The 917,376-nt window shown below is 61.2% G+C and carries 843 protein-coding genes, 4 tRNA genes, 32 pseudogenes and 1 riboswitch (2 of these 880 only partly in view); of the genes and pseudogenes, 441 read left to right on the top strand and 438 right to left on the bottom strand.

Going from position 1 to position 917,376, the window contains the following annotated elements; translation table 11 throughout:
* On the bottom strand, positions 1–522 hold the 5' portion of the coding sequence (locus tag LMTR13_RS04840; protein ID WP_418219753.1) for an RluA family pseudouridine synthase. 564 nt of this gene lie to the left of the window's left edge; only the first 522 of its 1,086 coding nucleotides appear in the window; the start codon lies at positions 520–522; the stop codon falls past the left edge of the window.
* On the opposite strand from LMTR13_RS04840, the gene LMTR13_RS04845 reads away from it, so the two are divergent.
* Both LMTR13_RS04845 and LMTR13_RS04850 read left to right on the top strand, forming a co-directional pair.
* On the top strand, positions 521–859 hold the full coding sequence (locus LMTR13_RS04845) for a hypothetical protein (RefSeq protein WP_065726901.1): 339 nt from the start codon (positions 521–523) through the stop codon (positions 857–859). The genes LMTR13_RS04840 and LMTR13_RS04845 overlap by 2 nt on opposite strands.
* 134 nt (positions 860–993) lie before the next feature.
* Positions 994–1,068 (top strand) — tRNA-Glu (locus LMTR13_RS04850).
* Positions 1,069–1,071: 3 nt separating this feature from the next.
* Here the strand turns inward: LMTR13_RS04850 and LMTR13_RS04855 are convergent.
* The 3 genes from LMTR13_RS04855 to traA form a co-directional block, all read right to left on the bottom strand.
* The gene (locus tag LMTR13_RS04855) at positions 1,072–2,178 is read right to left on the bottom strand and encodes a tyrosine-type recombinase/integrase (RefSeq protein ID WP_065732428.1); all 1,107 of its coding nucleotides are present in this window, start codon (positions 2,176–2,178) and stop codon (positions 1,072–1,074) included.
* A gap of 793 nt (positions 2,179–2,971) precedes the next feature.
* Positions 2,972–3,184 (bottom strand): helix-turn-helix transcriptional regulator, encoded by a 213-nt coding sequence (locus LMTR13_RS04865; RefSeq protein WP_065726903.1) that lies wholly within the window; start codon positions 3,182–3,184, stop codon positions 2,972–2,974.
* A 128-nt stretch (positions 3,185–3,312) separates the two neighbouring features.
* Positions 3,313–6,276, bottom strand: coding sequence for a Ti-type conjugative transfer relaxase TraA (traA, locus tag LMTR13_RS04870; RefSeq protein WP_065726904.1), 2,964 nt, complete (start codon positions 6,274–6,276; stop codon positions 3,313–3,315).
* A 180-nt stretch (positions 6,277–6,456) separates the two neighbouring features.
* Between traA and LMTR13_RS04875 the strand changes: the two genes are divergently transcribed.
* Together LMTR13_RS04875 and LMTR13_RS04880 are read left to right on the top strand one after the other, a co-directional pair.
* On the top strand, positions 6,457–6,783 hold the full coding sequence (locus tag LMTR13_RS04875; protein ID WP_065726905.1) for a conjugal transfer protein TraD: 327 nt from the start codon (positions 6,457–6,459) through the stop codon (positions 6,781–6,783).
* 1 nt (position 6,784) lies between these two features.
* Positions 6,785–7,051, top strand: a complete 267-nt coding sequence (locus tag LMTR13_RS04880) for a conjugal transfer protein TraD (RefSeq protein ID WP_065726906.1) — start codon at positions 6,785–6,787, stop codon at positions 7,049–7,051.
* A 222-nt stretch (positions 7,052–7,273) separates the two neighbouring features.
* On the opposite strand, the gene LMTR13_RS04885 is transcribed toward LMTR13_RS04880, so the two are convergent.
* The 4 genes from LMTR13_RS04885 to LMTR13_RS04900 all read right to left on the bottom strand — a co-directional run bounded on the left by LMTR13_RS04885 (position 7,274) and on the right by LMTR13_RS04900 (position 11,971).
* Positions 7,274–8,260, bottom strand: a complete 987-nt coding sequence (locus LMTR13_RS04885; RefSeq protein ID WP_065726907.1) for a Bug family tripartite tricarboxylate transporter substrate binding protein — start codon at positions 8,258–8,260, stop codon at positions 7,274–7,276.
* Between the two features lie 40 nt (positions 8,261–8,300).
* Positions 8,301–9,116, bottom strand: a complete 816-nt coding sequence (locus LMTR13_RS04890; protein WP_197521001.1) for a Bug family tripartite tricarboxylate transporter substrate binding protein — start codon at positions 9,114–9,116, stop codon at positions 8,301–8,303.
* A 158-nt stretch (positions 9,117–9,274) separates the two neighbouring features.
* A complete protein-coding gene (locus LMTR13_RS04895; protein WP_065732429.1) occupies positions 9,275–10,231 on the bottom strand; it encodes a Bug family tripartite tricarboxylate transporter substrate binding protein in 957 nt (318 codons plus the stop codon).
* A 42-nt stretch (positions 10,232–10,273) separates the two neighbouring features.
* Positions 10,274–11,971 (bottom strand): thiamine pyrophosphate-dependent enzyme, encoded by a 1,698-nt coding sequence (locus tag LMTR13_RS04900; RefSeq protein WP_065726909.1) that lies wholly within the window; start codon positions 11,969–11,971, stop codon positions 10,274–10,276.
* A gap of 274 nt (positions 11,972–12,245) precedes the next feature.
* On the opposite strand from LMTR13_RS04900, the gene LMTR13_RS04905 reads away from it, so the two are divergent.
* Positions 12,246–13,076, top strand: a complete 831-nt coding sequence (locus LMTR13_RS04905; protein ID WP_065726910.1) for an IclR family transcriptional regulator — start codon at positions 12,246–12,248, stop codon at positions 13,074–13,076.
* Between the two features lie 5 nt (positions 13,077–13,081).
* Here LMTR13_RS04905 and LMTR13_RS04910 read toward each other — a convergent pair whose 3' ends face one another.
* From LMTR13_RS04910 to LMTR13_RS04980, 15 genes are all read right to left on the bottom strand, one after another.
* Complete coding sequence (locus LMTR13_RS04910; protein ID WP_156795434.1) at positions 13,082–13,486, bottom strand: hypothetical protein; 405 nt, start codon at positions 13,484–13,486, stop codon at positions 13,082–13,084.
* A 15-nt stretch (positions 13,487–13,501) separates the two neighbouring features.
* Entirely contained in the window at positions 13,502–13,699 is a 198-nt protein-coding gene (locus LMTR13_RS04915; protein ID WP_065726912.1) for a hypothetical protein, read from the bottom strand.
* 9 nt (positions 13,700–13,708) lie between these two features.
* On the bottom strand, positions 13,709–14,299 hold the full coding sequence (locus LMTR13_RS04920) for a 3-phenylpropionate/cinnamic acid dioxygenase subunit beta (protein ID WP_083218712.1): 591 nt from the start codon (positions 14,297–14,299) through the stop codon (positions 13,709–13,711).
* A complete protein-coding gene (locus LMTR13_RS04925) occupies positions 14,296–15,123 on the bottom strand; it encodes an SDR family NAD(P)-dependent oxidoreductase (RefSeq protein WP_065726913.1) in 828 nt (275 codons plus the stop codon). The genes LMTR13_RS04920 and LMTR13_RS04925 overlap by 4 nt, the downstream gene beginning before the upstream one ends.
* The gene (locus LMTR13_RS04930) at positions 15,120–16,484 is read right to left on the bottom strand and encodes an aromatic ring-hydroxylating oxygenase subunit alpha (RefSeq protein ID WP_156795435.1); all 1,365 of its coding nucleotides are present in this window, start codon (positions 16,482–16,484) and stop codon (positions 15,120–15,122) included. Before LMTR13_RS04930 ends, LMTR13_RS04925 begins: the two co-directional genes overlap by 4 nt.
* Positions 16,485–16,719: 235 nt before the next feature.
* Complete coding sequence (locus tag LMTR13_RS04935; protein WP_083218714.1) at positions 16,720–18,147, bottom strand: FAD-binding oxidoreductase; 1,428 nt, start codon at positions 18,145–18,147, stop codon at positions 16,720–16,722.
* Between the two features lie 21 nt (positions 18,148–18,168).
* Complete coding sequence (locus LMTR13_RS04940) at positions 18,169–18,594, bottom strand: chorismate mutase (RefSeq protein ID WP_083218716.1); 426 nt, start codon at positions 18,592–18,594, stop codon at positions 18,169–18,171.
* A gap of 235 nt (positions 18,595–18,829) precedes the next feature.
* Positions 18,830–19,540 (bottom strand): YkgJ family cysteine cluster protein, encoded by a 711-nt coding sequence (locus tag LMTR13_RS04945; RefSeq protein ID WP_065726916.1) that lies wholly within the window; start codon positions 19,538–19,540, stop codon positions 18,830–18,832.
* A gap of 77 nt (positions 19,541–19,617) precedes the next feature.
* A complete protein-coding gene (locus tag LMTR13_RS04950) occupies positions 19,618–22,188 on the bottom strand; it encodes an ABC transporter permease (RefSeq protein WP_065726917.1) in 2,571 nt (856 codons plus the stop codon).
* Positions 22,185–22,898: an ABC transporter ATP-binding protein gene (locus tag LMTR13_RS04955; RefSeq protein WP_065726918.1), complete on the bottom strand. Its 714-nt coding sequence runs from the start codon at positions 22,896–22,898 to the stop codon at positions 22,185–22,187. The genes LMTR13_RS04950 and LMTR13_RS04955 overlap by 4 nt, the downstream gene beginning before the upstream one ends.
* A 39-nt stretch (positions 22,899–22,937) precedes the next feature.
* Positions 22,938–26,024: an efflux RND transporter permease subunit gene (locus LMTR13_RS04960; RefSeq protein ID WP_065726919.1), complete on the bottom strand. Its 3,087-nt coding sequence runs from the start codon at positions 26,022–26,024 to the stop codon at positions 22,938–22,940.
* Complete coding sequence (locus LMTR13_RS04965; RefSeq protein ID WP_197521004.1) at positions 26,021–27,226, bottom strand: efflux RND transporter periplasmic adaptor subunit; 1,206 nt, start codon at positions 27,224–27,226, stop codon at positions 26,021–26,023. Before LMTR13_RS04965 ends, LMTR13_RS04960 begins: the two co-directional genes overlap by 4 nt.
* 100 nt (positions 27,227–27,326) lie before the next feature.
* Positions 27,327–28,181 (bottom strand): DUF3313 domain-containing protein, encoded by an 855-nt coding sequence (locus LMTR13_RS04970; RefSeq protein WP_065726920.1) that lies wholly within the window; start codon positions 28,179–28,181, stop codon positions 27,327–27,329.
* Between the two features lie 47 nt (positions 28,182–28,228).
* Positions 28,229–29,344 (bottom strand): MBL fold metallo-hydrolase, encoded by a 1,116-nt coding sequence (locus LMTR13_RS04975; protein WP_083218720.1) that lies wholly within the window; start codon positions 29,342–29,344, stop codon positions 28,229–28,231.
* Between the two features lie 88 nt (positions 29,345–29,432).
* The gene (locus LMTR13_RS04980) at positions 29,433–30,335 is read right to left on the bottom strand and encodes a DUF3108 domain-containing protein (protein WP_065726921.1); all 903 of its coding nucleotides are present in this window, start codon (positions 30,333–30,335) and stop codon (positions 29,433–29,435) included.
* Positions 30,336–30,878: 543 nt separating this feature from the next.
* Here LMTR13_RS04980 and LMTR13_RS04985 point away from each other — a divergent pair.
* Genes LMTR13_RS04985 through LMTR13_RS04995 form a run of 3 tightly spaced genes read left to right on the top strand, consistent with a single transcriptional unit; the run spans position 30,879 to position 33,684 of the window.
* Positions 30,879–32,087 carry an alpha/beta hydrolase family protein gene (locus LMTR13_RS04985; protein ID WP_156795436.1) on the top strand — a complete coding sequence of 403 codons (1,209 nt, stop codon included), beginning with the start codon at positions 30,879–30,881 and terminating at the stop codon, positions 32,085–32,087.
* A complete protein-coding gene (locus LMTR13_RS04990) occupies positions 32,074–32,988 on the top strand; it encodes an SDR family NAD(P)-dependent oxidoreductase (RefSeq protein ID WP_065726923.1) in 915 nt (304 codons plus the stop codon). The genes LMTR13_RS04985 and LMTR13_RS04990 overlap by 14 nt, the downstream gene beginning before the upstream one ends.
* A gap of 54 nt (positions 32,989–33,042) precedes the next feature.
* Complete coding sequence (locus LMTR13_RS04995) at positions 33,043–33,684, top strand: FAD-dependent oxidoreductase (RefSeq protein ID WP_156795437.1); 642 nt, start codon at positions 33,043–33,045, stop codon at positions 33,682–33,684.
* A gap of 372 nt (positions 33,685–34,056) precedes the next feature.
* On the opposite strand, the gene LMTR13_RS42145 is transcribed toward LMTR13_RS04995, so the two are convergent.
* Positions 34,057–34,416 carry a hypothetical protein gene (locus tag LMTR13_RS42145; protein WP_236843279.1) on the bottom strand — a complete coding sequence of 120 codons (360 nt, stop codon included), beginning with the start codon at positions 34,414–34,416 and terminating at the stop codon, positions 34,057–34,059.
* A gap of 12 nt (positions 34,417–34,428) precedes the next feature.
* Positions 34,429–35,052, bottom strand: coding sequence for a hypothetical protein (locus LMTR13_RS42150; RefSeq protein WP_236843280.1), 624 nt, complete (start codon positions 35,050–35,052; stop codon positions 34,429–34,431).
* A gap of 119 nt (positions 35,053–35,171) precedes the next feature.
* Between LMTR13_RS42150 and LMTR13_RS05005 the strand changes: the two genes are divergently transcribed.
* A complete protein-coding gene (locus LMTR13_RS05005; protein ID WP_065726925.1) occupies positions 35,172–35,807 on the top strand; it encodes a TetR/AcrR family transcriptional regulator in 636 nt (211 codons plus the stop codon).
* Between the two features lie 106 nt (positions 35,808–35,913).
* Here LMTR13_RS05005 and LMTR13_RS05010 read toward each other — a convergent pair whose 3' ends face one another.
* From LMTR13_RS05010 to LMTR13_RS05025, 4 genes are all read right to left on the bottom strand, one after another.
* Positions 35,914–36,234, bottom strand: a complete 321-nt coding sequence (locus LMTR13_RS05010) for a putative quinol monooxygenase (protein WP_065726926.1) — start codon at positions 36,232–36,234, stop codon at positions 35,914–35,916.
* 208 nt (positions 36,235–36,442) lie between these two features.
* The gene (locus LMTR13_RS05015; RefSeq protein ID WP_065726927.1) at positions 36,443–37,378 is read right to left on the bottom strand and encodes an NAD(P)-dependent alcohol dehydrogenase; all 936 of its coding nucleotides are present in this window, start codon (positions 37,376–37,378) and stop codon (positions 36,443–36,445) included.
* 151 nt (positions 37,379–37,529) lie between these two features.
* Positions 37,530–37,886 (bottom strand): hypothetical protein, encoded by a 357-nt coding sequence (locus LMTR13_RS05020; protein WP_156795438.1) that lies wholly within the window; start codon positions 37,884–37,886, stop codon positions 37,530–37,532.
* A 582-nt stretch (positions 37,887–38,468) separates the two neighbouring features.
* Positions 38,469–39,299 (bottom strand): aldo/keto reductase, encoded by an 831-nt coding sequence (locus tag LMTR13_RS05025; RefSeq protein WP_065726928.1) that lies wholly within the window; start codon positions 39,297–39,299, stop codon positions 38,469–38,471.
* A gap of 389 nt (positions 39,300–39,688) precedes the next feature.
* On the opposite strand from LMTR13_RS05025, the gene LMTR13_RS05030 reads away from it, so the two are divergent.
* Positions 39,689–40,054, top strand: a complete 366-nt coding sequence (locus LMTR13_RS05030) for a hypothetical protein (protein ID WP_236843281.1) — start codon at positions 39,689–39,691, stop codon at positions 40,052–40,054.
* A 534-nt stretch (positions 40,055–40,588) separates the two neighbouring features.
* On the opposite strand, the gene LMTR13_RS05040 is transcribed toward LMTR13_RS05030, so the two are convergent.
* Complete coding sequence (locus tag LMTR13_RS05040; protein WP_083218724.1) at positions 40,589–41,356, bottom strand: TetR/AcrR family transcriptional regulator; 768 nt, start codon at positions 41,354–41,356, stop codon at positions 40,589–40,591.
* Positions 41,357–41,929: 573 nt separating this feature from the next.
* Between LMTR13_RS05040 and LMTR13_RS05045 the strand changes: the two genes are divergently transcribed.
* From LMTR13_RS05045 to LMTR13_RS05055, 3 genes are all read left to right on the top strand, one after another.
* Positions 41,930–42,889, top strand: coding sequence for an endonuclease domain-containing protein (locus LMTR13_RS05045; protein ID WP_065726929.1), 960 nt, complete (start codon positions 41,930–41,932; stop codon positions 42,887–42,889).
* Positions 42,890–43,547: 658 nt separating this feature from the next.
* Positions 43,548–44,126, top strand: a complete 579-nt coding sequence (locus LMTR13_RS05050; RefSeq protein ID WP_065726930.1) for a hypothetical protein — start codon at positions 43,548–43,550, stop codon at positions 44,124–44,126.
* Positions 44,127–44,532: 406 nt separating this feature from the next.
* Positions 44,533–45,120: a hypothetical protein gene (locus LMTR13_RS05055; protein WP_065726931.1), complete on the top strand. Its 588-nt coding sequence runs from the start codon at positions 44,533–44,535 to the stop codon at positions 45,118–45,120.
* Positions 45,121–45,238: 118 nt separating this feature from the next.
* Here the strand turns inward: LMTR13_RS05055 and LMTR13_RS05060 are convergent, their stop codons facing one another.
* Positions 45,239–46,345, bottom strand: a complete 1,107-nt coding sequence (locus LMTR13_RS05060; RefSeq protein WP_236843282.1) for a hypothetical protein — start codon at positions 46,343–46,345, stop codon at positions 45,239–45,241.
* A gap of 106 nt (positions 46,346–46,451) precedes the next feature.
* Between LMTR13_RS05060 and LMTR13_RS38665 the strand changes: the two genes are divergently transcribed.
* The gene (locus LMTR13_RS38665) at positions 46,452–46,688 is read left to right on the top strand and encodes an addiction module antidote protein (RefSeq protein ID WP_083218725.1); all 237 of its coding nucleotides are present in this window, start codon (positions 46,452–46,454) and stop codon (positions 46,686–46,688) included.
* Position 46,689: 1 nt separating this feature from the next.
* Here the strand turns inward: LMTR13_RS38665 and LMTR13_RS05070 are convergent, their stop codons facing one another.
* From LMTR13_RS05070 to LMTR13_RS43260, 3 genes are all read right to left on the bottom strand, one after another.
* Positions 46,690–47,040, bottom strand: a complete 351-nt coding sequence (locus LMTR13_RS05070) for a type II toxin-antitoxin system PemK/MazF family toxin (protein WP_065726932.1) — start codon at positions 47,038–47,040, stop codon at positions 46,690–46,692.
* Positions 47,037–47,291, bottom strand: a complete 255-nt coding sequence (locus tag LMTR13_RS38670) for an antitoxin MazE family protein (protein ID WP_083218726.1) — start codon at positions 47,289–47,291, stop codon at positions 47,037–47,039. Before LMTR13_RS38670 ends, LMTR13_RS05070 begins: the two co-directional genes overlap by 4 nt.
* A gap of 78 nt (positions 47,292–47,369) precedes the next feature.
* A complete protein-coding gene (locus tag LMTR13_RS43260; RefSeq protein WP_335622064.1) occupies positions 47,370–48,032 on the bottom strand; it encodes an HGGxSTG domain-containing protein in 663 nt (220 codons plus the stop codon).
* A 296-nt stretch (positions 48,033–48,328) separates the two neighbouring features.
* On the opposite strand from LMTR13_RS43260, the gene LMTR13_RS05085 reads away from it, so the two are divergent.
* The 10 genes from LMTR13_RS05085 to LMTR13_RS05125 all read left to right on the top strand — a co-directional run bounded on the left by LMTR13_RS05085 (position 48,329) and on the right by LMTR13_RS05125 (position 59,302).
* Positions 48,329–49,672, top strand: a complete 1,344-nt coding sequence (locus LMTR13_RS05085) for an ABC transporter substrate-binding protein (protein ID WP_065726933.1) — start codon at positions 48,329–48,331, stop codon at positions 49,670–49,672.
* Between the two features lie 81 nt (positions 49,673–49,753).
* Positions 49,754–50,782 carry an ABC transporter ATP-binding protein gene (locus tag LMTR13_RS05090; RefSeq protein WP_065726934.1) on the top strand — a complete coding sequence of 343 codons (1,029 nt, stop codon included), beginning with the start codon at positions 49,754–49,756 and terminating at the stop codon, positions 50,780–50,782.
* Entirely contained in the window at positions 50,779–51,714 is a 936-nt protein-coding gene (locus LMTR13_RS05095; protein WP_065726935.1) for a carbohydrate ABC transporter permease, read from the top strand. The genes LMTR13_RS05090 and LMTR13_RS05095 overlap by 4 nt, the downstream gene beginning before the upstream one ends.
* Positions 51,714–52,568 carry a carbohydrate ABC transporter permease gene (locus LMTR13_RS05100; protein WP_083218727.1) on the top strand — a complete coding sequence of 285 codons (855 nt, stop codon included), beginning with the start codon at positions 51,714–51,716 and terminating at the stop codon, positions 52,566–52,568. Before LMTR13_RS05095 ends, LMTR13_RS05100 begins: the two co-directional genes overlap by 1 nt.
* A gap of 26 nt (positions 52,569–52,594) precedes the next feature.
* Complete coding sequence (locus LMTR13_RS05105) at positions 52,595–52,807, top strand: hypothetical protein (protein ID WP_156795439.1); 213 nt, start codon at positions 52,595–52,597, stop codon at positions 52,805–52,807.
* A gap of 552 nt (positions 52,808–53,359) precedes the next feature.
* On the top strand, positions 53,360–53,494 hold the full coding sequence (locus tag LMTR13_RS43125; protein WP_257784725.1) for a hypothetical protein: 135 nt from the start codon (positions 53,360–53,362) through the stop codon (positions 53,492–53,494).
* 207 nt (positions 53,495–53,701) lie between these two features.
* Positions 53,702–54,076, top strand: coding sequence for a response regulator transcription factor (locus tag LMTR13_RS05110; RefSeq protein WP_065726937.1), 375 nt, complete (start codon positions 53,702–53,704; stop codon positions 54,074–54,076).
* 20 nt (positions 54,077–54,096) lie between these two features.
* Positions 54,097–56,202: a 3'-5' exonuclease gene (locus tag LMTR13_RS05115; RefSeq protein ID WP_065726938.1), complete on the top strand. Its 2,106-nt coding sequence runs from the start codon at positions 54,097–54,099 to the stop codon at positions 56,200–56,202.
* Between the two features lie 52 nt (positions 56,203–56,254).
* Entirely contained in the window at positions 56,255–56,524 is a 270-nt protein-coding gene (locus tag LMTR13_RS05120) for a hypothetical protein (RefSeq protein ID WP_197521005.1), read from the top strand.
* A gap of 3 nt (positions 56,525–56,527) precedes the next feature.
* Positions 56,528–59,302: an ATP-binding protein gene (locus tag LMTR13_RS05125; protein ID WP_065726940.1), complete on the top strand. Its 2,775-nt coding sequence runs from the start codon at positions 56,528–56,530 to the stop codon at positions 59,300–59,302.
* Positions 59,303–59,333: 31 nt separating this feature from the next.
* On the opposite strand, the gene LMTR13_RS05130 is transcribed toward LMTR13_RS05125, so the two are convergent.
* The 3 genes from LMTR13_RS05130 to acs form a co-directional block, all read right to left on the bottom strand.
* Positions 59,334–60,710, bottom strand: a complete 1,377-nt coding sequence (locus LMTR13_RS05130; RefSeq protein WP_236843283.1) for a DUF294 nucleotidyltransferase-like domain-containing protein — start codon at positions 60,708–60,710, stop codon at positions 59,334–59,336.
* 443 nt (positions 60,711–61,153) lie between these two features.
* Positions 61,154–61,411 carry a hypothetical protein gene (locus LMTR13_RS05135; protein ID WP_065726942.1) on the bottom strand — a complete coding sequence of 86 codons (258 nt, stop codon included), beginning with the start codon at positions 61,409–61,411 and terminating at the stop codon, positions 61,154–61,156.
* Between the two features lie 56 nt (positions 61,412–61,467).
* Complete coding sequence (gene acs, locus LMTR13_RS05140) at positions 61,468–63,495, bottom strand: acetate--CoA ligase (protein WP_065726943.1); 2,028 nt, start codon at positions 63,493–63,495, stop codon at positions 61,468–61,470.
* A 667-nt stretch (positions 63,496–64,162) separates the two neighbouring features.
* On the opposite strand from acs, the gene LMTR13_RS05145 reads away from it, so the two are divergent.
* Complete coding sequence (locus LMTR13_RS05145) at positions 64,163–66,949, top strand: UPF0182 family membrane protein (protein WP_065732440.1); 2,787 nt, start codon at positions 64,163–64,165, stop codon at positions 66,947–66,949.
* A gap of 214 nt (positions 66,950–67,163) precedes the next feature.
* Here the strand turns inward: LMTR13_RS05145 and LMTR13_RS42155 are convergent.
* The 5 genes and pseudogenes from LMTR13_RS42155 to LMTR13_RS05165 form a co-directional block, all read right to left on the bottom strand.
* Positions 67,164–67,361 (bottom strand): annotated as a pseudogene (locus tag LMTR13_RS42155) (hotdog family protein); the annotation flags it as partial.
* Positions 67,362–67,469: 108 nt separating this feature from the next.
* Positions 67,470–67,736, bottom strand: coding sequence for an HGGxSTG domain-containing protein (locus LMTR13_RS05150; RefSeq protein ID WP_065726944.1), 267 nt, complete (start codon positions 67,734–67,736; stop codon positions 67,470–67,472).
* Positions 67,733–68,395 (bottom strand): hypothetical protein, encoded by a 663-nt coding sequence (locus LMTR13_RS05155; protein WP_065726945.1) that lies wholly within the window; start codon positions 68,393–68,395, stop codon positions 67,733–67,735. Before LMTR13_RS05155 ends, LMTR13_RS05150 begins: the two co-directional genes overlap by 4 nt.
* 368 nt (positions 68,396–68,763) lie before the next feature.
* Positions 68,764–69,771, bottom strand: a complete 1,008-nt coding sequence (locus LMTR13_RS05160; protein ID WP_065726946.1) for a hypothetical protein — start codon at positions 69,769–69,771, stop codon at positions 68,764–68,766.
* An 8-nt stretch (positions 69,772–69,779) separates the two neighbouring features.
* The gene (locus LMTR13_RS05165) at positions 69,780–72,638 is read right to left on the bottom strand and encodes a penicillin-binding protein 1A (protein WP_065726947.1); all 2,859 of its coding nucleotides are present in this window, start codon (positions 72,636–72,638) and stop codon (positions 69,780–69,782) included.
* Between the two features lie 396 nt (positions 72,639–73,034).
* Between LMTR13_RS05165 and LMTR13_RS05170 the strand changes: the two genes are divergently transcribed.
* Positions 73,035–73,598 (top strand): hypothetical protein, encoded by a 564-nt coding sequence (locus LMTR13_RS05170; RefSeq protein WP_065726948.1) that lies wholly within the window; start codon positions 73,035–73,037, stop codon positions 73,596–73,598.
* Positions 73,599–73,820: 222 nt separating this feature from the next.
* Here the strand turns inward: LMTR13_RS05170 and LMTR13_RS05175 are convergent, their stop codons facing one another.
* From LMTR13_RS05175 to LMTR13_RS05210, 8 genes are all read right to left on the bottom strand, one after another.
* Positions 73,821–74,621 (bottom strand): methyltransferase domain-containing protein, encoded by an 801-nt coding sequence (locus tag LMTR13_RS05175; protein ID WP_065726949.1) that lies wholly within the window; start codon positions 74,619–74,621, stop codon positions 73,821–73,823.
* A 236-nt stretch (positions 74,622–74,857) separates the two neighbouring features.
* Positions 74,858–75,082 (bottom strand): tautomerase family protein, encoded by a 225-nt coding sequence (locus LMTR13_RS05180; RefSeq protein WP_065732441.1) that lies wholly within the window; start codon positions 75,080–75,082, stop codon positions 74,858–74,860.
* A 54-nt stretch (positions 75,083–75,136) separates the two neighbouring features.
* Positions 75,137–75,691 carry an OsmC family protein gene (locus LMTR13_RS05185; protein WP_065732442.1) on the bottom strand — a complete coding sequence of 185 codons (555 nt, stop codon included), beginning with the start codon at positions 75,689–75,691 and terminating at the stop codon, positions 75,137–75,139.
* A gap of 131 nt (positions 75,692–75,822) precedes the next feature.
* Positions 75,823–76,734 (bottom strand): alpha/beta fold hydrolase, encoded by a 912-nt coding sequence (locus tag LMTR13_RS05190; RefSeq protein WP_197521007.1) that lies wholly within the window; start codon positions 76,732–76,734, stop codon positions 75,823–75,825.
* A 230-nt stretch (positions 76,735–76,964) separates the two neighbouring features.
* Positions 76,965–77,987, bottom strand: a complete 1,023-nt coding sequence (locus LMTR13_RS05195) for a YeiH family protein (RefSeq protein ID WP_065726951.1) — start codon at positions 77,985–77,987, stop codon at positions 76,965–76,967.
* A gap of 300 nt (positions 77,988–78,287) precedes the next feature.
* Positions 78,288–78,509, bottom strand: coding sequence for a hypothetical protein (locus LMTR13_RS05200; RefSeq protein WP_065726952.1), 222 nt, complete (start codon positions 78,507–78,509; stop codon positions 78,288–78,290).
* Between the two features lie 147 nt (positions 78,510–78,656).
* Complete coding sequence (locus LMTR13_RS05205; RefSeq protein WP_065726953.1) at positions 78,657–79,391, bottom strand: SDR family NAD(P)-dependent oxidoreductase; 735 nt, start codon at positions 79,389–79,391, stop codon at positions 78,657–78,659.
* A 14-nt stretch (positions 79,392–79,405) separates the two neighbouring features.
* The gene (locus LMTR13_RS05210; RefSeq protein ID WP_236843284.1) at positions 79,406–80,434 is read right to left on the bottom strand and encodes a LacI family DNA-binding transcriptional regulator; all 1,029 of its coding nucleotides are present in this window, start codon (positions 80,432–80,434) and stop codon (positions 79,406–79,408) included.
* Between the two features lie 202 nt (positions 80,435–80,636).
* On the opposite strand from LMTR13_RS05210, the gene LMTR13_RS05215 reads away from it, so the two are divergent.
* The 8 genes from LMTR13_RS05215 (at position 80,637) to LMTR13_RS05250 (ending at position 88,961) form a co-directional block, all read left to right on the top strand.
* Entirely contained in the window at positions 80,637–81,938 is a 1,302-nt protein-coding gene (locus tag LMTR13_RS05215) for an ABC transporter substrate-binding protein (RefSeq protein ID WP_065726954.1), read from the top strand.
* A gap of 74 nt (positions 81,939–82,012) precedes the next feature.
* Positions 82,013–82,900 (top strand): carbohydrate ABC transporter permease, encoded by an 888-nt coding sequence (locus tag LMTR13_RS05220; RefSeq protein WP_065726955.1) that lies wholly within the window; start codon positions 82,013–82,015, stop codon positions 82,898–82,900.
* Between the two features lie 9 nt (positions 82,901–82,909).
* Positions 82,910–83,737 (top strand): carbohydrate ABC transporter permease, encoded by an 828-nt coding sequence (locus LMTR13_RS05225; RefSeq protein WP_028351095.1) that lies wholly within the window; start codon positions 82,910–82,912, stop codon positions 83,735–83,737.
* Between the two features lie 7 nt (positions 83,738–83,744).
* A complete protein-coding gene (locus LMTR13_RS05230) occupies positions 83,745–84,749 on the top strand; it encodes an alcohol dehydrogenase catalytic domain-containing protein (RefSeq protein ID WP_065726956.1) in 1,005 nt (334 codons plus the stop codon).
* A 5-nt stretch (positions 84,750–84,754) separates the two neighbouring features.
* Positions 84,755–85,828, top strand: a complete 1,074-nt coding sequence (locus LMTR13_RS05235; protein WP_065726957.1) for an ABC transporter ATP-binding protein — start codon at positions 84,755–84,757, stop codon at positions 85,826–85,828.
* Positions 85,829–85,869: 41 nt separating this feature from the next.
* Complete coding sequence (locus LMTR13_RS05240) at positions 85,870–86,784, top strand: sugar kinase (protein ID WP_065732444.1); 915 nt, start codon at positions 85,870–85,872, stop codon at positions 86,782–86,784.
* Positions 86,781–87,818: a tagatose 1,6-diphosphate aldolase gene (locus tag LMTR13_RS05245; RefSeq protein WP_065726958.1), complete on the top strand. Its 1,038-nt coding sequence runs from the start codon at positions 86,781–86,783 to the stop codon at positions 87,816–87,818. The genes LMTR13_RS05240 and LMTR13_RS05245 overlap by 4 nt, the downstream gene beginning before the upstream one ends.
* 15 nt (positions 87,819–87,833) lie before the next feature.
* Complete coding sequence (locus tag LMTR13_RS05250) at positions 87,834–88,961, top strand: mandelate racemase/muconate lactonizing enzyme family protein (protein ID WP_065726959.1); 1,128 nt, start codon at positions 87,834–87,836, stop codon at positions 88,959–88,961.
* A gap of 53 nt (positions 88,962–89,014) precedes the next feature.
* Here the strand turns inward: LMTR13_RS05250 and LMTR13_RS05255 are convergent, their stop codons facing one another.
* Complete coding sequence (locus LMTR13_RS05255) at positions 89,015–89,290, bottom strand: winged helix-turn-helix transcriptional regulator (protein ID WP_335622065.1); 276 nt, start codon at positions 89,288–89,290, stop codon at positions 89,015–89,017.
* A gap of 379 nt (positions 89,291–89,669) precedes the next feature.
* Between LMTR13_RS05255 and LMTR13_RS38675 the strand changes: the two are divergent.
* A pseudogene (locus LMTR13_RS38675) lies at positions 89,670–89,975 on the top strand (aldehyde dehydrogenase family protein); the annotation flags it as partial.
* A gap of 30 nt (positions 89,976–90,005) precedes the next feature.
* On the opposite strand, the gene LMTR13_RS05265 reads toward LMTR13_RS38675, so the two are convergent.
* Positions 90,006–90,935, bottom strand: a complete 930-nt coding sequence (locus tag LMTR13_RS05265; RefSeq protein ID WP_065726962.1) for a GlxA family transcriptional regulator — start codon at positions 90,933–90,935, stop codon at positions 90,006–90,008.
* A 152-nt stretch (positions 90,936–91,087) separates the two neighbouring features.
* On the opposite strand from LMTR13_RS05265, the gene LMTR13_RS05270 reads away from it, so the two are divergent.
* On the top strand, positions 91,088–91,927 hold the full coding sequence (locus LMTR13_RS05270) for a dienelactone hydrolase family protein (protein WP_065726963.1): 840 nt from the start codon (positions 91,088–91,090) through the stop codon (positions 91,925–91,927).
* 40 nt (positions 91,928–91,967) lie between these two features.
* Here LMTR13_RS05270 and LMTR13_RS05275 read toward each other — a convergent pair whose 3' ends face one another.
* Genes LMTR13_RS05275 through LMTR13_RS05305 form a run of 7 tightly spaced genes read right to left on the bottom strand, consistent with a single transcriptional unit; the run spans position 91,968 to position 99,763 of the window.
* The gene (locus tag LMTR13_RS05275; RefSeq protein ID WP_197521009.1) at positions 91,968–92,495 is read right to left on the bottom strand and encodes a MarR family winged helix-turn-helix transcriptional regulator; all 528 of its coding nucleotides are present in this window, start codon (positions 92,493–92,495) and stop codon (positions 91,968–91,970) included.
* A gap of 19 nt (positions 92,496–92,514) precedes the next feature.
* Positions 92,515–93,249, bottom strand: a complete 735-nt coding sequence (locus LMTR13_RS05280) for an SDR family NAD(P)-dependent oxidoreductase (RefSeq protein ID WP_065726965.1) — start codon at positions 93,247–93,249, stop codon at positions 92,515–92,517.
* Positions 93,250–93,255: 6 nt separating this feature from the next.
* Complete coding sequence (locus tag LMTR13_RS05285) at positions 93,256–93,768, bottom strand: aromatic-ring-hydroxylating dioxygenase subunit beta (RefSeq protein ID WP_083218731.1); 513 nt, start codon at positions 93,766–93,768, stop codon at positions 93,256–93,258.
* Between the two features lies 1 nt (position 93,769).
* Positions 93,770–95,083 (bottom strand): aromatic ring-hydroxylating dioxygenase subunit alpha, encoded by a 1,314-nt coding sequence (locus LMTR13_RS05290; protein WP_065726966.1) that lies wholly within the window; start codon positions 95,081–95,083, stop codon positions 93,770–93,772.
* A gap of 11 nt (positions 95,084–95,094) precedes the next feature.
* Positions 95,095–96,057, bottom strand: coding sequence for a PDR/VanB family oxidoreductase (locus tag LMTR13_RS05295; protein WP_065726967.1), 963 nt, complete (start codon positions 96,055–96,057; stop codon positions 95,095–95,097).
* Positions 96,058–96,059: 2 nt separating this feature from the next.
* A complete protein-coding gene (locus tag LMTR13_RS05300) occupies positions 96,060–97,604 on the bottom strand; it encodes an indolepyruvate oxidoreductase subunit beta family protein (protein WP_065726968.1) in 1,545 nt (514 codons plus the stop codon).
* Positions 97,601–99,763, bottom strand: a complete 2,163-nt coding sequence (locus LMTR13_RS05305; RefSeq protein ID WP_065732446.1) for a thiamine pyrophosphate-dependent enzyme — start codon at positions 99,761–99,763, stop codon at positions 97,601–97,603. The genes LMTR13_RS05300 and LMTR13_RS05305 overlap by 4 nt, the downstream gene beginning before the upstream one ends.
* Before the next feature lie 281 nt (positions 99,764–100,044).
* Here LMTR13_RS05305 and LMTR13_RS05310 point away from each other — a divergent pair, with 281 nt between their 5' ends.
* Genes LMTR13_RS05310 through LMTR13_RS05340 form a run of 7 tightly spaced genes read left to right on the top strand, consistent with a single transcriptional unit; the run spans position 100,045 to position 106,519 of the window.
* Complete coding sequence (locus tag LMTR13_RS05310) at positions 100,045–101,220, top strand: acyl-CoA dehydrogenase family protein (RefSeq protein ID WP_065726969.1); 1,176 nt, start codon at positions 100,045–100,047, stop codon at positions 101,218–101,220.
* 40 nt (positions 101,221–101,260) lie between these two features.
* Positions 101,261–101,665, top strand: a complete 405-nt coding sequence (locus LMTR13_RS05315; RefSeq protein WP_065726970.1) for a RidA family protein — start codon at positions 101,261–101,263, stop codon at positions 101,663–101,665.
* Between the two features lie 42 nt (positions 101,666–101,707).
* Entirely contained in the window at positions 101,708–102,835 is a 1,128-nt protein-coding gene (locus tag LMTR13_RS05320) for a cupin domain-containing protein (RefSeq protein WP_065726971.1), read from the top strand.
* Between the two features lie 10 nt (positions 102,836–102,845).
* On the top strand, positions 102,846–103,757 hold the full coding sequence (locus tag LMTR13_RS05325) for a fumarylacetoacetate hydrolase family protein (RefSeq protein ID WP_065726972.1): 912 nt from the start codon (positions 102,846–102,848) through the stop codon (positions 103,755–103,757).
* A gap of 9 nt (positions 103,758–103,766) precedes the next feature.
* Positions 103,767–104,414 carry a flavin reductase family protein gene (locus LMTR13_RS05330; protein ID WP_065726973.1) on the top strand — a complete coding sequence of 216 codons (648 nt, stop codon included), beginning with the start codon at positions 103,767–103,769 and terminating at the stop codon, positions 104,412–104,414.
* A gap of 39 nt (positions 104,415–104,453) precedes the next feature.
* Positions 104,454–105,545 (top strand): NAD/NADP-dependent octopine/nopaline dehydrogenase family protein, encoded by a 1,092-nt coding sequence (locus LMTR13_RS05335; RefSeq protein ID WP_065726974.1) that lies wholly within the window; start codon positions 104,454–104,456, stop codon positions 105,543–105,545.
* Positions 105,542–106,519 (top strand): 3-hydroxybutyryl-CoA dehydrogenase, encoded by a 978-nt coding sequence (locus LMTR13_RS05340; protein ID WP_083218745.1) that lies wholly within the window; start codon positions 105,542–105,544, stop codon positions 106,517–106,519. The genes LMTR13_RS05335 and LMTR13_RS05340 overlap by 4 nt, the downstream gene beginning before the upstream one ends.
* A 108-nt stretch (positions 106,520–106,627) precedes the next feature.
* Here the strand turns inward: LMTR13_RS05340 and LMTR13_RS05345 are convergent, their stop codons facing one another.
* From LMTR13_RS05345 to LMTR13_RS05360, 4 genes are read right to left on the bottom strand one after another with little or no spacing between them, the layout of a single operon-like run.
* Positions 106,628–107,332 (bottom strand): ABC transporter ATP-binding protein, encoded by a 705-nt coding sequence (locus LMTR13_RS05345; protein WP_083219411.1) that lies wholly within the window; start codon positions 107,330–107,332, stop codon positions 106,628–106,630.
* Positions 107,333–107,337: 5 nt separating this feature from the next.
* On the bottom strand, positions 107,338–109,107 hold the full coding sequence (locus LMTR13_RS05350; RefSeq protein ID WP_065726977.1) for a branched-chain amino acid ABC transporter ATP-binding protein/permease: 1,770 nt from the start codon (positions 109,105–109,107) through the stop codon (positions 107,338–107,340).
* Positions 109,104–110,147, bottom strand: coding sequence for a branched-chain amino acid ABC transporter permease (locus LMTR13_RS05355; protein ID WP_065726978.1), 1,044 nt, complete (start codon positions 110,145–110,147; stop codon positions 109,104–109,106). Before LMTR13_RS05355 ends, LMTR13_RS05350 begins: the two co-directional genes overlap by 4 nt.
* Positions 110,148–110,185: 38 nt before the next feature.
* Positions 110,186–111,334 carry an ABC transporter substrate-binding protein gene (locus tag LMTR13_RS05360; protein ID WP_065726979.1) on the bottom strand — a complete coding sequence of 383 codons (1,149 nt, stop codon included), beginning with the start codon at positions 111,332–111,334 and terminating at the stop codon, positions 110,186–110,188.
* Between the two features lie 140 nt (positions 111,335–111,474).
* Between LMTR13_RS05360 and LMTR13_RS05365 the strand changes: the two genes are divergently transcribed.
* The 6 genes from LMTR13_RS05365 to LMTR13_RS05390 all read left to right on the top strand — a co-directional run bounded on the left by LMTR13_RS05365 (position 111,475) and on the right by LMTR13_RS05390 (position 118,164).
* A complete protein-coding gene (locus LMTR13_RS05365; RefSeq protein ID WP_065726980.1) occupies positions 111,475–112,299 on the top strand; it encodes an alpha/beta fold hydrolase in 825 nt (274 codons plus the stop codon).
* Between the two features lie 511 nt (positions 112,300–112,810).
* Positions 112,811–113,614, top strand: coding sequence for an aspartate/glutamate racemase family protein (locus LMTR13_RS05370; RefSeq protein WP_065726981.1), 804 nt, complete (start codon positions 112,811–112,813; stop codon positions 113,612–113,614).
* 133 nt (positions 113,615–113,747) lie between these two features.
* Positions 113,748–114,926, top strand: coding sequence for a thiolase family protein (locus tag LMTR13_RS05375; RefSeq protein WP_065726982.1), 1,179 nt, complete (start codon positions 113,748–113,750; stop codon positions 114,924–114,926).
* Complete coding sequence (locus LMTR13_RS05380; RefSeq protein WP_065726983.1) at positions 114,923–116,164, top strand: SDR family NAD(P)-dependent oxidoreductase; 1,242 nt, start codon at positions 114,923–114,925, stop codon at positions 116,162–116,164. The genes LMTR13_RS05375 and LMTR13_RS05380 overlap by 4 nt, the downstream gene beginning before the upstream one ends.
* Positions 116,165–116,193: 29 nt before the next feature.
* Entirely contained in the window at positions 116,194–116,979 is a 786-nt protein-coding gene (locus tag LMTR13_RS05385) for a cyclase family protein (protein ID WP_065726984.1), read from the top strand.
* Positions 116,980–117,006: 27 nt separating this feature from the next.
* The gene (locus tag LMTR13_RS05390; protein ID WP_065726985.1) at positions 117,007–118,164 is read left to right on the top strand and encodes an ABC transporter substrate-binding protein; all 1,158 of its coding nucleotides are present in this window, start codon (positions 117,007–117,009) and stop codon (positions 118,162–118,164) included.
* Positions 118,165–118,186: 22 nt separating this feature from the next.
* On the opposite strand, the gene LMTR13_RS05395 is transcribed toward LMTR13_RS05390, so the two are convergent.
* Positions 118,187–119,809 carry an AMP-binding protein gene (locus LMTR13_RS05395; RefSeq protein WP_065726986.1) on the bottom strand — a complete coding sequence of 541 codons (1,623 nt, stop codon included), beginning with the start codon at positions 119,807–119,809 and terminating at the stop codon, positions 118,187–118,189.
* Between the two features lie 179 nt (positions 119,810–119,988).
* Between LMTR13_RS05395 and LMTR13_RS05400 the strand changes: the two genes are divergently transcribed.
* From LMTR13_RS05400 to LMTR13_RS05430, 7 genes are all read left to right on the top strand, one after another.
* Entirely contained in the window at positions 119,989–121,629 is a 1,641-nt protein-coding gene (locus LMTR13_RS05400; RefSeq protein ID WP_065726987.1) for an ATP-dependent acyl-CoA ligase, read from the top strand.
* A gap of 359 nt (positions 121,630–121,988) precedes the next feature.
* Positions 121,989–122,963 (top strand): TRAP transporter substrate-binding protein, encoded by a 975-nt coding sequence (locus LMTR13_RS05405; protein ID WP_156795443.1) that lies wholly within the window; start codon positions 121,989–121,991, stop codon positions 122,961–122,963.
* A 186-nt stretch (positions 122,964–123,149) separates the two neighbouring features.
* Positions 123,150–123,707, top strand: coding sequence for a TRAP transporter small permease subunit (locus LMTR13_RS05410; protein WP_065726989.1), 558 nt, complete (start codon positions 123,150–123,152; stop codon positions 123,705–123,707).
* 1 nt (position 123,708) lies between these two features.
* Positions 123,709–125,016 carry a TRAP transporter large permease gene (locus LMTR13_RS05415; protein ID WP_065726990.1) on the top strand — a complete coding sequence of 436 codons (1,308 nt, stop codon included), beginning with the start codon at positions 123,709–123,711 and terminating at the stop codon, positions 125,014–125,016.
* A 78-nt stretch (positions 125,017–125,094) separates the two neighbouring features.
* Positions 125,095–126,735 (top strand): phosphoglucomutase (alpha-D-glucose-1,6-bisphosphate-dependent), encoded by a 1,641-nt coding sequence (gene pgm / locus LMTR13_RS05420; protein ID WP_065726991.1) that lies wholly within the window; start codon positions 125,095–125,097, stop codon positions 126,733–126,735.
* Between the two features lie 263 nt (positions 126,736–126,998).
* The gene (locus LMTR13_RS05425) at positions 126,999–127,325 is read left to right on the top strand and encodes a hypothetical protein (protein ID WP_065726992.1); all 327 of its coding nucleotides are present in this window, start codon (positions 126,999–127,001) and stop codon (positions 127,323–127,325) included.
* Positions 127,326–127,387: 62 nt separating this feature from the next.
* Positions 127,388–127,720: a helix-turn-helix domain-containing protein gene (locus LMTR13_RS05430; RefSeq protein ID WP_065726993.1), complete on the top strand. Its 333-nt coding sequence runs from the start codon at positions 127,388–127,390 to the stop codon at positions 127,718–127,720.
* Positions 127,721–127,786: 66 nt separating this feature from the next.
* On the opposite strand, the gene LMTR13_RS05435 is transcribed toward LMTR13_RS05430, so the two are convergent.
* Positions 127,787–128,341 (bottom strand): hypothetical protein, encoded by a 555-nt coding sequence (locus LMTR13_RS05435; protein ID WP_065726994.1) that lies wholly within the window; start codon positions 128,339–128,341, stop codon positions 127,787–127,789.
* A gap of 68 nt (positions 128,342–128,409) precedes the next feature.
* Between LMTR13_RS05435 and LMTR13_RS05440 the strand changes: the two genes are divergently transcribed.
* Together LMTR13_RS05440 and LMTR13_RS05445 are read left to right on the top strand one after the other, a co-directional pair.
* Positions 128,410–129,771 (top strand): YcaO-like family protein, encoded by a 1,362-nt coding sequence (locus LMTR13_RS05440; RefSeq protein ID WP_156795444.1) that lies wholly within the window; start codon positions 128,410–128,412, stop codon positions 129,769–129,771.
* 39 nt (positions 129,772–129,810) lie between these two features.
* On the top strand, positions 129,811–131,919 hold the full coding sequence (locus tag LMTR13_RS05445) for a BTAD domain-containing putative transcriptional regulator (RefSeq protein ID WP_065726996.1): 2,109 nt from the start codon (positions 129,811–129,813) through the stop codon (positions 131,917–131,919).
* Positions 131,920–131,923: 4 nt separating this feature from the next.
* On the opposite strand, the gene LMTR13_RS05450 is transcribed toward LMTR13_RS05445, so the two are convergent.
* Both LMTR13_RS05450 and LMTR13_RS05455 read right to left on the bottom strand, forming a co-directional pair.
* Positions 131,924–132,334: a hypothetical protein gene (locus tag LMTR13_RS05450; RefSeq protein ID WP_065726997.1), complete on the bottom strand. Its 411-nt coding sequence runs from the start codon at positions 132,332–132,334 to the stop codon at positions 131,924–131,926.
* Positions 132,335–132,375: 41 nt separating this feature from the next.
* Complete coding sequence (locus LMTR13_RS05455; RefSeq protein WP_065726998.1) at positions 132,376–134,115, bottom strand: peroxidase family protein; 1,740 nt, start codon at positions 134,113–134,115, stop codon at positions 132,376–132,378.
* Positions 134,116–134,522: 407 nt separating this feature from the next.
* Here LMTR13_RS05455 and LMTR13_RS05460 point away from each other — a divergent pair, with 407 nt between their 5' ends.
* Entirely contained in the window at positions 134,523–135,398 is an 876-nt protein-coding gene (locus LMTR13_RS05460; protein WP_065726999.1) for a dihydrodipicolinate synthase family protein, read from the top strand.
* A gap of 4 nt (positions 135,399–135,402) precedes the next feature.
* Here the strand turns inward: LMTR13_RS05460 and ftsH are convergent, their stop codons facing one another.
* A complete protein-coding gene (ftsH, locus tag LMTR13_RS05465) occupies positions 135,403–137,244 on the bottom strand; it encodes an ATP-dependent zinc metalloprotease FtsH (protein ID WP_065727000.1) in 1,842 nt (613 codons plus the stop codon).
* A 335-nt stretch (positions 137,245–137,579) separates the two neighbouring features.
* On the opposite strand from ftsH, the gene LMTR13_RS05475 reads away from it, so the two are divergent.
* Together LMTR13_RS05475 and LMTR13_RS05480 are read left to right on the top strand one after the other, a co-directional pair.
* Positions 137,580–138,680 carry a S1C family serine protease gene (locus tag LMTR13_RS05475; protein ID WP_065727002.1) on the top strand — a complete coding sequence of 367 codons (1,101 nt, stop codon included), beginning with the start codon at positions 137,580–137,582 and terminating at the stop codon, positions 138,678–138,680.
* A gap of 145 nt (positions 138,681–138,825) precedes the next feature.
* Positions 138,826–141,153 carry a xanthine dehydrogenase family protein molybdopterin-binding subunit gene (locus tag LMTR13_RS05480; protein WP_065727003.1) on the top strand — a complete coding sequence of 776 codons (2,328 nt, stop codon included), beginning with the start codon at positions 138,826–138,828 and terminating at the stop codon, positions 141,151–141,153.
* A gap of 108 nt (positions 141,154–141,261) precedes the next feature.
* Here the strand turns inward: LMTR13_RS05480 and LMTR13_RS05485 are convergent, their stop codons facing one another.
* Genes LMTR13_RS05485 through LMTR13_RS05495 form a run of 3 tightly spaced genes read right to left on the bottom strand, consistent with a single transcriptional unit; the run spans position 141,262 to position 144,477 of the window.
* Positions 141,262–142,458: an acyl-CoA dehydrogenase family protein gene (locus LMTR13_RS05485; RefSeq protein ID WP_065727004.1), complete on the bottom strand. Its 1,197-nt coding sequence runs from the start codon at positions 142,456–142,458 to the stop codon at positions 141,262–141,264.
* Between the two features lie 13 nt (positions 142,459–142,471).
* Positions 142,472–143,605: an acyl-CoA dehydrogenase family protein gene (locus tag LMTR13_RS05490; protein WP_065727005.1), complete on the bottom strand. Its 1,134-nt coding sequence runs from the start codon at positions 143,603–143,605 to the stop codon at positions 142,472–142,474.
* 20 nt (positions 143,606–143,625) lie between these two features.
* The gene (locus LMTR13_RS05495; RefSeq protein WP_065727006.1) at positions 143,626–144,477 is read right to left on the bottom strand and encodes an enoyl-CoA hydratase; all 852 of its coding nucleotides are present in this window, start codon (positions 144,475–144,477) and stop codon (positions 143,626–143,628) included.
* 157 nt (positions 144,478–144,634) lie between these two features.
* On the opposite strand from LMTR13_RS05495, the gene LMTR13_RS05500 reads away from it, so the two are divergent.
* From LMTR13_RS05500 to LMTR13_RS05510, 3 genes are read left to right on the top strand one after another with little or no spacing between them, the layout of a single operon-like run.
* Positions 144,635–145,243, top strand: a complete 609-nt coding sequence (locus LMTR13_RS05500; protein ID WP_065727007.1) for a LemA family protein — start codon at positions 144,635–144,637, stop codon at positions 145,241–145,243.
* 20 nt (positions 145,244–145,263) lie between these two features.
* Complete coding sequence (locus LMTR13_RS05505; protein WP_065727008.1) at positions 145,264–146,142, top strand: TPM domain-containing protein; 879 nt, start codon at positions 145,264–145,266, stop codon at positions 146,140–146,142.
* Position 146,143: 1 nt separating this feature from the next.
* A complete protein-coding gene (locus tag LMTR13_RS05510) occupies positions 146,144–146,641 on the top strand; it encodes a TPM domain-containing protein (RefSeq protein ID WP_065727009.1) in 498 nt (165 codons plus the stop codon).
* Between the two features lie 380 nt (positions 146,642–147,021).
* Here LMTR13_RS05510 and LMTR13_RS05515 read toward each other — a convergent pair whose 3' ends face one another.
* The gene (locus LMTR13_RS05515; RefSeq protein WP_065727010.1) at positions 147,022–147,834 is read right to left on the bottom strand and encodes an MBL fold metallo-hydrolase; all 813 of its coding nucleotides are present in this window, start codon (positions 147,832–147,834) and stop codon (positions 147,022–147,024) included.
* Complete coding sequence (locus tag LMTR13_RS05520) at positions 147,831–148,205, bottom strand: Crp/Fnr family transcriptional regulator (protein ID WP_065732447.1); 375 nt, start codon at positions 148,203–148,205, stop codon at positions 147,831–147,833. Before LMTR13_RS05520 ends, LMTR13_RS05515 begins: the two co-directional genes overlap by 4 nt.
* Positions 148,206–148,441: 236 nt before the next feature.
* On the opposite strand from LMTR13_RS05520, the gene LMTR13_RS05525 reads away from it, so the two are divergent.
* Positions 148,442–149,440 carry a hypothetical protein gene (locus LMTR13_RS05525; protein WP_065727011.1) on the top strand — a complete coding sequence of 333 codons (999 nt, stop codon included), beginning with the start codon at positions 148,442–148,444 and terminating at the stop codon, positions 149,438–149,440.
* A 90-nt stretch (positions 149,441–149,530) separates the two neighbouring features.
* The gene (locus LMTR13_RS05530) at positions 149,531–151,045 is read left to right on the top strand and encodes a hypothetical protein (RefSeq protein ID WP_065727012.1); all 1,515 of its coding nucleotides are present in this window, start codon (positions 149,531–149,533) and stop codon (positions 151,043–151,045) included.
* A gap of 27 nt (positions 151,046–151,072) precedes the next feature.
* On the opposite strand, the gene LMTR13_RS05535 is transcribed toward LMTR13_RS05530, so the two are convergent.
* From LMTR13_RS05535 to putA, 3 genes are all read right to left on the bottom strand, one after another.
* Entirely contained in the window at positions 151,073–151,720 is a 648-nt protein-coding gene (locus LMTR13_RS05535; RefSeq protein ID WP_065727013.1) for a glutathione S-transferase family protein, read from the bottom strand.
* A 12-nt stretch (positions 151,721–151,732) separates the two neighbouring features.
* Positions 151,733–152,938, bottom strand: a complete 1,206-nt coding sequence (locus LMTR13_RS05540) for a CaiB/BaiF CoA transferase family protein (RefSeq protein WP_065732448.1) — start codon at positions 152,936–152,938, stop codon at positions 151,733–151,735.
* A gap of 108 nt (positions 152,939–153,046) precedes the next feature.
* A complete protein-coding gene (gene putA, locus LMTR13_RS05545) occupies positions 153,047–156,058 on the bottom strand; it encodes a bifunctional proline dehydrogenase/L-glutamate gamma-semialdehyde dehydrogenase PutA (RefSeq protein ID WP_065727014.1) in 3,012 nt (1,003 codons plus the stop codon).
* A gap of 233 nt (positions 156,059–156,291) precedes the next feature.
* Here putA and LMTR13_RS05550 point away from each other — a divergent pair, with 233 nt between their 5' ends.
* Entirely contained in the window at positions 156,292–156,951 is a 660-nt protein-coding gene (locus tag LMTR13_RS05550) for a hypothetical protein (protein ID WP_083219412.1), read from the top strand.
* Between the two features lie 146 nt (positions 156,952–157,097).
* Here the strand turns inward: LMTR13_RS05550 and LMTR13_RS05555 are convergent, their stop codons facing one another.
* From LMTR13_RS05555 to LMTR13_RS05565, 3 genes are all read right to left on the bottom strand, one after another.
* Positions 157,098–157,298 (bottom strand): cold-shock protein, encoded by a 201-nt coding sequence (locus LMTR13_RS05555; RefSeq protein WP_028351035.1) that lies wholly within the window; start codon positions 157,296–157,298, stop codon positions 157,098–157,100.
* A 256-nt stretch (positions 157,299–157,554) separates the two neighbouring features.
* Positions 157,555–157,800 carry a hypothetical protein gene (locus tag LMTR13_RS05560; protein WP_065727015.1) on the bottom strand — a complete coding sequence of 82 codons (246 nt, stop codon included), beginning with the start codon at positions 157,798–157,800 and terminating at the stop codon, positions 157,555–157,557.
* A gap of 202 nt (positions 157,801–158,002) precedes the next feature.
* Positions 158,003–159,736, bottom strand: a complete 1,734-nt coding sequence (locus LMTR13_RS05565; RefSeq protein WP_065732450.1) for an adenylate/guanylate cyclase domain-containing protein — start codon at positions 159,734–159,736, stop codon at positions 158,003–158,005.
* Between the two features lie 330 nt (positions 159,737–160,066).
* Between LMTR13_RS05565 and LMTR13_RS05570 the strand changes: the two genes are divergently transcribed.
* Positions 160,067–161,566 (top strand): glycosyltransferase family 39 protein, encoded by a 1,500-nt coding sequence (locus LMTR13_RS05570; RefSeq protein ID WP_083219413.1) that lies wholly within the window; start codon positions 160,067–160,069, stop codon positions 161,564–161,566.
* A 340-nt stretch (positions 161,567–161,906) separates the two neighbouring features.
* Here the strand turns inward: LMTR13_RS05570 and LMTR13_RS05575 are convergent, their stop codons facing one another.
* Together LMTR13_RS05575 and LMTR13_RS05580 are read right to left on the bottom strand one after the other, a co-directional pair.
* Entirely contained in the window at positions 161,907–162,938 is a 1,032-nt protein-coding gene (locus LMTR13_RS05575) for a YcjF family protein (protein WP_065727016.1), read from the bottom strand.
* Entirely contained in the window at positions 162,935–164,398 is a 1,464-nt protein-coding gene (locus LMTR13_RS05580) for a YcjX family GTP-binding protein (RefSeq protein ID WP_065727017.1), read from the bottom strand. The genes LMTR13_RS05575 and LMTR13_RS05580 overlap by 4 nt, the downstream gene beginning before the upstream one ends.
* Positions 164,399–164,671: 273 nt before the next feature.
* Between LMTR13_RS05580 and trhA the strand changes: the two genes are divergently transcribed.
* Positions 164,672–165,370: a PAQR family membrane homeostasis protein TrhA gene (gene trhA, locus LMTR13_RS05585; RefSeq protein WP_065727018.1), complete on the top strand. Its 699-nt coding sequence runs from the start codon at positions 164,672–164,674 to the stop codon at positions 165,368–165,370.
* 27 nt (positions 165,371–165,397) lie between these two features.
* Positions 165,398–166,192: an SDR family oxidoreductase gene (locus tag LMTR13_RS05590; RefSeq protein WP_065727019.1), complete on the top strand. Its 795-nt coding sequence runs from the start codon at positions 165,398–165,400 to the stop codon at positions 166,190–166,192.
* Positions 166,193–166,238: 46 nt separating this feature from the next.
* Here LMTR13_RS05590 and LMTR13_RS05595 read toward each other — a convergent pair whose 3' ends face one another.
* The 5 genes from LMTR13_RS05595 to LMTR13_RS05615 form a co-directional block, all read right to left on the bottom strand.
* The gene (locus LMTR13_RS05595) at positions 166,239–166,532 is read right to left on the bottom strand and encodes a hypothetical protein (RefSeq protein ID WP_156795446.1); all 294 of its coding nucleotides are present in this window, start codon (positions 166,530–166,532) and stop codon (positions 166,239–166,241) included.
* A gap of 296 nt (positions 166,533–166,828) precedes the next feature.
* The gene (gene mdlC, locus LMTR13_RS05600; RefSeq protein WP_065727021.1) at positions 166,829–168,457 is read right to left on the bottom strand and encodes a benzoylformate decarboxylase; all 1,629 of its coding nucleotides are present in this window, start codon (positions 168,455–168,457) and stop codon (positions 166,829–166,831) included.
* Between the two features lie 132 nt (positions 168,458–168,589).
* A complete protein-coding gene (locus LMTR13_RS05605; protein ID WP_065727022.1) occupies positions 168,590–169,447 on the bottom strand; it encodes an HTD2 family dehydratase in 858 nt (285 codons plus the stop codon).
* Positions 169,444–170,574 (bottom strand): CaiB/BaiF CoA transferase family protein, encoded by a 1,131-nt coding sequence (locus tag LMTR13_RS05610; protein WP_065727023.1) that lies wholly within the window; start codon positions 170,572–170,574, stop codon positions 169,444–169,446. Before LMTR13_RS05610 ends, LMTR13_RS05605 begins: the two co-directional genes overlap by 4 nt.
* Before the next feature lie 9 nt (positions 170,575–170,583).
* The gene (locus tag LMTR13_RS05615) at positions 170,584–171,750 is read right to left on the bottom strand and encodes an acyl-CoA dehydrogenase family protein (RefSeq protein WP_065727024.1); all 1,167 of its coding nucleotides are present in this window, start codon (positions 171,748–171,750) and stop codon (positions 170,584–170,586) included.
* Positions 171,751–171,879: 129 nt separating this feature from the next.
* Here LMTR13_RS05615 and LMTR13_RS05620 point away from each other — a divergent pair, with 129 nt between their 5' ends.
* A complete protein-coding gene (locus LMTR13_RS05620; RefSeq protein ID WP_065727025.1) occupies positions 171,880–172,803 on the top strand; it encodes a LysR family transcriptional regulator in 924 nt (307 codons plus the stop codon).
* A gap of 678 nt (positions 172,804–173,481) precedes the next feature.
* Here the strand turns inward: LMTR13_RS05620 and LMTR13_RS05625 are convergent.
* The 7 genes and pseudogenes from LMTR13_RS05625 to LMTR13_RS05650 all read right to left on the bottom strand — a co-directional run bounded on the left by LMTR13_RS05625 (position 173,482) and on the right by LMTR13_RS05650 (position 179,448).
* Positions 173,482–174,270: an SRPBCC family protein gene (locus tag LMTR13_RS05625; protein ID WP_065727026.1), complete on the bottom strand. Its 789-nt coding sequence runs from the start codon at positions 174,268–174,270 to the stop codon at positions 173,482–173,484.
* 11 nt (positions 174,271–174,281) lie between these two features.
* Positions 174,282–174,869: a winged helix-turn-helix domain-containing protein gene (locus LMTR13_RS05630; protein WP_065727027.1), complete on the bottom strand. Its 588-nt coding sequence runs from the start codon at positions 174,867–174,869 to the stop codon at positions 174,282–174,284.
* A gap of 238 nt (positions 174,870–175,107) precedes the next feature.
* Positions 175,108–175,863 carry a DUF6064 family protein gene (locus LMTR13_RS05635; RefSeq protein ID WP_236843285.1) on the bottom strand — a complete coding sequence of 252 codons (756 nt, stop codon included), beginning with the start codon at positions 175,861–175,863 and terminating at the stop codon, positions 175,108–175,110.
* A 128-nt stretch (positions 175,864–175,991) separates the two neighbouring features.
* Positions 175,992–176,093: a hypothetical protein gene (locus LMTR13_RS43265; RefSeq protein ID WP_335622066.1), complete on the bottom strand. Its 102-nt coding sequence runs from the start codon at positions 176,091–176,093 to the stop codon at positions 175,992–175,994.
* Positions 176,094–176,107: 14 nt separating this feature from the next.
* Positions 176,108–176,306, bottom strand: a pseudogene (locus LMTR13_RS38685) (FAD-dependent monooxygenase); the annotation flags it as partial.
* Positions 176,307–176,869: 563 nt separating this feature from the next.
* A complete protein-coding gene (locus LMTR13_RS05645) occupies positions 176,870–178,144 on the bottom strand; it encodes a cytochrome P450 (protein ID WP_065727029.1) in 1,275 nt (424 codons plus the stop codon).
* Positions 178,145–178,176: 32 nt separating this feature from the next.
* A complete protein-coding gene (locus LMTR13_RS05650; RefSeq protein ID WP_065727030.1) occupies positions 178,177–179,448 on the bottom strand; it encodes a cytochrome P450 in 1,272 nt (423 codons plus the stop codon).
* 223 nt (positions 179,449–179,671) lie between these two features.
* Between LMTR13_RS05650 and LMTR13_RS05655 the strand changes: the two genes are divergently transcribed.
* The 3 genes from LMTR13_RS05655 to LMTR13_RS05665 all read left to right on the top strand — a co-directional run bounded on the left by LMTR13_RS05655 (position 179,672) and on the right by LMTR13_RS05665 (position 183,318).
* Positions 179,672–180,844 (top strand): isovaleryl-CoA dehydrogenase, encoded by a 1,173-nt coding sequence (locus tag LMTR13_RS05655; protein WP_065727031.1) that lies wholly within the window; start codon positions 179,672–179,674, stop codon positions 180,842–180,844.
* A gap of 191 nt (positions 180,845–181,035) precedes the next feature.
* A complete protein-coding gene (locus tag LMTR13_RS05660) occupies positions 181,036–182,193 on the top strand; it encodes a DUF898 family protein (RefSeq protein WP_065727032.1) in 1,158 nt (385 codons plus the stop codon).
* A gap of 21 nt (positions 182,194–182,214) precedes the next feature.
* The gene (locus tag LMTR13_RS05665) at positions 182,215–183,318 is read left to right on the top strand and encodes a M48 family metallopeptidase (protein WP_156795963.1); all 1,104 of its coding nucleotides are present in this window, start codon (positions 182,215–182,217) and stop codon (positions 183,316–183,318) included.
* Positions 183,319–183,329: 11 nt separating this feature from the next.
* Here LMTR13_RS05665 and LMTR13_RS05670 read toward each other — a convergent pair whose 3' ends face one another.
* The 3 genes from LMTR13_RS05670 to LMTR13_RS05680 form a co-directional block, all read right to left on the bottom strand.
* On the bottom strand, positions 183,330–184,328 hold the full coding sequence (locus LMTR13_RS05670; RefSeq protein ID WP_065727034.1) for a LysR family transcriptional regulator: 999 nt from the start codon (positions 184,326–184,328) through the stop codon (positions 183,330–183,332).
* A gap of 153 nt (positions 184,329–184,481) precedes the next feature.
* On the bottom strand, positions 184,482–185,294 hold the full coding sequence (locus LMTR13_RS05675; protein ID WP_083218749.1) for a DUF2927 domain-containing protein: 813 nt from the start codon (positions 185,292–185,294) through the stop codon (positions 184,482–184,484).
* A 99-nt stretch (positions 185,295–185,393) separates the two neighbouring features.
* Positions 185,394–185,996, bottom strand: coding sequence for a L,D-transpeptidase (locus LMTR13_RS05680; protein ID WP_065727036.1), 603 nt, complete (start codon positions 185,994–185,996; stop codon positions 185,394–185,396).
* Positions 185,997–186,225: 229 nt separating this feature from the next.
* Between LMTR13_RS05680 and LMTR13_RS05685 the strand changes: the two genes are divergently transcribed.
* The 6 genes from LMTR13_RS05685 to LMTR13_RS05705 all read left to right on the top strand — a co-directional run bounded on the left by LMTR13_RS05685 (position 186,226) and on the right by LMTR13_RS05705 (position 191,365).
* Positions 186,226–187,773, top strand: coding sequence for an acetolactate synthase large subunit (locus LMTR13_RS05685; protein WP_065732453.1), 1,548 nt, complete (start codon positions 186,226–186,228; stop codon positions 187,771–187,773).
* Between the two features lie 170 nt (positions 187,774–187,943).
* Positions 187,944–188,459, top strand: a complete 516-nt coding sequence (locus LMTR13_RS05690; protein ID WP_065727037.1) for a hypothetical protein — start codon at positions 187,944–187,946, stop codon at positions 188,457–188,459.
* A gap of 22 nt (positions 188,460–188,481) precedes the next feature.
* Positions 188,482–189,801: a M20/M25/M40 family metallo-hydrolase gene (locus LMTR13_RS05695; protein ID WP_065727038.1), complete on the top strand. Its 1,320-nt coding sequence runs from the start codon at positions 188,482–188,484 to the stop codon at positions 189,799–189,801.
* A gap of 123 nt (positions 189,802–189,924) precedes the next feature.
* Positions 189,925–190,104: a hypothetical protein gene (locus LMTR13_RS05700; protein ID WP_065727039.1), complete on the top strand. Its 180-nt coding sequence runs from the start codon at positions 189,925–189,927 to the stop codon at positions 190,102–190,104.
* Between the two features lie 208 nt (positions 190,105–190,312).
* Complete coding sequence (locus LMTR13_RS41505) at positions 190,313–190,453, top strand: hypothetical protein (protein ID WP_197521010.1); 141 nt, start codon at positions 190,313–190,315, stop codon at positions 190,451–190,453.
* Between the two features lie 129 nt (positions 190,454–190,582).
* Positions 190,583–191,365, top strand: coding sequence for an SDR family NAD(P)-dependent oxidoreductase (locus tag LMTR13_RS05705; RefSeq protein WP_065727040.1), 783 nt, complete (start codon positions 190,583–190,585; stop codon positions 191,363–191,365).
* Positions 191,366–191,459: 94 nt separating this feature from the next.
* On the opposite strand, the gene LMTR13_RS05710 is transcribed toward LMTR13_RS05705, so the two are convergent.
* The gene (locus LMTR13_RS05710; protein WP_236843286.1) at positions 191,460–191,858 is read right to left on the bottom strand and encodes a nuclear transport factor 2 family protein; all 399 of its coding nucleotides are present in this window, start codon (positions 191,856–191,858) and stop codon (positions 191,460–191,462) included.
* A gap of 134 nt (positions 191,859–191,992) precedes the next feature.
* On the opposite strand from LMTR13_RS05710, the gene LMTR13_RS43505 reads away from it, so the two are divergent.
* The gene (locus tag LMTR13_RS43505; RefSeq protein ID WP_083218751.1) at positions 191,993–192,514 is read left to right on the top strand and encodes a hypothetical protein; all 522 of its coding nucleotides are present in this window, start codon (positions 191,993–191,995) and stop codon (positions 192,512–192,514) included.
* A gap of 301 nt (positions 192,515–192,815) precedes the next feature.
* On the opposite strand, the gene LMTR13_RS40280 is transcribed toward LMTR13_RS43505, so the two are convergent.
* Positions 192,816–192,953, bottom strand: a complete 138-nt coding sequence (locus LMTR13_RS40280; RefSeq protein ID WP_156795447.1) for a hypothetical protein — start codon at positions 192,951–192,953, stop codon at positions 192,816–192,818.
* 180 nt (positions 192,954–193,133) lie between these two features.
* Between LMTR13_RS40280 and LMTR13_RS05715 the strand changes: the two genes are divergently transcribed.
* Positions 193,134–193,334, top strand: coding sequence for a hypothetical protein (locus LMTR13_RS05715; RefSeq protein ID WP_065727042.1), 201 nt, complete (start codon positions 193,134–193,136; stop codon positions 193,332–193,334).
* Between the two features lie 53 nt (positions 193,335–193,387).
* Here the strand turns inward: LMTR13_RS05715 and hflC are convergent, their stop codons facing one another.
* The 4 genes from hflC to LMTR13_RS05735 all read right to left on the bottom strand — a co-directional run bounded on the left by hflC (position 193,388) and on the right by LMTR13_RS05735 (position 197,199).
* Positions 193,388–194,278, bottom strand: coding sequence for a protease modulator HflC (hflC, locus tag LMTR13_RS05720; protein ID WP_065727043.1), 891 nt, complete (start codon positions 194,276–194,278; stop codon positions 193,388–193,390).
* Entirely contained in the window at positions 194,275–195,375 is a 1,101-nt protein-coding gene (gene hflK / locus LMTR13_RS05725) for an FtsH protease activity modulator HflK (protein ID WP_065727044.1), read from the bottom strand. The genes hflC and hflK overlap by 4 nt, the downstream gene beginning before the upstream one ends.
* 175 nt (positions 195,376–195,550) lie before the next feature.
* Positions 195,551–196,147 (bottom strand): response regulator transcription factor, encoded by a 597-nt coding sequence (locus LMTR13_RS05730; RefSeq protein ID WP_065727045.1) that lies wholly within the window; start codon positions 196,145–196,147, stop codon positions 195,551–195,553.
* The gene (locus LMTR13_RS05735; RefSeq protein ID WP_065727046.1) at positions 196,144–197,199 is read right to left on the bottom strand and encodes a sensor histidine kinase; all 1,056 of its coding nucleotides are present in this window, start codon (positions 197,197–197,199) and stop codon (positions 196,144–196,146) included. Before LMTR13_RS05735 ends, LMTR13_RS05730 begins: the two co-directional genes overlap by 4 nt.
* Before the next feature lie 786 nt (positions 197,200–197,985).
* Here LMTR13_RS05735 and xoxF5 point away from each other — a divergent pair.
* Positions 197,986–199,782, top strand: a complete 1,797-nt coding sequence (gene xoxF5 / locus LMTR13_RS05740) for a lanthanide-dependent methanol dehydrogenase XoxF5 (RefSeq protein ID WP_065727047.1) — start codon at positions 197,986–197,988, stop codon at positions 199,780–199,782.
* Positions 199,783–200,357: 575 nt separating this feature from the next.
* Positions 200,358–200,765, top strand: a complete 408-nt coding sequence (gene rnk, locus LMTR13_RS05750; protein WP_236843287.1) for a nucleoside diphosphate kinase regulator — start codon at positions 200,358–200,360, stop codon at positions 200,763–200,765.
* 100 nt (positions 200,766–200,865) lie between these two features.
* Here rnk and LMTR13_RS05755 read toward each other — a convergent pair whose 3' ends face one another.
* Positions 200,866–202,299 carry a methyltransferase domain-containing protein gene (locus LMTR13_RS05755; RefSeq protein WP_083218766.1) on the bottom strand — a complete coding sequence of 478 codons (1,434 nt, stop codon included), beginning with the start codon at positions 202,297–202,299 and terminating at the stop codon, positions 200,866–200,868.
* A gap of 160 nt (positions 202,300–202,459) precedes the next feature.
* Positions 202,460–202,723, bottom strand: coding sequence for a hypothetical protein (locus LMTR13_RS05760; protein WP_083218768.1), 264 nt, complete (start codon positions 202,721–202,723; stop codon positions 202,460–202,462).
* Positions 202,724–203,105: 382 nt separating this feature from the next.
* On the opposite strand from LMTR13_RS05760, the gene LMTR13_RS05765 reads away from it, so the two are divergent.
* Both LMTR13_RS05765 and LMTR13_RS05770 read left to right on the top strand, forming a co-directional pair.
* Positions 203,106–204,584 (top strand): alkaline phosphatase family protein, encoded by a 1,479-nt coding sequence (locus LMTR13_RS05765; protein ID WP_197521011.1) that lies wholly within the window; start codon positions 203,106–203,108, stop codon positions 204,582–204,584.
* A gap of 222 nt (positions 204,585–204,806) precedes the next feature.
* Entirely contained in the window at positions 204,807–205,640 is an 834-nt protein-coding gene (locus LMTR13_RS05770; RefSeq protein ID WP_065732457.1) for a metallophosphoesterase, read from the top strand.
* 700 nt (positions 205,641–206,340) lie between these two features.
* Here LMTR13_RS05770 and LMTR13_RS40290 read toward each other — a convergent pair.
* Positions 206,341–206,493, bottom strand: a complete 153-nt coding sequence (locus LMTR13_RS40290) for a hypothetical protein (RefSeq protein ID WP_156795449.1) — start codon at positions 206,491–206,493, stop codon at positions 206,341–206,343.
* Positions 206,494–206,549: 56 nt separating this feature from the next.
* Positions 206,550–207,104 carry an ActR/PrrA/RegA family redox response regulator transcription factor gene (locus tag LMTR13_RS05780; protein WP_065727051.1) on the bottom strand — a complete coding sequence of 185 codons (555 nt, stop codon included), beginning with the start codon at positions 207,102–207,104 and terminating at the stop codon, positions 206,550–206,552.
* A gap of 536 nt (positions 207,105–207,640) precedes the next feature.
* Between LMTR13_RS05780 and LMTR13_RS05785 the strand changes: the two genes are divergently transcribed.
* Positions 207,641–208,963 (top strand): glycosyltransferase, encoded by a 1,323-nt coding sequence (locus LMTR13_RS05785; RefSeq protein ID WP_083218772.1) that lies wholly within the window; start codon positions 207,641–207,643, stop codon positions 208,961–208,963.
* A 508-nt stretch (positions 208,964–209,471) separates the two neighbouring features.
* On the opposite strand, the gene LMTR13_RS05790 is transcribed toward LMTR13_RS05785, so the two are convergent.
* The 3 genes from LMTR13_RS05790 to LMTR13_RS05800 form a co-directional block, all read right to left on the bottom strand.
* Positions 209,472–209,546: transfer RNA gene (locus LMTR13_RS05790), tRNA-Val, on the bottom strand.
* A gap of 116 nt (positions 209,547–209,662) precedes the next feature.
* Positions 209,663–210,946: a coiled-coil domain-containing protein gene (locus tag LMTR13_RS05795; RefSeq protein WP_065727052.1), complete on the bottom strand. Its 1,284-nt coding sequence runs from the start codon at positions 210,944–210,946 to the stop codon at positions 209,663–209,665.
* 130 nt (positions 210,947–211,076) lie between these two features.
* Positions 211,077–211,712 (bottom strand): DUF1134 domain-containing protein, encoded by a 636-nt coding sequence (locus LMTR13_RS05800; RefSeq protein WP_065727053.1) that lies wholly within the window; start codon positions 211,710–211,712, stop codon positions 211,077–211,079.
* A 289-nt stretch (positions 211,713–212,001) separates the two neighbouring features.
* Here LMTR13_RS05800 and LMTR13_RS38695 point away from each other — a divergent pair, with 289 nt between their 5' ends.
* From LMTR13_RS38695 to LMTR13_RS05815, 3 genes are all read left to right on the top strand, one after another.
* Positions 212,002–212,646 (top strand): hypothetical protein, encoded by a 645-nt coding sequence (locus tag LMTR13_RS38695; RefSeq protein WP_083218774.1) that lies wholly within the window; start codon positions 212,002–212,004, stop codon positions 212,644–212,646.
* A gap of 5 nt (positions 212,647–212,651) precedes the next feature.
* Positions 212,652–213,722 (top strand): helix-turn-helix domain-containing protein, encoded by a 1,071-nt coding sequence (locus tag LMTR13_RS05810; protein ID WP_065727054.1) that lies wholly within the window; start codon positions 212,652–212,654, stop codon positions 213,720–213,722.
* A 143-nt stretch (positions 213,723–213,865) separates the two neighbouring features.
* Positions 213,866–214,330 carry a YHS domain-containing (seleno)protein gene (locus tag LMTR13_RS05815; RefSeq protein WP_065727055.1) on the top strand — a complete coding sequence of 155 codons (465 nt, stop codon included), beginning with the start codon at positions 213,866–213,868 and terminating at the stop codon, positions 214,328–214,330.
* Between the two features lie 21 nt (positions 214,331–214,351).
* Here LMTR13_RS05815 and cysQ read toward each other — a convergent pair whose 3' ends face one another.
* On the bottom strand, positions 214,352–215,194 hold the full coding sequence (gene cysQ / locus LMTR13_RS05820) for a 3'(2'),5'-bisphosphate nucleotidase CysQ (RefSeq protein ID WP_065727056.1): 843 nt from the start codon (positions 215,192–215,194) through the stop codon (positions 214,352–214,354).
* A gap of 149 nt (positions 215,195–215,343) precedes the next feature.
* Between cysQ and chpT the strand changes: the two genes are divergently transcribed.
* The 6 genes from chpT to LMTR13_RS05850 all read left to right on the top strand — a co-directional run bounded on the left by chpT (position 215,344) and on the right by LMTR13_RS05850 (position 221,993).
* Positions 215,344–215,991, top strand: coding sequence for a histidine phosphotransferase ChpT (gene chpT, locus LMTR13_RS05825; RefSeq protein ID WP_065732459.1), 648 nt, complete (start codon positions 215,344–215,346; stop codon positions 215,989–215,991).
* A gap of 192 nt (positions 215,992–216,183) precedes the next feature.
* Positions 216,184–218,901 carry a hybrid sensor histidine kinase/response regulator gene (locus LMTR13_RS05830; protein WP_065732460.1) on the top strand — a complete coding sequence of 906 codons (2,718 nt, stop codon included), beginning with the start codon at positions 216,184–216,186 and terminating at the stop codon, positions 218,899–218,901.
* Between the two features lie 73 nt (positions 218,902–218,974).
* Positions 218,975–219,445, top strand: coding sequence for a chemotaxis protein CheW (locus LMTR13_RS05835; RefSeq protein WP_065727057.1), 471 nt, complete (start codon positions 218,975–218,977; stop codon positions 219,443–219,445).
* 57 nt (positions 219,446–219,502) lie between these two features.
* Positions 219,503–219,868, top strand: a complete 366-nt coding sequence (locus tag LMTR13_RS05840) for a response regulator (RefSeq protein WP_057853338.1) — start codon at positions 219,503–219,505, stop codon at positions 219,866–219,868.
* A gap of 80 nt (positions 219,869–219,948) precedes the next feature.
* Positions 219,949–221,118 (top strand): protein-glutamate methylesterase/protein-glutamine glutaminase, encoded by a 1,170-nt coding sequence (locus LMTR13_RS05845; protein ID WP_065727058.1) that lies wholly within the window; start codon positions 219,949–219,951, stop codon positions 221,116–221,118.
* Entirely contained in the window at positions 221,115–221,993 is an 879-nt protein-coding gene (locus LMTR13_RS05850; protein WP_065727059.1) for a CheR family methyltransferase, read from the top strand. The genes LMTR13_RS05845 and LMTR13_RS05850 overlap by 4 nt, the downstream gene beginning before the upstream one ends.
* A gap of 22 nt (positions 221,994–222,015) precedes the next feature.
* Here LMTR13_RS05850 and LMTR13_RS05855 read toward each other — a convergent pair whose 3' ends face one another.
* The 5 genes from LMTR13_RS05855 to ctrA form a co-directional block, all read right to left on the bottom strand.
* Entirely contained in the window at positions 222,016–223,173 is a 1,158-nt protein-coding gene (locus tag LMTR13_RS05855; protein ID WP_065727060.1) for a glutathionylspermidine synthase family protein, read from the bottom strand.
* A 5-nt stretch (positions 223,174–223,178) separates the two neighbouring features.
* Positions 223,179–223,580: a hypothetical protein gene (locus LMTR13_RS05860; protein ID WP_065727061.1), complete on the bottom strand. Its 402-nt coding sequence runs from the start codon at positions 223,578–223,580 to the stop codon at positions 223,179–223,181.
* 2 nt (positions 223,581–223,582) lie between these two features.
* Positions 223,583–223,987: a DUF350 domain-containing protein gene (locus LMTR13_RS05865; protein ID WP_065727062.1), complete on the bottom strand. Its 405-nt coding sequence runs from the start codon at positions 223,985–223,987 to the stop codon at positions 223,583–223,585.
* A gap of 141 nt (positions 223,988–224,128) precedes the next feature.
* Positions 224,129–224,935, bottom strand: coding sequence for a cytochrome P460 family protein (locus LMTR13_RS05870; RefSeq protein ID WP_065727063.1), 807 nt, complete (start codon positions 224,933–224,935; stop codon positions 224,129–224,131).
* Between the two features lie 170 nt (positions 224,936–225,105).
* Positions 225,106–225,807, bottom strand: a complete 702-nt coding sequence (gene ctrA / locus LMTR13_RS05875; RefSeq protein WP_016848562.1) for a response regulator transcription factor CtrA — start codon at positions 225,805–225,807, stop codon at positions 225,106–225,108.
* 366 nt (positions 225,808–226,173) lie between these two features.
* On the opposite strand from ctrA, the gene fliI reads away from it, so the two are divergent.
* The 4 genes from fliI to LMTR13_RS05895 all read left to right on the top strand — a co-directional run bounded on the left by fliI (position 226,174) and on the right by LMTR13_RS05895 (position 229,679).
* Positions 226,174–227,499, top strand: coding sequence for a flagellar protein export ATPase FliI (gene fliI, locus LMTR13_RS05880; protein WP_065727064.1), 1,326 nt, complete (start codon positions 226,174–226,176; stop codon positions 227,497–227,499).
* A gap of 109 nt (positions 227,500–227,608) precedes the next feature.
* Positions 227,609–228,025: a flagellar export protein FliJ gene (gene fliJ, locus LMTR13_RS05885; protein ID WP_057842912.1), complete on the top strand. Its 417-nt coding sequence runs from the start codon at positions 227,609–227,611 to the stop codon at positions 228,023–228,025.
* Between the two features lie 181 nt (positions 228,026–228,206).
* Positions 228,207–228,764 carry a sigma-70 family RNA polymerase sigma factor gene (locus LMTR13_RS05890; RefSeq protein ID WP_065727065.1) on the top strand — a complete coding sequence of 186 codons (558 nt, stop codon included), beginning with the start codon at positions 228,207–228,209 and terminating at the stop codon, positions 228,762–228,764.
* 3 nt (positions 228,765–228,767) lie between these two features.
* Positions 228,768–229,679, top strand: a complete 912-nt coding sequence (locus tag LMTR13_RS05895; RefSeq protein WP_065727066.1) for an anti-sigma factor — start codon at positions 228,768–228,770, stop codon at positions 229,677–229,679.
* 328 nt (positions 229,680–230,007) lie between these two features.
* On the opposite strand, the gene LMTR13_RS05900 is transcribed toward LMTR13_RS05895, so the two are convergent.
* Both LMTR13_RS05900 and flhA read right to left on the bottom strand, forming a co-directional pair.
* Positions 230,008–230,214, bottom strand: a complete 207-nt coding sequence (locus tag LMTR13_RS05900; protein ID WP_065727067.1) for a hypothetical protein — start codon at positions 230,212–230,214, stop codon at positions 230,008–230,010.
* A gap of 328 nt (positions 230,215–230,542) precedes the next feature.
* Entirely contained in the window at positions 230,543–232,678 is a 2,136-nt protein-coding gene (flhA, locus tag LMTR13_RS05905; protein WP_065727068.1) for a flagellar biosynthesis protein FlhA, read from the bottom strand.
* A gap of 836 nt (positions 232,679–233,514) precedes the next feature.
* Positions 233,515–233,576: riboswitch (Fluoride riboswitch) on the top strand.
* A gap of 27 nt (positions 233,577–233,603) precedes the next feature.
* On the opposite strand from flhA, the gene crcB reads away from it, so the two are divergent.
* The 5 genes from crcB (at position 233,604) to LMTR13_RS05930 (ending at position 237,171) form a co-directional block, all read left to right on the top strand.
* Complete coding sequence (gene crcB / locus LMTR13_RS05910) at positions 233,604–233,987, top strand: fluoride efflux transporter CrcB (protein WP_065727069.1); 384 nt, start codon at positions 233,604–233,606, stop codon at positions 233,985–233,987.
* 2 nt (positions 233,988–233,989) lie between these two features.
* Positions 233,990–234,427: an EamA family transporter gene (locus LMTR13_RS05915; protein ID WP_065727070.1), complete on the top strand. Its 438-nt coding sequence runs from the start codon at positions 233,990–233,992 to the stop codon at positions 234,425–234,427.
* 398 nt (positions 234,428–234,825) lie between these two features.
* The gene (locus LMTR13_RS05920) at positions 234,826–235,326 is read left to right on the top strand and encodes a hypothetical protein (protein WP_065727071.1); all 501 of its coding nucleotides are present in this window, start codon (positions 234,826–234,828) and stop codon (positions 235,324–235,326) included.
* 300 nt (positions 235,327–235,626) lie between these two features.
* Complete coding sequence (locus LMTR13_RS05925; RefSeq protein WP_065732461.1) at positions 235,627–236,775, top strand: OpgC domain-containing protein; 1,149 nt, start codon at positions 235,627–235,629, stop codon at positions 236,773–236,775.
* A gap of 45 nt (positions 236,776–236,820) precedes the next feature.
* Positions 236,821–237,171 carry a DUF6665 family protein gene (locus tag LMTR13_RS05930; protein ID WP_065727072.1) on the top strand — a complete coding sequence of 117 codons (351 nt, stop codon included), beginning with the start codon at positions 236,821–236,823 and terminating at the stop codon, positions 237,169–237,171.
* Between the two features lie 446 nt (positions 237,172–237,617).
* On the opposite strand, the gene LMTR13_RS05940 is transcribed toward LMTR13_RS05930, so the two are convergent.
* The 3 genes from LMTR13_RS05940 to LMTR13_RS05950 form a co-directional block, all read right to left on the bottom strand.
* Positions 237,618–238,034: a hypothetical protein gene (locus LMTR13_RS05940; RefSeq protein ID WP_065727074.1), complete on the bottom strand. Its 417-nt coding sequence runs from the start codon at positions 238,032–238,034 to the stop codon at positions 237,618–237,620.
* Positions 238,031–238,219 (bottom strand): hypothetical protein, encoded by a 189-nt coding sequence (locus LMTR13_RS05945; protein WP_065727075.1) that lies wholly within the window; start codon positions 238,217–238,219, stop codon positions 238,031–238,033. The genes LMTR13_RS05940 and LMTR13_RS05945 overlap by 4 nt, the downstream gene beginning before the upstream one ends.
* An 857-nt stretch (positions 238,220–239,076) precedes the next feature.
* Positions 239,077–239,487: a hypothetical protein gene (locus LMTR13_RS05950; protein ID WP_065727076.1), complete on the bottom strand. Its 411-nt coding sequence runs from the start codon at positions 239,485–239,487 to the stop codon at positions 239,077–239,079.
* A gap of 342 nt (positions 239,488–239,829) precedes the next feature.
* Between LMTR13_RS05950 and LMTR13_RS05955 the strand changes: the two genes are divergently transcribed.
* Positions 239,830–240,672: a GNAT family N-acetyltransferase gene (locus LMTR13_RS05955; RefSeq protein ID WP_065727077.1), complete on the top strand. Its 843-nt coding sequence runs from the start codon at positions 239,830–239,832 to the stop codon at positions 240,670–240,672.
* A gap of 147 nt (positions 240,673–240,819) precedes the next feature.
* On the opposite strand, the gene LMTR13_RS05960 is transcribed toward LMTR13_RS05955, so the two are convergent.
* The 4 genes from LMTR13_RS05960 to LMTR13_RS05970 all read right to left on the bottom strand — a co-directional run bounded on the left by LMTR13_RS05960 (position 240,820) and on the right by LMTR13_RS05970 (position 243,088).
* The gene (locus tag LMTR13_RS05960; protein WP_065727078.1) at positions 240,820–241,890 is read right to left on the bottom strand and encodes an AI-2E family transporter; all 1,071 of its coding nucleotides are present in this window, start codon (positions 241,888–241,890) and stop codon (positions 240,820–240,822) included.
* Between the two features lie 211 nt (positions 241,891–242,101).
* Positions 242,102–242,587: a DUF411 domain-containing protein gene (locus tag LMTR13_RS05965; RefSeq protein ID WP_156795452.1), complete on the bottom strand. Its 486-nt coding sequence runs from the start codon at positions 242,585–242,587 to the stop codon at positions 242,102–242,104.
* 49 nt (positions 242,588–242,636) lie between these two features.
* A complete protein-coding gene (locus tag LMTR13_RS42170; protein WP_236843288.1) occupies positions 242,637–242,756 on the bottom strand; it encodes a DUF305 domain-containing protein in 120 nt (39 codons plus the stop codon).
* Positions 242,756–243,088 (bottom strand): hypothetical protein, encoded by a 333-nt coding sequence (locus LMTR13_RS05970; RefSeq protein WP_197521012.1) that lies wholly within the window; start codon positions 243,086–243,088, stop codon positions 242,756–242,758. The genes LMTR13_RS42170 and LMTR13_RS05970 overlap by 1 nt, the downstream gene beginning before the upstream one ends.
* A 484-nt stretch (positions 243,089–243,572) precedes the next feature.
* On the opposite strand from LMTR13_RS05970, the gene LMTR13_RS05975 reads away from it, so the two are divergent.
* Entirely contained in the window at positions 243,573–243,908 is a 336-nt protein-coding gene (locus tag LMTR13_RS05975; protein ID WP_156795453.1) for a hypothetical protein, read from the top strand.
* 84 nt (positions 243,909–243,992) lie between these two features.
* On the opposite strand, the gene LMTR13_RS05980 is transcribed toward LMTR13_RS05975, so the two are convergent.
* The 6 genes from LMTR13_RS05980 to LMTR13_RS06005 form a co-directional block, all read right to left on the bottom strand.
* The gene (locus tag LMTR13_RS05980; protein ID WP_065727080.1) at positions 243,993–244,295 is read right to left on the bottom strand and encodes a copper-binding protein; all 303 of its coding nucleotides are present in this window, start codon (positions 244,293–244,295) and stop codon (positions 243,993–243,995) included.
* 38 nt (positions 244,296–244,333) lie between these two features.
* Positions 244,334–244,822: a cupredoxin domain-containing protein gene (locus tag LMTR13_RS05985; RefSeq protein ID WP_418219754.1), complete on the bottom strand. Its 489-nt coding sequence runs from the start codon at positions 244,820–244,822 to the stop codon at positions 244,334–244,336.
* Positions 244,823–244,861: 39 nt separating this feature from the next.
* Positions 244,862–246,238: a multicopper oxidase family protein gene (locus LMTR13_RS05990; protein ID WP_065727082.1), complete on the bottom strand. Its 1,377-nt coding sequence runs from the start codon at positions 246,236–246,238 to the stop codon at positions 244,862–244,864.
* A gap of 12 nt (positions 246,239–246,250) precedes the next feature.
* On the bottom strand, positions 246,251–247,690 hold the full coding sequence (locus LMTR13_RS05995; protein ID WP_065727083.1) for a TolC family protein: 1,440 nt from the start codon (positions 247,688–247,690) through the stop codon (positions 246,251–246,253).
* A complete protein-coding gene (locus tag LMTR13_RS06000; RefSeq protein ID WP_065727084.1) occupies positions 247,680–247,982 on the bottom strand; it encodes a hypothetical protein in 303 nt (100 codons plus the stop codon). The genes LMTR13_RS05995 and LMTR13_RS06000 overlap by 11 nt, the downstream gene beginning before the upstream one ends.
* Positions 247,983–248,061: 79 nt before the next feature.
* Positions 248,062–248,502 carry a hypothetical protein gene (locus LMTR13_RS06005; protein ID WP_065727085.1) on the bottom strand — a complete coding sequence of 147 codons (441 nt, stop codon included), beginning with the start codon at positions 248,500–248,502 and terminating at the stop codon, positions 248,062–248,064.
* Between the two features lie 206 nt (positions 248,503–248,708).
* On the opposite strand from LMTR13_RS06005, the gene LMTR13_RS06010 reads away from it, so the two are divergent.
* Positions 248,709–249,866 (top strand): MFS transporter, encoded by a 1,158-nt coding sequence (locus LMTR13_RS06010; protein WP_236843289.1) that lies wholly within the window; start codon positions 248,709–248,711, stop codon positions 249,864–249,866.
* A 61-nt stretch (positions 249,867–249,927) separates the two neighbouring features.
* On the opposite strand, the gene LMTR13_RS06015 is transcribed toward LMTR13_RS06010, so the two are convergent.
* The gene (locus LMTR13_RS06015) at positions 249,928–250,332 is read right to left on the bottom strand and encodes a DUF4864 domain-containing protein (protein WP_065727086.1); all 405 of its coding nucleotides are present in this window, start codon (positions 250,330–250,332) and stop codon (positions 249,928–249,930) included.
* Positions 250,333–250,488: 156 nt separating this feature from the next.
* Here LMTR13_RS06015 and LMTR13_RS06020 point away from each other — a divergent pair, with 156 nt between their 5' ends.
* Positions 250,489–250,767: a DUF1488 family protein gene (locus LMTR13_RS06020; protein ID WP_065727087.1), complete on the top strand. Its 279-nt coding sequence runs from the start codon at positions 250,489–250,491 to the stop codon at positions 250,765–250,767.
* 144 nt (positions 250,768–250,911) lie between these two features.
* Here LMTR13_RS06020 and LMTR13_RS06025 read toward each other — a convergent pair whose 3' ends face one another.
* Both LMTR13_RS06025 and LMTR13_RS06030 read right to left on the bottom strand, forming a co-directional pair.
* The gene (locus LMTR13_RS06025; RefSeq protein ID WP_065727088.1) at positions 250,912–251,691 is read right to left on the bottom strand and encodes a crotonase/enoyl-CoA hydratase family protein; all 780 of its coding nucleotides are present in this window, start codon (positions 251,689–251,691) and stop codon (positions 250,912–250,914) included.
* Between the two features lie 56 nt (positions 251,692–251,747).
* Positions 251,748–252,236: a tautomerase family protein gene (locus tag LMTR13_RS06030; RefSeq protein WP_065727089.1), complete on the bottom strand. Its 489-nt coding sequence runs from the start codon at positions 252,234–252,236 to the stop codon at positions 251,748–251,750.
* Between the two features lie 120 nt (positions 252,237–252,356).
* Here LMTR13_RS06030 and LMTR13_RS06035 point away from each other — a divergent pair, with 120 nt between their 5' ends.
* Together LMTR13_RS06035 and LMTR13_RS06040 are read left to right on the top strand one after the other, a co-directional pair.
* The gene (locus LMTR13_RS06035; RefSeq protein WP_065727090.1) at positions 252,357–252,968 is read left to right on the top strand and encodes a TetR/AcrR family transcriptional regulator; all 612 of its coding nucleotides are present in this window, start codon (positions 252,357–252,359) and stop codon (positions 252,966–252,968) included.
* 150 nt (positions 252,969–253,118) lie between these two features.
* Positions 253,119–253,523, top strand: coding sequence for a nuclear transport factor 2 family protein (locus LMTR13_RS06040; RefSeq protein ID WP_065727091.1), 405 nt, complete (start codon positions 253,119–253,121; stop codon positions 253,521–253,523).
* A gap of 156 nt (positions 253,524–253,679) precedes the next feature.
* Here LMTR13_RS06040 and LMTR13_RS06045 read toward each other — a convergent pair whose 3' ends face one another.
* A complete protein-coding gene (locus tag LMTR13_RS06045) occupies positions 253,680–254,057 on the bottom strand; it encodes a PRC-barrel domain-containing protein (protein ID WP_065727092.1) in 378 nt (125 codons plus the stop codon).
* 316 nt (positions 254,058–254,373) lie between these two features.
* Here LMTR13_RS06045 and LMTR13_RS06050 point away from each other — a divergent pair, with 316 nt between their 5' ends.
* The gene (locus LMTR13_RS06050) at positions 254,374–255,408 is read left to right on the top strand and encodes an IS110 family RNA-guided transposase (protein WP_065732464.1); all 1,035 of its coding nucleotides are present in this window, start codon (positions 254,374–254,376) and stop codon (positions 255,406–255,408) included.
* 274 nt (positions 255,409–255,682) lie between these two features.
* On the opposite strand, the gene LMTR13_RS06055 is transcribed toward LMTR13_RS06050, so the two are convergent.
* On the bottom strand, positions 255,683–256,231 hold the full coding sequence (locus tag LMTR13_RS06055; protein WP_028347208.1) for a cupin domain-containing protein: 549 nt from the start codon (positions 256,229–256,231) through the stop codon (positions 255,683–255,685).
* A gap of 154 nt (positions 256,232–256,385) precedes the next feature.
* Here LMTR13_RS06055 and aptA point away from each other — a divergent pair, with 154 nt between their 5' ends.
* Positions 256,386–257,714: an omega-aminotransferase AptA gene (gene aptA / locus LMTR13_RS06060; RefSeq protein WP_065727093.1), complete on the top strand. Its 1,329-nt coding sequence runs from the start codon at positions 256,386–256,388 to the stop codon at positions 257,712–257,714.
* 63 nt (positions 257,715–257,777) lie between these two features.
* The gene (locus tag LMTR13_RS06065; protein WP_065727094.1) at positions 257,778–259,043 is read left to right on the top strand and encodes a D-amino acid dehydrogenase; all 1,266 of its coding nucleotides are present in this window, start codon (positions 257,778–257,780) and stop codon (positions 259,041–259,043) included.
* Between the two features lie 209 nt (positions 259,044–259,252).
* On the opposite strand, the gene LMTR13_RS06070 is transcribed toward LMTR13_RS06065, so the two are convergent.
* On the bottom strand, positions 259,253–261,574 hold the full coding sequence (locus LMTR13_RS06070) for a molybdopterin guanine dinucleotide-containing S/N-oxide reductase (protein WP_065727095.1): 2,322 nt from the start codon (positions 261,572–261,574) through the stop codon (positions 259,253–259,255).
* Entirely contained in the window at positions 261,571–262,251 is a 681-nt protein-coding gene (locus LMTR13_RS06075) for a cupin domain-containing protein (protein WP_065727096.1), read from the bottom strand. The genes LMTR13_RS06070 and LMTR13_RS06075 overlap by 4 nt, the downstream gene beginning before the upstream one ends.
* 165 nt (positions 262,252–262,416) lie before the next feature.
* Here LMTR13_RS06075 and LMTR13_RS06080 point away from each other — a divergent pair, with 165 nt between their 5' ends.
* The 10 genes from LMTR13_RS06080 (at position 262,417) to LMTR13_RS06120 (ending at position 271,366) form a co-directional block, all read left to right on the top strand.
* Positions 262,417–263,184, top strand: a complete 768-nt coding sequence (locus LMTR13_RS06080; RefSeq protein ID WP_083218778.1) for an ABC transporter substrate-binding protein — start codon at positions 262,417–262,419, stop codon at positions 263,182–263,184.
* Positions 263,184–263,837, top strand: a complete 654-nt coding sequence (locus LMTR13_RS06085) for an amino acid ABC transporter permease (protein ID WP_065727097.1) — start codon at positions 263,184–263,186, stop codon at positions 263,835–263,837. Before LMTR13_RS06080 ends, LMTR13_RS06085 begins: the two co-directional genes overlap by 1 nt.
* Entirely contained in the window at positions 263,834–264,565 is a 732-nt protein-coding gene (locus tag LMTR13_RS06090; RefSeq protein ID WP_065727098.1) for an amino acid ABC transporter ATP-binding protein, read from the top strand. Before LMTR13_RS06085 ends, LMTR13_RS06090 begins: the two co-directional genes overlap by 4 nt.
* A gap of 16 nt (positions 264,566–264,581) precedes the next feature.
* The gene (locus tag LMTR13_RS06095) at positions 264,582–265,874 is read left to right on the top strand and encodes an NAD(P)/FAD-dependent oxidoreductase (RefSeq protein WP_065732466.1); all 1,293 of its coding nucleotides are present in this window, start codon (positions 264,582–264,584) and stop codon (positions 265,872–265,874) included.
* 77 nt (positions 265,875–265,951) lie between these two features.
* Complete coding sequence (locus tag LMTR13_RS06100) at positions 265,952–266,554, top strand: MarR family winged helix-turn-helix transcriptional regulator (RefSeq protein WP_065727099.1); 603 nt, start codon at positions 265,952–265,954, stop codon at positions 266,552–266,554.
* Positions 266,544–267,512: a Bug family tripartite tricarboxylate transporter substrate binding protein gene (locus tag LMTR13_RS06105; protein WP_065727100.1), complete on the top strand. Its 969-nt coding sequence runs from the start codon at positions 266,544–266,546 to the stop codon at positions 267,510–267,512. Before LMTR13_RS06100 ends, LMTR13_RS06105 begins: the two co-directional genes overlap by 11 nt.
* Before the next feature lie 86 nt (positions 267,513–267,598).
* Positions 267,599–267,925, top strand: a complete 327-nt coding sequence (locus LMTR13_RS38700) for a methyltransferase family protein (protein WP_197521013.1) — start codon at positions 267,599–267,601, stop codon at positions 267,923–267,925.
* Positions 267,922–268,599, top strand: a complete 678-nt coding sequence (locus tag LMTR13_RS38705) for a methyltransferase (protein ID WP_083218782.1) — start codon at positions 267,922–267,924, stop codon at positions 268,597–268,599. The genes LMTR13_RS38700 and LMTR13_RS38705 overlap by 4 nt, the downstream gene beginning before the upstream one ends.
* Positions 268,600–268,739: 140 nt before the next feature.
* Positions 268,740–269,945 (top strand): DUF1236 domain-containing protein, encoded by a 1,206-nt coding sequence (locus tag LMTR13_RS06115; RefSeq protein WP_065732467.1) that lies wholly within the window; start codon positions 268,740–268,742, stop codon positions 269,943–269,945.
* Positions 269,946–270,253: 308 nt separating this feature from the next.
* Positions 270,254–271,366, top strand: a complete 1,113-nt coding sequence (locus LMTR13_RS06120; RefSeq protein ID WP_065727101.1) for an endonuclease/exonuclease/phosphatase family protein — start codon at positions 270,254–270,256, stop codon at positions 271,364–271,366.
* Positions 271,367–271,443: 77 nt separating this feature from the next.
* Here LMTR13_RS06120 and LMTR13_RS06125 read toward each other — a convergent pair whose 3' ends face one another.
* Positions 271,444–273,036: a gamma-glutamyltransferase family protein gene (locus LMTR13_RS06125; protein ID WP_065727102.1), complete on the bottom strand. Its 1,593-nt coding sequence runs from the start codon at positions 273,034–273,036 to the stop codon at positions 271,444–271,446.
* A 110-nt stretch (positions 273,037–273,146) separates the two neighbouring features.
* On the opposite strand from LMTR13_RS06125, the gene LMTR13_RS06130 reads away from it, so the two are divergent.
* Both LMTR13_RS06130 and LMTR13_RS06135 read left to right on the top strand, forming a co-directional pair.
* Positions 273,147–273,968: a gamma-glutamylcyclotransferase gene (locus LMTR13_RS06130; protein ID WP_210184850.1), complete on the top strand. Its 822-nt coding sequence runs from the start codon at positions 273,147–273,149 to the stop codon at positions 273,966–273,968.
* 166 nt (positions 273,969–274,134) lie between these two features.
* The gene (locus LMTR13_RS06135) at positions 274,135–275,799 is read left to right on the top strand and encodes a flavin-containing monooxygenase (protein ID WP_065727103.1); all 1,665 of its coding nucleotides are present in this window, start codon (positions 274,135–274,137) and stop codon (positions 275,797–275,799) included.
* Positions 275,800–275,969: 170 nt separating this feature from the next.
* Here the strand turns inward: LMTR13_RS06135 and LMTR13_RS06140 are convergent, their stop codons facing one another.
* The 3 genes from LMTR13_RS06140 to LMTR13_RS06150 all read right to left on the bottom strand — a co-directional run bounded on the left by LMTR13_RS06140 (position 275,970) and on the right by LMTR13_RS06150 (position 280,398).
* Positions 275,970–276,821 (bottom strand): phytanoyl-CoA dioxygenase family protein, encoded by an 852-nt coding sequence (locus tag LMTR13_RS06140; RefSeq protein ID WP_065727104.1) that lies wholly within the window; start codon positions 276,819–276,821, stop codon positions 275,970–275,972.
* A 105-nt stretch (positions 276,822–276,926) separates the two neighbouring features.
* Positions 276,927–277,427: an L-2-amino-thiazoline-4-carboxylic acid hydrolase gene (locus LMTR13_RS06145; protein WP_083218784.1), complete on the bottom strand. Its 501-nt coding sequence runs from the start codon at positions 277,425–277,427 to the stop codon at positions 276,927–276,929.
* 295 nt (positions 277,428–277,722) lie between these two features.
* Positions 277,723–280,398 (bottom strand): flavin-containing monooxygenase, encoded by a 2,676-nt coding sequence (locus LMTR13_RS06150; RefSeq protein ID WP_065727105.1) that lies wholly within the window; start codon positions 280,396–280,398, stop codon positions 277,723–277,725.
* A gap of 387 nt (positions 280,399–280,785) precedes the next feature.
* Here LMTR13_RS06150 and LMTR13_RS06155 point away from each other — a divergent pair, with 387 nt between their 5' ends.
* From LMTR13_RS06155 to LMTR13_RS06170, 4 genes are all read left to right on the top strand, one after another.
* Positions 280,786–281,247 carry a hypothetical protein gene (locus tag LMTR13_RS06155; RefSeq protein ID WP_065732470.1) on the top strand — a complete coding sequence of 154 codons (462 nt, stop codon included), beginning with the start codon at positions 280,786–280,788 and terminating at the stop codon, positions 281,245–281,247.
* Positions 281,240–282,472, top strand: coding sequence for an HlyD family secretion protein (locus tag LMTR13_RS06160; RefSeq protein ID WP_065727106.1), 1,233 nt, complete (start codon positions 281,240–281,242; stop codon positions 282,470–282,472). Before LMTR13_RS06155 ends, LMTR13_RS06160 begins: the two co-directional genes overlap by 8 nt.
* Before the next feature lie 225 nt (positions 282,473–282,697).
* A complete protein-coding gene (locus LMTR13_RS43510; protein WP_418219784.1) occupies positions 282,698–283,030 on the top strand; it encodes a DUF992 domain-containing protein in 333 nt (110 codons plus the stop codon).
* A gap of 101 nt (positions 283,031–283,131) precedes the next feature.
* The gene (locus LMTR13_RS06170; protein WP_197521014.1) at positions 283,132–283,815 is read left to right on the top strand and encodes a carbonic anhydrase family protein; all 684 of its coding nucleotides are present in this window, start codon (positions 283,132–283,134) and stop codon (positions 283,813–283,815) included.
* Between the two features lie 59 nt (positions 283,816–283,874).
* Here LMTR13_RS06170 and LMTR13_RS06175 read toward each other — a convergent pair whose 3' ends face one another.
* Positions 283,875–284,819 carry a LysR family transcriptional regulator gene (locus LMTR13_RS06175; RefSeq protein ID WP_065727109.1) on the bottom strand — a complete coding sequence of 315 codons (945 nt, stop codon included), beginning with the start codon at positions 284,817–284,819 and terminating at the stop codon, positions 283,875–283,877.
* A gap of 230 nt (positions 284,820–285,049) precedes the next feature.
* Between LMTR13_RS06175 and LMTR13_RS06180 the strand changes: the two genes are divergently transcribed.
* Positions 285,050–286,030, top strand: a complete 981-nt coding sequence (locus LMTR13_RS06180; protein ID WP_065727110.1) for a Bug family tripartite tricarboxylate transporter substrate binding protein — start codon at positions 285,050–285,052, stop codon at positions 286,028–286,030.
* 5 nt (positions 286,031–286,035) lie between these two features.
* Here the strand turns inward: LMTR13_RS06180 and LMTR13_RS06185 are convergent, their stop codons facing one another.
* The 4 genes from LMTR13_RS06185 to LMTR13_RS06200 are packed head-to-tail and all read right to left on the bottom strand — an operon-like array spanning position 286,036 to position 290,178.
* Positions 286,036–287,226 carry an ABC transporter permease gene (locus LMTR13_RS06185; protein WP_065727111.1) on the bottom strand — a complete coding sequence of 397 codons (1,191 nt, stop codon included), beginning with the start codon at positions 287,224–287,226 and terminating at the stop codon, positions 286,036–286,038.
* Positions 287,227–287,228: 2 nt separating this feature from the next.
* Positions 287,229–288,389: an ABC transporter permease gene (locus LMTR13_RS06190; RefSeq protein WP_065727112.1), complete on the bottom strand. Its 1,161-nt coding sequence runs from the start codon at positions 288,387–288,389 to the stop codon at positions 287,229–287,231.
* A complete protein-coding gene (locus LMTR13_RS06195; RefSeq protein WP_065727113.1) occupies positions 288,386–289,066 on the bottom strand; it encodes an ABC transporter ATP-binding protein in 681 nt (226 codons plus the stop codon). The genes LMTR13_RS06190 and LMTR13_RS06195 overlap by 4 nt, the downstream gene beginning before the upstream one ends.
* Before the next feature lie 47 nt (positions 289,067–289,113).
* Complete coding sequence (locus tag LMTR13_RS06200) at positions 289,114–290,178, bottom strand: efflux RND transporter periplasmic adaptor subunit (RefSeq protein WP_065727114.1); 1,065 nt, start codon at positions 290,176–290,178, stop codon at positions 289,114–289,116.
* Positions 290,179–290,784: 606 nt separating this feature from the next.
* On the opposite strand from LMTR13_RS06200, the gene LMTR13_RS06205 reads away from it, so the two are divergent.
* Positions 290,785–291,594 (top strand): DUF2066 domain-containing protein, encoded by an 810-nt coding sequence (locus LMTR13_RS06205; RefSeq protein WP_236843443.1) that lies wholly within the window; start codon positions 290,785–290,787, stop codon positions 291,592–291,594.
* Positions 291,595–291,626: 32 nt separating this feature from the next.
* Here the strand turns inward: LMTR13_RS06205 and LMTR13_RS06210 are convergent, their stop codons facing one another.
* The 21 genes from LMTR13_RS06210 to LMTR13_RS06310 form a co-directional block, all read right to left on the bottom strand.
* Positions 291,627–292,640, bottom strand: coding sequence for a zinc-dependent alcohol dehydrogenase family protein (locus LMTR13_RS06210; RefSeq protein ID WP_065727116.1), 1,014 nt, complete (start codon positions 292,638–292,640; stop codon positions 291,627–291,629).
* A 74-nt stretch (positions 292,641–292,714) separates the two neighbouring features.
* Positions 292,715–293,341 carry an FMN-dependent NADH-azoreductase gene (locus LMTR13_RS06215; RefSeq protein ID WP_065727117.1) on the bottom strand — a complete coding sequence of 209 codons (627 nt, stop codon included), beginning with the start codon at positions 293,339–293,341 and terminating at the stop codon, positions 292,715–292,717.
* Between the two features lie 13 nt (positions 293,342–293,354).
* Positions 293,355–294,932 (bottom strand): isochorismatase family protein, encoded by a 1,578-nt coding sequence (locus tag LMTR13_RS06220; protein WP_065727118.1) that lies wholly within the window; start codon positions 294,930–294,932, stop codon positions 293,355–293,357.
* 19 nt (positions 294,933–294,951) lie between these two features.
* The gene (locus LMTR13_RS06225; protein ID WP_065727119.1) at positions 294,952–295,800 is read right to left on the bottom strand and encodes an MBL fold metallo-hydrolase; all 849 of its coding nucleotides are present in this window, start codon (positions 295,798–295,800) and stop codon (positions 294,952–294,954) included.
* Between the two features lie 37 nt (positions 295,801–295,837).
* Positions 295,838–296,728 (bottom strand): amidohydrolase family protein, encoded by an 891-nt coding sequence (locus LMTR13_RS06230; RefSeq protein WP_065727120.1) that lies wholly within the window; start codon positions 296,726–296,728, stop codon positions 295,838–295,840.
* Complete coding sequence (locus LMTR13_RS06235; protein WP_065727121.1) at positions 296,725–297,843, bottom strand: vWA domain-containing protein; 1,119 nt, start codon at positions 297,841–297,843, stop codon at positions 296,725–296,727. Before LMTR13_RS06235 ends, LMTR13_RS06230 begins: the two co-directional genes overlap by 4 nt.
* Positions 297,840–298,721: an AAA family ATPase gene (locus tag LMTR13_RS06240; protein ID WP_065727122.1), complete on the bottom strand. Its 882-nt coding sequence runs from the start codon at positions 298,719–298,721 to the stop codon at positions 297,840–297,842. The genes LMTR13_RS06235 and LMTR13_RS06240 overlap by 4 nt, the downstream gene beginning before the upstream one ends.
* 9 nt (positions 298,722–298,730) lie before the next feature.
* Entirely contained in the window at positions 298,731–299,753 is a 1,023-nt protein-coding gene (locus tag LMTR13_RS06245; RefSeq protein WP_065727123.1) for a xanthine dehydrogenase family protein molybdopterin-binding subunit, read from the bottom strand.
* Positions 299,754–299,755: 2 nt separating this feature from the next.
* Positions 299,756–301,339, bottom strand: coding sequence for a xanthine dehydrogenase family protein molybdopterin-binding subunit (locus tag LMTR13_RS06250; protein WP_065727124.1), 1,584 nt, complete (start codon positions 301,337–301,339; stop codon positions 299,756–299,758).
* An 11-nt stretch (positions 301,340–301,350) separates the two neighbouring features.
* Complete coding sequence (locus LMTR13_RS06255) at positions 301,351–301,830, bottom strand: (2Fe-2S)-binding protein (RefSeq protein WP_065727125.1); 480 nt, start codon at positions 301,828–301,830, stop codon at positions 301,351–301,353.
* 6 nt (positions 301,831–301,836) lie between these two features.
* Positions 301,837–302,655: an FAD binding domain-containing protein gene (locus LMTR13_RS06260; protein ID WP_065727126.1), complete on the bottom strand. Its 819-nt coding sequence runs from the start codon at positions 302,653–302,655 to the stop codon at positions 301,837–301,839.
* Positions 302,656–302,671: 16 nt separating this feature from the next.
* Positions 302,672–303,115, bottom strand: a complete 444-nt coding sequence (locus LMTR13_RS06265; RefSeq protein WP_065727127.1) for an SRPBCC family protein — start codon at positions 303,113–303,115, stop codon at positions 302,672–302,674.
* A gap of 1 nt (position 303,116) precedes the next feature.
* Positions 303,117–303,554 (bottom strand): SRPBCC family protein, encoded by a 438-nt coding sequence (locus LMTR13_RS06270; RefSeq protein ID WP_057842976.1) that lies wholly within the window; start codon positions 303,552–303,554, stop codon positions 303,117–303,119.
* A gap of 9 nt (positions 303,555–303,563) precedes the next feature.
* Positions 303,564–306,461, bottom strand: a complete 2,898-nt coding sequence (locus LMTR13_RS06275) for a flotillin family protein (protein ID WP_065727128.1) — start codon at positions 306,459–306,461, stop codon at positions 303,564–303,566.
* 24 nt (positions 306,462–306,485) lie between these two features.
* Complete coding sequence (locus tag LMTR13_RS06280) at positions 306,486–307,319, bottom strand: phosphoenolpyruvate hydrolase family protein (protein ID WP_065727129.1); 834 nt, start codon at positions 307,317–307,319, stop codon at positions 306,486–306,488.
* A gap of 2 nt (positions 307,320–307,321) precedes the next feature.
* Entirely contained in the window at positions 307,322–309,553 is a 2,232-nt protein-coding gene (locus LMTR13_RS06285; RefSeq protein WP_065727130.1) for an ABC transporter permease, read from the bottom strand.
* Positions 309,546–310,328 (bottom strand): ABC transporter ATP-binding protein, encoded by a 783-nt coding sequence (locus LMTR13_RS06290; RefSeq protein ID WP_065732471.1) that lies wholly within the window; start codon positions 310,326–310,328, stop codon positions 309,546–309,548. Before LMTR13_RS06290 ends, LMTR13_RS06285 begins: the two co-directional genes overlap by 8 nt.
* Positions 310,321–311,403 (bottom strand): branched-chain amino acid ABC transporter permease, encoded by a 1,083-nt coding sequence (locus tag LMTR13_RS06295; RefSeq protein WP_065727131.1) that lies wholly within the window; start codon positions 311,401–311,403, stop codon positions 310,321–310,323. Before LMTR13_RS06295 ends, LMTR13_RS06290 begins: the two co-directional genes overlap by 8 nt.
* A gap of 1 nt (position 311,404) precedes the next feature.
* A complete protein-coding gene (locus LMTR13_RS06300; protein ID WP_065727132.1) occupies positions 311,405–312,415 on the bottom strand; it encodes a branched-chain amino acid ABC transporter permease in 1,011 nt (336 codons plus the stop codon).
* A gap of 129 nt (positions 312,416–312,544) precedes the next feature.
* On the bottom strand, positions 312,545–313,372 hold the full coding sequence (locus tag LMTR13_RS06305; protein WP_065727133.1) for an AraC family transcriptional regulator: 828 nt from the start codon (positions 313,370–313,372) through the stop codon (positions 312,545–312,547).
* A 129-nt stretch (positions 313,373–313,501) separates the two neighbouring features.
* Positions 313,502–314,752, bottom strand: a complete 1,251-nt coding sequence (locus tag LMTR13_RS06310) for an ABC transporter substrate-binding protein (RefSeq protein ID WP_065727134.1) — start codon at positions 314,750–314,752, stop codon at positions 313,502–313,504.
* A gap of 615 nt (positions 314,753–315,367) precedes the next feature.
* On the opposite strand from LMTR13_RS06310, the gene LMTR13_RS06315 reads away from it, so the two are divergent.
* Entirely contained in the window at positions 315,368–316,135 is a 768-nt protein-coding gene (locus LMTR13_RS06315; protein ID WP_065727135.1) for an SDR family oxidoreductase, read from the top strand.
* Positions 316,136–316,283: 148 nt separating this feature from the next.
* On the opposite strand, the gene LMTR13_RS06320 is transcribed toward LMTR13_RS06315, so the two are convergent.
* The gene (locus LMTR13_RS06320; protein WP_197521015.1) at positions 316,284–317,255 is read right to left on the bottom strand and encodes a LysR family transcriptional regulator; all 972 of its coding nucleotides are present in this window, start codon (positions 317,253–317,255) and stop codon (positions 316,284–316,286) included.
* A 149-nt stretch (positions 317,256–317,404) separates the two neighbouring features.
* On the opposite strand from LMTR13_RS06320, the gene LMTR13_RS06325 reads away from it, so the two are divergent.
* The 9 genes from LMTR13_RS06325 (at position 317,405) to LMTR13_RS06365 (ending at position 328,806) form a co-directional block, all read left to right on the top strand.
* Positions 317,405–318,442, top strand: a complete 1,038-nt coding sequence (locus LMTR13_RS06325; RefSeq protein WP_065732472.1) for a class 1 fructose-bisphosphatase — start codon at positions 317,405–317,407, stop codon at positions 318,440–318,442.
* Positions 318,443–318,455: 13 nt separating this feature from the next.
* Positions 318,456–319,331, top strand: a complete 876-nt coding sequence (locus LMTR13_RS06330) for a phosphoribulokinase (RefSeq protein WP_065727137.1) — start codon at positions 318,456–318,458, stop codon at positions 319,329–319,331.
* A complete protein-coding gene (gene tkt, locus LMTR13_RS06335; protein WP_065727138.1) occupies positions 319,328–321,364 on the top strand; it encodes a transketolase in 2,037 nt (678 codons plus the stop codon). Before LMTR13_RS06330 ends, tkt begins: the two co-directional genes overlap by 4 nt.
* A 33-nt stretch (positions 321,365–321,397) precedes the next feature.
* The gene (fba, locus tag LMTR13_RS06340; protein ID WP_065727139.1) at positions 321,398–322,483 is read left to right on the top strand and encodes a class II fructose-bisphosphate aldolase; all 1,086 of its coding nucleotides are present in this window, start codon (positions 321,398–321,400) and stop codon (positions 322,481–322,483) included.
* 55 nt (positions 322,484–322,538) lie between these two features.
* A complete protein-coding gene (locus tag LMTR13_RS06345) occupies positions 322,539–323,999 on the top strand; it encodes a form I ribulose bisphosphate carboxylase large subunit (protein WP_065732473.1) in 1,461 nt (486 codons plus the stop codon).
* A gap of 12 nt (positions 324,000–324,011) precedes the next feature.
* Positions 324,012–324,431 carry a ribulose bisphosphate carboxylase small subunit gene (locus tag LMTR13_RS06350; RefSeq protein WP_065727140.1) on the top strand — a complete coding sequence of 140 codons (420 nt, stop codon included), beginning with the start codon at positions 324,012–324,014 and terminating at the stop codon, positions 324,429–324,431.
* Between the two features lie 153 nt (positions 324,432–324,584).
* Entirely contained in the window at positions 324,585–325,478 is an 894-nt protein-coding gene (gene cbbX / locus LMTR13_RS06355) for a CbbX protein (RefSeq protein WP_083219415.1), read from the top strand.
* Between the two features lie 720 nt (positions 325,479–326,198).
* Complete coding sequence (locus tag LMTR13_RS06360; RefSeq protein ID WP_065727142.1) at positions 326,199–327,587, top strand: DUF4403 family protein; 1,389 nt, start codon at positions 326,199–326,201, stop codon at positions 327,585–327,587.
* Between the two features lie 4 nt (positions 327,588–327,591).
* On the top strand, positions 327,592–328,806 hold the full coding sequence (locus LMTR13_RS06365; RefSeq protein ID WP_236843290.1) for an alpha/beta fold hydrolase: 1,215 nt from the start codon (positions 327,592–327,594) through the stop codon (positions 328,804–328,806).
* Between the two features lie 110 nt (positions 328,807–328,916).
* Here LMTR13_RS06365 and LMTR13_RS06370 read toward each other — a convergent pair whose 3' ends face one another.
* From LMTR13_RS06370 to LMTR13_RS06380, 3 genes are all read right to left on the bottom strand, one after another.
* Entirely contained in the window at positions 328,917–329,762 is an 846-nt protein-coding gene (locus tag LMTR13_RS06370) for an SIS domain-containing protein (protein ID WP_236843291.1), read from the bottom strand.
* 164 nt (positions 329,763–329,926) lie between these two features.
* Positions 329,927–330,871, bottom strand: a complete 945-nt coding sequence (locus LMTR13_RS06375; protein WP_065727144.1) for an N-acetylmuramic acid 6-phosphate etherase — start codon at positions 330,869–330,871, stop codon at positions 329,927–329,929.
* A 19-nt stretch (positions 330,872–330,890) separates the two neighbouring features.
* Complete coding sequence (locus tag LMTR13_RS06380) at positions 330,891–331,829, bottom strand: glucosamine kinase nucleotide-binding domain-containing protein (protein ID WP_065727145.1); 939 nt, start codon at positions 331,827–331,829, stop codon at positions 330,891–330,893.
* A gap of 118 nt (positions 331,830–331,947) precedes the next feature.
* On the opposite strand from LMTR13_RS06380, the gene nagA reads away from it, so the two are divergent.
* The 3 genes from nagA (at position 331,948) to LMTR13_RS06395 (ending at position 335,682) form a co-directional block, all read left to right on the top strand.
* Positions 331,948–333,129, top strand: coding sequence for an N-acetylglucosamine-6-phosphate deacetylase (gene nagA / locus LMTR13_RS06385; RefSeq protein WP_065732475.1), 1,182 nt, complete (start codon positions 331,948–331,950; stop codon positions 333,127–333,129).
* Entirely contained in the window at positions 333,130–334,335 is a 1,206-nt protein-coding gene (locus LMTR13_RS06390; RefSeq protein WP_065727146.1) for an aspartate kinase, read from the top strand. It begins immediately after the preceding gene.
* Between the two features lie 312 nt (positions 334,336–334,647).
* Positions 334,648–335,682, top strand: a complete 1,035-nt coding sequence (locus LMTR13_RS06395; protein ID WP_065727147.1) for an Rv1681 family radical SAM protein — start codon at positions 334,648–334,650, stop codon at positions 335,680–335,682.
* A 21-nt stretch (positions 335,683–335,703) separates the two neighbouring features.
* Here the strand turns inward: LMTR13_RS06395 and LMTR13_RS06400 are convergent, their stop codons facing one another.
* Complete coding sequence (locus LMTR13_RS06400; RefSeq protein ID WP_083218786.1) at positions 335,704–336,543, bottom strand: phosphate/phosphite/phosphonate ABC transporter substrate-binding protein; 840 nt, start codon at positions 336,541–336,543, stop codon at positions 335,704–335,706.
* A 77-nt stretch (positions 336,544–336,620) separates the two neighbouring features.
* Positions 336,621–337,766: an acyl-CoA dehydrogenase family protein gene (locus LMTR13_RS06405; RefSeq protein WP_065732476.1), complete on the bottom strand. Its 1,146-nt coding sequence runs from the start codon at positions 337,764–337,766 to the stop codon at positions 336,621–336,623.
* Positions 337,767–338,147: 381 nt separating this feature from the next.
* Between LMTR13_RS06405 and LMTR13_RS06410 the strand changes: the two genes are divergently transcribed.
* Positions 338,148–338,852 (top strand): TIGR04282 family arsenosugar biosynthesis glycosyltransferase, encoded by a 705-nt coding sequence (locus tag LMTR13_RS06410; protein ID WP_197521016.1) that lies wholly within the window; start codon positions 338,148–338,150, stop codon positions 338,850–338,852.
* Between the two features lie 19 nt (positions 338,853–338,871).
* Here LMTR13_RS06410 and LMTR13_RS41510 read toward each other — a convergent pair whose 3' ends face one another.
* Positions 338,872–339,084, bottom strand: coding sequence for a hypothetical protein (locus LMTR13_RS41510; RefSeq protein ID WP_197521017.1), 213 nt, complete (start codon positions 339,082–339,084; stop codon positions 338,872–338,874).
* Between the two features lie 45 nt (positions 339,085–339,129).
* On the opposite strand from LMTR13_RS41510, the gene LMTR13_RS06415 reads away from it, so the two are divergent.
* Genes LMTR13_RS06415 through LMTR13_RS06425 form a run of 3 tightly spaced genes read left to right on the top strand, consistent with a single transcriptional unit; the run spans position 339,130 to position 342,064 of the window.
* On the top strand, positions 339,130–340,221 hold the full coding sequence (locus LMTR13_RS06415; protein WP_197521018.1) for an MptA/MptB family glycosyltransferase: 1,092 nt from the start codon (positions 339,130–339,132) through the stop codon (positions 340,219–340,221).
* The gene (locus LMTR13_RS06420; RefSeq protein ID WP_065727151.1) at positions 340,218–341,300 is read left to right on the top strand and encodes a radical SAM/SPASM domain-containing protein; all 1,083 of its coding nucleotides are present in this window, start codon (positions 340,218–340,220) and stop codon (positions 341,298–341,300) included. Before LMTR13_RS06415 ends, LMTR13_RS06420 begins: the two co-directional genes overlap by 4 nt.
* Positions 341,264–342,064 carry a glycosyltransferase family 2 protein gene (locus LMTR13_RS06425; protein ID WP_083218792.1) on the top strand — a complete coding sequence of 267 codons (801 nt, stop codon included), beginning with the start codon at positions 341,264–341,266 and terminating at the stop codon, positions 342,062–342,064. Before LMTR13_RS06420 ends, LMTR13_RS06425 begins: the two co-directional genes overlap by 37 nt.
* Before the next feature lie 96 nt (positions 342,065–342,160).
* Here LMTR13_RS06425 and LMTR13_RS06430 read toward each other — a convergent pair whose 3' ends face one another.
* The 3 genes from LMTR13_RS06430 to LMTR13_RS38710 all read right to left on the bottom strand — a co-directional run bounded on the left by LMTR13_RS06430 (position 342,161) and on the right by LMTR13_RS38710 (position 345,052).
* The gene (locus LMTR13_RS06430; protein ID WP_083218794.1) at positions 342,161–342,898 is read right to left on the bottom strand and encodes a class I SAM-dependent methyltransferase; all 738 of its coding nucleotides are present in this window, start codon (positions 342,896–342,898) and stop codon (positions 342,161–342,163) included.
* A gap of 30 nt (positions 342,899–342,928) precedes the next feature.
* Complete coding sequence (locus tag LMTR13_RS06435) at positions 342,929–343,591, bottom strand: DoxX family protein (protein WP_065727152.1); 663 nt, start codon at positions 343,589–343,591, stop codon at positions 342,929–342,931.
* 576 nt (positions 343,592–344,167) lie between these two features.
* Complete coding sequence (locus LMTR13_RS38710; protein WP_197521019.1) at positions 344,168–345,052, bottom strand: universal stress protein; 885 nt, start codon at positions 345,050–345,052, stop codon at positions 344,168–344,170.
* 302 nt (positions 345,053–345,354) lie between these two features.
* Here LMTR13_RS38710 and LMTR13_RS41515 point away from each other — a divergent pair, with 302 nt between their 5' ends.
* Positions 345,355–345,615: a type II toxin-antitoxin system RelE/ParE family toxin gene (locus tag LMTR13_RS41515; protein WP_065727154.1), complete on the top strand. Its 261-nt coding sequence runs from the start codon at positions 345,355–345,357 to the stop codon at positions 345,613–345,615.
* A 112-nt stretch (positions 345,616–345,727) separates the two neighbouring features.
* On the opposite strand, the gene LMTR13_RS06450 is transcribed toward LMTR13_RS41515, so the two are convergent.
* Positions 345,728–346,708: a LysR family transcriptional regulator gene (locus LMTR13_RS06450; protein ID WP_065727155.1), complete on the bottom strand. Its 981-nt coding sequence runs from the start codon at positions 346,706–346,708 to the stop codon at positions 345,728–345,730.
* A gap of 318 nt (positions 346,709–347,026) precedes the next feature.
* On the opposite strand from LMTR13_RS06450, the gene LMTR13_RS06455 reads away from it, so the two are divergent.
* The 8 genes from LMTR13_RS06455 (at position 347,027) to LMTR13_RS06490 (ending at position 354,283) form a co-directional block, all read left to right on the top strand.
* Complete coding sequence (locus LMTR13_RS06455) at positions 347,027–348,001, top strand: tripartite tricarboxylate transporter substrate binding protein (RefSeq protein WP_065727156.1); 975 nt, start codon at positions 347,027–347,029, stop codon at positions 347,999–348,001.
* Positions 348,002–348,025: 24 nt separating this feature from the next.
* The gene (locus tag LMTR13_RS06460; RefSeq protein WP_065727157.1) at positions 348,026–348,550 is read left to right on the top strand and encodes a GlcG/HbpS family heme-binding protein; all 525 of its coding nucleotides are present in this window, start codon (positions 348,026–348,028) and stop codon (positions 348,548–348,550) included.
* A 20-nt stretch (positions 348,551–348,570) separates the two neighbouring features.
* On the top strand, positions 348,571–349,389 hold the full coding sequence (gene mhpD, locus LMTR13_RS06465) for a 2-keto-4-pentenoate hydratase (RefSeq protein WP_065732479.1): 819 nt from the start codon (positions 348,571–348,573) through the stop codon (positions 349,387–349,389).
* A 14-nt stretch (positions 349,390–349,403) separates the two neighbouring features.
* Complete coding sequence (locus LMTR13_RS06470; RefSeq protein ID WP_236843292.1) at positions 349,404–350,153, top strand: 2-keto-4-pentenoate hydratase; 750 nt, start codon at positions 349,404–349,406, stop codon at positions 350,151–350,153.
* Positions 350,154–350,156: 3 nt separating this feature from the next.
* Positions 350,157–351,128 carry an acetaldehyde dehydrogenase (acetylating) gene (locus LMTR13_RS06475; RefSeq protein ID WP_065727159.1) on the top strand — a complete coding sequence of 324 codons (972 nt, stop codon included), beginning with the start codon at positions 350,157–350,159 and terminating at the stop codon, positions 351,126–351,128.
* A gap of 29 nt (positions 351,129–351,157) precedes the next feature.
* Positions 351,158–352,186 (top strand): 4-hydroxy-2-oxovalerate aldolase, encoded by a 1,029-nt coding sequence (gene dmpG, locus LMTR13_RS06480; protein WP_065727160.1) that lies wholly within the window; start codon positions 351,158–351,160, stop codon positions 352,184–352,186.
* 73 nt (positions 352,187–352,259) lie between these two features.
* Positions 352,260–353,315 carry an alpha/beta fold hydrolase gene (locus LMTR13_RS06485; protein WP_065727161.1) on the top strand — a complete coding sequence of 352 codons (1,056 nt, stop codon included), beginning with the start codon at positions 352,260–352,262 and terminating at the stop codon, positions 353,313–353,315.
* A gap of 23 nt (positions 353,316–353,338) precedes the next feature.
* The gene (locus tag LMTR13_RS06490; RefSeq protein ID WP_197521020.1) at positions 353,339–354,283 is read left to right on the top strand and encodes a transporter substrate-binding domain-containing protein; all 945 of its coding nucleotides are present in this window, start codon (positions 353,339–353,341) and stop codon (positions 354,281–354,283) included.
* Between the two features lie 507 nt (positions 354,284–354,790).
* On the opposite strand, the gene LMTR13_RS06495 is transcribed toward LMTR13_RS06490, so the two are convergent.
* Positions 354,791–354,866 (bottom strand) — tRNA-Ile (locus LMTR13_RS06495).
* 171 nt (positions 354,867–355,037) lie between these two features.
* Between LMTR13_RS06495 and LMTR13_RS06500 the strand changes: the two genes are divergently transcribed.
* Complete coding sequence (locus LMTR13_RS06500) at positions 355,038–356,003, top strand: TAXI family TRAP transporter solute-binding subunit (protein ID WP_065727163.1); 966 nt, start codon at positions 355,038–355,040, stop codon at positions 356,001–356,003.
* A 144-nt stretch (positions 356,004–356,147) separates the two neighbouring features.
* Here the strand turns inward: LMTR13_RS06500 and LMTR13_RS06505 are convergent, their stop codons facing one another.
* Positions 356,148–357,359 (bottom strand): ABC transporter substrate-binding protein, encoded by a 1,212-nt coding sequence (locus LMTR13_RS06505; protein WP_065727164.1) that lies wholly within the window; start codon positions 357,357–357,359, stop codon positions 356,148–356,150.
* A 180-nt stretch (positions 357,360–357,539) separates the two neighbouring features.
* Here LMTR13_RS06505 and LMTR13_RS06510 point away from each other — a divergent pair, with 180 nt between their 5' ends.
* From LMTR13_RS06510 to LMTR13_RS06520, 3 genes are read left to right on the top strand one after another with little or no spacing between them, the layout of a single operon-like run.
* Positions 357,540–358,652, top strand: coding sequence for a molybdopterin-binding protein (locus LMTR13_RS06510; protein WP_065727165.1), 1,113 nt, complete (start codon positions 357,540–357,542; stop codon positions 358,650–358,652).
* Position 358,653: 1 nt separating this feature from the next.
* Positions 358,654–360,615 (top strand): molybdopterin biosynthesis protein, encoded by a 1,962-nt coding sequence (locus LMTR13_RS06515; RefSeq protein WP_156795454.1) that lies wholly within the window; start codon positions 358,654–358,656, stop codon positions 360,613–360,615.
* Positions 360,616–360,670: 55 nt separating this feature from the next.
* Positions 360,671–360,925, top strand: coding sequence for a hypothetical protein (locus tag LMTR13_RS06520; protein ID WP_236843293.1), 255 nt, complete (start codon positions 360,671–360,673; stop codon positions 360,923–360,925).
* A 9-nt stretch (positions 360,926–360,934) separates the two neighbouring features.
* Here LMTR13_RS06520 and LMTR13_RS06525 read toward each other — a convergent pair whose 3' ends face one another.
* The 3 genes from LMTR13_RS06525 to LMTR13_RS06535 form a co-directional block, all read right to left on the bottom strand.
* A complete protein-coding gene (locus tag LMTR13_RS06525; RefSeq protein WP_156795455.1) occupies positions 360,935–361,162 on the bottom strand; it encodes a hypothetical protein in 228 nt (75 codons plus the stop codon).
* Positions 361,163–361,264: 102 nt separating this feature from the next.
* Positions 361,265–361,930 carry a molybdenum cofactor guanylyltransferase MobA gene (gene mobA, locus LMTR13_RS06530; protein WP_065727168.1) on the bottom strand — a complete coding sequence of 222 codons (666 nt, stop codon included), beginning with the start codon at positions 361,928–361,930 and terminating at the stop codon, positions 361,265–361,267.
* Positions 361,875–362,765: a formate dehydrogenase accessory sulfurtransferase FdhD gene (locus LMTR13_RS06535; RefSeq protein ID WP_065727169.1), complete on the bottom strand. Its 891-nt coding sequence runs from the start codon at positions 362,763–362,765 to the stop codon at positions 361,875–361,877. Before LMTR13_RS06535 ends, mobA begins: the two co-directional genes overlap by 56 nt.
* Before the next feature lie 182 nt (positions 362,766–362,947).
* On the opposite strand from LMTR13_RS06535, the gene mobB reads away from it, so the two are divergent.
* The 6 genes from mobB (at position 362,948) to LMTR13_RS06565 (ending at position 370,773) form a co-directional block, all read left to right on the top strand.
* Positions 362,948–363,475 (top strand): molybdopterin-guanine dinucleotide biosynthesis protein B, encoded by a 528-nt coding sequence (gene mobB, locus LMTR13_RS06540; RefSeq protein ID WP_065727170.1) that lies wholly within the window; start codon positions 362,948–362,950, stop codon positions 363,473–363,475.
* A gap of 8 nt (positions 363,476–363,483) precedes the next feature.
* Positions 363,484–364,737: a molybdopterin molybdotransferase MoeA gene (locus LMTR13_RS06545; protein WP_065727171.1), complete on the top strand. Its 1,254-nt coding sequence runs from the start codon at positions 363,484–363,486 to the stop codon at positions 364,735–364,737.
* Positions 364,738–364,833: 96 nt separating this feature from the next.
* Positions 364,834–365,076 (top strand): sulfurtransferase TusA family protein, encoded by a 243-nt coding sequence (locus tag LMTR13_RS06550; protein WP_065727172.1) that lies wholly within the window; start codon positions 364,834–364,836, stop codon positions 365,074–365,076.
* A 326-nt stretch (positions 365,077–365,402) separates the two neighbouring features.
* Complete coding sequence (locus LMTR13_RS06555) at positions 365,403–367,121, top strand: NADH-ubiquinone oxidoreductase-F iron-sulfur binding region domain-containing protein (protein WP_065727173.1); 1,719 nt, start codon at positions 365,403–365,405, stop codon at positions 367,119–367,121.
* Positions 367,118–369,883, top strand: coding sequence for a formate dehydrogenase subunit alpha (gene fdhF, locus LMTR13_RS06560; protein WP_065727174.1), 2,766 nt, complete (start codon positions 367,118–367,120; stop codon positions 369,881–369,883). The genes LMTR13_RS06555 and fdhF overlap by 4 nt, the downstream gene beginning before the upstream one ends.
* 284 nt (positions 369,884–370,167) lie before the next feature.
* On the top strand, positions 370,168–370,773 hold the full coding sequence (locus LMTR13_RS06565; RefSeq protein WP_065727175.1) for a pyridoxamine 5'-phosphate oxidase family protein: 606 nt from the start codon (positions 370,168–370,170) through the stop codon (positions 370,771–370,773).
* A 184-nt stretch (positions 370,774–370,957) separates the two neighbouring features.
* Here the strand turns inward: LMTR13_RS06565 and LMTR13_RS06570 are convergent, their stop codons facing one another.
* Together LMTR13_RS06570 and ku are read right to left on the bottom strand one after the other, a co-directional pair.
* A complete protein-coding gene (locus LMTR13_RS06570) occupies positions 370,958–372,565 on the bottom strand; it encodes an AMP-binding protein (RefSeq protein WP_065727176.1) in 1,608 nt (535 codons plus the stop codon).
* 141 nt (positions 372,566–372,706) lie between these two features.
* A complete protein-coding gene (gene ku / locus LMTR13_RS06575) occupies positions 372,707–373,591 on the bottom strand; it encodes a non-homologous end joining protein Ku (protein ID WP_065727177.1) in 885 nt (294 codons plus the stop codon).
* A gap of 99 nt (positions 373,592–373,690) precedes the next feature.
* On the opposite strand from ku, the gene ligD (LMTR13_RS06580) reads away from it, so the two are divergent.
* Entirely contained in the window at positions 373,691–376,363 is a 2,673-nt protein-coding gene (ligD, locus tag LMTR13_RS06580; protein ID WP_065732481.1) for a DNA ligase D, read from the top strand.
* A gap of 278 nt (positions 376,364–376,641) precedes the next feature.
* Here ligD (LMTR13_RS06580) and LMTR13_RS06585 read toward each other — a convergent pair whose 3' ends face one another.
* Complete coding sequence (locus LMTR13_RS06585) at positions 376,642–376,806, bottom strand: DUF3309 family protein (protein ID WP_065727178.1); 165 nt, start codon at positions 376,804–376,806, stop codon at positions 376,642–376,644.
* A gap of 165 nt (positions 376,807–376,971) precedes the next feature.
* Here LMTR13_RS06585 and LMTR13_RS06590 point away from each other — a divergent pair, with 165 nt between their 5' ends.
* A complete protein-coding gene (locus tag LMTR13_RS06590; RefSeq protein ID WP_065727179.1) occupies positions 376,972–377,280 on the top strand; it encodes a polyhydroxyalkanoic acid system family protein in 309 nt (102 codons plus the stop codon).
* Positions 377,281–377,283: 3 nt separating this feature from the next.
* Here the strand turns inward: LMTR13_RS06590 and treY are convergent, their stop codons facing one another.
* Genes treY through treS form a run of 5 tightly spaced genes read right to left on the bottom strand, consistent with a single transcriptional unit; the run spans position 377,284 to position 389,345 of the window.
* Positions 377,284–380,073 carry a malto-oligosyltrehalose synthase gene (gene treY / locus LMTR13_RS06595; RefSeq protein WP_065727180.1) on the bottom strand — a complete coding sequence of 930 codons (2,790 nt, stop codon included), beginning with the start codon at positions 380,071–380,073 and terminating at the stop codon, positions 377,284–377,286.
* Positions 380,074–380,077: 4 nt separating this feature from the next.
* Positions 380,078–381,829, bottom strand: a complete 1,752-nt coding sequence (gene treZ / locus LMTR13_RS06600; RefSeq protein WP_065727181.1) for a malto-oligosyltrehalose trehalohydrolase — start codon at positions 381,827–381,829, stop codon at positions 380,078–380,080.
* Entirely contained in the window at positions 381,826–383,901 is a 2,076-nt protein-coding gene (glgX, locus tag LMTR13_RS06605) for a glycogen debranching protein GlgX (protein WP_065727182.1), read from the bottom strand. Before glgX (LMTR13_RS06605) ends, treZ begins: the two co-directional genes overlap by 4 nt.
* A 3-nt stretch (positions 383,902–383,904) precedes the next feature.
* Complete coding sequence (gene glgB, locus LMTR13_RS06610) at positions 383,905–386,052, bottom strand: 1,4-alpha-glucan branching protein GlgB (RefSeq protein ID WP_065727183.1); 2,148 nt, start codon at positions 386,050–386,052, stop codon at positions 383,905–383,907.
* Positions 386,049–389,345, bottom strand: coding sequence for a maltose alpha-D-glucosyltransferase (gene treS / locus LMTR13_RS06615; protein WP_065732482.1), 3,297 nt, complete (start codon positions 389,343–389,345; stop codon positions 386,049–386,051). Before treS ends, glgB begins: the two co-directional genes overlap by 4 nt.
* 294 nt (positions 389,346–389,639) lie before the next feature.
* Between treS and malQ the strand changes: the two genes are divergently transcribed.
* Together malQ and LMTR13_RS06625 are read left to right on the top strand one after the other, a co-directional pair.
* Entirely contained in the window at positions 389,640–391,586 is a 1,947-nt protein-coding gene (malQ, locus tag LMTR13_RS06620) for a 4-alpha-glucanotransferase (protein WP_065727184.1), read from the top strand.
* Between the two features lie 78 nt (positions 391,587–391,664).
* Positions 391,665–393,464, top strand: coding sequence for a glycoside hydrolase family 15 protein (locus tag LMTR13_RS06625; RefSeq protein WP_065727185.1), 1,800 nt, complete (start codon positions 391,665–391,667; stop codon positions 393,462–393,464).
* Positions 393,465–393,798: 334 nt separating this feature from the next.
* Here LMTR13_RS06625 and LMTR13_RS06630 read toward each other — a convergent pair whose 3' ends face one another.
* The 7 genes and pseudogenes from LMTR13_RS06630 to LMTR13_RS06660 all read right to left on the bottom strand — a co-directional run.
* Positions 393,799–394,602 carry a Cof-type HAD-IIB family hydrolase gene (locus LMTR13_RS06630; protein WP_065727186.1) on the bottom strand — a complete coding sequence of 268 codons (804 nt, stop codon included), beginning with the start codon at positions 394,600–394,602 and terminating at the stop codon, positions 393,799–393,801.
* Positions 394,599–395,087: a gluconokinase gene (locus LMTR13_RS06635; protein ID WP_065727187.1), complete on the bottom strand. Its 489-nt coding sequence runs from the start codon at positions 395,085–395,087 to the stop codon at positions 394,599–394,601. Before LMTR13_RS06635 ends, LMTR13_RS06630 begins: the two co-directional genes overlap by 4 nt.
* Before the next feature lie 22 nt (positions 395,088–395,109).
* Complete coding sequence (gene pgl / locus LMTR13_RS06640; RefSeq protein WP_065727188.1) at positions 395,110–395,865, bottom strand: 6-phosphogluconolactonase; 756 nt, start codon at positions 395,863–395,865, stop codon at positions 395,110–395,112.
* Positions 395,866–395,868: 3 nt separating this feature from the next.
* A complete protein-coding gene (gene zwf, locus LMTR13_RS06645; protein WP_065727189.1) occupies positions 395,869–397,380 on the bottom strand; it encodes a glucose-6-phosphate dehydrogenase in 1,512 nt (503 codons plus the stop codon).
* 6 nt (positions 397,381–397,386) lie between these two features.
* A complete protein-coding gene (gene gnd, locus LMTR13_RS06650) occupies positions 397,387–398,382 on the bottom strand; it encodes a phosphogluconate dehydrogenase (NAD(+)-dependent, decarboxylating) (protein ID WP_065727190.1) in 996 nt (331 codons plus the stop codon).
* 12 nt (positions 398,383–398,394) lie between these two features.
* Positions 398,395–401,241: a bifunctional transaldolase/phosoglucose isomerase gene (locus LMTR13_RS06655; RefSeq protein WP_065727191.1), complete on the bottom strand. Its 2,847-nt coding sequence runs from the start codon at positions 401,239–401,241 to the stop codon at positions 398,395–398,397.
* 356 nt (positions 401,242–401,597) lie between these two features.
* Positions 401,598–401,816: pseudogene (locus LMTR13_RS06660) on the bottom strand (DsrE family protein); the annotation flags it as partial.
* On the opposite strand from LMTR13_RS06660, the gene LMTR13_RS40305 reads away from it, so the two are divergent.
* From LMTR13_RS40305 to LMTR13_RS06680, 4 genes are all read left to right on the top strand, one after another.
* Complete coding sequence (locus LMTR13_RS40305) at positions 401,788–401,955, top strand: hypothetical protein (RefSeq protein ID WP_156795457.1); 168 nt, start codon at positions 401,788–401,790, stop codon at positions 401,953–401,955. The pseudogene LMTR13_RS06660 and the gene LMTR13_RS40305 overlap by 29 nt on opposite strands.
* Before the next feature lie 785 nt (positions 401,956–402,740).
* Positions 402,741–404,684, top strand: coding sequence for a PrkA family serine protein kinase (locus LMTR13_RS06670; RefSeq protein WP_065727193.1), 1,944 nt, complete (start codon positions 402,741–402,743; stop codon positions 404,682–404,684).
* Positions 404,685–404,697: 13 nt separating this feature from the next.
* Positions 404,698–405,975, top strand: a complete 1,278-nt coding sequence (locus tag LMTR13_RS06675) for a YeaH/YhbH family protein (RefSeq protein ID WP_065727194.1) — start codon at positions 404,698–404,700, stop codon at positions 405,973–405,975.
* Positions 405,972–407,516: a SpoVR family protein gene (locus LMTR13_RS06680; protein WP_065727195.1), complete on the top strand. Its 1,545-nt coding sequence runs from the start codon at positions 405,972–405,974 to the stop codon at positions 407,514–407,516. Before LMTR13_RS06675 ends, LMTR13_RS06680 begins: the two co-directional genes overlap by 4 nt.
* Here LMTR13_RS06680 and LMTR13_RS06685 read toward each other — a convergent pair whose 3' ends face one another.
* The 11 genes from LMTR13_RS06685 to pqqA form a co-directional block, all read right to left on the bottom strand.
* Positions 407,517–408,572 carry a 2-oxoacid:ferredoxin oxidoreductase subunit beta gene (locus LMTR13_RS06685; RefSeq protein WP_065727196.1) on the bottom strand — a complete coding sequence of 352 codons (1,056 nt, stop codon included), beginning with the start codon at positions 408,570–408,572 and terminating at the stop codon, positions 407,517–407,519.
* Positions 408,569–410,419 carry a 2-oxoacid:acceptor oxidoreductase subunit alpha gene (locus tag LMTR13_RS06690; protein WP_065727197.1) on the bottom strand — a complete coding sequence of 617 codons (1,851 nt, stop codon included), beginning with the start codon at positions 410,417–410,419 and terminating at the stop codon, positions 408,569–408,571. Before LMTR13_RS06690 ends, LMTR13_RS06685 begins: the two co-directional genes overlap by 4 nt.
* Entirely contained in the window at positions 410,389–412,188 is a 1,800-nt protein-coding gene (locus LMTR13_RS06695) for an FAD-dependent oxidoreductase (protein ID WP_065727198.1), read from the bottom strand. Before LMTR13_RS06695 ends, LMTR13_RS06690 begins: the two co-directional genes overlap by 31 nt.
* A 253-nt stretch (positions 412,189–412,441) precedes the next feature.
* Positions 412,442–413,641, bottom strand: coding sequence for a chromate efflux transporter (gene chrA, locus LMTR13_RS06700; RefSeq protein WP_236843294.1), 1,200 nt, complete (start codon positions 413,639–413,641; stop codon positions 412,442–412,444).
* A 72-nt stretch (positions 413,642–413,713) separates the two neighbouring features.
* Complete coding sequence (locus tag LMTR13_RS06705; protein WP_065727200.1) at positions 413,714–414,382, bottom strand: DUF4286 family protein; 669 nt, start codon at positions 414,380–414,382, stop codon at positions 413,714–413,716.
* An 11-nt stretch (positions 414,383–414,393) separates the two neighbouring features.
* Positions 414,394–415,380, bottom strand: a complete 987-nt coding sequence (pip, locus tag LMTR13_RS06710) for a prolyl aminopeptidase (RefSeq protein WP_065727201.1) — start codon at positions 415,378–415,380, stop codon at positions 414,394–414,396.
* Positions 415,370–416,578, bottom strand: a complete 1,209-nt coding sequence (pqqE, locus tag LMTR13_RS06715) for a pyrroloquinoline quinone biosynthesis protein PqqE (RefSeq protein WP_065727202.1) — start codon at positions 416,576–416,578, stop codon at positions 415,370–415,372. The genes pip and pqqE overlap by 11 nt, the downstream gene beginning before the upstream one ends.
* Complete coding sequence (pqqD, locus tag LMTR13_RS06720; RefSeq protein WP_065727203.1) at positions 416,575–416,886, bottom strand: pyrroloquinoline quinone biosynthesis peptide chaperone PqqD; 312 nt, start codon at positions 416,884–416,886, stop codon at positions 416,575–416,577. Before pqqD ends, pqqE begins: the two co-directional genes overlap by 4 nt.
* Positions 416,887–416,905: 19 nt before the next feature.
* Positions 416,906–417,673 carry a pyrroloquinoline-quinone synthase PqqC gene (gene pqqC, locus LMTR13_RS06725; RefSeq protein WP_156795965.1) on the bottom strand — a complete coding sequence of 256 codons (768 nt, stop codon included), beginning with the start codon at positions 417,671–417,673 and terminating at the stop codon, positions 416,906–416,908.
* Positions 417,674–417,693: 20 nt separating this feature from the next.
* Entirely contained in the window at positions 417,694–418,623 is a 930-nt protein-coding gene (pqqB, locus tag LMTR13_RS06730) for a pyrroloquinoline quinone biosynthesis protein PqqB (protein ID WP_065727205.1), read from the bottom strand.
* 143 nt (positions 418,624–418,766) lie between these two features.
* Positions 418,767–418,847, bottom strand: a complete 81-nt coding sequence (pqqA, locus tag LMTR13_RS38715) for a pyrroloquinoline quinone precursor peptide PqqA (protein WP_082637312.1) — start codon at positions 418,845–418,847, stop codon at positions 418,767–418,769.
* Between the two features lie 304 nt (positions 418,848–419,151).
* Here pqqA and LMTR13_RS06735 point away from each other — a divergent pair, with 304 nt between their 5' ends.
* The 7 genes from LMTR13_RS06735 to LMTR13_RS06765 all read left to right on the top strand — a co-directional run bounded on the left by LMTR13_RS06735 (position 419,152) and on the right by LMTR13_RS06765 (position 425,226).
* Positions 419,152–419,409 (top strand): DUF6894 family protein, encoded by a 258-nt coding sequence (locus LMTR13_RS06735; RefSeq protein WP_065727206.1) that lies wholly within the window; start codon positions 419,152–419,154, stop codon positions 419,407–419,409.
* A 193-nt stretch (positions 419,410–419,602) separates the two neighbouring features.
* Positions 419,603–420,925 (top strand): PQQ-dependent sugar dehydrogenase, encoded by a 1,323-nt coding sequence (locus LMTR13_RS06740; protein WP_418219755.1) that lies wholly within the window; start codon positions 419,603–419,605, stop codon positions 420,923–420,925.
* 149 nt (positions 420,926–421,074) lie between these two features.
* Positions 421,075–421,641 carry a c-type cytochrome gene (locus tag LMTR13_RS06745; protein ID WP_065727207.1) on the top strand — a complete coding sequence of 189 codons (567 nt, stop codon included), beginning with the start codon at positions 421,075–421,077 and terminating at the stop codon, positions 421,639–421,641.
* 72 nt (positions 421,642–421,713) lie between these two features.
* Positions 421,714–423,105 (top strand): amidase family protein, encoded by a 1,392-nt coding sequence (locus tag LMTR13_RS06750; RefSeq protein WP_065727208.1) that lies wholly within the window; start codon positions 421,714–421,716, stop codon positions 423,103–423,105.
* Positions 423,106–423,173: 68 nt separating this feature from the next.
* Entirely contained in the window at positions 423,174–423,650 is a 477-nt protein-coding gene (locus LMTR13_RS06755; RefSeq protein ID WP_065727209.1) for a glutathione peroxidase, read from the top strand.
* Positions 423,651–423,667: 17 nt separating this feature from the next.
* Positions 423,668–423,910, top strand: coding sequence for a DUF3297 family protein (locus LMTR13_RS06760; protein WP_065732484.1), 243 nt, complete (start codon positions 423,668–423,670; stop codon positions 423,908–423,910).
* A 146-nt stretch (positions 423,911–424,056) separates the two neighbouring features.
* Positions 424,057–425,226 (top strand): mandelate racemase/muconate lactonizing enzyme family protein, encoded by a 1,170-nt coding sequence (locus LMTR13_RS06765; protein WP_065727210.1) that lies wholly within the window; start codon positions 424,057–424,059, stop codon positions 425,224–425,226.
* A gap of 159 nt (positions 425,227–425,385) precedes the next feature.
* On the opposite strand, the gene LMTR13_RS06770 is transcribed toward LMTR13_RS06765, so the two are convergent.
* The 3 genes from LMTR13_RS06770 to LMTR13_RS06780 all read right to left on the bottom strand — a co-directional run bounded on the left by LMTR13_RS06770 (position 425,386) and on the right by LMTR13_RS06780 (position 428,212).
* Positions 425,386–425,784 (bottom strand): GNAT family N-acetyltransferase, encoded by a 399-nt coding sequence (locus tag LMTR13_RS06770; RefSeq protein WP_236843295.1) that lies wholly within the window; start codon positions 425,782–425,784, stop codon positions 425,386–425,388.
* Positions 425,785–425,857: 73 nt separating this feature from the next.
* The gene (locus tag LMTR13_RS06775) at positions 425,858–427,210 is read right to left on the bottom strand and encodes a malonyl-CoA decarboxylase (protein WP_065727212.1); all 1,353 of its coding nucleotides are present in this window, start codon (positions 427,208–427,210) and stop codon (positions 425,858–425,860) included.
* A 201-nt stretch (positions 427,211–427,411) separates the two neighbouring features.
* Entirely contained in the window at positions 427,412–428,212 is an 801-nt protein-coding gene (locus tag LMTR13_RS06780; protein WP_065732485.1) for an AraC family transcriptional regulator, read from the bottom strand.
* Between the two features lie 68 nt (positions 428,213–428,280).
* Here LMTR13_RS06780 and LMTR13_RS06785 point away from each other — a divergent pair, with 68 nt between their 5' ends.
* The 6 genes from LMTR13_RS06785 (at position 428,281) to LMTR13_RS06810 (ending at position 434,952) form a co-directional block, all read left to right on the top strand.
* Positions 428,281–429,462, top strand: a complete 1,182-nt coding sequence (locus LMTR13_RS06785; protein ID WP_065727213.1) for an MFS transporter — start codon at positions 428,281–428,283, stop codon at positions 429,460–429,462.
* Positions 429,463–429,650: 188 nt separating this feature from the next.
* Positions 429,651–430,067 carry a hypothetical protein gene (locus tag LMTR13_RS06790; protein ID WP_065727214.1) on the top strand — a complete coding sequence of 139 codons (417 nt, stop codon included), beginning with the start codon at positions 429,651–429,653 and terminating at the stop codon, positions 430,065–430,067.
* A complete protein-coding gene (locus LMTR13_RS06795) occupies positions 430,067–430,729 on the top strand; it encodes an OmpA family protein (RefSeq protein ID WP_065727215.1) in 663 nt (220 codons plus the stop codon). The genes LMTR13_RS06790 and LMTR13_RS06795 overlap by 1 nt, the downstream gene beginning before the upstream one ends.
* Before the next feature lie 115 nt (positions 430,730–430,844).
* On the top strand, positions 430,845–431,591 hold the full coding sequence (locus LMTR13_RS06800) for a transporter substrate-binding domain-containing protein (protein WP_236843446.1): 747 nt from the start codon (positions 430,845–430,847) through the stop codon (positions 431,589–431,591).
* Between the two features lie 710 nt (positions 431,592–432,301).
* Positions 432,302–433,153 (top strand): formate/nitrite transporter family protein, encoded by an 852-nt coding sequence (locus LMTR13_RS06805; RefSeq protein ID WP_065727217.1) that lies wholly within the window; start codon positions 432,302–432,304, stop codon positions 433,151–433,153.
* 62 nt (positions 433,154–433,215) lie between these two features.
* Complete coding sequence (locus LMTR13_RS06810) at positions 433,216–434,952, top strand: bifunctional protein-serine/threonine kinase/phosphatase (RefSeq protein WP_065727218.1); 1,737 nt, start codon at positions 433,216–433,218, stop codon at positions 434,950–434,952.
* Between the two features lie 194 nt (positions 434,953–435,146).
* Here LMTR13_RS06810 and LMTR13_RS06815 read toward each other — a convergent pair whose 3' ends face one another.
* Complete coding sequence (locus LMTR13_RS06815) at positions 435,147–436,370, bottom strand: polyhydroxyalkanoate depolymerase (RefSeq protein WP_156795461.1); 1,224 nt, start codon at positions 436,368–436,370, stop codon at positions 435,147–435,149.
* A gap of 176 nt (positions 436,371–436,546) precedes the next feature.
* Here LMTR13_RS06815 and LMTR13_RS06820 point away from each other — a divergent pair, with 176 nt between their 5' ends.
* Complete coding sequence (locus tag LMTR13_RS06820) at positions 436,547–437,200, top strand: glutathione S-transferase family protein (protein WP_065727219.1); 654 nt, start codon at positions 436,547–436,549, stop codon at positions 437,198–437,200.
* Positions 437,201–437,510: 310 nt separating this feature from the next.
* Positions 437,511–437,945, top strand: a complete 435-nt coding sequence (locus LMTR13_RS06825) for a cupin domain-containing protein (protein WP_065727220.1) — start codon at positions 437,511–437,513, stop codon at positions 437,943–437,945.
* Between the two features lie 225 nt (positions 437,946–438,170).
* Here the strand turns inward: LMTR13_RS06825 and LMTR13_RS06830 are convergent, their stop codons facing one another.
* Complete coding sequence (locus LMTR13_RS06830; RefSeq protein WP_065727221.1) at positions 438,171–438,404, bottom strand: hypothetical protein; 234 nt, start codon at positions 438,402–438,404, stop codon at positions 438,171–438,173.
* A gap of 192 nt (positions 438,405–438,596) precedes the next feature.
* Between LMTR13_RS06830 and LMTR13_RS06835 the strand changes: the two genes are divergently transcribed.
* Entirely contained in the window at positions 438,597–438,974 is a 378-nt protein-coding gene (locus LMTR13_RS06835; RefSeq protein ID WP_065727222.1) for a hypothetical protein, read from the top strand.
* Between the two features lie 14 nt (positions 438,975–438,988).
* Here the strand turns inward: LMTR13_RS06835 and LMTR13_RS06840 are convergent, their stop codons facing one another.
* Positions 438,989–440,095 carry a mandelate racemase/muconate lactonizing enzyme family protein gene (locus LMTR13_RS06840; RefSeq protein ID WP_065727223.1) on the bottom strand — a complete coding sequence of 369 codons (1,107 nt, stop codon included), beginning with the start codon at positions 440,093–440,095 and terminating at the stop codon, positions 438,989–438,991.
* Positions 440,096–440,213: 118 nt separating this feature from the next.
* On the opposite strand from LMTR13_RS06840, the gene LMTR13_RS06845 reads away from it, so the two are divergent.
* The 9 genes from LMTR13_RS06845 to LMTR13_RS06885 all read left to right on the top strand — a co-directional run bounded on the left by LMTR13_RS06845 (position 440,214) and on the right by LMTR13_RS06885 (position 449,390).
* Positions 440,214–441,047, top strand: coding sequence for an AraC family transcriptional regulator (locus LMTR13_RS06845; RefSeq protein WP_065727224.1), 834 nt, complete (start codon positions 440,214–440,216; stop codon positions 441,045–441,047).
* 149 nt (positions 441,048–441,196) lie between these two features.
* Positions 441,197–442,123, top strand: coding sequence for an SMP-30/gluconolactonase/LRE family protein (locus LMTR13_RS06850; RefSeq protein ID WP_065727225.1), 927 nt, complete (start codon positions 441,197–441,199; stop codon positions 442,121–442,123).
* A 169-nt stretch (positions 442,124–442,292) separates the two neighbouring features.
* Positions 442,293–442,886, top strand: a complete 594-nt coding sequence (locus LMTR13_RS06855; RefSeq protein WP_065727226.1) for a GNAT family N-acetyltransferase — start codon at positions 442,293–442,295, stop codon at positions 442,884–442,886.
* A gap of 24 nt (positions 442,887–442,910) precedes the next feature.
* The gene (locus LMTR13_RS06860) at positions 442,911–444,554 is read left to right on the top strand and encodes a GMC family oxidoreductase (RefSeq protein ID WP_065727227.1); all 1,644 of its coding nucleotides are present in this window, start codon (positions 442,911–442,913) and stop codon (positions 444,552–444,554) included.
* Positions 444,555–444,570: 16 nt separating this feature from the next.
* Positions 444,571–444,981: a hypothetical protein gene (locus tag LMTR13_RS06865; RefSeq protein WP_065727228.1), complete on the top strand. Its 411-nt coding sequence runs from the start codon at positions 444,571–444,573 to the stop codon at positions 444,979–444,981.
* A 653-nt stretch (positions 444,982–445,634) separates the two neighbouring features.
* A complete protein-coding gene (locus LMTR13_RS06870) occupies positions 445,635–446,135 on the top strand; it encodes a cupin domain-containing protein (protein ID WP_156795462.1) in 501 nt (166 codons plus the stop codon).
* Positions 446,136–446,284: 149 nt separating this feature from the next.
* A complete protein-coding gene (locus LMTR13_RS06875) occupies positions 446,285–446,938 on the top strand; it encodes a glycerophosphodiester phosphodiesterase (RefSeq protein WP_065727230.1) in 654 nt (217 codons plus the stop codon).
* Positions 446,939–448,439: 1,501 nt separating this feature from the next.
* Positions 448,440–448,631, top strand: a complete 192-nt coding sequence (locus tag LMTR13_RS06880) for a hypothetical protein (protein ID WP_065727231.1) — start codon at positions 448,440–448,442, stop codon at positions 448,629–448,631.
* 84 nt (positions 448,632–448,715) lie between these two features.
* Entirely contained in the window at positions 448,716–449,390 is a 675-nt protein-coding gene (locus LMTR13_RS06885) for a hypothetical protein (protein ID WP_065727232.1), read from the top strand.
* A 50-nt stretch (positions 449,391–449,440) separates the two neighbouring features.
* Here LMTR13_RS06885 and LMTR13_RS06890 read toward each other — a convergent pair whose 3' ends face one another.
* From LMTR13_RS06890 to LMTR13_RS06900, 3 genes are read right to left on the bottom strand one after another with little or no spacing between them, the layout of a single operon-like run.
* Entirely contained in the window at positions 449,441–450,421 is a 981-nt protein-coding gene (locus tag LMTR13_RS06890; protein ID WP_065727233.1) for a PDR/VanB family oxidoreductase, read from the bottom strand.
* Between the two features lie 8 nt (positions 450,422–450,429).
* Entirely contained in the window at positions 450,430–451,182 is a 753-nt protein-coding gene (locus tag LMTR13_RS06895) for a GntR family transcriptional regulator (protein ID WP_065727234.1), read from the bottom strand.
* A gap of 4 nt (positions 451,183–451,186) precedes the next feature.
* A complete protein-coding gene (locus LMTR13_RS06900; RefSeq protein ID WP_065727235.1) occupies positions 451,187–452,236 on the bottom strand; it encodes an aromatic ring-hydroxylating dioxygenase subunit alpha in 1,050 nt (349 codons plus the stop codon).
* 336 nt (positions 452,237–452,572) lie between these two features.
* Here LMTR13_RS06900 and LMTR13_RS06905 point away from each other — a divergent pair, with 336 nt between their 5' ends.
* Positions 452,573–453,589: a methyltransferase gene (locus tag LMTR13_RS06905; protein WP_065727236.1), complete on the top strand. Its 1,017-nt coding sequence runs from the start codon at positions 452,573–452,575 to the stop codon at positions 453,587–453,589.
* A gap of 50 nt (positions 453,590–453,639) precedes the next feature.
* Here the strand turns inward: LMTR13_RS06905 and LMTR13_RS06910 are convergent, their stop codons facing one another.
* From LMTR13_RS06910 to LMTR13_RS06920, 3 genes are all read right to left on the bottom strand, one after another.
* Positions 453,640–455,142 (bottom strand): flavin-containing monooxygenase, encoded by a 1,503-nt coding sequence (locus LMTR13_RS06910; protein ID WP_065727237.1) that lies wholly within the window; start codon positions 455,140–455,142, stop codon positions 453,640–453,642.
* Positions 455,143–455,227: 85 nt separating this feature from the next.
* Positions 455,228–456,070, bottom strand: coding sequence for an AAA family ATPase (locus tag LMTR13_RS06915; RefSeq protein WP_057836460.1), 843 nt, complete (start codon positions 456,068–456,070; stop codon positions 455,228–455,230).
* A 94-nt stretch (positions 456,071–456,164) separates the two neighbouring features.
* The gene (locus LMTR13_RS06920; protein WP_065727238.1) at positions 456,165–456,407 is read right to left on the bottom strand and encodes a GlsB/YeaQ/YmgE family stress response membrane protein; all 243 of its coding nucleotides are present in this window, start codon (positions 456,405–456,407) and stop codon (positions 456,165–456,167) included.
* A gap of 141 nt (positions 456,408–456,548) precedes the next feature.
* Between LMTR13_RS06920 and LMTR13_RS06925 the strand changes: the two genes are divergently transcribed.
* From LMTR13_RS06925 to sseA, 3 genes are all read left to right on the top strand, one after another.
* Complete coding sequence (locus tag LMTR13_RS06925; RefSeq protein ID WP_065727239.1) at positions 456,549–457,724, top strand: vWA domain-containing protein; 1,176 nt, start codon at positions 456,549–456,551, stop codon at positions 457,722–457,724.
* A 133-nt stretch (positions 457,725–457,857) separates the two neighbouring features.
* Positions 457,858–458,271: a rhodanese-like domain-containing protein gene (locus tag LMTR13_RS06930; RefSeq protein WP_065727240.1), complete on the top strand. Its 414-nt coding sequence runs from the start codon at positions 457,858–457,860 to the stop codon at positions 458,269–458,271.
* A gap of 103 nt (positions 458,272–458,374) precedes the next feature.
* A complete protein-coding gene (gene sseA, locus LMTR13_RS06935) occupies positions 458,375–459,229 on the top strand; it encodes a 3-mercaptopyruvate sulfurtransferase (protein WP_065727241.1) in 855 nt (284 codons plus the stop codon).
* A gap of 17 nt (positions 459,230–459,246) precedes the next feature.
* Here the strand turns inward: sseA and LMTR13_RS06940 are convergent, their stop codons facing one another.
* Positions 459,247–460,074 carry a hypothetical protein gene (locus LMTR13_RS06940; protein ID WP_065727242.1) on the bottom strand — a complete coding sequence of 276 codons (828 nt, stop codon included), beginning with the start codon at positions 460,072–460,074 and terminating at the stop codon, positions 459,247–459,249.
* A 344-nt stretch (positions 460,075–460,418) separates the two neighbouring features.
* Here LMTR13_RS06940 and LMTR13_RS06945 point away from each other — a divergent pair, with 344 nt between their 5' ends.
* Together LMTR13_RS06945 and LMTR13_RS06950 are read left to right on the top strand one after the other, a co-directional pair.
* Positions 460,419–461,774: a L,D-transpeptidase family protein gene (locus tag LMTR13_RS06945; protein WP_065732487.1), complete on the top strand. Its 1,356-nt coding sequence runs from the start codon at positions 460,419–460,421 to the stop codon at positions 461,772–461,774.
* A gap of 169 nt (positions 461,775–461,943) precedes the next feature.
* Positions 461,944–462,909, top strand: a complete 966-nt coding sequence (locus tag LMTR13_RS06950; protein ID WP_065727243.1) for an NAD-dependent epimerase/dehydratase family protein — start codon at positions 461,944–461,946, stop codon at positions 462,907–462,909.
* Between the two features lie 11 nt (positions 462,910–462,920).
* Here LMTR13_RS06950 and LMTR13_RS06955 read toward each other — a convergent pair whose 3' ends face one another.
* Together LMTR13_RS06955 and LMTR13_RS06960 are read right to left on the bottom strand one after the other, a co-directional pair.
* Positions 462,921–463,880: a D-2-hydroxyacid dehydrogenase family protein gene (locus LMTR13_RS06955; RefSeq protein WP_065727244.1), complete on the bottom strand. Its 960-nt coding sequence runs from the start codon at positions 463,878–463,880 to the stop codon at positions 462,921–462,923.
* Positions 463,881–464,006: 126 nt separating this feature from the next.
* The gene (locus LMTR13_RS06960; RefSeq protein WP_065727245.1) at positions 464,007–464,201 is read right to left on the bottom strand and encodes a hypothetical protein; all 195 of its coding nucleotides are present in this window, start codon (positions 464,199–464,201) and stop codon (positions 464,007–464,009) included.
* Between the two features lie 251 nt (positions 464,202–464,452).
* On the opposite strand from LMTR13_RS06960, the gene ettA reads away from it, so the two are divergent.
* From ettA to LMTR13_RS06975, 3 genes are all read left to right on the top strand, one after another.
* The gene (gene ettA, locus LMTR13_RS06965; protein ID WP_065727246.1) at positions 464,453–466,102 is read left to right on the top strand and encodes an energy-dependent translational throttle protein EttA; all 1,650 of its coding nucleotides are present in this window, start codon (positions 464,453–464,455) and stop codon (positions 466,100–466,102) included.
* A gap of 127 nt (positions 466,103–466,229) precedes the next feature.
* A complete protein-coding gene (locus tag LMTR13_RS06970; protein WP_065727247.1) occupies positions 466,230–466,820 on the top strand; it encodes a TIGR00645 family protein in 591 nt (196 codons plus the stop codon).
* A gap of 62 nt (positions 466,821–466,882) precedes the next feature.
* On the top strand, positions 466,883–468,088 hold the full coding sequence (locus LMTR13_RS06975; protein ID WP_065727248.1) for a lytic murein transglycosylase: 1,206 nt from the start codon (positions 466,883–466,885) through the stop codon (positions 468,086–468,088).
* A 626-nt stretch (positions 468,089–468,714) separates the two neighbouring features.
* Here LMTR13_RS06975 and LMTR13_RS06980 read toward each other — a convergent pair.
* Positions 468,715–468,987: a hypothetical protein gene (locus tag LMTR13_RS06980; protein ID WP_065727249.1), complete on the bottom strand. Its 273-nt coding sequence runs from the start codon at positions 468,985–468,987 to the stop codon at positions 468,715–468,717.
* A 234-nt stretch (positions 468,988–469,221) separates the two neighbouring features.
* Positions 469,222–469,533 carry a hypothetical protein gene (locus LMTR13_RS06985; RefSeq protein ID WP_065727250.1) on the bottom strand — a complete coding sequence of 104 codons (312 nt, stop codon included), beginning with the start codon at positions 469,531–469,533 and terminating at the stop codon, positions 469,222–469,224.
* A gap of 177 nt (positions 469,534–469,710) precedes the next feature.
* Here LMTR13_RS06985 and LMTR13_RS06990 point away from each other — a divergent pair, with 177 nt between their 5' ends.
* The 3 genes from LMTR13_RS06990 (at position 469,711) to bfr (ending at position 471,057) form a co-directional block, all read left to right on the top strand.
* Positions 469,711–469,974 (top strand): hypothetical protein, encoded by a 264-nt coding sequence (locus LMTR13_RS06990; protein WP_065727251.1) that lies wholly within the window; start codon positions 469,711–469,713, stop codon positions 469,972–469,974.
* A gap of 181 nt (positions 469,975–470,155) precedes the next feature.
* Positions 470,156–470,431: a (2Fe-2S)-binding protein gene (locus LMTR13_RS06995; RefSeq protein WP_065727252.1), complete on the top strand. Its 276-nt coding sequence runs from the start codon at positions 470,156–470,158 to the stop codon at positions 470,429–470,431.
* 140 nt (positions 470,432–470,571) lie between these two features.
* The gene (gene bfr / locus LMTR13_RS07000; RefSeq protein ID WP_065727253.1) at positions 470,572–471,057 is read left to right on the top strand and encodes a bacterioferritin; all 486 of its coding nucleotides are present in this window, start codon (positions 470,572–470,574) and stop codon (positions 471,055–471,057) included.
* A gap of 208 nt (positions 471,058–471,265) precedes the next feature.
* Here the strand turns inward: bfr and LMTR13_RS07005 are convergent, their stop codons facing one another.
* The 3 genes from LMTR13_RS07005 to LMTR13_RS07015 form a co-directional block, all read right to left on the bottom strand.
* Positions 471,266–471,868, bottom strand: a complete 603-nt coding sequence (locus LMTR13_RS07005; protein WP_065732488.1) for an MSMEG_1061 family FMN-dependent PPOX-type flavoprotein — start codon at positions 471,866–471,868, stop codon at positions 471,266–471,268.
* Between the two features lie 64 nt (positions 471,869–471,932).
* Positions 471,933–472,286, bottom strand: a complete 354-nt coding sequence (locus tag LMTR13_RS07010; protein WP_065727254.1) for a hypothetical protein — start codon at positions 472,284–472,286, stop codon at positions 471,933–471,935.
* 288 nt (positions 472,287–472,574) lie between these two features.
* Positions 472,575–472,814, bottom strand: coding sequence for a DUF2188 domain-containing protein (locus LMTR13_RS07015; protein ID WP_065732489.1), 240 nt, complete (start codon positions 472,812–472,814; stop codon positions 472,575–472,577).
* Between the two features lie 130 nt (positions 472,815–472,944).
* Here LMTR13_RS07015 and LMTR13_RS07020 point away from each other — a divergent pair, with 130 nt between their 5' ends.
* Entirely contained in the window at positions 472,945–473,211 is a 267-nt protein-coding gene (locus LMTR13_RS07020; RefSeq protein WP_065727255.1) for a DUF2277 domain-containing protein, read from the top strand.
* Between the two features lie 31 nt (positions 473,212–473,242).
* Here the strand turns inward: LMTR13_RS07020 and LMTR13_RS07025 are convergent, their stop codons facing one another.
* From LMTR13_RS07025 to LMTR13_RS07035, 3 genes are all read right to left on the bottom strand, one after another.
* Positions 473,243–474,415 (bottom strand): cytochrome P450, encoded by a 1,173-nt coding sequence (locus tag LMTR13_RS07025; protein ID WP_065727256.1) that lies wholly within the window; start codon positions 474,413–474,415, stop codon positions 473,243–473,245.
* Positions 474,416–474,422: 7 nt separating this feature from the next.
* Positions 474,423–475,181, bottom strand: a complete 759-nt coding sequence (locus LMTR13_RS07030; RefSeq protein ID WP_065727257.1) for an SDR family NAD(P)-dependent oxidoreductase — start codon at positions 475,179–475,181, stop codon at positions 474,423–474,425.
* A 197-nt stretch (positions 475,182–475,378) separates the two neighbouring features.
* Entirely contained in the window at positions 475,379–475,630 is a 252-nt protein-coding gene (locus tag LMTR13_RS07035) for a hypothetical protein (protein WP_065727258.1), read from the bottom strand.
* Between the two features lie 309 nt (positions 475,631–475,939).
* Here LMTR13_RS07035 and LMTR13_RS07040 point away from each other — a divergent pair, with 309 nt between their 5' ends.
* Complete coding sequence (locus LMTR13_RS07040) at positions 475,940–476,488, top strand: DUF2380 domain-containing protein (RefSeq protein ID WP_065727259.1); 549 nt, start codon at positions 475,940–475,942, stop codon at positions 476,486–476,488.
* A gap of 209 nt (positions 476,489–476,697) precedes the next feature.
* On the opposite strand, the gene LMTR13_RS07045 is transcribed toward LMTR13_RS07040, so the two are convergent.
* Together LMTR13_RS07045 and LMTR13_RS07050 are read right to left on the bottom strand one after the other, a co-directional pair.
* A complete protein-coding gene (locus LMTR13_RS07045; protein WP_065727260.1) occupies positions 476,698–477,981 on the bottom strand; it encodes an IS701 family transposase in 1,284 nt (427 codons plus the stop codon).
* A 92-nt stretch (positions 477,982–478,073) separates the two neighbouring features.
* On the bottom strand, positions 478,074–478,463 hold the full coding sequence (locus tag LMTR13_RS07050; protein WP_065727261.1) for a RidA family protein: 390 nt from the start codon (positions 478,461–478,463) through the stop codon (positions 478,074–478,076).
* Positions 478,464–478,838: 375 nt separating this feature from the next.
* On the opposite strand from LMTR13_RS07050, the gene LMTR13_RS07055 reads away from it, so the two are divergent.
* Both LMTR13_RS07055 and LMTR13_RS07060 read left to right on the top strand, forming a co-directional pair.
* Positions 478,839–479,279 (top strand): hypothetical protein, encoded by a 441-nt coding sequence (locus LMTR13_RS07055; protein WP_065727262.1) that lies wholly within the window; start codon positions 478,839–478,841, stop codon positions 479,277–479,279.
* Between the two features lie 111 nt (positions 479,280–479,390).
* On the top strand, positions 479,391–479,936 hold the full coding sequence (locus LMTR13_RS07060; RefSeq protein WP_065727263.1) for an HD domain-containing protein: 546 nt from the start codon (positions 479,391–479,393) through the stop codon (positions 479,934–479,936).
* Positions 479,937–479,948: 12 nt separating this feature from the next.
* Here the strand turns inward: LMTR13_RS07060 and LMTR13_RS38725 are convergent.
* From LMTR13_RS38725 to LMTR13_RS07090, 7 genes and pseudogenes are all read right to left on the bottom strand, one after another.
* Positions 479,949–480,029, bottom strand: a pseudogene (locus LMTR13_RS38725) (DUF1993 family protein); the annotation flags it as partial.
* 236 nt (positions 480,030–480,265) lie between these two features.
* Positions 480,266–481,348, bottom strand: a complete 1,083-nt coding sequence (locus LMTR13_RS07065) for a branched-chain amino acid ABC transporter permease (RefSeq protein ID WP_065727264.1) — start codon at positions 481,346–481,348, stop codon at positions 480,266–480,268.
* Positions 481,345–482,355: a branched-chain amino acid ABC transporter permease gene (locus LMTR13_RS07070; protein ID WP_065727265.1), complete on the bottom strand. Its 1,011-nt coding sequence runs from the start codon at positions 482,353–482,355 to the stop codon at positions 481,345–481,347. Before LMTR13_RS07070 ends, LMTR13_RS07065 begins: the two co-directional genes overlap by 4 nt.
* Positions 482,352–483,074, bottom strand: coding sequence for an ABC transporter ATP-binding protein (locus LMTR13_RS07075; protein ID WP_065727266.1), 723 nt, complete (start codon positions 483,072–483,074; stop codon positions 482,352–482,354). Before LMTR13_RS07075 ends, LMTR13_RS07070 begins: the two co-directional genes overlap by 4 nt.
* The gene (locus tag LMTR13_RS07080) at positions 483,071–483,838 is read right to left on the bottom strand and encodes an ABC transporter ATP-binding protein (RefSeq protein WP_065727267.1); all 768 of its coding nucleotides are present in this window, start codon (positions 483,836–483,838) and stop codon (positions 483,071–483,073) included. Before LMTR13_RS07080 ends, LMTR13_RS07075 begins: the two co-directional genes overlap by 4 nt.
* Positions 483,839–483,943: 105 nt before the next feature.
* On the bottom strand, positions 483,944–485,125 hold the full coding sequence (locus LMTR13_RS07085; protein WP_065727268.1) for a substrate-binding domain-containing protein: 1,182 nt from the start codon (positions 485,123–485,125) through the stop codon (positions 483,944–483,946).
* A 281-nt stretch (positions 485,126–485,406) separates the two neighbouring features.
* On the bottom strand, positions 485,407–486,753 hold the full coding sequence (locus tag LMTR13_RS07090; RefSeq protein WP_065727269.1) for a lytic murein transglycosylase: 1,347 nt from the start codon (positions 486,751–486,753) through the stop codon (positions 485,407–485,409).
* Between the two features lie 229 nt (positions 486,754–486,982).
* Between LMTR13_RS07090 and LMTR13_RS07095 the strand changes: the two genes are divergently transcribed.
* The 5 genes from LMTR13_RS07095 to LMTR13_RS07120 all read left to right on the top strand — a co-directional run bounded on the left by LMTR13_RS07095 (position 486,983) and on the right by LMTR13_RS07120 (position 492,273).
* Positions 486,983–487,852 (top strand): FAD binding domain-containing protein, encoded by an 870-nt coding sequence (locus LMTR13_RS07095; protein ID WP_065727270.1) that lies wholly within the window; start codon positions 486,983–486,985, stop codon positions 487,850–487,852.
* Positions 487,853–487,855: 3 nt separating this feature from the next.
* On the top strand, positions 487,856–488,332 hold the full coding sequence (locus LMTR13_RS07100; RefSeq protein WP_065727271.1) for a (2Fe-2S)-binding protein: 477 nt from the start codon (positions 487,856–487,858) through the stop codon (positions 488,330–488,332).
* A 17-nt stretch (positions 488,333–488,349) separates the two neighbouring features.
* Positions 488,350–490,623, top strand: a complete 2,274-nt coding sequence (locus LMTR13_RS07105) for a xanthine dehydrogenase family protein molybdopterin-binding subunit (RefSeq protein ID WP_065727272.1) — start codon at positions 488,350–488,352, stop codon at positions 490,621–490,623.
* Positions 490,624–490,788: 165 nt separating this feature from the next.
* Positions 490,789–491,355 (top strand): DinB family protein, encoded by a 567-nt coding sequence (locus LMTR13_RS07110; RefSeq protein ID WP_065732490.1) that lies wholly within the window; start codon positions 490,789–490,791, stop codon positions 491,353–491,355.
* 504 nt (positions 491,356–491,859) lie between these two features.
* Positions 491,860–492,273, top strand: coding sequence for a VOC family protein (locus LMTR13_RS07120; protein ID WP_065727274.1), 414 nt, complete (start codon positions 491,860–491,862; stop codon positions 492,271–492,273).
* A 102-nt stretch (positions 492,274–492,375) separates the two neighbouring features.
* Here the strand turns inward: LMTR13_RS07120 and LMTR13_RS07125 are convergent, their stop codons facing one another.
* Complete coding sequence (locus LMTR13_RS07125) at positions 492,376–492,657, bottom strand: hypothetical protein (RefSeq protein WP_065727275.1); 282 nt, start codon at positions 492,655–492,657, stop codon at positions 492,376–492,378.
* 233 nt (positions 492,658–492,890) lie between these two features.
* Between LMTR13_RS07125 and LMTR13_RS07130 the strand changes: the two genes are divergently transcribed.
* Positions 492,891–493,241, top strand: coding sequence for a cytochrome c (locus LMTR13_RS07130; protein ID WP_236843296.1), 351 nt, complete (start codon positions 492,891–492,893; stop codon positions 493,239–493,241).
* 49 nt (positions 493,242–493,290) lie between these two features.
* On the opposite strand, the gene LMTR13_RS07135 is transcribed toward LMTR13_RS07130, so the two are convergent.
* Positions 493,291–493,539: a hypothetical protein gene (locus LMTR13_RS07135; RefSeq protein WP_156795464.1), complete on the bottom strand. Its 249-nt coding sequence runs from the start codon at positions 493,537–493,539 to the stop codon at positions 493,291–493,293.
* A 357-nt stretch (positions 493,540–493,896) separates the two neighbouring features.
* Positions 493,897–495,342 carry a helix-turn-helix domain-containing protein gene (locus tag LMTR13_RS07140; RefSeq protein WP_065727276.1) on the bottom strand — a complete coding sequence of 482 codons (1,446 nt, stop codon included), beginning with the start codon at positions 495,340–495,342 and terminating at the stop codon, positions 493,897–493,899.
* 211 nt (positions 495,343–495,553) lie between these two features.
* On the opposite strand from LMTR13_RS07140, the gene LMTR13_RS07145 reads away from it, so the two are divergent.
* The 3 genes from LMTR13_RS07145 to LMTR13_RS07155 all read left to right on the top strand — a co-directional run bounded on the left by LMTR13_RS07145 (position 495,554) and on the right by LMTR13_RS07155 (position 498,283).
* Positions 495,554–497,191, top strand: coding sequence for an isocitrate lyase (locus LMTR13_RS07145; RefSeq protein ID WP_065727277.1), 1,638 nt, complete (start codon positions 495,554–495,556; stop codon positions 497,189–497,191).
* Between the two features lie 72 nt (positions 497,192–497,263).
* A complete protein-coding gene (locus tag LMTR13_RS07150) occupies positions 497,264–497,473 on the top strand; it encodes a DUF4170 domain-containing protein (RefSeq protein ID WP_028347002.1) in 210 nt (69 codons plus the stop codon).
* A 255-nt stretch (positions 497,474–497,728) separates the two neighbouring features.
* Positions 497,729–498,283 (top strand): hypothetical protein, encoded by a 555-nt coding sequence (locus LMTR13_RS07155; RefSeq protein WP_065727278.1) that lies wholly within the window; start codon positions 497,729–497,731, stop codon positions 498,281–498,283.
* Here the strand turns inward: LMTR13_RS07155 and LMTR13_RS07160 are convergent.
* A complete protein-coding gene (locus LMTR13_RS07160; RefSeq protein WP_065727279.1) occupies positions 498,280–499,170 on the bottom strand; it encodes a metallophosphoesterase family protein in 891 nt (296 codons plus the stop codon). The genes LMTR13_RS07155 and LMTR13_RS07160 overlap by 4 nt on opposite strands.
* Before the next feature lie 95 nt (positions 499,171–499,265).
* On the opposite strand from LMTR13_RS07160, the gene LMTR13_RS07165 reads away from it, so the two are divergent.
* From LMTR13_RS07165 to LMTR13_RS07175, 3 genes are all read left to right on the top strand, one after another.
* Positions 499,266–499,754 carry an NUDIX domain-containing protein gene (locus LMTR13_RS07165; RefSeq protein ID WP_065727280.1) on the top strand — a complete coding sequence of 163 codons (489 nt, stop codon included), beginning with the start codon at positions 499,266–499,268 and terminating at the stop codon, positions 499,752–499,754.
* Positions 499,755–500,068: 314 nt separating this feature from the next.
* A complete protein-coding gene (locus LMTR13_RS07170) occupies positions 500,069–501,004 on the top strand; it encodes a glycosyltransferase family 2 protein (protein ID WP_065732493.1) in 936 nt (311 codons plus the stop codon).
* Positions 501,005–501,072: 68 nt separating this feature from the next.
* On the top strand, positions 501,073–501,585 hold the full coding sequence (locus LMTR13_RS07175; RefSeq protein WP_065727281.1) for a GNAT family N-acetyltransferase: 513 nt from the start codon (positions 501,073–501,075) through the stop codon (positions 501,583–501,585).
* Between the two features lie 31 nt (positions 501,586–501,616).
* Here LMTR13_RS07175 and LMTR13_RS07180 read toward each other — a convergent pair whose 3' ends face one another.
* From LMTR13_RS07180 to LMTR13_RS07190, 3 genes are all read right to left on the bottom strand, one after another.
* On the bottom strand, positions 501,617–503,413 hold the full coding sequence (locus tag LMTR13_RS07180; protein WP_065727282.1) for a cation:proton antiporter domain-containing protein: 1,797 nt from the start codon (positions 503,411–503,413) through the stop codon (positions 501,617–501,619).
* A gap of 128 nt (positions 503,414–503,541) precedes the next feature.
* Positions 503,542–505,932, bottom strand: coding sequence for a TonB-dependent receptor (locus LMTR13_RS07185; RefSeq protein ID WP_065732494.1), 2,391 nt, complete (start codon positions 505,930–505,932; stop codon positions 503,542–503,544).
* Positions 505,933–506,039: 107 nt separating this feature from the next.
* Positions 506,040–506,498 (bottom strand): DUF2946 family protein, encoded by a 459-nt coding sequence (locus LMTR13_RS07190; RefSeq protein ID WP_083218829.1) that lies wholly within the window; start codon positions 506,496–506,498, stop codon positions 506,040–506,042.
* A 277-nt stretch (positions 506,499–506,775) separates the two neighbouring features.
* Here LMTR13_RS07190 and zigA point away from each other — a divergent pair, with 277 nt between their 5' ends.
* On the top strand, positions 506,776–507,984 hold the full coding sequence (gene zigA / locus LMTR13_RS07195; RefSeq protein ID WP_065727283.1) for a zinc metallochaperone GTPase ZigA: 1,209 nt from the start codon (positions 506,776–506,778) through the stop codon (positions 507,982–507,984).
* Positions 507,985–508,011: 27 nt separating this feature from the next.
* On the opposite strand, the gene LMTR13_RS07200 is transcribed toward zigA, so the two are convergent.
* From LMTR13_RS07200 to LMTR13_RS07215, 4 genes are read right to left on the bottom strand one after another with little or no spacing between them, the layout of a single operon-like run.
* Positions 508,012–510,075 (bottom strand): hypothetical protein, encoded by a 2,064-nt coding sequence (locus LMTR13_RS07200; protein WP_065727284.1) that lies wholly within the window; start codon positions 510,073–510,075, stop codon positions 508,012–508,014.
* A 3-nt stretch (positions 510,076–510,078) separates the two neighbouring features.
* Complete coding sequence (locus LMTR13_RS07205) at positions 510,079–512,889, bottom strand: DUF4159 domain-containing protein (protein WP_065732497.1); 2,811 nt, start codon at positions 512,887–512,889, stop codon at positions 510,079–510,081.
* The gene (locus tag LMTR13_RS07210) at positions 512,889–513,833 is read right to left on the bottom strand and encodes a DUF58 domain-containing protein (protein ID WP_065727285.1); all 945 of its coding nucleotides are present in this window, start codon (positions 513,831–513,833) and stop codon (positions 512,889–512,891) included. The genes LMTR13_RS07205 and LMTR13_RS07210 overlap by 1 nt, the downstream gene beginning before the upstream one ends.
* Positions 513,833–514,834 (bottom strand): AAA family ATPase, encoded by a 1,002-nt coding sequence (locus LMTR13_RS07215; RefSeq protein WP_065732496.1) that lies wholly within the window; start codon positions 514,832–514,834, stop codon positions 513,833–513,835. The genes LMTR13_RS07210 and LMTR13_RS07215 overlap by 1 nt, the downstream gene beginning before the upstream one ends.
* A gap of 258 nt (positions 514,835–515,092) precedes the next feature.
* On the opposite strand from LMTR13_RS07215, the gene LMTR13_RS07220 reads away from it, so the two are divergent.
* Genes LMTR13_RS07220 through LMTR13_RS07240 form a run of 5 tightly spaced genes read left to right on the top strand, consistent with a single transcriptional unit; the run spans position 515,093 to position 518,679 of the window.
* The gene (locus LMTR13_RS07220; protein ID WP_065727286.1) at positions 515,093–515,734 is read left to right on the top strand and encodes a DUF1285 domain-containing protein; all 642 of its coding nucleotides are present in this window, start codon (positions 515,093–515,095) and stop codon (positions 515,732–515,734) included.
* A gap of 8 nt (positions 515,735–515,742) precedes the next feature.
* The gene (locus LMTR13_RS07225) at positions 515,743–516,405 is read left to right on the top strand and encodes a CoA pyrophosphatase (protein ID WP_418219757.1); all 663 of its coding nucleotides are present in this window, start codon (positions 515,743–515,745) and stop codon (positions 516,403–516,405) included.
* A complete protein-coding gene (locus LMTR13_RS07230) occupies positions 516,402–516,665 on the top strand; it encodes a DUF6111 family protein (RefSeq protein WP_065727288.1) in 264 nt (87 codons plus the stop codon). The genes LMTR13_RS07225 and LMTR13_RS07230 overlap by 4 nt, the downstream gene beginning before the upstream one ends.
* On the top strand, positions 516,662–517,921 hold the full coding sequence (locus tag LMTR13_RS07235; RefSeq protein ID WP_065727289.1) for a CCA tRNA nucleotidyltransferase: 1,260 nt from the start codon (positions 516,662–516,664) through the stop codon (positions 517,919–517,921). The genes LMTR13_RS07230 and LMTR13_RS07235 overlap by 4 nt, the downstream gene beginning before the upstream one ends.
* Positions 517,918–518,679 (top strand): sulfite exporter TauE/SafE family protein, encoded by a 762-nt coding sequence (locus tag LMTR13_RS07240; protein ID WP_065727290.1) that lies wholly within the window; start codon positions 517,918–517,920, stop codon positions 518,677–518,679. Before LMTR13_RS07235 ends, LMTR13_RS07240 begins: the two co-directional genes overlap by 4 nt.
* A gap of 5 nt (positions 518,680–518,684) precedes the next feature.
* On the opposite strand, the gene LMTR13_RS07245 is transcribed toward LMTR13_RS07240, so the two are convergent.
* The 7 genes from LMTR13_RS07245 to LMTR13_RS07275 form a co-directional block, all read right to left on the bottom strand.
* Positions 518,685–519,740: a hypothetical protein gene (locus tag LMTR13_RS07245; protein WP_065727291.1), complete on the bottom strand. Its 1,056-nt coding sequence runs from the start codon at positions 519,738–519,740 to the stop codon at positions 518,685–518,687.
* Positions 519,741–519,980: 240 nt separating this feature from the next.
* The gene (locus tag LMTR13_RS07250) at positions 519,981–520,712 is read right to left on the bottom strand and encodes an HAD family hydrolase (protein ID WP_065727292.1); all 732 of its coding nucleotides are present in this window, start codon (positions 520,710–520,712) and stop codon (positions 519,981–519,983) included.
* Between the two features lie 144 nt (positions 520,713–520,856).
* Positions 520,857–521,126, bottom strand: a complete 270-nt coding sequence (locus tag LMTR13_RS07255; RefSeq protein ID WP_065727293.1) for a YodC family protein — start codon at positions 521,124–521,126, stop codon at positions 520,857–520,859.
* Positions 521,127–521,195: 69 nt separating this feature from the next.
* Entirely contained in the window at positions 521,196–522,083 is an 888-nt protein-coding gene (gene hemF, locus LMTR13_RS07260) for an oxygen-dependent coproporphyrinogen oxidase (protein ID WP_156795465.1), read from the bottom strand.
* A gap of 111 nt (positions 522,084–522,194) precedes the next feature.
* Positions 522,195–522,587 (bottom strand): 6-pyruvoyl trahydropterin synthase family protein, encoded by a 393-nt coding sequence (locus tag LMTR13_RS07265; protein ID WP_065727294.1) that lies wholly within the window; start codon positions 522,585–522,587, stop codon positions 522,195–522,197.
* Positions 522,588–522,603: 16 nt separating this feature from the next.
* Positions 522,604–523,236: a 7-carboxy-7-deazaguanine synthase gene (gene queE, locus LMTR13_RS07270; RefSeq protein WP_065732499.1), complete on the bottom strand. Its 633-nt coding sequence runs from the start codon at positions 523,234–523,236 to the stop codon at positions 522,604–522,606.
* Entirely contained in the window at positions 523,233–523,718 is a 486-nt protein-coding gene (locus LMTR13_RS07275; RefSeq protein WP_065727295.1) for a tRNA (cytidine(34)-2'-O)-methyltransferase, read from the bottom strand. The genes queE and LMTR13_RS07275 overlap by 4 nt, the downstream gene beginning before the upstream one ends.
* 278 nt (positions 523,719–523,996) lie before the next feature.
* Between LMTR13_RS07275 and petA the strand changes: the two genes are divergently transcribed.
* The 4 genes from petA (at position 523,997) to LMTR13_RS07295 (ending at position 528,421) form a co-directional block, all read left to right on the top strand.
* Positions 523,997–524,527 carry a ubiquinol-cytochrome c reductase iron-sulfur subunit gene (petA, locus tag LMTR13_RS07280; RefSeq protein WP_065727296.1) on the top strand — a complete coding sequence of 177 codons (531 nt, stop codon included), beginning with the start codon at positions 523,997–523,999 and terminating at the stop codon, positions 524,525–524,527.
* Positions 524,528–524,594: 67 nt separating this feature from the next.
* The gene (locus tag LMTR13_RS07285; protein WP_065727297.1) at positions 524,595–526,667 is read left to right on the top strand and encodes a cytochrome c1; all 2,073 of its coding nucleotides are present in this window, start codon (positions 524,595–524,597) and stop codon (positions 526,665–526,667) included.
* 142 nt (positions 526,668–526,809) lie between these two features.
* Complete coding sequence (locus LMTR13_RS07290) at positions 526,810–527,484, top strand: dienelactone hydrolase family protein (protein WP_065727298.1); 675 nt, start codon at positions 526,810–526,812, stop codon at positions 527,482–527,484.
* A 34-nt stretch (positions 527,485–527,518) separates the two neighbouring features.
* Complete coding sequence (locus LMTR13_RS07295) at positions 527,519–528,421, top strand: NAD-dependent epimerase/dehydratase family protein (protein ID WP_065727299.1); 903 nt, start codon at positions 527,519–527,521, stop codon at positions 528,419–528,421.
* Positions 528,422–528,600: 179 nt separating this feature from the next.
* Here the strand turns inward: LMTR13_RS07295 and LMTR13_RS07300 are convergent, their stop codons facing one another.
* Positions 528,601–529,596, bottom strand: coding sequence for a VOC family protein (locus LMTR13_RS07300; RefSeq protein WP_065727300.1), 996 nt, complete (start codon positions 529,594–529,596; stop codon positions 528,601–528,603).
* 325 nt (positions 529,597–529,921) lie between these two features.
* On the opposite strand from LMTR13_RS07300, the gene LMTR13_RS07305 reads away from it, so the two are divergent.
* The gene (locus LMTR13_RS07305) at positions 529,922–532,087 is read left to right on the top strand and encodes an anthranilate synthase component I (RefSeq protein WP_065727301.1); all 2,166 of its coding nucleotides are present in this window, start codon (positions 529,922–529,924) and stop codon (positions 532,085–532,087) included.
* Positions 532,088–532,102: 15 nt separating this feature from the next.
* Positions 532,103–532,642: an adenine phosphoribosyltransferase gene (locus LMTR13_RS07310; RefSeq protein ID WP_065727302.1), complete on the top strand. Its 540-nt coding sequence runs from the start codon at positions 532,103–532,105 to the stop codon at positions 532,640–532,642.
* 118 nt (positions 532,643–532,760) lie between these two features.
* Here the strand turns inward: LMTR13_RS07310 and LMTR13_RS07315 are convergent, their stop codons facing one another.
* From LMTR13_RS07315 to LMTR13_RS38730, 10 genes and pseudogenes are all read right to left on the bottom strand, one after another.
* Complete coding sequence (locus tag LMTR13_RS07315; protein ID WP_065727303.1) at positions 532,761–533,429, bottom strand: P-loop NTPase family protein; 669 nt, start codon at positions 533,427–533,429, stop codon at positions 532,761–532,763.
* Positions 533,430–533,487: 58 nt separating this feature from the next.
* A complete protein-coding gene (locus LMTR13_RS07320) occupies positions 533,488–534,240 on the bottom strand; it encodes a P-loop NTPase family protein (RefSeq protein ID WP_065727304.1) in 753 nt (250 codons plus the stop codon).
* A gap of 164 nt (positions 534,241–534,404) precedes the next feature.
* A complete protein-coding gene (locus LMTR13_RS07325) occupies positions 534,405–535,589 on the bottom strand; it encodes a M48 family metalloprotease (protein WP_065727305.1) in 1,185 nt (394 codons plus the stop codon).
* A 147-nt stretch (positions 535,590–535,736) separates the two neighbouring features.
* Positions 535,737–536,297 (bottom strand): LemA family protein, encoded by a 561-nt coding sequence (locus tag LMTR13_RS07330; protein ID WP_065727306.1) that lies wholly within the window; start codon positions 536,295–536,297, stop codon positions 535,737–535,739.
* A 217-nt stretch (positions 536,298–536,514) separates the two neighbouring features.
* A complete protein-coding gene (locus LMTR13_RS07335; protein WP_065727307.1) occupies positions 536,515–537,483 on the bottom strand; it encodes a small ribosomal subunit Rsm22 family protein in 969 nt (322 codons plus the stop codon).
* A gap of 135 nt (positions 537,484–537,618) precedes the next feature.
* Entirely contained in the window at positions 537,619–541,083 is a 3,465-nt protein-coding gene (locus LMTR13_RS07340; RefSeq protein WP_065732500.1) for a chromosome segregation SMC family protein, read from the bottom strand.
* A gap of 226 nt (positions 541,084–541,309) precedes the next feature.
* Complete coding sequence (locus tag LMTR13_RS07345; protein ID WP_065727308.1) at positions 541,310–541,966, bottom strand: DsbA family protein; 657 nt, start codon at positions 541,964–541,966, stop codon at positions 541,310–541,312.
* A gap of 117 nt (positions 541,967–542,083) precedes the next feature.
* Complete coding sequence (locus tag LMTR13_RS07350; RefSeq protein WP_065727309.1) at positions 542,084–542,563, bottom strand: DUF721 domain-containing protein; 480 nt, start codon at positions 542,561–542,563, stop codon at positions 542,084–542,086.
* Positions 542,564–542,594: 31 nt separating this feature from the next.
* On the bottom strand, positions 542,595–542,915 hold the full coding sequence (locus LMTR13_RS07355; RefSeq protein WP_065727310.1) for a HigA family addiction module antitoxin: 321 nt from the start codon (positions 542,913–542,915) through the stop codon (positions 542,595–542,597).
* Positions 542,887–543,172, bottom strand: a pseudogene (locus LMTR13_RS38730) (type II toxin-antitoxin system RelE/ParE family toxin). Before LMTR13_RS38730 ends, LMTR13_RS07355 begins: the two are co-directional and overlap by 29 nt.
* 73 nt (positions 543,173–543,245) lie before the next feature.
* Here LMTR13_RS38730 and mutY point away from each other — a divergent pair.
* Both mutY and LMTR13_RS07365 read left to right on the top strand, forming a co-directional pair.
* Positions 543,246–544,340, top strand: coding sequence for an A/G-specific adenine glycosylase (gene mutY / locus LMTR13_RS07360; protein ID WP_065727311.1), 1,095 nt, complete (start codon positions 543,246–543,248; stop codon positions 544,338–544,340).
* Positions 544,341–544,415: 75 nt separating this feature from the next.
* Positions 544,416–544,847, top strand: coding sequence for a PaaI family thioesterase (locus tag LMTR13_RS07365; RefSeq protein ID WP_065727312.1), 432 nt, complete (start codon positions 544,416–544,418; stop codon positions 544,845–544,847).
* Between the two features lie 444 nt (positions 544,848–545,291).
* Here LMTR13_RS07365 and LMTR13_RS07370 read toward each other — a convergent pair whose 3' ends face one another.
* Positions 545,292–548,615, bottom strand: a complete 3,324-nt coding sequence (locus tag LMTR13_RS07370) for an adenylate/guanylate cyclase domain-containing protein (protein ID WP_065727313.1) — start codon at positions 548,613–548,615, stop codon at positions 545,292–545,294.
* A 395-nt stretch (positions 548,616–549,010) separates the two neighbouring features.
* Between LMTR13_RS07370 and LMTR13_RS40315 the strand changes: the two genes are divergently transcribed.
* Both LMTR13_RS40315 and LMTR13_RS07375 read left to right on the top strand, forming a co-directional pair.
* A complete protein-coding gene (locus tag LMTR13_RS40315) occupies positions 549,011–549,175 on the top strand; it encodes a hypothetical protein (RefSeq protein ID WP_156795468.1) in 165 nt (54 codons plus the stop codon).
* A gap of 162 nt (positions 549,176–549,337) precedes the next feature.
* Positions 549,338–550,723: an FAD-binding oxidoreductase gene (locus tag LMTR13_RS07375; protein ID WP_065727314.1), complete on the top strand. Its 1,386-nt coding sequence runs from the start codon at positions 549,338–549,340 to the stop codon at positions 550,721–550,723.
* 142 nt (positions 550,724–550,865) lie between these two features.
* Here LMTR13_RS07375 and LMTR13_RS07380 read toward each other — a convergent pair whose 3' ends face one another.
* Positions 550,866–552,155, bottom strand: coding sequence for a flavin-dependent oxidoreductase (locus LMTR13_RS07380; protein WP_065727315.1), 1,290 nt, complete (start codon positions 552,153–552,155; stop codon positions 550,866–550,868).
* Between the two features lie 163 nt (positions 552,156–552,318).
* Between LMTR13_RS07380 and LMTR13_RS07385 the strand changes: the two genes are divergently transcribed.
* Positions 552,319–552,936, top strand: coding sequence for a glutathione S-transferase family protein (locus LMTR13_RS07385; RefSeq protein WP_065727316.1), 618 nt, complete (start codon positions 552,319–552,321; stop codon positions 552,934–552,936).
* 98 nt (positions 552,937–553,034) lie between these two features.
* Here LMTR13_RS07385 and LMTR13_RS07390 read toward each other — a convergent pair whose 3' ends face one another.
* The gene (locus tag LMTR13_RS07390; protein ID WP_065727317.1) at positions 553,035–553,958 is read right to left on the bottom strand and encodes a LysR family transcriptional regulator; all 924 of its coding nucleotides are present in this window, start codon (positions 553,956–553,958) and stop codon (positions 553,035–553,037) included.
* A gap of 92 nt (positions 553,959–554,050) precedes the next feature.
* On the opposite strand from LMTR13_RS07390, the gene LMTR13_RS07395 reads away from it, so the two are divergent.
* Positions 554,051–554,608, top strand: coding sequence for a carboxymuconolactone decarboxylase family protein (locus LMTR13_RS07395; protein ID WP_065727318.1), 558 nt, complete (start codon positions 554,051–554,053; stop codon positions 554,606–554,608).
* Between the two features lie 54 nt (positions 554,609–554,662).
* Entirely contained in the window at positions 554,663–555,097 is a 435-nt protein-coding gene (locus LMTR13_RS07400) for a nuclear transport factor 2 family protein (protein WP_065727319.1), read from the top strand.
* A 149-nt stretch (positions 555,098–555,246) separates the two neighbouring features.
* Here the strand turns inward: LMTR13_RS07400 and LMTR13_RS07405 are convergent, their stop codons facing one another.
* The 3 genes from LMTR13_RS07405 to LMTR13_RS07415 form a co-directional block, all read right to left on the bottom strand.
* Positions 555,247–555,933 (bottom strand): glutathione S-transferase family protein, encoded by a 687-nt coding sequence (locus tag LMTR13_RS07405; protein ID WP_065727320.1) that lies wholly within the window; start codon positions 555,931–555,933, stop codon positions 555,247–555,249.
* 136 nt (positions 555,934–556,069) lie between these two features.
* Positions 556,070–556,531 (bottom strand): hypothetical protein, encoded by a 462-nt coding sequence (locus LMTR13_RS07410; protein WP_236843297.1) that lies wholly within the window; start codon positions 556,529–556,531, stop codon positions 556,070–556,072.
* A gap of 114 nt (positions 556,532–556,645) precedes the next feature.
* Positions 556,646–557,779: a site-specific DNA-methyltransferase gene (locus LMTR13_RS07415; protein ID WP_065727322.1), complete on the bottom strand. Its 1,134-nt coding sequence runs from the start codon at positions 557,777–557,779 to the stop codon at positions 556,646–556,648.
* Between the two features lie 277 nt (positions 557,780–558,056).
* Between LMTR13_RS07415 and ypfJ the strand changes: the two genes are divergently transcribed.
* Together ypfJ and moaB are read left to right on the top strand one after the other, a co-directional pair.
* Positions 558,057–558,992, top strand: coding sequence for a KPN_02809 family neutral zinc metallopeptidase (gene ypfJ / locus LMTR13_RS07420; protein ID WP_065727323.1), 936 nt, complete (start codon positions 558,057–558,059; stop codon positions 558,990–558,992).
* A 146-nt stretch (positions 558,993–559,138) separates the two neighbouring features.
* The gene (gene moaB, locus LMTR13_RS07425; RefSeq protein WP_065727324.1) at positions 559,139–559,702 is read left to right on the top strand and encodes a molybdenum cofactor biosynthesis protein B; all 564 of its coding nucleotides are present in this window, start codon (positions 559,139–559,141) and stop codon (positions 559,700–559,702) included.
* Between the two features lie 126 nt (positions 559,703–559,828).
* On the opposite strand, the gene LMTR13_RS07430 is transcribed toward moaB, so the two are convergent.
* Together LMTR13_RS07430 and LMTR13_RS07435 are read right to left on the bottom strand one after the other, a co-directional pair.
* The gene (locus LMTR13_RS07430) at positions 559,829–560,758 is read right to left on the bottom strand and encodes a bifunctional helix-turn-helix transcriptional regulator/GNAT family N-acetyltransferase (RefSeq protein ID WP_065727325.1); all 930 of its coding nucleotides are present in this window, start codon (positions 560,756–560,758) and stop codon (positions 559,829–559,831) included.
* A gap of 147 nt (positions 560,759–560,905) precedes the next feature.
* Positions 560,906–561,478: a glycosyltransferase family protein gene (locus tag LMTR13_RS07435; RefSeq protein ID WP_065727326.1), complete on the bottom strand. Its 573-nt coding sequence runs from the start codon at positions 561,476–561,478 to the stop codon at positions 560,906–560,908.
* A 190-nt stretch (positions 561,479–561,668) separates the two neighbouring features.
* Here LMTR13_RS07435 and LMTR13_RS07440 point away from each other — a divergent pair, with 190 nt between their 5' ends.
* The 4 genes from LMTR13_RS07440 (at position 561,669) to LMTR13_RS07455 (ending at position 565,777) form a co-directional block, all read left to right on the top strand.
* Positions 561,669–562,829: a PA0069 family radical SAM protein gene (locus LMTR13_RS07440; RefSeq protein WP_065727327.1), complete on the top strand. Its 1,161-nt coding sequence runs from the start codon at positions 561,669–561,671 to the stop codon at positions 562,827–562,829.
* Between the two features lie 49 nt (positions 562,830–562,878).
* A complete protein-coding gene (locus tag LMTR13_RS07445) occupies positions 562,879–563,328 on the top strand; it encodes a VOC family protein (RefSeq protein WP_065727328.1) in 450 nt (149 codons plus the stop codon).
* A gap of 82 nt (positions 563,329–563,410) precedes the next feature.
* Positions 563,411–564,190, top strand: coding sequence for a ribonuclease HII (locus LMTR13_RS07450; protein WP_065727329.1), 780 nt, complete (start codon positions 563,411–563,413; stop codon positions 564,188–564,190).
* 78 nt (positions 564,191–564,268) lie between these two features.
* Entirely contained in the window at positions 564,269–565,777 is a 1,509-nt protein-coding gene (locus tag LMTR13_RS07455) for a glycosyltransferase family 39 protein (protein WP_065727330.1), read from the top strand.
* 170 nt (positions 565,778–565,947) lie between these two features.
* Here LMTR13_RS07455 and LMTR13_RS07460 read toward each other — a convergent pair whose 3' ends face one another.
* Positions 565,948–566,772: a uracil-DNA glycosylase gene (locus LMTR13_RS07460; protein WP_065732501.1), complete on the bottom strand. Its 825-nt coding sequence runs from the start codon at positions 566,770–566,772 to the stop codon at positions 565,948–565,950.
* Positions 566,773–566,905: 133 nt separating this feature from the next.
* Between LMTR13_RS07460 and LMTR13_RS07465 the strand changes: the two genes are divergently transcribed.
* The 3 genes from LMTR13_RS07465 to LMTR13_RS07475 all read left to right on the top strand — a co-directional run bounded on the left by LMTR13_RS07465 (position 566,906) and on the right by LMTR13_RS07475 (position 571,523).
* Entirely contained in the window at positions 566,906–568,564 is a 1,659-nt protein-coding gene (locus LMTR13_RS07465; protein WP_065727331.1) for an electron transfer flavoprotein-ubiquinone oxidoreductase, read from the top strand.
* 265 nt (positions 568,565–568,829) lie between these two features.
* Positions 568,830–570,611 carry a tetratricopeptide repeat protein gene (locus tag LMTR13_RS07470; protein WP_065727332.1) on the top strand — a complete coding sequence of 594 codons (1,782 nt, stop codon included), beginning with the start codon at positions 568,830–568,832 and terminating at the stop codon, positions 570,609–570,611.
* A 27-nt stretch (positions 570,612–570,638) separates the two neighbouring features.
* Positions 570,639–571,523 carry a 4-(cytidine 5'-diphospho)-2-C-methyl-D-erythritol kinase gene (locus LMTR13_RS07475; RefSeq protein ID WP_065727333.1) on the top strand — a complete coding sequence of 295 codons (885 nt, stop codon included), beginning with the start codon at positions 570,639–570,641 and terminating at the stop codon, positions 571,521–571,523.
* Positions 571,524–571,604: 81 nt separating this feature from the next.
* Here LMTR13_RS07475 and LMTR13_RS07480 read toward each other — a convergent pair whose 3' ends face one another.
* Entirely contained in the window at positions 571,605–572,237 is a 633-nt protein-coding gene (locus tag LMTR13_RS07480; protein WP_065727334.1) for a LysE family translocator, read from the bottom strand.
* Between the two features lie 144 nt (positions 572,238–572,381).
* Positions 572,382–573,392, bottom strand: coding sequence for a polyprenyl synthetase family protein (locus LMTR13_RS07485; RefSeq protein ID WP_065732502.1), 1,011 nt, complete (start codon positions 573,390–573,392; stop codon positions 572,382–572,384).
* Between the two features lie 133 nt (positions 573,393–573,525).
* Here LMTR13_RS07485 and LMTR13_RS07490 point away from each other — a divergent pair, with 133 nt between their 5' ends.
* The 7 genes from LMTR13_RS07490 to LMTR13_RS07520 all read left to right on the top strand — a co-directional run bounded on the left by LMTR13_RS07490 (position 573,526) and on the right by LMTR13_RS07520 (position 579,831).
* Positions 573,526–573,753, top strand: coding sequence for a putative signal transducing protein (locus tag LMTR13_RS07490; protein ID WP_065727335.1), 228 nt, complete (start codon positions 573,526–573,528; stop codon positions 573,751–573,753).
* On the top strand, positions 573,746–574,513 hold the full coding sequence (locus LMTR13_RS07495) for a tRNA1(Val) (adenine(37)-N6)-methyltransferase (protein ID WP_065727336.1): 768 nt from the start codon (positions 573,746–573,748) through the stop codon (positions 574,511–574,513). Before LMTR13_RS07490 ends, LMTR13_RS07495 begins: the two co-directional genes overlap by 8 nt.
* A gap of 241 nt (positions 574,514–574,754) precedes the next feature.
* Positions 574,755–575,660, top strand: a complete 906-nt coding sequence (locus LMTR13_RS07500; RefSeq protein ID WP_065727337.1) for a S49 family peptidase — start codon at positions 574,755–574,757, stop codon at positions 575,658–575,660.
* A gap of 111 nt (positions 575,661–575,771) precedes the next feature.
* A complete protein-coding gene (locus tag LMTR13_RS07505; RefSeq protein ID WP_065732503.1) occupies positions 575,772–575,963 on the top strand; it encodes a hypothetical protein in 192 nt (63 codons plus the stop codon).
* Between the two features lie 227 nt (positions 575,964–576,190).
* Positions 576,191–577,126, top strand: coding sequence for a glycine--tRNA ligase subunit alpha (locus LMTR13_RS07510; RefSeq protein WP_065727338.1), 936 nt, complete (start codon positions 576,191–576,193; stop codon positions 577,124–577,126).
* The gene (gene glyS / locus LMTR13_RS07515; RefSeq protein WP_065727339.1) at positions 577,126–579,225 is read left to right on the top strand and encodes a glycine--tRNA ligase subunit beta; all 2,100 of its coding nucleotides are present in this window, start codon (positions 577,126–577,128) and stop codon (positions 579,223–579,225) included. Before LMTR13_RS07510 ends, glyS begins: the two co-directional genes overlap by 1 nt.
* A 3-nt stretch (positions 579,226–579,228) precedes the next feature.
* Positions 579,229–579,831, top strand: coding sequence for a class I SAM-dependent methyltransferase (locus LMTR13_RS07520; RefSeq protein ID WP_065727340.1), 603 nt, complete (start codon positions 579,229–579,231; stop codon positions 579,829–579,831).
* A gap of 249 nt (positions 579,832–580,080) precedes the next feature.
* Here LMTR13_RS07520 and LMTR13_RS07525 read toward each other — a convergent pair whose 3' ends face one another.
* Positions 580,081–580,443: a DUF1236 domain-containing protein gene (locus LMTR13_RS07525; protein ID WP_065727341.1), complete on the bottom strand. Its 363-nt coding sequence runs from the start codon at positions 580,441–580,443 to the stop codon at positions 580,081–580,083.
* A 238-nt stretch (positions 580,444–580,681) separates the two neighbouring features.
* On the opposite strand from LMTR13_RS07525, the gene LMTR13_RS38735 reads away from it, so the two are divergent.
* Complete coding sequence (locus LMTR13_RS38735; RefSeq protein WP_082637306.1) at positions 580,682–580,837, top strand: DUF3096 domain-containing protein; 156 nt, start codon at positions 580,682–580,684, stop codon at positions 580,835–580,837.
* A gap of 83 nt (positions 580,838–580,920) precedes the next feature.
* A complete protein-coding gene (ppdK, locus tag LMTR13_RS07530; protein WP_065727342.1) occupies positions 580,921–583,800 on the top strand; it encodes a pyruvate, phosphate dikinase in 2,880 nt (959 codons plus the stop codon).
* Positions 583,801–583,924: 124 nt separating this feature from the next.
* Here ppdK and LMTR13_RS40320 read toward each other — a convergent pair whose 3' ends face one another.
* Positions 583,925–584,107: a hypothetical protein gene (locus LMTR13_RS40320; RefSeq protein ID WP_156795469.1), complete on the bottom strand. Its 183-nt coding sequence runs from the start codon at positions 584,105–584,107 to the stop codon at positions 583,925–583,927.
* A 131-nt stretch (positions 584,108–584,238) separates the two neighbouring features.
* On the opposite strand from LMTR13_RS40320, the gene LMTR13_RS07540 reads away from it, so the two are divergent.
* The 5 genes from LMTR13_RS07540 (at position 584,239) to LMTR13_RS07560 (ending at position 589,420) form a co-directional block, all read left to right on the top strand.
* The gene (locus LMTR13_RS07540; protein WP_065727344.1) at positions 584,239–585,663 is read left to right on the top strand and encodes a cell wall hydrolase; all 1,425 of its coding nucleotides are present in this window, start codon (positions 584,239–584,241) and stop codon (positions 585,661–585,663) included.
* 317 nt (positions 585,664–585,980) lie between these two features.
* On the top strand, positions 585,981–587,228 hold the full coding sequence (locus LMTR13_RS07545; RefSeq protein ID WP_065727345.1) for an MFS transporter: 1,248 nt from the start codon (positions 585,981–585,983) through the stop codon (positions 587,226–587,228).
* Between the two features lie 42 nt (positions 587,229–587,270).
* Positions 587,271–588,257, top strand: a complete 987-nt coding sequence (gene acuI, locus LMTR13_RS07550) for an acrylyl-CoA reductase (NADPH) (protein ID WP_065727346.1) — start codon at positions 587,271–587,273, stop codon at positions 588,255–588,257.
* A gap of 108 nt (positions 588,258–588,365) precedes the next feature.
* On the top strand, positions 588,366–588,980 hold the full coding sequence (locus tag LMTR13_RS07555; protein WP_065727347.1) for a hypothetical protein: 615 nt from the start codon (positions 588,366–588,368) through the stop codon (positions 588,978–588,980).
* A gap of 206 nt (positions 588,981–589,186) precedes the next feature.
* A complete protein-coding gene (locus tag LMTR13_RS07560; RefSeq protein ID WP_065727348.1) occupies positions 589,187–589,420 on the top strand; it encodes a DUF6894 family protein in 234 nt (77 codons plus the stop codon).
* Positions 589,421–589,431: 11 nt separating this feature from the next.
* Here the strand turns inward: LMTR13_RS07560 and LMTR13_RS07565 are convergent, their stop codons facing one another.
* The 5 genes from LMTR13_RS07565 to ygfZ form a co-directional block, all read right to left on the bottom strand.
* Positions 589,432–592,137 carry a DUF2339 domain-containing protein gene (locus tag LMTR13_RS07565; protein WP_065732504.1) on the bottom strand — a complete coding sequence of 902 codons (2,706 nt, stop codon included), beginning with the start codon at positions 592,135–592,137 and terminating at the stop codon, positions 589,432–589,434.
* A 279-nt stretch (positions 592,138–592,416) separates the two neighbouring features.
* Positions 592,417–592,923 (bottom strand): tyrosine phosphatase family protein, encoded by a 507-nt coding sequence (locus LMTR13_RS07570; protein WP_065727349.1) that lies wholly within the window; start codon positions 592,921–592,923, stop codon positions 592,417–592,419.
* A gap of 128 nt (positions 592,924–593,051) precedes the next feature.
* Positions 593,052–593,666, bottom strand: a complete 615-nt coding sequence (locus tag LMTR13_RS07575; RefSeq protein WP_065727350.1) for an HD domain-containing protein — start codon at positions 593,664–593,666, stop codon at positions 593,052–593,054.
* A complete protein-coding gene (locus tag LMTR13_RS07580) occupies positions 593,663–594,289 on the bottom strand; it encodes a DNA-3-methyladenine glycosylase I (RefSeq protein ID WP_065727351.1) in 627 nt (208 codons plus the stop codon). Before LMTR13_RS07580 ends, LMTR13_RS07575 begins: the two co-directional genes overlap by 4 nt.
* On the bottom strand, positions 594,286–595,167 hold the full coding sequence (gene ygfZ, locus LMTR13_RS07585; protein WP_065727352.1) for a CAF17-like 4Fe-4S cluster assembly/insertion protein YgfZ: 882 nt from the start codon (positions 595,165–595,167) through the stop codon (positions 594,286–594,288). Before ygfZ ends, LMTR13_RS07580 begins: the two co-directional genes overlap by 4 nt.
* A 150-nt stretch (positions 595,168–595,317) precedes the next feature.
* On the opposite strand from ygfZ, the gene LMTR13_RS07590 reads away from it, so the two are divergent.
* Positions 595,318–596,652, top strand: a complete 1,335-nt coding sequence (locus LMTR13_RS07590) for a dihydroorotase (protein WP_065727353.1) — start codon at positions 595,318–595,320, stop codon at positions 596,650–596,652.
* Positions 596,653–596,793: 141 nt separating this feature from the next.
* Here LMTR13_RS07590 and LMTR13_RS07595 read toward each other — a convergent pair whose 3' ends face one another.
* The 5 genes from LMTR13_RS07595 to LMTR13_RS07615 all read right to left on the bottom strand — a co-directional run bounded on the left by LMTR13_RS07595 (position 596,794) and on the right by LMTR13_RS07615 (position 599,385).
* Positions 596,794–597,060 (bottom strand): hypothetical protein, encoded by a 267-nt coding sequence (locus LMTR13_RS07595; protein WP_065727354.1) that lies wholly within the window; start codon positions 597,058–597,060, stop codon positions 596,794–596,796.
* Between the two features lie 152 nt (positions 597,061–597,212).
* On the bottom strand, positions 597,213–597,848 hold the full coding sequence (locus tag LMTR13_RS07600) for an HAD family hydrolase (protein ID WP_065732505.1): 636 nt from the start codon (positions 597,846–597,848) through the stop codon (positions 597,213–597,215).
* Positions 597,849–597,911: 63 nt separating this feature from the next.
* Positions 597,912–598,289 carry a TIGR02301 family protein gene (locus LMTR13_RS07605; RefSeq protein ID WP_065727355.1) on the bottom strand — a complete coding sequence of 126 codons (378 nt, stop codon included), beginning with the start codon at positions 598,287–598,289 and terminating at the stop codon, positions 597,912–597,914.
* 64 nt (positions 598,290–598,353) lie between these two features.
* Complete coding sequence (locus LMTR13_RS07610) at positions 598,354–598,773, bottom strand: NUDIX hydrolase (protein WP_065727356.1); 420 nt, start codon at positions 598,771–598,773, stop codon at positions 598,354–598,356.
* 99 nt (positions 598,774–598,872) lie between these two features.
* The gene (locus LMTR13_RS07615; RefSeq protein ID WP_065727357.1) at positions 598,873–599,385 is read right to left on the bottom strand and encodes a hypothetical protein; all 513 of its coding nucleotides are present in this window, start codon (positions 599,383–599,385) and stop codon (positions 598,873–598,875) included.
* Between the two features lie 62 nt (positions 599,386–599,447).
* On the opposite strand from LMTR13_RS07615, the gene LMTR13_RS07620 reads away from it, so the two are divergent.
* Entirely contained in the window at positions 599,448–600,209 is a 762-nt protein-coding gene (locus LMTR13_RS07620; protein ID WP_065727358.1) for an SOS response-associated peptidase, read from the top strand.
* Between the two features lie 58 nt (positions 600,210–600,267).
* On the opposite strand, the gene LMTR13_RS07625 is transcribed toward LMTR13_RS07620, so the two are convergent.
* From LMTR13_RS07625 to LMTR13_RS07640, 4 genes are read right to left on the bottom strand one after another with little or no spacing between them, the layout of a single operon-like run.
* Complete coding sequence (locus LMTR13_RS07625) at positions 600,268–600,849, bottom strand: NUDIX hydrolase (protein WP_065727359.1); 582 nt, start codon at positions 600,847–600,849, stop codon at positions 600,268–600,270.
* Between the two features lie 14 nt (positions 600,850–600,863).
* The gene (locus LMTR13_RS07630) at positions 600,864–601,301 is read right to left on the bottom strand and encodes a GNAT family acetyltransferase (protein ID WP_065732507.1); all 438 of its coding nucleotides are present in this window, start codon (positions 601,299–601,301) and stop codon (positions 600,864–600,866) included.
* Positions 601,302–601,321: 20 nt separating this feature from the next.
* The gene (locus LMTR13_RS07635) at positions 601,322–602,749 is read right to left on the bottom strand and encodes an FAD-binding oxidoreductase (protein ID WP_065732506.1); all 1,428 of its coding nucleotides are present in this window, start codon (positions 602,747–602,749) and stop codon (positions 601,322–601,324) included.
* A 28-nt stretch (positions 602,750–602,777) separates the two neighbouring features.
* On the bottom strand, positions 602,778–603,770 hold the full coding sequence (locus LMTR13_RS07640) for an L-threonylcarbamoyladenylate synthase (protein ID WP_065727360.1): 993 nt from the start codon (positions 603,768–603,770) through the stop codon (positions 602,778–602,780).
* A gap of 69 nt (positions 603,771–603,839) precedes the next feature.
* On the opposite strand from LMTR13_RS07640, the gene LMTR13_RS07645 reads away from it, so the two are divergent.
* Positions 603,840–603,916, top strand: a tRNA-Pro gene (locus LMTR13_RS07645).
* A 234-nt stretch (positions 603,917–604,150) separates the two neighbouring features.
* On the opposite strand, the pseudogene LMTR13_RS43270 reads toward LMTR13_RS07645, so the two are convergent.
* From LMTR13_RS43270 to LMTR13_RS40335, 4 genes and pseudogenes are all read right to left on the bottom strand, one after another.
* Positions 604,151–605,131 (bottom strand): annotated as a pseudogene (locus LMTR13_RS43270) (site-specific integrase); the annotation flags it as partial.
* A 241-nt stretch (positions 605,132–605,372) separates the two neighbouring features.
* Entirely contained in the window at positions 605,373–606,989 is a 1,617-nt protein-coding gene (locus tag LMTR13_RS07655) for a DUF927 domain-containing protein (RefSeq protein WP_065727362.1), read from the bottom strand.
* 1,136 nt (positions 606,990–608,125) lie between these two features.
* Positions 608,126–608,965: a hypothetical protein gene (locus tag LMTR13_RS40330; protein ID WP_156795471.1), complete on the bottom strand. Its 840-nt coding sequence runs from the start codon at positions 608,963–608,965 to the stop codon at positions 608,126–608,128.
* A 136-nt stretch (positions 608,966–609,101) separates the two neighbouring features.
* Positions 609,102–609,512, bottom strand: coding sequence for a hypothetical protein (locus tag LMTR13_RS40335; RefSeq protein WP_065727365.1), 411 nt, complete (start codon positions 609,510–609,512; stop codon positions 609,102–609,104).
* A 154-nt stretch (positions 609,513–609,666) separates the two neighbouring features.
* On the opposite strand from LMTR13_RS40335, the gene istA reads away from it, so the two are divergent.
* Both istA and istB read left to right on the top strand, forming a co-directional pair.
* Positions 609,667–611,205, top strand: a complete 1,539-nt coding sequence (gene istA / locus LMTR13_RS07675; RefSeq protein WP_083219417.1) for an IS21 family transposase — start codon at positions 609,667–609,669, stop codon at positions 611,203–611,205.
* An 11-nt stretch (positions 611,206–611,216) separates the two neighbouring features.
* Positions 611,217–611,960: an IS21-like element helper ATPase IstB gene (gene istB / locus LMTR13_RS07680; protein ID WP_065727367.1), complete on the top strand. Its 744-nt coding sequence runs from the start codon at positions 611,217–611,219 to the stop codon at positions 611,958–611,960.
* Between the two features lie 193 nt (positions 611,961–612,153).
* Here the strand turns inward: istB and LMTR13_RS07685 are convergent, their stop codons facing one another.
* Both LMTR13_RS07685 and LMTR13_RS07690 read right to left on the bottom strand, forming a co-directional pair.
* The gene (locus LMTR13_RS07685) at positions 612,154–612,399 is read right to left on the bottom strand and encodes a hypothetical protein (protein WP_156795472.1); all 246 of its coding nucleotides are present in this window, start codon (positions 612,397–612,399) and stop codon (positions 612,154–612,156) included.
* 287 nt (positions 612,400–612,686) lie between these two features.
* Entirely contained in the window at positions 612,687–613,049 is a 363-nt protein-coding gene (locus tag LMTR13_RS07690; protein ID WP_065727369.1) for a hypothetical protein, read from the bottom strand.
* A gap of 161 nt (positions 613,050–613,210) precedes the next feature.
* On the opposite strand from LMTR13_RS07690, the gene LMTR13_RS07695 reads away from it, so the two are divergent.
* Entirely contained in the window at positions 613,211–613,420 is a 210-nt protein-coding gene (locus LMTR13_RS07695; protein ID WP_236843298.1) for a helix-turn-helix domain-containing protein, read from the top strand.
* A gap of 19 nt (positions 613,421–613,439) precedes the next feature.
* Here LMTR13_RS07695 and LMTR13_RS07700 read toward each other — a convergent pair whose 3' ends face one another.
* The 4 genes from LMTR13_RS07700 to LMTR13_RS07715 all read right to left on the bottom strand — a co-directional run bounded on the left by LMTR13_RS07700 (position 613,440) and on the right by LMTR13_RS07715 (position 616,214).
* Entirely contained in the window at positions 613,440–613,769 is a 330-nt protein-coding gene (locus LMTR13_RS07700) for a DUF3768 domain-containing protein (RefSeq protein WP_065727370.1), read from the bottom strand.
* Between the two features lie 76 nt (positions 613,770–613,845).
* The gene (locus LMTR13_RS07705) at positions 613,846–614,391 is read right to left on the bottom strand and encodes a hypothetical protein (RefSeq protein WP_065727371.1); all 546 of its coding nucleotides are present in this window, start codon (positions 614,389–614,391) and stop codon (positions 613,846–613,848) included.
* A 180-nt stretch (positions 614,392–614,571) separates the two neighbouring features.
* Positions 614,572–615,591 carry a hypothetical protein gene (locus LMTR13_RS41525; protein ID WP_197521023.1) on the bottom strand — a complete coding sequence of 340 codons (1,020 nt, stop codon included), beginning with the start codon at positions 615,589–615,591 and terminating at the stop codon, positions 614,572–614,574.
* A gap of 47 nt (positions 615,592–615,638) precedes the next feature.
* The gene (locus tag LMTR13_RS07715) at positions 615,639–616,214 is read right to left on the bottom strand and encodes a tyrosine-type recombinase/integrase (RefSeq protein WP_065727373.1); all 576 of its coding nucleotides are present in this window, start codon (positions 616,212–616,214) and stop codon (positions 615,639–615,641) included.
* Positions 616,215–616,886: 672 nt separating this feature from the next.
* On the opposite strand from LMTR13_RS07715, the gene LMTR13_RS07730 reads away from it, so the two are divergent.
* Positions 616,887–617,270, top strand: coding sequence for a hypothetical protein (locus tag LMTR13_RS07730; RefSeq protein ID WP_065727376.1), 384 nt, complete (start codon positions 616,887–616,889; stop codon positions 617,268–617,270).
* A 186-nt stretch (positions 617,271–617,456) separates the two neighbouring features.
* Positions 617,457–618,083 (top strand): hypothetical protein, encoded by a 627-nt coding sequence (locus tag LMTR13_RS07735; RefSeq protein WP_065727377.1) that lies wholly within the window; start codon positions 617,457–617,459, stop codon positions 618,081–618,083.
* Between the two features lie 264 nt (positions 618,084–618,347).
* Here the strand turns inward: LMTR13_RS07735 and LMTR13_RS07740 are convergent, their stop codons facing one another.
* Positions 618,348–618,953: a hypothetical protein gene (locus LMTR13_RS07740; RefSeq protein WP_065727378.1), complete on the bottom strand. Its 606-nt coding sequence runs from the start codon at positions 618,951–618,953 to the stop codon at positions 618,348–618,350.
* 21 nt (positions 618,954–618,974) lie between these two features.
* On the opposite strand from LMTR13_RS07740, the gene LMTR13_RS07745 reads away from it, so the two are divergent.
* Both LMTR13_RS07745 and LMTR13_RS38750 read left to right on the top strand, forming a co-directional pair.
* Positions 618,975–619,658 carry a hypothetical protein gene (locus LMTR13_RS07745; protein WP_065727379.1) on the top strand — a complete coding sequence of 228 codons (684 nt, stop codon included), beginning with the start codon at positions 618,975–618,977 and terminating at the stop codon, positions 619,656–619,658.
* Between the two features lie 872 nt (positions 619,659–620,530).
* A complete protein-coding gene (locus tag LMTR13_RS38750) occupies positions 620,531–621,292 on the top strand; it encodes a lysozyme inhibitor LprI family protein (RefSeq protein ID WP_197521024.1) in 762 nt (253 codons plus the stop codon).
* Positions 621,293–621,298: 6 nt separating this feature from the next.
* On the opposite strand, the gene LMTR13_RS07755 is transcribed toward LMTR13_RS38750, so the two are convergent.
* The 4 genes from LMTR13_RS07755 to LMTR13_RS07770 are packed head-to-tail and all read right to left on the bottom strand — an operon-like array spanning position 621,299 to position 625,190.
* Positions 621,299–623,236, bottom strand: coding sequence for a hypothetical protein (locus LMTR13_RS07755; RefSeq protein ID WP_065727380.1), 1,938 nt, complete (start codon positions 623,234–623,236; stop codon positions 621,299–621,301).
* Positions 623,223–624,026 carry a PP2C family serine/threonine-protein phosphatase gene (locus LMTR13_RS07760; RefSeq protein ID WP_065727381.1) on the bottom strand — a complete coding sequence of 268 codons (804 nt, stop codon included), beginning with the start codon at positions 624,024–624,026 and terminating at the stop codon, positions 623,223–623,225. The genes LMTR13_RS07755 and LMTR13_RS07760 overlap by 14 nt, the downstream gene beginning before the upstream one ends.
* A 4-nt stretch (positions 624,027–624,030) precedes the next feature.
* A complete protein-coding gene (locus tag LMTR13_RS07765) occupies positions 624,031–624,696 on the bottom strand; it encodes a vWA domain-containing protein (protein ID WP_065727382.1) in 666 nt (221 codons plus the stop codon).
* Between the two features lie 11 nt (positions 624,697–624,707).
* Complete coding sequence (locus tag LMTR13_RS07770; protein WP_065727383.1) at positions 624,708–625,190, bottom strand: DUF4236 domain-containing protein; 483 nt, start codon at positions 625,188–625,190, stop codon at positions 624,708–624,710.
* A 297-nt stretch (positions 625,191–625,487) separates the two neighbouring features.
* Between LMTR13_RS07770 and LMTR13_RS07780 the strand changes: the two genes are divergently transcribed.
* The 7 genes and pseudogenes from LMTR13_RS07780 (at position 625,488) to LMTR13_RS07810 (ending at position 632,713) form a co-directional block, all read left to right on the top strand.
* Positions 625,488–626,897: a DUF2130 domain-containing protein gene (locus LMTR13_RS07780; RefSeq protein ID WP_065727385.1), complete on the top strand. Its 1,410-nt coding sequence runs from the start codon at positions 625,488–625,490 to the stop codon at positions 626,895–626,897.
* Positions 626,898–627,253: 356 nt separating this feature from the next.
* Positions 627,254–627,769 carry a hypothetical protein gene (locus LMTR13_RS07785; protein WP_065727386.1) on the top strand — a complete coding sequence of 172 codons (516 nt, stop codon included), beginning with the start codon at positions 627,254–627,256 and terminating at the stop codon, positions 627,767–627,769.
* A gap of 41 nt (positions 627,770–627,810) precedes the next feature.
* Complete coding sequence (locus LMTR13_RS07790; RefSeq protein ID WP_065727387.1) at positions 627,811–629,940, top strand: AAA family ATPase; 2,130 nt, start codon at positions 627,811–627,813, stop codon at positions 629,938–629,940.
* Positions 629,941–630,029: 89 nt separating this feature from the next.
* Positions 630,030–630,560 carry a hypothetical protein gene (locus LMTR13_RS07795; RefSeq protein ID WP_065727388.1) on the top strand — a complete coding sequence of 177 codons (531 nt, stop codon included), beginning with the start codon at positions 630,030–630,032 and terminating at the stop codon, positions 630,558–630,560.
* Between the two features lie 653 nt (positions 630,561–631,213).
* A pseudogene (locus LMTR13_RS43515) lies at positions 631,214–631,279 on the top strand (hypothetical protein); the annotation flags it as partial.
* A gap of 786 nt (positions 631,280–632,065) precedes the next feature.
* Positions 632,066–632,281, top strand: coding sequence for a hypothetical protein (locus LMTR13_RS07805; RefSeq protein WP_236843299.1), 216 nt, complete (start codon positions 632,066–632,068; stop codon positions 632,279–632,281).
* A gap of 9 nt (positions 632,282–632,290) precedes the next feature.
* Positions 632,291–632,713, top strand: a complete 423-nt coding sequence (locus tag LMTR13_RS07810; protein ID WP_065727391.1) for a hypothetical protein — start codon at positions 632,291–632,293, stop codon at positions 632,711–632,713.
* Here the strand turns inward: LMTR13_RS07810 and LMTR13_RS07815 are convergent.
* Genes LMTR13_RS07815 through LMTR13_RS40340 form a run of 3 tightly spaced genes read right to left on the bottom strand, consistent with a single transcriptional unit; the run spans position 632,698 to position 633,654 of the window.
* Entirely contained in the window at positions 632,698–633,207 is a 510-nt protein-coding gene (locus LMTR13_RS07815; protein ID WP_065727392.1) for a hypothetical protein, read from the bottom strand. The genes LMTR13_RS07810 and LMTR13_RS07815 overlap by 16 nt on opposite strands.
* Before the next feature lie 25 nt (positions 633,208–633,232).
* Positions 633,233–633,499 carry a hypothetical protein gene (locus LMTR13_RS07820; protein ID WP_065727393.1) on the bottom strand — a complete coding sequence of 89 codons (267 nt, stop codon included), beginning with the start codon at positions 633,497–633,499 and terminating at the stop codon, positions 633,233–633,235.
* Positions 633,499–633,654 (bottom strand): hypothetical protein, encoded by a 156-nt coding sequence (locus tag LMTR13_RS40340; RefSeq protein ID WP_156795473.1) that lies wholly within the window; start codon positions 633,652–633,654, stop codon positions 633,499–633,501. Before LMTR13_RS40340 ends, LMTR13_RS07820 begins: the two co-directional genes overlap by 1 nt.
* 286 nt (positions 633,655–633,940) lie before the next feature.
* Here LMTR13_RS40340 and LMTR13_RS07825 point away from each other — a divergent pair, with 286 nt between their 5' ends.
* From LMTR13_RS07825 to LMTR13_RS40355, 6 genes are all read left to right on the top strand, one after another.
* On the top strand, positions 633,941–634,240 hold the full coding sequence (locus LMTR13_RS07825) for a hypothetical protein (RefSeq protein WP_065727394.1): 300 nt from the start codon (positions 633,941–633,943) through the stop codon (positions 634,238–634,240).
* Between the two features lie 179 nt (positions 634,241–634,419).
* The gene (locus tag LMTR13_RS42040; RefSeq protein ID WP_210184851.1) at positions 634,420–634,578 is read left to right on the top strand and encodes a hypothetical protein; all 159 of its coding nucleotides are present in this window, start codon (positions 634,420–634,422) and stop codon (positions 634,576–634,578) included.
* Positions 634,579–634,908: 330 nt separating this feature from the next.
* On the top strand, positions 634,909–635,193 hold the full coding sequence (locus LMTR13_RS40345) for a hypothetical protein (RefSeq protein ID WP_156795474.1): 285 nt from the start codon (positions 634,909–634,911) through the stop codon (positions 635,191–635,193).
* A 40-nt stretch (positions 635,194–635,233) separates the two neighbouring features.
* Positions 635,234–635,587, top strand: a complete 354-nt coding sequence (locus tag LMTR13_RS07840) for a hypothetical protein (protein ID WP_156795475.1) — start codon at positions 635,234–635,236, stop codon at positions 635,585–635,587.
* Entirely contained in the window at positions 635,584–635,757 is a 174-nt protein-coding gene (locus LMTR13_RS40350; RefSeq protein ID WP_156795476.1) for a hypothetical protein, read from the top strand. Before LMTR13_RS07840 ends, LMTR13_RS40350 begins: the two co-directional genes overlap by 4 nt.
* Positions 635,754–636,128, top strand: coding sequence for a DUF968 domain-containing protein (locus LMTR13_RS40355; RefSeq protein ID WP_156795477.1), 375 nt, complete (start codon positions 635,754–635,756; stop codon positions 636,126–636,128). The genes LMTR13_RS40350 and LMTR13_RS40355 overlap by 4 nt, the downstream gene beginning before the upstream one ends.
* Before the next feature lie 735 nt (positions 636,129–636,863).
* On the opposite strand, the gene LMTR13_RS40360 is transcribed toward LMTR13_RS40355, so the two are convergent.
* Together LMTR13_RS40360 and LMTR13_RS07850 are read right to left on the bottom strand one after the other, a co-directional pair.
* Positions 636,864–637,337: a hypothetical protein gene (locus LMTR13_RS40360; RefSeq protein ID WP_156795478.1), complete on the bottom strand. Its 474-nt coding sequence runs from the start codon at positions 637,335–637,337 to the stop codon at positions 636,864–636,866.
* A gap of 261 nt (positions 637,338–637,598) precedes the next feature.
* Positions 637,599–638,057 (bottom strand): hypothetical protein, encoded by a 459-nt coding sequence (locus LMTR13_RS07850; RefSeq protein WP_065727399.1) that lies wholly within the window; start codon positions 638,055–638,057, stop codon positions 637,599–637,601.
* 806 nt (positions 638,058–638,863) lie between these two features.
* Between LMTR13_RS07850 and LMTR13_RS07860 the strand changes: the two genes are divergently transcribed.
* Positions 638,864–639,598: a hypothetical protein gene (locus tag LMTR13_RS07860; protein ID WP_156795479.1), complete on the top strand. Its 735-nt coding sequence runs from the start codon at positions 638,864–638,866 to the stop codon at positions 639,596–639,598.
* Positions 639,599–639,713: 115 nt separating this feature from the next.
* On the opposite strand, the gene LMTR13_RS07865 is transcribed toward LMTR13_RS07860, so the two are convergent.
* From LMTR13_RS07865 to LMTR13_RS42180, 5 genes are all read right to left on the bottom strand, one after another.
* Positions 639,714–641,132, bottom strand: coding sequence for an ATP-dependent nuclease (locus LMTR13_RS07865; RefSeq protein ID WP_197521025.1), 1,419 nt, complete (start codon positions 641,130–641,132; stop codon positions 639,714–639,716).
* A 28-nt stretch (positions 641,133–641,160) separates the two neighbouring features.
* Positions 641,161–641,433 (bottom strand): hypothetical protein, encoded by a 273-nt coding sequence (locus LMTR13_RS41530; RefSeq protein ID WP_197521026.1) that lies wholly within the window; start codon positions 641,431–641,433, stop codon positions 641,161–641,163.
* A gap of 51 nt (positions 641,434–641,484) precedes the next feature.
* On the bottom strand, positions 641,485–641,937 hold the full coding sequence (locus LMTR13_RS07870) for a DUF6998 domain-containing protein (RefSeq protein ID WP_156795480.1): 453 nt from the start codon (positions 641,935–641,937) through the stop codon (positions 641,485–641,487).
* Between the two features lie 54 nt (positions 641,938–641,991).
* Entirely contained in the window at positions 641,992–643,653 is a 1,662-nt protein-coding gene (locus LMTR13_RS07875) for a P-loop ATPase, Sll1717 family (protein ID WP_156795481.1), read from the bottom strand.
* A 220-nt stretch (positions 643,654–643,873) separates the two neighbouring features.
* Positions 643,874–644,287, bottom strand: coding sequence for a hypothetical protein (locus LMTR13_RS42180; protein ID WP_156795482.1), 414 nt, complete (start codon positions 644,285–644,287; stop codon positions 643,874–643,876).
* Between the two features lie 90 nt (positions 644,288–644,377).
* On the opposite strand from LMTR13_RS42180, the gene LMTR13_RS07880 reads away from it, so the two are divergent.
* From LMTR13_RS07880 to LMTR13_RS40375, 5 genes are all read left to right on the top strand, one after another.
* Complete coding sequence (locus LMTR13_RS07880) at positions 644,378–645,037, top strand: SOS response-associated peptidase (RefSeq protein WP_065727404.1); 660 nt, start codon at positions 644,378–644,380, stop codon at positions 645,035–645,037.
* Between the two features lie 68 nt (positions 645,038–645,105).
* Positions 645,106–646,065 (top strand): outer membrane protein, encoded by a 960-nt coding sequence (locus LMTR13_RS40365; protein WP_156795483.1) that lies wholly within the window; start codon positions 645,106–645,108, stop codon positions 646,063–646,065.
* Between the two features lie 318 nt (positions 646,066–646,383).
* Positions 646,384–646,485 (top strand): hypothetical protein, encoded by a 102-nt coding sequence (locus LMTR13_RS43520; protein ID WP_197521027.1) that lies wholly within the window; start codon positions 646,384–646,386, stop codon positions 646,483–646,485.
* Between the two features lie 834 nt (positions 646,486–647,319).
* Entirely contained in the window at positions 647,320–648,015 is a 696-nt protein-coding gene (locus LMTR13_RS40370) for a recombinase family protein (RefSeq protein WP_065727406.1), read from the top strand.
* Positions 647,987–648,979 (top strand): recombinase family protein, encoded by a 993-nt coding sequence (locus LMTR13_RS40375; RefSeq protein ID WP_197521028.1) that lies wholly within the window; start codon positions 647,987–647,989, stop codon positions 648,977–648,979. Before LMTR13_RS40370 ends, LMTR13_RS40375 begins: the two co-directional genes overlap by 29 nt.
* A gap of 281 nt (positions 648,980–649,260) precedes the next feature.
* Here the strand turns inward: LMTR13_RS40375 and LMTR13_RS40380 are convergent, their stop codons facing one another.
* The 6 genes from LMTR13_RS40380 to LMTR13_RS07915 form a co-directional block, all read right to left on the bottom strand.
* Complete coding sequence (locus tag LMTR13_RS40380; RefSeq protein WP_156795485.1) at positions 649,261–649,836, bottom strand: thermonuclease family protein; 576 nt, start codon at positions 649,834–649,836, stop codon at positions 649,261–649,263.
* A gap of 139 nt (positions 649,837–649,975) precedes the next feature.
* Positions 649,976–650,236, bottom strand: a complete 261-nt coding sequence (locus tag LMTR13_RS38780) for a hypothetical protein (protein WP_083218856.1) — start codon at positions 650,234–650,236, stop codon at positions 649,976–649,978.
* A gap of 555 nt (positions 650,237–650,791) precedes the next feature.
* On the bottom strand, positions 650,792–651,403 hold the full coding sequence (locus LMTR13_RS43525) for a GFA family protein (RefSeq protein ID WP_083218857.1): 612 nt from the start codon (positions 651,401–651,403) through the stop codon (positions 650,792–650,794).
* Entirely contained in the window at positions 651,400–652,293 is an 894-nt protein-coding gene (gene panB, locus LMTR13_RS07905) for a 3-methyl-2-oxobutanoate hydroxymethyltransferase (RefSeq protein ID WP_065727409.1), read from the bottom strand. The genes LMTR13_RS43525 and panB overlap by 4 nt, the downstream gene beginning before the upstream one ends.
* Before the next feature lie 269 nt (positions 652,294–652,562).
* Positions 652,563–653,378, bottom strand: coding sequence for an amidohydrolase family protein (locus LMTR13_RS07910; RefSeq protein ID WP_065727410.1), 816 nt, complete (start codon positions 653,376–653,378; stop codon positions 652,563–652,565).
* A gap of 310 nt (positions 653,379–653,688) precedes the next feature.
* Entirely contained in the window at positions 653,689–654,516 is an 828-nt protein-coding gene (locus LMTR13_RS07915) for a dienelactone hydrolase family protein (RefSeq protein WP_065732511.1), read from the bottom strand.
* Between the two features lie 324 nt (positions 654,517–654,840).
* On the opposite strand from LMTR13_RS07915, the gene LMTR13_RS07920 reads away from it, so the two are divergent.
* Complete coding sequence (locus LMTR13_RS07920; protein WP_065727411.1) at positions 654,841–655,671, top strand: GlxA family transcriptional regulator; 831 nt, start codon at positions 654,841–654,843, stop codon at positions 655,669–655,671.
* An 89-nt stretch (positions 655,672–655,760) separates the two neighbouring features.
* Here LMTR13_RS07920 and LMTR13_RS07925 read toward each other — a convergent pair whose 3' ends face one another.
* On the bottom strand, positions 655,761–656,363 hold the full coding sequence (locus tag LMTR13_RS07925) for a LysE family translocator (RefSeq protein WP_083218859.1): 603 nt from the start codon (positions 656,361–656,363) through the stop codon (positions 655,761–655,763).
* A gap of 798 nt (positions 656,364–657,161) precedes the next feature.
* Here LMTR13_RS07925 and LMTR13_RS07930 point away from each other — a divergent pair.
* On the top strand, positions 657,162–657,908 hold the full coding sequence (locus tag LMTR13_RS07930) for a biotin--[acetyl-CoA-carboxylase] ligase (protein ID WP_065727412.1): 747 nt from the start codon (positions 657,162–657,164) through the stop codon (positions 657,906–657,908).
* A gap of 803 nt (positions 657,909–658,711) precedes the next feature.
* On the opposite strand, the gene LMTR13_RS07935 is transcribed toward LMTR13_RS07930, so the two are convergent.
* A complete protein-coding gene (locus LMTR13_RS07935; protein ID WP_065732513.1) occupies positions 658,712–659,224 on the bottom strand; it encodes a GNAT family N-acetyltransferase in 513 nt (170 codons plus the stop codon).
* A 418-nt stretch (positions 659,225–659,642) separates the two neighbouring features.
* Here LMTR13_RS07935 and LMTR13_RS07940 point away from each other — a divergent pair, with 418 nt between their 5' ends.
* The 5 genes from LMTR13_RS07940 (at position 659,643) to LMTR13_RS38785 (ending at position 664,596) form a co-directional block, all read left to right on the top strand.
* Entirely contained in the window at positions 659,643–659,921 is a 279-nt protein-coding gene (locus LMTR13_RS07940) for a hypothetical protein (protein ID WP_065727413.1), read from the top strand.
* A 930-nt stretch (positions 659,922–660,851) separates the two neighbouring features.
* Positions 660,852–661,334: a cupin domain-containing protein gene (locus LMTR13_RS07945; protein WP_065727414.1), complete on the top strand. Its 483-nt coding sequence runs from the start codon at positions 660,852–660,854 to the stop codon at positions 661,332–661,334.
* Between the two features lie 1,384 nt (positions 661,335–662,718).
* Positions 662,719–663,495: a heterodisulfide reductase-related iron-sulfur binding cluster gene (locus LMTR13_RS42185; RefSeq protein ID WP_236843300.1), complete on the top strand. Its 777-nt coding sequence runs from the start codon at positions 662,719–662,721 to the stop codon at positions 663,493–663,495.
* An 8-nt stretch (positions 663,496–663,503) separates the two neighbouring features.
* Positions 663,504–664,073, top strand: a complete 570-nt coding sequence (locus tag LMTR13_RS42190; RefSeq protein WP_236843301.1) for a hypothetical protein — start codon at positions 663,504–663,506, stop codon at positions 664,071–664,073.
* 280 nt (positions 664,074–664,353) lie between these two features.
* Positions 664,354–664,596 (top strand): DUF2798 domain-containing protein, encoded by a 243-nt coding sequence (locus LMTR13_RS38785; protein WP_083218860.1) that lies wholly within the window; start codon positions 664,354–664,356, stop codon positions 664,594–664,596.
* Between the two features lie 130 nt (positions 664,597–664,726).
* Here the strand turns inward: LMTR13_RS38785 and LMTR13_RS07955 are convergent, their stop codons facing one another.
* From LMTR13_RS07955 to LMTR13_RS07980, 5 genes are all read right to left on the bottom strand, one after another.
* Positions 664,727–665,731, bottom strand: coding sequence for a DMT family transporter (locus tag LMTR13_RS07955; protein ID WP_065732514.1), 1,005 nt, complete (start codon positions 665,729–665,731; stop codon positions 664,727–664,729).
* Between the two features lie 133 nt (positions 665,732–665,864).
* On the bottom strand, positions 665,865–666,269 hold the full coding sequence (locus LMTR13_RS07960) for a GFA family protein (protein WP_065727415.1): 405 nt from the start codon (positions 666,267–666,269) through the stop codon (positions 665,865–665,867).
* Between the two features lie 92 nt (positions 666,270–666,361).
* Positions 666,362–666,673, bottom strand: coding sequence for a monooxygenase (locus LMTR13_RS07965; protein WP_065732515.1), 312 nt, complete (start codon positions 666,671–666,673; stop codon positions 666,362–666,364).
* A 135-nt stretch (positions 666,674–666,808) separates the two neighbouring features.
* The gene (locus LMTR13_RS07970; RefSeq protein WP_065727416.1) at positions 666,809–667,117 is read right to left on the bottom strand and encodes an acyl-CoA dehydrogenase family protein; all 309 of its coding nucleotides are present in this window, start codon (positions 667,115–667,117) and stop codon (positions 666,809–666,811) included.
* A 344-nt stretch (positions 667,118–667,461) separates the two neighbouring features.
* Positions 667,462–667,707 carry a pyridoxamine 5'-phosphate oxidase family protein gene (locus tag LMTR13_RS07980; RefSeq protein WP_065727418.1) on the bottom strand — a complete coding sequence of 82 codons (246 nt, stop codon included), beginning with the start codon at positions 667,705–667,707 and terminating at the stop codon, positions 667,462–667,464.
* A gap of 998 nt (positions 667,708–668,705) precedes the next feature.
* Between LMTR13_RS07980 and LMTR13_RS07985 the strand changes: the two genes are divergently transcribed.
* The gene (locus tag LMTR13_RS07985) at positions 668,706–669,848 is read left to right on the top strand and encodes an L-lactate permease (RefSeq protein ID WP_197521031.1); all 1,143 of its coding nucleotides are present in this window, start codon (positions 668,706–668,708) and stop codon (positions 669,846–669,848) included.
* Positions 669,849–669,860: 12 nt separating this feature from the next.
* Here LMTR13_RS07985 and LMTR13_RS42195 read toward each other — a convergent pair.
* A pseudogene (locus LMTR13_RS42195) lies at positions 669,861–670,147 on the bottom strand (cupin domain-containing protein).
* Positions 670,148–670,354: 207 nt separating this feature from the next.
* Here LMTR13_RS42195 and LMTR13_RS07995 point away from each other — a divergent pair.
* Positions 670,355–670,711, top strand: a complete 357-nt coding sequence (locus LMTR13_RS07995) for an amidase family protein (RefSeq protein ID WP_236843302.1) — start codon at positions 670,355–670,357, stop codon at positions 670,709–670,711.
* The gene (locus LMTR13_RS42200) at positions 670,708–670,872 is read left to right on the top strand and encodes an amidase family protein (protein WP_236843303.1); all 165 of its coding nucleotides are present in this window, start codon (positions 670,708–670,710) and stop codon (positions 670,870–670,872) included. Before LMTR13_RS07995 ends, LMTR13_RS42200 begins: the two co-directional genes overlap by 4 nt.
* Before the next feature lie 988 nt (positions 670,873–671,860).
* On the opposite strand, the gene LMTR13_RS08000 is transcribed toward LMTR13_RS42200, so the two are convergent.
* Positions 671,861–672,625, bottom strand: a complete 765-nt coding sequence (locus tag LMTR13_RS08000) for an enoyl-CoA hydratase/isomerase family protein (RefSeq protein WP_210184852.1) — start codon at positions 672,623–672,625, stop codon at positions 671,861–671,863.
* Between the two features lie 511 nt (positions 672,626–673,136).
* Here LMTR13_RS08000 and LMTR13_RS08005 point away from each other — a divergent pair.
* The 4 genes and pseudogenes from LMTR13_RS08005 to yfcF all read left to right on the top strand — a co-directional run bounded on the left by LMTR13_RS08005 (position 673,137) and on the right by yfcF (position 675,999).
* Positions 673,137–673,427, top strand: a complete 291-nt coding sequence (locus LMTR13_RS08005) for a cupin domain-containing protein (protein WP_065727422.1) — start codon at positions 673,137–673,139, stop codon at positions 673,425–673,427.
* A 1,329-nt stretch (positions 673,428–674,756) separates the two neighbouring features.
* A pseudogene (locus LMTR13_RS08010) lies at positions 674,757–675,246 on the top strand (GNAT family N-acetyltransferase).
* Positions 675,247–675,410: 164 nt separating this feature from the next.
* Positions 675,411–675,548, top strand: a complete 138-nt coding sequence (locus tag LMTR13_RS43530; RefSeq protein ID WP_210184853.1) for a hypothetical protein — start codon at positions 675,411–675,413, stop codon at positions 675,546–675,548.
* Complete coding sequence (gene yfcF, locus LMTR13_RS08015; protein ID WP_210184854.1) at positions 675,538–675,999, top strand: glutathione transferase; 462 nt, start codon at positions 675,538–675,540, stop codon at positions 675,997–675,999. Before LMTR13_RS43530 ends, yfcF begins: the two co-directional genes overlap by 11 nt.
* Before the next feature lie 52 nt (positions 676,000–676,051).
* On the opposite strand, the gene LMTR13_RS43535 is transcribed toward yfcF, so the two are convergent.
* Both LMTR13_RS43535 and LMTR13_RS08020 read right to left on the bottom strand, forming a co-directional pair.
* Entirely contained in the window at positions 676,052–676,417 is a 366-nt protein-coding gene (locus LMTR13_RS43535; protein ID WP_418219758.1) for a PhzF family phenazine biosynthesis protein, read from the bottom strand.
* Positions 676,327–676,893, bottom strand: coding sequence for a PhzF family phenazine biosynthesis protein (locus LMTR13_RS08020; protein WP_197521033.1), 567 nt, complete (start codon positions 676,891–676,893; stop codon positions 676,327–676,329). Before LMTR13_RS08020 ends, LMTR13_RS43535 begins: the two co-directional genes overlap by 91 nt.
* Positions 676,894–677,349: 456 nt before the next feature.
* Here LMTR13_RS08020 and LMTR13_RS08025 point away from each other — a divergent pair, with 456 nt between their 5' ends.
* The 11 genes from LMTR13_RS08025 to LMTR13_RS08080 all read left to right on the top strand — a co-directional run bounded on the left by LMTR13_RS08025 (position 677,350) and on the right by LMTR13_RS08080 (position 687,784).
* On the top strand, positions 677,350–678,246 hold the full coding sequence (locus LMTR13_RS08025; RefSeq protein WP_197521141.1) for an NAD(P)-dependent oxidoreductase: 897 nt from the start codon (positions 677,350–677,352) through the stop codon (positions 678,244–678,246).
* Between the two features lie 28 nt (positions 678,247–678,274).
* On the top strand, positions 678,275–678,682 hold the full coding sequence (locus tag LMTR13_RS08030) for a (R)-mandelonitrile lyase (RefSeq protein WP_065727424.1): 408 nt from the start codon (positions 678,275–678,277) through the stop codon (positions 678,680–678,682).
* Between the two features lie 183 nt (positions 678,683–678,865).
* Positions 678,866–679,750 carry a polysaccharide deacetylase family protein gene (locus tag LMTR13_RS08035; RefSeq protein WP_065727425.1) on the top strand — a complete coding sequence of 295 codons (885 nt, stop codon included), beginning with the start codon at positions 678,866–678,868 and terminating at the stop codon, positions 679,748–679,750.
* 619 nt (positions 679,751–680,369) lie between these two features.
* Entirely contained in the window at positions 680,370–681,245 is an 876-nt protein-coding gene (locus LMTR13_RS08045) for an N-acyl homoserine lactonase family protein (protein ID WP_065727427.1), read from the top strand.
* A 5-nt stretch (positions 681,246–681,250) separates the two neighbouring features.
* Positions 681,251–681,865 (top strand): NIPSNAP family protein, encoded by a 615-nt coding sequence (locus tag LMTR13_RS08050; RefSeq protein WP_083218861.1) that lies wholly within the window; start codon positions 681,251–681,253, stop codon positions 681,863–681,865.
* A gap of 116 nt (positions 681,866–681,981) precedes the next feature.
* The gene (locus LMTR13_RS08055) at positions 681,982–682,926 is read left to right on the top strand and encodes an alpha/beta hydrolase family protein (protein WP_083218863.1); all 945 of its coding nucleotides are present in this window, start codon (positions 681,982–681,984) and stop codon (positions 682,924–682,926) included.
* Positions 682,927–683,173: 247 nt separating this feature from the next.
* Positions 683,174–684,148, top strand: a complete 975-nt coding sequence (locus LMTR13_RS08060) for a quinone oxidoreductase family protein (RefSeq protein WP_065727429.1) — start codon at positions 683,174–683,176, stop codon at positions 684,146–684,148.
* Between the two features lie 149 nt (positions 684,149–684,297).
* The gene (locus LMTR13_RS08065; RefSeq protein WP_065727430.1) at positions 684,298–685,731 is read left to right on the top strand and encodes an aldehyde dehydrogenase family protein; all 1,434 of its coding nucleotides are present in this window, start codon (positions 684,298–684,300) and stop codon (positions 685,729–685,731) included.
* Positions 685,732–685,784: 53 nt separating this feature from the next.
* Positions 685,785–686,210 carry a GlcG/HbpS family heme-binding protein gene (locus tag LMTR13_RS08070; RefSeq protein WP_065727431.1) on the top strand — a complete coding sequence of 142 codons (426 nt, stop codon included), beginning with the start codon at positions 685,785–685,787 and terminating at the stop codon, positions 686,208–686,210.
* Positions 686,211–686,461: 251 nt separating this feature from the next.
* Positions 686,462–687,022 carry a pyridoxamine 5'-phosphate oxidase family protein gene (locus tag LMTR13_RS08075; RefSeq protein WP_065727432.1) on the top strand — a complete coding sequence of 187 codons (561 nt, stop codon included), beginning with the start codon at positions 686,462–686,464 and terminating at the stop codon, positions 687,020–687,022.
* 114 nt (positions 687,023–687,136) lie between these two features.
* The gene (locus LMTR13_RS08080) at positions 687,137–687,784 is read left to right on the top strand and encodes a glutathione S-transferase family protein (RefSeq protein WP_065732517.1); all 648 of its coding nucleotides are present in this window, start codon (positions 687,137–687,139) and stop codon (positions 687,782–687,784) included.
* Positions 687,785–687,903: 119 nt separating this feature from the next.
* On the opposite strand, the gene LMTR13_RS08085 is transcribed toward LMTR13_RS08080, so the two are convergent.
* Positions 687,904–688,878 carry a LysR family transcriptional regulator gene (locus LMTR13_RS08085; RefSeq protein ID WP_197521034.1) on the bottom strand — a complete coding sequence of 325 codons (975 nt, stop codon included), beginning with the start codon at positions 688,876–688,878 and terminating at the stop codon, positions 687,904–687,906.
* A 324-nt stretch (positions 688,879–689,202) separates the two neighbouring features.
* Here LMTR13_RS08085 and LMTR13_RS08090 point away from each other — a divergent pair, with 324 nt between their 5' ends.
* From LMTR13_RS08090 to LMTR13_RS42210, 3 genes and pseudogenes are all read left to right on the top strand, one after another.
* Positions 689,203–689,580, top strand: a complete 378-nt coding sequence (locus tag LMTR13_RS08090; RefSeq protein WP_065727433.1) for a hypothetical protein — start codon at positions 689,203–689,205, stop codon at positions 689,578–689,580.
* Positions 689,581–689,753: 173 nt separating this feature from the next.
* Positions 689,754–690,548, top strand: a complete 795-nt coding sequence (locus LMTR13_RS43540) for a DUF4865 family protein (RefSeq protein WP_065727434.1) — start codon at positions 689,754–689,756, stop codon at positions 690,546–690,548.
* A gap of 364 nt (positions 690,549–690,912) precedes the next feature.
* Positions 690,913–691,080: pseudogene (locus LMTR13_RS42210) on the top strand (HAD family phosphatase); the annotation flags it as partial.
* A gap of 23 nt (positions 691,081–691,103) precedes the next feature.
* On the opposite strand, the gene LMTR13_RS43545 reads toward LMTR13_RS42210, so the two are convergent.
* The gene (locus LMTR13_RS43545; protein WP_418219785.1) at positions 691,104–691,478 is read right to left on the bottom strand and encodes an HAD-IA family hydrolase; all 375 of its coding nucleotides are present in this window, start codon (positions 691,476–691,478) and stop codon (positions 691,104–691,106) included.
* Complete coding sequence (locus LMTR13_RS41545) at positions 691,396–691,704, bottom strand: hypothetical protein (RefSeq protein ID WP_197521202.1); 309 nt, start codon at positions 691,702–691,704, stop codon at positions 691,396–691,398. Before LMTR13_RS41545 ends, LMTR13_RS43545 begins: the two co-directional genes overlap by 83 nt.
* A 363-nt stretch (positions 691,705–692,067) precedes the next feature.
* Between LMTR13_RS41545 and LMTR13_RS08105 the strand changes: the two genes are divergently transcribed.
* The 3 genes from LMTR13_RS08105 (at position 692,068) to LMTR13_RS08115 (ending at position 695,132) form a co-directional block, all read left to right on the top strand.
* On the top strand, positions 692,068–692,361 hold the full coding sequence (locus tag LMTR13_RS08105; protein ID WP_065732519.1) for a DUF1330 domain-containing protein: 294 nt from the start codon (positions 692,068–692,070) through the stop codon (positions 692,359–692,361).
* Positions 692,362–692,670: 309 nt separating this feature from the next.
* On the top strand, positions 692,671–693,762 hold the full coding sequence (locus LMTR13_RS08110; RefSeq protein WP_065727436.1) for a TRAP transporter substrate-binding protein: 1,092 nt from the start codon (positions 692,671–692,673) through the stop codon (positions 693,760–693,762).
* Between the two features lie 461 nt (positions 693,763–694,223).
* Complete coding sequence (locus LMTR13_RS08115) at positions 694,224–695,132, top strand: LysR substrate-binding domain-containing protein (RefSeq protein ID WP_065727437.1); 909 nt, start codon at positions 694,224–694,226, stop codon at positions 695,130–695,132.
* Positions 695,133–695,449: 317 nt separating this feature from the next.
* On the opposite strand, the gene LMTR13_RS08120 is transcribed toward LMTR13_RS08115, so the two are convergent.
* The 4 genes from LMTR13_RS08120 to LMTR13_RS40405 form a co-directional block, all read right to left on the bottom strand.
* A complete protein-coding gene (locus LMTR13_RS08120; RefSeq protein WP_083218867.1) occupies positions 695,450–696,850 on the bottom strand; it encodes a TRAP transporter large permease in 1,401 nt (466 codons plus the stop codon).
* Between the two features lie 24 nt (positions 696,851–696,874).
* Positions 696,875–697,408 carry a TRAP transporter small permease subunit gene (locus LMTR13_RS08125; RefSeq protein WP_236843447.1) on the bottom strand — a complete coding sequence of 178 codons (534 nt, stop codon included), beginning with the start codon at positions 697,406–697,408 and terminating at the stop codon, positions 696,875–696,877.
* Positions 697,409–697,620: 212 nt separating this feature from the next.
* Positions 697,621–698,592 carry a quinone oxidoreductase family protein gene (locus LMTR13_RS08130; RefSeq protein ID WP_065727439.1) on the bottom strand — a complete coding sequence of 324 codons (972 nt, stop codon included), beginning with the start codon at positions 698,590–698,592 and terminating at the stop codon, positions 697,621–697,623.
* A 205-nt stretch (positions 698,593–698,797) separates the two neighbouring features.
* Positions 698,798–699,139, bottom strand: coding sequence for a hypothetical protein (locus LMTR13_RS40405; protein WP_156795490.1), 342 nt, complete (start codon positions 699,137–699,139; stop codon positions 698,798–698,800).
* A 98-nt stretch (positions 699,140–699,237) separates the two neighbouring features.
* Here LMTR13_RS40405 and LMTR13_RS08135 point away from each other — a divergent pair, with 98 nt between their 5' ends.
* Complete coding sequence (locus LMTR13_RS08135; RefSeq protein WP_065727440.1) at positions 699,238–699,954, top strand: RraA family protein; 717 nt, start codon at positions 699,238–699,240, stop codon at positions 699,952–699,954.
* Between the two features lie 389 nt (positions 699,955–700,343).
* On the opposite strand, the gene LMTR13_RS08140 is transcribed toward LMTR13_RS08135, so the two are convergent.
* Both LMTR13_RS08140 and LMTR13_RS08145 read right to left on the bottom strand, forming a co-directional pair.
* Entirely contained in the window at positions 700,344–700,805 is a 462-nt protein-coding gene (locus LMTR13_RS08140; RefSeq protein ID WP_065727441.1) for an Lrp/AsnC family transcriptional regulator, read from the bottom strand.
* Positions 700,806–701,215: 410 nt separating this feature from the next.
* A complete protein-coding gene (locus tag LMTR13_RS08145; RefSeq protein WP_197521036.1) occupies positions 701,216–702,064 on the bottom strand; it encodes a serine hydrolase domain-containing protein in 849 nt (282 codons plus the stop codon).
* A gap of 242 nt (positions 702,065–702,306) precedes the next feature.
* On the opposite strand from LMTR13_RS08145, the gene LMTR13_RS08150 reads away from it, so the two are divergent.
* From LMTR13_RS08150 to LMTR13_RS08170, 5 genes and pseudogenes are all read left to right on the top strand, one after another.
* Positions 702,307–703,563, top strand: coding sequence for a thiamine pyrophosphate-dependent enzyme (locus LMTR13_RS08150; RefSeq protein ID WP_065727443.1), 1,257 nt, complete (start codon positions 702,307–702,309; stop codon positions 703,561–703,563).
* A 1-nt stretch (position 703,564) separates the two neighbouring features.
* Complete coding sequence (locus tag LMTR13_RS08155; protein ID WP_197521037.1) at positions 703,565–704,578, top strand: alpha-ketoacid dehydrogenase subunit beta; 1,014 nt, start codon at positions 703,565–703,567, stop codon at positions 704,576–704,578.
* A 2-nt stretch (positions 704,579–704,580) separates the two neighbouring features.
* Positions 704,581–705,854: pseudogene (locus tag LMTR13_RS08160) on the top strand (dihydrolipoamide acetyltransferase family protein).
* Complete coding sequence (gene lpdA / locus LMTR13_RS08165; protein ID WP_065727444.1) at positions 705,851–707,236, top strand: dihydrolipoyl dehydrogenase; 1,386 nt, start codon at positions 705,851–705,853, stop codon at positions 707,234–707,236. Before LMTR13_RS08160 ends, lpdA begins: the two are co-directional and overlap by 4 nt.
* 254 nt (positions 707,237–707,490) lie before the next feature.
* The gene (locus tag LMTR13_RS08170; protein WP_065727445.1) at positions 707,491–709,530 is read left to right on the top strand and encodes a methyl-accepting chemotaxis protein; all 2,040 of its coding nucleotides are present in this window, start codon (positions 707,491–707,493) and stop codon (positions 709,528–709,530) included.
* A gap of 1,463 nt (positions 709,531–710,993) precedes the next feature.
* Here the strand turns inward: LMTR13_RS08170 and LMTR13_RS08175 are convergent.
* A complete protein-coding gene (locus tag LMTR13_RS08175; RefSeq protein ID WP_065727446.1) occupies positions 710,994–711,413 on the bottom strand; it encodes a PaaI family thioesterase in 420 nt (139 codons plus the stop codon).
* Positions 711,414–713,099: 1,686 nt separating this feature from the next.
* Between LMTR13_RS08175 and LMTR13_RS08185 the strand changes: the two genes are divergently transcribed.
* Together LMTR13_RS08185 and LMTR13_RS08190 are read left to right on the top strand one after the other, a co-directional pair.
* Positions 713,100–713,822 (top strand): alpha/beta fold hydrolase, encoded by a 723-nt coding sequence (locus LMTR13_RS08185; RefSeq protein ID WP_065727448.1) that lies wholly within the window; start codon positions 713,100–713,102, stop codon positions 713,820–713,822.
* Positions 713,823–714,028: 206 nt separating this feature from the next.
* Positions 714,029–714,811, top strand: a complete 783-nt coding sequence (locus LMTR13_RS08190; RefSeq protein ID WP_083218869.1) for an IS5 family transposase — start codon at positions 714,029–714,031, stop codon at positions 714,809–714,811.
* Between the two features lie 361 nt (positions 714,812–715,172).
* Here LMTR13_RS08190 and LMTR13_RS08195 read toward each other — a convergent pair whose 3' ends face one another.
* A complete protein-coding gene (locus tag LMTR13_RS08195; protein WP_083218871.1) occupies positions 715,173–715,706 on the bottom strand; it encodes a winged helix-turn-helix transcriptional regulator in 534 nt (177 codons plus the stop codon).
* A 192-nt stretch (positions 715,707–715,898) separates the two neighbouring features.
* On the opposite strand from LMTR13_RS08195, the gene LMTR13_RS08200 reads away from it, so the two are divergent.
* The 5 genes from LMTR13_RS08200 (at position 715,899) to LMTR13_RS08220 (ending at position 719,990) form a co-directional block, all read left to right on the top strand.
* Positions 715,899–717,062, top strand: coding sequence for a M20 aminoacylase family protein (locus LMTR13_RS08200; RefSeq protein ID WP_065727449.1), 1,164 nt, complete (start codon positions 715,899–715,901; stop codon positions 717,060–717,062).
* A 31-nt stretch (positions 717,063–717,093) separates the two neighbouring features.
* Positions 717,094–717,483, top strand: a complete 390-nt coding sequence (locus LMTR13_RS08205) for a tautomerase family protein (RefSeq protein WP_065727450.1) — start codon at positions 717,094–717,096, stop codon at positions 717,481–717,483.
* Complete coding sequence (locus LMTR13_RS08210) at positions 717,480–718,844, top strand: amidase (protein ID WP_197521038.1); 1,365 nt, start codon at positions 717,480–717,482, stop codon at positions 718,842–718,844. The genes LMTR13_RS08205 and LMTR13_RS08210 overlap by 4 nt, the downstream gene beginning before the upstream one ends.
* Positions 718,845–718,978: 134 nt before the next feature.
* On the top strand, positions 718,979–719,185 hold the full coding sequence (locus LMTR13_RS40415) for a hypothetical protein (protein ID WP_065727451.1): 207 nt from the start codon (positions 718,979–718,981) through the stop codon (positions 719,183–719,185).
* Complete coding sequence (locus tag LMTR13_RS08220) at positions 719,169–719,990, top strand: acetoacetate decarboxylase family protein (RefSeq protein ID WP_065727452.1); 822 nt, start codon at positions 719,169–719,171, stop codon at positions 719,988–719,990. The genes LMTR13_RS40415 and LMTR13_RS08220 overlap by 17 nt, the downstream gene beginning before the upstream one ends.
* 334 nt (positions 719,991–720,324) lie before the next feature.
* Here the strand turns inward: LMTR13_RS08220 and LMTR13_RS08225 are convergent, their stop codons facing one another.
* The 4 genes from LMTR13_RS08225 to LMTR13_RS08240 form a co-directional block, all read right to left on the bottom strand.
* Positions 720,325–720,639 carry an antibiotic biosynthesis monooxygenase family protein gene (locus tag LMTR13_RS08225; protein WP_065727453.1) on the bottom strand — a complete coding sequence of 105 codons (315 nt, stop codon included), beginning with the start codon at positions 720,637–720,639 and terminating at the stop codon, positions 720,325–720,327.
* Positions 720,640–720,761: 122 nt separating this feature from the next.
* Positions 720,762–721,691 carry a LysR family transcriptional regulator gene (locus LMTR13_RS08230; RefSeq protein ID WP_083218875.1) on the bottom strand — a complete coding sequence of 310 codons (930 nt, stop codon included), beginning with the start codon at positions 721,689–721,691 and terminating at the stop codon, positions 720,762–720,764.
* Positions 721,692–721,825: 134 nt separating this feature from the next.
* Positions 721,826–722,497, bottom strand: a complete 672-nt coding sequence (locus LMTR13_RS08235) for an SDR family NAD(P)-dependent oxidoreductase (protein ID WP_083218877.1) — start codon at positions 722,495–722,497, stop codon at positions 721,826–721,828.
* Between the two features lie 98 nt (positions 722,498–722,595).
* Positions 722,596–723,171, bottom strand: coding sequence for a DUF4865 family protein (locus tag LMTR13_RS08240; RefSeq protein WP_065727454.1), 576 nt, complete (start codon positions 723,169–723,171; stop codon positions 722,596–722,598).
* A gap of 297 nt (positions 723,172–723,468) precedes the next feature.
* Here LMTR13_RS08240 and LMTR13_RS08245 point away from each other — a divergent pair, with 297 nt between their 5' ends.
* Positions 723,469–724,341 (top strand): PhzF family phenazine biosynthesis protein, encoded by an 873-nt coding sequence (locus LMTR13_RS08245; protein WP_065727455.1) that lies wholly within the window; start codon positions 723,469–723,471, stop codon positions 724,339–724,341.
* A gap of 311 nt (positions 724,342–724,652) precedes the next feature.
* Here LMTR13_RS08245 and LMTR13_RS38805 read toward each other — a convergent pair whose 3' ends face one another.
* On the bottom strand, positions 724,653–725,150 hold the full coding sequence (locus LMTR13_RS38805) for a winged helix-turn-helix transcriptional regulator (protein ID WP_083218879.1): 498 nt from the start codon (positions 725,148–725,150) through the stop codon (positions 724,653–724,655).
* 112 nt (positions 725,151–725,262) lie between these two features.
* Here LMTR13_RS38805 and LMTR13_RS08250 point away from each other — a divergent pair, with 112 nt between their 5' ends.
* The 9 genes from LMTR13_RS08250 to LMTR13_RS40420 all read left to right on the top strand — a co-directional run bounded on the left by LMTR13_RS08250 (position 725,263) and on the right by LMTR13_RS40420 (position 735,418).
* On the top strand, positions 725,263–726,492 hold the full coding sequence (locus tag LMTR13_RS08250) for an MFS transporter (RefSeq protein ID WP_065727456.1): 1,230 nt from the start codon (positions 725,263–725,265) through the stop codon (positions 726,490–726,492).
* Between the two features lie 869 nt (positions 726,493–727,361).
* Positions 727,362–727,787 (top strand): biotin transporter BioY, encoded by a 426-nt coding sequence (locus LMTR13_RS08255; RefSeq protein ID WP_065727457.1) that lies wholly within the window; start codon positions 727,362–727,364, stop codon positions 727,785–727,787.
* Positions 727,784–729,268 (top strand): AMP-binding protein, encoded by a 1,485-nt coding sequence (locus LMTR13_RS08260; protein ID WP_065727458.1) that lies wholly within the window; start codon positions 727,784–727,786, stop codon positions 729,266–729,268. The genes LMTR13_RS08255 and LMTR13_RS08260 overlap by 4 nt, the downstream gene beginning before the upstream one ends.
* The gene (locus LMTR13_RS08265) at positions 729,265–730,398 is read left to right on the top strand and encodes a thiolase family protein (RefSeq protein WP_065727459.1); all 1,134 of its coding nucleotides are present in this window, start codon (positions 729,265–729,267) and stop codon (positions 730,396–730,398) included. The genes LMTR13_RS08260 and LMTR13_RS08265 overlap by 4 nt, the downstream gene beginning before the upstream one ends.
* A gap of 3 nt (positions 730,399–730,401) precedes the next feature.
* Complete coding sequence (locus LMTR13_RS08270) at positions 730,402–730,863, top strand: MaoC/PaaZ C-terminal domain-containing protein (RefSeq protein WP_065727460.1); 462 nt, start codon at positions 730,402–730,404, stop codon at positions 730,861–730,863.
* A gap of 468 nt (positions 730,864–731,331) precedes the next feature.
* Positions 731,332–732,966, top strand: a complete 1,635-nt coding sequence (locus tag LMTR13_RS08275; protein ID WP_065727461.1) for a caspase family protein — start codon at positions 731,332–731,334, stop codon at positions 732,964–732,966.
* A 13-nt stretch (positions 732,967–732,979) separates the two neighbouring features.
* Positions 732,980–733,873 carry a serine protease gene (locus tag LMTR13_RS08280; RefSeq protein ID WP_065727462.1) on the top strand — a complete coding sequence of 298 codons (894 nt, stop codon included), beginning with the start codon at positions 732,980–732,982 and terminating at the stop codon, positions 733,871–733,873.
* A 99-nt stretch (positions 733,874–733,972) separates the two neighbouring features.
* On the top strand, positions 733,973–734,971 hold the full coding sequence (locus LMTR13_RS08285; RefSeq protein WP_156795492.1) for a hypothetical protein: 999 nt from the start codon (positions 733,973–733,975) through the stop codon (positions 734,969–734,971).
* A 69-nt stretch (positions 734,972–735,040) separates the two neighbouring features.
* Positions 735,041–735,418, top strand: a complete 378-nt coding sequence (locus LMTR13_RS40420; RefSeq protein WP_156795493.1) for a hypothetical protein — start codon at positions 735,041–735,043, stop codon at positions 735,416–735,418.
* 8 nt (positions 735,419–735,426) lie between these two features.
* Here the strand turns inward: LMTR13_RS40420 and LMTR13_RS43550 are convergent, their stop codons facing one another.
* Positions 735,427–735,747 (bottom strand): MOSC domain-containing protein, encoded by a 321-nt coding sequence (locus LMTR13_RS43550; protein ID WP_418219786.1) that lies wholly within the window; start codon positions 735,745–735,747, stop codon positions 735,427–735,429.
* 413 nt (positions 735,748–736,160) lie between these two features.
* Positions 736,161–736,661, bottom strand: a complete 501-nt coding sequence (locus LMTR13_RS08290; protein ID WP_065727464.1) for a winged helix-turn-helix transcriptional regulator — start codon at positions 736,659–736,661, stop codon at positions 736,161–736,163.
* A gap of 92 nt (positions 736,662–736,753) precedes the next feature.
* Between LMTR13_RS08290 and LMTR13_RS08295 the strand changes: the two genes are divergently transcribed.
* The gene (locus LMTR13_RS08295) at positions 736,754–737,101 is read left to right on the top strand and encodes a DUF3237 domain-containing protein (protein WP_236843448.1); all 348 of its coding nucleotides are present in this window, start codon (positions 736,754–736,756) and stop codon (positions 737,099–737,101) included.
* Positions 737,102–737,498: 397 nt separating this feature from the next.
* On the opposite strand, the gene LMTR13_RS08300 is transcribed toward LMTR13_RS08295, so the two are convergent.
* Complete coding sequence (locus tag LMTR13_RS08300; RefSeq protein ID WP_083218885.1) at positions 737,499–738,179, bottom strand: TetR/AcrR family transcriptional regulator; 681 nt, start codon at positions 738,177–738,179, stop codon at positions 737,499–737,501.
* A 142-nt stretch (positions 738,180–738,321) separates the two neighbouring features.
* Between LMTR13_RS08300 and LMTR13_RS08305 the strand changes: the two genes are divergently transcribed.
* Complete coding sequence (locus tag LMTR13_RS08305) at positions 738,322–738,699, top strand: tautomerase family protein (protein ID WP_065732524.1); 378 nt, start codon at positions 738,322–738,324, stop codon at positions 738,697–738,699.
* A 1,527-nt stretch (positions 738,700–740,226) separates the two neighbouring features.
* On the opposite strand, the gene LMTR13_RS08310 is transcribed toward LMTR13_RS08305, so the two are convergent.
* Positions 740,227–741,282 carry a tyrosine-type recombinase/integrase gene (locus LMTR13_RS08310; protein ID WP_065727465.1) on the bottom strand — a complete coding sequence of 352 codons (1,056 nt, stop codon included), beginning with the start codon at positions 741,280–741,282 and terminating at the stop codon, positions 740,227–740,229.
* Between the two features lie 5 nt (positions 741,283–741,287).
* Complete coding sequence (locus tag LMTR13_RS41550; protein WP_065727466.1) at positions 741,288–741,794, bottom strand: hypothetical protein; 507 nt, start codon at positions 741,792–741,794, stop codon at positions 741,288–741,290.
* 547 nt (positions 741,795–742,341) lie between these two features.
* On the opposite strand from LMTR13_RS41550, the gene LMTR13_RS08320 reads away from it, so the two are divergent.
* The 3 genes from LMTR13_RS08320 (at position 742,342) to LMTR13_RS08330 (ending at position 745,004) form a co-directional block, all read left to right on the top strand.
* Positions 742,342–743,451 (top strand): Fic family protein, encoded by a 1,110-nt coding sequence (locus LMTR13_RS08320; RefSeq protein ID WP_065732525.1) that lies wholly within the window; start codon positions 742,342–742,344, stop codon positions 743,449–743,451.
* Positions 743,451–743,951, top strand: a complete 501-nt coding sequence (locus LMTR13_RS08325; RefSeq protein WP_065727467.1) for an ATP-binding protein — start codon at positions 743,451–743,453, stop codon at positions 743,949–743,951. Before LMTR13_RS08320 ends, LMTR13_RS08325 begins: the two co-directional genes overlap by 1 nt.
* 708 nt (positions 743,952–744,659) lie before the next feature.
* The gene (locus tag LMTR13_RS08330) at positions 744,660–745,004 is read left to right on the top strand and encodes a hypothetical protein (protein ID WP_156795494.1); all 345 of its coding nucleotides are present in this window, start codon (positions 744,660–744,662) and stop codon (positions 745,002–745,004) included.
* Positions 745,005–745,104: 100 nt separating this feature from the next.
* On the opposite strand, the pseudogene LMTR13_RS08335 reads toward LMTR13_RS08330, so the two are convergent.
* The 7 genes and pseudogenes from LMTR13_RS08335 to LMTR13_RS08370 all read right to left on the bottom strand — a co-directional run.
* Positions 745,105–745,643: pseudogene (locus LMTR13_RS08335) on the bottom strand (ATP-dependent DNA ligase); the annotation flags it as partial.
* A gap of 314 nt (positions 745,644–745,957) precedes the next feature.
* Positions 745,958–746,271, bottom strand: a pseudogene (locus tag LMTR13_RS43555) (ATP-dependent DNA ligase); the annotation flags it as partial.
* Positions 746,272–747,245: 974 nt separating this feature from the next.
* The gene (locus LMTR13_RS08350; RefSeq protein WP_065727469.1) at positions 747,246–747,467 is read right to left on the bottom strand and encodes a hypothetical protein; all 222 of its coding nucleotides are present in this window, start codon (positions 747,465–747,467) and stop codon (positions 747,246–747,248) included.
* A gap of 383 nt (positions 747,468–747,850) precedes the next feature.
* Positions 747,851–748,030 (bottom strand): hypothetical protein, encoded by a 180-nt coding sequence (locus LMTR13_RS08355; RefSeq protein ID WP_065727470.1) that lies wholly within the window; start codon positions 748,028–748,030, stop codon positions 747,851–747,853.
* Between the two features lie 1,222 nt (positions 748,031–749,252).
* Positions 749,253–749,594: a hypothetical protein gene (locus LMTR13_RS43275; protein ID WP_335622067.1), complete on the bottom strand. Its 342-nt coding sequence runs from the start codon at positions 749,592–749,594 to the stop codon at positions 749,253–749,255.
* Positions 749,595–749,810: 216 nt separating this feature from the next.
* On the bottom strand, positions 749,811–750,038 hold the full coding sequence (locus tag LMTR13_RS43280) for a hypothetical protein (RefSeq protein ID WP_335622068.1): 228 nt from the start codon (positions 750,036–750,038) through the stop codon (positions 749,811–749,813).
* Positions 750,039–750,793: 755 nt separating this feature from the next.
* Positions 750,794–752,074, bottom strand: a complete 1,281-nt coding sequence (locus LMTR13_RS08370) for a glycosyltransferase (protein WP_197521040.1) — start codon at positions 752,072–752,074, stop codon at positions 750,794–750,796.
* Positions 752,075–752,425: 351 nt separating this feature from the next.
* On the opposite strand from LMTR13_RS08370, the gene LMTR13_RS08375 reads away from it, so the two are divergent.
* A complete protein-coding gene (locus tag LMTR13_RS08375; RefSeq protein WP_197521041.1) occupies positions 752,426–753,775 on the top strand; it encodes a polysaccharide biosynthesis/export family protein in 1,350 nt (449 codons plus the stop codon).
* Here the strand turns inward: LMTR13_RS08375 and LMTR13_RS08380 are convergent.
* The 3 genes from LMTR13_RS08380 to LMTR13_RS08390 all read right to left on the bottom strand — a co-directional run bounded on the left by LMTR13_RS08380 (position 753,742) and on the right by LMTR13_RS08390 (position 758,539).
* Positions 753,742–755,520, bottom strand: coding sequence for a Wzz/FepE/Etk N-terminal domain-containing protein (locus LMTR13_RS08380; protein WP_065727474.1), 1,779 nt, complete (start codon positions 755,518–755,520; stop codon positions 753,742–753,744). The genes LMTR13_RS08375 and LMTR13_RS08380 overlap by 34 nt on opposite strands.
* 327 nt (positions 755,521–755,847) lie before the next feature.
* Positions 755,848–757,395: a glycosyl hydrolase family 28-related protein gene (locus tag LMTR13_RS08385; protein ID WP_065727475.1), complete on the bottom strand. Its 1,548-nt coding sequence runs from the start codon at positions 757,393–757,395 to the stop codon at positions 755,848–755,850.
* 136 nt (positions 757,396–757,531) lie between these two features.
* Positions 757,532–758,539, bottom strand: coding sequence for a glycosyltransferase family 2 protein (locus tag LMTR13_RS08390; RefSeq protein ID WP_083218892.1), 1,008 nt, complete (start codon positions 758,537–758,539; stop codon positions 757,532–757,534).
* A 185-nt stretch (positions 758,540–758,724) separates the two neighbouring features.
* Here LMTR13_RS08390 and asnB point away from each other — a divergent pair, with 185 nt between their 5' ends.
* The 5 genes from asnB (at position 758,725) to LMTR13_RS08415 (ending at position 767,336) form a co-directional block, all read left to right on the top strand.
* Complete coding sequence (gene asnB / locus LMTR13_RS08395) at positions 758,725–760,647, top strand: asparagine synthase (glutamine-hydrolyzing) (RefSeq protein WP_065727476.1); 1,923 nt, start codon at positions 758,725–758,727, stop codon at positions 760,645–760,647.
* A gap of 56 nt (positions 760,648–760,703) precedes the next feature.
* Positions 760,704–762,878 carry a Gfo/Idh/MocA family oxidoreductase gene (locus LMTR13_RS08400; protein WP_065727477.1) on the top strand — a complete coding sequence of 725 codons (2,175 nt, stop codon included), beginning with the start codon at positions 760,704–760,706 and terminating at the stop codon, positions 762,876–762,878.
* 83 nt (positions 762,879–762,961) lie between these two features.
* Positions 762,962–764,656 carry a heparinase II/III family protein gene (locus LMTR13_RS08405; protein WP_197521042.1) on the top strand — a complete coding sequence of 565 codons (1,695 nt, stop codon included), beginning with the start codon at positions 762,962–762,964 and terminating at the stop codon, positions 764,654–764,656.
* Positions 764,653–765,921, top strand: coding sequence for a nucleotide sugar dehydrogenase (locus LMTR13_RS08410; RefSeq protein ID WP_065727479.1), 1,269 nt, complete (start codon positions 764,653–764,655; stop codon positions 765,919–765,921). The genes LMTR13_RS08405 and LMTR13_RS08410 overlap by 4 nt, the downstream gene beginning before the upstream one ends.
* 83 nt (positions 765,922–766,004) lie before the next feature.
* Positions 766,005–767,336, top strand: a complete 1,332-nt coding sequence (locus tag LMTR13_RS08415; RefSeq protein WP_083218896.1) for a glycosyltransferase family 4 protein — start codon at positions 766,005–766,007, stop codon at positions 767,334–767,336.
* 166 nt (positions 767,337–767,502) lie between these two features.
* Here the strand turns inward: LMTR13_RS08415 and LMTR13_RS08420 are convergent, their stop codons facing one another.
* Positions 767,503–768,459, bottom strand: a complete 957-nt coding sequence (locus LMTR13_RS08420) for an aldo/keto reductase (RefSeq protein WP_083218898.1) — start codon at positions 768,457–768,459, stop codon at positions 767,503–767,505.
* Positions 768,452–770,035 (bottom strand): GMC oxidoreductase, encoded by a 1,584-nt coding sequence (locus tag LMTR13_RS08425; protein WP_065727481.1) that lies wholly within the window; start codon positions 770,033–770,035, stop codon positions 768,452–768,454. The genes LMTR13_RS08420 and LMTR13_RS08425 overlap by 8 nt, the downstream gene beginning before the upstream one ends.
* 449 nt (positions 770,036–770,484) lie before the next feature.
* On the opposite strand from LMTR13_RS08425, the gene LMTR13_RS08430 reads away from it, so the two are divergent.
* From LMTR13_RS08430 to LMTR13_RS08440, 3 genes are all read left to right on the top strand, one after another.
* Positions 770,485–771,771 carry a hypothetical protein gene (locus LMTR13_RS08430; RefSeq protein WP_065727482.1) on the top strand — a complete coding sequence of 429 codons (1,287 nt, stop codon included), beginning with the start codon at positions 770,485–770,487 and terminating at the stop codon, positions 771,769–771,771.
* Positions 771,772–772,293: 522 nt separating this feature from the next.
* A complete protein-coding gene (locus tag LMTR13_RS08435) occupies positions 772,294–773,040 on the top strand; it encodes an FkbM family methyltransferase (protein WP_083218900.1) in 747 nt (248 codons plus the stop codon).
* Between the two features lie 36 nt (positions 773,041–773,076).
* Entirely contained in the window at positions 773,077–773,880 is an 804-nt protein-coding gene (locus tag LMTR13_RS08440; protein ID WP_065727483.1) for a class I SAM-dependent methyltransferase, read from the top strand.
* A gap of 888 nt (positions 773,881–774,768) precedes the next feature.
* Here LMTR13_RS08440 and LMTR13_RS08445 read toward each other — a convergent pair.
* Complete coding sequence (locus tag LMTR13_RS08445; RefSeq protein WP_236843306.1) at positions 774,769–775,521, bottom strand: Crp/Fnr family transcriptional regulator; 753 nt, start codon at positions 775,519–775,521, stop codon at positions 774,769–774,771.
* 546 nt (positions 775,522–776,067) lie between these two features.
* Between LMTR13_RS08445 and LMTR13_RS40425 the strand changes: the two genes are divergently transcribed.
* Positions 776,068–776,205, top strand: a complete 138-nt coding sequence (locus LMTR13_RS40425) for a hypothetical protein (protein ID WP_156795496.1) — start codon at positions 776,068–776,070, stop codon at positions 776,203–776,205.
* A gap of 222 nt (positions 776,206–776,427) precedes the next feature.
* Positions 776,428–777,054, top strand: a complete 627-nt coding sequence (locus LMTR13_RS08450; protein ID WP_065727485.1) for a class I SAM-dependent methyltransferase — start codon at positions 776,428–776,430, stop codon at positions 777,052–777,054.
* Positions 777,055–777,398: 344 nt separating this feature from the next.
* Here the strand turns inward: LMTR13_RS08450 and LMTR13_RS08455 are convergent, their stop codons facing one another.
* Positions 777,399–778,124, bottom strand: a complete 726-nt coding sequence (locus tag LMTR13_RS08455) for an FkbM family methyltransferase (RefSeq protein ID WP_197521043.1) — start codon at positions 778,122–778,124, stop codon at positions 777,399–777,401.
* Between the two features lie 647 nt (positions 778,125–778,771).
* Here LMTR13_RS08455 and LMTR13_RS08460 point away from each other — a divergent pair.
* The 10 genes from LMTR13_RS08460 to tnpC (LMTR13_RS08495) all read left to right on the top strand — a co-directional run bounded on the left by LMTR13_RS08460 (position 778,772) and on the right by tnpC (LMTR13_RS08495) (position 789,710).
* The gene (locus LMTR13_RS08460; RefSeq protein WP_156795497.1) at positions 778,772–780,139 is read left to right on the top strand and encodes a hypothetical protein; all 1,368 of its coding nucleotides are present in this window, start codon (positions 778,772–778,774) and stop codon (positions 780,137–780,139) included.
* Entirely contained in the window at positions 780,139–781,815 is a 1,677-nt protein-coding gene (locus LMTR13_RS38815) for a GMC oxidoreductase (protein WP_083218904.1), read from the top strand. Before LMTR13_RS08460 ends, LMTR13_RS38815 begins: the two co-directional genes overlap by 1 nt.
* The gene (locus LMTR13_RS38820) at positions 781,812–782,771 is read left to right on the top strand and encodes an aldo/keto reductase (protein ID WP_083218905.1); all 960 of its coding nucleotides are present in this window, start codon (positions 781,812–781,814) and stop codon (positions 782,769–782,771) included. Before LMTR13_RS38815 ends, LMTR13_RS38820 begins: the two co-directional genes overlap by 4 nt.
* Before the next feature lie 176 nt (positions 782,772–782,947).
* Entirely contained in the window at positions 782,948–784,162 is a 1,215-nt protein-coding gene (locus tag LMTR13_RS08470) for a DegT/DnrJ/EryC1/StrS family aminotransferase (RefSeq protein ID WP_065727489.1), read from the top strand.
* A 410-nt stretch (positions 784,163–784,572) separates the two neighbouring features.
* Positions 784,573–784,977 (top strand): IS66-like element accessory protein TnpA, encoded by a 405-nt coding sequence (tnpA, locus tag LMTR13_RS38825; RefSeq protein ID WP_083218906.1) that lies wholly within the window; start codon positions 784,573–784,575, stop codon positions 784,975–784,977.
* Entirely contained in the window at positions 784,974–785,342 is a 369-nt protein-coding gene (tnpB, locus tag LMTR13_RS08475) for an IS66 family insertion sequence element accessory protein TnpB (RefSeq protein ID WP_418219759.1), read from the top strand. The genes tnpA (LMTR13_RS38825) and tnpB (LMTR13_RS08475) overlap by 4 nt, the downstream gene beginning before the upstream one ends.
* Positions 785,343–785,392: 50 nt before the next feature.
* Positions 785,393–787,030: an IS66 family transposase gene (gene tnpC / locus LMTR13_RS08480; protein WP_065726659.1), complete on the top strand. Its 1,638-nt coding sequence runs from the start codon at positions 785,393–785,395 to the stop codon at positions 787,028–787,030.
* 235 nt (positions 787,031–787,265) lie between these two features.
* The gene (tnpA, locus tag LMTR13_RS08485) at positions 787,266–787,667 is read left to right on the top strand and encodes an IS66-like element accessory protein TnpA (protein ID WP_065726632.1); all 402 of its coding nucleotides are present in this window, start codon (positions 787,266–787,268) and stop codon (positions 787,665–787,667) included.
* Complete coding sequence (tnpB, locus tag LMTR13_RS08490) at positions 787,664–788,011, top strand: IS66 family insertion sequence element accessory protein TnpB (RefSeq protein ID WP_065726633.1); 348 nt, start codon at positions 787,664–787,666, stop codon at positions 788,009–788,011. Before tnpA (LMTR13_RS08485) ends, tnpB (LMTR13_RS08490) begins: the two co-directional genes overlap by 4 nt.
* A 46-nt stretch (positions 788,012–788,057) precedes the next feature.
* Complete coding sequence (tnpC, locus tag LMTR13_RS08495; protein WP_065726634.1) at positions 788,058–789,710, top strand: IS66 family transposase; 1,653 nt, start codon at positions 788,058–788,060, stop codon at positions 789,708–789,710.
* A 422-nt stretch (positions 789,711–790,132) separates the two neighbouring features.
* Here the strand turns inward: tnpC (LMTR13_RS08495) and LMTR13_RS08505 are convergent, their stop codons facing one another.
* Genes LMTR13_RS08505 through LMTR13_RS43570 form a run of 3 tightly spaced genes read right to left on the bottom strand, consistent with a single transcriptional unit; the run spans position 790,133 to position 792,005 of the window.
* Complete coding sequence (locus tag LMTR13_RS08505) at positions 790,133–791,554, bottom strand: exopolysaccharide biosynthesis polyprenyl glycosylphosphotransferase (protein WP_065727491.1); 1,422 nt, start codon at positions 791,552–791,554, stop codon at positions 790,133–790,135.
* Between the two features lie 35 nt (positions 791,555–791,589).
* Positions 791,590–791,781 (bottom strand): WecB/TagA/CpsF family glycosyltransferase, encoded by a 192-nt coding sequence (locus tag LMTR13_RS43565; protein ID WP_156795498.1) that lies wholly within the window; start codon positions 791,779–791,781, stop codon positions 791,590–791,592.
* A 5-nt stretch (positions 791,782–791,786) separates the two neighbouring features.
* A complete protein-coding gene (locus LMTR13_RS43570) occupies positions 791,787–792,005 on the bottom strand; it encodes a WecB/TagA/CpsF family glycosyltransferase (RefSeq protein WP_156795499.1) in 219 nt (72 codons plus the stop codon).
* Between the two features lie 1,224 nt (positions 792,006–793,229).
* On the opposite strand from LMTR13_RS43570, the gene LMTR13_RS08510 reads away from it, so the two are divergent.
* On the top strand, positions 793,230–793,628 hold the full coding sequence (locus LMTR13_RS08510; RefSeq protein WP_065727492.1) for a hypothetical protein: 399 nt from the start codon (positions 793,230–793,232) through the stop codon (positions 793,626–793,628).
* A 277-nt stretch (positions 793,629–793,905) separates the two neighbouring features.
* Here the strand turns inward: LMTR13_RS08510 and LMTR13_RS08515 are convergent, their stop codons facing one another.
* From LMTR13_RS08515 to LMTR13_RS42220, 3 genes and pseudogenes are all read right to left on the bottom strand, one after another.
* Positions 793,906–794,328, bottom strand: a complete 423-nt coding sequence (locus LMTR13_RS08515; RefSeq protein WP_065727493.1) for a hypothetical protein — start codon at positions 794,326–794,328, stop codon at positions 793,906–793,908.
* A 6-nt stretch (positions 794,329–794,334) separates the two neighbouring features.
* Complete coding sequence (locus tag LMTR13_RS08520; RefSeq protein ID WP_065732530.1) at positions 794,335–794,556, bottom strand: hypothetical protein; 222 nt, start codon at positions 794,554–794,556, stop codon at positions 794,335–794,337.
* A 126-nt stretch (positions 794,557–794,682) separates the two neighbouring features.
* A pseudogene (locus tag LMTR13_RS42220) lies at positions 794,683–794,941 on the bottom strand (hypothetical protein).
* Positions 794,942–795,016: 75 nt separating this feature from the next.
* Here LMTR13_RS42220 and LMTR13_RS43225 point away from each other — a divergent pair.
* The 8 genes and pseudogenes from LMTR13_RS43225 to LMTR13_RS08545 all read left to right on the top strand — a co-directional run bounded on the left by LMTR13_RS43225 (position 795,017) and on the right by LMTR13_RS08545 (position 804,484).
* Entirely contained in the window at positions 795,017–795,250 is a 234-nt protein-coding gene (locus tag LMTR13_RS43225) for a hypothetical protein (protein ID WP_269465887.1), read from the top strand.
* A gap of 611 nt (positions 795,251–795,861) precedes the next feature.
* Positions 795,862–795,939 (top strand): annotated as a pseudogene (locus LMTR13_RS43575) (hypothetical protein); the annotation flags it as partial.
* Positions 795,940–796,089: 150 nt separating this feature from the next.
* Positions 796,090–799,230: an AAA family ATPase gene (locus tag LMTR13_RS08525; RefSeq protein ID WP_236843307.1), complete on the top strand. Its 3,141-nt coding sequence runs from the start codon at positions 796,090–796,092 to the stop codon at positions 799,228–799,230.
* Positions 799,231–800,282: 1,052 nt separating this feature from the next.
* The gene (locus LMTR13_RS08530) at positions 800,283–800,846 is read left to right on the top strand and encodes a hypothetical protein (RefSeq protein WP_065727495.1); all 564 of its coding nucleotides are present in this window, start codon (positions 800,283–800,285) and stop codon (positions 800,844–800,846) included.
* A 409-nt stretch (positions 800,847–801,255) separates the two neighbouring features.
* Complete coding sequence (locus LMTR13_RS08535) at positions 801,256–802,269, top strand: reverse transcriptase domain-containing protein (protein WP_418219760.1); 1,014 nt, start codon at positions 801,256–801,258, stop codon at positions 802,267–802,269.
* Entirely contained in the window at positions 802,224–802,748 is a 525-nt protein-coding gene (locus tag LMTR13_RS43580) for an RNA-dependent RNA polymerase family protein (RefSeq protein ID WP_418219761.1), read from the top strand. Before LMTR13_RS08535 ends, LMTR13_RS43580 begins: the two co-directional genes overlap by 46 nt.
* 423 nt (positions 802,749–803,171) lie before the next feature.
* The gene (locus LMTR13_RS43585; RefSeq protein WP_156795501.1) at positions 803,172–803,291 is read left to right on the top strand and encodes an MAPEG family protein; all 120 of its coding nucleotides are present in this window, start codon (positions 803,172–803,174) and stop codon (positions 803,289–803,291) included.
* 24 nt (positions 803,292–803,315) lie between these two features.
* A pseudogene (locus tag LMTR13_RS08545) lies at positions 803,316–804,484 on the top strand (IS3 family transposase).
* A 572-nt stretch (positions 804,485–805,056) separates the two neighbouring features.
* On the opposite strand, the pseudogene LMTR13_RS08550 reads toward LMTR13_RS08545, so the two are convergent.
* Positions 805,057–805,251 (bottom strand): annotated as a pseudogene (locus LMTR13_RS08550) (IS91 family transposase); the annotation flags it as partial.
* On the bottom strand, positions 805,232–806,140 hold the full coding sequence (locus tag LMTR13_RS08555; protein WP_418219762.1) for a tyrosine-type recombinase/integrase: 909 nt from the start codon (positions 806,138–806,140) through the stop codon (positions 805,232–805,234). The gene LMTR13_RS08555 and the pseudogene LMTR13_RS08550, both read right to left, overlap by 20 nt.
* 327 nt (positions 806,141–806,467) lie before the next feature.
* Here LMTR13_RS08555 and ligD (LMTR13_RS08560) point away from each other — a divergent pair, with 327 nt between their 5' ends.
* The 5 genes and pseudogenes from ligD (LMTR13_RS08560) to LMTR13_RS42235 all read left to right on the top strand — a co-directional run.
* Complete coding sequence (gene ligD, locus LMTR13_RS08560; protein ID WP_065727498.1) at positions 806,468–807,352, top strand: non-homologous end-joining DNA ligase; 885 nt, start codon at positions 806,468–806,470, stop codon at positions 807,350–807,352.
* 344 nt (positions 807,353–807,696) lie between these two features.
* Positions 807,697–807,762: pseudogene (locus LMTR13_RS43590) on the top strand (hypothetical protein); the annotation flags it as partial.
* A gap of 50 nt (positions 807,763–807,812) precedes the next feature.
* Positions 807,813–807,941: a hypothetical protein gene (locus tag LMTR13_RS43130; protein WP_257784726.1), complete on the top strand. Its 129-nt coding sequence runs from the start codon at positions 807,813–807,815 to the stop codon at positions 807,939–807,941.
* Positions 807,942–808,905: 964 nt separating this feature from the next.
* Positions 808,906–809,265 carry a PRC-barrel domain-containing protein gene (locus LMTR13_RS08565; RefSeq protein WP_065727499.1) on the top strand — a complete coding sequence of 120 codons (360 nt, stop codon included), beginning with the start codon at positions 808,906–808,908 and terminating at the stop codon, positions 809,263–809,265.
* A 788-nt stretch (positions 809,266–810,053) separates the two neighbouring features.
* Positions 810,054–810,253 (top strand): annotated as a pseudogene (locus LMTR13_RS42235) (hypothetical protein); the annotation flags it as partial.
* A 274-nt stretch (positions 810,254–810,527) separates the two neighbouring features.
* Here LMTR13_RS42235 and LMTR13_RS40450 read toward each other — a convergent pair.
* Complete coding sequence (locus LMTR13_RS40450; RefSeq protein ID WP_156795502.1) at positions 810,528–810,809, bottom strand: hypothetical protein; 282 nt, start codon at positions 810,807–810,809, stop codon at positions 810,528–810,530.
* A gap of 218 nt (positions 810,810–811,027) precedes the next feature.
* On the opposite strand from LMTR13_RS40450, the gene LMTR13_RS08575 reads away from it, so the two are divergent.
* The 6 genes and pseudogenes from LMTR13_RS08575 to LMTR13_RS08600 all read left to right on the top strand — a co-directional run bounded on the left by LMTR13_RS08575 (position 811,028) and on the right by LMTR13_RS08600 (position 816,658).
* Positions 811,028–811,234, top strand: a complete 207-nt coding sequence (locus LMTR13_RS08575; RefSeq protein ID WP_236843308.1) for a hypothetical protein — start codon at positions 811,028–811,030, stop codon at positions 811,232–811,234.
* 1,343 nt (positions 811,235–812,577) lie between these two features.
* A pseudogene (locus LMTR13_RS08580) lies at positions 812,578–813,371 on the top strand (transposase); the annotation flags it as partial.
* A 100-nt stretch (positions 813,372–813,471) separates the two neighbouring features.
* Positions 813,472–814,089 carry a cell envelope biogenesis protein TolA gene (locus LMTR13_RS08585; RefSeq protein WP_065727501.1) on the top strand — a complete coding sequence of 206 codons (618 nt, stop codon included), beginning with the start codon at positions 813,472–813,474 and terminating at the stop codon, positions 814,087–814,089.
* A 250-nt stretch (positions 814,090–814,339) separates the two neighbouring features.
* Positions 814,340–815,044, top strand: a complete 705-nt coding sequence (locus tag LMTR13_RS08590) for a Ku protein (protein ID WP_065727502.1) — start codon at positions 814,340–814,342, stop codon at positions 815,042–815,044.
* Positions 815,045–815,075: 31 nt separating this feature from the next.
* Positions 815,076–815,363 (top strand): hypothetical protein, encoded by a 288-nt coding sequence (locus tag LMTR13_RS08595; RefSeq protein ID WP_210184855.1) that lies wholly within the window; start codon positions 815,076–815,078, stop codon positions 815,361–815,363.
* Between the two features lie 155 nt (positions 815,364–815,518).
* Positions 815,519–816,658 (top strand): DNA topoisomerase IB, encoded by a 1,140-nt coding sequence (locus LMTR13_RS08600; RefSeq protein WP_065732531.1) that lies wholly within the window; start codon positions 815,519–815,521, stop codon positions 816,656–816,658.
* A gap of 78 nt (positions 816,659–816,736) precedes the next feature.
* Here the strand turns inward: LMTR13_RS08600 and LMTR13_RS08605 are convergent.
* A pseudogene (locus LMTR13_RS08605) lies at positions 816,737–818,080 on the bottom strand (DNA polymerase/3'-5' exonuclease PolX); the annotation flags it as partial.
* Positions 818,081–818,217: 137 nt separating this feature from the next.
* On the opposite strand from LMTR13_RS08605, the pseudogene LMTR13_RS38850 reads away from it, so the two are divergent.
* The 3 genes and pseudogenes from LMTR13_RS38850 to glgX (LMTR13_RS08625) all read left to right on the top strand — a co-directional run.
* Positions 818,218–818,565: pseudogene (locus LMTR13_RS38850) on the top strand (DNA polymerase/3'-5' exonuclease PolX); the annotation flags it as partial.
* A 211-nt stretch (positions 818,566–818,776) separates the two neighbouring features.
* A complete protein-coding gene (locus LMTR13_RS08615; RefSeq protein WP_065727505.1) occupies positions 818,777–818,989 on the top strand; it encodes a hypothetical protein in 213 nt (70 codons plus the stop codon).
* 1,050 nt (positions 818,990–820,039) lie between these two features.
* A complete protein-coding gene (gene glgX / locus LMTR13_RS08625; protein WP_065727507.1) occupies positions 820,040–822,271 on the top strand; it encodes a glycogen debranching protein GlgX in 2,232 nt (743 codons plus the stop codon).
* Here the strand turns inward: glgX (LMTR13_RS08625) and LMTR13_RS08630 are convergent.
* From LMTR13_RS08630 to LMTR13_RS08645, 3 genes are all read right to left on the bottom strand, one after another.
* A complete protein-coding gene (locus tag LMTR13_RS08630; protein WP_065727508.1) occupies positions 822,268–823,833 on the bottom strand; it encodes a putative maltokinase in 1,566 nt (521 codons plus the stop codon). The genes glgX (LMTR13_RS08625) and LMTR13_RS08630 overlap by 4 nt on opposite strands.
* A 5-nt stretch (positions 823,834–823,838) precedes the next feature.
* Positions 823,839–825,797, bottom strand: coding sequence for an alpha-1,4-glucan--maltose-1-phosphate maltosyltransferase (locus LMTR13_RS08635; protein WP_065727509.1), 1,959 nt, complete (start codon positions 825,795–825,797; stop codon positions 823,839–823,841).
* Positions 825,798–827,431: 1,634 nt separating this feature from the next.
* The gene (locus tag LMTR13_RS08645) at positions 827,432–827,857 is read right to left on the bottom strand and encodes a hypothetical protein (protein ID WP_156795503.1); all 426 of its coding nucleotides are present in this window, start codon (positions 827,855–827,857) and stop codon (positions 827,432–827,434) included.
* A 637-nt stretch (positions 827,858–828,494) separates the two neighbouring features.
* On the opposite strand from LMTR13_RS08645, the gene LMTR13_RS38855 reads away from it, so the two are divergent.
* Positions 828,495–828,680 (top strand): hypothetical protein, encoded by a 186-nt coding sequence (locus tag LMTR13_RS38855; protein ID WP_083218912.1) that lies wholly within the window; start codon positions 828,495–828,497, stop codon positions 828,678–828,680.
* A 77-nt stretch (positions 828,681–828,757) separates the two neighbouring features.
* Here the strand turns inward: LMTR13_RS38855 and LMTR13_RS08655 are convergent, their stop codons facing one another.
* Positions 828,758–828,937, bottom strand: a complete 180-nt coding sequence (locus LMTR13_RS08655) for a hypothetical protein (protein ID WP_156795504.1) — start codon at positions 828,935–828,937, stop codon at positions 828,758–828,760.
* A 946-nt stretch (positions 828,938–829,883) separates the two neighbouring features.
* On the opposite strand from LMTR13_RS08655, the gene LMTR13_RS43595 reads away from it, so the two are divergent.
* Positions 829,884–830,354, top strand: coding sequence for a DUF6894 family protein (locus tag LMTR13_RS43595; protein ID WP_418219763.1), 471 nt, complete (start codon positions 829,884–829,886; stop codon positions 830,352–830,354).
* Here the strand turns inward: LMTR13_RS43595 and LMTR13_RS08660 are convergent.
* The 5 genes from LMTR13_RS08660 to LMTR13_RS08680 all read right to left on the bottom strand — a co-directional run bounded on the left by LMTR13_RS08660 (position 830,249) and on the right by LMTR13_RS08680 (position 832,412).
* Positions 830,249–830,509, bottom strand: coding sequence for a hypothetical protein (locus LMTR13_RS08660; RefSeq protein ID WP_065727514.1), 261 nt, complete (start codon positions 830,507–830,509; stop codon positions 830,249–830,251). The two genes, LMTR13_RS43595 and LMTR13_RS08660, sit on opposite strands and share 106 nt — an antisense overlap.
* Before the next feature lie 21 nt (positions 830,510–830,530).
* On the bottom strand, positions 830,531–830,653 hold the full coding sequence (locus tag LMTR13_RS43285) for a hypothetical protein (RefSeq protein WP_335622070.1): 123 nt from the start codon (positions 830,651–830,653) through the stop codon (positions 830,531–830,533).
* A gap of 44 nt (positions 830,654–830,697) precedes the next feature.
* Positions 830,698–831,105: an SOS response-associated peptidase family protein gene (locus LMTR13_RS43290; protein ID WP_335622071.1), complete on the bottom strand. Its 408-nt coding sequence runs from the start codon at positions 831,103–831,105 to the stop codon at positions 830,698–830,700.
* Between the two features lie 943 nt (positions 831,106–832,048).
* Positions 832,049–832,192 carry a hypothetical protein gene (locus tag LMTR13_RS40455; protein WP_156795505.1) on the bottom strand — a complete coding sequence of 48 codons (144 nt, stop codon included), beginning with the start codon at positions 832,190–832,192 and terminating at the stop codon, positions 832,049–832,051.
* Positions 832,193–832,202: 10 nt separating this feature from the next.
* Positions 832,203–832,412, bottom strand: a complete 210-nt coding sequence (locus tag LMTR13_RS08680; RefSeq protein ID WP_335622072.1) for a hypothetical protein — start codon at positions 832,410–832,412, stop codon at positions 832,203–832,205.
* A 466-nt stretch (positions 832,413–832,878) separates the two neighbouring features.
* Between LMTR13_RS08680 and LMTR13_RS43135 the strand changes: the two genes are divergently transcribed.
* A complete protein-coding gene (locus LMTR13_RS43135) occupies positions 832,879–833,001 on the top strand; it encodes a hypothetical protein (protein ID WP_257784727.1) in 123 nt (40 codons plus the stop codon).
* Positions 833,002–833,242: 241 nt separating this feature from the next.
* On the opposite strand, the gene LMTR13_RS40465 is transcribed toward LMTR13_RS43135, so the two are convergent.
* From LMTR13_RS40465 to LMTR13_RS08690, 3 genes are all read right to left on the bottom strand, one after another.
* Positions 833,243–833,413 (bottom strand): hypothetical protein, encoded by a 171-nt coding sequence (locus tag LMTR13_RS40465; protein ID WP_156795506.1) that lies wholly within the window; start codon positions 833,411–833,413, stop codon positions 833,243–833,245.
* 59 nt (positions 833,414–833,472) lie between these two features.
* Entirely contained in the window at positions 833,473–833,826 is a 354-nt protein-coding gene (locus LMTR13_RS08685) for a hypothetical protein (RefSeq protein ID WP_156795507.1), read from the bottom strand.
* Between the two features lie 210 nt (positions 833,827–834,036).
* Entirely contained in the window at positions 834,037–835,173 is a 1,137-nt protein-coding gene (locus LMTR13_RS08690) for a GTP cyclohydrolase II (RefSeq protein WP_065727518.1), read from the bottom strand.
* 143 nt (positions 835,174–835,316) lie between these two features.
* On the opposite strand from LMTR13_RS08690, the gene LMTR13_RS08695 reads away from it, so the two are divergent.
* Complete coding sequence (locus LMTR13_RS08695; protein WP_236843309.1) at positions 835,317–836,126, top strand: RibD family protein; 810 nt, start codon at positions 835,317–835,319, stop codon at positions 836,124–836,126.
* Between the two features lie 356 nt (positions 836,127–836,482).
* On the opposite strand, the gene LMTR13_RS08700 is transcribed toward LMTR13_RS08695, so the two are convergent.
* The 4 genes from LMTR13_RS08700 to LMTR13_RS38880 all read right to left on the bottom strand — a co-directional run bounded on the left by LMTR13_RS08700 (position 836,483) and on the right by LMTR13_RS38880 (position 840,082).
* Positions 836,483–836,884 carry a 6-pyruvoyl trahydropterin synthase family protein gene (locus tag LMTR13_RS08700; protein ID WP_065727519.1) on the bottom strand — a complete coding sequence of 134 codons (402 nt, stop codon included), beginning with the start codon at positions 836,882–836,884 and terminating at the stop codon, positions 836,483–836,485.
* A gap of 9 nt (positions 836,885–836,893) precedes the next feature.
* The gene (locus tag LMTR13_RS08705) at positions 836,894–837,772 is read right to left on the bottom strand and encodes a zinc-dependent alcohol dehydrogenase (RefSeq protein ID WP_236843310.1); all 879 of its coding nucleotides are present in this window, start codon (positions 837,770–837,772) and stop codon (positions 836,894–836,896) included.
* A 275-nt stretch (positions 837,773–838,047) separates the two neighbouring features.
* Positions 838,048–839,115 (bottom strand): glycosyltransferase family 4 protein, encoded by a 1,068-nt coding sequence (locus LMTR13_RS08710; RefSeq protein ID WP_065727521.1) that lies wholly within the window; start codon positions 839,113–839,115, stop codon positions 838,048–838,050.
* A gap of 91 nt (positions 839,116–839,206) precedes the next feature.
* Complete coding sequence (locus tag LMTR13_RS38880) at positions 839,207–840,082, bottom strand: class I SAM-dependent methyltransferase (protein WP_236843311.1); 876 nt, start codon at positions 840,080–840,082, stop codon at positions 839,207–839,209.
* A gap of 349 nt (positions 840,083–840,431) precedes the next feature.
* Here LMTR13_RS38880 and LMTR13_RS08720 point away from each other — a divergent pair, with 349 nt between their 5' ends.
* Together LMTR13_RS08720 and LMTR13_RS08725 are read left to right on the top strand one after the other, a co-directional pair.
* Positions 840,432–841,343, top strand: a complete 912-nt coding sequence (locus tag LMTR13_RS08720; RefSeq protein WP_065727523.1) for an EamA family transporter — start codon at positions 840,432–840,434, stop codon at positions 841,341–841,343.
* Between the two features lie 65 nt (positions 841,344–841,408).
* Complete coding sequence (locus LMTR13_RS08725) at positions 841,409–841,741, top strand: metal-sulfur cluster assembly factor (RefSeq protein ID WP_065732533.1); 333 nt, start codon at positions 841,409–841,411, stop codon at positions 841,739–841,741.
* A 239-nt stretch (positions 841,742–841,980) separates the two neighbouring features.
* On the opposite strand, the pseudogene LMTR13_RS08730 reads toward LMTR13_RS08725, so the two are convergent.
* The 6 genes and pseudogenes from LMTR13_RS08730 to LMTR13_RS43600 form a co-directional block, all read right to left on the bottom strand.
* Positions 841,981–842,363, bottom strand: a pseudogene (locus LMTR13_RS08730) (c-type cytochrome).
* 86 nt (positions 842,364–842,449) lie between these two features.
* A pseudogene (locus tag LMTR13_RS08735) lies at positions 842,450–843,186 on the bottom strand (FAD:protein FMN transferase); the annotation flags it as partial.
* Positions 843,180–843,728, bottom strand: coding sequence for a nitrous oxide reductase accessory protein NosL (locus tag LMTR13_RS08740; protein WP_065727524.1), 549 nt, complete (start codon positions 843,726–843,728; stop codon positions 843,180–843,182). The pseudogene LMTR13_RS08735 and the gene LMTR13_RS08740, both read right to left, overlap by 7 nt.
* Positions 843,725–844,012: pseudogene (locus LMTR13_RS08745) on the bottom strand (ABC transporter permease subunit); the annotation flags it as partial. The gene LMTR13_RS08740 and the pseudogene LMTR13_RS08745, both read right to left, overlap by 4 nt.
* Before the next feature lie 67 nt (positions 844,013–844,079).
* On the bottom strand, positions 844,080–844,844 hold the full coding sequence (locus LMTR13_RS42250; protein WP_236843312.1) for a hypothetical protein: 765 nt from the start codon (positions 844,842–844,844) through the stop codon (positions 844,080–844,082).
* Between the two features lie 251 nt (positions 844,845–845,095).
* Positions 845,096–845,251 (bottom strand): annotated as a pseudogene (locus LMTR13_RS43600) (AI-2E family transporter); the annotation flags it as partial.
* 328 nt (positions 845,252–845,579) lie between these two features.
* On the opposite strand from LMTR13_RS43600, the gene LMTR13_RS08760 reads away from it, so the two are divergent.
* The 4 genes from LMTR13_RS08760 (at position 845,580) to LMTR13_RS43605 (ending at position 849,428) form a co-directional block, all read left to right on the top strand.
* Complete coding sequence (locus tag LMTR13_RS08760) at positions 845,580–846,257, top strand: substrate-binding periplasmic protein (RefSeq protein ID WP_083218917.1); 678 nt, start codon at positions 845,580–845,582, stop codon at positions 846,255–846,257.
* A 137-nt stretch (positions 846,258–846,394) separates the two neighbouring features.
* Entirely contained in the window at positions 846,395–847,234 is an 840-nt protein-coding gene (locus tag LMTR13_RS08765; protein WP_236843449.1) for a cation diffusion facilitator family transporter, read from the top strand.
* Between the two features lie 980 nt (positions 847,235–848,214).
* Positions 848,215–849,324, top strand: coding sequence for a site-2 protease family protein (locus LMTR13_RS08770; protein WP_065727530.1), 1,110 nt, complete (start codon positions 848,215–848,217; stop codon positions 849,322–849,324).
* Positions 849,243–849,428, top strand: a complete 186-nt coding sequence (locus LMTR13_RS43605) for a DUF294 nucleotidyltransferase-like/CBS domain-containing protein (RefSeq protein WP_418219764.1) — start codon at positions 849,243–849,245, stop codon at positions 849,426–849,428. Before LMTR13_RS08770 ends, LMTR13_RS43605 begins: the two co-directional genes overlap by 82 nt.
* Positions 849,429–849,837: 409 nt before the next feature.
* On the opposite strand, the gene LMTR13_RS08775 is transcribed toward LMTR13_RS43605, so the two are convergent.
* From LMTR13_RS08775 to dctP, 3 genes are all read right to left on the bottom strand, one after another.
* A complete protein-coding gene (locus tag LMTR13_RS08775) occupies positions 849,838–851,157 on the bottom strand; it encodes a TRAP transporter large permease (RefSeq protein WP_065727531.1) in 1,320 nt (439 codons plus the stop codon).
* A gap of 17 nt (positions 851,158–851,174) precedes the next feature.
* Positions 851,175–851,717 carry a TRAP transporter small permease subunit gene (locus LMTR13_RS08780; protein WP_065727532.1) on the bottom strand — a complete coding sequence of 181 codons (543 nt, stop codon included), beginning with the start codon at positions 851,715–851,717 and terminating at the stop codon, positions 851,175–851,177.
* Between the two features lie 108 nt (positions 851,718–851,825).
* Positions 851,826–852,863: a TRAP transporter substrate-binding protein DctP gene (gene dctP, locus LMTR13_RS08785; protein WP_236843313.1), complete on the bottom strand. Its 1,038-nt coding sequence runs from the start codon at positions 852,861–852,863 to the stop codon at positions 851,826–851,828.
* Between the two features lie 402 nt (positions 852,864–853,265).
* Here dctP and LMTR13_RS08790 point away from each other — a divergent pair, with 402 nt between their 5' ends.
* Together LMTR13_RS08790 and LMTR13_RS43610 are read left to right on the top strand one after the other, a co-directional pair.
* Positions 853,266–855,743 carry a PBP1A family penicillin-binding protein gene (locus tag LMTR13_RS08790; protein WP_083218919.1) on the top strand — a complete coding sequence of 826 codons (2,478 nt, stop codon included), beginning with the start codon at positions 853,266–853,268 and terminating at the stop codon, positions 855,741–855,743.
* A gap of 13 nt (positions 855,744–855,756) precedes the next feature.
* Positions 855,757–855,897, top strand: a pseudogene (locus LMTR13_RS43610) (IS481 family transposase); the annotation flags it as partial.
* Positions 855,898–856,029: 132 nt separating this feature from the next.
* Here the strand turns inward: LMTR13_RS43610 and LMTR13_RS08795 are convergent.
* A pseudogene (locus tag LMTR13_RS08795) lies at positions 856,030–856,882 on the bottom strand (GDP-mannose 4,6-dehydratase); the annotation flags it as partial.
* A 122-nt stretch (positions 856,883–857,004) separates the two neighbouring features.
* On the opposite strand from LMTR13_RS08795, the gene LMTR13_RS08800 reads away from it, so the two are divergent.
* From LMTR13_RS08800 to LMTR13_RS08810, 3 genes are all read left to right on the top strand, one after another.
* Entirely contained in the window at positions 857,005–857,697 is a 693-nt protein-coding gene (locus LMTR13_RS08800; RefSeq protein WP_236843314.1) for a GntR family transcriptional regulator, read from the top strand.
* A 255-nt stretch (positions 857,698–857,952) separates the two neighbouring features.
* Positions 857,953–859,026 (top strand): sugar phosphate isomerase/epimerase family protein, encoded by a 1,074-nt coding sequence (locus LMTR13_RS08805; RefSeq protein ID WP_065727536.1) that lies wholly within the window; start codon positions 857,953–857,955, stop codon positions 859,024–859,026.
* Between the two features lie 31 nt (positions 859,027–859,057).
* Positions 859,058–860,209, top strand: a complete 1,152-nt coding sequence (locus LMTR13_RS08810) for a Gfo/Idh/MocA family protein (RefSeq protein ID WP_065727537.1) — start codon at positions 859,058–859,060, stop codon at positions 860,207–860,209.
* 350 nt (positions 860,210–860,559) lie between these two features.
* Here LMTR13_RS08810 and LMTR13_RS38900 read toward each other — a convergent pair whose 3' ends face one another.
* The 3 genes from LMTR13_RS38900 to LMTR13_RS08825 all read right to left on the bottom strand — a co-directional run bounded on the left by LMTR13_RS38900 (position 860,560) and on the right by LMTR13_RS08825 (position 866,380).
* Positions 860,560–862,221 (bottom strand): HlyD family type I secretion periplasmic adaptor subunit, encoded by a 1,662-nt coding sequence (locus tag LMTR13_RS38900; RefSeq protein WP_236843315.1) that lies wholly within the window; start codon positions 862,219–862,221, stop codon positions 860,560–860,562.
* Between the two features lie 251 nt (positions 862,222–862,472).
* On the bottom strand, positions 862,473–864,185 hold the full coding sequence (locus LMTR13_RS08820) for a type I secretion system permease/ATPase (protein ID WP_065732536.1): 1,713 nt from the start codon (positions 864,183–864,185) through the stop codon (positions 862,473–862,475).
* Positions 864,186–864,589: 404 nt separating this feature from the next.
* A complete protein-coding gene (locus tag LMTR13_RS08825; RefSeq protein WP_065727538.1) occupies positions 864,590–866,380 on the bottom strand; it encodes a right-handed parallel beta-helix repeat-containing protein in 1,791 nt (596 codons plus the stop codon).
* Between the two features lie 540 nt (positions 866,381–866,920).
* On the opposite strand from LMTR13_RS08825, the gene LMTR13_RS08830 reads away from it, so the two are divergent.
* On the top strand, positions 866,921–867,157 hold the full coding sequence (locus tag LMTR13_RS08830; RefSeq protein ID WP_065727539.1) for a DUF6894 family protein: 237 nt from the start codon (positions 866,921–866,923) through the stop codon (positions 867,155–867,157).
* Between the two features lie 144 nt (positions 867,158–867,301).
* Here the strand turns inward: LMTR13_RS08830 and LMTR13_RS08835 are convergent, their stop codons facing one another.
* Entirely contained in the window at positions 867,302–868,012 is a 711-nt protein-coding gene (locus tag LMTR13_RS08835; protein ID WP_065727540.1) for a LuxR C-terminal-related transcriptional regulator, read from the bottom strand.
* A 408-nt stretch (positions 868,013–868,420) separates the two neighbouring features.
* Here LMTR13_RS08835 and LMTR13_RS08840 point away from each other — a divergent pair, with 408 nt between their 5' ends.
* Positions 868,421–869,212, top strand: coding sequence for a LuxR C-terminal-related transcriptional regulator (locus tag LMTR13_RS08840; protein WP_083218921.1), 792 nt, complete (start codon positions 868,421–868,423; stop codon positions 869,210–869,212).
* A 204-nt stretch (positions 869,213–869,416) separates the two neighbouring features.
* Here LMTR13_RS08840 and LMTR13_RS08845 read toward each other — a convergent pair whose 3' ends face one another.
* Together LMTR13_RS08845 and LMTR13_RS08850 are read right to left on the bottom strand one after the other, a co-directional pair.
* On the bottom strand, positions 869,417–870,265 hold the full coding sequence (locus LMTR13_RS08845; RefSeq protein ID WP_065727542.1) for a response regulator transcription factor: 849 nt from the start codon (positions 870,263–870,265) through the stop codon (positions 869,417–869,419).
* Between the two features lie 378 nt (positions 870,266–870,643).
* Positions 870,644–872,917: a Calx-beta domain-containing protein gene (locus LMTR13_RS08850; protein ID WP_065727543.1), complete on the bottom strand. Its 2,274-nt coding sequence runs from the start codon at positions 872,915–872,917 to the stop codon at positions 870,644–870,646.
* 480 nt (positions 872,918–873,397) lie between these two features.
* On the opposite strand from LMTR13_RS08850, the gene LMTR13_RS08855 reads away from it, so the two are divergent.
* Together LMTR13_RS08855 and LMTR13_RS08860 are read left to right on the top strand one after the other, a co-directional pair.
* On the top strand, positions 873,398–874,762 hold the full coding sequence (locus tag LMTR13_RS08855; protein ID WP_065727544.1) for a UDP-glucose dehydrogenase family protein: 1,365 nt from the start codon (positions 873,398–873,400) through the stop codon (positions 874,760–874,762).
* 182 nt (positions 874,763–874,944) lie between these two features.
* Positions 874,945–875,955: an NAD-dependent epimerase gene (locus LMTR13_RS08860; protein ID WP_065727545.1), complete on the top strand. Its 1,011-nt coding sequence runs from the start codon at positions 874,945–874,947 to the stop codon at positions 875,953–875,955.
* 221 nt (positions 875,956–876,176) lie between these two features.
* Here LMTR13_RS08860 and LMTR13_RS08865 read toward each other — a convergent pair whose 3' ends face one another.
* The 7 genes from LMTR13_RS08865 to LMTR13_RS08895 all read right to left on the bottom strand — a co-directional run bounded on the left by LMTR13_RS08865 (position 876,177) and on the right by LMTR13_RS08895 (position 884,025).
* Entirely contained in the window at positions 876,177–877,205 is a 1,029-nt protein-coding gene (locus LMTR13_RS08865; RefSeq protein WP_065727546.1) for an SDR family NAD(P)-dependent oxidoreductase, read from the bottom strand.
* A complete protein-coding gene (locus LMTR13_RS08870; protein ID WP_236843316.1) occupies positions 877,202–877,789 on the bottom strand; it encodes a sugar transferase in 588 nt (195 codons plus the stop codon). Before LMTR13_RS08870 ends, LMTR13_RS08865 begins: the two co-directional genes overlap by 4 nt.
* Positions 877,790–877,896: 107 nt before the next feature.
* Positions 877,897–879,033, bottom strand: coding sequence for a DegT/DnrJ/EryC1/StrS family aminotransferase (locus LMTR13_RS08875; RefSeq protein ID WP_065732537.1), 1,137 nt, complete (start codon positions 879,031–879,033; stop codon positions 877,897–877,899).
* 65 nt (positions 879,034–879,098) lie between these two features.
* Positions 879,099–879,818: a nucleotidyltransferase family protein gene (locus LMTR13_RS08880; protein WP_065727548.1), complete on the bottom strand. Its 720-nt coding sequence runs from the start codon at positions 879,816–879,818 to the stop codon at positions 879,099–879,101.
* 329 nt (positions 879,819–880,147) lie between these two features.
* Positions 880,148–881,713: a hypothetical protein gene (locus LMTR13_RS08885; protein WP_197521046.1), complete on the bottom strand. Its 1,566-nt coding sequence runs from the start codon at positions 881,711–881,713 to the stop codon at positions 880,148–880,150.
* Positions 881,713–881,904 (bottom strand): hypothetical protein, encoded by a 192-nt coding sequence (locus LMTR13_RS08890; protein WP_065727550.1) that lies wholly within the window; start codon positions 881,902–881,904, stop codon positions 881,713–881,715. The genes LMTR13_RS08885 and LMTR13_RS08890 overlap by 1 nt, the downstream gene beginning before the upstream one ends.
* A 75-nt stretch (positions 881,905–881,979) precedes the next feature.
* Positions 881,980–884,025: a Calx-beta domain-containing protein gene (locus tag LMTR13_RS08895; RefSeq protein WP_065727551.1), complete on the bottom strand. Its 2,046-nt coding sequence runs from the start codon at positions 884,023–884,025 to the stop codon at positions 881,980–881,982.
* 446 nt (positions 884,026–884,471) lie between these two features.
* Between LMTR13_RS08895 and LMTR13_RS08900 the strand changes: the two genes are divergently transcribed.
* The 8 genes from LMTR13_RS08900 to LMTR13_RS08940 all read left to right on the top strand — a co-directional run bounded on the left by LMTR13_RS08900 (position 884,472) and on the right by LMTR13_RS08940 (position 895,815).
* A complete protein-coding gene (locus LMTR13_RS08900) occupies positions 884,472–885,191 on the top strand; it encodes a nucleotidyltransferase family protein (RefSeq protein WP_065727548.1) in 720 nt (239 codons plus the stop codon).
* A gap of 316 nt (positions 885,192–885,507) precedes the next feature.
* Complete coding sequence (locus LMTR13_RS08910) at positions 885,508–886,779, top strand: hypothetical protein (protein ID WP_065727553.1); 1,272 nt, start codon at positions 885,508–885,510, stop codon at positions 886,777–886,779.
* A complete protein-coding gene (locus tag LMTR13_RS08915; protein ID WP_065727554.1) occupies positions 886,776–888,053 on the top strand; it encodes a polysaccharide biosynthesis/export family protein in 1,278 nt (425 codons plus the stop codon). The genes LMTR13_RS08910 and LMTR13_RS08915 overlap by 4 nt, the downstream gene beginning before the upstream one ends.
* Before the next feature lie 251 nt (positions 888,054–888,304).
* Entirely contained in the window at positions 888,305–888,964 is a 660-nt protein-coding gene (locus tag LMTR13_RS08920) for a helix-turn-helix transcriptional regulator (protein ID WP_083218924.1), read from the top strand.
* Between the two features lie 262 nt (positions 888,965–889,226).
* Positions 889,227–890,414, top strand: coding sequence for a glycosyltransferase (locus LMTR13_RS08925; protein ID WP_065727555.1), 1,188 nt, complete (start codon positions 889,227–889,229; stop codon positions 890,412–890,414).
* A 257-nt stretch (positions 890,415–890,671) separates the two neighbouring features.
* Positions 890,672–891,670 carry an O-antigen ligase family protein gene (locus LMTR13_RS08930; RefSeq protein ID WP_197521047.1) on the top strand — a complete coding sequence of 333 codons (999 nt, stop codon included), beginning with the start codon at positions 890,672–890,674 and terminating at the stop codon, positions 891,668–891,670.
* 63 nt (positions 891,671–891,733) lie between these two features.
* Positions 891,734–893,656: a tyrosine-protein kinase domain-containing protein gene (locus LMTR13_RS08935; protein WP_083218925.1), complete on the top strand. Its 1,923-nt coding sequence runs from the start codon at positions 891,734–891,736 to the stop codon at positions 893,654–893,656.
* On the top strand, positions 893,653–895,815 hold the full coding sequence (locus LMTR13_RS08940; protein ID WP_065727558.1) for a polysaccharide biosynthesis C-terminal domain-containing protein: 2,163 nt from the start codon (positions 893,653–893,655) through the stop codon (positions 895,813–895,815). Before LMTR13_RS08935 ends, LMTR13_RS08940 begins: the two co-directional genes overlap by 4 nt.
* A 355-nt stretch (positions 895,816–896,170) precedes the next feature.
* Here the strand turns inward: LMTR13_RS08940 and LMTR13_RS08945 are convergent, their stop codons facing one another.
* Positions 896,171–896,719 (bottom strand): DsrE family protein, encoded by a 549-nt coding sequence (locus LMTR13_RS08945; RefSeq protein ID WP_065727559.1) that lies wholly within the window; start codon positions 896,717–896,719, stop codon positions 896,171–896,173.
* Between the two features lie 400 nt (positions 896,720–897,119).
* On the opposite strand from LMTR13_RS08945, the gene LMTR13_RS08950 reads away from it, so the two are divergent.
* The 3 genes from LMTR13_RS08950 to LMTR13_RS38910 are packed head-to-tail and all read left to right on the top strand — an operon-like array spanning position 897,120 to position 901,378.
* The gene (locus LMTR13_RS08950; protein ID WP_156795511.1) at positions 897,120–899,747 is read left to right on the top strand and encodes a coiled-coil domain-containing protein; all 2,628 of its coding nucleotides are present in this window, start codon (positions 897,120–897,122) and stop codon (positions 899,745–899,747) included.
* An 18-nt stretch (positions 899,748–899,765) separates the two neighbouring features.
* A complete protein-coding gene (locus LMTR13_RS08955; RefSeq protein ID WP_065727561.1) occupies positions 899,766–900,770 on the top strand; it encodes a TAXI family TRAP transporter solute-binding subunit in 1,005 nt (334 codons plus the stop codon).
* Positions 900,767–901,378 (top strand): type VI secretion system-associated protein TagO, encoded by a 612-nt coding sequence (locus LMTR13_RS38910; protein WP_083218926.1) that lies wholly within the window; start codon positions 900,767–900,769, stop codon positions 901,376–901,378. Before LMTR13_RS08955 ends, LMTR13_RS38910 begins: the two co-directional genes overlap by 4 nt.
* A 47-nt stretch (positions 901,379–901,425) precedes the next feature.
* Here the strand turns inward: LMTR13_RS38910 and LMTR13_RS08965 are convergent, their stop codons facing one another.
* The 3 genes from LMTR13_RS08965 to LMTR13_RS42255 form a co-directional block, all read right to left on the bottom strand.
* On the bottom strand, positions 901,426–902,427 hold the full coding sequence (locus LMTR13_RS08965) for a nucleotidyltransferase family protein (protein ID WP_065732539.1): 1,002 nt from the start codon (positions 902,425–902,427) through the stop codon (positions 901,426–901,428).
* The gene (locus LMTR13_RS08970; protein WP_156795512.1) at positions 902,424–903,566 is read right to left on the bottom strand and encodes a PqqD family peptide modification chaperone; all 1,143 of its coding nucleotides are present in this window, start codon (positions 903,564–903,566) and stop codon (positions 902,424–902,426) included. The genes LMTR13_RS08965 and LMTR13_RS08970 overlap by 4 nt, the downstream gene beginning before the upstream one ends.
* 259 nt (positions 903,567–903,825) lie before the next feature.
* Positions 903,826–904,107 (bottom strand): hypothetical protein, encoded by a 282-nt coding sequence (locus LMTR13_RS42255; protein WP_083218927.1) that lies wholly within the window; start codon positions 904,105–904,107, stop codon positions 903,826–903,828.
* A gap of 752 nt (positions 904,108–904,859) precedes the next feature.
* Between LMTR13_RS42255 and LMTR13_RS38920 the strand changes: the two genes are divergently transcribed.
* From LMTR13_RS38920 to LMTR13_RS41560, 3 genes and pseudogenes are all read left to right on the top strand, one after another.
* Positions 904,860–905,132, top strand: a complete 273-nt coding sequence (locus LMTR13_RS38920; RefSeq protein WP_236843317.1) for a helix-turn-helix domain-containing protein — start codon at positions 904,860–904,862, stop codon at positions 905,130–905,132.
* 80 nt (positions 905,133–905,212) lie between these two features.
* Positions 905,213–905,470: a hypothetical protein gene (locus tag LMTR13_RS08975; protein WP_418219765.1), complete on the top strand. Its 258-nt coding sequence runs from the start codon at positions 905,213–905,215 to the stop codon at positions 905,468–905,470.
* 54 nt (positions 905,471–905,524) lie between these two features.
* Positions 905,525–905,636: pseudogene (locus LMTR13_RS41560) on the top strand (IS200/IS605 family transposase); the annotation flags it as partial.
* 202 nt (positions 905,637–905,838) lie between these two features.
* Here LMTR13_RS41560 and LMTR13_RS38925 read toward each other — a convergent pair.
* Both LMTR13_RS38925 and LMTR13_RS08985 read right to left on the bottom strand, forming a co-directional pair.
* Positions 905,839–906,078: pseudogene (locus LMTR13_RS38925) on the bottom strand (beta-ketoacyl-ACP synthase II); the annotation flags it as partial.
* A 302-nt stretch (positions 906,079–906,380) separates the two neighbouring features.
* Positions 906,381–906,749, bottom strand: a pseudogene (locus tag LMTR13_RS08985) (efflux RND transporter permease subunit); the annotation flags it as partial.
* Between the two features lie 283 nt (positions 906,750–907,032).
* Between LMTR13_RS08985 and LMTR13_RS08990 the strand changes: the two are divergent.
* Both LMTR13_RS08990 and LMTR13_RS08995 read left to right on the top strand, forming a co-directional pair.
* The gene (locus LMTR13_RS08990) at positions 907,033–907,560 is read left to right on the top strand and encodes an MbcA/ParS/Xre antitoxin family protein (protein WP_065727566.1); all 528 of its coding nucleotides are present in this window, start codon (positions 907,033–907,035) and stop codon (positions 907,558–907,560) included.
* Positions 907,557–908,228, top strand: a complete 672-nt coding sequence (locus tag LMTR13_RS08995) for an RES family NAD+ phosphorylase (RefSeq protein WP_065727567.1) — start codon at positions 907,557–907,559, stop codon at positions 908,226–908,228. Before LMTR13_RS08990 ends, LMTR13_RS08995 begins: the two co-directional genes overlap by 4 nt.
* A 209-nt stretch (positions 908,229–908,437) precedes the next feature.
* On the opposite strand, the gene LMTR13_RS09000 is transcribed toward LMTR13_RS08995, so the two are convergent.
* Positions 908,438–908,650 carry a hypothetical protein gene (locus LMTR13_RS09000; RefSeq protein ID WP_065727568.1) on the bottom strand — a complete coding sequence of 71 codons (213 nt, stop codon included), beginning with the start codon at positions 908,648–908,650 and terminating at the stop codon, positions 908,438–908,440.
* 82 nt (positions 908,651–908,732) lie between these two features.
* The gene (locus tag LMTR13_RS09005) at positions 908,733–908,993 is read right to left on the bottom strand and encodes a hypothetical protein (protein WP_156795513.1); all 261 of its coding nucleotides are present in this window, start codon (positions 908,991–908,993) and stop codon (positions 908,733–908,735) included.
* 320 nt (positions 908,994–909,313) lie between these two features.
* On the opposite strand from LMTR13_RS09005, the gene LMTR13_RS09010 reads away from it, so the two are divergent.
* The 3 genes from LMTR13_RS09010 (at position 909,314) to LMTR13_RS41565 (ending at position 910,503) form a co-directional block, all read left to right on the top strand.
* Positions 909,314–910,057, top strand: a complete 744-nt coding sequence (locus tag LMTR13_RS09010) for an SOS response-associated peptidase family protein (RefSeq protein WP_236843318.1) — start codon at positions 909,314–909,316, stop codon at positions 910,055–910,057.
* Positions 910,054–910,203 (top strand): hypothetical protein, encoded by a 150-nt coding sequence (locus tag LMTR13_RS42260; RefSeq protein WP_236843319.1) that lies wholly within the window; start codon positions 910,054–910,056, stop codon positions 910,201–910,203. The genes LMTR13_RS09010 and LMTR13_RS42260 overlap by 4 nt, the downstream gene beginning before the upstream one ends.
* Before the next feature lie 126 nt (positions 910,204–910,329).
* Complete coding sequence (locus LMTR13_RS41565; RefSeq protein WP_197521048.1) at positions 910,330–910,503, top strand: hypothetical protein; 174 nt, start codon at positions 910,330–910,332, stop codon at positions 910,501–910,503.
* A gap of 216 nt (positions 910,504–910,719) precedes the next feature.
* Here the strand turns inward: LMTR13_RS41565 and LMTR13_RS09015 are convergent, their stop codons facing one another.
* The 7 genes from LMTR13_RS09015 to LMTR13_RS09050 form a co-directional block, all read right to left on the bottom strand.
* Entirely contained in the window at positions 910,720–911,328 is a 609-nt protein-coding gene (locus LMTR13_RS09015; protein WP_065727570.1) for a hypothetical protein, read from the bottom strand.
* Between the two features lie 812 nt (positions 911,329–912,140).
* Positions 912,141–913,493, bottom strand: a complete 1,353-nt coding sequence (locus LMTR13_RS09025) for an IS1182 family transposase (RefSeq protein WP_065732541.1) — start codon at positions 913,491–913,493, stop codon at positions 912,141–912,143.
* Between the two features lie 121 nt (positions 913,494–913,614).
* Entirely contained in the window at positions 913,615–914,079 is a 465-nt protein-coding gene (locus tag LMTR13_RS09030; RefSeq protein ID WP_065727572.1) for a hypothetical protein, read from the bottom strand.
* A 267-nt stretch (positions 914,080–914,346) separates the two neighbouring features.
* On the bottom strand, positions 914,347–914,733 hold the full coding sequence (locus LMTR13_RS09035) for a hypothetical protein (RefSeq protein WP_065727573.1): 387 nt from the start codon (positions 914,731–914,733) through the stop codon (positions 914,347–914,349).
* Positions 914,734–914,735: 2 nt separating this feature from the next.
* On the bottom strand, positions 914,736–915,371 hold the full coding sequence (locus LMTR13_RS09040) for a cation efflux transmembrane domain-containing protein (RefSeq protein WP_065732542.1): 636 nt from the start codon (positions 915,369–915,371) through the stop codon (positions 914,736–914,738).
* Positions 915,372–915,567: 196 nt separating this feature from the next.
* Positions 915,568–917,013: an IS1182 family transposase gene (locus tag LMTR13_RS09045; RefSeq protein WP_083218930.1), complete on the bottom strand. Its 1,446-nt coding sequence runs from the start codon at positions 917,011–917,013 to the stop codon at positions 915,568–915,570.
* A gap of 145 nt (positions 917,014–917,158) precedes the next feature.
* Positions 917,159–917,376: the 3' end of an AraC family transcriptional regulator gene (locus LMTR13_RS09050; RefSeq protein ID WP_065727575.1), read on the bottom strand. Its footprint extends 607 nt past the window's final position; the window shows 218 of its 825 coding nt (coding positions 608–825); the start codon falls outside the window, past its right edge — the gene reads right to left on this strand; it ends in the stop codon at positions 917,159–917,161.

Genomic DNA, 917,376 nt, shown 5'->3' on the forward strand with positions numbered 1-917,376 from the left:
GTCCTTGTCGAGCCGGTGCACGATGCCCGGACGGCGTACGCCGCCAATGCCGGAAAGGCTGGCGCCGCAATGCGCGATCAAGGCATTTACCAGCGTGCCGCTTTCGTGGCCGGCGGCCGGATGCACGACCAGCCCCTTCGGCTTGTCGATGACGATGATGTCGTCGTCCTCATAGACGATGTCGAGCGCGATATCTTCGCCCAAGGGCTCCGGCGCCGCGGCTTCGGGGACGTCGATTGTGATCGTATCCCCGCGCGCGACATGATAAGCGGGGTCGCGGATGGGGGTGCCCCGGGCGGTGACGGAGCCGGCCAGGATCAGCGCTTTCAGCCGCGAGCGCGACAGTTCCGGGCGGAGCACCGCGAGCACGCGGTCGAGGCGGGGTGATCCCTCTACGCCGCCGACGGTAACCTCCAGCCTTTGACCGCTATTTGATGATCCCTGTTCCTTCATGTTTGACGCATGATCCTGATCGAAAACCGGTTTCCACTTTTCCGGATCATGCTCTAAAGAGTCCTGCATGACCGATACCGTTGCGCCCGAACCGACCCCCGAGCAGGCCGCGCTGATTGCGCGGGTGCGGCGGATGATGCTGATCGCGGGCCTGACCTCGGCCCTTGCGGTGGCCGTGGTCCTGATCGCCGTCGGGTACCGTCTTTACCGCGGCGAGGGAAGCCCCACACCGGGCACGACGGACATCACGGAAACCCTACCCAAGGGCGCCCGCATCGTCTCGACCGCGGTCGCCGGCGATCGGCTGGTGCTGACGCTGGATATAAGCGGGGTGACCGAAATCCGCAGTTTCGACGCCAAGACGCTGAAACCCGCCGGAAAGCTCAGATTCGTGAGCGAACCCTGACGCCTGCGCGATCGGCCCAAAATGCCCCCGGGCCGGCCCAGGGGATGCCAGGCAACAGATTTACCCAACCGTGCGAGGGCCTTCAGACTTGCCTTGCCCACCGCACATTTCGCGGCTATTCCCTGAGGCCGTACGCTCTCTTCGTCTAGCGGTTAGGACGCGGCCCTCTCAAGGCTGAAACAGGGGTTCGATTCCCCTAGGGAGCGCCAGCCTCACTCCTTTCGATCTGATTTTCCTCTCGTTTTTGGCGTTTTCCCCAAACCCACGGAAGTGGTTTGGGCAATCCTGTTCGCCTTGTGTCCTTCAAGCTTGATCACTGCGTCTTCGGCGAGGCCCGCCTGATCAGCCTCTTCCGTATAGCGCTCAGCTTCAGCAAGTGTCGTGTGTCCGAGGACAGACATGATCATCTTGGCCGTTGCGCCGGCTTCGGCGAGCAAACGTCCGGCGGCTTTCCGAAGCCCATGCGGCTTGCAATCGAGAGGCAGTCCGGCCTCCGAGATAGCGTCCCGCATCCATCCACTAAAACCATCGACCGTGAAGGACTTGCCGTAAGCAGTCGTAATGATCACGACGTGTTGCATGTCATAAGCGTCGAGCGCTTCAACGGTGTCCCGATGCAACGGGATGAGAAGCTCGCGCCCGGTCTTCTGCTGCTTTATCCTGATCTTCCGTTCTGGCGTGATGTGCGTCTGCGCCATCCGTACTACGTCAGAGCGGCGCTGACCCAAATTGAGGAAAAGGTGAAATGCCGTGCGCTGCTTGGTGCCAAGCGGCCAGCGCTTTTTGAATTGCTCAATTTCGTCATCGGTCCATGATCGAATTTTTTTGATCTTCGGCCGCTTGATTCCCAATGACGGATCATGCTTCAGCCATCCGATGTTGATCGCGTGACGGATCAGGATCCGAAGCTTCTTCAGAGTATCGAGTGCCGCACCGGGGCGATCCGCATAGGGCTGAAGAATGCCAGTAACGATGCGCTCGCGCGAGAGCCCGGCAACGGTGCGATGACCGTGTTCGGTGCGGAGCGTCTCAAGGCGGCTAATGTAGCCCGTCTTGCTCGTATCACGGAGGCCAATGTATTCGGCGCTCCTCATGTAGGACGCAATGAGCGCAGCAATGGTGCCTGGCGCGGCCGGTGCAAGCCGATCTCGAACCGGCGCGGACTGGCCTAGCAGTGCGGCTTGGTAGGCCGCCATGAATTCCTCGCTTGTGGGATCGTTCGGCAAACGAACACGAGGTCCTTTGCCGCGACGAAACGATAGATATGTATGGCCCTTGACTTGATTGCGCTCAACGTGAGGTGGCAGCTTGCGGGGCATCGACATCACTCCACGTTTCGTCAACGCGAGTATTATTGCCATCTGAAGGCAACTGATCAATGGCGATGTCAAGCTGACGCACGTCCCATGCTCGCCGTCGCTCTCCGAGCAATCTAGCTCGGGGCATTTGGCCGCTCTTCACCATCTCGTCGAACGTGTTGGGTGACACGCAGATGTAGGCGGCAGCAGCCTCGCGACTGATGAGACGGGGCGCAAGTGATAGCGGTAGCGCTGTCTGCCGTGGCATCGCTGTGCCCTGTGCCGGGCGATATCCATTCCGCCGATCTATGAATATCGAACAGCATGAAACTGCTTGGCCGGCACAAGCAAGGGCGTGTGCTCCGTTCGGAGACACCTGCGTGCAATGGCGTACAAATCGGATGGTGAGCACGGTACAATGCGAAGCAGCTCGTTCAGCTTCAATATTTCTCGCCGATGAAAGTCGGGCCCTCATCAAAAGCGGCGTGAAGGAACGGCAAACTAGAATTTCCGCGGATTCGTATGGCCCGAACCTGCAACCAGACCGTTGTGAGCGGCAAAATGTCGGAAGGCTTGGTTGATTTTGCTGCGATTTCGTTTGCATTCGGCGCCGCGCGCTCCGTTGCCTCTCCGTTTCGGATCGGAACCGCGACCGCGCCCCCAATCCGCCTTTGTCTGCATGAAGAGCCCAAACCGGGGCGGCGTCAGGCCGTCAAGGCCGAAGCCGCGAAGCGGGGGCGCGACAGCGCCAGCCTTTACGGCCTGATGCCGGTCCGGTTCGCTGTCATCAGGCAGCAAGCGACGACAGACCTCGTCAGCCCGCATCTGACTCGTGCTTCGGGCGCCATGCGACGGGATCGGCAATCCAGCGGTTGATGTCGGATTCATGCCAGCCGCTCCCGTTGACGCTGATCTTGATCTGCGGCGGGAACGTGCCCTCGGCGATCTTGCGGTAGAGGGTGGACCGGGACAGCCCGGTCCGGGCGAGGACGGTCTTCAGGCGGATGATACGGTCCGGTTGGCGCATGGCCGCGTTGCCTCCTGCTGGCTAATTCTGACGGCTTCTGAGACCAGACAGGACAAGCAGTTACAGGCGGGCAAGAGGGTTGTTCGACTCGTCATAGCCTGGCGTAAAGACGGCGGCAGATGGATGGATCAAATTCCGATGCTCCGGCCTCTGCCGATGTCGATGCCGTGGGTGAAGGCCAATTCCTGGCCGAGCCGGCGGCCTGAATCGAATGCGATGCCGAGGTCTTTCTTGCGATTGGCGAGGATGGATTCCAGTTGCGGATCGCGCTCGAGGCCCTTCGCCATGTCACCCATCGCCAAGCGCGTTTTCTTGTAACCGGATATGTCGCCAGCCTGGTACTGGCGCTGGCTGGCCTGCTCGAGCTTCTGCCAGTGCTCTACGAAACGGTCGGCGCGGCGGCCCGGATCGGTGCGCAGTTCGGATTCGAGCTGAAGCGCGCGGATGGCGCGGGCGGAGTTGCCCGAAGCGGCTTCAAGGGCGAGTTCCGGGTTCTTCTTGTAGGCAGCTTCGGCATCGTACGAGCCATAGGGCCGCACCTCCTCGAAGGCCTCGCGAGCCTCCTGCAATTCTTCCACCTGCTCGGGGCTCGCCTTGCCGCCTCGCTCCTGCATATCGAAGATCGCATTCACGCTTCGGGCATGACGGATGAGCGCCTTCGTGCGGGCCTTGCGCAGAGCCGCTTCCAGGTCTTCCGCCGCCTTCCTTTCCGGCGCTTCCCGTTGCGGCCTCCGGGCGCTGTCCGTGCCAGGCACAACTTCGGCAGACGGGCGCAGGCCACCGAACATGTTGCGCACCCTCTCAGGCACGACCTTGCGCACAATCTCGGCCACGCGCTCGCGGAAGGTGATCCCACGCCGCTCGGCATAGTTTTGGGCCGGATCGGCACGTTCGTAGTCCGAGGCCATGTCCTTAGCCCGGTCGCGCGACAGAGTTCGGGTGAGCCGGTCCTGACTGGCAAAATCGTCGCGGCCATAATGCAGGTCCACGCCGTCGCGGTGCCGTGACAGCGCGACATAGCTGCCATGGGCATCCATACCCGGCGTCGCCAGCACATGGGTACGGTCTACCGTCATGCCCTGCGCCTTGTGGATGGTCGCGGCATAGCCCTGATCGATCCGGCTATAGTCCTTCAGATCGAAGCGAACGGATCGGCCGTCATCGGTCCGCACGGCCATGGATTGCGCGTCGACCTGTTCGATGGTTCCCAGCGTGCCGTTCTTCACGCCAAGGCCGCGCTCATTTTGCAGGAACATGACGCGGTCTCCGCTGGCGAAGTGGCGCTCGCCGCGTTCGACCGTCAGGCGCACGTCATCCCCAAGATCGCCTGCTGCCCGCATCCGCTCCCGGGCAGCCTCATTGAGGGCGCGCACCTCGTCGTTGGTATGGGTGAGGATGATCCGGCTGCGCTCCGGCGCGGCCTGCCGGTCGCGGTCCCAACGATCGATCAAATCGCCGCGCGCCTGCTCCCGGGTTTGGGCCCCATGCACCATGCGGTGAGAGTGATAGGCCTCAAGCGCATTGCCGGTCCTGCCGGTCGCAAGATCGCGTGTGGCCTCCCGCTGCCAGTCCTCCCGTTGACGGCGGACCTCGCCGATTTCCGCGCCGCCATGACGCTCATGGATCGACCGGAACGCCGCGCCGGCTTCGATGGCTTGCAACTGGGCGGGATCTCCGACCAGCACCACTTTTGCACCGGCCTCTGCCGCATGGGATAGCACCCGCTCCAGCTGGCGCGTGCCGACCATGCCGGCCTCGTCGATCACCAGCACATCGCGGGTCGTGAGCAAGTCGCGGCCTTGTTCCCAGCCATGCTCCATGCTGGCAATGGTGCGCGACGCAATGCCCGATCCACTTTCGAGGTTTTCCGCCGCGATGCCGGAAAGTGCCACGCCCCGGACCTCATAGCCCGCCGCCTCCCAGGTCTCCCGCGCTACGCCCAGCATCGCGCTCTTGCCGGTCCCGGCATGGCCGACGACGACGCCGAGATCGCGCCCATCCGTGATATGCGCCAGCGCGTCGACCTGCTCGCCGGACAGAATAAGTCCACGCTGTTCAGCTCTCGCCAAAGCGGCTTCGCGGGTCGCGCCACGTACCCCATGGCGATCCCGTTCGGCCATCAGTTCGGCGGCGCGGTGCAGGCGCTGCTCCGCCTCGATCATGGCGCGCGTGGTGAAGCGATCTTCGCCGCGAGCGTCCTTGCCGAGCTCGACCAGATCGGGCGCTCCGCGCATCGCGCCCATGACCTCGTTGAACTGGTCCATCCCGTCGCTATGCCGGTGCGCGAACTTCGCCATGTCGCGGCGCGTGAAGGTCGATTGTTGATGCGTGATCGCGTCCAATGCAACCGAAGGATCGGCGATGATCCGCGCGCCATTGCCGCGCGCGATCTCCCGGTGCATCTCGGCGCGATCGGCCTCTATCCCTTCGCCCTCGATGCGCCGATCCTCGATACGTTTGGCGGGCGCACCGATCTGGCTTTGCGGCTCCAGTGCGATGCGCTGTGCATCGAGGCTGCGATGGTCGATACGCGCGTCGATGTCGAGTTCGGCCAGCCGCTCATTGGCAAGCTCTGCCCAGCGTTCGCGCCAGCGCTCCACCATCTCGGTGCGGTTCCAGTCTCGCACCTTCTGGCCAAAACCGTTCTCGTCCACCGCGCGCATGGTCAGCATGACATGGGCATGAGGTTTGGGCGTGCCGTCCTCGGCCATGTCCCAATGCACGTTGAGATCGGCCATCATGCCCCGAGCCACGAACTCCGCCTGCGCGAAGTCGCGGGCGAGCTCGATGCCCTGAGCCTGGGTCATCTCGCGGGGAAGCGAGAATTCGACCTCGCGGGCGAGCTGCGCATCCTTCCTGACCTCGAAGGCTTCGACATCGTTCCACAGCCGTTCTCGGTCGCGCCAGGCCTCCGGCGCGTTCTCCGGCAGCAGCACCTCGGAATGGACGACGCCGCGCTTGGCGGAAAAGTCTTGGGCACGGTCGAGCCGCTCGTCGCGCAGCCGCGAGCCTGAGCGGTAGGCGGCCGACGCCACCGCGCTTGAGCCAGATTTGCGGCCAATGACCTTGACGTGAAGATGATAGATCGCCATCGCGACTAGATCATTGCCACGGCAAAGCGCACGTCGGAACGACGTATAAGCGCGCCCTCCCTCGAAAAAATCTCGGGCGGGACTACCCCGTCTCAGGCTGTCCCGGCTGCCTTACAGCATTTTGCAGGCTGCTCAATTATCATTACTTCATCCACTGCTGCACAGCTTACGGAGGATATCATGCGCAAGCCGAGGGACTTTGACTCGGAACTGAAAGCGCTCGACGATAAGGCCAAAGAGCTGAAGACCCGAAAGGTAAGGCAGCTCGGCGAACTCGTCATCGCCACCGGGGCAGACACACTCACCGCCAATGAACTGGCGGGTGCGCTGATTGTGCTGGCCGAGACCAAAGAGGCCGGTAGGAGGGAGGCATGGGCCAGGCGCGGGGCCGCGTTCTTTCAGGGACGGGCGCGGCGATCTGCACCGGCAACTAACCGCGACACGGACGGCGCTGCGGCGCAACCGAGCGGCGCGCAACCGGTATCAGGCCGCAAGGGCGCGACATGACATGCGCACCTGGCAGGTCGAGCGCCGCAAGCGAACACGGCACCTGATCGAACTCGGCGGCCTCGTCGTGAAGGCCGGGATCGTGGACCTGACCGGCGACGACCGTGCCATGATCTACGGCGCGCTGCTCTGGATGGCTGAAAAGCTCAAAAGCGATCGCCACGAACAGGCGCGGGCACTTTGGGCGGCAAAGGGGAAACGGGCGTTCGAGGCCGGCCTGGCGACACACAAGGGGACAGATCGAACTGGTCCAGCAGTTCATCGTTGATGCAAGACAATGGCATGTCAGCCAAGTGACGACGTGCGCGGACCGTCTGTGGCGTCCGTGCCGAGATGTCGGCCAAAAGGTATTGACGGCGGCACTGACGATCTTACCGTGCCGTTGCCGCGCATTAGAATGCCGCGGGCTTCGCCAAACTCTTTGGCAAGCGAGCTCACCTAGTGATCATTGACATTCAGGAAGCGAGTGACTTTGGGGGGCACATCGGCGTCAATTGAAAGTAACATTCGCTACCTTGGCCACATCGCTCCATGCCTTCAAGTCCGCCTTGATGCGGTCGGTGAATTCGGCCGGCGAGCTGCTTGCTGCATCCGTTGCTAGCGACCGCAACTTTTGTCTGACGTCCGCATCCTGCATCGCGGTTCGCACCTCGGCTTCCAGTCGGTCTACTATTTCTTTCGGCGTGTTCTTGGGCACGAAGAGACCTGTCCAGAAAGCTGCCTCAGCGCCTGTAACACCCGCTTCGGCAGTGGTCGGCACGTCAGGCAACTCCGGAAGCCTGATGGTAGACGTGACTGCAAGCGCACGCAATTTGCCGTCCTTCAGCAGCGGGATCGCCGGCAAAGGATCGCATATGGCCGCAGTAACCTGGTTACCCAGAACCGCGAGCACTGCATCGTTGCTTCCACGATAGGAGACGCGCTGCATCGAAGCCCCGGATCGCAGCTTCAACAGCTCCGCCGCCAGCGTGAAGGTTGGCGAAGCGCTCGCATAGTTTGCCGTCGATGGATTGGCCTTCGACCATGCGACCAGATCCTTCAGGGTCTTGTGCGGCGCCGTGGCACTTACCACGAGCACGAGCGGAGACGTCCCGAGCATACTGACGGGCTGGAAGTCGGCCAGAGTTTCATAGGACGCCGGCGCGCCGATGGCAGGGCCGACGACCATGGCGCCTGTTGCGCCGACAAGCAGCGTATATCCGTCGGCCGGCTGGCTCTTCACAAAGCTTGCTGCCACGGCGCCGCCGGCGCCGGGCTTGTTTTCGACGATGACCGGCTGGCCCAGAGATCTGTTGAGCTTGTCGGCGAGTAGGCGCGCAATGATGTCGTTGCTTCCTCCGGGGGCGAACCCTACGACAATGCGAAGCGCCCGGCTGGGATAGGAGTCAGCTTGCGCGAGGGCCACTGGAGCGGCGGATATGCTGAGGGCACCCAGAATCGCAAGCTTGAGTAACCACAAACGCCCGGAAAGCTTCATGGAGTCTCTCCTTTGTTGACCCAGGACATCGCCGGCCCTGCTAGCCGCTCTGGACCAGGGCCCGCATCTTTGTGGATTCCCGCTCCAGGAATTCGCTGAACTCATGCGGGCCGAGGAAAGCCTCGACGCACGCAAGATTTCGGACGCGCGAGCGGAATGCGTCATCGGACAGTGCTGTCCGCAAATGGCCGGACACTTGCTCGACGATCGTTGCCGCGAGTCCTGCGGGACCGAACATCCCCATCCACGCGCTGACGTCGAATCCCGGAACAGCGCTCTGCGCGATTGTTGGAATTTCCGGCGCCAGCTCGACGCGCTTCGACGAAGTGACTGCGAGGGCGATCACCTTGCCGGCCTTGATATGCGCCGCCGCCGAAGTCAGATCGACGGAGGCCATTTGGATTTGTTCGCCGAGCAGGTCGGTCATCGCCGGCGCGCTCCCACGGTAGGGCACATGCACGAGGTTTGCGCCAGTAGCCTTCTTCAAGAGCTCGACCGACAGATGTTGCGACGAATTGGTCCCGGTCGATCCGAAGGCAATACCGCCCGATCTATCTTTCGACTGTGAAATCATTTCCGGCAAGGTGCGGAATCCCGACCCGGGGTGCGTCACCAGAACGAGCGGAATGTCGATGAGCTTTGCGATCGGCGTCAGCTCTCGCAGCGGATTGAAATTCAGTCCGAGCTCGGGAACGTGCGGATTGATGACCAAGGCACCTGTCGCCCCGACTCCCAGGGTATGCCCATCCGCCGTCGAGCGCGCGAGCCCAATGAGACCTGTCGTGCCGCCGGCTCCGGGCCGATTGTCGGTCACCACGGCTTTGCCAAGGGCGTCGCCAAGCTTCTCGCCGACCATCCTTGCGATCCCGTCGGCTGAGCCCCCGGGAGCGAAAGGGACAATGATCGAGATATTCCGGGACGGGAATGTCTCCGCATAGCACAGGGTCGGGGCCAGCAGTCCGGCGCCCAGCAAAACACGCCTCGAAAGCATCCGATGAACTCCCTTCATTGATCTCACTGCGGCTGGAAATTGATGGCGCTCAGCAGCGCCGAGTTGCGCGCCAAATCGGTTGCGATGAAGCTCGCAAACTCTTCCGGCGTGCCGGAAACGGGCTCGAACCCGAGAGCCTTGAGGCGCTCGATAACAGCGGGATCGCGCATTCCCTCGGTCAGAACAGCGTTGACCTTGGTCACGATTTCCTTGGGCAAGTTCCTCGGTCCCCACAAGCCATACCAGGAGGAAAACTCTAGGCCCGGCAGTCCGCTTTCGGCAGTCGTGGGAAGTTCCGGAAGGACCGAGCTACGGCGTGCGCTGGTCACCGCAAGTGCCCGAAGCTGTCCGCCCTGCACGAGTGGCAGTGCCGTGATGATCGGGTCGATCATCAATTGCACCTGACCACTTACGAGATCCGTCAAGGCCGGCGCCGAACCGCGATAGGGGATGATCTGGAGATTGAGCCCGGTAAGCTTGTTGAATTCGAGCACGGCCAGATGATTGGCAGCTCCGAGCGCAGATAGTCCGAAGCGGAAGTCGTCGCGCTTCTTGCGGATTTCCGCAAGGGCTTCGGTGATCGTCTTGCCTTGTACGGCTGCCGGATTGGCGAGTACGACCAGAGGTCCCTCGCCGTAGCGGGCGATCGGCGTGAAATCGTCGACGGGATCGTAGGGCACCGCCTTTACGACCTGGCGGCCGAGTACATGAACACTCGGCGCGGCGAGAAAGGTGTACCCGTCGGGTGCAGACTGACGGACCGTTTCGGCCCCGATGGTGCCGCTCGCTCCGGACCGGTTCTCGACGACGACAGTGGCTCCCAGTTTCTCCTGAAGCTTTTGCGCGGCCAACCGGCCCATGAAATCCGCCGGCCCTCCGGCGGGATAAGGAACGATCACGCGGATCGTCCGACTTGGCCAATCCTGTGCTGCCGCCGGCATGGTAACAAGCAGGGCGACCAGCAAAGTGAGCCATCGCATGACCTTCTCGGTACCCTTCAAAAGCCCTTCGATCTGCATCGTTCAGCTCACGATCCGGTTCTCATGAGAGTGCTGCGGTTCGCCTAACGGATTGGCCGGGGCGGGCCGGTCTGCCGCGAACGGCGGCCGCATCAAGCGCAACAGATGCCAGGGGCTTGGCATCGCTTCGACATGCGCTTCGATAAGTGTTGGCCCACCGCGCTCGCGATGTTCGCGCAGCGCTCTTTCCAGATGCGCCGGATCAGCGGCGGCGACGTAAGGAATCTCGAACGCCGATGCGAGCCGATCGAAATGCGGATTCACAAGGGCGGTGGCGTATTCGTGTCCAAACTGGTCAAGCTGCATCCTGCGGACATTGCCGAAATGCCCGTCATTGAAGACGACAATAGCGAGGGGAATGTTGTATTTCCGCGCCGTCGCCAGCTCCTGCAGATTCCATCCAAACCCGCCGTCGCCGTTGATGCTGACCACCAGCCGTCCCTTGCTGCCCAGCGCAGCCCCAAGTGCCGTGGGAAACCCGTAGCCGAGCGTGCCTTGGTAGCCGGGTGTGATGAACGTATTCGGGTGATAGACGGGATAGGCGATCCGCGCGAAGTATCCCACCTGGGTCAGTTCGTTCACCAGGATGCCATCGTCCGGGATGGCACGCCGCAGCGCCCTCAGCCATGCGCCTTGCGGCTCGATCTCTCGCATCTGCTCGGCGGCCCATTGCCGGACCGCCGCCAGATTCATTTTCAGGGCAGGCCGCTGCGGCACAGCGCGCTCAAGGCTCTCGAGCGTCAGCCTGCAATCGCCCTGGACAAAGAGATCCGCGCGTCGTGGCGGAGCCGCCACGCCGGGATCGATGTTGATGTAGACATAGCGCGCGGCATCTGACGGCCAGGCCGGACGCCCCATTGCGGTGTCGACGAAGCGGCTGCCGACCACGAGCACCAGGTCGCAATGTGGAAGGACCGCGCGTCCCTCCAATGCGTTGAGCGCCAGAGGATGACGATCGGAGACAGCCCCGCGTCCGTTCTCCCCCATGATGACGGGCGCCTGAATTCGCTCGGCAAAGGCGGCAAGCGCGTCGGATGCCTTTGCCGCCAGCGCGCCACCGCCTGTGTAAATGGCAGGCGACCGGCTGCCCGCAAGAAGCCTGGCCGCGCGTTCGATCTGGTCCGGCAAAGGGGCGAGGGGACGGGAGGTAAAGTCAGGTTCTTGCGCGGGCACTTCCGCAACCGAGCTCAGAACGTCGTGCGAAATTTCCACGGCGACCGGCTTCGGCTCGTACCCGCGGAGCTGCGCAAACGCCTCGGAGACAATCCGCGGTACCTCTTCGGCGCGCTCGGCCCGGCCTTGCCATTTCGTGACCGACGAGAGGATGCTCGTCTGATCGCGCACTTCATGCAGCAGCCCAAGGCCTCTGCCAACGGCTGGCGAATAGATGTCGCCTGCGATGCAGAGTACCCGGGAGTTGCAGGCATAGGCGGTTGAAAGTCCCGCCATCGCATTGAGAACGCCGGGTCCGGGCACGACGAGGCAGACGCCGATCTTCCCGCTCGCACGGGCATAGCCATCGGCCATATAGGAGGTCGATTGCTCGTGGCGGGTCGCCACAAAGGTGATGCGGTCAGCGGCCTTGCGTAGTCCGTCGATGGCCCAATCCAGCTGAACGCCGGGTACGCCGAAGACGACCTCGACGCCTTCTCGCGCCAACTGGCAGGCGAGCGCATCTCCCCCTGTCTGACGACTGGTCATCGCGTTTTCCCTAGAGCTGTTCCCGCATTCTTGAGTGCAGGGTCGATCGCCTTTAGAAGAATTTGAGATTGGTGTCCACAAAAAATGAAATATATGTCCATCTAATGGACATTGCCATTTCGGCCTATCGAGACAAGCGGGGTGTCGATCCGCCGAGGATCGGTTTGATGCGGGCTACCGGATAACGCGCCCCGCGTTGACGAAAGTAGTGGACTGTCCGAAACAGAACAGGCACCGTGACAGGAACTGGAAATTGAGCGGAACGAAACCCTTCATGGACACGGAAGACGCTGAGGCGAAGGGCGAGGGCTCCACGGTGCGCGCGGTCGATCGCGCCATAGCGATCCTACAGTGCTTCACGGCGGAGAAGCCGGCCCTCAGCGTGCTGGAAATCCAGCGTCGCGTGGGCCTGAGCAGGCCGACCCTGTATCGGCTGCTGCAGACCCTGGCAGCGACCGGGCTGGTCAAGGCCGAGGGCGACCCGCAGCGATTCCGCCTCGCGCACGGCGTGATGGAGCTGGCTCACGTCTGGCTTGCAGGGCTGAACGAGGTCGACGTTGCGAGGCCCATCCTCGAAAGGCTGCGCGAGAGCACGGGCGAGACCGCGGCCCTGTTCGTCCTGCGCGAACAAAAACGCATCTGCGTGCTGGAGCTGGAAAGCCATCATGCGCTCACCATCGTTCGGGGGGTGGGTGACACCGGCGACATCACGCTGGGGGCGAGCGGGAAGGCGATCCTCGCGTACCTCGACGAGGGCCGTCGAAAAGCCATCCTTGATCAGACCCCAAAGGCCCGCCGTGCCGAACTCGTCAAGGCACTGGAGGTCGTTCGCAGCCGCGGTTTTGCAACCAGCCAGGGCGAAGTCATTGTCGGCGCCGTCGCGCTCGCCGCCCCGACCTTCAACCACAACGGGGAGGTGGCCGGCTGCATCGGCGTTTTCGGTCCGAAGGCCCGTGTCAAGGACAGCGACATCCCGCGATTTGGTGCGCTGGTTGTCCGCGCGGCCAACGCGGTTTCCGAGCAGTTTGGCAGTCGAGGCGGGCAGGACGCCGCCGGAAAGCAGCCAAGGTCAGGCCGCGACCGCAAGGAGCGCGGGATCGCCTAAAGGCCCTAGAAGCGCTGAACGAGAAAGTCGTCGGTGAACTCTCCAAGCGAGACCTTGACCGGGATCTCGCCTTCGACGCCGAGCTCGATGATGTCGGATCCCGACTTCTGGTGCGCAGGCGTGAGCTGCTCGATTCGTTCGGCAATTTTCTCGGCCTGCCAGCTATTCAGCCCCCAGCGAAAACCATCACCGTCCGGCCTCATGCCGAAATCGCCTGCTTCGCCCTCGACCGGGACCAGCCGCAGCGTCGTGCGCGACCTTGAACCGCTGAGTTGCTCCCTGAGGTCGATTGAGCGCGGCGAGCTGGCAAACGAGCGCAGCAGGTTGGCCAGCGCAGTCAGGTCCTGCCTCTCTCCGAGGAACAGGAACAACGGATTGAAATCGCTTGGCAGATGATCGAACCGGAGCATCGGCATCCTCAGAAATCAGCTCGCGTTCAAGACCTTCACGATATCCTGCGCGTGGCATAGCTCCACCACGCCGGCATCGCCAGGCCGTTCCGGAACCTCGATGAACCTGGCCTCGACCCACATTCCATCGCCCATATTCTCGGTCACTTCAGCAATGATACCCTTCTGCAGCAGCAGGCGGTCGCCGGACTTCAAGGTTATCAGGTCAATCATGGCCGTCCTTCAGAAGAAGGTGCTCAGATTCTTCGCGAGCAGCACGTTCTGATCCAGCAGGATCTCGCGTCGTGCAATCTTCCAGCCATCGGCCGTCTTGCGAAGGGTGTCGGTGCGCTTCCCGACAAAGGTGTAGGTCTCGTATTCGATGCGGTTCTGATAGACCAGAAAGCGGCAACGAACCTCGACCTCGCGGGGCTCATCCAGTGAAGGCGCCACGCGCAGGACCTGCACGTTGCTGACCATATGGCAGACGCGAGAAAGCGGTTCTTCCGCATAGTGGACGCCGGTAAGTATCTGGTCGACGCGCTTGGTGAGCGTCCATTTGTCCTCGTCGAACCAGCTTATGCCAGTGCCCTGGCGGGTGTTCTCGCGCTCCGAATGCTGACCGAATTTCACGTTGCGCCGGATCGGCATGAAGTAGGTAACGTCTTCGGCGAGGAGATTCAGCCAATCGCGGAATCGCCTGTTATCGAGCAGGTCGGCTTCCGCATACAGAAAATCCTCGATATCGGCCTTGAGCCGATAATAGGCGTCGTTACGCGGGAGATCGGGCGTCATGGTCTGCGGCGCTTCGGCCGCGAGCAGGTCAGCACTCATGCTTTTTCTCCCTGAAGGGCTATTGTCGCGGGCTTCGCCGGCACCGGACCGCCCTGGTGCGCAAAGCAGCCAACATCGATGACCGTTCCGGAAATCGCCTCACCTTCGGCCGAGATCAGGAAGGCGATAACGTTGGCAATGTCGTCACCCGTTGCGGGCCGACCCGCCGCGGTGCCTGGCGCTCCCTGGCCGAGCCGGGCGGGATCGCCTCCGACCCGGCCAAGACTCATCCCGCTCACGATGCCGCCGCCGCCGGGCACCACCGTGTTCACGCGGATGCGGTGGTGCAAGAAATCGTAGGCCATCGCAGCGCTAAGGGCGAACACGCCGCCCTTGCTGGCGGAGTAGGCGGCCATATTGGGTTTACCCCAGCCTGCGCCGGAGCCGACATTGACGATGGCGCCGCCACCCATCCGGATCATGTGCGGCAACACGGCGCGGCTGCACAGGTACGGCCCCTTGAGATTGACCGCCATGATGCGATCGAACGTCGCCTCGTCGGTGTCGAGCACCGTGCCCAGCGGGCCAATGGCTGCATTGTTGACAAGCGCGTCGATGCGCCCATGACGCTGCAACGTTGTCGCGACGACCTTGGAAACGCCATCCGGATTCGATACGTCCGCTTCCATCAGATCGGCGTGGAGACCGCGCTCTCTGAGCTCGGATGCCAACCCGGGAATCGCGGCCGCTGCCGTGCTCGATATTTGCGGCGCCTCAAGGCCAAAGCCCACGACCGCGTGCCCGAGAGCAGCAAGACGTAGCGTGATCGCGCGGCCAATACCGAACGTGCCGCCGGTCACGATGACGACGCGCGCGGTGGTCACTCGGCGGCCCTCTGCGCCAAGCCGTCGTTGCCGCCAAGCAGTTCGTCCCAGCCACCGCCGCCCATATAGGACTTCCAGCGCCGGTAATAGCCGCGCGCGATTTCCTCGGTGATCTGGACGCTGACGGTGCCGCCGAGCGACTGATGCTCGCGCGTCCAGGCGCCGAGCGATTGCTGGTAGTTGAAGGGATAGCGGCGTGCGACGGTGCCGAGGCTTGCCGACGTCGCATAGAGCCAGTTCTCCATGTCGTCTTGCTCGGTCATACCGGCCGGGCCCGAATAGCGCATATAATAGTGGCGCAGATAATCCTTCACCTCTTGCGGCGCGTCCGCATCTACCAGGAAGAAGCGCCAGCCCTCGGTCGTGGTCGGGCTGTGCGGATGCCAGGCGCAGAGGCCGCGCGGCTGCCGGCCGTGATAGGAAGTGTTGGGAAAGATCGTACCGACGAACGGCATCAGTCGCGCCTGTTCGCCGAGCCGGCGCTTGCGTTCCTCGTAGCAATAGCGGAAGTACTTTTCGAGCACGGGATTGTCGAGAAAGGACTCGATGTATTCGTTGTTCTCCGGCTGGATCGCGCTGTGCACGCCATGCCCCTCCGGAAAGCTAATCCAGACGTGCTGGGCCTTTTCCAATTCGTCGTCGCGGCGTCCCTTCTTGCCGGACGCGGCGCTCGGGCCGATGCCGATTAGGTCGACCGAGCGGTGGCTCGGGTTGTGATAGGTGTCGCCGAGGAAATTCTCGGCGGCGAACTTCCAGTTCGACGGGAAAATCCACTTGTGGACGCCGATCACCTCCGAGCCACCCTCGCGGCCGTCGCGGCAGTCCAGTGCCTGGTCGAGATGGACCTTGGCCTCGCCGAGATAGGTGAGGAAGTCCGGCGCGTTCTTGTCCCAGGTCGCCCAGACCGTGCCCTTGTAGATGGCGAGCTTCGCCACCGCGACCAGCGAATTGGCGTCGCGGTCGAGCTGGCCGTCATAGAGCGAGCGATATTGCGGCACGCCCTGCAGCTTGCCGTCGGTTGTGTAGGTCCAGCTGTGATAGGGGCAGGTGAAGATCGAAGTGTTGCCCTGCTCGTAGCGGCACACCTTCATGCCGCGATGGCGGCATGAGTTGAGGAACGCGTGAATGATACCCTTCTTGTCACGGCAGAGGATGACGGACTCTTCACCCATCCGCGTGGTGTAGAAGTCGCCGGGATTGGGGATCAGGCCCTCATGGCCGATGAAGAGCCAGGCCCGTGTGAAGACCTTGTCAAGTTCCTCCTTGTAAAGGTCGGGATCAACGAAGATCTCGCGGCTGATGAAGCCTTGCTCCGTATCAACGAGCTTCGCGACGTCATCGAAGCGGCTCTTGATTGCCATGTTCTCCACCCTGAGCATTTCTTGCGAACGAGATTGCGCCGTTGCGGCTCTTTGAATGTCCGCAGTATGGACATTGATCTCAAATTTATCCGACCTGCCCGGTTGTAGTCAAGGCGATCAGGCCAAGATCCTTCGATTCGCTAAGTCAGGCGGGTCAACAGGTCGTTCGGCGCAGCCTTCAGCAACGCCAGCCATTCTTTGGCGCAGGCGTGCTGATAGGCGACGAACCGCCTAATCAATCTGGAAGCATCTTTTTGGGATTCAGAATCGCTGTCGGATCGATGAGCGATTTGAGCCGATTCATAAGTACGAGTTCGGTCGCACTTTTTTGATACGAAAGCTCGACGCGGTGGAGCTGACCTATGCCGTGTTCCGCACTCACGGTGCCGCCGAGAGACCACACCACGGCATTGGCCGCCGCTTCGATCTTCGCTTTTTTTGTTTCGTAAAGCGCGTGATCCCCGTCCTGCGGTTGGCAGGCGCTAAAATGAAGATTTCCGTCTCCCATATGGCCAAAAGCGAACGGTACGAATTTTGGTTCGATCTCGGCGATGCGCTTGCACAGTTGATGATAAAGCTCGGGGATTCGGCCCAAGGGGACGGCATAGTCAAACCGGAAGGACGGGCCGAGGACTTTGTGGAGATCGGAGAAGGAATCCCTGATCGACCAAAGGTGCTCTTCTTGCGCTGACGATTGGGCCAGGATGGCGTCCGAGCACAGCCCTGTCTCCATTGCATGCGACACAATAGATTCGAGCTTTTCCTGAACGGACTGTTGGCCGGCGAGGCGGCACAACACATACCAGTCCTCGCTCAATTCAATTGGAGGGCTACAGCGCAGAAGCTCCTCGCAAACGCGGCGTATTCCCATAACCGGGAGTAGTTCGATGGCGGATAATTCGCCATTCGCCATTGTGAAGGCCAAGTCCGCATAGCTGCTCGCCGCTTCAATCGACGAGACGCGGAGGAGAGCGGTGGCGCTCATTGTCTCAGGCGGGTGCATTTTAAGCGATGCGGCGGTGACGATCCCGAGCGTTCCTTCGGTGCCTATGAACAGATGTTTCAGGTCGATGCCGCTATTGTCCTTGCGCAAGGCCTTGAGGCCCGACCAAAGCGAACCGTCCGGAAGAGCGACTTCGAGTCCTAAGACGAGATCTCTGCAATTTCCGTAGCGCACCACGCCCATGCCGCCCGCATTTGTCGCGATGATGCCCCCCACCGTTGCCGTCCCGCGAGAGCCGAGATCGAGCCCGAAATAGCGGCCGACCATGCGGGCTGCATTCTGGACTTGATTGACCGTGCATCCGGCCTCGGCAACAAGCGACCATGATGCAGCGTCAACACTCCGCACCTGATTGAGGCCGACCATCGAGAGGATGATCGAGGGCCGCTCGCTGTTGGCTAACGGAACAGAGCCTCCGCACAGGCTCGTATTGCCGCCTTGAGCTACAATGGCACATCCGGATGCAGCAGCCGCGCGAACGACGTCCTGAACTTCTTTGACGCTTCGCGGGCGTGCAAGAGCGATCGCGTCGCCGCAATACCAGCCGCGATAGTCGCGGCACGCGGCGCCGATGACGTCACGATCGGTAACTAGGAGGCCGGGACGATCGAGCGATCTCGTCAATTGCGCCAATGTTAACGATTGCGCTCGGGGTGTCATGGCGTAGCCGGCTATGGCTGGCTACTTCTTCCAGGGCGTCTGGCCTGCGGCGACCGCTTTGGCAAAGACCCCCTGTTCGTAGTCGATGAAGGACCGCACCATGGTGCGATAGGTGTTCTCAGCAATTTTCGGTGACAAGCCGTTTTCTTCGGCAAGCGTCATTGCTTTTCGTACAACGGCTTCCGCGCGCTCGGGCGCTTCAACCTGTGCAGGATTGGCCTTGAAGCGCGACGCCTCGTGGACGTAACGTCCTCGTTCGGCCATCAGCCGTACAAGTTCACGATCAATGCGGTCGATATTCTGCCGCACTTCCGCAAGCGTTGAGCAACAGGCACCATTGTTTACGGTCGGACTACCCCAAAGTGCGGGAGTGTTTGTGGTGGGCTCTTCCGCGCGCGCCGCGGCTGCCGAGGCAACAAGTATCAAAGCAAGGAATAACTGTCTCATAGTCTCCCCCGGTCGATCGGTATCGGCGTTCACTCGTCTATCGAGAAGTTGTCGCTCCTAGGACGGGCCTGCGGCATGCAGCGGCGTCTCGGCCTTGGCGGTCGCGATCCGATCCAGCCGTTTCACTTGCAATTGCGAACCATCGTCACATCCGTCGCGATCTGACATGTTTCAGAAAATAAAACAAGAGTCCATCAGGTGGACGTTGCCGCGACCTGCGCGACGCGCTCGGAAACTATGGAAGCTCCATGAAGACGTCCAGCAACGCGCGCGCCAAGCCCTTTTGCTCGGCAGGCAGGCCGCGACGACGCGCCGTTTCCTGTAGTGCAACGGTCGCCTCCTTGTGGATGCGATATAGCGCCGGGTTTTGGTCGACACCGGCGGCTGCGAAGGCGGGGTCGAATACTATCTGCTGGCAACGCGAAACTGAGGTCGAGGTGAAAGCTCGGCAAGTCAGCGGCCTGACCTCGTAAACCGAACATCGATTGTCCTCGCCCAATAACGGACATCGCCTTCGAAGCAGTGTCGGATCCTCCACCTCGGCAGCAGCGGCGGCAGCTTCATCAAGGCGTGTCACCAGTGCGGTTCGCTCCGCCGGCGGAAAAGTCACCTCGATATGGGCTGCGATCGCCTCGGCAATACCTGGGGGGACGGCCACGAAGAGGTGACAGCAGGCGGCGCAACCGCTTTTGCAGGCATAGACCGGCTGATTGGGAAAATTGTCGCGGAAGCTTGCAGACGCAGCCTCGGTCATTGCCATGGCATAACGCGCCCCATCCGCCATGGTGTCCGCCCCCTGCAAAGCTTCGAGCAGGACAGACCTAAAATGCGAGAAAATTCCCTCGTAGCGTTTCGCCAGGCTCCGGGTGAGAGCACCGACCTCCGCTATATCGGCGATGACACTCGCTTCAGCGGCGGCTGTTTCTGTAGTGAGCGGACTATTCATCGGTAATATGGTGGATCCAGTTGCCTACCCCGCCGGCAGCAGCGTTGGGCGCCAGCCCTTTTCCCTTGAACTTCGCCTCACAAGTTCCGCAACACGCTGGCCGGCTTCTGGCTCAGAGCCAACAACGTGCCGGCCAGCCCCAGACCCACCGTGACGATCAGAGCCACAGCGACCACGCCGGCGGCGCTGCCGGCTTGCCAAGCGAAACTCAGGGTCATCAGCCGGGTCACGATCAGCCAGGCTGCGATCGAGCCGGTGATCACACTGAAGACCGCGGTGGCGAAGCCGATCATCAGGTATTCCACCGCATAGGCTCCGAGCAGCCGCACGCGCGTCGCGCCGAGCGTCTTCAGGATCACGGCGTCGTAGACCCGCTGGTGATGGCCTGCGGCGAGCGCGCCGCCAAGCACAAGGATCGCCGAGATCAGCGTCACGGCGCTGGCGCCGCGGATCGCCAGCGCCAGGTTGGCCACAACCGTGCCGATGGTCTCCAGCGCCTCGCGCATGCGCACGCTCGTTACCATCGGAAAGGCGTCGGCCACCTGCTTGATGACCTTGGCATCGTTGGCCGGGTCGGGATGTGCCTCGGTGAGGGTCGTGACATGGCTGTGCGGCGCGCCCTTGAACGCGTTGGGCGAGAACACCAGCACGAAATTGACGCCCAGTCCCTGCCAGTCGACGGTGCGCAGATTGGCGATTCTGGCCGGAATGTCGCGGCCGAGTACGTTGACGACGATATCGTCACCGATCTTGAGCTTTAGCCCGTCGGCGATCCGCTTCTCCATCGAGACCAGCGGCGGGCCCTGATAGTCAGGCCCCCACCATTCGCCCTCGACGATCTTGGAGCCCTTCGGGATCTCGCTGGTGTAGGTCAGGCCGCGGTCGCTCTGCAGCACCCATTCGGCGTCCTGCGAGGGCTTCATCTCCTCGGCCTTGACGCCACGGACCGCGACAATGCGTCCGCGCAGCATCGGCACGTCCTCGATCGTTGAGGCGGGCATGATCTGCTTCAGGAACGCGCCGAATCGGTCGGCTTCCGAACTGGGTATGTCGAGGAAATAGAATGCCGGCGCGCGCTCGGGGAGCGAAGCGAGGAACTGTCGGCGCAGATTGCCGTCGATCTGGGTGATGGTGACGAGCACCGCCAGTCCAAGGCCGAGCGACAGCACGACCGACGGCGTCAGTGCACCGGGCCGGTGGATGTTGGCAATCGCCAGCCGTAGCATGGTGATGTCGGATCGCGGCAGGCGGCGCGCCAGCGCCATCAGACCGGCGGCGACACCACGCAGCAGCCCAAACACCGCGACTGAGGACACGACGAACACGGCAGCGATCCGCTTGTCGTAGGCGAGCCCGATCGCAACCGTGACCAGGAGGACGGTCACCGCGGCCATCAGCGCCAGATAACTCCAGCGCGGGTGGTGCCATTCGCGGGCAACTTCCTCGCGAAACAGCGCCGCGACCGGCACGTCATGCACGCGGCCGAGTGGCCATAATCCGAACGCAAGCGCGGTCAGCAGGCCGTAGATGAACGACAGCGCCAATTCATCGGGATGCAGGGCAGGGACCACCGGCAGCGGCAGCAGCTTGCCAAATGCGCCGACGATAACGAATGGCAGGGCCGCGCCGGCGGCCAGGCCGATGACCGAGCCGACGCCCGCCAGCACGATCACCTGCATCAGATAGATCTGGAAGACGTCGCGCCCGGTGGCGCCGAGTGCCTTGAACGAGGCGATGACATCGCGTCGTCGATCAATGTGGCTCTTGACCGCATTGGCAACGCCAACGCCGCCGACCAGGAGCGCGGCGAGGCCGACCAGGGTCAGGAACTGCGTAAAGCGGTTGATGGTGCGCTCGAGTTGAGGAGAGGCATTGCTGCGGCTGCGGATCTCCCAGCCGGCTTCGGGTAGGGCGCTGCGCGCGCTCTCGATCAATTGGGTGGCGGCTCGCTCGTCGGACGCGTTGTCCGGCAGCTTGAGCCGGTAGATCCAACGCACGAGGCTGCCGGGCTGCAGTAAGCCGGTGGCGCGCAGGCTCGCGTCGCTGACCAGAACCCGAGGGCCAAGGCCGACACTGCCGGCGAGCTTGTCCGGCTCGGCGTCGACCACGCTGCGAATCTGGAGCGTGGCATTGCCTATCGTAATGCGGTCGCCAAGCTTGAGATCGAGGCGGGTCAACAGCATGGAATCGGCCGCCGCGCCGAACGCGCCGTCGCGCTCGGCCAGGACGTCCGCCATCGGCAGTTTTGGTGCGAGCGTGACGTCCCCAAGCATCGGGTAGTTGCTATCGACCGCCTTGAGTTCGACCAGCGCGAGCTTGCCGTCATGGCTCCGTGCCATCCCCCGCAGCGTGGCTGCCACCGAAACCTGCCCCCGCGCGCGCAGGAAGGCGATTTCCTCCGGCTTGGCCTCGCGCTGGATCAGCGAGAACGCCACATCGCCGCCAAGCAGTGTGCGGCCCTCGCGCTCCAGGCCCCCGCTGAGGCTGGCGGCGACGGAGCCGACGCCGGCAATCGCCATTACACCGAGCGCGATGCAGGCAATGAAGACGTAAAAGCCGCGTAAGCCGCCGCGCAACTCGCGCAGCGCATAGCGGAGAGCCAGCCAGGACGCGCGGCGTGGGTAGACTGGTTCGCAGACGGTGCTCATGAATGTTCCTCGATCCGGCCCGAGCGCGGCCGCACCACGGAATCACAGCGCTGCGCGAGCGAAGGATCATGCGTCACCAGCACCAGTGTCATGCCGCGCTCGGCATGTTTGGTGAAAAGCATGTCGACGATCTGCCCGCCGGTCGTTTCGTCGAGATTTCCGGTCGGCTCGTCCGCGACGAGGATCGCGGGATCGGGCGCAAGCGCGCGGGCGAGCGCCACGCGCTGCTGCTCGCCGCCGGAAAGCTGCGTCGGATAATGATGCAGGCGATCGCCGAGCCCGACTGAGGCCAGTTCCTGCGTCGCGCGCTTGGCGGCGTCGGGATTGCCGGCAAGCTCCAGCGGCACCGCGACGTTTTCCAGCGCCGTCATGGTCGGGATCAGGTGAAACGACTGGAACACGATGCCGACCTGGCGGCCGCGGAAGCGGGCCAGCGCATCCTCATCGAGGGCATCGAACGGCGCGCCGCTCACCACCACTTCTCCGCTGTCAGGGCGCTCCAGCCCCGCCATCACCATCAGCAAGGTCGACTTGCCCGAACCCGACGGTCCGACCAGGCCGATCGCCTCGCCCGATGCCACACGAAGGCTGATATCCTTCAGGATATGAACGCGGGCGGCGCCTGATCCCAGCGAGAGATTGACGTTCGTGATGGAGATGGTGCCCGGCTCGATGCCGGCAAGTCGCGAGGGTTCGACTAGACTGTCCACGGCTTGGTTCCTATGGCGCTTCCGCCGCTTGGGTTGAGACTAACCTGTTGCTTGGTACGCTTTGAATTTTCGCCAAAAGACGAAGCGTTTATGGAGACGCATGATCCACCTTTCGAATCCTTCGACGTAGGTGAATGCCACGGGCACGACCAACAGAGAGAGCGCTGTCGATGTCAGCAGGCCGCCGATAACGCTTATCGCCATCGACTGACGGAAGCTCGCGTCGGCACCAAATCCCAGTGCGATCGGCAGCATGCCTGCGATCATCGCGATCGTGGTCATGACAACAGGGCGCGCGCGCTTGTGACACGCGTCAACCAGCGCTTCATGCATCGAAAGGCCGCGTTCGCGGATACCGACGACCGCGTATTCGACCAGCAGAATGGAATTCTTCGCCACGATACCCATCAGCATCACAAATCCGATCATGACCGGAAGATTGAGTTGACTGCGCGCGATGAGCAGCGCGACGAAAGCGCCGCCGACGGAAAGCGGAAGCGCCGAGAGAATGGTCACGGGTTGGAGAAAATCCTTGAACAGCAGCACAAGCACGCAAAACATGGAAACAATGCCGATGACGATAGCCATACCGAAACCAGCCGCAAGTTCGCCAGCAAGCTCGGAATCGCCGGTTCGGATGAGATTTACAGCCGACGGTAGGTTCTGGATCGCGGGCAGAGCCATGGCTCTAGCTTGCGCGGTTCCGAGCGCCATGCCGCCGAGATCGGCCTCAACGGTTACGTAGCGACGGCGATCATAACGGTCGATTTGTGAGGGGCCGCTTTCAACCGAGATCGCAGCAACGCTCGACAATGGAACTGGACCGTTCCGACCATTCACACGCATGTTCACAAGCGTATCGATCTTCTGCCGCGCCGCGTCCGCGACACGCACCCGGATGTAGACCTGCCGGCTATCAAGATTAAGACGTGCGACCTGCGTGTTGAAGTCGCCACTCGTTGCTATTCGGACCACATCACCAATCGAGGCGGTGCTGACACCGCGATCGGCCGCCCGCAGCAGATCGGGACGGACAATGACCTCGGGACGTTCGAGGCTGGCTGTAGACTTGATATTGGTGAACCCGCCGACGCCTCGCAGTTCCTGTTCGAGCGCCTCCGCGCTGGCTCTGAGCGCCTCCACGTTGTCGCTTGAGAGAATGAATTGGATCTTCTCGCCGAGGCCGCCACTGCCGATCGCGAACCGCGCGCCGGGGATGGCGAGAAGCCTGGGGCGCACGAGGTTCTCGATCGCGACCTGACCTTCACGTTGGCCGCGGGGGGCCAGCATAAGGACCATGGCGCCTCTACGCACCTCGCCAGCTTGCTGCGCTCCCGGCCCCAGTTGTTGGGAGTCGCCGACCGTCGTGAACACATTGTCGATCCCAGGCACGTCCTTCAGCGCGGCGCGCACATCTTCGGCAACTCTCAGCGTGTTCTGTATCGAGCTTCCGGGAGGAAGCTCGATATTCACCGTCGTAGAACCGCGGTCCGCCGGAGGGATCAATCCGGTGGGGATCAACGGTATAAGCGCGAGCGAAGCGACGAAGAACAATATCGTCCCCGCCGCCGTAGTCTTCCGATGGCCCAGGCACCAGCTGACGGCCCGGAGATATGTTGTCATGAGTGGACCGTCCTTGTGCTCCGTCGACGGTCGTGACTTGAGCAGATACGCAGCCATCATCGGCGTGAGCAAACGCGCGACGAGCAGGGATGCCAGCACCGCGATGACCGCCGTCCACCCAAATTGCTTGAAGAGCATTCCAGAAATGCCGCTCATCAAGGCTGTGGGCAGGAACACGACGACCAACGTCATCGTCGTTGCGACAACCGCGAGCCCGATTTCGGTTACGGCTTCGCTTGCCGCCTCACGCATCGGCTTGCCCATTGCGCGATGGCGCTCGATATTCTCGATCTCGACGATCGCGTCATCGACAAGGATCCCGACGATGACCGCGAGCGCGAGCAGCGTCACGGTATTGAGCGAGTACCCCAGCCATGCCATTGCGGCGAAGGCGGGAAGGATTGATAGCGGAAGGGCCGCGCCGGCGATAAGCGTCGCGCGCCAGTCGCGCAGAAACCACCAGACGACAAGGATCGCCAGCAGCGCGCCCTCGTAGAGCATATGCATCGAGCCCGCATACTGCTCGCGCGTATAGTCGATCGAGCCCGAGATCTGCTTGATATGCAGCGTTGGATCGGTCGACTGTAGTTGCTCCATCGCCTTCCGAACCGCGTCGGCGATGCTCGCCTCATCGAAGCCTTTGGCTCGAAATATCCTGAATCCGACGACGGGTTCGCCGTTCAGCAAAGCGACTTGCGTGCGATCAGCGATGGTGTCTTGAACATCTGCAACCTGATCGAGGCGCACCTTGGGTGCGCCCGCGAGCGTGATCGGAAGCGCGGCAAGATCTGAGGCCTGGCGCACGATGGCCGTCGTGCGGACGGCCTGCTCGTTCTGACCTAACTGGGCCCGTCCGCCCGAGGATTGCTGCTGAACCTGGCGTAGTGCGCGCGAGACATCGGCTGCTGTGAGCCCAAGTGCGGCCAGAGGCACGGGATCAACCTCAACGCGCACCTCCCGCTGCACGCCGCCGACACGCTCAAAGCGACCTATGCCGGGCACGCCGAGGATTATCTTTGCGATGGTATCATCGACGAACCACGACAGGGCCTCTTCGTCGAAGCGCGTGGACGATATGGCATAGACGAGCAGGGCGTTGCTACCCGCCCGCTGCGCGCTGACAGTTGGTGGCTGAACGTCCAAGGGCAGTTCCGAACGTACACGGTCGACTGCGTCTTTGGTCTCGATCAAGGCTTCCGACAGATTCTTCTCGAGCACGAACTCGACCCGGATGGCGACCTGGCCGTCCGTGATCGACGTTCGCAGATGCTTGAGGCCGCCGAGCGTCGCAAGCGAGTCTTCGACTTTGCGCGCAACCTCCGTCTCGAGTTGGGAAGGCGCCGCCCCTGGCTGAATCAAGGTGACATTGACGACGGGCAGGTCCAGATCCGGAAAGCTCTGGATTGGCAACACCTTGAAGCCCCAGAACCCGGCAAGTGCCAAGACCGCGAACAGCATGATCGCGGGGATCGGATTTCGAATCGACCACGTCGCCATATTCATTGGTTGGAATCACTATCCTGAGCAGTGAAGACCGAACTGGAATCGCTCATCGCAGCCAATCGCACTATGTCGCCGTCCTTGAGGAAGCCGGCGCCCTGGACAACCACCCGGTCATCGACCTCAATGCCGGAAGTAATCTCGACATCGCTGCCTTGCCGACGCCCGATGGTCACGGCTTGAAGTGCTACACGTGGTCTCGAGTTTCCGTCCGCGATCTTGAGCACGTAACTGCGTCCGTCACGTATGACGACGCTTTCGGACGGGATCACGCGTGCTTGACTTTCGCCCAATATAACTCTTCCGCTCACATACATCCCGGCCCGCGCGCGACTTCCGGGCTCGAGATCGGCATAGACCACGCCGAGGCGCGACTGCGGGTCCAGAGAGGGCGCTGTCTGACGAACCTTTGCAGCGGCGGTGGCGCCGTCCGGCAACGCCAGGATAATGCGCTGACCCGGTACGATTTGCGCAAGTTGTGCGGCCGTGAGTTCGCCCCGCCATTCCAGGCGGTTCTGCCTGATCAGGCGGAACAGTTCCTGTCCGACCGGGACAACGGCGCCGAGCGTCGCCGTTCGTGAGCTGATGACACCGTCATCAGGCGCGACAACCTCGGTATATTTCAGTTGCAACTGCTTCGCTGCGAGAAGCGCCTCTGCGGTCTTCGCCTCGGTCTCCTGCTGCAAGGCATCCTTGTCGCTGAGAAAACCACGGCCCTTTAGGCTCGACGCGCGCTGCCAATTTGCTTCGGCCTGGTCATATCGAGCTTTCAACTGAGCTTCGTCCGCGCGCAACAGGTTCGGATCGAGCCGCGTAAGCACCTGGCCCTTCTTGACTTGATCGCCGACGTTTACAAGTACATCGGACAGCTGATAGCCGCCGATCTGCGCTCCGATATTGGCTTCTTGCCATGCCGCGATCGTGCCAGATGCTTCCATCGCCATGTCCCACGTCAGCTCACGGGGGATTGCGCTCGTGGCCGTCAATGCAGGGGCCTGTTGAACTGAAATGGTCGCGGTCGATGCGCGACGATTCACCATGGCAACCGCCATCACGGCGACCACAATTGCTGCAATCGCTGCCGCGGCAACAAGGAAGCCCCGGCGCCGACGCGGAGGAGCAGCGCCTTCGCCAGACGTTGCCAGCACGGGAAAGTCCACCGGTTCGGCTACAACAATCCTCCGGTTTGGCGCAGATAGGGACAAGTACCTTCTCCTCATTATAGATCGATCGCTCTAATTATAGGAGGCGACTTGCCCGAGTCAATGAAGGAGCCGGGTGGCGTCGTCGCGTTATTCAGCAGGATCAGTTCGACGCTGGAGGCGATTGCGCAGCCGTGCCCTTATCAGTCCAGTCGGGGGGGACTCCAATTCGCTCCCCGATCAGCCCCGCCACGCCTGGTGCTCTTCCAAATGCCTCGCAGGCGGCTTGCTTTGGCGCGCCGCCCAACGTGGTGCTTAGACTCTCCGCCGATGGGAGTGATGGCCCAGTGCCGAACGGACTGTTACCAGAGACGAGCAGTTTGCTGAAGTCGGCGCCAAATGCGCTCGCGAGATCGTATGCGTCTCCGTCCGCCGACACCCGTCCGGCGCTCGTGAAGGAATTCGCTCCGCGTCCCCACACCATGGCGGCTTTCTGCTTGCCGCGAAGGTCCTTGGCCTCAGCCTCCACCGACAGGCTTCCCAGTCCGATAGGAATGCGTGGAACGGGCACGGGTACCCCGGGGAGGAGGATGGTCGGCACCACGGACACGACCTTGGATGCGCCCGCCGCCGCGGGGTCTGTTGGAGCAGCGTGGGTGATAACGGCGTGCGCGATCAGATCTGATTGTTCAGCCCCGCCGACGATCTGAAACCGTTCGCTCAATCCAACGCACACTGCCCGGTCTATGGCATTGCCGATGAGTCTGCGCTGGTCCTCCGAGAATGGAACGCCCGCCGCAGCAGTCGCGGAGAAGCGCGTCGGCACAAGCCGAACGGTCTTCGCTGCAAGGACATAGTCCTTATCCACGCGGAGGACAGATTTCGTGAGAACCCCATCCGAAGCCTTGAGATCATCGTAGGTCGCGAGCGATCCTGCCCGATTGAGCGGCGCTGTCGCGCAACCCGCCGTTACTAGGCACAGTGCTGCTGCAAGCGCTGCCCGTCTAACAGGTGACATCTTTGTAGACTCCGAAGAATACCAATGAGTGGGCGGCTGCAGTCTTCTCAGTTCGCGCGATAGATTCGTGTTTCTCCTTCCCGGAGAGTGATGAACGAGGTCTCATCTATGCCAGCCATCCTGATCGCGGCGGCCAGGTCCACCAGCGGACGGTCAATTGCTTCCGCAGACATCTGAAAGGTCCCGTGGTGCATTCCGATGCTTTGCGTGGCGCCAAGGTCTCGATGCGCCTGGACAGCTTCAGCGGGATTCATATGCATAGGGCTCATGAACCAGCGTGGCTCATATGCACCGATGCCCAGCATCGCGACGTCGGGAGTCCCAAGTCGTCTCCTGATGTCAGAAAAGTGGGTGGAATAGCCCCCATCTCCCCCAAAATAGACCCGGCGATCACCATCCTGAATCAGATAGCTGCCCCAAAGGCTCCTTTGACGATCCCGGATCCCGCGCGCCGAAAAATGCTGTGTCGGTGCGAAGGTCACTTTGCAGCCTGGCCTGATTTGGAGCTCCTCCCACCAGTCAAACTCGCAAACATTGGTAAATCCGATAGAGCGGACCAATTCTCCGTCGCCAGCGGCCACCAGCACGACTGGCGAGAACTTCTGCTGAAGACAACGCAGCGTACCTATGTCCAGGTGGTCGTAGTGATTGTGGCTGATCAGGATGAGATCGATGCGCGGCAATTCATCGATGGCCATGCCGGGCTCCCTGACGCGCTTTGGACCGAGCCATTGGATTGGACTTGCACGCATCGACCAGATGGGATCGGTCAGAATGTTCAAGCCTTTGCACTGAATCAAGAACGTGGCGTGATTCACGAAGGTTATGGCAATGTCATTGGTGCCGCACATCGCGCGCAGCCTGGGCACTGACGCATTCTCCACTGCATCTGGCCACCGGCTTCTCTTGTCAAAGATCATTTTCATCGCGCTCGAAAACGTAGGCGCGAAACCCGTTGGAAGAGTGGGGTTATGGAAGCGTCGCCCGTCAAAGTGGTCTGAGACTGGCCACGTCTTGGGCGCCCGCACTCGAATCTGATCCGGCGATCCCTGATCAGCGAATTCATGCGTCGTCTCGTCAGACGCCAAGAGCGTTGCCGAGCGCGCTTGAAGTGAGCCATCCGAAGTGAAGTTCAAGGGCGCCTCCCGTTCGATATCGATCATAGATCGATTACTCGATCTATACAAGAAACGTATATATGCGCGGTTAAAGTTTCTAGCTTGGACGAATAGCGAAGTTGCCGGGCGTTCTTTATCTTGAACCAGAGCTCGAAAGTTGTGTGAGGCGAGCCTCGAGCGTCATGTAGCCAACCTTCGCTGAGAGCGAGACGGGGATATAAATCCTCTGCGCATCGACCACTCCGAACGCCAGCTCGACGTCGCCGAGCGCTCCATTCGGCCTCTTGGCCTGTGAACTGCTCTCGCTGCGCATTTCTCCCGCGATGGGTGTTATCCGTAGCTCGCAGACCGTAAGCGGCCCAACGTAGGGGCCCTTGTTCGCCATGCGCGTCCCCTTGCTCTTCAAAGAGACGTCAAAACGGCGCCGGCCATCAAAGACCGGCACCGTGCGATCGCAGACTCCGGCTTCACTTTTCCCGTCCTGAGCAACCGCCGGCAGCAATAGAGCGCTCAAGGGGTCGGTGATATTCTTGAGATGCTCTAACGTGACGGGAACGTTGATGTTCTCTGATTTGGCGGGCGGATCGATCGACATTGCGCTGACCTTCCCATCTGACATGGTCAGTCCAATCTTTTGCACTCGTTGGCTTCCTTGATGGGCAAGGTCGAAAGTCGCGGGAATAAGGCGGCCCCGCTTGTAAGCGCCGCTCGACACTGCCTCTCCAGTCGCCGAACCCATCAGCCTCGCCGCTCCGGATGTCCGATAGTTGACCCTGACCTTGTAGGCGCCGCCCCGCACGGCAGCCAGGACGTCGGCCTGCGCAATGGTGAGGCCTGCAAACGCCACCTCATAGGCAGCGCGGATATCGCCGTCTTCAGCGGCCGAGGGTCCTGTAGAGGACGCATAGAGAATGACGGCCCTGATGGTGGCCCTCGTAAGCAAAGCCCGGACCGCCGCGCCGGCTTTCGCCCAGGGTAAACGACGCTCTGGAAGGAAGCTTTTCGTTGCAGGACAAAAACCCATAATCGTTTCCATTTCTATTACTAGAGCGATCGATCTATCTAACTACAATGTGTTCGCAAAATGGCCTTTACGTTAGGTTGCACAGAGCGCGCCTTCTTAATGAGAACGGTGAATTGTGAGGCGCTCGACCTGATCGAGGGGTGGGAGCCATAATTAGAACAATTGATCTAATATATGTTGACGCGCGTGGGTTTGGTTGATAATTGATAGATAGTACGCTCTAGTAATATGAGCAACTGCGTAATGCGTAAATTGGGATGAGTGGCCCCGAATGCATCTGCGAACAACTTCGGGTGTGTCCAGATGGTGCCTCGCATCCGTGTTGCGGGGCAAAGGCATCATCCGTCGGGTGACCGCGCCGGAGATCGAAAATACTTGCCGCGGACTGAAACCATGGCCCCCGGGCCGCACGAATTAGGCGCCCGCATAGTCTCCAATGTTTGCTCTAACTCGCTCGCCCAAATGGACTTCGAAATCTCCCCGCGTCTGCAACGAGAAACCAAACGATCGCCGCGCGCACCTCTCAAGGACATCATCTCCCAAGGAGCAAAGGACATGAGACGTCAGCTCAATGCCGTATTACTGGCGTGCCTCGTCGCCGCGCTTCCAGCGAAAGGCGCGGATGCGCAGGTTGCTATTGCCAAACAAGAGGTGGCGCCCTTTCGCACCGTCGACTTTGATTGGGTCGATACTTCTCGGGGACGCCGAGTCCCTGCGCGCCTGTATTGGCCTGGTGAAGCATCTTCCGGCCGGGTGCCGTTGATCGTGTTTTCACATGGTATCGGAGGTACCCGCAATGGCTACACCTATCTTGCGAGACAGTGGGCCGCACACGGCATCGCCAGCCTGCATGTTCAGCACACCGGCAGCGACTCTGGGGTTTGGTTCGGCAATCCCCTTGGGATCGTGAATCGCCTTCAAGCCGCGGCACAGGACGGCGAAGCGGCAGCGCGGGCCGTCGATTTGCAGTTTGCGCTCGACCGCATTCTCTCCAACGCGAGTCCCTATGCCGGCCTCATTGACCAGCACCGCATTGTCGCCGCAGGGCATTCGTACGGGGCCAACACCACATTGCTGGCTGTCGGCGCGCGGGTCATCCGTAATGGACGGTGGGTCCAGTTCCGCGATCAACGCTATCGGGCTGCGATCGTGATTTCCGCGCCGCCCTTCTACGGCGAAAAGGACCTGACCGGCGTGCTCGCCAATATCAACGTGCCGACTCTGCACGTGACGTCTACCGAGGACATCATAAGAATTCCGGGCTTTTACTCGCCCGCCAGCGATCGCGTGGCAATCTTCAACGCAACTGCCAACCCGCGAAAGCTGCTGGCCGTGTTCCAAGGCGGGTCTCATAGCATGTTCACGGATCGCCCTCTCGTCGGAGGCCCGGCGCTGAACCCGATGGTCAAGGAGGCCACAGCAGATCTGACCCTCGCATTCCTGGACTACGCCTTCAGAGGGCAGGTGACCGGTTTGAGCCATTGGAACGCCACCTGGCAAAACATTCTCGCCGAGCCTCCGGCAGGGACGTTGGTTGCCGCTACGCCAGCGCAGAAGCTTTTGCAGCCGCCAGGGCCCGGGAGGTCAGCCGCCATGATCACCGAGGTGAGCGCCGAAGGCCGGATCGCGCCTGGCGACGATAGGAGCTCTCCGGCAGCGCGCTGTGCGCTGCGCCGCATGAGCTTGCTCAAGGGCTCTTCTGCCTGGGCCGGCGGAGCAGCCTGCACAGATCAGAATGGGACGATAAGCCATGGACCAAGCTAAACCGCAGCGCGTCGTTGTCATGACCGGAGCCACAGCCGGACTTGGCGCTCATGCCCTGCAGCACTTTGCCGCCCAGCCCGACACGCGAGTCATCATCGGTGCCCGTGGTAGCGGGCGAACAGTGCCAAGTGGCGTCGAGGTCACGCCGCTCGATCTGGCCTCGCTCGCCAGTGTCCGGGAATTTGCAGATGCAGTGACGCGGCAACTCGGGGACGCCCGCATCAACGTTCTGGTCCTCAACGCCGGCATCCATGGGTCGGACGCCAAGCAACAGAGCGCGGAGGGCTATGGCCTGACCTTCGCGGTGAACCACCTTGCCCACTATCTGCTGGCCCGGCTCCTGCTGCCGCATATGGCCGATCACGGCCGCCTGCTGATCACTTCGAGCAACATGCACGATCCTCCCCTCAAGCGGATCGCGCCTAAGACGCTCGACCTGCAGGAGTGGGCCCACCCGACCGAAAATGGTTCCGGCGTGGGCATACGCTCCTACACGGCTTCAAAGCTATGCAATCTGATGACGGCGCTGTCCTTCGCCCAACTCGACGAGGCGAAGGCTCGTCAGATCAGCGTCGTTGCCTTCAATCCCGGACTTACCGGCGGCGTTGCGGGGCGTGACGCGTCCGCTTTGCAGAGAGCGTTCGTCAAAGTCCTGACGCGTACGGTCTTTCCGCTGATCGGCCTGTTCCGTCCCGAGTTCGTCATGAATACACCCGAACACTCCGGCAAAATGCTCGCTGACGTCGCTCTAGGGGCAATCACCCCGCCCGACGGCCGGATTTACATTTCCCTGGTCAAGGGCGAACCGACCTTTCCCGACCCCTCCGAATTAGCGCGAAGCCGGGACGGTCAGGATCGACTGTGGCGCGAAAGCGCAGCCATGGTCGGCCTCGAATCATAAGTGCCTTTGGTCAAGACAAAACAGACCAGGAAAACAAGGAAGCAAGTACCACGTATGAAAATCACCTTTACGAGAAAGGTCCACGAATACGACGACGTCTACTCGTTTTTCTTCGATGCAACCGGAGTCAAATATAGAGCTGGTCAGTATACCCATTTGAGGGTCGGCGGTGCGCTCGACTTCTTCCTTGGCTCGATACGCGAGCTGTCCTTCGCTTCAGCTCCTGGAGATCCGGAGCTCATGTTCAGCATGCATGTCGGCTCAAAAAGCAAATTCAAGGAAAAAATGAGCGCGCTCCAACCAAACGATAAGATCAGCCTGTTTGGCACAGGCGCACACATCAAACTGCCTGAAAGCAGACCTGCAAGCTTGGTTTTCATAGCGGGCGGAGTGGGGATGACACCCTTCCGCTCCATGATCTTGGAAGCACACAAGGCGGGCAACTATCCGATGACGCTGGTTCAGGTACAGCGAGGCGATTTCCTGTATCGCAAGGAGTTGAAGCCGCTTGTATCGGACTATAATGCCGTCCGTCCGGAGGCGTTCGTCGATACCGTCAAGAATGTGGCGAGAGGCCGGAGCGATGATGTGATCTTCTATGTATGCGGCTCGAGCAGGCTCATTGCATCTGTCGTTGAAGCCCTAAATGAAGCTGGTGTTGAGAAAGACAGCATACAGATAGAAAATTACAAGTAGGGAAGCTCGGACAGAGGCGCACCAGTGAGAGGCGCACCAGAATGAAGGCGGCCTGTGCCGCAGCCACTCAAGCGCGGTTGCCTGGCCTCAATCGATCGCCACGCCTACCACCGGCGATCCTTCTTCGGGGTGGCATCATTGCTGCGAGCGGTGGCTTCGCGGCCATCGCCATCGCACTCTCGGTGGCACGGGCGCAGGAGGCGAGGGGCGTCGCCAACTATGGTCCGGTGGGCAGAGCCCGCGAGGTCGGGCGCGCAATACTCTTTGGGGCAGATAGCTTCGTGCTCATGGCCGATACTTCGGCACGACAGGCCCGTGCATGCGCTCTGTTTTGCTCCGACCGGGCAGCTTCACGCGAGAATGAAGGAATATTCAGCGCGCGATGATCAGGCCCTTGCTGGTCACGACCACCCAGCGGCCGTCCTGCTTGCGAATGGCATCGACACGGCCGAGGCCGGGCACGGGGTCGCCGGCATAGACCTCATACATGCCGCCACGACTTTCGATCAGTGCGATGCCGTTGGCGACGTCCCGCAATATCCAGCCTTCGACGGTCGGCGGCCGTGCAAGTTCGGGCTTGGGCGAAGGCAAAGGAGCGGGTGCGGCTGCAGCTTGCTGCGGCATCGATCCAGTCACGTCCTTCGCGGCAAGCGGCGCGGCGGCAGCCGTCGTCGCGGACGCCTGGGCGACGCGCAGCTTGTCGACGGTTTCGCTGAGTTTGGCGAGTTTCACGGCAGGCTCGGCCTACGCCTTCTCGACCTTGTCGAGGCGATCGCTGGCCTTGTTGAACTGGGTGGCGTCCGCCTTGGCAGTATGATCGATGCTCGCCTTCAGAGCTGCGATATCTGCATCGATCCGCGCCACGGAGGCCTCCAGCGCATGGTCGTTCGCCGGCGCCGCAGCCGAAACCGCCCCTCCGGCCATCAACTTTCCAATGCCTGCGGTTGCCAGCCCGCCGCCAATCGCACCCGCCGCCGTCGCCAGCGCCAGTACGGCGGCCATCGCTCCGAACCGGCGCTTGCCGGACGATGCTTCTGCCGGCGCAGCCTTTGCGCCGGCGCCGAGGCGGTCGCCAGGCGACATGATCGTCACGTTACGGGGGAAGCGCAGTGCTTCCGGCTTTCCGGTGTCGATCGCGGGAGCTTCACCCTGTAACGCTTCAAGTTTTGGCGCTTCAGTCGCGACGGCCTCCACCTTGGGCGCGTCGGGCTTCGGCGAGGTTTCTTCCTGGTTGGACGCGAATCTCGCGGTCTCGACCTCAGCCGCGGCCGCCGCCGGCTCGCTGGGCGGCGGCACATCGGGAGCGGCTGGGCCTGCGCCAAGGGTTCCGGTTTCACCGCTGCTGGGCCGGGGTTGCTGATCGCTCACGTAGGATCCTCCGGGATTGAATATCTCTAATACTAGATTGATCAATCTATCTATCAAATGTGTTCGCATAGTGACCCACTCTATGATAGACGGAGCGCTCTAAATTAAGGTAGGTGACTATGAGGAAACTCGATCCGGTCAAGCACGAAGAGAAACGGCAGCAAATTCTGCAAGCTGCAGCACGCTGTTTTGTGCGGGACGGTTTTAGAGGCGCGAGCACGTCCGACATTTGTGCAGAGGCCAAGATCAGCCCCGGACACCTCTACCACTATTTCCCGAGCAAGGAGGCGATCGTCAGCGCCATCACCGTATTCGGACTGGCGATGGCCACCGAGATCTTCAGCGCTATCGCTCAAGGGCCCGACGTGGTCACGGCGCTCCTCGCAGAGCTGGAGCGCGGGATCTTCGGCGGCGACCGTTCGAAGGGGACTTTCATGCTCGATTTGCTTGCGGAATCCGCCCGTAATCCCGGGATCGGCGAAATCCTGCGCGAGCGTCATTGTGAAATTAGGGCGTTGCTCGCGAAGCTCTTGCAGGAAGGCCAAGAGCGCGGCCAAGTCGATGTCGACCTGGATCCGGACTTGGCAGCGTCGATCCTCATCAGCTTCATCGATGGCGCCAAGGCGATGACGATCCGGGATCCTGGGCTGGACGCGGCGAACACCACCGAGATGCTAAAGATCGCTATCTCGCGCTTCCTGCGGCCTCCATCGAACAAGGCGTCGGCGAAAAAGCGCCAGCATCGCGGTGTGTAGGCTGGGATGCAATTCCAATTCTACCGATCATTGCCAAGGGCGTTGGGTCTTCCTACGATTGCAGCCGGGAGAAGAGCTGTTTCCTGGCCGAGGGCCTCGTGCTGGGTCAATTGGCCCTGGGAGCTTTGTTCGTTGAGCGGCACAACGTCGCCTCATAGACTTGGGCTTCATAGGATTCCAGAAGAGGTTTTCTCCTGTCATCAAATGCCACATAATGCGGCATGTTGATGTGGTTTTCCAAATCTTTCAAGGTCTCCCACATCTCGAATACGAACATCTCTTGTTCGTTTTCTAAAGAGGGATAATGGGAATAGGCTAGATTTCCGTTCTCCTTCCTTGTGTTTTTTACATTGTCCATCACGAAGGACAAAAGCTCATCCCGCTTTCCGGGCTTGAGAACATACTTGACCGACACGACAATGGTCACTTCAAACTATCCCTTCAAGCAACGTCATCGTTAAGGAGAATGCGTAGATATTGGTATCATGAAATAACGCTGTCAACGCATGTGTTCGCCGGCAAGCTCGCCCTACGCCGCGTTGAACTTAATGTATGCAGCGGTGTCGAGCCAACGCGGGTCTGATGTGCCCTCGGGATCGTCAGGAAGGATCAAGATTGAGGATCAAGATCGTGTCCTATGTTTTCATCAGCAACACGACCTTGCCGGACAGCCTTGGTCCTAGTTCCGCTTTCGTCAGTGTACTCAGAGCGTCTTCGAAGCGCGCCTCCACGCCAACGGCTGGCCTCAACGCACCCTTGCAAGCAAGTTCAGCGATTGCCGAGAGGTGCTTGATTCCCATGGTCGCGAAGGCGAGTTTATAGCGTCGCGACACCATTCCTCGAATGAGCCTCGGGGCTGTCGGATTGATATCGACGAACACGCCGTCGGGGTTGAGCATTGAAAGGCCGTCGCCAACACCGAGCGTTCCGAGGGTATCGAACACGGCGTCGAACTTTTCGCCATTAAGGTACGCACTCTTGTTGGAGTACGCGAATATCGGCTGGACACCCGCCGCGCTTGCGCTTGCCATGGAGGTGGGCCCGCTTGTCCCGGCAACGCGTGCTCCGTGGGTGATCGCCAACTGCACGGCGGACGAGCCGACCGCGCCCGCGCAGCCATTCACAAATATACTTGAGCCAGGCCGTGCTCGAGCTCGGTCGACGACCGCAGCCCAGGCGGTCATCGCCGGAATGGGAAGGCAGGCTGCTTCGGCAAAGGAAAGCTGCGGGGGCTTCTTTGCTACAAGATTGGCGTCCAGGGTGACCTGTTCCGCGAAGGCGCCCGACTTCTTGAAGTCCATGGTGCCGAAGACTTCATCCCCGACACGAACAGTGGTGACGTCGTTTCCGACGGCCTCGACGACCCCGGCAGAATCGGTACCCATCCCTTTCGGAAATGACCTATTCATGAAGAGTTTCATCGCCCCTTGGCGAAGCTTCCAGTCAAAGGGATTGATCGCCGCGGCCCGGACGGCAACGCGCACGTGGTTGCGCCCAAGCAGAGGTAAGTCGAACTCTCCGAAATGCATTTCCGCAGGTCCGCCGTAACGGTCGTATTGTACTCTTCTCATCGTAGCTCTCGGTTGGTAGTTGAAGATTAGTCCCGGGCTCCGGCATCCTTGGCACTAGAGGCCGCGCGCGGCAGGCTGCGACCTCCAGGCGATGGCAGGAGCGCCTCGGGCGGCGCTGCCGAGCGCCGCGAATGAAGCCGCTACTAAGCCTTTAGCGGCTGATCTTCAGGTCAGGCTTGTCCCCTTCCCAAGCCTGAAGCCCTCCAGAAATCTCTTGGAACCGAAGGCACTTCGACATCGTGGTGCCGGAGAGGCACATTGCATCGCCTTTGACCGTCCAGGTGACGGATTGCGTAAACAGCGTCGCACGTATGCTGCCGGTGCCGTCCTTGTTCAGCGTGAGCTTGAAGCTCCTACCGTTTGGCGAATCGGCCGACCAGGGAGCGCCGTCAACGAGAATCGCGACCGCCTTCTGCGGCGGCAGGTACGCCTGCCCCGCGGCGGCAAACGCGGGGATTGAGGCAAGAATTGCGGCGGCTGCCGCTGCGAGCTTTAAGTGTGTTTTCATGTGGATGTCCTTCTTCCTTTGATCTGCCTGAAGTGCGGCGGCAGGCGCCGCATTTTGCGAGCGTCTCGCGAGGTATGTGTCTTCTCGAGGGACTGAGCGAACGGATGATCGCATGCGGCCTGCGCTGCCATGAGGATCGGCATAAGCAGGGCAGGCGAGGGCCTCTGAACAGACTTCATCGATTTAAAACTACGTTCTTCGAGAGAGACTGGGTGGAGCGCCGCCCGTCCGGGGAGGTCTGGGACTCGTTTTCCTCAAAAAGACCAGACAGGCGACGCTCCGAGGCGGACCTTTTAGGCAGATCGAGTGCCTCGTCAATAAAAATAGACTGATTGCTCTATAATTATTTCGTGATCTGCCCGATCTTGTGGTTCTCTCCATCACTTGTTTATGCATCGTCTAAGAGAGTTTGAAGATGGTCGGAGGGGCACGCGCCGAGCGTATCCCTCCATAGGGGCTCCTGCCGCGCAGGTGACCGGGTGGCACATAGCGCCTTTTCAGAGCGATCAGTCGAATCAAAACGGGATGCCTGGGACCGGCAGACCCCCACGCGCAGTCGCCCGATCGGGTCGACGGGCTCATCTAGTCAGGCGAGGCGAGGTCGGTAAGGTCTTCTTCCGTGAGAATGACATCGCCGGCAGCAGTGTTTTCTTCCAGGTGACCGATAGAGCCGGTGCCGGGAATCGCGATCATTGCCGGCGAGAGAATCAGCAACCAGGCCAAGGCAATCTGGTTGATGGTTGCTCCGTGCCGGCTCGCAACCCGTGCCAGGCGGCCGTCGTCGATGATCGTCATTCCTCCGCCGAGAGGAAAGAAGGGGCTGAAAGCGATATTCCCAACCTCGCACGCCTTCAATAGCCAAAGGTCTCCGCGCTGGACGAAGTTGAAGTAGTTCTGTACGGCGGCAACCGGGGCGATCGCGCGCGCTTCGGAAAGATGGTCCTTGTGGATATTGCTGAGACCGAGGTGACGGATCAGACCTTCTTCGCGCAGGGCGGCAAGAGCCTCGAAGCGTTCCGCCAGCGACTCGCCGCGTGGCGGCCTCATTTCCCCAATTCGCAGATAGACCAGATCGAGCCGATCCAGGCCGAGGTCCTGAAGGTTTTCCTCGACCAGTCGCCGCATGTCGGAGCCGGTGGCGGTCCGGTGGCTGTCGTCCCGGTTGAAAACGTGTCCCACCTTGGTCGCGATCACCAGGCTCGGCGGGTAGGGATGAAGCGCCTGCCTGATCAGGTTGTTCGCGCGAACCGCCTTGTCGCTGCTCTGGTAAAAGGCAGCCGTATCGATAAGGTTGACCCCGAGCTCGACGGCGCGGCGCAGCACGGCGCGGCCAGTGGCAGGGTCCCGGGCCGGGCAGCGAAATCCGTTAGCCGCGAGGCGCATGGCGCCGAGCCCCACGCGCTTGACGGCCATGTCACCGCCGATGAGGAATTCCGTAGCTTTGCTTGATGACACAGTATGCACTCCTAAAAAAGTTTGGCAGTGGCGCTGCCTGCATCCAAGTCTCATTGCGGACGCAATGGGTCCTATCCCCGGCTGAGCCGATGGAACTGTGTGTCAGGCCCTTTCAGTTATAATTAGATTGATTGATCTAGTCATGCAATATCAGGTGACATCGTGTCAATCAATTGTTAGATGGATCGCTCTATGTTGTCGAGCAGGGGACCAGGATCATGTTTCGGTATGGGATGCTCATTTTGCGGATTGTGGGAATGTTCTTGATGGCAGTGTAGATCATCGCGCCAGCCTGCGCGCAGCAGAGCTTCGATGAAGTGACCGGTTCGTGGTCCGGCGTGGGTTCGATGAAGCCTTCGGATGGGCCGCGCGAGCGTGTCCGTTGCAAGGTCGATTACGCAGCTAAGAACGAGGGGCGGTCCGTAAAAATGAATGTGCGCTGCGCGAGCGATGCTTACAAAATGGAGCTGACCGCGAACATTGATCAAAGGGGCTCCGCGCTTTCGGGCAATTGGTTTGAAAGCCAGTACCGCCAGGGAGGCAAGATTTCGGGCCAGAACGTCAACGGTCTAATCGAAGCGAAGATCGAGAGCGAAACGATCACGGCCCTGCTGACGGTTCGGACAAAAGGGAACCGTCAATCGTTCGCTATGGAATCGCCCGGGGCGTGGGTTTCACAAGTCTCGATTGATCTTCATCGAGATTCTCGATGAATCCGCAACCGCCAGCGAGCAACGGCGCCATTGGAGCGGCGTATTCAAATTGAGGTCGCCCAAAACCAGTCATCAGCAGAAGAGCTGGATACGACTTTCGTGGGTGCCGCTCTGTATTCTCCTGGCAGCGTGTTCCTCGGACCCGGCGCGTCTGCCCAGCGCCACGATTAGTGCGCCGGACCTATCGAAGGTCATGGAGTCGCTGAAGAAGGCTGCCGCTGAAGCCAAGCTTGCGGAGCCGCATGAGATTTCAGCGCCCATCCGAGCCCATCCAATATCTTCGGTCCCGTGGATCATATGTCTCCGGAGCGGCGCTACGGAACTCTCAAGGAGACGCCCCTTGGCGGTCTTCTATAAGGGCAATGAGTACGTGACGACCCGAATGTCGGTGATTGTTGACCGTTGCGAGAGCCAGGTATTCACCGCACTGACGAAGTGACGGCCATAGCACGGCACTGAAATCCGTTAGCCGCAAGGCGCATGGGCGCCGAATACGACTGGCTCGACGGCAATGTCATCGGGTCTTCTCGGCGATCAAGCTCTGGATCGTGCCAGCGCCTTTTTCGTCCGACCAGGTTCTTTTCTCGCGTCTTCGAGGGAGGTCGTAAGCAGGCGAACCAGAAGCTGTTGGAGCAGGGACACGACCTTGCTCGCATCCTGCTTCGGATCCTGCAATGCGACCGCCTTCACGGCGTGGGTAAGCCCGATGATCGCGGCACCCGCGACCTCCGGATCCAATTGGGTCTGGATCTCGCCCCGCGATTGGCCGTAGCGAACTACTTCCGCCAGAAGCCCACGCATGCTTCGGTTGTGGCCGTGTACTATCTTGCCCAATTCGGGATTGCGCCTGCTCTCTGCGAGTATCTCGAAGAACAGGGCGAACCCCGCCGGCCCCCCGGGCTGTCCCTCCAGCTCCGACAGGAGGGCCGCCACTACCGAGCGCCCGCCGGAGACGATGTCCTTTAGCCGTTCCGATATCTTCTCGAGTCGCCCCTCCGCCAGCGCCGCGATGATCGCGTCCTTGCTTTCGAAGTAGTGATAGAGGTGGCCGGGGCTGATTCCCGCCTCGCCGCAAATTTCCGCTGTCGATGCACCTTTCAAGCCGCTCCGGAGGAAGCAGCGCATCGCCGCGCCCAAAATTTCCTGACGTTTCTTTTCGTGCTTCTCAGGGTCGAGTTTTCGCATAACTACTTCTTTAAACTGGACTAATTGATCTATCAACCGCTGTTTCAGCTGGAAGACCCCACGCGACGGGCCTCCCGCGCGGCCGGTCGCGTCGGCCTTCACCCCGATGAGCGACATTCGAAATGTCCGGAGTACGATCTCGTGGTAAGCGAGGCCTGCACAATGATCTCGCAAAAGAAGCTGTCTCGGGGGACAACCAGATTCTTCTCTTGGCCGCAAGCCAAGCGTCCAGGCGACCGCCTGAAACAGCAATTCGAGATGGTTGCATCCCCGGGGAAACCGGCCGAGATTTTAGGCCGTCGACTTTCCAGTTTGGGCGGCCATCCTGAAACGCCTTGAAAAACAATGAGGCGTCTCTTACCCAAACAATTCTGTAAGCCATTGAGTTCATTATTTTGTTTCGCTTCCCTAGGGAGCGCCAGCGGCCAAAGCGGCCTCAGAAATCATTTTCAGCGGTTTGCCACCCCTTGACTGTGATTGGTATGTCGGCTCCGCACGTGTAGCGCGGTCCCATTGATGATGACTTAGCGATTCCTGCAAACGTTTGCGGTTGAGCGTTGCACCCCACCAACTTCCTGCCGTCGCAGTGCAGGCTTCTGGTAAGGTGGTCCATGGTGAAGTTTGCAATTAAAGATAGTTGCCATTTGAGCCATCCATCTGAAGATTCTCGCCGGATCTGGAGTTTCCGCGATGCCGGACAGCTATGTCCTCGTCTACACCGAAGCGATTAGGAGAATTTTCGTCATTCTCTCGTCCACCTATGGCAAATTCGTCCTGACGAAGGAATGCGCCGGCGATGGCTGTGGATGCCTTGGTTGCAGGCTTCTGGCCGGGACTGTTCAAACTGCGGATGGCAATTTCCCGGTGCTCGACCTCGACGATGGGAGACAACTTCAGGAAAGACTGCTCGTCTATACATTCACTGAGCAGGGGGAAGCGTTCATTGAGGCGCTCGATAGACCACGATATGCAGACTATCGCGGACCGATCGGCAAGGCAGATCTTGATAGACTGTTCCAACGGCCGAACGCGGCAATCATTATAGGGCAGGAGGGCGACGGCACCTTCACCCACTCTTTCGTATCGTCGACTGTGGACATGAGAGTCATCTCACGAGGTTGCCGAGCTACGAGGCATTGTCCGTGCGTCGGATGCCGTATCGTGGATATGCAATATTCAGAAATGCCAGGCCACCTTGTTCCGGCAGTAGATCTATCGTCGCGCCGGGCCACGACCGATGGTAAACTGGTTTTGCCCATCTTTGTCGATGACTCTATCATATCGGCTTTGCTAAATCGTGATCCGGCCGTCCGACACAGCTTCACGCCAGACTTCTTCGACTCGCCGCTCGAAAAAATGTTCTATGAACTGGCATTCCTCGATCTACATCTGTATCCACAGCATCGTGCTGGAAAGTATCGACTTGATTTTGCTATTCCGGACAAGATGATCGCTATTGAATTGGATGGTCACGAGTACCACAAGACTAAGTATCATCGGACGCACGATGCTCAACGAGACCGGTGGCTGTACGGGCAGGGCTGGCACGTGCTTCGCTTTACGGGTACCGAGATATGCAAAGATCTTGATCGGTGCATCGACGAGATCTGCTATCTTGCCAATGTCGAAAGACTGAGCGCGCGCCGCTAGCAAGCGCAGTCCGGACGAGAGCAGCGACATCCGGGGATGATCTTAGGCGATCCGGTCGTGGGCCCACCAGCACTGTCACCGTAATCTCCCGTGCAAGCGAATGCGGGCCCCGTTCCCCACGTTTGTCTTTTCCTTGCAATCAAACGCCGTGGAAGGACAACGCGACGGAAAGACCACCGTCACCATTACACTCGACAGCGAAGTCTACACTGTCCGCAGCGACCTCGGCCTTGGTTGCACTCTTGGAAAGGCGAATCGCATCGGACGCGCACAGATTCGCGTTTGATACGAATGACTTAGGCAGGTGATCACGACGTGACTACTTGTGTGCACTCTTTTGCCGAGAGCGCGCATAAGAGGCAAGCCATTGATTCAAAGAACGTTTCCCAAAACCACGCGAGCGAATTTGCAATAATTTGACAGGCGTAGCACCAATACGTTGCTGACCCTTCGGGCTGGTTCTCGAGATTTCTAAATGGAGAACCACGCCCAATGCCCAATCCTCGTTTTGAAGTTAAGACCTTCGGTGCCCGCATTCGGGGAGAGGGAATTGCCGGGATCATCGGCGCCATCATTGCCCTCTTTCTACTCCTGCTATTTTCTCCGATACTGATGACATGGATCTCCTCGGCAATCACTCGCTTGGGGTCAATTTGATATGGGACTTACGATTGCGAGCCTGATTAAGGCCTATAAAACTGACGCTGAGTCGACTCACCATCAACTCAGTCATGCGGTGAGAATTGATCGAGAGCGTTATCTGAGTCGGATTGACCGACAGTACGGCGATCATCTTGTCAGCAACGTCACGAGCCGCACTCTGGTCAGCTGGCACAAGGGTTGGGCTCATGGGCAAAAGTATGCGACGGGCCAAGCATTCATTGGACAGCTTCGCGCCCTCTTTCGCTACGGATTTTTGTATCTCAGGGACGATGATTGTCGGCGCCTGTGTGGCGTGCTCGACAACATGAAGTTCGCGACGACCAAGCCACGCGATGCTCGACTAACTTCCGCGCAGGCGGATGCGATCCGATCAGAGGCTCGAAAAATTGGGTGGTACTCAATCGCGCTGGCGCAAGCATTTCAATTTGAGCTGATGATGTCCCAAAAGGATGTGATCGGTGAATGGCTGCCCGCCATGGAAGCAGTTGGCCCGGCCAAAGTTGTAGAGGAGGGTTACGTTTGGGGCGGCGGCCTGTTCTCAGGCATCCGACGACCACGCGCGAGGGGTGCATAGAGGTTGATTTGACCAAGGCTCCCTCTGTGTTCGAAGAGTTGGAACACTCAGTTTATGCATATGAGCGAAGCAAACCGATCTCGCGCAGTTATTTTCCCAAGTCCGGTCCAGTGATTCTCTGTGAAGCCACAGGAGTGCCATTTAGCGGTCCGGAGTTCCGTAAGAAATGGAGACGGACAGCGACTCGGGTTGGCGTCCCTCCGTCAATCAAGAACATGGATAGTCGCGCCGGTGTAACGATCGTCGAGATCGCGGGAAGAAACTTCAGTTTCTTTGAGCGGCCGAGGCCAGGACAGCTCTGAGCGAGCGGCGCATCATCGGAACAGGGCAGGAATTACGGTGAACGAAACTCTCACCCGCAGTTGAGTGCACTGTCGCCGTAATCTTCCAAAAGAAAGGAAGCGACTTGATATACGAATATTCTGCGCAGAACCACGATTGGGATCTGACGCTTCATGCCGCCGCCGAACTGATCAAAGCGGGTTTGATAGCAGATAAGCAGCCAAGGGCTGGTACCCTGTCGATGGGCTTTTCCTTCTTTACCGGAGGGATGGTTCTGTCTTTCGCCGCAATCGAGAGCTTTTCGGCATCGGTTGCTTTCTCGATGCCCTCGCACGAGCGCTTCTCAGGTTTCGACTTCCAGCGTTATCGCAATGCGCGGCGGTTCTGGGACAAGATGGAAATGCTGATGTCCGCTGCTGGCATCGAGATCAATAAAGGTAACCGGCTATTCCAGCATATTGGGCAGATGCAGGAATGGCGTAATCTAGTGACACACGCATCGCCTTACGAAATCGAACCAACCGAGATCGAGAACACAACAAGTGCTCCCAGCAAGCTGCACGAGAAGAAAAGGCGCCTTGAATACACGAGAATGGCCGATTGTGAGAATGCCAAGAAGTTCTACGGAACTGCTCTTGAGTTCATCAACTTGGTCACAGATCGGACCAGCATAGATCCTCGCGCTTCAGCCACATTTAAGCCGACGGCATAAGGTGATGGCGGAGAGGGCCAAAGGCTGACGTCGGCGAGGCGCAGCCCGCGATTGCCTGACGAACGTCGCGGGACAAGCAGCCTCACGGATGCGCAAAACGGCAACTGTCCCTGGAAAGCTATCGCGCCGCCGTCACTCGCAACGATTTCCTCGGAGCCCGTTCGGGGCTCGATCCCGGATCCGCGATCGGGCGGCGGTAGGTCGCGACGCGGCGCAGCCAGCCGACCTCGAAGACACGGTTGGATGGAAGGTTGCGAACCCTCTGCTGCAGGACGAACTGCGCCGCATCGGCGAATTCGGCGCGCACGGCCTTCGGATCGGCGGTCACGCCGTTCATCCTGAGCAGCACCTGCTTGAGACCCCAGCCCTGCCGCCGCCCGGTCTCGCTGTTCATGGCGACTTCGTTCGGGTTGGTGCCCTCGCCCTTGAAGTTGATGTAGTCGATCAGCGGATAAAAATTCTCGGAGGCGCGAACGACGCGCGTGAACTGGATGACGATATGTTCGCGCTCCGTGCCGTCGGGCGTCGTCTTGAGGATCTTCTCCATCGCACCTTGCGCCCGCGCCACCATGAATTGCGTCTGCTCCGCCACGGTGTCGAGCAGAAACTGCCTCAACTCTTTCATCTGCGGTGAGTTGGCGTTCCTCCTGAACTCGGCCCGGCTTGTCCACGGGTTGGCCGGAATTTGCGTCTGGTCCAGCCAGGCGGGCAAACGCACGTTCTTCTTGCGCATGAATTCGAGCAGGGCCGGAAAGCTCTCCTCGAAAGGCAGCCATTTGCCGACAGGAAACCAGATGAAATGACCGATGCCTAAGGAAGCGAATTCCTCGTTCGCATTCCATGACGTGATCGCATCACGTCTTCCGCCTGTTTCATTCAGCCAGATCTTCCGGCCGATCTGCTTCGCCAGATCGCCCGGCAAGACGAGCTGTGGTACAGGTAAATCCTTGGCCTCGTGACTCGATTTCCGTGCTTCCGGCATTTGAACGGCAGCTTCCGGCGCTGGCTTCTGCACCTCAGGCTGCCGCAGGACTGTTTCGGATGTCGCGGCCGGCGCGGCTGTTTCCGCCCATGCCGTTTGTGTCGCCATGCCAGCGACGACGACACACGAGAGCAGCAATGAGTCGCAAGCAAGCACCTTCGCGCTGTACTGTCCGGGTTTCGCTTGCCGTGCCGTTCTCCTGCCGCTACCCGCACGCCAGCGGCCAATGAAATCACCGCCCATGTCCATTTTCCGAAGGCCAGCCTGACGGGAAGGGTCGTGCGGTCGAACAACACGATGCGTATGGCGAAATCGTGGGGGCATAGCGGCGGCCCGGTGCCGTCGCAACATGGGCGACAATCCTGCGCTCAAGGCGATGGGTGACGTGGCCAAGGCGCGCGGCATGGCGGAGGTCGCGAAGGCGTCCGGTCTTGGCCGGGAAAGCCTCTACAAGACGCTGGCACCGGGTGCCAAGCCGCGTTTCGAAACGATTGCCACCATCATGCGGGCGCTGAATGTCGGGTTTTCAATCGAAAGCAGGTTGCCAGTGCGAGCGAAGAAGGCCCGCAAGCTGATACAGGCCTAGCTCACCGCTTTTTGCTTCTCGGAGACGTTGCCAGTCCGAGGAACACGAGCAATGCCTGATTGAGGCGCAAGACATCCTCATCGTCCAGGCGCCCGACGCGTGTTCCGATTTTGGATTTCGGAACGGTGGTGATCTTGTCCACCATGAGACGGCAAGGCGCGCGCAAGCCGTTGCGCTCATTCGGCGCGACAGCGAGCCGGAAGAGCGGTGCATTCGTCTCATCTGTCGTAAACGCGCAGATCGTGATGGAAGCAGTTGCGTCGAAACTGTCGTCCTGAACGATGACGACGGGCCTCGCCTTGCCCGCATCGTGTTTACCGCCCGCCACAGTCCAGATGTCGCCGCGCTTCATTCATTTCCATCCACATCATCACTGAATGCAGAGACGGAATCGATGAACGCCTGATCGTCGCGGCCATGAGAACTGGCGGCAACGGCAAGCGACTGACGGTGCGCAGCCGAACGAAACGCCGGCGCACGTACGTCCGGGACCCAGATCTGGATCGGGCGTAGTCCTTGCCTGCGCAGCCTTTCACGATGCTCCCGGACCTTCACTCGGGAAGGCTTCGCACGGGAAGACCCAGGCTTCGATGCCGACGCCATGACAAATTCCTCGAATGGTTACATGTAACCTAAGTGATGGAAAAGAATCTGACAAGGCCATCCTTTGCGACGGCTCACTCACCTCATCTCTTCCAGCAGCCTCCGCGCTTCACCCAACAACGCCTGAATCTGCCTTCGCTCGGCGATCGCATCCCTGGTGAACAGGCCGTGCTTGCGCGCGTTCTGGTTTGCCTTGAGCGCGCCGGATCCATGTGCACCGCCGTGCATGCGGCAGCGCTTCTTGCCTTGCACGGCCGGTGAGCGGCACGCGCCACTGGCGCGGGTTTTGGCGCCACAACGTGGGCTCGCCAGCATCGGGCCGGTGTTTCTGATGTGATCGCTCATGCCTGTGCTGCCTGCTTGGCGACAGCGGAAGGGGGCCTTCGCCTGGAGCCCGCGGCCTTCCGTGCCTTCCGCGCCGCGGATGCCGGGTTTTTGTCGGACACGATCACGCGCATGCTGCGTGACGTTGCCGACAATGGCCTTGCCGCCGTCGCCGACCGACACGTTCTGCACGGTGATCGCTGGCTCGCCATGGCTGCGGTAGCGGTTGAGCGCCTCGATCTGGGCTGGAAACGTGCGGGCGAGCCGGCCCAATGCGCGGGCGGCGCTGTCGTGCTGAGCGAGATCGTCCGCATTCGCAAGGTGATGGGCACATCGCATCGCCATCACATGAACCGAAACCATTTGCGCCACCAGCATGGCCTCGACGGAATCCCGTGGGCGAATGCTCTTCACCATGCGCGCGGTCGATCGTCGAGGCGGGGCGCGTGACACGGTGGAGGGCAGCCCACATCAGAGACAATAGACGTGTTTTGCTGCGCCGCAGCAGGTGTGGCTGCGACCGCCTGTTGCTTGTCAGCAACCGGCGAAAGGCGCATCCTCGACACGTAAATTAATTTGAGCAAGTCCGGAATTATCGGTTGGCACTGCCTGAAGGCCCGTCCCGTTCGAAGGACGCGCCGGAATGAAAATGACCCCGCAGCCAAGGGGTCTCGAGCGGCAAGTCCGCTTACGTACCGATAGGGAGGACATCCATGGAAAGCCAGAAACCTCATCGTGGGCTATCGCGCCGCGATGCGATCATGACGGCGACTGCCGCGGGCGTCGCCGCAAGTATCGGCCCGTTCTTCCATGTCACGCCTGCACGGGCCGCCAAGACACTGAAAATCCTGCAATGGAGCCACTTCGTCCCCGGTTACGACCGGTGGTTCAACAACACCTACACCAAGGAATGGGGCAAGAAGAACGACACCGAGGTGATCGTCGACAACATCAATCTTGCTCTACTCGAGTCGCGCGCCGCAGCAGAGGTGTCCGCCCAGAAGGGCCACGACCTCTTCATGCTCCTCATGCCGCCTTCGGTGTTCGAGGATCAGGTTGTACCCATGAACGACGTCTATGCTGAATGCGAAAAGGCGAGTGGCAAGGCGATCGAACTCGGCATCAAGAGCACCTACAACCCGAAGACCAAGCAATACTTCGCCTTCTCCGACAGCTACGTGCCGGACCCGGTGAACTACCGCACCGATCTCTGGGGTGACATTGGCATGAAGCCGGACACCTGGGACGACATCCGTGTCGGCGGCAAGAAGATCAAGGACAAGACCCGTATTCCGGTCGGCATCGGTCTCTCCGCCGAGATCGACACCGGCGTGGCCATGCGCGCGATCATGTATTCGTTCGGCGCGCATGAGCAGGACGAGGCCGGCAACCTCACCATCAATTCCAAGAACACGTTGGAGGCCCTGCGCTTCGTTAAGGGACTCTTTGAGGACTGCATGACGGCGGAAGTGCTGGCTTGGGATGCCTCCTCCAACAACCGGCAGATGCTCGCCGGCCGCTCCTCGCTGGTGCTCAACGCCATCTCGGTGACGCGCACCGGAGAGAATCAGAAGATGGCGATTCACGAGAAGATCGCCGTTGCCAAGGCCGCCAAGGGTCCTGTGCGTCGCATGGGCCTCGAGCATGTGATGGACTGCTACGTGATCTGGAAGTTCGCGGAGAATATCCCGGGCGCGCAGAAATTCCTGGTCGACTACATTGCCAACTTCAAGGAAGCCTTCCTGGCCAGCGAGTTCTACAACTTCCCGTGCTTCCCTCAGACCGTGCCAGACCTCAAGCAGCTCATCTCCCACGACAAGAAGGCGGTGCCGCCGGACAAGTACGCGGTGCTCGAGGACGTGCTCGATTGGGCGACCAACATTGGCTATCCCGGCTACTCCACTGCGCCCATTTCCGACACGTACCAGACCTGGCTGCTTAACACCGCCTTCGCCGAGGCGGCGACCGGCGCCGAGACGCCCGAAGACGCCTTGAAGAAGCTCGATACCAAGATGAAGGCGATCTGGGCAAAGTGGAAAGAGCGCGGGATGATCTGATCGCGCGCGCATTGTGATCGGCGGGGCCCGGCGGCGGCCCGGCCTCGTTCGACGCCGACGCGAGAGAGCCGAGAGGCATTCATGGCGACGGTCGAAGCACGGCACATATCGAAGCATTTTGACGAGGTGCGCGCGGTCGACGGCATCGACCTCCTCGCGCGCGAAGGCGAATTCCTCGTCCTGCTCGGCCCCTCCGGCTGCGGCAAGACCACGTTGATGCGGCTCATCGCCGGACTCGAACAACCGACTGCGGGCGATATCGTCATCGACGGCAGCGTCGTCACCGACCTGCCGCCGCGCGCGCGCAATGTCGCGATGGTGTTCCAGAGCTACGCGCTGTATCCGCATCTCACGGTCGCGAAGAACATCTCGTTTCCGCTGCGCGCGGTCGGCATGCAAAGGGACGCGATCCGCAAGAAGGTGGAATGGGCCGCGCGCATGTTCGGGATCGAGCGCTTCCTCGATCGCAAGCCGCGCCAGCTCTCCGGCGGCGAACGTCAGCGCGTGGCGCTCGCACGCGCGGTGGTGCGTGAACCGGTGGTGTTCCTGCTCGACGAGCCTCTGTCCAATCTCGACGCCAAGTTGCGGAATTCCGCCCGCGACGAGCTCAAGCAGTTCCAGCGCGACCTCGCCACCACCACCATTTACGTCACCCATGATCAGGCTGAAGCCATGGGGCTCGGCGATCGCATTGCAGTGCTGAACCAGGGCAAGGTGATCCAGATCGGCACGCCGCAGGAGATTTACGGCAAGCCGATGGACACCTTCGTCGCCACCTTCATCGGCTCGCCGCCGATGAATCTGGTGGAGGAGGGCGCCTTCTATGTCGGCTTTCGGCCGGAGGCGTTTCTGCCGCGCGAGGTAGGTAATTCGGACGACAGCATCGGCTTTCCCTTCCGCGTCACCCGCGTCGAATATCTGGGCGCCGATCGGCTGGTCTACGGCGTGCTCGAAGGCCGCACGGCCGAGGCGCATGTGATCTCGAAACTGCCGAACAACATCCGCGCCGAAGTCGTCGCAGGCGAGCGCTACGATTTCGTGGTGCGCAAGCGCGAGATTCATCGCTTCGACCGGAACAGCGGCCGGCACATCGACGGGAGCGGGCGATGACGACGGCAACCGCTGACGCCTTCACCGCGAAAGCGGGCTGGCGCACGCGGCTTGCCGACAACGAGCGCCTGTTGTGGCCGCTGATGCTCGCGCCAGCGATCCTCTACATCGTATTGCTGGTCGGCTTTCCGTTCTTCCTCTCGCTGTTCTACAGCGTCTCCGATGTCACCGTCGGCAGCCGCAGCATGAGCTTCGTTGGTCTGGAAAACTTCCGCCGCGTGCTGGCGACCGACACCTTCTGGACCTCGCTCTGGAACACGCTCATCTTCACCATCGTCTCGCAGTTCTTTGTTCTTGTCTTCGCCAATATCCTGGCAATGGCGCTGTCTGCCGATTTCCGTGGCAAGTGGCTGGTGCGCCTTCTGATCCTTCTGCCGTGGGTCGCCCCGATCTCGCTCGGCGCGATCGGCTGGCTGTGGATCTACGATTCGATATATTCGGTGATCAACTGGACCGGGCAGGCCTTGCGCATCCTCGGTCCGAATGACTGGCCGATCTGGCTTGGCCAGCCCAACCTTGCGATGGCCTCGATCATCATCGTGCAGATCTGGCGCATCGTGCCGCTCGCCACCGTGATCCTGCTTGCAGGGCTCACCTCGATTCCCCAGGACATCCATGACGCCGCCGCTGTCGACGGCGCCGGCTTCTGGCGCCGCACCTTGCAGATCACATTCCCGCTGCTGCTGCCGATCACGCTCGTCGCCGTGCTGTTCGGGATCATCTTCACCTTCACCGATATGATCGTGGTGTTCTTGCTCACCCGCGGCGGCCCTTACGACCAGACCCAGGTGCTCGCGACCTGGGCCTTCTTCACCGGCATTCAGGGCGGCGATCTTGCGGGAGGTGCGGCGGTGTCGCTGTTCCTGTTCCCGGTATTGGTGGCGGTGGCGATCGTGTTCCTGTTGCTTGCGCGGCGTTCGGAGGTGACGTGATGGCGCGCCGTCCGTTCAAGCTGGTGCGCATCGCCAGGGCCGGCGGCCATGCCAGCGTCCTGGTCTTCTTCATCACCTTCCTCGCATTTCCGTTCTATTGGATGCTGATGACGACATTCAAGACCACCATCGATCTGCACGACGTCAGCAAGAACCCGTTCCTGTTCAACGAGCCGCCGACGCTTGAGCATCTCGCCGTGCTGTTTCAGGACACCCAGTATCTGCAATGGCTGATCAATACCGGCGCGGTGGGGGTCGCAGTCGTCCTCATTACGCTTGTACTGGCGGTACCGGCGGGCTACGCACTCGCGCGCATGACCGGCCCCTGGGCGCAGACGCTCGGCATCGCTATCTTTCTAACCTATCTCGTGCCGCCGACCATCCTGTTCATCCCGTTCGCGCGCATCATCGCGACGCTTGGCCTGCAGGATTCGCTTTGGTCCTTGGTACTCGTCTATCCGAGCTTCACGGTGCCGTTCTGCACCTGGCTGCTTATGGGATTCTTCAAGGCGATCCCGCGCGACCTTGAGGATGCGGCGATGATCGACGGGCTTTCACGGCTCGGCGCGTTCCTCAAGGTGGTGATGCCGATCTCGCTCGCGGGCGTGCTGACCGCAGTTATCTTCGCTTTCACGCTGGTGACGCAGGAATTCGTCTACGGCGTCACCTTCATCACCTCCGCATCGAGCTACACCGTCAGCGTCGGCGTGCCGACCTTCCTGGTGCGCGGCGACGTCTATTTCTGGGGCTCGATGATGGGCGCCTGCTTGATCGCAAGCGTTCCCATCGCAATTATCTACAATCTCTTCGTCGACCGCTTCGTGGCCGGCTTTACGGTGGGGGCGGTGAAGTAGGGCGGTGGCGCATGTCAGGCGCGAGCATGTCGGATCAGGAACGCGAACTGCACGAGGTGAATGGCTGCCTTGAACTTCTTTTCACCTTGCGCTCGGAATTCGCGCAATGGCTGGGAGAGGCGCGGGACGGCTCCGCGCGCGAAGCGTTGGAGAATGTCCTGGGGCATATCGAGGCGCTGGAACGCGAGTACCGCACGCGTCAGAACGAACTGCGGGAGCATCAGGCTACGAGATCCTAGCTCGCCGACCCGCGAGCGCGGACGGCCGTCCTCAATCTGAGAGCACGATCGGCAGCATGGCTTGATGGCCGCGCAATGAGGCGCTTCTTACCCCAAACAATTCCGTAAGACATTGAACTCATTGATTTATCTCGCTTTCCTAGGGTTTCTCGTCGCTCCATGATGGTATTCATAGGTCGCCGGTCCTGACCATCGGGCGACCGGTGTTGAAGCCGCTCGCTGCCAAAGATGAACCGCGGCTGGCCCGCGTTTTCGAAGGCGCAAGCGTTCTCGCGGTGCAGCAACCGGCGGAAACGAGCCTTCCTGCAACGTGCGACGTCCAACGAAGTCGAACCCGTGCGGCTGCCTCGCACGCACGGCACCGCAGCATGCTGCCGGATGCTCAGGATTCGTAATAGGTTAGGCAAGGACAAACAGGGGCGGAGCATGTAAAGTCAGTTCGCGCGACCTTGGAGGCCAGCAGTCTGGCTTGCTGCACGATCGGGGGTCGCTGCGTCATCGGGCGGGCTCGGCTGAGGTTTTGGGAGGGCGAGAGCGAAAACGGAGGAACCGATGAAAAAGGACATCTGGCAAGAAAACAAAGAGCGCTACTTCGAGTGGAATCCTATCGAAGGCCTCGGTGCCAAGTTCACATGGGCTGCGATCGGGGCAGTTGCGGCTGTCATCGCCATGTACCTGCTGCGCTAGAGCGCGATGGGATTAGATGGACTTGCGATCGCGCTCCAGGTTTTGATTGAACATGATCTTTTCGGCAAACCGGTACCCACCCCCGACCACGTCGAGGGCAAGCTCTTCGGGATCATGCTCTAGCTAACTGGCGCGGAGTGGGACGGAGCGCACTCTTCGCTTGCCGCGCTCTCGTGCGGTCGAGCAAGGCGACCCCTGGAGGATGCAATGGCGCAAAGCGTGCTCGTGGTCGATGACGAGGCCAACATCCTGCTGTCCCTCGAATTCCTGATGAAAAAGGCCGGTTACGAAGTTCGCCTCGCCCGTGACGGCGAGGAGGCGCTCGCCGAGATAGGCAAGACGCGGCCGGATCTCGTGCTCCTCGATGTCATGATGCCGAAGCGCAACGGTTTCGACGTGTGCGAGGCCATCCGGGCCAATCCGGAGTGGCGGGCGGTGCGTGTCATCCTGCTGACAGCCAAGGGCCGTGACATCGAACGCGAAAAAGGCCTGGCGGTGGGCGCCGACGACTACATCACCAAACCGTTCTCGACGCGCGAGGTCGTGGAACGGGTTACCGCTTGGATCGGGCCGGCCAAGTAACCGGGCAACAAGGGCGAGCGATGCAGGCTGCCGTTGCGATACCAATCCTCCTCGCAGCATTGGCGCTCGCCGCCTTCGCTGTGTCCGGCGTTGCGCTGTGGCAGGCGGTGCAACTTGGCGGAGCGGTCGGCGTTTACATGTCCATCGCATTTGCCGTCGTCGCCGCTTTGGTGGCGCTGGCTTGGGCTCTGCTGCATGTCAAGCTCCTCAAGCCCTTGGCCGCTCTGAAGCGGGAACTGCTGATGCAGTCGCAGATACGCGTCGATCGACCGCTCGCGGTCGATCGCGGCCACTTGCTCAATGGGCTCCCGACGGCGGTCGACAAAATACTCGGCACGCTCCGAGCTGCGCGTGGCGAGACACAGGAGGCCGTTGATGCTGCCACGCGGCGAGCGGAGGAACAGAAGAGCCGGCTCGAGGCCATCCTGCTCGATCTCTCCGAAGGTGTGATCGTCTGCAATCTCGAGCACCGCATACTCCTCTACAACCAGGCTGCCGCCCGGATACTCAACGCGCGCGACACGCTTGGGCTTGCCCGCTCATTGTTTGGCGTGCTGACGCGAGAGCCCGTGCTATTGACGCTTGAGCTGCTCCTGCAACGGTCAGAGGACGCAGCCGGCGATGAAGCCCGGTCCACCGCAGAATCGACGCTCGATTCCACGACGCGCCGCTTCGTCTGTGCGTCGGTCGACCTTGCTACTTTGCTGCAGGCGAGGCTCAGCCTGGTGCGCGAACCTTCGGGCCGCGCCTCAGGCTACGTGTTGACCTTTGCCGATGTCGGCGCCGAACTCGAGAACGTGGCCCAGCGCGATGCGCTCTTGCGTGAGGTCGCCATGGAATGGCGACGGCCACTTGCAAGCTTGCGCGCCGCCGCCGAAATGCTGGCGGGAGAGCTCGAAGCGGGCGAGCGCCGCGTCTTTCAGGACATCGTTGGCAAGGAGATCGGAACCCTCGATCGGAGCTTTGCCGACGTTGCGCAGCGTTACGAACGCCTTGCGACGGGTCAGTGGCCGTTGGCCGACATTTACTCGCTGGATCTGTTCCGCGCCGTCCGCAGGCATTTGGCCGACGCCGACGGCATCCAGGTCACCCCCGTGGGCGTGCCGGTCTGGATTCATGCCGACAGCCACTCGCTGGTGCTTGCGCTCGAGCATCTCATCCGCGCCGTTGCCAGGCACACGGCGAAAGCCGCCTTCGATATCGGCGCCGTGGTGCGAGGCGAGTACGTCTACGTCGAGGTGGTTTGGGACGGCGCACCGCTCGCCTCGGCGATTATCGAAGCCTGGCTGGCGGAGCCGCTGAAGGGCACGATCGGCAACCGCACGGTCCACCAGATCGTGGAGCGACATGGCAGCGAGCTATGGAGCCAGGCGCTGCCAGAGGGGCGCACGTGCCTCAGATTGCCGCTAAGGAAGACCGAGCAGCCACGCGTCCCGGAACGGTTGGACCGCGTTGCGCCGATGCCGGAGCTATATGACTTCGACTTGTTTGCTCCTTCGACTGAGGCAATCAGGGACACGCCGTTGCACAAGCTCAACCTGGTCGTCTTCGACACCGAGACCACCGGCCTCAGGCCCAACGAGGGCGATGAGCTCATCTCAGTCGGCGCGGTTCGTGTGGTCAATGGTCGCATCCTGACGGGCGAGACCTTCGAGCGGCTGATCAATCCGAGCCGCGTTATCCCGGCCAGCACCACGCGAATTCACGGCATCACCACCGAAATGGTGCGCGACAAGCCCCCTGCCCATGTCATCTTGCCACAGTTCAAGTCCTTCATCGGTGACTCCGTGCTCGTCGCCTACAACGCCGCGTTCGACATGAAATTCCTTGAGAACGGAGCCGAGCAGGCAGGCGTCAAATTCGACAACCCGGTGCTCGATGCCCTGCTTCTGTCCATGTATCTGCAGCCGGATGTGTCCGATTTTTCGCTGACCGCCACTGCCGAACGACTGGGTGTCGAGGTCATTCGCAGGCACACCGCAATCGGCGACGCCATGACCACGGCCGCGATCTTCGTGAAGCTCCTGGATCTGTTGAAAGCCCGCGGGATCGAGACGCTCGGTCAAGCCGCCAGGATCTCAAGCCGGATGATGGAGCAGCGTCGTCAGCAGGCACAACTTACATGATCGCGCGCCGCCGAGGCAGCAACGCAGCGAGGAGCGCATAGAGGTGACACACATGCCAAGGCGAGGATTGGTTGCCGAGCGCTTGATCGGCTTGTTCCTGTTCGGTTTGCTGCTGCTCACACCGCCGTTGATCGGCGCCTTCGATAAGGCCACCTTCGTGGGTGGGATACCACTGCTCTACCTCTATTTGTTTCTCTCCTGGGCGTTGCTGATCGCCCTCACGGCGTTGATCGTCGAGCGGCCCGACCCCGACGAGGAGATTGCCGAAAGCGAGCCTGGCGCGGATCCCGACCAAGTCACCAACCGCGCACCGCGAGGGTGAGCCATGCTGGGCGGGTACGTCATAGTCACGGTCTCCTTCCTCTACCTCTCGATCCTGTTCGCCATCGCCTACTATGGTGACCGCCGCGCGGATCAGCGTAGGAGCATTATCGCGAGCCCCTACATCTTTGCGCTATCCATCGCCGTGTATGCCACAGCCTGGACCTTTTACGGTAGCGTCGGACGGGCTGCGTCCTCGGGCGTCAGTTTCCTGCCCATCTATCTTGGCCCGACGCTGACCTTCATCCTTGGCTGGTTTTTGATCCGCAAGATCATCCGCATCAGCAAGGTCAATCGCATTACCTCAATTGCCGACTTCGTTGCGTCGCGCTACGGCAAGAGTTCCTTCCTGGGCGGGCTGGTGACTATCATCGCGGTCGTCGGCATCATGCCGTATATCTCGCTGCAGCTGAAGGCGATCTCGACGAGTTTCGCCGTGCTCCAGCATTACCCGGACATCGTGATGCCGGCCAAGCTTGGCTCGACTCCGGTCTTGCAGGATACAGCGCTATACGTCGCGGTGATCATGGCCGCATTTGCCATCTTGTTTGGCACGCGGCACATCGACGCCAGCGAGCGTCATGAGGGCATGGTGGCGGCGATTGCCTTCGAGTCGGTGGTCAAGCTGTTCGCTTTCCTAGCGGTTGGGCTATTCGTCACCTTCGGTATCTATGGCGGCTTCGGCGAAGTGTTCTCGCGCGCGGCCACCGATCCAGCCCTCGCGCGTCTCTTTACGCTCGAGGCAGCCGGCGGGTACACGAGCTGGATTTCGCTGACGCTGGTCTCGATGGCAGCCATTGTCTTGCTGCCGCGCCAGTTTCAGGTGCTGGTGGTCGAGAATGTGGATGAGCGCCACATCAAGAAGGCCATCTGGCTGTTCCCGCTGTACATGCTGCTCATCAACATTTTCGTCCTGCCGATCGCTTTTGGCGGGCTCCTCCACTTTCCCGGAAATACGGTCGATGCCGACACCTTCGTGTTGACCGTGCCAATGGCCGAGCATTTTTGGACCATCGCGTTGTTCGCATTCATCGGCGGCCTCTCCGCGGCAACGGGCATGATCATTGTCGAAACCATTGCCCTGGCCACCATGGTGTCGAACGATCTCGTCATGCCGCTCCTCTTGCGTTTCGGCCGCCTGCATCTCTCGGAGCGCAAGGATCTGTCTGGCCTCATGCTCGCCATCCGCCGCAGCGCCATCATCTTCGTGATCCTGCTCGGCTACGCGTATGTCCGGTTGATCGGCGAATCTTACGCGCTCGTCTCCATCGGGCTGATGTCATTCGTCGCCGCCGCACAGTTCGCGCCCGCTATCCTCGGCGGCATCCTGTGGAAGGGAGCGACCCGCCTCGGCGCGCTGGCTGGAATGAGCGCCGGGTTCCTGGTGTGGATCTACACGCTGCTGCTGCCTTCGTTCGCACGATCGGGGTGGATCTCAGAGAGCTTTCTGCAGGATGGCCCGTGGGGGCTTGCGCTGTTCAGTCCCTATGCGTTGCTCGGGCTTTCCGGTCTCGATCCCGTTGCACACGCCCTGTTCTGGACCATGGCGGTCAATGTCGGGTTGTACGTTGCTGTGTCGCTTGTGACGACGCAGACCATGATCGAGCGCAGCCAGGCCGTACAGTTTGTCGACATCTTCAAGCAGCCATCCGAGGGCGCGCGCATTTGGCGTGGCACGGCCACCATTGGCGACCTCCGTCGCCTCTCGAACCGCTTCATCGGTGAGACCCTGACGGAACAAGCCCTCCAGCGCTTCGAGCGCGACCGAGGGCGCCGGCTCGACGATGCGCATGCGGCGGACGCGGACATCGTGCATTACGCGGAGCGGCAACTCGCCGGCGCCATTGGTGCGGCCTCCGCGCGGATCATGATCGCCTCAGTGTTGAGGGAGGAGATGCACGACATCGACGAGGTCATGCAGATCCTCGATGAGGCTTCTCAACTCGTTGTCTACAGCCGTCAACTGGAGGAGAAGTCGCAGCAGCTCGAGGCTGCGACGGCAGAGCTCAGGGCGGCCAACGAGCGGCTCAAGGAGCTCGACAAGATGAAGGATGACTTTGTCTCGACGATCAGCCATGAGTTCAGGACACCGCTCACCTCGATCCGCTCCTTCAGTGAGATCGTGCACGACAATCCGGACATTCCCGTCGAGCAGCGCAAGATGTTCCTTGGTACTATCGTTCAGGAAACCGAGCGGCTGACCAGGCTTGTCAACGACATCCTCGACCTCGCCAAGATGGAGGCCGGCCAGACGGATTGGCAACTGGCCAGGATCGAGCCAAGGAAGGTGATCGACAACGCGCTCGCCGCAACGGCCGGCCTCTTCGCCAAGAACCCTCGCATCAAGCTCAAGTGTCGCGTGGCCGAGGACCTGCCGAGGATTCTCGTTGACGCCGACCGGATCACGCAAGTGCTGGTCAATCTGATTTCCAACGCGGTCAAGTTCTGCGACAAGGACGATGGTTTGATAACCATTGTGGGGCGAGCAGAAGCGGGATCCATCCTGGTCAGTGTGCGTGACAATGGTGTCGGTATCGCCAAGGAGGATCACAAGAAGATTTTCGAGCGCTTCCGCCAGGCGGGTGACACATTGATCGGCAAGCCGCAGGGCACCGGTCTGGGGCTGCCGATCAGCTTGCATATCCTTGAGCGCTTCGGGGGCACCATCTGGGTCGAAAGCGAACTCGGCAAGGGTGCGACTTTTTTCGTCCGCATCCCCTCGGCCGCCGCTTCGGCCGAGTTCCTCCACTCGGCCACCGCCGCTCGCGAAATCACTTGATCGCAACGTGGCGAGTTGCGCGCCAGCTAGTTCAGAGCGAGCGTTCCGCGAATTCCATATTCAGTGTTGCACGCAGGTTTTCGATGGCGCGGAAAGACGCCACGAGATGTTTGTTTTCGCGTGGTGAGAGATCAGCCACGGGGACATAATTGGTGATCTTGCGCCCGGCCTTGAAGTCCTCCAGCTGCTGGCGCAGCAGGAGACGGGTTATATGCCTGAACGCGTCGGCAAGATCCTCATGGTCTCCAGCGCTGATGGCTCCCTTCTCCTTGAGGCAGTCAAGCCGGGTGAGAGTCGACGTGGCCGGAATGCCGGCTTTAAGCGCAAGTAGCCGCGCACCCTCCACGAGCGGTAGCGTTCCACGAAGCTTCAGGTTCACCACACCCTGCCGATCCTCCCCATGGTACTCCTTGCGCAAGCGTCCGAACCAGCCGAGAGCCACCTTGTGTTCGGCTTCGATGGCGAACAGGTGTCGGAGGAACTGAGGGTACGCCGGTGTTACTGCAGTGACGTGGGTGCGGAGTTCGCTTGAGAGTGCGGGATCGCCGAACGCATGACGGAAATCGAAGAAGATATCGCAGTTCAACAGCATCTCGGACTCGCGCCGCCTGATCCAGTTGTCGATCTGCCGGCGCCAATCCGACAGGCTCTTGCGCCAGACGGGATTGGTGGCCATGACATCGCCGACGCAGAGGCGAAAGCCGATCGCGTCAAGCATCCGCGTCATGCGCTCGGCAAGCTCCAGAAAATATGCGTCCGCACGCTTGCCTTGGCCGCCGACGTCGTCAGCGAGGATGAAGCCATTGTCCTGGTCGGGCGCCAGAAAGTTTTCGCCGCGCCCACCCGACCCCATGATAATGAGAGCGAACCGCGCAGGAGGCTCCCCCCAGCCGTCGTCGCGCATCGCCGCTTCGACCAGCCTCAAGACACGTCGGTGGATATCGTTGTTGATCTCCGTGAGCAGCGACTGCACCTCCGGCGCCGGAACGTTGTTGTCCAACAGTGCGCTGGCAAGCTGGGCCTGCGCCTCCTTTATGAGGTGCAGGCCCTCGACGCTCTCCTCGTGCGTGAGTTGCTCGATGAGCGACATACTCTCGCTCGACAAAGAGGCGAGCGCTTCGTCCAGGGCGAGCATGCCGATCATCGCTCCGCTCCAGTCCACGACGGGGACATGCCGAAGCTTGCTACGGCGCATCAAGGCGACCGCCTGGAAAAGGTATTCGTCGGCCCCCGCCACGACGACCGGCGACGTCATCACCGACTCGACGCCTTGATCGGGCTCCGTACGCCACGCGATCCGACGCACGACGTCTTGTTCCGTCACGATGCCCCTGGGCCGGCCCGCGCCATCGATGACGACAGCGCAGGACGCAGGCGTCGCCGTCATCAGGCTTACGACCTCGCTCACCGTCGCGCTCGGTGCAACACGCACAGGCGGCGGTCGCATATGGTCGCGTACGAGGCGCCGGAAAATCTCGGTTTGCGTACTCAATGGTGGTTTGCTCCGTGGACCCACATGCTCCAGGCACGATCATCAGGCCACGATTTGAACCTACCACTACGCGGTTCGCGCTTATGGCCTCCGGCTACAGTCTAGATTATATTGTAGTTCACATGGGAGTTCGAAGTCTTGTTCTGGGTGGCGCGCCATGGCTCTGGACGCTCGGAATTTTCACGGTTTCAGCTAACGGTCCACTCTGTTTTGGCCGGGGGGAGCGCCACTATCTTTGATGCAGGTTTGTCACGCCGCACCTAGCTGGTGCTGAAATGTGTCAGCGACCGATCGCCCGCTGGACACCCAGCTCTCGCCGTCCGCGACTGCTGCGCGCTCCGTGGTTCCCGCGATTGGCGCTACTGCGGCTGATATCCCTCAATGCGCGTCAGCAGTTGTTCTTCCAGCCCGGCCCGGCGCTTTTTGAGCCACTCAACTTCCGCCTCCTGATCAGCTTCCGCCTCGTAAACCTTAAGGAGATCAGTGACGCGGCAATATTGGTGGCAAAGCGCGTCGAAGGTTCCGTCCGTCGCCGCCAACCGGCGCACCACCTCTTCATCCTCGGAGAACCTCGCCAGCAATGGCCGGATGCACTCCACGATTTCGTTCGTTCCCATCGCTCCTCGCTGTTCTGTCCGACGCGTTTCGCGGGACAAGCCGCGAAGACCGCGGACTAGGATTTCATCTTTCGAATCTCATCGACGATCTCGGGATTGGCCAGCGTCGAGATGTCGCCGGCGTCCTCGTCGTTCGAAATCGCCGCAAGCACACGGCGCATGATCTTGCCAGAACGGGTCTTTGGCATGTCGGGCACCATCACGATACGGCGCGGGCGCGCGATGGCCCCAATCTCCCGGATTACGGAATCTTCTACTCGCTTGCGGATGGATTCGTTTGGTGCGAGTCCGGGCTTCAGCGATACGTAAAGGTCGGGGATCTTGCCTTTGATCTCGTCTCTGGCGGGGACGACTGCCGCTTCCGCGATCTCTTCAACAAGCAGGCTGGCGGATTCGATCTCCTTGGTCCCAAGCCTATGCCCGGCCACGTTGATGACATCGTCGATTCGACCCAGGATGCGATAATAGCCATCGGCCGCCTGCAGAGCGCCGTCGCCGGCCATGTACGGCCAATCGCGCCAGTCACGGCTCGTTCGGTCCTTGCAGTAGCGCGCGTAGTACTGTTGGACGAAGCGATCGGGGTCTTTCCAGATCGTCTGAAATGAGCCCGGCCAGGGGTTCTGGATGCAGATGTTTCCGGCACGGCCGGAGCGCGGTGGAATCTCGGCGCCTGCCTCGTCATAGATGATCGGGTGAATGCCGGGCACGGCCGGCCCCGCGCTTCCCGGCTTCATGGGATGAAGAGCCGGCACCGTGCTGCACAGAAAGCCGCCGTTCTCCGTTTGCCACCAGGTGTCGACGATGGCCGCCTCGCCCTTGCCAACGACCTCGTGGTACCACTTCCACACTGCCGGTTCGATGGGCTCGCCCACCGTGGTCATATGCTTGAAGTGGTGATTGTACTTCGGCGGCTCGTCGGGCCCAGCGCGCCGAAGCGCCCGTATTGCTGTCGGCGAGGTGTGAAAGATGTTGACGTCGAGTTCTTCGGCGATGCGCCACGGACGCCCCGCGTCGGGATAGGTAGGAAGCCCCTCGTACACCACCGAGGAGGCTGCGAGCGCCAGTGGCCCATAGACGATGTAGGAGTGACCTGTGATCCAGCCAATATCGGCCATGCACCAGTAGACATCCTCCGGATGGATGTCCTGAATGTATTTCGACGTTCCCGCGACGTAGGACAGATATCCACCGATGCTGTGCTGACATCCCTTCGGCCTCCCGGTGGTGCCGCTGGTGTACATCAGGAACAGCGGATCTTCCGCAGCCATTTCCACAGGGTCGACCCGGCGCCGCCGATAGGCCGACAACATCTCGTTCATGACGAAATCGCGGCCCCCAACCAGCGGCGTTTTGCTTGAATATCGCCCCGGATACCTCTGCCACACGAGCACCTTCTCGACATTGACGCCTTCCTTCTCTGCCTCGCTGACGGCGACGTCGGCTTTCTCCTTGTGATCGAGAAGCTGGCCGCCACGGCAATAGGCGTCCATTGTGATCAGCACTCGGCTTTCGGAATCGACGATGCGATCTGCCGTGGCCTTCCCGCTGAAGCCGCTAAAGACTTGCGAGTGAATGACCCCGAGCCTGGCGCACGCGAGCATCGTAATCGGAAGCTCTGGCACCATGGGCATGTGCAACGTCACCCGGTCGCCCTTCTTGAGACCGCAGCCATCTCGCAACAATGCGGCGACCTCGTTCACGCGCACATAGAGATCCTGGTAGGTGACGTGCTGGATCGCTTCGTGCTCCGGCTCGGGGACGAAGTGGATCGCCGTCTTGTTCTTGTACTTGGCGAGATGGCGATCGACGCAGTTGTAACTGGCGTTGATCCTGCCGCCGACGAACCAGCGCCAGAACGGTGGATTGCTCGTATCGAGCGTGATGTCCCAGGGGCGGTACCAGTCAAGAAGGTCGGCGTATTCCTTGAAGCAGTCCGGGACGTTATCGAGACTGAATCGATCGAAGACCGCTTTGTCGGTCAGGTTGGCCTGCGCGAGAAATCTCTCCGGCGGGTTGACGTAGTTCTCTTCCTGCCAGTGGACCGCGATCTCGGCTTCCGACACTTCTGCTGTGCTTTGTGACATACGCTGTCTCCCAAGCTATCGCGGAGCCTCGAAATCACATGGGCCGCGTGGCGCTTTCGCGCAGACGGGCGCTGGCGGCGCTCGCAGCGCGAGGCCGTCTCAAGGATGCATGTCGAAGAAATTCAATCATCCGGCACTCCCTATGCCGTGGCGGGAGCGCAATTCATGCTGAACGCCCAGCAGGGGCGTTGCGAGCTCACAGCAAGTTTAGATCGTTTCAGTCGACTTGGCGAGACTCGATGGCCTCTCACGCAGACCGCTCCCGGCGAATAGCCTGGCTTGTGTGATGGAACCTGCCTGCCCCGCAGCGGACGTTACATTTCGACGCCAATTGAGATCGACGATCCCCTCAACGAAACGCCGCTGGATTGTGTCGGTATTTCAATGGCATACGAGTTCGCAGTTTTGTTCCGGGTGGCGCGCCAAATGTGCGCCATTCCACGACATTGTATGATACGGCTCCGCTTCGGGAGCGACATGTCGCTCGATGATTGACTGATGGCGGCGGCTGGATCAGCGGCGTTTGCTGCGTTGCGTCCGCTCGAATTGCTACTTTGCGCTGCTCCCGCGATCCTGGCGAAGCAGCTTCGAGCATCGCCCGCCTTGAGACGGAATGCCGACCGCGAATCAAGCGGCGGGCTTCCCTCATTTCCGCTATGATCAAGCCATGACGATCGGGATTACCGGACCCGAACGGAAGGTACCAAGGCAGAGCGCCGTGGTCGGGTTCATCATTGCGGCCGTCTTCGCTGGGATTTGCCTGATCCTGCTCTGGCTCGCGAGCGACTTCCTGGTTGACTGGCTGTGGTTTTCCGCGATCGGCTATCCGCAGGTTTTTTGGACGACAATCGGCGCCAAAGCCGCCATCCTTTTTGCAGTCTGGACCGGAACTGCGGTTGTCCTTTGGTTGAACGGATGGCTCGCGGTGCGCTTTGCCCGAAGGCAGCCGCCGCAATCCGTCGCGGACTTCGTTTCGAATCTTGCGGGCAATGTGCCGTCACCCGACCTTTTCGCGGTCGCGCGCGATCGGCTGCGGTGGCCCCGCATCATCGCGGGCGGTGCAGGTTTGCTCGCTCTGCTGGTTGCCGCGTTGGAAGTCGGCAATTGGGGCATCATCCTGCAGTTTCTCTATCGCGTTCCCTACGGCGCAGAGGATCCGCTCTTCAACAAGGACATCAGTTTCTATCTCTTCGTGCTGCCGGTCTATATCCTCGTCAAAAACTGGATGCTGCTCACACTCGTTCTGAGCGCGCTTTTCGCCGGAGCGATCTACTGGGTGCACGGCGACATCGAATACGACGTTCAGCATCGATCGATGTCGCCGACAGCAATCGCTCACGGCTCGGCGTTGCTGGCTCTCCTTTTCGTTGTGAAGGCTTGGTCGTACGTTCTCGACCGTTATCTGCTTCTATATGGCGACAACGGCGTCGTCGTCGGCGCCAGTTACACCGACGTGTATGTGGGGCTACCAGGCCTGTGGCTAATGATCGGGCTGTCGATCATCGCCGCGTTTGCTGCGTTGGCAAACCTCCGGGTGAGGACCTACCGGCTTCCTGCCGCCGCGGTCATGCTTCTCGTCATCGGCTCTTTCGTGCTGTCCGGCGTAGTCCCCGTGCTGTTCCGTCAGTTCTTCGTCAAACCAAGCGAGTTGGAGCTGGAGAAGCCCTACATCGAACGCAACATCGCGCTCACCCGGCAGGCATACAATCTCGATCAGATCGTAGCCAAGCCGTTTGCTGCCGAACAGAAGCTTACCTTCAAGACGCTCGACGACAACAAGGCGACAATCGACAATATCAGGCTGTGGGACTGGCAGCCCTTGTCGAACACCTACGCGCAGCTCCAAGAGATCCGCACTTACTACAAATTCCATCATCTTGACGTTGATCGCTATTGGCTCGATGGCTCCTACCAAAGCGTAATGATCTCGGCCCGCGAACTGCGACCCTCGCTGCTGCCGCCGAATGCCCAGACATGGGTCAACCGCCACGTGCTGTTTACCCACGGCACTGGCGCGGTGATGAGCCCGGTCACGCGCAAGACCACCGAGGGGCTGCCATTCCTATATTTGCGCGACATACCTCCTGTTGCGGACGGAGGCCCTCAGATCCGTGAACCGCGCATCTATTACGGCGAGGAACCCGACAGCTATGTCATCGTCAAGGGAAGCACACCCGAGTTCGACTATCCGAAGGGAAAGGACAATGTCTACGCGGCCTATGACGGCACCGGTGGCGTTCCGATAGGAGCGATGGTGTGGAGAGGCCTGTTTGCCTATTACTTCAACGACCCCAACCTGGTGCTCACAAGCTACATCACCACCGACAGCCGGATCATGATCCGCCGCAATATCCAGCAGCGGGTACGAACGATCGCTCCCTTCCTCAGGCTCGATCACGATCCCTATCTGGTCATCAGCGATGGGCGGATGTTCTGGATGCAGGACGCCTATACGGTGAGTTCCTATTTCCCCTATGCACAGCCGGCGCAGAAGCAGGATCTCAACTACATTCGCAATTCAGTGAAGGTCATCGTCGATGCCTATAACGGAACCGTCGACTTTTATCTGATGGACACCGGTGATCCGGTCGCCGCAACCTTCCAGCGCATCTTTCCGAGCTTGTTCAAGCCATTCGCGGCGATGCCGCCAGACTTGCAGAAGCACATTCGCTATCCCGAGGACCTGTTCCTGATCCAGGCGCAACTCTATCAGAGCTACCACATGGAGGCGGCCGACGTTTTCTATAACCGCGAGGATCTCTGGCAGTTTCCGCGCCAGCCGGGCGGCGGTGGCGTTGCAACGATGGCCCCCTATTACATCATCATGCGGCTGCCCGGCGAGCCGCAGGCCGAGTTCTTCCTGATGCTTCCGATGGTGCCTAGCCGCCGCGACAACATGATCGCGTGGCTCGCCGCGCGCTGCGACCCGCCCGACTACGGCAAGCTGATCGTCTACGAGTTTCCCAAGGAGAAGCTGGTCTATGGACCATTCCAGATCGAAGCGCGGATCAATCAGAACACCGAGATAACCCAACAAATCACGCTATGGAATCAAATGGGCTCGCGGGTGATACGCGGTGCGAACTTGCTTGTGATCCCGATCGAGAACTCGATCCTTTATGTAACGCCGCTCTATTTGCGAGCCGAGCATGGACACCTGCCGGAGCTGAAACGCGTGATCGCAGCCTACGGCGAACATGTGGTGATGAAAGAGACGCTCGCCGAGGCTTTGTCAGCGCTGTTCATAGAGCCGGTCACCGCGCCGGCGGTTTCAACCGCGACAGGGGAGAGGCCCGCCACAGGCCCGGCGCCAAGTCAGGCGCGGGAGGCGCTCGATCGCTACAACCAGGCAGTGGAGCGATTGAAGTCCGGAGATTGGAAAGGCTTCGGCACGCAGTTCGATGCAATGCGCGAGCTTCTGGAGGAAATGAACCGACGCTCCACCGGCCACTAGGGCCCCGAACCTGCAGCCCAACCCTGCCTTCGACCCGGAGAAGCGGAAATTGCGAACGCGGCGCCACGATTCAGCGTCGCTGAAAATCATGCGCGATTTCAATTACACAAGAGTTCGTGTTTTATCCCGAGTGGCGCGCCAAGTCCTCATCATAATTGCCGAGCAGTGAGTGGCGCTTCGACGGCGCATGGACGTCAGTCTTTGTTCCCGCTTGCCTCGACCTGAAATGCCCGAACGCCATCGCGATCGGCTTTGATGCGTCGTCCTGCCAGGCCTAGGCCTGGAAGGCGACGATGCGCTGGCCCTGCTTGACGATCGAGACGTTCGCAAAGCTGTCCAGCGCCCGCCCCGAACGCAGATAGTTGATGGTCAGGCCGATCGACTTGGGCGGCGCTGCGAAGTCGAGCTCGCGCGCTGCTTACAGTCGCTGTTCCCTCCCGGAACGCCGGTGATGCGTCGTTGATGGGGGCGGGACCTGGTTGCCGATGATCCTTGGCGTGACTGAATGGGCAAAGCGGTATCACTTCATCTCTTCCAGCAGCTTCCGCGCTTCACCCAACAACACCTGAATCTGCCTTCGCTCGGCGATCGCATCCCTGGTGAAGAGGCTGTGCTTGCGCGCGTTCTGGTTTGCCCTTGGCGCGCCGGATTCCTGTGCGCCGCCGTGCATGCGGCAGCGCTTCTTGCCGTACACCGCCGGCGAACGGCACGCGCCACTGGTGCGGGTTTTGGCGCCACAGCGTGGGCTCGCCAGCATCGGGCCGGTATTGCGGGCGTGATCGCTCATGCCTGTGCTTCCCGCTTGGCATCAGCGGAAGTGCGCCTTCGCCTGGAGCCCGAGGCCTTCGGCGCATTCCGCGCCGCGGATGTCGGCTTTTTGTCCGAAACGATCACGCTCGCATGCTGCGTGACGTTGCCGACAATGGCCTTGCCGCCGTCCCCGACCGATACGTTCTGCACGGTGATGGCCGGCTCGCCATGGCTCCGGTAGCGGTTGAGCGCCTCGATCTGGGCTGGAAACGTGCGGGCGAGCCGGCCCAATGCGCGCGCGGCACTGTCGTGCTGAGCGAGATCGTCCGCATTCGCAAGGTGATGGGCACATCGCATCGCCATCACATGAACGGAGACCATCTGCGCCACCAGCATGGCCTCGACGGAATCCCTGGGCTTGATGCTCTTCACCATCGAAATCATGAAGGAGAGGCTGACCTCGTCAGGACTCTCGCCGCTCACACTGGCCTTTACCAATTGTCGGAGAATGCCATGCATCGCTTCGCGGTCGGCGACCCCCAGTGTATCAGCCATGAGCTGTTCGCCGAGCTCCGGGTCTGGATGGTCGATGGAGAAGCCGTGCGACAGAAGCTTTATCCGCGGGGCGGCGGCAGCTTTGGTCTGGTCGGTTGCGGCGATCGTCGTTGGCATAGTGACGTCAGAAGCGGTGTTCATGTCGAGATTCCCTGGCACGCGCGGCAAGCGCGGGGTTCGGCCACGCGCAGGCGATCGTTCGCTGCGGCGGTCCGGTGCATTTCAAATGTGGGTGAGGATTGGAGCCGCAATCGCAACCGATGCGCCCGCTATTGCGGGGCGACGGGCGTCTACAAGATTGCGGGATAATGAAGAAATGCCGCTGATTTGCCCGACGTGTCAAGTTGCTTTCTCGAATGCCGGCGGCCGCCTGCTACTTTGCATGGGGTTGTTTTCGATATTTTCGGGAGCGCGTATGTCGAGGCTCCCTTGCCATTGCAAGCGGTGGTGGGCAGGAGTCTTGCCGCTGGCCCGGTTTGCCAGCCATTTCGCCGCCGCACACGCTCTGCTTATTCCCGCTCCATGATGTCGGCGATCGCCTTGATGCGGCTTCTGGCGTATTTCGGCAGGCCGGCGCTCAGCGAATCGCCGCTGTTGAAGGAGCTGTTGCCCATGAGCAGTTGCGCGGGCACGAGGTTTCGCAGCATGGGTGTATTGCTGTATTCCTTTTGCTTGTTCAGCACGTCGTTCCTGACCGCAATCAGGATGTAGACCGTCGCGATGGCGGCTTCCCGCTCGGTCGGATGCTGTTGCAGAACCGCAAGCAGCTTGCCGAACTGGATGACCTGGTTGACCCAAAAGATGTTCTGCTCGAGCGCGCTGGTGACTGTGGAGTCGAGCCCGGTCAGGCTCGGCAGCTCGGCAAGGTGCGGCTGCGTGACCAACATGATCTCACTCTGGAACTCGATGAAATCCGGAATCGGCTTTTTGCTCTCCTCGCGCAGCTTGTTGGCAAGCTGAATGCCTGCCGGAATTTTCCCTTCGAACATGTAGCGGGACTGCACGCAGATCGCGTTTGCGTCCTCGCACCAGCGGCGATCCGGCGGACGGTTGTGCGCGGCGCCGGCGTCCTTGTTGGGAACAGCATCGGCGGCCGTGATCGTCCGGTGCTTGACTGCCGGATCGATCTGCTCGAGGAACGCGACATTCGCATACCGCGACAGATCCAATGCCGCTGCCGGTCTTGTTAGTCGAAACCGCGCCTCCGCCTGGTAGACCGAGAGCTTCAGCTTCGTTTGTTGTTTGAGCGTGGGCTCAACGAAGCTCGGGAAGAGCGAGAGGAAGCGCCGCTGAACCGGACGTGAGCGGGCCCAATCGTCGAAAGGAATGAGCCCGGTCGAGGAATCGGCGAGCTTGTCGTTGCGTTGGTCGGCGAAGATGACCGTGCGCGGTTTGATCTGTTCGATCGGAACGCTGGCGGCTGCCGGCACGTCCTCGAGCTGGAATTCCTGCGCGGCCGCGCCGTTGCAAGTAACCACGCAGGCAGCGATGAGGACAGCGGCACGGTGGAGGCTCATGTCAATGCTCAATTCAGCCGCCGCCAGAAATAATCGGGATCGACTCGGAGCGGCGGTCGCGGGAGGCGGTCCTCGTCATCGGGATATTCGCGCCAGGAGGGATATCCGCGCGGATCAAGACGCCAGGCTGGGAAAGGAAAGGGCAGACGGTTATCGCCGTAAAGGCGATTGCCGTGGGACCACTGCTGGAATGGCCCGTCGTCTTCGTCACGACCGCCGCGATAGGTGTAGCTTTCTGCACGTGAGACGATCCGAAATTGCGAATCATCGATTCTGCCCGCCGGATCCCTCTTGAAGTACTCGGTGAAAGCGCGCCCGGAGCCGGCCGGTACAGGATCGCCGGTATAGGGATCGATCGACAGAGTAGCGAGCTGGCGCATGGCTTCGCGTGAAGGGCCGTTCAATGCCGTCTTGGGAGCATGCAGCCCCCAGGCTGCCTGCACGATCGGCTCGAACATCGGCAGCGCCACTTTCCCCCCGGTCTGGCCGGGCCCAAGGGTACGGCGCCCGCCGTCGCTGTTGTCGTAGCCGACCCAGATGGCGACGGTGACGTCATTTGTGAAACCGACGAACCAGGCATCGGCCGAATTATCAGTGGTGCCAGTCTTGCCGCCGACATAGGGCGACAGATGCTTCGCCGCGCGCGCGGTTCCGCGTGCGAGCACGCCCTGCAGCATTGATTTCAACTGGTAAAACGATGCGCGGTCGGCGAAGCCGATCCAGTCCACCGCACGCGGATCGTGCCGGTAGATTGCGCGGCCGTCCTGTTCGATCGTTTCGATCGCATGCGGCTGGGGCCGTGCGCCTTCGTTGGCGATCGCTGCATAGAACGCCGCAAGGTCGATGAGCCGCACAGTTTGGGCACCGAGCACGAACGGGTAGTAGCGCATGCATTCCTTGTAGAGCTGCGCTTCCATCGCGAGCTCGCAGACTCGGTCGAGGCCTCGCTCGGCGCTTTCGTCGAGGCCGGTGGCGAGCAGTTGCGCGGTGGCGAGATTCCGGGAGTTTTCCAGCGCACGCCGCAGTGTAATGGCGCCCGAAGCGCCGCCGTCGTAGTTCTTCGGCGACCAGAAACCGCGCTGGCGCGCGTAGCCCGTCGCGCCGATCGGTGCCAGCGTAATGGGTTCGTCCATCACCAGCGTGTTGGGCTGCAATCCCTTCCGAAGGGCGGCGAGGTAGGTCAGCGGCTTAAAGGTCGAGCCGGGTTGCCGCTGGCTCTGGACGGCGCGGTTGAGCTGGCTTGCCGGATACGAAAAGCCGCCCGCCATCGCTAGAATGCGGCCGGTTTCGTTCCCGAGTACGAGCGCCGCTCCCTGCACGGTCGGTCGAATGCGCAGATCGGCACGCGCCGCTTGCTTACCCTTGGCTTCGCGCACCTGCACATAGACCACGTCGTACGGCTTGAGACCGCGCCCGATCGCCGCGCTCCAGGTGTTCAGCGGCAGGACGCTTCCGTCGGTCAGACCGACGCGGATCGCATGGCCGCGCTTGCCACGCGCATTCTCCAGGACGACCGCCGACTGCCAATGAACGTCATAGAGCGGTAGCCGCGTCGTCTTCAACGCCGCGAGCCAAGCCGGTTCCGTGGCCCTCGGGTCAGCCGCACGGACAGCATCCGAAATGTTCGCCTCGGGTCCCTCAAATTTGTAACGACCGGTGTTCAGCTCGTATCGCGCGAGGCCCTCCTGCAATGTTGCTTCGACTACGCGCTGCAAGGCCGAGTTGACGGTCGAGTGCACCGTGTAGGAGGAATTGGTGAGAGTATCGAGGCCCGCGACCGCCTTTGCCTCGCGGGCGATGTGATCGACGAAGTGAAAGGCGAAGTCCCGTCGCGTCGGCCGGTACTCGACGAGCTGCGGCAATACCGCTTGCGCCGCGGCGGCGTCGATCACGGCGTCGTCCTGCATGCGGCGCAGCACGTAAGCAAGGCGCTCGCGCGCACGCTCAGGGTGGCGGTCGGGATTGAAGTAGTTCGGTCCCTTGGCGAGCCCGGCGAGCAGCGCGCCCTCGACTGCGGAGAGCGCCTTGGCTGGTTTACCGAAATAGCTGCGCGCCGCCATCTCGATGCCCCAGGCTCCGCGACCGAGATAAATCGAGTTGAGATAGAGCTCGAGGATTTCCGCCTTGGTCAGGGCACGCTCCATCCGCGAGGCAACGATCATTTCGCGCAGTTTTCTTTCGTAAGTGACGTCGTTGCCCACCAGCAGGTTCTTGGCGACCTGCTGCGTAATGGTCGAGCCGCCCTGCGGCCGGCCCGGCTTCGTGAAGTTGCCGAGGAAGGCGCGGACCAGTCCGCGCTCGTCAATTCCGGAGTGTTGGAAGAAGCGCTTGTCCTCGGCGGCGATGAATGCGTTGCGTACCGCTTCCGGGATATCCGCAAGCTTGACCCAGATGCGGCGATTATTCGGCGCGTAAATCTCGGCAACGCGCTGGCTCTTGTTATCGAGGATTACGCTGGTGCCGGGAAGCCTGAGGTCTTTAAGCTGCCCAGCATCGGGCAGATCCTTGACCGCGCTGTTGTAGAAAGCGATCACCTGACCGAGATCGACCGGAGATCCTTCCACTTTTTCGACCTTGCAGAACTCCCTGTAGGCCACGTGGAGGTCGGCCAGATTCAGTCCTTTGAGCGCCTTGATCTCGCCGCTCAACGCTTCCTTGTCATCCATGGCAGTGGCAATCAGATCGTCCAGGTTGATGTCCTCGATGTCGAAAGCCTTGCGCATGTGGGCGCAGCCGGCACTCAAAAGCTGCGCCACCTCGGAGCGGTCGTGCACCGCATCGAACTCCGTCTTGACCCCATCCGGACGAGTGGTGACCTGGCTGAAGGCAAGCGCCGTGGCGAAGATCTTGATGAGAATCGAGTCCATGACCTGCCGACGGTCGAAAACCGCCTCCGTAAGGTCCCTTATTGTAGGACAATATTAAACAAGGCTGTTTTGAGGAAAAAGTTCCCGCTAGCTCGCTTTGGCCGCGGTGAGATGCCGGTCATTCAGGAAAAGCCAGTCGGGACCTCTGGTACCGCCGGTGCATGGCGATGCGCATGTCGGGATTAGTCTTTCGAGCTACCTCGACAACATCCGGTCGGCTCAAGCCTGTGCAGCCGATTACATCGCCATAGCCAAAGAAGAGATCATCTACGGCTGAGCGCAAACATGCAATGGCGCGCGCCCCGGCCGCTTCTCGGGCCGTTCAGCACCGCTCCCGGCAGCGGAACCAACGCTGCCGCCAGTGCGTTTTAGAAGCACAGCATTGGCAGCGCACTCATGAATGCCCTTTTCCCGGTCGTGCTTGCCGCGGCGCTCTTCAGCGCCACCGCCACGATGCCTGCGGATGCCGCTCCTCGAAAAAAGAAGACCGCGGTCCCCCCTGCCGCTAGCGTCGCTCAGCCACCCACGGACAGATTTTTTGCCTGCGACGTCCGGGTGCGAGACTATCTTCGCGAAGGCGGAGCCGCGATACAGGTCACCAAGATCGAAGTGGATGATGCCCGACTGCAGTTGAACATTCATCATGAATACGGAGAGGCGGGAAAGTCGTCTCGAAAATACCTGCGCGGGGACAGTGAAGAAGAAATGCGAAAAAATCTGCGCGCAATATTGGATGAGTTCGCGGCGGCTGCGAAGGCCGCAGCGGCTGGTCGCGCTTGGTATGTGATTGCTGCTCGCAAGGTCATGCCGGACCTCCGCAACGGTTCGGGCGAGAACAGTAGCCCGTGGACGGCCATTGTCCTCGCGGATTTCGATGGAAAATGCAGACCCATCACGTTCTATCAGTCTGTCGATCGGAACAAGCTCAATCCTGAACTGAGCAAGAAATTGGATGAGTGAAGTTCTGCACTTGAAGTGATTTGCAGTCGTAGCGACGCCGCCAGGCGGCCGAGGTCAGTTCGCCCACAGGGTGGCCCGCGTGAGGTCGCATCGCAGCGGCGAGCTGTTGCTTCGAAGGCAGCGCGGAGCGAGCCCTCCTGTATGTCGACCCAGTCGCCGGCGCGCGCGCCCCAAAGCCATGATCTGCTCCTTCAGCGAAGCGGTGTCGTGATCCTTCGCCGCCTAAGGTCGTCTGCAGGTCGCGAGATGCGCCGATATGCCGAAAGCAAGTCCATCGGCCGTGAGATAGCGAGCGAAGATTGATTCCGCCTCTGCCAAGATACGATTGATCTGCGGCTCCGGCAGCACAACTCCCATGACGGGCAGCCACCCCCTGAGTTCCGCCTCCACGAATTCGCGTATGTTAGGGAACCGCGCCGTACCGTTAAGGGTCGTAAGATCTACCAGGCTGGCTCCGGCACCCTTGTACAACGCGGCGAGCCCCTGCCTGTCGCCCAGCACAAACGGTGCGCGAAGCGCGTCACCGGCGGGCTTTCCAGCGACGCGATCCAGCAGGTCCACGAGGGCAGCGAATGCGGGGGCGTGCTCGATGACATCCCAAACTGCGACGGCGCACCTGCCGCCAGGCACCATCACGCGCAGCATCTCCCGGACCGCCTTGTCGCGATCCGAAAAGAACATCAGACCGAATTGACAGACAACGACATCAAACGAACGATCCGGAAACGGCAGCGCCTCCGCCGCTCCATCGCGCCAGTCGATGCCAGGCGCGAGGTCCCGCGCCACGGCCAGCATTCCTGCGTTTGGATCGAGCCCGGCGACACGAGCTGAGCTTCCGGTCCGCCTTGCAGCCTCGCGCGCCAGAACGCCGGTGCCGCAGGCAATATCCAGAACGCGATCGCCGCGCTCAATCCTGGCGGCATCTGCCACCATCGGCGCCCATTGCTGAAAGAGTGCCGGAACGAACAGGGCCTCGTAGGCCCTCGCAGCGTCGATCAAGGTTTGCGAAACAGGTGAGGTCATCGTGTCACCTCGCTCAAGGCAAACTGGTGCTGGGAGACGGAAAAGCTTCATGGTCGGGGAAGCTGATGCCTCGATCCGGGAGGCCTTCACAAGCCGGTATCGGGTTCGCTTGCCGACCAAGCTTTGACATCCTCGCGGAAGTCGTGTGGATCGGCAAGCACCATGGCGTGATAGAGCCGCGGAGGGTTCCGCTCCTGGACACCGTCTTTCCCTGTAAGGGCACCGTGGCCCGTCGGCTATGCCGCCCGTCCGGCAGCGATGGCCTTCACCTTTTCGGACGTCAACCTCTCTCCGCCGATCGCCCAGTCGCCGCTTGCGACCTCGTTGATCTTCACCCAGGTGACGCCGCGCATGTTCTCGCCCTCTACGGCGACCATCGCTTCGGTCACCTTCTCGATCAACTGTTGCTTCTGGGCCGGTGTGAAAACGTCGCGAATGACGTGAATATCGACGAGTGGCATGGTCTGTTGCTCCTGTTCCAAGTTCACGTTTTGGATCGCCGCTCTCGACGCGGCTCATTCAGCGGACGCAATGGGTGCCGGTCCGCGGAATCTCGTGTCCACCGCGATGTCGCTACGCAAGGTCTGTAAGACGACGCAGCACCGCTCGGCGGTTGATGCAAGGTGACTGATCTGCGCCGGATCGGTGTGTTCGTCGGCCTCGATGAGCACGTCGACATCGATCCGCTGGAAACCGACGGGGACCTGACGATCCACCACCAGACAGCCGCGCACGTCGGCGAAGGCCCTCACCTCGACCGCCAGAGTCTTGAGTGCTACTCCCATGCGCGCCGCGATCATCCGAAGCGTGGAGTCCAGGCAGGCGGCCAGCGCTGCACACAGCATGTCGCCCGGATTCAGCAGATCATGGTCGCCGCCAATGGCTCGGTGGATGCCGAAACCCAGCGAGACCTCACCATCGCCTGCAACGACCGCACCATGGAAGGGATCCCGGTCTATGTTTGCAGCCCGTGCGTGATCTGCGATCTGCGCCTGTTCCGGCTTCTCGCGATAGCGTCGGCGCAGAGGCTCCTGACGCGGCGTTACCATATCGATCGTGCTTGCGCTCATCGGGCCGCTCCCATGTATGTTGGCGATGATGCGAACCATGCCGCAAGGCAGGTGAGGGTGCATGAGGCGCCAGTCCCATCGATGCGGATTATTTTTCGGTGAAAGGCGTCGACTCGGGACGTTTGTCCCGTTCAGTTGCGGCCGAGGCCGGCCTCGCGCGCGGTGACGATCGCCTGCGCGCGGCTAGCAAGGCCGAGCTTGGCAAAGATCGTCGTCAAGTGATTTCGCACGGTCTTCTCGGAAATGCGCAGCAGCTTCGCGATCTCACCGTTGCTGAGCCCGCGGGCGACGCTGTCCAGTATCTCCCTTTCGCGTGACGTCAGACCGGACAACTCGCTGGTCGCGACTGTCTGGACAGGCTCATCAGCCTTGAGGAAGTCGTCGAGCTCTTTGCGGAATTCAGACCAGGCTTTCTCATACGGAAGCAGAATGTGGTTATTGCTCTCAAGCGGCACGAACCGGGCATTCGGGATCATCCCCGCAACCTGTCGACCCGCCTCGAACGGCACCATCGCATCGCCGCGAACGTGAAAGACGAGTGTCGGCACGCTCACCTTGCCCGCCTCAGCACGTATGTCGAAGGCGTGGAAGGCATTCCAGAGCCGGCAAGCGGTCTCAGGCGAGGCGCTGCGCCGCTGCAGCTCGCCGATCCATTTGAGCTGCTCCTTGCCGCCGTCCGGCATCAGGAGATTGGCAAAGACCTCGCGGAACGCTCCGGCATTCCGGCCCCAACCGATCTCGATCATCTGCGCGAGTGTCTGGGCCTGCCTGGCAGTTTTCTCTGCTGCACCGTCGACATAGGCACCGTGCGGATAGGCGCTGTAGAGGATGAGCCTGCTGACCCGGTCCGGGTGGCGTGCCGCGTAGGCAATCGCAACTGAGCCGCCCTGGCACAATCCAAAGAGCGGGAACCGGCGCAGGCCGGCAGCATCGACTACCGCTTCGAGGTCTGCCACCCAGGCATCCAGGGAGAAATCCGTCACGTTCCTGTCGGAAAGGCCCGAGCCTCTGGGATCGTGGCGGATAAGCGTGCGCTGCTGCACGAATGCCTCCAGCCAGTGTCGCCAGACCGGACTATCCCAATCGATCTCGAGGTGCGTGAACCAGTTATTCACGCGAACAATGGGTGGTCCATGGCCGGCCGTGGCAAAGGCAATGCGTACTCCGTCGCGGGACGTGCAGAACCGTATCGTCTGCCTCATCGTTGCTCCGTGGCCCGCCGTCCCCCTCGGCCATAATCATGGTACCATCTACGGAGCTGCGCGCCACATGGTCACCGGAACAGGTGGACGAGCCCGATGCTCAGGCCCAGCAGGAGGAGCAGCGACAGCGTGACCGCGGCGGTGACTCTTCCGCCCACGGTCGAGAGCACGCGTACGTCGACGCCAAGGCCAAGCGCAGCCATCGAGAGGACGGTCAGGATAGCCGCCGTCTTCGTCACCGGCGCAACCACCAGATCCGGCACGAGGTGGAGCGAGCGCAAGGCTGCGAGCACCAGAAAGCCGATGATAAACCAGGGCACCAGCTTGAATGGGCTGATGGCGGCGACCTTCGCTTGATCGGCGTGGAGCTTGCGGCGGCGCGCCGCGACCAGCGAGAGGGCGACCACGATCGGTCCCAGCATCAGCACGCGCACGAGCTTGACGAGCGTGCCAATTTGCGTGCTGACGATACCCGCGGGCACGGTCGCCGCCAGAACCTGCGGAACGGCATAAACGGTAAGGCCCGCCAGAATGCCGTACTGCGTCGCCGACAGGCCAAGCAAGGGAATCAAAAGCGGCAGGCCCAGCACCATCAACACGCCGAGAATGGCGGTGAAGGAGATCGACGAGGCGACGTCGTCGCTGTTGGCTCCGATCACTGGCGCGACGGCGGCGATTGCCGAGTTGCCGCAGATCGAATTGCCACAGGCGATCAGGATCGACATTTTCGTAGGAAGCCCGAGCATACGGCTGAGGCTAAAGCTCACCGCAAGCATCACCACGACGGTGGCGACGATTGCGCCGACCAAGAGATAACCGGAGGCCGCGATTGCGGCAAAGCTGACGGACGCGCCGAGCAGCATGACGGCGACCTCGAGCAGTTGCTTGGCGCTGAAGGCAATGCCGGAAAGCCAGCGTTCGGATGGCTGCCAGACGGTGCGAATCGCCATCCCGAGCAGGATCGCGATGACCAGCGCCTCGACGTATGGATGGATGAAGACGTGCTCTTCGAGGCGTTGCGCGCCGAGCGAAACGGCGGTGATGATGCCGCAGAGCGCGATACCGGGAATGAGAGCCAGGCCGCGACCGAGCATGCCGGGCCGTGGCTTTGCGTCGTCAGAACTGCTTTGGGGTGGCGGCACTTATCCTCCTTGGAGAATAATTTATGCGCCGGACCACGCGGGCTCGCTAGTCCATTTTCGGATTGTGCCCATACAGAGAGGTTATATCCCTCAACCTGTATTTGCAGGCGTCGGCGTGGCCGTCGCCCCGGTGGCGACCAATGACGATCAGATCAACTCGCGGTTCAAGGCAATCCTGCGGTCGCGTTCGAACGGATCATTGGATAGGGACGTCCGGGCAACTCAGCCCGTACAGCGCATGCCGGCAGGATATTAAAGCGAGGCGAGCAAGCTCTGCGTCCACGCGACGGCGCGCTCGAAGCTGAGGTCGCCCGGCTCGAAGAAGACCGCACGCGCCAGCACGATGACGCCGACAAGTCCCCAGAACAAGCTTACGCCGGCCGATTTCAGCCATTTGGACGCGCGTACCGGTGAGGTCGAAGGAACGACCGCCGGAACCGGCTCTCCAAAGGGATCGAATGCAGGCTGGATCATGGTAGCTTCCGTTTCGCTGAGGCTAATGTCGCCAATAGCCGCGCGGAAGCAAGGGTAGAGGAATGCCTTTTGTGGTAGCGGCGTGGAAGCGCGTTTTCCGCTGCCGCCCCGGGGTAGGGTTTTCTTCTCTCGACCGGAATATCGCCCTCAGCCCGCGAGAAATCCGCCATCGACGGCGACAACTGTGCCGGTTGCATATTGCGACGCCGGCATGCAGAGAAATGCGACGGCCCCGGCAATGTCCTCCGGCTGTCCCCACCGTTTGAACGCCGTACGATCGGCAATGCGCTGGTAGTGCGCGCGATCGGATCGTCCTGCTGCATTGATCGCCGTCTCGATGTAGCCCGGCGCGACTGCATTGACGCGGATGCCTTCTTCCGCCCAGGCCAGTGCCAGCGCCTTGGTCAGCATGACGACGCCGCCCTTGCTCGCGCAATAGGCGGGGATGCGCGGCAGCGCGAGCGTCGCGTTCATCGACGCGATGTTCACGATCGAACCTTTGGTGTCGGCAAGCGCGGCCCGAAAGGCCATGCAGGTGCGGAACGTGCCGATGAGGTTGACATCGAGCACCTTTGTGAAGGTCTCGATCTCGAATTCCTTGTCGCGCGCCAATATACCGGCGCAGTTGACCAGCGCATCGACGCGTGCCTGTCGGCCTGCCAACGATGCGACTGCTTCGTCATTGGTGATATCGAGGGGAGCCAACTGCAATCCCGGCCGGGGCCGCAGCACGGTGCGCGCGATATCGGTCTCGTCGACGCCGGTGGCGGTTACCGTCGCGCCGAGCTCGCAGAACAGGTTGGCGATGGCAGCGCCGATATCGCCGGCGCCGCCGATCACCACGGCGTGGAATCCCGGAGCCAGCGCGAAGGGAGCGTTCATCGGATTGTTCCTTGCTATTTGGACGATCGCGTCGGCGATGCGGTCGACTCCCGGACGATCAGCGAATAGTCGACTTCGTGATGCATGATGGTCTGCTCGCCCGCGAGGTGACGCACGAGATACTCGCCGGCGCGCTGCCAGGTATCTCCAGTCGGTACATGGATGGTCGTGAGGCTGGGGCGCAAATGCCGACTCCAGTCGAGGTCGTCGAAGCCGACCACCGACAGATCGTCGGGTACCGAAAATCCGCTGCGTTCGGCCTCCAGCAGCACGCCATAGGCGATAACGTCATTGCCGCAGACCACCGCCGTCGGCCGGTCCTTGAGGCCAAGCAGGTAGCGGGCGGCTTCGCGCGCATCGTCCAGCGTATAGGGAACCTCGACATGCCATTGCGGGGGCATTTCGATGCCGTGTTCGGCCATCGCGCGGCGAAAGCCGGCGACGCGGGCGCTCGCCCGATCGTTATTACGCTGGAGTGCGGACACGATCCCGATTCGACGATGGCCGAGTTCGATCACATGCAAGGCAGCGCGGTGCGCGGCGGCTTCATTGTCGGTGCCGACACAGGGATACGGCCGGTCGGGACGATAGATGCCGACGTTGATGAAGGGCACGGAGTAGTCGGCAAGCATCTTGCGCAAGCCGTCGTGATGGCAGTCGCCGCGCAGCACCAGGCCGTCGACGCCACGGCTGACGAGGTTGCGCGCCTGCTCCAGTTCGGCATCGAGGTCGTAGCCGCTCGTGGTCAGAAACAGCATGTAGCCGACGGAAGAGAGATACTTTTGCAGCGAGGCGATGCCGCGCGCGAACATGGTGTTGTCTATAGTCGGGACGATCGCACCAAGCGTGCGTGAACGGCGCGACGACAACTCGCGTGCCGGTGCGTGCGGAATATAGCCGACTGTCTCGACGGCGCGCGCAATGCGCGCCCGCAACGGCGCGCTCACCGAGTCCGGGTTGTTGAGGGCGCGCGATACCGAGGCGGTCGACACGCCGGCCTCGGCCGCCACCGCGCGAATTCCCTGCTTTGCGGATCTTTCCATCACCATGTCGGTCGGCATCTGGATGTAACGTTACAAATGCAAGGATGGCGAATAGCGGGTGGAAAGTCCATCGATATTTGCCTTCAAAGTTGTATTTTGCACCAACTTGACAGCCAACTTCATCGGTCTAGTATGTAACCGTTTTCAAGGAAAATCCGGTTGAGCCGGAACGAGGGCGTCAGCCCCATCAGGGAGGAGACCGATGAAAGCCAGAGCCTTTGTGGCACACCTTGCGCTTGCCCTTGTCGCGACCGGTAACGCTGCCTCGGTAGCTTGCGCCGCTGATTTCGACTGGAAGAAATTCCAGGGCAAGACCGTTACCTTCCTCGCCAACAACAATCCGGTGTCGCAGGCGCTGCTGACGCACAAGGCTGATTTCGAGAAGCTCACCGGCATCACGCTGAAGGTCGACGGCTATCAGGAGCAGCAGATGCGCCAGCGCCTGGTGACCGTGATGAACGCACGCAGCGACGAGGTCGACGTGTTCATGTCCTTGCCGTCGCGCGAAGGCCCACAATTCGCTGCCGCCGGCTGGTACGCCAATCTGACGCCCATGACCAAGGGCGCGGTTGCCGGCGACTACGACTATGCAGGTCTCAGCCAGGCTCTGTTGAAGGCGGCGACCTTCGAGGGCAAGCTTACGAGCATGCCGATGAACATCGAAGGGCCGATCCTCTATTATCGAACCGACATCCTCAAGAAATGCGGCGTCGAGCCGCCCGCGACCATCAAGGACATCGAGCCGGCGGCGAAGAAGCTGAAGGCGTGCGACGCCAACATCACGCCGTTCGTCTCGCGCGGCCTGAAGCCTGCGATCGCCTATACCTTCAGCAACGTGCTGCACAATATCGGCGGCAATTACATCGCCAATGGCAAGTCCAATCTCTGCTCGGCCAAGGGCAAGGAAGCGCTCGAGACTTACAGCAGCCTGCTCAGGGACTATGGACCGCCCGGCGTCGTCAATTACAGCTTTCAGCAGATTTCGGCGCTCTATCGCAGCGGCCGCGCGGCCATGTCATTCGAATCCTCGAACGAGCTGCGCACCGTGATGGATGGCGGCGAGCGGCTGAAGGACACCGCGCTTGTCCCGTTCCCGGCCGGCGATGCGGGCCAGGTCCCGACAGCGATCGGCTGGGGCTTGGCCGTCTCCGCCCACAGCAAGCAGCCCGAGGCTGCCTGGTATTTCGTGCAATGGGCAACGAGCCCGGAGATTCAGAAGCGCATGGCGCTGCAGGGGATTGCGCCGCCGCGCTCTGCAGTTGCCAACGATCCCGCGTATCGCAAGTGGATTGAGGAAGAGCCGGTGCGCAAGCAGTGGCAGGCCGCGCTCGATGTCCTGGCTGCGAAAGGCTCATCCGAGGTCGGCTATCCCATTGTCGCCAATCCGGAGTCGCGCGAATTCATCGGTCAGGCCGTGCAGGATTTGATCCTCAAGCAAAAGACCGTCGATCAGGCCTGCGCCGATGCCGACAAAGGGCTCGATGCCCTGATCGCACAGAAGTAGTCCAAACCGCGTCGGCCGCATTGCTGCGGTCGACGCCTTTCGATTCCAGATTAAATCCGGGAAAACATGCAGGCATGTCCGAGGCTGCCGCCACATTGACTGAAGATCGGCAGAGGCTGGAGTTGGCCGCGCTTTCGGCGCCGGCAGTGATTTTCACCGTCGCCATGATTGCGTTCCCGGTCGTCTATACGGTCTGGCTCGGGCTGCACAGCTTTTCCTCCACCGGGAAGCAGTCCTTCGTTGGTCTGGCGAATTATTCAAGGCTGGCCGCCGATACCGAATTCTGGCACGGGCTGTGGGTGACGATTGCGCTCTATGTTCTCTCGCTGGTGCTGCAACTCGTGTTCGGGGTGTGGCTGGCGCTGGTTCTGTTTCACGCCAAACGCCTTCCGGGCATCGTACGCTCGCTCTTCATCTCGCCATTCATGATGCCGCCGGTGGTCGCCGGCATGATGTGGCTCGTCATCCTCGATCCGTCGCTCGGCGCCGCTAACTACATCCTGCAATCCCTCGGGTTGCCGCCGTCGGAGTGGCTGGCCTCGCCGGTCTGGGTGATCCCGACGGTTGCGCTGATCGACACCTGGCAATGGACGCCCTATGTCGCGCTAATCGTACTGGGAGGTCTGCAGTCGCTGCCGGCGAGCGTTTACGAGGCGGCGCAAATCGATGGCGCCTCGGCGTTCAAGACCTTCCAGCGCATCACGTTGCCGCTGTTGTTGCCGACGATCGTCACGGCGACGATCCTGCGCAGTGTCGATCTGCTGCGCTTCTTCGACATCATCTACATCACGACCCAAGGCGGCCCCGGCAATGCGTCGAACACGCTCAACATCTACGGTTTCCGGGTCGGCTTCGAGTTCTTCAACATCGGCTATGCGAGCGCGCTGATGCTGACATTGACCGCGATCGTGTTCGGCGCCGTGCTGGCATTCAACCGCCTGCGTGGCGCAGTGGCCTGGTGAGGTGAAGCCATGACCGACGCACCGATCACCGATGCCTGGATCCGCCGCCTCAACCTGCTTCAGCTCGTGGTCGCCGGCATCATCGTGCTGACGCCGACGCTCTGGATGGTGCTGTCCTCGCTGAAGCCGTCATTCGAGGTGACCGCCTATCCGCCGACCCTGATATTCGCGCCGACGCTGGAAAATTATGCGCAGCTTACGAAAACGACGCCCTTCCTGAGCTACGCAATCAACAGCCTGATCGTCACCATCGGCTCGACCGCCCTTGGCCTGTTGTTCGGGATTCCCGCGGCGTTTGCGGTATCGTGGACGCGCATTTCATGGCCGGCGATATTGACGCTGGCGGCGCGGATGGCGCCCGGCACATTGTTCCTGCTGCCGTGGTACGTGATGTTCCGCCAGGTCGGCATGATCGGCTCCTACACTGCGCTCATCCTGAGCCATGCCGTCATCACGCTTCCGATTGTCATATGGGTGCTGTTGCCGTCGTTCGACGGCATCCCGCGCAGCGTCTTTGAGGCAGCACAGGTCGATGGTTGCAGCGTCACGCGCATCCTCTGGCGGATCGCGCTGCCGCTGGTCGCCTCCGGCGTCGCGGTGGCATCCATCCTGGCCTTTGTGTTTTCCTGGAACTACTTCCTGTTTGCGCTGGTGCTCTCGAACGGCGACAGCAAGACGCTGATTGCAGCAGCATTCAATTTCATCGGCGAGGGATCGACGCAATGGGGCGCGTTGATGGCCGCGGCGACGCTGATTGCGCTGCCACCGCTGATTTTGGCGGCGCTGGTTCAGCGCTGGCTGGTATCCGGACTGACGCTTGGCGCAGTGAAAGGCTAGGGATTGGATGAACGTCGTTCCGCTACCCAACTCGATCATGCAGGCTGCCGTGTTCCACGGCGGCGACCGCATCACCATCGAGCGCATCGCAATGCCGGAAGTAGCGGCCGGCGAGGTGCTGGTGCGAGTCTCGCGAACCGCGCTGTGCGGCTCTGATTTCAAGCTCTGGCACAAGGGCGCCGAGTTTACCGCTGGCCATGAGATCTTCGGTGTGGTCGAGCAGCCCGACCATCCCATGCACGGCAAACGTTGCGCCGTCTACATCCCGCTGCATTGCGACCGCTGTGCGGCGTGCCAACGCGGCGATACGCAGATGTGCCTGGAGATATCGAGCCTGATCGGCTGGAACAGGCCGGGCGGTTATGCCGAATACGTGCCGGTCCCGGAAAATTGCCTGCTTCCGGTACCTGACGACATCGAGGACAGCCTGGCGCCGCTTCTGCTCGACGTGATCGGCACGTCGGGTCATGCCGTGCGTTTTGTCAGCCGTATTGTGCCGCCGCAAGAGGCGGGGCCGGTTCTGGTGATGGGCGCCGGGCCCGTTGGGCTCGGCGTGGTGCTGGCGCTCCGCGGCCTCGGCTATCGCGACGTTCACGTCGCCGATCCCAATGCGGCGCGCCTCAAGATCGCGCAGTCCTTCGGCGCAAAGGCGCACCCGGTCGGCGATACGTCGAGGCGATTTGCGCTGATCATGGAATGTTCGGGCGCGCATGCGGCCCGCAACCTCGGCATCGAGCTCGTCTTGCCGCGCGGAGCATTGGTGCTGGTTGGCGAGAACGCCGCGCCATGGACGATCGAGGAAGGCAAGGTGTTCCGGCGCAAGGATTTCTACATGATCCGCACGTTCTACTTCCCGATCGGCGATTTCGAGCCGAACGTGGCCTTGCTGCGCCAGTACAAGGAGGAATATCGCGTCCTGGTCGACGGCGAATTCGGGCTCTCGGCCCTGCCTGAAAACTTTGCGCGGTTCGCCCAGGGCGAATTGATCAAGCCCGTACTGGCGCTGGACTAGCGGTCATGGCCTCGATCTCGATCCGCAATCTCGTCAAGCGCTACGGCAACTTCACCGTCATTCCCGATCTCAATCTCGAGATTGCGGACCACGAGTTTGTCGTTTTCGTCGGCCCGTCCGGATGCGGCAAGTCGACCTTGCTGCGGATCATCGCCGGCCTTGAACCGATCAGCGCCGGCGAGCTCTATATCGGCGACAATCGCGTCAACGGCGTTCCCGCCGCCCAGCGCGATATCGCCATGGTGTTTCAGGATTACGCGCTGTATCCGCACATGCGGGTCTACGAGAACATGTCCTTTGCGCTCGAACTGCGCGGTACGCCGAAGGCCGAGATCGATGCACGGGTCAAGCGCGCGGCGGCCTTGCTGCACATCGAGCCCTATCTCGACCGCAAGCCGAAGGAATTGTCAGGCGGCCAGCGGCAACGAGTGGCGATGGGGCGCGCGATCGTGCGCAATCCAAAAGCCTTTCTGTTCGACGAGCCGCTATCCAACCTCGACGCCAAACTGCGCGGGCAGGTGCGCGCCGAAATCAAGGCGCTGTCGCAGCAGCTCAAGACCACGATGGTCTTCGTCACGCACGACCAGATCGAAGCCATGACCATGGCTGACCGCATCGTGGTGATGCAGAGCGGCACGGTTCAGCAATACGACGCGCCGGAAACGGTCTATGAGCGGCCGTCCAACCAATTCGTCGCCGGCTTCATTGGTTCGCCGGCGATGAATTTCTTTCCGGTGGAGCTGCGGGGGGAACAGATCGTCTTTTCGCAGGCCGGCACTGAAGCGCCGCTCGATGCGAAAAGCCGCGATCTGTTGCGCAAAGCCGGCCATGGCGTACTCGGAATCCGTCCTGAGCATTTTTCGGTGACGGCAGATGCCGCCGGAGCCGCAGCGGTGACGGTGAATCTGGTCGAGCCGCTCGGCTCGGATACGTTGATTCATTTCGACCTGGCCGGCGCATCGGCGATCGCGCGGGTCGATCCCTCGCTGCGGCCGAAGGTCGGCGATCGCCTAAACCTGCGCCCGCAGCCCGGCAGGACGCATCTGTTCGACAGCACCAGTGGCCAGGTGCTGCGGTGAACGAGCACACCAATCCCGCGCTGCGGACGAGTTTGTCCGACATGGCCTCCAAAGCAAAGCGCGCGCGTGTGATCTGCCTCGGCCTCTCGGCGCTTGATCAGATCTGGCGCGTCGACCAAAGGTTTTCAGGCGAAAGCGAAAAGATCAGGAGTCTCGACTATTCCACACTGGGCGGTGGCATGGCCGCAAACGCTGCGGTCGCCATCGCGCGCCTCGGTGGATCCGCTGCTTTCTGGGGCCGTGGCGGCGATGACGCCGCCGGGCATGAGATGCGGTCAGCGCTATCAGCCGAAGGCATTGATGTTGCGAATTTCAAACTGTTTCCGGAAGGCCGCTCATCCGTATCGGGCGTGATCGTCGACAAGTCCGGTGAGCGGCAGATCGTGAATTTTCGAGGGTCGTATCCCGAGCAAGCGGATTGGCTGCCGCTCGATGCCGTTGCAGGCGCTTCCGCCGTACTGGCCGATCCGCGCTGGCCGGAGGGAGCCGTTGCCCTGTTCGGTAGGGCGCGTGCACTGGGCATTCCGACCGTCCTCGACGGCGATGTCGCCGAAGCCGCCATATTCGAGCGCCTGCTTCCGCTCACCGATCACGCCGTATTCTCCGAACCGGCGCTTGCGGCCTTCCTTGGGTCGGCCGACGACGCGTCGCTGGCCAAAATGGCGCGCTTCAATTGCCGCATCGTCGCGGTCACCCGCGGACATGAAGGGGTGAGTTGGTACGAAAATGGCAGCCTGCAAAAGCAGGCCGCCTTCCGCGTTAGCGTCGTGGACACGACGGGTGCCGGCGACGTCTTTCACGGCGCCTATGCCTTTGCGATCGGTATGGGTCTCGCCGTGCGCGACGCGATGCAGTTCGCTGCCGCCACGGCGGCGTTGAAATGTGAGCATTCGGGCGGACGCGCCGGAATTCCCTCGATCGAAAATTGTCTTGCATTCATGAGGACGAACCAATGAGAACAATTGGAAAGAACCGTGGGCTTGCGCGCCTGGCCGATGCGGAAGGGCACTTTCGCATGGTCGCGCTCGACCAGCGGCCGCCGCTGTTTGATGCCATAGCCCAGGCGAAAGGTATCACCAGGGACCAGGTAGAGTATGCCGATGTAACCGCGGCCAAGCGGCTGCTGGTCGAGGCGTTGGCGCCACACTGCAGCTCGATGCTGTTTGATCCGAATTTTGCGGTACCTGCGGCCATCGACCTCTTGCCGGCCCGCTGCGGCCTCATCATGACGCTGGAGGAGCATCGCGTCGAAGAAACTCCGGGTGGCCGCAAGTCGCGGGCCATCACCGATTGGAGCGTGGAGAAGATCCGCGCGATCGGCGGCGATGCAGTGAAAGTGCTCGCCTGGTACCGGCCAGATGCCGATCCGGCCGTCAACGAACATCAGAAGCGCTTCGTGCGGTCGGTCGGCGAGGACTGCGCCCGTCACGACATCCCCTATGTGCTCGAGCTGCTGGTATACCCCTTCCTCGGGAGCGCCAACCACACCGCCGACTATGTGGAATCGCCGGGCAAGCTGCCGAAGCTTGTCATCGATAGCGTGCAGGAGTTTGCGAAGCCCGAATATGGCGTCGATCTGCTGAAGCTCGAAAGTCCGCTTGCGGCCAACAGCCTGCCGCCGCGCGACGGAAGCGCTGCGTCCAAGGCTGCGCAGAAGGAGTTCGATGCAATCGGCGACATCTGTCGCCAACGCAACATCCCCTGGGTGCTGCTGTCAGGCGGTGCGGCACCGGAAAAATTCGAGCGCGTGCTGGACTTCGCCTACGCCGCCGGCGCCGGCGGCTTTCTGGCCGGCCGCACGATCTGGCTGGATGCCGTGCGCAGCCATTTCCCCGATCGCGCCGCAGTCGCCGCCAGCCTTCGCAAGGACGGTGTCGGCGTGCTCGAACGGCTCAACACACTCACCAAGGCCAAAGCAAAGGCCTGGACAGCGCGCTTTCCCGGCTTCAGCGAAATCAGGCAGGAAGGTGATTTCGCGCGAGCATATTGATTTTCGGTTCCTGACATGACGTCGCAACCATTCACCGTCCGTAGCGTGCAGGCCTTCTGCTATCGTTACCCGTTGTCGACGCCGGTGGTTACCTCCTTCGGCAAGATGCTTGACCGGCCGGCGGTATTCGTTCGCGTGGAAGACACTGACGGCAATGCCGGCTGGGGCGAGATTTGGTCAAACTTTCCATCGGTCGGAGCCGAACATCGAATGCGACTCGTCAACGAGGTTCTGGCGCCCGCGACATGCGGGCGCACAGTCAGCGCCCCCGAGGAAATCTTCGAGGCCCTGACACAGGGCGCAGCCGTGCTGGCACTGCAATCCGGCGAGCCCGGTCCGTTCGCGCAGGCGATAGCCGGAATTGATCTTGCAATTTGGGATCTGTTCGCGCGGCGGCGGAAGCTGCCATTGTGGCGGTTGCTTGGTGGCAACGGCAAGACGATAAGGGTCTACGCCAGCGGAATTAATCCGACCGGTTCGCGGCAGGTGGCGGAAGCAGCCATCAAGCGCGGGCATCGCGCACTGAAACTGAAGATCGGCTTCGAACTGGCGACAGATCGCGCCAATCTGGCGTCGCTACGCGATCTGGTGGGCGACGGCGTGCTGGCAGCGGATGCCAATCAGGGCTGGTCGTTGGCCCGTGCGCTGGAGATTGCGCCGCATCTCCGTGAGTTCGATCTTGCCTGGCTGGAAGAGCCGATCCGTGCCGATCGGCCGTGGCGGGAATGGCAGGAGCTCCGTGAGAACGTCGGCATCCCGCTGGCGGCCGGAGAGAACATCGCGAGCCGCGCGGGGTTTGAGCAAGCGCTCGGTGACAACGTATTGCGCGTCGTCCAGCCCGACATCGCCAAATGGGGTGGCCTGAGCATGTGCCTAGGTATCGCGCGCGACATCCTGGCATCGGGCAAGACCTTCTGCCCGCACTATCTCGGCGGCGGAATTGGTCTGCTCGCATCGGCGCATCTGCTTGCCGGGATCGGTGGCGACGGTCTGCTGGAAGTCGATTCAAACGACAATGTGCTGCGCGACCGACTTTGCGGACCGCTCATCGACGTGACGAACGGAACCGTGACCTTGGGCGATGAGCCGGGATCGGGAATCGAGCCCGATCTGAGCCCGATCGAGCAGTACCGGACCGCTTGATCCGACGGGGCCGCATGCTTGGTGCGCTCCGTTGTCACTATCCCGGGAATGACTTACGCCGGTAACTTCGCTGCCCACTTCTTCGCCCAAACACCAAGAGGAACAAGAAGCGCATAAAGTTCATGTCCGGTCGGTGTAGCGCGATAACCCTCGTGCGAATGCTCGACCAGGCCTGCTTCGCGCAGTTCTTTCAGGCGCGAATTAAGAACCGTAGGCGAGATCGATTCGCAACGTTCCTGCAGTTCGCGGAACGTGCAGGATCCGTCTTTGCTGAGATTCCACAGAACGCCCAATGTCCAGCGTCGCCCCAACAGGTCCAGTAGCGCCATGACAGGGACGCCCGTCCGCGAGCCTCGGACAGGTCTCCCGGGTTTGGGTGTTCGGCTCATAGGCATCCTTGCTACTAAATAGGTAGCGTTCCATCTGTCAAGCGTGAGGTTGCTGCGTGCGACCCTGCCAGGATTTTTGCAATCGCTTGCCTCTACTCCTGCAACGACGAGACACTTGCGGCAATATTGTCCGCCAGGGCATTCACGAGCGGCACGTAGCGTCCGACGACGTCCGTGCGGTCAAGCGCCGACGTGAAACATCATCCCTTGCCGATGCCGACCTGAAAGCGGCAGTGATCCAGGGCGTTCACGCCTGCTACACCAACGCCGGCCAGAACTGCCAGTCTCCCACACGCATGCTGATTCCGCGTGCGCAGCGCCGCAGATGAGGATTGCTCGTGAGGAGATCTTCGGCCCCGTGCTGTCGATCATGAGCTATGATAGCGAGGAGGAGGCGATCAAGATCGCCAATGACACGCCGTTCGGATTGGCAGGCTTCGTGCAGTCCAAGGATGTGGAGCGCGCTCGCATTGTCGCCAACCGTATCCGCGCAGGGCGCGTCAACGGTGCTCCGTTCGACCGCAGCCTGCCGTTTGGCGGCTACAAGCAGTCCGGCAATGGGCGCGAATTCGGAATCTTCGGATTTAAGGAATATCTCGAGGTGAAGGCGATACTCGGTCACTGAGACTGGCGATGTCGCGGGCGAGTGAGACGCTCAGGCGACAGGGCGGAAATGTCCGGGCGGATGTTTCGTATCGCGCCGGATCAGCCGACGAAGCGTGGAGGGCTCCGCATATCCTACTTGGCGTGCGATCTGCTCGACCGACAGGCGCGTGGTCTCAAGCAGGAAGCGCGCCGTCTCCAGCCTGATCCGCTGCACGAACTGAATCGGTGACATGCCGCAGGTCGCAGCCGTTCGCCGGGCAAATGTCCGCGGCGCCAGCGCGACGGCCGCGGCCAGCTCCTCGATCGCAAAGTCGCGCGCGATGTTGTCGCGCACCCATTTCTCGGCCTTGGCTATCCTGGCGTCCTGGCTTGCCAGATAGGTAATCGCCATGAATGGCGCCTGGGAGCGCCGCTCATCCAGCAAAAGATAATTGGCGCAGGCTTTCGCCAGGCCTGGTCCGGCAAACCGGCCAACGACTGCAAGCATCAGGTCCATCTGTGCCATGGCCGCGCCCGCGGTTGCGATCGGCCAATCGGCGACGACCATCTGCTCCGTCATGAGCTCGACTTGGGGATAGCGCTGCCGGAACAGCGGTGCGAGCCACCATGTCGTGGTCGCGCGCCGGCCGTCGAGCAGGCCCGCCTCTGCCAGCAAAAAGGTGCTGGCGCAGGGCGCGGCGAGCATGGCACTGCGCCCGAACGCGCGGCTAAGCATGTCGGCCGCGCGCCGGCATGCCGGGCTCTTCAACTTCGTCTCCAACTCGTCTGCCGACGCCGTGCCGAGACCGGGGACGATGACGAGCTCCACCCCGCTCAGATCGACGTTGTTGCGGCGGAATCCGCAACGCACCGTTATCACATTGAATGGTGGAGCGCGTTTCGCAGCGCTGATCCGGTTCGCGGTCGCCAACACGTCGTGGGTGATGGCCGCGCTCGAGGCCATGCACCCATCGATCTCGACAACCGCGACTTTGGTCATGTCAAAAAAAGCCCGAAGATGTCATTTTTGACACTAGCCCGGTGGCTCCGAAATCGCAACGATAACCACGAGAGCGGCGTTTGCAGGGATCTTCGGACGCTGGCACCGCTGCGCCTGCCTGAGCATCCATTGATTGACAAGGACTTGCGTTGATGCCGAAACGGTCCATGAAGCAGGACGATCCGCTCGAGGATTTTACGCGCCGCGACATCGCGCTCGGTGGTGTCACCAAAGTCGTCTACGTCGCCGGCGCGGGGCCGGCTGTCATCGTGATGACGGAGATGCCGGGGATCAGCCCGCATGTCGCGCGATTTGCGCGCTGGGTCCGCGACGCCGGCTTCACCGTCTACATGCCGTCGCTGTTCGGCCGCGACGGTGCCGTTCCAGGCGCGGAGGAGGGCGCTGCGATCTTTCAGCGCGCCTGTGTAAGCGCCGAGTTTCGCGCGTTGTCCTCGAACCAATCCAGTCCGGTGACAAAATGGCTGCGGTCGCTGGCGCGATTGGCGCATGGCGAGTGCGGCGGTCCCGGCGTCGGCGCTATTGGGATGTGCTTTACGGGAAACTTTGCGCTGACCATGATGCTTGAACCATCGATGCTGGCGCCGGTGCTTTCGCAGCCGTCGCTGCCGCTGAACGATCCGGCAGGCATCGAAATCACCCCGGACGAAGTCAGGGCCGTCCGCGAACGGCTGGAGCGGGAAGATCTGACGGTGATGGCCTATCGCTTCGAAGGCGACAAGTTCTGCATGGCGCAACGCTTCGCGGCTTATGCGGAAGCGCTCGGCGACCGTTTCGTCGGGCGGGTACTCCCGGACAGCGCGGCAAATACCGATCTTGCGCCGTTCTTCGCGCGTCACGTGACTACCCCGCATAGTGTCGTCACCGCGCACCTGATCGACGAGGCCGGCCAGCCGACGATCGCCGCCCGCGACGAGATCCTGGCTTTCTTCAAGCGCCGGCTCGCGCGTTCGGGAAGCGGCCGCAGCTCATAGCGCTTCAGGCCACTTGCGGCGGCGCCGCCCGGAATTTGCGTCAGGCGTGCTTGTCGAGGCGACGCTTGAGCAGCGTCAAATGTTGCAGCAGGTCCGACTGCGCGACGGGCGATAGCTCGCCGATCAGCGCAATCACCCATTCCTCGTGCCGGCGCGCCATGCGGCCGAATTCCTTGGCGCCTTCCTGCGACAGGCGCAGGCGGAAGGTGCGACGGTCCTCGGAATCGACTTCACGATGGATAAAGCCGTCGGCTTCCAGCTTTTGCACCAGCGCGGTGATGGCGCCGTTTGAAACCATCAGGAGTTCGGAAACCTCGGACATGGTCGCGCCTGCAGGCTTGCGAGCGAGCTGCGCCAAAAGGTCGAAGCGGGCCAGCGTGGTGTTGAACTCCTTGCGCAGCCGTGCGTTCAGCGCCTTCTCGATCCGGGTGGCGCAGGAGAGCAGCCGCAGCCAGATGCGCAATTCAAGATGCGCGCCGTCGGATTCGTGCGCCGGCTCGACTGGCTGCGGCGGCAGTGCACGCGCGCCCTTGGGAGATCGAGCCTTTCGTTTGACCGTGGCATCCATGGCTGACATCTCACCCAAGCTAGATGGAAATCGACCCGATGCTGGCTCCGCCGCAGACGTAAAGCGTCTGCCCGGTGATGAAGTCGGCATCCGGTGAACTGAAGAAACTGACCGCGCGGGCGACGTCGGTGGATTTACCGAGGCGGCCGAGCGGAATCGACTGCGCCAGCCTTTTGGCGCGTTCGGATTCCGGCGACATCACGCTTTCGAACATCTCGGTATCTCCGATCGGACCCGGCGCGACGACATTGACGGTGATTCCGAAGGGCGCAAGCTCGAGTGCCCAGGTTCGCGCCATGCCGATGATGCCCGCCTTGGTGGCCGAATAGACCGTGCGGGTGGCGGCGCCGAGCGCGGCGCGGGACGACAACAGCACGATGCGGCCGAAGCGGGCTTGCTTCATGTTCGGTAGCGCCGCCTGCGCCAGCGCGATTCCCGCGCCGAAATGAAGTTGCGCCAAGGCGCCGACGTCCTCGTCGTCAACCTCTTCCAGCGGCTTAGGCCGAATAGCGCCGGCATTGTGCACGACATGGGTGATCGCAAAACTCGCGGCGATGTCCGCCGCCGCCTGGCGCGTCGCCGTCGCATCGAGCAGGTCGACCTCGCGCGAGGAGAGCTTTGGATGGCTCCAGTCCGGTTTGCGCCGCGACAGCGAGATCACGTCGTAACCTTCATCCAGGAGGCCGCGCGCGATCGCGGCGCCAATGCCGGTGTTGCCGCCGGTTACGATCGCCGTGTATTGGGCCACGCTCATCGTTCCTCACATGAAGAGCTGGATGTTGCCGAAGGCAGCATCGCAATTGATAAGGTCGACGCGCTTGAGCTTGATCTTCAACCTGCCGTTCTCGACGCCGAGATGATGCGTGGCCCAGGCCGCAAAGAGTGTCTGCTCGTCCATGCGGGTCTCGATGTAATGCATCGGGGTCCAGGTGACATAGTTGTTCGCGGCGGGATCGCGCGAATCGACCTGCGGCGTCTGCAGCACATGATGGCAGCGGCTTTTCGGCTTCTGGCTGAACGTCCGCGCGCCCTTGAGCCGTTCGACCCGGATCGAGAGCAAAAGCTTGTCCTCATACATCAGCGAGCAGGTCAGCCGCGGATCGGTTTGATTCCATTCCAGCGGCATCCAGTAATAGGCGTCGTCGGCGTAGAGATCGAGCCATTCGTCGAAACGCTGCTGATCGATCAGCCGCGCCTCGCGGACCACGAAGTCGATCAATTCCTGATCGGTGGGAATCGCATTCTTGAGGGGAGCCTCGGCTACCATGCTCATGTCACATCCCCATCGTCATGAACTTGGTCCAGGCCCGGAACTGGTGGCGCATCGGCCACTCGCTGGTGCCGTTGACCGCTACGTTGGTCTGCCCAGCCTCGTCGGGACTGTAGAGGCGCTGGAGGTTCACCCATTCGTTGCCATTCGAGTGCAGGCCCTCCTGCGCCCGTTCATACATTTCGAGATCGTCGTGGCCGACGATCGAGGTCGGCGCATTGATCAGCCGGTTGTACATCAGCGTGCGCTCGAGCAGCATGTCGGGCGCATCGACGAGCTGGAACGTCCAGGATTCGACCAGCGTCTTGTTGGCTGCGATCGGCTTGAAGTGCCGCAACAACTGGATCGGCCCTTTGATCATGATGTTGGGGAAATAGACCGTGTTGTGCCGGTTCTCGCCGAGGATCGCCTTGGCGCGTTCCTCGCCGTAGGCGACTGTCATCTTCTCGAAATAGCCTGATACCGCCGAATAGTCGGAATGGATCGAGTGATGCACGCCGGTGTGGCCGTGACCGTTGTCCCAGATCCGGATGCCCATGTTCTCGAAGAACTCGTAGGGGCTCATGAAGGGGGCGATGATCTCGACCGCCATCGGCTTCTTGGTGCCGGGCGGGGCCTTCTTCCAGACCTCGACCACCGTTCCGGCGGAGGATTCGTGCGCCACCATCGGATGGCAGGTATCAGTCTGGTTTTCCACCAGCATCTTCCAATTGCAATTGTGCATGTAGCGCAGCACCCCGCCGGCGACCTTGAGCTGGCCGACCGGCGAGCGGTCGATCATGTTGTCGAAGCTCGACAGGCTGTCACCGAAGAACTCTTCGAAGTCGAGGCCGCCGTCGTTGATCTTGGCGAACACGAAGCCGCGGTAGTTGCGAACATGGCGTACCGGCGCCATTCCGCTTGCCGCATGGCTCTGTTCGAAGCCGGTATTCTCGTAGCCCTTCTTCAGGGGAATCGCGAGCAGCGAGCCGTCGGTCCTGAAGCTCCAGGCGTGGTAGGGGCAGCGGAAGAATTTTCCGGCGTTGCCGCAAGTCTCTGACGTGATGCGCGTGCCCTTATGCGGGCAGCGGTTGTGCAGCACCTTTACCGTTCCGTCGGTGTGACGGACCATCAGAATCGGCTGCGTGCCGATCGTGGTGCCAAAATAATCGCCGGCATTGGGGACCTGGCTGTCGTGGCCGACATAGACCCAGCTATTCGGGAACATGTGCTCCATCTCGAGCTGGAACACTTCCTCGCTGACATACACGTCGCGGTGAACCTCCTGGTCGCGGACCAGCGCGCGGAGTGCCGCGGCGTTGCCGGCATATCGGGTCATGCGTTCCTCCTTTACAGGTCGAGCACGAGTCGCTTGGTCTTCGCGCGGGAGATACAGATCTGCATCACCTTGTTCGATGCCTTTTCGCTGTCGCTCAAGATGTAGTCGCGATGATCGGGAATGCCGGAGATCACCGTGGTCTGGCAGATGCCGCAATCGCCGCGTTTGCAGTCATGCATTGGGTCTTCGCCGGCTTCGAGCAGCACGTCGAGGATGGTCTTGCCGGCAGGAATCTCATAGACGCGTCCGCTGCTCTTGAGTTCGACCTCGAAAGCGGAATCTCCGGATTTCTCTTCGGGCGCGGTGAAGATTTCGAAATGCAGCCGCCCCTGCGGCCAGTTCATCCGCTTGGCCAGCGCGATGGCCGCTTCGATCATCGGCAGCGGTCCGCAGAGATAGAGCGGCACGTCAGGCATGAGCCGGTTCATCAAGCCCTCAAGGTCGAAGAAGCGGCCTGCTTCGTCATCGGCGTGGATGGTCGCGCTTGCACTGGCCAGCCGCTCGATCTCGCCGAGAAAGGCGAGTTCGCTGCGGCTGCGTCCGGCGTAGTAGAACGAGAATGGCCGCTTCGCCGCGTTCAATTCACAGGCCATGGTGAGCAGCGGCGTCACGCCGATGCCGCCCGCGACAAGTGCGACTTCGCCGGCGCCCGAGCCGAGCGGAAAATTGTTCGCCGGCGGCGAAATCGTCAGGCGATCGCCGGCCTTGAGGCCGTGCATGAAGCTGGAGCCGCCGTGGCTTCTGCTTTCCTGCAGCACGGCGATGCGATAGGCGGTCGGATGTTCGGCCGCGCGCGGCGACGCCGTCTCAATCAGCGAATAGGAGCGACGGCCGACATCGGGCAGATGGACATCGATATGGGCGCCGGCGGCCCAGCCCGGCATCGGCGCACCGTTGACGCGCGCAAGCACGAATTCGCGGATGCGCGGCGTGAGCGCCTCGGCCTTCGACACCACGACTTCGAATTGGTCCATCCTCAGGCGTCCTCGAACAGTGTCTCGACAGTGCGCAACGCACCGTCGAGTTCGGCGCCATCGGCGTCCTTCAGCGCGACCTTTGTCAGCCGCTGCACCCATTCGGCGGCATCTAGCCGGCCGGCCAGGCGCTCGGACGCAAGCATGACCTTGTCGAACTTCGATTCACCGCGCGAATGCGTGTCCGAGTAGCCGCCGACGAGACGGCGAGCCTCACAGAGGGCCGTGGCAAGCGCCGGATCGGTCGCGGCGAATTTCCTGACGCGTTGAGCCCATTGGTCGAGATGACGCATCTCACGCGCGTGCCGCAGCGTGCCACGACGGAAGCGCCGCAGACCCGCAGCACAGTACAGCAGCAGGAATGACAACGGCGCGGTCGTGCGCAGTTTACGTCCACGATCGACAAGTCGGGCAAGCCGTTCGCTGCGCTCGACCTTCTCGCCGAGCCGAGGCGGCAAGAGGCCTGCCATTTCCTCGATCCGCGGATGGAAGAACTCGGTGATCGCGAGAACCTGGTCGTCGTCGGCCCGCACCTCGCGGCGCACCCGGTCGAACCGCCCCGCGCGCGTCTTGAGGTCTGCCACGCGGATTACGTCATCATAGGCCATCGCGACCGCGAGATGCTTTGCAAACGCCTGCAGCAGGCCGGTCGCCTCGCGCGGCATCGCCTCCAGCCGGTCGAGATATTCGCCGCCATAGGCGACGTCCTGAAAATCGACCACGCGCCGCAGGCCGGCGGCAGCGATGCCGTGCACCTCCGGCGGCAACTGCCGTGCCCGCGCAACCAGCGCGTCATAGCCGGCGTGGCCGATCGGCTCGAGGCGCGGAAAGCGTTTTGCGAGCGGCGGCTTCGCCACAGGCTTGATCTTGGGATCCTGCTTGAGCATGGCGGCGGCGCGTTCGCGGCCGGCGGCGAAGGCGCGCAGGCTGGCATCGACGCCGACTCCCGCTGCGCGTATCGTTTCCTCAAAATCCTCGACAGTGAAGGGTAGGGCGCCGGAGCCGGCGAGTGCGCCAAACAGCACCGAGGAGACCACGCTGCCGGTGGCGTCGGCGATCTCGGCCATGTCGAACGCGATGAAGCGATTGGCCGCGACGTTTGCCGCCTCATAGACCTGCGACGCATCGGCGGTACCATCGCCGGGCGCGGTCTTCTCGATCACCGCCAGGGAGCGGTGGGACGAGCCGATCAACAGCGTGCGGTCGGGTGAGACCAGCCCGCGCAGGATGGCGCGGCCGGCTTCCATCAATTCGGCGCCGATGACGATGTCGACCTTGCCCGGGGCCGGCATCAGCGACAGCACGGGTTGACGGTCGGGCTTGCTGGCGTCGGGTGCGATCATTTCGATGTAGTAGATCGTGGCGCCGGTGCGCTGGGCGACGCCGGGCACCGACGTCGATTGCGCGAACCAGCCGCGCCGCTCGGCCAATGCCACGATCCAGTCCACCAGCACGCCGCCGCCCTGGCCGCCCATCGCGAGCACCGCGACGGTAATCGGGCGAGCCTGACTAAGCGCGATGGAGGAGGGCGCGACCGAGACGTTCATGCCGCCTCCTGTTCGAACATGACGCGGCGTCCGGCGCGCCAGCGCTGCAACGCGCCGATCATCCGCTGCCAGAAGCGGTCGAGCCGCGCTTCGAATGCGGTCGGATTGGAAACGATGTCGGCGCGATAGAACGAGGGACACAAGACAGCCGCGTCCGCGACCTCGCCGCAATGGCCGCAGCCGACGCAACTATTGTCGACGGCGGCTACCGGATTGTCCTTCAGCGGATCGCTGGTCGGTTTCACCGACAGCGAAGGGCAGCCGGACAGGCGGATACAGGCGTGGTCGCCGGAGCATACGTCTTCGTCGACGCCGAAGCGCTCGCGCACGATGCGCTCGCCGCGCTTTGCGGCAGCCGCGACCAGCGGCTTCACGCGCCGCTGCTTGTTCAGCATGCATTCCGACGAGGCGACAATGATCTTCGGACCCTTCTCGTCCGTGGTCAGCGCCTCGCGCAGCGTGTCGCGCATGCGCGTGACGTCATAGGTGCGATCGATCTGGCGCACCCATTTGGCGCCGACGCCCTTCACCGCCTCGACGATCGGATGCTTGGTCGAACGCGAGCGGTTGTCGGCGCGCGAGGAGGGGATGTCCTGGCCGCCGGTCGCGGCGGAATAGTAATTGTCGACGACGACGATCACGCCGTCGTGCTGGTTGAAGACGGCGTTGCCGACGCCGCTGGTCAACCCATTGTGCCAGAAGCCGCCGTCGCCCATCATCGAGATCGGGCGCTTGCCTGCCGGCACGTTGAAAGCGGAGGCAGATGCCGGGCCGAGGCCGTAGCCCATGGTGGTGGCGCCGATATTGAACGGCGGCAGAATCGAGAACAAATGGCAGCCGATGTCGGCGGCGATGTGATGCGGACCGAGTTCCTTTTCCACCAGCTTCATTGCGGAAAAGATCGGCCGTTCCGGACAGCCGGTGCAAAAGCCCGGCGGCCGCGGCGGTACCACGTCGGCGAGCACACGGATTTTCTCATCGACCTCAGTGCGGTCGATGTTCGGTGCGCGCGCAGCATCCGATAAGGCGTCCGGGCGCCAGCGGCGGATGAACGCGCCGATCGCCTGGCCCATGACTTGCGCGGTGTATTCGCCGGCCATCGGGAACAGGTCCTTGCCGTGCAGCCTGGCCGGAATGTCCGCGTTGCGCAGGATCTTGTGCAGCGCCTGCTCGATGAATTCGGGCTGGCCTTCCTCGACCATCAGTACCGCCTTCTTGCCGCGGCAGAAGTCGATTACCTCGCGGTCGACGATCGGGTAGGTCACGTTCATCACATAGAGCGGTACGCGTGTCTCGCCCCAGATATCGGCAAGCCCGGCCTCGCGCAGCGCGGTGATGACGCCATTATACATGCCGCCCTGCATGATGATGCCGATATCGTCGATGTCACCGTCGAACGTCTCGTTCATGCCGCGGGCGTGGATGAATTCGACCGCGGCGGGCCAGCGATGCTCGACCTTCTCCTTCTCGTGCAGGAACGAGGCCGGCGGCAGTACGATACGGTTGGTGTCGCGTGACGGCTGATCCAGCGCGCGGGACAGCGGAAACGCGGGACGGACATTGTTGCGGGTAGCGAAGCGGCCATGCACATGGCAAGCGCGTATCCGCACCTCCAGCATGACAGGCGTGTTCGATGCCTCCGACAGATCGAAAGAATCGTGCACCGCCTTGACGATCGACGCCACGTTGGGCCGCGGATCGACCAGCCAGAGCTGCGACTTCATCGCGAACGCATGCGAACGCTCCTGCATGATGGAGGAGCCTTCGCCGTAATCCTCGCCGATGATAATGAGCGCGCCGCCGGTCACGCCGCCCGAGGAGAGGTTGGCGAGCGCGTCGGACGCGACGTTGATGCCGACCGGCGCCTTGAAGGTGACCGCGCCACGGATCGGATACATCACCGAGGCGGCCAGCGTTGCCGCGGCCGTCGCCTCGCTGGCGCTGGATTCGAAATGCACGTCGAGGTCGGAGAGAATATCCTGCGCGTCCGACAGCACATCCATCAGATGCGAGATCGGCGCACCCTGGTAGCCGGCGACATAGCTGACGCCGCATTCGAGCAATGCCTTGGTGATAGCGAGGATGCCTTCGCCGCGAAACTCCTGGCCGGCGCCGAGCTTGAGGTCTTCGACCTCGCGCGCGAAAGAGCGTTCTGCCATGCTCGCCTCCAAGGCCTCGTGCGGAACTACCGGACGACCGAATATAATTTTAGACATCAAACAAAAATGATGTCAATCGGACCCGCGAGTTCTGAAGCAGCAAGATGCGTCGCGCGCATTTGAGCATAATTTTGAGCCTGTTTCATAGGCTTCGTGCTCAGCCGCCGGGCTTCCGACCGGCAGCCGGTTCGCTTGACAGGATATTTTAGCCATGAAACATTATTGAGGCGCGAGCTGCACCTGGCGGCGCACGTCGAGCCGGCCTTTGCGGGAGACTGACCATGACTCCGGTTTCGCCATTACGCGGGCCGTCGCGTGAACACCTCGCGTGGCCGTTCTTCGATTCCCGCCACAGCGAATACGCTGCCGCGCTCGACGCATTTGCAGCCGATCTTGGCGATACGCACGGCGGTGACGTCGACGAAACCTGCCGTTCGCTGGTACGCCAGCTTGGCGCCGCCGGATTGCTGGAGGCCTCCGTTGCAGGCGATCGGCCCGACGCGGTGATCGACTCGCGGCTGATCTGTCTTGCCCGCGAAACGTTGGCCTGGCACAGCGGGCTCGCCGATTTCGCATTTGCGATGCAGGGACTTGGAACCGGTGCGGTAGCGATCGCCGGTTCGCCCGAATTGCGCGCGCTGGTGCTGCCGAAGGCGCGGCGTGGCGAATGGATTGCGGCCTTTGCCTTGTCGGAGAAAGAGGCCGGTTCCGACGTCGCTGCCATGGCCTGCAGCGCCCGCCGCGAGGGCGACCACTACCTCCTGGATGGCGAGAAGACCTGGATCTCCAACGGCGGCATTGCCGATGTGTACACGCTGTTTGCGCGAACCGGCGAGGCGCCGGGCGCGCGAGGCATTTCGGCCTTTGTGGTGCTGCCGGACGATCCCGGCTTTTCGATTGCCGACCGTATCGACGTGATGGCGCCGCACCCGCTGGCGACGCTGCGTTTCGAGGGCTGCCGGATTCCGGCGGCGCGGCTGCTGGGTTCGCCGGGCGAAGGTTTCAAGATCGCGATGCGCACCCTCGATATCTTCCGCGCATCGGTTGCAGCCGCCGCGCTGGGTTTTGCCCGCCGCGCGCTGGATGAGGCGGTGGCGCATGCCCTGTCACGGCGGATGTTCGGTGGCGTGCTGGCTGACCAGCAATTGACGCAGGCAGCCCTCGGCGACATGGCCGCAGGCGTCGATGCCAGCGCGCTTCTCACCTACCGCGCGGCGTGGCGGCGCGACGTGCAGAAAGCTTCCACGACCCGTGAAGCGGCAATGGCCAAAATGGTCGCGACCGAAACCGCGCAAGCGGTGATCGACCGCGCCGTACAGATGTTCGGCGGCCGCGGCGTGCGCTCGGGCGAGGTCGTTGAGCAGCTCTACCGCGAGATCCGCGCGTTGCGCATCTATGAAGGCGCGACCGAAGTCCAGAAACTCATCATCGGACGCGACGTCCTGAAGGCGGTTTAGCCGCGCGGTCGTCCAGTCGCGTCCTGCTACGGAGCGTGAAATGTTCGAGGTCTTGCAGCCGCCCGGTTGGGCCAAGCCGCGCGGGTACGCGAACGGCATGGCCGCGCGCGGCAAGATGATCTTTGTCGCCGGCCAGATCGGCTGGAACGAACAATGCAGGTTCGAGTCCGATGATCTTGTAGATCAGATCGGCCAGATCCTGAAGAACGTCGCAGCCGTTTTGCGCGCCGGTGATGCCGCGCCCGAGCATGTGGTGTCGATGACCTGGTTCCTGCTCGATCGCAAGGAGTATTCGGCGCGCCTGAAGGAAATCGGCGTGACCTATCGCGACGTCATGGGCCGGCACTTTCCGGCCATGACGGCGCTGCAGGTCTCGGGGCTGGTCGAGGATCGCGCCAAGATCGAAATCCAGGCGATCGCGATGGTACCTGACCAGATGAATTGACAACGCGACGCCGAAAGCGGCGCCAACTCTCAGGAGGGCGACATGGCAACGAAAGCTCGTGAAAACCATCGGGAAGACGTGGCCGGAAGGGCCAATGTCGAGGACACGCCTGAGCTGCTCGCCTATTACGACGAGCTCGAGAGGCTCGAGGCGGGCGCACTCTGGACGGTCGCGAACAAGATCGAGCCCTGGCAGCCCAAATCGTCCTCCGTTCCGGTGCTGTGGCGCTATGAGGACCTGCGCGCGCACGTGCTGCGTTCCGTTGAACTGGTGTCGCCCGAGAAGGCCGGGCGCCGCGTCATCTATCTGAACAATCCCGGACGCCGCGAGCACGCCGCCGCGGTCGGCTGGCTCTATTCCGGCCTGCAGGTGATGCACCCGGGCGAGGTCGCATCCGCCCACGCCCATTCGGCCTCTGCGCTCCGCTTCATCATGGAAGGCGAGGGCGCCTATACGATCGTCGACGGTCACAAGATGACGCTCGGCGCCAACGACTTTGTGCTAACGCCGAACGGCACCTGGCACGAGCACGGCGTCTCCAGCGACGGCACGCCCTGCATCTGGCAGGACGGCCTCGACATTCCCCTCGTCAATACGCTCGAAGCCAACTTTTATGTGGTTCACCCCGACCTGCAGCAGAGCGTCGGCTATCCCGTCGACGACATGACGCATACCTGGGGCAATCCCGGCCTGCGCCCGGCGGGCGCCGATTGGTCCAAAGGATACTCGCCGCTGCTGAAATACGAATGGGCTCCGACTTACGAGGCGCTGCAGCGCTACGCCAAGGCCACCGATGGCTCGCCGTATGACGGCGTTCTCATGAATTACGTCAATCCGGTGACCGGCGGGCCGGTGATGCAGACGATCGGCGCGTCGATGCAGATGCTGCGGCCGGGCGAGAGCACACGCGCGCATCGTCACACCGGCAGCTTCATTTATCAGGTCGCAAAGGGGCGCGGTCACTCAATCATCGACGGCAAGCGCTTCGACTGGAAGGAGCGGGATATCTTCTGCGTTCCTTCCTGGGCCTGGCATGAACATGTCAACGCTTCCGCCAGCGAGGACGCCTGCCTCTTCACCTTCAACGACCTGCCGGTCATGCACGCGCTCGGCCTCTATCGTGAGGAAGCTTTTGGCGACAATGGCGGCCGCCAGCCCCTCGTATCCTAGGAGAGCAACGGTGCGTCTTGTTACCTATCGCGGCAATGTTGAAGCTGCCGCCCGTCTCGGCGCCGTCGTTGACGATCTCGTCGTAGATGTCGCGAAGGCGGGCCACCATGCCGGTGTTTCGCTTCCGTCGTCGATGCTCGATTTCATCGATCTCGGACCGCCCGCCTTGGTGGCGCTCGAGAAGATATTGAACGAGGGCAAGGATAACTGGCCGGTCGGCGCGGCATTGCCGTTGGCGAATGTCAGGCTGCTCGCGCCGATCCCGCGCCCGCGCAAGAACATTTTCGGCATCGGCTTGAACTATGTCGAGCACGTCGCGGAATCCTCGCGCGCCCTCGACACTGCCAAGGACCTGCCCAAGCAACCGATCATCTTTTCGAAGCCGCCGACCAGCGTCATCGGGCCGGGCGACGCCATTCATCACAACAAGGCGATCACGCAGCAACTCGACTGGGAGGTCGAGCTTGCGGTCGTGATGGGGCGAACCGCGCGGCGCGTGCCGGAAGCTGACGCGCTCGGCTTCGTGTTCGGCTACAGCGTGATGATCGACGTCAGCGCTCGCGACAACCGCCGCGCCGGCCAATGGATCTACTCCAAGGGGCAGGATACCTACGCGCCGTTCGGGCCGTGCATCGTCACGGCAGATGAAATCACCGATCCGCACACGCTCGATCTCTGGCTGACGGTGAACGGCGTCGAAAAGCAGCGCTCCAACACGCGCCACATGCTGTTCAAGGTGCCGCTCCTGATTGCCGACATTTCGGCCGCAATGACGCTGGAGCCGGGCGACATCATCGCGACGGGAACGCCCGAAGGCGTCGGCGCCGGGCGCTCGCCGCAGGAATGGCTGTGGCCGGGCGATGTGGTGGAAGCCGAAGTAACGGGTATCGGCCGGCTGCGTCATCCCGTGGTGGCGATCTGAGGGGCCGGCATGATCTTCGACATGGAGACGCTGGAAGCGCAGAATCGCTACAAGATATTGACGGCGACGGTGACGCCGCGGCCGATCGCCTGGATCACCACGCTCTCCGCGAGCGGCGTCATCAATGCCGCGCCCTTCAGCTTCTTCAACGTGATGGGGCACGAGCCGCCCACAGTTGCGATCGGCCTTCTGGCAGGCTCGGAGCGCTTCAAGGATACGGCGGCCAATATCCTCGATACCGGCGAGTTCGTCGTGAACCTCGTCGCCGAGCGCAACGCCGAGGCCATGAACATCACCTGTATCGACGCGCCGCCGGAGATCGACGAACTAGTGCTGGCGGGACTGACCCCGGCTGCCTCGCAGGCGGTGCGCCCGCCACGCATCGCGGAATCGCCGGTGTCATTCGAGTGCCGAGTGCTCACGTCGCTGGTGACGGGGCCGCGCCAGACCGCCGTCATCGGTCGTGTGGTTCGCGCCCATGTCGACGATGCGGTGATCCTGGACAAGGAGCGCTGCCACATCGATACGCAGGCGCTGCGGCTGATCGCCCGTATGCACGGCAGCGGCTGGTACGCGCGCTCCACCGACCTGTTCCAGATCGATCGGCCAAGCTGGGCTGCGTGGCAGGAAAAGAACGTCAAGGCTGAACCTGCGTGAAGGATTTCCGAGGCGCGAAGCGTTGAGGCGGAGGACATCTTGAAGATTGCAGTATTGGGTGGGGGAAACGGTTCGTTCGCGGCCGCAGGCGACCTCGCGTTGGCCGGCCATGAAGTCCGGCTGTGGCGGCGAAATCCCGGAGATGTCGAGGCGCATCGGGCGCAGGGCGGCACGATCACGGTCATCGATCGATCGGGCCGCCTCGATGCCAGGCTGGCTGTGGTCACGCCTTCGATCGCGGAAGCCATCGAAACCGCCGATCTCATCCTGTGTCCGGCGCCGGCCTTCGCGCAGCAGGCAATCGCGAATCTGGCCGCACCGCATTTGCGCGACGGCCAAGTCGTATTTTTGCCACCTGGCACATTCGGCTCCTACATCTTCGCCCGTGCCGCCCGCGACGCGGGTAACCGTGCGGAGATCGCAACCGCGGAGACGGGAACCCTGCCGTGGCTGGCGCGCAAGCAAGGTCCCTATGCGGTTCGTATTTCGGGCAGAGGCGCGCGGCTGCCGACCGGCGTGTTTCCGCAGCGCCTCGCCCCGCACGCGCTTGATGTGATCGAGCGCGCCTTTCCGAACGCCATCGAGCCATGCGGCGACGCGCTGTCGGGCGCGCTGATGAATGCGGGCCCGATCATCCATCCGCCGCTGATCACCATGAACGCCGGTCCGATCGAACATTTCGACAAATGGGACATCCACAAGGAAGGAACGCAGCCGGCGATCCGCCGCGTCACGGATGCGCTCGATGCCGAACGCATCGCCATCCGCGAGGCGCTTGGTTATGGAGCGCCGCATTTTCCATTGGCCGACCATTATTCGCGCGACGGCGAACCCTGGATGTATGCGCGCGACGCGCACGAGCATCTCACCGATTCCGGCGATTGGTCCGAACGCCTCATTCTCACGGAGCACCGCTACATGCTGGAGGATTTGCGTCTCGGCCTGTCGTTCCTCGCGTCGGTGGCCGGTCTTGCGGGCGTAAAAACGCCGCTCGTCAAGGCGTTCCTTGCGATCGGCTCCGCCATTACCGGTGAGGATTTCGCGGTGACGGGCCGGAGCTTGTCCTCGCTCGGCCTCGGCAATCTTGACCGGGCGGCGTTGCAAAATCTTCTGGGTGAGGGTTTCCGATGAAACCGGTTATCGGATGCCTCGGCGCTGGACGAATGGGCCGCGGCATTGCCGTCGTGTTCGCTTTCGCCGGTCACCAGGTTGTCGTCATCGATTTTAAGGAACGGGAGGCGTCGGCATTCGAGGCGTTAGCGGCCGAAGCTAAAGTGGAAGTTCGCTCAACGCTCGAGATACTCTCGCGCATCGGCCTGCTCCCGCCGGAACTAGTGCCCGTGATCGCCGGACGTATCACGGTCGTGTCCCGGGACGAGGCGGCTACGGTGTTGCCGCGCTGCGATGTCATCTTCGAGGGAATGCCGGAGATCCTCGCGTTAAAGCAGGCGGCGCTGGCCGAGGCCTCGCGGTTGGCGGGCGAGCGCCCGATCATCGCTTCGACGACCTCGACGATACTGGTCGACGATCTCGCGGGCTCGATCGAACATCCCGGCCGCTTCCTCAACGCGCACTGGCTCAATCCCGCTTACCTCGTGCCGCTGATCGAATTGTCTCCCGGGCGGCTCACCGTGCTGGAGACGACAGCGCGAATGAAGACGCTGCTCGAAGGCATCGGCAAGGTGCCGGTGGTCTGCGCGGCGCGTCCGGGCTTCATCGTTCCGCGAATCCAGACGCTGGCAATGAACGAAGCCGCCCGCATGGTGGAAGAGGGCGTTGCCTCGGCGGAAGATATCGACAAGGCCGTGATCTATGGTTTCGGATTCCGTTTCGCAGTGCTCGGCCTGCTCGAGTTCATCGACTGGGGCGGCGGCGATATCCTGCATCATGCGAGCCGCTATCTGGTCGAGGCGCTCGGCGATGAACGTTACGCCGCGCCTGACATCATCGCGACGAACATGCGCGAAGGACGCATCGGCATGAAGACCGGGCAGGGATTCATGAATTATGAAGGCGTCGACCAGACCGCCTATCGCGAGCCGCGCCTCGCCGCTTTTGCCTCGGCGCTGCGGGCGATGGGCCTTGCGCGCGAACCCGTCGCTTAACGCGCGCGTTGTCGTAGCTAGCTAGATCTAGCGTGTTCGGATGATTGAGGCCCCATTTCTACTTTGCATGGGGTTGTTTTCGCATTTTTTGGTCCGCTGTTAGTCGCTCTAATGCCCGCCTAGATAGGCTGCGATCAATTTCGGGTCGTGGATCAGGGTGTCCGCCGGCCCGGACTGGATGATCTCGCCGGTTTCCAGCACATAGCCGTAATCCGCGGTCTCCAGCGCGGCGCGGGCGTTCTGCTCGACGAGCAGGACCGATACGCCGAGGCTGCGCAGCGAGGCGATGGTGCGGAAGATTTCCCGGACGATGAGCGGGGCCAGGCCGAGGCTGGGTTCGTCGAGCACCAGGAGTTTCGGCTTCGCCATCAGCGCGCGGCCGAGCGCCAGCATTTGCCGCTCGCCGCCTGACAGCGTACCGGCGGCCTGCTTGCTACGCTCCTTCAGCCGCGGAAAGCGGTCGAACACGTCATCGAGGCTTTTGCGCGTCGTCGAACGATCGCGCAGGCTGTAGGTGCCGAGCAAGAGATTGTCGGCGACCGACATGTCGGCGAACAGCTCGCGCTTTTCGGGGACGAGGCAAAGCCCACGCTCGACGCGGCCCTCGACGTCGATCCGCGCAAGATCGTTGCCTTGAAAGACCATCCGCCCCGTGGACTTCAGCAGACCGATGGCGGCCATCAACAGCGTTGTCTTGCCGGCGCCGTTCGGCCCGATCACGGTCACGATCTGCCCTTGCTCGACGGAAAGCGAGACGTTCCGCACCGCCTCCACCTTGCCATAGGCGACCGACACATTCTCGATCGAGAACATCTGCGTCACGCGACACCTCCAAGATAGGCTTCCTGGACGCGGGCGTCGTTGCGTATTGCCGCCGGTTCGCCTTCGCAGAGCTTGGAGCCGAAATCGAGCACGACGATGCGGTCGACCAGCGACATCACGAATTCCATGTCGTGCTCGACCAAGAGGATCGTCAGATGGTCGGCGCGCAGCGACCGCAGCAATTCGGCCAGCTTGAGCTTTTCCTGACGACGCAGACCGGCCGCCGGCTCGTCGAGAACGAGCAGTGTCGGATCGGCCGCGAGCGCGCGGGCGATCTCGAGCACGCGCTGATTGCCGAGCGGAAGGTTGCCGGCGAGTTCGAACGGTTTGTCGCTGAGCCCGACCCGCTCGAGTTGCTGCAACGCCTCGTAGCGCGCGCTGGCCTCTTCCGCCTGATTCAGGCGGAGCGCGCCGGCGAGCAGGCCGGTCTTGGTGCGCGAATAGGTGCCGAGCAGCACGTTGTCGAGCAGTGTCATGCGCGGGCGCAGCTTGACGTGCTGGAAGGTGCGGGAGATGCCGGAGCGGGCGATGTGGAATTGCTGGTCGCGGGTGATCGAGCGTCCCGCAAAAGCGATCTCGCCGCTGTTGGTGCGCAGCGCCCCTGTGAGCAGGTTGAACATCGTGGTCTTGCCGGCACCATTCGGCCCGATCAGCCCGAGGATCTCGCCGGACCTCACCTCGAAGCTGACATTGTTGACGGCGACGAGACCGCCAAACCGCCGTTGCGCGCCGTTCACTTTAAGAAGAAGCGTGCCGGGCGCCGGTTGCTCGCGGCGCGGCAGCGGAGCTGCCGGCTTCGGACGGGACTGTTTCAGCTCCGGCAGAAAACCCGCGAGGAACGGCACGATGCCTTGCCGGGCCCGCTGCAGGAACAGGATGAACAGCGCCGAGAACGCCACGATCTCGAGCTGGCCGGAAGCGCCCTTCGCGATCAGCGGCAGGTAGTCCTGCACGCTGTCTTTCAGGAGCGTCACGATTGCCGCGCCGACCACGCCGCCCAGAATGCTGCCGGCCCCTCCGACCATCGCCATCATCAGATATTCGATGCCCATGATGGCTTCGAACGGTCCAGGGCTGACAAAACGGCCGAGATGGGCATAGAGCCATCCGGACAGGGCGCCGAAGAATGCGGCGATCACGAATGTCACCAGCTTGATCCGGAATGCGCTGATGCCGAGGCTTTCGACCAGGGTATTGCCGCCGCGCATCGCGCGCATCGCGCGGCCGATGCGGGAGTCGAGAAGGTTGTAGCAGACGAGAAGCACCGCGACGACGATCGCCCAGATCAGGAAATAGATCTGCCGGCTCTCGACCAAAGCGACCGGGCCAATCGAAATCGGCGGAATGCCCGAGATGCCGTTGTGTTGACCAAGGCCATCGATGTTGCCGAACAGGAACGCAATCGCCAGCCCCCAGGCGACCGTGCTCAGCGACAGAAAGTGGCCCCCAAGGCGCAGTGTCACGAAGCCCAGGATCGCCGCGATGCTGCACGTAAGAATAACGGCCAGCACCAGTCCGAGCCAGGGCGAAAAGCCGTTCAGAGCCGTGGCCCATGCCGTCGCATAAGCCGCCACGCCGACAAAGGCCGCCTGGCCGAACGACACGATGCCGCCGACGCCGGTCAATAGCGCCAGTCCGATGGCCGCAAGCGAGTAGATGCCGATGTAGTTCAGCAAGGTAATGCTGAACGGATTGAGCACGAAGGGCGCCGTCACGAGGCAGGCGATCGCCGCGGCAATGATGAGACGGATCTGCTGCAGGGTCATTCCTCGACTTCCTCTTCGGAATGCTGCGAAGCGAGCGAACGCCAGAGCAGGACGGGAACCAGCAGAGAAAAGACGATGACGTCCTTCAAGGTGCTGCTCTGGAACGAAGCGAAGCTTTCGAGAAGGCCGACGCCGAACGCGCCGAGCGCAGCCCCCGGATAGCTCGTCATGCCGCCCACGATGGCGCCGACAAAGGCTTTCAGGCCGAGCAGGAACCCGGAATCATAGAAGATCGTGTTCACCGGCGCGATCAGGATACCGGAAACGCCCGCCATCAGCGATCCCAGCAGATAGGCGATGGTCCCGGCGCGCGCGGGCCTGATGCCCATCAGCCGGGCGCCGGTCCGGTTCAGGGCGGTTGCGCGCAGCGCCTTGCCGATCAGCGTGAAGTCGAAGAATAGAAACAGCAGGCCGCTGAATACCAGCGCAGCGGTAAGGATCAGCACCGTCTGTCCGGAGACGTGTACGCCGGCGATCTCGATTGCCATCGAGGTCAGCGGCTCGGTCCGGACGCCTTCGGGACCGAAGAACAGCAGGCCAAGTCCGACCAGCGCAAAGTGCAGCGCGACCGAGACTGTCAGCAACAACAGGACCGAGGCGTCCGCGATCGGGCGAAACACGATCCGGTCCAAGAGCGGCGAGATCGGCATGATCAAGAGCAGCGCCAGCACGATTCTGACCGGCATCGGTGGCGTGAAGCGCATCGTCAGCCAGACGATCCCGACGACGATCAGGGGAAGCACGAGATAGCCGAGCACGGCTTTCGGCACCGCACGAAGTTCGCCGGCTCGCGCCAGCGAAGTGACCTCCATCGAACAGGCCATGCAGGCCAGCACGACAACCAATCCGACTGTTCCGGGAATCTGCCTGGCGTCGAGCGCCGCCAACGTCAGCGCTGTGAACGCTGCGATGTCGCCGAACGGAATGAAGATGACCCGCGTCACGGTGAAGATCAGCACGGTTCCGATCGCCACCAGGGCGTAGACTGCCCCGGTGGCTATTCCGTCGATCGCAAGGATCGCTGCGATGTCTGCCGTCATACCGTCGGCCGTCCTTCCGTGTTACGCCTCGGCTTGGCTCAGGGCTGGTAGGTCCAGGCGCCGTTGACCAGGCGGACGATCACAAGAGCGCGCTCGTCCACGCCGTGATAGGCGCCGGGCTTGAAGTTGTAGACCGCGTGGACGCCGGAGAGCTCCTTGGTGCTGAGGATCTCGTCGCGCAGGGCTTTTCGGAATTCAACGGTTCCGGGTTTCGCGGTCTTCAGCGCGCGCGCCGCGGCTGACGTGAAGATCATCCAGCCGTCGAAGGAGTAGGCTGAGAAGCCGTCGGTGGTCGGGACGTTGTTGGCCTTCTGGAACGCGGCGCGGAACTCGAGCGCGAGCTTCTTGGCGAAATGATTGTCGGGAAGCTGCTCGGCCACGATGACCGGGCCGGCGGAGACCTGAATTCCTTCCGCGGCCTTGCCGCCGACGCGCACGAAATCGGGATTGACCAACGCTACCGTACCGTAGGTCTTGCCCTTGAAGCCGCGTTCGCTGAGCGCAAGCAGCGGCAGCGCGCCCTGCGTGCCCGATCCGCCGATCAGCACGGCATCCGGGCGCACGGCAAGAACTTTAAGGATCTGACCGGTAACCGACGTATCGACGCGCGCGTAGCGCTCGTTGGTCAGCACCTTGATGCCGTCCACGGTTTCCACCGCCTTGGCGCCGTTGTAGACGAGATCGCCCCAAGCATCGGAAAAACCGATATAGCCGATGTTCTTCATCGCGTCGCGCTTCATGCGATCGGCGACGACCTTGACCAGCAGCGAAGCGGGTTGCGGAACGGAAATGCCCCATTGATCGGCCGGATTAGGCTGTCCGATCACGGGGGAAACGGCAATCATCGGCACCTTCAATTCGGTGGCGACCGCCATCATGGCGATGGTTGACGGAGCGGTTGCAGTGCCGATCAGGAGATCAACCTTCTCTTCTTCGATCAGCTTGCGCGCATTGCGGGTTGCGGCGGAGGGATCGGAACCGTCGTCGAGCTGGATCAGCTTGATTTTCTCGCCGTTGACCTCGTTCTTGTATTCCAGCGCCGCCTGGATGCCGCGCCCATACGGGATGCCGATCGAGGAGCCGGGTCCACTGAGCGACGTCACGAAGCCGATCGTGATGTCGGCCTGTGCGGTCGAGGCCGCGACGAGGCCGCCGATGAGGGCAGTCAAACTCAACATCTTGCGCATTGCATTCCCCTTGGTTGAAAACAGCCGCGACCTTAGCGAGATGTCAGCATGGATCGAGGTCGGACCAGCACGATCGATGCCGTGATTGTCGCCGAACCCCGGCGCGGGTCTGGTCCCCGCCTCCGGATGGGAGTTATGAAATGAGCGCCAGCAAGGCCGGTTCCAACCTCGAGCGCCGCTTCGTCACGACGCATCTTGGCCGCATCCATGTCGCCATGGCCGGAACCGGGTTTCCCGTTCTGCTGCTGCATCAGACGCCGCGCTCGTGGGACGAATACCGCGATGTGCTGCCGCTGCTCGGCCGCGATTTCCGTGCAATCGCAATGGATACGCTCGGGTTCGGAGATTCCGATTCCCCTACCGCCGATCCTTCGATTGACCTGTGGGCCGAAGGGGCGTTCGCGTTGCTCGATGCGCTGGAAGAGCCGCGGGCCGCGATTGTGGGCCATCACACCGGTGCGGTGATCGCGGTCGAAATGGCCGCCTCGGCGCCTGCGCGGGTGAGCGCGCTGGTGCTCTCGGCTTGCCCCTTCGTCGATGCGGCGCGCCGGGCCAAGCATGACGGCAAGCGTGTGATCGATGATGTCGAGACGCGTACCGATGGCTCGCATCTCACCGAGCTCTGGGCGCGCCGGCAGCCGTTCTATCCCGCTGATGATATCGATCTGCTGCAGCGCTTCATGATCGATGCGCTGCGGGCCGGCGAGATGGCGGCGGAAGGCCACCGGGTGGTGAATCGCTATCGGATGGAGGATCGTCTGGGAAGCATCCAGTGTCCCACGCTGGTCATTGCTCCGACAGCCGATCCCCACGTTCATCCGGTAGCTCCGAAGATCGCTGGAGCTATCAAGGGCAGCGTCTTGCGCGAAATCTCAGGAGGCATGGTGCCGCTTCCCGATCAGATGCCGGAGGCCTTTGCCGGTCTCGTCCGCGATTTCGTCGCCGGGCAGGGGGCAAAAACATGACATGGCGCATGTAACGCCGGGCCCAACCGCGGCGAATGCGAACCCGTCTGCAACACCTGCTGTTCCGAGGTCGATAATCTCAGCCACGATTGATGAGCCCTTATCAACGCAACTAACAATGCGACGCATGCCCGTCCACGCGTCGATGTCTGTCTCAATTATTTAAAGCCTAAAGTATTTATCGGCCGAACGTCAATACGCTAGCTTCGCGCCCTTACGGAAAAGTTTGCGGCGGCAGTGCAGGCGCGAAAGCTCAATTCGCCTATGCAACAGGGTGAGGCGCTCTCTGCCTCTCCTTTCAGCAGCACGACCTCGTCACGCGCAGCGATCGTCTGAAAGCCGTTCAATTGACGTGAAAATTGTTTTGTGATTGAAATATTTCGGTTGATGGAATGGTGCTACGTTTTCGCGCATCTCCACATCGATCGGCTTGTGCATGTCGGCAGTCCTCTAAGACTGCGGTGGTTTGAGGATCGATCGACACGCTTCGCCTGTGAACGGGATATCCGCTGTGCGCATCTACTGGCAGAGCTTCGTCGACCAGGCTACCAGCGCGCCCTACATGGCGCGGCTTGCTGCCTATCTGAACGAGATCGCGGCGCCCGGCACCAGCGTCCATGTTGAGGGCATCACGCCCGCCGATCGGGACTTCAGCCGCCTCAGCGAATTCCGCTGCGCGATCCAGGCGGTCGACAATGGTCTCGCCGCGCAGGAGAGCGGCTTCGACGCCTATGTCATGGGGCACTTCCAGGATCCGGGATTGTACGAGCTGCGTTCGGCGTTGACGATTCCGGTGGTCGGCACCGGCGAAGCCACGCTGCTGGCGGCCTCGCAACTCGGTCGGCGGCTCGGCCTTGTCACGCTCGATTCAGCTTTCGAAGTTTGGCATTACGAGCAGGCCGATCGTTACGGGCTTTCCGGCCGCGTGGTGCATGTTACAGGCATGGGCTGTCGTCCGGAAGATTTCAGCGCCGCGTTTGCGGGCGATGCGGCGGCGAAGGTACGCATGCTGAGCGACTTTGCAGCCTGTGCGCAGCCGCTGGTCGATCGCGGCGCTGATGTCGTCATTCCAGCCGGCGTGTTGCCCGGTCTGCTGATTGCGAGCGAGCGCGGCTTCAAGATCGGCTATGCGCCCGTTGTGAACTGTGCTGCGGTCGCGCTGAAGAGCGCCGAGATGTGGGTGCAACTGCAGCGCCTCAACGGCACCGAGCCGAGCCGCGGGCCGAGTTTTGCGCTGGCCAATGACCGCGCCCGCCAGGATTTCCGCGCCACCGTGGCGCGCACGCCCGACAAGCCAAAGAGCACTTTAGGATAAAGACATGCTGCAGCCCGACAAGATTTTGTATGAAGCCGAGGTAACGGCGACCGGCGGGCGCGATGGCAAGGCGGCGAGCGACGACGTCAAATTGACCGCACTCTGAGCGGGCTCACAGGAATCCGGCGGTCCGATGCAGAACTCCATCCGAACACCTTACGATCGGGTCGTGATGGCAGTTCCGGTGACGATCCCGTACGTGCGCTACTCGATCGAGAGCGCGCAATGGTGGATCGGCCGCGCGCTGAAGGCGCTGGTCGATGGCGCCGGGATCACGCCGCGCGACGTCGACGGATTCTGCATTTCGAGTTTCACGGCGGGGCTCGACAGCGGGATCGGGCTCACCCAGCATTTCGGTCTCTGCGTGCGGTGGATCGATACCATTCCGCTCGGCGGTGCGAGCGCGATTGCCGCGCTGCGCCGCGCCGCGCGGGCGGTGCAGGCGGGCGACGCGCGCATCGTGGCCTGCGTGGCTGGAGATACCAACCACGTCGATTCCTTCCGCTCGACGCTGGAAAACTTTTCGCGCTTCAACCAGGATGCCGTCTATCCCTATGGCGCAGGCGGCGCCAATGCGAGCTTTGCGCTGATCGCGCGCAACTACATGCGAACGTTCGGCGCGCGGCGCGAGGATTTCGGCAAGATCGCCGTTACCCAGCGCAGCAACGCGCTCCGCAACCCCAACGCCCTTATGAAGACGCCGCTGACCATCGAGCAATACATGTCGGCGCGACCGATCGCCGATCCGATCCATCTGTTCGATTGCGTGATGCCGTGCGCCGGCGCGGAGGCTTTCCTTGTAATGGGCGAGGATGTCGCCGCATCCCTGAAATTGCCCGCCGCCAAAATTCTCGCCACGATCGAGCGCCACAATGCGTTCGGCGACGACCCCGTTCAGGTGCGGGGCGGATGGGCGATGGACGTCGACGAACTCTACGCAATGGCGGGCGTCAAGCCCGATGATCTCGATTTCGTCGAGACCTACGACGATTACCCTGTGATCTCGATGATGCAGTTCGAGGACCTCGGCTTCTGCCGGAAGGGGGAGGGACCGGATTTCGTTCGGCAGCACGACCTGACGATCGACGGCAGCTTCCCGCACAACACTTCCGGCGGCCAGCTCTCGGTCGGGCAGGCCGGCGCGGGCGGCGCCTATCTCGGCGTGGTCGAGGCGCTGCGCCAGGTTCTCGGGCAGGCCGGTCCGACGCAGGTCAGGGATGCGCGCATCGGATTGGCGTCGGGCTTCGGAATGATCAACTATGATCGCGGCCTCGCCTCGGGCGCGGCGATCCTCGCGGGACCGGGCGCATGATCGAGCCGATCGCACAACCGCGCCGGAAGAACCCTTTACAGCGGACGCGGCTCCCGACCTCGCCGCCGCGTGCGCGAAGCCGCGCATCGCACGGCTTCACACGGGCAGCCGCCGAAGGCCGCTTTATGCTGCAGCGCTGCGGCGCCTGCGGAACATTCTGCTATCCGGCGCGCGATGCATGCCCTGCATGCCTTTCTGCCGATCTCGCCTTCATGGACGCGCCGCGACGCGGCACGCTTTTGTCGGAAACCACGCTGCACGTCCCGGCGGACGTGCACTTCCGCGAGCGGGCGCCCTGGCGCGTCGGTCTGGTCGCGATGGACTGCGGGCCGAAACTGGTGACACACCTGCACGCCGATTGCGAAGAAGGCGGGCCTGTCGTGATGTCCTTCCAATTGGACAAAAGCGGGCAGGCTGTGGCCTTCGCACACCCCGAACGTGAGACTCCCGACATGACGGACGACAGGCAATGGCGTGAGATGACGGCCGATCCAAAATTCCGGCGCATTCTCGTAACCAACGGGCGGAGCATCGTCGGCCAAGAAGTGGTGGGCGCACTGAAGGCCGCCGGCGCATCGATCGTGTTCGTCGGCGTCGCCGAGCCGTGGAAGCCGTTCCGCGGCGAGGATGCGTTGCGGGCGCTGGAAGGCGTCGAGATCGTCCCGCTCGATATCGGCGACGAGAAGTCGGTCGCCGATCTGGCGGCCGATATCGGCGGCAAGGTCGATATCCTCGTCAACACCACCGAACATGTCCGCGCCGGCGGGCTGCTCGATCGGCAAGGCACCAGCGTCGTGCGCGACGAGATCGACCAGAGCTATCTCGGCTTCGTGCATCTGGCGCAGGCGTTCGGACCGGCGATGCGGATGCGAGGCTCTGACGGCGTCAACAGCGCCGCCGCCTGGGTCAATATCCTGTCGGTCTATGCGCTGGCGAACTGGCCGGTGTTTGGCGCCTACTCGGCGTCGCAGGCCGCCTGTCTCTCGCTGTCGCATTGCCTGCGGGCGGAGCTTCGGCCCGGCGGCGTCAAGGTGGTGAACGTGTTCACGGGCCCGCTCGATATCGAATGGTTCCAGACGGTGCCGCCGCCGAAGGTGGCGCCCCGCACGGTGGCGAGTGCGATCGTGTCGGCGCTCAAACGCGGGCTTGAGGATGTGTTCGTGGGCGATGTTGCGGAAGATATTCGCCAGCGCCTGGCGGCGAACCCCAAGGCGGTCGAGCGTGAACTCGGGGCGTAGGCGGGCTTGTTGAGAACGGGAGAAGCGTAATGGACAGCAACAGTCTCATGCAGTTTGCCGGCTCGGTTGCATCCGGCGCGGTCCGTGTCGTCGATCTGACCTTCACCCTCAGTCCCGATTTTCCGGTCATCGTGCTGCCGCCGGAGTTCGGGCAGGCCGCGCCGGTCCGTATTCAGCAGATTTCGCGTTACGACGCGAATGGTCCTGCCTGGTACTGGAACAATCTCACCTTCGGCGAGCACACCGGCACGCATTTCGACGCGCCGATCCACTGGTTCACCGGCAAGGACCTGCCGAACAATGCGGTCGACACGCTGCCGGTGCGCGACATGATCGCGCCGGCTTGCGTGATCGATTGCTCGGCGCAAGCCGCAAAGGATGCGGATTTCCTTTTGACGATCCCGGTCGTTGAAGCCTGGGAAAAAAGCCACGGACGGATCCCCGAGCGACACTGGGTGCTGCTGCGCACCGACTGGTCGAAGAAAGGTTGGCGCGACTACGCCAATCTGAAGGACGACGGCGCGCACACGCCCGGACCGGATGCCGCCGTGATGCGCTGGCTCGTCGAGGAGCGTGGCGTGATTGGCTTTGGCACTGAGACGATCGGCACCGATGCCGGCCAGGCCGGGCATCTCGATCCTCCGTATCCGGCGCATCATTTCCTTCACGGCAGCGGACGTTACGGCCTGCAGTGCCTGTGCAATCTCGATCAGCTCCCGGCGACCGGTGCCGTGATCGTGGCCGCACCGCTCAAAATCCAGAATGGCTCCGGCAGCCCGCTGCGCGTGCTTGCGCTGGTGCCCGGGCAGGGCTGAATCTTTTCGTCGACATCGAGTGACATCATGAACAAGAAAAAGACTTTGTTGATCGGCGCCGCGCTCTTGCTCGGCGCCTATACGCCGGCGCATGCCGAAATCCTCGTTGGTTTCGTCACCGGCCTGAGTGGACCGGTGTCCTCGATCGGCGTGCCGAACGCCAAGGGACTGGCCGCGGGCCAGGCCCATGTCGGCGAGATCGATGGGGAGAAAGTCCGTGTCATCCAGCTCGATGACGGCTCGGATCCGGCCGCCTCGACGCGCAATGCCCGCAAGCTGGTCGAGCAGGAAAAGGTCGATTTCCTGATCGGCACGTCAGGCGCGCCGCAAACGTTGGCGATGGCGACCGCGGCCATCGAGATGAAGGTCCCGATGGTGGCGGTCTCGCCGATCGCGCCAGTGCCGGCCGGAGAGGGCGGGCCGTGGGTGGTGCAAACCCCGCAGCCGACGCCGCTGCTCGTCCAGGGTATCGTCGATCACATGAAGAGCCGCAACGTGAAGAGCGTGGCCTTCATCGGCTTCTCCGACGCCTTTGGCGACCTTATGTATAATTCGCTGCTGCAAAGCGCCGAGAAGGCCGACATCAAGGTGATCGCCAACGAACGTTATGCGCGCTCCGACAACTCGGTCACTGCGCAGGTGCTACGTGCAGTCTCCTTGCGTCCCGATGCGATCATGCTCGGCGGCACCGGAACGCCCGGCGCGTTGCCCGTGATCGCGCTGTCCGAGCGCGGTTACAAGGGGCCGCTCTACGGCAATCACGGCATGATCAGCGCGGATTTTTTGCGGCTTGCCGGTAAATCCGCCGAGGGCATCATCTGCCCGACCGGGCCGGTCACGGCAGGCGAACAGCTTCCCGAGAGCAATCCGATCCGCAAGGTCGTTCTCGCATTCCGTGCCGCCTATGAGAAAGCCAATGGCGAGGCGCCGGCTGACGCGTTCTCTCCCTATGCCTTCGATGGCTGGCTGGTGTTCATGGATGCCGCCAAACGTGCCAAGGCGACCGGAGCGACGCCCGGGACGCCGGCCTTTCGCAATGCGTTGCGCGAGGCGTTGTTCACGACCAAGGACGTGGTGGGTGCGCACGGCATCTATACCTATGCGCCGGCCGACCGTCACGGCGTCGATACCCGCGCGCGAATCCTCGTCCAGATCGAAAACGGAAAATACAAGCTGCTGCCGTGACGGCGGCAGCCAGCGAAGACGCTCAGCCGTGGCGCAGCTTCGCCTTCAGTGCGCGCATGTCGATCGCGCGATGGGCGCTGACGGCGGCAGCCGCCAATGTCTTGATCTCGCCTCGGGCGAGCTTGCGGGTTGACGACAACGGAAGTTCGTCGACGATGGCGACGTAGCCGGGCACCTTGTGATAGGCGAGGCGTTCGGCGCAGGTTTTGACGATCGAAGCCGCGAGCTCGGCTGCATCGTCGACATCCGCGTTCGGCACGATGAAAGCAAAAACCTCTTCACCGCGGATGTCGTCGGGAACGGGCGTCACCGCGCAGCCGCCGATGCGCGTGTCCATGTAAAGCGCGCTCTCGACCTCGAGCACGCCGATGTTCTCGCCGCTGCGCCGCACGATGGTCTTCTTGCGATCGAAGAAATACAGAAGGCCGTCTTCGTCAGCGAACACCAGATCGCCGGTGTGGAACCAGCCGTCCTGCCACGCCGCTTCGGTGGCCTCCTCGTCCTTCAAGTAACCGCTGAAGAAGCCAGCCCGGGCATTGTCGCCCTTGGCGCGGACCAGTAACTCGCCGGGTTTTCCTGGCGCGACATCGGCGCCTTGATCGTCAGCCAGGCGATACTCCATGCCTTCCGACGGCCGGCCAACGCAGCGCGCGCCAAATCCCGCGGGCTCACGGGCGGTGGTCGTCGCCGCCGCACCGCCGGTCTCGGTCATGGCCCAGGCCTCGACGATGGGGATGCGGTAACGCTCCTCGAAGGTGGCACGATGGCGGACGTCGACGCCGGGCGCGAAGGCGAAGCGCACCCGATGCTGTCGTTCCACTTCAGTTGCAGGCAGTTGCAGCAGAATGGCCGGGATGACGCCGAGACAATGCACGACGGTGGCACCGCTATCGGCGACGCACTGCCACCAGCGATTGGCGTGGAAGCGGTCGAGCGGAACTACCGCGCCACCGAGCATCATCATGCCGACGGCGCTGCAGCCGAGCGCGTTCATGTGAAACATCGGCAACGGCGTCAGGTTGATCTCGCGGTCTGGCTGCAGTTCAGCCACGCCGCCCTGTGCGAGGTACCAGTCGGCGACCTGCAGGAAATAGCGGTTCGAGAGCATGCAGCCCTTTGGCTTGCCGGTGCTGCCCGAAGTGAACAGCAGCGCGCATTCATCATTGAACTCCGGGCTTTGGCCACTGACGTTCGTCCGGCACGGCGGGATGCGGCTGTCGGTATCGATCAGGCGGGCACGTCCGAGTGCTGCATCTTTCGTCACGTGGATGCGATCGAGCGTCGCAACGAGCAGGTCGGCTTCCGACAGCTCGAGCTGGAAGGACAGTTCGTCGGGGCGTACGTCGGGATTGATCGGAACGATCGAAACCCCGAGCGCATTGAGCGCGAGCCAATGCAGAAAGAAAGCCGGACGATTTTCGAGCAGCAAGGCGACCCGCGCGCCGCGTCCATAGCCGGCGGCCGCGTATTCGGCTCGTAGACGCTCGACCTCGGCCTTGAACGCGCCGTATTCGATCTTGAATCCTTCCGGTGCGTAGGGCAGTTGCGCACTCGCAGGCGCAAGCAGGAACGGCGCGTCCGGCCGCCTTGCGGCCGTGGCCGCGAAAGCATCGGATGGCGATCGATACGGAATGTTGAGACTCATTGCGGGCGTCGCTCCCATTCATGTCCTGCCGCCGGACGGAAGTCTGCACACAGCTTTGCTGCAGCGGCCTTCGTGGAATACTTTAAGCCTAAACTATATTGCCGGCCAATAGCGATCTATCGCAGACCGGCCTGGCGAGCCTTGGAAGTTGGCCTTGGAAGTAGGCGTTGGAGGTACGTATGCAGGCAGGTGATGGCAGCGCGGCCGGGCAGCGGGGTGCGTCGATCTGGCCGCAGGCGGCTGAGCGTTTCCCGCCGGCGGATCGAATTCTCTCGACTATTTTGACGCGGCAGGCCGCGCGGTACCGCGACCGCATGCTGTTTGTCTTTGGCGAAACGCGATGGAGCTACGCCGAGACGGTTTCGATCGCGGCTGCATCGGCCTCCCGCTTGCTGCAGGCAGGAATTAGCGCTGGCGACCGTGTTGGCCTGATGTGTTCGAACCGGCCGGAGTTTCTGGAAATCTATCTCGGCTGCGCCTGGATCGGCGCCGTGACCGTGCCGATCAACACCGCACTGCGCGGCATCCAGCTCAGCCACGTCCTGCGCGACTCCACGCCGAAGCTGCTGGCGATCGAGTCCTGTTTTATGCCGGCCATCGAAACGCTGGAAAAGGATGTTTCATCGCCGCAAATTGTCTGGACGATCGGAGAAGCCACTGCAGCTCCACTTGCGCCAGAATCGATCTTGCCGCTGCCTCCGCTCGGCGAAGAAGCGTCGCCCGCGGCCGCGCGGCCGGGCGACACGGTCGCGATCCTCTATACGTCGGGCACGACCGGGCCCTCCAAGGGCGTTTGCTGCCCGCAGGCCCAGATGTTCTGGTGGGGCGTCTATTCCGCACGCGCGCTCGGCATTCGCGAAGGCGATGTGCTATTCACGACGCTGCCGCTGTTCCATACCAACGCGCTGAACGCATTCTATCAGGCGCTCCTGAACGGCTGCACCTACGTGCTTGAGCCGAAATTCTCCGCCTCCGGCTTCTGGGCCGCGGCGCGTCGACATCAGGCGACGGTCGGCTATCTCCTCGGCGCAATGGCCGTGATGCTGCTGGGACAGCCGAAGTCCGCCGGCGACACCGCGCATTTCATGCGTGTCGCGCTCGGTGGCGGTGTCCCCGGCCAATTTCACGGTCCGTTTCTGGAGCGTTTCGGCGTGCCGCTGCTCGACGGCTATGCCTCGACCGAGACGAATTTTGTGTTCGCGAGCACGATCCCATCCGATCGCCCTGGCACAATGGGTTTTCTCGTCGAGGGCGCGGAGGCCCGCATCGTCAATCCCGACGACGAACCTCTCCCGGACGGCGAGGCCGGCGAGCTGTTGTTACGCGCGCGCGAGCCGCTCGCATTCTCGACGGGATATTTCGGTATGCCGGACAAGACGACCGAAGCCTGGCGAAATTTGTGGTTCCACACCGGCGACCGGGTGGTGCGCGATGCGGACGGCCATTACCGCTTCGTCGACCGGATGAAGGATTCAATCCGCCGGCGCGGCGAAAATGTCTCGTCCTGGGAGGTCGAGCAGGTGCTGCTCAAGCATCCCGCAATCGCCGCCTGCGCCGTCTATCCCCTGCCGTCCGAACTCGGCGAAGACGAGGTTGCGGCGGCCGTCCAGCTCGAACCCGGCCATGCGCCTGATCCCGTCGAGATCGTCAGGCATTGCGAGGGCAAGATGGCCTATTTCGCGATTCCGCGCTTTGTTCGGATCGTCACCGCAATGCCGCTGACCGAAAACGGCAAGATTCAAAAGGTCGCGCTGCGCGAGGCTGGGAGGACTCCCGACACCTGGGATCGCGACGTCGCGGGACACAAACTGCGTCGCTAGGATCAGGCGCGGGCCTGCTCCGTCGCGCGCTTTCGCGCACGCACAACGGAAGCCGGCGGGCCAAGTCTACCGGCAGTAACGCCGCGTCCGTAAGATCGTGTTCCGAGTGAGCATGCCAACAGCGTTCATTGAGGCTGCGTGCCTTATCCGGCTGCTTCATCGAAAATACGGTCGTAGTCTGCGATGATCACAATCGTCGCGATGATGTCGCATTGATGCCGGGGCAAGCGGTCGGCTGTCCGCGCAGCCCTCACAACCCAGATTTTCGGGCAGATGACACCCTTGCAAGCTTTGTCGCAAGCGGCGATGCTGCCCCTCGATCGTGAGGGGGGCGAAGGGGTCCCGCAATGGAGGGTTTTATGAAGCTGTTCGTGCGCGCATTCGCGGGTCTGCTCTTGGCGGGTGGCATCTCCGCCAGCGCTTCGGCGCAGACCAAATGGGATATGCCGACGCCCTATCCCGACGGCAATTTCCACACCAAGAACGTGATCCAGTTCGCCGCCGACGTCGACAAGGCGACCGGCGGTTCGCTCAAGATCCAGGTGCATTCGGCGGGGTCGCTGATCAAGCATCCGGAGATCAAGCGCGCCGTCCGCCAGGGCACTGCGCCGATCGGCGAGATTCTGGAGTCGCTCGTCGCCAACGAGGCGCCGGTCTACGGGCTCGATTCGGTGCCGTTCCTCGCCACCGGCTATGACGCTTCCAAAAAGCTCTATGCGGCGCAAAAGCCGTTCCTGGAGAAGCAACTCGCCTCGGAGGGGCTCGTGCTGCTCTATTCGGTGCCGTGGCCGCCGCAGGGTATCTATGCCAAGCGCACCATCACCAAGATCGAGGATCTGAAGGGCGTGAAATTCCGTACCTACAACCCCATGATCGGCCGCATCGCCGCACTCGCCGGCGCGATCCCGACCCAGATCGAGGTGCCTGATCTGCCGACCGCTTTTGCCACCGGCCGCGTCGATGTAATGATCACCTCGGCCTCCACCGGCGTCGATACCAAGGCGCAGGATTACCTCACCGACTATATCGACGCGGAGGGCTGGCTGCCGCGCAATATCGTTTTCGTGAACAAGGCCGCATTCGACAAGCTCTCGGCCGCCGAGCAAAAGGCGGTGACGGAGGCGGCAAAGGCCGCGGAAGAACGCGGCTGGAAGGCCTCGATCGAAGAAAAGAAGATCAAGACCGACGCGCTGAAGGCCGCCGGCATCAAGGTGAGTGAGCCGACGCCGGAGCTCAAGGCCGGGCTTCAGAAGATCGGTGCGACGATCGCCGCCGAATGGGAGAAGTCCGCGGGCGAAGATGGCGCGGCGATGCTGGCCGCGTATCGGAAGTAAGGCCGGACACCGCGTTGGTGCGCATGGCTAATCCTCTCCTTCCCTTAGGAGAGGGTTACGCCTGCGAACGCGCAGGCAGGTGTTAGATGAGGGATGGGATGTCGCAGGCCGGCGGATCAGAGCCGCCGTGCGCGAGGGTACTTCCCTTGGGCAGAGCGAGGCCGCGCGCCGGCAGAGGGGTCATCCATGCGTCTGTTTCTTGACACGCTTTACAGAATAGCGCTCTGGCTTGCTGCGCTTTGTCTTGCCACCATCGCCTCGATGGTCGGCGTGCAACTCGCCGCGCGCATACTCGACGGCGTCCTGGCGCTGGTCCATTTGCCAACCACTTCGTTCGTCATTCTCTCGCTCAACGAGATCTGCGGCTATCTGCTTGCCGCCGCCAGTTTCCTGGCACTCGCCGGCACGCTGAAGGCGGGCGTGCACATCCGCGTCACCATGGTGTTCGGTGCACTGAGCGAAGGCACGCGACGCTATGCCGAGATGGTCGCCTTCGCCGCTGCTGCAGCGGGCGTTGCCTATATGACGTGGAATCTCGCCAGCTTCGCCTGGGTGTCGTTCCAGTTCAACGAAGTCTCGACCGGCGTAATAAGGGTGCCGCTCTGCTATCCGCAGGCTGCGATGGCGCTTGGCGCCGCCATTCTCGCCATTGCGCTAACAGACGAACTCGTCATCGTGGCCCGCAGCGGCCGGCCGAGCTTCCGCCATGCGGAAGATGCCATCACCGTTGGCAAGGAAGGCTGAGATGTCTGTTCTCACCCTTTCGCTTGTGCTGATGCTCTTGCTGTTTGCGATCCTGGGCACGGGCGTATGGATCGCCATCGCGCTGGCGATGGTCGGTTTCGTCGCGATCCTGAGCAGCACCGCGACGCCGCCCGGTCAGGTGCTGGCAAGCTCGATGTGGGCCGCGTCGAATTCCTGGGACCTCACCGCGCTGCCGATGTTCATCTGGATGGGCGAGATTCTCTACCGGACGAAATTGCCGGAGGACATGTTCGCGGGACTGGCGCCATGGCTGCAGCGGCTACCCGGGCGTCTCCTGCATACAAATGTGGTCGGCTGCGCCATCTTTGCCGCGGTGTCGGGCTCCTCCGCGGCGACCTGCGCGACGATCGGCCGGATCGCGCTGCCTGAACTGCTCAAGCGCGGCTATGACGAGAAGATGGCGATCGGCACACTCGCCGGTTCCGGCACGCTCGGCCTGCTGATCCCGCCGTCCATCATCCTGATCGTCTATGCCACCGCCACCGACCAGTCGATTGCGCGATTGTTCATCGCCGGGGTGGTGCCCGGCATCATGCTGGCCGCCTTGTTCATGGGCTTTATTGCGGTCTGGGCGCTCATCAACAACTCGCGCATGCCGCCGCCGGAACCGGCCGTGCCTTTCCTGGAGCGGGTATATGCCTCGCGCCGGCTGATCCCCGTCACATTGCTGATCCTTGGCGTGATCGGCTCGATCTATGGCGGGCTCGCCTCGGCGACGGAAGCCGCCGTGGTCGGCGTTTTCCTGTCGCTGGCGCTGTCGTGGTGGTCGGACACACTCAACAAGACCAGCTTCATCGATGCGCTGCTGGCCGCCACCCGCACGAGCTGCATGATCGCATTCATCCTCGCTGGTGCGGCCTACCTGACCGCTGCGATGGGTTTCACCGGCATTCCGATCGTGCTCGCCGAATGGATCAGCGGCTTCAAGCTGCCGCCGTGGGCGCTGCTCACCGCGCTCACCGCTTTCTACATCGTGCTCGGCTGTTTCCTGGACGGTATCTCGATGGTGGTGCTCACCACCTCCATCATCATCCCGCTGGTGACCAAGGCCGGCTTCGACCTGATCTGGTTCGGAATCTATGTCGTACTGGTCGTGGAGATGGCGCAGATCACCCCACCGGTCGGTTTCAACCTCTACGTCCTGCAGGGCATGACCGGGCGCAATATCTTCACCATCGGGACCTATACGCTGCCTTTGTTCTTGCTGATGTGCCTGGCTGTGGCGCTGGTGGCGATGTTCCCCGGCATTGCGCTCTGGCTGCCCTCGACCATGTTCGATATGCGCTAGCTGTGCGTTGACACTCGCTTTGCCGCGGAAATCTCTTCCGGGTATATTGCAGAGACACCATCTCTTCTGTGAGGCCATGTGACTGCTCCCCATCCTGCCGCAGGCAAGCCGGTCGATCCCGCCTCCCTCGTCAACGTACCGCAACTGGTAACCGCTTACTTCGTGTCCAAACCGGATCCGTCCGATCCCACCCAGCGCGTTGCGTTCGGCACCTCGGGGCATCGCGGGACATCGCTGAAGAACTCGTTCAATGAAAACCATATCCTGGCGACGACGCAGGCGATCTGCGATCACCGCCGCGAGACGGGACTGACCGGTCCGCTGTTCATCGGCATCGATACCCATGCGCTGGCCGAGCCGGCGCTGGCGAGCGCGGTGGAGGTGTTTGCGGCAAACGGCATCGACATCATGATCGACGAGCGTGGCGGGTACACGCCGACGCCCGTCATCTCCCATGCGATTCTGAGCTACAACAAGGGCCGAACGAACGGACTTGCCGATGGCGTCGTCATCTCGCCCTCGCACAATCCGCCCGAGGATGGCGGGTACAAATACAACCCGCCGCATGGCGGCCCGGCCGACACCGACGTGACGGCCAAGGTCGAGAAGGCTGCCAATACCTACATCGAAGCAGACATGAAGGGCGTTGCGCGGATGCCGTATGAGCGCGCCCGGAAGGCGCCATCGACGCATCTGCACGACTACATCCGTCCCTATGTCGCCGATCTCGGCAATGCCGTGGACATGCCGCTGATCAAGTCAGCCGGCGTAAAGATCGGGATCGATCCGTTGGGCGGCGCCGCCGTTCACTACTGGCAGCCGCTGATCGAGCATTACGGGATCAACGCAACTGTCGTGAACGATGCCGTCGACCCAACCTTTCGTTTCATGACGGCGGACTGGGATGGAAAGATCCGCATGGATTGTTCCTCTCCGTTCGCGATGGCAAGCCTGATCCAGATGCGCGACAGGTTCGACGTCGCCTTCGCCAACGATACCGATGCCGATCGGCACGGCATCGTGACCCGCACCGGCGGCCTGATGAATCCGAACCATTTTCTCGCGGCTGCGATCGCGTACCTGTTCGCGCATCGGCCGCAATGGGGCAGCGAGGCCGCCATCGGCAAGACCATCGTCTCCAGTTCGATCATCGATCGCGTCGCCAAGAAGCTGAACCGCAAGCTGGTCGAGACCCCGGTCGGTTTCAAATGGTTTGTCGAAGGCCTTGGCTCCGGCGCCTTCGGATTCGCGGGCGAGGAAAGCGCCGGGGCGTCGTTCCTCAAGCGCGACGGCTCAGTCTGGACGACCGACAAGGACGGCATCGTGATGGGGCTGCTCGCCGCCGAAATCCTCGGTCGCACCGGCCGCGATCCGAGCCAGCTGTTTGCTGCCCTGACCGCCGAACTTGGCGTGCCCTTCTATGAGCGCATCGACGTGCCAGCAACGCCCAAACAGAAGAGCGCGCTAAAGGCACTCGGGCCGGAGCAGCTCAACATGCACCAGCTTGCCGGTGAACCGGTCAGCGCGACTCGGACCCGGGCGCCGGGTAACGATCAATCGTTTGGTGGTATCAAGGTCGAGTCCGAGGCGGGATGGTTCGCCGCGCGGCCGTCGGGCACCGAAGACGTCTACAAGATCTATGCCGAGAGTTTCCGGGACCAGAATCACCTGAAGGCGATTCAGCAGGATGCCCAGCGGGCCATCGCAAAGGCTTTCTGACTGCCGCGGTGAGGCAGATTGGGCGATTCGTAACTGGAAATACCTGACTGCCGCGGAACGACGGAAGATTATTGCGCCCGGCTGCGCCGGGCTGCACCAGTTCGGCACAGCCTGGAACTCCGGGGCGGAATTTCAGGTCCCGTTGCACTAGCGATCACGCTGAAATCACGAGAGTCCACGCAGTGTTAACCTCGGGAGTTAGCTGCCAGAAAGCCGTCCAGCGCGGGGGGCCTGTGAGCTATCGCGAGGTACCGGGGGATGAAATGAGTGCGGAATCGGTCGTCTACTACCTAAATCGCGTGCCGGAGAGCGACCCGAATGACCAAACCGAGTGGCTTGTAACGGCGTTGGGGCGCTATACCGGCGCGGAACTGCGCGAACTGCTCTATGTAGCGGAAGAACCTGGATTCTTTGAATTGATGCGCGGGCTGTTTGCGCTTTCGGACGAGAGCCGTGCCGTCCTGCAGTATTTTCTCGAAACCGGTCATCCGCCGGCCATGAAGGCGGCGATTGACCCAAAGGGCCGGTTGACGATCGAGCACGCTAATGCCGAGCAGCCGGCAAAAGTGCTCCCTATGATCGCAAATTAGTTCCTGAATCCCCCTTAGGTTGTGTTAGGATACTCCCAACTTGAACAGTTGGGGGGCTGCCGATGGCGACGAGGAGGTCTGGCCCGCTTGATGCGATGGTGGGTGCCAGAATTCGTATGTTTCGGGTCAACCGCGGCATCAGCCAAACGATACTTGCGGAACGCATCGGCGTGACCTTTCAACAGGTACAGAAATACGAGCGGGGCGCCGACCGGGTTGGTGCCAGCCGGTTGGCGCAAATCGCTTCCGTGCTAGGCGTTTCGGTCAGTGAGTTGTTTGAATCTTCCCGGCCCGGATCTCCCGGCTTGAATTCACCGGTGCATTTGCTCGCCGAGCCGGGCGCCTTGCGCGTTCTCAAGGCCTATGATCGGCGGAGGTTTCCCTCGCGGGGATAGTCCTCCGTAGAAAAGACGTGCGGCAACCTCGCGCCGCCCGTTTCTGCCGGTAGTCCGATCGCGACTTCAGCCGGTCGCGCGAATCGCAAATCGCTCCGGCGGCCTGCTGCCGGGAATGAACTCGCCGATCCAGTCACGGCGCGTTGCTTCGATATGCCAGGACATCGCCTCAGCCGAATAGGGTGCCGGATCGGGAATGTCCTTGCGGATTTCCTTGCCGTCCAGCCAGCCGCAGCTGTGCGAGTAGCGCGTCTTGCAGACGAGATGGACATCGCCGTGATCCTGCAGCAGCACATATCCGTCGGCCGGAAAAAACGTGCCGGCAAGCTCGATCGCAGCAGGCAACTGGCGCACCAGCAGGAATGTGCTGGTGGATTGCGTCTCCGATTCGGAAACCAGCACGCCGACCAGGCTGTGTATTGGCGCAATCGCCTGCGGTGCAGCCAATGCGAGAGGCTCCGTGATTGGGCCGGCTGTCGCAATCGAAAGATATTCGCCCTCCGGCCCCCAACGGCAGGCGATCAGCCACTCGCGGCTGCGGCTACGAATCAAGGTCGGCTTGGCGTAATCCGATCGGGCAATATCTGCTGCCATGGCTATGACGAAGGCTTTCGCGAGCATAAGTTCCTCCAGGGTGAGGGCGGGCTGGCCTCACGTCCGGAGTCTGCGCGTCAAGTCGTGAGGTCACCGTGAGCGGCACCGAAAATTCGATGCAGGAATTGTTCGCGCGCGCTGCATCGTTGCTTCTTGGCAACGCTGTGGACGCGGCCGGCGATCACGATGCCAGACTCATCCTTCAGGCGCTGGAATATGCCGGGGAATCGAGCAGCGGGATTGATGCGCAGCTCGCGAATCGCGCTCATTTGCTGATCGCTGCTTCCCGATTTTCGCGTGTGTTCGAATTGGCCGCGCCCGATGCACCTGGCCTGATCAGTTTTGGTGCGCAATTCGATCCAGCGCTTGCCGATCCTTTGCATGACGGAAGCCCGATTGTCGGCGTTTCCGGCGTCGGTCTGACGCTGCAGGAAGCATTCCAAGGCTGCATCGGCGAGGGAGTCGAATATCTCTCTCAATTGCAGACCGGTACCGATTTATTGCTCAAACCCGGCGTCGATGAATGGGCCGGAAAGCTCGGTCCGAATGCGCTGGAGCTGGTCGCTGCCCTTTCAGAACGCCGCATGCAACCGGAGCGAGCGCTTTCCTGGTGTCGCGCAACGCGGCTGACCGATGGTGGCGAGGTGTTGCTTCCAGCGGATATTTGCCTGCGCCGTCCGTCGGCGCAACGCGACTGCGCGCCGCCATATCCCTTGAGCATCGGATCGGCCGCCGGTCCGTCACGGGATGCCGCAGCGCTGCACGGTCTCTTGGAGTTGATCGAACGCGATGCGGCCAGCCTGTGGTGGAGGGGCGGTCAATTGCCACGATCGATTCCGCTGCAGCATCGAGCAGGCTTCGTGGCGGAAGAGTTGTTGCAGAAGCTTCGGCACGGCGCATCGGCAGAGCGCCGGACATGGCTGCTCGATATCACGACAGATATCGGCGTGCCCTGCGTCGCGGCCGTCTCTTGCCGGGTAGACGGTTCCGGTTTTGCTTTCGGCCTCGCCGCGCGGCTGGCGCTCGAGGCTGCGGTCCGCTCCGCGATTATGGAAATGTGTCAGCTCGAACTGGCCGACGCCGTTGTTGCAACCAAACGCAGCGAGCGCGGAGAGAGTGCACTCAATGCGCAGGATCGCATCCACCTGCAGCGCGCGGCCATCGACGCCGGTCAGTGCAGACTGCTGCAGCCGGTCGCGGAGTACGCGGCCCATCTGCCTCTTCACGCAACTGAAGCGAGCGCCATATTTCGATTGATCGTACAGCGTTTGGAAAAACTGGGAATCGAGACGTTTTGCCTCGACCTCACCCGCGAGCGCTTCGCCGTTCAGGTGGTCCGCGTGATCGCCCCGGGGCTGCAACTCGAGCCGTCCGAAATCGTCACGACGAGGCTCCAGGATGCCGTTACGCGAACCGGTGGCGGCGCAACCTATACCGGGGGCATCCCTTTGATATAGACTGGCCGCAATTAACCAATCGGTTCCGGAAACCGTTGCATGCCGGCCAGTGCCAACGCCATGACAGCAGACAACGCCGCGGCGGCGCCCGAAAGCGCGCCGCGTCTGTCGGTATCGCTGGTCGGGCGGCTCGGCGTGCGGTTCAACGGCCGGCCGATCGAACTGCGAACCCGCAAGGCCGGCGCGGTCCTGAGTTATCTTGCGTTGTCGGAGGCGAAGCGGGAGAGCCGCGAACGGTTGGTGGGGCTGCTCTGGAGTCGTTCGGACGAGGAAAAGGCGCGAGCCTCGCTACGGCAGACCGTGCGCGAACTGCGCTCGATGCTCGAGGAGGCTGGCTATGATGGGTTTGTCGCGGAACGGCTGCTGATCGGCCTCGATGTCGGACGAATCGAAGTCGATATCGAAAGCGTGATTCAACTCGCCGAAGGCGGTCGCGTTCACCCGCTATTGCTCGACACCCCGCAGCTCGACGGGCGCTTGCTCGAAGGAATGGACGATCTCGATCCCTCGTTCCGGGTCTGGGTGCTGGCCAAGCGGCAGACCATCCATGAACGGCTGATGCGAAACCTCGACGAAGGCTTGACCTCCGCAAGCGTGCCCGCCGGCTCCAAGAAGAGGATCGCGGCCGCGATCGTCAATCTCGATCCGACCCATGAATACGCCTGCCGCTATCTGATGCGGGCGCATGCGGAAGAAGGCGATATTGCTGGCGCGCTGCGCATCTACAAGGCGCTGTGGGACCTGCTCGATCGCGACTACGCCATGGAGCCGTCGTCGGCCACCGAAGAACTCGTCGCCAACATCAAGCTCGGTATTCTGGAGCGCGCGCCGGCCGATCGGGCCGCCTCGGCAGCGAATGACGAATTCGCCGTCAGGACTGTCAGGGGGACCGCTCTCCAGCCGGTAGTCCCGATGTCGTCGCCGGTCAATGCACCTGCCAAGACGCGCCTGGTGCTGCGGCCCTTTGCGATGCACGGCGTCGACGAGGACCACAGCCATCTGGTGCAGGGGTTCTCCCAGCACCTTGCGGCCTGTCTCGTGCGCTTCCGGGAATGGAGCGTCGTCGATCGTCCTCCGGCGGCCGTCGTGCTTCCGGCGGGTACGTCTCCGCAATACTGCATCGAGACCACCGCCTACCAGGCGGGTGCCGAAATCAATATCGTGATGGTGCTGCGGGACGATACGACGGGAATCTATATCTGGAGCGAAAGCTTCCGATTAGGCCTCGGCAACTGGTTCGAAACGCAGCAGCGCATCATCCGCCGGATCGCAACCTCGCTGAACGTGCAGTTGTCGACCGAACGGCTGATGCGATTGGCTGGCGAGCCTGACGTATCGCTCGACCTGCATGACCGTTGGCTGCGCGGACAGAACCTCATGTCGAAGTTCGATCCCGAAAGCTGGCGGCGGGCGGTCGCCATCTTTCGCGATGCTATCCGCGACAATCCGGGCTTCTCGCCCTGCTACAGCAGCCTGGTGCAGATGAACAACATCGAGCATCTGGTGCATCCCGGGATCTTTCGCGATCTCGAAAAGGCCAAGGCCACCCTCGAACTGGCAAAGACCGCCGTTCAACTGGACCCGGTCGATTCCAGGGCGCATCTGTGCTGCGGCTGGTCCTACGTGATGGCGCTTCGAGAAGCCGAAGCTGCGCCGCATATGGCGCTTGCCTGCGAGCTCAATGACAACGACCCGTGGACGTTGCTGTCCAGCGCTCACTACGAGGTCTTTTGCGGATCGATCGAGCAGGCCCGGCTCAGGGCCGATCAAGCTTTGACCCTCTCACCCGCGCCTTCCTATCTCGAATGGGCTTATCACAGCACCGTGCGATTCTTCTGCGGCGACTATGAGGGGACTATCGAGGCGTGCGATCGCGCGCAGGGTATCAATAAGGTTCTACCGGCATGGCGGGCCGCCGCATTGTTCCGGCTCGGGGAACGCGTGCTGGCGCAGCAGGAAGTCCAGCGTTTCGTGAACGGCCTGCGCTCATTTTGGGTCGGATCGTCTCCTCCGACAGATGAGGCGGCGGCGCGCTGGGTCATGCAAGCGCATCCCATCAGCGTGAAGGAGCGATGGGAAGCCCTGCGCCAAAGTTTGCATGGCGGAGGGCTTCCTGTCGACGGCATCGTTCACCTAACGCGGAGCTAGATCATCAAGCGCAGTAGCTGATGGTGTAGTCGCCAATCCGCTCGGCGTGCACCTTGAATTTTTCGGCTTCCGGAATCATCGGATCCATCCCGTTGAACAGGCGCTTGTAGAACGGCGGAAGCGGATAGGTTGCGCCTGGCTTGCTGAGCTTCTCTTCGGAATCGGCGATCGCCGCGGCGGGCGGCAAGCGCACCACGATCGTGTCCAACTCCTGCTCGACGAATTTCACCTTCTTGAAGCGATCCGGCACGGTCATGAACACCTGAGCCCTGGCGAGTTGCTCCTTGAATTCCTCGACGGTGGTCGGGATCGGGTATTCGTTGTCGTCGTCAAGATAGTTCTTGCCGGTCGACCAAGTCTTTACGAGGTTGCCCCAACGCTCGTGGTTGGTCACTTGCATTCTTTCGAGGGCCATCGTTTCTACTCCTCCGGGTTGCGTGAGCGGAACAATTCCGCTCACAGAAATGCAGGCACGGCCTGCTGCAGCTCGGCAATTTCGGTGGTGAACTCCACCAACTGCGCCATGTTTGAGATGTCTGGAATGCCCTGAAGTACGTTCGTCAGGTAAAATTCGCGGGAAACGAGATCCAGTCGATCGGCGAGCGAGCCGCCGCCGGCCGGTGGCGAGACGCTCGCGAGCGCCCCGAATATCACTTCCGATACGATGATCGAACCGAGCAGCCCGAGCTGCAGGCCCTCCATCTGCTGCATTGCCTCGAACAGAATGAAGAACGGCAGCGGCGGATCATTCGAAAGGGTCTCGATGTCCTCGTCCGTCAGCGCGCCGTAGGTCGGTGCCGAGACGAGCCATTCGCGAAGCTGATTGACACGGTAGGCGCGGTCGGCAAGCAGGCGCGACATGGCGATGAAGTTCGGCCGCCTGGCACCGATCTCGGCAATCAATGCATCTACCGACCACATGCCGGCGAGGCCGGCGCCGAGCAGGTCGCGATAGAGCAGACCGACCCGTTCCGTCTCGTCGAACGCCGGAAAGATCTGGTCATTGCCGAGCCCATCGCTGAAATGTGGCCCGATGCGGCGGCTGAAATTCGGTGTTGATCCGTTGATCTCGAAAAAGCGCGACCATTGCACCATCCAGGTCTCGTCGAGCGGCATGTTTGCCGGGTCGTTGATCGAACTCTTTTCCAGCGTGTTGTTGAGGTCATGGAGCGACAGGTCGTTGATTTGGTATTCGGGCCGCACCATGGCGTGACCGAAGCGAAACGCACCATGCGAAAATTCGAACGGAATTTCCCAATCTCCGATCGCAAGACCGTCGGCCGATGCGAGGCGGTCGATGAAGTGCGGGGCAGGTCCGCTGTAGCTCGCGTAGATCGCCGGATGAATCACCCGTCGCATCAAGTCGTTGCGGATGATGCTGTGATAGATGGCTGTCAATGCGCCGCGGGCGCACAGGAAGCGTTTGTAGGCTGCGCCGAACCGGCCGTTCGGCCCGGCGTTGTCTTCCCGGCCGCGAATGACATCGACCAGTCCATTGTGCAGCAGCGCAAGCAGCGCTGTGAGTTGCGACATCACGGCGTGATCGTCGTTGCGCGGATCGGCTACCAGCGCTTCGGTGAGGGCAACGCGAACACCCGCAATGCTGCGATCGATGCCCGTGACGTTTTCGGCCTGGGTTCGCGCGATGTCGCGAAATGGGCAGCCGGTCGCCGGCTGCCTTTCCTTCCAGCGCATTCGCCCTAGCCGCAGCTTGGTGCGGCGGTCGTCGCTCGGTGCGTCGAGCGCATAGATGTGCGGCGATCCGACCGGGCCGCTGCCGTACAGCGTTTCCAGCCGAAGTGGCGTACGGCGGGCGTTGGTCGTCCCTCGGCCAAGCCCTCCCGCAACCGAAAGCGGAATCGCCGAGTGAACCAAATCATGCGCAATGAATTGCAGCAGATAGGTGTAGCCCGAGGGGATGAAGGGATTTTCCCAGTATTCTGCAGATCTAGCCTGTGGCGGCCATTTTATGACGGCATCCATCCGCCGTGACAGGCGATACATCAGTCCGCGAAGCTTTGCATCGTGTGACGGCGACTCGAGCGGGTCGATACCGAAGGCGCGGAAGCGCTGCGAAGGAGCCGGGGTGCCGAGTAAGTGACGAAAGCCGGGAGGCGTTGCCAACGAAATGGAGTCGCGCGTATCGAGTTCTGAAGTTCGGAACGAGGATGCGTCGGCCACCTTCTGCACAACCATCAGAACTGCTCTCGCTTGATCAATGCGGCGAGATTGGGAAGAAAGTCGTGAAATAATCGTGAGTTAAATCGTTAGAACCTGTGGACATCTGTGGACATCTTTTGGTCATTCTGTGGGCCGCTCACGCCTGTTTCACGATTGGTGACGCGGCGGCATGACCATCACGTAGTAGCGGCTGGCATAGAAGCGCGTGTGAAGCTGATTGAGGCAGCATCCTCGGCGCGCTATTTCGGCCAATGCGCGCGGTGATGATTGTCGTATCAGGAGCGGCGTGCGCTGCCGCGATCGATACTAGCATCAAGGCACGCAAGTGAGGGCAAACCCGGCGTGATGTTTGCGAACGTTGCCTTGGACCGGCATTCCGGATAGCCATGGCATTTACTTCCCGCTTGAGGCGCTTTCCTTCCATGGCTGACTTCCACGGCGTCTTTCCCTATCTCGTGTCACCGATCGGTGCTTCCGGCGAAATTCGCACCGAGGTGCTGGGCCGATTGTGCGACGACCTTATCATGGCAGGCGTGCATGGGCTGACGCCGCTAGGATCGACTGGTGAGTTCGCCTATCTCAACCAGGCGCAGCGTGCCAGCGTCGTGCAGGCCACAATCGAAGCGGCTGATGGCCGCGTGCCGGTGATCGCCGGCGTCGCCTCGACATCGACGGCGGATGCGGTGGCGCAGGCGAAGGTGTATCAAAAGCTCGGCGCCGACGGCATTCTCGCGATCATGGAGGCTTACTTCCCGGTTGCCGACGCGCAGGTCGAATCCTATTTCCGTGCCATTGCCGACGCGGTCGACATTCCTGTCGTGATCTACACCAATCCACAATTCCAACGCTCCGATCTCACGCTCGACGTGATCGCGCGGCTCGCGACCCATCCGCGCATCGGCTACATCAAGGACGCCTCCACCAATACCGGCCGGCTGCTGTCGATCATGAACCGTTGCGGCGACAGCATTAAAGTCTTCTCCGCATCCGCCCATATCCCAGCGGCGGTGATGCTGATCGGTGGAGTGGGCTGGATGGCCGGTCCCGCCTGCATCATCCCGCGGCAGAGCGTCGAACTCTACAATCTCTGCAAGGCGGCGCGCTGGGATGAGGCGATGGCGTTGCAGCGCAAGCTGTGGCGCATCAACGAGGCTTTTGCGCGGTTCAGCCTCGCCGCCTGCATCAAGGCCGGGCTCGACATCCAGGGTTACGCGGTCGGCGATCCCATCCCGCCGCAGGTGGCGCTGACGGCCGAGCAGCGCAAGGCGGTCGAGGCGGCGCTGCGCGACCTCGGATAAAGGCTTAGATCGCCCGCAGCGCCTCCTTCGGCGTTTCGCGTACCAGCGCTTCGAGGTCGCTCTGCTCCAAGGTTTCCTTCTCCAGCAATTTTTTCGCCGCGCGATCGAGGATTGCACGACGCGCCTTCAGGATGCCCTGCGCGCGGTCGAACACCCGATCGACGATCGCGCGAACCTCCTCGTCGACGGCTGCAGCGGTTTCATCGGCATAATCGCGCTCGCGCGTCGGGAATGGCCGATCGGTGCCGGCCAGGAAATTGCCGGGATCGCGCTCGTAGGCGACGCCGCCGAGTTTCTCGGACATGCCGTAGCGCGTCACCATGCTGCGGGCGATGTCGGTAACACGCCGAAGATCGTCGGCTGCACCGGTGGACAGGTGGCTGAACACGATCAATTCCGCCGCCCGGCCGCCGAGCAGCACCGCCATCTTGTTCTCCAGTTCCTCCTTGGTCATCAGGAAACGATCTTCGATCGGGCGTTGAATGGTGTAGCCAAGCGCGCCGACGCCGCGCGGGATGATCGACACCTTGTGCACGGGATCGACGCCGGGCAGCGACAGCGCGATCAAGGCGTGACCCATCTCGTGATAGGCGACGATCTCGCGCTCCTTGGGATTGAGCAGCCGGTTTCGCTTCTCCAGCCCCGCGACCATGCGCTCGACCGCGTTGTTGAAGTCGGTCATGGCAACTGCGCTGGCGCCGCGGCGTGTTGCAAGCAGGGCGGCTTCATTGACCAGGTTGGCGAGGTCGGCTCCCGTGAAGCCCGGCGTGAGCGCCGCAACTGCCTCGGGGTCGACGCTGGAATCAAGTTGCACCTTCTTCATATGCACCTTGAGAATTTCAACGCGGCCCTTCTTGTCGGGCCGGTCGACCAGCACCTGCCTATCGAAGCGGCCCGCGCGCAACAGCGCCGGATCGAGGATCTCCGGCCGGTTGGTCGCGGCCAGAATGACGAGGCCTGAACGGGAATCGAAGCCATCCAGCTCGACCAGGAGCTGATTGAGCGTCTGCTCCTTCTCGTCGTGGCCGCCCGCAAACGGCCCGATGCCACGGGCGCGGCCGAGCGCGTCGAGCTCGTCGATGAAGATGATGGCCGGCGCTTTCTGATGTGCCTGCTGAAACAGGTCGCGCACCCGCGCCGCGCCGACGCCGACGAACATCTCGACGAATTCCGAACCTGAAATCGAGAAGAACGGCACCTTGGCCTCGCCGGCCACTGCCTTGGCCAGCAGCGTCTTGCCAGTGCCGGGCGGGCCGACCAGCAGCACGCCCTTGGGCATGCGCCCTCCGAGCCGTCCGTAGTCGGTCGGATTTTTCAGGAAGTCGACGACCTCGCGCAGCTCGTCCTTGGCTTCGTCCACGCCGGCAACGTCGGAAAAATTCACGCCGGTATTGGACTCGACATAGATCTTGGCCTTGCTCTTGCCGATCGCCATCAGCCCGCCGCCAAGACCTCCGCCTTCTGCAGCGCGTTTGGCGATGTACCACCACAGGCCGAAGAACAGGAGCACCGGCATGACCCAGGACAGCAGGTCGCGCAGGAAAGTGCTCTCGATCTGGCCGGTGAATTTTACGTTATATTTCTCGAGCTCCTGTGCGGTCTCCTGATCGACGCGCGTGGTGACGAACTGCTTTTGTCCGCCGGACAGCGGCTCCTTCAAGGTGCCCTGCACGGTGCGGTCGGAGATGCCAACGGTCGCGACCTTTCCCTGCTTCAGCAATTGCTGATATTCGCTGTAGGGAATGATGGCGATCTGGCTTGCCGTGGAAACGAAATATTGAATAATGAAGACAGCAAAGATCGCGGCGATCGCATATCCGATATTGAAACGCGTCTTGTTGTTCATCTCGCAACTCCGGACGCCTTGTCGCAGGAAGCCGCATCGGGACCTTTGCCTGCTGGCCATGCCAGGCGCTCGATCAGGACCGGCGGCGCAATGACAGACTGCGGCTTTAGAACAATTAGAACGGCAGGATTTGGTTTCAAGCGCAGGCCGCGCTGCTTGCGCGACAAACCGTCATGCATAAATCACGTCAGCCGGTCGATTTTTGCCGTATAATTAAGTCTCTGAAAGTTCAGAAACTTTAGTCCGGCAAGGACGTTTGGTGGGTGATGATGATGCCCGGCCTGCTTACCTTCCGCATCGCGCTTTGCGCGATATCGATATCAAGTGAGTGATCGATGAATCGTCGCTTTGCGCTTTCTTTAGCCGCCATCGCAGCCGTACTGGTGGCGCTTACCCTCTCCAATATCCGCTACAGCCCGTGGACCAATACGGTCGCCCGCAGCGTCGACGAGCGGGGCCCACTGTCCGACGCCGAGCGCGCAAATATCGAGCTTTTCGAGCGGGTCTCGCCGTCTGTCGTGCAGGTCGCGGCGCGATCGGGTATCACCAATCCCTTCGCCGAAGACGAAGGCCCGGCAGCCTCGGGCCCGGCAGCCTCCGGCACTGGCTTTGTCTGGGACAGTAGCGGTCATGTGGTCACCAACAATCACGTCGTGCAAAATGGCCGCGAGGTAGCCGTTCGCTTCGCCTCAGGCGAGGTGGCCCAAGCTTCAATCGTCGGCGTCGCACCAAACTACGATCTGGCCGTGCTGCGGATCAGGAATCCGCGCCAGTTACCACCGCCGGTGGCGCTCGGCAGTTCTAACGACCTCAAGGTAGGCCAAATCGCATTTGCGATCGGCAACCCATTCGGACTGGATCAATCGCTGACGAGCGGAATCATCAGCGCGCTCAAGCGGCGGCTGCCGACCAGCAGCGGTCGCGAGATCGCCAACGTGATCCAGACCGACACCGCGATCAATCCCGGCAATTCCGGTGGTCCCCTTTTGGACTCGGCGGGACGGTTGATCGGCGTCAACACGGCCATCATCTCGCCCTCCGGCTCCAGCGCCGGCATCGGCTTCGCCATTCCAGCCGATATCGTCAATCGTGTCGTGCCCGAACTCATCAAGAATGGTCGAGTACCGACCCCGGGAATTGGTATCGTCGCCGCCGGTGAAGCCGTTGCGACGCGCATGGGCGTCGAAGGGGTGATCGTCGTGCGTACCGCGCCCGGAAGTCCGGCCGAACGGGCGGGCATCCGTGGCGTCGATTTCAGCTCGGGCGCGCTCGGCGACGTGATCGTTCAAGCCGATGGTAAGCCGGTTCACAGGCTCTCCGATCTGACCGACCAGATCGAGCAGGTCGGTGCAGGCAAAAGCGTGCGCATCACTTTGAAACGCGGTTCGGAAACGCGCGATGTCAACGTCGATATCGTGGATATCGGCCGCGGCTAATAGTCCCCTCTGAAGGCAGAATCATACCCGCTGCGGTGCTTGCGTCCGCAGCGCTGGCGCTCTTGTTGCAACAGGCTGAATGAGTTGTCTCGCGGCGAAAAACCGCTAAAACCCCGCTCAATCCGAACAAGCCAAGGACAAGGTGATGAACATTCTTCCCGGCAATATGCGTTTTGGTGCGGGCCAGCCGGTCAAGCGTTTGGAAGACCAGCGACTGCTCACCGGGAAGGGACAGTTCATCGACGACAAGCCCGAGGAGGGTGCGTTGTGGCTCTACGTGCTGCGGTCTTCCCATGCCCACGCCAAAATCGTCTCGATAGACACCGAAGCCGCCGTCGGGATGCCCGGTGTTGAAGCGATCTATACCGGGGCCGACCTGATCAAGGACGATATCGGCACCATCCCCACGCTTGCGATCTTCAAGCGGCCGGACGGCTCGCCGATGACGGTGCCGCCGCGACGTCTGCTCGCGCATGAAGTTGTCCGTTATGCCGGCGAGGCGGTGGCGGCTGTGGTCGCGACATCGCGCGTACTGGCGCAGACCGCGGCCGAAGCCATCTCGGTTGATTACGAGGTGCTGCCCTCGGTGGTTGACCCCGTCGAGGCGGTGAAGCCCGGCGCACCCATGGTATGGCCCGAAGCGCCCGACAACATCGTGGCGGCCATGAGCTACGGCGACGCGGCCAAGGTCGAGGAAGCCTTTGCCAATGCCGCGCATAAAGTCTCGCTCGATCTGGTCAGCCAGCGGCTGGTCCCCTCCGCCATGGAGCCTCGCTCGACGATCGCCGAGATCGAAAAGAAGACCGGCCGGTTGATCCTGCACGTGCAGTCGCAAACCCCTGGCTCGACCCGGGACCTGCTTGCGGAATCCATTCTCAAGCGGTCGAAGGAAAGCGTGCGCGTGCTGGTCGGCGACATCGGCGGCGGCTTCGGCCAGAAGACCAGCCTTTATCCCGAGGACGGCATCGTTGCTTACGCCGCGACCAAGCTGAACAAGAAGATCCGCTGGCGCGGCGATCGCACCGACGAGTTCGTCGGCGGCACCCATGGCCGCGATCTGACCTCGACCGGCGAATTCGCGCTCGACGCCAAGGGCCGCGTGCTCGCCTACCGCGTGCGTTCGATCGGCGGCACCGGAGCGTACTCGTCGGGGACCGCGAACATCATTCCGCTGGTGCTCGGGCCCTTCGTGCAGACCGGCGTCTACGATCTGCCGCTGGTGCATTTCGAGGTGAAATCGGTGATGACCAACACCGCACCCGTCGGCGCCTATCGCGGCGCGGGCCGGCCGGAAGCGGTATTCATCGTCGAGCGGCTGATGGATGCGGCGGCGCGTCAGATCGGCATCGATCCGCGTACCATCCGCAAGCTGAACTATATCAAGCCCGCGCAACTGCCTTATACCAATGCGGTCGGGCAAGTTTACGATTCCGGCGCCTTCGCGCAGATGCTGTCGCGCGCCTCGGAGCTCTCGGACTGGGATGGTTTTAACGCGCGTAAGAAGGCGGCCAAGAAGAAAGGCCTGCTCTATGGCCGCGGCCTCACCAGTTATATCGAATGGACCGGTGGGCGCGCGCACACCGAAAAGGTCAGCCTGCACGCGACCGCGGAAGGCCGCATCATCCTGCATTCCGGTACCATGGCGATGGGGCAGGGCCTGCAGACCACTTACACGCAAATGGTGTCCGATACGCTCGGAATTCCCGTGGACAAGATCGACGTCGTGCAGGGCGACACCGATCTCGCCACCGGCTTCGGCAGCGTCGGTTCGCGCTCGCTGTTTGTCGGCGGCACGGCAGTTGCGGTTTCGACCAACGACATGATCCAGAAGGCGCGCGAGAAGGCCTCGAATGTGCTGGAAACGTCCATCGAGGATATCGAATATCGCGACGGCTGGCTGACCGTGGTCGGCACCGACAAACGCATCAGCCTGTTCGAGATTGCGAAGAACGAAGACGGCGCGCGGCTTAGCGTCGATTCCGAGGGCGAAGTCGACGGGCCGAGCTGGCCGAACGGCACCCATATCTGCGAGGTCGAGATCGATCCCGACACCGGGGTGAGCAAGGTCGTGCGTTACACCACCGTCGATGACGTGGGCATCGCGGTCAATCCGATGCTGGTGACCGGCCAGGTGCATGGCGGCGTTGCCCAAGGCATCGGGCAGGCGCTGTACGAGGGCGTCGCCTACAGCGAGGAAGGTCAGCTATTGACCGCGAGTTACCAGGACTATTGCGTGCCGCGCGCCGACGACATTCCGCCGATCGCCGTGACGCTGGACGATTCCGCGCCGTGCCGCACCAATCCGCTCGGCGCCAAGGGCTGCGGCGAATCCGGCGCCATCGGCGGCCCACCCTGCGTCACCAACGGTGTGATGGATGCCTTGAGCGAACTCGGCATCAAGCAGCTCAATACCCCGCTGACGCCGGCGAAGGTCTGGCAGGCGATAAGGGATGCGAGGGCGGCGGTAGCTTAGACGCGTTCTCTCAACCTGTCATTCCGGGGCTCGCGTTAGCGAGAACCCGGAATCTCGAGGTTCCGGGTTCGATGCTACGCATCGCCCCGGAACGACGGTGCAAGTGGTCTACAGCCCCAGCACCATCTTCGCGACGATGTCCCGCTGAATCTCCGACGAGCCGCCGAAAATCGTATACGCCCGGCCGTTGAGATATTCCGGCACGACTGGAAGCAGCTCCTCGGGGATTCCTGGCGTCTCGTTGAGCCGATAGAGCGGCCGCACCGGCTCGACATAGAGGCCGTCATTGCCGATCACGTCGACGCCGAGCCGCGTCACCGCCTGGCGGATTTCGCTGACGCGCAATTTTAAGAGCGACGACACCGCGCCGGGATTTTGTCCGGTCTGCAATGCCGACAGCACACGCAGCTCGGTCATCTCCAGCGCGTCGATATCGACCTCGATCTCGGACATCCGCACCGCGATGTCGGGATCGTCGATGGCGCGGCCGGTCGCGTCAGATTCGGCAAGATTGGAAATCGTCTTCAGCGCATCGCGCAGTTTCGCCGAGGCGATGCCGGAGCCGCGCTCGAACTCGAGCAGATACTTGCCGTAGGTCCAGCCCTTGCCTTCCTCGCCGACTCGATTGGCCACAGGCACGCGCACGTCGTCGAAGAACACCTGGTTGACCTCGTGGTCGCCGCCGATGGTCAGGATCGGCCGCGTCGTGATCCCCGGGGTGTTCATGTCGATCAGGACGAAGGAGATGCCGTCCTGCTGCCGCTCGGTCTCGTTGGTGCGCACCAGCGCGAACATGCGGTTGGCATGGTGGGCATGCGTGGTCCAGATCTTGGTGCCGTTGATGATGTAGTCGTCGCCGTCCCGCACGGCGCGGGTTTTCAGCGAAGCGAGGTCGGAGCCGGAGCCCGGCTCGGAATAGCCCTGGCACCAATAGTCCTCGCCGGAGAGAATCCGCGGCAGATAGTAGTTCTTCTGCTCAGGCGAGCCGAAGCCGATGATGACGGGGCCGACCATCTTGACGCCCATGACGTTCACATTGGGCACGCCGGCGCGGGCGCATTCGGTCTCAAAAATCCAGCGTTGCGCCGGTGTCCAGTCCGGCCCGCCATGGTCCACCGGCCAGCCCGGCGCGCCCCACCCTTTCTTGTGCAACGCGCGTTGCCAGACCATGCCGATATCGGGATCGGAGAACACCGAGGGCGTCAGCGCGGTGGCGCGCTTCATTTCCGGCGTGAGGCTTGCCGCGATGAAGTCGCGTACCTCTTTTTCGAAAGCGCGCTCTTCGGCGCTGAAAGTGAGATCCATCTGGCGCTCCTGTTCAGACGTGGACGTCACGGCCGCCGAGGGCGGCGTGACGGCGATAATGATGGGCGCTGCCGCCGAACAGCGTGTCGAAGGCAAGCAGCCGCTTGAAGTAGGAGCCGATGTCGAGCTCCTCGGTAACGCCCATCGCGCCGTGAAGCTGCACCGACTGTTCGGCGACGAAGCGTGCGCATTTGCCGATCTTGGCTTTCGCCCCCGAGGCGGCACGGCTGCGCGCCACCGGCTCGGCGTCGGCCATCAGTGCCGCGCGCAGTGCCATCGAGCGCGCCTCGTCGCACTGCATGGCCATGTCGGCCAGGCGATGGCGGATCACCTGATTGGCGGACAGCGGCCGGCCGAACTGCTTTCGTATCTTGGTGTATTCCAGCGTCTGGTCGAGCAGCGTTTGCATGATGCCGACGGCCTCAGCGCCAAGCGCGGCCATCGCGCGATCGACCGCCGCTTCGATTGCGGGCAGCGCATCGCTGCCGTCGCCGAGCAGGGCATCGGCGGGAAGCTGCACATCGCTGAGTTCGAGGTTGCAGGCGCGGCCGCCGCCGAGGCGGGGGAAGTCGCGTGAGGCCAAGCCAGGTGCGCCGCGCGGCACCATGAAAAGACCAATCTTGCCGCCATCGATGCGCGCCGAGACGACGATCTGCCCGGCGGCATTGCCGTCGAGCACGGCGGTCTTCTGTCCATCGATGCGCCAGCCGTCAGGTGTTTTCTTCGCCGTGGTAGCTATCTTGGCAAGATCGTAGCGCGCCTGTCGTTCGGAATGCGCGAATGCCAGAATCAGTGAACTATCAGCAATTTTTGGCAATAACGCCTGCTTCTGTGTTTCCGTGCCGCACTCCGAAATCAGCGAAGCGCCGATGACGACGGTGGAGAGATAAGGTTCGGTAACGAGGCCGCGGCCGAACGCTTCCATCAGGATACCGATCTCGATGGCGCCGCCGCCGAGCCCGCCATGGGCTTCGGGTATCGGTAGCGCCAGCCAGCCGAGATCGGCGAACTGCTTCCAGATTTCGGCGCTGAAGCCGAGCGGATCGTTGGCGATCTTTCGGCGGTGATCGGCGGTGTAAGTCTCGTTGACGAAGCGGTCGGCACTCTCGCGCAGCAGCCGCTGCTCGTCGCTCAAAGTGAGGTCCATCTGTTGTTTCTTTGCTTTCTCTATTTCACTTGCGCCGATTTTCGAACCGAAGGATGGAGACCCGCAGGGTCAACCACCATTCCGAATTCCTGCAAATTATGCGCGTGGCAGAGCTGATGCAGCGCGAATGCCTGTTCGATGGCTGCGGGCTGCCCCATCACATCGACCGAGCGATTGACCGCTTCCTTGGTCAGTTTCAGCGCGAAGGAAGGTTTTGCTGCGATCCTTTCAGCAAGCTTCATCACGAAGGAAGAGAGCTCGTCCCGCGGCACCACGTGATTGACCATGCCGAGCCGGTGCGCTTCCTCCGCGCTCCAGACGTCGGCCGTGAACAGCAATTCCTTGGCCTTTCGCGGGCCGAGCTCCCAGGGATGCACGAACCACTCGACACCGCAGACGCCCATGGTGACCACGGGATCGCAGAACTCGGCTTCACTGCTTGCGACGATGAGATCGCAGGCCCACGCCAGCATCAACCCGCCGGCGATGCATTTGCCGTGCACTTCGGCAATCGTCGGTTTTGCGAGGTTGCGCCAGCGCCGCGTGATCTGCAGATAGATTTCCTGCTCACGCGCAAAGCGGCCGTGGGCGTTGGGTTCGGCGAACCCGCCCCAATTTCCGACCGGCGGAAAATCTACGCCGGCACTGTTCTTGGTCCCGGGCCGCAGATCATGCCCGGACGAAAAATGCGGCCCATTGCCCGCGAGGATGATGACCTTGATCGCGTCGTCCTGCACCGCCAGGTCGAAGGCGGCGTTGAGGTCGTAGGTCATCTGCAGGTTCTGCGCGTTGCGCGCCTCGGGCCGGTTCATGACGATCCGCGCGATGCGCGGCTCCGGCCGCTCCACGACGATGGTCTCGAACGTGGTCATGGGCTCTCCCTATATTGTTATCGAGCCATGTTGTTATTTCAGCGCACGTTAGGCAAGTGCCGTTGCCCGCAAATTCGAGCCAACGCAGGCGAGCGCCCGCATACCGCACGCAACCATTCTGGTATGTTAGCGTTTGATTTTTCTTTGGGAGAGTTCAATGCGCAGACTATGGACCGTGCTGGCGGCGCTGGCGACACTGAGTCTGACCAATTGCGGCTATAACGCGATCCAGACCAATGACGAGCAGGTCAAGTCGGGTTGGTCGGAAGTGGTCAACCAATACCAGCGCCGCGCCGATCTGGTGCCCAACCTCGTCAACTCGGTGAAGGGCTTTGCGCAACAGGAAAAGGACGTGCTGCTCGGCGTCACCAATGCCCGCGCCAAGGTCGGCAGCATACAGGCGACGCCCGAGGTGCTGAACGATCCCGCCGCGTTCCAGAAATTCCAGGCCGCGCAGGGCGAACTCACGAGCGCGCTTTCGCGGCTATTGGTCGTCACCGAAAACTATCCGCAGCTCAAATCGGACGCGCTGTTTCGCGATCTGATGGCACAGCTCGAAGGTACCGAAAACCGCATCACGGTGGCGCGCAACCGCTACATCAAGGCGGTACAGGACTATAACGTCGGCATCCGTACCTTCCCGAACAATCTGACGGCGATGGCGTTCGGCTACAAGGAGAAGCCGAATTTTGCGGTCGAGAACGAGAAGGCGATCTCGACGGCGCCGAAGGTGGATTTCAACCCGACGCCGGCGCCCGCCAAGTAGCGGCTGCAAAGGCCACTGCGATGAATGCTGCAAGAGCTACCCTGCTTGCGCTGCTGCTGTGCTGGGCCTCTTCCGCACTGGCACTCGTCGCGGTGCCGCCCTTGAGCGGACGGGTTGTCGATCAGACCGGCACGCTCACCGCCGGCGACGTCGCCGCGCTGACGCAGCGGCTGAAAGATCTCGAGACGCGAAAGGGCAGCCAGATCGCGGTGCTGATCGTGCCGACAACGGACGGCGAGGCCATCGAGCCATTCGCGCTCCGCGTTGCCGAAGCCTGGAAGGTCGGCCGCAAGAAGATCGACGACGGCGCGCTTCTCGTGATCGCCAAGAACGATCGTCGCTTGCGGATCGAGGTCGGCTACGGCCTCGAGGGCGCGCTCACCGACGCCACCACCAAGCGTATCATCGACGAGGATATCACGCCGAAATTCAAGAGCGGCGATTTCGCCGGCGGCGTTTCGGCGGGCGTTATCAGGATGATCGGGGTCGTCAATGGCGAGAAACTGCCGGAGCCGGAGCCGCCGCACTGGCAAAATGTTGGCCTGCTCGGCAATATCGATCCGTTCAACCCGCTCATCCTCGGCTTCGTATTCGTTGTCGGCGGCGCACTACGGGCTGCGCTCGGCCGTCTCGTCGGCTCGGCGACAGCCGGCGGTTTCGTTGGATTTCTCGCCTGGCTCTTCGTCGGCGACATCGGGGCAGCTTTGGCCGTCGGCGTGTTGGCTTTCCTGATCGCGGCATTCATCGATCTGATGCCGTCCGGCGGTGGCCGCACGGGAGGGAGCTGGTCAAGCGGAGGCAGCGGTTGGGGACGTGGCCGCAGCGATTCGGGCGACAGCGGCAGTTTCAGCGGCGGCGGTGGCAGCTTTGGCGGCGGCGGCGCATCCGGGAGCTGGTAACATGAGCATCAGGCGCATCGGCAGGCATCTCCTCGAACACCGCTGGCGGCTGCGGCGCATCTTTCCGCCGGCGTCGTTGGCGCGGATCGAACAGGCGATCAAGGTGGGCGAGGCCACTCATTCCGGACAGGTTCGTTTCGTCGTCGAAGGCGCGCTCGACGGCGCACCGCTGTTCCGCAACCAGCCGGCGCGCGAGCGAGCGCTGGATGTGTTTTCTCAGCTCCGCGTCTGGGACACCGCGCACAACAACGGCGTTCTGATCTATCTCCTGCTCGCCGATCACGACGTCGAGATCGTCGCCGACCGCGGTATCAACGCCAAGGTCGGCGCGGCCGGCTGGGAAGAGATCTGCAAGCAGATGGAAACGGATTTCAGGGCAGGCGATTTCGAACCCGGCGTGATCAAGGGCGTTGAGGCCGTATCGCGCCAGTTGGCGACGCATTTTCCGAAGGCTGGCGGCGGGGCAAATGAGCTGCCGGACGCGCCGGTCGTGATGTAACTCGTCACCACTACCCTAAACCAATGGATAGTCGACTCCATCCGTTTCCATAGTGTGAACCTACCACGGGACGGTTTGGCCATACCTGCATGCAATGGCATCAGCCGGCACTGGGTGTTACAGAGACGCAGCAAGCGGGAATGCAAAGCAGCGGAACCGGACCTGCGAGCCGGCAGTTGCAAGACAAGGTCGGCGGCGTAACGCCCGCCGGCCTTTCTCTTGAGCGAGCGCAAGCTGCGCTTCTCGACATTTAAGGGATCACGCCTCACCGAAGGCCGTTCGCCCACCCGCGCCATCCAGGGCACGATGTTGGTGTTGGCGGGGTTCAGCGGCTGGCCGACCTGGCCGGCGAAATCGAGCCAGCCATAGAGCAAGCGGGCCTAGTTGTCGTCGAGCTTGTTGAGGTCGCGCACCGACTGCATGATCGGCTCGAAATTCGCCCGTGCATCCAGTGCGTCGAACAATTGCGCGGTGTCCGACAATAATCCGTGCGAGCGCTGGATCGCGATCCGCACGTCCTCCTGCGGCGTATCGGACAGCCGTCCGTGGCCCGACAGCAGGATCTTTGAGTTCAGCCCCTTCAACCGCTCCAGCGACTGGATGTAGTCGGCAATGCTGCCCGAGCCGAACACGCCGCCCATCACACCGCCGGGCATCAGCGTGTCGGAGGCGAACAACAGCCCCTTGTCCTGGTCGAACAGGGTGATGCAGGCCGAGGTATGGCCGGGCGTGTGCATCACGTTGAGCCGGAAATTGCCGAGGTCGATCAAGTTACCTTCCTCCAGCCAGAGGTCGATGTTGATCGGCACGTTCGGCTCGTTGAACATCTTGCGCAGCATCGAGAAGTCGTCGCGTAGCATGATCTTGTTGGCGGCGAGCCTGTGCGCGGCGATGAAGGCGCGGCCGTGGAAATGATGGGCCGCGCCGATGTGGTCGAGGTGCTCGTGGCTCAGCACGACCATGTCGATCTTCTCCGGCGGACAGCCGAGGTGGTCGAGGCACGTCAGCAGGTGCGGATAGTTCGAGGACAGCCCGACATCGATCAGGATGGTGCGCGAGCTGCCACGCACCAGATAGGCGTTCGCCGCGCGGTTCTTGAATCGTACCTGATAAACATCCTCGGCGGCCTGAATCAGCGTACAGACATCGCTGTCGAGCAGCGTCTTGAAGGGGCTTGGTCTGCGCTCGCTCATGAACCGCCCGCGGCTCTGTAGGTGATCGTGTTGGACGCCCGCAGCCGCTTGCTGAGCGCATCCATGATCATCAGCGCAAAGGCCGGCTGCTGGCTGACCAGGTAGACGAAGCGGGCGTGATTGATCCGCATCACGCGGGTGTTTGGGGCGGCCGCAATGGCCGTTGCCGATCGCGACGAGCCGTCGATGACCGCCATCTCGCCGAAGAACTCGCCCTTGCCGAGCGCGGCGATCACCGTCTTTCCGGTGCCGTTCATCTTGGCGATCTCGACCTTGCCGTCGAGCACGACGAACAGTTCCCTCCCGGTCGAGCCTTCCTCAAAAATGACGTCATCTACATCAAACTCGTTGATGCATTTCTCGATGGTCATGGTGGCCCCCTGCCTTTCCGGGCTGGTCGGTTGCATCCATGTTAGTCGGGAAACGGACCGGCGCAAACGGAACCACGGATGCCGCAGGGCAGCATAGGAGACGTGAGTCCGGACGGCCGTGTACCGGCCAAAACCGGCCCGGATGAGTTCCTAAAATTTCGGTAAGGCCCGGGCCGGTAACGATTTGGCAAGCAATAAAAGTTACCAAATGGTCAATCAATTCTGGAGAATCCAACGTGAGCGATCAGCAACCTCAGGCCACCAGCGGTGAAAGCGGAACCCTTGGTGCCGGGCCAGCCGCGCCGGACAAGCCAGCGTCCGGTGAGCCGGTAACCCCCGCGGCTGAGGTCGAGCCCGTGAGACTGGCGCCCGAGCAGGAAGAGACTTCCCCCAAGCCAGACGCGCCCAAGGTGGACGCCGTCAGGATGGAAGTGCCAAAGGTCGAGGCGCCAAAGGTCGAGGCGCCAAAGGACGAAGCCTCCAAAATCGACGAGGTAAAGCCGGAGTCGCCGCGCTTCCCCGGCAACGTGACGATCATGTCGCCCGGCGATCGCGCTGGGCCCGATACAAAGGCCGCGTCAACGGAAGTATCGTCCGGCAAGCGGCGGATCGGAGCCATGGCTGCCATCGTGGCGCTGGCAACTGTGGCGGGCGCGCTCGGTGGCGCGCTGGCAACCACAGGCGTCGGAAAGCTGATGGCCGGAGATTCGGCCCAGGCGTCGGCAAAGGATAGCGCGCTCGAAGCCTCGGTGGCGCGGCTCGATGCCGAGATCGTCGCGCTGAAAGCCAGCCTGGAGCAGGCTTCCAAGACGACAACGGGCCAGCTCAACAAGGCCAGCGACCGCCTCGACAAGTTCGAGAAGGCGCAAGCCGAGCCCGCTGCGAAACTCGCCAAGCTCAGCGAAACCGTCGACAAGCTCCGCGCCGCCCAGGCCTCTGCGACGACGGCCGCCGCGCCGGCCCCCGCGAAGGAAGTGACCGGCTCGGTGCCGCAACAGGTTGCTGCAGCCGCGCCTGCGGCTCCGCCCAAGCCCGAAGTCGCCCGGCTGCCGACCGTCGAGGGCTGGGTATTGCGTGACGTTGCCAACGGCAGCGCGCTGATCGAGGGCCGCCGGGGCATGTATGAGGTCTATGCCGGCGATCCCGTGCCCGGCCTTGGCCGCGTTGACGCGATTCGCAAGCAGGATGGCCGCTGGGTGGTCGTGACCAGCAAGGGGCTGATCGTCGCGCGATAACGAGACGACATGCGAACAGGAAGGCGCTTCACAGCGATGTGAAGCGCCTTTTTTCTTGAATAGACCTCGTTGCGCGGTGTTAGTTGGGACATGAGCCGCGCGCCGAGATTTGTTGCCATCGTATTTGCTCTGTTGTGCGGCGCTTTGCCGGCGTCTGCGGCACAAGACGTGAGACTTGAGCGCGGTGCCGCCATCACCGATCCCGCGACGCTGCGCGAACTCGATGCCGGAAAATTTCGCCTCGATCGCATGCTGATGCCGGAGCGCTCAGCGGAGGTCGCTCTTGCAAACAGCGAATTGTTCGCCTTGCCGTCGATGGCGCCGGTTCGGCAGGCGATCGATGGCGAACTCGATCGTTACGTGGCGCGGCATCACGCGAGCTTGCCGAAGGAGACGATCGGCGTCGGCGAGGGCCTTGATTTCCAATTGTTCGACCGCGCGCTGCTTTATTCGGCTGAGACGCGGTTCGTGCTGGCCGGCATCGTCAACCGCATGGACCGCACTTACGCCGCAGAAGCAAGCTGCGGCGAGATCCGCCTGATCTACCGCCTGACGCGGATAAACCAAGCCGCTGGCGGCAATGCGTCGCCGCCGCGGCTGCCGATGACGTTGAACCTCGTGCTGAAGGCAAGAGGCGAGGGTTCGGCGATCGCGTGTTCCGAAATTGCCCGGCGTTGGCTCACCGCGCCGCTCGGCGGAAAGCTGTCGGCAAGCGATGGCACGCTTGACCTGATCGACTATCGGAATATCGACCGCATCGAGACCAATCTCCAGATCGCGCACGCACCGAAATCCTCGGTTCGTGATTTCCGGACCGACTATCTGTTGAAGGTGTTTCGTTACGATCGCCGGGCGCGGGCGTTTGTGGAATCGCCGATGGAGAACCAGATCGACCGCGCGCGCCTTTTGGCGGACGATGGCCTCAGGCGCGAGTTCAGGGCATGGCTGCTCGATCCCGTCAACCTCGTCGCGTTCGATCGTGGCACCGCTCTGATCCCGGAAAAATTCCTCGCCAGCGGCGCGATTGCACCAACACCGGTCGGATTCGATCCATCGGATCTGGAGCCTGAATTTGGACTGGTGAAAGGAGAGGGCGCCGTGTTCAGCGAGGCTGACGTGGTGGCGGCGCTAAGGAAGGCCACGGCAGGCGGCGCGAAGCTGCAGAATATCCGCTCAGTTGCCGGGTTCGAACGGCGGCTCAACGACGTGACCTGTTCCGGCTGCCACCAGACGCGCGGCATCGGTGGTTTTCATTTTCCTGGCGTCGACTGGATGGCGGATAAGCCCTCGAATTCAACTGTGGTGCCGGCATCGCCGCATTTCTTCGGCGACCAGGTCCGCCGCCGCGACATTCTCCACGCCCTCCGTGACGACAAGCCGCCGGATTATTCGCGCGGCTTTGCCAGCCGTCCGCAGTTGCGCGGCAGCACCGAACTCGCCGGCAGCAATTATTACGACGGCTGGGGGGCGCATTGCTACGTTCAGGGCAGCCCAGCCGCCGGCGATGACGGAAGTTTTCGCGACTGGACCTGCGCCGAGGGCCTCACCTGTCAAGCCGCCGGCAAGACCTCGCGCATCGGCATGTGCTTCGTCAAAAATCGCTAGCGATACGCAAGATAACTTGACACACGATTATTTGGCGTAATGCGTCAAGCGCTTGCCGGGCAACAGATCATAGGCCGATTTCCAGCCGGACAGTTGCGCCATTCGCCCGAGCCACGCGTTGATCGCGGGATGGCTCACCGCCCAATCATACCCGGTCTCGTCAGCGGGATAATGCAGATAGGCCATCATCGATATGTCGGCCACCGTCGGCCGTTCGCCGATGGCGAACGCATTGTTCTGCATGTGCTGTTCGAGGATCGACAGGAAGTCATCGAGGCGTCTGCGGAAATGTTTCAGCACGTGCTCGTCCGGCGATGGCGTGAAGGTGCGGAAATAGCGGTAGGTCGCCATGTAGCCGGTGAGCTTGTGGTTGTCCCAGAACAGCCAGCGCAGCAGTTCGAACTGCTCCTGCTCGGTCTCGCCGCCGAACCGGCCGAATTGCTTTGCCAGCTTGAGCAGGATCGGAGCGGTCTGGGTGAGGCGCTCGCCGTCCACTTCGAGCACGGGAATTTCACCCATCGCGTTGACGTCGCGCCGCCATTCCGGCGTGCGCGTGACGCCACCGCCGAAATCGGTCCAGACCGGCTCGAATGTCTGCCCGCACAGAGTGAGCATCAGCGCGAGCTTGTAGCTGTTTCCCGACTCGGGGAAGTAATGCAGGCGGTAGCTGGGCATGGCTCGTCGCCCTCACGCCACCGCGCCGGTCGAGCGCAGCGCTTTGATCGTCGCCTCGTCATAGCCGGCGTTACGTAAAATTTCGTCGCTGTGCTCGCCGATGCCGGGCGGCTTGCGCGGCTGGACTTTGCGGCTGCCGTCGACCCAGATCGGGCTGTTGATCGTCAGCATGGTGTCGTTTTCGAAGGGCACCAGCACCTCGTTCTCGATCATCTGCTTGTCGTTTGGAATATCGTCGAGGATGCCGACCACGCCGAATACCAGGCCATTGCCGTCGAGAATCTTTCGCCATTCGGCAAGGTCCTTGGTCGCAAAGACCTCGTCGAAAATCTTTATCAATTCGACCGACCGCGCGTGACGTTCCTTCTTGGTCTCGAAGCGGGGATCGGTGACGAGATCCTCGCGGCCCAGGCAGCGCGCCAGCGTCGGCCATTGCCGGTCCTCGTTGAGCAGCGACAGGATCAGCCAGCGTCCGTCCTTGCACTGGTAGTGGTTGGTCACCGCGTTCAGCGCGCGCTCGCGCGGGCGGCGTTCGCCGAATTTCGCGCCGACCAGTTTTGCCTGTGCCAGCACCGAAGCGGCCCACACGCCGTTGGCCATCAGGTTGGAGCTGACATGTGATCCCTTGCCGGTGCGCTCGCGCTTGTAAAGCGCGGTCACGATCGCGCCGTAAAACGCCATCGCGCAAGGGTGGTCGCCCATGCCGGCGATCGAGCGTGCCGGCGTGGTATGTTCATCCGCGCGCACCAGGTCCATCAGGCCCGAACGCGCCCAATAGGCATTGGAGTCGAAGCCCGGCTTGTTGGCTTCCTCACCTTTCTCGCCATAGCCGGTGAACGAAGCGTAGATCAGGCGCTCATTGTGGGGCGCCAGATGGTCATGTGTAATGCCGAGCCGCTGGCGCACCTGGGGCGGATAGTTGGTGATGAAGACGTCGGCCTGGGCGGCGAGGCGATGCAGCACCGCCTGTCCCTCGGCCTTTGACAGATCGAGCGCAAGGCTCCGCTTGTTGCGCGCCTCCAGCATCCACGCGAAATTGTGCTCGCTATGCGGGTAGCCCGGCAGGTTCGGCAGGTTGCGATAGGGATCGCCGGCGCCGGGCGGCTCGATCTTGATCACGTCGGCGCCGAAATCCGAGAGCACGGTGGCGGCCGCAGGCGCGGCGATAAAGCTCGCGCAGTCCAGAACCTTGAGGCCGTCGAAGATACCCTTTTCCATAGTGCCGCCGCTCCGTGTGGCTTGTTGATTTTTTTCGTAAGTCGGAATTACCGCCAGCGAAAGCTGGAATTCGGATGCCATTTGACCCATGTGGGGTGGGCGATGCAACTACTCGCCGCCGGACATCAGTGCTGCGTTTCCGCCGGCAGCCGCCGTATTGATGGTCACCGTCTGCTCGGTTGCAAACCGCGCCAGATAATGCGGGCCGCCGGCCTTGGGTCCGGTGCCGGACAGCCCGTGACCGCCGAACGGCTGCACGCCGACGACGGCGCCGATCATGTTGCGGTTGACGTAGATGTTGCCGACCTGAAGCCTTTCGATCGTGTCCTCTACGGTATCGTCGATCCGGGAATGGATGCCGAGGGTGAGCCCATAGCCCGAACGCTCGACCGATTGCAGCACCTCATCGAACCGCTCCGCGCGGTAGCGCACCACGTGGAGCACCGGGCCGAACACTTCTTCCGTGAGCTGGCCGGCATCGGACAATTCGAAAATATGCGGCGCGACGTAGTTTCCGTCGGGCGCGGCGCCGGCAAAATGCACCCGGGCTTCCTTCTTCATCCGTTCGACATGCGTGTCCAGTCGCTGCTTGGCTTCGGCATCGATCACGGGTCCGATATGCGTGGCCGGATCGCAGGGGTCGCCGATGACGAGTTCGCGGGCTGCACCCGCGATCATCTCGATCATGCGGTCGGCGACGTCGTCCTGCAGGAACAACAGCCGCAGCGCCGAGCAGCGCTGGCCGGCGGAGCGGAATGCCGAGGTCACGACGTCGTCTGCGACCTGTTCGGGTAGGGCGGTGGCGTCGACGACCATCGCATTGATTCCGCCGGTCTCGGCGATCAGCGGCACGATTGGCCCGTCCTTGGCCGCGAGCGCGCGGTTGATCGTGCGCGCCACCTCGGTCGAGCCGGTGAAGACGACACCGGCGATATCGGGATGCGCGACCAACACGCCGCCGACGCGGCCGTCGCCCTTCACCAGACGCAGCGCGGAAACAGGCGCGCCGGCTTCGTGCAACAGCCTGATGGCTTCAGCCGCAATCAGCGGCGTCTGCTCGGCCGGCTTCGCAACGACCGCGTTGCCCGCCATCAACGCCGCCGTGACCTGTCCAAGGAAGATCGCAAGCGGAAAATTCCACGGCGAGATCGCGACGAACACGCCACGGCCGCGCAGGCGAAGTGCGTTGCTTTCGCCTGTCGGTCCGGGCAGGGCCTTGCTCTCTCCGAACAACTCGCGTCCGTGGGCGGCATAGTAGCGGCAGAAGTCCACGGCTTCGCGGACTTCTGATACCGAATCGTCCAGCGTCTTGCCGCCCTCACGTTGCAGCAGTGCGATGAAATGCGCCGCGCGCGCTTCCAACAGGTCAGCGGCCTTTTTCAGCACGGCTGCGCGTGTCTTGGCCGGCGTTCTGCTCCAATTCGTGAAGCCGGCGCGTGCGGCCGATACCGCCGCATTCGCCTCCATCTCCGTCGCGTCCGCAATGTTTCCGGATGCGGGCAGTCGTTCCGCAGCGATGGCCGAGACGAGTTTGCTCAACGCAGCGCGTTCACCGAATTCGATTCCGCGGGAGTTTTTTCGTTGCGGCCCATAGAGGTCGCGCGGCAACGGAATATTCGGATGGTTTGCATTGTCGGCGCTGCCGATGATGTCGGCCGGCCGCCGCAGGAGTTGCGAGATCGGCATCGCCTCGTCAGCGGCCAGCGCGACAAAGGACGAGTTGGCGCCGTTCTCCAGCAGTCGCCGCACCAGATAGGCGAGGAGATCGCGGTGGCTACCGACCGGCGCATAGGTGCGGTGGGCGATGTCGGAGCGGTCTTCGCCGAGTTTTGCATAGAGCGCCTCGCCCATGCCGTGCAGGCGCTGGAATTCGAAGCCGCTTTGGTCCGTTGCCAGTTCGAGGATGGTCGCGACCGTCAGCGCATTGTGGGTGGCGAACTGCGGAAATATCCGCGGCCGCAGCGCCAGCAGTTGTTTTGCGCAGGCAATGTAGTTCAGATCCGTCATCGCCTTGCGGGTGAATACGGGATAGCCGTCGAGCCCACGCTCCTGCGCGCGCTTGATCTCGGTGTCCCAATAGGCGCCCTTGACGAGCCGCACCATCATTTTGCGGTCGAGGCTGCGTGCGAGACGATCGACGTAATCGATCACGTCACTGGCCCGTTTCTGATAGGCCTGGATCGCCAGCCCAAATCCGTCCCAGCCGGCAAGCGAGGGATCGGCGAAGGCTGCGGAGATTACGTCGAGCGACAATTCCAGCCGATCCGCTTCCTCGGCATCAACCGTGAAATTGAGATCATAGGCTTTGGCTTGCCGGGCAAGGTCGATCAGCCGCGGGACCAGTTCGCCCATCACCCGGGCGCGGCTCACGGCCTCGAAGCGCGGATGCAGTGCCGAGAGCTTGACCGAGATGCCGGGCCGGTCGGGCAGGGAGCGGTCGTCGGCGGTGCGGCCGATCGCCTCGATGGCGCTGGCGTAGGAATTGAAATAGCGCGTCGCGTCGTCGGCGGTGCGGGCGCCTTCGCCGAGCATGTCGAAGGAATAGCGTTGCTGGCGCGCGGAATGCGGCTGCGCGCGCGAGAGCGCGGCCTCGATGGTCTCGCCGAGCACAAAATGATTGCCCATCAGCCGCATCGCCTGCCGCGTTGCCGCCCGCACCGCGGGCGCACCCAGCCGTTTGGTCAGCCGTCCGATGGTGCCCTGCGGTGTCTCGCCGGGTTGGATCACGCGGGCCGATATGCCGAGTGCCCACGCCGAGGCGTTGACCAGGAAGGCGCTCGATTTCGTCTCGTGGTGGACGAAATTGCCTTGGGCCAGCTTGTCCTCGATGAACTGGTCGGCGGTACGAGCGTCCGGGACCCGCAACAGCGCTTCCGCCAGCACCATTAGCGCCAGCCCCTCCTTGGTCGACAGCGCGAACTCGCGCAGCATGTCCTCGACGCCGCCCAGCGGATCGTCATTGGCCCTGATGGCCTCGATCAGCGCAGTCGCCGCGCGATCGATGCGGCCCTCCTGCGCCGCATCCAGCCGCCCGGCCTGGAGCAGGCGGGTAGCCATGGCGCGGTCATCGGGCGCGTAGGGCGCGCTGAACAGTGGAAGCGGCGACGGAGGAATCAGCATGGGATTTCTCTTGGCTTCGGCCAGTCTAACGGGGCCGGGATGGGCGGAACAGGCCCGCAAGTCCCCTCGTTGCGCTAGGGACGGCGGCGTGGGCGGAACCAAACTGGCGCATGGAAAACACAGCGGCCGGAATTTCCGCGGCCTGATCCACAGATCGCGGGCTTGCTTGTTGGCAGCCTGCAGGAGCCGCGCTAATCGTCACGCACGCCGTCGCTTGGGAACCGCAGGGGATGATGAGAGACGCCGCCCCGCCGATACAGGGAAGCCGAACGCGGACCAGCTTCGCGGCCGTGCTTGGCGTGCTCCTGGCCGCGGTGTTTGCAGCGCCGCCGGCGAGAGCGATCGAGATGAGTGCCGAGGTCGCCAACCTCTACAGCTCGGTTTCGATCTATCCGCCTTCAGCCAAATCCATGACCGTGTGCTATGGCTTCGTCTGCCGGCGTCGCGAGATCCTCGATTTCACGGCCGGCGACCGCAGCGCGCTGACACAGATCATGGCGGCGGGCCGCGCCTCGGCCGCGGCCGAACGCGCGGCGGTGCAGAAGGCGGTGGTGTGGTTCGACCGCCGCATGGGGCCGATCATTGGCACCAACAAGCGCGTGGCGAAAGCCGATTTCCGCTATTTCGACGACAAGCACAATTACGATTGCTGGGATACGACGCGCAATACCACCAGCCTTTTGCTGGTGCTGCAGGAGTGGGGCCTGTTGAAGCATCATGCGATCGGCGATCCGCGCTATCGCGGCAATACGCTGGTGTTGCAGACGCCGCACAACACCGCGGTGCTGGTCGATCGCGCCACCAAGGTCGAATGGGTCGTCGACCTCTGGCCGCGCGGCTACCTGCAGCCACCCGACGTGATGACGGTTCAGAAGTGGGTCACGGAAGATTGAGCGGCCGGTTTTCGCGCAACGATCTACTCATCGTGCGTGCAGAAGCGGTGCCCGCTCCGCCGAACGCTCACAGTTTCGAGAAGTTTCTTAAGCCCTACTCCCGGATGTAAGGCCGAGAGTACGCCGTTGCCGAATGCGCGGTCGCGCTAAACCTTGAGGTTCTCGGCCGAAGTCTTGCCGCGGTTGGCGATCTCTTCGTACTCGACGGTCTGCCCTTCATTGAGCGTCGAAAGCCCAGCTTTCTCAACTGCCGAAATATGAACGAACACGTCCTTGCCGCCACTCGAGGGCTGGATGAATCCGTAACCCTTGGTCGGATTGAACCACTTCACCGTACCTTTAGCCATTCACGTCGTCTCCGCGGAATCAAAAAAATAAACGAGCCGCCGGTCCCCGCACTAACCGGCATGCCCGTACAATCAGGATACGCGGGTTGGGGCAGGCTGGGTAGCGTAAACGGACCAGCCGTTTCGGCGAAAAAGCCCCCATTCGCGGTCGATTTTCGCTGTTTTTGCCGTTTTTCGCTCATTTGGCCCGGCCGAAGCAAAACCCCGGCCGCGTGAGCGACCGGGGTTTCTGCACCGAATGAACGTTGTGCCTGTTTCAGTAGCAGACGTTCACCGTGCGCCAGCGGAAGCCGTACGGCGTCAGCACGCGGCGGGTCACGTAGCAGCCCTGGTAGCCATAGCCACCAACGAAGCCGACGCTGAAACCGGGATGCCAGTGATGGTGATGATGATGTGGAAACTTCGGCCAGATCATCGGACTGGCCGACGCGGACGTCGAAGCCAGCGAAACGGCGGTGAGCGAAGCGGCGGCAGCAAGGGCGAGGGTCACTTTGCGAAACATGGTCGTTCTCCTTTGGCAATGCGCGTTCGACTTTTCGTCTTGGCGCGGGTTTCAAGTTTCAGTCTTACCCATCGCCAATCTGTCGTGTGCCCACAGATGCGGGTTCGAGGAATCCGCTGCGCATTCGCCGACAATTTTCTGAACGATTATTCAGGTGTGAAAAACATCACATACGCTTCGAACAGCTATCGCTGAGGCGGTTTCACGCTGCCGCGCTTTGCTGTTCGTTAACCAGCGCCGACAGGGTGCCTGCATCCGTTATCGCGCGCACGATCATCGGCTCATTGCGTCCGCGAATCTCGGCTTCATGCTGCGGCAAGACGTCGGCGGCGAGTCCGGCCGTTGCGCGAACTTCGTCCGAGATGACGACTTCGCATGCAAGACTCTTGGTCATGTCCTGCAGCCGCGCCGCGACATTGACGGGATCGCCGAGCGCGGTGAACACCATATGATCGCGGTAGCCGATATCGCCGACGATCACTTCGCCGCCATTGATGCCGATGCCGAAGCGGATCGGCTCGCGCAAATCATGTTCGAGAAACTTGTTCAGATCGTCGACATTGACGGCGATCATCGCCGCCGCGCGCAACGCCTGGCGGCAGGCCTCCTGCCTGCTGGTCGAAAGCCCGAACAGCGCCAGCATGCCGTCGCCGACGAACTGGTTCGGCCGGCCGCCGCTCTCGATCACCGCCTGCGATACCGCGCCGAGGAACCGGTTGACGATGAAGACGGTGTCGAACGGCAGGCGCTTTTCCGCAAGCTTGGTCGAGCCGCGCATGTCCACGAACAGGCTGACGAGATAGCGCTCCTGGCCGATCCGCGTCGGGTTCGACTCATGACCATCGGCGGACATCGTATGCGGCAGGAAGAGCTGGAAGAACGAGAGATCGGTCGGCGGCCGTAACTGGCAGGCGAGACGGATGGATGGATCCGACGTGCCGACCCGGCCGAGCACGAAGGCCTCGCGCTGCGACGGCTCCGGCAGCGCAGAGCAGTCGCCGATGATGCGGATGCGGCAGGTCGAGCAACGGGCGCGGCCGCCGCAGACGCTGGCGTGGGGCACGTTGTTGCGCAAGCTGGCTTCGAGCACGCTGAGGCCCTTGGGAACGCGCACTGTGCGGCCGTTGCCGTAGGACAGGCTGATCATGCCGCGACGGCGCTCGTTGATGGCGCGCACGCCGCGCGCCACCAGCGCGACGCCGATCAGGCCGAAATAGCCGAACAGGAAATAGTCGGTGATGCGTTCGAGCGCCTGCGCCTCGGCCGGTGTGCCGATCTGGCGCTGCGACTGGGTTTCCGCCCGCCATTCGACGCTGTCATTGTCAATCACCATGCGCCCGCTCTGATAGAAGCCGAGCATGGAAAGCGTTGGAATCAGCACCGCCGCGGCGAGCAGGAAGGGCGCGGCGCGTTTGTAGAACGCCCGCATCCGCAGCCACAGATACAGCCCGATGCAGCCGTGGACCCAGGCGATGGTCATGACCGCGAGCATCATCCAGATCCGCCACGGCGCCCAGATCCAGTACAGGAACAGCACCTGCGGATAGAGTTTTTCATGCCCGTAAAGCGTCTGGCCGAGCCGGACGCCGATGATATGGGCGATGACCAGCATCGGCACGCTGAGGCCAAGCGCAAGCTGCAGCGGCTCGATCGCTTTCCAGCGGAATTGCCGGCGTTCATACAGTGCCCAGATGCCGAGCGCGGTGTGTACCAGGCATGCCGCATAGAACAGGATCGTGATAGGCAGGAATTGCCAGAGCCCCATGTGAAGATAGACACCGGTCGCCAGCGCCTCCAGCGAGATGTTGCCGAGCGCATGGTTGAGGAAATGGCTGACCAGATAGGCAAACAGGATCAAGCCGCTGGCAAGGCGGACCTGCCGCAGGCTGATGCCGCGGAGGAACGCTGTCAGTTGTTCTTTGGATAGGGCGGCCATGCGATCCATGGGGTCAATATCGGGCAATGGTAGCGATTAAATCATGCGGTGAATACCACCCGCCGTCGTCCCTGCGAACCGCAGGGACCCATACTCCGCGGCCTCTCAGTGGCGCTGTGGCCCATGCGGTTTTCCTTGCCATGGCCGGTGGTTATGGGTCCCTGCGTTCGCAGGGACGACGAGCAGCTTTTTTCGGTCGCGGCTCGTTGACACTCCCGGCGCAGTCGAGGAGAAAGCGCCGTGCCGATCACCCAGCCCCATAAGAGCCAATGCAGTTCCGCCACGCCGCCTTGGCTTGCCGTTATCCTGCTGATCGCCGCGTTGACCGCGATGCGGCTGGTCTATGCTAGCGTGCTCGATCTGCGCACCGACGAGGCCTATTACTGGACCTGGTCGAAGGAGAGCGCGCTCGCTTTTCTCGATCATCCGCCCGGCATCGCCTGGCTGATCCGGTTCGGCACCGCGATCTTCGGCGACACCAATCTCGGCGTGCGGTTCGGCGGCATCGTCGCGATGCTGGTCACGCAGCTTCTGCTCGCCGATATCGTCCGCCGCGTGACGCATGATGTTCGTGCGGTGATCTTCGCCGTGCTGTTGCCGGAAGCAGCGCTTTATTACGGGCTGTTGATGGCGAAGGTCTCGCCCGATACGGCGATGATCCCTTTCGCGGTCGCGATGCTGTGGTCGCTGGTGCGGCTCAACGAGAGCGGCAAACCGCGCTGGTGGCTCGCGGCGGGGCTGTTCGCTGGGCTCGCGCTGCTGTCGAAGCTCACGGCGATCATGCTGCTGCCGGCGGTGATCGCATTTGTGCTGGTGCCGGACTGGCGGCGGCGCTGGCTGCTCAGCCAGTATCCATGGCGGGCAGCCCTGATCGCGGCGATCGTGTTCTCGCCGGTCTTGATCTGGAACGCGCAGCACGACTGGGCCTCGTTCCGCTTCCAGTTCGTGCGCGCGGTTGCGACCCATCCGTTTTCGTTCCGCACCATCGGCGAATTCATCGGCCTGCAGTTCGGTCTCGTCGGCTTCGTGCTGCTGCCGGTGGTGCTGTCCGGCGTCACGCTGACGGCGTGGCGCGGCTATCGTACGCGCGAGCCGGTCGCGATCCTGCTGTCGACCGCCGTGCTGGTGCCGTTCCTCTACTTCCTCTGGAAGTCGCTGACGCTGCGCGTCGGAGACACCTGGCCGATGTTCCTTTGGCCCGCCGGCTTTGCCGCGACCGCCATCAATCTCGTTATGCTGCCGCGCGAGGGATTTTCGGAATGGATGGTCCAATCGACGTTCCGGTGGGCGAGGGTGGCCGTGATCTCCGGCATTGCTTTCGTGGTTGGCGTGTTCTTCTATTACGTCGCGGCGCCCTGGAATTTCATCGGCAGGACCGATCCCATTGGTGGCGAGGCCGGCTATGAGCAGGTCGCGGCGCGCGCGCGGGATCAGTTGCGAGAGACCGGCGCGACCTGGATCGCCACGTCGGACTATCGCACCTATGCCATGCTGCGCTGGTATTTCAACGGGCAGGTGCCGGTCGTTCAGATCAACGAGCGCGGCAGGTTTCAGGGCTTTCGCGATCCCGGCATGAATCTGATCAAGGATCATCCTGGCCTCTACGTCGCCCGCGAGCCGGACCATCGCCTGCCGCTGTGGGATCTCACCACGGCGAAGCGGCAGCCGCTGGAGCGGGTCGAGCGCGTCTGGCGCGGGACGGTGATGGATACCTACGCGCTGGAGAAGCTTACCGGCTGGACGCCCGAACTCTCGCCGCCGCCGGATTCGCCGCTGTTCCGCTGGCGCGTGCTGGCGGGGGTTTTGGGGCGCGACACTTGTGTTGCGTGAGGTCGTCGTCCCTCGCGAAGGCGGGGGATCCAGTACGCTGCGGCTTATCGGTTTAATCATTAGCGTCTCTGGGGTACTGGGCGGCCCGGTCAAGCCTGGCGATGACAACTGAGTGTGGGTTCGCGATCTCGCGACATGATCTGCCCGAGATTTGTCATCAACTTCCCGCCCTCTCCAATCAGAGCAACTGTGCCGAAGTAGCCCGGTGAACGGCTTTCTTGCCACCGTCGCCGCGCGAGGACGAACCTTGCGCAACTTAACGCCAGCACCGCGGCGCCAGAACCACACGACTTGGAATGGTGGGCACGGCGATAATCGCGCCTTTGCCCGCCCTACGAGCTCACGCCTCATCCTCGCGCTTGCTCAGCAAATCCTTCGCGAGATCGGAGAGCGCGGGCCGCGGCAGCGCGGTGAACGGCAAGGGGCGCGTGACGTCGATCGCGGCGAGGCCGAGCCTTGCGGTCAGCAGGCCGTTGAGCACGCCCTCGCCGAGCCGCTGCGAGAGTTTTGCCGCAATGCCGTGGCCGAGCATCTGCTGCACCAGGCTGTCGCCGACCGCCATGCCGCCAGTGATGGCGAGATGGCCGATGACGTGACGCAACAGGCTGAGCATGCCGAGCGTGCCGGGACGGCCGCCATAGAGCCGCGCCAGTTGCCGGATCAAGCGCATTGCGGCGACGAACACGAACAGCACGTCGATCAGCGCGCGCGGGCTTACCGCGGTGACGACGGAGACGCGTTGCGCAGCCGTTGAAACCAGCCGGCGCGCCTCTTCGTCGAGCGGCGCCATCAGTTCGCGTTCGGCAAGCTTGATCATGTCGGCGCCGTCGATGATGTCGTCGGCATGGCTTTTCAGCGTGGCGCGGGCGCGCGCCAGTTGCGGGTTCTGGTGCGCGAGCTTGAGCAGGTCGTTGACGACGGCGCGGCTCTCCGCGCGGTCGTCGCTGCGCAGTACTTCAGCGGCGCGCTGGTGCAGCTTTTCGATCGCCGCCAGCCGCGCCAGCCCGAACGCTTCGCGCGCGATGACGACGGTCAGCGCCAGCCCGGCTGCCACCGCAAATGCCAGCGCGACGTAGCCCAAGGTCTGGCTGCGTGCGAACAGATCCTCGATCAGATTGACGACGCCGAGCCCTGTGCCGAGCAGCACCAGTCCGCCTGCAGCCGACCAGAACAGCGCGCCCCAGCGAAAGCCGCGGCGCATCGGTTTCAGCGGCGCATCGAGCGGAACGGGCAGCAGCGCGGGATCGGCCTCCGGCGTGATCTGCACCGTGCCGCGGGCAGGGCGGCCGGTCTCCTCCGGATCCATCACGATGACGCCGGGATCGCCGAGCTTGAACGTCGCCGGCCGCCGATGCGGCGTCTTCTCGCTCATTGCAGTCGGTCTCCGATCAGGAACTGAAGGGCGCGGTCGAGGCGGATGTGAGGCAGCGCGGGCTCGTCCTTGGCCGTGTGCTCCAGCAGCGGCGGCCTGAAGCGCAGGAAGCGGAAATCGGCCTGTTCGGAAGCTGTGCTGGAAAGGCCGCGAAAGCCGCCCTTGAACAGCTCTTCGGGATCGGCGGGCAGGTCGCCGGGAAAGGTCGCCACTTCCGTCTCGCCGTCGAACGTATCGCCATTGGCGGTCTCGCCGGGCGCGGGCGTGCCGAGGATCGACGGCAGCTTCTCCCGGCCGCGCGCGACCATCGCCTCGCGCGTGGCGCGCACGGCGGCGAGTGCGACCACGTCGATGGCGGCCCCGGCATATTCGGCGCGGTCGGCTGCCTTGGCAACCGCACGCCGCAGCACCGCTTCCAGCCGGTCATGGCTGGAATGGTGCAGATGATCGGCCTTCGTGGCGGCAAACAGAATCCGATCGATCCGCGGACGAAACAGGCTGCTCAGGATGGTGCTGCGGCCGATACGAAAGCAATCGAGAATGCCGGCAAGCGCGGCTTCGAGATCGTGCAGCGCTTCGGGCCCGGCATTGAAGGCCGCAAGCGCATCGACCAGCACGATCTGGCGGTCGAGCCGCGCGAAATGGTCGCGGAAGAATGGACGCACCACGACGTCCTTGTAGGCCTCGTAGCGCCGCCGCATCATTGCCCACAGCGAACCGTCGGGCGCGGCGCCATCAATGGGCACATCGAGCGGGGCGAAGGTCAGCGCTGGCGATCCTGCGAGGTTGCCCGGCATCAGGAAACGCCCGGGCGGCAGCAGGCTCATGGCAAAACGTTCGTCGCGGCAGGCGCGCAAATAATCGGTGAACAGTTTTGCGGCGGCGAGCGTCGCCTGTTCATCCTCGCGGCTCTCAGCGGAGAGTGTCGCCAGATGCTCGTGCCATGGCGCGGCCAGCTTCACGCGCGGACCCTCTCGCGACAATGCGAGACTTTCCGCCGACCATTGCTCAAAGCTCCTGTTGAGCAGCGGCAGGTCGAGCAGCCACTCGCCGGGGTAATCGACGATGTCGATGGTGAGCGTGCGGTCGGCGCCGTTCTGCCGCTGGTAGTCGATGACCAGGCGCAGTTCAGAGATGTCGACGGTCGAGTTCGGCCAGCGCCGCTCCTCGATCAGGGTGCGGACGTGGGTTTCATAGGCGAAGCGCGGCACGGCATCGTCGGGCTGCGGCGCGAGCCGGGCGCCCGCGATCCGCCCCGTGGCATACGGCTCGAACACCGGAAACCGGCCGCCGCGGGTCAGGCCGTGGATCAGCGCCGTGATGAACACGGTCTTGCCGGCGCGCGACAGGCCGGTGACGCCGAGCCGCACGGTGGGATTGAAAAAGCTCTCGCCGTAATCCAGCAGTGCCTGCGCCGACAGGCGCGCTTCCTCGACGATATCTGAAAAACTGGGAGGCATGCGGGGCAGAGGGCTCGAGAGAGAAGTGTTGGTGTGCAATTACCGGAGAAGTGGCGATTGGCGGGCCGAAATCAAGCGCTCGTGATCGCCTGGCGGGGGAATCCCTCCGGGATATCCGGCGGTTACCGACTGCACGAAAATGCCACGACAACAGGATACTGGCGTCGTTCGCGAACCGCATGACGACGGCCTTGGGGCCAGCGGCGTGAACGGTTCGTTGACCTCGGAAGACCCATGTCCTAATCGCTCCCTCACCACTTTCTGCGGGCCTGCATGACCATCTTCAGACTGAAACAATTCGCCTCGACGTCCATCCATGCGGCGGCTGACGCCATGCACTGGAACTACGACCGCGCCGAGCTGATCGCCGACGGCGTCGTGCATGTCGTCGGCGTCTGTCTCGGGCTCGTCGCCGCCACCGCTTTGATCGTGCTGACCGCGGTCTATGCCGGTGCGTTCGAAATTACCGTGGTATCGGTCTACGTCGCAGGCCTGCTCGCGATGCTGACGTTGTCGGCGGTCTATAATCTTTGGCCGGTGTCGCGCGCCAAATGGGTGCTGCGGCGCTTCGATCATTCGGCGATCTATCTCTTGATCGCCGCCACCTATACCCCGTTCATCGTGGAGCTGAGGGACAGCTATCTCGCGATCGCGCTGCTGACGGGGGTGTGGTGCGTCGCGATCGCCGGCGTGGTGCTGAAGCTGGCGCGGCCGGGGCGCTACGATCGTTTGGCGGTCGGCCTCTATCTCGCCCTGGGCTGGAGTGGCGTCACGCTTTACGACGCGGTGGTGAAGGCGGTGCCGCCGCTGGCGCTGGGCTTTTTGCTGGCGGGCGGCGTGCTCTATAGCCTTGGGGTGATCTTCCATGCCTGGCAGCGGCTGCGCTTCCAGAACGCGATCTGGCATGGCTTCGTCTTGCTCGGCGCCGCCTGCCATTATACGGCTATTCTCGATATGATGATCCTGACATAGGATCATCACAAACGGGAGAGAGCGGCCATGCAGGTGACAGGCAAAGTCGTGGTCGTCACCGGGGGCGCCAACGGCATCGGGAAGGCAATGTGCGAAGCCTTTCACCGCGAGGGCGCCGCCAAGGTCGTCGTCGCCGATATCGACCCCGATGGCGCGCGAGCCGTCGCCACTCCGATCAGTGGGGCGGCCTTCAAATGCGATGTCGGAAAAGAGAAGGACGTTCATCACGTCATCGAGGAGACCGAGCGTCAATTCGGCCCGATTGCGCTGTTCTGCTCCAATGCCGGCATCGGCGGCGGTTTCGATCCACTATCGGTAAATGCCGGCGGAAACTCCGACGAACCGTGGCAGCGAAGCTGGGCCGTTCATGTGATGGCCCATGTCTATGCGGCGCGGCATTTGATCCCGCGCATGAAGGCGCGCGGCGGCGGCTATTTCCTCAACACGATCTCTGCGGCGGGATTATTGTCGCAGGTCGGCAGCCCGGCCTATTCGACCACGAAGCATGCGGCGGTCGGTTTCGCCGAGAATCTTGCGATCTCGCACAAGGCCGACAACATCAAGGTTTCGATCCTGTGCCCGCAGGGCGTCGATACCAACATGCTGCGCTCGATCCCGAAGGGCCCGCAATCCGGCGACGGCGATCTCTCGCCGGAGCAGGTGGCGCAGGACGTGCTGAAGGGACTGGAGCAGGAGACGTTCGTGATCCTGCCTCATCCGCAGGTGCTCGGCTACATGCGCAAGAAGACGGAAAATTACGACCGCTGGATCGCGGGTATGGCGAAGATCCAGGCCAGGATGCGGGAGAGTTACGGGAAATAGCGCAGCGAGAAGGGCGGCCGTTCGGCCGCCTTTCCCGATTACGTCGCTACTGGCACCTGTGCATCAGGCCGTCGTCCAGGCGGACCATTGTGCCGGGCTGGCAGATTATGCCGTTGCGCGTCGCGTAGTCCTGGCTCCATACGCCCGGGCCGCCGTAATAGCCGTAGGGGCTGCCGCCGCCGTAATAGGCGTTGGGACCGTTGCCGCCGTAGTAGGCATAGGGTCCGCCGCCGTAATAGGCGGCAGTCGCTCCGGCTGCAGCAGCACCGGCGCCCACGGCAGCCGCGCCGGCCGCGGCCCGCCGCGCCTGCCGCCGGGTAACGCCTGGCGCCGGGGTCAATGGATCACTGATCTGTGCGTGCGCGCGCTCGATGGATAGCGAAGCGCCCCTTTGTTCGCTCCAGTCAAACGAGAGCATAGTCGCACATGTAAAGACGGAGACCGCGAGGGCAGCTTTTCTGAGGCTTGGCTGTTTCATGGCGTTCACTCCATGGTTGCCCCATGCTGAATTCTCGTGCGAACGTAGAGCAACGTCAAGTAATGCCGCGCATGGAACTCGCGGGTGAATTGTCGAGCCTTTGAGTCAAATGAGGTCTCATGAGCTCCCGCAAGCGGGAGAGGGAACTCAGCCCTGCCTCAACCCTTCTGCGCGTAGAGCAGCGACACGGTTGAATCCACCATCACCTCGATCAGGCTGGTGCCGGTATGTGAAAGTCCGTCGCTAAACGCGCCCGGAAGCTCGGCCGAGTTCGTCACCCGCGCGGCGTGGCAGCCCATGCTTTCCGCGAGTTTCACGAAATCGATGCCGGGCAGTTCCAGGCCCGGCACATTGCGCACCTGCATCACCTGGCTGAACGAGCGCATCGCGCCGTAGCCGGCGTTATTGATGACCACGACCGTGAGCGGCAGGTTGCGCTGCGCCGCGGTCCACAGCGCCTGGATCGAGTACATCGCCGAGCCGTCGCCGATCAGGCAGACGGTGCGGATGCCGGGGCGTCCGAGCGCGATGCCGACCGCGGCGGGCAGGCCGTAGCCGAGGCCGCCGCTCGCCATGGTATAAAAACTGTCCTGGCCGCGCATCGGCATGAACTTTTGCATCGTCGGGCGATGCGAGGGGGCTTCCTCAACTAGCACTGCACCGGCGGGCATGGCTTGGGACAGGGAGTGCAGCAGGAATTCGACCGGAAGCGGATCGGCCGCCGTTGGCGCCGGCGGCAGCACGCGGCCCGTCGGGATCGCACGCGCGGTTTCCGGCAGCAGGTCGAGTAGCATCGCAAGCGCCGGCTTCATGGTCGCGACGATGCTGGCGCCCGCCGGCGTAACCGCGGCGGCATCGGGATCGTCGGTGATCTGGAAGATCGTGGTTGCGCCGTCGAAGATCGCGGCATGGCCCTCGACATGGAACGTGAACACCGGCGCGCCGATCACCACCACGAGGTCATGGTCGCGCAGCGCGTCAGATAGCTGTCCCGGCGCGGCGTGCAAAAAGCCGGCGAACTGCGGATGGCGTTCCGGGAACGAGCAGCGCGCCGAGAACGGGCTGATCCAGACAGCGGCCTTCGCCTTTTCCGCCACCTTCGCCATCAGATCGACGGCTTCGGCACGGTCGACGGCAGGGCCGACGACGAGGGCCGGACGCTTGCTGGCCGTCAGTGCTGCGACCAGAGCCTTCATCGCTTGTGGATCGGGCCCGAGCTCGCGGCTGACGTGGCGGGCTTCGATCGGCTGCGTGGGGCGCGTCCAGTCGTCGATCGGGATCGAGACGAAGGTCGGCCCGCAGGGCGGCTGCATCGCGACGTAATAGGCGCGCGCGATCGCCGCCGGCACATCTTCGGCGCGCGCCGGCTCGACGCTGTATTTGACATAGGGCCGCGGAAATTCCGAGGCGCGCTCGGCATAGAGGAAAGCCTGCAGCGGCAGGATCGAGCGCGCCTGCTGGCCGGCGGTGATCACGAGCGGGGTCTGGTTGCGGTGGGCGGTGTAGATGTTGCCGAGCGCATTGCCGACGCCGGCGCCGGAATGCAGGTTGACGAAGCCGGCGTTGCGGGTCGCCTGCGCATAGCCATCGGCCATGCCGACTACGGAAGCTTCCTGCAGGCCGAGCACGTAATCGATGTCGTCGGGCCAGTCGCTGAGGAAGGGCAGTTCGGTCGAGCCGGGATTGCCGAACACGCGCTTGATGCCGAACGCGCGGAGCAGGCTGAAGGTGGCGTCCTTGACGGTGAGCGAGGTGGTGGCGGGCTTGGCTGGTTTGCGGGATGACATTGGGACTCCCAGAGCTAGACCGTCATTCCGGGATGGTGCGCTAGCACCAGACCCGGAATCTCGAGATTCTCAGATGTGCAATAGCACATCTTAGTTCGATGCTTCGCATCGCCCCGGAATGACGGCTTCAAACTACAACCACGTCGCCGTGCCCTTCATGGTCGGCTGCCCTTCCGCATTCGCGATCCACAGCTCCATGCCGGCGTGGGTTTCGTTGGCGTTGATCGAGAACTCGCTGCCTTCGAACAGCGGCTGCACGCCGCGATAGCTGAACTTCTTCGGCGCTGAGTCGCCGTGAAGTTTTGCGGCGAATTCGACGATCAGCGCCGCCTGCAGCGGGCCGTGGAAGATCAGGCCGGGATAGCCCTCGACCTTGGTGACGTAGTCGCGGTCGTAGTGGATGCGATGGCCGTTGAAGGTCAGCGCCGAATAGCGAAACAGCAGCACGGGATCGCTGACATGGGTTTCGCGATGCCTTGCGACGGGTGGCGGCGGAGGGGCTTTCGGCGGCGAAGCGGGGGCAGCGCTGCCCATCTCGCGATAAACGATGTCCTGCCGTTCGCGGATGGCAACTCCGCGCGGTGTCGTGATGGTGTGTTCGACGGAAACGAAGCACAGCACGCCTGTCGAACCCGTCTTCATGGTCACGTCTGAAATGCGCGAGGTGCGGGTCGATTCATCGCCGACGCGCAACGGCTGGAGGAATTCGATTTCGCCGCCGGCCCACATCCGGCGCGGCAGCGGCACCGGCGGCAGGAAACCGCCACGGGTCGGGTGACCGTCGGGGCCGAGCTGCGACATCGGAAATACCGGCTGGGCCAGGCACCAATGCGTGGTCCATGGCGCGGCATCGCCGGGTTTCGGGTCGCCGATGTCCTGGAACAATGTCGCGCGCAGGCCCTTCACGAGTTGCGCGGTGACGATGTCGCTTGCTTCCGTGCTGCGGCCGATCCATTGGCGCAGATGGTCGAGGTTGAGGGCTTCTGTCACGACTGGCGGCTCCGCACGCGAGGGGCCTTGGGAAGTTCAACGTGGTCGCCGATCGCCGGCACGGCGCCATAGTGTCTCGGCTCGCCGACGAAGATCGCGGCGGGGGCGGCGTAACTCACCTTGCCGTTCGGCGTATCGACCTCGATGCGGCGCAGATGCGGATGTACCGAGAGGTCGGCCATGGTGTTGACCTCGGCGAAGGCGATGTCAGCGGCGTCGAGGCGCTTGAGGAGTTCGATGCGCGTCATTGCGGCAAAGCTGTCGGCGACCACCTTGTCGGTGAGCTGGCGATTGCGCACGCGCTCGACCATGTTGGCGAACCGCGGATCATTCGGCAGGTCGGGCTGGTCGAGCACCTCGGCGCAGAGCTTCTTCCACTCGCGCTCGCTCTGGATCGAGATCAAAATGCCCTTGCCGTCCCTGGAATTGAACACGCCATAGGGCGCGATCGAGGGATGGGCCAGCGCCATCCGCTTCGGCGGATTGCCGGCTTCCGAATTGATCAGCGGCACCGCCATCCAGTCGGCCATCACGTCGAACATCGAGATGCGGATATCGGCGCCCTTGCCGCTGCGCCCGCGCGCGATCAGCGCTTCTAGGATCGCGGCATGCGCGGTGGCGCCGGTCGCGATATCGACGACGGAGATGCCGACGCGTGACGGCCCTTCGGGGCCGCCGGTGATCGAGGCGAGGCCACTCTCGGCCTGGATCAGTAGATCATAGGCCTTGCGGTCGGCATAGGGGCCCTCGTCGCCATAGCCGGAGATGGTGCAGCAGATCAGCGCGGGATAATCCTTCTTCAGGCGTTCCAGCGAGAAGCCGAGCTTGTCCATCGAGCCGGGCTTGAGGTTCTGCAGCAGCACGTCGGCGCTGGCAATCAGCTCTTCGAGCGCGGCGCGGCCTTCCTTGGTGGCGAGATCGATCACCTGCGAATTCTTGCCGCGGTTGAGCCAGACGAAATAGCTGCTCTGGCCCTTGGCGGCTGCATCATAGCCGCGGGCGAAATCGCCCTCGGGCCGCTCGACCTTGACGACATGCGCGCCGGCGTCCGCCAGCCGCGAGCTGCAGAACGGCGCGGCAACGGCCTGTTCGACGGAGACGACGATCAATCCTTCCAATGGCAGCATCTGACGTTCTCAGTAGGAGCGGGGCATGCCGAGCACGTGCTCGGCGACGTAGGACAGGATCAGATTGGTCGAGATCGGCGCCACCTGATAGAGCCGCGTTTCGCGGAACTTGCGCTCGACGTCGTATTCCTCCGCAAAGCCGAAGCCGCCATGGGTCTGCACGCAGGCGTTCGCCGCCTCCCACGACGCATCCGCCGCCAGCATCTTGGCCATGTTGGCCTCCGCGCCGCAATCGAGCCCGGCCTCATATTTGCGGGTGGCTTCCTTCACCATTAGTTCAGCAGCGCGCATCGCGGCGTAGGCTTTTGCGATCGGGAACTGAATGCCCTGGTTCTGGCCGATCGGACGGCCGAATACGGCACGCTCCTTGGCGTAGGCGGTCGCTTTTGCAATGAACCATTTGGCGTCGCCGATGCATTCGGCCGCAATGAGAATACGCTCGGCGTTCATGCCGGAGAGGATGTAGCGAAAGCCCTTGCCCTCGTCGCCGATCAGGTTTTCGGCGGGCACGCGCATGTCCGTGAAGAACACCTCCGTCGTGGCGTGGTTCATCATGGTGCGGATCGGGCGGATCTCCAGCCCCTTTCCCTTCACCTCGCGCATGTCGACGATGAACACGGAAAGCCCATCGGTGCGCTTCTTTGCCTGTTCCTTCGGCGTGGTGCGCGCGAGCAGAATCATCAGGTCGGAATGTTCGGCGCGGCTGGTCCAGATCTTCTGGCCGTTGACGACGTAGTGGTCGCCGTCACGCCTGGCGACGGTCTTCAGCGAGGAAGTATCGGTGCCGCTGGTCGGCTCGGTGACGCCGAACGCCTGCAGCCGCAATTTGCCGCTGGCGATCCCGGGCAGGTATTTCGCCTTCTGGGCGTCGTTGCCGTGCCGCAGCACGGTGCCCATCGTGTACATCTGGGCGTGGCAGCCGCCGCCGTTGCAGCCTGCACGCTGGATCTCTTCCAGGATCGCGGCCGCCGCCGACAATTTCAGCCCCGAGCCGCCATACTCCTCGGGGATCAGCACCGAGAGGTAGCCGGCTTCCGTCAGCGCATCGACGAACTCCTTCGGATACGCCATCTGGCGATCGAGCTTGCGCCAGTATTCGCCGGGGAACTGGGCGCAGAGCTTGGCGACGGCGTCGCGGATGTCGTGGAATTCGTCTTGTTGTTCTTGTCCGGTCATTGGGTTTTCTGGCGATGGATGCGGGTTGATGTCAATTGCTTTAAGGATGCGGGCCGTTGTGAAACGATCGCCGGTCTCCTATGCTGAATTGTTATAGCGTATGAACCTGCCTTCGAAGAATGGCAAGCGATGGATATCCGGCAGCTCAGGACCTTCAGTTGCGTGGCCGAGCTCGGCAGCCTCAGCAAGGCCTCCGACACGCTGCGCGTGGCGCAGCCGGCGCTGAGCCGCCAGATCAAGTTGCTCGAACACGAATTGCGGGCCGAGCTGTTCACGCGGAACGGCCGCGGCATGGTGCTGACCGACGCCGGCCGGCTTTTGCTGGCGCGCACCGCCGGCATCGTCCGGCAGATCGACCAGGTGCGCGACGAGATCCAGTCCGCCGGCGGCCCGCCCTCGGGCCGGGTGGTGCTTGGGCTGGTGCCGACCGTGAGCTGCGTGATTTCGGCGCGGCTCGCGCGGCGCACCGTCGACAAATATCCCGGCATTTCGCTCTGCATCGTCGAAAGCTACAGCGGCCATCTGATGGAATGGCTGCACCGAGGCGAGATGGATCTGGCGCTGATCTACGGCCCGTCGAGCGACCTGCATCTTTCCGTGCAAAGCCTCGGCCGCGACCCCATCGTCGCCGTCGGGCCGCGCGGCAGCGGGTTGTCGGAGAAGAAGCAGGTCGATATCGGCTGGCTGCTGCGGCAGCGTCTTGTGCTGCCCAGTCATTCGCACGGGCTCCGCGCGCTGATCGAGCAGGCGGCGGCGAAGAAGAAAGTGAAACTCGACGTCAAGCTGGAGGCGGACTCGTTCCGGGTGCTGACCAGCCTCGTCGAGGAAGGGCTGGGATACACGCTGTTGCCGCCTTCCTCGGTGCGCAACGAGGTCGCCAGCGGCCGGCTGGAAACCGCGGCGATATCAAAGCCATCGCCGATGCGCGAACTGACCCTTGCTGCTCCCATCGATCATCCCGGCTCGACTGCGATTGCGCTAGTCACCGAATTGCTCCGCGACGAACTGATCGCCTGCCGCGAAGAGGGCCTCTGGGACATCAAGCTCGCCTGAGCCGATGTGCGGGCCTTAAGGATTGACTTAGGACAAAACGATTCAGCCGGGCATTCGCATCTGGCTACAGCAGTAATGCCGCAATTGTATAGGGCGGAGCAGGCCAGGGCGGGGGACTGATGGGCACGCAGCCAACCTCGAATTGAAGCGAGCTCGATGAAGGCGAGATGGTTGGCCGCGAGGTTGTGCTTCCAACTTGTATCCTCGCAACGCGGGGCGGTATCATAGCGCGGGCCACAATTTTGGTTGCGGAATTCGTATGAGTCTCAATTTCGTTCTGGTGCCCGGTCCGTTGGTTCGGGCGTCGAGCTGGGAGCCTCTACAGCAGAGCAGTTGCGGAAATCAGGACACGCTGTCCAGATTCCAGATGTTCTCGACGACCAGCCGCCGCCCTGGCGTGACTGGACGTCCCACCTGCTTCAGCGCATCACGTCGTTCCACGAGCCGATATTGGTCGGTCACAGCTCTGCGAGTGTGCTGGTCGCAGATCTCGCGCACAGGCTACCCTGCCGTTGCGTCATCATCGTTGACGGAGAGGTGCCGCCGTTGCGAGGTTCTGGGCACGCATCTCCATCCGACGCTGGCACCGGCCGAGACCATGCACGCCATCGTGTCCATGTCGCGCCAACTTGCCAACGCCGCTTAGTGGCTCGCCGGAATGACCGCCATCATCCGCCGCTACGTCTGCGGCGGAAATTGACGATCAAGCCAGCGCCGCCAGTCGGCCTCGACATGATCGGCCACGCTGCGCCCGGCGTCTCCGTAGAGATAGAGACGGACCGTCAGCAGGATCGGCCCTCCGATCGGCATGGCAAAGAGATGTGCGATGGCGGGTGCGGGGTGTTCGAGCAGCAATTGCAGCCCTGGCCACTGCGGAGGATTGACGACTTCCACGACGCCGCGTAGCTCGGGCGTCCCAGCCGGTGTCGCAAAGCGTGCGCCGGCGCTTGCGTCAGCCAATCCGAGCGGACCGACCAAGCGGCTCCAGGCATCGCTGTCGTTCGACATCGCGGAAAGGGCCACTGTCGTCGACTGTTGCCCACGGAATTGCTCCAGATAGAGTCGCAGGTTCTGGAAGAATGCGATCCAGCCGTAGGTGTGTCCCTCGAACTGGCCGTCCCAATCGTCCGTATTGGCGAACCAGCTATGAACGACCCGGACCACACAGGTGCCGCCGTCCTTGGCTTCGACGGTCCACTCGGTGGCTACTGTGCCAGGTCCTTCCTCTGTTTCGGCAACGAAACGCTTGGCCGGCTCCCAGGCGGTGATCCTGGCCTCGGAATCCATTCCGGGGCCAAAGCTCGATTTGGTGTTGCCGCCGACTTTCTCGTCCAACGTCGTCGGCACAAACCACGACGAGATGCCGGGACCTGTCGCGATCGCCTGCCACACCTCTTCGGGTGTGCCGGGGACCTCAACCTTGGCTTCGACGCTGCGACGGCCAGACGGTTCCTTCTTCACGGGCATGGTCTGTCCTTTCAGTGAGACGTTTGAGGCAAGGGATGAGACACGATCACCAATCGATGATTACGGCCACCCGAAGTGCTCGCATCGTGGTAGCGGCTGACCAGTTTTGTGATGGCCTGCGTCAGCTCGCTCGTGAACGCCGCGCGAGCGGCGGGGGAGGCGAAGCGAATCTCTGCATCGATCGACAAGGTCGCAAGCTGCTTGTCGGCTTTCGTTGCGCGTTTCCAGAGATCGCCGACTTCGCGAACGATCCGGGCACCGAGTGCGATCAGATAGCTGGCCGCGAGCTGATCCTTGCTGCGCTTCGGATCGGCTGCGACCGCGCCTAACGCCTCTGGCGAAACAACGAACGACTTGGCCGACAACACCAGCAACCGCTCGGTCAATCCGCCCCATTGCCGTTCGTCCGCGACCTCGACCAGCCTGCAGGCTTCGAGCGCGCGCAGATGATAGTTCACCTTCTGGCGAGGCAACCCCAGGCGCGTTGCCAGGATCGCCGCCGACGCGGGCTCGGCGAGTTCGGCCAGCAACGCGCTTCGGATAGGGTCAAGGGCGGCAACTGCAACCGCCGGATCGCTGATCACTTCGATATCGATCATGGCGGTAGGGTATATTGACAAATTTTTTTGTCAAGGCGGGTGACGTGGCAGTTGCGTTCGGTCGCAGTCCGACCCGACGCGATTGTGCACTCTCTTCCGAATGGAGCTGTCGAACCTGCGCAAGCGAGATGGCGATGCTCTTGCTGGCACAAAGGGAATCGAACGCCGTCGGCAGCGATGTCCGCATTCGAGGGTCGCGCAGACACAGGATAGGGCAGGGCCAAGATCCGATTGCGACCTAAGCGGAACTGGGATTTCCGGCAGCCCGGATTGCCAGCCTATCCCGAAAGACGATCAGTGGCGCTGCGATGAAACCACTCGCGAGAAGGAACCAATCCTGCGGCACGTTGAGAAGAATGGCCGCGCTGCCGCCGATCAATGACCAGACAAAAGGGACAACGAGGAGCCAGCGTGGCACCGGGCTCGTGGTCAGCAGAAAGAGTCCAAATGTAAAGATAGTCACCGGGCAAGGCGTGATGCCAAACATTGGCATGTGTGGATAGGAGCGGCCCGTGGCCACGCCAATCAGTGGGTAGACAATTGCAGCGTAGGCAATGAACGCCATTCCTGCCCAGCTCGCCATGTCTGGTCGTGGACCGAAGTGAATTTGGTGCGAGAAGCCTGAATAGAAAATATAGCAGCCTTGGACGACGAACAACGCAGCAAAGAGATACGCGGCTTGGTTGATCGCGGAGAACCAAAGGCCGTGATAGCCAATTCCAGTCCACAACCACATCGATGCTAAAATGCCTGCAATGATGCGGTCTGCTTCTCGTGTTTTGAGAAAGAGCAACGCAGCCACGACGCCGCCGAGCAAATAGGCTGCTATCTGCACGGGCCAGATGGCGCTGTTATAATTCCCAAAAACTGCGAGGAATTGCTCAGACGTAAAGGGCAGCACGGAAGGCTCCTTGTTCCCGGACGCGTCTACATACTCGCTGCCGACAAGCGCGATGTTTTGATCCAACGCAACGATCAGGGAAAAGCGGCTCACGCCAATTCTGCCTTTGGCCCTAAAGCCGACGTTGCGGGTGAGCCGGACGATATCAGCTTTCGATTCAGGGGCGGATGAGGGCGGGCTGGCCTGTCGATCAGCGAGAGGCCGCGGCAAAACCTATGCAGTTACGCTGCAGCAGACAGTCCGAACCAGGTGGATAGCGTGTCAGCAAGCCCGAGCTCAGTTTGGTCCCCCACCCAGGCGACATATCCGTCCAGCCTGATCAATACGGCGGTGGGAGCGAGAGAAACCGGTCGGCAATTCCGCGCTGATCGAGAACCTCGATGGTGCGTGCGTGCAGACCGCCCGCGCGACCCGGCGAATTCCCGGTCAGGGCGCCGCTCGACAATGGCGACGTCGATATCAGCCAGCGCCAGCTCGCCGGCCAGCATCAGCCCTGTCGGACCTCCTCCGGCGATCACCACTGCATGCTCGGTCATCGCCACACGCCGGTGGTTTCCGCGGCTGCGATCAACCCGGCCCTGCGCGACCGGCAAGTCGACGGCAACAGTTTTGTGGGGCCTGCCGAAGCGGCTGGGCGATATCAGATCATTGAGCAGAAGCAGGCTTCGCAAGCGCGGGCGGGAGTACGTCGGTTGGCTTGCTGAGAAGTTTTGGTTGGCGATGTCAGATCACGTCCTAACCCACTTTCGAGACTAGCGCATATAAATAGTTGGCTGCGGCCATTTTCAATCAAAACTTGCTAAATACCGCTTCTTCAATCGTCGCGAAGACGCTATAGGTAGCGTCCGAAGTACAATCAAAGGTAGTTCGAGCGTCCCTGATGCCAACTCATCTTCGCGCTATCGTTCCAGCTATCGGCGCAATGTGGTTTATGTGCTTCCTGCTGGCTTATACGCTGACCGGCAGACAAGCTTCGCTTTGGCTTGTAATCGGCACCGGTGTGCTGGCTATCGCCCTGGTGTGGCTTGCGAAATCGCGCGGCTCTAACACCTGAAGTGCCACCGCACGCGCGCAAGATCAGGCGGGCTGAGCTCGTCGCTCACCCCGGAATGCGGACCGGCAACTGCTCGATGCCGCGCACGAAGCTCGAATAGACCCGCTTCGGCTCGCCGACCACCTCGATGCGGTCGAAGCGTTTGAGCATTTCTTCCCAGACGATCCTCAGCTGCAGCTCGGCAAGCCGCATGCCGACGCAGCGATGGATGCCGAAGCCGAACGACAGATGGGTGCGGGGACGGGCGCGGTCGATGATGAATTCATCGGGCCGATCGATGCCTTCCTCGTCGCGGTTGCCCGAGACGTACCACATCACGACGCGATCGCCCTTTTTGATCTTCTTATCCCCGATCTCGGTATCGACCAGGGCGGTGCGGCGCATGTGGGCGAGCGGCGTCTGCCAGCGGATCACTTCCGGCACCATGGAATCGATCAGCGCGGGATTTTCGCGCAGCTTCTGATACTGGTCGGGGTGCTCGTTCAGCGCCAGCACCGAGCCGCTCATGGTGTTGCGCGTGGTGTCGTTGCCGCCAACGATCAACAGGATGATGTTGCCCATCAGATTGTCGGGGTCCATGTGCCGCGTCGCGTCGCTGTGCGCCATCATCGACAGCAGGTCGTTCTTCGGCGGCGCGTTGACGCGCTCGTTCCAGAGTTTTGAGAAATAGGCGTAGCATTCATCCATCTCCCGGCGTCGCTGCTCGGGCGATTCCACGACGCCGCTCTTGGGCAGCGCGGTCGAGACGTCGGACCAGCGCGTCAGCTTGCGCCGCTCCTCCCATGGGAAATCGAACAGCGTCGCCAGCATCTGCGTCGTCAGTTCGATCGAGACGCGCTCGACGAAGTTGAAGGTCTCGTTGCGCGGCAGATTGTCCAGCACCTTCTGCGAGCGTTCTCGGATCAGTTTGGCCAGTTCATCCAGATGCGTCGGCGTGAACATCGGCGACACCGTCTTGCGCTGCGCCGAGTGCCTGGGCTGGTCCATCGCGATGAAGCTCGGATAGTCGTAGCCGGGCGGCACGTCGCGGATCGAGATGCCGCCGAGCGTGGAGTCGGAAGAGAAGATGCCGTGGTTGGTGTCGACATGCATGATGTCGTTGTACCTGGTCACCGACCAGTAGGGCTCGATCGGCGAGTTCTCGCAGTAGTGCACCGGCTCTTCCTTGCGCAACCGCTCGAACCACGGCCACAGCGTGTCGTTCTGGAAAAGCTTTGGCGCACCGGGATGAAAATCCTTCAGCGGCGTCGAATAGGCTTCCTCGCGCGCGGCGCGCAAAAGCTCTTGTTTGTCGGCTCTGATGGCAGTTTGGACGTTCATAATTCGATCATCCCGGGTGAGCGTGAGCGCGGCTAGGCGGCGATGCGGACCGGCAGGGTCTCGTAGCCCTTGACGAAACTCGAATATACCCGCTTCGGTTCGCCGACCACCTCAATATTATCGTACCGCTTGAGGATTTCTTCCCAGATAATCCGAAGTTGCAGCTCCGCCAGCCTGATTCCGACGCAACGGTGGATGCCGAAGCCGAAGGAAAGGTGGGTGCGGGGGCGAGCGCGGTCGATGATGAACTCGTAGGGATGGTCGATCACGTCCTCGTCGCGGTTGCCCGAGACGTACCACATCACGACCTTGTCGCCCTTCCTGATCTGACGCCCGCGGAATTCGATGTCTTCGAGCGCGGTGCGGCGCATATGCGCCAGCGGCGTCTGCCAGCGGATCACTTCGGGGACGAAACTATCGATCAGGTCCGGGTTGTCGCGGAGCTTCTGATACTGATCCGGATTCTTGTTCAGCGCATAGACGCTGCCAGAAAGCGTGTTGCGGGTGGTATCGTTGCCGCCGACGATCAGCAGGATCAGATTGCCGAGAAAATTCTTCGGGTCCATGTCGCGGGTAGCATCGCTATGCGCCATCATCGACAACAGGTCGCTCTTCGGCGGCTGGTTGATGCGCTCCTTCCACAGTCTTGCGAAATAGGTCGCGCATTCCAGCAGCTCGGCCTGCCGCTGGTCCTCGGTCTCGACGAGGCCGCCCGGATGGGGAATAGTGGTTGCGATATCGGACCAGCGCGTCAGCTTGCGGCGGTCTTCCCAGGGGAAGTCGAACAACACGGCGAGCATCTGCGTGGTGAGCTCGATCGAGACCTGATCGACCCAGTCGAACGTTTCGTTCTTCGGAAGGTTGTCGAGGCATTCGGCGGAGCGCTTGCGGATGTTGATCGCGAGCTGGTCGAGATGCGTCGGCGTGAACATCGGCGCCACGGTCTTGCGTTGCGCGCTATGGCGGGGCTGGTCCATCGCGATGAAACTTTCGCGGCGCAGGTCCGGCGCGACGTCGCGAATGGTGATGCCGCCGAGCGACGACGCCGACGAGAACACCGCGTGGTTGGTCTCGACGTCCATGATGTCGTTGTACTTGGTTACCGACCAGTACGGCCCGAACATGCTGTCCCTGCAGTAATGCACCGGGTCGTCCCGGCGCAGCCGGTCGAAATACGGCCAGAAGGAATCGTTCTGGAACAGTTCGGGATTGCCGACATCGAAATCCGCCAGCGGCATCGACTGTGCCGCATCGCGCGCGGCGCGCAGGTGAGAATCTCCGGCGAGATCGATGGTTCCGTGCATGAGCCGCTCTCCCTGATTCCCCGCGCGAAGCATGCCGAACGGGTGATGTTTTACCCTATTACATCCCGAGCCGTGCCCCGGCGCAAGGGCGAGTTGGGCGCATTTGGCCTCATCGCAGTGCTGGCCCATCGTGGGCGGTCGCGCGCGTATTTCGGCTCGTGACAAGTGTAGGCCCGGGTACTAAGTCTGTTTGAAACAACGTTTAATTCGCCGGGAGGCGGCCATGATTCCCAACGCCCATCGGATGTTCAACTTCGATCTTGGCGAGACTGCGGACGCCATTCGCGAGACGGTGCATTCATTTTCGCAAAACGAGATCGCCCCGCGCGCCGCCGAAATCGACCGCAGCAATCAGTTCCCGCGCGACCTCTGGCCGAAGATCGGCGCGCTCGGCCTGCACGGCATTACGGTGGAAGAGGAATATGGCGGCGCCGGCCTCGGCTATCTCGAGCACTGTATCGCGCTGGAAGAAATCTCGCGGGCGTCAGCTTCCGTCGGCCTGTCGTATGGCGCCCACTCCAACCTCTGCGTCAACCAGATCCGCCGCAACGGCAACGAGGCGCAGAAGCGCAAATACCTGCCAAAGCTGATCTCGGGCGAGCATGTCGGCTCGCTCGCGATGTCGGAGCCGGGGGCCGGTTCGGACGTGGTCTCGATGAAGACGCGGGCCGAGAAGAAGGGCGATCGCTTTGTGCTGAACGGCAACAAGATGTGGATCACCAACGGGCCGGTGGCGGATACGCTGGTGGTCTACGCCAGGACCGATGCCCAGGCAGGTCCCCGCGGCATCACCGCCTTCCTCATCGAAAAGGGCATGAAGGGATTTTCCACCGCGCAAAAACTCGACAAGCTCGGCATGCGCGGCTCCGACACCTGCGAACTGCTGTTCGAGGATTGCGAGGTGCCGGAGGAGAATGTGCTGAGCGAGGTCGGCCGCGGCGTCAACGTCTTGATGAGCGGCCTCGACTATGAGCGCGCGGTGCTGGCGGCCGGCCCGATCGGAATCATGCAGGCCTGCATGGACGTGGTGCTGCCCTACGTGCACGAGCGCAAGCAGTTCGGCGAGCCGATCGGCACCTTCCAACTGGTGCAGGGCAAGATCGCCGACATGTACACCACGATGAACGCCTCGCGCGCCTATGTCTACGCGGTGGCCAAAGCCTGCGACCGCGGCGAGACCACGCGCGAGGACGCCGCGGGCGCAATTCTCTATGCGGCGGAAAAAGCCACGCAATGCGCGCTCGACGCCATCCAGCTCCTCGGCGGCAACGGCTATATCAACGACTACCCGACCGGACGGCTGCTGCGCGACGCCAAACTCTACGAGATCGGCGCCGGCACCAGCGAAATCCGCCGCATGCTGATCGGGCGGGAGCTGTTCGAGAAAACGGCGTAGCCTTCGCTCCTTCCCGCTCTTGCGGGGAGAAGGTTGGGGCGAGGGGCTCGCAACGCAGGTGGTGCCAATGTGGCGCGACGGCTACGCCTGGCTCCAAACCCGCAGACTTCAACGCACCTGTGGGACCTGAGTCACACACTGGCTGGCCAATCTGTGGTTTGATCCGCTACCGTTCGCGCTGGAGTTGAACCATGAACCAGATGAGCTGGCCCCCGCTGGTGCCGCCGCCGATGCCTTCACCGGTACCGCCGCCGATGCCGGTGGCGTTTTCGGGCGGCCGTGGCGATTTCTTCGATCTGGTCAAGCGCGGCGCGGGCCTTGAATTCGTGACCCTCGGCTTCTACCGGTTCTGGCTGCTCACCGACATGCGCCGCCATCTCTGGGCCAATACCCATGTCGATGGCGACGCCGCGGAATATACCGGCCGCGGCAAGGAATTGCTGATCGGATTTCTGGTCGCGCTCGCGATCCTGGTGCCGGTCTATCTCGGCTATTTTCTGATCGGCCTCGAGGCCGAGCATATCCAGGCGTTCGCCAGCATTCCGCTGGTCGCGTTCTTCTACGTATTCGGGCAGTTCGCGATCTACCGCGCGCGGCGCTACCGGCTGACGCGCACGGTGTGGCGCGGCCTGCGGTTCTGGATGACCGGCTCGGGCTGGATCTACGCCTTGCAAGCGTCCCTGTGGGGCTTGTTGTCGGCGGTGACCCTCGGGCTGGCGCTGCCGTGGCGAACGGCCGCGCTCGAACGCTACAAGATGCGCCACACCTTCTACGGCGAGCTGCAGGGCCGTTTCGAGGGCCGCGGCTGGGAGTTCTTCAAGCGCGGCTGGTGGCTGTGGCTGCTTACGCCGATTGCGTTTTACGTGTTCCCGCTCGCGCCGTTCATTTACGGAGCCTTCAAGGCGATCGAATGGCGCTGGTGGCTGTCGGGCATTCGCTTCGGAGATGTCCGTGTCGAATCCTCCTTGCCCAAGAGCGCCTTGATCGGCCTGTACTGGAAAGTCATCGGCTGGATCGTCGTGCTCGGATTGGTGTTCTCGGCCTATCTGGCGCTGTCGGCAGCATTGGTCGCCAGCATGAGCGGGGATTCATTCAGCGAGTTCTTCAAGTCGCAGGAATTCGCGAAGAGCATTCCGCTTCTGGTGCTCGCGGGCATCGGCTATCTGGTCTTCGCGCTGGCGATGAATGTCGTGATCCGGGTCTATCTTTTGCGTGACCTCTGGGTCAGGGTGCTCGGGTCGGTCAACGTCAGCGGTATCGAGGCGGCCGCCAATGTTTCGGCGCGCGGCGGAATGGCCAGCGCGCTCGGCGAAGGATTTGCCGACGGCCTCGATGTCGGCGGCTTCTAAGGCTTCAGAGTCCTGATGGTCATGGATAGCGATATACCAACGCCTGCAAAATCGACCACGCTCGGTTCGGTGGCCTATTTCGACGGAACGTCGAACCGGCGGCGCATGGTGACGCTCCGCTTTGCCGAGCGGATCGAAATCAACGAGGGCGAACAAACGCTGGCGGCGTGGGTCTACGCCGATATCCGCCGCGCCGACAGTCCGGCCGGCATTCTGCGCCTGAGCTGCCTGACCGCGCCCGCGCTGGCGCGGCTGGAGGTTCGCGATACGGGGCTTGCCAACGAACTCGTCTCGCGCTGCGCCAACATCGATGACCACATGATCGGCCGCCGCGGCGTTGCCGCCATCGTCGGCTGGTCGCTCGCGGCCGCGGCTTCGATCGTCGCCGTGGTGCTGTTCGGACTTCCGCTCGCGGCTGACCGCCTCACGCCGCTGGTGCCCGAAGCGTTCGAGCGGCGGCTCGGCGACGTCGCAGACAGCCAGGTCAAGACGATGTTCGATGCCAAGGTGTGCGATAATGCCGCCGGCCAGAAGGCCTTCACAAAACTCGTCACCGCGCTTCGGGAATCCGCGGGCCTCGATACGTCGGTGCAGTCGGGCGTGCTGTCGAGTTCGGTTCCCAATGCCTTCGCGCTGCCGGGCGGCAAGGTCTATCTGTTCAACGGATTGTTGGCGAAGGCCGAGAACGCCGATGAGATCGCGGGCGTGCTGGCCCATGAGCTCGGCCATCTCAAGCACCGCGACAGCATGCGCGGACTGATCCACAATGGCGGCACCTCGTTCCTGATCGGTTTGCTGTTCGGCGACATCACGGGCTCCAGCGCCCTGATCTTCGGCTCGCGCACGCTGGTGACGTCGTCCCATTCGCGCGAGGCCGAGACCGACGCCGACAGTTTTGCGATCGACGTCATGCACCGGCTCGGCCGGCCGGCGAAGCCGACCGGGGAATTGCTGCTCCGGGTCACCGGAAAGGAAGGCAAGGGCCTCTCCATCATCTCCACCCATCCGCTGAGCGAGGACCGCTTGGCGCGGATGAGCCGGCAAGACCGGCCAGCCAGCGGGCCGCCGCTGCTGACATCAGAGGAATGGCGATCGCTGAAATCGATCTGCGACGGCAAGTCCTGACCCGCCCCCGCTTACCTGCGGGCGCTATTCCGTGATCTTTCCGCTTCGATCGGCGCGGGCGCCGCACCCGCCGGCTTTAAGTCCCATACCGCCTGCATGGCCGAGAAGGCTTTCGAGATTATCGGCTCGTGGCGCCGCGACGTCAGGCAGGCGAAGCTGAGATCGCAGGTCAGCGCCACCCTGTCGGCGATCACGAAATTCCGCTTGCGCGTGATGCGGTCGAGCATGCTGTCGCGGGCGAGGCTGAGGCCGCTGCCGGATTCGACGAAGTCGATCATGGCTTCTTCCTGATCGGCGAATGCAACGCGCTTCGGCGATGAGCCCATAGGCCGGAACACGTCGTCGAGCAGCCTCCGATGCGCGGAGTCATGCGGCGTCGCAATCCAGGGCAGGTCGGCGAGGGCGGCCCAGTCCTTGCCCAGCACCTTGCAGCTCCATTCGGACGGCGCGATCACGCGGTAATCGAAGCGCGTCAGTGCCATGAGCTGGAACTTGCCATCGTCGATGGTGCGTTCGGAAAGCGTCCCCGACACCCGGCATTCGGCGGGCGTAGCATCGACATAATACCCGACATCGAGCTCGCCCTTGCCGATCTGCGCCAGCACGTCGTCGGTCATGCCATAGCGGAGGAAGACTTCGGTCCTCTTCGAGGACGTAGCGAGGCTTCGCACGAACGGGCCGAGGCGGATCGACTCGGGATCCTGAATCGTGCCGACGCGTAGCGTGCCCCGCAGCGATTCGCGCAAGGAATCCGCCGCCGTCCTGAAATCTGCCGCCGCCGAGACCGTCCGGTGCGCCAGCGGCAGCAGGGCGGCGCCCGCCTCCGTCAGGGTAAAACCGCCCGGCGTCCGGTTGAAAAGCTGCAGCCCGGTGCTCTCCTCCAGGCCCTTCAATTGCAGGCTGACGGCAGGCTGGGTCAAATGCAGCAAGGTGGCCGCCCGCGAAACCGTGCCTTCGCGGGCCACGGTGATGAAGCAGCGCAAGGCCTGGATTCGCGGCAGGTCGTTCATTTGGAAGACTTATGGGAAGCGTCCATAAACCCCATTAGACAGGATTTGCTCTTGGAAGTCACAAGTTTTCATTGATGAAACTTGGCGTTGTCACTGGAAAAAGGTGAATAGCCGCCGATTTGGCGGCCGGGGCCGGGGCCGGAGCGCGGTTGGTCACTGCGGCAGGTTGTTGACCTTCCGCACCCAGGCGCGCACGTCGGCCAGCACATCCGGCAGCAGCGCGCTGACCTCCTCAACGGTCATGCCGGGTTTGATTCGGGGATCGTAGAGAAGGTTCAACAGATACTGATCGTAAATGTCGAAATAGCCCATCGACACATTGTCGTTGAACATGGTCCAGGGCACGCTCGGGGTATCGTTGATCGGTCCGAGCGACTGCAGCAATTCCTCATAGGCACAATCGAAAAAGACGAAGTCGCCATTGTCGACGGTGAGGATCACGTCGGAATGCTCGATCTCGAATTTCTCGTTCTTGCGAAAGCCGGACAGGCATTGCGGGTCGAGCGAAGAGCGAATCTCGCGCGCCCGCTCGCTGCCATAGAAGGTCGCGATGGTACGCTGCAGATCGCGGTCGCGCACCAGCTTGACCCGCACATTGGCGTCTTCGTTGGTTCCGGCCATGGCGATGTCGAGGTGCTGAACGCGTTCGGCGATGTCGGCCACGATCTTCGCAAGCTGCGCCTTGCGGTCGGCGCGCGTGCCGTCGGCAAACACCCGCACCGGGACGTCATATTTGCGGATGCGGTCAACGCGGCCGGCGAGATGATATTCGGCGCCGAACGCGACCTTCAGAAAGCCTTCGACGATCTCGCTGTCGGTGAAGATCTTCTTCTCGGTGTGCTGGCGCTGCGCGATGGCGGGAATGTCGGCGAAGGCCGTGTACGGCGCGAAGGTTTCGCCGACCGCAACGGCGCCCAAGGCAGCCGCTAGCGTCCGTACATACAGGAATCGGCGGGGCGTGCGCATTCCAATGACGCTGCAGCAATTGGCGCGCGCGTGCAAGGCTTGAAAGGCTCGATCACGCGCTTGCGCGCATGACCGCCCAATTCCGGGATGGCTATAAGTCTAATTCCTCACGATAACCGGCGTGCCGATGCGGACGCGGCTATAGAGATCGGTCACGTCCTCATTGGTCATGCGGAAGCAGCCGGACGAGACCGCCTGTCCGATCGTCTCGGGCTCGTTGGAGCCGTGGATGCGGTACAGCGTCGATCCCAGATACATCGCCCGCGCGCCGAGCGGGTTGTCGATGCCGCCGGCCATGTGGCGCGGCAGATCGGGCCGGCGCCTGAGCATCTGAGCCGGCGGTGTCCAGCTCGGCCATTCCTTCTTCGCGGTGATACGGTGGGTTCCGCTCCAGCGGAAGCCGTCCCGGCCGACGCCGATGCCGTAGCGGATCGCCTGGCCGTTGCCGAGCACGAGATAGAGCCTGCGCTCGGCGGTGTTGATGAGAATCGTGCCGGGCGCGTAATTGCCGGTGAAGTACACGGTCTGGCGCGGGATCGGGCTTGCACCGCTGGGCATGCCGGGTCGGAAGAAACCGGGGCCGCCGCCCATGATGTCGCGCGAGTCTTCAAAGAAGCCTTGAAAGAGACCTTGGGCCTGCGCCTGGCCGCTCCCCACCAGCATCGTGATCGCCGCAAACAGCAAAGCAAACGCCCGGGTCATTGTTCTCCCTCACGAAAAAATCTGAATATGCAGGTCGAGACAGGCCATAATTGCGACGATCGTGCAAGCAACGAGCCTGTGACCACAGCCATTTTCAGATAGCGCGGTTAAAAAAGGCAACATGCCGTACGCGATGGCTGCATTGTCCCGCTAAACCTTTGACGAAACGTGCGAACAATGTTTGATCGTCCACGGCTCCAAGAAACGAAGCGCAAAGGGGAACGAGGCCATGAACGGTGCGGAAAGTCTGGTGCGGACATTGGTCGCAGGCGGTGTGGACGTCTGCTTTACCAATCCCGGCACCTCGGAGATGCATTTCGTCGCCGCACTGGACCGGGTCGAGGGGATGCGCTGCGTGCTCGGCCTGTTCGAGGGCGTGGTGACGGGGGCCGCCGACGGCTACTACCGCATGAAGGGCACGCCGGCCTCGACGCTGCTGCATCTCGGGCCCGGCCTGGCCAATGGCCTTGCCAATCTGCACAACGCCAAGAAGGCCCATTCCGGCATCGTCAACATCGTCGGCCAGCACGCGACCTACCATATCGGCTACAACGCTCCGCTGACCTCAGACATCGAAGGGCTGGCGCGGCCGATGTCGTCCTGGGTGCGGACCTCGCCGGATGCCAAATCCGTTGCCGCCGATGGCGCCGCGGCCATCGCCGCCGCCAAGAGTTCGCCGCCGCAGATCGCGACCCTGATCCTGCCTGCCGACACCGCCTGGAACGAGGCCGACGGCATCGCGCAGGTGCCGGCGGACAGCCAGCGCGCGAGTTACTCCGCGCAAGCTGTGGACCATGCAGCCAAGGTGCTGCGCAACGGCGGCGCGTCGACGCTGTTGCTGATGACCGGCAGCGCGCTGACCGAGCATGGGCTGGCGCTGGCCGCCCAGATCGCGGGCAAGACCGGCTGCAAGGTGATGGGCCAGACCTACAACCCGCGCATGGCGCGCGGCAGGGGCCGGTTCGCGATCGACCGCATACCGTACGTGATCGAGCAGGCGCTACCGATCCTGAAGGATTTCAAGAATATCGTATTGGTCGAGGCCAACGACCCCGTGGCGTTCTTCGCCTATCCGAACAAGCCGAGCATGCTGAAGCCGCAGGGCTGCGAGGTCCACCGCATGACCTCGGGCGCTGAAAATTCCGTCGCCGCGCTGGAAGCGCTGGCTGGCGCGCTGCACGCGCAGCCGCAGGACCGGCAGCCGCAGAAGATGGTCGAAATCGCCAAGCCCACCGGCGCGCTGACGCATGCCTCGATCGCTCAGGCGATTGCGATGGCCATCCCGGAAAACGCCATCGTGGTCGATGAATCCATCACCACCGGCCGCGGCTTCTTTCCGCCGACGGCCGCCGCCGCCCCCCACGACTGGCTGCAGAACATGGGCGGCTCGATCGGCTTCTCGACGCCGGTTGCAACCGGTGCTGCCGTCGCGTGCCCGGACCGCAAGGTAATCTGCATGGTCGGCGACGGCAGCGCGATGTACACGCTGCAATCGCTGTGGACGCAGGCGCGCGAAGGCCTCAACGTCGTCACGATCGTATTCGCCAACAAGATCTACCAGATTCTTCGCGGCGAATTCGACGGCGTGGGCGCCGGCGAGCCGGGGCAGCGCGCGCAGGACATGCTCAAGATCGACCGCCCGGACCTCGACTTCGTGGCGCTTGCCAAGGGCATGGGCGTGCCGGGCCGTGCGGTCGCCAATGCCGACGACTTCAACAAGGCGCTGGCGGAAGCCGTCGCCGAACCGGGACCGCGGCTGATCGAAGTGCAGATGTAGGGAGCGATCCTCGAAGGTTTTGAGCTAGCCGGAATGCCGTAGTTGTGAAATCGTCATTGCGAGCCAACGGGTCGCGCGAATGCGCGCCCGATGACAGGCTCCGCGAAGCAATCCAGTAAGCCCGAAAACAAGACTGGATTGCTTCGTCGCGATGACGGTGCGGAGGCGCCATGCAGACCGAACTGAACAAGGTCGTCACCGCACTTCAGGAGTTTTACGCACGCGAAACTTTCCTGCTCGATCGGGATGTCGGCGAGCGCGCGCTGACGCACCGGCTGGCGGTGGAGTTCGAAAAGCACTTCCCGGGCTGGGAGATCGACTGCGAATTCGACCGGCTCGGCGACCGTACGCTGCGGCTGCCGCACGGATCCACCGTCTCGACCGACGATCACCTCGCCAAATCCATCTATCCCGACATCGTGGTGCACCAGCGCGCCATTCCCAACAATCTGCTTGCGGTCGAGGTGCGCAAATCGGCCAACCATCAGCCGCTCGAACATGACCGGCACAAGCTGCGCGCGCTGACCGATCCGCATGTGTGGTTCGCCTACTGGATCGGCGTGCTGCTGACGCTGGGCAAGACCCACGTCACGATGTCGGAAGTCTATACCAGCGGCGTTCTCGATCAGGCCCTGTCCGGCTGGTTCGCGCAGCGGCTGAAGGATGCAGGCCTAAGCGCAGGCTGAAGCCCTGCGAACGGAGATTCTGATGACACTCACCCGATCGATTCTGGCCATTGCATTTGCCGCCCTCGCACAGCACGCCCTGGTGCAGCAGGCCGCGGCGCAAGCTTCCGCGCCCGATCTGGAAGCCATTCTTGCCCATCCCAAAATCGTCAAGACGCTCGCCGATATCAAGGCCGACGACGAGCGGACCTTTGCCGAACAGAAGCGCATCACTGAAATTCCGGCGCCGCCGTTCAAGGAAAAAGTCCGCGCCGAGTTTTTTCAGAAGCGGATGCAGGAACTCGGCCTCAAGAATGCGTCGATCGATGCTGAAGGTAATGTGACCGCGCTGCGCAGGGGCACTGGCGGCGGCCGGCCCAAGCTCGTGGTGTCGGCGCATCTCGACACCGTGTTTCCCGAAGGCACCGACGTCACGGTGAAGGAAAAGGACGGCGCGATCGTGGCTCCCGGCATCGGCGACGATTCACGCGGCCTTGCGGCATTGCTGTCGCTGATCAAGGTCATGAACGAAAACGGGATCGCGACCGTCGGCGACATCTTGTTCGTCGGCACCGTCGGCGAGGAAGAGCTCGGCAATCTCCGCGGCGTGAAGGCGCTGTTCCGCGATCACACCGATATCGACGGCTTCATCTCGATCGATGGGCTCGGCATCACCCGCGTCGTCAACCAGGCGACCGGCAGCCATCGCTACGAGTTCATCTTCAAGGGCCCCGGCGGGCACTCGTTCCAGGAATTCGGATTGCCGAGCGCGACACATGCGATGGGCCGGGCGATCGCAAAAATCTCCGAGTTGCAGCCGCCGTCCGATCCCAAGACCACGTTTACCGTCGGCACCGTGACCGGCGGCACCTCGGTCAACGCCATCGCCGCCGAAGCGCGGATGAGAGTCGACATGCGCTCGAATTCGACCGAAGAATTGCTCAAGCTCGAGGCGCGGCTGCTCGAACTCGTGAAGGAAGCGGTGGCGGATGAAAACGCGCGCTGGAAATCGGACAAGATGACCGTCGAGGCGAAACTGATCGGCGACCGGCCGGCGGGCATCGTCGCGATGGATTCGCCGATCGTGCAGGCCACCCAGCGCACCGTCTCTGCCGTCACAAAGGGACCGGGGCCGACCTTTGCCGGCTCTTCCACCGATTCCAACATCGCGATGTCACTCGGCATTCCGGCCGTCACCATCGGCGGCGGCGGCGAGGGCGGCAACTGGCACTCGCGCAACGAATGGTACAAGCCGACCAACGCCTGGTACGGCCCGCAGAACGCGCTGCTGACGGTGCTGATGTTGACGGGGCTGGATAGCGTCACCAGACCGGCGCTTGCGGTGCGAAACGCCGCGAAATAGGGCCCGAATTGTCCCCAACGCCGTTAACCATGCCCCCGATTGGACAAATTGTCGGCAAATTGCGGCCAAAGCGGTAACCGAACATCGTTCCCCAGTAGTTCTACGTGCGTAGGGGGTGTGGGCATGGCGTACAGGATCGTGGCGGAACGCAAGGACGAGACCGTCAGAATGGACCGAAGCAGCATGCTGGTGGCCGTCGCCAAAGCGCGGGTCTGGGCCAGCGAAGGGTGGAAAGTCACCATCATCGTCGGCGACGAAAACGAGATCGCACCATCCGACGCGCGCCGGCTTTCCGCCGCCTGATCGAAGACTCTAAATTAGAGCCCGGTTCTGATTGAACCAGAACCGAGCTCTCGATTCTTGTTCTGACGCGTTTTCTCGGCGCGAACCGGTGTCCACCCGCGGATCAAGTCCGAGGGCATGCTTCGCTGGAAAACCCTCCCTCCAAATTGAATGGAACCGGGAACCCGGGCCGACGTTACACTTGCGGGCAGGCTTTTGGAGCAATGCCATGCAGTGGCGGTCTGCAACCACAGGCGCCGACGAAATGCGCGGCACCGGCGACGACCAGATCTCCTACGCGACCGGATGGACCATCAGTGGACTCGCGACGGTGGGCACCATCGTCGCGATCTGGGTGCTGGGGATCTGACGCAAAACTTCATCTCAATGCGACGAGCCGCAACGTCGCGTGAGCGGAACCGGAGCGTCCCCGATCACGTTACAGGCCGGTTTCAGGTGCTGCTTGCAGATGACCGTTGTCCCGCCGGGAACGTAATGCATGGTTGAGCGTGTCACGCTGATTACCGGTGCAGCGGCGGGAATAGGCGTTGAGTTGGCGCGCGTTTTCTCATCAAACGGGCATCGATTAGCCTTGGTCGACCGACGCGGGGATCGCCTGACGACATTGGCGAGCGAAATCGTCGCCGCTGGCGGTACGGCGCCGATTTTGATTTGTTGCGACCTCGAACACCCCGAGGCCTGCGACGACATTGCCGCGGCCCTGGCCGTGGAAGGCGTGGAGGTCGAGTTCGTCGTCAACAATGCGGGCTTCGGTCTTTTCGGCTATGCGACCGAACTTGATCGGGCGGAGCAGCTCGGCATCCTCGCCGTCAACATCGTCGCGTTGACCGATTTGTCGTTACGGTTTTCCGAGAGCATGATCCGGCATCGTGGCGGCATCCTCAATCTTGGTTCGCTGGCCGGCTTTCTGCCGGGCCCAGGGATGGCGGTGTACTATGCGTCCAAGGCCTATGTCCTGTCGTTCAGCGAGGCGCTGCGCCAGGAGCTCGCTCCACTCGGCGTGCGCGTGACGGCGCTCTGTCCCGGTTCGGTATCGTCGGAATTTCAAGCGCGGGCCGGCATTGAACCCGGACTCGAGCATGAAATCCTGAACGTCTCGGCATCTGATGTCGCGTACGCAGGGTATCGCGGGTTGATGCAGAACAAGCGCGTCGTGCTGCCCGGCCTCGGCATCAAGATCGTGCCGCTTCTGCTGCGGCTGTTTCCGCGCGGGTTTATCCTGGCGGCGATCGGTCGCATTCAGCTGCGAAAACGCAGATGAGGCTTCGCTGTCCGGTGCGAGGAATTAACGTGGCGCGTTCGGGCTGGCCACCAGTGCAGCGTCATTCGCCACGATAGCCACTGGACGTCCGTCGCTATGCGGCGGATTTTACGGGCTCGCACGCCGTGAGCTGGATCTTGCCGGAGCGCGTGAAGCGGAAATGCGTTCTCATCAGCCTGCCGTCGTAACCGCGATAATCCAGTGAAATGCCGTCCTCCTCGGGCATCAATGCGTCGATAGCGAACGCGTCGTTTCCCGCCCTGGCGAGCCGTGGCCGCCAATATCGTTCCATCTCTGATCGACCGTTGAAGCTGCCGCCCTCGCAGCATTCCACGGTGGCCGCATCGTCATACAGGTCCAATAGTGCATCGAGGCGCCGCTGCTTACACGCATCGATCCAATCGACGACAACACCTATCGCATCGAAACGGTTATTCGCATTTGCCATGTCCCGGTCCTCCCGCGGATTACTAACGGCAAAGCGAATGAACACGTTGTGAACCAAACGTTCAGGCGCGGTTAGGTGAGGGGTCCGCACATGGAACTACAGGCCGCTCCAAACGCATTTTCGCCAAACTGTTATTGGCTTCTGATTGCGGGGCAGGACCGTTCACTTCGGAGTCCTGCATGCTTAAACAAGTCCTCGTTGCGTCTGTCCTTGTTGTAACCGGGTCTATCGCTTCGGAAGCCCGTCCTTCCCGCACCGCTCAAATACCCGAATGCAATGTGACCATGCCCTGCGACTTCTCGTCTTCGCAGCCCCGTCGTGAGCGGATTAGTTCTTACCCACATCGAGCGGCCGCACGGAATTACCGTCGCGAATTCGCGGACGTGAATGTCAATCGCGGTCAAACCGTCGGCGGTCGTCCGGCCGGTTGTCCCCGCTCGTTCTGCGGTTGCGGTGCGTCCATACGTGTTTTCGGCCGGATCGTGCCTGGTCTGAATCTCGCATCCAACTGGCTGCGCTTTCCACGGACATCGCCCGCACCCGGAATGGTCGCTGCGCGACGTGGGCACGTTTTCGTTCTGGAGCGACATGTCGAAGGCGATACGTGGATGGCATACGACGCGAACTCGGGCGGCCAGGCAACGAGAATTCATGCGCGCTCGTTACGCGGGTACACGGTTGTTAACCCGCATGCTGCTTGAAATAACCTAGTCACCCATGTGATCCGACAGCGTGGCTGACCAGAATTGGCACAGTCGCGCGGGCAAAAGGGCCTTGTTGAGCGACCTCTTTTTGCCGCCGTGACGAAGACGATCGAGAAGACTGGCTGGCAAGCGGGCGGAGAAGCGCCATCGCGCGATAGGAACGAAAATCTGCGACCCGCATTGGATCGTCTGTCGCATTTCCCCGATGCGACATTCGCTGAAACGACCTCAGCGCCGCCGCTGGGGCCCTTTCTGCCGATGGCCTGCAACAAAGGCTACGCTGCGAGTGCGGGGCGCGTTAAAACGCCCGGCGCCGCGGCGGCGGACCGGCTTGCGGGTGGCGCGCTCGGGTGAGGAGTTCGGAAATTGCGATCATCGCGGCGCCGGCGATGATGGTGATGGTGATGGCCGCCATCACAAGAAGGGTTTTAAGCATGGTTCGCTCCCGGAAAGTGCCGCTACCACGACGCCCCGAGAATCGGGTTCCGGCAAGACGGGCAAACTACGGGCTCCGACTTATTTGCGAATGCAAGCAGCCTGCCCGGTGAGTCTGGTGCCGGACAGACGGCGATCCGGCACGGGATTTCAATGGTCCTCGTGAAAGAGGATCACGGACATGCCAACACGACGGCGCATCAAACACGAGAAGACTTTCGAGGAGCGGCTGGCGGAAGAGGCCAAGCGCTTCAGAGAGGCGGCAAGCGAGGCACAGCCCGGCATGGCTCGCGAGCTGCTCCTGCGGCGGGCGCGACAGATGGAAACTGCATCTCGGCTAAACGAATGGCTCCGCTCGCCGGGCACGCGGGCACCGGAGTAAGACGGTATCCTTCAAGCGCTGAATGCGCCGTACCGGCACCGCCCGGGCATTGCCTATTCTGCATCTGATCTCTGCGTTGCGTTGCCTGCTTCGTTCCCGAAATACTGAAAAAAGGTCGAGTTAGGCTTGAGCAGCATGCGCGTGTCCTCGGAGGCAAATCCCTTTTCGTAGGCTTGAATGGTGCGATAGAAGGTGAAGAAGTCCTCGTTCTGGCCGAAAGCTGCAGCGAAGATCGCGTTTCGCTCGGCGTCACCTTGACCGCGAATTTGCTCGGACTTGGAGTTCGCCTCCGCTACCAGAACCGTGACTTCCCGGTCTGCCTTTGCACGAATCTCTTGGGCGCGTTGACTGCCGAGCGCGCGAAACTCCGCGGCTTCTTGCTGGCGCTCGGTTTCCATGCGCTGGTAAACGGCTTGACTGTTTTGCTCCGGCAGGTCAGCGCGGCGGATCCGCAGATCCACGACGGAAATGCCCATGGCGGCCGCCTCCCGATCGACCTGTTCGCGCATGCGCCCTGTCAACTGCGGACGCTCGTCCCGGACGACCTTTATGAAGCTGGACTCGCCGAGGACTCTGCGCAGCGACGAAATCACCAATGTGGACAGGCGAGAATTGGCACCTTCAATCGAATTGACCGTCTGGAAGAACTTGAGCGGATCGAGAATGCGATAGCGAACGAAGGCATCGACGATCAGACGCTTCTGATCGGACGCGATTACTTCCTGGACGGGAGCTTCCAGGTCAAGAACTCTGCGGTCGATGTAGACCGCCCCGTCGATGAACGGCCACTTCGCATTGAGGCCTGGTTCCATTATCACTCGTACAGGCTCTCCGAATCGGAGCAGAAGCGCCTGTTCGGTTTGATGGACGTTGAAAAGAGAGCTGTACGCGACCAGGGCCGCAAGAATGGCGAGCGCGCTGGCATAGATCGCGCTGGGTCTCATCGCAATTCCCCTCTGCGCATGTCATCCGCTGCTGTCGATCGCCGCGTCTGCCGCGTTAGCTCGTTGAGCGGAAGATATGGCACTACTCCAGGATTGCCGGCATCAGCATCGATGATGATCTTGTCCTTGCCGGCGAACAGGCGTTCCATGGCCTCGAGGTGCAGGCGCCGTCGGGTGACCAGGGGGGCTTTGACGTACTCATTATAGACGTGAAGAAACCGAGCCGCTTGGCCCTTCGCCTCCACGACCGATTGCTCCCGGTAGGCCTCGGCGGCCTGGACGATCTGCGCTACCTGCCCGCGTGCCTCGGGGATGACGCGGTTTGCATAGGCTTGCGCCTGATTTTGCACCCGCTCCGCATCGGCGCGCGCGGCCTGCACGTCGCGGAACGCATCGATGACTTGTTGGGGCGGGTCGACCTTCTGCAACTGCACTTGTGTGATCAGAATGCCGGCGCCGTACTGATCGAGAGTGGACTGCATCAGCTCGTGAACGGCGCTTTCGGCGATTTGCCGGCCCTCGGTCAGGATCGGCTGGAGCAGCGAACGTCCGATCACCTCGCGCATGGCGCTTTCGGCGACCGCCTTTACCGTGCTTTCCTGATTGCGTACGTTGAACAGGTAGTCGATCGTGCCATTGCGCTCAGGGCTGACGCGCCAGAACACGGAGAAATTGACGTCGACGATGTTTTCATCGCCGGTGAGCATCAATCCTTCCTCGGGCACTTCTTCCCCGACCGCCACCCGGCGTGTATCTCCGGCCAGTCGCATTCCGATGTCGACCCGGTTGATGCGAGTGACTTTCGGCGTCAGCGCTTGTTCGATGGGATAGGGTAAACGATAGCTCAGGCCCGGCTGAACCAGGCGGTTGATCTTGCCGAACCGCAATACGACTCCGTGCTCATCGGCTTGAACGCGGAAGAAGCCCGAGGCGCCCCACACAAGGACGCACGCCAGTGCCAAAAGAGCAATGCCTTTGCCGCTTAAATTGCTTCCCGGGTACTTCCGTTTGACCCAATCCTGGAGTCGCCGGATGTACTCCTCCAGATCGGGCGGCTGAGAGTGTGAAGGAGGCGGGCCCCAAGGTCCGGTGGGCATAGTCGTTTCTCCAAGCCACGACGCTTCGCCTCCCTTGGCGTGAGATTGAGTTGAGCTTTGAACATAGCCAACTGTAAAGATTGACAGTGTGGTGCAATGCCGCGGCTTCGGTATCAGTAAAGAGCCGGGTCGCTCCCAGAGCTGCGAAGTCTAGCCGTCCGCATCCTGGACGGTATCAAGGCTCGATGAGCCCCAGGAGCGCGCAACGGATCGCCGCCTGCACTCTCGTCGCCACACCGACCTTGCGGATTACATTGTTCACATGGAAATTGACGGTCCGCTCGCTTACGTTCATCAGCACACCAATGTCGGCGGACGATTTCCCTTTCGCAACCCAGGTCAGTGCCTCGATCTCCCGATCGGTTAGCGAAAAATCGACGGATTCCTGCCTTGGATGTTGCGCAAGACGGCCCCGAATGATCTCCACCAACAGCTCGAAATCAAGTGGTTTGGTAATGAAGTCGTCGCATCCCAACCGGCGTGCCTGCAGATGACTTTCGCGGCTGCCGTACGCGGTAATGAACAGGAACGGAACATTGTGCAGCTGCCCGACGCCTTTACGGAAGGCGGCGAGGACATCGAATCCGGTCATGTGCGGCATGTCTATGTCGCACAGGATGAGATCCGGATGACGAGAGAACTGTCTGATCCCTTCGACACCATCCGTGGCGACAACAGTCTCGAATCCCTCATCCTCCAAGACCTCGACCAGCAGGTCGACCGTTGCGGGATCATCCTCAATGCATAGGACGCGCGGGCGGCATTTCGTCAAGGCTTCGTATCCCTGCTTTGCGGGAGGTCTATGATTACCCGCGTGCCCGCCCCAACATCGCTTTCTATGAGAAGGCGTCCGTTATGAGCTTCAACGATGCGTTCGACGAAATAAAGGCCCAGGCCCGCTCCACTGGTCCCTCTGCTGCTTTTCCCGCGGTAGAAGGGTTCCCGTACCATCGGCAATTCATCGGGCGCGATGCCGCCGCCTCGGTCGACGATTGAGATGCGAATCACGGCCGCGTGCGCGGCTATGTGGACCGAAATCGGCGCGTCGGACGAGCGAGAATACTTGACGCTATTCAGGACTATGTTCTCGAACAATTGTCGAAGCAGCATTTCGTCACCTTCAACGAACTGGCGCTCGGACGAAGCGTGCAATTCGATATTCCCGCATCGCTGCTCCTCCTTTAGCTGGTCCAGGAGTGTGGCGAGCAGGAGCCCGACGTCGATCGCCCGCCGCCCAACCGGAATGGTACCGTCGCCCAGCGACGATGCGAATTGAACCCGCCCCACGATCCCCTCGATGCGCTCCGCAGCACTGCGGATCTTTTCGGCGCGTGCTTTCAGGTCGTTCGGAGAAATCCGTTCTGAGAGCCTGGCAAGCCGGTATGCCTGACCTGTAATGGTCGTAAGGGCGGTGCCGATCTCGTGCGAGAGGATGGCCACGAAACGACGCTGGTATTCGGCTTGCTGCTGCATGTCGACTTGGCGCCGGTACTGCACCTTGACCAGCACTGCAACGACCCACTGGGTGGCGATGGCAATGAAGCGGTTGGCGAGCACTGCCGCCAGGGGTAAATCGCCCGAGGGCACCGCGAAAGATCCGGCGATCGATAGTGCGGTCGCCGTTGCGGCATAGAAAAATGGCCGTGGCTTCAGTTCGAACAAGCTCAGGAGAATCGGAATCGCGTATGCAAAGCAGGCCGATACGTTTTCGGGGTGTGTCCAAATGTCGAAGAGGAAAATAGACCCAATTGACAGCCAGATGGCCAACTCAACTGAGCGGTTGCTGACGAGCAGACGTGGCGATTCAGTATTCTTCGTCCTCACCGTCGATCCTCAGGTGCGGGACGCGAGAGGGGCACCGGGGGCGGCGCGCCTCGGGTACCTGATAAGGTTAACAGGTATGAAAGCCGGCGACCATGTGCAATCTCGTCACGGTAGTCGGAAGGAAGGGTGCTGTACCGTCCCGGGGGACGCGAATCGGAGGAGGGAGAAGGTCGTGATGAGCGGCGATCGCCCTGGTGTGTATACGAGCTCCGGTAAGTCCAGAAAGCGCGTGTCCGATGGGGCAAAAGCGCTGGCTGTTTGGAGCAATGGCGGCTGCACAACGACAGCAATGTCGGCCCCGAAATCGCAGGATCGAACACCGCTTCCGTCAACCAGTGCAATCCAGGCAAAGTTATCACGTCGACCTAAGCCAACACGGTCGAGGTCTGCAGTGGGAGCTGAACAGTAATCGATGCTGCAAGCGTTTTGGCGCGACATGCCTTCGTCCACCGACGCTCGGAGCTCGAATGCCGTCCTTTAGTTTTCTGCTGCAGCTCTCGGACCACGGCCTCAACTACAGGATTTCCGAATAGCCGTCTGAAACATCGGCTGTCGATGATCAATGCTGCATCCCACTGGCACGGGCATGACGAAAATGACTGAAGAACCTCGAACGTGCAGTTGGACGAAATTGTCGCGCGACAAACAAGCGCCTGCCCGAACGCCGAAAATGGCGGTAACGCAGCATCCGTAGCATCCAAGTGTCAGCTACGCGGCGTCAGCTCTCGAGATCCGCGGCGCTGCCAGTGGCTGGCGCAATTGACGAGTGTGACACGGAGGACTCTGATGCGCGAACTTCTGTCAAGGCTCTGCTTCAGTGCTGCCGCAATACTGGCCGTTGACGCGGCAAATGCCAACGACGAACTGATCAAGATGTCGCAAAACCCGAAAGAATGGGTGATGCCGACGGGCAACTATGCCAACCATCGCTATTCACAACTCAAGCAGATCACGTCCGACAATGTAGCCAATCTGCAGGTGGCCTGGACGTTTTCGACTGGCGTCCTGCGTGGGCACGAAGGCGGGCCGCTGATGATTGGCGACGTCCTGTATGTCCATGGTCCATTTCCAAATCCGGTCTTTGCGCTCGATTTGAAGAACGACGGGAGAATCCTCTGGAAGTACGAGCCGAAGCAGGATCCCAATGTAATCCCCATCATGTGCTGCGACACCGTCAATCGCGGAGTGGCCTACGGCGACGGCAAGATATTCCTCTATCAAGCTGACACCACGCTGGTCGCCTTGGATGCCAAGACCGGCAAGGTGGTCTGGTCAGTCAAGAACGGCGACACGTCGAAGGGCGAGACCGGCACTTCGGCTCCGATGGTAGTCAAGGACAAGGTATTCGTCGGAAATTCTGGCGGCGAATTCGGGGTTCGCGGTTCGATGACGGCCTATGACATAAAGACCGGCAAGCAGGCATGGCGCGCATATTCGGTCGGACCCGATAGCGAGATGCTGATTGATCCGCAGAAGACCACAGAGCTCGGGAAGCCCGTCGGCAGCGACTCCAGTCTCAAAAGCTGGGAGGGTGACCAGTGGAAGATCGGCGGATCCACGACCTGGGGATGGTACTCCTATGATCCCGAACTCAACCTGGTTTACTACGGCTCCGCCAATCCCGGGACATGGAATCCGAGCCAGCGGCCAGGCGATAACAAATGGTCAATGACGATCTTCGCACGCGATGTCGACAGCGGAATGGCCAGGTGGGTCTACCAGATGACGCCACACGACGAGTGGGACTACGATGGTGTCAACGAAATGATACTCGTCGACCAGACCGTCGGCGGTACGCCGCGCAAGCTACTTGTTCACTTCGATCGAAACGGCTTTGCCTACACGCTTGACCGTACCAATGGCGAACTCCTCGTGGCCGAAAAGTATGATCCGGTAGTCAACTGGGCGACGAAGGTCGACATGGACAAGAGCTCCAAGACTTATGGTCGTCCGCTCGTCGATTCGAAGTATTCTACCCAGCGGGAGGACGTCAATGTGAAGGGGATCTGCCCAGCCGCGCTGGGAACCAAGGATCAACAGCCTGCCGCGTTCTCACCTGAGACTGGCCTGTTCTACGTGCCGACGAACCACGTCTGCATGGACTACGAGCCGTTCAAGGTGAACTACACGGCTGGACAGCCTTATGTTGGGGCGACACTGTCGATGTACCCGCCTCGCGGCGAAGATCACATGGGCAACTTTATTGCCTGGGACGCTCGCACCGGCAAGATCGTCTGGTCGAACAAGGAGCAGTTCTCGGTGTGGTCCGGCGCGTTGGCAACCGCGGGCAACGTCGTCTTTTACGGAACGCTCGAAGGCCATCTCAAAGCCGTCGACGCCAAGACGGGCAAGGAGCTTTACAAATTCAAGACGCCTTCAGGCATTATCGGAAACGTCATCACTTACGAACAGAGCGGCAAGCAGTACGTCGCCATTCTGTCCGGAGTGGGTGGCTGGGCTGGTATCGGCCTCGCTGCGGGCCTGACGGAGCCGACGGCGGGACTGGGTGCTGTTGGCGGCTATGCTGCCTTGAGTAATTTTACAGCACTGGGAGGTCAGCTCACCGTGTTCTCGCTACCCTGATCTTGAGCAAACGGAAGGAGCCCTGGCACGGTGCGCAGGCCGTGCCAGCCGGCTACCTGCCCGGCTGCAAACCGAAAGCGGTGGACCATCGTAACAATGAACAGCACGCTGGCGCACCGTCCACCGAACGACCAGCTTTGTCGGCATGAATCGCTTGTGGAACGCGCAGCTATGACGAACGACCGCAGACTGCAGACCAATACCTCGCGATACCTGAGTAGGGCCGTGCGAGACGGGTGCAGACGCTTGGGTTCATCATTGCGACGCTCTGGACCGGCGCAGTATCTGGCTGCGAAAAGCCGCACTCGGAAGGTGAGACGCTTCATCCATTGCGCTTCACGATTGAGGAATCCCGCCGAGGAGTGTCGAGTTATCGCCGAGATGATGACGGAAGAGCGCACCCGGCAAGACTACCTTGATCTTGCTTGCACCTACGAAGCGCTAGCGAGAGATCAGGAGGCGCGCGGGTGGCCGTGGCCGACCGCCGGCGGATTGATTGGGCCCGCTCCCCTGTTCGTGAACGATGATCCGATAACCACCAGGCCGGACCGCCCCTAACTGCATGGGTGACCGCAATGAGCAAGAAGAAGCGCATGACCGAGCCCGAACTGCCCCCCATACTGGTCACAACTGACGAGATGCGGCGGCTGAGTGTGCTTGCGAACTCCAGCATGGAGCTGTTTCCGCGCGTGGCTCACTTCCTCACGCGCGAAATGGACCGCGCGAGCGTCGTGCCGGATGATAGCGACCTGGACGGTGTAGTCCGGATGGGATCCCGCATCATCTATCGCGACGAGAGCACGAGTGTGCTTAAGGAGGTGGTATTGGTCTATCCGCACGAAGCCGACATCGTGCGCGGACGCATCTCGGTTCTTACACCCGTCGGTGCTGCGCTGATCGGGCTATCGATCGGCCAGACCATCGAATTCGAGACGCCAGGCCGCCAGACGCGACGGTTGACCGTGCTCGGCGTGTCGCGCTGAAGGCTCGGGAAGCGATGCCGACATGCGCAGCAATTTCCCGATGCGAGCGGGCCTAGCTGTGATTCTGCGTGACGGTTGCGTTGATCGACCTAAACCCGCCTCAGCTTTTCGGCAGCGCGAAGTAGATTGACCTTCTTCCGCTCTTCAGCGTCTGGCGATCGCGAATCTCGAAGTGCTCGGACAGCAAAGCCTCAAAGACCTCGAGCCGATAGTCGTCGTACTGTTCGTCCTTGTTTCGCAGCAGCAACTCGACCATCTCGTCGTCGCGACCGATAAACTCGATGACCAGCGCGGTGCCGAGACTCGCCAGCCAGTCTATGAAGTCGGTCATGGGAACGTTTTCGCCGATTACGACATGATGGATAAGCGCCAGGCAGAGGGTGAGGTCCGGCTTGCCGCGATCCGGCAAGGGCTTGCGCTCCCTGCCGCGCCAGCCTTGACCGGGCGAGGGATCCGAAAGATCGATGACGAGAGGCAGAATCGAGCCGCCGCAGGGATCTCTCTTCAGGCTTTGATAGAGATGCTCCACGGCCATCCAGTCGCCATCCATCGCCACCACGTAATTCGCATGTTTAGCGACGATCTTCGAGAAGGTACCCGTGTTGCAGCCGAGGTCCCAGACGCGCCGCCACCGGCGGGAACCGGTAGCACTGCGCACGAAGGCGCATTTTGCCGCGAAATCCGCCTCACCATAGCTGTGCGCCCTCGCGTAATTCGACCACGCGGTCTTACTGCTTCCAAGCGCCATCCTGGAGATGATTTTCCGCAAGTTCAACACGTTGCGGACGATCAACCCCTTGTCAAATCCCGCATCAGCGAGCGCACCTCTTACATTACCTTTCCCGCCGGAATAGCGCCGCTGGAGCGCGTTGTGCGCCACGACATGCATCGCGACGCCCGGCCGCACTAGATCGCGGAGCGAAAGCAGCGGCTGCAGCGATGCGGCCGAAATGCCGTCAATGCTGCCGCGCAGCCAGGGCCGGAAATCGACTCGTTTGTAGGCGAGCAGCATGAGCGGATACAGAAATAGTTCGCAGAATTGGCGATATCCAACCCAGGGCTGCCCTGGCAGCAGCACCTCGAAGGAAGGAATGTCGATGAACACCGGCCGCGCGCCGTGCCATTGCACGTTGTAGGGCGAGGAATCCTTCAGAATGAAGTCCTCCTCCAGCGCTGCCAACATCAGCTCAAGATGTAGCAGGGCTGCATCCTTCAGCATGCCGAACGTCCATTCGTAAGGATAGGAAACAAAAGGGATGAGGTCGTGCTTAAGAACGGCCGCCCATGGTGGGGCGGAATTTCCCCAATCCGGCTCGCTGACCATTTCGGTCGGTACGATGCTTCCGCGCTTCGTGAAGTCCTGGAAGAAATGCGTTGCGGTCAGATGCGTCCAATTCGCAAGAGCCTTTGCGTTGATACCGCGGAAGATCTCGCCATCGCGGCAATAGACGGCACCGTTCCGGTCGCGATATGAACCGGGCTCCCGGGAAATGGGTTCGGCAGGCGCATTGCTCTGCGTTCTGTGCGCGCTCACTGAAATGCCTGAGCTAGAGCCTTTTCGGTTCTGATTGAATCAGAACCGGGCTCTAGGTTTTTGTTTTGACGCGTTTTCTTGACGCGAACCGGTGTCCACTTCGCTGGAAAACGCTCTAGCCGTCTCGCCGGACGCGCCAGCCGCATGCGCCGCGTTGTTGTCACGATCCGCTGCGCTCATCGATTCCGGCGTTCGGCTCGCTGCGTCCGCTTTTCCGCGCGGGGCTGCTTAAGCCGCTGAGCGAAAGAAACTTGTGCCAGTAGAGCTTAATGGCGAGCACAAGCCCCGCGATGCCGCCTAGCAGAACCTGCAGGATGATGCTGCCAGTGCCCGGGTCCAGATAGGCATGTGCCGAGGATGTCGATACGCAGACGGCGATCATGGCCAGGGTCAGTCGGAAGCTCTGGGCGCGGAACCTGTGCATCTGAGTTTCTCCCGCCGGGAAGAGCCGGACACGGAACATCCGGGCTATCTTGACAACGTGAGGAACGCGTCGCGCAGCAGATGGTTCATAGAACTGTCACGCAAGTTGCGAGACGAATTGTCGCGAGATCTGCTTGATCAACAGCGGATAGGGTGTGTTGGTGGGCGCGGCTGTTCGAAGTCGCTTCTCGGTGACGAGCGGACGACTGTGAAGCAAGCCAGAGTGGAATTCCGCAGTGCAAGCGAGCGCGAAGCCGGATAGAGCTCGGATCAACTCCGTCCTGTGGGGTATCGCCACCCTGGCGCTGCATCCCTTCCTTTTCGCAGGCACGTCCGTCGTCAGACTTTATGCCACGAATCTCCGCGGACTTTACATTGCCGATTTGCTTGCCGCGCTGGGCGCGGCACTTGCAGCGGCGGCACTCCTCTTTCTCGCTTTCGCCTCGGTTCTTGGGGGTTCTCGGGCAAAGGCAGCCATCCTCGCCAGCGCCGCTGTGGTCGTAGGCCTCTTCTATGGTGATATCGTTGATGCGGTGAATCAGTATGCCGGACTTGGCCTTACGCCCGTTGCGGCATTGCCGCTCATGATTGCGGTCTCGGCCGTCATCTTTGCGGCGGTGGCTTGGCCACGCATCGACTTCTCTCCGGCGAATGTCGTCTTGAATGGCATCGCGCTGATGATTTTCGTCGTTCCGGTCTGGCAGATCGCCTCGTATTCCTGGCAGACCAGCCGCACCGCCCACCTTGCTCCCGCCGCGGTCGATGAGGCGTCCGCGGCCCAGCGATCTGTGATCGTCGATGCCGCGGCCGCGAACAATACGCCGCGCCAGCTCTTCTATTTTATTTTCGACCGATACGGCTCGCAGCCGGTTCTTGCCGACTACTATGGCTTCGATAACAGTGATCTTGTGGGTTTTCTCAAGGAGAAGGGTTTCTACGTCGCTTCAAACAGCCGCGCAAACTATCTGAAGACAGCGCACTCGCTCGCTTCGACGTTCCATATGGGCTATCTCGATTTTCTGACGGAGGACCCGCGGAGCAGGACCGGAGACTGGCGTCCTCTCTACGACATGCTCAAAGACCACCGTGTCGGCCGCTTCCTGAAATCCCGCGACCACAAGTTCATCCAGTTCGGTAGCTGGTGGGGGCCGACTCAGAGCAATCCACACGCCGACGAAAATCACAGCTTCGGACTATCTGAATTCAACTACTGGTACCTGCGGGGAACAATCGTGGCACCGATCGTCGACGCGCTGGCGCCGGACAACACTGTTGCCAAGCGCTTAAAATCGGACCTTGGTCAGTGCTATCGAGTGCCGCGCCAGATCGAGAAGATAAAGGAGATCGCGAGGCGCGGCGATAAAGCCTTCGTGTTCGCTCACGTCCTCGTGCCGCACGATCCCTATGTGTTCGGTTCGGACGGACGGTGCCCATCAGTCGACCAGGTTGAGCGCACCGATACGGAAAAGTATGTCGAGCAGGTCCGGTATGCCAACTCGCTGATCAAGGACGTCGTCTCGGCTCTGCTCGCCACGGACGGGCCGAAGCCGGTCATCGTCATCCAGTCGGACGAGGGGCCGTTCCCGCCGAGATATCGTAGCGAAGACCGCTCGTGGCTTGATGCAACCATCGACGAGTTGCGGGAGAAGATGGGCATCCTGAACGCGTTCTATTTTTCCGACGGCGACTACCGCGATCTGAACCCGCAGGTCACGTCAGTCAACACGTTCAGAATTGTGTTCGACAAGTACTTCGGCACGGAGCTCAAGCGCCTTCCGGAGCGGACCTATGCGTTTCCGGACACATTCAGGATCTACGACTTCCATGACATCACGGATGTTCTGCGCGATGGAACCGACTAACGCGTAGCGTTCACGGGAACGTCGGGAACCCGAAGGGGGACGTTGCGCAGCAGAGCGTGGCGTGGTACTTGCGATGCCATCATTTTGGGCACTCCGCCTATTGGCGGATGTGGTGGCAGGGAACAACAAGATCGGATGCTGACGCGGCGCCAGCTTCTCCGGGCAGGGAGTGCTGCTGCTCTGGTAACTCCTTTCGCTGACTTCTCGATGGCGGCTGAGCGGATGACAGGGAGTCCGCTCTTCCGCTTCGGCGTGGTCGCCGATCCGCAATACGCTCCTATCGCGCCGAGCGGTACGCGGTATTTTTCGAACACGCTCTGGAAGCTCAGCGAGGCAATCAAGGTCTTCAACCGCGAGGACCTCGCATTCGTCGTCACGCTCGGCGACATCATTGATCGGGAGTGGGGCAGCTATGCTCACCTGCTGCCCCTCTACAAAGCACTCGCGCACCCAAACTTCTTCGTCCTTGGAAATCACGATTATTACGTGGCGGGTGATTACCTGAACTCCGTTCTTCAGACGCTTGGATTGCGGCGCGCCTATTACGACTTCCTCGGCGGCGGGCATCGCTTCATCGTCGTCGACGGCAATGAAATCAGCCTTTTCGCCAATGCCAAGGGCACGGAGAACTACGCGGCGGCCAACCGGCGCATTTCCACCATGAAAGCCGCCGGCGCGTGCAACGCCCACGACGTGAATGGCGGCATTTCCGACGAGCAGTTCGCCTGGATCCAGCAGGTGATGAACAAAGCGAAGGCGGCCGGCGAGCGCGTTATCGTGATGGGCCACTACCCCATCTACCCGGTCCACGATCTCAATCTTTGGGACGATACCCGGCTGGTCGATCTCTTGACCAGTTACGACAACTTCCTCCTCTACATCAACGGCCACAACCACGCGGGCAATTTCGGCGCGATCGGCCGCAAATACTTCGTCAACTTCAAAGGCATGGTCGAGACCCCGACCACAACGGCCTTTTCGATCGTCCAGGTCTACGACAACCGTATCGACATCCGCGCTTTCGGCGCAGAGGAGCCGCGCACGCTCTCTCTTTGAGATCTGCGCAATCAACGTCGGACGCGACAGCCCATCGGTCAATCGCGCAAAGCACCACCACTATGTTCTGTTCGACCACCGAAGTAAGCGCTCGGCCCAACAGATTGTCGAACCAGACCGTACCCGTCGCCCGCCCATGATTCAGCTCCGGTTCGCGAGCGGGAGCAAAGAATGCTTCCGCGATAGTGCTTGGACCGCACATCTTCTCCGGCGCCCTGCCGGAGAAGAATATAGCTTAAATTTCGCCGCTCCGATTGCAGACCAGCCTGATGGTGGCGTCGCGCCGATCGTCCTCGAGAGGCCGGTGCCGTTTGAACCAGCCGCTGAACCGCCGCCCGATCGTAATCCGGGTGACGCGAATTGAGGTGCAGTGTCGCGAGGTCTTGATCCCACGAAGGCGCGCTGAAAATGGAAGCAACACGCAAAAATGCCCCAGACGCGGGGGCAGCGCCCAGGGCAGTAATGAGTCGATGGCGCTTTCATCAGCCATTTCGAGGGTGTCGGACGTGCCCTCTGGATGGCAGCACAGCATGGCGCGAGCCTTTCAACACCCTGTCAAAGCTTACAGGTGTACAGCGCCGAGACCGTGTGACAAAATTATTGGCTGTCCAGCGCGCCGATCGCAACGCGAACGACTCTGCCCAGTATGCGAGCCTGGTGGACGTCAAACCTAGCCTATCGTGGCTACGATGGACGTCCATCATTCCTGACTGTTGACAGCCACCTCGCTGCCGAGCGAAGCGAGGGCATCCTTGTAGCCGAAATCAAAAGGCGCAATCGGAGCCGCAGCAACGCGGCTGATCTGCGATGCGCTTGCCAAGGCGCGCCAAGAAAGAGCGCGTTGCTTGGTCATTCAACTCGATACGCCAGGGGGGCTTGTATCGTCGACGCGCGACATCATCCAGCACATTACCGCGGCGCGCGCTTCGCGAGAATCCGCTGCAGGGTGCGGCGGTGCATCTTGAGCCGGCGCGCGGATTCCGAGACGTTGTGGTTGCACTTCTCGTAGATGCGCTGGATGTGTTCCCACCGAACGCGGTCGGCCGACATTGGATTGGCCGGCGGCTCGTATTTCTCGGTGCCTCTCGCCAAGAGCGCCGCAGCGACGTCGTCGGCGTCTGCGGGCTTTGAGAGATAGTCGATCGCACCCATCTTCACCGCGGTGACCGCGGTGGCGATGTTGCCGTAGCCGGTGAGCACGATCGCGCGTGCATCCGGGCGCTTGAGCTTCAGCGCGGAGACGACGTCAAGGCCGCTGCCGTCACCTAGACGGAGATCGACCACTGCAAACGTGGGCGCGGCCTCGCCGATCTGCGCGAGACCGGCGGACACGCTATCGCAGGAGGTCACGATGAAGCCGCGCATCGCCATAACGCGTGACAGGCGCTCCAGGAACGGCTTGTCGTCCTCGACGATGAGCAATGAGCGGTCGGCTTGATCGTTCAGTTCAACGATGACGTTCACGCTATGCTATCCTTGCGTCGAATGCAGAACATATGGCCTTGCGACTGCGCCGGTCGAGATTGCACATGATCGTGGGCTTTCATACCTGCTAACCTTGTCAGGTATCCTCGGGGAGCCGCGCCATGGTGCACTACTGTCCGACGGTCAGGACGAAATGATTGACCGTTTGCTCGCCAGCCACCGCTCGGCGAGGTCGGTCATTTGGCCGCTGCTGGAATCCATTTTTCTGTTCGATATATTGACAATCCCCAAAAGTGTTCGGCCTGCTTTGCGTACGCGATTCCGATTTTCGTGAGCTTCTTCGAGCTGAAGCCCCGGCCGGTCCTTGCAGTCCTTATCAAGGACATTGCGGCGTATGCATTGCGTCTCGCAGCGATACTTCGTGCCTCCAGAATTGTGCGTCGGGTCGCCGGCGGACGTCCCCTGTGGCGTGGAAACCAACGAAAACTGTCCGAGTTGTAGGTCGATACGAGTCCAAGCATCTCCCGCCGTTCAGGGCGCTGCTGCTATCGGCAATTCGCCGCGATGGAGAGAGAATGAACGTCCATATTGAATCCGTCGAAGTTGAGCCAGGCTACCGGCTCGAAGACTACGCCGAGTACAACTACTTGACCTCGCAGGTTGCGGATCTCGAGGCCGCCGCGCGAATTTCCGTGCCGCTACTGACCGGCCGCAAGATATGGATGGTCAGTTCGACGAGGCAGGGAGGTGGCGTGGCCGAGGGCCTGCCCCGTGTCGTTTCCTTGATGCGACAGCTCGGACTCTCTGTGGAATGGGTTGTTATCCACAGCCCGGACCCGGCGTTCTTCGCATTAACAAAGCGCGTCCATAACCATCTGCACGGCGTGGGCAAGACCGGACTTGGCCGACGGGACCGCGAGCTCTACGATGGTGTGAGCACCCGGCTTGCCGATGAGTTCGCCAGCGAACTCGGCTCCGACGACATCTTGATCGTTCATGACCCACAGCCGCTTGGAATGGGTGCGCGCCTAAAAGCGAAGCGCGGCCTGCCGACGATCTGGCGCTGTCACGTCGGTTTCGACCAGACCGTACCTGTTAGTGAAGAGGCTTGGCAGTTTCTGAAGGCCGATGTCCTCGCATACGACCGCAGCATCTTCACGCTCGACGCATACGTACCTTCTTTTCTATCAGGAAAGGCAGCGATCATCCCGCCAGGGATAGACCCGCTGACGCACAAGAACCGCGAACTCTCGGTGCCTAAGACATCGGGCATCCTGATCGACGCCGCGTTGGCTGCGACGATGCATCCGGTGCTCACTCCGCCGTTCGAGGCGCCGGCTTTACGGCTCCAAGTCGATGGGAGCTTCAAGTCTGCGGTGTTCCCGGAGGACCTAGGCCTGCTCTTCCGTCCTATACTGACCCAGATCTCTCGATGGGACCGGCTGAAGGGCGTCGGCCCGTTGCTGGATGCTTTCGTGCTCCTCAAGAGAGGAAAGCCTGCACGGGCCCGGAGCGATCGGCACCAACTCTCCATTGATCACGCGCGGCTGGTCCTCGCCGGTCCTGAGCCGGAAGGTGTACAGGATGATCCCGAAGCCTTGGAAGTATTGACCGAGTTATGTGAGCGATGGAGCAACTTGCCGCCTGAACTCAAGCATGAAATCGCGATTCTAAAGCTGCCTTTGGCCTCGGTTAAGCAAAACGCGCTGATGGTGAATGCCTTACAGCGCTGTTCAACGGTCGTAGTGCAAAACTCAGTTCGTGAAGGCTTCGGTCTCACCGTTGCCGAGGCAATGTGGAAGACTCGTCCGGTGATGGGAGGTGCAGCGGCAGGTATTCGGGCTCAACTTGTCGATGGAACTACAGGCCGTCTCGTGGATGATCCCGGGAATGCTTAGGCGGTCGCAGACACGCTCGATGCGATGCTCGCAGATGACAAGGAGCGCGAGGTCTGGGGACGAAATGCGCGTGACCGCGTAAGCCGCGAATTCCTGATCTTCAACGAGGCACGCCGTTGGCTGCTGCTCCTGGCGGAAGTTGCCTCCACACCCAGGTCCGGTGAACCGATCCTTGTCTCTAAATAGCCAGTCACGGCAGAAGGGCGGAAGACCATCCGTCGTTCCTCGACACGGCGGCAATGCTTCAAGCGCAGCTTCCTCTTTGACGCATTCGGTCGGCGTTCCGGCTCCGGCCGCTCTCACGCTTGAACAGCGCGACCATGTCTGCGTCCATCATCCGCGCGAGACGAACTTCAGGAAGAACATGCTGTCCACACGGATATCGTCGTAATTGATCAGCCAACTCTTGATTGGCGTCGGCATCGCCGCATGCCCCTGTTGTGCCCCAGCTTTTTGGGGCACGCCTTCAGGGAATTGGTTCAGCAAATGATTGAAAATAAAGATTTAATGGTGGACGCACAAGGGATCGAACCTTGGACCTCTCCCGTGTGAAGGGAACGCTCTCCCGCTGAGCTATGCGTCCGGGAAGTGTGGGCAAACAATGGGCCCTGTCAGAGCCCGCGATTTACGAAGGACCAACCCCTAGTGTCAAGCGATCAGTCGGACCGTCGCGTCGCGTTTTCGCGTGGGGCGGGGGAATTACGCTCCCTGCTGGCGGGCCCGCGAGGCGTGCGACTGCAGCGCGCGGATGCGCTCGGCCAGCGTCCCGCCGCCTTCCGACATGGCGGGGGCGGCACCGGCGACGTCGTTGGCGGGCTTGGCCGGCACTTTCGGCGCGGGTTCCGCCGCCAGCATGGCCTCGATCGCCGAGTTCGGACCCTCGAGCTGCATCGCGAGTTTTGCAACTTCGGCCGCGATGTCGTTGATACGCTCGCGCAACAGCGCGTTTTCCATGCGCTCGGTCGCCCAGGAGCTTTCGGCCTGCTGCTGGATCGCGTTGATGTCGCGCTGCAGTTTGGCGCGCTCGTCGCGGGCGATGCGAAGCTGTTCTTCCACCGCCGCCTTTTCGGTGCGCAACTTCTCGATCGCCACGGAAGTGCCGCCGCCCGACAGGCTCGCGACTTCGTTGCGCAGATCCATCATGATGCGCTCGGCAGCCGCATTGGTCTGCCGGAGCTGATTGTTCTCGTATTCGCGTTCGGCCAGGATCTTGCCTTGCGTCGCCAGCCGCGCTTCGAGGTCGCCAACGCGGTTGCCGAGCATCTCGGCTTCCTTGACCTGGACGATCAATTGCCGGTCGAGATCGGTGACGCGCTGGCTCAGGTTTTCGACGCGGCTGCGCGCGTCCATCAGTTCGCGCGTCGCATGCTCGGACTCGGCGCGCTCGTGCGTGAGGCGGGCCTGGGTTGCCGAAAATTCCTTTTCGGCATCGCCGACGCGGCCCTTCAGTTCCTCGATCTGCGTGCGCACCGCGACCAGCTCGACCTGGCGGCTGTCCGCCATCATCGAACGGTTGTTCAATTCGTGATTGATCCTGGCGAGTTCGGCCTGCTTGTCGGTCAGCGCCTGCTCGGCGTTGCGCAACAGTTCGGTCTTGGCCGCGAATTCCTCTTCGGTGGCGCGTAGCTGCTCCTTCATTGCCTTCTCGCGCGCTTCGAGCGCGAAGATCGTGGCGTTCTTTTCGCCGAGCTCGATCTTCATGCGGTTGATCGCATCGCTCTTCTTGCCGAGTTCGGCGAGCTGGCTCGTGGTCTTGTTCTTGAGTTGCTCGACGCTCATTTCGAGCCGCCGCGCCGACATCGCGAATTCCGCGCGCAACTGATCCTTGTCGGCCTGGATTTCAGCCATTGACAGCGGGGTCGCCGCCTCCAGCCGCCGGGTCGTCAGGCGCACCGCGCGGTTATGCACCAGCGGCACGATCATCAGGCCGAACAACATCGAGACCAGAAAACCGATCGCCAGATACATGATCGGTTCGATCATGGATGGTTACTCCACACAGGCAAGGAATCGTTAACAACATTGCCACGCCAGCCCGACCCCGCGCCAGCCCAATGCCGCGTTAACCTGAATCCGTCCGGGGAGACTTGGCGTCTTTGCTTGAAAGATGGGCTTAGAACGGGTTCCAGGTCGCCCGCGGAGTATATTTGAGATACCCGACATTGGCGCCGAGCCTTAAGCCGATGCCGGAACGGATCGGCACCAGCACGATGTTGTTGGCGGTCAGCGCGGTCATGCCGAAGCCGCCGACAATGTAGGCGGAGCCGTCGATGCCGACGAAGCGCTGGTAGATCGCGCTGGTGGCGGGCAGGTTGTAGACCAGCGTCATCGTGCGCGCGCCGTCGCCGCCCCAGTCGAAGCCGACCGATGGCCCCTGCCAGTAGACCCGCAGATCGCCGGCATTCTTGGTGTAGAGCGTGCCTTCGCCGTACCGCAGGCCCGCCACAAAAGCGCCTGAGCCCTCTTCGCCCAGCACGTAACCATTGGGCAGGCCCCATTGGCTGACCGCGCGCTCGATGACCGACGCCAGGCCGCGCGAGACGTTGCCGAAGAACTTGTGTCCGGCCGACACCAGCTCCTCGGGCCCGAATGTCTCGGGTCCCGGCTGGCGCTGCGGCGGCGGATAAGGCCCAGGCCCCGGCTGCTGCGCCGGGTACGCCGGTGGCGGCGCCTGCTGCGCGGAAGCTGGCACGGTCCAGCACATCAGCGCGGCGAACGTCACCGCGGCAAGGCGTGAAGCAAACGTCATGAAAGAACCCCTGGCATCGAAATTCTGGCCGCCGCCTTAACCTGACGCCAACAGCATGGCTCTAGGTTGCGCCCAGTGTCCCCTCGACTCGCATGTTATCGGCACCAACTATGACGGCACAACGGCATTGCCGGAATTGATACGGGCAAGTTTCTACATGAAAACGGGGCAAAGGCACCGGGTGGACGTGCAAAAGCTGGGAAAATCGGTTGAGAAGCGCAGTTTGGCTTGACCATGTTAATTTTCTCTGCCACAAATGAGGTCCCGAAAATTAACATGAGACCCCCGAATGCCTGCCGACCGCATTATTGCACAGGAATACGAAGTCGCGTCTCGTTTGGATCAACTCGGCCTGTCCGCCCCTGAATTGATCGGAGTTGTCCATCAGGCCGTCGCCGCCAAGGCAGGCTTTGTCCTGAACCAGCCCGTCAATGCAGCCGGACAGCTTTCTTACATCTATGGAACCGGCGCCTTGCGCGATGCTCTGCGCTCCAAAGGTTGGGAAATCGACCGGACCGGAAACATTGAAGCTACCTTCGATCCTAGAACTGGCGTCAAGATCGTTTTCCAGAATGCCGACAGCGCATGCGAGGACAACCGCGACCCGAAGGCGATTTCCAATAAGGGCCCCGCTGCCAGCAAGGCCGTCGATCTGGGCCAGCAGAACCTTTTTCCCGAATTCGACGCAGAAGAACGTGAAAAGCATCAGCGCGAAAACGCCGCGCTCTGGTACCTCTTCGTCTACATCAATGGCGATGATGTGCGCGCGGAGCTTTCGTTCCCGAAGCGCATTGAAGATGGCCAGTTTAAGGGCTTCAACGAGCGCATTTACATCATCAAGGCGGGCGAGTGGGCCAGCATGATGCCGCAGGTGATCGATGGCGACGAGGGCCCGGCGCAGGATTTCGAAATCAACGTCACGCGGAAGCGCTAAGTTCGATGTTCAATCCGCAGAGATTGAGCCTCGCCCGGAAACGGCGGCGGCTCAGCAGCAAAGGACTGGCTGAACTGATCGGTATGTCGCCGGTTACAGTCACTCGCTTAGAGAAGGCGAACAATGAGCCGGAGCCGGAGACGGTCGATTTGATCGCAAGAAAGCTCGGGTTCCCAAGAGAGTTCTTTTTTGGCGACGACATTGATGATCTGGACAAGAACTCGGCCAGTTTCCGCAGCCTGACGTCGATGACTGCTCGCGAACGCGACGCGGCGTTGGCATCAGGTTCATTGGCGTATCTATTCTCGGATTACATTTCGACTAAGTTCAACTTGCCGGAACCGCAACTCATAGACTTGTCTCATGAGCGCGACCCGGCTGCCGCAGCCAGAACGCTTCGGCAGGTCTGGGCTCTTGGTGAGCAGCCGATCAGCAGCATGATTAAGCTGTTGGAGGCAAAGGGCGTCCGGGTATTTTCGTTAGCTGAGAATACGAAGAACGTGGACGCTTTTTCCTGTTGGCGAAATGATGTCCCGTACGTGTTTCTAAACACCTTCAAGTCGGCAGAGCGAAGCCGCCTAGATGCTGCGCACGAATTAGCGCATTTGGTTCTGCACAAGCACGGCGGTCCTCGGCAAGGACGTGATGCGGAAATGGAAGCAAACAACTTTGCCTCCTCATTCTTGATGCCAACGGCGGATGTTAGATCGCGCATTCCGTTCGTCAGAAGGCTTGACGATTTAGTCGCCGCTAAAAGGCGTTGGGGGGTATCAACGTCTGCTCTCGCCTATCGCCTGCATAAACTGGGCATATTGAGCGACTGGCAGTACCGGACGTTCTGTATCCAGATCAATCAAAGAGGCTATCGGACCGATGAGCCTAATGGCTTGCCGAGAGAACAGTCAGTGATTTGGAAGAAGGTCTTCACCGAGCTTTGGGGCGAGCGGATTTCCAAGAACCAGATTGCAGCCGATCTGCAACTTCCGACACAGGAACTGGAGAATTTGGTTTTCGGGCTTACCGGCAATACTGAACCGCCGGAGCGCATTGGGCGGCCTAGCCTCAAAGCGGTGTGAGCGCGCTACAACGGCGTTGACGGTATTGATACGAATAGGTGCCTATCTCTTCTGGCGAAAGGCAGTTTCATGCCATCGACCCAACCAAATGGGCGTTGTTGATGACGGCACAACGGCAGGAAAGATACGGTTGGCGCCCCCAAATGGCCCTTTTTGCCTTATTGGCAGGGTTTTTTTGCGTAGCCAGCCTTGATTTTGCCGCGCGCGCCGCGACCACCGAGCGGGTGGTGGTGAACCGCTATTCCGGCCTCGCGATCGGAGGCTTCGATCCCGTCGCCTATTTTACGGAATCAATGGCCATCGAGGGGTTGCCTGATTTCGAGGCTCGCGAAGCCGGCGCCGTCTGGCGTTTCCGCAACGAGGGCAATCGCGCCTCTTTCGTCGCGCATCCGGAAATCTACGGGCCTCAGTTCGGTGGCTATGACCCGGTCGATCTGGGGCGGGGGGTAACCTATCCGGGCAACCCGCGCTTCTGGGTGGTTGCGGGCCAGCGGCTCTATTTGTTCGGCCGCGAGGACAACCGCGATGCATTCGCCGCCGAGCCGGCGCGTTTCCTGAAAGACGCCGTCGCGCGCTGGCCGGGGCTGGAGCAAGGGCTGGCGCAGTAGTTTCGCCTGTAGCAAACTTCCCTAGCCCGGGCGAGCGAGCGACCCCGGGAACAGTGCCGTCGGATCGCCCCAGGCGATGAATTCCGGAACGATGAAGCCCATCCGTCCCGTGCCAAATTGCAGGGCGGCGCCGTTTGAATCCGCGATCCTGCCGCCGGCGGCCGCGACGACCGCATGGCCCGCCGCTATGTCCCATTCCGAGGTCGGCGAGAGCCGGGGATAGATATCGACGGAGCCTTCGGCCACCCGGCCCAGTTTGACCGCCGAGCCAAGCTCGCACCGTACCGCCCCCGGTCTTTCGGCAATAAAGGCTTCGGTTCTGGCGTCGCCATGCGAGCGGCTGACCGCGACGGTCCATGGCTGGCCGCGCGGCGGGCAAGGGCGGGTATGAATCGGCTCGACCAGCGGCTTACCCTTGCCGAGCGTCAGCCGCTCGGCGCCGCGTCCGACAATGCCGCGCCAGATCAGCCCGAGCGCGGGTGCGCTGATAATGCCAAGCAGCGGCACGCCGTGGGTCACCAGCGCCAGGTTGACGGTGAATTCGTTGCGGCCGGCTACGAATTCCTTGGTGCCGTCGAGCGGGTCGATCAGAAAGAAGCTGTCCTTATTGGGCAGCGCGGACGTTTGGGCGCGCTCTTCCGACAGCGCAGGTATTTCGGGTGCCACTTGGGCAAGGCCCTCGGCGATGATTCGATCGGCCGCCAGATCGGCCTCCGTTACCGGCGAGCCGTCGGTCTTGCCGTCGACTTTCATGGCGGAACGGTTGACGGCGAGGATAGCGGCGCCGGCCCGGATCACGATCTCGGTCAGCGGTTCGATCAGAGCTGCTGCGGCCTCACGGTCGAGTGGACGTGCTTCATTCATGAGCTCGGCCCATTTGCGGTTCGTCCTGCCTTACCATGGCCGCCCTGTGCTGGCAGCACAGGGCTGCGCAGTGTATCAAATCGACAAGCAAGCGTGATTCGTAACGGCCCGCCAGCAATCGCGACTCGGCGGCTTTCCAGGAACCCATGATGTCTGGCACTTCGTCTCCCGGTCCGGCTCCCGATACCCTCGAACTTGCGGCGCTGTTGTGTTCGCGAGTTTGTCACGATCTCATCAGCCCGGTTGGCGCGATCGTCAATGGGCTCGAGGTGCTTGACGACAACCCGAAGCCCGAAGACCGCGATTTCGCGCTCGACCTGATCCGCAAGAGCGCCAAGACCGCCTCCGCGCGGTTGCAGTTCTGCCGGCTGGCGTTTGGCGCTGCGGGGTCGGCGGGCGCGCAGATCGATCTCGGCGACGCCCAGACCATGGCGCGCGGCCACATCGAGGACGGCAAGATCACCATCACCTGGAATCTGCCGCGCCTCTTGCTGCCGAAGAACCGCGTCAAGCTGCTGTTGAACATGCTGATCATTGCGCAGCAAACGATTCCGCGCGGCGGCACGCTGACGATCGATCCGATCGGCGACGGCGAGACGATGGGTTTTCGCGTCACGTCTTCCGGCCTCAACGCTCGCGTGCCGCAGAATATCGCCGATCTCGTGAGCGCGAGTTCGACGGCGGCCGTCGACGCGCATGCGGTGCAGCCTTACTATACGCGGCTGTTGGCGCAGGCCTGCGGGCTGAGCGTGACGCTTGCGCTGGACGGTGAGAAGGTGCTCGTTACCGCTTCCTGAGCGCGCGACCACGCCGACATGGTTAACCAACCGTTGAAAACAGGCGGCAGAATTCATTTCTGCCGCCTTATCTCTTTGTTGATCCCGTTCTTTTCCATTTGCTCAACCAATATTAAACGCTTTGCATAGAAGCTGGCCCCGTTCCGTAAGGCACGTCGATGTCGCGTGCCGGTGCGTGCGAAGGCCAGTTTCATGGATGATTTGTTGCGGGAGTTCCTGACCGAAACCAGCGAGAGCCTGGATACGGTCGACAATCAGTTGGTGCGGTTCGAGCAGGACCCGAGCGACGCGAAGATCCTCGATAACATCTTCCGCCTGGTCCACACCATCAAGGGCACCTGCGGCTTTCTGGGCCTGCCGCGGCTGGAAGCGCTCGCCCATGCCGGCGAGACCTTGATGGGCAAGTTCCGCGACGGCATGCCGGTCAAGGCGGAGGCCGTGACGCTGATCCTGTCGAGCATCGACCGCATCAAGGAAATTCTCGCCGGTCTGGAAGCCACCGAGACCGAGCCCGAGGGCACCGACGAAGACCTGATCGAGAAGCTGCATGCGATGGCCGAAGGCGGCCACCATGCGGAAGCGCAGCCTGAACCGGCGCCTGCGCCCGTCGTGGCCGCGCCGCCGGCGAAGCCTCAGGTCACGTCGGGCACGCTGGTCGAGCAGGTGCTGGAACGCCCGTTGCGTCCGGGCGAGGTCTCGCTCGACGACCTCGAACGCGCCTTCCGCGAAACCGAGACCGAAGTCGCGCCCGCGCCGGTCGCCAAGGCTGCGCCGGCGCCTGAGGCGAAAGAAGCTGCAAAGGAAGCCAAGGCCAAGCCGGCCAAGCGTGCCGTCGCCGTCGAGGCCGACGGCGAGGTCGCCGACAAGATCGCCAACCAGTCGATCCGCGTCAACGTCGACACCCTCGAACATTTGATGACCATGGTCTCCGAGCTGGTCTTGACCCGCAACCAGCTCCTGGAGATCTCCCGCCGCAACGAGGACACCGAGTTCAAGGTGCCGCTGCAGCGGCTCTCCAACGTCACCGCCGAGCTGCAGGAAGGCGTCATGAAGACGCGGATGCAGCCGATCGGCAACGCCTGGCAGAAGCTGCCGCGCATCGTCCGCGACCTCTCCGGCGAACTCGGCAAGCAGATCGAACTCGAGATGCACGGCGCCGACACCGAGCTCGACCGCCAGGTGCTCGACCTGATCAAGGATCCCTTGACCCACATGGTGCGCAACTCCGCCGACCACGGCCTGGAGACGCCGGCCGAGCGGCTCGCGGCCGGCAAGGGCGAGCAGGGCACCATCCGATTGTCGGCCTATCACGAGGGCGGCCACATCATCATCTGCATTGCCGATAACGGCCGCGGGCTGAACACCGAGCGGATCAAGGCCAAGGCGCTGCAGAATGGTCTCGTCACCGAGACCGAGCTGGAGAAGATGACCGAAGCCCAGATCCACAAGTTCATCTTCGCGCCGGGCTTCTCCACCGCTGCCCAGGTCACCTCGGTCTCCGGCCGCGGCGTCGGCATGGACGTGGTGCGCACCAATATCGACCAGATCGGCGGCACCATCGACATCAAGAGCGTGGCCGGCGAGGGCTCAAGCGTCACCATCAAGATCCCGCTGACGCTCGCGATCGTCTCGGCCCTGATCGTGGAAGCCGCCGGCGACCGCTTTGCCATCCCGCAATTGTCGGTTGTCGAGCTGGTGCGCGCCCGCGCCAACTCCGAACACCGCATCGAGCGCATCAAGGATACGGCCGTCCTCAGGTTGCGCAACAAGCTGCTGCCGCTGATGCATTTGAAGAAGCTCCTCAAGATCGACGACGGCTCGTCCAGCGACCCCGAGAACGGCTTTATCGTGGTCACCCAGGTCGGCAGCCAGACCTTCGGCATCGTGGTCGACGGCGTGTTCCACACCGAAGAAATCGTGGTCAAGCCGATGTCGACCAAGCTGCGCCACATCGACATGTTCTCCGGCAACACCATTCTGGGCGACGGCGCCGTGATCATGATCATCGACCCCAACGGCATTGCCAAAGCGCTCGGCGCCTCCGGCTCCTCGGCCCATGAGATGGCCGACGAGGCCTCCGCGGCGCATGCCATGTCCGGCGAACAGCTCACCTCGCTGCTCGTGTTCCGCGCCGGCTCCTCGCAGCCCAAGGCGGTGCCGCTCGGCCTCGTCACCCGGCTGGAGGAGATCGCCACCGACAAGATCGAGCTCTCCAACGGCCGCTACATGGTGCAGTACCGCGAGCAGTTGATGCCCCTGGTGCAGATGGCCGGGGTCACCGTGCAGACGCAAGGCTCGCAGCCGATTCTGGTGTTCGCCGACGACGGCCGCTCGATGGGGCTCGTGGTCGACGAGATCATCGACATCGTCGAGGAGCGGCTGCACATCGAGGTCGCCGGCCAGCAGGACGGCATCCTCGGGTCGGCCGTGATCAAGGGCCAGGCCACCGAGGTGATCGACGTCGGCCACTTCCTGCCGATGGCGTTCGCCGACTGGTTCTCGCGCAAGGAGATGCGGGCCTCCTCGACGGCGCAATCGGTGCTCTTGGTCGACGACAGCGCCTTCTTCCGCAACATGCTGGCGCCGGTCCTGAAGGCCGCCGGCTACAAGGTGCGGGTCGCCGTCAACGCGCAGGAGGGGCTGTCGGCGCTGCGCTCGGGCCAGACTTTCGACGTGGTGCTGACCGACATCGAGATGCCCGACATGAACGGCTTCGAGTTCGCCGAGACGATCCGGGCCGACAACAACCTGAACACGATGCCGATCATCGCACTGTCCTCGCTGGTGTCGCCGGCGGCGATCGAGCGCGGGCGGCAGGCCGGCTTCCACGACTACGTCGCCAAGTTCGACCGTCCCGGCCTGATCGCGGCGCTGAAGGAACAGACCGCCGAGACCCGGCAAGCGGCTTAGAGCATGATCCGGAAAAGTGGGAACCGGTTTTCCGAAGAGATCATGCTCAAAACGAGAGAACGGTAACGAGCCAATGACAACCAAGACCGAGACCATCGAGGGCACCGTGGCCGAATACGTCACCGCCGTGATCGGCGGGCAATTGTTCGGCCTGCCGATCTCGCGGGTGCAGGACGTGTTCATGCCGGAACGGCTGACCCGGGTGCCGCTGTCCTCCGCCGAGATCGCCGGCGTGCTCAATCTGCGCGGCCGCATCGTCACCGTGGTCGACATGCGCGCCCGGCTGGGCTTGCCGAAGAACGACGACGGCAAGCCGCCGATGGCGGTCGGCGTCGACCTCAGAGGCGAATCCTACGGCCTCCTGATCGACCAGATCGGCGAGGTGCTGCGGCTGCCGGACAATGGCCGCGAGGAAAATCCCGTCAACCTGGATGCCCGCTTCGCCAAGCTCGCCGGCGGCGTGCACCGCCTCGACGGCCAGCTCATGGTCGTCCTCGATGTCGATCGCGTGCTCGAAATCATGCCCGACCTGATGGCGGCATAAAGATCGAACCTGGAATTAAAACGTCCCTGCTGGGATTGCTGGAACTGGAGGCCTAAAATGAAAACATGTCTGGTCGTAGATGACTCGAGCGTCATCCGAAAGGTCGCACGACGCATCCTCGAAGGTCTCGACTTTCAAATCGTCGAGGCCGAGGACGGCCAGAAAGCGCTTGAAGTCTGCAAGCGCGCGATGCCCGAGGCGGTTCTGCTCGACTGGAACATGCCTGTCATGGACGGCTACGAATTCCTCGGCAATCTGCGCCGCATGCCCGGTGGCGACGCGCCCAAGGTGGTGTTCTGCACCACCGAAAACGACGTCGCGCACATCGCGCGTGCGCTGCATGCCGGTGCCAACGAATACATCATGAAGCCGTTCGACAAGGACATCGTCACCGCGAAGTTCCAGGAAGTCGGCCTGATCTGATCTCTATGTGATCCCGGCGGCCCAACGGCCATCGGCGTTGGTTTTGCAAGTGTGCCGCTTGAGTTGGGTCGGGTGAAGTAATGAGTGTTGCGTTAACGAAGTCTCCGCCGCCAATCTCGACCAGGCAAGACAAGCTGCGCGTGATGGTGGTTGACGACTCCGTCGTGATCCGCGGGATGATCTCGCGCTGGATCGGCGCAGAGCCGGACATGGAGGTTTCCGCCTCCCTGCGCACCGGCCTCGACGCCGTCAACCAGATCGATCGCATCAAGCCCGATGTCGCGGTGCTCGACATCGAAATGCCGGAACTCGACGGCATTTCGGCACTGCCCCAGTTGCTTGCAAAAAAGCGCGACCTCGTCATCATCATGGCGTCGACGCTGACCCGCCGCAATGCGGAGATCAGCTTCAAGGCGCTCTCGCTCGGCGCCGCCGACTACATTCCAAAGCCGGAGAGCACGCGCGAGGCCACCGCTGCGGAGACCTTCCACCACGATCTGATCCAGAAGATCCGCCATCTGGGCGCCAGGGCTCGCCGCCGTGCGTCGCCTGCCGCGAGCCCTACGCTGCCACCAGCCTCCGAGCGGGTGCGCGAGGTATCGGTTCATCCGGTCTCGGCACCGGTTGCGCAACTGCCATTGGCGCGCCGGCCCTTCAGCATGCTGGCGCCGCGTGTGCTCCTGATCGGCTCGTCGACCGGGGGCCCGCAGGCCCTGATGGCGCTGGTCGCCGACATCGGGCCGGTGATCGATCGCTTTCCGGTGCTGATCACCCAGCACATGCCGCCAACCTTCACCACGATTCTAGCCGAGCATCTGGGACGTGCGAGCCGCCGGCCGGCGCATGAGGCCGTTGACGGCGAGATCGTCAAGCCCGGCCGGATCTATCTTGCGCCGGGTGGCCGTCACATGCGGGTCGCGCGCCATGGCGCCGACACCGTGATCGCGCTCGACGACGGGCCGCCGGTGAATTTCTGCAAGCCCGCGGTAGACCCGCTGTTCAACTCCGCCATCGATGTCTGGCACGGCGGCATCATGTCGGTGATTCTGACCGGCATGGGCTCCGACGGTATGCGCGGCGGCAAGGAGATCGTCGCCGCCGGCGGCAGCGTGATCGCCCAGGACGAAGCGACCAGCGTGGTGTGGGGCATGCCGGGCGCGGCCGCCAATGCAGGTATTTGCGCGGCGGTTCTGCCGCTCAATCAGATCGCGCCAAAACTGGTTCGGTTGTTTTCGGGAGATCGTTCGTGACGCCTTCAGACTATGAGTATCTGCGTAAGCTTCTGAAAGAGCGCTCCGGGCTCGATCTTTCGGCCGACAAGCAATATCTGGTCGAAAGCCGGCTGCTGCCGCTCGCGCGCAAGTCGAGCCTGCCGGGCATTTCGCAACTCGTCGAGAAGATGAAAGGCGGAGCCACCGCGTTGACGGCGGAGGTGGTCGAGGCGATGACCACCAACGAGACATTCTTCTTCCGCGACAAGATTCCGTTCGATCATTTGCGGGAAGCGGTGATTCCGGCGCTGGTACAGGCGCGCGCGGCCCGCCGCGCTTTACGCATCTGGTGCGCGGCTTCCTCTACCGGACAGGAACCGTATTCGATCGCGATGTGCCTGAAGGAGGCGGGATCCCTGCTGTCCGGCTGGCGCACCGAGATCGTCGCGACCGACCTGTCGCAGGCGGTGCTGGAAAAGTCGAAGGCCGGCATCTTCAGCCAGTTCGAGGTGCAGCGCGGGTTGCCGATTGGGTTGCTGGTCAAATATTTCACCCAGAACGGCGAGCTCTGGCAGATCAACGCCGAAATCCGCAGCATGGTGCAGCATCGTCAGCTCAACCTGCTGCAGGACTTCTCCCATCTCGGCGTGTTCGACGTCATCTTCTGCCGCAACGTGCTGATCTATTTCGATCAGAATACCAAGGCCAACATCTTCGAGCGGCTCTCCCGGATGATGGAGCCCGACGGCGTGCTGGCGCTGGGCGCTGCCGAGTCCGTGGTTGGCATCACCAACAGCTTCAAGCCCTATCCGGAACGGCGCGGACTTTATCGTCCGAACATCGCGCCGGTGATACGGGTAGGGGCGTCGACCCTGGTGCCGCAAACTCTGCGGGCGGTTGCTGCGGCGAGCTAACCGTGTTCTCCGACATGCCGCGCTACAAGATCGCGTGCGGCAGGAAACGCGACGTGTTGCCGGTGATGGGGTTCGCGTCCTCGCGGATCGACAGGCCGCATGGCGTGCGATCGACCAGCCAGCTTCCGAGCACCGGGTATTGGTCGGCGAAGCTCGGCAGCGGCGCGAAGGCCTGCCGGATGAATCCTTCCGCGCCATAGGGGCCCTGCTGCTCCGCCAGCGTGGTGCCGGCGCTGACGAGCGCGACGTTGGAGCCCTCGCGCGAATAGAGCGGCTTGCGCACGAACGAGGAGCCGAGCATTGCCGCCTTCGGATCGTCCTCGAAATAGGCCGGCAGCAGGTTGGGGTGCTTCGGAAACATCTCCCACAGCAGGGGAAGGATACCCTTGTTGGAGAGGATCGCCTTCCATGGCGGTTCAATCCAGCGGGTGGGTGTCGTCGCGAGTTTTTCGCCGAACGTGTCGCGGAACATCCATTCCCAGGGATAGAGCTTGAAGACAAGCTCGATTGCGCGGTCGTCGAGATCGACGAAGCGGCCATCGCCATCCAACCCGACGTCCTTGATATCCATGAATGTCGTCTTCAGTCCGGCCTGGCTCGCCGTGTCCTGCAGGTAGGTCAGCGTACCGGCATCCTCGGTATTGTCGGTCATTCCCATGAGATGAAGATGCCTGGCGCCGCCATGTTTCTTCCAGGCGTCGATCAGGCGCTCGTGGATTGAATTGAACTGATCGGCGCGTTTCGGGATGATGTTGCGCTCCATCGCCTGTTCGAGCCAGGCCCACTGAAAAACCGCCGCTTCGAAAATCGAAGTCGGCGTATCGGCGTTGTATTCCAGCAGTTTCGCCGGGCTCCAGCCGTCGTAGCTCAGGTCCAGCCGGCCGTAGAGGCTGGCATCGTCGCGGCGCCAGCTCTCGGACAGCAGCGGCCAGAAGGCTTCCGGTATTTTCAACCGCCGCAGATATTTTTCGTCCTTGATCGCTCGGTCGACCAGTTCAAGGCACATCGCATCGATCTCGGCGGTGGGCGCCTCGATCCGCCGTTCGATTTCCTGCAGCGTGAACGCGTAGTAGGCCCGCTCGTCCCAATAGCGTTCGCCATCGATGGTGTGAAAAGTAAACCCGACGTGTTCGGCGGTGGCGCGCCAGTCGTCACGTTCGGGGCAGTCGATCCGCTGCATGAAATTCAACCGCCTGAAAAGCCGATGGCACGCCCGAACGAGCCGAAGCCGCCGCGCTGCACCGCGTGCGAGCCGGAATGGGAGGAGGAATGGCTCGAGGAGGAGTAGTCGCTGTTATAGTAACCGCCGCGCGACGAGCCGCCCCCGGAGCCGCCGCCATGGCTCGAGGAAGAGCTGCGGGAGGAGCACTCGGCCGAATTTTGCGTCGGCGATGCCAGGTGCGGGTTTGGTTGCTCGCAAGTGCGGCTCGGCATCAGCGTGTAGGCGGCGCTGCCGATGGCAAACGTGCCCATCAGCAGGAGTGCTACATGGCCCGAACGCTTGGCCGGAGGTGGAGCCGGGCGCGGTGAGGCCGGTACCGAGACCGGTTTGCGTTTGCCGAATTCGTTGTCCGGTTTGTTGGCCATGGTCAGTAGATCATGCAAGCGGCGTTGATCGCGCCGGCGGCCAGCGAGGACAGTCCGAGCCAGATCGCGGCGGCGAGTTCGCCGGCCGCAATCCGCGCCGACAGTTTCGGCACCGGAATCCTAACGAGGTAGTAGACGATGATCTGCACGATCAGCGCGATCGCCGCCCAGATCAGGCAATCCCAGACATTGGCGGAATGGGCGATGGCGCTGACCAGCGGCAGCACGAAGCCGAGCAGGCTCAAGCCCAGTGCAATCGCGGCGGCCGGTTCGTTGGCGCGGATCAGGTCGAACTCGTTATGCGCGGTGACGCGGGTGTAGACGAAAAGATACGCGACCACGGCAACGATTGCCGTGCAGAAATAGACCAGGAACGCCGGCAGCCCGGCGAGGGATTGCAGGATCATTGAATTCGCCCCGACTCGTGCGTTTTGGAGGGTCGCACGATCTTTCAGTCGGTGCATGGAAGCAGACGGTTCAATCCCAAACAAAAACCCCGCCATACGGCGGGGTTCGCAAATCCTCCATGGCGGCCTTGACGCGGCCGGCTATTCCTTGACCTCGATCTTGCCCTTCATGGCCGGGTGCAGGCCGCAGATGTAATCGTAGATTCCTGCATCGGCGAGGGTCAGCTGGGTGGTCTGGCCTTTCAGCGCGATCGACGAGCGCTGCGCCTTGGGGCTGGTGATCGTCACCTGGTGCGGCGAGGAATCAGTGTTGTGCCAGGTGATGGTCTGGCCCTTGCTGACGACGACGGTCTCGGGCCCGAACTTGAAGTCGGAGATCGAGACCACACCGGGCCCCGGCGCGGGCTTTGCCATAGCGCCGTCGGGCGTGCCCTTCAGGCCCGCTAGTGAGATAACAAAATCCTGGCCGGCATGCGGCTTGTGGCAGGTGAAGCAGGCCGTCAAATTGGCCTTGTCGTTGACCTTCTTGTCCGGGCCAAACGCTTGGTACTCCCATTCGCCGTTCCGAATGTCATCCTTGTATTCGGTGCCCCAGCCCTCGCGCTTTTCCATCACCGTATAGGCGACGAGGTCGCCCTTCTGGAAACGGCCGTTGGCATCCTTGAGAGGCTCGCCGGCCGCATCGAGCTGCGCCTTGTACTGCACCAGCGTCAGGACCGTGCCGCTCGGGATCGGTTGCCCCTTGCGTACCGCGTCGACCGCTGCCGTCGTCGCATAGAGCTCGCGATACTGCTTGTTGTCGTAACGATCGACCGTGGCGTAGAGCGTGCCCCTGTCGAAATTTTCCGGGAAGGCGACCTTGTCGCCGCCGGCGAGCGCCGAATAGCCGACGAGCACGCCGGATGCCAGTCCAAGCGCGACTGCGGCAGCGAAGCTGACGTTTTTCATGACTTTCCCCTCGTTTGCGGACAATTCCGTCAAGTACGAGACACCGCGAAGCGGGTTTCAATCCGGGGAAGCGAATTTGTCGCGTGGCAATGGCCAAACAAAAACCCCGCCATTTCGGGCGGGGTCCAGTCGGGTGGAGTGAGCCGTTGGGCTCGCCGTAACCCCTGGCGTCAGGCGGGGATGCGTTCGTCCGCCTCGTGCGGCTCGCGCAGCACGTAGCCGCGGCCCCACACGGTTTCGATGAAGTTGCGGCCTTCGGAGGCGTTCGCGAGCTTCTTGCGCAGCTTGCAGATGAAGACGTCAATGATCTTCAGCTCGGGCTCGTCCATGCCGCCATAGAGGTGGTTGAGGAACATTTCCTTGGTCAGCGTGGTGCCCTTGCGGAGCGAGAGCAGCTCCAGCATCTGGTATTCCTTGCCGGTGAGGTGCACGCGCTGGCCGCCGACCTCGACCGTCTTGGTGTCGAGATTGACCACGAGATCGCCGGTCTGGATCACCGACTGGGCATGACCCTTGGAACGGCGCACGATCGCATGGATACGGGCGACCAGTTCGTCCTTGTGGAAGGGCTTGGTCATGTAGTCGTCGGCGCCGACGCCGAGACCCTTGACCTTGTCCTCGATGCCGGCGAGGCCGGAGAGGATCAGAATGGGGGTCTTGATTTTCGATACCCGGAGCTGCTTGAGCACGTCGTAGCCGGACATGTCGGGCAGGTTGAGGTCGAGAAGGATAATATCGTAGTCGTAAAGCTTACCCAGATCGACGCCTTCTTCCCCGAGGTCCGTCGTGTAGACGTTGAAACTCTCGGATTTAAGCATCAACTCAATCGACTGCGCGACGGCGCTGTCATCTTCTATCAGCAAAACGCGCATGCCAGTCCCCTTTAGTCCGCCGCTCCGGGCGTCAGGTCGGCCGCACTTGCGGCACTCAAAACGCCTTTAACAACTGATTCGGATCCTGACAGACACATGGTTAACAAAATCTGATTCCGGTTCGCAAGGTCTTTAAGTGCAATTTTTAGCGAATCGCCCTAAGATGTTGCTCGGAAGCAGCTTTTCTCCACTGTGTCCACTCAGGTTCCGGATTAAGAGACGGGCCTAACCGACTCCCGCGTTTTGCCCTTCTTCTGACGGGCAAGCGCTCTCAGTCACCAAAGACAGTGACGCAATGATTAATGATGCGGGTAAACACGAGGTTAAGCGCCCTCGGTTAAAGCGCGGAAACTTAAGGTTTTCGCAATGAAGGCGCTGGCGGAGCAAATCGGCGATATCGACGGCGTCAATATATATGGCCGTGTCGTGGGCGTGCGCGGCCTGATGGTCGAGATCGCGGGGCCCATCCATGCAATGTCGGTCGGCGCCCGCATCGTGATCGAGACCGGCGGAAGCCGTTTCATCCCGGCCGAAGTGATCGGCTTTTCCGGCAGCAATGCTGTCGTGATGCCGTTCGGCGGACTGGACGGGGTCCGGCGCGGTTGCCGCGCGGTCATTGCGACGGCGGCAAGCCAGGTGCGGCCGTCGCCGGCCTGGCTCGGCCGCGTCATCAACGCCATGGGGGAACCGATCGACGGTAAGGGACCGCTGGTGCAGGGCCCGTCGCCGATGCCCTATCGCAATGCGCCGCCGCCGGCGCATTCGCGCAAGCGCGTCGGGGCGCCGCTCGATCTCGGCGTGCGAGCGCTCAATACCTTCCTGACCTGCTGTCGAGGCCAGCGGCTCGGCATCTTCGCCGGTTCCGGCGTCGGCAAATCGGTGCTGCTGTCGATGCTGGCGCGCAATGTCGACGCCGACATCACCGTGATCGGCCTGATCGGCGAACGCGGCCGCGAGGTGCAGGAATTTCTGCAGGAGGATCTCGGCGACGAAGGTCTCGCGCGCTCGGTCGTGGTGGTGGCGACGTCGGACGAGCCCGCCTTGATGCGGCGGCAGGCCGCCTATCTGACGCTGGCGATATCGGAGTATTTTCGCGACGAAGACAAGGACGTCCTGTGCCTGATGGATTCGGTCACGCGCTTTGCGATGGCGCAGCGCGAGATCGGGCTGTCGGCCGGCGAGCCGCCGACCGCCAAGGGCTATACGCCGACCGTGTTTACGGAATTGCCAAAGCTTCTCGAGCGGGCAGGACCAGGCACCGGCGTTGGCACCATCACCGCCATCTTCACGGTGCTGGTCGATGGCGACGACCACAACGAGCCGATCGCGGACGCGGTTCGCGGCATTCTCGATGGCCATATCGTGATGCAGCGCTCGATTGCAGAGCGTGGGCGATTTCCCGCGATCAATATTCTTAAATCGGTCTCGCGCACCATGCCGAGATCGGCCAATCCCGATTATCTTCCCATCATCATGCGGGGCCGCCAGGTGATGGCGACCTACGCCGACATGGAGGAGCTGATCCGGCTCGGCGCCTACCGGGCAGGTTCCAGCCCCGAGGTCGATGAGGCGATCCGGCTGCACGAGCCGCTGGAAGCCTTCCTGCGCCAGGCCAAGGACGAAAAATCGAGCCTCGATGACGGCTACCGCCAATTGGCGCATATCCTCGCCAATTTGGAAACGGAACGCTAACTTTGTCAGGCCATCATCCCCGGCACATGATTAACGACGCCGGTGGGGCCCCCCGAGGGAGCCGGCTCCGTCCCGCGTTCAGATTGGGACTTCTGGGGAGTATGAGTCGATGAAGTCACGAGAAACGCTGATCCGCCTGAAGAAATTTCAGGTCGACGAGAAGCGCCGTAGGGTTACCCAGATCGAAGGCATGATCGCCGACTTCCAGCGCATGTCGGTCGATCTCGAGCGCGAAATCCAGACCGAGCAGGAGCGGGCCGGAATCAACGACCCCTCCCATTTCGCCTATCCGACCTACGCCAAGGCCGCGATCCAGCGGCGGGAAAACCTGACCCGTTCGGCCGACGAGCTGCGCATCCAACTCGAGGATGCCAAAAGCCTGCTCAGCGAAGCCTTCGAGGAATTGAAGAAGGTCGAACTGCTCGACGAGCGCGACCAGGCGCGCGAGCGCGCCGAGGAGAGCGCCCGCGAGCAGGCCGATATGGATTCGATCGGCCTGATGCGCGCCCGGCTTGGCGTCGCCTGACGCTTCTCACACCTATCGGTTGAAGGAATCGAAATCCCGGGCCGCAAGGCCCGGGATTTTCTTTGTCAATCGTCCCGGAATCGGCGACTTGGTGCCTGATTTGACGCAGGGTATGGTACGAAACTTCTCGATTGCTCCAGCGTACGACGCGATGGAGGACCGAGATCTTGGGGGGCGTTGAATGCTGACGCCAGCGGAGCTGGTCTGGCTGATTGCCGCGGTGGCGAAGGGGGATGAGGCCGCTTTTGAGCGCCTTTACGCCGCCACGCGCGCGAAACTCTTCGGCGTCGTGCTCCGTATCTTGCGGCGTCAGGACCTCGCAGAGGAGGTCATTCAGGAGGCTTACGTCAAGATCTGGAACAGCGCCGGAAAGTTCAACCCGGCGCTCGCTTCGCCGATCACGTGGATGGTGTCGATCGCGCGCAACCGGGCGATCGACGTGGTGCGCAAGCGAAGCGAAAGCTCGATCGAGGAGGAGCCGACCGCTATGGAAGTGGCCGCCGATTCACCCGATCCGCTGGCGCGGCGCGAGATGACGGAAGAGTTGAAGCGGTTGCTGGAATGCGTCGGCCGCCTTGAGCCGGATCGACAGAAGCTCGTGCTGCTCGCCTATTACAACGGCTGGAGCCGCGAACAGCTCGCCGCCAAGTTCGAGACGCCGGTGAATACGGTGAAGACGTGGCTGCGCCGCAGCATGATGGAAATAAGGGAGTGTCTCGGACTAGGATCCGGATCTTGAACGATGGCCTATAGCGAAGACCATATCGCGCTCGCTGCGGAATATGCGCTCGGCACCCTCGATGCCGACGAGCGCGCGCAGGTCGAGACCATGATGGCCGTCGATGCCGAATACAGCGCGATCGTCCACGCCTGGGAATACCGGCTCGGCACGCTGAACCAGATGGTCGGTTCGGTCGAGCCGCGGCCGATCGTGTGGGAAAACATCAAGGCCGCGATCGGGCATTCCACACAAGTGCAGGCGCCGCTGGCGCTGCCCGAGGCGCCGCAGCCTGCGCCGCCGCCCGAACCTGCAGCCGAGCCGGTGGAGGCTCCCGCGGTGGCCGAGGCGCCGCCGGTCGTCGCGTACAATACAATCGCGGATAATTCGAATGTCATCCAGTTGACGGGCCGCGCGAAGCGCTGGCGCAATGTGGCTTCCTTTGCCACCGCGATTGCCGCAGCGCTCATCGCGATGCTGGCGGTGCAGGTCTATCGGCCGGAGCTGCTACCCGAGGCGCTGCGGCCGAAGCCGCGCATCCAGACGGTCGAGGTGAAGACGCCGGCGCCACCGCCTGCACCATCGGCGCAATATGTTGCGCTGCTGCAGCGTGACGGCGGCTCGCCCGCGTTCATTTTGACGGTCGACGCGGCGACCAAAAATTTCACGGTCCGCAAGGTCGGGGCCGATGCCGAGCCGGGCAAGAGCTTTGAGCTCTGGCTGATCTCCGACAAGCTGCCGCAGCCGCGCTCGCTCGGCGTGATCGGCGGCAGCGATTTTACGGCGCGCCCGGTGCTCGCCGACTACGACGCCAGTACGATCAATACAGCGACCTATGCCGTTACCGTCGAACAGGTCGGCGGCTCGCCGACCGGCCAGCCGACCTCGGCGCCGATCTACACTGGCAAGCTGATCGAGACGGTGCCGGCGCGCTAAAGCGCGATGAGATTTGGATAAATCGTCATCGCGCTTTAGGTCTTTGTTGGAGCATGATCTTTTCGGAAAACCACTTCACACTTTTCCGGATCGTGCTCTAGCGTTGACCGCCCAAACAAAATATCGAAAACAACCCCATGCAAAGTAGCCGTCAAGGGCCGGCGGGCACTCCGGAAACCAGCCGCAAAAAAGAAAACGCCCGTGGGGAGCGGGCGTTTTCGCAGTCAACTTGGGGGTAGTTGGGGTCTTAAATATCCACACGGCGACTTTGGGGGGCTGTAAAGAGCCGCGTGAATTCCGTGAATTCCTCTGTTTGCGGATTCCTCCGTTAGCGTACGACTGAGTTACCGGAGCTGGTGATCGCCACCGGCTTGCCGGCCTTCATCACGCCCGTACTCGCGGTCTGGGTGAGACCTTCATCCGAGGTGTTGCGTGCGGAGATGCTGAACCCGGCGACCACGATACCTGCCACAAGGGCCACGACCACGATCTTGAGATGGGTCGTGCGATCTGCGCTGTAGATCGAATGGTTCATGGAAGTCTCCTGCCGCCTTCCGGCCTGTAGATTTATCGGATGCGCCGACAGGCTGGTTCAACGTCTCGCGTCAGGAAACGTAGGAATCCGGGATCCCGTTCCAAAGAGGCGATCACAAGCCGGTGAAAAGACTTGAACTACCGCGATTGGAACGCCCGGGGCGGTCACCTACCATGAATAAATATTCAGCTACCATAATGACTTATGCGGAAGCCGTCGCCTTCGAATGCCGAATGGCGCGGGATCGGCCATTTTCGACAAACCATTTGCCTGTGGCGAAAATGCTTCGGCAGCAAACCGCTGATTTGCCGTTATTTTCGGCCCGCGCCTAGATGCTGCCGACCGTCTTCAGCCGCGCGCGGGGATGGATTTCCGCCTGCGACAGCACGGTGGTTTGCGAGCGGAAGCGCTCGACCAGCGAGCGCACGAACGGCCGGATCGCAGCCGACGTCACCAGCACCGGCGCCTCACCCTCGCGTGCCGCCTGCTCGAAGGCGTTGCGGACGCTTGTCATGAACTCCGACAGTTTTGAGGGCTGCATGGCGAGGCTGCGCTCTTCGCCCTGGCCCACGATCGATTCCGCAAATGCCTGTTCCCACCGCGCTGACAACGCGATCAGCGGCAGGTAGCCGTTGTATGTGGTATTCTGGGCGCAGATCTGGCGCGCCAGGCGAGCGCGGACGTGCTCGACCATGATGGCGGGGTTGCGCGAGAACGCGAGCGCGTCGGCGATGCCTTCGAGGATGGTGGAAAGGTCGCGGATCGAGATACGCTCTGCCAGGAGTAGCTGCAGCACGCGCTGGATGCCCGACACCGTGACCTGGCTCGGCACGATATCTTTGACCAGTTCACCCTGTTCCTTCGGCAGGTCCTTCAGCAGCTTCTGTACCTCGCCATAGGATAAGAGGTCGCTCATGTTGTTCTTGAGCAGCTCGGTCAGGTGCGTCGACAGCACGGTCGCGGCATCGACCACGGTGTAGCCCTTCAGCGACGCCTCTTCCTTCAGCGCGGCATCGACCCAGGTGGCGGGCAGACCGAACGTCGGCTCGACGGTGTGGATGCCGGGCACGCCGACCTGGTTGCCGGCTGGATCCATGACCATGAACTGGTTCGGCCAGATCTTGCCGGTGCCGGCGTCCACTTCCTTGATCTTGATGACGTAGGTGTTGGCCTCGAGCTGGACGTTGTCGAGGATGCGTACCGCCGGCATCACAAAGCCCATTTCGATGGCGAGCGAGCGGCGCAGCGCCTTGATCTGCTCGGTCAGGCGGTCGGTGCCGTCAGGACCGTTGACCAGCGGCAACAGCGCATAGCCGAGCTCGATCTTGAGGTCGTCGATCTTGAGCGCGCTGGCGATCGGCTCTTCGGCCGCGGCCTGGGCGGCAGCGGCGGCGAGTTCGGGCGCAGCGGCCGCGGCGGCTTCGGCCGCCTTGGTGACGTGGTTGTGGTTTCGCGCTTTCCAGGCGAGCGCCGCGGCGCCGCCGCCGAGCGCCAGGAACGGCAGCATCGGGATGCCCGGCAACAGCGCCAGCACCAGCATCACGCCGGCGGACATGCCGAGCGCCTGCGGGTAACCCGAGAGCTGTTTCATCAGCGCCTTGTCGGCCGCACCGGTGATGCCGGCTTTCGACACCAAGAGGCCCGCGGCGGTCGAGACGATCAGCGCCGGCACCTGCGTCACCAGGCCGTCGCCGACCGTCAGAATGGTATACGTGCGAGCGGCATCGCCAAAGCTCATCCCCTGCTGGGCGACGCCGATGATGATGCCGCCGATGACGTTGATGAACACCACCAGGAGGCCGGCGATAGCGTCGCCGCGGACGAATTTCGAGGCGCCGTCCATGGCGCCGAAGAAGCCGCTTTCGTCCTCCAGCGCCTTGCGGCGAGCCTTGGCGGTTTGCTCGTCGATCAGGCCGGCGGACAGATCGGCGTCGATCGCCATCTGCTTGCCCGGCATCGAGTCCAGTTGGAAGCGGGCCGCGACTTCGGCGATGCGACCCGAACCCTTGGTGATGACGACGAAGTTCACGATCACGAGAATCGCGAACACGATAATTCCGATCACGAAATTACCGCCCATCACGAAATTGCCGAAGGCTTCGATGACGTGGCCGGCGGCGGCCGTGCCCTCATGGCCGTGCGACAGGATGAGGCGCGTGGACGCCATGTTCAGCGACAGCCGCAGCATGGTCGAGATCAAGAGCACGGTCGGAAACGACGAGAATTCCAGCGGCGTCTGGATGAACAGCGCCGTCATCAGGATCAGGATCGACACCGTGATCGAGATCGCCAGGAAGAGATCCAGCACGATCGCCGGCAGCGGCAGGATCAGCACCACCAGGATGGTGAGGACGCCGAGCGCCAGCGCCAGATCGCCACGCTTCAGGATATCGCCGACTTCACCAAGGCTTGGAAATTTGCCGCTTGCGCCTGCGCCGCCCTGACCCGCCGTCACATCGACCATGGTAGCCGCTTCCCCCCGCGTCTGCCGCCATCGGGCGCCAGACGTCTTGGCGGCGGCCGAAGGGCCGCCGTTCCGAAAGTGAGGCACCGCACTGGCGTCCACGGGGTTCCTCCCGTTCTACGCGGCCGACGACACTCGACTTCACCCGGCAATTTTTGCCCGGTGTATGGTTAGCAAAGGGTTAACGGCAGGTGGTTAAGGCCGTCATTCCGGGGCGATGCGTCAGCATCGAACTACGATGTGCAAGCGCACATCGGAGAATCTCGCGCCCCACACCGAACTGTCATACCCCGCGCATGCGGGGTATCCAGCACGCCGCGGCCCATCGGCTCTATCGCTGGCCTCTGGAATATTGGAACCGTTCGCCCAAAGAGAAGAGGGCGCAGAAAATGCCGGGTGCCGGCTGGCACCCGCGGTCTCGTGTGCAAGAGATTGCGAAGATGCGCACACGAGCATACAGGTACAGCCGGAGCATTCCGGCATTCCCTGCGCAGTGGGTTTACGGCTTATGCCGAGCTCTCCCTGGAGACGAATTCCTCTTGCCACCATCGCCGGCGAATTGACGATCCCGCGCGGGCGCCAGGACCACACGGTTTTGCCGTACGCTTCAGCACCGCTCGTCTGCCGCGTTGGCCGCCAAAATCCGTCACCTGCATTTCACGGGCGTCGACGGCCTTCCTTTCGAACTATTCCTGAGTCAGGCTTCAAATGAAGTTGGGTACGCTCAATGACTCCCTGAGCGTCGTTTTGAACTCGCCGCGTTAGGCATTAGCGCGAGTTCCAGTTGGGAGCGTAGGCAGGGCTTGCTGACGCAGACTTTCTCGCTTATCTGACTTCAAGGTGATGGGGATGGAGTCCCCCGATAACCGCCGTCTCGGCTGATGACTCCTACCGGAGCGCGAGAGCGCAGGTAGGAGTATGCCCAATGACCTTTCAATCCATCCTTTCTGTAGCGGCCGGCGGCGCTCTGGGATCAGTTGCACGATACTTGGTCGGCATCGGCTCAGGTAAGCTGTCCAGAAGCGACTTTCCGTGGGGCACGCTGATCATCAACGTGACTGGCTCATTTCTGATTGGCGCATTGGCAGGCTTGATTGCAGCCAAATGGGACCTGTCACAGACGATGCGGATGTTCCTGACAGTCGGCATCTGTGGCGGCTTCACAACGTTTTCGACGTTCTCCCTCGACGCTTACTACTTAATTGAACGCGGCCAGACCTGGGCATCATCTGCTTACGTGGTTGCGTCGGTAGCGCTGTCCGTTGGAGCACTGATCGCCGCGTTGCGGCTCGTGCGGGCACTTCCCTGAGCATGAAAAATCTCCTGCTCTCTTGGGTATTTTGGGCGTTGCTTTCCGCAGCATTCGCGGCCCTAACGGCCGTCTTCGCAAAGGTCGGCATTGAGAACGTCAACTCGGACTTGGCGACGTTTATTCGCACTGTGGTCATCCTGTTGGTGGCCGCACTGATCGTCTACGCCTCGGGAGGCTGGCAACAGCCGTCCAGCGTTTCCTTGAAGACGTGGGTGTTCCTCATCCTCTCGGGTGCCGCGACAGGCGCTTCCTGGATTTGCTACTTTCGCGCCTTGAAGCTGGGGGATGCCGCGCGTGTTGCTCCGATCGATAAGCTCAGCGTCGTCTTCGTGTCGGTTTTCGCGGTGCTCTTCCTCGGTGAACGACTTTCGCTGCCAAATTGGCTCGGCGTGACTTTGATCGCGTGCGGTGCCGTTCTTGTTGCCTACCGAGCATAGCAACGTCCTGATGGGGATCACGACATACGGTTAGCAAGTAGATCCTATGGGGTGACAGGTGGTCAGGAGGTAAGCTGAGTTTCCAACCATCAACTCACCGCGAGGATCCGCATGAGCAAGGCGATGTGCGGGGCTCGGCATAACCAGCCCGGATGTCGCTTCGCTCATCCGGGCTGCGCTTGCTTTCTCTACACGCGTTCGGCTGGTGCTAACCTCCTTTACCCAGGCAAGCGATCCCGTTCCTCCATTCAACGTTCGCGCGTCGGGAACATCCACGCCGGCGTTAACCCTATCGGCAAACAGACTGGACGTGGCTCGAGTTGTTACGCGAGCCGCCGCCAAGTTGCCTCATTAGATCGGAGAATTTTCACCGGCACTAAACCAATCGGAGGAGCATCATGCTCAGAATGGTGTTGGTGGGCCTCCTCATCCCATTGGGTGTAGGAGCGCTAGTGGCAATGGAACTCGGAACGCCAGCGCGTAATGCAGAAGTGGTCGTCCAGCCGCTTGCCGAGACAACCGTGGCCGTTTCCGATTCACATGTTGCATTGGCGAAGGCTGATCGACTTGAAATTGCTGCGCCGAGCATCGAGACACCGGCGCAACCTGCGCTAGTCGACGAACGTATTTCTCCGTCGGAAGACATCAGTGTCGGTCCTTCGGAGCCCCCAAGGGTGATCAACCGCCATCGACACGATTCCAAATCAAAGAAGGTCGTTACCGCCGCCCGTCCAAAGAAGGTCGCCGCCGCCCGTCCTAAGCCGAAGCCAAAGACCACCGTTATCAAGCGAACGACCATTTCCGAGCGGCGAAAGGCCGTCAGCGACACCGAGCCCTGTCGGCTGAGCGCGTTTGGTGGCTTGCGCAAGGCCTTGAATTCAGTCGACTGCGAAATCTGATTCATTGGAATGGCTTCGGTGTAAGCACGCGGTCCGAAACTTCGTGCTTCAAGGAATCAGCAAGCAGCCCGCATGAGCGCACGCGATATGCGGGACTCGGCATGACCCGGATGTCGCTTCGGCTACGCTTGCTGACGATCGCGCGGACCTCAATCGCGGGGCTCAAATGATCACGTGCAACGCCGACAGCACTCAACGCTCGCGCGCAGATTCGCCTGAAAAAATAAGCCTTTAATGGTGAACGAGCTCACACCAGGAGCTCGAGCGGCGGGTCCATTTTGCTGGCTCGGGGTGATCGAGATGCGCGACCGAATTACCATCCCTAAGTTCGTCGTCGGCGAGCTGCCGGAGTTGAAAGGCGAAGGCCGCGACCTGCGAATAGATGCCTGCCGAGGCATCGCGCTGTGGTTCATCTTTCTTGACCATGTTCCCAACAATATCGGAGCTTGGCTGACGCTGCGGAACTACGGCTTCAGCGATGCCGCGGAAGTGTTCATGTTCGTCTCGGGCGTAACCTGCGCGCTGGCCTACGGCAGGGCATGGCGCTGCGAGGGCTGGACCGGAGTGATCAGCCGAACGCTGCGGCGAAGCTGGGACATTTATGTCGCATTTCTGCTGCTCACGCTCGCTTGCGCCATCCTGGTTCACCTGGCGGGCACTGGCCGTCTTGCTGACGAGAGCAATACGCGTATCTTGCTGGACCATCCCGGCGCGACGCTCGCGCGCGCGGCGGTCCTGCAATACCGTCCGGTCAATACCGACGTGTTGGCAGTCTTCGTGCTTCTTCACCTCTTGTTCGCGCCGCTGCTGTGGCTGCTGCTGCGAGCGCCGAACGCGACGCTTGGCGCCTCGCTGGCGCTTTATGTGTTGGTGCATGCCTTTGGCTGGACCTTCCCGGCGTGGCCGAACGGCCACTGGGCTTTCAATCCGCTGGCCTGGCAATTGCTGTTCGTGCTTGGCGCGTGGTGGATGATCGAGGGCAAGAGGCCCCGGTCATGGGTGACGTCACGCACCACGCTTATGCTTGCCGCTCTGTATCTGCTCTTCACCCTGGTCATCGCATTGAGCTGGCGCATCAAACTGCTGGAAACACTGATCCCGGAGGCGTTGGCGAAACTGACTTACCCATTGGACAAATCGAATCTCGATCTATTGCGCCTGCTGCATTTTTTGGCCCTTGCGGTTTTGGCGTCATGGCTCGTGCCTCGCAATTGGCGAGGGTTGACGACGCCGGTGATGCGCGGCGCGATCCTCTGTGGCCAGAACTCGCTGCCAATCTTTTGCCTCGGCGTTCTCTTGACGTTCGCCAGCCACGTGGCGCTGCTCGACATTTCAGACGGACTTGCGATGCAGATAGCATTGAGTCTCACTGGCATCGCAGCGATGATCGTGACCGCAACTCTGCTAAGCTCGATCAGCATCAAACCCAGGCAGCGATCGCAACAATAATGCGCATCGTTGCGCATGCGATCCGAATGGCGCTATACATTTCCCATGTCCCGCGATTTTCGCCTTGATCGCACTTCCGTCGACGTTCTCAACTATGAGATCGCCCAGGATCAGGCCGTGGCGCTCGGACGGATGGGGCGAGCGCTGGAAGCGGCCCTCGCCAGGCTGCGGGAGTTCGATGCCACCCAGCCACGCTCGGGCGCGCCGGCGTCAGCGCAACAGGCGCGGCGCATCCTGGTGACGGAGGCCGGCCACGCGCTCTGGATGTACGTGGTGCAGCGAGAGGCGTGTGGCTTGCGCGACAGCCGCCCTGTCATGCGCGACTATAACGTGCCGAACGAGGTGCAGCAGTGCATGGGAGCGGTCCCCGCTACATCGAAGCTGTCAACAACGTGACTTACTGAGTTGCAACGCCCCCTCGAGGTTCGAGATGGTAGGAAGCCACCTTGGACGCCTTCCGCGGCTGCTCTCGATTGCAGCGGTTACTGCTCTTCAGCCCAATCCGTTTTCTCGCAGTTGAGGCAGCGGAGGAGGCGAAAGTTCTTGCCCTGGCGACTGTCGAGGATCGCCACGGGCCGCGCTATGCCGCCGCAATGATTGCAAGTTGGATGATGAGGCGGATGACACCGCCCGGCGTCGCTCGCATCTCGTACGTCCTTCATCGCACCCTCCTCTAAGGGCGACTCACGTAAGACAAAGCGCACGCTGGTTCCAAGAACGCGTCCGGGTCGGCCTTCGATGCGCGAGTTGTCGTGCGAACGGCAGAAATCAGCGTTAACTCAACAACAGGCACCAGTGAGCACAAAAAGCCGAAGCCAAGAACCAGGCGAACCGTCAATTTTCTAATTTAAAAGCCAGATCCTTCCGCTCCATAACTCATCAAAAGTGTCAGGGACGTAATTCGGCGCCCGCGCTTGCACGGCTTCCTCAGGTGCCCACGCTTGCACGGCTTCCTTCGGCGCCCACGCTTGCGCGTCCAGTGGATTGAAGCGCTTCTCCGGGACTATGTTCACAACATCCTTGAGCAGGGGTTGCGCGGACACGCCCTTCCACTCCAGCAAGTCTTTCGAAAGCCCCGGCTTGCCTTCGTACCAGCATTTTCGTCCGTCGATGAGACGATACGACCACCATTTTCCATTCGGATTCGACGGCGCCGCGGCGCTGCATTGCTGTTTCGCTTCCACACTTGGCATTCCCAACAACAACAACAGCGCAGCAACCAAGGCCGTCAAAGTCATTGATGAAAGCCGCTTGCTCATTTGCGTAGCTCGAAGCAACTACGTTGCTGCAAACGGCTCACAGCAGCCATCACATCGGGGCGTTCGAGAACTTCAATCAACTTGTCGAGGATACGCTCATTGTCTTGCGGGCGGGGTTGCAGGTATTCTTCCAGTATGAGTTGCGCCTCGCCAATTGCCTGAATAGCCAATTGTTGATCAGTCATACTCGTTACTCACAAAAGCGCCCCGCTGAAAGAAAGAAGGCAAATCAAGACCCCATTTGGAATTTTCCCCCGATTTTTATCGGAGTTCCATCAAATTTTATTTCAATGGTTGGCGGAACCAAGCATTTGATCAGCCAGTAAGTCATTGATTCAGATGAAAATCTCGTTGCGCCATAAGATGGGCAAACGTGTGCTTGACCGGTCAGCGGCGGAGAAGCGCTTCCCATCCATCCCACGACTTTGGACTGCGGCTGAATGCTGGAATGAACCTCCTCCGAATGAGTGAGCACCTGCAGCAGGCTCAGAGAGCTACGCGGTGTCGAATGGAAGGACGTCAATGTCGGTCGTTTACCGAGCGTACAAGCGACAGGCGGCGGCGATGGGCGGCAAGGCCGTTTCCCGGTTTCGCCGCACCGGCGCTGGCCACCGCGATCGAGAAAGTGCCCTCCGCCGATCGTGGATTCACGCGATCATGTTCGACGGCCACGCGTCCAGGTCCATCTGCAAAAAATCTCGCGTGGGGAAAACTCCACTTAGGTCAACCGAACTGCATTGTTCGACTCGGCAGACCGTGCTCGCTTCCACCAAATTTAAGTTTGATTTGCGGGGCAAGGGAGTTGAGCCAGTTTTCCTTTATGCTTCTGCTCGTGATGTCCCTGATGCTCACCGTGTGCGTCGGAGTGGCGGCTTGGCGCATATCCGATGACCGGGCGGAAGTTACCGGCAGCACTTCGCCGGCATTTATCCACATGCGTTGAAAATCAAGGCCTCAACTCCTGGCGGAGCCGAGGCCCTTGCTGCAGCAGGGATGTAGGATGGGTGGAGCCACGCACTCCGAACCCGCGCGAGCGGGCGGCTCAATCGCAATAGCTCCACCGGCCATAACCGTCGTCGCATCGCGCCCGCGCGCGGTAGGGCACGGGCAGCGGTGGCCGCGGCGCGTATTCGCCCGCATAGTCGTATTCCTGCGCGTAGTCGGAATAGGCGGGCGCGCGTTCGACGTAGACGGGCTGTGCGGGGTAGGGCGTTCCGTAGTCGCCATAGACCGCTGCCGGTGCGCGGTAGGCGGGGTCCGGCACACCGTAAGAGCGATATCGGTAACCGGGTTCCGCGTACGGCCGATAAGCCGGTCGCGGGCGCACATTGATGTTTGCGGAAGGCGCATAGATTCCGCCTGGCGCGACGTAGACGGATGATGACAGGTCGCTGGCCGCGGCGGTCGCGGAACACAGGACAACAAAGGCCAGCGTGAGCGATGATCGGTACATGTGTGAAGCCTCCAACTACGCAGCGCCGCGCCAGCCAGCGTGGTTAATTTTCGCTAAACAATTCGCAAGGCGCAATGATATTCTGCACGACGAAGTGTGCCATTTCTGGACTGCGCACATTTTCATCGGCCTCGTGAGTTGAGGAACTGTGATGCCTATCGCAATTGCGCAGCCTGGCAGTTGAATGTGAATGCCCGGCATAGCAGCGTCATTGCGAGCCAACGGGTCGCGCGAACGTGCGTCCGATGACAGGCTCCGCGAAGCAAATCCATTGAGCCGCAGAAAAAGCATGGATTGCTTCGTCGCTTCGCTCCTCGCAATGACGGCTCGAGGATTGTCCTTATGAACGACTTCACCATCCGTACGATGCGACCCGACGAGATATCGATCGCAATCGACTGGGCCGCGGCCGAGGGGTGGAATCCGGGCCTTGTCGACGACGCCTGCTTTTCATCTGTCGATCCGGGAGGGTTTTTCATCGGCGAGATCAATGGCGCGCCTGTCGCGACTGCCTCCTGCGTCAATTACAGCGCGGGCTTTTCCTTTCTCGGCTTTTACATCGTGCGGGCAGATTTGCGCGGCAAAGGTTATGGCTTGCGAATATGGAACGCGGCCATCGCGCATGCCGGCGCGCGCGTGATCGGGCTCGATGGCGTGGTGGCGCAGCAGGACAATTACAGAAAATCCGGCTTTCAGCTCGCTTACGCCAACGTCCGCTATGGCGGCATGGTCGCGGCCCCGAGTGCGGCGCAGGCCGAAGTAATTGATTTGAGCGAAGTCCCGCTGGCTGATGTGGAAGCAGACGACGCGACGGTGTTTCCGGCGCGGCGGCCGGCGTTCCTGCGGGCCTGGATCGGCGCGCCCGGCCATGTCGGGTGCGCGGTCGTGCGCGATGGACGGCTTGCGGGCTGGGGTGTGATCCGGCCGTGCCGGAAGGGCTTCAAGATCGGACCGCTGGTTGCCGACGACCGCACGACCGCCGAAGCGGTACTGTCCGCCTTGCTCGCCAGGGTGGGCGGCGGCGAGGTGTTTCTGGACGTGCCCGGCATCAACCGCGACGCGGTCGCGCTGGCGGAAGGTTTTGGGCTCGCGCCGGTGTTCGAGACGGCGCGGATGTATACCGGCGCGATCCCGCCGCTGCGGCTGGAGCGGGCGTTCGGCGTCACGACGTTTGAACTGGGGTAGGGGACGGAATGTAGGATGGGTGGAGCGAAAGCGATACCCATCCTACGGTTAGTCCTGTCATTGCGAGCGAAGCGAAGCACTCCATCGCGCCGCAAGGAAATTGCTTCGTCGCCTCGATCCTCGCAATGACGGCGCCCGCGGTGAATATTACCCGTCGCCCACGCGTTCATCTCGTGACGTCCGCCTCGACGCCGAAAAAATTTCCCAGCTCACCATGAAGATCGCGGCGATCAGCGGGCCGATGACGAAGCCGTTGAGTCCGAAGACTTCGATGCCGCCCAGCGTGGAAATCAGCACAACGTAATCCGGCAGCTTGGTATCCTTGCCGACCAGGAATGGACGCAGCACATTGTCCACCAAGCCAATGATCAGTACGCCATAGGCGATCAGCCCGATGCCCTGCCAAACGGCGCCGGTTGCGAGAAAGTAGATCGCGACGGGAAGCCAGACCAACGCGGCTCCGATGGCCGGCAGCAGCGACAGGAACGCCATCAGCACGGCCCACAAAATCGGCGCGTGAACCCCAAGGAACCAGAACGCCAAACCGCCGAGCGCGCCCTGGACAATGGCCACCAGAACTCCACCCTTGACGGTGGCGCGAACGACATCGGCGAACCTGGTGAAGAGCGCTGATTTCTGATCGCCGTGGAGTGGAACAGCCTGCTTGATCAGGTCCGCCACTGCCCTGCCATCGCGCGTCAGGAAAAACAGCAGGTACAACATGATGCCGATGCTGATCACGAACTCGAAAGTGTTCATCCCGATGGTAAGCGCCTGGGGAGCCAGAACCTGACCGCCCCTCATCAGGCTGGACGACAATGTGTCGCGAAGCCCTGAAAGATTTGTCAGGTTGAACCGTTCCAGCCAACCGGTAGCCCAGGCCGGCAGCGCATCGAAGACACGCTGGATGTAGCCGGCGAAATCATATTCTCCGGACCTGATCTTCTCAAAAAGACTGGTTGCTTCCTGCACCAGGGAGGCCGCAACCATCGCCAGCGGTATGAGCACGATCGCGATGATGAGCAGGACGGTTACCAGGGCCGCGAGGTTCGGCCTGCCGGGCATCGATCGCAGCAGCGCCCGATTCACCGGCGCAAAGATGACGGCTACGATGATCGCCCACAGAACGGCGCCGTAGAACGGCTGCAAAATCCAGGCGAATGCCAGCGTAACGGCAAACAGCAAGAGCAGAAAGGTCTGATCATCAATCCTTCGCAAGGGGCGTCTCGTTCGCTGCTTTCCAGTTCGGCTGCGCCAATGCCGGGACCATGGATCCGGTGCGCTTGTCCTCGCTTGTATAGCGGCTTTTCGAGCCTGTACCGCGTCCGTTTGCAGAATTTCCGGAACAATGTAACGCCCAGGATCGCTCGAGCCTGCGAACCCGTCACCTCGCTGGCCGGCGCGCGTCCGAGGCGCGGCTCAACTGAAATCAGGTGTCAACCGGCTGCGTTCCGACGAAGCGCATGTAAGGGCTTTGCCCGGCCGGTCCGAACAACACGACGGTGTAAGGCTGCGGCGTCCCGCCTTCCATTCCGGGTGACCCGACCGGCATCCCGGGAACGGCAAGGCCCTTGGCGTTCGGACGCTCCGCCAGCAAGCGCTGGATCGCGAGCGCGGGCACATGTCCTTCGATCGCATAGCCGCTCACGACCGCGGTGTGGCAAGCGGCGAGCTCAGGCGGAATGCCATGCTGCTGCTTGACCGGCGCAAGATCTGTGGCCTCATGCACATCGACCGGAAAGCCGGCCGCGCGCAGATGATCGACCCAGTCCGAACAACAGCCGCAGTTCGGATCCTTGTGGACGGTGACCACGGGGTTGGCGGCAGCGGCGAACGCGATCGTCCGGCCTGCCAGCATGGCGGCGATCGCGCCGATGAAGGATCGCCGGGCGATGCAATGCAGTATCTCGCTCATCGATTTCACCTTTTCCGTTGGACTATCCACCCAGGACTAATCCTGCATGCTACTTGTTGAGCCGGGCCAGTATTTGCTTCATCTGGTCGATCTCCTGCTGCTGTCCCTTGACGATCTCGCTGCAGAGGTTCCCGAGTTCTGCATCCGAAATCGCAGACCGCTCGCACATCAGTAGCTCCCGAATGGTGCGGGATCATCGACTTGATGAATTGCACGTCGGCGACCGCCGTCTGGGTCCGGATGCCCAGGAAGAACAGCACCAGCGCGAGGAGGGCCGCGCCGCCGAACATCAGGGTTCATCCTGGTGTCCGGATACATGCCGCGCATCACCAGCAACTCGATGATGAGCATCGGCGCGGCCATCAGCCCCGCCATGTAGAACTGGTTGACGTTCGGGTACACGTCCGCGAAGCGGTCGATCATCGCGTACATCAGGATGAACATCGCGATAAAGGATAGCGCGGTCATGACGGCGAGATGACCATAGCGGTGCTTGTGCATAGTCACTCCTCGAAGCCGCCGGCAACTATACCGGGCAAGCGTTGTCCGGCCCGACACCACCGTCGCGATTGCACTACAGAAAACGCGAAGGCGCAACGGTGGTTCCTCGGCCTGTGGTCCGATGCTGTACCCCGTGATGCGCCCCGGCGATCCCTGAAACTGATCTCAATCAAAGCGGCGCGTTCGTTGCCCCTTGCTCCATTTGTTGGGTCGTCGAAATCATCACCGGCGTGCACCACAGCGACCGGTCACTGGTCGCGACTGAGAATGCGGCTGAGGGACCCTGCGACTCTCGCTGGGTCCGAGCTTCAAGGTGACCCTTTCGGCCGCTGCGTCCATCGTTCGGACCTCAACCCGTCCGCGAGCTTGCAAGTGGACGACTTCCGCCCTATGTAAAGAACGGATCAGAAACGGCCTCATGGCCAGTCCATCGATCGCTGATGCGCGACCTTCCGGGTCGTCTCTGACGGGGATGGAGGTTGTCATGAAAGCGCCCGCCCTATTCCTTTTCCTTGCCGCGACGGCTTCGCCAGCAGTGCTCTACGCTCAGGAGCGGCCTGTCGACGGATCGGTCGGGGCCATCCGAACGGTCGTTTCCGGCAAGACCTGTACCGGAGACGATGTCCTCATCTTCGGAAAAAGCGTTACCGGAGCGGCCGGCACGTTCGAACGCAAGGGGCGTCCGAACGGCAGCTACGCCGTTGGCTACGGTACGATCCTGATTCGTCGCGGCCAGGACCTGCACGGCCACGTGACGTCGGTTTCCGTACCCGACAAGATGCTGTACCTGAGCACGGGCACCTACCGGTGCTCGGATTAGGATCGAGCAGCGGCGGCCGGTTTTCGACGATTTGCGACTTGCGGCCGCCTTCCTCGCCAGGGCGGCGCCTAGCATTCGCCGGCTCTATTTGCCCTTCTGCATTTTCGTGATCGTGATCCCGGCTGCAGCTCGCTCCGCTTCGAACTGAACCTTATCGCCGACCTTGATCTGCTTCAGAATCGCCGGATCCTGCACACGGAAGACCATCGTCATTGGCTCCTCCATGTCGAGGCTCTTGATGGGGCCATGCTTCAGAGTGACCTTGCCGGCCGCCTCGTCCACTTTCCTGACTTCGCCGTTGACCATTTCGGCCCGCGCCAGGGGAATTCCAATTCCCAGGACGAGCGAGACCGACAGAGATGCTATTGCGAGTTTTTTGCTTTTCATACTCGTTGCCTTTCACTGCAGTAGAATACTGAATCGAACTACTTCACGACCACCGTTCCAGTCATTCCGGCTTCCCGATGGCCGGGGATCAGGCAGGAATATTCGAATTCGCCCTTCTTGGTGAATTTCCAGATCATCTCGTTGGTCTTCTTCGGCGCAAGCCGCTTCCCGTTCGGATCGTCGTGCTCCATGTCGGGATTCTTCTTCATGGCTTCGGCGTGCTTGAGGTTCTCCGCCGTAGTCGCGAGGATGAATTCGTGATCGAGCTCGCCGTTGTTGCGCAAGATGAACTTCACCTGTTCGCCCTTTTTCACCTCGACTTTCGCCGGCGTGAACAACATCTTTCCGTCCGTCTCGCTCATGGTGACCTGTACGACCCGAGCGGGCTTCTTGGCGTTGCCCGGCTCTCCCGCTGAAAAGGAATCGTCGTGGTGATGATGGCCGGCAGGGCCTTCCCCGGCATACGCCGGCGCCGCAAGCAGAGCGGTGGCGGCGATCGAGATCAGAGCGAGTTGTTTCAGTTGCACTATCTTCTCCTGTTGATGCCTGAACGCATTTGAGAGCTTTCACATTTTCATGTGCTTCATATGTGTGGGCTTTCCGCCCCTGGTATCCTTTGCAGGTGGTTTCGCATTGGCCGGTCCTTGTCGTGCGGGCTCATTCGATGGCGCCTCGACTTCCCAGGCGACCGTGCCTTTCGGAAACTGGTATGGACCCGGATCCTTGTAATCGTCGCGCGCGAGTCCCTCGCGGATCTTCATCACCGTGAACATGCCGCCCATCTCGATCGGGCCGAACTGGCCGGTGCCGGTCATCATCGGCAGCGTGTTGTCGGGCGCCGGCATTTCCATGTCGCCCATCGCCATACCGGTCGAACCCATCACCATGGCGTCGGGCGCGAGCTTGCCGACGGCCTTGGCGAGGTCCTTCCGCGACACGCCGATCAGGTTCTTCACGTCGTGGCCCATGGCGTTCATGGTGTGATGCGACTTGTGACAGTGAAACGCCCAGTCGCCGGGATTGTCGGCAAGCACATCGAATGCGCGGATGGCCCCGACCGGCACGTCAATAGTCGTTTCAGGCCATTGGGCGCTTTCGGGCACCCAGCCGCCGTCCGTGCAACTCACCGAGAAGTTATGGCCGTGCAGGTGGATCGGGTGGTTGGTCATGGTGAGGTTGCCGATTCTGACCCGGACTCTGTCGCCGAGGCGGACCGGCAGCGGATCGATGCCGGGGAATACACGGCTATTCCAGGTCCACATGTTGAAGTCGGTCATCTCGTTGACCTTCGGCAAATAGGTGCCGGGGTCGATCAGGTAGCTCGACATCACGAACACGAAGTCGCGGTCGACCGGGCGGAACGCCGGATCGCGCGGGTGTACGACGAACATGCCCATCATGCCCATCGCCATCTGCACCATCTCGTCGGAATGCGGGTGGTACATGAACGTTCCGCTGTGCTTGAGCTGGAACTCGTAGACGAAGGTTTTGCCGGGCGGGATGTGCGGCTGCGTCACCCCGCCGACGCCGTCCATGCCTGATGGCAGGATCATGCCGTGCCAGTGCACGGTGGTATGCTCGGGCAGTTTGTTGGTGACGAAGATGCGCACCTTGTCGCCCTCGACCGCCTCGATGGTCGGCCCCGGCGCCTGGCCGTTATAGCCCCACAGATTGGCCTTCATGCCCTCGGCGAATTCGCGCACCACGGGCTCCGCAACCAGATGAAATTCCTTCCAGTCGCCGTTCATGCGCCACGGCAGCGTCCAGCCGTTGAGCGTGACGACGGGCCGGTACTCGGGACCCGAGGTCGGATGAAGCGGCGGCTGCATCACCGCCTTGTCCATAGTCGGCGCTTCCGGAATGGCGGCGGCCTGCACGCGGCCGGTGACCGCGCTGGCACTGAGGAGCGCGGCGGTGCCGAGAAATCCTCTGCGTGAAAACATGGCTTGTCTCCTTTAGTGCCCGCCGCCGGCGGCAGGCGCTGCCGCGGCCGTGGTCGTTGGAGTTTCCCTTGCGGCACCCGAGCCGCCGCCGTTGACGGCGGTCTGCAGGTCGGACTGCGCCAGCCAGAATTGCCGTTTGGCGTTGATCGCCGCACGCAAGGAGGCGAGGCGCTGGCGCGCTTCGGTCAGGAGCGCGAACACGTCGATCTGCATCGAGGAGAAGCGGAGCTGCATCTCCTCGGTGATGATCTGGCGCAAGGGCAGGATCTCGCGCTGATAGTGGCTGGCGATGTCCCAGGTCGAGCGGTAGACGCGATAGGCGTCGCGCGCTTCCGATCGCACGTTGATCGCCTTCTCGGTGAGCAGGTTGAAGGCCTGATTGTAGCGCTCAACGGCTTGCCGGACCCGCACTTCGCCGCCATCGAAGATCGGGATCTGGAACTCGATGTCGAAGCCGCGCTCCCGGATGGGCGGGCCGTCGCCCTCGCGGATGCGTTTGGATATCCCGGCAAGATCGAGCAACGTGACAAAGCGGGTTGCTTGAACGAGGCCGAGCGATTTTTCGAGCGCGGCCAGTTCCATGCGCGCGACCTGCAGGTCGATGCGATGGCCGACCGCGTCGACTTCGATGGATGGAAGCGATTGCGGGTGCCGCGGCAGTGCAGGCAACCGATTGGGCAGCCGAAAGTCGAGATCGCTGCCCCACAGGCCCATCAACCGCGCAAGCCGTTCGCGGGCGCTGGTCGCCTCCTGGCGTGCGCTGCCGAGCTCGGCGGTGGTTTCGGCATAAAATACCTGCTCGCGCGCCTGATCGAGCTTGTTGAGCGAGCCGGTCTCGCCGAGCTTCTTTGCAAGTTGTGCGGTGCTCTCGGCCGTCGATTTCGCGTCGGTCAACAGGCCGACCATCTCATTGGCCGCAACGGTGCGGAAATAGGTTCGCCGGACCTCGGCGGCGAGCCGCAGCGTCTCCAGCGCGGCGCGGAGCTGCGCCTGACGAAAACGTTCGCGCGCGATCTCGGAGCGGAACGGCAGGGTGGCGAGCGCCAGAATGTCGCCGACGACCTGACGTTCAATCTCGTAGCTGCCGTTGCCGGAGATGCGGGATATAGCGAACACCGGGTTGGGCGGCAGGCTCTGCTCCACCAGATCGGCTTCCGCCAGTGCGAGCTCGTTATAGGCGGCCTGCAGGCCCTTGTTGCTCAACAGCGCGACCTGCACGGCGGTATCGACGGTGAGCGGGCGGCCGAGCAGGCGGCGCACGGCGCCGCCGGTTCGCTCGGCGCCATCGGCCGAACGCACGAAGGCGACGTCCTTGCCGATGGTCTGGCTGGCGACGTCGGACACCACGGTCATCCCGGAATCCGGCGAGAACGAAGCGCATCCGGAAAGGCCGACGCCCGCTGACAGCAGCAGGGCGATGGCCGGCGTGCGCCAGATGAAACTAATGCGCATGGCTATTCCCGCGTTGTTTGGGCGTGACGCTCTCGTTGCGCTCGCGCCAGGGGGCGGGCGTCGAGGGACGCAAGGAAGTGTAGGGCGCAATCGTCGAGCGGTAGCCGACACGGGCTACTCGTGCCGCTGGATCGGCGGGATCGGCGCCGGCGACGCGCGTGGTCGCAGGTGTACAGCCCGCGGCCGCAATCGCGATGGCGGCGATGGCGCCGCGGACCGCTGACCTGAAGATGGCATGGCGTCCGCCCACCGAACCGGTGGCGCCGAACCACGCATAAGATTGCGCAGACATGAATGAATCCCTGATCTCGCTGTGGACCACGGGCGTGCACGCGCTGTGGTCGCGCGGCTGCCCACGTCGCTACGTCGGATCAGGCGATGGGAGGACGGTAATGAAGAGGGGGCGCCTCACCCGGCAGGCGCCAGGAATTCTCGGAGACGCAGAGCGAGGTCGGTTGCGAGGGTTTTACAACCGTCGGTAGATCGGCCGCGATGCCGGAGACACAGAGCATGGCGCAGCACGGCCCCGGCGAGGACTTGTCGTGTCCATGCTTGGCCGGCTCATGCGCGGTGTTGCCCGAATCGGCGTCATGGCTTTCGTGCTCGTGATGATGCTGATGCGCGCTGCCTGCCGCATGCTCGGAGTGATCATGCGTATGCGTCGCGGCGACCGGCTGAAGCGCGATCACCAGGCATGACGCGCCGTCGCCGAGCGCCAGTGCAACGCCGGGCGCCAGCACGCAAAACAGATAGAGCAGGGCGACAAACCACCCCGCTTTGGCGCGTTTCCGTCTGGTCAGGCGAACGAACATTGCAGGCAAACTAGCCTCAATCGCCGATTCCGCCAAGGGCGTGACGCCGTCCCCATCACAACTGCATGCCTAACATCGCGGCATTGTGGCTTGACCTTGGGCGATTTGACCCCGAAGTTCCGCCGGCCGTGGTAACTTCTTCTGAGCTTTCCCGAGATTCCGACCTGTTCGTTCCCGATTCGCGTCGGGCGTGGATCCGGCTTGCCGTGGCCGTGCTGATCGGTTCGCTCGGCAGCGTCGGCATGTGGTCGGTGGTGGTCGCGCTGCCCGTGGTGCAGACGGAATTCGCCGCGAGCCGCGGCACCGCTTCGCTGGCGTTCACGATGATCATGCTCGGCTTCGGTTCCGGCGCGGTGCTGACCGGCAAGATTACCGACCGCTACGGCATCGTCACGGCGATCGGGCTCGGTATCGGCATTCTGGGGCTCGGCTATGTCGTCGCGGGAATGTCGACCTCGATCTGGCATTTTATCCTGGTGCATTTTGCCATCGGGCTGTCCTCGTCCGCCACCTTCGGGCCGCTGATGGCGGAAGCCTCGCACTGGTTCGACCGCTACCGCGGGCTCGCGGTCGCCGTTGCCGCCAGCGGCAATTACATCGGCGGCGCGATCTGGCCTCCGGTGGTCAACTACGCCATCGAGACGACGGGCTGGCGCACGACCCATATCGGGCTCGGCATCTTCACCGCGGTGGCGATGACGCTGGCGCTGATCGCCTTGCGGATGCTGATGGGGGCAGGGGGCCAGCGCGACCACGAGAACGCGCCGCCGCCGCGCGTCGATTTGCGCCTTTCCACCAATGCGCTGACCGCGATTCTGTCGCTTGCTGCGATCGCCTGCTGCGTGGCGATGTCGATGCCGCAGGTGCATATCGTCGCCTATTGCGGCGATCTCGGTTATGGCGTGGCGCGCGGCGCCGAAATGCTGTCGCTGATGCTGGGTTTCGGCATCATCAGCCGCATCGGTTCAGGCTTCCTCGCCGACAAGATCGGCGGCATCCGCACGCTCCTGATCGGCTCGGTGGCGCAGGGCACCGCGCTTCTGTTCTATCTGTTCTTCGACAGCCTGACCTCGCTCTACGTCATCTCGGCGATGTTCGGCCTGTTCCAGGGCGGCATCGTGCCGAGCTATGCCATCATCGTGCGCGAGGCGATGCCGGCCTCCGAAGCCGCCACCCGCGTCGGCATCGTGATCTTCGCCTCCGTGTTCGGCATGTCGTTCGGCGGGTGGATCTCGGGCGCGATCTTCGACGCCACCGGCTCCTACATGGCCGCGTTCGAGAACGGGCTGGCGTGGAACGCGCTCAACATCGGGATTATGGTGCTGCTGTTGATGCGGGCACGCAAGCGGCTGGCGATGGCGTGAGCTCTTTTCTGACGCGTTTTCTTCATGCGAACCGGAATCCACTTCGCTCGAAAACGCTATGTTAAACCGCCTGCCCGGCCTTCAACAGCGAACATCCCGTAATCTTCAGACTGCCGTCCGGCTGTTGCTCCAGCGTATACATCGCTTCCCAGGCTTCGCCATTGTCGTCGACGATGTGAACGCGTTGCGCGATCCGGCCGTTGGCCGCGCGCGCCTCGCCGAATTCGAAGCTCTTGTGGCGATAGACCGGCGCGTAGCCCTGCCGGACCATCTGCATGAAGATGTCGGCCTGCGGGAAAATTTGCCTGATCTCGGGCGCGGCGTGGGAATAGGCAGACGTGGCGTCATCGCGAGCGAACGCCTGCTCCTGCGCGCGGATCACGCTCTGGGCGGCGGCGACGTCGTCGGCGAGAGCAGGGGCGCCCAGGCCGATGAGGAATGCGAGAACCAGAACAAGAGCGCGCATGCAAATGCCCCCGGACTGGCGGTGCTTGCCACGGTGCAGACAGGTGGAAATTTATACCCGCCGGCACGTGGGCGGAAGTACTATTCGCTTAAGCCGTCAGGCCCGGATGAGGAACAAGCTGAGGCACTTATCGTTTCTCTCGGGGAGGAACGCCCGATGACGCTCACACGCGGAAACATTCGCGGTTATGAGTTCGATCGCATGGTGCTGCTGTTCTCCATGATGGACGGGTCCAGGGAGATTCCCTGCGCCGTCAGCGCTTCCGCGATGGACGATCTGGAGCATGCGTCGCGCACGGCGACCAGCCAGCGCGAAGAGCAATTCCTGCGCTTGCGCGACAGGATCGAACAATGCGCGTCGCGCAAATTCGATGCCGGAGAGTTGGAGGGGACCCCGCCCGGCATCATCCTGCGCAGCATCGATTTTCGCGGTTAGCTCTGTTGCTGGCCCTGCTCCAGGCGATGCCATCGCCGCGATGGCAGGCCGCCGGGTGCGAATGCGAGTCCAGGAGCGGTATCGTTCGCGCTGACATCCTTGGTCGACCCGGTGGCACTGCGGCTATTAGCTGCATGGCCGCGATCACCGCCCCTGGAACACCGCGGCGCGGCGCTCGATGAAGGATTGAATGCCTTCGCGCGCATCGGCGCTGTTGAGCACGCGCTCGCGGACTTTCGGAATGTAGGCGATGGCGGCGGCCTCGCTGTGATCGACATACTTGAGGGCCGCTTCCTTGGTGACTTGAATGCCGAGCGGCGCATTGCCGGCGATGATGTTGGCGAGCGTCATCGCGCGCTCGATTTGCTCGCCGGCCGGCACGACTTCCTGGACCAGGCCGATCTCGCGGGCGCGCGTGGCGGTGAATTCATCGCACAGGAACAGGTGATACATCGCGTTGCCCCAGCCGGTGCGCGACAGGAATCGGAAATGCGCGCCGCCGAGCGGGGCGATGCCGCGCTTTGATTCCATCTGACAGAAGCGGGCGTCGTCGGCGGCGACGACGATGTCGCCGGCCAGCATCAGTTCGATGCCGATGGTGAAGACGATGCCCTGCACCGCCGACACGATCGGCTTTTTGCAGCGCTTCTGCAGGCCGAAGACGTCTACATTGCCTTCCTTGAAATTCCGTTTCTCGGCGTTGGGGCCGAAGAATTTCGGCATGTCGAGACCGGCGGTGAAATCCTTGCCTTCGGCGCAGATGACGCCGACCCAATAGTCTTCGTTGTTGTGCAGTTCCGTCAGGGCATCCGACAACTGCTCCATCATCGCGGGCGAGAACGCGTTCTTCTTGGCGGGGTTGTCGATGATGATCCTGAAGATGCGATCATGGGTCTCGGTGCGGATTTTTCCTTCGGCGCTCATGGTCTTCCCTCTCGGTCCTGATTGTTTCCGGAAAATGCTGTACTGGGCGCGCGCGTCTATCGCTCGTATTTGACGGCGAGTGCGGTGCGGATTGCCGCGGCGCGTTCCGGCGAAAAGTGCGATGCGCCATGTTCGAGCAGGTCGAGGAACGACAGCACACCGCCGCGCGAACCCCAGCTTCCTTCCTCGATGATACGGAAATTGATCCACCAGCCGGGCGAGGGCGTCTTCATCCCGCAGGCGTCCGCAAGCGCGGCGTGAATATTACGGATGACGGTGGCGCGATCCTCGCGCGTCCAGCAGCAGTCCATCACGACGACGTCGAGCACCATCACGTCGCTGGGCTTGTCGGAGAGCAACTCTCCGCCGTGCGCGATCATATCGAGCGGCCGCTCGACGAAATGGATTTGATAGCCTCGGCGCGCCTCCGGCGTGAGTTTCCCGACTTCCGGCACCAGCACGGCATCCGTCAGCGTTTTGGCCAGCACGCGCCGCTGATCGGCGTTCAGGCGCCCTTGCGGGGTCATCACATGGATAAAGGTCATCGCGCGCTTCCTTCTGCCCTGGCCTGCTTACTGACTATGACAGATGGCATAGTCCAGATCGGGCTGGCTATGTCAAGCGTCATATTCTAGGATGAGCTATCCAGGCGACAAGGATCTCCGATGACGTCAGATACCCGCGCAAAAATGGTGGCAGGCGCCGCCGACCTGATGAGCCGCCGCGGCGTCAACGCCACCAGCATGCGCGAGGTGGTCCGCCACACCGGCACGCCGCGCGGCTCGATCGGCCATCATTTTCCGCGCGGCAAGCAGCAACTGATCGAGGATGCGCTGGTGTTTGCGGGCCGGCAGGTCAGCGGCCCGCTGGAGCACTTGACGCAGTCGCGCGGCGCGATAGCGGGCCTGCGCACCTTCATCGCGCTGTGGCGTCAGACGCTGGAGAAGTCGAAATTCCAGGCCGGCTGCCCGGTGCTCGCGGTCGCGGTCGAGCAATATGTCAACGATGCGACGGAGAAGGCCGGCGAGCCGGACGAAGCCGCGCAGCGGCATCTGCTCGATCTTGCCGACGGCGTGTTTGCGGACTGGCAGCGCATCATGTTCACGGTGCTACGGCGCGAGGGTGTGGCGCCTGCGCGCGCGCGGCGGCTCGCCGCGCTCGTCATCGCATCGACGGAAGGAACGGTCGCGATGTGCCGCGCCGCGCGCAGCGCCCAGCCGCTCGATGATGTGAGGCAGGAACTCGAACTGGTATTGTCGAGCGCGCTGGAGAAGTAGGCCGACATGCAGGACGCGTGACGTTTCATTCAGCCATTTCCTGACTTTTTGGCTCAAATCCTTGGCGGGGTACCCCGAATGCGCCGCCCGCGCGTTGCGCAGATCAGTTATGGATCGCGTTTTCACCCAAAATGCGTAAGGAGGGTGCAGATGAGCGAACAGGAGAACCGACAACTCGTTGAGCAGGCCTACGCAAAGTTCAAAGCCGGCGACATCCCGATGCTGTTGCAATCCATGTCAGAGGACATCACGTGGCAATTGCCACAGGTTGAAAACGTGCCATTAGGTGGCAAGCGACAGGGACGCGACGCGGTCGGCGAGTTCTTTTCGACGCTCGCCAGCCTAATGGACGTTCGTTCTTTCGAGCCACGTGAGCTCATTGCTCAGGCAGACAAGGTCGTCGTGCTCGGTCATTACGACTGGCAGGTCAAAGCCAACGGGCGGACCTGGGAGAGCGACTTCGCGCACGTCTTTACCGTCCGTGGCGGCCAGATCGTAGCTTTTCAAGAATACATGGACACGGCCGCGACTGCCAAAGCCTTTAATCAAGCTTGAGCAATTGCGGACATCGGCAAGCGGTTGCATGTTGTGCCGTCGCCCCGGCTCGAGCGCGCCAAACGGAATATCTTTCGCGCCGCCGGGGCTGGCCGACCGGTTCCTCAATGGGTCAGCAGGCACTGACAACCGAGAATTTTCAGATGCTGCCTAGCGTTATAGACCTCCTCGCCCTTCCCAGTACGTAGGCATCCCGTAGTGCCGGTGGGTGCGCGTTTCCCAGTCTCGATCCTGCCAGGAGTCATCGCTGAACTCCGGCGCGTCCCTCAGCTGTTGCTCGGTGATATTGGTTCGAAAACCACCAAGCGACGTATCAAATGTCAGGGCGCTCCACGGGATGGGATAATGGCTGTGGCCCAATCCGACAAATCCGCCAAAGCTCATGACGGCATAAGCTACGCGACCTGATACCTTGTCGATGATGAGGTGATCAATCTCACCGATGTTCTTTCCATCTGCTCCATAAACCTCGGTTCCATGAATGTCTTCGCTTGAGATGCATTGATGATCCGGATGGGCTGTTGCGCGGGCCATGGCTCGGCTCCCTTCACAAGAGTGAATTTTCGTCGACATAACTCGACCGCTACGGGGGTCGTTCCTGGCAGCGGAGAACATTTCACAGCACGGCCAGGGGTTTTGGTGCGGCGCAGGGAGCCTGAGCGTTCGCCTCCAATCGTAGTGTCCGCTATTGGCGGGACATGCCGGTGGGCGATTACGAGGTGTGCTGCCGCAAAGGCGGAGACGGCTGCCATTCAGAGCGCTGCAGCGGATTTATGATGGGGTGGACGCCCCGCCGACGGCATCGATGTGCCAAAGTGGAGATGTTGAGCACCACTTAAGGGAGGCGTCCGTGTCAGAGGTTATCATAATCGGTCTGGATATCGCCAAGCATGTTTTTCACGCGCACGGAGCGGATGAGCGGGGTCGAGCGATATTCAGCAAGCGGATCAGCCGAGGAAAGCTGCTGGATTTCTTCGCAGCCCAGCCGAGTTGCACGGTAGCGCTGGAGGCATGTGGCGGAGCACATCACTGGGCCCGTCAGCTCACCCAACTCGGCCATGAAGTTCGGCTGATCCCGCCCGCCTATGTAAAACCGTTCGTGAAGCGGCAAAAGAACGACGCGATCGATGCCGAGGCGATCTGCGAGGCAGCGCAGCGGCCGAGCATGCGGTTCGTGGCCGTGAAGAGCGAGCAGCAACAAGCGGCGGGTCTGGTGTTTCGGACCCGTGATCTGTTAGTGCGGCAGCGAACCCAGCTCATCAACGCGATTCGGGGACACCTCACTGAATATGGTTGGGTCGCGCCCAAGGGACCATCGCATGTGGCGATGCTTGCCGACCTGATCGAGGAAGAAGAGATGGTCAGCTCGCTTCCAGAAGCGGCCCACACCATGTTCCGAGTGATGTTAGACCTGCTCGCCGGCCTCAATGGCAAGATCGCGGATCTCGACAAGGAGATCGCCCGACGTGCCCGCGAGGACGAAGTATCGCGAAGGCTGATGACCATTCCCGGCATTGGCCCAATCTCCGCTACCGCGATCACCGCTCTAGCACCGCCGGCCGAGACCTTTGCCAAGGGCCGGGACTTTGCCGCCTGGCTGGGTCTTACGCCTCTTCAAAGATCGACAGGCGGCAAGCAGAAGCTCGGTGCGACATCCAAAATGGGTGAGCGCACACTCAGGCGCCTCCTCATCATCGGCAGCAGCGCCGTCGTGCAGCAGGCAAGCAAACGGGGCGCACCAAAGGGTTCGTGGCTCGAACAGATGCTGGCTCGCAAACCACGCATGCTGGTAACCGTCGCGCTCGCCAACAAGATGGCGCGGATTGTCTGGGCACTACTTGTAAAGCAGGAAAACTACAGAGCTCCGGTCGCCGCCAAGGCGTAAGCCTAGTGGGCCTGAGGTCGTCAGAGATGTAGTCGGTCGAAGGAGGGTATGGCGCAACAGTCGGCGAGACGGGGCCGGAAGAACCAGATGTACTCATCGTGCCTGGAGCACGTATTTATGATTTGGTTCCGGTCCGCGAACTCCCATACGGGCCCGCAGCTCCATCGCTGCATCAGAGGCCGGACAGATGGCAGCATCCGACTACGCGCCAATCTTCTTCAAAAACCGCTTGCATCTCGCGGGGCGTCCACAGATGAGTGCGCGCTTTGGCTTCTCAAAACGTCGGCGGCGTGCAGGCGCTGATCACTTCACACGGTTTTCCTCCGACGCAGCGGAAGCGGTGCGGGCGGCGGCTTTCGAAATAATAGGCGTCGCCCGGGTCGAGGATACGGCGCTCGTCGTCGACGGTCACCTCGAGCCGGCCGCTCACCACGATGCCGCCTTCCTCGCCGTCATGGGTCAGCGGCACCCGCCCGGTGTCGCTACCCGGCTCGTAGCGTTCTTTCAGGATCTGCAACGCGCGGCCGAACAAATTGTCCCCGACCTGGCGGTAGGAGATTGGCTGCTTGCCGATTTCGGTCAGCTCATCGGAGCGGTAGAACGCCTTGCGCGGCCGCTCCGGCTCGATCGCGAAGAATTCGGCGAGCCCCATCGGCAGCCCGTCGAGGATCCGCTTCAGCGCGCCGACCGACGGGTTCATCTGGTTCGATTCGATCAGCGAGATCGTCGAATTGGTCACGCCGGAGCGCTTTGCCAGCTCGCGCTGCGACAGCTTGTGCCGGGCCCGGACGAAGCGGAGTCGCCCACCGATATCGACGCTCATCGAAAATCCCTGTTGCAGATGTTTCGGATCGAACAAATATGCCCCGACGGGGTGAGCAAAATCAATGGGTTGCAGGAGTGCAGAAAAGGACTTGTTGTGGCTTCCCGAGCGTGGCCCGGTGGTATCTTGAGCTGCCAGCAAAGGAGCTAGACCCGTGACCGTTCACCAAAAGCCGAACACCCTGCAGACCGACTCGTTCTGGATGCCTTTCACGGCCAACCGGCAGTTCAAGAAAGCGCCGCGCCTGTTCGCCTCCGCCGAGGGCATGCACTACACCACCGTCGACGGCCGCAAGGTGATCGACGGCTCCGCCGGTCTCTGGTGCGTCAATGCCGGCCACGGCCGCCGCCAGATCGCGGCTGCCGTCGAACGGCAATTGATGAATCTCGACTTCGCGCCCTCGTTCAACATGGGCCATCCGCTGGCGTTCGATTTTGCCGAGCGGCTCACCGAGATCGCGCCGAAGGGGCTCGATCGCGTCTTCTTCACCAATTCGGGCTCGGAATCGGTCGATACCGCGCTGAAGATCGCGCTGGCCTACCAGCGCGCCATCGGGCAGGGGACGCGGACGCGCCTGATCGGCCGCGAGCGCGGCTATCACGGCGTCGGCTTCGGCGGCATGTCGGTCGGCGGCATGGTGGCGAACCGCCGCGCGTTCGCGACCCATCTGCCCGGTGTCGATCACATCCGTCACACCCATGATCTCGCCCGCAACGCCTTTGCCAAGGATCAGCCCGAGCATGGCGCCGAGCTTGCCGACGATCTTGAGCGGATGGTGGCGCTGCATGGCGCCGATACCATCGCCGCCGTCATCGTCGAGCCGGTGCCGGGCTCGACCGCCGTGCTGCCGCCGCCGAAGGGCTATTTGAAGCGGCTGCGCGAGATCGCCGACAAGCACGGCATCCTGCTCATCTTCGATGAGGTCATCACCGGCTTCGGCCGCCTCGGCACGCCGTTCGCGGCGGATTATTTCGGCGTCACGCCCGACATGATGACGACCGCCAAGGGCATCACCAACGGCACCGTGCCCTGCGGCGCGGTGTTTGCCAGCCGCAAGATCCACGACGGGCTGATGACCGGGCCTGAGGGCACGATCGAGCTGTTCCACGGCTACACCTATTCGGCGCATCCGACCGCCTGCGCCGCGGGCCTGGCGACGCTCGACATCTACAAGGACGAGGGGCTTTTGACGCGCGGCGCGTCGCTGGCCGAATACTGGCGCGATGCGCTGCATTCGCTCAAAGGTCTGCCCAACGTGATCGACATCCGCAATTGCGGCCTGATGGGCGCGGTCGAAGTCGCGCCGCGCAAGGACGGCGTCGGCGCGCGTGGCTATGACGTGATGGTCGATTGCTTCAATCGCGGGCTTTATTTGCGCATGAGCGGCGACAGCTTTGCGATGTCGCCGCCCCTGATCGTCGAGAAGAGCCATGTCGACGACATGGTTTCGATCCTCGGCGATGCGATCAAGCGCGTGGCCTGATCCTTGCTCGCAAGGAAAGACAGAAGCCGCGGCGACATTGCCGCGGCGGATGCGTGAGGAATCGTGAAGACAATCGTTCTCGGCAGTGGCGTGATCGGCGTCACCACAGCCTATTATCTGGCGCGCGCCGGCCATGAGGTTGTCGTCGTCGACCGTCAGGCGGAGCCTGCACAGGAAACCAGCTTTGCCAATGCCGGCGAGGTCTCGCCCGGCTATTCGTCGCCCTGGGCCGGCCCCGGCGTGCCGGTGAAGGCGATCAAGTGGCTGTTGATGCGGCACGGGCCGCTGGTGATCTGGCCCAAGCTCGATCCTGTCATGTGGATCTGGGGGCTGAAGATGCTGCGCAACTGCACGGCAGAGCGCTACGCGGTCAACAAGAGCCGGATGATCCCGATCGCCGAATACAGCCGCGATTGCTTGCGAGCGTTGCGCGCCGAGATCGGCATCACATATGACGAGCGCAGCCGCGGCACGCTGCAGCTTTTCCGCAAGCAGAAGCAGCTCGACTCGACCGGCGACGACATCGCGGTGCTAAAGCAATATGGCGTGCCGTACGAGCTTTTGGATCGCGCCGGCTGCATTGGCGCGGAGCCCGCGCTCGCGGCCGTGAAGGAAAAATTCGTTGGCGGGCTCCGGCTGCCGCAGGACGAGACCGGCGATTGCCATATGTTCACGCAGGCGCTCGCCAAGGAAGCAGCAAAGCTCGGCGTGCAGTTCAAGTTCAACACGACGATCGAGCGCTTGGTCGCGGACGGCGGCAAGATCACCGGCGTGGTCACCAGCGCAGGCCTGTTGCAGGCCGACGCCTATGTCGCAGCGCTCGGAAGCTGGTCGCCGCGATTGCTCAAACCGATCGGCATTTCCGTTCCGGTCTATCCGGTGAAGGGTTATTCGATCACGGTGCCGGTCACCGATCCCGACGGCGCGCCGGTGTCGACCGTGATGGACGAAAGCTACAAGGTCGCGATCACGCGGCTGGGGGACCGCATACGCGTCGGCGGCACCGCGGAAATTTCCGGCTATTCGAATACGCTCGATGCGGCGCGGCGGGCGACGCTGGATCATTCGCTCTCCGACATGTTTCCGCGCGGCGGCGACCTGAGCAAAGCCAGCTTCTGGTGCGGCCTGCGCCCGATGACCCCGGACGGGCCGCCGATCATCGGCGCAACGCGCTACAGCAATCTGCACCTCAACACCGGCCACGGCACGCTCGGCTGGACCATGGCCTGCGGATCGGGACGGGTGATGGCGGATCTGATATCGGGGCGGAAGCCGGATATCGATGTAAGCGAGCTCAATGTGAGCCGCTACGATCAGCGGTTTGGCTAGCGCTGTCATTCCGGGATGGTGCGCGAGCACCAGACCCCAGATGCGCAATTGCGCATCGGGGAATCTCGAGATTCTCGGGTATGCAATGGCATACCCTAGTTCGATGCTTCGCATCGCCGCGGAATGACGACCCAACTCTACACACCCACGGCACGACCGCCTTGGCATCATGGGCGGAATAGAAGACGCGGCTGGTGTCGCCGCCGTCATCACTTCTGGTCGGGCGGATCGAAGGCTCGAATCGGAGGCAGCTCTCCCTCATACTTCTCGCACTCGACTACCGTCACCTGACCGCAGCAACCTTGCGCGAGCCGCGACGTGCCGATGTCGCGCGTGAGCACGTTCGGGTTGCCATGAACGCAAAGCGGATGTTCTGCTGCGCCGGCTTCTGGATCGTACCAGGCGCCGGTGGACAATTGCACCACGCCGGGCATCACGTCGTCTGAAACGGCGGCGGCGGCCAGACACGCACCGCGATCGTTGAACAGGCGGACGATGTCGCCATCCGCGATGCCGCGGCGCGTCGCGTCGACGGGGTTGAGGCGGATGGCTTCCCGGCCGGCAATTTTCCTGGACTGGCTGTAGGCACCGAAGTCGAGCTGGCTGTGCAGCCGGGTCGCCGGCTGATTGGCGATCAGCGTCAACGGGTGGTGCGAATCCGGCGGTTCGGTCGACGGCAGCCATGCCGGATGGGGCGGGCAATCGTCATAATCGTAGCCTGCGATGGTTTCCGAATAGATCTCGATCTTGCCGCTCGGCGTGGGCAGCTTGTTCTTGACGGGATCGTTGCGGAAGGCGCGCAGAAAGCCGCCGTCATCGGGGGCCGATGGCAGCGCGAGCTCGCCGCGTTGCCAGAATTCATCGAAATCCGGCGCATCCCAACCGGCATCGGCAAGCGCACGCCGCGTCGGTTCGTAAAGATGGGCCAGCCATTGCCTGGTATCGCGTCCTTCCGTGAAAGCCTGTTCGACGCCCAATCGCCGCGACAGCGCGGCAAAAATATCGAAATCGTCACGCGCTTCGCCGATCGGGTCCACGGCCTTGCGCATCGCGACCAGCCTTGGATCGGTGCCTGCGGCGCCGATATCGTCGCGCTCCAGCGTCATGGTCGCCGGCAACACGATGTCGGCAAACTTCGCCATCGGTGTCCAGGCGCTCTCGTGCACGACAATGGTTTGCGGGACATTGAAGGCCCGCCGCAGCCGATTGATGTCCTGGTGATGATGGAACGGGTTGCCGCCCGCCCAATAGATCAGCTTGATGTCGGGATACCGCATCGTGCGGCCGTTGTATTCGAACGCTTGTCCCGGATTGAGGAGCATGTCGGCGACACGTGCGACCGGGATGAAGTCGGCCGTGCCGTTCTTGCCTTGCGAGAGCGTCGGGATCGGAACCGCATTGAGACGACGGCCGGTGTGGCCGAGCGCACCGAGCGCGTAATTATATCCGCCGCCGGGCAGGCCGATCTGGCCCAGCATGGCCGCGAGCACCGCGCCCATCCATACCGGTTGCTCGCCATATTGCGCCCGCTGCAGCGAATGCGAGACCGTGATCAAGGTGCGTCCGCGCGGCAGCCGGCGGGCGACGTCGACGATCGTGCCGGCCGGAATGCCGGTAATGTCGGCGGCCCATGCCGCGTCCTTTGGCGTATGATCGTCGCGGCCGAGCAGATAGCGTTCGAAGATATCGAAGCCGGTGCAACAGCGCGCTACAAAGCCGCGATCCCACAGATTTTCGACAAGGAGCGTGTGCGCGAGCGCCAGCATCAGCGCGACATCGGTGCCGACCTTGATCGGCATCCACCGGGCGCCGGCCTCTTCCGGCATGTCGTCGCGCAAAGGGGCGATGCCGTAGAAGACGGCGCCGCGGCGCGCTGCCCTTTGCATCGCGTCGCGCTCGATGTGCCGGCTGATGCCGCCACTTGCGACGTCCGAGTTTTTCAGCGCCATGCCGCCGAAGGCCAGCACCGTGTCGGTGTGCTCGGCGATCTGATCCCACGTCACGTTGTGACGCGAGACGGCTTCGTAGCTGCCCATCACATGCGGCAGGATCACGGCCGAGGCGCCGGCGCTATAGCTGTTCACCGAACGCACATAGCCGCCGAACGCGGTGTTCAGAAAGCGGTGAACCTGGCTCTGCGCGTGGTGGAAACGTCCGGCGCTGGACCAGCCATAGGAGCCGCCGTAGACCGCGGCGGCGCCATGTTCGATTCGGATCCGCGACAATTCGCCCGCGAGCAGGTCGAGCACTTCGTCCCAGGGGCACGCAACGAATGTCTGGTCGAAGGTGCGCACAGCGGGTGCGCTTCGGTCCAGCCACGCCTTGCGCACCATCGGCCGCAGGATGCGGGCCTTGTGGCGCATCGCCGTGGTGAAATTCCGCAACATCGGGGAGGGCGCCGGGTCGTGCTCGTACGGCTTGATATCCAGCGTCGCGCCGTTCCACCGTGCCGAGAAAGCGCCCCAATGCGCGCTGTGTGGGCTCCAATCCTCTCGGGCTTGATCCATTCCTTGTTCCAGACCGTCGTTCATGACGCCTGCGTCACGCAATTCACCCACAGCACGACCGCTTTCGCATCTTTCGCGGGATTTGAGAAGCGGTGCGGGCGGCGGCTGGCAAAGCGAAAGCTGTCGCCAGTCCTGAGCGACCAGGTCTCGGCGTCGACTGTCAGCGTCATCTCACCTTCCAGCACCAGCCCCGCTTCCTCGCCGTCATGCGTGTAGAGTTCGTCGCCGGTGTTGCCGCCGGGCTCCAGGTGCACGAGAAACAGGTTGAGGCGGTTTTCCGCACCCGCCGGGCTCAGCAACTGCTTTGAAATCCCCGTGCGCCACAGTTTCAGTTCGGCGCGCTGCAACTGGCGCGTCACCACGCTGGAGGCCGCGTCGTCATTGGGCTGCGAGCCAAACAGCGCGGCGATGCCGACGCCGAGTACATCGGCGAGCGTCGCCAGCACGCGAAGCGAGGGCGATGACAGGCCGCGCTCGATCTGGCTGAGAAAGCCGATCGACAGGTCGGTCTTCGCTGCAATCGTCTCCAGCGAAAGCTTGTGTTCGCGGCGCAAGTCGCGAATGCGGCGGCCGACCGCAAGGTCCATCGCCGGCTCGGCTGGTCTGGCGGCAGTCTTCGCCCTCGACCTGGCCGTCGCCTTTCCGGCGGCCCTCGCCTTGGCCTTGAACGCCGGTTTCTTTATTCGCTTGCCGCCGCTCACGTCAGGACCGCCTTCTTCATGTGCATGAAAATCGCTTGCAAACCCCGGGGAAGTGTGACCACAATTTCATATTAGTGAAAATAGGCCTGAACGGCGTTGCCCGCAACTCTTTGGTTTAGGGCGCGGGCAGGGCCGGGGCGGTGTGCAGTTTCAGGAGGTGGTGCGATGGCTCTGAAGCGTCTCGTTCAGGCCGCAGTGGCGGCCATTGTTCTCACAGCCGCAATGCCGGCATCGGCGCAAAAGGTATTGAAGGTGGGTTCGACGCCGACCGGCGTGCCCTTCACCTTCCTCGATACCAAGACCAACAGCATTCAGGGCATTATGGTCGATCTCATCACGGAGATCGGCAAGGACGCCGGCTTCCAGGTGCAGATCGAGCCGATGCAGTTCTCGACCCTGATTGCTTCGCTCACGTCCAACAAGATCGACATCATCTCGGCGGCGATGTTCGTCACCCCGGCGCGCAAGGAAGTGATCGATTTCTCCGAACCGTTTTACAGCTACGGCGAAGGCCTGCTGGTGCCGAAGAGTGACACCAAGGCGTACGCCAAGCAGGACGATCTGAAAGGCGAGGTGGTCGGCGCGCAGGTCGGCACGGCATTCGTCGATGCGCTGAAGAAGTCGGGCCTGTTCAGCGAGGTGAAGGCCTACGACACCATTCCCGATATTCTGCGCGATGTGAACGCCGGCCGCCTCAAGGCCGGCTTCGCCGACTATCCGATCCTCGCCTATAATCTGAAGCAAGGCGGTTTCCCCGAGGCGCGCATCGTCGAGAGCTACAAGCCTGCAACCGTCGGCGCGGTCGGCATCGGCGTGCGCAAGGGCGACACCGAACTGCTCGCCAAGATCAACGCCTCGCTCGCAAAACTGAAGGCGAACGGCACCGTCACAAAGATCCTCGATAAATGGGGCCTGAAGGCGCAGGGGGCCTGATGCAAGCCTTCTGGCGCGACGCGGTCGAGTTCCTGCCGATCCTGATGAGCGGCGTGGCGCTGACGATCATCGTCACGATCGGCTCGCTCTTGCTGTCCACCGCGCTCGGCCTGGTCTGGGCGTTGATGCGGGTATCCGGCATCGGCATCTTCACAGGCTTCAGCGCCGGGCTGATCAACGTCATCCGCGGCATTCCGATCATCGTGATGTTGTTCTATCTCTACTTCGTGATGCCGGAACTCGGCCTCACGCTGACCGCGCTGCAGGCGGCAATCCTCGGTCTAGGCATCGCCTATTCGGCCTACCAGGCGGAGAATTTCCGCGCCGGCATCGAGGCGATCGACAAGGGACAGATCGAGGCGGCGCAGGCGATCGGCATGGGCTGGTGGGCGACCATGCGCCGCGTGGTGTTGCCGCAGGCGGTTAGAATCGTGCTGCCGCCCTACGGCAACATCATGATCATGATGCTGAAGGATTCGTCACAGGCTTCGACCATCACGGTCGCCGAGCTCGCGCTGCAGGGCAAGCTGATCGCGTCCTCCACCTTCAAGAACACCAGCGTGTTCACGCTGGTGGCGCTGATGTATCTCACCATGAGCATCCCGCTCATTCTTCTGGTCCGTCACTTCGAGAAGCGCGCGGGCCATAAATGATCGAGCTCACCAACGTTCACAAGAGTTTTGGCAAGGTCGAGGTGCTCAAGGGCATCACGGCTTCCGTCGAGAAGGGCGAGGTGGTCTGCATCGTCGGCCCCTCGGGCTCCGGAAAGTCCACCATCCTGCGCTGCATCAACGGGCTGGAAAGCTATGACGGCGGCGATATCCTCGTCGAAGGCGCGCGGGTCGACCGCAACGCGCCCTCGATCGTTGCGATCCGGACGCAGGTCTCGATGGTGTTCCAGCGCTTCAACCTGTTTCCGCACCGTACCGCGCTGGAAAACGTCATCGAGGGACCGGTCTATGTGAAGAAGGAGCCGCGCCCCGCGGCGCTCGAGCGTGGCCGCGCGCTGCTGGCGCAGGTGGGGCTTGCCGAAAAGGCCGACAGCCATCCGCCGCAACTCTCCGGCGGTCAGCAGCAGCGCGTCGCGATTGCCCGCGCACTTGCGATGCAGCCGAAGGCGATTCTGTTCGACGAGCCGACCTCCGCGCTCGATCCCGAGCTGGTCGGCGATGTGCTGTCGGTGATGCGCAAGCTCGCCGACGACGGCATGACCATGGTCGTCGTCACCCACGAGATGGGGTTTGCCCGGGATGTCGCCGACCGCGTGCTGTTCATCGATGGTGGCGTGATCGTCGAGCAGGGACCTGCGAAATCGGTCCTCAACCAGCCGCAGCATGCGCGCACGCAGGATTTTTTGCGACGCGTGCTGCATCCGCTCTAAGCATCCGGTTACGATGATGAACGCGCCCGCACCATTGCCGCTGCCGCCAAGTCTCTACGCCGATACGGCGGTCGCGCCAACACCGACGCCGCCGCTCGATGCGGACAAGAAGGTTTCCGTCGCGATCATTGGCGGCGGCTTCACCGGCCTGTCCACCGCATTGCATCTGGCCGAGCGGGGCGTGAATGCGATCGTGCTGGAAGCGCAACAGCCGGGCTGGGGCGCATCGGGCAACAATGGCGGCCAGGTCAATCCGGGCCTCAAGCACGATCCCGACCAGATCGAGGCCGATTTCGGCGCCGAGCTCGGCGGCCGCATGATCGCGTTTTCCTACGGCACCACCAACTACACGTTCGAGCTGATCCGCCGCTACCAGATCGCCTGCGAAGCGCGGCAGAACGGCACGCTGCGCGCGGCCTATAACGAGCCGAGCGCCGCGGCAATCGAGAACACGGCAAAGCAATGCATCCGGCGCGGCATGCCGGTGACGCTGCTGAATCGCGAGCAGATGCGGGAGATGACCGGCACCGACCGCTATCTCTGCGCCATGCTGGACGATCGCGGCGGCGACCTGCATCCCCTGAGCTACGCACGCGGGCTGGCGCGCGCCGCGATCGCGGCCGGCGCAGCCGTGCATGGCGAGACGCCGGCGCTCTCCTTGTCGCGTGAAGGCGCGCAGTGGCGCGTTGAGACGCCGCGCGGGATCGTGCGCGCCGAAAAGGTGCTGCTGGCAACCAACGGATTCACGGATGATCTTTGGCCGGCGCTCCGCCGCACCATCGTGCCGGTGTTTTCGTCGATTGCCGCCACCGCGCCTTTATCTGAGGAGGTCGCGCGCGAAATCATGCCGACGCGCTCGGTGTTGTACGAGAGCGGACACATCACGGTGTATTACCGGATCGATGCGCATAATCGTTTGCTGATGGGCGGACGCGGGCCGATGCGCTGGATCAGCAAGCCTAGCGATGTCGCCTATCTCATCCGCTATGCCGAACGGCTGTGGCCGCGGCTGAAAGGCGTGACCTGGACGCATGGCTGGAATAGCCGGCTCGCGATCACGCCCGATCATTATCCCCATGTGCATGAGCCGGCGGAGGATCTTCTGATCTCGCTCGGCTGCAACGGCCGCGGCGTCGCGCTCTCGACCGCGATGGGCGCGCAACTGGCACGCCGTCTCGTCGGCGGCAGAGATGCCGTGATGGATATGCCGATCTCAGGCATCAAGCCGATGGCGATGCACGCGTTCTGGCCGCTCGGCGTCACCGCGGCCGTATTGGCCGGGCGGGTGCGGGACCGGCTGGGCCTATGACTCGTCGCATCAACAGCTAGAGAGAACAGCCGGCTGGCCCGTAAGCAATCCAATTGACAATCTATTTCGTCATAAGTATGATCATCAAATATTTGATGATAATGGACTACTGCATGCGTCCTGCAGCCAAAAACCCGCACTACGAGCCTGCACCGCTGATCCTTGGGCGTGGCGGCGTTCCACTCCGCCGCATTTTGGCGCCGCTGGTACGACGGCTCCAGCAAATCTGCCAAAGCATGATCGCCGAGGCGCTGGAGGACGCAGGCCTGGTGCAGCTTGAGTTTGCCTTGCTGGCATTTGTCGATGACGTGCCCGGCATCAGCCAGCAGACGCTGTCAGAAGCGCTGGGAATCGACCGAAACAACGTCAGCCTCATCGCCGACAAGCTTGAAGCGCGCGGCCTTCTGATGCGGACGGTGAACGGCGCCGATCGCCGGGCTCGCGAACTCCATATGACGCCCGAGGGCAGGAAACTGCGGCGCCTCTGTATTCCGCGGGTTCGCCAGGCCAACGATCGAATCCTGACGTCGCTGAAGGCCGGCGAGAAAGAACTCTTTCTCGACATGCTGGTGCGCGTGGTGGAAGCCAATCGAGTGCACGCACGCCCCGGGGGCGGACGGCGCAAGCGCGGATCGGTCAAATCTCCACAGACAAAAGGGAGGCCAAGCCATGCTACGTAGAGCGCTCGTCGTTCTGACTTCACTGTTTGCGATGGCAATCGTCTGCGCCTCGGAGCCCGTTCGCGCCGAAACGTGGCCGCAACGCACGGTCAAAATCATTCTGCCGCTTCCCGCCGGTGGCGGTACTGATGTGGCGGCGCGCCTCTTCGCCGAGGAGCTTTCTCGACGGTGGGGACGGCCCGTAGTCGTCGAGAATCGTCCCGGGGCAGACGGCATTGTGGGCGTCACAAGTTTCGTCAATGCCAATGATGACCATACGTTGCTGTTTTCATTCGCAGGTCCGATCTCGATCAATCCGTTGATCCACGACAAACTGCCATACGACCCGGTTCGCGATCTGGTGCCGATCGCGGCCGCGATCGACAATTTCTTCGGAATTGCGGTGTCGACGTCGAGCGGGGTGCAGACGATGGATTCGTTCATCACGGCGGCGCGGGCTTCTCCCGAGCGATTTAACTGGGCCGCAACCGCGGGTCTGCCGCACTATATCTTTCTGGCGCTGCAGAAGAAGAACGGACTGGCACTGACGCAAGTGCCTTATCGTGAGTTCGCGCCGGCAGTGCAGGATCTGGCCGAAAATCGCATTCAGGTGTTGGTGACGACGCCGTCCTTCATGCTGCCGGCGGTCGCAAGCGGCAAAGCAAGGCTGCTCATGGTCACCAATCGACAACGCTCGCCGCTCGCCCTGGATGTGCCGACCGCGGAAGAAGCTGGATTCCCGGAACTAACCTTCGAGGGTGTCGTGGGCTTCTTCGGCGGACGCAACTTGCAGGCTGCGGTTCGCGACAAGATTGCCGACGACGTCGCTGCCGTGGGCAGAAATTCTGAAGTTAGTACTCGGCTGCGGGCGGCTGGCGTCGAGGTCCGCATCCTGATGCCTGCGCACTTCGCCGGCGCCATTGAAGAGCAGCGCACCAAGGTGCGCCAGATCGTGTCGAGCGCTAAGGTCGCCCGCTGATCGTGTGGCGATTGCCGGAAGCGAATCGAGGAGGTCGAGCGATGTCCTTACCGGAAAGCAGCTCAGGTGTCGCACCGTCGACAGCCTTGTGGCCGCTGATCACCGGCTACATGCCAGCGCGTGCGGTTCATGTGGCGGCCGAGCTTGGTATCGCCGACCTGATTGCGACTGAGGCGAAGACGGCAGACACTTTGGCGCGCGAAACCAATGCCGCACCGGCACCGCTTCGCCGGTTGCTGCGCGCCTTGGCCAGCATCGGTCTGGTCGAAGAACTGGAGTCCGGCCACTTCGCGTTGACGGCGGCGGGAAGCCACCTTCGGTCGGATGTGCCCGGTTCGATGCGAAACGTCGCCTTGATGTTCGCGGCGGCGAGCGTGCCTGGAAATCCTGGGGAGAACTCCTTCACAGCGTGAGAACCGGCGAATCCGGCACGCGCCGCGTCTACGGTGTCGGGACGTTCGAATATCTGGCCGCCAACCCGGACGAGGCTGTCATCTTCAATGCGGCGATGGCCGAAAATACCAGGCGGCTTACCGAGCTACTGGTTTCGACGTACGATTTTTCCCGTTTCCAAAACATGGTCGATATCGGCGGCGGCAACGGCGCCTTGATGGCTGCAATTCTCGCCGCCAACGCAGGCGTCCACGGCGCTGTGTTCGATTTGCCCAGCGGAATTGCGCAGGCGCCGCGGTGCCTCGCCGACGCCGGTGTTGGCATGCGATGCGAAGCTATCGCCGGCGATTTCTTCCGCTCGGTGCCCGAGGCCGCCGACGCTTATATTTTGAAATACGTCATCCACGATTGGGATGACGCGCAAAGTGTGAAGATTCTGAGCAACTGCCGCAAGGCCATGCATCAGAGCAGCAAGGTGCTGCTGATCGAGCGCGTCATGCCAGAAAGGATGGACGCGACGCCGATCTGTCAGCGAATAGCCATGGCCGACATGAACATGCTGGCGATGCCCGGCGGGCAGGAGCGCACCGAACAGGAATATCGGATATTGCTTGAGGCCGCCGGTCTCTCGCTGGAGCGGACCACTGCGATGCCGGGCTCGGAAATCAGCGTGGTCGAGGCGAAGCGCGGGTAAGCGACCCCGCTGGGGCTATAGTGTGCGCGGGGCGCCGCGGACCTTTGATCGGCTAAACAGAAATCACAGCTTGCCTTGGACGGAACCTTCCATCCCCGGCGAACGTTCGCTTGCGCAGGGCCCATTTCGAGGAGGTCAAGATGCGCAAGCAGTTGCTGTTATCGACTGGAGTTATTTACCTGATGCTGGCACCGGGGCTGTCGTATGGTCAGGCCCCGGGCGGGAGAAGTGAGGAACCGAAGCAGATGCAGCCGAGCGATCGTGGCAAGGGTGCTGCATCGCAAGAACGCGGCGCCGAGCGAGCGCAGGAACGCGCCAAGGGTGCGGAGCAGAAGGCTCAAGGCGCAGCGGATCGTGAAGAAAGAGGAGCCGGTTCCCGGCAGGCGGGCGAGAAGGGCAAGGCTGCACCTGGGGCCGAGCGTCCAACGGCTGCGAGCGAAGACAGCAAGCGTGGCCGCGGCGATGATGCGAAGAAGGCCACGGAGCAAACCAAGGGCGCCCGCCCGGGCGATCGGGAGGCCGATCGCGGCCGCGATGCCAAGGAGAGCGCTAAGGACAGTGCCAAAGACAGAACCAAGGGCACCGCCGAGTCCGAGAAGACCAAGAGCGGAACAACGACATCCCAGAAGGAGCGCGAGGGCACGACCACCACGCAGAAGGAGCCGAGCCGCGATCAGCGGGACAGAACCTCGAAGGATGCGGCTGAGCAGGGCAAGGAGACGAGCCGGCCGGCGACCGCGACTGAAACCACGCGCACGCAGACCCAGACCAGCCAGACGCAAGACCGCCAGCAGATCTCGACCGAGAAGCAGGTGCGCATCTCCGAGACGCTGACCCGCGAGCGTCTCGCGCCGCCGCAGCGCAATCTCAACATCTCGATCCGGGTAGGCGAGCGGCTCCCGCGGCATGTGCGCGTGCAACGGCTGCCAGCCACGATCGTCTCGATCGAGCCGCAGTACCGCGGTTACGACTACTTCACGACCGAGGAGGAAATCGTGATCGTCGAACCTCGAACGCAGCGGATCGTGAGCCATATCCCGCGTGACGCGTCGCGCATTCGCGCCGCAGGCGGAGCGACGACCGGCGACCGTGCTACCGACGCGATGGCACAAGCCGGCGGAGCGCCTTGCCGTATCATGCGCCGGGATACCGCGGGCAATCTTACCGAAGTCTCACCCACAACGGTTGGTTCGACCGCACCGCCGGACTCGATCAGCGTCACCGTTCGTGCGCCGGGCGGCGGAGGATCGACGAACCCGATTGCATTGGGTGCGTCCGATGGACAGATCGTTGTCGCCATGCAAGGTGGCGATTGCACGGTGACGATCGAGCCGCAGACGCGGTAGGGATCGGCGCGCGTCCATCGGCGGGTGTGGGCCGATCGCCGTCAAGAATAGAGAAGTGCGGCACCTAGTCGCCGCACTTTTTTTGTCGCCGCTGGCCATCAGGAAATTTGCTTCGGTCAGGCGTTTCGTGCTCTGCGTCCGGATGGAATCGCAGAGATCAAGATGTGACGGCGATGCCGCAATCACGCCTCCCTGCCATTTCGACGCGCCACTGGACAACGACACGGCTTGATTGTATCGTCTCAAGGTCGCATTTCATAAGCATGACAATTACAAGTATTGACCCAAAATGATTGCATGGGGGCAAGATGAGAATTGCCGCTTATAACATTGAAAACCTCTTCGACCGTCCAAGGGCGATGAACCTGAATACCTGGCAGGACGGTAAACCGATCCTCGAAAAATTCGCGAAGCTAAACGCGCTTCTCGGCGAGACGACCTATTCTGCCGCCGCCAGGACGAAAATGGCGAACCTGATGATCGAGCTGGGACTCGAGCGGAGCGATGAGGCAAAGTTCGTAATTCTCAGACGTAACAAAGGCGGCTTACTGAAGAGGCCGAACGGTGGCGGCATTCAGATTATCGCAAATGAGCGCGCCGATTGGGTAGGCTCGCTCGAATTGCGAGAGGAGCCGATCGATGAAAATTCGATGCGCAATACGGCGCGCGTACTTTCTGAGCTAGATGCCGATGTCGTCGGTGTCATCGAGGCAGAAAGTCGACCCGCCCTGCGGGATTTCAACAAGCTCATCCTTCCGGCTGTCGAGGGTACGCCCTTCCGCCATGTGATGCTGATCGACGGCAATGATACGCGTGGTATCGATGTCGGATTGTTGTGTCGCGAGGGATATCCAATCGCCTCAATGCGGAGTCACGTTGACGACCAGATGCCAAATGGCGAGAATCTCTTCTCGCGGGATTGTCCGGAGTATGTCGTGGAAACTCCGAAGGGCAATCGTCTCGTCATTCTGGTCAATCACTTCAAGAGCAAGGGTTTCGGTACCCCCGCTCAATCGGATGCGCGCCGCAAGGTTCAAGCGCAACGTGTGGCCGAAATCTACAAGGGGCTGATAGATGCCGACGAACAGTATGTTGCAGTTGTCGGAGACCTGAACGACACTCCCGATAGTGATCCTCTTAAGCCGCTGCTTGCGAATTCAACGCTAAGGGATGCCTTTTCTCATTCAGCGTTTGATGACGGGGGGTATCCTGGCACTTACGGTTCGTGCAGCGAGGCAAACAAGATCGATTACCTGCTGCTCTCGCCGGCGCTGATGGCGAAGGTGACCAAGGGTGGTGTGATCCGCAAAGGCATGTGGCCGGGCGTTAGGCCAAAGAAGTGGGACGTATATCCGGAACTGCAGGATAAGCGTGACGCTGCTTCAGATCACGCCGCGGTGTGGGTTGACGTCGACATCTAGGTCGTAAGCCAGCCCCGGAAATCGCGCGGTAAACGAGGCGATGCCGGTCGTTCAATTTTCTGCCTCGACTTGCCGCCTCACCCCTCCGCTACCGCTTCGCTCCAGGCGTGGAACGGCTCAGTGGCGCCGCTGTTGGTTTCGCCGTCGCGCAGCACCACGCTGGGGCAGGCGAACTTCATCGGTAGGTTCTGGATGCGTGCCTCCTCGTAATCGAAGCGCGAACCCAACGCTTCGCGCGCGGCCTGCGGCAGGCGGACGTCGCCGATCACGATCGCGCCTTCGCTGGCGTCGATGCGCGGCTGGTGGATCGCCGCATCGAGATCCATGCCGTAGTCCATCACAAACGACAGAAGCTGGCTCACCGCCGGCAGGATGCGCCGGCCGCCCGAGGCGCCGACTGCAACGCGGCGGCCGTCCGCCGCCTGCGCCAGCACGGGCGTGTAGTTGGTCAGGCAGCGTTTTCCCGGCGCCAGCGAATTCGGCGTGCCCGGGGTCGGGTCGAACCACATGATGCCGTTGTTCATGGTGATGCCGGTCTGGCCTGATACGAATTTGGAGCCGAAGGTGGACAGCAAGGTTTGCGTCACCGCGGCCATGTTGCCGTCGCGGTCGACGGCCGAGAAATGCGTGGTGCAGGCCGGCGCCAGCGTTTCGGCGCCAAGTGCGCGCCTGCCGTCTTCATCGCCCATGTCCTTGAGGCGTTCGCGATACGCTTTTTGCAGCGCCGATGCATAGGCGATGTAGGCCGCCGCGTCCGGTCCGCCGCGCGCAGGCTCGAGATTTTCCTGCAGCAAACCAAGCGTGCGCGCCAGCGTCGGCCCGGCGGTGAGCTCGGGCGTCGCGAACACGCTGCCGCCGCGATAGGGGATCGCCAGCGGCTCGCGCACAACGCTACGAAATGGCTTGAGATCCTCGACCGACAGCGCGCCGCCGGCGGTCTGGATATCGGCGGCCAGGCTCTGCGCCAGATCGCCTTCGTAGAAGTCGCGAGGGCCGGCGCTGGCGAGCTGCGCCATCGTGGCCTTGAGCCTGTCCTGCGGCATGCGGACATTGGACCTGATGCCCCATTGCGGGTTCGGCGGCAGGCCGTCCTGCAGATAGGCGGCGGCGCTCGCGGGGTAACGCCGCAGGTCTGCCGCCGCGCTCGAAATCATCACTGTGGTCCACCAGTCGACCGCAAGCCCTTCGCCGGCGAGCGCGGTGCTCGGCGCCAGCAATTCCTTCCACGGCAGCTTGGCGTGGCGGCGGTGCGCCTCTTCCATGCCGGCGACCACGCCGGGGACGGCGATCGAGCCGGGGCCGTGAATGTTGCGGTCGTCCTTTACCCGCGGCCAGGGGAAGATGTCGGAAGCCGCGCCTCCGCCGGTCAGCGGATAATCTTCGGCCCGCAGGCTCGCCGGCGCGCGCATGCCGTAATCGATCACCTCATAGCGGTCTTCGCGCGCCCGGTACAGCACCATCGCGCCGCCGCCGCCGAGCCCGCTCATCCAGGGTTCCAGAACGCCGAGCGCAAACGTCGTCGCGATGACAGCGTCGACGCAGTCGCCGCCCGCGGCCAGCACCTCGGCCCCCACCTGCGCCGCCCTGCTTGATTGCGCGGCGACGATGCCGCCTTTGGAGGTGACGGCCGGCTTGCGTATCACTTGGGTGCTGGAGAACTGGTCGCGCATAGGGGGCTTTCGTATCTGGTGGTTTTAGTGGTGCGGGCGATCTGGCGGCGTCACGCTCTCAAGATGGTGAAATTCGTGAACTAAACTTGGGCGTGACGTGAACAAAAGTCATGCTGATTGTCGCGTGGTTTGAATTGGCCTTGCGTTTCAACAATGGCACATTGGCGAGTATCGGGCGATATGCAAAGGAACATGCCGACGTGACCGCGGATGCATTCATTCACCTGCCGGATCTTCGTGCTCGGGTGACCCGGCCAGAGCAATCGCTGCTCCGCCTGACGCCGGAGATGTTTGCGATGTGGGAGCAGCGGGCGCGGGCGGCGGGATGGCCGGCAGGCGGGCGGCTCTCGGACAAAGCGATCGAGACGTCGCGGCTTGCGGTGCTCGGCGATCACCCCGATGGCGATGACCTCTGGATCTATTCCTACGGCTCGCTGATGTGGGACCCCGGATTTCACTTCGCCGAAGTCCGGCTCGCCGACGTCGAGGGTTATCAGCGGCGTTTCACGCTGAAGATCAATCTGGGGCGGGGATCGCACGACTATCCGGCGCTGATGCTCTCGCTGGAGCCGCAATGGGGATGTTGCCGCGGGCTGGCGTTCCGGATTGCGGCCGATTCCGTCCATGCCGAAACCGCGATCCTGTGGCGCCGCGAGATGCTGCGCGGCGGCTATGCGCCGGCGATGGTGCCGATGGCGACGCCGCAGGGACCAATCACCGCACTCGCCTTCACCTCCAACCGCTCGCACCCGAGTTATGTCGGCGAACTGCCGCTCGCCGACACCGCCGCGATGATCGCAAGCGGGAAGGGTGTCCTCGGCACTAACTTCGAATACCTCGTGCAACTGGCGACGCAATTGCAGGCGTTGGGGATCGAGGACCCCTACGTTGCGCAATTGCATGCGCAGATCGAGGGCGTTCCCGGCTCTTGAGGCGGTCCACCTGTGCGACCCTGCGGCGTCTATTTTCAAACAATGTTTCAGGCTGATTTGCCGTACACTCCGGCATCCTGACGCAAGTGCAGGACGTCGATAGGCGGCATAGTAGAAGCCGCGCGAGAGACCGTCGACGCCAAAGCAATTAATTGGAGGGGCGCGCATGGCCGGGGAGATCAAGTCGCACTACGAGGTCGTTGTCGTCGGCGCCGGCGTGTCGGGCATTTACCAGATCAAGCGGCTGGCCGATCTCGGGGTGGATGCGCTCGTGCTCGATGCCGCCCCCGATCTCGGCGGAACCTGGTACTGGAACCGCTATCCCGGCGCGCGCTTCGATTCCGAGAGCTACACCTACGGCTATTCCTTCTCGAAGGAACTGCTCGACGAATGGCACTGGAAGGAGCGGTTTTCGAGCCAGCCGGAGAATCTTCGCTACCTCAACTACGTCGCCGACAAGTTCGATTTGCGCAAATACATGCGGTTCAACCGCAAGGTCGAGGCGGCGGCGTTCGAGGAGGCCGGTCATCTGTGGCGGCTGAGACTCGATGACGGGCGCGAACTCACTTGCCGGTTCCTCATTCTGGCGGTCGGGTTGCTCTCGATACCGACTCCGCCGCGGCTGGAGGGCATGGAGACCTTCAAGGGGCGTTCGTTTCATACCTTTTATTGGCCGCACGAGCCGGTTGAACTCTCCGGCAAGAAGGTCGGCATCATCGGCACCGGCGCCACCGCGATCCAGGTGATCGGCGAGATCGCCGACAAGGTGGACGAACTCACGGTGTTTCAGCGTCGTCCGAACTGGAGCGCGCCGCTCAACAACAGCCCGATCTCGGACGAGGAGATGGCCGACATCCGTTCGCGCTACGACGAGATCTTTGCCGCCTGCAGGCGCACGCCCGGCGGCTTCGAGCACGAGCCGGACCGGCGCGGCTTCCATGAAGCCACCCGAGAGGAGCGGATCGCGCTGTGGGACAAGCTCTATGACGAGCCCGGCTTCGGCATCTGGCTGAGCAATTTTCGCGAGATTTTTACCGACGAGGCGGCCAATGCCGAGTTTTCCGCTTATATCGCCGATCGCATCCGAAAGCGGGTGAAGGACCCGTTGACCGCGGACAAGCTGATCCCCAGGGATCACGGTTTCGGCGTGCAGCGGGTGCCGCTGGAGACCAACTATCTCGAAGCCTACAACCGCGACAACGTGCATCTCGTCGATATCAGCGAGACGCCGATTCTGCGCGTCACCGAAACGGGCCTGCGCACCAGCGTGCGCGACTATGAGCTCGATATCATCGTCTACTCCACCGGCTTCGATGCCATCACCGGCGCATTCGATGCAATCGACATCACCGGCGCGGGCGGAGTGAAGCTCGCCGACGAATGGCGCGAGGGGCCCTCGACCTTTCTCGGCATGATGGCCCATGGTTTTCCGAACTTGCTGATGCCGACCGGCCCGCAGAGCGGCTCGGCCTCGACGAATTTTCCGCGCGGCATCGAGAACGGCGTCGGCTGGTGCATGGGCCTGCTGGGCCATATGCGGGACCGCGGCTACACGCGGGCCGAACCAACCGTGGAAGCGCAGGCGCGCTGGACCGCGCACGTCACCAAGATGTACGCCATCATGCTGATGCGCAAAGCCAAGTCGTGGTTCACCGGCTACAATTCCAACATTCCCGGCCACGAGCACGGCAAGACCCGCTACCTCGTCTATAATGGTGGCACGCCGAAATATGTTGCTGCCATCACCGAGGTTGCCGATAAGGGGTATGAGGGGATCGTGTTCGATGCGGGCGCACGGGTAGCGGCAAGGTCCGCGGCCGCCGCGGAGTAAGATGTGAAGGCAACGTAGGATGGGTTGAGCCAACGGGTCCGGCCTTCGGCCGGCCCGGTGGCAGACTCCGCGAAACCTATTGTCTTTGGAAAGGCGATGGGTTTCGCAAGAGCTCAACCCATCCTTCGAGTTCGAGTTCGATCGTCGCGCTCGCCTTTGCCCGCATCCCGTCACTGCGTCCGCAGCAGGCGCCTGGGATGAACGCCATCGACATAGCCCATGAACGGCGGATGGATCGAATAGCCGATCAGCTCACGTGCGCGCTCGGGCAATTTGCTGGCGACCTCGGCAGGGACGGCGAGCGCCATGTTCTCGAGTTGCCGCACCCAGCCCACGCAATATTGCGGCGTGATGATCAGGCGCGGCCGGTCCGACCGGTTGGCGCCGCTACGGTGCCATAGCGTTCCCTTGGTGATGGCCAGCGATCCGGACGGCATGATCAGCTTCACGGCGTCAGGCCTGTCGCCTTCCTCGTGACCGGCTTCGTTGGTGAAGTGAGCGGGTTTCACCGCGCCGTCGATATATTGCCCGTCCCACAGATGGCTTCCGGGAATAATTTCGGTGGCGCCATTTTGCTCGGTCGTATCGTCGATCGCCCAGAACGTGCTGATGCCAAGGGCAGGGCGGGGCCGCGGAATCTTCACGCCGCTGTCGTCGAAGTGCCAGGGCTGGACGGTCTCACCGGGATGGAGATTGATCGCGAGCAGAGCAGACAACAAGCAGCTCTCGCCGAGTTCGGCTTCCACAAAGGCCATCGCGAGTGGATGGATCGCGAGCTCGGCGAAGACAGGCGATTTCGCCAGCAGTGCATACACCCGGTTGGTCCTGGTGCCTTCGAAATCGTTGCGGCCGAACAGATCGCGCGCCAGATGCGGCGCCAGCGCCGCCCGGATTTCGGCGACGCGGTCGGGCGCCAGAACACGTTCGAAGACCAGGTAACCGCTGCGGTCGAACTCTTCCTTTAAGGAGGCGAATGAGCGCTCTCCGAGCCAGGGCAAAACCTGCTCCGCTGTCGCTGCCATCGGCGCTCTCCCTCGTGAGCCCGGTCGAGAAGGCTTCTTGCGATATATCTTACGCAACTACGGGGGATTTTCACGAGATTTCTGCGGGGTCAACGGTGGCGCAAATCATGATCGCGGTGCGAATGCGTAGCGGAACGTGCAGCTCGGCGCGCCCTGCATAAGGGTCTGGTCGCGCCTGAGGCTGACCTCGTTGCCGCCGGCTGCCGCGATATCGAAATCGGTGGCGCAGACCAGCAGCGCGCCGAGCTCCGGCTCGCCCAGCGCGCGGAAGAATTCCGCGAACCGGCAATGCGTGACGTCGAATTCCAGCGCCGCCTCGTCGTGCCGGCGCATCTCGACCGTTACCTCCCGCTCGGTGACTTCGGAAAGCGCGGTATGCATGGTCGCCCATTTACGCCGCGCGCTGCCCTCGACGCCCTCGCCTATGGCGGCGAACAGCGCCTTCGACCAGTCGCGCAAGGCTTGTCTCGCAATCGCGTCAGCCTTTTCCTGGCCCAGTTCCGCGCGCAGCGCCCGCAGCATCGGCACCAGCACCTGCGCCTGGATCCGTGTTTTGTCCAACAGCGACAGGCGGGGATTGACCATGTAATCGTCGAGTACGTTCATCGCAGGCTCCCTTCGTTTCCCGACCTCCAGCGAGATATTGCTGCGGGCGAGGCGAGCGCAACCGAGATAAACTGAACGATTGACTTAGAAAATCTGATGCATGACTCTCGGGAAATGCGGCATGCTCAGGCATGGGGCGGGACAGCGGACAATTCGAACCAGGATGGGTTATCGATTGCCATCCCAAGCCGGCGCCAAAGCGGCACAAGGCGTCAAGGCAGCGCAAACGCCGACCGTGAGCGGCTCAAATCCTTTGGCCGCTCGAATGAAGTCGAGCGGCCGCAGCCCTGCACGCCTATCCCGCAGCCGCGTTGACCGTGACCGGCGAAGCGCCTTCGCTCTCTTCCAGCTTTCGCGGCAATCCCGCAAAGCTGCGCAGCGCTTCCGCCATCTTTGCACGTCCGCTGACGCCGGTGATGACCACATCCACCATCATCAACGACGTGTGGATGTGGCCACGCGCCTGTAGCTGCTCGACCGGGACACCCGCGTCAGAAAGCGCCTTGGCATATTCGATACCCTCGTCACGCAGCGGATCGAACTCGCAGGTCGCGACGAACGCCGGCGGCAAGTTCGCCAGACTGCCGCGCAGTGGCGAGGCGCGCGGATCCGTCCGGTCGGCCGGTGAGCAATAGATGTCCCAGAACCAGAACATCAGCGAGCGCGTCAGGAAATAACCTGCCGCATTGTCGGAATAGGATGGACGATCGAACCGGCAATCGGTGACCGGGCACACCAGGAGCTGGCCTGCGATTGGCGGACCGCCGCGGTCACGCGCGAGCTGGCAGGTGACGGCGGCGATGTTGGCGCCGGCGCTCCAGCCCGCCACCAGCAGCGGTCCCGGTTTGCCGCCGAGTTCGGCGGCATGTTCGGCGATCCAGCGCGTTGCCGCATAGCCATCCTCGGCCGCCGCCGGGAAGCGATGCTCGGGCGCATGGCGGTAACCGACGCTGACGACGATCATCCCGCTGCGGCGGCAGATGTCGCGGCAGAACGGATCGTCGGATTGCTCGTCACCCAAGACCCAGCCGCCGCCGTGGAAATAGACCGCGATCGGGTGCGGCCCTGGTGTGGCCGGCCGATACAGGCGATACTGCAGCAGACCATCGGCGCCGTGCAGCACGCCGTCGCCGACTTCGCCGACGGGCCGGCCGGCCGGACGTCCCTTGTTGAACTCGGTGAGGAAGTCGCGCGCGCCCTGCGCGCCGAGCGACTCGATCGCCGGCAGATTCATCTCCGCCAGCATGCCAAGCACCAGCCGCACGTCCGGCTGCAGGCGAACCACCTCGCCATCGTTGCATTGCTCTGCAATGTTCGGGCCCGACAGTTTGAAGCCCAGCATGCCGCGGGCGACCACCTCGTTGCAGATGCTGCGGTAGGGACCGACGCCGCCGGTATAGGGCATCACGCCCCGCGCCTTGCCGGGGACATTGGCGCCCGTGTACCAGGTGTTGGCGAGCCGGTGCAGCGTCAGCATCGAACAGTCGGCCATGTGCTGCGCCCAGCCGGCCTGTGCCGTCTCGGTCGCGTCGATGGTCGTGAAGCCGGCCTCGCGCAGCGCCGCCAGCCGGTCGACCACCCAGTCGACATGCTGCTCGATCGAGACCGCCATGTTCGACAGCACCGACGGGCTGCCCGGGCCCGTGATCAGGAACAGATTGGGGAAGCCTGAGACGGTGAGTCCGAGATAGGTCTGCGGGCCGCTGGCCCAGACGTCGGACAGCGATTTACCGTTGCGGCCAGTGATCGGATGAACCGCCTTGATGGCGCCGGTCATGGCGTCAAAACCGGTGGCGAACACGATCATGTCGACGTCGAACGTGCGCTTGTCGGTCGTGATGCCGGAAGCCGTGATCGATGTGATCGGCTCCTGCCGCAAATTCACCAGCGTGACGTTGGGGCGGTTGTAGGTGGCGTAGTAGTTGGTATCGAGACAGGGCCGCTTGGCGCCGAATGGGTGATCGTGCGGCGTCAACGCTTCGGCCATCTCCGGCTCTTTCACGATGTTCCGGATCTTCTCGCGGATCAGGTCGGCGAGCAGCGCATTGCCGTCGACGTCGACGCCCTGGTCGGCCCAGAGCTGGGTCAGGATGTGGACGAGATCGCCGGCGGCCCAGGCCTGCTCGAAGCGCTCGCGGCGCTCGGCATCGCTCAACTGCCAGCTCACCGCCATCTGTTGCGGATATGGGACGCCCGCGAGCGACCAGCGCGCCTGCTCGCGATAGGCGGCGCGGTCGCCCTGCAGCATCGCTGTGCGGTCTGCCGGCGCCGGACCATTGTGCGCGGGCAGCGCGAAGTTCGGCGTGCGCTGGAACACGGTGAGATGCGCGGCCTGCTCCGCGAGCAGCGGGATCGACTGAATGCCCGATGATCCCGTACCGATGACGGCGATGCGCTTGCCGGCGAGCTTGACCTCTTCATGCGGCCAGCGGCCGGTGAAATAGACCTCGCCCTTGAAATCCTTGACGCCGTCGATTTCTGGCGGCTTGGGCGCGGAGAGGCAGCCGGTCGCCATGATGTAATAGCGGCAGGAAACATCAGCGCCATCGCTCGTCGTGAGCCGCCAGCGTTCAGCGCTCTCGTCCCAATTTGCTGCCGTAACCTTGGTGCCGAAGCGGATGTCGCGGCGCAGATCGTATCGGTCGGCGACGAAGCCGAGATAGCGCAGGATCTCGGGTTGCGTTGCGTATTTCTCCGACCATTGCCACGCGCTCTCCAGCTCGGGATCGAAGGTGTAGCTGTAGTCGATGGTCTGGATGTCACAGCGTGCGCCGGGATAGCGATTCCAGTACCAGGTGCCGCCGACGTCGCCGGCCTCCTCGATCACCACGACCGTGAAGCCGGCCTTGCGCAAGCGATGCAGGAGATAGAGGCCGGCAAACCCGGCGCCGACCACGGCGACATCGACCTGTTGGGTCGCATCGCTGTTTGTCGTTTCAGAAGAACGTGCTGCGATCGCTGCGTCTGGCATGCCACTCCTCCCGTATGTTGTATATTTTGAAGGAGGCTACTGCCGCGTGTTGAGTTTGTCATCAGGACAAATTCAATCCTCAGGTAATTCCTGTCAGACCGCTTTGACGAGTGCTTCCGGTCCGCGATTTCGCGCCGGACTGCATCCTCGATGTTGTCCCTGCGAACGCAGGGACCCATAACCATCGGCGGAGGTTTTTCGAAAGGCGTCTGCCACCGTGCCATACCGAGAGATCACGCACCGACGATCCCGCCTGACGGCGATGGTTGACGAAGTTGCACTGCGCGTTTCTGCTTGCTACGGTCAAAACGCCATGTTGGATTCTGACAAGTTGCGCTATAATAAATTGTATTATCAAGGTTGGTTCGCCGAGGAATGGAGGGGTCCGTGAGCGAGTCACTTCATCCGAGTGCCCCCCATCATCTGCCAGGCTTCATCACCGCTCCGGGCGATACCGATATTCTGATGGTGGTGGTCGGCGTCATTCTCATCGGCGCCGTCCTGATGGTCGGCAATTTTTATCTGCGCTTGCATTCGTTGCCGGAGCGAATGGCGCACAAGTCGCAAAAGCTGCAATTCGAGATCGTGGCTGTGCTCGGCTTGCTGGCGCTCTTTACGCATAACCACCTCTTTTGGGTGATCGGGCTGTTGCTTGCGATGGTGGATCTGCCCGATTTCGGCACGCCGCTGCGCAGGATTGCTGGATCGGTCGAGAAAATCGCGGGCGCTCCATCCGGTGACGAAGCACGCGAGATTACCGCGGAAAGTGGCCCTCACGCGGATGCTGCAGAAGAATTGGACACGGCGAAACCCCGCGCCGCCAAGAGCGAGGTGCGCAGCCATGCTTGAGCTCCTCCTCTGCTCTTTGGTGACTATCGTTCCTGACTATCTTTATCGCCGCTACCGGCAGGGCAAGCGCCTCGGTAAGGAGATCACGTTCTATTCGGTGTGGTTCGAACTGAGGTGGGGAATCGTCACCTGCCTCATGCTGACGGTGGGGCTGATTACGGTCATTTTCTACTTTCACCCGTCCACCTCTACGGCGACCCTGTTCTTCAGGACCGTCCCGATCGTTCCGGAGACAGTCGGCCGGGTGTCGGAAGTTCACGCCGGATTCAGCGCTCCCGTCAAGAAGGGTGAAGTGATCTTCAAGCTCGACAGCTCAAGGCAGGAAGCCGCAATGGAGACGGCGCGGCGGAGGATCGCCGAGGTCGATGCCGCTTTGCTGGCGGCTCAGGCGGATATTCTCAAGGCGGACGCCCAGATCCAGGAGGCGAAGAGCGCCTATCAGCAGGCATCGGATGAACTGGACGTCAAGCGCGAACTCCAGAAGCGCAATCCTGGCATTGTCCCCCAGCGTGACATCGAAAAGCTGGAGGTGCTGCTCGCAGGCCGTCAAAGCGCGGTTGATGCCGCAACGGCTTCGAAACAATCGGCGATGACCAACGTGAGTGCTCTTCTACCCGCGCAGAAGGCAAGCGCGGAGGCGGCGCTGGCCGAAGCGCAGGTGGAACTGAACAAGACCTACATCCGTGCGGGCGTCGCGGGGCGCGTGGAGCAGTTCACGCTGCGCGTGGGAGACATCGTCAATCCGATGATGCGGCCTGCCGGCATCCTCATTCCCGAGGGTGCGGGACAACGGGCGCTTTCAGCGGGGTTTGGACAAATCGAAGCGCAGGTCATGAAGGTCGGGATGGTCGCCGAGGCCACGTGCATTTCAAAGCCCTGGACGATTATTCCGATGGTGGTAACGGGCGTGCAAGATTATATCGCGGCGGGGCAGTTCAGGGGCGGCGAGCAACTGGTCGACGCGCAGCAGGTGAGGGCCCCGGGCACTATCACAACGTTTCTGGAGCCCATCTATCAAGGCGGGCTCGACGGCGTCACGCCTGGAAGCAGTTGCATCGTCAACGCCTATACCAGCAACCACGACCGGATTGTTTCGAACGAGACGGGCGCATTCAAGCGGTTCACACTGCACGCCGTAGATGCCGTAGGACTGGTGCACGCGATGCTCTTGCGCATACAGGCCTTGCTGCTTCCCGTGAAGACGCTGGTTCTGAGCGGACACTGAAAGCCAACGAAATGGGAGGATTGGAGTTGCGGTTCTAAGTGAAGCCGACTGGTTTCCGGCTGACAGCGCAGCTAGCCGCTCAGTTCCAATCCCCTACAACCCTGGTTCGTACGGGGCGTTGCGATGAAACATGCATGGTTGCCGCCCATCGCCATTCTTGTTTGCTTAGCCGTGACCCTAGCCGCCGCCCAAAGCGGGGTGAAAGCCGGACTGCTCACCTGCAAGATGCAAGCGCCCGTTGGATCGCAGCAACAGATGCGATGTCGATTCGAGCATGACGATCATGGACCGCCCCACGTATATTCAGGCACGGTCAACGTCGTGGGCCTCGAGTTCGGAGCGAGGGGGGCCTCGATGGGGTGGGTGGTGTTTGCGCCGACCGCCTCGCTGCCACGCGGCTCGCTGAGAGGAAACTACGTCCGAGCGGGCGGAGATTCTCCAGTTGAATTGGGTAATGGCGCAAAGCTGATCGGTGTTTCGCAACGGAGGATATCGCTGCAACCGATTGCTTCCGAGCGACAGGTCGCTCTGGAGATTGGCAGGCTCGAATTACGGTAGGCCATTGTGTCGAAGCGTTTACTCGTGGGAGATGGCATATGCGCCAAAAGTACGAACATCCTCGAGACTGTAACTGCTTAGGTCGCCGGAATTTTCTCAAGATGGCGGGTAGCGCAACCGCTCTTGGTCTGGCCGGTGCCGGCGGCTTCGTGATTCCGGCATATGCCGACGCGCTGACCAAGGCGCAGCGGGATAATATGAGGCCCGATCAAATCATCCAGGCCATGAAGAATGGAAACCAGCGCTTTCGCAGAGGCGAAAGGAAGGAGCGCAACTATCTTCGTGAACAGAAGGCAAGCGCCGCTGGACAGTATCCTGCCGCGGCGTTGCTGACTTGTATCGACTCCCGTGCACCGGCCGAGGTGATCATGGATCTCGGCATCGGCGACATCTTCAACTGCCGCGTCGCCGGCAACGTCGAGAACGCCGATATTCTCGGCAGCCTCGAGTTTGCCTGCAAACTTGCCGGCGCGAAGGTCGTGCTCGTAATGGGCCACACCGCGTGCGGTGCGATCAAGGGCGCGATCGACAATGCCGAGTTGGGCAACCTGACGGGATTGCTCGGCAAGATCAAACCGGCAGTCGAAGCGACGAAATACGCGGGCGAGCGATCCGCGAAGAACTACGACTTCGTCAACGCTGTCGCGCGAACGAACGTCGAGATGACTGTCGCAAACATTCGCAAAGGCAGCCCGATACTTGCCGAGCTGGAAGCCAAAGACAGCATCGACATTGCCGGAGCCATGTACAATCTCGAAACGGGCGCGGTGGAGTTCTTGGCCTGAAGCCGGCCGCGTTTTGCGTAAACGGAGATGCCGTTCCAACGTGCCGACGACGCCCTTCGCTAGACAGTCTTCTGTCGCCCGTCAGCGCGGCGGCGCTCGATTCCGACGGCCGCCCAGTTCGGGCTGAAATCCAGCGTGAAGTCGCGAAAACTCTCCACGGCCGGCGAGAGCGATGCGCTGTGTCGTACGAACATTGCGATCTTCCATTTGACGGCCGGCTGCAGCAGCGGCAGGAACGTCAGTCCGAAGCCGCGCACCAGCGGCTCCGCCATCGAGGGGCAGATCACGGCGCCTTGTCTCACTCGCAGCAAGGACAGGGCGGTGTTCACCCGATGCACCGGCATCAATTCCCTTGGATGATGCCGCGGCGGTACGTTACTCAGCACATTGATGGCGATGTTCGGCATGTAGTTGAGCAGTGGCCGGTCGCGGAGATCCTTCCAACTGACCGACTTGCCTTTTGTCAACGGGTCGTCGCAGCGCAACGCCACCCAGAGCGGATCGGCGCAAATCATGTGAACTTCCACCGATTGGTCCGGAACGACACCGGCCGGCCCGAAGCCGATTTCGGTAGAGCCGTTCTGCAAGCCGGCCAGCACCTCCTGGATCGGCACGTCGTCGAAGCGGACGTCAACGCCGGGATGGCTGCTGTTGTATTCGGCGATGAGCTCCGGCAGCAGCGTGCAGGACAGCGTTTCGGGCGCCGCGACACGGACCAGCCCGCGGCGGAGCTCCTTGAGGTTCGTGAGATTTTCGAGCGCCTCGTCCAGGTTCGAGAGCACGCGCCGCGCCATTGGCGCGAAGGTCTCGCCGACCGCGGACGCAGACACTTTGCGGGTGGTGCGGTCCAGGAGGCGGACGCCGACGCGGCTCTCGAGCTCCTTGATCAATCCTGAGAGCGCCGCCTGCGACAAGTGCATGGCCTTGGCGGCTTCCGAGAAGCTTGAGGCCTCCAATACGGCGACGTAGGCGCGCAACTGCCGCAGTGTCACATCCATCGCCATGCCCGCGTCCTCCCGGCGTCGCTTCCGACATTCATAGGGCAGGCTTATTAATCAGTCAAAAAATACACATTGTTCGATAGAAGGCGCGTCTCTATCGTTGCGGCCTTGATGACACGAAGAGCCCGGCGATCCAGCAATGCGATCGCGCCAAAGCAGGCTCGATGAAAATGGGACGGACACGCCGGCTGCGCCGCTATTGCGGGCGGCCCTTTTAAGCCCCGGGGGCATTCATGACAGTCACACGCCGAACTCTGCTGGGGACCATCGCCGCCGCCTTCGCCACAGGGCCGGGCTTACCTGCGTTCGCCGAGGGCAATTGGCCAACGCGGCTGGTGCGGCTGGTGTCGCCCTACGGGGCCGGCGGGGCCAACGACATCTCGCTGCGTATGCTGGCCGAGCAGCTCGGGCGCAGCCTCAACCAGCAGTTCATCGTCGAAAACAAGCCGGGCGCAGGCACGCGCATCGCCAACGAACTGGTCGCGCGCGCTGCGCCGGATGGATACACTTTTCTTTACGCGGCGGCGCCCTATGCGACGGCCGAAGCCCTGTTCGGGCAACTGAAATATGACCCGCGCAAGGACCTGCGGCCGGTGGCGATGGCCGTCATGGCGCCGATCTTTCTGATCGTCAACGCGAAGGCGCGCTTCAAGAACCTGCAGGAGCTGATCGCCTACGGCAAGTCGCAGCCCGACGGCCTGACCTTTGCCTCGCCGGGCGCGGGCTCTCAACCGCATCTGGCGGCCGAGTTGCTGCTGAGGGACGCCGGCGTCAAGGGCCTCAACGTCCAGTACCGCGGCGACGCGATGGCGTACACGGAGCTGCTCGCCGGCCGCGTCGATGCGACCTTGACTGCGATCAGCACGGCGTTGCCGCATATCCAGAGCGGCGATTTTCGCGTGCTGGGCGTCGCTTCCGCCGAGCGCAGCGCCATTTACCCACAGGCTCCGACCTTGCGCGAGCGGGGCTTTCCCAACGTGGTCGCTTCCGGATGGTACGGCTTCATGGCGCCATCAGCCACGCCGCAGCCGATCGTCGAGCGGATGCAGCAAGAGATCAATCGCGCGCTTGCCGACCCCGAGGTGAAACAGAAGCTGCCCGCCCAGGGACTGGAAGCACGCGCCGGCTCGGCCACCGAATTCGGCAAGTTCATCGACGACGAGACGCGGAAATGGGGCGAGGTGATCCGTGCGGCCGGCCTGAAGGGAGAATAGAGCGTTCAGTTCGCGTACAGGCCCTCAACGATCGGCAAGCGCGCGGCGCGTAGCGCCGGAAACAGCCCGCCGATCAGGCCCACGATCAGTGCGAGCATCACGCCCTCGGCAATCAGCCACGGGCTCAGCTTGAAGTCGAACACCACTTGCGTGAAGTTGCCGCCAAGAGTCGAAGCCGTGACGCCATCGAAGATCAGGTAGGTGGCGGCGGCACCTAACAGGCCGCCGATGACGGCGAGCAACAGCGATTCGGCGAGCGTTCCGACAAAAGCCGGGAAGCCGCCAAAGCCGATCGCCCGCAGCGTTGCGATTTCGGTGGCGCGCGCGGCGACCGACGAATACATCGTGTTGAGCGCGCCGGCGACGGCTCCGAGCGCCATCGCGATCGCCAGCGGCCAGCCGAGTTTCTGAATCAGGTCGGAAGTTTGCGACGCCTGTTCGGCGAAGTAGCTTGCTTCGGATTTGACGTCGAGCTTCAGCCGCGGATCGTTGTCGCTGTAGCTTTTGAGCTCGTTCAGCGCAGCCGGCCCGGTGAGCCGCGCGCGCACGGTCTGCACGATGTTGTTGCGGTTGAACAGGCTCTGCACCACGTTGAGATCGGCCCAGATCTCGGATTCGAACACGCTGCCGCCGGCCTCGAACACGCCGACGACGGTCCAGCGCGTGGCGCCGAACGATACGGTAGAGCCGAGGTCCAGCCCTTCGAATTCCCGCAGCAGCGCCTTGCCGACCACCACTTCGTTGCTGCCGCGATTGAACATGCGGCCTGCGGTGATGCGAACGTCCTTGCGCAACTCGGAGCCCTGCTCGCCGATCCCGCGCAGCGGCAGGTTGGCCTTGGTCTTGGTGGTGCGCTTGATGCCGTCGACCACGAGATAGAGCTCCGGCGAGATCAGCGGCTTGCCGTCGCTGCCGCGCGCGATGCCGGGTCCATCCTCGATCAGCCGCACCTGATCGCGGCTGACCGTGCTGTTGATCTCGGCCTGCGAGCCGGCCCGCAGCACGATGGCGATGTCGTCGGCGCCGGATCCCGCAATGGTGCGCTGGAAGCCATTGGCCATCGCCAGGAATGCGAGCAGCACGATCACCACCAGCGCAATCGCGACCACCGTCGAAAGCGAGAGCCAGCGGCGCTGCGCGATGCTCTTGAGATTGATGGCGGTGACCGCCGCCACTTGAAGCCAAAGCGAACGCATGCCTATCCCCGTCCGAGCGCGGTTGCAATCTTGAGCCGCATGGCGTTGAGCGCCGGGATGATCCCGGTGATCAGCCCCAGCGCGATCATCAGCGCCAGCCCCTGCAGAGCTATGGTCGGCGATACGGCAAAACCGGGCACGACGTTGGCGAGGCTGTTGCGCAGCGCCATGGCGATCAGCGCGGCAATCGCCAGTCCGGGAATTCCGCCGAGCAGCGCCAGCAACACGGATTCGCCGAGCACCATCGTCAGGATTCGCGCGCCTGAAAATCCGAGCGTCTTCAGTACGCCGATCTCGCGGGTACGCTCCCGGATCGACAGCGCCATCGTGTTGCCGACAATCATCAGAATGGTGACGAAGGCGGCGCCGACCACCAGCAGCACGATCAGGGCGATGTTGCCGAACTGCGCCGCAAAGGCCTTGCCGAAGGCCTTTTCAGTGTCGGTCGAGGTCTCGGCCGTGGAATTGGCGAACATCGCGTCGATGGCCTTGGCCACGCGATCGTTGTTTTCGGGGGAGGTGGTCTGGAGAATCATCCAGCCGATGGTGTCTTTTCCGAAACTGCGGGTCTCGTCGAAATAGGGATACTGGAACAGGAGGAAGTTGGTATCGACGTGCTGGGCCTTGCCCTTGGCGATGCCGGCAATGGTGAGATCCCAGGTGTGACCACCGCTCTTCTGGCTGAAGATGTTGCTATTGAGAGGAATGCGGTCGCCGATCTTCCAGCCCCACTTCTGCGCCAGCGTTTCACCGACCACCGCGCTGCCGCGGTCGCGTATGAAGGCCTGAAGCTGCTCGGGAGGAACGTCGATTTCGCTGCGATAGACGTCGAAATAGGTGTTTGGCTCGATCGCGAGCGCCATGATGAAGTTCTTCGGGTCCTGATAATAGCCGCCGAACCAGTTGGCGAAGGTCACCTGCCGCACCCCTTCCACCGCTTTTACGCGGTTGAAGTAGGCGATCGGCATCGGCTGGGTGAAGTTGATCTTGTTGACCGTGATCATCCGATCAGCGGCGGCGGCATCCTCGCCGGCGGTGAAGGCGCGGTAAAATCCGGCGAGCACGCCGAAGATCATGAAGGCGATCAGGATCGACACGATCATCAGGCTTGCGCGCAATTTGCGGCGGAACAGGTTTTTCCGGACCAGGTCGAAGTCGTTCACGCGGCAAGCTCCCGTTCGACGAAGCGGCCCTTGTCGAGATGCAAGACGCGCTTGGCATAGTTTGCCGCCGCGGGATCGTGGGTGACCATCACGATGGTCTTGCCGAGCTCGCCATTGAGCAGTTGCAGGATCGAAAGGATTTCGTCGGCGGATTGACGGTCGAGGTCGCCGGTCGGCTCGTCGCACAGCAAGAGGTTCGGATCCGAGACGATGGCGCGCGCAATCGCAACACGCTGCTGCTGGCCGCCCGACATTTCGCGCGGACGGTGCTTGACGCGATCGGCGAGCCCAACCACGGAAAGCGCGGTGTGAACACGATCGGCGCGCTCCTTGCTGCGCAATCTCGTGAGCAACAGCGGAAGTTCCACGTTCTGCGCCGCCGTCAGCATCGGCATCAGATTGTAGAACTGGAAGATGAAGCCGATATTGGCGGCTCGCCAGGCTGCCAATTCGCCTTCGGATAGACCGTCGATGCGCTGGTCCGCCACCGCGATCTCGCCCCCGTCGACGCGATCGATGCCGCCCAGCAGGTTGAGTAGCGTCGTCTTGCCCGAACCCGATGGTCCCATAACGGCGACGAAATCGCCGCGGGGAATCGCAAGATCGAGATGATCGAAAATCGAGATGGTTTCCTTTCCCTTGGTGAAACGCTTGCTTACGCCGGTAAGGCGAACCATCGGGTGTTCGGCTGTCACGTTTGTCTCCTCTTTGAATCGATCGGGAGCTAATTCGCGGCGCTGGCGTCGGCGGCGCCGTTTGCCTTGGCTTCGCGCAGAAAGTTCACCTTCACTGCCATGTCGGGCAGGATGCGCGGGTCCCTCTTGTCGAAGCGGATGCGGACCTTCACGGTGGCCTTTTCGCGGTTTGCGGTCGGCACGATCGCGATCACGGAGGCGGGAATGGTCCAGTCCGGATAGGCATCCAGCACCGCGTTCACGGCACCGCCGGGAGTGACACGGCCGATGAAGGCCTCGTTCACATCGACCTCGATTTCGATGGAATCCATGTCGACGATGGTGCAGATGCCGGTGCGGGTGAAGCCGCCGACCGACATCGGCGAAATCATCTCGCCGGGTTGCGCGCTGCGGTCGATGACGACGCCGGCGAATGGCGCGCGGATTTGGTGCTTGTCGAGCAGCGAAGCGCTGCGCTTGGCGTCGATCTTGGCGGTCTCGAGTTGCGACTGCGCCTGGCGCAATTGCGCGCTGAGCACGCCGACCCGAGCCTGCGCCTTGGTCAGATCGGCCTCGGTGGCAAAGTTCTTCTGCGACAATGTCTGTACCCGCGACATGATCCGGGTCGCGTCCTCCAGATCGGCGGTGATCGCGGCGACGGCGGCGTCGGCGGTCTCGACACGCGAGCGCGCCAGCTCATAGTCCCTTTCAGCCAGCACGCTGTCGAGCCGCGCGACGACTTGCCCTTCGGTCACCGTCCTGCCTTCATCGGTGAAGACCTCGACCACCTTGCCGGTAATCTCGGCCGCAACGGTTGCCTTGCGGCGCGCCACCACATAGCCGGAGGCCGCCAGGCTGCCGGCCGCCTTGCCATTCGTTGCGGCCTGCTGGGGCCCTTGCGGTTGCGAGGCGGGCTGCGGTGCGGCCTGCGATAAGGTTTCTTTGGGAGGGTCCTGCCTGCGCAATTCGAAGGCGGCAAAGGCGGCAAATGCGACGACGACGCAGGCGGCAACTGCCGCCGAGATCGGCAGCCAGCGGCGCTTCGGTCGTTCCACCTTGTCGGTGCTGCGATCGATGGTCAGCGACCTCAGCAGTTTGCTCTTGTCTTCGCGCATCGTTCATTTCCATCCGGCTGCTCGCTGCAGCTTCCGCGCGGGCGGCATCGGTCTCGCGCGGGCGGTCTCTCTTACAGCCGATCCACATGTCTCGCCATAGCGGCAGTCGAGCCCTCAGCTTTTTCCCTCAGGCGGCGACCCCAGCTCGGTTGTAAATCACGTTCAGCTCTCGCGCGCGCCGGGCGGCGCCCATTTTTCGACGAGGCGAATGGCGGAAATCTAAAGCCTAATGGCGATAGAAGCAATTCTTGGAACCAGCAAGAGTTGTATGCGCCGCATCGCCAATTTGCAAACCGTCGGCATCGCGGATCCCTGGGTAAAACGCCGATGATCGTGAAGTGACATCAAAACCAGGCAAAATCTTGCAGTCGGAACCTGCAACTGGACCCGCGCCTGTATTTCTCCGCGCCCAGATGCATAATGCTAAGGTTGAAGGCCCACCAGCCGGGAGGGTTTTCTTGAAGCGATATTTTCTGACGCTCGCATTTGGGAATGTTCTAAGGCAAGAGCTTGAGGAATTGCGGAAGCCTCACCGTGGTTGATCTGCCTATGACGAGACGCCGGCCTGTTTTGATATGGCTTGGTGCTGTCAGCGCCATCGTCAGCATGCTCTCTGCAACAGCCCTGGTTTGGTGCGCTAGCGCGCTGGCGGCGGGCGCTGATCTATATCGGGTGCAGACTGTCGTAACGGGGCAGGGCGAGGCCAACCGCATCATCGGCTTTGCTTCCTGTCTGGAAGACGTCCTGATCAAGGTGTCCGGCGCACAGAAACTCGCAGGCGACCGCCGTTTGGCGGCCTACAAATCGAACGCAAAAAGTTTCGTCAAGGCATTCAACTATCGCGACCAGTTTTTGGGTAAGCCTGTTCGTGACGAGCAGGGCACCCGTGATCGGCCGTACGATCTGACGGTCGATTTTGACGAAAAGAAAATCGACGATGTTCTCAAGGCGCTTGGCCTCAAGCCGTGGCTTTCACCACGTCCGCGGCTTGCCGTTTTTGTCGAGATGGAGAACGGCCCGAGGAAATTTGTTGTCACGGCCGATGGAACCCCGTCCGATTTGCAGCGAGACGCGCTGTTTGCGGCGGCGGACAGGCGCGGGATGGCCATCGTGCTGCCCAGCGCGGCGGCGTTGGCGAAAGCGGGCCTCGAGGGTGCGAAGCTCGATACCGTGTCATCCTCGACCCTGGCGCCGCTCGCGACCGAGCACGGTGGGGAACTTGCGTTGGTCGGACACCTGGTCTGGAGTGACGGTGAGCTTGGCTGGGTCACACGTTGGCGGATGGATTGGCAAGGCCGGACGCACGTCTGGGACGTACGCGGCGTTACGTTCGACGAAGCCTTCCGGCGTGGCGTCGGCGGCGCGGCCCAGGTTTTGTCCGACAACGGCGATCCGGCCGGCCGCGCGCGGCGCTGACGGAATTGGCCGCGGGTTAGCGCGATGGCGCTTCACCCGATCTCGATCGCCACTTTGCCAAAATGCGCGCCGCTCTCCATGTGCGCAAATGCGTCTCTGACCTGATCGAAACGGAACGTTCGGTCGATCACCGGCTTCATGCCGTTGACGGTAATCGCATCCACCATCGCCTGGAGATCCTCGACCGAGCCGACGGTGACGCCTTGCAGCCGCTGCTGCTGCATGACCATCAATGGCAGCCGCAGGTCGGGCGGCGGCGGCCCGGCGAGCACGCCGATGAAGGCGATGGTGCCGCCAATCCTGACAGCCCGGATCGATTCGTTCAGCGTGCCGACCCCGCCGACCTCCACGACCAGATCGACGCCGTGAATGCTCCATTCGCGGGCCTTCTTTCCCCAGTCGGGTGTCGTCCTGTAATTCAGCGTAAAGTCGGCACCGAGCTTCTTGAGGCGTTCGATCTTCGCATCGCTGGACGAGGTTGCGATGACGCGCGCGCCGCACATTTTGGCAAACTGAATGGCGAACAGGGATACCCCGCCGGTGCCCTGCGTCAGAACAGTCTGGCCGGGCCTCACGCCGCCGAGCTTTGTCACTGCGCTCCAGGCCGTGAGTCCGGCGCAGGGCAGTGCGGCGGCTTCGATGTCGCTGAGATGCTCCGGCGTTCTGACCAGCGCGTGCTTCGGAAAGAGCCGATACTCGCTAAGGACGCCGTCCACCGAGCCGCCGAGGGCTGAGCGCATTTTTGCTTCGCTCGGTTCACCGCCGATCCAGCCTTCGAAGAAGCTGCCGATGACGCGGTCGCCGGCGGCGAATTCCCGCACGCCCGGACCCACCCGCTCGACGATTCCCGCGCCGTCCGAAACCGGCACCAGCGGAAATTTCTGACGCGAACCGTAACCGCCCTTGACGGTGATGAGATCGCGGTAATTCAGCGTTGCCGCTTTGAGCCGGACCAGCACCTCGCCGTCGCCGGGCGTCGGCACAGGTTTGTCCACGAGGGCAAGTCCATCGATTCCGCTCGGTCCCTGTAGCTCGTAACATTTCAACGGAAGTCTCCTTTGGCGCGGCCCGATAAAGCGCAATATTGCCGCAAATGTTCCGATTTCGCCAACCTTGCCGATCAGAATCTCGCGGCCATCTCGGCCAACCGGCGATGCGCGCCTTCGCGTGCGGTGCGGATCGGCTCGGCCGGACCGGTGGTCGGCCCCATCGGCACGAAACGCACGTTGCTGACGCCGATGAACCGCAGCGCCTCTCGCAGGTAAGGCGTCGCCATGTCGATGCGGCCGCGATTCATGCCGGTGACGAAGTCGCTGCCGCTTGCGAGAATGACGACCGTCGGCCGGTCGTTGAACAGTGGCAGATAGCCCTGCGCCGCATCGAAGCGGAATGCGAGCCCGGGCTGCGTGATTACGTCGATCCATTGTTTCAGCTTGTAGGGAATGCCGAAATTCCACATCGGCGTCGAGATCAGCACGCGATCGGCAAGAGCGAAGCGGAGCGCGATGCGTTCGGTGACCGCAAAGGCGTCACGCTGTGAATCGGTGAAGGCCCGTCCATTGATGCGGGCATATTTGGCCTCCAGTACGTAACCCTCGAATTCCGGCAGGTGATCCCGCCACAGGTTCATCACGTCGATGTCCCAGTCGGGCTGCGCCTGGCGGAAGCGGTCGACAAAGACGCGCGCGGCGGCCGAAGATTCCGAATCCGCGCGCGGCGAGCAGCTCAGGTGAAAGAGTTTCGGCATGGCCGGGCGCCGCTCATCCCAATCCCCTGACGACCGCGTCGGCGTTGGTGACGACGGCAACGTTCTGCATGGCAAAATTGACGGAGGCGTTGTGCCAGTCGGCGTTCATGGTCGAGCAGCAGTCCTCAGGCACGATCATGAAGTAGCCCTTGTCGGCACCGGTGCGGGCGGTGTGCTCCACCGACATGTTGGTCCAGGCACCGGTGTTGATGATCATGTCGCGGCCGGTCGCCTTCAGGATGGTCTCCAGCCGCGTGCCTTCCCAGGCACTCATCCGCATCTTCTCGACCACGAAATCGCCGGCGCGCGGTTCGAGCCCCGGCACCGGCGCGGCGCCCCAGCTCCCGCGGACCATCGCGCCGCTATCGACCAGCCCTTCGAACAAGGGAGCGTTGAGCGTCACCCCGGGCGCGCCCGGTTCGACGATGAACCAGACATGGATGATGACGACGCCGCGCGCCCGCGCAGCGTCTGCAAGGCGGCGCACATTGTCGACCACCCGCTGCTGGCGCGCATGGACCGGCGAGCCGGAATCGGCGAACGCGCCGCCCTCCATGATCACGTCGTTCTGCAAATCCTGAATGATCATCGCGCAGCGGCGCGGATGGAGCTGCATGTCGCCGCTGGCCAATTGCGGTGCGGCAGGCGGGGCGGAGGCCGTATCTAGGCCGGTCGAAGCCCGACCGCTCATATAGGGTTCGTGGCGCGGTCCGGCCTTAACCGGGATCGCATAGACCGAATGCGTCGCGGTCAGATACAGCGTGCGAAAATCAGGTCCGCCCCAGGTGAGATTGGCGACGAGCTCGGGAACGCGCACCTTGCCGAGCAACTCGCCCGCGGCCGAATAGACCCAGACGCCGCCGGGTGCCGTGACCCAGACATTGCCGCGCTGATCGCACTTCATGCCGTCGGGCAGGCCGGGCTCGAGCTCGGATCGTATGCCGTTGGCGAAGACGCGCGCGTTGGCGAGCGAGCCATCGGCTTCGACGTCGAAGACGCGGATCAGCGCCTGCACGGTGTCGTTGACGTAGAGCAGGCGCTCGTCGGGCGAGAAGCAAAGTCCGTTCGGCTGGTCGAACAGATGGCGATCGACGACGAGTTTTGGCGGACCCCCGCCTGGCGGCACGCGAAAAACGCCCTGGAAGCCGAGCTGGCGAGGCCGCTCGACGCCATAGACCGGCATGCGGCCGTACCAGGGGTCGCTGAAATAGATCGCGCCGCTCGAATGCACGCAGACATCATTCGGGCTGTTGAGCTCCTGGCTCTCGAAATGCGAGGCGATCACCTCGCGGCGCCCGTCGGGCCGTTCGCGGATCAAGGACGAGGTGGCGTGCTCGCAGACGATCAAATTGAGCTCGGCGTCATAGGTCATGCCGTTGCATTTGTTGGAGGGGCGCTTGACCTCGACGACGCCGCGCTTGGCGTCCCACCGCCGGCGCACGTCCGCCGGCATATCCGAAAACAGGAGATAATGATGGACCGGATGCCAGATCGGCCCTTCCGTAAATTCAAAACCGGTGCCGACCTGGCCGACCGGCGCGTAGGGGTCGATCAGGGTCTCGAATTCCGGGCGCAGCGTGACGTGCGTCATCGGTCGGTCCTTTCAGCGCTCAGGCCGGAAACCAGTGGCGCTGCGGCAGGCTCTGCACCACGGGCCCGGGCACCTGATCGTGCAGCCGGCCAACCACCATGCCGCCCTCGATCTTGGCCGGTCGGTCGTGCACCGGGAGCAGGTAGCGCGAATTGCTCAGTAGCTTCTTGATCGCCGCCTTTTCCGCGCGCTTGCTGGTGCCGTGATTGCCGGTCGTGCGCGGCTCCCAATCGTGAATCTCGTGGAAGGGGTTCACGATCTGGTCGTTGAAATCGTAGATCACATCGCCACAGATGGTGGCGATGCCGTCGGCGGTGTGAACGTGGATGTTCATCGAGCCCTCGGTGTGGGCGTTGGCGGCATCGCAATAGACGCCCGGCATCAGTTCGATCGGCCCGGTCACCTCGAGATCGAGGAAACGCAGTGCGCTCCTTGTGTGCAGGCGGTCGATCAGGTGCTTGATGTCGGGCGCCGGATATTGCGGATGCATCAGGCCCGAGACGGAATATTCCAGCTCCTTGCGGTTGAGCACGACCGTCGTGTTCATCGGAAACAGATCGTCCTTGCCAGCGTGATCGATGTGCAGATGGGTGTGGCAGACGAAGCGGACGTCGCCCATGCGCACGCCGTGGCGCGCGAGCTGGTTCTCGATCATGTTCTCGTGGAACTGGAGCCCGCGCATGCCCAGCGTTTCCATGATCTGGTTGGAGCGGTAGCCGGTGTCGACCACGACCGGATAGGGACCGCCGACGATCAGGAAGCCGAGCGTCAGGACACGGCGGGTCCGGCCGCAATCGCGGCCGAGCACGAGAAAGCTCGATTCCAGTTCGATATCCCCATAATCCAGGATCTTGATTTCAAGCGGCATATGTTCCCTCCCATATTCCTTTGATTGGCGTGCGCCGTCATCGGTCGAGCCGATAGACGCGCAAGGCAGTCTTGCGCAGAACGGCGTCGCGCTGATCCGCACTAAGCGTGGCTGTTGCGGCAAGATAGGCGTCGATCAACTCGCGATAGCTGGTCCAGAGTTTTTCGATCGGAAAATTGGAGCCGAACAGGCAGCGATCAGCGCCGAAGATTGCTACCGTATCGGTGAGAATGGAGGCGATATGCGCGGGATCGTTGCGATGGATGAAGGTTCCAAGACCGGAAAGCTTTGAGACGATGTTCGGACAGGCCGCGAGCCGGGTTATCCCGGCGCGCCAGGCGGATCGGCCCTGCGGCGAAAGATCTTCCAGCATGGCGGCGTGCTGCAAGATGAAGGTCACATCGGGGCAGGATTCGGCGAGTCCCGCGGCATCTTCCATCTGCGGCGCGAACACCTGCAGATCGAAGCTGAAGCCATAGTGGGCGAGATGCGCGATGTTGCGCCGGATCTTTGGATCGGCGCAGAGGTCGGGCCGGGCCGCAAAGCGATAGAGCGGGTTTTCGTGCCAGTGCAGTTGCATGCGCACGCCACGCACCAGCGGATAGCGTGCGAGACGATCGAGCTGTGGACGGACATCGTCGACATTGAAATCGGCGTAGGAGACGATGGCGTGCGGCCAGCCATGCTCTTTCGCGGTCTGCTGCACCCAGGCGGTTTCGTCCTCGAAGCGATCATTGGCCCAGTTGGTCTGCACGTAGACCGACCGCGCCACGCCGGAGCCGGCGAGATCGGCGAGATATTCCTCGATCGGATAGTCGCGGCGGATCGGCTCGTAGGGGCCGAAGATGCGCGGCTGCATCGGGCCGACAAGCCAGGGCAGGTCGGCCTGGCGCCAGATGTGGTGATGGGCATCGACGATATCGGTCACGCGGCTTTCCTTTGTCCGAGCGAGAGAACGTGGGAGACGATCGCGGCGGTGGATCCGCCGTCGACCAGATCATCCACGAAGCGGCGGATCGCGATCAGCGCTTCGGTCTGCGGCTGAAAGCCGGGGCCTGACGCCAGCGGCGTCAACCAGCTCAGGCGCCAGGCGCGCCGCGACAATTTTGCGACGGCATCGCGCAGGGCGGAGGGGTCGCCGCGCTCGAGGCCGTCGGACAGAATGACGACCGCGGCGCCGCGGGCATAGCCGCCGAACCGGGGCACGGCCAGAAACGCCTGCAGCGCATCGCCGATGCGGGTGCCGCCGTCCCAGTCGCTAACCAGATGAGCGGCGGCGAACAGCGCCTGTTCGCGGCGCTTCAGACGGAGCGCCCGGGTAACGCGGGTGAGCCGGGTGCCGAAGGTGAATACCTCGACGTTGGGAGCCGCATGCACCACCGCGTGGGCGAGTTTCATGTTGTCGTCCGTGCGTCCCTTCATCGAACCGGAGACGTCGACCAGCAGCAGCACCTTGCGCGGCCGGGCGCGCCGCTTGAGACGGCCGAGCCGCAGCACTTCGCCATCGTTGCGCACGCTCTCGCGCAAGGTTCGCCGCAGATCGGCCCAGGGACCGCGCCGAGCGCGCATGCGCCGGTGGCCGCGGCGCCGCGGCAGCCGCGCAGGCGCTTCGCGCGACAGTTTTCGCAAGACATCGCCGGTCACGCCCGGCGCGAAGCGGCGTTCGACCAGCGCCTCCGCGCGGGCGGCGGCAAGCCCGGACTCGCTGACTTCATCGGCCAGCAATGTTTCGTCCACGCCGCGGCCTTCCTCCTGCAGGCGAACGACTTCCTCGTCTTCGGCGCCGGCATGATCGATTGCTTCGCTGCCGAGGAAATGGATGTCGAACAGCAGGTCGTAGGTCGCTCGCCGCTCGGGTGGCGGGGCGAGCGTCGCGAGCCCGGCTTGACGGATGGTGTCGATGCTGCGCGGCCCCAGCAGCTCGATCGCCGAGAGAAATGCCGTGGTCTGTTCCGGCGCAACCGCAAAGCCGTTGGCGCGCAGCAGGGCGACAAAGGACACGAAGACGCCAATAGGACGCGGCAGTTGAAGTGCGTCGCTCACGCGGCAGCCTCCGCAATGAGTGCATCGAGCCGGCCGGAGATGAAGGTGAGATCCTCCTCGTCCTTGAGCGCGACGCCGACAGAGCGCTTGAAGGCATCCGGCCAGCGGGCGCCGCGTTCATGCAACAGCGTGGCCGCCTCCGCCCAGTCCACGGCTTCAGCGATACCCGGCGCTTTGCTCAGCGGTTCCCGCCGCAGCTGGCCGACGGCGGCGACGACGGCGCGAGCGGTTGACTCCGCAACGCTCGACGCCCGCATCATGACGATACGCGCCTCGCGCTCAGCGGTGGGATAATCGATCCAGTGATAGACGCAGCGGCGGCGCAACGCCTCGTGCAGGTCGCGGGTGCGGTTCGAGGTCAGCACGACGACAGGGCGCTCGGCGGCACGGACGGTGCCGCGCTCCGGAATCGAAATCTGGAAATCGGAAAGGAATTCGAGCAGAAACGCCTCGAACTCCTGATCGGCGCGGTCGATTTCGTCGATCAGCAGCACAGTGGAGTCAGGCGCGCGCAGGGCAGCCAGCATCGGCCGTTCGATCAGGAAGGTTTCGCCATAGATGTCGATGCTTTCCTCGCCGGCCTGCCGGATCGCGAGCATCTGGCGCGGATAGTTCCACTCGTAAAGCGCGGCGGATGCGTCGATGCCCTCGTAGCATTGCAGGCGGATCAGGCGGCGGCCGAGCACGGCGGCGATCGCCTTGGCCGCTTCGGTCTTGCCGACACCCGGCGCGCCTTCCAAGAGCAGCGGCTTGCCGAGCGCAAGCGCGAGATAGGCCGCCGTCGCGAGACCGTCGTCGGCGAGGTAATACGCCGTCCGCAAGGCACGTTCGAGCGCTTCGGGGCTGTCGATGCCGACGATGTTTGAGCGGATCGTCATGGAAAGACCTCAGCGCCGCGCCTGCGGCCGCGCGCCGCCTTGGGCCTTGATTGCCCGCAACACTTTTTCCGGCGTGATCGGCAGTTCATCCATCCGCACGCCGACCGCATTGAAGATGGCGTTGGCAACCGCGGGCAGAACCGGGTTGGCGCACATCTCGCCCGGTCCCTTGGCGCCGAACGGCCCGTCGGCTGCAGGGCGTTCCAGCACCGCGATATCATGCGGGCAGATGTCACCGGGGCCGGGCATGAGATATTCGACGAAATCGCGCGGACCGTGCGCCGGATTTGGATAATAGGGTTCGGGCGTTTCAAAGAGCGCGTGGCTCACTCCCATCCATGCGCCGCCGACGAGCTGCTGCTCCACCAGCCGCGGATTGAGCGCGCGGCCCAGTTCATAGGCGCTGTCCATGCGCACCATCGCAACCTCGCCGGTCTCGTCGTCGACCTCGACCTCGGCGACCAGGCAGGCGTGCGCATAGCAGGTCGCCGGCGACATTTCGCCGGTCTCGGGATTCACTTCGGACAACGGCACCAGAAAAATGCCGCGGCCTGAGATCGTCTTGCCCTGCTTGAACTGCGCCGCGATCGCGACATCCTTGGTGGAGATCGAGCGGTGCGGCGCGCCCTTGACGTGGATACTGCCGCGCCCGTCGGTCTCGAGATCGGCGGCATTGACCTCCAATTCCTCCGCAGCAGCTTCCATCATGACGCCGCGCGCCTCCCTGGCCGCCGCCATCACCGCGTTGCCGACGCGGTGCGTGCCGCGCGAGGCGAACGAACCCATGCAGTGCGGGCCGGTGTCGGAATCCGCGGTGTCGACATAGACGTCTTCGACCGGCACGCCGAGTGTCTCCGCGCAGATCTGCCGCGTCACGGACTTCATGCCCTGGCCGAGATCGATCGACGACAGCGACACCGTGAACTTGCCGCTGGGGTTGGAATGAACCAGAGCCTGGCTGGGATCGCCGCCAAGGTTCATTCCGATCGGATAGTTGATCGAAGCCATGCCGCGTCCGCGATGCTTTGCCATGGTCAGCGTCTCCTGGTGCCGAAGACGGAAGAAAAGCGCGTGGCACCGTGTGACGGCGACGGAGCGGGCGGCCTCGGAGGAGGTGGTGGCGCGGGAGGCGGCGGTTCATGGATCGGTGCAGGAGGCGCGCGATCGTAGGTGGTTCGCTGTTGCGAAACCGCGGCGCGTTGCAGTACGGGTTCGAGCGGCGTCGGCGATATCGCTGCCCGGCTGCCGCCGCCGTCTCTGCGCGACGACATCCGCTTCATCTCTTCACGAAGCGGCCATTTGGCCTTTTCGGCGGCCACCTGCACGCATTCGATCAGCGCGGTGTTCTTGGCCTCGCGCCGGTGCGCCTTCATGTCGCCGTCGCGGTAGGCGTTGAGAATGCGAAACTCCATCGGGTCGATACCGACCAGATGGGCGAGCTTGTCCATCTGGCATTCGAGCGCGAAGTCCATTGCGGTGACGCCGAAACCGCGCATGGCGGTCGCGGGCGTGCGGTTGGTGAACACGCAATAGACGTCGCCATGAACGTTGGGGATCGTATAGGGGCCGGGCAGGTGGGCCACGCATTTGACCACGGCGTAGCTCGAAAGCCGGGTATAGGCGCCGCTGTCGAAATAGGCGCGGATCTTGCGGGCGACGATGCGCCCGTCGCGCATCACGCCGTCCTTGATGTAGATGCGCTCGGCGCCGCGCGGCGAGCCGAACTGCATCTCCTCCTCACGGCCGAGCTGATAGCGGACCGGACGCCCGCTCAGCATTGCGCCGAGAATGGCGAGCGGTTCGGTGAGCGTATCCACTTTGCCGCCGAAACCGCCGCCGACGGTGCCGCCGATGAAGTGGAAGGTGTTGGAGGGCACGTCGAGGATTTTTGCGCAGGTGTCGAGCGAGAAGAACAGCGCTTGCGTCGAGGTATAGACGACGTAGCGTCCATTCGTATCGGGCGCTGCGATCGAACCATTGGTTTCGGTCGGCGCATGCTCGATCGGCGACATCTGGTAGCGCTGTTCGAGCACGTGATCGGCTTCCGCGAAGCCACGCTCGACGTCGCCGAAGCGCAGCTTCTGATGATCGTAGACGTCGTGATAGATGAATGTGTTTTTAGGGTAGACCTCGTTGACGACGGGCGCGCCCGGCTTCAAGGCTTCCTCGACGTCGAACACCGCAGGCAGCGGCTCGTAATCGACGCGCACTTTCGCCATCGCCTCATAGGCTTCACGCGGGCTGTCGGCGACAATGGCGACGATCGGCTCGCCCTTGTAGCGGACCTTGTCGACCGCGAGCGACGGCTCGTCGTCCTTGCCGAAATTGATCAGGCTGAGCAGGGTGTTGAGATTGCGCGGCACGTCGGGCCCGCGAATGATGCGCCGAACGCCCGGCGAGCGTTCCGCTTCCATCGTATCGATGCGGCGCAGGCGGGCATGCGCGTGTGGGCTGCGCAGCACTTTCAGATGCAGCATGCCCTGCAGCTTATGGTCGTCGAAATAGGTCGAAGTGCCCGTGACATGGCCGAGCATGTCCTGGCGCTGCGTGCCCTTGCCGATCTCTTTCAAATTATCGTCGCGCTCGTCGGCGAAGATGTCCTTGCGCAATTCCAGCATGGCGGTGTCCTTTAGGCGCGGGCGCGACCGCTCGAAGCGGCGGCGAGGACGGCGTTGATGATCGGCTCATAGCCGGTGCAGCGGCAGATATTGCCTGAGATCGCCTCGATGACCTCGGCGCGGCTCGGCGACGGATTGCGGTCGAGCAGCGCTTTCGCCGCCATCAGCATGCCCGGCGTGCAGTAGCCGCACTGGGCCGCGAAATGCTCCATGAAGGCGCGCTGCAGCGGATGCAGATTGGGGCCGTCCTTCAGCCCGTCGAGGGTCTCGACGGCGCGCCCGTTTACGGTTTCCGCCAGCGTCAAGCACGAGAGGTGCAGCTCGCCGTCGATCAGCACGCTGCAGGCGCCGCAGCCGCCCTGGCCGCAGCCGAACTTTGGCGTCATGTCGCCGATTGATTCGCGGAGCGCGACCAGGAGATTGACGCCGCCGTCGACGAATAGCGCGACGTCGCGGCCATTGTGACGAAATTGCAGGGCGGTCTTGGTCATGACGGCTTACTCCAGACCGGACAACAGGCGGCGAAGATGAACGCCGACGATCTCGCGACGATACCAGGCGCTACCCAGCGCATTGTCTGCGGGTGACACGCCTTCGGCGGCCACCGCCGCAGCAGCATTGATCGCGGAGTCGTCAAGCGAGCGTCCCTCTAGCGCCCGCTCGGCGGCTCTGGCGCGAACTTGCGTCGCGGCCATCGAGCCGAGCGCAATGCGTGCACCTGAAATGCGGCCGCCGCTGACCGGCAGATGCGCGGCCAGCGTAATCACGGAGCCGCCCTTCGGCTTGATGCGGGCAATCTTGCGATAGCGGAAGGCATCGGGGCTTGCGGGTCGCTGACAGGAGACGGTCAGCACCAGCGCGCCGCTCTGGCGTTCGCGGGATTGCAGGAACTCCTCGATCGGCATGTCGCGGGCGCCAAGGCCGCCCTGGACGGAGACGGTGGCGTCGAGCGCCAGCAGGGCGACGGTAAAGTCGCCATAAGGATTCGGCGCGAACAGATTTCCTCCCACCGTGCCCATGTTGCGCACCGCAGGGCCGCCGATCGAACGTGCCGGTGCGTGCAGAAACGCAAGCTCGCGTTCGGCCAGTATCCTGGCGAAGGTGACGCCGGCGCCGATCGTAACGCGCGAGCTTGCGACGTCGATCCGCGCCAGCGCCTGGTCGGTGGCACGCACCACGGTCGAGATCGAGATATCGCCCTCGTTGAGCGCGCGCATGACGAGCGTGCCGCCGCCGAGATAGCGGGCGCTGCGGTCGGACGACAACGCCGAGGCCGCCTCGCCAAAATTCGCGAATGTCTTCACCGTGACGGGCATGGCTTCGCCTCCGCTTTCATGCGGCCTCCTTCAGGTGCCGGCGAATGGCGTCGAAGCCGGCTTGATAGATCTGTTCCGCGACCATCTGCGTCAGGCGCTCGGCATCGGCAGGCCGCGCGGTGAACCTGGATTCCCAATGCCAAAACGTGCGATCGCCGTCGGTGACCGGCAGCAGCCGGACATGGGCAACATAGTTGAACATCGGAATCGGCGTGTCGAGCAGGCAGTAGCTGAAGGTCTGTTCGAGATCGGATAGCGCCAGCAACTGTTCGCGCAGCTCCGAGCCGTCCTGCAGCTTGAAGCGCCTGATACAGCCGATCTTGTCGGCGGCCTGTGCGCGCTCGATCGTGCTGGTGGCGACCTCGGGATGCCAGCGGTCGTGGCCGTTGAAATCGCGCAGCGCATTCCAGACCGCGCCGGTCGGCGCGTCGAGGATCGTGCTTTTGACGATATGCGGCACGCTAGCCTCCGAAAGCGCGCTTGAGCGCGTCGAATCCGCCCTGGAACACGCCTGTGCCGATGTTGCTGACGAGTTCGTTCTCGCGCTCGGGCGCGCAGTCGAACTCGGCAGTCCATTCCAGAAAGGTCTGGTCGCCGTCGGTCACGGGCGTCAGCCGCAGCGTTGCAACGTAGTTCTCCACGCCCATCGGCGACTCCAGGATGGAGTAGGTGCAGAACATGTCGTAGTCGGAGAGCCCGAGCAGCTTTTCGCGGATACGATCGCCGTTGCGCAGGCGAAAGTCGCGCACGCATCCGATCTTGTCCGCGGGCTCGCCGCCCTCGATGCGGCTCTCCGCAATCGCGGGATGCCAGTTCGGCAGGCCGTTGAAGTCGCGCACGCGCGCCCAGACGCGGTCGTTGCGGGCGTTCACGACGGTGGAGACGTAGACGCGGGCCATGGCGTGCTCTCAACCCTTCTTGCGCGGTCCGCGTTCGGCGGGAGGCTCGCCGGCGGCAGGCGCGGCCGGGGACGCGTCGGATTTGCCCGGACCGGCCTTGCGCGTTGCCTCCTTGATACCCTGCATGTCGCGCGCCTCGCGAATGAGGCCGGGCATCTTGGCTAGGCTGCCGCCCTCGACACCGATGTCCGACAGGATGGAATCGATCAGCGGCGCCTGCACCCGGTAGCGCAGCGCCGAGTCGATCACCTCGTCGGTGGCGCTGCGGCCGCCGCCACCGCCGACGCCATTGCCGTTGAGGCCATCGACCTGAAGGATGCGGATACCCTCGATCTTTTCCATTGGCTTGACGCTTTCGCGCACGATGCCCTCGATACGGTCGAGCAGCTTGCGGCGGAACAGCGAGTAGCGTGCCTGGTCGGTGAGTACGTTCTCGGCCTCGTTGAGCAGCCGCTGCGCCTCGGCTTCGACGGCGGCTCGCACGCGCTCGGCGTCGGCCGCGATACGGGTCTCCTCGGCCCGCTTCTCTGCGAGCAGCACCTCGACGGTCTTTTGTCGTTTGGCGATCTCGCTTTCGCGGGCGGTAACGACGCGCTCGGCCGCCTCGGTGGCGCGCACCCGCGCATCCTCGGCGGCCACCTTGGCGGCGGACTCTTCAAGCGATTTCTGGTACAGGGCAATGGCCTTTTCCATCAGCGCCGTTTCGACGTCCTTTTCGCGATTGACCTCGAGTTTCCGCAAGTCCCGCTCGCGGCCGATCCGGGCTTCGTCGAGGCCGCGGTCGGAGGCGATGCGCGCCCGCTCGACTTCCTCGCGGGAAGCGATCTCGGCTTCCTGCAGCGCCTGGACGCGGCCGACTTCGAGCTGTTCGATCGCGCGCCGGCGTGCCAGCCGGGCGGCCTCCAGCGCCTGTTCGCGCGTGACGTCGGTGGTCTCCACTTCCTTGCGGGCGTTGATCTCGGCCTGCTTGACCTGGCGATCGGCGTCGATGCGCTCGGAGCGCTTGGCGGCAAGCGCAATCACGCGCTCCTCGTCGGCGATCTCGACCGCCTTCTTCTGATCGATATTGAGCACCTCGCGGGTCTTCGACGAGGCGATGCGTTCGGCCTCAAGTGCAAGTTCGACCTCGACGCGCCGCCGTTCGATCGCGTCGCGCCGCCTGAGTTCGGCGGCCTCGATGGCTTCGGTGCGGTCGATCTCCAGTCCTCTGGTTTCCTTTTCGGCCCGGATGCGCTGGGCGGCGACGACCTTCTCCTGGGCAATGCGCGCGGCTTCGATCGCTTCGCGCGAGGCGATGTCGGCTTCCTCGACAGCGCGGTTGCGCGCGATTTCAAGCGAGCGAACGCGCTCCTCCTGGGCGATGCGGGAGGCTTCCGTTGCCTCGCGCGCGGAAATGCCGGCGACTTCCAGCGCCTGGTTGCGTTCGATTTCCAGCTTGCGCGTGGCGTGCTCGGAACTGATCCGTTCGGCGGCGAGAGTCCGCTCGCGGGCAATCCGCGCGGCTTCGACGGCCTTCTGCGCCTCGATTTCGGCCTCCTGGATGGTGCGCACCTGCGCAATCTCCAGCGATCGCGTGCGCTCGTCGGAGGCGATGCGCTCGACATTGACGATCGTGGTCTGGGCGATGCGCGCCTTTTCGGTCGCCTCGCGCGCCGCGATCTCGGCTTCTTCGACCGCGCGGGTGCGCTCGATTTCGCGCCGGCGGGTTTCCTCCTCGTTGGCGATCCGTGCATCGGTGACCGCGCGATCCTGCTGGATACGCGCTTTCTCGACCGCTTCACGCGCTAAGATCTCGGCTTCCTCGACGGTGCGTGTGCGCTCGATGTCGCGCTGGCGTACTTCGCGCTCGGAGGCGATGCGCGCGGTATCGACCGCGCGCTGATTGGCGATCTTGGCCTTTTCGATTTCCTCGCGCGCCAGCAGTTCCCTTTCCTCGACCGCGCGCGTGCGTTCAATCTCGCGGTGCCTCGTTTCGCGCTCGGAAGCGATGCGGGCTTCGGCGATGGCGAGCTCGTTGGCGATGCGGGCCTTCTCGATCGCCTCGCGAGCGGAAATCTGCGCCTGTTCGGCCTCGGTCTCGCGCAGCGCGCGTTCGCGTGCCACTTCCGTGCGTTGCAGTGCCCGGCGCATCTCGATGTCGCGTTCCTGTTCGAGGCGGGCGGTCTCGCTCTCGCGCTCGATCTCCAGTGCCTGGCGCTCGGCTTCGAGGTTGCGGGTGCGGATCTTGATCATCGAATCCTGTTCGATGTCGTTGCGCAGCTTTCGCCGGGCCTCGATGTCCTCCATCAGGCGGGTCAGACCCTCGGCGTCGAACCGGTTCGACGGGTTGAAGTATTCCAGGTCGGTCTGGTCGAGGTCGGTGATGGCGACCGACTCCAGTTCAAGTCCGTTCTGGGCAAGCGCTTCAGCGGCGGCGGCCTTGACGCGGGCGACATATTCGCCGCGCTGCTCGTGCATCTGCTCCATGGTCATTTCGGCGGCCACCGACCGGATCGCGGAGACGAACTTGCCGGAAAGCAGGGCGTGCAACTGCCCCGGCTCGAGCGTGCGCCGCCCGAGCGTCGCGGCGGCGATCGCGACGGCTTCACGGGTCGGCTGCACGCGCACGTAAAAGTCGGCCTCGATGTCGATCCGCATGCGGTCGCGGGTAATCACCGCATCATGCTTGGCCCGCACGATGCCCATCGGCAGCACGTTCATGTTGACGGGCGTGTAGTCGTGAATGAACGGCAGCACAAAGGCGCCGCCGTTGATCACCACGCGTTCGCCGAGCAGACCGGTGCGGACGAAGGACACTTCCTTCGACGATCGATGATAGAGCCAGTTCACGACATAGACGACGATGGCGATCACGACGATCGCGACGATCAGCCAGAGGATCAATTCGCCAACCAGATTCCCCGACATCTCTTCCTCCCTTTGGTCTCGGCGTTATCGCGCGCCGATCGCCTTGAATTTGCGTACCTGTTCCGTCAGCGCCCGCTCCACCGGCAGGCGCTCCATCGAGGATGCGCCGTAAAAGCCGTGGCACTTGCGCGTGTGTTTCATGATGAAGTCTGCGTCGGCCGGCTCGGCGATGGGACCGCCATGGGCCAGCACCAGTATGTCCGGATTGACGCTCAGCGCCGCTGCTGCCCAGGTGTCGATCTGCTCGGGGCAATCTTCGAGCTTCGGGGCGGTGTGCGCGCCGATCGCGCCGCCGGTGGTCAGGCCAAGATGGCAGACGATGATATCGGCGCCGGCGATCGCCATTGCCGCGGCTTCGCTCTCGTTGAACACATAGGGTGTCGTCAGCATGTCCTTGTCGCGCGCCTTGGTGATCATGTCGATCTCCAGCGCATAGGACATTCCGGTTTCCTCGAGATTGGCGCGGAATACGCCGTCGATCAGGCCGACGGTCGGAAAGTTCTGCACGCCGGCAAAGCCCAGCGCCTTCAACTGATCCAGAAAGCTGTCCATGTCGCGGAACGGGTCGGTGCCGTTGACGCCGGCCAGCACCGGTGTTTTCGTGACGACCGGCAGCACTTCGCCGGCCATCTCGACGACGATCGCGTTGGCATCGCCATAGGGCATCAGGCCGGCGAGGGAGCCGCGTCCTGCCATGCGGTAGCGGCCGGAATTGTAGATGACGATCAGGTCGACGCCGCCGGCTTCCTCGCATTTGGCCGACAGGCCAGTGCCGGCGCCGCCGCCGACGATCGGCTCGCCCTTGGCGGCCATGTTGCGAAACTTCTTCAGGATCGCTGAACGTTCGAACTTCGCCATGGTCACCTCGCGACTTTCCGACGTGTCCCCGGGCGTCCGACCAGAGGACGGAGCGCGTTGACGATGGCGGATGCAAATTCGGGATCGTTGATGTGGCGCTTGATGCGGATGAGCTGGCGGTTGCCGGTCTGGCGCACGCTGCGTTCCAGCGCCGTAAACAGTGCCGCGTCCGCTTCGGGATCCCAGAACGGCTGGCTAGGGGCGTCGAGTGCGGAAACGCCGCCCTCCGGCAGGAAGAAGCGCACCGGGCCGTCCATCCGGTTGAGCTTCTCGCCGATCCAGCGCCCGATGCGGTCGTTCTCCTCCGGCGTGGTGCGCATCAAGGTCACCTGCGGATTGTGAACGTGGAACTTACGCTGGCGATAGCGCCCAGGGATCGTATCGGGCGCACCGAAATTGACCATGTCGAGCGCGCCGGCCGAGCCGATGAACGGCACGCGGCTGCGGATGATCGCGCCAAACCGGTCGTCGGTTGCCGGGAACACGCCGCCCATCAGGAGATCGCAGACTTCCGTCGTCGTGAGGTCGACGACGGCCGCGAGCATTCCGGAATCGACCAGCTTTTCCATCGAGCGGCCGCCGACGCCGGTGGCGTGGAAGACGAGGCACTCGAAATCGTTGCGCAGATCGGCCGCGATCTTCTGCACGGCCGGCGTCGTCACGCCGAACATGGTGATGCCGACAGCGGGCAACGCAACCCGTGCGTTACGCTCGACCGCGCCTTGATTTTCGAGACGCGCCTTCACCATGCCGGCGATGGCGTTGGCGCCGTTGGCGAGCACGGCGCGCGAGATCGAATTGAGGCCCTGCACGTCGGTGACCGAATACATCATCGTGATATCGGCAGGCCCGACATAAGGGCCGACATCTCCCGACGCGACCGATGAGATGATGAGTTTCGGCACGCCGACGGGAAGGGTGCGCATCCCCGGCGCGACCAGCGAGGCGCCGCCGGAGCCGCCGGCCGAAATGATGCCCGCGACATTGCCCTGACGGCGCAGCCAGTTGGCAAAGGCGTCGGCCATCGCGGTCACCGACGCGCCGCGATCGGCACCGAACACGCTTGATCCGCCGCGTCCGTGGTTGAGCGCGATTTCCTGTGCGGGGACATCGCAGGTGGAGAGCTTGCCGCTGGTGGAGACGTCGACCAGGCGTGTCCGCAAACCGTGACCGGCGATGACGTCACGAATGAAGCGCAGCTCCTCGCCCTTGGTGTCGAGCGTACCGACGATCAGCACGACGGGCGGCCCCGATACGCTTTGTACGCTCGCGCCGGTCGGACGCTTTTGCCGGGCTGCGTTTTCGATCCGCGTGACTCCGGTGGAGAGCGTGCGCGCGGCTGCCTCGATGCGCGCAATGGGCACCGGCTGCGACCAGCGTGTCGGCAGCGTGGGATTGGAGACATAGATCCGGATTGGCGCTGCGCTCGACGCACGCGGCGGTGCGGGATGCGCCTTGGCCTCGGCGCCTGCATCGGCGGGTTCGATATCCGTTTCCGGCTCGACGCCGTGGACGCCGACGCCAAGCAGACGTTGTTGCAACTCGCGGTCGGCGGCAAGGCGCGCGGAATCGATGATGCGGTTGACGCGGCCATTGACCATGATCGCGACGTTCTTTGAAATCGCGGTGGCGACGCCGATATTCTGCTCGATCACGAGCACCGAGATGTCGCCGTCTTCGGCAAGTCGCACCAGCATTTCCTCGACCTGGGCGACGATGACGGGCGCAAGCCCCTCGGTCGGCTCGTCCATGATGAGAAGATGCGGATTGGTCAGAAGCGCGCGCGAGATCGCCAGCATCTGCTGTTCGCCGCCCGAGAGCTGGCCGCCGCCATGATCCTTGCGTTCGGCAAGACGGGGAAACGTCTCGTAGATGCGATCGATGGTCCAGGCGCCGCGCCGCATCCCGGCGGCCAGCGCCAGATGTTCGGCGACGCTGAGCGAGCGCCACAGCCGACGCCCTTGCGGAACGTAGCCGACACCGTGCTGCGCGATCCGCGCCGGGCTAAGGCGGGTGATATCCTCGCCGCGAACACGTACAGAGCCGCCGCTCGCCCGCAACAATCCCATGATGGTCTTGCACAGCGTGGTCTTGCCCATGCCGTTGCGGCCAACCACCGAGAAAACGCCTGCATCAAGGGTCAAATCGACGCCCTGCAGCGCATGGGAGTGACCGTAATAGACGTCGAGGCCCCGGACTTCGAGAGCAGGCGCTGAACGGCGGAAGTCACTCATGCCCGGCCCCCAGATAGAGTTCCTGCACCTCTGGGTCGGCTTCGATCTCGTGCGGCAGGCCTTCCTTGAAGACACGGCCGTTGTGCATCATCGTGACGCTTTCGACGACGCGCAGTGCGACATCCATGTCGTGCTCGATGATGATGTAGCCGATGTGGGCGGGAAGCGACGTCAGGATATCGATCAGTTCGCGCCGCTCGGTGGGGGAGAGGCCCGCGGCCGGTTCGTCGAACAGGATAAAGCGCGGAGCGCCGGCGAGCGCGAGCGCGATTTCGAGCTGGCGCTGCTGGCCATGGGCGAGTTCCGCGACCCGCTGCTCCCTCACAGGCGTCAGATGCACCGCCTGGATCAGCGCCTCGGCCGCATGCATGAGGGCGTCGTTCGCGCCCGGACGCAGCGGCGAGAATCGCCCGCGAGAAACGCCGCGGCAGGCGAGGTAGACGTTGTCTCTCACCGTAAGGCCGGGAAACAGCGCCGATATCTGGTAGGTGCGGCGCAAGCCGCGCCTGATACGTTCATATGGCGGGAAGTGGGTGATGTCCTCGCCGAAGAAACGGATGGTGCCGGAGGAGGGCGGAAAGTCCCCGGTCACGCAATTGAACAGCGTGGTCTTGCCGGCGCCGTTGGAGCCGAGCACGGCGCGGCGTTCGCCCGGGCGAACCGTGATGGTGACGTCGGTCAGCGCCGCCAGCGCGCCGAACAGCCGCGTCACGCCGCGCAGCTCCAGCGCGGCGCCGGCGCCGACGGCCGAAAAGCGTGGCGCGGCGCTATCCATGGCCATGGCCTCCGCCCCCGCGTTTGTCGATGGTCGCCGCGCCGCGGCGCCAGCGCTCCCACAGTCCGATCATGCCATCCGACGACCAGAACACGATGGCGAGGAAGCCGAGGCCGATCAGAAGTCGGAAGCGGTTGCCGTCGAGACCGAGCTTGACCAATAGATCGAGCGCGAAGGTACGCAGGATGACGAAGATGAAGGCGCCGATGAAGGGCCCGACGGGGCGGGTGATGCCGCCGACTACGGCAATAATCAGGATATCGATGCAGGCGCCGACGCTGACCGAGCCGGGTGAAATCTGCCGGTAGTTCCAGACCTGCAGGACGCCGCCGAGCGCTGCGATGAAGGCCGCGAAAGCATAGGCTGCCACGCGGTGCGCATTGACATTGTAGCCGAGCGCCGCCATGCGGCGGGGATTGTCGCGCACGCCCTGCAGCGCGAGGCCGAAAGGCGCGCGCGAGACATATTGAACGGCGAAATAGCAGAACGCCGCGACGCCCAGCGTGACGTAGTAGAACGGAATATCGGAGCGCCAGTCGATGCCCCAGAAACGCGGCGTCGCGACCGTGTTGATGCCGGTATGGCCGCCGAAGATCGCCCAGTTCTGGTTGGTGAAATAGTAGAAGGCCGCACCGATCGCGAGCGTGATCATGATGGTGTAGATGCCTTCGGTGCGCACCGCGAGCGCGCCGCCGAGGGTGCCGAAGGCGGTCGCGAGCACCAGCGCCATCGGCGTTGCGAGCCACCACGGCCAGCCGAGGCTGATATTGGTGTTGGCACTCATGCCGAACACCGCGACCATGTAGGCGGCAAAGCCGGCGACGGTGAGCTGCATCAGGCTGACCATGCCGCCATAGCCCGCCAGGAACATCAGGCTGAGCGCGACGGTCCCGAGGATCAGCGTCGTCGCGAAGATCTCGATCAGGAAGAAGCCGTTGGCGATGAACGGCATGATCAAGAGGATCACCGCCACCAGCCAGACAGCCGGCTTGTTGAATTCCGGCCATGCCAACAGCGCCGCGCGCGCTTCTGCCGGCTGACTGGTCTGAGGATGGGCGCCCTGGACCAACGACATGTCAGCGCCTCGCAAGGAGGCCCTGCGGCCGCAGCGCCAGCACCAGCACCATGATGAGGAAGGTTACAACGATGGCGTAGGTCGGGATGTAGACGGAGCCGAGCTGCTCGGCGAGGCCGATGATGACGGCGCCCAGCGCCGCACCCGGGATCGATCCCATGCCCCCGACGATGACGACGACGAGGGAGGCGAGCAGAAAGCGGGTGTCCTCGCCGGGCGAAAGCGACTGGAAGGTTCCGCCGACGACGCCCGCGATGCCGGCAAGGCCGGCGCCAAGCGCGAACACGGCAACGAAAACGAGCTGGATCGGCACGCCGGTCGCCGCGAGCATGTCGCGGTCATCGACTCCGGCGCGTACCATCATGCCGACGCGGGTCCGGTTGAGCGCCAGCCACATCGCGATGCCGATCACGATCGCCGCGACCAAGATCACGAGCCGCACCAGCGGATAGCGCAGATAGACCGCCTCGCCCGACGATTTGACCGCTGTGACCAGCGGCAAGTCGATCGGGCCGATCAGCCAGCTTGGGGTCTGGATCTGATAGAAATCGCCACCGAATGCCCACAGCATCAGATCGGCAAACACGATCGAAAGCCCGATCGTGACCATGGTCTGGCGCAGATCCTGTCCTTCCATGCGGCGGAAGACGGCGATCTGCAGGACGATGCCGACCAGCGCCACTCCCAAAAATGCGATGATGAAACCGAGGATCCAGGAACCGGTCCACGCACTGATGGCGTAACCGATGTAGCCGCCGAACAGATAGAGCGAGCCATGCGCCAGATTGACGTTGCGCATCAGGCCGAAGATGAGCGTGAAGCCGCTGGCCACCAGGAAGTAAAGGCTGCCGAGCGTGATGCCGTTGAACAGGGCGTTGAGAAAGACCCGCTTCCTGCCGATCGCCTCTTCGAGGCCGGGTGGCCAGACGGCAAGGATCAGCCACAGCAGCACCGCGACCGCGATCAGCAGGATCAGCGCCCATGCCGGATGGCGTTCGATGAATCGTGTCACGGTAGCAGCCCGGCCGTCGCCATACCGTCCTCCCAGACGCCGCGGCCGTTTCGGCTCGCGTTTTGGGCCATCCTAACGGTGCCTCGGACCTTGCACTTGATTGTCAGTATCTTTTCGCGCCTGTTGCGCTCAGGGACGCAAGACTTTGGCGGCGCGGCGGTATTCGGTCGGCGCCATCCCGACATTGGCCGCGAAGAAGCGGGTGAAACCGCTCTGGGAAGAGAAGCCGAGATCGAAGCCGATATCGGCGATCGGCACCTCGGTCGCGACCAAGGCGTCCAGCGCCTGTTCCATGATCAGTGTATTGAGATAGAGGTTCGGCGTGACGCCGGTCTGGGTGCGGAACAGCCTGTAGAAGTGCGGACGTGACAGCCCGGAGGCCCGCGCGATCGAATCCAGCTCGATCTCGGCACCCGGGCTTTCGGACATCAGCTTGATGGATTTGCGGACGCGAAAGTCGGTGACGGCGGTGGCGGTGCGCGTCTCCTGCACCGGCTCCGATCGCTGCCAGCTTTCGTCATAACAACTGTCGATCAACTGCCTGAGCTCGCAGTCTAGGCTGCTTAGCGAAGGCGCTCCGCACACCAGCGCGGCAGAGCGGCGAATATGCCTGTCGAGCGTGGCCGTACGCTTGAAGCAGGTGCGGCCGAACCGCAGGCTGTGGGCGCGGGCCGCATCGGGGGCGAACCATTCGGCGTTAACGTAAAGAACGAAGAAGATCGCCCCGTTCTCCATGTCTGTCGGGACAAAATTGTGTGGTTCCCAGGGGTTGACGGCAACAATGGAGTCCTCCGCGAGCAGCCATCGCTCATCGCACACATCAATGCGGGCTGGCGTTCCACCGACATGAAAAATCAGGTGCCCTTCGCGATGCGCGTGCATGTTGAAGGGGCGGTTCAACTGATAGACCGTCGCGCGACCGAACCGGCCGTGGAAGACGGCGAGAGCCTTGCTCATGCCTTCCCTCCCGCGGGATGTTCTTGCTTTTTGAACCAGCGTTCAACATCCGCCGCGAGAATGCAAGGGAAGATCACGTCCAGCCCGGGGCCCCGGCACGACCGGGGCCCGTTCGCAAATGCGAAGAGGTCAATACTTCTTGCACTCCGGAACCGTCCGACTCGGCAGCCCGATCTTGGAGAACACTGCCGGGTCGTAGCCGAGTGTCTGGTTCACGTTCGGAATGACCTTCACGACCTTGCTGAACAGGGCCCCTTTGCCGTCGTCGACCACTTCGGTGACGAAGTTGGTTCCGATGGCCTGGCGGTTGGAGTCGAGCTTGATCTTGCCGTTTGGCGCGTCGAGCTCGATCTTGGCGAGCGCTTCCTTGAGCTTGGCCTGGTTGTTGCTGAGATCGCCGTTGACCTGACGCAGTCCGAGGATCAGCGCCATCGTCGAGTTATAGTAGTTGGTGGCGAGCAGCGACGGGCTCGGGAACCGCTTGTTCGGCGGGAAGGCGTCCTGATAGGCCTTCACGAACTTCTGCCAGCCTGCATCCTCCCACGTATCGGCCTGGCCGCTGGCGGCGATGGTGCCGAGCAGCGCATTCTTGGCGTTGCCCTTGGCGGAGAGGATGGTCTGGTCGACCATGATCGAGCCGCCCATGAGGTGGGCCTTGCCGCCGGCCTGTTGATACTGGTTCAGGAAGTTGACGGCATCGGCGCCGCCAAGGCCGAGATAGATCGCGTCGACATCGTCGGGCAGGGCGGCAATGACGGAGGCAAAGTCCTTCGTGCCGAGCGGAACCCATTGCCGGTTGGTGACCTGTCCGCCGGCACCGCAGAACTCCAGCACCAGCCCGAACACCTGGGTGTAGATGAACGAATAGTCTTCGCCCACCGTCGCGATCTTCCGATATTTCTTGGTCTCATACGCGTATTTGCCGAGGCCGACCTGCCACTGGGCGCCGTCCATGTTGTAGCGGAAGAAATTCGGCGCCGGGTCGACATACGTCGTTTCCTGCGCGCCTGAAGCGGCGTTCACAAAGGTCAGTTCCGGACGCGTCTTGGCAAAATTCTTGACCGCGATGCCTTCGTCGCCGGACAAGGGTGAAAGCAGGATCTGGACCTTATCCTGTTCGATCAGCTTGCGCACGGCGCGGACAGCGGAGTCGGGCGTCGCATCCGTGGAGGCGATGATGAATTCGATTTCCTTGTCGCCGACCTTCTTGCCGAGCGTGTTGATCGCCGTTTGATGTCCGCGGATTCCGTCCTCGCCGAGCACCGTATAGGTGCCTTCGAGCGTCGCGGTGACGCCGACCTTGATCTTCTCTTGAGCGACGGCGGCGCCGGAAAGCAACAGGCTGCTCAGCGCGACCAGTCCCGCACAGCTTTTAAACATCGAACCCCTCCCTTTGTATCGCCAGTTTTTGTATCGTCAGGTCGCTCCAAAATCGCCATGCCGCGGTTTGCATGGCGACCGGGACCGCCGGGCGAAAGCTAACCGATGACTGGGGCGGGGCGCGCAGCTTCACCCGCTACAACTTGACCGGTAGTCTCATTTTGCATGTTGCGCCGCGACGAGATTTGCGGTGATTCAGGGGGGCAGTGATTCATGGCGTGGTCCGCAGCGACGAAGCAATAAGTCTCTGATTTCACTGGCAGCCGCGCCAGGACTGGAGCCGCGACCGGCCCGTAGGATGCGTCCGCTGACTTCGCCGGAAAAGGAAATCCGACGATCTTCTCAAGCCGCTTGGCCCGCTGCAGCTACGGCAGCGGCCAATATCCATGCGCGCGTTCCGGCGAGGCGTTCAGCATCACGCTGGAAGGCCAACATGCGCCGCAATTCCGCAGCAAGGCAATCCTTCATTTCGGATGATGTGCGGGTTTGGCTTGACCGCGGCATGCGGTATTTCTACGTCCATTCGGATGCGTTCTTTGCATCGGACCGGCAGACGTCAGGACGATGCTCGGACGGTCCATCCGACCCGCCTGCACGCATGGAGAAGGTCCCGCCGTGGCATTTGAACTGTTCAATCTGGCCGGCAAACGAGCGCTGGTCACCGGATCGTCCCAGGGAATCGGATTCGCCATCGCGCGCGGGCTCGCAGAGCATGGCGCCTCCGTCGTCCTGAATGGACGGGAGCGCAACAAACTCGAGGCTGCCGCCGCGAGCTTGACCGCGGCCGGGCACAACGTTGCGGTGGCCGGGTTCGATGTCACCGTCGTCGAGGATGTCCGCGAAGGCGTTGCGGCGATCGAGCGGACGAATGGGACGATCGATATTCTCGTCAACAACGCCGGCATGCAGTTTCGCACGCCGCTCGAGGATTTTCCGGCCGAGAAGTGGGAGCAACTGCTCAGGACCAATGTATCGAGCGCCTTCTACGTCGGTCAGGCCGTCGCGCGGCACATGATCCCGCGCAGAAAGGGCAAGATCATCAACATCGCCTCCGTTCAGAGCGAGCTGGCCCGCCCGGGCATCGCCCCGTACACCGCCACCAAGGGAGCGATCAAGAACCTCACCCGCGGCATGTGCGCCGATTGGGCCAGGCACGGGCTGCAGATCAATGCCATCGCGCCGGGTTACTTCAAGACCCCGCTGAATCAAGCGCTGGTCGACGATCCGCAGTTTTCAGCATGGCTGGAAAAGCGGACGCCGGCCTCGCGCTGGGGCAACGTGGACGAATTGATCGGCGCCGCCGTTTTTCTGTCGGGAGATGCCTCGTCCTTCGTCAACGGGCATACGCTTTATGTCGACGGCGGTATCACGACCTGTCTTTGATTATTGACGCGTCGTTGCAGTTCGAGGGAGCTGCATTTCGCTGCTGCTGTTGATCGCGCTCGCTGAGACTGCACCTGCGGCGTCTTCACGAAATTGTAGCGTCCGGCAATCAACGCCGGGCAGGACCCGAACCTGCAACCAGAGCAGGTCAGGCGCGCTTGGCACGGCCTGACGGCCGGGTGAGACGCAGCCGGCGATGGGTGCGGGGCAGAAACTGCCTGCCCTTGGCACTGAGGAAATCGAGCATCGCCTGCGCTGGCGGCAGCAAGACCTTGTCCTTGCGCGCAAGCGCGAACCACTGCCGCACGATCGGCAGGCCGTCGACGTCGAGGGTGACCAGGCGCCGTTCGTCGAGCTCGGTCGCGACCGTGTGTGCAGAGAGGAAGGCGATGCCGAGCCCTGCGATCACCGCCTGCTTGATGGTCTCATTGCTGCTCATGGCGAGGCCGATCTTGGGGCGGATGCCCGACGTCTCGAACAATTGCTCCATCAGCCCGCGCGTGCCGGATCCCGGCTCGCGCGTCAGGAAGGTTTCGCCGGCGAGCTCGCGTGGCGCAATGCTGGATTTTCGCGCCAGCCGATGCGCGGTCGGCGCGATGATGACGTGGGGATGATCGCCGATCAGGTGGACGTTCATGTCGATGTCCGCAGGCGGGCGGCCCATGATCGCGAAGTCGAGATCGTAGCCGCGCAGCGCTTCGCCGACTTCCTGGCGGTTGCCGATCGAGAGCGTGATTTCGACGTTCGGATAGAGCTTCGAGAATCCGGAGATCATGAACGGCACGAAATATTTCGCGGTCGAAACCGCGCCGATCGAGATGCGGCCCGCGGTCTTTCCCGCCATCATCTCCAACGTGGTCTCGCAGTCGGTGATCGCCGCCTCGATGCGGTCGGCGAGCGCCAATACCTCGCGCCCGGCATCCGTCAGCAGCATGCCGTCGCCGGTGCGCTGGATGAGTGGCAATCCTGCGACCGCCTGCAGGTTGCGCAACTGCAGCGTTACCGCGGGCTGTGTCAGGTACAGTTGCTTCGACGCCGCGGTAACCGACCGGTGCTTCTGCACGGCGGCCAGCGCGCGCAACTGGCGGATGGTCAATTCCCGCAACAATCGCCCGGCCATGGGCACGCCCTCCATTATAATAAAAACTTTGCCCAGGCCAAAGATAACAAAATTTCCCTAATTCGGCAAATTGCGCTTGCTTGAGAGCGCGCGTCGCCAAACTCGGCGGACGCTTCGACAGCGCCGAGAGAGCGCACCGGGAGACCGCCATGGACGAACGCGTGACGCTGCGTTCACATCTCGATAAGTCTATTGCGCAGATCCCGCATGGCGCGGCGGTCGGTGCGGTGATCGAGGCCATTGCCGCCGCTGCAATCGAACTCGCGGCACTGATTGCAGATGGGCCGCTCGCCGATATCACCGGGCAGGATGGCGGCATCAATACCGACGGCGACCGGCAGAAAGACATCGATATCGTGGCCGACGAAATGATGCGGCGTGCGCTGCGCGGCGCGCCGGTGGCGGCGATCCTTTCCGAGGAGGCGGCGCTGCCGGAAACCTTCCGGCCCGATGCGCACCTGTGCGTTGCGATCGATCCGCTCGACGGATCGGCCAATCTCGAAAACAACATCTCGATGGGCACCATCTTTTCGATCCGCCCAAGAGGCAACGACATCCTTTCGACCTTCTTTGAGCCCGGCACGGCACAGTGCGCGGCAGGATTTTTCGTCTACGGTCCGCAAACTACTTTCGTCCTCGCGCTCAACGCGCGTGTCGATATCTTCATTCTCGACAGGCGCGCGGGAGAATTTCTGCTGATCCGGCAGGCCGTGCAGGTCGCACGCGATACGCCGGAGTTTGCCATCAACGCTTCCAATCGGCGGCACTGGCATGGTCCCGTTCGCGCCTACATCGATGAATGTCTCGCCGGCACCAGCGGTGGCGGTGAGGCGGACTTCAACATGCGCTGGATCGGTTCGCTGGTTGCGGAATCGCTTCGCATTCTGGCGCGCGGCGGCGTGTTTCTCTATCCGGCCGATGCCCGCCCCAGCTATCGCGAAGGCAGGATTCGCCTGCTGTACGAAGCCCATCCGATGGCGCTGGTAATGGAATGGGCGGGCGGCGCGGCATCGACCGGGCGGCGGCGAATTCTGGAACTGGGGGCGAGAACACCGCATCAGCGGGTGCCGCTGATCATGGGTTCGTTGCGTGGCGTGCGCGACATCGCCACCATTCACGAGAGGATCGAGCCGATGTTCGACAATAGCGATGCGCCGCTGTTCGCGCGGCGCGGCCTGTTCCGCTGACGGGGGCACTAGGATGTCGCGGGCTCATCCCATCATATCGATTACGGGTTCGTCGGGCGCCGGCACCACGTCGGTGAAGAAGACGTTCGAGCAGATCTTCCGCCGCGAAAAGGTGGTTGCGGCCTACATCGAGGGCGATGCCTTCCATCGTTACAATCGTTTCGAGATGCGCAGCAAAATGCTGGAGGAGGCCGAGCGCGGCAACAAGCATTTCAGCCATTTCAGTCCGGAAACAAATTTGTTCGAGGAACTCGAAAGGGTGTTTCGCGACTACGGTGAATCCGGCACCGGAACGACGCGCCATTACGTCCACGACGACGAAGAGGCGAAGCTCTACGGCGCCAAACCGGGCACATTCACCGAATGGACCCAATTGCCGGAAGGGTCCGACCTGCTGTTTTACGAGGGGTTGCACGGCGCGGTCGTGACCGACAAGGTCAACGTGGCGCAGCATGCCGATCTCAAGATCGGCGTCGTGCCGGTGATCAACCTGGAATGGATCCAGAAGCTGCATCGCGATCGTCGCGACCGCGGCTATACCGCTGAGGCGGTGACCGACACCATCCTGCGGCGCATGCCTGATTACGTGAACTACATCTGTCCGCAGTTCGCCGAGACCGATATCAATTTTCAGCGCGTGCCGACCGTCGATACGTCGAACCCGTTCATCGCGCGGTGGATTCCGACGCCGGATGAATCGATGGTGGTGATCCGTCTCAAGAATCCGCGCGGGATCGATTTTCCCTATCTGCTGTCGATGATTCCGCACAGCTTCATGTCGCGCGCCAATTCGATCGTGATCCACGGGGCCAAGCTCGACCTGGCGATGCAACTCATCCTCACTCCACTGATCCTGCAACTGATGGAACGCAAGAGGCGCACGATATGAACGCTCCCGCTCTATCCCGCATGGCCAGCCGTCCGGATCTGGCGCACGCAGAGATGGCCAACGCGATCCGTTTCCTGGCAATCGACGCCGTCGAGAAGGCCAAGTCCGGTCATCCGGGCATGCCGATGGGCATGGCCGACGTCGCGACCGTTCTGTTTTCGCGCTTCCTCAAATTCGATCCGACGGACCCGGCGTGGCCGGATCGCGACCGCTTCGTGCTGTCGGCCGGCCATGGCTCGATGCTGCTGTATGCGCTTCTGCACCTGACCGGGTACGAAGGCATGACGCTGGACGAACTCAGGGCATTCCGGCAATGGGGGTCGAAGACGCCGGGACACCCCGAATATGGCCATACGGCGGGCGTCGAGACGACCACCGGACCTCTCGGGCAAGGCATCGCGACCGCCCTCGGCATGGCGCTGGCTGAGCGGCTGATGAACGCGCGCTTCGGCGACGATTTCGTCGATCATTATACCTATGTGATCGCCGGCGACGGTTGCCTGATGGAGGGGATCAGCCACGAGGCGATCTCGCTGGCCGGGCATCTCAGGCTCAATCGCCTGATCGTGCTGTTCGACGACAACGAAATCTCGATCGACGGCGCCACCTCACTGTCATGCTCGGATGATCAGCTCGCACGGTTCAGGGCCGCGGGGTGGTCGGCCAGCCGAGTAGACGGCCACGATCCCGAAGCGATCGCGGCCGCGATCGAGCGGGCGCGCAACAGCGACCGGCCGTCGCTGATTGCCTGCCGTACGATCATCGGCTTCGGCGCCCCTAACCGTCAGGGAACGGACAAAGTCCATGGCGCGCCGCTGGGTGGCGAAGAAACCGCCAAAACGCGCGAGGCGCTGAACTGGCCGTACGCGCCGTTCGAGATCCCGGAGGCCGTCCTCGCGCTGTGGCGTCAGGCAGGCCGCCGCGGGCATGCCGCCCGCCGTTGCTGGATCGAACGGACCAGGCGTCTGAGCGCTGATTCCCGTTCGCCATTTCACGATGCGCTGAATCGCAACCTGCCGTGCAGCTATGCGGAAGCGATGACAAAGCTGCGTGATGACTTCGCGACCGAGCGGCCGAATATTGCCACCCGGCAGGCGTCGCAGCGCGTGATTGATGCAATCGCCGAGGCGCTGCCCAATCTGCTCGGTGGCTCGGCGGACCTCACCCATTCCAACCTGACGCGGGCCAGGACCCAGCAGCCGGTACAGCCCGGCTCGTTTGAAGGCAGCTATATTCACTATGGGGTCCGCGAGCACGCCATGGCGGCGGCAATGAACGGCATGGCGCTGCATGGCGGCTTCATCCCCTATGGCGGTACGTTCCTCAGCTTCGCCGATTACAGCCGTCCGGCGATCCGGCTGGCGGCGCTCATGAACATTCGTGTCATCCATGTGATGACGCACGACTCCATCGGACTGGGCGAGGATGGTCCCACCCATCAGCCGGTCGAACATTTGGCATCGCTTCGAGCGATCCCCAATCTGCTGGTTTTCCGACCGGGCGATGCCATCGAGACCGCCGAGGCCTGGGACTGCGCGCTGCGGGCGCAGGCCAGTCCATCGGTGCTGTGTCAGTCGCGGCAAGCGCTGCCTGCCTTCCATGAAGGCGGTGGTGACAATCTGGTCGCGCGCGGCGCCTATGTCGTCGTCGAGCCGGAGGGCGGACGCGATGTCACGCTGATCGCGACCGGATCGGAGGTCTCGATCGCCATCGAGGCTGCGAAAACGCTCGCAAAGGATAGTGTCCGCGCGGCCGTCGTCTCGGCTCCATGCTTCGAGCTGTTTCGCCAGCAATCGCGCGAATACCGGTCGGAGGTTCTTGGAGACGTCCCGCGGATCGGCATCGAAGCCGCGGTCGAGGGCGACTGGGCGCGCTGGCTCGGCGACGGCGGCGAATTTGTCGGTATGACCGGCTTTGGCGCATCTGCGCCGGCGGAAACGCTCTATCGCGAATTCGGCATCACCGCGAACGCCGTTGCAATAGCGGCGATGCGCTGCATCGCGCGCTCCAGAATGACGGCAACCTGGGCATGACGATCACACGAGAACAATGACACGGAGGCTGCGATGGCGCTGATAACGCTGAGGCAATTGCTGGATCATGCCGCCGAGCGCGGCTACGGCGTGCCGGCATTCAACATCAACAATATGGAGCAGGGCCTTGCCATCATGGAGGCCGCGGCTGCCGTCGATGCGCCCGTCATCATCCAGGCCTCGCGCGGTGCGCGCTCCTATGCCAACGACATCATGCTGGCGAAGATGATCGATGCGCTGGAAGAGATGTATCCGCAGATCCCGCTCTGCCTGCACCAGGATCACGGCAACGAAGAGTCGACTTGTGCCACCGCGCTGCAGCACGGCTTCACGTCGGTGATGATGGACGGCTCGCTGATGGCCGATGCCAAGACTCCGGCGAGCTACCAATACAACGTCGACATCACCCGCCGCGTCGTCGACATGGCGCACTGGATCGGCGCCTCGGTCGAAGGCGAACTGGGCGTGCTCGGCTCGCTGGAGCATGGTGGCGGCGAGCAGGAAGACGGCCATGGCGTCGAAGGCGAGATCAGCCACGACCAGTTGCTGACCGATCCGGATCAGGCGGTCGATTTCGTTCGCTCCACCAAGGTCGATGCGCTGGCGATCGCGATGGGGACTTCGCATGGCGCCTATAAATTCTCGCGCAAGCCGGACGGCGACATTCTTGCCATGCGGGTGGTCGAGGAAATCCATCACCGGCTGCCCAATACGCATCTGGTGATGCACGGCTCTTCCTCGGTGCCGCAGCCGCTGCAGGACGCATTCAACCAGTTCGGCGGCGAGATGCCGCAGACCTGGGGCGTGCCGGTCGAGGAAATCGTCCGCGGCATCAAGCACGGTGTCCGAAAGATCAATATCGATACCGACTGCCGGCTGGCGATGACCGCGGCGTTCCGCAAGGTCGCAACGCAGAGCAGGAGCGAGTTCGACCCGCGCAAATTTCTGAAACCGGCGATGGATGGCCTGCGCGATCTTTGCCGCGAGCGCTTCGAGCAATTCGGCACGGCGGGACATGCGTCGCAGATCAAGGTCGTTCCACTGGCCGAGATGGCAAGACGCTACCGTTCGAGCGCACTCGATCCACAAATCGGAGGAATAGCCGATGCCGCAGAATGAGCTGACGACGCGTTCGATCCCGACCAATCGCCGCACACCACCCAAGGAGGCCGATATGAACATGCACTCGATGACCGTCCGCGGCAAGGATCGCTATAAATCCGGCGTCCTCGAATACAAGAAGATGGGTTATTGGGAGCCCGACTACGAGCCCAAGGACACCGACATCATCGCGCTGTTCCGCGTCACGCCGCAGGACGGGGTCGATCCGATCGAGGCGTCGGCCGCGGTCGCCGGCGAATCCTCGACCGCGACCTGGACCGTGGTGTGGACCGACCGTCTGACGGCGGCTGAGAAATACCGCGCCAAATGTTTTCGCGTCGATCCCGTGCCGAACTCGCCGGGGCAGTATTTTGCATACATCGCCTACGATCTCGACCTGTTCGAGAACGGGTCGATTGCCAATCTGTCGGCCTCGATCATCGGCAACGTGTTCGGTTTCAAGCCGCTGAAGGCATTGCGGCTCGAGGACATGCGGCTGCCGGTGGCCTATGTGAAGACGTTCCAGGGGCCTGCGACCGGCATCGTGGTCGAGCGCGAGCGCATGGACAAGTTTGGCCGACCGCTACTCGGTGCCACGGTGAAGCCGAAGCTCGGCCTATCCGGGCGCAACTACGGGCGCGTGGTCTACGAGGCGCTGAAGGGCGGTCTCGACTTCACCAAGGACGACGAGAACATCAACTCGCAGCCGTTCATGCATTGGCGCGAGCGGTTTCTCTATTGCATGGAGGCAGTCAACAAGGCGCAGGCGGCGACCGGCGAGATCAAGGGCACCTATCTCAACGTCACCGCCGGCACCATGGAAGACATGTACGAGCGCGCCGAGTTCGCCAAAGAGCTCGGCTCGATCGTCATCATGATCGATCTCGTGATCGGCTACACCGCGATCCAGTCGATGGCCAAATGGGCCCGCCGCAACGACATGATCCTGCATCTGCATCGTGCCGGGCATTCCACCTACACGCGGCAGCGCAGTCACGGCGTCTCGTTCCGGGTGATCGCAAAATGGATGCGGCTTGCCGGCGTCGATCACATCCATGCCGGCACCGTGGTCGGCAAGCTCGAAGGCGATCCGGCGACCACGCGCGGCTATTACGACATCTGCCGCGAGGACCATAACCCGATGCGGCTGGAGCACGGCGTGTTCTTCGACCAGCATTGGGCCAGCCTCAACAAGCTGATGCCGGTCGCGTCCGGCGGCATTCACGCCGGGCAGATGCACCAATTGCTCGATCATCTCGGCGAAGACGTGATCCTGCAGTTTGGCGGCGGCACCATCGGGCATCCGATGGGCATTCAGGCCGGCGCGACCGCCAACCGCGTAGCGCTGGAAGCGATGATTCTCGCGCGCAATGAAGGCCGCGACTATCTGCACGAGGGGCCCGAGATTCTCGCCAAGGCTGCAGAGACCTGCACGCCGCTGAAATCGGCGCTGGAGGTCTGGAAGAACGTCACCTTCAACTACGAATCGACCGATATGCCGGACTACGTCCCCACGCCTTCGGTCGCGACGTAAGGAGCGGAAATCATGCGCATTACCCAAGGCTGCTTCTCGTTTCTGCCCGATCTCACCGACGAGCAGATCTCCCGTCAGGTCCAGTATTGCCTGGAGAATGGATGGGCGGTGAACATCGAATTCACCGACGATCCGCATCCCCGCAACAATCTCTGGGAGATGTGGGGATTGCCGATGTTCGATCTCCGCGACGCCGCCGGTGTGATGATGGAGCTGAACCAATGCCGTAAGGTGTATGGTAACAGCTACATCCGCCTGTCGGCGTTCGATTCCAGTCACGGCTGGGAATCGGTGCGGCTGTCCTTCATCGTCAACCGACCGAAGAAGGAACCCGGCTTCCGCCTCGAGCGGCATGAAGTTGCTGGCCGCAACATCCGCTACACGACCAGGTCCTACGCCGCTGACCGCCCGGAGGGCCGGCGTTACGGTTAGCAAGTTACCCGGTCCGACAGACGAGTTCTCCCTGATCGTGCCTTTCGTCTGCCGGATGCACTGCTCCGTCGCTGTGAAAGCGGCGGCGGAGTTTTTTTCAGACCGCGCATGCATTGCGTCGAGGTTTGCCAGATGGACATGGATACCGCCGACATGACAGACATGGTCAACCTCCGCGAGGAGCTCGAAGCCGTCGGCATTGAGGAAATCCTCACGCAGCTCGACCGCGAGCTGATCGGGCTAGTGCCCGTGAAAACCCGTATCCGCGAAATCGCATCGCTCTTGCTGATCGAACGTATCCGCAAGCGGCTTAATCTGACGTCGGAGGTGCCGACATTGCATATGTCGTTCACCGGCAATCCCGGCACCGGCAAGACCACGGTGGCGCTGCGGATCGCCAGCATTCTCCACAGGCTCGGCTTCGTGCGTCGCGGCCAGGTGGTGTCGGTTACCCGCGATGAGCTGGTTGGACAATATATCGGCCACACCGCGCCCAAGACCAAGGAAGTGCTGAAGAAGGCGATGGGCGGCGTGCTGTTCATCGACGAAGCCTATTATCTCCACCGGCCCGACAATGAACGCGATTACGGTCAGGAAGCGATCGAGATCCTGCTGCAGGTGATGGAATCCCAACGCGAGGATCTGGTGGTGATTCTCGCCGGCTACGGCGACCGAATGGATAAGTTCTTCGCCAGCAATCCCGGCTTCCGCTCCCGCATCGCCCATCATATCGATTTTCCCGACTATTCCGAGCCTGAATTGCTCGCGATCGCCGAGCTGATGCTGCGCGACATGAACTACAAATTCAGCGCCGATGCGCGTGAAGCGTTCATCCGCTATATCGCGCTACGCAAGATCCAGCCGCTGTTCTCGAACGCCCGCTCCATCCGAAACGCGCTGGACCGCATGCGCCTGCGCCAGGCCAATCGCCTCGTCGCCGATCTCGATCATGTGCTGACCGCTGACGACATCATGTCGCTGCAGGCATCGGACGTGCTCGCGAGCCGGGTCTTTCTGAAGGACAAGGCGACGGCTGGCTCGGCGTGAAGCGCGACGGCGCGTCCAATTCCGGAAAAAGGGGGGTGATGGGATCGACAGCGCGCCTCGCCGGAGCGTATCGTTGCGGTGCAGCGTTCCGGTGCGGTGATCGGCGTGGCTTGCCGAGCCGTAGCTCGCGTGCCGCACAGCCCGCCTTCGCCAATAGGGCTCCGGCGCGGCAGCTTTCCTCGCTTCGCGAGCGAAGGCTGGTGCGCCCGGCAGGGTTAGAACCTGCAACCCGACCGTTATGAGCGGGAGGGATATCCGCCAGATTCGTTGATTTTGCTATGGTTTCGGTCGATTCAGCCGGGTTCATTGCGCTTTGTCGAGGCCGTTTCCGGTGCAAGGCTGGTGCGGTAACGCGGAGGGGTTGCAAGGCCATCGTTTTGCATCATTTGTCATTTCTCTTGCGAGACGTCAGGCGTTCACTGCGAAGTTGGCTTTGAGGTTCTCGAGCCGGTGGGGCGGATCCGCCCAACACGTGTCGAAAACGGATACAGAATGGAGGTGGCTCGATCCTGGCGATCACGGGAGCTGCCAGCTTGCCGAGCCGAATCGCGAAACAGCTTCCGCCGTTCCTGCACCCCCTAACGTATAGGGCCTTGTTGCTGGCGAGCGCACTGAGTGCCGACTGTGGTTCTGGTTTTTTCCTGAAGCTGGAGCACTAGGATGATTCATCCATCACGCACATATCAGCCGCAATACGATTCGATCGCGAATAGATCACGCATGGGCATAGCCAGCCTGGCCGCGCTCGCTCTTGGGGCGCTCCCGTCGATAGCGTTCGGCGCCGAAAAGCCGACGCTGAACCCGGACGCAGCAACGCCACTCGTAACGACTTCGCGCATCTCTGCGACGATCGAGTTCGGGCTGCCGGCTCTCGCTGCGGCGATCGAGCGGGATATTCCAAAGCGGCTTGCCACCATCGACGAACGTGTCAACTGCGTTCATCGTCGTGTTCTCATCTTCCGCATCAACGCCAATTGCGACGTCTGGGGTTTTGTCGACCGGACTAGCCCGGTCTCGCTGTATGGCCGGGGCGACCGCGTCTTCGGAGCGGTCTCCATACATGGCGCCGCCGAGGGCCAGGGAGCCAATCGCTTCACGGCGCGTATTCGCGGCGACACCGAGGCGAGCGCGACGATCGAGGTTGAAGCGCGCCCCGAGCTGCGGCGGGATGGGTCGCTCCAGCTAAACATCAGCGACTCCTTCCGCTGGAGCGAACATCCCTACCTTCACGTGCTCGGCCGCGAGGTTGACCTTGCGCCCTATGTCGAGCCCAACATCCGGACGCAACTGGGGCGCATCCGGTCGCGGGCGCTGGCGGCGGCGCGCGCACTCGATCTCCACGGCAAAGCCGAGACGGCGTGGCGTCACGCGTTTGAACCCATCAGACTCGCGGAGGATCCGCCGGTCTGGCTGCAGCTAACCCCGCAGAGCGCGGCTTTCGCGGGTGTCCGCGCCAATGCCAAGATATTGTGGGGATCGCTTGAACTTACCGGCTCCGCCGAAACCGTGATCGGGCAGCGGCCGCCAGCTGTCACGGTGACGGCCCTGCCGCCGCTCGGCACTGCGGTGGCCGAGCCGGGCACCTTCGATGTCATTCTTCCCGTCCGCATCAACTACGACGCGCTCAAGGACAAGATAAGTCAGGCGATCGGAGCCGTACCGGCGCAGGACACGTCCGTGCGCGAGATTCAGGTTTATCCGTCGTCGGGTAAACTCGTGATCGGCCTGCGCATCGCAAAGAGCTCGGACACCGATCCCAACGCGGGCCAATGGACCTATTTCTCCACCACGCCAAAAGTCGATACAAACAATAAGACCGTCGGCCTCTCCGAAATCGACCTGACAACTTCATCAGACGACAGCCAGATTGGAACTGCCGTGCAGCAGCTCGCGGCGCAACTGAAGAATGTCGCTAATCTCGACTACGGAATCTCCTACCAGAACCTGCTCATGGCGGCGAACGAACGCCTGACGCGCCCGCTGAAGGACGGCTTTCGCATGGAGGGCCGCCTCGACTCGGCAAGGCTCGAAAAGGTGCAGTTGCTGCGCGAAGGCATCCTGATTGCCGTTCATGCCAGCGGCGGTCTGAAGATACTTTACGGACTGTAAGCAGGTGAGCTGGACCACGCGATACTTCACCACCAATTTCTTTGGCCGCTGGCGGCGCAAATGGATGCCGAATGCGCTCGTCGCCGCGGCTGTTTTTGGCCTGGCGGGAATAGCGTCGGCCCAGACGACATTTTATGATGCGCCGGCATCGTTGCTCGCCGGTGCTCCGGGCAGCTTGGTGCGGCAGGAGCCGATGGACGGGGCTCCGCTCGGCGCCACCACCTATCGCGTGCTGTATCGGTCGACGGGGTTGAACGGCCGGCCGATCTTTGTATCCGGCGTCGTCATTGTTCCGCAAGCCGAGGCCCCGCCCGGCGGTCGTCCGATCGTTGCTTGGGCACATCCTACCTCGGGCATCGTCCCGCGCTGCGCGCCGTCGCTCGCCATTTTTCTGTTTCAGCAGATCCAGGGCCTTCGCTCGATGATCTCCCGTGGTTTCGTCGTGGCGGCGACTGACTATCCGGGGCTCGGCACGCCGGGCCCGCATCCTTATCTGGTGGGGGAGAGCGAAGGTCGCGCCGTGATCGATATCGTGCGCGCGGCGCGCTCCCTTCCCCGCGCAGGCGAGGGCAGGGACTTCACGGTGTGGGGACATTCGCAGGGCGGGCAAGCCGCGCTCTTCGCCGGGATGATTGCAAATGCCTACGCCCCTGAGCTGCGGCTTCTCGGCGTCGCCGCGGCGGCGCCGGCAACGGACCTCGCAAAGCTGATGAGCGACGATATCAACTCGATCGGCGGCAAGAACATCACGGCGATGACGCTATGGTCGTGGCACCGCGTCTACGGAGCCGTCATCGATAAGATCGTCGATCCGCGCGCCATGCCCGCGATTGACAGTCTGGCGCAAGAATGCATCGAAGGGCCTTTCGACCTGATCGTCAGGCAGAGAACAGGGAGGCCGCTCGAGCAATATTTTTTGACGGTGCAAGATCCGACCAAGGCCGAACCTTGGCGCTCGCTTCTCGAACAGAACAGCACCGGCGTGCTCTCCTCCGAGATCCCGATCTTTCTAGCGCAGGGGACCAATGACCAGATCATCCGGCCCGCGGTTACCCAGGCCTACATGGACAAGCTATGCAGGGCCGGCAGCAAGGTCAGGATGGTCTTGCTGCCCGGTATCGGGCACGGACGCGCCGCGCAAGCAAGCACGATGGCGGCGGTGAACTGGATGACTGACCGCTTTGCTGGGAAAATACCTCCGGACGATTGCGTCAGATAGGAGCTACGAAGGAATCGGCTATCTGCTCGATGGGCATAACAGCTTCGACTTCAATTGTAGCGTTCGGCGGTGCTCCAGCTTTCGGTCGCCAGCCAGCGATCAGGTAGCTATCAAAACGTCTCGGTAATCTTGCTCAGGCGAGGGGGACGATCCGGATCAAATCCGCAGGCGCGCGCCGTCTGCTCGATCATCCGATAGGCCGGCACGAGCATGGTGATCGGGTCGGTGGCGGGGTCATCTTCGGCCAACCAGGGCAGCGAGCCATGCGGTCCGCCGCACAGATGCAGCGCGATCTTTTGCTCGCGCAATTCTTCCGCCAGCGCATCCACCGTGGCCGCCGTTTCATCCATGAGGCGCATCATGACAACCGGTGTGCGCGATGATAACGCGGCGCGCGGCCCATGCTGCAACTCGGCGGCGCTCAGGCCAATGGAGGGCAGGCGCAGGATTTCCGAAAGCTTGAGCGCGATCTCCCGTGCCGAGCCCAGGCCCAGGCCCCGCGCCGCCACAAACACGGCTGACGCCTTGGCGAGATCGTCGGCAATCTTGCACCAGTCGAGCGCCAGCGCGCGGTGCAGGCGATCGGGCAGCCGGTCGAGGGCTGACCGCAGCGCACGGTCTTCCGCCAGCTCGGCAACAAGTCCGGCGCCAGCGGCCATCGAGCCGATCACGGTCTTGGTCGCCGCGACCGAGTGCTCTTGGCCTGCTTCGATCGGAACGACGAACTCCGCTTCGTCAGCCACCGGCGAGGAGGTCGCATTGACGATGGCGATGGTGCGGGCGCCCGCGGCGCGCGCCGACCTGGTCGCCGCGACAAGATCCGGGCTGCGCCCGGATTGCGAGATCACGATGAATAGCGCATGGCGCAGCATCAAGGGTGTGCGAAATGCCGTGATCACCGAAGGGGCGCTGGCCGAAACAGGAAGGCGAAGCCGCGTCTCGACCAGGTATCTCAAGAAAACCCCGGCATGGCCAGAGCTGCCTCGGCCGCACACGACGCATAGCGGGGCGGAGCCAATCCCTGCTCGCTGAGCGATGTCGCGCGTGGCGGCGCGGTTACGAACAATTTTGGCGACGACATCCGCGCTTTCCCCGATTTCGCTCGCCATCGCGGATGTCGTCACGGCTCAACCGCTCCGCCTTGCTTGCGCGGCGCCGCTCCCTTGGGATGCAGGTCACGATCCTTGGCGAGCTCGGCAAACACGCGCCGAAGGTTGCCGTCACAGTTTTTCAGAATGGTCTCGGCATCGACCCTGTCGACGCCCAGCGCCAGAAGGCCTGCCGTCTTGATGTCTCCCTCGGCCTGCTCAAGCGAGCGTGCCGCGTGCGACGGATCGCAATGCGCGATTTGCGCCACCATGGCCTCGGCGCGCCGCTTCAGCTTGGCATTGGTCGGCTGCATGTTCACCATCATGCCGCGATACACCCGGCCAAGGCGCAGCATGATCCCTGAGGAGATCAGGTTGAGCACAATCTTCTGCGCGGTGCCCGCCTTCATCCGCGTGGAGCCGGCGATCAGCTCGCGGCCGGTCTCGATCAGAATAGGAAACTTTGCCGATTCCAGCAGTGCGGTGCCGGGATTGTTGGCGACACCGATCGTCACGGCACCGAAAGAGCCTGCCTGCTGCAGCGCCGCGACCGTGAATGGCGTTGTCCCGCTGGCGGCAACGGCGATCACCACGTCGTGCGCTGTAAGCCGAGCGGCCTTGATCTGCGCGACTGCATCATCGACATCATCCTCCGCGCCCTCGATGCTGGTGACGAACGCGCTGTCTCCGCCGGCGACGATGAAGCGGACGCGCTCGCTGGGCCAGGCGAAGGTCGGCGTCAGCTCGGCGCCGTCCTGGACCGCCACGCGGCCCGAGGTGCCGGCGCCGACATACACAATGCGTCCGCGATCGCCCAGCGCTGCCTTGGCCGCTTCGGTCGCCGCAGTGATCGCGGGAAGGGCATGGCCGATCGCCGCGACTGCCGCAAGTTGGCCCTCCCACATCGCTTCCATCGCTGACGTCAGCGGCCATGCATCAAGATCGGCAAAGCGGGGATCGACTTCTTCGGTGGCCATATAGTTGATCCATGCGCCATCAAACGCGGAACTTTGAAGCCTGTTCATGGTCAGCTTCTCTCTCGGGCAGTTCTCTCTTGGGCAGGTCGAGCCGCCCTCGCGCCACCAGCAGCGCGCCGGCCGCCGCGTCGGCGTCAGGACACCTCAGGCGGGCACGCAGGTCAGGTGTCAGCCAGGGCGTAATGGCGTCCGCGAGCCCGCCGACCAGCGAGAGCCGGTCAATTCCTCTCGCCAGGAACAGATCGAGCAGATCGCCAATGGCATCGGCCGCGCGTTCCACAATACGGCGGCCGACCGGATCGCCCTGATTGGCGTGCCGCATCACGATCGGCGCGAACGCGGCGTAGTCTGTGGCCCTGGCTTCTTCAGACCAGGCCACCGCCTGATAAGGATCATGATCGAATGCGCCCATCACCTCTGAAAGCAATGGGGTCAGCTCGCCGCGGCGATCGGCGGCCCGCAGCGCCAGTCGAACAACCTGCAGGCCGATGTCGGCACCGCTGCCTTCGTCCGACACGGGAAAGCCGTAGCCGGCGAGACGGATCTCACGGCCGTCGATCAGGCCGACGCCCACCGAGCCTGTGCCGGCTACCACGATGGCCCCGTCCGCGCCGCTATGGGCGCCGAGACAGGCCGCCAGGCCGTCGCTGATGAAGATGACGGACGCAAAGGGATGCGCGATCTTGTTGAGTGCCGCTTCCGCGCCCCGGCGACCAAGGCCGGCAAGGCCAATTCCGGCGTGCATCCGCGCGAAATCCTCGCCCGTCAGTCCGGCCTGTGCGGCTGCCGCTTCGGTGGCCTCCATGATGGACCGCCAGGCCTTCTCGAAGCCAATCCGCGTCGTGGCAGGCCCCGAGCTCGCTGCACCGAGCACCCTGCCGTTTTCGTCCTCGATCCGGGCGCGGCAGCGGGTTCCGCCACCATCAATGCCGAGATACGTGGTATCTTTTGTTCCCATGGAAAGTTAACGCGAAGGTTTCGCTCCGGGTCCTCCCAAAGTCCTATGGTGTACATATGAAGTCTTGCACGGGGACTCGCCTCACGAGTCCGTGACTGCCATTCTCGGATCAATGCTGATGGGCCACGCTGGTTCTTGCTCTCTGACGATTGCCGCGCAGCACATCTTCGATGGTGCCGAGATGCGCGGGCCGCGGTCGGTCAGGATCTCGCAGGGGCGGATTGAAAGCATCACCTCCGGCGAGGCGGAGGCGGGCGCCTCAATCCGCCTTCCCGCAGACGCGATCCTTGCACCCGGATTCATCGACATCCAGGTGAACGGAGGCGGGGGCGTTCTTCTCAACGACCAGCCAACGGAGGCTGGCGTTCGACGCATCGTTGAGGCGCACCGCAAGGAGGGGACCACGGGCTGCTTGCCGACCCTCATCACCGATCGCAGCGAGGTCATCGAGCGATTGGCCGTAGCAGCCGAGGCTTGTCTGAAGATTCCCGGCGTTCTCGGCTTTCATCTGGAAGGACCGGCCCTCAACAGGTCTCGCAAGGGTATTCATCCGGAAGCCGAGATCCGCGTGCCCGATCGGCGCGATCTCGCCGCGATCAAAAGTTTTGGAGGCCGCGGCCGCTCCATTGTGACGTTGGCCCCGGAATGCGTGCCCGCGTCCATGATCGATGAATTGATCGGCGCCGGATTGCGTATCGCGGCCGGCCATAGCGACGCCACCGCCGCCGAAATCGGGCACGCGGTCGATCGCGGTGTCTCGGGGGTGACCCATCTGTTCAATGCCATGTCGCAATTGAACGCCCGGGAGCCGGGCTTGGTGGGCGCCGCGCTTGAAGATAACCGGCTGTTTGCAGGGATCATCTGCGACGGCATCCACGTTGACCGCGCCGGTTTGCGTGTTGCCTTCCGCAGCAAGGGACGCGATCGATTGATGCTGGTCACAGATGCCATGCCACTGGCGGGCACGAACGACCGGCAATTCATGCTGCAAGGAAGGCAGATCACGTTGCACGAAAATCGCCTGACTGGCCCCGATGGCACGCTCGCGGGCGCTCACCTCACCATGATCGAGGCGGTGCGCAACGCTGTTGCGCTGTTCGGAATCTCCCTCGTCGATGCCCTCATCATGGCCTCGCGGACGCCGGCGGCATTTCTGGGCCTTGAGTCCGAGCTTGGACGGATCGCGCCGGGATACCGCGCCGACCTTGTCGCCTTCAATCCGAACTTTGATGTCGTCGGCACATGGATAGGCGGTATCGGTTCGATGGGCGAGGCGAGCGAGGCTTCTCACCGAGGTTAGATGCACAACCACCATTCCATCATCGTGCAAAAATATGGCGGTGTCTGCCTTGAAACACCGGAGAAAATTCGCGCGGTCGCGCGCAGTCTCGCCGACCTGCATGGCCGTGGTCATCGTGTGGTGGCGATCGTCTCCGCCATGGGCAGGACCACCGACCAATTGATCGAGATGGCTTACCAGGTAAGCCCGACGCCCAATCGCCGTGAACTCGACATGCTGCTGACGACCGGCGAGCGCATCAGCATGTCCCTGATGAGCATGGCGCTTTCCGATCTCGGCGTGCCCGCGATCAGCTTCACGGGCAGCCAAGCCGGCGTGATGACCGACGGCTCCCATTCCTCCGCACGCATTCTGGACGTACGTCCCCTTCGCGTGCGTGAGGAACTTGATCGAGGGCGCGTTGTGGTGCTGGCAGGATTCCAGGGCGTGAACCCGACGACCCGGGAAATCACCACGCTCGGCCGGGGCGGCAGCGACACCACGGCCGTTGCGATGGCCGCGGCGCTGAAGGCCGAACGCTGTGAAATCATCAAAGAGGTCGACGGAATTTGTTCGGCCGATCCGCGCATCGTGCCGGATGCGAAGCCCCTGCGGCGCGTGGACTTCGCATCGCTGTCCGAAATGTGCTTCTGGGGTGCAAAGATCCTGCATTTCCGCAGCGTAGAGCTGGCGCAAAGTCAGGATGTGCCCCTGGTTCTCACGCAGTGGGGCGGCGTTGAACACAGCACGCAAGTGATGAAAGAGGTTGCAGGCATGGAAAACGGAAAGGTTCTGGCCGTCAACTCGATGGCCCGCATTGAGCATGTGGAAATCGATTCCAATGATCTCAATCACGGTTTCGAGAAATTCGCGCAGCATCTCAAGCAAAACAGCCTGTCCTGGCCGCAGCTTCTGGCATCACACTTCACCGCGGGAAAAACCAGCATGACTGTGGCGTGCGATTCGGAGTGGCTCGACGCCCTGTTGCGCACGCTGGAGCAAAGCCAGGATCTGCGCAAGCAGCGCGAGGCTTCAAGCTCGGTCAGTCTCACCTGCTTCGGCGGCGTTTCGTCGGAATTGCCGTTCAGGGCGTTACAGGTTCTCGGACATCACGGGATTGTCCCCGACAGTTACGTGTTGTCGCCGCATTCGGTCAGTCTGCTTGTCCCTGTGGAGAGCCGGGAGGCCGCAGTTAAGGCGTTGCATTCCCTTGTCCAGCAAACATAGCTTCGAGAAGCGGCAGGGATCGCTCGCTTCGCTTTTCGAGAGAATTTTGCTGGCTTGCCGAGCCGTAGCTCGCGCGCCAGGAAGCTTCGCCTTCGGCTCCGGCGCGGCAGCCTTCACTCGCTTCGCGAGCGAAGGCTGGTGGGCCCGGCAGGACTCGAACCTGCAACCAGACCGTTATGAGCGGATGGAACAAGCACGCGATTGTTGATTTTGCTGCATTTTCGTTGGAAGCTGATCGTGTTCGTTGCGTTCTGGTGAGATTGTTTCTGGAGCGAAGCCGGTGCGATAGTTCAGAGGACTGAGGACTTATGCATGAGGGCGAGCGCGAACGTTGAACTCGATGCCGGCAGCAAGACATTTGCCTCGGGTCTCCTGCCGGATTTGATAGCCGCATTACGCCGTAGCCGTAAGGGCGATCTGGTGGCGGTGATCAGCGGCGATCCACGTATCGGCCCCGAGCTCGAGGCATGGTGTCGCTTCACCCGCAACAGTTTGGTCGACACGGCAGTCGAAGACGGCCGCACGCGATGGGTGCTTCGGTACGGAGAGGCTCCCGAGAATGTGGGGGAAGATCGGCCTGTCGGTTCTCGATTATGGCTTTACACCAACTTCGATTGTAACCTGAGCTGCGACTATTGCTGCGTGCGCTCGTCACCCAAAGCTCCGCGGCGTGCTCTTGGTATCGAGCGGGTACGACGGATCGCAATCGAGGCCGCGGAACTCGGCGTCAGGGAGATTTTTGTCACCGGCGGGGAGCCGTTCATGCTGCCGGATATTGGCGATATCCTTGCGGCGTGCGCGGCGGCGGCACCGACCACGGTCCTCACCAACGGTATGCTGTTTGCCGGACGTCGGCTCGAAACGCTGCGCTCATTACCGCGCGAGCGCGTAACCCTGCAGATCAGTCTTGATAGTCCAACCCCGGAGCGCCACGAAAGCCATCGGGGGAAGGGGACATGGGCGCGTACCTGGAAGGGGATCGAGCGGGCCCGCGCCGAAGGATTCCGCGTGCGGTTGGCGGCGACAGTGTCAACCGACGCGGAGGCCGAAGAGTTTCGCAGCTTCCTTGACGCCCATCACGTCAGCGAGGAGAACCGGGTGATCAGGCGAATTGCGCTGCGAGGCGCCGCTACACGGGGCGTCGCTGTGGCAAGGGCAGACTTGGTGCCAGAGGTGACAATTACCGCCGAGGGCGTGTTCTGGCATCCTGTTGGAGCCGAGGATAACGACCTGCTGGTCAGCGGCGAAATCTTTCCGCTCGCCGAATCCTTCGCAGCCGTGCGCCACGCCTTCTATCGCGAATCTGAACATCAGCGCCGGTTGGCAACGATTTTCAACTGCGCCTGATGCGATCGAGGAGCGTGCGTTTTACGGCCGCTGCAAAAACCCCTGCTGCGCCGACGCTTCCCGCAGTGACGCATATGCGTCAAGCTGTGGCGCGACCCATTGGCGCAACCCTTCCGCCTCGAGCACGGAACGATGGGTCGGGTTATCGAAGCTCATGGCGAAGAGGGCCTTGGCAAACTGCTGCTCCAGCGCCGGGTCGAGATCGGACCGAGCTGTGAACATGCAGTGGTTGAAGGGCGGCGAACTCCATATCTCCGTTAGCGCACCTTCCGGCACCAGGCGCTGGGCGCGTACGGCATCCCAGAAGGGGCTGCCGATGGCGCCGGCATCGGCGCGGCCGTCGAGCACCGCACGAACCACCTCGGACTCGCTCGTCCCGGTATCACCGTGCTTGCCGACGTCGCTGTTGAAGCGCAGCGTTCGATAGTCCTTCCCCTCAGCCATCCCGTCGCGCCCGAGAAAATACACTGGGAGGATAGCCGCATGGCCACTGTCGCGGCTACCGAGCGCGAGGGTGCGGTTCTTCAGATCGGCAAGCTTGGCGACGGGTCCACCGGTTACCGCGACGATCTTGGTCATCCATCCCACATCGGTGTCGCGCATCGCGATGGGTCGGCAACGCCGATCGCTCCACGCCTCGGACTGGATAAAAGCGAGGTTCGTATTCCATCCGATGTCGATGCGCGGCAGCGCATCGCCAGGCAGGGCAAGGAGGGCCGCGACTTGGGCCTCGTAGCTCTGGAACAGCACCACCTCGACGGGGAGATGCGCTTCCTCGTGAAAGTACCGCCGCATCCCCTCCCAGATACTGACCACCTTTGGATCATATGCGACCGCACCCAACCAGATCGTCCGGGTCATGATGGCTCCATCTGTCGCGCTTGAAGTTCAGATACGATCAATTCGCCTGCCGAAGTTTCCGAACGCGTCGCCGCGTTTCAGAACAACGGTATTCCCAAGATGGCCTTGCCGATGAAATCGCGCAGAACATCGCCCGTCGGCGCCATGACAGCGCCGGCATGGGCATCGCGGAACAACCGCTCGATGGCCAGATGTTTGGAGAACGCCGCGCCTCCGCACACCCGCATCGCCGTCGAGGTGACGGCGATGGCGACCTCACCTGCCGCCGCCTTGCTTTCGAGCACGCGCAGCATGGTGGTATCGCGGGGACGCTCAAGGTGATCGACGAGATCGTCGATGCGCGCCGCAAGCCCGTCCGTGTCGATCTGCATCGTCGCTAGTTGGGCGCGGAGCGTCTGCAGGCTCTCGCCGAGGGTCTGGCCCAAATGATCGAAGCGCGCGCTGTTGAGATGAGACGCTGTGCCCGCGACTGCGGCCCGGCAAAGGCCCAGCGCGACCGCCGAGGTTCCGAGGTTGAACAGCGGAAGCACGACCTCCAGCATCGCCTTGAAGCCAGCGCCGTCATCCGTCAGTTGGAGGCCGGGTGCAATCTCGCAATCTTCGAGGATCATCGGCGCGGAAGCATTGGCCCGCATCCCGAGACCATCCCATGGGCCGGCGACCGACAGCCCGGGCGTGTCGCTGGCGACGAGATAGAGCGTCGAATCCGTCGCAGTCTTGCCTTCGGGAGACAGCGCCGAGACGACGTAGCTTTGTGCGTGACCCGCGCTCGTCACAAATGATTTTTTCGCCGTGAGATGCACGTTGGCGGCGTTGCGCTCTGCTCGCGAAACCGGCGCCCAGAAGTGACTGCGCGATCCGGCTTCGCTGAATGCCAGCGTGGTCAGGTGTCTTCCTGCCGAAATGTCCCTTAGCGTCGGCGCGACGGTGGCCCCTTGGCGGGCCGCCGCAATCGTCGCGGTAGCGCACACGTGCATCAGATAGACCATCGCCGCTGACGCGTCCGCTTCCGCAAACGTCGTGATGACAGAAGCGAGGGTCCGCGGTCCCAGGGCCGCGCCGCCTACCTCGGCGGGCAGCATGAGCCCCAGCAATCCTGCCGGCCCGAGCGCTGCGATGGCCTCGGACGAAAATCGCCCTTCCTTGTCGTTTTGCCTGGCCGCCGGCGCGAGGATGCGATCGGCGATCTCCTTGGCATTCGAAACTGCAGTCGCGTGATCCATGACGACCCTCGACATCCAGGAGCTGACCACTGGGTTCGAAAACGTCGAACCCGCTCTGTGCTACCAATGCTATGCGAGCCGCACCAAGGGATCAACACGATCAGCTCTGGGCATGGCAATCTGTTGCCATGCCAGCAGCAGGTGCGGGGCTAGGTAACTACGTTCTTCAAAGCCGTTTTGTTACGTCACTCGGAGTTTTTTTTACATCGACCACCCGACTCTTCGAACCGTACCCAGCGGGCGGCGCTTGCCCGCTGCCGAGTGGAACGCTACCAATGACCAGCAAGGGCGTAACGAGGTCTGCCTGGTAATGGCAATCAATGATGACGACCCGCTGCAATTGATCGCGATCGCCGATCCCCCGCGATTCCGGTTGCTGCCGTGAGCTGCGCAGCGATCGGAATCATTGGCAAGGCGCCGCAACCCGGCCGCTCGAAGACGCGGCTTGCGACGGCCATTGGTGCCACCGCCGCTTCCGAGTTGTCTGCCTGTTTTCTGCGCGACGTCGCCGCAGCGATCGAGGCGGTGCCCGAGGCGCTCGGCAGGCGCGGCTACGGTGTCTATGCCCCGGCAGGAGCCGAGGACATCATGCGGCAGCTACTCCCGGCAGAATTCGGACTGTTGTTACAGGTCGGCGACGATCTCGGACACGTGCTGATCGGTGCGGCGCGTGCGCTCCTGGACGCCGGACATGACTGCGTCCTGCTCGTCAATGGCGACAGCCCCACCTTGCCGCCTCGTTTCCTTGCGCGGGCGATCGAAGCCCTGCGCGAGCCCGGTGATCGGATGGTGCTCGGGCCGGCGAGCGACGGCGGCTACTATCTCATTGGGCTGAAGCAGCCGCATCAGCGGCTATTCACGCGCATCGCATGGGGAACGGAAACCGTTGCCCGCAGCACATGTGACCGAGCCGCCGAGATTGGCCTTGCCACGATGCTGCTTCCGGAATGGTACGACGTCGACGATATCGAGACCTTGGGTTGGCTGCAGGAGGAACTCGCCGGCGCTTCGACTCGCTTTCGTGCAGGTGGATTTGCCCCCGCGAGCCGGGCCTTTCTCAAGGCCGGGCCCCAGACCAGCCCGTGAACTGATGGCCGGGAACATTTCAAATCAACCCGGTCGACTGGCGCGCGCCGCCAAGCATGTTTCGCCGCTTCATCTCTTGGCTGGCATCGGTGTCACCATCGTCGGCATGACCCTCGTGACGCCCTTTGCCTTCCAGACTCTCGGTGACAATGCCTTCATCGCGCTGACCATCCCAGCGGGTCTCTTGACGCTTGCTGCGACGGACCTCGCCGGGCGCGCTCCGCAGAAACACGCGCTCTGGCTCGTGTTTGGATGTGCGATCATTCTGAGAGGCTATTTGCTGCTGTTCGATCCGCTCCTGTCCAGTGACATCTATCGCTATGTCTGGGACGGCAGGGTTCAGGCCGCGGGCATCAACCCTTTCCGCTATTTCCCGGCCGACGAGACGCTTGCATTTCTGCGCGACGGGGCGATCTTCCCCCATATCAACCGGGCCGATACGGCCGTCACCATCTATCCGCCGGTGGCGCAATTTTTCTTCCTCCTTGTCACGCGGCTAGGCGAAAACGTGACAGTGATGCGTCTCGCGCTGCTCGGGTGCGAAGCCGTGACCGTGACGCTGATCATGCTCTTGCTGCAGCGAACGAACCGCCCGGTGACGCGCGTGGTCGCCTATCTCTGGCATCCGCTTCCCCTGTGGGAGATCGCCAACAACGGCCACGTGGACGCGCTGATGGTTGCGCTGATGATGCTTGGCCTATGGATCGCCTTGACCGGCCGTGCGCTCCTGGGAGCGGTCGTGATTGCGCTTTCGATACTGGTGAAACCCTATGTTGCGCCGGCGCTGGCCGGAATCTGGCGACCATGGGACTTAAAGATGCCGCTCGTCGTGATCGCGGTCATTGCGCTCTGTTATCTTCCCTATTTGTCCGTCGGGTGGGACGTTCTCGGATTCCTGACCAAGGGCTATCTGACGGAACAAGGCATCAGTGCCGGCAACGATCTTTGGCTCTTGTCGCTATGGCGGGTTGTGTTTGGCGAGCATCAAGGTGATGTTGTCGCTTACGTCGTATTGGCTGCGCTGGTACTTGTGTTCAAGGGGCTGTCTGTGGCGCGCCGCTCGGATCGCGCCACGGTCTGCCGTCTTGCCGACATCAACATGCTGTTACTCGTCGCCCTCCTGTTGTTGTCGCCTAACTATCCCTGGTATTTTCTCGCCATCACGCCGTTCGTTGCCCTGTGCGGCTCAGCGCCAACATGGGTTGTGTCGATTGGCGCGCTGTTATTGTCCGAGCAACTGGACTGGGATTTCTACATTCCAAGAATGGTCACCAAGTCGATTCTGTTCGGAGGTCTTTTGCTGGCTTTGGCGTTTACCGCCTTAAGGAGCCGCATGCAGCGGATGTCAGACGAAGGGTTATCGCGATGATCCTCTCCGGCGAAGCGACAAGGACAGGTACGCAGCCCTTCGATCCGCGCCGCTATCACGAGTCGGTCACGGCCGAGCGTACCGAGATCGCACAGCGTCCGCCGGTTTGCCTTTACCTGGAAGTGACCAACCGCTGCAATCTGCTGTGCACCACCTGTCCTCGGACCTATGAGGAGCTTGAACCGCCGGCCGATATGAGCTGGGACCTGTTCACGTCGATTGTCGATCAGGTACCCGCTCTTGCGCGCGCAGTTCTGCACGGCGTCGGCGAGCCGATGCTGGTCGCGAACCTGCCCCGGATGGTGAGACACCTGAAGGACCGCGGCGTCTACGTACTGTTTAATACCAATGGCACGGCCCTCAGTGAGCGCAATGGCCGTGCGTTGATCGATGCCGGGCTGGATGAACTGCGTGTGTCGCTCGACGCGTCGAACCGCGAGAGCTTCAAGGCAATCCGCGGCAGGGATTATTTCGGCCGCATCATCCGCAATGTGCGCGCGTTTCGCGAACTGCAGGAAAGAGAAGGACATGCCAGCCCGCTGGTTTCCATGTGGCTCACTGGCCTGAAGGAGACCGTCGCGGAACTCCCGGCATTTGTGAAAGTTGCAGCCGAGATCGGTGTCAGGGAGGTCTATCTGCAACGGCTTGTGTTCTTCGCTGAATCGGCCATCGGCAAGGCGCGTCCGGATCAGGCCTTGTTCGAACGCCTGACGCAGGAGGAAGCGGTCTATCTGAAGCAGGCTGAGGAACTGGCGCGGTCCCTTGGCGTAACCTTCAGTGCGTCGGGCGCCGCGAGCGAGCCGGAGTTGAGTTTGAAGGGCAGTGCCGACGGTTCGCCGTGGTCGTTGTGCCGGCGGCCATGGTCGCTGATGTATTTCACGGCCAATGGCCGGGCCTTGCCGTGCTGTATCGCGCCGTTTTCGCAGCATGGCTATGACAACTATACGCTCGGCCATGCCGGGCAGCAGTCCTTGCGGGATATCTGGAACGGGCCCGCGTACCGGGACTTTCGTGAGGCGCTCCTTTCGGACAAGCCACCTGAATGCTGCGCCAATTGCGGGCTGCGCTGGAGCCTGTGAACGAGGTGACCCACGAGATCGGCGAGAAGTGGCCTGCGTCGGGCCGCCCGCCCATCGTTTCTGCGATCATTCCGTGCCTCGACGAGGAAGCGGCGATCGGCCAGGTCGTAACCGGGGCGCTGGCGCAGAATGTGAGCGAAGTCGTCATTGTCGATGGGGGCTCGCGGGATCGTACCGCCGAGCGGGCAGAAGCCGCCGGAGCTCGCGTGATTGTCGAGCCGCGCCGCGGCTATGGTCGCGCCATCCAGGTGGGCATCGCCGCTGTGCGCGATGACGCCGACATTCTCGTCTTCCTCGATGGCGACGGCAGCGATCCTGCGGAATTCATCTCTAAGCTGGTGTCGCCGATCGTCGCCGGGCAGGCCGTCTTCGTTCTCGGCTCGCGCGTTCGCGGTTCACGTGAGCCAGGCAGCCTGACACCGCAGCAGCTCCTCGCGGCCCATGTCGGCAGGCTGCTTCTGCGCCTCGTCTATGGCGCGAGCTTTACCGACCTGTCGCCATTTCGCGCCATCCGCCGGGATGAACTCAGACGTCTCGGCATGAAGGAAGAGACATATGGCTGGAACCTGGAAATGCTGATGCGGGTCGCGGCCGCCCGCCTTCCGGCCATGGAAATCGCCGTTGGGCAGCGGCGCCGGATCGGTGGCGTATCGAAGGTCTCCGGCAATCTCATCGCCGGCGTCAAGGCGGCCTGGTCCATTTCGACGACGTTTGTTCGCCTTGCGCTCGAACTGCGACACCCGCAACCTCCAGGCCATAGCTGATACCGCTAGCTTGAATCGATCTGGGACTAAACCAAAACTAATCGCGCTATCTTCTCTTCATTCTGGCTGGGATAGGCATCGGCCTCCACCAGGCGGTCAGCGGGCGCCGGCACGATCCCCGCAAGCAACGATATCCCGGGGAGATTTTCGATTCTCTGGTGGCGAGAACACAGCCAGGTATCCGCCATCGCCTGCGAGCTGATATGTAGCGATTTCGCGATAGCCAACGGCTGTCAGTTCGCAACGCAATAGCTCGATCGGCGTGCCATGCTCCGACGTCGGACGCTCGATGTCGACAATTCCGACCCGCGCGCCCCGCTTCAGGGCGGGCGCCAGATTGTAGAGGAAGGTATAGGGCTGAGCTATTTCGTGATACATGTGCACGAGGATGGCAACGTCGAGCGAGGAAGCGGGAAGGCGCGGGTCGTGTGGTTTGCCCAGCGCGAACGTGACGTTTGTCAGCCTCAGGCGTTGCGTTCTCCTGCCGAGCGCGATCAGGTAACGTCGCGTGACGTCCTGGGCGATGACGGAGCCGGTGGGACCGACGAGAGGGGAGAGGCGGACCGTGTGGTAGCCAGCGCCGGCACCAATGTCGCCGACGGTCATGCCTGGCTTGAGTTCAAGAAGGCGGGCGATCTCACCGGCCTCATTCAGTGAATCGCGGTGCTCCTCGGAGGCACGGGTTGGGCTGACGATCTGCGCAACTGCGCGCTGAGGTGCGGGAAACTCCTTTGCAGGGACACCCGGCGGAGCCAGATAGCCAATGTCAGCGGCGTATCCGCAACTTGCGCCCAGGACCACAAGAAGCGCCACTGCGCGGGCCAGTGCCATCATCTACTCGTCTCCTACGCAAAACGATAACGACTAACCGGCGATGTTGAAGAACCGGCCAATAAGTCCCTTCCCGTCGCGCACGGCGGGCACGTTGCGGCGCAACCAGGCATCAAAGCCGAGACTGCGGCCGGCGCCCTCCAGCACGAACAGGAACATCAGCATGGCCAGGAACATGTATGACCACGGCCACTCGGCAGGATCGCCCGGCCGATAGATGCCGAGCCAGAGTTGCAGCACATAGGCGAGGGCCAGCACGCCGACAAATCGCACCGCAAGACCGAGGATCATCGACGCAGCGAATGTCAGCTCGGCAAGAAAGACAATTGGCCCAAAAACGCTCATGTAAGGCAACACGAAATCCTTCACGAAGGTGCTGTGAAACTCGAACGCCGCACGGGTCGTTTCCTGTTCGGTCCAGTATTGCAGACCGTCGGACGCCGGTAGCGGCAGTTTCCACAACATGCCCTCGAACCACATACAGCCGATCAGAACCCGGACCAGCCAGATTCCAAGATGTCGGCCGGTGCGTTGCGCCGGATCCTCCCGCCAATTCTGGAAGGCCATGGCAATGCCGGCGAGCAGCAGCGCCCAGAACAGCGCCAGGATCAGAAAGCGCCAGTTTCCCAGACGAAGGTAATCACCGGTGGTTGCGGTCAGGAACTGCCAGACATCGGTAAAGGGATTTTTGGGCATAGGAGCATGCTCCGAAGGATTGAACAGCTATTCTGCGTAATCGGCTAGCTGACGAGGCGCACCGCCGGCGCGTGCGTCGAGGGTGCGCCTGCCTATGTTACTACGCAGGCGAACGCGCGGTTATTACGCTGGAAGGACGCGGGCATCAAAAGCTCGACAGCTCGCGAAGCCGCTCCGGGCGGGCGATGCGCCGTCGCCGAACCTAGGATTGAAAGGGCAGGGTCTGGCCGAGCAGGAAATGCAGCATCAATCCCCTGCTGCTAAGGGATGGCCGCACGTCGATGCGGGAGTGAGGGGCGTTTCTGGTGCCTCTGGAGGCTGATCACCCGAGGTTCCTGTGATTGAGACTTGCGCTTCCGGACCGAAGCGGTCGATCCCTGGGGTCCGTCCTGGGCCCACAAACCGACATCCGATCAAATCGACCGACCACGATCTGCCAAAAGTGCCAAACTCGGGAGAGCCAATGGGGAGGAGGGTGATGCGTTTGGCAGCATCGCACGGCCTCCAATCCGCCGTCGGCGCGTGAAGCCATAGCGTTGGCTTGGCGGCAAGCTGGGATTGTGCTCTTGACGAGGGCTAGTGCGCCAAGAGAACGGGGCGTGCCGAAGCGTTCTTAAGGATGTGGCGCGTGGCCCCGCCTAGAAGCATCTCGCGCAGGCGGCTATGGGAATAGGCGCCCATGACCAGCAGGCCGGCTTCATGCTCTGCCCCCGCCGCGAGCAGCGTATCGGCCACCGAGCGCAATTCCGGTGCAACCACCTGCGCGGTCGCATCGATGCCATGACAGCGCAAATAGGCAAGCACCTCCGCCTGCGAGGCTTGGCGATTGCTGGCGTCCCGATCAACGCTTATGACCCGCACTGATTTGGCGAGTTGCATGAACGGTATGGCAGCCGAGACCGCGTGCCAGCATTCCGGGCTCTCGTCCCAGGCGATCATCACGCTGTCGGTCAGATCACTCTGCGGGCGAGCCGGCGCCAACAGCACGGGGCGACGGGTCTGCAGCAGCGACTGCTCGGCAATGGCCATGAGCGATTCCATAACGGTAGCGCTTGCGGCGACCATTAGGTCGAAGGCAGCGGCCCGTTGCGCCGCGATTTCCGCATACGATCCCTCAGCTTCGCGCCAGGATGCTGCGAGCGGGCTGCCGAGCTCGTCATTCTCCGAGAGCATTGGGATGCCGACTACTGCGCAGGCCTGCGCGAAAACCTCACGCGCCTCCCGCGCAGTTCGCTCCCGTTCCTCGGCGTGCCAGCTTACCGATGCGACGGTCACCGTTCGTCCCATTTCGGTGGCACTTAGGCCGCCACGCGTTACACCGCTACGCGTGTCCGGCGGCTCACTGATGAACAGTGCCTGGACGTGAGCCCCCAACGCCTTCGCGGCAGACAGGGCCGTTTCAATTTGACCGGTGTGACTGGCTGAGCCGGGAAGTGGAACCAGGATTCGCTTGATACTCATGAGAGCCTCCTGCGTTGCCGCTGTTTGCGACGACAGACGGCATATGTGTGTTGAGCCGAAAGCGAAATCGCGCAATACCACATAATTCATAACTCCCGGAAACACGCCAAGGTTCCGGAGACCCGCAGGTGTGCCGGTTGCCGACCTTGGTCGTCGATATCCGGTGTGGGTCAAAATGCTTCGCGATAAGGGCGGCTATCAGTTCAGCGCGGATATTGCGAGCTGGTCGAAGAAGTGATGCGTTTCTGGTGCGGTGGCCCAGCGAGCTGCGAACTGAAATCCGATTGTGCTGGTGGGCCCGTATGCCGCTTTGCCGTGCGCTGGGCGACGGCTTGTGGGAGGTGCGTACGTCACTGCCGGGCAACCGGATTGCCCGCTTCCTGTTCAGCGTGCGGCAAGGAAAGCAAGCGTCCAAGCTGCTGCTTCGCCATTGTGCGCAGGTCGGCGCAACGATTCTGCAGGACTTGAACCTGAAAGAACGGGAGGTTCTACCCCGCGCTCTATCGAAAATGCACACCAGGCTTGCCGCCAACGGCGGCCTGTTTGCCAGTCACGACTCTTGAGCTACGGAGCACGCCTGCGTGCTTACCTGCGCAACTACGGTTTCCCCGTCACGCTGTTGAATCGGAACTGTTCCTGCGGCTTCCATGTGGAGAGCGACTTGGCCGCAGCTCTTTACGATTCTTCAGAAGTCGCGTCGAGAGAACGTCGGCCTCGCGCTGCGCGGCGAGAAGGGCGTGGTTGCGGCTCCGGCGCCGCGAGACTGGCTGATACTCTCGCGGACTTGCGCAACATGTCGACGAACGCCTCGGCGGCAGGGGACAGCGATCGGCCATTTCGTGTGATCACTGCAACGGAGCGTAAAATCTGTGGGTTTTCGAGCGGCCGTAGGAGAATTGTCGGGTCGGTCAGGATTCCAACGCATTGAGGCAAGATGGCTATGCCGAGGCCAGCCCGGACCAGGCCCAACGCGGTGCCTGCATAGGCGACCTCATAGGCCGGTGCCAAAATCAGTCCTGCCTGGGAAAAGCCATCATCGGCCAAATCGCGGAAGATGCTGTCGCGATTAAGCGAGATCACCGGCAGGCCGGCCAGATCACTCCAGTTGAGCTGCGGTAGTTTTCCGATCGGGTGGCCGCGCGGATAGACCGCCACCAGCGGCTCCTGAAACAACGGCGTCCATTGCAGTCCCGACTCCCACTCGCGGAAACTGCCAATGCCGAGATCGGCTCCGCCGCTGCGGACCAGCATCAAGACCTGTTCGGGCAATGAATCCTTCAGATGCACCGAAATCGTGGGGTAGCGAGCCCTGAATTCGGCGATCACTTCAACGAGGAAAGTGGTGGCGAGAATATAGGGAGCGGCAACGACGACCTTGCCGCGCTGTTTTGCGCCCAGTTCAGCGACGTTGGCAAGCGTAGCATCGAGATCATCCAACAGTCGTTCGGCGCTGCCCATGAGCTCGTGCCCGGCGGCAGTCAATTCGATCTTGCGAGTGGATCGCTCTATCAATTGGACTTGCAGGTTGTCTTCCAGCTGACGGATTAGCAGGCTCAAGGCAGACTGCGTCAGGTACAGGCGCTCTGCCGCCTTCGTGAAGCTCTTGAGCTGAGCGACGAAGACGAAGGCGCGCAACTGACGGACTGTCACATTCATTTGCAAAGTTCATAAATCTGGCTGACGGAATCGGATCCGTTATTAATCTAGTCTCCACCGCTCACAATGCCAACACCCTCCATTCTGAGAGACGCCCGGACATCGGCAACTACGTAGTGAGCAGCACGCATGGCTAAACAACGCCCATAAACATGCTGCCAGTTCTGCGTCGCCAAAATTCGGCCATCAATGCTCCCGTCGGCGCAAGCGCCCCATTCATGAGTTTAGCTAATAAAATGATTGGAAATATTCGTTTGAATCATGCCTGGCGCACGTCTCTATTGAGCACAACAGCGCATAATCAAACGAGGGAACGACATGGATCGACGTCAGTGCCTTGGAGCGATGTTGCTTGCAACGGCGGCAATCATATCGCCCACAGCCCGCGCGCAGGACAGTTATCCCTCCCGCGTGGTGAAAGTGATCGTTGGATTTCCGGCGGGAAGCGCAGCCGATGTTGCCGCCCGTGCGGTGGCGGAAGCGTTGGCCCAACGGCTGGGCCAGCCCTTCATTGTCGACAACCGGCCGGGCGCCGCGAGCAGCATCGCGGCCAAGGCGGTAGCGACATCTCCCCCCGACGGCTACACGATCTTCGTTGGAACCGTCGCCAACGCGATCAACAAAGCGTTTCAGGACCCTGCCTCCCCCGACCCGGCGAAGGATTTCGCCGCGGTTACGATGATTGGCAGCGTGCCGAACATATTGGTGGTAAATCCCTCGCTCGGCGTTGCATCGGTCGACCAACTGATCCATGCGGCGAAAGCGAAGCCGGGCCAGATCGCTTATGCCTCCTCGGGCTACGGCACGTCGCCGCATTTGTCCGGCGAACTCTTCTCCGCGATGGCTGGCATCAAGATGCTGCACGTGCCGTACCGCGGCAGCACACCGGCCGTGACGGACCTGCTCGGCGGTCAAGTAGGGGTCATGTTCTCGCCGGCGTCCACCGTGCTGCCGCATATCGCGGCCGGCACGTTGAAGGCCCTGGCGACGACTGGCGCGAAGAGAACCGAACTGGCACCTGACGTGCCGACGATCCAGGAGCTCGGTTTCAAGGACTTCGAAAGCTCGGTGTGGTTCGGTTTCCTGCTGCCCGTTGGCACGCCGCCCAGTGTCGTCGCGAAGATACAGGCAGCGACGCATGCAGCGGTTGACCAGCCGGATATCCAGAAGCTGTTTCGTGCCCAAGGCATCGCGGTGGTCAAGTCCACCCCGGACGAATTCGCTCACTTTATTCGCAGCGAAACGGACAAATGGGCCAAGGTTATCCAGTCCGCCGGCATCAAGCGCGAATAGCTGTTCAACATAAGGAGATTGCACATGGCCAAACTTCGAGCCGCGGAGTGCCGCGCGTTCATCCAGGCCGTCACCGAAAAGGCGGCTGAAATGGGCGTTCCCATCTCGGTCGCGATCGTCGGCCCCGAGGGACACCTGATTGCGCTGGAGCGCATGGACGATGCCGGATTCATCACGCCCGACACCGCGCGCGCCAAGGCATTCACCGCCGCTGCCTTTCGATCGATGAGTCCGCGCTTCCCGGACGGGCTGGTCATCCAGCAGTGGTTCAAGGAACGCAATCCCCAGATGCTGATGAATGCCGCGGTATTTACCAATGGCCAAGTCGCCGCCTCAGGCGGCTGTGCGCCGGTGTTCAAAGGCGCCGAGATGGTCGGCGCCTACGGGATCAGCGGCGCTACCAGCGATCAGGACGAAGAGATCGGTCGGTACGCGCGCGCGAAGGTGAGCTGGGCCCATATGGCGGAGGACGACTCTATTCCCGAGACCGTCAAGCGTCACGTCAACGAGATCTACGCCAAGGTGGGTCTCGGCGACCGTTCCTTATGATGATCATGAAGGTCAACGCCATGGCGACATTCACCATCGATACGGCCGGGGCCGCACGTTCGTTGCGGGAAGCTGCCCGCACTGGGACCTACATCGCTCCGCTGCGCGAGACGTTCCCATCGATAACGGCGGCCGACGCCTATGCGATCCAGCGTACGAATACAGAGCACCGAGTCCGCGAGGAGGGGGCACGTATTGTCGGCTGCAAGATTGGCTTGACCGCGAAGGCGGTGCAAGCGCAACTCGGCGTCAATCAGCCCGACTTCGGCATGTTGTTCGACGACATGGGGTTCGGCGACGGCGAGCCGGTTTCCATGGAAGGGCTGCAGCAGCCGAAGATCGAGGCGGAGGTGGCTTTCGTTCTCGGGCGCGACCTGGACATGGAAAAGCCCGGGCATGCCGACGTCGTCCAGGCGATCGATCATTTGCTGCCCGCGCTCGAGATCGTCGGCAGCCGGATTGCGAACTGGAACATCCGCTTCGTCGACACCGTGGCGGACAATGCCTCTTCCGGTGCCTACGTGCTCGGAAGCACGCCGAAAAGACTGGCCGAGGTCGACCTCCGCCTCTGCGGCATGGTGATGACGCGGCGCGGTGAACCTGTGTCCGTCGGTGCCGGTGCAGCCTGCCTCGGCAATCCGCTCAATGCGGTGGTCTGGCTTGCCCGAACGATGGCCGCCGTGGGGCAGCCGCTCCGCGCAGGCCATTTGGTGCTCTCCGGTGCGCTTGGACCGATGGTCGCTGTGAACGCAGGCGACATCTTCGAGACCCGCATCAACGGCCTGGGCAGCGTCAAAGCCGTATTCGAAACAGACCCGGCAGGAAGGCATCTCACATGAACCGAGTCGAGGAATTGGCAGAGCAGCTCGACGCCGCGGCGCGCGACGCCCACGAAGTCGCGCAGATCGATCCTGAGGGGCACTTGTCGCTGCAGGACGCTTACGCGATCCAGCGCGCGTCAATCGAGCGTCGCCTGTCCCGCGGCGCGCGGCGCGTCGGCGTGAAGATGGGATTCACGAGCCGCGCCAAGATGGTCCAGATGGGCCTCAGCGACGTCATCTGGGGGCGTTTGACCGACGATATGCTGATTGAGGAAGGCATGGCGGCATCGTTCGCACGTTTCGTGCATCCGCGTGCCGAACCGGAAATCGCATTTCTCCTGAAGAAGCAGTTGCCAGGCCATGTCACCGCCGCGGAAGCGCTTGCTAGCGTGGAGGCGGTCGCGCCCGCGCTCGAGGTGATCGATTCCCGCTATCGCGACTTCAAGTTCACGTTGCCCGAGGTGATCGCCGACAACGCGTCATCCAGCGGGATCGTGGTCGGGCCGTGGACCGACCCCCGCGAGGACTTCAGCAATCTCGGCCTCACCATGAGCATCGACGGCCGTGTCGTGCAGGTGGGGTCGACGGCCGCCATCCTCGGCCACCCGCTTCGGTCGCTGGTCGCCGCCGCGCGCCTTTCCGAAGCGGCGGGTGAGCCGCTACAGGCCGGCTGGGTGGTGATGGCGGGCGGCGCCACGCCGGCGGAATGGGTCAAACCCGGCCAGTATGTCTCCATCGAGATGGAACGGCTGGGCGGCGCCGGCTTCCACATGGAGCACTGAGGCATGCCCAACACAACGATCCCCAAGGTTAAGGCCGCGATCATGGGCTCGGGCAACATCGGCACCGATCTCATGATCAAGGTGATGCGTCAGGCCAGATACTTCGAAGTGGGTGCGATGGTAGGCGTCGATCCCCAGTCGGATGGCCTCGCCCGCGCAAAGCGTCTCAACGTCGCGACCACTGCCGAAGGCATCGACGGCCTGATCAAGCTGGACGTATTCCCCGAGATCGACGTCGTCTTCGACGCCACATCGGCAGGCGCTCACCGACACCACGACGAGGTGCTGCAGCGTCACGGCATCCAGGTGATCGATCTCACCCCGGCGGCGATCGGTCCCTACGTGATTCCGGCGATCAACCTGGAGGCCGAGAACGCCTCCAACATGAACATGGTGACTTGCGGCGGGCAGGCCACGATTCCCATCGTCGCTGCCGTATCTCGTGTCGCGAAAGTTCACTACGCGGAGATCGTGGCGTCCATCTCGAGCAAGTCGGCCGGGCCGGGCACGCGGGCAAACATCGACGAGTTCACCGAGACCACGCGTGCGGCGATCGAAAAACTCGGCGGCGCTGACCGCGGCAAGGCTGTCATCGTGCTGAACCCGGCCGAGCCGCCGCTCATCATGCGCGACACCGTGTTCGTGCTGTCTGAACTTGCAGAGCAAGCCGCGATCGAGGCCAGCATCTCGGAGATGGTCGCGCGTGTGCAGACTTATGTGCCGGGCTACCGGCTCAAGCAGCGGGTGCAATTCGACGTCATCCCACCGGCCGTGCCGCTCAACGTGCCGAAGCTTGGGCCCCGGCATGGCCTGAAGACGTCGGTCTTCCTTGAGGTCGAGGGCGCGGCGCACTACCTGCCTTCCTACGCTGGAAACCTGGACATCATGACATCGGCGGCGCTGGCCTGCGGCGAAATGATGGCCCGTCGACGTATCGAGGCGGGCATCGCGCGCGGTCTGAAGCAGCCGGCGTGACTTTCTCCGAACCATCAGGGAATATCGGCATGAGCAAAAAGCTTTACATCTCTGATGTGACGCTGCGCGATGGCAGCCACGCGGTTCGCCATCAGTACAGCATCGACCAGGTCAAGGCGATCTCGGCGGCGCTGGATGCAGCCGGCGTCGACAGCATCGAGGTAGCGCATGGCGACGGTCTCGAAGGGTCCAGCTTCAACTACGGATTCGGTGCGCACACCGACGTGGAGTGGATATCGGCCGTCGCCGAGACGGTGAAGAAGGCCAAGGTTGCCACGCTGCTGCTGCCGGGCATCGGAACCGCGCACGATCTGCGCGAGGCCCACGAGGCGGGCGCCCGCGTCGTGCGCGTGGCGACGCACTGCACTGAAGCGGATGTCTCGCGCCAGCATGTCGAATACGCGCGCGAACTGGGCATGGACCCCGTCGGCTTCCTGATGATGAGCCATATGGCAACTCCCCTGGAGCTCGCCGAGCAGGCCAAGCTGATGGAAACCTATGGCGCAACTTGCGTCTACGTCGTTGACTCGGGCGGAGCGCTCAAGATGAACGACGTGCGGGACCGCTTCCGGGCGTTCAAGGACGTGCTGAGACCCGAGACGCAGACGGGCATGCACGCCCATCACAATCTTAGTCTCGGCGTCGCGAACTCGATCGTCGCCGTGGAGGAAGGCTGCGACCGCATCGACGCCAGCCTGGCCGGCATGGGCGCCGGTGCGGGCAACGCCCCGCTAGAGGTATTTGTCGCCGTGGCTGACCGCATGGGTTGGAATCACGGCACTGACCTCTACGCACTGATGGATGCGGCGGACAAGCTCGTGCGGCCCCTGCAGGACCGGCCGGTGCGCGTTGATCGAGAGACTCTGGCCCTTGGTTACGCCGGCGTGTACTCGAGCTTCCTGCGGCACGCCGAGGCTGCTGCGCACAAGTACGGACTGGAGGCCGCCGACATCCTGGTCGAGCTGGGCAGGCGCAAGATGGTCGGTGGACAAGAGGACATGATCATCGACGTGGCGCTGGATCTGCTGAGGGGTGCCCAGCACGAGCGCTCGCATTGAGCCAGTGATGAGCGAGGCGGCCTGATCGATCCGTCTCCCGTCTGACGATCAAATTATAAGGGGAGGGTAGTCCATGCATAAGCTATCGCGCTTTTCGTTCTTGGTTGGCGTCGTTCTCCTGGCCGTCTCTGCCGCGAGCCAGGGAGCGCCGGCGAAATCTCTGGGCGGCCCGCTCAACCTGGCGGACGAAGGCATGTTCTTCGTCAGCGGAACGTCCGTGCTGTCCACTCATCCGGGCGCCTCTCCTGCGGGACCTTCGCGGCCCGGCACGGTGACCGTCAACCAGATGTATGTGCACTATCGGATACCGGCGCAGCTTACCAGTCCGACGCCAATCGTGCTCGTTCATGGCGGTGGGTTGACCGGCGCCAGCTACGAGACCACGCCGGACGGTCGCGAGGGCTGGGCGACCTATTTGGCGCGCAAAGGCTACGCAGTCTACGTCGTGGACACGCCCGGCCGCGGCCGCTCGGGGTTCAACGCGACGGCGATCAACCAGGCGAAGGCCGAGTCCAGCGTGGCCGCCTTGCCGGGCAACGTGCTCATGGTAACCGCCGAACTGGCGTGGCCCCTCTTTCGTTTCGGACCAACATCCGGAACGGGTTTTCCGGACACTCAATTTCCGACCGAGGCGTTCGCTGCCTTCGGGTCGCAAGGCGTGCCGTTCGGAGAAGCGACGCTCGAAGGTGGCGCGATGGGAACGGCCCCTCGCGCTCTTGCAGCCTTGCTTGACAGGATCGGTCCGGCCGTGGTCGTCGTGCATTCGCTCGCCGGCCCCTTTGCGGACGCTCTCGTGGAGATGCGACCGCGTCTGGTCAAGGCGGTGGTCAACATCGAAGGCGCGCAAGCTATCGTCCCCACCGAGGCCCAGATCGAAGCTTATCGGGGCATCCCGGTGCTCGAACTGTTCGGCGATCACCTGGACTCTCCCGTCTTTACCGGCCGCCCGCGCTACGAAGGACGAAAGGCTGTCGTGGAACGCATCAACAAGCAGCAGGAAGGCAAGGCTAGCCTCGTACGGCTTCCGGACGTGGGGATGAAGGGTAACTCCCACATGATGATGCAGGACGGGAACAACCTTCAGGTGGCGGATTTCCTGCTCGGATGGATCTCAGGCAACGTCAAATAATGTGGCCTTCTGGAAGCAGCAGTTTGACAACGTTTGAGATCGCGGTGCTTGAGCAGATCGATTGCATTACCTTTGAGCCGAGACAGCTCCCGATAGATGATCAGTTTGCCCTTGACCGCAGAACTCGCGCCGCTCAGCCGCTGAACGAAGACGGCGCACGGTGCCTGATGATCTTTCTCATACGCTGCGCTTTGCTCTTGCTGTTTGCGGTCTTGCTCGCGTGTCCTGGGAGGGCTGCCGACCCGGTGCTTGCGCCGAGCGGCACGCTGCGCGCTGCGTATATCGGTCCGAACGTCGCGCAAGGTCGCGTCGACCCGGCAACCGGCACAGTTTCGGGTGTGGTCGCCGACATCGCGCGCGAGCTGGCCCGCCGGGCTGATGTGCCGGTCAGCATCACGCCGCTCCCGACGGCCGCTGCGGTGCTCGATGCGGTTCGAAGCGGCCACGCCGACATCGGGTTTGTCGCTCCGAACCCGGAGCGCACTGGTGTTGTACTCTACTCCCGGACATACATGCTGGTGCAGCAGAGTGCGCTTGTGCGTGCCGATTCCCCGCTGTCGTCCGTGAAGGAGCTGGACCGACCTGGTCAGGTGATCGGGGTGAATTCCGATGACAGCGTCGGCGTGTGGCTGAAGCAGCGGCTGACCGCAGCGAAGGTACGAGAGACGCCCGACTATACCTTGCGAGATGCCGTCCAGTGGCTTCGGAACGGGGAGGTGACTGCCTTCGCAGGTGGGCGACAGCGGCTCTCCAGCGGGACGCGCGGCGTTCCTGGCTTGCGAATGCTCGACGACAACTTTTATGGTGTGCCGCAAGCCGTGGCCGTGCCACTCGATCACCAGGACCGGCTTCAGTTGGTCAACGCGGCACTCGGCGAGATGCGCTCGAGCGGCTTTCTGGCGGACTCCGTCGCACGCAGCGGCATCGAAGGGCTCACGGTTGCGCCAATCGGTACGCAGGAACCGTGATCGCGTGTGGCCCGGCGAGCTTGAGCGTCGGCGGGGTGCACGCGGTTTTTCTGTCACCTGACACTACGAGAAGGTCATGGGGGTCCCGAGAAAACCCCCAACGGCTCGCCCGTCTTTGCTCTGGCTTTCGGGTCTGCTCGACAGCATGCCGTCAAGAACGCTTTGCAGGTGCCGCTTAAGGTCGCCGATTCTACGATTGAACTGCGGAGGCCCTGGCCAAATCGAAGGTCCAGCAACAATTTCCGCCGCCGAGATTAACGGGTGCGACACTCAATCGTGGATGCGATATTGGGTTTGAACCACTGATTTGCCCGATGTGTCAAATGTCTTTGGTGTCCTTCGAAGCAGCCTTGGGACCGCCGCGCTACTTTGCATGGGGTTGTTTTCGATATTTTGGTTGGGAGCGAGACCGGTCCGCCTTCGCCCCGTGGGCTTCGGCGCGACAGCCTTCGCTCGCTTCGCCTGGAATTTGTGGCACGGGCTTGCCTAGCCGAAGCGCGCGAAGGCTGGTGGGCCCGGCAGGACTCGAACCTGCAACCAGACCGTTATGAGCGGCCGGCTCTAACCATTGAGCTACAGGCCCCGCCGCGGGGCGGCCGCGGGAAGGGCGGCCGGCAACGGTGCCGCCATCGTTTACAGGCATGACAGCGATACGGCAATGCCGGGATCGGGGTAGAAAACACGCTTTCACAAGCCCTTCTGGTTGCCTAAAACCTCTCGTGCATCATTCGTCACCGAACGCTTGAGGCCAACAATGAAACTCGCTCGGATCGCCTGCGTCGGCCTGCTCCTGTTTGCCGGCGCCGCCGTGGCGCAGGAGGGAGGCAAGGCCATTTCCAAGAGCGCAATCAGCCTGGGAACCGCGACGCCGGGCGGCGGCTTTCCGGTTTATGGCAATGCCTTTGCGGAAGTGATGAATGCCGCCGATCCGGCGCTGTCGATCGAGCCGCGCAACACCAAGGGCTCCAACGAAAACATCCCGCTGCTGGAATCCGACAAGCTCGATATCGCGCTGGTGGCGGGGGAGCCCGCCTACGAAGCCTTCATGGGCATCGGCCGGCCGGCGACGAAGCTGAAAATCCTGACCGCGATGTATTCCAGCCCCGGCATGTTCGTGGTGCGGGCGGGCAGTCCCTACAAGACGATCCGGGATCTGGTCGGCCAGCCGGTCGCGTTCGGCGCGAAGGGCTCGGGCCTGCCGATCCTGTCGCGCTATATCCTCGACGGCATCGGGCTGAAGCAGGACGAGGACTTCAAGTCGATCTATCTCGACCGCGCCGGCGACGGCCCCGCCATGGTCCAGGACGGCCGCGCCGCCGCGCTGTGGGGCGCGGGCGTCGGCTGGCCCGGCTTTGCCGCGATGGTGCAGGCGCCCGGCGGCGCGCGATTTATCGCACCCGACGCCAGCGAGATCGCCCGCGTCCGCGCCAAGCACACGTTCCTCAAACCGCTGACGGTGCCCGCCAACAGCTATCCGAACCAGCCGGCGGCGATCGATTCCATCGGCTCATGGAGTTTTGTGCTGGCGCGCGAAAGCTTGCCCGACGACGTCGCCTACCGGTTGGCGCGCACGCTGCACGGCCAGGAGGCGGCGCTGTGCAAGAAGCTTGCGCAGGCCTGCGAGACCACGGCTGCGAACACGGTGGCGGCGGCGCCGAATACGGGACTGGTTCACCCCGGTGTGATGAAGTATTTCCGCGAAGCGGGGGTGGCGAAGTAGAGCGCATCTGCTTCCACTCGTCGCCCCGGCGAATGCCGACCCATAACCACGAATGCCCGTTGTTGCGTCAGGTGACGGCTCCAGCCTTCGCAACAACGCGACCCTGTGGTTATGGTCCCTGCTTTTCGCAGGGACGACCAGAGATCACTTCTTCACCATCGCGCACGCCGGATCGGGCGGCCCGAACGCTTCGTCGCCGGGAATCTTGGCGAGGATCTGATAATAGTCCCATGGATATTTCGATTCCTCGGGCTTCTTGACCTGCATCAGCCACAGGTCGTGCACCATCAGATTGTCCTCGCGCAGTTTGCCGTTGCGGGAGAAGAAATCCTCGACCGGCTTCTCGCGCATCTTCGCCGCCACTTTCAGCGGCTCGTCGGTGCCTGCTTCCTTGATGCCGTTGAGATAGCTCATGACCGAGGAATAGACGCCGGCCTGCCACATCGTCGGCATCCGGTTCATTTTGGCGAAATAGCGCTTCGACCATTCGCGGGTCTTGTCGTCCATGTCCCAGTAGAATGACGTCGTCAGCAACAGGCCCTGGGCTGCCGGCAATCCCAGCGAATGAATGTCTGTGATCAGCGCGAGCAAGGCCGCCATCTGCTGTCCGCCCTTGAAAACGCCGAACTCGGCGGCGGTCTTGATCTCGTTCATGTTGTTTGGCGGGCCTGCCGCGATGCCGATGATCTTGGCCTTCGAAGCCTGCGCCTGCAGCACGAAGGACGACAGATCGGGCGTGGCGAGCGGTGGACGCACCGAGCCCAGCACCTTGCCGCCATTGGCGGTGACGACGCTCGAAGCATCGCGTTCGAGCGAATGGCCGAACGCGTAGTCATCGGTGATGAAGAACCAGCTATCGCCGCCGCGCTTCACCACCGCCTGCGCGGTGCCGACCGCGAGCGAACGGGTGTCGATCACCCACTGCATCGCGTAGGGCGAGCAGGATTTGCCGTGGAAGTCCGCAGTGAGGGTGGAATGCGTGATGAACAGCTTCTTTTTTTCATTGGCGATGCCTTGCACCGCCAGCCCCACGGCAGACACCGGCACGTCGACGATCAGATCGACCTGATCGACGTCGTACCAGCGCCGCGCGATGCCGCCGCCGATGTCAGGCTTGAGCTGGTGGTCGCCGACGATGATGCTGATCGGCTTGCCCAGCACCTTGCCGCCGAAATCGTCGATTGCCATTTGCGCGGCGGTGACCGAGCCCTGGCCGGTCGGTGTCGCCGCCGGCCCGTTCATGTCGGTGAGGACGCCGATCTTGACCACGTCGTCTGAAATTTGCGCGAGTGCTGCGGCTGGCGCCAGCGTCGCGGCCATGAGCACGGCAAGCCTGGAAAGGTTCCTGGCGAACATCCCTGTTTTCTCCCCTCGAATCGGCGCGTTGGCCGTTGGTTTTTTGCAGGCGGTTGATCCGCCGATTGGTCTCATTTGCAACTATTTTGCCGTGACGTCAACGTCGCGGCAGGGAGGGCTCGCCTGCGAGCGGTACCGGGTTCTGTTTATTTCCGGCCCGATTCAGGGCATAGGCGAGCCATGACCTCGCCGCAGCGCCTGCCAACCTCACTTACGCCGCTTGAAAAGGCGCTCGATGCGCTGCTGCAGGGCGTGGAACCGGTGGCGCCGGTCGAACCAACGCTTGTCGAGGCGCTACGTTGCATTGCTGCCGAGATGCCGCCGCTCAAGACTCATCCGCCGCGCGATATCGCCGCGGCCGACGGCTACGCGTTTTGCGCGCGCGATCTCGTCGGCGCATCGTCGTATTCGCCCTTGCCGTTGTCGGCGCCGCCGGCCTGGGTCGAGGCCGGCGAGGCCATGCCGGATGGTTGCGACTGCGTGCTGGATTCCGATTCTCTCGACATCTCCGGTCCGCTCCCGCAGGTGCTGGCGGAGGCTATCCCGGGGCAGGGCGTGCGCCGGGCCGGCAGCGATATCGCGGCGGGCAGTCCGGTCGCGGAGGCCGGGCGGCCCGTGCTGCCGCGCCATCTCCTCATCGCGCGCGCTGTTGGAATGGAGCGCTTGAAAGTCCGCCGTCCGCGGCTCGGTATCGTCAACGTCCCCGGCGGCAGCATGACGGCGGAGCTGATCGCCGAGAGCGCATGCGCCGCAGGCGCCGAAGCCGTGTCCCTGACGGCCGCGGGACGCGATGCCGGATCGATTGCGGCGGCACTGGATGATAGCGCTGGCGATCTGCTTCTGATCGTCGGCGGTTCCGGCGTCGGTCGCACCGATGCGGCGGTGACGGCCTTGTCCGCGCGCGGCAAAATTCTCGCCCACGGCATTGCCCTGCAGCCCGGCCGTACCGCGGCCGTCGGGCGCATCGGCAAGATGCCCGTCGTCGTGCTGCCGGGCGCGCCGGATCAGGCCGTTGCGGCTTGGTGGACGCTGGCGCGTCCCGTACTCGATCGGCTCTCGGGTCGGAACTGCCGACAAACCGTCAATTTGCCGCTAGCGCGCAAGATTGCATCTCAGGTCGGCGTCGCCGAGATCGTGTTGCTGCAGCGGGAGCAGGATAGATGGATCACGCTTGCCGTGGGCGAATTGTCGCTGGCGGCAATTGCCCGCGCCGAAGCCTGGCTCGTTGTGCCCGGCAGCTCGGAAGGATTTGCGGCGGGCAGCCCGGTCGATGCCTATATGTTGCGGGATTGATATGAGTTCGGGAATGACCAATACGCCGTCGCCCAGAGATCGCGACAGTAACGAGCAGGACCAGTTCCTGACGATCCTGTCGCGCGAGGATGCGCTGGCCCGTTTCGAGGCCGCCTTGTTACCGCGTGCCGTGCCGAGCGAGCAACGGCCGCTTGCGGATGCGCTGGGCTGCGCGCTCGCCGAAGACGTCGTGGCGCCGATCGATGTGCCGCCGTTCGATCGCTCCAACGTCGATGGCTTTGCAGTGCGTTCCGCCGACCTTGCTTCTGCCCGCGAGGCTTCGCCGGTACGCGTGATGCTGAACGACGAAGTGATCGCCTGCGGTACCGCGCCGACGCGGCCGGTATTGTCGGGAACGGCCACGCCGATCGCGACCGGCGGTCCGGTGCCGCGCGGGGCGGACGCCGTCATCATGGTCGAGCATACACAGCCGGCGGGACATCGCGCGATCGACATCCGCCGAGCCGCCTCGCCTGGTCAATTCGTGTCCTATGCCGGCTCCGACATCGCCCGCGGCGAAGTGCTGCTGCGCGCCGGCACCGTCATCGGCTCGCGCGAGATCGGAATGCTGGCGGCCTGCGGCATCGCGGAAGCGACCGTCGCGCGGCGGCCACGCGTTGCGATCCTTTCCACCGGCGATGAACTGGTGCAGCCTGGCCATTCGCTGCGGCCGGCTGCGATCTATGACATCAATGGCGCGATCGTCACTGCGGCGATCACGGAGAATGGTGGCGAGGCAAATTTTCTTGGTGCCATCGCCGATGATGAGGCGCAGCTCGAATCCGCGATGCGCGATGCGCTCGCGGGCAGCGACATGCTGGTGCTGTCAGGCGGCACGTCCAAGGGCGCGGGCGATGTCTCCCACCGCATCATCGGCCGGCTCGGCAAGCCCGGCATCATCGCCCATGGCGTTGCGCTCAAGCCCGGCAAGCCGCTGTGCCTTGCAGTATGCGACGGCAAGCCCGTGATCATCCTGCCGGGATTTCCGACCTCGGCGATGTTCACCTTCCACGACATGATCGTGCCGGTGCTGCGGCGCATGGCCGGCCTGCCGCCGCGTTCGGATGCCAAGGTCAACGCACGCGTGCCCGTGCGGATCGCCTCCGAACTCGGCCGCACCGAGTTCGTCATGGTATCGCTGGTCGAAGGCGCGGACGGATTGATTGCCTATCCCACCGGCAAAGGCTCCGGCGCCATCACCTCCTTTGCACAGGCCGATGGCTTTCTGCGGATCGATGCACTGGCTGACCAGATGCTGGCCGGCAGCGAGACCGAAGTGACGCTGTTCACGCCGCACGTGCGGGTGCCAGATCTCGTCATCGTCGGCAGCCATTGCACCGGGCTCGATCTCGTCACCGCGCCGCTGGCGCTTGCTGGACTCACCGTGCGCTCGATCGCGGTCGGCAGCCTGGGCGGGCTATCGGCCGCCAAGCGCGGCGAGTGCGATCTTGCGCCGATCCATTTGTTCGATGAGAAGACCGAGACCTACAACACGCCTTTTCTCGCAGACGGACTCGAACTGGTATCGGGCTGGCGTCGCATGCAAGGCATCGTCTTCAGCAAAGGTGACAGGCGCTTCGAAGGCCTGAGCGCGGAGGACGCCGTACGCGCGGCACTGGCCGACCCCGCCTGTATCATGGTCAATCGCAACCAGGGCGCCGGCACGCGCATCCTGATCGACCGGCTGCTCGGCGGCGCGCGCCCCGACGGCTACTGGAATCAGCCCCGCTCGCACAACGCGGTGGCGGCTGCCGTCGCACAGCACCGTGCCGATTGGGGCGTGACCATTGCGCCGGTCGCACATGCGTCAGACCTGGGTTTCATTCCCTTTGCCGAGGAGCATTATGATTTTGCGCTGGTGAAGGCGCGCAAGCAACGGCCGGCGGTGCAGGCCTTTCTCGACGCGCTGGCTTCCGAAGCGGGCCGCGCGGCGCTGCAGCAGGCGGGATTTCGGCCGGCCTGACGCAGTCGCGAACTGAAGAAGCCGCCGACAGAAGCGGCTCGGGGCAGGGATGGGAATGGCAAGACCGCTATCGATTGCGATTGTTGGCGCCGGCATGGGTGGGCTCGCGACTGCCGCGGCGCTGTCGCGTTGCCTCGAGGGCGTCGAGCGGGAGAGCGCTGCCAATGCATTCCGTCGTTTCGAGGCGACGCGCAAGGAGCGAACTGCGCGCATCCAGGCAACCTCGCGTGCCAACACCTGGCTCAGCGCCAAGACCGATACCGACCGGGTGTACGGCTACGACGCCTGGAGCGTGCCGCTGGCGCCATAGAGGACGGCGCTACTTGCGGGGCAGGTAAAGAAAGTGGTTGCGCTGCTCGGCTTCGGCCAGCGCGCGCTTCGCCGCCGGGGTCATAATTTTCGCCTCCGCCGGCACCGCGGCAAACGTGCTGCTGCCGGTAACCCAGCGGGAGAGCCGCTTAGTGTCGGAAATGAACACCGCGACATCCAGAGCGAAGGTGATCGCCCGAACGATGAAAGCCAGAACACCCAAAAGGAGCTCGCTCATCTGCGTTTCTCGACATCTGGCGGGCGGATGCCCGCTTAGGTACCCAGTGGTCGCCATCAGCCGCAATCCGGTTCAACGCGGAACCTGCGGCTATCTGGCCGCCTAACCCCCATCAAGCGCTGCCAGCCGCTCCGCTTCCGCGATGTCGTCCATGGTGTTGGCATTGAAGAACGGATCGAGCGGCGTGACCGGCCATGTCACCGTGGCGAGCCTGTAGCGCGCAGTCCAGCGGTCGATCTTCCTGATGTCCTCGACGACCAGCGCGTGGCGCAATTGTTCGCGCAAGCCGACGCTCCATAATCCGATTACCGGATGTGACTGGCCTTCGGAGGCGGCAACGGCCAGCTCGGCATTGTCAGCTTCCACCGCGCCATACAGCCGCGACACCAGATCGCGCGGCAGGAATGGGCAGTCCGCGGCGGCGCTGAGAACAAATTTTACATCCGGCCGGTTGGCCGCAGCCCAGTCGAGTGCGGCGAGGATACCTGCGAGCGGGCCGGGAAAGTCGGCGACGCCATCGGCGATGACCGGCAGGCCGAACGCCGCGAAGCGTGATGGGTCGCCATTGGCGTTGAGGATCAGGCCGTCACATTGCGGTTTCAGCCGCGCGATCACGCGGTCGAGAATGGTGCGGCCAGCGATCATGCGCATCGGCTTGTCGCCACCGCCCATCCGCCGCGCGAGGCCGCCGGCGAGCAGTACGCCCGGAATCCTAGTCGTCACGTTCTTCGCCCTTGCGCTTGTGCCGCGCGGATTCTTCCTCGACATAATCGAGGTTCTGGTCGAACACGATCCGCTCCTGTCCCGACAGCGCGATGAAGCGTTTTCCCCGCGTGCGTCCGACCAGCGTCAGCCCGACCTGCCGCGCCAGCTCGACACCCCACGCCGTGAAGCCCGAGCGCGAGACCAGAATGGGAATGCCCATCCGCACCGTCTTGATCACCATTTCCGAGGTGAGGCGGCCGGTGGTGTAGAGGATCTTGTCGGCGGGATCGACGCCGTGGCGATAGATCCAGCCCGCGATCTTGTCGACCGCGTTATGGCGGCCGACGTCCTCGGTGTAGCAGACGGGCGCTCCTTCCTTGCACAGCACGCAGCCATGGATCGCGCCCGCCTCCAGATAGAGCGAGGGCATGGTGTTGATGGTGCGGGTCATCTCGTAGAGCCACGATGTACGAAGCTCGGCCTTCGGCAGTGCCACGCTTTCCACCGCTTCGAGCAGGTCGCCGAACGCCGTGCCCTGGGCGCAGCCGGACGTCTGCGTGCGCTTCCTTAGCTTCGCCTCGAAATTGGTGTGGTGCTCGGTGCGCACCACCACGACCTGAAGATCGTCGTCATATTCGACCTCGGTAACGACGTCGTCGTATTTCAGCATATTCTGGTTCAGGAGATAGCCGAGCGCCAGATATTCCGGATAGTCGCCGATCGTCATCATGGTGACGATCTCCTGCGCGTTCAGATATAGCGTCAGCGGCCGCTCCACCGGCACCCGGATTTCGACGGCCGCGCCCGTCTGATCGGTCCCGGCCACGCGCTCCGTCAGCCGCGGATCCTCGGGATTCGGCACGATCAGGGGGGCTGGGGCTTTTTCCATCTTCATCATGGGACGCAGGTTAGCATGACAATGGCTTCCAGCCGATATAAAGCATTTCCGGGCATGAACAATGCGGCCTCAGCTCGTCATTGCGAGCGCTGCGAAGCAATCCATGAGCCCGTCCTCGACAAAGGTCTGGATTGCTTCGTCGCTTCGCTCGCCGCAATGACGGGCCGCCGTCGGAGAATGTGATGAAAGTGATAGGCCTCGCGGGATGGAGCGGCGCCGGCAAGACCACCTTGCTGACGCGGGCGATCCCGCAACTCTTAAAACAGGGCCTGCGCGTGTCCGTGATCAAGCATGCCCATCACGCCTTCGATGTCGACGTGCCCGGCAAGGATTCCTGGCGGCATCGCGAGGCCGGCGCGGCCGAAGTTCTGGTATCGTCGGGCCGGCGCTGGGCGCTGATGCATGAGCTGCGCGGGGCGCATGAACCACGATTGCCGGAACTGCTGGCGAAGATGTCGCCGGTCGATCTCGTCGTCGTCGAGGGCTTTAAGCGCGAGCCGCACCGCAAGATCGAGGTTTACCGCGCCGCGAATGAAAAGCCGCTGCTGTTCCCCGACGATCCCGGCATTGTCGGAATCGCCACCGATACGGCGGTTGAAACCAAGTTGCCGACTGCCCATCTCGACGATATCGAGGCGGTGGCGGCGATGATGTTGCGGTCTGCGATATCGCTCGAAGACGTGCTGGCCAAATGCGAAGCTGAGGGCTGATCAGGCACATGGCGCAATTGTCCGACGATTGCTTTGCCTTCGGCGGTCCGATGATGTCGGTCGATGAGGCCGTCGGGCTCATTGCCACGCGCGTGACGTCGGTCGTGGATGTCGAGACAGTCACGCTCGGCCGCGCCGATGGCCGGATCCTTGCGCACGAGATTTTGGCGCCGCTGCCACTGCCGCCCTTCACCAATTCCGCCGTCGATGGCTATGCGGTTTCGAGCCGCGACCTGCCGCAGAAGGAGGAACAGGCAATTCCGGTTACCGGTCGTGTTCAGGCGGGTAGCTCCGCATCTGGGCCACTCAAGCCGGGGCAGGCGACGCGCATCTTCACCGGTGCGCCGATGCCCGAAGGCGCGGATACCGTGTTCATGCAGGAAGACGTGCGCGTCGAGGGCGACAAGGTGGTGCTTCCTGCGGGCCTCAAGCCGGGGGCCAATGTGCGGCCCGCGGGCGAAGACATTCCCTCCGGCGTTGCGGCGCTGCATGCCGGTCAGCGGCTGCGGCCGCAGGATGTCGCGCTTGCCGCGGCGTTCGGCCTGACACGGCTCGAAGTTGTCAGGCGTATCCGCGTCGCGGTGTTCTCTACCGGCAACGAACTGGCCTCGCCCGGCGAAGCGCGCGCCGCGGCGCAACTCTTCGATTCCAACCGCTTCATGCTGATGGCGATGTTGTCGCGGCTCGGCTGCGAGGTCAGCGATCTCGGCATCATCAGGGACGATCGCGCCTCGCTGGCCCGCGCGCTGCAGGAGGTGGCCGGCAGCCATGATTTGATCCTCACGACGGGCGGCGTTTCGACCGGTGAAGAGGACCATGTCAAGGCAAGCGTCGAAAGCGTCGGCAGGCTGGTGCTGTGGCGGATGGCGATCAAGCCGGGTCGCCCCGTTGCGATGGGCATCATCGGCGGTACGCCGTTCATCGGACTGCCGGGCAATCCGGTGGCGAGTTTTGTCACCTTCGTTCACGTGGTGCGGCCGACCATTCTCGCGCTGTCCGGCGCGCGGCCGGAGCCGCTTCTGCCGATGCCGGTTCGCGCCGCCTTCAGCTACAAGAAGAAGATTTCGCGCCGCGAATATGTCCGCGTCAGCTTGCGCAAGGGTGCCGATGGCGTGCTCGAAGCGGAGAAGTTTCCGCGCGAGGGCGCAGGACTGTTGTCGTCACTGGTCGACACCGACGGCCTGGTTGAACTGGGCGAAGAGGTGACGCTGATCGAGCCCGGCCAGACAGTCGGCTTTCTGTCCTACGCAAGTCTGGTGTAGCTTCTTGTTTGATGCGTTATCTTGACGCGAACCGGTACCCATTTCGCTCGAAAACGCTATGTTGACGTTGTGTCTCTGCTTCGCCATGTTCGAGACATGGCCACCACGACCAAGCTCGATCTTACCGGACTGAAATGTCCCTTGCCGGCGCTGAAAACGCGCAAGGCGCTGAAGGCGGTCACGCCGGGCCATTTTCTCGAAGTACATTGCACCGATCCGCTGTCGGTAATCGATATTCCCAACCTGATCCGGGAAACCGGTGACAAGGTCGAGATCGCCGAGCGCGCGGAGAGCCGTATCGTGTTCTTGATCGAGAAAGCGGACACGCCGGGGAACTGAGCTGGCCCGCGAGGCATCATGCATAATGATGCTATTGCGGACTGCTTGCGGATCATTTTGGATTCGTATCGAGCAATCGCAGAGTCAATCGATACGCGTTCGCAATCGCAACATGAGACTGCTTTATTGATCTCGGGATCAATACGAGGTCTCATCCGTCATCGGGCAAGGCAGGCCCGGCATGGTTCGCGCCAAGCGCGGCCAAATCTATGCTGCGCTCCCGCCTGCCGCCTTAAATGCCTATCAGAGCGCGATAATTAGCTTGGCATCTGGCATGCCACGAACTAAGCTCGCAGCAAGACATCGGCAGGGAACGAGACGTTTCGATGGATCACGACGTACACGACCTACAAAAAGTCCGCTCGTTCGATCATCCGGGCGCGGGACGGAAGCGGGCCAAGGCGACGCAGAAGGGCCGTCAGGTCGACCCCACCGCCGCCCACGATATCGGGCTCCTGCTCGGCGACCGGCCGCGGCGGCGCGACCTGCTGATCGAGCACCTGCACCTGATCCAGGACAAGTATCACCAGATCTCGGCCGCGCATCTGGCAGCGCTCGCCGACGAGATGAAGCTGTCATTTGCGGAAGTGTTCGAGACCGCGACTTTCTATGCACATTTCGACGTGGTGAAGGAGGGCGCGCCTGACATCGCACCGCTGACCATTCGCGTTTGCGATTCCTTGACCTGCGCCATGATGGGCGCGGAAAAGCTGCTGCATGAACTGCAGGACAGTGCCGGCCCCGGCATCCGCGTCGTGCGCGCGCCCTGTGTTGGCCGCTGCGATACCGCGCCCGCCGCCGAAGTCGGCCATCACTTCGTCGATCATGCGACGGTGACGAATGTACTGGCGGCCGCGAAAGCCGGCGACACCCACGCGCATCTGCCCGAATATACCGACTACGAGGCCTATGTGGCCGGCGGTGGCTACAAGCTGCTCAACCGCCTGCGCTCGGGCGAAATGAGCAGGGAGGATCTGCTGAAGTCGCTCGATGACGCTTCGCTGCGCGGGCTCGGTGGCGCAGGCTTTCCGACGGGACGCAAATGGCGTGCGGTGCTGGGTGAGCCCGGCCCGCGGCTGATGGCGATCAATGGCGACGAGGGCGAACCCGGCACGTTCAAGGACCGCTTCTATCTCGAAACCGATCCGCATCGCTTCATCGAGGGCATGCTGATCGGAGCGCATGTGGTCGAGGCCACAGACGTCTACATCTACATCCGCGACGAATATCCGGCCTCACGCGAAATTCTTACGCGTGAGATCGCAAAGCTGCCGCCGGGTGGTCCGGTCTTGCATATGCGCCGCGGCGCGGGCGCCTATATCTGCGGCGAGGAATCCTCGCTGCTCGAATCGATCGAGGGCAAGCGCGGTCTTCCCCGGCACAAGCCGCCTTACCCGTTCCAGGTCGGCCTGTTCGGCCTGCCGACGCTGATCAACAACATCGAGACGCTGTGGTGGGTGCGCGACATCGTCGAGAAGGGCGCAGAGTGGTGGAAGAGCCACGGCCGCAACGACCGTCATGGCTTGCGCAGCTACTCGGTCTCGGGCCGCGTGAAAAATCCCGGCATGAAGCTGGCGCCATCAGGCGTTACCGTGCGCGAACTGATCGACGAGTTCTGCGGCGGCATGGCCGACGGTCATACCTTCCACGCCTATCTGCCGGGCGGCGCGTCGGGCGGCATCCTGCCGGCATCGATGGACAACATCCCGCTCGATTTCGGCACGCTGGAAAAATACGGCTGCTTCATCGGTTCCGCCGCCGTCGTCATCCTGTCCGAGCAGGACAGCGTGAAGGGCGCGGCGCTGAACCTGATGAAATTCTTCGAGGATGAAAGCTGCGGCCAGTGCACGCCGTGCCGTGTTGGAACCCAGAAGGCCGCGCTTTTGATGCAGCGGCCGGTCTGGAACCGCGAACTGCTGGACCAATTGAGCCAGGCGATGCGCGACGCCTCGATCTGCGGGCTTGGACAAGCCGCCTCGAATCCGCTGACGTCAGTGATTAAATATTTTCCGGAAGAATTCGTGCCGAAAGAGGCCGCGGAATGACCAAGATCAAGTTCGAACTCGACGGCCAACAGGTCGAGGCCAACGCGGGCGAGACCATCTGGCAGGTGGCAAAACGCCACCAGAAGGAAATTCCGCATCTGTGCTATTCGCCGGAGCCGGACTACCGGCCCGACGGCAACTGCCGCGCCTGCATGGTCGAGATCGAGGGCGAGCGCGTGCTGGCGGCGTCCTGCAAGCGCACGCCGAGCGTCGGCATGAAGGTGAAGACCGAAAGCGCCCGCGCCGTCGCCGCGCAGAAGATGGTGATGGAATTGCTGGTCGCCGATCAGCCGGCGCGCGAGACCTCGCACGATCCCGATTCGAAATTCTGGCACTGGGCCGAAAAGGTCGAGGTCACCGAGAGCCGTTTCCCGGCGGCCGAGCGGTGGCAGGGCGATACCAGCCATCCCGCCATGAGCGTCAATCTCGACGCCTGCATCCAGTGCGGCCTGTGCGTGCGCGCCTGCCGCGAGGTGCAGGTCAACGACGTCATCGGCATGGCCTATCGCAATGCCGGCGCCAAGATCGTCTTCGACTTCGACGACCCGATGGGTGAATCGACCTGCGTGGCCTGCGGCGAGTGCGTGCAGGCCTGTCCGACCGGCGCCCTGATGCCTTCGGTGATGCTGGACGAGAAGCAGACCCGCGTCACCTATGCCGACAAGAAGGTGGATTCGCTCTGCCCGTTCTGTGGCGTCGGCTGCCAGGTCACCTATCAGGTCAAGGACGAGAAGGTCATCTACGCCGAGGGCCGCGACGGCCCGGCCAACCACAACCGGCTCTGCGTCAAGGGCCGCTTCGGTTTCGACTACATCCATCACCCGCATCGGCTGACAAAGCCGCTGGTGCGGCTGCCGAATGCGAAGAAGGATGCCAACGACCAGGTCGATCCGGCCAATCCGTTCACGCATTTCCGCGAAGCCTCATGGGACGAAGCGCTGGATATCGCCGCAAAGGGCCTCGTCAAGATTCGTGACGAGAAGGGTGTCAAGGCGCTCGCCGGCTTCGGTTCGGCAAAAGGCTCGAACGAAGAGGCTTACCTGTTCCAGAAGCTGGTGCGCACCGGCTTTGGCTCCAACAATGTCGACCACTGCACGCGGCTCTGCCACGCCTCGTCGGTCGCGGCCTTGATGGAAGGCCTCAACTCGGGCGCGGTGTCGGCGCCGTTTGCTGCGGCGATGGACGCTGAAGTCATCGTCGTCATCGGCGCCAATCCGACCGTGAACCATCCGGTCGCCGCGACCTATCTCAAGAACGCGGCCAAGCGCGGCGCCAAGCTGATCGTGATGGATCCGCGCTGGCAGGCGCTGTCGCGCCACGCCTGGCGTCACCTCGCTTTCAAGCCCGGCAGCGACGTCGCGATGCTGAATGCGATGCTGCACACCATCATCACCGAGGGGCTGACCGACCAGCAATATATCGCGGGCTATACCGAAGGCTTTGACGAACTCGCCGAGCGCATCAAGGAATTCCCGCCGGAGAAGATGGAAGCGATCTGCGGTATCCCCGCGGAGACGCTGAAGGAAGTGGCACGAACTTACGCGCGCTCGCAGGCCTCGATCATCTTCTGGGGCATGGGCATCAGCCAGCACATCCACGGCACCGACAATGCGCGCTGCCTGATCGCACTGGCGCTAACGACAGGTCAGGTCGGCCGTCCCGGCACCGGGCTTCATCCGCTGCGCGGCCAGAACAACGTGCAGGGCGCCTCCGACGCGGGCCTGATTCCGATGTTCCTGCCGGACTATCAGCCGGTCGGACGCACGGATCTGCGCGAGCCTTTCGAAAAACTCTGGCATCAGGATCTCGATCCGGTTCGCGGTCTCACCGTGGTCGAGATCATGAACGCAATCCATGCCGGCCAAATCAACGGCATGTATATCGAGGGTGAAAATCCCGCGATGTCGGATCCCGACCTGCAGCACGCCCGTCACGCGCTTGCCATGCTCGATCACCTGGTGGTGCAGGATCTCTTCGTCACCGAGACTGCGTTCCACGCCGACGTGATCCTGCCGGCGTCTGCGTTTGCGGAAAAGAGCGGCACCTTCACCAACACCGACCGCCGCGTGCAGATTGCGCGCGAAGTGATCCGGCCGCCGGGCGATGCGCGGCAGGATCTCTGGATCATCCAGGAAATCGGCAAGCGGATGGGCCTGCCCTGGAACTACGACGGCCCGGCCGATGTCTTCACCGAAATGACGCAGGTGATGCCATCGTTGAAGAACATCACCTGGGAGCGGCTCGTGCGCGAGGGCGCGGTGACCTATCCGGTCGACGATCCCAACAAGCCCGGCAACGAGATCATTTTCACCACGGGCTTCCCGACTGAGAGCGGCCGCGGCAAGATCGTTCCGGCGAAAGTGATCGCACCGGACGAGGTGCCCGATGCCGAATATCCGATGGTGCTCTCGACCGGTCGCGTGCTCGAGCACTGGCACACCGGCTCGATGACCCGCCGCGCATCCGTGCTCGACCAGATCGAGCCGGAGGCGGTGGCGTTCATGTCGCCGAAGGACATGCGCAAGCTCAGCGTCTGGCCCGGCGATTTCATCAAACTGGAAACGCGCCGCGGCGCCGTCGAGGTCAAGGTCCGCTCCGATCGCGACGTGCCGGAGAACATGGTGTTCATGCCGTTCTGCTACGCGGAAGCGGCGGCGAACCTCTTGACCAATCCGGCGCTCGATCCGTTCGGCAAGATCCCCGAGTTCAAATTCTGCGCAGTGCGTGCCGAAAAGCTGGCGCTGCAGTCGGCGGCGGAGTAGGCGGCCAATCGCAGCCGAATGGAGCCACCGGGTCGCGCGAGCGCGCGCCCGATGACAGGCTGCGCGCATCCGGGTACGGTGTTGACAAGTCCCGGATGTCGCCGGGCTACGGATCAACACGCGAAACTGTCGCTGCACCCGGCTCGTCCGCGCTTGGCTCCTGGGCGCGCCCAGCGCGCAATGCCATTCACCCTCGTCCTGAGCAACGTGGTATGCTTCCCCGTGATCTGGCCCGGGCTGACTTCGCATGCGCAAAGGTGATCAGAGCAGGAGGACGCAACGCCATGGCTGAGAGCGTCATGTACCACGAAGGTAACCGGCAATTGCAGGATCGCTTCGACAGCCGCCGGATTTCGGACCGGCTGGAAGAGAAATTGATGCGCAGGGAATTCACCGCCGACGACAAGCAGTTCATCGAAAGTCTGCCTTACTTCTTCCTGGCAACCGCCGATGCCGAGGGGCGGCCCGATTGCTCGTTCAAGGGCGGGGCGCCGGGGTTGGTGCGCATCACCGGGCCTTCCGAGCTCGCGTTCCCCGACTATGACGGCAACGGCATGTTCAAGAGCCTCGGCAACATCGTCGTCAATGCCGATGTCGGTCTGCTGTTCATCGCGATGCATGAAAAGCCGAAACGTTTGCGGGTCAACGGCAGCGCCAGCGTGAGCGACAATGATCCGCTTCTGGCGGAAACCGTCGGCGCGCAGCTTATCGTTCGCGTCACCGCGCGCGCGATCTTCCCGAATTGCCCGCGCTATATTCCGACGATGAGTTCGATCGAGCCGTCGATCTATGTGCCGATTGCCGGACAGGAGGCACCGGAGCCGGCATGGAAAGGCTTTGCGGATTTCAAGGACTGCATCCACCCGCGGCAGCCGACATTCAAGGGGTGAGGGAGCGATTGTAGCCCACAACGAAAATCACTCTCGTCATCCCTGCGAACGCAGGGGCCCATAACCACCTGCCTAGATTGCAGCGAAGGCAACTGGCCCCATCGCGCCGCAGATGAGCCGCGGCGTATGGGTCCTGCGTTCCGCAGGGACGACGACGAAAGTATTTGCAATGAACGGAAGCGACCTAGATCGCCGTCATCTCGCCCTTGGTGCAGGCTTCCCGCAGCTTGAATTTCTGAATCTTGCCCGATCCGGTCAGCGGGAACGCGTCGACGACATACCAGTGCTTTGGCGTCTTGTGCGGGGCGAGGGAAGCGCGCATGTAGGCGATCAACTCCTCCTTGTCGATCGCAACGCCCGGCGCCGGGCGGATGAAGGCTGCGACCTCTTCGCCCCATTTTTCGTGTGGCAGGCCGATCACGGCGACCTCGCCGACCTTGGGATGCTTGAACAGCAGCTCTTCCAGCTCGCGCGGATAGATGTTTTCGCCGCCGCGGATGATCATATCCTTGAGGCGGCCTTCAACCGTGCAGTAGCCGCGGGCATCCATCGCGCAGAGATCGCCGGTGTGTAGCCAGCCGTCGGAATCGATTGCCGCAGCGGTCGCATCGGGCATTTCGAAGTAACCGATCATGACGTGATAGCCGCGGGTGCAGAACTCGCCGATCGTGCCGATCGGCACCGTCTCGCCGGTATTTGGGTCGACGATCTTGGTTTCCATGTTGGGCAGCGGCAGCCCGATCGTGTTGGCCTTATCCTCGACGCTGTCGGTGGTGCGGGTCTGCGCCGCGACCGGAGAGCATTCGGTCTGGCCGAAAACGATCGTGAAGGGTGCGCCGAGCTTTTCCTCGAGCAGTCGCACCAGCGAAGCCGGCACCGTTGAGCCGCCGGAACAGATCGCCTTGACGGAGGAGAGATCGGTCGCCGCGAATGTCGGATGCTCCAGCATCGCAACCAGCATGGTCGGCACGCCGAGCATCGCATTGCCACGATAGGTTCCGAGCATTTCCAGCACGAGGCCTGGCTCGAACGCCTCGACCAGCACCGTGGTCGCGGCCTTCGATACGGCGCCGATCACGCAGCAGACGCAGCCGCCGGTGTGAAACAGCGGCATCGTAGTGACGAAGACGTCGCCGGGATCGACGCCCATCCGGTCGGCGGTGTCGGCGCCGTTGTTGAGCAGTCCGCGATGGCGGAGCAGGGCACCTTTCGGAAAGCCCGTGGTGCCCGAGGTGTACTGGATCATGACTGGATCGTCGGGGCTGACGGCTGGCAGTTTGATGCTCTCGTCATCGCCTGCGGCGATGAACGTATCCCAATCGTCAAAGCAGATGATCTCGCGCAGCTCGGGGCAGTTCGGCTTGACCTCGTTCACCGTCTCGAGCATCGGGTTGCCGCGAAAACCGTTGACAACGAAGACGCCGGCCGAGCGCGACTGTTTCAGGACATATTCGACCTCGCGGGCGCGAAACGCCGGATTCACGGTCACGAGGATCATGCCGGCCATGCCGGCGCCAAATTCGAGCATCATCCATTCCGGGATATTTTGTGCCCAGACGGCAATGCGATCGCCGGGCTTGAAGCGCGACAGCAGCGCGCGGGCGGTGCGCTGGGCTTCGCGATAGAACTGTGCGTAGGTCCACTGCCGCCGCTGTGCCGGGTCAGGCACGCCCGCGATCAGGGCGAGGCGATCGGGCGCGGCCTCAGCCGCCTTGCGCAAGAGATCGCCGAATGTCATCTCCCGTACCGCAGGCGTGGTCGGTCCTGCGACATGCGACTTCGTCAATGCCATTCATTCCTCCCGGTCCGGCGCCGCTATTGTCGGTGACGTCAGTTCCCAAGGGGAAAATGCCTTCCGGCTTCGGGTAATGCAAGCGGGAGGGTGGCCAAGGCGCGCGAGAACCGCGTGAGCAATAACACGGATATGCCCGCGCTAGCTCGCCTTGCGGTGCCTGGCTGCGGACCGGTGCGCTTTCCTTGACGTCCGTCGCGCAGGCGCCCGCCGCGAGGCCGGGGCTTGTGCGCGCCGTTTCGTCGCTCCCTTGCCTTTCAGGCTCGCCTTCAGCGCGTCCATCAGGTTGATGACGTTGTCCGGCCTTTCTTCGGGCTCGGCGGCCTTGATTGGCTTGCCGGAAGCCTTGCGCCGCACCAGCGCTTTCAGCGCGTTTTCGTACTCGTCCTTGAACTTCGAGGGATCGAAATGTGCCGCCATCTTGTGCAGAATATGTCCTGCGAGCTCGACCATGTCCTTGGTGACCTTCGGGGTCTTGATGCCCTCGAAATAGTCTTCCTCGTCGCGCAGCTCGTAAGGATAGCGCAGCGTGGTCCCGAGCAGGCCCTTGCCGAGCGGCTCGATCGCCATCACGTGCTCGCGGTTGGTCAGCACGATACGCGCCAGCGCCACCCGGTCTTCGTCCTTCATGGCGTCGCGGATCACGGCGAAGGCGTCGACTGCGGCCTTGCCGTCGGGCGCGATGTAGTAGGGGTGGTTGTAGTAGCGCTTGTCGATTTCGTCCCGCGGCACAAAGCTGTCGATCTCGATGGTGTGATTGCTCTCGATCTGGACGGCTTCGAGTTCCTCCTTTTCGATCTCGACATACTGGCCTTTTTTCAGCTCATAGCCGCGGCCTTTCTGGTTGCTCTCGACGACGTCGCCGGTCTCGGCATCGATCATCTGCTGCTTCAGCCGGTTGCCGGTCTCCTTGTTGATCATGTGAAAGCGTGTTTTCTCGACCGATGTCGAGGCCGGATACAGCACGACCGGGCATGACACCAAAGAAAGTTTCAGCGAGCCTTTCCAGTAGGCGCGGGGGGCCATTGCAATCTCCGGGCGCGGTTGGGTTTGGGAACTTCAACGGCTAGTATGGGTTTTCGTTCCGGGTGTCTGCCGCGGGGCGGTTTCGATTGAGGTGTGGCCGTGGCGTTGAAGAAACTCAGCACGTACCGCAAGAAGCGCGATTTCGGCAAAACGGCGGAGCCTTCCGGCGACGTCAAGGTCGCGCCGGCCCGAGAGCGGCGGTTCGTGATTCAGAAGCATGACGCAAGCCGGCTGCATTACGATCTCAGGCTGGAATTCGACGGCGTGTTCAAATCCTGGGCCGTCACCAAGGGGCCGTCGCTGGATCCCCACGACAAGCGGCTGGCGGTCGAGGTAGAGGACCATCCGCTGGACTACGGCGATTTCGAAGGCACCATTCCGGAAGACCAATACGGCGGCGGCACGGTGATGCTGTGGGATCGCGGCTATTGGGTATCAGATGATCCCGACCGCGGCTTCAAGAAGGGCGACCTGAAATTCACCCTGCATGGCGGCAAGCTGCATGGAAGCTGGGTGCTGGTGCGGATGAAAGGCGATCGCTATGGCGGCAAGCGCACCAACTGGCTCCTGATCAAGCACAGAGACGAATTCGTAAAAGAAGGGGAAGCCAACGACATCCTGGATGAGGACCGTTCGGTCGCGTCGGGCCGCACGATGGAGCAGATCGCGCAAGGCAAGGGCAGGGCGCCGAAGCCGTTCATGCTGGCCAGGAAGACGAAGGCTGACGCGGTCTGGCAGTCGAACCGTGGCGACGCGGCCGAAGCGCGGATCTCGCGGAAGACGGCCGCCTTGCGGGCCGCGCCGGAGATCAAGACGCGCGCACCGGCGCCAACAGTCAGGCCGAAGAAAGTCGCAGCGATGCCGGATTTCGTGGCGCCGCAGCTTTGCACGGTGGTCGAGAGGCCGCCGGGCGGCGAGGGCTGGTGCCACGAGATCAAGTTTGACGGCTACCGCGTGCAATTGCGGGTCGAGGGCGGCGATGCCGTGCTCTATACCCGAAAAGGCCTCGACTGGACCGACAAGTTCAAGGCGATCGCCGAGGAAGCGACATCGCTTCCCGACGTGCTGATCGACGGCGAGATCGTCGCGCTTGATCATAACGGGGCGCCCAACTTCTCCACCCTGCAGGCGGCGCTGTCGGACGGCGACAGCGAAAGCCTGATCTTCTATGCGTTCGACCTGTTGTTTGCCGGCGGCGAGGATCTGCGCAAGCTGCCGCTCGACGACCGCAAGGCGCGGCTGAAGAAATTGCTGGCGACGCAGAAGGGCAAGGACAAGCAGATCCGTTATGTCGAGCATTTCGAAAGCGGCGGCGCTGCCGTGCTGCAGTCGGCCTGCAAGCTCGAACTGGAAGGGATCGTCTCCAAGAAGCTCAACGGGCCCTATCGCTCCGGCCGCACGGAAAGCTGGACCAAGGCCAAATGCCGCGCGGGACATGAGGTGGTGCTGGGCGGCTGGAAGACCACCAACGGCAAATTCCGCTCGCTGATGGCCGGCGTCTATCGCGGCGATCATCTCGCCTTTGTCGGCATGGTCGGTACCGGTTTCGGGCAGGACAAGGTGCGCCGCATCATGCCGGCGCTGAAGGCGGCAGCCTCCGACAAGAGCCCGTTTGGCGGCAAGAACGCGCCGAAGAAAGCCCGCGACGTGCATTGGCTGAAGCCCGAGCTGGTCGCCGAGATCGAATTCGCGGGGTTCACCGCGGATGGAAATATCCGTCAGGCCGCGTTCAAGGGCCTGCGGCAGGACAAGCCGGCCGAGGAGGTAGAGGCAGAGACCCCGTCCACGTCAGGCGTCGCGCAGCCGAAGCCGGGAAAAGCAGCAAAAGCGGCGACCAAGACCAGGAGCGCGCGGCCCGCAGCCGACAAAGCCGCCGAAGTCATGGGCGTGGTGATCTCGAAGCCGGACAAGGAGATGTGGCCCGATGCCGGCGACGGCGAGCCGGTGACCAAGCTCGATCTCGCGAAATATTTCGAGGCCGTCGGCGAATGGATGATCGGCCATCTCAAAGGCCGCCCTTGCTCCATCGTGCGCGCGCCCGACGGCATCCATGGCGAGAAATTCTTCCAGCGGCACGCCATGCAGGGCATGTCCAACCTGCTGGATCTGGCCAACGTCTCGGGCGACCGCAAGCCCTATGTGCAGATCGACCGTGTCGAGGGATTGGCAGCGGTGGCGCAGATCGGCGGGCTGGAGCTGCATCCCTGGAATTGCGCGCCCAATGCCTACGATACGCCGGGCCGGTTGGTGTTCGACCTCGATCCCGCTCCGGATGTCGAATTTGCGGAAGTGATCGAGGCGGCAAAAGACATGCGCCAGCGGTTGACCGCCGTTGGCCTCGAAAGCTTCTGCAAGACCACCGGCGGCAAGGGGCTGCACGTGGTGACGCCGCTGCTTCATGGCGCAAGAGACAAGGTCTCGTGGAAGGAGGCCAAAGCGTTCGCGCAAGGCATCTGCCAGTGGATGGCGAACGATGATCCCGAGCGCTATCTGCTCAACATGTCGAAGAAGCTGCGCAAGAGAAAGATCTTCCTCGACTATCTTCGTAACGACCGGATGTCGACCGCGGTCGCCGCACTGTCGCCGCGTGCTCGCGAGGGCGCCACCGTCTCGATGCCGCTGACCTGGACGCAGGTGCGCGGCGATCTCGATCCGAAGAAGTACACGATCCGCACGGTGCCGGGGCTGCTGAGCAGGACGAAAGCGTGGGACGGCTACGATGACGCGGCGGCGTCGATCAAGCCGGCGATCAAGAAGTTGGCGGCGAAGTAGCTGATGCAGACACGCTGTCCCAACCAAAGCTGTCATGCCCCGCCACCGGGGCGGCCGAATGGCCGCCCCGGTGATAGGCGCCGTCGGGGCATGCAGTACGCCGCGGCCTCTCGATTGATCGCAACGTCCCTGGAATACTGGATCACCCGCGGGTGATGACAGTCTTCATGATCTTCGTAGGGTGGGCAAAAGCGAAGCGGGCCCACCATTGTCCGTGCAACAAGAAGGGTGGGCACGGCGCTTCCGCACCTTTGCCCACCCTGCGAGTTGCGAGTTTACTAGATCTTCCCGAGCAGCAGCAGGATCAACAGGATCACGATCACCAGACCCAATCCGCCGCCGCCGTAATATCCGGTGCCATAGAACGGGCCGCCACCGATGCCACTGAAACCGCCGAGCAGGGCGATGATGAGAATAATCAGAATGATTGTGCCGATAGACATGAAGCTCTCCTCAGCCCGAAGCGGGGCGTGTGTCTATCCTGCCCATCACTGGGAGTAACAAGTCTGAATCACGAAAGTTCCGGACTGGAGGCAATTGTACAGTCGTCCCTTACCTTCGAACCGCGTACAATTACATGTAGTGAGATCAGGGAGGATTTTTCAGCGATGACCAAACCGCTCGTGGTTTCCATCCCGCATAGTCTGGGCCGCGACGAGGCGATGCGCCGCCTCAAGACAGGATTGACGCGCGCCGCTTCCAGCGTGCCGATGCTAAGCGTCGACGAGGAGCGTTGGGAAGACAACCGCATGATCTTCCGCGTGCGCGCCCTCGGGCAAGGCGCGGCAGGCCATGTCGATGTCGCCGACGATCACGTTCAGGTGGAAGTTGTACTGCCATGGCTGTTGCAGCGCTTTGCCGAGGCGGCCCAGGCGGCGATCCGCAGCCGCGGCCAATTGCTGCTGACCAAGAAGTAGATACTATGTGCGCTTGCGCTCCCGCGCCGATTTGAGCGCGCCGTTGAATCTGGCCTTCAGCGCGGCCACCGGCAGATGTGTCAATAGATCGGACAGACGTAACTGCGTGGCGTCGGCGTCGGAAAAACCCTCGAGCGAATAGCCGCCGATATTCAGCGCTGCGTTATAGGTCTCCGGCCGCGGCCAGCTTCGTCCGTTGTCGGTAAATGGTGCAAACCATCGCGTGACAACCGTGATCGCGGCCTCGCGGCCTCGCCGCCTGGCGAACCCGATAAAATGGCCGCGATGCGCTCCGCTGACTTCCAAAGGCTCGTAATCGCCATCGGTGAATACGTCGGCGAGCTCGGTTCGCAGTTGCAGCAGATGCCGTGTCCAGGCCAGCTTCAGATGACCGCTCGGCCACTTCTCGACCAGCCGATCCCAGTCCGGATTTGCCTGCGCGTCCAGCCGGCCTGCGCGTTCGGCAAAATCGACCGGTCGCCGGTTGTCGGGATCGACCAGCGAAAAATCCCACAGCTCCGTGCCCTGATAGAAATCCGGCACGCCCGGTATCGTCGTCTTCAGCGTGATCTGGCTAAGCGAGTTCAGGGCACCCAGCAGCGACAGTCGCTGCGCGAGCGTCTGCAGGGAATTCAGGAATTCGCTCGACAGCGAGGGATCGAGAATCTTCGCGAGGAAGCCCTTGACACCCGTCTCGTAGGCCGCGTGCGGATTGAGCCAGCTCGTTTCCTGCTTGCCCTCGCGCGCCGCCTTCAGCGCATATTCCTGCATCCGGTCCACGAACGAAGCGTCGTCCGGCTGCCATGCCCCCACCAGCGCCTGATACAGCATGTACTCGAATGTCGCCGACGGTGCGCGCAAATCGTCATCGACGAGCAGATGCTGTGCGTTGAGCAGCTTCCATCGGGCTACCGTGCTGGTCCATTCGCCCGGAATTTCCGAAAGCGCCATGATGCGCGCCCGTGCATCCTCGCCGCGCTTGGTGTCATGCGTTGCGGTTGCCGTCATGCCATGCGGCCATTCCCTGGCGCGCCCCTCCATGATCCCATGGAAGCCGTCAACCGATAACGCCGTTGCGGCGGGATCGCCGCCGACCTCGTTGAGTGCAAGCAGGCGGTGGTAGCGATAGAACGTCGTGTCCTCCAGCGACTTTGCCATCATCGGTCCGGTGAACTGCTGCACCTTCAATGCAAACCGGCGCACCCGCGGCGCGCTGTGGTGCGTACGTCCGGGCCTGATCAGGTCCATTGTCAGCGTGTCGCGCAGAAAATCGAAGATGCCGTCGTCGGCGGCAAACCAGTCGGCGCGCGCCCGTTCGATCGTCCCTGATATCAACTGGCGGTCATGCGCTGACGGGCCCGCCGCCGTCAGGTAGGTGCGGTATACCGGGAAGTGCAGCACGTAGAGTTCGAGCGCCTGCCGCAGGCTGTCGGCGGAGTAGTCGCGGGTGGAGTAATGCCCGCTGGCAATCCGTGCCAGGAGGCGCGTCAGCACGGTGAACTCGCTGGTCAGCAGCGTTTCCAGCACGCGGCGCTTGGCTTCCCGCAGGATCGGTTCGAGTTTCGGCGAAAGGTTGCTGATCTGCCGCCAGATCTCGTCGAGCGGCTCCAGGCCGCTTCCGTCGGTCAGTACATGGGTGATCGCGTTCAGCCACTCATAGCCGGTGGTGCCGTGAACGCCGGCGAACGGCGGCAGCTCTTCGTGCTCGCCGAGAATTTTCTCGACCACCACGTAGAAGGGCCTGCTCCGCCCGCCAAAGCCATCGCGGATCAGCCGGCGCAGGCGCTGGAAATACTGGACGGGATCGCGCAGGCCGTCGATGTGGTCGAGCCGCAGGCCCTGCAGCTTTTCCTCCGCGATCAGTCGTTTGACCAGGCGATGGACCGCCTCGAAGGTGCCGGCGTCCTCGACACGCAAGCCCGCCAGATTGTTGATGTCGAAGAAGCGCCGGTAATTGATGTCGCTGGAAGCGAGCCGCCAGTGGCCGAGCTTGTAGTGCTGGCGTTCGAGCAGATGATGCAGCGCGAGCGTTGCAGCGGCGCGATCAGGTCCAGCGCGATAGGCCGCAAGCCCATGCGCGATGATGTCCACAGCTCCCGCGATGTCTTTCAGTTCGGCCTTGAAGGCAGGTGCTTCCTTGCGATTGGGGCGTCGCGGCCCCTGATAACGGGAGGCCAGCGCAAGCATCGCCCTGCCGGGCGCGCTTTCCTCCGCGTCCGCTTCCTTGACGATCACACGCAGGACTTCGCCGTAGCGTTCCGGCGCGATCGGCAGCCGATGCTCAAAGTACCAGGCCGAAAAACTGCCTTCGCCGGCGTTATAGCGCAATTCGATCTCGCCGTTTTCCAGTGCCTGACCGTAGGACGAGCCGATGATCGGCAGCAGCACACCGCCGCGGGCACGGTATGGCAACTGTTCCCAGTCGATATCGAAGGAGGCCGCGTGCGGGGAGGCGGGCCCCCACTCCAGCATGTCGAGCCACCACGGATTATCGGCACAATGTACGCCGACATGGTTGGGCACGAAATCCAGGATCAGCCCGAGATCATGCTGCCGCAGCATGGCGCTCAGCCGCTCGAAGCCAGCCTCGCCTCCGAGCTCGGGATTGAACTGGGCGTGGTCGATGACGTCGTAGCCGTGTGCGCTGCCCTTGCGGGCGCGCATGAAGGGCGATGCATAGAGATGGGTGATGCCGAGCGCCTTCAGGTAGGGCACCACGGCAGCGGCGGCGTCGAAATCGAAATCCGCCGACAGTTGCAGGCGGTAGGTCGCGATCGGGATCGCCGGGGGCATTTTCCTATCCGATGCGCCAGTGCACCGACCATGGCGGGACGCTATTGCCCAACTCGCTACCCCAGATCGGGGTTCCTGTGGCTTCGCCGTGGCTGACAGCCTTTTCCGACAGGTTGGCGGTGAGGCGAAGCGCGGTGCCATCGCCCATGCGCCAGTCGGCTGTCAGCAATCCGTTGCTCGCCGCCTCTGCTTTCCCAAACGCTGTGCCCGCCAGCCGTGGCACAATCTGCTGCCGCCGCACCTGCAAAAGCTTTCGCACCATGGTCAGGCGCTTCCGTCCCGCCGGAGCGTCGCGGCCATCCCAGTCGAGGACGGCGGAATCGCGGGTCGAAGCAGCAAGCGCGTCGGGGACCTCGTCGCCATATTCTGCATAGGCCCAAGCCAGTTCGACGCGGCGGCCCTTCCGAACCGCGTCGGCGAGCTCGCCGCCGAAATCGCAGAAGAACGGGAAGGGGACTGTCGAGCCCCATTCCTCGCCCATGAACAGCATGGGGATATGAGGCGCAATCAGCAGGATCTGAAGCGCCGCCTCGATCATCCGCGCGTCGGCGTTGCCTTCCAGCCGGTCGCCCAGCGCACGATTGCCGATCTGGTCGTGGTTCTGCAGGAAGTTGATGAAGGCGGTCGGCGCGAGATGGCCGCTCGGCTCGCCTCGCCTGACGCCGCGAAAAGCCGATGGCTCGCCCTGGTAGATGAAACCTGATGACAGCGAGCGGGCGATATCCGATCTCGGCGAACGCTGGTAATCGCCGTAATAGCCCTGCTTCTCGCCGGTCATCAGCACGCGCCAGGCGTGATGGTAATCGTCGTTCCATTGCGCGCGGTATTTGCCGTGTGGCGGGTCCTGGACGGGGTCCAGGATGCTGGCGCGGTTGTCGCCGTTCTCCAGCACCAGGTGAATGTGCCGGCCGGTTTCCGCGGCCAGTTGGCCGGCCTCGGCGCTGATGTCGTGCAGCAGCGACAGCCCGCCCGGCTCGACGATCGAGTTGACGGCATCGAGCCGCAAGCCGTCGAAGCGATAGCCACGCAGCCAGGAGAGCGCGTTCTCGATTGCAAAGGTGCGGACTTGCCTGACGCGATAGTCGATCGCGCTGCCCCAGGGCGTACGCGCTTCGGTGAAGAAGGAGGGCGCATAGCGGCCGAGATAATTCCCCTCGGGCCCGAAATGGTTGTAGACCACGTCGAGCATCACCATCAGCCCACGCAGATGCGCCTCGTCGATCAGCGCCTTGAGATCTTCGGGACGGCCATAGGCGCTGTCGGGTGCGTACCACAAGACGCCGTCATAGCCCCAGTTGCGGGAGCCGGCGAAATCCGCCAGCGGCATCAATTCCAATGCAGTAATGCCGGTCTCGACGAGGTGATCGAGCCGGTCGATCATCGCGCGATAGGTGCCTTCCCGCGTGAAGGTGCCGACATGGGCCTCGACGATGACCGCCTCCTGCCACGGCCGCCCGCGCCAGCTCGCGGCCCGCCACGGATAGGCGTCGTGGTCGATCACTTCGCTCGCGCCGAAAACGTCCTCGGGCTGAAACAGCGAAGCTGGATCGGGGACATCGAGTTCGTCATCGATGCGGAATTTGTAGCGCGCGCCGGCCTTGACACCGGCAATATCGGCCGTGAACCAGCCGTCGTCGCCGCGCCTCATCGCGTGAGGCTGCTCCAGCATCACCTCGACGCGTTGCGCCGCTGGCGCCCACAGCCGAAACCGCGTGCCGTAGTTTGTCAGAAGCGGTCCGAATTGCCGGTCATTCATGCCGCGCCCGCAAAGGCAAGCACCGACCGCGGCGGCGCGCTGGTCTCTGCACCGGAAGCGAATTCAACGAAGCTCTGCGCGGTTTCGGTTGTGTTCAGCACCTGCTGCCATTCCTTGTACTCGGGCATCTCGGGCATTTTGAAACCGATCTCTTCGGGCGCGGCATTCAGCACGATAAAGATCGGCGGCTGACCTTGTTCCAATGGTCCCAGCACATAGGCGAGGAAGCGTCCTTCCGGAAAATTCCAGTCGGCTTCCTGCATCTCTTCGGCCGCCGGCGTCAGCCACAGCACGCCAAAGGAGCCATCCCTGCGCCGCCCGGAAAGCCAGCGTTGGGAGCGGAGTTGCGGGAAGCGCCGGCGCAGCGCGGTCATGTGGCCGACGAAATCGGTGAGGTCGTCGCCTGGCTTGCCGAGCTTCTCCCAGTTGACCCAGCCGATCTCGTTGTCCTGGCAATACGCATTGTTGTTGCCGTTCTGCGAATTGCCGACCTCGTCGCCGGCCAGCAGCAGGGGCGTGCCTTGTGCGAGGAACAGGCAGGCAAGCTGGTTCTTGCGGAGCTGGCGGCGCAGCGCCACGATCGCGGCGTCGGTCGTCGGGCCCTCATGGCCGCAGTTGTTGCTGTGGTTGTCGTTGGAGCCGTCGCGATTATCCTCGCCGTTGGCCTCGTTGTGTTTCTCATTGTAACTGAACAGGTCGGCCAGCGTGAAACCGTCATGCACGGTGATGTGGTTGATGCTGGCACGGGTTGCGCGGTTGTCGTGGTGGAACAGGTCGGATGAGGCGGTCATGCGGCGCGAGACCTCGCCGATCAGGCTGCCTTCGCCGCTCCAATAGCGCCGCATCGCGCTGCGATAGCGGTCGTTCCATTCCGACCATTGCGAGGGAAACGCGCCGACCTGATAGCCGCCCAAGCCGAGGTCCCATGGCTCGGCGACGAGCTTCACGGTTGCCAGCACGGGGTCCTGCCGCACCGCGGTCAGAAACGCGGAATTGCGGTCAAAACCGTTCGGCCCGCGCGCCAGGGTGGTGGCGAGGTCGAAGCGGAAGCCGTCGACGTGGCAGACCTCGACCCAGTAGCGCAGCGAATCCATCACCATCTGCAGCACGCGCGGATGGCTGAGGTTGACGGAGCTGCCGCAGCCGGTGAAGTCGTCATAATAGCGCGGATGCTCTTTGTTGAGCCAGTAATAGGACGCGTTGTCGATGCCGCGGAAACACAGCGTCGGGCCGAGATGGTTGCCCTCGGCGGTGTGGTTGTAGACCACGTCGAGCATCACCTCGATGCCGGCGTCGTGCAGCCGCGCCACCGTGGTGCGGAACGCATCGAGCGCGTTATCCTGCGCATAGCGCGGCTCCGGCGCGAAGAACGCCAGCGTGTTGTAGCCCCAGTAATTCGCCAGCTTTCGCTCCACCAGCACCCGGTCGTCGATCAGGCCGTGGATCGGCAATAGTTCGATGGTGGTGACGCTGAGCCGCTTGAGATGGTCGACCATCGCCGGCGAGCACAGCCCGCCATAGGTGCCGCGCCAGCCCGGCGCCACGTCGCCGCGCCGCTGCGTCAGGCCCTTGACGTGGGCCTCGTAGATGATGGTGTCTTCCCAGGCGATGTTCGGCCGTATCTCGCGGCGGCCCCAGTTGAAGCTCTCGTCGACCACGACGGCCTTCGGCATGCCGCGGGCATTGTCGCGGCGGTCGAACGAAAGATCCTCGCGCGCGCTCCCCGTTCGATAGCCGAAATGCGCGTCGCTCCACACCAGCCGGCCGGCGAGCCGCTTGGCATAGGGATCGAGCAACAGCTTGTTGGCGTTGAAGCGGTGTCCGCGCTCGGGCGCGTAGGGGCCGTGGACGCGATAGCCGTAAAGCTGTCCGGGCGAGACGTCGTTGAGATAGCCGTGCCAGACGTCCTCATTGCGCTCGGGCAGTTCGATCCGCTCGAGTTCGCGGCGGCCATGGCCGTCGAACAGGCAAAGCTCGACCTTCTCCGCATTGGCCGAGAACAGCGCAAAGTTGGTGCCCCTGCCGTCCCAGCTTGCTCCGAGGCGGGCGGGGCTTCCCGCGGACAATCGCATGCGTCAGCTTTCCGGTACGAGAAAGATCGCAGCCAGAGGCGGAATGGTGAGGCTGAGTTCGGGAATGTTGCCTTCCAAGGTGTGGACTTCGCCGACGTTGCCGACATTGCTGCCGCCATAATGCGCAGAGTCGGAATTGAGCGCTTCCCTCCACTTGCCGGCGAATGGCACCCGGACGCGGTAATTGTGATAGACGTTCGGCGAGAAGTTCACGACCACGAGGCAGCGCGCGCGCGCGTCGAAACCCTTGCGCAGCCAGGCAAAGACGTTGCCGCCGGAATCGTGGGTGATGACCCATTCAAATCCCGCCTGGCTGCAATCCATCTGGTGCAGCGCCGGCACGCTGCGATAGAGCCAGTTGAGGTCGCGGATCAGGTTCTGGATGCCGCTGTGGCGGTGCTGCGCCAAAAGGTGCCAGTCGAGCGAATGATCGTGATTCCATTCGCGCTCCTGGCCGAACTCGCAACCCATGAACAAAAGCTTCTTGCCGGGATGGCCGAACATGAAACTGTAGTAGGCACGCAGGTTCGCAAAACGCTGCCACTCGTCGCCGGGCATGCGGCCGAGGATCGATCGCTTGCCATGCACGACTTCGTCATGCGACAGCGGCAGAATGAAATTCTCCGAAAATGCGTAATGTAGCCCGAACAGCACGTCGCCGTGATGGTGCTTCCGGTATATCGGATCCTTGCCGATATATTTCAGCGTGTCGTGCATCCAGCCCATGTTCCATTTGAAGCCGAAGCCGAGCCCGCCATACTCGACCGGCCGCGAGACCTGCGGCCATGCGGTGGATTCCTCCGCGGCCGTGGTGGCTTCCGGAAAATGCCCGAACAGTTCGATGTTGAAGCGGCGCAGGAACTCGATGGCTTCGAGGTTTTCCCGGCCGCCATGCCGGTTCGGGATCCACTCGCCGGCGGGCCGGCTGTAGTCGAGGTAGAGCATCGAGGCGACGGCATCGACGCGCAGCCCGTCGACGCTGTAGCGATCGAGCCAGAACAGCGCGTTGGAGACCAGGAAATTGACCACTTCGGTGCGGCCGTAATTGTAGATCAGCGTGCCCCAGTCGAGATGGCGGCCCTGCATCGGGTGAGCGTGCTCGTAAAGCGCGGTGCCGTCGAAATAACCGAGCCCATGCGGATCGTCGGGAAAATGTCCGGGCACCCAGTCGAGCCATACGCCGAGCCCTTCGCGATGACAGGCATCGACCAGCACAGAAAAATCTTCCGGCGTGCCGAACCGGCTGGTCGGCGCGTACAGGCCGGTCGGCTGATAGCCCCAGGAGCCGTCGAACGGATGTTCGCTGACAGGCAGAAGCTCGAGATGGGTGAAGCCCATATCCTTCGCATAGGCCGGAAGCTGTTCGGCGAGGTCGCGATAGCTCAGCCATTCATTGCCGTTCTTGCGCCGCCAGGAGCCGAGATGAACCTCGTAGATCGAGATCGGCGCCTCCACCGCGTTGATGCCCGACGGCGCCGGGCGTGGACGCGGAATTCTGCTTTCGTCGACCACGATCGAGGCCGTCGAGGGCCGGACTTCCGCCGCAAAGGCCACCGGATCGGATTTCAGCGGCAGACGCCGTCCGTCGGAGCCGGTGATGTCGAACTTGTAGCGGTCGCCGGCGCGGGCGCGGGGCACGAACAGTTCCCAATAGCCGACGCCGCGCACCCGCATCGGATGTCGCCGCGCATTCCAGAAATTGAAATCGCCGACCACGCTGACGCCCTTGGCGTTCGGCGCCAGCACCACGAACGCCACGCCATCGACGCCGTCGAGTGTCATCGGATGGGCGCCGAGCTTGTCGTAGATCCGCCGGTGGGTGCCTTCGCCCAGGAGATAGAGATCGAAGTCGCTGAGCACGGGAGGAAAGCGATAGGGATCGTCGAGATCGACGACATTCTCGCCGAAGCGGGCGCGGAGCTGGTAGCGTTTCGATCCGTTCGGCAGCGCGCCCGCAAACAGCCCGGCATCGTGAATGCGCTGGAGCGGCGCCGTCTCGCCTTGCTCGCCGATCGCTTCCACGTTGGATGCTTCGGGGATCAAGGCGCGCACTACGCTATGCCCGTCTTCGCTGTGCAAGCCGAGGTATCGAAACGGATCGGAATGCTTGCCTTCGATGATCGCATATGCCTCGGCGGGTAGCTTGGTCATGAGGCCTCGAAGGTCGGTTGAGACAACGTTCGTATGATTCCGGTCAAGGGCACGCGTAGCCAGTCCGGTCGATACAACAATTCATGTTCGATTTCGTTCAAAGCCTTCTCGAGCAGGAAGAAGGTCAGGATGCCCTCGGCGGCGCTGGGATCGTTCGGCCACAGCCGTTGATCGGTCATGGCTTCGCTGTAGGCGGCGAAAAACGCGACGGTCGCCCGGTCGCGCCAATCGCCAAGCGCTGCCCCGAGCTTGCCATGCTCGTCGTGGGCCACTTTGAGCGCGCGCTCAAGGGCGGCGGTTGCCGAATAGTCGATCGAGCGGATCAGGCTGGCGACGTCGCGCGCCGCCGGCACCTTGCGCCGGCGTTCGGCGATGGTGCGCCGCGGCGCGCCTTCGAAGTCGACGATGAAGATGTCGTCCTTGACGATCAGCAACTGGCCGAGATCGAGATCGCCATGGCAGCGGATGTTGGCGGCGTCGAGCTCGCGCGGCAGCAGCGTTTCGAGGCGATTGCGCAGAGCCGGCTGCAACGCCAGCACCTGGTCGGCCAACGCCCGGTCGGCGTCTTTCAGCGTATCGCGCCGCTGTCTGAGCGTATCGAAGACGCGTCCTGCGCAGAGCGTCAAATCGTCGATCCAGCGCTCCACGTCGTCGTGGCCGGTCGGCTCCGGCGCAAATTCGGCAAGCTCGCCGTTGCCGGCGAGCGCGACATGCAACTCGGCGACGCGCCGCCCGGCCTGCGACATGTAACGCAGATAGGGGATCTCTTCCTCGCGCTCGCCGGGATGGACGCTCGCCGCCAGCAGGCGCTGCTCCTCGACGAAGCGATCGAGATAGGCCGCACTCACGGTCCAGAGGTCGCCCTGATTGGCGATGAAGGCGTGAACGACGCCGACGGCGCTTTTCTCGTTGCCCTCGACTAGTTCGGCGCTGCCCAGCAGTGCCGGCGCATTGGGAAAGTTGACGACGTCGGTCAGAAAACGCCCCATCTCGATTTCGGGATTGGGACCGGCCTGAAGCGTCCGGTAGATTTTGACGACATAGTCATTGTCCACCAGCGCGGTGCTGCGCGGCTGTTCGGATTCGATGGTGCGGATGTGCTCGGGCTGCCGGATCGGCTTGTCGCCAAAGCGGCCGGTCGGACGAAATTCGAGCCGCAAGCCCTGTTCGCTCTCGTCGACCGTCAGCGATTGCTGCAGATTGCGCAAGAATAGCGCAACGAAGATCTGGTCGGTAGCGACGTCGAGCAACGTTCCCTCGCGCGCGCCCTGGCGAACCGCGGCCAGCGCGTGCGGGTTGTAGCGCTCGCGGTCGAATCGCACCCATTCGATCTGCATCGGCAGCACGTAGCGCGTGGTGACGTTGCGCTGCGTGGCTTCGAAAAAGGCGAGCCACGGCCGGTTGTCGCCGATGTCGCAGAACGGAATGGCTGACGTCAGCTTCGGATGGATCGCTTTGGCCGACCGCTCCGGATACCAGCGGCTGCGCGCCAGATGGCCCGGAAGCACGTCGCGCTCGAACACGCCGCGTTCGCGCGCCAGCGATACCCAGGTCGCGTTCAAGGGCACCACCAGCGTTTCGAACTCGGGCACCGCGCGCTGCGGCACTGGCTCCGATTTGTCGCGCTCCTGCAGCTCGAACCAATAGAAGCCGTAGGGCGACAACGTGATCATGTAAGGCAGCTCGCCGATCGCCGGGAAGCGGGTACGGCCGAGCATTTCCAGCGGGATGCGGTCCTTGAACGCGGAGAGATCCAATTCGGTCGCCTGAGCCGATCGTGACAGGTTGGCGACGCACAGGATGACCTCGTCCCGGTACTGGCGCACATAGCACAGCACCGAGCGGTTTTCCGGGCGGATGAACGTCATGCTGCCGCGGCCGAAAGCGAGGGTGGACTTGCGAACCGCGATCAGCCGCTTGGTAGCAGAGAGCAGCGAGGAGAGGCTGCGCGACTGCGCCTCGACGTTGACGGACTCGTAGCCATAGACCGGGTCCATGATGGTCGGTGCGTAGAGCCTAGCGGGGTCGGCGCGGGAGAAGCCGCCATTGCGGTCCGGCGTCCATTGCATCGGCGTGCGGACGCCGTTGCGGTCGCCGAGATAGATGTTGTCGCCCATGCCGATCTCGTCGCCGTAGTAGATGATCGGCGTGCCCGGGAACGAGAGTAGCAGTGAATTCATCAACTCGATCTTGCGCCGGTCGTTGTCCATCAGCGGCGCCAGCCGCCGGCGGATGCCGACATTGATGCGGGCGCGGGGATCGTTGGCGTAGGTCGACCACAGATAATCGCGCTCGACGTCAGTGACCATTTCCAGCGTCAGCTCGTCATGGTTGCGCAGGAAGAGCGCCCATTGGCAGTTGCTCGGGATGTCCGGCGTCTGGCGCAGGATGTCGGTAATCGGAAAGCGGTCTTCCTGCGCGATCGCCATGTAGATGCGCGGCATCAACGGAAAGTGATAGGCCATGTGGCATTCGTCGCCGCGGCCGAAATATTCCTGCACGTCCTCCGGCCATTGATTGGCCTCGGCCAGCAGCACCTTGCCCTTTGCGTAGGCGTCGAGCTCCTCGCGCAGTCGCTTGATGACGGCGTGGGTCTCCGGCAGGTTCTCGTTGTTGGTGCCGTCGCGCTCGCAGAGATAGGGAATGGCGTCAAGGCGGAAGCCGTCGACCCCGGTGTCGAGCCAGCGCTTCATCACCTGCACCAGCGCGCTCACCACGCGCGGGTTGTCGAAATTCAGATCCGGCTGGTGCGAGAAGAAGCGGTGCCAGTAGAACTGGCCGGCTTCCGGATCCCAGGTCCAGTTCGACTTCTCGGTATCGGTGAAGATGATCCGCGTGCCCTGATATTTCTGGTCGGTATCGCTCCAGACATACCAGTTGCGGGCGCTTGACTTCGGGTCCGAGCGCCGGGCGCGCTTGAACCAGTCGTGCTGGTCGGACGTGTGGTTGATGACAAGTTCGGTGATCACCCGCAGGCCGCGCTTCTTGGCTTCCTGGATGAAGCGCTTGAAATCCTTCATGGTCCCGAAATCGGGATTGATGTCGCCGTAATCGGCGATGTCGTAGCCGTCGTCGCGGCCGGGCGAGGGGTAGAACGGCAATAGCCACAGCGTGGTGACGCCGAGGTCCTGCAGGTACCCCAGTTTCTCGGTCAGCCCGGCAAAGTCGCCGATACCGTCATTGTTGCTGTCGGCGAAGGCCTTGACGTGCAACTGATAAATGATTGCGTCCTTGTACCAGAACTCGTCGGTGACGGCGTCGACGGCGGGCACCTCCTTTGCTTCCAGCAAAATCTCGCCGCCTTTATCCAGCGGATAGGTACCGTCGATAGTAAGGGAGACGCCGGCGTTGGAGCTCTCGGCGGTTTGCGCTTTTTTGTTCACGGTGATGCCATTGCCATGGAAATGACGTCCCCGTTTCGTTTGCAGAAAGGGAGACGTTCCGGACATAGATAGAAAGCCGCTCGCCTCGCTTTGGTTCCAGTGGAACCGTTGGCGGGCCCGAGCGTTAGACACCGTCTATCTCCTTCCTGCAATTAGACAATTTCGCGACATCGGTTTGATGTTTGCGTGCAAAGTACGTGCCGAATGGATCTTTTCGCTAAAGCCAAAGCCCAGGGAATTCAGACCGAATTCCTGGATGGACAGGGTAATCGCCGTGTGACAGACGCGGCCGCCCTCAAAATTATCTTGGATGCCCTGCCGCCGCAGGTGCCGGGGTCGCTGGTCGGCCACCCGGTCGTGGTCCGGTCCGGACGGCCGTCGCGAACCGAACTCCCCACAGCCACGCTCCCAGCGGAGTGGAAAATCGTTGCGGATTCAGGAGTTATCGCCAAGGGCGAGAGCTCGGATCATGCCATCGACTGGCCCAGGGACCTGCCGCTCGGCATCTACCGGCTGCAGTTGAGCGATGCCGCGAGAGTCGAGGATGTGCCGCTGATTTCGGCGCCGGAACGGGCGTTTGGCGGCGAGTTCGACCGCTGCTGGCTGCTCGCGGCCCAGCTTTACGGCGTCCGCTCGGCGCGCAATTGGGGCATGGGCGACTTCACCGACCTCGCAAGCCTGATCGAACTCGCCGACCATCTCGGGGCCGACGGTGTCGGTCTCAATCCGCTGCACGCCCTGTTCGACGATCGGCCGGGCGATTGCAGTCCGTACTCGCCAAACAGCCGGCTGTTTCTCAACGCGCTCTACATCGACGTTGAAAAGCTTCCCGAATTTCAGCTCGATTCCGAAACGAGCGAGGCGCTGGCGCCGTTGCGGGCAGGCGACGTCGTCGATTATGTCGGCGTCGCCGGTTTGAAGTGGCGCGCGCTTCGCTCGGCCTTTGCTGCCTTCAAGGCCAATGCCAAGCCGGCCCGCCAACAGGATTTCGACAAATTCCGCTCCGAGTGCGGTACCTTGCTGTCGCATTTTGCCTGCTTCGAGGTACTCCGGCACAAATTCGGCAAGCCGTGGTGGGAATGGCCGGACGAGTGGCGGCAGCCGGACGACGCCAGATGCGCCGCATTGCGCGAGGGCGCGGACGCCGCTGAAATCGAATTCGTCGAGTTCGTGCAATGGACCGCGGACCGGCAGCTCGGCGCGGCCAGCGATCTGGCGAAAAAGCTCGGCATGAAGGTCGGGCTCTATCTCGACGTCGCGGTCGGCGTGCAGGCCGACGGGTTCGACGCCTGGAACGAACAGGTCGCGATCTCCCGCCATCTCGGCGTCGGCGCGCCGCCCGATCCGCTCAACACCGCCGGCCAGACCTGGGGCCTCGCCGGCTTCAATGCCGTTGGCCTGGTGCAGCAATCCTTTGCGCCGTACCGCGACATGCTGCGCGCCGCGATGCGGCATGCCGGCGCAATCCGACTCGACCATGTACTCGGGTTGAAGCGGCTCTATCTGGTGCCGCAAGGCTTCACCGCACGCGACGGCGTCTATGTGCAGATGCCGTTCGAGGCGCTGCTCGCGGTGACCGCGCTGGAAAGCCTCGCGCAGCGCTGCGTCGTGATCGGCGAAGACCTCGGCACCGTGCCGGAAGGATTTCGCGACCAGATCGCCGATTGGGGCATCTGGTCGTATCTCGTGATGATGTTCGAGCGCGACGACCACGGATCGTTCCGCAACATCGATCATTATTTGACCAACGCGCTCGTTACCTTCAACACTCACGATCTGTCGACCTATGCCGGCTGGCGCTCGTTCGGCGATCTCAAGCTGAAGCGCTCGCTCGGGATCGATCCGGGCGAGAGCGATGAGGCGCGCTGGCATGGGCTTGCCATGCTGGACGACGTGCTGCGGCATCACGCCATCTACCGCAACGATCTCTATTCGGTCGCGAATTTCCTGGCGCGGACCAAATCGCGGCTGCTCGCGGTCTCGCTGGAGGATCTGCTCGGGGTAGTCGATCAGCCCAATATCCCCGGCACTGTCAACGAGCATCCGAACTGGCGGCAGCGGCTTCCGGTACCGATCGAGGAGATGACGTCCACGGTCGACGTCGCCGCACTCAAGGCAGCAACCCATGAGCGGTCGCGCGCCGCGATCTGACGAGATCATGTTCGAGGACGAAGGTAGAGCGGGATGACAGTTGGAAAAAATGCCATCCCGCTCCAGTGGTGAATCACCTTGTCGTGCCAGATCGAAGACTACGGGCTGATCGGCGACTGCGAGACCGCGGCGCTGGTCGGCCGTGACGGATCGATCGACTGGCTGTGCTGGCCGGCGTTCGATTCCGACGCGTGCTTTGCAGCCCTTCTCGGCAGCCACAAGCACGGCCGCTGGCTGATCGCACCGGTCGAGGAGATCACCGGCACCTCGCGCAACTATTGGGGCGACACCCTGATCCTGCAGACGCGGTTCGAGACCGCCGACGGCGCGGTCGAGCTGATCGACTTCATGCCGCCGCGCGGCAACGCCTCCGACGTAGTGCGGCTGGTGCGCGGCCTTCGCGGCCGGGTCAGGATGCACATGCAGCTTGTCATCCGCTTCGGCTTCGGTACCGACATTCCCTGGGTCAAGAAGAGCGAGGACGGCTCCGCGCTGCTCGCGATTTGCGGGCAGGACATGACGGTGTTGCGCACGCCGGTGGAAACCCGCGGTGAGGACCTGACGACGGTCGCCGATTTCGAGGTCGGCGAGGGCGATACCGTCCCCTTCGTGCTCACCTACGGCCCTTCGCATCTGCCGGTGCCCAAGCCGATCGATCCTGCCTATGCCTTGCACGATACCGAAGCGTTCTGGACCGAGTGGAGCAACCGTTGCACCTATGAGGGCGAATACCGCGCTCTCGTGATGCGTTCATTGATCACGCTGAAGGCGCAGACCTATGCGCCGACCGGCGGCATCGTCGCTGCGCCGACGACCTCGCTGCCGGAAAAGCTCGGCGGCGCCAGGAATTGGGATTATCGCTTCTGTTGGCTGCGCGACGCTACCTTCACGCTGCTGGCGCTGATGAACTCGGGCTATACCGAGGAGGCTTCCGCCTGGCACCATTGGTTGCTACGGGCGGCGGCGGGTTCTCCCGCCAACATGCAAATCATGTACGGCATCATGGGCCAGCGGCGTCTTTTGGAATGGGAGGCCACGTGGCTGCCGGGCTATGAAGGCGCAAAGCCGGTACGGGTCGGCAATGCCGCGCATGCGCAACTGCAGCTCGACGTCTACGGTGAATTGATCGATGCCTTCCACCAGTGGCGTGTGGCCAAGCTCGAAATGGATGAGACGAGCTGGGCGATGGAATGCGCCGTTCTGCAGCACCTCGCCGGACGGTGGGACCAGCCGGATCATGGCATCTGGGAGCGCCGCGGCGCGGGCAGGCATTATGTCTCGTCGAAGGTCATGACCTGGGTCGCGTTCGACCGCGGCATCAAGAGCGCAGAGATGTTCGGCTTCAAGGCGCCGCTGGTAAAGTGGCGGGTGCTACGCGACGCCATTCATCAAGACGTCTGCGCCAGGGGATTTGATCCCGAACTGAACTCCTTCGTCGAGTCCTACGGCTCAAAGATGCTCGATGCATCCATCCTGTTGCTGCCGTCGGTGGGGTTCCTGCCGCCTGAAGATCCCCGCGTGCGCGGCACGTTGGAGGCGACGGAACGGCATCTGATGCGCGACGGCTTCGTGCTGCGGCACGATCCCCGTGAAGCGGAGAAGCAGCCGGCCGAAGGCGCGTTCCTTGCCTGCACGCTGTGGCTGGCGGATGCCTATGTTCTGGCGGGTGAGTTCGCCAAGGCACAAGACTTGTTTGACCGTGTGGTCGCCATCGCCAACGACCTCGGCCTCCTGGCCGAGGAGTACGATACGGCGGCCCGTCGCCAGACCGGCAATTTCCCGCAGGCGCTGACGCATATCGCGCTGATCAACACTGCGCAGAACCTCAGCGCCGCCAAGATCCCGTCCGAGAAACCGGCGGTGCAGCGGTCTAAATAGCGGTCGAAGTCGGGTGGGCAAAGGCGCGCAGCGCCGTGCCCACCATCTCATGCTTTGTTCGAAAATGGTGGGCACGCTTCGCTTTGCCTACCCTACAATTCCGTCGCAATGAGTAAGGCCGCGCGGCCGCGGCCAGGCGTCGCGCGAGCCGGCACCCGTCTTCGCCGCGGCAGGCTGGGGCTGGGGGAGCCTGTCCTTCATGGGAGGAGACGGCGGTCGGGCACCGGCTCGCGCTTGCCGATCGTGCCGGCCGACAGAAACGGATTCGCCGCGCGAAGACTTTGAGAGTTGCTCGATTTATCCTTCAGGCGGGCTTGATACGCCGGCTCTTGCCCTATCCGAGCCGCAGCACGGTCTCGATCGCCACGGCAAAGCCGTCGCGCTCGTTGCTGTCGGTCACATGCGTCGCGTGCCGCTTGATGCCGTCGGCCGCGTTGCCCATCGCAAACGAAACGCCGCTTCGGGCAAACATCGGAAGGTCGTTCTCCATGTCGCCGATGGTCGCGACCGCCGCCGCTGAAATGCCGAGCCGGCTGATCATGGCGTCCACGAAGGTGCCCTTGTCGTGACCGGGCGGCGTGACGTCGAGATAATAAGTCTGCGAGCGGACCGCGACGGCCTCCCGGCCGAGCGCCTCCCGCATTGCCACCTCGCAGCGCTGCAACCGCTCAGCATCGGAACTGGCGCCGACGATCTTGCAGGTCTCCGCCAGATGCGGCGTGAAGTCGGTGACGATGGTCGGATTGGCCTTGATGGCCAGCTTCTCGTGCGGGACGTACTCGCCGTCGGGATTGCGCGTGTACCAGCGCTGATTGGTGAACAGCCAGATGTCCACGCCGAAGGCATTGAGCACGTCGAGGCTGCGCTGGGCCACGGTTGCGCCGATCAGATACTGCTCGATCGGTTTGAGCCCGGCATCAACGATCGAGCTGCCGTTGAAGGCGCCGACCGGAAGCGTGATCGAAAGCGACTCGATCAGAAAACCCATGCCGATGGTCGGCCGGCTGGAGACGATGGTGAAGCCGATGCCGGCCGCATGCAGCTTGCGCACGGCTGCCTTGGCGCCCTCTGTCAGGACCTTGTCGTGTGTCAACAGGGTGCCATCGACGTCGGAAACAACGAGCGCGATTCGTGTCATTGGGGGACCAGGTTCAATTGACAGACGATGTCATCCACGATGATCTCGACAGGGGCATCGATCGATACAATGATCGGCCGCTCGCCGGCGCCCGGCGGCTCCAGTGTCCTGAACTGGCTGGCGAGCAGGCCCGGCGGCATGAAATGGCCCTTGCGGGCGGCAAGCCGCTCGGCGATCAGATCCTGCGTTCCGTCGAGAAAGACGATCCGGACGTCGTCGCGGCCGTGTACGAGGATATCGCGATAGGCGCGCTTCAACGCCGAGCAGGCGATCACGGCATGCTCGCCGGACGCCGCGAGGCGGTCGATCTCGTCGGCGATCGCCCGCAGCCACGGCCAGCGGTCCTGGTCGGTGAGCGGATGGCCGGCGCTCATCTTCGCAACGTTGGCCGGCGGGTGAAACCGGTCGCCGTCCTCGTAGCGCCAGCCGAGGCGTCTGGCGAGATGATCGGCGATGGTGCTCTTGCCCGAGCCGGAAACCCCCATCACCACCAGCGCGCAAGGAGTCCTATCGCCCACCAAAACCCTCCGGAAGCGCTTCCCGGTCCACCAGCCAGATCGTCTCGCCGGCGGATCGCGCGCTGTTGGCGGGCAGATTCTCGCGTGCAAACAGGCGCGTCAAGATCGCACGCTTGGTCCCGCCTGCGACGACGAACAGCATTTCGCGGCAGGAGGCAAGGGTGGGCAGCGTGAGGGTGATCCGCGGGACGAACGGCTCGACATGCGCGCGTGGCACGCCGACCACCCAGCGCGCTGTCTCATCGAGCGCGGGATCGCCGGGAAACAGCGATGCGGTGTGGCCGTCGGGACCTACACCCATCAACACGAGATCGAACAAGGGGCGGCTTTGATCGAGCGTGTCTGCTCCAAAGAACGAGTGCAATTCCCGCTCGTAAAGCGCGGCGCAGCGGTCGGGATCGGTCGGGTCGGCGGTCGCGGTCGGAATCGGATGGATGTTCGCCGCCGGCGCGCATCGGTCCAGGAAAGCCGCCCGCGCCATGCCCATATTGTTGAGCGGATCGTCCGCCGGCACGAAGCGCTCGTCGCCGATGAACCAGTGCACGCGCTGCCACGGGATCCGGCTGCGATAGGGATCGGTTGCGAGCAATTGATAAAGCTCCTTGGGGCTCGATCCGCCGGTCAGGCAAACCGCCACGCGGCCGCTATTGGCCTCGATCCTGGCGAGCACGCGTTCGGCCGCGGCTTCGGCCAGTGCGGCCGGATCGGCGACCGCAATCACGCGGCGATTGTCGTTCGCTGTCATTGCTCACCCGAGCTTTCGCCAGCTTCGGCCGTCGCGGGTCAACAGTTCGTTCGCTTCCTGCGGTCCTTCGCTGCCGGCCTTGTAGGTCTTCAACCCCTCGGCCTCCGCCTTCTTCCAGGCATCGAGGAACGGCTGCACCGCCTTCCAACCGGCCTCGACGCTGTCGGCGCGCTGGAACAGGATGTTGTCGCCGATCATGCAGTCGTAGATCAGCGTCTCGTAGCCGGTCGAAGGCTCCGCCTTGAAATAGTCCTTGTAGCGAAACTTCATCTCCACGCCGTCGATAAGGATCGAGGGGCCGGGCACCTTGGTGTTGAACTGCAGCGCGATGCCTTCGTTCGGTGCGACGCCGATCACGAGAAAGTTCTGCGCCAGCCGTTCCACCGGCGTGCAGTTGAACATCGCGAACGGCGCCTGCTTGAACTTGATCGCGACTTCGGTGCGCTTGACGCCGAGTGCCTTGCCGGTACGCAAGTAGAAGGGAACGCCGGCCCAGCGCCAGTTGTCGATCATCAGTTTCAGCGCCACATAAGTTTCGGTCGTACTGCCGCGTGCGACGTCTTCGATCTTGCGGTAGTCGGCAATCTCGCTGTCGCCGATCCGGCCGGCCAGATACTGGCCGCGTACCGAATTCCGCAGCGCCTCGGCCTCGCTCTGGCCCTGGATCGCGGCCAATACGTCCGCCTTCTCAGCGCGTACCGAATGCGCATCGAACCGGATCGGCGGCTCCATCGCGACCAGCGAAAGCAGTTGAAAAAGATGGTTCGGCACCATGTCGCGCAGCGCGCCGGTTTGGTCATAGAAGCTGCCGCGGTGGCCGACGCCGAGCTGTTCATCGACCGTGATCTGGACATGATCGATATGGTTGCGGTTCCAGATCGGCTCGAACATGCCGTTGGCAAAGCGCAGCACCAAAATGTTCTGCACCGTCTCCTTGCCGAGATAGTGATCGATCCGGTAGATCTCGTGCTCATCGACGAGTTTGAGCAATTCGCCGTTCAGCGCCTTGGCGGAAGCGAGGTCGGTGCCGAACGGCTTTTCCACCACCAGCCGCCGCCACGCGCCGTTCTCGGCCAGCATGCCGGTACGGCCAAGCTCGCGGCTGATCGGCAGGAAGGCATTGGGTGGGGTCGCCAGGTAGAACAGCCGGTTGCCGCCGGTGTTTCGCGCGGCTTCCAGCTCGCCGAGCTGTTTGCTCATCGCGTCGAACGAAGCCGGATCCTTCGGATCGGCTTCGATGCAGGTGAGGCAGTCCAGGAGACGCCCCGAAATCGCCTCGTCCACCGGCCGGGTCGCGAACTGGCTAAGGCCCTTCAGCAGGCTCTGGCGCAGTTTGTCGCTCGTCATGCCCTTGCGCGCGACGCCGACCAGGCAGAACCGGTCCGGCAGGAGATCGCTGGCGGCGAGATTATAGAGGGCAGGGACGACCAGCCGGTGCGTGAGGTCGCCGGTCACGCCGAAGATGACGAAGGAACAGGGATCGGGCTTCTTCTGTGTTGTTTGACCGACCGCCATGACCGCTCACGCCTTCGAAGTGGGTTTCTTCGGCGGCTCCTTGTGGCCGCCGAAGCCGGCTCGCATCGCCGAAAGGATCTTTTCCGCAAAGGTGTGATCCTTGCGCGAACGGAAGCGTGCGTAGAGCGCCGCCGTCAGCACTTCGGCCGGTACGGCCTCGTCAATCGCCGCGTTGACGGTCCAGCGGCCTTCGCCGGAATCTTCGACAAAGCCGGAGTAGTTATCCAGCGTCTGGTTTTCCGCGAGCGCGGAAGCGGTGAGATCGAGCAGCCAGGAGGGGATCACGCTACCGCGCCGCCACACCTCGGCAATGTCGGCCATGTCGAACTCGAAACGATGCTCCGGCGGCAGCGCGTCGATGTTGGCGTTCTTCAGGATATCAAACCCTTCGGCATAGGCCTGCATCAGGCCGTATTCGATGCCGTTGTGGATCATCTTGACGAAATGTCCGGCACCGGACGGACCGGCGTGGATGTAGCCCTGCTCGACGCGCGGATCGCGGCCTTCGCGCCCTGGCGTGCGCGGAATGTCGCCCACGCCCGGCGCCAGTGTCCTGAAGATCGGATCGAGCCGGTCGACCACCGCCTTGTCGCCGCCGATCATCATGCAATAGCCGCGTTCGATGCCCCAGACGCCGCCGCTGGTGCCGACGTCGAGGTAGTGCAGGCCTTTCGCCTTCAGCGCCGCGCCGCGGCGGACGTCATCCTGCCAGAACGTGTTGCCGCCATCGATGATGGCGTCGCCCGCCTGCATCAGCTTTGCCAGCGCCTCGATGGTCGTCTCGGTGATCTTGCCTGCCGGGAGCATCACCCAGGCCGTGCGCGGCCTGTCGAGCTTGGCCACGAAGTCTTCCAGCGTGTCAGCGCCGATCGCGCCTTCCGTCGCCAGCGCGCCGATCGCCTTGGCGTCCTTGTCGTAGACCACGGCGGTGTGGCCGTTCTTGATCAGTCGGCGGACGATGTTGCCGCCCATCCGGCCGAGGCCGATCATGCCGAGTTGCATGTCCTGACTTCCCTAACTGAGCGCTTCTGCGATCGCCGCATCGAGCGCAGACAGCCCCGATCCGAGATCGCCCTTGAGATGGACCCGCAGCGCACGCCTGCCGCGTTCGGTGAGCACGTCGAAATCGCCGCGCGCCTGCGCCGCCTTGATGATGCCGAAACTGGCCTTCTGTCCGGGCACCGGCAAATCCTCTGCATCGTCGGCCGTGATCTGCAGGAAAAGGCCGCTGTCGGGACCACCCTTATAGGCTTGGCCGGTGGAATGCAGGAAGCGCGGGCCGAATTCGGCGCAGGTTGCCAGATGGTGCGTGTCGCGCACCGCAAGCCGCATCTTCTGCAGCGAGCCGATCGTGCCGGGATTGCGCGCGATATAGGCGAGCAGCGCGACGTAGTCGCCGCTGTCGGAGCGCGAAAGATGCGCTTTGATCCAGGAGCCGAGCGTGCCGTCGGCGCCTGCCTTGCGCAGCTCGGCCGCGTTGTGCTCGTCAGTGAAAAGATCAGCCTCGTCGGTCGAAACGACAGGCGTCTCCGCCGGGAGCGAGCCGGTCTTCTCGAATGCACCCGTCAGCTCGCGCGTCTTGATCTTGGCCGCTTCCACATCAGGCTGGTTGAACGGATTTATGCCGAGGATTGCACCCGCGACAGCGGTCGCCATCTCAAACCGGAAAAACTCCTGGCCGATGTGGTCGATCGACTTCATGACGATGCGAACCACGGGATGTCCGGCCGCCTCGAGCGCCTTGAGCCGATCATCATGCGAGGCGTCGTCCTCGCCTTCGGTCCTAATATCGATGAAGAAGCGGTCGTCGCCGTAAAGCGAGGGACCGCCGAGCGGCTCGCCGTCGATCGGGATCAGGCCCTTGCCGTCCTTGCCGGTGGATTCCGCAATCAGTTGCTCAGCCCAGGCGCCGAAATCGGCGATCTTCTGCGACGAGGTGATCGTCACCTTGTCGCGGCCTTCGAGGCCGGCAAGGCCCATGGCGAGCCCAAGCTGCACACCCGGATTTTCGTGCGGCGGCACGTCGGCGCCACAGGAGCGCACCATCGCGAGCGCGTGCGTGATCAGGCCGCGAACGTCGATGCCGGCGACAGCCGCCGGCACCAGTCCGAACGGCGACAACACGGAATAGCGTCCGCCGATCGTGGGATCGCCATGGAAGATGCGGGCAAAGCCTTGGCTGATTGCTGTCTTCTCCAGCGACGAGCCGGGATCGGTGACCGCGATGAAGCGATGTCCGGCCTTGTCCTTGCCGATGGTCTCGGTGACGCGATCGAAGAAGTAATCCTTCATCACGTTCGGCTCGGTGGTGCCGCCGGATTTGCTGGAGACGATGAACAGCGTGTGGGCGAGGTCGACGGTCTCCTCCATCGCCTGCACCTGCGCGGGATCGGTGGAATCGAGCACGTGCAGCTTCGGGAAACCGGATTTCTTGGCAAACGTCTCCGCCAGCACCTCCGGTCCGAGGCTCGATCCGCCCATGCCGAGCACGACCGCGTCGCTGAAATTCTGCCCCTTCACGCGGCGGGCAAAATCCTCGTAGTCGGCAATGTTGGCGGCGGCCGCGCTGTTCAACCAGCCCAGCCATTTGTTCTCGTCGTCATCGGTCCAGACCGACTTGTCCTTTAGCCAAAGCCTTCGGATTTTGGCCGATGCGCGCCACTCCTCGGTGCTGTTCTCGACGGCTTTGCGGATGCCATCGCCGAGCGCGAGTTGCTGCCGGTCGATGCCGCCGTCGAGCGAGGTTGCGCGCTTGTAGGCGACCGCGCCATAGAGCTTGTCGGCAGAGTCCGCGAACAGCTTGACGCCGTCCTTGACCAGCTCGGCCGTGATGGCGTCGAGCGAGATGCCGGAATTTTCGAGCTCTTCCAGCACGCGGCGCGCGTCCTCGATATTCTCCTCGAGGCTGTCCCTCACTGTGCCGTGGTCGCGGAATGCATCGAGCGTTGCCGGCGGCACGGTGTTGACGGTGTTGGGACCGATCAGCTCCTCGACATACAGCACGTCGCTATAGTCCTTGTTCTTGGTGCCGGTGGAGGCCCACAGCAGCCGCTGCGGCTTGGCGCCCCTGGCGGCAAGCTTCTCCCAGCGCGGGCCTGCGAACAGCCGCTTGTAGTCCTGATAGGCGAGCTTGGCGTTGGCGATCGCGACCTTGCCTTTCAGCGCGCTCAGCCGCTCCCTTTCGCCCGGGTCATTGGCCCTCGCGATCTTCTCGTCGAGCTGCTTGTCGACCGCAGTATCGATGCGGCTGACGAAGAAAGACGCGACACTGGCGACGGGCGCGGGATCGCCGCCCTCGGCGACGTATTTTTCCAGGCCAGCAATATACGCCTCCGCAACCTCGCGATAGACGGCTTGCGAGAACAGCAGTGTGATGTTGATGCTGATGCCTTCGCCGATCAGATGTTCGATCGCGGGCAGGCCTTCGGGCGTGGCCGGCACCTTCACCATCAAGTTCTGCCGATTGACATCCTTCCAGAGCCGTCGGGCTTCCGCAATGGTACCCTTGGTATCCATCGCCAAATAGGGCGAGACCTCGAGGCTGACGAAGCCGTCGTTTCCGTTCAAATGGTCGTACACCGGACGCAGCACGTCGGCAGCGTTCTGGATGTCCTCGACGGCGAGCGTCTCGAACAGGTCGGCGACGGGGCGGTCGCCCGCTTTCAGGGCGCGGCTGATGGCGCCGTCATATTCGTCCGAACTGCCTATAGCCTTTTCGAAGATCGAAGGATTCGACGTCACGCCCTTGACGCCGTCGGTATCGATCAGCGCCTTGAGGTCGCCCTTGGCGACGAAGCCGCGGGCGAGGAAGTCCAGCCAGATTGCCTGGCCATGATTTTCGAGTGCTTTGACGGGATTCATGGTGCCTGTTCTGTTCGGTCGATTTTTGGGCTTCCGGCAGCTTTCGGGGGTGGGGCCGGAAAGTCAACATTTGGTTGGCCATGCAGCCGGACGGCTCCGGGACGACAACGCCATTGGTTCCGGTTCGATCCCGGAGAAAGCTATTCTTGCCGGCCGCGATACCGCCGGACCGATCGAACAGCCTTCGGAAGGGCGACACCAACCGGCACATGCACGAAGTCGTGATGGAGCCGTCGTGAGCCGTCGTTTCTCGCCCCGGGCTGTCTCAATCAGCGCGATGGAGCTGGCGAAAGTGCGGCGAGCAAATTGTCCAAATGAGCGATCAACATGAATTGTTCGCGTCAATCGGCAACGCCTCAGGGCCTCAGGTAGAGATATCCCTGCGATTGCAGCTCGGCGATGCGCACCACGCCGCCGCGGTCAGCGGCAATAAAGCCCGGCAGCAAATCCTTCAGCGCGACGTTCTGCGACTTCATAGTGTTGCCACAGGCGGCGAGCTCGATTCCGGCTTTGGAGAACTTACCGACATGTCGTGAAAGGTCGGGATTGGCGGAAGCCGATCGCGGCGCGTTTATCGTCTTTCATCGCCACTTCAATGCCAACGCCTTCGCAATTGACGCTGCAACCGAGACGAATTTCGCCGCCAGTGTTTTCGGCGACAATGTGATTGCAATAGCCTGGAATCGAAATTGCCCGCGCGGTGGCGATATTTGAAGCCGAGGCGGAAGGAATAATTCACGGTCTTGTCTTCCGGCGCGTCTTCGGCCGTCACCAGCAGCTTCATCGTGCTGACTTTCTGCTTCGGATGCTGCGCCAGATGGTTGGCGTCATAACGACGCACGAAGCAGGCATAGGTCTTTTTGGTTGAGCGGGCCGCCGAACATTCGGGCATCGAATGGGCCGGCTCTGGCCTTGTCGACACCGTCCTGGGCGTGACAGGCACCGCCTCCGACGAGGGAGGCAACGGCGGTGACGACCAGAGATATTTCATGGCAGACTCGGATTAAACGCGCGGCATATTACTTTAGTTGCAGGGTGGCGCCGGGAGCGTTCAAACGCGCAGGTTCGCGACTGGCCCTGACGGATATTTGGCCATTTTGCGTCAGCGCGGCCCGCCCAAAAGGCCTGAATGCGCGATAAATGCGGCGTTTATCCCCCGTTCAGAGCCCGGGAGTGCAGCCTTTGCTGCCTTGGCCTTGCCCAGGCCGACGCAGATTTGAGCCCCGCACCTGCTCACAATCCTTAAAATACCCCTTACATATTGCTCAGTACTTCCCCGGTGAAAAATGTTGCTGCGCGGTTACAACGCGAGCGAAATGGCACCGTATCTTTACGAGGTGGAGGCCCTTAGCATGAGTATTGCATTGCATTGTGAAGCCGCTCGCGTGTCCAATCGTCATATGTGCTGACGGTGATTCGCGAACGGAAGCTGAGACGCTCCGATACTGGAACCCTAGTGGTGCGTCCGGCATTTACAGGTGACCATGGAGAGACGGATCATGTACAACGATTCTCTGTTCAATGCTTTCGCCCGGTCCTTCGAAGCTAGAAGCCAGACCGACATGTCGATGGCGGAATATCTCGAGTCGTGTCGAAACGATCCGATGCGATATGCCAACGCGACCGAACGACTACTAGCTGCGATCGGCGAGCCTCAGATGATCGACACGGCCAAGGACCCTCGCCTTGGCCGTATCTTTTTGAATCGCACGATGCGGCTCTATCCGGCCTTCGCCGGCTTCTACGGCATGGAAGACACGATCGAACGCATCGTCGGGTTCTTCCGCCACGCGGCGCAGGGCCTCGAAGAGCGCAAGCAGATCCTCTATCTGTTGGGACCCGTCGGCGGCGGAAAGTCGTCGCTCGCCGAGCGCCTCAAGTCGTTGATGGAAGTCCATCCCATCTACGTGTTGAAGGCCGGCGAGGAGCTTAGCCCCGTGTTCGAAAGCCCGCTCAGCCTGTTCGATCCGGATTCGCTGGGGCCGATGCTTGAGGAGAAGTACGGCATTCCGCGTCGTCGTCTCACCGGATTGATGAGTCCGTGGTGCTACAAGCGCCTCGAGGCGTTCGGTGGCGACATCTCGCAATTCCGTGTCGCCAAGATCCAACCGTCGCGGCTGCGGCAGATCGCGATCGCAAAGACCGAACCCGGAGACGAAAACAACCAGGACATCTCGTCACTGGTCGGCAAGGTCGACATCCGCAAGCTGGAGACCTTCGCCCAGAACGATCCCGATGCCTACAGCTATTCGGGCGGCCTCAACCGCGCCAACCAGGGCATTCTCGAATTCGTCGAGATGTTCAAGGCGCCGATCAAGATGCTGCACCCGCTGCTGACGGCGACGCAGGAGGGCAACTATATCGGGACCGAGAACATCGGTGCGATCCCCTTCAACGGCGTCATTCTGGCCCACTCCAACGAGGCCGAATGGACAAGCTTCAAAGCCAACAAGAACAATGAGGCGTTCATCGACCGTATCTGCGTCATCAAGGTGCCGTACGTCCTGCGGGTCACCGAAGAACAGAAGATCTATGAGAAGCTGATCCAGAGCTCCGAACTGGCCACCGCGCCGTGCGCTCCGGCCACGCTGGAAACGATGGCGCGCTTCTCGGTGATGTCGCGGTTGCGCAAGCACGAGAATTCGACCGTGTTCGCCAAGATGCGGATCTACGACGGTGAAAGCCTGAAGGAATCCGATCCGAAGGCGCGCAGCGTTCAGGAATACAGGGATGCTGCCGGCGTCGATGAAGGCATGGACGGGGTTTCGACCCGCTTCGCCTTCAAGGTTCTTGCCGCGACCTTCAATCATGACACCAATGAGGTCGGTGCCGACGCGGTCCACCTGATGTACACGCTGGAGCAGGCGATCCGGCGCGAGCAGCTTCCCGACGAAGTCGAGAAGCGTTACCTCGAATTCATCAAGGCCGAACTGGCGCCGCGCTATGCCGAATTCATCGGACATGAGATCCAGAAGGCGTATCTCGAATCCTATGCGGATTACGGCCAGAACCTGTTCGATCGCTATGTCGACTATGCCGATGCCTGGATCGAGGATCAGGACTTCAAGGATCCGGACACCGGACAACTGCTCGATCGCGACCTGCTCAATCAGGAGTTGACCAAGATCGAAAAGCCGGCCGGCATTGCCAACCCCAAGGACTTCCGCAACGAGGTCGTCAAGTTCTCGCTGCGGTCGCGTGCCCAGAACAGCGGCAAGAACCCGGCGTGGACCAGTTACGAAAAGATCCGGGAAGTGATAGAGAAGCGAATATTCTCGCAAGTAGAGGACCTGCTTCCCGTCATTTCGTTCGGCTCCAAGAAGGACGGTGACACCGAGAAGAAACATGGTGAGTTTGTCGCGCGCATGGTCGAGCGCGGCTATACCGAGCGGCAAGTCCGCAGGCTGGTCGAGTGGTACATGCGCGTGAAACAGGCTGGCTGAGGCGGATGAAAACGTGGCCATTCACATCGTCGACCGGCGCCTGAACCCAGGCAGCAAGAGTCTCGAGAATCGCCAGCGCTTTCTGCGCAGAGCTAAGGCGCTGGTCCAGGGAGCCGTGAAAAAATCGTCGCAGAGCCGGGACATCAAGGATGTCCTGGAAGGCGGCGAGGTCAGCGTGCCGATCGACGGCATGGACGAGCCGCGCTTTCGCCGCGAAGGCGGCACGCGCGACATGGTGCTGCCTGGAAACAAGAAGTTCGTCGAAGGTGATATCTTGCCGCGACCAAACCAGAGCGGCGGCAAGGGAAGAGGGGCGGGCGAGGGCGACAGCGAAGATACGTTCCGCTTCGTTCTCAGCCGCGACGAGTTTGTCGACCTGTTCCTGGACGACCTGGAATTGCCTGATCTTGCCAAGCGAAAGCTGGCCGAGGTGGAGAGCGAAGGCATTCGTCGGGCGGGCTACACGACATCCGGATCGCCCGCCAATATCTCGGTGAGCCGAACGGTAAGTCGCGCTCTGGCGCGGCGCGTTGCGCTACGGCGACCGAGGCCGGAGGTGCTGGAGGCCCTTGAAGCGGAGCTGTCGGATTGCAGCGAGGAGCGTCGCGCCGAACTCATGGCCGAAATCGAGGCCCTGAAGGCAAAGATGCAACGCATCCCGTTCATCGATCCGATCGACATCCGCTACCGGCGTTTCGAGACGGTACCGAAGCCCGTGGCGCAGGCCGTGATGTTCTGCCTGATGGACGTCTCCGGTTCGATGACCGAGCATATGAAGGATCTCGCCAAGCGCTTCTATATGCTGCTCTACGTCTTCCTGAAGCGGCGGTACCGCCACGTCGAGATCGTTTTCATCCGGCATACCGACCGGGCCGAAGAGGTCGACGAGCAGACGTTCTTTTACGGGCCGGCTTCCGGAGGCACGCTGGTGTCGAGCGCGCTGCAGGCCATGCATGAGATCGTACGGTCGCGGTTCCGGCCGGCTGACTGGAACATCTACGCTGCACAGGCTTCCGACGGCGACAATTCGTACGCGGACGGCGAGGTCACGGGCCGGCTCCTGACCGACAACATCCTGCCGGTCACCCAGTTTTTTGCCTATCTGGAAGTCGGCCAGGAAAACGGCCTATCCTACGAAATGCCCAATTCGGCGCTCTGGACCCTCTACGAGGGCCTGCGCGCCGGCGGCGCGCCGCTGTCGATGCGCAAGGTCAACGAACGCAGCGAGATCTTCCCGGTATTTCACGATCTCTTCCAGCGTCGCGGCCCGCAGGAAAGGACGGCATCATGACCGCGACCGACGAGTTGCTGTTCGACGGGGCCGACTGGGACTTCCGGACGCTGCAGCGGATCTGCGATGCCTGCGAGCAGATTGCGCGGGACGAATTGGGGCTCGACGTCTATCCCAACCAGATCGAGGTCATCACCGCCGAGCAGATGCTGGACGCCTATTCGTCCGTCGGCATGCCGCTGTTCTACAAGCATTGGTCGTTCGGCAAGCACTTCGCCTTTCAGGAGGCGTCCTACCGCAAGGGGCTGATGGGGCTGGCCTACGAGATCGTCATCAACTCCTCGCCGTGCATATCCTACCTGATGGAGGAAAACACCGCGACGATGCAGACGCTCGTCATCGCGCATGCCGCCTTCGGCCACAATCATTTCTTCAAGAACAACTATCTGTTCAAGCAATGGACCGATGCCGACGGCATTCTCGACTATCTCGAATTCGCCAAGCGCTATGTGGCGCACTGCGAGGAGCGCCATGGCCGGCTGGCGGTCGAGCATACGCTCGACGCCGCGCACGCCTTGATGTCGCACGGCATCGATCGCTATCCCGGCAAGAAGAGCCTCGATCTTCGCGCGGAGGAAAAGCGGGCGGGCAGGCGCCGTGCCCACGAGGAGAGCGCCTTCAACGATCTGTGGCGCACCGTTCCGACCGGCCCGGCCAAGAGCGGCGCGGTACTGGATGTCGAACGCCGTCGCCAGATGCTCGGTCTGCCGCAGGAAAACCTGCTGTATTTTCTCGAGAAGACGGCGCCGCGGCTGAAGCCCTGGCAACGCGAAATACTGCGGATCGTACGGAACATCGCGCAGTATTTCTATCCGCAGAGCCAGACCAAGGTGATGAACGAGGGCACGGCAACCTACGTTCACTATCGTATCATGAGCCGGCTGCACGAGCAGGGGCGGCTGACGGACGGTAATTTCCTCGAATTCCTGCAGTCGCACACCAACGTCGTGTTCCAGCCCGAGTTCGACGATCCGCGCTATTCCGGCTTCAATCCCTATGCGCTGGGATTTGCGATGATGCAGGACATCGAGCGCATCGTCACCGACCCGGACGACGAGGATCGCGAGTGGTTCCCGGATGTCGCCGGGAAGGGCGATGCGATGGCGGTGCTGCGCGACATCTGGGCCAATTATCGCGATGAGAGCTTCATCAGCCAGTTCATGAGCCCACGGCTGATGCGGCACTTCCGCCTCTTCCACCTGCATGACGATCCGGAGGAGCGCGCCGGTATCCTGGTTGACGCCATCCACGACGAGCGCGGCTACCGCCGGCTGCGGCGCGAACTGGCGCGGCAGTACGACGTCGGTTTCATCGACCCGAACATCGAAGTCGTCGATGTCGACCTTGCCGGCGATCGTCGCCTGATGTTGCGCCATACCGTGGTGAAGGGTGCCCAGCTCACCGAGGCCGATACCAAGCGTGTCCTCCAGCATCTTGCCGATCTCTGGAGCTACGACGTATCTCTCGTCGAGGCTGATGCGTCCGGCACGGTCTTGAAGGAGTATGTCGCGCACCCGCGGAATATCGCCGCGGCAGCATAGTTACCGCAGGCTGGCGTTGATCTTTTCCAGCGCCGCCGAGCCGGGGCACAAATCCTTCGCTTCCAGCGTGTTGAGCGGCGTCTCGACGGTGTCGAGATGGGCGTGCAGGTCTTCCGCGTCCGGATCGACATAGAGCAGCCCGGTGACGACCTGGCCTTTGGCGGCGTGTTTCTGCAGGAAGGTCATCGCCGCCAGACGGTCGTTGGCGTCGTAGTCGGCGTCGATCTTGCGCAGCGCCAGCCGCGTGCCGTCATGCTGTTCGACCACCTGCACCGTGCCCGGTGCATATTCGACCGTGATCGGGTCGCGGCCGGTGAGCACGTCGAGCCGGTTCACCGCGTCATTGTGCTCGCGAACGTAATCAAAGCTCTTGGTCGAGCCGGCGTGATTGTTGAAGGCGATGCAGGGGCTGATGACGTCGATGAACGCCGCGCCCCTGTGCCGGATCGCGGCTGCGATCAGCGGTACGAGCTGGCTCTTGTCGCCGGAGAAGCTGCGCGCTACGAAGCTCGCGCCGAGCTGCAGCGCGATCGCCACCAGGTCGATGGCGTTGTCGGTGTTCATTACGCCCTTTTTCGACTTCGAACCGCGGTCGGCGGTGGCGGAGAACTGGCCCTTGGTCAGGCCGTACACGCCGTTGTTTTCGACGATATAGGTCATGTTGACGGCGCGCCGGATCGAATGCGCGAACTGGCCGAAGCCGATCGAGGCGCTATCGCCGTCGCCGGAGACGCCGAGATAGATCAGGTCGCGGTTGGCGAGGTTGGCGCCGGTCAGGACCGATGGCATTCGGCCATGTACCGAATTGAAGCCGTGCGAATTGCCGAGGAAATAGTCCGGCGTCTTCGATGAGCAGCCGATGCCGGAAATCTTGGCCACCCGGTGCGGCTCGATCGACAGTTCGTAGCAGGCCTCGATGATCGAGGCGGTGATCGAGTCGTGACCGCAGCCGGCGCACAGGGTCGAAACTTTCCCCTCGTAATCCCGGTGGGTGTAGCCGAGGTCGTTCTTCGGCAGGCCCGGATGCTGGAATTTCGGCTTCGCGATGTAGGTCATGACACGGCCTTGCGGAGAGGGGTCACTTTGAGATGGTCCTGATGGTCGCCGATCGCGTTGGCGATGAAGCGCGCGGTGATCGGGGTGCCGTCATAATGCAGGATCGGCACCAGCCGGACCGGATCGATGTCGTTCTCGTTGACGATCAACTGCCGAAGCTGGCCGTCGCGGTTCTGCTCCACCACGTAAACGAAATCATGGTCGGCGATAAAGCTCGCAACGCTGGAGTGGAACGGGAAGGCGCGTATGCGCATGCGGTCGAGCTGGTGCCCGCGCGATTCCAATAGCCCGATCGCCTCGTCCATCGCCGGCGAGGTCGAGCCGAAATAGATCACGCCGTATTTGGTCGGCTTGGCGGCGTTGGCCTGCAACGGCCGCGGCACCATGTCCTGCGCGGTCTCGAACTTGCGCACCAGCCGCTGCATGTTGTCGGCGTAAATGGCGCCTTCCTCCGAATAGCGCGCATAGCGGTCGCGCGAGGTGCCGCGGGTGAAGAACGAGCCCTTGGTCGGGTGCGTGCCCGGATAGGTGCGGTAGGGAATGCCGTCGCCGTCGACGTCGAGGTAGCGGCCGAAGTCGCGCCCGGGCTCATCGAGCATTTCGGCCGTCATCACCTTGCCGCGGTCATATTGCCTGGCATCGTCCCACTTCAGCGGGCGGCACAGTCGGTGGTTCATGCCGATGTCGAGGTCGAGCATCAGGAAGATCATGGTTTGCAGCCGCTCGGCGAGATCGAACGACTGCGCCGCGAATTCGAACGCTTCGGCCGGGTCTTCCGGGAACAGCAGGACGTGCTTGGTATCGCCGTGCGAAGCATAGGCGCAGGCGATGATGTCGCATTGCTGGGTACGCGTCGGCATGCCCGTCGAGGGGCCGGCGCGCTGAATGTTCATGATCACGGCCGGAATTTCCGCGAAGTAGGACAGGCCGATGAATTCGGTCATCAGGGAAATGCCGGGGCCGGAGGTTGCGGTGAAGGCCCGCGCCCCGTTCCAGGAGGCGCCGATCACGATGCCGATGGATGCAAGTTCATCCTCGCCTTGTACGATCGCGTATTTCGCCTTGCCCGTCGCAGGGTCGTGCCGCAGCTTCTTGCAGTGACTCGTGAAGGCTTCCGCTACCGACGACGACGGCGTGATCGGATACCAGGCGCAGACGGTGGCGCCGCCATAGACGGCGCCGAGCGCGGCGGCGCTATTGCCTTCGATGAAGATGCGCTCGCCGACCTTGTCGGACTTCTTCACCTGCAAACCGATCGGGCATTTCAGGTTCTGCAGTGCCCAGTCGCGGCCGAGATGCAGCGCGTGGACATTCGACGACAGCAGTTTTTCCTTACCCTTGTATTGCTCGCCGATCAGTTGCTCGACCAGCTTCGGGTCGAGGTCGAGCAGGGCGCAGAGCGCGCCGAGATAGATGATGTTCTTGAAGAGCTGGCGCTGGCGCGGGTCGGTATAGGTCGAGTTGGTGATCGCGGTCAGCGGCACCCCGATCACGGTGATGTCGCTGCGGAATTTCGAGGTCGGCATCGGCTTGGTCGAATCGTAGAACAGATAGCCGCCAGGCTCGATCGAGGCGACGTCCTTGTCCCAGGTCTGCGGGTTCATTGCCACCATCAGGTCGACGCCGCCGCGGGCGCCGAGATGGCCGGCTTCGGTGACGCGCACCTCATACCAGGTCGGAAGCCCCTGGATATTGGAGGGGAAAATGTTGCGCGGGCTGACCGGCACGCCGTGGCGCAGGATCGAGCGCGCGAACAGTTCGTTGGCGCTCGCCGAACCCGAGCCGTTGACGTTGGCGAAGCGGACGACGAAGTCGTTTACGCTGCTGATCGGGCTTTGGACTGACATGTTGATCCCGCGTGAGTCATATCGATGAGATACTTTTGCATGTCCCAGGCGCCGGTCGGGCAACGCTCGGCGCACAGCCCGCAATGCAGGCAGACGTCCTCGTCCTTCACCATGACGCGGCCGGTCTTGAGACCTTCGGCGACATAGAGCGCCTGGTCGTGACGCGGCGACGGCGCCTTCAGACGCTGCCGCAGATCCTCTTCCTCGCCGTTCTCTGTAAAGGTGATGCAATCCATCGGGCAGATATCGACGCAGGCGTCGCATTCGATGCAGGCGGGCGCCGAGAATACCGTCTGCACGTCGCAGTTCAGGCAGCGCTGCGCCTCGCCGAGCGCGAGCTTGACGTCATAACCGAGCTCGACCTCCGCCTTGATGTCCTTCAGCGCGATCACCTTGTCGCGATGCGGCACCTTGAAGCGCTTGTCGCCAGAAATGTCGTTGTCGTAGCTCCACTCGTGGATGCCCATCTTCTGCGAGAAGACGTTTACCTCGGGCAGCGGACGCTCGTTGATGTCCTCGCCCGAGAGCGTCTTGTGGATCGACAGCGCAGCATCGTGGCCGTGCGCCACCGCCCAGATGATGTTCTTCGGGCCGAAGGCGGCATCGCCGCCGAAGAACACTTTCGGATTGGTCGACACGAAAGTCTTGGGATCGACCTGCGGCATGTTCCATTTGTCGAACTCGATGCCGCAGTCGCGCTCGATCCAGGGGAAGGCGTTCTCCTGGCCGACGGCGACCAGCACGTCGTCGCAGGGGATAGTCTGGTTCGGCTCACCCGAGGGCACCAGATTGCGGCGGCCCTTGGCGTCGTATTCGGCCTTCACCTTCTGGAAGGTGACGCCGATCAGCTTGCCGTTCACATGCTTGAATGCCAACGGCACCATGTAGTTGAGGATCGGAATATCCTCGTGAAGGGCATCTTCCTTCTCCCAGGGGCTCGCCTTCATCTCCTCGAAGCCGGAGCGCACGATCACCTTGACGTCCTCGCCGCCGAGCCGGCGCGCGGTGCGGCAACAATCCATCGCGGTGTTGCCGCCGCCGAGCACGATGACGCGTCTGCCGATCTTCTCGACATGGCCGAACGAGACCGAAGCCAGCCATTCGATGCCGATGTGGATGTTGGCGGCGGCTTCCTTGCGGCCGGGGATGTCGAGCTCGCGGCCGCGCGGCGCGCCGGAGCCGATGAAGATCGCGTCGTAGTTCTCGTTGAGCAGCTTCTTGAGGCTGTCGATGCGATGGCCGCCCTTGAATTCGACGCCGAGGTTGAGGATGTAGCCGGTTTCCTCGTCGATGACGGAATCAGGCAGGCGGAACTTTGGAATCTGGCTCCGCATCATGCCGCCCGCCTTGGGATCGGAATCGAACACGGTACAGTGATAGCCGAGCGGCGCGAGGTCCCGCGCCACCGCAAGCGAGGCCGGCCCGCCGCCGACCAGCGCGATACGCTTGCCGTTCTTCGCGAGTGGCTTCGGCATACGGTGCTTGACGTCGTCCTTGAAGTCGGCAGCAACGCGCTTCAGGCGGCAGATCGCAACCGGGTTTTCCTCGACGCGGCCGCGCCGGCAGGCGGGCTCGCATGGACGATCGCAGGTGCGTCCCAGAATTCCGGGAAACACATTCGATTTCCAGTTGATCATGTAGGCGTCGCTATAACGCCCCTCGGCAATCAAACGGATGTACTCGGGAACCGGTGTATGTGCGGGGCAGGCCCACTGGCAATCAACCACTTTGTGAAAGTAGTCTGGCGCCGAGATATCAGTCGGTTTCATTCCTACCTTGTCCGCGCAAGCTTAGGAAACGCGGCCTTATTTTGCCTGCGAACGCTTAGCGAGCGTTCTTGTGGTTTTTGAATTGGATCATAGGCTTATCTTATTAGAGCCATTCCAGACGCGGCACAAAGGCAATTTTGCGCGATCTCCCGCTTTCAATTGCATGGAGCTATGGACTTAGCGTCGCAGCGCCGATGTGGCACTGCAGCATGTGCAGTGCAGCTTTAATTTAATGCTGATGAACGGGCAGACGTCAGATCAGCCGCAGCGCAGCTCCGGCGGCGGCAAGAATGACGACGACAATCCATGGCGGCAGCTTCCAGACCGTCAGCAGCAGGAAGCCTGCCAGCGCGACGGCGAAGTCACGCGGTGTGAGCACGGCGCTGGTCCAGACCGGATCGTAGAGCGCGGCGCCAAGGATGCCGACGACAGCGGCATTGGTGCCGCGCATCGCGGCCTGAGCCCTGGGGCGCAGCCGTAGCGCGTCCCAGAACGGCAGCATGCCGTAGACCAGCAGCAGTCCCGGCAGGGACAAGGCGATGAGCGCAATCGAAGCGCCGGCGAGGCCATTGGGAGCGGGAACCATCACGGCGCCGAGGTAGGCCGCAAAGGTGAAAAGCGGTCCCGGTACCGCTTGCGCCATGCCGTAGCCGGCGAGGAAATCCGCGTTGCTGACCCAGCCTGGCGTTACGACTTCCGCCTGCAATAGCGGCAGCACGACATGGCCGCCGCCGAACACCAGGGCGCCGGAACGATAGAAGGCGTCGAACAGGGCAAGCCCTTGCGAGCCGGTCGTGGTGGCCACCAGCGGCGTGACCAGGAAAAGAATCGCGAACAGGACGAGCGCGATGACGCCAAGTCGATGCGACACCGAGAATCCGAGATGGCCGGTCAGTGCGGGTCCGTTTCCACGACAGAGCCAGAGTCCGGCGACCGCGCCAAGCACAATGGCGCCGATCTGTCCGAACGACCCTCCGACGAAAACCACGATGGCAACGGCGGCAAGTGCGATGGCGGCGCGTTCGCGGTCCGGCGTCAGGCTGCTTGCCATACCCCAGATGGCCTGTGCCACCACAGCAACCGCGACCAGCTTGAGACCGTGAAGAATGCCTTCGGCGAAGGGGCCCGTGAAAGCGGTCGCCCCGAACGCGAAGGCGAGGAGAACGAGTGCCGACGGCATCGTGAAGGCGAACCACGCTGCAAACCCTCCCAGCAGGCTCTTGCCGCGCAGAATACCAAGGGCGAAGCCCACCTGGCTGGACGCCGGCCCCGGCAAGAATTGGCAGAGTGCAACGATATCCGCATAGCTGCTTTCGCTGAGCCATTTCCGCCGCTCGACGAATTCGGTCCTGAAGTAACCGAGATGCGCGATCGGCCCGCCGAACGATGTGAGGCCAAGCTTGAGAAAGGCGGTAAAAACCTCGGCGATACTGTCCGCGGATTTTTCCGCCATGCATTTCAACTCCATTGTGGTGATCGACGATATCGGGAAGCTGCCCGGCCGCCAAGCGTTTCGCGACGCCGATCAGCCGCCGATATCGCTCTTCGCCAGATCCCACATCAGTCGGTAGGTGCTGCTCGAGATCGTCAGCGGCTTCAATGCGATATTGCCGCTGAAGTGCAGCATCGCCGCCGGCAGCGCGCCAACGTCGGTGGCATCGATCAGCACGAACCAGTCGCCGGCGCCGGGATCGGATGCGGAGGGATCGTCGGTGATCGGCTTCGACAGCGCCGGGTCGCTCTCGATCAGGTGCACGGATATGATCCCGTCGAGTTGCGCGGGATCGAGTTGCTCGTCGAGCGCAACGCGCAGCTTGTCCTCGCCGCCGGACGGGGGACGCAGCCTGACGATGCCCAGCGCCGAGCCGCGGCCGGTGCCGCGGCTGACCGTGATGCGTGCGACCGCGCGGATCATGTTCTTGAAACGCGCGATGTTGGTCATCGACCACGCCGTCTGGTTCGCCAGCGCGGCACGATAGGCCGGGCTGTCCAGCACCTCAAAGGTCTCGGTGGAATAGAGGCTGAGATATTTCGGATTGCCGTCATGCGCGACATAGCGGCGCGCTTCGAGAAAACCTTCGATCGCAACGCGCTCTTCGAGGTGTTCGCGGTCGTACCAGCGATTGAATTCGACTTCGTGCTCGGCATCGATATTCATCGACGTCAGCAACATGCCCTTTCCGGCGATCGGCATTTTCTTGATTCCTATTTGTTGGTTTGGGACGCCATATCGGCGATCGCCTTCATCACGGCATCGCGAACGCCGGGATCGTACAGAGTGTGGCCGGCGCCTTCGACGAAACGGATTTCGGCCTCGCGCCAAACTGCTGCAAGCGCGTGCGAGGTCGCGGGCGGGCACAGCAGATCATAGCGGCCCTGCACGATGATGCCGGGGATGCCGGCAAGTCTGCTCGCGTCGCGTAACAACTGGTTCGGCTGCATGAAGCAGTCATTGGCAAAATAGTGCGCTTCCATGAATGGCGTCGTCGGCATGTTACGCGACGAATTCAGCGCCGACAGATCGAGACGCGTGCGGTTTGGGGTGTGTTCGGAAAGAATGCGTTCGGTTTCGCCCCATGCCCTCGCGGCGGGAATATGGACGTCGGGATTGGAATCGAGGATGCGGCGGAAATAGGCCTGCAGCGGTTGCGCGCGCTCGCCTTCCCCCAGCACGCTCATGAAGTTGTCGTATAGCCCGGGATAGAACCGCGGCAGCACCTTGAGAAAACCGTTTTCGATTTCCTCGGTCGTGCCCAGGAAAGTAGCGCGAAGCACGATGCCGCTGATGCGGTCGGGATGGGCCTGCGCGTAGGCCAGCGCCAGCGTCGCGCCCCAGGAGCCGCCGACGACCAGCCAGTGCTCGAAGCCGAATTTCTCGCGGATCATTTCCATGTCGGCGATCAGATGCGGCAGCGTGTTGGCCTCGCGGCCGCCCTTGGGACGACTGCGGCCGGCACCGCGCTGATCGAACAGCACGGCATGGAAGCGCTCCGGATCGAACAGCCGGCGATGATCCGGCTGGCAGCCGCTGCCGGGCCCGCCATGCAGATAGACGGCAGGAATGCCACCGAGGCGGCCGACGCTTTCGACATAAATATCGTGACCGTCGCCGACCGCGAGCTGCTCCGACGTCAGCGGCGCAAAGGGGTCGGCGCGCTTGATGGATTTGCCGGCATCGGCATCAGGCGCCATGCTCGCCTTCCGTCTCCAGCGTGCCGCCGGCGAAATTGCGGTAGAGGAAGCGGTCCTGATGCGCGGCAGCCTCGCGTTCGGCGTCCTTGAATATCTGCTCGTGCATCGGCGACAGCGTGCAGGCCGGATCGGTATTGCCGGCGTCACCCGTCAGCGCAAAAGCCTGGCAACGGCAGCCGCCGAAATCGATTTCGCGGAACTCGCAGCTCTTGCATGGCTCGGGCATCCAGCCGGTGCCACGATAGCGGTTGAAGGCTTCGGAGTTCTGCCAGATCCAGGCGATCGAATGGTTTGAGCGGACGGATTCGAATTCCAGCCCGGTGATGCTTTCCGCCGCGTGGCAGGGGAGAACCTTGCCGGCGGGCGAGATGTTGAAGAACTGCCGGCCCCAGCCGCCCATGCATTTCTTCGGCCGCAGCGCGTAATAATCCGGAACGACATAGTCGATGGCGAGAATGCCCTTCAGGCGCGTCGTGGCTTCCTCGACGATGCGGCTGGTCTCCTCGATCTGTTCGAGCGTCGGCATCAAGGCGGCGCGGTTCTTCAATGCCCAGCCATAGTACTGCACGTTGGCGACTTCCAGCCGGTCGGCGTCGAGATCGACCGCCATCTGGATGATGTCGGAGAGCTGGTGCAGGTTCTGGCGGTGCATGACCGCGTTGACCGTCAGCGGCAGGTCGAGCTCGCGCGTCCACTTTGCGGCTTCGATCTTCTTCTCATGCGCATTCTTCAATCCGGCGACGCGATCGGCCACGATGGGCTCGTTGCCCTGGAAACTGATCTGCACATGGCAAAGCCCGGCATCAGCGAGCGCGGACAGTTTTTCCTTGGTCAACAGTACCGCCGACGTAATGAGGTTGCTGTATAGCCCGACATCGGTTGCGTGCTGCACCAGCTCCACCAGGTCCTTGCGCGCGGTCGGCTCGCCGCCGGAGAAATGGATTTGCAGCACGCCGATTTCGGCGAGCTCGCTTAGCACCTTCTTCCATTCGTCGGTGGTGAGTTCGCTGCCGCCGCGGTCGAGCTCGATCGGATTGGAGCAATAGGGGCATTGCAGCGGGCAGCGGTGCGTCAGCTCGGCAAGCACGGCAAGCGGAATGCCGAACGTCTCCGCGGTCGAACGCTTCTGCTCAAGCACCGCGAGCCCGTCACTGGGCGCGGCGCCGGCAGTTTTGCCGTCTGCGAGAATGTCGCTCATGACGTCTTCTCACGCGCTTCGGTCAGAAATCCCTTGTCGGCGAGGTCCTGCAGCATCGCAATGACGTCGGTCAAAATCGCCTCGCGCGGGGCGGCGTATTTGGCGGCGAGCTGGTCGACCATATCGGCGACGCTGCGCACGCCATCGCAGAGCTGCAGCACCTCGACCGCGATCTCATCCGGCGCCAGCACCCGCTCGGGCGCCAGGATCACCCAGACCTGCCGCGTCTCATCGAATTTCAGCCGGGCGTGCCGCGGCAATTTCGGCCGGCTCGCCTCGTTGACACTGATGTTGCGGCTCAACGCCATCGATAACTGGTTCCCTTTGTCAGTTTCCTTGTAAGTTTCCTTGGGGCACGAACGCGCCGGGCGGGATGTGGCCCTCGACATAGGCATGATACAGCGCGTCGAGCTGAACCCATAGCACATTGGTCTTGAAGATCAGCGCGTTGCAGACCGCCTCGCGCTCCGCCGGCGTCTTTGCGTTCGTCTTGACGTATTCCAGCGCAAAACCGGCATCGCGCGGGGCCTGCGTCAGGCGGCGGCTGAAATAGCTCATGATATCGGGGTTGACGAAATCATAGTGCTGCAGCATCCCCGAGATGCGCTCCTCGTGCAGGTTCGGCGCGAACAGTTCCGTAAGCGAGGAAGCGATCGCCTCCAGCGGCGTCTTGTCGCGGCAGAAATGCACATAGGCCTCCACCGCAAATCGCGTTGCCGGCAGGATGCCTTCGGTCGATTCCACATAAGCATTGTCGAGGCCGAGGCCTTCGGTCAGCTTGAGCCAGCGCTCGATGCCGCCTTCGCTGCCCGCGTCGCCGTCATGGTCCTCGATGCGGTGCCGCCATTCGATCCGGGTGGCGCGGTCGCGGAACCGGGAGATCACCATCGCATCCTTCAGCGGGATCGTGCTCTGGTAATAATAGCGGTTCAGCGCCCAGGCCTGCACCTGCCCCTTGTTGAGCTTGCCGCCGTGTAACAACCGATGGAACGGATGCAGGCTGTGATAGCGCGTCGCGCCGATATGGCGCAGCGTCGCCTCCAGTTCCTCGGCGCTGTTGAGCGTCATGCCCTTGCCGATCGAGAAGGCGGTCATTCCGGGTGCAGCGACGACGTTCACAGCTTGATCTCCGTTCCGTCAGCGGGGATGTGCCAGCCAGCCTGCTCCACGGCCTTGCGCTCATCCGAGCCGCGCAGCAGAGCGGGGTTCGAGTTGTTGATATGCAGGAACACCTTCGTTCCGACGTCGAGATCGGCGAGGCTCTCGATCGCGCCATGATCGCCCGACATCGAAATATGGCCCATGCTTTGTCCCGTCTTGGTGCCGAGGCCGGCTGCGATCAGTTCATCGTCGCGCCACACGGTGCCGTCGAAGAAAACCAGTGCAGCGCCCGAAAGGCGCGATTTGAGATCATCGGTCACGCGCGCGCAGGCGGCCAGGAAATAGAAATACTTGCCGCTTCCCTTGTGCAGAATCCGCAAGCCCAGCGTGTCGCCCGCGCCGTCGCCACCCGCCGGATGCGCTTTGCCTTCGAGATACCACGCGCCCTTGCCGGGAACCGCGAAGGGCAGGATTTCCACGCCGGATGGCGAGCCGTCGGGCAAAGCGGGCTCGAACGCCTTGTCGACCTCGATCGGCCGCCGCTTCACGTTGTTTTCGCCCAGCACGTTAAAGATGCTGTTCGATCGCAAAATCGCAAGGACTCGCTCATGCGCATAGAGCGTAAACGGCGAACCCTCGCGCATCGACAGCAGCCCCGCGACTGCATCGATTTCGCCATTGGTCAGGATCACGCCGGCGATCGGGCTGTGCCTGAGCTCTCCCGCCCGGGGATGAAGCTGCGGCGTCGCGATCACCTGCTGGCGCAGGTCGGGCGAGGCGTTGACGAGAAACCAGTGCTCGCCGTCGGCGCTCACCGCGATCGAAGCCTGGGTGCTCCGCAATTCAGGATGGTCGCTTCGTGCTTTCCGGCACACCGGACATCCGCAATTCCACTGCGGAACACCACCGCCAGCCGCGGCGCCCAGGACGACGACGCGAAGCATGATCCGTCTCCTGGAGATTCGAAACTCGAAGGTACAAACCAAAAAGGCCACGAGGTGGATACCAGCCTCGGACACCGCTCCGCTCTCGCAGAACGTGTCGAGCCCGGAAGTCCACCTGCGTGAGATTTGATACGCGCTACCGATTACTTGCGGGTGGCGCACATATACATGTTGATTTCCATGCCGACCGATACTTCGGCGATTTTTGGTGCCTTCCAGGCCATTTGTCGCTCCTTTTGCTACCGGACGGACTCCGCCCTCGCTTGTTAAGGTACTGCGGATCAAAAAGTTCGCCAGTTAAATCTTTTGCCTGGAACCCCATTTTGTTTATGCTGCGCCGCGAAGAAGAATTCACGGAGTTGTGCGGAGGGCCTTGGTCAAAACAGCGTGGGATCAAGCGTTTCGCGGTTGTTCGCACCACCGCGAATGGCAATTCTGAGTGCGACGGAGCGCTGCCGGCTCCGGATAAAGAAAACTTGTGAGACAGGGCCTACCGGTTGCGGGGCTCAAGGAGTCAGGTTTCCGCCGATGCCGCGATATTACTTCAACACCCGTATCGGCGATGAGCTGATTTCCGATCCCGACGGCGAAGTGCTCAGGGATCCCGACCGCGCTTGGGAAATGGCGCGTGCCATGATCCGGGAACTGCTCAAGACCGATGGCGCCGACGGTGTGCTTCTCAGTGCCACCATCGAAGTCACCGACGACGATGGCGAGATCGTGCTGGAGTTTCCGTTCGCCGAGGCGATTCTCGATGCGCCTGGCGGCCCCATCACCAGGCACTGACGGCGCGGGGAAGTCGATGGAACGCTTTGCATTGCCGTTCGTTTCGGCAGTGCAACTTGCGAGCGGTATTTTTCCAAATTGCGCACGTGCAGACAAATCTGGAGAGTGCCGCCGAGAGCCTCCGGCGCTGGCGTCATCTCGACCCGCGCGACGAGCCCGCGCGACGAGAAAGGCTCCGTCAGGGAGAACGCGCATGATGAACTACGTGTCGGTGCCGCGCAGCCTGTTGCTGTCCGGTGCCTTCTTGACTGCCTTCACGCTAAGCGCCGCTGCCCAGCAGTCCGCCGAACCGCCGCCGGCAGTCCAGCAGCCCTCTCCGGCGCCAGCCGCCGGCGCGCCGCCGCCCGCCGGTACTGCGGCCTCGCCCTCGCTTCCGCCGGGCTCGCCGCTGATCGGGCGTCCCGCGGGCAACGATGCCGCCGCCAAGTTGGCGCCGATTGCGCCGCCGCCGATCCCGGCCGCACCGGACAAATTGCCCACCGCAAGGCTCAAGGTGCCGGCCGGCTTCAACATCGAAGTTTATGCCGCCGGCATGGCGAATGCCCGCTCGCTCGCGCTCGGCGACAAGGGCACGGTGTTCGTCGGCAGCCGCCTTGTCGACAAGGTCTACGCCATCGTCAACAAGGACGGCAAACGCGAGGTCAAGGTGCTGGCTTCCGGCCTGTACCGGCCGAACGGCGTCGCCTTCAAGGACGGCACGCTCTACATCGCCGAACTGTCCAAGATCTCCAAGATCGAGAAGGTCGAAGACAATCTGGATAACCCGCCGAAGCCAACCGTGATCTTCGACAAACTGCCGAAGGATGAGGCCCATGGCTGGAAGTTCATCGCCATCGGTCCCGACAACAAGCTCTACGCTCCCGTCGGCCAGCCCGGCAACAACGTGCTCAACGATGACGAGCATGGCCTGATCCGCCGGATGAATCTCGACGGTTCGGGCGCGGAAGTAATCGCCCGGGGCGTGCGCCACACTGTCGGCTTCGACTGGCATCCGCAGACCAAGCAGCTCTACTTCACCGACAACGGCCGCGACTGGATGTCGGAAGACGTGCCCGAGGACGAGCTCAACCGCATCACCAAAGTCGGCGAACATTTCGGCGCGCCGTTCTGCCTGCAGGGCAACATCGTCGATCCCGAATTCGGCTGGGGTAAATCCTGCGACGAATACACCGCGCCGGTGGGTCTCCTGGGTCCACATTCCGCCGCGCTCGGCATGCGCTTCTACACCGGCAATATGTTCCCGAAAACCTACACGAACGTGGCGATCATCGCCCGGCACGGCTCCTGGAACCGCTCCAGGAAGGTCGGCGGCGACGTCGTCATCGCCAAGCTCAACAAGGACGGTACCATGAAGTCGATGGAGCCGTTTCTCACCGGCTTCCTCGAGGACAACAAATACATCGGCCGCCCGGTCGATGTGCTGCAGATGAAGGACGGCTCGCTCCTGGTCTCCGACGACTACAACGGCGCCGTCTATCGTATCACCCACGGCAAGCCGAAGACGGCGGGGAAGTAGATCGCGAACTCGCCTTTTGCCAATAGCAGTCATTCCGGGATGGTGCGTAAGCACCAGACCCGGAATCTCGGGGTTCTCAGGTGCGCAATTGCGCACCATGGTTCGATGCTTCGCATCGCCCCGGAACGACGAAATGCCGGGAATGGCCGATGCGTAGGACAATAGCTGCACTGGCATTTGCGTTGACTGCAACGTCCGTATCAGCCCAAACCATCGAACAACGCATCGCGCCGTGTCTCGCCTGCCACGGCGAAAACGGCCAATCCCAAACCGAAAACACGCCTTCGCTCGGTGCGCAGCACGCACCTTATTCGCTGATCCAGCTCTTCATGTTCCGCGAGAAGCTGCGCGTCTTCGAGCCGATGAACGAAATGGCGAAGCCGCTGGCCGACGACGACCTTCGCCTTTTCGCGGACTTCATCGCCAAGATGCCGAAGCCTGAGCCGCCAGGGGAAAATGGCGATCCAGCGCGCATGCAGCGCGGCCAGGCGCTGGTGCAACAGCACCGCTGCGATAGCTGCCACAATCCGGATTTGTCCGGCAAGGAGAACGTCCCGCGCATCGCCAACCAGCGCGAGTATTACCTCGCCAAGACACTGGCCGAGTACAAGGACAATAGCCGCCACGGCTATGACGCCAGCATGGCCGACGTGATGGCGCCGATCTCGCCAGGGCAGATTGCCGATCTCGCCTATTACATCGCCCATATGCGCTAAAACCGGCCGCGTCCCCGCTGGCATTGCACGGCGCCCGGCGCTACAAGGGCGGCAATCGGATGGAGTTTTTGCATGCAAGATCTATGGCGCCTGTCGGCTGCGGAAATGGCCTCGCTGATCAAGTCGAAGAAAGTCTCGGCAAAGGAGGCTGCGACCGCGGCACTGGCGCGGCTGGATGCGGTCAACCCCAAGATCAACGCCGTCATCGACCACAGGTCCGAAGACGTCCTGGCACAGGCTGCCGCCATCGATGCCGCGATCGCGCGCGGCGAAGATGCCGGTCCGCTGGGCGGCGTGCCTGTCACGGTGAAGGTCAATATCGACCAGCAAGGCTTTGCCACCACCAACGGGCTCAAGCTGCAGCGCGATGCCATCGCCAAGAGCAACAGCCCGGTGATCGACAATTTGCGTAAATCCGGCGCTGTCATTCTTGGGCGCACCAACTGTCCGGCGTTCTCCTATCGCTGGTTCACCACCAATCTCATCCATGGCGACACCAAGAATCCCCGCGACCCCGGCATCACGCCGGGCGGCTCGTCCGGCGGCGCGGGGGCTGCGGTCGCGGCCGGCATCGGGCATATCGCGCACGGCACCGACATTGCGGGATCGATCCGCTATCCGGCTTACGCCTGTGGCGTGCACGGGCTGCGGCCGACCATGGGACGCATCGCGGCGTTTAACGCGGCGCTGCCCGAACGGCCGATCGGGCCGCAGATCAGCGCGGTCTCCGGACCCCTAGCGCGCACCATCGGCGATATCAGGATCGCGCTGGCCGCGATGTCGGCGCGGGACTACCGCGATCCCTGGTGGGTGCCGGCGCCGCTCGAAGGACCCGCGATGCCGAAGCGCGTTGCGATGTGCATCAACCCTGGCGGCCTCGATCCCGTGCCCGAAGTGAGGGCTGCGGTGGCGGACGCCGGCAAGCGGCTTGAGCGCGCGGGCTGGATCGTCGAGGAGATCGCCGACACGCCGCCGCTGCGAGAGGCCGCCGATCTGCAGACAAAACTCTGGCTCGGCGACGGCTATGAGGCGCAGTTGGAGGCCGCCGAGCGCGAAGGCGATCCCGGCGCGCTGGCGTGCCTTCGCGGCAACCGCGCCAAGGTGCATCCTTTCGACCTGCCGAAAGCGCTGACCCGGCGCGCGACGCTGACGCGCGAATGGCTGGCGTTCTTCGAACAATATGCCGTGCTGCTGATGCCGGTTTCGGGCGAATTGCCGTTCCCAGATCAGCTCGACCGCAAGGACGAGGCGTCGTTTGCGCGCGTCTGGCATGCGCAATTGCCGCAGATCGCCATTCCCTTCATGGGCCTGCCCGGGCTAACGGTTTCGACCGGGCTGGTCGGACGCGTTCCCGTCGGCGTGCAACTGGTTTCCGGGCGCTACCGCGAAGACCTTTGTCTCGCCGCAGGCGAGGCGGTGGAAGCCGGCGGAACGCCTTCGGCAGCGATCGATCCTGCCGGCTAGAGCATGATCCCGAAAAGTGGGCATCGGTTTTCGGATAGGATCATGCTCCGGTAACAATCGAGAGGGTCATGCCAGGCGTTTATGATTTCACGGCGCAGTCGCTTGCCGGAGAAGACGTTCCGCTGAAGCGGTTTGAAGGTCAGGTGCTCCTGATCGTCAATACTGCGAGCGCCTGCGGGTTCACGCCGCAGTACAAGGGCCTGGAGCAACTGCATCGTGAACTGGCGCCGCGCGGCTTTGCGGTGCTCGGCTTTCCCTGCAATCAGTTCGGCGGGCAGGAGCCGGGCGACGCCAAACAGATCGAGCAATTCTGTGCGGGCAAGTATGACGTGACGTTTCCGATGTTCGCCAAGATCGATGTCAACGGCAGCCATGCGCATCCGTTGTTCAACCATCTGAAGAATGCGAAATCGGGACTGTTGGGTTCTTCGATCAAATGGAATTTCACCAAATTCCTGGTCGACCGCTCGGGCAGGGTGGTCGGGCGCTACGCGCCGACCGCGACGCCCGAGGGAATTAGAAGAGAAATCGAGGCACTGCTGTGAGCGAGACCAACAAAGCAATGAGCGACCAATTTCCCGACCGTCTCTCGGTCGATCCGAGCAGCCCGTACTACAACGCCGAGATCCTCGCGCGCGACGTCGGCATTCGCTTCAAGGGCGTGGAGAAAACCAATGTCGAGGAATATTGCATCAGCGAGGGCTGGGTGCGCGTCACCGCCGGCAATGCCAGGGATCGCCATGGCAATCCGTTGACGATCAAGGTGCACGGCCCGGTCGAGCCGTATTTCCGCGACAAGAAGTGAGGCTTTTTGTGCGCGGCTTTTGATGTCGTCATGGCCAGGCTTGTCCCGGCCATCCACGTCTTTGCCGCCGTAACAAAGAAGACGTGGATGCCCGGGACAAGCCCGCGCATGACGAGTAGATAGACCACCTTGGAAAGCCGAACCTCATGACCGTCCGCGTCGTCGACGTCTGCGAGATCACAAAACCGATCGCCTCGCCGATCCGCAACGCCTATATCGATTTCACCAAGATGACGACGAGCCTCGTCGCCGTCGTCACCGACGTCGTGCGCGACGGCAAGCGCGTCGTCGGCTACGGCTTCAATTCCAACGGCCGTTACGGGCAGGGCGGGCTGATCCGCGAACGCTTTGCGCCGCGGTTGAAGGAGGCCGATCCCAAGAGCCTGCTCGATGCGTCCGGTGACAATCTCAACCCCGACAAGGTCTGGGCGGCGATGATGTCGAACGAAAAGCCGGGCGGCCATGGCGAGCGCTCGGTCGCCGTCGGCACCATCGACATGGCGGTGTGGGACGCGGTGGCGAAGATCGCAGGAAAGCCACTGTTCAGATTGCTTGCCGAGCGCCATGGCCGAGAGGCCAATCCGCGCGTGTTCGTCTACGCCGCCGGCGGCTATTATTATCCCGGCAAAGATCTGTCGGCGCTGCGCGGCGAGATGCGCGGCTATCTCGACCGCGGCTACAACGTCGTCAAGATGAAGATCGGCGGAGCGCCGATCGCGGAAGACCGCGAGCGCATCGAGGCCGTGCTGAAGGAGATCGGCAAGGACGCGCAGCTCGCCGTCGATGCCAACGGCCGGTTCGATCTGGAAACTGCGATTGCCTACGCAAAGATGCTGCGGGAGTATCCGCTGTTCTGGTACGAGGAGGCGGGCGATCCCCTCGACTTCGCGCTGCAGGCCGCATTAGCCGAATTCTATCCCGCAGCCATGGCAACCGGCGAAAACCTGTTCAGCCATCAGGACGCGAAAAACCTGATCCGCTATGGCGGCATGCGGCCCGATCGCGACTGGCTGCAATTCGACTGCGCGCTGTCCTACGGCTTGTGCGAATACCAGCGCACGCTGGCAGTGCTGAAGACCCACGGCTGGTCGCCGAGCCGCTGCATTCCCCATGGCGGCCACCAGATGTCGCTCAACATCGCCGCCGGCCTCGGCCTCGGCGGCAACGAGAGCTATCCCGACCTGTTCCAGCCCTATGGCGGCTTCCCGGACGGCGTCCGTGTCGAGAACGGCCACATCACCATGCCCGACCTGCCCGGCATCGGATTCGAGGGGAAATCCGATCTCTACAGGGAGATGAGGGCGCTCACGGAGTGACGCACGTTGTCATCGTCCGCGAAGGCGGACGATCCAGTACGCCGCGGCCCTTCCATTCTGTCGCTGGCGCCAGCGGCTACTGGATGCCCGCCGGAGCCTGTCATCGGGCTCGCCGAAGGCGAGACCCGGTGGCGGGCATGACAGCAGGGGGTATGGGAGTCAGGCCTCGGACAACAGCCCCTTGTCGATCGCTGACTGCCTGTTCCTGAAAATCGCCATCGCCGTCTTCATCCGCAGGAATCCGAACTTTGCATACAACGGCTCGCGGCCGGCGACTGCATACAGGATGATCTTGGCGTGTCCTTGCGATTTGGCGAGCAGCCTTTCGATAAGCTGTTTTCCGAGACCTGTTCCCTGATGGCTCGGCAGAACCGCGACGTCGCAAAGATAGGCGCAGTCGCGCCCGTCAGCCAGAACCCGACCTGCGCCAACGAGGCGGCCGTTGTCGCGGGCAAAACAGCAGAACATGCTGTTGCCGAAGACGACCTCGAGATCGGCCGCGTTCTTGTTGCCGAGCGGGGCCGCGCGATACAGCGCCTCCAGCTCATGCCAGTCCACGCCCTCTCGGCTATCGCTCCAGTCGATCATCGCAGCATGGGTCCAAATGGGGTGTTGCGAAAGAAACGCCGCTCTACGACAGCCGCATATCCAGGAGCCGCCGTCCCTCGGTCTTGAGCAGTTTCTTCACCGCACTTGACGCTGCGATCTCGCCCTGATTGGCGTAGGCCTCGTGGTTCTTCTCGATGTCCTCGAGCCGGTAGAGGTAATTGACCATGATCCCGGCAGATTCCCGCAGGCCCTTGGGCGAGAGGTCGCCGAGCCAGTCGATCTTCTCCAGCCGCGCGCCGTTGCCGATGTGGAAGCGGGCCACGGAATCCACCAGCCGGCCCTTCGGTGTGCGGGCTTTCAGGAAATAGTGCGCCGCCAGCGGCTCCAGCACGGCGCGCAGTTGCGCGGTCAGTTCAGCATTCTCGAACCAGTCCGGCTTGTCGAGGGCCTCCAGCAGGGTCCGTTCCTCGTCGCTCACCGGAACATCGTCGGCCTGTTTTAGCCATTGCATGAAGCCCGGCACCGGCGACAGCGTGATGAACGTGTCGAGCTTCGGCAATTCGCGCCGCAACTCCTCGACCACCTGCTTGATCAGGAAGCTGCCGAAGGAAATGCCGCCAAGCCCTTTCTGCGTGTTCGAAATCGAATAGAACACCGCGGTGCGCGCGCGCTCGATCGGCACCGGCTGGCGCTCGGCGGCGAGCAGCGGCGCAATCGCGGTTGGAATCGTCTCTGTCAGCGCAACCTCGACGAAAATCAGCGGTTCGTCGTTGAGTTGCGGATGAAAGAAGGCGTAGCAACGCCGGTCGACGGGATCGATGCGGCGGCGCAAATCGTTCCAGTCGCGGATTTCGTGCACCGCTTCATAGCGAATGATCTGTTCCAGAATATTGGCCGGCGTCGACCAGTCTATCCTCCGCAGCACGAGAAATCCCCTGTTGAACCAAGAAGACAGCAAATGCACCACGTCGCGGTCGAGCGCGGCCAGATCCTTGTTGCCCTTCATCAGGGAAAGCAGGTCGGCGCGCATCGCCACCAGATCGCTGGTGCCGCCGGGCGCGCGGTTGAGGCGGCGGACCAATTCCTGCCGGCGCGGCTCGGAAGCGAAATGAAGGTCGCTGGCGTCGCTGTCATTCGGTTGGCTGCGCCAGTTCTCGATCGCCTGCGACAGCTTCTCGCGGTCGGGACCGAAGTTGCGCGCCAACGTTTCGAAGAAGGTGAGCCGGCCGGCGGCGTCGAGGTCGTGGTAGCGATCGAGCACGTCGCGCGCCATCGCGGTGCCGGACGCTTCGCCGCGGCCCGACAGCAGGGCTTCGCATAATTCGATCAGCCCGGCGGCGTCCTGGCCGTCGTCGGAAGGTCCCGCCCGCCGCAGCAGCGTGCGGCCGCGTTCTGATATCGTCGCGAGAAGATCGGAAAAAAAGGCATTGGCCATGTGGCGGGTCGAATCCAGCGGGGGTTTTGCGGAATCTTACATGGGATTTAGGTCGGTGCCGATCACAATCAAGAAGTCTAGTTCGTCATACCCCGCGCATGCGGGGTATCCAGTACGCCGCGGCCGTTTGGTTAATCATTGTCCCCCTGAATACCGGATTACCCGCTTCGCTGACAATGACGACAATACAATGTCATCGCCTCACTCCTTCCCGGCGAATTCCGTCGGCGTTTTTCCTGTAACTTGCCGGAAGGCATGGGAAAACGCCGGCACGCTGGCATAGCCCAAATCCGAGGCAAGCTGTTTGACCGAGACGCCGGCGTCCGTCGACAGCTTCTCGATCGCCGCCGCAATCCGGGCGCGCTGGCACCAGCTCTTGAAGCTCAATTGCGTCTCGGCCGAGAACAGCCGCGACAGCGTCCGCACCGAGGTGCCGACTTCGCGCGCCAGCGTCTCGATCTCATGGTCGCCGGTTGGATCCGTCAGCACGATGTCCGCGGCGCGCCGGCAGCGCGGCTCGCGCGGCAGCGGGATGAAGGTTGTGGAATCTTCCGCCTGGTCGAGCTCCATCATGGCCAGTCGCAGCAGAAGATCGGTTCGCTCGCGGTCGCCGCGATCGTCGAACAACGCGAGGATGGTCTGATGCAGGAGCGGCGACACCCGTACCACGAATTCCGCGTCCAGGCTATGGCTGCGCGCTTCGCGCTGCAGCCAGTCGAGTTCGAAATAGAGCGTGCGCATCTCGATATCGGCGAGCACGTCGATCGCATGCTCCGATAGCGCCGGCACCCACACCGCGCGGTCCGGCGGCACCAGCCAGCGGCCCTTCGGCGTCGTCACCTGCATTGTGCCCTTCGCCGCGTAGACGAGCTGCGCCTCGCGGTGCATGTGGGTGTCGAGTCGGACGCCCTTCTTGTAGCCGTTGGCGATCAAGTGGATGCCGTCGCCGGTCGAGATGCGGCGCCCGATAATGGCGGCAATTGGCTTTTCGGCGATATTCATTGGCGACATCCCGTCAGGACAACCCCGTATAACCCATTTCGGAAAATTGCGGGATTCGGGAATCGACCATGAACAGCCCCAACCGGGTGATCACTTTCGTCAACGCCGCCCACTTCATCGACCACTATTCGATGCTGATCTTCGCCGCCGCCGTCATCATCATGGGTCCGGCGCTCGGCATGGCCTATTCGGAACTATTGCCTTACGCCACCCCGGGCTTCGTCGCCTTCGGCGCGGGCTCGCTCGTCACCGGCTGGCTCGGCGATCGCTGGAGCCGGCGCCACATGATGGTGATATTCTTTCTGGGCATCGGCGCGTCGATGATTGCCGTCGGCTTCGTGCAGACGCCTTTACAACTCGGCGCGGCGCTGCTGGCGATTGGCCTGTTCGCCTCGATCTATCATCCGGTCGGCACCGCGATGATCGTGTCCTATGCCGACAGGCTCGGCCGCGAGATGGGCCTGAACGGCGTCTGGGGCAATCTCGGCGTGGCGTCCTCGGCGCTGGTCACCGGCATAATCGGGCAATATCTCGGCTGGCGCTGGGCCTTCATCGCGCCGGGCATCGTCACGATCCTGATCGGCGTAGCCTTTGCGCTGATGGTGGTGCACGAGGACCGAACCGGCACCAGGCAGGCCGCAGCACAGGCGCGAGTGGCGAAAGAAGACATGTGGCGGGTGTTTTTGGCGCTATTGATCGTGGTGATCGCGATATCCACCACGTTCAACGCCATCACCGTGGCGATGCCGAAACTGTTCGCCGAGCGGCTGGCCGGCTTGACCGACAGCCCGGCGTTGCTCGGGGGCATCGCGGCCGGCGTCTATGTGTTCGGCGCGATGACGCAATATACCATCGGCAAGTTGATCGACCATTATTCGCTGAAGACCGTGATGCTGCCGCTGTCGTTTCTGCTGGCGCCGTTCATGTACTTCGCGGCGACGCTATCGAACCTGCCGCTGATTATCGCCTCCATCGGCATCGTGATGGGTGCGTTTGGGCAGGTCACCGTCAACGACGCCATGGTTGGCAAGTACACCACCGAGGAATGGCGCTCGCGCGCCTATTCGGTGCGCTACTTCGTCGGCTTCACCGCGGCCGGCGCTTCCGTCGGCCTGGTGGCCTGGCTTTACGAGAAAGGCGGCTTCGTCACCATGCTGCAGGCGTTCGGCGCGCTGTGCCTCTTGGTGATCGTGGCGGCGATCATCCTGCCGCGGGAGATCAAGGTACCGGCGGCGCAAACCGCGCCGTGACACAACTAATCACTTGATCATGCAGCACTTTCCTTCATGGAAGGTGGGCACGAGGCCGGGCATGGCGAACGGAGGTACCGGTGCCTGCGACCCGCGACGATTTGTTGCGGCGCAATAGCTCCACTGTCCGGCCGTGAACTCAAACAGAACACTTGACCATCGCCACCCTCCTTGTGTGAGGTGAGCGCATGACCCGAATCCGGCTTTTCCTGTTCATAATTGGGATATCTGTGCCTTCGCTGGCGATGGCACAGACCATGAAATTCGAGGAGGCCGGGGCCATGCTCGCGGCGAGCTGCGGCAAGGACATCGACGACAATTGCCGCGGCGTCAATCTCGACGCGACGCGCCTCAAGGAATGCCTGGGCCGCAATCAGGACGTGGTGTCGGCGAAGTGCAAGACCGATTATCCCCAGGCCCTCGGCGCCATCCAGCAGCGCATTACCGCGCGCACCTCTCTTGTAAAACTGTGCAATTGGGAATTGAACAAGCTGTGCGGTGAGGTTCGGTACGATCCCGTCAAGGGTCTGCAATGTCTGCTGGAGTCCACCAAGAAGGCGACCCCGAACTGCAACAAGGCGATTAGCGCTGCGGGGTATCGCTGATGCAGTGGGTAAGGAAGCTGCGCGGCATCGGTCTCTTGCTGGGCGTCTCGGCTCTGTTTACCTTGTCGACGGTGCCGGCGCGCGCACAAACGGCGACGTCGACGGCAGACATCATCGAAAAGCTTGCCGTTGAAGCGGAGGCGGATCTTGATGTACCTGCCTTGCGCCAACAGGCGGCCGATCGCATCAAGGCAAGAGCGGATGCCCAGCCGCAGAAGCGACCGCCGATCGCGCCGCAATTGACGAAACTACCGCAGGTCCGTTTCGACGTCGTGTTCGACCAGGACTCTTCCCTGATCCGGCCGGCCTCCTACCAGACGATGGGCAGCATCGCCGACGCCCTGACCGATCCAAAATTGCGCCCCTATCGCTATCTGATCGTCGATCACGTCGAAGCTGCCGGGCGGCGCGACCACAATCTGATCCTGAGCCAGCGGCGCGCCGATTCGGTCCGGGACGTTCTCGTGAACACCTTCAAGGTGTCACCGAAACGGCTGCTGGCGCTTGGTCTCGGCGAAGAACAGTTGCAGGATACCAACCGTCCGGCGTCGCCGGCCAATGCGCGGGTCCAGATCATTGCGATCGGGAAGTTCGAACCGGCCGAGCCGGCAACGCCGGCTGCGGCTCCAAAAGGCGCGGCTGCGGCAAAAAAGAAGCGCTGATCATCATCCGTGAAGGGATGAATGCGACGCAAGCGATCGGCTGGGGAAGGAGCTCCCGATGCTCAATCAACTCTCTCCGGCAACGGCCGGTCTCCTGCTGGGATTGACAGTGATGATGACGATGCCTGCTGCAGCGGATGCCTTGAAAGATGAGATTGCGCCGACCGGGAAGCTGCGGGTGGCGATCGCGATCAGCCCGGCCGGCGGTGCGTTCTGGTCGACCAGGACCGAGACCGGCTATGCCGGCGTGCCGGTCGATCTCGGCAAGGCGATGGCGGAGCAACTCGGCGTTCCCGTCGAATATGTCGCGCACAACAATTCCGGACAGATCGTCGATGCGGCGTCGAAGGGCACCTGGGATGTTACCTTCCTGCCTAAGGATCCCGAGCGGGAGGGCAGGATGTCGTTCGGGCCAATTTACGAGGTCGCGGACGCGACCTACATCGTCAAGCCTGGCTCGACGATCACGAATTTTGCGACGCTCGATCAGCCCGGCGTCAAGGTCGCTGCCGTCAACAACACGACCACGATGCGCGGCGCGATCGCGCATTTGAAGAACGCCAAGGTGACCGGCTACCAGACCTACGACGAAATTTTCGGCCTACTCAAGAACGGCGAGATCGACGCGTTCGCGCTGTCGCGCGACCAGCTCAACGCGATGGCAAAGCAGATCCCCGGTACCCGCGTGCTGGAGGAGACATTCAAGCAAACGGTCACGGCGGTAGCGGTGCCGCCCAATCGCCCGCTATCGCTGGCGTTTGCGGTCAGGTTTCTGAATGAAGCGATCTCCAACGGCACGCTGCGCAAGGCCTACGACAACAACGGCCTGAAGGATCGGCCGGTGCGGACGCAGACGAAATAGGCCGTCATTGCAATGACGTGGACGTAGCGACGCAACACACCACCGTTATCCCCCGCGAAGGCGGGGATCCAGTACGCTGCGGCTTATCGGTTCAATCACTGTTGTCTCTGGAATAGTGGATCACCCGCCGGAGCCTGTCATCGGGTGCGCATTCGCGCGACGCGTCGGCGGGTGACGACAACGGAATATGACTTCGCGATCTCCCCGGCACCTTGTGCAAAGGCCGAATGGATCGCTCCGTGCTTCGCGCGCTCCAGAACGACGAGACACGGCGGTAGGCGCTAACATATGTGCAACTGCACAAATACAAGGCATCCGTTCCCGTCCGGGCACCGCGCGATAGGGCCATAACCACGTAGAACTACGCGCCTTTTTTGAGCCTGCCGCTCGATTTCGGGTTGGCACATCGATTGCTTAATCCTGTCTCAGTCAATGACGACTGCCGTCCGTTCGGAGTGCCAAGGCCAGCGTTGGCCGAAGGCGTTGGGATCAAGCGGCCTCGCGTGAGGCGCTTCGAGCAGTCTTCGGGACCACCTTACGATAGCTCGCGCATCCTAAGTCCCTGATCGGGCCTGACCTGCGTCATTCCGTGCCGTTCAAAGGCGGCGCGGGATTCATCGCGCACGAGGACGGCAAGATTCTTCACTTCATCGGTGCACGGCTGCGCAGCATCCGGCGCGCTTCAACGTTGTCTCGAAAGGGGGACTGGAATGGCCTATCTCGCGCCTTCGGAATTCGTGACCAAGATGGTCGACGCCGGAGAATCCAAGATCTTCATGTCGACGCGCGATACGGTCATCCGCGCCTACATGGCCGGTGCGATCCTCGCGCTCGCCGCGGCTTTTGCGATCACCATCAACGTGCAGACCGGCGTGCCGATCGTCGGCGCCGCGCTGTTTCCGGTCGGCTTCTGCATGCTCTATCTGCTCGGCTTCGATCTGCTCACCGGCGTGTTCGTGCTGGCGCCGCTGGCGCTGATCGACAAGCGTCCGGGCGTGACGCTCGGCGGCGTGCTGCGCAACTGGGGCCTTGTCTTCATCGGCAATTTCGCCGGCGCGTTCACGGTCGCCGTGATGATGGCGATCGTGTTCACCTTCGGCTGGTCGCAGCCCCCGGACAAGGTAGGCCAGGTGATCGGCACGATCGGCGAGAGCCGTACCGTCGGCTATGCCGACCACGGCGCGGCCGGCATGCTGACGCTGTTCGTTCGCGGCATGCTCTGCAACTGGATGGTCTCGGCCGGCGTCGTGGGTGCGATGATCTCCACGCACGTCAGCGGCAAGGTGATCGCGATGTGGATGCCGATCATGCTGTTCTTCTTCATGACCTTCGAGCATTCGATCGTGAACATGTTCCTGTTCCCGTCCGGCCTGCTGCTCGGCGGCAAGTTCACCTGGTGGGACTACATCTTCTGGAACGAGATTCCGACCGTGGTCGGCAACCTCGTCGGTGGTCTCGCTTTCACCGGCCTGACACTGTACGCCACTCACGTGAAGACCGGTCCGTCGCGCAGCGCGTCGGCTGCCGCATCTTCGCGGCCGTCTTCCCGCATTGCAGCTTGATCTTGGGACGAGGATGGGCCTCTCCTCGTAAGGGGAGAGGCCCAGCGTCGTGAAAGCCGGGAATGCCGCGCGAGCTGAAAATATCGGTCGGACAATTCTCCGATAAGGGCCTCAAGGAAACCAACCAGGATTTCCATGGCGTCCTGATCCCGGACGAGCCGCTGCTCAGCCTCAAGGGCATTTCCATCGTGCTGGCCGACGGCATCAGCACGAGCAAGGTCAGCCGGGTCGCCGCGGAATCCGCGGTGAAGGGGTTTTTGACCGACTATTACTGCACCTCGGAATCCTGGTCGGTGCGCACCTCGGCGCAGCGCGTGCTGGAGGCGACCAATTCCTGGCTGCATTCGCAGACGCGCAGCCAGTATGCCTATGACAAGGACCGCGGTTACGTCTGTACGCTCTCCGCCATGGTCATCAAATCGACCACGGCGCATCTCTTTCACATCGGCGATTCCCGCATCTATCGTCTCTCCGGCAACACGCTGGAGCAACTGACCAACGACCACCGTATCGTCATCTCCTCGCAGCAGAGCTATCTCGGCCGGGCGCTCGGCGTAAATCCGCAAATCGAGATCGACTACCAGATGCTGCGACTCGAGCCGGGCGACGTCTTTGTGCTCGCGACCGACGGCATCTATGAGCATCTCAGCGCCCGGCGCATCGCAAAGGCGGTGAACGAAGGCGGCGCCGATCTCGATGCGGCCGCCAAGGCGATTGTCGACCAGGCTTTTGAGGCTGGCAGCAAGGACAATCTCACCGTCCAGATCGTCCGCGTCGACGAAGTGCCCGATGGCGCTGCCAGCGAAGTGTTCGCGCAGCCGCATGAACTGCCGCTGCCGCCGCTTCTTGAGGCGCGGGCGGTGTTCGACGGCTACCGGATCGTCCGCGAGCTCCACGGCTCCAGCCGCAGCCACATCTATCTCGCCGTCGACATCGAAACCGACGCTGTCGTCACCATCAAGATTCCGTCGATCGATTTGCGCGACGATCCCGCCTACCTGAAGCGGTTCATGATGGAGGAGTGGGTGGCGCGGCGGATCGACAGCCCGCACGTGCTGAAACCCTGCCTGCTGCAGCGCAAACGCAACTTCCTCTATGTCACGACCGAATACATCGATGGGCAGACGCTGACGCAATGGATGATCGATAATCCAAAACCCAGCCTGGAAACCGTGCGCGGCATCGTCGAGCAGATCGCCAAGGGGCTGCGCGCCTTCCACCGCAAGGAGATGCTGCACCAGGACGTCAGGCCCGACAATATCATGATCGATGCTACGGGCACCGTGAAGATCATCGATTTCGGTTCGACGAGAATCACGGGCGTCGTCGAGGCCGAGCCATCCGGCATCCGCAATGACATTCTCGGCACCCAGCAATACACCGCGCCCGAATATTTCCTCGGCGAGCCGGCGACGACGCGCTCGGACCTGTTTTCACTCGGCGTCATCACCTACCAGATGCTGACCGGAAAGCTGCCCTACGGCGCGCAGATCGCAAAGGCGCGGACCAGATCGCAATTCAACAAGCTGGTCTACCGCCCGGCGTCGCATGGCGACCGCGAATTGCCGCAATGGATCGACGGCACGCTTGAAAAGGCGGTGCACCCCAATCCCCTCAAGCGCTACGACAGCTTTTCGGAATTCCTGTTCGACCTGCGCCATCCCAACGCGAACTACGTCAGCAATTCATCGACGCCGCTGATCGAGCGCAATCCGCTGTTGTTCTGGAAAAGCACGACCGTCGTGCTGGCGCTCGCGGTGATCGTGCTGCTGGCGATGCAGCACGGGATGCATCGCTGACGGCGCGGCGAGTTACTCTTGTCCCGGACGCGGTGCAGCGCAAAGCGCTGCTTCAAAGAGCCGGGACCCAGCGCTGGCGACATGGACCCCGGATTGGCAGCGCACCACGCCGCTAGCGCGGCGCGCTGCGCAGCATCCGGGGAACGAGGAGCCAACGGATCGCAATGACGGGGAGAGGGCGGTGCGCCCAACGTTCACGAATTCACATGCACGAAATCCCGCAGCAGCGGATAGATCTCGTTGTTCCAGCGCTTGCCGGAGAACACGCCGTAATGGCCGACGCCGGCCTGCATGTGGTGCACCTTGCGATAGGCGCGCACGCCGGTGCAGAGGTCTTGCGCGGCCAGCGTCTGGCCGATCGAGCAGATGTCGTCCTTTTCGCCCTCGACCGTCATCAGGCCCATGCGCCGGATCGCGGCCGGGCTCACCGGCCGGCCGCGATGCATCAGCTTGCCCTGCGGCAGCAGATGCTCCTGAAACACGTCGCGAACCGTTTCGATATAGAATTCCGCGGGCAGGTCCATCACGGCGAAATATTCGTCGTAGAAGGTTTTGATAACTTCCGCCTTCTCCTTCTCGCCCTTGGCCAGATGATTGGCGAGGTCGATGTGCTGCTTGATGTGGCGTTCCAGATTCATCGATACGAAGGCGGTGAGCTGCACGAAGCCGGGATAGACTTTTCGGAACGCGCCCTTGCACTGCACCGGAACGTAATTGATCAGGTTCTTTTCGAACCAGTTGATCGGCTTGCTCTTGGCGAATTCGTTGACCTTGGTCGGCTGGATCCGCGTATCGATCGGACCGGCCATCAGGATCAGCGTGGCCGGGCGGGCGGGGTGATTGTCCTCCGACATGATGGCTGCGGCGGCCAGCGCCGATACCGAGGGCTGGCAGATTGCCACCATGTGCGCGCGAGGGCCGATCTTGTCGAGGAATGTGATCAGATGATCGGTGTAATCCTCAAGCCCGAAGCGGCCGGCATAAAGCGGAATGTCGCGGGGGTTGTGCCAGTCGGTGATGTAGACGTCGTGATCCTGCAGCAGCGTCTTCACGGTGCCGCGCAATAGGGTGGCGAAGTGCCCGGACATCGGCGCCACCAGCAACAGCGGCGGCTGCTCAGGTGCGTTCTCCTTCTTGAAATGCAAGAGCGATCCGAACGGGGTGGCGAAGGTGACTTCCTCGGTCACCTCCAGCTCCTGATTGCCGACCAGTACCCTGTCGATGCCATAGGCCGGCCGGTGATAGGTGAGTGAGGAGCGCGAGATCAGTTCGAGCGAGGCGGCCAACCGGCCGAACAGTTTGTCGGAGACCCCCTGCGGCACCAGATTGAGATATTTCAGCGCTGCTGCCGCCCCGGTCCGCCATGGCGACGTCAGGTCCATGTGGTTCTGATAGGCTTGGTACATCATTGACATCATTCACATCAGCCCCCGTCCGGCGAGGCCATGCAATATCGACGCCAGAAACCGCGGCAGCCGCCTCTAAAACTGGCACGTGGCTTGCTGTACAATTGCCCGACGCACAGGCATTGGGCGGGCCGCGGTTGGCCGTCCTTGCCTGGGCAAAGGGGTTTTGGGGGTCGAGGGAAGGCCATATGGCGAAGACCACACTGACCATCTCCAGCAAGAACTACTCGTCCTGGTCGCTGCGCGGCTGGCTGCTGGCGAAATTCTCGGGGCTTGAGTTCGAGGAGGTCATCACGGCCCCCGACGATGCCTCCGCGCGGGCCGAAATCCTGCTGCTGTCGTCGTCGATCCTGGTGCCGTGCCTGCGCCATGAGGGCGCCACCATCTGGGATACGCTGGCGATCGCGGAATATCTCAACGAGGTCATGCCGGACGCCGGCCTGCTGCCGGCAGACCGCATCCGGCGCGCGCATTGCCGCTCGATTTGCGGCGAAATCCATTCGGGTTTCACTACGCTGCGCGCCTCGCTGCCGGTCAACCTGAAGGGCCATTTCCCGGGCTTCAAGATCTGGTCGCGCGCGCAGGCCGATATCGACCGGGTCTGCACCATCTGGCGCGAATGCCTCGCCGAGTCAGGCGGGCCGTTCCTGTTCGGCGAACGCACCATGGCGGATGCGATGTACGCGCCGGTCGTCACCCGTTTCATGACCTACGACGTCAAGCTCGACCCTGCCCTTGCGGCCTACGCCAAGACGATCATGGCGATGTCGGAGATGCAGGAATGGATCGAAGCCGCCATGGCCGAGCCCGCCGATATCGAAGAACTCGAGGTCGAATATTAGGCAGGCCCGGCGCAGCCTTGCCCGCATGAAGAGCTCAGGCAACGGGCAGGCCTTGCTCAAGCCAGCGCCGATCGTGACGGGTGTGCGGCCGGTCCTTTCGCCGCCTTTCGTGAGCCGCTGAAACCGGATTTCTGCCTCCGGCCAAGCGGTTCACTGCGCCGATGCCGGCCTGATCGCTGCAGTGCAGCGCGGCTGGCGCGGATTTCGCTTAGCAACATGCAGCCGTGAACGCGACGATGCGAGGCTGCCGAAAATTTGGACGCTCTCCGCACTTCGCGCGATCCCGCCAACGCGAACCGTGGAGGCTTCGATGAACAAGCAGGCAGTCGTCAGCAAATTCTCTCACGTCAAACCCGGCGATACCGAATACAAGGGCGGAGGTCTGCGCGACTTCTTCCTGTATCGCGATCTCGGCATCGCCGATGCGACCGGCGGGCAGGTGATCTGCCATCTGGTCAAGGCCAATCCCGATTTGCCGCCGGAAGAGGGTACCGGCTGGCATCGCCACGAATGCGAATTCCAGATCGTAATCATGACCAAGGGCTGGGCGCGCTTCATGTATGAGGACAAGTCGACCCTGGTGCAGGCCGGCGACGTCGTGCACCAACGGCCCGGCATCGCGCATTACCTGTACGACTACTCGGAGGACATGGAATACCTCGAGATCGTCAGCCCCGCCGACTTCAAGACCGTCGATGTGCCGCCTGCCGTCGACGAGGTGCCGGCGCCCACGCCCTGGAGGTAATCGCCATGTCGTCCCCCGAGGAATTAACCTTTGTCGTCGGCCGCTGGCTGCGGCCAATGGTTGTGGTGCTTTATGTGGTGCGCCTCGCGGGATGGCGCCCGACATCTAGCCGTGAACAGGGGAGTACGGCGCCACATCAGTGATTCGGGCGCGGTTCGTTCCATCGCTGTTCCGAACCTTAAAGGTCGGCGCGCGTCCGTCGCATTTTGACGCAATCTGTGACGGTCAAGGCCTGTCTGCTGCGCTTTCCGATCTTGGCCGCGGCAGCCGCCAGCCGACCACCGTCGCCTCGACCATGCCGCCGGTCCTGTCATTGCGCCATTGGCCGTCGATCCAGCGGCAGGCGAAGGGCAGTTGATAGGTTCCGCTGTGATCTTCACAAAGAACTTCCACCGGCAGGTTCGGCGGCGGGTCCCCATTGCCATCGAACTGCGCCAGTCGTTTTTCACGCGTTGCCATACAATCAATCTCCACTGCCGCAGCCGCAAACACACCGGTTTGAGGTGCGGCGAAATCCATCCACTGTTAACGGGATGAAGCACAACGCCTGAATGAGGTATCAGTATGGTATCTCTGGGGACGGGGCCCTGCTTCGCGCAAATTGCCGTGATAGACGTTCCCTGCGTGAGATGCTTTTGAACGAGGATTTTGATGATTGCTCCGACGCCCAGGATCACGATCGTCGCCATCGCGCTGCTGATGGCTTTGTTGCCAGCGTCCGTCCACGCGCAGGACGTTCCCGGCATCGAGATCTGCACCGTCGAAAAGACGATGGAGCGGCGCACCTCTTGCCTGCAGAGCAATGTCGACTTCCTGCAGAAGACGATCACAAAACTCACTACTGACCATCAGCAGAAGCTGGATGCCGCCAACCGGCAGATCGAGGCGCTGAAGAACGCGGTCATCGGCTTGCAGAAGCTCGTCGGCGAGTTGCAGACGGCGCAAAACAAGGCGGCGGAAGACGCGAAGAAGGCCGCGGCGCCTGCCGCGAAGGATGCCGCGCCGGCGACGAAAGAAGGCGCGAAGTGACTACCGCGCTGTGATCATGACACCCGATACTGTTCCATGATCGCGCGGTCGGGCTCGTAACCGAGTCCCGGTCCCTGCGGCACCTCCACGTCGCCATTGGCATCGACATCGACGCGTCCACGCCAGAGGCAGGCGGCGCGTTTCATGGAGAACACCTCGACGAAGGTTGCGTCGTCGCGCAGCGACATCAGTTGCAGCGTCGCCAGGAAGCCCGGCCCGAAATACGGTGAATGCGGCGCAAGCCGGACGCCGAATTCGTCGGCGAGCGCGGCGACTTTCAGATACTCGGTAATGCCGCCAACCTTGATGACGGAGGGTTGCGCATGACTCACCGCGCCCACCTTCAGCATCTGCCTGAATTGATGAACCGTGCACGCATTCTCTCCGGCCGCAACATTGAGCCCGCCTTTGGTCCGCACTTCGGCCAGCGTTGCGAAATCTTCCGGCGGCCAGACCGGCTCCTCGAGGAACATCGGCGTGGCGTCGCGGCACGAATGCGCAAACGCAATTGCATCCTCGCCATTCAGCGGACAGTTCAAGTCGACCATCAGCGGAATGCCGGCGCCGATCGCTTCGCGCGCGGCAAATACTGCGGGCGTTGTGGTTTCATGGAGTTTGATCGCCTTGTAGCCCCGCCGCAGCGCGGTCTCGCACTCGCGTGCAATCAGCTCTGGCTTCCCGATGCGCAGCAGGCTCGCATAGGCGGGAATTCGCGTGCGCCTGGCCTCGCCGATCAGGCGGTGCAACGGCACGCCGTTCGCTTTGGCGGCGAGGTCCCACAGCGCAATATCCAGCGCCGATATCGCAAACATCGTAATGCCATAGCGGCCGAACAGATGCAGGTTGCGCTGGATCTGTTCCATGAAGGCCGGGATTCCGGCCGCGTCCGGGACTTGCTGTCCCTGCGCTTGCGGCGCGATCATTTCCTCGATGGCGGTGTAACTGCTTCGCGGGCAGACATAGGCAAAGGCATCGCCCCAGCCGGTGAGGCCGGCGTCGGTCGAAACTTCCACCATGACGATTTCCAGCGCCGAGATGGCGGACGCGCCTTGCTTGAAACTAGCCACCCCGGCGTCATAGGGAATCCGGATGTGGTGGGCCCGAACCTTCGTGATGAGCATGGCACCCTCCCAAGGCGTTCCCTACCTTGTCAGTGGCACGATCGAAGAGCAAGGACTGTCAAATGAAGCGCGGCGCAACCGCCGATAATACCAACGCTTCGCATGAGAGCTGTCCATCATGAACCCAGCCCAGAAAGCGCTCTGGTACATCGAAAGCCATCTCGCCGAAGCGCTGACGCTCGACGACATCGCCGGTATCGCCGGTGTTTCGCGTTTCCATTTGGTGCGGGCGTTTGCCGCTGCGACCGGCATTTCGGTCATGCGTTATGTGCGCGCCCGCAGGCTGACCAAGGCCGCGCACGCGCTGGCCGCCGGCGCGCCCGACATTCTCAGCCTCGCGCTGGATGCGGACTACAGCTCTCACGAAGCTTTCACCCGCGCGTTCCGCGACCATTTCGGCACAACGCCCGAAGCGGTCCGCGCCGCAACGTGCCTCGACCATCTCAAGCTTCAGGAGCCAATCGTCATGGACTCAACCCTGCTCGACAATCTCAAGCCCCCGCGTTTCGAAACCAGCAAGCCGCTGCTCATCGCCGGCATCAGCGAACGCTGCACGCACGAGAACGGCGGCGCCGGCATTCCGAACCAGTGGCAGAAGTTTCACCAGACCGTCGACGACATCCCGGATCGGGTCGGAAAGGTGGCCTATGGCGTCTGCTGCAATGGCGACGATTCCAGCTTCGACTACATCGCCGGCGTCGAGGTCGCCGACTTCTCCGACTTGCCCCGCGAATTCGCCCGCGTGCGGATTCCGGAGCAGAAATATGCGGTGTTCACCCACTCGGAGCACATCTCGACCATTCGCCGCACCGTCAACACGATCTGGAATCACTGGCTGCCGGCATCCGGCATGAAGGCAGCAGACGCGCCGAGCTTCGAGCGCTACGACGAGAATTTCGATCCCGCCACCGGCAATGGCGGGCTGGAGATCTGGATTCCAGTCAAGGAGTAGCATCTCCGCAATGCTGCCCTGCGCCGCTTCATTGCCCGTGATTGCTTGGCAAGCCAAACCGACTTTGCCATAACAGCCGCAACGAATTGTTGCGCGTGCGGGGGCCGAGCCAAAATCCGCCTGCAGCCAAGAGCCAGCCGGGAGGATTCATGGCCGATATCCGCGTTCTCGCCACCGACCTGGAGTTTCCGGAAGGCCCCGTCGTGATGCCTGACGGCTCGGTGGTGCTGGTCGAAATCCGGGGCAAGCGGCTGACGCGAGTCTATCCAGATGGCCGCAAGGAGGTCGTCGCGCAAATTCCCGGCGGCCCGAACGGCGCGGCGCTCGGCCCCGACGGCAAGATGTACGTCTGCAATAATGGCGGCTTTAGCTGGGTTCCGACCGGCAAGATGATCATGCCGGGGCCGCAGCCGGATGATTATCTCGGCGGATCGATCCAGCGCGTGGATCTGCAGAACGGCAAGGTCGAGACCGTCGTCGACAAATGCGGTGAGCATGCGCTGCGGGGGCCGAACGACCTGGTGTTCGACAAGCAGGGCGGCCTCTGGTTCTCCGATCTCGGCAAGCGCCGCGCCCGCGAGATGGATGTCGGGGCGTTCTATTATGTCAAGCCGGGCATGACGGAGATCGTCGAGGCCGTGCACGGTGTGCTGCCCGCCAACGGCATCGGCCTGTCGCCGGACGAAAAGACCGTCTACATCGCGGAGACGCCCACGGCGCGGCTGTGGGCCTATGAAGTCTCCGAGCCGGGCACCATCAAGCCGCGCGACGTGATCTATCGCGGCGAGCGCGGCAAGCCGATCGCGGGGCTGGGCGGCTACCAGATGTTCGATTCAATGGCGGTGGAAGCAAACGGCAATGTCTGCGTCGCGACGCTGGTGTCGGGCTGCATCTCGGTGATCGCGCCTGACGGCACCCTCGTCGAGCAGGTGCCGACCGGCGACCGTGTCACCACCAATATCGCGTTCGGCGGCCCGGAACTGAAGACGGCGTACATCACGCTGTCCGGCAGGGGCGAGTTGATTGCGATGGATTGGGCGCGGCCGGGCTTGGCACTGAATTTCTTGAACAAGTGACGATTGCGCGACAGCGCAATCGTCATTCCGGGATGGTCCGAAGGACCAGACCCGGAATCTCGAGATTCTCAGGTGCGCAATTGTGCACCATAGTTCGATGCTTCGCATCGCCCCGGAATGACAGAGAGTAGATTGCCTTCGCTCCTCGCAATTTGGAGAAGAACTAGAAATGGCCTTTCTTGAACCGGTAACCCTTCGCGGCGAGCACGCGCGGCTGGAGCCGTTGTCGCATGATCACATCGATGGCCTGGTGGAAGCCGTGAAGGACGGCGAGCTGTGGAAGCTCTGGTACACCTTCATTCCGACCGCCGAAAACATGAAACAGGAGATCGACCGCAGGCTCGGCCTGTTCGCGGCTGGCACGATGCTGCCGTTCACGGTCTGTGATGCCGACGGCAAGATAGCCGGCATGACGACCTATATGAACGTCGACGCAGCCAACCGCCGTGTCGAGATCGGCTCGACCTGGTACGCCAAGCGCGTGCAGCGCAGCGCGCTCAATACGCAGTGCAAATTGCTGCTGCTGACGCATGCGTTCGAGAAGTTGAATTGCATTGCAGTGGAGTTCCGCACGCATTTCTTCAATCACCAGAGCCGGCGCGGCATCGAGCGCCTCGGCGCCAAGCTGGACGGCATCCTGCGCAGCCATCAGATCGCGCCGAACGGTACGTTGCGCGACACCGTGGTTTACAGCATCATTGCCGCGGAATGGCCGACGGTGAAGGCCCACCTCAATTATCAACTCAACGAAAAGACGCGGTAACCAGGCCGCGCCAGAAAAGAAACGATGGAAACGTTCGATTATGTGATTATCGGCGCGGGCTCCGCGGGAAGCGTGCTCGCCAACCGGCTCAGTGAAGATCCTTCCAGCCGCGTCTGCGTGCTCGAAGCGGGTGGCAAGGACTGGCATCCCTACATCCATCTGCCCGCCGGCTTCATCAAGACGTTCCACATGAAGAGCGTCAACTGGGCCTATCAGCAGGAGCCGGGTCCCTGGACCGGCGGCCGCAGCATCTACGCGCCGCGCGGCAAGACGCTGGGCGGCTCGTCGTCGATCAACGGCCATATCTACAACCGCGGCCAGCGCCAGGATTTCGACACCTGGGCGCAGCTCGGCAACCGCGGCTGGGGCTATCCGGACGTGCTGCCCTATTTCAAGCGGCTGGAATGCCGCGTCGGCGATTGCGACGAGACTTATCGCGGCCGCGACGGCAGTCTCACCGTCACCACCATGGATTGGCAGGATCCGCTGTGCGAGGCCTTCATGGAGGGCGCTGTCAGCCTCGGCATCCCCAAAAATCCCGATTACAACGGCGCGATCCAGGAGGGCGTGTCGTACTGCCAGCGCACCATTCAGAACGGTCTGCGCATGAGCGCCGCGAAGGCATTCCTGCATCCGGCGCGGAAGCGGGGCAATGTCGATGTGCGCACGCATGCGCATGTCACCAACATCATTTTCGAGGGCAAGCGCGCGGTCGGCGTGCGCTATCTCAGAGGCGGCAAGAGTGGCGGCCCCGTCGAGGTGCGCGCCAACAAGGAAGTCATTCTTTCCGGCGGCGCCTACAACTCGCCGCAGGTGCTGCAATTGTCCGGCGTCGGTTCACCGGAATTGTTGCAATCGCACGGCATCGAAGTCCGCCACGCGCTGCCGGGCGTCGGCGAAGGCCTGCAGGATCACTACGCGCCGCGCTCGGTCGCGCGCGTCAAGAACATCAAGACCATCAATGAACTCCGGCGCGGCCTCAGCCTCTGGGTCGAGGCGCTGAAATGGGCGACCACGCGGCGCGGTCTGCTCTCGCTGTCGCCGACCATGGTCTATTGCTTCTGGCACTCCGGCGAGACCACCGAAAGCTCCGATCTGCAACTCACCTTTACGCCGGCGAGCTACAAGGAAGGCGTGCAGGGACAGCTCGAGGACGAGCCCGGCATGACGGTTGCCTCATGGCAGCAGCGCCCGGAGAGTCGCGGCTATGTCCGCATCCGCTCCGCCGATCCGTTCGCGCCGCCGATCATCCAGACCAACTATCTGGTGGAAGAGATCGATCGCCGCGTCGTCGTCGCCGGCATGAAACTGGCGCGCCGGCTGCTCGCGTCCAAGCCGCTCGCGCCATACTACGCCTATGAGGATTTTCCGGGACCGAAGGTGCAGAGCGACGACGAATTTTTGGCGGCTGCCACCGAGCGCGGCACCACCACGTTCCATCCCGGCTGCACCTGTCGGATGGGACCGGCGGATGCGAAATGGGCCGTGGTCGACGATCAGTTGCGCGTCCATGGCCTGCAGGGCCTGCGCGTCGTCGATGCCTCGATCATGCCGCGCATGATCTCGGCCAATCTCAACGCCTCGACGCTCATGATCGCCGACAAGGCCTCCGACATGATCCGCGGCAAGACGGCGCTGGAGGCGGTGAGGTTCCCGGTGTCGGCTTAGCATTGGTACGAGGAACATGGCGTTCGCGATCAAGGCCGAGATTTCCGATCTGCGGCCGAAGACGTTCGCGTTCGCCGCGCAAAAGACCATGTATGGCGGTAAGCATGTCGCCGAAGGTGACACGGTTTTCGTGTTCGCGAGCGAGAACGAGGGCGGGCATGGCCTTATCGCGCGCGGCGTTGTTATGTCGGCCGAAGCGATCGCCAGGAAGCGCGGCATCATCAGGCAAACACCGCGTGTGAGCGTCACCATCAGACGCACCGCGCTCGCGAAGCGATCGCTGGGGCGGAGCGAGCTCAAGCATTTCACTGACTGGAATGACGGCCAGCCCGGGACCGAGCTCAATTTCAAGTTCTACCGCCAGGCAACGAACAAGATCGCCGGCATCTCGGACGAAGCGGCGGCGTTCCTCGACGAATTCTTCTAGGGGCGTGGATTCATAAAGGCGTAGATGTCCGCTTCTGACTGACTGAGAAGCGGAAATCTTACGATCAGTTAGAGTATCACCGCTCGTGGGCCAACTCGGTCATCGAGGGCAGCAAATGTCAGGGATGGCGACACGGAGGCTCGGCTGGCTTGTCGCCCTCCTGGGCGCAACCTGCCGGACTGCCATAGTTCGTTCGCGCTACGTCCAGTAAAAAGTATGAGTCGGAAGGCGCACGGATGCGTTTCGGCTTTTTCTAACCAGCGATGGCTTGAGGTTCAAACGAGCGGCTAATCGGGGAGGGCTGGACCCGGGAGACAAGACGAGATTGGTGACGAGCCGACGCTCGCGTCAAGGCATTTAGGGCTAGCGCCAGACCAAAGTTTCAACGCCGCGAATCGCCCTTCGCAATAAGTTCCGGCGGCTCCATGCGATGGTCATGGGCCATCGCTTTCGCCGCGGCAAATTGCGCGTAGAACGCGCGCTTGGGGAGGATACAGTGAATTATTGAATGTGACCCAGGGCGGATCACAAGGACATGACGATTGGCATGAGCCGTTCCGCGACGCGCGCGAGCAGCGGCTCGACCAGATGCTGACGCAGCCGTTCCGAGGAGACGACCGCAGCTACCCACTTCGGGCTTGGAAGCCTGGCGCATGATCCTGTCTGCTCTCATGGGGCGCATTTGCAACAAGGAGGACATCGCCATGACGCCCACGCGTTTCGTTTCAACTGCCAGCGTGCTGGCGGCAATCTGGCTCGTGACCGGAGCCGCGACAGTGTGCGCCCAGGACAGTGCGCTGCCGGCCGGCTTCAAGACCCAGCCGCTGCTGAAGACAGGTCAAACCCGAGACAAGCAGCCGATTGTTTATCCGAAGACAGACAAGCCAGAAATGATCTCCGTTATTGGGACCATCGAGCCCGGTGGCCGCACGCCACTGCATGAGCACCCGGTACCGACCTACGTCTATATCCTCGAGGGCGAGGTGGAGTTGCAGAGTCACGGCGGACAACCGTATCAATATAAAACCGGCGAAGCCTACATCGAGGCTCTCAATCACCAACACCAGCTTTTCAATAAGGGCAATGTTCCGGCCAAGGTCCTGGTGGTCTTCGTCGGCGAGGAGGGCCAACCCACAACCATCGCGGCGAAATAGCCGCCGGTCCCAGCGCCAGTCGGCACGCTCGCTATCAAAAAAAGCCCGCGCCGCCGCGCTGATCAGGGGTCAACGTCGTGGCCGCGGATTGACATTTCTCTCTACGGGAGATTGCGTGGCGCGCACAGCTTGGCTTTACGGACCTCGTCATGAAGCTTATTGCGCATCGTGGATGGTCCGCGGGTCGGGGCGAAAACTCGCTCGCCGCGTTCGTACGTGCCGCCCGTGACGGCAGAATATCCGGTGTCGAATTCGACGTCTGCCGTGCAGCGGATTCCGACACATTGGTGGTGTCACACGACCCGCCGCGTCATGTCGAGAATGCGCTTACCCTCGATGCGGCACTGTCGCTTCTTTCGCCGACTGACCTTGAACTGTTCGTGGAGGTGAAGGAGACGGGACTTGTCTCTGGAGTCATCGAGAGGCTGGTTGCCAGCAACGTGGCCCGTCGCTCGGTCGTATTTGGCTTTGCCGCCGTCGCAAGATCCTTTCCGTGGAAGGGTGCGCGACCGGTGCGCCTGGGCATCATCGTCATGTACCCGTGGAACCTGAATCGTGCGGTGCGCAGGTATGCGCCGGATGTCCTCCTGCTCGGCTGGGACGCACGCGCTTGGACGCGAATAGCTTTTCGCGCCTGGTGGTCCGTTGTCTCGCTTGAGCAGCTTGCGCGACGCCACCACGTGCCGGTTGTGGTAGGAATCGTGCAACGCATGGACGACCTTCATTGGCTCTCGCGGCAGCGCCTCTACGGGGCGGTTGTCGACGTCGACCGCACCATCGGCCGCAGCGCCAGGCCTGATTAGGCCGCGCAAACCCGTTCGTGGCCCGTGAAGTATGACAGATCGGCCTAATCTCGCGTGGGGGACCGGCTGTTTCGGTGATGTCGCCTCTTCGCCCCTTCGAGACATGCCGACCGGCCCCGAAAACATCTACCAGTCGGGCAAGAGCGGAAGTGATTGGCCTTCGATTCGAATGTCGCTAACGACCCTCAACGGACTTTCGCTCGCATCTGCTGTGTTCAGGAAAGGTTCTGGAGTTGCCAATCTCTCCCATGCGCGGCCGGGTGCTGGCTTGATTTGATCCCTATTGGCCTAGTTTGAAATTTCGGGTGGCCTAGTATGGGTGATTGCCAGAATGGAGTAACCTAAGCTTGGGGGCGACGGTTAACTTACGGCGGAGCCACTTGTCATGACGCCTCTCAATAGAAACATACTGATCGCTGTCGTGGTGGTTATTCTTGCTGGAGTGCTCATTTATATTTACGGCGGATCCGATACGACTACGACAACATCAACACCTCCAGCCGCGACTACGACAACGCCCTCGCCGCCTGCAACGCCGCCCGCACCAACACAGAAGTAGCCGTCGAAGCGACGAATCAAAGAGCGAAGGGTACGATTTGCTAGTCGAAAGAGGCCCGCCTCAGTTGGCGGCCTCTTTCATTTCGAATGTCACCTGTTGACCCCAGTGGACATGCCGATCCGTCCGATTGGTGTGTGCTTCCCGGGGTAGACTGGACATGGCGAAATAAACCGCCACTTCCGCTCAACTGACAACACCCTGAAATTTTTGAACCAAGCCGGCTCCGCTGGCGTTCGAAAATTACTAGCGCGCAACAAATCGCGCACCTCGTGAACATAAAACATTTGACGCGTCGAATTTTCTCTGCGCTTAGGTCATGACATTCGTCGCGGGTGAAATTGCCTGCACTCTTGAGGACCGCAATGCGTAACGCGCGCACACACATCGCAGAGACTGCCGTCCGCGTCCGGCCGCTTATTCGGCTGGCCGATTGGTCGTGCATGTCCGTGATGACGTGGGGTCCGAACTTTCAGCTCGAAGCGGGGCTGATCCGCAAAGCAAGAGTGTAACTCTCGGCGCAGGGCCGCTCCCTCCGCCGAACCGGCAGGAGGGCAAGATGAACGCCCGCAACGACGTCAAGAGACCATCCGATCAGAGCTTGCTGGCAGCGGCTCAACGGCGATTTGCCGCGCGGGTTGATTTTCTCGTGGCTCGCTGGCTCGAGCGCTGCGCTACAAACGCCGAGGCCGCACAACGGTTGTTGAGGACCGATCGGAAGCCCACACGTGAGTTCGGGATGGGCGTGAGCCTTGTCGTTTCATCTCCACGTTGGGATGAGTCCCCATGACGGGGGCAGGCGGCGGGTGGGGATAGCATCAAGGTAACGTGTCTGATCTGCCGCACCTGTAGACGTATTCCGACACTCATGTTCACGGCGGGTCTGAGGGGAACGCGCAGCAGTTTGCTGCCTTGTTTCTTCTAACCTGGAGGAAAAGTACCGTGATGAAAATTGTGATTGTTGTCGATGCAACGCTTGCCGTGGTGACTGCCGCTGGTGCTGCCGACATTCCGCGCCGACAGCCCGTCTATCAGACGGCCCAAATCGGCAAGATGCCGATTGGCAAGACCCCAATCGGGAAGACGCCAATCGGCAAGACGCCTGTCGCACCGCCCCGGCCCTATGCGCGGTATTGACTTAAGGTCTCGCTGATCTGACCTTTATCGTCGACAGTTGAAGGGCGAAGCGTGGCAAATCGGCCGAAGAGGTTGGAAATATGATTGCTTGCGGGATTCACACTCGCTGTCTTGCTCCAGTGCAAAATCCAATCAGCTTCTGCACGCGAGATTGACACTCGCGCCCGCACGGAACGTTTCATTTCCAAGAATCGGGAGGTCCACAAGCGCGCCGCCGCTGCGAACGCGCTTGTCTCCAGTGAGGCGGCGCCCATTGAATCGAAACCGGCGCCACAGTCGACTCGAAAGCCGGGATCGCGAGCAAAGGGCCCGTACTACGTTGATTTCAGAGCCAGGACGGCGGCGAGCTGGGGACACGCTTTCGTCTGGTTTGGGAAGATAAGCGAGCGAGCAGTTGAAGTCGCGGGCCTTACCCCTGCGGAAGACACCGCAGCTTATGTCCTTGGTCATTTGATGTGGGTGCCGTCCGAGACCACGGCAAGCTATGGCGATCTTGATCCGCAGTACTTGACCGCCAGCTACCGAGTTTACCTGAACGAGCCGGACGCAAAAAGGGTCTTCGCATACATCAAGAAATTACAGGCGAGTTCACCGGTCTGGAACGCCGAAACAACCAATTGCACTGCGTTTATCGGTAGCATCGCGGAATTCATGGGATTAAAAGCTCCTCACCGCTGGCAGCGCCCCGAGGACTACGTCAACAATCTCAAGACGATGAATAGCGGGCGCCGAATAATCCGCCTCTCGTCAGCACAATAGATCGCGTTCCTCCTTGGCCGCCCTAGCGAGACCGGCGCCCGATCCCGGCGTTAGACAGCCTCAGCCCGGTACAACGTGTCGATCGTCACCACGCCGATCGCGCGCGAGACACAGGGGCAGATCTTGCGGTTGTCCTGCTTCTGCTGATCGCTGAAGAACACGTCGCGATGGTCGATCTCGCCCTCGATCGCCACGACATCCACGGCGCAAACGCCGCACTCGCCGCGCTGGCAGTCCGATATCACCTCAAAACCGGCGCCGTTCAGCGCGTCGAGCATCGAACTGTTCTGCGGCACGACGAGTTCGGTGCCCGTATCCTTCAGCCGCACGCGGAATTCCGCGGTCGGCTTCAGCCCGCTGGAGCCGAAGGTCTCATAGCGCAGATCGGCTGGCGCGCGTCCCGCTTCGTTCCAGGCGCGCCGCGCCGCCTCCAGCATCCGCATCGGCCCGCTGATGACGGCAATCGAGTCGTTCGGTTGTGCGCGGAAGGCGGCATCGAGGTCGAGCCGCGCGCCTTCATCGGAGGCGTACACGTTCAGCCGGTCGCCGAGCAGCGCCGTCAACTCGTCGAGGAAAGCTGCGTCGCTGCGTGATTTCACGGCATAATGCAGGATCGCATCGATATTCTTGCGGCGGAGCGCGGCCGCAATGCCTGTGATCGGCGTAATGCCGATGCCGCCCGCGATCAGGCAATAATTTCGCCGCGTCCAATCGATCTCCACCAGCGATGTCGGATTTGAAGTTTCGATCCGCGCGCCAACTCTCAAGTTCCACATGCCGCGCGAGCCGCCGCGGCTGTCCGGCGCCAGCCGCACTGCGATGCGATAAGTGCCGGGGTCGCCGTTCTCCACCAGCGAATAGGAGCGCCGCGCGGGCTGTCCGTCGATCAGCACGGTGACGCCGATATGGCTGCCGGGCGGGTAGGGCGCGATGTGGCCGCTTTCAGGATGCAGGCGGAATTCGCGGATCGTCGGCGTCACGTCGCGAATGGACTCAACGGTGCACCAGCTCCATTGCTCGGCAAAACGCATGGGCGATCCTATTCGGCTGACGATTTGAGCAAAGCGAGCGCAGGCATCAGTTCGAGATGCGTGCGGTTTCGGATCGCGAGCCGCAGGTTGCGCGCGGCAAGCCGCGAATGCTCGCGCATCACGGCCTCGGCCCGCGCGCCCTCGCGGTTCTCGATCGCATCGACCACGACGCGGTGATGATCCTGTCCGATCAGCAAAATCTGATGTGCCTCCGGCAGCGCCGACTGCGCCATCACGAACGCGCTTGGCGAAGCGAACGGCAGCGCCGAGACGCGGTCGATTTCACGGATCAGCGGCGCGCTTGCGGACAATTCGTTCAGCAGCGCGTGAAACCGCGCGTTCATCGTCACATAGGCGGAAAAGGCTTCGACCGAAATCGGGTCCTGCCGAACCAGTTGGTCGAGATCGGCAAGGCATTCCTTGAGCGGCTCGAGGCTGCGCGCGCTGACGCCGCGCTCGGCCGCAAAGCGCGCGGCGAGGCCCTCCAGCGTGCCGCGCAGTTCGATCGAATCCAGAATGTCGCGTTCGGTGAACGCTTTCACCATGAAGCCGCCGGAGGGGATCGCCTGCAGCAGGCCTTCGTCCTCGAGCCGCACCAGCGCCAGCCGCACCGGCGTCCGCGATACGCCCGTGATGTCGACCGCCTGCAGTTCGGAAATTCGCTCGCCCGGGCGCAGCCGCCCGGACAGGATCATGTCGCGCAGCGCGAGCTGCGCGCGCACGGTCTGCGACACGGAGCGTTCGGCGTCGCGTTCGCTCATGCTGTCACTCCGCGGCCTGCATGGTTTGCGGTGCGCTCTCGCGCGCCACCATGCGGTCGATCACGCGCCGCGCCCACATCGCTCCCGCATCGATGTTGAGGTTGTAGAAGGTGCGGTCCGGATTCTCGTTCATCGCGCGCTGCTGCGCTTCGAGGATGAGTTCGTCCTCGCGAAAAATGTTGGAGACGCCTTCGCGGATTTCGGTAGTCAGTCGCTGCTCGGTCGTCCGGTAATTGCGGACGAAGGCCCAGAAGTAGTGACAGGTGGTCTCAGTCTCCGGCGTCATGGTGTTGAGCACGAAGCCGTTGACGCCCTGCGAGCGGTCGCCTTCCGGCGCGCCGGTGCCGGCAGGCGCCACGCCGACGTCGATATTGACGGTGCCGGGCGCCTGAAAATGGATGATCTGCCAGCGATCGACCGCACCCGGCTTCTGCAGTTGCGCGGCCCAGAACGGCGGCGCGTCGATGCCCTTCATCCAGCGCGTCACCATAACCGTCTTGTCGCCATGGGTGACATCGAACGGCGCTTCGGCGACGTGATCATTGCCGATGCTGGAGCCATGCACGAAGGTCTCGTGGGTGAGGTCCATCAGGTTGTCGACCACGAGGCGGTAGTCGCATTTCACATGAATGGTCTTGCCGTCGCCCGCCCAGGCGGGATCGTCGTTCCAGTGCATGTCGGGCACCAGCGCGGGATCGGCCAGCGCCGGATCGCCCATCCATAGCCAGATGAAGCGGTGACGCTCGACCACAGGATAGGAGCGCACGCAGGCGGACGGATTGATGGTGTCCTGCGAGGGCATGTAGGTGCAGCGGCCCTGCGCGTTGAATTTCAGCCCGTGATACCCGCAGACGACCGTGTCGCCGTCGAGCCGTCCCTTCGAGAGCGGCACCAGGCGGTGCCAGCAGGCGTCCTCCAGCGCGCAGACCCGCCCGTTGGACTGGCGGTACATCACGACATGCTTGCCGCAGATCGTGCGCGGAAGCAGCGCGTGCTTGATGTCGACGTCCCAGGCGGCGGCGTACCAGGCATTGAGCGGGAATGAGGACGGCATGGCGGCACTCCTTGATGAGTGCAGGATGTATACTGAAGTTTCAGCAAAAGGGCAAATGAACGAATTTAAGGTGTTTTGATACCTGTAAAGTATACATAACTTTTGTGACCTGTATCATTTCATCCATCCCGGTTAGGAGCCACTCTTGAAGGCGGGTGAAGCTCGCCCACGGACATGCTGCAGGCGTCCTTGCAGCGTCGTCGGAGCGAATAACTCGCGCCTCACGCTGGTAGTGGCCAGCGAAAGCCGCAGCGCCAATCCAGTTCCGAGCAGCGCCCGGCATGCCCGCAGGGAGATCGCATTCGAATTCGCAACAGTCACGGCAAAGGAGGCACGATGTCATCTCAAGTATCGGCCCTCAGGCTTTTCGACCTGATGCAGTCGCACCGTGTGACGGCAGTGATCTATGTGGCGGTCAAACTCGGGATTGCCGAGCTGTTGCGCGATGGACCGCAGACGCCTCATGAACTCGCAAAGGCAACGGGCGCGGACGAGCGGGCGCTGGGACGTCTGCTCATCGCGCTCTCCACCATCGGCATATGCGAAAGGATGGCCGGCGGTTGCTATCGGCTGACGGACGTGGGTGTCCATCTCGACAGTGCGGCGGAGCAGTCGTTCAAGAGCTGGGCCATCCTCGAAGCAGAAATGCTTGCCAAGTCCTGGGCCGGGATGCTCGATTCCATCATGAGCGGCAATACGGCCGCCGAATTGCTGGGCTTCAGCAGCAGTTTCGATCTGATGGCGCGCGTGCCCGAGAACGTCAGCACATTCAACGCCGCCATGGCGGAGCTGACGCACCTCGTAACGCCGGATATCCTTCGGGCCTATGATTTCCGTGCGCTGTCGAGCCTTCTGGATGTGGGAGGGGGCTCCGGCGAACTGCTCGGCGCCGTCGCCAGGCAAAATCAGCAGCTTCGCGGCGCGGTTTTCGATCTTCCAAGATGTGCGGAGACTGCGACCGAGCATCTCCGGTCGATCGGCGTCGGCGATCGTGTGGAATTTGTCGCCGGCGATTTCTTTGAGAGCGTACCGGCGATCGCGGATGCGATCATCCTGAAAAGCGTGATTCACGATTGGGACGATGCGCGCAGCGCTACAATCCTTCGAAATTGTCGCGAGGCGCTCTCGAGCAGCGGCAGGCTGCTGCTGGTCGAACGGCTGATGCCGGAAACGCCAACCGCCAGCGACGAGGACAAGGCGCATGCGTTGAGTGATCTGAACATGCTTCGCGGGCCCGGCGGTTGCGAGCGCACCAAGGGGCAGTACTGCGAATTGCTCAATCAAAGCGGCTTCGATCTCGCCGCGATCTATCCTGCCGGCCGCTTCAACGTGATCGAAGCGTATCCGGCTTGATCGCTGCCGGGTGATGGAACGTCTCCGTCACCCGGCGTCGGGCGCCAGCCTCAGCCGTAGACGAATGCCTTGTCCTTCAGGTCGATCGCAGGGAATTCGTCCTTTTCCGCCCAGTAATCCTGGTTGTGCTGCCATTCCGGCTTATCGCCGCGCTTGGGCAGCAGATGCATGCCGCGCATCATGTAGCCGGGATTGAAGTTTTCGGGATCGATCCAGGGCAACAGCGGCATGTTGTGGTCTTCGGGACGAAGCTGCGGCGTGACCTTTTTCGCGCCCGTCTCTTTCATGTACGTGAGCAGCCGGCAGACGAAGTCGGCGACGAGGTCGACGCGCAGCGTCCAGCTCGCGCGGAAATAGCCGAACACCCAGACGAGGTTGGGTACGCCGGTGAACATCATGCCGCGATAGGTCACGGTATCGGCGAAGTCGAGCGGCTTGCCGTCGAGGGCAAACTCGATATCGCCGGTGGCGCAGAGGTTGAAGCCGGTTGCTGTCACGATGATGTCGGCTTCGAGCTCCTTGCCGGATTTCAGCAAAATGCCCTTTTCGGTGAAGCTCTCGATCTCGTCGGTGACGACGGAGGCCTTGCCGGACTTGATGCCCTGGAACAGGTCTCCATCAGGGATGAAGGCGATGCGCTGGCGCCACGGCCGATACCTCGGCGTGAAGTGGGTTGCGATGTCGTAATCCTTGCCGAGATAGGCTTCGACCGCCGACAACAAATCCTTCTTGGCCGCTTCCGGCTCATTGAACGTCTTGCGGGTAAAAGCGTCCTGGTCGAACAGGATTTTCCGTCGTGTGATTTCGTGAATCCAGGTCTCGTCGACTTGTAGTTTCCGCAGCTCCTCGGCGATCTCGATCGCGTTGCGTCCGGTGCGGAAATAGGTCGGCGAGCGCTGCAGCATGGTGACATGCGCGCAATCGGGCGCCAGCGCCGGGATCAGCGTCGCTGCGGTCGCACCCGAGCCGATCACGATCACGCGCTTGTTCTTGTAGTCGAGATCCTCGGGCCATTTTTGCGGATGGACGATTCTGCCCTTGAACTTGGCCATGTCCTTCCACTCGGGCGTATAGCCCTCGGTGTGGCGGTAATAGCCCTGGCACATCCAGAAGAAATTGGCGGTGAAGCGAAGTTTCTCGCCGGTATCGGTGCGCGTGGCCTCGATGGTCCAGAGATTTTCCGCGCTCGACCATTTGGCCGAGGTGATGGTGTGGCGGTAGCGGATGTGAGGAGCGAGATCGTTCTCCTCGATCACCTCGCCCATATATTTCAGTATCTCTGCGGCGCTCGCGATCGGTGCGGTGGTCCACGGCTTGAAGCGGTAGCCGAAGGTGTGGAGATCGCTGTCGGAGCGGATGCCGGGATAGCGATGGGTAGTCCAGGTGCCGCCGAACGTCTTCTGCGCCTCCAGCGCGACGAACGTCGTTCCCGGACATTGCGTGGTGAGATGATAGGCCGCGCCGACGCCGGAAATGCCGGCGCCCGCGATTAGCACGTCGAAATGTTCGGTCGTGCGAGGCGAAGTTGCGTCGATCTGTGTTTGAACGTTCATCTTCCCTGCTTCTTTTTTCGTTTGTCGTGTTTCTGAAACGCAAAACGCCAGAACCTCAGGTTCTGGCGTCGCGGTGGTCGGCGAACTACACTTCGCGGCGGCTGAGGAACGCCAGCCGCTCGAACAGGTGCACGTCCTGCTCGTTCTTTAAGAGCGCGCCGTGCAGCGGCGGGATCAGCTTGCGCGGATCGCGCTCCCGCAGCATTTCCGGGGTGATGTCCTCGTTCAGGAGCAGCTTGAGCCAGTCGAGCAACTCCGAGGTCGAGGGCTTCTTCTTCAGGCCCGGCACTTCGCGCACCTCGAAGAAGATACGCAGGGCTTCCTCCACCAGGCGCTTCTTGATGCCGGGGAAATGCACGTCGACGATCCGGCCCATGGTGTCGGCGTCGGGGAACTTGATGTAGTGGAAGAAGCAGCGGCGCAGGAACGCGTCCGGTAGTTCCTTCTCGTTGTTGGAGGTGATCATCACGATCGGGCGCAGGCTCGCCTTGATGTTCTCGCCGGTCTCGTAGACGAAGAACTCCATGCGATCGAGTTCGAGCAAGAGATCGTTCGGAAACTCGATGTCGGCCTTGTCGATCTCGTCGATCAAAAGTACCGGGCGCTTGTCGTGGGTGAACGCTTCCCACAATTTGCCGCGCTTGATGTAGTTGGAGATGTCGGAAACCCTGGGGTCGCCGAGCTGGCTGTCGCGCAGGCGCGACACCGCGTCGTATTCGTAGAGGCCCTGCTGCGCCTTGGTGGTCGACTTGATGTGCCAGGTCAGAAGCGGCGCGCCGAGCGCCTTGGCGACTTCCTCTGCCAGCACGGTCTTGCCGGTGCCGGGCTCGCCTTTGATCAGCAGCGGGCGCTCGAGCACGATCGAGGCGTTGACGGCGACCTTGAGGTCGTCGGTGGCGACATAGTCCTTGGTGCCGGTAAATTTCATCTATCCGTTTGCCTTGTTGTTCGTTCGTGACGCTATGGCCTGAACAGTAAACGACCGCCGGTCCGGCGGTCGCGATTGAAGTCGATGCGGCTTCTCAGCGTTTGATCAGCGACAGGATCACCAGAATGATCACCGCGCCGATCGTGGCGTTGACGATGTCGCGGATCCAGCCTGCGCCGAGGCTGACGCCGAGTTGCGGTAGTATCCAACTCGCCAGCAGCGCACCGATGATGCCGACTACGATATTGCCGATCAGCCCGAAGCCTGCACCGCGCACGATCAGTCCGGCAAGCCAGCCCGCGATACCGCCGATAATCAGCGCCGCAATGATTCCCATTGAATTTCCCCTGCCGGAATAAGCCCTTTATGGCTCAATTGTAATTGAAAAAGCCTCCCGGTCTAGGCCTGACAGCTATGCGCTGGCCTTTGACATGCTCTGGCCCTTGACGTGTGCCGCCCGGCGGGCAATCTGTATCCCATGTTCCTGCAATTCTTCACATCGTTGCGCGACGCGCAGGTCCCGGTGACGCTGCGCGAATATCTGACGCTGATGGAGGCGCTCGACGCCGACCTTGCCGATCAGACGGTGGAGAATTTCTACTATCTCTCCCGCGCCGCGCTGGTGAAGGACGAGCGCAATCTCGACAAGTTCGACCGCGTCTTCGGCACCGTGTTCAAGGGGCTGGAAAGCTTGCTCGACGCCATGGACAAGGCCGAGATTCCTGAGGAGTGGCTGAAGAAGCTCGCGGAAAAATACCTCACCGAGGAAGAGAAGAAGCAGATCGAAGCCATGGGCTGGGACAAGCTCATGGAGACGCTTCGCAAGCGGCTTGAAGAGCAGAAGGGCCGCCACCAGGGTGGCAGCAAGTGGATCGGCACGGCAGGAACGTCGCCGTTCGGCGCCCACGGCTACAATCCGGAAGGCATCAGGATCGGGCAGGAGAAGAACCGCAACAACCGTGCCGTCAAGGTGTGGGACAAGCGCGAGTTCAAGGACCTCGACGGCAATGTCGAGCTCGGCATCCGCAACATCAAGATCGCGCTGCGCCGCTTGCGCAAATTCGCCCGCACCGGCGCGCCCGACGAACTCGATTTGGACACCACGATCCGGGAGACCGCCAACCACGGCTATCTCGACGTGCACATGCGCCCCGAGCGGCGCAACGCGGTGAAGGTTTTGGTGTTCTTCGACATCGGCGGCTCGATGGATTCCCACATCGAGCAGGTCGAGGAATTGTTCTCGGCCGCGAAGTCCGAATTCAAGCACATGGAATATTTTTACTTCCACAACTGCCTCTACGAAGGCGTCTGGAAGCAGAACAAGCGCCGCTTCACCGACCGCACGCCGACCTGGGACGTGCTGCACAAGTATCCGCACGACTACAAGGTGGTGTTCGTCGGCGACGCCTCGATGTCGCCTTACGAGATCATGGTCCCCGGCGGCTCGGTCGAGCACGTCAACGAGGAAGCCGGCGCAGTCTGGCTGGAGCGCATCACGCGCACCTATCCGCACACGGTGTGGCTCAATCCGGTGGCGCAGAAACACTGGGACTATTCGGAATCCACCACCATCATCCGCCGGCTGCTTTCGGATCGCATGTACCCGATCACGATCGAGGGTCTCGAAGGCGCGATGAAGGAACTGGTGCGGTAGTTCTGCCTCGTCATTCTGGGGCGCGCGCAGCGCGAACCCGGAATCTAGAGGTTATTTCAATCGATCGAGATTCCGGGTTCGATGCTGCGCATCGCCCCGGAATGACGGCAAGAACAACGAAAGGCGCAGATCAATGCCCCAGACCATCCACCGCGGCATCAAATCCCTGCTCGACGAAGCCAACGCGGCAATAGAAACCGTCAGCGCCGCCGACGCGATCAAGGCCGCGCAGGATCCGAACGTCGTGATCGTCGATATCCGCGATCCCCGCGAGATCGAGCGCGAGGGCAAGATCCTCGGCGCCTTCTCCTGCACCCGCGGCATGCTGGAATTCTGGATCGATCCGCAAAGCCCCTATGCCAAGCCGATTTTCCAGGAAGACAAGAAGTTCATCTTCCACTGCGCCGGCGGACTTCGTTCGGCGCTCGCGGCCAAGACCGCCCAGGACATGGGCCTGAAGCCGGTCGCCCATATGGGCGGCGGCTTCGCCGCCTGGCGCGACGCCGGCGGCCCGGTCGAGAAGTGGGAGCCGAAGAAGAAGGCTTAAGTTTTTCCCGCGTCATTCCGGGGCGCGAAGCGAACCCGGAATCTCGAGATTCCGGGTCTGGTCCTTCGGACCATCCCGGAATGACAGCAAGGATTTTTGCATTATGCCCACCACCACCGATCCGCTCGTCTCCACCGACTGGCTCGCCGCGCACCTGAACGATCCCAACCTCAAAATCGTCGACGCCTCGTTCAAGATGCCGGGCGTGCTGCCGCTGCCGAAGGACGACTATCTCGCTTCGCACATTCCGGGCGCAGTGTTCTTCGATGTCGACGCGGTATCAGACCATTCCAACCCGCTGCCGCACATGTTTCCGTCCGCCGAGCAATTCGGGCGCGACGTCGGTGCGCTCGGGATCGGCAATGACGAGACGGTCGTGGTCTACGATTCCGGCGGCTGGGTCGCCGCACCGCGGGTGTGGTGGATGTTCCTGTCGTTCGGCAAGGAAGTGCGCGTGCTCGATGGCGGCCTGAAGAAGTGGGTCGCGGAAGGCCGCAAGGTCGAGAGCGGGCAGGTGACGCCGAAGCCATCGACGTTCAAGGCGACGTTCGATGCGCGGCGCACGCGCAGCATGCCGCAATTGATCGCCAACCTCGCAAGCCGCGCCGAGCAGGTAATCGATGCGCGCGCCAATGAACGCTATCAGGGCAAGGTCGCCGAGCCGCGGCCGGGACTTCGCTCCGGGCACATCCCGGGTAGCCTCAGCCTGCCCTACAACAATCTGTTCGACGCCGCGACCGGCACGATGAGGCCGCTCGATGAGTTGCGCGCCGCGTTCGCCGGCGCCGGCGCGAAACTCGATGCGCCCATCGTCACGAGCTGCGGATCCGGCGTCAGCGCCGCCGTGCTGACGCTGGCGCTCTATCGCCTCGGCGTCGAGAACCCGGCGCTGTATGACGGCTCGTGGACGGAGTGGGGCGCAGCCGATGGCCCGCCGGTCGCAACCGGCCCGGCTTGATCCTCAAATTTTGGATGCTACCTCGTCGCGTGCGTCACCGGGAACGGTAAGAACGGATTGGGTTGCTGCTGCTGCAGGGTCAATGCCGCCTCGCGTGCCAGACGCGCGCGCCGCGCCGCCGCAATTCGTCGCTTTTCCCGGGCCCGCTGTGCGGCCAGCTTCTTGATTGCGCTCCGGTCCGGCTTCGCTTCCGTGGTCGTGGCCGATGTCTTTTCATCGATGAGGACGGCGGGACCGCCGAGCGTCGCAATCCTTGTCGCGGCCGGGCTTTCCTCAGGTGAAGCTGCTTCCGTCGCCGGCCCGGCCGGGGGCGGGGGCGCCACGGCGGAAGATCCGGGCGATTCCGCAATGGCGGCGGGCTTCACCTCCGTACTGGTAACGGGCGCTTCGGCAGCGGCCGCTGGTGCCGAAGCGGGTGGCGCCTCGGCGCTTGCATCCCGCGCTGCAGGTTCCGGCTTGGCGGTTTCCCCTGCCGCTTCCTTGGCGACTTCGGCTTGCGGCAGCTCGGCCGGCCTTAGCGCTGCCAGTTTCTCCGGCTCGGCCGGAATGGCGTCCAGAGCCGGCGTGGACGACGCCGGAATGTCCGAGGCAGCTTCCGGAACGGCGGCCAGGACATTGTCGGCCAGCTTCTCCGCGACCGGCGAATCGATGCGCAGCAACGCCAAGGTCGGCGGCTGGTCATCGTATTGGCGGGCGAACATCGGCTCGGGCGCCGCCCGTCGCGAGGGAAGATTGGCAAATTCCTCATGCGCTGCCCGCAACAGGGCGGCAGCGCCAAGACCAAAAATCAGGACCGACATCGACAGCACGATGGCGGTGAACAAAAAGCGAAAGCCGGGAAGCATGGACGCGAGTTCCGCCCTCCTTGATCGCTGGAGGGTTATCGATTGCCAAGGGAACGCGGTGACCACTGTGCGGCCGGAATGCGCCGGGGGCGGGCGCGGGCGAATCAGGCCGATTTGAGAGTACCTCAACGCCCGACGGCTTTTTGTTACAAAATCTGCGGTTTGAAGTCGCGCACCGGGTGCTGATGGCGATTTCCGGCGCTCTGAGGCATCTTTGCCGCAGCTTGGCAGCGATCACAAATGGCTGGTGTGGGCCGAATTTCGAGGATTTGTCTTGAATGCGCCGCGATCTTCCGTCATCTGCCGTTAACCGTCCGGTGGGGCTTGGGGTCTATACAAAGGCGATGATGAACAACCGCATTTTGACGATTTGTGCCGCCATTGCCGCTGGCATGGCGGGAACTTCGCTCGCCCATGCGCAGCAGGGTTATCCGCAAGCCCCTGGCCAGGCCTATTCGACAGCTCCGGGACCGTACGTGCCCGGTGGCTATGCGGCCGATGAACGCCGTGGCCCCGGCGAACCAGATTTCGACGCTCTGGAAGACGACGAGGCGCCGAACGCGCCGGGTTCGGCCGCGTTGCCGCCACCCGGCCCGGTGCTGTCGCCCAGCGATCCCCGCTATGGCCGCCCGGCCGCCGCTCCGGTCTATTCGGACCGTGGCGCCCCGATGCCCACGGGCCCGATCCTTTCTCCCGACGATCCGCGCTACGGCCGCCCGGCCGCTGGCCCGGCCTATTCGGACCGTGGCGCCGCGACGCCGACGGGCCCGATCCTTTCGCCCGACGATCCGCGTTACGGCCGCCCCGCCGGTCCGCCGCCGGTGATCTATGCGGACCGTCCGCCCGGTTCGCAGCAACAGGTCTATTCGGATCGCGGCGATAGCCGCATTCCCGGCGCCGGTATCGTCTATCCGAACGACGACGGCCTGCGCCCGCCGGGGGCCATCAGCGCCGCACCGGCGGCCGCGCCCGCCGCCACTGGCGCGCTCCCGCAGTCGCAGCAATCCGCAGTTGGAGCTGACGGCAAGCCGGTGCAGCTCGCCGCGCTGCCGCCGGAAGAGCAGCCGGAAGTCGGCCCTGCGCAGCTTCCGCCGCATCTGCGCCGCCAGGAAGTGGCCTTCACGACCAAGGAGCCCGCGGGCACCATCGTTGTCGATACCGCCAATACCCACCTCTATTACGTCCTCGGTGGGGGACGTGCGATCCGCTATGGCGTCCGCGTGGGCCGCGACGGCTTCACCTGGAACGGCGTACAGAAGATCAGCCGCAAGGCCGAGTGGCCGGACTGGCATCCGCCGACCGAGATGATCGAGCGCCAGCCCTATCTGCCGCGCTTCATGGCCGGCGGCCCCGGCAATCCGCTCGGCGCACGTGCCATGTATCTGGGTTCGACCATCTACCGCATCCATGGCACCAACCAGCCGTCGACGATCGGCAAGTTCGTCTCTTCGGGCTGCATCGGCATGCTGAATGAGGACGTCTCCGACCTGTTCGAGCGCGCCAAGGTCGGTACCCGCGTGGTCGTGATGCCCGGTGGCCCCCCGCCCGCCAATACCGCAAGCGCGTCAGCCGCTCCGCCGCCCGCCTCTGGCCCGGCTGCCGCAGCAGCCTCCAGACCGGCTCAGGCCCAGCTGGCGCCCGCTTCCGGTGCGCAGCCGGCGGTGGTGCCGCCGCTGCCCGCGCCGGTCACGATTCGCTAGGCTTCAGTCACAACGACGTTTCGAAGGCGCGCCGACGGCGCGCCTTTTTTGTTGTCGATCCGCGCGCCATGCGGAACCGCGACCTTCAGCCACATTCGCGCGCTTGAATTCACATTTGCTCGGACTACGTGCCGGCCAGAATTGTGGGGCAGTAGCAGGAGGATTTGGCATGCGGATTTTTGTTGCAGGCGCTACTGGCGCTGTGGGCCGTCCACTCGTTGCCGCGTTGATAGCGGCAGGTCATTCCGTCGTTGGCACGACGCGAACGGCAGCAAAGGCCGAGATCATCAGACGGATGGGCGCGGAACCTGCGATCGCCGATGGGCTCGACGCGCCGGCGATTCGCGCCGCCGTGATCGCGGCGAAGCCGGATGTCGCCATCAACCAGATGACCGATCTCGCCGCTGTCACCGATCTCAGGCATTTCGATCGTGCCTTCGCCAGCACCAATCGATTGCGCACGCAGGGCACCGATTTTCTCTTGGCGGCTGCGCGTGAGGCCGGCGTGAAGCGCTTCATCGCCCAGAGCTTCTGCGGCTGGACCTACGGCCGCAGCGGCGACCCGATCAAGACTGAGGCCGATCCGCTCGATTTCGATCCGCCGGAAGAACTGCGCCGCACGCTGGACGCGATTCAGTATCTGGAGGACGCCGTCACCAGCTCGGCGAATCTCGAAGGGATCGTCTTGCGATATGGGTCGTTCTACGGCCCCGACACCGGCATGCTCTCACGCGCAATGATCGAACAGGTGCGGCGCCGCCGCGTGCCGCTGATCGGCGGCGGTGGCGGACTGTGGTCGTTCATCCACGTCGATGATGCGGCTGCCGCGACCGTCGCTGCCATCGAGCGCGGCATATCAGGCGAGATCTACAACATCGTCGACGATGAACCGGCGCCGGTCGCCGAATGGTTGCCCGCGCTTGCCACGCTGGTTGGAGCGAGGCCGCCCATTCGCGTGCCGGCTTGGCTCGGCCGGTTGTTCGCCGGCGAGCACCTGGTTTCGATGATGACCGAGGTGCAGGCAGGCTCCAATGCCAAGGCCAGGCGGGAGCTGGGCTGGCAGCCGGCGCATCCGTCGTGGCGTCAGGGGTTTGCGGAAGTTGCCAGCGGGGCAACTGCACAGCACGCAGCCTGAGCCTTTCTGTTTTAGGCCAGCCGCTGCTTCGGCTCGCCCTTGAACCAGGCGTCGATGCCCTCGACCATCTGCTGATAGTGGTTTCGAAAACTGTCCTCGGTGACGTAGCCGAGATGCGGCGTCAGCACGATATTGTCGAGCTTGCGGAAGGGATGGTCGACCGGCAGCGGCTCGACCGAGAACACGTCGATGCCGGCGCCGGCGATCCTCTTTTGTGTCAGCGCTTCCAGCAGTGCGCCTTCGTCGACGATCGGCCCGCGCGCGGTGTTGACGAGGTAGGCGGTCGGCTTCATCCGCGCGAGGTCATCACGCCCGACCAGGCCGCGCGTGCGCTGGCTCAGCACCACATGGATGGTGACGATATCGGCGGCCGAGAACAATTCTTCCTTGCTGACATAGGTGACGCCGACTTCCTTGCACTTCTCCGGCGTCAGGTTCTGGCTCCAGGCGATCACGTTCATGCCGAAGGCTTGCGCCAGCTTCGAGACTTTGGTGCCGAGCTTGCCGAGGCCGATGACGCCGAGCGTGCGGCCCTCGATCTCCATGCCGACATGTGCCTGCAACGGCTCGCCGGCATGCATGCGGGCGTTTTCGCGGCCGATATTGCGGGTCAGCTCCAGGATCAGGCCCATTGTCAGCGGCGCGGTCGGGTCGCGGCCCCATTGGGTACCGCACAGCACCACCTGGTGGTCCTTCGCGGCTTCCATATCGATCGCGGCATTGCGCAGGCCCGAGGTAATCAGGAGCTTCAAATTGGGCAGGCCTGCAAACATGGTGCGCGGGAACGGGGTGCGCTCGCGCATCGCGCAGATGATCTCGAAATCCTTCAGCGCGCTGGCTGCGGCTTCAGCGGTCGAAAACGGCTGATTGAACACCGTGACGTCGACGCGGTCGGTGACTTTGGACCAGTCGGCGACCTTGAGCGCCACATTGAGATAATCGTCGAGGATTGCACAGCGCAGCCGCGTCATGGGGAAGGTCCGTTGATGGCGAGGATGACGGCGGGAAACGCCGTCAGGAGGGTCGCCATGGTTGCGCGCAATCGGGGGCGGCGCAAGCGGACTAAACGCAGGGCAGGCTCAAATAAAAGCGAAAGCTCAGTTCTGATGACCGAGATGCTTGGCGCGCCAGGCCGGTCCCGGGCCGCGCATATAGTGCAGTTCCGGACGGTAGGGGTTGAACGCCCTGGCGATGAACTGGCGCCAGAAGGCGCGAAGTTCTGCCAGCGGTTTCGCCAGTCCGGCGTGTGCGTGAGCCGGGGCGGAAAGGGGTGCCAAACCGATCGTAGCCATGACGCGGGCCCTTGTTCTCAGCCGCGGCGGTAAGGCCGCGTGAAACGCTTTTTCGGCGCTGAAAACGATTTTTCGCCCGATTTATTAAAAGATAGTTTCAATTGTCGGGATCTCGGCGGACATGGTGTCCATCCCGTAATCATCCGTAGTGAACGGACGGAAAACGCCCTCCTGCGGTTGCCCTTTGGGGGCCGCGCCGCTACATCAGCGGCAGCAAATTTCCGTAAAATCCAACGATTCCAAGGATCGCGATGGCTCGCCAGTTCATCTATTTCATGCAGGGTCTGACCAAGAGCTACCCGACCCGAAAGGTGCTCGACAACATCCACCTGAGCTTCTACCCGGACGCCAAGATCGGCGTGCTCGGCGTCAACGGTTCCGGCAAGTCGACCCTGCTCAAGATCATGGCCGGCCTCGACAAGGAGTATAGCGGCGAGGCCTGGGTCGCCGAGGGCGCCCGCGTCGGCTACCTCGAGCAGGAGCCGCACCTGGACCCCGCGCTGACCGTCCGTGAAAACGTCATGCAGGGCGTCGCCAAGCAGAAGGCGATCCTCGATCGCTACAACGAGCTGGCGATGAACTATTCGGACGAGACCGCCGACGAGATGACCAAGCTGCAGGACCAGATCGAGGCCGCAGGCCTCTGGGATCTCGACAGCAAGGTCGACCAGGCGATGGACGCGTTGCGCTGCCCGCCCGACGATTCCGACGTCACGAAACTCTCCGGCGGCGAGCGCCGCCGCGTCGCGCTGTGCCGGCTGTTGCTGGACCAGCCGGACCTCTTGCTGCTGGACGAACCGACCAACCACCTCGACGCCGAGTCGGTTTCGTGGCTCGAAGGCCATCTACGCAATTATCCCGGCGCGATCCTGATCGTGACCCACGATCGCTACTTCCTCGACAACGTCACGGGCTGGATCCTCGAGCTCGACCGCGGCCGGGGCATTCCCTACGAAGGCAATTATTCGTCCTGGCTGGTGCAGAAGCAGAAGCGCCTCGAGCAGGAGGGCCGCGAGGAGGCCGCGCACCAGAAGACGCTGGCCCGCGAGCAGGAATGGATCGCGTCCTCACCGAAGGCACGCCAGGCCAAGTCCAAGGCGCGCTATCAGCGCTATGAGGAATTGCTCAAGCAGGCGAGCGAGAAGCAGACGCAGACCGCGCAGATCACGATTCCCGTGGCCGAGCGCCTCGGCCAGAACGTCGTCGATTTCGAAGGGCTCACCAAGGCATTCGGCGACCGCGTGCTGATCGAGGATCTTACCTTCAAGCTGCCGCCGGGCGGTATCGTCGGCGTGATCGGCCCCAACGGCGCCGGCAAGACCACGCTGTTCCGGATGATCACCGGGCAGGAGAAGCCGGACCAGGGCACGATCACCGTCGGCGAGAGCGTGCACCTCGGCTACGTCGACCAGTCGCGCGACGATCTCGACGGCAAGAAGACGGTGTGGGAGGAGATTTCGGGCGGCAACGAACTGATCCTGCTCGGCAAGCGCGAGGTCAATTCGCGCGGCTATTGCTCGTCGTTCAACTTCAAGGGCGCCGACCAGCAAAAGAAGGTCGGTGCGCTGTCGGGCGGCGAGCGCAACCGCGTGCATCTCGCCAAGATGCTGAAATCCGGCGCCAACGTGCTGCTGCTCGACGAGCCGACCAACGACCTCGACGTCGATACGCTGCGCGCGCTGGAAGAGGCGCTGGAGGATTTCGCCGGCTGCGCCGTGATCATCAGCCATGATCGCTGGTTCCTCGACCGTATCGCCACCCACATCCTGTCTTTCGAAGGCGAGAGCCATGTCGAATGGTTCGAAGGCAACTTCCAGGATTATGAGAAGGACAAGATGCGAAGGCTCGGCCAGGACAGCATCATTCCGCACCGCGTGAAGTACAAGAAGCTGACGAGGTGAACCAATCGGGCGTTTGCATGATGAGTGTCCTGCTTGTGCTGCGGCCAGTTGTCGCTTCACACGGCAGTGACAGTGCGTAGATATAGGCGTCATTCCGCAATTCCAATCCTGCAGCGAGCCTCCCCTGATGTCCCTTACCCCCGAAACACCCTTGCCACCCAAAGGTAAGGGGAGGGCATTGCGCCCCATTCCGATGCTGATCTTCGGCTCCCGCTGGCTGCAATTGCCGCTCTACGTTGGGCTGATCGTCGCGCAGGGCGTCTATGTAGTGCTGTTTCTGAAGGAGCTGTGGCATCTGTTCGCCCATGCCTTCGATTTCAGCGAACAGCAGATCATGCTGGCGGTGCTGGGCCTGATCGATGTCGTCATGATCTCGAACCTTTTGGTGATGGTGATCGTCGGCGGTTACGAGACCTTCGTGTCCCGCCTCAACCTGCAGGGCCATCCCGACGAGCCGGAATGGCTCAGCCACGTCAACGCCAGTGTGCTGAAGATCAAGCTGGCGATGGCCATCATCGGCATTTCCTCGATCCATCTGCTGCGCACCTTCATCGAGGCCGGCGCGCTGACATCGGGAAAGAGCACGTACACCGAAACTGGCGTCATGTGGCAGACCATCATTCATACGGTCTTCATTCTGTCGGCTATCGGCATTGCCTATGTCGACCGTGTCTCGAACATGGCTATCGACGAAGCAAAGCGCGCCGTTTCGCATTGATGGGCGCTTTTAAGCCAATTGGAGTTTTTGCTTTGCGAACGGGAGCGATCGCCGCAATTCTGATGGGCGCTGCGGCGATGCTTGGATCGGCACAACCGGCGTTCGCCGCCGACGCCGCCTTCACCCAGTTCGTCGCCTCGCTATGGCCGGAGGCGCAGGCAGCCGGCGTATCGCGCGCGACGTTCGATCGCGAGACACGGGGACTGGAGCCCGACTACAAACTGCCCGATCTCTTGCTGCCTGGCCGGCCCCCCACCGGCGCGCCGGCGCAGGCCGAGTTCGTGCAGGTCCCAGCCGACTACGTGAAGGAAGCTTCGATCGCGCGGCTGGCGGCCGAAGGGCAGAAGCTGATGCAGAAGCATCGCGCGGCGCTCAGCGAAATCGAGAAACGTTTCGGCGTACCCGCAAGCATCGTGCTCGCGATCTGGGGCCGGGAGACCGATTTCGGCCGCTACCGGTTGCCTTACGATACGCTGCGCGTGGTCGCGACGCAGGCCTATGTCGGCCGGCGCAAGGATCAGTATCGCACCGAGTTCATTCAGGCGCTCAAACTTCTCGCCGAGGGCGCGGTGACGCGCAAGGAGTTTCGCTCATCCTGGGCCGGCGCCACCGGCTACACGCAATTCCTGCCCTCCGAATATTACAAGCACGGCGTCGATCTCGACGGCGATGGCCGGGTCGACATCTGGCGCTCGGTGCCGGACGCACTGGCCTCCGCCGCGCAGCAGCTCGTCAACAAGGGCTGGCAGGCGGGCGTGCGCTGGGCCTATGAGGTGAAGGCACCCGCCAATGTCGATTGCACCGTAGGCGTGCCCGAGGTGACGAAGCCGATCGCCGAATGGCTGCGCGCGGGCTTCGTGCCGGTGCGCGGACAAAGGCTGAGCGCGGCCGAACAGGCACAGCCGGCCTCGCTATTGCAGGTGGAAGGCATCTACGGCCCGTCGTTCCTCACGACGAAGAACTACTTCGTCATCAAGGAATACAATTTCTCCGATCTGTATGTGCTGTTCGTCGGCCATCTAGCCGACCGCATGACGAGCCCGCTGCCGTTCGCGACGCCGTGGTCGGCCTCGACGCAATTGCGCTCGGCCGATGTCGAAGCCATGCAGCGTCATCTGACGCGGATCGGTCTCTACAAGGACAAGCTCGACGGCAAGGCCGGCATGCAGACCCGTGCGGCACTCGGCGCGTATCAGAAGTCTGCCGGCCTCAAGGTCGATTGCTGGCCGAGCGAGGCGGTGCTGCGCTCGATGAGCGGGGGACGCTGACTACGTCGTACACATCGTAGCCGGATGAGGGCAGCGATATCCGGGAGCGGTGCCGGCATCATCCCCGGACGTTGCTGCCTCACCTTGGCTACAGGACTGGGGCGGTCTCTTTGGATACCTAGTTGCAGTAAGTTTGATTCCCTATGCGTTGGCACGTACGGCCGTCGCTGAAGTAGGTGAAGTTCCCAATCGCTTGGGAGCTGGTGCCGTCACTGTAATAGTCGAAATTTCCGATTCTCTGAGAACTTGAGCCATCGCTGTTGTAAGTGAAATTTCCTGTGCGCTGGGATGAAGTCCCATCACTCCAATAGGTGAAATTTCCATTCTTGTGGCCTGAGAGACCGTTGTCGCAACTAACGAAGCTACCGATTCGCTGGCAACTATCGGCCTGTGCAGCGGTCGCGACGAATACTAGGGCAACCGAAAACAGAAATCGCATGTCTCAACCCCATTGTTGAACGTGGATGAGACCACGCGATTCGTTAAACTGGAACACTGGTAACTTCAAACTTGGACACGGGCCTCGGAATACGGACAGTACCCTGCGTCGTCACAAAGAAAAAACCCGGCCGAGATCTCGGCCGGGTTTTTGATCACGCGCGCGGCTCGCGCGGCAATCGATCAGATCAGTTGCAGATCTCGACGCGGCGATAGCGCCAGTCGTAGCCGTCCCAGAAGCGCTCGCGAACCATGCGGCACGCCGGATAGGGCGCTTCTTCCACGTATACCGGACCGCCATAGGCCGGACGGCTGGAGGCAATCGCACCGCCGATGATCGCGCCGCCGAGCAGGCCGGCCGCCACGCCTGCGGCAACGCCACGCTGTGCGTTTGCGGGCGTCGAGGCAAGCGAACCGGCAATCGTTGCGACCGCGACCAAGGCAGCAAATGTCTTCTTCATGTCCTGAGCTCTCCTGGAGTGGGTGGCACCTTCAGGCGCCGGGTTTAGGGGTGACTCACACGCTGTTTCGAACTGCCGCTTCGCCAAAAAAGCGCACATGGGTCAATCGAAAGTAAACGTTCCTGATGGGTGCCCGAAAAAAACGGTTTTTTCAGGCCGGGAAAGGCATCCATCCCGGAAAAGCAGTGCTTTTCCGGGATGTTGGGCCGCAAATTTAATGAAGATGAACGAGCGTTAGTCGCAGACCCTGACGTTGCGGACCCGCCAACCATAACCGTCCCAGAACCGCTGCCGCTGCCAGATGCAGGACTCGCCGTAGCCGGGATCGACGACATAGGCGGGGCCCCCATAGCCGGGTCCGTAATAGCCCGGACCGTAATAGTAGCCGTTCTGCGAAGCAATCGCGCCGCCGATAATGGCGCCGCCGATCAATCCGGCTGCGACGCCCGCGGCAACGCCGCGCTGCGCTTGGGCGGGAGCGGGAACAGCCACGGCCGAAACGGTCAACGCGGCCGCGGCACCGAGCGCCATCAATGTCTTCTTCATGGCCTCACCTTTCTCAGAAGGGCATTGGGGTTCGTCCCGGCAAAAGTTCCACATTTCGCTTGAATGATCAATGAACGCCGAGGCCTCCAGCAATGACGAAAACGGGAGGTGAGGCAGGTCACGGTGCGAAGATACCAAAATGCTCTTCTTGGTCTTTGAACGCAGGACACGACGGCGATGAGCGGAATGGCGGCATTCATGGTGGCGGTCGGCGGGACATCGCTGATCTGCTATTTCCTGATGAACCGGGTGCAAAACCGCCATCCGCGGCGCGAAAGCGCGGGCGCCGACACCTATGGCGCAACTTCCGGCGATAGTTCCGGCGGCAATGGCTGGAGCCTGCTTTCCTGGTTTGGCAGCCACAGTTCTTCGTCGGATAGTTCCGGCTCGTCCAGCGACTGCGGTAGCGACAGCGGCGGAGGCGGCGGCGATGGCGATTGACGCGAAATTCGCCGGCAAATCAGCGCCAGCTTGATTCACCGCAATATCGGCCATTTAGATTCATTCCAGTATTTCCCTCGGCATCAGTTTGGAATTGCTTGAAAATGCTGCTTTTCCTTTTGCATCTCGGCGCGCTCTTAAATATCGATGAAGCCGCATCACCCAAGGTCTTACCGGTTTCATGATCGTCTGTTCCTGCAACGTGTTGAGCGACCACGATGTCCGTAATGCTGTGACTGCAGCTTCGGACCTGCCGCGGAATCCGAAACAGATTTACGGTTGCCTCGGCTGCAGCGCCGAATGCGGCCGCTGTGCGCGCACCATCAAGACAATCATCGACGAAGCGCTCGGCGCCTGCGCCAAGGAATGCTGCTCTGGTTGCCCGCACACGCGCCAGGCCGCTAACGACGAGCCAGCGCAGGAAACTGCCTCGTCATTCGCCCTCGCGGCCTGCTGAAACCCCCTCGAATCCACCGATTTCAGCCGTTCCCCACCGCATTTTTGCGCGGAACGGTTGCTCTTGGCTCCAAACTGATTTAGAAACGTTCTAAATACAGGTGTCAGGCCGCGTCGGCCTGAGGAAATCGGAGTGGACCCATGCAGGGCGATCCCAAAGTCATCGACTATCTCAACAAGGGCCTGCGCAGCGAGCTCACCGCGATCAACCAGTACTGGCTGCACTACCGGCTCTTGAACAATTGGGGCCTGTTGGATTTTGCCAAGGTCTGGCGCAAGGAATCCATCGAGGAGATGGAGCACGCCGACAAGTTCACCGACCGGATTTTGTTCCTCGACGGCTTTCCCAACATGCAGGTGCTCGATCCGCTTCGCATCGGCCAGAACGTCCAGGAAATCATCGAATGCGATCTCGCCTCCGAGATCGCCGCGCGCACGCTCTATCAGGAAGCCGCAACCTTTTGCCACGGCGTCAAGGACTACGTCTCGCGCGACTTGTTCGAAAGCCTGATGAAGGACGAGGAACATCACATCGACTTCCTCGAAACCCAGCTTGACCTGATCCAGCGCATCGGCCTCGAGCTCTACACGCAAAAGCACGTCGGCGGCCTCGAGAACGGGGACTGATTTTCTTACCCTTCCCCTGGAGGGGTCCGAGACGAGCGAAGCTCGCTCGTGGGTCGCCGCGAATCGGCGGGATGGGGTGACGCTCTATCCCCTCGATCAGTGCCGGAATGGAGAGACAGTCACCCCACCCCGTCTCGCATTTCGCTTCGCTCTATGCGAGCCGACCCTCCCCCTCCAGGGGACGGCAATCTCGCCACGACAATCTTCCCTACAACTGCGTCTTGTATCGCTCGTAAATCTCCGCCTGGCTTTCGCGCTCACCGAGCCCGGTCTGGTCGTGGATCACTTCGCCGATGCTCGGCATCACCGAACGCTCGACCTGCGGAGCCGCCCACAGTTTCGAGCGCATCAGCGCCTTGCCGCAGTGGAAATAGGCCTCCCTGACGTCGATATGCAGCACCGCGCGCGGCGGCTTGCCGAATTCGATCATCGAGGCCATCAGCTCCGGTTCCACCGATAGCTTGCCCTTGCCGCCGACGCGCAGCGTTTCGTCGATTCCGGGCACGAAGAAGATGAGCTGCACGAAACCCGAGCCTTCGACGATATTACGAAAACTGTCGATGCGGTTGTTGCCCGAGCGATCCGGCATCACTAGCTGGTTCGGCCCCGCGACATGGACGAAGCCCGGATTGCCGCCGCGCGGCGAGGCATCGACGCTGCCGTCCGAGCCGGAGGTGGCCAGCACGCAGAACGGCGACATGCCGATGAATTTCTTCGCATGGGCATCGATCTCCGGCCGCGCCTTGGCGATCACGCGCGGCGTGGGAGCGGGATAGATCGTGGCGAGGTCAGAAGGGGCAAGATCGGACAAGGGCGGCTCCTTTGCGTTTTTCTTCAGATTATCATCCGCGGGTCCCGCCGTCATCTTGAAGAACCTAAACCGCGTCCGCCGGCACGAAGCAGCTGATGATGATGCTGCCGCGGTGATGCACGTACCACACTACGGCCTCGCCGATCGGGTTGCCCTGGTCGCGAATGACCGCGCGCTCGGGCACCTGCATCCATTGGCCCTCGATCGGTACCCAATAAGCGCCGCCGCGAACGTCGTAGCTGGTGCGATGGCCGTCGGAAATATCGCAGCACGGCACGCCGTTCGGCGCGATCACGCTCTTGAACCAGGCGCGGATGTCGGGCGGCACGTGGTCGTACTGGCCCCTGTCGACGGCGAGCACCGTGCCGGCCAAGGTCGAAAGGCAGACGAGCAAGCCGAATGGCGCAAGCCTTCGCATCCGATCCTCCGCTTTCGTTTGTCTCGTGCTCGAGGGGGCGCATCGTTCACGATTCATGATGCACGGACAATTCAAGCGGAGCCCGCTTGCGGATGCACGCTCAAATAATGAGCGATATTGGTGCGCAGATTTGATGCGGTGCGAAATCACGGTTTCTTCTTGTCGCATGCTGCCTTTGTCGCGCGCCTTCATCCGCGATTCGGCGCGACATTCTTCGCCACCGCAAGCGCTTTGCGGCCATCGATCGTCGCTCGATCCCACCAGATCGGCGGCAATGCGCGCCGCCGCCTAGCCCTCCACCTCGGTTTCCGGCCGGTCGTTGCCGGCAGCGGTCTCGGAGTGCCATCGTCCGTCAGCGGTTTCGTATTCGATCACCTCGGTGCGGCCGGGCACCCGCTGTTCCGCGGCTGCGCGCCGCGCGGCTGCCAGCGCCGTGGCGCGGTTCGGAAACGGCTCGGAAAACACGCCGTTGACGGTGTAGGCCCAGCCGCCGTCATGTTCGACGATCTTGTAGGTCACGTGGGGCATCGGGAACTCGCTGGTTGCAGGTGCCGACAGGGGTGAACACGTCGTCAGATTCGTGACAAAATAAGCCTCGCCGTCGGATTTTGCACCGGCCGTTCGTCCTTGATCGACGACCCCTGCAGAAGAGAGAACCATGTGCCGCAACATCAAGACCCTGTTCAATTTCGATCCCCCAGCCACGCATGCGGAGATCCATGCCTCCGCGCTGCAATTCGTGCGCAAGCTTTCCGGATTCAATTCGCCCTCGCAGGGCAATGCCGAGGCGTTCAACCGCGCGGTTTCCGAAGTCTCCGACAGCGCACGGCGTCTGCTGGCCTCGCTGCAGACCAACGCCCCGCCGCGCGACCGCGAGGTCGAGGCCGAGAAGGCGAGGGAGCGCTCGCGGGCGCGGTTTGGCTGAAGCCGGAGGAAGCAGTCGAACTACTGCCAGCTCAGCCCGCACCCCACTTCACCGGAAGATTGAGCAATCCCCGAAACGCCCAGCCGCCGATCCGCACCGGTTCGCGCTCGTCCAGCCGCAGCCGCTTCAGCCGCGCGAACAGGCTCGGCAGCGCGACATCGGCCACCATGGCGCGGGAAGCGAACGCGCCGGCGCAATAATGCGGGCCGGCGCCGAAGGCGATGCTTTTTTGCGTATCGCGGGTAATGTCGAAACGATCGGGATCGCTGAAGCAGGCCTCGTCGCGGTTGGCGGAGCCGAACATGAAGAACACGCGGTCCTCCGGCTCGAAATCGACGCCGTGATACGTCCACGGCTTTGCGACGCGGCGCGGCGACATCTGGATCGGCGCGATCCAGCGCGCATATTCCTCGAACACGTCGATCCATTTCGCTTTTTCCTCGCGCACCACTGCGAGCTGCTCAGGATGGGTCAGCAGCGCCCAGGTCGCGCCTGAAATCGCATCGCGCGGCTCGTTCTGGCCGCCGGAGATCGCCAGCTTGATGTTGGCGCGGATGCTTTCCATGTTCTGGCCCGAAGCCAGCAGCACGCTCAGGATCGAGGTGTTCGGGTGCTTCTTCACCACCGGAATCATGTCGTCGATCGCGGCGTCGATGCCGGCGGTCGCAGCATGGCAGCGCGCCTCGACCTCCTTGTTGCCGGTGTAATTGGCGATGCCGTCGATCATCGCCTGCGACCATGCGTCCATGTCCTGGTAGCGCATGTTGGTCAGCCCGGTGACGTCTTTTAAGCATTCGGCCGACAGCGGCAGCGCGAACGCCTTGCAGAGATCGGCTTCGCCCTTTGGTGTCAGCTCATCGAGAATGCGGTCGGCATGGGCCTGGAATTGCCGAACCCAGGTGTCGCGCACCGTGCGCGGCGACACGGCGGGAAACATCGCCTGCCGCTCCGTCATGTGCGCTTCGCCGTCCTTGCGCATCATGTTGTGGCCCATCAGCACGTTCATCAGCCCGTTCGGCTGATGCGAGGAGAACACGTCGATGCGCTTCTCCTGCGTGAAGATGTCGTCGCGCTTCGTGAACACGGTCGAGCCGAGCTGCGGCACGAAAGCGATCGGCGTCTCCTTGCGCATCTTCGCCAGCGCAGGATAGGGATCGGCCCAGAAGGTGGGAACATCGATATCAAAATGCGGGGCGTTGGACATGAGGGCCTCACACCGCGCGATAGCCGCCGTCGACCATCACGATCGATCCGGAAACGTAAGCCGACAGGTCGGACGCCAGGAAGATCGCGGGGCCGACGATGTCCTCCGCGGTACCGGGCCGGCCGAGCGGCGTGTGATCCATGAAAGTCTTCACCAGTTCCGGATCGTTGGCGCGGGCGTTGGCGTTCAGGGGCGTTGCGATAAAGCCGGGACCGATCGCGTTGACGCGGACGCCTTCCTTGCCGAGTTCGGCGGCGAGCGCCCTGGTGAAGCCGAGCACGCCGTGCTTGGAGGCGGTGTAGGCCGGCGAGCTCGGCGTGCGCACATGGACGAAGGACTGGATCGAGCCGATGTTGACGATGCGCCCCTTGCTCGCGCGCAAGGGTTCGAGAAAGGCATGTGTCACGTTGAAGACGCCGGTGAGGTTGATCGCGATGATGTCTTCCCAGTCGCTGATCACGGCGTCCGCCGCGCCCAGCATGCCGTTGCGGCGGACGATTCCGGCATTGTTGACGAGAACCGAGACCTGTCCGACCTTGTCGGCAATCTGCTTCGCCATCGCGACGCAGTCCTCGCGCCTGGCGACGTCGAGCGCGAAGCTTTCGGCCATGCCGCCGATTTCCTTTGCCGCTTCGGCTGCCGCCCTCTCGTCCCTGTCGAGCAACACGACGCGCGCGCCCTCCCGCGCATAGCCGATCGCGATGGCGCGCCCGATGCCGGAACCTGCACCGGTGATGACGGCGATGTGATTTTGGAGAAGTGGCATGGCGCGTTTCCTCTTGCTTGGTTTTGCCAGAGGATAGCAAGCGCGCCCGCTTGTACAAGGTGGGAGAAGGTGGGGAAGTAGGGTTGGCAAAAGCCACCGGGTCGCGCGAATGCGCGCCCGATGACAGGGTCCGCGTGCCCACCATTAAAGGAAAGGTGGGCACGGCGCTTGCGCGCCTTTGCTCACCCTACAACATCTTACAGTTGGCAGGTGCCCTTCTTGAGCATGCCGTCCTTCACGGCGAGCGCGGCGGCAAATGTCGGGACCGGCTTGCTGACGGTCTTGTAGTTCGAGGGGATCGGCTTGGTCGGAATGCTCTGGTCCCAGACCTGGCAGACGCCGGTGCCTTCCCAGCGGATCAGGTGATAGGCGGCTTCGGCGGGGCTGGTCGCGACGATCGCCGTAAGCGCAAGACCGGCGGCAGCAGCAAGGGCGGTAACTCGAAGCATGGGCAAAATACTCCTGTCTTGGAAAAAATGCGTGCTCGCACTTCCCGCAAGGGGATTGAGCGGGCTTCCGGCCGGGGATGACCGGGCATTCCTTTGGTGTAACTGATACGTGATTGGTTCAAAGGCACCTCATGAAAAAGGCCGGCGCGTCATCCTCGCGCCGGCCTTTCCTTGGCTGCAGCCCGCATGAGCGAAAGCGATATGCGGGGGGAGGGAGTTGCGGAATGGGTTAGCGAAATCGTTACGCCCTGTTACAGTTTGCTCCCGTCGGCAGCGGAGCGATGCCGACATCGGAGTTGGAGGTCAGGCATGATGCAAACGGCAACCGGACGGCGCGCGTCGCGCCGGCGCAACGGCGCCAGCGCCGTACTGTCGATGCTGTGCGCGCTGGCCGCATTGTCGTTTGCATCGAGCGGATCGCCGGCCGCTTCTCCGATCGCGGTCGCGGTCGCGGATTTCGATTATTTCGACACCTCCGGCGAGGTCGTGGACCAGAGCGCGGAGCATCGCGCCCGCGTGGCCTCGTTTGCCGCGTTGCTGCGCGATAATCTCGCGGCCCAGGGCGATTATCGCGTGGTGCCGATCGAATGCCCCGATCGTCCCTGCACCGCCACCAGCATGTCGCAGGACGTCTTCATCGCCGCCGCGCGGAAGGCCGGCGCGCGGCTCGTGGTCTATGGCGGCATCCGCAAGATGAGCACGCTGGTGCAATGGGGCGAAATCCAGTTGCTCGATCTCGAAGCTGAGAAACTGTTGATGCGGCGAACAGTGACGTTCCGCGGCGACAACGATGCCGCCTATCGCCATGCCGCCGATTTCGTCGGCAATACGCTGAAGGAATCCATGCCGAAGCCGTGAGTATTATGTTTGGTGGGTTAGGCGAAGCCGTAACCCACCGAGGGTCGCAAGGTCGGCGGGTTACGCTTCGCTAATCTTACTGCGTCATGATTTTTCTGCGCGTGCGTGATGCTGCGGCGGCGCCGCAACAAGGGCATTGTATGATCGTTTTGCTGAGGGCCCGGCTCAGCCGCACGCGCATGGTTGCGATCGAGTTCGGGACGTGGCGTTCAGGCCGCAAGGGCAGATCCTCTGGGTCGATAATCGTCGGGTAAGGGAGGTACCTGGACTGGCGCGGCGGAACGAGGTTCTGAGGGGGGAATCGTCGCCTGTTCGGCGATGAGGAAGCCGTAGGCCGCGATGCACAGGGTGGCGTGATGATGGAAGCCACGCCAGCCGCGCCCTTCGTAGTGACCGAGCCCGACCTCCTGCTTGAGCTCCTGATAGTCGCGCTCAATGCGCCAGCGCAGCTTGGCCAGATCGACCAGCTGCGTGAAGCTGACGTTCTCCGGCAGCGTGGCGAGCCAGTATTTGGTTGGCTCTGCTTCGCCCTCCGGCCATTCGATCAACAGCCACTCAGGCGACAGCTTCTCGGGGATCAGTTTGTTGTACCCGACGCGGACACGCACACGCGCGAAGCGCGAGGATAGCTGGTCGGCCGAGCCTTCCCGCCACGTCACCGCGCGCCAGGCCTGCTTCGGTAGACCGAGTGCCACTTTTTTGGCCGAGACCAGTTCGGGCTCATCGCGGCGGCCGGTGTTGTTCATCGGCTTGTCCATTCGCCGTGGGCCGCTGCCTGGGGCCCACATCAAGATGGTCGGCACGATGCCGACCACGTAGGGCACGCCCAATTCCGTCATGCCTGCACGCAGCCGCGCGTCCCTGCCGTAGGCCGCATCCATCAACGCGACGCCGCGTGGCAGACCGCTCTCGCAGGCCCAGCGGATTTGCTCCAGCGCGATCTGCGGCTTGGTCTTGAACTTGATCTGCTTCGGCACGCCTGCCTTCTTCCGCCGGGCACGATCCTTCGTCCAAGCTTCCGGCAGGTACAGCCGATAGGCCACCGGAAGGCTGGCGGCATGATTGGCGACCGACAGCGACACCGCGACCTGGCAATTGGCCTGCTTGCCGAGTTGCCCGCAATATTGGTGGTGCACACCGACCGAATGCTTGCCTTGCTTGGGGAACGAGGTGTCATCGATGATCCACGCCTCGATCGGCCCGCTCTTCTCGATCGCCGGCAACACCATCTCGCGCACCTTGGCCAGCACGTCCTCGTCCGACCAAGCCGCGTTGGCGACAAAATGCAGCAACGACTGGTGCTGTGCCGCCGTGCGCGCTGGAGCCGTCCGCGCCGCCATCGGCTCAACGCTCTTGCGCTCCCCAGGCAGCATCAGGCCCATGCAATAGTCGCGCAGCGGTCTCGTCCGCTCCACGTGACCGATCACGCTTCCAAGACCGGCCACATACTCCGCAAACCGCGTTTCGCTATCTCCACCCTGATCGAGATTCATCTGGCCCTCCGCGCCAAATATTGAATCTCCTCAATTACTTGATTCTCAGCCTCTATGATTGCGACCGTCTGACTCAGTAGTACTAACCCGCCCTACGCCTTCGTCAGTGAGGCAACAGCTTCGATCTCGATCAGCATCTTCGGATCGGGCAGCGCCTGCACCACACAGGTGGTGCGGGCGGGGTAGGGCGCGGGCCCGAAGGCCGACGCATACAGCACGTTCATGGTGGCGACGTCGGATGCGCGCGTCAGCAGCACGTTGACCTTGACGAGATCGCGAAACGTCGCGCCGGCCTCGTCGAGCACGCGCTTGATGTTGGCGACGACGAAGCCGAATTGCGCCTCGAAGCCGTCGGCCAGCGCGCCCTTGTCGTCAAAGCCCGGAATGCCCGAGATGAACAGGAGGTCGCCGGTGCGCGTGGCAAAGGATAGCGGCGGGGCCTTGACGCCGGCGGGCGGCGCAAAATGCTGGATCGGGGCCATGGGACACCTCCTGGATGGTTCGGTGCCTTGAAGCCTAACGCGCCGCTGCCTCGCTGGAAAGGCAGCGGCGCACGCGCTTCGTGACCCGCCGATTGGTTTGAAGGTCCCGCCCGGGAAATTCGTTGGACAAGAAATAGCGGGATACGATCGCCGTGAGAGTAATGCAGTTCACAGGCCGGCATGTTTTTTGGTCGTGCAATCGTGATGAAATTGTGTCGGATGCACGGCGCGGTCGGCATGCGCAGTGCGCCGCGCGGGCCGAATATGCTTTGCCCCTTGCGCCGATCGGTTACAATCCGATAGTTGCGACTCAATCGGCGCCCGCAAAGCCCGCCCGGCACTTTTCCAATTGCAAGCCCTCCGGAGATACGTTCCATGAAAACGCCATCCGCCCTTCGTGCCGCCGTGCTCGCACTCGCGGCCTTCGCGGGCATCACGCTGTCCTCCGCCGCGCATGCCGACGAAGGTTTCGTGCAGCTCACGATCTACAAGGCGGGATGGATCATCGGCGGCTCCGGCGGCAGCGGCGTTCTGAATTTTCACGGGCGACGCTATCCGCTGTCGACCGGCGGGCTCGACTACGGCCTGGTGTTCGGCGGATCGAAGACGGTGCTGCGCGGCCGCGTCAGCAACATCTATCGTCCCTCCGATGTCGCCGGCGTTTACGGCGCAGCCGGCGCGGGCCTTGCGGTCGGCCGCGGCGCGCGCGCGATCGTGCTGACCAACCAGAAGGGCGCGGTGCTGGAATTGACCGGGCACCAGGTCGGCTTGATGGCGAACGCCGATCTCTCCGGCCTCGCGATCACGATGCGGTAGCGTCTTGTAGGGTGGGCCAAGGCGCGCGAGCGCCGTGCCCACCATCCAGCACGTCGCGCGGAATGGTGGGCACGCTTCGCTTTGCCCACCCTACGGCATGGGCACTTGGTGATGAACCGCGAAGAGCTAGTTGCCGCATACACTGCAGCAAACCGCCACTATCATAACCTCGCGCACATCGAAGACTGTCTCGCTGTGCTCGCGCGCGTCGACAATCTTTCGGCAGCCGAGCGCGAAATCCTGACCGAGGCGATCTGGTGGCACGATGTCGTTTACGACCCGACGCGCTCGGACAATGAGGAACTCAGCGCGCAACTGGCCGAGCAGCACGTCCGCGAGGATATCGGAGCGGAAGTGGCCCGCCTGATCAGCCTGACAAAGACGCATGACGTCCAGCCCGGCGATCGCCTGGGCGCCATCCTGATATCGATCGACCTCAGCATTTTGGGCGCGGAGCCCGCCCGCTACGACGCCTACGCCGCCGCGATCCGGCAGGAGTTCATCCACGTGCCGGAAGCCGACTATCGCGCCGGCCGCGCCAGGGTGCTCAGCCAGTTCGCCGCCCGGCCGGTGATCTTTCCCGATGAGGCCTTTGCCGCGAGATATGACGCCCAGGCCCGCGAAAACCTTGAGCGCGAGCTGGCCGCTTTGCGCTGACGATTGCCTAACGCCGAGAAAATCCTGCTTGCCGATTTCCACGCCGTTGTGGCGAAAAATGCCGTGGGCGGTGGCGGCGTGAAAGTAAAAATGAGCAACACCTCGGGCTGGATGTTCTTTGCCTTCAGTGCGCTTCTGCCTTGCTGAGCAGACCGGAAAGGCTGCCGAGAATCTGCGGGAAGGCCGGCACGGTTAGGTCGTGGAAGACATGCGATGCTCTTTTCGTGATGTGGAAAATCGCCTTAACAGGATGAGGTGTTTTCCGACATGGGAGGGCGATCGGGAAAATTCAACGCCGCTGGCCGCCGACCGCGACCAGTTATTCTAGCCTAGTGCACGCTGCCACTCGGCTTGATCCTGCCTGCGCGCAGCCGGCCGACGATGCCGGTCGGGAAGAAATACACGCTGGCGATAAACAGCAGGCCGAGCCAGAGCAGCCAGCGGTCCGGGTGCAGCAGCCCCGGCAGCAGCGGTAGCCCCGCATTCGCCGCGGCCTCCGATGCCACGCTCATCAGCGCCTGAAGATAGTTCTGCGCCAGGATGAAAATCGCAGCGCCGACGATCGCGCCGTACATCGTGCCCATGCCGCCGATCACCACCATCAGCAGGATGTCCAGCATGATCGAGAAGCTGAGCGAGGTGTCGGGGCCGGCGTATCTCAGCCAGAGCGCGTTCAGCGCGCCGGCGCTCGCAGCCACCAGCGCTGCCAGGCAATTGGCGTAGGTGAGATGAAACACGGTCCGATAGCCGAGCGCTTCGGCGCGAAACCGGTTCTCGCGGATTGCCTGCAGCACCCGGCCGAACGGCGAGTTGACGACGCGCAACAGCCCGAGGATCATCGCCGCGCATGCTGCGAACACGATGTAGTAGGTGAGCGTGCGGCCATTGATCGCGAAGCCGAACCAATCCTTCGGGATCAGGATCGTTCCGGGGCGCAGCAGTTCCGGCAGCTGAAAGCTGCGGCCGTCCTCGCCGCCGGTCAGCCACGACAGTTGCGAGGCCAGCACCAGGAACGCCGACGCCACGGCAAGCGTAATCATCGCAAAGAAGATTGCCTCCACCCGCAGCGAAAACAGACCGATGCCGAGCGCCAGCAATGCTGCCAATGGTAGCGCGAGGGCAAGCCCGGTGGCGACCGCCGTCCAGGTCGGCCCCATGGAGTACAGCGCGATCGCGATGCCATAGCTGCCGATGCCGTAGAACATGGTATGAGCGAACGACACGCTGCCGGTGTAGCCGAGCAAAAGATCGTAGGATGCCACCAGCGCGGCAAAGATGCAGATCTTGGTCGCCACATTCATGGCCTTGGCACCTGGAAACAGCAGCGGAGCCACCGCCAGTGCGGCGATAATCGCAACCAGCAGAATGCTTAGAACCCGGCTGCGCGGCGGATCGCCTGACAGGATCATCATCGGCTCGTTACCGCGTAAAGTCCGCGCGGCCGCCACATCAGGACAGCGACCATCAGCAGGATGTTGGATACCAGCGCCAGCTTTGGAACCAGAAAGCCGCCGTAGTTCGCGACCATAGCGACGAGCAGCGCGCCGATGAAGCAGCCGCCGATCGACCCAAGGCCGCCGATGATCACCACGATGAAGATCAGCACCGTGAGATCATTGCCCATCGAGGCATGAACCTGCTCGCGATAGAGCGCCCACATGATTCCGCCGAACCCGGCGAGCGCGGAGCCGACCATGAACACGCCGAGAAACAGTTGGCGAATGCGATAGCCGAGCGCCTCGACCATCTCGCGGTTCTCAACGCCGGCTCGGATCAAGAGACCGATCTTGGTCCGGTTCAGCACTAGCTGAATAGCGAGAAACACGACGAGGCCGACCAGCATCGCCAGCAGGCGGTATTTTGCGATCGCGACATCGCCGATGATGAAGGAGCCGCGCAGCGACGACGGCAGCGGCAACGGAATGATCTGCGGTCCCCACAGGGCATACAGCGCCTGCTCAGCGACGATCAGCCCGCCCGTCGTCATCAGGATCTGCTTGAGGTGCTGGCCGTAGACCGGAAGAATCAGCACGCGCTCGACAACGAGGCCCAGCGCGCCGGATACCGCCATCGCCAGCAAGGCTGCCGGCGCCAGCACCGCGAGATTGACGAGAAGCGAGTCCGCCTGCACCGAGCCTGCCAGCGGCAGCAGCACCAGCGTTGCGATGTAGGCTCCGACCGCGATGAAGGCGCCGTGGCCAAAATTGAGCACGTCCATCAGGCCGAACACCAGCGTCAGTCCGGACGCCATGATGAAGATCATCATGCCCATGGCGAGGCTCGCCACCGTGAGCGTCACCCAGGAACTTCCCGATCCGATCAGGGGCAGCATTGCCAGTGCCAGAATGACCGGCAGCAGTGCGGGAAGGAAATCTCGCTTCGGCTTCGGCAACGGGTCGGTAGCAGCGAGATCGGTCACTGATGGGTCTCCAGGCTCAATCCGAGCAGGCGCTCCTGCGCCGCGCTGTCGTTTGCCAGCTCCGCCATGTCGCCGCGATGGACGATCTTGCCATTGTCCATCACCAGGACGGCGTCGCCGATCTGCTGCGCAACGTGGAAATTCTGTTCGACCAGAAGAATGGTTGCGCCGCGGCGCTTGATCTCGGCAAAGCACTCGATCAGCGCCATCACGATCGCGGGCGCGAGGCCCTTGGTCGGCTCGTCGATCAGGAGCAGCTTGCGCGGTTCGACGATGGCGCGGGCGATCGACAGCATCTGCTTCTGTCCGCCAGACAAGGAGCCGGCGCGCGACAGCCAGAAGCGCCGCAGCGCCGGAAAGAATCCGAAAATCCATTCGAGGCGGGAGTCGTCGAGCGGGCCGTCGCGGGCGGCCAGAACCAGATTTTCCTTCACTGTGAGGTCGGAGAATACTGCCATGCTTTCGGGTACGTAGCCGATGCCGAGACGCGCAATATCCGGCGTCGCGCGCTGTTCGATGCGTTGTCCGGCCAGCGAGATATGGCCTGACGATGCCGGCCACAGCCCCATGATGGTGCGCAACGTCGTGGTCTTGCCGGCGCCGTTGCGGCCCAGCAGCATCGTGGTCTGTCCTTCAGGCACGACAAAATCGACGCCATGCAGGATGTGATAGCGCCCGATATGGGTGTGGATGCCGGCAAGGGTCAGGAGATCGCTCATGCCGCGCTCTTTCCGGGGGCGATGCCGAGATAGGCCTCCTGCACGATCGGCGAGGCGATCACCTCCGCCGGCTTTCCGTCGGCGACCAGCTTGCCATTGTGCAGGACGATGATGCGGTCGGCGAGCGAGCGCACCACGTCCATCTTGTGCTCGACCAGCAGAATGATCTTGCTGGTGTCCTGCTTCAACCGCGCGATCAGGTTGAGGACGACTGGGACTTCGTCGACGCTCATGCCGGCGGTCGGCTCGTCGAACATGAACACCTTCGGTTCCAGCGCCATCATCAGGGCGACCTCGAGCTTGCGCTGGTCGCCATGGGAAAGCGCAGTGGCTGCGACATTACGGCGATTGCCGAGCGCGATGCTGTCGAGAATGGCGTCGGCGCGGGCAATCAGATCGCGCCGGGTCATCCAGGGGCGCAGCATGTCGTAATGCACGCCGCTTGCGGACTGTACCGCCAGGCGGACGTTTTCCTCCACGCTCAGGTTTGGAAACAGGTTGGTGAGCTGAAACGCGCGGCCGAGCCCGGCCCGGGTGCGAAGCGGCGCGGACAGCTGCGTGATATCGGCGTCGTCAAACAGGATGCGGCCTTCGGTTGCGCGCAACTGCCCGGAGATCAGGTTGAAATAGGTGGTCTTGCCCGCGCCGTTGGGGCCGACGATGGCGGTCAGTTCGCCGGGGCGAAACGTGCAACTGACATGGTCGACGGCGACGTGACCGCCGAAGCGGATGGTCAGATCGCGGGTTTCGAGGGAAAGGGTCATTCGCGGTCGTAGGTGGGTGTGTTGCCGGCAGGGCGGATGGATTGCCGGGGCGAACCCGGCAATCACGGATCATGTCAAGGCGCCGGACGCTTCCGGCTTCCGCAATTACCGCTTGTTGCGGATTGGAATGTTCATGTCCTCGATCTTGATCTCGCGGACCGGCTCGTTCACCGCCCAGGCGACGTTCGGATCGACCTTGACCTTGAAGTGATACATGCTCTGCAGCGCCTGATGGTCCTCTTTCCGGAACACCATCTTGCCCTTGGGCGTGTCGAACTCCATGCCTTCCATGGCCGCGATCAGCTTTTCCGTGTCGGTGGACTTGGCCTTGGTGACGGCCGTGACCACGGCCATCGCGGCGGAGAAGCCGCCGGCGGTAAAGAAATCCGGCGGCGCGTTGAAACGCTTCTTGTGTTCGGCCACCAGCCAGTCGTTCACCGGGTTCTTCGGAATGTCGTAGTAATAGTAGGTCGCGCCTTCCATGCCGGGCAGGCGCTTGTAGGCGGTGAGGGCGGGCAGGATGTTGCCGCCGGTCGAGAGTTCGATGCCGTAGCGCTTCGGGTCCATGTCCTGCAGCTTGGTCAGGGGATCGCCGCCGCCGGCCCAGATCACCCAGATGATCTTGCGCCCTGGCTTGTCCTTCAGCGCGTCGAACAGGCGCTGACCGGCCGCGGTGAAATCGGTCGTGGAGGTCGGCACGTATTCTTCGGCCGCCAGCGTTGCACCGGTTTTCGCCAGCGCTTCCTTGAAGGCGGCGACGCCGTCGCGGCCGAACGCGTAGTCCTGCGCCAACGTCGCGATCGTGACACCGGGCTTGCCGATCGCCACCGCGTTCGAGATCGCGTCCTGCGAGGAGTTGCGCCCGGTGCGGAAGATGTACTTGTTCCACTTCTCGCCGGTAATCTGGTCCGCGACCGCCGGCTCGACAATCAGGATCTTCTTGTTTTCCTCGGCCACCGGCAAATCTGCCAGTGCTGCGGCTGACGACGTCGTGCCGATGGCAATGTCGACCTTGTCGTCCTGATATGCTTCGGCAAGCGCGGCCTTGGAGAGATCCGGCTTGCTCTGATCGTCCTTGGTGATGATGACGATCTTGCGGCCATCGAGCATCATGGTGCCCTTGGTGGCGTATTCGAAGCCCATGCGCAGGCCGGTCTCGGTCTGCTTGGCGTAGGCTTCCAAGGGGCCGGTCTTGCCGTAGATCAGGCCGATCTTCAAATCGTCCGCAAAAGCGGCAGTGGCAGTGAGCGCGAGAGTAGCGGCAGCAATGAACTTGGTTTTATGCACGAGTGTCCTCCACAGTTATTGCGGCGCACTCTAGAGCATCTTTCCGTCTGGTGGAAAGAGGATTAGCGCGGTGTGCCGCGCATTCTTGCGAGCAATTCGGCGGTAGGCCAGGAATCTGCGGGCAGACCGAATTTGATCTGCATCAATTTCGTCGCACTACGGCTCACTTGCCCCCGGCAGCTTTGTCGTGAGGTCAGCCTGCTCCCACGGAGAATTTGCGCCGCGCGCACTTCCTGCAGCCACGGCTCCCGCGCCGCCATTTCAATGCTACGGTTCTACGATCACCGCGCGGCCGGCATCACCAGGCCGGCGGGCTGCGCCTGGACGCTGGGGCCGCGCATTCGCGCCAGCAATTCCGCCGTCGGCCAGGAATCCGCAGGCAGTCCGTATTTGATCTGCATCGCCTTCACCGCCGTGCGGCTCAACTGCCCCATGATGCCGTCGACCTTGCCGACATTGTAGCCCGCGCGCACCAACAACTGCTGCAGCTCCTTCAGTTCGTTGAGCGGCAATTGCGCGACCGGCGCGGACGGCTGCCGCATCGGCGCGGCGCCGGCGATCCGGCTGGCGAGATAGGCGGCGGTAGTCGAATAGATCAGCGAGTTGTTCCACTCTGTATAGGCGGCGAAATTCGCGTACGCCAGGAACGCCGGTCCGGTGCGGCCCATCGGCAGGAGCAGCGAGGCCGGCAGGTCGTCGTTCGGCAGCGGCCGGCCGTCGGGATAGGTGACGCCGAGTTGCGCGAACTTTGCGCGCGGCAGTTTTGTCGTGAGGTCAGCCTGCTCCCACGGAAAGTTCTGCGGCGCCCGCACTTCCTGCAGCCACGGCTCGCCGCGCCGCCATTTCAATCCGTTGGCGATGTAGTTCGCCGTCGAGCCGATCACGTCGGACGCGCTGCGCAACAGGTTGCGACGGCCGTCGCCGTCGTAATCCACTGCGTAGTTGAAGTAATGCGTCGCCAGGAATTGCGTCTGCCCGAGCTCGCCGGCCCATGCGCCGATCATCTCGCTTGCCGTGAGATCGCCGCGATCGATGATCTTCAGGGCGGCGATGGTTTCCTTGCTGAACATCTCCGAGCGGCGGCAGTCATAGGCCAGCGACACCAGCGAGCGCAGCGTATGCAGATTGCCTAGCTCGGCGCCAAAACTGCTCTCCAGCCCCCAGAACGCGGCGATCACCGCCGGCGGCACGCCATATTCCTTCTCGGCACGGTTGAACGCGGCCGCATGCACCCGGATTCGCGCCTGCGCATTTTTTGCCGCGCCGTCGGACGCCCTGTTCCGGGCGAACTCGGTGAACACCTGGCCGAACACGCGCTGGCCGCGGTCGCGGTTGACGATGCTTTGGTCATAGACGAGGTAGGGCGCGGCTTCGGCCAACGTGCGCTGCGACACGCCCTCCGCAATCGCCTGCTGCTTCAGATCGGCGAGAAAGCGGTCGAATGATAGGCCGTTGTGGCAGGCGGCGGCGCGGGGCGCGCGCGCAACGGCCGGCGGCTGCTGACCCGGCACCGGCGCGGCCACCGGTCTCGGCGCGGGACGGGTCGGGGCGGGAGCCGGTTGAGCGATGGCGAGAGATGAAAGGGACAAGGATGCCGCGGCAGCAAGGAGAAGTCTGAAGAACGGCATCCATGTCTCCGGGGAAAGCGTGAGTCCGAAAGCCAAATTCTAGACCGGCCGGTCAGATTAGCCAATCCGCCGCGCAAGCCCCGTCACGCGCATAGGAGCCTGCCGTATCAACCTGATCTCGCAGGCTGTTCCAACCGCTTTTCCCCGTGTAGGCTTGCGGTCTGCCCGACTTTTGAAGGTGAGCCGACAATCACTGGGGCGGCGGAACGAGGGAGATGGCGTAAAGACCATGACGGAACTCCGATATCTGGCGCCTGGCACGCTTGACGAAGCGGTCGGTGCATTTGCGAAAGCCGGCGGCGCCGCGCGCATTCTGGCCGGCGGCACCGATCTTCTGGTGCAGATGCGGTCTGGCGCGCTCAAGCCCGGCCTGATCGTCGACATCAAGAAGATCCCAGAGATGACCGCGATCGAACAGACAGCCGACGGCGGCTTTCGCATCGGCGCCGCCGTCTCCGGCATGGCGCTCTCGGAACACGAGACGTTCGGCAAGATCTGGCCCGGCGTGCTCGAGGCGGTCAACCTGATCGGTTCCAAGCAGGTGCAGGGCCGGGCGTCCGCCGGCGGCAATCTCTGCAACGGCTCGCCCGCCGGCGACAGCGTGCCGGCGATGGTCGCAGCTGGCGCCATCGTTACCGTGCAGGGCCCGGACGGCCGTCGCGAGATGAAGGTGGAGGACGTCCCCGCCGGTCCCGGCCGCACCAATTTGAAGCCCGGCGAGGTCCTCGTCAGTTTCACGCTGCCGCCGCGTCCGCCCGGATCGAGCGATGCTTACCTGCGCATGATACCGCGCACCGAAATGGACATCGCCGTGGTCGGCTGCGGTGTCAGCCTCACCATGAAGGACGGCACCGTCACCGCCGCCCGCGTCGGCCTCGGCGCGGTCGCGCCAACTGTGCTGCTGGTGGAAGACGCCGCGAAAGCGCTGATCGGCTCCAAGCTCGACGACGCCGCGCTGGCGCAGGCGGCCGCGGCCTGCTCCGCCGCCTGCCGCCCGATCGACGACAAGCGCGGCACCATCGCCTATCGCACCAAGGTGGCCGGCGTGCTGCTCAAGCGCACCGCCGTGATATCAGCCCAACGCGCTACAGGAAAATAATTCATGGCCAAAGTTCACGTCACCACGTCAATCAACGGCGAGCCGATGGAATTTCTGTGCGAGCCATCAGACACCATGCTCGACGCGCTGCGCGGGCCGCTGGCGCTGACCGGATCCAAGGAAGGCTGCGCCTCGGGCGACTGCGGCGCCTGCTCGATCACGGTCGACGATCGCCTGGTCTGTTCCTGCCTGATGCTCGCGGTGGAATCCGAGGGCCACGAGATCAGGACCATCGAGGGCCTGGCGCAGGGCGAGAAGCTGCATCCGCTGCAGCAGAAATTTCTGGAAATGGCCGCGCTTCAGTGCGGCATCTGCACGTCGGGCATGCTGGTCGCCTCCGATGCGCTGCTGAAGAAAAATCCGGACCCGAGCGAGGAGGAAGTCCGCTTCTGGCTCGCCGGCAACCTCTGCCGCTGCACCGGCTATGACAAGATCGTCCGCGCGGTGATGGAAACCGCTGCCGAAATGCGCGCGCAATAATTGCGGGAGACAGCCCAATGAACCTCGTCACCAACAACAAGTGGATCGGCCAGCGCACCATCCGTCCCGACGGCATGGACAAGGTGACCGGCCGCGCCCAGTTTGCCGCCGATACCACCATGCCAGGCCAGATCTGGGGCAAGGTTTTGCGCAGCCCGCATCCGCATGCGCGCATCCGATCAATCGACACCTCGAAGGCGGAGAAACTGCCGGGCGTGAAGGCCGTCGTCACTTCGAAAGACATCGTCGATTTCCCGATCGAGAAGGGCGCTGTCATGCTCGGCATCCAGGACATGCGCTGGATGTGCCGCAACGTGATGGCGCGCGACAAGGCGCTGTTCCCCGGCCACCCCGTCGCGGCCGTCGCCGCGACCACGGAAGCGATCGCTGCCGAAGCCTGCAAGCTGATCGAGGTCGATTACGAGGTGCTGCCTTGGGCGATCGAGATCGACGATGCGCTGAAATCAGATGCACCGATCCTGCACGAGTTCAACAAGTTCGACGGCAAGCCCTCCAACATCGTCGGCCGGCTCGAGCACAAGAAGGGCGACATCGAGCAAGGCTTCAAGAAGGCCGACATCGTCATCGAGCGCACCTTCACCACGCGCCCGGTGCACCAGGGCTATATCGAGCCGCATGCCTGCCTGATTTCGGTCGCGCCAGACGGCAAGACCACGATCTGGAGCTCGAGCCAGGGCCAGTTCATGGTGCGCGCGATGACGGCCTATCTCACCGGCATCCCGCAGAGCGACATCCGCGCCATCCCCGCCGAGATCGGCGGCGGCTTCGGCGGCAAGACCATCGTCTATCTCGAACCGCTCGCGACGCTGCTCGCGAAAAAGTCCGGCCGCCCGGTGAAGATGGTGATGACGCGCGAGGAGGTGATGCGCGCGACCGGCCCCACCTCAGGCTCGAAGAGCACGGTGAAGATCGGCGCCACGAAAGACGGCAGGATCGTCGCCGCGCACGGCACCTTCTACCTGCAGGCCGGCGCCTTCCCGGGCTCGCCGATCCGCGGCGCCGCCGGCTGCAGCCTCACGCCCTACGACATTCCGAACCTGCTCTCGGAAGGCTACGATGTCTGCTCCAACCGTTCCAAGGTCGCCGCCTATCGCGCGCCGGGCGCGCCGATCGGCGCCTATGCGGTGGAATGCGTGCTCGATGAAGTCGCGGAAGCCTTGAAGATGGACCCGCTCGACTTCCGCCTGAAGAACGCCGCCAAGGAAGGGACGAAAGCCGCGCACGGCCCGGTGTTCCCGCGCATCGGCTATATCGAGACGGTGGAAGCCGCCAAAGCCTCGCCGCATTACGCCGCGCCGCTCGGCGATGGCCACGGCAAGCTTCGCGGCAGGGGCACAGCTTCCGGCTTCTGGTTCAACGCCGGCGGCGAATCCTCCGCGCAGGTCAACATCACCGAGGACGGCAACGTCGTCGTCACGACAGGGCACCCTGACATTGGCGGCTCGCGCGCCGGCATCGCCAACATCTGCGCCGAGCTGCTCGGCATCGACTACCGCCGCGTCTCCGTCATCATCGGCGACACGCAAACCGTCGGTTTCTCCAACCTCACCGGCGGCAGCCGCGTGCTGTTTGCCTCGGCGATGGTGGTGACGCAGTCGACCGAAAAGATCATCCAGACGCTGCGCGAGCGCGCGGCCAAGATCTGGGAGATCGATCCCGAGGCGGTGAAGTGGGAGAACGGCGCGGCGCATCCGGTGAGCCCGAACGCCGGCCAGTTCGAGCCGCTGACGCTGGAAGAACTGGCCGAGAAGGCGCCGGCGATGGGCGGACCCATCGGGGCCGGCGTGCAGCTCAACACCCAAGGCGCCGACGGCGGTTTCGGCACGCATGTCTGCGACGTCGAGATCGACGTCGATCTCGGCATCGCTCGCGTGATTCGCTACACCGCCGTGCAGGATGTCGGCCGCGCCATTCACCCCGGCTATGTCGAGGGCCAGCTCCAGGGCGGCGTCGCGCAAGGCATCGGCTGGGCGCTGAACGAGGAATATATCTACACGAAGGAGGGCAAGGTCGATAACCCCGGCTTCCTCGACTACCGCATGCCGGTTTGCTCGGACCTGCCGATGATCGACTGCATCATGGTCGAGATCCCGAACCCAAAACACCCGCAAGGCGTCAAGGGCGTCGGCGAAGTGCCGCTGGTGCCCGTGATGGCCGCGGTGGCGAACGCGATCTACAACGCGCTCGGCAAGCGGTTCTATGCCCTGCCGATGTCACCGCCGAAGGTGCTGGAGAAGCTGGAAGGCCCGATGCAGCAGGCGGCGGAGTAGGAGTAGAACGCTATATCGCCGCGCCGTCATTGCGAGCGAAGCGAAGCAATCCACCTCCCCACTCGGGGATAGATGGATTGCTTCGTCGCTACGCTCCTCGCAATGACGGTGGAGGAATCGCAGGGTGGCTCAGCCGGACTATGGCTGGGGACGGAGCGAACGCCAATGAATGATGTGCTTCCCTACCGCGCCATGGCGCACAACAACGCCTGGGCAAACCACCGGCTGCTCACCGCTTGTCTCGGGCTATCGCAGGATGAATTCGCCGCGAAGCGAACCGGCTTCTTTCCGAGCCTGCGCGCCACACTCAATCACATCCTGATCATCGACCACTTCTACGTCGATGCGATGGAAGGCGGCACGCTCGGTCCCGCCGCCTTTGCGGATCAGGAACCTTGCGCAACGGTCGCCGCGCTGAAGGAAGCGCAGGCCGCGGTCGATCGACGTTTGCTCAATGTCGTCGAAGCGCTCGACGCCGCCGGATTGCAGCGTATCGTCTCAGTGCATCGCGGCACCTCCATCCAGCGTGAGCGGATGGACCGTCTGCTTCTGCATTTATTCCAGCACCAGGTGCATCATCGCGGCCAGGCCCACGCCATGCTCAGCGGCACCTCGGTGAACCCGCCGCAACTCGACGAGTTTTTCGCGGTGGGTGAAGCGCCGCTACGGGCAGCGGAATTCGCGGAGTTGGGTTGGAGCGAGGAGAGGGTCTGGGGCGAGTTGGATCGCTGAGATTGACCGGCTCGATGTGTCCGATTTCCGTATATCGCCATGCTCATGCGGGCTACTGCTAATTGTATATTGCCCTAGTTGAAATAATAATCGGCGGATATGGCGAAGCGATACCCGTCGATCCCATTTATGAGGGATGGGTTTCGCAAAGGGCTCAACCTTTCCTACCTACTGACAAACGATGAAATCAATTATCACCATTCTTGGCGGCGCCAGTACGGTTTTGTCGTTCATGGTAGGCCTTATTGCCGCGTACAACATGCATACGTTCATCGAGGAGTGGACTGAAGATCATGCGAAGTCCGAAGGATTTATGCGGCGGACGCGGCTGTCAACAACCGCAATTTTTTCGACGTCCCTTTCGGATCGATGCAGTCGCCGCCGTCGAAAAGTGTTGATATGGACGTCCGCTTTCTTTGTCATTGTGGGAGTGCAGGCACTAATCATCTTACTTTTGCGGTCACTCTAGGGAATTCAGGGCCGATCTGTGAATAGGAAGCAGTCGTGACCGATCAGAACCCACCCACCGCTTCCCCCTTCCGCTCCATCCGCGCCGTCGACTACACCGTCATCTTCGTGCGCGACATGGCGGCGATGCGCCGGTTCTATGAGGGCATCCTGCGCTTTCCGCTGACGCGCGAATTGTCGGCGGGCTGGATCGAATATCAGATCGGCGGCAACACGCTCGCGCTGGCGCGGCCGAGCCGGACGGCGAAGGATGCGCCGACGCCTTCGGGCAGCGCTTCGCTGCAGCTTGCCTTCAAGGTCGCCGCTGATGATGTCGATCGCTGCGCCGAGGAACTGCTGTGGCACGGCGTCGATCTGCAGGAGCCGCCGACCAACCAGCCGTTCGGCCATCGCACGCTGTTCTTCAGGGACCCGGACGGAAACCTGCTGGAGGTATATGCGGAGATTTGATGCGCTCTCCGTCATGGCCGGGCTTGTCTGGATCGCGAGCCAAGACGTGGATGCCCGGGACAAGCCCGGGCATGACGACGGAGAGAGTAAGGCGATAGTGCTCTAATTCAGCGTCAGCCACACCAGGTTGCAATCGGTGTGACAGGTGTTGCAGCGCGCCGGCTGGTTGAAGGTGTTGGCGAGCTGCCATTCCTGCGCTTCGTTGCTCCACTGCGCTGTGGCGTGGCAGATGATGTCGTCCGAACCGCAGTTAGCGCAGACCGGCGTGGAACGCGCGGCGCGGTTGATTACCACGCGCTCGACCGGCTGGGCTTGCGGCCGCTCCGGCGCAAGCCGGTCCTGGACGATTTCGAACGGGTTCATCAGTTTGACGCGTCGCAACATCGGTCTGCATCCATTTGCGAGACTTGATTCGCTACTTTCAAAACTAGCGAATCGGTTCGGCCGTTCCATTGCTAAATTGCGCAATACCCAAGATTTAACTTTGTCATTTCGAAGAAGATTCGCGCAAGCCGCCGGCCGAAAAGTCCGCCGGGTGTTGACGTAGCGCAACACGTTTGGGGGCAGGCGGCCTATGCTCCAATGCCATATCCGTAAAACTCCGGAGAGATTCTCGGATGCCCGGCTTTACCTCGCGAATGATGACGGCGTTAGCCTGTCTCGCGGTGCCACTGCTTGGCGCCGGCGGCAGCGCCGCGCAGGCGCTCGATCCGGAGCAGCAGCGCAGCAAGGCGATGCTGGAAAATCTCTGCGGTCGATGTCATGCCGTAGGTAAAACGGACCGGAGTCCGAACCCGCTCGCTCCGCCATTCCACAACTTTGGGGAAAAACTTTACGATACCGACATGGTGCAGCGGCTGCAGGACGGGCTCACCACGATCCATCCTGAGATGCCGACCTTCCGCTTCAACCGGCATGAGGCCGCGGCCGCAGTGAATTATCTCCGGTCCATTCAGCGCAGCAGATGAGGCGCGATGCGAAGCGGCCCGGCATCGCTGCCGGGCCGTCCTGTTAGGTTCAATACTTCTTCTTGGTGGCTGATCCGGTCGTCGTCTGCTTGCCCGGCGCGCTTTGCGAATGGCCCTTCGCGGTCTTCTTCTGGTGGCCGGGCGCGTATTCCGACGCGCCGGGCGCGGTCGATTTCGTGCTCTTCTGCATCTTCTGTCCCGGGGCGTACTCGGAGGAACCCGGAGACTTCGTGCCTTGCGCGAATGCCGAGGTCGCGAGCAGCAGAGCGGTCGAAACCGTAATCAATGTCTTCAGCATTGGTCTCTCCTGTTGCAAGTGACCGGCAACGCTTTCGCATGCGGCGATGTTCCGCTTTTTCCCGCTTGCGCTGCGGTGATGTAATGCTGATGAACGGACCTTCATCTTTGCGCCGAACTTCTGCCAAACCTCATCCTGAAGAGGCGCGAGAAGGATGAAAGCCGGCGTGCGGCAGCGGGGGTGTCATGGTCCTCCCGGCGATGCAAAGCATTGTCCGGAGACGGCGCTCGCGCGCCTCCTCACCCAGTATCTTGCTCGCTCATCATTCCATCGTATTTCAACAAACAATGGCCGCGGCGTATGGGTCCCTGCGTTCGCATGCGTTCGCAGGGACGACGGGATGAAAGAGCCGGGCTCTCACAACTCCCGCGCATTCGAAAACGCGAACGACGATACCCGCCGCGTGTTTTCGTCCAAAATCAACGTCCGCGTGATCGGCGGCTCGGCGCGCTGGCTGCAGTTTTCGCGCTCGCAGAGCCGGCAGTTGACGCCGATCGGCGTGCCCTCGGCCTTCTCCAGGTCCATCCCGGCGGCATAGACCAGCTTCGACGCATGGCGAATTTCGCAGCCCAGACCGATGGCAAAGCGCGGCTGCGGTTGCGGGTGCGGGGCGACCGGTCGGCGCACCATCTGCGCAATCGAGAAATAGCGCGTGCCGTCGGGCAGTTCGATCACCTGCTTGAGCAGGCGGTCCGGCGTGTCGAAGGTCGAATGCACATTCCACAGCGGGCAGGTGCCGCCGAATTTCGAGAACGGAAACGTGCCGGAGGAGAATCGTTTGGAGACGTTGCCGGCATTGTCGACCCGCAGCAGGAAGAACGGCACGCCGCGCGCGTTCGGCCGTTGCAGCGTGGTGAGGCGGTGACAGACCTGCTCGAAGCCGGCATTGAAGCGCTGCGCCAGCACGTGAACGTCGTAGTTCAGATTCTCTGCCGCGGTGTGGAATGGCTGATAGGGCATCATGACGGCGGCGGCGAAGTAGTTCGCCAGCGTAATGCGGTAGAGCCGGCGCGGCGTGTCGTCGAGCGGGCCGGCACGGTTGACGATGGCGTCGATGGATGCGCTGCATTCGGCGAGGCCGATCTGCAGCGCGAGCTGGAAGGCCCGGCCCGAGCCGTCGACCAGTTCGGAGATCAGAAGCTGCCGGCGATGGCGGTCGAACCGCCGCAGCGTCTCGCGCATCACGTCGACCGGCATGATGCGGGTCACGATCGAGTGCTTTTCGCGCAGCCGCGCCGCGAGCGCGGCAAACAGCTCCTCGGCGGAGGCGTGGAGTTCGTCGCGCAAATTTTCCGCGGCCTGTTCGAGCTCGGGAAAGTAGTTGCGATTGGCTTCGATCAGGTCGCGCACGCGCTCGATCGGGTTGGCCTCGAAGCGGGCGCCCTCGTCGCGGTCAGCCATCTGCGCCGCCACCAGCGTCTCGCCGCGGCGGGCCTCGGTATAGGCGGCGTAGAGGCGCTGCAGGGAGTGGGTCACGCCCGGGCAGAGCTCGGCGAGGTCGCGAAGTTCCTGTTTCGGCAGGTCGATCTGGCGGAACAGCGGATCGGAGAAAATCTCGTTCAGTTCCGCAAAGAAGCGGTCCTCGTCGGCGGTGGCGAGGTCGCGCAGATCGAGGTCATAGGTCTCCGCCAGCCGCAGCAGGATCTGCGCCGTCACCGGGCGCTGGTTCCGCTCGATCAGGTTGATGTAGCTCGGCGAAATCCCGAGCCCCTCGGCGATCTGGGTCTGCGACAGCCCAAGCTGCTGCCGGATTCGCCGGAAACGGGGGCCGACGAACAGCTTCTTTCCGGCTTCGGTGGCCATGGCAGGGTCCTGATTGTGACAAAGTTTACAAAGTTACATTTGTGACAAGTGCATATGTTACATGACATCACCAATAAAAATCAAGAACTCTATACGAAATCAGGATTCTGGCGTTTAGCTCTCGGTACGTTTCGCAACGCACTGTCAAGAATGTCGATGAAAGCGGCGAAGACTACGCTGCAGATTTGTCGTCACCGAAAGGATTATGCACATGAACTACCAGCCACGCGGGATCAGTGACCAGGCTATCCAGGGACCGGCTTCCTATCTGAGCGAGATCGGCGCTGCTGAGGCCCTCCTCAAGACCAACCCGACCTGGAACGGCGTCACCGCCGAAGCCGTGGCGCGCATGCGTCTGCAGAACCGTTTCAAGACCGGCCTGGACATCGCCCGGTATACCGCGGCGCTGATGCGCAGCGACATGGCTGCCTATGACGCCGATCCCACCAAGTACACCCAGTCGCTCGGTTGCTGGCATGGCTTCATCGCGCAGCAGAAGCTGATTTCGGTCAAGAAGCATTTCGGCAAGACCGATCGCCGCTATCTGTATCTCTCCGGCTGGATGATCGCAGCACTTCGTTCGGAGTTCGGACCGCTTCCTGATCAGTCGATGCACGAGAAGACTTCGGTGCCGGCGCTGATCGAAGAGCTCTACACCTTCCTGCGTCAGGCGGATTCCCGTGAGCTCAACGATATCTTCCGCGCGCTCGACGCGGCCCGCAAGGAAGGCGACAAGGCGAACGAAAAGGCGCTGATCGAAAAGATCGACAACTTCCAGACCCATGTCGTGCCTGTCATCGCCGACATCGACGCCGGCTTCGGCAATGCCGAGGCAACCTACCTGCTCGCCAAGAAGATGATCGAGGCGGGTGCGTGCGCCCTGCAGATCGAAAATCAGGTCTCCGACGAAAAGCAGTGCGGCCACCAGGACGGCAAGGTGACCGTGCCGCACGAGGTGTTCCTGGCGAAGATCCGGGCCTGCCGCCATGCCTTCCTCGAACTGGGCGTCGAAGACGGCATCGTCGTGACCCGTACCGACTCGCTGGGTGCCGGTCTCACGCAGCAGATCGCCGTTAGCCACAAGCCCGGCGACCTCGGCGATCAGTACAACAGCTTCCTGGATTGCGAGGAAGTGACAGCCGCCACGGCCCGGAATGGCGATGTCATCATCAACCGCGACGGCAAGATGATGCGTCCGAAGCGGCTTGCCAGCAACCTCTATCAGTTCCGTGCCGGCACGGGCGAAGATCGCTGCGTGCTGGACTGCATCACCTCGCTGCAGAACGGTGCCGACCTCTTGTGGATCGAGACCGAGAAGCCGCATATCGAGCAGATCGCCAAGATGGTTGACCGCATCCGCGAGGTGGTTCCGAACGCGAAGCTGGCCTACAACAATTCGCCTTCGTTCAACTGGACGCTGAACTTCCGTTGGCAGGTGTACGACGCGATGAAGGAAGCCGGCAAGGATGTCAGCAAGTACAATCGAGCCGACCTGATGAAGCCGGAATACGACGATACGCCGCTGGCCATCGAAGCCGACGAGCGCATCCGCACCTTCCAGGCCGATTCAGCAAAGCGTGCCGGCATCTTCCATCATCTGATCACGTTGCCGACCTATCACACGGCAGCTCTGTCGACTGATAATCTCGCGAGGGAGTATTTCGGCGAGCAGGGCATGCTGGGCTATGTGAAGAATGTTCAGCGCCAGGAGATCCGTCAGGGTATCGCCTGCGTCAAGCATCAGAACATGGCCGGCTCCGACATCGGCGACGATCACAAGGAGTATTTCGCCGGTGAAGCCGCTCTGAAGGCGGGCGGCGCCCACAACACGATGAACCAGTTCGGCTAACGGCGGAATCGATCAGTCTGGGTCTGGTCGGATTCCAGACTGGTCACGCCACTCGGACAACAGGAGACAACAATGACCAAAGGCAGCAATTTCTGGGTGATCGGCGGCGAGTTCGGTTCGATGAACTTCCACAAGCTCGTCGAAGGCTCGGCCCAGGTCAGAGGCCCGTTCAAGACCCGCAAGGAAGCGGAAGAGTGCTGGAAGGAGGTCTCGGAAGAGAGCCGCCACAAGGCCGGCGTACGCTTCTCGATCGTCGAAGAGCCCTCGCGCGTCTCGGCCTGACGGCTGCTGCCGACCTATCACAAGAAACGTCCAAGGACAGGCGGCCCCATCCGGAATTCCGGCTGGGGCCGTTTGCCTTTTTCGAGCGAGCGCCCTTCACCCTCTCCGGCTTGCGGGGGCGGGCCGGGGTGGGGGCGCCGCCACGGGGGATAAAGCTGCAAGCATAACTCATTGAAAACAAAGAACCATTGCGCAAGGCATGGTTACTGCTAGGTTAAGCCCAGGCTAACCCCTGCAGGATAAAGGCGGCTCCCGATGTCAAACGCGCAAAATACCGGCAACGAAGCCCGCGACATGCGACCGACCCGGCTGCGCGATGCGCTCCGCCAGGCCCGCATCGAGGCTGCCGATCGCACGGGTGTCGTGGTCGAACTGCGCGACGCCGAGGTCGCCCGGCTCGAGATCCTGAACGAGGCGCTCGATCCGCTGTTCGCAGAGGTGCCGGAGCAGGTCGACCTGTTCGATCGCGGCGTCAGCCAGGGGGAGACGCCACGGCTGTGGATCGACGTCGTCGCGCATATCGTGATGGGACGCGACAAGCGCATCTACCGCTTCGTGCAGGACACGCGCTTCGGCCGCATCGTGCTCGCCGAGTCGCATGACGTGCCCGTCATCGTCGATTCCGTCACCGGCTATGTCGCGCGCCGGATGATCGAGCGCGAGCATGCGATGGTGGCGATGGCCGCGGCCGAGCCCGTCGTGGAGAAAAAGCCGCGCCGCCGCGGCTTCGGCATGTTTGTGCTCGGCTTCGTGCTGGGCGCGGTGGCTCTGTTCGGATTGGCGCTGTATGCGAGCCTGAAGAGCTTCTAAAGCAGCGTCGCCTGCTTGATCTGCTTGACACGGAAGTCGGCATCGATGCCGCGCACGGTCTGCACGCAGCGCCATTTGCCGCCGTCGCGCGTGATCGAAAACAGGTTGTAGGCAGCAGCCGGATAATGCCGGTGCGCCAGCGCCGATGCCGAGGGCACGCCGACCGCGGGGATCTGGTGGCCGGCGCCTTCAAGCCACATCGTCGAATGGATGTGGTCATGGCCGTGCAGGACCAGTTCGGCGCCGCGCCGCTTCAGCACGGCGCGCAGCGCCTTCGAGTCGGTCAGCCGCTTCATCCGCGAACTCGATTCCAAGGGGTGATGGACCAGCAGCACCCGGAACGCCTCGTCCGGCGACAACTGGGCAAGCTGGCGGTCGAGCGCATCGAGCTGCGCGCGGCCGAGCCGGCCGGTTGCCATCAATGGCAGCGTCGGCACCGCCGAGGAGATCCCGATCAGCGCCAGCGGACCGCGCCGGCGCAGAAAAGGAAACGGCGTACCGTCCGCCCCGGCATCGCCGCGCAGATATTGCTCGAAGTGGCCTGCGAAATGATGCCGCGTCGCCCGCACATAGGCGTCGTGATTGCCGGGAACGACAGTCACCTGTTGCGGCGTGCCGACGCTTTCGAGCCAGGCCTGGGCCGGGGTGAATTCCGCCTCCAGCGCCAAATTGACGAGATCGCCGGTCACCGCGATGTGGTCCGGCCGGTGCGCCTGCATGTCGGCAACCAGCGCGTCCAACACCTCGCGGCGGTGATATTTGTGGCGGTTGCGGGTCCAGTTGAAATAGCCGAGTGCACGCTTGCCCGCGAGATCGCGCAGCCGCGCCGCGGGCAGCGGCGGCAGATGCGGGTCCGACAGATGCGCCAGCGTGAAGGTATCGGTCATTCGCGCTTCGCCGCGTTCCCTGTGATATAGAGCCGTCGCACCATCATGTCGGCGATATAAGGATCAAACGTGATAGCTGTCCATCCGAGGTTTGCGTGACGGTGCTGCAGCACTTGCGAAAACGTCTGGAGCCGCAATTGCGGCAGGCCTTTCACCTCTATTGGCGGATGGCCCGCGGCATGACGCTCGGGGTTCGCGGCGTCGTGCTCGACGGCGACGACAAGGTGTTCCTGGTCAGGCACAGCTATGTCACGGGCTGGCACCTGCCGGGCGGCGGCGTCGAGGTCGGCGAGACGTTCCTCGAAGCGCTGCGGCGGGAGCTGGTGGAGGAGGGGCGGATCGAATTGACCGGAGAGCCGGTCCTGCACGGCCTGTTCTTCAACGGCCACGTCTCCCGCCGCGACCATGTCGCGGTCTATGTGGTCAGGCAGTTTCGGCAGGACCGCCTGCCGGAGCCCAACCACGAGATCGTGGAGTGCGGGTTCTATGCGGCAGGGGCGCTGCCGGCAGGGACGACCAGAGGAACGCGGTTGCGGATCGCGGAAGTTCTCGATGGCGTGGCTCCAGTAGCGACCTGGCGCTAGTGATAGCCCGTGCCAGTCGTGCTCCAGCGCAGAATCTCATGGCGGGGTCGACGTCGCGCCGCCCGAAGTGAAGGCGGACGTGCTGTTAAGCTATCTCGTTGACGTTCAATTCACCTTGCTGGTGGTCTCAGTCGTCTGGATTTACGCCAAATTATATCATTCCGATCGACATGCTTCCCTCTGGACCCTGCTGTTCGCAACGCTCGATCTGCGCGGCGAACGGGCCGCCGATAGATAGCGCGGCCTTTCCCCAACCGGCCAACGCCTGATTGCGATAACGCGCCTATGGACAGACTTAATTCGGTGTGCGTGCGATGACGGGACCGGCGCTGCGGATCGCGGTTCTGGTGCCGTGCTTCAATGAGGAAGCCGCGGTCGCCACCGTGATCTCCGATTTCCGCAAGGCGCTGCCGACAGCTCAGATTTTCGTCTACGACAACAATTCCAGGGACCGCACCGTCGAGGTCGCGCGCGCGGCCGGCGCCATCGTGCGCAGCGAGCGCCGCCAGGGCAAGGGCCATGTGGTGCGGCGCATGTTCGCCGACATCGATGCCGACGCCTATGTACTGGTCGATGGCGACGCCACCTATGACGCGCCGAGCGCGTCGCGCATGATCGATGCGCTGGTCAACGAACACCTCGACATGGTGGTGGGCTTTCGCGTCGACCAGTCGGTCGCGGCCTACCGTCCCGGCCACCGCACCGGCAACTGGATGCTGACGAACTTCCTTTCCACCGTCTTCGGCCAGGCGTTCAAGGATATCCTTTCCGGCTACCGCGTGTTCTCGCGCCGCTTCGTCAAGTCCTTTCCGGTGCTGTCAGACGGTTTCGAGATCGAAACCGAACTTAGCGTGCACGCGCTCGAACTGGCGCTGCCGGCGGTGGAAATCGAGACGCCTTATTATGCCCGCCCCGAAGGATCGTTCAGCAAGCTGAACACCTGGCGGGACGGCTTCCGGATTCTCGGCACCATCCTGAAACTGTACCGTTCGGAGAAGCCGCTGCGGTTCTTCACCGCCATCGGTACCTTCCTGATGCTGGTCTCGATCGGGCTGGCGATCCCCATCCTAATCACCTATCTCGAAGAGGGCATCGTGCCGCGGTTGCCGACGGCGGTGCTATCGACGGGCCTGATGATCGTTGCGGTGCTGTCGATGTCCTCGGGGCTGGTACTGGACACCGTAACGCGCGGCCGCCGCGAAATGAAGCTTTTGGCCTATTTGTCCCAGCCCGCTATCAGCAGGGATTGAGGCAATACCGGGATGACGGCTCCCAGCGATAGACCGCGCCGTCGCCAGATGCTATCCCGCGCCCCATCATGAGCGAACTTGACGTCACCATCCTGGCCGAAACACCAAAGGACGCCCAGGCGATCGAACGGCTGCACGAGCGGACGTTCGGTCCCGGCCGTTTCGTACTGAGCGCCTACCGCCTGCGCGAGCATGTCGATCACCTGCTCGACCTGTCGTTCACGGCGCGGATCGGCACATTGCTGGTGGGCTCGGTGCGCCAGTTGCCAATCTGCATCGGCGACACGCCGGCCCTGATGCTCGGACCGTTGACGGTCGAGCCGCCGTTCCGCGGCCGCGGCGTCGGCCGCATGCTGCTCGATCGTTCGCTGCGGGATGCCAAGGCCAAGGGCCATCGCTTGGTCATTCTGGTCGGCGACGAAGCCTATTACAGCCGCGTCGGCTTCGAGGTCATACCGAAGGGGCGGGTGACCATGCCGGGCCCGGTCGATTACACCCGCCTGTTGGTGGCGGAACTGGTCGAGGGCGCGTTCGACGGCGTGTCCGGCACTATCCGACCGGACTGGAGCAAGGCGCGGTAGAGCCGTCGGCGCGCGCCGCTGTCGCGACCCGTCAAAAAAATCGACGCTTCTTCGTACCGCTCGTCCGAATCGGCGCGGATCCTGCGCTTCCCACCGCCTTCTGCAGCTCGTGCCGGAACTCATCGCGCTTCTCGTGGATGGAGGCGACGACATGTCCCATCGCCACTCCCAGGCCGATCAGGGCAGCTTCCGACAACAGCAAGCTTGCCTCGATGGTCTCCGGCACCGCGTCGGTAACCCCGATCCGGTACAGATGCCGCGCGTGGTCGGCATCGCGGGCGCGCGAAACCACCAGCAGGTCCTTCCTCAGCGCGCGGACCTGAGCGACGATTTCGTCGATGCCTTCAGGTTGGTTGATGGTGACGATGACAGCGGCGGCTTCCATGAGACCGCAGCTCTTCAGGAACTCCGGGTTGGTTGCGTCACCGTAAAAGACGGTACGTCCCTGTCTTCGCTGCTCGGGGACGGCCGCGGCATCATTGTCGACCGCAATGTATTTGAACTGGTGACGGTCCAACATCGCGCAGACGACCTGTCCCACCCGGCCGTGCCCGACGACAATGGCATGACCACTGCCTCCGCTTGGCGCAACGGCGAGTTCGGGGTCGAGCGGCTTGTCTTCGCGCACCATCGGCGCCAGCCGCCGCGCGACATGGGACAGCGCCGGGGTGAGCATCATGGTCAGCGAGGTCAGCGCGACCGTGAAGCTCGACACGTTGGCATCGATCAGGCCAAGCGTCGTCGCCAATCCGATCCCGACGAAAGCAAATTCGCCGCCGGGACCCAGCAGCAGCCCGACTTCAATAGAGGCCGGCCATGAAAGGCGAAACATCCGCGCCAGGAAGATGAGGATGACGGCCTTTACGGCGATCAAGCCGGCCGCACCCGTAACCAGCCAGACCGGGTCGCGGGCGAGCTCGCGGAAATCGACGTTCATGCCGACGGCGAAGAAGAACAGGCCAAGCAGGAGGCCCTTGAACGGATCGATGGCGGTCTCGATCGCCTTGCGGAATTCCGTCTCGGCCAGCAGCAGCCCGGCGACAAAGGCGCCGAGCGCCATGGAGAAACCAGCCACAGCAGCAGCCACTCCCGTGGCGACGATCACGAACAGTGTCGTGGCGACGAACAGGTCGCTCATGCCTACTGATGCCACCAGACGGAACAGCGGTCGCATCACGACGCGGCCGACGATGACGATCACGGCGAGCGCGATGGCTGCGTTGGTGAGCGCGAGAACGAGCGTCGCGACGACCGAACCGGACTCGCTGGCGCCAAAAATGGAGATAAAAAGCAGGAGAGGGGCGACGGCCAGGTCTTGTGCCAGCAACGTCGCGAAGCTTGCCCGGCCTGCGCTTGTGCTGAGTCGTCGTTGCCTGGAAAGGATCTCGACGACAATGGCTGTCGAGGACAAGGCAAGGCACGCGCCAAGGATGAGGGCCACCGGAGCCTTGTTGCCCACGAGGGCCGCGACCACGCCGATCGCCACTGTGGAGAGTACGATCTGCAAGCTGCCTAACCCAAATATCAGGCGGCGCATTGCCTTCAATCGATCGTAGGATAGCTCCATGCCGATGAGGAAGAGCAGGAACACAACTCCGAGGTTCGCAATGCTGGAGACGTTTTTGGGGTCGACGACCGTGAACCAGTAGAGAAGTGGAAAACTCTCGATGAACGATCCGAGGCCGAGAGGACCCAGGATCGCGCCGGCGCCGAGATAGCCGAGGACTGGATTGAGGCCGAACCGGCGCACCAAGGGAATGACGACGCCCGCGGTGCCGAGCAGAACGAGCGCGTCGCTATAGACGGGAACATTGATGGACGAGGTCATCTATTCGTCGAGCATCCGCTTTCAGTGGGCAGGGGACATCTGACGCGGGATTGCGCCCGGTGTCCCCATCATCCCACTTGGACGTTAGCTGGTACCACCAGCTAACGCCACCCGTCTGCGCATGCGGCTTAAAACTTCAGATTAGCAAAGGCCCTCACGCCGATGCCCGGCAACAGCACTTGGTCCTTGTTGAAGGAGACGGAATTGCGGATGTTCTCGTTCAAGAGGTTGTTGCCGACCACGCCGACCAACATTTCGCGGGCGCCGAACCAACTGGGGTCCAGCTTGGTCTTGTAGCTGACCTCCGCCTTCAGCAGATTATAACCTGCGGTCGGCGTTTCCCCGATCGGCGCGATATCGTTCTGGGCGAAAGCATGCAGCAGGTTGATTCGCGTCAGCCAGTTTGCATCGCGCCAGAACAAGCCGCCGCCCGCGCGCACCGGCGGGATTCGCGGAACGTTGGTGCCGTCGCTGAAAGTCGCGCGCACGACATCGAACTGGCTCTCGATACCCCAGATGCCGCCGTTGAGCGGCCCGACATCCAACTGGCTCTGGAATTCGCCGCCGCGGAAGGTGGCGTCGCGTTGCGAATAGATCGCCTGGTTCAGCTCGAGTGGGGCAGCCGGATCGGCAGGACTGACACAGGCTCCATCCTCGCAGGTGTTGCCGGTAAGTCGACGGTAAATGAAGCCATTGAACTTCGTATAGTAAGCCGTCGCTTCGAACCTCAAGGGCCCGGTCGCTCGTCGTAATCCGATCTCGATCGATTTGGCCGTTTCGATGCCCAGATTGGGATTGCCGATGTCGAAGGTGACGGTTGCTTCGTGGACCCCGCGCGAGAACAATTCGGCCGGCTTGGGCGCGCGCTCGACGTATTGCGCGGTGATGCTCGCAACCAGATCGCCTGGAAGGTCCTGAAGCAAGCCTATGCTCGCGCTCTTCGGCGTGAAGTTCAGATTGCGCGCCGTCGGCGGGCCGATATCGCCCGGATTGGCATTGATGTCGAAAAGTTCCGGAATGAATGCCGGCGTCGTTCCGCTGAGACTGACATGCTCGATACGGCCGGCGATCTGCGCCTTGGTTGAGTCAGTGAACTTGAGCTCGTTGAAGACGTAGCCGGCAACCCTGTTATTCTTGTTAGGATCAAACAATCCATTGAGCGGGCTTCCTGGATCGTCCGGGCTTGGCGCCGTCAATTCCTGATGCCCGGCCTGCAGACCGAAAGCGGTCGTGACAGCGGCAAAGCGCGCGTTGAACGGCGCCATCTGCACCTCGACGCGCCCTTCCTGCTCCCTGTTGGTAAAGGTCTGCCGCACGCCGGTGGACGAGAAGTCGGCGGGATCGGCAAGCCCGATCTCGTTGTGCTTGTAATCAGTCGCGCCGGCCCAGAACCTGATCGCGTCGATCGCCGTTGCGTCCGGCCGGTATTCTCCCTTGGCTGTGAACTTGGTCTGGCGCGCGTCGATGCGGGTCTGGTGATCGGAGGGTTCAATTCCGGGAATGCGGTACAGCGTATCGTTCTGCGTAATCGCAGCGCCAATGAAGCCGCCGGAGAAAATATAGGAGCCGCCGATCGAGGCGCCGGCCGCCTGCATCGCCGAATTTGGCTGCCGACCGTTGAATGGCTGGGTGGGATCAAACAGATACGGATAGCTCGGAACGCTGTAATCACTGGCCTTGCGGCCATAGGCATCAGCGTGGAACGCGAAATTGCCGCCGCCGGCATCAATCAGGATGCCGCCGTCGACACCCCGGTCAACGGTATTGACGGCCGTTCGGGTTTCGACCGTGACGCAGGAAGGTGATTGCACGTTTGCGAGCGGCGCCTTCGCCGGCAACCCGTAGGTCTGGAAGGGTGCCGCCGCGCATGAAGGCAGGGCGTCCGGGATGCGATTGTTGGTTGCGCTGACGACGCCGCCGATCGATGTCGATCCGTAGCGCATCGCCGCCGGACCACGGATGACTTCGACCTGGTTTGTGGCCAGTGGATCGACCGGCACGAAATGGTCTTCGCCGAGATCGGAGGCGCCGCCAGCGTTGGTACCGTTCTCGAGGATGCCGACGCGATTGACGTCGAGGCCCCGGATGATCGGCCGACTCGCGGCACCGGGCGCGAAGGTTGAGCCGGTAATGCCGGGCTTCGAGAACAGGAGATCGCCAAGCTGGGCGGTGCCTTGGCGGCGGATCTCCTCGTTGGGCACGACGGTAACCGTTGCGAATTGATCGGTTACGACCGGCAGCACGCCTTGTTGGGGCGCGGCTGCGACCGGCGCGGCTTGCGGCTCTGGCGCGGGCGCGCGGTTCTGGCCGGGCGCGGCGCGGGTGACGCGCACCGGCGTTCGTGCGGGCACGGGTTGGCGTCGGACGATTGGGCTCGGCGCCGTCACGGTGATTTCGGGGAGTTGCGTCGAAGCGGTTGGCGACGCCGCGCCCTGCGCCATTGCGCCGTTGCCTGCCGCGCATAGCAATAGCCAGCTAGCTCCACCGATGTGGAACGCACGTATCTTCTTGAATGTCATTGTCCCGACCCTGATTCCGTCGATGTGCGACGGACGATTCCGATTTTCCTTCAGGAGCCGCGCCTGGCGCGGCAATCCCTTGGGCAGTGCATTGATTTCAATCGGCGTCAGGAGGCGGGCGGTGCGCGAGACTGGAACGCGAGATCGGACGAGCCGAGATGCGCGAACTCGGCGCCGGGGACCAGGTACAGAAGTTCGAAAGCCCCCGGCAACTCCAGCACGGGTGGCGTGATGAACAGGAAATTATTGGCAAGCGAGAGGACGGCGCAGACCGAGCAGACATTGGCCGTGTGCTGGTCGTCATCGTGGCCCGCAGGCTGCTGCGCCTGTGCGGCTTCGGGGTGCGCATCTTCTGCGGCAAGGGGCGTGGCGATCGCAGAATTGGCGTCGGTCAGCCCGCTTTGAACGGCCGGTTCGGCGTGCGTGGCCGTCGCGTGAAAATGCCCGCATGACAGCGCAAGCTGGATCGCGAGCGCAAACAGCGCCAGCCGCGAGCCGTGCTTGAGGTGCTTTCGGAACCAGTTCACGACGATTGACGCCTCGTCCCCCGGGGTCGGCTCAGGCATCTCGCCGTCCCAATGTTACATTATAACGTCGCGAAGACCGCGGCGTGTCAATCGACATCCGGGCTGCCGTCTTTCCGGGGCGCCGACAATTCCGCCAGGTGTGAGATTCGCGCAACATCAGCACTTTCGCCCCGTGCACCCGCATGCTTGCCAATTGACAATTCGCGGTCATATGTTGTTATGTTATAACATAACATAGTTCGTCAACTACGGGGTCCCTGCATGCGTCATCCTCCCCGGTTGGGGCCCCGCGAGCTCAAGAGGCTTTTCGATCTCCATGCGAAAACTCCCCGTCACCGTCTTGTCCGGCTTCCTCGGGGCTGGAAAGACAACTTTGATGAATCACGTGCTCAACAATCGCCAGGGCCTGAAGGTTGCGGTGATTGTGAACGACATGAGCGAAGTCAACATCTACGCAGACCTCGTCCGCGATGGCGGTGCGAACCTCTCGCGGACTGACGAAAAACTGGTCGAGATGACCAACGGCTGCATCTGCTGCACGCTGCGCGACGATTTGTTGAAGGAAGTGCGGGCGCTCGCCGAGTGCGGACGGTTCGACTATCTGCTGATCGAATCCACCGGAATCTCGGAGCCGCTGCCGGTCGCGGCAACCTTCGATTTCCGCTCCGAAGACGGAGAAAGCCTGTCCGACGTGGCAAGCCTCGACACGATGGTCACGGTCGTCGATGCCGTCAATCTGCTGAAGAACTATTCCTCTACCGTTTTTCTGGCGGATCGCGGCGAGTCGCTTGGTGAAGGCGACAGGCGCACGTTGGTGGATCTGCTGGTCGAGCAGATCGAATTTGCCGATGTGATCGTACTCAACAAGATCGATGCAGCGTCGCAGGGAGAACGCGACTCCGCCCGGATGATTATCCGCTCTCTCAATCCCGAGGCCGATATCGTCGAGACCAATTTCTCCAATGCGCCGCTGGAGCGCATTCTCAATACCGGCCGCTTCGATTTCGAGCGCGCGCAGCAACACCCGCTGTGGTTCAAGGAGCTTTATGGCTTTGCGGACCATACGCCCGAGACCGAAGAATACGGCGTCAAGAACTTCGTCTATCGCGCGCGACGGCCGTTCGAGCCTGCGAAGTTTCACCAGTTCCTGAAAGAAAGCTGGCCGGGCGTCATCCGCGCCAAGGGACATTTCTGGATCGCAACTCGCCCGCAATGGCTCGGCGAGTTGAGCCAGGCCGGCGCGATCGTCCGAACCGAAGGGCTCGGCTTCTGGTGGGCGAATGTGCCGGCAGATCGGTGGCCGGACGATCCGTTCTGGCGACTATCGCTCAAGAAGAACTGGAGCGAGGTGTACGGCGATCGCCGGCAGGAGATCGTCTTCATCGGCACGAATATGGATCAGGACGCGATCACGGCGCGTCTCGATGCGTGCCTTGTAGCGGGAAAGCCGGGAATGCGCATCGCGGAATGGTCCGGGCTTGCCGATCCATTCCCGAGGTGGCGACGCGCGGACGAGGCTGCGTAGCACCCATCGACGACGCCTCCGCAGCGCTTACCGCCCCTCGCGCACCCAGGTCGCGGCGAACGCGCCGAGCAGCAGCAACAATCCGACTAATCCGGCAAACATCGGCAGCACGCCGACGCCCTTGACGACGCTGGCGTCGCGCATCTTGACGCCCATCCAGCCGTCGCCGTGGAAGATGCCGGAGGCGCGCACCGGCACGACGCGGGGCAGGTCGACGCTTCCGCCATCGGCGACGCGGCGGGCGTCGCCGCCGGTGGCTTGCGCCAAGGGCTTCAGCATCTCGGTCGTCGAGGTGACTTCAGAAAATTCCTTCGGGTTGGTCGGCCCGACATTGATCAGCGCCTTCAGCGCGCCGTCGGTCGCCTGCCACAGGCCGAGTTCGTTGGCGGGCAGGGTGGAGCGCCAGGTGCCAGGCTCGCTCGCGGTCAGCGTCAGCTCCTTGGTGGCGCCGCTCGGCGATGTCACCGTTACCGGCGGCACGTTGTCGGCCATGGTCTGGCGCAGCACCACGAGGTCCTTGCCCTGGATTTGCAGGCGCAGCGCTTCCTCGTCGAGATCAGGCTGCTTCATCAGCCAGTGCGACATCCGCCGCAACAGATCCAGATGAGGGCCGCCGCCCTCATAGCCGCGCGCCCACAGCCAGATGTGGTCCGACAACAGAAGCGCGACGCGGCCTTCGCCGAAGCGCGACAGCAACAGCAGCGGCTTGCCATCGGCGCCGGTCATCACGGGCGCGCCGACCGCGTTGCGCGTTTCCACCGCGCGGAAGAAGCGGCTCCAGCGCGGCGGCTCGCTGGCGGAGCCTTCGAGGCCGCGCGTCACCGGATGGCGCTTACCGGCGTCGCTTAAGTGCGCGTAGAACGGCTTCTCGGTCACGCCGACCGGCTCGGCCGGCAGCACCGTGTCGAGCGGCGTGCGCCAGATGCTGGTGGTGGAGGCGTAATCGGGGCCGGCCGACACCAGCACCGCACCGCCGGCACGGACATAGCGCGCGATATTGTCGAAATAGGCAATCGGCAGCACGCCCTGGCGGGCGTATCGGTCGAAGATGATCAGGTGGAAATCGTTGATCCTCTGCTGGAACAGCTCGCGCGTCGGAAACGCGATCAGCGACAGCTCGTTGATCGGCGTGCCGTCCTGCTTCTCCGGCGGGCGCAGGATCGTGAAATGAACGAGGTCGATGCTGGCGTCCGATTTCAGCAGATTGCGCCAGGTGCGCTCGCCGGAATGTGGCTCGCCGGACACCAAGAGCACGCGCAGCCTGTCGCGGACGCCGTCGATCGCGACCACGGCGCGATTATTCACCAGCGTCAATTCGTTATCGAGGGGAGAAGCCTCGATCTCGACGATATTCGGGCCGGCATGCTTGATGTCGACTTCGACACTGGAGGTCTGGCCGCTGACCAGATTGCGCTCGCTGATTACCTCGCCGTCGCGGCGAATGACAACCTTCGCGCGCTGGCCGCTGACGCCCTGGTCGTCGAGCCGGTACGTGATGGTCTGCGGCTGTCCGACGATGCCGAAACGCGGCGCGGCCGAGATTGCGATGCGGCGGTCGCGCTCATCCTTGCGGCCGGTGACGAGTGCATGCACCGGCGCCTGGAAGCCGAGGGCCGCGGCATTGGCGGGAATGTCATGCACCCGGCCATCGGTGATCAGGAACGCGCCGGCAACGCGGTCGACCGGAACGTCCGACAGCGCCGAGGACAGCGCCCCGAACAGTTTTGTGCCGTCGGTCTCGCCGTCGGCCTGTCCGGCCTCGACGACGCGGACTTCCAGCCCCCTGATCTTCTTCAGCGTGTCGACCAGCGCCTCTTGCGCCTGGGCCGTTTCCTGGTTGCGGGTGCCGAAATTCTGGCTCGGGCTCTTGTCGATCACGACGGCAGCCACCGAGGACAGCGGCTCGCGGTCCTCGCGGGTGAAGGAGGGATTGGCGAGCGCCAGCAGGATCAGCGCCAGCGCCGCGACGCGCACCGCGGCGCCGCGCGCGCGGCCGAGCAGTAATAGCGCCGAGATCGCGACGATCGCGGCCAGCGCGATCCAGAGCACGATCGCCGGAACGAGGGGGGTGAACGCGATGCCGTAGTTCATGGCCTATTGCCCCAACCGTTCGATCAGGGCGGGCGCGTGGACCTGGTCGGCCTTGTAGTTGCCGGTCAGGGTGTACATCACGATGTTGACGCCCGAGCGGAAGGCGAATTCGCGCTGGCGCGGCTCGTTCGGCGTCAGCGGCAGCATCGGCTGTCCGTCCGGGCGATGCGCCCAGGCGCCGGCGAGATCGTTCGAGGTGATGATGATGGGCGAGACGCCGTCGCCGCCGCGCGCAGGCCGCGAGGCCGCCTCGTCGTCATCCTCGCGCGGCAGGGTCTCGACCCAGGTCTGGCCAGAGGTGAAGCGGCCGGGGAAATCGCGCAGCAGATAAAACGTCTTGGTCAACACATGCTCGCGCGGCACCGGCTCCAGTTCAGGCACGTCGAGGGAGGAGAGAATTTCGCGCAAGGTGCGCATGCCCGACGTCTGCGACGCGCCGTTCTCGCCGGGCGGCGCCTCGACCGCGTCGCGCGTGTCGAACAGCACCGTGCCGCCCTGCTTCATATAGGCGTCGATGCGGTTGATGGCGTCCTGCGGCGGCTTCGGCGCGCCCGGCACCACCGGCCAGTAGATCAGCGGGAAGAATGCCAGTTCGTCTCGCGCGGGATCGACGCCGACGGGATCGCCGGCCTCCAGCGCCGTGCGCTGCGCCAGGAACAGCGTCAGTCCGGCCATGCCCGCCTTGACAATGGAATCGACGTCGGCATTTCCGGTGACGACATAGGCAAGCCGCGTCTGCGACACCGAATTGATGGCGAACTCATCGTTGCCTTGGGCGCGCGTCGGCGAAGGCGTGGTCGAGGCCGCGACCAGGATCAGGGCCAATAGAACGGTGGCAGCCGCCGTGCGCCGCCGCCACAGAGCGGCAAGGCCCGCGCCCAGTATCGCGACCACGACCGCGTCGATCAGGAACAGCACCAGCGACGACGACAGCAGGATGCCACGCAAGTCGCGCGGTTCGGCATTGGTGTAGCTGGCGCGCTGCGCTCGCAACGGGGATGTATCGAGCGGCGCGATGCGATCGGCCGAGGCCAGGGTGTTGACCGCGATCGGGCCATCGGCCGGGCCGTAGAAGCCCGGCGGATGTTCTGCGGTGGCGCGATCGCGATAATCCGCAGGCATCGGCTTGGCGGTCGAGGGCGGCGGTCCGAATGCGCCGAAACCGTCGAGTGTGCGCAGGGGCGCTACCGTCTCGACATTGGTCGCCTCGCTCGCAACGCCAGCACCGGGCTTCGTGGTATAGCCGGACATGTCGACCAGCCGCCGCAGCATCTCGACGAAGCTGCCGGACATCGGCAAGTCAGACCAGCGCGAGTCGGCGCCGACATGGAACAGGCTGACAATGCCTCTGCCGCGATGTTCGCCGGTCACCAGCGGCGTGCCGTCTTCCAGCGATGCCCATGTCTTGGTGGCGAGCACCGCATCCGGCTCGGCCAGCACCTGCCGGTTCACGGTGACATCCTTGGGCACGGCGAGGCCCGCGAACGGAGCGTCGGCGGCGAAGGACGCCAGATGCTGCGGCTTTTCCCAGGTCAGGCTGCCGCCGAGGGTGCGGCCGCCGCGCCGCAGTTTCACCGGCACCAGATCGTCATCGGCCTGCGCCAGGCGGGGACCTGCGAAACGTATCAGCACGCCGCCCTGATCGATCCATGCATTCAGCCGCTCGCGGATTTCCGGCGACAGCGTGCCGACATCGGCGAGCACGATCATCGGCAGCCGCTGATCGAGGAATTGCGCGATCACCTGTTGCGGCGCGCCGCGCTCGCCGAGCCGCACGTCGGCGAATGGCGACAAAGCGCGGGCAAGGTAGAAGGTCGATGCCAATAGCGGCTGGGCGGTATCGCTGGTCGCGCCGGTGACGACGCCGACGGCGCGCCGCCGCCATCGCTTGTCGAGCAATTGCACCGCGCCGGCCGATCGTTCCCCCGAAATTTCCAGCCGCGAAATGTCGTTGCGCAGTTCGACCGGCAGATCGAACGCCGCTTCGCTTTCGCGGTCCTGCATGCCGAAAGCGTAGCGCGCCTCGCCGATCGGGGAGCCTTTGGCGTCGATCGCGCGAACCACGCCGGCTGCGACGCCGCCGGTGGTGCGCAGCACCTTGACCGTCATCTTCGCCGCGGCGTTTTCGGCGGCGACCAGGGCTTGCGCAGGCGCCGCGCCGCCCTCGAATACTGTCAGCTTGCGCTCGCCGATGGTCTTGGCGAGATTTTCGACGAATTCGGCGCCGCGCCCGGTATCGACGCCGTCGGACAGCCACGCGATCTCGGCGTCGCCAGTGGCCTTCAGGAAGCGGTCGAGCGCGCCAAGCGTGTCGACGCGGTCAATCGAATGGGGCTTTGGTGAAATCTGGCGCAGCGCAACGCGCGCGGTACCGGCCGGCATCAGCGTCATGTCGCGTGCGGGTTCGGAGAGCGGAACCAGCGCGACTCCGCGGCGATCGTTGTCGGCATTGGCGATCAGTTCGTCAGCGGCCTTGATCCGGGTGTCCCAGCTTCCAGCCGCGCTCCAACCGTCGTCGAGCAGGATCACCAGCGGCGCATTGCTGCCGCCGATGCCGGTCTGCGGATTCCAGATCGGACCTGCGGCGGCAAGGATGACCAGCGCCGCGGCGGCGAGACGCAGCGCCGTCAGCCACCATGGCGTCCGCGACGGGGTTTCTTCCCTGGGCCTGATGTCGAACAACAGCCGCGTCGGCGGGAACTCGATCCGTCTCGGCCGCGGCGGCATCACGCGCAACAGCCACCACAACACCGGCAGGCTCAGCAGGCCCAACAGAAGCAGCGGCTGCGCAAAGGTCAAGGGGAGGCCCGCCATCATGCGCTACGCCCCGCCTTGACGGTTGAGCCGCGCACGCTTCCCTTGGCCGCCATCATGCCGGAATGCAGGAACAGCAGCAGTTCTGCGGCGGACCGGCTGGTGGTGTGGGTCGAGAACAGCCAGTCGAGCTTGTTGGTTTCGCTGCGGATCTCGTCGCGATGCAGCGCGACGCGCGCGACGTAGTCGCTCGCCCAGCTCTCGGCGCGGCCGGCGGTGATGACGCCAAAACCCTCCGGCTCGACGAACTCGACCCGGCCGGCATAGGGAAAGGTTTCTTCGGCGGGATCGACGACCTGGATCAGCGTGCCATGCGCGCCGGAGGCCGAAAGCCCTGCAAGCATCGTCCTGATTTCGCTCATCGGCGACCAGAAGTCGGACAGCACGACAATTTCCGCCAGCGCCGACGGCACAAAGGATGGCGGCAGGCTCGCGCGCACCGCATCGTCATGCAGCATCGCCTGCGCCATCTTGTCGATGACGTTGCGGCTGGCGGTCGGGTTCATCAGGCCGGGAATGCCGACGCGTTCGCCACCCGAAACCAGCAGTTCGGCGAGCGCAAATGTAACGATCAGGCCGCGCTCCAGCTTGCTGTCGCGGGCACCCTTGGAAGCAAATGCCATCGACGGCGAACGGTCGGGCCACAGCCAGATCGTATGCGCAGCCTCCCATTCCTGCTCGCGGACATAGAGATGATCGTCGCGCGCCGAGCGCCGCCAGTCGACATTCTGCGACGGCTCCCCGGAGACGAAGCGGCGGTATTGCCAAAAGCTCTCGCCGGCGCCGGCGCGGCGCCTGCCGTGCAGGCCATGGATGACGTTGGCGGCGATGCGGCGGGCTTCGAGCACGAGACGGGGCAGCGATGCGGCGAGCGTTCGGCTTTCGCCATCGGCACGTCGGATTGCTAGGATCTCCCTGGTCTCGTGGCTGGTCTCTGCGGCCATCAACCGATCCGCGTCTTCAATTGTCTGATCACGTCGGGAATGGTGCGGCCTTCCGCGCGCGCCGAGAAGGTCAGCGCCATGCGGTGCTTGAGAATGGGTTCGGCGAGATCGAGCACGTCGTCGATCGAGGGCGCAAGGCGGCCGTCGAGCAACGCGCGCGCGCGGACCGCCAGCATCAGCGATTGGCTGGCGCGCGGGCCCGGTCCCCAGGCGATCAGCTTGTCACTGCCGCCTTCCGGGTCGGGTCGCGCGGCGCGCACCAGCGACAGGATCGCCTCGACGACGCTGTCGCCGACCGGCAGGCGCCGCACCAGCCGCTGCGCCGCGATCAGGGTTTCCGCGTCCATCGAAGCCTTGGCGAGCGTCTCGTCCGCGCCCGTCGTCTCGAACAGGATGCGGCGTTCGGCATCGCGATCGGGATAATCGACATCGATCTCCATCAGGAAGCGGTCGAGTTGCGCCTCGGGCAGCGGGTAGGTGCCTTCCTGCTCCAGCGGGTTTTGGGTGGCGAGCACATGAAACGGCTTTGGGAGATCATGCCGCGCACCTGCAACGGTGATGTGCTGTTCCTGCATGGCTTGCAGCAGCGCCGATTGCGTACGCGGGCTGGCGCGGTTGATCTCGTCGGCCATCAGGAGCTGTGCGAACACCGGTCCGGAGATGAAACGGAACGACCGCTTGCCGGAATTGCTCTCGTCCAGCACCTCGGCGCCCAGAATGTCCGACGGCATCAGATCCGGCGTAAACTGGATGCGCTTGGCGTCGAGCCCGAGCGTGATGCCCAAGGTTTCGACAAGCTTGGTCTTGGCGAGGCCGGGAACACCGATCAAGAGCGCGTGGCCGCCGGACAGGATCGTCACCAGGGTGTTCTCGATCACCCGGTCCTGGCCGAAGATGACGGTGGAGATCGCTTCCTTCGCGGCGCGGATCTGGCCGGCCACCTGCTCGGCCGACCGGACGATCGCGTCCTCGAGTTTCTCGACACCGTCTGCGCTCGCCATGTCTTTCTCCTTCAACAACCTAACCGCTCATGACACCGCTGGTTGCGTCGTCATGCCAAGAACTCATGCTAAACCTGTGCAAAGGCCATGCATTCGTTGAATTAAACTATCCCCACATTATCGGTATTTCGGGGTATGAACGGCATCACGATCTGGCGACTTGATCGGCAATAGTACGGACACAAATCGCCGGGAACACATATCTCGGTATATGTGCACCAATCGTGCCAATCGAGGCGCCGAGACTCAGGGCAAACAATGGCGAAGCAAGGGCAAACAAGCGGCCAGCGGCACGAAGGCAAGGATTCTGACAGCAAGGGGCTCGAAGGTCTGACGGTTGCCGCCAGGGAGGCCGTCAGTCAGAGCCCGGCCGGGAAGGGGTTGCCTCCGGTCCATCTCTGGAATCCGCCGTTCTGCGGCGATCTCGACATGCGAATCGCCAGCGATGGTACGTGGTTCTACTTGGGGACGCCGATCGGGCGGCCGGCGCTGGTACGGCTGTTTTCGACCATTCTCAAACGCGAGGACGGCAAGCACTTTCTCGTGACCCCGGTCGAGAAGGTCGGCATCCGCGTCGACGACGCGCCGTTCCTGGCGGTCGAGATGCAAAAAGAGGCCGGAGATCGCGGCAGGCTATTGCGCTTCCGCACCAACGTTGACGACTGGGTGCCATGCGATTCCGCCCATCGTATTCGCTTCGAGATGGCCGCCGACGGCGGGCTGACGCCCTATCTGCACGTCCGCGCCGATCTGTGGGCGAAAGTGACGCGCGCGCTCTATTACGATCTGGTTGACATGGGGGAAGAGCGGGTGGTCGATGGTCGGCCGATGTTCGGCATCGAGTCCGGCGGCGAGTTCTTTGCCATGGCGGACGCGAAGCAGGTGAGGGACGCGGTTTGAACGAGCCGATGCTGAAGAAGATGGACGCGGCGCCGATCAACTCGGCGGAGTTCTTTACACGGAGCCAGGCGCGGCTGAATTTCGACGTGCCGCCCGGCCTGATCGATCCCAACATCGTTCCAAGGACCGGCGACGAGGGCAACGACCGCATGCTCGAGATCATCGCGCGCGAGCAGCCGGTGCGGCCCGCGGCGGTCTTGATCCCGGTCGTCGATCACCGCGAGCCGACCGTGTTGTTGACGCAGCGCTCGCCGCATCTGTCCAGCCACGCGGGCCAGATTTCCTTTCCGGGCGGCAAAATTGATGCGGTGGACGCTTCGCCGCTCGACGCCGCCTTGCGCGAGGCAGAGGAGGAAGTCGGCCTCAAGCGCGAGTTCATCGAGCCGATCGGCTATCTCGATCTCTATGGAACCGCGTTCGGGTTTCGCATCCTGCCGACGGTGGCGCGTGTAAAGCCGGGCTTTGAACTGACGATCAACCAAGGCGAGGTGGTCGATGCCTTCGAGGTGCCGCTGGCGTTTCTGATGAATCCCGAAAACCATCAGATCCATTCCAAGGAATTCCGCGGCATGGAGCGCTCCTACTACGCCATGCCCTTTGCCGAGCGTTACATCTGGGGCGCGACCGCAGGGATCCTGCGCGTGCTGTATGAGCGGATTTATCTCGCATGATCCGTCCGGTCCTGACCGAGATCGCCATTTTCCTGATCCCGTTCGCGGCCTATGCGCTGTTCCTGATTGCCACCCGTTCCGGCGTCTTTGTGTCCTCCTCCTGGCCGGCACTTCTTGTCGCCAAACTGGCGCTGGGATCGCTGCTCCTGGTCGCGATCAGCTTCATCCTGCTGGCGCAATTCTCCGGCGCGCCGCCCAATTCGACCTATGTTCCCGCGCACCTCGAAGACGGAAAATTGGTTCACGGGGGACGGAAATGAGCGAGGCCCGCGTGCTGTCGGACGCGCCCTGGCTCAGATCCGGTCCGGCCGCGCGCGTGCTCGCGTTGCTCAATGGCGATGGCGAGGAAGCCCGCGTGATCGGCGGCGCCGTGCGCAATGCGCTTCTGAAAATTCCCCTCGGCGACATCGATATCGCGACCACGGCGCTGCCCGACGAGGTCGTCCGCCGCGCCACGGCGGCTGGCATCAAATGCGTCCCGACCGGGATTGACCACGGCACGGTCACGCTGGTCGTTGAATCGCATCCGTTCGAGGTCACGACCTTGCGCGAGGATACCGAGACCTTTGGCCGCAAGGCCAGGGTTGCATTCGGACGCGACTGGGTTCGCGATGCGGAACGGCGCGACTTTACCATCAACGGGCTTTCGGTCGATGCCGAGGGCGTCGTGCATGACCATGTCGGCGGGCTTGCCGATATCCAGGCCAAACGCGTGCGTTTCATCGGCGATGCCGGCCAGCGCATCGCCGAGGATTATTTACGCATCCTGCGCTTCTTCCGCATGCATGCCGCCTACGGGTCGGGCGAGCCCGACCGTGCCGGATATCTCGCCTGCATCGACGGGCGCGCGGGGCTTTCGAGCCTTTCCGCCGAACGCGTGCGCATGGAGATGTTGAAGCTATTGGTCGCGGAAGGCGCCGTGGTTGCGTTGCAGGCGATGGCGGATGCCGGCCTGCTGCTGCTGATCTTCGGCGGCGTCGCTTATACGGGGACCTTCGCGGCGATGGTCGCGGCCGAACGGGCGCTGGGGCTGCCGCCGAACGCCGTCCGCCGGCTCGCTGCGCTCGCGGTCGCGGTCACCGAGGACGCGAGGCGCGTCGCGGCCCGTCTTCGGCTCTCCAATGCGGAAGCCAAGGCGCTGGATTCAATGGGCCATCGCTGGTGGCGGTTCGCTGCCAAGGATGAGGCGCGGGCTCGGCAGCTTCTCTACCGGCTCGGCGAGGATCCCTACCGCGACCGGCTGATGCTGGCGTGGGCGCGGACAGGCGGAATCGGTAATGGCGCCGCGCGCTGGCATCAGCTTGCAACGTTGCCGCAGCGCTGGAGCGCGCCGAAATTTCCGCTGAGGGCGGCCGATTTCATTTCCCGCGGCATTGCCGAAGGTCCCGGCCTCGGTCACGTGCTGACGCTTGCGGAAGACGCGTGGTTGGCCGCAGATTTTCCGCTTGAATCATCCGCGCTTGCCGCGATCGCCGACCAGGCGGCCGCCCGTTTCACCCGCGATCACCGGCTGTGAATATTCTGGGCGGCTTCGCCGACATTTCGGTCGGTCAACTCGTGCTGGTTGGCGGCGTGGCGCTATTGGCCTCCGTCGTCGGCGGTCTTGCCGGCTATGGCACCGGCGCCTTGATGCCGCTGGTGCTGGTGCCGCTGGTCGGCGCCGAGCCCGTGGTGCCGATCATCGCGATCTCGGCGATTTTCACGAATATCAGTCGCTTCGTGGCGTATTTTCGCTATGCCGACCGGCGTCGCGCGCTGATCGTGATCGGTGCCGCCATGCTGACCACCGCGCTCGGCGCCTATGGCTACACGCGGCTGACCGGCGCCGGCGCGGCGCTCGTGATCGGCAGCATGCTGATCCTGAGCGTGCCGCTACGCCGGCTGGCCAGACACCGCGATATCAGGATCGGCGATACCGGCCTCGGCGTCAGCGCGGTAGGGTATGGCGTGGTGGTCGGCGGGACATCGGGTTCCGGCGTGATCCTGCTGTCGCTCTTGATGGCGTCCGGCCTCGAGGGGGCTGCCGTGATCGCTACCGACGCGGTGATCTCGGTCGTGACCGGTCTCATCAAGATTTCGGTGTTCGGCCTTGCCGGCGTCCTCACCGCGCAGGTGCTTGCCTTCGCACTCCTGATCGGCGCCATCGCGATCCCCGGCGCGTTTCTCGCCAAGACCTTCGTCGAGCGCATGCCGGTGCATATCCATACCGCGATCCTCGACGCCGCCGTGATGGTCGGCGGCGGCGTCATGATCACCTCGGCGCTGCGGCCTTGAAGGGCTCAGTGCGTCAGCGATGCCGTGCGGATCGGGAAGCAGTTGATGTTCGGTATGTTGCGGACCAGCGGCACGCTGCACAAGAAGCCGACCGGACGGTACTTCACCCGAATTCGCTCCATCTGATGTAGCGCCAGGCTGCTGAACGCGCCGACCCGGCCGGCCAGATCGTCAAGTTGGGCATTGATCTCCTTCTCGCGCTCGACGATTTCCTTCTCCTTCGCGATGTCCCGATCGCTTCGGGAGGCCCATTGCCGCGCTGCTGCAAGTCTGTCGTGCGCGGCCTCGAAGCAGTAGTGCATCGTCAGGACGTGGTGCTTCGCGCTGTACCAGTAGATTCGCTTTGCCGCCCTGTCCTGAGGGCCGGCGCAGATCCGGACGAAGGCATCTTTGGGCTTGGTCCGGTCGTCGACGCCCCGTTTCTCGGCGATTGCGCAATATTCGTCGTCTGCAACTTCCTTGGTGGGCGTATCGTCCTCGGCATGCACGTTTCCGAACGCCGGAAAGTTATACTTGTCGGAGCAGTCGAAGGCATAGTCGCGCAGCACCTGCCGCGACAGCGGATCGTCGCCGACGTTATGCTTCTCGGCCGGGTCGCGATAAGTATTGCTTGCCCAGTCGATATAGACTTCCGCCTTTCGCGTCAGCACGTCGATATTTTCGCGCAGTGCGATCCTGGCCTTTTCGTAACGCTCGGAAATCGCCTGCGCATTCTTGGTGTCGAGCGCCTTGTCGCTGGCGTCGAACTTTCCCCTGACAGCGCGCGTGAAATCGGAATACAGGGTTTGCTGCAATGCCTGCATTTCAGCGAATGCGCCCGAAATCTCCGTGTATGTCGCTGTCGCCGCAGCCATGTCTTCCTTGGCTTGGCTTCCCACCTTCTCCTGATAGGCGTTGAGATACTGGAAATAGCCGACCACTAGGCTGCTCGCCACGGTAACCATCGACAACCCTTTGACGATGTCGAGCCCGTGATTGAATTTCCAGAGCCATCTCAGCGGGGCGGATTTCGGTGCAATGTCGTCCGCCCCAGGGGGCTTATGCGTGTCGTCGTTCGGCATCGGTGAACTCCCATCCGCGGACTTCAACCTTGGAACCACGTCGGCACGATCTGGGATGTCCTGCTTGCGCGCTGTGAGACAGCTCACACTACACGCGATCGTGCGGTGCCGCGGCCAACCGGGCAATGGAGCTGCAGGGCGTTAGAGCGTTTTCCAGCGAAGTGGACGGTTCGCGTCAAGAAAACGCGTCAAGACAAGAAGCTAGAGCCCGGTTCTGATTCAATCAGAACCGAAAAGGCTCTAGGCGGGCTCGCGAGGCAAGAGTTCCGTCAGCGAGCGGATGATGCGGTCGGGCTTGACGGTTGAATCCGGCGGCAGGCCGTCGCCATGCACGTCGATCCAAATGGCGTAGATGCCGAGCCGCTGCGGCGCCACCACCTCCCATTCCAGATTGTCGCCGATCATCCAGGTCTCGGGCGCGGTAACGCCGAGCGCCTGCATCGCGTGCAGATAGGCGCGCTCATCCGGCTTGCCGAAACCGTGCTCACCCTCGATCTGGATGTGATCGAAGCGATGCGACAGTGCAAAGCGCTCGACCTTGGCGCGCTGGGCACCCGCGGCGCCGTTCGTCACCAGCGCCAGCTTGATGCCGCGCGCCTTCAGTGCGTCGATGGCATCATGCGCGCCGGGGAAGACGAACATCTCCTCTTCGCGGTAGGCGGTGAAGCGGTCGGCGAGCCGTATCGCGAGGTCTTCCGCCAGCACGTGGCCGCTCTCGGCAAGCGTGACAAATCCGTTCCTGACGGTGACGCGCCGTGCTTCATCGAGCTTCAGCCGCCATTCGGCTTCGGCAACGGCCCAGAATTTGCGCGCGGAATCCAGAACGGCAGCGGCAACCTGCTGCGAGGTCAGCGGCCCGAATTCGGCTGCAAATTCGGACGCGACATTGTGCCAGGCGATCTCGGGACGTCCATAGGCCGACAGGATGGTGTCGTCCATGTCGATTAGCATCGCGCGGGGCAGGTGGGTCATCGTTTCGCGGTCATCTCACTTCGAGCGGTATCGGCCGCGGGAAGCAGCGGCGGACTTGCCGCGAATATCAGATCACCCGCACCGGGTCCAATTCCGGGAAACGACGCCGCCGGACCATCGATCCCGGCGGCGTCAAAAAGTGCTTCACGCAACCTTGTTGGCGCGGTCGTCCTCTTCCTCTTCCTCTTCCTCTTCCTCGTCCTCGTCCTCGTCCTCGTCTTCGTCGTCTTCTTCCTCGTCGTCGGACGTATCGGCTTCGGCGAGCTCCAGGACGGCAAGCGGCAGCGTCTCGCGGAACAGATCGCCTTCATTGCCCATCCATACGCACGCAACGTTGCCGCCGTTGACCTCCACCACACTGAGAGGATGGCCGCCGGACTTCAGGATGACGACGTCGCCTGGTTTCAAATCCATGATCTACTCCTGGGATTACATGACACGAATCGCACCATAGCGATCAGTCATGACAACTCGATCATGCGATCATGGCCACTTTACCTCCGGCGGCATCGACGAGAGGATAGAATCCACATTGCCGCCGGTCTTTAGCCCGAAGATGGTGCCGCGGTCGTACAACAGGTTGAACTCGACGTAGCGCCCCCGCCGGATCAACTGCTCCTCGCGCTCGGCGGCATTCCAGGGCAGGGCGAAATTGCGGCGGACCAGCTCAGGATAGATTTTCAGGAAGGCGCGGCCGACTTCCTGGGTAAAGGCGAGGTCGGCGTCCCAGTCACCTGAATCGTGCCAATCGTAGAAGATGCCACCGATGCCGCGCGCTTCCTTGCGGTGTGGCAGATAGAAATATTCGTCGCACCATTTTTTGTACTTGTCGTAGTCGGCAACGCTGTTCGATCCACCGCAGGCCTCCTTCATCGCCTGATGGAAGGCGAGTGTGTCGGGATCATCCTGGGTGCGCCGGCGATCGAGCACCGGCGTCAGATCCGCACCGCCGCCGAACCACGCCTTGGTGGTGACCACGAAGCGCGTGTTCATGTGCACCGCCGGCACATGCGGATTGCGCATGTGCGCGATCAGCGAAATGCCCGACGCCCAGAATCTGGGATCGTCGGCTGCGCCCGGAATTTGTGCGCGGAACTCGGGGGCGAACTCGCCTTGCACGGTCGAACAGTGCACGCCGACCTTCTCGAACAGCCGCCCGCGCATCATCGACATTAAGCCGCCGCCGCCGGGCTTGCCGGTGTGGTCGGTGCGGTCCCAGTGCGTGCGCACGAAGCGACCGGCCTCGCCGGGATAGAGGGCAGGCGGCGCGTCGTCTTCGAGCCGCTCGAAGGCCGCGCAGATGTCGTTGCGCAATGCTTCGAACCAGGCTCTCGCGCGCGCCTTGCGATCCTCGATGATGGACATGTCCATGTGGTCGATCCGTATCCTTCCGTCATTGCGAGCGAAGCGAAGCAATCCATTGTGCCACGAGAAAAGAATGGATTGCTTCCGCCTTCGAGCTACGGCGGACAAGCCGTCGCTTCAGTCCTCGTGATGGCAGTTATCCATTAATTTTTGCGGCCCGAAATACGTGCAACTTTCGTTGCAACTGTCGCGGTGAACGCTGACGCGGGTGATTTGGCCTGCGTGCTGGATCCGCTCGAAGATGTAGCGCGAAATGTTTTCCAGCGTCGGCGTCCCGAGCGCCTCGACGTTGTTGAGGAGCTTGTGATCGAGTGCTTTCCGGACCTCTTCCATGCTGCGCTCGAGCAGGCCGAGATCCATCACCATGCCGGTTTCCGGGTCGGGCGTGCCGCGCACGCTCACTTCGGCGCGAAACGAATGGCCGTGAATTTCCTCGCTGGCTGCGCCGAAGGTCGTTCCCTTCAGGGAATGCGCAGCTTCAAAGCGAAACGATTTCGTCAGTTCCCACATCTTGAAAACCTAAATCCTATCTGATGCCGAGTGTCTTGTGCGTCTGCAGGCTGAGCCGCCATTGCGGATGGCGCAGGCAGTAATCGACCGCACGCGCGGTGTTTTCGAGCACGTCGGGCCCATCCATCGGCTGCAGCGAAAAGCGCTCGAAATCGAGCCCCGCAAAATCTTCCGGCGCCGCGCCCGCCTGCGGATAGACCAGCTTCAACTCGTGGCCGCGGCGCACCACGAGCTCGGCGCCGGCTTTCGGACTGACGCAGACCCAGTCCATCCCCTCGGGCGGTTCGATCGTGCCGTTGGTCTCGATGCCGATGGCGAAGCCGCGCGCATGCAGCGCATCGATGAAAGGGGGATCGACCTGCAGCAGGGGCTCGCCGCCGGTCAGGACCACGTAGCGGTTGGTATTCTCGCCGGTCCATTGCCCGGCGATGGTGTCGGCGAGATCGTCTGCCGTGGCATAGCGGCCGCCGAGCGTGCCGTCGGTGCCGACAAAGTCGGTATCGCAGAACTGGCAGGTGGCGCTCACGCGGTCCTGTTCGCGGCCGCTCCAGAGGTTGCAGCCGGAAAAACGGCAAAACACTGCCGCGCGGCCGGCATGCGCGCCTTCGCCCTGCAACGTCAGAAATATCTCTTTGACGGCGTAGCTCACCATCTCTCCTTGGACCGCAGCCCTTCCGGAAGCGCGGAACCGGTCTGGCGCAGCGCCTCGCCCAATGCCATGGCGGCCGCCATCGCCACATTGAGCGAGCGCAAGCCCGGCCTGATCGGGATCATCAGCCGCGCATCTGCGGCAGACGCGACCTCATCCGTAACCCCTGCAGATTCACGCCCGAATAACAGGACATCGTCCTTCTCGTAGCGGAAATCCAGATAAGAACCGGCCGCCTTGGTCGTAAACAACACCAGCCGGAAACCCGCTTCGTTACGCCATTGCTCGAATTTTGACCATGAGTCATGGCGCGTAAGGGCCACATGATCGAGATAGTCCATTCCCGCCCGACGGAAATGCCGGTCCGAGATCGGAAACCCCGCCGGCTCGATAATGTGGGCCGCCACGTCCAGGCACGCACACAGACGCAGAATCGTCCCCGTGTTCTGGGGAATATCAGGCTGGAAAAGCGCTATGTGCATAGAGTCGGGCTTCGGAAGCGCGGATGAAATGATTGAATAATCACGATCGGGCGCAGATTTAGTGCATTGCACGCTTGCGAGCCGATAGCGGGCTTGCGCTCTCACGGCAAGGGTGCCAATAGAACGATTCTGGACTGCTTGTTCCGCCGGAATGGGGGAGGAAAAGCGGTTTTTCTGCCGCCGCGGGGGCCGCGGGCGCCGGCAGCCTCTTCCGGGGCGCGCTTTTGCGTGGGTCCGGGGCGGTTCCGCTGGCTGCAGATAAGAAAGGGCTTGAGATCGTGACGACAGCGTCTTCGGCGGACCATCCGACACGCCGTGATTTCCTTTATGTTGCAACGGGAGCCGTCGCCGCCGTGGGCGCGGCCGCCACGGTGGTGCCGTTGGTTTCCCAGATGAATCCGGATGCCTCCACGGTCGCGGCCGGTGCGCCGATCGAGGTCGACCTGACCCCGATTGCCGAAGGACAGGACATCAAGGTGTTCTGGCGCGGCAAGCCGATCTACATCAGCCACCGGACCAAGAAGCAGATCGAAGACGCCCGCGCGGTGTCGGTATCGAGCCTGCCCGATCCGCAGAGCGATGAGCAGCGGGTCAAGCCGGGCCATGACCAGTGGCTGGTCGTGGTCGGCATCTGCACCCACCTCGGCTGTATCCCGATCGCCCATGAGGGCCAGTACGACGGCTTCTTCTGTCCCTGCCACGGGTCGGTGTACGACACGTCGGGCCGCATCCGTCAGGGACCCGCGCCGACCAACCTGGACGTGCCGCCCTACACCTTCGTTTCCGATACCAAAATCCAGATCGGCTAAGGGCTCGGACGCCAGTCCGAGTCCCCCTTAAGCCGTCGCGTCGTTTTACTTCCTCAGGATCGCATCAATGAGCGGACCATCCGATTTCCAGCCGACCAATCCCGCCTTGAAGTGGATCGAACGGCGCCTCCCGATCATGGGACTCATGCACTCCTCGTTCGTGGCGTATCCGACGCCGCGTAACCTGAACTACTGGTGGACCTTCGGCGCCATCCTTTCGCTGATGCTGGGCGTGCAGATCCTGACCGGCGTGATCCTGGCGATGCACTACACGCCGCATGCCGATCTCGCCTTCAAATCGGTCGAACTCATCGTCCGCGACGTCAATTACGGCTGGCTGCTGCGAAACATCCACGCCTCCGGCGCCTCGATGTTCTTCTTCGCGGTCTACATCCACATGTTCCGCGGCCTCTATTACGGGTCGTACAAGGAGCCGCGTGAAGTGCTCTGGATCCTCGGCGTCATCATCTATCTCCTGATGATGGCAACCGGCTTCATGGGCTATGTGCTGCCGTGGGGCCAGATGAGCTTCTGGGGCGCCACCGTCATCACCAACCTGTTCTCGGCCGTGCCATATTTCGGCGAGAGCATCGTGACGCTGCTGTGGGGCGGCTATGCCGTCGGCAATCCGACGCTGAACCGGTTCTTCTCGCTGCACTACCTGCTGCCGTTCGTGATCGCGGGCGTCGTCGTGCTGCACATCTGGGCGCTGCATGTGGCGGGCCAGAACAATCCGGCCGGCGTCGAGCCGAAGACCGAAAAGGACACGGTGCCGTTCACGCCTTACGCAACCATGAAGGACATGTTCGGCGTCTCCTGCTTCCTGCTGTTCTACGCCTGGTTCATCTTCTACATGCCGAACTATCTCGGCGACGCCGAGAACTACATCCCGGCCAATCCCGCGGTAACGCCCGCGCACATCGTGCCGGAATGGTATTACCTGCCGTTCTACGCCATCCTCCGCTCGATCCCGAACAAGCTTGCCGGCGTCGTGGCGATGTTCGGTGCGATCATCGTGCTGGTGTTCCTGCCCTGGCTCGACAGCGCCAAGACGCGGTCGTCGAAATATCGTCCGCTGGCCAAGCAGTTCTTCTGGATGTTCGTTGTCGTCTGCATCGGCCTTGGCTATCTCGGCGCCCAGCCGCCGGAGGGCATCTATGTCATCGTCGGCCGCATCCTGACCATCCTCTACTTCGCCTATTTCCTGATCCTGCTGCCGTTGCTGTCGCGGATCGAGAAGCCCCGTCCGGTGCCGAACTCGATCGCGGACGACGTGCTGGCCAAGTCGGGCGGCAAGGCTGCGCCGATGGTCTCGACTGTGATCGCGCTGATGGTGGCCGGGGGTCTGCTTCTGGGCGGCGCCGAGAGCGCCCGGGCCGCCGAAGGCAGCGCCAAGCCGCCGGCGCAGAAGTGGTCGTTTTCCGGCCCGTTCGGCAAGTTCGACCGCGGCGCCATGCAGCGCGGTCTGAAGGTCTACAAGGAGGTCTGCGCCTCCTGCCATGGCCTGTCGTTTGTCGCCTTCCGCAATCTCGCCGAAACCGGCGGTCCCGGTTACTCGGTGGCGCAGGCCGCAGCCTTCGCCTCCGAGTACAAGGTCAAGGACGGCCCGAACGACCAGGGTGAGATGTTCGAGCGGCCGGGCCGGCCCGCCGATTATTTCCCGTCGCCGTTCCCCAACGAGCAGGCGGCACGTGTGGCCAATGGCGGCGCATTTCCCCCGGACCTGTCGCTGATCACCAAGGCGCGCAGCTACGGCCGCGGCTTCCCGATGTTCCTGATCGACTTCTTCACCCAGTATCAGGAGCAGGGACCGGACTACGTCATGGCGCTGTTGCAGGGCTATGAAGACAAGCCGCCGGCTGGCTTCAATCTGCCGGAAGGTTCCTACTACAACACCTACTTCCCCGGCCACGCCATCAAGATGCCGAAGCCGTTGAACGACGGTCAGGTCACCTACGACGACGGCTCGCCGGCGACGGTTGAGCAATACTCCAAGGACGTCACCACGTTCCTGATGTGGGCTGCGGAGCCGCACATGGAGGCGCGCAAGCAGCTCGGCCTGCAGGTGTTCGTGTTCCTGATCCTGCTCACCGTGCTCCTGTACTTCACCAAGAAGAAGGTCTGGGCCAACGCCCACTGAGCTTCATTGAAGCGTCATGAATTCGGAAAGGCCCCTTCGGGGGCTTTTTTGTTGAGCCCAGCAATGCGCCGGCGGGCGATTGCGTCCCGATCCCGCAGCGGCCAAAATGGCTGCAACCGATCGAGAGTCAGCGGAGGAACCCATGGGCACCCACATCACCTTCAAGCGTCCGGACGGCAAGGAAACCGCCGGCTATCTCGCCAACGCCGCGCGCGGCAACGCTCCGGGCGTGGTGGTGGTGCAGGAGTGGTGGGGCCTGTCGGAGAACATCAAGGGCCTGTGCGACCGCTTTGCGGCGGCCGGCTTCGATGCGCTGGCGCCCGATCTCTACAAGGGCGTCGTGGTGCCGTATCACGATACGGACGCGGCCAACGCGCAGATGAACTCGCTGGATTTCATGGACGCCACCACGCAGACTGTGCGGGGCGCCGCGCAATATCTGGCGCGCAACGGCGCCAAGGTGGGTCTCACCGGCTTCTGCCTCGGCGGCGCCGTGACCATCATCGGCGCGACCAAGATTGCGGAGCTCACGGCGGGCGTCGTATTCTACGGCATTCCGCCGGAGCAGGCCGCCAAACCTGCCGACGTGAAAATCCCGCTGCAGGCGCATTTCGCCAACAAGGACGACTGGTGCACGCCGGCCGCGGTCGACGCCTTCGAAAACGCGATGAAGGACGCCGGCAAGTCGCTCGAGCTGTTCCGCTACGATGCCGAACATGCCTTCGTAAACGAGCAGCGCGCGGCCGTGCATGATCGCCAGGCCGCCGAGCTCGCCTGGGGCCGGGCGACGGAGTTTTTCAGGAAGCATCTCGGCTAAGCTGAGCGCATTTCGGCGAAGGAGTTGGCTGCGCATGAAAATCTTCTGCACGGGCGCATCGGGCTATATCGGCGGGTCGGTCGCGGCGCATCTCATTGTCGCCGGACATCAGGTGACCGGATTGGTTCGCTCGCCTGAAAAAGCCGAAGCGGTTCGCGCGCGAGGCGTCCAGCCCTTGCTGGGAACGCTCGACGACAGGGAAATCCTGGCGCAGGCGGCGCAGGCCGCCGACGTCGTCGTCAATGCGGCGAGCGCCGACCACCGAGGCGCGGTCGAGAGCCTGCTCGGCGCGCTCGCCGGAAGCGGCAAGCCGTTCATCCACACATCGGGATCGAGCATTGTCGGCACGCGGGCCAAGGGCCAGCGGTCGGATGCGATCTTCGACGAAGACACGCCCGTCACGCCGTCGCCCGCGCGGATGGCGCGAGTCGCGCTGAACGAGTTCATTCTGTCCCATCGCGATAAGGGATGTCGGCCGGTCATCATCTGTCCGAGCCTGATCTACGGCAGAGGCCTTGGCGCAGGACCTGACAGCGTGCAGGTGCCGTTGCTGATCAATCTCGCAAAAAAACGCGGCAACGCGGCGCATGCCGGCCCCGGCGAGAACATCTGGTCCAACGTGCATATCGACGATCTCGTGACGCTCTACGCGCTTGCCATCGAGAAAGCGCCGGCCGGTAGCTTTTATTTCGCCGAGAATGGCGAGAGCTCGATGCGCGAAGCGTGCGAAGCCATCAACCGCATGTTGGGTTTTGCGGGACCGCCAACGGCGATGTCGATGCAGGAGGCCGCCGCTGAATGGGGCGAGGGCACGGCCGAGGATACGATGGCGTCGAACAGCCGCGTGCGGGCCAAGCGCGCGCGGGACGAACTCGGCTGGCAGCCGCGGGCACGCAGTCTGATCGACGAGATCGAGCACGGGTGCTATCGGGAGTAGGCGAGCGGAGCATAGCAGGCGGGACCGCTCCCGATGCTGTCGTCCCTGCGAACGCAGGGACCCATACGCCGCGGCCTATCGTTCTGGAAAATGCTGTTCGACGACTTCGCGCAACAATGACTCCCTGTGGTTATGGGTTCCTGCTTTTCGCAGGAGCGACGTCAGTTATGAGGCGCTGCCTATCCCTGCCTCACCCCATCCCACCACGCGCACGTCCCCGACATCAGCTTGTAATTGCCCTCCATCACCTGCACCGGCGCGCGCAGGCCAGAGGCTGCGGCGCGCAGGCGCATCTCGCGCGCGACTGCGCGGTCTTCGGGCGGCAGCCAGATGCGTTCGTGGCCCCATAGGCTCGGGCCGTCATGCATCTCGACCGGCTGCCATGTCGCGGGATCGATTTCGCGGCCGCCCCAGCCGCATTCGATCATGAAGGACGATGGCGTCCTGGCGTAGAACGAGGTCATGAAATCGTTGGTGTGGCGGCCGAGCGTGACGCTGACGCGGCCTTCCGTCTGCGCGATGTCGTAGCACTGGCCGACGTCGTCGAGCGAGAACAATTCCACCATCAGATGGTGCATGCCGTGCCTGCCGGTCTCGATCAACGCGAGGCTGTGATGCCGCGCATTGACGTGGAAGAAATAGGCGCGGAACGGTTTTGAGATGTAGTCGGAGAGGCCGAAGCCGAGCACGTCGACGTAGAACGCCATGACAGGTTCGATATTCTCGACCGTCAGCACGGCGTGCCCGAGCCCGAGCGGGCCGGTGCGGAAGCCCGAGATCGACCGCCCTGGCACGAACGGCGTGTCGTCGATCTCGGCGCCATAAAACGCCTCCAGCCGGTTGCCGGCAGGATCGTGGAACGAAATCAGGCCGCGCACGCGCCGCGCGTCGGCCAGCGTCTGCGGTTCAGCCACGACATGCACGCCGGCCGCTTCCAGCCGCGCCGCCAGCGCATCCAGCGCCGTGCTGTCGGCGACCTCCCAGCCAAAGAAGCGCGCCCCTTCGCCTATCGCGCGGTCGATGACGATGCGCTGCTTGCGGTCGTCCATCCGGAAGGCCAGCAGCGAGTTGCCGCGCTCGACCGCCTGCAGCCCGACGAGGCCGGTCCCGAACTGCCGCCAGTCATCGAGGTTATCGGATCCGAAGCCTGCATATCCCAGACCCAGCAGTGCCATCCTTGCCTCCATGGTTTGCAATCTTTGCGCGTTGAAAGCGCCGCTGCTTGCTCAAATCCTACGCAGATTTGGCACCGCCCGACACCCAAAGTTGGCTTCGGGCGGGCGTCCCGGCCCATCCCCTCCCTTGACATCGCCTCCGCCGGATGGTGATTAGGTTCCCATGAGCACCGTTGTTACCCCCTCCCGTCTCTGGTGGCGCACCTCCTAAGAGGTGGCCGGTGCGATTTCATTTTTTCAATCGTCGAAGGTCGCCATCGCAGTGCGACGGTCCCTTCGTTTGTCCTGTGTGGCGCGCCCTCCCGAAGTTTCGTAAGAGGATCACATGAACAGGACAGCCTTCTCCCTGCCGGAGCACAGCGAATACCGGACCGCCGGCGGTCTCGTGATTTCGCGCGCCGTCGAGCAATTCACCGGCAACGCCAAGCGCCTTGACGACCTGATCGATCTGCTCGATCGCCGCCGTGGCGTGGTGCTGTCGTCCGGCACCACGGTGCCGGGGCGTTATGAGAGCTTTGACCTCGGCTTTGCCGATCCGCCGCTGGTGCTGGAAACGGCCGGCTCGAATTTCTCGCTCCAAGCGTTGAACGCGCGCGGCGAGGTGCTGATCGCCTTCCTCGGCAACGTGCTGCGCGAGCCCTGCGTCGTGATTTCGGAGCGAAGCCCCACGCGGCTGGCCGGCCATATCATCCGCGGCGCCGCGCCGGTCGAGGAAGACCAGCGCACCCGCCGTGCCAGTGTGATGTCGCTGGTGCGCGATCTCGTCGCCGCCTTTACCGCAAACGATGATCCGCTGCTCGGCCTGTTCGGCGCCTTCGCCTACGACCTCGTGTTCCAAATCGAGGATCTCGTGCAGAAGCGGGCACGGGAGGCCGACCAGCGCGATATCGTACTCTACGTGCCGGATCGCCTTTTGGCCTACGACCGCGCCACCGGCCGTGGCGTGGTGTTGAGCTACGATTTCTCCTGGCAGGGAAAGTCTACCCAGGGCCTGCCGCGCGACACCGCTGAGAGCGTTTACGCCAAAACGCCGCGCCAGGGCTTTGCCGATCATGCGCCCGGCGAATATCAGGCAACGGTCGAGGTCGCACGTGCGGCGTTCGCGCGCGGCGACCTGTTCGAGGCAGTGCCGGGGCAATTGTTCGCCGAGCCCTGCGAGCGCTCGCCGGCGGAAGTGTTCCAGCGGCTCTGCCGCATCAACCCGTCCCCCTATGGCGCGCTGATGAATCTCGGCGACGGCGAATTTTTGGTGTCGGCCTCGCCGGAAATGTTCGTGCGTTCCGACGGACGCCGGGTCGAGACCTGCCCAATTTCGGGCACCATCGCGCGCGGCGTCGATGCGATCGGTGATGCCGAGCAAATCAGGCAGTTGCTGAACTCGGAGAAGGACGAGTTCGAGCTCAACATGTGCACCGACGTCGACCGCAACGACAAGGCGCGGGTCTGCATCCCCGGCACGATCAAGGTCTTGGCGCGGCGGCAGATCGAGACCTATTCGAAACTGTTCCACACCGTCGACCATGTCGAAGGCATGCTGCGCCCGGGCTTCGATGCGCTGGATGCCTTCCTGACCCATGCCTGGGCGGTCACCGTGACGGGTGCGCCGAAATTGTGGGCCATGCAGTTCGTCGAGGACAACGAGCGCTCGTCGCGGCGCTGGTATGCCGGCGCGATCGGCGCGGTGAATTTCGACGGCAGCATCAACACCGGGCTCACTATCCGGACCATCCGCATGAAGGATGGGCTGGCTGAAGTGCGCGTCGGCGCCACCTGCCTGTTCGATTCCGATCCGGCCGCCGAGGACCGCGAGTGCCAGGTGAAGGCGGCCGCGCTGTTCCAGGCGCTGCGGGGCGATGCGCCAAAACCGCTGTCGACCTTTGCGCCCGACGCCACCGGCTCGGGCCGCAAGGTGCTCTTGATCGACCACGACGACAGTTTTGTTCATATGCTGGCGGACTATTTCCGGCAGGTCGGCGCAAGCGTAACCGTGGTCCGGCACGTCCATGCGCAGGAGATGCTGAAGCGGAAGGGCTGGGATCTCCTGGTATTGTCGCCGGGCCCGGGTCGCCCTGAGGATTTTGGAATCTCGAAGACCATCGGAACGGCGCTGGACCGAAAACTGCCGATCTTCGGTGTCTGTCTCGGCGTGCAGGCGATCGGCGAGTATTTTGGCGGCCAGCTTGGCCAGCTCACGCAGCCGGCGCATGGACGGCCGTCGCGGATTCAGGTGCGCGGCGGACGGCTGATGCAGAACCTGCCGAATGAGATCGTGATCGGCCGCTATCATTCGCTCTATGTCGAGCGCGACAGCGTGCCCGATGTGCTCGAGGTCACCGCGACCACCGAGGACGGCGTCGCGATGGCGATTGAACACAGGACCTTGCCGGTCGGCGGCGTGCAGTTTCACCCGGAATCGCTGATGTCGCTCGGCGGCGAGGTGGGATTGCGCATCGTCGAGAATGCGTTTCGGCTGAACGTACCCGCTAATTGAGATTGCGAGAGACCAATGACATTCGATCACGACATCAAGGCCACCGTCCGCACCATTCCGGATTACCCGAAGAAGGGCATCCTGTTTCGCGACATCACGACCCTGCTGGCGGATGCGCGCGCCTTTCGGCGTGCCGTCGATGAGCTGGTGCAGCCCTGGGCGGGATTGAAGATCGACAAGGTCGCCGGCATCGAGGCGAGGGGCTTCATCCTCGGCGGTGCGGTGGCGCATCAGGTGTCCGCCGGCTTCGTGCCGATCCGGAAAAAAGGCAAGCTCCCGCACACCACCGTGCGGATCGCCTATTCGCTGGAATACGGTCTCGATGAGATGGAAATGCATGCCGACGCGGTCCGTCCCGGCGAGCGAGTCATCCTGGTCGACGATCTCATCGCCACCGGCGGCACCGCGGAAGGCGCGGTGAAATTGCTGCGCCAGATCGGCGCCAACGTGATCGCGGCCTGCTTCATCATCGATCTGCCCGATCTCGGCGGTGCCGCCAAGCTGCGCGCGATGGAAGTGCCGGTACGCACGCTGATGGCGTTCGAGGGGCATTAGGTTTTTCGCGCGAAACTCTCCACGCGTCGTCCCTGCGAACGGGATCGGAGAGGCCATAACAGACCGGCTGTTCGACGTCAATATTACCCGGATAATATTATTGGCCGGACGGGAGGGATCACGACCGCTGCGGGAGCAAACTGAACTCGAGCTCCCGAAAGCTCGTGTAATTCCTGCGGATCCACTGGTGCAACTCGGTCGATGTATCCCGCTCGTTGCGCAAATAGTCGGTGAAGGAAAAGGTCAGCCGGTCGATATAGGTTTTCAGGAACGAGGGCAGCGCCGATATGCGCAGCACTCGCCCCAGGCCCATCGCCTCGGGCAGTTCGCCACGCACCACGTACTCATTGTCGACCGTAATCAGCGCTTTAAGCGGAATCTGCTCCCGCAACGTCGGATAGGCGCGCGCGGAAACCCGGTCGGTATCGGCCACGAACAGGATGATCGGCGCCACGCCACGCCTCACGGCCTCCTTCAGGAAACCGATCTCGTTGGTCATCTTGAAGAACTCGTCGAACGCATGAAAGCCGAGGTCGATCACCTTGGCGATACCGTCGTTGACGATCAGGCGGTCCATGAGCTGCATCTTGCCGTAGGTGTCCATCACGTCGGCCGTCTCGGTGATGCGCGGCAGATATTCGAGCAGCGATGGTTCCTTCAGGTTGATGTCGAAGGAAGATACCGTCCCGTCCTTCAGCAGCAGGAACTCGCTCAACAGACGCGCGAGCAGCGTCTTGCCGACCAGCGGCCGGGGCGAGCAGATGATGTAGACAGGCGTGGAGCTCATCACCCGCTATATCAAGGAATTTTTCGGCTAATCCAGCCCCGTCGCGGCGGCTATCCGACTATTTTTCGCCGCCGCGCACGCCAGGCTTGGCGCCGACGAGATCGGTCAGCTTGATGCGGTCGAACTCGCTCCAGACGTTGGCGAGCCAGTGCCGGACATAGCCGCGCAGCACGAACGAATAGTTCGCGGCCTCGTCGTCCTTGCCCTTGTTGGCGACGAATTTGAGGAACGGCACCGAGGAAACCTCGACCTGCTCATAGGCCATTTCGTTGAGTTTGGGGATCGTGAGATCGGTGGCGTCCTTGATACGGTGAAAGTAGGAGTTGTAGGTCGACTGGTCCCACTGGAAGAACTGGGTATCGTTGATGAAATTCTTCACCAGGAAATATTTGGCGCCCTGCATGAAGTTCGCGGTCTCGGCGATTTCGTCCAGCGAGGCGATCGAGGGGCCCAGTATATGGAACACGGCAAAGGTGATCTGCCCTGCCTTCGCGGCATCGAGAAAGCCGATGTCGCGGAGCGAAGCCAGCGCCGGCGACAGCAGTCCGGCGCGGACGTCGATCACGGTGACGGAGGGGCTGACAGCGTTCAGCGTATCGAAGATCTTCATCTGATCCGACGTCGTCGTCATGTCGACGATCTCGGTGATGTCGGGGTGGAAGCGTTTCAGGGTGCCGCGCGGCGATTCGGTGTCGAATGCCCGGGTCGGCACGTTGTTGGCGCTGAAATAGTCCAGGAGCGTCCGCGACACGGTCGTCTTGCCGACCCCGCCCTTGTCCGCGCCCACCACAATCACGACTGGCTTTGCCATGGAATTCCCTTGAACAGCAGTTCCGACCGCGGGAGCGGCCGCATGCCCCATTCCCTGCTTTGGGCGCGAACATGGCAGAAACAAGGGAGAATTCAATTCATTAGACGGCCGTCGCCATTATTCGTACTGAATTCGTTAATCCAGCGCGTCGGCAGGGCGGCTATCTAGCGATGCGGGCCCCAAGGGCCGTCCAAGGGGCCGGGGCGCGCGCCTGGAACGCCGGCGGGCTCGCTGGAATCGCTCCACGGGCCCCGGGGAGCCGGCGGTTCGAGCTGCTCCGCGGGCGATTCCTCCGACTCACCGGGTTCAACCGCCGGAAGGGCGAGCGGTCCGGGATCACGGCCACCGGCAAACTGCACCAGCGCCTTGACGCGCGCATCGACCGACGGATGGGTCGCGAACAGGTCGGCAAACCCCTCGCGGGGATTGTCGACGCAGAGCTCCATGACCGCAGACGTCGCGCCGGGCAGCTCGCCGCGGTTCTCGATCTTGCGCAGCGCCGTAATCATGGCGTCGGGATTCTTGGTCAGTTCGACCGAGCCGGCGTCGGCCAATAGCTCGCGCGACCGTGACAGCGCCAGCTTGACGACCTGCGACAACAGCCAGGCCAGCAGGATCAACACGACCGCGATAATGATCGCCATGACGGCGCCGCCGCCGCCTTTGCCGCGGTCGGACGACGAAGAGGAGGAGGACGATGAGGAAGATGACGAGGACGACCAGTCGCTGCCGGTGGAGTTCCACGACAGGTTGGTAAACGTTCGAAAGAACAATTCGCCGAAGAAACCCACCACGCCGGCGATGATCATGGCGATCACCATCAACTGCACGTCACCGTTGCGGATATGCGTGAGCTCGTGGCCGAGCACGGCCTCGATCTCCTGGTCGTTGAGCGCCTGCAGAAGGCCCGACGTCACCGTGATGGAATATTGCCGCTGGTTGAGCCCGGTGGCGAAGGCGTTCAGCGCCGGGCTTTCCATTACCTTCAGCTTCGGCATCGTGATGCCGCGCGAGATGCAGAGGTTTTCCAGCAGATTATAGAGCCGCGGCTGCTGTTGCCGCGTTACGCTCTCGCCGCCGGTCACGGCGTCGATCATGTTCTGGTGGAAGAAATAGGCGATCGCGATCCACAAGGCGGCGATGATTGTCGCGTAGGGGAAGGCTGCGATCAGGTCGCGCGAGGCGCGCGTCAGATAGTAGTTGAGTGAAGCACCGCTATTGAGCACCACTTCCGCAACCAGCGCGCCGGCAAAGACCAGCACATAGATCAGCAGAAACAGCCCGGCGAGCAGCAGCATCGAACGAAACTTGTTCGATGCGATATGCGTGTAGAGACCATACGCGGCCATGATGAGCTTTCGCTAGACGCCGTCATTCCGGGGCGCCGCAAAAGCGGCGAACCCGGAATCTCGAGATTCTCAGGTGCGCAATTGCGCACCTCGGTTCGTCGCTTTGCGACGCCCCGGAATAACGGGGAGGGCGAGGCGCCATATCGATCAGAACTTCACGCTCGGCACTGTCTCGACTTCGGTGCGGCTGGTGCCGAGGTCGAAGAATTCCTTGCGGGTGAAGCCGAACATGCCGGCGAACAGCGCCGCGGGCAGTTGCTGGATGCCGGTGTTGTATTCCTGGACCGCATTGTTGAAGAAGCGGCGGCTGGCCGCGATCTTGTTTTCGAGGTCGGACAGTTCGCTGGCGAGTTGCTGGAAGTTGGCGTTGGCCTTGAGGTCCGGGTAAGCCTCCGACAGCGCGATCAGGCGTCCAAGCGCGCCGCTCAACTGGTTTTCCGCCGCCGACACCTGCGCCGGCCCCTGCGCCGACATTGCGGAATTGCGCGCCTTGATGACGTCGTCGAGCGTGCCGCGCTCGTGGCTGGCGTAGCCCTTCACGGTCTCGACCAGGTTCGGGATCAGGTCGTGGCGCTGCTTGAGCTGGACGTCGATGTCGGCAAAGGCCTGGCTGACGCGCTGGCTGAGCGCGACCAGGCGGTTATACGCAGCGAACGCAAACAGCACGATGATGACGATGACGCCGAAAACGATCCAGCCGGTCGACATGACGGACAACTCCTGTGGGACGAAGAGGCAGGGAAACTAGACGAAAAACCGGGCGCGCGGCAGCCCGCCCGCGAGGTGGGCATGGCTTTAGTCGGAAGTGGAGCGGGATAAGTTCAAGGGCCAACGCTCTGCTGTCATTCCGGGATGGTGCGTAAGCACCAGACCCGGAATCTCGAGATTCCGGGTTCGATGCTTCGCATCGCCCCGGAATGACGGATCAATTAACAGCATCGCCCCATCGCCAGCGGCGGGCGCTGGCATAGTTCGCCTTGGCGCGGCGGGGCACTTTCGCGAAGCTGAGACCTTCCGGCGTGCACAGCTTCGCCGTGATTTCGACCTTGCTGACGGCCGGTTGCGCCAGCACCCGCACCGGGTGCTGTTCAACCGGCGCGCGCGTCAGCGCAACATAAGAAAACCGCTCATCCTCGAACGGCAGCTCCGCGCCCTTGACCTGCTTGTGCGCGCGCGACCGCTGCACGCGCTGGGTGAAATGGCACCAGTCCGGTGCTTGTAGCGGGCATTGGCTGTCATGCGGGCAGGGGGCGGCGACATGTGCGCCCAGGTCGATGAGATGCGCGCGCAGCGCGATGATCCGGGCATAGCCTGCGGGCGTGCCGGGTTCGACGACGAGCAGCGTGTCGTGGGTCTTCTGCCACAACAGTTCGGCGAGCGCGCGTTGCTCGGCATCGCTGATCTCGCCGATCATGTAGCTTGCCACGACAAGGTCTGCCGCATCCGCTTTGGCAAGCACGGCGCGGGCCTCGCCGCGCTGGTAGTCGGTATTACGTAGCCGGGTGCTGTCGCGGGCAAGATCCAGCGCCAGCGTGCGTAACGCGTCGTTGGCGTCGAGCATGGTAAAATGCTGCAGCGACGGGAAAGCTTCGGCCGCCGCCCAGGTCGCCGTTCCAGGCCCGGCGCCGACATCGAGCAGAGTTTCTGGTGCGAGGTCAGGCCTGATCTCGACGAGTGCGTTCAGGCTGGCAATGACTGCGGCGTAGGTCGCGGGCATCCGTGCCAGCGCATAAGCGAGCGCATCTGTTTCCGAGCGGATGGTGCCGGAGCCGCCACCGCTGCGATAGGTCCGAGAGATCGAAGCCGCGCGGCCGGCGGCATCACTGCGCGAAAAGCCCCGCAGCTTGCCGTCGAGCGCGGCCTTCAGTTCGGCGGGGAGGTCGGGTGAGGTCATCTCGTCTTGTCATGCCCGCGAAGGCGGGCATCCAGTACGCCGGGACGGTTGTGACCATCACAGGCTGCGCGGCGTACTGGATCATCCGCTTTCGCGGATGATGACATCATTGGTTGTGGCAACGAAAGCGTAATCTCACGCCACGTTCTGATCCAAAATCTTCACGGCGTCGTCGAGGCCGACAGAGACCAGTTGCGAGACGCCGCGTTCGGCCATGGTGACGCCGAACAGCCGGTTCATCCGCGCCATCGTGATCGGATTGTGGGTGATGATGATGAAGCGGGTTTCCGTCGATGACGTCATCTCATGCAGCAGGTTGCAGAATCGCTCGACGTTATGGTCGTCGAGCGGCGCGTCGACTTCGTCCAGCACGCAGATCGGCGATGGGTTGGTGAGGAACACGGCGAAGATCAGCGCCAGCGCCGTCAGCGCCTGCTCGCCGCCCGAAAGCAGCGACAGCGTCTGCGGCTTCTTGCCGGGCGGTTTGGCGATGATTTCGAGGCCGGCCTCCAGCGGATCGTCGCTCTCGATCAGATGAAGCGCCGCTTCGCCGCCGCCGAACAGTTCGACGAACAGCCGCTTGAAGTGCTCGTTGACAGTCTCGAACGAGGTCAACAGCCGCTCGCGGGCTTCCTTGTTGAGGCTCTGGATGCCCTGGCGCAGCCGTTTGATGGCTTCGACCAGATCGTCGCGCTCGGTGGTCAACGCAGTGTGCTGGGTTTCGACCTCGCGCAGCTCTTCCTCGGCGCGCAGATTGACGGCACCAAGGCGCTCGCGGTCGCGGCGCAGCTTTTCGAGGCTTTCCTCGATGTCGGAAAGCGGCGGCAATTCCGCGCCGGGCTCGATCTCGGCCAGCGCCGCTACCGCATGCGGCTCGACTTCGAGCATGTCGTGGATTTCGCGCTCGATGTCGGAAAGCCGGCGCTTGGTGCCTTCCATGCGCTCCTCGGCGCGGGCGCAGGCCTCGCGGGCAGAGGAGAGCGCTTCGAGCGAGGCTTTGGCTTCGCGGTCGGTTTCCGCCATCACGCTCTCCGCCGCAGCGAGCGCGTCGGCGGCGACGCGGCGCGCGCTTTCGGCGGACTCGATTTCGTTGATCAGCGCGCGGCGCTTTTCGGCAAACACGGCCGGCGCATTCTCGAGCTCGGCGCGCTCGGCCGTCACTTCGGTGATGCGGGCCTCGACGGTGGCGACCTGCGAGGCCGAGCTCTGCTTGCGGTTCTGCCATTCGGTGCGTTCGGCAGTGATCGCCTGCACGCGCTTGTCGGCCAATTCGGCTTCGCGCGCCAGCGCCTGGGCTTCGGCCCGCACCTGCGCGGCAAAGCGGCGGTGTCCGTCGATCTCGGTGCGAACGGCGCTCAGTTTCGCTTCCGTCTCATCCGTCGGCGGCAGTTCGGTCAGCGCGGCAGTAGCGCTCTCATGCGCAGCCTCCGCTTCGCTGCGGTCGGCGGCGAGACGGGTATGGGCCTCGGTCAGCGCGGATTTGCGCGCGGCGTGGCGATTGATCTCACGCTCGGTCCCGGCATGGCGCTCGCGCGCCGCATCGGCTTCGCGCTGCGCGGCCCGCCAGGCCTCGCGGGCGGCGGTTTCGGCGGCAGATGCTGCCTTCAGTTCCGCCTCGGCGTCTTCCAGGGCCTGCCGCTTGGCAGTGGCGTCGGTGCGCGCCTGTTCCAGCTCGTGTTCGATATCAACCAGGCGGGCGCGTTCGGCGAGACGCCGTGCGGCGCCGGTCGGCGCATGCGCGGCCGCGACAAAGCCGTCCCAGCGCCAGACGTCGCCTTCCAGCGACACCAGCCGCTGGCCGGTCTTCAATTGCGGGACGAATTCCGCACCGCGCTCCTTCGGTACGACGCCGATCTGCGCGAGACGGCGCGCCAGTTCGGCCGGCGCCTCGACATGCGCAGCCAGAGGCTCCACGCCGGCCGGCAGGGCCGGATCGTCGAAGCTCGAACCGGCATTGGTCCAGCGCATCGGCGCGGAGGGATCGACCGGCGCGTCGAGATCGTCGCCGAGGACGGCGCCAAGCGCCTTCTCATAGCCCTTGGCGACGGTGACGCCATCGATGATCGGCGGCCACAGATTCTTGGTCTCGACATTGACGAGTTTTGAAATCGTGCGCGCTTCGGTCTCCAGCCGCTGCACGCGCTTTTCGGCCTCGGTGAGCGGGGCGCGGGAAGCTTCGAGCTTCTGCCGCGCGGCGATGTGGCCGGTCTCGCTGGCTTGCGCGGCCGCTTCGGATACGGCCAGCGTTTCCTGCGCGGTTTCCATGGCCGCAGCGAGCGCATCGATGTCGCCGAGATTGCCGGTCTCGTCGCTAAGCTTTTGCTCGTCGGCAGCGACGCTGGCGATTTCCTGGTCGAGCCGGGCCAGCCGGTCGCGATGGGTGCGCACGCCGCCCTCTAACTGGTTGCGCTTGGCGGTGAGGTCGGCGAGCGCGGTGGTCAGTTCGGTGAACATGCGCTCGGCCGCGGCCAGTGTCGCTTCCGCCTCCGACACGCGCTCGTCGACCCCGGAGCGCTTTTCGACGCGTGACTTGATCTCTTCCTTCAACTCGGCGTCCTCGGTGTCGAGGCGCTGCAGTGCGACCTCGGCGTCCGAAGTCTGCTGCTGTTCGCGGGCGATGTCGGCCGCGAACTGATTCAGCCGCCGGTCGAGCTCGGCGACACGCTCCTTGGCGCGCTCTTCTTCTCGGTCGAGCTGTTCGCGCGCGTTGGTGAGGCGCTGCAGCCCCGCCGCGGCGCGGGCTTCGCCTTCGCGCAAGGCCGGCAGTTCGGAAGCGCGGATCGCCTGGATGCGGGCGGCCTCGGCCTGCTCGCGGGTGCGCTCGGCCATCTCGCGCACGTTGATGTCGTGCGTATGCGCGGCTTCCGCGACGTCGGCATTGGCCTCCAGCCAGCGCAGGTGGAACAGCGTGGCTTCCGCCTTGCGGACCTTGGCGGCGACTTCGCGGAACCGGATGGCCTGGCGTGCCTGCTTCTTCAGGCCGTCGATCTGGCCGGAGAGTTGCCCGATCACGTCCTCGACGCGGGTGAGGTTGGTTTCGGCCGCCTTCAGCCGCAACTCGGCTTCGTGGCGGCGGGCGTGTAGGCCGGCGACGCCGGCCGCGTCTTCCAGCACGCGCCGGCGCTGTTCCGGCTTGGCCTGGATGATCTCGCCGATCTTGCCCTGGTGGACCAGCGCCGGCGAACGCGCGCCGGTGGCGGCATCGGCAAACAAAATCTGCACGTCGCGGGCGCGGACGTCGCGGCCGTTGATGCGATAGACCGAGCCGGCCTCGCGCTCGATGCGGCGAGAGATTTCCAGCACCTGGCTGTCATTGACGGCAGCCGGCGCCGTGCGATCGGCATTGTCGATCGTCATGGTGACTTCGGCGTGGTTGCGCGCCGGACGGTTGCCGGAACCGGCGAAGATCACCGCATCCATGTCGGCGGCGCGCAGCGATTTGTGCGAGGTTTCGCCCATCGCCCAGCGCAGCGCCTCCACCAGATTGGATTTGCCGCAGCCGTTCGGTCCGACCACACCGGTGAGGCCGGGTTCGATCATGAAGTCAGTGGGTTCGACGAACGACTTGAAACCGTGGAGGCGGAGGCGCGTGAGTTTCATGAACACAAATCTCTGTTGGCCGGGCGCGAATCTCCCTGCCGTGACAATACCATAGAAGGCAATGTCAGTGTGGATGAGCCGCCCGTTGCGGCGCTTATGAGCCGCGACAATGGCGAGGCCGAGGCCGGAGAGCAACGCCCCCGCGGGGCTTTTCCCAAGGGATTTGAGGCGCTTGTGTGGCGCCTTTTGCTGGACTTATCAGCTCGAATGAATCCGGTCGCGCGAATCAGCTCTTCAGCATCGCGTTGATGCGCTTTGCGAACTCCTCGAAGCTCTGCTCGCCCTTGATCATCTCGCCATTGATGAAGAAGGTCGGCGTGGACTGTACCTTCAGCACCTCGGCGGCGTATTTCTGGTCGGCCGCGATCTTGTCGAGCAGCGCCTGATCCTTCAGGCAATCCTCGACCTGCGTTTGCGTAAGGCCGGCCTGCTTGCCGATCCGCGTCAGCGTCTCCGTGGTGTTCTTCACCACCCAGTCGTTCTGCTGTTTGAACAGAAGGTCGATCACGGCGAAATATTTCGGTGCGTCGTCCTTGGCAATGCAGCGCGCCAGCATCGATCCGGCGGCGGCTTTGATATCGAGCGGGAATTCGCGGAACACGTACCGGATCTTGCCGCTGTCGATGAATTCCGACTTGATCTTCGGGAACACCTTTTCGGCAAATGCCGCGCAGTGCGGACAGGTCATCGAGGCATATTCGGTGATGGTCACGGTTGCGTTGGCGGGGCCGAGCGCCATGTCCGGCAGCGATTGCGGCTTGGCGACGTCGGCGGGGCTCTGTGCCACCGCGTCCGTGATCAGCCGCAGCGGCGAGAAGCCGGCGAGCAGGCCGAGCCCGGTCAGCGAGAGAGCGGCGGTGAAGGCGCGGCGCGTGATCATCAAAGTCTGCTCCCGAATGGCGCGTTCACGCCCGAAAGAACTGCGAAAAAGAAGCCTTCGCTAGCTTGAAACGCCGGTTGTGGCAATGGCGGGCTGCGCCGGCCGCGCCGCGCAAAAGGCTCAATTTCGCTTGATCACGGCGCCAAGCCGCGCCAGCGCGGCGCGCAGTTCCTCGTCCTCGACCGCCGACAACGTTTCGGCGACTTTCGCCACCGATTTCGGGTCCGGCGCGCGAGGCGGCGCAGGGCGATTCCGGCGCGACAGCGGCGCCTGCCGCAGCGCCAGCCGGCCGACCGCGCTCCAGCCGAAAAAGCGGTTGACCCGTTGCAGGATCACGTCGGACGAATGCTGGATCTCCAGCGCCATCGGGCCCTCCACCCGCAGCACCAGGGTTGCCGGTTCCTGCGGCTGCCCCTCCACCGGCCGCGGCCACTGCATCTTCAACGGCTCGGAGTGGGCGGCGATCTCGGGCCCGGCGATATCGGCCCAGCGCGTCACCAGCTCGCGTGCGGCAAACCCCTGTTTGGCATAGGCGTCCGAGAATACGTCGCTGAGCAGGACGGAAAGAGGCTTTGCGGAGATCGGGCCGGGTCTGGACATGAGGCAATTATATCGGCGGAGGCGATCCGGGTCACGCCGCGCGCGGACGAATGGCTTTCAGATCGCGGTCGATCTCGCGCCGTCGCTGCATCAGGTCGTAGTCCATTTGCAGGCCCAGAAAGAATCCTTCGGATAGACCAAAATAGCGCGCGAGCCGAAGGTCAGTATCGGCGGTGATGTCCCGCTTGCCGAGCACAATCTCGTTGATGCGGCGCGGCGCAACGTGCACGGCACGAGCCAGTCCGTTCTGGCTCAGTCCCATCGGTTTGAGGAATTCTTCAAGCAGAATCTCACCCGGATGCGGGTTTCGAAGAAGCGCGCTCTTAATCGTGGTAGTCGACGATTTCGACATGGGGTCGGTCCTCCCTCAGTCCAGACGAAACAGATGCGCCATTGGTCGTTGATCCGGATCGAATGTTGTCCGTGCCGGTCCGCCTTCAAGGCCTCGAGGCGATTGCCGGGCGGAACACGGAGATCGCCAAGCACCCGGGCCTGATTCAAAAGACGAAGCTTCCGCAGCGCCACGTTCTGGATGTCGGCTGGAAGTCTTCGGCTGCGCTGGCCGGACCAGATTAATCTCGTCTCGGCATTCGCGAAGCTCTGAATCAAATTATGACTATAACGCGTTGCGTTATAGTCTGCAAGGTCTGGCAATTGCGACGTTCCGACCCTAGAGTGAGATGTGTCCTTAACAATCGTCACCAAAAAGAAGTTTGTTGTTGCCGAAGGCGCCTCCCGTCCCGCGCTGCTGCTCGACTGGTATGACCGTCATCGCCGTCGCTTGCCGTGGCGGGCGGCAGCGGGCGAGCGGGCCGATCCATATCGGGTCTGGCTGTCCGAAATCATGCTGCAGCAGACCGGCGTCAAAACGGTCGGGCCGTATTTTGCAAAATTTCTGGCGCGCTGGCCCGACGTCGCTGCGCTCGGCCGCGCCTCGCTGGATGACGTGCTGCGGATGTGGGCCGGGCTCGGTTATTATTCGCGGGCGCGCAATCTGCATGCCTGCGCGGTCGCCGTGCTGCGCGACCATGGCGGGATATTTCCCGATACCGAGGAGGGCCTGCGCCAATTGCCCGGGATCGGGCCTTACACGGCGAAGGCGATCGCAGCGATCGCGTTCGATATCCGAACCATGCCGGTCGACGGCAATATCGAGCGCGTGGTGTCGCGGCTTTACGCAGTGGAAGAACCGCTGCCGCAGACGAAGCCGCTGATCGGGGAATTGGCATCGACATTGCTCGGCCCCTCGCGTGCTGGCGACAGCGCGCAAGCCTTGATGGATCTCGGCTCTTCGATCTGTACGCCGAAAAAGCCGGCCTGCGCGCTGTGCCCTTTGAACGATGATTGTGCCGCCCGCTCGCGCGGCGATCAGGAGACGTTTCCGCGCAAGGCGCCGAAAAGGGCGGGAACGCTGCGCCGCGGGGCCGCCTTCATCGTCAGGCGTGGCGATGAACTCCTCGTTCGCACTAGGGCTGAAAAGGGCCTGCTCGGAGGCATGACCGAAGTACCTGGCTCCGCCTGGCTCGCCGGGCAGGACGACAAAATGGCGCTCAACCAGGCGCCTGAGCTCAACGGCGTGACGTGCTGGCACCGCAAAACGGGCGTTATCACTCACGTATTCACGCATTTTCCGCTCGAGCTCGTGATCTACACCGCCGATGTAGCCACGCGCACGCGCGCACCGGAAGGCATGCGCTGGGTGCCGATTGCTACGCTTGCTGACGAGGCGTTGCCCAATGTGATGCGCAAGGCCATCGCGCACGGGCTGGACATTTGAAGCTGCGAGGCTGCTCGCTGCTGACACCATGCTGGCAGGAGGGCTGCGTTAGGAGTGAGCCTCACGGAGGTTCCCATGATCAGCACTGTCTTCGACAATTTTACCGCCCCGCCATCTTCCAAATTGCTCGGCTGGCATCTGCTTGACGCGCGGCCGAAGGACGGCTGGATCCGCATCGGCTTCGACGGCAAGCGGGATTTCTGCAACCCGGCCGGCTTCGTGCAGGGCGGCATTCTCTCGGCGATGCTCGACGACACGATGGGACCTGCGGTGTTCGCCATGACCGAGGGAAGGCTCTACACGGCGACCATCACCATGACGGTGAATTTTCTGGTGCCGGCCAGGCCGGGAATGATTGTTGGCGAGGCCAAGGTCACTCAGCTCGGCAAGACTGTCGCCTTCGTCGAGGGACGGCTGACGGCCGAGGATGGCACGCTACTGGCAACGGCAACGACCAGCGCGCGGCTGGTCGAGACGGCGAAGGCCGTTCGGTACGACGAGAGGTGAAGAGGTTCGTCGCTGTCGCTCGGTCGCAAGCCTCACGGCTCGTTGCCGCGCGAGCGCGCCGCTGGCAGCGTCACATGACTGATACTGCGCGCATTGTTCCGCTGTGCTCGCCGCGCGAGGCGGGCTTCGTCGGGCTCCTGATTCCGTCAAGCTTTTTGTCCTATTGCGGATGCGAGCCAATTCTGCGGTGCCGACGCAGTCGTCGTCCACGACTGATGAAGTAACCCTGAAACAGCCACCGGATATCAGGGGCCGAGCGCCTTGGCATCGGTCTGGCGGTTGGACCCTTGCGCAACCGCTCAGTCACGAGCAAGAAGCGTGATGTGAATGTAGACGGGGATTCTTGAGCGGAGGACACTCGGGGTCAAAATTGAGTCCGCCGATACCGCCGGCCGAACTCGATTCTTGGCCAATACGACCTTCGTGTGATTTTTCCAGGTGCTGTCAAATGCCATCGAGCACGGCCCTGGCCTCGCGGGAATCGACGGTTTCGAAGCCCTCGGTGAACGAGCCGTAGATCTTGGCGAGTTCATCGTAAACTACCGTTCGTCCATCGTCCTCCGCCAGAAGTCGCGCCAGCCTTGTGCTGCCTCGCAGAAGAAGCGCGCGGGCATTTTGGACTTGTGCGCTCTCCATGGCGCGCCGGATGCAGTGTTCCGCCTGCGCTCGGTCCTGGGTTGCCAGAGCGAGATCGCCCTCGAGCAGGTGCAGACTGGCGTCGGCCCAATGCTCCTCATTGCGCTCGGCGGCCGAGCGGGCCTCAGCGAGAGTGACGATCGCATCTTCAAGCCGTTGCGCGCGGCGGTAAAGATCGCCAAGGATTCCCAAATAATACGGTAAACGCAGCTCAGCCCCGGTGGCCCGCAGGTCCCGCACACCGACGCGAACCCGTGCAATACCATCCTCGACGTCGCCGTCCTCGGCGACAGCCCAGCCATTCATGATGGTGGCCCAGGCGTGATAATAGCTGAACCCGTGTTCGGCACAGATTGAGCGAACTGCATCGGCACGAGCGCGGACTTCCGCGGGCTCGCGACGGAACTGGTGCAGCATCGCCGCATAAGCGAGCGCCACGGCCATGCTAAATGGGTGGACGAGACGATGGGCCAGATCGATCGCATCCTGCGCTGCCCGAAGCGCGGCGTCCGCGAACCCAAGATGCCAGTCGACATGAGCCCGATAGGCGCGGCCGAACACGTGAATGTTGACCCCGCGCGACAAGGCGTTGGCTGGATCGCCAGCCTGCACGATCTTTGCACTGCTGATCTCCAAGTGCTCGCGCGCCGATTGGTGCTCGCCCTGATGGAATAGATTGAACGCGAGGGCGTTGTGCGCGTCGGCCTGCATCACGACGTCGCTTTGTTCGGCCAGGTCGACAAGCTCGGAACCCAGCTCGCTTACGCGGAGGATGCGACCGCGTACGTGATTCACGTAGCATAGGCCGCGCAACGCCCTCACGAGGTGGCGACGATGCCCGAACCGTCGCGCCAGATGCTCCGCTCTGACGTGCGCCGCCTCGACCTCGGGAGCGGCAAAGCCTTTCGTCGCGGTCAGCGGAGGACCCAGTGCAATCTGCACCTCAAGCTCGCGGCCCAACTGCTCGTCAGTTGGCGGGCGGTTCCCGAGCATCTCGAGGGCGGTGGTCAGATGACTTATCGCTTCCCTGTTCGCCGATCGGCCAACCGCGAGCTGTCCGGCCCGTAACCAGAAGTCGATTGCCCGATCGGCATGCCCGGCTGCTGTGAGATGGTGCGCTAGGAGCTCGGGCTGACGCGCGACAAGATCGGCGAACCGCGCCTCGAGGACGGCGGCAATCCGACCGTGGAGCTCGCTCCGTCGACTCTTGAGCAGCGAGGCGTAGGCGACATCCTGGACCAGAGCATGCTTGAACGTATAGACCGCCTCGGGCGGTGTGCCGCGCTGAAAGACGAGCTCCGACTTTACGAGCCGGGCGAGCGCCTGGTCGAGATCAGCCGGTTCTCGTGCAGCGACTGCATCGAGGAGCTCGTAGGTGAACTCACGGCCGATGGCCGCGCCGACCTGGACCAGATCCTTGGCCGAAGCCAAATGATCGAGCCGGGCCATCAGAGAATCCTGCAGGCTCGCCGGAATGGCAAGTGCGCCTCGCGATGTGCCCAGCGCGAGACCCTCGGGCGTATTGCGCAGCATGCCCGATTCCAACACGGTCTTGGTGAGTTCTTCGATGAAAAGCGGAACGCCCTCGGTCTTCGCGGCAATCTCGTCCACCACTGCCGGAGAAAGGCGGCGCCCGCCTGACGTTTGCTCGACAAGTGTTGCCGCAGCCCGGCGCGCAAGGCGATTAAGCGTCAAGGCCGTTACGTGCGGGAAGGACGGCCAGGGCGGCGTCATCTCCGGCCGGAACGTGATGATTGCGAGCACCGGCAGGTGCTGGACCCGCTCTAGGATCAGTCCGAGGAGCTCGAGCGATGTTGGATCGAACCAGTGCGCGTCCTCAAGCACTGAGAGAACCGGACGACGCTGGGCCAGCCCTTCGAGCTGTGCGAGAAGCACCTCCAGTGTCTTGCGCTTCTGGGTCTGCGGCATGAGGTCGAGCGGCTTGTATCGACCGTCCGTCGGTATGTCGAGGAGAGCCGCGATAAGTGGAACGGCTTCGGTGAGATCGTCGGTCCCTTGTGCAAGCAATGACACGAGCTTGGAGAGCCGCATCGGAGGCGTGTCGTCACGCTCGAACGCCGCCGCTCGCTCAAGCTGATCGATGAATGGCCAGAGCACGGTATTGGCGTGGTAGGGCGAGGCACGATGAGAGATTCGAGTGTGCGGCTCGTCGGTGATCCGCTCTCGGAGCGCCTCGATGAGTCGCGATTTGCCGATTCCGGCCTCCCCGGCGAGAAGTAGCGCCTGACCCTCGCCGTTCCTGGCGAGGTGCCAGCGCCCGAGGAGAAGTCCGAGTTCCTGGTCTCGCCCAACGAGCGGGCTCAGACCGGCTGTGTGGAGTGCCTCGAAGCGGCTCTCCGCTGCGCGCTTGCGGACGATCCGCCAAGCGTTGATCGGTTCTGCGAAGCCCCGCAGTTCGCAAGGTCCGAGGTCTTCGAGCTCGAACAGCCCGCCGATCAGCCGCCGTGTTTGCTCAGCGACGACGACTTCGCCGCTCCCGGCTACGGCCTGCAGACGGGCGGCGAGGTTCGGGGTGTCGCCGACGACCGCTTCCTCCTGCGCCGCGCCAGTGCCATGTAGATCACCTACGACGACGAGTCCTGTCGCGATCCCGACCCGTGCGGCAAGCGGGCGGCCGTCAGGCGACCGCAGACGGTCCACGGCCTCGACAGTCGCCAGGCTGGCTGCCACCGCTCTTTCGGCCTCATCCTCGTGCGCGCGCGGCCAGCCGAAGTAGGCCAGCACGCCGTCACCCATGAACTTGGCAAGGTGTCCGTCGAAGCGTGCGATCTCGCCCGCAACAGTGTTCTGGTAGGCGGTCAGCGTCTCCCGCATATCCTCAGGATCGAGCCGCGTGGAAAGGGATGTCGAGCCGACAAGGTCGACGAACATTACAGTGAGCTGGCGGCGTTCCGCGTACGACGGCCGCCGGATTGAGGCGGTGGACGACGCCGCAGGCTCCAGCGCAGCGATCGCCGCTAGCAACCTTTTTCGGTGCCCGAGCGGCAGACCAAGCTTCTCGAAGTCGGCGTCCGTGAGCGACGGCAACACGTCCGCATCGATGGCCTGCTCGCGGAACAGCGCTGTATAGTTGGCAAGGCCGAGGTCTTGAAGCCACTGCGCGACGTCCATTGCGCGACGCTCCGGCAGCCATCCCCGCTGTGAAGTTTAGCAGAAAATGGGACACTGCGCGGCGATTGCTCGCCTGCGCTACTGGTCGCAACCGACTCGTTTACCGGCTCCGATCGACAACCCGGCCGCTAGGATTCGAACATCTGCCCCGCGGAATTGCATCCGCGGTCCAGAAATGTCCGTCTCTGGTTCACAGGACCGGATCAGACAACCGACGCATTGGTGAAGAATTGATCGGAGCGAGTGTCGAAGCGGTGTTTAATCCGAGGACCATCGTGCTAAGCTAAAAGCATAATAGTCGAGTGGGTTGAAGCCGTACTGCCCTTGCGGAGCGGCCCATATCGTCAGCGATCTCTGCCGTCCCGCGGTCAAACGCCGCTTCAAGGGAGGAGAAGATGTCGCTTAATCGTCGTCATTTCCTTGCAGTTGCCGGAAGCGCCGTCACCGGGCTCGCTGTCGCCTTCCAGCACCCCGACTGGCGCGGCGGTTCGACCTGGATCTCGATCAAGGCGCGAAGACACGCCGCGCCTTCCTCGATCGATGCGCGAGCGAGAAGGTGATGGTCTCGAGCTACCACTTGCCGTTCCCCGGACTCGGCCATGTCGTTCGCACCGGCACAGCGTTCGGCTGGCTTCCGAGCGATTGGCGCTGGGAGGACGTAAGTCCCACTTAAGGCCACCTAGCCCAACTAGCCGATCATTGTGCGAAAACAGGAGGAGATCATGCAAGCCACGGCCACTGAAGCCTTCATCGGCAGCATGCGCGGCCCCGTCATCAGGCGAACGGACGCCGACTATGAAGCCGTGCGGAGCCTCTACAACGGGATGATCGATAAGAGTCCGGAGATGATTGCGCGATGCACTGATGTCGCTGACGTTGTCACCGCGGTCGAGTTTGCAACGCAAAACGATCTCACGGTCGCGATTCGCGGAGGCGGGCATAACGGGCCGGGCCTCAGTAGTGTCGACAACGGGCTGATGATCGACATGTCGATGATGAAGGGCGTGCGGGTCAATCCCACCGCCCGTACTGTCCGCGTCGGTCCCGGCTGCACGCAGGGCGATGTGGACCACGCCACACATGTCTATGGGCTCGCTGTGCCGGCCGGTATCGTCTCGACGACCGGTATCGCCGGCCTCACGCTCGGCGGCGGCACCGGATACCTCACCCGCAAGCACGGCCTCACCATCGACAATCTGCTCGAGGCGGACGTCGTGCTCGCCGACGGTCGCATTGTCACCGCGAACAAATCAGAGAACGCTGATCTCTACTGGGGTCTGCGCGGCGGCGGCGGCAATTTTGGCATCGTCACAAGCTTCCTGTTCCAGGCCCATCCGGTGAACATGGTCTATGCCGGTCCAGTCTTCTGGGATCTCAAGGATGCGCGGACTGTCATGCAGACGTACCGGGATTTCCTGCCTGGCGCTCCCGAGGAGCTCGGGGCCTTTGTCGGCTTGAAGACTGTTCCACCGGTGGACCCGTTCCCAGCGGAGCATCAGGGCAAGCGCGCCTGCGCCATCATCGCCTGCTACAATGGCGCGACAGCAGACGGCCAGGCGGTCATGGCCAAGTTGCTCGGAGCGCTGCCCGCGCCGCTCTTCAACTGGATGGGTGAGATGCCCTATCCGGCCCTCCAGTCCATGTTCGATCCGTTCTTCCCCAAGGGCCTGCAATGGTACTGGCGCGGCGATTTCGTGAAGGAACTGACCGACGGAGCGATCGACGCCCATATCGCCCAGGCACAGAAACTGCCCAGCGCGCTCTCGCTCATGCATCTTTATCCGATCGACGGCGCTGTCCGTCGCGTCGGCAAGAGCGACACCGCCTGGAACACGCGCGACGCGACCTGGTCGATGGTCATTGCGGGTATCGATCCCAATCCGCAAAAGGCGGGCGAAATCACGCGCTGGACCAAGGGCTACTGGGAGGCCGTGCATCCCTATTCGGCCGACGGCTGCTATGTGAACTTCATGATGGACGATGGAGATGACAACAGACTCAAGGCCACTTACGGTGAAAATTACGACCGCCTCGTCGCCTTAAAGGCCAAGTACGACCCGAAGAACTTCTTCCACATGAACCAGAATATCAGGCCGCTGCATTCGTAGACGTTGCCGCCGTTCAGTCTCGGCAAAATTACTGTCGGAGCGTTCTTTCGTTTCATGGAACGAAAGAATGCTCCGGGCTTCGTTATGCCGATGCACTCCCGGTAGTGCTCGCCTGCGCCGACGAAGAGATAGAATGACCGGGTCATCCCGCGCTCGCCCGCGGCGCTTCCCGCATGATCTGGACGATTGGCGGTTTGGCGTTGAGGCCTTCGACCTGGAAGCCGGCGACGCGCTTGTAGTTGGCGGCGATGTCTTCCAGCTCTTGCAGCGAGAGCACGTCGGTCACCACGTTGTAGCCGTTGGGCGCGCGCTCTTCGACCATCTGCATCACCTGCTCGGGACCGTTGCGGCGGTTGAGCATCACGAGGTCGGTGGTGGCGGGCCGGCGCTCGGCTTCGTACGCTGATAACGCGACGTTGGTCGTGCCTTTCTCGAGGATCTCGCGGGTGATGACGCGGGCGTCCAGAATCGCCTGCGATGCACCGTTGGAGCCAATCGGGTACATCGGATGCGCAGCATCGCCCATCAGCGTGACGCGGCCGAACGTCCATTGCGGGATCGGATCGCGATCGACCAGCGGATATTCGTAGGCGTGCGGGCAATTCTCGATCAGGCCGGGCACATCGAGCCAGTCGAACTTCCAGTCCTTGAACCACGGCAGAAACTCTTCGAGTTTTGCGGTGCGGTTGTAGTCCTCGCGCCGCCACTGATAGGTCGGCGGCATATGCCGCTCGGCCACCCAGTTGATCCGGAACTTGCCGGCGCCGTCGGCCTGCTTCGAAATCGGATAGCAGACGAATTTCAGGATCTCATGGCCCGCCATGATCATGGTGCGGCCGGACAGGAAGGCGTCGCTATCGGTGATGCCGCGCCACAGGATGCGACCGTTCCAGATCGGCGGGCCTTCGTTGGGGTAGAGCTTTTCACGGACCGCCGAATGGATGCCGTCGGCCGCGATCAACAGCGCGCCGTCATGGTGGCCTTTCGATTTGCCGGTGGCCTTGTCGATGAATTCGGCGCGGACGCCGTTCTCCGTTTCCGCCCAGCCGGAGAGATGATGGCTGGTCAGGATGTTCTCCCTTCCCAGCCGTTCGATCGCGGCGTCGAGCAAAATCTGCTGCAGTGTGCCACGATGGATCGAGAATTGCGGCCATTTGTAACCGGCCTCGATGCCGCGCGGCTCGCTCCAGATCGGCTTGCCATGCTTGGAGAAATACGCGAGCTCCTTGGTGCGGACGGCGGCCGCGTCGAGCACGTCATGCAGCCCGAGCTCGATCAGCTCGCGCACCGCATGCGGCAGCACGTTGATGCCGACGCCAAGCGGCCGCAGCTCCGGCACGCTCTCGAACACTCTGGCCCGAACGCCGATCTGGTGCAGGCTGAGCGCCAGCGTCAGCCCGCCAATGCCGCCGCCTGCGATGAGAACAGTCATGGTAATCCCCCGATACGCCCCACAATAAATTGACTTTGCACCGTCATGACATGGCAGCGCCGCCGGGGGCAACCGCGAAAGCCTGGTGTCGCTGTGCCGGGGCTCGGGTGGACGGCGGAACGGCGGGCCGCTAACCTCCGGTTCCCGACCGAAGAGGACAGCCATGTTCAAGCTCTACTACGCCCCCGGCACCTGCGCACTCGCATCGCATATCGCTCTGGAAGAGGCCGGCGCCCCCTACACGGCAGAGCGGCTCGACTTCAAGAACAGCCAGCAGACCACCCCGGAATATCTCGCGATCAATCCGAAGGGGCGCGTGCCTGCGCTGGTGACGGACCGCGGCACCCTGACCGAGACGCCGGCGATCCTCGCTTTCATTGCGAGCGATTTTCCGAAAGCGAAGCTCGTGCCCGATGATCCCTTCGCGTTCGCGCAGGCCCAGTCGTTCAACAGCTATCTCTGTTCCACCGTGCACGTGTCGCATGCCCACAAGATGCGCGGCTCTCGCTGGGCGGCCGAGGAGTCTTCGTTCGCCGACATGAAGCGCAAGGTGCCGGAAACCATGTCGGCCGGCTTCGCGCTCATCGAGCGCGACATGCTGAAGGGGCCGTGGGTGATGGGCGAGCAGTACACGATCTGCGACCCCTATCTCTACACCATCGCGGGCTGGCTGGAGGGCGATGGCGTCGATCTATCCAAGCTGCCGAAGGTCGTCGCGCATCGCAAGCGGATGGAAGAGCGGCCGGCGGTGCAGAAGGTGCTGGCGGAGGAGAAGGCATGATTTCGTTGGGTGGGCAAAGGCGCTCTTGCGCTGTGCCCACCATGTATCCTCAAACTCCACGGGGATGGTGGGCACGTCGCTGCGCTCCTTTGCCCACCCTATGCAGCGCGCTTGGACGCCCGCTCCATCTCGCGGCCGATGCCGAGCATGATGTTGCGTAGCCAGATCGAGCCGGGATCCATCTGGGCGCGGGTCGGGTAGAACATGAACTGCTCGTCGATGCCGGGATCGAGCGGCGGTGTGACCGTCGCGAGCGACAATTGCTTCGACAGCGCGGCTATCAGGCGGCGCGGCACGAAGGCGACAAGATCGGTGCGCGCGGCGACATGCAGCGCCTCGATATAGCCGGGCACCACCAGCGCAATCCGCCGCTCGATGCCCTTGGGACGCAACCACATGTCGATCAGGTCATCGCTCTGGCCGCGGATCACGACCGCGACATGCCGCGCATCGAGAAACGTCTCGATCCGTTTCAGCCTTGCTCCGGCGGGATGGCCACGCCGGACGGCGAGAGCATCGCCGTCGGTGTAGAGCCGTTGCCGGTGGAACCCCGTGAACGCGTTACCGATCGAGATCACGAGGTCAATGGTGCGGGCGAATTCCGGCGTGAAAATCGCGGGACCCCGCCACGGTACCACGTCGATCCGCACGTTCGGCGCCGCCTTGGTGATTTTCTCCATCAGCGGCGGCATCAGGAGTTCGACCGCGAGGTCCGGCATCATCAGGCGAAACTGACGCTCGCTCCTTGCGGCGTCGAACTCGTCGGCGATGAACAGCGCGCGCACCTGATCCAGCGTCTGCGCGAGCGGCGCGCGCAGCGCCTGGGCCCGCGGCGTCAGCTCCATACGCGCACCGTTACGAACCAGCAGCGGGTCGCCGATTAGGTCGCGCAGCCGCTGCAGCGCGTGACTGGCGGCCGGCTGCGACAACCCGATCCGCATCGCGGCGCGGCTGACATTGGCTTCCCTGAGCAGCGCGTCGAGCGCGACCAATAGATTGAGGTCAAGCGAATTCAAATTCATACAATGAATATATACTATATAGACTATCAATTGGAAGAATGAGAAGAAGCGGCCGAGGATAGCGGGCATTCGAAATATCGAGACTAGCCCGCATGACTGCACGACTGGCGCCGGCCACAATGCCTTATCGCGACAAAGTTCAGGCCGCCTTCGATCGCATGCCGCGATCCTGGATGCCGCCCTTTCGCCTGTTCACCACGCTCGCGCGACATCCCGAGCTGTTCGAACGCTTCATTCGCGGCGCGCCGAGCTATCTTTCCGGAACAAGGCTCAGCATCCGGCAGCGCGAGGTGCTGCTGCATCGCGTCACTGCGCGCTGTGCTTGCGAATATGAATGGGGCATGCGCGTCCATTATTTTGCGAGCGAGGCGGGACTGACCGAAGCACAGGTCAAGGCGACGGTGCACGGCAACGCCGATAGCGCCTGCTGGGAAGCCGACGATGCGCTCCTGATCCGCCTCGCCGACGAGCTGCACGACACTTGCGATATCAGCGACGAACTGTGGCCTGCACTGCAGGCCGCATTCGAGGATGAAGCCATCCTCGAGCTGCTGCTGCTCGCCGGCTACTACCGGACGGTCGGCTATCTCGCCAACGGGCTGCGCTTGCCGCCCGAGCCCAACGTCAGCCGGCTGTTTCCGGCCGCCTGATATCCATCAACCGCGGAAGAAACGCGGCCCCTCATTCAACAATGGAGCCAATCAATGAATGCAGCCGACAACAAAAAACTGGTGCAGCAGATCTACGCAGATTCAGCGAACCGCAGTGGAACCACATTCCTCGATAATATCGCCGAGGATGTGACCTGGATCGTGACCGGCCAGTATTCCTGGTCGGGCGAATTCAGAGGCCGTGAGGCCATCAATAACGGCCTGATGGGCTATCTGCGGTCGCTCCTCGCGGCCGGGCGGCCGCGAACGCTGGCGTTCAACTTCATCGCTGAAGGCGATTATGTCGTGGTCGAAGCTCGCGGTGACAACGTCACCAAGTCCGGCGAACGATACGACAATCAATACTGCATGGTCTGGCGGATCGAGAACGGGAAGATCAAGCAGATCAAGGAATATTGCGATTCCGCGTTGGTCGAGCGCGTGCTCGGGCCGTTCCCTGCCGAGCGGAAGGTTGCCGCTGCGGTTTGAGTCTTAGAGGCGCCGCGGAACTAGGCTGGTAGGGTGGGCAGAGCGAAGCGTGCCCACCATCCCCTCAAGCGTCAGACTGCTTTGAAGAAGAGGTGGGCACGGCGCAAGTGCGCCTCTGCCCACCCTACAGGTTCTCGGTGCTAGCCGGCTCAGGCCGCCTTCACCGACATATGCTTGAACATGTTGCTGCGGGCCTCGTCGTCCATCTCGGCCTTGAACTTGAAGTTATCCTTCAGCGCGATCGCCTTGGCTGCCGCAGGCCGTACGGTGATCTCGTCCACCAGCCGTTTGACATTGGGATATTTCGCGGCCGTATCCTCGCCCATCACGAAGGCCATCATGCGGGCCCAGCCCCAGACATCCATGTCGACGATGGTGTAGGTGTCGCCGACCATATAACGGCGGTTGGCGAGGCGGTCGTTGAGAATGCCGAAGTGCCGCTGCGCCTCGAACTGATAGCGGTTATGCGCGTAGTCGATCTTTTCCGGCGCGAAATGCTTGAAGTGGACGGCCTGGCCGGAAAAGGGGCCGACGCCGGTGGCGGCGAACATCAGCCATGACAGCAGTTCGCCGCGGTTGGCCGGCGTGTTCGCGGGCAGAAACTTGCCGGTCTTTTCCGCGAGATAGAGCAGGATGGCGTTGCTGTCGAAGACCTTGACGCCGTCGTCATCGATCGCCGGCACCTTGGCATTCGGATTGATGGCGAGATACTCCGGCTTGAACTGGTCGCCCTTGCGGGTGTCGACGGCGACCGGCTCGTAGGCGATACCGGCTTCCTCCAGGAAGAGGGCGACCTTGGTCGGGTTGGGCGATCCGTTGAAATAGAATTTGAGCATTTGGAATTCTCCCCCATTGCTTCTTGCAGCAAGGCTCGTTGCGGACTTTGGCCACGGCGGCAATGCCACCGCGCGGCACGTCCATGCTCAAATTCTTAAAAGGAGCGCAAGCGACGAGTTCGTGAGCAGCGGCGCCTTACGATATGAACAGGCCGCCGATACCGGCGACCGCAAGGACAGCGCCGGAAGCAATCATCGCCGACGCAAAGCGGACTTCCGAATGCAGAGCGGTACGTTGCCCCGCGCGTTCCGATCCTCGCGCATAACCGTGGACGATGATCTGCTCGCTGAAGGTGCCGCTGGCGTCCAGAATGTCGGTCAGACCGGCGCAGGCGACCAGAATGCCGAGGATGATCAGCCCAGCCGGGCCCAGCAAGCTCAGCAGCAGCATGGGAAACAGGCCGATCAGGAAGATCGGCAGCAGCGGCAGCACGATAAAGGACTCGGAGCCTCGTGTGCGCATGGGAGTAATCTCTAAACGGGATAATGAATGCAGTCCGTATACCTTCAAATAAGGGCGAAAAGCCGCAACGCCACCTGCAAGCATGGCACGGCTGCCATGCCGGCCGATCATTCCGGCCGCGCCGGGGCTGGGCAAGCCGCATTTTTTGCACCATGTCCGGTCTCGCAGCCGTACGCACGGTATGGTGCTTTGGCGCGGCCGTGCCGTAGGCCGCGGACGCGGACCTCTCGCGGTGAGGTGAACTAAGTCTTAACCCGCCGCCATTTCGGAGCGGATTTCGGCGCGCAGTTCGTCGATCAGCCTGAGGCCGTTCTTGGTCTCGACGTGCCAGAAGGTCCAACCGTTGCAGGCGCCGGAGCCTTGGGCGACCGCACCGATGCGGTGGATCGAGCCGACCTTGTCGCCGAGCATGATGGCGCCGTCGGCGCGGACGAGGGCGCCGTGACGCTTCTTGGAATCGACCAGCCTGGTGCCGGGCGGAATCATGCCGCGTTCGATCAGTTCCGAGAATGCGACGCGCGGAGCGTCGCGCGCGGTCATGAACGGCGCCAGCGTCGCTTCGGGCAGCGGTTCGACGGCTGCGATGCGTTCTTCGGCGGCCTTCGCGTAGGTCTTGTCGCGCTCGAAGCCGATGTAGCGGCGGCCGAGACGTTTTGCCACGGCGCCGGTGGTGCCGGTGCCATTGAAAGGATCGATCACGAGATCGCCGGGCTTTGACGACGACAGCAGCACGCGCGCCAGCAGGCCTTCCGGCTTCTGGGTCGGGTGCACCTTCTTGCCGTCGGCGCCCTTGAGACGCTCTTCACCGGTGCAAAGCGGGATTAGCCAGTCGGAACGCGCCTGCACGTCCTCGTTGGCGGCCTTCAGGGCCTCATAATTGAATGTATAGCCCTTGGCCTTCTCGTCGCGCGCCGCCCAGATCATGGTCTCGTGCGCATTGGTGAAGCGGCGGCCGCGGAAATTCGGCATCGGGTTGGTCTTGCGCCAGACGATGTCATTGAGAACCCAGAAGCCGAGGTCCTGCATGATCGCGCCGACGCGGAAAATATTGTGGTAGGAACCGATGACCCACAGCGTCGCCGACGGTTTCATGACCCGGCGACAGGCCAAGAGCCATGCGCGGGTGAAATCGTCGTAAGCGGCGAACGACGAAAACTTGTCCCAGTCGTCGTTGACGGCATCGACATGGGATTCGTCGGGGCGCTTGAGGTCGCCCCTGAGCTGCAGGTTGTACGGAGGATCTGCGAACACCAGATCGACCGAACCGGCTGGAAGCTTCGACATCTCGGCGACGCAATCGCCGACGACGATGCGAGCGCTTGAATCAGACTCAAATTTAGTGCGGGGCGCCCTTGCAGACGCCCCGCGACGCGACACAACCATGACTCAATTACTCTGACTCAGGCGACGCTGTCGGCGACGCGGGACTAAACAACCGACTGGCGATACATTGACCGGGCAAAGTAAAAATCGACTTAACCAAGAAATTTATCGACGCAGAATGCGAAGAGAGATCATCGGCAGGATTACCAGCAGAGATTGCGGCGGCTTGCGCACTAGGCAATTTTTGCCGGGCGGGTTATTGATTAATGAAATGGAAATTCTACGTGATTGCCGCGTTGGGTATCGGGCCGACAGCCGGGGATGAGGAAATAGCGCCATGCGTTACGATGATTTCCGCCGCAGCGACGAGATCGAAGACCGTCGCGACGGCGGCGGCGGAATGGGTGGCGGAGGCGGCGGTTTTGGCCTGCCGATGGGCGGTGGCGGGCTCGGCATCGGCACCATCATCATACTCGGCCTCGTCGGATACGCCTTCGGAATCGATCCACGCATCCTGATCGGCGGCGCTGAAATTCTCTCCGGCGGCGGACAGGCGCCGACCTACCAGACCGATCGCCGCTCGGGTCCGGCCAAAACCGGCGCACCGAAGGACGAAGTCGGCAGCATGATCGCCGGCATTCTCGGCGAGATCGACGACCGCTGGAGCGAGATATTCCAGGCCAGCGGCCAGAATTATACAGGCCCGCGCATCGTGCTGTTTCGCAACGCCACCAATGGCGGCCGCTGCGGCATGGCGCAGTCGGCGATGGGACCGTTCTACTGCCCGCCGGACAAGCAGATCTTCCTCGACACCAGTTTCTTCCGCGAAGTCGAGACACGTTTCCGCGGCTGCTCGGGCAGCGCCTGCAAGTTCACCGCCGCCTACATCATCGCGCACGAAGCGGGACACCACATCCAGAATCTGCTCGGCATCCTGCCGCGCGTGCAGCGGCTGCAGCAGCAGGCCGGCAGCAAGGCGGAAGCCAACGCGCTGCAGGTCAAGGTCGAGTTGCAGGCGGATTGTCTTTCCGGCGTCTGGGTCAATCGCGAAGAGAAGAAGCGTCCGGGCTTCATCGAACCCGGCGATATCGACGCGGCACTGAGAACGGCAACCGCGATCGGCGACGACACGCTGCAGCGGCAGTCGACGGGCAGGGTGGTGCCCGACTCTTTCACCCATGGCTCCGCGGCGCAGCGCAAGCAATGGTTCATGACCGGCTACAAGCAGGGCACGGTGCAGGCTTGCAACACGTTTGCTCAGGGAGCGTTGTGACGATGTCGTGCCCCGGATGCTGCGCAGCGCGTTAGCGGTGCGCTGCTGATCCGGGCCCCAAGCTGCTCGAGCACAAATAGGTCCCGGCTCTGCGGAGCAGCGTGTAGGACGCTGCACCGCGTCCGGGACACGAGGGATCAAGTGAAATGTCCTCCATCGACGAAACCAAGCAATTCGTGCCACTCAACATCGCGGTGTTGACGATTTCCGACACCCGTTCGCTGGCCGATGACAAATCCGGCGCCACGCTGGTGGACCGGCTCACGGCGGCCGGTCATCATCTCGCCGGGCGCGAAATCGCCGTCGACGACGTCGATGCGATCCGCGTCATCATCAAGCGCTGGATCGCCGACGCGAGCGTCGATGCGATCATCACCACCGGCGGCACCGGCTTTACCGGCCGCGACGTGACGCCGGAGGCGGTCGAGCCGCTGTTCGAAAAGCGGATGGATGGCTTTTCCATCGCCTTCCATATGCTGAGCCACGCCAAGATCGGCACCTCGACGGTGCAGAGCCGGGCCACCGCCGGCGTTGCGGGCGCGACTTTCATCTTCTGCCTGCCGGGATCGCCGGGCGCCTGCCGCGACGCATGGGACGGCATCCTCGCTGCCCAGCTCGATTACCGCACCCGTCCCTGCAATTTTGTCGAGATCATGCCGCGGCTGGACGAGCACCTGCGGCGGCCTAAAGCCCAAGGCGCTTCAGCCTGACCAGCAACGCCCATAGCGTGTGCCACATGTTGCGCCAGGCTTCGACGCGCAACTGATGCGCGCGCTTGACATGGAAGGCGACGAGTTCTGGCGTGACGCGTCGCGGACGATCACGACGCGCGGGCTTCACAGGTCCAGCTCCCAGGTCTCACCGACCAGATCGACGCCAAAGCTATGGTGCGGCTCTTCCTTGACGCGGCGGAAGCCCGCGGCCTGATAGATGCCTCGCGCGGCGACAAGGATGCTTTGGGTCCACAGCGTCATTTCCTTGTAGCCCTTCTCGCGCGCCGCGCGGATGCACTGCTCGACCAGCGCGCGGCCGACGCCGAGCCCGCGCGCTTTCTTCTCCACCAATAGCAGCCGCAGCTTTGCGACGTCATCGCTGCCCTTCACCAGAAAGATCGAGCCGAGCGGCTCGCCGCCGGCTTCGGCGATCCAGCAATGCTCGCGCGAAGGATCAAAGTTCCGGATGAACTGCGCGCAGATCTCGGCGACCAGTGCCTCGTAGCTGATGTCCCAGCCATACTCCTCGGCATAGGCCTTTGCCTGGCTCGAGATCACCCAGCCGATGTCGCCCGGCCGGTGGCTGCGCAGAAGAAACGCTGGCGGCTTCTCCGCGGGCCGTTCCAGGGTCTGCTCGATCGTCGTCATCGCCTGCACGAGAGCGGTGCGCTGGCCGCCTTCGAGCGAAGCGAGCAGGCTTCCGACCTGCTCGCACGAGCGGCGCTCCAGCTCGGCCTGGGCGGCGCGGCCCTTCGCCGTCAGCGCGAGCTCGTTGACGCGGCCGTCGTCCTTTGACGGCTTTCGCGTCACGATCTGGCGGCGCTGCAGCGCCTGCAGGGTGCGGCTCAGGAAGCCGGGATCGAGCCCGAGATCGCGGGTCAGATCGCTGGCGGTGCAGGCCGGGCGATGCACGATCTCGTAGATGATGCGCGCCTCCTGCAGCGTAAACGGGCTGTGCAGCAGCTTCGGTTCGATGATCCCGAGCTTGCGGGTGTAGAAGCGGTTGAAGGCGCGAACGGCCGCAACTTCTTGTTCGGAATTCAGCTGGGACATTGGACACCTCGACATTTGCTATTGTCAAAGATATATTTGACTTTAGCAAGTATATTCGCGAGGGTGGGGGCCGCCGGCTCGTGCCGGTTCTACTTTGCATGGGGTTGTTTTCGATATTTTGTGTCCGGGGCCCTGCGGTTTACCGCCCTAGGCGACGACCATGATCCGGCTGCGCAATTGGGTACGCGCCGAGCGGCCGAGCTGGCGCAGCAGCCGCGTCTCGGAGCGGCGGGCATCCGGCCGGTAGCCGCCAAGCCGCTCATAATGATCGCGGGCGATCAGGAGCCCCTGTTCCGCCGATGGCCCGGCGATCATGCGGGCGACGAACTTGAAGCCGTCGCGCAGCCGTGTCTCGGCATAGGGCGAGCGCGCATAGCGAAACACCCCGGCACGCGGCCGTCCGCTGCTCGATACGTTCTGGATGAACTGCGTGGTCTCGTCGATCCAACCGCTGTCGAGCACCGCACCGGCGTGCAGGAACATCAGCCATGGCGAGCGCGCCGCCCGCGCGCCGGCGGCCAGCGCCGCAGCGCGTGTTCCCTCAAACCTCAGAAAGCGACAGCCGGCCACGTCGGCCACCCGCTCGATCACGCCGTTACCGGTTCCGTCGACCAGCAGCACCTCGCAGATGACGCCGGCTGCGGCTCCCGGCACCAGCGCCGCCAGTGTTGCGACGGCGGGCTGTTCTATTCCTTCGGTCGGAACGATCACGCTCAGCATGAGTGAGGCTTCAGTGGCTCAAACGGTGAAAAACGCTGCACTGTTATCACCTTGTCACAATCAAAGCAGCCGTTTGCGTGCAGTTTTTTGCGGCATCGGCCGCGGACGCCTTTCTCCGCGGTTTGTGCTCAATGTGAATTGTTGTCGATGTTGTTCTTGATTTGTTCTTGATGCGTGCTATGTTCGCTCCATGAGCCGAGCATCCTCTCATGCCCTCAAGCACCCGCCGGTCACGGCGCCCTCCGAGCCGGCGGGTGCGACCCCTTTTCCCGAGCTTGCGGTCGCCATCGAACGCCAGAGACGGCGTGGCCGCGGTGCGCAGTCGAACCAGAGCGGCCGGTTCGAGGCCGAGGCGCGGGTCGCCTTCGACGATGGCTGGCAGAGCCTGGACGACCTGCCGCCGTTCAAGACCACGGTGTCGCTGGATACTTCGCGCAAGGTCATCACCCGTAACGACTCGCCCGACATCGGCTTCGACCGCTCGATCAACCCCTACCGCGGCTGCGAGCATGGCTGCGTCTACTGCTTCGCGCGGCCGACCCACGCCTTTCTCGGCCTGTCGCCCGGGCTCGACTTCGAATCCAAACTGCTGGCCAAGCCGGACGCGCCGGAACTGCTCGAGAAAGAATTGGCGGCGCCCGGTTACGAGCCGCGCATGATCGCGATCGGCACCAACACCGATCCCTATCAGCCGATCGAGCGCGAGCACAAAATCATGCGCGGCATTCTCGAAGTGCTGGAACGAGCCGGTCATCCCGTCGGCATTGTCACCAAATCGGCGCTGGTTACGCGCGACATCGATATTCTGCAGCGAATGGCGAAGCGCAGTTTGGTAAAGGTCGCGATTTCCGTGACCGCGCTCGATCCCAAGCTCGCCCGCACCATGGAGCCGCGCGCCTCGACGCCGCCGAAGCGGCTGGAGGCGCTGCGGCAATTATCGCAGGCCGGCATCCCCGCCACGGTGATGGTCGCACCCGTTATTCCCGCGCTGAACGATTCCGAGATCGAGCGCATTCTCGATGCCGCGGCCCATGCCGGGGTCAAGGAAGCGAGTTACGTGCTGCTGCGGCTGCCGCTCGAGGTGCGCGATCTCTTTCGCGAATGGCTGATGGCGAATTATCCCGACCGCTACCGTCACGTCTTCACCCTGATCCGCGACATGCGTGGCGGGCGCGACTACGACTCGCAATGGGGAACGCGGATGAAGGGCACCGGCCCGATGGCCTGGATGATCGGGCGGCGGTTCGAGATCGCCTGCGAAAAGCTCGGCCTCAACAAGCGCCGTTCGAAATTGACGACCGATCATTTCGTCAAGCCGAAGCGGAACGGACAGCAGTTGAGTCTGTTCTGATCGTCATTGCGAGCCGTTGGCTCCTCGCAATGACGGGGAGGAGACTCACATGAGTACAAGCAAGCCAGTCCCCCGGTTCACGGTCATCACGCTCGGCGTCAGCGACATGCGCGCCAGTATCGCCTTTTACGAGGCGCTCGGCTTTGTCCGGAAGATGCACGCAACCGGCGATGCCGTCGCCTTTTTCGATACCGGCGGCACGGTGATTGCGCTTTTCCCGTGGGATCAACTCGCCCGCGACGCCGCGCTGCCGGATCAGCCACGGCCGAAATCCTTTCGCGGCACGACGCTCGCATGGAATTGCAGCTCGGTCGAGGAGGTCGACACGGCGCTCGATTTCGCAATCTCCTGCGGCGGGTCACTGTTGAAGCCTGCGCACAAGACCGACTACGGCGGTTACTGCGGCTATTTCGGCGATCCCGACAACCACGTTTGGGAAGTCGTGGTCGCGCCGGGCATCGAGGTCGGCGACGACCGGCGGGTGCATCTGCGGGATTAGGCACAAGTACAGGATTGAATAACGGGAATTGTGCCGGGTTCCCGGTTGCGCGCGAGCGCGCGCTGGCGCACGAATCCCGGCCATGATTCGGGACAAGTCCGCCAAGAAATCCGCCGGGAAATTCGCCAAGAACGCCGGCAAGGAACAAGCCGAGCTGCCGAAGGGCGTGATCGCGGTTGCCCCGCCGAGCTTTCGTCGCGAGCGGGCGCTGATCAAGCGCGGCATCTGGCCGGTTGCCGGCTGCGACGAGGCCGGGCGCGGTCCGCTGGCGGGTCCGGTGGTAGCGGCTGCCGTCATCCTCGATCCCAAGCGAATCCCCAAAGGCATCGACGATTCCAAGCGGCTCGCGCCCGAACGCCGCGAGGAATTGTTCGAGGAAATCTGCGCGACCTCGTCGTTTGCGGTCGCCTTTGCCTCACCCGCGCGGATCGATCGCGACAATATCTTGCGTGCCTCGCTCTGGGCGCTGGCGCGCTCCGTGCGCGCGCTGCCGGAATTGCCGAAGCACGTGTTCGTCGACGGCCGCGACAAGATCGATGCGCCCTGCGATTGCGACGCCGTGATCGGCGGCGACGGCATCGTCATGTCGATCGCGGCGGCCTCGATCATCGCCAAGGTGACGCGAGACCGCCTGATGAGCGCATTGGCGCTGGATTGCCCGGGTTATGGCTTCGAAACCCACAAGGGCTATGCCGTGCCGGAACACCGCGAGGCGCTGGACCGGCTCGGCCCCAGCATCCACCATCGCCGGTTTTTTGCACCCGTGATCGCCGCACGGCTGAAGCATTTCCCTGAAACGGTCGAACCCGATCTCTTCACCGTCGACGGGGAGATCCTTGGCGATATTTCCGCCACGATCTGAGGCTGGTTGCCTCGACGGGCCCTGCGCTCTATCAAACGTTTGGGGACAGGGCTGCCCGGCCCGGCATTCGGACGTTTCATGCGCTTCACCTCGCTCGTTGTCGAACTGATCCGCGCCCGGCCGCGGCTGGTGGTCTGGCTCGTGGTATTGGTCCAGGCCGCAATTTGGCTGATCCTGCCGATGCTGCTGTACCGCAGCCCGCCGGGCGACGTGGCGACCGTGCTGGCCTTTGGCCGGGAATACCAGGTCGGAACCTGGCTCGGTCCGCCGCTGGCGTTCTGGCTCGCCGACATCGCGTTTCGCGCCGCCGGGAATCACATCTTCGGCGTCTATCTTTTGGCGCAGGTCTGCGCCGTCGTCACCTTCTGGATCTACTATCAACTGGCCCGCGCGATTGTCGGAGGGCAGCAGGCAGTGCTCGCGGTACTGCTCTCGATGACGGTGGTGGCCTTCTCTTCGCCCGGCGTCGAGTTCGGACCATTGGTGCTGGCGCGCCCGCTGTGGGCGCTGCTTTTGCTGCATTCCTGGCAATTGATCGGCCAGAACCGGCGGAACGCCTGGTTCGCCTGGTCGATCGAGGCCGGACTTTTGCTGCTGACGACGCCGGCCGCGCTCGGATTACTGCTGCTGCTGGCCGGATTTGTCGTTGCCACTGCGCGGGGGCGGCGCGTGCTGATGTCGCTCGATCCGCTCTATGCGCTGCTCGTGATCGCCGTGCTGGTCTTGCCGTATCTGATCTGGCTGCTCCGCGCCGATGCGCTCGCGATGCCGCCGTGGCCAGCGATCTCCGATCTCGGCGCGCGCGCCCTGCAGTGGGGCTGGCTGCTCGCTGGTCTCGTGCTCGCAATGTCCGCCATCGTGCTGCTGGCGATCCTCAACTCCGGCTGGTTCGCCCGCAATGCCGGGGAGGCGCCGATCATCTACCGGCCGCCGGTCGATCCGCTGGCGCGCCAATTCGTCTATTTCTTCGCGCTTGCGCCGGCGCTGCTCGGAAGCTTGATCGCGGGCATCTTTAACCGCGATCATGTCGTCGGCGGGGCGGGCGTCGCCTTGCTGATGTCGGGGCTCGTCGTAATCGTGGCGAGCGGCGATCTGATCCATCTGCGGCGTCAGCGCCTGTTGCGGACGGTATGGGCCGCAGCCGTCGCTGCTCCCGCCGTGGCGGTGATCGTGACCACCCTTGTTCTGCCGTGGACCGGCGCTGCCGAAGTGCCGACCTCGTTGCCGGCCAAAGCGATCGCGCAATTCTTTGGCGACAATTTCGAACGGCGAACCAACCAGCGGCTGCGCGCGGTGGCCGGCGATCCGCAATTGGCCGGTTTCATCGCGATGAGCGCCGGGCGCCCGCATCTATTGCTCGATGCCACGCCGGAACGAACCCCGTGGCTGTCGGTCGCGAAATTCAGCGAGACCGGCGGCGTCGTGGTCTGGCGTGCCTCCGACACGTCGGGCACGCCACCACCCGATATCGCACAGCGGTTTCCCGGCCTCGTGCCGGAAGTGCCACGCGTCTTCGAATGGATGGTGAACGGCCGTCAGCCGCTTTTGCGCGTCGGCTGGGCCATCGTGCGGCCGAAGGCGCAGTAGCGTCGGATCTCGTGCCCCGGATGCTGCGCAGCACCGAAAGCGCGTTCACGCGCGTCTTCGACGCGCTATGGTGATGCGCTGCTGATCCGGGGCCCAACCTCTCGTGCTGAATTAGGTCCCGGCTCTGCGGTGCACTGCCAAGGGGCGATGCACCGCGTCCGGGACACGAGTTAAGTCGCCTGCTCCAGCGCCTTCGCGATCGCGCGCAGGTCCTGCCAGGACATCCGCTTGTACGACGGCGAGCGCAGCAAATAGGCCGGGTGGAATGTCGCCATGGCGCGGATGGTGCGGGTGCCGGTGTCGTAGTCGAACCACCTGCCACGGGTCTTCATGATGCCGTCGCGGGTCGACAGCAGCGTTTGCGTCGAGGGGTTGCCGAGCGTCACCAGTATGTCGGGGTTCACGAGTTCGATCTGCCGCTGGATGAACGGCAGGCAGATTTGCGTCTCCTGCGGCGTCGGCGTCCGGTTGCCGGGCGGCCGCCAGGGGATCACGTTGGCGATGTAGGCCTTGCTGCGGTCGAGTCCGATTGCTGCGATCATCCGGTCCAGCAATTTGCCGGAACGTCCAACAAAGGGCAGACCCTCGATGTCTTCGTCGCGGCCGGGCGCTTCGCCGACGAACATGATCCGCGCCTGCGGATTGCCGTCGGCAAACACCAGCCGCGTCGCGGTGTTTCGGAGCGCGCAACCCTCGAAATTTTCCAAGAGCGTACGCAGCGCTTCCAGCGTCGGCGCCGTTCGCGCCGCCTCGCGCGCGAGAGCGATGGCCGCTTCCGGCGCGGGCGCGATTTCGCTGCGCGGAACTGCCGGCATCGCGGCGGGCATTTCCCTGACGGGGCGGTGTGGCGCGGTCTCGCGGATGGCAGCGGGGACGGCAGGGACGTCGGGCTCGGCAAGCCGATCGACTTGTTCCTCCGTCAATGCGCAATCGACCCCGGCCTCCAGATAAAAAGCCAGCAATTGCCTGAGATTAGGCGCGGGTTCGGGGATCAAATCCATTATGCCAATCTAATATGGATCGAGCCGGCGTGAAACGCCTTGCATTGCATTTCCATGGTTGTCCTCCCCGCAAAAATCGGAAACAACGAGCCTTTAGAGCCGTTCTCAATTGGGCTGAGATCAGATCATGAGTGCAGAAGAACTTCCTCCTCGCGAATCCATGGAATTCGACGTCGTGATCGTCGGCGCCGGGCCCTCAGGGCTGGCTGCGGCGATCCGGCTGAAGCAGCTCAATGCCGATCTCAGCATCGTCGTGGTGGAAAAGGGGTCCGAGGTCGGCGCGCACATCCTGTCGGGCGCGGTGATCGATCCGGTATCGCTCGACAAGCTGATTCCGGATTGGCGTGAGGACGCCGATTGCCCGCTCAAAACCCAGGTCAAGGACGACCGCTTCTACTGGACCACCGCAACCGGCGCGATCCGGCTGCCGAACTTCGCAATGCCGCCGCTGATGAACAATCATCACTGCTATATCGGCTCGCTCGGCGATGTCTGCCGCTGGCTGGCGCCGAAGGCCGAGGCGCTCGGCGTCGAAATCTATCCCGGTTTTGCCGCGGCCGAAGTGCTGTATGACGATGATGGCGCGGTGCGTGGCATCGCGACCGGCGACATGGGCATCGCCAGGGACGGCAGCCACAAGGACTCCTACACCCGCGGCATGGAACTGCTCGGCAAATACACGCTGTTCGCCGAAGGTGCGCGCGGCAGCCTGAGCAAGGAACTGATCGCGAAATTCTCGCTCGACGCCAAAAGCGAGCCATCGAAATTCGGCATCGGGTTGAAGGAAGTCTGGGAGATCGATCCCGCCAAGCACCAGAAGGGCCTGATCCAGCATTCGTTCGGCTGGCCACTGAACAACAAGACCGGCGGCGGCTCGTTCCTCTACCATTACGACGACAACAAGGTGGCGGTCGGTTTCGTCGTGCACCTCAATTACGACGATCCGTATCTGTCGCCGTTCGACGAATTCCAGCGCTTCAAGACGCACCCGTCGATCCGCACCGTGTTCGAAGGCGGCAAGCGCATCTCCTATGGCGCACGCGCCATCACCGAGGGCGGCTATCAGTCGGTGCCGCGGCTGAGCTTCCCGGGCGGCGCGCTGATCGGCTGCGCCGCGGGCTTCGTCAACGTGCCGCGCATCAAGGGCGTGCACAATGCGATGGGCAGCGGCATGCTCGCGGCGGAACATGTTGCGGCGGCGCTCGGCGCCGGCCGCGCCAATGACGAATTGGTGGAATATGAAAACGCCTGGCGCGATTCCGCCGTCGGCCGGGACCTGCACCGGGTGCGCAACGTCAAGCCGCTATGGTCGAAATTCGGCACCATCATCGGCGTGGCACTCGGCGGCTTCGACATGTGGTGCAACACGCTGGGCTTCTCGCTGTTCGGAACCCAGTCGCACGCCAAGTCCGACCGCAAGACGCTGGATCCGGCCAAGGCGCATGCGCCGATCGCCTATCCCAAGCCGGACGGCAAGCTCACCTTCGACAAATTGTCCTCGGTGTTCCTCTCCAACACCAACCATGAAGAGGACCAGCCGGTTCATCTCAAGGTCGCCGACATGAACCTGCAGAAGACATCCGAGCACGATGTCTATGCGGGTCCGTCGAACCGCTATTGCCCGGCTGGCGTCTATGAATGGGTCGAAGAGACCTCCGGTCCGCGCTTCCAGATCAACGCCCAGAACTGCGTCCACTGCAAAACCTGCGACGTGAAGGACCCGAACGGCAATATCACCTGGGTTCCGCCCGAAGGCGGCGGCGGGCCGAATTACCAGGGCATGTAGCGAGGCGCATAGACCACGATTGCGTGAGCTGGAGGAGGGTGATACCGCCTCCGGCCACGATACCGCCACAGTAAAAGCGTTTCCGGGTTGGGCTGGCTAAATCGGAGCCCTAAGGGCCTAATCTGCCAATCGATTCGCCAACCCGTATCCTTGCGGTTGAGGGCCAAACGCGGCATTGTCGCTGCCCGAGATGCCGCCGCTTGGGTTTGCATTCGAGACCGATCGTAACGATCCCGCCATACATCCTGGAGCTAGGCGAACCGTGATGCTTTCCACTCGTATGAATCGTTGGACCATCGCCGCAATTACCGTTGCCAGCCTGGCCGCGCCTGGCGTGGCCTGGGCCCAGACGCCCGAACATACGGCCGACAACGCCGCGCAATTCCCCACCAAATCCGACCTGAAATCGCTGACGACGGCAGGCAGCTATCTCGCCGCGCGGCACGCAAGCGTCGAGCGCGATGCCGCTTCCGCTGCGGCATTCTATCGCTCCGCGCTGCGCACCGATCCGAAGAACAACGAACTCCTGGATCGTGCTTTCATTTCTTCGCTCGCCGACGGCGACATCGATGAAGCGGTCAAGCTCGCCGATCGCATCCTGACGATGGACAAGGCGAACCGCGTCGCGCGGCTGGTGGTCGGCGTCCGCGACCTGAAGCAGAAGAAATATGCGGCCGCGCAGCTCAACATCAACCAGTCGATCCGCGGACCGATCACCGACCTCGTGGCGACGTTGCTGTCGGGATGGGCGAGCTACGGCGCGGGCGATGCCAAGGCCGCGATTGCCAATATCGACAAGCTGACCGGCCCCGAATGGTATCCGATCTTCAAGGACCTCCACACCGGCATGATCCTCGAGATCTCGGGCAAGGACAAGGATGCCGGTACGCGGTTTGAGCGCGCCTACAAGCTCGACGATTCGATGCTGCGCGTATCCGACGCCTATGCGCGCTGGCTGTCGCGCAACAGGGATGGCGCGACGGCGGCTGGCATTTACGAAACGTTCGACAAGAAACTGCCGCGGCATCCGCTGGTGCAGGAAGGCCTGCGCGAGACCAGAGCCGGCAAGAAGATGTCGCCGCTGGTCGATTCGGCGCAAGCCGGCGCGGCCGAGGCGCTCTACGGCATTGGCGCTACGTTGACCCGTCGCGGCGGCGAGGATCTGGCGCTGGTTTATCTGCAGCTCGCGCTCTATCTGCAGCCCAATCATCCGCTGGCGCTGTTGTCGCTCGCCGATCTCTACGAGTCCGTGAAGAAGCCGAAGATGGCGATCAAGGTCTATGAGCGCATGCCGGCCAGTTCGCCGCTCAAGCGCAATGCCCAGATCCAGCTCGCCACCAATCTCGACGCGACAGACCGCAGCGAAGAGGCGATCAAGATCCTCAAGGCCGTCATCGCCGAAGCGCCTAAGGACATCGAGGCCGTCATGGCGCTCGGCAACATCGAGCGCGGCCGCAAGAAATTCAGCGATTGCGCCAACACCTATACGCTGGCGATCGACGCGATGCCCGGGGTGACGGACAAGAACACGTGGGTCACCTACTATTATCGCGGCATCTGCGAGGAGCGTTCCAAGCAGTGGAGCAAGGCCGAGGCCGACATGCGCAAGGCGCTGGAGCTGCAGCCCGAGCAGCCGCATGTCCTGAACTATCTCGGCTATTCCTGGATCGACCAGGGCATCAACCTCGACGAAGGCATGAAGATGATCCGGCGCGCCGTCGACCAGCGCCCCGACGACGGTTACATCGTGGATTCGCTGGGCTGGGCATTTTACCGGATCGGCAATTTTGAGGACGCGGTGAAGCATCTCGAGCGCGCGATCGATCTCAAGCCCGAGGATCCGACCATCAACGACCATCTCGGCGATGCCTATTGGCGCGTCGGGCGGACGCTGGAAGCCAAATTCCAGTGGGCCCATGCCCGCGACCTCAAGCCCGAGGCGGAGGAATTGCCGAAGATCGAAGCCAAGATTGCCAACGGCCTGCCCGAAGACACTTCTTCTGCGGCTTCCGCCGACAAGAAGAAAGAAGACGGCAGGGGTGGCTGAGGCGAGGACTTTGGGGACTGTTCGGCAATGCCGGTATTGAATGAAGAGGCTTGCGCCAAGGTCAACCTGACCTTGCAGGTGAACGGTCGTCGCGCCGACGGCTATCACGATCTCGAAAGCGTGGTGGCGTTCGCCGATTGCGCTGACCGGCTGACGTTGTCGCCGGGATCGAATCTGGATTTGAAGATGTCGGGACCGCTGGCGCAGGCTTGCGGCGAGACTTCGGACAATCTGGTGCTCAAGGCCGCGCGCCTCCTCGCCGAGCGTGTACCGGATATGAAGGCCGGCAGCTTTACGCTGGAGAAGGTCCTGCCGGTTGCGGCCGGAATCGGCGGCGGTTCGGCCGACGCCGCGGCGGCGCTGCGGTTGCTTGCGCAGTTGAACGGGCTAGCGCTCGACGATCCCCGCATCGTCGAGGTCGCGCAACTGACCGGCGCCGACGTGCCGGTTTGCGTCCGGTCACGTGGCTGCGTCATGACGGGCGTCGGCGAAACGCTGCAGCCGCTCAGCCTGCCGAAAATACCCTGCGTGATGGTCAATCCCGGCATTCCCGTCGCGACCCGCGACGTTTTCAATGCGCTCGGCCTGCGTAGCGGCGAATTGCGGGTCGGCGTCACCGACGTACTGCTGCGGGACCGCTGGCCCGACGAGAACGCGTCGCTCGAAGATTGGGTTGAAGCGCTCGCCGCCAGCGCCAACGATTTGGAAGCGCCCGCCCTGCGTGTCCAGCCCGTGATCGGTGAGGTCATCGCAGCGCTCAACGCGACCAACGGTGCCTGGCTGGCGCGGATGTCGGGATCGGGCGCCACCTGCTTTGCGATCTACGAGAACACCGCCGAAGCCGGCCGCGCGGCGGAGCAGATCCGGCGCGATCACCCCGGATGGTGGGTACATGCGGGAACGCTGAGCTGAAGACATCTCTTAGGGTGGGCAAAGGTGCGTGCCCACCATTTCCAGCGGCGTGCTGATGGTGGGCACGGCGCAAGAGCGCCCCTACGAGCTCGCTGGCCGCCGCGCCAGCGCCAGCGAAATCCCGAGCCCTGCGATGAACAGCCCGGAGCCTTGCCGCAATCGTTGAAGCAGGTTCGGCCTGCGCGTGAGACTACTGCGCGCCGTGGCGGCCATCATCACCACGACGATATCGACAAGCGTGTTCAGCGCGACCGAGATCAGGCCCAGCGCCATGAACTGCAGCGCCGGATAGCTGCCGGCCGGGTCGAGGAATTGCGGAATGAAGGCCAGGAAGAACGCCGCGGTCTTTGGGTTCAAGGCTTCGACCAGCACGCCTTCCCGAAACGCCCGTTGTCTACCGACCGCGACGGCTTGTTGCGGCAGCAGGTCGCGCGCATCGCGAAACGTCTTGAAGCCGAGCCACACCAGGTAGAGCGCGCCGGCGAATTTCAGCGCGGTGAACAACTCGGCGCTGGCCAGGATGATCGCCGAGACGCCGAGCCCGCCCGCAATCACGTGCACGAGCCCGCCGAGCGCCGTTCCGAATGTCGAGGCGATGCCGGCGCTCTTGCCGCCCGACAGCGTCCGTGCCGCGACGTAGAAGATTCCAGGACCGGGGACGGCGGCAATGACGAGCGCGGCCAACAGGAACAATGTGAAATTGGTGCCGTTCATTTAATCGCCTTTGTAGGGTGGACAAAGCGAATCGGTCGCGCGAATGCGCGCCCGATGACAGGCTCCGCGTGCCCACCAAAGCATGTCCTCAGAACCGGTGAAGTTGGTGGGCACGGCTGACGCGCCTTGCCCAACCTACGAAGGTCAATGCGATCGCGCCAGGCAGAACGCTACGACCTGTTCGAGCGCGGTCTTCATTGGCGAAGCCGGGAATAGCGCCAGCGCGTCGACGGCCATCGCGCCGTAATGCTGGGCGCGGCTGATCGTGTCCTCGAGCGCGCGGTGCTTGGTCATCAGGCCGATGGCGTGATCGAGATCGCTGTCGCCGATCTCGCCGCGCTCCAGTGCCTTGATCCAGAACTTGCGCTCGCTGTCATTGCCGCGGCGGAAGGCCAGCACCACCGGCAGCGTGATCTTGCCCTCGCGGAAATCGTCGCCGATGTTCTTGCCGAGCTTCGCGGCCTTGCCGCCATAGTCCAGCACGTCGTCGACGAGCTGGAATGCGATGCCGAGATTCATGCCGACCGAGCGGCACGCGGTCTGCTCGGCCTTCGGCCGGTTGGCGATCGCGGGGCCGACCTCGCAGGCGGCGGCGAACAGCTCAGCCGTCTTGCCCCTGATGACGGCGAGATATTCGTCCTCGGTGGTCGCGGTGTTCTTGGCCGCGGCAAGCTGCATCACCTCGCCTTCGGCGATGGTGGCAGCGGCCGAGGAGAGAATGTCGAGCGCGCGCAGCGAGCCGACCTCGACCATCATGCGAAAGGCCTGGCCAAGCAGGAAGTCGCCGACCAGCACGCTCGCCTCGTTGCCCCACAGCATCCGCGCCGACAGCTTGCCGCGGCGCAGCTCGCTCTCGTCGACCACGTCGTCATGAAGCAGCGTTGCGGTGTGCATGAATTCGACGGAAGCCGCGAGCTTGATATGGCCGTCGCCGGAATAGCCGGCGAGGCCCGCCATCGCCAGCGTCAGCATCGGGCGCAGACGTTTGCCGCCGGATGAGATCAGGTGGTTGGCGACTTCCGGAATCATGGTGACTTCCGATCCCGTACGCGACAGGATCGTGGCGTTGACCCGCTCCATGTCGGCGGCGACCAGCCCGACCAGCGCATCTATCGAAGCGTTCGACGGGCTTTCGAAGGGTACAATAACCGCCACGCGGGTCTCCAATTTTGGCCAATTCGCACTATCCTTGTTCTACAATAGAAAGTGCCGGCAATCGCGGCAAGGGCACGTAACGGTTGACAGACCCCGTGCCGTCGTCGCACCGGGGCGAAAAGGAGAACGCCACTTGCGGGAATTGGTCAGGACCAACGATATCGTACTGGTTTCCGCAATCGGCGCGCTGCTCGACGGCGCCAATATCCATCATCTGGTGCTCGACCAGAACATGAGCGTGATCGAGGGATCGCTCGGCATCCTGCCACGCCGCATCCTGGTTCATGAGGATGACAATCGCGCAGCCCGCCGGTTGCTGGCCGAGGCGGGTCTGGCTCACGAATTGCGCCCCGATGACTGACGGCGTCCTCGAACTCACCGAGGATGCGTTTCTCGGCGGGCAATTGCGTCTGAAGCAACTGAAGTCGGGGCATCGCGCCGGTCACGATGCGGTGCTGCTGGCGGCAGCGACCGCGGCCCGTTCGGGCGACCGTGTGGCCGATTTCGGCGCCGGCGTCGGGGCCGCGGGGCTTTCGGTTGCCAGGCGCGTGGCCGGCATCGATCTGGTTCTGGTGGAGATCAATGCTGTGCTGGCGGGCCTTGCGCGCGCCAATGCGGAGGCGAATGCGATTCAAGCCAGTGTGATCGTGCTTGACGTGGAGGCCGATGCCACCGCTTTTGCCGCTGCCGGACTCCTTCCTGACAGCGTCGATGCAGTGCTGATGAATCCGCCCTTCAACGACCCGGCGCGGCATCGCGTGTCGCCGGACACGGCGCGCGGGGCCGCGCATATGGCGACCGCAACGACGCTCTCGAAATGGATTCACGCGGCGCGGCGCACTCTCAGATCGAAGGGAGCGCTGACGCTGATCTGGCGTGCCGATGGGCTAGCCGAGGTGCTCTCGGCGCTCGATCACGGTTTCGGGAGCCTGCAGGTGCTGCCGGTTCACGGCGATGTTCGGACGCCTGCCAATCGCATCCTGGTTCGCGCCACCAAGGGTGGGCGGGCGCCGACGCAAATCCATCCCGCCCTGATGCTCAACGACGAGCAGGGCGTGCCTAATCGAAAAGTGCAGGAGATTCTGGCCGGCAAGGGAACCTTGCCGCTTGCAAACTCGTAGAAGGCTCGTACGTCCCAATTCCCCGAGCAGGACGCTATTGCGGAAGCGTCTCTGACTGTTGTTTGGGCGGCGAGGTAAAGTGAATCGCGGCCAGAAGGCTGCCGATGAGCATTATCAGCAGGTAGATTTTCATGTCAGTCTCCGCTGCGCCATTGCAGCTTTAACGTCTGCAATGCAAAAGGCGTTCCGGCCTTTGCAATGACAGTGGCGCGATAAAAAATGGTTAATTCGAGGTAACGGCATGAGTGAACAATTAAGTGATCGCGCGGGATTGCCGGGCCTCATTGACAGGCTGAAACAATTCATTCCGGCAAAATTCCGGCGCGACGCCGCGGTTGTCCCGGTCGTCCGCCTGTCGGGCGTCATCGGCGCGGTGACGCCGTTGCGGCCGGGCCTGACGCTGGCCGGCATTGCCAAGACGCTCGAACGCGCCTTCGCCACCCGACACGCCAAGGCGGTGGCGCTGGTGATCAATTCGCCCGGGGGCTCGCCGGTGCAATCGCGGCAGATTTACCTGCGGATCAGGCAACTTGCCGCGGAAAAGAAGCTGCCGGTGCTGGTGTTCGTCGAGGACGTCGCGGCATCCGGCGGCTACACGATCGCTTGCGCCGGCGACGAGATTTTTTGCGATCCGTCCTCGATCCTCGGCTCGATCGGCGTGGTCGGCGGCAGTTTCGGCTTTCAGGATTTGATCAAGCGGATTGGGGTCGAGCGGCGGCTTTACACGGCTGGCGAGCACAAGGCGATGCTGGATCCCTTCCTGCCCGAAGATCCAGATGACGTCGCCCGCCTGAAGACTCTGCAGCGCGAGATCCACGCCATCTTCATCGCGCTGGTCAAAGACAGCCGCGGCGCGCGCCTCAAGGAGGCCGACGACGTCCTGTTCACCGGCGAGTACTGGGCGGGGGAGAGGTCGGTGTCGCTCGGCCTTGCGGACAAGATCGGCGATCTCCGCTCGACGCTGCGCGAGCGCTATGGTGACAAAGTGCTGACACCCGTCATCGCGCCGGCAAGCGGGATGCTGGCGGGGCTCTTGGGCCGGAGATCGCCAGGCGCGGGCTCGCTGGCCGATGGTATCGGGGGATTGCCGGATGACCTGATTTCGGCGCTGGAGACAAGGGCAATTTGGGCCAAATTCGGGTTCTAGGCCCGGCGCTACCCGCGCCATTTAGTCCCAAAAGCGGAATTGCGGCGCGGGCCGGCTTCGGCGAGAATGCAACCCATTGGGGGCTGAGACGTGAACGACAAGGATCGACCGATGCCGCCGCTGATCGCTTTCGCGGGTGCCCTGGGAGGGCTCGCCGTGGTCCGCTGGGCCTACAAGACTGCCGTCCGGATCAACAGGGAACTCGAGGAGGCGCGTCTGGCACGCGTCGCCGAGGCCACCCAAACGACCGATATTCCAACCCTCCGACGCGACCCCGTCACCGGCGCCTATCGGCCGGGTTAGCCTCCGGCACTCAATCCTGAGAAGCGGGCGACAGCCCACGTCTCGAAGGATGGCCACGCGTTCGGGGCCTCATGGTTCGCCCGGCGATGCCCGGCATCGTCCGGAGACGCGCGGCGCCGTCGCGCTTCTCACCATGAGGAATACAGGGCTCCATCGCCTTGATTCCCTGCCCCTACGCCGATACGGTCCCGCGCTCTTAAACCCCCCTCGCGAGACCGATTCTGCCGATGGACGCTTTGCCTGCCCATATGCGCCCGGAACGTTCGTTCCAGGGCTTCATCCTAGCTCTCCAGCGGTTCTGGGCGGAGCAGGGCTGCGTGATCCTGCAGCCCTACGACATGGAAATGGGCGCGGGCACCTTTCATCCGGCGACGACGCTGCGCGCGCTGGGGCCGAAGCGCTGGAACGCGGCTTATGTGCAGCCCTCGCGCCGGCCGAAGGACGGCCGCTACGGAGAGAACCCCAACCGGCTGCAGCACTACTACCAGTTTCAGGTGATCATGAAGCCGTCGCCGCCGAACTTGCAGGATCTGTACCTGAAGTCGCTCGCCGCGATCGGCATCGATTCCAGCGTCCACGACATCCGCTTCGTCGAGGACGATTGGGAAAGCCCGACGCTCGGCGCCTGGGGGTTGGGCTGGGAGTGCTGGTGCGACGGCATGGAAGTCAGCCAGTTCACTTACTTCCAGCAGGTCGCGGGCGTCGAATGCTCACCCGTTTCCGGCGAGCTCACCTACGGGCTCGAGCGTCTTGCGATGTATGTGCAGGGCGTCGACCGCGTCTACGATCTCAACTTCAACGGCCGCGACGGCGCCGACAAGGTCACCTATGGCGACGTCTTCCTGCAGGCCGAGCAGGAATATTCCCGGCACAATTTCGAGCACGCCGATACTGCGATGCTGTTCGAGCAGTTCAGGATGGCGGAAGACGCCTGCAAGAAGTATCTCGCGGCCGGGTGGAAAGAGGGCGGCAATCAGAAAGAACATCTGATGGCGCTGCCGGCCTATGACCAGTGCATCAAGGCGAGCCATGTCTTCAACCTGCTCGATGCCCGCGGCGTGATCTCGGTGACGGAGCGGCAGAGCTACATCATGCGCGTGCGCGAGCTGGCAAAGGCCTGCGGCGAAGCCTGGGTTCACACCGAAGCGGGCGGGGCGGTCTGATGCCAGATCTTCTTCTCGAACTCTTCTCCGAAGAGATCCCCGCGCGCATGCAGGCGAAGGCGGCAGACGATCTGCGCCGCATGGTCACCGACAAGCTCGTCGCTGAGGGCCTCGTCTATGAAGGCGCAAAAGCGTTCGCGACGCCGCGTCGGCTGACGCTGACCGTGCACGGCATCCCGGTGCGACAATCCGATTTGAAGGAAGAACGCCGCGGCCCGCGCGTCGGCGGACCTGATGCCGCGATCCAGGGATTTTTGAAGGCGACCGGTCTGGCCAAGATCGAAGACGCCAAGATCCAGACCGACCCGAAGAAGGGCGATTTCTACATCGCGCTGATCGAAAAGCCGGGCCGCGCCACCGTCGACGTGCTCGCCGAGATTCTACCCGTCATCATCCGCACCTTCCCGTGGCCGAAGTCGATGCGCTGGGGCGCACGTTCGACCAAATCGGGTTCGCTGTCCTGGGTGCGGCCGCTGCACTCGATCATCGCGACTTTTGGGCTCGAAACCGAAGAGCCCGATGTGGTGAAGTTTTCCGTCGACGGCATCGAAGCCGGGCAGACCACGTTCGGCCACCGCTTCATGGCGCCATCGGCGATCTCGGTGCGCCGCTTCGAGGATTACGAAGCAAAACTTCTCGATGCGAAGGTCGTGCTCGATCCCGAGCGCCGCAAGGACGCCATCCTCGCCGACGCCAAGCAACTGGCCTTCGCACAGGGCTTTGAACTGGTCGAGGATCAGGGGCTGCTGGACGAAGTCGCCGGCCTCGTCGAATGGCCGGTCGCGCTGATGGGCTCGTTCGACGAGGAGTATCTCACGATCCCGGACGAGGTGATCCGTGCCACCATCCGCAACAACCAGAAATGTTTTGTGGTGCGCGATCCCAAGACAGGAAAGCTCGCGAACAAGTTCATCCTGACCGCCAATATCGAGGCGACCGACGGCGGCAAGGTGATCGTTGCCGGCAACGAGCGCGTCATCCGCGCGCGGTTGAGCGACGCAAAATTCTTCTACGAGACCGACCTGAAGACGAAGCTCGAGAGCCGGCTGCCGAAATTCGAGCAGATCGTATTTCACGAGAAGATCGGCACGCAGGCGGAGCGGATCAAGCGGATCGAGCGGTTGGCTGCCGAGATCGCGCCGCTGGTCGGTGCCGATGTCGAAAAGGCCAAGCGCGCCGCGCATCTGGCAAAGGCGGATTTGTTGACCGAAGTCGTCGGCGAATTCCCCGAGTTGCAGGGCTTGATGGGGAAGTATTATGCGCAGGCGCAGGGAGAGGACACCTCCGTCGCCGCCGCAAGCGAGGAGCATTACAAGCCGCAAGGGCCTGCCGATCGCGTTCCAAACGATCCGGTGAGCGTGGCGGTCGCTCTGGCCGACAAGGTCGATACGCTGGTCGGATTCTGGGCGATCGACGAGAAGCCAACCGGAAGCAAGGACCCGTATGCTCTGCGACGCGCGGCGCTGGGCGTCATCAGGCTAATCGTTGATAATACGCTTCGGCTGCCGATCGTGAACGTCGCGAAGTCGGCGATAGCCGGTTTGCCGGCAAACGGCGACACTCAGAATCTTCCGACAGATCTCCTCTCCTTCTTCGCCGACCGCCTGAAAGTCCAGCTACGCGACCAGGGCGCGCGCCACGATCTCGTCGACGCCGTGTTTTCGCTCGGCGGCCAGGACGATTTGCTGCTGGTGGTCCGCCGCGTCGAGGCGCTCGGCAAATTCCTCGACACCGACGACGGCAAGAACCTGCTTGCGGGGACCAAGCGCGCGAGTAACATTCTCTCGATCGAGGAGAAGAGGGACAAGCGCAGCTTCGACGGCGCCCCGGATGCCGGGCTCTATACGCTGCCTGAGGAAAAGGCGCTCGCCAAGGCGATCGACCAGGCCAAGAGCGAGGCGGGAGCCGCCGTGCGGAAGGAAGATTTTGCCGCCGCGATGAGCGCGATGGCGAAGCTGCGGCCTGCCGTCGATGCGTTCTTCGACAAAGTCAAGGTCAATGACGATGAACCCAAGGTGCGCGAGAATCGACTAAAACTCTTGAACGAAATCCGCGCGGCGACCCGCGCGGTTGCGGATTTTTCCAAGATCGAAGGCTAGACCATGGATCGTCAGACGCTCGCCGCTTATGACCAGGATGCGGCGGCGTTCGCGAAGGACTGGCTCGGTCAGCCGGCGCCCGTCGACCTGCAGGAAATCGTCGAACGGTTTTTCGTGCGCGGTGGCAACTCGGCCGATATCGGCTGCGGCTGTGGCCGCGAGGTCGCCTGGCTCAATGCGAACGGTTTTCCGGCCGTGGGCTTCGAGGCTTCCGAAGGCCTGCTCAACGAAGCGCGCCGGTGCTATCCCTCGTGCAAGTTCGCGCATGCCGAATTGCCCGATCTGCGCGGCATCGGCACGTTCGATAACGTGCTGTGCGAAACCGTGATCATGCATCTCGACCGCAAGGAGATTGCTCTGTCGGTGCGCCGTCTGCTCGATATCGTCAAGCCCAGCGGCATTCTCTATCTGAGCTGGCGCGTCACCGAAGGCGCCGATCAGCGCGACGCGCAGGGACGGCTTTACGCCGCGTTGGATCCGGCGGTCGTGCGGGCGGAGCTGAAGAACGCGACTGTATTGCTCGACGAAGAGGTCGTCAGCGCCTCATCGGGAAAGAAGATTCACCGGCTCGTGGTGAAGAAGCCGGGGTTGGAAATCAGGGAGTAGCGATCGTGCCCCGGATGCTGCGCAGCACGAAGTGACGCGCTGCTGATCCGGGGCCCACGATGCGTCGCGCGGCGAATGGGTCCCGGCTCTGCGGTGCATCGCTTCGCGCTGTACCGCGTCCGGGATACGAGAGTGAACGAGCAAGAAAGACCCCGCCCGGAGGGGACGCCGGGCGGGGCTTTTGTCCGGTCGTATCTCGCGCACATCCGCTTGCGCGGCGCCCGGACCACTCGTTCAGGCCACTGAAGGTCAATCGACCACCTGAACGATGCGACGCGAACGCGGTTCGACCAATATCGTCTGGCCGTTCACCACGGTGTAGCGATAGGGCGTCACGCCGAACGATTGCGGCACGTCGTAGTAGGTCACGCCGGTTTCCGGCAGCACAGCGCCGACCGTCACACGTTCGGAAATCGTGTAATTCGGCACGCGTTCACGCACGATGTATTCGCGGAAGGCCGGACGCACGTCGGCCGCTATGCCTTCATGTTCACCAATGACGACCGTGTTGCCGCCGGCTGTGCCAGTGGTGATCGAGGTCTGCGCCTGAGCCGCGATTGGGACGGCCATCGCGCCCGTGATCGCCGCAATGGCAATTAGTCTGTTCCGCATAGTCAACTCCTTCGCGAGAAGAGGCGCCGGCTTACGCCAGCACACACAATGCGGGCCAATTCATCGCGTGCGGCATTGTTCCGGGAAAAGCGCGGTCTCATCCGCGGCATTTCTGGGGAATTGTTGCGGAGGCTGGAACCCATTGAAGCGGTTGAGCGTCTTGCTATTCCCGAACCGCGCCAGCGGTTAAGTTGCCGCCCTCGATTCGATTTCCCACCCCGATCATCCGGAGATTTCAATGACCATCACCGCCACGCATGTTCCCGCGATCGTTGCTCTGCTCGCCGGGATATTCATCCTGATCATGCCGCGGCTGCTCAACTACATCGTCGCCATCTACCTGATCTTCGTCGGCCTGGTGGGTCTCGGCGTGCTCAAGATGTTCAAGTTCTAGCACTGGAAAGCGGGGTTTCGCGGCTTGCGCGGAACCCCTCAAAGTGGTGTAAGGCGCGCAATCTTCTTCCCTTTTTCGGATAGATGGAATCCATGGCCAAAGCCGTCGCGAAGTCCAGGAAGGCTGCAGTGAAATCTGTAGCGAAATCAAAGTCATCCGCCCGGCCGAAGGCCGCGCCGCAGACCTCGGCCCGCAAGGCGCTGAAGAAGGCCCCGGCCAAGCCGGCCGCCAAGGTCGCGGCCAAGAAGGCTGCCGTCCGCAAGCCTGCTCCCGAAGCGGTAAAATCCGGCAAGTGGGTTTATACCTTCGGGGACGGCAAGGCCGAGGGCAAAGCGGGCCTGCGCGACCTGCTCGGCGGCAAGGGCGCCAACCTTGCCGAGATGGCCAATCTCGGCCTGCCGGTGCCTCCGGGCTTCACCATTCCGACCTCGGTCTGCACCTATTTCTATGCGCACGACAAAACCTATCCGCCCGCGCTGAAGGCGCAGGTCGAGAAGGCGCTCGAGTATGTCGGCAAGCTGACCGGCAAGGCATTCGGCGATTCGAAGAATCCGCTCCTGGTGTCGGTCCGCTCCGGCGGCCGCGCTTCGATGCCCGGCATGATGGATACGGTCCTCAATCTCGGCCTCAACGACAAGACGGTCGAAGCGCTCGCCGAGCTTTCCGGCGATCGCCGCTTTGCCTACGACAGCTATCGCCGCTTCATCACGATGTATTCGGACGTGGTGCTCGGCTTCGAGCATCATCACTTCGAGGACATCCTCGATACCTTCAAGGACAGCCAGGGCTACACGCTCGACACCGATCTCTCTGGCGACGACTGGGTCGAACTGGTCGGCAAGTACAAGGAAGCGGTGGCGCGCGAGACCGGAAGGGATTTTCCGCAGGATCCGCACGAGCAATTGTGGGGCGCGATCGGCGCGGTGTTCTCATCCTGGATGAATGCGCGTGCGGTCACTTACCGCCGCTTGCATGACATCCCGGAATCCTGGGGCACTGCCGTCAATGTGCAGGCCATGGTGTTCGGCAATATGGGCGAGACGTCCGCGACCGGCGTTGCGTTCACGCGCAATCCCTCGACCGGCGAGAGCAAGCTCTACGGCGAATTCCTGATCAACGCGCAGGGCGAGGACGTGGTGGCGGGCATTCGCACGCCGCAGGACATCACCGAAGCCGCGCGCCAGGAATCCGGCTCCGACAAGCCGTCGATGGAAACGGCGATGCCGGAGGCGTTCAAGGAGCTGACGCGGTTCTACACGCTGCTCGAAAAGCACTACCGCGACATGCAGGACATGGAGTTCACGGTCGAGCAGGGCAAGTTGTGGATGCTGCAGACCCGCGGCGGCAAGCGCACCGCGAAGGCGGCGCTGCGCATCGCGGTCGAACTCGCCAATGAAGGCCTGATCTCGAAGAAGGACGCGGTGATGCGGATCGACCCGGCTTCGCTGGATCAGTTGCTGCATCCGACCATCGATCCCCAGGCGAAGCGCGACGTGATCGCGACCGGCCTGCCGGCTTCGCCCGGCGCCGCATCCGGCGAGATCGTGTTCTCGTCCGATGAAGCCGCCAAACTCCAGGCCGACGGCCGCAACGTCATTCTGGTGCGCGTCGAAACCAGTCCGGAAGACATTCACGGCATGCACGCCGCCGAAGGCATTTTGACCACCCGCGGCGGCATGACCTCGCACGCCGCCGTGGTCGCGCGCGGCATGGGCAAGCCCTGCGTTTCCGGCTGCGGCGCCATTCGCGTCGACTATGGCCGTGGCACGATGAGTGTGGGCTCCCGAACCTTCAAGACCGGCGACGTCATCACCATCGACGGCTCGCTCGGCCAGGTGCTGGCCGGCAAGATGCCGATGATCGAGCCGAAACTGTCGGGCGAATTCGGCACGTTAATGGGCTGGGCCGATGCCGTCCGCAAGCTCGGCGTCCGCGTCAATGGCGACACGCCGGACGATGCGCGCACGGCCGTGAAGTTCGGCGCCGAGGGCATCGGGCTGTGCCGCACCGAGCACATGTTCTTCGAGGAAACCCGCATCCGCACCGTGCGCGAGATGATTCTTTCCGAGGACGAGCAGTCGCGCCGTGCGGCGCTGTCAAAACTGTTGCCGATGCAGCGCGCCGATTTCGTCGAGCTGTTCGAGATCATGAAGGGCCTCCCTGTCACGATCCGTCTGCTCGATCCGCCGCTGCATGAATTCCTGCCGCACACCCAGGCCGAAATCGAGGAAGTCGCGCGCGCGATGAACACCGATCCGCGCCGGCTTGCCGATCGCGCCCGCGATCTCGCCGAGTTCAACCCGATGCTCGGCTTCCGCGGCTGCCGGCTTGCGATCGCCTATCCCGAGATCGCCGAGATGCAGGCGCGCGCAATCTTTGAAGCGGCGGTCGAAGCCGAGAAGCGCACCGGCGAGGCCGTCGGCCTCGAGGTGATGGTGCCGCTGATCGCGACCAAGGCCGAGTTCGACCTGGTCAAGGCGCGGATCGACGCCACCGCGCAATCGGTGATTAAGGAGACCGGCAAGAAGCTCGCTTATCAGGTTGGAACGATGATCGAGCTGCCGCGCGCGTGCCTGATGGCTGGTGACGTCGCGCAGACCGCGGAGTTCTTCTCGTTCGGCACCAACGACCTGACCCAGACCACCTACGGCATCAGCCGCGACGACGCCGCAAGCTTCCTCGGCACCTATGTCAGCAAGGGAATTCTCGAGATCGATCCGTTCATTTCGGTCGATCGCGATGGCGTGGGCGAACTGGTGAAGATCGGCGTCGCCCGCGGCCGCAAGACGCGACCCAATTTGAAGGTCGGCATCTGCGGCGAGCATGGCGGCGATCCCGCCTCGGTGGCGTTCTGCCATGAGATCGGACTCGACTACGTCTCGTGCTCGCCCTATCGCGTGCCGATTGCACGACTTGCCGCCGCGCAGGCCGCGCTCGGCAAGACAGTGGTGAGCCAGGCGTAGATTATACGCACCGGCTATCAACCAACGCGACCTCATGCCCGGGCTTGTCCCGGGCATTTTCGTTTTTGGCGCATGGGCCAGAGCCGTCATTGCGAGGAAGCGCAGCGACGAAGCAATCCATACATCAAATACGCGACGCGATGGATTGCTTCGCTTCGCTCACAATGACGGATTCAACGCTTGGAACTCGAAAGAGCTTCGCCCACACGCGCGCATCAATTTCTTCATCATCTTCGTTGACGGGTTGTTTACCACTTTCGTCGAGTGGCCTTTTACCAAGTCTTCTCATGCAATGCTGAGAAATCATGCGATGTCTTGCGTGTAGCGCGCACGCCACGCCGATTAACTCCCCGGCAACCTAAATTCGATACCAACAAAAAAGGTCGAATTGCACGGATGTACTGACGTTCGATCATGTAAGCGTTGCGTGAGCGTACAATGTTTGTGTTGCGTAACCAGCCGAAGGGCGCGCGGTTCGCGTCCTTCGGTCTCGGTCTCTGCATCTTCGCATTGATGCCGACCGAGACCGGATATCAGGACATCGCCTCGCTGCTGGCGCGCCAGCCGGGCGTCGCCGAGCGCTGGCAAACGCGCGTATTCTCCTCCGCCGGCACCATCCAGGTTGCGACGTTCTCTTTCGGCCGTCCGATCGGAACCTCCTCGCCGCAAACCGCGACTTACCGTCTCGCAAGTCTCGACAATCAGGGCATCGACATCTCCGGTTCAGTGACGCGCAATCCCATAGTCGCTCCACCGCCGCGCTATCATGCTGCCGATTTCCCCAAGGTCGACCGCACATTGAAGGGCGACCGCCTTGTCATCGCGCCGCCGTCACCGGCAACGGAGACTACAGGCCCGGCCGATCGAGCGCCGGCGATCGAGGATCCCGCGACATCAAATGCATCGGTCAAGGGCGCCAAGACCGCCGAGACGCCGCCGTCCGCCGAGCGCGCGCCGCTCGATCCCGAGCTGCAGGCGGCGCTGAACGCGCCGCCACTGGATATGTCGCCTTCGCTTGAGAGCAAACCGCAGGACGAGGTCGCGCCGCAAGCGGCTACGCCGCCGCGCGATGGTTTCTCCTTCAAGACCTCGAGCCTGTTCTTTGGCTCATCGCTCGGCTCGCCCGAGAGCATCGAACGCTGGCAGCCCGGTGAAGAGCCCGTTATCGTCATGCCAGCCGTGCGTCCCGATTCCGACATGAAGGTGATGGCTTCGCTGCCGGTCGATGCCGATGGTCCGGTGCGGGCCGGCGAGGTGGGCGAGAGCGTCGCGCCGAAGGGCGAGGTCAACGCCGACAACCAGCGCGCCAAGACACCCGCCGAACGCCTCGGCCTGTTCGACGAGAAGTCGCGCGCCAAGTCGGAGAAGTGTTTGGCCGAAGCCGTCTACTTCGAGGCCCGCGGCGAAGCGGTGCGAGGCCAGATCGCGGTGGCGCAGGTGGTTTTGAACCGCGCCTTTTCCGGCAAATATCCCGAGTCCGTGTGCGGCGTGGTCTACCAGAACAAGCACCGCCACCTGGCGTGCCAGTTCACCTTCGCCTGCGACAACAACAAGGACGTCGTCCGCGAGCCCGACATGTGGGAGCGGGCGAAGAGGATCGCGAAGGCGATGCTCGACGGCCAGCTCTGGCTGCCGGAAGTCGACAAGTCGACCCACTACCACGCCTATTGGGTGCGGCCGTCCTGGGTCAACGAAATGAGGAAGATGTACAAGACCGGTGTACATACCTTCTACCGGCCGCGCGCCTGGGGCAACGGCAGCGACGCGCCGAGCTGGGGCTCGGCCGCCGAGACCGCGGCGATCTCCGCCAAGCTCGCCGAAGCCGCGCAAAGCTCGGCCGAGCAGGCCAGCGCGAAGCGGTAGTTCTCTCTCCGTCGTCCCTGCGAACGGAACGCAGGGACCCATAACCACCAGCGGATGATGTTGATCGAAGCCGAACGACCGGCACTTCCTTAAATCGAACGGCCGCGGCGTATGGGTCCGTTCGCAGGGCCGACATCGGGGTGAGAGCGCCATCGCGCCTGCAAAATTGCACTCATTGCCCTCGACAATTTTGCAGAGCTGCCCTGCAGCGGAAAAATTTTCTCTGCCGCCCTCTTGGGGTTTTCATGCAACTGCATTAATTCACCGTAATGTTTCGTCCGGCTGTCCCGGGCGCCGATTGGTCCAGGGGGAAGCAAATGGCTGTAACGACCGAACTTCGTCCATCCTCCGGCCTCGGCACCTGGCGCACGCCGCTCGTCATCATCATCTGCGGCTGCGCGATCGCGCTGTTGAGCTTCGGCCCGCGCTCCAGCCTCGGCTTTTTCGTTCAGCCGATGAGCCGCGAATTCGCCTGGGGCCGCGACGTCTTCGGCCTCGCGCTGGCGCTGCAGAACCTGCTGTGGGGACTGGGGCAGCCGATTGCGGGCGCCATCGCCGATCGCTTCGGCATCCTGCGTGTGATGATTGTCGGCGCCTTGCTCTATGCCGCCGGCCTGCTTCTGATGCGTTATTCCACGGCGCCACTGTCGCTCGATCTCGGCGCCGGTGTCCTGATCGGCTTCGGTCTTTCCGGCTGTTCATTCAATCTCGTGCTGTCGGCGTTCAGCAAGTTGCTGCCGGTCGAGAAGCGCGGCATTGCGCTCGGCGCCGGCACCGCGGCCGGCTCGTTCGGCCAGTTCCTGTTCGCGCCGTTCGGCGTCGCGATGATCGACAATTTCGGCTGGCAGGCGGCGCTGACGGTATTCGCGCTCCTGATGCTGCTGATCGTGCCGCTGTCGCTGGCGATTGCGACGCCACCCTCGACGTCATCGAACGAGCCTGTCGGGGACCAGCAATCGTTCAAGACCGCTCTGGCGGAGGCGTTCGGCCATCGCTCCTATGTTCTCCTGGTCCTTGGCTTCTTCACCTGCGGCTTCCAGCTCGCCTTCATCACCGTGCATCTGCCGGCCTATCTCGCCGATCGCGGCGTCTCGTCGCAGACAGGCGGATGGGTCGTTGCGGCGATCGGCCTGTTCAACATCATCGGATCGCTCAGCGTCGGCTGGCTGCAGAACAAGTACCCGAAGCGTTACATCCTTTCCCTGATCTACTTTACCCGAGCCTTGGCGATCGTCGCGTTCATCTCGTTTCCGATCACGACATTCTCGGCCATCATGTTCGGTGCGATCAGCGGCCTGACCTGGCTCTCGACGGTGCCGCCGACATCGGCGTTGGTGGCGCTGATGTTCGGCACAAAGTGGTTCGCCACGCTGTACGGCTTTGCCTTCGTCAGCCATCAGGTCGGCGGCTTCCTCGGCGTCTGGCTTGGCGGCATCGTGTTCGAGCAGTTCGGCTCCTACACCCCGATCTGGTGGCTCTCGATCCTGTTCGGTGTGCTGTCGGCGCTGATCAACCTGCCGATCGTCGAGCAGCCGGTCGCACGCCCGGTTGCACAACCCGCCTGATGCGGTAAACACTCCGACAGAGAAAAGTCCGGGGAGTTTGCCGTGGGAACGTTCAAGGCCATCAGGATCGACAAGGCGGACAAGGGTACCACCGCCGCGCTGACCCAGTTCGACGAAGCCGAGTTGATGGACGGCGACGTCACAGTCGCCGTCGAGTGGTCGACGCTGAACTACAAGGATGGTCTCGCCGTCACCGGCAAGGCGCCCGTGGTGCGGCGTTTCCCGATGATCGCCGGCATCGACTTTGCAGGCACCGTCCAACAATCTTCGCACCCGGCATGGAAGGCGGGCGACAAGGTCGTCTGCAACGGCTGGGGCATGGGCGAGACGCATCTCGGCGCCTATGCCGAAAAAGCGCGCGTCAAGGGCGATTGGCTGGTGCGGCTGCCGGACGGAATGTCGACGCGTGAGGCGATGGCGATCGGCACCGCCGGCTACACCGCGATGCTGTCGGTGCTGGCGCTGGAGAAGCATGGACTGACGCCGAAGAGCGGTCCCATCGCTGTGACGGGCGCCGCCGGCGGCGTCGGCTCGGTCGCGATCGCTGTGCTTTCGAAACTCGGCTACCACGTCATCGCCTCCACGGGACGGATGTCGGAGGCCGACTATCTCAAGGGCCTCGGCGCCGCCGAAGTGATCGATCGCGCCGAGCTCGCAGGTCCCGCCAAGCCGCTGGCGAAGGAACGCTGGGCGGGCGGCGTCGACAGCGTCGGTTCGACCACGCTCGCCAACCTGCTTTCGATGACGAAATATGGCGGAGCCATTGCCGCCTGCGGCCTCGCCGCCGGTATGGATCTGCCGTCCTCGGTCGCACCGTTTATTTTGCGCGGAGTGTGCCTTCTCGGCATCGACTCGGTGATGTGCCCGATCGAGCTGCGAAAGGCCGCCTGGAACCGCCTCGCCAGCGATTTGGACAAGGGAAAACTAGCTGATATCACTCACGAAATAGGTTTAGATCAGGTGATCGGCGCAGGCGCTGAAATCCTCGCAGGGAAGGTCCGCGGTCGAATCGTGGTAAAAATTCCCTAACGGTATTCAGACTTTGCCAACCAACCTGCTCCAATGTTGCCACGGTTGGTATGGTAAGCAGCGGGTAAAGGCGGGCGCCCGCGCTCTTGTATAAGTTGGAGTAGCTGCATGCTTGCGCGTTTGGTTCTGGGGGCCGTCACGGCCAGTGCGATGATCGTTCCTGCGCTGGCCGGGATGATGAATGCCGACGAAGCGCGCAGGTTCGTGAGCGGCAAGGTTTTCGCCTTTACCTGCTTTGACGGCACCCGCGGGGCAGGCCGCATTCTCGACGATCTCGGCGCTACCGGTTCCATCCAGTTCAGCGGCTCGGGGCCGATCCGCCATGTTCGCTTGCCCGGCAACACGCTGCAGATTCGCGGCCAGGCCGTTTGCGCTTCCATCAAGGGGCTGCCGTTCGAGCCGTGCTTCAATCTCGACAAACGCGACGATCGCTCGTTCCGCGGCTCCGTCTCGGGCATGGGCTTCGCCTATTGCGATTTCCGCCATCAGGGAGCCTCGCAAATGCTGATAGCGCGCTCGGTGGCGCGTCCGCGCTCGCTGCATCGTCGGGAAGAGCCCTCGCGTGCGGCTGATGCACGTGCCGAAGTGACCGCGCGGGTCGAGACGCCTGCGGTCGAGAGCGCCAAGCTCGAGCCGGTAAAGTCGGAGCCGAAGGCGGAGCAGGCAAAGCCCGAACCGGCCAAGGCCGAGAGCGCCCCGGAACTGCGCCGCTCGACCGATTGATCACGGCAACGGCACCTGCTGCGGGTAGCGAAACAAGCCGCTCGGGGGACCGAGCGGCCGGTGTATTATTCGCCGTCCCAACTTTGTTGGCGAGCGCGCACCCGTAGTCATACGGGCTGGCGCATTCATGTCCTGGTAGCGAATCTCGTTCCAACTGGCGACCGGCAGAGAAGGCCGGGAGGCGGCCCAAACACATGAGATCAATCATGCCGCTGTATTTTTTTCGGATCAGCCACGGTCGCTACGCTGGCGCGTCCGACCAGGGGGCCGAATTCGAAAGCCGCGAGGCCGCCTGGGCCGAGATGACGAAGGTCTGCGGTAACCTCTTGGGAAGTCTTTCGCGCAGCCTGAAGCAGAACGCCGAATGGCAGATGGAGCTTCTGGACGAAGCCAAGAAGCCGGTATTCAGGATCCGGCTTGTCGCCGAATCCGTCGGTTAGCGCGCCATCCTCTAGCTTCCCGCCGGCGCGGCCGGGGCTGCCGCTTGCCTGCGAAACAGGATCCGCTGGTACAGCCAGCCGATCGCCACCAGCACCAGGCCGAGGCACATGAAGGACAGCGCGCGATAGACGCCTGTCAGCGTCGACATGTCGATCAGGAAAGCTTTCAGAATCGTGAGGCCGATGACGAACGCCGAGGCCAGGCGCGCGCGTTGCGAGTTGAAGAGAATGCCGATGCCGAGCAGCATGACGCCGAACGCGAGATACGCGATCGAGTAGGTGTACTGTTCGGCGCCGGTGGTCGGGCCGGCCGCAATCACCGGGCCGTGATAGATGCGCCTGATCTCGAACGTTACATAGGCAAGCGCGAGAACGAGCGCTGCCCCTGCGATCGTGTTGGCGTAGGCGACCGGACGGCGCCCTGCCACCGCGTAGGACAACAGCAGCGCGAGCACCGCGGGCAGGGCGTAGCCGAGCAGCAGGAGATTGATGATGACGGCGTCGACGCTGATCCATTCTAGCATCGGGTTCTCAAGCAACAGCAGGCCGAACAGTGTCGCGAGTCCGGCAAACGCAGTGAGCAGGATGGCGCCCGCGTTGTGAATGACGCTGCCGGTCCGGATGCGCAACCTCTCGAGCCCGATCGCCATGGCGAGCGCGACGCAGACCTGCAATGCCACTTCGGTGAGGCCGGCGCTCTGGCGATAGACGTCGCCATGGTTGATGGCATGGCGGATTTCCATGAAGGCCAAAAGCACCGTGAACAAGATCGCCGCCGACTCCACGGTCCGCAGCGGCGCGTCATCGCCGCCGCGGCGCAGCAAGATGCTGCCGGCCCAGAACGATGCCGCCGGAATGCCGTACCCCCACAACAGCCAGTTGAAGATCGGCGTGGTGCCGACGGCCTGGCCGACGATGCGCGGCTCGTAGCCGATGCGCAGCACCACAAAGCCGGCGAGGACGGCCGCGAGTGTGCGCAGGAATGGAATCGGCCGCTGCGTTGAGATCCAGGCAGTGCCCGCCGACATCAGTGCCAGGGCAATCGTCAGCCAGCCTTTTTCCAGCGCAAAGGTCACTGCCAGCGCCAGCGCTGCGAGCGTACCGGTCGCAAACAACGCGATCGAGGCCTGCAATCCCGGACGATCCTCGCGCCTGCCGAGGATCTCGGTCGCGACGGCATAGGCCGCGGCCAATATCACTGCGAGAATAGCAAACGGAATCGAGCGGTCGAGATGTGCGATGCGGGCGTAGAGCGCGACCAGCAGCGCCAGCGGCGTGAATACCGCGGCGGCCGACCAGATCACCGGTATCACCGGCCCGATTGAGTGGCCCTGCGCGAGAAATCCCGCCACGCCAAAGCCCGCCGCGAAGATCGCAGCCGAGATCAGGTGCAGCGACACCGATCCGTCCGTGGCGCTCGGCCCGATGCCCTGCAGCGGCCCACCGGGCAGCACCAGCATGTCGGGATTGGCGCGAACGGCCCATTCGGCGAACACGACAAAGACCAGCGCGGCGGCGGCGCCGACAGTACCGGCCGCGGCATCGCTGCGCCAGGCGACAACAAGGCTGCCGGCCACCAGCAGCCCGAATACGATCATCGCGGCGTCGGCATGAAAACTGTTCAGCACGATCAAGGTCGCGCCGAGCAAGTAGGCGGCAAGCGAGCCGGACGAGATCGGCTCGACCTGGCCTTCGTCCGCGGGCGGGCCGAACATGAAGCCGCACACCACGAGTAGCGCGGCGAGGACGAAGCCGGCGAGAACGTGGAACGCATGCGGGCCGACCATCGAGGGGCCGCATTGCAGGCAGGGGAACGTCCATAGCAGCGCAAAGGCGATCGTGGTAACAGCGAGCCAGCGCCACAGCCTGACGCGCGCCAGACCGAAGGCCGCCGCGGTGACGATCGCGAGATAGATGTAGAGCGCCCAGAAGTCCGGCTTGTCGGACGAGACCAGGACCGGCGTCACAAAGGCGCCGACCACGCCGAGGCCGGCCAGCGCCGGGCCATGCAGCAGCGCCGCAGCCAGCGTGCCCAGCGCGACCAGCCCGAGCAGGATGAACGCGGTCGCCGGCACCAGGAAGCCGTACAGCGCGTAGGCTGCATAAACCGTGGCAAATGCGACCGCCGTTCCGGCAGCCGTCAGAATGGCCGGGATGTTGGCGATCGGCAGCGCTTCGATGGTGGAAATGCTTTCCTTGCGCCGCGTCCATTCGCCCGCAAGCAGCAAGGCCAGCGCGAACAGGCCGCCGAGGATGGTGCGCACGCCGGGGCCGAGCAAACCGGCTTCGATCGAATAGCGCACCATGAAGAATCCGCCGAGCGCCAGCGTCAGGCCGCCGATCCACACCACCCAGCGCGTGCCGACGGTTTCCTCGAAACCGCGATCTGGTTGTGGAAGCGGCGGCGGCGCGGGCGGAGGACCATCGGCAGCTTGCCCAGCCGCCTCAGCGCTGGCAGCGGAGGCGATGGATTCCGCCTCTGGAACGATCGGCGGAGGCGTCGGTGTAGCGGCAGTGGAAGGCGGCGGCAGGCTCTGCTCAAACGCCTCGAACGGGGTGAGCGGAGGCGGCACGGCTGCATCGGCGACCGCCGGCGCGGCCTGCATCGCCTCCAGGCGCTGACGCAACTCCGCCACCTCATTCATGGCCTTCCGCGCCAAGATCAGGGCGACGATCGCGATCACAAGCGAAAAGAAAACGAAGGGGTCGTCGAACATCGGGCCTCCCGGCGGGCGCGTCACAGCGTTAACCGGCCACGTCGGCAGCCCGGTTGCAATCCTGTGTGTGCCTTTGTCCGCTAAAAGTTCACGCCGATCCGGGCGTCATTTGGCGCATCCGTTTCCCGGACGCGGTGCAGCGTGCAAACGCTGCTCCGCAGAGCCGGGACCCATGCCAGTGGACCCGGGATCAGCAGCGCATCAAGCCGCGAGCCATAGCCCGTCAAAGACGCGCGTGAACGCGCTGATGACGTAGCGCAGCATCCTGGGAATGCTGCGTCATTCCAGATCGAGATAGAACGGCCGGCCCTCGACCATCATGCTGCCCGGGCCCATTTCGTCCAGCGCACGCAGCATGCGCCCGTCGCGCCCCAGCGCCCTGTCGGCGAGGCTGACGATCAAGCGGTTCGGCGACGCGATCGGGGAGCGGGCGCGAATTTGCCGGGCGATCTCGATCTCGGCGCGATGCGGATTGAGGGCGCAGGCGGCGGCAAAGGCGCTCGCCGTCGAGCGGCTGATGCCGGCATAGCAATGCACCACCATCGGCGCGCTGCGATCCCAGCTCCGGACGAAATTCAGCACTCTTTCGATGTGGTGATGCGCCGGCGCGACAAAGCCATCCATCTCCTCGATGATGTCGTCCATCGAGATTTTCAGATGGTTGGCCTCGAGCACCGAAGCCGGGCGCTGCACCTGATCGACATTGGCCATCACGGTCAGAATGTGGCTGGCGCCGGTGGCTCTCACGGTGTCGGGTAGTGCAGCAAGCGAACAGACGTGAAGCATGGCATTCCCTGGGTAGTCTTTGGCCAGCAATATAACCGGTGCCGTAGGGTGGGCAAAGGCGCTCTTGCGCCGTGCCCACCATCGTGTTCCGGGGGCAATAATGGTGGGCACGCTTCGCTTTGCCCACCCTACGCTGACGACAGCAGCTCGAATCGCGCCAAAAACTGCTTTTCGGCCCGGGCTGCGGTCCACGGCGTCAGGTAGTCACGCACCATGGCCTCGGGCAGGCCGGGATCCCTGCCGAACAGGCGCTTCGCTTCGCTTACCGAAAATCCTGCCAGATGAGTGGCTTCAAGATGGGCCGCGCCGCGGTCGGCCGCTTTGATGGCTCTGGTGATTTCATCGGCGATAATTGGCGGCAGGCCGAAGCGAATATGGATTGCCGCAAGCAGGCGCTTCTCCACCACCTTGTAGTCGCCGCCGAGCACGGCCTTGAACGGCGAAATCATGTCCCCGATGACATACTCCGGGGCGTCGTGCAGCATCGCAGCGAGGCGGAAGCGGACGTCGACGCGCGGCATCTGCTCGCGCATTACGGCTTCTACCAGCAGCGTGTGCTGCGCCACTGAGAAAATATGCGCGCCGCTGGTCTGCCCGTTCCAGCGCGCCACGCGCGCCAGGCCATGGGCGATGTCGGCGATCTCGATATCGAGCGGGGAGGGATCGAGCAGATCGAGCCGCCGCCCCGACAGCATCCGCTGCCAGGCACGGTTGGCGACATGGGACGATTTTCGCGCCGTCATTTGGCCTTGAGGCGGGGCTTGCGCAGTTTGCCGCTGCAGGCCTCGTGGCAGAAGCACGTGACGAGATGGTCGTTGACCATGCCGGTGGCCTGCATGAACGCATAGACGATGGTCGGGCCGACGAATTTGAAGCCGCGCGCGCCGAGCTCCTTTGAGATCTTGACCGAGACTGGCGTCGAGGCCGGCACGCTGGCCGTGGTCTTGAACTCGTTGACGATGGGCTTGCCGTCGACGAAATCCCACAGGAATTTGGAGAAGCCCGCGCCTTCTTCCATGATCTTCAAATAGGCCTTGGCGCTATTGACGGCGCCTTCGATCTTGGCGCGGTTGCGCACGATGCCGGCGTCGTCCATCAGCGCGTGGATTTTTTTGGCATTGTAGCGCGCGATCTTTTCCGGCTGGAAATCGTCGAAGGCGTTGCGGAAGTTTTCGCGTTTGCGCAAAATCGTGATCCACGACAGCCCGGCCTGAAAACCGTCGAGGATCAGCTTTTCGTACAGCGCCCGGTCGTCATATTCAGGCACGCCCCATTCGGTGTCGTGATAGGCCATGTAGAACGGGTCTTCGCCGGGCCACGGGCACCGTGTCTTGCCATCGGCGTGCGGGCGCGCAGATTTGCTCATGCGATGGTCTGCTTCGGGGGGACGCGAACGTCGTTCAGATCGGTCAGACGGATCGCAAGGCCGCCGGCCGTCAGCGCCAGTCCCGCGTCGAGTGCATCCGCAACGCGGTCGACGCGGACCAGCGCTAGACCGTGGCCGCCGGCGGTCGATCCCATGGTGCCGACCTGCTTGTCGCCACCGAGAACGGCGACGCCGGTCTCCGGCGAAAAATCTTCGAGCGTGACCCGCACGATCCGCGTGCGCGCAGTGCCGCGATGCTGCATGCGCGACACCACTTCCTGGCCGACATAGCAGCCCTTGTCGAAATCGACGCCGTGCAGGCGATCCATGTTGGTCTCGTGGGGGAATGCGTCGCTGTACATGAAGTCGAGCCCGCCGCGCGGTATACCCAAGGCGATGCGATGCGCCTCGTAGGCCTCGCCGTCCACGAGGTCGGCGCCGATCAGATCGGCCACCTTCTGCGTGAGATCTTCGGGCACGAGAATGCGCCAGCCCAACTCCTGATGCCGCGGATCGGCAAAGGCCAGATCGGGCTTCATCGCGGGCTCGCCGTCCCAGGCCGCCAGCACGCCCATGCTGTCGGAGATGTTTTCCACCGCGACCTTGGCGCGCAGCTTGTAGAAGCCGAGCTTGTCAGCGAGGTTTTGCGCCAGCACGCGGGGCGCATCGATCAGGAAGTCGCCGCCGTGACCCTCAGAGGCTTCGGTAATGAGGAAGTCCGTCGTGATTTTTCCCTGTGGCGTCAAGAGCGCGCCAAACCGGCCAAGGCCGGGCTGCAGCGGCGTGACATCTGTGGTGACGAGGCCGTTGAGAAAGTTGCGGGCATCCTCGCCGCTGACCTTGACCACGCCCCGGTCCGGAAGAAACGCTGCTTTCATTAGGTAAAACGGCCTCTTTTGCAGTGCGGTTTGCAGTGAGCTTTCAAGTTCCTGGGAAAATGCAGGAGCCGGATATCACATGAGAACGTAAGGCGCTAAGGTGCTGTCAACAAGGCCTTAAAGCGAGCGCCAAGGGACCATGAAGCAGCGATGAATCAGCGATTTGATACCATTCTAAAATCCGGCACCGTGGTCAATCAGGACGGTGAGGGCATCTGCGACATCGGCATCTCCAATGGCCGGATCGCTGCGATCGGGGGACTCGGACAGGCCTCCGCCGGCGAGACGATCGACTGCAAGGGTTTGCACATCCTGCCCGGCGTGATGGACACGCAGGTGCATTTCCGCGAGCCGGGGCTGACGCACAAGGAAGACCTCGAGACCGGCTCGCGCAGCGCCGTAATGGGCGGCGTTACCGCGGTGTTCGAGATGCCGAACACCAATCCGCTCACGGTCACCGAGGAGACGTTCACCGCCAAGGTCAAGGCCGGCCGTCATCGCATGCATTGCGACTTTGCCTTCTTCATCGGCGGCACCCGCGAGAACGTGAACCATCTGCCGGAGCTGGAGCGCGCGGAAGGCTGTGCCGGAGTCAAGGTGTTCATCGGCTCCTCCACCGGCGCGTTGTTGGTCGAGGACGACGAAAGCCTGCGGCGCATCTTCCAGGTAATCCGCCGCCGCGCCGCATTCCATGCCGAGGACGAATATCGCCTCAATGACCGCAAGTCGCTCCGCATCGAGGGAGACCCGCGCTCGCATCCGGTATGGCGCGACGAGACTGCGGCACTGATCGCGACCCAGCGGCTGGTCAATCTTGCGCGCGAGACAGGCAAGCGCATCCACGTGCTGCACATCTCGACCAAGCAGGAAATCGACTATCTGCGCGACCACAAGGATGTCGCGTCCTGCGAGGCGACGCCGCATCATCTCACCATGGCCGCGCCGGAATGCTACCAGCGGCTCGGCACTCTTGCGCAGATGAACCCGCCGGTGCGCTCGGCCGATCACCGTGAGGGAATCTGGTATGGCATCGAGCAGGGCATCATCGACGTGCTCGGCTCCGACCACGCGCCGCATACGCTGGAGGAAAAGGCGAAGACTTATCCCGCTTCGCCCTCGGGCATGACCGGGGTGCAGACGCTGGTGCCCTTGATGCTCGATCACGTCAATGCCGGCCGGCTGTCGCTACAGCGTTTCGTCGATCTCACCAGCGCAGGTCCTGCGCGGCTGTACAACATCGCCTGCAAAGGCCGCATCGCGGCGGGCTACGATGCCGACTTCACCATCGTCGATCTCAAGCGAAGCGAAACCATCACCAACAAATGGGTGGCCTCACGCGCTGGCTGGACGCCCTATGACGGCGTCCGCGTCACCGGATGGCCGGTCGGCACCTTCGTGCGCGGCAAACGCGTGATGTGGCAGGGCGAGGTAACGACGCCGTCAACCGGCGAACCGGTGCGGTTCCTGGAGACGTTGAAGGCGTAAGGCAGGATGTTGCCCCAACCATGCTCGTCGTCACCCGCGAAGGCGGGTGATCCAGTATCCCAGAGACGGCAGTGATTGAATCGATAGGCCGCGGCGTACTGGGTCACCCGCCTTCGCGGGTGACGACATCCGAAGTTGCCGCTACTGCTTCGCCAGCGACAACGAAAATTCGCCGTTGCGGACGCGGGCCGAAAGACCTTCCGCGAATTTCGCCACCGCGTCCTCGCCATAGGTCGAGACCAGTTCGGCGAGCGCGGTAAACAGGCTCGCCTGCGCCAGGCAGTCGCCGTCGACGCCATCGTGCCGCGCTTCCGCCCAGGCCTCGCTCAGGTAGCTCAGGGCAGTCTGCTTCTGTTCGAGATCGGGAAGCGGGTCGTGGGCGGTCGAGAAGGAGACTGGGCGGCTCATGAAGCTCAACGAAATCTGCGCGCGAACCAGGGCGGAACGCATCCTAACGCGATAAGCTGTAGCACGCGGGGCGGGGGCGCCTAGGCCACATCTTTAGGAAAGGTTAACGAGGTGCTCGAATTTCGGGCGGCGGTTCCACGCCTTCGCTGATGTCAAGAAATGCAACCGAGAATCGCCCGCGGCGTCGCACAGACATGGTGCGCACCTGCCTCGATCAGTTCGTCCCGGCTGCCGTAGCCGTACAATACGCCGATGCCCTTCATGCCGTTGTTTTTCGCGCCGACCATGTCGTGGCTGCGATCGCCGATCATCAGGGTCTTGGACGGATCGACGGAAACTTCCTTCAGCGCGTATTCCAGCAGATGCGACTTGTCGGCGCGGGTGCCGTCGAGTTCGGCGCCGAACACGCGTTCGAAGTGCTTGCGCAAGCCGAAATGGTCAATGATGCGTTCGGCGAACACGTGCGCCTTGCTGGTCGCGACGAACAGCCGGTGGCCGGAGGCGCGGAGTGCCGTCAGCACCTCGTCGATGCCGTCGTACACGCCGTTCTCATAGAGGCCGATGTCGGAAAACCGCTCCCGGTAGAGCGTCACCGCGCGGTCCGCGGCGTGATCGCCGAGCAACCTCACAAAGCTTGAGCGCAGCGGCGGGCCGATGCACCAGGTCAATTCGTCCTCGCTCGGGATCGTGGGATGATCGAGCCTTTGCAGCGCATATTGGATCGACCGGGTGATGCCGGGCTTGGGGTCAGTCAGCGTTCCGTCGAGGTCGAAATAGATCGCGTCCATCATAGCGTTTTCGAGCGAAGCGGGGACCGGTTCGCGGTGGGGAAATGCGTCAAACAACAGCCCTCAGTTTGCGTAGCGTGCGGTGAGGTCGCGCGAGATTTTGGAACCTTCCTCGATATATCTGCGGATCGCAACCGAGGCTGCCGGCGTGCAGGTGCGGTAGGTCTGCTGAAAGCCGTTATAGCCGCGGTTGAAGCCAGCGATCATGCGGGCGCGGCGGTCGCCGGAGGGAGTTTCGGCGTCGATCAGCGCCTGCATCTCGTTGCGCCATTTCGCCCCCTCATTGGCGCCGCAAATGCCCCGGAGGTAATGCAGGGTGCCGAGAATCTCGGCCAGCCGCTGCAGGTCGCCGTCGAACGGTGCGGCGGCATCCTGGGCGCGTGCGGGGGCCAGATGGCATGCCGAAATGAGAATGAGGGCGGCGAGGGCGTGCTTGAGCATTTGAGGGCCGATATGCCCCCTCAGTACGCCCGAGGCAAGGCGTGTGGTGCTGGCAGGGACCGGCCTAGACCAGCTTCCGGGCGGCCTGGATGACCTCCAGCAGGCCGCCGGTCACCTTGAGGTCGCCGAGCCCGTCCGGCGCCAGCCATTTGAAATCGTCGTGCTCGTCGTTCAGGACCGGCTCCCGGGCCGTCCAGCGCGCCGCGAATGACATAATCACGTAGTGCCCGCCGCCAGAGGCCCCCGGCAGCACCTCGCGCCAGCCGGCCAGGCCCAAAATCTCGATTCTCAAGCCGGTTTCCTCGTCCACCTCGCGGTGGAGCGCGGTGTGCAGGGATTCGCCGAACTCGACCCGGCCGCCGGGGAGCGAGTAGAAGCCCTTGCCCGGCGAGCGGGCGCGGCGGACCAGGAGGACCTTGCCGTCACGGAAGATCGCGCCGCTGACGGCGAGCTGGGGGCGGTCCGGCTGAACGGGGGAGGTCAAGGGGTGATCCGGTAAACAGGGAACTGCTGTGGGACCGATCATGCCCGATCGGTCAGCGCAGGTCCAATTGCAGCGGACGGAAGTTCAAGCGTCCAGCGGCTAGTTCGACATCACCGTTTCGATGTCGGCCTCGGCGTTGCCGTTGATAACGCCGCCGGCAAGCGCCACGAGCGGCTTGACCCAGGCGGTGGCCTGCTCGGCAAGCGCGGCGCGTGTCTTGTCCTGCTGGGCTTCGCGCATTGCCTTGCCTACTGCGGTCAGGATCGAGGTCATGGTCGCCGTGAGCTTGTCGAAATCGGCACGGACCTTGGGGTCGGCGCATTCATAGGCCTCGATCGCGAGGTCGCGGGCCTTGAAGTTGGAGGCCCAGAAATGCTCGGCGTAGGACAGCGGAGTCCAGGTCAGAAAATCCTCCGCGCATTCCGGCATATCCGGAACCATTTCGAGCAGCATGATGGCTTCGTTGAAGTGATTCAGATAGTCGGTGGCGAGCCCGGTGCGCGGATTGATATTGGCGGCGCGCAACTGCTCCGCGCGGGCCTCATCTATACGGCCCGTCGCTGGCGGCATCGGCGGATCGGATCGCACTTCTGTGGCGGCCATGGAGGTCATCCGCCCCACTGTTAACATCTGGGGTTAACACCCATTAAACAGAGGCTTATGTTGGTCAGATAATGTGCGGACGCTTCGTCATTACCTCGCCGCCGGAGGCACTCCGGCAGATCTTCGGCTATATCGAGCAGCCAAATTTCCCGCCGCGGTATAATATCGCGCCGACTCAACCGATTCCGGTGGTGATTCTGGAAAATGGCGGCCGCCATTTCCGGCTGATGCGCTGGGGCCTGGTGCCGGCTTGGGTGAAAGATCCCCGTAAATTTACGCTCCTGATCAACGCACGCTCCGAGACGGTTGTCGACAAGCCCGCATTCAAGAACGCCATCAAGCGGCGGCGCTGTCTGATTCCGGCTGACGGCTACTACGAATGGCAGGATGCCGGCGGCCGCAAGCGGCCGTTCTTCATCCACCGCCGCGACGGCCGTCCTGTTGGCTTTGCTGCGCTCGCGGAGACCTGGATGGGGCCGAACGGCGAGGAGACCGACGGCGTCGCCATCGTCACCGCACCCGCCAGCCGCGATCTTGCCACGCTGCATCACCGCGTGCCCGTGACCATCGCGCCTGACGAATTCGAGCGCTGGCTCGACGGCCGCATCCACGACGCATCGGATGTGATGCCGTTGCTGCGCGGGCCGACTGAGGGCGAATTCGCCTGGCATGAGATTTCCACGCGCGTCAACCGCGTCGTCAATGACGACGCGCAATTGCTGCTGCCGATCACCGACGAGCAGCGCGCGGCGGAGGAGCCGAAGCCTGCGAAACGCGCCGCGCCGCGCAAGGTGGCGGCACCGGAGGATGACGGGCAGGGTTCGTTGTTTTGAGCGATGCACTCTCCGCCGTCATCCCTGCGTTCGCAGGGACGACGCGTGATAGAGTCACCTACCGAAAAATATGCAGCGCCGCGTATTGCAGCAGCATGATCGTCTTGGCGTCGACGATGCGGCCGTCCGATATCATCGCGAGAGCCTGGTCGATCGGCAATTCCAGCACCTCGATGTCCTCGCCTTCGTCGGCCAGTCCACCGCCGTCGCCGACCCGCATCGCAGCTTCGTATTCCGCAACGAAGAAGTGCAGCTTCTCGGTGACCGCGCCGGGACTCATGAAGGCTTCGAACACCTTGCGTACCTCGCCGAGCCGGTAGCCGGTTTCCTCCTCCGCCTCGGCGCGAATCCGTTCCTCCGGCGAAGCGTCGTCGAGCAGGCCGGCGGCGGCCTCAATCAGCAGATCGTCGTAGCCATTGGCATAGGCCGGATAACGAAATTGCCGCACCAGCACCACGGTGCGGCCGGCGAGATTGTAGGGCAACAGCGTTGCGGCGTCGTCGCGATAGAATATCTCCCGGGTTTGCGGCTGCCATTCGCCATTGCTGCGCCGGTATTCGAACGTCACCGACTCCAGGACGTGATAGTCGTCGGACAGCACGCGCTCGTTCTTGGTGCGGACACGATCGGAAATGCTCATGGCAATCTTTCAGCTCACCGCGGCGGCTCGCGGCCGTCGAGCCATTTGGAGAAGAACAGGATCTTTTGCTCGCCGAAGCCGATCGACTGGTAGAACGAAGCGACGCCCGAGTTTTCCGGCCGCACCAGCAATTGCAGTTTCGGAATGCCCGCCGCACGCAGCCAGTCCTCGGCCGCGTTCATGATGGCGCGGCCATAGCCTTTGGCGCGACGATCGGGATCGGTTGCGACGTAATAGACCCAGCCGCGATGGCCGTCATGGCCGACCATGGCGGTCGCCACGATCGCGCTACGCTCGCGCCCGATCAGCACGGTCGAGTTCGGATCGCGGCGGGCGAGCGCAATGTCAGCGGCAGGATCGTTCCACGGCCGCGTCAGGCCACAGGCCTGCCACAGCGCGATCACCGTCGCGACATCGGCATCAGCGATGTCGGCGATGGCGAGCGCGGGAATGGCGCTTGAGGCAGCCGCGGTCACAGCACCTTGCCCGGATTCATGATGCCGAGCGGATCGAGCATTGCCTTGATGCCGCGCATCAGATCGATCGCCACCTTGTCCTTGACGTCGGGGAGTTCGTCGCGCTTGAGCACGCCGATGCCGTGCTCGGCGGAAATCGATCCGCCCATCCGCAGCACGATTGCGAACACCACCTCGTTGACCTCGTGCCAGCGCGACATGAAATCGGCGGTGTTGCCGCCGATCGGCTGGCTGACATTGTAGTGGATGTTGCCGTCGCCGAGATGGCCGAACGGCACCGGCCGCGAGCCCGGGATCAGCTTCACGACGGCCGCATTGGCTTCTTCGATAAACGCAGGGACTGCGGCGACCGGCACCGAGATGTCGTGCTTGATCGAGCCGCCTTCCGGCTTCTGCGCGGCCGACATTTCGTCGCGCAGTTTCCAGAACGCGGCGCGCTGCGAGAGATTCGCCGCGATCACGGCATCGTCGACGATGCCTTCCTCCATGCCCTTGGCGAGAATCGCTTCCAGCGCGTCACGCGCGTCGTCACGCGGAGACGATAACTCCATCAGCACGTACCAGGGATGCTTGGTCGAAAGCGGATCGCGGATGTCGATGCCGTGGCGCAGGCTGAAATCTACCGCGATGTCGGCCAGCAATTCGAAACTGGTGAGACTGCCGGCGGCCTCGTTCTGCGCAATCGACAACAGTTTCAGCGCCTGCGCCGGCGATTGCAGCCCGACATAGGCAGTCTCCACCGCATGCGGTTTCGGAAACAGCTTTAGCGTGGCCGCCGTGATGATGCCGAGCGTGCCCTCGGCGCCGATGAAGAGGTTGCGCAAATCATAGCCGGTATTGTCCTTCTTTAGTTTGGACAATCCGTTCAGGATCCGGCCGTCCGCCAGCACGACTTCGAGCCCGAGCGCCATCTCGCGCGCCACACCGTAAGCCAGCGCCGCCGTGCCGCCGGCATTGGTGGAGAGGTTGCCGCCGATGGTGCAGCTTCCTTCCGCGCCGAGCGACAATGGGAACAGGCGATCGACTTCGGCCGCACGCTGCTGTGCGATTTGCAGCACCACGCCGGCTTCGCACGTCATGGTATTGGAGGCGGGATCGATCTCGCGAATTTTATCCAGCCGCCGCATCGATACGACCACTTCGCCATTGTGCGGAGTCTGTCCGCCGACGAGGCCGGTGTTGCCGCCCTGCGGCACCAGCGCGATTTTGTGCTCGCTGGCGAGTTTGCAGATCGCGGATACTTCCGCCGTCGAGCCCGGCCGCAGCACCAGCGGCGAGCGGCCGTGGAACAGGTCGCGTTCCTCGGTGACGTAGGGGGCGATATCGGTGGCGTCGGTCACGGCATATTTATCGCCGACGATGGCGCGGAATTTTGCGATCAGCTCGGCGGGAAGCGGCGGCACGGAACTCTGGACGATGTTCATTTTCTTCTTCTCTTTCATTCCCGCCCGTTCATTCTCGCCCAACTGCAGCGCGGCGCAGCCGGTCGTTGATGGCCTCGCCCAATCCCTCGTCCGGAATCGGCATCACCGCGATGGTGCGCGCGCCCTTGGCGTCGAGCGCGCGAAGATGGCCGAACAAATTGGCAGCGGCCTCGTCGAGATCGCCGCGCTCCGACAGATTCATCACGTGAGAGGCGGCGTCAATTCCCGAAATTGCTCCGAGGCCGAACGCGAGCAATGCTTCGCCGGGCTCGATGGCGACGGCATTGAGCCGCACGCGCGCGCGGGGCGCGTAGTGCGAGGCCAGCATGCCCGGCGCCAGCGGCTGGCCGTTGTCGCTTTCGGCATCGGGCGCCGGTTGCACCAGCGCGCGCCCCAGCACGCGCTCGATCTCGGCGCGCGGCAGGCCGCCGGGACGCAGCAGCATCGGCGCATCAATGCAGCCGACGATGGTCGATTCGACGCCGACCTCGACCGCACCGCCATCGACGATCAGGTCGATCCGCCCCGCAAGGTCGCTCTGCACATGGGCTGCGGCGGTGGGCGAGACGTGGCCCGAAATGTTCGCGGACGGCGCCACCACCGGCCCGCCGAACTCGCGCAGGATGTCGCGCGCGACAGGATGGGCCGGAATGCGGACCGCGACGGTATCGAGGCCGGCGGTCGCGAGATCGGCGACGGCGCAATCTTCCGTCTTTGGCAGCACCAGCGTCAGCGGGCCGGGCCAGAATGCTTCGGCCAGCGCCATCGCCGCCGTGTCAAAACGGGCGATCCGCCGCGCGGCCGCGATATCTCCAACATGGGCAATCAGCGGGTTGAACGCCGGCCGGCCCTTGGCCTGGTAGAGGCGGGCGATCGCGGCCGGATTGCTGGCATCGGCGCCGAGGCCGTAGACCGTCTCGGTCGGGAACGCCACCAGCCCGCCTTCTGAAAGTGCACGCGCAGCAGCCGCCACGGCGGCCTCACCGGCGGGCAAAATCTGGGTTTTCAGGCCAACATTCACTGTGATTAATTTCCTTAATTCGGCTGCTTGCGGTCGCCGAAACCGAAGGCTATAAGCCGCGTTCCAAGTCGGAGTGTGGCTCAGCCCGGTAGAGCACTGCGTTCGGGACGCAGGGGTCGCAGGTTCGAATCCTGCCACTCCGACCAGATATCATTAGACTTTTTCTTCTGATTGGTGGTTGTTCCCGAGTCAACCACCGATTCAACCACCGAAACGTATCGGCCCTTTTGGCCAATGGCTGCCGCCGCCCCCTGCAGATAATCGGGGTGGTGGTGTCCGTAAGTGCCTTGCAGGACCTCTGGAGACATAGCCAGGAACCCTGCCGCCTCCCAGATTGGCACACCGCGTTGCATCAGCCAGGTTGCCGCGGTATGGCGAAGGGTGTGTGGAGTTACCCTACCGGCCAAGCCGGCGAGCCCCACGGCCGTTTTGAACCCCTTCTTTACCGAGGCGATCGGTTTGCCGTTGAATTCGACGAAGCAATCCGCAATCAGCTTCCGGTTCCACCAGCGCCGTAGGTGGGCGAGCAGTCGCGGGGGGATCGGCGCTGGGGTCTGACGCTTCTTTGTGGTCCGCTTGCCGATGGCCTTCCGATAGAAAATGCCTCGCTCGAGATCCACGTAAGACCGGCCAGGCACGGCATAGGGCGATGCGGATGCTATCGCACCGGCTCGCGTGCCGGTGTACAAGCCGATCAAGATGAACCGGGCGATATGACGCAAGGGCCGACGGTTCGTGATCATCGGGTCGCCTTTCGACACTCCAGAGTGGATTGTCTGCTTCTCTCGATGCCGCCAACATTGCCATATCAGGGCGGCGGCCTCCTTTCGCGTGAGCCATCGGTCGCGCGCCTCGCCCTTGGGCGGTAACGACACGCGCACGACGCCGCGATGAAAGCCCTCCTTCGCATGATGGTTGATCGCAGCGCGTAGTGTCTCAAGGTCACGGCGGGCACCACCCTGGCTCCCACGATGCTTGACATACCCAGCGCAGGTCTGAGCATTGATCTGCGCGAGCTTCTTACCGCCCCAATACTCGTTGAGACGCTCGATCCTGGGTCCGATTTCGAACTGATCTCCAGGTTCGCCGATATCGGTCAAATAGATCGACAGCACGTCAGCGCAGTCGATGTCCTCTATGTCCCGTCTGGTTCGTTCGGGTTGGTACTTGCGTGCAATGTAATCGGCGAGGGCTTGCTCCGCTTCTTGAGGCGGCCTTGTTCCAGTCGCACTCGCAATGCATCCTGTGGCGATATGTCGGTCGCCGTCCTTGATGATCCAGACGGCTTGAGCGACGAGCTTTCCGTTCCGATATCGCGGCTTTCGCTTGTATAGGCGAGCTCCCTTGCTTGGAGGCGGCATAATTCTCTCATCCTTTCAATATGCCGAAGCGTCGTGAAATCCTTTCCTGCGATCCTCTCAATCACCAATCTTCCGCGAGCGCCTTCTCGGCGCAATCCAGAAGCTGTCATCGATCCGTCGGGGAATGCTATTGTAGCAGCGGTGGACAGTCTAATCGGGGCATCTTGGTCGATGCTGCCCCGATCAGGCAGCCTGCTTTTCATCTGGCAACTGTGCCGAAGGTGCAGCTCGGTCTACGATCCTACACCGGCAGGGAAAAAGTGTAGGACCGCCTGCGCTCTCCGTCCGGCCACTTGAACTGATATTTCGGCTTGCTGGATGAAGAGCTTGTAACGATGAGCTTCGAACTGCCAAGCCAATTAAGTACGTCGCGCCGCTCAGTATCTGTTTCGAACAAGGCGTTGAACGCGTCGACTTTCACAACAAACCTGGCTGGGCCCATCCTCGAGACACGATAACCTGGCTCAACTTCATAGTCGTCGATGTCATTGCGGCGCCTCAACTTCTCGACGAACTCCTTCAGAGTGGCTTGTGCCGTGGCCAAATCGCGTTCCCGATCAGGAAGCAATGTTTTGGCGTCGCAAAAGACGTTTTCGATCGCGCTGAAAAGCTCCTCCTTTTTCCAGGGAACGAGCTTAAACTTGATCGCAAGGCGACCGGCTGCGTAGACTACGCCGAATTTCCGAGCGACATCTCGTGTAATCGGTTCGTCGTTAGGGGCGGTCACCCGCTTTACGAAGCGATCACGATGCTTGCCCGCGAGCTCCGGCACGTCAACATAACCGTCGCACAACTTCTCAAGGTAATCTTCGAATACAGCGCCATGGTTAGCCGCGCACGCTTTCACCATGCTTTCGAATCGCTTTTCTCGCCACGAAGCGTCGATATGCTCGCCCATCGATCCCGCGAGATCGAAAATGTGAGCCTTCCCCCGCGACAACAACGGGACATCGATCATCCTGACCGCTTCGCCTGTCTGACGTGCCCTATGCGTGCTGCGAGCAAGTTCCGCGATCGTTCTTTCCATGGATGTAACCAAGATGACACGCCACTGATTGCAAGATAGCTTCGCCGCAGAATGACGAACCTTCTCGGTACCGGCTGCGATGCCGTACGTCATTCCCCGTATTCGTTCGTACTTCGCGGCGTCGGAGCCTTTCATTGTCTCGAAGTCGTCAACTCCAATCATGTAGTCGTTGAAGAGTGGAAGGCGTTGTTCGAGTCCTGCCTCTGAAACGTTCCAGGTCATCATTTCTCCGACCGATCCCACGCCGACCACAGACGAGCCCACAAGTGTAACAACGGACTTGCCTGTCCGCGATGGGGCGGAAAAACACACAGAGAAAGAGTCCTCGGCAAGCATCCTTAAAAGAGGGCCTGCGAAGGCAGCGCTTATGGAAAACACCCAACTGGAAGACAACAAAGCTTGCACGCCAACGGCCGCCTTCCAGCTCCTCGCACTTCCGCTGATCTTTGTCGCTCCGTGATCGTCGGTCTTCGGAGCTCGCTTGGGCGGCTCGAAGTGTTCCGACGTGTTTCCAATAATTCTCGATTGAGTCGCGAAAGCCCTATATGTGCCGTCCACCCAGCCGGACTGAGCGACGCGCCGTATCAGATGGGGGCTGTTGCTTTCCACTGCCCCCATGATTAAGTCTCTGCATTCCTTGGCTTGCGACGGAAGTACTGCTCCGATTCTCAGTAGCTGCCTCTTGAGCGATTTGATGTCCGAGATGTCCTCTCGCGGCAGTTCGATGGTCTCTTTCGTTCCTCTGACCGTGCGGATCCGCAGTCTGACGTAAGAGGCATTCTCCGCGTCGTCGTGAACGGTCGCGACATTTTTGATGAAGGGCTTCGGCATTAGTCTCTCCTGTGTGCAGAGCGTGCATTCTCGCGTGCACGGCCTGCACACGTGTTTTCGGCTCTGCGGCTACGTTGATCTAAAGAAAGTGCAGTTCAGTCAGTTTTGAGATATCGAGGAAGAACCTGACTTCATTCAGCTTTGAGTTCAGTCAGTTTTGAGGGATTGAGTCAGGGTTCGACCTCAAATCCATATCTGCTTCGGATCACTCCGAATAAGACTAGGCGGGCCTCCAATCCCAACGAGTGGAGGTATTGAAATAACTCGACTCGTTCGGCCGCTCTTAACCGATCGGCTCTAGTATTTTTGCACGAGCGAAATTTTCCACGAGCGAACCGCTCCGTTCTTGTGGAGATGCGGCGTACAAAATTGGTCTTCAAGGAGTAGCCGAGCGCGTCGATATTGCCATCCCAAATAAGGATCTTGACGGGTCGTGGAACGTTTTGTCGAGGCTGATAGATCCGTCGAAAAGCACGCTCCCAACGAGCCCTATTGCCAACGTGCACGAGCAACCAAAATTGGGGTACCCAACGGCCGTCGTGGCCTTTAGACAGATGCTCATTGAAGCTAAAATCGACCCCACCAATTGCGATCAGGATCCGCCCCTTGTTACAGGCGCGGTGCAGCCTCGCGACAAGGCCCTCCAGCGGTAAGCTAGCCAGTTTGCCTGTGCGCCGGTACGTCCGTGTGACGATAGAAACGGCAGCGTAGTCGGTATGCGGATCGAGAAGTGTATTTGCTCGTGACACAAAAAAGCGCTGAAGTGCACGTCCGCACTCCGGGCAGCAGCCAGACAGGCACCGCGCGTTAGCTTTGCATCTGGCTAATAGCGACCCAAGTTTAGCGGACCCGTACTTCTTTAGCAGGCGACTTCTGCGAATCCGTTCAGCTTGAGCTTGTACAACGCTCGGAAGGTATTTCCATTTGGGAGCGCTGTCGTTGTACCAGCGCTCCACAGACAGGGTTCGAACAAGCCAATCGCTTGCTCTTGGTCGGTTGTCGAAACAGCTACTCATTCGTGTGCTCCTCAATGGTGCACACGACAGTTATGGGCTTCGAAATTGCCGGTAAATTACGTCGGTACAGATCGACCCAGTGGGCCAAAATGGTTCGGCCCACTTTGCTTGATCTTGACCCTAGTTCTCTCGCAACCTTCGCGCCGTGTAGGTAGAGAATATCTTCATCTGTTGCTGGTCGAACGAGCCAATTCTAGGCGCTGTTGTTCCCAAATTAGCTGGCAATGAGATGAACCGGACTTTGTCGCGTGCTGCCGGATCAAGTCGAGCCTGAAGACGTGCCTGACACCACTTCGCGGTTTCAAAGTAGGATCGAAGCTTTGTAGGAGACTTAAGAATATTCAGTGTCGTGCGGAACGTTGAAGCATCGTCGGGCGCCAAATCAACAATCTGAGGCATCTTGAGAGCTGCTGCCCAAATGAATGGACCGGTGTGAGCGCGAGCCTTCCAGATCGATTTTAGAGTAGTCTTTGCGCGCTTCATTCTTAACACATCGGGCCTTTCGTCAGGCGCGACGTCCAAGTCGAGAAATCCATTGTTCTCTATAAAATGGAATGCGCGATTGAGGCTTGGCGTCACTCTATCGGGGCAGTGCATAAAGAAGGCGACGATATCCCGCAAGCTATCGACCTGCGGTCCAAGGGCTTCAAACCAACCAACAAAATCGCTGCCAATAGGGGGGTCTGCAAGGCCGTGAGCAAGTCGATCAATGGAAAGAAGCGGGATGTCCCGTCGTCGGGGATCCTTACATCGAATGTAAACGTTAGCCGCCGCGACGGTCTGTGCAAACAGCAATACTTTGCGGTCATCGGGATCGTGGAGCCATGCGCAAAATATCGATAAAGCTATGTTTCTCTCAAAAGGATAAGTCTCCGGACGGGCGTCTAATAACACGTTGATCACATCGGCTATTTCTATCTGTGATGCCTTGCCACGTGTTCTACCGTTTTTGTCGGACATTGTGCTGAGATCGCTTGGGAATGAAGACTAAGCCTAGCGTCCATTCGGTGCTTAGACAACTTCTCGTAGAGGGTTCTGCGAGGGGCTTCCCAAGCATGATGCCAGCAATCCAGGAGCTTCTATAGACTCTGAAGCATCAAGGGCGTCTGAATTTGCGCCATTCTTCCTTTTCCCATCTTGGCGGGTTGATTTCGCAATCCTCCTCCTCATCACCGTCTTCTGGCTCGTCGTCATTTTCATCTTCCTCCTCACTGTAGTACCTCGGGAGACCCCTTGCAGCTTTGCGGGCGCATCCGGACAAACCGCCATTCTGCTGCAAATACCAGACAAGCTCGTCCGGCTCGACCTCCTCGTTCCAGGCGAACTCAAGGGCCCGTGTCCACCGACTCCGCGCACGAAGATCATCTTTCAGTGCGGTCGCCTCGATAATCCGACGGATGGAATGCCACTGGTAATCGGCCGAGATCGCATATTCTTGGGCAAGAAACTGCTTGAGTGTGCTGATTCCGCTCGATGTCGCCCACGATTCCGGAATGATCTCGCCCACCGTTCCGATTTGACGTCGCCCGCCATTCCGAGATGATCTCGCCCACCATTCCGGGATGATGTCGCCCGGGGTGACGAGGCCTCTTCTGGCTCCGCTACGGTCCCGCCTTTCGGCTTTGCAAGGGGGGACCAGGATGCCGACGGAGAGGCTTGCGATGCGCCATGTGCGCGATGTGATCAGATTGAAGTCGGCCGGGATGCCGACCCGCGAGATCGCGCGGCGGGTCGGGGCGGCGCCCTCGACGGTGCGGCTGACGATCCGGCGGTTCGAGGCATCGGGGCTGACCTGGCCGTTGCCCGATGACGTCACCGACACGGTGCTGGAAGCGCGGCTGTTCGCGGCAGCGGGAGCCGGTCCTGGCACCCGGCGCGGCCAGCGACGTCTCGCCGAGCCGGACTGGGCGTCGGTGCATCGCGAGCTCAAGCGCAAGCACGTGACGCTGTCGATCCTGTGGGAGGAGTACATCGCAAGCGAGCCCGGCGGGTATCGCTATTCGCGGTTCTGCGAGCTTTACCGCGCCTGGGAAGGCCGGTTGTCGGTGACGATGCGCCAGTCGCATGCAGCCGGCGACAAGCTGTTCGTCGACTATGCGGGCGACGGCGTGCCGGTGGTGATCGACCGGCTCACCGGCGAGCGGCGCACCGCGCAGATCTTCGTCGCGGTGCTCGGCGCGTCGAGCTTCACCTATGCACAGGCGACTTGGACGCAGGGGCTCGCCGACTGGATCAGCGGCCACGTCGGCGCCTTCGAGGCGATCGGCGGCGTGCCGGCGCTGCTGGTGCCGGACAACACCAAAGTGGCGGTGATCAAGGCCTGCCTCTACGATCCGCGGATCAACCGCAGCTACGCCGACATGGCGGCGCATTACGGCACCGCCATCCTGCCGGCGAGGCCGCGACGGCCACGGGACAAGGCGAAGGTCGAACAGGCGGTCCTCATGGTCGAGCGCTGGCTGCTCGGGCGGCTGCGCCACCGCACGTTCTACAGCCTCGCCGAGGTCAACGCGGCGATCGCCGAGTTGCTGACCCGGCTCAACGAGGAGCGGCCGATCCGGCGGCTCGGCGTGACCCGTCGCAAGCTATTGGAGGAGATCGACCGGCCGGCACTCCAGGCCTTGCCGGAGAGCCCTTATGTGTTCGCCGAGTGGCGGATCTGCCGGGTCAGCATCGACTATCACGTCGAGGTCGAGGCGCATTACTACAGCGTCCCGCATCGCTTCGTCCGCGCCGAGGTCGAGGTGCGCTTCACCGCCCGCACCGTCGAGATTTTCCACAAGGGCGAGCGGATCGCCGCGCATCAGCGCATGAGCGGCAACCACAAGCACACGACCGTGCCGGAGCATATGGCATCCAGTCATCGGCGCCATGCCGGCTGGACCATCGAGCGCATCCGCAAGGAGGCCGCCGCGATCGGGCCGGCCACCGCGGCGCTGTGCGATCTGATCCTCGACGAGCGCGCGCATCCGGAACAGGGCTTCCGCGCCTGTCTCGGCATCATCCGGCTCGCTCGATCCTACGGGCAAGAGCGGCTCGATGCCGCCGCCATGCGGGCGATCGAGATCGGCGCGCGCACCTACGGCTCGGTCAAGTCGATCCTCGCCAACAATCTCGATCGGCGTCCTTCCCCCAGGCGCTCCGCGGATGACGCGCCGATCCTGCATTCCAACATCCGCGGGCCGCGCTACTACAATTAGGAGATCCCATCTTGCTCACCCATCCGACCCTCGATCAGCTCCACGCACTCGGCCTTCACGGCATGGCCAAGGCCTTCGCCGACATCGAAGCCGGCGGCGACGCCACGAGCCTCGGCCACGCCGAATGGCTCGCGCTCCTGCTCGAACGCGAAGCGTCACTGCGACGCGACAAGCGGCTGTCGAAGCGGCTGCAATATGCCAAGCTGCGCCAGCAGGCCTGCGTCGAGGACATCGACTACCGCACCCCGCGCGGCCTCGACCGCAGCCTCCTGACGATGCTGGTCGAAGGCCAATGGATCGATGACCACGCCAACCTGCTGATCTGCGGGCCCTCCGGTGTTGGCAAGAGCTGGATCGCCTCGGCGCTCGGCAACAAGGCCTGCCGCGACAATCGCTCCGTGCTTTATCAGCGCGTCCCGCGGCTGTTCAGCGATCTCGCTTTGGCGCGCGGCGACGGCCGCCATCCCCGTCTGCTGCGTGCGCTGGGCCGTGTCGATCTCCTCATCCTCGACGACTGGGGCCTCGAGCCGCTCGACGCAGCAGCCCGCCACGACCTCCTGGAGATCCTTGAGGATCGCTACGGCCGCCGCTCCACCATCGTCACCAGCCAGCTCCCCGTCGACCAATGGCACGCGCTGATCGGCGACCCCACCTACGCCGACGCCGTCCTCGATCGCCTGGTCCATAACGCCCACCGGATCGATCTGAACGGCGAGAGCATGCGGCGAACCCGCAAACCCAGCCGAAAGGCCTGAGCAAGTGGCGCTGTGGACATGCCGCTGCGCTTGGACAACGCAAGCGCGTTGCCCACATGCCCACAGAACAGCAGACGAAGAAGACCCTCAAGCCGCGATTCAAGGTTGACCCCGCGGCTTGCCCGATGCCAGAAAACTGACAGCCAGAACGCCTCGCGCCCCGGGCGACATCAAATCGGAATGGTGGGCGAGATCATCTCGGAATCCCGGGCGAGATCAAATCGGTACACCCGGGCGAGATCATCGGAATCCGCATGAGTGTGCGGAGCAGCTTCTGGTCTTCAAGCTCGCAATATCCGCGGTACACGGCCTTCAGGTATCGATAAAGTGCAAACCGTCGGTCGCTTTTTGCTGATCGCTTGGCTGCCTTTTCAGCACGGCGAATAGCTTTCCGTATTTTTGCGAAGTTGCGGTTTGCGGTCGAGCGTTGGGCTTTCATGAAGATCACTCCCTCAGGCGATTCTCATGAAATTAGAGTCGCGTCTCAGGCGATGTTTTCAGGCGAAATTCTCGTGCGGAATGGCGAAAATGAGTGTTTTTCAGAGTGAGCGGTTTTTAGTGATTGTTTGAAAGTCGTCAGATGGAGAAAGCTGAATTTGCCTTGTTTTCACATGGGCCGAGGCGACGATCATTCGCCCAGGCGAAGTTTTGTGAGTAAAATAGGGCCTTTGGACCCGCGATCAGCCGAGTCGGCATTTTCCTATCTTGCCTATCGGCCCCTGTCGTTCACTGGAAGGAATAGCTAACGGACTGCTTATCGGTAACGATTGTCACCCGGATTGCGCGGCAAGATCCAATAGCCGTTACCTTGTCTCCGATTTTCAGGGTCATTGGAAAGTCGCCGCCTCGGGAGCCGAATACAAACCCTGGTGTGGCCAGGCATTCGGCTCGTTCGTTGACCTGGACCTTTTTGATTGTAATTGGAGCCTGCCCGATGTTGACGATCTCAATTCCTTGGCCGTCGCCTCGGACAAAATTGTCGATCCGTCGGACCTCAAGCGGAGTGGACTGCTCGTCCGCGAATACTGCCAGAACGATCAGGCCCACCAATCCTAAGGTCAACCATCCCATAAATCTCAGAAACCGCATCGAATATCTCCATCACAGTTGAAGGCCATGGTTGGTCTGTATGGCGAGTTACACCGTCGGTTGCCGGCTAGTGCCGACAGTCGAGGAGCTAAGTGGTTATTTCGAAGGAATCGGGCATATAGTCCCTAGAGACTATATGCCCGATGAGGCCCAATCGTTCAATGATCGATTGGCCCAAAATTGTCGGCAGAAATGTCCGCCGGCTTCGGCGTCAAAGGGGGTTTACCCAGGAGCAATTGGCTTTCGAGGCCGAACTGGACCTGACCTATATTGGTGGAATCGAAAGGGGAAAACGCAATCCGAGCCTTTTGGTTATGGCAAGGATCGCCGAAGCTCTATCCGTTTCCCTACCCAAGCTGCTCGCTGATTAGCCTGGTCTCTTTTTCTTATCTAGTACTCTTCCGCCAGCATCAGTGTGATCACACGCTCGGTGACTTTGGGATTAGCGGGATCCGGCGAGTGGTATTGCAAAGTTTTGTCGTAGTAGTCGATTTTGAACATGAGAGCATGCCCGTCGATTTCGAACACGCCCATGTCATGTTCCTGATGCGGATCGTTGGCATGGTGAAAGTCGTCAAAGGCCGCCAGAGTTTTGACCGCACGCTCTACGAAGCTTTGGCCAAGGGCGGCGACGCCGGGCGTCATGACCGCGCCGCCTCCGATCAAGTGCTTCCTGAGGTCGTCGTTGAGCGAGCGAATGAGATCCGTGTCGTGAGACATGGTTGTTTCCTATATTTGCGATGTCGGGGAATGAAGGAATGGGTGGCGCGAGATGTCCGAGCCACCCGAACTTGACTTACTCAGAGCTCAGGTAGGGCAGGGCGACCGCCCGAAAGTGGCACTGAAATGCCGGGTACCTCGAGAAGTCGCGATACTTCAGCGTGAGAGTTTCGCCGTCTCGGGCCAGGACGAGGCTTTCCCACCAGCCATCGCGTGGCCCCTCGTGATAGAGAACGAGATGCCCTTCCGCGATATCGTCCCAACTGCGAGGTGGCCTTGCAGCTGGCGTTTCCGTTACGGCAGGGCCCGGATTCGACTTCGCGGCCAACGAGGCCGGTGTAGCAGCAGCCTGGATCTGATCGAAGAGGTCTCGCTTAATGTACGGAATGAACGCTTTGCCTTGCGCGTGCAGCCGTCCCACAGGGATCTTTTTCAAGATGTCGGCGATCGCCTGTTTGTCACCAGGGCAGACCGAGAGCTTTAGTGACTTGGCTGCTCTGGTCGCTACCGCGGCGTGCTTTTTAGCGAACCGCCCTGCCTTGGGTTTGCCGGCGGTGTCGAGGCCGAAGACAATCAGCTCTCTTTTCGGGCCGGACGGAGGTTGTCCTGCAGACTTTGTCATCAAAGCCTCCCAGAAAAGCAGAAGGGCCCCGATTGGGGCCCTTGCTGGGGAGATGCGTTCTTGCAGTTCAATTTAGGGCCGCCTGACGGCGTCGCTAAGATGGTCATTTCCATTTCTCCTTAAGTCGCTTGAGAGTAAGCACTCTCAAGTAAAATATAGCACAAAGGCCATAAATATCAATTAAATCAATACTTTACGTCGAACTAAGATGCTTTGTCTTGCTTGCGATTTGCTGATATTGTTGCTATTTCGTCTGCAAATACTGTAAATATCGCAAGTATTGTTAGTGCAATACTGTGTATCATTAGTATTATTGGCGTTGCAGATGTCTAGTTCGTCGGCCGCGCAGTAACGCCAAAGTGCATGTTGAATAAGACGCGGAAAATTCTGCGGAAAGCCGTTGTTGAAAGCGCGAGCATCAATGCATTCGGCTGCACGGCGCAAAATCTCGGAGCAGCCGCCGTGCTGATAGCATTTCGGGCCGTAGACGTGAGCGGCTTCGAACGCGGCCAAGATGCCTGTCCGTTTCAGAAAGTTGTGCACGAGTGTGTCGACGACGATCATCTGGCTGCCAATGTCGAACCATCGCGGCCGGTTGGCGCGGTCGGCCATCAACACGGTTGACAGGCTCATCGCCAGGACCTTGTCCGACACCCCGAAAATATGCCGCATCGGCCCAATCAGGGCTTCCTGGCTTGCACGGCAATCTGCAGTGCCGGTCTCCTCAAGGCGTTCGTCTATCCAGCCAACCAGGTCGGATTTTGTCTGGTCACGTATGAACAGATAGAGGCTGAATGCTGTTTGGTTCAGTCGACCATTGCGCAAGGGGTGACTCGGTAAGGGGCAACTCGCCAAGTGATTGGGTTGAGAGCACGACTTGCTCGTCTTGTCGTAGCGACATCCTTCGAATGTCCAATAGCTCGGAAGGAGAGGGCAGGTTGGCTGAGCGGCAAGCTGGGATTTGATTTTGCGCCAAGTCGCGTTGCCATTCGACTCGATGAAGGAATACGCAACATTGTCCGAGATCCCTTGAAAGCTAAAGCTGTCCATCATCCAGTCGAACAGACCTGCCGTGCTGTTCATTCGTAGTGCCAACACTAACCGGGGGTCGATTGAGCTTGGGCCGTCAACTGAGCGAACAAAGTCTGGATCGACGCTGACCGCGCAAACGGAGTTGATAAGGCCGACCGCAAATGCCATCGGATCACTTTGCGTGCGCCCGTCGCGTCCTCGCTTCAGTGATTTGACTATATGAGCGATACCAACCTCCGTTGGGCGTCGCTGTCGCCGTCGATGTATCTTTGCGTCGTCTGAATTGATCGATGGCCGGCCAAGAGCTGCACGTCCCTCAAGGAGCCGCCTGCCTTGTGAACGAGCCGTGCGGCTCGCGTAATGAAGGTTCGCCGCCCCGAGTGAGACGAGCAGCCACTGAGGCCAGTCGCTTGGAATGCCCGATTGAACCAGACCACGATGCTGAGTGGGGTCATCGACCCGCCACGCTCAGATCGCACGATTGGCCCGCTTCCTGGAGACGACGGTCGTAAAGCAATTAGCGCTTGTCGTAAATCTTCTTGGACCGGGATGCGGCGGCCGTGCCTCTTTTTGGCGACGCTATCCCGTACGTCTATCGTCGAACCGATCTCGCCTTCGGCGCCTTCGATCATCTCCCAAGTCAGCTTGGCAATCTCAGCTGCGCGCAAGCCAGCTTTCAGCGACAGCAAGACAATAACGCGGTTTCTATCCGGGTGCCGAGTCGTGTCGGCGAAGAAGAGTAAATCTTGCGCCGCTTGGTCAGAAAGTATCTTTGCCTGCTTCCCTGCCATCTCGATCAAGCCGAATGCCAGATTCTAGCAGCTCGGCCGGTCGCCGCAACAGAATATATGCTTATCAGTTTGCTCGGAGCACAAGCGCTCGCGAAGAGATCGGTGAAGACGGATTAAAATTTTCGTTTCTCAGCCGGCCGATGCTGCGAACGCCAGCCGTCTGATTAAAGAGCCAGCGTAGCCGTTGGAGATTTTCCAATCTTGTAAATGAGCAATGCGGCAATGAATGCCGCATCACGCAAACGTTGGAGAGTCAGATGAAATCAAAAAATGCGCGTTGAGAGCAATCGAAAGATGATTTCCGGTTTGAAGGGCCTTCTCCGGAGGGCCGAGATATCCTTTGCAGAGACATTCTTCGTCGAAAATGCGCAGATGTTCTTAGATATTGGTGAGCGGTCAAACCAATTGATTAGCGACCTGAGGGAAATTCAGTACTTCTCCGTAGAGTGAGAGACGGTGAGATCGTTCCAGCTGAGCGCCGTAGGATGAAGCGGCAACTTAACCGCATAGTCGAGTTAAGCGAGGCTAACAAAGCAAGCGCCGCAATCGATCTGGCCCGCCTTGAACGCCTCCTGATGCTCCTAGAAACCGAATGCGCCGCAGTAGCGCCGTCGTTCCGTATTGTCAGAAGTATCAATCAGTACCCCGGATTTTCGGCGGAGGCAAAGTGAGATGCGGACCGTGCAGGAAATTGACGGAGCGCCCTCTGTGAAAGAGCTGAGGCGATTGTCGAGGATCGCCAATGATGGTTTTTTACTGGGATGGCTGGTCGAATTACAAGATTCCCTTGCAACTCAAAGTGAGTCTATTTGTCGGGCTTACTCTCGTTTGGACGAGTTGAAGGGCTTGCTTGCCTCCGGGCGACCGACCAAAGCCGAGCGATGTGAAATGGCTTCGATCCTACGACGTGTCATCGCGTTCAATAATAGGTCTGAACGAGAGAAGGAAGCGTTTGACGCGGTGGGCCTTGGAAGCTGTGCAAATGCGCCGCAGATGGCCATGGCGGATGTGAAAAGAGCGCTGCAACGGTGCGTCGGTCAACTGATAAGCAAATGAGTATTTGCTTATCCGTTACGTTTGCCCCGCAAGATCCCGTCGGGCCGGGAGCGGTCTATCCGAGCTTCAGCGAAGAGAATGGCTGTCTCGCCAGCGCGATCTCTGTCGCTCATTCCAATAAAACAAATCTTGTAAATGAAGTCGTGATCGCAATCGGCGGCTCACTATTACTTACAGGAGACACGTATGAAGCGAATATTCGTCGACGCATTTACCTTTGAAGTCGCTCGAGCTCTCGATAGAGATTTGTCTGAAAGATTCGGTGACGAATTTGCTGCAACATCAGAGCAGCAGCGATTGGTCGCAGTACTCCTCGCCTTAACGGATTGGGGCTTTCTCGCCCATGATGATCAGAGACGAGAAGCATCGTTTTGCTTCGGCCCAGTAGCCAAGCCGCTTGGAGCTGCCGTTCCGGACGAAAGGTTGATCGAACTTGCGACGCATAAAATCCTCATCGTGCTGACAACGTCGGAAATGCGGCGTTCAATCGGATTGTCGAAGCAATATTGTGCGGACCTAGACGTAGACGTAATTGAGCAAAGTTGGAAAGGGGTGGGGGCAATAATCGACTTGATTGTGGAAGGAAGCCTTCGCTTAATGGGTCCAGCATCCAAAGGTGGATTGATCGCTGAGCATCTCACTCGGTCCATACCAGGACAAAAATGTTACGTGTGGTTCTCGCTAGGCAACAGAGCATGCGAGGAGCCGATCATGGTGGACCTCGCAGAACCCTTGATCTTCGAGGGACACCATCGATTTCCGGTAAAGGCCAACGGGCAACTCTTTGTAACCCTAGGATCTCCGACGCCTTGATTCGGAAACGATGACCTGCAGATTACCTCTTACTAGTGCGAAGTGACCGCGGACCGTGGCCCGCGGTCACTTACCATCTCGTACACTGGAAATGCATCGCGACAGCAACAGGGTGTCATCTAGCATCTCGTAAGGTTTTCACAGAAGGCTTATCAGTCGCAGACTGGGTACATTTTGAGAGTTTGAAACAGCGCGTCGAACGACCAGTCGATGCCAGCTCTTTCGAATTAGCGGGAGGAAGTCTTTGGCCCGAAAAACGTCCGATCAGCCCAAAGCACAATGCTTAGTAGGTCCGAGAAAATGATCTTGTAAATCCCGTTTGACAACCCACGTTCTCACAGGTTGATACGCTTTAAGCGCTGCATTAACATGGTCAAACCCGATCCTTACGCCGATGATCCATTTTTCAGGCGTGTTTTTGATGGCGACTGGAATGCCTGTCTCGGCCGCCAGGGACACGAGGAGAACTAGCTCGACGGCTATATCGAGGCCGCGATCGAGCTGGTCGATGCGATCATCGAGAAGAAACTGTTCGCGAAACGCGACACGCTTGTGCTGCCCATCCTCTACAACGCGCGGCACGCGATCGAGCTGGCGCTGAAGTTCACGACTGATCGTCTGCTCGAAGCCGGCCTGTTGAAGAATGATGGGATCAAGCGGGATCACAACATCCGGATATACTGGGAACGGCTGCATGGAGCGGATGTCGGCGATGAGAAGCTGCGGACTGTGATAGCTGCGCTGAAGCCATTCGTCGACAGCGTTTCTCGCATCGATGCCGATGGCCAAGAGCTGCGGTACCACCGCAACCGTGACGATGACCCCAGCCTTTCGGAATATTCGACAGCCAATCTGAAGCTGATCCAGCATAGCCCTCGTGAACTGGAGAAAGTGCTCAGCGATCTAAAGTACCGCAGCGTGGAGTTTGTTGACGAATGGAGGACGGGAGCGTGCACGGCGCGTTGCTCAAGGCGCGACCTGTTCGAGATCGCGCGCATGATGCCACCCCGAAAAGATTGGTCAACGCAGGCTTTCGACGATCAGAAAGAGAAAGTGAAGGCGCGATACCAGCTCAGCAATAAGCAATTCTCGAACGCGCTGAATGCGATCCAAGGAAACCGTGAGATGGCTGCCGTTCTTGGCATCGAGAACGGCCTACTCCATCTCACGGACGATGAGGTGGTGTGGGTCGTTGAACAGTGGCGTCGTATACATCCTGTTCGTGACGTAAGCGAAGACGGGGGCATCGGTGTGGACTATTTCGACACCAGCCGTTTCGAAGGCATGAAGGAACGCCTTGCCCTTTACGCCCAAGTCATTAACGCGATCAAAGACCGGCTTTCGGCGGATGCGCTCGCCGATTTGGAGGCCATCTTCTACCTTGAACGAGATCGCATCTTCACCGAGTACTACGCTTGGCAGGTCGATCAGGTCCGCAAGGAGCATGCTGCGACCAACGACCCAGAGCAGGAAATCCGGCATCTCGTCGAGAAGACCAACCTTTTACATTGCCTGCAGCAGGGGACGGCGAAACTGGGCCGGTTGGCCTTGGCCGAGCGGCTGAAGGCGCTTTAGCAAGCCGCGTAGCGCGTCATATGGCAGCTTTCGCCGACGACTTTCCTGCGCGGGAAGAGCCTATGCGAACGATCGGAAAGGTGTCTTGCCGCGGAGGACTACATCAGCTCCAGCATGACGAACATTGAGCAATATGGTCCGTAGTTCAACTGATAAGAAAATTAAGAAAAGCTCGTCAGTTCGGAGTGTTGCTGGCTCAAGCTTGGCGGTATGCGGCAATTCGTTTGCGAAAGTCGGTGTTACGGGAAGTCACGGGGGACGATTACGCCGCCAGCCAGGCTGGTTGTGCCGCCAAGGCGCGAGTGCCCAGAAGCAGCAACGGCCTCTGTCTCTCGTGCCATCGCTTAAGCCGATCCGGGCACCCCTGTGGTCACCGGGAGAACGGACCCCCAGGCGTGCGCTCCCGGCCGGACTTTAGCTCCCGCCCGGAGCCGATTGGCTTTCCTTGCTTTACCGTGGCGGTGCCATAGCAGTTTTTGCGGTAGTTTGCAGAGCCTCCGGTAAACCGGTCTCGCCGCGCACTTGCACGTCAAGATTGACGTGGCGGAGTAGCTGCGCAAAATCGTGTGTCGGTATTTGCGATTTTCTGGACCAGATCGAGGTCATCCAAATTGCTATGTTCGTATGGCAGCCTGAATTTCAGGAAATTATTGCCTCCGCCGAGGTTTCGGGGCGGGGGAATGGCCGTCATCGCGTGTTTTGCCCTCGCAGCGACAGCTGCCGCTCAAGACGCGGGGAGGGTCGCCCGCTGCGTAGCTATCCAGGATGTCGATGAACGAATTGAGTGCCTGGAGGGAGGGGGCAGCGCTCCCGAGGTATCCACACCTGGCCGATCAAGAGTCCCCCAGGTTGGGCCGAGTTTCGACTGCCGAATGGCGACAGCGTCAATCGAGCGGGCGATCTGCGGAGACGCGGTTCTTTCGGAGTGGGACCTGCGGATGGGCCAGCAGTATCAGCAAGCTCTCCGGCTCAGGAAGCCGGCCGATCGCCAGTCCCTCATCGACAGTCAACGGTCGTGGATACAACAAAGAAACACGGGGTGTGGCGCGGTAGCCGGCAATGCTGTCTGGTCTTGCGTGCTTGAAGCGACGAAACAGCGCATCGCCGCTCTATCTGAGGCGCCGCCCTTAAGCCTCGACCCTACGCCGACAACCTCACCGTCCCCATTGCCCAAGTCGCAAGCCAGAGCGCAGAACGCACCACCTGTTACCTCACCGGCTGCTGCGCCAAAAACCTCTGATGCTACGCTAGCGCCGAAGCCAAACCCGCCTGAGTCGACAAGCGGCACAAATCCGCTGCTAGTGCTCATTTTCATCGTTGGCGCCATTGCCGGCGCGATCGCCGTCTATAACAACATCCGACGCCGGGAAGAGGAGCAACGACGTGCGGCCGAACGTCAGCGCCTGGTTGCAAAATATGGCGCCGAGATCGCCGACCGAATTCTAGCGAGGGTCGTTTGGCAGGGAATGACGGAGGAGCAATTGCTGGAGTCCCGCGGCCTTCCCGCCGACAAGGACTACGAAGTCAGAAAGTCTGTCTCCAAAGAGACTTGGAAGTACGGCCAAACCGGGAAAAACCGGTTCAGCAACCGCATCTTCCTCGAAAACGGCATTGTTACCGGTTGGAAAGAGTAAGCGGCCTCACCTCGAAACAGCTTTGTAGTTTTCGTCGGCCTGGAGGTATTGGGCATACGCCGCCTCGACTGGGCCCTGCAGCTGCGTTCTGGCGTTGATCACGCGCGCATGAAGCTGTCTCAGGTCCTCGTAACCATTCCGGACCGCCTGTTCCAGCTTTCGTCGCTCCACCGCGATCTCATGCTCGATTTTGTCGATGTCACGCTTATCAACGCCTGTCGCCGGGTTGAATTTGAAACCCGCTTCGACCGACTGGCGCCACGTGTAAAGGGCTCCACAAAGTTTCGGTCCGAACCCCGGGACGTTCTCGACCGCCGTGCTCAACAGGTCGGCAGCCGTCTCGATTCCGTAGGATTGCAAGGTGCGTTTACGGCCGTTGCCAATGCCCTCGATGCTGGCCTTGTCGATTTCGAACTGGTCCAGATAGCGCGAGAGCTGCGCCTGCTTCACCGACGTTCTGAGTTGGTCAAGCTTCGATTTCCTCAGCGTCGGAAGGTGATCAAGCAAGACCTTTAACCGCAGCACCTCCTGCTTTTTGCCATCAAACGCGGCGGCCCCCGCCCGTTCGGTCCATTCCTGCTGAGCGCGGAGCCACGTGTCCCGCGCTTTGGCCTCGGCATCCCGAAATTTGTAGACATCGCTGGACTTGTCGAGCCATCTCCTTGCGCCAAAGAACGTGATCAGCGCCGCCACAAGAAACAGTAGCGGTGCCGGCGCGCTCAGGCCGCCGAACACGCCAATTCCGCCAATGGCTAAAGCCATCGCGAAGGCCAACACGTTGGCGCGGCGGAATGAGTTCGCGACCGAAACCGCTTCGGCGCTCGGAGCCGGACGCGTGGCTTGAATGTTCGGGGCAGGGCCGGGGCTTTGCAGCCCCTCAATCCGGCGCCATAGCGTGGTGAGATCGAATGCGTTGACATCGGCCCCAAGGGAAACGAACGGGAATAGCTCGGCTCGGGTAGCCGCTTCCATCGGACACCACGGGCAGGCAACGGCCTTATGGTGCCAGTGGGATGGATTGGTGCGGCATTGGACAAGGTTCTTCTCAAGACCGACCAGTGCTTGAACCCAATCCTGCGGCTCCGGCCTGCCACCGTTGATCATCTGCTTCGCGAAGGCACGCTCGAACAGAAACGCGACCTCGTCGCCGACGATCGACAGGGGCGGCGTGTTTGGCGGCCTGTCCATCTGGACGTCCGCGCGCATGGCGCTGTAGGCAAACCGGAGTTCCGAAATTGCTTTCGGGATCGGCATATCGCCGCGGCCGAGGAAGCGACCCGCGAAAGGGTGCCTGCCCATGAACAAGAGCAGGAACAGCATCACGGCGAGACCGAAGCTGTCGTGGTTCACCGTTCTCACGGTCTGTCGAAGGTTTTTGCCCTGCAGCTCGGGCGGCGTGAATGTCTCGACGCCGACCTCGCAAAGATAACGCTTGCCTTGATCCGTGATCTGAAAGCTATCGCAGTCGATCAGCTTGACCGTCGCATCGGGCGCCACCAGAACACTGCCTTCGTTGATGTCTCCGATGATGCTGCCTGTGGCATGCACGGCGCCGAACGCCCTCGCAGTGTTCGTGCAAGCGCGGACCAAGAAACGCCAATCAGCGCGCGTAAATTCGGTGAGGCGGCTTTTGGGGCTATAGAGCTTGTGGATGTCTTTTGCGTTTTTAACGCGCGGCAGCAACAATCCGACCGGAGCACGCCCGGACTTTGCCAGCAAAAGACCGGTAGGCCAGGCAGACACCTGGTTCAAGATGCCGCTCGAAAGCGACGACATGAACTGGATCTTGGCTGCTCTGTCCGGTGTAAGCGGTCGATGATAGACCTTCGCAACCAAGTCTTCTGATGATCGGATGCCATAGACCGCGCCTTCTCCGCCCTGACCAATCAGGGCATCTAAGTGGATTTGGCGGCCGGAGAAATCGATAACTTCAGGAAGCGGCATCGGCGGAGGGGAGGGTTGGTTCGTATCGTGTTGCGAGCACGAGCGATTTATCATCATCTGTGCGCGCGCAAACGCGTTCCGAGTTCAAATAATTCAACAAACTGGCCGATAATCCATCGTCCAGCCCTTCATTCAATGCCTCACGGACGGGTGCGATCATATTGTTGAAGAAAGGATCGTGGACGCTTTTGGTCGCATAATGAAGGACGAGGTTTTCAATGCCGTCGGAGAAAGCTGAAAAGCTTTCGATGCGCCGCGAGACTGCGGCAAACTCGATGACATCCGCCGCATTGCTGGCGGTGATGAAGTTGGTGCTGTTGATGTACTCGCCGTGCTGAGGCCAGAAAATGTAGGACCAGCCCTCATCCCCTTCCTCACGAACGACCATCGCGCCGTCGCCCACTTGAAAAAACACGGCCTCCTCGGGAGCGATCACCGCGACGAGCAGGGTGCAGGCGAACTGCCTCGTTGAGGCACCGGACTCCAACGCAAAGCTCGAAATTGCCGTCTGTATTTGAGCCAGCCAGCTCAGGACGTCGTCCCGACCGATTGCTCCGACCGAACCACCGGCCTCAAGGAAGTTCTCGATCAGATAGGTTGCGGTACTCACTGCCGCGCGCGAGCCGATCTCAGAATGCGCCGCGCTGCCGGCGCCGTCCGAAACCGCAGAAATTAGGACCTGCCCGTTGGGGGTCTGAATGACCCTCACGCGCACGCTGTCCTGGCACGGCTGACCATTCTTGGTATGCGACGTGCCGATCGCGGACGTGGCGGCTATCCGCCAGCTCATCGAGCTAGACTTCGGTCCAGCCGCTTGGCGGCGGCAAAGCGACACGATCGCCGGTGTTCGACGCGGAGACGCGGCTCAACGAACTCGATAGCCACATGAAAAGCTCGCGGAAGTTTAGGCCATCGAGCTTGAGCGGGCCACGCGGTGCGATTTGAGCGAGAATACCCATATCCGCGTTGGCGACGCCGATGGCAAAGAACGAGAACTCCTTCTTTTCCTCGCCGTCCCTGACGAGCTGGGCCGCCCGCTGCCAGCTGTCGGTCGGAGCGCCATCGGTGATCAGGAAAATCCACGGCCGGTAGTACGAGACACCATTGTCCCTGTACCGCTGCTTGCGTTCGCGCAGCAGGTCGATGCCTTGCTCGATCGCGGCACCCATTGGGGTATCCCCTGTCGTCAACAGCGTCGGCGGGTGCCAGAAATCAGGGGTCTGAAAGCCGGAATCGATATTGACGGGACCGAAGGTGACGACCGCGATTTCAACGCGCTTCATCGCCAGCGCATCATTCGCCAACTGGTCCTTCAGCGTCGCGATGCCGCGATTCAATTCCGAAATCGCTCGCCCCTGCATGGAATGCGACGTATCCAACAGCAGCAGGCAGGGGCACCGCGGCTCTGGATTGGTGGTGAAGTCGTCGCTTCCAAAGCCGACCTGCTCAAATCCTGACATCGATTCTCTCACTATTGTGGTGGTGCTAATTGCAGCGGCGGACCAACGGTATCCGTCCGCATCTTCGGTCGAGGCCGCGGCAGGGGGACGGGGCCTTCGATGGCCGAATATTGATCGGGGAAAGATTGAGCGAGCGAACCGGTGGTCTCGCCCGCCGGCGTCGCGGGCAGCGAGGATCCACCGGGGACGGGCTCGGGACGGCTCACGATGTAGATCAGCCCGAGCACGAAAGCGATGATGACGAATGGTGTGGCCGAGTAGCGCCTGCGCGTAGGCAGCGGGTGAGTGATGAGCGCAGCCGGTGCCTGGGGCTGCACGGTTTTTGAATAGGATAGGCCCGACCCGGGAAAACCAACGGTCAGGCGCGAGGGACCGCTTGAGCCGACGTTGTAAGTGAAGCCCTTTCCGCCAAAAGAGAGGCTGGAGCGCCTCAATCCGATGTTGAGGCGCACGCCGGGTATCAGCTTTATCGATTTTCGAAAGCGCAGCCCCATTTCTCTCCCCTTGGTTGAAATAGTTCACCAAAACGGCAGGGTTTTCAACCTCCCGTAGGGGCGCTGGAGATACGACTCCACGTCGAAAGCAGGATAGTACCGCTTCCAATAGGCGAACTCGCGCAGCTGCTTCGAGCCTCGAAAGCCGGGGATTGTCAAAGCAAAGTGCGCAAAACCGCCGCTCTCGGCTTGACCCTTCAAATTTGCTTGTTCTAACTTTGTTCTCATGCGGCCCGATTCTGCCGGCCCACACCATTTGAAATGACAATAGCAGCTGCCAAGAGCCGGACAGGCACCATGCACGAGATCATCTGTCCCCACTGTACCAAGGCCTTCAAGGTCGACGATTCCGGCTATGCCGAGATTCTGAAGCAGGTTCGTGATGCCGATTTCGCACAGCAACTGCACGAGCGGTTGGAGTTGGCGGAGCGCGAGAAGCAAAGCGCGGTGGAACTGGCCAAGGCCAAGGTCACCAGCGATCTGCAGAAGACCGCTGCCGCCAAGGATGCCGAGATCCAGGAGTTGAAGTCCAAGCTTGAGGGGAGCGGCGTTGCCCAGAAGCTCGCGGTTAGCGAAGCGCTCAGCGCCGTCGAAAAGGAGCGGGACAGGCTCGCGAACGCGCTGGCCGAGTCCGAGCGCGAAAAGAAGGCGGCCTCGGAGCTTGCCGAAGCGCTCCTGGCCAGCGAGCAGCACAAAATCACGGCTGCCAAGGAAAAAGAAATCCAAGAGCTCAAGGCCAAGCTTCAGGCCGTCGAGCTTGAGAAGAAACTCGCCGTCACTGAAGCAGTCGGTGCGATCGAAAAGGAGCGCGATGAGCTGAAAAGCGGCATCAAGCAGGTTCAGCTTGAAAAGCAGCTCTCCGAGCAGTCGCTCAAGGACAAGTACGAAACTCAGATCAAGGATCGCGATGACGCGATCGAGCGCCTTAAGGATATGAAGGCCCGCCTATCGACCAAGATGGTCGGTGAGACCCTAGAACAGCACTGCGAGACCGAGTTCAACCGGGTCCGGTCGATGGCCTTCCCGCGGGCCTATTTCGAAAAGGACAACGACGCGCGGACCGGCAGCAAGGGCGATTACATCTTCCGCGACTCGGACGAGGCCGGCACCGAGATCATCTCGATTATGTTCGAGATGAAGAACGAGAGCGACAAAACCGCCACGAAAACCAAGAACGAAGACTTCCTCAAGGAGCTCGACCGGGATCGAACCGAGAAGGGTTGCGAATACGCGATCTTGGTCTCAATGCTTGAACCGGACAACGAACTCTACAATACCGGCATCGTCGATGTCTTCCACCGCTACGCGAAAATGTATGTCATCCGGCCGCAGTTTTTCCTGCCGATGATTACGCTGCTGCGGAATGCGGCGATCAACTCGCTCAAGTACAAGACAGAGCTGGCGCTCGTGAAAGCGCAGAATATCGATATCACCCAGTTCGAGAGCCAACTCGAAACGTTCAAGGCCGCATTCTCGAAGAACTACGATCTTGCTTCCAGGAACTTCCAAGCAGCGATCGCAGAGATCGATAAGTCGATTGATCACCTGCAGAAGACCAAGGACGCCTTGATCGGCGTGGATCGCAATCTCCGCCTGGCGAATGACAAGGCGCAGGACGTCACGATCAAGAAGCTGACCAAGGGCAATCCAACGATGGCGGCGAAATTTGCTGAGCTTAAAACCCCGCCTGCGGAAGCGGCTGAGTAGGCTCCTTCCTCAGCAGCTGGTTTCAGGAAGAGGTCAAGTCAGGGACGTGAGATCGTGCAATCGCATTCACGATTTAAAGATTCATCCCTGGAAGAGGCGGCGTTTGGCAGGAATATCACTGTCGCAGTTCGGGACTGAGAGCAGTTCTATACGCGGATTGTGCTGCAGTCGCCCTAGAGGTCGTGAACTCTCCCTGCTTCCGGTCTGCTTCTAGGCCGGATTAAACCGGATCCGTCCAGCCCAACCGGGTCCCATCAAGGTGTGGGGCGGTGTATTGACAACCGGACTCGATCGCTCTCCATTGTTGCAATCCCTGATTTTGCAGTGCTCGATACACAATTACTGCCGGAACGCATATGGCAAGCGATAATGACTTGTTCGATTGGTGCGCTGCACGTCCGCGCTGGCAACAGGAAGCCATACGGCTCCTCACCACCAAGCCCGTTCTCGACGCGGATGAACTCAATCAGCTCGAAGACGCGGTAAGGGCGGAAACAGGAATTACCGCCGGAACACCGCCCGCCTGGCCTGCGCTGACGAAAACCCACCTGAAGGCGGGCAATCAATTCGCGCCGGTCACCGTTCTGGGCTCGATCGGGCCGCTGCGTAACATTGACCGGTTGGCTGCGGCACAGCCGCCGCTCAAGTTCGCAGTCAATGGCGTAACGCTGATTTACGGCCCGAACGGTTCAGGGAAGAGCGGCTATTGCCGGATTGCCAAGAAGATTTGCCATTGTCTGCACGACGTAACCCTGCGGGGCAACGTGTTCGAGCCGGCCTCATCCGATCCCCGAGAGGTGACCCTGACCTTCCGAGTCGACGGCGACAAAACGCGCAGCATGGTTTGGGACGACCGCAGCCCCCACCACTAGAGCTGGGCCGAATCTCCGTCTTCGACAGTGACGCGGCAGGGTTGTACGTCGACGCCGAGCGGAATATCGAGTTTTTGCCCTTCGAGCTCGCCCTCCTAACCAACCTCGCCGAAGTTCTGCGAATCCTGGACGCCCGCTTCAAGGCTGAGGAAGCGAGCTTGAACAAGGCGCACAAGGCGCCCCTGCCGCTCGGATATGAGAAGCGCACCAAAGTATCGGCGCTGATTGCGGCGATGAAAGCGGATCAGAACCTCCCGAGCGAGCAGGATGTGCGGGCCTTGGCTACCTGGACTGAAAAGGACGAGTCCGCCTTTCAGGCGCTCTCGCTCGAGCTGCGCAAGGACCCAGCCCTACTGTCGAAAGTAAAGGAAGCGACTAGGTCGGCAGTAGAGACGTTGGTCACCGATGCAACCACGATCTATGACGCGATCGGCAATGCCGGTCTTTCAAAACTGAAAGAGGTGCGAGAGAAAGCGGCGGCCTCGCGCGAGGCCGCGAAGGCAGCCGCTTCTGCCTTGGCGGCGGATTCGGCGGTTCCGCAGCTGGGCAATGAGACCTGGCGCCAGATGCTGACGTACGCGCGCGACTTTGCCGCCGAAGCATACCCGGACCTTCAGCCGCCCCAACTGGCTACCGCCGATGCCTGTGTGCTCTGCCATCAGCCTCTCGATGGGCAGGCGCGCGCGCGACTGACCGCCTTTGACGAGTATATCGAGGGCCGGGCCAATGCGGACGCCGAAAAGGCAAAGAAAGCGTTTGCGGATGCCGCGCGCGCAATCCTTGACCTCAAAATCCTTAGCAGTCAGGACATCAAGAACCGCCTTGTCAACTTTACCGAGGGCACGCCGCCCCGCCAAGCGCTGGCGGACAAGCTTGAGCGGTTCTACGGTGCCTGCCAGGAACGGCATGCCCAGGTTTCAGCAGCCATCAAAACAGTCGACTACGCTGGTCTTGATGGCCTGACGGATCTTGACCGGTCGATCATCGACGAGTTGCTGGCTGAAGCGACCGTCCTTTCCAACGAAATCAAAGGGTTAAAACCATCGGCGGACGAGATCGCCAAGCGGCTTAAGCGACAGCAAGACTTCGACGAGTTTGAAGCGCGCAAGAAATTCTCGGCCGATATCGAGACTTTCGTAGCTCGGCGTCATTCGCTCGATCTCCTTCTGAAGACCAAGGCGTGCCTCGCGGCCTGTTCTGTTGCCGGAATCACGTCCTACATCACCCGCATCAGAAGGAAGGTCCTGACCGCTACCCTGCAAACCAGCCTGGAAGACGAGATTAAAGCGCTCGACCTCCAGCATCTGCCCCTGAAACTTGCCGACCGGGGCGAGGTCGGCAAAAGCAAGGTGCATATCGGACTGGAGGCCCAGCAGAAGGTCGGGAAGAACAGTGACATCCTGAGCGAAGGGGAGAAACGGGCGCTCGCCCTGGCAGGCTTCCTCGCCGAATTGAAGGAGGTCGGCGTCAGGCACGGTATCGTGGTCGATGATCCGGTGTCGTCTCTGGATCACGCCAGGATGGAGGCGGTGGCGAAACGCCTGGTCAAAGAGGCCGCGGCCGGACGGCAGGTCATTGTCTTCACGCACAACCTATTCTTTCACCAAGCCATGTTCGAAGCCGCGCGAGAGATGAAGGTGCCTCTGCGAGAGGAATGGATCGCCAAGCACGCAGATGGACGCTTCGGCATCATCGACGCGGGACAGGAGCCCTGGATCTCAATGGGTGTTACGAAGCGCCTCTCGATAATCGAGGGCCTCCTGCAAAAGAAAAAGCCGACGTATTCGGAAACCGATGAGACCGAGCGCTCGTTCGTCACGGATGTATATAGCAAGATGCGCGAAACGTGGGAGCACGCTATCGAAGAGATTCTCTTTGCTGGCGTTATCGGCCGTTTCCGGCCTAATGTCGCGACCCTCAAATTGAGGGCCGCCCGCGTCGAAAAAGCCGACTACGAGGCGGTATACGCCGGCATGACGCGGTGTTCGAAATATTCCGGCCATGACCAATCAGCAGGAGTGCCGGCCGATCTTCCCAAGTTCACCGAGATCAAAGCTGATCTTGATAAGCTCAGCTCCTTTGTCGCGGCCGCAAACATCCGTAGGAAAACACTCGAAAAAGAAGGTCAACTCTATGAGGCGGGGCCCGTGGCGGCCGAGGTTCTCGACTAGCCATCACCGCTAGGCCGCTAGGCTTCATGACTTTGTCCCCCTGCAGCTGTGCTAGACTCAAAGCCAACAATTGGGGCGATGCATCAACCATGAAGCTGATCAGAGTACATTTGGAACCGGGCGCAATGGTCAACTACATACAGATCGGCCATCGTCGCACTGCAGTCGAATATGCGATCGCGGGTATTCAAAAAATTCACGATGCCAATCTCGACTTGCTTGGTCGCGATCCACTAAGCGCAGATATGGAAGGCGCCATGATGGCTTGGGTCATCGAAAGCCTCCTCCAGGGAGCTTATGTTCGCGAATATCATCTTTGGGAAAAGGACTGTAAGGCGTACTTTGCCCTCATCGCCAATCGGAACAACCAGCTGCTGACAATAAATCAGAACGAGAAACCCTTCCCAAACTTCGTTCGCAAGGTCCTTTTGGCTTTCGACGTCACGCTTCCGGACACGATCCTGAGCGCGATTGACCACATGCGAAAACAAGTCAACGTCATGAAGCACGAAGAGGGCCTCGAACTCGATCATTTTGTAAGCGAGGCAGACTATAAGAGCGCATTGGATGCGCTGGAGAGCTTTTGGAACGAACTGATGAGCCGCGAAGAGTACGCCTAGGGTGACGCAGCCTCTACCGCTACCGCAAAATTTCTCATCTGGAAGACCGTTTTTGTGTGGCACTCTCGAAAGTGGCAAACGGACCCAGTTCGCTCACTGATGAGCTTGGTCGCAAACGGAGTCAGTTGCCTGGACTGATAAGGTTTCTAACAAAAGCTTATCAGTTGGCGACTGGGTAAATTTCTGATGAGTTCGTCTTGCAGGCGCGCGTTATCGTGTGGAGATAACGCATTTTTCCTATCCTCCTGGGAACATTCGGCGAATTGATTTCGCCTTGGGCGGGGCAGGGCAAAAAATAGCAGCAAAATGCAGCAAAGGGCAGGAGTAACGTGCGGATAACGTGCGGGTCTGTTCTGCGGTCGTTCGCACCTTTCTGCCCTTTGCGCCTTCGACCTTTCGCGCGCCTTCTACACGCGGAGGTACCAAATGAATTTCTCAGATCTAAGCATCGAACAACTCGCCGACCTTCGTGACAAGGTAAGTGCAACTCTCGCTGAAAGGGTCACAGATCGCCAGCGCGAGCTTTCCAGTGAGGCTGATCGCATAGGGGCGCTACTTACCCAGCCCGCTAAGCCAAAGCCCCTCAAAAAACGGCTCCTACGAAGCCGAAGTATCAGAAGGGCGAGAACACTTGGTCGGGAAGAGGCACTCAGCCTGGCTGGGTAAAGCAGCACTTGGCCTTAGGTGGGACGCTGGATGAATTGCAAGTGCCGCTGTAAGGCGTGCGGTGATCCTTCGTTCTAAACGTTCCTGCTGTTCCCGAATCGCCGTCAATAGTTAACGATAGCGTGCAGCGGGGGAGAGCAGATGCTTAAGCAGCCGAGATTGAACATCCTGATGATTGTTACAGCACTGGTTGTGTCGTACGTGCGCTCGAAAGTTGTCGGCTACAGTAGGTTTAGAATTGTTCTTTGGCAGCTGGGCCATTCATTATTTTGCACTGCTGTTTGTCGTGTTCGGCGTCGGCATCTTAAACGCAGGCCTTCACAAGCATGTCTTGGGGACGCCGAAAGATGCGGATTTCAGTGACCCGGAATTGCCATACCAAGTCACAGTGACGGTCTTGGTGATTGCGTTGAGCGTAATGGCACTTCGCTATTGGCCCGCGTCAGATATCTGATGGGCCGCTGGGCCACGGCCCCAGGTCAGGTGCCTGCTTAAGCCCGTGTCTGTTCGGAAAGCTCGGAGCAGGGCCTAGCCATCGGGTGGGCGGGTGCTTTCTGAATAGCGCCTCGGCGGGGCGGCTGGGGTGTTCCATCCGGTGATACACAAAACCTAGCGGCTTGAGTTTTGTTCGTGTTTTGTACACAATCTGGCCACCCCATAATTCACGGTGGCCCATGCCAGACCTCGACCATATCCGACGGGAAATCGAGCACATGCGTGACCTCCGCGGAAGCCCTTCTGGAAAGGATGCTCGCTAAAATCGATGGGCTCTGTGAGCAGCGCGAGGAGCTGACAAAGGACCTACCGGCGTCACGTAAAGTCCTTGGAGGCCGGAGCTGGTGAAATACTTTCTCGACGAACCCGACCTTTCGCCCTGGCTAAAGGCCCTGAACAAAGCGCGCCATGAGGCGACCCGGGAAGGGTGGTGCTACCAGCACGTCGAGGCGACCATCGTGGCGATCGATCAGTATGCGGAAGCCGCGATGGGGAATCGGAACTACTTTTTAAATAAGCCCCAATCAATCGGTGGTAGTAGGAAGGGGGATATACCTTAGGAGCGGGAAGTGTTCGACGAGCTTCGATATCGCTGGCAGCTTAGGAAGTACCTAAAGGACCATATCGGCCTTCGTCGATCGTTCGCGGAAATGCCTGAGGATGATCTGGAAACATCGGATCCGGAGCCACGATATAAATTCACAACGGGCCGCGAGCTGCAGTTTCAAGAATTCGAGATAGCGCGATTCAGGTCAAAGCATCTCGTCGAACAGGCAATCAAGTACCACGTACCCGTTCCTGAAGATGAGGGTAGTTGGGAACAAGGCGCTCGAACAGACGAGACGGTACTCACGGCAGCCGCAGCTCAAAAGCTCCGCGCCGACATTCGCGCGGAGCAAAAGGCCGACTGGGACTACTGGTCAGGTCGCGTGACGCTGGCCCTTGCGCTTATTGGCAGCATTTTTGGCGTGCTGGCCTACTTCAAGAAGTAGCACCCCCTGGCGAGGAGGGCTCGAAGCAGTAGCGTCTTGATGGTTTCGGCCGCGTCAAACTTGCACTCCGCGATGAAGTTGATTTTTCCAGTAACAGGATGTGGCTTCTTCATTGCGTCAGCCATTTGCGCTGCAAAGTCGTCAATCACCTTCAGTACCTGATCAGGCCACCATTCGGCTGCCTGCGGCTGGCGTTCGAAGTATGGGCGTAACGCATCAAAAGCTTGCCGGTGAGCTTCGACTTCCTTGATGCAAGCCTGTATGGCGTCGTAAGGGTCTTCAAACTGGCAGGCGTCGAAAGCCTTTAACTGCTCAATAAGGCCATCAAAAGGGTCAGAATTCCCGTCTCGCTGCGTGGCCTGCGGGGCGTAAGGTGCGGCAAGCAATTCAACGAACTTCGAGTAATAAGGCTCGGGGATAATCTTCATCAGCTCCGAAACAACATGGTCAAGCTTAGCTTCTCGGCACAGCAGCAGCGGTTGGTCAGGCTTCACAGCTCCATCTTTCGTTTCGGTTCGTCTAAACGCTAATATCCACGTTGTGCTGCTTCGTCGGTGACGGCTGGGACTTGTGAGCTGAGTATTCGACGCTTACTTGCTCCCAGCCCGCGAGGCTTTCAGTCCTGGCCCGCTTAACGGCAGCGTCCTCAGCATCCCACCTAAAGCAATCTTTCCAATCGGGGTTGTGGGCATCCTTGAGGCGCTCGTCGGTTTCGGCGACCTCAACGTACACCACGCGGCGTTGAATGACGGTGCGCTCGACTTCTACTGCGAAATAGCGGGGCATCAGACAGCTTCGCCATAACCAAGGGAGGCAATTACCTCGCTGAATTTGCGACACGCGGCGGACCAACCCTCGTCAGCATCTTCGTGGCGATTGAGTTCGTCCCAACCTGCGGCATGTGCGATTTTGTAGGCTTGGTCGTAAGTGTAGCGGGGCATTACTGCTCTCCCACTATTCCGCGGGCGTCATTCGCCCAGCGTGAGAGGCCCCGAACCACAAGGGCAGGGGCGGTCGTACGCCATAGGCGCCTCCGTTAAGAATTCACCATCGAGACATTGCAAGTCATCAGGTTACGGCGAGCTTCTTTGAGCCTCACGCCGATATCCCTCGTCGCTGCTCCACGGGCGGAATCGCCACGATGGTGAAATGGTTGAAGATGGGGGTTAGCGAAGCGACGTTGCGCCGTTAAGTTGTATACCGCAATATCAATCGACGGAGGCGGGAATGGGAAAGCCGGAAGAGCCGTACATCCTTATGGTCGTTGTAACCTACACTGAAAGCGGCAGCGGCCTGCACGGTGATCTCCACGTTAGGCCGATCGCCGGGCAATCAATCCCGCAACATCTTCGCGTTCGCTTTCCCAAGGCTTTAAGACGCGCTTATCCGCGCGGCACGCGATTTCTTGTCTACGCCAAGCTGACGGACAGAGAGGGCGGCAACGATTTCGTTCACACGAACCATGCTTGGGACGTCGAGGTGCTGGGTATGCCTCCAGCTGGGGACGACATGAAATATACGAAGTAGCAAAATATGTGAGCGGAGCCGTTGAAGTATACGATTTGCCTCCGCAAGCTGCGAACAAGAAGGGCGGCTCCTAGTCGTCCGCCTTTCGGCAAAACTAAGACTAGGTGCCACAATGAAATACTAGGGAGACGTGGAATTCTACACGGTCAAAAAACTGGGCGCGGTTCCCGAAGGAAACCTTGAAGCTCAAGCCGATCCGGGTTGAGAACGGCGACGGCCAGGAGTTGACGGTCTGTCACAAGTGCAACGGCAAGGGAGCAGTCATCAGTCGCGAGGAAGGTCGAACAACTTGCCCGGACTGCAAGGGCGCCGGCATGCGTCGCGTGGAGGATCAATAGGATGGCGAACCTTGCTTATGTGGATAGCTCTGGGCGTATCTTGATTGACGGATATCACGTCGGATGGGTCCGCCGGGAGGCCAGCCTCGAAGCGATCGAAGAACTTGTGAGGATGGTGACGCGCCCTTACGGAGCCGCTCCGTCTGTCCTCAATCGCAGCGACATGATCGAGTTGGCTTAGGCCGACAAGTTCGGCGGCAGAGTCGGCGGATACTGATGAATATCCCTGTTGAAAACTCTGCTTGGTGTCACTCCGCACAGTTAGGGCCAACAATTTTGCGGAACGACCGGTCGCGTCTATATCGTTTGCGTCAACCGGGAGGACTGGCCATGGGAAGATTCAAGTTCACTAAGAGCGACTTTGATGCTTTGCGGCCGAAGAGAACGCCTGAGGATAATGCTGAGCGTAAGCGGTTTGCTACGCTGTGTGGTCACGTTTCGCGTCGTTTGAAGAATGATGAGCGTCTTACGGGTAATGTGTTGGATTTGGCTGTGAGTGCGGCTTTTGATGAGAAGACTGCGGATAAGCTTCGGAATGGTGAGCCGCTTAGTGATTATGAGAAGCATCTGATTGTTGATGTGGCGCTTCTTCATATGAGGCTTGGGCAGCCATAAAGCTGTGGCTGTCGGATATGAACCAAGGAAAGCAAGATGCGTGAAAAAAGAACTATCGAAACAAGAACAACTGCATGTGATCGCCGACGATATCCAAAAGGTGGGCTTCGCTGACCATCCAAAAGATGTGGTCAAACTAGCGAAGGGCTACCTCGCACTCGAAGTCCGCTGTGCGGCGCTGGAGGCTGAACATGATGCTTGGAAGAAGCACGCGCATGAGTCGGAGCACGGTAAGCCAATCCCCACCGAAGATTGTAAGAACTTCGTGCACATCACGGTCGTCAAGTACCGAGTGGGAGGCAAGTACCAGTACGGCTACTCGGTGAGTGGCATGTTGCGAGTAGGTGAGGCGTTATCTGGCGCGGGTCTCACAGATGCCGGAGGGCAGGGGTGATGGAATGGGCGAAGGTTTATGTCGGCGGCTGCGTAGCTGTGGCTCTCCTCACCGGCATGGTGCAAGGCTCTGGTGACGGCGGCGTCAACTACGAAAAGGCCGTTCTCGTTTCGGTGAGCTGGCCCATATTCGCGCCATACGCGGTCGGATACGCAAGCATGAAGCGGTGAGCAAGCTTAGCGCCGCCGAACTTCGCTACTGGGACATGCTCGGCACCTGGCTACGCGATGACTGGCGTCCTTGTCCGATCTACCCGAACGAGCGTGCCGCAGAGAGAAGCCATCCCCGCGGCGTAGCGGAATGGGGGACGGGTACCGGGATGAAGGCCCACCACTTCTTTGCCGTCGGCCTCTCGAAACGTGCTCATCTTGAATACGACGCCGACCACGACGGTTTCGAACGGCGTCATGGTGTCCGACATGCCCAGCTAATCAAAAATCAATGGGCGAGCCTTGGAGTGAGTCCAGGGCCATGGATGTACGAAGGGATGTCACCCAAGCGGGCAGAGTGGCTGAAACGAGTTCTCGATAAAATATTTTAGCGGAGAGCGCTCTCGGACTAAGAGCGCGGAGCATTGATTTCGTTCACGTAATTCAGTCATTGGACGGCTGTGGAAGTCCCCTTGCAAGGGAATGTGGTGCGGGAAAAATGTCTAAACATCTCATATTTTCCAAACACTTATCCACATAGCGAGCCGAATCTTCGAGTCCGTGTGTCAGCGGCCGTTTTCTAAGTGTCTGTTTTGATAATTGAATCCATAAGTAATGTGTCAGTCATTTGACACAATTTGGCGAATACCCCCTCCTGACAAAATCCCCTGACAGAACGATTCGCTCTTCATGTTTTAAAAATGGAGAGCTGTGTGTCCGAACATAAATTCGAATTCGACTTCTGGGGCTGCAAGGTCAGCGCTCAAGGGGTGATTGGTATCATCGCAGCCGTGAGCGTTGTGGCGATGCTCTTGGCCTTTTATCGCTTTTGAGCCGAAGAGATGCTCGACCGCAAAGTAGTCTGATCGGTTTGAAAAGATTATCAAAAAGTTACCATTGCTCGGGCTGCATCTGACCTAACACGCTGAAAGTACGACGGAACTTTCGATGTGGACGCCCTCTTGACCGGGGCCCCGAATTTCGACCACATAACTTTGGGCCCGCACCTCATGATCCGAATGGAGGCGTGCGGGCTATGTCAGACAAGCTTTTGATTTCACTTTGGGGCGCAACTATCAGCGCTGATGGCGTCTGGGCCATCGCGGCTGCGGTTCTGATAGTCGTAGTTATCGCCTTGGCCCGTCGCCGCGCTTGACCTCGTCCCGAAGCAACGCACCTACACCTTTGACAAGTGCGCGGCCTGTGGCTTGTCCAACCGCCTGGATGATGGTGTTAGCAGTAGCGATGGTGGAATTAGCTTCACTCACTGCCTTATCCACTTCACGAACTTGTTCGGGAGACAGATTCTTTTGCGTAGATATAGTCTGGTTCAGGTCTCGAAGGACTGTTTCAACGCGATCGATGCTTGCCGCAACGGTGTTGATTTGAGCCGTGGCGTTCTCTTGATTGGCCTTCGTCGTTTGCTGATGCTGTATGCGCAGGATGTTCCACCAGAATAGGCCAGCTGCAACAAAGGTTGCAGAGAACTCGACTCGTGATGCAAAGGGATGAGGCCACAGGGAAAACGTGGCGACGCCTGCTGGAGGACCAAATTCAAGCAGGCAACGTAAAACGATCTTAACCCAAATATTTCCAAGCACCGTAAACCTCAAAATACGCTTAAGCCGAAGGGTGTATCATTTCAGATGTTCGACTAAAGCAAAAGCCCTCCGAAGAGCGATCGTTCTTTTGAGAACGGAATAAAGTCAGAGGGTGAACGCGCGAAGTCTTTCCATCGTGTCCAATTGTCACCCGGCGTGTGCGTACGACAACGGACTTTGCGGGAGATGGTTTCTATTTTCTACGGCGAGGACTTGTTGCGCACTTCAAGGTAGGTGCTGGAGCGGATGAGTGTGCACCTGCTACTTGTCGTCGATTCCAAGGGCTGCTTTTATTTCTTTCAGCACCTCATCGACCGTAACCCCGTCTTTTATTTCGATCTTCTTTCCTTTGACGTCGATACTGATCGTTCGACCTTCCCTGAGTTTTTTCCACTCGGCCGCGGAGCCAAGGGCATTCCTTATGAAGACAACGATTCCAGCGGCAGCCCCTCCAGCATAGGCAATATAGGGCCCGGAGATAGAAGCTATCTCCCAAAATGTGCTGAACCCAGTGAATCCAGATGAGCCGGGTTTAAGACCCCTCTTGAACTCCAGATCCATTTCCGCAGCTTCTTGCTCGAAAGCTCGGAAGATTGCCTCGTCGCGTTGCGTATCTTGGCTTGGAGGTGGTGAATGCTCTTCACCGCCTGATATTGCCCTAGCGATCGGGGGACGATACTCGCGGTACTGAGAAAGTATGAATTGAACTTCGTCAGCCATAAGTGACCTCGATAGCAGCGAGTGATAAAATCCCCGACTGGTTACGGGGCTGACCCAATCCATCGGTTCCCCCACGTATTCCTGCCATCGTCTCCGCAACGAAAGCCCGTACAGAGCGGCAATATCTAAATCTGTTTAGAGCCGGTCTGGCGCACAGCCGACGGTTGACTTGTCGCAACACTGAAAAAGTATACAATCTGGCTGTGACTTGCAAAGTCCTAATAGACGACAATTTCCACTACCAAGACGAAAACGAACGCGTCACGCACGGTCAGTTCGAAACCGCAGAAGAGGCCATCGCTGCCTGCCGGTCAATCGTGGATGACTTCTTGGCCGGTGCGTTCAAGCCAGGCATGTCAGCCACGGCCCTGTACGACCTCTACAGAAGCTTTGGCGACGACCCCTCCGCTGATCCCAAAGGCGCACCAGTGGCCTTCTCTGCGTGGCAGTATGCCCGTGAGCGGTGCGAAGTATTGGCCGCCACGGCCTGCCGCTGAACCGAACGAGGTCGTGGTCCGACAAAGGAGTGTGGGGGGCGCTATGAACGGATTTTCGAAGCGCGACTGGCTGGTAATTGCATTCTTCGGCGCTAGTCATCCTGCATTGGCTGATGGGGTGACCCGTAGTGAGCTTCTTTGACTGCCCCGCGAAGCACGCGCAAACGTCCCTTGCGGATGTGAACGAACGCGGCTCGCCCACGGTGATTTCGTAACCACTTAGAACGAACTCGAAGCGTCACATCCTGAACTAGTAGTTCTATTGATACTAGTAGCGGCATTACCGAACGACGATCATAGGAGGGACAAGTGAGAAAAGTCTTTCTAGTCAACCGTCGTCGCTCTAATCGGCTGCCGGAGGAGCGTCCTAAGGATACCAGTCCGGCCTACAAAGGCATTGCCACATCAATCATTGTGGCCATCGCAACTGCGGCAATCGGCTACACCGTTAATTTCGTAGACACTCACCGGAAGGCACAAATCGAAAAGGTCGATAGGCAAATAGAAAAGCTTTACGGTCCTCTCTATGCGTACAGCACGGCTAGCCATCGCGCTTGGTATGATCTTCGCCGCGTGACAGATCGAGGGACTTACTTCTTCGACAGCGAAGACAAACATATGCCAAGCGCCGAGTTGGTCGAGGTGTGGCGTAGATGGATGAGGACTGTTTTCATGCCGCTTAATTTAAAGATTGAGGCTGCGATAGTCGATAACGCGCAACTCCTCGATGGCAATCGGATTTACCCCTGCTTTGTTGATTTAGTGTCTCACGTAGAGTCCTACAAAGCGACATTGGCTAGTTGGAAAGATACAGATGATCTGACGGATTCAAAGCGCCGTACCAAGGCGGCGAATACTGCCGTTATCGAATATCCGCGAGACCTTGAGTCTTGCATCGAAAACCGACTGCAAGCCAGCCTCAAACGTCGAAAGGAACTGGAACGCTCTTGGACTGGTCTCTTCCAAGGAGAGCCGGAAAGTAGTGTCCCTGAACCTTGTAAATGCAAGAACAAAGATCCCAACCTCAGTAATATTGTTGAATAGGACCAGTATGCCTCTCACGGGGGTGGTGAATCTTTGCAGGTTTGAGAACAAGAACCGGCGGGTGGGAAAATACGCATATCCGCAAAATGGAAAGCACATAACGTTGACGCTCTGCTCACTGAGGCAACAAAAATTCACGGATTTGCCGAAGAAGCGAAGCAAGCAAATCGACGTTCTCTAAGTGGATTTGACCTTTTCGATTGAACACGCCTATCTTCAAAATTTCCTTCGTCTCCGAATTAGCCTCGTCTCGCTTGTGCTTGTCCCTAATGTCGTCTTTGAAAAGCAGGAACGAGCGAGCCATAGCCGCCTCTGACTTAAATTCCTCCATCGCTTTTTCGTAATCCGATTTCTTGTCGCCGTCGAAAATTGCGGCGCATCTGATGCCCAAGTCCAAACAGAGGCGCATCCACGACCTTATCACACTTGCGCCACCGCACCCATACCCCATGAATGGAAGCGGCTGTTGGCCTGTCGCTTCAAGGTAGTTATCCAAATAGTGAACATCATCCGATCCCTCGACCAACAATGCGGCGTCTGCAAAAAACAACTCTTTGCATACCGCGTCATAGAACTTGCGACTTGTAACGTTGGCATGCGCCTTAACAGCACTGAATGACTCTTTGCTCGGCGAAGCGATTATGGAATTTCCATCCTCATTGAGGTAAACGCGGAATAACCTTGAATTTGCAGAGATCTCTTTCCAATTAACGAAATGAGGGGAGTGCGTGACCACCACTATTTGCCGATCATGACTGTAACTCATCAACATTCGGTACAGATTTCGCTGTAGCTGAGGGTGCAAGGACAGTTCGGGCTCGTCTATGATCAGGCAGTCACCCGGGTTGCTCGTTACGAGGGCGAAAATGATCCTGATCAGGTTCGTTATTCCGTCCCCGGTATCTGATAGTACATGAGGCCGTTTCGACGGTCCCCGGTACAGCATGACGTTTCTTCCGCCAAGATTATCCGTTGAGAACTCCGTCGAAAGCGGATCAACTTCTCTTAGCTTCTCGATGAACTTCGCCTTGTTCTGCGGATCAACGAAATAATGCGCAATCGACGTCGCCAACTGTGAGTCGAAGTAAGATTGGTTGGACATACGATTCATAAGCTCACTATGTTCGTAGTCACTTGGCGCAATTCCACCAGTGTTATACTCTGACGCGAACGGTCGGCGGGATGGAACGAACCGCAACTGATTGGCCAAGCCGTTGTGATTGCCGGACTTACGAAAAATTGCGCCGACCACGTCGGGATCTATCCTGACTTCCGAAATGGTCTTGTTTGAATGCTCCCAAACAACTTCGATCAGTGGCTTTTCAGGTTCGCGTCGCCCCTCCCGACCAATCGTGACAGTGCTGTCGCGTGAAAGGAGGTACCGAACGAGCGTGACGATTGTTGACTTTCCGCTGTTGTTGGCTCCGACGATCGCGTTGTACCCACTTCCATGATGGCCATTGGCTTGGGAGAGAATTAGCGATTGAGGTGCAGAAAACGATTTGACGTGCCCAATGCTGATAGACCTTATCAATTCCGTTGCTCCATAATGGAAATGTCCCTTAGCCTTTACCTCCTGGTGTATCCTGACCAAGAATCGAAGTTCTTAGTTCCTCTGCGACGCGGACCGCCTTGGCTAGATGCTCGGGTGAGACGTTTCTCCCGTGTTGGAGGGCCAAGTGTTCTAAAATGTTTGACGCATCATCGAGTCCATGTCGGATAAGAATAGAAGTCTCGGGACTGGCGCTGGACAAGCGGCGCAGCACCTGAGCCAAGATTGTTTGAATGGCCAACGTTTCAGCGGCTAACGCATTTATTTCACGATCATAATCCATTGTACCCTCTTCCTCGCTAGGGAGAACTGCTTCACAACGGGCGTTCGGATTTCAAATTGGTTCGTTCGTATCGGCCGCAATCTCAGCAACCGGCAAGACTTCGGGCAGCACGTATCCAGACTTCGCAATTTTCAGAAGCGCGCTAATCGGCACCATGTGCTTGTTATCGCGCGCGGAATAGCGGGCCGCTGTCTTCACAAGTCCGAAATCGCCGTAATAGATTTCTATCCAATCACCGTTCAGGTCAATCTTGAGGCACAGAAGCATGTCGGCCTCGCCACGAAAGCCAATCTGCGAGGCGGCGTAGTTCGTTTTTACTTGCCCCTTCTTGCCGTCTGGCCTCACCGCGTCGTACCCGTTAGCGCCGCGCGGAGCGGGTTGAAGATTGTAAACTTCGACGGCGATGAACTCTCCGTAGTCGCCCAGCAGGTTGCCGAGTCCCGCCCATTTGAAGTTCGGCGCGAGCGACTTCAACGTCGCGCTGCGATGCGAAGAGGGAAGCAAGTACACCCTTCATTGCTTCGATGCGCTGTTCTTTGGTTATCACTGAAACGACCGTCATGCCGCTTGAAGATGGAATGCGCCCCAAAGCATAGGGTGAATTCGGACGCGTGCGTCTTCCGTAAACTGCGCCGCGGGAAGTAGCGCATCATCTAAGTGCGAGTACATGAATCGGTTGCCGTTTTTCAGCTTCACGCCAATGGCGCCAACGCGGTACAGAATGCCAACGATTGCTTTGACCATTTCTTCCGCCGAACGATTATCCTTCTCGTAGTATGTGCTTGCCAGCTCGTATAGCGGATCATAGTCGATCTTCTTTTCGGAGTAGATTGCAAGAGCAATGTCATCGACTTCCTTCTGTGAACAGAGTTCCTCGAAGGTGACGATTGCCTTTTGGCGCGTGCCGACGAAATCCAACAATCGTTTTATGGAAGGAAACGCGCTCTGCCATTCTTGTTCAAGCGCATCCCGGCGTATGCGCGAGAAATTCGATTCGGCACGCCTAATCATTGTGCTTGTGACTTCGTAGCTTCCTTGTGCAACTTCAATACATTCGTTTACGAACGCAATGACGTCTCTCGGCCTCATTAACGTCCTATCGACAATGTAGTCAAAAGCATCAACGTTGCCGACGTTGAAGGGAAACACATCTTGAAACTCGATCACGCGGTCAGCGTATTGCCCTCTAAATAGCGACTGTATTCGCGAGTTAACCAGTTGTCGCAACAGCGGCTTGGTCCACCTTATATGAACGAAATAGTCATCCAGTTTCTCACGCTGGAATGTTAAGTCTCGCGTTTCTTGCACGACACGTTCGAGGACGTCGGACCTCAGCGCCACCAGAATTTTTAGATTTGTGATACGACGAAACGATTTTAGCGACTCGATCAGCGCCCGGATAAGCTTGAACCGAAGGGATACATCGACCCAATGCTCGTCTAGTTTGTCGATGAGAATATAGAAATGCTTCATATCCTCACCGCCCTCGCTTTCGGAGAGCATTTCGATCACGCCAGCAAGTTCTGCCAACTGGTCTGAACTGATGATTTTCCGGACCCGAGAAACAAATTCAGACTTCTTGTCAGTACTGAGTCTCTTTTCGTACTGACCGCCAGCCTTAAATTTTTCGATTTCTGCACCAAGTTCAGCTTTAACCGCTTTCTCAACTCTTTCCGTTAGCTCTTTGATGTTTTGATCCATCGTGATCCAAAACTTGCCCTCCCAATCTTTCAAATATCTGATGGCGCGCGCTTTTCGATCATCCCTACTAAAGCGCGATCTTAGACGTTCGAATACGGATCGCGAGTTCGTCTCATTCGTCACGGAGAATTTCAAACGGATAAATTCGATGCAAAGAACATGCTTCCAGAGCGCCTGGAAGAGCAGGTCAAGATCGGCACCTATCGCATGTAAGAAGTTTAGCGCATCAGAGTTAGACACGTAGCTCATAGCCATCTCAGACGGATCTATCTCGACGGAGTACTCGGCCTTCGAATGAATGAATTTCATGATGGCTGTCTTGCCTGATCCGGTGCGGCCGTCGATAACCATCCCTCTCGACGCAACGTTCATGCACAGTTCGACGGGCGGATAATGAACGAAACATTTCAATAGGAATTCATCATCCATTTCGGCTGCGTTGGCTCCAATGGTCATTCCTGGTCTAAGTACGACGGGATTTGTGCGCTTCTGCTTTGCCATTAACTTCTGTTTTGCCATTAGGATGTGCCGCCCGATGAGTTTGTCTCGGCAGCATCCGATGCAATGTTCGCGTGTAAGTCAACGATTCGTACACGCTCGGCGGTCGGCTATTCACAGGGTTGGCGGGTCGCCAAATTCTCGACCGAAGACGGCTTTGGGTCCGGCCCCGCAATAGCCAAAACCCCGTAGAAGTACGGCAGTTGGCTATGCCGACGGGATGACCTGTTGACTGACTTCCCTAGCGTTCCTCGTCTGGATGCACCCACCTATACGGTGTTATCTCCCGCTGTTCCGTCAACTTGATCATCCTTACCGGCGGCTTGTAACGACGCGTGCCGCAAGACCGGTAACGGAACGAAGACTCGAGCTTCCATATCGGCGTGTCACGCGGCCTGCGAATGGCATTCAGTGGCAGACTTGCCCTTGTCTTGCACCGGCAGCATTCGATTTTCAGCCAGCCATAACCGCCGTTCAGGCATTGGCCGATCGTTGGGGATGGCTGCGCGGGGCCGCCATATCCTTCCATTCGGATCGACCACGCTTCCGCTTCCGCACGGACAGCCTTCTTTGCGTCTTGGCGAGCTGTTTCGGCGCGCATCTTCGCGCCCATGATCCGGCCACCCCAGATAACTTCTCGTTTCTTGGTGCCCATGGCTGGCAGTACAGCCTGGCTTGGCGCGACCGTGCAACTTTACTAGATTTTGAGGCCGGGATCGGGTTGCGGACGCTATAGGTACGGGCTGTGTGTAACCTCTATTCAATCACCACCAACCAGGAAGCCATCCGCGCGCTGTTTCGAGTGATGAATCGATACGTCGGTAACCTGCCGCCCATGCCGGGCGTGTTTCCAGACTATCCCGCACCAGTCGTGCGCAATGCCGATGCCGAGCGCGAATTAATAACGATGCGTTGGGGAATGCCGCCGCCACCGCGAACGGGCGGGCCACCTGTCACGAACATCCGCAACACTTGGTCGCCGCACTGGCGCGGCTGGTTGAAGTCGGACAATCGGTGCTTGGTGCCGTTCAACTCATTTGCGGAGTATGCGCCCGACGTGAATCCCGAGACGAAGAAGAAGGACGTAGTGTGGTTCGCGCTCAACGAAGACCGTCCGCTATGCGCTTTCGCTGGCATCTGGACTGAGTTCAGGGGCGACCGGGGAACGAAGTCAAAGCCGGTCCCTGGTCCGCATCTGGTCTATGGCTTCCTGACAGCTCAGCCGAATGCGGTGGTTGAACCGATTCACCCCAAGGCCATGCCGGTGATCTTGACGAGTGACGAAGAGCGCGACGTCTGGATGCGCGCGCCTTGGGATGAGGCGAAGGCGTTGCAACGACCGTTAGCGGATGATGGCTTGGTGATTGTTAGGCGGGGTGTGGATAAGGAAGACCAAGCGTCGTAACCCAAAGTCGCGCGCTTGCGCGCTCATCCCTAGACACGTAGCATCAGCCCACAACCAGGGGCTGCTTCATGTTCACTTATCGCACTGTTGTGTTTGCTTGCTTGTTCGCATTGCCGATGTTCAATGACGGAACTGCAAGAGCAGAATCATCCACAGACCGGATTCTAGCAAAGATGGCCGCTTTGGAGGCTCGCGTCGCCGCGCTCGAAAGCAAGAACAAAGAGTACAAGCGGGATGCAGAAGAAGCGCGCTCGCAGGCTCGCGCCGCAAGCGCCAGACTCGCTAAGTTTTCGAATACGCCCATTCCTAACGTCGCATCGGTGATGGCCTCGACGAGTTACCCTGCCGAGCGAACGGCTTCCGGTTGGACAGGGGCGTACTGGGGAGCGTCTGCCGGCGGCGCGGCGACCCGATCAAGCGTGGTTTCCGCCCAGCGAGACGTGCAGGCATTCCCGAGCAACCCACCTCCATTAAACGTGAACGGTTACGACGTTCTTGGCCGCGCTTCGGCGAGCAATGGCGGGGGAGTTATAGATGTGTTTGCAGGATGGAACGCGCGGCTATCGAAAATCGTCGTCGGCGGTCAACTTGAAGCGACTGCCGCCGAACTTAGTTTTAGTTCGAATGGCTCAAGGGCATACACATACTTTGACGCTAATGGGACAACAGGTTTAACTGCCAACGGTGATTTTCGCCCACAAGTCGCGTCTCGCTGGATGGCGTCGGCGCTGTTGCGCGCGGGCGTTCTTTTGAACGAACAAACCCTAGTTTATGGCATCGGTGGTTGGACCGGCGCGCAATTCGAAGCCCGTAACCTGACCGACAATCCCCTTTACCAACCGGTCGAAACCTTTTGGGCGAATGGCTGGACCGGCGGGCATCGAACGGCAACTCGATTCAAATTGGAGCGTCAGGGCAGAATACAGGTATACGAGTTTTGGGATCGTCCGAACCAGCGATCACTTCAACTCCCAATTCGTCGGGCCAATTACCGGTCTACAATCGAGCCAACGTCAAACGCAGTTTGACCAATCAATGCAATCGGGCCGCATAGGATTCGCCTATGCGTTTAATCCGCTTCGATAGCCAAGCGGGAGTTTCAGATGATCGGAAGTTTCGCGATACTGTTGGCGTCCACCTTGTACGTCGCCGAAGTTCGCTCTGAAACCGCCGACGCGAAATATCGCGGCCCGGTTGATCTAAGACGTTCGCCTGCACCGACACGCCGCGCTCTTCGTTCATCCAGCGGGTTTGTTACGACAAGGCGCAAAGCTACATGCTGATCAACCTGCGTAGCACGTTTTATCATTTACTGCGAATTACCCGTCGCTATATACGACGCGCTAATGGCCGCGCCATCGATGGGGCAGTTCTATAATGCAAATATCAAGGGAAGCGGCAAAGATGGCCCGTTCGATTGTCGGACTCACCGGGTCCCGAGTTATTGAATTGCCATGCACTACTTACGGCGTATGCGGGCACGCATTAAGCTGGCGACTAGAAGTGCGCTGGATGGCCTCAGCGTGCTTTTCGCTATCACATTATTCTTTTGCCTAATTCAATCAGCGCACGACGGAATCGTGAATAGAAATCGCGAGTTCGATAAGGACAGGTGGTGGTATCCGATCTTCCGGATGGTCCAGCCTCCAACGAATTAGTTTGCGGCCACTTTGTGTGGCCGCAGCCTTCGCGCGAGCCGCCAAAGGCTAGGTTATCAGCAAGTTGTCTGGACCATTCCGCCTACCCGCCTTGACTGGCAGTTTATTGGCGGAGAAATGGTCGTCGTCGTTCCCTGCACATTGACCACAGCGGGTGCCGGCGGCTCGACATATTGTGGTCCCCTGAAAGCGAAAGTAGGTATTTTTCCGTCAGATGGACCGCATTGGTATGTCATGGAATACCAAGTGAACGGTCCTGGGTTGGTATCGGCCAGCAAGCCGCCTGCATGGCTTTCACTATCAAGAACTTGGTACGGACCGGCGCACGCCTGAGCGGCCTTTTGCAGGCAGTCAGCCGAGGACGAGTTACATTTTGCCGTGCTGACGGGGCGCCCCGATGGGCCGATGAAGGAGGTATTGGTTGTTTCCATACATCCCGACAGACCAACCGCCACAATAACAAGCCACAGGTACCGCACGTTCGCCCCCTGTTGCCTCTTCCCAAGGGAATTGTCTCGCAACCAAAGGGCGAGATCAAGCAAAACCAGTAAGATAGTTGCTTGCACCGGAGCTGGTTCAGGGATTGAATGTTCTCGAACAGATTGACCGGGGAGCGAGCCTCACATGGGCAACGCACTCGTCATCCGCCGCGACACGCAACTGGCAAAAGCTCAAAGGGCGTTTCACGCGGCGCAGTATGTCCGCATGAGTACGGACCGACAGCGCTATTCAATCGAAAACCAAGCTGTCGTGATCGCGGCCTACGCCCAGACGCACAATCTCACAATTGTCCGAACATACCGCGACGAAGGTGAAAGCGGACTTAAACTGAAAAATCGAATCGGCCTGATCCAACTGCTTGACGATGTCCAGTCCGAGCGCGCCGACTTTGATCATATCCTTATCTACGACGTTAGCCGATGGGGCCGATTTCAGGACACCGACGAAAGCGCTTACTACGAGTTCATTTGCAAACAGGCCGGGATCAAAGTGTCGTATTGCGCAGAGCAATTCGAAAACGACGGCAGTATGGTGTCGAGCATCGTTAAGAACATCAAGAGAGTGATGGCGGCCGAATACAGTCGTGAACTCTCGGTAAAGGTTCACGCCGGAGCTTGTCGCTTTGCAAGCATGGGCTTTAAGTCAGGTGGCCTCACTCCGTATGCTCTGCAGCGAGTGTTAGTGGATGAAGAGCACCAGCCGAAGGGAATCCTGAGAAAGGGAGATCGCAAGTACATCCAAACGGATCACGTCAAGTTTACAACCGGGAGATCTGAAGGAAGTGACAGTCGTGAAGTGGATCTTCCGTCGGTTCGTTGATGTGAAATCTGAGAAGGCTGTCGCCCGCGAGCTAAATCGACACAGTATTCCTCCGTGCTCTGGGGAACGCTGGACGGGTCCCAAAATAACGCGAATTCTCAGGAACGAGAACTACATCGGAAACATCATCTACAACCGCCTATCATCGAAGCTCGGAACAAAACGCGTTAAAAATTCTTCCGACAAGTGGGTCCGAAGCGAAGGCTGCATTGAGCCGATCGTTTCGGTGGATGATTTCCTTGCCGCAAGAAAGATCATAGCAGAGCGCCGCGTCGATGGCTTAACCGAAGGAGAGATGTTGGCGCGCTTGCGGCGAACACTGAAAAAGGAGGGGCGCCTTACCCCGACGATCATAAGCAAGACGGTTGATCTTCCGAGTCACCATGTCTACAGGGCGCATTTTGGCACCATGCGTAACGCGTACAGATTGGTCGGTTATCTGCCCGAACGGAACTTCGAGTATATGGACAGCCGATGCATGTGGCTTCATCGGCTGTCTGAACTCCAATCGCAGGTTGCTACACAAATCAAGAAAGCGGGAGGACAAGTTGTCCTCAATGGATTAGCCGATGGCTTGCGAGTAAACGGGATGGTTAACATCTATTTCCGCATAGCGCAGATAGAACACCCGGCCCGAGATCACTATGCGCCGCGTTGGTTTATCCAGCGCCGCAATTTGCCCGATGGATGGATAGTCGCGATGCGACTAGCGGATCGCAGCAAGACACTGCTCGATTATCTGTTAGTGCCAACAATCCGCACCGATAGGAATACGATTAGGTTCTCCGAAAAGCTGCGCACCCGTTTCAGAATAGTTAGCTTCAAGACACCCGGGGCACTTGTTCGGTCCCTTAACCGACGCCTAGCCAGCTTGAACCCTGCCGCGCCAACCAAGCTAGGGCCGCCGAAAACACCGCGAAGAACAGGCCACCCCAAAAGATCGACCGGCCGCGCGCGGCGCTGACGGAGCGCAGATAGAGGATGGCGCCCAATATCTTGCCGTAGTTTTTTCTGAACTCGCCATTGAGCTTCGATATCTCAACGAGTTCCGAAGATTGATCGGACATTTGCGGCCTCCTGGAAATAACCCAGTGGCCTATAGACAACTGATTTGGGGGAAGAGTCAATTCAATTTCGGAAATTCAGAAATAGAAAAAACGAAAAGAAAGGCGCGAAGCCGATCGGCATGACCACGATGTTTCAGTACTTAGGCGCTCCCGCCTTAACGAGTCCGGTCGCGCCCGTTTAGCACCAGGGGCGCGGAAGCGTTGGGCAGCTAGTCGCGCCGCATACGAAGCGAACGGCCAAGCCTTCATTGATCAAGGTCGATCCAACGTCTACACCGTTGATTCGAAGCGTGCCGCAGCGGCGTCCGAAGTTGCAAGCATCTGTGCCTTCCGTACCGGGCGCGCACGAACACGCGACTTGCTGAAGGTCGGATCGGCCATTGCTGACAAGTTCGCGAAGCCGTCGTGTGGCGGCTTCGCCCTTTTGACGCTCAACTTCGCATCTGGCCCGGCTTCCCATTTCTGGCGCGTTGAAGCCAACAAGGCGGACGTTCGGCTTGCCATCCTCTAGACTGATCGTGTCGCCGTCTATCACGCGCACCGACAATGTAGTGGGTACGTCCGCCGGTCTCGCAGTTTTAGGTTTCAGCTTCGGCCATGCCTGAACAGCTACAAATCCAATCAGCACGCACAGAATGATCAGGCCAAAAAAGTAACGCGAGCCATGCCGTCGCGGTATCGCATCGGCAATCACTTTGAATCGCGTCGGCTTGGCCCTTTTTGTTCGACGAAATTTGTAAATGTTGTCGGGCATCTGCCAAGATTACGCACTGAGCGTTAATGCTAGATAAGCTTGGTGCAATCATTCTTTGGCATTGTCCAGCCGCGGAATTGCACCCCTTATTGATGTTGCTTCGCTGGCCAATCGATTCCGCCGCGAACGCCGATCTAGCCTACTGGGCTTTTCTGATTCTCTTTATGTCCAGACTTACAGAAGCGCGTTTTCGGTCTTGGTGAAATTGAATGCCTTCCGCTTCTAAGGCTCGCACTATTGCAGTCTTGACCGTTCTAATCGGCGTACTATGGCCAATTTCAAAACGTTTTAGCGTTGCAAGCGCGATATCGGCAGCCGCCGCTAAGTCGGGTTGAGTCCAATCCAGTAGGGCACGGGCCGCTCTTACTTGCGCTCTATCAACTTGATCTGGGTCAATCATTTCGCTTTACCCAAAACCGAGAACGCAGATTACCTAAAACAGGTAAAGCGTTCTCAATGCTAGTATCTCGTTTTGGCTGAAACTAAAAGGTGCTTCTGATATTTATAGAGCCATAGATTGTGAACTTGCATGCCAATGAAACTATGCACGGATGTTGCACGGAACTGCACGCAGTTTCGTGCTTCGTTCACGCAAATACGTGCCGAATAGCCAAAGTAAGGCCATGCAGCGGAAGACCAAGGAGCTAAAATTATTGAGCAAAATGGTGGACGCACAAGGGATCGAACCTTGGACCTCTCCCGTGTGAAGGGAGCGCTCTCCCGAGGTGGCCTGTTGGCCAACTGATAAGGAAATTATACAAAGCTTATCACTCATCTTGAGCTAGCGGAAAAAGCATCCCTAACGAATAGATGCCTTCTCGGGCCCAAAATCTCATATCTTATCTTTGACAGCGTCCGGATTTTCTCCATTGAAGATCTGAAGTTTTAGGCCCGAAGGATAATCTTCGGGAAAGCGAGTTGCCAGCGGCTTGCTCACCATCGTCGAGGTTCGGTTCTATGCGTCTGAACCTCTGAAGAAATCTGGCCACATCGCGCGCCACTTATCAATTAGGGTCCGGAAATCGGCAGGCGTACTTTCGTAACACTCAGGCTCCAGTACGGGCTTGATCCACGGCTGCGCACTTTTCATGAACAGCTGGGCAACCGGGACCAACCAGCTTGTTTCGTCCAACGTGCCGGCGCGAATGGCGGCTATATCCGGTCGTCCCTCCCGCTCACCGTACAGGGGCGCAGCGCAATCCCCACAGAACCACGTCGTGACCTGCTCCCCGGCTGCTGACTTACGGTGCCAACCCTTGGGTTTGCCGCGCAAGATGCTTAAGTGCCGCCTTTTCACCGGCATATTAAGTGCGAACGCACTGCCCGACGCAGTCTGACAATCGGTGCAGTTGCATGCGTAGAGCAACAAGGGGAACGCTTGTATTTCATATCGAATCGCGGTGCACGAACAGCCACCAGTCAACGGAAGCTTAGGAGAAGTCATGCTGTCTCGTTCTTTCCTTGCCCAAACAAGATAACGCCGGAAGTTCGGGTGCAGGGTCGGTTCGCTTCGCCTGGAGACGTTTGTGCAATCGCAACGACGCCGTGCGATGCCAGAATGCTTCATTGTAGCGAGCGATCTGAAGATGAGTTGGACGGCTTCCAGTTGGCGATCGCGTTACCAATGTCATCAGGCAGCGCATAACACTCTTGCGGTCCTGGAAAAGCGCCATCGCGCACATCCGTTGCCCAACGGGATAGTGCAGCTTGCAGGGATGTGAAGCCATCTAAGTAGGTGCGGACGAACTTTGGTCGATGGCCCGAGACCAAACCAAGGACGTCGTGAAACACCAGCACTTGCCCCGAGCAACTGGGCCCTGCGCCGATCCCTATGGTTGGGATAGCAAGGCTGTCGGTTACCCGAGCGGCAAGCTCAGCTGGAATTCCCTCCAACAGCAAAGCGAAGCATCCAGCGTCCTGCATACGGCATGCTTCGTCAAGAATGCGCAGCGCGTCACTGGCCGTCCGTCCTTGAACCTTGAACCCGCCGGTGAGATTAACGCTTTGTGGCGTGAGGCCTAGATGGCCCATTACGGGAATCCCGCAACTGACGAGAGCTTCAACCATTTCGACGCACCTGGCGTAACCTCCCTCTAGCTTCACGGCGGCGGCTCCGCGTTTTAGGAACCCACCGGCGTTGCGCAGTGTCTGTTCGACACTAAGCTGAAAGCTGAGGAAAGGGAGATCGGCAATTAGCAAGGCGCGGGGCGTTGTGCGAACGACAGCTTCCAGATGATGGTTCATCATCCCAATGCTAACTGGCAGCGTGTTATCAAAGCCAAGACAGACGTTGCCGACGCTATCTCCGACTAGGAGAACATCGACAATCGGGTCGGCAATGCGCGCTGTAACCGCGTCATAAGCCGTCGTCATGACGATGCGGCGCCCTTCCTGCTTCCAGCGATGCAGAACAGGAATGGTAACGCGTTCAAGAGGCGGATCCGATGCGTGGCTCATTCAATTGTCCCAATTGTAGCCAGTTCACGCTCGCGTGGAGGCCGTGCGTAGTTTCGGACGTATTGCAGCGGCCCACGAGGCAATGGAGTTATGCCACCGCGCTCGAAACGACAAACTTACTTGCACCTGGCGTAGCTACCATCGCGCGGATCGTCAGAACCATAGCAAGAGACTGTCCTGAAAAAAACAAATAGCTTTGAACTATCCGTTCAATAAGACCGATGGATCGCGCTTAGCCATGATCTCAGAGATTGCGCTTCAACAGCGTGTCAGAGCCGGAAGACGCGGCGAGCATTGCCGGATAGAAATGCAGCTCTTTGCGTCTCGGAGAGGCCCAAAGTGTCGATGCCTTGTAAGCATTGTCTTGGATGCAGCATTGGCCAGTTTGTTCCGAACATAACCCGTGTTTGTCCGACACCCTTCATCCATTCAACAAATTGCGAGGGAAGACGACGCAAAGCGTAGGCGGAGGTATCTACGTAGAAGTTCGGAAATTTGATGCTTAGCGTTGTCAACTCGTCCAGCCAAGGAAATCCGACATGCCCGCCGACGACGACAAGATCAGGAAAATCCAGAAGCACATCTTCGAGATAGGGAATTAGTCTGCCGACTTCCGATCTGCGCAAGGGACCCGTATGGCCAATTTGGGTGCAAAAGGGCACGTCGGCCTCGACGCAAGCGGCATAGATAGGGTAATATAACCGGTGATTGGGTGGCAAATCCCAAAGCCAGGGCACGATCCGCACTCCAACGAAGCGAGTGCCGTCCACCCAGCGGCGAATCTCCCTAACAGCCTCCATGGGTGAGTCCAGCCTGACAGTCGCAAGCCCCCTGAAACGGTCGGCGGCGACCTCTATTTGAGCTGCAACTTCTTCATTGCTGATCAGCGACCCCTCGGGTCCGTGCCATGCCGACAGTATGGCAATATCGATGCTTGCGTCATCCATGGCCGCCAATGTGAGTTCCACAGTGGTTTCGAAAAGCTGGTCGGAGTTCCTTCCAGTCCAACGCATCAGGGGTTCTAACCACGGCCTCCGGGCCATTCGCTCAGTTGTAACCTGTGCCCAAACATCAATTGCGCTCATGAGTAGATCCCTGATTCGGGTGGTACCAAAGCAGCCGTGTCAAATCTGACGGTACATAGCCTCCTGCATAGTCATCTCTGATGTGACCTGATCCGTTATGGCCGATCCTCAACGAACAACATGAGGGAGCAAAGACGTCAGCGGGAAGGAGATCGGTAACGGCGAAGCGTCAGCAAAGCACCGGTTTGCCAGGATGAATGGGCAACTGCCACTTGCGCTAGTGGCGCATGCTTTGGCAGAAGTGGAGGTACAACACGAAGCAATCCTCATCGACTTCGAAGAACGAAGAGCTACTGCATCGTGTTAGGCGTCAATTTCGTGAGGGTTTTAGACGCTGCCGAAAGAACGCGAGAATCTCGTCTCGGGCTGCGAGGGTTGGTTGTCCCGCTTCGTCAATCAGATGGACCGTTACCACACTGTGAGGAGTCGCCACAAACTGTTCGAAGAACGGTGGCTTGGGTCCGGTATTTGCAGCCGTGTCAGGCAAAATGCGACCGATGAAGCGGTCGCCAAGCGCGGCTTGGTAGGCGGCGAACCGTTCAGCGCGGCAGAACGAATCGCCCGCAAATCGGTAGCCAAGCACGGTCAGATCTTCTCGTTCCAGTCTTGCCCGTACTTGCGTCAAATCTTCAGGTGAGCTTTCAAGTCCACCGGGATTGTCCAGAGGGAGAGAAGGCTGAGACACGACAGGGGCCAGCAGTGCTGGTTCTAGCATCATGTTCAGCGCGAAGTTGCCGGTGAAGCACATCCCGATAGCGCCGACACCTGGTCCACCGCTTTCGCTATGCGCAAGCCTAGCAAGTGCGCGTAACCAGTGGGAAACCGGACTTGATAATCCCCCGCCAAGCGCACGGAATTCAGCACTTACGCACGCGCGTCGGAAGACGCCGGCAGCAGTCTCCGCGTCTGGAACATCGCCGTCCTTCCCGAAAAGCGAAGGCATGTAGACGCGAAAGCCGGCGTCGCGAACCCAGCGAGCGAATCGTGCGACATGAGGGCTGATTCCGGGCATCTCAGCCATCACGATGACACCCGGTCCGTGGCCCGAAACATAGACTGGCTTTGTCGCACTCTGTAACGAGACGTCTCGCCGGTCAAAGTCGGCCAGATCGTCTGGCTTCAGCAGCTTATCGCTCATGTTATTCTCCGGAGAAGGTTGCGCGAACGCTATTTCCCGGGCACTACTTTCGACAAGTGTCAATAATGACATTAACCGGGCCAATTTTGCCATGCCATTGATTGACGTCCTTGTTCTGGAAGGCGCCTCTGCGGCCAGTGTCGCGATTACTTTTGAATTGATCGGAGTAGCTAACCGCATTTGTGCAGGAGCCGGCCGGGCCCCTGCTTTGACGTTAGGATTACTGGCTCCGGGGCGGAGTGGGCAACGAAGCTCGCAAGGCAGTCGACGGGACCGGTGTCTGATGCGCCAGCGGACGTGGTGATCTTGCCAGGGCTGGCTTGGATGGATGAGCAACTCGTTCGCGAGGGATTGCAACGGCCGGACGCCGAATTGGCCAGACAGGCTCTGCATGCTGCCTTTGAATCGGGAGCGGAAATCGCAGGTTCCTGTTCGGCAGTGTTTCTAGTTGCGAGCACCGGGCTACTGGATGGCCGTCGTGCAACCACGACTTGGTGGCTCGTACCTTTGTTTCGTCAACTCTTTCCAAAGGTGATGCTCGAAACGGATGCGATGGTGGTTACCGATGGTAGCTTAACGACCGCGGGTGCCGCGATGGCTCAACTGGACCTAATGCTCTCGATTATTGCCCGGTACGCTGGGCCGGACCTAGCGGACAGCTGTGCCCGGGTTCTGTTGCTGGACCAGAGACAATCACAGTCTCGGTATATGGCGGTGTCCTTTCTCGCCGCCGCCGATGAATGCGTTTCCCGTGCCGAGCGCTGGGCGCGTGCCAGACTGCATCAAGCCTTTTCAATCTCCGACATCGCAAAGGCTGTGGGGTTGGGTGTCAGAACTTTTGCGCGCCGATGCGAGCGTGCTACCGGGCTTCCACCGGTCAAATTCGTCCAAAGGCTGCGCGTTGAGAAGGCGTTGGAGCTCCTGCAGACCACACGGCTCAATCTCGACGAAATCTCGCAGCAGGTCGGGTATGCGGAATCGTCTACGCTTCGCAAGCTGTTGCATCGGGAGAGGAGGCTGGACGTGCAGGCATCGCGCGCCGGCCCCAAGCATGGAGAGGCAGCCGCGCATTCCAAGACCCCCAGGAAGAGGCCGCCTTCGCGCCGTAAGCGGCTTCCGGCAGACGCTCGTATGCAGGACCCAAGAACCGGCTGAAAGCAATAGCTCCCGCTACTAGGGTACGAGGCCCCCATTCCAACGGTGCTCATTAGTCACAAGAACGTCTGTCCGGATGACTCTGTCCATCAAACAAACATCAGGATAACCGAAGCCGCAAGCAGGAATCCCATCACGCGATTGAATATGCGAGCCGCCGACTCGTTCTTCAGCACTGTCTGGAGAGACGAGCCGAGGAGCAGCCAGGTCAGCAGACTTGGAATGCAGCAAATCAAGAACAAGACTGCAAGATATGCCGCGTCGAGTGCTACGCTAGACGATCCGGGGTTAAAATAGGTGCCGATTGCGCCAGCGCCTACGACCCATGATTTGGGGTTGACCCACTGAAATAGCGCGGCCGAAATAGGTCCGACGATAGTTCGCTCATTGTCGTTCTTTACGTCGGCAGTCGCGATTTTCCATGAGAGCCAGAGCAAAAAGGCTGCACCGACAGCCTTCATCACGAGCAGGCCGGGATCGCTAGCTAGCAGAGTTTGCCCTAGGCCGAATCCCAATGTGAAAATGAGCGTAGCCATTCCAGCGGCGACGCCCAGCAAAGTAAGAAATCCGCGATAGAACCCTCCGACAACTCCCGCCGCCGCCACCATGAGATTGCTCGGGCCTGGAGTGAATGCTGAGACGATCGAGAAGCCAACAAAGCCAATCATCTCCTGGTGAGTCATGTTGATCATCAGAGTACCATCCCGGCGCTGCTGCGGCCGTGGTTTGTCATGTCCAGAGATTACGATGCAAGAACTCGATGACCGGTTATTGTCGTTGCTCTGTCGATAGTCCGAACGTTCGTTGTCCGTCGAGGCTTATCTACTTCGGGGCGCCAAGGGGCGTACCCAGAGTTTGGGTGCGCAGGACACCGCAAACCAGCATCCTCGTTCATGCCATCTGAGCGACCAGCAACATAGTGAGCCGTTTCACTCGCGAAGATGCCGCCTTAAGAGGGCCGAAGAATCCCCTACGAATTTTGTTGTCTCGACCGAACTCAACCACATCGATGCTATCGGCCAGAGATGAGCCGTCAGCTAACACTTCTTGCAGCATCGGGAGCAGCGTGCTTCGGTGCGATGAGCGGCTAATGTCGCAAAGCGTCGGAGAGCCGAACGCTAGCGAACGACAGCTTGGACAATTCACCTCTCATAACTAGGGTTGATGTCATGACCGCAAAGAAGCACGCGGGCAGCGCCGCCTTGATGGCGCCGAGCCTGGACGCCACAGCACCAGGGTACGCCATGATTCAACGCTAACACTTCAGGAAGTCGCGTTGGATCGAATAGATTTGAAGTATCACTTGCGTAGATCGGAAGCGTCCTAGGCGAAGGCAGCGTTTGCAGCGGTTGAGTTCACTCGTCAGACGATGCAAACATAGCGCAGCACAGCTTCAGTGGATTCGCTGCTGAAGCGGTTAAGACGATCGTGACGGATTTCTTTTCAGCTCGTGCGCATCGGCCGAGCCATTCGGAATGTGAGGGCGCGCAATGATCGAGCTGATTCAATTGGACGAGGTCGACAGTACCTTGACCGAAGCCGAGCGACGAGTGCGTGGTGGCTTGCGTACCAGCGTGGTCCTTTGCGCTCAGCGTCAGACGCGCTCATACGGCCGCCACGGCAGATGGTGGGATTCACCTCGTGGAAATCTGTACTGGACCGCTATACTTTTTCCGGACAGCTCATGGCCAAGCGACTTTGGGCTCACTTTCGCGTCAGGACTGGCAGTTGCAGATACGCTACGAACTCTGGGCTTCGAACAGAACCGGGTGCGATTGAAGTGGCCTAACGATTGCCTCCTCGATGCCGGTAAGGTTTCTGGCATTCTCTTAGAGAGTGGCGAGATCTCTACGCCCCCTTCGGTTAAATACATTCTGGTGGGTATAGGGGTAAATGTTACAAGCGCTCCGTTGCAAACCTTCTATCCAGCGACTTCGATACTGCAGGCAGGAATCGCGCCTGAACTCTCGATTGTACGAGACATCCTGACGCAGTCTTTCCTTACCCGTATGGGTGAATGGAAGCAGCACGGTTTCAACGGTTGGTACGATTCCTATACTTCGCTTCTCGATGGAATAGGTTCTACAGTGCAGGTTGCAACGGACCGCGATAGGAAGAATGTTATGACCGGCATCCACTTAGGGATCGATCGCTCCGGAGCATTGCTGTTGCAGACGGACGCAGGAGAGGTCCATAAGATCACTGCAGGTGACGTCCTCGGTCATGCGGCGAGTTAAGCTGACTTTTCACGCGAAAGAGTTTCCGGGACAAAAGCGTAGCGGGCCGGAGGTCTCGATCAATGAGCTACGGCTAATTCGGCGCTTGGGCTTTCAGACCTCGCGAAGGTCCCAGTGCTGAACTGACGTCAGCGAATGGCAAGGAATGCGCCCACATGGGACTATTATTCGCCGCCGCTCGTTCCGCCGCGGCCGCGTGGTTATACGGGACTACATCTTCTCGACTGCGGGTTGGCTATGATCGATATCAATGATGCAGCAGTAGTCGTTGGACTCCCATTTCCGAAATGTGCGCCAGTGAAGTGAGATCGCAGTAGGCTGGGCATCGAGAGAGGCCAATACTAATGACCCCGTGCCACATCCTCGAGTAGGTAAGCATTGTCAGCCTCCGGCCGACCATGGCAGGCAAAGACATCGTTCTCTAAGTGTAAGGACGGCGGCAAGGCTCTCAGCCATTCAAGCAGAGCAGCGTCTAGCGCTGCGCACGCATACGAAACGCTGGGATAATGTCCGTCCGGTGGCCGGTCTGTTGCCCAACGATCATGATTGCCCCGAACCGTCCGCCAATCTAACGCGATTAGGAGGTCCGCAGTTTGCGGGGCTATCATCGCCTGGATCCGCAATCCCCAAGATTGATGACGCGATCAACTCCCCGTCGGCTCAGATCGGCAACCACCGTCTTGAGTGCAAGAAGGTAGCCGTGGATGTCTGCAAGGACTGCTAACGCATAAAGTACCTAACATCAGAGAGGCTCCGATGTTATGTAACGCGTTCGCGCATGCTGATCCAGAAGATGCGGTAGTTTAGGGCTCCCGGTCCGCAACGAGATACCGCTGCATCAATACTAGATCTAGCCATCGGCCGAATTTGGTGCCGACGTGTGGCATGCGGCCAACCTCCCGGAAACCAAGGGAGTTGTGAAGACGAATCGACGCCGTGTTCGTCTCTTCGATCCCCGCCACCATCACATGCTTCCCTAGCGCAACGCCGCGGTCAATGAGGCTCTGCATCAGTGCGCGGCCGACGCCCTGACGATGTATCCAGGGAGCCACATAAACTGAATTCTCGACAGTATGGCGATAGCCGGGCCAAGGGCGAAAATCGCCGAATGACGCGAAACCAACTAATCGTCCCGCGCTTTCTGCGACCAGAATTGGAAAGCCGCGCGCAGTGCGCTCCCTGAACCAGGCTTGGCGTAATGCAATATCGGAGGGCTCCTCGCTCCAGACCGCGGTCGTTTTCGTGACAGCGAAATTGTAAATCTCAAGAATGCATTGGGCATCCTCTATGATAGCATCGCGGACTGTCGTTGACATTTTCCTCTCCTCGCACCAACGCCTACCAGTTAGCATGCCGCATCTGGGGTGATTAAAAGAAAGTCACCGGGATAGGTGCCGGCAAGATGCAAACGCTAACACTTCAGGAGGTCACGTTGGATGCAATAGAGTTGAACTATTGCTTGCGTGGATAGGAAGCTTCCTAACCCCGCGCTTCCAGAGCCTTTCGCCCATGATCCACGTCGCCTCGTTCTCACGTCTAGAGCCGCGTCGGGTTCGTCGATCTATTTGGATCGCGTTGACGCGCTGGTATTCTGCCGCCCACCGTCGCGGTGGCATTCTAACGGGACAGGCTGGGAGGGCGAAACAGCTGCAGAGTTTGCCATCCGTGAGTTACCAGAACAATATGCCGCCCAGTCGCGCAAGTCATCGGATCTAGGAAATCTTAGGTGGCAAATTGAGTGGCACCCGGAGGCTGCCGATCTACTTCGCCTTCAAAAGCGGCATCATTGCAGACAAGCCGCAGCCCAATGAAATCAGGGCGTTTGCGCGGAGAATAGAAGGCGACTTACTCACAAGAAAGCTCGTGAATGCCAATATCTCGATGAATAGGAAGACGATCGAAACCCACGTGAACGCTGCTTTTGATGAGTTGCGAGCTAGCGGCAAGACTGCACCTAAACCGCAAGAAGCCGGAGCCACTCTCATACAACGCGCTCAATGTTTGCTTGGTTAGGCTGTCAGCAGGTCGGCGAACATCCTCGCCACCGCTGCCGATACCTTGCTCCTTCAACCAAAGGGCTTGCAGAGTTCACGCGGCGCGACGAAAGCGGGAGTCGATCGCGCAGAAGACGTTGAGCGGTTTGGCAACGGTCTCAGGAATAAATGGGGCGCGCGGAAGCTGCGAACGGGCGACGCGGCCGTCCTCGGCTGACGCCGTCCGCCTTGACCAGCTTCTGCCGCGGCAGCGGCTCGCGCACGGCTGACTGGCCGTGAGCGGGTAAGGCAAGGATCCGCTTGCAACGCATTTCGGCTTTCTGCAGCGCGCGCCGAACCTGAAGTTCACCTTGATCAAAGCGTTGTCGGGAGCGAACAGCCTGTGCGTTCGCTATCACACCAGTGTCGGCCACCGCACGGCGTGATAGTGCATGGAGGTCGGGTCCGACGAGCGGACCGTGCGCGTGCTCTGCCACTATTCGTGAGGTGCGGACGTAGTGTTCCGGGACCAACGAACAAGCAGCCGAGTATCTCCGGTGTGTTGCCGATCAGCGCCGCATCGCGGTCTGCGGGATCGACGGAGCCGAGACACGGTCTTCGAGATCGGCGGACCGTATGAGATACGCAACGGGCCAACCGCGGTGCGACCGCGGACGCAGCGGCGGTCGCCGGCGTCCTCGGAAGTGCTCTGGCTGCGGCCTTGCGCCGGGTTAGCTCGGTCGTAGACTTGCCGGTGTTAGCGAATCTACAAACTGCAAGTTCAAAACTATGAAATTATCCAACCCCACGTCTGCGTCCTAGAACAGCAGAGGAGGTCGTCAGGCGTGCTTGGATCAGATCGAGTGCATCACCAAGCTGCAGAGCTCGGCAATGAACAGATCCAGGCGGCTAACCCAGGTGGCGAGTGACAGTAACCCAGAACAATGGCAAAGATAACGAGCAAAAAGCTATGAGTGAAACGACAGAGCGTCCCGTAGCTATCGTTGCGCTTGATGTTCCGCTTCGCACCAAGTTATCAAACTACCCCGAGCCGTTCCGGTCGCAAATGGCGAAGCGTGAGAAGCGACCGTTGGGCGATCGATTTGGAATCAAGAACTTCGGGGTCAATCTAACTCGCCTTCTGCCCGGTGGCGTGTCGGCGCTGATGCATCAACACAGCACGCAGGATGAGATGATCTACGTTCTTGAGGGCAATCCAACGCTTGCGACAGATCGAGGCGATTTCGAGCTGAGACCAGGGATGTGTGCGGGCTTCTCTGCCTATGGAATCGCACATCAACTGATCAATCGAACAACTGAGGACGTGCTCTATCTTGAGATCGGTGACCGGTCTTCAGGAGATTCCGCAACTTATCCGAATGACGATCTTGTAGCGGTACTAGACAACGCTGGGGGGTGGAAGTTTCTGCACAAGGATGGTCGTCCGTATTGATCGCGAAGCGAACGGCTAGCATTTGGTATGAAGGCCATGATTGCATCAGAACAACTCATTAAGTCGCTCAATGTTCGTACATGTGTCGTGCCCCTGGATCCAGAGGTGCAAACCTCTAGCGGTAGGGTACCGGCAGCGCCCTTTTTCTCCTTATCGACCTCGAGACGGATGCAGGGACAACTGTCTCTAGCTACATCGTCACTTACACGCCTTTGGTGCTAAAACCAACAGCCGATCTGTGCGGGGAACGGAGACGATCATCAAGGGCCGGCCACTCTCTCCCACAGCACTTTATGATTTGCTATGTAGGAACTCGCGCCTGCCCGGCTCGGAAGGTCTCATCCTAATGGCGCTGGTGGAAGAGCCAACGCTTATGACGGATCTTGTCGGTCAATCCGATTCGCCGGGTGCCATAACTAAGACTTATTGAAGCTCTAGCGGAATTCCTTGTCGCTTACCGTATACCGACGCGCCAACACCGCTCTAATCTACTCAGGCGGCAAGCCGATATCCTTCATCAATCGCTTATCCATGTAGGACAGGGCGTACCGCCGCTTGCGCGCACGTCGCACACGTTGCCACGCTTTTCGCAACGGTCGGATCTGCAGTAATCTCCGTACTAGGTCAATGGCTTCGCCGATTCCAGAGTGCGGTCGTCTTGATCGACGCGATGTTCTGACAAGGTAAAGGAGTCCGAGCGCCGTCGGAATAGGGGCATCCTTGGCGCGAGCATTGACAAGTGGCGGATGGGAATCGTCAGGCGCATTGCGAGGTCTCAACTCGTGCGCCGGCTCTCCGTTGGAGCAAAGTGACTGAGCCGGAAGGGGTGTATCATGCATGGAAGCGCTTTTCGATCTGCCGGCCTCACAACCAGTACCACGTGAATTGAACGGGCCGCAGGGCGTCACTTGCACGACAATAGATGATCGCTTCATGTGGCCGCCCTGCCGCCTTATGCGAGACCAGCAGTAGAGGGATCCATGCAGGTCGCCGCGACTACAAAGTTAGCGAGGCAGAAAAAATCGGGAATCTCATTCTTTTGAACTTGCAATTCAGGAAAATGAAACGGTCGACAAAAGTTAATGCTGAGCTATTGCCTTACTTGAAGTCAGTCACGCGATATTACGCGCATGGTATAGTTCAGGGGCGCTAGGTTGCGCTGCATTTGAGGTCGGGAAGCCAAATTGTACCCACCCGCGCGGCGACGTGAGCTGGCAGAACGCAGAGTTTCTGAGTCGTGTTGAGGGAGCGAGGTAGGAGAACGTGGAAAGGTGACGAAAGTCATAGCGACCAATTATTGTGTACACATTGCCGTTTGTGGATTAAGTACTGAAGTTATCATGTGCCACACGTTGCTGATCTGCCAGCAAGCCCGGAGCCGGTCATGCAGCCGATGAACAAGGTCTCATTCGAGACGGCCCTGGGCGAACATGCTGAGGAAATGCTCGACGCCTGCACGCGATGCGGCAAGTGCGTCGAGGTTTGTCCGAGTGTTGGGCCGGCCGGCATCTCGGATACCAAGTCCGGAGGCATCATCGGTGGAATACTCGAGCTGGTACGTACCGGCAACGGTCCGGAAGCATCGCGCAAATGGGCGCAGTCCTGCATGCAGAGCGGGGCATGCATCAAGGCGTGCGACTACGGTGTCAATCCGCGTTTCTTGCTTACCATGGCGCGACTTGGCATCGCGAAGTCGGACAACGAGCTTGCCGAACGACGCCGACAGGGCGTGGAGCGGTACCGCGACGGCAGTCGCGGAGTGACGGTACTTTCGCGCCTGCAACTCGATACGGAAGTCCTCGAACGACTCGGTCAAAAATCGGCTTCGGTTTCCGCGCCCGTCGAGGCGCCGGACTTCGTGTTTTATACCGGCTGCAATGTGCTCAAGACCCCGCACATTGCTTTGCTTGCCCTCGATATCATGGATGCGCTCGGCGTCACATACCAGGTAATGGGCGGTCCAAGCCATTGTTGCGGCATTGCGCAACTCAAGTCTGGAGACGCTGAGATGGCCGGTCGCATGGGCTCGAACACCATGGAAAAGCTGTCGCACTCGAACTCGGGTCAGGTGATCTCCTGGTGTCCGACGTGCTACGTCCAGTACCAGAAACCATCCTGCCGACGGTGGAGCGACAACGTGGCTCCCGCCCGTTTGAGATGAACCCGTTCATGCGCTTTCTTGGTGACCGGCTGGCGCAGCTAAATCTGCACCTTCAGCGCAGGGTCGAAATGCGGGTCGCGCTGCACAAACATCCCGGCGTGGCCGGCGTCGTGGAAGCCGCCGCTGAAATCCTGAAGATGGTCCCAGGTATCGAACTCGTCGATCTGAACCAACCGGCGATAGGTCTGCAGAGCGTAAATGTTGGCGTACTTCCAAAATTCAAGCGCGAATTGCAGCTTGCAGAACTCGAGGCGGCGCGCGATGCAGGTGTCGATGCACTTGTTGCCGTATATCACTCCGATCATCGCGAACTGTGCGCCCACGAGCGAGACTGGCCATTCCGCATCATAAATATCCTTGAAGTGGTGGGCGAAAGCATGGGGTTGCATTGGCACGATCGCTATAAGGAGCTCAAGATCATGCAGGACGCCGACCAGATCATTGCTGACTGCAGTGAGCTAATCGCAAAACATTCGCTTGATCCCGGCAATGCGCGTGAAGTGGTGGTTAGGCTGCTGCTCGGTGAGCAGCCGCTTCCCCTGAAGGGCGTGCTCGAAGGCAGCGGAGGACTCGTGTAGTTGATCCGAAGCTGAGTTGGCTCAGCTCCGGCAACGAGACGGCGAAGACTGGCATCAATTATGTCTACGATGAGAGGGCAGCATTAGCGCCGAAATGTGGAGAAGCACTGCTTGGACGTTACTGATCTGTGCTGGACACTCGGCCGGGACGTGCCTCCGCCAATATCGAGCATCGTCATGAGCGCGTGAGTATCTTAGCCGCCGCGTGAATGAGCCGCTGCGGCTTGCGGTGGCTCTCGGAGCTTTGCTATGTGCCTGCACTATCAAGGACTAGGGACCTGTGTTCGCTATCCCGCGCCGCTATAGCCATTTCGTTTTTGGAGTTATCCAGTCAGGGCTGACGTCATTCGTCGCCGCCGGAATTGCGAGTCTTCAGTCGACGGCCGATAGCCACTTCGTGTGGAATTGGCTAGTATCGTGGCTGATTTCTTGGGCGGCGATGTCGCCGGTGGTTCTACTCGCAGCGCCGGGAATTCGGTCTTTATCGGTTGCTCTGACACGAGATGAGAGTTGCTCTGAGTGAGGTCAGGCCAGGTTCGGCGCGTCCAGAGCAGCATCGCTGCCCATGCTCTGCACCACCGTCTCGATCAAGTGGACCCTGGCGTCTCATCTCGATATGCCCGGGGTTGCTGGACGCCAACACTCAGGGGTCCTCATTTGGTGTGGGATCCGTTGCTCCGTGCGGTGATACGGTGCAGGCTGGCCGCAAGTGCAGAAGATAGCCAGCTGGGCAACGGCAGTCTCGTTCCGACAGCGATGCCTACTAAGATCATGAGCGCCGAAGCCATTAATTTGGGATCCACAGCTTCTCCCAAAATGAGGGCAGACAGGCCGATGCCGACCACAGGGGTGCCTAGCACACCTAGTGAAGTCGATATCGCCGGTAGTTCCTTGTTGACGACGGTCATGGCCCAATAGCCAAGTGCAGTGCCGACGACGCCATTGTAGGCTAGCGCTAGGAGTGCACTCGCGCTCAATGAGATTTCAGGCGTGCCTTCAAAAGTGAACGCAAGAGCTGAGAGGAGAGCGCCGGCGAGCACGGTCTGCCAAAGCACAAGTTGAAACGGCGTTGCCGTCCATTGATGCGCGCGGGTGTAGAGGATGCTGATCGACCAGAATATAGCGGCACAGAGAATTAGTCCGTTACCCAGAAGCGCCTTGGCGTCTCTCCAGTCAAAGGCATTCGGGTCGAACATAAGAAGCAATCCTGAAAGGCCGAGCACTATTCCGATTATCTGCCGAGGCCGTATCGGCTCGCTGAGGAACAGCCAGGCGCCAGGAGCGACCCATAGCGGTGTGGTATAGCCGAGAACAATCGTACGGCCGGCCGAGACGTATTTTAGTCCGATTGCCATCAAGGCCGCAAACGCGACCATGTGAAACAAGGCTATCGCGAGGACAACTGGAATATCGCTTCGAGTGGGTATGATGAATTGGCCTGTGAGCAGAAGAATAGGAGCTAGTACGATGACCGCCAAAATGGTGCGCATCGCCACCGCCCAAAGAGGCGTAACTTCCTGCACCACTATCTTCATGACGACCCAATTGAGCCCCCAAGCCAGGACCACGAAGACGAGAAGGGCGACGTTCCGCCACGATCCACCGCTCTGCGCATTTGACAAACCCGCATGCGGCGCTCGCAACTTTTGACTTGTCATTAGATATCCCGCTGCCCTTCTGATGACGTCCGTTCTAAGAGACGTGTCTTTCAACGTTGGTTAGGACTCGCGTTGATCTGTGACCAATCAGGTAACGTGGAGCAGCATCAACGCGCGTCGCCGCACCGGAGGGTCATTGATTCCGCGGAAAACGAGCAGCGCCCGCAACCGGCGCGAGCCATTTCACCGCATGATCGGTATAAATCTCGGTCTTCGGCTGCAATCCCTCCATGCTATCGAGAGTGCCTGCCTTCACCACAACCTTCCCGGGCGCCAGTGCAGTCTTCGCAAAGATTGGAGACCCGCAGCTCCCGCAGAAGTGACGATAGACCGGCTGCCCGCTATCGCCCTCGTCCACATAGACCATGGTCTCGCCCCGCTGATCATAATCAGCCTCTCGTATGACGAGATTGAAGGAGAACAGGCTTCCGCTCTGCCTCTGGCAGTGCGTGCAATGACATATTGCGATTGCCCGCGGCGCGCTCTTCAACACGTAACGCACCGCCCCGCACAGGCAGCCGCCCTTCCGATCCTGCATAATTCGTCTCCCTAACGATCATTGTGATTGAGTCAGCCGCGTGCGCCAGTCGCGCCAACGCGATCCCTCGCCGCCGCCAAAGATCTCAGCTACTAATCCGAGAGGACTTCGTGCGTTATGTTGTCAACGACGACGGGGCTGTCAAAGTACGTGACTGAAGGATCTGAACCGTACTTCTCCCGTACGAAGACCTTCCAGCTTTCGGAGTACATCGCCTCGGCTTCAGCGCGGGAGTTCCAGAGATAGATTCCGCCGACCGTGCTGCCGTCTTGGGACAGGACATAGCACTTGCGAAAGAGACCCGTTACGCCCTGATATGTCGGAGCTGTGCTCAGGAATATGCGTCGGGCCTCGTCCCGTGTGATCGGCTTCGGCAACTGAAACGTGGTGATAGCGGTGATCATCATAACTCTCCTTCCGTTGTAAAGACCGTTAGAGACGCCTGCCTCTACGTGGATGGACGCCTGACTCGAATGCGAAAAAGGCAGGTCGTCGTCACGTCACGCTGACTCCCGGCGTCGGTGGACGTTGCAGGAAGTTCACGCATTCGGCGATGCCAGCAGAACCGGCGACATCCAGAAGCCTGCGGCGATACTTCCCGTGGCGTCGGAAATCGCGCCCGCTACTCGAATGAGAAGCCCATCGAGGAAACCGCCGCCATGACCGCCATATTTAGCGGGCAGCCAGTAACCGAGAATTCCGGCGTCGGCCATGGCGGTATAGGCCGACGTAGGGAAGCGCGGCTGCTGGTCCAGGTGCGTTACATAGTCGGGGGAGCAGTGCTGCTCGCAAAAGACCTGAACCAGGGCAACGAGCTCGCCTTGGTGATTGGTGCGCGAAAAATCCATGGGCCTTTTCTTGCTCGATCCCGCGGCTCGGTTTCAGCGATTTGTTTATGCGGCGGTGCTTCTGCGATCGGACGGTTCTGCGAATATGGCGTCGTTCCATTATTTGACAACGGCATTCGGTGTCTTGGTCCTGTCCTGCGCTGGCCATTGCCGTTCGAGCGGTGGCAACACTTGCTCCTTGCCAGTAATCTGTTCGACGCTTAGCCGGTAGACCGATATCCAGTCTAGCCGTGGGAAGAACCCTTTAGGGCGGGTCGTGGCCGGCTTGCCGTACTTTTCCATGAGTCGTTCGCAGGAGGTCTGCTTTACCGCGGAGTCAGTTACCAGGCTTATCGTACCGAAGATCACGACGCTGCAATGCCGGAATCGCATTCGAAGCGGCGGTAGTCGAAAACCTCGCCTGCCTCATCCAGGTCGAAGCATGCGAGAGCGCTGTGATCGATGTTCTGGCGGAGGTGTCCGCTTGCATTGGTGCCGTGAAGGAAGACACCGCCGTCCATCCAGACGAAGAGAAGCGGTATGCAGTATGGATACCCATCCCTTCCGATCGTAGCGAGTCGCCCGGTGTGCGCGCCCTGCACGAACGCCATCGCCTTGTCCGTGCGCCTTTCCGCGCGACGAAGCGCTCATGATTCCTCCCTGGTCAGCCGACGAATTGAGAAGACGTCGTCACGATGATCGTCATCTAGCTGCGGAACGAATCTTAAACGCGATGTGTTGCCCGCAAGACGTCCTACAGTAGCAGGTCGCGAGGGGAGCAAGCATCGAATAGAATTGAAGTGTGGCTTCCGCAAAGCTGAACAATTGCTTCATTTCGCTTCCGGCGACGTCGGACAAATAGTACCCAATCAGAAATAAGCTGCCTTTTCTGAACTGCGCATTTCCACTTGCATTTCGCTACTTATGCCTGCCGGTCGTCGGACGCCGCCGCCACATCGTTCGATTCTCTTGAAGCGCTGGTTCACAACAACAGTCTTATCGCGTGCGAGAAAGCTTGATAGCTACACAGCCTGCGCCTGGCCGCTGTTTCGGTGGTCGCAGACGTTGTCATTGCCGAATGCAAGATCAGTCGTTTGGCTCCGGCGATCGGTGATGAAACTCATTGCGACAGCGCTCGCGACGATCGTCGGGGTTGTGAGAGCAATTGGGAAGCTGCTCGTAAAGCAGCTAGTTACGTGATTGCGCAGTTCGTGATGGTCTTCCGAGCCGGACGCACTTGGAACGAAGTCAGCGAGTGCAAGGAACCCGACGAAACATGCAGTATCTTGTTTGGTCGTTGCCGATCGCGGTGGTATTGGCATCGGTCGTTGTCGGATTTCTCGGTCCTGTTGGCGCGGGCCTGCTCGGGACAATCTCAACGGCTGCCGTAGCGTTCTCCGTTGCGCCCAAACCATTGGATCTGCCGGCTGCCGCCCTGGTGATGGGTGAAGCTGCGTGGCTTGCCACATTAGTGGGCCTGGTGATCCTCGCAGGCCTGTTCTTCCACGAAGCAGTCGCGGCGCGCGAGCGCGATCTCGTCGAGGCCGCGGAGCCGCGGGCCAGCCGCCGCGCCCGATGTTTTGACGCGTGCTTCCTGATCGGACCGTTCATGGAGGCCGTGACCGGCTACGGAGTTGGCCAGGTTGCCGCGATTTCGGCGCTGCAAAGGGCAGGGCTACGAGGGCGGCACCTGGCGATCATGGCGCTGCTGAGCCAGACAATGGTTCCGTGGGGTGCCATGGCGAACGGCACCATGGTTGGGGCGACGCTGTCCGGATTGACGCCCACCTTGCTTGGAACGTACAGCGCAGTGCTGACGCTGCCACTACTGGCGGGCTGGCTTGCGATGTTTTGGCGTGTGGCGCGCGCTGCCGGCGTCGAGGCCAATGCCGTTCGACACATCGAGGAACTTTGCTGGATCGCAACGATCGCGATTTTGCTCGTTATCTGTAACCTTGCGATCGGTCCTGAGAGTGCCGGCGTGACGACGCTCGGTGCGCTTATTGCATTGCGGTTCTGGCTTTACGAGCGCCCATCGGCTGCCCGATTGCGGAGAGCGGCGAAGGCATGTGTACCCTATGCGGCCCTCATTCTCGGCCTTCTCGCTAGCCGGGTATTGTCCGGAATTGCACCGGCGCTCGAAAGCGTGGCCGTCCTCAAGCCGCTCGGCAATGGCCCGTCGTTGCACCCGTCGACGCACCCCGCGACTTGGCTCGTTCTGATCGGCTGCGTGACCATCCTGTCGGTCAAGCCGTCTGCTATGGTTAAAGTGGCCTGGTCGGCATGCCAGCGGGGCTGTCGATCTGTTCTGGCGATCTTGCTCTTCCTAACGATGGCGAAGCTGATGGCAACCTCCGGCATGGCTGAAGCGTTGGGGCAGGGTGTACGGCAACTCTTTGGCGCCGGTGCGCCGCTGACGGTCCCGTTGCTCGCCGGCCTCTTCGGCTTTATTACGGGCAGCGGCAGCGCGTCGAACGGTTTACTGATGCCGGCGCAAATCTCGCTGGCACGGGAGGCGTATCTCGATCCCGGATGGATCGCGGCGATCCAGAATGTCGGCGCCGCAGCGTTGACGATGCTGTCGCCTGCGCGGGTGGCGACATGCTGTGTGCTGGCCGGGGTGCCACACCTCGAAAGACGTGTCTATGCTGGTGCATGGCCTTTCGGCGGCATCGTGGTGGCGATCCTTGTCGGCGTGTGTGCCATCATGCTCGTTGCAAAAGGAGCCGTTCCCGCGATGCGATGGGAGTGAATACTTTCCCGTTCACACCGACTCCTTGAGTTCGATCTCAAGGAAGACAATCTCGGATTCGGTCTCGTTTAACATCATGCTCGACCCCGCCCTTCGGAAGCAAGAATTGCCGAGACTAATGGACGCCTTCGAACGATCTCCGTCGGAAGAGAAGATGGTCATCTCACTCGTTGCCATTGGGACGATAACATAATCCATGTCGTGGACGTGACGGCCGGTAGCGGCGCCCGGCGCCAGTCGCCATTCGGTGACGCGAACTCTGAACTCTCCACCTGAATATCCGACCTTGCGAGAACCATTCCACTGCCTCCCGAGACAACATCGAGATCGATTCGATCGCCGACTATCGTTGATCGGACGAATTATGGATATCGTCGGTCAACGACGCAGGCAACATCGACAGTGAACGAAAGGTGCGATGACTTGAATACACTCATTGGTGTACCGGCTTGCAGCGTTCGGCCAAAACTGTACATCATCGCCGCCGTCGTGAGCAGGAGAATGCCTTGGTCAAATCGGAATGGAATTTTGGGAGCGCCGTCAAGTTGTCGGCCGCGCTCACGGCGAAGAAGGTTTCGTCGGTCGAGCTCACGCAGCACACTATCAATAGCATCGAGCAGCACGACGGCAAAGATCAATGCGATCTGCGTGCGCGATTTCGATCGAGCGCTTGCTGCCGCGCGCGAAGCGGATGCCATGCTCTGGCGCGGCGAGAAGAAGTTACATTGGGGCTGCCGCTGACGGTAAAGGAATCGTTCAACATCGCAGGCTTGCCCACGACCTGGGGCTACATCCCACAAAAGGCTTTCAAACCGGCGGAAGATGCGCTCGCGATTGCCCGCGTGAAGGAGGCCGGTGGGTGATCCTCGGCAAGACCAACGTGCCGGTGGGGCTCGCTGATTGGCAGAGCTATAACGACATCTACGGCACCACCAATAATCCATACGACCTAAAAAAACGCCCGGCGGCTCTTCGGGTGGCTCGGCGGCGGTGCTCGCCGGCGGAAACGATAAGATCGGCCTGAAGTGTAGCGGAAAGGCGTAGGTCCTTGCGTTGTCAGCAATTGAAACGCGTGGCGGGCTACGGCGTAATAGGGGAACAGCGAACAAACAGTGCCCATCTTCATCGGCCATGGCGCGCCAAATCTACGCCAATGCACGTTTGAACCCGCAGCGTTGCAGCGGTCTGAATCCTTACCGCAGGCTCGAAGCCGATTGCGACAATCGCTAGAAGCGATCCGGGACGGAGCGAGCAATGTTGATTGCCTCCGGATCCGCATGCCAGCGAGTATCGTTCCAAGCTGAAACAAGAGGGGTTGTCGACTGGTGCACCCCACGGAGCCATTGTCTGGCTGAGCAACGCCAGGACCGCCACATGTAGCGGCGCGAGTCCCGCGCCCTGTAACATCGTGATCGCGGCAACCTAGCCGACGCCATAGCCCGTTAGGGCTTCCATGAAGGGGCAATCAGGAAGCAGGCGTCAAAGCAACGCGCGCGTTGCATACCCGGCGAGTGTATTAGTTCCGGGAGTCCGGTTTCGCGCGCCGCAACCGCTTCGCGGAAGAACGGGCCGCCGCCGAGGATGATAAGCCCGACGAGCGCTGCGAGCCACCCTCGCATGCGGCGCGCAACGCCTCAGTGGCATCGAGCGGTCTTGGCGCCACCGAAAACGTGATGGAGACCGTGAGAATTGTCCCACCAAGCCGGCCCCAATCGGACTAAGAAATCCCAGAACAATCGACACCAGCACCACGGCGCTGGGCATTGACCATGCTAGATATTCCATGTGGACCGCGCTTTCTGGTAGCGTTCGGTCTTTCCCTATCAGTCAGAAAGGGAAACTGATCCGGAAGATCCAAAAGTACCTGTCGATTGCTCGGTTAAGTACTGCTGAAATTGACAAATGCATCCCAATGGTCCTGTTACGGCGCGTCCGCCACGATCAATGCAGAAAAGCGCAAAGTGCTGCTACTGCCTCTACAAGCGCTGAGACCGGTTGGAAGCAGGCCATGGCTAGAATCGAGGCCGACGCTTTTCGATAAAGGCGGCTATGCCTTCTCTTCCTTCGGGTGATGCCGCCGCGCGAGAGATTTCGTGTCCTTCGAGTTCCATTTGTTCCTCAAGCCCGTTTTGCAAGGAGCAGAACAGCAACCGTTTGACCGCCGACTGTGCATGCCGTGGTCCTTGTACCAAGGACCGGCAAACGGCGAGTGCCTCGTCGTTGAGCTTTTCATCGGGGACTGCAAGCGCGATCAATCCCCATTGCGCAGCCTCCTGGGCCGAAAGGGTACGATTCAAGAGCATCAGCTCCTGCGCTTTTCGAATACCCACGAGGCGTGGCAGAAAATATGTTGAACTGCCGTCGGGACTCAATCCAGCGGAAGTATAGGCCATCGTAAACTTGGCGGACTCAGCCGCAACAACATAGTCGCCGGTCAGACAAAGGCTAAAGCCGCCGCCGGCCGCCATTCCGTTTACCGCGATTACCAAAGGTGCGTCCATGCGCGCAAAAATCGAGATTGCCTTATGCAGTTGATCCGCAAGTTCCTTCAGCTGGACCTCAGCTTGATCTCCCATGCTCGAGAACAGCGTCAAGTCACCTCCGACACAGAACATCTTTCCGTTTGCGGTCAGCAAGACGACCCGAACGCTCTTGTCGCTGTCGCAAATGCGCGCAATCCGCACGATTTCGTTCACAAGTGCTGCGTTGATGGCGTTGCCGACCTCAGGTCGATTGAGGGTAACGTGAGCTATCGAGTCTTCGATGCGGAACTCCACGGGGAATGGCCTGTTCATTAATACCACCGACTGAATTAATTCTGTTGTGCCCTGTGAAAACTAAAACGTGCCGATCAGTGCTCTCGGTTCCGCGTGCTGCACATGGAGTTGGCAACCAGTGTCGCGAAACGGACCTCCTTGCGACTAGATCGCCAGCTGACCGATGGAAGGCGCGCAGCCCGCCGCCTCGTTCAACTAGTAACAATCCATGGGTTTGAAAATCCGGATAGCGTTGAAGTAAAACATCAATGAATCGGAATTGGATGGTCGCGATGGGGATCCTCGCACGGCCTTTCGGTATTACGCCGTGCGGTGGTCAATTCGACACCAGAGTTCGAAATATGTGAAGCGTCAGTTCAAAAAAATCGGCTTATCCAGTCCCGAGAACATTGTTAGCCATGCCTGCGTCGCTCTCCAGGTCCGAGTTGGCAAGCGATATGAACTTGAAGGGAACTTCCTTCCCGCATCGCATGGGCGGCATTCTAGAATCCTGCGACTAGGAGATATTCAAATGCATCCCGCCAGGGCCGACATTCAGGTCGATACCCCCGAAGTTCGCGTGACTGAGTGGCGGCTGGTTCCTGGTAGCTCGACCGGTCGCCACGTGCACGAGATGGACTACGTCATCGTGCCAATCACCACCAGTGAGATGACCGTTTTCGCTGCTAACGGCGAACGCTCGCGGGCAAGAATCGACGCCGGCAAATCCTACTTTCGGAAGGCCGGGGTCGATCACGATGTGCATAACGAAACGACTTCGGAAATTGTGTTTCTTGAGATCGAGCTGAAGGATCAAGGGTGATCTCTTGTGTGAGGAGAGACCCCTCTCCGCGGGGACGTCACGGCGGATAATAGTGCGGTTGCGACGCATCTGATTGAGGAAACGGATCGGTTCACGATCTCTACGGTCGCGGAAGAAGTGCTGGACGTCGACCGCTGCGACCCCGGGTGCGAGCGCCCAGCGAAAAGAGAAACTAATGAAATCTCGGGACATCCTGGTTGCACTGCTGGTGGTAATCATCCTTGGGGGCAATTTCGTGCGATCAAGATCGGCGTTCGGGAAATTCCGCCATTGCTTTTGACTGGCCTCCGCTTCCTGTGTGCTGCCGTTCCTGCGATCGTCTTCGTGAAACCTCCCAAGGTAGCGGCTAAATTCGTGGTTGCTTTCGGGTTCATGCTCGGAGTTGTGCAATTCGGACTGCTATTTACGGCCATCCATCTTGGAATGCCTGCAGGACTATCTTCAGTGGTCATGCAGCTCCAGGTGGACAGATCTTCTCAGTCGGTATCCGGCCGCAACTGTTACTCCCTTCGCTCTGCTGGTGCCGGTTGCTGGAATAGCCAGTACGCGATTTCTGCTTGGGGAGCCGATGACTGTTGTGGAGATCGGTGGTTGCGCGATTGTGATGGCCGGCCTGGCCGTCAACGTCTGGGGAACGTCAGTTCAGGCACGGCGCAGTCGCGAGAGTGTCCGGGTAACCCGGTGAACGGCGGAGTGCCGCTTCTGTGGCCGCTTGGCTGCATCCGACAATTGGGGCGACGGTCGATGAAGATTGGACCGATGGTCATCAGCGTGGCGACGATGGCGAGCCCTGCGGGCGGACAGGTCGTTCAGTAGTCAGGGCTGAACGGCGGTTGCGATATCCAAAAGAGGAACTTCTGAAAAACTCGTTTCAGGAATGCATGGCAAGCGATTAGCTTTGCGGCGTGAGCTTGCGGTAGGCCGGGTAGCGAAGGGGAGTTGTCGAAATTCCAGGAAAGTCATCTCGATCACGCCGGTCCTCATATTTTCGTTCTGGCCTGAGTTGGATTAGGAAGAAGTGTCGTGAATATAGCCGGAGGCGCCGGGCTCGCGAATCGGTGGGGGTTAATCTACGCTTGATGAATGATATTGGACTGCCCTCCGACGAAGTAGCGAGACGAATCGCGATACTGGATCACCAGCTGAGGACCATGTTCTGGTGACTGGCACGGCGACGCGTCGGCACTGGCATCGCTGCAGAGAGTGGCGGATGAGTTGTCTTTTCGGCTGCATATCTAAAGCGCGGTTCAGCGTACTGATATATAATCATCCGGGGTTTTTGGTGGCGGCCTCGGTTAAGGATCGATTGGGCATCGTCGAGAAAGAATTATGCAGATTAGAGACGCAGTTGAAACTGACCTGCGGCAGATCCTCGTCATACATAATGAAGTGATCGCGAATTCAACCGCAATCTATGCTGAGGACCCTGTGTCCTACGAAGACCGCCGCGACTGGTTCAATCTTCGAAAGAGACCCAATCCTTGTTGCGGAAGATAGCTCCGGAGTGACCGGGTATTGTTCATTCGGTGAATTTAGGGCGTGGCCATGCTACAGACATACGATTGAGCATTCCGTTCATGTCAGGGCTGACTGCAGGGGGCAGCGGATTGGTCGTCAGCTCATGGGCGAACTTATTGCCCGGGCAACGAGCTTGGGCAAGCATGTTCTGGTGGGTGGGATTGATGCGGAGAACGTTGCCAGCCGGGCTCTCCACGCACGGCTGGGATTTGAGGAAGTGGCCCATTTCAAGCAGGTAGGGCGCAAATTCGGCAGATGGCTTGATTCGGTCTTTACGCAGAAGATGCTTGAGGACAGATGAGATTGCTGCGTCGATCCCAACGCTACCTGAAGGGAACGTCCTAAGTTCGGCATCCTGCAGCTCCGCGATGAAGCTCAAGGGAATTAGCAATGATGTGTGCCCGAGTTGGATTAATGGCGCCATGTTTCTCTATGTAGATTCTGAGTTTACGTCTCTCATATGCCATGTCTGCGTTCGTCGCTCTCGTTGAGAAGGGCATTTCGTTTGAAATACGGGCCATAGATCTCCGGACGAGAGCGAACAATACGCCCGAGTATGCAAGGCTATCTCTTACGCGACGGGTTCCCACTCTTGGACGGTGAATTTGCCCTGTCGGAATCATCCGCGATCGCGGAGTATCTGGACGACGTTTATCCTGATCCGCCGATATTTCCTGTGGAATCGACGTTGCGCGCGAGAGCGCGTCAGCTTCAGGCGTGGCTGCGGAGCGATTTCATGCCGATCCGTCAGGAGCGGCCCACGTCGAGCATCTTCTATCAGCAGAGTATCGCTCCTCTGTCGAGCGACGCAGCCATTTCTGTCGAGAAGTTCTGTTCAGCGGCTGCTGAATGGCTCAGCCATGGAGGCGAGTACCTTTATGGCCGCTGGTCAATTGCCGATGGTGATCTGGCGCTGATGCTGAACCGATTGATATTGAACGGTGATGATGTTCCAGATCGTCTGGCGCATTATGCAAGCGCGCAGTGGAGGCGACCGTCTGTTCAGCAATGGGTCCGGAAGGAACGGCCGGCCTTCCCGGAAGCTGAGTCGTAGCTGGATCAGGGCCGGTTATGGTGGCCTTTGCTAAAGTCGGGAGCCGGACACGCTATAGCGTGAGTGTTCCCTCAATGAGGTGGCAAACGTTGCCTCCGACCCAGACGGTGTTGCTGGGTTCATGATAGCGCAGGAAGACGCGGCCCTGACGGCCAATGCAAGTACCTTGGGCCACGACCACGGGCTTGGTCCATTGACCCGTGCTGTACATCCAGCAGCCAATGGCCGCGTTGAGCGATCCCGTGATTGGGTCTTCCAGCATGCCACTGGACGGGCTGAGCATCCGCACTTCGAATTGTGTCTCGTATCCGATCGGTGTCGGGCCGATCAGGCCGATGCCAAGGAATGCGGGTAGCGGGTGCGAGAGGAATCGGCAGCCAGGACGTCTGCGGCGCTTTTGAGTTGGAGCACTTGCCATACCGGCCCATTCGAAAGCTGGGCCACACGTACGACTCGCTCGGGAATGATCCAAAGAGCCTCCGTGATTGCACGAAGCCGTTCAGTTGGCAGCGGCTCGATTTTCGTCGGTGGCGCAGCAAAAGCCGGAACTTCCCCGCTGACGTCGATCGTCACCAGCCCGACGCCACATTCCTGAACGACGGCGCCCGAAGATCGAGGCTTCCCTCCTGACCTTAGCCAAGCCGCGCAACTGCCTAAAGTGGGGTGCCCCGCAAAGAGCATTTCCCGCGCCGGCGTAAATATTCGCACCTTGTAATCGGCTGCCGGAGTCGTCGGCGGGAGGAGAAACGCGGTCTCAGCCAAATTGGTCCAGGCGGCGAACTCCTGCATCTGCCGGGCGTCCAACTCCTCGGCATCAAGAATGACCGCAAGGCCATTGCCCTTGGTTGGCGTTGAGGTGAATACGTCGCATTGGATAAATCGGCGCTTTTGCATGCGCTACCTTCTACAACAGGATGATAGGATGTCGGGACAAGGCAAGGGCGCCATCGACCGGATTGATCATGTCGCAATGCCGACACCTACGCAAAGCCAATACCTTTCATATCCGATGCGGCCATCGGGCAAATGGCTTGTGCCTGGCGCTTGAGCGGCAACCCGCACGCATCGAGAATTCCATATCAGAGCGCGACCGTATATTTGATTATCGCGAAGTCTGACTTCACAAGTATCCATTTTTGAATGTCGCGCCGAGGCGATAGTGTCCACCCGCAGGAAGAAGCCGGATCCTGCCAGATGAAGTCGGGACTGGAGGCTGAGTCCGGATTGCGCTCGGTTCGCGGACAATCCCCGATGGCGGGGGTGGTTGTGCCAACGGCAGCAAAACGGCTTCCGACGTTCACGCGCGGGACGAGGGTGACCGCAAGCATATCAAACGAGTAGTTGACGATGATGAGTGATCGCGAAATTCCCGTCGGCTTTATCGGCTTGGGTGCCATGGGCGAGCCAATGGCCCTGAATCTAATCAGGGCCGGTACACCTTTGGTTGTCTGGAACCGATCGCGCGAAAAGTGCGAAAAGGTAGCCCGGGCGGGGGCGAAAGTTGCGCAAGGACCCGAAGAGGTCCTGGCGCTTTGTGCAACCACCATCATGATGCTTGTCGATGGACCGGCCATTGATGCGATCCTGCGCAGAGGCGAGGAGGGCTTTGCCCGTTCCGTTCGAGGGCGGCTCATAGTCAATATGGCAACGACCGAGCCGGTGTATTCAAAAGGACTGCAAAGAGATATCCTGGCTGCCGGCGGCCGCTATGTCGAGGCGCCTGTTTCTGGCTCTCGCAAGCCCGCCGAGTCGGGACAGCTCGTGGCAATGCTTGCGGGCAGTCCGCATGACCTGGAAATTGTCCGTCAACTCCTCGTGCCATTGTGTCGGAGCGCCATTGTGTGCGGAGCGGTGCCGAGCGCACTCCAGATGAAGCTTGCGGTAAATCTGTTTTTGACCGCAGTGGTGGCTGGTCTGGCTGAATCCGTTCACTTTGCGAGTAGTCACAAACTGGATCTCTCCATCCTGGTCGAGGTCCTGGACGCGAGCCCGCTGGCGAGCGATGTCTCGCGTGTGAAGGTCGAAAAAATGGTTTCCCGTGACTTTTCAGTGCAAGCATCGATCGCCAACGTCCTGAGTAATGTGGGCCTCATTGTGGAAGCTGCGCGCAAAAGAGGAATAGCTTCGCCGATTCTGGATACCTGTCATGGGTTGTTTCGCGAGACGAACGAACTCGGCCTTGGTCACGATGACATGGCTGCCGTAATTCGCGCGATCGAGCGACGCACCACAACGCTCCAGCAATAATTCAACCATCAAACGTGGAACGCTAGCTATGGATATCTTTCCTGTCGGATCACGGCAGTCACGCCTTGGCGAAATTGATAACTTTACGGGGACGGTGTGGCGCGAACAGATCGTTGCCGCGCCGGAACCGGCAAGGGTCCGTGCGGGCTTTGCTCGCTTTGAGCCGCGAGCACGCACCGCGTGGCATACTCATCCGCTTGGCCAGACGTTGTGCATCCTGTCGGGAGTAGGAAGAGTGCAGGCGTGGGGGCAGAAAGGGCGGCTGGTACGAGCAGGGGACGTCATTTGGATACCCCCAAACGAAAAGCACTGGCACGGCGCGCATTCAACGAACACGATGACGTACATCGCGATTCAGGAGAGCAATGTTGATGATGTGCATGTGAGTTGGCTGGAGCACGTGACGGACGAACAGTACGATGGCGCGGTGGACTGACAAAGGGGCAGAGCCGAGACATTTACAGTCTAGCTTCGAGGATAATGTTTCGCGCATGAAAAGTAAAAGTTCAAAACTTTGTAATATTCGAAGTGTTCCCGTCGATGTAAACCCGACGCGAAATACGGTGTGGAAGCCCCGCGCAAGTCGTGTGGGACGCCCGCCGCTTGCTTGGGGAAGCCGATGCCAAAGAATATTCAATGTACTTTCAGCGTTGATCTCGACGCGGTCGCGGGCTTTCTAGGTTCGTGGGGCGGAGGCGACTCTCTCTACGACATGCAGCGGGGAATTTTTGCGGGAGAGGTCGGTACGCCTCGCGTCCTCAGGCTTCTTGAGAAGTACAACATTAAAGCAACGTGGTTTATCCCGGGGCACTCGATCGAAACGTTCATGGACCAGACGAGGTCCGTTGCGCAAATGGGTCACGAGATCGGAGCCCACGGCTATTCGCACGAGCCGCCGACGAAGCTCACGCGAACTCAGGAAGAGGATATCCTGAAGCGGTCAATCGAACTGATCGAGGACGTGAGCGGGAAGCGGCCAAGTGGCTATTCCGCTCCGTGGTGGGAGCCGTCGATTCACACGTTTGATCTGCTGCTCGAGCATGGATTCAAATACGGTCACACTCAGGCTTACCATGACTTTCTGCCGTTTTACGCAAGGGTGGGAGAGGCCTGGACCAAGGTGGACTATTCAAAGCCGGCGGCGCAGTGGATGAAGCCGCTAGTCCACGGGAAAGAGGTTGATCTCGTCGAGATCCCGACGAACTGGTATATCGACGATCTTCCTCCCCTGATGTTTATCAAGCAGGCGCCCAACAGCGGCGGATGGTTCAATCCACGTGACATCGAGGAGATGTGGCGGGATCAATTCGACTGGGTCTATCGCGAGATGGATTATGCCGTGTTCCCCATCACCATCCATCCGGATGTCGCGGGACGACCGCAGGTCCTCCTGATGCTCGAAAGATTGATCTCGCACATCAGCGCACACGAGGGGGTGCGCTGGATGACCATGGATGAAGTCAACAATGATTTTCGGCGCCGGCATCCGTTCAAATCCGGCTAGATATTCGTCCGGAAACGAAGCGCAGTGTGCCTGTGAGCCATCGCTGCTCTCTCCACGGCGGACCTATGTGTCGGAGGCGATATTCGGGGTGTGTGCATCGAAGCGCGATCGGCGGTGATGAATGCGGTCCGACCTGGTAATTCCCGGCGCCGAACTCGATGATGTTGTCGTCTCCTATGGGTTGGGAATGGCATCGCCGTTCGAGGATTTGCGTCAAGTTGCAACGCAGCTCGCCGGAGTGTTGCTCTTGGCGACGGCTGGAAGCAGGGCCGCGGCATGGGGACACCCGATGCTGCGCCTGGCAGAAGACATGCATCAAGGCGCAATGGAGCGGATACGGTCCGCAACCGTTCCGCGGGGAGCCGCGCACCACCACTATCATTTGGTGAAGGCGGGGTCGCTGATCGGAGACGCTTTGAGGTCGTGCAAGGCGGCTCGGGTCCTGGCTGCCGACGTGGATCCTGCGCTCTCGTCCTTGAGAGACGGGTGGGAGCAACTGAGATTGACCGCGGCTGCACTGCCTGGGTTTGAGGTCATCGCGTTTGATCGGGCGTGCTGCGCCGAGCACGTTCGGATGGCGTAGCCGCTTGTTGTCGTCGGCGTCAAATAGGTCGTTCGAATGAAGAATTACTCAATTTGGATTCTCGAGTATGGCTTTACGTCCAAATTTCCGCGCGGGATCACGTTGCACGGCGCCTTCGACGAAAGCGTTCGCTTTTCCTACGGTTACGCGTTGATCAAAGGCAACGGAATCGTGGCGATGGTCGATGTCGGATTCGACAACGTCGCATACGGCAAGGAGCTGAATGACCGGTTTGGTATCGAGAACTGGCACTCCCCGGGCGTGGTATTGAACAGCTGCGGCGTGACGCCGGAGGACGTAACCCACGTCTTTGTTACTCATGCTCATTTCGACCATTTCGGAGGGGCCGACCATTTCCCAAACGCAAAATTCTTCATTCAAGAGAGGGAATTGTCCAAATGGGTGTGGGCAATGTCGCTCGATCGAAAGCTTCGTTGGTTAACAGCCGCCATAGACCCGGCTGATATCATGCGCGCGATCAGGCTGGCGCGAGAGGGGCGTCTGGTCTGCGTGGAGGGCGTCATGGAAGACGTGCTGCCCGGGATTGACCTGTTTCCGGCGCACGATACCCACACTCCGGGGAGCCAGTACATTCTGGTGCGGAACGACGGCAAGAAGCAGTCGTCGGACGCGTGGGTTTTGGCTGGCGACCTGGTCTACTGCTTCGAGAACCTCACAGGCACTGATCCGAACGATCGTAGCTACGTACCGATTGGGTTGGCGTCCGGGAGCCAGACCAATTTGCTGCTCACCACGCACGAGATGCTGGCTCATGTGGGAGGCGAAGCAGAGCGCGTAATACCGGTTCACGAGGCGCGACTAAAGGACGTCTTTCCATCGCGTCTGAGCGATCGCGGTCTTCGTATTGTCGAAGTCACTCTTGGTGACCAGCAAATCAGTCGAGTCGGATAGCAGAAATGATTTATGAGTTTCGTACGTATTCCCTTCGTCCTGGGACGTTGCCGGAGTTTCTAAAGCTGTTTGGTGACGCGTTGCCGAAGCGGGAACGGTTCTCGAGATTGGCGGCGTTCTGGTACACGGACATCGGTCCGCTCAACGAAGTGATCCATGTCTGGCCCTATGAGAATGCGTCGGAGCGCTCAAGGATTCGAGCCGATGCAGTCAAAGACGGAAGTTGGCCTCCTGCGACGGGTGAGCTCATTCGTTCGATGAAGGCAGAAATATTCGAGGCGATGCCGGGCTCGCCGCCATTCATTCCATCGGATCGCGGTCCATTCTTCGAAATGTCGACGCATGTGCTTAAGCCGTTCACCCTCCCAAAGATGATACGGCACTGGAACGAATATCTCTCGGGGCGAGACCAGCCGCAGGCCCTGACGGGGGTGTTCGCGTCGGATGTGGGTGATCTCAATCGATGGGTTCACATCTGGGCCTACCGCAGGTTGGAAGAGCGCACGGCTATCAGAAGCGATCCAATCGTGAATCCGGGGCAGCCCTGGAAGGAAGGCGAAGTCATTCTCGAGGAAGAAACCAAAATACTGTTCCCGGCGCCATTCTCGCCAATTCGCTGAACAGGCTGGCAAATGCGGAAACTACCCCAATTGCGGACTATGAGCGGCAGCCAACGGGGCGGCGTGCGGGAGGCGGCTGCGCGCCTCGCGCGGCAAGATCAACAAAGGCGAGTCCGATGAAGCCGTCTGTCCACGCGATCTCGCCGGAAATGTTTACTGTTGAAGCCGTCGATGGACAACAGATAAGGGGTTACATCTGGCGCGATACCCGTGTCTCGAAGGCGCGATCTCGTCCGGTCGTGGTAATCAATTCGGCCACTTCCGTGCTATGCCAATACTATTCGCGATTTGCCGAGTTTCTTGCCGCGAACGACCATGATGTTTTGGTCTATGACTACCGCGGAATAGGTCTTTCCCGGCCGCGCTCGCTCCGTGGATTTGAAGCGTCCTGGCTCGATTGGGGGTGCCGGGATTTCGAGGCGGTCCTGCAATTCGTCCAAAAATCGTTTCCGGACCAGCCGATTTTTGTTGTTGCTCATAGCGTGGGAGGATTCCTGCTGGGGCTTGCAGGGTCGAACGGCCTGGTAAGTCGAGTCGTGACGGTGGGCGCGCAATACGCCTATTGGCGCGACTATGCGCCCAGCGCAAAGCTGAAGATGATCCTCAAATGGCACGTCCTTATGCCGGTTATTACATTGCTGTTTGGGTATTTCCCCGGAAAGCGGCTTGGCTGGCTGGAGGATACTCCAAAGGGAGTCGTGCGCGACTGGGTCTTTAGCCAACGAAGATTCGAGGATTTGTGGCGCGGAGGTATCGGTGCGCGTTATCCCGACAAGGAGAGTCTGGTGCGCCGGTTCACGCAAATTCGAGCACCAATGCTGGCCATTGGCGTCGACGATGATGAGTTCGCCACGCCTCGGGCGGTCGAACGGTTGTTGGCTTATTTCATCAACTGTCCGACGAAACACCTGCGGATTTCTCCTCGAGAGACCGGTGAGGCCGTCGTGGGCCATTTCGGCTTCTTCAACCGCCGGTTCGCAAAAACGCTCTGGCCAATCGCGTTGCGCTGGCTGACGAACGAAGACGTGTTGGATCGCAAGGACGCTGAAAGCAATTCCTGAAGATCCGCCGCCTCGGTTGGTACAACCTGGCTCAGTCTTGTTCGCGCGATCGAGACTCCACGCTTCAGTATCATTGAAGCCATAGTTCATAACTATTCGATATTCGAAACTATAAACGATCGCTAGATCTCTTCTAGAAACCTTACGGGAAGGCCTGCGGGCTGCAGAACCGGCGTGGTCACGCGCTGAGTTTCGGCGTTTCGAAGGTCGTACCGTTTCGACTGTCCAAGCAAGCGAGGAGCTATTCATGACCAAAGCCATTCTGATCGAGAGGACCGGCGGACCGGAGGTCCTGCAGTGGAAAGAAACGCCAGTGGGAGATCTTGGAGAGGGACAGGTCCGTGTTCGCCAGACCGCAATCGGCTTGAACTATATCGATACCTATCAGCGTTCCGGCCTCTATCCGGTTCCGTTGCCAGGCGGTATCGGCCTGGAGGCCGCCGGCGTCGTCGATGCGGTAGGACCGGGGGTCGGCAATTTCAAGGTTGGCGACCGCGTTGCCTATGCCGGTGGACCGGCCGGCTCATATGCCGAGCAAAGGGTCATGCCGGCGGCGCCGCTGGTCAAGCTGCCGGATAACATCTCCGATCAGCAGGCGGCTGCCATGATGTTGAAGGGCATGACCGTCCAGTATTTGATCCGTCGAACCTACCCGGTGAAGGCCGGCGAAACGGTGCTATTTCACGCCGCAGCGGGTGGCGTCGGGCTTATCGCATGCCAATGGCTTAAGGCGCTCGGCGCGACGGTCATCGGCACGGTGAGCAGTGAGGAAAAAGCCGCTCTGGCCCAGGCAAATGGCTGCACGCATACAATTGTCTACCGGAAAGAGAATTTCGCAAATCGTGTCCGCGAACTGACGGGCGGAGCCGGTGTGCCGGTCGTGTACGATTCGGTAGGCAAGGATACGTGGGAGGATTCGCTGTCCTGCCTGCAGCCGATGGGATTGATGGTGAGCTTCGGCAACACCTCTGGCCCGGTGGCTCCGGTCAATATTGGCCAGCTTGCGGCTAAAGGCTCGCTTTTTGTCACGCGGCCCGCCCTCGCAACCTACACGGCCAAGCCACAGGATCTCCAGGCCACTGCGCGGGACCTGTTCGAAATTCTTTCCGGCGGGCACGTCAAAGCCAAAGTATCGCAGACCTATGCCCTCAAGGATGCCGCGCAAGCGCATTACGATCTTGAAGGCAGCAAGACGGTAGGCTCGACGATCCTGCTACCGTAACGCGATCCCGTAGCCGAAGTGGATTCGGTCCTCCATCCTCGGTGATGCAACCGTCGTTATGGCCGTGGTGTCGATCCGTTCATCGGCAGCCGGCGCAAGTTCGCCGGCTGCAAGGATGAATCGTCCCTAAATGTGTTGGGCTGCTAGCTATGACAAAGTGTTATCCAAATCTGATTGACGGTGAGTGGCTTGACGGCGAAGCCGCGCCCAACATCAATCCGTCCGATGTCAACGACGTGATCGCGGAGTATGCGCGTGCCACCAAGGCAGACACGGCCGCTGCGATCGATGCCGCAGACCAGGCATTCGCCGGGTGGTCGCGATCCGATCCGATCCAGCGTCACTCCGTGCTGCGAAAGGCGGCCGATGAAATCCGGCAGCGCAAGGAAGATCTCGGCCGACTGCTGTCCAGAGAAGAGGGTAAGACACTGGCAGAAGGCATCGGGGAAACGACCCGTGCAGCCCAGATTTTCGACTATTTCGCCGGCGAAGCGCTGAGGCTGACAGGTGAGATCGTGCCGAGTGTGCGACATGGCGTTAATGTTGAAGTTACACGCGAGGCAGTCGGTGTGGTGGGTCTGATCACGCCATGGAACTTCCCAATGGCTATCCCGGCCTGGAAGATCGCCCCGGCGCTGTGCCATGGCAACACTGTCGTATTCAAGCCGGCCGATCTGGTGCCGGGATCCGCCTGGGCGTTGGTGGATATACTCCACCGTGCAGGATTGCCGAAGGGCGTGCTCAATCTCGTCATGGGACGGGGATCCGTCGTCGGCCAGACCATTCTGGATAGTGCCAAGGTCAGAGCTGTTACGTTCACCGGATCGACCGGGACAGGAAAGCGGGTTGCCGAAGCATCGATAGCGCACATGCGCAAGTTTCAGCTCGAGATGGGGGGCAAGAATCCTCTGGTCGTCCTCGACGATGCCGATCTCAACACAGCTGTTGACTGCGCCGTTAACGGCGCGTTCTTCTCGACAGGTCAGCGATGCACCGCTTCATCGCGTCTGATCGTCACGGCCGAAATTCATGACAAATTCGTCGCCGCGCTAACGAGCCGGTTGAAGGTCCTTGTCGTGGATAACGCCCTGAAGGAGGGAACGCAAATCGGACCTGTCGTCGATGAAAGTCAGCTTCTGCAAGACCAGAAATTCATTGCTATTGGCCAGCAGGAGGGAGCCAGGCTCGCGTTTGGCGGCGAGAGGGTCAGCCGCCAGACCCCGGGGTTCTACCTGCAGCCCGCCTTGTTTGTGGAGGCGACCAATGACATGCGGATTTCCCGCGAAGAGATCTTCGGTCCCGTTGCGTCGGTCATTCGCGTTGGAGACTACGAAGAAGCCCTGGACGTAGCCAACGATACGCCGTTTGGGCTTTCGTCTGGCATCTGCACGACCAATCTGAAATACGCGACCCACTTCAAGCGCAACGCAGAGGCGGGGATGGTGATGGTGAATTTGCCGACAGCCGGAGTTGACTTCCACGTGCCGTTTGGAGGCCGCAAAGGATCTTCTTACGGACCGCGCGAGCAGGGCAGATACGCCGCGGAATTCTACACGACGGTCAAGACGGCCTATGTCGGCTGATATGGGACGACCATATCGAGCGACAGCCGTCCGATACCAAATGAGGTGAGAGCATGTTTGGCCCAACGCTTGCCGAAGCAAACCGTATTATTGCAACTGCCTTCGAGTGCGCAACCCGACTTGATCTGAAGCCGATTAGCGTCGCGGTACTTGATCCCGGCGGACACCTCATCGCTTTTCAACGCCAGGATGATGCATCGATGCTCCGGTTCGAGATCGCGCTAGGTAAGGCGTACGGTGCGCTGGCGATCGGCGTTAGCTCGCGCGAGGTTGAAAAAATCGCCGTCGCGAGACCTCATTTGATGCTGGGCTTGTCCGGCGTATCAGGCGGAAAGATTGTCCCTGTGTCCGGTGGAGTGTTGATGCGCAGCAACAATCAGGTGGTCGGCGCGGTCGGGGTCACGGGCGATACGTCTGACAATGATGAAGCCTGCGCGGTGGCTGGAATCGAGAGCATAGGGTTCGCAGCGCAGCGGTAGAAAGGTAACCGTTCGGTCCGCTGAGGTCCGTAGGATGGAGCATCGAGGCCAGCGCCTTGCGCACGATCCGTTTTGCTGCCCGCGACTGTACGGCTTTCCGAAAGCGAGACTTCCAATCTATTCAATACCCGGATTCGACGCCATTTGATACGATGGCCTGCTGAACGTGGATACTTGATGCGGCGATCGGATAGTTCGATCGAGCCCTGGTCCTCCGTCAGAATCCGGCAAACCTACCAGGGAGACCGGCAATGAGTACCCCGACCTTGCGCCGCGCTGAAAGATTGATGGACGGCGAGCGAGCCGTGGCGTTCGTGAAAAGCGCGCATACTGGCCGGCTCGCCACAGTCAGTGAGGACGGTTATCCGTATTGCATTCCCCTGCTGTTCGTATGGATGGATGAGGCACTCTATCTTCATGGCACCAACGCTGTCGGCCATCTCCGGCAGAACATCAATCACAGCGCAAAGGCCTGCTTTGAATTGGATGAGACGGGAGAGGTCTTTGATTATGGCCGCTTTGAGTGTGACTCCGGGATTGCATATCGAAGCGTGCTGATCTTTGGCAAAATCGAGCTGGTCTCTGATCTGGACAAGAAGCAGGCCTTTTGCGAGGCGTTGATGGCGAAGTACGGGAAGCCGGACACGACTCGTCCGAAAAACTTATTTCCGAGAATTGACTGGATCTCTGTCTATCGGCTGGACGTCGAGCGCATCAGCGGCAAGGAACAAATGTTGCCTCCTCTGCAGGAGCAATGGCCCGCCCAGGATCGTACGAAGACGCCAGATGCCGACTGGAAGAAAAGCATTTAAGTGATGCCTAGCAACGCCGGGTATGGGAACGACGCGGCCCGCCTCATGAAAACCGTGTGCCAGGATACGGTCGGGGCTACCGGGCGGGCATTGCGGTGGTCGGGCGAGGGTCCAATGAAGCTATTCTTTGCATTGAAGACAATTTCGCTCGCATCTCAAATTGCGTTGGAGGAGGCCGGAGCCGATTATGAGGTCATACCGGTTGATCTCCAGGCAGGGGAACAGAGGTCAGAAAAGCATCTGGCTCTCAATCCGCTGGGGCGCGTTCCGGTTTTGGTCGTGGCTGGAAAGAGTCTGACGGAAACACCTGCCATCCTGTCCTACATTTCTCGCAGATTCCCGGAGTCTCAGCTTCATCCCGAAGCTGAGATGGATATCGCCCGCATGGAGTCATTTAACAGCTATTTGTGTTCGACTGTGCACATTGCTCACTCGCACAGAATGCGCGGATATCGCTGGGCGGATGACGTCGCCGCAATTGAGTCCATGCGAAAAAAGGTGCCGCAAACCATGTCCGAATGCTTTGGCTTGATCGAACGAAATCTGTTCAGCGGTCCATGGGTGTTAGGCTCCCGCTATTCCTTAAGCGACCCTTATCTCTTTACCATGGCTAGCTGGCTCGAAGGCGATGGAGTAGATATTAGGAAATTTCCTTTGATCCAGGACCATTATCAGCGAATGTCGGAAAGGCCGGCTGTCAAGCGAGCGATCGCCAAAGCTGACGCAGCATTGGGCGCCGCGGCTCGCGACGCTCAGCTCTGACATGCGACGCCCGCCTTCCCAATGAGATCCTCTTGAGGAAGTTGATGGAATAGGCTCGGAGTTCCGACGAATATGTACATCTCTTTGGGTAGCGACCGGAGTGCGTGACCCGGTCGTTTCTATCGTCCGGTCGAATTGCCAAGCCCGCTAATGATCTGCTGCTGAAGGATGTCACGAAAGGCTGACGCGGCCGGAGATAGCTGGTCCGCCGTCAACAATCTCAACTCGATCTTGGGTGCTCGTGGCAGATCCAGCTTGCTGCCGACTTCCTGAATGCCGCTTGGTACTCTGTGAGCGGTCCGTAACGTGACAGTGGGAGTGGAGCGCAAGGTTGCCCAGACGCCAGGCAAGCTCGGCGTGGTGAGCGCCAGGCGCCACTTGACGCGCTTGCGTTCGAGCACCTGGAGACATGCTTGGCGAAAAAGGCAGGGATGATCGAACAAGACGAGAGGAAGAGGGCCGTTCGGCATCAGTTCGGCAAATCGCTTTCCCGCAAGCCAAACCATGGGGAGGGAGGCAATTCTTGTCCCGTTTGCTTCGCCATCCGCTGGACAGAAGGCGAGAGCCAAGTCGAGGCGGCCGGCACGAACTTCCTCGTCAAGGGCATAGTTGCGACCGGCGCGCACCTCGATATGCACGCCCGGACGCTCGCGTGAGAACTGCAGGAGTGCACCGGGCATCACGTCCTCAAAGAAGTCCTGCGGCAGACCAACGCGGACCGCAGCAGCGTCTGCCGTTGCTCCGAGCGAAACAGCGGCTTCATCGTTCAGCGAGATAATCCTGCGGGCGTAGGCCAGCAAGGCATCTCCGGCCTCGGTCGGCGTCAGCCCGCGTCCGTTTCTGCGAAATAGCGTCTTCCCGGCCTGTTCCTCCAGCTTCTTCAGTTGCATGCTGATTGCCGATTGCGAACGTCCCAGCTGGGCCGCCGCACGTGCGAAGCTCCCCAACTCGGTGCCGACACACATTGTCCGCAAAGCATCCATGTCAAAGGTAGGTCGCATCTTTCGATATCCTAATGAAACCAGCTGATCGATTTGATATACCAAACTGTCGCCAATGACCAGCTTCGGACCTGTGTCAACGAACTGGCGCATCGAATCCCATCCGTGCGTCAACGGTGGAAAACAAATGAAGAATCGGGGGGTTAAACAGACCCTTCCGATTTTACGTAACGTGAGTTCAAAAGTTTGAAATCATTCCGGTGCGGGCTGCCGTTGTAGAGACGAAGCGGTTGAGTGGTACGAAGTGCGATCGAGGGTGCGGGCTGACGTCCGTCGTGCATCGAAGAATCTCAGTTCACGCACGGCGTCAATGACCAACGCAGCAGCTTGCAAAAGGTGATCATGCACCGCGAGCGATGCACGAGCCATAGAGTTGGTGTTCAATTCCGATAATAAAGGGCAGCAAAGAAGTCAGATATGACCGAAAGCATTATCGTACGCGTCGTGAATCAATATATGGCGGCTTGGAATACCGCTGATGCCGGTATTCGCAACGGACTGCTTCGCGACTGTTGGAGTGAGCGCGGGAATTATATTGATCCAACTGTAGTGCTCGCCGGCCGCGACGCTCTCGCGATGCATATCGCACAGGTCCAGTCGCGCCGCCCTGGTGCAAAACTCGAATTTATGAGCGGTGTCGATGTTCATCACAACGTCGTGCGTTTTCTTTGGCGTTTGGTGCGTGCCGATGGCACGGCTGGCGAAACCTCGATCGATTTTGGCGAAATAGGCTCAGATCTGAAGCTCACCAAGATTGTCGGCTTCTTTGGTGCGGTTCCGATGCTTCCCAAATAGGCGAGTTCTGAAATCGTCCTGCAGTCGAGTCTGCAATCGTTCTCTCAGCGCCTTGGAAAGGTGACCAGCGCTGGAGAGGACCAATGGAGAACGGGGAGCGTGTCTCCATGTATATCTATCGAGGAAAGCTGAAATGATAATCGCGCACTACCACCACAGGCTCCCCGCCAATTATGGCATTGAACTCGTTCGCTCCCGTGCGGAGGAAAGAGGGGGTTCTGTGGGATGCGGCCCCCGACCTATATTTCAAAGGGTTTCTGCTGCGCGAGAAGGGAAATATGGTGTCATCGCAAACAGCTGTTCTTCGCTCTACCTGTGGAGGCATGATAAAGCGTTCCGTGATTTCCTCAAGGGACGTTACAAGAATTGTAACGGACAGCTTTGGGCGGGCGGCGATACAGAACTTGATCGCTCTGGACGCCGTGAAAGGCAGCTCTTCCGAGGCACGCTTCGTCTACAAAGAGGAACTGGATATCCCTCCGGATGACCATTTAGGGGTCGCGTTCGCGAGGGAGGTTGAGCGCAATCGGGAGACTGCTGCGAGCGCCGCTACGATTGCTGCAGTGATCGGCATTGATACGGAGCGCTGGAGGTTTGTCCAAATCCAGCTCTCAGGGGATGAGCCGGCTGGGAAGTTTCAAGGGTTAGCCTATGAACTGTTGTATTTGGCGCAACCGTTGCTCGGCTCCCTTCCGGAGACCCCAAGCCATGAGCTGCCGGCTTGTGGCAGGTCGCATATACCGGATGCCGACCCATTTCGGGCCGGCGCCGGGTCCCAGGCAACTGCCGCCGGGAATTATTACCTACAGCGAGCGAAGCCCTCGTCGACTGTCGTTGCGGCCAGCTTCTTAACTGATGCCAGATCGCTGGAGCAACATCTTCCGGAGGATTTCGTACAAGGGACGCTAATGCTGAAGTACATCCCCCGGACCCGGGATTGGGGGCGAGGCCGAAACTGTGTCAAGTGACGTTCACGCCGGTTGCCGACCCAGATCGGACTATCGAACGTCACCAGGTTGGCTATGGATCGGTAAAGTTCAATCCGGCGAACTGGTCGGAACTGCCGACCATGTATCATGTGGTGAAGCAGCGTTGCCGATGATTGAGCCGCGGGGCGGATCCGTTACTGCCTCGCGAGTTGGAAAACCGTACATCGATCAGCAGGTGTTGCGATAATGAGCCGGCATGATTGTGGTCATCGTACTCCGGTGAAACTGCCTGACGTTTCAAGAGTGTCATCCGATTCTCCTGCCTTCGCGTCGGCCTGATGGCTGGCCAATCCCTCGCATATCCACCGTTGCCCGCCCGGGCTGATTTTCGTAAACGAGCCCGATGACCCAACCCCACCTCTCGCCCGGCGGCGCCGCCGCACTCTTGTTTGATCTCGGCCGCGTCATGCTCGAGATCGACTTCAGCAAAGACTGCTGCGCCGGTCACGCCGGCTGCACGCCTGCCGACATCGTCGCGCGTTTTGTCCGCGGCGAGATCTACCAGCATCATTACGTTCCGATCGATTCATCATCTCAACTATGCGAGCAAGATGGGGGATGCTTTCGACCTGATGATGGTCGCTGGAAGCGGTCTTGTAATCGCAAACATGAACCGTACCATACCCAAGCGCGCGCGGCCTCGAGGTTTCCCACGCGATCGTCGGCGAAGAGAATGCGATCGGCAGAAATTCCAAGCTGAGCGCATAGTGCGCGATAGATCTCGGGATTCGGCTTGCGCGATTTGAGGTCGCCGCTGATGAACCAGTGCGAAATCCAGCGGTTCAGGCCGTGTCGATCCCTCAGCTTGACCGACCACTCGCTGACGTCATTCGAGAGACAGCACGTCAGTTGGAATCGTGATTGGGCCGCCAGTCCCCGGCGAAAGTCGATGGCTTGCCAGATACTCATCTTCAAGAGCTGGATCGACCTGTACGGCAGTCCAGAATTCCCTCGAGGTGAGCACGCCCAGGCTGGCCTGCATATAGGCAGCCCTAATAGAGGCCGCATCAACGACCCCGGCCTTCGACCTGACAAACGGAACCAGCAGTTCGGCGACGTCGTCGCGGGCGGCGTACAGGACTCCCATGGCGTCCAGGACGAGTACGTCAAATTGGTTGAGAGCTTGTCCCGCCATTCCAGCCTTCATGGGACGCGAACCAGGTTGCGGCGCGAAAGGAAGCGTCCGGTCCAGGTGATCGTAAGATCCCCGCTTCAAAAGCTTAATCCATATGACAATTCCGAATAGTTCATTGGGATGAAGTCAGGCTTCCGAAAATCGGAAGGTGTAGCGCGTCGTGCAGCCGCGGTCAGGCCCGATTCCGGTGGCCGAAGCCGGAACACGGATGTCCTGCCAGCAAGACAAGGCAGCCGGGCGTGAGGAAGATTCACCGTCGATGACGCACTATTCATCCAGTGTGATCGCGCCCATCGGATAATGCGTATCGGGCAGAGCGATGCTCGCAACAGCGCTGCGCCAAATTATCAATGGAGAGTGGTCGTGCCCAAAGCTTACTGGATTGCTCGCGTTTCAATCCGCGACAAACAGCGTTATCCGGAATATCTGGCGGCGGCGAATGTCGCTTTCAAAAAGTACGATGCCCGTTTCGTTGTACGCGGCGGACCATTTGAGACAATGGAGGGAAGCTCCTGCGAACGAAACGTTGTGGTCGAATTCAGGGATCGTCCCGCAGCGATAGCCTGCTATCAGAGCCCGGAGTACCAGAAGGCTCTGGCTATTCGTCAGCTGCATGCAGATGCGGATCTCATCATTATTGAGGGCGTCGCTGATTGAATCTCGATGTCGGCAGATAGATGAATTTGATTCAGTACTCTTGGGATCAAATTCATTTGCCGTGGATGCTAACTACGTGCAGATGTTGAAGCGAACGGAAGCTGTGCTGCGAGGTCGATTTCGAAGGGGGCGAGCCATTGCGTGGCAGCCCAAGCTGCTTCTCACCGGCCTCAGGCGCAAAGGTCTGCGCAGGTTATGACGTCCTCGGGGCGTCTATCACCCAAGAGCTTTCGACAAAACTTTCGCGACGGTGATCGTTCGATTTCGAGATCTGGCAGCTTGCAAGTGAAAATATCCAGGGGAAAAACCATGAAGCGACGTGACTTGCTGAAGATGACTGCTGCAGGGGTGGCGACTGCAGGCGTGGCGTCTCCCGCCATAGCGCAGTCGCTTCCGGAGCTCCGATGGCGTCTTACGACGAGCTTTCCAAAATCCCTGGACACGCTTTACGGTGCGGCGGACTATTTTTCCCGCCAGGTTGTCGAGATGACGGAAGGACGCTTCCACATCCAAGTGTTCGCTCCGGGCGAACTCGTGCCCGGGCTGCAAGCGCTCGACGCCACGTCCAACAATACGGTGGAGATGAGTCATTCGGCCGCCTACTACTACGTCGGGAAGGACCCTACTTTTGCAATCTATACAGCCGTCCCGTTCGGCTTGAATACGCGCCAGCAGAATTCCTGGCTCTATCATGGCGGAGGCAATGAGCTGGCAAATGAGTTTTTTGCAAAGTTCGGCGTTATTGCGCATCCCTGCGGCAATACTGGAACCCAGATGGGCGGTTGGTTCCGTAGGGAAATAAAAACAGTTGAGGATCTATCGGGTTTGAAGATGCGTATTGGCGGCCTCGCGGGACAAGTGCTGGCGAAGCTCGGTGTTGTCCCGCAGCAATTGGCTGGCGGCGATGTCTATCCCGCGCTCGAAAAGGGCACAATCGACGCCGCCGAATGGGTCGGTCCCCACGACGATGAGAAGCTCGGTTTCAATCGCGTTGCCAAGTACTACTACTATCCCGGCTTCTGGGAGGGATCGTCAACCATTCACCTGTTCACGAACCTGGAAAAGTGGAACTCTCTTCCCAAAACCTACCAGGCGATCCTTGCGAATGCTGCGGCAAACACGAATTCGTGGATGTCGGCTCGCTACGATCTGCAAAATCCGCTGGCAATCAAACGCCTCGTGGCCCAGGGCGCTCAGTTGAAGCCGTTTTCCACTGAAGTTCTCGATGCGTGCTTCAAGGCGACAAACGAACTATGGAATGAGCTATCCGCCAGCAATTCAGATTTCAAGAAAACGATCGAAGCGATGCAAGCCTATCGTTCGGACCAGAATCTGTGGTGGCAGGTCGCGGAATATACATTCGATAGCTTCATGGTTCGATCGCGGCTGCGTAGCCGATAGGTTGGAGCTGCGTCCGCCGGAACGACCTTGATTCCAGCTGCGCAGGAATCGCCAATATTGCGAGCGTCCCATATGGAGAGCGCAGACGGTGAGCCGCGGTCTGCGTGCTACCTCTCGCGGGCTGGCATCGGGCCTTCGAAACCGATTGCGGCAAGTCCTCGAGAGAAGCCGGGAATGAGCGGACCGTGGCGGCCTTGCCGGACCTTACATGCCGTCCCTGGTCAACTATCTTTCGATTATCTCAACAATTACTTCAAAACTTTCTGATAAGCAGATTGATCGGCCGTTGCTATGTTTCCCATCCGGGGCGGCTGCAGTGTCTGCGCGTCGGAATCGGACGGGAAGACCGCGAACTCTTGCCAGAGGTCGACGGTACAGGCGCCACGTCGCGTCGGTATGGCTTTTCCGGCTAAAGCACGCTGAGAGGCTATGCAGCCGCTGCTGCAAGGGTGTCGTCATCAATGCCAATTGTCCTGCCTCCATTGCCGGCGCTGCGCCAGTTTGAAGCGGCGGCGCGGTACCAAAGTTTTGTGAGAGCAGCACAAGAACTTGGCCAGACGGCGAGCGCGGTAAGTCACGGTATAAGTTCGCTCGAAAAATGGTTGGGAGCTCCGCTGTTTCAGAGAACCGTGCGGGGGGTGAGCCTGACATCGGCAGGTACGCAATTCCTGCCGTATGTCATTGACGGCCTCTCCACGATCGCGCTTGGCGCTCATCGCCTGCCTGGTCGGCGCCTGGAGAAACGGGTGGTGCTGAGCACGACGCCGACATTTGCGCAGCGATTCCTGATCCCAAGGTTATCGAGGTTCCGAAAGCTGTATCCGGCAATTCGTCTCAACATCGATACCTCTCCCAGGCAGATGCTCCTTCCCCTGGACGGCGTTGACTTGTCGGTACGTACCGGCCGGGGAAACTGGCAAACCAGTCGGGCCGAACTGCTGTTTAGCGAGCGGCTACTGCCGGTCACTTCCAGCGAGTATCTTTCCAAGCTGAAGAGAACAGGGGTCGTCGACTGGTCATCGAGCACGTTGCTGCGGCTTTCTTCGGTAGAACAGGATTGGAACGCCTGGGCCGAGTGTTCGAGGATCGAATTGAACGCCGGGGACGAGATGTATTTTGACACGATGCAGCTCGCTTGCGAGGCGGCAGCTGCCGGATTGGGGGTCGCTATCGGCAGGCTTCCGCTGATCCAATCGGAATTGGTCAGCAATCGGCTCGTTCCTGTCGTCGAGCCGGCGGTCAAGATCGAGTCCGGATACTGGCTCGTGAGTGCACAGGGAAAGGAGCCGCGAACCGCCGTCACTACGTTTCGGAACTGGCTCATGGAGGAAACGGTAGGCCTCCGCAGGAACAGATTGACCCCCGACTAGCGAGCCGGGCTGAATTTTATCTCGATGTGAAACAGCGCCAGCGGATAGCTGATCGAGCGCAATGCGCCGCCCAAAAGCTTTGGAAGCAGATTTCAGCATCCGTTCGCAATGGCGTGCCGAAAAGCCCATACCATTGTCCAGCCTGGCCTATCGAAACAGCATGGCCGGGGATGGGAACATCAGTGCAGTCTAGGCGCGGCGGTCGGCGTACCCGCGCGGCCGCACACCTGGCGACCGTCTTGCGCCGGGACTTTCAATTGGGCGAGAATGCCGTTGCGCGGATCGGATTGGCTTGCGCCTCTTGGCAAGCGTGGCCGCTACTTGAAGATGGGCGAGAAGGGCTGCTCAGTCATTGGAATGTCGATCGTAATGTTTGTGGTGTCGACTTTCGATTTCGAGAGCCAGTATGTCACGGATTGAGGCCAGCAAATGACGACTAGAACCAGAACGACCTGCATGCCGACCCAGGGCAACGCACCCCAGTAGATGTCCGAGCTTAGCACCTCTTTCGGTGCAATCCCTCGCAGGTAGAACAGGGCGAAACCGAAGGGCGGGTGCATGAACGACGTCTGCATATTGACGCAAAGCAGCACGCCAAACCAAACGAGGTCGATTCCAAGTTTGGCAGCCACAGGTGCGAGCAGCGGGATGATGATGAATGCAATCTCGAAGAAATCGAGAAAGAAAGCCAGAAAGAACACGAAGACATTGACGAACAAGAGAAAGCCGACGGTGCCGCCTGGCAGGTCAGTCAGCAGGTGCTCGATCCAGAGCGAGCCATCCATCCCCTGGAACACCAGGCTGAAGCAGGTTGAGCCGATCAGGATGAAGACAACCATCGAAGTCAGATGCATGGTTGATGTCATTGCCTGCTGGACCAGCGGCCAGGTTAGCCGTCGATGCAGACCTGCCAGCGCCATGGCCCCAATGGCGCCCATGGCGCCAGCCTCCGTTGGGGTCGCCAGGCCTAGTCCAATCGTTCCGAGCACGAGAAAAATGAGGATGATCGAGGGGATCATTCCGCGCAGCACGCGGCCGACCAGTTTCCAGGTCATCGCCTGGTTATCGCTCGCAGGGCGGGGAGGCATGTATTGCGGGCGGACAAGTGATATGAAGGCGATAAAAAGGATGAATATCACGACTTGAAGAATTGAGGGGCCAATGGCTCCCAGATACATGTCCCCGACCGATCGGCCGAGCTGGTCCGCGAGCACGATCAGAACCAGGGAGGGTGGAATGAGCTGCGTAATTGTACCCGATGCTGCAATCACGCCGGTCGCCAGCCTCATGTTGTATCCATATCGGACCATTACCGGGAGGGAGATGACGCCCATCGCTATTACGGAGGCGGCGACTGTTCCCGTTATCGCGCCGAGAACCGCTCCGACAATAATAACGGCGTATGCGAGACCCCCCGGCACCCTGCCGAACAGCTCACCGGTACCCTCGAGCAGATCTTCGGCCAACCCGCAACGCTCCAGCAGCGCTCCCATAAAAGTGAAGAACGGAATCGAGAGCAAGAGCTCGTTCGAGATTATTCCGTAGAATCGAAATGTGAGCGCCTGCATTAACTGCACTTCGAAATGGCCGGTGTAGATTCCAATGAGTCCGAAGAAGAGGCCGACCGCAGCCAGCGAGAATGCAACCGGGAAACCAACCAGCATGAAAAGGATCATCGTGCCGAACATGATCGGCGGCATGACGCCATGTGTAAACATTGGTTGAGTCCGTTTTGAGTGATGCTATTGAGGCGGCGCTTCGTAGCGCATGTCGAGGGTAAGAATGCCGACCGCCGCTGACACGCGCTTCAGTAGCTCCGCTACACCCTGCAAAAGAACCAGGGCGAAGCCGAGCGGCAGCGCCGCCTTCGCGGGCCAGAGAAGCAGGCCGCCGGCGTTGCTGGATTTTTCGAGGGACGTAAATGAAGACCAGAAGAAGGGCCACGCCAGATATGCAAGATAGGCCATGGCCGGAAGCAGAAAGAAGCAAATACCGATAATGTCGACCCACACCCGGTTGCGCTCGGAGAGGCGGGAGTAGATTAAGTCCACGCGTACGTGGCCGTTAATACGAAGCGTCTGCGATGCGCCGAGCAAGACAATCCCGGCAAACATGTACCACTGGATTTCAAGCCAGCCATTCGAACTCAAATTGAGAAGATAGCGTGAGGTCGCGTTTCCAGCGCTAATCAGGCAAGCAACAAGAACGAGCCATCTCGCGATGAAGGCGGCTCCATCTCCAATCAGGTCGACTGCGTGGCAAAACCTGATCGTGATGTTCGCCACTGCCGCTCGTCTAGATGTCATTTGGGTTGATTTCCATTGTGCCGTGGGTTTGGTGCGTTGTGCTTGGCCGGCAAAAAAGTGGAGGCGATACAAACGTCTGCGTAAGCGGCTTGCTCGGAGGCGGGTAGCTGCGTCAATCAGTCCAAAGTACCGGCATCTGTTGGCAGTTGTGATAGATGGAGTCTGTATCGTGCGAGTGCGTTTCAAACCGTCAGGATGGTCGAACCGGTCGTGGTGCGATCCTCCAACGCGGAGTGCGCCTTGGCGGCGTCACTGAGCGCATAGGTCTGATTGATTTCGATATGAATTCGTTTCGATCCGACCATGTCAAAAAGGTCGTTTGCCGAGGCGACGAGGTCGTGGCGCTTCTCAATGTGATGTCGCAGAAGAGGACGGGTGAGATATAGGGACCCACGAAGAGCAAGCTGCATGGGGGCGAGCGGCTCTACAGGGCCGGACGATTGGCCAAACGATACCATCATGCCCCTATAGCGGAGACAATCCAGCGAACGCAGGAAAGTATCTCTGCCGATGGAGTCATAGACGACCGGCAACCGTTTACCCGCTGTGATACGTGAGACTTCAGCAACAAAATCCTGCTCACCATGAATAATGGGGTGATGGCATCCATGCGCGCGGGCCAGTTTCGCCTTTGCAATGCTTGATACCGTTCCTATGACAGTTGCCCCCAATTGGGCAGCCCACTGACAAAGAATGAGCCCGGTCCCCCCTGCAGCGGCATGTACCAGAATGGTGTCGCCGGGCTGAATGGGATATGTTTCCCGCAGTAACATTCGCGCCGTCATACCCTGCAACATCATGCCGGCAGCCTGTTCAAAGGATATCGAGCCGGGCAGCGCTACAACACGGTCGGCGTCGATAATGCGGGTCTCAGCATACGCGCCGAGCTCGCCCGCATATGCAACTCGATCGCCGACCTTGATGTTCTTGACGTTGTTGCCAACGGCTTCGACCGTACCCGCTCCCTCCTGGCCGGGGACAAACGGAAGAGGCACGGGGTACAGCCCCGTTCGGTGATAGACGTCAATGAAGTTCAACCCGATCGCGGCCTGCTTGAGACGGATCTGGCCTGGACCCGGCTTCTCGAGCTCTATCGATTCCCATGATAGGACATCGGGTCCGCCTGTGCGGTGAACCTTCATTGCTCGCGTCATTTTATGAGGCTCTCTAACAGAATTGAAAAGCGAAGCGCGCGACGGCTGAGGTAGCCGGGGGGGTGCTTAGCGGCCTCGCAGGTTCGCGAAAATCAGATAGTGTTGAAGTTACGCTTTTGAAATTTGGAAGTGATCCGCGGAATGCGCGGCGCATGTGGAGCTGCCTTCCGATGAAGTGATGGACTCCGCTGGTGAAGCAAAGAAGCTATGATGAACCTTCTCCGTTCGACATCGAGATGTCGGGGAGAAGCCGCATTGTTGGTGCTGCGCCGCTCCAGCCGCGCGGGTGCGTTTCCGTCGAGTGACTAAGGTAAGGCCAGCGCTTCCCGCCGAAAATCACCGTCTCAAGGATGGCGGAAGAGGCCGGAGAGTCCGGATCGATGACGGTCGTGATCACCGCGAGTGCGCACCAGCGCGCCTTCTGGTGCACACCCGGCCATGATGCAGCTTTCGTGAAGTTGAATATCAAGACTATCTGATATTCGGAAATGTCCGGCCCGGCTAGGGTATGGTGACGGTGATCGTGATTTGGACTCAATGATCCCATGTGGGTCCTGGGTCGGCGCCGAAACCCTGAGTCCCGGATGACGTCTGCATCACGTCGTCACGTCGAATCGAATTGAACAAAACATTTAGGAAGTTCGCATGGGCAGAACAGACTGCGAGAAGCTGACCGAAAGGTTGGGAGGGTTGACCACGCCTCATCTCGCCGACGGGTGTCTTCGATTGGGAGTGCCAATCCGGGTCGGGCCTTCGGCTCTTCAGTCGATTGCGCCGAGTATGCGGTGTGCAGGGCGCGTACGGCCCGTAAGACATCTGGGCAGCATCGACGTGTTCTTCGAATCTCTGGAAGAAGCGAAGCCAGGAGAGGTAATGGTCGTGGATAATGGCGGTCGCCTGGAAGAGGCTTGCATCGGCGATATCGTTGCGCTTGAGGTGCAGGCCGCCGGACTTGCCGGTATGGTAATCTGGGGGCTGCATCGGGACAGCAAGGAACTCTCTGATATCGGTTTCCCGATTTTCAGCATCGGCAGCCTGCCGACTGGCCCGCAGCGGCTGCACGCCAGGCCCGGCGATATCTTCACCCGGGCAACCGTGGGGATGCATACGGTTACTTCAGCCGATTTCGTGGTTGGTGACGCCAACGGCGTGCTGTTTCTTCCGGAAGAGAGGCTGGAGGAGATCGTGACCGCTGCGATCGGGTATCGCGACACGGAAGCGCGGCAACTCAAGAACATGGCGGCTGGCAAGTCGTATCGGGAGCAAAGCCGCTTCAGCGAGTACCGGGCGCGACGTGCCAATGAGCCCGGATATGGGTTTCGTCAACACCTGAAGGCGATCGAAGCGGCAGGCGAGGTGTAGTCCCGTGGATTGGTGCCGGAGCAACCTGGGGGCCACGTTCTGACAATCGTCCCTAACCCGGTTTGGATTATTGGACTGCGAGGTTGTTCTGACGTTGCTACCGTCATTCTGGGTCTGATCGGAAGTTTCCTCCCATGTTTAGGCTCAGCTACTTGCGGGCGGTGAGACAATCACCGCCCGTCCTTTTTGCGGCTGCCTCAAAAAGTCGGGAATCTCGCAGACTGGCCATCCGCGGGTGCGCGCGAAGGGTCGCCATGACGGGTATCGACCTGGTTCGTGCGCCTTGCGCATGGAAGGCCCTGCAGGCCACCGGATCCAGTCGATGAGCGGCTGCCATGAATGGATGCCGGCAGAAGCCGCGGAGCAAGAGTCCCGCTGCTGTGATGGGGTTATGTCGGCGGCGACCAGTTCGACTTTATGCAGCGCAGTGTAAACGATGATCTCGTCTGTCTGATTCCCGGAATCTTGTACAATTTGTGACGAAGGAATTGCTCGTATCCGTCGGCGCCGGCGACGGCAACCTTGATAATGAAGTCATATTCGCCGGTCGTCATGTAGGCCTCCAGTACTTCCGGCAGAGCGGAAATAGTCTGAGAAAATTTTTCGAAGAAGCCATCATCGTGACGGTCCAGGATCACTTCGACCATCACGGTATCAGGCAGGCCCATGCGCTTCTGATTGATGACGGCCGTGTAGCATTCGATATATCCTCGCTCCTCCAGTCGCTTGACGCGCTGCCAACAGCGGCTCGGTGAAAGTCCGACACGGGCGGCGAGATCCGTATTGGACAGGCGGGCATCGCGTTGCAATTCGCGAATGATTTTTCTGTCCATTTCGTCAAGCAACTTCATGGTGTGATCTCTCTGCAACCGCCCGAAAAGGGAAATTCATCATTGGACGATTGCTCGGTGGACGATGGTTCCGGGCCGGGAAAGACGTTTGCTGCTGCAGCCTGACCGCTGGGACCATGAAGATGGATTACCGCGGTGGGAGCTGTGCACTATCCAGGTCGGGCTGGAGATGGGAAAGGGGGCTGGTTCGAATAGATCGAGTGATCGCGTAATCGTTCGGGCAGCGCGCTTGGGCATCTGGTGGAGTGGCAGCCTCTGAATTATTTACGGCCTGGCGGGCTGCAACGCCGAAGAAGCCAGCCGGATTGAGCGTACCGTTGCAATTGCTGTTTCACGGTATCAATAATGCCATACGTCATCTTCTGGAAGTGAGGCGTTGTCATCCGGCGGTGAATCATATTCACCCGACGTCAGGCCAACGCAAGGCGTTCGACCTCGTATTCAGTTATGCTCTCGTCTTCGGCTTGGGCAAACGCAGCAACGGTGCGAGGCGTGCGAAGGTCGTTGAAGTGGTAGACCGCGCTGACGCTTCCAGGGCCCGCACCGGAATGGCCCAACGCAGAACCTGCCGCCGTCATTCGACCGGCCATCAGGCCAAGACCATACCCGGCAATCTGCCACGGGCGCCGTTGGATCGGGCCGCCAATGGCGACGAAGGTCTTCATCTCGGTCAGGAGATGACTCGGCAGCACCTCACCCAGGATCAGCCCGTGCAGAAATCGCGCTGCGTCGCTTGCGGTTCCGACCAGGAGACCATGGTAGACCCAGCCAGGATCGTAACCGCCGGGATTCCCCCACAAGGTCTTGGCGAGATCACCCGCGGTGGCAGCTATGTGCACCGAGGCCAGACCGAGCGCATCAAAAACCAGGTGCTGTAAAGCGCTGCCAATGTTGCGTCCGGTAATGTCTTCAATCTTCCTGCGGACCAAATAGTAGCCGATATTTGAATACCCCCAGTCGTGGCCTGGTTCGAACTCGAGACGGTCGGCCCCGGCATAGTCCAGCAGCTGCATGGCATTCCAGGGCTTTTCGCCGTTCTGAACGGCTGCGCGATAAGCTGGCAGAGCGCCATAATCCGGCACACCCGCCCGATGCTGCAGTAATTGACGGAGAGTGAAGGGGCGGCAGTCGAAAGGTTCATCCAGCGCCAGTCTTCCTTGTGCGACAAGCCGCAAAGCGGCGGCTGCCAGCACAGTCTTGGTGAAACTCCACCAAGGGACGCCCGGTTGCGGGGCGCAATCGACCGAGGCGTCGGTCAATTCGTGCACTCAGGAAGCGTTGTTTCATCCAGCCGAGTCGAGCAGCGAAGACCTGCGACGTCGAAGCCTGATGTCCGTGCCGAAGCGTCTGCGGCCAGGTCGGGCGGAACGCAGACGATTGTTTCTGAAAAACGCGCAGGCACGCCCAACATCGAAAGAACATTTTGGCGCTGGCTGGCTAACCTGGATAAGGTCGCGCGGGTCGCGTGTCCGGCTACATGGTCCTTAAGGAGAAATGTTCAATGCCCCCGGCAGCGGCTGCAGAACAGCCCTCAAGCGACGCCCTCTCGCTGCGTGTTCCCGAACCTCACGGCCGGCCCGGGGACGCGCCGGCCTTTGCGGGGTTGCTCAATTCGCGTGCCGGTAACGTCCGGAGACCGCCGGTCGATGCTCCTGCGCGCGGGATGGAGGATCTCGCGGCCTCGCTCATTCGCGTCCTTGACGATGATGGGCAGGCAGTCGGGCCGTGGTGCCCCGATCTGTCCGACCCGGAGCTGCTGGCGGGTCTCGGGGATATGCTGAAGGTGCGCGCTTTCGACAGCCGAATGCTGATGGCGCAACGCCAGGGCAAGACGTCCTTCTATATGCAATGCACGGGCGAGGAAGCCGTAGCCTGTGCGTTCCAGCGCACGATGCGGCCGGGAGACATGAACTTCCCAACCTATCGGCAGCAGGGATTGCTGATAACGGCCGGATATCCCCTCCTCGACATGATGTGCCAGGTTCTGTCGAATTCAAGGGATCCGCTGAAAGGGCGCCAGTTGCCGGTGATGTACAGCGCCAGGACACACGGCTTTTTCTCGATCTCGGGTAATTTGGGAACCCAGTTCATCCAGGCCGTCGGGTGGAGCATGGCCTCGGCAATCAAAGGAGGTACCGCGATCGCCGCGGCGTGGGTAGGCGATGGCTCAACCGCTGAGTCCGATTTTCATTCCGCGCTGGTTTTCGCATCAACCTATCGCAGCCCCGTAGTCCTGAATATCGTGAACAATCAATGGGCGATATCGACGTTCCAGGGAATCGCGCGAGGGGATGGGCCGACGTTTGCGGCGCGCGGAGTTGGATTCGGAATACCCGCTCTGCTCGTCGATGGAAACGACTTCCTCGCGGTGTACGCGGCAGCCGCGTGGGCGACGGAGCGGGCGCGGCGTAACCTCGGTCCAACGCTGATCGAGCATTTCACCTACCGCTCGGCCGCACACTCCACATCCGACGATCCGGCTGTCTATCGACCGAAGGCAGAGCATGAGGCCTGGCCGCTTGGCGACCCGATCGAACGACTGAAGACGCATCTGATCCTCAAGGGCATTTGGAGCGAAGCGCAACACACCCAGGCGGTTGACGAGATCGAGTCAGAGGTTCTCGGGCTTCAAAAGCAGGCGGAGAGCTTCGGAACCCTACGCGACGGGCCGCCGTTGTCGCCGCGGGAGATGTTTCTGGACGTGTATCACGAGATGCCGCCACACCTTCAGCGTCAACGGCAGCAGGCAGGGTTCTGACGTGACGTCGCGGACGATGATAGAGGCGATCCGTGATGCGCATGACGTCATGATGGAGCGTGAACCGAACCTGGTGGTCTTCGGAGAAGATGTCGGGTTCTTTGGTGGCGTTTTCAGATGCACGAAGGGATTGCAGAAGAAGTTCGGTTCACATCGATGCTTTGATACGCCGATCAGCGAGAACGGTATTGTGGGTGCGGCCGTGGGCATGGCGGCATACGGCTTACGTCCGTGCGTCGAGATCCAGTTCTCCGACTACATGTATCCGGCGTTCGACCAGATCGTTTCCGAGGCAGCCCGCCTTCGTTACAGATCCGCAGGCGATTTCAGTGCGCCGATGACGATCCGCATGCCGGTGGGCGGCGGAATTTACGGTGGCCAGACACATTCCCAAAGTCCCGAGAGCCTGTTCGCACACGTGTGCGGGCTCAAGACGGTCATGCCCTCGAACCCCTACGATAGCAAAGGCTTGTTGATCGCCGCAATTGAGGATGAGGATCCCGTCGTCTTCCTGGAGCCGAAGCGGCTCTATAATGGACCGTTTGATGGTCACCATGACCGGCCCGTGGTGCCATGGTCCTCCCACGCGCTGAGCGAGGTTCCCGACGGATATTACCGCGTGCCGCTGGGCAAGGCCACCGTTCGCCGCGAAGGCGGGGCGGTAACCATCGTGACCTACGGAACCATGGTGCATGTCGCGCTCGCAGCCACTCAGGAAAGTGGCATCGATGCCGAGGTGATCGACTTGAGGAGTCTGGTTCCGCTCGATGAGGAAGCCATCATTGAATCCGTTCGAAAGACCGGCCGCTGCGTCATCGTGCACGAAGCGACCCGCATTTGCGGATTTGGTGCCGAACTGTCCGCCGTCATCCAGGAGAGCTGCTTCTATCACCTCAAGACGCCGATCAGGCGGGTCACGGGCTGGGACACCCCATATCCCCACGCCTTTGAGTGGCAGTACTTTCCCGGCCCTGGCCGGGTTGCCGACGAAATCCGACTTGCGCTGGAGGACTGATTTTGACGGACTATGTAATCAAGGTCCCGGATGTCGGCGAGGGGATTGCGGAAGCCGAAATTGTCGAACTACGCGTTCGGGTCGGCGACATCATTCGGGAGGACGATGTCGTGGCATCGATCATGACGGATAAGGCAACCGTCGAGATTCCGTCGCCGATCGAGGGCGAGGTAACCTGGCTGGGAGGGGGCGTCGGAGAGGTCGTTGCGATCGGTGCACCGTTCATCAAAGTCGCTGGAGCAACGGTCGGAAAAGGCCCCGCAGAAGCCGATGGCCGATCGAGCGCCGTATCTCCGAAGAAGTATCTAGACCGCGGGGATCCGAGGCGGCGATTCGTGACAGCGGTCCGGGGCGCCGGCCCGGCCCGCAACCGAGGCGTCCAGCTGGGCCCAATACCGATGATTCGGGTTTGCCGAAGGCGATCCCAACGGCGTCGCCCTATGTCAGGGCTTACGCGCGCGACCGCGGGGTTGACCTGTCAAAACTTGCTGGCAGCGGACCCTCGGGGCGTATCGTTGTCGAAGACATCGACCGTCAATTCTCGGGCGGCACGGCGCACGGGGATCGCCACACACAGGTTGAACGGATCAGGATTACAGGCCTGAGGCGAAAGATTGCGAGCCGCCTGCAAGGCACCAAGCAGAGAATCCCGCACTTCTCCTATGTCGAAGAAGTCGATGTCAGCGAACTCGAAGCATTGCGTACCATTGCAAACGAACAGGCTGCGGCAGGAACTTCCAGGCTGACACTACTGCCATTCGTTGTTCAAGCGCTGACCGTCGCACTCCATGAATACCCACGATTGAACGCCCGATTTGAGGATGCTGACGAAACACTTGAGGTCCACGCCGGAGTTCACGTCGGAATTGCAACACAGACTTCTGCCGGGCTCATGGTGCCTGTCCTGCGGCATGCAGAAGCCCTTTCGATCCAGGATTGCGCACAAGAAATCAGCCGTCTTGCGAGCGCGGCGAGATCCGGAAAGATTACTCCTGCCGAGCTAACCGGCTCGACGATCACCGTGACGAGTTTGGGCGCGCTTGGCGGTGTGGTGACAACGCCGGTCATCAACTCACCCGAGGTCGCCATTATTGGCGTCAACAAGATTGCGACACGCCCCCTGTGGCAGAACAATGCATTTCAGCCCCGCAAGGTCATGAACCTGTCGTCGTCCTTTGATCACCGGATTATCGATGGCTGGGATGCCGCCGCATTTATCCAGCGACTCCGGGTTCTTTTGGAGCATCCTGCCCTCATGTTCATGGGCCGCTCGTGACCCGGCTAACCTGCGAGGTTCTCGTCATCGGAGCCGGTCCGGGCGGCTATGTCTGCGCTATTCGTGCCGGGCAGCTTGGGCTCGATACCATCATTGTCGAAAAGGATAGCCTGGGCGGCACGTGCCTGAACGTTGGCTGCATTCCTTCCAAGGCGCTCATACATGCCGCCGAGGAATATCGAAGAGCGGCTGACGTTTCCACCGTCACGGAGACCGGACTTACGGTCGGTGAAGTTGCAATCGATTTGGCCAGGACGATGTCCTGGAAGGACGGAATCGTCAGGCGCCTGAATGGGGGCGTTGCCGCGTTATTGCGCAGAGCCAAGGTGAGGGTCCTGAATGGCTCGGCAAGGCTCCTGGATGGCAAGTCCTGCGCCGTGGCGACTGCCAGCAAAACCCTGGAGATCAGCGCCGAACATATCGTGATTGCGACCGGATCCGAGCCGGTGGAGTTGGCGCAATTGCCGTTCGGCGGACGTGTCGTCTCCTCGACGGAGATTGTTTCGCTCAAAGCGATTCCTCGAAGCATGGTCGTGATTGGTGCAGGTTACATTGGCGTCGAACTGGGTATGGCTTACGCCAAACTTGGCACCAGCGTGACGTTACTGGAAGCTGCACCGCAGCTGCTCTCGAATTATGATCCCGAGCTTGTTCGTCCCGTCGCTTCGAGATTTTCCGAATTGGGAGGCAAGCTCATCCTCGGAGGGAGTGCCGAGGGGATGGGCCCGGACGAGAGGACGCTGCAGGTAAGAATGAGTTCCGGCGAACAAATCGCCCTGGAGGCGGACGTGTTCCTGGTCAGTGCGGGTCGAAAGGCACGGCTCGATGGTTTCGGTCTGAATCAGCTGGATCTCATGCGAGCCGGGAGTTATCTCGCGATCGACGAGCAATGTCGGACCTCAATGCGGCACGTATGGGCCGTCGGCGACGTCACCGGCGAGCCAATGCTCGCTCATCGTGCGATGGCGCAGGGCAAGGTAGTGGCTGAAGCGATCGCCGGGTCCAAACGCCGTTTCGAGCCGACCTGCATACCGGCTGTTTGCTACGCAGATCCCGAAATCGTAACAGTCGGCTTGAATCCAAGTGAAGCCCCAGCCGGATCCAAAACTGCCAAGTTTCCGTTTGCAGCAAACGGGAGATCGCTGACGTCGGGATCGGAAACCGGCTTTATCCGCATCGTCTACGGCGAAGTCGACCACCGGGTTCTCGGAATTCAGGCGGTCGGAAACGGTGTTGCCGAACTCTCCGCCGCCTTCGCGCTCTGCATCGAAATGAGATGCCGGATTGAGGATGTTGCCCTCACAATTCACGCACATCCGACGCTCGGGGAGGCGTTTCAGGAAGCGGCGCTGCTCGCATCAGGTGACGGCTTGCACGGCTAACGCCATGTCGCGCATGCCTGGCGAGAAAGATTGTTCAAATAATTATTGGTGCGAGGAAACCAGCACAAAAGAAGGCGTTTGGGACGCTCACAAGAACGTTTGACTCCTCTTTCGCGGATACGAAGTGCTTTCTTTTGTCCATGAAGACCACGGTGTGTTGGTCGACCAATGGTGCCGGCGCTCGTTTTACTCTCTCTTATTTTTTCTTGCGTAGGTCATCAATCCAGGATCTGGACCGATATTTGGATGTGCAGATGGCTATCATCGACAGAATTGCTCCGCGCCGCATCTTCTCTGCCGTGCGTCTTGGATTTCGCGGCAAGGTGACACTGGGATTCGCCGTTGTCGTCGTGATCTCCGCACTCAGCATGGAGGTCGCATACCTGGCCTTTTCAAGAATCGCCGTGGCAGTTTCCTCCAATGGCGAAGTCAGCGTCGACTCCGAACTCGTCAGCAGTATCGATCGGGATCTGGTATCGTATCAGGGGCTGGTTCGCTACTTCGCCGTAACCGGTAAGGACGCCGACGCCGATGCCGCCCTTCGGGCGGAAGAAAGACTCGCGACCGCCATGGAAAAGGCCCGGACTGCCGCTTCGCTTCAGACGAGGTTGGGGCAGGTAGAGAATCTGGCGCAAAAATTCGGCCAGTTCCGGAAAAAATTTGCCGATTTGCTGCAGGCCCAGCGCAATATCGCTTCACTTTCTTCAAAGATCCGGGCGACGACCGCTAACACCCGCAAACAGAACGAGGAACTCCTCGCCAACGCGGCGATAGCCGGCGTCGCTCCGGTGGAATTTGGCGCAAGGCAGTTCGGAAAACAGTTCGCTGAAGTATCAGCCCTTGCGAATGCCTTTATTGCCAAGCCGGATTTCTCGATTTCCGAGATGGTCAAGTCACGGCTCGCCGAACTGGATGAAAATCTGGGAGCGGCGTCAACAGGTGATGAGGATATCCAGGGGAAAGTCCGGGAAACGAAAGCGTCGCTTTCGTCTTATGCCGGCTCTTTTTCGGCGCTGGTACGGGAATCCCAATTGATTCTGGATCTCGTCGGGGCGACAGGCAAGCTTGCCGAGCAGATCACTTTCGAAGCACTTGCGCTTAAGTCTGACCTTTCGGTGGATCAGCGAAGTCTTGAGAACCTGACCGCTTCCATCGTGGCTGAAACCAAGACTCTGGTCGCGCTGCTGGGTTTCGGAGGTCTGTTATTGGGCGCAGTCTTGGCTTGGGGAATCGGACGAGGGATAGCCAGGCCCATGATCCTGATGTGCGCCGCCATGCGCGACCTGGCGGCTGGAAACCTTGATCGCGTCCTGCCCGGTCTTGGGCGCAGCGATGAGATCGGTGAAATGGCCGCGGCGGTCGAGATGTTCAAGGAGGAAGCTCTCAGGAAAGCCGCGCGGGACACTGCCGAACGGGAGCAGCGGCAGATCGCAGATCGCGAGGCGCGGCAGAAAGAGTTTGTCGGCTTTGCCGACAGGTTCGAGACCGCCGTAGGTTCAATTGTTAGCAGCGTATCTTCCTCTGCCGAAGAGCTCCAGGCCTTCGCGGGAAAATTGCAGAGAAACGCCGCATCGGCGCAACAATTGTCTGGCCGGGTAGCTGGAGCATCCGAGCAGGCATCGTCGAATGTGAAATCTGTTGCGGCAGCGACAGAAGAGCTGTCGATGTCGGTAAATGAAATCAGGCAGCGGGTTCGGGAGTCGAACGGGATTGCAAGCGGCGCGGTGGATCAGGCGCGGCACACGGACGTCGAGATGAGAAGGCTGGCCGAGGCCGCGCAGCGAATTGGCGATGTCGTCAAGCTTATTGCAGAGATCTCCGATCAAACGAATCTACTCGCGCTGAATGCAACGATTGAGGCGGCCCGCGCGGGGGAGGCGGGACGAGGGTTTGCGGTCGTCGCGGCTGAAGTAAAGTCCCTGGCGAGTCAGACCTCAAAGGCGACGCATGAGATCGCGGCCCAGGTGATTGGAATACAGGGTGCGACGCAAAGCTCTGTCGGCGCGATCAAGGACATCGGCTCGACGATAGAACGGATTTCCGCAATTTCGTTGGCCATAACCGCCGCGATGGATCAGCAAAGCGCCGCCTCGGAGGAGATTGCGCGAAATATTCAGCATGTTGCGGTCGGCACGCGGGCAGTAACCGACGATATCCATGGTGTAAACGAGGCAGCAGTGGAAACGGGGGCGGCGTCTGAGCATGTGCTCGGTTCAGCGAAGTCTCTGGCTCGCGAGGGAGCTCAGCTGCGTGGAGAACTCGAACGGTTCATGGAGAGTGTTCGGACAACCTAAACCTGACTGTCGGAGCCCGCGCGGACGTCAATTTGCCGCGCTCAGAAATGACGCCGTTCTGAAGAATTAGGAACCGTCACGCTATGTCTGGGTGGACCGACGACGAACCGATGAGGACGCTTGCAGGGACACTGGCAACATCAAGTCGTCAGTCGGCACGTACGAAGAGCGGCCGGCTACCACCGAATATAGCAATCATATTGCGAGTCGTCGCTCTTCGCGCATGTTGCGCTCATGGCGATGGTCTTGACCGATATCGTCCACCTGGCGGTAGGTTAATTCCCTCATTGGGCGGTTGTGGATGCGCTGTTGCCGAGCATCGCGCCGCCACCCGATCGCGATTCGTGTCCAAGATAAGAGCATTCTTCTGATGCGTGGATCATTCATAGTGTCGAGCCGTCCTTCAGCAACCGAGAACTGGAAGCTATTGCACGCATCTTCTGGCCCGGCTCCTGAATTCTGCCAGGGGAGCGATTGGTTCGTGGCAGCTGTCCGAGCGGAAAATGTATTCAGCGCCGCGGCACCGTACGCAACGGAGCAGGTCAATTGGCTGTCGATCGTGCGTCCATCGTCCGGAAGGCCCCGACCCGCTCACCGGTCGGCTCATCGTTCCTCAGTCATTCAAGGACGTCGATGTGCTGCCCGGTGCAATCACAATCTAGGAGCGGCACGGGGCCAAGGTTTACGTCGACAAGAAGGACGAAACACTTCCGTCTACCACCAATCGGGAAACGGCCGCGATTCTTCGCAGTCGGATCAAGCAATGCAGCAAGTTCATCCTGCTTACCACGATCAATTCGAAGGACAGTCGCTGGGTCCCGTGGGAGCTCGGGCTTGCCGACGGCTTTCGCCAAATGCTCAATGTTGCGATCTTTCCTGGCGTGGACAGCGCCTGGTCTGGAACCAGGAGACCAACACCGCGACCGAACTCGCGACCTGGCTGCGGCGCTAGTGGCGGCAGTCGCAGCCATACCGCGCGCCATTAACGTCGCCAAATCGGAGGTGCTTCTCGCCCCCGCTTATAGTTGCAGCATCGCGTCGCGGCTTCATCTTCATCGGCCATGCTGCGCCAAATCTACGCCAATGCACGTTTGAACCCGCAGCGTTGCAGCGGTCTGAATCCTTACCGCAGGCTCGAAGCCGATTGCGACAATCGCTAGAAGCGATCCGGGACGGAGCGAGCAGTGTGTTTGCCTCCAGATCCGCATGCCAGCGAGTATCGTTCCAAGCTGAAACAAGAGGGGTTGTCGACTGGTCGGAAATCTGTTTTTCTCGCACCACGATCCGCTGTATACGCGCGGCGTCGCCGGTTTGCAGCGCCGGCTGGCCCGAGCTGTTGTCGACGATCCGGTACTCCGCGCCGGGCTCGGCTTGCAGCCGCACCATAGCCAGACATTCAAGCTATCGAGCGATCCGACCTGGTGTGGCGAACTTTCGACTCACGTGACTAGGGCTTGCGCGCGTTAGTCCGTCGTTTTCACGACGCTGAATGTGCCGCTGGCCCGCGCACATCGCACACCATCGGCAGTAACAACGCATTGCGCGAAGCAGAGGCTCCTGCCGACTTTGATGACGTCGGTTTCGATCGCAATCCATTGCCCGATCTTTGCCGAGCTGATGAAATCGATCGAAAGGCTGGCGGTTAACAACCGTGTTTTGCCGTCCCGCTTCATGCCGCAACTCAATCCCATCGCGTTGTCGGCGAGCGTCGTGATGAAGCCGCCATGGGCGAGGCCGCGCGAGTTGGTGTGCGGCTCCGCCAGCCGCACGCCGAGAATGACAGCGTCTGGCGTCCTCTTGTAGTAGATCGGCTCCCAGGGTGCCGTGAGCGGGCTTGGCCGAACGTGAGGCTCGAAGCCTTCGGGAATATGGGTAGCGGTCATGCATGGCTCTCATTGGTTGTCGGCGGGCTTCGCTATGGAACGCGATCACCGTGCGCAACTACAAAGTTTTAAACGAGATTTCAGCATCCGTTTTTCTATAAGGTCGCGATGTTCTCAGGCGCCATCCGCCTCCGGCTGCCCGATCGACAATTGTCGGTTGCAGCCCGAACGGCTCCGGCGTGACGCCCCGAATCCAGAGCTCCATCCGATCGACAGCGACTTCGATGAATGCCGCGTTCGCACGATCGGTTTCGGTCGCGAAATGGACATCATATCCCTTCTTCCAAAGTCGAGTGACATCTGACGTTTCGTTGATCAAAGTCGCCAAACCGTCGAGAGCGGCGAAAGCCTGGTCAGAAGAAATGTGAGTTTCACGGCTGGGATATCGGACACTTTGCGGGAGCGGCCGTCCGTCAGGAAAAGAATCTTCCAGCTGTTCCGGTCGGCGGTCGGTAGCACGCGCCCCATTGGACGCGCGTTGGCGCCTCCGGCCTCTGATAGGGTTATTAGCCAGCAATCTGGCGCGCTTCGGATCAGATTTTCGGCAGCCGCGAGGAGCCGGCTGACTTCCCCATTCCGGAGTTCGTCTTCAGCGGGCGGCATGAGAAGACCCTCCGGCTAGCGGTCTAGCATCTCTTTCGGCTCGGCGCGCACGGACGGAGCTGTGGAGCCGGGACGTTGCCGACGAGAAAAGATCGAAGACCGCGCAAAACCGCCGTCGGCGACCCGAATGACTTCGCGAATGATGTGAAAGCATTGAGGGATTCTCAAAATCTCGAACGATGAAACGTTTGGTTGGCAACATCAAACCGCCGGCATCGATGGGGTGCCGACGAAAAGCACGCGGCCTTCACCGAATGTAGTCTGGCGAGTTTCCGCTCTTCGCGCGTTGTGCTCCGACGATGACCTAGACCGATATCGTCCAACTGGCGTTGGGACAGGTCCCCCCATCGCGCGATTGTGCATGCGCTGCTGTCGAGTGCCGCGCCACCAACAGATCGCAATTCGTGTCCGAGGCGCGAGTACTCTTCTGACATACGGATAGTGCATAACGCAGAAAAGTCCTTCAGCGATCGACTTCCGATAGCTATCGAATCTATCGTCACACCCGTCTCAACGATTCATGACGCCAGGATGGCTATCGCGCAGCCGGTCCGTCGGCTGCATGAACGGTAAAAGTGGTGGGCATCGGTGGTTCGTTGCTGATAGAATGTTTTGCGTCGATCCGTTGCCAGTGCTTGCTTCATCCGTAAAATAGCAAGACAGACAAGAACCGAACATCGAATTATTCGCAAGACGAGGTTCATCAAACCGGAATGCTGGAGGCCAGTGGCAGTGTAGCGCGAGCTTCTCTTTGGTTGCGCCTCCAGGATTTTAACCCAGTTGAATCTTGGACCGACCAGAAAACCAAAATTGCGCGCCGCTTGACGACTGAGCCGCCGAAAGCGCGCTCCCGTGCGATTTTCCGCGATATTGTTTGCTCGCCGCCGATATCGGAGCTAGGCCGTGAACCCATAAATCTGCCAGCGCACGGCTTGCCAGAGTCCGCTATGCCTCGATAGCGACCAAATTCTGCAGCGCAGCTAAATGACGCGAAGGGCCAATACCTGACACGACTTTACGTCGCCGCAATGTCGGTTAGACTGCGGTCCTCGCGCCGGTTTGTGACTTTATCCAAGAGCAACAATGACATCTTCAACTCCGCGGACTTTCGTTCTTGTGCATGGCGCAGGACATGGCAGTTGGTCTTGGAAACGTGTTCGACGATTGCTCGCTGTCAAAGGGCATGAGGTGCTGACTCCAACGCTTACAGGCGTCGGTGAACGTTCCCATTTGTTGAGTAAAGGCATCACTCTTCACACTCACATAGCCGATGTCGTGAATCTTTTTCGATGGGAAGACATAAGTGATGCCGTACTAGTCGGACACTCCTATGCTGGTTGGGTCATCACGGGAGCAACGGAGCACATCGGCGAGCGTCTCTCCGGGATCGTCTACCTCGACGCTTTTCTGCCAGAAGACGGCCAGCGGCCATATGACGTTTTGCCAGAAATGCAACAGACCGCGATCGCGGCTGCGTTGAACCGGGGTGACGTAGCAAGACCCGGCGCTACCAGTGCGCTGCTGAGGATCCAAAGCTCTGACGATGCGGCGTGGGTGGACCAAAAAATGACGCCGCATCCCGTAGCCGTAACGATGGATAGAATCAAATTGACAGGAGCCGTCGAACGAATTGGGAAAAAACTTTTCGTTCGCACACCGCAATTCGCGAGCCCGGCATACGACGCCGCACTTGAGCGATGCAAAAACACCAGGGGCTGGCGAACTACAGTCCTTCACAACTGTGGTCACGACCCGCACATCGACTGCCCCGAAGTAGTAAGTGATTTGCTGGAAGAGATGCTTTGAGAACGGCCTACGCTCGGCAGACTACCCTTCGAAGTCCGCTTCGGGTCAATCGCGACTTGGGCGAGCCGGCAGCGAGTCCGGTCACGTCCGCTGCGCCGCCGAAAGCGGAAGTCAATTCAGAGCATTAGCGACATGGTGACGGGGGCATTGCGGGTTGATGGCGCTGCCCAAGACGTGATTCAAGCTCCGAACCGGAGCCTCGAATCATGCGCTACGAACTCAACGACTATGAATGGACCGCCATCAAACCTATGCTGCCGGACAAACCGCGTGGTGTTCGGCGTGTAAATGACCGTCGCGTGCTCAATGGCATCTTTTGGGTCCTGCGTTCAGGTGCGCCATGGCGCGACCTGCCGGAGAACTACGGTCCCCGCACCACCTGTTACAATCGCTTCGTTCGGTGGCGACGGGCTGGCGTCTGGGACCACATCATGGACGCACTGGCTGCCGGTCATGACGCGGCGGTGCAAATGATCGATACCTCCATCGTGCGCGTGCATCAGCACGGAGCCTGTATCGCGGACAACAATCAGGAAGATATGGGTCGCTCACGAGGTGGCCTGACCAGCAAGATTCACGCGGTGGTGGACACCAATGGCCTGCCGGTCCATCTCGCCCTCACGCCCGGTGAGGCGCATGACAACCGGCTGTGTTCGGTTCTGCTCAGCGCATTGCTTCCCAAGACGATGCTGCTCGCGGATCGCGGCTACGACGCCGACTGGATCAGGGAGCTTGCCCGCCAGCAAGGAGCATGGGCGGCCATTCCGCCGAAACGAAATCGCAAAGACCCGATCTGCTTCAGTCCGTATCGGTATCGCGCACGCAATTTGATCGAACGATTCTTCAACAAGATCAAGCAATGTCGGCGTGTCGCGACCCGATACGACAAACTCGCAGCCAACTATCTTGCGTTCGTCAAACTCGCATCAATCCGAATTTGGCTGCGTGCATGCCCTAGTGGCCTTCCAACACTTTCATTGTGCGCGTAAGACCTGAGCTTGCCCAGTCACTCGCGTACCGCATCAAGCGGATGATTGAAGAACGTAGCGTAAGTTGGTCTGGTGTGGGGAAAGGCGGTAGCGCTCCCCCGCTACCACGGGCCACGATTGTGCACGCCAACTACGATTTCGTACGATTTGCTACGCTCGATGGTAGCACCAAGAGCCGGTCGACGCTCAAAGCCGATGCCGACGGCGCCTTGGCCGGTCAGAGGGCCACTCTGATTGTAGATGTGCTCCGGCCCTAGAAAATGCCCCCCGCCACGCGCATCCGCGGCGTAGGCCTTTGGCGTTGGCAAACGCCTCCGTGTCTCTGCCAGGTGCGAGCGCATCGTCGGCACACCGAGCGCGGTTACGTTCGACGACGCGCTCCGGCGCGGCCTCTGCGGACCATGACCTGTGGTTCGCTGGCATCGGGCGATTTGAGCGATTGAAGGGTTCCCTGAACAGCCCTGACCACGGTGTCCATCGGGCCGAGCACGCGTCTGTCCTGAGATCGAACTTCGAGCTTGCGCACTGGCAGGCCATATTTGCGGTCGAGAAGCAACACGTGGCTCTCGCCGGGTGTGAAGAAGAAGTCTTCACCCCATTGTCGTAGTGCGACCAGCACGGGAAATAACCCGCGTCCCTTCTCGGTCAACACGTACTCCTGATAGGAGCTGCCGTCTGTGGCAGGTACCATCTCGAGAATCCCGTGTTCAACGAGATTGCGCAACCGTACAGCCAGAATATTCCTGGCCACACCGAGGTTCTTCTGGAACTCGCCAAATCGCCGAAGCCCCTCAAAGGCATCGCGGATGATTAGCATCGACCACCAATCGCCGATTGCATCCAATGGGCGTGCGACCGGGCACTTTGCCCGCCTGTGGCTGGTTCGTTTGACCATGTGTCACTCTTCGTTAGCAAATAGCATAACTGCTTGCATATTGAAATCAATATCCTCAACAGTAATGCCTATTAAAGTGGAAGAACTGCCCCAGCTCACATCAGCAAATGCTGCGATAACTAATCAAGCCATTGCAAACCGTGACTGCTTCTGCTATCTCCAAGGAAGTTGCAAATTAAAACTGGTCGGAAGATGCGGGCGCTAAGCAGAATCAGAGAATTTGAACAGACAATGATTGGCTGGCGGCATGACTTGCACATGCATCCGGAGATCGGATTCGAGGAGCATCGCACCTCGGAATTCATTGCGCGAACACTTGCTGGATTTGGGTTGGAGGTCCATCGCAACATCGGCAAAACCGGAGTCGTCGGCCGTCTGGCAGTTGGCGATTCCAGGCGGTCAATCGGGCTTCGCGCCGATATGGACGCGCTACCGATTGAGGAGATCAATCAATTCAGCCACCGTTCGACGGTTCCCGGCCGCATGCATGCCTGCGGTCATGACGGCCATGTCGCGAGTCTGCTCGGGGCCGCGCGGTATCTTTCGGAGGCGCGTCAATTCAACGGTGTCGTCCATTTCATCTTCCAGCCTGCGGAAGAGGGCCTCGGCGGAGCCAACGCCATGCTGGCGGACGGGTTGTTCGAACGCTTTCCCTGCGATGTGGTATTTGGCTTCCACAATGCGCCGGCGCTTCCTATTGGTAAGTTCAGCATTCGCGGCGGCGTCATGATGGCTGGTGGCGCGTTCTTTGATATCACAGTGAAGGGTAAGGGTGCGCATGGCGCTCATCCCGAGCAAAGCGTCGATCCTGTGCTCACCGCCAGTCATGTCGTCACGGCGTTGCAGTCGATTGCATCGCGCAACGTGGCCGCCGTTGATGCAGCGGTGGTTAGCGTGACCAAGATTGAGGCCGGCGATGCCTACAATGTAGTTCCCAATCAAGCGGTCATTAGCGGCACTGCACGCTGGTTCAAGCCGGAAGTGCTCGATGTCATAAAGGCTAATTTGCGAAGGATCGCCGTAGGAGTCGCCGAAGGCTTCGGCGCTTCAGCATTGGTTGATTTTCGCGTGATCTTTGTCCCGCTGGTGAACACGCAAGGAGAAGCGGCGTTCGCTGCCGACGTCGCCGCCGAGATCGCCGGCGAAGCGAACGTCGACCGTGCTCGTAGCTTGATGATGGGCTCAGAAGATTTCTCGTTCATGCTGGAAAAGGTGCCCGGCGCCTACATCAACGTCGGCAATGGCGAAAGTGCCGGTCTGCATAATCCGGGTTATGACTTCAATGACGAGGCGTTACCTTACGCGGCGACGATTTACGCAAGGTTGGTTGAGCGGAAGCTCGCTACTAACAGTTAAAGTCTGAAAGCACTATCTAGCGAGCGCGACCTTGCCTTATCTCCAAATCGACGTACCAAACCATCATTCTGCGGAACAGAAGCAGCGCCTGGCGAAACGTCTTGGCGAGATTTACAGCGAGATGATGCAAGCGAACGCCAGGCGGGTTTCGGTAGCCATTCGCGAATTAGGCGATGGTGGCATCTGGCGATGCACGGAAGCAGAGCCTTATCCGGCTGCATTGCTGATGTGCGACATCCGCCGCGGTCGTCCTCCCGAACAGAGGGCGCGATTGGCGCGGGCGCTCGTGGAGGCAATTGTTGAAATTCTGGGGTTGCGCGTCGATCAGATCAATGTCGAATTCACTCAGCACGCCGGCGATGAAATGTATCATCCGCTGCTCGGTGGCCTCAGCGACGATTGGGCGGCAGGTGAAACGTGATCGGTAGTCCGACCAGTATCGTAGCGCAGCACGAGGCGCTCGTCAGTGGCAGGATGAGCAGCCGGGAGCTCGTCGAAACCTGCTTGTCGAGAATTGCCGACCCAGTGGGCGAGGGTACGCGTACCTTCATACGCGTTTGGGAGAAACAGGCCCGACGGGCCGCCCAGGCGCAGGATGATCTGCTTCGCGCCGGCTATGCCTCATCCCTCCTGGCGGGCATTCCGGTGTCCATTAAGGATTTGTTCGACGTTGAGGGCGAAGTCACTCTGGCCGGGACTAGGGCATTGGACGACTGCCCTCCGGCTGCGGCGGACGCTCCCATCGTCAAGCGCCTGAAGGCTGCCGGCGCGGTACTTGTCGGCCGAACCAATATGACTCAGTTCGCGTTTTCCGCGGTGGGCATCAACCCCTGTTTTGGTACGCCTGGAAATCCCTGGGACAGAGACCGTATCCCCGGCGGATCCTCCTCCGGTGCTGCAGTTTCAGTCGCAGACGGGATGGCGATCGCCGCGATCGGCTCGGACACTGTGGGCTCAATACGGGTTCCGGCCGCGCTTTGCGGCGTTGTAGGCTTCAAACCTACGCAAGGTGCCGTTTCGCGCGAGGGGGCCGTTCCGCTGTCGACCACGCTCGACACGGTCGGCCCGTTGGCAAGGACGGTCCACGATTGCGCGCTCGTTCACGCTGCGATAGCCGGCGAAATTCAAACGATGCCGAAAGGTGCGAGTGTGAGCGGCCTGCGACTTGCCGTTCCGACGGACGTTGTCCTTGAAGGGCTGGATGCCGACGTCTCACAAACATTTCAGCGGGCGTGCACGATGATGTCAAGCGCCGGTGCTGCGCTGCGCGAGTTGCCAACCGGCGTTTTTTCCGACATTCGGTCGGAGAATCTGAACGCGACGATTCAGTCTGTCGAGGCGCTCGCCTGGCACCGCGACCTGCTGGCCCGCCGAAGGCCAGACTACGATCCCAACGTCAGAAAACGCGTCGAGCGCGGTGCGCAGTTCTCTGCTGTGGACTACGTCCGTGCGCTCGGCCGGCGGACCGAGTTGATGGCGAAATTTGACGCTGTCACAGCCCCATTCGATGCGCTGATCCTTCCGACGGTGTCGATCATCGCGCCGTCAATGGACGAATGCAGGCGTGACGAAGATAGCATCCGCGCGCAGCTAATACGGAATCCCTCGCTCTTTAATCTGCTCGATCGGCCTTCAATCTCGATTCCTATGCATCGCCCTGGCGAACCACCGACAGGATTGACAATCGTCGGAGAACGCTACGAAGATTGCCGACTACTTGCCATCGCGAGTGCAGTCGAGGAATTGTTTATCTCGAGGAGTCCGGATTTGCTTTGGAGATAGCTTGAGTACTGCTGATCCTCCTAGACAGCGCTATATGGGTCTCTTGCAGCTATTGTTTCGCTTTTTTGAAGCGTGGCTTCAGAACAAGTGCCTTATCGGGCACATGAGAGATTTGGTATAAGTGCATTGATCAGATGGTGTTGCATGCGCAAGCCGACTACGTGGCAGCGGTTAACGTCCGCAAACTTCTGCACGAGCTGATGAAAGAAGGTAATGATGTGAAGGTATTTGAAGGACCATCTGCCTTATGCTTGCTCAAGCATGAAGACAATCCGCTGGCTCAATCCAGCCACATCCAGCCTGCGGCATTCATTGGTTTGTCCCATGAGCTATCGATTTGAGCCTGGGCTCATCTACCGTATGCCGACCCATTTTGGGCCGGCACCGGGCCCGCGCCAACTTCCGCCTGGAATATCCTCAAATCCAAAGCGCAGCCCGCGTCGACTTTCAGTCGGGGCCAGCTTTCTGACAGATGCTGCCTTGCTTGAGCGGCATTTGCCCGAAGGTTTCAGCCTTTCCGGCGAACCCATCGTGAGCGTCGAATTTCACTATATGACCGAAATCGACTGGCTTGCCGGACGCGGGTACACAATGATCCACGTTAGTTGGCCCGCTCGCTTCAGGGGGGGCCGGGATCGGTCCGAAGGACGATTTCTCGCGGTGGTATGGGAGAGCCTTGCCGATCCCATCATTTCGGGTAGGGACGAAGTTGGTCATCCAAAGCTTTACGCGGAGGTTGATGAGCCAAGGGAGTGGAATGGCGTGCGGTTTTGCACGGCCGCCTGGATGGGCTTTCGTTTTCTCGAACTAACCGTCTCCGATTTGCAGAATGCTCCCTCCACGCAAACACCCAGCTCCTTAGACGGCACACTAATGTTAAAGTATGTGCCGCGCACCGGCGCATGGGGCGAGCACGAAGTCCGCCAGGTAACACTCACGCCCGCCGCGGATCCTGACAAGACCATTGAATACCGTCAGACCGGCATCGGCACCGTTCGTTTTTGCCGCGCGGATTGGTCGGATCTGCCCACGATGCACCACGTTGTGAATGCGTTGGCCGAGCTGCCCATCATCGAACCGCGTGGGGCCACAGTAACGCTTTCGCGTGGCGGCAAACCGTACCGTGATCAACGCATTCTGGAATAGAGTTCAAGTGGTCATCTCAGCTTCGAGGGGGACGCTATCGTTGCTCCCGATCGAGACGTATAGGCACTCAATATGATCCTGCTGCTTGGCGCGACGCTTGCTTAAATCGGCGATGTGTGTCGCGCGTCTCGAGTTTCCTGGAAGCGGTCGGCCTTTGGTCTCATCCCGTTGTGCAGCAATGTAACACCTTGTCTGCATCCTCGTTTCCACGGGCACTATGCTCGAAAGCGGATGCCATCGATTCCGCCTCGTGCGTCCGAATGCGGGTTTGATTGAGATGCTTTTCGGATGGACGGTTTCAGAACCGAAGGGGGAATGTCATTTCTTGTTGGCCCTATTTCTTTCCGACCCGGCTCTCCCATGTGCGGGCGTGAACAACCTTGCATACTTGATATTTGAACTCGCTATAGAATTTTGTAAACCCAAGCTGTTTGGCCTTCATGTGCTCGGGATGGACTTTCCATTTCTGAAGCGCCTCCTCGGACTCGAACTCCACAATGGTCACCCGTTCGCCATCCTCTGCGACAAATCCCTTGTGAGACAGGTATCCAGGAATGGCCCGCGCGAGCTCACTCATGCGCATCGCCATCGGGCCGTATTCCTCTTCAATGTGCGCGTTGAGACGAGTCCTAAATACCGTGACAATCATGAAGTGTGAGCCTCCTCTGTGAAAGCTGGGGCTCGCATCCCTGCGATCTCAATCGACCCCTTGCGCAGTAGCGTCACTATGTCAGCGCGGGTTATCAATCAAATGCATATTGCAGATAATGATCATGTGCCGTTGCTATCTTGAAGCTTTACCTTCAGCTGTCTTGCCAGCAGCTCGATTGCCGGGTCAAAACGGCTAGGAACCAAGTTACGGACTAGGGTGACGGTCGCGGATAGTTGGAAGTCTGCCACGTCGAGGGCGCGCAGTTCGGCGCGATGTGGACTGCGCTCGAGCTGTCGATAGGGCGCGAGCCCCAGTCCTCCACTCTGGGCGAGAAGCGACAACTGGAGGTCCTCACCGAAGATTTCAGCTGCTACCTGGATGAGAATGTTATGCCGATCAAAGGCGCGCTCAAGAGCGGCGCGACAGCCACACCCGCGTGGATTAAGGAACCAGCCTTCCTCGGCCAAATCCCGCAGCCGCCAAGGGCTGCCGTCGGGCTTTGTCGAAGCTCTTGAGGAGGAAGAGACAATGACTATCCGCTCCGTCCCCACGGACAGCCTCCGCACGCCACCTGGCAGTCTGTGGGCGTCCGTGATTAACCCAATGGCGCAATCGATTGCACCTCCAGGGACTTGCTCGATCAAGTCGGTTGTCCAGTTTGCGCTGACCTGCATCCGAACATGTGGGAATGAGCGACGCAGTGCATCAAGAGGGGATGTCAGGACCATTTCACCTAGTCCATGAGCCACGCCAACTCTGAGTTCGCCCGTAGGACCGGCACTGCGTGTTGCACACGCCTCCAGCTCTGCAACAGTGGTGAGAACGCGCCGACAATGTTCAAGCACGTGATTGCCTAGGGCGGTCAGAATTGCAGGTTTCACAGACCGATCGAACAGAGCATCTCCGCCAAATGCCGCCTCGAAGTTCTGTATCCGTCGAGTGGTTGCTGGCTGCGTAAGATTAAGTCGGACAGATGCTCGATTGATCGAGCCTGCTTCAGCCGCAGCGACAAACGCCTCAATATCCTGAATGTTTATAAGCGACCGCATAAGCCACGTTTGTTCGGCGACGGTGATCTAAGCCGACATTCTCCGAGTAAAGGTTCCCCATCGACGTGGCACCTTGAGATCTAGCTGACCGAGTCTCTCATCAACCCGTCTTGCTCTAAGTTCCGCTTGCGAAGTCATCGCGTGATCCAGCCACCCGAAAATGGGAAGACCTGGCCGACGAAAAGTCCCCTTCGTCGCCTGCAAGGAACAAGGCCAATGCAGCCGATTCCCACCCATGCGCCAATCGTCCGATCGGCGCGCCTTTGATGCGCTCCTTGAACTCCCCAGTGTTCTGGTAATTTTCGGGAACGTAGGTTTTGTTCTCGACAAAGGTCTGAGCAATTGCATTGACGTGCACGTCCTCCGCGCGACCTCTGTGCCCACGTCTGGACATAGGCAAGCTGCGTGCCCCGCGCCGAGCCGTAGGCCGAGTAATTGGCCATTCCTTTCAGCCCCGACGCACTGCCAATTACGACGGTCTTGCCCCGGCGGCGTTCGATCATCTGCGGAAGGACAGCTCTTACCAACCGATGTAAGGGAAAGACCATTGCCTCGTACATCGCTCGGAACGTCTCGTCGGTGGTGTCGAGCGCCGATGTTCTGGGCTGCTCTGCGGCAAGATTCGCAAACAACACATCGACCTCGCCCGCTTCACCGATCAAAGCCTCGGCGGCATCGCGCAGGCGAAGATCCCGGTTAGCCGCAATGACATCGGCGCCTTCGCTTTGGAACAGTGCCATCAAGTCCTTTCCCATGAACGCGCCAACTTGAGTAATGACCGTGCGTTTGCCTTGTAGTCGCTTCATTTCCGCTTCTTCAGTCTAGATCCGTGCGCGGTTCTGTCAGTTCGCCGAACTGGGGGCAGGACGGCGAGAATGGTCCCATACCGTGGCCCGGAGTATCGTCAAATGATAGTTCTCAGCGCTTCCAGCTCGGGTGCTGCAAAATAAGCAATGCTGAACAGCTGTTGTTTCTCGTTCAGACTTTCGAGCCTCTCAAAGATGCTAAATCGGGCAAGGCGCCACCTACTGATGTCGAGGGCCGCTAAGCTGATGACCAAGTTATCGTCCATCATAGTTGTGTGGCTTCGCTCGTGCTCGATCTGGCGTAGGTCGGCAAGCCGGGTGCTGAGACTAACGTCAGACACCTCGATAGTTGCGAACTTTGCGTGATGGGATAACCCTCGTCTGACATAGAATGGCAACCATGTATCTATCTCGGGGCGCCCGAACGTGGTGATAACGTTCTGAAATCGATCTCCGAGAATGAAATCAGTCAGTCCGTCAACTCGGCGCCAGAGGTACAGCGAAGAATAGGCATTGCGAACCGAGCCGCTCTGTCCTTGGCGTTGAATCATGAAGGCCTTGAACGCGAGATGAGGCACATCGTTCCAGATTGCGCCCCGTTGGCGGGCGCGGCTCGTAATTCGCTGCATCTCGTAGTCGGCTGGAAGTCTATGTAGGTAATGTTTGACGAGCATGCTTTTATCTGCGCTGCGGACATTAGAAGTTGACGTTCGAGCCAGTGCGAATGTTAACTTGGTTTCACAAGCGAACGCTTTCAAAGTATTGAAGCAATAGTTCGAGCAATTGAAATGTTCCGATGCCCCCAACAGAAGTTAAGGTGTCGGCAAGCCACTCGACGCCTGCCTCGGACATCGCCAATCATGGCAATGGAGAAGCCGCGGATGGGATCGAAGGTTGAAGGGCGCGAGCGGATATTTCGGCTGAAGCCTGCGCTTTACAGAAATTGCGTCCTGATTTGTTAGGAGTCGAGCTTGCGCGAGTATGCGTTCCACACCGTTGATGTCTTCACCCAAAGCCGGTTCGGCGGAAATCCTCTGGCCGTGTTCCCCGATGCACGGGGCCTCGATGCCACGACGATGCAGTTGCTGGCAGCCGAGATGAACTACAGCGAAACGACGTTCGTCCTTCCACCCGACAATCCCGCGCATACCGCACGGGTACGCATCTTCAATCGCGTGGCCGAAATGCCCTTCGCCGGACATCCTAATGTGGGCACGGCGTTCGTTCTGGCGCGCCTCGGCCTCGGGACTGGGCCCGTGTTGCTATTTGAAGAAATAGCGGGCCTCGTCGAAGTTCGCCTTACACGTGAGGGGTACTCCGAGATCGACGCGCCTCAGCCACTGAAACTGATTGGGGAGCTGCCTGTTGAGGCGATCGCAGCTTGCCTCTCCGTCGATCCTAAGAAGATTGCGACGCGCGCACACGCCCCCGTGCGCGCCTCTGTCGGCCTCGAATTCGTACTTGTCGAGGTTGAATCAGGGGCGCTTGCCGTCTCTGCGCCGGATATCGGTGCATTTCGACGCTGCGCCAATGCCATACCCAACCTCGGGGAGAGGCTTTCGATCTTTCTCTATGCTCGCGACGGTTTCAACATCCGCGCGCGGATGTTCGCGCCCCTTTCGGGTACATGGGAAGACCCTGCAACTGGCAGCGCAAATGCGACGTTAGCTGCGCTACTATTATCACTAAACGGGGGAGAGCGTCTGGCATACCACGCGGTACAGGGGTCCGAGATGGGGCGGCGCAGCGAACTCTCGCTGCGAGCTTGGCGAGCACGAGATGGGATTCGCGCTAGTGTGGGTGGTAGCTGCATCCCCGTTTTCAGTGGAACCGTTAAACTGTAAGCCTCATCCATCGTGAGGTCGTCACTTCCGTCACAACAAGGGCGGCTCGCCCGACTAGGCGCAGGGTCTCTCCAGACGCGCGGCGAAACACCTCATCGACCGTGACGGCGCGGACTGCCGAGGGCGCGATCGCCCTCAAGCTGTTGCTACGCGAAGGGCAAAACATCAGTCGTCATCATCGCGAAGAGATGCGACACGATTCCGGCTTAGACACGCGTGGAACGTTCGGCCACGTTTGCCCTCTCAACGGAGCAACTGTTTCCTTGTGAGACCTTATCACGTTTTGATCGCCGCATTCGTGTACCCTGCGTTCAGTCGACTCTTAAGCGCGCTGGGCCTTTACTACGTTTGATCGCCAATGGCGCAATGCGCAGCTTTTTAACGGATGTTCCGGAGGCGGCTAATAGCTGGCCGTCCTCCGATCGAACCTCTACCCTTCCGACCGGACGACCAGTTTCGTTTTCAACAAGCACCGAATGTTGTTCTCCGCGACCAAAGCAATGACCTTCGCCCCATTGCCTTAGGGTGACGACTACGGGAAAAAGATCCAATCCCTTTTGTGTAAGAATATACTCCAGGTAGGCGGAACCATCCGACGCCGGAGCACATCGAAGAATTCTAAGCGCAACCAGGGCCTGAAGGCGAGTTGTTAGTATACCTCTCGATACACCGAGGGATTTCTGAAAGTCGTTGAAACGACGAACCCCATCGAATGCATCCCTGATGATCAGCAGGGACCACCAATCGCCGATCGCGTCGAGCGCCCGCGCAACAGGGCAGGGCGAACCGCTTAGGCTAGTTCTTCTCACTTAACCTCTTCAATACAAGTCCATGGTCGATCCGGTTCAAAGATAGAACTGGACAGCCTTCGGGTCAATCGGTTCTATGATAGAACTGAATTTAGGATGAGGATGGCTCTCAATGAGACGTACTTTTATCTCGAAGGAAGATCGTCGTCGCTCGGATGCCGAAGTCCGCGAGAATAGTGCGCAGCCCTCGCGGGGCCTGATTTTCCTTCTTGCGCTAACCTGCGCCCTGAGCGTCGCTAATGTCTACTTTGCGCACCCGCTGCTAGACGTCATCGCAGGCGACCTAGGACTCGCACGTTCCGATGCTGGCCTGGTGGTTACGTTGACGCAGACCGGTTACGCTCTAGGTCTCATCCTGCTTGTTCCGCTTGGTGATCTACTCGAACCACGAAGACTGATTGTCGGACTAGCCACCGCATCTTCAGTAGTTCTGGCGGTCGCCGCGTCAGCTCCGACAGCTCCTTTGTTTTTGGGTGCGATGGCCATCGTTGGCTTGCTAGCGGTTCTCGTTCAGGTCGTGATTGCTTTCGCAGTAAGCCTGGCGCGGCCAGACGAGCGGGGGAATATTGTCGGTACAGTTACAAGTGGTGTGGTCATCGGTATCTTACTCGCGCGCACCGTCTCTGGAGTTTTGGGGGATCTTCATGGCTGGCGCTCGGTTTACTACGGTTCGGCCGCCCTCATGCTGCTCTTGGCCGCGCTTCTGATGCGGGCACTCCCATCCGCGATGGAGAGGCGGCAAACGGGATCATATTGGCAGCTTCTTAAGTCGATCGTACCTCTCCTCCGTGAAGAGCCCCTCCTTCGAACACGCGCGTTGTTTGCATTACTGATTTTCGCAGCGCTCAACGTGCTATGGGCACCTTTGTCGCTATTTCTCAGTGCGCCACCATTCGCATATTCTCACACTGCTGTAGGATTGTTTGGCCTAGTTGGAATCGCCGGCGTACTTGGCGCGAGACGTGCGGGCCAATGGGCTGACCAGAACCGCGGCCAGTTCACAACGTTGGGCGCTCTTGTGCTGATGCTCATAGCCTGGTTCTTGATTGCTATGGCTGGTCTCTCGATATGGGCGCTGATCGGGGGCGTGATAGTTCTCAATCTAGCGATTCAGGCGGTGCATGTCACCAATCAGGCTTTGATTTTCCGTATTCAGCCGGAAGCGCATAGCCGACGCGTCGGCTGCTACATGGTGTTTTACTCGATTGGCAGCGCGACAGGGGCTTTCGCATCGACAACCGCTTTCGAGCATGCGGGTTGGCGCGGCGTTTGTGCATTGGGCATTGGAATCAGCATTACGGCCATGATTCTACTTGCTGCGACGTGGAAATCGGCAAGGTAAGACATGTCGGTTGAGAAACCGAGCGTGAAGCGCTATGGATTGTCTGCTGCTTGAAACTAGATCTCATGACGGACGAGTGGTGGGCTCCACGATACCGTGGTCAAGGCTGTTCAATTCCCAGCAACTGAGCAAATTGCTCAACACTAGCGATTTACGACCTACGGCCCGCTCGACAAAAGCTCCGCGGCCTGCCCAAGGCCGCGTCGATAAGCCTCGTCGAACGTGACCGCGTCGGACTGCCAATGGCGCGATTGCGCCTGCCAATGAAGCTGCCATTCTACACGCCATAGCGATTCCTGATCGGTCCAGATCAGGGTCCCAGCAACGAGACTTCTCCACCCCGCGCCAACATTGCTGCCGCTACTTTGGGTCGGAACAATTCTGCCGCTTCATTGTTGCCCAGCCCCTCGAGCATTGCGACATCGGGCAACACGATGGGCAGCGTGTCGCGACCCGATACGACAAACTCGCAGCAGTGCGAATGTACGGACACTGAGCTTCGACAACTATGCACAACTAGACGCGGCCATAGAGAGCGCAGAGAGTCGCCTTCGAGCTCTGCAAATGGTTCCTCATTCGCATCGACACTATTAGGAAAATAGCAGGGCAACCCCTGATCGGCTTGCTCCTGAGGACGCTATCAAATTGCAGAGGCAGGGTTCAATTTTACGGAAGTGTAACTTAAGAGTAATGCGTTTCCTTAGATTATCGAGTGATGTTAGCGTTCGGAACGCCGGTAACCTCGTCGGATGTTATCTTCCGGTCTGGCCCGGTCTCAAGGCCCTAGTTAGCAAGCAAGGGTGTGGCGGCTATAGCTGTTAGCTAGCGCTCGATGCACGTGCTCGTCCTTCGGCCCATCAAGCCAGAGCGTGCTGATCATGAAAACTCTTGAGCTACAGGTCTTGAAATCCGTCGCACGAAGCCGCGCGACCAGTTGCGCTGTTGCCGAATGGAAAGCGATTCAGCTCACCTCGCGTGAGCGAGGCGAGCTCGGGCCCTTCTTCGTGCTCTCCACTGGACTTCGGTTGGGGTGGGTGCCGGGTGCATTCCCCATTGGGATCGTCAGGCACTACTTCACCCATGCGCTACTGCTTGCCGCCCTCGTGACTACAATTACTGGCGTAGCCTTCGTTCATGGCCGACGTATCGTCGGTGCCATTCGCATGGACGCGCATCGAGCGATGCTGACGACCGCCCTATGCTTGCGGGGCGATCTGGTGAAAGCGTTCGCCGTGGCCTTGCCGGCCAAGGACGCTGAACAGACCTACTGGGTCGAGCTAAGGCATCGCAAGTGAGCATCACAGCATCGCTGTCCTATCACGCTGGGCGGACGCCGAATTGCCATGCGCTCGTGTTCGAGGAGCAGCGAATATCCTGGCGGGATCTCGACCGCGAAATCAACCGGCTGGCAGGCTTCATTGCCGGCGCGACCCCTAGAGGCGGCGGCGTCGCGCTTCATCTGCCGACCAGTCCCGCGCTCGCACTGTTGTTTCTTGCCATCGCGCGGGCCGGGCGGGAAGCGCTGGTGCTGGACCCGGACTCGCCGGCTGCGACGAGCCGAGCGATCCTGGCGCAGCTATCGCCTGCTCTGATTGTCAGTTTCGACGCCCGCTTTGCAGGCGAGACGATCGTCCTTGCCGATCCGCTGCTCCCCTTCGCTCAGGTTGCGTCGGTGCTCGGTGCCCCGACCGACCCGGGCCTAGTATGCGAGCCTGATGCCCTGACGCCGTTCTACGTAGGCTTCACCTCCGGATCGACTGGCTTTCCCAAAGGCTACCGCCGCCACCATCGGTCTTGGACAGAAAGTTTCCGCCATGATGCAATCGAATTTGGGATCACAGCAGACGATGTGATCCTCGCACCCGGAACACTGACCCATTCGCTTTTCCTCTATGCTCTGGTTCACGGGCTCAATGTCGGCGCCCGCGTCATTCTCTGCCGGCGGTTTAGGCCTGACGCGACCGCGCGGCTTATCGAAAGCGAGCAAGCCACAGTACTGTATGGCGTGCCGACTCAGCTGCAAACGACGATCAAAGCAGCCGGCGTTGTTCCGCTCGCTTCCATGCGTTGGATCTTATCGTCGGGAGCAAAGTGGCCGGTCGGCGAGCGCGAAGCGCTGCGGTGCTTGTTTCCCAATGCCCGGTTTGCCGAGTTCTATGGTGCGTCGGAGACGAGTTTCATGACGGTGGCGAAAGCCGACGAAGGCAGTCCCGTGACATCGGTTGGCCGTGCCTTCTCGGGCGCCGTGGTCACAATCCGGGATCGCGCGGGTCGCTGCCTACCGGCCGAAAAGGCGGGCTATGTGTTTGTCGAGAGTCCATTTCTGTTCATGAACTACGCATGTGGAGAAGCATCCGATCTACTACGTCACGGGGATGCAATGTCCGTTGGCGACATCGGCTTTCTCGATTCCCAGGACTTCCTGCATTTGGTTGGCCGGGCCAGCCGGAAGATCGTGACCTCCGGCAAAAACGTTTACCCGGAGGAGATCGAACGGGTACTCGAGCGTCACCCCGGGATAGCGTTCGCGGCCGTGCTAGGTGCCCCTGACTCGAGTCGCGGCGAACGGCTGGTGGCGCTTGTCCATTTGCGCGCAGACGTATCCCTTGCCGCCTCGCAACTCATCTCTCACCTGCGAGATGTGTTACCCTTGTATAAGGTGCCGCGCGTCTATGCGAACGTGCCGGATTGGCCGCTGACGCGATCCGGGAAAACCGATTTCAATGGACTCCACCAAGCCTGGATGGCAGGCGCAATCACGCAGAGGCTGCTATGAGCGCGGTGTTCATCGCCGCCGCACGCCGCACAACGGTGGGCCCCCGTGGTGGTGTCTTCGCCAAGGTCGAGGGGGCCGAACTGGCCGAAGCATGCATTCGGGTGGTGCTCGGCGATGTCGGCCTTTCACCGTCAAACCTTGACGAAGTGATCCTGGGCAACACGCTTTATGGCGGCGGCAATCCCGCTCGCGTGGCGGCATTGAAGGCCGGGATACCTGCGGCGGTGCCGGCAAGTACGATCGACACGCAATGTTGTGCTGGGCTCGATGCGATCCTGCTGGCTACGGCGCGCATTAAGGCCGGAGAAGCCGACGCGATCGTCGCAGGCGGCGTCGAAAGCTTCAGCCGGGCCCCGATCCGCTCCCGCCGTCCGCTCCTTCCTCATGAGGACGCGCAACCTTACGACAGGCCGCCGTTCACGCCGTGGCCGGAACGAGACCCGGACATGATCCCGGCGGCCGCGATGCTCGCAGCAGAATTGAACATAACCCGTCGTGACCAAGAGGTCTTCGCGATCGAAAGCCACCGCAAAGCATTGGCGCACGGCGCCTCGATGGCGGAATTCGTTCCTGTTTGCGGACAAACGGGCGATCCTTTTGCCCGCCGTCTCACCGCCGGGCTATGCGGGCGCCTTCCCGTTCTTGCGGGGAGTCCAACCCATGGCGTGACCGCAGCGACTGTGGCGGTGGAGGCCGATGCGGCCGCTGTAGTCCTGTTAGCGTCCGCGCGAGCGCTGGCGTCCATTCGTCATCCCGCCCGGCTCATCCGTATCGCCGGTGGCGAGCGGACGGGCGGTGATCCCGAACGCCCGGGGCTGGCGCCGATCGAGGCGGCGCGAGCAGTCTTGGATCGTGCGGGACTGTCCGCATCCTCTGTTTCGGTTGCAGAGATCATGGAGGCCTTCGCCGTTCAAGCCGTCGCCTGCATTCGCGCGCTCGATCTCGACCCTATGTGCGTTAATCCTGGCGGCGGCGCTCTTGCGCGAGGGCACCCTATCGGCGCATCCGGAGCGATCACCGCAGTGCGCGTGTGGCATGAAATGCAGACGATGGACAAGGGGGCGGTCGGACTTGCTGCGATCGCCGCGGCGGGCGGGCTAGGGTCCGCGGTGCTGCTTCAGACTGAATAAGTCATGCCTGTCCAGGTCGATCGCCCAGCTGACCTCGTTGCCTTGGTCGGGGTCGAACTAAAGAGCGAAATATTTGTGCTGACTCAATCGGACGTCGACCGCTTCCTTGCGTTCAGCGGTGATCGCCAGTGGATTCATTTCGACGTCGAGCGGGCCAGAGAACGGTTGCCGGGGGGGCGCACGATCGTACCCGGCAATCTGCTGATTGTGCAGTTGCCGCGCTTGCTGCAGCAGGCCTACGCCGTGGCCCATTTCGAGAAATGCTACGTCGCGGAGTATCGCCAGGTTCGCTTCCGGCATCCGGTAGGCACAGGCGTACGGTTGTTCCTGCAGGTAAAATTTTTATCCGTCACGCCGACACGAAGCTTTGTTCGTCTCGAAGCAGCCTGCGCGATCAATTGCGCTGAAAGCTGCCGACCTGCATTGACGGCAATCGTAGTTGATCTCTTCTACAACCCGCGATGACGTACGTCGGCCATGCAGGAAGCCCGACGAATATCATGGATCCGCTGGGATTGACGGCCGCTGCTAACGTGCGCCGTTCTTTAGACCGAAATACATTCGGAAGATGGGTCTGAGTACAAGCTGTCCACCACGCTGTCCCTTTCGAGCCAACCAGCTCATAGCGTTGGTGCCTACGCCAAAAAGGCTTGAGCGCGGCGCCGTCCCACTGAAACAACCCAAGTGACAGTCGAGCTCATCCTGTAACAGTTTGGCCCAACAAGGCCGCAAGGGAGCGCGTAGGATTGCGAAAACGCAAGTGAAGCTTTGATGGAATTTGATTTTCCTGAGATGGCAAGTCAGTACTGTTTAGCGTGCCCGCATTCAGGATAAGCAGGTGGATGAAAACAAAGCGTAAAATTACTGGTTGCAAGGCGTTAGATTGTAGGGAAGACTAGGGATTACTGGACTTCGGCGGGGGCGCGGAGTTGGATGTATTGCGTTATTTTGTTTGTCAGTTTGATTCTATGTACTTCGGCGGCCGCGCAGACGGCCGATCCAAAGTTCAACGTCGAGAAGCCCGTCAAGCGCTTCGCTCTAGTCGTTGGAAACTCCGAGTATACGACGACAGAGAAACTTCCAGGCGTCGTGAACGACGTTAAGACAGTCGCCGCAAAGTTGCGGCTGGCCGGATTCTCAGTTCGAGAGGCCACCAACTTCAAAACTCGGGCAGATTTCCTAACCAAGCATTTCCTGCCCTTTGTGGACGAGGTGGAAGAAAACTCCTTTGTCGTTTTTTACTTCTCCGGCCATGGCTTCACCTATGGCGGCGAAAGCTACCTGCTACCGCTCGAATACCCTGCAAAGGTGCCAGCCAACAAGGTCTTTGATACGTTCGTATCAGCGAGCGCTTTGCAAGAGAGACTAAATCTCCGGAACCCAACCCTGCTCGTAATGCTCCTTGACGCATGCCGTAACGTCGGAGGAGTAATCGACGAACGTCCCGAAGACAGGCACACGTTGACGAAAGGGCTTGCTACCCTTTCGCTAGTGCAGAACAACATCATCGGGTTCTCGTCGGAGCCTGGAAAAATTTCATTGGCTAGTGCCGATGGAGCGCTCAGCAAATACACCGAAGCCCTGACGCGCTTTTTGACCGCGCCAGGGGTAGAGTTCGCCGACGCGCAAAGGCAAATCGTCGCGCATGTTCGAAGGGCCACCAACTCGGGCCAAAGCCCTTGGGTCTCTTCGTCACTAACCCTTTTTGTTCATTTCAATCCGACCCAAGCAACTAAGGACGATTACAAGGTCGCCTGGCTTGCCGCCCAAGCCAGAGATACTGAAGCCGATGTGAGAGATTACCTTGCATTGTATGGGCTGGGCCACTTCGCCGAGGCTGCTCGCCTTTGGCTAACGGAGAGGAGCGCGCGCGCAAGCACATTCACGAGGCTATCACCTGAACTGATCGATCAGCTCTGGGAGAGCGCGCGCGCCACAGGCCAAGTCGCGAGCACTGAACTAGTCATAGCCCCGTTGGGGTTGGAGCGAACGACAATCTCGACAAAGGCTAGTAAAGACGACTCCATCCCGCAAGACGAGTTTGTAGCCTCCGCCCTGTCAAAGCAAACCGCGGTGGTGCTGGGAAAGTTGACTGGGCGCGCGCAACCTGATGCCGGTGCGGCTGCTACGACGAGCCTAGATTTTGGAGATAAGGTCAAGATTGACTCTTACAAAGTTCGATCCGGTCAGGTGTGGTTAGAAGCGAAATCGAAAGAAGAAACGTTCTGGCTTGCCCTGCCCAAGGATGCCTCCGTCAAAAAGGTGGAGCTAGGCTCTCCGATCAAAGAGTTCGAGATTCGCGCCGGCAGAACAGCGGCACTCGCTGATGAGCGACAGATCAATTCCGAAGTCGCCAAGTTGCCTGCAAAGTCAATCAGCTGGATCTCGATTGCCATTCCTCAGCGCGCCAGCAGAACTGCTCGTGCCGACAGAGCTGCTATCGAGACGAGGGCGCGAGCGGCTCACGCTGCATTTCTGCTTTCAAAGGTTGTGCCTCCTGGACGGATCACGCTCGTCGAGGGGGTTGCCGAAGTCCAAGAGCCGCGCGTGAGAGTGTTCAGCAATTAGCCAGAGGTTTGCGATGAAGAAGGCGATCATAGTGTTGCTCGGAGTTGCGCTGGGCTTTTGCTCGGCTCAAGCGCAAGAGTTGACGAAAGAAAACTTCAAGCCAACCGGTTCGCAGGACTACGATGAAGCGGTGAACCGTTTTTTGAACGGTATAGAGCCGAAGATCGTGGGCGGTAAGAAGGCGGCCGATGGTGCTTATCCCTGGCAAGTCACGCTGCTTGTGAAGGGCATACCGAACACACATCAAGCTCATTTCTGCGGCGGGTCGATCTACAATAGCCAAAGGATCGTAACAGCGGCGCACTGCCTTATCGGTGTGAGCCCTAACCAGTTCGAGGTCGCCGCCGGGACCAATATCCTAAATCAAACAGTCAAACGGCATAAGGTGGCCCGCCGCATTATTCACGCCGACTATGGTAAAGCGAAGAGGTTCGACAGCGATATCGCGCTGGTTCAGCTTGCAGAGCCAATGAAACTTAATGATCGCCAGATGGCAATTGCGTTGCTTACGTCCGATCAGGAGGGGCAGGTCTACGTAGACCCGAATGACCTAATCGTTACTGGATGGGGTGCAACGGAAGAGGGTGGAAGTAAGGTACGCGATTTGAGGGAGGTGACAGTTCCGTTTGTCAGCGCGAAGCGCTGCACTGACCCTCTAAGCTATGGGGACCGCGTCACAGATAAGATGGTTTGCGCCGGCGAGCCCCAGAAGGACTCCTGTCAGGGCGACAGCGGTGGTCCCCTCATTACCGTTGCTCCAAAAGACAAAGTTCGTTTGGCCGGCATTGTAAGTTGGGGCGACGGCTGCGCCAGGCCCGGGAAATACGGCATCTACACCCGTGTTCGTGCCTTCACAGGGTGGGTTGCAGCCTGCGTCAGTGGGGCCGCTTGCTCAGAGTTGAAGTAGACACCGCTGCATTGCTTGTGTCCTTTAGAATTTGGATGATCAATGAGACCGCGCTCCTTAGCTTTCCTGCTGCCGCTACTTCTCGCTTCGTGCACTGGCTTGTTTGTCGTTCACGATCCTCAGAGTGGCGTGATCTCTGCTGGCCAACTGCCGGGGTTTTTAAAGTCAGTCCGCTGTGAGCTGGTGACCTTCTACGAGATCGCGCGCTCGCGAAAGGCCGCTTACGACGCGATGGTAAAGAGCAATCCTGAAGCGGCATTTATAAGATATGCCTACTTCGAGATTGATCCACGTCTCTTCGGTGCATTTACGCTTGAACTGAAGGTGACGGATGTAGCCGGCATGGGCTCCGGTACAGCGCTTGACTATCGACAGGTTCTGGGCGGGGGTGCAGTCGACGTCACGCATGTGGGGCCAACACTTTCGGGCCAAGGCACCAACAGCCTGATTTGGGCATTCCTATTGCGGCAAGATGCGCAGCTTGCGGGGGAACGGAAGGAAGGCAGCCCTGTAGGTGGTGACCGGAACTGCTACATAGGAAAGATAGGAACGTTGGATGAGCTTGAGCTCCTCGCAGAAGGACAAGATCCGGCGCGTGAGGCGTTCACGCGCATCAGGATCGATGCTCAGAAGCCGTTGGCCGCGTGGCTGCGCGACAATGGCGCGATGATGAGCGCGAATTTTCTGGCAGCGCCTTCTTCTGAGGTGGCTGAGCCTGCACAGATGTTCTACTCGTTCGCACTGCAGGTCTCCGGAGGAATCGAGGCGCGGTACTCGCTGACTAACGCTCGTTGGACTCCCGTAGCTGTCCAGGCGCTCGCGACAGCAACGCAGAACAGTAATCTACAACTGTATATAAACGGTCCGGGCGCGGCTTTCGCAAACGCTGCTAAGGCCGGCGGGGCCGCTCATGTCCCGCCACCGCCTCCGCTTGGAAGCTCGCAGCGTCCAATGCACGTAATCGTCGAAGGGGAAAGGCAATCGGGCGAAGGACGATCAGGGGGCCGGATGCTGCGAGAAGCACCGACGCCTTTGCCGCGCTCAAAGGGCTATTTCCTCACGCCGCTTCCAGTTTTTCCGCCTGCGGTGACGCAATGAGTATACAGGCTCTTTGTTGCCTTTTAGAACTCAGTGCCGAAGCACAAGCGAAGTGAGGGCGGAGAAGCGATGAAGCTTGAGCTTAAGACACTATTTGCATTAGCCGAACCTCCAGCGTCCGAAGATGTCTGGATCGTGTTCGACGATCTTTACGCGTACGTTGCGTCAAAAAGTAAGATTTCGCGGATCGATCGCAGGTTCGATTTTGGTGGGACGGCGGTCGTTTTGGCGGAAGGGCTAGGCGCTATTCACAGCCTGTATGCTGAAGAAGATGGTCTTTATCTTCTCAAAGATAGCGCAAAGGATGGACCCAGCCTGCTTCGGTCGCGAGATCATGGGAGCACGTTTCAACCGATTGACCAAGGACTTGTTTTAAAGAAGGGAAATGACAAGCAGACTTTGGTGCCCACAAGAATGATCCGCACGTCTAGACTAAGGGAAACCTAGGCTAAGGCCTACGGTCTTGCAGCGTTCTGTCGGCTGCGTAACACACAAATCGTCCGTCCAATTCGGAGACGATGGCCAACAAACACTGTCTCTTCCAAGAGACCATGCGCTGAAAGATTTTCGCCGAACGCGGGTCGTGGCAATCGCACTTCAAGACGACGTTCTATGACGGGATAGTGTTCCAGCGGGAAGATATGCAACGCACGATCGAGCGTGTGGTGAACTGACTCCGAGCTCTCGTCTCCGACAATGCCCACGGTCGTTAGAGCGGCCCGGTCGATCGAACGTTTTCGGATCGCGGTCTTCAGCTCGTGGCCGGCTGCCGTCACGACTGTTTCGACGACGCCTGCATAGAGTGCAGATACGACCGAGGCTTGAGTGGTCAATGCAATCGCGCACGATCGAAAAATGAAAGTTACTTACCCCACCGGGCAGCTCAGGCGGGGCCGAACAGGATTGCTGAAAGGCGATAAGTGGATTACGAATCGCTTTAGCGTCCCTTTGTTCAGCGCAATTTGCGTTTGCTCGCGGGTGCTAGCAAATAACTTTGCATTACTGGTTGTAGTTCGCCACGGCCGGCCGGCCAACCTGAGTGCGTTGAAAGGATGGCCTCTCCATCGCGCATGCTGGGTGCGTCGGCTGCGTCGACCGAGCTCTCCGCACGAGCTACGCCGGGGCCTCGCAGGTTTACCGAACGAGCTGATTGACTCGAATATCGCGGAACGCTTGTGGGTGAATTGCATCACCCCGATATCCGCTTCGCGCCTGGCCCGGGACTAATGAGAATATCGTCCATGGTCAGGCTGGTGACGTCCGTCCGGCTCGTCATCACGACGTTGACGGCGCGCTTGTTTACCTTGTCGACCACACGGGCGGCAGGGCCGGTCTTTGGCAAGTCCCAGCGGTCGCTCCATTGCGAGAGCGCCAGTATCGCGGGGTAGAGATCGCGGCCCTTGGCCGTCAGCCGATACTCCGGGCGGTGGCGATTTCCGGGTTCGACGTAACTCCTTCTTTCGAGAATGTTAGCTTGAACCAAGGTCTTCAGCCGTGAACTCAAGATGCCGCGGCCGCATCCGAGCGCCAGCGCAAAATCATCAAAGCGGCGCAGCCCATAGATGGCTTCGCGGAGGATCAGCAGCGTCCACTTTTCCCCGAGCACGTCGAGCGCCCGTTTGATGCCGCAGTTCTCGAGATCGTACTGGAATCGCGGATGCGCGAACGGAGTGGTATTGACATCTTTCATAACTGGATTCTAAATACGAACTTAGAACTTAGCACGGCGGCGACGGTCCGCTCGGCCGGCGCACGCTAAACGCCGTAGCGAAGGGCGATTTCATCGGCGACCGGCTGCGGGGCGAGATCAATCCGGGCACCGGAGACTGGATGTTGACGCGAAACAATATTCGCGTGGTCGACGCGCGAGTCGTCTTGCGTACGGACGATGGCGCTCTGATCCATATGAGCTACGGCGGCCGGATCATGTTTCCCGATGAGCTGGGGGAGGCGATACGCGACCCGTCAAGGCGCCACCTGATCGATCCCTCAAGATATTATTTCAGGACGACACCTTTATTCGAGACCGGCGCGCCGCGATACGGCTGGATCAATGGCATTGTCGCGATCGGCTGCGGCCGGATGATCGAAGGCGGCGGTGTCGCTTACGATGTATTTGAATTGCAGTAGATCGGCGCAGAATCCCGGCATTCACTGAACCGGAGAGCGAAATTGGACGCGTATGCTCTTGCCCGTGACCGACATTGGCCCTGCCGGATGATCACGATATGTGTCCGTCGAAGTTTCCTCATGCAAGTTTGGGCGATCGTTCTGAAACGCCTTGAAAAACAAGCTTGCAATCTGCGTCAAAAACCGAATCCCGCTCAATGCTTTGGGTACTTTTTCACGGACGACGATAGACGTTGAGAAAAACTACCGAAATCGTAATCACATGATTTCCCAATCGGCATCGGCACATTTGCTTGGTACAAACGGTGGTACCGCGGTGCCGTTAAGTTATTGATTTTGCTTCTCTCTCGGCCGTTGCCCGACAATCCTTTCCTGGGCACCATTTACTTGAACGGCATTAGTGATTGTCTGCGGTGCGGTCGCCGTTGTCCCCGCGTTTTCCATCAGGACGCAAGCCTAGCGGTTGGATTGAGCGTTGCCTTGGACCTTCCATGCCCAGCACGAGGTCGACCGTATGTGCGGCAATCTTCCGAAGCTGGGCCTCATCACCGAAGGCTCGTTCGAGCACGGCCAGGCCGCGGGTCACGGTGACGATGTGTAATACGGCGCTCTCGGGGTCTCCGTTGAACTCGCCTCGCGTGGCGCCCTCTGACAAGGCTTCGTGAACGAGAGCGGTGATGCGGGCCACCAGATCGGCGAAGGCCTGCCGCGCGTTCTCATCCAGCCCTTCGCCCTCGACCGAGCCCAGCTCCATCAGTCCGCGCGTGGTCGGACATCCGCGCGGCGGCGAGCCGGAACGGAAGTTTTTTATCGTCAGGTCGAAAAACGCGGTGAGGCGCTCGCGCAGCGTCCCCGCGCCGAGCGCCTTTTGAAGCGAGACGAGATATTCGCCCGCATAGCGCTCATAGGCGCAGAGAAACAGCGTTTCCTTGCTGCCAAAGGCATTGTAGAGGCTGCCGCGCTGCACGCCCGCGTCACGTGCGATGTCCGAAAGCGACGTTCCACGCACCCCCTTGCGCCAGAATTGATCGAAGGCGATGCGCAGGACGTCGTCGTGGTCAAACTCGCGCGGCCTCACGCCTCTCTCCTCTGTACTCCCGGTCCAACCCGGCTTCTGACGCCGGCAAAGAGTATTTGACGCGATGTCAAGAACGGATATGGTTTTTCGACATCGTGTCAAAATCTACTGGGATAGCTCATTCGTCAAGGAGGATCGCACCATGCCGCTTATTCACATCTCGCTGCGTGCTGGAAAGCCGGCAGTCTACCGGCAGGCGATCTTCGACAGCCTTTACCGCGCGATGCGCGAAACGCTCGACGTGCCGGAAGGCGACCAGTTCATGACCATCAGCGAGCATGACGCGGCAAACTTCCGCTACGGCGCTGCCTTTGGCGTCGCCCGCAGCGACGATCTCGTCTACATCCAGATCACCGTGTTCGACACCCGCACGCCCGAACAGAAGAAAGCGCTGTTCCGGCGGACCGCGCAGCTGCTCGGCAAAAGCCCCGGCATCCGGCCGGAGGACGTTTTCGTGAACGTTCTCGAGGCTGCGAAAGAGAACTGGTCCGTCGGCCACGGCCTGGCGCAATTCGCTTGAGGCGATCGGTGTGAACCTGCCGCAACTTCCACCAAGGCCGGGCGTCATGGCAGCTATTGGCCGGCTGCTCCCTGGCTTTCGTGATCGGCGTCGCCGTCCGTCGTGTCTTCGTGATGCATTGCTGTCGGCGCCGACGCGCCGCGCAGCCGAGTGACGATCGTGATCAGGTCGAATCGGCCTTGAGTAGATCGAGATAGCGCGGCATCTCGCGCAACTCCTGACCTTTGCGGGCAATCTCCTCAGTCAAGTGCATCTGTTTTGCAAACCACGAGGCCAATCTGTGAGAAATCAACGCTTACCGAAGAGGCAACGGAGTTTCCCTGTTACACGCCAGCATACCCTGATCGCCTGGAAGATTTCCCTGTTCGTCGGAGTAGGGAATTAGCCCGGAAGACGCTCCTTTGAGGCGTTTTCAAGCTACAAGCACAGTCTCCGGGGCGCCGAAATCGATAGTTTCCCTGTAAAGTTCCCTGTTGCAGGGTATCTGCCCGGAGATTGGCGCGATCAGCACTGCGTCTCCAGCGTGGGAGTCGTGCTCGAAACCCCACGTGCAATTTACATTTCGTGTTTAACCAATTGATTTGATTGAACCGCAACAGCATTGAATTTACGTTTAAGCCATTGAAATATTGATAAAAAATGAGACTCTTAATCAGCAGCTCTTCGGCTTTCCAGCGGTGACCAGGTTGGAGCTGACCACCGATTGACCACCGAAACCCCATGAATAAACGGCGATAAAGGTGGTCAATCGCAAGTAAACTCGATTGTTTTTATTGATCTTTTCGTTCGCTACTTACGTTCGGGACGCAGGGGTCGCAGGTTCGAATCCTGCCACTCCGACCATATATTCAATGACTTATAATTTCGATGTTCTGGCCGCGCAACGAAATGCGCAACGAATTGAACTCTTTACACGCTTATTCACCTCTGATTGAGGCAATTCCTCGCTGTTGCTGAGCACGCGCCCCTTGGCAGCGCGATGCCCTAATTTGGTCCCGTGGGATGTCGAAGACGGCGCCCGGAAACGCCGGTCGATAATCAGATCCGCAGGGCACGGCCCACGAATGACCGCGTATCGACCATGCGCGGAGCAACGATCATCGACTGACGGGATGTCTAGCGCCAAAGATCTCTGCCGCCTCCTCGTGGAAGTCGGGATGGAGGTAGCTGTGGTTTTGCTCGAACTGCTCGACGGTCCAGCCGAGCCATCCAGCAGCTTTCCCACAGGTCGGTACCTGCACTTACCACGTAGCCGCGGTATGCCGGAGCGAGTGCCGCCGCACCACGTCCTCAAGGATGCCGTCCCAAGCGGAGCGAATCTTTTCGGCGAGAGGCCGGCCACCATGCATGCGATTGATGACGAAACGGATCTCCTCGCCTTCCTTGATCAACCCTGCTGCGCGTAACTCGGCCGAACGGCGCGCGTCCGAATCGACGACAAAGTTGGAAGTCGAAATTTGGCGATGAGACTAGAGCGCGGCGAGGCGCGTATCCAGCAGCGTCGCTGGTTGTGAACACAAAGCCATTCTAGGCGCGGCCGCGACTGCCAAACGCTTCCGCCACCTCTTCTTGGAAATCCGGGTGGTGATGGCCGTAGTTGGCCTCTAGTTGCTCTACCGTCATTCCAAGCCAGCCAGCAGCTTCCCACATATCGACGCCGGCTTGCATCAGCCATGTTGCTGCTGTGTGGCGCAGCGAATGCCGGACAACATCTTCGCCAAGCCCCGCGTCTTGCAGAATACCTTCCCAGGCTGACCTGATCTTGCCGGAAAGAGGCTGACCGTCGGTGATGCGGTTGACCACAAACCGGATTTGTTCACCGTTCTCGAAAACGCCGGCAGCGCGCAGCTCGGCCGATCGCGTTTGATCTAGTTTGCGCCAGCGGATCAGGTGAGGGCGCAGACGGCTGGCGATCTTTGCTGGCGGTCGTCGTTTCTTGGTTGACCGCTCTAGTGCGCCTTTGCCCTGATAGATCATGGCATCCAGATTCATCCAGGGATGCGTGGTGGTGGGGAGCCATTGCGTGCGCCGAACCGTTTCCTCGCGCCGGGCGCTGTAAATGCCAATCAGGCAAAAGCGGGCAGCCGGATAACGTCGCCGGATGATGCGCCGCTCGCGACGCAATAGCTTGCCATCTTCCTTTCGTTTCCAGGAGCCTCGCTCGCTATCCCACACGTAGCCGATCGCAGCACCGAGCAGGCGCGCGGCTTCGTTGCGCGTCAGCCAGCGGTGGCGGCCTTCCGCCTTCGGAGGCAGGGTAATCTTCGGAACGACGCTCAGGGTGTGCTCCGCGTGGTAGGCATTGATGGCAGCCCGCAAATCCTCAAGCCGGCGCCTGGCGGTTTGATCAGACACCTTGCCTTGACGTGGCTTAATCCCGGCCTGCCTGTTGTTTTCATTCGGCGTGCCGGTGGACCAGTCCACGAAGTCGCGGCACAGCTGGGCCTTGAGTTTGCTCACCGTTTTGTCACCAAAGAAGCCATTAAGATCGAGAAGCCGGATGAGCAGCAGATCGTGCTGCGCCCAGACTCGCTCGTCCTTCTTGTCCTTGGGCCGTTTGGATATCTCGTAGGCCGTGAGCACGTCGGCTATGGCGAGGACGCTAGGGTCAGTTGCGCCGACTGTGGTTGTGTGCCGTCCGCCAATATAGGTTTCGAGCGCTTTCGCAGCGCCATCAACATCGTCGCGGCTGCAGCCTGTGCGGATTTGCCGTCGCTTTCCCTCTGATTGATCGAGGATGACCCAGCATCCTTCGTCTTCTCGAAACCAGAGTCGTGGCGGCTTGGCTTTGCGGCCCGGCATGACGGTTTGACCAATTTGCGGATGGCACGAGGCGTGGTCAAATGCTTACCTGCCACTTTGGCGATTTCAAGAATCCCAGCGGCCGCAGCCTTGCGCAATGATGATAATGTCAATGGGCCTTCCGGAAAAAACACAACAGCAGCCTCGACCAGAGTCATCACTTCGTCCTCGCCCCATTGGGCGGGATCGGGTCGTGCTTTAGCGCGGGCGAGCTTGTCGGTGTTACGCTTGAACATGTGTTGGAGGCGGTACTCTTGAATTCGCGAGACCTTTGGCTCGGTCGTTCTGTTCAACGTGTACGCGAAATCCGCTCTTCAGAAAGCTTGATGCCTTGACTGGTGCGGCAATCGGCGACTTCGGAGTGCAAATCGGACGATTGAGGACTTTTAATCAGCGGGTCGCAGGTTCGAGCTCTGGTGTGCCCACCGAATAAATTAAGACCTTAGCCAGAGAAACTTGCTTGAGGAGACCGAACTAAAACGGTTTTCAAACGCTGTTTTTTTGGTGACGGCGGACGTCTAATCCCGACAATGAGATCGGCGAGGTCGGGCGACAAAGCGGCTCGACGACCGGCTTCTTGTTCATTCGGGATGTGGTCTGGTCCCCATGGCCAGTCACGGTGAGCTACCATTAGAACGAAGCGAGAACATGGAGGCAATGTGTGCCTAGCTCCCAAAATGGGATTGTGCCAACCTTCTTAGCTGAGAAAATACAATGTAGATCAGCAATTTATCTGAATGTGAGGAGAATAGGAGTGGTAATCTCATCAAATTCTGATTAGAATAATGTTGCGTATGACGAGAATAGGCTCCATATTCTCTGCAGAGGATGCAGAGAAAAATGAGCTACATACATGAACTTGAAGGCTGGCCCGGCTTCCAATGGAGCTCCAAACTACTGGCGGAGCGCCTTGCGGCGGTAAGACACAAGCAAGGCAGGCTGATCGGCCGAATGGAGGCATTGGGTTTTACTCTCCGGGCCGAAGCTGCCTTGCAAACCCTCACTGAGGAAGTCGTCAAATCCAGCGAGATCGAAGGCGAGATCCTCGACAGGGAGCAGGTGCGCTCGTCGATTGCGCGGCGTATGGGCATGGACATCGGAGCGCTTGCTCCAGCCGATCGACATGTCGAGGGCGTCGTGGAGATGATGCTCGATGCTACCGAGAAATACAGCGAAGCCCTAACCGCGGAGCGCCTGTTTGGCTGGCATGCTGCGTTATTCCCGACCGGGCGTAGCGGCATGACCAAAATTGTCGTGGGCGCTTGGCGTACCGAACAGTCGGGCCCGATGCAGGTTGTGTCAGGGCCTATCGGTCGTGAGCACGTCCATTACGAGGCTCCCGCAGCGTGGCGGCTTGAAAATGAAATGCAAGCGTTCCTGGAGTGGTTTGAGAGCGTGGGCCGCACGGACCCGGTGCTGAAGGCGGCCATCGCCCACCTGTGGTTCGTTACCATCCATCCGTTTGAGGACGGAAATGGACGTATTGCCCGCGCCATCGCAGATCTCGCCTTGGCGCGCTCGGAGAACAGCGGTCAGCGCTTTTACAGCATGTCCGCGCAGATCCGGAAGGAACGCAACGCTTATTATGGCATCCTCGAAGCTACGCAGAAGGGCGGGCTTGACATCACGGCCTGGCTCGAATGGTTTCTAGCGTGCCTGGAGCGTGCATTCGATGGCGCTGAAGCAATTCTAGCCAATGTTCTGCGCAAGGCGCGTTTTTGGGAGTTGCATGCAGGAAGCTCACTCAATGATAGGCAACGTCTCGTCATCAATCGGTTGCTCGACGGCTTCGAAGGAAAACTCACATCATCCAAATGGGGCAAACTGGCCAAGGTCTCGCAGGCCACAGCTGCACGCGACATTGAGGATCTGATCAATCGGGGCATTTTGCTAAAGGATGCTGCCGGCGGGCGAAGCACGAGCTACTCATTGGTTGACGAGACGCGCTAGTGGCGGAACTGCAAGACCAATATCTTGGGCACTTCCTGATTCGAGGCCGCCAGTTGCCCGGCCAAGTCACGTTGAAAGGGAAGGACTCAAAGTTCGAGGTATTCTCGGATCATCCCATTTCATTACCGCAAGAAAAAATGCGGACTATCCGAGGACTGCCCCGCTCCGGAGAGAAGATTACCATCTGCGATGCGATCGGAGCCGACTTCAGCACAACTTCCATAAATGTTGCGTTGCCCGTTGGTTTGATCGCGAACGAACTAGTGACCAATGCATTCAAGTACGCTTTTGCGGGCCGACCCGGCGGAACAATTACGCTGCATTGCCTGCGGCAAGATCCCGAAAGATATCGCGTCGTGGTGGCTGACGATGGGGTTGGCTTGCCGGAAAGAGGCCAATGGCCCGTTCCCGGAAAGATAGGATCGCTGATCGTGCAGACGCTGCACGAGAATACGAAAACGGATTTGGTCGTCGAAACCGAGACCGCGGCGTTCGCGTGACCCTAACCTTTGGCCACAAATTGCGAGTCCCCCGGCACTAGCGCAGATCGCTGGCGTCCCAAAGCGCAGGCGAACGACCTGGCTTAGTCGCTGAACCGAGGCCGCCCTTGCGAACTGTGCAACAGTAAATCGGGCCAATCGTTTGATGATTTTTTCCGATTTTTCGCTGTGGCGCTCCCGAACCTATGTATTCTGACGCGCCGCACCGATGATGCAGCGTTATTGGCCGACGGAGCCCGTCCAACAGTACGCGAACCCGGGCTTCAGCGAAGCCGAATCCAACGATCTTGCCGGCTTTAATTAGGAACCATTCAAGCCGATTACGACTTTGAAGCCTCAGGCCAAGTGCCTTCCTGGCCTCAACGGTGGCCGCCTAGATGTCCGCAATAGCCTAGAGGGCGGAAGGGTCCGGGCCCAGTATGAGAGTAGCTGCTATGGATGGCGGTCCCTTCTCGAGTATTCTGAAGCCGGGCACTTGGGTGCTGATTGGCAGCGCAGGCCTGTTCATTTTCCTGATGCTGTAGGGATGCCGCTGACCGAATTGGCTTTGCGGGCGTTGCTAGTCATGGCGACGTCTCATCACTGCGATCCTAGGTGCCTCTGAGGCGAGCGGTTATGCCTGTCGTTCCAGGTCTGTTCCGCTAGGAACATGTCTTTCTCAGCCTTATTCTATGCTCACAGGAAGAGATGATCATGAGGATCTCTTGCGTGTCAGCACGCGGACCATTGCAGCGGCCGAAGGAAATCGGTTCACTTCAAGTGTTCGTCCTCGACGTCGATCGCAAGCCAACGCTTGCCTTTGAAGCACTTGACCTTGCAGAGGCGCAGGACATCTGCCGCGACTGCGACCTGCGGACCGATCTTATTGCGCTCACATCTAATGGCGCTCCGATCTGTGCACCAAATTCAGCGCTGGTCCCCCGACTAGCAGTACAAGAGGAGATCGCGGCGTTCCGGCATGCGGTCGGGCAGGCCCCGGCATCTGATATGCCGACAATGACATTCCTGATCAAGATCGACGGTGTCATGGTCGTATCATTCGGCCCAGAGTAGGCCTGAGATCGTCACCCCCGAATTTGTCCGAACGACGCCGATCGAGATCGAGGCTCCTATCTATGCTATAATAACCCGCGGCTTAAAAGCGGGAGTTCTATCGAGACCCCACATAGATGCCGTCCCATTTGTTGCCATCGAGGGCGAAGCCGGCGATGGTCAGCGTTTCGCGCTGAGCGTAGGTTTTCTTCATCCAGTCATTGATGCGGCCGGCGGTGTAGCGGCTATCGCGTACTTTTGAGACGACGCCTTCCGGAGCGACCTTGCAGGCATGCGCGAAAACATATGCAGCCCGTCGACCTCGAAGCTTTCGGAAAACTGCACCTCGATATCGGCGATGATCTTCTTCAGCAGCGCCTTGCGTTCGAACAGCGGCACCTTCCGCAGACCCTAACCGTTGAGATAGAGCAGGTCGAAGGCGACTAGCACGATCTTGCGTGATCGTGCCTTCAGCTCGTTCTGAAGCACGGAGAAGTCGGTGGTGCCGTTGGCTGCGTGCACCACGATCTCCGTCGAGATCGCGGAGCCGGCGTCGATGTGCCAGGCGTCGGCGGCAATCTTCTTGAAACGGTTGGTCCAGTCGTTGCCCCGACGGACGTAGACGCGGAGCTCGGCGTTCCGGAGCTGGACCTGGACGCGGGAGGTCACGGCCGATGCGGCGTAGGATTTTTTTCGACGGCTTCCCTCAACTTGCGCACAGCCTCATTCACCTTGTCGCGGTCGTACTTTCAGCGACAGCGATGTGACGGCGTGATGCAGGTCGGCGGCAATGGTGAGCCGGCTGCGAGGCGGCTGATTTGCCCATTCCCAGAAGCGATCGAAATCGTCCATCTATAGGTCCTGACGGAGCCCCCGGAAGAATGGGTGTCGCACCTTGCCCCCGCCCGATTGGCGCGGCACTCGATCTCGGCGAGCAGTTCCGGCTCTACCCAGATGCCCTTGTGCGCGATGCGTTTAAGGACTGAAAAATCCGTGGTACCGTTCGCGGCTGGAACGACGATCTCTCCATCAATGACGGCTGAACCGGCCCTGATGTGCCACGCATCGTCGGCGACCTTCCTGAAACGTTTGGTCCAATCGTGGCCGCGACGAGTGAGAATCTTGACTGCCTCGTTCACCAGGTTCACCTGGACGCGGTAGCCGTCGAACTTGATCTCGTGGATCCAGCGATCGCCGGATGGCACCTTCTCGATTGAGGTCGCCAGCGCGGGCTCCCCGAATCCGGGGAAGGCGCTTTCGCGCCAATGGCCGCCTGTCGGAACGCCACGGCGCAAACTCCACCAAACAAAACAGGTCGATTCAAACTGACAGCAGTCGGATCGTTCCGACAGATCGATAGGAACTTTACCGATTTTTCCCGGTTTTCTGAAGAGCACCTCCGGCCGATGTATGCGAGCCCTCTTATCGGCTAAAGACGCGATGGAGCACACTCTAGTAGGCGAGATCAATTCAATATTTCTCCACACGGATTGTTCATAAGCCGACCGATGCGGCGTTTACGCCGGATCCGTCGGACCCCAATTCAGGAACAGTGCGCTGGGGCCAGCTTAGTAGCGGCCTTTCCAATGGGAGTAGCTTCAAGCCTGACGACGTACAGAGAATTATGCGTGAGCTTTGGGGCGACTACGTTGCCAACAACCCTGAACTCTTCAAAGGTGCGGTCGGAAAGAACGGATAAGGCCGCATCGCGTAGCATAATGAGAAGACGTATGCCGTGATCGTAGTTTTGTTCCGTGCTGTTCATTAAGTGGAATTACCAGAACGAGGGAAAGGCCCGAGTCAGAACGCCCGCCAGGCTTTCTCGGCCAAGGACGCTTCGCGATGGCAGACAAGCGCGCTTTGAAATGGATTGGCATCATCGTTGCCGCATTGACCTTGACGGTTATTTCGACGGCGGCGGCAGTGGTGGGCGGTCACGCAGGGACCTCCGTCCGACCCACGCACCACGTTCCTGGATTGCTAGAATGAACCTTTCCGGGTTCCAATCTTCAAAACCCCTGGAATGCAACGCTTTCTCCTCCGTTCTCATTCGTTGGAGGAGGAGGAAACCATGCCCTAATCATTCTTTGGGCCGTCCCTACGGCCCTCGTCCTAGGTGGCATCAGCTACTATTCTCTTCGTGTAATGCACTAGCGGATTGCGTTTGAGCCGTTCCGGCGATGCCAGTGGCGCGTCTCTCTGATGGACACTAGCACTGCGGGAAGCCCAGCGCCGTGCCCCATTGCCTCGCGGCGCCGGGCCTTAGCCCCTTAAGAAATTCTGAGCATTCAATTGCATCATGGCGGCGTATCCGACCTCAGTGAGCCTGCTCAGGATGATCTCACCACGGTTGGCACATTCAATTATTTTGCCGGCGACGATCCGACGGGCCCGGTGATCCTCGCCGCCAATTGGAAGAAGTAAACGCTCAAGGGCCACTTCCATATTAGCTATAGTTCGGCGATCGAAGGTATCAGTGATCATGTGATCAGCAACGACCGAGACGCGCCCGAAAACGAGTCGGCTGTGCCCTCGTAAACTGACATCGTTAGTCTGAACGGTCAGGTCCGAAAAGTGCCATGACGGACGTTGGCTCAGTGTTGCGCGCTCAGACGGTGAAGCCAGGATAGAAACCAAAGGAAGACCGCAATGGTGATCCCGGGTGCCATCTTAGTGGTCGCAGGAAGCACGATTGTACTCGGGTGCGCTATCTTTTGGGCTTGGTCTGCTTACCGGCAGAAGCGATTGAGCGGCCTGGCGAGGGTTCAGATCATCCACCCGAGGTCCCAACACCATAATACATCCTGCGCCAACATGAAGCACTATCGGGGCAGGATGCTGGGTCAGAAGTACCATTGGGCAAGTTCTTAGTCGCGCATCGATAGGGATATCCCAAGCTTTGCCGCCATAACAGTCGTCGCACCGGGAGTCCGCTTCAACACTTTTGCGATCTTGGCGACGCCGGACTTTGCTTTTGCCATCGTCTTCATTGTGCGAACATCGTCTTTTGTCCACGCGCGGCGAACTGCTTTCTTAGCTTTTGCCATTCTTTCTCCAAATCGTACGGGGCGGAGCCAGGGTTCTATCATGACCGTCTACGTTGGCGACAATGAACAAGACTAGATTGCGAGAATGTGAATGCGACTTCGCCACGTAAAATCAAGTGTGTGAACTAGATTACTGCTTCGGCCGGAAAAACGGGCATCTAACATCGCGTTTGAAGTGACAATCTCAGCATGAATTGACCGATTCTATAGATTAGCCGATACGCTGGGGCGTATGATCTTTAGCCGTTTAGGGCTTCGACCGGTGGGTGGCAAAAAAAACGACGCATCCGCAACATCGGTGAAATCAAGTATCCGACACAGACCGCGCTTCCCAGATACAGTAGTTCAGATTGAGCAAACAACTGCATTTCTAGGTCGAGTATTGATCAGCCCGTCGGGCGTTCAGGGTCGCCAAGAGTGAAGAACTCGTACACGTGGTTGCCTCCGATGCGGGCCATGTAGCGGCGGTTCTCCAATCATCGATGGCGAAGCCGTGTACCCGCCAAAGAGGGGACAATAGATTCTTTCAAATCTGCAAAACGAACTGAAAGGGCGATCCACCAAGATAGTGCTGGTTGTCTTTGATTTGCTCTATCGCAAATAGCTCATCGCGGCATTTGTGGTTGAGCCGCAGTTGCTTGCCGAATTTGAACTTCGGACCAAGTCGGCGGAGGGCAGTTGCGGCATCCGTTCTTCAAGGCGAGATTTGGCATCACCAAGCCATCGAGGCGTAACCGCAATTCCACACCGATGCGGATTCTGTCCTTTGTGGTCAGTATCGTACAGACGCAACCGGAATGAAGAGGTAGGCTTCGCGTGTGTGCGGCAATGCAGCGGCGGCGGTTGCGGACTCGTCGAGGAACCTCCAAGCCTCGAACGAGTCCGCTGGCGTCGCCGCTCTTCGACTGATTGCATGTATCGACTGCGCCGCCAAGCGCTCGGTCAAATCCAGCATGATGGGGCGCGCGCCGCCATATTGGTGCAAAGCCGACATTGAAGCTGATGGCGACTCGAAGGGCCACATCCAACTTCATCGAAGCAGGCGCTGTTGGTGGTCCGGCGCTCGCCGGCCCAGCAGCCCATCCAGCAGCTGAGTGATGAGAAGCTGGCGCGTCGGCTCGCAGAGCCGAAACCAAGGTCCGGACGTTAGTAAGGTCAGCGGGCAATCAGGACCAACAGGGTGGCGATTGCGCGCTCCGTTGGTGGGCCCGGGCACTAACAGTCAAGCAACATGCGCCCGCCGCTTGCCAGACGACTCTTTAGGATGAGCGTTTTCCGGCTGCTCCATCTCTTTGGAGAGCCGGCCGCGTAGTAACGCGAGCACGGCGGCTTCCTCCACCTTCAGATTTTCGACAGCGCTCCGAAGCTCGTTCTCGGCTTGTGACTTGATCTCGAAGACCAGGTTTCCATCCATGTAGGAGTTCAGCATCCCCGGATGGATGTAGCACTTCCTGCAGATCGTCGGCCTGTTGCCGAGCCGTGCGGAGACTTTTTCGACCGCGCTGCGAAGATTGCGCTTGGCCTGAGCGGCGCTGTCGAAGCTCTCTAGTTCGCTCATGGCCATGGCCGCAAGCACCGTCCCCGCCCAGGTCCGGAAATCCTTTGCCGTAATGTCTTAACCGGTAATCGCCTTGAGATACTCATTCACATCGGTCGATGTGACATCCTGGCAATTGCCTTGCCCATCGATGTACTGAAGTTGCTCCTGCCCGGGGGAGCTCCCGACAGGCTCTTGGCGACGCGCCGGTCTCGCACCCGCAGCGACCATTGTTTGCAGCCTTTACCAGTGAAGCGGAAACGGACCTCGTTTCCCGTGCCGGTTCTTCAACGTGGTGAGGCCATAGCTGTTGTTCTGCCTGGCGTAATCGTCATTTCCAACGCGGATCAATGTGGTCTCCAGGAGATGCACGACGGATGCGAGAACTTTTTCCCGCGGCAGGCCGCGCAATGCCATGTGCTCGCGTACTGTTTCCCGAATGAACGGCAGCGTATCTGCAAATGCGACCACATGCTCGTACTTCGTGCTTTCCCGACCTCGCGGAGCGCGCATGGTAATATATTGCTTTCGTCCCTTTGCGTCACGGCCTGTTGCTTGGATATGGCCATCCGGAGTCGGGCAGATCCACACGTCGGTCCAGGCGGCCGGGATCGCGAGTGCGCTTCAGAGCGTCAGGCTCGATGAGTCTTGAGCCGTCGGGTCGTTTGTAGCTGAACCCCGCCCCCGCCTTCTTGCGCCGAATACCGGGCCGTTCGTCGGAAACATATCTGAGCCCCGCAGATTCGGCGGCGTCCCGCGGCTCGACGATCGCCTGCGCGCTATCCAGTGGCTCGATCAGCAACAAACCGCCTCCTATCCTGCCCTCAAATGAACCTTTCGGATCAAGGGGGTCCTTGAGGTTGAAGGAGCCATAAAGGGCCTAAGCTGTCAGACAACGCCACTGTCTAGCGGTGGGCTCGAAAAGCGGGCGTCGCCGTTGGGTCAACCGGCTCTGCGGTGGCGCCCGCCGCGCTTTCTCGTGGCGGTTTCCTAGTTCCGCGCTGGCGGGCAGGCTTTGCTGGGCGCTCGGCGGCGACGCTTCGCCTTATCGCGTCCATAAGGTTGACGACGTTCTCGCGTGACGGCTTGACCGCCGGCGCCTGCGCGGGAGGCTGACTATCTCGATGCTGTGAGAGAACTAGCAACCCTGCGTATCTGCAATCTATCCATTTGAATGGTCGACGGGTTGACCGCAGCAACCGGCGCATTGCCCATGACACATAATCTCATGAGACGAACTGCCTTCTTGCTTGAATAAATGGAATGACGGTTTCAGCAAAGCTCGAGGGCAGCAATCGTTTCGACATCTCGATACTGGCATTCGGAACGCCCTCGAGAAATTCCTTGGATTCGGAAAACTTCCTCATTGCACCTGCCAGCGCATCAACATTACCGGTCGGCACGATAAATCCGTTGACGTCTTGCTGCACGAACACGTCTCCGGCTCCGCATTCATCGGTACAGATTACTCCGAGTCCCGCCGAAACGGCCTCCTGGATCACGACACCCCACGGTTCCAGAATGCTGGGCAGGACTAGGCATGCCGCTTCCGCCAGCACCTCGGGCAACCGCTTCGTCTGGACGAATCCGATATCTTGGATTCCAGGCACTCCGGAAAAAAGATGTTTGAGGGGCCCATCACCGGCAACAATCAGAGGCCAGGGTTCCGGGCTGTGGCGGCCGTACAACCGATACGCGTCTACCAAGATTGAAACGCCCTTCACAGGCACATAACGGCCCACAAATAGGAATCTCTTTCGTTCGCGAGCGTTGGCGGGATGCCGTCCGTGCGCCAGCATGTGCCAATCACAAACAGCAAAGCCCTCGCAAACGTCGTCTGGATGAAAGCCCATTTTGAGCGCGAACTTCATCTGTCTCGACTGCCGCACTGCAGGACATCCTTGACCGTCGAGATACTTGGGACCGCAGAGGAGGGCGCCGTCAAACAACGTGTGGAAGAAGTATCGCCGCAGGGCCCGCCCTCCCCACTGTTTAAGGAGAAGCGGAAACTCGCTCCTGCTCCGCAGAGCTCCCAGATGCCCGCGCCATTGGCTGTCGAGACACACGATGCGCACGGCTCTCCCGGCCCACCGCTTCATCAACTGGCGATACGCGCGCCTGCGCCACGACAGAACGACGATTCCATCTGGCCCGAACTCACGCAGCGCATGGTCAAGAGCGTCGACGTCGATTTCAGCGCCGTAGATCAATTCAGCCTCGACAGGCCCGAAGCTCTCCTCGGCAAACCTGTATTGGCCATTCAGACTGCCGACGTGTCCCTGCTGACGAGCGCGAAAAACCATCACGTGATGCTCGGACCGAAGGTACTGCACCGTTGAGTCGATATAGCCGGTCCAGTATGCCCACAGGAAAGCGAGGCGGAGGGGCCGACAAGGACCATCATGCACAAATCGTCCGGCAATATCCTCAGCGGCATTTCTGATGCGGAGAGGCGTTCTGCCGACACGACGGCCGCTCATCGCGTTTGATTGCGCTGGAGCGTACATGTACGTTTCCGACATACAACTGAGTGGCACGGGACAACTGGCGGCCGAAACTGATCTGAGATGGTCGCGTGCCGCCGAGGCACGGATCTCTGCCGGGACTTGTCGCATACAACGGAGGCGACCGGGATCGGTTCCCTCTGACCGAGAACCTCCCCGCGGCGGCTTGCGCATGACAGGGATGGAAAAACAGAGCGCCCGGCGACCTTTTCACGTCGGATCCGACCGGCGATCCGTCGTCGGGCGGTGACGCGGGATGCTTCCAAGGAAACACTGGCAAGGGAACTTCCCAGAGGGGGCCTCGTTGTAGCAGGCAGCATCCCCCGGGCCGCGGTGGAGGACAGGATGAAGGCAATGAGCTTGCTCAAGCTCCTGTTTGGGTCGGCTGCACAGCCTCAGCGAGTCCTGATGGTCATGGCAGTCCTGCTTGCCCCGGTAGCGGCGCGCGGCGAGTACCTGCTGGCACCCGGCGATGTGCTCGAGGTCCAAGCAGTCGGAATTCCGGATTTGCGGCACCGGGTCATGATCGATCTAAATGGCCAAGCCTCATTTCCATTGATTGGAGATATCAAGGCCGCAGGCCTCACCGTGGCTGAATTGCGCAAGCAAGTGAAGTCGATACTTTCAACCAAGGCGTTTCGCCCTCGGGTGCCAGAGCAGCAGGGGCGCTTGATGTCGCGGGATGAGGTTGTCACCGTGTCTCCCGATGAGGTTACAATGACCGTGGCGGAGTATCGGCCGATATACCTCAATGGCGACGTGGCCAATCCGGGGACTCAGCCATATCGGCCTGGAATGACCGTGCGCCAGAGCATCGCGCTTGCCGGCGGCTATGACACAAAGCGGTTCAGGGGGCGGGATCCTTTTCTGGACTCATCGGATTTTCGCAGCGATTACTACGAACTATGGACAGAGTTTGCCAAGGTGCGGGCACAGGCTGAACGTTTCCAAGCCGAACTCGACGGTAAGAGAGCACTCGAGCAAACGAACACGGACGATCTGCCGCTCCCATTGGTGGTGACTTCGAAGATACTGGATCTTGAGGCTCAACGGCTCAGCGTCGACAATTCCGATCATCAAAAGGAGAAGCAATATCTCGAGAACGCCGTCCAGCAGGAGGACGGGCGGATCGCGACACTCCAGCATCAAAGAGAGACGGAACAGAAGGATGCGGACGCTGATGCTGCCGATTTCGCGGACATGCAAGCCAGATTTAGCAGGGGATTGGTGCCCATGACACGGCTCTCGGACTCGCGCCGAATGACGCTGTTTTCAGCCACTCGGGTGCTTCAGACAACCGCGCTGATAGCTCAGGTGGCGCGCGAACGGAGCGAATTCGCCAGACGATTGGAGCGTGTGCAGGACCAGAGGCGGGACAACTTGCTGGCAAAACTGCAGGACGCCAACGTCCGACTCGCCACCATCCGGGCTCGACTCCAGGCTGTCGGCGACAAATTATTATACGCGGGTGTGGTGCGATCTCAGCTCGCCCGCGGAGCCGGTGGTGAGCCAGATATCAAAGTGTACAGAAATGACAATGACACCTCCAGCAATATGACTGCCAATGAAGAGACCAGGTTGATGCCGGGCGACGTCGTTGAGGTGCGGCTGCGACTGGAGGGCCTCCCAAAATTCACCGATTCTGGATCGCCCGCGGCGCCCGACGAAGGTCAAAAGGAGGAGGCCGTCGGGGCACGAAAATAGCAGTCGCTATTGTGGTGGGGTGTGTAGCGCTGCATTGAGCGAAGGTCGGTCTTGTTCAGAATCGCACCGAGCAGTTTGTGATGCACTCCTTGGGCTGATGCCAAAGCGCATTGCACCGTCTCGTTCGAGGTCTTGCCCCATTCCACTACCAGGACGTAGGCGTCGATCGTCACGGTTGAAGCCTGGACGGCGATAAGTGGCGCAAGGGACGGTAAATCCACGACAATATAGTCGTATTGCCGTCGCAGCCCTTCAAACATCGTGCGGACGCTGTCCGATGCCAGAAACTCTGTCGGCTCGAACGGCTCGGGCATTTTCAGGAGAGGCAAGAAATGCATTTTACTGGCGTCAGAAGTGCAGAGGACTTCCCCGGCGGCAGCGTGCGCAAGGGCTAAGTCGCACCAGCCCTTCAAGGCGCGCGGCGTCAAGGAACGTGACAGCGTCCTCTTGCGGAAGTCCGCATCAACGAGCAGGACTCTGCGTCCTCCACGCGAAACAAGCTGCGCAAAATTCGCAGCGATGGTCGACTTGCCTTCCCCGTCGAGCGCAGATGTAAATCCGACAATCCTCGACGGCTGTTCCGGCAGAAGAAGATCGCACAAGGGTCTTATCGAGCGGATTGTGTCGGCGAAATGCGAGGTGGGATTTGTCAACACATACGAGAAGAGGCCGCTCGAAGGTATCAGTTTGGAATCCGCTAACTTGTTCCGGAACCGCGCGCGCAAAGCCAGAGGTCGCCAGTATGGCTTTCGAATCCATTCGAGCGCGCCGAGGCAGTTCGTCTTCAGGCGTTCCGCAACGTGCTCGGGCGTCCGGAACGTCCGATCCGACACTTCCGCCCAAGCCGCAACCGCAAGACCGATGCAAAGTCCGCCGAATACAGCAATCGGCAGCACGAGAACAGGATTCGGCTTGCTCTTGAATGCTGGCGGCAAAGCTGGACTGACGACTTGCCCCTCGACGAACTGGAACGACTTTTGCTGACCGGCTTCAGCGTAGCGCTGGACAAAGCTGTCGTAGAGCCTTCGGTACGTCCTTGCGTTTGCCCGAAGCTCGCTCAGCTTTGCCTGCTCGTCGATTTCATTCTTTGCTTGAAATTCTTGGACTAGCTTCTCTGCATCGGCTGCCTTCTTCTCGAGGTCACGCAGCCGAGCTTCCAGCCAATTGGTGGCGGCATCTGCGGCCTGATTTGTGGCATTGATCCGATTTTCGATATACGCGGCAGTAACGGCATTCGCAATTTGGGCGGCTTGCCGAGGATCAGTATCGGTAAAGTTGATCTTGATCACCGCAGAAAGGCCGACCCGCGACACAGATAGATTTCGTCGCAGAACGCGCATCGCGTCCTGTTCGCCAGTCAAACCTGCGGTCCTCGTACCTATGAAAGCCGCATTTTCCGCCAGCTGAAGCGTTTTGACAACTGACATCGCAATTGCATCTGATTTCAGAATCTCGACTTGGCTGTCGACCGTTTTAGAATCGACAGAATTGTCGCTGCTAGCGGACTCAAGTTGAACAGGGCGGATTTGCGGCTTCTCGATGTATAAAACGGCTTGCGCGGTAAAGCGGGGAGCAGCAAAGAGAAGATAGCCTGCGGATGATGCGATGCTCAAGGCAAGAAACGTCAGGATCAGTCGCAGGTTGCGGCGGATGAATGCGATGCCAGATGTGAGGCTCTCTGCTGGAACAGCGGGCGCTTGTTCCACCTCCCCGAGCAGAGCTCTCGACTTGTCGGGTTGATACATTTGGAGCCAAAAACGCCAAAGGACACAAACTACGCCTTAACATTAACGCACTTCAAGTTCCAATGTTCCCCGTCGTCAACGGGTCCCAATTTTGAACGGCGAATGAGCCGCGCTTCTCGGCTTGCGCCACAGAATTCAGCGCCCAAGCGCCTCGCTTCCTTTCGCAGGAAGAGGAGCGTGCCAGGCCTTCGCGGCAGCAAAGTCGGATGGCAGACGATCCCTGCGTCGGTACTGTGCATCGGAAGAAGATGAAAAGCGGTGCAATAGAGGCAGGTGAGTGGTGGGTGGCAGCCGATCCCTCAAGCCTGCCGGGGCCGCGGGCGCTGTCTAGATGTTCGCGATCATGAGATTGAAAAGCGCGTTCGTCGGGCCAGCAAACGATTGGTCCGTCGAGATCTCGAAGTGGACGAGATCCCCAGGGACTACGCGACAATCCGGATGGTTAGTGTTCTTGATGATGGTCGCAACCTTTACGCTCCTAGAACCGTTCCTGATGGCGAGCTTCATCGCTTCGGAATCGATTAGCAGTCCGTTCTTGAAGACCACCAGCTCGATCTTTCCGGCTGTCACGTCCGCGTCCAAGCTGACCTCGATCGCCCATATCCAGCCCGCAGCCCCCACGATTTGACCCTTGACCGCGCTCGGTGAGTCGTTCGTCACGCGATCCATGCGCGACGTCAGGCCGTTTTTGTAAAAGCGTAGCACTTCCGTGGTCGAGAAGGTGATGTCCGCCAGTTGCTGGTTGTCCAATAGAAATACATGGGGAGAAATGATGTCGGCAACACTGCGGAACTGGACCCGTGCGTCCTGTGTTGTGGCCACCGTCAGCTCACCTGACTTGCGTGTGGTCGCAACTTCCTGATAGCCGTCAATGATCACTTGCGCGCCGGCGCTGGCGTGAAACACGGAGTGGGGCCGTGTGCTGTCGATCGTCGTGAATCGCATCTCGACGCCTTGGAAACGGTAGGTGCCTTGTTGAGTCGGCCCATTGCCGCTTAGGTCAAAAATGACGTTCCGCGGCGTGTCGGCTACTGTGCATTGCTCCATTCGCCATGCGCGCACATTGACCTCCGTCGTTCCGCCCCAGCAGACGAGCTGAGATCCGCGGCCGAAGTTGATCTCGACGTTGTCGATGTTGACGCTCGAGCAACCCGCCAAATGAATGAGTTCCTCTTCCGCCATTTGCCGAAGCGCGTAGACATGCGAAATCAGGATATTCGGCATCCCCTCGACCGGGTTTGTCCTCAGGCGAATGGCCGCGCCACTCGCTACGTAACCGCTGAAGAGACGCGACATAATACATCCCCACAGGTTCAGAGGGCGACCGGGTGCCTGCACCTCGCGAGTTGAAACAAGTCGACAGCCGTTGTGGTTCTCGCAATTGTCGATCTGAAAATCCGCGTACCCACCGTCGTCGAACAGGAACATGTTTGACTCTTTGTTCGCGATGGATTGATTGCGCGTCCACGCCGCTCGCAGGTTTTTCAGGCTGAAAGCACGGTTGGTCGTATCTCGATAGTCGTGACCGTGGCTGGAGAACAGGAAGATTGGCTTGTTGTTGGCGGCTTGTGTGATGGTGACTCGCCCAGCCTCTCCCGTGATCGCCCAACCGTGCTTGCCGTGTGGAATTGGTAGAGAGTCGGAGATCAAATATGATTGCGGCGTACCGGGGATCACCAGTTGCATCTTGTTGTTGCAGGCGTAATCGATGGCCTTCCTAAAGGCATTTGTATCGTCGTGCACACCATCACCGACCGCACCAAACTTCCGCACGTCTAGTCGGGCTTCAATGCTTTTAGGTTTGTTTGACTGTGCACGAGCTGAACCCGAAAAGCCGCCCACAGCGCCCAGGAAGAGCAAGTCGCGGCGGTTCATGTCTCTCTCCCTCGCGTTACATTCACTGGGCACTTCGGCACGCGCGAACCTTGAACTGAGGTCTTTCTTCCGAGTGTCTGAACCCGTCCGTTCCCAGATGGCCCAAAGGCACGGCAACAGACGGCCCGCAACACGCTTACGCGCTCCGGCGGGGTTCGCTTTCCAAACGAGGAGGGCTGACGTCGAGCCCCTGCGCGTCCCGCAAATGTTTGATGAACGACTCTAGTCCCTCCGCTGCGATCATCCGACGGGCCTCATAGAGCTTGGCGTCCACGAGAAAGAGGTTCCACAAAGCCTGCAGGAAACAGAAAACGAGACCCTGCTGCCCGTCGAGAAACCCCAGTCGAAATACGTACCGATACAGGTAGTACGCCAAAGCTCGAAGGTAGGGCGGGAGAGCGGGATATATATTGGCTTTGATCCTGTGGTAGACAACTTGTCGTCGGGACACATTGCCGCTCAATGCATGCTGCGACAGTCCCAGCTGCAATTCATAGTCGAGCAGGTCAATCATCCTGCGGCTCGAATACTTGTTGTGTTTGTCCGTCCACCAAGTCAGGTCCCGTAAGTTCTCGTCGATCAAGTCGCCAGGGCAGTAGTCAACCAGTCCCTGCTTGACGACGCAGTACTCATCGATCCAACGCTGTTCTACTCTGCCCAATCCTGTCCGCCAGATTTTCAGGACTCGCATGGGGTAGAAGCCCCCGTGGCGAATTGGGCGCCCGAGAAATACGACAAGGCGGTCAACGTAAAAGCCGGAAACGGAGGCGGGTGCGCGCGGAATGAGTGTCGTCATCGATGTGGCGAGCTCTGTCGAAATGTACTCATCTGCGTCAATACGCATGACCCAATCGGTATCGGTCGGCAGGTTGTCGAGCGCCCATTGAAATTGATCGGCTTGATTCTTGAATTTTCGTTGCACCACCTCGGCGCCCTCACGCCGGGCGATCTCGACTGTCGCATCTGTCGAAAAGGAATCGACGACATAGATGCGCGACGCGACGGATTTGAGACTGCGAATGCAGCGTTCTATGTGCAGTTCTTCATCGTAGGTCAGGATGATCGCCGTGAGCGACAAGCCGGAGGACCAACACGCATCTTTTTCGGGCACCTTCGTACCTTCGCGAGCTCCGGTGTCGGCCACATGCTTCTCCTGGTTCGGAACGAGGCGCTAAACGCTGCTGACAGCCGCAGGTTCCGCGGGGGCCCGACACAATTTCATCCGGACCCGATTTAAACCTATGTTTATTCGATCCAATGCGCCTCCACCAAAACGGGAACGCCAGTACGGATTGCGCGTTCCGCACCCCGGTGGGAGGATCCCCTCACATGTGCGGTATTGCAGGCTTCCGCGGTCCCTGGAGTGACCGGCTGCTCGATGCGATGCTCGATCGACTTAGTCATCGTGGCCCAGACGGTCGCGCCGCCTGGCGGGATTCGGAGTCGAATTTCGCGGTTGGCCACGCGCGCCTGTCAATAATCGATTTGAGTGCTGCCGCCAACCAGCCAATGCATACAGCTGATGGACGTTACGTCATCTCATTCAACGGCGAGATCTACAATTTCAAGGAATTGCGCCGTGAACTCGAAAGCGCCGGTGTCGTATTTCGCACCAAGAGCGATACGGAAGTGCTTCTTCGTCTATTTGAATGTGAGGGCCAATCCTGCCTCGGTCGCCTAAGCGGCATCTTCGCTTTTGCGATCTGGGATCGCGCGTCGCGGCACCTCTTCATGGCTCGTGACCATCTCGGCGTCAAACCCTTGTACTACGCCGCGCTACCTCACGGGTTTCTGTTTGCATCAGAACTCAAGGCGTTGACGGTGTGCCCGGATGTATCCCGCGATATCGACACGGGATGCGTGGCGAACCACCTCGCATTCGTCTGGTCATCGTCTGCTTCCACCATGCTAAAGTCTGTTCGGAAGCTACGGCCCGGACATTGCGCCTGGGTCGATGCCAACGCCCGGCTGACGGTCGAGCGATACTACAAGATTCCTCACCCGCCCCCCCGCTGCGAGCGAGCTGAACCAACGGCGTTTCTGAATCTGTTCGATCGGGTCGTCGCGGATCAAATGGTTGCCGACGTGCCGATCGGCGCTTGCTTATCCGGAGGCGTTGATTCCAGCGCCGTTGTGGCGTCGATGTGCAGAGCGACTGATCCCGCTCGGATCGTCACATTCTGTGCAAGCGTGCCGAAGGACCCTACTCACGCCGATAATTTCGGGGACGATATTGTCCATGCACGCGAGATGGCAAGAAGGCTGGAGGTCCCGCTGGTCGAAGTGCCGACTACGGCGGAGCTTATCGATCAGCTTCCCCGAATGCTCTGGGAATTGGACGAGCCGACCGGCGATTTTGCCGCCCTGCAGACCCGGATGATCGCTGCAGAAGCAAAGCGACATGGCATCAAGGTGTTGCTGACGGGCACCGGAGGGGATGATCTGTTCACGGGGTACGGTAGGCACGTCGCGGCGTCCATTTGGGCGGCGCTGGATCAGATCCCTTACGCACGTGGATTGACCTCGCGTCTAATCAGGGGGGTCCCCAGCCGTTCCGTTCTTGGACGTCGGCTCGGCCGCCTTGGTCAGCTGTTAGCCTTGAGCGAGGACGAGATGCTGACGGAAGCCATGAGCTTCTCGAACTGGCCGGCGAGCGAGCGGACCTCGCTCGTGGCGATGGCCCCAGGCCAATCGCTCGAGAGCCATGGCGCCCCGTTTGGCCGGTTGCTGGCCGACACGCGCGAATTGCATCCAGTGGAACGACTGCTGCAACTGGACCTTCATGGATTCGTGCCGGACCTCAATCTCAATTACACGGACAAGATGGGCATGCAGGAGGGGGTCGAACTCCGCGTGCCTCTCCTTGACCTCCGGCTGGTAGCGTTTGCGATGCAGGTTCCGATCTCACAAAAGATCACACTCTGGCAAACGAAGCGGATTCTGCGGAAGGCTATGGCGGGCCGATTGAATCGGGCTGTTCTGCATCGCGCGAAGCAAGGCTTTGGCGTCCCTCTCAGGGCCTGGATGGCAGGTCCTGCACGCGGCCTGATTGTGGAAATGACATCGCCGCGCGTCGTTACAGCGCGAGGCCTGTTTGATGCCGCAGCAGTCGCTCGGTTGCGCAATGCGTTCGACCAGAATCGGAGCGACGTGGCGTTCATCCTGTTCACGCTCGTGTGCATTGAGATTTGGTGCCGTCAGCTGAGCTGCCAACCGTCGCTCGCGAGCACAGATGCGAGAATTGCTGCTTAGTCGCACGACTGGGCGCCCGGACGTCGGCGTAACGGTCCTTGCCGGAGAGCGCGAGGATGAAACAGATCGTCCAAAGTGCAAGCACTGGCGCCCTGTCGGTTCGGGACGTACCTGTACCGCGCGTCAAACCGGGGCATCTCTTGGTGCGCACTGCGGCCAGCCTGATTTCCGCCGGCACAGAGCGAATGGTCGTCGAATTTGCAAAAAAGAGCCTGATCGCGAAAGCAAAGAGTCGGCCTGATCTGGTCAAGCAAGTAGTAGCCAAGATCCATCGCGATGGCCTCTTGGCCACTCTGGATGCTGTGCGAGCGCGTCTCGACCAGCCATTGCCGCTCGGTTATTCCGCTTCGGGCGTTGTTCTGGAAGTGGGCCCTGGGCTCGAAGGCAGATTTCAGGTTGGCGATCGGGTCGCCATTGCGGGAGCCGGAATCGCCAATCACGCTGAGTATAATGTTGCTCCAGGCAACCTGACAGCCTCTGTCCCGGGGGACGTATCCCACGTCGAGGCGTGCTTCGGTACCCTCGCATCCATAGCGCTCAACGGCATCCGCCTGTTAGAACCGAAGCTGGGTGACGTGGTTGGGGTCATCGGTGTGGGTCTGGTCGGCCAATTGGCCGCTCAGCTCCTTGCGATCCACGGGTGCCGCGTAGTCTGCCTGGATTACAGCGCCCAAAGGCTTGCTCTGGCCCGGTCCATCGGTGCCGAATTCACCTGGAATCTTGCTGACGGTAGTCCCTCTGCGTTCATCGGATCTCAGACCAACGGCGTCGGTTGTGATGGCGTTGTGATCGCAGCTGCTACGGATTCAAGGGAGCCGTTTGACACGGCCGCGGACATTGCGCGCGACCGCGCGAAGATCAGTCTGGTCGGCATCACCGGGACGGCGTTTCCGTATCGCGAGTTTATGAAGAAAGAGCTTTCGGTCGTCGTCTCGCGTTCCTATGGGCCCGGAAGATACGACAACGACTTCGAAAAACACAACGTCAAGTACCCTGTCGGCTGGATACGCTGGACCGAGGCAGACAATTTGTCTGAGTGCGTTCGTCTGATGAGTCCGAGCCGTACGCTCCGGCTCACTCCGACAGCACTCACGACACATCGGTTCTCGATACAGGATGCGGAAAAAGCCTATGAACTGGTTACGGAAGGGGCGGAACCGCATCTGGGGGTCGTAATAGAATATCCGGCCGACGAGGAAGCAAGAGTCGGGCCGATCTCGACTATCGAAATGCGGACTGGTCCGAATCCGGATCCGGGCCGCCGCCGGTGCTCCTTGGGGGTGATTGGCGCGGGGTCTTTCGCGCGATCAAAATTGCTGCCCACACTGGCCCGCCACCCCAAGGTGGTGTTGCAAACAGTCGTGACGCAGCGCGGCGTTTCGGCTGAAGACACCCAGCGCAAATTTGGTTTTCGCCGTTGTGGGACCGACGAATCGGCAGTTTTCGACGATCCCGAGATCAATGCAGTTGTCATCACCACGCCGCACAGCACTCACGCGGCTCTCACCGCTCGTGCGCTGTCCGCGGGCAAAGCCGTCCTCGTCGAAAAGCCGTTGGCCCTGACGCGGGACGAAATGAATTCAGTCATAGAAGCTCGCAATACGTCTTCCGCTTTCTTTCAAGTCGGATTCAACAGACGATTCGCGCCGATGATCGCTTCCTTGCATCGGCACTTGGCGCCGTTGCCTGGGCCAAAAAACGTTCTCATGCGCATCAATGCGGGGCAACTCGCACCTGACAGCTGGCAGCGAGAACCTGACGAGGGAAGCGGTCGCATCCTCGGTGAGCTCTGTCATTTCGTCGATTTGGCCCGCTTCCTGATCGGCGCGCCGATTGTGGCCGTCCGAGCTGATGCGGCGCGCCTTGTTCGCGGGCTGTGCGAGGACGTCACCGTCGCCATTCGGTTCAGCGATGGAAGTCTTTGTACCCTTGTGTATACGGCACTCGGCGATCCAGCCTACAGCAAGGAAAGAATGGAATGCTACGCGGGCGGCACAGTGGCCAGCATCGACAATTTTCGGATGCTAGAGATCGTCGCCAACGGCAGCGTGCGACGCCAGTGGAGCAGATTGAAGCAGGACAAAGGTCATCAGGGTGAGCTCGACGCTTTCGTCGCAGCGGTCGTGGAAAACACCGGCCCGCCTGTTCCGGAACCAGAGATTGTGGAAACGAGCCTGGCAACGATTGCTGTTGTCGAATCGCTTCGAACCGGATCGGTCGTGCTCCTATGAAGCCCGGTCGCATCATCAGAACGGTGCGACATCTGAGTGCAGAGCAGTTGTATTATCGCGTACGGACGCGCGGGCAGTGGGCAATGGCCGGGAAGTTTCCCACGCTTTTCCATAGATGGGTTAAAAAAACAGCCCGAGAGCTTCCTGATCCAGAATTTCGCGATCCGCTGCTTCACGCAGCAAAGCATGTTCTTCACATGCAGAATTGCCTTTACGGCGCGCACCTCGCGGAGATCGCAGAAGGGAGATTCCGCTTTCTCGGCAGGACGATAGATTTTGGCGGGATCGATCGCATCGCGTGGCGCATCGAAATGGGCGAGGGCAACAATCGTCTTTGGCGGATGACGTTGTCGTATCTGGGTTGGACGGTGCCGCTCCTCGCCCGAGGCGCTGCGAGCGACGTAGCCATGATACGTCGGGCAATCGATAGCCTCGTGGCCCAGAACCAGTGGGATGTGCCGGGTGTATTCCGAGACGTTTGGCATCCGTATTCTGCAAGTCACCGTCTGATAAACCTGCTTGCGGGACACGCACTCTTGCGTGCTGCGGGCGGGCGCCAGTCCGATGACCTCAAGGCTTTGCTCGGACACGCAAAGTTCTGCGCTGCATTCGTCCTGTGCAATCTGGAGCGAGACCTCCAGTTCAATCATCTATTGAAGAACTACGTGGCGCTGTCGATGTATCGCGCGGCCCTCGGGCAGAACACGCCTCGCTTGGAATTCTTGGAGCGCGCAATACGACAGACCCTGGATCAGGTCGTGCTGAGCGATGGCGGCCACGCCGAAAGATCGCCGATGTATCACGCACTGTGCCTGGTCGACCTCCGAACGTTGAAGGCGGCCAGCACGCCGGCTGATCCCCCTTGGCTGGAAGCAACCATTTCAGCGATGCAGTCGGCCCTTGGCGTCATGTGCCATCCGGACGGCGACATAGGCCTGTTCAACGATTCATGGATCGGCGAGGCTCCATCGGCGATCGAACTTGCACCGCCGCCGGCGGACGGGCGGCTCGCGTTGCCGGAAACCGGATACATTCGACTGGCCGGTCAGAACGACGCCGTCATTTTCGACTGCGGCCCCTGTGGTCCTGATTCCAATCCGGGGCACGCTCATGCAGATTTTCTCAGCGTTGAACTTTCGATCGCCGGCAAGCGGTTCCTTGTGGACCCCGGTGTGCCAACATACTCACAGGGCTCTGCGCGGGACGATTGCCGATCCTCTTCCCGTCATAACGGACCGCACGTCATCGACACCGAGCCGATCGAGTTTTGGGGGTCATTCCGTGTCGGACGTCGAGGGTCAGCACGTCCTCTAGAGAATCCGACGCTCGGGGGTGTGGCGCCATTGTGGGCGGCCGGATATCAAAATGGCTTTCGTCCGGCAGGGGTTGATGTGGCGCGCTGGGTTGGACTGTGGCCCGGGTGCGCTTTGCTCATCGTCGACGTCTGGCGCGGTGTTGGATCCGCACGTGCAGGCGTTCGATTCCTGGTACCGGGGACGTGGTCAGCGTTGCCGTCCAGCGCATTTGCAGCTGGCGGAGTGCAGGTAAGCCTCGGCGTCCTCATAGGAAAAGCACCGCATATCGAGAGCGCCAAATGGTGGCCGAAATTCGGTGAGGCGCAATCTGCGCACAGCGTATTCATACATCCATCAGCGGACTGCGATGGGTCGGTCGCGGCGACGTTGTGGACCTGGGGCGAACGAGCACCGGCAAGGCTTATTGAAGCTTGCGCCATAGCAAGGACCTTGCTTGCACACTGCCGAGGGCATTCGCCATGAAAATCGTCGTCTGCGGGCTAGGATACGTAGGCGTGACGGTTGCAGCTTGCATGTTACGCAAGGGCGCCACAGTGGTCGGCGTTGACGTAAACTCTCAAAAAGTAGAGATCGCTAACGCGGGTCGTTCTCCCGTGAAGGAAGCCGGGATACACGAAATCTTTGCGAGGGCTAGAGCTGAAAGTCGACTAACCGCTGCAACGACGCTTGGCAGTGCGCTTGCGGACGCGGACGTCGTGGTCGCGTGCGTCGGAACTCCGAGCTGCGGGGACGGCTCGCTCGAACTGTCTTACGTCTCTTCGGTTGCGGAGGAAATTGGTATGGCCGTCCGGCATCGATCATCCCAATGCCGGCCGCTGCTGTGCCTTTTCCGATCGACAATGCTGCCTGGCACCATGGACGCGGTAGTCGTGCCCAAGTTGAGTGAAGCGGCAGGAGAGCCACCCGGTCATCGTTATGAGCCAGTCTACAATCCGGAGTTTATGCGGGAATCGACCGCTATTGCAGACTATTTCAACCCTCCGAAAATTGTCGTCGGCGAGCGATTTCCTGGCGCAGCACAGGAGCTGTATGGCATCTACGATGGGATCGATGCGCCCGTATTCAAAGTGCCGTTTGCCGTGGCGGAGATGGTCAAGTACGTGGACAACTATTTCCACGCACTCAAAGTCTCCTTTGCCAATGAGATTGCGAGATTGGCGCTCGCTGCCGCCGTTAACCCGCAAGACGTAACACGCATCTTCTTGTCGGACACCAAACTCAACGTCTCCTCTTACTACCTGCGACCGGGCAATGCGTTCGGCGGATCCTGTCTTCCCAAGGACGTTCGTGCTCTCGGCGCATTTGGGCGAAAGCACGGAGTGAACGTGCCGCTCCTGCACAGTGTGATCGCCAGCAATACAGCTCACAAGTCGTTTGTAGCGCGCTTGGTTCTAGCGCGCGCGCCGAAGGGATCACGCATCCTGCAGTTGGGGCTTACGTTCAAGCCCGATACGGACGATCTGCGCGAAAGTCCGCTGGTTGAACTGGCCGCGACTCTGCTCGAGGAAGGATACGATCTGTCTTTGTTCGAACCGGACCTCAAGCCGGAGCAACTCATCGGTGCCAACCTGGCGTTTGTACGCGCGAATTTGGCGCGACTGCCGGGACTTCTGGTCACCGATTTCGGGCGCGCGGCGGCAAAGGCGGACCTCATCGTCCTCGGAAAGGCGATGCCTGGCATCAAACTGCCGACCGGCAAGCAGGTTCTTAATCTCTATCGCTTGTAGGCAATTCATTGGCGGCTGGGGTTGGCGAGGTTTGTAAATGCTGCGGACGTTGGCTGCAATATAGCCTCCGCCGTGGAGTTCAAATGGTGGAGAACATGGCACCCAACACAACGTTGCCCTCATCCATGAATGTTCTGCCAGCGCCCCATCGGCTGAGAATTGCTCTTGTGTGCAGCCGGTTGCCGTTGCCGATGACCCGTGCAGATCAATTGACCGTCGCGCACCTGATTTCGTACTTGGCCGCGCGCGGTCACTCCTTAGACCTATTCACGCTGGACACGGGAGAGAAGCCGACGCCTGAGCAGAGGGCATGGCTGGATCAGCGCTGTCGCCAACTTCTTGTGTTCCGACAACCCATGGCGCGCAGCATTCTCGGGCTAATCCGGGCTGTCGCAGTCGGCAAACCGATGCAGGTCGGATGGTTTACCAATCGCGCTCATATCCGTGCCGTCCAGCAAGCCATCTCCCTCAGGGAATACGATGTCGCCTACGCCTATTACATCCGCAGCGCCGAAGCGCTCCGCGCGGTCTGCCCCGCTGGGGCGGAACCCGAACTAGGCCGCCCTCCCACGATACTTGGCATGCAGCTGTCGCAGTCACTGAATACGCGGCGGCTTGCGAAGGACTCCGGCAGGCTGCGAGACAAGATCATATATGCGGTGGAGCAGGGCCTGGTACGTCGCTACGAGGCCAATATATGGCGCGACTTCTTCAGGACGGTCCTCATTAGCGAGAGAGACGCGGAAGAAATCCGCCTGGCCTGTCGCGAAAGGTCGCTGCCAGAGATAAGCAATTACATTCTCTCTCCGCACGGTGTTGATACGAGCCGATTCCGGCCTCGTCCAGACATCGACGCCGATCCAGCCACGCTGGTCTTCTCCGGCGTAATGGGGACCAACACCAACGTTCACGCTATCACCTGGTTTGCCAAAAACTGCTGGCCCCGCATACGAGCGGAGATCCCGGGCACGCATCTCCTCATTGTCGGTCGCCGGCCGGCGCGCGAGGTCGTCCGCCTTGCTGCTCACGACCGCGCAATTACAGTGACCGGCGAAGTTCCTGATCCTGCAGAAGACATTGCGCGCGCGACAGTCTGCATCAATCCTATGCAGATTGGGGCCGGCATGCAGAACAAGTTGATCGAGTACATGGCCTGCGGCAAGGCGGTCGTAACAACGCCGGTGGCCAATGAGGGGATTCATGCAATTTCCGGAACGCACCTCCTCGAAGCCGCCGGTGCCGAGGCATTTGCCGATGCTGTCGTCGCGCTTCTGCGCAATCCTGAGATGCGGGCGGCTCTAGGAAAGAGCGCACGCGAGTATATCCAGCGCTATTGGACATGGGAGAAGCTGTTTTCCGAACTTGAATCTGAGATGTTGGCGATGGCTTCCCGTGGTCTCGCAGCGACCGCGTGATCTTTCAAGGCATTTCGGCTCCGCACAACAGTCGGGTGCCACGCGCTGACGCGGTTAGCCCTGGAGTGTTTCCAAAAGTGGGACCGCGTCGTCTCGCGCGACGTACCGCGTCCGCACCTTAACCCTCATCGGCAGTCGGTCGAAGCAACCGGCTGTACACCAGCATTCAGCATGCGTTAGCCCCTGCGGCACTTTCGCTGCTCAGGAATGCAACGACGTTGTCGACATAGTCAGGAGTGTCGCCGCACGCAATCGACCAATTAATCTGAGCGACGCAACGCTCTATCCGCGCCGCGTGACGGGATGAAACGAGAAGTACCGAACGCGGATCCGCAGCCAGTGCCAGCGTTGCCAAGATGGCCGGGTGGGCCTCGGAATCAAAGAAGTCGTATCCATAACGGCTGGAAAGAGCACTTGCCGTTGCGAACCTGGTGGCAATCGCAGTTTGCAACAGCGGGAGACCATAACGCAGCACGCCATGAACCACACGCAACTCCAAGTTGTCGGCAGGCAGAGCATCACCTGGCGCGTAGCGATGCTGCCAGACATCCCCGTAGCGAATCGAGCGTTCGGCAGGTTCCTGCGTCCCGGTACCTAACAGACGAACCGTTCCCGAGGATACAAGTCGATCTAACTCTCCGAGCAGTTCAGGCGTCATATCGCCGGTCGTAGGCTCGTGTAACAGCAGGACGTCGACCCATTCGGTCTTCAGCCTTCGCAGGCTGTCCTCGAGGGAGGAGCGGACTTGGTCGGGATGGAACAGCCCGGTCGTTGCGAGAGCCTGTGCCTGGCGTAGGGCGAACTGCTTGACCGCCGGCAGCCGCAGCGCGACGGGGCGCAAGGTCTTGCGCACCAATGAAAACAGACCGGGGAGCTTGGGCCGGGCAATTCCGACCTTCGTGGCCAGGATGAAGTCGTCACGATGCGAGTGAACAAGATCGCCAACGACATTTTCGGCAAGCCCGTAAAGCGGCGCGACATCGACGTATCTAATTCCCGCTTCGTAAGCTGCTTCGAACACCGCGATGCTCTCCCGTAGGCTTGCGCCGCCGATCAATCCTCCGCCGCCCAATCCTATCCGGCAGACTTCAGCAGCCGAAGCGGGTATCTTGACCTTATGCATTTCGGTAACTCGTCAGCCGGTCACACAAGCGAAGTGCAAGCGCTAGGGCGGTATAGGTGCAATTTGCATATCCTGACGTGGGAAAGGTGGCCGCACCCGCAACATGAAGGTTGGCGGTACCGTGGACCCGAAGTTCGGGATCTACGACCCCGCCATCGAAGGTCGGCGCCATCCGCAGCCCCCCGCATTGGTGATAACTATCGACGCATTCGTCCAGTATCGAAATGTCGCGCGCAGCGATCTTCGGATGAAGCTGCATGTCCGCAATCCCCATCCTCGTCAAGGCATCCCGAACAATCTCGCAGAACCGGGCTATCGTATGGATCTCCCGCCCATCAATCCTCCAATCGAGGCGCACCCCGGGCATCCCGAGGCAATCACGTCGCTCACTATCCAACCTGATCGCACTTTCGCGGAGGGGCACCTGCTCGCAATTTATCAGCAGTCGAATGCCCCGATCAGAATGATTGAAAATCCTGTGCTCTCGAAAATAGCGGCGGATCAGCGGACCCCAGATCTTGACCAAGGCCAGGCTATGACTTGGGATCGTTCTGAGGTTCGGCGGGACGGCTCCGCGTAACACTGACGAGACGAATAGCTTTACGTTATCGATGTGGTGCTGCAACGAGGAGTCAAACTGCAAAACACCGCTGATGTTGAGCAGCTTTTCGGCCTTTTGCACACGCTCTGCCAAGCGCAATTTGGGTTGGTACTTGTGGCCGGCAAGCAGGATGGAGTCAAAGAGGTTGTCGAAGCTCTCGGTTCTCTTGCGAACTAGCCGGGCTGCACTGATTTCCAGATGATCCTGGAAACAACATCCGAGCCACCTGTTGTGGCCCCAGGGAGCTTCTCGATCGTTCTGCGCGGAACTCAGCAAGAGCCGGGTGGCCTCGATAGTCCCGCAAGCGATCACGAAATGCTGGGCCGACACTCGAGCTTGCCGCCCAGTGATCGATTTGATCACGGCCGTCTTTACGTAATTTGTCGCCTTGTCAAATACGAGATCGGTGACGATCGCATGAAGCAACAGCTTTAGATTCGAACGGCTCGTAAGCTCGTTCCGAAATAGTCGCGCCAGATTTCTCTCGCGCAGGGATCGCGTGAGCACAACTTCGATCGCGTCATCAAACACCGGCGCGGCAGCGCGGGCCTGTTTCCAGACATCTCCGTCGCAGTCGATACCAGGCTTGACCCCGAGGAAGTCGGCCGCACGGTCATAATAGGACGCTATGTCTTGGAGCTTCAGCGGCCATCCGCTGTTCTCGACCCATTCTCGGTGCGCGAAATCGATCGGGGTGTAAGGCAGTAACGTTCCGCCCCAGACAATACTGTTTCCGCCGAGTACGCGAATGCGGGCATGCGACAGTCCATTGTGAGGATGCCCGTCATTGATTCCGACGTTCAGTTGTTGTGCGACCGGGTCGACCGTTCTTCCGCCGGCTTCGAGCACAACCACCTCGTGCCCGGATCGCGCAAGCTGAACGGCTACAACAATTCCGATCGGACCGCCGCCGACAACAACGATGTCACAGGCAGGCAGCTCCGTGGCCGATATCTGGTCAAGCTCGAAAATCACGCCAACGGCAACCTTCGCAAGCGTAAGCGCTCGGCGCGGCGCCCTCGAACGGCGCGAACGACGGGGACGCTCAAAGGATTCGACCAGCCTTCTTTGGGTAGGCCGCCAGCGTATGAACGAAGCATCCGACGCTCACCGATGATCGGGGGGTGCCCAATGGTGGTGAATTCTAAACGGCAGTAGATGCAAGTGATTATCCACACGACTACGCTCCAGGCGACACTGCTTGGTCAGGAGCATTTGGACTATAATGAACCTTTAGCCGCCAATATAGTTCCATTCATGCGAAAGGGTCGGTCGCCCGTTCAGGCATGACTGGTCGCAACCGCGGACAGGAATCTGCTCACCACGACTAGCGGTCGGCGAGCAGTATGCCGCGGATGTGCATGGACGTTGCGGTTATTTTTCGATTGTGCGCATCGTCGGCAAACGCGAGCCGGAATGTAAAGATGAACATTTATACGTATCTCACATTAAAGGCATCCAATACCGTTTTCCAACTCGCGTTTGGAATTCTCACCACGTACGTCTTCCTGCGGACCCTCTCACCAGATGTGTTTGCCGCGTACATTTTGATTTCTGCTATAGGCGCTTATTCGAGTTTAGCCGATCTAGGCTGTTCAAATCTTATCTACGTTAGTATGCGGAAGGCGTATTTGGATGGCGAGCATCTGGGGACAGCTTTGGAAGAGGCGTTGGCGGCGCTGTTTACATTTGGCGCGGTAGTTCTGCTCGTGCTTTTCGTCGTCGGTGCACTGATTATAGCGAACGTCATTGATAACCATGGTAGGCCGCTGAATCTCATCCTGTACTTGCTGTTTTGGCTGCTGCTGTTGCCGTGGAACATAGTGAGGACCACCGCGAATGCCGTCGACCTTTATGTCCCTTTCGAAGTCCTCGAGTTGACGCGCCACTTGCTGGTGACCGCATTCTTGATAGCGCTTTTGGCGCGGCTTGAGGTCGGAGAATATCTGATCGCGGTAAACGTTGTTTGGGGGGCTTGCTTTATGATCGCGGCATTTTACGGTCGCCGCTTATTGGGCGAATTCGGCGCCGGCAAAGGCTCGATCGCCGCAGCCGTCGTTCGTCTATATCGTGATCGGCTGGCCAGCGTGAAGGCCGTCGCTGCCTTCAACGTGAGTGCATTCACCATCTACGTCTTCCCATATTTCATAATTCCTGCCATGTCATTTCCCAGGGATGCCCTGGTAGTATTTGATACGTTTTACAAGGTCGGACGTTTTGGCGCGACGGCATACCGAGTGGCCGCAGATGCTTTCCTGCCAATGCAGACACGGGCAGTGCACGAGGGCAGAACGCGAGATTTGATGTCGTCGGTTGGGATGGTCTTGGCCTTTCAGTTCGTCATCTTCCTGGTTGGAGCAATTTGCTTGTTAGCCGGGTCGGATTGGATCTTTCCAGTGCTCCTCAACGGGAAGGTGGAGATTAGCCAGGCGATCGTGTTGATGATGGTGGCAATGCTCTTCTTGGAGCTCTTCCAGCTTACGCTCGAGATAATACTCATCAATTCGGGTTTATTCGAACCGATGGCAAAGTTGTACGTGACCGTGGTGACCGCGCTGGGCACGGTTGCTCTTGTAAGTTACCTATGGGAATTGTCTTTCCCGCTGTTTATTGGAATGTATGTTCTGGTCTACGGGGTTGGTGCAATACTGCACGTTCCGCTTTTCTTGCACTATTTCAGTCGGCAAAATCGCGTCAGCCAGACTGACTGACTTCCGAAATCTGCGGAGATTACTCCAGCTGGCATCGTGGTCGGCCAAAGCTCGCTGCGCGTCGAAAAGTCGGTCTGCGGCTGTCTCGCGAGCGGGCGGCATTCGAGGACTCGCTGCGGGAATTCGGTGGGTTTGGATAGTGAGGCCGCGAACGGCACAACACCAGGCTTCGGCCCCAGGCCTGAACGGTCTGGGCCGCCGAGTGACAGCGATCGCGCGGTAGCAAGCGCTTGCGTTTTGTGCGCGCTGCCTGGAACTCGTTGGCGCCTAGCGTGTTCCCACTGCGCCGCATTCCTTGGAGGAACATGCATTGGCCTCTCTCCTGACGAGACGACCACCAGTTGCGGCGGTCTTTTCGGCCCTGACCCGGTGCGATTTAGCTGGGGAAGATCAACTCGGTGACCGCCGAGCGGTCGGTCGCGCGCGAATTCGTCGGTCAATTTCACGCATGAGGGTGTCTCGCATGCCCCGCGGTCCTCCTGTCGGCGCGCTGTTCGCACGGCAACAGCGGGGGCAGGATTCATGCTGAAGAAGATGGGCAAGTTGCTGGAAGTGCTATCAAACCCGAGTTACTGGAGCGGACTGCGACACGGGATAGCTCCGACCACCGAACACAAGTTGGCGCTGCAGAGATTGAACGTAAGGACGGTGCTCGACATCGGCGCCAACAGAGGCCAATTTTCGCTGCTTGCCCGATGTCTCTACCCCGCGGCGACCATTTATGCATTCGAGCCGCTTCAGCGTCCTGCTGAACAGTTCCGCGCGCTATTTGCAAATGACGCTAATGTGCATCTTTTCCAGGTAGGCATCGACGAGGCTCTGGGTGACACCAAAATGTTCCTTGCCAACGATCATCATGCCTCGTCGTCGATCCTGAAAGCGCACAAGCAGTCACAGATATTCGGCTCGCGAGAAACAGGAGAGGAAACGGTTCGTGTCGGCCGTCTCGACGACTTTCTACCTCTTGATCGCATACGTCCGCCCTGCTTGCTCAAAATTGATGTCCAGGGCTATGAGCTGAAGGTCATAAATGGCTGTCGTGAGGTGCTGCCCCTCGTTGATTATCTGTACGTCGAATGCTGCTATGTCGAGTTGTATGCGCGTCAGGCGCTCGCTCACGAAATACTGCGTCGGCTGGGAGAATTTGGCTTTGCTCTCCGGGGCACCTTCAACCAATACTGCGATCCGGAGGAGGGGCCTGTGTTAGCCGATTTCCTTTTCCAATCATTGAAATCGATGGCCGCGGTCCGGGCGGCTTTGTTGAAGTAACGACGCTACCTCAAGAGCCCCAGGAGCGGACCCGAAATGCTCAAGAGCGACGTTCGCAGCTTCTGGGACCAAGGCTCCGCTGGCGAATTCTGGGCTGTCGGATCGGAGGCGAAGTTGCGCTTCCTTACTGAGGAAAAGTCGCGTTATCAGTTTGAACCTTTCATACCCGCTTTCGCCGACTTCGCCGCCGCAGCGGATCGGGTCGTGCTCGAGATCGGCATCGGCATGGGATGCGACCATCAACAATGGGCGCGAGCGCGCCCGAGACGTCTGCTCGGCACCGACCTGAGCCGGCGTTCCATTGCCTACACGCGCGAGCGGTTCGATTTGTTCAATTTAAATTCCAATCTAATATTGGCCGACTGTGAATGTCTGCCGCTATCTTCCGGCTGCGTCGACATTGTCTATTCATGGGGGGTAATGCATCACACCCCAGATACCCGGCAGGCGGTTCGAGAGGCCCACCGCGTGCTACGACCCGGTGGAACCGCAAAGGTCATGATCTATCACAAATGGTCGCTGACCGGCTATATGCTCTGGATGCGCTACGGCCTTATGCGATGGCGACCTTGGTTGGGACTCGAATACATCTACGCGAATTTCCTGGAAAGTCCGGGCACCAAAGCCTACACCGTCGACGAAGCACGCCAACTGTTTGACCAATTTTCCGACGTTCGCATCGCTATACAAGTGAACTACGGCGACCTGCTCCAGAGTGAGGTCGGCCGACGACACCGCGGTCCGCTGCTCAGCATCGCAAAGAAGCTATGGCCTCGCTGGCTGATCCGCAGATTGTTGAAGCGGCATGGCTTATACCTGCTGATCACCGCAGTAAAATAGAGCCGCGCTTTATCTGCTCGTCCTGCAACGGTTGTAGGGATGGGTGATCGACAAGGCGGCGAGCTACTCGCCCAAACTGCTTCAGGAGCCTGCCATGAGCTTTTCACGGGCTGAGGCTCGGAGACGCTGAGTTGCCTCGACGGCAAAGGTCGGACCAGCGACTGGCTGGGGTCGGGGGGCCGGGACCGCCGGTGACAGATGCGCCACCGCGATCTCGCTCGGAATTGCAACGGTATTCCGTTGCAAGCGACACCGAGCCTCGTCGCCATCGGATCCTGTAGCTCACTCTGGCACTCGATGAGAATGTGGAGAACCTCCCTTTCGCGCCTTCTAACAGCTATGTCCACACGACGTCCGCTTCGATCCATTCGCGCTTTGGGACAGGATCAACAAGCGACTTGCGTCCGGTCGAGAATGCTTAGGACGCCACTTGGCGAAACGTAGGCTTGGAACACGCATCTCCGTCCCGTTCTAGCTGTTCGCAATGGCGCACCGGTAAGAGGAGGCTTGTCCTCAATTTCCTATCGTTGATTTCCATCAGCCGGGGGCCGTCCTTCGCGGATGTTACGCCCTCTTCAACTGCAAACGTTGGGTCTGGCGAGTTCGCGACAAATGTGAGTGTCGGCAAACGGCAGGATGTCGTGAAATGCGAGCAGGCAAGGGTGGTCCCAATAGGGAGACCTGGCTCCGGCTTGCAGAAGAAAGCTTGCACGAGGACCGGCGGATCAAAGCCTTGTTCTGAGTTCCCGACAAGAGAAGCGCTTGTTAAGAGCAAGGCTGGCATCAGGTAGGTCGATCTTAAGGGCTGCTTGAGTTCGAGCCAAGCCGTGATCGAGAATGCGCGCGATCGGCTCTTAGGGCGGAGAGCATGACCGAAGTGCTCACACATCATCGGCCGCCAACTCGGTGCGTCAAGTTGGCGTTGTGTCCGCGGATAAGCGGGTCGATAGTAGAGTCCTGTCCGCGTAGCCGCAGATAGTCGGGGGCAAATCCGGCGAGACGAACCAGCTCATTCCAATTGGTTATCGTAATCGTCTTTGATTGCCACTGAAGAATATTGGCGCGGCGCAAGTCCCGGATGACCCGGTTGGCATGAATCGCGGAAATGCCGCAGGCGGCGGCAAGGCCCGACTGCATGAAGGGTGAGGGAATCCGAAAATCCCTGGCTAGGCCAACTGCGCGCAAGCGCGCTGTGACCTCACATAGCAGGTGCGCCACGCGCGCCAGCGCATCCCGGCTTCCCAAGTTGACGATGCAGTTGCGCGAGGCGGCGGCGTCGGTGAGCAGCAAGAACAATAGCGCGCGCGATATCGACGGCGACAGCGCGGAAACCTCGCGAAAGAACCTGTGCGGCACGGATGCGACCACAGCTGGCCTGAGCGCGACCAGATCGAAGTCGATACGAGGATCGTAGACCGTGTAGAGGTCCGGCACATCGCCCGGCACGTGAATTGAAGTAATCTGTCCGTGGTGGTTGTCGACATCCTGCCAGCAAAGATAACCCTGCAGCAGTAAACAGCAATGGTTCGGGTGATCGCCCTTCTTAAGGACATGGTGACAAGAGTCATAGTGGCAAATGCTGCTCGGCATATTCGCAAGCAGTTCAAGGTCACCGGGCGATAATTCGACGATGCTTGCCAAGCGATCGGCGAATCTTGAGAACGCAAATCCAGTTTGCATACTTCCTACCAAACTGCTTACCAAATTGCGTCAGCACGCCGCCCTTGCCTCTACGGATGCAGAGCGGATTTTATGTCCACTACCTGTGACACCCCCCAATTTCGCGATTGACCGTCGAGTGGACGGTACATCAATGGCCAGTTCGACGCATGGGGTAACAAAAGGTTCCCTTATACATATGAATTGATCTCTTTCAGTCGATTCGAGCGCAACAGCCGCTCTTGCACCGAACGCGGTCAGCAGGGGAACCCGCCGCGCTATAACTTTCGCTTTCGAGAACGCCTTCTCAAGCTGAAACCGCTCCTGCACACGGCTGCTGGAGCGCCGTCGAAGTCTTGTGCAGCGCCCGAGTGTCCTTCCGGTAGCAGCCGCGTTGCGGGTGTGAGCGCGATATTGAGAATTTTGGACAGTGATAAGTACAGTTCCCAGATCGGGCGGCTCGAAGTTGAGGAGACGGGCCGGGATGCGGATCACCGGTGCGGTCGACGTAGGGACGGCGTCTTGTGAATGTTTGTCACGGGCTACCGCCGGCGCGCGGCGGTGGCCGATGCCGAGCACATCAAGATCATCTCGCTCGCCGTCGGCATTGCGGAGGGCACGGTATCCTGGAACACGCCAGGCATAGGCGATAGGTTTCCGACGTAGCTGTTGACGGACAAGGAAAGGCCGTTCTTAATTGCCAACCGTGAGCGCAAACTGCTCCTTGACTTCATCCAAGTTGACGAGACAGAGCTTGGAGCGCATCGGCGTTGTTTTCTAGGAGTTCGTTTCCCGCCGGAATCATGATGCGAACTTTGCACTGAGAGTGCCGTCTTGCACGCTTGTGCAGGTCGAATAAGCCCCGGTTACACAACAAGGAGGGGTACAGTGGTTGGTATTTCAGAGTTCAAATATAGCGGCGGCTCACTGAACGCTTCCCATCGTTACTTGTTGCCCGCCATTCTGAAGATCTTGCACAACACATCTTCAAGCGTTCGGGAGAAATCGCTATTTGACTTGGGCTGCGGTAATGGATCAGTGGCTAACGAAATTCATAAACTCGGATTCCGAGTTGCAGGCGTCGATCCTTCAACCGAAGGCATCGCGATGGCCAAGCGGCACTATCCCCATCTCGATCTAAGAATCGGATCTTCACACGATGACCTTAAGGGACAGTTTGGAACATTCTCGTACGTCATGAGCCTTGAAGTCATCCCGCTTGTCCATGATCCGAGGTCATTTTCCAGAGCCGTTTGCGAGCTTCTTAGAGATGATGGCTATGCTATGATCAGCACGCCATATCATGGCTACTTCAAGAATCTGGCCATCGCTGCTATTGGAAGCTTTGACAATCACGTCAACCCTCTAATGGACTATGGGTATGCTAAGTTCTGGTCGGTAAATACGCTGAGAACTCTCCTGGAGGAGACGGGACTCAGATCAATCGAATTCGTTCGGGTTGGCCGTATTCCAGCGCTCGCGAAATCGATGATTGCGGTAGCCAGAAAGAAATGAGGACGCGCGCAACGTAGGTAAGAACGCTACCCTTAAGGGCGCGCAATACAGACCGCCAAGCGAGTGTCCTTAAGTTGTTTGGGTGTACGTGCTGAAGGGCGCGGCCGCTGGTGTGATTGTCCACCCGAATATGTACGAATCCGGCGGCGGCCCCTGGTTTGGTGCCCTTGGGCCGCTACTGCTTGTTTGGGTGAGCGATGTTCTGAGGGCGCCAGTTCCAGGGCTGGTTCGTGGATAAGCTTGGCCGGATGGAGCTGGCAGGCGGCCCACGCTGGCGAGCCAACTCTGGGCATCGATGTCGTTGAGCTTGGCGATGGCGATGAGGCTATAGATCGCGCTGATCATTAGGCTATAGGTCGCGCTGATCTAAGCGTCGATTTTCTTAGACCCGCAATGTGGGAAGCATCGGTCCAGATCACGTCAAAACCCGCGTGCTGCAGAATCTTCTGAATTTCAACCGGAGCAGTTCGCATTCCGCGCTGCGCGAGAGCGAGAAAATGAACTTCTACAAATACACCGCGTAATCCGGGGGTCCGCAACGTTTCCGTCATGCCCTTCAGCACTTCGAGCTCAGCTCCTTCGACATCAATTTTGATAATCGCCGGTGCATTGAGGGAACACATTGAGTCGCCACGTTTTACCGATGTTCGAATGGATGCGCTGTTCCCAGAATGAAAAACTAAGCTGTCTGCGACGGTTGAGCCTCTCTCAGCTACAAAGAAGTCGGCCTGCCCATCGAAATCAGATAAGGCAACTTCCTGCAAAATCACACTCGGTTCAGTTGCGAACGAGGACTGCAATTGCGCAAAGGCTCGAGGCGACGGTTCGAATGCAATGACCTTCCCATTGCCACCCACGCGATCAGCAAAAAGCCTGGTGTACAGGCCCACGTTCGCGCCCACGTCCCAGACAAGATCGCCCTCCCTTATGTTGGTCAGAAGCAGGTCACGAAACTTTTGTTCATAGGCCTCGCTGAAAAGTCTTCGGTAGATTCTCACTATTGGAGGAAGAATGTGCAGTTGCTGCGCGAGTGATCGAATTTGGATCAACAGTGGATTTGCGTAATTCACGACAATCTCCTGGTCCCTGGTTCAACTCGCTTTAACGTGGCGGCGCGAGGGGATTTTGGATCGCCCGACGTCAAGCGGGCATCGGCGCCGATCCAAGCACAATGCCCGGGCCGCAGCTTCCGAAGATGTGGAAGCGTATGATGACCAGACGAATCCGTCTCCCTACGGACAAGGTCGATGTCGCGTAGTATATCCAGGAACACCGGCAACGCCTAAAGTTCTGATGCAAACAGAAGCGCGTGAGGTAGCATGGCCAACGGTTTGACGCCGACCTCATCGCGACCAATAGTCTGGCCGGGCGCGCGGTCATTGCGGGCAGTACGGCGGGATCCCACGTCGCCATTCAATGCCCGTTGCCGCGGAGTTCTGGCGCCAGAGTTCCATTGCAAACATCCCCAGCCGGCTCGGCGGACACTGGTGGAACCCGACGTTAAGCCGACCCTAAAACGCGATCGCCTGTTTTCGATCCCTGCATTCACGCGCAAGCCGCCCTGGACGCTGATCGGGCTCAAGGAACCGATACCGACCGCCTCCGTTATAGGCAGTGGATCGCGGCTGAGATCCTTCCGGTTTGCGGCGCGTGGTTCTCTTGCACCAGTTCGGCCGTCCCGCGATCCGGTGCAACTTAGTGTATGCCGGAAAGGCACATGCACGCTCGAGCGCCATCACGCGCGACAACCACCGGTCGTCTCGGCGGAACACATCTGCGCGTAGTGTTATGCGTTGCCGCGCTACTCTCGCTCTTCCTGTCCATCCATCTTTCGGTCTCGGGAAGTCTTCTGTTCCCCTATGTTGCGGCGTTCGCAACATCTTTCGCTCTGATCTGTCTCGAATCGCGGCGGCTCTCGACGGGGTTTGTCATCGCCGCCTTTCTTCTGTTGACGGCAACCGTGGCGTTCTTCGCTTTGTCGATCCCGTACGCGGTCGACCCGTCGCGTCGCCTGCTCTCACTAGCCCAACTATACGTGGCCCTCATCACCAACTACGGACTTTTTCTCGGATTATCTTCGTTGCACTCTCGAACGATTTCCCGCCTGTTCCTGTCTGTGGCCGTCTTCATGCTGATAGTCGCGACATTGGAGGTCTATTTCGGGCTGAGACCGTTTGTCGACGCAGTCCGGTCCGTGATTCATCGGGAGTATTACGACGACACGACGCGAGACTTGGCGCTCTACGGTGCCGTGCGACCAAGTGTCTTTGCTTCGGAACCGTCGCTCGTAGGCATTTTCTGGGGCCTGTCGCTGTGCGGGTGGCTTCTCGCCGATGTGGACAGGTTTGGGATCAGACGGCTTGTTGTCGCTTCACTGCTAACCGCATCTGCGGTTTTTGTAATTCGCTCGCCCACCATATTCTATGCCGTCACCATCTGCGTGATCGGGTTGATCGTTGACCGATTGAGAAGAAGCCCTAATCCCGGCGTGCGATTGATCAAATCGGTATCACTGCTTGCCTGCTTCATCGTGGTCATCGCCTCGACCTCGCTGCTCATGCATGCCGCCGACGAATTCGGAGGATTGATCGAGAACATAGTCAAGGGAGACAGCTTCTACTCTCGTCAGATTGGACCGTACCGTCTTGCGTCCAGCATGGCCGACACCAGTCCGTTCTTTGGCTTCGGATTGGGAGGTGACGCGGAAATGACACCTTACGCGATGGACGCGTTCTCGCCCGTCATCGAAAACATGATCGCGGGTATCGACGCAGCGGACGTCGACAGCGTTCGGGGCATGGGCCTCAATTTCAGAGAGGGCAAGGCAAGTCATCTGCTCACAAACTCGTTTTGGCAGTTTTGGATTTCATTTGGCATTCTCGGCGGCGCGATCGTGGTCGCCATCATGGCATTTGCGCTGGCGGAATTGGGCGTGAGCGAAATTGGTTTTGTGCTGCTCGGGGCGACACTTATGGGGCAAACCATGGGAGCCGTCGTGATTGCTCCAGCGTGGACGCCCCTGTTTGTCATCGCCGCCCTTACGGTTGGCTGGGCGCACGCTTCTCGCGCAACAAAGGCGAGCTAATGTTCGGATATTTCTCCGATCTTGCTTCACTTGCAAACCGCGACGTCTGCGTTGTGGGCGGTGGACCGGCAGGTATCGCGGTTGCGCTTGCTTGCGAGGAGCGTGGGCTCTCGGTTCTCCTTCTGGAATCAGGAAAGGATAGGGTCGACCCGTTTTTTGCTGGCCTCAGCACCGGACATGACATTGACTTGGAGACGCATGCGGCCCCGCATCTGGCTATCTGCCGTGCTCTTGGTGGCGCCTCGAAATGGTGGGGAGGCAGGTGCACGCCCCTCGACGAAATGGATTTTGCGAAACGAGCTTTCGTACAAGCGAGCTGGCCTATTTCTTATGCAGAATTGGCAATCTGCTATGATAGTGCCGCCGAGTTCTTTGGTGTTGCGCCCGCGGACTTTATTGCGCCGATTCCGCCATGGGGGCGATTGGAAGGCGTGCGATTTGAAGATCTAGAGCGATGGACGCCTGAAAGGGATGTAAGCAAGCGCCATCGCGAGCGCCTCGCCAACTCGAAAGACATTGTATTAGTGGCCGAAACTACCGTAACCGAAATTCACGTCTCGGAGGATGCTCGACACGTCAGCCGCTTGACCGTTCGCAGTCGGGAGAAATCGATCACCATCTCGCCTAGATACATCGTTCTCGCTTGCGGCGGTCTGGAAACAACACGTCTACTGCTGTGGACGCAAAGCAAGTTCCCAAAGCTCTTTGGAGGACCTGACGGACCGTTGGGACGGTATTATTCAGGCCATATTTCCGGCAAGATAGCCAACTTGGTCCTGAGCGACCCCGCCCATTTTGCCGCCCACGACTACTTCCTCGATTCGGGCGTCTTCGTGCGCAGGCGATTTACATTTCCTCCGGAGGTCCAACGACGCGAGGAGCTTCTCAATATCGCCCTTTATGCAGACAACCCGCCGTTCCATTCTGCCGACCATCGCAACGGCGCGCTATCACTTGCGTGGCTCGCGTTGGCAACTCCGATCCTAGGACGCTTTCTTGCATCGGAAGGCGTACGGATCAGTCACCTGGGCCCAGCACCCTATCAGTGGTTTCAACACCTTAGAAACATTTTGTTGCAGCCTGTAGCCACGTGGGCGAGCATTGTAAGCATTCTGAATCAGAGATACTTTAGCGTTCCCAGGAAACCAGGCTTTCTATTGTTCAACGAGCGCGGGCGATACGCTCTTCACTACCATGCCGAGCAATCGCCAAATCCGAAGTCGCGAGTAATGTTGAGCTCCAAATTTGACGCATTTGGCTTGCCATACTTGCGCGTCCGGCTTCGGTTTAGCGAAGCGGATGCACAAAGCGTCGTCAGAGCTCATTCAATTCTTGACACGGCCTTGAGGCAATCAGGATTGGGCCATCTCGAATTCGGTGAACCCGGCGCGGGGTCTCGCGTCAAGCATGTGCTTCGCCAGGCAAAGGATGGCTTTCATCAAATCGGAGGCACACGCATGGGCTTTGATCCTCAGCAAAGTGTTGTGAACACTGATTGCCGCACGCACGATCTTGAAAATTTGTACATTGCGTCCAGTTCGGTGTTTTCTTCAACCGGCCAAGCTAATCCAACATTTCCCATGGTGGCTCTGGGTTTCAGATTGTCGGCTCATCTCGCAAGCCAAATAGCCAGGGAAAGGATTGCGGGAGGCAGCAAACATCGTCTTGCTCCATGAGACAGGTCTATTCAAAAGCGCTGGAGCGCAACGTGTCGGCAATAGGCTTCGGGTGTGCGTCCCTTGGCTCTCGGATTTCGCCAAGCGACGGTCGCCGAGCCGTAGAAATGGCTCTCGAACACGGCGTGAGGTGGTTTGACGTTGCCCCTTCATACGGGGATGGACAGGCTGAGGAGCTGCTTGGCAGTTGCCTGCAAGGTCAGCGCGATAGAGTTGTTATTTGCACCAAAGTCGGCATTGCGCGTCCTAGCCTTTCTTTGTCACAGCGCCTCTTACGGCCTTTAGCGCGAACTATCGTGTCGGGCATTCCGGCCGCACGCTCGGTTGTAAGGCACGCTCGTAAGTTTCCCCACCGTACAGCCATTCATCCAGACCTGATCGAAGCGTCCCTTCTGCAGAGCCTACGATCATTGCGGACCGATCATGTGGATGTCTTGGCACTTCACGAGCCAACGCCGGAGGAGGCAGCAGATAAACGCATTTTTGATGTGCTCGAGCGGTTACTGGACCGCGGACTTATCCGAGCAATTTCTGTTGCCGGGCAGCCCGATAGCATTATCGCGTCAGTATCTAGACACCTCCGCGTCGACTATGCGCAGTTTCAGGATGCACCGCATAATGGCATCGCCGCTAGAATGCGTTCTGAGCTGCCAAGCGATAGGCGACCTCAGTTTGTCACACATGGCGTATTCGGGACAGAGAACTCGAACGAAATATCTATGCTGTCGTCCCGAGCATCAGAAACTCTCAAGTTCTGGCTTCAGGAGTACGACCCCAATGCAACGGAGATTGTAGCGGATCTCTTGTTGCATTTTGCGTTCTCTAACAATCCGGATGGTGTGGTAATAACATCGATGTTTAGCGCGCGGCATATCGAACACAATTGTTCACTTGCGGCGAAAAGCCCGACACCAGAACTCGCAGCCAAGGTCCATTCACTTCTAAGAAACAAATAGAGGAGCTATCGTAGCCGATCTCGCCGTGGTCGCGGACCTTAAATGAGCAACGTCCCCATCTGCTGGGCCCTCAATTCTACTTCGTCCACTGCGAGGTATTTGTAATAGACGGCTTTTTTACCGATAGGACGATTTGAGCTGGCACGCGAGCGCGGCGCTTAAGGTCCAAAACGGAAATGCAAATACCGCATCAAATCATCTATCAAATTCGATATATCTCTTGTTGGCTGAAGTCCGACCAAGAGGCCGATCAAGCTTTTCGCGTTAGACTGAATTCTCTGTTGGGCGGAGCAAGCGCCATAATACCGTTAGGGCGAGCCCGCTCCGGAATCTTTCTATTGGTCAAGCAGGTCGTTACAGAAACGCGGCGCAACGTAATTATGTCGCCGTACACTATACCTGACGTCGTTAACATGGTGAAGTTTGGAGGGGGCCAGCCAGTTTTTGTGGACTTTCGTCCAAATTCGACCAACGTTGATTTTGGCCACCTCAGGTCGCTCATCGATAAGCGGACCGCGTGTGTTCTGGTCACTCACTATCACGTCCCCCAAGCGGAAACGAATGCGATAGCTGACTTCTGTCGCTCCAGAGGCGTGAAGTTCTTCGATGACTGCGCCATATCTTTGGGCGCTAGTATCGAAGGCAGGCCAATCGGTACCGTCAGCGAAGCAAGCGTGTTCAGTTTCTCGGGATTTAAGATACTGAATTTTTTTTGGGGCGGAGCGATAGTCATGCCTCCTGGAGAGATTGCAACGGCGATCGAAGCTGAAGTTGAAGCGTGGCCGCGGCTGAGGTTCTGGCAATATCGATTCCAAGCAAAAAAAATTCTAACATACAGCTTTGTCACGAGTCGCTTCGTGTTTCCGCTGTTTTTTACGCTGCGGCGCTCAATGATTGAGTCTAGCGAGATTGTCGACGTCCTTCCTTTGTCACGCATTGAGACGGCTAGCCTGGACGACACTATTACCAGCCGCCCGGCCCTCGCTGCCTTGGCTGAGTGGAGCCGAAAATTTAGCGATGTCGCAGACATACTCAACCACCGTCGCTCGATCGCCGCGGTTTATGATAGGTATTTTCGCCAGATTAGTGTATCGGCTGAGACACCTGAAGAATGTCGCGCGGCGGCTGGATTCGTCAATTATCCGATCATCGTTGGTCGCAATTCGCGAGATAAGATCTACAGGGCGCTGCTAGCCAATAACTACGACGTAGCTTTGTCACTTTACCCGAATGTCCATGAAATGGAGAAGTTCACCGATATACCGGGCCGTACCACTAATGTTTCGGAGTTGGTGCGATCTATTATTACCCTGCCAACGCACACGCGTGTGACGCCCGCATATGCTGAAAGGCTGAGCCAGTTTCTGTTGGCATTGATCCCGAGGCACTGAGTTCGATTCATTTGATCGATAGTGTGGATCCAATGGAAGATCGCATCGGACCTGAGCGCTCGGTCTTTGACGTGATCTGGACCAGGATCGACATGGCCCCGTTGCAGGGCTTGCGCGCCACGCGGCCGCAGGCTCTTCGCCAAGGTTCCGAACGGCCGTTGGCACCATGACCTTCCTGGCGGCATTGCATTACAACTGGACCATCGGACGCTGCCTCGACCGCTTCACCGCGCGAATGCGCCAACTACTTCGAATCCGGTGGATTGCGAGCCACCCTGATCGGGAGCTACTTGAATTGCGGAAGCGCACAACGTTTGTTGCTATAGCTCGCTAGGAGCAGGGGACAGCAACGTCTCCCTCCGGTGACGGCCGCCTTGTCGAGTTAAGTCGAGTGCTGTGTAACAGTCCTTATGGACAGCAATAAGTGCAGTGCTCAGATTGAACGGTTCGAGATTGTTGAGACTGGTCGGCGTCGTCGCTGGACCGATGATGAGAAGCTCAAGATCGTTTTGGAGAGTTTGCAGACACCGCGCGCCGTCTCATCGACAGCTCGGCGATATGGAATCTCGCGCTCGCTGCTGTTGACTTGGCGGCGATCGTTTGGGACCCGGGCGAGCGGTAATGAACAGCCTCAGCCCGGCTTTGTGCCGGCGATGGTGATGCCGGACCCACCTCCAGCGCGGTCGACCGTTTTGGCGACGCCGGCGAGCGGACGCATGGAGATTGTCGTCGGCAAGGCTTGTCGAGTGATCGTGGACGCGGGCGTTGATATGACCGCGTTGTCTCGAGTGTTGGACCTTCTGGAGCAGCGATGATCCCGATCGCAGCAGGCGCGAGAATCTGGATCGCGACTGGTCACACTGACATGCGCAAAGGCATGCAGGGCCTGGCGTTGCTGGTGCAGGAGGGCCTTGGGCGAGATCCTTTTGCCGGCGACATCTTTGTGTTCCGTGGTCGCGCCGGCACGCTGATCAAGGCGCTTTGGCACGACGGGGTTGGACTGTCGCTCTACGCCAAGCGGCTGGACCGTGGCCGCTTCATCTGGCCGGCGACGGTGGACGGCGTGGTGGTCGCTGACCGCAGCTCAGATGGGCTATTTGCTGGAGGCGATCGACTGGCGCAACCCTCAACACAGCTGGCGGCCGCAGAGCGCGGGATAGGTTGCGCAAAAATCCCGTGAGATTGCAAAAAACCCGCGCCAAATCGCAGCTTTTGTGATTCCATCAGGGCATGGGTGACAGTCCCGAGAAGCTGCCGGAAGATATTGAGGCGCTGCATGCGGCGCTGCTTGCGACGCGCGCCGAACTCGCCAGCGTTCGCGCCCAACAATCCGACGACCAGGCGCTGATCGCTCACCTGAAGCTGCAGATCGAAAAGCTGAACCGTGATCGTTATGGCCCGCGCTCGGAGCGTACCGCAAGGCTGCTGGACCAACTTGAACTGACGCTGGAGGAGCTCGAGGCCTCAGCGACCGAAGATGAACTGGCCGCCGAAATGGCCGCGGCCAGGATCACGAACACCACCACCGTAGCGTCGTTCACCCGCCAGCGGCCATCTCGCAAACCATTCCCGGATCATCTGCCCCGCGAGCGCGTGATCGTATCAGGGCCGACGTCGTGCGCCTGCTGCGGTGGCTTGCGGTTGTCCAAGCTCGGCGAGGACATCACCGAGACGTTGGAGGTGATCCCGAAATCCTGGAAGGTGATCCAGCACGTCCGGGAGAAGTTCAGCTGCCGGGACTGCGAGAAGATCAGCCAGGCGCCGGCGCCGTTCCACGTCATCGCTCGCGGTTGGGCCGGTCCCAGCCTTTTGGCGATGGTGCTGTTCGAGAAGTTCGGCCAGCATCAGCCCCTGAACCGGCAGGCCGAACGCTATGCCAAGGAAGGCGTGCCGATCAGCCTGTCGACCCTGGCCGACCAGGTCGGCAGCTGTACGGTCGCGCTGACGCCGTTGTTCCAGCGCCTCGAGGCCCATGTGCTGAGCGCCGAGCGGCTGCACGGCGACGACACCACGGTGCCGGTTCTGGCCAAGGGCAAGACCAGCACCGGCCGGATCTGGGTCTATGTCCGCGACGACAAGCCGTTCGGCGGGCCAGAACCGCCGGGGGCGGTGTTTTACTACTCACGCGATCGTGCCGGCGAACATCCTCAGACGCATCTGGCCAGCTACAGCGGAATCTTCCAGGCCGATGCCTATGGCGGCTATGGCAGGCTTTACGAACCGGGCCGCAACGCAGGTCCGATCCTGGAAGCCGCGTGCTGGGTCCACGCCCGACGGCCGTTCTTCGTGATGGCTGATCTGGCGGAGAATGCGCGCCGCAAGGTGCAGGGCAAAAAGCCCGCGGTGATCTCGCCCCTGGCGCTGGAAGCAGTCCGCCGGATCGACGCCTTGTTCGAGATTGAGCGAGGCATCAACGGCCAGAGTGCCGAACGGCGCCGGGCCGTCCGCCAGGAGCTGAGCGCGCCGCTGGTCGCCGATTTGGAAACCTGGATGCGTGAGCAACGCGCCAAGCTCTCACGTCGCAACGACGTCGCCAAGGCGATGGACTATATGCTCAAGCGCTGGAGCGCGTTCACCCGCTTCCTCGACGACGGCCGCATCTGCCTGTCGAACAACGCCGCCGAACGCGCCGTGCGCGGCATCGCTCTGGGCCGGAAGTCGTGGCTGTTCTGTGGCTCCGATCGCGGCGGCGACCGTGCCGCGGTGATGTACAGCCTTATCGTCACCGCCAAAATGAATGACGTGGATCCGCAAGCCTGGCTCGCCGACGTCCTGGCGCGCATCGCTGCGCATCCAGTCCAAAGGCTCGACGAACTGCTTCCGTGGAATTGGCGCGACCAAAACAAGCGAGTCGAAAAGGCAGCCTGAGTGGACCGCTACGCGGTCTTCACCGGATGCTTACACAGCAACAGGGTGCAGCCGCCACTTCAGACAGTTTCGAAGCGCACAGCTTAAGGTGACTACTGGGGCGATGTACACGCCTGCAGACGACCCGCGCTGCAATGCACGTTTTGGTTAATAAAACGTATCCCTCCGCCAAAGGCCGTCTTGTTTGAGGGACGCGAGGGCTGCAGGTCCTAGGGGTAATCCTAGGAGAAGCGCTATGACGATTTCGCGGGCAGAGGTTATCACATCGGTCGAGCGGCGGCGCCGGTGGTCGCAGGATGAGAAGGAACGGCTTGTTGGAGCATCGCTCGAGCCCGGAGCCAGTGTTTCCGAGGTGGCTCGCATGGCCGGCCTTCATGTGAGCCAGCTGTTCAGGTGGCGCAAAGAGCTTTGCAAGCATGGTGAAGCGAGTACAGCGCCGTTCGTGCCGGTCGAGATTGGGCCGTCTGCGCCGCCGCGGGAGGTGGCCGAAGTGCCATTGACGACGACGGCGGCGCGTCGACGGAAGAGCCAGGGCATCATCGAGATTGATCTTGGTAGCGGGCACCGCATCCGGGTCGATGGCGACGTTGATGGCGACGCGCTACGTCGCGTTCTCGATGCTTTGGTACGCCGATGATCCCGGTTCCGACGGGCGCGCGAGTGTGGCTGGCGACAGGCTACACGGACATGCGCCGAGGCTTTCCGTCGTTGGCACTCCAGGTGCAGGAGGTGCTGCGCAAGGACCCGCTCAGCGGTCATCTGTTCGTGTTCCGCGGTCGCCGAAGCGATCTTGTGAAGGTGATCTGGCACGATGGCCAGGGGGCATGCCTGTTCACCAAAAGACTCGAGAGAGGAAGGTTCATCTGGCCATCGGTTGCGGGCGAAGCAGTGACGATCTCACCGGCGCAGATGAGCTATCTGTTGTCCGGAATCGATTGGCGCAACCCTCAAGAAGCGCTGCGACCAACGCGGGTCGGATAGCCGTTTTACTGTTTGAATCTGCAACGTGATCTGATTCAATGGCTTCATGATATCGAAGCCGGACGACCTTCCATCGGACCTCGTGAGTGCCCTGGCTGCGCTGCAGGCCGAGCGTGAGGCGCGGCTGCAAGCCGAGGCGGTAGCTGCCAGTGCGCGGGCGGAGCTGTCGGCCAACGAGGCGCTGATCGCGCACCTCGAGCTGCGGATCGAGAAGCTCAAGCGCGAACTGTACGGGCAGCGCTCCGAGCGCACGGCGCGGCTGATCGAGCAATTGGAATTGGAGCTCGAAGAACTCGTCACCACGGCGAGCGAGGATGAGCTTGCCGCACGTACCGCCGCGGCGAAAACCCAGGCGGTGCGCGCCTTCACACGCAAGCGGCCGGTGCGCAAGCCGTGGCCGGACGACATCGAACGCGAGCGCGTCGTCATCGAGGCCCCGACGAGCTGTGCATGCTGCGGCGGATCGCGCCTGGCGAAGCTGGGCGAGGATGTGACCGAGACGCTGGAGGAGATCCCGCGCCGGTTCAAGCTGATCGAGACGGTGCGGGAAAAGTTCACCTGCCGCGATTGCGAGAAGATCAGCCAGCCGCCGGCACCGTTCCATGCCACGCCGCGCGGCTTCATCGGTCCGCAATTGCTGGCGACGATCCTGTTCGACAAGTTCGGCATGCATATCCCGCTCAACCGCCAGAGCGTGCGCTTTAAGGCTGAGATGATCGATTTGCCGCTATCGACGCTGGCCGACCAGGTCGGCCACGGGACCTTCGCCGTCATGCCGCTGTTCCAACTGATCGAGCGGCATGTGCTGTCGGCCGAGCGCCTTCATGGCGACGACACCACCATCCGCATCCTGGCCAAGGGCAAGTGCACGACCGGGCGAATCTGGACCTATGTGCGGGATGACCGGCCCTACGGTGGGCCTGCGCCGGCGGCGGCGGTCTATTACGCCTCGAGCGACCGACGAGGTGAGCATCCGCAGAAGCATCTGGCCGCCTTCACCGGCATCCTGCAAGCCGACTGCTACAATGGCTTCGAGCCGCTGTTCGACCCGCAGAAGAAGGTGTTGCCGATCACGCCGGCATTCTGCTTCGCCCATGCGCGGCGGGGCTTCTTCGAGCTGGCCGATATCGAGAAAACCGCCCGGGACGGACAGAAAGGCAAACCGGTCTCCCCGATCGCGCTGGAGGCGGTCAGGCGTCTGGACGCCCTGTTCGAGATCGAGCGCGCCATCAATGGCCGCAGTGCCGACGAGCGGCGTGCCGTGCGCCAGGAGAGAAGCAAGCCGCTGCTCGACGACATGCACGCCTGGCTGCTCCGCGAGCGAGAAACCCTATCGCGCTCCTCCGAGGTCCTGAAGCCTATGAATTACATGCTCAGGCGCTGGGACGACTTCGCCCGCTTCCTCGACGATGGCAGGATCTGCCTCAGCAACAACGCCGCCGAAAGAGCGTTGCGCGGCATCGCCTTGGGAAGGCGCAACTGGACCTTCGCCGGCAGTCTGCGTGGCGCTGACCGCGCCGCCATCATGCTGACGATGATCACGACCTGTCGCCTGAACGACGTCGATCCCAAAGCCTGGCTCGCCGACATCCTCGCCCGTATCGCCGATCTTCCCGCATCGCGTCTGCACGAGCTGCTGCCCTGGGAATGGAAGCTCCTGCGCCAAGCCGACAACCCCACCGATCAGCAAGCCGCCTGACCTTCACGCATCGCCATCATAGAACTCGCCGTGCCCGCGCGCATGCGTCAATCAGGCGGTCTTCTTCGTATGCGTACAATAAAACACTGGCTTGTCGTCGTGCTCACACCTTCTATCATCCAACTGCATCGCGAATTACGAATCATCCTAGGTCCGGAGCCCTCAGTGGTCGGCTTAATGATCGTCAGCTTCGTCTTGGGTGTGTATGTGGCGCGCTTTAATATTGTGGCCGCAACCGTGGCGAGCATAGTCTGTGCCGCGGTTTCGCTACTTTACGATTTGAGTAGCGAATCAACTCTCATGCACTCTCTTCTGGCTAGCGTCGGCACGGCATGTGCGCTGCAGGTCGGCTATCTCGTTGGCCAGCTACTGCGGCTCCCGAGAAGATAGTGTTGCTGCCGCTCGCAGCGCCCATGGCGTTGCTAGTAGGCATTCTCATAGCTTTTCTTTGAAAGTATCGTCATCAGGACAATTTTTAGATCGAAGCCCAAAGACCAATTATCAATGTAGTACAGATCGTGCTCCACACGGGCGCGCATTTTCTCGAAAGTGTCGGTCTCACCACGGAGCCCATTTACCTGAGCCCAGCCCGTAATGCCTGGCTTGACGTTATGACGTCGAGATAGGCGGGCGATCTGACCTTCAAACATTTGATTGTGCCAGACGGCGTGAGGACGTGGTCCGACAATCGACATGTCCCCCCGGATGACATTGAAGAGCTGAGGGAGTTCGTCGATACTCGTTCGCCGCAATATCCGTCCTATGCGCGTGACTCTAGGATCATCCCGAGTTGCCTGACGAGCACTCGCTGGACCCGCCACCATCGTGCGAAACTTTAGAACCGTTATGGGCTTATTGTTGTAACCATGGCGAGTTTGTTTGAACAGGACGGGACCTCGCGAACTCAATTTTATCAACGCGGCCACCATCAGTATCAGCGGCATGAGTAAGAGGCCGGCGGCTGCAGCAACAAACAGATCAAAACTCCGCTTGAGAAAGCGATCCATCACCCAATCGGGTCCTGACGCGCTCTCGAGCACGGAGGCATGGCCGAAGCATCCAATTCGGCTACAGCGCATGAAATTCAACATGCCAACAGGTAGAAGTTGAATCCGAACCGGCATTTCGGAGAGCATATCCACTGCACGAGTAACCGCGTCCATATTGTGCGAATGAAAGAGCAGCAACACCGCATCACATTGGTGGGTCCGAGTGTCGCGCAGGATCGTTTGAAGCTGAAGCCAAATATTAGTCGAGTCTAGACGATAAACTTGGCGTATCTCGTCCTGCGTGGATGATAATTGCTCGAGGAGTACGGTCGGTTTCTCGACGTCCGGGAAAACTAGGACCACGACGCCCGGTGAGGTCCAACGGCCGCTTTTTCGGCCGACTTCGATAGCGTGCAATAATAGTGCTCGAATCGTGATCTGCGTTGGTAAGGCGATGGCCAACTGCGCGAGGAACGTTCCCCTAGAGTAGCTCAAGACCGTCCCACTGATGAACATGAGAGCGAGAAGGAAAACAAAGGCTAAGGCCAATGCGAGCACTCCTCGGTGAAGTGCTTGCCGATTCCATTCCGCGCCATGAAGATCGTATTGCCTGTCGGCCAGACAGATGATGCCGTACATCAGTGCCAATTGCGTGCATATCCATCCGTACGAAATCGTGCCGGGCAGTCCGCCCCAAACAGTTAGATGATATGCAACAAAGGCTAGGTAGGTCGATATTGCGACAGCCGCCATTTCGGTTAGTGCCAGCATTGCAGCGAGCACGAGGCGATCGTCGTGGCTCTGACCAATTTCCTTCGAACTCGCCACCGGTCCAGAAAAAGTTGATTGTAGCATGCTGGCCTCCGGCGAAAATCAAGTTCGTTCTGGCACTATTGTTCCAATTCTACCGGATCTCGCCTCTTGCTTCGGACCACCACAGCGCAATGCTCCCAAGAAAATAGAGAGTCGCCTACGTGATAGCGCGAAACCGAACGCCGAGGCTCCAACCTGAGCCGGTAGAGCCATTTCAAATGAGCCGAGCGAATCCACAACGGAGCGCGGAAGTTCGCCGGCCCATACAATCAAGCTATCCTCCGAGAGTGTTGCCCGGCGTGCAGCCGGTCGCGTCGATATTTCGCGTAAGGCGAAGCTCGTGGGCCGGATTTCCTAAGGCAACAAGCAACAGGTACGGCCTTGCGGATCGAATGCGTTGGAGTAGAGCGGGCGAATTGAGATCGGCGGATCCGTGTTGAACGCCCACGAGTTGGTGCTGCGAAAGATGCTCTACCAGCGCGGACACCACCATCTACTCGTCGCAGGCAAGTCATTGCCTTCGTAGCGAACGCATCGGCCTTATTCGCGAGCTTGTGAATGTTCGCCCCGTTCTCGATACAGAATGAACCACTGAGGCGAATATGGCTGAGGGGCTCGTGGTCGGTTTGGCTCACAGCGGCGATCGAAGCGTAAACTCTCACCGACATCAGTGTGATTTCACTAAACCAGTTCAGTCCCAAGGAAGAACCAGAACAGGTATGGAAGAGCCCGCCGTGCGTCGATACAAGCAATCTGCGGCGATGAGATGCTTTCGTTACGGCAAGAAAGTTGGCGAGTAAATCGGTTGCTTGGACGTGGACAATGTCAGCGCCACTGGCAGGATATCGGGGTGGTTGCCAACACAGAATCCTTATCAGCTTGACCTGATGAATGGCCTCATAGGCAGGCAAACGCGCACCGGTCGTGGCGGTGTAAAAGATGCGGTCAGGCATCCCTGCCCGTGGCGCAAAATCCGACTTCATTTGCCGCGTGGGAAGCTCTCGAACGACGTATTCAAACGCGCCGACCGAGGCTGCAAACCGTCCAACTACGTGCACTATCGACATGGGCCGCTCCGGACTTAAGCGGCGCCCCTATTCCCCTGAGCAGCCATGATCTGCGCCGGGTATTCCCAACCGTTCAACTTTTACTTAAGTTGATCGCTAGCCTTAGGCTTTTATCAGAAACCCCGCAGTTGATCGGATCCCTCTGCCCACGATTTTCAAAACGATTGACGTGGATTTATATCGGTTCCCCTGGAAAAACGGTCAACGAAAACTCCTGTAACCAGCAACGTCGGCCGCAAGAACGCCGACGAGACGTCGCACCAGGCATCCGCGAGATGAGGATTCTCCTTGCTGCGACGCGACGCATGGCAACGCGACCGGGCTGCCGATAGGCAGGCAACAACAGCCATCGGTGGTAGGGTGGCAAGTCGCAGCATGGCAGTTGTGAACCGCCGCCTCCAATTTGACAGTCATGATGAGGCGAAGACTTGCGACGAATTTCAGGTGCAGGCGTTGTTGGGCGCTCGTAAAGCGCTTTCCGCGGCCGTTCATCTATGTCCGCCGCGTGTTGACCGGCGAATTGGGTAATAGTCGGTCGGACTGAAGCTGGCTGGTCGAGTGCTGTTTCTAGCAAGGAACCACTTCATATTTGTGCCGTTTCCCTTGCATTTCTCACTTGTGACAAGGAGAACCTTGAGTAGGAGGTTCAAATGACCACTCGCATAGCGACTGCAGTCGCATTCACGCTTATTCTCGCATCGCCGGCGTTTGCTGATTGCAACCAAGAACTGAAAATACTGGAACAGAAAGTCATTTCGGCGGAGACGGGCGCGAGCACGAGCGAAACCGGAATGGCGGCGACCAGGCACCAAGAGGAGCTTCTAACGGGAAAGCAAAAGAGCGATACGCCGGAAACCACCGGAACAACGGCGCGTGCTGTGGAGCCTGTTTCACCTCATCAAGAAAAAGTCACCGGCAAACGTAGCGTCGAGGGCGGGGATCATGCCGCCCAAATGATCGTCGAAGCCCGCAAGATGTCTGAGGCCGGCGACGAGCAGGGGTGCATGAAGAAGGCAGCGGAACTGAAAGACATGCTGGGGCCCAAGTAAGCGTCAATCGCGCCAGGTGAAGGTTCCCGGATTCATGCATCACAAACCAGCCGCTCTCGATCGCGAGCTTGATGTCCCGCGATGGATCGTCGGCAAGCAGCAGCCCCGAAAGCCACGAAGAAGCCGAGGAAAGCGGCCGCTGGAAAGAGATGTTGCTGGCTGGCGATCTCTGGTAAGAAGCCGGCGAAGGAGAATGCTGCAAGGAAGACGACGTCGAAGCCGCAGCGGAAGTCGGCATAGAACGGGCTCCGCCGCAGTCGCGATGAGGTCCGCGGCGTTAGCCGAGAGGTCGGGTTTGTCTGAAATGGAAACCGTTCGGAGTGAACCTGCGGGCCACGGCGCGCGCCTTGTCCTCGCATGTCTCCAGCGCGATCTTCTGGGCGAGCATGACATCTCCGATCGGCAGCGCGCCAATCGGCATGAAACACAACCCTTCCTGCAGGCGACCTCTTTCGTCGATCTCGCACACGTTCACCGAGGCCCCGGCGTGGATCCTGTACCGCTTTCCGCTGTCGCTTCCGACGACTTCGAAGTAGCCCCTCCTGGCGAACTGCTCCCGCTGTGCGGGCGATAGCCATTTTCGCAATAGCCGCAGCGACCGGCCCTCCGGCGTGCCCTCGGAGCCGTGCCTGATAAATAAGGCTCGCGTCGCTCTGATGCGGGAGCGGGTGCCCGGCGGCAACGGTCGAAAACCGAACATGGCCTGCTAACCTCCGACCAACCTGGGGAAGAAGAGGGTTTGTTCCGCAGTGGGGTCGAACGATCGGATCTGCGAAGTCTGACCGGAACCCGTCCGGACTGCAGCGATGAAGCCGGCCTTCGTCAGCTCATAGAACCGCTGCTCCGCTTTCGCCATTTCCTGTACGTCGTGGGGGTTGAAAGGGTGACGGCTGTCGCCGGTGCGGTTCATCACGATCTGGATCGCCATGATCGTCCTCCTCGGATGATGATAGCCAAGGGCCCCAACCAAGTATCCGACCGACCTGACGACTTTCAAGAGAAGAACATTCCGATGGGAAGACGCCGCTCGTGCGTCCGAACGCGCGGACTGCACTCAGGCCTGCGGGCACTCCGGGCAGGCGTCGCCGATCGAGTCCAGCATATCCCGGAACCTTTGCGACCGCTTGCTGCTGAGAGAGGCCGCACGGCGGTTCCTGGCGGGCGATGTCGAAGGCACGCTGCCGGGCGTGCGGATCGCCGCGATCCTGCATCCAGCCATGCTCTTCGCATTCGCGGATGGCGCCAGCCTCCTGGAGGACAGAGATCGCCCAACCACGTAGCGTCCGGATCGCGCGCCGCCTTTCCTTGAACATCAGCGTTCGAGATTCGCGGCATTAAAACTGCTTGAAGACGGTGCGAAGATCGATCTCGTCTTCAGCGATATTGTTATGCCAGGGACCATCGACGGTGTCGGGCTCGCGAGAGAAATCCGATGGCGGTATCCCAGTTTGCCGGTGGCCCTTACGACCGGTTACAGCGATGCGGCAAAAGCAGCTCCCTCAAATTTAGGAATACTACGAAAGCCGTTCGATACCGAGGCGCTACGAGATTTGATCCATGATATTACGCCTCCAAGATTATTGAAACCATCCCGGCGTGTCGCTGGCGGCAAGCATGACTGACGCCTTGCGCAGAAGTTGACCAGCCGCGCCATTGAGGGCATTGCTCGGCCGTGCCGACGCGATGATCGAATGGGCTTCAGTGGCTTTCCAAATAACCCCAAGGGATTGGGCTCGACATGTCTTATCATTCATGGCCGACGTCAATTGAATTGCTGACTATCTGATCGTTGAGATGTCCCGTTTGTCCTGCCGGCCGCCCGTTTATCGGCGTTCAGTCCTCTGGAGGTTCATGCCTTGACCGTGCGCTGTTACTTGAACGGCACGATGCGCGGTTGGAGCCAGTGCAAGTTGAAGCCTAAGGCTGTCAGGAGCGGACAAACCGATAGATGTGAAACGGCGCACATTTGGTGCGAGCGGGTTGGACTAAGATTATTGCTGGAAGTCGTGGTGCGATTATCCCTCTTTTCTAGGGAGCTTGCCATGAACAAACTGTTCTTGATCGCGCAAGTCGCAGCTGCGTTCGAAATGGCAAATGCAGCAGCCGGGAAGCTTCCCAGTTGCATTAGCCCGGAATTGTCGGGACCGAGGAGAAGTGTCGCGCTCTGAAGGTTCGCTCTTAGAGGGAAAACCGACGAGAGCTCATGCAGATCAGCAATTAGATCGGGTGCGACATGGATTGCCCGAGCTGCGGCAGAGTCAACCCAGAGGGAAACAAGGACTGCGGCGACTGCGGCGCGCCGCTGTTCTTGCGCTGCCCTGCGTGCGGAGCCGACAATCCGTCGGGTAAAAGGTTCTGTGGCGACTGCGGCGCAGCCCTCATGCCGACGGGAGCCGCGCGAGTATCGGCAGCGGCTCGAGCGTCGAGGTCCACCGTGGTGCGGGTCACGGAGCGCCCTACCTTGTCATCCGCCCCGAGTTCGTACGCCGAGCGCCGTCAACTCACAGTGATGTTCTGCGACCTCGTCGGCTCGACTGCGCTTGCGACGAAACTCGACCCCGAAGATCTACGAGAGATCATCGCTGAGTACCGCGATGGCGTGGCGGCCATCGTTCGCAAGTACGGTGGCACCATCAGCCGCTACATCGGCGATGGCATGTTGATCCTGTTCGGTCATCCTTCAGCGCGCGAGAACGATCCCGAGAGCGCGGTGCGCGCCGCGCTTGAGATCGCCGCGGCCCGGCACGCGCCGGGCGCTCCACCGGATCTCGAGCTGCGGGTTCGCCTCGGGCTCGCGACTGGTCTCGTTATCGTGGGGGACCTCATCGGCAGCGAGGCCGCCGAGCCGCAGGCGGTGCTCGGCGAAACGCCGAACCTGGCCGCCCGACTGCAAGCGCTCGCCGAGCCCGACGGGGTGCTAATCGCCGAGGACACGCGGCGGCTCATCGGCGGGCTCTTTGATTACGAGGATCTCGGCGTGGTGACGCTGAAGGGCTTCGCAGCGCCCGTGCGCGCCTGGCGGGTGCTGCGCGAGGGAAAGGCGGAAAGCCGTTTCGAGGCGTTCCACGCGGCAGCGCTCACACCGTTGGTTGGGCGCGAGAAGGAGCTCGAACTGCTCGTGCAGCATTGGCAGCGCGCCAAGACGGGCACCGGTCAGGTAGTGTTGCTGGCGGGCGAGCCGGGGATTGGCAAATCGCGCCTCGTCGCAGCGCTCCAGGAGCGTATCGGGGGCGAGCCGCACACGCGCTTGCGGTATTTCTGCTCGCCGCATCACCAGGACAGCTCGCTCTATCCCTTCATTGCTCAGCTCCAACGAACCGTCAATTTCGAGCGCGAGGACACGCCGGAGCACAGGCTCGACAAGCTGCAGGCGGTGCTATCCCCGGCATTGCCGCCCGACGAGGACGTGGCAATCCTTGCCGAGCTGCTATCGATTCCGACCGGCGAGCGCTCTCTGCCGATTGCCCTCACGCCACAGCGAAAGAAAGAGAAGACTTTCGATGCCTTGTTTGGACAACTTGAAGGTCTGGCCCGGCGACTTCCAATCATGATGGTCTTCGAGGACGCGCAATGGATCGATCCGAGCTCGCGCGAGTTGCTGCACCGGACTATCGATCGGGTGGCAACCCTGCCGCTGCTGTCGCTGATCACCTTCCGCCCCGAGTTTCAGTCCGGATGGACCGGAAAGTCACACGTCAACACGATGGTTCTGAACCGTCTTGATCATGAGGCGGGCGCCGCGCTGATCCGGAGCATGACTGGCGACCGGGAACTGCCGCCCGAGCTCGTCACTGAGATCGCTGAGCGAACGGACGGAGTGCCGCTGTTCGTCGAGGAACTGACCAAGGCTGTGCTCGAAGCGGGTGCTGCCGGGGTCGAGCGCGCCGTCTCCGCTGCGCCGCTCCCCGGCCTCGCGGTCCCGCCCACCTTGCACGCTTCGCTGATGGCGAGGCTCGACCGTATTGGCCCGATCGCCAAGGAGGTCGCGCAACTCGGCGCGGCCATCGGCCGGGAGTTCTCCTACGATCTGCTTGCCGCCGCCGCGCGCCGGAGCGAGAGCGAGCTGCGATCGGCGCTAGACCGGCTGATAGGTACCGGGTTGGTGTTTCGGCGCGGCGAACCACCCGAGGCCATTTTCCTCTTTAAACACGCATTGGTGCAGGACGCGGCATACGGCACGCTGCTGCGCGGCCAGCGTCGTGAGTTGCACGCCCGTATCGCTGGCGCACTGGAGGAGAAGCTCGCGACAACGGCCGAAGCGCAGCCCGAGATCCTCGCGCACCATTTTGAAAATGCCGGTCTGATCGAGAAGGCGGTTTCCTATTGGCAGGAGGCCGGCGAACGCTCCAAGGCGCGCTCAGCAACCGCAGAAGCGATCAGACAGATGCGGAAGGCGCTCAATCTGCTGTCCCATCTACCAAACGCTGCCGAGAGCCAGCGTACCGAACTCCAACTTCAACTCGCAATAGGCGGCGCGCTGATCGCCGCGAAGGGCCATGCGGCCGAAGAGACTGGAAAGTCCTACGCGCGGGCGCGTCGTCTCTGCGAGCTGCTTAACGACACGCCGAATCTGCTCAAGGCGTTGTGGGGCGAGTTCGTTCATCACCACGTGCGCGCCGAGACGAAACTATCGCATCGCGCCGCCGAAGAACTGCTTGAGTTGGCCGGACGCCAAAACGACAGGGCCGCGCTAGTGGCCGGTCATCGGGCGGTTGGCGACAGCTGGCTGCATCGCGGAGAGTTGCGCTTGGCGCGCGCGCATCTCGAGCAGGGGCTTGCACTTTACGATCCCACGCAGCATCGATCTCTGACGGTTCTGTTCGCCGAGAACGCCAGCGTGGCGATGCTCTCCTTCCTGTCGTTGACGCTCGGGCTTCTAGGCTTCGTCGATCAAGCCCGAGCGCGGAGCAGGGAAGCCCTGGCAGAGGCGCGCGAGCTGTCGCACCCCATCAGCCTGGCATTCGCGTTAAGCGTCGCCTGCCGGCTGTACTTCGTGCTCGACGATCCACGGACCGTGCGCCTGCTCGCGGATGAGCTGATTGCGCTTACTACCGAGCAGGGCTTTGCCTTCTTTCTCGCGATGGGAACGGCGTATCGCGGCTGGACTCTGGTCGAGGCCGGCGACTCGGACGCGGGGATGGATTTACTGCGGCGCGGGATCGAGGGTTTCCAAGCGTCCGGCGCGGCGTGGACCCTTCCGTTCTACCTCGCGCAGCTTGCCACGGCGCACGTGAAGGTGGGAACGCCCGAAGAAGGGCTCGGCCAACTGCTTGAGGCTTTGTCTCTAACCGAGAAATCGGGCGTGCGGTGGTTCGAGGCCGAATTGCGATGTCGCCGAGGCCAGCTGTTGCGAACTACTCACCAGAACGCCGAGGCCGAGGCGGAGGCCGACTTTCAGTATGCCATCGCAATCGCACGACAGCAGGAGGCGAAGCTCTGGGAACTGCGCTCCGCCATAAGCCTTGCTCGGCTCTGGCGCGACCAGAACAAGCGCGATGAAGCACACGGTCTCCTCGCGCAGGTCTACGGTTGGTTCACCGAGGGCTTCGACGCATCCGACTTGAAGAAAGCGAAGGCCTTACTCGACGAACTAAGCGCGTAGAAGTCCTCGTAATCGTCATTGCCAGCCCGGATTCGAGCTGCCATGACGCACACTACGAGATGTCCAACGTTTCCGAGGAGCGGATCTGCTTGCTGCGGAGGCCGACTTCCGAATTGACCCGAAACGGAGTGCGCCAGGAAAAGCTGGCAAAGAATAGGAGGTGAAAGTCCCCCATGGGGTAAGGACTAGGCCATCCGCCCCGACCCCGAGTGATGCGCGGCGTCCCGCGAGGGCCGACGTGAAGCGTTCACAGGGGAGACCACGGGCCAAGTATTGAGCTGCGAAACGGGTCTAATTCCGAGGTGCCGATCTCATTCCGTTGAAGAGAAGGCAACATCGTCCCATGGCGAATGGCTTGCATGGGAAGAACCTCGCGCAGTCGGAGACCTTGTGCACGTGGAGAAGTTCTTTGTTCGGAACCTGGGAGGTCTCATCCATGCCCGGACTAGTGTGCCGGGTCGGCTCGGGAAGGCGACAAGCCGCACGCCGAGCATGTACGTGGATGAGAAGTCGGATGAGGCCATAGTACTTGCGAAGCGACTGAACAACGGGGGCAACTCCCGGCGGAAGTCGTGGAGGGAAGGGCCTCACCCAAGGGGAACAGCCGTTAGGCGGCCGCGGTTCGGACACTGAGCCGAGATGCCGCGTTGATCCGAATGATGGCTGCGCGTCGGGCGACGAGCGCGACTAGATCGTTCATCGCACGACGTCTGACCCGAGGGAGGAGCCCGGTGCGTTAGCAGCGCACGCCGGGATCTGTGCGGGGGGCGGGGAGCAATCCTCGTCCCTACCGCGACCAAGCTGATGCTACGCCCGGCATCCGCTCTTGAGGGGCGAGCGGATCTATATCCGAGGCAATGCGAGTTCTGAAAATGCCCCATTCCGGACTCGCGCGCTCAGCGGCCAACGCTCTTTCAAGACTAAATACGCGAGGTCTAGTTGTTGCACCAGAACCACAGACGCGCAGTGCCAGCCGCCGGCGGCGCCATCATGCCTTTCTTCCAACAAACAACGGACATCTCCTGCCCAACTGCAACGGTAGGAGACCATCCATGCCCATCTCCATTCTGCGGCTGCTCGCGAGTGTCCTTTCGCTGGCGCTCATAGTTTCTACATCCGCCACTGCAGAACCGAAACTTGAAATGCATCGTGTCGGCGTTAACGTAGACGATGGCGCGGGGTGGTATCCAGCTGTTTCGACCAAGGGCTCGTTCTCGGTTCTCCTGCCAATTCCATTCAATGATTTCACGACTCGCGACCCGGGCACGGGAGAAGTGAGTCATGTCGTCGGCGGCAAGAGTTCTGAGGGAATCAAGTTTACGGCGGTCGAACTGCCGGTAACTGCAAGGACCCCTGTCGACCTCGCGGCGATCCCCAAATCCGTCTCATCCAATCCCGCTAACAAAGTGTCTGATGTAAGCCGCAATACCAAGGATGACGTCGATAATCTGTCCTTCTCAGTGGCTAACTCGGCAACGGCTGCGCATTTCCGCTACATCAGGATGAAAGGTACGCTCTACATACTAACGATTGACTGCCCCAATGCGTATCGCGACGTGGTGGCGGAAAAGAAAGAAAAATTCTTCGGATCCTTTAAGCTCAAAGGGAAGTCCTGATCGAGCATAATAGGAATATCCGATCGGAATGCCTCCTCCTGGCCCGAAGCAGAGTGCGCCAGGAAAGCTGGCAAAGAATAGGAGGTGAGAGTCCCCCACGGGGTAAGGACTAGCCATCCGCCCCGACCCCGAGTGATGCGCGGCGTCCCGCGAGGGCCGACGTGAAGCGTTCACAGGGGAGACCACGGGCCAAGTATTGAGCTGCGAAACGGGTCTAATTTCGAGGTGCCGATCTCATTCTGCTGAAGAGAAGGCAATATCGTCCCATGGCGAATGGCTTGCATGGGAAAGAACCTCGCGCAGTCGGAGACCTTGTGCACGTGGAGAAGTTCTTTGCACGGAACCTGGGAAGTCTCATCCGTGTCCGGACAGGCAAGCCGGGCCGGTTCATGAAGGCAACAGCCGAACGATGAACATGCACGCGGATGAGAATTCGGACGGGGTCATAGTACCCGAGAAGCGGCCGAACAAAGAGGGCTTGCCCTCGGCGGAGGCCGTGGAGGGAAGGACCCCGCCCAAGGGGAACGGCGGCGAGACGGCCGCGGCCCGGACACTGCGCCGGGACACCGCGTCGAACGGACTCATCGCCGTGCGCCGAGCGGCGCGACAGAGCAAGAGTGTACGGTTCACTGCGCTGCTGCATCACATCACCATCGATCTCCTGAAGCGGAGTTACCTTGCGCTTGAACGGGACTCCGCGCCGGGCATCGACGGCGTGACGTGGCAGACCTACGGAGAGAACCTCGAAGAGAAGCTAAAGGACCTGCACGACAAGGTGCACCGGGGTAGTTACCGAGCGCGTCCAGCCAGACGTACCTACATTCCGAAGGCTGATGGCTCGAAACGACCGCTGAGCATTCTGTGCCTGGAGGACAAAATCGTCCAACAGGCGGTCGCGACGGTTCTCGAAGCAATCTACGAGGAAGACTTCCTCGGGTTCTCCTACGGATTCCGGCCGGGCCGCGGCCAGCACGATGCGCTGGACGCTCTCCATGCCGGCATTCTCAGGAAGCAAGTGAACTGGGTGCTTGACGCGGATATCCGGGGCTTCTTCGATGCCATGGCCCACTCATGGATTATCCGTTTCCTCGAGCACCGTATCGCGGACAAGCGCATCCTGCGCCTCATTGCAAAATGGCTCAAGGTCGGCACTGTCGAAGATGGACGCAGAACGCGTGGCGTATGTGGCGCTCCGCAAGGCGCGGTGATCTCACCGATCCTGGCGAACGTCTACCTGCACTATGTGTTCGACCTGTGGGTCCATCGCTGGCGCCTCGCCAAGGCGTCGGGCGACATGATCGTCATCCGCTATGCGGACGACACCATCGTCGGCTTTCAGCATGAGCACGGGCGTTCCTTGACGATCTCAAGGAGCGAATGCGCAAGTTCGAACTGGCGTTGCACCCGGACAAAACCCGGCTGATCCGCTTTGGCCGCCACGCGGCCAAGCAACGTGAGAAGCTTGGAGAGGGGAAGCCTGAAACCTTCGACTTCCTCGGCTTCACGCACTTCTGCACGCGATCACGCAAATGGGGCTCGTTCGTCATCGGGCGCAAGACGATCAAGAAGCGGATGCGAGCCAAGCTCCTGGCGATCAAGATCGAGTTGCGCAGGATAATGCACGACCCCATCGCGAAAACCGGTGCTTGGGTGAAACAGATGCTGAAAGGGCATCTGAACTACTTCGCAGTCTCGGGTAACCACCCGAGCCTGTGGTGGTTCTTCAACAAGGTGAAGCGGCTCTGGCTCGCATCGCTCAAGCGGCGCAGCCAAACAGCACGCCTCAGCTGGGAGAGGTTCATCCAGCTCGTCGCCCGCTTCTTTCCGCCAATCAGAACGATACACCCGCTGCCTTGTCACCGCTTCGACGCTGGAACCCGAGGGAGGAGCCCGGTGCGTTAGCTGCGCACGCCGGGATCTGTACGGGGGGCGGCTGGTGACGGCCGTCCCTACCGTGACCGGGCGACGTTGCAATCTCCTTAGTCGGCGTTTAACGGAAGAGCGAACGAGGGGCTGTCAGGGACAGAATTTCTGCCTCTGACCCAAGCGGTCCTCGCGGCTTAGAGGTGGCGGAAAGTCAAACATAGACCTCCTTGCGACATCGGGTAAAGCCGATCTGAGGGGCCACCACTGTCGGGGCTGGAGCATTGCGCGCTATGGTGCCGTGCCTCTCAAACTAACATGGACCATCGATGACGCTTGAATTCAAAATGCTTGGCTCAGTAACTTGCTAGGGCTTGTCCAAATTGCGTTGGCCTCACACGCGGCAGGCCTGCAACGCGGATACATGTGGACTGCGAGTGCGCGCGATGAAGCGTTCCGGTTTTGACGGGGCTGGCTGGCCGGCTGGATTTCGCGCTGCGAAACTTCATCGAGACATTTCCGCTCTTCGCAGCAGCAGTGCTCATTGCCCTGAACCTCCTCCGAATGAGTGGACACCTGTAGGCTCGGAGAGCCAGGAGGTGTCACATGGAAGGACGTCCACGCCGATCGTTTACGGAAGACTACAAGCGCCAGGCCGCTGAGCTGGTCGGGTCGAGCGGCCGATCGATTACGTCTGTCGCGAAGGAACTCGGTCTTCGCGAATCGGTGCTGCGGCGCTGGGTGGAGCAGTTCGGGCCGCAGCCGACGTCGGCGGCGCGGCGCCCCACCACGCAGGCGACGCCGATGTCGGCGGACCAGGCTTCGGAAATCGCCCGGTTGCGTCAGGAGAACGAACGGCTGCGCATGGAGCGCGACATTTAAAAAGTCGATCGCGATCTTTGCCGGAACCCGGACATGCGCTTCCGCTTCATCGAGGACCACCGCGACAGCTATCCGGTACGCTTGATGTGCGCCGCGCTCGAGGTCTCGCCGGCCGGCTACTATGCCTAGCGCGAGCGCCCGGCGGGCGAGCGGACAAAATCCAATGCCACGCTTCTGGCTGCGATCCGGCAGGCCTAGCGAGACAGCAGCGGACGCTACGGCAGCCCCGCGTCCATGCCATCCTGCGGATGCAGGGCCGTCGCGCCAGCCGCGGCCGGATCGAGCGGATGATGCGCCGCCACGGTATCCGCGCCGTCATGGCGCCGCCGCGCCGTATGCCCACCACCGACAGCCGTCACGACTTGCCGATCGCACCGAACCTGATCGCGCGCGACTTCACCGCCGCAGCCCCGAACCGCGTCTGGCTCGCCGATATCACCTACATCCCAACCGCGGAGCGTTGGCTGTATCTGGCGGCCGTCATGGATCTCTTCAGCCGAAAGATCGTCGGCTGGGCCATGCGGGATCACATGCAGGTCGAACTCGCATCCGCGGCGCTGACGATGGCCATCCAGCAGCAGCGGCCGCCGGGCGGACTGATCCACCACTCCAATCGCGGCGTGCAGGTATGCCTCACACGCCTATCGCGATGCTCTCTTGGGCGCCGCTTAACCGCCTCGATGAGCCGCAAGGCCGATTGCTATGACAATGCATCGATGGAGAGCTTCTTCCGTACCCTGAAGACCGCGCTCGTTCATCATCGCAACTACAAGACTCGCGCCGAGGCCCGGCGCGATATCTTCGCCTTCATCGAGGGCTTCTACAACCGAACACGGCTCCATTCCGGCATCGGATCTATCGTCCCGATCGAGATGGGGCTAAAAGCCGCTTAAACCCGTCCACTTTTTCGGGGAAGATCATAGACCGCCTATTGGAAAAACTCGGTAGTTAAAAACAGCTGGCAGGGCTGGGCCACTGGCCGGCTTCTTCCATAACGTCTCACTTGCGAATCCAAATGCAATGTCGGGATACTCTTGGGCCGGCAGCTTCCCTGATGCCCGGCCGGTATGTCCGCTCCGAGAGACAGAGCGGACCAAGCCATCCCGGGCAAAGAATGACTGCTAGTGTGAAGGGTTACGGATGCCTGCCGCTTGAGAGATGGCGCCGCGTGCTCGGCGGCCGGCGTCCGAAAGCCTCCAAGTGAGGAAACCGCGCTTGAGGGACGTGAGGCGGTGGGGCAGGCGCTATGGGGATTTGAGTGCTGCGGGCGCGCTGGCTGATTGGGATCGAGCCGAGGCAACGAGTAGTTAGACGGCGCAGCGGCTGAGGAATGAGCGGCGGGTGGCGTCGGGCTCTACAAATTGTCGAACGATTTGCGACGATGGGCGGATATTTGGGCGCGCTCTGCCGTGGCCGGTCGAGAGCCAGCGAGCGCGACGCGCAGATTTGCGGGAGTGTGACGCGGTCACGAGGTGTCGATCCTGATGCGGGTCGTTGCAGCTGTCGGCCGCTGCCGTGGCGTACAACCGCGCTCGAATACCTCGATGATGATCATGCGACCGCCGCAGCATGGACAAATGGGCTTGCCGGGATCGGCGGCGCCGGTGGGCTCGCTGTCAGGTTTTGCAACGGCGAGCAGTTCACGGGCGCGGGCGATGTCTCCGCCCACGGTGGGCGTATCTCCTGACAATCAGCACCGACTCGCCATACCGTGGATGGAACGGATAGTAGATCCGCCCCTCTGTTGGTGGGCAGTATGTCTCTGCTTCGAGCAGCACCTGGATCACGCGGACGTCGATGTTCTGCTCGAGCAGGTGGGTGGCGAAGCTGTGCCGCAAGGTGTGCAGTGAGACGCGCTTGTTGATCTCCGCCATCTGGGCGGCAGCATGGCAGGCGCGGTTGAGCTGGCGCGTGGTCATCGGCTGCGCCGGATCGCGGCCCGGGAACAGCCAACCTTGTGGGCGCGCCGCCTTCCACCAGGTCCGCAGCAGGTCGAGCAGGCTCGGAGATAGCATCACATTACGGTCCTTGCCGCCTTTGCCCTGCTCGACGCGGATGATCATACGCTTGCTGTCGATGTCGGAGACCTTGAGCGAGACCACTTCGGTGGCGCGCAGGCCGGCACCATAGGCCACGCTCAGCGCCGCCTTGTATTTGAGCTCGGGTGCGGCATCGAGCAGCCGCGCCACCTCCTCGGCGCTGAGCACCACCGGCGGCTTGCGCGGTTCGTGGATGACATGGGTGTGCTCGACGATCTCGTGGCGCCTGAGCGTGACCCGGAAGAAGAACCTCAACGTCGAGACGGTCTGGTTGAGGGTCGGCACGCCAACACTGCTCGCCGCCAGATGCAACTGGTAGCGGCGAACGTCCTCGAAGCTCGCCGTATCCGGTGATCGCCCGAGAAACGCCGCGAAGTTCTTGATCCTTTGCACGTAGTCATGTTGGGTCTTTGGCGCTAACTTGCGTCTTTGATCACGCGCCGCCGCAATGGGCTCATGGCCTCGTCGGTCATGGGGGTGCTCCTGTCTTGAGTGAGGTTGTCGAAACACCTCGATCTCAAGACAGGACGCCCCGTTGCGCTATCCTCTTGGCTGTGTCGCCAGCCGCAGCGCCCTACCGCGCGAGCGGTTTAGTCCAGTGGGCCCGTAGCGGACCTCAGGTGCCGCTCACGCGATGTCGGCTAGTGCAACCCAAAACGGACATGCGACAGTGGTCGATCGACGTCCGGCAAAAGCCCAGCATCGGTAGCGGCAAGAGCGACCACGTCTCCTGATTGTTCGACATTTTCAGGAAGTAAGTAAAATGCTCGACGTTCCCCTCCACGGTGCGGCGGGCTTTTGTTTTGTGAGTTTTCCTGAGTGTCAAAGCGTATAGAGATGCCGGGGTTCATTAAACCCCAGCTTGCCACCCTGAAGACCAAGGCGCCAAAGGGCGACCCGTGGCTCCATGAAATCAAGTTTGACGGCTACCGTGTGCAGGTTCACGTGAACGGTGGACGGCGGAAGGTGTACACCCGCACCGGGCTGGACTGGACTAAACGGTTCTCGACTATCGCTGGGGCTCTCGACATTCCCGGCCAAGCGATCGTCGATGGAGAAGTTGTCGTAGTCCACGAAGGCCGCACCAACTTTTCCGAAATTCAAGCCGAACTTGCCACGGGCAGACAGAATCGACTGGTCTTCTACGCATTCGATCTCCTCTGGCGGAATGGCGACCTTCGCAGACTACCGCAGATCGAACGCAAACAACTGCTGTTAGACCTGCTCGGCGAAAACGATATCGAACTTCCCGTTCTGTTTTCTGAACATCTCGTCGGCGACGGTCAAAAGATGTTTGAGCATGCGGCCAAGTTGAGCTGGGAAGGCATCATTTCGAAGCGGGCAGACGCGCCGTATCGGTCGGAGCGAAATGAGAACTGGCTGAAGATCAAGGCCGTTCACAAGGGCAAGTTTCCGGTCGTCGGGTTTGTCAAAGACCCGAGCGGCGTCGCGGCGCTATATCTCGGCAAGAAGGAAGGCAACGAACTCGTCTACATGGGCAAGGTCGGGACCGGCTGGTCGCGCACTGTCTCAAGCCAGATCAGGAAGCAACTCGACACAGTGGTTAGCCCGAAGTCGAAGCTAACCAAAACCATCAAGAAGCCGAAGGCGACATGGGTTGAACCGAAGTTCTTCGCGGACGTTGAGTATCGCGACATCACATCGGAAGGGCTACTACGTGCCAGCTCGTTCAAAGGACTTTCTTGGGATGATAAATCCTGATTGTCCCACCTGCTTCGGAGTAGGATGGGTATGCGAAAATCATCCCAAGCGGGCTTGGAGCGAGGAGCTGGGCTGTCAGTGTGGGGCGGGCATGACGTGCGAGTGCGCCAGTGTTGACGGCCTTGAGGAGCCTGACATCAGCCAAGTCCTCGGAGCCCCGTCAACCCGCCATTAGCGCCGCGCGGTCTTCCGACGATTATCCGGTGAGCGGTTCACTGGCCTCAGGGAAATCTCCTCGCGCTGTCGCCGTGCTTGCAATAGACGCGCCCCCTTTGGTCAGTAGCCGAACAGACGGAACCTTGAGGGGGAGCTAACTTTTGTTGCGGCAACAAATGAAAACGACCATGGGAGGTTTTTACTTTCATCTTCGCCGAGAAGGCGAACTCGTCACCGACGACGAGGGGACCGAGTTGCCGAACGTAACGGCTGCCCGTCGCGAAGCGGAACAGGGTGCTAAGAAATGTTGGCTGAGGCGATCAAGACCGGCGGACATACTATTCCCGATGCCTTCATTGTCGCGGATGAGCATGGCCGTGAGATCGATACGGTGCTACTCGCAACGCTGTTGCCGAAACCGCTGAGGAAGTAGGGCCGCCGCAGTTAATGGCCTCGCTTAATCCTATTCCGAGTGTCCAAACGAAACGGCCCTAGCTGGGGGACGTATAGGGCCGTTTCAGGGGCTCTATATCAGCTTGTTCTTATTACTTTACAGAGAAACGGCCTCGTAAGAAGGGCAAGGCACTTTCCTCCGTTGCGGGCGTCCACACAGACGCACATTGCCAACCATCACCCCGGTCGATGGTTCCGAACGTGCATGTCGTGTACCCTAACTGGGACCGCACCTGAGCCGCGCCGCGTCGGCGCGGGAACTGAAACCATTTTAACATAGGTGAATTTACCGATGGGGCTGGCAAGCGATGAGGCGCGCTATGACCCCGCTCCCGACGGGCGACGTGTTCCTGACGGTCGCCATTATGAGCATCACGTTCCTGACCGAAGTCGGTGCTTTCATCCTGATTGGACTGCTCTGAAATAGGTCCTCGCGATCGAGGCCGACAAGGCAAATGCCGACGCAAGGCCAACGGTTAATGTTTGCGTAATGCATTGCTAAGGGGGGGTGAGCTCGCTCCTCCAGTTCGCGGAGCCGGTCCAATTGCTTTCGAAGTCTCGCTGGCACTTCCGGCTCTGGTTTCAGTGACGCCCGCAATCTCTCGCCGATCTTTTGAACGATGGCGCGGCTGTGCTTGTGGTCTATGTCGATTTGGTTGCGCATATTAAGCCGCTCCGCTTGCGAGCGCGGCTGACAATACGGATGGAACCGGAGACCGTCGCTTTTGGCTATCGGCGCGAGCGCTGTTCTGACAACAGCGGGTCTTTGGTGACCTATGGCTATCCGCGACCTGCGCCGTGTTGTCTACCGGCGAGCGGCGGTCTCTAACTGATTAATTGGTCGCGGGAGCTTTCGTTCCCAATCCGATCGCGAGCGGCACTTATCTCCTAGGAACGAAGGGCTTCGACGTCTGTTGCAGGCTTCATCAACTGTGGAGGAAACCATGGTCACTGAAGCAAGAGAAACAGAAAACCTGATTGGTAGCGACAAGGTGGAAGGCACTGCGGTCTACGGTGCAGACGGAACCAAGGTCGGGTCCATCGAGCGCGTAATGATCGATAAACTGAGCGGCAAAGTCTCCTATGCGGTCCTCAGCTTCGGAGGCTTCCTCGGGATCGGCGATGATCACTACCCATTACCATGGCAATCATTGACGTACGATACCAGTCTCAGCGGCTACGTGACTGGAATTACTCAGGCGCAGCTGCAAAACGCGCCGAAATATAGCAACGACAATTCATGGAATTGGAGTGATCCAGACAGAACGCGTGCGGTGAACGACTACTACGGAGCTGGAATTTAAACTGATAGAAAAGGGCCGCATCGACGGCCCTTTTTTCTGCGCCCTTAGGGCTGCGCAATGGTCGAAGAAAACCCGCACGAGCTTAATGGCAATGGCACCATCATCATGGACGGCGAGAACGTCGGGACGGTTTTCTATTGGCTCTCAATAAGCCCTAAGCCGGGCCGGGTCATAGCCGAGGCTTGATCCCAGGACCATAACCGCTGCTGCGGGGGATAAAGAAGGCGAGCAGCCCGAAATTGGCCTTACAGGATGGGCCTATGGTCACCATCCGCTGCTAAGGAGGTCGTAATGGCGCTCTCTGGATCAAGGCGATCAAAGCTTGATGTTCACCCGATGCAAGTCTCTCAGCTTGCGCATGTAGTAGCCTTGCCTCTGAAGCGCTGACCTAATCTCCTCACTGACTTTGGCAACCCTTTTCTTGCTCTTGCGCCATTTTCCCGGCCGCGCAATCGGCGGTATCGGAGATCCCTTCTTCACAACGAGCAGATCACGTCTGGTGTTCAAATACACGTCCATATGCCCGTCTCCCAAAACGACTGAGCTTATCGCTTGTGAGCAGAGTACGGGTTACCGAAAGGCAACACCGATCTAATGTTGTGCGCCCTCCTAATTTACCACTGGCAAGGTGCGCCCGAGGCGCAGGTAATCTCGTGCCAGCAGCCGACCGAAAGCGGTTGGACTGGACGCAAAGGGGGCGCTTGACAAAGCTAAAGCGGCGCAGGTCCAATAAGCAGCTAGGTCTCGTGGATTGCTCAGGGGCTTTGATGACGCTGTAATAGCTAACCATGAGCACCAAGACACGCGAGGTTATTTGGGGCGGCCGGATCATGGGCGCGAAGATGCGCGCCGAGAGGACCCGCCAAGAGGCTAAGAAAGCCGCCCGTGCGGCAGATCGAGCAGAGGCCGAAGCATGGTCGGTCCGCATGGAAGTTACGGCGGCCCAGCTCAGCCGTCCCCAATGATAGGTCAATGCCTGAACGGCGGTTAACCTCACACGGGTGATGAACATCGTCGGCAAACCGAGCCTGATTGCAGCCATCCGCGCCACCTGAAGGTCGGAAAGTGCGTCGAAAAGCGTAATACCGCGTCGCGATACCCACTTTGGCCGTCATTGGACGATCCGACGCGAGAACATCGGCCGCCTGCCGACCACGGCCGCGTGCCGACTTATCGGTTTGCACACAACCAAGACCCGACGCAGACATTCAAACAGCAGTCAAATGGGACCGCAAACACTCCGAGCAATTTTGCCGGTACCATCAAAATACAGTGTTGCCTGCACCAGCCCATCGGGGACGCCGTAAGAAATAATTATCCCGTTTTCGATCGGCTGCAAATCTGCCAACTCTCTGGCGGGCATCTCGGAAAAAAGTTGACGCCAATATCCAGCGATAGCGGCCCGCCCACAGACCGTCTTCATACCGCCGCAACCGCATTTCGAGGGCAGCGTCCGAAGCGTACAAATCCACTATCGAGAGGGAAGCTGCGCGATAGGCATCAAGCCAATCAATCGCGACGGCCATCGGGTCAACGGTGCTCATGCGCCCTGCCTACTTGCCATTCACCAGGGCGCTTTAATTTGCCATTCATGAACGATCTCTGAACCGAAGGTTCAGCAAAAAGAACTGTTGGGCAATGCATGCGTTGTCTCCCGAACAGCGATGATGGGAGACGGTAATGAGGTATTGTCTGATTGCAATTTGTGCGGCGACGATGCTGAGCGGCGGCCCGGCTCTCGCTGATCCTTGGAAGGACGAAAGTGGCAAGGGCCGTTGGGGCTATGGGGCGCGGCTATGAAGGCCGTGGCTATGAGGGGCGCGGCTACGAAGGTCGCGGCTATCGAGCCTACAATATGGACCGCGAGTACAAAGAGGAATACCGCCGAGGCAACTGCAAAATTGAGCGCAAGTGGGAGCGCGATGGCGGTTACAAAGAAGAAACAAAATGCAAGGGCGGCTATCGCTAAATGAGGCGATGCACGGAGCGCACGATTTTCGTTTGATGTGCAGCGCTGATGAAGCAATGCCCAAAGCCGACATGGACAGCGTTCGAAGTTGCCGATTAGTTTATTCAACCTGAGCGAGCGTGCCTTTCTGTTCTCCTGCAGTTCTCGGTAGATTATCCAATTTCGAACGCTACGGCCGTTGTCATCGGCATGCGATGGGCAGGTTCCACATTTGGGACCAGTCTTCGGGAAAAAGCGGCAACCTTTTCTTAGCAGTGGGATTGAATTTTAAGACGCGGATTTTTGGAGTTTGAGAATGGATGACGAGCCTTTGAAAATTGCCATTGATCGAGCTTGGAGCGTGCACCTAGCCACTCACAAGGATGTTGACGCGGGCGATCCGCGTCGTTGCTCGCTTGAGAGGTATCTAACCGGGAAATGGCGGGCTGGTGAAAGCGACCCAGAAGAACTGACGTGCCACGGTCTTTCTTATTTAGGTCGCCCGTTATCCGAGGGTTGAAGTCAGCATGGCAAATTTTGAAAAAGCTGTAGTCTGCCTAGCTACTGGGACCGCGCGACCGGATTGGACGCTAGCCGCGCTTGCAAGCCTCCTGGCGGCTGGCATCGCAGCCTCGCTTCGATATGCGTTCGGATAAGGATCTCACCGCTTCGCACTTTGGAGGCTTCACCGCAGCGGAAGCGATATGGAGACCGGCGAACTAGTCAGGCGGCGGCGCGTGGCAAAGCGCCCAAGTTCTGCGAAGGGCAAAAAACGGCCCCAGCGCCCTCGGGGACGACTGCGCCGGGGCCGATGAGGGTGAATGCGCGCCCCGGGCAACAAGATAGAGACGACGCAGTCACCCCACATAAAGCGGACCCAGCGCTTCGGGGGATGTGCACGCTGGGGCCGTAAAGTCCCTCTCCTAACCAGTGCCTAATTTTCCCGAGCCGGGTTTTGTTCCGGGCTTGATGAAAATTTGGCGCCCTGAAACCCGGAACGCGCCCCTCTTTTCCCTGTTGTTTTTCGTAAGTAAGAGGAGGAAACGATGCCAGTATTATTACTCTGGGGCATTCCCACCGTCGTCGCGATTGGCGGCATTAGCTACTATTTCCTTCGCGTAGTCCACTAAGTGAATTGTTGAGAAGTAGGCCCGCGCCGGGAAACCGGCCGGGTCTTTCTCTATGTACGAGGTCGCTGGCTAGGGTCGCGCGAACAGGTCAACGCAAGTCGGGCGGCGGAAGCCCTCGTTTCCAATCCTCCTTGCGTTCGACATCTGCTTGTGGCCGATTTTGTTGAAAAAGGCGGCTGTTGCGACGCAGAGGGATCAGTGATTCAGTCTGTCTGACTGGCAGGACTGAAGTTCATGATGGGGCATCGACAAGTCGACCAGGCTGCGTTGTTCTATGAGTTCTCGCTCGAGAAGCATATTCCCGCCGACCATCTGCTCAGGTCGATCGACAGGTTCGTCGACCTTCAAGAGATCAGGCGGGACCTTGCTCCGTTCTATAGCAACATCGGCCGGCCTTCGATCGATCCCGAGCTGATGATCCGGATGCTCCTGATCGGTTACTGCTTCGGCATCCGATCGGAGCGGCGCCTTTGCGACGAGGTTCACCTCAATTTGGCCTACCGGTGGTTCTGCCGGCTCGGCCTGGATGGAGCGGTGCCGGATCACTCGACATTCTCCAAGAACAGGCATGGCCGCTTCCGGCAGAGCGATCTCTTCCGTCGTGTGTTCGAGAGCGTCTTGCGCCGCTGCATCGAGGAGCGACTGGTCGGGGGTGAAGGATTTGCCGTCGACGCGAGCCTGATCAAGGCCGATGCCAATCGGCAGAAGGGGATCGAAGGCGACGGGGGACTTCCACCCGAGGCTACCGGCCGAGCGATCGATGAGTATCTGGCTGTCCTCGATGATGCCGCTTTCGGGCAGCGACCGAGGTCACCCCGAAGTTCGTGTCGCCCTCCGACCCGGCGGCGCGCTGGACGGGGGCGCACGGCGGCCAAGCCTTCTTTGCCTACTCAACGAACTATCTGGTCGACGTCGAGAATGCGATCATCGTCGATGTCGAGGCGACCACGGCCATCCGGCAGGCGGAGGTGTTGGCCGCCAAGCGCATGATTGAGCGCTCGCTCGAACGCTTCGATCTCTATACTGATGAAGACCTATTGGCGGAGGCGAAGAAGACGTTTCCAAACAGCCGGATTGCCATGGATTTCGATCATATCGTGATCTAATCGGCCGGCGCGGAGTACATGCATGGCGAAGAAGCTGAAGACCTACGAGACATCATTAGGCTTTTTCGACCTGGCAATAGCGGTGCCTTCGATGAAGGCGGCTTTGGAAGCCTGGGGCGCGGACAGCAATCTTTTTCACCAGGGCGCGGCGAAGCAAAGTGAGGATCCCGACGTTATCGCAGCGACCATGGCGGTGCCGGGCGTGGTTCTGAAACGCCCCGTCGGGTCCAGTGGTCCCTTCAAGGAGCAGGCAGAACTGCCTACCGATCTCGCCGGCGACCGCAGCTCGAAGAGGTCAGGCCGCAAGTCGCAGGGCCGTAAGGCACAGAAGCCTTCGAGGCGAGGCAATGAAGAGGCGGCCGATCGGAAGGCTGCACTCGCTTTCGAGAAGGAGCACAATCGCCGCGCGCGCGAGCGCGCGAAGGAAGAAGCTGCCCTGGAGAAGGAGCGCGAGCGGCGGCGGCATGCCATCGACAAGGCGCAAGGCGTCTTGGACGCAGCCCGTCGGAAGCACGAAGAGAAAGTAGCAGGCATTCGAGCTAAGCTGGAGGCTCTCGAGGAGGAGTCGCAGGCCGAAGAGGCGCGTTGGGAGAAGGAGATGACGAGCCTGCAAGCCGCGTTGCGACGGGCGCGAGGGTAAGCAGCCGCGCCGCCAGGCGGACGCCGTGAACGGCGTGGACAAGGGCGGGATATCGGCTTCGGCAGCGAAACCTTTGCTGCAGCGCATGCTCGACAGAATCGGAAGAAGCTTGTTCGCCGAAGGTCCATTCGGAGCATTCCTGCGGAAATGTGAACGAAGGCCGTCCCTGAAACTTCCGTTCCTTACGTCCGTTAACTCCCCGGCCATAGCTCCGGCTTAGGCCTTGTACCCTGTTGCGTTGGAGTTTCCGTTGCCGGCATCCCGACCATACTGGAAGGGCTATCTCAAACTGTCCTTCGTCTCGTGTCCTATTGCGCTCTATCCCGCAACATCGGCGGCGGAGCGGATCTCCTTTCGGCAGGTTAACCGGCGAACAGGCCATCGTCTCAAACAGAAACTCATCGATTCCGTAACCGGTCAAGCCATCGACGCAGCCGACAAGGCGCGCGGCTATGAGGTCGGCGAGAACGAGTTTCTCCTGGTGGAGGACCGAGACCTTGAGCAGGCGCGGTCTCAGCGGCGGGCGCCAGGGGAGGTGGAACTCGTCACGCCGCCTCAGCGTGAAAGCCCGCCAACCGTCCCCGCCAGCGTTCACGACGAGATCGCCAAGGGTGCCCTTGACTATGATGATGAAGAAGAGGAGCAGGAGGAAGCCGTCAGTTTCCAGCGGTCGCAGAATACGCGCACGATCGAAATAGAGCGTTTCCTGCCGGCCGGGCAGGTCGATGCGCGGTATTTCGAAAAGCCGTACTACATCCTGCCTCGCGAGGAGATCGGCCAGGAATCTTTTGCGGTGATCCGAGATGCGATGAGCCGGGAGGCCGTTAGTGGCTTGGCTCGCATCGTGCTGTCCTCACGCGAGCGGCCGTTTCTGCTCGAGCCGATGGGCCGAGGCCGTTCGCGGCGTAACGCTGCGCTTCGCGCACGAGGTCCGAAACGACTCGGAATATTTTAGCGAGATTCCCGAGATGAAGCTTCCGCCCGAAATGATGAAGCTCGCGCAGCACATCATCCGGACCAAATCAGCCGATTTCGATCCCAGTATGCTGAAGGATCACTATCACAGCGCGCTCGTGCGCATCCTGCGTAAGAAGCAGGCGAAACGCCCTGCGAAGATACCTACAGTCAAACCCTCACGCGAGAACGTCGTCAACCTCATGGATGCGCTCCGGCGAAGCCTTGCAGCGGAGCGCGCGCCAAAGCCGGCCACCCGTGGCGGCTCCGGAAAGCCGGCCACTGGGGGGCGCGGCGCGCGCCAGCGCAGAACCGGTTGACCCAGCGCGATCATACGTCCCGGCCGATCCTTTGGTCCAGAGGTCACCTGCGGCTTGTCTGATTGGGCACAAGGCCGAGAGCTCGGCACTTCATGCCTCCTTTAGGAACCGCCCCTGGTCAGGAAAGTTCATCCACAGGAGGTGGCGTGTTGCTAATCGATTCACCCGATGCCGCGCAGACGATCGTCGATCCGCGTGATGCGGCCGAATCTGCTGGCCTGAGGTATGTGTCCGACGAACGGCCCGGAATTCGACGCAAGAAGCTAGGGACCGGGTTCAGCTACGTACGACCCGACGGCTCGAAGCTGACCGGACCTGACGCGCTGAAGCGGATCAAGGCACTCGCGATCCCGCCAGCATGGACCGACGTGTGGGTCTGCCCATCTCCGGATGGCCATATCCAAGCAACTGGCCGAGACGCAAAAGGACGTAAGCAATACCGCTACCATACGCGCTTCCGGGAAGTACGCGAAAGCACAAAGTATGAGCGTGTGGTCGCCTTTGCAGACGCGCTTCCTTCCATCCGGGACACCGTGCGCGAGCACATGGCATTGCGCGGCCTGCCGCGCGAAAAAGTTCTGGCAACCGTCGTGCATCTCCTGGAGACCACCTTGATCCGGGTAGGTAATGACGATTACGCCAGACAGAACAACAGCTATGGCCTGACGACGTTGAAGAACCGGCACGCAGCGGTCGAGGGAAACGAGGTTCGCTTTCGATTCACGGGCAAAGGCGGCAAACAATGGTCGCTGCGCGTACGAGACCGGCGCATCACCAAGATCATCAAGGCCTGCCAGGAGCTCCCCGGACAGGAACTCCTTCAATACATCGATGAGCAAGGTAATTGCCAGGACGTCACATCGACTGACGTGAACGAGTATCTCAAGGCAATCACCGGAAAGGATATCACGGCAAAGGATTTCCGAACCTGGGCAGGAACGGTGCTGGCGGCCATGACCCTGAGCGAACTTCAGAGCTTCGACAACGCCGCACAGGCCAAGCGCAATCTGCGCAGTGCAATCGAAAAAGTCTCCGCGCGACTCGGCAACACACCTACGATCTGCAGGAAGTGCTACATCCACCCGGAGGTACTTAACTCTTATCTGGATGGAAATTTGGTCCTTGAGATCAAGTCACAAGTCGAGAATGAGCTTCGGAGCGCTGTCGAAAATATGAAACCTGAGGAAGCCGCCGTGCTCGCGCTACTCCGCGGTCGGCTCGCCAAACAGGCAGAGCAGTCGGGACGGACCGATCTCAAAGAGTCGTCTAGCAAGCGGCGGGCGCACGCCGCTTGAGTTGGACCATAGTCAGTGGAAGATTCTCCTTGCACGTGTTTTGGCAAATGTGCGGGAGCATGCAGAGAGAGAGATCGCTTACCTCCGGCGCTTCAGATGTCTCATGAGCTGTGGCAGGCTCATAGCATTCATTACCCGGTCCGCTGGTACGCCGCCTTTGCGAGCCATCTCGACGCCCCAGTGCATATGATCCAGCTCCCCGATAGAGTGAGCATCCGGGTTGATGCTCAACATGCAACCAAAATCGAGTGCAGCCTAGTGCCATCGCCAGTCGAGATCCAGCCTCCAAGGATGGGCGTTGACTTCTACAGCCACGCCGTACCTTGCGCAGGCCCGCAGTACCTTTTCGATATCGATGTCGTAGCCCGGACGGCGCATCAGCTGGCGTCCAGTCATATGGCCCAGGATCGTGGTGCGTGGGTTCGAGATCGCGCGGAGTAGGCGGGCGGTCTGCTCTTTCTTATCCAGCTTGAAGCGACCATGGATACTTGCGACGACGAAGTCGAACCTACCAAAAATTTCGTCCGGGTAGTCCAGGGAGCCGTCGGCTAAGATATCGGACTCGATGCCCTTGAGGATCCGGAATTCCTTGCCGAAGCTTTTGTTGAGCCGCTCCGTTTCCCGGTGCTGCGTCTCGATCTCCTCAAGCGACAGTCCGCCCGCGTAATGGGCTGACTGTGAGTGGTCAGCCACACCGAAATATTGAAAGCCGCGCTTGCGCGTGGCCTTCGCGATTGTCTCGAGCGTCTCGGTGCCGTCAGAGGCATCGGTGTGACAATGCAGGATGCCACGCAGATCGCGGTCGGCGATCAATTTCGGGAGCTTACCCCTTAGTGCGCGCTCTATTTCGCCGCGCCCTTCGCGAAGCTCCGGCTCGACAAATGGAAGGCCGAGCGCGCCATAAATTTCCTCTTCCTTTGCAGCCAGCAAGCGCCGGCCCTTCCTTAGCCCTTCCGCTTCAAGCTTCATGCCCTTATCCTCGGCGAGCGCCCGAAGCTGCTTGAGGTGATCCGCTGATCCTGTTGAGTGAAGCAGGGTCGCGCCGAAGTGCTTCCGGTCCGTGACGTGGACTGTGAGCCTGCCCGAGTCCAGGGCGGCGGCAGGTCTGTCCTCTCTCTCGGGCGCTTCGGCAACAAGAGCGAGGTCGCCCACCAGTTAGCACCCGCGCCGGAAATCGCCAGCGATGGTGACGTGCTTCAGACTGGGCCGCGCCTTCTGAAGCGACGCCTTCGCATGCTCAAGGAGGGCGGCCGCGCGGTGCAGATGCAGCCGGCCGTCGCCGCTTTTCGCGATGGCCAGATTCTGCAGGATCTTGGCTTGCAGCGAGGCGCTAGGCCCCTTTGCCTTCTTGATGCGATCGTCCTTGGCGGCGGCCTCGAGTTCGGCAAGGGAGGTGATGCCGAGCTCCTTGTAAAGCCGCATACGGCCCGAACGTGCATCACATGGATGACTTTAGGGCGGCACAAAAGCTGGAGAAATCGCTCGAGTGATGGGCATGGCAAACTCGTCAATCGAAGCGGCGCCAGCGAAGAATTGCGTTCGCCGCGGAAGAAGGCGGGATGTCCGGCGGGAGACGAGTTGACGATGGTTGCCGACCCCAGACAGTCGCAAGGCTGCTACGGGAATATGCGCAGCGGACCGCATTGCGCGGCGGCAATCCATATCGTGCAAAGGCCTACTCCCGCGCTGCGGATAGTCTTTCGGCGCTTGCGGTCCCGCTCCACGTGCTGATCGAGGAGGATCGCCTCACCGAGATTCCCGGAGTGGGGCAAGCTATCGCCGACATCGTCACAAAGCTGCATCGGACGGGCACGCATCCGAGCCTCGAGAAGCTGCGTAAGGAGATCCCGGGCGTCCTTGAGATGCTGACGGTGCCGGGCTTGCGACCCGAGAAGGTGAACCGGCTCCTTCGTCAGGAGGTGATAGATCCTTCCTACCACGACCTGGAGATGCCTCATCCGTCCGACGGGCATCGCCCGAGCCTTGCAGAGGGCTCGGACGGCATGGGCCCGGAAATAGTGGAAAGCGTCCGACATGCCGGATCCAACGTCCGTCGGGTATTTTGGTTCTTTCGGCCTCCCTTCCAGGAACCCCACGGAGATCACCTGGTTGAAAGGCATGACTAGAGTTCTCTACGAAAGCGCCAACGGTGACGTCTGGCGGCTGGTCCACGATCCGCAATCGGGCGTCCCGATGGTGGAGCACAAGCCGACTGCCAGCTCCGGGGGGCGTACGTCCCTAATCGAGATCGGAAAATTCCTTCGAGCTGGCGCCAATGGTCCTGAACACCAGGCTCTACTCCAGTTGATCGGCACCCTGGTCAAGGACTGACGATCCCCAGGAAGGCTCGACTGGCGTCGCTCTGGAACAGTTTAGGAACTGGCCGGTTTGAATAGCGGTCACTGGATCTAAGTCAGCCCGCACTGCGAACATGTTCTTCTTTTTCTCGAACCGCCCGGGCTGTTTAGGTTCGCTGCTGATCTCGGCCCTCGTTACGGTCGCGCTGCTTTTCACGTTCGGACTGCTGCGTTTCTGAAAGGGCATTTGCAATGCATGTCGTGGACATACGCGCCTGCGCGCGAGGGTCGAGTTTGACTCTATGCGATCGAGCACTTCGATGCCGGGACACGGGCTTGGTTTCCATGCGTAGTGATGATGAACAGCCTAAGCTGCACCATCGACACCCGGGGCATGTATCCTTTGTGTTGACGTGTCCGGATCATCGGCAAGCTGGCATTCATTCATGAGCTGGTCAACGCGAGCGGTCGGCGTTATCGCCGTTCCCTTGAAAGTAGCGCATCACCAGCAATGATGAGCCAAAGGTGCGGGTGGCGGTAGTGTGTGCTCCCGATCTGATGCAGGAGGTGCGCATGTGCGATTTGTGCCGCGAGCTAGACTATAAGATCGAAGCGTGTCGCAGATTGGAAAACTCAGCTAATGACGAGCTAACGCGCGAAGCTGTCGCTGACCTCATCAGGGAATACGAGGAAGACAAAGCCAAGCTCCATCCAAACCAGTCGGGCGAAGCATCGCGAAGTTAAGTTGCTTCGCAGTGTCTAATTCTGCGCGAGCCTTTGCTCGACCGATTGAGTGGCGAGTTGCAAACGCTCACTCTGCGCTGACTCATCGGCACGCCGGCCGCACCATCAGCTATTAAGCGAAGCGGATGAATTGGTAGGATTCCTTCAATTCAGACAAGGGCCTAGCAGCGAACGGCATACAAACACTTTGCATCGCTAAATCTGTGGGAGTTTCAAGGAGCCGCTCCGAACATGGGCGGTTGCTTTTTTACGCCTGGTAGATGGCGGAACCAAAGCTTGGATAGCGCTTTTACTGCTAGCGCATAGGCTCGCGTTGCAGCGAATGCGTCCGGGATTGCTCATGAACAAGGTCAAGGATAGGAGACTAGCCCAGGCGGCGGCAAGCCTTCGGCGTGCTACCGTGCTGGAAGGTAAGCCCTTTCCGCTTGGAGCCACCTGGGACGGCCTTGGCGTTAATTTCGCGCTGTTTTCGGCTCATGCCATCAAGGTCGAACTCTGCCTCTTCGATGACAACGGAAAGAAAGAGATCGAACGCATCGATCTGCCCGAATACACCGACGAAGTCTGGCACGGTTATATACCGACCGCACGTCCGGGTACAGTCTACGCCTACCGAGTCCACGGCCCTTACGAGCCAGATGCGGGACACCGTTTCAATCCCAACAAGCTCGTGATTGATCCTTATGCAAAGCAGCTTGTGGGCGCGCTGCGTTGTGGACCAGAATTATTCGGCTATGAGCTCGGTCACGCGGACAAGGACAAGTCCTTCGATTCACGTGACAGCGCGCATCTTATGCAAAAGTGCCGCGTGATAGATCCCGCCTTCACCTGGGGCCATGCGGCAAAGCCCGAGGTATCTTGGGACCGCACTATCTTTTACGAGATGCACGTCAAAGGTTTTACCCGAAGCCATCCGCTTGTACCGGAAGGCGACCGCGGTACATTCGCCGGACTTTGCCATCCGCATATCCCTCCTTATCTTCGTGCGCTTGGGATCACGAGCGCTGAATTTCTACCCATCCATGCATTTGTGGATGATAATTACCTTGCGGAGAAAGGCCTGCGTAACTATTGGGGCTATAACTCGCTTGCGTTTTTCGCGCCCGAGCCGCGCTATCTCAAGACGCCCTTTGCGAATGAGTTCAAGGAAGCCGTCAATCAGTTCCATGCCTATGGTATCGAGGTGATTCTCGACGTCGTCTATAATCACACTGCCGAAGGCAACGAACTCGGGCCAACACTTTCCTTCAAGGGCATCGATAATGCGAGCTATTATCGCCTGCTTCCAGACCAGAAGCGCTACTACATCAACGATACCGGTACCGGCAATACGGTAAACTTGTCGCACCCGCGCGTGCTCCAGATGGTCGCGGACAGCCTGCGCTACTGGGCGACCGACATGCGCGTGGATGGTTTCCGCTTCGACCTTGCGACCATTCTTGCGAGGGAGCCCTACGGCTTCGATGAAGGCGGCGGTTTTCTGGATGCCTGCCGGCAGGATCCGATCCTTTCGTCAGTCAAACTGATCGCCGAGCCGTGGGATATAGGCCCGGGGGGCTATCAGGTCGGCCAATTTCCCCCTGGATGGGCGGAATGGAATGATAAATTCAGGGATGCGGCGCGGCGCTTTTGGAAAGGGGATGAAGGCGTGACGCCCGAATTTGCGCGGCGCATCACGGCATCGGGTGACCTCTTCAACAAGCGTGGCCGCAGGCCATGGTCATCAGTCAATTTCGTTACGGCGCATGACGGCTTCACGCTGAACGACGTGGTTTCCTACAATGATAAACACAATGAGGCCAATGGCGAAGACAACCGCGACGGACACTCGGACAATCATTCGTGGAATCACGGCGCTGAAGGGCCGACTGATGATCCAGAGATCATCAAGCTTCGCGAGCAGCAAAAGCGCAATCTCCTAGCGACGACGCTGCTGTCGCACGGAACGCCTATGATCCTTGCAGGTGACGAGTTTGGCCATACCCAGCGTGGCAACAACAACGCCTATGCTCAGGACAATGACACGGCATGGCTCAACTGGCTCGGTATCTCGGCCGACGGCCGCGCCTTGCGGGAATTCGTCCGCAAGCTAATCGCGACACGGCGGGCCTTTCCGATCTTGCATCGCTCAAGGTTCGTCATCGGCAACGTCAATGAAGAACTAGACGTGAAGGACGTAAGCTGGCTCGCTCCGAACGGCCTTGAGATGACAACGGCGGATTGGGACAATCCGGCCACGCGATGCTTCGGTATGCTGCTTGACGGAAGGGCCCAGGAAACTGGTGTCAAACGGAAAGGCTCGGATGCGACACTGCTGCTTATTTATAACGCGCATCATGATTTGGTCGAATTCGTCTTGCCCGAAGTGCCGCAGGGCCGCGCCTGGGCCGGGCTCATTGATACCCATGTACCGGATGCGACCGTGACGGTTTATCCTTTTGGCCACCGCCTAAAGGCCGCCGGTCGATCGATGCTAGCGCTCGGCCTCTCGACGGAAGAGACCATGACGCGACGGCTCCGGCAGGGTCTTGGTGCCATCATGGATATTGCCGAGTTTCCACTTCCGGTCTAGCCCACGCCTCCTTCTTCGAGAACGCGCAGGACGCCTTGCAATGGCACGGAAATCCAAGCCGGTCGGTAAGAGAGCTCGTATTCGACTTCATAGAGCGCTTTTTCGAGTAAAAAGAAATCCAACATCGCTTTCGTATCCTCGGCGCGGTCAGGCCACAGAACCGAGGCGCCTATCGCTTCCTGATAAGCGCTCAGAAAGGCATCTGTCGTCTGTTCGCGCCACGCGAATAAGGCTCGCGACTCCAGAGTGTTGAGTTTTTCTGACATCCGCCTCTGCTGTCTCGAGGCCATGGCGGCATAATCCAGGGAGCGCAACACACCTGCGACATCGCGCGCAGCAGGCGCCTTGCGCCTCCGATCTGCCAAAGGTCGGCTGGGCTCGCCCTCGAAGTCTATGATGACTGCGTCCTCATTGGCTACAAGCACCTGGCCCAAGTGCAAATCGCCATGATGGCGTATCTTGCAGCGGCCCAGCGAAGGACGGATGAGGTTAACTGCGTAATCATACAGCCGGGGCTTGACCCGAAGCAGGCGCTCCATGAGGGGGCATTCGTCCACATCCAGCGACGATTCCTCCAACTTCTTGAAGATACGAGCAGCGCGCTCCATAACATCGCCGATCCAGAAATCGAGATCGCCTTCGTCGATCGGCTCAGGCTTGAACGCCGCCACTTCGCCGCGGCTTGCCAGGGCGCGATGCATCTCGGCGACACGGCATCCCAAACGCCGCACCCACTGGAGATAATCCCGCCGTGCGGTGATCGCCTTGTCGCGTTCTTCAGAGCCTTTCCCCATAGCGTCAAGGTAAATGCTGAGGCGCTCGGCAGACCAGGTCCAGGCATCACCGCTGTTCGGCACAAATGAGTGGACGATACCAAGGGCATAGCTCGCGGAAGTATGAGCAGCCTCGAGGTGGCCAAGCAGCGCAGGCGTATGCGCAAAATTCGCCGCCTCGGTCAGAAAGTGTCCCATCTCGACCTCGGGGTTTTGGCCGGGCTCGATCTGGCGGTACAACTTGACGACATAGTCCTGGTCAACCAGCGCCGTACTGTTGGATTGCTCGCCGGCAATGGCGCGAATCCGGGATGGAGTATTCGGAGGCTGGCTTCCGAGTTTGCTCGTGGGCTTGAAATCCAGCCGCCAACCCGAGCCGGCAATGGAAGCCTCCCGCCGAAGGTGATCAAGGAGCCTGCGGATGAAAGTCGGATCAGCGGCGACGTCGCACAGCAGTCCTTCACGCTCTCCCTGGTGCAAACGAGCCACGATCGATTTATCCAGCTCGGGACCTGCCTCAACGGACCAGTCGACCCGTAACGGCAGGAGATAGCGCGCGCGTTGGTTAGTCTCGATAACGACGAAAGTGGTTGAGTCCGCGGCGAACGGAAGGTTCGCAATGATCTTTGGCTTAATCCGCGTTGCAGAGTTACTGGGAAACCACCTGGTTTTGGCGAGATAGGCCGGAAGAAAATGTCTTTCGAGAGCTGCAGTCACCTCGCTGTTCGCAACCCATGAAGAACCTTCCGGTATGTCCAAGAATGCGAGGCGTTCAGCGGCGGTGCCCATGTTCGTTAACCCAAGCACCGGAAAATAAGCACGGGATCGTGGATTGGATCGATCCAAAGCCGCATACCGCCATAGGCGACGGGCGAGGTCGGACCGGATTTCAGGTTTTCAAGCGCGGTCACGGGCTTCAAGTCGCCATGGCCTAGCCGCACCTGCACATCACCGAGCGGAAGCCAGAATTCCCGGAAACCACCCGTTAATGCGATGATCGTCACAACTACGTTTGTCTGATCGGCGGAATGTTTGACGTAGGCGATGACCGAGCTGTCCTCCACGGGCAGAAACCGGATCGCGGAGGTCTGTTGCAGTGCTGGGTTTTCGCGTCGGATACGATTGATCTGGGCGATATAAGGCTTGATGTTTCCGGGCTTGTCCCAATCGCGGGATTTCAATTCGTATTTTTCGGAGTTGAGATACTCCTCGCGGCCCGGTATCGGCTCATGCTCGAGAAGCTCGAAACCGTTATAGATGCCGTAGTTGCTCGATAATGTCGCAGCCAGCGCAAGCCGTGTCTTGAACGTCCATGGCTCGCCGCGCTGAAGGTGGAACGGCAGGATGTCGGGCGTGCTAACAAAGAAATTGGGACGATAAAATTCGCGCTCGGGGTAGCCCGTGAGCTCGTTCACATACTGCTCGATCTCCCATCTTTCCGTGCGCCACGTGAAGTACGTGTAAGACTGCGTGAAGCCGAGCTTGGCAAGCCCCTTCATGACTTTGGGCCTGGTGAATGCCTCCGAAAGGAAAAGCACGTCAGGATCGCGCGCTTGTACCTCCTTGATCAGCCATTCCCAAAAGCGAAACGGCTTCGTGTGTGGGTTGTCGACACGAAAGATTTTGACGCCTTGCGAGACCCAGAACAGGACGACATCGCGCAACGCTCGGTATAACTCCTCAGCATCGTCCGATTCAAAATCAACATTCACGATGTCTTCGTATTTCTTTGGGGGGTTCTCCGCGTATTTCATCGAGCCGTCTGGACGGCGTTTGAACCATTCCGGATGCTGCTTGAGCCAGGGGTGATCCGGTGAACATTGAATAGCGAAGTCGAGCGCGACCTCCATGCCGGCGGCAACGCATGCCGCAACAAACCGCCGAAATTCATTCAGGCTTCCGAGCTGCGGATGGATGGCATCGTGTCCCCCCTCATGTGAGCCAATCGCGTAAAAGCTGCCCGGTTCAGCATCGCTGGCTTTGAGAGAATTGTTGCGTCCCTTGCGATTGGTGCCTCCAATCGGGTGGATGGGCGTCAAATAGATGACATCGAAGCCCATGGCCTGGATGTCGGGAAGACGATTGATGCAATCGTTCCACGTGCCATGTTGTCCTGGCTGAGGACTTTGGCTGCGAGGAACCATTTCGTACCAGGAGCTGCAGCGGGCCTTGGGCCTATCCACGGTAAGTGTCAGTGGCTTCGATCGGGTGAGATCCGCCCGATCTTGCCCTTCGGCCATTGCCTTTTTTAGGTCATCGGCGAGTAGGCTCTCGCACTTGCCCGACTGTAAGAAGATTTCGCATGCACGCGCGATCTTTCCTGTGGCTTCCTGACCGCCGCTAAGGGCGCGGGTAAGCAGGGAAGCTCCCTCCATAGCGTCAACTTCGGTCGCCACATTGGCTTTGCGTTTTTGCTCAAAGCCATGTCGCCACGTCGCGAATTCGTCGGTCCACGCCTCAATCGCGTAGCTGTAGCGCCCGGTCTTCTCAGGCACGAAGGATGCCACCCAGCGGTCATTGCCATGGTGAATCATGGCGGTCCGCTGCCAATCGGATTCGGGCTCGCGGCGCCATATCAAGTCGGCGGCAACGACATCGTGACCGTGGCGATAGATATCTGCCCAGACCTCGACGGTCTCGCCCACGATTCGTTTGACCGCAAAGCGGCCGCAGTCAATTGAGGGGAAAATCTCCTCGATATGAAAGGCCTGTTTTACAGGAACGCTCATGGCATGATGGGGACGCGGCAGCATAGAGACTTATGTACGAATGCCGGATGTGCCGGATTGGTTCCTGGGTGCTGCCGGCGCCTCGGGAAGGAACTGTTTGGGGATAAGGCGGTTAGACTTTCCGGACCATTTATCTTGGTCTTCGGCGACGCATTGAGCTACCAAGAGGCACTCGATATTTCGAGTTGCCACTAAGCATCAGTGCTTGTCCTCTTGCCACCACTAGTCCGAACGGACTGGTCGCTAAACATGCCGCGGCCAAAAGTGCGCGGCTGCGCGCATTAACGAGGAATGTCATCATGAGCCCGAAAGCGGAGCCAATCGGCAACATGAAAAAGGACCCGGATGACGCGCAGGCATAGTATCGACGAACAAGCCGACAACACGCCTTGGGTTAGGCTCTCGCGAAAGTGTAGCTGAAAGTGTAGCTGATGGCGGCGCGGGAGGTGCTGCTACCAGCACGTCCAGGTCATCGCGGTGGTCATCGACCAGTACGCGGAGAAGGCGCTGGGCAATCGCGAGTACTTCCTCAACAAACCCTAAAGCTTTAGTAATGGCAGGAAGGATCACGTCCACTGATTGTTCGAGATTCAGGGAAATAAGCAAAAAGCCCGCTCGCCCTCCAGCATGGTGCTCCGATCACGCCGCCGCAACTGCTGTAAGCACGACAGTCCCTATTCGCCGGGGCAACTGGCGATGGGCAGCCGGAGGCGAGCCCCGCAGGCCATTGGTGAAAGCTAGGACCGCGGCCCAAGCTTATTAGTTTTTACGGATGGCTTAAGCCAAAGTCCGCATTTGTGAAGGGTATCGGATGCCGGCCGCTTGAGAGACGGCGCCGCGTGCTCGGCGGCCGGCGTCCGAAAGCCTCCAAGGGAAGGAACCGCGCGTAAGGGACGTGAGGCGGTGCGGCGGGCGCTATGGGGATTTGAGTGCTGCGGGCGCGCTGGCTGATTGGGATCGAGCCGAGGCAACGAGTAGTTAGACGGCGCAGCGGCTGAGGAATGAGCGGCGGGTGGCGTCGGGCTCTACAAATTGTCGAACGATTTGCGACGATGGGCGGATATTTGGGCGCGCTCTGCCGTGGCCGGTCGAGAGCCAGCGAGCGCGACGCGCAGATTTGCGGGAGTGTGACGCGGTCACGAGGTGTCGATCCTGATGCGGGTCGTTGGAGCTGTCGGCCGCTGCCGTGGCGTACAACCGCGCTCGAACACCTCGATGATGATCATGCGACCGCCGCAGCATGGATCGGCGGCGCCGTTGGGCTCGCTGTCAGGTTTTGCAACAGTGTTGCAAAAGTCTTTTTGCTTCACCGATCAAAAATTGTGCGGGCTGTAGGCGCGGCAGTCGCTAATGTGGGGCCCACTGCATTTTGCAACGATTTCATAGGCGACCTCGGTGGCTCGTTTAAAGCTCCATTGATCCGCGATCGCTCTTGTTTTGCCATTTGGCCGAAAGTTAGTCGCGCGGCATTTTGGGACTTTTAACACTATCGAGAGTAAAGCGGACTTCGCCGCTACGCGCGTCATCAATATGCCTTCGGATGCTCTTGCTGTTCTCTATCCTCAGAGTTGAGGTGACATGTTGCTCATAGACAATGGACCCATCATTCATACTGTTAGAAGATCCGCCCGCTTTTTCTTCTTTTCTTGGCAGCCTCTTTAGACCGTGTGCGAAGCCTGATGGGTCGCCGAGCCTTTGTCGGCGATCTGCTTCGGATCGACCGCATACATCTCCAACTCGGAGAAAATGTTGAACGCTTCTTCAAACCGTTTTTTCAGGTCGTCGTCCTGAACACGATCGGGATGCAGGCAGCTCCGGATTTTCTTGAACGCCGCAATCGATATGATCCCCTTGCGGGCCTTCAGAAGATCAATCCTCTCGCACAAATCGAAATCGCGTCTGCGCAGACGATCGATTTCCTCTCCGAGCTTGATGAACCACCCTTTTAGCTCGGCAGTCAGCCTTCTGTTGTCCCTGCGCAGCCTCTCGATCTCCTGCCGCGCCTCGGCTAACTCCTGCCGCGCCTCGATCAGGTACGCGTCGGACTTCAGACCGGCTTCCAGCGTCGCCAGCTTCTCCGTCAATTCCTTGGTGAGCTTCTCGCGAAACCGCTGCTGGCGTTCGGTGTTCGAAAATCCCATGGTGGTCCTCTTGGACAGGTTGCAAGCTGGGGTCTAATGAACCCCGGCATCTGAATACGCTTTGGCAATAACGCAACTCACAAAAGCCCGCCGCACCTGGAGGGCAATGGCGGCCATTTTACTTAATTCCTGCGAATCCCGAACAATCAGGGGGAAGTGACCTCTTTAGTTCACTACCTGTATAAAGTAACCCCGACCGGTAGAGGGCTCTGCATTAATCATGTCTCGGTGCTGCAACATCCGCACAGTTCCTTGCGGGAACAGAAAATTATGACTCCACAGTCGTTATCGCTCGCATCAGTATCCAGAACATCGGGCAGGCGGATCGAGCGTTTTCATCACCGATTATTTAAGCCCGAAGGTCGCAGCGCGAAAATGCCTGCGACCCTTTTTCGTTCGCATGCGGACGTAGTAGGAATTGAAGAATGGCCTATTTCATCTTTGCCCGCAATGGCACGAGCCGCATAGTATTGAAGCGAGACAGTCGGGACGGAGCCGAAAAGAAAGCGCGCGAGCTAAAGGAGCTAGGCTGGTTCGAAGTGCAGATAGAAGAAGCCTCGCCAGCCCGAGAGCCAGCCCCATGAAGGACCACCAAGCTCATTTGGAAAAGCTTCGAAAAGATGCCGCCGAGTGCAGACTGATCAGCGATCTTGCAACCAGCCAAGCAAAACGAGAGCTGTTCGATAGGTTGGCCCGTCACTTGAGCAGCCTGGCCGATCAAGTCGAGCAAGCGATGGGAAATGCAAAGCCAATTACGCCAGCCTAAGCGTCAATGACGCCGATTGGGAGCCCCGTCGTGCCGCTCCACACAACCGCGCTCCTCCCGCACGGAACAACTAGAGATCAGAAGTCCCGAGCCTGGTAAAACGTAACTTGGTTGGCTTTGATTGGAGATGTGTATGAAGCGTTCATCCAAGGGTGCTTCGCCGACTGAACTGCTATGAAAAAGTATGACAACACCAGCAAGACGCCAGCTAACGTCACCACCAGACCTGCGGTTGCCAGTTCAGGAAATTCGTCCATTTTCGCCCTCCAAAATACGTCGTTACTAAAGCTGAACCGGAAGCCCTCGTTCCCGTGATACGGGAAAAAATGGCAACTCCAGCAGCGCAAGCGCATCAGACCATCGTTGGGTCGCGGGGGGGGCAGGTAGGGAACCGGAAGAGATTTCGATCGTCGTTTCGGCGTCAGGAACTGCTCGTGCAGATGCGCATTGAGACAAAGTCGCATCTCCCCACGATGCGACAGGCCGACCCAAGAAGGGCCTCAGCCCCGCCGGCTGGCGCTCTTTTGGCCAACTGTCCACCGTTAGTAAGGGATCAGAATTGCAGTGTGCCGTTGATAATTAAGCCTTGGTCCCAAGACGACATCGAACGCCTGAAAGCCATGGCTGCCTCAGGCGCTTCGGCACTGCGTACATCGATTGCTCTTAAACGATCGCTCGCGATGACGAAGCGGAAAGCGCACGAACTCGGGACCCCCTTTCGAACAAATGCGGAGCTAAGGAAGCAGCGTCGCCAAATTTTCAGGGGCTCGACGGACCGGCCGAGAGTCGTCTGATGCAATATTGTGTGAGATGCGACAATAGTCGCTGGGTTTGTGAGTACCATCTCGATCGCCCTTTTTGGGCGACAGGGCCTGTCGACTGCGGCGGGGCTGGCGCGCTGTGTCCAAAATGCAACCGAACCGATCCCTCTGATCCTGTCGACATCCCGGCAATGCCCACGGGCTTCATTGCGGAAAGCCGTCGGTCTGGCGATGCCGATTAAGCCATCTCAGCTTGAGCGATATCAAGTTTGGAACAAGTAGGACGCTGCTAGTTTATTTTCCGGCCGAGCGACCCAAAGCACTGGGCCGTTGAGGTCACGAGGTCCGGACTCCTAGGCACCCCGGGCCTCGTTGTCTTGCGTCGCCCCGTGAACCATTCCGGGTTACTTTCGTTCTGCTTTCAGAATGAAGGCTGCTGCCGATGCCACGTTACTCTTTCGACATACGAGAAGGCGGCGAATTAACTCCCGACGAACAAGGTCTGGAACTCTCCACCCTACAAGCAGCGCAAGAGGAGGCCGCCCGCGCGCTGGCGGACATGGCACTCGATGCCGTGAGAAAGTGGTCTAACGGAACCGACCACCGGATGGCGATTGAGGTCCGAGACGACGATGGGCCGGGCTTCAGGTCAAGTTCACATTCGAGCTCGATCGGCAGAGGCAGAGAGGACAATCAGGTAAGGTCGGAGCCACGTCCCCGATGCGACGCCTGGCGGAGGAAGGGGCCTCGTGCGACGCTTGTCAGAGGAGGGCCTGGCGCCGCCGCCGGGGCCCCTCCCTTCGCACGTCATGCGAACAATTCTGCGCCGGCCGGCGTGAAGGTGATGAAGGTGCCGGATTCGTGCATCGTCAGCCAGCCGCGCTCGATTGCGAGCGTTAGCCCGGCGCCATAGTCCGCTGGCGTACCCTTATCCCTGAACAGGAACGGCTCGTTGACTTTCTCGATGTGGATGCGGCCCTGAACCGGCTCGACCGCGTTCGCGATCTCGAGGATCCGGCGTGCAGCTTTTTCCGGGTCGGCGTAGGGACGGGTGTCGGCGTATTTCATGCGGCGGCCTTGTCTTCCTTATCAGCCTCGGGCGACGATCTTTATCGCATCATCGGGCAACGGCCGCTGCAACGCCTTCGCTTCATCCCACGGCGCACGCATCCAGACGTCGCGCTCCTCGTCTGTCATCAGGATGACCGGCATCGCTTTCGGATGGATCGGTTCGACGACGCTATTCGGGGGCGTGGTCAGAAAGCCATAGACCAGATGCGGGCCTGGGATTGTTTCGATTTCGTCCCGCGGTCGCCCTTGAACTCGGTCCAGATGCCGGCAAAGCAGGTCAACGGCCGGTCGTCGTTGATCGCGAACCAGATGACGTCTTTCTTTTTGGTCTCAGGGTTTGGCTCAGACGCGTATTCGGCGAAGCTGTTGAACGGCACCAAACATCGGTTCTCAGGCTTCAACCAGCCGCGCCAATGCGGGGAAGTGGTGTTGCGGATATTCGTGACTGGCGGACCGCCCGTTCGCGGGGGCGGCAGCATGCCCCAGCGCATCAGGACGAGCTCGCGCTCAGCGCTGGCGTTGCGAATGACCGGCGCGGGATAATCCGGAAACACGCCCGGGCATCGGCGGCAGGTTGCCGACATAGCGGTCATTACGCGAAAGAGTGCGCGGATGGCTTTTTGGTGTGGTGATGCTGTAGAGATTGCACATTCTTATGGAGCGCTGCCGCGATAGATGTTTCCGCTAGTCTCGATCAGTATGCAGTTTTCTCAGCTTGCGCATGTAGTAGCCTTGCCTTTGGACCGACGACCTAATCTCCTCGCTAACTTTGATAACCCGTTTCTTGCTCTTGCGCCATTTTCCCGGCGGCGCAATGGCGGTATCGGAGACCCCTTCTTCACAACGAGCAGATCACCTCTGGTGTTCAAATACACATCCATATGCCTGTCTCCCAAAACGCTGAGCATATCGCTTGTGGGCAGAGCCCGCGGTTACCGAAAGGCAACACCGATCTTATGTTGTGCGCCCTCCTAGTTTACCACTGGCAAGGTGAGCCCGAGGCGCAGGTAGTCTCGTGTCAGCAGCCGACCGAAAGCGGTTGGACAGGATGCAAGGGAGCGCTTGACCAAGCTAAAGCGGCGCAGGTCCAAAAGCAGCTAGGTCTCGTGGATTGCTCGCGGGCTTTGATCATTGCCTAATTTTCCCGACCCGGGTTTGTTCCGGAGGGCTCAATTTCGGAGTTCCAGGTGGCCTATTTCGGCCAGTACCAGATGGATTAGGATCAAAGATCGTTCCCGGTCGTTACCCCTCCAATCAACGGGAGAAACCAGAATGGGCCAATCGACCCCAATCAAACGCAGGAATCGGTTTTCGGAGGAAGAGCGCGCGAATCGTCCCGCTCTTGAAGAGCGGGTCTTGCAAGTCGCGAAAGATCTAGAGGAACGAGCGAACAAGCTGCCGCCAGGTCGAGAACGTGATGACCTCATGCGCCGGGCGCGTCTGACGGATACAGCAAATCATATCAACGAGTGGCTTTCATCCCCCGGGCTGAGGCCTCCTATCTAGAGCTAAGGCCGCCCCAATTGGCGGCCTCTTTCATTCGAGGACCTCATACTCGAACGCCACGCCCTCAGGATCGTTCTCTTTGAACCAGGCTTCGGCAACATCTTGGCTCGCAAAGACCTTGGGGATCAACGTCGCCGACTTCCTTGCTGGCATCGACATATTCCAGACCGTCATTGATCCCTCTTCAGCTTGCGCTTGCCCCAATGATGTTGCGATCGGGATTAAAGATCCGCTCGACGTGACGGTTCAGCGCCCGTATCACGCCGATCCGGGCAAGCATTGTTGGCCCGTCGTTCTCGGCGACGAGGATCAGCGCCTCCATGGCGGCCTGCCATTCTGGCGCGGAGTGCTCGGCCTTCGGCAGCCTCATGATGTAGCTGGCCGTGTCCTTCAAGGTGAGTAGCCGCCGGCCCTTTGGAAGCGGTATTGGATCGTCAAACGGGGTCGACCAGGGCAAAGCGAGCTTTCAAAGAACAAGAGCAGTTCTTGCTTTCGACCTTACTCGCTCCAAGTGCGGTCCCCGCACTGCCCGCATTCAAACATATGAATGACAACTCCGCTTTCAGATTCAACAATCGTTCTGACATGCGTGAGCCTTGCCCCGCAGAAACGGCAGTCATGGTTTGACCGGTCCTGGACAGTGGCAATCTTCTCAGCCCGAAGGAGGTCCATGGCGGTCCCACCCCAAGGGTAGGATAGTGGAGCATTGGCTCCGGGCAGAACGGTCAATCGAGGTAACTCGTTGGGAACCCAAGCCGAAGGCTTGTCGTTGCTTTCACTCTGCACGTAAACTTAGTGGAGTAGCAATGCGTACTGCCCCTTATCCTCCGCCACCTCCAAATACTAAACATGGGATAGGCATGAAAGATTTGGACGTTAGAATTCAGCACCTCGAAAAGGAGGTCGAGAAGAACCTCAACGTCGAGACGGTCTGGTTGAGGATCGGCACGCCGACGCCGCTCGCCGCCAGATGCAGCTGGTAGCGGCGCACGTCCTCGAAGCTCGCCGTATTCGGTGATCGCCTGAGAAACGCCGCGAAGTTCTTGATCCTTTGCACTAGTCATGTTGGGTCTTCGGCGCTAACTTGCGGATCGTCATGTCTTCGATCATGCGCCGCCGCAATGGGCTCATGGCCTCGTCGGTCATGGGGATGCTCCTGTCTTGAGTGAGGTTGTCGAAACACCTCGGTCTCAAGACAGGACGCCCGTTGCGCTATCCTCTTGGCTATGTCGCCAGCCGCAGCGCCCTGCCGCGCGAGCGGTTTAGTCCAATGTCGCAGATCGTCAACAGGTCGCAGCCGGCGCGATCGAGCAACATGACCCAGGTATCGCGCAGGTCCTGGTCGTGTTTTTGGTCGAGTCGCCGGCGCTGTTGATGAACATCAGCGACGGACACGGCTTCAGGCGCCGTGCTCCGTCATCGCAATTGCTGTCGCGCGCCGCTTCCGCCTCCAGTCATTTCGTCAGCAGATGGGCGCGATGATCAACTGCGCGAGCGCGCTGCGCCTTGTTCTCTTCATTGAGCGGGAAAGACGCGAATAGCAGTTCGGTGGTCAACCGCTCAGCGCGGACGATCACCTGGCGAACGCTATCGCGCGCGAGAAAGCCGAACACCGCAACGGCGCGCGCGGTCGACACCCTATGGCGACAGGTGCTGTCGTCATAAGGTTCGCCATCGTCCTCGTTGACGACGAGTTCGAGCGGTACAGTCTCAAGCTGAAGCCGCAGCTCCAGTGGTGGTCTCAACCTGAAATATCGAGAAGGCAGCGTGATCAGCTGAAAGTGCTGCTCGACCATGCCCGCGAGCACGTGCCGTTCTATCGCGAGCGACTGCGGGACTTAGGTTCTGGTCGCCGCGCAGAAGCGCGATCACGCCAAACGCAGCGGACCAGATCAAGCCTACTCCGATAGTGAAATACCGGAATGCGAGATCGCCGAGGCGTCGAACGCGGCGTGGCATGTCATCGGCTTTTCGCGCGATGAGAGGATATTGCTCTAAGCGAATAGAACGTTACAAGATTAGGACTTTTCGTTAACCGAAGCCTTCAGATTGATGATTTTGTGACCGGAGCGTACCGCTTTCGTCGTTAGGTAGCGCCTGTTGTGGGGGGTGACCGGCGCTTCAAGCGCGACGCGGGCAGCGATCTCGATTCCGGCTTTTGTGAGTCCGTCGAGCTTGGCTGGATTGTTGGTGAGCAGGACGATCCGCGTGCAGTTCAGGGTTCGCAGCATCAGCGCAGCAACGCCGTAGTCGCGCTCATCGTCTTCAAAGCCGAGCGTCGTGTTGGCATCATGCGTATCGAGCCCGCCGTCCTGCAGTCGATAAGCTCGCATCTTGTTCGCAAGGCCGATACCGCGGCCTTCCTGCGCCATATATAGAATGACGCCGCCGCCGAGGCTTTCTAGGCGTGCGAGGGCGAGCCGAAGCTGGTCTCCACAGTCGCATCGCCGCGAGCCGAACACGTCTCCGGTCAGGCATGCCGAATGAAGCCGAACAGGGACCGGTTGGGTAAAATCTGGCTTCCCGACGATGATGGCGACTTGATCCACGCCGAGCGCGTCCCGAAACACGACAAAGCGCGCCGCCGTGCCCGACGCTAGTGGAATTGTTGCTTCGCTCGCGAGTGCAAATGCATTCGTCGCGTCCGCGGCAAACCGATTGACCGCGTCCGCTTCAACCGTAACGATCAGATGCATCAAATCGTTGTCGAGGTTCGGCACTTCCGCTGCGAGCACCGCCGGCAGGCTGCGGCTCAACTTAACGAGCCGGATTGCCGCCGTGGCAGCACAGCTTGCAGTCTCCGCCGCTCCTGCGAAATGCCCCTCGTTTACAGCATTTGCAGCGAGGTCGAAGATAGTGCTCATGCCGACCATCCCGGAAAGTGGTAACGCCATTGCGGTCGATGCCGTAATGCCGATCGAGCGGGCTCGCTGTCGCGTGACGACGATTTTCAACACGTTCGGACTGCACAGGACCGCAAAATCACTCAGGCCTTGTTCGTCAAGGCCGTCGACGGGCAAAGCGAGCAAGGATTCGCCAGATGCGCTAATACGAATCGGTCTTCGCGCCCGCAGCTCGCTCAAGGCGCGGCTGAGACTGATGTACTCCTTGTTGCCAAGCAGGGATGAATTTGCACACGAATGCGCGGCGCTCATTCGCGGGTGTCTTTCTTTGACTGGGCACGTTCGTGGAACACCGAGAGCCCTGAATCGTTCCGCTAGAAATCAGATGGATCTTTGCAACCGAGTGGTGGATAGTAGCATTGTTAATGCACAGGTCCCGAGTTTTGATCTCTGCCGTGCTGCTTGGCAAATTACCCACCCGTGAATTCGCGTCTCCTGATGCATGGGAGAACTTTGTCCAGCGGTTTCGTCGAGGGCAGCAGCCCCTCCCTCAGGGCTGGGTGGATCTGTTTGGCCCGTTGCGCAACGGGGGCGTGGACGATCTCGTGATTGTGGGGCAGATCGGCCAATCGCTCGATGGACACGTCGCGACGGCTACCGGCCATTCAAAGTATATCAATTGTCCGGCTGGCATTGAGCACCTCCATCGGCTGCGTGCGCTCGTCGACATTGTCGTCATTGGCGTTGGCACGGCCGTCGCTGACGACCCGCAATTGACGGTCAGACAAGTCGCCGGCCCTCAGCCGGCGCGTGCCGTAATCGATCCAAGAGGTCGCCTTGCGGCCAACGCGAGATTGTTTGCTGATGATGGTGTTCGCCGCCTGCTAATCACGGCAGAGGGCACACGTTGCACGCCGCCTCCCGGGGTGGAAGTTGTGGCTCTGCCAGCCCAAGATGGACATATAGCTCCGTCCGCCATCGTAGCCTCCCTGACGCGGGCAGGGATGCGCCGCATGTTGATCGAGGGCGGCGCTGACACCGTTTCGCGCTTTATCGCGGCCAGATGTCTCGATCGCCTGCATATAACCGTCGCGCCCGTCATGTTGGGAGCCGGAGGTCCTGGCATCGAGTTGCCGCCGCTCGAGCGGGCCGATCAGGCCCACCGTATGCCCGTGCGCGTGCACATGATCGATGATGATGTACTGTTTGATTGCGACTTGTCGGCTCAACGTGTGGCACTCGGTTTGACCAAGAAGTCGACGTGACCTACGCGTATTGAATCGCTTTGCCGACTATCCTTCTCGTCTGACCAACCAGATGGCACAACGACTTCTCGCGTCGCAGCAAGAGCGGCCTACTCGCTGCGACGCAGCACTTCCGCCTGATTGGCAGATAGTTCCCATTCCGAGGCGAGGAATGATGCGAGCAGCGGGTTCCTGTTCGCGAGCTTCGCGATCGCGCGGTTAACCGGAGGCGTCTCATCGCACAAGGAAATCCCTCGCCGGGATCGCGACATTCGACAAACCAGCCCAAATCCCGGAGTTCAGCGATAACCCGCCGATCACACGCGTAACCACCGGTTAGCGTGTCGAGGCTGCCCGGCACGGCGAGGACGACGTCTTTACCACAAGGGAGCCTCGTATTGCGCGCGAGCGACGTGTGACTCTGAGAGCGTGATGCGCAGGGCCTTGAGTTCCTGGCCGGGACGCCCGAGTTCGCCAGCTCGGGCCGACTTCGCCAGCCCTTCGAAAATATACTTGGACAGAAACTCCGTTGTAGTGTTGCTGCCCTTGAATTCGGGCACGTCGTCGAGATTGCGGAAGTTGAGTGGCGCCAGGACCGCTTTAAGCGCATGGTGTGCGCGGCCGAAGTCTATAACAATTCCATTGTTATCGAGGGTGTCCGCGATGAACGCGGCATCGACAACGAAGGTCGCCCCGTGCAACGTCTGCGCAGGCCCGAAAACCGCGCCCCGGAATGAATGAGCGATCATGATGTGGTCGCGAACTTCGACGGTGAACAAGACAGCTCCTTACGAGTAAACGACGGGTTGGCAGAGTATGCCGGCCTTGGCGTCGAGAATTCCCGGCAGATGATCCGGCAAGTCGCCAAACGCAACCGCCGGTGCCAGCAATGCGTCGAGCCGTTGATCATTGAGCAGTGCGACGGCGGCCGCGAGACGGCGGACGCGCGTCCAGCGCGGACGGTGCGATGGGGCAACGCGCCCGACCTGGCTGGATACCAGGCGAAGCCGGCGGCTATGGAAGGAGCCGCCAAGCATTGCGGTCACCGCCGCGTCACCGTACCAACTCATCTCAAGCACAGTAGCCTCGTCTCCGCCCAGTTCAAGCGCCGTTCGTAGTCCATCGGGCGAACCACTGGCGTGAACGATGAGGTCGCAGTCACCCCTTGCTTTCCCGGGTTCAGCGAAACTAACCCCGAGTGTTCCTGCTATTCTCGCCCGACTTGGATTGTTATCGACAAGCGTGACGTCCGTCCCAGGAATCTGCCCGCACAGATACGCGACGAGAGAACCGACCACGCCAGCTCCTATGACGGCGATGCGGTCGGCTGGTGCCGGTGCAGCGTCCCACACGCCGTTCAGCGCGGTTTCCATGTTAGCCGCCAGCACCGCGCGTCGAGGTGGCACGGCTTCCGGAAGAGGGACCGCTGCGCTCGCAGGAATGTTGAAGGCGGTCTGGTGCGGGAACAGCGCGAAGACGTTCTTGCCCAGCAAGGCTTCTCCGCCGCTCTCGACCCGTCCGACGGCGGCGTAGCCGTACTTAACGGGAAAGGGAAAATCACCCTGCATGAACGGCGCGCGCATCCTCTCGAATTCGCTCACGGGTACACGCCCGCCAAATACCAGGGATTCAGTGCCCCGACTGATCGCGCTATAGATGGTTTTCACGCGAACTTCGCCTGCGGCGGGCGGAGCCAACTCTTCCCGGCGAATCTCAACCTGTCCAGGTCCGTGGTACCATAGGGCCGAGGCAATATCCGCACTCGCACTAACAGCCATTTTCTTAGATCCCGGCCTGGAATTCCCAGCGATTTAACGCGTTACAAAACGGTAGTCTGCACGGCCCGCTGGCAAATGAGAAGCCATACCTCTTTGCTACAAGAACATCCACCAGCAATGATATGCGCGCTCTCACCGAGATAGGACCTTCGTGCCCCCACTCCTTAGCCGATCGTCTCGATTGCGGCGGCAAACAGTCGGGCGGAATCTTGCCAAGTGGGGAGCTGAGCCGCTGCGGCGCGAGCGTTCGTGGCGAGCCGCCGCCGTTCAGGCGGATCGCCGATCAGACGGCGCAGTGCGTGCGCCAATGCGATCGTATCGTCCGGAGGCACCAGCAGACCGGCCTCCGCCGGCACTGTATCGGGGATTGCGCCCACCCTAGTAGACACGACCGGAAGCCCGTGCCCGATCGCTTCGGCGAGCGCCATCCCATACCCTTCGAAACGCGACGCGAGAACAAATATGTCGGATGCCAAATAGAGTTCGATGATGCGCTCAACCGGCACAGCACCGAGCACCGTGACCCTGTCGCCGAGGCCGCAGGCCTGGATATCGGCGTCAAGCTGCGCGGCCGCGACCGGGTCGCGGGTTCGGTCACCCGCGATCGTCAGCCGCCAGGGTAGGTCGGCAAGTGCGATCAACGCGGCGATCAGCAGATCGTATCCTTTGTCCGGTACCACCGAACCAATCGAGAGAAGCCGAACGACGTCATCATTGCTGCCAGGCGCTGCCGGAACAGGATCATTACCCGGTCGGACCACGCTGACGCGGTGAGCCGGGACGTCGTAATCAGCGATCAGGATCCGGGCGGTTGCCTCACTCGTGACCACGACGTGCGCCGCAGCAGCGAGCGCGACGCGCTCGCTGTCGCGGAAGGCGTCTGCCTGCCTGGTGTCTAGACCAGAGTGCAGAGCAAGCGGTTGGTGCACCAGCGCGATGAGCGGTGTGCGGGATCGGAGCGCGCCGGCTTCGGGCAGGACCCCGAACGCAAGGCCATCCACGACTATCGGACAGCCGGCCGGCACCGCGGACAGTATCGCCAGCGCGGTCGCGCGCTGCGCGATACCCGGGAACGGAAAGCTGTCGCCTATATTGTCGACATCGACGTGCCAACCGAGCTGCTGAAGCTCCTGGATGATGCGTCGATCATAGCGGTAACCTCCGGTGGGCGTGCAGAGATCACCCGGCACGGCGAACGCAAGGTGCCGTTCATTGGATGGAAACGCGCGCATGGTGCGGGTCCAGCGATGGTTGCCCCAAGTCCAACGGATTTGCGCGAGCCGTAAGCCGAACAATATGGCTCTTCATGATGGTCATTCCTTATCACTGCGAGGTAGGTGTCGCGTCCTTCCAGGCGCATAGTGAAAGGCCGCCGCGGAAAGAATCCAGTCGAGCGTATCGTCCGATGACATCAAGCATGGTGAGTAGTAGCGCAACGAGGGCGGGCACATCTCCCTTGGGAATGAACGTCCAGGCAGCAGAACGACTGCGGCGAAACCCAGCTTGATCTAGCAGCATGGAGAATTCTTCGCGAGTCAGCAGTCGGTCACTGGAAAGATGCTTAGTGCGAACCCCCAACGCAGGCGCTATCGTCCGATACCAAACGTAATCGGCATTCGGTGTCAGGCAGAAAAAACGGCCGCCAACCTTCAGCCCCCTATAGATGCTGGCCAACACCGCTCTCTTGTCGAGCATGTGCTCGAAGGCACCGATACAAATGGCCAGATCGATCGACTCGTCCGCGATTCCGTTCAGTTTCTCGGCGTTGCCCACCTCAAACGTAAGATTGGCTGTCCAAGCTGAGTTCCCAAGACGCGCGTGCGCCAATGCGATCATGCCCGGCGAGACATCAATCCCGATGCCACGAGCTACTGCAGGTGCAAGCGCGAGGAGGTGATTGCCGTTGCCGCAGCCGAGGTCCAGCACCACATCAGAGGACCGGATTCGAGCCAGATGTCGCACAAGTGCGAGGCGGTATTCGAGCAGCCGTTGCGGGTGACCATGCTGCTCAGGGGATCCTGTTGATGCACATCTATCAAAGAAAGACCTGATGTCCGTGGTGTTGCATGAGGCGGTGGTTTTGACGCCGCGAAACCAAGACCAAGGCGCTCGTCGCTTGGCGCAAGGTGCCTGCCCCTGCAGCGTGCGGCCTGCGAGATCGGCAGAACTTGTCGGTTTCCGCGGCTGTATCATCTGCATGACAGGGCGCCCCGAGAACCACTCTAAGCGGCAATCAAACAATCCAATTGCCCCGCATAAGTTCCCCGGAAGCTCAATACGCTCGTGCGGAACCTGGCGCGTCGATGCCTCGGTTTGCAAATTTGCTATCCGGGATCGGCAGATGTTGAATCCCGACGCCCCATCGTCTGGCAGGTCGCAGGTTCTAGGCTTGAGGGTCCGGAGAAGAAGAGGATGCTGCACGCCGCAGAAACTTCTTTGGACTTCGGTCCTGACGCGGTGGAGCGCACACTAAGGGGGGCCCGTAGTCAGGATCGGGCCACAGTCCGCCTCGGCGGAGCTGAAGATAATTCCTGGCGGAGTGTCAATTATGAGCTGGTTTTTCATTGCTCTGTGGGCGCCATTCCTACTTGCTTGCGCCAACCACAATGACAAGTTTTTGCTATCGAGATATCTCAAGCAGAAAAGTATCGGATCGATTGTCATATTCTCGTCGCTGTTTAGCGGCGTGGCGATCACGATCGTATCGTTCATTCAGCCGGACGTGTACGAGATCAGTTTTGTTCAAGGAACAGCGCTTGTCGCGACCGGTATCTCCAGCGTCTGCGCCGCTGTTTGCTATCTTTACGCGCTTGACCTCGATGAGGCATCTTTCGTTACCCCGTTTTATCAGACGGTGCCGATCTTTGCTTACTTCCTCGGTTACTTCATTCTGAGTGAAACGATCGCGCTTGCTCAAGTATTGGGTTCGCTCGCTATTATTGTTGGTGCGCTTGCATTGTCGTTTGAGTTTGGTCGGCGGGGAATGCGGCTCAAGCGAAACGTTGTGGTATTGATGCTAGGGGCCTCCTTCTTGAGTGCGGTAAATGGCGTCGTTTTTAAGCTGATCGCCGTGGACAAGGGTTTTTGGGTTTCGCTTTTTTGGGGTTTCGTCGGCCAAACGGTGACTGGTTTGACCTTCCTGGTCAGCGTTCCGAGTTTCCGCCGCGATTTCCTCGACCTCTTCAAGCAATCGAGAGTTCTCGCTGTTGCCCTCATCGCGTTGAGCAAGATATTGTTCAGCGTCAGCGAAGCCGTCACGCTTTACGCGACGCTCCTGGCGCCCGTCGCCTTGGTTCTTCTCGTGAATTCGTTCCAGCCACTTTTCGTCTTTGCATTCGGTATCGTGTTGACACTGTTTTTCCCTCGCGTGGCCGAGGAATCGCTGACCCGCATGAAGATGCTGCAAAAAGGCCTGGGAACTTGCCTCATGCTCGTGGGGGGTTACTTGATCAGCAGATAACACGTGACCAAGCTAACGCAGCCTTTTTTGCGGTGCACGAGCCTGGTACTGGCATCAACTCCACCGTGAGGATCGTCAGGGCGCCGTCGACCGGTGAACTTGTTAGTCAAATCCGGGACGCGCTGCGCGTCGCGATCGATCCCGAACTCGGTCACAACATCATTGATCTCGGCTTCGTTTATGACATCGCCATCGTCGGGGACGCCGTCCGCATTACCATGACGACGACCAGCCCGTCTTGCCCGACAACCTGTTTCCTGAAGGAGGGCGTGGCGAACATCTTGCATGTCCCGGGCGTCGGCTCGGTCGACATCGAGATGACGTTCGAACCTCCCTGGACGCCATCCCGCATCGAACCTAGCGCCCGAGCCTCGCTCGGCTTCGCCGCAATCAACTGAGGTAAATGGGCAGCCACAGATAAAACGCGCGGGCGCGTGCCAAGGCTGCAGCGGAGGCGGGTCAGCCGGTCGCGCCTCAGGTCTGTCACGGGGCGGATCCGACCGATATATGGGCCGATCCTGCACGTCACTTGGACGCCAGACGCGCCGCGATCAGTGCGGGGACGTTCGAGCCCGAGAGGCTGGCCACCTGAGATTGCCAGCCAGATTGCGAAGCCCATGCAGGAGCGTGGAAAGAGCTACTTCTTCTTTCCGTCCGCGTCGAACTGTTTCAAGAACGCGATCAGATCACTGGTCCTTGCTCGTCCTTCAATCCGGCATAGATCATTTTCGAGCTGGGAATCTTGGCCTTAGGATCCTTGATGTACTCGCGGAAGGTCGGCTCATCCCAGGTGATGCCGGAATTTTTGTTGGCAGCCGAATAGGAGTAGCCAGGCACGTTGCCCGCCTTGCGACCCATGATGCCGTTGAGAAGGGGCCCGACGGCATTCTTCGCGTTGTCGCCGATCTGGTGACAGGCCTTGCACGCTGCGAAAACCTTCTCACCCGCGGCGGCGTCCTGGGCCCTGACTTCAGCCGAAGAGGCGACCGCCAACAGCGCCACGAATACAAGTCCTCGCATCCCATTCTCCTTTCTGCGTCCGCATTCCGGCTGACCCTGCGTATTAGTCCGTGACTAACGGTTCACACCGACGCAAAGATCCGGCGTCAGGCTCCATAGACAAGCGAATCCCCGCCGACCGTGACCAGCCGGGCCTGCACGGCCGGGTCGATGAGCCGCAATTTCCCTGATGCGCGAAGCCGGCATGAGGCTGAACGCTGTCGAGAGCGCATCCGCTTCCGTGGCCGTCGGCGCAATGACGCTGACCGAGCGGTACAAGGCGGGACTGCGTCCCGTCGCGGGATCGAACAGGTGCGTGAACCGGCCGGCGGAATCGAACCGGAAACCGGCCCCGGCGGTGGTGGCGACAGCGCGATCAACAAGATCGACAGTTTCCGTGACCGCGCCGGGCCCGTCCGGATCGGCAAGGCCGACGCGCCATGGCGTGCCATCGGGCCTTGCGCCGATGGCTCGTATCTCGCCCATGTTGACGAGCGTCGTCGATAGCCCGGCCTTCCGCAGCGTGTCCACCACGCGATCGGTCGCATACCCTTGTGCGATGCCGTTGAGGGTAATGCCGGCGTTGTGCCTAGTAGAGCGACGCGTTTGCGTTCACGAGCAGGCCATCGCGACCCACCTTCGCCAGCGCTTCAGTGAGCCTTTCCTGAGGTGGCCCCTCCGGATCAGGCCGGTCCGACGAGAAATGCCCAGCATAAAGCTGCCATAGGCGTTGCACGGTCGGATCGAACGCCCCATCGGTCAGATCGGAAAAGAACAGCGCGGCATTAAGCAGGGATACCATGTCGGCGTCGGGGGCAGCTAGAATCGGCGATCCCTTCAATGCGTTCGCAGGTTCGCGCTGTCGTTTTCCGTGTGCTCGCCGGGGGCGTCGCTACCCAGCACGTATGCGCTGGGAATCTGCGCGAACGTGACAACTTTTCCGCCGTTGGTGGCGGCAAAGGCATCGGCGGCGTCACGATTGCCAAATGGGACGGCCTCGGCAGTTCCCATGCCGACCGGCCTACGGCTCTCGATCACAAAAAACGCCTTGCATGCGTCGATCCAATTTGTCGCTCCCGGCTCATCCCAGCTTGGCGCTTGCGCCATGTCTGACACGTAGGTCGCCCGAATGTCGCGAGGTTGGTGGGGCATCAGCGTGAATGCCACCGTGTCGCGCACGGAAGTGAACCAGAACGGGTCGATCCTGCCTGCGGTGATGATCTGGCCTTTTGGTCCGGGATGTTCGAGCAAGTTCATGCCACAGAACACGCCCATTGCGTCGCTCGTGAGCGCGACCGGCGGTGGGGCGACCGATTTGGACGCGTCTTGATTACAGCCTGTCAGGAGAATAGCGGCTAGAACGGCAGCGAGGAATCGCAGGGTCATAGCTCCCTCCGCACAAAGAATGCGGTCGCAAGCCCAAGCGGCGCCAGGATCCAGGCGATCAGTCCGAGCATCAATGCGCCGATGCTTGTTGTCGCGGTGCCGGCGAGCCCTGTCATGCCGGAAAATTGGCTCACGTTGAATCCGGTGAGATTTGTCATCCGGTAGAGGTCGGTCGGATTGAGAAACAGCAGGGCTTTCAAAACCGGCGCCGAGACGACACGTCCCTGATCGACGACCAGCACGCCGAGCAGCGCCATGTCGAACACCAGCACCATCAATAGCCAGTGCGGCGCCGCTCATGATTGTGTGGGAGCAGCCATCTTCCATCCCGTCATCGCACATTACGGCTCGTTACTTGAATGTCATATCGAGGCATCGGGCGACTTCGCCGCCCGGTCCTGCGGCGATCGTGATGCAGCCGCGCACTTTTTGATGCGTCGTATCTGCAGCCCAAGCCGAAAAGCCGCCATGTCCGAAAAATGAGTTGGTGCTTGGAGGCGCAGTTTCGGCGAATCCGAGATCATAGCTGGAATCGGATTGGAAAACTCGCATCTTGCGCGCGCAGTAACCGTCTGTCTGCACCGTTATTACTTCCTTCGCATCCCGCACCACGGCAAGCGAGACGTCGCACCGGAAGTACTTGGAAGTGTTCGTGTTGAAGAGATAAGCGTAGGAGCTGCACGACGAAATTCTGAGTTTGCCCCGCTTGAGATCACGGCTGCAGGAAATGTTCTCACAGTTGCTGAGCTTGAACGCTCCCTCCGCCGTTGCAGCGTCGAGGAGCGGCAGAACCAGGAGCGCTCCGAAGGCAGTTCTCTTCGCGACATTGTTCATTCTGCTCTCCCTCTCATGTCGCTGCTCCGGGATGTTGCGGGCAAAAGCATATTGTCTCAATGCGCTTTGGTACAGGAGATGGTTGCGGAATTGGCGCGTGCGGGATGCGCAGATTTGGTACGCTATCGCTCCGAACTTCGCCGGCAGGAAATTTCGGCAGAAGACGGGGAGAAAGTCACGAATTTGTTGGAACGCATGTGCGCGTGGCCCGCTTTTTGCGGGCGTCGTTGGGCCGAAAGGCTGCACTGCTTCGGCAAGACCAGAGTCTGTCTGAGTGTCCACGAGACTATCGCGAGATTGGAAGGGGCAATTAGTTGGAGCGTCTCTCTCCAGGGATCGTGGCTTTCCCGCCGAGCGTCTCGCGGATCCACAGTTTCTGCACCAGCACCATGATGACGACCGTAAGGGGTGCTGCAAGAATGACGCCTAGCGCGCCGAAAGCAGAGATCCCAAGAAAAATGAGAGCCGCCGGTTATCTCCATTGCACGCTTCTGAACGATCGGAGTGATGAAGTTGCCCTCGAGCTGTTGAATGACGAGAACGGCGCCCACAGTCCACAGCACGACGTGAAGATCTAAGACCACTGGCACGGCTCCGATAATCGGGCCGATCAAAGGGATGAAGTTCGTCGCGCCTGCAATTGCTCGAAGACCTACGGGCGAAGGCAATCCAATTACCCAGAAGGACAAGCTCGCACAGCAGACCGACCAGCGTCATGGAATCAGCTGTGCCCGATTTCTCCCGCGTCGCAGGCACCCGTGAGGGTCTGATCCGCATCGACGATGTGCTGCCACGCCTTGAACTCGTTGGTAATTGTCCGGGGGAGGTTTGTTCCTCAGCGGAACAGCAAGCGATGGACGCGTCCAACGGGTGCGTCATTCCCGGCGATATCGATCGGCGCAGGGAACTGGTGAGCGCACGATCATTACCGTCGCGAAAATCGTGGTCTCGAATCGAACCATCGAGAGTACAGCGCTGTTAACCGTCTACTCACGCGCGCCGGTAAGAGACACGCAAATGTTGCGATCATTCTGCGCTATGGGCCTGGTTCTCCTGTTGGTGGGATGCGACTTCCCCCGAGATTCCAATGGAGCACTGTCGCGCGTTCGCCGCGAAAGTGTTTTGCGTGCAGGCTACTGCGAGCGGCCGCCTTGGGTCGAGAACAAGAACGGCAACCCTGAAGGGATCGAGCCCCAGTTGATCGAGAGGTTCGCATCCCGCCTTGGTGCCAGGGTGGAGTGGGTTGCGGGATCGGAATCGTCGCTGATCGAAGCGCTGCGGAGCGGACAGGTTGACGTTCTGATTGGCGGTTTTCTTCGCGATACCAACTGGGCATCACGAGCTGCCGTCAGTCACGTCTACAGAGAGGCGAAGGTCGTCGTTGTCTTTCCTACTGCAGATTCCGTCCGAGCGCTGACTGATCTTGAGGGCGCTGTCATTGCGTATCGCCCTGCGCGGCCGGATTTTGCAGCATTGATCGCGAGCCACGAAGCGCGGCCCGAGGCGCGCAACGATCGGTGGGGGCAGATCGCTGTCGCCTATGAGTTCGAGCTCAGCGAAGATGTCCATCGTTCCCGGCCGCTGAAAACCGAGAAGCACGTCATTCTCGTGACGTCGGGAGAGAACGGACTTCTGTACACCCTGGATCACTTTCTGATGCAGCCGGGACAGCTTGCAGGCACAAACAAGCCATGAAGCGGGTACGTCTCATCGAGTTTCCGGAAGAGGAGGAAGCGGCGTTCGCAAAGGCGCGCCGGCTCGAGTGGGTTTCGATTGCGTATCTGACAAGTGCAGCGGTGCTCTTGTTCCTGGTAATGGGCTCGTCGCAGGCGATGCGAACCAGTTGGCTCGAAGACATGATCAGTATGGTGCCACCCATGGCGTTCCTGATCTCCTCCAGATTTGCTACCCGCGCAGCCACAAAGTCGTGCCCGTATGGAATGCATGCAAGCGTCTCGATAGGATACGTCACTGCCTCTCTCGCAATCTTTGCGATGGGCGCATTTCTTCTGATCGAGGCCACCCTGAAGCTAATTCACCAGGACCGTGCGACAATCGGCGGCTTTGATTTGTTCGGCACGACAATATGGGCAGGCTGGCCGATGCTCTTTGCCCTGGCCTATACGGGGATCCCGTCGTTCTTTCTCGGTCGAGCGAAGAAGAAGTTGGCTCCCGTGATCCACGATAAGGTGCTTTATGCGGACGCGGAAATGAATCGCGCCGACTGGATGGCCGAATCGGCTGCCGCCGTTGGCGTTCTCGGGGCAGGCTTTGGCTATTGGTGGACCGATCCGGTTGCGGCGGGACTCGTGTCGCTCGACATCGTTCGCGATGGCCTCAACAACCTGCGCGCAGCAGTCAATGACCTGATTGATGAGACGCCCCGGCGGACCACCGATCGGAGCCAACTGGAAACGTTACCTGAGGAGGTGGCTGGCGAACTGGAGAAACTGCCCTGGATTGAACGAGCAGACGTCCGTATGCGCGAAGAGGGGCATGTGTTCTTTGGTGAAGCCTTCGTCGTTCCGATCACCACCGAGAACATCGTGCGAGATATCGCCGACGCCGTGCGCAAGGCGAGGGCGCTCAATTGGCGGGTTCATGACCTGACGATCATGCCGGTCGAGGCATCGGAGCTGCAGGACGATGACGACGATCGCAAGGAGCGTTAGCTGCCGGGCGCCTTGAATCCCGCAGCGCAAACCCGCTTCAGCGTGGCGAGGGTCGCCGCCGCCACGCAGTTTCGGCGACTGCATTTATCGGAAGGCTGAGACGGGAGCGCGATCTCCTGAGATCCGTTTGGGCCCGGTGTATCGCTCTCTGCTGCCGCGCGTTCTACTGGTCTGGGGCGGCTCGCCGGCGGTTCGATTGGTACACCGCTTGTTGGAACAGTCATCACCGTAATCACCGTAATCGCCCTAGATTGGCTGCGCTCGTCAACCGTCGAGCCGCCGCAAGTTCGACGATCAGCTCTGCGAGATCGATCAGGTTATGACCCAACGACTCCCGGCTCGGTGGACGGCGGCGCCGCCGTGGTGCACAATCAATCCGAATGGAGCGCGTCGAGGTAGCACAATCCGCGTCAAACGGACGCCTCGGACAGTTGTCGAGGAACAAGATCGTGCCGGTTACCTTTAACGCAAGACTTGTCCTCGTCGGCTTCATCTTCGGCATTCCAGCAGCTCGGCTTTGATGCTCAGTGTCGGCCGGAACGGGACCAAATATCGGCGGGACTCCGAAGGATGGCAGCTTCAGCACGGAAATACAGGAAGGGAGCCAACGGCCGGCGAACGACGATCTATAACCCTCGGCCGCGTCCCAAGCCGCCCTTGCGCAGAAAGAAAAAGGTTCGCCGGAAACTGAAGTGAGGCTCCCTCCGATCCATCGCTCGATCTGGTTCGTTGAATAGATGCCACAAGGGATACGAATTTGCTCATCATGGCTTGGCCTGTTCTCTTGACACGGTCCGCTATCGTACGGGTGAGCCCAATACGGATGTGCCGGCTTCAGCAATAGAAGAGCTGGCGTACTGGACTAGTCCGGTCGGCCGCTTGAGCGGCTTTTCATTAACAATCGGCAAGCCGTACCCAGTCGAACAAATAGCAGCGAACGACGTTTTCAAACAGCGGGACTACGCCGGCCGGAGAACGTCATGTTCGATCGCAGTCTCACCCTGTTCAGATTGTTTGGCTTTCGCGTCGGAGTAGATGTCAGTTGGCTGCTGCTGGCTGTGCTTATCGTTTGGACATTGTCGGTCGGATACTTCCCCCAGTCGTCTCCTGGCCTTGAGCCTGCCACCTATTGGGCGATGGGTGTTGCCGGGCTGCTCGGGCTAGCCGTCTCGATCGTGCTTCATGAGCTTGCGCATGCAGTTGTGGCACGTCAATACGACATGCCAATCCGCGGCATCACCCTTTTCGTTTTTGGCGGCGTGGCCGAGATGGAGGACGAGCCGACAAGCGCCAAGGGCGAGTTCTTGATGGCGATTGCCGGTCCCATCATGAGCCTTGGGCTGGCAATCACTTTCTACTTGCTTGTGCTGCTGATTCCGGGAGGCGTAAGCCTTGTCGAGGGTGAGATGGCGTTGTCGGCCCAAGCAGTGGTCCTGCTCTATCTCGCCGGCATCAATTGCATCCTGGCCGTATTCAATATGGTGCCAGCCTTTCCACTCGACGGCGGGCGCATGCTGCGGGCGGCGCTCTGGGCATGGAAGAATGACATCCTGTGGGCAACGCGAATCGCGGCACGAGCAGGTTGGGCGTTCGGATTTCTCCTCATGGCCTCGGGCTTGTTTGCGTTTGTGACTGGACGCGTTATCGGCGGCATCTGGTGGTTCATACTTGGACTGTTTGTTCAAATGGCCGCTAGTTCACACCTCGAGCATCAGGTGCGTCGATCGATCCTCGCGGGGATCCCCGTTTCCGCTGTGATGCGCCGCGATCCGATTTCCGTGGCGCCAGCTCTCACGATTGATCGGTTGCTCAATGAGTATTTTTTGCGGCACTACTTCAAGGACCCGTCGTCGATGACGGGCGCCTCGTCGGTTGCGTCTCGCTGGATGCATTGCGCGACAAAGCAGGTCCCACGCTCGCGCGGCAGCAGGTCTCGGACGTCATGTATGCATGCGGCGAGCACAACACTATCTCGGCGGAAGCCGACGCGAGCCGGGCCCTCCACAAGATGCAGCGCGGAAGGAGGGGACACCTGCTGGTCTCGCGCGATGGACAGCTGGTCGGTGTGCTCTCGCTGCGCGACCTGCTGAGCTACCTCGGCATCCGTCAGGAGTTCGAGCAACTGACTTCGAGAGACGGTCGCGCTGGCGCCAATGTTGCCAGGCGCGTTCCGTCTGCCAGCCGGAACTCATAGCCGCGAAGGCGCGCCTTGGATTTCGATCGTCCGAGCCTACAAGGAAAGCAGTGGCGACCGGTTCACCGGCCACGAAGACGATCGAGTCTTTCCAACCAGCTGCGGCGTTTTCGCGCGGGTAAGCGGGGCGGCCGCCTGACGGAAGTCATGTCGACAACGGCGCGCGGTCTGACCGATGACGATATCGAGGCCGTCGCAATGTACCATAGCGTACTCAGATGATCTCTTTGTCCGGCAGGAAGCTGCTCAGCCCATGACTACACGAGCCAACCTTCGGGAGATGCGGGCGACCGAATAGCTTGTGCTGTCATTCAGAAATGAGCGTCGACAGCGTATGGAAAGAACGCCTCTGTCCGCACAACCCGCGAACCGACTTAGATTTAGCCTGAAGATCGGTAGCGTGTGGTTGCTAGCTCGGGCCGAAGAATAGATTCGGAAAATACAAAGCGATCTCGGGAAGCATGATCACGATCAGCACGCCGACAAAGGTCACGAGCACGTACGGAATGACCGACCAATAGATGTCGCTCATCGTGACGTCGGGTGGTGCCACCGACTTCAAGTAGAACAGGTTAAAGCCGAAGGGTGGCGTCATGTAGCCGATTTCCATCATGATGATGAAGATCACTCCAAACCAGATCGGGTCCCAACCGTTTGCCTGTACAACCGGCAAAAAGACCGGCAGCGTGATCAGCATGATGCCGACAGGATCGAGCACCATGCCTAGGATCAGAAGTAGCAGAAGCATGAATGCGAGCGCGCCCCACTGGCCACCAGGAATCAGCGACATCATATGGTTCATCAGATCGTTGGCGCCCAGCGTGGTATAGGCGGTCGAAAACGCATGCGCGGCGAACAGGATCCACATGATCAGCGCGGTTAACCTGAGCGTCTGCATCGCGGCATCGGCCAGGACTGCGACGGAGAGCCGGCGATGAACCGCTGATGCGATCAGAGCGCCAAACACGCCGAGCGCGGCGGCCTCAGTCGGCGTGGCGAAGCCTCCGAAGATCGCGCCGAGTACCAGGAAAACGATGAGCAGCGGCAACAGCACCGCCTTTAATGAACTGAGTTTCAGCGTCCAGTCGCCGCGTTCGTCTACCGGTAGCGCCGGTGCGAGCGAGGGCTGCAGCCACGCGCGCACGCCGATATAGATCGACACGAGAACAAAAAGCAGGATCCCTGGACCAATGCCCGAAGCAAACAGCCGGCCGACCGAAACCTCGGTCAGCAGGGCATAGAGCACCATAAGGATCGAAGGCGGAATGAGAATTCCCCAACCCCCGCCGCAGTTAATCGCACCGACTGCGAGCCGCTTGTCATAACCGCGCTCCAGCATGCGCGGCAGTGCGATAGTGCCCATGGTCACGACGGCGGCGCCACTAATCCCGCTCATCGCCGCAAATATCGCGCAGATCGCAACGGTGCCGATCGCCAGTCCGCCGCGGATGGCGCCGAACCAGACGTGCATCATCCGGTACAAGTCATGCGCGACGCCCGATTTCTCAAGCAGCATCGCCATGTACACGTACATCGGTATTGCGATCAGTGTGAAACTCATCATTGAGTCCCAGAACTTGGAGGCGACGATGTAGAAGCCGACCGGGCCCATCGTAAAGTACAGGAAGATGACCGAGATACCGCCGAGCGTGAACACAAGCGGCGTACCGAGGAAAAGGAAGAGCAGCAGTGAGCCGAAGAAAAGGAGTGTGAGAAGTTCGACTGACACGAGCAGTGTTCCAGGGGTCAATGAGAGGATTGGTCGTCGGCTTGTTTGCCGAAAATTTCGGGATCGTTGTCCAGCCCGTTAATGGTACGGATATCCGAGACGAGGCGGACGAGCCCCTGCAGCAGCAATAAAACGCCGGCGATCGGAATGGCCAGCTTGACAGGCCAGATATGCGGGTTCCAGATGCTGTAAGAGGTCTCGAGACTCGCCGCTGACTCCCACGCCATGTCGGCGGCCTGCCAGATCAGGACTCCGAGGAAGAGGAAGAACAGAAACGAGGTCGCCAAATCTATCTTTGCCTTCTGAACGCGGCTGAGCTTTCCGTAGACTATGTCGACATTGACATGGGCGCGTTCGATCAGCAGATAGCCGCCGGCGATGACCGCATAGACGCCGAAGATCAGCTGCGCGAGCTCGGCGGTCCAGATTGCTGCGCTTCCGACCACGTAGCGCGTGATGACTTCGGCCAGAAGCAGCAGGAACATCGGTGCAATCAACGAGGCGGTCAGCCAGGCCACCCACACGTTAACAAGTGTGATTGCCCGTGCGATCTTCAGCATGCTGTTACCTGACATTGTCCGGCAGCCGCAAAACGGCGGCACGCGCGGGTACACTTCCGCCACAACTGCGGAAATTGAATCTTCCCAAGCTTCGGCCGGTACCTTGGCTCAAGTGTAGCCGAGATCGCTCATCAGCTTCGTCACGGCCTGGCCGCCCTTCGCGGCGATGTCACCCTTCGCAATCTCCTTCTTCAGGATGGTGTTCGAAGCATCGGCGAATCGCTTGAGAACGTCGTCGGGGAAGCGGACGACCTCGACGTTCATCTTCTCCTTCCCGGTATTCAAGGAGATCGCTTCCTGGTGCAGGTACTCGACCGAGCGACGGAAGTACCGTTCCTCGACCAGCGAGACGAACTGCAGTCGCAGATCGGCTGGCAGCTTGTCGAGGGCGGCGATGTTGATGATGTAGGCGTCGTTCGCAAAGCCCAGCGCCGGCTTCATGTGATACGGCGCAACTTCCCACAGCTTCATTGACAGTGCGCCGATCGCCGCGCCCCAATGGGCGCCATCGACGACGCCTGTCGCTAGCCCCTGGTAGAGTTCCGGACCTGCGATTTGCTGCGGTGAAGCGCCGGCAGCGGCCAAATACTCGAGCATCGTGCCGGTCGAACGGACCTTCAGCGAGCCCAGGTCGGCGGCTGAGGTGATCTTCTTCTTCAGCACAAGCTCGGTTGGGTAGGACTTATCGCCCATCATGATGACGCCCTTCGGGCGGAGCTGATCATTGACCATCTTCTCGATGCCGAGATTCTTGGTCAGGTGCATCATTTCCCAGCTCTCGCGGAGCGTGCCCGGCACGCCGTAGTACAGGCCCATCGCCTGCGCTTCGCCGAGAATATATGCCGGGGAAATCGTGCCCATCGAGACGACTCCGCGGCGGACGATGTTGTAGATCTCGCGATCCTTCGCAATCTCGCCTGCGCCGTACAGCTCCAGCTTGAAGCGTCCTCCAGTACGTTCATCCAGTTCCTTTGCGAGCACGCCCAGACTGTCGTCGAACGAGCCCGATGCTTTGGGCCAGTGGGATTGCACTTTCCAGGTGATCTTCTCCTGCGCGTGCGCGACGGAGATGAATGCGGGGGCCGCAGCAACAGCAAGCGAGCCCTTGAGGACCTTACGTCGGTCAACGTTGCTTGGTTGGGGCAAGGTCGTTCGCTCCATTGATTTCGTGGCGAGGCGGCACGACCACCATTGTGGCAGTCGATCTGTGTTCCGCTTAGAAGCGAAACTGATCGGGTCAGCATCAGGTTCCTCAGCTACATGCGGCGCATGCGCGCGCCGGTCTGATGCCTGCTTCGCAATATGCGGGGTCCGGAAAACATGCGGGGGTCGGGAAAACAATTAATGTACGGAATCGGACCGATGGACCAGCGGCAGCACCAACCTTGCAGCAACCGGCGCGCGACGTGCACTGCAACACGGACGGCGGATTTCAGGATCGGTTGAAGGATCCCCTCCCGCCGCGCGCTAACGGAAACGAACTCTGACTCCGAATGTTGTCTGCGAGAGCCAGCTCGTTGCCAACTTCGGCCAGGAAGCAGAAAGTCGATGCGACGTTCCCCCGACTTGCAGGATGATCATGCGGAGACGTCGAAACCTTCGACGGACGAACTCGCCAGAAGTGCTGATTGCGATCAGCTCGAACCTACCGAGATCTCCGAGCGAACCTTAGCCGAGCGGCCGACGGGCATCGATGCGGACGAAGCAGGCCGAGCCCGACCCCTGCACGTGCATACCGCGACAGCTGTTCGGGGTCTGCTCATCGCCCTCATTGCCGACCTGTTGGCCCTAGGGCGTCGCATCCGGTCGCTGTGGAGCGGGGCGCGGGCAAAGCAGGGACGCTTGGGAGCAAGCGAGGGCGACCAGCGCACACGGAGAAAGGGGAGAGTGGAGCGGTGCGCTCCGCTGGTCGTTTCGTTCGTTAAAGGCGCCGTCACGTCGGCGCTGGTCACGGGACTTGTCATCACGGGCGGTATTCTCTGGGCACTGCACGACACGCGCATCGCCGGCAAGTCGTTGCGACCCGGCTGGCCATCGCTTGTGCTGGAGACCGCCGACGGCCGCCCGCTCGGGCGGACCGGCTCGCTCGCTGAAGAGGCGGTCCGAAGCGACTTCCCCGACGTGCTCGTCAATGCGGTAATAAGCGTCGAGGATCGCCGCTTCTACCAGCATCTCGGCGTCGACCCGATTGGCATTCTGCGCGCGGCGAGCGCGAACTTCGATGCCGGCGGGATTGTCGAAGGTGGCAGCACCATCACGCAACAGCTCGCCAGGCTGCGCCGCATCGTCGGCCGCGAGCAGTCGATCGAACGCAAGCTGCGCGAGGCTTTTGCTGCACTTTGGCTCGATTTCCACATGGACAAGGACGCCATTCTTACTGACTACCTGAACCGGATTTATCTTGGTGCAGGAAGTTACGGCGTCGCGGCGGCCGCTCACATTTACTTCGGCAAGCGGCTGGCCGAGCTCACCTTAGCGGAAGCCGCGATGCTGGCCGGCCTGATCAAGGCGCCGTCGGAGTACAACCCTCTTCGTAATCTTGAAGCGGCGCGTCAGCGGGCCGCACAGGTACTCGACGCGATGGTCGCGGCCGGAGCGATCGACGCCAAGGCTGCCGCTGCAGCGAAAGCCGCGCCGGCCGAGGTGAAAGCCGCTGCGCAGTTTGCGCCTGCGACCTCATGGTTCGCCGACTGGATCGCCAAGCATGAGTATCCAAGAGTATCCGGCGCGTATACGCGCAGCATCAAGGTACGTACGACCCTGATGCCTGAGCTGCAGGAGGTGGCCGAGCGGGTCATTGCCGAGACATTCAGCGCTCCGCGGGGCGGCGGACCCACCCAGGCTGCGCTCGTCGCCATGCGGCCGGACGGCGCCGTTCTCGCCATGGTTGGCGGGCGCGACTATGACCGTAGCCAGTTCAACCGAGCCGCCGACGCCCGCCGGCAACCGGGTTCCGCGTTCAAGCTGTTCGTGTGGCTCGCCGCGTTGCGTAGCGGCTATTCGCTCAATGACGTTGTCGATGCTTCGCCGATCCGGATCAAGCAGTGGGAGCCCAGGAATTTTGGCGGACGCCGCTACGGCACGATGACGCTTGAGCAGGCCTTTGCGCAGTCGGTTAATACCGCGGCCGTGCGGCTCGGAAACGAGGTCGGGCTGGACAAGGTGGTGAGCGCCGCGCGGGATCTTGGGATTGATGCGCCGCTACCCGCAGTGCCAAGTCTCGCGCTTGGCATTGCCGAACTGACGCTCGTGGACCTCACCGGCGCCTTTGCATCGGTGCGGGCGGGCCAGCGGGTCGACCCGTTCGGCATCATCGCATTCGGCCCGGAGAACGAAAGCCTACGCACACTGGGCCCATCAAAGGGCAAGGCGCTGGCGTATCAACACGAGTTGACTGCGCTCCTGCGCCGGGTGGTGACGAGCGGCACCGGCCGCGGCGCAGATTCCAGCGGCTTTACTGCCGGAAAAACGGGCACCAGCCAGGATCATCGCGACGCCTGGTTCATAGGCTTCAACGAATCCCTGGTCATTGGGGTGTGGGTCGGCAACGACGACCACACGCCGATGCGAGGCGTGACCGGTGGGTCTGTGCCAGCGCAGATCTGGCGCCGCTTCGTAGAGGCAGCCGGCGCGGTCGCGTGGACCGGACCGCACATTGCCGCGGAACCGATAGCCGCGCCACTGGAGACGCCCGACACGGAAGAATCGCGCAGTATGGCTGACGCATCTGGATTCTCCAGTGCCGCTACGGGCGCGTGGCCGCAATGCGATCACGAGGCCTGCTCGAACGCTTACGAATCGTTCCGCGCGTCCGACTGCACATACCAGCCGTACCGGGGCGAACGCCGAATGTGCGGCATCCCGCCGGCCAGGGGTACCCTTGACGAATCAATGGCACATATCCCGGCCAACTCGTCTTGCAATGTCGATGTGTGCTCGCGCCGTTATCGTTCGTTCGACTCGACTGACTGCACCTATCAACCTTATAGAGGAGGCCCGCGCCGCTTCTGCGACGCAGACCGATAAGGGGTTGCGCGTTCGCTCCTCACGACCTCATTCATTGCCGAGCCGAACAGCGCCCGCCACATCCACAGTCATTGAGGCGTTGCGCCGCCAGCGCCACACCGGCAAGCAGATCGCCGCGGAAACCGGCGTCTCCCCGGCCACCGTCAGCCGCATCCGATCTTGATACTTGTCCACTGGACGCGCCGCCGCGCCACGTCGGGACGGTCGCGTTCGCCGGCCACCACGCTATTTTTGAAGCTGAGCTTCTCGGCATGCAATTGATTTCCTGCGCTTAGGCCATGCACCGTCACCGCACCAGCCCAGCCCGCGATGCCGCGTTTGTCCGTGGTCCTGATTTGCCCGCGGCTAGCGCGCCGTTCCCGGGCCGCCGTCGCTGCCGTTCTTCGGTGAAGAGCCTTAGCGAGAAATAGTTGATGGTCGCGCGCAGGCCCTCATCGAGAGGGATCTTGGATATCCAGCCCAGCACATCGCGCGCGCGAAATGAGGGGGCGACGACGCTTGGGATCGTCCCGAGGCAGCGGATGGTACTCGATGGTGGACTTCGATCCCGTTTGCTCAACGATCAGATCGGCAATTCGCCTGACCGTCTGCTCCTCAGGATTCCCGAGATTGAAAGGGCCGGTGATCTCGGGTGGGCTTTCCATCAGAAGCTGGAGACCGGCCAACAGATCGTCAATGTAGCAGAACGAACGAGTCTGGGAGCCGTCGCCATAGATGGTGATGGGGGTGCCCTTGAGCGCTTGAACAATGAAATTCGAAATGATGCGGCCGTCGTTCTCCAACATGCGTGCACCGTAGGTATTGAAGATGCGTGCCACCTTGATCGACATGCGATGAATGCGATGGCAGTCGAAAAAGACGGTTTCCGCAGCACGCTTGCCTTCATCATAACAGGCGCGCGGACCAACCGGGTTGACATTCCCCAGATACGTCTCGGGCTGCGGATGAACGTCCGGGTCACCGTACACCTCGCTGGTCGATGCCTGAAGTACTCGCGCGCCCTTTTCCGTGGCAAATTCGATCACGTGGCCTGCGCCAAGGACGCACGTGCGTAACGTTCCGAGCGGATCGCGCTGATAGTGACGCGGGGAGGCGGGGCACGCGAGATTGTAGATGCGGTCGATTCGTCCGTCGAGGTCGGCTTGAGTATTGTTGTTTCCTCCCGTTTTGTTGTTTGTTATAACAAACAACGTCGGGTGGTCAATAGACCGCCTTGCGAGGGAATTTGCGCCATGTCGCGTGCTGGGATAGCGAGCGTCCGATGACGACGGCATTGAAACGAATCGAACCTGAGCCGCTGTGGGATCTCGCGCATGCGCAGTTGCGGGACGCGCTGCTGGCCGGGCGTTTTGAGCCAGGCACCGTCTTGACCTTGCGCGCACTGGCCGAAAGTTTTGGGACGTCGATCACGCCGGTGCGCGACGCCGTCACCCGGCTGGTGGCGCAGGGCATATTGCAGCAGGGGCCGCGCAATTCGGCGATCGTGCCGAACCTGTCACGCAAGGAGCTTGCAGATCTGACGGTGGTGCGCTGCGCGCTCGAGGGACGCGCGGCGCGGGAAGCGGCGCTGCAACGGCACGACGACGCCACGCTGCGCCGCCTTGAGGAGCGGCTTGCGACAATGCAGTCGCTGATCCAGGCGCGTAAGCTCGAAAGTTATCTCGAGCATCACCGAAAATTCCATTTCGGGATTTACGCGATGTCGGGCATCCCGCTGATGGTCGAGACCATTGAGAATATGTGGTTGCGCTGCGGCCCGGTGCTGTCCTTTGTGATTCCTGAATATGTCGTTCTGCTAAAAGGGTGGGATCATCACACCGCGGCGCTGAAGGCGATCATGGTGGGTGATGCGGATGGCGCGGAGCGTGAGATTATCGCCGACATTAGCGAGGCCGCGCATTATCTTGCCGGCCTTGCAGATTCGAAGGGGCAATTAAGGCGGCCGTCCAGCTAGCTGGGCTTGCATTCAGAAAATCTCGCGACCGACGTTCAGATCTTCCGTATCGTTGCACCTTGATGTCAAAGGACGAAGTTCAGCGGCTGCTGGGGACATGCCTGATAGCAGTGCCCTGAGGGCAGAAAGCGGCGGGAGGATGCACTGAAGCAACAAGAAACGTGGCTCTGATTGTGCGATGGTTCGCTTGACCCTAGGGCCGTCTCTACTGTTGCCCCTTTGCCAGCACCTGTGGCCTGAACCGGAGAAAATGTAATGTCAGCGACTATCCGACCGGCTACCATGAAGGGGCCCGCAATTTTTCTGGCGCAGTTCATCGGCGATGCACAGCCGTTTGACAGCTTCGATGCCATCTGCGGCTGGGCGGCAGGACTCGGTTACAGGGGCGTTCAGGTCCCGACCTCCGATCCACGTCTGATCGATATCGAAAAGGCCGCGGCCTCTCAGACCTATTGCGATGAAATTGCCGGCGTGGCCGCAAGCCACGGTCTGGTGATCACCGAATTGTCTACCCACCTGCAAGGACAACTCGTCGCCGTTCACCCGGCCTACAACGAAGCCTTCCACGCTTTTGCACCGCCGGAAGTCAGGGGCAGGCCGAACGAACGTCAGATCTGGGCGGTAGATCAAATGATGAAGGCCGCGCAGGCGTCTCGCCGCCTCGGCCTCACCGGCAGCGTGAGCTTCACCGGCGCGCTTGCCTGGCCATTCCTTTATCCCTGGCCGCAGCGGCCGCCGGGTCTGATCGAGACGGCGTTCGACGAACTCGCGCGTCGCTGGCGTCCGATCCTCGATGCATATGAGGAAGCGGGCGTCGACCTCTGCTACGAGGTCCATCCAGGCGAGGACGTATGCGACGGCATTACCTTCGAGATGTTCTACGAGCGCACCGGCAATCACCCCCGTTGCGCGATCAACTACGATCCGTCCCATTTCGTCCTGCAGCAACTGGACTATCTGGCCTTCATCGACATTTACGCCGAGCGTATCCGCGCCTTCCACGTCAAGGACGCGGAGTTCAATCCGACCGGGCGGCAGGGCGTCTATTCGGGCTTTCAGCCCTGGATCAATCGCGCCGGCCGCTTTCGCTCGCTCGGCGACGGACAGGTTGACTTCAAGGCGATCTTCTCACGGCTGGCTGCCATCGGATTCGACCGCTGGGCAGTGCTGGAGTGGGAGTGCTGCTTGAAGAACGCGGAGGACGGGGCGCGCGAAGGCGCCGCCTTTATCCGGGACCACATCATCCGCGTCACCGAGCGAGCTTTCGACGACTTCGCCGGCGGCACCAGCGACGAGACGCAGATCCGACGGTCATTGGGCCTCACCTGAGCGCCGGAATAAGTCGACAGGAGCGCGCGACATGGCTGAGCCACGTATTCGACTTGGAATGGTAGGCGGCGGGGAAGGCGCCTTCATCGGCGCAGTCCACCGTATCGCCGCGCGCCTGGACGATCGTTACGAACTCGTCGCTGGCGCGCTTTCGGCCTCGCCCGACAAAGCGATCCGATCGGCGGCGGCTATCGGCCTTGCATCTGATCGATCCTATCCCGACTTTCGGACCATGGCGCAGGCCGAGGGCGCGCGAACCGACGGTGTCGAAGCGGTTGCGATCGTCACTCCAAACCATATGCACGCACCTGTCGCCGACGCCTTCCTGGATGCGGGTGTTCATGTCATCTGCGACAAGCCGTTGACGACAACCCTAGAGGAGGCGCGCCGCTTGCGCGACAAGGCGCGCACGAGCGGACTAATATTTGCCGTCACCTATAATTACTCCGGTTATCCGCTTGTCCGCCATGCACGCTCTATGGTTCAGGGCGGCGAACTCGGCGCGATCCGGATCGTGCAGGTCGAATATCCGCAGGATTGGTTGGCCGATCCGCTTGAGGCTGCGGGCCAGAAGCAGGCCGACTGGCGTACCGACCCAGCGCGCTCGGGTGGTGGCGGCTGCGTCGGCGACATCGGTACCCATGCATATCAGCTGGCGCATTTTGTCACCGGGATGATGCCTGAGCGGATTCTGGCCGAGGCGACCATCTTCGTGCCGGGCCGCCGTGTCGATGACAACGTGCAAATCCTGCTGCGTTACGGGAACGGGGCGCGGGGCGCATTATGGGCGAGCCAGGTTGCACCCGGAAACGATAACGGGCTGCGATTACGGATCTTCGGCGAGAAGGGCGGTCTGGATTGGCGACAGGAAGAGCCGAACCTTCTCGCCTGGTCGCCGCTCGGTGACGCACCACGATCGATCCGCCGCGGCACAACGTCCATGAACGCCGCCGGTCAGCGCGTCAATCGTATTCCACCCGGCCATCCTGAGGGATACCTGGAAGCGTTCGCGACAATCTATACCGAAGTGGCCACAGCCATTGTGGCCAGTCGTACCGCTTCCCTTGCCGATCCGTGGCTGACCTTTCCAACGATTGAAGATGGTTTTGCCGGTGTTGCGATGGTGGACGCCGTCCTGCGCTCGAGCGCCGCCGGAGGGGTCTGGATGCCGGTTGAATTGTGAAAGCGCCGACCACACCATTGTCCCCGTTACATGGGGGTGTGCGGAGGCCACTTGTAATGCGAGGTCTGCGTCATTCTGGACGGTGATGGGGCTACTCGTTGGGACGTAACGAATGGTCGCTTGGAGTTGTCGTAGAGCGACGCTCTGCAACGTGCCTCGCGATCACCTTCGATAGCCGTCAAATCGCACGACGGCCTCTTAGATCGCTGTACTAATCTTTGAACCACGCGAACCGGTATAGTCGTCCGACTGGCCAATCAGCTTGCTGCGACCATGATCGCGCTCCGATGCGCAATTTTTGCCATTGGAGCTGGAGTTGCATAGGCTCTGAAATTGGCCCGCGTCGAGAGCTACCGCTCGACAAAAGCACGGTTCATTTGCTCGGTGATCGGCTTTAGCAAATAGCTCATCATGGTCCGGCTGCCGGTCTGCATGAAGACTTCGGCCGGCATGCCTGGGACGAGTTGTAGGCCGCCCAGCCGGCGACGCTCATCATCGGGCAACACGACCCTCACCGTGAAATAAGGTGCATTGGTCTGCTGATCACGGCTGGTATCGGCCGACACCAAAGACACCGTGCCGGTGAGCTGCGGTGTCACCCGCTGGTTGAAGGCCGAGAAGCGGACGAATGCTTTTTGGCCGGCACGAACCTGGTCAATATCCTGCGGCTGCAACCTTGCTTCGATGAGCAGGTCGTCCGTATCGGGCACGATTTCCATTATGGTGTCGCCGGGGCGGATGACCCCGCCGATGGTGTGCGCGGAAAGCTTATGGATCACGCCGGATGTCGGCGCGCGTACTTCGATCCGGTCGAGCAGATCCCGTGCGGCGATACCGCGTTCGACGAGTTCGGCTTCCTTGCCCTGCGTCTCACCAAGCTCCTTGACTACTTCGGTGCGGAAGTCCTGATCGAGACGCGCGATCTGAAGCTGCGCCTCGCCGATCTTTGATTTCGTCTCTGCGATCGAGGACGTCAATTGCCCGCGCTCGCCTTCGATCCGCGCGGTCTCGCGCTGCAACGTTGTGAGACGCGCCAGCGGGACCAGTCTCTTGTCGTAAAGGTCCTTGACCCCGACAAGTTCGCCAGCAATCAGCTCAAGCTGCTTCGCCTTGGAGTCCACCTGGGCCTCCAGTCCCGAAATCTCCTGGCTGAGTTGCCCAATCCGGCTCTGCAAGAGCTCCTTCTGGCTCGTGCGCCCATCGGCTCGTGCCTTGAACAGTGAGACCTCCGATGACAGCAGACTTCGGACGTCCTCGTCGGGGCGCGCCATCAATGCGGCGGGAAATTTCGGCTGGCTGTGGCCATCGCGCTCGGCGGTCAATCGCGCGGTCCGCGCGCGCAACTCGTCGAGCTGCTTGGTCACAATCTGAAGGCTGGCCTGCGCCTGGGTGGCGTCGAGCCGAAGCAACAAATCGCCGGCAGCCACCCGCGCGCCGTTGACGGCCTTGATCTCCGCGACAACTCCGCCAGCGAGATGCTGGATGGTCTTGACATTGGATTGCACGACAAGATTTCCGGGCACCACGACTGCGCCCGCAAGCGGCACCAGTGCAAGCCAGCCGCCGCCCAGCACGGTGGCAAGCAGCAGAATTCGAAGGCCGGTCCGTAACTGATTTTCAAACGACCAGCCCGCGTGCGTCATCAGGCCGACATCGGACCTGCCATTCGCTGGATCCTGAGCGCGGCGATTGAGCAGGAAAGCGCCGCCGGCGATCAGGCCGGCGCAGCCAATTCGAAGCAAGCGCCCGACGGTGGTTCCCTGCGCTGGCAGACCCGGAAGCTTGAGCTGCGGATTCGCGAGCGCCATCGATTGGTGTGCGGCATCCAAAGTCGGGATTTCCGGACCGGGCTTGGTCAAATCCATCGACAGCGGACGGATTGGTGCGAGGCTCGGGCTCGGATGGAGCTGCGGCGTGACGGGAGCCGCGTCCGGCGGCTCCCTCCTGCGCTCGGCAGGTACGATCGACTTGAGTCCGACCTGCTCAAGACAGTAGTCAATAACCCGCCCCACCTTGCCCTTTTTCCGGCGCTTGAGCCGGCTGGCCTTGGTGCGAGTGGGACGCGGTGAAGTGTCAGGCGCGGGGCGCTGAGCTCGCGATGCGTGCTGCTTGCTCCGAATCTCTCTGTCAAGGTCGCGGCGCAAACGTTCCAATTCGAGAACCAGGGCCGCGCCTTGCGATCCGTACGCGCCGGGGTTTGAATCTCGCGTCGCGCGCTGCGCCGGCTCATTGGGATGTAATGTGTCCTGCCCGGGCCGCATGTTCAAACTCCCTCAGCAACCGCTGCGCGAGGCGCCGCCGACGCGGTCCATGCAGCGCTCGCCTTTGCCGCAGGCGCCGCCCGGCCGGGCCCTCTTCGAACGCGTGCAAAGACCTCCTCGGACGGACCAAACGCGATTGCCTTGCCCTCGTAGAGCACCATCGCCATATCCAGTACGGCAAGCGCGCTGGGGCGGTGCGATATTACGATGACGATGCTCCCGTTGCGGCGCAGAGTCTCAATAGCTTGGCTCAGGGAATTCTCGCCGTCGGTGTCGAGGTTCGCATTGGGCTCATCGAGCACAACCAGAAACGGGTCGCCGAAGGCAGCTCGCGCCAGGCCAATCCGCTGGCGCTGGCCTGCCGAGAGGGTCATACCGCCCTGGCCGATGCGCGTCGCATATCCCTGCGGCAGGCGCAGGATGAGGTCGTGCACGCCGGCAATCTGCGCGGCCTTCAATATCGCCTCCGAGGTCGCCCGCTCATCGAACCGGCAGATATTTTCGGCCACCGTGCCCTCGAGCAGCGCCACATCTTGAGGCAGGTAGCCGATATGGCGCCCCAGATCCTCGTTGCGCCATTGATCGATTGCCGCTCCGTCGAGCCGCACGACACCCCCTTTGGCCGGCCAGATTCCGACCAGCGCCCTCGACAGTGAGGTCTTGCCGGATGCACTGGCGCCGAGCAGTGCGAGCCCCATACCCGCCTTCAGCGAGAATGAAATGTCGGACACTATGGGCTTGTCCATGCCCGGAGCTGCGACCGAGAGATGCTCTACCGAGAGCTCGCGGCACGGACGCGGCAACGCCACTGGCGGGGCAGGCGGCGCAGCCGTCGCCTTGCAGATGTCGCGCAGGCGGGCGAGCCCCTGGCGCGCGGTGACAAGCTGCTTCCAGTTGCCGAGCACAACTTCAACTGGCGCCAATGCGCGGCCCATCATGATCGACGAAGCGATCATGATGCCGCCCGAGGCCTGGTCGACTACTACAAGATAGGCGCCAATCCCCAGCATGCCCGACTGCAACACGTAGCGCAGGAGCTTCGCCACCGATCCGAGATTGGCATATACATCGCTGGCTCGGATATTTTCGCGCAGATACCGCTCATTGGCCTGCGACCAACGCACGGTGAATCGATCAATCATGCCGAACGCCCGGATCACCTCGGCGTTGCGCTGGGTCGTATCCGCCAGCACCTGCCGGCGTGCACTCGAGTCCATCGCGGCCCTGGCCGCACCGCGCGACAGCCGTTCTGTGAGCAATGTCATCGCGATGATTGCAATCGTTCCAAGTAGCGCCGTAGCGCCGATTGCGGGATGAAACAGAAAGAGCGTTACCAGAAAGATCGGAATCCAGGGCATGTCCAGAAACGCCGTCGGTCCCATTCCCGACATGAAGGTGCGAATCTGGTCGAGATCGCGCAGCGGCTGCTGGAGCAGCATCGGGTTCGCGCCACGTAGCGGCAGCGTCGCAAGCGCGGTATGGATCGATTCCTGCATGCCGACATCGAACATAGTTGCGACCCGGCACAGCATGCGCGCGCGCAACGCCTCGAAGTATGCCTGGATCACGTAAGCGAGCAGCACCATCAACGAGAGGCCGAGCAAGGTCGCGACGTTGCGGCTCGGGAGCACCCGGTCATAAACCTGCAACATGTAAAGAGAGCCGGACAGCATCAGGATGTTCACCACTCCGCTGAACCCGGCGACGCCGACCATCCGTCGTGCGCTTTCGCGCAACCCGACAGCCACCGGGTCATCGCCGGCCACCGCTGACAGTGGATTCGGCAAACCGAAGGACGGCATTCGCATGCGACTTTGAGCAACACTCATTCGGTTGCGTCCCCTACCAACATTTGAACAAGAGTGGCTTGACCGCCGACACTGACCATTTTCCGGCAAAAATGGGATCGCTGAGGATTTACGCGGGCAATTTCGTGACCGGATCGAGCTCCCTGGAGAGCAGGCCGCCGTCGATATGTTCTCAAGTTCGCGCAAAGATGTGCGCGGTCTCAATTGGCGGCCGTCACCATCTCAGCCGCCTTACCTGAAGCCTTCGTTCGATCCTCGATACTAAAGGGCTGTCTTCCGGCAGGTTATGTCGGAAGACAGCTCTCCGACTCCTAGTGGTGCCAGAAGTTCGCGTGCTGTTGCCAATCGTGGCCGCCCTGGCCGCCCAGCGGGCTCGTCGTCAGATCAGCGGACGTTTGCTGCCAGTGGTGACCCCATCCGTCCGATATCGACTCCCGCGAGACGGTCGTGGATGTACCGTTCGTCGTCGAATTATCAAACGTCTGCTGCCACCAGTGTTGGCCGCCTCGTGCCGAGTCCAGCGAGACGGTCGTCGTGGATGCATCATCCCTCGACGAATTGCCAAACGTCTGCTGCCACCAGTGGTGGCCACCTCGTGGCGAGTCCGGCGAGATGGTCGTCGTGGAATCGTCCGTCGACGAATTACCAAACGCCTGCTGCCACCAGTGATGGCCGCCTCGTATCCCGCCCGGCGCGGCGGCATCCGTGGTCGTGGAAGTACCGTCCGTGGTCGATGTATCGTCCGTGGCCGTGGATGTACCCCCGGTGGTTGTGGAAGTACCGTCCGTGGTCGATGTACCGCCCGTTGCCGTGGATGTACTGCCGGTGGCCGTGGAAGTACCGTCCGTGGTCGATGTATCGTCCGTGGCCGTGGATGTACTGCCGGTGGCCGTGGAAGTACCGTCCGTGGTCGATGTATCGTCCGTGGCCGTGGATGTACCCGCGGTGGTTGTGGAAGTACCGTCCGTGGTCGATGTACCGCCCGTTGCCGTGGATGTACTGCCGGTGGCCGTGGAAGTACCGTCCGTGGTCGATGTATCGTCCGTGGCCGTTGATGTACCTCCGGTGGTCGTGGGAGAACCATCCGTGGTCGAGGTTCCGTCCGTTGCCGTGGATGTATCGCCGGTGGACGGGCTGCTGCCGGTCGTTGTGCCCGTCGTATCCGAATCCGAGGCAGTCGGAGTCTCCTCCACCGGCTCCACCGGCGGCTCGTTGACCGGTGGCGGCGCAGCCGTCCCGTCCTCGCCCTCGTGGTTCTTGATCCACTCAGCTTTGGCCTGCTGCCAGTAATCGCGGGCCTCTTGCCCCTGAAGGACCGTCCACCCCTCCGGCGGCATGGGGTAGTCGTCGGGGAGGGGCGTGTCGGACAGGTTGAGGAGGAAGTTGTTCGAGGATTGGATGGTGTGGTCCCACGCGTCGAACATGCTGCGGTAGCTGTGGTGGTTGACATCCTCGATCGCGAAGACGTTGTTCTTGAACACCAGGTTCGGCGTGACCTCGCCGTTGGTCGCCGAGTCCGTCTTGATCATCGCCGAATGCGTCATCTCGCCCTCGTAGAGGTACGATTTCATGCGCATGAGGACGCCATCGAGCGTCACCGTCTGGTCGCTGCCGTCAACCGGGCTCGACGAGGACGGGTCGATGCTGATGCCGCCGAAGACACCGTCGAACAGGCTGTCACGGATGGTTCCGGTCTGCAGCCTGTCGTTCTCGACAGCGTCATCGCGGGCGTTGGTCACCCAGACGTCCTCGATGAGGAAGTTCTGGCTGTTCCAGGAGACGCGGACCGCGTCCCAAGTGTCGGTGATGCGCCAGTCGCGGATGACGACGTTCGGCGTGTCCTCCGTTCTGATGGCGGCCGAATTGCCATCGTTGTACACGGTGCGCCACTCGCTCGTCTGATCGATCTGTCCGTTGATCGTGCCGCCGTCGAGGACGGCGCCGGACGAGCTGTATACCTGGAACGGGTAGTCATTGCTGCCGCTCCCGGAGTTCGACTGGATCCACGACGCGGTCTCGGCGTCGATGACTGTTCCAGACGCGAGGCCGGATATTTTGTACGGCGTGGTGCCGTGGCTGCCGGTCAGGGTAATCGTACTCATCTACTGTTTCTCCATCCATCCTTTCGCTGTGCATTCACATGGACTGGCTCGGCGACAAACGAGGCTGAATGAAGGTCGCTTCGAGATAAGATGAGGGCTAGCTCACGGCGGCTGCATTGATGGAGCATTGATATTGTTGGAATATCAATCAATGCTTGCGAGAGCCCGCTGTGGTTGTCCGCGATGCAGAAGGTCATCGCCACCTGCGTCGACTCGAATCAAACATCACCAGATGGAGCTAACTTCTTGGTCTACGTGTTTGGCCCGGGCGATGCAGTCACGCCTTGAACAAGATCGATATCGCTCGCGCGGTCTCTGTCTTGCGAAAGCGATAGAAAGGCAACTTGAGAAGGAAATCGCCTAAATCCCGCAGGAAGCCCAGGCTGCAGTTGGGCATGGGCGTTCACGTACAAGGATTCAACCTGGCGGTACCACTTAAGGGCTGTCGATCGCTTCCAAAGGATACTTGGTCTCTCTCAAGAATTATGGCTCGGTCTCCTCTGTGCTGATGCGGGCGCCGCGCTTCCAGAGGAGCCAGTGATGGCTCGCTACTTCTTCCATGTTAGTGACGGCACTTTGGTGTTGGATGACGTCGGAGTGGAGCTACCCGACGTCGCGTCCGCGCAAACGACCGCGATCCAGTTGACTGCTGAAATCCTCAAGGATGGGATGTCGGGGCCGTTGTGGAGTGAGCTTTGCTGGCGAGTCGAAGTAACGGACAGCCCCCAAGTAGGCGGCCAAAGGTTCTTCGTGGTGAATTTTTCAATCACCTCATAATGCAGCGCCAAGTCGGCCTGACAAGGTCCTGATCGCTGTGGCTAACGTGGGTTGACTCGGTGGTAGTCTAGCCACACCGAAGCGCTGGCCCGGAAATTCGCGATGCTGCGCCATAAAGTTGTTATGGCGCGGGCGCGGGCGATCTCATCGGTCATTCGCAACAGTGGAGCCCGTTCCGCGGGAAGCTTCGAACGACGCCTCACGATCCTCCTGAGGGGCGTCCAGCTCCTGAACTTGTGAGATGGCGAGGGTCGCAAGCACCGTCCGATTGCTAACTTCGAGCTTCTGAAAAATATGATGAAGATGGACCTTGATTGTGCCATCAGTAACATTCAGTCGACGCGCAATTTCCTTGTTCGATAATCCCTCAGACACCAGGCGCATAATCTGACGCTCGCGGTCGGTGAGGGCATGCGTCGCTTTGGCCTTGTTCGTGGCTTCCTGAGCTGGTTCCAGCTCACTTGGAGCAGGCGGCGACAATCGCTGACGGTTCGCAACTTGCCGTAGAATCTGCAGCAGAAGCTTCGGCTCTATGTCCTTGGAGATAACACTGTAGGCCCCTCTCGAAGCCAGGCTCGCTATATCGCTGTCATGGATATAGCCAGTAAAAAACACCAAACGTGTGCGAAGTTTCTCCGCCCTAGTCACGGCGAGAATTTCTGGCCCACCGACATCAGGCAATGTCGGATCCACAATGGCGATCTCCGGCACAAACAACCTGATCGCTTCGATGCAGCTCGGTCCATCACCGCAGCAGGCGACTAATCTGAAATCACGTTCTGTCCCGAGTACGTCAGCCAGACCTTGCCGAACTATGGGATGGCGATCCGCAATAACCACACGAATACGATGCATACGCCAACTCCACAACGCGTAATCAAGAACGTCATCGAACTGTCACAAAATATCGCCCGTCATTTGGTTCTGTTATGCCAAGGGCAAAGGTGTGGTCCGGGCTTAACAGCAACGTAAGGTCGTTCGCTTATGGGAACCCAAGGGCCTGTTGTGTGACTGCGACATTCCGTACAAATACCGTGCTAGGAGAAATAGTTATAACAAAAGATATATGGTGATATCGAGCATTCAAATCTAACATGACAAACATGTGACGAAAACTCAGCGGGAAGACGGCGTCAGACTGACAGACTGGGTTTAACTGAAATCGATAGGCTGGGGGCCTAGGGGCCCATCACATACTGACGATTGCTTAGAAGGGCGGATTTTGAGCCGCACCGAACGCCTCGTTTTTGCTCGGAGTTTATCATGAAACGGCGACGCGATTTTGCAATCATTCTTGTCGGAGAACGTGGTCTACTTAGAGAGGGCATTGAACGCATCCTGCGCTCAGCCAACTTCCGTATCAGCGCTTCGGCAGCACCGGGCGATGATTTGATGGCTAGCCAGATTCAAGCCGACCAATTGCTTTTTCTGATCGTTCATACGGGCGATGACTTTGATGCCACGCTAGAGCAGATTGAGTTTCTGAGAAGCCGCCATCCCAATGCACGAGTCGCGATTGTCGTCACCCGCTATCGGTTGGAGGACGTAGTGGCAGCCTTTCGCGCAGGCGTTAACGGCTATTTCGCTGACGTCACGAGCTGCGAGGTCTTTGCCAAATCGGTGGAACTGGTGATGATGGGTGAAATCGTCTTTCCCCCGGCGTTTCTGTCATTTGCTCTTGTTGACGATCATCATGAGAGTAACCGGGCATCTAGCGTAAGCAGCAGTGGAGCGATGCTCACTGCAGGCACCGTCGACCCACGGCTCTCTCCGCGTGAGAGGTCGATTTTGCGCTGTCTGATCGAAGGCGATTCGAACAAATGCATCGCACGGAAAATCGAAATTGCCGAAGCTACCGTAAAGGTCCATATCAAGGCGATCCTTCGCAAGATCCAGGTTCAGAACCGAACACAAGCAGCGATCTGGGGGGTCAATCACGCGTTCTTGGCAGAGGCCCCCGACACCAGCTTGGTGCCCTCGAGCGCGAGCGCCGGCGGCGAACTTCCGGTTCCTCGCAATGGCGGAGAACGACAAATCAGACTTGAAAGCAAGTAAGATCGCAGGCATCGGATACGCATGAATGGGTGCGACGAAGCGAGCATCGTGGTCGCATCGGCGCGCGCCGCTTGCCGTTGAGCTCCACTGACCGAGGCACAAGCTCCCAAGTTTTCGGCCTGCCAGCCCTTTCAGCAGGAGCTGCGCTTGTTCGCTTGTTCGCGCAGCCTGTGGCGATGCATTTGGCTGCGATACCGCGAACTCTCAGCTCACCAGCCGGCCGGAAGAATCGCGTTTCCGTGCTGGCGCGGCAGCGGCTTCCGTAACCTGCTCGGGTGAAATGCCGTTCTTTGCCGGGACGAGCGGAGCTGCGCTTATGGCCCAAATAGCGGCCTGCGTGCGATTGTGGACCCGAATCTTCCGAAGGATCGATTTGACATGAACCTTCGCGGTGGCTTCGGAGATGGCCAGCTTGCGCGCTATGCTTTTGTTGGAATCGCCCTGAATCAGACAGCGCAGGATGGAGTGTTGCCGAGTTGACAGTGGCGCGAGGCTGGCTATGCCGCGCGGTACAAGTTCATTGGTTTCACCCATGATCCCGATCATATCGCCAGCATCGCCATTCTTATCGTCAGGGGTATCTATGTGGTGAGCTGCGTGGCCACTGTGGCTGGTTGCGCGGCTGCGGTCTTGCTGCTGACAAATGAAACTCAGTATTTCAGGAGGCAAAAACGTCACGCCGAGCATGACCAATTCAAGGGTCTTGATTAAAGTGTCGCACGGCGCTGCCTTGGCCAAATACGCGTTGGCACCCAGCCGAAACGCGGACATCATTGTACGCAGCTCACGCTGATGAGCCAGCATGGCCACGCGTCCTGCCGGATACCGCTGCTTGAAGGACTTCATTTGCGCGAATGCAGCATCGAAATCATCGCCGACATCGATGATGAGCAAGACGGGCTGCTGCTGAGGGAGCGAGTTCGGGGGCAGGTAGTCAAAACTGGATGCCGACGCGACAACATTAAAGCCAGCGGGACTTAAAACCCGAGCGAGGCCTTCCCGCAGCAGCGCATTTTGCCCGACAAGAACGGTATCCGTAGTTGCCCGATTCATGGTGGTCCTCGCTGATCTGGCTCGGCCTATTGGCCGTCCCGTGGCTATTCTGCCCCTTTGATCTTCAATCAGCGAAGCGCCACCCGCGCTCCGATTATCCGTGTCGCCCCATGTCGACCTCGCGATACTGGGCCTCCCAGGCCCCGCCTCGAAGAAGCTAAATGAAAGCCCAGCACAATCAAACGATCAAAATGATTACCCCTTTTAAGCAGGTGTGGAGTACTACGTTGTTCCACGCCTGGGGCGCGTACGGGAGTTCCGACGCCTTGACCACGCGTGTCCCCCGAAAGGATTCGGAACTCCCACGGGGCGAACGCCCATCGCGGGCGCGAGCGGGTGATGCGCGAGGCTCCTCGCCACGTGTTCGCTTCTGGGGAGCTACGCGAGCAGCAGTCCGTCACGGAGATCGATCTCGATCATGCGACCATCGCTGACGTGCGAATTCCCGTAATCGGCGACAAAGAGGTTTAGCTTGCCAGGATCGTCGTTAGGGTCGCTGCTCGGCGCGAGCTCGAGGTCCTTGACCTTGGTTGACGTGTCAGTGTTGCGGAATCCCACGAGTACGTCGAGCTTTTGCAGGATGTTGCCGCTGCGGTCGACGACCCAGATGTTTGGGCTGAAGCCACCGCCGACAAAGAAGACGTCGTGGGCGGCGTCGTAGGCCAGCGCCTCGGGATCCTTGATTTCTGCGGGCAGAGTGATGGTCGAAAAGACTTGCGTGCCGGTCTTGTCGATCTCGACGATCGAGCGGCCTCCAGCACTCCCGTTGGCGATAAACAGGTGGCCGTTGCTCGGATTGACCGCCACGTCCTCCGGGTCGTTACAGCCAAGGGGCTTCAGATCGAACTGCCCCTGTAGGGTGGTGGGATTGGCAGGGTCGACCCAGTACAGTTTGAACGAGTCGTCGTCGCAGAGGTACAGGCGGTTCGTGCTGGAGTCGTAGGCCAGGCCGGTCGGCTCATCCGTGAAATTCAAAAGGCTGAACGACTGGACGAGTCTGCCGTCGGGTTCCAGCCGCCACAGATTTGTAGTGCGGGAGAATGGGCTCTCCTCAACTTCCGAGTCGCAGACGAACAGTCCCATTCCAGGCACATAGGCGATCCCGGACGGATCCGTGCTGCCGAGCGCCGCCATGTTGGTGCTCGCGACGACTGTTGGTTCCAAGCTGCCGTCGTCGTTGGTAATGGTGCCGATACCCTGGCCGTCGACGATGGTGCCGCCGCTGGGATTGGTCAGGTTGAAGAAGAACGTCTCGTTGGGCTCGACGGTGGTGTCGCCGTTGATGGTCACCGAGACCGTCTGCGTCGCCTGTCCGGCTGCGAAGTTCAAGGTGCCACTGGTTGCCAGGTAGTCCGAACCAGCCGTCGCCGTGCCGTTGGCAGTGGCATAGTCGACGGTGAACCCCGCGGTCCCGGTGCGGCTCACCGTGAAGGTCGCCGTCTTGGTCCCGCTGTTGCCCTCGGCGATCGTGACATCGCTGATGGAGATGTCGCCGACGACCGCCGTCGCGTCGTCGTTGGTGATGGTGCCGAGCCCCTGGCCGTCGACGATGGTGCCGCCATTCGTGGCGTTGGTCAGGTTGAGGAAGAACGTCTCGTTGGGCTCGATGGAGGTGTCGCCGTTGATGGTCACCGAGACCGTCTGCGTCGCCTGTCCGGCTGCGAAGTTCAAGGTGCCACTGGTTGCCAGGTAGTCGGAACCAGCCGCAGCAGTGCCGTTGGCGGTGGCGAAGTCGACGGCGAACATCGCGGTGCCGGTGCGGCTCACCGTGAAGATCGCCGTCTTGGTTCCGCTGTTGCCCTCGGCGATGGTGACATCGCTGATGGAGATGTCGCCAACCACGGGGTTGCCGGTGGCCGCGGAAATCGCAAAGTTGCTGGCGCTGACGACGGCGCCTGTCTGCAGCCTTGCCAGCTCAATGCCGGTGGCGGCACCGGAGCCGTCCGGATCCCACATCACGGAGCGGGTAGTGGTATTGTACAGAAACTGGCCGTGGCCGGCGACCGTGCCCTGGTTCCCGGTCACGGTGGCGAACCAAGCCGGGTCCAGGACGAGGGTGCCCGAGCCATTGTCGACGAGGCCGTTGCCCTCACTCAACCCGTAGTCGCTGGCAGTGATGCCGAACTTGTCCTCGGCCGCGAAATCCGTGATGGTGACGGTGTTGGCTGCGTTGGCCGGGCCGAACACGAACGTATCGGCCCCCAAGCCGCCGGTGAGCGTATCCTTGCCGCCGCCGCCGCTGATGATGTTGGCGTTGGAGTTGCCGACGATCGAGTTGACCTGGGCGTTGCCCGTGGCGCTGATGGCGGCCGCGGATTCGAGCAGCACCAGCCGCTCCACGAATGGGCTCAGGGTGTAGCTTACGGTGCTGTAAACCCTGTCCTTGCCGCCGTCGTCGACGCCGGACGTTGTCGTCTCGCTGATGACGTCGTTCACATCGTCGATGAAGTAGTCGTCGTCGCCGGCCCCGCCGAACATGGTGTCGGCGCCGGCATCACCGTGCATGGCGTCGTTACCGGCGCCGCCAAACAGCGTATCGTTACCGGCGCGCCCATACAGGTGATCGCGCCCGCCCAGGCCCGAGATGGTATCGGCTTCGGCTGTGCCAATGAGCTTGGGATCGTCGAGTTCAGTGCCGGTAATGTTTGCCATAATGCTGGCTCCGGGCGGCAATTGCGTTTGCTGCTACACCCGCAGACGAACGATCAGGTTGGACGACAGGGATCGCCGTTAACACAACCTAACGATCCACGCCGCCGTAGGTAACTCCCGCTGTTGGACTACCTCATAGTTTCCGCCTGATATCGACCGATGGCCTTGCTGGATGCAGTCGCGTTGCGGCTCTGCCATGGCGCAAGAAGCCCACAGCTTGTCCCCTCTCGATGCCTCGCCGGGTTCACAACGGCATCATCGAAAAATCATCGCGAGCTCAAGCCGGCTGGCGCGCGTGCTAATCTTGAATTTCTGCAAAAATTTAGTGTTCCTGTTTTAACGGCCTGATCGGGTTAACTCCGCGTGGCGTAGTGTCACAACCGAAAAACGTTCTATTCTCATGCGCCTGCAGCGTGGAGGATCATCAATGGACAGAGACGAATAGTGCAGGCGATTTGAACCTCATGGACAGGTACTCAGATGCGCATCGCCATGATTGGCACGGGCTATGTGGGGCTGGTCTCCGGCGCCTGCTTTGCCGATTTCGGCCACCAGGTCACCTGCGTGGACAAGAATGCCGGCAAGATCGAAGCCCTGCGCCGAGGTGAGATCCCGATTTTCGAGCCCGGGCTCGACGCGCTGGTCGCCTCCAACGTCAAGGCCAGGCGGCTGGATTTTACGACCGACCTGACCGCGCCGGTGGCGGAAGCTGACGCCGTGTTCATCGCGGTCGGAACGCCCTCGCGGCGTGGCGACGGCCATGCCGACCTCACTTACGTCTACAGCGCCGCGCGCGAGATCGCAGCCGCACTGTCCGGCTTCACCGTGGTGGTGACCAAATCGACCGTGCCGGTCGGTACCGGTGACGAGGTCGAGCGGTTGATCCGCGAGGCCAATCCCACGGCTGACATGGTGGTCGCCTCCAATCCGGAATTCTTGCGTGAGGGCGCCGCGATCCGCGACTTCAAATATCCCGACCGCATCGTGGTCGGCACCGATAACGAACGCGGGCGCAAGGTGCTGGGCGACGTCTACCGGCCGCTGTCGCTCAACCAGGCGCCGCTGATGTTCACGGCGCGCCGCACCGCCGAACTGATCAAATATGCGGCGAACGCGTTCCTTGCCACCAAGATCACCTTCATCAACGAGATTGCCGATCTCTCGGAAAAGGTCGGCGCCGACGTCCAGCAGGTCGCGCGCGGCATCGGGCTCGACAACCGCATCGGCTCAAAGTTTCTGCATGCCGGTCCGGGCTTCGGCGGCTCCTGCTTTCCGAAGGATGCGCGCGCGCTGGTCAAGATCGCGCAGGACCATGACGTGCAGCTTCGCATCGTCGAGGCCGTGCTCGGCGTCAACGACATCAGAAAGCGCGCGATGGCGCGCAAGGTGTCGAATGCCGCCGGCAACCTGCGCGGCAAGACGGTCGCGGTGCTCGGTCTCACCTTCAAGCCTGATACCGACGACATGCGCGAGGCGCCGTCGATTCCGCTGGTGACGGGCCTCCTTGACATGGGTGCCAAGGTGCGCGCGCACGACCCGGCCGGCATGGAACAGGCGCGCAAGGAATTGCCCGATATCGAATATTGCGACGATCCCTACGTCTGCGTCCGCGGCGCGGATGCGCTCGTGATTATCACGGAATGGGCGCAGTTTCGCGCGCTCGATCTGAAACGGCTGAAGCGTGAAATGGCGCAGCCCGTCGTCGTTGATCTGCGCAACATCTATCGCCCTGAAGATATGGCAGCTCTCGGTTTCATCTACGAAGGCATTGGACGGCGACGAACGAGCCCGGTCAACGTTGTGGAGGGTGGCCGAGCGAGGATAGCATCATATACGCGACGCTGACCTTGGCGTAGGAAGCTACCATCGTTCCCGGTGTGCTTACGACGTTGAGGCAACCCAAGATAACTTCTATCTTGACGCGGTCGAAGGCCGATCTGGCGATGCCGGGCTGAGTAATGCGGCACTCTGGATACGGCAGGTAAACAGTCGAGATACGAAACTGCGAAGTGCCTCTCAAGGACACGATGTCGGATCAGGCAATATTGGTCACCGGAGCGGCGGGTTTCATCGGCTTCCACGTCGCGCGCCGGCTGCTGGCCGAAGGCCGCGCCGTGATCGGTCTCGACAATCTCAACGACTATTACGACCCGGCGCTGAAACGGGCACGGCTGGACATCCTGCGGGCGAAGCAGGGTTTTGCGTTCGAGCAGATCGATCTCGCCGATCGCGGTTCAATCGAACGCCTGTTCGAAAAACATCGCTTTGCAAGGGTGGTGCATCTCGCAGCCCAGGCCGGCGTGCGTTATTCGATCGATCATCCGCATGCCTATGTCGACGCCAATCTCGCAGGCTTCGTCAATGTGCTGGAAGGTTGCCGGCATCATGGCTGCGGCCATCTGGTCTATGCGTCGTCCTCGTCGGTCTACGGCGCCAATACCAAGCTGCCATTTTCGGTGGACGACAAGGCCGATCATCCGATCAGCCTATATGCCGCGACCAAGAAGGCCAATGAGTTGATCGCGCATTCCTACAGCCATCTCTATCGTCTTCCGGTGACGGGCTTGCGGTTCTTTACCATCTACGGACCATGGGGACGGCCCGACATGGCGATTTTCCTGTTCACCCGGGCGATTCTGGAGAGCGCCCCGATCAAGCTTTTCAACCACGGCAGGATGCGGCGCGACTTCACTTATATCGACGACGTGACCCGCGTGGTGTTGCGGCTGGTCGACCAGGCGCCCCGGGACGGCGGCCCGGCTGCCGGGGCACCGGCACGGGTTTACAATGTCGGCAACAATCATCCGGAAGAGCTGACCCATGTGGTCGCGGTTCTGGAGCGGGAATTGGGCCGCACGGCGGTCAAGGAGATGCTGCCGATGCAGCCCGGCGACGTGACCGAGACCTTCGCCGACGTCGCGGAACTGATGCGTGACACCGGCTTCAGGCCGCAGACCTCGATCGAGGACGGGCTTCGCGATTTTGTCGCCTGGTATCGTGACTTCTACGGGATTTCAGGATCCATCCCGTCTCTCTAACGCGTGGGCTCCGGGCGTGTGCAGGTCATATGGGTCACCAACAGCGGCGTCAGGCCAAGGCCCTTGACCCAGCGAAAAGATCCTCAGCACGCCAGGCTCGTTGCCCACATGCCCGGTGAGAATCTCGCGATTCCCGTCGATATAGGTGGAGGATGGAGAAAGCTCCGGCCGCTAAGGCGCCATACCACACCATCGGTGGAACGCGGCCGAGCGGGGTATCGTCATGTGATGAAGTCCCGCTGCCGCCTGACTTTGCTGGCCGAGAGGCGGCCGCGCCACCAGTCAACGGTTCGTTCCAGTCCGCGCCGCATTGGTACTTGCGGTGACCATCCCGTTGTCTTTACGAAGCTGGTGCAATCTGCGAGGAGCGCCCGCACTTCCGAATTTGGCGGCCGTAGACGTTTCTCGTCCTGCAGCACCGGCTTTTCGCTCGACGAAAGATCGACGATGAGATCGATCAGATCGGCGATCACGATCGCTCGCCCGCTGCCGGCGTTATATGCCTGACCAAATTCGATGCCGTCGGCCGATCCGGCGGCCATGAATGCGGCGGCGGTGTCTGTAACAAATGTGAGATCGCGCACAGTCGTCGCATCGCCAACCATGATGGCAGGACAGGAGGGATCGAGCGCCTGACGTATAATACTGGCGATGATCGCTCTTTCGCTTTGCCTCGGTCCAAAGGTGTTAAATGGTCGGAGGATCACGACCGGAACGCCAAACGACCTCGCATAGGCCTCTGCCATCATGTCCGCAGCTATTTTGGAAGCCGAATAGGGCGACTGTCCCTGTAGCGGATGGGATTCATCGATCGGCATCTTCAGGGCAGTGCCGTAAACTTCGCTGGTCGAGGTGTGAACGATGCGCTCGATTCCATGTTGGCGCGCCGCCTCAAGCACATGCAAGGTGCCGAGCACATTCGTTTCAACGTATGACTGTGGCGCGGCGTAGGAGTGAGGTATGGCAATCAAGGCCGCCAGATGAAAGACGACCTCGTGGCCGGGTACGAGGCGGCCGACAAATGCAGCATCGCGAACATCCCCGCGCACGACATGGACTTGCCGTCGCACCGGCTCCGGCAGATCGTCGAGCCAGCCATGGCTATCGAAAGAATTATACTGGGCAAGAGCAGTGACGTTGGCGCCCGCCAAAACCAGCGCTTCGGCCAGATGAGAGCCAATGAATCCGTCGGCTCCCGTCACAAGAACCTTTGCACCAAGGTATTTCTTTGTCGCCGGTCTAAGTGTCATGTTGTCGCTTCGCCTGATCGGCCCTTTCGCGCCAATTCGATCACAGATTGCATCACGATTGCGTAGCCGGCACGAAGAACCCAGCCGATATCCGAGGCCGCGGTTCGGCGCGAGTAATAGGCCAAGTCAATTTTCGCCTTGGCGGGAAAGATGACCTCTCGATAGAAGTCCTGCACGCTGGCACCGATCGGATAGAGCTTGCTTTCGTGTCGGAAGATAACCTGACACGGTCCGAACAGACCGGGCTTGTGCTCGAGGATCTCTTCGAAGCCGTTTACGAAACAGTCGGCGAATGCGAGCGTCTCCGGCCGCGGTCCAACAATGGACATGTCTCCGCGCAGAACGTTCCAGAGTTGCGGCAACTCGTCCAGCTTGGTCGCAGCGAGGATGCGGCCGATCATGGTCAGTCGGTCGTCATGCTCCATCGTGAGCGGGCTACCGCGGTCGTCGCAATCCGCTCTAAACTTTCGGAACTTGTAGATGCGAAATGGTGTTCCATTTTGTCCGAGGCGAAGCTGCGAATACAGAATTGGCCTGCCGCCTTGGAGCCAGATTGCGGCTGCGACGATCAGGAAAACGGGCACTAGAACGAATCCCGCGACCCCGGCACACAGGATATCAACCGTGCGTCGCAAACTCAGGTCTCGGGCTGACGATCGCGTGCCAAGCTGGTCTATTGTCGTGCTCATGCCTATGCCACCGCGCTAGTAGGAACCGGCGCACCAAGCGCGGCTGCCAGGGAATTGACGACATATTCGACGTCGGCTGGGGTCATTCCAGGATGGAGCGGCAATGTAAGCTCACGTTGGGCGAACTCTTCGGTATTCGGCAGAGCCGTGTCCGGATAAAGATCGTTATAGAACGTGAGGCGATGCACCGGCGGATAATGAACGGTGGTCTGAATACCGCGCTCGCGTAATCGGTCGATAAGAGATTGCCGGCGGATTGCTTTCGGCACAACGATTGGCAAAAGATGGTGCGCGGAGAGCCATGAGGCGTCGAAGGGCACCATCACCGATGGACAAAGCTCGAGAATTAACTGGCGATAGCGATGCGACAAATGTCGCCTGATGTCGTTCCATGCCGGCAATTTCCTCAGCTGTACGAGGCCGACTGCAGCGCGCAACTCGTCCATGCGGTAATTGAAACCGAGGATCGTTACATCATAATCCGGACGGCGACATGCCAGGCGCTGCCGGGTGTTACTTGTCATTCCATGGGATCTGGCTCGCCTGATCGTATCGCTCAAGGCTCGGCTCCGCGCAATTATCGCCCCGCCTTCAGCGGTGGTCATGTTCTTGTTGCCGTAAAAGCTGAATGCGGCCGCATCGCCGAACGTTCCGACCGCCGGCAACCCTGGCGCATGAGCGGCATCCTCGACCAGGAGCAAGCCTTTGCTGCGAGCGAAAGCTTGCCAAGCGTCACGGTCTGCCAGATAGCCGGCAAAATGCACGAGGATCACGGCTCTAGTTCGTGAAGTGCACTTGGCCCTGGCCTCATCCAGCGACATTAACGGGACGGCAGCCGACTCGACATCTACGAACACCGGCCGTGCCCCTACATAGAGGACGGCGTTGGCTGTTGCGACGAATGTGAGAGACGGAACGAGAACTTCATCGCCTGGCCCGATGCCGAGCGCGTGCAGGATCAGATGAAGCGCTGCCGTGCAGGAGCCAACGGCGATTGAGTCGTCGGCGTCGTGCATGCGGGCGAACACCTGTTCGAACTCGTGCACTCGATCGCCCATTGTGACCCAGCCGCTATCGATTACTGCGGCGAGGGCTGCCTTCTCGTCTGCTCCCAGTACCGGTTCTGATACCAACAGCATGTGGATGCCTTCCCGTTCGAGCCAAGCGAAATGTTGCAGAAGCATTTGGGCCGCGCGGGATTACCTCACGCGGCGACGGATGCGGGGAATGCGGACGACTGCTCATCCCAGGCGACATCCTGGGCTTTGAGGAAGTCCTCGACGCGGCCGATATCAAGCCACAGGCCGTTGTGCCTGAATACGTTCACAGGCGCTTCCTCTTCCAGCATCTGGAACATCAGATCATCGAAGCCGAACGGCACGCCCGACGGGATGCGTTCAAGTATTGTGGGATCCATGCAATAGATACCCATGCTGACGAGATGCGCCAGCTCCGGCTTTTCGCGAAATCCGGTGACGCCTCCATTTGTCTCGTCGATCACGCCAAAGTCCATCTTGGTGATACGAGTTGCGGTGGCGATGGTGACGCCGGCGTCATGGCGCCGATGGCTGTGGATGAACTGGTTGAGATTGAGGTCTGTCAGCACATCGCCGTTAAGGACCAGGAATGGTTCATCCAGCTGTTCGCGCAGCAGCGATAACGGGCCGATCGTTCCAAGCGGTTCAACTTCCTGGGTGTAGGTGATGCGCATATTCCACTGATTGCCGTCACCGAAGACGCTGCGGATCAGATGCCCCAGATATCCAGTCGTAATGAAAACGTCTCTGATCCCGTTCCGTCTCAGCCATTTGAGTACGAGTTCGAGCACAGGTCGTGCACCAATCGGCATCAGAGGTTTTGGCAAAATTGATGTGTGCGGACGCAATCGGGTGCCTTTTCCGCCGCACTGAATGACTGCCTTCATCTTGGTCCTCCGGGTTAAGCGTCCTCTAGGTCACTGAAAGCGCAGAACGCTCATTCTTGAGTTTGATCGCCTCAAGTCGCTCGAGCTTACTCTCACCCGCGTTCTCTTCGCGTGACTAACACGGGTTATAACCAGCAAGTGTTAGAAGCTCCGCGTCGGCGTGCAGTTGCCCGTAAGTTGGACGCTAAGCGCCTTGAGGCGGCGATTTCATTGCTCGCCAGTTCCTCGGAAGATCGTGCCGAGGATCCGGGAATATCCTGCGGCCCGGGGGCCCAAAGTAGTGCGAGCGGCTCACGTGCTGATGCTCAGCCCGCTGAAAGCGACCATCCTTACAGAGCAGACCAGACGGCTCTGACTGCGGTCCGGAGGGTTTCATCCAGCGGTCGACTCGTATCGATCCGGATCGCCGTACTTCGGGAAGACTCGGGCTGGCGCTCTAGTTCCCAACGTCGCCGTACAGCCGCGGCATCGGGGCCGCCCTGTTTCACGCGCCGCGCGTCCCTTTCGATCGTCGTCTCGATCGGCGCCTCCAGGCAAAGCAGGAGGTCCGGCTTCGGGAAGCCCGTGTAGAGGATGCGCTCCCGATTCATCAGCCAGCGCTTCAAGGGAGAGTTGCAGTTTGCCAGCGCTGCTTCATCAAAGCAGCAGCTGTCGATGGCTCCCACGCTTTCCGAGGGATACCGATCCGAGATGACGACGGAGCCGGCGCTCGCAGCTCGTAGCGCCCGGCGAAGGAGTTTGCGACGATCGTAGGCAAGGAGAGTCATGCGCAGGACGTACAGCAGCGAATATTGCTTCTCCCGGCGGCGTTCGGGCTTCTGGTATTCTCCGGCGCGCTCCTTCGAGAACAAGAGGCGCGCCGCCGGCACAAGAATACGAGGTAACAGAGTGAGCGCCGTCGCGGGCGGCTTGCCGGCGTGAATCGGCAGCACGTCGAGATGCCCGCCCAGGCGAGTTGCCAGAGCATGAGCGATGGTGGATTTGCCGGTCGCTTTCGGGCCGACGAGCGCAACGATCATCCCGCCCGTCTGAAGCACCAAGTCGCCGCGACGCCGGAACCGCTTAACAAGCAGGGAGAGCACCCGCCAGAGCCGGGAAATGGCTCCAAGCATCGGGCCTAGCCTGCGCAATCCGCGCAGCCGCCGCGCGACGCGCCAGCCAAGGACGACGCGTCGGACCAAGGCGCGCTCGTCCTCGATGGCGTCCAACAGCTTTCGAAACAGAGGAGGGTCGATGCTCGGGAACCAAGCCGCGCAAAGCGCCTCGGCGCGCTCTGTATTTGCTGCCTCGCGCAGCCAGCCCAGCTCCTTCGCAACCGTTCGATAGCGGCGATTGGCCATCAGGATCTCGATCGGGCCTGTGTGCTTGAGCGCGATCCGGAGCGCGAATAGCACGAGCTCCGCTTCGGGTGTCGGGACCCTCACTCCATGCAGGTAGCGCGTCTGCTCCAGCAGAAGCCTTTCGATCGGCAGTCGGTAGTTCTTGACCAAGCTGTCGCCGCTCACGATCTGAAAATAGGCGTGCACATGCACCACCTCGGCGGTTGCCTGGTCGAGGCCCAGCGCGTGGAAGACCCCTGGATGCCCGATGCCGGAGCGCGACTGCGTCAGCTTGAAGCCATGTTCGAGCAAGACTGCGTGGAACTGTCGGGCATCACGTTGGTCGACTAGGAGATCGATATCTTCTGCAGCCGCAAGCGCCGCTTCCAGGCGGACATTGCTTTTCCAGTGACAGTGGCGGATCCCTTTCTGTTCAAGAGAGTTGAAGAGCCTTCGGATGGCCGCTTTGCTCGATATTTCCAATCCCGCTTCGTCCGACTGAGCCGGTGCAGCTTCTCTCGCCCAAGTCGAGGCGTCCAGATTCCCGACCTTTACGGATCCCATCTCGTGACGCATCATACGACCTCCGGCAAAATCAGATCCACAACCTGCCGCGCGCTTCCTCCGGCATGGCTTTCAACGAAGCTTTCAAGCCTGGCATGACGTGCAGGCCTCCGCTGGAAGCCATGCTTCTCGAGCTCCGTCTGAAACGTGTGTGCGAGAGTGGTCTTTCCAACGGTGGGCAGACCAAAAATGTCAACGGTCATCAGTCGATCTTGCTTTCCCCCTCGGGATATACCCCGCGTTCAAGCAGGCCCTCGCCACGCCGCAGCCCTGTCGGGCTACGCCAGGAGCAACCCGCCATGGAGGTCGATCTCGATCATGCGGCCGTCGCTGACGTGCGATTGCCCGTAATCGGCGACAAAGAGATTCAGCTTGCTGGGATCGTCGTTAGGGTCGCTGCTCGGCGCAAGCTCCAGGTCTTTGATGGAGGCCGCCCCGTTGTTAATCTCGTTGCGATACCCGCCGAGCACATCGATGACTTGCACAATCGCGCCGCCGCGATCGACGACCCAAATTTTCGAGCTGAAGCCGCCGCCGACATAGAAGAGGTCCTGGCTGGCGTCATAGGCCAGCGCCTCGGGATCCTTGATTTCTGCGGGCAGCCGGATGGTCGCGAAGACCTGCGTGCCGGTGCTGTCGGTCTCGATGATCGCGTTGCCTAATGGCCCACCCCCGGAACTATTGCCGGTCCCGTTGGCGATAAACAAATGACCGTTGTTCGGATTGACCGCCACGTCCTCCGGGTCGATTACGCCAAGGGACAAGGTATCGAACTCGCCCAGCATGACGCTTGGATTGGCCGGGTCGACCCAAAAAATCCTGGATTGGTCGTCGTCGGAGATGTACAGGCGACCCGTGCTGGAGTCGAAGGCCAGGCCCGTCGGCTCATCGGTGAAGCTCAAAAGGCTGGACGATGCGACGACGGTGCCGTCGGGTTGCAGCGTCCACAGGTTGGTGGTGCGGAAGAACGGGCTCTCCTCGACTTCCGAATCGCTGACGAAGAGTCCCTGTCCGGGCACATAGGCTATTCCAGACGGATCCGTGCTCCCGAGCGCTGCCATGTCGGTGATAGCGACGACGTTGGGGGCGGGCGGTGCGATGGAGCCGACGGCCGAGCTGCTGGCAACGAGCAGCGGCGCGCCGCTGCTCGTGCCGACGGCCGCTTCGAGCTGGAGACTGAAGGATTCGACGGTCTCCGGCAGATCATCGGCGAGCACATCAATCAAGATGGTGGCACTTGTGCTGCCGGCGGGAATCGTCACTTGCCCGTGCGAGACGCCGACAAAGTCGCTCCCGGCCTTTGCCGTGCCATCTATCGTCGAGTAGGTTATAAGCACGTCCTCGTTGGCCGGCGCGGACAGATCGATGGTGAAGGCGACCTTCGCGCCCGCGCGCTCGGGCACCGGGCTCGGCGAGCCATTTGCGCTTGCGGTCGGAAGCCCAGTGGTGACGGTGAAGTCCGCGGCGCTCAGGGTGACGCCCGAGTTGAAGGTCGCCAGCGCGGTGCCACGTACCGCACCCGCACCGTCCGGATCCCACATCAGCGTAAGGGTCGAAGAGGTGAACGAAAACACAAACTGCCCATGACCGGACGACGTGCCTTGCACCGTGCTCGCCGAGCCGGCCACCGCCACGAAGTAGGCGGGATCGAGCACAAGCTTGCCGGTTCCGTCATCAATCAGACCGTGGCCGAGGCTCAGCCCATAGTCGCTTGCATAGATCCCGATACGGTCGCTATCGGCGGCTGAGAAGTCCTTAACCTTGTCGGTGCTCGTCGCGTCGGGAAAGCGGAATACGAACGTGTCCGAACCTGAGCCGCCCCACAGCTCGTCCTTTCCTGCCCCGCCGATGAGGACGTCGTCGCCCCCGTTGCCGTTGAGGACGTCGTTACCAGCCCCTCCGCTCAACACATTGGCCGCATCATTCCCGGTAAGTCTGTTGGCGAGTTCATTGCCTGTCCCGTTGATCGCCTCCGTCCCTTTCAGGGTCAGCTTCTCGATGAACATGGGCAGCGCGTAGGTGATCGTGCTCTCCACCGTGTCGACGCCGCCGTCGTCCACGCCGGGGACGGTCGTCTCGCTCACCACGTCGGCAAGATTGTCCACCCGATAGACATCGTCGCCAGCCTGCCCATACATAACGTCGGCGCCCGTTCCGCCGTCCAGTCGATCGTTTCCTGTCCCGCCATAAAGGATGTCATCGCCATCCTTGCCGTAGAGCCGATCGTTGCCGCCATAACCATAAATCTTATCACGCCTGACGGTGCCGATGAGATCCTCGTCAGCATCGGTTCCGAATATTTCATTGAATTCAGAGACTTTCATTGGGCACCTCTGTCACAATGACGGAACTTTCATCCGAACCGGACGCCAGACCAATTGCTATTCCGGGGCTAGAAGATCTCCTTCAGGGTTACCCCCACACAGACTTCGGAGAAGCGCGGTTCGGGATCGCGTCATTTCGTGCGAGGGACGCTGCTGCGCCGTAACCCGCATCGATAACTCCCGCGATCTTGCCACCGGAAAAGAACGATAGGCCGACGACGCCATATACGACGAAGCTGCGTTACGCCCGATTCATTCGACCCTTCGTCGCGATCACCGTACCCCGTAACTGTCGCCAAGCCATCTCATGCAAATGCACGAAGACTAGCGGAAAATTCCACTCTAGCTTTCGTCAACGTCGTGCAAGCCCGGCTCACCGTCCAGCCGCTGGACCGGGATGATCGAACTCTAAGTGGTTCCGCGCTCCAGTAACCGGAGGACCAAAGATGAAGGCAGTCATTCAGTGCGGCGGAAAAGGCACTCGATTGCGTCCGCACACATCAATTTTGCCAAAACCTCTGATGCCGATTGGTGCACGCCCTGTGCTCGAACTCGTACTCAAATGGCTGAGACGGAACGGGATCAGAGACGTTTTCATTACGACTGGATATCTGGGGCATCTGATCCGCAGCGTCTTTGGTGACGGCAATCAGTGGAATATGCGCATCACCTACACCCAGGAAGTTGAACCGCTTGGAACGATCGGCCCGTTATCGCTGCTGCGCGAACAGCTGGATGAACCATTCCTGGTCCTTAACGGCGATGTGCTGACAGACCTCAATCTCAACCAGTTCATCCACAGCCATCGGCGCCATGACGCCGGCGTCACCATCGCCACCGCAACTCGTATCACCAAGATGGACTTTGGCGTGATCGACGAGACAAATGGAGGCGTCACCGGATTTCGCGAAAAGCCGGAGCTGGCGCATCTCGTCAGCATGGGTATCTATTGCATGGATCCCACAATACTTGAACGCATCCCGTCGGGCGTGCCGTTCGGCTTCGATGATCTGATGTTCCAGATGCTGGAAGAGGAAGCGCCTGTGAACGTATTCAGGCACAACGGCCTGTGGCTTGATATCGGCCGCGTCGAGGACTTCCTCAAAGCCCAGGATGTCGCCTGGGATGAGCAGTCGTCCGCATTCCCCGCATCCGTCGCCGCGTGAGGTAATCCCGCGCGGCCCAAATGCTTCTGCAACATTTCGCTTGGCTCGAACGGGAAGGCATCCACATGCTGTTGGTATCAGAACCGGTACTGGGAGCAGACGAGAAGGCAGCCCTCGCCGCAGTAATCGATAGCGGCTGGGTCACAATGGGCGATCGAGTGCACGAGTTCGGTTCCGGCAGGAGGCCCATCCTGCAGGACGAGCAGCATCAGCGGCCGGCAAATTCGGGAGTGCGGCCTGCACCGGAACGGGCGGCTGACTGGTGGCCCCGCCGCCTCTCGGCAAAGCCAGTCTGGCGAGAGCGAGACTTCATCAGATGACGCTCCGGTTCGGCCACGCCGAAATCGTACTGTGGTGCGCCGCCTTCCTGGCGCTTGCCGTTCCGCGGACCGCCGCAACGGAAACGATCCAGGGGGCGCAACCCGTCCTTGCACCTCGCATGGACCTGCCCGGCTACCTCGTGCCGACCGTCGATACGGCAATAGGAACCACCTTCGTACGTGTGACTTCACCCGAAAGCGCGCTGGGGAACGGATTGGCCTGTAGACGCTCCTACTGCACGCATCGCTATTCCAGCGCGCAAGCCTGGAATGCCGACCAGACGCTGCTCCTGATCGCCAACGGTTGTAACGGCCTGTGCTTCCTCGACGGACAAACATACGCTCCGCTTTTTCAGCGACGCCGCTCCGGCGATGAATGCGAGTGGCATCCCCAGGATTCCGAACTCATGATTTGCGTCGGCGGGCAGCGGATTTCGCACTGGGCTCCGCGAAGCAATCGAGAAGAGGTGATCTTTGATCTGGAGGGATATCGCGGCCTCCGGTTTGGCCCGTCCAAGGGCAATCCGTCATGGGATGGTAACCGGATCGCGGTGCGCGCCATGACCGAGCAGGGAGCGCTTGTCACGTTCGCGGTTGACCTTTCGATTCGTCAGAAATTTCCGGATATCGATTTGGCAGGGATTCCCGGGAAGAACAGCTATTGCAGTATCTCTCCGCTCGGCCAATACATATTCTGCCAACAGGATGGGGTGACGGATCAAGCATTTGTTTTCGGCATCGATGGCAGCCTTATCCAGAGCTGGACCGAGCATCATCGGCCCGGCCATGGCGATATGACAGTCGACGGGGATGGCAGCGAAGTCTACGTCGGCATCAGCAAATCCGATCCCGACAAGTACCACGTGATCAAACGGAGACTCAGCGATGGACTGGTCACTGCGCTGGCTCCATATGGCAAGGCCCAGCATGCCTCGACACGGGCAATACGCCGCCCAGGCTGGGTTATCTTGAGCTATGGCGGCAACCCGCCCGCGTCAGCTCAGCGTCTGCGTGGAGCCCCATTCGCCCAGGAGGTAATTGCACTGAAAATTGACGGCAGCGGGAAGTTTCGACGTGTCGCACACACGGTCAGCGCGCCGTACGACTACCGGAGCGAAACACATGGCTCTCCGTCTCCTGACGGATCGCAGGTCATTTGGTCGAGCAATTGGGGTCAGGCAGGGGGACCGGTTTTCGATTTCGTCTCCCGGCTCGATTGGGATGACCGCGAAGTTCGGCAAGGAGCGGCACAGGGAGGTCGTCCATGAAAAGCAAAAAACACGGCAAGATCTTCGGCCTTATCTCGGCTGTCTTCTGGGCGGGAATTGTTGTGTCCATCAGCAACGAGAACTGCTTCGGAGCCCCGTATAAGCTCGCACCAGGTGACACTGTCGAGGTATCGATCGGCGGTTTGCCCGATCAGCGTAGCCGAGGGCAGATACAGATCGACGGCACCATCGCGCTTCCCGGAGTAGGTACTGTTGAGGTCGCGGGTTTGACTCCGTCCGAAATGCAGAACCGCATCGAAACACTGCTGCAATCAAGGATACTGCGTCATCGCTTGGCCGATGGCCGCGATCAGACGTTCGTCATCAAGCCGGGCGACGTCATCGCAAGCGTTGTGGAATATCGACCGATCTATGTTTCCGGCGATGTGCTAACTCCCGGACAGCAGGCCTATCGGGCTTCGATGACGGTGCGCCAGGCAGTCGCGGTTGCGGGGGGCTTCAGCCTGTTGCGCTCTCGCGGTCATCCCGGCGCCGTTGACCCGGCGGATCTCTTGCGCGACTATGACTCTTTGGCCACGGAGTACGTCAAGGAATATTTCCACGTCGTCCGCATCAATGCGGAACTTGATGGTCGTGATACCTTCGATCAATCCGTGCCAAACGATGTTTCTCTGCCCGCAGTGGTGGTCGATTCTGTGGTGCGGGCGGAGGCGGAGTCCTTGAAGACCTCGCAGGCAGACTTCCGCACGGAAACGCGCTTTCTGCGGGAAGCCGTGGAACAAACGGACGCGCAGTTCGCAAAATTACAGCAGCAGCATGAAGGTGAAGAAAAGGGTGTACAGGCCGATGAGGAAGAACTTCAACGGGTGCAGAAGCTGCTCGGTTCAGGACTCTTGACAAGTCCCCGGGTGACCGAAAACAGACGCGCCCTATTGTTGTCGTCGACGCGCAGCCTGCAGACCAGCGTCGAGATGATGAGGCTGCAGCGTCAGCGCCATGATTTGCGAAGGCAGATCGAACGGGTTGCGAGCCAGCGAACCATCAATCTGCTCAAGGAGCAGAAGGACTCTAACGTTCGACTGGCGGACCTGCGGGTCAGAATGCTGGCGCTGAGCCAGAAACTGCAACCGGTAGGTGGGACAGGAACGCTGCCCGTCGGCACAAGCAAACTGTACCCGGAGGTTACCGTCGTACGAAAGCTTGGCCAGCGATGGGATAGGATTGCCGCATCCGTCGATTTCGATGTAGAGCCCGGCGACGTGATCGAAGTCGCGTTGCGCCCATCAGCGACCGTTACGAAGCTGTCAAATTGACCAAAAGGGGGTACCCACTTCGGACAGCGTTTTTGCCGCCGCCGACGCACCCCCCTTGGTCAAGTTGCGCCTAAAGCCTGAACCGCCTTCCCATCTGAGGCTTCAAATCACCAGCCTGCCTGCGCGCACTCGGCTGCTTCGCTGCCCGGGGTCAACGGGGTTACCTCCCATTGAACATTTACAGGACCCGGTGAAATTGGAATCGTCCTTGTTCGGACCAATTTCCGCGACCAGCGCACTGGGAAGCAAAAATGTTGAATCTTAGCCAGAGTGCTACATTGCCCACGATCGCTTTGCATCATCGGTCTACCGAATCGGTATTCAATATCTCGAATCGTGCTCCTCCCATCATTTCGGACATCGATGACAAGCGGAGCGATCTGCCTGCCCTCTTAGCGCGCATTGGCTGTGGCCAGGTCTGGATCAGGCGCGGCTGCATTATTGAAGTCAGCGCAACCGGCCGCGCAATGTTGGAGCGCGAATGCAGGCACGTTGCCGGACGCGAAACACTTTATGGGGCCGTAAAGCAGCTGATAAATCGAGCGGGCGCGCAAATTCCTATCGGCTCTACATCATGGCTGGTGACTTCCTCCAGGGAGGGAATCACCACGCTTGTAAAGCAGATCGCGAATGCGTGGACCGATGGAACGAGCGCACTCATCCTGCTCGATCTCGACGCTCACCCGGAGCCTTCTCCTCGGACGCTGCAATGCTTGTTCGGCCTCACAGCCGCGGAAACTCAGCTCGCAGTCGAATTGGCGCGAGGACGCAATTTGCTCGACATTGCGCGCTCCCGACGGCTGAGCCGAACGACAATACGCACACAGTTGGGCGCCTTGTTCGTTAAGACACAGACGCGGCGGCAGGCTGACCTCGTCGCGCTGCTGGGACGTATCGCTATCTTACCGTAGAGCTGGGCGAGGTACCTCGACCGGCGGTTTGGCATTCTCGCGGCCTACCCATTCAGAGCGCGCACGGCAACAGCCCGTTAGTTTTCGAGATTTCTGAAGCAGTTCTTTTCGCCAATCTCGTCGATGGATCATTCAAATAAATGAAGACAGCTCTTCGTCGCCCCTTAAGCTCACCCGATCCGCACATCCTTCAGGAAAGCGGCCGACGTTCGTACTATCTCCGGTTTCGGCGAAGTTGCATCCGAGACCGAAAGGAAACAGCATGACGCTGCACTTGCTTTGCGTGGGAGGCGAGGATCACGCGCTGCGGATTCCCTTTCTGACTGCTCTGCAAAACCGCGGCTTGCGAGTGAGTGCAGCCGGCACCGGTGCCGGGTTTCCGTTCGCAAAAAATGGCATTCAGTACCATCGTTACCAGTTTGACAGATTCCATGCGCGCTTTGCCGACCGGATCGCCGTCGGTCAGCTCTCGCAACTGGTGCACCGCGTTCAGCCGGATATCGTTCAGACGTTCGATACAAAGCCAAATCTTCTTGCGCCTCTGGCGCTTCGGGGCGCGGTTCCCGTGGTGCGCACCATCAATGGAATGGGGTGGGTCTTTTCCTCGACAGACCTGAAAGCCCTGGCATTTCGGCCCGCCTATCTGGCGTTGCAGCGGTTGACCGCCTGCTGGACCGCAGCGACGGTATTCCAGAACAAGGCCGATAGCGACTTCTTCCGCCGCTACCATCTGCTTGGAAATGGTTCGTCCGTTGTCATCGGAAGCTCAGGAATCGATGTCAAGGCTTTCGAGACAGCACGGGCGGAGACGGGTAGCATCTCCCAGCTTCGCTCCGAGCTCGGGTTGGGAAACGCCGAAATCGTCCTTACCGTGAGCCGTTTAACCGTACAGAAGGGCATCCCAACCCTTCTGGATGCGGCGAGAATTGTCCACGAAGCGCGACCTGGTGTTCGCTTCGTGCTCGTTGGCCCTCGCGAGAGCGAGGGACCGTTTGCCGTAGATCAGGCATTGATCGAGCGACATGCATCGTACGTGATCGCGCCCGGTGCGAGATCGGATGTTCCGGCCATTCTCGGCATTGCAGACGTCTTTGCCTTTCCGACTGAGTATCGCGAAGGAATCCCGCGCGTTCTCCTGGAAGCCGGCCTGGCCGGTGTGCCGATCGTGGCCACGCGAATGCCCGGCTGTGATGACGTCGTGGCGGAGAGCTGGAATGGTTATATGGTTCCACCGCGCGACCCGCGCGCGCTCGCTGCCGCCATCCTTGATCTTCTTAGAGATCCCGCTCGTGCCAGAACTATGGGGCAGCGCTCCACTGAGCTTGTGCGTCGTGAATTCGATCTGAACGTCGTAGCCGACCGTTACACCGATCTTTACGTGCGACTGCTTTCAGTCGGCAGTCTAAGCGATGACCGAGCGGCGCGGAAGAACAGCAGTGAAGTACAATGATCGGCAGTCCGCTTCTTGCCCTTAGTCTTGTACTCACGACAGCTTCACAGCTGCGGGTTCCCGGTGTCCCGCTCGGGCTTGGCGAGGTCTGCCTCGGCCTATGGCTCGGCCTCGCATTATTGCACGTTCTAACGAGCGACCGCATCTCGAGTCCCAGAGCCTTGCTCCGGCTAGGCACATTCTGGATTTGCTTTGCGTTCAGCCTCAGCGTCGGGACATGTCAGGCTTTATTGTTCCAGAAGCTGGACCCAGGCTCGATGCTGCATGACACCTTCGCCTATCTCGTGGTTGCAGCTCTCAGTTGTCTCGTGGCAGCGACAGCGAAGGCTGACTGCGCGCTGCGCCGACTGCAATGGTTGCTGATTGCATTCTGGAACGTCTCCTTGGTCATGCAAATTGCCCTGGGCTGGGGGGTCATCCGCCTGCCATCGGTTGATCCATGGTTCTGGGAACGGTTTCGCGGCTGGTCGGAGAACCCCAATCAGCTGGCGCTCTATTGCGCTCTTTTGGCAGCGCTATCGCTTCACCTTGCTCTTTCAGCGAAGGGATTTGGCCGGCTCGCCGCATTACTGAGCTGCTTGCTATCACTGGTCGTCGGCCGGCTCACCAGGAGCGATACTTTTTTGGGTGCGATGGTGCTTTGCACGGCGGTGCTTCTTGTGCTGCGCTTATGGAGGTGGTTGACCTCACCGGAGCACAGATACAGCCTACGATTTGCAGCAGCGATGCTTATCGTCGTCGCTGCCGTTCCCCTGTCGCTTTCGCTGACGCCGTATGCGGTAGCGACCGCCGATGACGTGGAGAGCCTGGCGGCCAGCATGACGAAAGATCATGGTGGCGAGGGAACGATGCGTACCGCGGCCCTACGGCTGTATCTTTGGCAAAACGCGCTGAAGCTCGGGTTGGAATCTGGATCGCTCGGGCTTGGACCAGGACCTCATCTTTGGAGGCCGAAGATTGCTGACGACGATGATCGGCCCTTTACGCGTCCTTTCGAAGCTCACAACACCGTGCTTGACATATTTACGCAAGGCGGCCTGCTCGGCGTGATTGCTCTTTATGGCCTCTTCGCCGGCACTTTCCTGCTCGTACTACGCGCAAAGCTTGACGCGCTGGCTGTAATGATAGTTGCGCTCGTCTTTTTCAGCATGACTCATTTTATTCCACGCCATCCGATCGTGTGGTTCGCGCTTGCTGTCAGCCTGATCCTCGGTCTGGAGCGGGCTCCGTCGCCAAGCGCGCGCATTGGAACTTGAACCATGTGTGAGATCGGCAGGATAGTTCAGACTCTGTGGCGAGCGCGGTAGAGGGAGCGCATCATGGACGCGTTGACAGGCAAACGGAGTCGATCCCTGACCGTTGATCCAGAAGAATGGTCAGGAAGCGAATCGAATCCGGCACGACGGTCCCCGCCTTCAGACGATGCCGTCCAATCGGTGAAACAGGTGCTGGACAGCATCCGGAAATACAAGCCGTTTATCGTCAAGATGATTGTCGCGGGGGTGCTGCTCGCCGTGGCTGCCAGCATTCTGATGTCGCGCTCCTACACGGCGACGACACAGCTCGCGGTAAACGTTCGAAACCCTGGCCCACCCGACGCTGCCGGCTCCAGCGGGGAGGCGCCGAGTGCCGGGAACGAGGATACTGCCATCGATACCCACATCACGGTCTTGTTGTCCGACGCCTACCTACTGCGACTTCTGCCCCCGCTGAGGGAGCTCGATGCTGCACGGTACGACAACGTGGGACCCCCGCCATGGACAAAGCGCGTGAGAGCGCTCTTCCGTCCCGCATGGTCAAAGATCCGGACGTTGCTCGCTATCACCGAACATCCCGATGGCGAAGCATTAGCTGCCTTAAGGGGCCGTCTGATGGTCGGACGGGAGCGCCGATCCAGGATCATCAGCGTTTTGTTCACGGACCGCGATCCGAAGCGGGCGGCGGAAGTCGCCAACTTGATAGCACGATCCTATGTCGATGAACTCGCCCGTCAAAAGCAGACCAATGAGGCGAACACCCTTAACGCAGTCGCCGTTGTTCAGCGCGAGCTGTCCAAGATAAAGACGGAATTGGATGCTAGCCGTCTTGGCCAGAGTTCACCGTCCCGGATCGCCGCCCTCGAGTGGCAGATGACGACGTTGGCACAGCAGTTTGAAATGTTGCTGCGCCGCCGGCAGGAAGTGATTGCGAAGGGCCTCGCCATAGAATCAGAGGTGAGCGTGGTAGCACATGCCTCGCCGCCAGAGCTTCCCACTTCCTTGAATCCTCTGTTTCTCATTCCTCCCACTACGATTGCCTTCGCCTTGTTTGCGTGCCTGATCGCAGTTGTCCGTAATCGCTTTGATCGAACTCTGCATACCGAGCCGGAAGTCGTAGAAGCGCTGCGCATTCCGTGCGCCGGGCTAATACCGTCGATCCCTCGCGGGCTGAGCAGAAAGCCTCTGGAGATACTGAAGCAACCCGCGACCGAGTACATGAGATCAATTCGCTCGATGGTCGTATCTTTACTTGCTTCTGATCCAACAACCCCGCGGTCGCAGCAAATTGCCCTCGTGACGTCCAGTGCTCGCGGAGAGGGAAAGACCGCGATTTCGTGGAGCCTTGGCTATTGCGCTGCACAGCTGGGACGACGCGTTCTACTCCTGGATTTGGGCCATGTGTTCCGTCGACCGGGTGACGACACCACGGATCTGTTCGGCATGTTGGCGCATGACCAGCCGCCTGCACATGCAATCCAGCATATCCAGGAGTTGGGCATTGACTATTTGCCAGCAGGGTTCTCTGACGGAAATCGTCATTGGATGCTGGCAAGTCCGAAGGTCTCCTCGCTACTCGAACAGTTGCGAGACGCCTATGATTTCGTGGTGATCGACGCTCCCGCGTTGCAGGAGGCGCCTGAAGTCGGCCTTCTAGTGCGTTGGACGGACCATGTCTTGCTTGCTGTTCGCGCTGGACGCACTAATCGAGACATAGCGCAGACGAATCTGCAACTGCTTGCCCGAGCGGAGCATTCCAACGTCGAGGCCAAATTCTGGTCAGTCCTGGTACGCCGACATCCGTCAGAGCACGACCATCTCGATGTGAAAAAGCACCGCGTATCAGCCTTGATAAGCCGCTACCGTCAGTTAGGGGCCGCGGTCCGCCGATGGATAAGGATTAAACCCGCAATCGACGTTGCCGGTCCTGCACAGCCCAATGTCAAGCCTCAAGATAAGTTTAGCAAGCGACCGAGGAACGCATGATCATCGAGGCATTCGGTCCACCAGGCGCAGGAAAAACAACGTTTAGCCGAGCGCTAGCTCAGCGCCTGCGCCAGCGCGGATACACGGTCGATCTCATCGTTTTCCCTCGGCTAAAGAGTGAGTTCTTGAGCCGCGGCGGATTTCTCCCAGCGCTGTTACGCGCCATCTCCGCCATTTTCGTTGCCATCGCGATTCTGTGCCGGCCCATCTCAAATGGTCCAGGATTGCGTCTCGCTCGTGATCTGCTCCGCCTGATGCCGCCGGCTAGTCCGGCTTGGTGGATCAGAATCAGTCAATACGTCGTCAGGTTTTCGTGCGCGTGGAATGACCCACACAAGCCCGATCGCATCGTATTGTTCGATCAGGGCTTTGTTCAAGCTGTTTGCAGCTTGGCGCTGCATAGCCGGGCAGATCAAACGACGATCGCTCAGGCAATTAGCATGCGGAGGCGGCCGGACCTGCTGATTCGATTCGACGCTCCAAAAGAGCTGTTGGAACAGCGGCTCCGTCAGAGATCAGGTCGAAAGTCGTTCGTGGAGAAATGGCTGGACCGCGATGTGCGAACATTTCTCAAGATGAAGCCCATTACCGATTACGTTGGTTCGCTGCTGGCGACCGAAGATCGGCGAATGATTTCTGTCAACTCACTCGATCCGACGCTCATGCGCAATGCTCTCGATCTCGTCGAGGAGGAGATCGCGGCCAGATTCGGGGAGCCTCCAGCGACCGTGTTGCAATCTAGCCCGGAGCGCGAGCAATTCGACTATCCTAGCGAAGAACCCGCGCCATCTTCCAAGAATCCTGGGATTTCGACTGCCGCTCAGTCCGAAACAGACCTTACCGATCGTTTAGCGAGAGCGAGCCTGTGGTCGTTTCTGATTTATGTTGGCGGTGCCGGGCTGACGGGTCTGGCACAGCTTGTGATAGCTCGAACGATTGGAGCGACGAGCTACGGCATCTATTCCTACGTCTTGGCCTGGATGACCCTTCTCTCCTACGTCGCAACGCTCGGATTTAGCATGGTGCTGCTGCGATTCGTGCCGGCCTATAGCGCAAAGGAACGATGGCCGTTGGCGCGCGGCGTTATCCGATTTGCATTCCAGCGCTCGTTCTTGGTCGCCATGGCAATCGCAATCTGCGGTATCGCTATCGTGTTGTCGCTTGCGCAGAACGTCTGGCACGAGATGACCATCAGTCTCGCAATAGGCTTGGCAACCGTACCCCTGGTCGCGCTCTATGTGCTTAGTGGAGCTACGGTGCGCGCGTTTGGTGGCGTGATTTCGGCGATTGCCCCCGAGCGCCTGGGCCGCGACGGCCTCATGCTTGCGATCGTCCTGCTCGTCGCAGCGTTCAGCGTCACACCGCCGGATGCCACAACAGTTCTGAGCGCATTGATGATAAGCTCTGTGGTCACGGCTGGCCTCCTCCTGCGGAGCATTCTCAAGCTGTGGCCGCCGCAATTGCGATCTGCGGAGCCTGCCTATGCTCCGGGCGACTGGTGGCACCTCGCGTTTCCCGTCATGATAATGACAGGACTGGACGTTCTCCTTAGCCGCGCCGGCCTGATCCTTTTGGTTTGGGCCGGTGACACCCATGCGGCAGGCATCTTCGCGCTGGGGCTGAATTTGGCCCTCTTGCTAATCCTCCCTCGCATGGCGGTAGGGACATTCTTTTCGCCGAATGTCTCGAGGCTTCACGCCAACCAGGATGAGGACGCGCTTCAAAGACTGTTTGCCCGAGCGACCGTCCTATCGGTTGCTGGAACGATAGTGCTGGCGCTGCCACTGTTGTTGCTGACAGAGCCACTGTTGCGATTCTTCGGAGATGAGTTCGTCGCAGCAGCTCCAATTACCCAGGTTCTTATCGCAGGACAGATCTTTGCCGCTGCAATGGGTCCGCAGCAGAATCTTTTGACCATGACCGGGCGCGAACGGGTAGCTGCCGCGCTTATGCTGATGGGGGTCATCGTAAACGTCTTCGGTTGCGCGATCGGCATAGCCTTATATGGAGCAATGGGGGCAGCAGTTGCCACGGCTGCGACCAACGTCATTTGGAGTGGGGCAATGGCGATCTACATTTCCAAACGCGTCAATATGACCGCCGGACTGCACTTTGCTATCGTCGAGTTTTGGTCGAGTCGCCGCCATGCGGTCTCATGAACTTGACCCGGGGCCGCAAGAACTGAAGCGAAGTCCCGTGCGCTCGTTCCGAACGAATCAAGGCGAACAACGAATGGCGAGTGCCGACGGAGGCGTCGTACCTGATAATGGGTTTCGCCGGTTCGGCGACCCCAGCTCGCGCCGGGCATGCCGGCGGAAGTCGTTGTGCAGATCGGAACTCGCACGATAGTAAACTAGTTGCTGCAACCGATGATCGATTGGGCGGGTGTCGAGCGCTAAATCAGTCGCAAGTCCAGCCACGCAGATCGCTTGTCTGTTCTCTCCGTTCTACTCAAGGGGCTGCGGAACGTCGATCGCCGTTGCGTCTGACAAGGTCGATCTCTCTCGCTGAAACTCAGGGCCGTAGATAGGCCCAACCTCGCTCTTGCAGCTCCATGAGCCGCACCACTCCCGATTCGGTGACCTTCGCCTGAGCGACGAGAGGGATCTCTTTGGCCTCAACTTTTGTCATGTTTTCGCGGGTATTTCCGCATGCGGAAAAGCTGAGCCCTGGCATGCTTTCACTCATAGACGTGATGCGTGCTTTAACGGGAGAAGTGTCGTCTCGCAGCATGTGCAGTCCAGGTCCAAAGGCTACCACCTCGATCTCAACCTTCTGGCCGAGTTCGCTGTAGTGACGCGCTGCATTGCTTACGTTGTTGAGAGCGAGATTCATGATTGCGGGGTCATTGACGTTGACCTGTACAGCCAGCCGATGGGGCTGCGATCGAGTGGCGGTGTCGGTGATCTTGGCCTTAGCATTGGCTTTGGCAACGCTGACTTTGGCAGCATTGAGTGTCGAAGAAGTGTTGCTCTGTGCAGAACGGCCGATTTGGGTGCTCATCACCAGGATAAACCCAATGGAGGCAATGGCGGCGGTGAAGGTGACGCATGATCTGTTCATGTTGTTTTCCCTGCGTGCGTGAGGGGGGTCGGCTCAAGTGTCGCCACAGCCTAGTCAGGCGTGGTTAGGCGGGTCAAGAATCGTTCAGAGCAAGCGCACGTAATCAACTTAATTGCCGTAGGTGGGTGCATTTACCTCGTTGTGATTACCTCCATTGCAACATCGACAAGCGGCCGACGTAGGTTGTGTCATGACAAGAAAATGTCACAGCACCAACCGAGTCGTCACGATGGCGTCAGAGGCAATTACGTCAGCATCGCAGCAATCAGGATCAACTATCCGGTTGACCGCTGGCGTTCGGACGGCGCGCCTAGGCCTTGTTCTTCGCAGCGAGCACGAGCCCATTGTTCTTGCTCCAGCCTGTCGGCTGATGCCGTCCAAAACTATTGAGGGCTCACGTGTGGCAGGCAGAGTTTCGGCGCGCGCCTATGTGGCTGCTGGAGCTTTGATTCTGTGTCTCTTCATCGGAGCTATCGAGGATGGTCGGTGCGACGAAGGCCAAGGTCAAGCCTTCATGGCAACGACCGCAATGGGATACAAACTCCCCGAGTCCTACATCATTCGACAACGTTCCGGGCTGGTTACGGAAGTTGCCGAGATTACGCCGATTGAGCCGAAGCGGAGGCCTGAGCGCGCCCATGGAGAGATCACCAATCTTGTAGCTCAGCTTACTCCCGTTCCGCAGTCAGACGCGGGAGACGGCAACATGGCACATGCCTCTCAACCTGTCCCGGATCGGGAGCGGCGACGCGCTCTTGAATGGGAACAGGAGTGGGGCAGGGCGGAAGCGCTTGCTCGAGCGCTGGTCTCGAAAGTCCGAGCGGAGTTCGATGCAACTCGGTCGACCACTGAAGCGGCGCCGGCCAAACAACCACGAGCGCTGACGGCCGAGATGCTTACGCGTGAACTTACCGCCCTTCAGTCAGAACTGGAAACTGCGCGTGCCATAAGCCGGGAAGCTATCCAGGCGAGCGAGGTAGGGATAAAGCAAACGCAGGCACTCGAGCAGGAGCGACAAAGGGCGGATGACCTCGCAGGTGAGCTTGCATCCGTCCGAGCCGAACTTGAGGCAGCGCGGGCCCCGGCTGCGGCAGGGCCGCAAGCCGTGCAAGCTGCCGCTGCAACGATCGAGCAAGAGCTCAAGCAGCAGCGGGACAAAGCAGACGCTCTTGCGCGCGACCTCGCTTCAGCTCGGGCGGAAATCGACGCGGCACGGATCGCGGATTCAGAAGTCAAGCAGGCTATCGCGGAAGCATCCGCGCAAAAGCAGGTCTTTGAACGAGAGCTCAAGCAGGAGCGGGACAAAGCAGACGCTCTTGCGCGCGACCTGGCTTCCCTTCGTACGGAACACGAGGCGGCACAGACCTCGGGTTCAGAAGCTGCCCGGGCTGCCGCAGCAATAGCGGAGCAGAAGGGGGCTCTCGAACAGGAACTCGAACGGCAGCGGGACAAAGCAGAGACCCTTGCGCGCGACCTTGCGTCGGTTCGGGCAGAACTCGACACGACTCGGCTTGCGGCTTCAGAAGCAGCGCAAGCTGCCGCTGCGGGCGCGGAGCAAAGCCGGACCCTCGAACGGGAGCTCAAGCAGCAGCGAGACAGAGCGGACGCTGCATCGGAACAGAAAGTCGCTCTCGCCTCCGAACGAGACCGTGCCGACGCCCTCGCGCGTGAACTGGCCCTTCTCCGGACCGAACTCGACAACGTCCACGGGGTTGCCCAGGAGGCTGCGCGGAGTGTTGAGGCAGCCAAGGTCGAACACGAGCAGGCACTTAAAAAGGAACGCGACCGCGCTGAGACAATCACCGGAGAGCTTGCCTCGGCGCGAAAGCAGGCTGACGAGCGTTCTACACGCCTTGCTGCCGCATACGCCGAGGTATTGCGAGTAACTGAGACGGGCAGGGCCAGCGCATCGGAAGAGAAAACCGCTCTCGCCGCCGAACGCGACCGTGCCGACGCCCTTGCGCGTGAACTTGCCTCCGCCAGAGATCAAGTCGAGTCTCACATCCGCTCGGCTGCCGCCAATGCCGCCGTGGTGCAAGTCGAGCACAAGCAGGCGCTCGAGAAGGAACTCAAGCAGCAGCGGGACGGAGCAGAGGCCCTCGCGCGTGAACTGGCCCTGCTCCGGGCAGAACTCGACAACGCGCAGGGGTTTGCGCAGGAAGCCGCGCGGGTTGTTGAGGCAGCCAAGATCGAACACGAGCAGGCACTTAAAAATGAACGTGACCGCGCTGAGACGCTCGCCCGAGAGCTTGCCTCGGCGCGAATGCAGGCCGGCGAGCATTCCGCGCGCCTTGCTGCCGCACACGCCGAGGTGCAGGAAGTAACCGATGTAAGCAGGGTCAGCGCGTGGGAACAGAAAACAGCTCTCGCCGCCGAACGTGATCGTGCCGACGCCGTTGCGCGCGAACTTGCCTCTGTTAGAGATCAACTAGATGCCGGAAATCGGCAGCTTGCGGCCTTGAAAGCTCTTCGGACCCCCGCTGCCCTCGATGGTCTGCCCGAGTGGGTCGCCACATCCCGCTCCGTGACAACGGAGGGGACGTTCCATCACCCGCAACAGGCTTCTATGCAAGCCGCTGCCTTTTATCAGGAGCCGCCGTCGACGCCGGAAGCGAAGCCGACGGCAGCGCAATCCGCCGCTCGCGAACGCGAGCCTGTTCTGGAATCGAACGCCGCTGCGGTTTCGGCGCCATCTACGCCGGCACGTAGCCTTCCCCGTCCCTTTGTTGACGAACAGAGGCTGCTCGCCCGGGCAATTGCATTGCTCCGAGAAGCCAATATCAGCGGTGCTCGGCCGTTGCTTGAACATGCTGCTCAGCGTGGTAGCGCCCGAGCTGCCTTTATGCTGGCCGAGACATACGACGATCGCGTGCTGCTATCGTGGCGCGTACGCGGAATCGCCGGCGATATTGCAAAGGCACGCGAACTATATGAATTAGCACTTTCGGGCGGCATTGAAGATGCGAAGGAGCGAATCAAAAGGCTGCAGAAGCTATCGGTTCGCAGTTCGCTAACCCAAGGCCGCTAGCCTGGAGCGGAGATCCGGATGTCGCTTATAAAGGTCTCGTTCACGATTGCATTGACGCTGCTTGGGCTTCAAATGGCTGCCCACGCTCAATCCCAAAGGCGCGAAACAGCGACGAAGACAGACGCGACCATGAGGGAGCGCACCAATGCGTGGACCGTTGGTCTCGCCGGCGGCCTCATTGAAGGCGCGCCAATTCGCCTCGCCGCAGAAATCGCCCGTGTCGTGAACGAAGAGGGCAGGCTTCATGTCCTCCCGATCGTAACGCGCGGTGCTACGGAGAACGTAAATGCGCTGCTTTACCTCCGGGGCGTTGATGCCGCGATCATCAACACGGATGCTCTTGACGAGTACAAAGCTCAAATGCCGTTTATCGAGCGACGCCTCGTTTACCTCCTGAACCTCTTTCCATCCGAATTGCACATCTTCGTCCGTCCCGAGATCCGATCACTCGACGATCTCAAGGACAAAAAGGTCAACTTCAACACGCAAGGGACGGCCGCAGCCTACTCTGGTCCGCTGATCTTTAGCCGATTGGGGCTAAATGTGGAGAAGATGTTCATTCCCCATCAGCTAGCCCTGGAACAAATGAAGCGCGGAGAACTCTCGGCGGTCGTATTTGTGACGTCAAAACCGGTCGATGCCTTTGTGAAGGGACGCTGGGAGCCCGGCTTCAAATTCCTCGCTGTCGAATACGATGCAAAGTTCGAGGACTATTATCTTCCCTCATCGATCGACGCGACAGACTATCCGAATCTGGTGCAAAAAGATGAGAGGGTCGCGACGATTGCAGTTCCTACCATCTTGGCTGCCTTTAACTGGCCGCAACGGTCCGATCGGTACCGGCGTGTGGAGCGCTTGGTGGATCAACTGTTTAGCCGCCTCGATCAATTGCAGTCTCCAGGTTTCGATCCGAAATGGAAACAAGTGAATCTGCGCGCGAACGTGCCGAGTCTCGGCCGGTTTCGGCCTGCGCAGGAGTGGCTTGATCGCCCACCAGCCGGGACCGCGAGGTTGTCGCGATGAGGGGGAGCGCTGCCGTTGCGGCGGCCATGCTCTTAGGACTAAGCCAGGCGATATGTGCTCAGGTCGGCACCGACAATATATTTGACCGCTTGAAGGCATGCTCCCAGTTTGACGGCACGGAACGGTTAGAATGCGTCGATGAACTCTTGAGGACTGAAACACCTGATTCCGCAGTTTCCCACGAGCCGAACTGGATCATTAGCGAGACCACCTCGCCCGTGGATTACAGCCCACAGATCGTTGCAGTAACAAAAGCGCGTTCGTCATCGCGAGATGCACCCACATCGCTTGCTATACGTTGTCGTGCCGGGCGCACAGAGCTGACGATCTCGACGGCGGGCAGACAAGATGGTGAGGTTACGGTGGCGTATCGGATCAACGACGAACCGACCGTTGAAGCGCGCTGGAAGCCCGCAAATAATGGCAGATCTCTTGCTTTTCCGGGCGATGTCGTCCGCCTTCTACGCTCGATGCCGGCCAGCGGCCAAATGCTCATCAAAGTGTATGCTGGAAGGACGTCGTCCAACGAAGGCGCGTTCAAATTGGCCGGTCTGGATTCTGTCCGGCGCAAGATCGCAACCATGTGCAATTGGCCCCAGCCTGAATAAATGGCGGCATGGGTAGACAGCGCGGTCACCTGTCGTCGCGCGGCATACTAGAGCTTCGACTGACCATCACTTTCCAGAAGCGTACGGGCCATACGGCGTGCGAGGTCGACGGAACCACGCTGCGCCAAATCGGCGGCCTGCGAAAACCGCCGCGCACCCCATGCCAAATTGCCGGCCAATCGCACAGGCGCGCCCATGACGGGGTGTCTCGCCGTGAAGATGCGCCTCCAGTGCTGCAACCGAACCATCAGGCGCTGAGTGTGCTCGGAGGGAATTCTTACCCCAAAGAGATCGTGCAGCGCGAGGAGCTGAGCATCGAGCGCGTTGCGGCTGCTTTGGTCCGGCATGGCCGCCCGCAACGACGTCCAGTCGACATCATCGCTTTCCGCCATTTGCGCGAGATCATGAAGGTGTCGGAGGTCAATTCTGCCGCGCCAGTAGTCGCCCTCCTTGAGGAGGTCATGTATGATCCAGTGGAGGGCACGAGCCTGCGGCGACGGAATTTTCGCCCGGAGGCGATCCCTTTCGACGAACGTCGAGAGTCCAAATTCGACTCCCTGAGTCCGTCTGAGTTCCAGGACACCGACGTCTTGCGGCCGTACCATGCCACGTGCGCTCACCAATGGCCTGTAGCCAAGCTCGCGTAAGCACTGTTCGGCGCCCGCCTCTTCGGCCGCATCAACGCTCAGGTCGAGATCGCTGGTCATCCTGGCCGGAATTCGACTAGCCGGACAAAGAAACAAGAGAACGGCGCCCTTGAGAAGGAGCGGAGCGATGCCGTTGCGATTCAGCGCGGTGACGGCTTCCGCGAGTTGCGCACGCAGGCGCACATTGCGCTCCCAGTTGCGGTCGTGAATAAATCTCAAGTACTCGCGTACGTCTTCGGGCAGCCGGTCGATCTCGCCGCTGCGCGCGAGAGCCGAGAATAAAGCGGGAGTAAGCAAGGTGCGATTCGCCAGGGCGATGACCGGTTGCCAATCGGCGGTGCTTATTGCATGTCCGCGAAGTCCGGCGATCAAGGCCTCAAGGGCGACAGCCACTGGCATCATCGGCAGGCCTTCTGCAGCAGCGCTATCGCGTCCGGCAGCCTCGAATAGGTCAAGCAAAACACATCTGCCGATCTGACAATCTCGGTCAGCAGATCGAACGCGGTGCCAGTCAGTTCTCCGCCGAGGGCAAATGAGCCGTTGAGCAGACCGCGCAGCGCGTCGACCGGATCGACGGTCACTAGTTCCGCGCCCGCGCCGGCTCGGCGACGCAGCAGAACGACCCAGCCCACCTTGCGAGGAGACGGCGAAACGAACTCTTCGGGCGCAAGATAGCGAATGCGCCTGCGGTCGGGGCGGCGACAGACCGGGACGGCATCCAGCTCGGGGTAGTATTCGGCGAGAATGGGCCATGCTCCCACCTTCACCGCGGGTGCAAACGGGATACCCACGCCATGCCCCAGCGAATCGAGGAGCGTCACATCATCTCCAGCGAAGCCGAATCCGGCACGGACCAGCCCCAGGGCCAGCGTCGTCTTGCCCGCGCCAGGACTGCCGCAGAGGAGCAGGATGCGGTCGGCTCGGAGGAGCGCGGCCGCGTGGACGGCAAGTTCATAGGTGCTGCGCTCGAGAACCTCAGTCAGCAACTGCCCCTTCACCACGACGGCGAGTTCGTCCGGGGAGCACGAGAGAATCCAGCGCCTATCCCGAAACAGGTGGATACGCTGCCCGTGCTCGACCAACTCGAGCACAACGTCGGCAACAGCTCCTCCGATCTCTAGGTGCCGAAATACAGATGCCGCGGGAAACGCGTGCGCTTCCGGATAGACGATGCGGACATGAGCGCCCGGAACAGCAACGACCTGACTTACGCGGTCGAGGGACGAAGTGGCAAACCAAGCCGGAGAGAGCCGGATCAGACCCAAGCGCTCCCACTGCCTGATCGCCGCGTCGACATACTCGACTGCCTGATGCCGATTGACGCCCCGGCCGGCGATTTCGGACGAGATGGCTTCGGGCGACAATCCATCCTCGAGACAGCGCCAGATATCCGCGCTCATATCATTAAGCGCGAAAAGCGCCTGCTGCGACGGACCAAACAAGATGCTTTGGTTTCGGATCCGCGCAAGCCGACCTACCATCTCAAATCCGGGCGAACCGCATTCGTCGGGGCTTTGGGTCGACGTTTGGTTGACATTCAATCGCGCATCTCGATTCACGGGAACCCTATGCCTCGCCTCTGAGCAGGTTGAGCGTTCAATGCCATCACCGCCCAAGGGTCGGACGGGCTTATTCGGTCAGCAGGGCTAGCCCGGCCGGCGGCCCGGGACCCTTTGGCAGGGTGCCGGCGATGGGGCATCGAGAACCGGGATGGCGGGCGGATTCCCCCACCAAGGTCCGTTGCCGCGCGCAAGCACGAAGACTGCAGGCGGCGGGCATGAACGGGCCTGCAGAGAGGGGCTATCTTCGGCCCGGCGGGAAGTGACGGTGGCTTGAACCTCCGAATCCGTAACCCGGATGTGAACCGCCTTTACCTCCTGAACCGCCTTTACCTTTACCCCCTGAACCGGCCGAGCCGGCTATAGCTCGCGAATTCAGGCTCGTGCCAAGAAGGAGCGTTATTGCCGGGGGTGTCACGACCGCAAACCGACCAGCCTTCTTGAGAAAGTCACGGCGCGCTTGATCTTCGGAAGAATTGGAATGGCCCGCGTTCTCCGGACCCTTTGCGTTCGGTGTCGACATGGTGGCGGCACTCCCTCTACTTTTCGAAGATATTAATACCACGCCCGCCACGGCGTTCCGTCGCGCAAAAGGAGGCAGCCGCAATCCAAGCGGGGTACCCATAACGAGGAAGAAGGCACCGGCGACAAGGGCTAAGGCTTGACTCGTGCGTGCCCAGCCATTGCCGCGCCGAATGCGATCGGCACCGACGACGGGGCTTGGCGGCGCAATCAGCGTTACGGGACAGCATCTATGTCGTCTTAATCGCCTAATCGCCGCCCGGTTGGATCATGGCTGCAAAGGATCGGTGAGGCGCTATTGCGGCCTACTCCACCATGACAGTTAATCATGCCCGGGATTTCATCCAAGCACCGCTCGCCAAATTCAACGTCGCCGCGCCTGGAGGGAGTATGCGCGCAGGAATTCGCGCGCTCATGGCTGCTTTGCAGCTCTGCCTTGCCTTGTCCAAACCAGGCAGCGATACTTCATTTTATTCGCGATAGATGGCGGTAGGTGATTTTCTGCCGTCGAGCAAAACGCTGACGCTGTTAGCGTAAACGCTCGCACAGTGATCCGGCGATCAGCCAGCACTGCGGTATGTCAACCGTGGTAACCCTTCATGGCCCGTTCTCCCGCCGCTAGGTTGATCTAGATTACAGGCCCGTACGTCACCCGTCTCAAAAACGAGGTTGTTGCGGAGAGACGCAAACATGACCGGACAACTAAACGCGGACTTCGGTTCTCGACTAAGACAATTGAGACAAGACCGCTCAATGACAGCAGTCGACCTCGCCAGGCGGGTCAACGTCACACCGCCCGCCGTTTCACATTGGGAACATCGAACGAAAATACCAAAGAGCAGCAGGCTTCAGGCCGTTGCGGATGCCCTGGGTGTCAGTCTCGACCTCCTCAAAGGCGGTGTGACATCTGAGAAACCAGAACGCGCCCGGCAGCCTTCAAGTGAACCAAGCCTTGAACAGCTTATTCGGGCGATCGAGGCCAAGGGCTTCAGCGTCGAGGTGAGATCGCGGGAGAAGCGTCCATAGACACGTTGAAATGGACGGCCGGCTTCGTCGCTCACTCCGGGATCCGGAACCGAAGCTCCAATAGCCAGGAGGAGGTTAGCATGACTGAACTGCGGACCTTGTCGAAAGAGACCGACGAGGCGAAGGAGATGGCGATAGCGGGACATACCGAAATGGCCACTACGCCGCACGATCGCTTTCTGCAGGCCGCAGAAAAGGAGATGGCTAAGTTCGAGCGGCAAGAGAGGGAATTTCGCAGAAAGGAGCGTGCCGATCGAGCGGCCGAGCTGCACCTGCCGGTCTATGAAACTCGCCAACAGCTCCAAAAACTAGCAGAATCGTCAGGCTTGATCCGATAGGTGATGGCGCGACGAAAGAGCGAGATGAACCTGGCGCAGTTCGGCAGCCGTTGCCGGGGATACTTCGTTTCGAAACGTTGGTCGAGACGAAGCGGTGATCAGGGAATACATCCGCAAGCAGGAGGTCGAAGATACCCGGCTCGACAAAATGAACATGTGGCGCTGAGGCCCGCCTTTAGGTAGCCAATAAAATCGGGGACGCGTTAGCGTCCCCACATCCGCTTTTGAGCGGCTCAATCCCTAAAGCCCCCGGCTTTGCCGGCGATACTTAGGCGCGAGTCATTGCGCGAGAAGATTTTTGTCGCTCATCGGCGATTTGCCAGTCGCAGGTAGGTCGGCGATGACTTGCCGATCCTGGGCAGGCTTGATTATTGCCAACGTCGAAAGATGACGCTGGCGTTGACGCCCCCGAAGCCGAAGCCATTCGAGATCGCATGCTCCATCGTCATGGGCCGAGCCTCACGCGCCGCGAGGTCGACGCCATCCGCGGCCGCGTCGCCATTTTCGAGATTGAGAGTTGGCGGCGCGACCTGATCGCGCAGCGCAAGGATCGTGAAGATCGCTTCCGCTCCCCCGGCTGCGCCGAGCAGATGACCGGTCGCCGATTTACCGCACACCGGATCGCGGCTGGCCGCAGGCCCAAGGCCGTCCGATTGCTCGCTCCGATCTATCAAAGATTCACTGAGGGCTTTGAAACGCAGGATCTTATTGGTGCCTCGCGCCTGCTGAAGCAGCTCACCGCATGGTCGCAAGCCGTACTGCAAGCACACACGCCCGGTCGTACTCGTCGAGATTGATCTATTCGTCGATCGTGCGCGGCTTGTTCTGCCGCGCGCCCGACAGGCCGCGGCTTGCATGCTCGACGTTTGGCTGGCCAACCACGGTCCCTCGTTCGATCAGAGTGCCCGCATTAGCGGCCGGGCTCCGGCGCATGACCGGTCGCTACACTGGCGGAATGGTTGGTCAGTGGCTTCAGTCCCGTGACGGTGCGCAACAGAACATAGAACACGGGTGTCAGGAACAGGCCAAACACCGTGATGCCGATCATGCCAGAGAAGACGGCGACGCCCATAGCTCGGCGCATTTCCGAACCGGCACCGGTCGAGAGCACCAGGGGCAAAACGCCCATGATGAATGCCATCGAGGTCATCAGGATCGGACGCAGCCGCAGGCGGCTTGCCTCGATCGCTGCCCGGATCGGCGAACGACCTGCGAACTCCAGTTCGCGCGCGAATTCGACGATAAGGATCGCGTTCTTGGCAGACAACCCCACCAGCACGCTTCTTTGCCGCTTCGATCAGGCCTGCCGGCACGCGGCCGGACAAGCGGGTGTTCTTGGCCCCACCGAGCAGCCCGACGGCGCGCGCCAGCCGGTTGCGCTTAAGCGCAACGCGCTCCTCGGTCTCTGTCGACGTCCGGCTCCGTTGAACAAAAAACAATGACCTAAAAACCAGCTCAATTTGATGTATTAAAATACCGGAACGCCGTCAAAATGGCCGGAATTGCTGGTTGAATATTGTCTAGATTTGGACTATGTCTATATCTGGCAAAGGAAGTAGGCCATGCTAGCCAATCGTAAGCCACGCCCAACTGAGAAGGGAAACGGGCCGCAGCGGCTTGATATTTCGCGCTTTGCGCCGGCCAATCGAAGGCGGCTTAGTCCCCCCGCGTTGCGGACCTTCCTCGCCATCGCCGATCTGTGGGGATTAACCGAAGAGCAACGTCTCCTCGTGCTTGGGTATCCCTCGCGATCCACCTATCACAACTGGTGCAAGCAGGCGCGCGAGCATGGCGCCTTCACCCTCGATGTGGATGTTCTCGCGCGCGTCTCTGCGGTGCTCGGCATCCATCAAGCTCTCGGCATTCTCTTTCCGACCGAGCGGCTCGGCGTCGAGTGGTTGCGGACCGCGCATAACGCCGTCGTCTTCGGCGGGCGACCGCCGCTCGACCTCGTCACCAGCGGATCCCAGGATGGGCTGCTCACGGTGCGCCGTTTCCTCGACGGCGCGCGCGGCGGACTCTACATGCAGCCGAACAGGATTGACGAGGCGTTCGCGCCGTACGACGACTCGGAAATCGTGTTCCGGTGACGGATACCTTTGCGACCTCGCCGCAGCCCGCCCATCGCCTGATTCCGTCGCAATTTCCTCCCATCGGGCTGTTCGATACCGTCGCGACCGCGGCCGATCTTGCAGCGGTGATGGAGTTGGTCGGTTGGACCAATGATCGGCTCGTGGCCGACCGCATCGACCGGCTGCCGCAGAGCGAATGGGTCTATGGGGTGCCCAATGCCAGCATCGTCATGGCGGCTTTTCTCCACGTCGCTCCCGGCGGGATGCGATTCAACGGCCCCGAGCTTGGTGCGTGGTACGCGGCCGACGATATCCGGACCGCGGCTGCCGAGGTCGGTCACCATCTGCGGCGCGAGACGGTCGCCCGAGGCGTCGCCACGATGACCCGGACCTACAGGGCCTATGTCGCAACACTATTGGGCGACTATCTCGACATCAGAGGCCAGCAGGCCACGCGCCCTGACGTTTATGCGAGCGACCGCTATGATGCCTCGCAGAAGCTTGGCGAAGAGGTTCGCGCGTCAGGTGGAGCGGGACTGCTGTACGATAGCCTGCGACCGTGGACCGGCAGTAACTTCGTTGCGCATCGGCCGCGCAACATCACAGACATCGTGCAGACAGATCATTTCGAGATTACGGTGCTGGCAACGTCGCGCATGATCGATGTTCGCAAACTATCGGTGTGATGGAATGAAGCAATCCTTCCGGTCGGCAGACCGGCCCTATTCGGCAGGAAAGGGAAGAGCCGGTCAGCGCAAGCTGCTGCGCCAGAGCGCTGAAAATCTCACTGAGCTGGCGGTAATACCAAATGGTCCCGTCGCGCCCGCCCGTAAAGCGCTCCCGTCGCAAGCATCACACTTGATTTCGGTCGCCGCATCGTCTGGCCTCCGATTCCTCATGCTTCGCCCGATTGGCCGTTGGTGGGTGCGACAGGGGTCTTCGGAAGCTGTAGCGGACGTTCAATGAGCCGCGAGGCTCTCGATGAACCGCCCGCCTTGGCGTCGTACATGTCGGCAAGGTTCAGGAACCGCTTCCTGGTGAACGGATCGGCCTTCTCGGCCAAAACGCGGGCGCGCAGCGCCTGCTCTCTGAAAAACACTTGGTCCATGAAATACCCTCAACCCAACAACAATGGATTTCAGTATATGCCGGCTGCGGCCAATACGACTGGTCGGCGGTACGCACTGCATTTACGAGGTGGACCGCCGATCGATACCGAGCTGCTTGAGCGATTCCGCACACAGCCGCTTCGGGTCATCAATGCCAGTTTGGCCGATCTCGATGATCTTCTTCGCAACCATCTCGGTGATGGGGTCGTTGCGGTCCACCAAATAGAGAGCACGCAGCGCTTCTTCATACGCCCGATTGAGACGCGCGACGTCTCCGGACTTGTCGCCGTGCCGCTCAAGTGCCGACTTATCGGCATCCTTTTCCCGCCCCAAAACAGGCAAAGTCTAGCGCTGAGCCTGAAGGCCGGCATTAACGAAGTTTGGCGCCAGCGCCGATCCTGAAGGCAGATGCCGGGCTTTCGAGGTGCTTCGGCCGCTCCCGATACCGGTAAGGCCCGGTGTCAGAGGGCAAATTACCGCCTCACCAAAGCAGCCTGCTTAGTCCTTGTCCTGGCTCGCGCGCCACCGGCGGCTCGTCGGTGTGGTCCTCTCCTTCATCAACTCCTGTATTCCGCCGTCGGGAATTCAGCCGCGGCAGTGTTTTGCGGTACCTTTTGGTGCAAGTTGCCTCTATTCTTACTAGGTTGCCAAGAGTCTTCTTGATGTCCGCTGTGGTCGAAGAAGTGGTTCGCAAGCTGGGCGGCCATTCCGTGCTCGGCCGGAAGGTGCGCTCGCAGGGCAGATCTGGCGCTCGCCGTGCGTCAGCGCCTCCCACTCGTCGCGCTCAAGGTCTGGCCGAAGCCGGGCTAACGGAGCGGGAGATCGCGCGCCTCGTCATTCCACGGCGCACCCGCCGGCGCCGGGCAGAGAGGAAGCAGCCGCTGTCTGTCGAAGAATCCGACCGCGCCGTGCGACTCTTGCGGATTCAAACTGTTACCGAAGACGCATTCGGACGCAAAGAGAAGGCACACCTCCTCTCGCATTGGCAGGGCTGGCTGAAGCCGGAAAGCCGTTGCCTAGTGCCGTTCAATAGCTTCGCTGAGTATGCGCCGGAGCCGAACCCGGAGACCAAGAAAAAGGACGTCGTGTGGTTCGCAATCAATGATGATCGGCCGCTGACCTGTTTCGCGGGCATATGGACAGAGTTCAAAGGCGATCGCGGCACGAAATCAAAGCCGGTACCCGGGCCGCACAACGTCTACGGCTTTCTCACGACGTCGCCGAACGCCGTCGTGGAACCGATGCATCCGAAAGCGATGCCGGTGATCCTCATGACGGACGAGGAGCGCGATGTCTGGATGCGTGCGCCATGGGATGAGGCGAAGGCATTACAGCGGCCATTGCCGAATGATGCATTGAAGATCGTGGCGCGCGGAGCGGACAAGGAAGACAAGGCAGCAGCATGAAGTTCACCAACGACCGTCCCTTCGCTGATCCTGACAAAGCCGCTGCGCCGACTGATGGATCACGCCTTCCGGTGCAGGATGGCCGCATCTACATCGAGAAGATCAACGGCCCGCTCCTGTTCGGCGACAAGGGGACATCAGTCTGAATATGCGGCGGGCCTTGATCTCGCGATTTCACGGTGCTGGTTGGAACTGCACGAGAGCGACACGTTTGTAAAGCTGACGCAGAACGGCGGCTGACCTCTTCGCTCAGAGCCAGCATGAGGCATTCCATGAAAGATGTCTTCGATCAGTGGTGGGAATGGACCAATAAGCCATTTTCGGACATGGCGACCATATCGGCCGAGATACACGAAGCCGTCATGGCCTTGTCGCCTGAGGATCGCCGCGACCGCGCCAAGGTCAACGAAGCTGTGCAGCGCCATCAAGCTCGCATACAGAAGTGAGCGGGCGAAACTCGGTGAGGACGATGGTCAAGGTGCAGAGGTATAGGTGGCTGTGGAGTTTGGTTCGTGGCGTTTCAGCGGAAAAAACCGGCAGCCATCGGCATCAAGGCGAACTTCCCAACTCTAATGCATTCGTGTCCACTGGGAGCGCGGGGACATCGGCAGCAGGCACTGGCTTGCACGGCCGCGGGACCACCGGGGCCGCGCAAAGACACATCAGCGAGGCTCGGACTTTGGCGGCGGTGATGCTCGGGTTTTTACCGCCGCGCAGAACTGTTCCGTGACCGCCGACGTTTCCTCGGTGACGTTCCAGCCGTTCGTCTCGGCGTTTTCCTTGGTCAACTTATGCTCGGTCTGAAGCATCTTTTTGATGTACGCGTACGGTTTCCAGTCGGCTTTGGACAGCTTGGCGGGGGGCGCACCGCAGACGTTGTGAGCAATCGCTTTCTGCACACTAGCGCTGACTTCGCTCAGGTGGCCCTCGACCACGGTGGTGAAGCGCGCCTTGGCATATTGGCTGTTGGCTGCGATGAAGTCCTTGCAGAAGGCGACCCGTTGACCTCCGTCGCGGGCCTTGATGTAGGCCGTCTGCGTTTCGTAATGGAGGCGGTAGGCGAGTTTGTTGGCGTTCGGGTCGGATTTCACCGCTTCGAGCATGGCGCGGTGGTCACCCAAGGTGGCGTCATTGATCCTGATGTCACATACTTTGGCGAGGGAGACGACCGGAACGTAGGCCCGCACCTTGGCTTCCAAGGCATCGTTGGCGTGCACAACTGGTGCGAACAGGCTGGCGGCGATTGCGAAAGCAGCGAGACAGCGTTGCATTGGTGACGTACTCCACAAGCGGTTAACGCGTGCGAACGTCTGCGCTCAGAGTATCCCGAAAGCACCTATGACAGAAGGGTTTCTGCGAACTTATGCGAATGGCCGGAAATGGCTGAAAACGGGTTGCAAAGTCGAAAATCGAACGACCCTAAAAATCTCGCGAAAATTGATCTCTGGACTTCCCTGCTGTTGCGTCGCTTCTCAACGCCACTACGGAGGTCCGTGGTCGATTTCGGATGAAACGATATGGTCCGCTTGTCCGCTTGGGAGCCCTCAAGCGCGAGCACCATTGCCATCACTGCGGGCGCAAATGCCCCACCTTCACCATGATTTGTGCGTACATCCGGCCGCGCCTACTGGGCAGGGCCACGCCAATGACAGCTCAGTTCCATGAGACAACAGAAGCGGAATTCGAGGTGCAGGTTCGCAACCTCGTGCGCCTCGTGTCAGCTTGCACCTTGGGGCTTTGGTCCTTTTCTGCGGGCCTGCTGATCGGGAGCTTTTTTCTGTTTTGAACAGTGTTGCAGGGGCCGTCAGCACAACAATTTCGCTGGCGCATTGATGAGTGACAATCCGATCCAGCTTCTCTGGCGCGAGCGCACCTATGAGATGCGAATGGCCGGGGTGCCGGAGGGGTAACCCTCGCTTTGGCGTCGGTTTGGCCGGACCACGGTGACTTCCGGTCTACCCCGGTGAACGGACATTCTCAGGATAGGCGGGCATGTCTCAAAGGGGCCGATTCTGTTGAAGAAGTCGGCAGTAGTTTCGTCGTGAGCGCCCACTGTTCCGCGGACGAGTTGGTGTGGTTGGCCTCACGCGGGCGTCAGCGCGGGCATCGGGATCAGCTTGGCCATCTTACGGAGGTTCTGAGCGGTGGCAGCGAGGGTGAACTCGTCACGCGCGCCGTTCGGGCCCCTTAGCCGCAGCCGGTCGAGCTTGAGAATGCGCTTGAGGTGCGCGAACAGCATCTCGATCTTCTTCCGGAGCCGGCGCGAAGTGCGGCCCTCCCATGATCTTGCGATCTCGCGCGCCAAGTCGCGAGCGCCCTCATAGACCGAGCGCGGCACTTTCCGGGCCGGAGTATTGGGGCAACACCTGCTTCTCAGAGAGCATGCTTGACAATCGTGCTTGCTCGCACGGTAGAGGATCGTCGCTTCATCGTTCACTGGCGTCCCTGTGGTGGTGAGGGTCTTGCCACCGGGACAACGATAGACGTCCCCGGAATGGTCATAGATGAAGTCTTCGCGCGAGAAGGTCCCGTCCGTGCGGGCCGACTTGTCGAAGACGGTCACGTGCGGCTCGATCCCATGCTCGTAGAGCAGCCACCCAAGCATCTCGGCCGAGCCATAGGCGCTGTCACCGAGAAGCCGGCTTGGATAGAGGTCGAACCGTTCGAGCGAACGTTGGATCATGCGCTTGGCGGCCAACACTTCCGCCTGGCGGATTGCCGTGGTCGCCTCGACATCGACGATGATCGCGTTATCGATGTCGACCAAGTAGTTCGTCGAGTAGGCGAAGAAGGCTTGGCCACCGTGCGCCCCCGTCCAGCGCGCCGCCGGGTCCGAGGGCGATACGAACTTCGGCGTGACCTCGGTCGCCGCTCCGAAGGCGGCGTCATCGAGGACAGCCAGATACTCATCTATCGCTCGGCGTGCCGCCTCCGGTGGAAGTCCCTTGTCGCCTTCGATCCCCTTCTGTCGATTGGCATCCGCCTTGATCAGGCTCGCGTCGACTGCGAACCCTTCGCCACCGACCAGCCGCTCCCGGATACAGCGGCGCAAGACGATCTCGAACACGCGGCGGAAGAGATCGCTCTCACGGAAGCGACCGTGCCTGTTCTTCGAGAACGTCGAGTGATCGGGGACAGCCCCGTCCAGACCCAGCCGGCAAAACCAGCGGTACGCCAGATTGAGGTGGACTTCATCGCAGAGGCGCCGCTCCGATCGTATGCCGAAGCAATAGCCGATTAGGAGCATCCTGATCATCAGTTCGGGATCGATCGAAGGCCGTCCGATGCTGCTGTAGAACGGCGCCAGCTCCCGTCGCAGTTCCTCAAGCTCTACGAACCTATCGATCGATCGGAGCAGGTGGTCGGCCGGGATGTGCCTTTCGAGCGAGAACTCATAGAACAACGCAGCCTGTTCGACTTGCCGGTGTCCCATCATGATCTTCAGTCCTGCCAATTTGACAGACTGAATCACTGATATCTCTGCGTCGCAACAGCCGACTTTTTCAACAGAATCGGCCAATAGCCGACATCAGCAGGCTATCCGATCACATCGTCGGCTAGGGTAGAGCGTCTTTACCCATCAAGCGATAATCCAAGAACTGACTTCTAGGTCCGCCATCGCGCAACACTACTTGTTTGTAGATTTCTAGGCGTGCCTCCGCATCGAAGATTGTCTTGTTGTCGTGTTCGGCGTGCGCGACGTACATCGCCCATTCCTCAGCGTTCATTCTGTCTTGATGGTCGAAGAGAAGCTTGGCGAGTTCGAGCTCGACAACAGATGCCTTCGCTAAATCCGCCCACTTCCGAAACCCCGCTAGGATGGCGATGGTGTGTTGTGCCTTCATCAAACTAAAATCGTCTTCGTCCCAGTCGAAGTCCACGAAGATGGCATCGATATCGAAATACTTGGCGTCGTAAGCGTAGTGTGACCGGCCATCCACCACATCTATGGTGGAGGTTCTTGTCTTGTAATCTCTGAACAGGTTTTTGGCCTGAAGCTTGAAGAAGGCGATAGGCGTCATGATGCAATCCTTATGATGCCCATGCTCATTGTCTTTAATCGTCGCGTTCGTAAGCAGTGGTTAGACAATGAGCATGGATAAGGTCGCTTCATCGACTACTGGCTGATGAAATCTTTGCACGAACGAGCAGGCTTGCCAGCAAGCACACTGCAGAGTGTGGCAGTGGGATCGACAATTAGCAACACTAAAGTGCGTCGTCGATGAGGGCGCGCAGATGGGTCAACGAGGCGGTCGCTACTTCGCTTTTGGGCCACACGCGGACATTGGCTAGAGCTTGCCCTGCACTGTTTTGCCGTTCGGGCGCGTAACTTGGACGACACCTTTGATGGACGTGGGAAGCGACTTCGAGGCTTTGCCCGAAAGACGGTTTTGGCCATCTGGTTCCAGCGGAATACGCTGCGCCTTTCCGTCAACGAGGATGACCGCAACACCTTTGTGTCCCGTGCCGCTGACAGCTTTGTTGTCGTGATCGGTCAGATACACCTCGACAATTTCTCCTTTGGAGACCCACTCTAGGTGATAGTCGCCGGCCTCGAATGCCTGACCGCCGTGCTGGGCGATCGGCGTCACGTTCTCCTTGTGCGATGTTTGCTGCGCCGATACCGCACAAGGAATTAAGCTGACCAACAACGCTACAACGAGACTTGCTTTCATAGCTACTCCGCGGAGACGCTTGAGGTACGAAGCTCACCGAGTGATTGACCAATGACTGTTCCGGCGCCCTGCAACGCAAGTCCCGCCATGATCGCGGCGACGATAATGTCCGGCCATCCTCTTCCTGTTCCAAGTACACCAAGCGCGGCAAGCAGGACGGCGAGGTTTCCAAAAACGTCGTTGCGGGTACAGATCCACGCTGACCGCATGTTGGCGTCATTGTGCCTGTAGGTCCACAGCAGCCCGAATGATGCGGCGTTTGCGATCAGTGCGGCAATGCCTACGACCCCCATTGTAAAGGCGCTAGGCAAGGTTCCGTGGAATGCGTGCCAGATGGCCGTCCCGATGACCCACAGCCCGAACGCACCCATCGTCGCGCCCTTAAGCAGGGCTGCCGAGGCCCGATAGTGAATGGCCATGCCCACGACGAATAGGCTAATGCCGTAGTTTGCCGCGTCACCGAGGAAATCCATTGCGTCCGCTTGGAGAGAGGCCGAGCCCGCAGCCAGACCTGCTCCCACCTCAACAAGGAACATCACAGCGTTGATGCCGAGCACGGCCCAAAGAACGCGCTTCAGCGCAGCGCTCTCTTCCGGCTTGCGGAGATTTAGAGGTGGTGGACAGCAACAATCAGCCATAAGGCAAAGATACATATCCCCTGCGCTATTCGCCACCCCTCTGCCGTCCGCTTTGGGTCTTGGTTGTGTGCAAACCGATAGGTCGGCACGCGGCCGTGGTCGGCAGGCGGCCGATGTTCTCGCGTCGGATCGTCCAATGACGGCCAAAGTGGGTATCGCGACGCGGTATTACGCTTTTCGACGCACTTTCCGACCTTCAGGTGGCGCGGATGGCTGCAATCAGGCTCGGTTTGCCGACGATGTTCATCACCCGTGTGAGGTTATAGGCGAGAACATGCAGCGCCATCTCAGCGGCGACATTCCGTAGGCGCTTCATCAGGAAGTGGCTCGCACCCATACGGGCTTTGATCGTGCCGAAGGGATGCTCGACCGTCTCGCGCCGCGTCCGCATGGCGTCGGGATTGGAATCGAGCCGTCTCTGGACCTCCTCGACCACATGCTCATGCTCCCAGCGCGTGATGCGGCGCTCCTTGGACGGCGTACAATGGCTCTTGATCGCGCAGCTCTGGCACGCCGCTGTCGACCAGTACCGGCGCAGCGTCATTCCATGCTCGATGTTGGTGTAGTGATAGGACAGCAGCTGGCCGGATGGGCAGCGGTAGACGTCCGCATCAGGCAGGTAGGCGAAGTCCTGTTTGCCGAACCGGCCCTCAGCCTTGGCGTTCGACGTCATGGGCTTGGGCAAGGTGACTGCAACGCCAGCCTCTTCGCAGGCCAATATCTCTTCTCCGTCGAAGTAGCCACGGTCGGCGACGGCCTCGAGTTTGTCCACTTCGAGCACTTCTTTGGCTTGTTTCGACATCCGAGCAAGCTGCCCACGGTCGTTGCCGACGTTTATGACCTCGTGCGTAACAATCAGATGGTGTTCGGTGTCCACAGCGACCTGGACATTGTAGCCGACGACGCCCGATCCGCGTCCGCTGGTGGCCATCGAACGGGCATCCGGATCGGTGAGCGATATCTGTTGATCCGGCGTGTTACGCATCTGCGCATCAAGCACTTCCAGGCGGCCCATCTCCTGCTTCAGCCGAGCGATCTTTTCCTTGATCCTCGTTGTCTTGATGATGATCGCTTCCGAAGGCTCCTGCCGATCGGCGCTATCGAGTTGACGCAGATATCGACCGACGCTTTCCTCGATCTGCGCCATCCGCCTCGCCATCTTGGCATGCGTGAAGTTGCGATCGCGGTTGTTCACCGCCTTGAACTTGCTGCCGTCAATCGCGACGCTCGGGGTCTGCAACAGGCCCATTTGCCGGCATAGCGCAACGAACTTCGCGCAAACCTTCCGGATCGCCGCGCCATTGTCCTTCCGGAAATCGGCGATCGTCTTGTGATCGGGAGCCAGGCGGCCGATCAGCCACATCACCTCGACATTCCGGCACGCCTCACGTTCCAGGCGCCGACTGGATTGCACCCGATTGAGATAACCGTAGATGTAAAGCTTCAGAAGGACTGCCGGATGATAGGAGGGCCGGCCCGTCTCCTTGGCGATCACACGCTCAAACCCCAGTCCATGCAGGTCGAGCGCCTCGACGAACACATCGATCACATGGACCGCGTTGTCCTCGCTTACCCAATCCTCCAGGCATTCCGGCAAGAGCGTCAGCTGGGATCTGTCCGCGCCTTCAACGAAGCGTCCCATCCGTATCCCCCATCAGGAAACGGAGGAATCGTACCTGACTCGTGGCTTTTCACACAGCCAGGGTCATTTACGTCCTTCGGATCGATCTATTTGGATAGTGCCCCGGTTGACCCGATCCCAAAGTCAGCATCCCTCCATAATGCCTTCAAGTAGCCCCTCTGCCACCTGCGTCACTTAAATTGCGCCTATACTGCAGGGGACTAATGCTCATTTCCGAGCGAAACATGAATATGAATGCTGAGGCCGATGAATAACCGAGGCGCAACGCGATCTCCGTGATCGGGAGTTCGCTGCCCAACAATTCGATCGCCTTAAACAGGCGCAGACGCTGGCGCCATGTACGCAAGCTCATGCCTACTTCGC

This window comes from Bradyrhizobium icense (assembly GCF_001693385.1).
GTDB lineage: Bacteria > Pseudomonadota > Alphaproteobacteria > Rhizobiales > Xanthobacteraceae > Bradyrhizobium > Bradyrhizobium icense.

Coding starts and splice junctions, on each gene's coding strand:
- LMTR13_RS05965 (WP_156795452.1), bottom strand. CDS start 242,587: ATGAGCGAGATACTGCATTGCATCGCCCGGCGATCCTTCATCGGCGCG.
- LMTR13_RS07690 (WP_065727369.1), bottom strand. CDS start 613,049: ATGCGGTTTCTGAGATTTATGGGATGGTTGACCTTAGGATTGGTGGGC.
- LMTR13_RS06220 (WP_065727118.1), bottom strand. CDS start 294,932: ATGACGCACGTCACGCTGCGCCCGGAATTCGAGACCCTGATCGACCCC.
- chpT (WP_065732459.1), top strand. CDS start 215,344: ATGTCTGGCACTTCGTCTCCCGGTCCGGCTCCCGATACCCTCGAACTT.
- LMTR13_RS04895 (WP_065732429.1), bottom strand. CDS start 10,231: ATGCGATGGCTCACTTTGCTGGTCGCCCTGCTTGTTACCATGCCGGCG.
- LMTR13_RS05955 (WP_065727077.1), top strand. CDS start 239,830: ATGAACGACTTCACCATCCGTACGATGCGACCCGACGAGATATCGATC.
- LMTR13_RS07470 (WP_065727332.1), top strand. CDS start 568,830: ATGCTTTCCACTCGTATGAATCGTTGGACCATCGCCGCAATTACCGTT.
- LMTR13_RS41565 (WP_197521048.1), top strand. CDS start 910,330: ATGAAAGATGTCTTCGATCAGTGGTGGGAATGGACCAATAAGCCATTT.
- LMTR13_RS08770 (WP_065727530.1), top strand. CDS start 848,215: ATGTTCGATCGCAGTCTCACCCTGTTCAGATTGTTTGGCTTTCGCGTC.
- LMTR13_RS07290 (WP_065727298.1), top strand. CDS start 526,810: ATGGGCACCCACATCACCTTCAAGCGTCCGGACGGCAAGGAAACCGCC.
- LMTR13_RS06105 (WP_065727100.1), top strand. CDS start 266,544: ATGCTACGTAGAGCGCTCGTCGTTCTGACTTCACTGTTTGCGATGGCA.
- LMTR13_RS06195 (WP_065727113.1), bottom strand. CDS start 289,066: ATGGTTCGCCTTACCGGCGTAAGCAAGCGTTTCACCAAGGGAAAGGAA.
- LMTR13_RS08230 (WP_083218875.1), bottom strand. CDS start 721,691: ATGCGGTCGCTTATAAACATTCAGGATATTGAGGCGTTTGTCGCTGCG.
- LMTR13_RS07300 (WP_065727300.1), bottom strand. CDS start 529,596: ATGGCACTGCTGGGTCTGGGATATGCAGGCTTCGGATCCGATAACCTC.
- LMTR13_RS06570 (WP_065727176.1), bottom strand. CDS start 372,565: ATGGCATTGACGAAGTCGCATGTCGCAGGACCGACCACGCCTGCGGTA.
- LMTR13_RS08875 (WP_065732537.1), bottom strand. CDS start 879,033: ATGCTGTTGGTATCAGAACCGGTACTGGGAGCAGACGAGAAGGCAGCC.
- LMTR13_RS08380 (WP_065727474.1), bottom strand. CDS start 755,520: ATGTATCAACCCGACAAGTCGAGAGCTCTGCTCGGGGAGGTGGAACAA.
- LMTR13_RS08900 (WP_065727548.1), top strand. CDS start 884,472: ATGAAGGCAGTCATTCAGTGCGGCGGAAAAGGCACTCGATTGCGTCCG.
- LMTR13_RS08430 (WP_065727482.1), top strand. CDS start 770,485: ATGAACATTTATACGTATCTCACATTAAAGGCATCCAATACCGTTTTC.
- LMTR13_RS07970 (WP_065727416.1), bottom strand. CDS start 667,117: ATGGATTTTTCGCGCACCAATCACCAAGGCGAGCTCGTTGCCCTGGTT.
- LMTR13_RS08790 (WP_083218919.1), top strand. CDS start 853,266: ATGCGACGTTCCCCCGACTTGCAGGATGATCATGCGGAGACGTCGAAA.
- LMTR13_RS05150 (WP_065726944.1), bottom strand. CDS start 67,736: ATGAGCGATCACGCCCGCAATACCGGCCCGATGCTGGCGAGCCCACGC.
- LMTR13_RS06845 (WP_065727224.1), top strand. CDS start 440,214: ATGAACCCAGCCCAGAAAGCGCTCTGGTACATCGAAAGCCATCTCGCC.
- panB (WP_065727409.1), bottom strand. CDS start 652,293: ATGAGCCACGCATCGGATCCGCCTCTTGAACGCGTTACCATTCCTGTT.
- LMTR13_RS08530 (WP_065727495.1), top strand. CDS start 800,283: ATGCCCATCTCCATTCTGCGGCTGCTCGCGAGTGTCCTTTCGCTGGCG.
- LMTR13_RS05840 (WP_057853338.1), top strand. CDS start 219,503: ATGAAAACATGTCTGGTCGTAGATGACTCGAGCGTCATCCGAAAGGTC.
- LMTR13_RS07180 (WP_065727282.1), bottom strand. CDS start 503,413: ATGACCTCGTCCATCAATGTTCCCGTCTATAGCGACGCGCTCGTTCTG.
- LMTR13_RS05330 (WP_065726973.1), top strand. CDS start 103,767: ATGATCTTCGACATGGAGACGCTGGAAGCGCAGAATCGCTACAAGATA.
- LMTR13_RS08090 (WP_065727433.1), top strand. CDS start 689,203: ATGACCGAAAGCATTATCGTACGCGTCGTGAATCAATATATGGCGGCT.
- LMTR13_RS07875 (WP_156795481.1), bottom strand. CDS start 643,653: ATGGCAAAACAGAAGTTAATGGCAAAGCAGAAGCGCACAAATCCCGTC.
- LMTR13_RS38855 (WP_083218912.1), top strand. CDS start 828,495: ATGAAGGACCACCAAGCTCATTTGGAAAAGCTTCGAAAAGATGCCGCC.
- LMTR13_RS07580 (WP_065727351.1), bottom strand. CDS start 594,289: ATGAGCAAATCTGCGCGCCCGCACGCCGATGGCAAGACACGGTGCCCG.
- LMTR13_RS06150 (WP_065727105.1), bottom strand. CDS start 280,398: ATGCCAGACGCAGCGATCGCAGCACGTTCTTCTGAAACGACAAACAGC.
- moaB (WP_065727324.1), top strand. CDS start 559,139: ATGTCCTCCATCGACGAAACCAAGCAATTCGTGCCACTCAACATCGCG.
- pqqA (WP_082637312.1), bottom strand. CDS start 418,847: ATGGCCTGGAAGGCACCAAAAATCGCCGAAGTATCGGTCGGCATGGAA.
- LMTR13_RS08110 (WP_065727436.1), top strand. CDS start 692,671: ATGAAGCGACGTGACTTGCTGAAGATGACTGCTGCAGGGGTGGCGACT.
- LMTR13_RS07915 (WP_065732511.1), bottom strand. CDS start 654,516: ATGAGCGATAAGCTGCTGAAGCCAGACGATCTGGCCGACTTTGACCGG.
- LMTR13_RS07785 (WP_065727386.1), top strand. CDS start 627,254: ATGGCAAGCGATAATGACTTGTTCGATTGGTGCGCTGCACGTCCGCGC.
- LMTR13_RS08895 (WP_065727551.1), bottom strand. CDS start 884,025: ATGAAAGTCTCTGAATTCAATGAAATATTCGGAACCGATGCTGACGAG.
- LMTR13_RS43540 (WP_065727434.1), top strand. CDS start 689,754: ATGGCATTGAACTCGTTCGCTCCCGTGCGGAGGAAAGAGGGGGTTCTG.
- LMTR13_RS04975 (WP_083218720.1), bottom strand. CDS start 29,344: ATGATCGATATCGAACGGGAGGCGCCCTTGAACTTCACTTCGGATGGC.
- LMTR13_RS07010 (WP_065727254.1), bottom strand. CDS start 472,286: ATGCGAAGGCTTGCGCCATTCGGCTTGCTCGTCTGCCTTTCGACCTTG.
- LMTR13_RS06805 (WP_065727217.1), top strand. CDS start 432,302: ATGGCCTATCTCGCGCCTTCGGAATTCGTGACCAAGATGGTCGACGCC.
- xoxF5 (WP_065727047.1), top strand. CDS start 197,986: ATGCGCGAACTTCTGTCAAGGCTCTGCTTCAGTGCTGCCGCAATACTG.
- LMTR13_RS06100 (WP_065727099.1), top strand. CDS start 265,952: ATGATCATCAAATATTTGATGATAATGGACTACTGCATGCGTCCTGCA.
- LMTR13_RS05395 (WP_065726986.1), bottom strand. CDS start 119,809: ATGAGTCTCAACATTCCGTATCGATCGCCATCCGATGCTTTCGCGGCC.
- LMTR13_RS06795 (WP_065727215.1), top strand. CDS start 430,067: ATGCAGTGGGTAAGGAAGCTGCGCGGCATCGGTCTCTTGCTGGGCGTC.
- LMTR13_RS07935 (WP_065732513.1), bottom strand. CDS start 659,224: ATGTCAACGACAGTCCGCGATGCTATCATAGAGGATGCCCAATGCATT.
- LMTR13_RS04905 (WP_065726910.1), top strand. CDS start 12,246: ATGGACACGGAAGACGCTGAGGCGAAGGGCGAGGGCTCCACGGTGCGC.
- LMTR13_RS07765 (WP_065727382.1), bottom strand. CDS start 624,696: ATGTCAGGATTTGAGCAGGTCGGCTTTGGAAGCGACGACTTCACCACC.
- LMTR13_RS04865 (WP_065726903.1), bottom strand. CDS start 3,184: ATGCGCCAACCGGACCGTATCATCCGCCTGAAGACCGTCCTCGCCCGG.
- fliI (WP_065727064.1), top strand. CDS start 226,174: ATGAAGGCGCTGGCGGAGCAAATCGGCGATATCGACGGCGTCAATATA.
- LMTR13_RS08385 (WP_065727475.1), bottom strand. CDS start 757,395: ATGAACCGCCGCGACTTGCTCTTCCTGGGCGCTGTGGGCGGCTTTTCG.
- LMTR13_RS05380 (WP_065726983.1), top strand. CDS start 114,923: ATGATCGAGCCGATCGCACAACCGCGCCGGAAGAACCCTTTACAGCGG.
- LMTR13_RS06330 (WP_065727137.1), top strand. CDS start 318,456: ATGTCGCGGGCTCATCCCATCATATCGATTACGGGTTCGTCGGGCGCC.
- LMTR13_RS06945 (WP_065732487.1), top strand. CDS start 460,419: ATGATGAACAACCGCATTTTGACGATTTGTGCCGCCATTGCCGCTGGC.
- LMTR13_RS06830 (WP_065727221.1), bottom strand. CDS start 438,404: ATGGCAACGCGTGAAAAACGACTGGCGCAGTTCGATGGCAATGGGGAC.
- LMTR13_RS05535 (WP_065727013.1), bottom strand. CDS start 151,720: ATGCCCAGCTACCGCCTGCATTACTTCCCCGAGTCGGGAAACAGCTAC.
- LMTR13_RS07445 (WP_065727328.1), top strand. CDS start 562,879: ATGAGTACAAGCAAGCCAGTCCCCCGGTTCACGGTCATCACGCTCGGC.
- LMTR13_RS05355 (WP_065726978.1), bottom strand. CDS start 110,147: ATGACGGCAGACATCGCAGCGATCCTTGCGATCGACGGAATAGCCACC.
- LMTR13_RS06565 (WP_065727175.1), top strand. CDS start 370,168: ATGGCTGAGAGCGTCATGTACCACGAAGGTAACCGGCAATTGCAGGAT.
- LMTR13_RS07605 (WP_065727355.1), bottom strand. CDS start 598,289: ATGCTCAAGCACGCCCTCGCCGCCCTCATTCTCATTTCGGCATGCCAT.
- nagA (WP_065732475.1), top strand. CDS start 331,948: ATGGGCCACGCTGGTTCTTGCTCTCTGACGATTGCCGCGCAGCACATC.
- LMTR13_RS07600 (WP_065732505.1), bottom strand. CDS start 597,848: ATGGACGCGATCTATTTCGACCTCGACGGAACGCTGACTGACCCCAAG.
- LMTR13_RS05160 (WP_065726946.1), bottom strand. CDS start 69,771: ATGAGCCTCCACCGTGCCGCTGTCCTCATCGCTGCCTGCGTGGTTACT.
- LMTR13_RS08840 (WP_083218921.1), top strand. CDS start 868,421: ATGAAACGGCGACGCGATTTTGCAATCATTCTTGTCGGAGAACGTGGT.
- LMTR13_RS05175 (WP_065726949.1), bottom strand. CDS start 74,621: ATGACCTCACCTGTTTCGCAAACCTTGATCGACGCTGCGAGGGCCTAC.
- LMTR13_RS05485 (WP_065727004.1), bottom strand. CDS start 142,458: ATGGATCTCACTTTCAGCGCCGAAGAGCGCGCTTTCGAAAAAGAGGTA.
- pgl (WP_065727188.1), bottom strand. CDS start 395,865: ATGACAGCGAACGACAATCGCCGCGTGATTGCGGTCGCCGATCCGGCC.
- LMTR13_RS07285 (WP_065727297.1), top strand. CDS start 524,595: ATGAGCGGACCATCCGATTTCCAGCCGACCAATCCCGCCTTGAAGTGG.
- LMTR13_RS06850 (WP_065727225.1), top strand. CDS start 441,197: ATGGCCGATATCCGCGTTCTCGCCACCGACCTGGAGTTTCCGGAAGGC.
- LMTR13_RS40315 (WP_156795468.1), top strand. CDS start 549,011: ATGTCGCTTAATCGTCGTCATTTCCTTGCAGTTGCCGGAAGCGCCGTC.
- LMTR13_RS05250 (WP_065726959.1), top strand. CDS start 87,834: ATGACGTCGCAACCATTCACCGTCCGTAGCGTGCAGGCCTTCTGCTAT.
- LMTR13_RS07105 (WP_065727272.1), top strand. CDS start 488,350: ATGAACCTCGTCACCAACAACAAGTGGATCGGCCAGCGCACCATCCGT.
- LMTR13_RS06310 (WP_065727134.1), bottom strand. CDS start 314,752: ATGTTTAAAAGCTGTGCGGGACTGGTCGCGCTGAGCAGCCTGTTGCTT.
- LMTR13_RS06630 (WP_065727186.1), bottom strand. CDS start 394,602: ATGACACGAATCGCGCTCGTTGTTTCCGACGTCGATGGCACCCTGTTG.
- glgB (WP_065727183.1), bottom strand. CDS start 386,052: ATGACCAAGCTACCCGCCGAGGCATATGCGATCATCGAAGGCAAGCAT.
- LMTR13_RS42170 (WP_236843288.1), bottom strand. CDS start 242,756: ATGTGCGAGCGGTCTGCGATTTCGGATGCAGAACTCGGGAACCTCTGC.
- LMTR13_RS05700 (WP_065727039.1), top strand. CDS start 189,925: ATGGCGTACAGGATCGTGGCGGAACGCAAGGACGAGACCGTCAGAATG.
- LMTR13_RS06305 (WP_065727133.1), bottom strand. CDS start 313,372: ATGAGCAAGGCTCTCGCCGTCTTCCACGGCCGGTTCGGTCGCGCGACG.
- LMTR13_RS04855 (WP_065732428.1), bottom strand. CDS start 2,178: ATGCCCCGCAAGCTGCCACCTCACGTTGAGCGCAATCAAGTCAAGGGC.
- LMTR13_RS38820 (WP_083218905.1), top strand. CDS start 781,812: ATGAGACAGGTCTATTCAAAAGCGCTGGAGCGCAACGTGTCGGCAATA.
- LMTR13_RS06905 (WP_065727236.1), top strand. CDS start 452,573: ATGTCATCTCAAGTATCGGCCCTCAGGCTTTTCGACCTGATGCAGTCG.
- LMTR13_RS05275 (WP_197521009.1), bottom strand. CDS start 92,495: ATGGATGCCACGGTCAAACGAAAGGCTCGATCTCCCAAGGGCGCGCGT.
- LMTR13_RS04890 (WP_197521001.1), bottom strand. CDS start 9,116: ATGGTCGGCGAGAAGCTTGGCGACGCCCTTGGCAAAGCCGTGGTGACC.
- LMTR13_RS08915 (WP_065727554.1), top strand. CDS start 886,776: ATGAAAAGCAAAAAACACGGCAAGATCTTCGGCCTTATCTCGGCTGTC.
- LMTR13_RS06420 (WP_065727151.1), top strand. CDS start 340,218: ATGATCCTCTCCGGCGAAGCGACAAGGACAGGTACGCAGCCCTTCGAT.
- LMTR13_RS08835 (WP_065727540.1), bottom strand. CDS start 868,012: ATGCATCGTATTCGTGTGGTTATTGCGGATCGCCATCCCATAGTTCGG.
- LMTR13_RS07245 (WP_065727291.1), bottom strand. CDS start 519,740: ATGCCGAACGACGACACGCATAAGCCCCCTGGGGCGGACGACATTGCA.
- LMTR13_RS06860 (WP_065727227.1), top strand. CDS start 442,911: ATGGAAACGTTCGATTATGTGATTATCGGCGCGGGCTCCGCGGGAAGC.
- LMTR13_RS43545 (WP_418219785.1), bottom strand. CDS start 691,478: ATGAGTATCTGGCAAGCCATCGACTTTCGCCGGGGACTGGCGGCCCAA.
- LMTR13_RS04945 (WP_065726916.1), bottom strand. CDS start 19,540: ATGAATAGTCCGCTCACTACAGAAACAGCCGCCGCTGAAGCGAGTGTC.
- LMTR13_RS43520 (WP_197521027.1), top strand. CDS start 646,384: ATGGCCGCGCCATCGATGGGGCAGTTCTATAATGCAAATATCAAGGGA.
- LMTR13_RS08800 (WP_236843314.1), top strand. CDS start 857,005: ATGACGACGGCATTGAAACGAATCGAACCTGAGCCGCTGTGGGATCTC.
- LMTR13_RS07540 (WP_065727344.1), top strand. CDS start 584,239: ATGTTTGTGTTGCGTAACCAGCCGAAGGGCGCGCGGTTCGCGTCCTTC.
- trhA (WP_065727018.1), top strand. CDS start 164,672: ATGACCATCTTCAGACTGAAACAATTCGCCTCGACGTCCATCCATGCG.
- LMTR13_RS05255 (WP_335622065.1), bottom strand. CDS start 89,290: ATGGCGCTACTGGACCTGTTGGGGCGACGCTGGACATTGGGCGTTCTG.
- LMTR13_RS05895 (WP_065727066.1), top strand. CDS start 228,768: ATGGCCTATAGCGAAGACCATATCGCGCTCGCTGCGGAATATGCGCTC.
- LMTR13_RS06435 (WP_065727152.1), bottom strand. CDS start 343,591: ATGCCCAAAAATCCCTTTACCGATGTCTGGCAGTTCCTGACCGCAACC.
- LMTR13_RS05045 (WP_065726929.1), top strand. CDS start 41,930: ATGCCGGACAGCTATGTCCTCGTCTACACCGAAGCGATTAGGAGAATT.
- LMTR13_RS43225 (WP_269465887.1), top strand. CDS start 795,017: ATGCCAGGGACCATCGACGGTGTCGGGCTCGCGAGAGAAATCCGATGG.
- LMTR13_RS05550 (WP_083219412.1), top strand. CDS start 156,292: ATGAGAGACGCCGCCCCGCCGATACAGGGAAGCCGAACGCGGACCAGC.
- LMTR13_RS07920 (WP_065727411.1), top strand. CDS start 654,841: ATGGATGAGCAACTCGTTCGCGAGGGATTGCAACGGCCGGACGCCGAA.
- LMTR13_RS07220 (WP_065727286.1), top strand. CDS start 515,093: ATGGCGAAGCAAGGGCAAACAAGCGGCCAGCGGCACGAAGGCAAGGAT.
- LMTR13_RS08885 (WP_197521046.1), bottom strand. CDS start 881,713: ATGCGTCACGAGATGGGATCCGTAAAGGTCGGGAATCTGGACGCCTCG.
- ygfZ (WP_065727352.1), bottom strand. CDS start 595,167: ATGAAAGCAGCGTTTCTTCCGGACCGGGGCGTGGTCAAGGTCAGCGGC.
- cbbX (WP_083219415.1), top strand. CDS start 324,585: ATGACAGACATGGTCAACCTCCGCGAGGAGCTCGAAGCCGTCGGCATT.
- LMTR13_RS05680 (WP_065727036.1), bottom strand. CDS start 185,996: ATGACCCGGGCGTTTGCTTTGCTGTTTGCGGCGATCACGATGCTGGTG.
- LMTR13_RS08720 (WP_065727523.1), top strand. CDS start 840,432: ATGAGCTGGTTTTTCATTGCTCTGTGGGCGCCATTCCTACTTGCTTGC.
- LMTR13_RS08025 (WP_197521141.1), top strand. CDS start 677,350: ATGAGTGATCGCGAAATTCCCGTCGGCTTTATCGGCTTGGGTGCCATG.
- LMTR13_RS05990 (WP_065727082.1), bottom strand. CDS start 246,238: ATGTTTTCACGCAGAGGATTTCTCGGCACCGCCGCGCTCCTCAGTGCC.
- LMTR13_RS07230 (WP_065727288.1), top strand. CDS start 516,402: ATGATCCGTCCGGTCCTGACCGAGATCGCCATTTTCCTGATCCCGTTC.
- LMTR13_RS04980 (WP_065726921.1), bottom strand. CDS start 30,335: ATGGAAACGATTATGGGTTTTTGTCCTGCAACGAAAAGCTTCCTTCCA.
- LMTR13_RS08050 (WP_083218861.1), top strand. CDS start 681,251: ATGATTTATGAGTTTCGTACGTATTCCCTTCGTCCTGGGACGTTGCCG.
- LMTR13_RS06145 (WP_083218784.1), bottom strand. CDS start 277,427: ATGAACGTACTCGACGATTACATGGTCAATCCCCGCCTGTCGCTGTTG.
- LMTR13_RS05615 (WP_065727024.1), bottom strand. CDS start 171,750: ATGACCGGACAAGAACAACAAGACGAATTCCACGACATCCGCGACGCC.
- LMTR13_RS06520 (WP_236843293.1), top strand. CDS start 360,671: ATGGCAAGACCGCTATCGATTGCGATTGTTGGCGCCGGCATGGGTGGG.
- fdhF (WP_065727174.1), top strand. CDS start 367,118: ATGACCAAGATCAAGTTCGAACTCGACGGCCAACAGGTCGAGGCCAAC.
- LMTR13_RS07545 (WP_065727345.1), top strand. CDS start 585,981: ATGGCTGTAACGACCGAACTTCGTCCATCCTCCGGCCTCGGCACCTGG.
- LMTR13_RS08765 (WP_236843449.1), top strand. CDS start 846,395: ATGCGAACCAGTTGGCTCGAAGACATGATCAGTATGGTGCCACCCATG.
- LMTR13_RS05705 (WP_065727040.1), top strand. CDS start 190,583: ATGGTTGAGCGTGTCACGCTGATTACCGGTGCAGCGGCGGGAATAGGC.
- LMTR13_RS38665 (WP_083218725.1), top strand. CDS start 46,452: ATGGGCGACAATCCTGCGCTCAAGGCGATGGGTGACGTGGCCAAGGCG.
- LMTR13_RS06115 (WP_065732467.1), top strand. CDS start 268,740: ATGCGCAAGCAGTTGCTGTTATCGACTGGAGTTATTTACCTGATGCTG.
- hemF (WP_156795465.1), bottom strand. CDS start 522,083: ATGGACATGTCCATCATCGAGGATCGCAAGGCGCGCGCGAGAGCCTGG.
- tnpB (WP_065726633.1), top strand. CDS start 787,664: ATGATCCCGGTTCCGACGGGCGCGCGAGTGTGGCTGGCGACAGGCTAC.
- LMTR13_RS05715 (WP_065727042.1), top strand. CDS start 193,134: ATGCCAACACGACGGCGCATCAAACACGAGAAGACTTTCGAGGAGCGG.
- LMTR13_RS05475 (WP_065727002.1), top strand. CDS start 137,580: ATGAATCGTCGCTTTGCGCTTTCTTTAGCCGCCATCGCAGCCGTACTG.
- treZ (WP_065727181.1), bottom strand. CDS start 381,829: ATGAATGACCGGCAATTCGGACCGCTTCTGACAAACTACGGCACGCGG.
- LMTR13_RS06890 (WP_065727233.1), bottom strand. CDS start 450,421: ATGCGTTTTGCCGAGCAATGGAGCTGGTGCACCGTTGAGTCCATTCGC.
- LMTR13_RS05085 (WP_065726933.1), top strand. CDS start 48,329: ATGGAAAGCCAGAAACCTCATCGTGGGCTATCGCGCCGCGATGCGATC.
- LMTR13_RS06425 (WP_083218792.1), top strand. CDS start 341,264: ATGCTGCGCCAATTGCGGGCTGCGCTGGAGCCTGTGAACGAGGTGACC.
- LMTR13_RS07925 (WP_083218859.1), bottom strand. CDS start 656,363: ATGATCAACATGACTCACCAGGAGATGATTGGCTTTGTTGGCTTCTCG.
- LMTR13_RS40455 (WP_156795505.1), bottom strand. CDS start 832,192: ATGACGGTCTGGAATATGTCGATGCCAGCAAGGAAGTCGGCGACGTTG.
- LMTR13_RS41525 (WP_197521023.1), bottom strand. CDS start 615,591: ATGGCATTTGCGGTCGGCCTTATCAACTCCGTTTGCGCGGTCAGCGTC.
- LMTR13_RS07320 (WP_065727304.1), bottom strand. CDS start 534,240: ATGGCAAAGCCAGTCGTGATTGTGGTGGGCGCGGACAAGGGCGGGGTC.
- LMTR13_RS06295 (WP_065727131.1), bottom strand. CDS start 311,403: ATGTCGTTGGTCCAGGGCGCCCATCCTCAGACCAGTCAGCCGGCAGAA.
- LMTR13_RS38920 (WP_236843317.1), top strand. CDS start 904,860: ATGACAGCAGTCGACCTCGCCAGGCGGGTCAACGTCACACCGCCCGCC.
- LMTR13_RS07225 (WP_418219757.1), top strand. CDS start 515,743: ATGCTGAAGAAGATGGACGCGGCGCCGATCAACTCGGCGGAGTTCTTT.
- LMTR13_RS08615 (WP_065727505.1), top strand. CDS start 818,777: ATGACTAGAGTTCTCTACGAAAGCGCCAACGGTGACGTCTGGCGGCTG.
- hflK (WP_065727044.1), bottom strand. CDS start 195,375: ATGCCCACCGGACCTTGGGGCCCGCCTCCTTCACACTCTCAGCCGCCC.
- LMTR13_RS07015 (WP_065732489.1), bottom strand. CDS start 472,814: ATGCCCCACGTGACCTACAAGATCGTCGAACATGACGGCGGCTGGGCC.
- LMTR13_RS08710 (WP_065727521.1), bottom strand. CDS start 839,115: ATGCGCGCGTTTCCATCCAATGAACGGCACCTTGCGTTCGCCGTGCCG.
- LMTR13_RS06585 (WP_065727178.1), bottom strand. CDS start 376,806: ATGTCTATCGGCACAATCATTCTGATTATTCTCATCATCGCCCTGCTC.
- dmpG (WP_065727160.1), top strand. CDS start 351,158: ATGAGCAAAAAGCTTTACATCTCTGATGTGACGCTGCGCGATGGCAGC.
- LMTR13_RS38780 (WP_083218856.1), bottom strand. CDS start 650,236: ATGATTGACCCAGATCAAGTTGATAGAGCGCAAGTAAGAGCGGCCCGT.
- LMTR13_RS06140 (WP_065727104.1), bottom strand. CDS start 276,821: ATGGCAGCGACAGCGGAGCAGGTTTTGCCCTGGCTCGGAGAGCGCTCA.
- LMTR13_RS06005 (WP_065727085.1), bottom strand. CDS start 248,502: ATGTTCGTTCGCCTGACCAGACGGAAACGCGCCAAAGCGGGGTGGTTT.
- LMTR13_RS06020 (WP_065727087.1), top strand. CDS start 250,489: ATGACGCTCACACGCGGAAACATTCGCGGTTATGAGTTCGATCGCATG.
- LMTR13_RS08080 (WP_065732517.1), top strand. CDS start 687,137: ATGAAGCTATTCTTTGCATTGAAGACAATTTCGCTCGCATCTCAAATT.
- LMTR13_RS06280 (WP_065727129.1), bottom strand. CDS start 307,319: ATGGCGAAGTTCGAACGTTCAGCGATCCTGAAGAAGTTTCGCAACATG.
- LMTR13_RS07095 (WP_065727270.1), top strand. CDS start 486,983: ATGACGGAACTCCGATATCTGGCGCCTGGCACGCTTGACGAAGCGGTC.
- LMTR13_RS05575 (WP_065727016.1), bottom strand. CDS start 162,938: ATGAGCGAGAAGACGCCGCATCGGCGGCCGGCGACGTTCAAGCTCGGC.
- LMTR13_RS06160 (WP_065727106.1), top strand. CDS start 281,240: ATGCTTGAGCTCCTCCTCTGCTCTTTGGTGACTATCGTTCCTGACTAT.
- LMTR13_RS06090 (WP_065727098.1), top strand. CDS start 263,834: ATGATCGAGCTCACCAACGTTCACAAGAGTTTTGGCAAGGTCGAGGTG.
- glyS (WP_065727339.1), top strand. CDS start 577,126: ATGCCAGATCTTCTTCTCGAACTCTTCTCCGAAGAGATCCCCGCGCGC.
- LMTR13_RS05165 (WP_065726947.1), bottom strand. CDS start 72,638: ATGGACTCGATTCTCATCAAGATCTTCGCCACGGCGCTTGCCTTCAGC.
- LMTR13_RS05300 (WP_065726968.1), bottom strand. CDS start 97,604: ATGAACGTCTCGGTCGCGCCCTCCTCCATCGCGCTTAGTCAGGCTCGC.
- LMTR13_RS08355 (WP_065727470.1), bottom strand. CDS start 748,030: ATGGCAAAAGCTAAGAAAGCAGTTCGCCGCGCGTGGACAAAAGACGAT.
- LMTR13_RS05280 (WP_065726965.1), bottom strand. CDS start 93,249: ATGAGCGTGGCCCAATACACGGCGATCGTAACCGGCGGCAACACCGGC.
- LMTR13_RS06925 (WP_065727239.1), top strand. CDS start 456,549: ATGTTCCTGCAATTCTTCACATCGTTGCGCGACGCGCAGGTCCCGGTG.
- LMTR13_RS08810 (WP_065727537.1), top strand. CDS start 859,058: ATGGCTGAGCCACGTATTCGACTTGGAATGGTAGGCGGCGGGGAAGGC.
- LMTR13_RS05835 (WP_065727057.1), top strand. CDS start 218,975: ATGACAACCAAGACCGAGACCATCGAGGGCACCGTGGCCGAATACGTC.
- LMTR13_RS08190 (WP_083218869.1), top strand. CDS start 714,029: ATGCGCTACGAACTCAACGACTATGAATGGACCGCCATCAAACCTATG.
- LMTR13_RS05560 (WP_065727015.1), bottom strand. CDS start 157,800: ATGTTTCGCAAAGTGACCCTCGCCCTTGCTGCCGCCGCTTCGCTCACC.
- LMTR13_RS08085 (WP_197521034.1), bottom strand. CDS start 688,878: ATGCGCCAGTTCGTTGACACAGGTCCGAAGCTGGTCATTGGCGACAGT.
- LMTR13_RS06910 (WP_065727237.1), bottom strand. CDS start 455,142: ATGAACGTTCAAACACAGATCGACGCAACTTCGCCTCGCACGACCGAA.
- LMTR13_RS07025 (WP_065727256.1), bottom strand. CDS start 474,415: ATGTCCAACGCCCCGCATTTTGATATCGATGTTCCCACCTTCTGGGCC.
- bfr (WP_065727253.1), top strand. CDS start 470,572: ATGCAGGGCGATCCCAAAGTCATCGACTATCTCAACAAGGGCCTGCGC.
- LMTR13_RS40415 (WP_065727451.1), top strand. CDS start 718,979: ATGGTGTTGCATGCGCAAGCCGACTACGTGGCAGCGGTTAACGTCCGC.
- LMTR13_RS06735 (WP_065727206.1), top strand. CDS start 419,152: ATGCCGCGATATTACTTCAACACCCGTATCGGCGATGAGCTGATTTCC.
- LMTR13_RS07760 (WP_065727381.1), bottom strand. CDS start 624,026: ATGAGCTGGCGGATAGCCGCCACGTCCGCGATCGGCACGTCGCATACC.
- LMTR13_RS07040 (WP_065727259.1), top strand. CDS start 475,940: ATGATGCAAACGGCAACCGGACGGCGCGCGTCGCGCCGGCGCAACGGC.
- LMTR13_RS07275 (WP_065727295.1), bottom strand. CDS start 523,718: ATGCACATAGCGCTTTTCCAGCCTGATATTCCCCAGAACACGGGGACG.
- pqqE (WP_065727202.1), bottom strand. CDS start 416,578: ATGAGCGACATTCTCGCAGACGGCAAAACTGCCGGCGCCGCGCCCAGT.
- LMTR13_RS06990 (WP_065727251.1), top strand. CDS start 469,711: ATGAGCGGAATGGCGGCATTCATGGTGGCGGTCGGCGGGACATCGCTG.
- LMTR13_RS05310 (WP_065726969.1), top strand. CDS start 100,045: ATGACTCCGGTTTCGCCATTACGCGGGCCGTCGCGTGAACACCTCGCG.
- LMTR13_RS06980 (WP_065727249.1), bottom strand. CDS start 468,987: ATGAAGAAGACATTTGCTGCCTTGGTCGCGGTCGCAACGATTGCCGGT.
- LMTR13_RS05810 (WP_065727054.1), top strand. CDS start 212,652: ATGTTCAATCCGCAGAGATTGAGCCTCGCCCGGAAACGGCGGCGGCTC.
- pqqB (WP_065727205.1), bottom strand. CDS start 418,623: ATGCTTCGCGTCGTCGTCCTGGGCGCCGCGGCTGGCGGTGGTGTTCCG.
- LMTR13_RS07295 (WP_065727299.1), top strand. CDS start 527,519: ATGAAAATCTTCTGCACGGGCGCATCGGGCTATATCGGCGGGTCGGTC.
- LMTR13_RS07145 (WP_065727277.1), top strand. CDS start 495,554: ATGAACTACCAGCCACGCGGGATCAGTGACCAGGCTATCCAGGGACCG.
- LMTR13_RS09010 (WP_236843318.1), top strand. CDS start 909,314: ATGTCCGCTGTGGTCGAAGAAGTGGTTCGCAAGCTGGGCGGCCATTCC.
- LMTR13_RS08975 (WP_418219765.1), top strand. CDS start 905,213: ATGACTGAACTGCGGACCTTGTCGAAAGAGACCGACGAGGCGAAGGAG.
- LMTR13_RS05180 (WP_065732441.1), bottom strand. CDS start 75,082: ATGCCACTCGTCGATATTCACGTCATTCGCGACGTTTTCACACCGGCC.
- LMTR13_RS05760 (WP_083218768.1), bottom strand. CDS start 202,723: ATGCACAGGTTCCGCGCCCAGAGCTTCCGACTGACCCTGGCCATGATC.
- LMTR13_RS05690 (WP_065727037.1), top strand. CDS start 187,944: ATGCAGACCGAACTGAACAAGGTCGTCACCGCACTTCAGGAGTTTTAC.
- LMTR13_RS06670 (WP_065727193.1), top strand. CDS start 402,741: ATGTACAACGATTCTCTGTTCAATGCTTTCGCCCGGTCCTTCGAAGCT.
- LMTR13_RS06035 (WP_065727090.1), top strand. CDS start 252,357: ATGACGTCAGATACCCGCGCAAAAATGGTGGCAGGCGCCGCCGACCTG.
- LMTR13_RS08595 (WP_210184855.1), top strand. CDS start 815,076: ATGATGAAGCTCGCGCAGCACATCATCCGGACCAAATCAGCCGATTTC.
- LMTR13_RS07355 (WP_065727310.1), bottom strand. CDS start 542,915: ATGTCGAAATCGTCGACTACCACGATTAAGAGCGCGCTTCTTCGAAAC.
- LMTR13_RS40320 (WP_156795469.1), bottom strand. CDS start 584,107: ATGATTTCTCAGCATTGCATGAGAAGACTTGGTAAAAGGCCACTCGAC.
- ettA (WP_065727246.1), top strand. CDS start 464,453: ATGGCTCGCCAGTTCATCTATTTCATGCAGGGTCTGACCAAGAGCTAC.
- LMTR13_RS04910 (WP_156795434.1), bottom strand. CDS start 13,486: ATGCTCCGGTTCGATCATCTGCCAAGCGATTTCAATCCGTTGTTCCTG.
- LMTR13_RS06275 (WP_065727128.1), bottom strand. CDS start 306,461: ATGTCGGGGAATCTGGTTGGCGAATTGATCCTCTGGCTGATCGTCGCG.
- LMTR13_RS07980 (WP_065727418.1), bottom strand. CDS start 667,707: ATGGCGTTCGTGCAGGGCGCGCACACCGGGCGACTCGCTACGATCGGA.
- LMTR13_RS06705 (WP_065727200.1), bottom strand. CDS start 414,382: ATGCCGATCGCCGGAAAGGGCATGTTGCTGACGTCGATGAATATCGAT.
- LMTR13_RS05450 (WP_065726997.1), bottom strand. CDS start 132,334: ATGGCCCTCGAAAGAATGCAAGTGACCAACCACGAGCGTTGGGGCAAC.
- LMTR13_RS06840 (WP_065727223.1), bottom strand. CDS start 440,095: ATGCTCATCACGAAGGTTCGGGCCCACCACATCCGGATTCCCTATGAC.
- LMTR13_RS07205 (WP_065732497.1), bottom strand. CDS start 512,889: ATGGCGGGCCTCCCCTTGACCTTTGCGCAGCCGCTGCTTCTGTTGGGC.
- LMTR13_RS05070 (WP_065726932.1), bottom strand. CDS start 47,040: ATGAAGCGCGGCGACATCTGGACTGTGGCGGGCGGTAAACACGATGCG.
- LMTR13_RS04880 (WP_065726906.1), top strand. CDS start 6,785: ATGCGCACCTGGCAGGTCGAGCGCCGCAAGCGAACACGGCACCTGATC.
- LMTR13_RS08030 (WP_065727424.1), top strand. CDS start 678,275: ATGGATATCTTTCCTGTCGGATCACGGCAGTCACGCCTTGGCGAAATT.
- LMTR13_RS42260 (WP_236843319.1), top strand. CDS start 910,054: ATGAAGTTCACCAACGACCGTCCCTTCGCTGATCCTGACAAAGCCGCT.
- LMTR13_RS06785 (WP_065727213.1), top strand. CDS start 428,281: ATGAACAGCCCCAACCGGGTGATCACTTTCGTCAACGCCGCCCACTTC.
- sseA (WP_065727241.1), top strand. CDS start 458,375: ATGCCCACCACCACCGATCCGCTCGTCTCCACCGACTGGCTCGCCGCG.
- LMTR13_RS08410 (WP_065727479.1), top strand. CDS start 764,653: ATGAAAATCGTCGTCTGCGGGCTAGGATACGTAGGCGTGACGGTTGCA.
- LMTR13_RS08265 (WP_065727459.1), top strand. CDS start 729,265: ATGAGCGCGGTGTTCATCGCCGCCGCACGCCGCACAACGGTGGGCCCC.
- LMTR13_RS43570 (WP_156795499.1), bottom strand. CDS start 792,005: ATGGTGGTGTCCGCGCTGGTAGAGCATCTTTCGCAGCACCAACTCGTG.
- LMTR13_RS06205 (WP_236843443.1), top strand. CDS start 290,785: ATGCTCTCTGCAACAGCCCTGGTTTGGTGCGCTAGCGCGCTGGCGGCG.
- LMTR13_RS06745 (WP_065727207.1), top strand. CDS start 421,075: ATGCGTAGGACAATAGCTGCACTGGCATTTGCGTTGACTGCAACGTCC.
- LMTR13_RS08830 (WP_065727539.1), top strand. CDS start 866,921: ATGGCTCGCTACTTCTTCCATGTTAGTGACGGCACTTTGGTGTTGGAT.
- LMTR13_RS08565 (WP_065727499.1), top strand. CDS start 808,906: ATGGTCACTGAAGCAAGAGAAACAGAAAACCTGATTGGTAGCGACAAG.
- LMTR13_RS06950 (WP_065727243.1), top strand. CDS start 461,944: ATGCGGATTTTTGTTGCAGGCGCTACTGGCGCTGTGGGCCGTCCACTC.
- LMTR13_RS07385 (WP_065727316.1), top strand. CDS start 552,319: ATGTTCAAGCTCTACTACGCCCCCGGCACCTGCGCACTCGCATCGCAT.
- LMTR13_RS06345 (WP_065732473.1), top strand. CDS start 322,539: ATGAACATGCACTCGATGACCGTCCGCGGCAAGGATCGCTATAAATCC.
- LMTR13_RS06175 (WP_065727109.1), bottom strand. CDS start 284,819: ATGGCGATGGATGTGACACTGCGGCAGTTGCGCGCCTACGTCGCCGTA.
- LMTR13_RS08220 (WP_065727452.1), top strand. CDS start 719,169: ATGAGCTATCGATTTGAGCCTGGGCTCATCTACCGTATGCCGACCCAT.
- LMTR13_RS06325 (WP_065732472.1), top strand. CDS start 317,405: ATGGACGAACGCGTGACGCTGCGTTCACATCTCGATAAGTCTATTGCG.
- LMTR13_RS43605 (WP_418219764.1), top strand. CDS start 849,243: ATGCAGCGCGGAAGGAGGGGACACCTGCTGGTCTCGCGCGATGGACAG.
- LMTR13_RS08280 (WP_065727462.1), top strand. CDS start 732,980: ATGAAGAAGGCGATCATAGTGTTGCTCGGAGTTGCGCTGGGCTTTTGC.
- LMTR13_RS05650 (WP_065727030.1), bottom strand. CDS start 179,448: ATGCACGGAACCATCGATCTCGCCGGAGATTCTCACCTGCGCGCCGCG.
- LMTR13_RS05480 (WP_065727003.1), top strand. CDS start 138,826: ATGAACATTCTTCCCGGCAATATGCGTTTTGGTGCGGGCCAGCCGGTC.
- LMTR13_RS05520 (WP_065732447.1), bottom strand. CDS start 148,205: ATGACCATCGAGAAATGCATCAACGAGTTTGATGTAGATGACGTCATT.
- LMTR13_RS07965 (WP_065732515.1), bottom strand. CDS start 666,673: ATGATCACCGCTATCACCACGTTTCAGTTGCCGAAGCCGATCACACGG.
- LMTR13_RS06290 (WP_065732471.1), bottom strand. CDS start 310,328: ATGGATAGCGCCGCGCCACGCTTTTCGGCCGTCGGCGCCGGCGCCGCG.
- LMTR13_RS05870 (WP_065727063.1), bottom strand. CDS start 224,935: ATGAAAAACGTCAGCTTCGCTGCCGCAGTCGCGCTTGGACTGGCATCC.
- LMTR13_RS07930 (WP_065727412.1), top strand. CDS start 657,162: ATGATCGAGCTGATTCAATTGGACGAGGTCGACAGTACCTTGACCGAA.
- LMTR13_RS43505 (WP_083218751.1), top strand. CDS start 191,993: ATGCTTAAACAAGTCCTCGTTGCGTCTGTCCTTGTTGTAACCGGGTCT.
- LMTR13_RS04985 (WP_156795436.1), top strand. CDS start 30,879: ATGAGACGTCAGCTCAATGCCGTATTACTGGCGTGCCTCGTCGCCGCG.
- LMTR13_RS08035 (WP_065727425.1), top strand. CDS start 678,866: ATGCCAAAGAATATTCAATGTACTTTCAGCGTTGATCTCGACGCGGTC.
- LMTR13_RS41505 (WP_197521010.1), top strand. CDS start 190,313: ATGCAGTGGCGGTCTGCAACCACAGGCGCCGACGAAATGCGCGGCACC.
- LMTR13_RS06515 (WP_156795454.1), top strand. CDS start 358,654: ATGAGTTCGGGAATGACCAATACGCCGTCGCCCAGAGATCGCGACAGT.
- LMTR13_RS07985 (WP_197521031.1), top strand. CDS start 668,706: ATGGAGGCCGTGACCGGCTACGGAGTTGGCCAGGTTGCCGCGATTTCG.
- LMTR13_RS07380 (WP_065727315.1), bottom strand. CDS start 552,155: ATGACTGTTCTCATCGCAGGCGGCGGCATTGGCGGGCTGACGCTGGCG.
- crcB (WP_065727069.1), top strand. CDS start 233,604: ATGACCTTTCAATCCATCCTTTCTGTAGCGGCCGGCGGCGCTCTGGGA.
- LMTR13_RS05340 (WP_083218745.1), top strand. CDS start 105,542: ATGAAACCGGTTATCGGATGCCTCGGCGCTGGACGAATGGGCCGCGGC.
- LMTR13_RS05425 (WP_065726992.1), top strand. CDS start 126,999: ATGAGTGCGGAATCGGTCGTCTACTACCTAAATCGCGTGCCGGAGAGC.
- LMTR13_RS06930 (WP_065727240.1), top strand. CDS start 457,858: ATGCCCCAGACCATCCACCGCGGCATCAAATCCCTGCTCGACGAAGCC.
- LMTR13_RS07820 (WP_065727393.1), bottom strand. CDS start 633,499: ATGCCCCGCTATTTCGCAGTAGAAGTCGAGCGCACCGTCATTCAACGC.
- LMTR13_RS08515 (WP_065727493.1), bottom strand. CDS start 794,328: ATGTTCGGTTTTCGACCGTTGCCGCCGGGCACCCGCTCCCGCATCAGA.
- LMTR13_RS08740 (WP_065727524.1), bottom strand. CDS start 843,728: ATGACCCTGCGATTCCTCGCTGCCGTTCTAGCCGCTATTCTCCTGACA.
- LMTR13_RS08120 (WP_083218867.1), bottom strand. CDS start 696,850: ATGTTTACACATGGCGTCATGCCGCCGATCATGTTCGGCACGATGATC.
- LMTR13_RS41515 (WP_065727154.1), top strand. CDS start 345,355: ATGCCGCTTTGCCGTGCGCTGGGCGACGGCTTGTGGGAGGTGCGTACG.
- LMTR13_RS05860 (WP_065727061.1), bottom strand. CDS start 223,580: ATGGCCAACAAACCGGACAACGAATTCGGCAAACGCAAACCGGTCTCG.
- traA (WP_065726904.1), bottom strand. CDS start 6,276: ATGGCGATCTATCATCTTCACGTCAAGGTCATTGGCCGCAAATCTGGC.
- LMTR13_RS05230 (WP_065726956.1), top strand. CDS start 83,745: ATGAACGTCGTTCCGCTACCCAACTCGATCATGCAGGCTGCCGTGTTC.
- LMTR13_RS07170 (WP_065732493.1), top strand. CDS start 500,069: ATGACGGGACCGGCGCTGCGGATCGCGGTTCTGGTGCCGTGCTTCAAT.
- LMTR13_RS09045 (WP_083218930.1), bottom strand. CDS start 917,013: ATGGGACGCTTCGTTGAAGGCGCGGACAGATCCCAGCTGACGCTCTTG.
- LMTR13_RS05950 (WP_065727076.1), bottom strand. CDS start 239,487: ATGTACCGATCATCGCTCACGCTGGCCTTTGTTGTCCTGTGTTCCGCG.
- LMTR13_RS07250 (WP_065727292.1), bottom strand. CDS start 520,712: ATGACCCACCTGCCCCGCGCGATGCTAATCGACATGGACGACACCATC.
- LMTR13_RS05500 (WP_065727007.1), top strand. CDS start 144,635: ATGCGCAGACTATGGACCGTGCTGGCGGCGCTGGCGACACTGAGTCTG.
- LMTR13_RS05365 (WP_065726980.1), top strand. CDS start 111,475: ATGAGCGCCAGCAAGGCCGGTTCCAACCTCGAGCGCCGCTTCGTCACG.
- LMTR13_RS07035 (WP_065727258.1), bottom strand. CDS start 475,630: ATGCTTCGAGTTACCGCCCTTGCTGCTGCCGCCGGTCTTGCGCTTACG.
- LMTR13_RS06485 (WP_065727161.1), top strand. CDS start 352,260: ATGCATAAGCTATCGCGCTTTTCGTTCTTGGTTGGCGTCGTTCTCCTG.
- LMTR13_RS05590 (WP_065727019.1), top strand. CDS start 165,398: ATGCAGGTGACAGGCAAAGTCGTGGTCGTCACCGGGGGCGCCAACGGC.
- LMTR13_RS04930 (WP_156795435.1), bottom strand. CDS start 16,484: ATGGCAATCAAGAGCCGCTTCGATGACGTCGCGAAGCTCGTTGATACG.
- LMTR13_RS05900 (WP_065727067.1), bottom strand. CDS start 230,214: ATGAACCATTCGATCTACAGCGCAGATCGCACGACCCATCTCAAGATC.
- LMTR13_RS07455 (WP_065727330.1), top strand. CDS start 564,269: ATGCGCTTCACCTCGCTCGTTGTCGAACTGATCCGCGCCCGGCCGCGG.
- LMTR13_RS07030 (WP_065727257.1), bottom strand. CDS start 475,181: ATGCCACTTCTCCAAAATCACATCGCCGTCATCACCGGTGCAGGTTCC.
- LMTR13_RS40365 (WP_156795483.1), top strand. CDS start 645,106: ATGTTCACTTATCGCACTGTTGTGTTTGCTTGCTTGTTCGCATTGCCG.
- LMTR13_RS08235 (WP_083218877.1), bottom strand. CDS start 722,497: ATGAAGCGACTACAAGGCAAACGCACGGTCATTACTCAAGTTGGCGCG.
- LMTR13_RS07635 (WP_065732506.1), bottom strand. CDS start 602,749: ATGAACATCGTCCAGAGTTCCGTGCCGCCGCTTCCCGCCGAGCTGATC.
- pip (WP_065727201.1), bottom strand. CDS start 415,380: ATGGCGCCTGATGCCGATGCCGGCAAATCCATCAAGCGCGCCGACCCC.
- LMTR13_RS06685 (WP_065727196.1), bottom strand. CDS start 408,572: ATGACCTACATCGCGAAGCCGAAATTCCAGCATCCGGGCCTGCCGAAG.
- LMTR13_RS07570 (WP_065727349.1), bottom strand. CDS start 592,923: ATGCTTCACGTCTGTTCGCTTGCTGCACTACCCGACACCGTGAGAGCC.
- LMTR13_RS07475 (WP_065727333.1), top strand. CDS start 570,639: ATGCCGGTATTGAATGAAGAGGCTTGCGCCAAGGTCAACCTGACCTTG.
- LMTR13_RS08890 (WP_065727550.1), bottom strand. CDS start 881,904: ATGACCGTTGACATTTTTGGTCTGCCCACCGTTGGAAAGACCACTCTC.
- LMTR13_RS41545 (WP_197521202.1), bottom strand. CDS start 691,704: ATGGCGGGACAAGCTCTCAACCAATTTGACGTACTCGTCCTGGACGCC.
- LMTR13_RS07825 (WP_065727394.1), top strand. CDS start 633,941: ATGGGAAAGCCGGAAGAGCCGTACATCCTTATGGTCGTTGTAACCTAC.
- LMTR13_RS05970 (WP_197521012.1), bottom strand. CDS start 243,088: ATGCACAAGCACCGCTATGGTCATCTCGCCGTCATGACCGCGCTATCC.
- glgX (WP_065727507.1), top strand. CDS start 820,040: ATGAACAAGGTCAAGGATAGGAGACTAGCCCAGGCGGCGGCAAGCCTT.
- LMTR13_RS09015 (WP_065727570.1), bottom strand. CDS start 911,328: ATGCAACGCTGTCTCGCTGCTTTCGCAATCGCCGCCAGCCTGTTCGCA.
- LMTR13_RS05210 (WP_236843284.1), bottom strand. CDS start 80,434: ATGGAAAGATCCGCAAAGCAGGGAATTCGCGCGGTGGCGGCCGAGGCC.
- LMTR13_RS06955 (WP_065727244.1), bottom strand. CDS start 463,880: ATGACGCGGCTGCGCTGTGCAATCCTCGACGATTATCTCAATGTGGCG.
- LMTR13_RS05375 (WP_065726982.1), top strand. CDS start 113,748: ATGCAGAACTCCATCCGAACACCTTACGATCGGGTCGTGATGGCAGTT.
- LMTR13_RS07780 (WP_065727385.1), top strand. CDS start 625,488: ATGCACGAGATCATCTGTCCCCACTGTACCAAGGCCTTCAAGGTCGAC.
- LMTR13_RS05225 (WP_028351095.1), top strand. CDS start 82,910: ATGACCGACGCACCGATCACCGATGCCTGGATCCGCCGCCTCAACCTG.
- LMTR13_RS05200 (WP_065726952.1), bottom strand. CDS start 78,509: ATGATCCAGCCTGCATTCGATCCCTTTGGAGAGCCGGTTCCGGCGGTC.
- LMTR13_RS05430 (WP_065726993.1), top strand. CDS start 127,388: ATGGCGACGAGGAGGTCTGGCCCGCTTGATGCGATGGTGGGTGCCAGA.
- LMTR13_RS08170 (WP_065727445.1), top strand. CDS start 707,491: ATGGCTATCATCGACAGAATTGCTCCGCGCCGCATCTTCTCTGCCGTG.
- LMTR13_RS08920 (WP_083218924.1), top strand. CDS start 888,305: ATGTTGAATCTTAGCCAGAGTGCTACATTGCCCACGATCGCTTTGCAT.
- LMTR13_RS06835 (WP_065727222.1), top strand. CDS start 438,597: ATGATTGCTCCGACGCCCAGGATCACGATCGTCGCCATCGCGCTGCTG.
- LMTR13_RS05170 (WP_065726948.1), top strand. CDS start 73,035: ATGAATGCCCTTTTCCCGGTCGTGCTTGCCGCGGCGCTCTTCAGCGCC.
- LMTR13_RS07525 (WP_065727341.1), bottom strand. CDS start 580,443: ATGCGGAACAGACTAATTGCCATTGCGGCGATCACGGGCGCGATGGCC.
- LMTR13_RS06395 (WP_065727147.1), top strand. CDS start 334,648: ATGAGGGCGAGCGCGAACGTTGAACTCGATGCCGGCAGCAAGACATTT.
- tkt (WP_065727138.1), top strand. CDS start 319,328: ATGAACGCTCCCGCTCTATCCCGCATGGCCAGCCGTCCGGATCTGGCG.
- LMTR13_RS06635 (WP_065727187.1), bottom strand. CDS start 395,087: ATGGGGGTTTCCGGCTCGGGCAAGAGCACCATCGCCGATCATCTCGCC.
- LMTR13_RS05050 (WP_065726930.1), top strand. CDS start 43,548: ATGGGACTTACGATTGCGAGCCTGATTAAGGCCTATAAAACTGACGCT.
- LMTR13_RS05445 (WP_065726996.1), top strand. CDS start 129,811: ATGCCGGCCAGTGCCAACGCCATGACAGCAGACAACGCCGCGGCGGCG.
- LMTR13_RS05025 (WP_065726928.1), bottom strand. CDS start 39,299: ATGGCCGTCAAGCGCGTGGGGCTCGGCGCCATGCGCCTCGCGGCTAAC.
- LMTR13_RS06995 (WP_065727252.1), top strand. CDS start 470,156: ATGATCGTCTGTTCCTGCAACGTGTTGAGCGACCACGATGTCCGTAAT.
- LMTR13_RS06810 (WP_065727218.1), top strand. CDS start 433,216: ATGCCGCGCGAGCTGAAAATATCGGTCGGACAATTCTCCGATAAGGGC.
- LMTR13_RS05390 (WP_065726985.1), top strand. CDS start 117,007: ATGAACAAGAAAAAGACTTTGTTGATCGGCGCCGCGCTCTTGCTCGGC.
- mobA (WP_065727168.1), bottom strand. CDS start 361,930: ATGTCGAGGAAGAATCCGCGCGGCACAAGCGCAAGGGCGAAGAACGTG.
- LMTR13_RS07335 (WP_065727307.1), bottom strand. CDS start 537,483: ATGACCTCACCCGACCTCCCCGCCGAACTGAAGGCCGCGCTCGACGGC.
- LMTR13_RS07505 (WP_065732503.1), top strand. CDS start 575,772: ATGCCGCCGCTGATCGCTTTCGCGGGTGCCCTGGGAGGGCTCGCCGTG.
- LMTR13_RS06655 (WP_065727191.1), bottom strand. CDS start 401,241: ATGAATCCCGTCAAAGCACTCGAAAATCATGGCCAGGCAATCTGGCTG.
- LMTR13_RS07265 (WP_065727294.1), bottom strand. CDS start 522,587: ATGTGGGAACTGACGAAATCGTTTCGCTTTGAAGCTGCGCATTCCCTG.
- LMTR13_RS06940 (WP_065727242.1), bottom strand. CDS start 460,074: ATGCTTCCCGGCTTTCGCTTTTTGTTCACCGCCATCGTGCTGTCGATG.
- LMTR13_RS05305 (WP_065732446.1), bottom strand. CDS start 99,763: ATGGCAGAACGCTCTTTCGCGCGCGAGGTCGAAGACCTCAAGCTCGGC.
- LMTR13_RS06865 (WP_065727228.1), top strand. CDS start 444,571: ATGGCGTTCGCGATCAAGGCCGAGATTTCCGATCTGCGGCCGAAGACG.
- LMTR13_RS05360 (WP_065726979.1), bottom strand. CDS start 111,334: ATGCGCAAGATGTTGAGTTTGACTGCCCTCATCGGCGGCCTCGTCGCG.
- LMTR13_RS08370 (WP_197521040.1), bottom strand. CDS start 752,074: ATGTACGCTCCAGCGCAATCAAACGCGATGAGCGGCCGTCGTGTCGGC.
- LMTR13_RS40330 (WP_156795471.1), bottom strand. CDS start 608,965: ATGTCCGACAAAAACGGTAGAACACGTGGCAAGGCATCACAGATAGAA.
- pqqC (WP_156795965.1), bottom strand. CDS start 417,673: ATGACCGCCTTCTCGATCGGCAAGGGCATGACGCTCAACAGCGCCGAG.
- LMTR13_RS07560 (WP_065727348.1), top strand. CDS start 589,187: ATGCCGCTGTATTTTTTTCGGATCAGCCACGGTCGCTACGCTGGCGCG.
- LMTR13_RS07215 (WP_065732496.1), bottom strand. CDS start 514,834: ATGGCGAGCGCAGACGGTGTCGAGAAACTCGAGGACGCGATCGTCCGG.
- LMTR13_RS08070 (WP_065727431.1), top strand. CDS start 685,785: ATGTTTGGCCCAACGCTTGCCGAAGCAAACCGTATTATTGCAACTGCC.
- LMTR13_RS07910 (WP_065727410.1), bottom strand. CDS start 653,378: ATGAGCGCAATTGATGTTTGGGCACAGGTTACAACTGAGCGAATGGCC.
- LMTR13_RS06455 (WP_065727156.1), top strand. CDS start 347,027: ATGGATCGACGTCAGTGCCTTGGAGCGATGTTGCTTGCAACGGCGGCA.
- LMTR13_RS08115 (WP_065727437.1), top strand. CDS start 694,224: ATGCCAATTGTCCTGCCTCCATTGCCGGCGCTGCGCCAGTTTGAAGCG.
- LMTR13_RS43275 (WP_335622067.1), bottom strand. CDS start 749,594: ATGGCCATGAGCGAACTAGAGAGCTTCGACAGCGCCGCTCAGGCCAAG.
- LMTR13_RS06170 (WP_197521014.1), top strand. CDS start 283,132: ATGGCGGGTAGCGCAACCGCTCTTGGTCTGGCCGGTGCCGGCGGCTTC.
- LMTR13_RS07395 (WP_065727318.1), top strand. CDS start 554,051: ATGACTGCACGACTGGCGCCGGCCACAATGCCTTATCGCGACAAAGTT.
- LMTR13_RS07730 (WP_065727376.1), top strand. CDS start 616,887: ATGCGGACCGTGCAGGAAATTGACGGAGCGCCCTCTGTGAAAGAGCTG.
- LMTR13_RS05685 (WP_065732453.1), top strand. CDS start 186,226: ATGAACGGTGCGGAAAGTCTGGTGCGGACATTGGTCGCAGGCGGTGTG.
- LMTR13_RS08955 (WP_065727561.1), top strand. CDS start 899,766: ATGTCGCTTATAAAGGTCTCGTTCACGATTGCATTGACGCTGCTTGGG.
- LMTR13_RS06505 (WP_065727164.1), bottom strand. CDS start 357,359: ATGTTCGCCAGGAACCTTTCCAGGCTTGCCGTGCTCATGGCCGCGACG.
- LMTR13_RS08630 (WP_065727508.1), bottom strand. CDS start 823,833: ATGGGCACCGCCGCTGAACGCCTCGCATTCTTGGACATACCGGAAGGT.
- acs (WP_065726943.1), bottom strand. CDS start 63,495: ATGTCACAAAGCACAGCAGAAGTGTCGGAAGCCGAGATCGCGGTCCAC.
- LMTR13_RS05285 (WP_083218731.1), bottom strand. CDS start 93,768: ATGAGCATGGTAGCCGAGGCTCCCCTCAAGAATGCGATTCCCACCGAT.
- LMTR13_RS06270 (WP_057842976.1), bottom strand. CDS start 303,554: ATGGCCCGCGTCTACGTCTCCACCGTCGTGAACGCCCGCAACGACCGC.
- LMTR13_RS05695 (WP_065727038.1), top strand. CDS start 188,482: ATGACACTCACCCGATCGATTCTGGCCATTGCATTTGCCGCCCTCGCA.
- LMTR13_RS05115 (WP_065726938.1), top strand. CDS start 54,097: ATGCAGGCTGCCGTTGCGATACCAATCCTCCTCGCAGCATTGGCGCTC.
- LMTR13_RS07520 (WP_065727340.1), top strand. CDS start 579,229: ATGGATCGTCAGACGCTCGCCGCTTATGACCAGGATGCGGCGGCGTTC.
- LMTR13_RS06525 (WP_156795455.1), bottom strand. CDS start 361,162: ATGAGCGAGCTCCTTTTGGGTGTTCTGGCTTTCATCGTTCGGGCGATC.
- LMTR13_RS05135 (WP_065726942.1), bottom strand. CDS start 61,411: ATGGGAACGAACGAAATCGTGGAGTGCATCCGGCCATTGCTGGCGAGG.
- LMTR13_RS07625 (WP_065727359.1), bottom strand. CDS start 600,849: ATGAGCATTTCCGATCGTGTCCGCACCAAGAACGAGCGCGTGCTGTCC.
- LMTR13_RS06185 (WP_065727111.1), bottom strand. CDS start 287,226: ATGCGTTCGCTTTGGCTTCAAGTGGCGGCGGTCACCGCCATCAATCTC.
- LMTR13_RS06895 (WP_065727234.1), bottom strand. CDS start 451,182: ATGAGCGAACGCGACGCCGAACGCTCCGTGTCGCAGACCGTGCGCGCG.
- LMTR13_RS05670 (WP_065727034.1), bottom strand. CDS start 184,328: ATGAACGACCTGCCGCGAATCCAGGCCTTGCGCTGCTTCATCACCGTG.
- LMTR13_RS40450 (WP_156795502.1), bottom strand. CDS start 810,809: ATGAGCACCGTTGACCCGATGGCCGTCGCGATTGATTGGCTTGATGCC.
- LMTR13_RS08435 (WP_083218900.1), top strand. CDS start 772,294: ATGCTGAAGAAGATGGGCAAGTTGCTGGAAGTGCTATCAAACCCGAGT.
- LMTR13_RS08290 (WP_065727464.1), bottom strand. CDS start 736,661: ATGAAAGATGTCAATACCACTCCGTTCGCGCATCCGCGATTCCAGTAC.
- LMTR13_RS05090 (WP_065726934.1), top strand. CDS start 49,754: ATGGCGACGGTCGAAGCACGGCACATATCGAAGCATTTTGACGAGGTG.
- LMTR13_RS07055 (WP_065727262.1), top strand. CDS start 478,839: ATGAAAACGCCATCCGCCCTTCGTGCCGCCGTGCTCGCACTCGCGGCC.
- LMTR13_RS06555 (WP_065727173.1), top strand. CDS start 365,403: ATGGATCACGACGTACACGACCTACAAAAAGTCCGCTCGTTCGATCAT.
- LMTR13_RS08375 (WP_197521041.1), top strand. CDS start 752,426: ATGAGCTTGCTCAAGCTCCTGTTTGGGTCGGCTGCACAGCCTCAGCGA.
- LMTR13_RS43260 (WP_335622064.1), bottom strand. CDS start 48,032: ATGGTGAAGAGCATTCGCCCACGGGATTCCGTCGAGGCCATGCTGGTG.
- LMTR13_RS08250 (WP_065727456.1), top strand. CDS start 725,263: ATGAGACGTACTTTTATCTCGAAGGAAGATCGTCGTCGCTCGGATGCC.
- LMTR13_RS07755 (WP_065727380.1), bottom strand. CDS start 623,236: ATGCCGCTTCCTGAAGTTATCGATTTCTCCGGCCGCCAAATCCACTTA.
- LMTR13_RS06790 (WP_065727214.1), top strand. CDS start 429,651: ATGACCCGAATCCGGCTTTTCCTGTTCATAATTGGGATATCTGTGCCT.
- LMTR13_RS07185 (WP_065732494.1), bottom strand. CDS start 505,932: ATGACATTCAAGAAGATACGTGCGTTCCACATCGGTGGAGCTAGCTGG.
- LMTR13_RS07090 (WP_065727269.1), bottom strand. CDS start 486,753: ATGCCGTTCTTCAGACTTCTCCTTGCTGCCGCGGCATCCTTGTCCCTT.
- LMTR13_RS06760 (WP_065732484.1), top strand. CDS start 423,668: ATGAGCGACCAATTTCCCGACCGTCTCTCGGTCGATCCGAGCAGCCCG.
- tnpC (WP_065726634.1), top strand. CDS start 788,058: ATGATATCGAAGCCGGACGACCTTCCATCGGACCTCGTGAGTGCCCTG.
- LMTR13_RS05630 (WP_065727027.1), bottom strand. CDS start 174,869: ATGATCGATATCGAAGTGATCAGCGATCCGGCGGTTGCAGTTGCCGCC.
- LMTR13_RS06450 (WP_065727155.1), bottom strand. CDS start 346,708: ATGAATGTGACAGTCCGTCAGTTGCGCGCCTTCGTCTTCGTCGCTCAG.
- LMTR13_RS05945 (WP_065727075.1), bottom strand. CDS start 238,219: ATGACTGATCAACAATTGGCTATTCAGGCAATTGGCGAGGCGCAACTC.
- LMTR13_RS05530 (WP_065727012.1), top strand. CDS start 149,531: ATGAGCCGCGCGCCGAGATTTGTTGCCATCGTATTTGCTCTGTTGTGC.
- LMTR13_RS05240 (WP_065732444.1), top strand. CDS start 85,870: ATGGCCTCCAAAGCAAAGCGCGCGCGTGTGATCTGCCTCGGCCTCTCG.
- LMTR13_RS08945 (WP_065727559.1), bottom strand. CDS start 896,719: ATGAACAGATCATGCGTCACCTTCACCGCCGCCATTGCCTCCATTGGG.
- LMTR13_RS05205 (WP_065726953.1), bottom strand. CDS start 79,391: ATGAACGCTCCCTTCGCGCTGGCTCCGGGATTCCACGCCGTGGTGATC.
- LMTR13_RS40340 (WP_156795473.1), bottom strand. CDS start 633,654: ATGCCCCGCTACACTTACGACCAAGCCTACAAAATCGCACATGCCGCA.
- LMTR13_RS07175 (WP_065727281.1), top strand. CDS start 501,073: ATGAGCGAACTTGACGTCACCATCCTGGCCGAAACACCAAAGGACGCC.
- LMTR13_RS05385 (WP_065726984.1), top strand. CDS start 116,194: ATGGACAGCAACAGTCTCATGCAGTTTGCCGGCTCGGTTGCATCCGGC.
- LMTR13_RS06680 (WP_065727195.1), top strand. CDS start 405,972: ATGACCGCGACCGACGAGTTGCTGTTCGACGGGGCCGACTGGGACTTC.
- LMTR13_RS05800 (WP_065727053.1), bottom strand. CDS start 211,712: ATGACGTTTGCTTCACGCCTTGCCGCGGTGACGTTCGCCGCGCTGATG.
- hflC (WP_065727043.1), bottom strand. CDS start 194,278: ATGAGACCCAGCGCGATCTATGCCAGCGCGCTCGCCATTCTTGCGGCC.
- LMTR13_RS08820 (WP_065732536.1), bottom strand. CDS start 864,185: ATGGTCGGCGTCGCCGGGTTCAGCGGAGTGGTGAACATCCTGATGCTG.
- LMTR13_RS05270 (WP_065726963.1), top strand. CDS start 91,088: ATGCCGAAACGGTCCATGAAGCAGGACGATCCGCTCGAGGATTTTACG.
- LMTR13_RS06085 (WP_065727097.1), top strand. CDS start 263,184: ATGCAAGCCTTCTGGCGCGACGCGGTCGAGTTCCTGCCGATCCTGATG.
- LMTR13_RS38695 (WP_083218774.1), top strand. CDS start 212,002: ATGCCTGCCGACCGCATTATTGCACAGGAATACGAAGTCGCGTCTCGT.
- fba (WP_065727139.1), top strand. CDS start 321,398: ATGGCGCTGATAACGCTGAGGCAATTGCTGGATCATGCCGCCGAGCGC.
- LMTR13_RS40280 (WP_156795447.1), bottom strand. CDS start 192,953: ATGCTTAAAACCCTTCTTGTGATGGCGGCCATCACCATCACCATCATC.
- LMTR13_RS43130 (WP_257784726.1), top strand. CDS start 807,813: ATGTTGGCTGAGGCGATCAAGACCGGCGGACATACTATTCCCGATGCC.
- LMTR13_RS06095 (WP_065732466.1), top strand. CDS start 264,582: ATGAACGCGCCCGCACCATTGCCGCTGCCGCCAAGTCTCTACGCCGAT.
- LMTR13_RS07325 (WP_065727305.1), bottom strand. CDS start 535,589: ATGGCCGCGTATGGTCTCTACACGCATATCGCATCGAACAAGTTTCGT.
- mdlC (WP_065727021.1), bottom strand. CDS start 168,457: ATGTCATCCCGCAAACCAGCCAAGCCCGCCACCACCTCGCTCACCGTC.
- LMTR13_RS07200 (WP_065727284.1), bottom strand. CDS start 510,075: ATGAACTACGGCATCGCGTTCACCCCCCTCGTTCCGGCGATCGTGCTC.
- LMTR13_RS08865 (WP_065727546.1), bottom strand. CDS start 877,205: ATGACACTTAGACCGGCGACAAAGAAATACCTTGGTGCAAAGGTTCTT.
- LMTR13_RS08845 (WP_065727542.1), bottom strand. CDS start 870,265: ATGAATCGGGCAACTACGGATACCGTTCTTGTCGGGCAAAATGCGCTG.
- LMTR13_RS42255 (WP_083218927.1), bottom strand. CDS start 904,107: ATGTCGACACCGAACGCAAAGGGTCCGGAGAACGCGGGCCATTCCAAT.
- LMTR13_RS05030 (WP_236843281.1), top strand. CDS start 39,689: ATGAAGCCTTCGGATGGGCCGCGCGAGCGTGTCCGTTGCAAGGTCGAT.
- LMTR13_RS08320 (WP_065732525.1), top strand. CDS start 742,342: ATGAGCTACATACATGAACTTGAAGGCTGGCCCGGCTTCCAATGGAGC.
- asnB (WP_065727476.1), top strand. CDS start 758,725: ATGTGCGGTATTGCAGGCTTCCGCGGTCCCTGGAGTGACCGGCTGCTC.
- LMTR13_RS08460 (WP_156795497.1), top strand. CDS start 778,772: ATGCACGCTCGAGCGCCATCACGCGCGACAACCACCGGTCGTCTCGGC.
- LMTR13_RS07465 (WP_065727331.1), top strand. CDS start 566,906: ATGAGTGCAGAAGAACTTCCTCCTCGCGAATCCATGGAATTCGACGTC.
- LMTR13_RS07595 (WP_065727354.1), bottom strand. CDS start 597,060: ATGAGCCGCCCAGTCTCCTTCTCGACCGCCCACGACCCGCTTCCCGAT.
- LMTR13_RS06030 (WP_065727089.1), bottom strand. CDS start 252,236: ATGACCTTTATCCATGTGATGACCCCGCAAGGGCGCCTGAACGCCGAT.
- LMTR13_RS06025 (WP_065727088.1), bottom strand. CDS start 251,691: ATGAGCGCCGAAGGAAAAATCCGCACCGAGACCCATGATCGCATCTTC.
- LMTR13_RS07850 (WP_065727399.1), bottom strand. CDS start 638,057: ATGGCTGACGAAGTTCAATTCATACTTTCTCAGTACCGCGAGTATCGT.
- rnk (WP_236843287.1), top strand. CDS start 200,358: ATGAGCAAGAAGAAGCGCATGACCGAGCCCGAACTGCCCCCCATACTG.
- LMTR13_RS07140 (WP_065727276.1), bottom strand. CDS start 495,342: ATGGCCACCGAAGCCGGAAAGAAGCTGTTCGTCGGCCCCCGTTTCCGG.
- LMTR13_RS08195 (WP_083218871.1), bottom strand. CDS start 715,706: ATGGTCAAACGAACCAGCCACAGGCGGGCAAAGTGCCCGGTCGCACGC.
- LMTR13_RS05405 (WP_156795443.1), top strand. CDS start 121,989: ATGAAGCTGTTCGTGCGCGCATTCGCGGGTCTGCTCTTGGCGGGTGGC.
- LMTR13_RS08940 (WP_065727558.1), top strand. CDS start 893,653: ATGATCATCGAGGCATTCGGTCCACCAGGCGCAGGAAAAACAACGTTT.
- LMTR13_RS07615 (WP_065727357.1), bottom strand. CDS start 599,385: ATGACCTCCATGGCCGCCACAGAAGTGCGATCCGATCCGCCGATGCCG.
- LMTR13_RS07960 (WP_065727415.1), bottom strand. CDS start 666,269: ATGCAGGATCGGAAGGGCGGCTGCCTGTGCGGGGCGGTGCGTTACGTG.
- LMTR13_RS40425 (WP_156795496.1), top strand. CDS start 776,068: ATGTTTGTCACGGGCTACCGCCGGCGCGCGGCGGTGGCCGATGCCGAG.
- LMTR13_RS05940 (WP_065727074.1), bottom strand. CDS start 238,034: ATGAGCAAGCGGCTTTCATCAATGACTTTGACGGCCTTGGTTGCTGCG.
- flhA (WP_065727068.1), bottom strand. CDS start 232,678: ATGGTCGATGTGACGGCGGGTCAGGGCGGCGCAGGCGCAAGCGGCAAA.
- LMTR13_RS06460 (WP_065727157.1), top strand. CDS start 348,026: ATGGCCAAACTTCGAGCCGCGGAGTGCCGCGCGTTCATCCAGGCCGTC.
- LMTR13_RS05925 (WP_065732461.1), top strand. CDS start 235,627: ATGCGCGACCGAATTACCATCCCTAAGTTCGTCGTCGGCGAGCTGCCG.
- LMTR13_RS09025 (WP_065732541.1), bottom strand. CDS start 913,493: ATGATGGGACACCGGCAAGTCGAACAGGCTGCGTTGTTCTATGAGTTC.
- LMTR13_RS43285 (WP_335622070.1), bottom strand. CDS start 830,653: ATGCCGGTCATCCTGATGACAGACGAGGAGCGCGACGTCTGGATGCGT.
- LMTR13_RS08055 (WP_083218863.1), top strand. CDS start 681,982: ATGAAGCCGTCTGTCCACGCGATCTCGCCGGAAATGTTTACTGTTGAA.
- LMTR13_RS07700 (WP_065727370.1), bottom strand. CDS start 613,769: ATGTCTCACGACACGGATCTCATTCGCTCGCTCAACGACGACCTCAGG.
- LMTR13_RS07350 (WP_065727309.1), bottom strand. CDS start 542,563: ATGTCCAGACCCGGCCCGATCTCCGCAAAGCCTCTTTCCGTCCTGCTC.
- LMTR13_RS07190 (WP_083218829.1), bottom strand. CDS start 506,498: ATGCCTGAGCCGACCCCGGGGGACGAGGCGTCAATCGTCGTGAACTGG.
- LMTR13_RS05095 (WP_065726935.1), top strand. CDS start 50,779: ATGACGACGGCAACCGCTGACGCCTTCACCGCGAAAGCGGGCTGGCGC.
- LMTR13_RS07430 (WP_065727325.1), bottom strand. CDS start 560,758: ATGTCCCAGCTGAATTCCGAACAAGAAGTTGCGGCCGTTCGCGCCTTC.
- LMTR13_RS06970 (WP_065727247.1), top strand. CDS start 466,230: ATGTCCCTTACCCCCGAAACACCCTTGCCACCCAAAGGTAAGGGGAGG.
- LMTR13_RS04970 (WP_065726920.1), bottom strand. CDS start 28,181: ATGTCACCTGTTAGACGGGCAGCGCTTGCAGCAGCACTGTGCCTAGTA.
- LMTR13_RS05105 (WP_156795439.1), top strand. CDS start 52,595: ATGTCGGATCAGGAACGCGAACTGCACGAGGTGAATGGCTGCCTTGAA.
- LMTR13_RS08150 (WP_065727443.1), top strand. CDS start 702,307: ATGCCCCCGGCAGCGGCTGCAGAACAGCCCTCAAGCGACGCCCTCTCG.
- LMTR13_RS08200 (WP_065727449.1), top strand. CDS start 715,899: ATGCGGGCGCTAAGCAGAATCAGAGAATTTGAACAGACAATGATTGGC.
- LMTR13_RS04900 (WP_065726909.1), bottom strand. CDS start 11,971: ATGACCAGTCGTCAGACAGGGGGAGATGCGCTCGCCTGCCAGTTGGCG.
- LMTR13_RS06400 (WP_083218786.1), bottom strand. CDS start 336,543: ATGACCCGGACGATCTGGTTGGGTGCGGTCGCATATGATCCAAAGGTG.
- tnpA (WP_065726632.1), top strand. CDS start 787,266: ATGACGATTTCGCGGGCAGAGGTTATCACATCGGTCGAGCGGCGGCGC.
- LMTR13_RS05930 (WP_065727072.1), top strand. CDS start 236,821: ATGTCCCGCGATTTTCGCCTTGATCGCACTTCCGTCGACGTTCTCAAC.
- LMTR13_RS05980 (WP_065727080.1), bottom strand. CDS start 244,295: ATGAAAAGCAAAAAACTCGCAATAGCATCTCTGTCGGTCTCGCTCGTC.
- LMTR13_RS40370 (WP_065727406.1), top strand. CDS start 647,320: ATGGGCAACGCACTCGTCATCCGCCGCGACACGCAACTGGCAAAAGCT.
- LMTR13_RS05645 (WP_065727029.1), bottom strand. CDS start 178,144: ATGAACGTCCAAACTGCCATCAGAGCCGACAAACAAGAGCTTTTGCGC.
- LMTR13_RS08635 (WP_065727509.1), bottom strand. CDS start 825,797: ATGCTGCCGCGTCCCCATCATGCCATGAGCGTTCCTGTAAAACAGGCC.
- LMTR13_RS05145 (WP_065732440.1), top strand. CDS start 64,163: ATGACGATCGGGATTACCGGACCCGAACGGAAGGTACCAAGGCAGAGC.
- LMTR13_RS04915 (WP_065726912.1), bottom strand. CDS start 13,699: ATGATTGACCTGATAACCTTGAAGTCCGGCGACCGCCTGCTGCTGCAG.
- LMTR13_RS05220 (WP_065726955.1), top strand. CDS start 82,013: ATGTCCGAGGCTGCCGCCACATTGACTGAAGATCGGCAGAGGCTGGAG.
- LMTR13_RS08415 (WP_083218896.1), top strand. CDS start 766,005: ATGGTGGAGAACATGGCACCCAACACAACGTTGCCCTCATCCATGAAT.
- LMTR13_RS07715 (WP_065727373.1), bottom strand. CDS start 616,214: ATGGCAGGGAAGCAGGCAAAGATACTTTCTGACCAAGCGGCGCAAGAT.
- LMTR13_RS06775 (WP_065727212.1), bottom strand. CDS start 427,210: ATGGCCAATGCCTTTTTTTCCGATCTTCTCGCGACGATATCAGAACGC.
- LMTR13_RS05215 (WP_065726954.1), top strand. CDS start 80,637: ATGAAAGCCAGAGCCTTTGTGGCACACCTTGCGCTTGCCCTTGTCGCG.
- LMTR13_RS07795 (WP_065727388.1), top strand. CDS start 630,030: ATGAAGCTGATCAGAGTACATTTGGAACCGGGCGCAATGGTCAACTAC.
- LMTR13_RS05565 (WP_065732450.1), bottom strand. CDS start 159,736: ATGGCCGCCCTATCCAAAGAACAACTGACAGCGTTCCTCCGCGGCATC.
- LMTR13_RS07705 (WP_065727371.1), bottom strand. CDS start 614,391: ATGACAAAGTCTGCAGGACAACCTCCGTCCGGCCCGAAAAGAGAGCTG.
- LMTR13_RS06590 (WP_065727179.1), top strand. CDS start 376,972: ATGACCAAACCGCTCGTGGTTTCCATCCCGCATAGTCTGGGCCGCGAC.
- LMTR13_RS05235 (WP_065726957.1), top strand. CDS start 84,755: ATGGCCTCGATCTCGATCCGCAATCTCGTCAAGCGCTACGGCAACTTC.
- LMTR13_RS08065 (WP_065727430.1), top strand. CDS start 684,298: ATGACAAAGTGTTATCCAAATCTGATTGACGGTGAGTGGCTTGACGGC.
- LMTR13_RS05460 (WP_065726999.1), top strand. CDS start 134,523: ATGGCTGACTTCCACGGCGTCTTTCCCTATCTCGTGTCACCGATCGGT.
- LMTR13_RS07770 (WP_065727383.1), bottom strand. CDS start 625,190: ATGGGGCTGCGCTTTCGAAAATCGATAAAGCTGATACCCGGCGTGCGC.
- LMTR13_RS05290 (WP_065726966.1), bottom strand. CDS start 95,083: ATGACCCGATATGCCGGCAACGCCGCGGCACTCCGCGCGCTGGTCCGC.
- LMTR13_RS04960 (WP_065726919.1), bottom strand. CDS start 26,024: ATGAATATGGCGACGTGGTCGATTCGAAATCCGATCCCCGCGATCATG.
- LMTR13_RS43580 (WP_418219761.1), top strand. CDS start 802,224: ATGCGCAAGTTCGAACTGGCGTTGCACCCGGACAAAACCCGGCTGATC.
- LMTR13_RS07340 (WP_065732500.1), bottom strand. CDS start 541,083: ATGAAACTCACGCGCCTCCGCCTCCACGGTTTCAAGTCGTTCGTCGAA.
- istA (WP_083219417.1), top strand. CDS start 609,667: ATGCGCCATGTGCGCGATGTGATCAGATTGAAGTCGGCCGGGATGCCG.
- LMTR13_RS06375 (WP_065727144.1), bottom strand. CDS start 330,871: ATGGCCACCGAAGAAGTCGATCCCCGCTTTGCCGATCTTGATGCATGG.
- LMTR13_RS06405 (WP_065732476.1), bottom strand. CDS start 337,766: ATGGATCACGCGACTGCAGTTTCGAATGCCAAGGAGATCGCCGATCGC.
- LMTR13_RS05540 (WP_065732448.1), bottom strand. CDS start 152,938: ATGGAAAAGGGTATCTTCGACGGCCTCAAGGTTCTGGACTGCGCGAGC.
- LMTR13_RS07100 (WP_065727271.1), top strand. CDS start 487,856: ATGGCCAAAGTTCACGTCACCACGTCAATCAACGGCGAGCCGATGGAA.
- LMTR13_RS07160 (WP_065727279.1), bottom strand. CDS start 499,170: ATGACCGATACCTTCACGCTGGCGCATCTGTCGGACCCGCATCTGCCG.
- LMTR13_RS43290 (WP_335622071.1), bottom strand. CDS start 831,105: ATGACCGCTATGTCGGCAACCTGCCGCCGATGCCCGGGCGTGTTTCCG.
- pqqD (WP_065727203.1), bottom strand. CDS start 416,886: ATGGCGTTGAGCCGCAACATCAGTGTCAACGAGGCGAGCCGGCCGAAA.
- LMTR13_RS05495 (WP_065727006.1), bottom strand. CDS start 144,477: ATGACCACGTTCGAGACCATCGTCGTGGAGCGGCCGGAGCCGCGCATC.
- LMTR13_RS07575 (WP_065727350.1), bottom strand. CDS start 593,666: ATGACGGCGCGAAAATCGTCCCATGTCGCCAACCGTGCCTGGCAGCGG.
- LMTR13_RS05015 (WP_065726927.1), bottom strand. CDS start 37,378: ATGAGAAGAGTACAATACGACCGTTACGGCGGACCTGCGGAAATGCAT.
- LMTR13_RS05920 (WP_065727071.1), top strand. CDS start 234,826: ATGCTCAGAATGGTGTTGGTGGGCCTCCTCATCCCATTGGGTGTAGGA.
- putA (WP_065727014.1), bottom strand. CDS start 156,058: ATGCTGATTCCTCCGTCGCCGCTTCCACTGTTCAGCGCGCCCTACGCG.
- LMTR13_RS05060 (WP_236843282.1), bottom strand. CDS start 46,345: ATGGGCGGTGATTTCATTGGCCGCTGGCGTGCGGGTAGCGGCAGGAGA.
- LMTR13_RS08305 (WP_065732524.1), top strand. CDS start 738,322: ATGCCGCTTATTCACATCTCGCTGCGTGCTGGAAAGCCGGCAGTCTAC.
- LMTR13_RS09030 (WP_065727572.1), bottom strand. CDS start 914,079: ATGACGCCTATCGCCTTCTTCAAGCTTCAGGCCAAAAACCTGTTCAGA.
- zwf (WP_065727189.1), bottom strand. CDS start 397,380: ATGGCGGTCGGTCAAACAACACAGAAGAAGCCCGATCCCTGTTCCTTC.
- LMTR13_RS07500 (WP_065727337.1), top strand. CDS start 574,755: ATGAGTGAACAATTAAGTGATCGCGCGGGATTGCCGGGCCTCATTGAC.
- ctrA (WP_016848562.1), bottom strand. CDS start 225,807: ATGCGCGTTTTGCTGATAGAAGATGACAGCGCCGTCGCGCAGTCGATT.
- LMTR13_RS05570 (WP_083219413.1), top strand. CDS start 160,067: ATGCGGCTGGTCTATGCTAGCGTGCTCGATCTGCGCACCGACGAGGCC.
- chrA (WP_236843294.1), bottom strand. CDS start 413,641: ATGGCGGAAAAATCCGCGGACAGTATCGCCGAGGTTTTTACCGCCTTT.
- LMTR13_RS07110 (WP_065732490.1), top strand. CDS start 490,789: ATGAATGATGTGCTTCCCTACCGCGCCATGGCGCACAACAACGCCTGG.
- LMTR13_RS06550 (WP_065727172.1), top strand. CDS start 364,834: ATGGCCACCACGACCAAGCTCGATCTTACCGGACTGAAATGTCCCTTG.
- LMTR13_RS05505 (WP_065727008.1), top strand. CDS start 145,264: ATGAATGCTGCAAGAGCTACCCTGCTTGCGCTGCTGCTGTGCTGGGCC.
- LMTR13_RS07065 (WP_065727264.1), bottom strand. CDS start 481,348: ATGATGATCCTGTCAGGCGATCCGCCGCGCAGCCGGGTTCTAAGCATT.
- LMTR13_RS05785 (WP_083218772.1), top strand. CDS start 207,641: ATGAACGTCCATATTGAATCCGTCGAAGTTGAGCCAGGCTACCGGCTC.
- LMTR13_RS38670 (WP_083218726.1), bottom strand. CDS start 47,291: ATGGCGTCGGCATCGAAGCCTGGGTCTTCCCGTGCGAAGCCTTCCCGA.
- LMTR13_RS08585 (WP_065727501.1), top strand. CDS start 813,472: ATGGCGAAGAAGCTGAAGACCTACGAGACATCATTAGGCTTTTTCGAC.
- LMTR13_RS07510 (WP_065727338.1), top strand. CDS start 576,191: ATGGACGCTTTGCCTGCCCATATGCGCCCGGAACGTTCGTTCCAGGGC.
- LMTR13_RS05855 (WP_065727060.1), bottom strand. CDS start 223,173: ATGCAGCGGATCGACTGCCCCGAACGTGACGACTGGCGCGCCACCGCC.
- LMTR13_RS06900 (WP_065727235.1), bottom strand. CDS start 452,236: ATGCCGTCCTCATTCCCGCTCAATGCCTGGTACGCCGCCGCCTGGGAC.
- LMTR13_RS08760 (WP_083218917.1), top strand. CDS start 845,580: ATGTTGCGATCATTCTGCGCTATGGGCCTGGTTCTCCTGTTGGTGGGA.
- LMTR13_RS07620 (WP_065727358.1), top strand. CDS start 599,448: ATGTGCGGACGCTTCGTCATTACCTCGCCGCCGGAGGCACTCCGGCAG.
- LMTR13_RS06510 (WP_065727165.1), top strand. CDS start 357,540: ATGACCTCGCCGCAGCGCCTGCCAACCTCACTTACGCCGCTTGAAAAG.
- LMTR13_RS08520 (WP_065732530.1), bottom strand. CDS start 794,556: ATGGCGATCCAGATCGTGATGAACCGCACCGGCGACAGCCGTCACCCT.
- LMTR13_RS06015 (WP_065727086.1), bottom strand. CDS start 250,332: ATGCGCGCTCTTGTTCTGGTTCTCGCATTCCTCATCGGCCTGGGCGCC.
- glgX (WP_065727182.1), bottom strand. CDS start 383,901: ATGCGATTGTCCGCGGGAAGCCCCGCCCGCCTCGGAGCAAGCTGGGAC.
- LMTR13_RS06545 (WP_065727171.1), top strand. CDS start 363,484: ATGGCGCAATTGTCCGACGATTGCTTTGCCTTCGGCGGTCCGATGATG.
- LMTR13_RS07375 (WP_065727314.1), top strand. CDS start 549,338: ATGCAAGCCACGGCCACTGAAGCCTTCATCGGCAGCATGCGCGGCCCC.
- LMTR13_RS05125 (WP_065726940.1), top strand. CDS start 56,528: ATGCTGGGCGGGTACGTCATAGTCACGGTCTCCTTCCTCTACCTCTCG.
- LMTR13_RS07440 (WP_065727327.1), top strand. CDS start 561,669: ATGAGCCGAGCATCCTCTCATGCCCTCAAGCACCCGCCGGTCACGGCG.
- LMTR13_RS04875 (WP_065726905.1), top strand. CDS start 6,457: ATGCGCAAGCCGAGGGACTTTGACTCGGAACTGAAAGCGCTCGACGAT.
- LMTR13_RS05155 (WP_065726945.1), bottom strand. CDS start 68,395: ATGAACACCGCTTCTGACGTCACTATGCCAACGACGATCGCCGCAACC.
- ligD (WP_065727498.1), top strand. CDS start 806,468: ATGCCGGGGTTCATTAAACCCCAGCTTGCCACCCTGAAGACCAAGGCG.
- LMTR13_RS05265 (WP_065726962.1), bottom strand. CDS start 90,935: ATGACCAAAGTCGCGGTTGTCGAGATCGATGGGTGCATGGCCTCGAGC.
- LMTR13_RS07565 (WP_065732504.1), bottom strand. CDS start 592,137: ATGTTCGACGACCCCTTCGTTTTCTTTTCGCTTGTGATCGCGATCGTC.
- LMTR13_RS05510 (WP_065727009.1), top strand. CDS start 146,144: ATGAGCATCAGGCGCATCGGCAGGCATCTCCTCGAACACCGCTGGCGG.
- LMTR13_RS07150 (WP_028347002.1), top strand. CDS start 497,264: ATGACCAAAGGCAGCAATTTCTGGGTGATCGGCGGCGAGTTCGGTTCG.
- LMTR13_RS07130 (WP_236843296.1), top strand. CDS start 492,891: ATGCCCGGCTTTACCTCGCGAATGATGACGGCGTTAGCCTGTCTCGCG.
- LMTR13_RS07945 (WP_065727414.1), top strand. CDS start 660,852: ATGAGTGAAACGACAGAGCGTCCCGTAGCTATCGTTGCGCTTGATGTT.
- LMTR13_RS05490 (WP_065727005.1), bottom strand. CDS start 143,605: ATGGACCTCACTTTGAGCGACGAGCAGCGGCTGCTGCGCGAGAGTGCC.
- LMTR13_RS08805 (WP_065727536.1), top strand. CDS start 857,953: ATGTCAGCGACTATCCGACCGGCTACCATGAAGGGGCCCGCAATTTTT.
- LMTR13_RS05345 (WP_083219411.1), bottom strand. CDS start 107,332: ATGTTCTCGATCGAGAATGTGTCGGTCGCCTATGGCAAGGTGGAGGCG.
- tnpB (WP_418219759.1), top strand. CDS start 784,974: ATGATCCCGATCGCAGCAGGCGCGAGAATCTGGATCGCGACTGGTCAC.
- LMTR13_RS07155 (WP_065727278.1), top strand. CDS start 497,729: ATGTCAAACGCGCAAAATACCGGCAACGAAGCCCGCGACATGCGACCG.
- LMTR13_RS07255 (WP_065727293.1), bottom strand. CDS start 521,126: ATGGATTTGAAACCAGGCGACGTCGTCATCCTGAAGTCCGGCGGCCAT.
- malQ (WP_065727184.1), top strand. CDS start 389,640: ATGGATCTTTTCGCTAAAGCCAAAGCCCAGGGAATTCAGACCGAATTC.
- LMTR13_RS05245 (WP_065726958.1), top strand. CDS start 86,781: ATGAGAACAATTGGAAAGAACCGTGGGCTTGCGCGCCTGGCCGATGCG.
- LMTR13_RS08060 (WP_065727429.1), top strand. CDS start 683,174: ATGACCAAAGCCATTCTGATCGAGAGGACCGGCGGACCGGAGGTCCTG.
- LMTR13_RS06870 (WP_156795462.1), top strand. CDS start 445,635: ATGATCCTGTCTGCTCTCATGGGGCGCATTTGCAACAAGGAGGACATC.
- LMTR13_RS08925 (WP_065727555.1), top strand. CDS start 889,227: ATGACGCTGCACTTGCTTTGCGTGGGAGGCGAGGATCACGCGCTGCGG.
- LMTR13_RS08880 (WP_065727548.1), bottom strand. CDS start 879,818: ATGAAGGCAGTCATTCAGTGCGGCGGAAAAGGCACCCGATTGCGTCCG.
- LMTR13_RS06915 (WP_057836460.1), bottom strand. CDS start 456,070: ATGAAATTTACCGGCACCAAGGACTATGTCGCCACCGACGACCTCAAG.
- LMTR13_RS08400 (WP_065727477.1), top strand. CDS start 760,704: ATGAAACAGATCGTCCAAAGTGCAAGCACTGGCGCCCTGTCGGTTCGG.
- mhpD (WP_065732479.1), top strand. CDS start 348,571: ATGGCGACATTCACCATCGATACGGCCGGGGCCGCACGTTCGTTGCGG.
- LMTR13_RS05665 (WP_156795963.1), top strand. CDS start 182,215: ATGGATAGCGATATACCAACGCCTGCAAAATCGACCACGCTCGGTTCG.
- LMTR13_RS06755 (WP_065727209.1), top strand. CDS start 423,174: ATGCCAGGCGTTTATGATTTCACGGCGCAGTCGCTTGCCGGAGAAGAC.
- LMTR13_RS06975 (WP_065727248.1), top strand. CDS start 466,883: ATGGGCGCTGCGGCGATGCTTGGATCGGCACAACCGGCGTTCGCCGCC.
- LMTR13_RS07450 (WP_065727329.1), top strand. CDS start 563,411: ATGATTCGGGACAAGTCCGCCAAGAAATCCGCCGGGAAATTCGCCAAG.
- LMTR13_RS05620 (WP_065727025.1), top strand. CDS start 171,880: ATGGATATCCGGCAGCTCAGGACCTTCAGTTGCGTGGCCGAGCTCGGC.
- LMTR13_RS08270 (WP_065727460.1), top strand. CDS start 730,402: ATGCCTGTCCAGGTCGATCGCCCAGCTGACCTCGTTGCCTTGGTCGGG.
- LMTR13_RS08660 (WP_065727514.1), bottom strand. CDS start 830,509: ATGAAATACGCCGACACCCGTCCCTACGCCGACCCGGAAAAAGCTGCA.
- LMTR13_RS08825 (WP_065727538.1), bottom strand. CDS start 866,380: ATGAGTACGATTACCCTGACCGGCAGCCACGGCACCACGCCGTACAAA.
- LMTR13_RS05815 (WP_065727055.1), top strand. CDS start 213,866: ATGGCCCTTTTTGCCTTATTGGCAGGGTTTTTTTGCGTAGCCAGCCTT.
- LMTR13_RS07080 (WP_065727267.1), bottom strand. CDS start 483,838: ATGACCCTTTCCCTCGAAACCCGCGATCTGACCATCCGCTTCGGCGGT.
- LMTR13_RS05610 (WP_065727023.1), bottom strand. CDS start 170,574: ATGCTGCCATTGGAAGGATTGATCGTCGTCTCCGTCGAACAGGCCGTT.
- LMTR13_RS07310 (WP_065727302.1), top strand. CDS start 532,103: ATGACATTCGATCACGACATCAAGGCCACCGTCCGCACCATTCCGGAT.
- LMTR13_RS40345 (WP_156795474.1), top strand. CDS start 634,909: ATGGGAAGATTCAAGTTCACTAAGAGCGACTTTGATGCTTTGCGGCCG.
- LMTR13_RS05320 (WP_065726971.1), top strand. CDS start 101,708: ATGGCAACGAAAGCTCGTGAAAACCATCGGGAAGACGTGGCCGGAAGG.
- LMTR13_RS07655 (WP_065727362.1), bottom strand. CDS start 606,989: ATGCCGAAGCCCTTCATCAAAAATGTCGCGACCGTTCACGACGACGCG.
- gnd (WP_065727190.1), bottom strand. CDS start 398,382: ATGCAACTCGGCATGATCGGCCTCGGCCGGATGGGCGGCAACATCGTC.
- LMTR13_RS05120 (WP_197521005.1), top strand. CDS start 56,255: ATGCCAAGGCGAGGATTGGTTGCCGAGCGCTTGATCGGCTTGTTCCTG.
- tnpC (WP_065726659.1), top strand. CDS start 785,393: ATGGGTGACAGTCCCGAGAAGCTGCCGGAAGATATTGAGGCGCTGCAT.
- treY (WP_065727180.1), bottom strand. CDS start 380,073: ATGCCCCCGGCGATCCCGATCGCGACCTACCGCCTGCAACTGTCGGCG.
- LMTR13_RS05020 (WP_156795438.1), bottom strand. CDS start 37,886: ATGAAAACACACTTAAAGCTCGCAGCGGCAGCCGCCGCAATTCTTGCC.
- LMTR13_RS38750 (WP_197521024.1), top strand. CDS start 620,531: ATGGCGACAGCGTCAATCGAGCGGGCGATCTGCGGAGACGCGGTTCTT.
- LMTR13_RS08405 (WP_197521042.1), top strand. CDS start 762,962: ATGGCCGGGAAGTTTCCCACGCTTTTCCATAGATGGGTTAAAAAAACA.
- LMTR13_RS43125 (WP_257784725.1), top strand. CDS start 53,360: ATGAAAAAGGACATCTGGCAAGAAAACAAAGAGCGCTACTTCGAGTGG.
- LMTR13_RS06055 (WP_028347208.1), bottom strand. CDS start 256,231: ATGAGCGTCGATATCGGTGGGCGACTCCGCTTCGTCCGGGCCCGGCAC.
- LMTR13_RS07590 (WP_065727353.1), top strand. CDS start 595,318: ATGAATCAGCGATTTGATACCATTCTAAAATCCGGCACCGTGGTCAAT.
- LMTR13_RS08780 (WP_065727532.1), bottom strand. CDS start 851,717: ATGCTGAAGATCGCACGGGCAATCACACTTGTTAACGTGTGGGTGGCC.
- LMTR13_RS04950 (WP_065726917.1), bottom strand. CDS start 22,188: ATGAGCACCGTCTGCGAACCAGTCTACCCACGCCGCGCGTCCTGGCTG.
- LMTR13_RS06800 (WP_236843446.1), top strand. CDS start 430,845: ATGACGATGCCTGCTGCAGCGGATGCCTTGAAAGATGAGATTGCGCCG.
- LMTR13_RS06240 (WP_065727122.1), bottom strand. CDS start 298,721: ATGACGATCCGCTCAAACATCGTCGGCATCGACAGCCCCGAAGCGCTC.
- tnpA (WP_083218906.1), top strand. CDS start 784,573: ATGGACAGCAATAAGTGCAGTGCTCAGATTGAACGGTTCGAGATTGTT.
- LMTR13_RS43510 (WP_418219784.1), top strand. CDS start 282,698: ATGCAAGCGCCCGTTGGATCGCAGCAACAGATGCGATGTCGATTCGAG.
- ftsH (WP_065727000.1), bottom strand. CDS start 137,244: ATGAACAACAAGACGCGTTTCAATATCGGATATGCGATCGCCGCGATC.
- LMTR13_RS06380 (WP_065727145.1), bottom strand. CDS start 331,829: ATGGGAACAAAAGATACCACGTATCTCGGCATTGATGGTGGCGGAACC.
- LMTR13_RS05315 (WP_065726970.1), top strand. CDS start 101,261: ATGTTCGAGGTCTTGCAGCCGCCCGGTTGGGCCAAGCCGCGCGGGTAC.
- LMTR13_RS06245 (WP_065727123.1), bottom strand. CDS start 299,753: ATGGCAAAGCATCGCGGACGCGGCATGGCTTCGATCAACTATCCGATC.
- LMTR13_RS06690 (WP_065727197.1), bottom strand. CDS start 410,419: ATGTCAGTCCAAAGCCCGATCAGCAGCGTAAACGACTTCGTCGTCCGC.
- LMTR13_RS40380 (WP_156795485.1), bottom strand. CDS start 649,836: ATGCCCGACAACATTTACAAATTTCGTCGAACAAAAAGGGCCAAGCCG.
- LMTR13_RS05555 (WP_028351035.1), bottom strand. CDS start 157,298: ATGGCTAAAGGTACGGTGAAGTGGTTCAATCCGACCAAGGGTTACGGA.
- LMTR13_RS05515 (WP_065727010.1), bottom strand. CDS start 147,834: ATGAGCGAGCGCAGACCAAGCCCCTTCAAGACGCTGCTCGACAGCGAT.
- LMTR13_RS06500 (WP_065727163.1), top strand. CDS start 355,038: ATGAAACTCGCTCGGATCGCCTGCGTCGGCCTGCTCCTGTTTGCCGGC.
- LMTR13_RS04940 (WP_083218716.1), bottom strand. CDS start 18,594: ATGAGACAGTTATTCCTTGCTTTGATACTTGTTGCCTCGGCAGCCGCG.
- LMTR13_RS08935 (WP_083218925.1), top strand. CDS start 891,734: ATGGACGCGTTGACAGGCAAACGGAGTCGATCCCTGACCGTTGATCCA.
- LMTR13_RS08005 (WP_065727422.1), top strand. CDS start 673,137: ATGCATCCCGCCAGGGCCGACATTCAGGTCGATACCCCCGAAGTTCGC.
- LMTR13_RS08275 (WP_065727461.1), top strand. CDS start 731,332: ATGTATTGCGTTATTTTGTTTGTCAGTTTGATTCTATGTACTTCGGCG.
- LMTR13_RS06045 (WP_065727092.1), bottom strand. CDS start 254,057: ATGGCCCGCGCAACAGCCCATCCGGATCATCAATGCATCTCAAGCGAA.
- LMTR13_RS08130 (WP_065727439.1), bottom strand. CDS start 698,592: ATGACGCGAGCAATGAAGGTTCACCGCACAGGCGGACCCGATGTCCTA.
- LMTR13_RS08350 (WP_065727469.1), bottom strand. CDS start 747,467: ATGATCACTGATACCTTCGATCGCCGAACTATAGCTAATATGGAAGTG.
- LMTR13_RS08185 (WP_065727448.1), top strand. CDS start 713,100: ATGACATCTTCAACTCCGCGGACTTTCGTTCTTGTGCATGGCGCAGGA.
- LMTR13_RS05350 (WP_065726977.1), bottom strand. CDS start 109,107: ATGACCCTGCAGCAGATCCGTCTCATCATTGCCGCGGCGATCGCCTGC.
- LMTR13_RS07740 (WP_065727378.1), bottom strand. CDS start 618,953: ATGCTGGATCAGCTTCAGATTGGCTGTCGAATATTCCGAAAGGCTGGG.
- LMTR13_RS08850 (WP_065727543.1), bottom strand. CDS start 872,917: ATGGCAAACATTACCGGCACTGAACTCGACGATCCCAAGCTCATTGGC.
- ku (WP_065727177.1), bottom strand. CDS start 373,591: ATGGCCCCCCGCGCCTACTGGAAAGGCTCGCTGAAACTTTCTTTGGTG.
- LMTR13_RS07955 (WP_065732514.1), bottom strand. CDS start 665,731: ATGACAAGTCAAAAGTTGCGAGCGCCGCATGCGGGTTTGTCAAATGCG.
- LMTR13_RS06040 (WP_065727091.1), top strand. CDS start 253,119: ATGAGCGAACAGGAGAACCGACAACTCGTTGAGCAGGCCTACGCAAAG.
- ypfJ (WP_065727323.1), top strand. CDS start 558,057: ATGCGTTACGATGATTTCCGCCGCAGCGACGAGATCGAAGACCGTCGC.
- LMTR13_RS07405 (WP_065727320.1), bottom strand. CDS start 555,933: ATGCTCAAATTCTATTTCAACGGATCGCCCAACCCGACCAAGGTCGCC.
- LMTR13_RS05100 (WP_083218727.1), top strand. CDS start 51,714: ATGGCGCGCCGTCCGTTCAAGCTGGTGCGCATCGCCAGGGCCGGCGGC.
- LMTR13_RS09040 (WP_065732542.1), bottom strand. CDS start 915,371: ATGGCTGATTGTTGCTGTCCACCACCTCTAAATCTCCGCAAGCCGGAA.
- LMTR13_RS41530 (WP_197521026.1), bottom strand. CDS start 641,433: ATGGATTATGATCGTGAAATAAATGCGTTAGCCGCTGAAACGTTGGCC.
- LMTR13_RS38815 (WP_083218904.1), top strand. CDS start 780,139: ATGTTCGGATATTTCTCCGATCTTGCTTCACTTGCAAACCGCGACGTC.
- LMTR13_RS08440 (WP_065727483.1), top strand. CDS start 773,077: ATGCTCAAGAGCGACGTTCGCAGCTTCTGGGACCAAGGCTCCGCTGGC.
- LMTR13_RS05455 (WP_065726998.1), bottom strand. CDS start 134,115: ATGGTTGTGCAGAAGGTGGCCGACGCATCCTCGTTCCGAACTTCAGAA.
- LMTR13_RS07125 (WP_065727275.1), bottom strand. CDS start 492,657: ATGTTGCGACGCGTCAAACTGATGAACCCGTTCGAAATCGTCCAGGAC.
- LMTR13_RS07365 (WP_065727312.1), top strand. CDS start 544,416: ATGATCAGCACTGTCTTCGACAATTTTACCGCCCCGCCATCTTCCAAA.
- LMTR13_RS06250 (WP_065727124.1), bottom strand. CDS start 301,339: ATGCTGGAATTGCGCAAGGACATCTTCGCCGACGAGCGCGACGATAAT.
- LMTR13_RS40420 (WP_156795493.1), top strand. CDS start 735,041: ATGAAGCTTGAGCTTAAGACACTATTTGCATTAGCCGAACCTCCAGCG.
- LMTR13_RS04920 (WP_083218712.1), bottom strand. CDS start 14,299: ATGAGTGCTGACCTGCTCGCGGCCGAAGCGCCGCAGACCATGACGCCC.
- LMTR13_RS05625 (WP_065727026.1), bottom strand. CDS start 174,270: ATGCCCGTGAAGAAGGAACCGTCTGGCCGTCGCAGCGTCGAAGCCAAG.
- LMTR13_RS05580 (WP_065727017.1), bottom strand. CDS start 164,398: ATGCCTCCCAGTTTTTCAGATATCGTCGAGGAAGCGCGCCTGTCGGCG.
- LMTR13_RS05005 (WP_065726925.1), top strand. CDS start 35,172: ATGAGGAAACTCGATCCGGTCAAGCACGAAGAGAAACGGCAGCAAATT.
- LMTR13_RS43595 (WP_418219763.1), top strand. CDS start 829,884: ATGCCACGTTACTCTTTCGACATACGAGAAGGCGGCGAATTAACTCCC.
- LMTR13_RS07495 (WP_065727336.1), top strand. CDS start 573,746: ATGACTGACGGCGTCCTCGAACTCACCGAGGATGCGTTTCTCGGCGGG.
- LMTR13_RS06875 (WP_065727230.1), top strand. CDS start 446,285: ATGAAGCTTATTGCGCATCGTGGATGGTCCGCGGGTCGGGGCGAAAAC.
- LMTR13_RS08045 (WP_065727427.1), top strand. CDS start 680,370: ATGAAGAATTACTCAATTTGGATTCTCGAGTATGGCTTTACGTCCAAA.
- LMTR13_RS08075 (WP_065727432.1), top strand. CDS start 686,462: ATGAGTACCCCGACCTTGCGCCGCGCTGAAAGATTGATGGACGGCGAG.
- LMTR13_RS38735 (WP_082637306.1), top strand. CDS start 580,682: ATGACCATCACCGCCACGCATGTTCCCGCGATCGTTGCTCTGCTCGCC.
- LMTR13_RS38910 (WP_083218926.1), top strand. CDS start 900,767: ATGAGGGGGAGCGCTGCCGTTGCGGCGGCCATGCTCTTAGGACTAAGC.
- LMTR13_RS05830 (WP_065732460.1), top strand. CDS start 216,184: ATGGATGATTTGTTGCGGGAGTTCCTGACCGAAACCAGCGAGAGCCTG.
- LMTR13_RS06535 (WP_065727169.1), bottom strand. CDS start 362,765: ATGATGAAGATGGAAAAAGCCCCAGCCCCCCTGATCGTGCCGAATCCC.
- LMTR13_RS06080 (WP_083218778.1), top strand. CDS start 262,417: ATGGCTCTGAAGCGTCTCGTTCAGGCCGCAGTGGCGGCCATTGTTCTC.
- LMTR13_RS42180 (WP_156795482.1), bottom strand. CDS start 644,287: ATGGGCACCAAGAAACGAGAAGTTATCTGGGGTGGCCGGATCATGGGC.
- LMTR13_RS05295 (WP_065726967.1), bottom strand. CDS start 96,057: ATGGACCAATTCGAAGTCGTGGTGTCGAAGGCCGAGGCGCTCACGCCG.
- LMTR13_RS07210 (WP_065727285.1), bottom strand. CDS start 513,833: ATGGCCGCAGAGACCAGCCACGAGACCAGGGAGATCCTAGCAATCCGA.
- LMTR13_RS09035 (WP_065727573.1), bottom strand. CDS start 914,733: ATGAAAGCAAGTCTCGTTGTAGCGTTGTTGGTCAGCTTAATTCCTTGT.
- LMTR13_RS08690 (WP_065727518.1), bottom strand. CDS start 835,173: ATGAGCGCCGCGCATTCGTGTGCAAATTCATCCCTGCTTGGCAACAAG.
- mobB (WP_065727170.1), top strand. CDS start 362,948: ATGAAAGTGATAGGCCTCGCGGGATGGAGCGGCGCCGGCAAGACCACC.
- LMTR13_RS40405 (WP_156795490.1), bottom strand. CDS start 699,139: ATGGGATCATTGAGTCCAAATCACGATCACCGTCACCATACCCTAGCC.
- LMTR13_RS07330 (WP_065727306.1), bottom strand. CDS start 536,297: ATGTCGACCGGCTGGATCGTTTTCGGCGTCATCGTCATCATCGTGCTG.
- LMTR13_RS06215 (WP_065727117.1), bottom strand. CDS start 293,341: ATGCCGAAACTCTTTCACCTGAGCTGCTCGCCGCGCGCGGATTCGGAA.
- LMTR13_RS08990 (WP_065727566.1), top strand. CDS start 907,033: ATGCTAGCCAATCGTAAGCCACGCCCAACTGAGAAGGGAAACGGGCCG.
- LMTR13_RS06360 (WP_065727142.1), top strand. CDS start 326,199: ATGGGCATAGCCAGCCTGGCCGCGCTCGCTCTTGGGGCGCTCCCGTCG.
- LMTR13_RS06255 (WP_065727125.1), bottom strand. CDS start 301,830: ATGACCAAGACCGCCCTGCAATTTCGTCACAATGGCCGCGACGTCGCG.
- LMTR13_RS05770 (WP_065732457.1), top strand. CDS start 204,807: ATGACAGGGAGTCCGCTCTTCCGCTTCGGCGTGGTCGCCGATCCGCAA.
- LMTR13_RS06200 (WP_065727114.1), bottom strand. CDS start 290,178: ATGCGCGAAGACAAGAGCAAACTGCTGAGGTCGCTGACCATCGATCGC.
- LMTR13_RS05410 (WP_065726989.1), top strand. CDS start 123,150: ATGCGTCTGTTTCTTGACACGCTTTACAGAATAGCGCTCTGGCTTGCT.
- LMTR13_RS06225 (WP_065727119.1), bottom strand. CDS start 295,800: ATGCCGCTTGAAATCAAGATCCTGGATTATGGGGATATCGAACTGGAA.
- LMTR13_RS08420 (WP_083218898.1), bottom strand. CDS start 768,459: ATGCATAAGGTCAAGATACCCGCTTCGGCTGCTGAAGTCTGCCGGATA.
- LMTR13_RS08135 (WP_065727440.1), top strand. CDS start 699,238: ATGGGCAGAACAGACTGCGAGAAGCTGACCGAAAGGTTGGGAGGGTTG.
- LMTR13_RS40290 (WP_156795449.1), bottom strand. CDS start 206,493: ATGACCAAGCAACGCGCTCTTTCTTGGCGCGCCTTGGCAAGCGCATCG.
- LMTR13_RS06920 (WP_065727238.1), bottom strand. CDS start 456,407: ATGGGAATCATTGCGGCGCTGATTATCGGCGGTATCGCGGGCTGGCTT.
- LMTR13_RS07370 (WP_065727313.1), bottom strand. CDS start 548,615: ATGGACGTCGCGCAGTGGCTTCAAGACCTCGGCCTTGCCAACTATACA.
- LMTR13_RS07315 (WP_065727303.1), bottom strand. CDS start 533,429: ATGAGCTCCACGCCTGTCTACATCATCTGCTCGCCCCGGCCGCTGGTC.
- LMTR13_RS06780 (WP_065732485.1), bottom strand. CDS start 428,212: ATGAATATCGCCGAAAAGCCAATTGCCGCCATTATCGGGCGCCGCATC.
- LMTR13_RS07135 (WP_156795464.1), bottom strand. CDS start 493,539: ATGCTGAAGACATTGATTACGGTTTCGACCGCTCTGCTGCTCGCGACC.
- LMTR13_RS05435 (WP_065726994.1), bottom strand. CDS start 128,341: ATGCTCGCGAAAGCCTTCGTCATAGCCATGGCAGCAGATATTGCCCGA.
- LMTR13_RS07235 (WP_065727289.1), top strand. CDS start 516,662: ATGAGCGAGGCCCGCGTGCTGTCGGACGCGCCCTGGCTCAGATCCGGT.
- LMTR13_RS06960 (WP_065727245.1), bottom strand. CDS start 464,201: ATGGCTACGATCGGTTTGGCACCCCTTTCCGCCCCGGCTCACGCACAC.
- cysQ (WP_065727056.1), bottom strand. CDS start 215,194: ATGAATGAAGCACGTCCACTCGACCGTGAGGCCGCAGCAGCTCTGATC.
- LMTR13_RS42190 (WP_236843301.1), top strand. CDS start 663,504: ATGCGCTTTCTTGGTGACCGGCTGGCGCAGCTAAATCTGCACCTTCAG.
- LMTR13_RS05655 (WP_065727031.1), top strand. CDS start 179,672: ATGATTCCCAACGCCCATCGGATGTTCAACTTCGATCTTGGCGAGACT.
- LMTR13_RS05995 (WP_065727083.1), bottom strand. CDS start 247,690: ATGCGCATTAGTTTCATCTGGCGCACGCCGGCCATCGCCCTGCTGCTG.
- LMTR13_RS06120 (WP_065727101.1), top strand. CDS start 270,254: ATGAGAATTGCCGCTTATAACATTGAAAACCTCTTCGACCGTCCAAGG.
- LMTR13_RS06815 (WP_156795461.1), bottom strand. CDS start 436,370: ATGATGTCAATGATGTACCAAGCCTATCAGAACCACATGGACCTGACG.
- LMTR13_RS05195 (WP_065726951.1), bottom strand. CDS start 77,987: ATGCTCGGTCGCGGCCTGGCTCTCATTCCCGGTATCGCGCTCTGCGGC.
- LMTR13_RS04995 (WP_156795437.1), top strand. CDS start 33,043: ATGAAAATCACCTTTACGAGAAAGGTCCACGAATACGACGACGTCTAC.
- zigA (WP_065727283.1), top strand. CDS start 506,776: ATGCGAAAACTCCCCGTCACCGTCTTGTCCGGCTTCCTCGGGGCTGGA.
- LMTR13_RS06260 (WP_065727126.1), bottom strand. CDS start 302,655: ATGCCCGTCACGGTGAAGACATTCGCGAATTTTGGCGAGGCGGCCTCG.
- LMTR13_RS06125 (WP_065727102.1), bottom strand. CDS start 273,036: ATGCGCGACCAGTTCTCCAGCACCCAAGTGATACGCAAGCCGGCCGTC.
- LMTR13_RS06130 (WP_210184850.1), top strand. CDS start 273,147: ATGCTGATTGTCGCGTGGTTTGAATTGGCCTTGCGTTTCAACAATGGC.
- LMTR13_RS04845 (WP_065726901.1), top strand. CDS start 521: ATGACCGATACCGTTGCGCCCGAACCGACCCCCGAGCAGGCCGCGCTG.
- LMTR13_RS04990 (WP_065726923.1), top strand. CDS start 32,074: ATGGACCAAGCTAAACCGCAGCGCGTCGTTGTCATGACCGGAGCCACA.
- LMTR13_RS07305 (WP_065727301.1), top strand. CDS start 529,922: ATGAACAGGACAGCCTTCTCCCTGCCGGAGCACAGCGAATACCGGACC.
- LMTR13_RS09000 (WP_065727568.1), bottom strand. CDS start 908,650: ATGGACCAAGTGTTTTTCAGAGAGCAGGCGCTGCGCGCCCGCGTTTTG.
- LMTR13_RS43530 (WP_210184853.1), top strand. CDS start 675,411: ATGTCTGCGTTCGTCGCTCTCGTTGAGAAGGGCATTTCGTTTGAAATA.
- LMTR13_RS06695 (WP_065727198.1), bottom strand. CDS start 412,188: ATGAAACCGACTGATATCTCGGCGCCAGACTACTTTCACAAAGTGGTT.
- LMTR13_RS08655 (WP_156795504.1), bottom strand. CDS start 828,937: ATGGACGAATTTCCTGAACTGGCAACCGCAGGTCTGGTGGTGACGTTA.
- LMTR13_RS06000 (WP_065727084.1), bottom strand. CDS start 247,982: ATGTCTGCGCAATCTTATGCGTGGTTCGGCGCCACCGGTTCGGTGGGC.
- LMTR13_RS06475 (WP_065727159.1), top strand. CDS start 350,157: ATGCCCAACACAACGATCCCCAAGGTTAAGGCCGCGATCATGGGCTCG.
- LMTR13_RS08910 (WP_065727553.1), top strand. CDS start 885,508: ATGACGCTCCGGTTCGGCCACGCCGAAATCGTACTGTGGTGCGCCGCC.
- LMTR13_RS05845 (WP_065727058.1), top strand. CDS start 219,949: ATGAGTGTTGCGTTAACGAAGTCTCCGCCGCCAATCTCGACCAGGCAA.
- LMTR13_RS04885 (WP_065726907.1), bottom strand. CDS start 8,260: ATGAAGCTTTCCGGGCGTTTGTGGTTACTCAAGCTTGCGATTCTGGGT.
- LMTR13_RS06430 (WP_083218794.1), bottom strand. CDS start 342,898: ATGATGGCACTGGCCCGCGCAGTGGCGCTTCTTGTGGTCCTGGGCGCA.
- LMTR13_RS06825 (WP_065727220.1), top strand. CDS start 437,511: ATGAACAAGCAGGCAGTCGTCAGCAAATTCTCTCACGTCAAACCCGGC.
- LMTR13_RS05795 (WP_065727052.1), bottom strand. CDS start 210,946: ATGATCGAACCGATCATGTATCTGGCGATCGGTTTTCTGGTCTCGATG.
- LMTR13_RS06070 (WP_065727095.1), bottom strand. CDS start 261,574: ATGAACGACGGTCTGGAACAAGGAATGGATCAAGCCCGAGAGGATTGG.
- LMTR13_RS06180 (WP_065727110.1), top strand. CDS start 285,050: ATGACAGTCACACGCCGAACTCTGCTGGGGACCATCGCCGCCGCCTTC.
- LMTR13_RS06985 (WP_065727250.1), bottom strand. CDS start 469,533: ATGAAGAAGACATTGATGGCGCTCGGTGCCGCGGCCGCGTTGACCGTT.
- LMTR13_RS07060 (WP_065727263.1), top strand. CDS start 479,391: ATGAACCGCGAAGAGCTAGTTGCCGCATACACTGCAGCAAACCGCCAC.
- LMTR13_RS08855 (WP_065727544.1), top strand. CDS start 873,398: ATGCGCATCGCCATGATTGGCACGGGCTATGTGGGGCTGGTCTCCGGC.
- ppdK (WP_065727342.1), top strand. CDS start 580,921: ATGGAATCCATGGCCAAAGCCGTCGCGAAGTCCAGGAAGGCTGCAGTG.
- LMTR13_RS07075 (WP_065727266.1), bottom strand. CDS start 483,074: ATGAGCGATCTCCTGACCCTTGCCGGCATCCACACCCATATCGGGCGC.
- LMTR13_RS06855 (WP_065727226.1), top strand. CDS start 442,293: ATGGCCTTTCTTGAACCGGTAACCCTTCGCGGCGAGCACGCGCGGCTG.
- LMTR13_RS05865 (WP_065727062.1), bottom strand. CDS start 223,987: ATGATCCTGCAATCCCTCGCCGGGCTGCCGGCGTTCCTGGTCTATTTC.
- LMTR13_RS07020 (WP_065727255.1), top strand. CDS start 472,945: ATGTGCCGCAACATCAAGACCCTGTTCAATTTCGATCCCCCAGCCACG.
- LMTR13_RS06320 (WP_197521015.1), bottom strand. CDS start 317,255: ATGGCCGGGCGATTGTTGCGGGAATTGACCATCCGCCAGTTGCGCGCG.
- LMTR13_RS43135 (WP_257784727.1), top strand. CDS start 832,879: ATGAAAGATTTGGACGTTAGAATTCAGCACCTCGAAAAGGAGGTCGAG.
- LMTR13_RS06750 (WP_065727208.1), top strand. CDS start 421,714: ATGCAAGATCTATGGCGCCTGTCGGCTGCGGAAATGGCCTCGCTGATC.
- LMTR13_RS08505 (WP_065727491.1), bottom strand. CDS start 791,554: ATGCTACAATCAACTTTTTCTGGACCGGTGGCGAGTTCGAAGGAAATT.
- LMTR13_RS05185 (WP_065732442.1), bottom strand. CDS start 75,691: ATGAGCGCAAGCACGATCGATATGGTAACGCCGCGTCAGGAGCCTCTG.
- LMTR13_RS07695 (WP_236843298.1), top strand. CDS start 613,211: ATGATCGATTGGCCCAAAATTGTCGGCAGAAATGTCCGCCGGCTTCGG.
- LMTR13_RS06740 (WP_418219755.1), top strand. CDS start 419,603: ATGATGAACTACGTGTCGGTGCCGCGCAGCCTGTTGCTGTCCGGTGCC.
- LMTR13_RS08510 (WP_065727492.1), top strand. CDS start 793,230: ATGACCACTCGCATAGCGACTGCAGTCGCATTCACGCTTATTCTCGCA.
- LMTR13_RS08535 (WP_418219760.1), top strand. CDS start 801,256: ATGAACATGCACGCGGATGAGAATTCGGACGGGGTCATAGTACCCGAG.
- LMTR13_RS08020 (WP_197521033.1), bottom strand. CDS start 676,893: ATGCAAAAGCGCCGATTTATCCAATGCGACGTATTCACCTCAACGCCA.
- LMTR13_RS06880 (WP_065727231.1), top strand. CDS start 448,440: ATGAAAATTGTGATTGTTGTCGATGCAACGCTTGCCGTGGTGACTGCC.
- LMTR13_RS05040 (WP_083218724.1), bottom strand. CDS start 41,356: ATGTCGCTCATCGGGGTGAAGGCCGACGCGACCGGCCGCGCGGGAGGC.
- LMTR13_RS07735 (WP_065727377.1), top strand. CDS start 617,457: ATGAAGCGAATATTCGTCGACGCATTTACCTTTGAAGTCGCTCGAGCT.
- LMTR13_RS38710 (WP_197521019.1), bottom strand. CDS start 345,052: ATGAGTATCAAGCGAATCCTGGTTCCACTTCCCGGCTCAGCCAGTCAC.
- LMTR13_RS08225 (WP_065727453.1), bottom strand. CDS start 720,639: ATGATTGTCACGGTATTTAGGACTCGTCTCAACGCGCACATTGAAGAG.
- LMTR13_RS43535 (WP_418219758.1), bottom strand. CDS start 676,417: ATGGCAAGTGCTCCAACTCAAAAGCGCCGCAGACGTCCTGGCTGCCGA.
- LMTR13_RS07435 (WP_065727326.1), bottom strand. CDS start 561,478: ATGCTGAGCGTGATCGTTCCGACCGAAGGAATAGAACAGCCCGCCGTC.
- LMTR13_RS38880 (WP_236843311.1), bottom strand. CDS start 840,082: ATGCAGATGATACAGCCGCGGAAACCGACAAGTTCTGCCGATCTCGCA.
- LMTR13_RS08175 (WP_065727446.1), bottom strand. CDS start 711,413: ATGACCGCTACCCATATTCCCGAAGGCTTCGAGCCTCACGTTCGGCCA.
- LMTR13_RS05415 (WP_065726990.1), top strand. CDS start 123,709: ATGTCTGTTCTCACCCTTTCGCTTGTGCTGATGCTCTTGCTGTTTGCG.
- LMTR13_RS08860 (WP_065727545.1), top strand. CDS start 874,945: ATGTCGGATCAGGCAATATTGGTCACCGGAGCGGCGGGTTTCATCGGC.
- LMTR13_RS05915 (WP_065727070.1), top strand. CDS start 233,990: ATGAAAAATCTCCTGCTCTCTTGGGTATTTTGGGCGTTGCTTTCCGCA.
- LMTR13_RS08930 (WP_197521047.1), top strand. CDS start 890,672: ATGCTGCATGACACCTTCGCCTATCTCGTGGTTGCAGCTCTCAGTTGT.
- LMTR13_RS07415 (WP_065727322.1), bottom strand. CDS start 557,779: ATGGTTGTGTCGCGTCGCGGGGCGTCTGCAAGGGCGCCCCGCACTAAA.
- LMTR13_RS42185 (WP_236843300.1), top strand. CDS start 662,719: ATGCAGCCGATGAACAAGGTCTCATTCGAGACGGCCCTGGGCGAACAT.
- LMTR13_RS07555 (WP_065727347.1), top strand. CDS start 588,366: ATGCTTGCGCGTTTGGTTCTGGGGGCCGTCACGGCCAGTGCGATGATC.
- fliJ (WP_057842912.1), top strand. CDS start 227,609: ATGAAGTCACGAGAAACGCTGATCCGCCTGAAGAAATTTCAGGTCGAC.
- LMTR13_RS08140 (WP_065727441.1), bottom strand. CDS start 700,805: ATGAAGTTGCTTGACGAAATGGACAGAAAAATCATTCGCGAATTGCAA.
- LMTR13_RS04935 (WP_083218714.1), bottom strand. CDS start 18,147: ATGACACCCCGAGCGCAATCGTTAACATTGGCGCAATTGACGAGATCG.
- LMTR13_RS08240 (WP_065727454.1), bottom strand. CDS start 723,171: ATGCTCGTCAAACATTACCTACATAGACTTCCAGCCGACTACGAGATG.
- LMTR13_RS05675 (WP_083218749.1), bottom strand. CDS start 185,294: ATGCGCACGCCCCGCCGATTCCTGTATGTACGGACGCTAGCGGCTGCC.
- LMTR13_RS06765 (WP_065727210.1), top strand. CDS start 424,057: ATGACCGTCCGCGTCGTCGACGTCTGCGAGATCACAAAACCGATCGCC.
- LMTR13_RS05890 (WP_065727065.1), top strand. CDS start 228,207: ATGCTGACGCCAGCGGAGCTGGTCTGGCTGATTGCCGCGGTGGCGAAG.
- LMTR13_RS07045 (WP_065727260.1), bottom strand. CDS start 477,981: ATGAATCTCGATCAGGGTGGAGATAGCGAAACGCGGTTTGCGGAGTAT.
- LMTR13_RS07390 (WP_065727317.1), bottom strand. CDS start 553,958: ATGAATTTGAATTCGCTTGACCTCAATCTATTGGTCGCGCTCGACGCG.
- LMTR13_RS06135 (WP_065727103.1), top strand. CDS start 274,135: ATGGCCGGGGAGATCAAGTCGCACTACGAGGTCGTTGTCGTCGGCGCC.
- LMTR13_RS05975 (WP_156795453.1), top strand. CDS start 243,573: ATGAAAGCGCCCGCCCTATTCCTTTTCCTTGCCGCGACGGCTTCGCCA.
- LMTR13_RS07050 (WP_065727261.1), bottom strand. CDS start 478,463: ATGGCCCCGATCCAGCATTTTGCGCCGCCCGCCGGCGTCAAGGCCCCG.
- LMTR13_RS06390 (WP_065727146.1), top strand. CDS start 333,130: ATGCACAACCACCATTCCATCATCGTGCAAAAATATGGCGGTGTCTGC.
- LMTR13_RS43525 (WP_083218857.1), bottom strand. CDS start 651,403: ATGAAGCATTCTGGCATCGCACGGCGTCGTTGCGATTGCACAAACGTC.
- LMTR13_RS06350 (WP_065727140.1), top strand. CDS start 324,012: ATGCGCATTACCCAAGGCTGCTTCTCGTTTCTGCCCGATCTCACCGAC.
- LMTR13_RS05110 (WP_065726937.1), top strand. CDS start 53,702: ATGGCGCAAAGCGTGCTCGTGGTCGATGACGAGGCCAACATCCTGCTG.
- LMTR13_RS08965 (WP_065732539.1), bottom strand. CDS start 902,427: ATGATGCCAGTGGCTGTCGCCCTTGAGGCCTTGATCGCCGGACTTCGC.
- LMTR13_RS07400 (WP_065727319.1), top strand. CDS start 554,663: ATGAATGCAGCCGACAACAAAAAACTGGTGCAGCAGATCTACGCAGAT.
- LMTR13_RS06285 (WP_065727130.1), bottom strand. CDS start 309,553: ATGAGTGACTTCCGCCGTTCAGCGCCTGCTCTCGAAGTCCGGGGCCTC.
- LMTR13_RS08470 (WP_065727489.1), top strand. CDS start 782,948: ATGCAAATACCGCATCAAATCATCTATCAAATTCGATATATCTCTTGT.
- LMTR13_RS06820 (WP_065727219.1), top strand. CDS start 436,547: ATGGCGAAGACCACACTGACCATCTCCAGCAAGAACTACTCGTCCTGG.
- LMTR13_RS07685 (WP_156795472.1), bottom strand. CDS start 612,399: ATGAAAGCCCAACGCTCGACCGCAAACCGCAACTTCGCAAAAATACGG.
- LMTR13_RS05400 (WP_065726987.1), top strand. CDS start 119,989: ATGCAGGCAGGTGATGGCAGCGCGGCCGGGCAGCGGGGTGCGTCGATC.
- LMTR13_RS07480 (WP_065727334.1), bottom strand. CDS start 572,237: ATGAACGGCACCAATTTCACATTGTTCCTGTTGGCCGCGCTCGTCATT.
- LMTR13_RS05660 (WP_065727032.1), top strand. CDS start 181,036: ATGAACCAGATGAGCTGGCCCCCGCTGGTGCCGCCGCCGATGCCTTCA.